Annotated in this window: 799 protein-coding genes, 13 tRNA genes, 6 rRNA genes, 1 other RNA gene and 18 pseudogenes (2 of these 837 cut by a window edge); 444 read left to right on the forward strand and 393 right to left on the reverse strand. The window is 57.4% G+C overall.

The annotated features are described in order from the left end of the window. From RHM55_RS18490 to RHM55_RS18505, 4 genes and pseudogenes are all read right to left on the reverse strand, one after another. Positions 1 to 2756: the 5' portion of a toxin VasX gene (locus tag RHM55_RS18490; RefSeq protein WP_322177724.1), read on the reverse strand. Its footprint begins 781 nt before the window's first position; the window shows 2756 of its 3537 coding nt (coding positions 1-2756); the start codon lies at positions 2754 to 2756; the stop codon falls past the left edge of the window. Positions 2757 to 3020: 264 nt separating this feature from the next. Then, positions 3021 to 3236, reverse strand: a pseudogene (locus RHM55_RS18495) (ABC transporter substrate-binding protein); the annotation flags it as partial. A 73-nt stretch (positions 3237 to 3309) separates the two neighbouring features. Continuing rightward, positions 3310 to 4819, reverse strand: a pseudogene (locus RHM55_RS18500) (HET-C-related protein); the annotation flags it as partial. 346 nt (positions 4820 to 5165) lie between these two features. Further along, positions 5166 to 5879, reverse strand: coding sequence for an SIMPL domain-containing protein (locus RHM55_RS18505; protein ID WP_322177725.1), 714 nt, complete (start codon positions 5877 to 5879; stop codon positions 5166 to 5168). Positions 5880 to 6141: 262 nt separating this feature from the next. Here RHM55_RS18505 and RHM55_RS18510 point away from each other — a divergent pair, with 262 nt between their 5' ends. The 9 genes from RHM55_RS18510 to RHM55_RS18550 all read left to right on the forward strand — a co-directional run bounded on the left by RHM55_RS18510 (position 6142) and on the right by RHM55_RS18550 (position 17710). Beyond that, positions 6142 to 7404, forward strand: a complete 1263-nt coding sequence (locus RHM55_RS18510; protein WP_219064294.1) for an ATP-binding protein — start codon at positions 6142 to 6144, stop codon at positions 7402 to 7404. Beyond that, on the forward strand, positions 7397 to 7957 hold the full coding sequence (locus RHM55_RS18515; protein ID WP_322177726.1) for a response regulator transcription factor: 561 nt from the start codon (positions 7397 to 7399) through the stop codon (positions 7955 to 7957). The genes RHM55_RS18510 and RHM55_RS18515 overlap by 8 nt, the downstream gene beginning before the upstream one ends. A 98-nt stretch (positions 7958 to 8055) precedes the next feature. Then, complete coding sequence (locus RHM55_RS18520) at positions 8056 to 9792, forward strand: ABC transporter ATP-binding protein/permease (protein ID WP_322177727.1); 1737 nt, start codon at positions 8056 to 8058, stop codon at positions 9790 to 9792. Between the two features lie 98 nt (positions 9793 to 9890). Then, positions 9891 to 10640, forward strand: coding sequence for a FadR/GntR family transcriptional regulator (locus tag RHM55_RS18525; RefSeq protein ID WP_322183017.1), 750 nt, complete (start codon positions 9891 to 9893; stop codon positions 10638 to 10640). 188 nt (positions 10641 to 10828) lie between these two features. After that, complete coding sequence (gene kdgD / locus RHM55_RS18530) at positions 10829 to 11740, forward strand: 5-dehydro-4-deoxyglucarate dehydratase (RefSeq protein ID WP_219064290.1); 912 nt, start codon at positions 10829 to 10831, stop codon at positions 11738 to 11740. A 63-nt stretch (positions 11741 to 11803) separates the two neighbouring features. After that, positions 11804 to 13249 (forward strand): aldehyde dehydrogenase family protein, encoded by a 1446-nt coding sequence (locus tag RHM55_RS18535; protein ID WP_322177728.1) that lies wholly within the window; start codon positions 11804 to 11806, stop codon positions 13247 to 13249. A gap of 105 nt (positions 13250 to 13354) precedes the next feature. After that, on the forward strand, positions 13355 to 14728 hold the full coding sequence (locus RHM55_RS18540; RefSeq protein ID WP_322177729.1) for an MFS transporter: 1374 nt from the start codon (positions 13355 to 13357) through the stop codon (positions 14726 to 14728). A gap of 11 nt (positions 14729 to 14739) precedes the next feature. Then, positions 14740 to 16293 carry a galactarate dehydratase gene (garD, locus tag RHM55_RS18545; RefSeq protein ID WP_322177730.1) on the forward strand — a complete coding sequence of 518 codons (1554 nt, stop codon included), beginning with the start codon at positions 14740 to 14742 and terminating at the stop codon, positions 16291 to 16293. Positions 16294 to 16384: 91 nt separating this feature from the next. Continuing rightward, positions 16385 to 17710 (forward strand): OprD family porin, encoded by a 1326-nt coding sequence (locus tag RHM55_RS18550; protein ID WP_322177731.1) that lies wholly within the window; start codon positions 16385 to 16387, stop codon positions 17708 to 17710. Between the two features lie 74 nt (positions 17711 to 17784). Here the strand turns inward: RHM55_RS18550 and RHM55_RS18555 are convergent, their stop codons facing one another. After that, positions 17785 to 18669 (reverse strand): LysR family transcriptional regulator, encoded by an 885-nt coding sequence (locus RHM55_RS18555; protein ID WP_322177732.1) that lies wholly within the window; start codon positions 18667 to 18669, stop codon positions 17785 to 17787. 139 nt (positions 18670 to 18808) lie between these two features. Here RHM55_RS18555 and RHM55_RS18560 point away from each other — a divergent pair, with 139 nt between their 5' ends. The 6 genes from RHM55_RS18560 to RHM55_RS18585 all read left to right on the forward strand — a co-directional run bounded on the left by RHM55_RS18560 (position 18809) and on the right by RHM55_RS18585 (position 28086). Further along, positions 18809 to 19957 carry a muconate cycloisomerase family protein gene (locus RHM55_RS18560; protein WP_322177733.1) on the forward strand — a complete coding sequence of 383 codons (1149 nt, stop codon included), beginning with the start codon at positions 18809 to 18811 and terminating at the stop codon, positions 19955 to 19957. Positions 19958 to 19970: 13 nt separating this feature from the next. After that, a complete protein-coding gene (gene catC / locus RHM55_RS18565; RefSeq protein WP_322177734.1) occupies positions 19971 to 20261 on the forward strand; it encodes a muconolactone Delta-isomerase in 291 nt (96 codons plus the stop codon). 54 nt (positions 20262 to 20315) lie between these two features. Then, positions 20316 to 21245 carry a catechol 1,2-dioxygenase gene (gene catA, locus RHM55_RS18570; protein ID WP_322177735.1) on the forward strand — a complete coding sequence of 310 codons (930 nt, stop codon included), beginning with the start codon at positions 20316 to 20318 and terminating at the stop codon, positions 21243 to 21245. A gap of 619 nt (positions 21246 to 21864) precedes the next feature. Then, positions 21865 to 25275: a PAS domain S-box protein gene (locus tag RHM55_RS18575; protein WP_322177736.1), complete on the forward strand. Its 3411-nt coding sequence runs from the start codon at positions 21865 to 21867 to the stop codon at positions 25273 to 25275. Next, a complete protein-coding gene (locus RHM55_RS18580) occupies positions 25272 to 26339 on the forward strand; it encodes an HD-GYP domain-containing protein (RefSeq protein WP_322177737.1) in 1068 nt (355 codons plus the stop codon). The genes RHM55_RS18575 and RHM55_RS18580 overlap by 4 nt, the downstream gene beginning before the upstream one ends. Before the next feature lie 61 nt (positions 26340 to 26400). Then, positions 26401 to 28086 carry a methyl-accepting chemotaxis protein gene (locus tag RHM55_RS18585; RefSeq protein ID WP_322177738.1) on the forward strand — a complete coding sequence of 562 codons (1686 nt, stop codon included), beginning with the start codon at positions 26401 to 26403 and terminating at the stop codon, positions 28084 to 28086. Between the two features lie 86 nt (positions 28087 to 28172). Here the strand turns inward: RHM55_RS18585 and RHM55_RS18590 are convergent, their stop codons facing one another. From RHM55_RS18590 to RHM55_RS18600, 3 genes are all read right to left on the reverse strand, one after another. Beyond that, a complete protein-coding gene (locus tag RHM55_RS18590; RefSeq protein WP_219064278.1) occupies positions 28173 to 28445 on the reverse strand; it encodes a hypothetical protein in 273 nt (90 codons plus the stop codon). Between the two features lie 118 nt (positions 28446 to 28563). Continuing rightward, entirely contained in the window at positions 28564 to 28797 is a 234-nt protein-coding gene (locus tag RHM55_RS18595; RefSeq protein WP_322177739.1) for a DUF2845 domain-containing protein, read from the reverse strand. A gap of 71 nt (positions 28798 to 28868) precedes the next feature. Further along, complete coding sequence (locus tag RHM55_RS18600) at positions 28869 to 29519, reverse strand: helix-turn-helix transcriptional regulator (protein ID WP_322177740.1); 651 nt, start codon at positions 29517 to 29519, stop codon at positions 28869 to 28871. 92 nt (positions 29520 to 29611) lie between these two features. Between RHM55_RS18600 and RHM55_RS18605 the strand changes: the two genes are divergently transcribed. The 3 genes from RHM55_RS18605 to RHM55_RS18615 all read left to right on the forward strand — a co-directional run bounded on the left by RHM55_RS18605 (position 29612) and on the right by RHM55_RS18615 (position 32563). Beyond that, positions 29612 to 31024, forward strand: a complete 1413-nt coding sequence (locus RHM55_RS18605) for an MFS transporter (RefSeq protein WP_322177741.1) — start codon at positions 29612 to 29614, stop codon at positions 31022 to 31024. A gap of 128 nt (positions 31025 to 31152) precedes the next feature. Next, positions 31153 to 31680: a type IV toxin-antitoxin system AbiEi family antitoxin gene (gene abiEi, locus RHM55_RS18610; RefSeq protein WP_322177742.1), complete on the forward strand. Its 528-nt coding sequence runs from the start codon at positions 31153 to 31155 to the stop codon at positions 31678 to 31680. After that, on the forward strand, positions 31667 to 32563 hold the full coding sequence (locus RHM55_RS18615; RefSeq protein WP_322177743.1) for a nucleotidyl transferase AbiEii/AbiGii toxin family protein: 897 nt from the start codon (positions 31667 to 31669) through the stop codon (positions 32561 to 32563). Before abiEi ends, RHM55_RS18615 begins: the two co-directional genes overlap by 14 nt. 188 nt (positions 32564 to 32751) lie before the next feature. Here the strand turns inward: RHM55_RS18615 and RHM55_RS25995 are convergent, their stop codons facing one another. Then, on the reverse strand, positions 32752 to 33657 hold the full coding sequence (locus RHM55_RS25995; protein WP_416152026.1) for a methyl-accepting chemotaxis protein: 906 nt from the start codon (positions 33655 to 33657) through the stop codon (positions 32752 to 32754). A 42-nt stretch (positions 33658 to 33699) separates the two neighbouring features. After that, positions 33700 to 35004, reverse strand: a pseudogene (locus RHM55_RS26000) (chemotaxis protein); the annotation flags it as partial. A 733-nt stretch (positions 35005 to 35737) separates the two neighbouring features. On the opposite strand from RHM55_RS26000, the gene mhpB reads away from it, so the two are divergent. From mhpB to RHM55_RS18765, 31 genes and pseudogenes are all read left to right on the forward strand, one after another. After that, the gene (gene mhpB / locus RHM55_RS18625; RefSeq protein ID WP_322177745.1) at positions 35738 to 36688 is read left to right on the forward strand and encodes a 3-carboxyethylcatechol 2,3-dioxygenase; all 951 of its coding nucleotides are present in this window, start codon (positions 35738 to 35740) and stop codon (positions 36686 to 36688) included. A 21-nt stretch (positions 36689 to 36709) separates the two neighbouring features. Continuing rightward, positions 36710 to 37567 carry an alpha/beta fold hydrolase gene (locus tag RHM55_RS18630; RefSeq protein WP_322177746.1) on the forward strand — a complete coding sequence of 286 codons (858 nt, stop codon included), beginning with the start codon at positions 36710 to 36712 and terminating at the stop codon, positions 37565 to 37567. Continuing rightward, positions 37560 to 37671: pseudogene (locus tag RHM55_RS26005) on the forward strand (hypothetical protein); the annotation flags it as partial. The gene RHM55_RS18630 and the pseudogene RHM55_RS26005, both read left to right, overlap by 8 nt. Before the next feature lie 198 nt (positions 37672 to 37869). Then, positions 37870 to 38664 carry a 2-keto-4-pentenoate hydratase gene (gene mhpD / locus RHM55_RS18635; RefSeq protein ID WP_322177747.1) on the forward strand — a complete coding sequence of 265 codons (795 nt, stop codon included), beginning with the start codon at positions 37870 to 37872 and terminating at the stop codon, positions 38662 to 38664. A 31-nt stretch (positions 38665 to 38695) separates the two neighbouring features. Beyond that, positions 38696 to 39637 (forward strand): acetaldehyde dehydrogenase (acetylating), encoded by a 942-nt coding sequence (locus tag RHM55_RS18640; protein ID WP_322177748.1) that lies wholly within the window; start codon positions 38696 to 38698, stop codon positions 39635 to 39637. A 10-nt stretch (positions 39638 to 39647) separates the two neighbouring features. Next, complete coding sequence (dmpG, locus tag RHM55_RS18645) at positions 39648 to 40664, forward strand: 4-hydroxy-2-oxovalerate aldolase (RefSeq protein ID WP_322177749.1); 1017 nt, start codon at positions 39648 to 39650, stop codon at positions 40662 to 40664. 913 nt (positions 40665 to 41577) lie between these two features. Continuing rightward, a pseudogene (locus RHM55_RS26010) lies at positions 41578 to 41829 on the forward strand (methyl-accepting chemotaxis protein); the annotation flags it as partial. A gap of 210 nt (positions 41830 to 42039) precedes the next feature. Continuing rightward, positions 42040 to 42744 (forward strand): methyl-accepting chemotaxis protein, encoded by a 705-nt coding sequence (locus tag RHM55_RS26015; protein ID WP_416152027.1) that lies wholly within the window; start codon positions 42040 to 42042, stop codon positions 42742 to 42744. Positions 42745 to 43017: 273 nt separating this feature from the next. Continuing rightward, positions 43018 to 44058, forward strand: a complete 1041-nt coding sequence (locus RHM55_RS18655; RefSeq protein WP_322177751.1) for a YCF48-related protein — start codon at positions 43018 to 43020, stop codon at positions 44056 to 44058. Between the two features lie 34 nt (positions 44059 to 44092). Then, entirely contained in the window at positions 44093 to 46468 is a 2376-nt protein-coding gene (locus RHM55_RS18660; protein ID WP_322177752.1) for an efflux RND transporter permease subunit, read from the forward strand. Positions 46469 to 46531: 63 nt separating this feature from the next. After that, on the forward strand, positions 46532 to 48136 hold the full coding sequence (locus RHM55_RS18665) for a DUF1302 family protein (protein ID WP_322177753.1): 1605 nt from the start codon (positions 46532 to 46534) through the stop codon (positions 48134 to 48136). A gap of 17 nt (positions 48137 to 48153) precedes the next feature. Further along, entirely contained in the window at positions 48154 to 49431 is a 1278-nt protein-coding gene (locus tag RHM55_RS18670) for a DUF1329 domain-containing protein (RefSeq protein WP_322177754.1), read from the forward strand. Positions 49432 to 49586: 155 nt separating this feature from the next. Beyond that, a complete protein-coding gene (locus RHM55_RS18675; RefSeq protein WP_322183019.1) occupies positions 49587 to 50684 on the forward strand; it encodes an alcohol dehydrogenase catalytic domain-containing protein in 1098 nt (365 codons plus the stop codon). Between the two features lie 56 nt (positions 50685 to 50740). Beyond that, complete coding sequence (locus RHM55_RS18680) at positions 50741 to 51280, forward strand: cupin domain-containing protein (protein WP_322177755.1); 540 nt, start codon at positions 50741 to 50743, stop codon at positions 51278 to 51280. A gap of 447 nt (positions 51281 to 51727) precedes the next feature. After that, entirely contained in the window at positions 51728 to 52726 is a 999-nt protein-coding gene (locus RHM55_RS18685; RefSeq protein ID WP_322177756.1) for an AraC family transcriptional regulator, read from the forward strand. A gap of 150 nt (positions 52727 to 52876) precedes the next feature. Then, positions 52877 to 54211 (forward strand): Rieske 2Fe-2S domain-containing protein, encoded by a 1335-nt coding sequence (locus tag RHM55_RS18690; protein WP_322177757.1) that lies wholly within the window; start codon positions 52877 to 52879, stop codon positions 54209 to 54211. 57 nt (positions 54212 to 54268) lie between these two features. After that, positions 54269 to 55132, forward strand: a complete 864-nt coding sequence (locus RHM55_RS18695; protein WP_322177758.1) for an alpha/beta hydrolase — start codon at positions 54269 to 54271, stop codon at positions 55130 to 55132. Further along, positions 55129 to 56535 carry an amidase gene (locus RHM55_RS18700; RefSeq protein ID WP_322177759.1) on the forward strand — a complete coding sequence of 469 codons (1407 nt, stop codon included), beginning with the start codon at positions 55129 to 55131 and terminating at the stop codon, positions 56533 to 56535. The genes RHM55_RS18695 and RHM55_RS18700 overlap by 4 nt, the downstream gene beginning before the upstream one ends. 110 nt (positions 56536 to 56645) lie before the next feature. Beyond that, positions 56646 to 56816 (forward strand): hypothetical protein, encoded by a 171-nt coding sequence (locus RHM55_RS18705; RefSeq protein ID WP_322177760.1) that lies wholly within the window; start codon positions 56646 to 56648, stop codon positions 56814 to 56816. Positions 56817 to 56827: 11 nt separating this feature from the next. Further along, positions 56828 to 57634: an AraC family transcriptional regulator gene (locus tag RHM55_RS18710; RefSeq protein WP_322177761.1), complete on the forward strand. Its 807-nt coding sequence runs from the start codon at positions 56828 to 56830 to the stop codon at positions 57632 to 57634. Positions 57635 to 57789: 155 nt separating this feature from the next. Next, on the forward strand, positions 57790 to 59022 hold the full coding sequence (locus tag RHM55_RS18715; RefSeq protein ID WP_322177762.1) for a styrene monooxygenase/indole monooxygenase family protein: 1233 nt from the start codon (positions 57790 to 57792) through the stop codon (positions 59020 to 59022). Position 59023: 1 nt separating this feature from the next. Then, a complete protein-coding gene (locus RHM55_RS18720) occupies positions 59024 to 60229 on the forward strand; it encodes an OmpP1/FadL family transporter (protein ID WP_322177763.1) in 1206 nt (401 codons plus the stop codon). A gap of 14 nt (positions 60230 to 60243) precedes the next feature. Continuing rightward, positions 60244 to 60735, forward strand: a complete 492-nt coding sequence (locus RHM55_RS18725; RefSeq protein WP_322177764.1) for a flavin reductase family protein — start codon at positions 60244 to 60246, stop codon at positions 60733 to 60735. 227 nt (positions 60736 to 60962) lie between these two features. Then, a complete protein-coding gene (locus tag RHM55_RS18730; RefSeq protein ID WP_322177765.1) occupies positions 60963 to 61991 on the forward strand; it encodes an FAD-binding oxidoreductase in 1029 nt (342 codons plus the stop codon). A 10-nt stretch (positions 61992 to 62001) separates the two neighbouring features. Next, entirely contained in the window at positions 62002 to 63324 is a 1323-nt protein-coding gene (locus RHM55_RS18735) for an acetylornithine deacetylase (RefSeq protein WP_322177766.1), read from the forward strand. A 16-nt stretch (positions 63325 to 63340) separates the two neighbouring features. Continuing rightward, entirely contained in the window at positions 63341 to 64078 is a 738-nt protein-coding gene (locus tag RHM55_RS18740) for an aspartate/glutamate racemase family protein (protein WP_322177767.1), read from the forward strand. A gap of 23 nt (positions 64079 to 64101) precedes the next feature. Continuing rightward, the gene (iaaH, locus tag RHM55_RS18745) at positions 64102 to 65550 is read left to right on the forward strand and encodes an indoleacetamide hydrolase (protein WP_322177768.1); all 1449 of its coding nucleotides are present in this window, start codon (positions 64102 to 64104) and stop codon (positions 65548 to 65550) included. 25 nt (positions 65551 to 65575) lie between these two features. Then, entirely contained in the window at positions 65576 to 66334 is a 759-nt protein-coding gene (locus RHM55_RS18750; RefSeq protein ID WP_322177769.1) for a glucose 1-dehydrogenase, read from the forward strand. 37 nt (positions 66335 to 66371) lie between these two features. Beyond that, positions 66372 to 67331, forward strand: a complete 960-nt coding sequence (locus RHM55_RS18755; protein WP_322177770.1) for a VOC family protein — start codon at positions 66372 to 66374, stop codon at positions 67329 to 67331. Further along, positions 67328 to 68185, forward strand: coding sequence for an alpha/beta hydrolase (locus tag RHM55_RS18760; protein ID WP_322177771.1), 858 nt, complete (start codon positions 67328 to 67330; stop codon positions 68183 to 68185). Before RHM55_RS18755 ends, RHM55_RS18760 begins: the two co-directional genes overlap by 4 nt. Before the next feature lie 2 nt (positions 68186 to 68187). Next, on the forward strand, positions 68188 to 68625 hold the full coding sequence (locus RHM55_RS18765; RefSeq protein WP_322177772.1) for a lipocalin-like domain-containing protein: 438 nt from the start codon (positions 68188 to 68190) through the stop codon (positions 68623 to 68625). Between the two features lie 296 nt (positions 68626 to 68921). Here RHM55_RS18765 and RHM55_RS18770 read toward each other — a convergent pair whose 3' ends face one another. Then, on the reverse strand, positions 68922 to 69821 hold the full coding sequence (locus RHM55_RS18770; protein WP_322177773.1) for a hypothetical protein: 900 nt from the start codon (positions 69819 to 69821) through the stop codon (positions 68922 to 68924). Between the two features lie 540 nt (positions 69822 to 70361). On the opposite strand from RHM55_RS18770, the gene RHM55_RS18775 reads away from it, so the two are divergent. The 9 genes from RHM55_RS18775 to RHM55_RS18810 all read left to right on the forward strand — a co-directional run bounded on the left by RHM55_RS18775 (position 70362) and on the right by RHM55_RS18810 (position 82778). Further along, complete coding sequence (locus tag RHM55_RS18775) at positions 70362 to 70562, forward strand: AlpA family transcriptional regulator (RefSeq protein ID WP_322177774.1); 201 nt, start codon at positions 70362 to 70364, stop codon at positions 70560 to 70562. Positions 70563 to 70916: 354 nt separating this feature from the next. Further along, positions 70917 to 71573: an inovirus Gp2 family protein gene (locus RHM55_RS18780; RefSeq protein WP_322177775.1), complete on the forward strand. Its 657-nt coding sequence runs from the start codon at positions 70917 to 70919 to the stop codon at positions 71571 to 71573. 321 nt (positions 71574 to 71894) lie between these two features. After that, entirely contained in the window at positions 71895 to 72269 is a 375-nt protein-coding gene (locus RHM55_RS18785; RefSeq protein WP_322177776.1) for a hypothetical protein, read from the forward strand. 130 nt (positions 72270 to 72399) lie between these two features. Then, positions 72400 to 72561 (forward strand): helix-turn-helix domain-containing protein, encoded by a 162-nt coding sequence (locus RHM55_RS26020; RefSeq protein ID WP_416151984.1) that lies wholly within the window; start codon positions 72400 to 72402, stop codon positions 72559 to 72561. A 130-nt stretch (positions 72562 to 72691) separates the two neighbouring features. After that, positions 72692 to 72913, forward strand: a complete 222-nt coding sequence (locus tag RHM55_RS18790; protein WP_322177777.1) for a hypothetical protein — start codon at positions 72692 to 72694, stop codon at positions 72911 to 72913. 290 nt (positions 72914 to 73203) lie between these two features. Then, complete coding sequence (locus tag RHM55_RS18795) at positions 73204 to 76323, forward strand: anti-phage-associated DUF499 domain-containing protein (protein ID WP_322177778.1); 3120 nt, start codon at positions 73204 to 73206, stop codon at positions 76321 to 76323. 2 nt (positions 76324 to 76325) lie between these two features. Further along, a complete protein-coding gene (locus RHM55_RS18800; RefSeq protein ID WP_322177779.1) occupies positions 76326 to 76970 on the forward strand; it encodes an anti-phage-associated DUF3780 domain-containing protein in 645 nt (214 codons plus the stop codon). A gap of 9 nt (positions 76971 to 76979) precedes the next feature. After that, positions 76980 to 80033 carry an anti-phage-associated DUF1156 domain-containing protein gene (locus RHM55_RS18805; RefSeq protein ID WP_322177780.1) on the forward strand — a complete coding sequence of 1018 codons (3054 nt, stop codon included), beginning with the start codon at positions 76980 to 76982 and terminating at the stop codon, positions 80031 to 80033. 12 nt (positions 80034 to 80045) lie between these two features. Continuing rightward, on the forward strand, positions 80046 to 82778 hold the full coding sequence (locus tag RHM55_RS18810; protein WP_322177781.1) for a phospholipase D-like domain-containing anti-phage protein: 2733 nt from the start codon (positions 80046 to 80048) through the stop codon (positions 82776 to 82778). 243 nt (positions 82779 to 83021) lie between these two features. On the opposite strand, the gene RHM55_RS18815 is transcribed toward RHM55_RS18810, so the two are convergent. From RHM55_RS18815 to RHM55_RS18825, 3 genes are all read right to left on the reverse strand, one after another. Beyond that, positions 83022 to 84140 (reverse strand): GTPase, encoded by a 1119-nt coding sequence (locus RHM55_RS18815; RefSeq protein ID WP_322177782.1) that lies wholly within the window; start codon positions 84138 to 84140, stop codon positions 83022 to 83024. A 450-nt stretch (positions 84141 to 84590) separates the two neighbouring features. Then, a complete protein-coding gene (locus tag RHM55_RS18820) occupies positions 84591 to 85643 on the reverse strand; it encodes an ADP-ribosylglycohydrolase family protein (RefSeq protein ID WP_322177783.1) in 1053 nt (350 codons plus the stop codon). Between the two features lie 11 nt (positions 85644 to 85654). Next, entirely contained in the window at positions 85655 to 85909 is a 255-nt protein-coding gene (locus tag RHM55_RS18825) for a hypothetical protein (protein ID WP_322177784.1), read from the reverse strand. A gap of 118 nt (positions 85910 to 86027) precedes the next feature. Here RHM55_RS18825 and RHM55_RS18830 point away from each other — a divergent pair, with 118 nt between their 5' ends. Then, on the forward strand, positions 86028 to 86900 hold the full coding sequence (locus RHM55_RS18830) for a WYL domain-containing protein (RefSeq protein ID WP_322177785.1): 873 nt from the start codon (positions 86028 to 86030) through the stop codon (positions 86898 to 86900). 406 nt (positions 86901 to 87306) lie between these two features. Here the strand turns inward: RHM55_RS18830 and RHM55_RS18835 are convergent, their stop codons facing one another. The 4 genes and pseudogenes from RHM55_RS18835 to RHM55_RS18850 form a co-directional block, all read right to left on the reverse strand. Then, positions 87307 to 88212: a hydrolase or metal-binding protein gene (locus RHM55_RS18835; protein WP_322177786.1), complete on the reverse strand. Its 906-nt coding sequence runs from the start codon at positions 88210 to 88212 to the stop codon at positions 87307 to 87309. A gap of 82 nt (positions 88213 to 88294) precedes the next feature. Next, positions 88295 to 89299 (reverse strand): lambda-exonuclease family protein, encoded by a 1005-nt coding sequence (locus RHM55_RS18840; protein ID WP_322177787.1) that lies wholly within the window; start codon positions 89297 to 89299, stop codon positions 88295 to 88297. Between the two features lie 101 nt (positions 89300 to 89400). Then, positions 89401 to 90369 carry a DUF932 domain-containing protein gene (locus tag RHM55_RS18845; RefSeq protein ID WP_322177788.1) on the reverse strand — a complete coding sequence of 323 codons (969 nt, stop codon included), beginning with the start codon at positions 90367 to 90369 and terminating at the stop codon, positions 89401 to 89403. 94 nt (positions 90370 to 90463) lie between these two features. Then, positions 90464 to 90795: pseudogene (locus tag RHM55_RS18850) on the reverse strand (hypothetical protein). Between the two features lie 594 nt (positions 90796 to 91389). Between RHM55_RS18850 and RHM55_RS18855 the strand changes: the two are divergent. Beyond that, positions 91390 to 93138: an ATP-dependent nuclease gene (locus RHM55_RS18855; RefSeq protein ID WP_322177789.1), complete on the forward strand. Its 1749-nt coding sequence runs from the start codon at positions 91390 to 91392 to the stop codon at positions 93136 to 93138. Then, on the forward strand, positions 93128 to 95134 hold the full coding sequence (locus RHM55_RS18860; RefSeq protein ID WP_322177790.1) for a UvrD-helicase domain-containing protein: 2007 nt from the start codon (positions 93128 to 93130) through the stop codon (positions 95132 to 95134). Before RHM55_RS18855 ends, RHM55_RS18860 begins: the two co-directional genes overlap by 11 nt. Before the next feature lie 140 nt (positions 95135 to 95274). Here RHM55_RS18860 and RHM55_RS18865 read toward each other — a convergent pair. The 13 genes and pseudogenes from RHM55_RS18865 to RHM55_RS18925 all read right to left on the reverse strand — a co-directional run. Further along, positions 95275 to 95622 (reverse strand): annotated as a pseudogene (locus RHM55_RS18865) (tyrosine-type recombinase/integrase); the annotation flags it as partial. A 49-nt stretch (positions 95623 to 95671) separates the two neighbouring features. After that, positions 95672 to 96328 (reverse strand): OmpA/MotB family protein, encoded by a 657-nt coding sequence (locus RHM55_RS18870; protein ID WP_322177791.1) that lies wholly within the window; start codon positions 96326 to 96328, stop codon positions 95672 to 95674. Positions 96329 to 96336: 8 nt separating this feature from the next. Further along, positions 96337 to 98586 (reverse strand): hypothetical protein, encoded by a 2250-nt coding sequence (locus RHM55_RS18875; RefSeq protein WP_322177792.1) that lies wholly within the window; start codon positions 98584 to 98586, stop codon positions 96337 to 96339. Then, complete coding sequence (locus tag RHM55_RS18880; RefSeq protein ID WP_322177793.1) at positions 98583 to 99818, reverse strand: hypothetical protein; 1236 nt, start codon at positions 99816 to 99818, stop codon at positions 98583 to 98585. Before RHM55_RS18880 ends, RHM55_RS18875 begins: the two co-directional genes overlap by 4 nt. Before the next feature lie 10 nt (positions 99819 to 99828). Further along, positions 99829 to 100794, reverse strand: coding sequence for an ATP-binding protein (locus RHM55_RS18885; protein ID WP_322177794.1), 966 nt, complete (start codon positions 100792 to 100794; stop codon positions 99829 to 99831). Positions 100795 to 101264: 470 nt separating this feature from the next. Continuing rightward, the gene (locus tag RHM55_RS18890; RefSeq protein ID WP_322177795.1) at positions 101265 to 102521 is read right to left on the reverse strand and encodes an integrase domain-containing protein; all 1257 of its coding nucleotides are present in this window, start codon (positions 102519 to 102521) and stop codon (positions 101265 to 101267) included. 185 nt (positions 102522 to 102706) lie between these two features. Further along, positions 102707 to 103100, reverse strand: a transfer-messenger RNA (tmRNA) gene (ssrA, locus tag RHM55_RS18895). A gap of 118 nt (positions 103101 to 103218) precedes the next feature. Beyond that, a complete protein-coding gene (locus tag RHM55_RS18900; protein WP_322177796.1) occupies positions 103219 to 103488 on the reverse strand; it encodes a hypothetical protein in 270 nt (89 codons plus the stop codon). A gap of 213 nt (positions 103489 to 103701) precedes the next feature. Next, the gene (locus RHM55_RS18905) at positions 103702 to 106512 is read right to left on the reverse strand and encodes an FAD-binding and (Fe-S)-binding domain-containing protein (RefSeq protein WP_322177797.1); all 2811 of its coding nucleotides are present in this window, start codon (positions 106510 to 106512) and stop codon (positions 103702 to 103704) included. Then, complete coding sequence (locus RHM55_RS18910) at positions 106509 to 107180, reverse strand: LutC/YkgG family protein (protein WP_322177798.1); 672 nt, start codon at positions 107178 to 107180, stop codon at positions 106509 to 106511. Before RHM55_RS18910 ends, RHM55_RS18905 begins: the two co-directional genes overlap by 4 nt. Continuing rightward, the gene (locus tag RHM55_RS18915; RefSeq protein WP_322177799.1) at positions 107177 to 108667 is read right to left on the reverse strand and encodes a LutB/LldF family L-lactate oxidation iron-sulfur protein; all 1491 of its coding nucleotides are present in this window, start codon (positions 108665 to 108667) and stop codon (positions 107177 to 107179) included. Before RHM55_RS18915 ends, RHM55_RS18910 begins: the two co-directional genes overlap by 4 nt. Continuing rightward, positions 108664 to 109488: a (Fe-S)-binding protein gene (locus RHM55_RS18920; protein WP_219063853.1), complete on the reverse strand. Its 825-nt coding sequence runs from the start codon at positions 109486 to 109488 to the stop codon at positions 108664 to 108666. The genes RHM55_RS18915 and RHM55_RS18920 overlap by 4 nt, the downstream gene beginning before the upstream one ends. Before the next feature lie 150 nt (positions 109489 to 109638). Continuing rightward, the gene (locus RHM55_RS18925; protein WP_322177800.1) at positions 109639 to 111333 is read right to left on the reverse strand and encodes a lactate permease LctP family transporter; all 1695 of its coding nucleotides are present in this window, start codon (positions 111331 to 111333) and stop codon (positions 109639 to 109641) included. A gap of 411 nt (positions 111334 to 111744) precedes the next feature. Here RHM55_RS18925 and RHM55_RS18930 point away from each other — a divergent pair, with 411 nt between their 5' ends. Next, positions 111745 to 112512: a GntR family transcriptional regulator gene (locus tag RHM55_RS18930; RefSeq protein WP_322177801.1), complete on the forward strand. Its 768-nt coding sequence runs from the start codon at positions 111745 to 111747 to the stop codon at positions 112510 to 112512. A gap of 123 nt (positions 112513 to 112635) precedes the next feature. Here the strand turns inward: RHM55_RS18930 and smpB are convergent, their stop codons facing one another. Beyond that, complete coding sequence (smpB, locus tag RHM55_RS18935; RefSeq protein ID WP_219063850.1) at positions 112636 to 113118, reverse strand: SsrA-binding protein SmpB; 483 nt, start codon at positions 113116 to 113118, stop codon at positions 112636 to 112638. A 118-nt stretch (positions 113119 to 113236) separates the two neighbouring features. On the opposite strand from smpB, the gene RHM55_RS18940 reads away from it, so the two are divergent. Genes RHM55_RS18940 through RHM55_RS18950 form a run of 3 tightly spaced genes read left to right on the forward strand, consistent with a single transcriptional unit; the run spans position 113237 to position 115395 of the window. Continuing rightward, positions 113237 to 114640 (forward strand): sodium-dependent transporter, encoded by a 1404-nt coding sequence (locus tag RHM55_RS18940; protein WP_322177802.1) that lies wholly within the window; start codon positions 113237 to 113239, stop codon positions 114638 to 114640. A 7-nt stretch (positions 114641 to 114647) separates the two neighbouring features. Next, positions 114648 to 115082 (forward strand): type II toxin-antitoxin system RatA family toxin, encoded by a 435-nt coding sequence (locus RHM55_RS18945; protein WP_322177803.1) that lies wholly within the window; start codon positions 114648 to 114650, stop codon positions 115080 to 115082. Next, positions 115075 to 115395: an RnfH family protein gene (locus tag RHM55_RS18950; RefSeq protein WP_322177804.1), complete on the forward strand. Its 321-nt coding sequence runs from the start codon at positions 115075 to 115077 to the stop codon at positions 115393 to 115395. The genes RHM55_RS18945 and RHM55_RS18950 overlap by 8 nt, the downstream gene beginning before the upstream one ends. A 78-nt stretch (positions 115396 to 115473) precedes the next feature. On the opposite strand, the gene RHM55_RS18955 is transcribed toward RHM55_RS18950, so the two are convergent. After that, positions 115474 to 115995 (reverse strand): outer membrane protein assembly factor BamE, encoded by a 522-nt coding sequence (locus tag RHM55_RS18955; RefSeq protein WP_322177805.1) that lies wholly within the window; start codon positions 115993 to 115995, stop codon positions 115474 to 115476. Between the two features lie 98 nt (positions 115996 to 116093). On the opposite strand from RHM55_RS18955, the gene fur reads away from it, so the two are divergent. Continuing rightward, positions 116094 to 116501 carry a ferric iron uptake transcriptional regulator gene (fur, locus tag RHM55_RS18960; RefSeq protein WP_322177806.1) on the forward strand — a complete coding sequence of 136 codons (408 nt, stop codon included), beginning with the start codon at positions 116094 to 116096 and terminating at the stop codon, positions 116499 to 116501. Between the two features lie 129 nt (positions 116502 to 116630). Here fur and recN read toward each other — a convergent pair whose 3' ends face one another. Beyond that, positions 116631 to 118304, reverse strand: a complete 1674-nt coding sequence (recN, locus tag RHM55_RS18965; protein WP_322177807.1) for a DNA repair protein RecN — start codon at positions 118302 to 118304, stop codon at positions 116631 to 116633. Between the two features lie 274 nt (positions 118305 to 118578). Here recN and grpE point away from each other — a divergent pair, with 274 nt between their 5' ends. From grpE to RHM55_RS19005, 8 genes and pseudogenes are all read left to right on the forward strand, one after another. Then, positions 118579 to 119142 (forward strand): nucleotide exchange factor GrpE, encoded by a 564-nt coding sequence (grpE, locus tag RHM55_RS18970; RefSeq protein ID WP_322177808.1) that lies wholly within the window; start codon positions 118579 to 118581, stop codon positions 119140 to 119142. Positions 119143 to 119246: 104 nt separating this feature from the next. Further along, on the forward strand, positions 119247 to 121160 hold the full coding sequence (dnaK, locus tag RHM55_RS18975; RefSeq protein ID WP_322177809.1) for a molecular chaperone DnaK: 1914 nt from the start codon (positions 119247 to 119249) through the stop codon (positions 121158 to 121160). Between the two features lie 325 nt (positions 121161 to 121485). After that, on the forward strand, positions 121486 to 122610 hold the full coding sequence (gene dnaJ / locus RHM55_RS18980) for a molecular chaperone DnaJ (RefSeq protein ID WP_322177810.1): 1125 nt from the start codon (positions 121486 to 121488) through the stop codon (positions 122608 to 122610). A gap of 24 nt (positions 122611 to 122634) precedes the next feature. Then, on the forward strand, positions 122635 to 123438 hold the full coding sequence (gene dapB, locus RHM55_RS18985) for a 4-hydroxy-tetrahydrodipicolinate reductase (protein ID WP_322177811.1): 804 nt from the start codon (positions 122635 to 122637) through the stop codon (positions 123436 to 123438). A gap of 264 nt (positions 123439 to 123702) precedes the next feature. Beyond that, positions 123703 to 124839, forward strand: coding sequence for a glutamine-hydrolyzing carbamoyl-phosphate synthase small subunit (gene carA, locus RHM55_RS18990; RefSeq protein ID WP_322177812.1), 1137 nt, complete (start codon positions 123703 to 123705; stop codon positions 124837 to 124839). Positions 124840 to 124975: 136 nt separating this feature from the next. After that, on the forward strand, positions 124976 to 128197 hold the full coding sequence (gene carB, locus RHM55_RS18995) for a carbamoyl-phosphate synthase large subunit (RefSeq protein WP_219063838.1): 3222 nt from the start codon (positions 124976 to 124978) through the stop codon (positions 128195 to 128197). Further along, a complete protein-coding gene (gene greA, locus RHM55_RS19000; RefSeq protein WP_322177813.1) occupies positions 128194 to 128670 on the forward strand; it encodes a transcription elongation factor GreA in 477 nt (158 codons plus the stop codon). Before carB ends, greA begins: the two co-directional genes overlap by 4 nt. Next, positions 128648 to 129082 (forward strand): annotated as a pseudogene (locus RHM55_RS19005) (MFS transporter); the annotation flags it as partial. The gene greA and the pseudogene RHM55_RS19005, both read left to right, overlap by 23 nt. 28 nt (positions 129083 to 129110) lie before the next feature. Here the strand turns inward: RHM55_RS19005 and RHM55_RS19010 are convergent. Continuing rightward, positions 129111 to 129422: a YhbY family RNA-binding protein gene (locus tag RHM55_RS19010; protein ID WP_322177814.1), complete on the reverse strand. Its 312-nt coding sequence runs from the start codon at positions 129420 to 129422 to the stop codon at positions 129111 to 129113. Positions 129423 to 129526: 104 nt separating this feature from the next. Between RHM55_RS19010 and rlmE the strand changes: the two genes are divergently transcribed. From rlmE to RHM55_RS19090, 16 genes are all read left to right on the forward strand, one after another. Further along, positions 129527 to 130177, forward strand: coding sequence for a 23S rRNA (uridine(2552)-2'-O)-methyltransferase RlmE (rlmE, locus tag RHM55_RS19015; protein ID WP_322177815.1), 651 nt, complete (start codon positions 129527 to 129529; stop codon positions 130175 to 130177). Between the two features lie 191 nt (positions 130178 to 130368). Next, positions 130369 to 132273 (forward strand): ATP-dependent zinc metalloprotease FtsH, encoded by a 1905-nt coding sequence (ftsH, locus tag RHM55_RS19020; RefSeq protein ID WP_322177816.1) that lies wholly within the window; start codon positions 130369 to 130371, stop codon positions 132271 to 132273. Between the two features lie 8 nt (positions 132274 to 132281). Beyond that, positions 132282 to 133133, forward strand: a complete 852-nt coding sequence (gene folP, locus RHM55_RS19025) for a dihydropteroate synthase (RefSeq protein WP_322177817.1) — start codon at positions 132282 to 132284, stop codon at positions 133131 to 133133. Between the two features lie 16 nt (positions 133134 to 133149). Then, positions 133150 to 134487, forward strand: a complete 1338-nt coding sequence (gene glmM, locus RHM55_RS19030; protein ID WP_322177818.1) for a phosphoglucosamine mutase — start codon at positions 133150 to 133152, stop codon at positions 134485 to 134487. Between the two features lie 66 nt (positions 134488 to 134553). After that, positions 134554 to 135309, forward strand: coding sequence for a triose-phosphate isomerase (tpiA, locus tag RHM55_RS19035; RefSeq protein WP_322177819.1), 756 nt, complete (start codon positions 134554 to 134556; stop codon positions 135307 to 135309). A gap of 4 nt (positions 135310 to 135313) precedes the next feature. Next, positions 135314 to 135697 carry a preprotein translocase subunit SecG gene (gene secG / locus RHM55_RS19040; protein WP_219063875.1) on the forward strand — a complete coding sequence of 128 codons (384 nt, stop codon included), beginning with the start codon at positions 135314 to 135316 and terminating at the stop codon, positions 135695 to 135697. Between the two features lie 44 nt (positions 135698 to 135741). Further along, positions 135742 to 135827, forward strand: a tRNA-Leu gene (locus RHM55_RS19045). Positions 135828 to 135922: 95 nt separating this feature from the next. Then, positions 135923 to 135999 (forward strand) — tRNA-Met (locus RHM55_RS19050). 129 nt (positions 136000 to 136128) lie between these two features. Beyond that, positions 136129 to 136587, forward strand: a complete 459-nt coding sequence (rimP, locus tag RHM55_RS19055; protein ID WP_219063830.1) for a ribosome maturation factor RimP — start codon at positions 136129 to 136131, stop codon at positions 136585 to 136587. Between the two features lie 47 nt (positions 136588 to 136634). Beyond that, positions 136635 to 138116, forward strand: a complete 1482-nt coding sequence (nusA, locus tag RHM55_RS19060) for a transcription termination factor NusA (protein ID WP_219063829.1) — start codon at positions 136635 to 136637, stop codon at positions 138114 to 138116. Positions 138117 to 138143: 27 nt separating this feature from the next. After that, positions 138144 to 140666, forward strand: a complete 2523-nt coding sequence (infB, locus tag RHM55_RS19065; RefSeq protein WP_322177820.1) for a translation initiation factor IF-2 — start codon at positions 138144 to 138146, stop codon at positions 140664 to 140666. Positions 140667 to 140826: 160 nt separating this feature from the next. After that, positions 140827 to 141273: a 30S ribosome-binding factor RbfA gene (gene rbfA / locus RHM55_RS19070; protein ID WP_322177821.1), complete on the forward strand. Its 447-nt coding sequence runs from the start codon at positions 140827 to 140829 to the stop codon at positions 141271 to 141273. 5 nt (positions 141274 to 141278) lie between these two features. Beyond that, positions 141279 to 142196: a tRNA pseudouridine(55) synthase TruB gene (truB, locus tag RHM55_RS19075; protein WP_322177822.1), complete on the forward strand. Its 918-nt coding sequence runs from the start codon at positions 141279 to 141281 to the stop codon at positions 142194 to 142196. A 118-nt stretch (positions 142197 to 142314) separates the two neighbouring features. After that, the gene (rpsO, locus tag RHM55_RS19080; RefSeq protein ID WP_219063825.1) at positions 142315 to 142584 is read left to right on the forward strand and encodes a 30S ribosomal protein S15; all 270 of its coding nucleotides are present in this window, start codon (positions 142315 to 142317) and stop codon (positions 142582 to 142584) included. A gap of 175 nt (positions 142585 to 142759) precedes the next feature. Further along, on the forward strand, positions 142760 to 144865 hold the full coding sequence (gene pnp / locus RHM55_RS19085; protein WP_322177823.1) for a polyribonucleotide nucleotidyltransferase: 2106 nt from the start codon (positions 142760 to 142762) through the stop codon (positions 144863 to 144865). A gap of 306 nt (positions 144866 to 145171) precedes the next feature. Further along, positions 145172 to 145522 carry a BON domain-containing protein gene (locus RHM55_RS19090; RefSeq protein WP_322183022.1) on the forward strand — a complete coding sequence of 117 codons (351 nt, stop codon included), beginning with the start codon at positions 145172 to 145174 and terminating at the stop codon, positions 145520 to 145522. 186 nt (positions 145523 to 145708) lie between these two features. Here RHM55_RS19090 and RHM55_RS19095 read toward each other — a convergent pair whose 3' ends face one another. The 6 genes from RHM55_RS19095 to acs all read right to left on the reverse strand — a co-directional run bounded on the left by RHM55_RS19095 (position 145709) and on the right by acs (position 154387). Continuing rightward, the gene (locus RHM55_RS19095; protein WP_322177824.1) at positions 145709 to 146002 is read right to left on the reverse strand and encodes a DUF2845 domain-containing protein; all 294 of its coding nucleotides are present in this window, start codon (positions 146000 to 146002) and stop codon (positions 145709 to 145711) included. A gap of 3 nt (positions 146003 to 146005) precedes the next feature. Further along, a complete protein-coding gene (locus RHM55_RS19100) occupies positions 146006 to 148957 on the reverse strand; it encodes a DUF748 domain-containing protein (RefSeq protein WP_322177825.1) in 2952 nt (983 codons plus the stop codon). Positions 148958 to 149065: 108 nt separating this feature from the next. Next, complete coding sequence (locus RHM55_RS19105; protein WP_322177826.1) at positions 149066 to 150082, reverse strand: class I SAM-dependent rRNA methyltransferase; 1017 nt, start codon at positions 150080 to 150082, stop codon at positions 149066 to 149068. 110 nt (positions 150083 to 150192) lie between these two features. Further along, the gene (locus tag RHM55_RS19110; protein ID WP_322177827.1) at positions 150193 to 151371 is read right to left on the reverse strand and encodes an acetyl-CoA C-acetyltransferase; all 1179 of its coding nucleotides are present in this window, start codon (positions 151369 to 151371) and stop codon (positions 150193 to 150195) included. Positions 151372 to 151527: 156 nt separating this feature from the next. Next, complete coding sequence (locus RHM55_RS19115) at positions 151528 to 152400, reverse strand: oxygenase MpaB family protein (protein WP_322177828.1); 873 nt, start codon at positions 152398 to 152400, stop codon at positions 151528 to 151530. 49 nt (positions 152401 to 152449) lie between these two features. After that, positions 152450 to 154387 (reverse strand): acetate--CoA ligase, encoded by a 1938-nt coding sequence (gene acs, locus RHM55_RS19120; protein WP_322177829.1) that lies wholly within the window; start codon positions 154385 to 154387, stop codon positions 152450 to 152452. Between the two features lie 220 nt (positions 154388 to 154607). On the opposite strand from acs, the gene RHM55_RS19125 reads away from it, so the two are divergent. The 5 genes from RHM55_RS19125 to RHM55_RS19145 all read left to right on the forward strand — a co-directional run bounded on the left by RHM55_RS19125 (position 154608) and on the right by RHM55_RS19145 (position 163187). Beyond that, entirely contained in the window at positions 154608 to 156731 is a 2124-nt protein-coding gene (locus tag RHM55_RS19125; RefSeq protein WP_322177830.1) for a type VI secretion system Vgr family protein, read from the forward strand. Then, complete coding sequence (locus RHM55_RS19130) at positions 156728 to 157267, forward strand: DUF4123 domain-containing protein (protein WP_322177831.1); 540 nt, start codon at positions 156728 to 156730, stop codon at positions 157265 to 157267. Before RHM55_RS19125 ends, RHM55_RS19130 begins: the two co-directional genes overlap by 4 nt. A gap of 1 nt (position 157268) precedes the next feature. Next, a complete protein-coding gene (locus RHM55_RS19135; protein ID WP_322177832.1) occupies positions 157269 to 160955 on the forward strand; it encodes a hypothetical protein in 3687 nt (1228 codons plus the stop codon). Between the two features lie 5 nt (positions 160956 to 160960). Continuing rightward, entirely contained in the window at positions 160961 to 162019 is a 1059-nt protein-coding gene (locus RHM55_RS19140; protein ID WP_322177833.1) for a hypothetical protein, read from the forward strand. 94 nt (positions 162020 to 162113) lie between these two features. After that, positions 162114 to 163187, forward strand: a complete 1074-nt coding sequence (locus RHM55_RS19145) for a hypothetical protein (RefSeq protein WP_322177834.1) — start codon at positions 162114 to 162116, stop codon at positions 163185 to 163187. Between the two features lie 54 nt (positions 163188 to 163241). Here the strand turns inward: RHM55_RS19145 and pgi are convergent, their stop codons facing one another. The 11 genes from pgi to dksA form a co-directional block, all read right to left on the reverse strand. Next, positions 163242 to 164906 carry a glucose-6-phosphate isomerase gene (pgi, locus tag RHM55_RS19150; RefSeq protein WP_219063813.1) on the reverse strand — a complete coding sequence of 555 codons (1665 nt, stop codon included), beginning with the start codon at positions 164904 to 164906 and terminating at the stop codon, positions 163242 to 163244. A 226-nt stretch (positions 164907 to 165132) separates the two neighbouring features. Further along, a complete protein-coding gene (gene panD / locus RHM55_RS19155; protein WP_064118696.1) occupies positions 165133 to 165513 on the reverse strand; it encodes an aspartate 1-decarboxylase in 381 nt (126 codons plus the stop codon). Between the two features lie 2 nt (positions 165514 to 165515). Continuing rightward, entirely contained in the window at positions 165516 to 166367 is an 852-nt protein-coding gene (panC, locus tag RHM55_RS19160; RefSeq protein ID WP_322177835.1) for a pantoate--beta-alanine ligase, read from the reverse strand. Then, on the reverse strand, positions 166364 to 167164 hold the full coding sequence (panB, locus tag RHM55_RS19165; RefSeq protein WP_322177836.1) for a 3-methyl-2-oxobutanoate hydroxymethyltransferase: 801 nt from the start codon (positions 167162 to 167164) through the stop codon (positions 166364 to 166366). The genes panC and panB overlap by 4 nt, the downstream gene beginning before the upstream one ends. 338 nt (positions 167165 to 167502) lie before the next feature. Further along, complete coding sequence (gene folK / locus RHM55_RS19170; RefSeq protein WP_322177837.1) at positions 167503 to 167976, reverse strand: 2-amino-4-hydroxy-6-hydroxymethyldihydropteridine diphosphokinase; 474 nt, start codon at positions 167974 to 167976, stop codon at positions 167503 to 167505. A gap of 17 nt (positions 167977 to 167993) precedes the next feature. After that, positions 167994 to 169400 carry a polynucleotide adenylyltransferase PcnB gene (locus RHM55_RS19175; protein ID WP_322177838.1) on the reverse strand — a complete coding sequence of 469 codons (1407 nt, stop codon included), beginning with the start codon at positions 169398 to 169400 and terminating at the stop codon, positions 167994 to 167996. 724 nt (positions 169401 to 170124) lie between these two features. Beyond that, positions 170125 to 171573 carry a sigma-54 dependent transcriptional regulator gene (locus RHM55_RS19180; protein ID WP_322177839.1) on the reverse strand — a complete coding sequence of 483 codons (1449 nt, stop codon included), beginning with the start codon at positions 171571 to 171573 and terminating at the stop codon, positions 170125 to 170127. A gap of 22 nt (positions 171574 to 171595) precedes the next feature. Then, positions 171596 to 174550, reverse strand: coding sequence for a sensor histidine kinase (locus RHM55_RS19185; protein WP_322177840.1), 2955 nt, complete (start codon positions 174548 to 174550; stop codon positions 171596 to 171598). Beyond that, entirely contained in the window at positions 174534 to 174710 is a 177-nt protein-coding gene (locus tag RHM55_RS19190) for a hypothetical protein (protein WP_003250005.1), read from the reverse strand. The genes RHM55_RS19185 and RHM55_RS19190 overlap by 17 nt, the downstream gene beginning before the upstream one ends. A gap of 104 nt (positions 174711 to 174814) precedes the next feature. Beyond that, positions 174815 to 175702, reverse strand: coding sequence for a tRNA glutamyl-Q(34) synthetase GluQRS (gene gluQRS / locus RHM55_RS19195; protein ID WP_322177841.1), 888 nt, complete (start codon positions 175700 to 175702; stop codon positions 174815 to 174817). 104 nt (positions 175703 to 175806) lie between these two features. After that, positions 175807 to 176250, reverse strand: a complete 444-nt coding sequence (dksA, locus tag RHM55_RS19200; RefSeq protein ID WP_219063805.1) for an RNA polymerase-binding protein DksA — start codon at positions 176248 to 176250, stop codon at positions 175807 to 175809. Positions 176251 to 176606: 356 nt separating this feature from the next. Between dksA and RHM55_RS19205 the strand changes: the two genes are divergently transcribed. Both RHM55_RS19205 and sfsA read left to right on the forward strand, forming a co-directional pair. Next, positions 176607 to 177779: a pyridoxal phosphate-dependent aminotransferase gene (locus RHM55_RS19205; RefSeq protein ID WP_219063804.1), complete on the forward strand. Its 1173-nt coding sequence runs from the start codon at positions 176607 to 176609 to the stop codon at positions 177777 to 177779. Continuing rightward, the gene (gene sfsA / locus RHM55_RS19210; RefSeq protein WP_322177842.1) at positions 177779 to 178498 is read left to right on the forward strand and encodes a DNA/RNA nuclease SfsA; all 720 of its coding nucleotides are present in this window, start codon (positions 177779 to 177781) and stop codon (positions 178496 to 178498) included. Before RHM55_RS19205 ends, sfsA begins: the two co-directional genes overlap by 1 nt. Here sfsA and RHM55_RS19215 read toward each other — a convergent pair whose 3' ends face one another. Then, on the reverse strand, positions 178499 to 178819 hold the full coding sequence (locus tag RHM55_RS19215) for a Rieske (2Fe-2S) protein (protein ID WP_322177843.1): 321 nt from the start codon (positions 178817 to 178819) through the stop codon (positions 178499 to 178501). A 288-nt stretch (positions 178820 to 179107) separates the two neighbouring features. On the opposite strand from RHM55_RS19215, the gene RHM55_RS19220 reads away from it, so the two are divergent. The 4 genes from RHM55_RS19220 to deoC all read left to right on the forward strand — a co-directional run bounded on the left by RHM55_RS19220 (position 179108) and on the right by deoC (position 182805). After that, positions 179108 to 180145 (forward strand): FecCD family ABC transporter permease, encoded by a 1038-nt coding sequence (locus RHM55_RS19220; protein ID WP_322278332.1) that lies wholly within the window; start codon positions 179108 to 179110, stop codon positions 180143 to 180145. 46 nt (positions 180146 to 180191) lie between these two features. Next, on the forward strand, positions 180192 to 180959 hold the full coding sequence (locus tag RHM55_RS19225; protein ID WP_322177844.1) for a heme ABC transporter ATP-binding protein: 768 nt from the start codon (positions 180192 to 180194) through the stop codon (positions 180957 to 180959). Between the two features lie 12 nt (positions 180960 to 180971). After that, positions 180972 to 181889, forward strand: coding sequence for a ChaN family lipoprotein (locus RHM55_RS19230; RefSeq protein WP_322177845.1), 918 nt, complete (start codon positions 180972 to 180974; stop codon positions 181887 to 181889). Positions 181890 to 182034: 145 nt separating this feature from the next. Beyond that, positions 182035 to 182805 carry a deoxyribose-phosphate aldolase gene (gene deoC, locus RHM55_RS19235; protein WP_322177846.1) on the forward strand — a complete coding sequence of 257 codons (771 nt, stop codon included), beginning with the start codon at positions 182035 to 182037 and terminating at the stop codon, positions 182803 to 182805. Between the two features lie 202 nt (positions 182806 to 183007). On the opposite strand, the gene RHM55_RS19240 is transcribed toward deoC, so the two are convergent. From RHM55_RS19240 to RHM55_RS19250, 3 genes are all read right to left on the reverse strand, one after another. Continuing rightward, positions 183008 to 183280, reverse strand: coding sequence for a TfoX/Sxy family protein (locus RHM55_RS19240; protein WP_322177847.1), 273 nt, complete (start codon positions 183278 to 183280; stop codon positions 183008 to 183010). A gap of 232 nt (positions 183281 to 183512) precedes the next feature. Then, entirely contained in the window at positions 183513 to 183857 is a 345-nt protein-coding gene (locus RHM55_RS19245; protein ID WP_322177848.1) for a pentapeptide repeat-containing protein, read from the reverse strand. Between the two features lie 91 nt (positions 183858 to 183948). Continuing rightward, positions 183949 to 185493, reverse strand: a complete 1545-nt coding sequence (locus tag RHM55_RS19250; protein WP_322177849.1) for a bifunctional aminoglycoside phosphotransferase/ATP-binding protein — start codon at positions 185491 to 185493, stop codon at positions 183949 to 183951. Positions 185494 to 185609: 116 nt separating this feature from the next. On the opposite strand from RHM55_RS19250, the gene mrcB reads away from it, so the two are divergent. Genes mrcB through RHM55_RS19265 form a run of 3 tightly spaced genes read left to right on the forward strand, consistent with a single transcriptional unit; the run spans position 185610 to position 189041 of the window. Further along, positions 185610 to 187934, forward strand: a complete 2325-nt coding sequence (mrcB, locus tag RHM55_RS19255; protein ID WP_322177850.1) for a penicillin-binding protein 1B — start codon at positions 185610 to 185612, stop codon at positions 187932 to 187934. 16 nt (positions 187935 to 187950) lie between these two features. Next, positions 187951 to 188712 (forward strand): tetratricopeptide repeat protein, encoded by a 762-nt coding sequence (locus RHM55_RS19260; RefSeq protein ID WP_322177851.1) that lies wholly within the window; start codon positions 187951 to 187953, stop codon positions 188710 to 188712. Beyond that, a complete protein-coding gene (locus RHM55_RS19265; protein ID WP_322177852.1) occupies positions 188712 to 189041 on the forward strand; it encodes a YqcC family protein in 330 nt (109 codons plus the stop codon). Before RHM55_RS19260 ends, RHM55_RS19265 begins: the two co-directional genes overlap by 1 nt. Positions 189042 to 189065: 24 nt before the next feature. Here the strand turns inward: RHM55_RS19265 and RHM55_RS19270 are convergent, their stop codons facing one another. Next, the gene (locus tag RHM55_RS19270) at positions 189066 to 189491 is read right to left on the reverse strand and encodes a DUF4124 domain-containing protein (protein ID WP_322177853.1); all 426 of its coding nucleotides are present in this window, start codon (positions 189489 to 189491) and stop codon (positions 189066 to 189068) included. A gap of 403 nt (positions 189492 to 189894) precedes the next feature. Here RHM55_RS19270 and RHM55_RS19275 point away from each other — a divergent pair, with 403 nt between their 5' ends. The 14 genes from RHM55_RS19275 to RHM55_RS19340 all read left to right on the forward strand — a co-directional run bounded on the left by RHM55_RS19275 (position 189895) and on the right by RHM55_RS19340 (position 205353). Continuing rightward, positions 189895 to 191619 carry an acetolactate synthase 3 large subunit gene (locus RHM55_RS19275; RefSeq protein WP_219063790.1) on the forward strand — a complete coding sequence of 575 codons (1725 nt, stop codon included), beginning with the start codon at positions 189895 to 189897 and terminating at the stop codon, positions 191617 to 191619. Between the two features lie 2 nt (positions 191620 to 191621). Continuing rightward, positions 191622 to 192113: an acetolactate synthase small subunit gene (gene ilvN, locus RHM55_RS19280; RefSeq protein ID WP_219063789.1), complete on the forward strand. Its 492-nt coding sequence runs from the start codon at positions 191622 to 191624 to the stop codon at positions 192111 to 192113. A 46-nt stretch (positions 192114 to 192159) separates the two neighbouring features. After that, positions 192160 to 193176: a ketol-acid reductoisomerase gene (ilvC, locus tag RHM55_RS19285; RefSeq protein ID WP_219063788.1), complete on the forward strand. Its 1017-nt coding sequence runs from the start codon at positions 192160 to 192162 to the stop codon at positions 193174 to 193176. Positions 193177 to 193331: 155 nt separating this feature from the next. After that, positions 193332 to 194189 carry a CDP-diacylglycerol--serine O-phosphatidyltransferase gene (pssA, locus tag RHM55_RS19290; protein ID WP_322177854.1) on the forward strand — a complete coding sequence of 286 codons (858 nt, stop codon included), beginning with the start codon at positions 193332 to 193334 and terminating at the stop codon, positions 194187 to 194189. 65 nt (positions 194190 to 194254) lie between these two features. Continuing rightward, complete coding sequence (gene msrP / locus RHM55_RS19295; RefSeq protein WP_322177855.1) at positions 194255 to 195268, forward strand: protein-methionine-sulfoxide reductase catalytic subunit MsrP; 1014 nt, start codon at positions 194255 to 194257, stop codon at positions 195266 to 195268. Then, positions 195268 to 195900 (forward strand): protein-methionine-sulfoxide reductase heme-binding subunit MsrQ, encoded by a 633-nt coding sequence (gene msrQ, locus RHM55_RS19300; protein ID WP_322177856.1) that lies wholly within the window; start codon positions 195268 to 195270, stop codon positions 195898 to 195900. The genes msrP and msrQ overlap by 1 nt, the downstream gene beginning before the upstream one ends. A 483-nt stretch (positions 195901 to 196383) precedes the next feature. Further along, positions 196384 to 197922: ribosomal RNA gene (locus RHM55_RS19305) — 16S ribosomal RNA — on the forward strand. Positions 197923 to 198005: 83 nt separating this feature from the next. Continuing rightward, positions 198006 to 198082: transfer RNA gene (locus RHM55_RS19310), tRNA-Ile, on the forward strand. 30 nt (positions 198083 to 198112) lie between these two features. Further along, positions 198113 to 198188: transfer RNA gene (locus RHM55_RS19315), tRNA-Ala, on the forward strand. A gap of 236 nt (positions 198189 to 198424) precedes the next feature. Beyond that, positions 198425 to 201315, forward strand: a 23S ribosomal RNA gene (locus RHM55_RS19320). Between the two features lie 146 nt (positions 201316 to 201461). After that, a 5S ribosomal RNA gene (gene rrf / locus RHM55_RS19325) occupies positions 201462 to 201577 on the forward strand. The 16S, 23S and 5S rRNA genes sit together here with 2 tRNA genes alongside, the layout of an rRNA operon. Before the next feature lie 198 nt (positions 201578 to 201775). Next, positions 201776 to 202450, forward strand: a complete 675-nt coding sequence (locus tag RHM55_RS19330; protein ID WP_322177857.1) for a paraquat-inducible protein A — start codon at positions 201776 to 201778, stop codon at positions 202448 to 202450. Beyond that, the gene (locus RHM55_RS19335) at positions 202437 to 203060 is read left to right on the forward strand and encodes a paraquat-inducible protein A (protein ID WP_322177858.1); all 624 of its coding nucleotides are present in this window, start codon (positions 202437 to 202439) and stop codon (positions 203058 to 203060) included. Before RHM55_RS19330 ends, RHM55_RS19335 begins: the two co-directional genes overlap by 14 nt. Continuing rightward, positions 203053 to 205353 carry a PqiB family protein gene (locus RHM55_RS19340; protein WP_322177859.1) on the forward strand — a complete coding sequence of 767 codons (2301 nt, stop codon included), beginning with the start codon at positions 203053 to 203055 and terminating at the stop codon, positions 205351 to 205353. The genes RHM55_RS19335 and RHM55_RS19340 overlap by 8 nt, the downstream gene beginning before the upstream one ends. Before the next feature lie 52 nt (positions 205354 to 205405). Here the strand turns inward: RHM55_RS19340 and mksF are convergent, their stop codons facing one another. The 3 genes from mksF to mksB are packed head-to-tail and all read right to left on the reverse strand — an operon-like array spanning position 205406 to position 210220. Beyond that, positions 205406 to 208240, reverse strand: coding sequence for an Mks condensin complex protein MksF (mksF, locus tag RHM55_RS19345; RefSeq protein WP_322177860.1), 2835 nt, complete (start codon positions 208238 to 208240; stop codon positions 205406 to 205408). Then, positions 208237 to 208953 carry an Mks condensin complex protein MksE gene (gene mksE / locus RHM55_RS19350; protein ID WP_322177861.1) on the reverse strand — a complete coding sequence of 239 codons (717 nt, stop codon included), beginning with the start codon at positions 208951 to 208953 and terminating at the stop codon, positions 208237 to 208239. The genes mksF and mksE overlap by 4 nt, the downstream gene beginning before the upstream one ends. Beyond that, a complete protein-coding gene (mksB, locus tag RHM55_RS19355; RefSeq protein ID WP_322177862.1) occupies positions 208943 to 210220 on the reverse strand; it encodes an Mks condensin complex protein MksB in 1278 nt (425 codons plus the stop codon). Before mksB ends, mksE begins: the two co-directional genes overlap by 11 nt. A gap of 144 nt (positions 210221 to 210364) precedes the next feature. Between mksB and RHM55_RS19360 the strand changes: the two genes are divergently transcribed. Together RHM55_RS19360 and rimI are read left to right on the forward strand one after the other, a co-directional pair. Continuing rightward, positions 210365 to 211159: an energy transducer TonB gene (locus RHM55_RS19360; protein ID WP_322177863.1), complete on the forward strand. Its 795-nt coding sequence runs from the start codon at positions 210365 to 210367 to the stop codon at positions 211157 to 211159. A gap of 22 nt (positions 211160 to 211181) precedes the next feature. Beyond that, entirely contained in the window at positions 211182 to 211634 is a 453-nt protein-coding gene (gene rimI / locus RHM55_RS19365; RefSeq protein WP_219063424.1) for a ribosomal protein S18-alanine N-acetyltransferase, read from the forward strand. Between the two features lie 3 nt (positions 211635 to 211637). Here rimI and RHM55_RS19370 read toward each other — a convergent pair whose 3' ends face one another. Then, on the reverse strand, positions 211638 to 212045 hold the full coding sequence (locus RHM55_RS19370) for a serine kinase/phosphatase (protein WP_322177864.1): 408 nt from the start codon (positions 212043 to 212045) through the stop codon (positions 211638 to 211640). A gap of 153 nt (positions 212046 to 212198) precedes the next feature. Between RHM55_RS19370 and can the strand changes: the two genes are divergently transcribed. Beyond that, a complete protein-coding gene (gene can, locus RHM55_RS19375; RefSeq protein ID WP_322177865.1) occupies positions 212199 to 212840 on the forward strand; it encodes a carbonate dehydratase in 642 nt (213 codons plus the stop codon). A gap of 98 nt (positions 212841 to 212938) precedes the next feature. Here can and RHM55_RS19380 read toward each other — a convergent pair whose 3' ends face one another. From RHM55_RS19380 to secF (RHM55_RS19410), 7 genes are all read right to left on the reverse strand, one after another. Next, complete coding sequence (locus RHM55_RS19380; protein WP_322177866.1) at positions 212939 to 214312, reverse strand: diguanylate cyclase domain-containing protein; 1374 nt, start codon at positions 214310 to 214312, stop codon at positions 212939 to 212941. Between the two features lie 284 nt (positions 214313 to 214596). Beyond that, complete coding sequence (locus RHM55_RS19385) at positions 214597 to 215166, reverse strand: GNAT family N-acetyltransferase (RefSeq protein WP_407074676.1); 570 nt, start codon at positions 215164 to 215166, stop codon at positions 214597 to 214599. A 195-nt stretch (positions 215167 to 215361) separates the two neighbouring features. Then, positions 215362 to 216495 carry a nickel/cobalt efflux protein RcnA gene (locus RHM55_RS19390; RefSeq protein ID WP_322177867.1) on the reverse strand — a complete coding sequence of 378 codons (1134 nt, stop codon included), beginning with the start codon at positions 216493 to 216495 and terminating at the stop codon, positions 215362 to 215364. Positions 216496 to 216502: 7 nt separating this feature from the next. Beyond that, a complete protein-coding gene (locus RHM55_RS19395; protein WP_322177868.1) occupies positions 216503 to 216802 on the reverse strand; it encodes a metal-sensing transcriptional repressor in 300 nt (99 codons plus the stop codon). Between the two features lie 132 nt (positions 216803 to 216934). After that, positions 216935 to 217783 carry an FTR1 family iron permease gene (locus tag RHM55_RS19400; protein ID WP_322177869.1) on the reverse strand — a complete coding sequence of 283 codons (849 nt, stop codon included), beginning with the start codon at positions 217781 to 217783 and terminating at the stop codon, positions 216935 to 216937. A gap of 21 nt (positions 217784 to 217804) precedes the next feature. Further along, positions 217805 to 218158 (reverse strand): cupredoxin domain-containing protein, encoded by a 354-nt coding sequence (locus tag RHM55_RS19405; protein ID WP_322177870.1) that lies wholly within the window; start codon positions 218156 to 218158, stop codon positions 217805 to 217807. Positions 218159 to 218333: 175 nt separating this feature from the next. Then, positions 218334 to 220883, reverse strand: a complete 2550-nt coding sequence (secF, locus tag RHM55_RS19410) for a protein translocase subunit SecF (protein WP_322177871.1) — start codon at positions 220881 to 220883, stop codon at positions 218334 to 218336. A 151-nt stretch (positions 220884 to 221034) separates the two neighbouring features. Here secF (RHM55_RS19410) and RHM55_RS19415 point away from each other — a divergent pair, with 151 nt between their 5' ends. Genes RHM55_RS19415 through RHM55_RS19425 form a run of 3 tightly spaced genes read left to right on the forward strand, consistent with a single transcriptional unit; the run spans position 221035 to position 223116 of the window. Beyond that, positions 221035 to 221451 (forward strand): response regulator transcription factor, encoded by a 417-nt coding sequence (locus RHM55_RS19415; protein WP_322177872.1) that lies wholly within the window; start codon positions 221035 to 221037, stop codon positions 221449 to 221451. Then, on the forward strand, positions 221448 to 221699 hold the full coding sequence (locus RHM55_RS19420) for a winged helix-turn-helix domain-containing protein (protein ID WP_322177873.1): 252 nt from the start codon (positions 221448 to 221450) through the stop codon (positions 221697 to 221699). The genes RHM55_RS19415 and RHM55_RS19420 overlap by 4 nt, the downstream gene beginning before the upstream one ends. Further along, a complete protein-coding gene (locus RHM55_RS19425) occupies positions 221689 to 223116 on the forward strand; it encodes a HAMP domain-containing sensor histidine kinase (RefSeq protein WP_322177874.1) in 1428 nt (475 codons plus the stop codon). Before RHM55_RS19420 ends, RHM55_RS19425 begins: the two co-directional genes overlap by 11 nt. 35 nt (positions 223117 to 223151) lie before the next feature. Here RHM55_RS19425 and RHM55_RS19430 read toward each other — a convergent pair whose 3' ends face one another. Further along, complete coding sequence (locus tag RHM55_RS19430; protein WP_322177875.1) at positions 223152 to 223895, reverse strand: hypothetical protein; 744 nt, start codon at positions 223893 to 223895, stop codon at positions 223152 to 223154. Positions 223896 to 224409: 514 nt separating this feature from the next. On the opposite strand from RHM55_RS19430, the gene RHM55_RS19435 reads away from it, so the two are divergent. The 5 genes from RHM55_RS19435 (at position 224410) to RHM55_RS19455 (ending at position 229718) form a co-directional block, all read left to right on the forward strand. Next, positions 224410 to 224886: a WbuC family cupin fold metalloprotein gene (locus tag RHM55_RS19435; RefSeq protein ID WP_322177876.1), complete on the forward strand. Its 477-nt coding sequence runs from the start codon at positions 224410 to 224412 to the stop codon at positions 224884 to 224886. A gap of 277 nt (positions 224887 to 225163) precedes the next feature. After that, positions 225164 to 226198: an FtsH protease activity modulator HflK gene (gene hflK / locus RHM55_RS19440; RefSeq protein WP_322177877.1), complete on the forward strand. Its 1035-nt coding sequence runs from the start codon at positions 225164 to 225166 to the stop codon at positions 226196 to 226198. Next, positions 226195 to 227076 (forward strand): protease modulator HflC, encoded by an 882-nt coding sequence (locus tag RHM55_RS19445; RefSeq protein ID WP_322177878.1) that lies wholly within the window; start codon positions 226195 to 226197, stop codon positions 227074 to 227076. The genes hflK and RHM55_RS19445 overlap by 4 nt, the downstream gene beginning before the upstream one ends. A 3-nt stretch (positions 227077 to 227079) precedes the next feature. Continuing rightward, entirely contained in the window at positions 227080 to 228336 is a 1257-nt protein-coding gene (locus RHM55_RS19450) for an NRAMP family divalent metal transporter (protein WP_322177879.1), read from the forward strand. Positions 228337 to 228374: 38 nt separating this feature from the next. Further along, positions 228375 to 229718, forward strand: coding sequence for a TerC family protein (locus RHM55_RS19455; protein WP_322177880.1), 1344 nt, complete (start codon positions 228375 to 228377; stop codon positions 229716 to 229718). 41 nt (positions 229719 to 229759) lie between these two features. Here the strand turns inward: RHM55_RS19455 and RHM55_RS19460 are convergent, their stop codons facing one another. The 12 genes from RHM55_RS19460 to RHM55_RS19515 all read right to left on the reverse strand — a co-directional run bounded on the left by RHM55_RS19460 (position 229760) and on the right by RHM55_RS19515 (position 239617). Beyond that, complete coding sequence (locus RHM55_RS19460; RefSeq protein ID WP_322177881.1) at positions 229760 to 231475, reverse strand: SulP family inorganic anion transporter; 1716 nt, start codon at positions 231473 to 231475, stop codon at positions 229760 to 229762. A 103-nt stretch (positions 231476 to 231578) separates the two neighbouring features. Beyond that, positions 231579 to 231830, reverse strand: coding sequence for a hypothetical protein (locus RHM55_RS19465; RefSeq protein WP_322177882.1), 252 nt, complete (start codon positions 231828 to 231830; stop codon positions 231579 to 231581). Positions 231831 to 232499: 669 nt separating this feature from the next. Further along, complete coding sequence (locus RHM55_RS19470; protein WP_322177883.1) at positions 232500 to 232751, reverse strand: hypothetical protein; 252 nt, start codon at positions 232749 to 232751, stop codon at positions 232500 to 232502. A 116-nt stretch (positions 232752 to 232867) separates the two neighbouring features. Then, on the reverse strand, positions 232868 to 233095 hold the full coding sequence (locus RHM55_RS19475; RefSeq protein WP_219063445.1) for a hypothetical protein: 228 nt from the start codon (positions 233093 to 233095) through the stop codon (positions 232868 to 232870). 188 nt (positions 233096 to 233283) lie between these two features. After that, positions 233284 to 234222, reverse strand: a complete 939-nt coding sequence (gene copD, locus RHM55_RS19480) for a copper homeostasis membrane protein CopD (protein ID WP_322177884.1) — start codon at positions 234220 to 234222, stop codon at positions 233284 to 233286. A 3-nt stretch (positions 234223 to 234225) separates the two neighbouring features. Continuing rightward, positions 234226 to 234609 (reverse strand): copper homeostasis periplasmic binding protein CopC, encoded by a 384-nt coding sequence (gene copC / locus RHM55_RS19485; RefSeq protein ID WP_322177885.1) that lies wholly within the window; start codon positions 234607 to 234609, stop codon positions 234226 to 234228. A 77-nt stretch (positions 234610 to 234686) separates the two neighbouring features. Continuing rightward, a complete protein-coding gene (locus RHM55_RS19490) occupies positions 234687 to 235490 on the reverse strand; it encodes a copper resistance protein B (RefSeq protein ID WP_407074660.1) in 804 nt (267 codons plus the stop codon). Between the two features lie 72 nt (positions 235491 to 235562). Beyond that, complete coding sequence (locus tag RHM55_RS19495) at positions 235563 to 237371, reverse strand: copper resistance system multicopper oxidase (protein WP_322177887.1); 1809 nt, start codon at positions 237369 to 237371, stop codon at positions 235563 to 235565. A 217-nt stretch (positions 237372 to 237588) separates the two neighbouring features. After that, positions 237589 to 238029 (reverse strand): DUF411 domain-containing protein, encoded by a 441-nt coding sequence (locus RHM55_RS19500; protein WP_322177888.1) that lies wholly within the window; start codon positions 238027 to 238029, stop codon positions 237589 to 237591. Between the two features lie 27 nt (positions 238030 to 238056). After that, entirely contained in the window at positions 238057 to 238329 is a 273-nt protein-coding gene (locus tag RHM55_RS19505) for a heavy-metal-associated domain-containing protein (RefSeq protein WP_322177889.1), read from the reverse strand. A gap of 404 nt (positions 238330 to 238733) precedes the next feature. After that, the gene (locus RHM55_RS19510; protein WP_322177890.1) at positions 238734 to 239120 is read right to left on the reverse strand and encodes a hypothetical protein; all 387 of its coding nucleotides are present in this window, start codon (positions 239118 to 239120) and stop codon (positions 238734 to 238736) included. A 101-nt stretch (positions 239121 to 239221) separates the two neighbouring features. Next, a complete protein-coding gene (locus RHM55_RS19515; protein ID WP_322177891.1) occupies positions 239222 to 239617 on the reverse strand; it encodes a hypothetical protein in 396 nt (131 codons plus the stop codon). A gap of 271 nt (positions 239618 to 239888) precedes the next feature. Here RHM55_RS19515 and RHM55_RS19520 point away from each other — a divergent pair, with 271 nt between their 5' ends. From RHM55_RS19520 to RHM55_RS19545, 6 genes are all read left to right on the forward strand, one after another. Further along, on the forward strand, positions 239889 to 240992 hold the full coding sequence (locus RHM55_RS19520; protein WP_322177892.1) for an AI-2E family transporter: 1104 nt from the start codon (positions 239889 to 239891) through the stop codon (positions 240990 to 240992). Between the two features lie 307 nt (positions 240993 to 241299). Further along, positions 241300 to 241869, forward strand: coding sequence for a chromate transporter (locus RHM55_RS19525; protein ID WP_322177893.1), 570 nt, complete (start codon positions 241300 to 241302; stop codon positions 241867 to 241869). An 8-nt stretch (positions 241870 to 241877) separates the two neighbouring features. Beyond that, the gene (locus RHM55_RS19530) at positions 241878 to 242462 is read left to right on the forward strand and encodes a chromate transporter (protein WP_322177894.1); all 585 of its coding nucleotides are present in this window, start codon (positions 241878 to 241880) and stop codon (positions 242460 to 242462) included. 242 nt (positions 242463 to 242704) lie between these two features. After that, a complete protein-coding gene (locus RHM55_RS19535; protein ID WP_322177895.1) occupies positions 242705 to 243154 on the forward strand; it encodes a hypothetical protein in 450 nt (149 codons plus the stop codon). Positions 243155 to 243542: 388 nt separating this feature from the next. Further along, positions 243543 to 244103: a lipid-binding SYLF domain-containing protein gene (locus tag RHM55_RS19540; protein ID WP_322177896.1), complete on the forward strand. Its 561-nt coding sequence runs from the start codon at positions 243543 to 243545 to the stop codon at positions 244101 to 244103. Between the two features lie 29 nt (positions 244104 to 244132). Continuing rightward, a complete protein-coding gene (locus RHM55_RS19545) occupies positions 244133 to 244582 on the forward strand; it encodes a carboxypeptidase regulatory-like domain-containing protein (RefSeq protein ID WP_322177897.1) in 450 nt (149 codons plus the stop codon). Between the two features lie 240 nt (positions 244583 to 244822). Here the strand turns inward: RHM55_RS19545 and RHM55_RS19550 are convergent. From RHM55_RS19550 to RHM55_RS19565, 4 genes are all read right to left on the reverse strand, one after another. Next, positions 244823 to 244899, reverse strand: a tRNA-Met gene (locus RHM55_RS19550). 120 nt (positions 244900 to 245019) lie between these two features. After that, positions 245020 to 246198: an acetyl-CoA C-acetyltransferase gene (locus RHM55_RS19555; RefSeq protein ID WP_322177898.1), complete on the reverse strand. Its 1179-nt coding sequence runs from the start codon at positions 246196 to 246198 to the stop codon at positions 245020 to 245022. A gap of 110 nt (positions 246199 to 246308) precedes the next feature. Then, entirely contained in the window at positions 246309 to 248081 is a 1773-nt protein-coding gene (locus RHM55_RS19560) for an acyl-CoA dehydrogenase C-terminal domain-containing protein (RefSeq protein ID WP_322177899.1), read from the reverse strand. 139 nt (positions 248082 to 248220) lie between these two features. Continuing rightward, positions 248221 to 249843 (reverse strand): acyl-CoA synthetase, encoded by a 1623-nt coding sequence (locus RHM55_RS19565; protein WP_322177900.1) that lies wholly within the window; start codon positions 249841 to 249843, stop codon positions 248221 to 248223. 313 nt (positions 249844 to 250156) lie between these two features. Between RHM55_RS19565 and RHM55_RS19570 the strand changes: the two genes are divergently transcribed. Next, entirely contained in the window at positions 250157 to 252214 is a 2058-nt protein-coding gene (locus RHM55_RS19570; RefSeq protein WP_322177901.1) for a methyl-accepting chemotaxis protein, read from the forward strand. Between the two features lie 51 nt (positions 252215 to 252265). On the opposite strand, the gene RHM55_RS19575 is transcribed toward RHM55_RS19570, so the two are convergent. Next, positions 252266 to 253375, reverse strand: a complete 1110-nt coding sequence (locus RHM55_RS19575; RefSeq protein ID WP_322177902.1) for a molecular chaperone DnaJ — start codon at positions 253373 to 253375, stop codon at positions 252266 to 252268. Between the two features lie 214 nt (positions 253376 to 253589). Between RHM55_RS19575 and RHM55_RS19580 the strand changes: the two genes are divergently transcribed. Together RHM55_RS19580 and RHM55_RS19585 are read left to right on the forward strand one after the other, a co-directional pair. After that, entirely contained in the window at positions 253590 to 256268 is a 2679-nt protein-coding gene (locus tag RHM55_RS19580) for a cation-transporting P-type ATPase (RefSeq protein ID WP_322177903.1), read from the forward strand. A 121-nt stretch (positions 256269 to 256389) separates the two neighbouring features. Further along, on the forward strand, positions 256390 to 256608 hold the full coding sequence (locus tag RHM55_RS19585; protein WP_322177904.1) for a YdcH family protein: 219 nt from the start codon (positions 256390 to 256392) through the stop codon (positions 256606 to 256608). Positions 256609 to 256663: 55 nt separating this feature from the next. On the opposite strand, the gene RHM55_RS19590 is transcribed toward RHM55_RS19585, so the two are convergent. From RHM55_RS19590 to RHM55_RS19630, 9 genes are all read right to left on the reverse strand, one after another. Beyond that, on the reverse strand, positions 256664 to 259597 hold the full coding sequence (locus tag RHM55_RS19590) for an EAL domain-containing protein (RefSeq protein WP_322177905.1): 2934 nt from the start codon (positions 259595 to 259597) through the stop codon (positions 256664 to 256666). 123 nt (positions 259598 to 259720) lie between these two features. Next, positions 259721 to 260821 (reverse strand): redox-regulated ATPase YchF, encoded by a 1101-nt coding sequence (gene ychF / locus RHM55_RS19595; protein WP_322177906.1) that lies wholly within the window; start codon positions 260819 to 260821, stop codon positions 259721 to 259723. A 21-nt stretch (positions 260822 to 260842) separates the two neighbouring features. Beyond that, entirely contained in the window at positions 260843 to 261427 is a 585-nt protein-coding gene (gene pth, locus RHM55_RS19600) for an aminoacyl-tRNA hydrolase (protein WP_322177907.1), read from the reverse strand. Positions 261428 to 261592: 165 nt separating this feature from the next. Beyond that, entirely contained in the window at positions 261593 to 262189 is a 597-nt protein-coding gene (locus tag RHM55_RS19605) for a 50S ribosomal protein L25/general stress protein Ctc (protein ID WP_322177908.1), read from the reverse strand. A gap of 137 nt (positions 262190 to 262326) precedes the next feature. Continuing rightward, positions 262327 to 263268 (reverse strand): ribose-phosphate pyrophosphokinase, encoded by a 942-nt coding sequence (locus RHM55_RS19610; RefSeq protein WP_219063551.1) that lies wholly within the window; start codon positions 263266 to 263268, stop codon positions 262327 to 262329. A gap of 46 nt (positions 263269 to 263314) precedes the next feature. After that, positions 263315 to 263389 (reverse strand) — tRNA-Gln (locus RHM55_RS19615). 35 nt (positions 263390 to 263424) lie between these two features. After that, positions 263425 to 264276, reverse strand: coding sequence for a 4-(cytidine 5'-diphospho)-2-C-methyl-D-erythritol kinase (ispE, locus tag RHM55_RS19620; protein WP_322177909.1), 852 nt, complete (start codon positions 264274 to 264276; stop codon positions 263425 to 263427). Positions 264277 to 264278: 2 nt separating this feature from the next. After that, a complete protein-coding gene (gene lolB, locus RHM55_RS19625; protein ID WP_322177910.1) occupies positions 264279 to 264896 on the reverse strand; it encodes a lipoprotein insertase outer membrane protein LolB in 618 nt (205 codons plus the stop codon). Between the two features lie 4 nt (positions 264897 to 264900). Continuing rightward, positions 264901 to 266628, reverse strand: coding sequence for a tetratricopeptide repeat protein (locus RHM55_RS19630; protein WP_322177911.1), 1728 nt, complete (start codon positions 266626 to 266628; stop codon positions 264901 to 264903). Between the two features lie 227 nt (positions 266629 to 266855). Between RHM55_RS19630 and hemA the strand changes: the two genes are divergently transcribed. From hemA to RHM55_RS19660, 6 genes are all read left to right on the forward strand, one after another. After that, positions 266856 to 268133, forward strand: a complete 1278-nt coding sequence (gene hemA, locus RHM55_RS19635) for a glutamyl-tRNA reductase (RefSeq protein WP_219063481.1) — start codon at positions 266856 to 266858, stop codon at positions 268131 to 268133. Next, positions 268130 to 269212: a peptide chain release factor 1 gene (prfA, locus tag RHM55_RS19640; protein WP_322177912.1), complete on the forward strand. Its 1083-nt coding sequence runs from the start codon at positions 268130 to 268132 to the stop codon at positions 269210 to 269212. The genes hemA and prfA overlap by 4 nt, the downstream gene beginning before the upstream one ends. Next, positions 269213 to 270055 (forward strand): peptide chain release factor N(5)-glutamine methyltransferase, encoded by an 843-nt coding sequence (gene prmC, locus RHM55_RS19645; RefSeq protein ID WP_322177913.1) that lies wholly within the window; start codon positions 269213 to 269215, stop codon positions 270053 to 270055. It abuts the gene before it with no gap. Continuing rightward, complete coding sequence (locus RHM55_RS19650; RefSeq protein WP_322177914.1) at positions 270049 to 270804, forward strand: molybdopterin-synthase adenylyltransferase MoeB; 756 nt, start codon at positions 270049 to 270051, stop codon at positions 270802 to 270804. The genes prmC and RHM55_RS19650 overlap by 7 nt, the downstream gene beginning before the upstream one ends. Beyond that, positions 270797 to 271597, forward strand: coding sequence for a glutamate racemase (gene murI / locus RHM55_RS19655; RefSeq protein WP_322177915.1), 801 nt, complete (start codon positions 270797 to 270799; stop codon positions 271595 to 271597). Before RHM55_RS19650 ends, murI begins: the two co-directional genes overlap by 8 nt. Positions 271598 to 271714: 117 nt before the next feature. Next, positions 271715 to 272233 (forward strand): acyloxyacyl hydrolase, encoded by a 519-nt coding sequence (locus RHM55_RS19660; RefSeq protein ID WP_322177916.1) that lies wholly within the window; start codon positions 271715 to 271717, stop codon positions 272231 to 272233. Between the two features lie 15 nt (positions 272234 to 272248). On the opposite strand, the gene RHM55_RS19665 is transcribed toward RHM55_RS19660, so the two are convergent. From RHM55_RS19665 to RHM55_RS19720, 12 genes and pseudogenes are all read right to left on the reverse strand, one after another. Next, entirely contained in the window at positions 272249 to 272563 is a 315-nt protein-coding gene (locus tag RHM55_RS19665) for a YkgJ family cysteine cluster protein (RefSeq protein ID WP_322177917.1), read from the reverse strand. Positions 272564 to 272649: 86 nt separating this feature from the next. Then, complete coding sequence (locus tag RHM55_RS19670; protein WP_322177918.1) at positions 272650 to 273159, reverse strand: DUF2878 domain-containing protein; 510 nt, start codon at positions 273157 to 273159, stop codon at positions 272650 to 272652. After that, positions 273152 to 274414 (reverse strand): cyclopropane-fatty-acyl-phospholipid synthase family protein, encoded by a 1263-nt coding sequence (locus RHM55_RS19675; RefSeq protein ID WP_322177919.1) that lies wholly within the window; start codon positions 274412 to 274414, stop codon positions 273152 to 273154. The genes RHM55_RS19670 and RHM55_RS19675 overlap by 8 nt, the downstream gene beginning before the upstream one ends. After that, positions 274401 to 275201 carry a DUF1365 domain-containing protein gene (locus RHM55_RS19680; protein WP_322177920.1) on the reverse strand — a complete coding sequence of 267 codons (801 nt, stop codon included), beginning with the start codon at positions 275199 to 275201 and terminating at the stop codon, positions 274401 to 274403. Before RHM55_RS19680 ends, RHM55_RS19675 begins: the two co-directional genes overlap by 14 nt. After that, positions 275198 to 276445 (reverse strand): NAD(P)/FAD-dependent oxidoreductase, encoded by a 1248-nt coding sequence (locus RHM55_RS19685; RefSeq protein WP_322177921.1) that lies wholly within the window; start codon positions 276443 to 276445, stop codon positions 275198 to 275200. Before RHM55_RS19685 ends, RHM55_RS19680 begins: the two co-directional genes overlap by 4 nt. Then, a complete protein-coding gene (locus tag RHM55_RS19690) occupies positions 276442 to 277230 on the reverse strand; it encodes an SDR family NAD(P)-dependent oxidoreductase (protein WP_322177922.1) in 789 nt (262 codons plus the stop codon). The genes RHM55_RS19685 and RHM55_RS19690 overlap by 4 nt, the downstream gene beginning before the upstream one ends. Then, the gene (locus RHM55_RS19695) at positions 277227 to 277649 is read right to left on the reverse strand and encodes a nuclear transport factor 2 family protein (protein ID WP_322177923.1); all 423 of its coding nucleotides are present in this window, start codon (positions 277647 to 277649) and stop codon (positions 277227 to 277229) included. Before RHM55_RS19695 ends, RHM55_RS19690 begins: the two co-directional genes overlap by 4 nt. Beyond that, a complete protein-coding gene (gene phrB, locus RHM55_RS19700; RefSeq protein ID WP_322177924.1) occupies positions 277642 to 279087 on the reverse strand; it encodes a deoxyribodipyrimidine photo-lyase in 1446 nt (481 codons plus the stop codon). Before phrB ends, RHM55_RS19695 begins: the two co-directional genes overlap by 8 nt. A 9-nt stretch (positions 279088 to 279096) precedes the next feature. Then, the gene (locus RHM55_RS19705; RefSeq protein WP_322177925.1) at positions 279097 to 280047 is read right to left on the reverse strand and encodes a MerR family transcriptional regulator; all 951 of its coding nucleotides are present in this window, start codon (positions 280045 to 280047) and stop codon (positions 279097 to 279099) included. A 3-nt stretch (positions 280048 to 280050) separates the two neighbouring features. Continuing rightward, complete coding sequence (locus tag RHM55_RS19710) at positions 280051 to 281016, reverse strand: DUF523 and DUF1722 domain-containing protein (RefSeq protein ID WP_322177926.1); 966 nt, start codon at positions 281014 to 281016, stop codon at positions 280051 to 280053. A gap of 173 nt (positions 281017 to 281189) precedes the next feature. After that, positions 281190 to 281405, reverse strand: a complete 216-nt coding sequence (locus RHM55_RS19715) for a TIGR02450 family Trp-rich protein (RefSeq protein WP_322177927.1) — start codon at positions 281403 to 281405, stop codon at positions 281190 to 281192. Then, positions 281402 to 282387 (reverse strand): annotated as a pseudogene (locus RHM55_RS19720) (NAD(P)/FAD-dependent oxidoreductase). The gene RHM55_RS19715 and the pseudogene RHM55_RS19720 overlap by 4 nt, the downstream one beginning before the upstream one ends. Positions 282388 to 282659: 272 nt before the next feature. Between RHM55_RS19720 and RHM55_RS19725 the strand changes: the two are divergent. Both RHM55_RS19725 and hemH read left to right on the forward strand, forming a co-directional pair. Further along, the gene (locus RHM55_RS19725) at positions 282660 to 283562 is read left to right on the forward strand and encodes a TIGR01777 family oxidoreductase (protein ID WP_322177928.1); all 903 of its coding nucleotides are present in this window, start codon (positions 282660 to 282662) and stop codon (positions 283560 to 283562) included. A 13-nt stretch (positions 283563 to 283575) separates the two neighbouring features. Continuing rightward, positions 283576 to 284601 (forward strand): ferrochelatase, encoded by a 1026-nt coding sequence (gene hemH, locus RHM55_RS19730; RefSeq protein WP_322177929.1) that lies wholly within the window; start codon positions 283576 to 283578, stop codon positions 284599 to 284601. Between the two features lie 113 nt (positions 284602 to 284714). Here the strand turns inward: hemH and RHM55_RS19735 are convergent, their stop codons facing one another. Next, a complete protein-coding gene (locus tag RHM55_RS19735; protein WP_322177930.1) occupies positions 284715 to 285992 on the reverse strand; it encodes a uracil-xanthine permease family protein in 1278 nt (425 codons plus the stop codon). Further along, on the reverse strand, positions 285992 to 286630 hold the full coding sequence (gene upp, locus RHM55_RS19740; protein WP_219063502.1) for a uracil phosphoribosyltransferase: 639 nt from the start codon (positions 286628 to 286630) through the stop codon (positions 285992 to 285994). The genes RHM55_RS19735 and upp overlap by 1 nt, the downstream gene beginning before the upstream one ends. Positions 286631 to 286793: 163 nt before the next feature. Here upp and RHM55_RS19745 point away from each other — a divergent pair, with 163 nt between their 5' ends. Next, a complete protein-coding gene (locus RHM55_RS19745; RefSeq protein ID WP_219063503.1) occupies positions 286794 to 287351 on the forward strand; it encodes a hypoxanthine-guanine phosphoribosyltransferase in 558 nt (185 codons plus the stop codon). 2 nt (positions 287352 to 287353) lie between these two features. Next, positions 287354 to 287827 carry a WbuC family cupin fold metalloprotein gene (locus RHM55_RS19750; protein WP_322177931.1) on the forward strand — a complete coding sequence of 158 codons (474 nt, stop codon included), beginning with the start codon at positions 287354 to 287356 and terminating at the stop codon, positions 287825 to 287827. Positions 287828 to 287862: 35 nt separating this feature from the next. On the opposite strand, the gene dauA is transcribed toward RHM55_RS19750, so the two are convergent. Next, positions 287863 to 289590, reverse strand: coding sequence for a C4-dicarboxylic acid transporter DauA (dauA, locus tag RHM55_RS19755; protein ID WP_322177932.1), 1728 nt, complete (start codon positions 289588 to 289590; stop codon positions 287863 to 287865). A gap of 177 nt (positions 289591 to 289767) precedes the next feature. Here dauA and RHM55_RS19760 point away from each other — a divergent pair, with 177 nt between their 5' ends. Both RHM55_RS19760 and RHM55_RS19765 read left to right on the forward strand, forming a co-directional pair. After that, complete coding sequence (locus RHM55_RS19760; RefSeq protein WP_322177933.1) at positions 289768 to 290274, forward strand: hypothetical protein; 507 nt, start codon at positions 289768 to 289770, stop codon at positions 290272 to 290274. A 66-nt stretch (positions 290275 to 290340) separates the two neighbouring features. Further along, complete coding sequence (locus RHM55_RS19765; RefSeq protein ID WP_322177934.1) at positions 290341 to 290628, forward strand: PA4642 family protein; 288 nt, start codon at positions 290341 to 290343, stop codon at positions 290626 to 290628. Positions 290629 to 290701: 73 nt separating this feature from the next. On the opposite strand, the gene mqo is transcribed toward RHM55_RS19765, so the two are convergent. Together mqo and RHM55_RS19775 are read right to left on the reverse strand one after the other, a co-directional pair. Further along, positions 290702 to 292210, reverse strand: a complete 1509-nt coding sequence (mqo, locus tag RHM55_RS19770; RefSeq protein ID WP_322177935.1) for a malate dehydrogenase (quinone) — start codon at positions 292208 to 292210, stop codon at positions 290702 to 290704. Between the two features lie 52 nt (positions 292211 to 292262). Beyond that, positions 292263 to 292403 (reverse strand): hypothetical protein, encoded by a 141-nt coding sequence (locus RHM55_RS19775; RefSeq protein ID WP_322177936.1) that lies wholly within the window; start codon positions 292401 to 292403, stop codon positions 292263 to 292265. A 782-nt stretch (positions 292404 to 293185) separates the two neighbouring features. Here RHM55_RS19775 and RHM55_RS19780 point away from each other — a divergent pair. Then, a complete protein-coding gene (locus tag RHM55_RS19780) occupies positions 293186 to 293770 on the forward strand; it encodes a YajG family lipoprotein (protein WP_322177937.1) in 585 nt (194 codons plus the stop codon). Positions 293771 to 293876: 106 nt separating this feature from the next. Here the strand turns inward: RHM55_RS19780 and RHM55_RS19785 are convergent, their stop codons facing one another. Both RHM55_RS19785 and RHM55_RS19790 read right to left on the reverse strand, forming a co-directional pair. Next, on the reverse strand, positions 293877 to 294083 hold the full coding sequence (locus RHM55_RS19785; RefSeq protein WP_322177938.1) for a hypothetical protein: 207 nt from the start codon (positions 294081 to 294083) through the stop codon (positions 293877 to 293879). A gap of 168 nt (positions 294084 to 294251) precedes the next feature. Beyond that, a complete protein-coding gene (locus RHM55_RS19790) occupies positions 294252 to 295415 on the reverse strand; it encodes a 1-acyl-sn-glycerol-3-phosphate acyltransferase (protein WP_322177939.1) in 1164 nt (387 codons plus the stop codon). A 120-nt stretch (positions 295416 to 295535) separates the two neighbouring features. On the opposite strand from RHM55_RS19790, the gene RHM55_RS19795 reads away from it, so the two are divergent. From RHM55_RS19795 to RHM55_RS19810, 4 genes are all read left to right on the forward strand, one after another. Beyond that, entirely contained in the window at positions 295536 to 295718 is a 183-nt protein-coding gene (locus RHM55_RS19795; RefSeq protein WP_219063513.1) for a CPXCG motif-containing cysteine-rich protein, read from the forward strand. Further along, positions 295718 to 295978 (forward strand): putative signal transducing protein, encoded by a 261-nt coding sequence (locus tag RHM55_RS19800; protein ID WP_219063552.1) that lies wholly within the window; start codon positions 295718 to 295720, stop codon positions 295976 to 295978. Before RHM55_RS19795 ends, RHM55_RS19800 begins: the two co-directional genes overlap by 1 nt. A gap of 86 nt (positions 295979 to 296064) precedes the next feature. Further along, positions 296065 to 296685, forward strand: a complete 621-nt coding sequence (locus RHM55_RS19805) for an SOS response-associated peptidase (protein WP_322177940.1) — start codon at positions 296065 to 296067, stop codon at positions 296683 to 296685. Between the two features lie 131 nt (positions 296686 to 296816). Next, positions 296817 to 297635 (forward strand): M48 family metallopeptidase, encoded by an 819-nt coding sequence (locus tag RHM55_RS19810; protein WP_322177941.1) that lies wholly within the window; start codon positions 296817 to 296819, stop codon positions 297633 to 297635. A 52-nt stretch (positions 297636 to 297687) separates the two neighbouring features. Here the strand turns inward: RHM55_RS19810 and RHM55_RS19815 are convergent, their stop codons facing one another. From RHM55_RS19815 to RHM55_RS19825, 3 genes are all read right to left on the reverse strand, one after another. Then, positions 297688 to 298272 carry a TMEM165/GDT1 family protein gene (locus RHM55_RS19815; protein ID WP_322177942.1) on the reverse strand — a complete coding sequence of 195 codons (585 nt, stop codon included), beginning with the start codon at positions 298270 to 298272 and terminating at the stop codon, positions 297688 to 297690. A gap of 242 nt (positions 298273 to 298514) precedes the next feature. Continuing rightward, positions 298515 to 299519 carry a class I SAM-dependent methyltransferase gene (locus tag RHM55_RS19820; RefSeq protein ID WP_322177943.1) on the reverse strand — a complete coding sequence of 335 codons (1005 nt, stop codon included), beginning with the start codon at positions 299517 to 299519 and terminating at the stop codon, positions 298515 to 298517. A 39-nt stretch (positions 299520 to 299558) separates the two neighbouring features. Continuing rightward, positions 299559 to 300524 carry a 2-hydroxyacid dehydrogenase gene (locus RHM55_RS19825; RefSeq protein WP_322177944.1) on the reverse strand — a complete coding sequence of 322 codons (966 nt, stop codon included), beginning with the start codon at positions 300522 to 300524 and terminating at the stop codon, positions 299559 to 299561. Positions 300525 to 300816: 292 nt separating this feature from the next. Here RHM55_RS19825 and RHM55_RS19830 point away from each other — a divergent pair, with 292 nt between their 5' ends. The 12 genes from RHM55_RS19830 to RHM55_RS19885 all read left to right on the forward strand — a co-directional run bounded on the left by RHM55_RS19830 (position 300817) and on the right by RHM55_RS19885 (position 317681). Continuing rightward, entirely contained in the window at positions 300817 to 301983 is a 1167-nt protein-coding gene (locus tag RHM55_RS19830; protein WP_322177945.1) for an AMP-binding protein, read from the forward strand. Positions 301984 to 301997: 14 nt separating this feature from the next. Further along, entirely contained in the window at positions 301998 to 302789 is a 792-nt protein-coding gene (locus RHM55_RS19835) for an ABC transporter ATP-binding protein (RefSeq protein ID WP_322177946.1), read from the forward strand. A gap of 76 nt (positions 302790 to 302865) precedes the next feature. Beyond that, positions 302866 to 303747 (forward strand): branched-chain amino acid ABC transporter permease, encoded by an 882-nt coding sequence (locus RHM55_RS19840; protein ID WP_322177947.1) that lies wholly within the window; start codon positions 302866 to 302868, stop codon positions 303745 to 303747. 11 nt (positions 303748 to 303758) lie between these two features. Next, positions 303759 to 304826, forward strand: coding sequence for a branched-chain amino acid ABC transporter permease (locus tag RHM55_RS19845; protein WP_322177948.1), 1068 nt, complete (start codon positions 303759 to 303761; stop codon positions 304824 to 304826). A gap of 80 nt (positions 304827 to 304906) precedes the next feature. Beyond that, complete coding sequence (locus RHM55_RS19850; RefSeq protein WP_322177949.1) at positions 304907 to 306232, forward strand: ABC transporter substrate-binding protein; 1326 nt, start codon at positions 304907 to 304909, stop codon at positions 306230 to 306232. 59 nt (positions 306233 to 306291) lie between these two features. Then, on the forward strand, positions 306292 to 307056 hold the full coding sequence (locus RHM55_RS19855) for an ABC transporter ATP-binding protein (protein ID WP_322177950.1): 765 nt from the start codon (positions 306292 to 306294) through the stop codon (positions 307054 to 307056). A 159-nt stretch (positions 307057 to 307215) separates the two neighbouring features. Beyond that, entirely contained in the window at positions 307216 to 307845 is a 630-nt protein-coding gene (locus tag RHM55_RS19860; RefSeq protein WP_322177951.1) for a LysE family translocator, read from the forward strand. Positions 307846 to 308028: 183 nt separating this feature from the next. Continuing rightward, on the forward strand, positions 308029 to 309711 hold the full coding sequence (locus RHM55_RS19865) for a fatty acid--CoA ligase (RefSeq protein ID WP_322177952.1): 1683 nt from the start codon (positions 308029 to 308031) through the stop codon (positions 309709 to 309711). Between the two features lie 333 nt (positions 309712 to 310044). Further along, entirely contained in the window at positions 310045 to 311967 is a 1923-nt protein-coding gene (locus RHM55_RS19870; RefSeq protein WP_322177953.1) for a DUF1302 domain-containing protein, read from the forward strand. Between the two features lie 32 nt (positions 311968 to 311999). Continuing rightward, the gene (locus RHM55_RS19875) at positions 312000 to 313406 is read left to right on the forward strand and encodes a DUF1329 domain-containing protein (RefSeq protein ID WP_322177954.1); all 1407 of its coding nucleotides are present in this window, start codon (positions 312000 to 312002) and stop codon (positions 313404 to 313406) included. Between the two features lie 201 nt (positions 313407 to 313607). Continuing rightward, positions 313608 to 316349 (forward strand): LuxR C-terminal-related transcriptional regulator, encoded by a 2742-nt coding sequence (locus RHM55_RS19880; RefSeq protein ID WP_322177955.1) that lies wholly within the window; start codon positions 313608 to 313610, stop codon positions 316347 to 316349. Between the two features lie 321 nt (positions 316350 to 316670). Next, the gene (locus tag RHM55_RS19885) at positions 316671 to 317681 is read left to right on the forward strand and encodes an MFS transporter (RefSeq protein ID WP_322177956.1); all 1011 of its coding nucleotides are present in this window, start codon (positions 316671 to 316673) and stop codon (positions 317679 to 317681) included. Positions 317682 to 317692: 11 nt separating this feature from the next. On the opposite strand, the gene RHM55_RS19890 is transcribed toward RHM55_RS19885, so the two are convergent. Beyond that, positions 317693 to 318937 (reverse strand): HD-GYP domain-containing protein, encoded by a 1245-nt coding sequence (locus RHM55_RS19890; protein WP_322177957.1) that lies wholly within the window; start codon positions 318935 to 318937, stop codon positions 317693 to 317695. A 513-nt stretch (positions 318938 to 319450) separates the two neighbouring features. Here RHM55_RS19890 and RHM55_RS19895 point away from each other — a divergent pair. Together RHM55_RS19895 and RHM55_RS19900 are read left to right on the forward strand one after the other, a co-directional pair. Then, the gene (locus RHM55_RS19895) at positions 319451 to 320095 is read left to right on the forward strand and encodes an MBL fold metallo-hydrolase (RefSeq protein WP_322177958.1); all 645 of its coding nucleotides are present in this window, start codon (positions 319451 to 319453) and stop codon (positions 320093 to 320095) included. 136 nt (positions 320096 to 320231) lie between these two features. Continuing rightward, the gene (locus RHM55_RS19900) at positions 320232 to 320939 is read left to right on the forward strand and encodes an OmpA family protein (RefSeq protein WP_322177959.1); all 708 of its coding nucleotides are present in this window, start codon (positions 320232 to 320234) and stop codon (positions 320937 to 320939) included. 70 nt (positions 320940 to 321009) lie between these two features. Here RHM55_RS19900 and RHM55_RS19905 read toward each other — a convergent pair whose 3' ends face one another. The 3 genes from RHM55_RS19905 to RHM55_RS19915 form a co-directional block, all read right to left on the reverse strand. After that, positions 321010 to 321915 carry an acyltransferase gene (locus RHM55_RS19905; protein ID WP_322177960.1) on the reverse strand — a complete coding sequence of 302 codons (906 nt, stop codon included), beginning with the start codon at positions 321913 to 321915 and terminating at the stop codon, positions 321010 to 321012. 62 nt (positions 321916 to 321977) lie between these two features. Further along, the gene (pta, locus tag RHM55_RS19910; protein WP_322177961.1) at positions 321978 to 324068 is read right to left on the reverse strand and encodes a phosphate acetyltransferase; all 2091 of its coding nucleotides are present in this window, start codon (positions 324066 to 324068) and stop codon (positions 321978 to 321980) included. A gap of 95 nt (positions 324069 to 324163) precedes the next feature. Then, positions 324164 to 324478 carry a DUF3565 domain-containing protein gene (locus RHM55_RS19915; RefSeq protein ID WP_322183028.1) on the reverse strand — a complete coding sequence of 105 codons (315 nt, stop codon included), beginning with the start codon at positions 324476 to 324478 and terminating at the stop codon, positions 324164 to 324166. 13 nt (positions 324479 to 324491) lie between these two features. Between RHM55_RS19915 and RHM55_RS19920 the strand changes: the two genes are divergently transcribed. From RHM55_RS19920 to RHM55_RS19935, 4 genes are all read left to right on the forward strand, one after another. Beyond that, complete coding sequence (locus RHM55_RS19920) at positions 324492 to 324977, forward strand: peptidylprolyl isomerase (RefSeq protein WP_322177962.1); 486 nt, start codon at positions 324492 to 324494, stop codon at positions 324975 to 324977. A 121-nt stretch (positions 324978 to 325098) separates the two neighbouring features. Beyond that, entirely contained in the window at positions 325099 to 325581 is a 483-nt protein-coding gene (locus RHM55_RS19925; protein WP_322177963.1) for a glutathione peroxidase, read from the forward strand. 177 nt (positions 325582 to 325758) lie between these two features. Beyond that, entirely contained in the window at positions 325759 to 326370 is a 612-nt protein-coding gene (locus RHM55_RS19930) for a TetR/AcrR family transcriptional regulator (protein ID WP_407074566.1), read from the forward strand. 17 nt (positions 326371 to 326387) lie between these two features. Further along, a complete protein-coding gene (locus RHM55_RS19935) occupies positions 326388 to 327491 on the forward strand; it encodes an NADH:flavin oxidoreductase (protein ID WP_322177965.1) in 1104 nt (367 codons plus the stop codon). Between the two features lie 86 nt (positions 327492 to 327577). On the opposite strand, the gene RHM55_RS19940 is transcribed toward RHM55_RS19935, so the two are convergent. The 4 genes from RHM55_RS19940 to cysZ all read right to left on the reverse strand — a co-directional run bounded on the left by RHM55_RS19940 (position 327578) and on the right by cysZ (position 331923). Next, the gene (locus RHM55_RS19940) at positions 327578 to 328753 is read right to left on the reverse strand and encodes a glycosyltransferase family 1 protein (protein WP_322177966.1); all 1176 of its coding nucleotides are present in this window, start codon (positions 328751 to 328753) and stop codon (positions 327578 to 327580) included. Between the two features lie 754 nt (positions 328754 to 329507). Further along, positions 329508 to 329942 (reverse strand): hypothetical protein, encoded by a 435-nt coding sequence (locus RHM55_RS19945; protein WP_322177967.1) that lies wholly within the window; start codon positions 329940 to 329942, stop codon positions 329508 to 329510. A gap of 698 nt (positions 329943 to 330640) precedes the next feature. Beyond that, positions 330641 to 330952 carry a hypothetical protein gene (locus RHM55_RS19950; RefSeq protein ID WP_322177968.1) on the reverse strand — a complete coding sequence of 104 codons (312 nt, stop codon included), beginning with the start codon at positions 330950 to 330952 and terminating at the stop codon, positions 330641 to 330643. A 215-nt stretch (positions 330953 to 331167) separates the two neighbouring features. Beyond that, positions 331168 to 331923 carry a sulfate transporter CysZ gene (cysZ, locus tag RHM55_RS19955; RefSeq protein ID WP_322177969.1) on the reverse strand — a complete coding sequence of 252 codons (756 nt, stop codon included), beginning with the start codon at positions 331921 to 331923 and terminating at the stop codon, positions 331168 to 331170. Between the two features lie 249 nt (positions 331924 to 332172). On the opposite strand from cysZ, the gene RHM55_RS19960 reads away from it, so the two are divergent. Together RHM55_RS19960 and trxB are read left to right on the forward strand one after the other, a co-directional pair. Then, entirely contained in the window at positions 332173 to 332772 is a 600-nt protein-coding gene (locus RHM55_RS19960) for a peroxiredoxin (RefSeq protein WP_322177970.1), read from the forward strand. Between the two features lie 151 nt (positions 332773 to 332923). Beyond that, positions 332924 to 333886 (forward strand): thioredoxin-disulfide reductase, encoded by a 963-nt coding sequence (gene trxB / locus RHM55_RS19965; RefSeq protein WP_322177971.1) that lies wholly within the window; start codon positions 332924 to 332926, stop codon positions 333884 to 333886. A 75-nt stretch (positions 333887 to 333961) separates the two neighbouring features. On the opposite strand, the gene RHM55_RS19970 is transcribed toward trxB, so the two are convergent. The 6 genes from RHM55_RS19970 to RHM55_RS19995 form a co-directional block, all read right to left on the reverse strand. Further along, on the reverse strand, positions 333962 to 334303 hold the full coding sequence (locus tag RHM55_RS19970) for a HopJ type III effector protein (protein WP_322177972.1): 342 nt from the start codon (positions 334301 to 334303) through the stop codon (positions 333962 to 333964). After that, positions 334296 to 334592 (reverse strand): DUF1244 domain-containing protein, encoded by a 297-nt coding sequence (locus RHM55_RS19975; RefSeq protein ID WP_322177973.1) that lies wholly within the window; start codon positions 334590 to 334592, stop codon positions 334296 to 334298. The genes RHM55_RS19970 and RHM55_RS19975 overlap by 8 nt, the downstream gene beginning before the upstream one ends. Positions 334593 to 334708: 116 nt before the next feature. Continuing rightward, entirely contained in the window at positions 334709 to 335080 is a 372-nt protein-coding gene (gene folX, locus RHM55_RS19980; RefSeq protein ID WP_322177974.1) for a dihydroneopterin triphosphate 2'-epimerase, read from the reverse strand. A 2-nt stretch (positions 335081 to 335082) separates the two neighbouring features. Next, complete coding sequence (folE, locus tag RHM55_RS19985) at positions 335083 to 335643, reverse strand: GTP cyclohydrolase I FolE (protein WP_322177975.1); 561 nt, start codon at positions 335641 to 335643, stop codon at positions 335083 to 335085. Between the two features lie 22 nt (positions 335644 to 335665). Further along, positions 335666 to 336376 carry a dihydromonapterin reductase gene (gene folM / locus RHM55_RS19990; protein WP_322177976.1) on the reverse strand — a complete coding sequence of 237 codons (711 nt, stop codon included), beginning with the start codon at positions 336374 to 336376 and terminating at the stop codon, positions 335666 to 335668. Between the two features lie 170 nt (positions 336377 to 336546). After that, positions 336547 to 337116: an antibiotic biosynthesis monooxygenase gene (locus tag RHM55_RS19995; protein WP_322177977.1), complete on the reverse strand. Its 570-nt coding sequence runs from the start codon at positions 337114 to 337116 to the stop codon at positions 336547 to 336549. 200 nt (positions 337117 to 337316) lie between these two features. Between RHM55_RS19995 and RHM55_RS20000 the strand changes: the two genes are divergently transcribed. Beyond that, positions 337317 to 338267: a MerR family transcriptional regulator gene (locus tag RHM55_RS20000; protein ID WP_322177978.1), complete on the forward strand. Its 951-nt coding sequence runs from the start codon at positions 337317 to 337319 to the stop codon at positions 338265 to 338267. A 55-nt stretch (positions 338268 to 338322) separates the two neighbouring features. Here RHM55_RS20000 and RHM55_RS20005 read toward each other — a convergent pair whose 3' ends face one another. Together RHM55_RS20005 and RHM55_RS20010 are read right to left on the reverse strand one after the other, a co-directional pair. After that, complete coding sequence (locus tag RHM55_RS20005; protein ID WP_322177979.1) at positions 338323 to 338931, reverse strand: hypothetical protein; 609 nt, start codon at positions 338929 to 338931, stop codon at positions 338323 to 338325. Between the two features lie 68 nt (positions 338932 to 338999). Further along, complete coding sequence (locus tag RHM55_RS20010; protein WP_322177980.1) at positions 339000 to 339446, reverse strand: PAS domain-containing protein; 447 nt, start codon at positions 339444 to 339446, stop codon at positions 339000 to 339002. A gap of 99 nt (positions 339447 to 339545) precedes the next feature. On the opposite strand from RHM55_RS20010, the gene RHM55_RS20015 reads away from it, so the two are divergent. From RHM55_RS20015 to RHM55_RS20035, 5 genes are all read left to right on the forward strand, one after another. Next, on the forward strand, positions 339546 to 340001 hold the full coding sequence (locus tag RHM55_RS20015; protein ID WP_322177981.1) for a flavodoxin: 456 nt from the start codon (positions 339546 to 339548) through the stop codon (positions 339999 to 340001). Between the two features lie 224 nt (positions 340002 to 340225). Continuing rightward, positions 340226 to 340990 carry a class II aldolase/adducin family protein gene (locus tag RHM55_RS20020; RefSeq protein WP_416152028.1) on the forward strand — a complete coding sequence of 255 codons (765 nt, stop codon included), beginning with the start codon at positions 340226 to 340228 and terminating at the stop codon, positions 340988 to 340990. After that, positions 340990 to 341892 (forward strand): alpha/beta hydrolase, encoded by a 903-nt coding sequence (locus RHM55_RS20025; RefSeq protein ID WP_322177983.1) that lies wholly within the window; start codon positions 340990 to 340992, stop codon positions 341890 to 341892. The genes RHM55_RS20020 and RHM55_RS20025 overlap by 1 nt, the downstream gene beginning before the upstream one ends. A 126-nt stretch (positions 341893 to 342018) precedes the next feature. Further along, the gene (locus RHM55_RS20030; RefSeq protein ID WP_219060877.1) at positions 342019 to 342930 is read left to right on the forward strand and encodes an SDR family oxidoreductase; all 912 of its coding nucleotides are present in this window, start codon (positions 342019 to 342021) and stop codon (positions 342928 to 342930) included. Between the two features lie 197 nt (positions 342931 to 343127). Further along, a complete protein-coding gene (locus RHM55_RS20035) occupies positions 343128 to 343532 on the forward strand; it encodes a hypothetical protein (RefSeq protein WP_322177984.1) in 405 nt (134 codons plus the stop codon). Positions 343533 to 343734: 202 nt separating this feature from the next. Here RHM55_RS20035 and RHM55_RS20040 read toward each other — a convergent pair whose 3' ends face one another. After that, on the reverse strand, positions 343735 to 344139 hold the full coding sequence (locus tag RHM55_RS20040) for a hypothetical protein (protein ID WP_322177985.1): 405 nt from the start codon (positions 344137 to 344139) through the stop codon (positions 343735 to 343737). Between the two features lie 324 nt (positions 344140 to 344463). Between RHM55_RS20040 and RHM55_RS20045 the strand changes: the two genes are divergently transcribed. From RHM55_RS20045 to RHM55_RS20060, 4 genes are all read left to right on the forward strand, one after another. Beyond that, positions 344464 to 344988: a hypothetical protein gene (locus RHM55_RS20045; protein ID WP_322177986.1), complete on the forward strand. Its 525-nt coding sequence runs from the start codon at positions 344464 to 344466 to the stop codon at positions 344986 to 344988. 562 nt (positions 344989 to 345550) lie between these two features. Beyond that, entirely contained in the window at positions 345551 to 347344 is a 1794-nt protein-coding gene (locus RHM55_RS20050) for a DUF1302 domain-containing protein (protein ID WP_322177987.1), read from the forward strand. 22 nt (positions 347345 to 347366) lie between these two features. Further along, on the forward strand, positions 347367 to 348734 hold the full coding sequence (locus RHM55_RS20055; RefSeq protein WP_322177988.1) for a DUF1329 domain-containing protein: 1368 nt from the start codon (positions 347367 to 347369) through the stop codon (positions 348732 to 348734). 160 nt (positions 348735 to 348894) lie between these two features. Beyond that, on the forward strand, positions 348895 to 351453 hold the full coding sequence (locus RHM55_RS20060) for a LuxR C-terminal-related transcriptional regulator (RefSeq protein WP_322177989.1): 2559 nt from the start codon (positions 348895 to 348897) through the stop codon (positions 351451 to 351453). Between the two features lie 9 nt (positions 351454 to 351462). Here the strand turns inward: RHM55_RS20060 and RHM55_RS20065 are convergent, their stop codons facing one another. Then, entirely contained in the window at positions 351463 to 352266 is an 804-nt protein-coding gene (locus RHM55_RS20065; RefSeq protein ID WP_322177990.1) for a SirB1 family protein, read from the reverse strand. Positions 352267 to 352505: 239 nt separating this feature from the next. Here RHM55_RS20065 and RHM55_RS20070 point away from each other — a divergent pair, with 239 nt between their 5' ends. The 4 genes from RHM55_RS20070 to RHM55_RS20085 all read left to right on the forward strand — a co-directional run bounded on the left by RHM55_RS20070 (position 352506) and on the right by RHM55_RS20085 (position 356814). Then, a complete protein-coding gene (locus RHM55_RS20070; RefSeq protein ID WP_322177991.1) occupies positions 352506 to 353528 on the forward strand; it encodes a Leu/Phe/Val dehydrogenase in 1023 nt (340 codons plus the stop codon). An 88-nt stretch (positions 353529 to 353616) separates the two neighbouring features. Then, positions 353617 to 354717, forward strand: coding sequence for a pyruvate dehydrogenase (acetyl-transferring) E1 component subunit alpha (gene pdhA, locus RHM55_RS20075; RefSeq protein ID WP_322177992.1), 1101 nt, complete (start codon positions 353617 to 353619; stop codon positions 354715 to 354717). Then, positions 354707 to 355693, forward strand: a complete 987-nt coding sequence (locus RHM55_RS20080) for an alpha-ketoacid dehydrogenase subunit beta (protein ID WP_322177993.1) — start codon at positions 354707 to 354709, stop codon at positions 355691 to 355693. The genes pdhA and RHM55_RS20080 overlap by 11 nt, the downstream gene beginning before the upstream one ends. Before the next feature lie 11 nt (positions 355694 to 355704). Further along, positions 355705 to 356814 (forward strand): dihydrolipoamide acetyltransferase family protein, encoded by a 1110-nt coding sequence (locus RHM55_RS20085; RefSeq protein ID WP_322177994.1) that lies wholly within the window; start codon positions 355705 to 355707, stop codon positions 356812 to 356814. 34 nt (positions 356815 to 356848) lie between these two features. Here the strand turns inward: RHM55_RS20085 and RHM55_RS20090 are convergent, their stop codons facing one another. Then, a complete protein-coding gene (locus RHM55_RS20090) occupies positions 356849 to 357112 on the reverse strand; it encodes a YebG family protein (RefSeq protein ID WP_322177995.1) in 264 nt (87 codons plus the stop codon). Between the two features lie 364 nt (positions 357113 to 357476). On the opposite strand from RHM55_RS20090, the gene RHM55_RS20095 reads away from it, so the two are divergent. Further along, positions 357477 to 357965 (forward strand): phosphate-starvation-inducible protein PsiE, encoded by a 489-nt coding sequence (locus RHM55_RS20095; protein ID WP_322177996.1) that lies wholly within the window; start codon positions 357477 to 357479, stop codon positions 357963 to 357965. A gap of 63 nt (positions 357966 to 358028) precedes the next feature. Here the strand turns inward: RHM55_RS20095 and RHM55_RS20100 are convergent, their stop codons facing one another. The 3 genes from RHM55_RS20100 to RHM55_RS20110 all read right to left on the reverse strand — a co-directional run bounded on the left by RHM55_RS20100 (position 358029) and on the right by RHM55_RS20110 (position 360086). Further along, complete coding sequence (locus RHM55_RS20100) at positions 358029 to 358358, reverse strand: DUF3509 domain-containing protein (RefSeq protein ID WP_219060889.1); 330 nt, start codon at positions 358356 to 358358, stop codon at positions 358029 to 358031. A 177-nt stretch (positions 358359 to 358535) separates the two neighbouring features. Beyond that, complete coding sequence (locus RHM55_RS20105) at positions 358536 to 358967, reverse strand: HPF/RaiA family ribosome-associated protein (RefSeq protein ID WP_322177997.1); 432 nt, start codon at positions 358965 to 358967, stop codon at positions 358536 to 358538. Positions 358968 to 359210: 243 nt separating this feature from the next. Next, positions 359211 to 360086 carry an AraC family transcriptional regulator gene (locus RHM55_RS20110; protein ID WP_322177998.1) on the reverse strand — a complete coding sequence of 292 codons (876 nt, stop codon included), beginning with the start codon at positions 360084 to 360086 and terminating at the stop codon, positions 359211 to 359213. 134 nt (positions 360087 to 360220) lie between these two features. Here RHM55_RS20110 and RHM55_RS20115 point away from each other — a divergent pair, with 134 nt between their 5' ends. Continuing rightward, the gene (locus RHM55_RS20115; protein ID WP_322177999.1) at positions 360221 to 361135 is read left to right on the forward strand and encodes a DMT family transporter; all 915 of its coding nucleotides are present in this window, start codon (positions 360221 to 360223) and stop codon (positions 361133 to 361135) included. A 4-nt stretch (positions 361136 to 361139) separates the two neighbouring features. Here the strand turns inward: RHM55_RS20115 and RHM55_RS20120 are convergent, their stop codons facing one another. Together RHM55_RS20120 and RHM55_RS20125 are read right to left on the reverse strand one after the other, a co-directional pair. Next, positions 361140 to 362114, reverse strand: coding sequence for a D-glycerate dehydrogenase (locus RHM55_RS20120; RefSeq protein WP_322178000.1), 975 nt, complete (start codon positions 362112 to 362114; stop codon positions 361140 to 361142). 111 nt (positions 362115 to 362225) lie between these two features. After that, positions 362226 to 363173 (reverse strand): LysR family transcriptional regulator, encoded by a 948-nt coding sequence (locus RHM55_RS20125; protein WP_219060895.1) that lies wholly within the window; start codon positions 363171 to 363173, stop codon positions 362226 to 362228. Positions 363174 to 363356: 183 nt separating this feature from the next. Between RHM55_RS20125 and RHM55_RS20130 the strand changes: the two genes are divergently transcribed. From RHM55_RS20130 to RHM55_RS20145, 4 genes are read left to right on the forward strand one after another with little or no spacing between them, the layout of a single operon-like run. Next, positions 363357 to 364883: an efflux transporter outer membrane subunit gene (locus tag RHM55_RS20130; protein ID WP_322178001.1), complete on the forward strand. Its 1527-nt coding sequence runs from the start codon at positions 363357 to 363359 to the stop codon at positions 364881 to 364883. Continuing rightward, complete coding sequence (locus RHM55_RS20135) at positions 364880 to 367075, forward strand: FUSC family protein (RefSeq protein WP_322178002.1); 2196 nt, start codon at positions 364880 to 364882, stop codon at positions 367073 to 367075. The genes RHM55_RS20130 and RHM55_RS20135 overlap by 4 nt, the downstream gene beginning before the upstream one ends. Further along, complete coding sequence (locus tag RHM55_RS20140; protein ID WP_219060898.1) at positions 367065 to 367265, forward strand: DUF1656 domain-containing protein; 201 nt, start codon at positions 367065 to 367067, stop codon at positions 367263 to 367265. Before RHM55_RS20135 ends, RHM55_RS20140 begins: the two co-directional genes overlap by 11 nt. Positions 367266 to 367289: 24 nt before the next feature. Further along, complete coding sequence (locus tag RHM55_RS20145) at positions 367290 to 368150, forward strand: HlyD family secretion protein (RefSeq protein ID WP_322178003.1); 861 nt, start codon at positions 367290 to 367292, stop codon at positions 368148 to 368150. A 25-nt stretch (positions 368151 to 368175) separates the two neighbouring features. Here the strand turns inward: RHM55_RS20145 and RHM55_RS20150 are convergent, their stop codons facing one another. The 15 genes from RHM55_RS20150 to yaaA all read right to left on the reverse strand — a co-directional run bounded on the left by RHM55_RS20150 (position 368176) and on the right by yaaA (position 387727). Further along, entirely contained in the window at positions 368176 to 368997 is an 822-nt protein-coding gene (locus tag RHM55_RS20150) for an SDR family oxidoreductase (RefSeq protein WP_322178004.1), read from the reverse strand. Positions 368998 to 369015: 18 nt separating this feature from the next. Then, complete coding sequence (locus RHM55_RS20155) at positions 369016 to 369480, reverse strand: multidrug transporter (protein ID WP_322178005.1); 465 nt, start codon at positions 369478 to 369480, stop codon at positions 369016 to 369018. Between the two features lie 220 nt (positions 369481 to 369700). Continuing rightward, the gene (locus RHM55_RS20160) at positions 369701 to 371155 is read right to left on the reverse strand and encodes a mannose-1-phosphate guanylyltransferase/mannose-6-phosphate isomerase (protein ID WP_322178006.1); all 1455 of its coding nucleotides are present in this window, start codon (positions 371153 to 371155) and stop codon (positions 369701 to 369703) included. Between the two features lie 123 nt (positions 371156 to 371278). Further along, on the reverse strand, positions 371279 to 371950 hold the full coding sequence (locus tag RHM55_RS20165; RefSeq protein WP_322178007.1) for an alginate O-acetyltransferase AlgF: 672 nt from the start codon (positions 371948 to 371950) through the stop codon (positions 371279 to 371281). A gap of 12 nt (positions 371951 to 371962) precedes the next feature. Continuing rightward, positions 371963 to 373138, reverse strand: coding sequence for an alginate O-acetyltransferase (locus RHM55_RS20170; protein ID WP_322178008.1), 1176 nt, complete (start codon positions 373136 to 373138; stop codon positions 371963 to 371965). A 10-nt stretch (positions 373139 to 373148) separates the two neighbouring features. Further along, complete coding sequence (locus RHM55_RS20175) at positions 373149 to 374735, reverse strand: MBOAT family protein (protein WP_322178009.1); 1587 nt, start codon at positions 374733 to 374735, stop codon at positions 373149 to 373151. A gap of 158 nt (positions 374736 to 374893) precedes the next feature. Continuing rightward, positions 374894 to 376021: a mannuronate-specific alginate lyase gene (locus RHM55_RS20180; RefSeq protein ID WP_322178010.1), complete on the reverse strand. Its 1128-nt coding sequence runs from the start codon at positions 376019 to 376021 to the stop codon at positions 374894 to 374896. Between the two features lie 7 nt (positions 376022 to 376028). Further along, positions 376029 to 377483, reverse strand: a complete 1455-nt coding sequence (locus RHM55_RS20185) for an alginate O-acetyltransferase (RefSeq protein WP_322178011.1) — start codon at positions 377481 to 377483, stop codon at positions 376029 to 376031. A gap of 12 nt (positions 377484 to 377495) precedes the next feature. Then, a complete protein-coding gene (gene algG / locus RHM55_RS20190) occupies positions 377496 to 379061 on the reverse strand; it encodes a mannuronan 5-epimerase AlgG (protein ID WP_322178012.1) in 1566 nt (521 codons plus the stop codon). Positions 379062 to 379086: 25 nt separating this feature from the next. After that, positions 379087 to 380565 carry an alginate export family protein gene (locus RHM55_RS20195; protein ID WP_322178013.1) on the reverse strand — a complete coding sequence of 493 codons (1479 nt, stop codon included), beginning with the start codon at positions 380563 to 380565 and terminating at the stop codon, positions 379087 to 379089. Continuing rightward, entirely contained in the window at positions 380562 to 381974 is a 1413-nt protein-coding gene (gene algK, locus RHM55_RS20200) for an alginate biosynthesis TPR repeat lipoprotein AlgK (protein ID WP_322178014.1), read from the reverse strand. Before algK ends, RHM55_RS20195 begins: the two co-directional genes overlap by 4 nt. A gap of 2 nt (positions 381975 to 381976) precedes the next feature. Then, positions 381977 to 383146 (reverse strand): alginate biosynthesis protein Alg44, encoded by a 1170-nt coding sequence (locus tag RHM55_RS20205; RefSeq protein ID WP_322178015.1) that lies wholly within the window; start codon positions 383144 to 383146, stop codon positions 381977 to 381979. A gap of 43 nt (positions 383147 to 383189) precedes the next feature. Further along, the gene (gene alg8, locus RHM55_RS20210; RefSeq protein ID WP_407074565.1) at positions 383190 to 384671 is read right to left on the reverse strand and encodes a mannuronan synthase; all 1482 of its coding nucleotides are present in this window, start codon (positions 384669 to 384671) and stop codon (positions 383190 to 383192) included. A gap of 157 nt (positions 384672 to 384828) precedes the next feature. Next, a complete protein-coding gene (locus RHM55_RS20215) occupies positions 384829 to 386145 on the reverse strand; it encodes a UDP-glucose/GDP-mannose dehydrogenase family protein (RefSeq protein WP_322178016.1) in 1317 nt (438 codons plus the stop codon). Between the two features lie 802 nt (positions 386146 to 386947). Next, positions 386948 to 387727, reverse strand: coding sequence for a peroxide stress protein YaaA (gene yaaA / locus RHM55_RS20220; protein WP_322178017.1), 780 nt, complete (start codon positions 387725 to 387727; stop codon positions 386948 to 386950). A 94-nt stretch (positions 387728 to 387821) separates the two neighbouring features. On the opposite strand from yaaA, the gene RHM55_RS20225 reads away from it, so the two are divergent. From RHM55_RS20225 to moaE, 5 genes are all read left to right on the forward strand, one after another. After that, the gene (locus RHM55_RS20225; RefSeq protein WP_322178018.1) at positions 387822 to 388946 is read left to right on the forward strand and encodes a polysaccharide deacetylase family protein; all 1125 of its coding nucleotides are present in this window, start codon (positions 387822 to 387824) and stop codon (positions 388944 to 388946) included. 350 nt (positions 388947 to 389296) lie between these two features. Further along, on the forward strand, positions 389297 to 390691 hold the full coding sequence (locus tag RHM55_RS20230) for a PhoH family protein (protein WP_322178019.1): 1395 nt from the start codon (positions 389297 to 389299) through the stop codon (positions 390689 to 390691). A gap of 115 nt (positions 390692 to 390806) precedes the next feature. After that, a complete protein-coding gene (gene moaC / locus RHM55_RS20235; RefSeq protein WP_322178020.1) occupies positions 390807 to 391292 on the forward strand; it encodes a cyclic pyranopterin monophosphate synthase MoaC in 486 nt (161 codons plus the stop codon). Next, complete coding sequence (locus RHM55_RS20240) at positions 391289 to 391534, forward strand: MoaD/ThiS family protein (protein WP_322178021.1); 246 nt, start codon at positions 391289 to 391291, stop codon at positions 391532 to 391534. The genes moaC and RHM55_RS20240 overlap by 4 nt, the downstream gene beginning before the upstream one ends. A gap of 2 nt (positions 391535 to 391536) precedes the next feature. Then, the gene (gene moaE, locus RHM55_RS20245; protein ID WP_322178022.1) at positions 391537 to 391995 is read left to right on the forward strand and encodes a molybdopterin synthase catalytic subunit MoaE; all 459 of its coding nucleotides are present in this window, start codon (positions 391537 to 391539) and stop codon (positions 391993 to 391995) included. Between the two features lie 106 nt (positions 391996 to 392101). Here the strand turns inward: moaE and rhlB are convergent, their stop codons facing one another. Together rhlB and RHM55_RS20255 are read right to left on the reverse strand one after the other, a co-directional pair. After that, positions 392102 to 393580 (reverse strand): ATP-dependent RNA helicase RhlB, encoded by a 1479-nt coding sequence (gene rhlB, locus RHM55_RS20250; protein ID WP_322178023.1) that lies wholly within the window; start codon positions 393578 to 393580, stop codon positions 392102 to 392104. A gap of 147 nt (positions 393581 to 393727) precedes the next feature. Further along, positions 393728 to 394384, reverse strand: coding sequence for an alpha/beta hydrolase (locus RHM55_RS20255; RefSeq protein WP_322178024.1), 657 nt, complete (start codon positions 394382 to 394384; stop codon positions 393728 to 393730). A 479-nt stretch (positions 394385 to 394863) separates the two neighbouring features. Between RHM55_RS20255 and RHM55_RS20260 the strand changes: the two genes are divergently transcribed. The 4 genes from RHM55_RS20260 (at position 394864) to RHM55_RS20275 (ending at position 399027) form a co-directional block, all read left to right on the forward strand. Further along, complete coding sequence (locus tag RHM55_RS20260) at positions 394864 to 395892, forward strand: amino acid ABC transporter substrate-binding protein (protein WP_322178025.1); 1029 nt, start codon at positions 394864 to 394866, stop codon at positions 395890 to 395892. Positions 395893 to 395962: 70 nt separating this feature from the next. Further along, positions 395963 to 397144, forward strand: coding sequence for an amino acid ABC transporter permease (locus tag RHM55_RS20265; protein WP_322178026.1), 1182 nt, complete (start codon positions 395963 to 395965; stop codon positions 397142 to 397144). A 10-nt stretch (positions 397145 to 397154) separates the two neighbouring features. Beyond that, positions 397155 to 398252, forward strand: a complete 1098-nt coding sequence (locus RHM55_RS20270) for an amino acid ABC transporter permease (protein WP_322178027.1) — start codon at positions 397155 to 397157, stop codon at positions 398250 to 398252. Positions 398253 to 398262: 10 nt separating this feature from the next. Next, complete coding sequence (locus RHM55_RS20275) at positions 398263 to 399027, forward strand: amino acid ABC transporter ATP-binding protein (RefSeq protein WP_322178028.1); 765 nt, start codon at positions 398263 to 398265, stop codon at positions 399025 to 399027. A gap of 82 nt (positions 399028 to 399109) precedes the next feature. On the opposite strand, the gene RHM55_RS20280 is transcribed toward RHM55_RS20275, so the two are convergent. Beyond that, on the reverse strand, positions 399110 to 399685 hold the full coding sequence (locus RHM55_RS20280; RefSeq protein ID WP_322178029.1) for a hypothetical protein: 576 nt from the start codon (positions 399683 to 399685) through the stop codon (positions 399110 to 399112). Between the two features lie 330 nt (positions 399686 to 400015). Between RHM55_RS20280 and RHM55_RS20285 the strand changes: the two genes are divergently transcribed. From RHM55_RS20285 to RHM55_RS20300, 4 genes are all read left to right on the forward strand, one after another. Beyond that, on the forward strand, positions 400016 to 401293 hold the full coding sequence (locus RHM55_RS20285; protein WP_322178030.1) for a CynX/NimT family MFS transporter: 1278 nt from the start codon (positions 400016 to 400018) through the stop codon (positions 401291 to 401293). 110 nt (positions 401294 to 401403) lie between these two features. Next, a complete protein-coding gene (locus RHM55_RS20290) occupies positions 401404 to 401874 on the forward strand; it encodes a nuclear transport factor 2 family protein (protein WP_322183032.1) in 471 nt (156 codons plus the stop codon). A 51-nt stretch (positions 401875 to 401925) separates the two neighbouring features. Beyond that, positions 401926 to 402246 (forward strand): GIY-YIG nuclease family protein, encoded by a 321-nt coding sequence (locus tag RHM55_RS20295; protein WP_407074564.1) that lies wholly within the window; start codon positions 401926 to 401928, stop codon positions 402244 to 402246. A gap of 84 nt (positions 402247 to 402330) precedes the next feature. Then, positions 402331 to 403263: a glutathione S-transferase family protein gene (locus tag RHM55_RS20300; protein WP_322178032.1), complete on the forward strand. Its 933-nt coding sequence runs from the start codon at positions 402331 to 402333 to the stop codon at positions 403261 to 403263. 38 nt (positions 403264 to 403301) lie between these two features. Here the strand turns inward: RHM55_RS20300 and RHM55_RS20305 are convergent, their stop codons facing one another. After that, the gene (locus tag RHM55_RS20305) at positions 403302 to 403652 is read right to left on the reverse strand and encodes a glutaredoxin family protein (RefSeq protein WP_322178033.1); all 351 of its coding nucleotides are present in this window, start codon (positions 403650 to 403652) and stop codon (positions 403302 to 403304) included. A 22-nt stretch (positions 403653 to 403674) separates the two neighbouring features. Further along, a complete protein-coding gene (gene yejK, locus RHM55_RS20310) occupies positions 403675 to 404676 on the reverse strand; it encodes a nucleoid-associated protein YejK (RefSeq protein WP_219060934.1) in 1002 nt (333 codons plus the stop codon). A gap of 416 nt (positions 404677 to 405092) precedes the next feature. Here yejK and RHM55_RS20315 point away from each other — a divergent pair, with 416 nt between their 5' ends. Then, positions 405093 to 405374 (forward strand): HU family DNA-binding protein, encoded by a 282-nt coding sequence (locus RHM55_RS20315; RefSeq protein WP_219060935.1) that lies wholly within the window; start codon positions 405093 to 405095, stop codon positions 405372 to 405374. A 106-nt stretch (positions 405375 to 405480) separates the two neighbouring features. On the opposite strand, the gene rlmF is transcribed toward RHM55_RS20315, so the two are convergent. The 5 genes from rlmF to RHM55_RS20340 all read right to left on the reverse strand — a co-directional run bounded on the left by rlmF (position 405481) and on the right by RHM55_RS20340 (position 412079). Then, positions 405481 to 406482: a 23S rRNA (adenine(1618)-N(6))-methyltransferase RlmF gene (rlmF, locus tag RHM55_RS20320; protein WP_322178034.1), complete on the reverse strand. Its 1002-nt coding sequence runs from the start codon at positions 406480 to 406482 to the stop codon at positions 405481 to 405483. 177 nt (positions 406483 to 406659) lie between these two features. Next, positions 406660 to 409506, reverse strand: a complete 2847-nt coding sequence (locus RHM55_RS20325) for a valine--tRNA ligase (RefSeq protein ID WP_219060937.1) — start codon at positions 409504 to 409506, stop codon at positions 406660 to 406662. 161 nt (positions 409507 to 409667) lie between these two features. Beyond that, complete coding sequence (locus RHM55_RS20330) at positions 409668 to 410096, reverse strand: DNA polymerase III subunit chi (RefSeq protein ID WP_322178035.1); 429 nt, start codon at positions 410094 to 410096, stop codon at positions 409668 to 409670. A 7-nt stretch (positions 410097 to 410103) separates the two neighbouring features. Continuing rightward, positions 410104 to 410532, reverse strand: a complete 429-nt coding sequence (locus tag RHM55_RS20335; RefSeq protein WP_322178036.1) for a DNA polymerase III subunit chi — start codon at positions 410530 to 410532, stop codon at positions 410104 to 410106. Positions 410533 to 410588: 56 nt separating this feature from the next. Continuing rightward, the gene (locus RHM55_RS20340; protein WP_322178037.1) at positions 410589 to 412079 is read right to left on the reverse strand and encodes a leucyl aminopeptidase; all 1491 of its coding nucleotides are present in this window, start codon (positions 412077 to 412079) and stop codon (positions 410589 to 410591) included. A gap of 339 nt (positions 412080 to 412418) precedes the next feature. Here RHM55_RS20340 and lptF point away from each other — a divergent pair, with 339 nt between their 5' ends. Both lptF and lptG read left to right on the forward strand, forming a co-directional pair. After that, positions 412419 to 413540, forward strand: coding sequence for an LPS export ABC transporter permease LptF (gene lptF, locus RHM55_RS20345; protein WP_322178038.1), 1122 nt, complete (start codon positions 412419 to 412421; stop codon positions 413538 to 413540). Then, complete coding sequence (gene lptG / locus RHM55_RS20350) at positions 413533 to 414594, forward strand: LPS export ABC transporter permease LptG (RefSeq protein WP_322178039.1); 1062 nt, start codon at positions 413533 to 413535, stop codon at positions 414592 to 414594. The genes lptF and lptG overlap by 8 nt, the downstream gene beginning before the upstream one ends. Before the next feature lie 93 nt (positions 414595 to 414687). Here lptG and RHM55_RS20355 read toward each other — a convergent pair whose 3' ends face one another. The 18 genes from RHM55_RS20355 to gap form a co-directional block, all read right to left on the reverse strand. Further along, positions 414688 to 415176: an RDD family protein gene (locus RHM55_RS20355; RefSeq protein WP_322178040.1), complete on the reverse strand. Its 489-nt coding sequence runs from the start codon at positions 415174 to 415176 to the stop codon at positions 414688 to 414690. A 97-nt stretch (positions 415177 to 415273) separates the two neighbouring features. Further along, the gene (locus RHM55_RS20360) at positions 415274 to 415486 is read right to left on the reverse strand and encodes a cold-shock protein (protein ID WP_322178041.1); all 213 of its coding nucleotides are present in this window, start codon (positions 415484 to 415486) and stop codon (positions 415274 to 415276) included. 407 nt (positions 415487 to 415893) lie between these two features. Next, complete coding sequence (gene gcvT, locus RHM55_RS20365) at positions 415894 to 417018, reverse strand: glycine cleavage system aminomethyltransferase GcvT (RefSeq protein ID WP_322178042.1); 1125 nt, start codon at positions 417016 to 417018, stop codon at positions 415894 to 415896. Between the two features lie 72 nt (positions 417019 to 417090). Next, complete coding sequence (locus tag RHM55_RS20370; protein WP_322178043.1) at positions 417091 to 418467, reverse strand: L-serine ammonia-lyase; 1377 nt, start codon at positions 418465 to 418467, stop codon at positions 417091 to 417093. Between the two features lie 179 nt (positions 418468 to 418646). Next, on the reverse strand, positions 418647 to 421511 hold the full coding sequence (gene gcvP, locus RHM55_RS20375; protein ID WP_322178044.1) for an aminomethyl-transferring glycine dehydrogenase: 2865 nt from the start codon (positions 421509 to 421511) through the stop codon (positions 418647 to 418649). Between the two features lie 9 nt (positions 421512 to 421520). Beyond that, positions 421521 to 421904 carry a glycine cleavage system protein GcvH gene (gcvH, locus tag RHM55_RS20380; protein WP_322178045.1) on the reverse strand — a complete coding sequence of 128 codons (384 nt, stop codon included), beginning with the start codon at positions 421902 to 421904 and terminating at the stop codon, positions 421521 to 421523. 335 nt (positions 421905 to 422239) lie between these two features. Continuing rightward, a complete protein-coding gene (locus RHM55_RS20385; RefSeq protein WP_322178046.1) occupies positions 422240 to 422626 on the reverse strand; it encodes a hypothetical protein in 387 nt (128 codons plus the stop codon). Next, positions 422623 to 422913, reverse strand: a complete 291-nt coding sequence (locus tag RHM55_RS20390; RefSeq protein WP_322178047.1) for a hypothetical protein — start codon at positions 422911 to 422913, stop codon at positions 422623 to 422625. The genes RHM55_RS20385 and RHM55_RS20390 overlap by 4 nt, the downstream gene beginning before the upstream one ends. Next, positions 422910 to 424094, reverse strand: coding sequence for a hypothetical protein (locus tag RHM55_RS20395; RefSeq protein WP_322178048.1), 1185 nt, complete (start codon positions 424092 to 424094; stop codon positions 422910 to 422912). Before RHM55_RS20395 ends, RHM55_RS20390 begins: the two co-directional genes overlap by 4 nt. Next, entirely contained in the window at positions 424091 to 424576 is a 486-nt protein-coding gene (locus tag RHM55_RS20400; protein ID WP_322178049.1) for an Hcp family type VI secretion system effector, read from the reverse strand. Before RHM55_RS20400 ends, RHM55_RS20395 begins: the two co-directional genes overlap by 4 nt. 125 nt (positions 424577 to 424701) lie before the next feature. Beyond that, positions 424702 to 426210, reverse strand: coding sequence for a sigma-54-dependent transcriptional regulator (locus RHM55_RS20405; RefSeq protein WP_322178050.1), 1509 nt, complete (start codon positions 426208 to 426210; stop codon positions 424702 to 424704). A 127-nt stretch (positions 426211 to 426337) separates the two neighbouring features. After that, on the reverse strand, positions 426338 to 426691 hold the full coding sequence (locus RHM55_RS20410; RefSeq protein WP_322178051.1) for a DUF5064 family protein: 354 nt from the start codon (positions 426689 to 426691) through the stop codon (positions 426338 to 426340). A gap of 66 nt (positions 426692 to 426757) precedes the next feature. Next, positions 426758 to 427687, reverse strand: coding sequence for a carbamate kinase (gene arcC / locus RHM55_RS20415; RefSeq protein ID WP_322178052.1), 930 nt, complete (start codon positions 427685 to 427687; stop codon positions 426758 to 426760). Between the two features lie 17 nt (positions 427688 to 427704). Continuing rightward, on the reverse strand, positions 427705 to 428715 hold the full coding sequence (locus RHM55_RS20420) for an ornithine carbamoyltransferase (protein ID WP_322178053.1): 1011 nt from the start codon (positions 428713 to 428715) through the stop codon (positions 427705 to 427707). An 84-nt stretch (positions 428716 to 428799) separates the two neighbouring features. Next, a complete protein-coding gene (gene arcA / locus RHM55_RS20425; protein ID WP_322178054.1) occupies positions 428800 to 430056 on the reverse strand; it encodes an arginine deiminase in 1257 nt (418 codons plus the stop codon). Positions 430057 to 430089: 33 nt separating this feature from the next. Beyond that, a complete protein-coding gene (gene arcD / locus RHM55_RS20430; RefSeq protein ID WP_322178055.1) occupies positions 430090 to 431517 on the reverse strand; it encodes an arginine-ornithine antiporter in 1428 nt (475 codons plus the stop codon). Positions 431518 to 431689: 172 nt separating this feature from the next. Further along, positions 431690 to 432097 (reverse strand): YbaN family protein, encoded by a 408-nt coding sequence (locus RHM55_RS20435; RefSeq protein ID WP_322178056.1) that lies wholly within the window; start codon positions 432095 to 432097, stop codon positions 431690 to 431692. A 75-nt stretch (positions 432098 to 432172) separates the two neighbouring features. After that, on the reverse strand, positions 432173 to 433174 hold the full coding sequence (gene gap / locus RHM55_RS20440; RefSeq protein WP_322178057.1) for a type I glyceraldehyde-3-phosphate dehydrogenase: 1002 nt from the start codon (positions 433172 to 433174) through the stop codon (positions 432173 to 432175). Positions 433175 to 433395: 221 nt separating this feature from the next. Here gap and edd point away from each other — a divergent pair, with 221 nt between their 5' ends. The 9 genes from edd to RHM55_RS20485 all read left to right on the forward strand — a co-directional run bounded on the left by edd (position 433396) and on the right by RHM55_RS20485 (position 444445). Further along, on the forward strand, positions 433396 to 435222 hold the full coding sequence (gene edd, locus RHM55_RS20445; RefSeq protein ID WP_322178058.1) for a phosphogluconate dehydratase: 1827 nt from the start codon (positions 433396 to 433398) through the stop codon (positions 435220 to 435222). Then, positions 435219 to 436175, forward strand: a complete 957-nt coding sequence (locus tag RHM55_RS20450; RefSeq protein ID WP_322178059.1) for a glucokinase — start codon at positions 435219 to 435221, stop codon at positions 436173 to 436175. Before edd ends, RHM55_RS20450 begins: the two co-directional genes overlap by 4 nt. Before the next feature lie 98 nt (positions 436176 to 436273). Next, on the forward strand, positions 436274 to 437017 hold the full coding sequence (locus tag RHM55_RS20455) for a response regulator (protein WP_416151985.1): 744 nt from the start codon (positions 436274 to 436276) through the stop codon (positions 437015 to 437017). Then, on the forward strand, positions 437007 to 438467 hold the full coding sequence (locus RHM55_RS20460; RefSeq protein ID WP_322178061.1) for an ATP-binding protein: 1461 nt from the start codon (positions 437007 to 437009) through the stop codon (positions 438465 to 438467). The genes RHM55_RS20455 and RHM55_RS20460 overlap by 11 nt, the downstream gene beginning before the upstream one ends. Positions 438468 to 438615: 148 nt before the next feature. Next, on the forward strand, positions 438616 to 439908 hold the full coding sequence (locus RHM55_RS20465; RefSeq protein ID WP_322178062.1) for an ABC transporter substrate-binding protein: 1293 nt from the start codon (positions 438616 to 438618) through the stop codon (positions 439906 to 439908). 126 nt (positions 439909 to 440034) lie between these two features. After that, positions 440035 to 440943 carry a sugar ABC transporter permease gene (locus RHM55_RS20470; protein ID WP_322178063.1) on the forward strand — a complete coding sequence of 303 codons (909 nt, stop codon included), beginning with the start codon at positions 440035 to 440037 and terminating at the stop codon, positions 440941 to 440943. Further along, positions 440936 to 441793, forward strand: a complete 858-nt coding sequence (locus RHM55_RS20475) for a carbohydrate ABC transporter permease (protein WP_416151986.1) — start codon at positions 440936 to 440938, stop codon at positions 441791 to 441793. Before RHM55_RS20470 ends, RHM55_RS20475 begins: the two co-directional genes overlap by 8 nt. A gap of 2 nt (positions 441794 to 441795) precedes the next feature. After that, on the forward strand, positions 441796 to 442959 hold the full coding sequence (locus tag RHM55_RS20480) for an ABC transporter ATP-binding protein (protein ID WP_322178064.1): 1164 nt from the start codon (positions 441796 to 441798) through the stop codon (positions 442957 to 442959). 121 nt (positions 442960 to 443080) lie between these two features. Beyond that, positions 443081 to 444445 (forward strand): carbohydrate porin, encoded by a 1365-nt coding sequence (locus RHM55_RS20485; protein WP_322178065.1) that lies wholly within the window; start codon positions 443081 to 443083, stop codon positions 444443 to 444445. A 150-nt stretch (positions 444446 to 444595) separates the two neighbouring features. On the opposite strand, the gene RHM55_RS20490 is transcribed toward RHM55_RS20485, so the two are convergent. Continuing rightward, positions 444596 to 445456 (reverse strand): MurR/RpiR family transcriptional regulator, encoded by an 861-nt coding sequence (locus RHM55_RS20490; RefSeq protein ID WP_322183037.1) that lies wholly within the window; start codon positions 445454 to 445456, stop codon positions 444596 to 444598. 239 nt (positions 445457 to 445695) lie between these two features. Between RHM55_RS20490 and zwf the strand changes: the two genes are divergently transcribed. The 3 genes from zwf to RHM55_RS20505 are packed head-to-tail and all read left to right on the forward strand — an operon-like array spanning position 445696 to position 448557. Then, a complete protein-coding gene (gene zwf / locus RHM55_RS20495; RefSeq protein WP_219060966.1) occupies positions 445696 to 447165 on the forward strand; it encodes a glucose-6-phosphate dehydrogenase in 1470 nt (489 codons plus the stop codon). After that, entirely contained in the window at positions 447152 to 447865 is a 714-nt protein-coding gene (gene pgl, locus RHM55_RS20500) for a 6-phosphogluconolactonase (RefSeq protein ID WP_322178066.1), read from the forward strand. The genes zwf and pgl overlap by 14 nt, the downstream gene beginning before the upstream one ends. A gap of 17 nt (positions 447866 to 447882) precedes the next feature. Next, on the forward strand, positions 447883 to 448557 hold the full coding sequence (locus RHM55_RS20505) for a bifunctional 4-hydroxy-2-oxoglutarate aldolase/2-dehydro-3-deoxy-phosphogluconate aldolase (protein ID WP_322178067.1): 675 nt from the start codon (positions 447883 to 447885) through the stop codon (positions 448555 to 448557). A gap of 76 nt (positions 448558 to 448633) precedes the next feature. On the opposite strand, the gene RHM55_RS20510 is transcribed toward RHM55_RS20505, so the two are convergent. Both RHM55_RS20510 and RHM55_RS20515 read right to left on the reverse strand, forming a co-directional pair. Continuing rightward, positions 448634 to 449836 (reverse strand): aminotransferase class V-fold PLP-dependent enzyme, encoded by a 1203-nt coding sequence (locus tag RHM55_RS20510; RefSeq protein ID WP_322178068.1) that lies wholly within the window; start codon positions 449834 to 449836, stop codon positions 448634 to 448636. 26 nt (positions 449837 to 449862) lie between these two features. After that, positions 449863 to 450093, reverse strand: coding sequence for a DUF3820 family protein (locus RHM55_RS20515; RefSeq protein WP_219060970.1), 231 nt, complete (start codon positions 450091 to 450093; stop codon positions 449863 to 449865). Positions 450094 to 450319: 226 nt separating this feature from the next. On the opposite strand from RHM55_RS20515, the gene RHM55_RS20520 reads away from it, so the two are divergent. After that, entirely contained in the window at positions 450320 to 450793 is a 474-nt protein-coding gene (locus RHM55_RS20520) for a PA2169 family four-helix-bundle protein (protein WP_322178069.1), read from the forward strand. 62 nt (positions 450794 to 450855) lie between these two features. Here RHM55_RS20520 and RHM55_RS20525 read toward each other — a convergent pair whose 3' ends face one another. From RHM55_RS20525 to RHM55_RS20550, 6 genes are all read right to left on the reverse strand, one after another. Next, a complete protein-coding gene (locus RHM55_RS20525) occupies positions 450856 to 452385 on the reverse strand; it encodes a sensor domain-containing diguanylate cyclase (RefSeq protein WP_322178070.1) in 1530 nt (509 codons plus the stop codon). Positions 452386 to 452800: 415 nt separating this feature from the next. Further along, positions 452801 to 453031, reverse strand: a complete 231-nt coding sequence (locus RHM55_RS20530; RefSeq protein WP_322178071.1) for a hypothetical protein — start codon at positions 453029 to 453031, stop codon at positions 452801 to 452803. Positions 453032 to 453224: 193 nt separating this feature from the next. After that, complete coding sequence (locus RHM55_RS20535) at positions 453225 to 454589, reverse strand: heavy metal sensor histidine kinase (protein WP_322178072.1); 1365 nt, start codon at positions 454587 to 454589, stop codon at positions 453225 to 453227. Next, the gene (locus RHM55_RS20540) at positions 454579 to 455256 is read right to left on the reverse strand and encodes a heavy metal response regulator transcription factor (protein WP_322178073.1); all 678 of its coding nucleotides are present in this window, start codon (positions 455254 to 455256) and stop codon (positions 454579 to 454581) included. Before RHM55_RS20540 ends, RHM55_RS20535 begins: the two co-directional genes overlap by 11 nt. Before the next feature lie 10 nt (positions 455257 to 455266). Next, positions 455267 to 458380 carry a multidrug efflux RND transporter permease subunit gene (locus RHM55_RS20545; protein WP_322178074.1) on the reverse strand — a complete coding sequence of 1038 codons (3114 nt, stop codon included), beginning with the start codon at positions 458378 to 458380 and terminating at the stop codon, positions 455267 to 455269. Beyond that, the gene (locus RHM55_RS20550; RefSeq protein ID WP_322178075.1) at positions 458377 to 459537 is read right to left on the reverse strand and encodes an efflux RND transporter periplasmic adaptor subunit; all 1161 of its coding nucleotides are present in this window, start codon (positions 459535 to 459537) and stop codon (positions 458377 to 458379) included. The genes RHM55_RS20545 and RHM55_RS20550 overlap by 4 nt, the downstream gene beginning before the upstream one ends. A 381-nt stretch (positions 459538 to 459918) precedes the next feature. On the opposite strand from RHM55_RS20550, the gene RHM55_RS20555 reads away from it, so the two are divergent. The 7 genes from RHM55_RS20555 (at position 459919) to RHM55_RS20585 (ending at position 466805) form a co-directional block, all read left to right on the forward strand. Then, complete coding sequence (locus RHM55_RS20555; protein WP_322178076.1) at positions 459919 to 460266, forward strand: hypothetical protein; 348 nt, start codon at positions 459919 to 459921, stop codon at positions 460264 to 460266. A 259-nt stretch (positions 460267 to 460525) separates the two neighbouring features. Beyond that, on the forward strand, positions 460526 to 461107 hold the full coding sequence (locus RHM55_RS20560) for a fimbrial protein (RefSeq protein ID WP_322178077.1): 582 nt from the start codon (positions 460526 to 460528) through the stop codon (positions 461105 to 461107). Between the two features lie 61 nt (positions 461108 to 461168). Then, on the forward strand, positions 461169 to 461918 hold the full coding sequence (locus tag RHM55_RS20565) for a molecular chaperone (RefSeq protein WP_407074561.1): 750 nt from the start codon (positions 461169 to 461171) through the stop codon (positions 461916 to 461918). Between the two features lie 268 nt (positions 461919 to 462186). Next, positions 462187 to 464646: a fimbria/pilus outer membrane usher protein gene (locus tag RHM55_RS20570; protein WP_322183041.1), complete on the forward strand. Its 2460-nt coding sequence runs from the start codon at positions 462187 to 462189 to the stop codon at positions 464644 to 464646. Beyond that, positions 464643 to 465449 carry a molecular chaperone gene (locus RHM55_RS20575; RefSeq protein WP_322178078.1) on the forward strand — a complete coding sequence of 269 codons (807 nt, stop codon included), beginning with the start codon at positions 464643 to 464645 and terminating at the stop codon, positions 465447 to 465449. Before RHM55_RS20570 ends, RHM55_RS20575 begins: the two co-directional genes overlap by 4 nt. After that, positions 465446 to 466435: a fimbrial protein gene (locus tag RHM55_RS20580; RefSeq protein ID WP_322178079.1), complete on the forward strand. Its 990-nt coding sequence runs from the start codon at positions 465446 to 465448 to the stop codon at positions 466433 to 466435. The genes RHM55_RS20575 and RHM55_RS20580 overlap by 4 nt, the downstream gene beginning before the upstream one ends. Before the next feature lie 118 nt (positions 466436 to 466553). Continuing rightward, positions 466554 to 466805 (forward strand): hypothetical protein, encoded by a 252-nt coding sequence (locus RHM55_RS20585; RefSeq protein ID WP_322178080.1) that lies wholly within the window; start codon positions 466554 to 466556, stop codon positions 466803 to 466805. 29 nt (positions 466806 to 466834) lie between these two features. Here the strand turns inward: RHM55_RS20585 and RHM55_RS20590 are convergent, their stop codons facing one another. From RHM55_RS20590 to RHM55_RS20605, 4 genes are all read right to left on the reverse strand, one after another. After that, positions 466835 to 467587: a YkgJ family cysteine cluster protein gene (locus tag RHM55_RS20590; protein ID WP_322178081.1), complete on the reverse strand. Its 753-nt coding sequence runs from the start codon at positions 467585 to 467587 to the stop codon at positions 466835 to 466837. Between the two features lie 104 nt (positions 467588 to 467691). Then, complete coding sequence (locus RHM55_RS20595) at positions 467692 to 468015, reverse strand: hypothetical protein (protein WP_322178082.1); 324 nt, start codon at positions 468013 to 468015, stop codon at positions 467692 to 467694. 65 nt (positions 468016 to 468080) lie between these two features. Further along, complete coding sequence (locus RHM55_RS20600) at positions 468081 to 468536, reverse strand: GNAT family N-acetyltransferase (protein WP_322178083.1); 456 nt, start codon at positions 468534 to 468536, stop codon at positions 468081 to 468083. Positions 468537 to 468580: 44 nt separating this feature from the next. Then, on the reverse strand, positions 468581 to 469483 hold the full coding sequence (locus RHM55_RS20605) for a chemotaxis protein (RefSeq protein ID WP_322178084.1): 903 nt from the start codon (positions 469481 to 469483) through the stop codon (positions 468581 to 468583). A gap of 335 nt (positions 469484 to 469818) precedes the next feature. Here RHM55_RS20605 and hmpA point away from each other — a divergent pair, with 335 nt between their 5' ends. Further along, complete coding sequence (hmpA, locus tag RHM55_RS20610) at positions 469819 to 471000, forward strand: NO-inducible flavohemoprotein (RefSeq protein ID WP_322178085.1); 1182 nt, start codon at positions 469819 to 469821, stop codon at positions 470998 to 471000. Between the two features lie 359 nt (positions 471001 to 471359). On the opposite strand, the gene RHM55_RS20615 is transcribed toward hmpA, so the two are convergent. The 3 genes from RHM55_RS20615 to RHM55_RS20625 are packed head-to-tail and all read right to left on the reverse strand — an operon-like array spanning position 471360 to position 474978. After that, positions 471360 to 472328 (reverse strand): PDR/VanB family oxidoreductase, encoded by a 969-nt coding sequence (locus RHM55_RS20615; protein WP_322178086.1) that lies wholly within the window; start codon positions 472326 to 472328, stop codon positions 471360 to 471362. Positions 472329 to 472344: 16 nt separating this feature from the next. After that, entirely contained in the window at positions 472345 to 473697 is a 1353-nt protein-coding gene (locus RHM55_RS20620; protein WP_322178087.1) for an SLC13 family permease, read from the reverse strand. A 54-nt stretch (positions 473698 to 473751) separates the two neighbouring features. Beyond that, entirely contained in the window at positions 473752 to 474978 is a 1227-nt protein-coding gene (locus RHM55_RS20625) for an aromatic ring-hydroxylating dioxygenase subunit alpha (protein ID WP_322178088.1), read from the reverse strand. A gap of 242 nt (positions 474979 to 475220) precedes the next feature. On the opposite strand from RHM55_RS20625, the gene RHM55_RS20630 reads away from it, so the two are divergent. Further along, the gene (locus tag RHM55_RS20630) at positions 475221 to 475763 is read left to right on the forward strand and encodes a hypothetical protein (protein ID WP_322178089.1); all 543 of its coding nucleotides are present in this window, start codon (positions 475221 to 475223) and stop codon (positions 475761 to 475763) included. A 76-nt stretch (positions 475764 to 475839) separates the two neighbouring features. Here the strand turns inward: RHM55_RS20630 and RHM55_RS20635 are convergent, their stop codons facing one another. Next, the gene (locus RHM55_RS20635) at positions 475840 to 476757 is read right to left on the reverse strand and encodes a helix-turn-helix transcriptional regulator (protein WP_322178090.1); all 918 of its coding nucleotides are present in this window, start codon (positions 476755 to 476757) and stop codon (positions 475840 to 475842) included. 455 nt (positions 476758 to 477212) lie between these two features. Here RHM55_RS20635 and RHM55_RS20640 point away from each other — a divergent pair. The 9 genes and pseudogenes from RHM55_RS20640 to RHM55_RS20680 all read left to right on the forward strand — a co-directional run. Beyond that, a pseudogene (locus tag RHM55_RS20640) lies at positions 477213 to 477932 on the forward strand (MFS transporter); the annotation flags it as partial. Between the two features lie 16 nt (positions 477933 to 477948). Further along, on the forward strand, positions 477949 to 478389 hold the full coding sequence (locus RHM55_RS20645; protein WP_322178091.1) for an MFS transporter: 441 nt from the start codon (positions 477949 to 477951) through the stop codon (positions 478387 to 478389). A 1475-nt stretch (positions 478390 to 479864) separates the two neighbouring features. Then, the gene (locus RHM55_RS20650) at positions 479865 to 480374 is read left to right on the forward strand and encodes a disulfide bond formation protein B (RefSeq protein ID WP_322178092.1); all 510 of its coding nucleotides are present in this window, start codon (positions 479865 to 479867) and stop codon (positions 480372 to 480374) included. Positions 480375 to 480855: 481 nt separating this feature from the next. Then, entirely contained in the window at positions 480856 to 481794 is a 939-nt protein-coding gene (gene cyoA, locus RHM55_RS20655) for a ubiquinol oxidase subunit II (RefSeq protein WP_322178093.1), read from the forward strand. Positions 481795 to 481797: 3 nt separating this feature from the next. After that, entirely contained in the window at positions 481798 to 483774 is a 1977-nt protein-coding gene (cyoB, locus tag RHM55_RS20660) for a cytochrome o ubiquinol oxidase subunit I (RefSeq protein WP_322178094.1), read from the forward strand. Between the two features lie 3 nt (positions 483775 to 483777). After that, a complete protein-coding gene (locus RHM55_RS20665; RefSeq protein WP_219060991.1) occupies positions 483778 to 484392 on the forward strand; it encodes a cytochrome o ubiquinol oxidase subunit III in 615 nt (204 codons plus the stop codon). Next, positions 484393 to 484725, forward strand: a complete 333-nt coding sequence (gene cyoD / locus RHM55_RS20670; RefSeq protein WP_219060992.1) for a cytochrome o ubiquinol oxidase subunit IV — start codon at positions 484393 to 484395, stop codon at positions 484723 to 484725. A 10-nt stretch (positions 484726 to 484735) separates the two neighbouring features. Next, entirely contained in the window at positions 484736 to 485623 is an 888-nt protein-coding gene (gene cyoE, locus RHM55_RS20675) for a heme o synthase (protein WP_322178095.1), read from the forward strand. A gap of 191 nt (positions 485624 to 485814) precedes the next feature. After that, positions 485815 to 486441, forward strand: coding sequence for a hypothetical protein (locus RHM55_RS20680; RefSeq protein WP_322178096.1), 627 nt, complete (start codon positions 485815 to 485817; stop codon positions 486439 to 486441). Positions 486442 to 486486: 45 nt separating this feature from the next. Here the strand turns inward: RHM55_RS20680 and RHM55_RS20685 are convergent, their stop codons facing one another. The 5 genes from RHM55_RS20685 to RHM55_RS20705 form a co-directional block, all read right to left on the reverse strand. After that, the gene (locus tag RHM55_RS20685; protein WP_322178097.1) at positions 486487 to 487062 is read right to left on the reverse strand and encodes a DUF6701 domain-containing protein; all 576 of its coding nucleotides are present in this window, start codon (positions 487060 to 487062) and stop codon (positions 486487 to 486489) included. Then, entirely contained in the window at positions 487046 to 487192 is a 147-nt protein-coding gene (locus RHM55_RS20690; RefSeq protein WP_322178098.1) for a hypothetical protein, read from the reverse strand. Before RHM55_RS20690 ends, RHM55_RS20685 begins: the two co-directional genes overlap by 17 nt. Further along, positions 487182 to 487514 carry a hypothetical protein gene (locus RHM55_RS20695; RefSeq protein ID WP_322178099.1) on the reverse strand — a complete coding sequence of 111 codons (333 nt, stop codon included), beginning with the start codon at positions 487512 to 487514 and terminating at the stop codon, positions 487182 to 487184. The genes RHM55_RS20690 and RHM55_RS20695 overlap by 11 nt, the downstream gene beginning before the upstream one ends. A 276-nt stretch (positions 487515 to 487790) precedes the next feature. Beyond that, the gene (locus RHM55_RS20700; RefSeq protein ID WP_322178100.1) at positions 487791 to 488705 is read right to left on the reverse strand and encodes an MSHA biogenesis protein MshI; all 915 of its coding nucleotides are present in this window, start codon (positions 488703 to 488705) and stop codon (positions 487791 to 487793) included. Between the two features lie 204 nt (positions 488706 to 488909). Then, positions 488910 to 491201, reverse strand: coding sequence for a tetratricopeptide repeat protein (locus tag RHM55_RS20705; protein ID WP_407074560.1), 2292 nt, complete (start codon positions 491199 to 491201; stop codon positions 488910 to 488912). Between the two features lie 546 nt (positions 491202 to 491747). Between RHM55_RS20705 and RHM55_RS20710 the strand changes: the two genes are divergently transcribed. Genes RHM55_RS20710 through RHM55_RS20720 form a run of 3 tightly spaced genes read left to right on the forward strand, consistent with a single transcriptional unit; the run spans position 491748 to position 495354 of the window. Beyond that, a complete protein-coding gene (locus RHM55_RS20710) occupies positions 491748 to 493298 on the forward strand; it encodes an arylsulfatase (protein ID WP_322183043.1) in 1551 nt (516 codons plus the stop codon). A gap of 56 nt (positions 493299 to 493354) precedes the next feature. Then, positions 493355 to 494632 carry an OmpP1/FadL family transporter gene (locus RHM55_RS20715; RefSeq protein ID WP_322178102.1) on the forward strand — a complete coding sequence of 426 codons (1278 nt, stop codon included), beginning with the start codon at positions 493355 to 493357 and terminating at the stop codon, positions 494630 to 494632. A gap of 47 nt (positions 494633 to 494679) precedes the next feature. Then, positions 494680 to 495354, forward strand: coding sequence for a DUF3313 domain-containing protein (locus tag RHM55_RS20720; protein WP_322183045.1), 675 nt, complete (start codon positions 494680 to 494682; stop codon positions 495352 to 495354). A 234-nt stretch (positions 495355 to 495588) separates the two neighbouring features. On the opposite strand, the gene phnE is transcribed toward RHM55_RS20720, so the two are convergent. From phnE to RHM55_RS20745, 5 genes are all read right to left on the reverse strand, one after another. Further along, positions 495589 to 496356 carry a phosphonate ABC transporter, permease protein PhnE gene (gene phnE / locus RHM55_RS20725; RefSeq protein WP_322178103.1) on the reverse strand — a complete coding sequence of 256 codons (768 nt, stop codon included), beginning with the start codon at positions 496354 to 496356 and terminating at the stop codon, positions 495589 to 495591. Beyond that, entirely contained in the window at positions 496353 to 497180 is an 828-nt protein-coding gene (locus tag RHM55_RS20730; protein WP_322178104.1) for an ABC transporter permease, read from the reverse strand. Before RHM55_RS20730 ends, phnE begins: the two co-directional genes overlap by 4 nt. Then, on the reverse strand, positions 497174 to 497971 hold the full coding sequence (locus RHM55_RS20735; RefSeq protein ID WP_322178105.1) for a phosphonate ABC transporter ATP-binding protein: 798 nt from the start codon (positions 497969 to 497971) through the stop codon (positions 497174 to 497176). The genes RHM55_RS20730 and RHM55_RS20735 overlap by 7 nt, the downstream gene beginning before the upstream one ends. Beyond that, on the reverse strand, positions 497968 to 498819 hold the full coding sequence (locus RHM55_RS20740; RefSeq protein WP_219061017.1) for a putative selenate ABC transporter substrate-binding protein: 852 nt from the start codon (positions 498817 to 498819) through the stop codon (positions 497968 to 497970). Before RHM55_RS20740 ends, RHM55_RS20735 begins: the two co-directional genes overlap by 4 nt. A gap of 156 nt (positions 498820 to 498975) precedes the next feature. Beyond that, positions 498976 to 500391, reverse strand: coding sequence for a diguanylate cyclase domain-containing protein (locus tag RHM55_RS20745; RefSeq protein WP_322178106.1), 1416 nt, complete (start codon positions 500389 to 500391; stop codon positions 498976 to 498978). Between the two features lie 213 nt (positions 500392 to 500604). Between RHM55_RS20745 and RHM55_RS20750 the strand changes: the two genes are divergently transcribed. Next, positions 500605 to 501276: an ATPase gene (locus RHM55_RS20750; RefSeq protein WP_322178107.1), complete on the forward strand. Its 672-nt coding sequence runs from the start codon at positions 500605 to 500607 to the stop codon at positions 501274 to 501276. Positions 501277 to 501331: 55 nt separating this feature from the next. On the opposite strand, the gene RHM55_RS20755 is transcribed toward RHM55_RS20750, so the two are convergent. After that, positions 501332 to 502192 (reverse strand): CAP domain-containing protein, encoded by an 861-nt coding sequence (locus tag RHM55_RS20755; protein ID WP_322178108.1) that lies wholly within the window; start codon positions 502190 to 502192, stop codon positions 501332 to 501334. Positions 502193 to 502477: 285 nt separating this feature from the next. Between RHM55_RS20755 and RHM55_RS20760 the strand changes: the two genes are divergently transcribed. From RHM55_RS20760 to RHM55_RS20775, 4 genes are all read left to right on the forward strand, one after another. Further along, the gene (locus RHM55_RS20760; protein ID WP_322178109.1) at positions 502478 to 502849 is read left to right on the forward strand and encodes a hypothetical protein; all 372 of its coding nucleotides are present in this window, start codon (positions 502478 to 502480) and stop codon (positions 502847 to 502849) included. A gap of 3 nt (positions 502850 to 502852) precedes the next feature. Then, on the forward strand, positions 502853 to 503035 hold the full coding sequence (locus tag RHM55_RS20765; protein ID WP_322178110.1) for a DUF1289 domain-containing protein: 183 nt from the start codon (positions 502853 to 502855) through the stop codon (positions 503033 to 503035). Positions 503036 to 503150: 115 nt separating this feature from the next. Continuing rightward, complete coding sequence (locus tag RHM55_RS20770) at positions 503151 to 503531, forward strand: hypothetical protein (RefSeq protein WP_322178111.1); 381 nt, start codon at positions 503151 to 503153, stop codon at positions 503529 to 503531. Between the two features lie 191 nt (positions 503532 to 503722). Further along, a complete protein-coding gene (locus tag RHM55_RS20775; protein WP_322178112.1) occupies positions 503723 to 504517 on the forward strand; it encodes a hypothetical protein in 795 nt (264 codons plus the stop codon). Between the two features lie 52 nt (positions 504518 to 504569). Here the strand turns inward: RHM55_RS20775 and RHM55_RS20780 are convergent, their stop codons facing one another. From RHM55_RS20780 to RHM55_RS20795, 4 genes are read right to left on the reverse strand one after another with little or no spacing between them, the layout of a single operon-like run. Next, complete coding sequence (locus tag RHM55_RS20780) at positions 504570 to 504791, reverse strand: formate dehydrogenase subunit delta (RefSeq protein WP_322178113.1); 222 nt, start codon at positions 504789 to 504791, stop codon at positions 504570 to 504572. Continuing rightward, entirely contained in the window at positions 504788 to 507676 is a 2889-nt protein-coding gene (fdhF, locus tag RHM55_RS20785) for a formate dehydrogenase subunit alpha (protein WP_322178114.1), read from the reverse strand. Before fdhF ends, RHM55_RS20780 begins: the two co-directional genes overlap by 4 nt. Then, the gene (locus RHM55_RS20790; RefSeq protein WP_322178115.1) at positions 507673 to 509241 is read right to left on the reverse strand and encodes a formate dehydrogenase beta subunit; all 1569 of its coding nucleotides are present in this window, start codon (positions 509239 to 509241) and stop codon (positions 507673 to 507675) included. The genes fdhF and RHM55_RS20790 overlap by 4 nt, the downstream gene beginning before the upstream one ends. Continuing rightward, positions 509238 to 509714: a formate dehydrogenase subunit gamma gene (locus tag RHM55_RS20795; RefSeq protein WP_322178116.1), complete on the reverse strand. Its 477-nt coding sequence runs from the start codon at positions 509712 to 509714 to the stop codon at positions 509238 to 509240. Before RHM55_RS20795 ends, RHM55_RS20790 begins: the two co-directional genes overlap by 4 nt. A 575-nt stretch (positions 509715 to 510289) precedes the next feature. Here RHM55_RS20795 and RHM55_RS20800 point away from each other — a divergent pair. Beyond that, on the forward strand, positions 510290 to 510772 hold the full coding sequence (locus RHM55_RS20800) for an OsmC family protein (protein WP_322178117.1): 483 nt from the start codon (positions 510290 to 510292) through the stop codon (positions 510770 to 510772). Positions 510773 to 511125: 353 nt separating this feature from the next. Beyond that, positions 511126 to 511821, forward strand: coding sequence for a tRNA (adenine(22)-N(1))-methyltransferase (locus tag RHM55_RS20805; RefSeq protein WP_322183047.1), 696 nt, complete (start codon positions 511126 to 511128; stop codon positions 511819 to 511821). Positions 511822 to 512588: 767 nt separating this feature from the next. Here the strand turns inward: RHM55_RS20805 and RHM55_RS20810 are convergent. The 6 genes and pseudogenes from RHM55_RS20810 to RHM55_RS20835 form a co-directional block, all read right to left on the reverse strand. Continuing rightward, on the reverse strand, positions 512589 to 513854 hold the full coding sequence (locus tag RHM55_RS20810; RefSeq protein WP_322178118.1) for an MFS transporter: 1266 nt from the start codon (positions 513852 to 513854) through the stop codon (positions 512589 to 512591). 33 nt (positions 513855 to 513887) lie between these two features. Next, positions 513888 to 514958, reverse strand: a complete 1071-nt coding sequence (locus tag RHM55_RS20815; RefSeq protein ID WP_322178119.1) for a sugar phosphate isomerase/epimerase family protein — start codon at positions 514956 to 514958, stop codon at positions 513888 to 513890. Positions 514959 to 515070: 112 nt separating this feature from the next. Continuing rightward, positions 515071 to 516576 carry a PLP-dependent aminotransferase family protein gene (locus tag RHM55_RS20820; RefSeq protein WP_322178120.1) on the reverse strand — a complete coding sequence of 502 codons (1506 nt, stop codon included), beginning with the start codon at positions 516574 to 516576 and terminating at the stop codon, positions 515071 to 515073. A 546-nt stretch (positions 516577 to 517122) separates the two neighbouring features. Continuing rightward, entirely contained in the window at positions 517123 to 517281 is a 159-nt protein-coding gene (locus RHM55_RS20825) for a hypothetical protein (protein ID WP_322178121.1), read from the reverse strand. 64 nt (positions 517282 to 517345) lie between these two features. Continuing rightward, positions 517346 to 517930, reverse strand: a pseudogene (locus RHM55_RS20830) (chromosome segregation protein SMC); the annotation flags it as partial. 616 nt (positions 517931 to 518546) lie between these two features. Further along, positions 518547 to 518631, reverse strand: a tRNA-Leu gene (locus tag RHM55_RS20835). 108 nt (positions 518632 to 518739) lie between these two features. On the opposite strand from RHM55_RS20835, the gene queA reads away from it, so the two are divergent. The 6 genes from queA to RHM55_RS20865 all read left to right on the forward strand — a co-directional run bounded on the left by queA (position 518740) and on the right by RHM55_RS20865 (position 524840). After that, complete coding sequence (gene queA / locus RHM55_RS20840) at positions 518740 to 519804, forward strand: tRNA preQ1(34) S-adenosylmethionine ribosyltransferase-isomerase QueA (protein ID WP_322178122.1); 1065 nt, start codon at positions 518740 to 518742, stop codon at positions 519802 to 519804. A 14-nt stretch (positions 519805 to 519818) separates the two neighbouring features. Next, positions 519819 to 520934: a tRNA guanosine(34) transglycosylase Tgt gene (gene tgt, locus RHM55_RS20845; protein WP_219061312.1), complete on the forward strand. Its 1116-nt coding sequence runs from the start codon at positions 519819 to 519821 to the stop codon at positions 520932 to 520934. Between the two features lie 53 nt (positions 520935 to 520987). Then, complete coding sequence (yajC, locus tag RHM55_RS20850) at positions 520988 to 521323, forward strand: preprotein translocase subunit YajC (protein ID WP_219061116.1); 336 nt, start codon at positions 520988 to 520990, stop codon at positions 521321 to 521323. A gap of 63 nt (positions 521324 to 521386) precedes the next feature. Further along, on the forward strand, positions 521387 to 523255 hold the full coding sequence (gene secD, locus RHM55_RS20855) for a protein translocase subunit SecD (protein WP_322178123.1): 1869 nt from the start codon (positions 521387 to 521389) through the stop codon (positions 523253 to 523255). 9 nt (positions 523256 to 523264) lie between these two features. Next, positions 523265 to 524176: a protein translocase subunit SecF gene (gene secF / locus RHM55_RS20860; RefSeq protein WP_322178124.1), complete on the forward strand. Its 912-nt coding sequence runs from the start codon at positions 523265 to 523267 to the stop codon at positions 524174 to 524176. Between the two features lie 121 nt (positions 524177 to 524297). Beyond that, the gene (locus RHM55_RS20865; RefSeq protein ID WP_219061119.1) at positions 524298 to 524840 is read left to right on the forward strand and encodes a glycine zipper 2TM domain-containing protein; all 543 of its coding nucleotides are present in this window, start codon (positions 524298 to 524300) and stop codon (positions 524838 to 524840) included. A 107-nt stretch (positions 524841 to 524947) separates the two neighbouring features. Here the strand turns inward: RHM55_RS20865 and suhB are convergent, their stop codons facing one another. Next, on the reverse strand, positions 524948 to 525763 hold the full coding sequence (gene suhB, locus RHM55_RS20870; RefSeq protein WP_322178125.1) for an inositol-phosphate phosphatase: 816 nt from the start codon (positions 525761 to 525763) through the stop codon (positions 524948 to 524950). Positions 525764 to 525906: 143 nt separating this feature from the next. Between suhB and trmJ the strand changes: the two genes are divergently transcribed. The 21 genes from trmJ (at position 525907) to RHM55_RS20975 (ending at position 544572) form a co-directional block, all read left to right on the forward strand. Next, complete coding sequence (gene trmJ / locus RHM55_RS20875; RefSeq protein WP_322178126.1) at positions 525907 to 526680, forward strand: tRNA (cytosine(32)/uridine(32)-2'-O)-methyltransferase TrmJ; 774 nt, start codon at positions 525907 to 525909, stop codon at positions 526678 to 526680. Next, positions 526680 to 527456 (forward strand): serine O-acetyltransferase, encoded by a 777-nt coding sequence (gene cysE / locus RHM55_RS20880; RefSeq protein ID WP_322178127.1) that lies wholly within the window; start codon positions 526680 to 526682, stop codon positions 527454 to 527456. Before trmJ ends, cysE begins: the two co-directional genes overlap by 1 nt. A gap of 177 nt (positions 527457 to 527633) precedes the next feature. After that, positions 527634 to 528125, forward strand: a complete 492-nt coding sequence (gene iscR, locus RHM55_RS20885) for a Fe-S cluster assembly transcriptional regulator IscR (protein WP_322178128.1) — start codon at positions 527634 to 527636, stop codon at positions 528123 to 528125. 44 nt (positions 528126 to 528169) lie between these two features. After that, entirely contained in the window at positions 528170 to 529384 is a 1215-nt protein-coding gene (locus tag RHM55_RS20890; protein ID WP_322178129.1) for an IscS subfamily cysteine desulfurase, read from the forward strand. A 47-nt stretch (positions 529385 to 529431) separates the two neighbouring features. Next, complete coding sequence (gene iscU, locus RHM55_RS20895; protein ID WP_219061125.1) at positions 529432 to 529818, forward strand: Fe-S cluster assembly scaffold IscU; 387 nt, start codon at positions 529432 to 529434, stop codon at positions 529816 to 529818. A 44-nt stretch (positions 529819 to 529862) separates the two neighbouring features. Next, entirely contained in the window at positions 529863 to 530186 is a 324-nt protein-coding gene (iscA, locus tag RHM55_RS20900) for an iron-sulfur cluster assembly protein IscA (RefSeq protein ID WP_322178130.1), read from the forward strand. 8 nt (positions 530187 to 530194) lie between these two features. Continuing rightward, positions 530195 to 530716, forward strand: coding sequence for a co-chaperone HscB (gene hscB / locus RHM55_RS20905; RefSeq protein WP_322178131.1), 522 nt, complete (start codon positions 530195 to 530197; stop codon positions 530714 to 530716). A gap of 42 nt (positions 530717 to 530758) precedes the next feature. Continuing rightward, complete coding sequence (gene hscA / locus RHM55_RS20910; protein ID WP_322178132.1) at positions 530759 to 532621, forward strand: Fe-S protein assembly chaperone HscA; 1863 nt, start codon at positions 530759 to 530761, stop codon at positions 532619 to 532621. Between the two features lie 3 nt (positions 532622 to 532624). Continuing rightward, positions 532625 to 532966, forward strand: coding sequence for an ISC system 2Fe-2S type ferredoxin (gene fdx / locus RHM55_RS20915; protein ID WP_219061129.1), 342 nt, complete (start codon positions 532625 to 532627; stop codon positions 532964 to 532966). A gap of 14 nt (positions 532967 to 532980) precedes the next feature. Then, complete coding sequence (gene iscX / locus RHM55_RS20920; RefSeq protein WP_219061130.1) at positions 532981 to 533181, forward strand: Fe-S cluster assembly protein IscX; 201 nt, start codon at positions 532981 to 532983, stop codon at positions 533179 to 533181. Positions 533182 to 533269: 88 nt separating this feature from the next. Beyond that, positions 533270 to 533701, forward strand: coding sequence for a nucleoside-diphosphate kinase (gene ndk, locus RHM55_RS20925; RefSeq protein ID WP_219061131.1), 432 nt, complete (start codon positions 533270 to 533272; stop codon positions 533699 to 533701). Positions 533702 to 533724: 23 nt separating this feature from the next. Then, positions 533725 to 534873, forward strand: a complete 1149-nt coding sequence (gene rlmN / locus RHM55_RS20930; protein ID WP_322178133.1) for a 23S rRNA (adenine(2503)-C(2))-methyltransferase RlmN — start codon at positions 533725 to 533727, stop codon at positions 534871 to 534873. A gap of 14 nt (positions 534874 to 534887) precedes the next feature. Beyond that, positions 534888 to 535646, forward strand: coding sequence for a type IV pilus biogenesis/stability protein PilW (gene pilW / locus RHM55_RS20935; protein WP_322178134.1), 759 nt, complete (start codon positions 534888 to 534890; stop codon positions 535644 to 535646). Continuing rightward, positions 535646 to 536641, forward strand: a complete 996-nt coding sequence (locus RHM55_RS20940) for a RodZ family helix-turn-helix domain-containing protein (protein ID WP_322178135.1) — start codon at positions 535646 to 535648, stop codon at positions 536639 to 536641. Before pilW ends, RHM55_RS20940 begins: the two co-directional genes overlap by 1 nt. 3 nt (positions 536642 to 536644) lie before the next feature. Next, positions 536645 to 537754 carry a flavodoxin-dependent (E)-4-hydroxy-3-methylbut-2-enyl-diphosphate synthase gene (gene ispG / locus RHM55_RS20945; protein ID WP_219061135.1) on the forward strand — a complete coding sequence of 370 codons (1110 nt, stop codon included), beginning with the start codon at positions 536645 to 536647 and terminating at the stop codon, positions 537752 to 537754. A 32-nt stretch (positions 537755 to 537786) separates the two neighbouring features. Continuing rightward, positions 537787 to 539076 carry a histidine--tRNA ligase gene (hisS, locus tag RHM55_RS20950; protein WP_219061136.1) on the forward strand — a complete coding sequence of 430 codons (1290 nt, stop codon included), beginning with the start codon at positions 537787 to 537789 and terminating at the stop codon, positions 539074 to 539076. Positions 539077 to 539115: 39 nt separating this feature from the next. Further along, positions 539116 to 539757, forward strand: a complete 642-nt coding sequence (locus tag RHM55_RS20955; protein WP_322178136.1) for a tetratricopeptide repeat protein — start codon at positions 539116 to 539118, stop codon at positions 539755 to 539757. After that, positions 539750 to 540901 (forward strand): outer membrane protein assembly factor BamB, encoded by a 1152-nt coding sequence (gene bamB, locus RHM55_RS20960; protein ID WP_322178137.1) that lies wholly within the window; start codon positions 539750 to 539752, stop codon positions 540899 to 540901. The genes RHM55_RS20955 and bamB overlap by 8 nt, the downstream gene beginning before the upstream one ends. A 159-nt stretch (positions 540902 to 541060) precedes the next feature. Then, positions 541061 to 542524, forward strand: coding sequence for a ribosome biogenesis GTPase Der (der, locus tag RHM55_RS20965; RefSeq protein WP_219061138.1), 1464 nt, complete (start codon positions 541061 to 541063; stop codon positions 542522 to 542524). Positions 542525 to 542644: 120 nt separating this feature from the next. Then, positions 542645 to 543793 (forward strand): pyridoxal phosphate-dependent aminotransferase, encoded by a 1149-nt coding sequence (locus RHM55_RS20970; protein WP_322178138.1) that lies wholly within the window; start codon positions 542645 to 542647, stop codon positions 543791 to 543793. Continuing rightward, a complete protein-coding gene (locus RHM55_RS20975; RefSeq protein ID WP_322178139.1) occupies positions 543781 to 544572 on the forward strand; it encodes an amidohydrolase in 792 nt (263 codons plus the stop codon). The genes RHM55_RS20970 and RHM55_RS20975 overlap by 13 nt, the downstream gene beginning before the upstream one ends. A gap of 261 nt (positions 544573 to 544833) precedes the next feature. Here RHM55_RS20975 and leuA read toward each other — a convergent pair whose 3' ends face one another. From leuA to xseA, 3 genes are all read right to left on the reverse strand, one after another. Beyond that, positions 544834 to 546504 (reverse strand): 2-isopropylmalate synthase, encoded by a 1671-nt coding sequence (gene leuA, locus RHM55_RS20980; protein WP_322178140.1) that lies wholly within the window; start codon positions 546502 to 546504, stop codon positions 544834 to 544836. Positions 546505 to 546808: 304 nt separating this feature from the next. Continuing rightward, positions 546809 to 547651: a peptidoglycan DD-metalloendopeptidase family protein gene (locus tag RHM55_RS20985; RefSeq protein WP_322178141.1), complete on the reverse strand. Its 843-nt coding sequence runs from the start codon at positions 547649 to 547651 to the stop codon at positions 546809 to 546811. Positions 547652 to 547658: 7 nt separating this feature from the next. After that, the gene (xseA, locus tag RHM55_RS20990; RefSeq protein WP_322183050.1) at positions 547659 to 549038 is read right to left on the reverse strand and encodes an exodeoxyribonuclease VII large subunit; all 1380 of its coding nucleotides are present in this window, start codon (positions 549036 to 549038) and stop codon (positions 547659 to 547661) included. Positions 549039 to 549152: 114 nt separating this feature from the next. Here xseA and RHM55_RS20995 point away from each other — a divergent pair, with 114 nt between their 5' ends. The 6 genes from RHM55_RS20995 (at position 549153) to tadA (ending at position 555800) form a co-directional block, all read left to right on the forward strand. Continuing rightward, positions 549153 to 549932: a sulfite exporter TauE/SafE family protein gene (locus tag RHM55_RS20995; protein WP_322178142.1), complete on the forward strand. Its 780-nt coding sequence runs from the start codon at positions 549153 to 549155 to the stop codon at positions 549930 to 549932. Between the two features lie 67 nt (positions 549933 to 549999). Further along, on the forward strand, positions 550000 to 550557 hold the full coding sequence (locus RHM55_RS21000) for a sugar ABC transporter ATPase (RefSeq protein WP_322178143.1): 558 nt from the start codon (positions 550000 to 550002) through the stop codon (positions 550555 to 550557). Between the two features lie 84 nt (positions 550558 to 550641). Then, a complete protein-coding gene (gene guaB, locus RHM55_RS21005) occupies positions 550642 to 552111 on the forward strand; it encodes an IMP dehydrogenase (protein ID WP_219061145.1) in 1470 nt (489 codons plus the stop codon). An 81-nt stretch (positions 552112 to 552192) separates the two neighbouring features. Continuing rightward, on the forward strand, positions 552193 to 553770 hold the full coding sequence (gene guaA / locus RHM55_RS21010; RefSeq protein ID WP_322178144.1) for a glutamine-hydrolyzing GMP synthase: 1578 nt from the start codon (positions 552193 to 552195) through the stop codon (positions 553768 to 553770). A gap of 174 nt (positions 553771 to 553944) precedes the next feature. Further along, positions 553945 to 555318 carry a multicopper oxidase family protein gene (locus tag RHM55_RS21015; RefSeq protein ID WP_322178145.1) on the forward strand — a complete coding sequence of 458 codons (1374 nt, stop codon included), beginning with the start codon at positions 553945 to 553947 and terminating at the stop codon, positions 555316 to 555318. After that, positions 555318 to 555800 carry a tRNA adenosine(34) deaminase TadA gene (gene tadA / locus RHM55_RS21020; RefSeq protein WP_322178146.1) on the forward strand — a complete coding sequence of 161 codons (483 nt, stop codon included), beginning with the start codon at positions 555318 to 555320 and terminating at the stop codon, positions 555798 to 555800. The genes RHM55_RS21015 and tadA overlap by 1 nt, the downstream gene beginning before the upstream one ends. Before the next feature lie 31 nt (positions 555801 to 555831). Here tadA and mltF read toward each other — a convergent pair whose 3' ends face one another. After that, entirely contained in the window at positions 555832 to 557292 is a 1461-nt protein-coding gene (mltF, locus tag RHM55_RS21025; protein ID WP_322178147.1) for a membrane-bound lytic murein transglycosylase MltF, read from the reverse strand. Positions 557293 to 557482: 190 nt separating this feature from the next. On the opposite strand from mltF, the gene purL reads away from it, so the two are divergent. Next, the gene (gene purL / locus RHM55_RS21030; RefSeq protein WP_322178148.1) at positions 557483 to 561379 is read left to right on the forward strand and encodes a phosphoribosylformylglycinamidine synthase; all 3897 of its coding nucleotides are present in this window, start codon (positions 557483 to 557485) and stop codon (positions 561377 to 561379) included. A gap of 17 nt (positions 561380 to 561396) precedes the next feature. Continuing rightward, a complete protein-coding gene (locus RHM55_RS21035) occupies positions 561397 to 561708 on the forward strand; it encodes a YqfO family protein (RefSeq protein ID WP_322183052.1) in 312 nt (103 codons plus the stop codon). Between the two features lie 152 nt (positions 561709 to 561860). Here the strand turns inward: RHM55_RS21035 and RHM55_RS21040 are convergent, their stop codons facing one another. Both RHM55_RS21040 and RHM55_RS21045 read right to left on the reverse strand, forming a co-directional pair. Beyond that, positions 561861 to 562424 carry a L,D-transpeptidase family protein gene (locus RHM55_RS21040; RefSeq protein ID WP_322178149.1) on the reverse strand — a complete coding sequence of 188 codons (564 nt, stop codon included), beginning with the start codon at positions 562422 to 562424 and terminating at the stop codon, positions 561861 to 561863. Between the two features lie 58 nt (positions 562425 to 562482). Continuing rightward, complete coding sequence (locus RHM55_RS21045) at positions 562483 to 563034, reverse strand: NUDIX hydrolase (protein WP_322178150.1); 552 nt, start codon at positions 563032 to 563034, stop codon at positions 562483 to 562485. Between the two features lie 169 nt (positions 563035 to 563203). On the opposite strand from RHM55_RS21045, the gene RHM55_RS21050 reads away from it, so the two are divergent. The 4 genes from RHM55_RS21050 (at position 563204) to purT (ending at position 565890) form a co-directional block, all read left to right on the forward strand. Continuing rightward, positions 563204 to 563803, forward strand: coding sequence for a CoA pyrophosphatase (locus tag RHM55_RS21050; RefSeq protein WP_322178151.1), 600 nt, complete (start codon positions 563204 to 563206; stop codon positions 563801 to 563803). 37 nt (positions 563804 to 563840) lie between these two features. Beyond that, a complete protein-coding gene (locus RHM55_RS21055) occupies positions 563841 to 564365 on the forward strand; it encodes a gamma carbonic anhydrase family protein (RefSeq protein WP_322178152.1) in 525 nt (174 codons plus the stop codon). Next, the gene (locus RHM55_RS21060; protein WP_322183053.1) at positions 564362 to 564577 is read left to right on the forward strand and encodes a DUF1289 domain-containing protein; all 216 of its coding nucleotides are present in this window, start codon (positions 564362 to 564364) and stop codon (positions 564575 to 564577) included. Before RHM55_RS21055 ends, RHM55_RS21060 begins: the two co-directional genes overlap by 4 nt. A 131-nt stretch (positions 564578 to 564708) precedes the next feature. Continuing rightward, a complete protein-coding gene (purT, locus tag RHM55_RS21065) occupies positions 564709 to 565890 on the forward strand; it encodes a formate-dependent phosphoribosylglycinamide formyltransferase (protein WP_322178153.1) in 1182 nt (393 codons plus the stop codon). A 36-nt stretch (positions 565891 to 565926) separates the two neighbouring features. Here the strand turns inward: purT and RHM55_RS21070 are convergent, their stop codons facing one another. The 3 genes from RHM55_RS21070 to RHM55_RS21080 all read right to left on the reverse strand — a co-directional run bounded on the left by RHM55_RS21070 (position 565927) and on the right by RHM55_RS21080 (position 569422). Beyond that, positions 565927 to 567246 carry an MFS transporter gene (locus RHM55_RS21070; protein ID WP_322178154.1) on the reverse strand — a complete coding sequence of 440 codons (1320 nt, stop codon included), beginning with the start codon at positions 567244 to 567246 and terminating at the stop codon, positions 565927 to 565929. 103 nt (positions 567247 to 567349) lie between these two features. After that, positions 567350 to 568597 carry an HlyC/CorC family transporter gene (locus tag RHM55_RS21075; RefSeq protein WP_322178155.1) on the reverse strand — a complete coding sequence of 416 codons (1248 nt, stop codon included), beginning with the start codon at positions 568595 to 568597 and terminating at the stop codon, positions 567350 to 567352. A gap of 12 nt (positions 568598 to 568609) precedes the next feature. Next, on the reverse strand, positions 568610 to 569422 hold the full coding sequence (locus RHM55_RS21080) for a cytochrome C assembly family protein (protein ID WP_322178156.1): 813 nt from the start codon (positions 569420 to 569422) through the stop codon (positions 568610 to 568612). 234 nt (positions 569423 to 569656) lie between these two features. On the opposite strand from RHM55_RS21080, the gene ffh reads away from it, so the two are divergent. The 11 genes from ffh (at position 569657) to RHM55_RS21135 (ending at position 583151) form a co-directional block, all read left to right on the forward strand. Further along, a complete protein-coding gene (gene ffh / locus RHM55_RS21085; protein ID WP_322178157.1) occupies positions 569657 to 571033 on the forward strand; it encodes a signal recognition particle protein in 1377 nt (458 codons plus the stop codon). 250 nt (positions 571034 to 571283) lie between these two features. Beyond that, positions 571284 to 571535: a 30S ribosomal protein S16 gene (gene rpsP, locus RHM55_RS21090; protein WP_219061317.1), complete on the forward strand. Its 252-nt coding sequence runs from the start codon at positions 571284 to 571286 to the stop codon at positions 571533 to 571535. 5 nt (positions 571536 to 571540) lie between these two features. Continuing rightward, a complete protein-coding gene (gene rimM, locus RHM55_RS21095; RefSeq protein ID WP_219061159.1) occupies positions 571541 to 572077 on the forward strand; it encodes a ribosome maturation factor RimM in 537 nt (178 codons plus the stop codon). Between the two features lie 5 nt (positions 572078 to 572082). After that, the gene (trmD, locus tag RHM55_RS21100; RefSeq protein ID WP_322178158.1) at positions 572083 to 572835 is read left to right on the forward strand and encodes a tRNA (guanosine(37)-N1)-methyltransferase TrmD; all 753 of its coding nucleotides are present in this window, start codon (positions 572083 to 572085) and stop codon (positions 572833 to 572835) included. A 43-nt stretch (positions 572836 to 572878) separates the two neighbouring features. Next, on the forward strand, positions 572879 to 573229 hold the full coding sequence (rplS, locus tag RHM55_RS21105; protein WP_296248607.1) for a 50S ribosomal protein L19: 351 nt from the start codon (positions 572879 to 572881) through the stop codon (positions 573227 to 573229). A gap of 144 nt (positions 573230 to 573373) precedes the next feature. Next, on the forward strand, positions 573374 to 574270 hold the full coding sequence (gene xerD, locus RHM55_RS21110) for a site-specific tyrosine recombinase XerD (protein ID WP_322178159.1): 897 nt from the start codon (positions 573374 to 573376) through the stop codon (positions 574268 to 574270). Positions 574271 to 574436: 166 nt separating this feature from the next. Beyond that, positions 574437 to 575177, forward strand: coding sequence for a DsbC family protein (locus RHM55_RS21115; protein WP_322183055.1), 741 nt, complete (start codon positions 574437 to 574439; stop codon positions 575175 to 575177). A gap of 139 nt (positions 575178 to 575316) precedes the next feature. After that, positions 575317 to 576621 carry a homoserine dehydrogenase gene (locus tag RHM55_RS21120; protein ID WP_322178160.1) on the forward strand — a complete coding sequence of 435 codons (1305 nt, stop codon included), beginning with the start codon at positions 575317 to 575319 and terminating at the stop codon, positions 576619 to 576621. A 46-nt stretch (positions 576622 to 576667) separates the two neighbouring features. Next, entirely contained in the window at positions 576668 to 578092 is a 1425-nt protein-coding gene (gene thrC, locus RHM55_RS21125) for a threonine synthase (protein ID WP_322178161.1), read from the forward strand. Positions 578093 to 578220: 128 nt separating this feature from the next. Further along, the gene (locus RHM55_RS21130; RefSeq protein ID WP_416151987.1) at positions 578221 to 581805 is read left to right on the forward strand and encodes a transporter substrate-binding domain-containing protein; all 3585 of its coding nucleotides are present in this window, start codon (positions 578221 to 578223) and stop codon (positions 581803 to 581805) included. A gap of 86 nt (positions 581806 to 581891) precedes the next feature. Beyond that, positions 581892 to 583151 carry an EAL domain-containing response regulator gene (locus tag RHM55_RS21135; RefSeq protein WP_322183059.1) on the forward strand — a complete coding sequence of 420 codons (1260 nt, stop codon included), beginning with the start codon at positions 581892 to 581894 and terminating at the stop codon, positions 583149 to 583151. Here RHM55_RS21135 and RHM55_RS21140 read toward each other — a convergent pair. Beyond that, positions 583116 to 583778 (reverse strand): response regulator transcription factor, encoded by a 663-nt coding sequence (locus tag RHM55_RS21140; protein WP_322178162.1) that lies wholly within the window; start codon positions 583776 to 583778, stop codon positions 583116 to 583118. The genes RHM55_RS21135 and RHM55_RS21140 overlap by 36 nt on opposite strands. Positions 583779 to 584043: 265 nt before the next feature. On the opposite strand from RHM55_RS21140, the gene RHM55_RS21145 reads away from it, so the two are divergent. Next, the gene (locus tag RHM55_RS21145; protein WP_322178163.1) at positions 584044 to 584337 is read left to right on the forward strand and encodes a DUF3509 domain-containing protein; all 294 of its coding nucleotides are present in this window, start codon (positions 584044 to 584046) and stop codon (positions 584335 to 584337) included. A 185-nt stretch (positions 584338 to 584522) separates the two neighbouring features. Here RHM55_RS21145 and RHM55_RS21150 read toward each other — a convergent pair whose 3' ends face one another. Together RHM55_RS21150 and RHM55_RS21155 are read right to left on the reverse strand one after the other, a co-directional pair. Next, positions 584523 to 585320, reverse strand: coding sequence for a TIGR02285 family protein (locus RHM55_RS21150; protein WP_416151988.1), 798 nt, complete (start codon positions 585318 to 585320; stop codon positions 584523 to 584525). 129 nt (positions 585321 to 585449) lie between these two features. After that, the gene (locus RHM55_RS21155; protein WP_322178165.1) at positions 585450 to 586649 is read right to left on the reverse strand and encodes a CaiB/BaiF CoA-transferase family protein; all 1200 of its coding nucleotides are present in this window, start codon (positions 586647 to 586649) and stop codon (positions 585450 to 585452) included. A 190-nt stretch (positions 586650 to 586839) separates the two neighbouring features. Here RHM55_RS21155 and RHM55_RS21160 point away from each other — a divergent pair, with 190 nt between their 5' ends. The 3 genes from RHM55_RS21160 (at position 586840) to RHM55_RS21170 (ending at position 590377) form a co-directional block, all read left to right on the forward strand. Continuing rightward, entirely contained in the window at positions 586840 to 587382 is a 543-nt protein-coding gene (locus tag RHM55_RS21160; RefSeq protein ID WP_322178166.1) for a YaeQ family protein, read from the forward strand. 60 nt (positions 587383 to 587442) lie between these two features. Further along, positions 587443 to 589158: a single-stranded-DNA-specific exonuclease RecJ gene (gene recJ, locus RHM55_RS21165; protein WP_322178167.1), complete on the forward strand. Its 1716-nt coding sequence runs from the start codon at positions 587443 to 587445 to the stop codon at positions 589156 to 589158. A 112-nt stretch (positions 589159 to 589270) separates the two neighbouring features. Further along, on the forward strand, positions 589271 to 590377 hold the full coding sequence (locus RHM55_RS21170; RefSeq protein ID WP_322178168.1) for an NADH:flavin oxidoreductase/NADH oxidase: 1107 nt from the start codon (positions 589271 to 589273) through the stop codon (positions 590375 to 590377). 95 nt (positions 590378 to 590472) lie between these two features. Here the strand turns inward: RHM55_RS21170 and RHM55_RS21175 are convergent, their stop codons facing one another. From RHM55_RS21175 to RHM55_RS21210, 8 genes are all read right to left on the reverse strand, one after another. Beyond that, entirely contained in the window at positions 590473 to 591951 is a 1479-nt protein-coding gene (locus RHM55_RS21175) for an APC family permease (protein WP_322178169.1), read from the reverse strand. 147 nt (positions 591952 to 592098) lie between these two features. Continuing rightward, the gene (locus tag RHM55_RS21180) at positions 592099 to 593523 is read right to left on the reverse strand and encodes a gamma-aminobutyraldehyde dehydrogenase (RefSeq protein WP_322178170.1); all 1425 of its coding nucleotides are present in this window, start codon (positions 593521 to 593523) and stop codon (positions 592099 to 592101) included. Positions 593524 to 593641: 118 nt separating this feature from the next. Beyond that, positions 593642 to 594451: an ABC transporter permease gene (locus RHM55_RS21185; RefSeq protein ID WP_374028615.1), complete on the reverse strand. Its 810-nt coding sequence runs from the start codon at positions 594449 to 594451 to the stop codon at positions 593642 to 593644. Between the two features lie 7 nt (positions 594452 to 594458). Next, positions 594459 to 595409, reverse strand: a complete 951-nt coding sequence (locus tag RHM55_RS21190) for an ABC transporter permease (RefSeq protein WP_322178171.1) — start codon at positions 595407 to 595409, stop codon at positions 594459 to 594461. Between the two features lie 2 nt (positions 595410 to 595411). Further along, a complete protein-coding gene (locus RHM55_RS21195; RefSeq protein ID WP_322178172.1) occupies positions 595412 to 596452 on the reverse strand; it encodes an ABC transporter ATP-binding protein in 1041 nt (346 codons plus the stop codon). A gap of 143 nt (positions 596453 to 596595) precedes the next feature. After that, the gene (gene ydcS / locus RHM55_RS21200) at positions 596596 to 597747 is read right to left on the reverse strand and encodes a putative ABC transporter substrate-binding protein YdcS (protein WP_322178173.1); all 1152 of its coding nucleotides are present in this window, start codon (positions 597745 to 597747) and stop codon (positions 596596 to 596598) included. Positions 597748 to 597865: 118 nt separating this feature from the next. Then, the gene (locus RHM55_RS21205) at positions 597866 to 599329 is read right to left on the reverse strand and encodes a gamma-aminobutyraldehyde dehydrogenase (protein ID WP_322178174.1); all 1464 of its coding nucleotides are present in this window, start codon (positions 599327 to 599329) and stop codon (positions 597866 to 597868) included. Between the two features lie 135 nt (positions 599330 to 599464). Next, the gene (locus RHM55_RS21210) at positions 599465 to 600379 is read right to left on the reverse strand and encodes a LysR family transcriptional regulator (RefSeq protein WP_322178175.1); all 915 of its coding nucleotides are present in this window, start codon (positions 600377 to 600379) and stop codon (positions 599465 to 599467) included. A 196-nt stretch (positions 600380 to 600575) separates the two neighbouring features. Between RHM55_RS21210 and RHM55_RS21215 the strand changes: the two genes are divergently transcribed. From RHM55_RS21215 to RHM55_RS21285, 15 genes are all read left to right on the forward strand, one after another. Then, a complete protein-coding gene (locus RHM55_RS21215; protein ID WP_322178176.1) occupies positions 600576 to 601325 on the forward strand; it encodes a tellurite resistance TerB family protein in 750 nt (249 codons plus the stop codon). Positions 601326 to 601465: 140 nt separating this feature from the next. Further along, positions 601466 to 603088, forward strand: a complete 1623-nt coding sequence (locus tag RHM55_RS21220) for a methyl-accepting chemotaxis protein (protein WP_322178177.1) — start codon at positions 601466 to 601468, stop codon at positions 603086 to 603088. Positions 603089 to 603097: 9 nt separating this feature from the next. Further along, complete coding sequence (locus RHM55_RS21225; protein ID WP_322178178.1) at positions 603098 to 603634, forward strand: chemotaxis protein CheW; 537 nt, start codon at positions 603098 to 603100, stop codon at positions 603632 to 603634. After that, entirely contained in the window at positions 603631 to 604932 is a 1302-nt protein-coding gene (locus RHM55_RS21230; RefSeq protein ID WP_322178179.1) for a protein-glutamate O-methyltransferase CheR, read from the forward strand. Before RHM55_RS21225 ends, RHM55_RS21230 begins: the two co-directional genes overlap by 4 nt. Then, a complete protein-coding gene (locus RHM55_RS21235; protein ID WP_322178180.1) occupies positions 604929 to 605618 on the forward strand; it encodes a chemotaxis protein CheW in 690 nt (229 codons plus the stop codon). Before RHM55_RS21230 ends, RHM55_RS21235 begins: the two co-directional genes overlap by 4 nt. Next, entirely contained in the window at positions 605615 to 607963 is a 2349-nt protein-coding gene (locus RHM55_RS21240) for a hybrid sensor histidine kinase/response regulator (RefSeq protein WP_322178181.1), read from the forward strand. Before RHM55_RS21235 ends, RHM55_RS21240 begins: the two co-directional genes overlap by 4 nt. Beyond that, positions 607960 to 608967 carry a chemotaxis response regulator protein-glutamate methylesterase gene (locus tag RHM55_RS21245; protein WP_322178182.1) on the forward strand — a complete coding sequence of 336 codons (1008 nt, stop codon included), beginning with the start codon at positions 607960 to 607962 and terminating at the stop codon, positions 608965 to 608967. The genes RHM55_RS21240 and RHM55_RS21245 overlap by 4 nt, the downstream gene beginning before the upstream one ends. A 48-nt stretch (positions 608968 to 609015) precedes the next feature. Next, the gene (locus tag RHM55_RS21250; RefSeq protein ID WP_322178183.1) at positions 609016 to 610026 is read left to right on the forward strand and encodes a PleD family two-component system response regulator; all 1011 of its coding nucleotides are present in this window, start codon (positions 609016 to 609018) and stop codon (positions 610024 to 610026) included. Between the two features lie 133 nt (positions 610027 to 610159). After that, positions 610160 to 611255 (forward strand): peptide chain release factor 2 gene (prfB, locus tag RHM55_RS21255; RefSeq protein WP_322178184.1). Its coding sequence is split into 2 segments (ribosomal slippage): positions 610160 to 610231 and positions 610233 to 611255, totalling 1095 coding nucleotides; the frame shifts between segments, so codons are not numbered across the junction. A gap of 84 nt (positions 611256 to 611339) precedes the next feature. Beyond that, entirely contained in the window at positions 611340 to 612842 is a 1503-nt protein-coding gene (gene lysS / locus RHM55_RS21260) for a lysine--tRNA ligase (protein WP_219061188.1), read from the forward strand. A 184-nt stretch (positions 612843 to 613026) separates the two neighbouring features. Further along, positions 613027 to 613758: a TetR family transcriptional regulator gene (locus RHM55_RS21265; RefSeq protein ID WP_322178185.1), complete on the forward strand. Its 732-nt coding sequence runs from the start codon at positions 613027 to 613029 to the stop codon at positions 613756 to 613758. A 25-nt stretch (positions 613759 to 613783) separates the two neighbouring features. After that, the gene (locus RHM55_RS21270) at positions 613784 to 614329 is read left to right on the forward strand and encodes a hypothetical protein (protein ID WP_322178186.1); all 546 of its coding nucleotides are present in this window, start codon (positions 613784 to 613786) and stop codon (positions 614327 to 614329) included. Between the two features lie 32 nt (positions 614330 to 614361). Beyond that, positions 614362 to 615639, forward strand: coding sequence for a flavohemoglobin expression-modulating QEGLA motif protein (locus RHM55_RS21275; RefSeq protein WP_322178187.1), 1278 nt, complete (start codon positions 614362 to 614364; stop codon positions 615637 to 615639). 44 nt (positions 615640 to 615683) lie between these two features. Beyond that, a complete protein-coding gene (locus RHM55_RS21280; RefSeq protein ID WP_322178188.1) occupies positions 615684 to 616619 on the forward strand; it encodes an alpha/beta hydrolase in 936 nt (311 codons plus the stop codon). Next, positions 616616 to 616945, forward strand: a complete 330-nt coding sequence (locus RHM55_RS21285) for a hypothetical protein (RefSeq protein WP_322178189.1) — start codon at positions 616616 to 616618, stop codon at positions 616943 to 616945. Before RHM55_RS21280 ends, RHM55_RS21285 begins: the two co-directional genes overlap by 4 nt. 116 nt (positions 616946 to 617061) lie before the next feature. Here the strand turns inward: RHM55_RS21285 and RHM55_RS21290 are convergent, their stop codons facing one another. From RHM55_RS21290 to RHM55_RS21300, 3 genes are all read right to left on the reverse strand, one after another. Further along, the gene (locus tag RHM55_RS21290; RefSeq protein ID WP_322178190.1) at positions 617062 to 617847 is read right to left on the reverse strand and encodes an OmpA family protein; all 786 of its coding nucleotides are present in this window, start codon (positions 617845 to 617847) and stop codon (positions 617062 to 617064) included. Positions 617848 to 617917: 70 nt separating this feature from the next. Beyond that, the gene (locus tag RHM55_RS21295; protein WP_322178191.1) at positions 617918 to 618316 is read right to left on the reverse strand and encodes a DUF4398 domain-containing protein; all 399 of its coding nucleotides are present in this window, start codon (positions 618314 to 618316) and stop codon (positions 617918 to 617920) included. Between the two features lie 299 nt (positions 618317 to 618615). Continuing rightward, complete coding sequence (locus RHM55_RS21300; RefSeq protein ID WP_322178192.1) at positions 618616 to 618960, reverse strand: pilin assembly protein; 345 nt, start codon at positions 618958 to 618960, stop codon at positions 618616 to 618618. Positions 618961 to 619209: 249 nt separating this feature from the next. Here RHM55_RS21300 and ppc point away from each other — a divergent pair, with 249 nt between their 5' ends. From ppc to RHM55_RS21330, 6 genes are all read left to right on the forward strand, one after another. Continuing rightward, the gene (gene ppc, locus RHM55_RS21305) at positions 619210 to 621846 is read left to right on the forward strand and encodes a phosphoenolpyruvate carboxylase (RefSeq protein WP_322178193.1); all 2637 of its coding nucleotides are present in this window, start codon (positions 619210 to 619212) and stop codon (positions 621844 to 621846) included. A gap of 285 nt (positions 621847 to 622131) precedes the next feature. Next, positions 622132 to 622779 carry an adenylate kinase gene (gene adk, locus RHM55_RS21310; RefSeq protein ID WP_322178194.1) on the forward strand — a complete coding sequence of 216 codons (648 nt, stop codon included), beginning with the start codon at positions 622132 to 622134 and terminating at the stop codon, positions 622777 to 622779. An 86-nt stretch (positions 622780 to 622865) separates the two neighbouring features. Next, positions 622866 to 623546, forward strand: a complete 681-nt coding sequence (gene tsaB, locus RHM55_RS21315) for a tRNA (adenosine(37)-N6)-threonylcarbamoyltransferase complex dimerization subunit type 1 TsaB (protein WP_322178195.1) — start codon at positions 622866 to 622868, stop codon at positions 623544 to 623546. Positions 623547 to 623697: 151 nt separating this feature from the next. Next, positions 623698 to 624000, forward strand: a complete 303-nt coding sequence (locus RHM55_RS21320) for a hypothetical protein (RefSeq protein WP_219061199.1) — start codon at positions 623698 to 623700, stop codon at positions 623998 to 624000. After that, positions 623997 to 624866 (forward strand): DUF72 domain-containing protein, encoded by an 870-nt coding sequence (locus RHM55_RS21325; RefSeq protein WP_322178196.1) that lies wholly within the window; start codon positions 623997 to 623999, stop codon positions 624864 to 624866. The genes RHM55_RS21320 and RHM55_RS21325 overlap by 4 nt, the downstream gene beginning before the upstream one ends. Positions 624867 to 624913: 47 nt before the next feature. Beyond that, a complete protein-coding gene (locus RHM55_RS21330) occupies positions 624914 to 625744 on the forward strand; it encodes an isocitrate lyase/phosphoenolpyruvate mutase family protein (protein WP_322178197.1) in 831 nt (276 codons plus the stop codon). 15 nt (positions 625745 to 625759) lie between these two features. Here RHM55_RS21330 and RHM55_RS21335 read toward each other — a convergent pair whose 3' ends face one another. Beyond that, complete coding sequence (locus RHM55_RS21335) at positions 625760 to 626380, reverse strand: energy transducer TonB (RefSeq protein ID WP_322178198.1); 621 nt, start codon at positions 626378 to 626380, stop codon at positions 625760 to 625762. Between the two features lie 98 nt (positions 626381 to 626478). Here RHM55_RS21335 and RHM55_RS21340 point away from each other — a divergent pair, with 98 nt between their 5' ends. Further along, positions 626479 to 627261: a class I SAM-dependent methyltransferase gene (locus tag RHM55_RS21340; RefSeq protein WP_322178199.1), complete on the forward strand. Its 783-nt coding sequence runs from the start codon at positions 626479 to 626481 to the stop codon at positions 627259 to 627261. A 57-nt stretch (positions 627262 to 627318) separates the two neighbouring features. Here the strand turns inward: RHM55_RS21340 and RHM55_RS21345 are convergent, their stop codons facing one another. Then, the gene (locus RHM55_RS21345; RefSeq protein WP_322178200.1) at positions 627319 to 627969 is read right to left on the reverse strand and encodes a TetR/AcrR family transcriptional regulator; all 651 of its coding nucleotides are present in this window, start codon (positions 627967 to 627969) and stop codon (positions 627319 to 627321) included. A gap of 92 nt (positions 627970 to 628061) precedes the next feature. On the opposite strand from RHM55_RS21345, the gene RHM55_RS21350 reads away from it, so the two are divergent. After that, positions 628062 to 629162 (forward strand): efflux RND transporter periplasmic adaptor subunit, encoded by a 1101-nt coding sequence (locus RHM55_RS21350; RefSeq protein ID WP_322178201.1) that lies wholly within the window; start codon positions 628062 to 628064, stop codon positions 629160 to 629162. 6 nt (positions 629163 to 629168) lie between these two features. Next, on the forward strand, positions 629169 to 632243 hold the full coding sequence (locus tag RHM55_RS21355; protein ID WP_322178202.1) for an efflux RND transporter permease subunit: 3075 nt from the start codon (positions 629169 to 629171) through the stop codon (positions 632241 to 632243). Here RHM55_RS21355 and RHM55_RS21360 read toward each other — a convergent pair whose 3' ends face one another. From RHM55_RS21360 to plsB, 3 genes are all read right to left on the reverse strand, one after another. Further along, complete coding sequence (locus tag RHM55_RS21360) at positions 632244 to 632933, reverse strand: DUF4197 domain-containing protein (RefSeq protein WP_322178203.1); 690 nt, start codon at positions 632931 to 632933, stop codon at positions 632244 to 632246. A gap of 70 nt (positions 632934 to 633003) precedes the next feature. After that, entirely contained in the window at positions 633004 to 633402 is a 399-nt protein-coding gene (locus tag RHM55_RS21365; RefSeq protein ID WP_322178204.1) for a YbaY family lipoprotein, read from the reverse strand. A gap of 62 nt (positions 633403 to 633464) precedes the next feature. Continuing rightward, entirely contained in the window at positions 633465 to 635957 is a 2493-nt protein-coding gene (gene plsB / locus RHM55_RS21370) for a glycerol-3-phosphate 1-O-acyltransferase PlsB (RefSeq protein ID WP_322178205.1), read from the reverse strand. Positions 635958 to 636122: 165 nt separating this feature from the next. Between plsB and RHM55_RS21375 the strand changes: the two genes are divergently transcribed. Continuing rightward, positions 636123 to 636332 (forward strand): cold shock domain-containing protein, encoded by a 210-nt coding sequence (locus RHM55_RS21375; protein ID WP_322178206.1) that lies wholly within the window; start codon positions 636123 to 636125, stop codon positions 636330 to 636332. 140 nt (positions 636333 to 636472) lie between these two features. Here the strand turns inward: RHM55_RS21375 and RHM55_RS21380 are convergent, their stop codons facing one another. The 4 genes from RHM55_RS21380 to RHM55_RS21395 all read right to left on the reverse strand — a co-directional run bounded on the left by RHM55_RS21380 (position 636473) and on the right by RHM55_RS21395 (position 641596). Beyond that, complete coding sequence (locus RHM55_RS21380) at positions 636473 to 636850, reverse strand: hypothetical protein (protein ID WP_322178207.1); 378 nt, start codon at positions 636848 to 636850, stop codon at positions 636473 to 636475. 96 nt (positions 636851 to 636946) lie between these two features. Beyond that, positions 636947 to 637756: a putative RNA methyltransferase gene (locus RHM55_RS21385; RefSeq protein ID WP_322183061.1), complete on the reverse strand. Its 810-nt coding sequence runs from the start codon at positions 637754 to 637756 to the stop codon at positions 636947 to 636949. Beyond that, complete coding sequence (gene dapE / locus RHM55_RS21390; RefSeq protein ID WP_322178208.1) at positions 637756 to 638907, reverse strand: succinyl-diaminopimelate desuccinylase; 1152 nt, start codon at positions 638905 to 638907, stop codon at positions 637756 to 637758. The genes RHM55_RS21385 and dapE overlap by 1 nt, the downstream gene beginning before the upstream one ends. 100 nt (positions 638908 to 639007) lie before the next feature. Then, positions 639008 to 641596: a glycosyltransferase gene (locus RHM55_RS21395; protein ID WP_322178209.1), complete on the reverse strand. Its 2589-nt coding sequence runs from the start codon at positions 641594 to 641596 to the stop codon at positions 639008 to 639010. A 299-nt stretch (positions 641597 to 641895) separates the two neighbouring features. On the opposite strand from RHM55_RS21395, the gene tcdA reads away from it, so the two are divergent. Continuing rightward, on the forward strand, positions 641896 to 642726 hold the full coding sequence (gene tcdA / locus RHM55_RS21400; RefSeq protein WP_322178210.1) for a tRNA cyclic N6-threonylcarbamoyladenosine(37) synthase TcdA: 831 nt from the start codon (positions 641896 to 641898) through the stop codon (positions 642724 to 642726). Here the strand turns inward: tcdA and RHM55_RS21405 are convergent. The 4 genes from RHM55_RS21405 to RHM55_RS21420 all read right to left on the reverse strand — a co-directional run bounded on the left by RHM55_RS21405 (position 642702) and on the right by RHM55_RS21420 (position 645850). Continuing rightward, positions 642702 to 643115: a SufE family protein gene (locus tag RHM55_RS21405; protein WP_322178211.1), complete on the reverse strand. Its 414-nt coding sequence runs from the start codon at positions 643113 to 643115 to the stop codon at positions 642702 to 642704. The two genes, tcdA and RHM55_RS21405, sit on opposite strands and share 25 nt — an antisense overlap. After that, the gene (locus RHM55_RS21410; protein ID WP_322178212.1) at positions 643112 to 644317 is read right to left on the reverse strand and encodes a cysteine desulfurase; all 1206 of its coding nucleotides are present in this window, start codon (positions 644315 to 644317) and stop codon (positions 643112 to 643114) included. Before RHM55_RS21410 ends, RHM55_RS21405 begins: the two co-directional genes overlap by 4 nt. A 66-nt stretch (positions 644318 to 644383) precedes the next feature. Beyond that, a complete protein-coding gene (gene dapD / locus RHM55_RS21415) occupies positions 644384 to 645418 on the reverse strand; it encodes a 2,3,4,5-tetrahydropyridine-2,6-dicarboxylate N-succinyltransferase (protein ID WP_322178213.1) in 1035 nt (344 codons plus the stop codon). A gap of 60 nt (positions 645419 to 645478) precedes the next feature. Continuing rightward, on the reverse strand, positions 645479 to 645850 hold the full coding sequence (locus tag RHM55_RS21420; RefSeq protein ID WP_322178214.1) for an ArsC family reductase: 372 nt from the start codon (positions 645848 to 645850) through the stop codon (positions 645479 to 645481). A gap of 238 nt (positions 645851 to 646088) precedes the next feature. Between RHM55_RS21420 and RHM55_RS21425 the strand changes: the two genes are divergently transcribed. Further along, positions 646089 to 647552, forward strand: a complete 1464-nt coding sequence (locus RHM55_RS21425; protein ID WP_322178215.1) for an ArnT family glycosyltransferase — start codon at positions 646089 to 646091, stop codon at positions 647550 to 647552. 39 nt (positions 647553 to 647591) lie between these two features. Here the strand turns inward: RHM55_RS21425 and RHM55_RS21430 are convergent, their stop codons facing one another. From RHM55_RS21430 to arnB, 9 genes are all read right to left on the reverse strand, one after another. Next, entirely contained in the window at positions 647592 to 649169 is a 1578-nt protein-coding gene (locus RHM55_RS21430; protein ID WP_322178216.1) for an ArnT family glycosyltransferase, read from the reverse strand. Positions 649170 to 649325: 156 nt separating this feature from the next. Further along, complete coding sequence (locus tag RHM55_RS21435; RefSeq protein WP_322178217.1) at positions 649326 to 650702, reverse strand: UDP-glucose/GDP-mannose dehydrogenase family protein; 1377 nt, start codon at positions 650700 to 650702, stop codon at positions 649326 to 649328. After that, entirely contained in the window at positions 650699 to 651112 is a 414-nt protein-coding gene (gene arnF, locus RHM55_RS21440) for a 4-amino-4-deoxy-L-arabinose-phosphoundecaprenol flippase subunit ArnF (protein WP_322178218.1), read from the reverse strand. Before arnF ends, RHM55_RS21435 begins: the two co-directional genes overlap by 4 nt. Continuing rightward, complete coding sequence (gene arnE, locus RHM55_RS21445) at positions 651109 to 651453, reverse strand: 4-amino-4-deoxy-L-arabinose-phosphoundecaprenol flippase subunit ArnE (RefSeq protein WP_322178219.1); 345 nt, start codon at positions 651451 to 651453, stop codon at positions 651109 to 651111. Before arnE ends, arnF begins: the two co-directional genes overlap by 4 nt. Beyond that, positions 651450 to 653096, reverse strand: coding sequence for a lipid IV(A) 4-amino-4-deoxy-L-arabinosyltransferase (gene arnT, locus RHM55_RS21450; protein ID WP_322178220.1), 1647 nt, complete (start codon positions 653094 to 653096; stop codon positions 651450 to 651452). Before arnT ends, arnE begins: the two co-directional genes overlap by 4 nt. Next, positions 653093 to 653977, reverse strand: coding sequence for a 4-deoxy-4-formamido-L-arabinose-phosphoundecaprenol deformylase (gene arnD / locus RHM55_RS21455; protein ID WP_322178221.1), 885 nt, complete (start codon positions 653975 to 653977; stop codon positions 653093 to 653095). Before arnD ends, arnT begins: the two co-directional genes overlap by 4 nt. After that, on the reverse strand, positions 653977 to 655968 hold the full coding sequence (arnA, locus tag RHM55_RS21460) for a bifunctional UDP-4-amino-4-deoxy-L-arabinose formyltransferase/UDP-glucuronic acid oxidase ArnA (RefSeq protein ID WP_322178222.1): 1992 nt from the start codon (positions 655966 to 655968) through the stop codon (positions 653977 to 653979). The genes arnD and arnA overlap by 1 nt, the downstream gene beginning before the upstream one ends. Continuing rightward, entirely contained in the window at positions 655965 to 656981 is a 1017-nt protein-coding gene (gene arnC, locus RHM55_RS21465) for an undecaprenyl-phosphate 4-deoxy-4-formamido-L-arabinose transferase (RefSeq protein WP_322178223.1), read from the reverse strand. Before arnC ends, arnA begins: the two co-directional genes overlap by 4 nt. Further along, on the reverse strand, positions 656978 to 658126 hold the full coding sequence (gene arnB, locus RHM55_RS21470) for a UDP-4-amino-4-deoxy-L-arabinose aminotransferase (protein WP_322178224.1): 1149 nt from the start codon (positions 658124 to 658126) through the stop codon (positions 656978 to 656980). Before arnB ends, arnC begins: the two co-directional genes overlap by 4 nt. A gap of 783 nt (positions 658127 to 658909) precedes the next feature. On the opposite strand from arnB, the gene RHM55_RS21475 reads away from it, so the two are divergent. The 5 genes from RHM55_RS21475 to RHM55_RS21495 all read left to right on the forward strand — a co-directional run bounded on the left by RHM55_RS21475 (position 658910) and on the right by RHM55_RS21495 (position 661774). Then, complete coding sequence (locus tag RHM55_RS21475) at positions 658910 to 659644, forward strand: FKBP-type peptidyl-prolyl cis-trans isomerase (RefSeq protein WP_219061540.1); 735 nt, start codon at positions 658910 to 658912, stop codon at positions 659642 to 659644. A 371-nt stretch (positions 659645 to 660015) separates the two neighbouring features. After that, complete coding sequence (locus RHM55_RS21480; protein ID WP_322178225.1) at positions 660016 to 660468, forward strand: YkvA family protein; 453 nt, start codon at positions 660016 to 660018, stop codon at positions 660466 to 660468. Positions 660469 to 660612: 144 nt separating this feature from the next. Further along, positions 660613 to 660951 (forward strand): helix-turn-helix transcriptional regulator, encoded by a 339-nt coding sequence (locus RHM55_RS21485; protein WP_322178226.1) that lies wholly within the window; start codon positions 660613 to 660615, stop codon positions 660949 to 660951. Then, on the forward strand, positions 660948 to 661313 hold the full coding sequence (locus tag RHM55_RS21490; RefSeq protein ID WP_219061537.1) for a hypothetical protein: 366 nt from the start codon (positions 660948 to 660950) through the stop codon (positions 661311 to 661313). Before RHM55_RS21485 ends, RHM55_RS21490 begins: the two co-directional genes overlap by 4 nt. Next, a complete protein-coding gene (locus RHM55_RS21495; RefSeq protein WP_322178227.1) occupies positions 661310 to 661774 on the forward strand; it encodes a sel1 repeat family protein in 465 nt (154 codons plus the stop codon). The genes RHM55_RS21490 and RHM55_RS21495 overlap by 4 nt, the downstream gene beginning before the upstream one ends. Before the next feature lie 8 nt (positions 661775 to 661782). On the opposite strand, the gene RHM55_RS21500 is transcribed toward RHM55_RS21495, so the two are convergent. Continuing rightward, positions 661783 to 663555, reverse strand: coding sequence for a bifunctional diguanylate cyclase/phosphodiesterase (locus tag RHM55_RS21500; RefSeq protein WP_322178228.1), 1773 nt, complete (start codon positions 663553 to 663555; stop codon positions 661783 to 661785). A gap of 144 nt (positions 663556 to 663699) precedes the next feature. Further along, positions 663700 to 665778 carry a carboxy terminal-processing peptidase gene (locus tag RHM55_RS21505; protein ID WP_322178229.1) on the reverse strand — a complete coding sequence of 693 codons (2079 nt, stop codon included), beginning with the start codon at positions 665776 to 665778 and terminating at the stop codon, positions 663700 to 663702. Between the two features lie 139 nt (positions 665779 to 665917). Between RHM55_RS21505 and RHM55_RS21510 the strand changes: the two genes are divergently transcribed. Continuing rightward, the gene (locus RHM55_RS21510) at positions 665918 to 666880 is read left to right on the forward strand and encodes a zinc-binding dehydrogenase (protein WP_322178230.1); all 963 of its coding nucleotides are present in this window, start codon (positions 665918 to 665920) and stop codon (positions 666878 to 666880) included. A gap of 58 nt (positions 666881 to 666938) precedes the next feature. Here the strand turns inward: RHM55_RS21510 and RHM55_RS21515 are convergent, their stop codons facing one another. The 6 genes from RHM55_RS21515 to RHM55_RS21540 all read right to left on the reverse strand — a co-directional run bounded on the left by RHM55_RS21515 (position 666939) and on the right by RHM55_RS21540 (position 672233). Then, complete coding sequence (locus RHM55_RS21515) at positions 666939 to 667592, reverse strand: HAD family hydrolase (RefSeq protein WP_322178231.1); 654 nt, start codon at positions 667590 to 667592, stop codon at positions 666939 to 666941. Between the two features lie 60 nt (positions 667593 to 667652). After that, positions 667653 to 668642 (reverse strand): ABC transporter ATP-binding protein, encoded by a 990-nt coding sequence (locus RHM55_RS21520; RefSeq protein WP_322178232.1) that lies wholly within the window; start codon positions 668640 to 668642, stop codon positions 667653 to 667655. After that, entirely contained in the window at positions 668639 to 669439 is an 801-nt protein-coding gene (locus RHM55_RS21525) for an ABC transporter permease (RefSeq protein WP_219061530.1), read from the reverse strand. The genes RHM55_RS21520 and RHM55_RS21525 overlap by 4 nt, the downstream gene beginning before the upstream one ends. Further along, positions 669426 to 670271 (reverse strand): ABC transporter permease subunit, encoded by an 846-nt coding sequence (locus RHM55_RS21530; RefSeq protein ID WP_322178233.1) that lies wholly within the window; start codon positions 670269 to 670271, stop codon positions 669426 to 669428. The genes RHM55_RS21525 and RHM55_RS21530 overlap by 14 nt, the downstream gene beginning before the upstream one ends. Beyond that, positions 670268 to 671074 carry an alkaline phosphatase family protein gene (locus tag RHM55_RS21535; protein ID WP_322178234.1) on the reverse strand — a complete coding sequence of 269 codons (807 nt, stop codon included), beginning with the start codon at positions 671072 to 671074 and terminating at the stop codon, positions 670268 to 670270. The genes RHM55_RS21530 and RHM55_RS21535 overlap by 4 nt, the downstream gene beginning before the upstream one ends. A gap of 91 nt (positions 671075 to 671165) precedes the next feature. After that, positions 671166 to 672233 (reverse strand): ABC transporter substrate-binding protein, encoded by a 1068-nt coding sequence (locus RHM55_RS21540; RefSeq protein ID WP_322178235.1) that lies wholly within the window; start codon positions 672231 to 672233, stop codon positions 671166 to 671168. Positions 672234 to 672596: 363 nt separating this feature from the next. On the opposite strand from RHM55_RS21540, the gene RHM55_RS21545 reads away from it, so the two are divergent. Further along, on the forward strand, positions 672597 to 673313 hold the full coding sequence (locus RHM55_RS21545) for a UTRA domain-containing protein (protein WP_322178236.1): 717 nt from the start codon (positions 672597 to 672599) through the stop codon (positions 673311 to 673313). A 36-nt stretch (positions 673314 to 673349) separates the two neighbouring features. Here the strand turns inward: RHM55_RS21545 and RHM55_RS21550 are convergent, their stop codons facing one another. From RHM55_RS21550 to minC, 7 genes are all read right to left on the reverse strand, one after another. After that, entirely contained in the window at positions 673350 to 675533 is a 2184-nt protein-coding gene (locus tag RHM55_RS21550; protein ID WP_322178237.1) for a mechanosensitive ion channel domain-containing protein, read from the reverse strand. A gap of 138 nt (positions 675534 to 675671) precedes the next feature. Then, positions 675672 to 675836, reverse strand: coding sequence for a hypothetical protein (locus RHM55_RS21555; protein ID WP_322178238.1), 165 nt, complete (start codon positions 675834 to 675836; stop codon positions 675672 to 675674). 104 nt (positions 675837 to 675940) lie between these two features. Further along, entirely contained in the window at positions 675941 to 677230 is a 1290-nt protein-coding gene (locus tag RHM55_RS21560; RefSeq protein WP_322178239.1) for a M18 family aminopeptidase, read from the reverse strand. 99 nt (positions 677231 to 677329) lie between these two features. After that, positions 677330 to 677965 (reverse strand): RluA family pseudouridine synthase, encoded by a 636-nt coding sequence (locus RHM55_RS21565; RefSeq protein ID WP_322178240.1) that lies wholly within the window; start codon positions 677963 to 677965, stop codon positions 677330 to 677332. Between the two features lie 94 nt (positions 677966 to 678059). After that, positions 678060 to 678314 carry a cell division topological specificity factor MinE gene (gene minE / locus RHM55_RS21570; RefSeq protein WP_219061521.1) on the reverse strand — a complete coding sequence of 85 codons (255 nt, stop codon included), beginning with the start codon at positions 678312 to 678314 and terminating at the stop codon, positions 678060 to 678062. Next, positions 678311 to 679126, reverse strand: a complete 816-nt coding sequence (gene minD / locus RHM55_RS21575) for a septum site-determining protein MinD (protein WP_219061520.1) — start codon at positions 679124 to 679126, stop codon at positions 678311 to 678313. Before minD ends, minE begins: the two co-directional genes overlap by 4 nt. A gap of 201 nt (positions 679127 to 679327) precedes the next feature. Continuing rightward, positions 679328 to 680068, reverse strand: coding sequence for a septum site-determining protein MinC (minC, locus tag RHM55_RS21580; RefSeq protein ID WP_322178241.1), 741 nt, complete (start codon positions 680066 to 680068; stop codon positions 679328 to 679330). Between the two features lie 133 nt (positions 680069 to 680201). Here minC and RHM55_RS21585 point away from each other — a divergent pair, with 133 nt between their 5' ends. From RHM55_RS21585 to RHM55_RS21610, 6 genes are all read left to right on the forward strand, one after another. After that, on the forward strand, positions 680202 to 681134 hold the full coding sequence (locus RHM55_RS21585) for a lipid A biosynthesis lauroyl acyltransferase (protein WP_322178242.1): 933 nt from the start codon (positions 680202 to 680204) through the stop codon (positions 681132 to 681134). A 54-nt stretch (positions 681135 to 681188) separates the two neighbouring features. Next, entirely contained in the window at positions 681189 to 682358 is a 1170-nt protein-coding gene (locus RHM55_RS21590) for a patatin-like phospholipase family protein (RefSeq protein WP_322178243.1), read from the forward strand. Between the two features lie 217 nt (positions 682359 to 682575). Beyond that, positions 682576 to 683397 (forward strand): hypothetical protein, encoded by an 822-nt coding sequence (locus tag RHM55_RS21595; RefSeq protein ID WP_322178244.1) that lies wholly within the window; start codon positions 682576 to 682578, stop codon positions 683395 to 683397. Further along, positions 683394 to 686714: a LysM domain-containing protein gene (locus RHM55_RS21600; protein WP_322178245.1), complete on the forward strand. Its 3321-nt coding sequence runs from the start codon at positions 683394 to 683396 to the stop codon at positions 686712 to 686714. Before RHM55_RS21595 ends, RHM55_RS21600 begins: the two co-directional genes overlap by 4 nt. Next, the gene (locus RHM55_RS21605; protein ID WP_322178246.1) at positions 686699 to 687691 is read left to right on the forward strand and encodes a sel1 repeat family protein; all 993 of its coding nucleotides are present in this window, start codon (positions 686699 to 686701) and stop codon (positions 687689 to 687691) included. Before RHM55_RS21600 ends, RHM55_RS21605 begins: the two co-directional genes overlap by 16 nt. A gap of 150 nt (positions 687692 to 687841) precedes the next feature. Then, complete coding sequence (locus RHM55_RS21610; protein WP_322178247.1) at positions 687842 to 689032, forward strand: hypothetical protein; 1191 nt, start codon at positions 687842 to 687844, stop codon at positions 689030 to 689032. A 17-nt stretch (positions 689033 to 689049) separates the two neighbouring features. On the opposite strand, the gene RHM55_RS21615 is transcribed toward RHM55_RS21610, so the two are convergent. From RHM55_RS21615 to RHM55_RS21670, 12 genes are all read right to left on the reverse strand, one after another. Next, on the reverse strand, positions 689050 to 689616 hold the full coding sequence (locus RHM55_RS21615; protein WP_322183063.1) for a glutathione S-transferase: 567 nt from the start codon (positions 689614 to 689616) through the stop codon (positions 689050 to 689052). Positions 689617 to 689688: 72 nt separating this feature from the next. Continuing rightward, the gene (locus RHM55_RS21620) at positions 689689 to 690201 is read right to left on the reverse strand and encodes a peptidylprolyl isomerase (protein WP_322178248.1); all 513 of its coding nucleotides are present in this window, start codon (positions 690199 to 690201) and stop codon (positions 689689 to 689691) included. 118 nt (positions 690202 to 690319) lie between these two features. After that, positions 690320 to 693976, reverse strand: coding sequence for an AAA family ATPase (locus RHM55_RS21625; protein ID WP_322178249.1), 3657 nt, complete (start codon positions 693974 to 693976; stop codon positions 690320 to 690322). Next, a complete protein-coding gene (locus RHM55_RS21630) occupies positions 693973 to 695217 on the reverse strand; it encodes an exonuclease SbcCD subunit D C-terminal domain-containing protein (RefSeq protein WP_322178250.1) in 1245 nt (414 codons plus the stop codon). The genes RHM55_RS21625 and RHM55_RS21630 overlap by 4 nt, the downstream gene beginning before the upstream one ends. Positions 695218 to 695311: 94 nt before the next feature. Beyond that, positions 695312 to 696973: a BatD family protein gene (locus RHM55_RS21635; RefSeq protein WP_322178251.1), complete on the reverse strand. Its 1662-nt coding sequence runs from the start codon at positions 696971 to 696973 to the stop codon at positions 695312 to 695314. Then, the gene (locus RHM55_RS21640; RefSeq protein ID WP_322178252.1) at positions 696970 to 698709 is read right to left on the reverse strand and encodes a vWA domain-containing protein; all 1740 of its coding nucleotides are present in this window, start codon (positions 698707 to 698709) and stop codon (positions 696970 to 696972) included. Before RHM55_RS21640 ends, RHM55_RS21635 begins: the two co-directional genes overlap by 4 nt. Beyond that, a complete protein-coding gene (locus tag RHM55_RS21645; protein ID WP_322178253.1) occupies positions 698706 to 699776 on the reverse strand; it encodes a VWA domain-containing protein in 1071 nt (356 codons plus the stop codon). Before RHM55_RS21645 ends, RHM55_RS21640 begins: the two co-directional genes overlap by 4 nt. Beyond that, positions 699769 to 700263: a DUF4381 domain-containing protein gene (locus RHM55_RS21650; RefSeq protein WP_322178254.1), complete on the reverse strand. Its 495-nt coding sequence runs from the start codon at positions 700261 to 700263 to the stop codon at positions 699769 to 699771. Before RHM55_RS21650 ends, RHM55_RS21645 begins: the two co-directional genes overlap by 8 nt. Further along, positions 700260 to 701204 (reverse strand): DUF58 domain-containing protein, encoded by a 945-nt coding sequence (locus RHM55_RS21655; RefSeq protein ID WP_322178255.1) that lies wholly within the window; start codon positions 701202 to 701204, stop codon positions 700260 to 700262. Before RHM55_RS21655 ends, RHM55_RS21650 begins: the two co-directional genes overlap by 4 nt. A 4-nt stretch (positions 701205 to 701208) precedes the next feature. Further along, positions 701209 to 702168: an AAA family ATPase gene (locus tag RHM55_RS21660; RefSeq protein WP_219061506.1), complete on the reverse strand. Its 960-nt coding sequence runs from the start codon at positions 702166 to 702168 to the stop codon at positions 701209 to 701211. A 220-nt stretch (positions 702169 to 702388) separates the two neighbouring features. Then, on the reverse strand, positions 702389 to 703138 hold the full coding sequence (locus tag RHM55_RS21665; RefSeq protein ID WP_322178256.1) for an amidohydrolase family protein: 750 nt from the start codon (positions 703136 to 703138) through the stop codon (positions 702389 to 702391). Between the two features lie 44 nt (positions 703139 to 703182). After that, positions 703183 to 703542: a hypothetical protein gene (locus RHM55_RS21670; RefSeq protein ID WP_322178257.1), complete on the reverse strand. Its 360-nt coding sequence runs from the start codon at positions 703540 to 703542 to the stop codon at positions 703183 to 703185. A gap of 173 nt (positions 703543 to 703715) precedes the next feature. Here RHM55_RS21670 and RHM55_RS21675 point away from each other — a divergent pair, with 173 nt between their 5' ends. Further along, a complete protein-coding gene (locus RHM55_RS21675) occupies positions 703716 to 703934 on the forward strand; it encodes an alkylphosphonate utilization protein (RefSeq protein ID WP_257604287.1) in 219 nt (72 codons plus the stop codon). A 499-nt stretch (positions 703935 to 704433) separates the two neighbouring features. Next, positions 704434 to 709296: an NAD-glutamate dehydrogenase gene (locus RHM55_RS21680; protein WP_322178258.1), complete on the forward strand. Its 4863-nt coding sequence runs from the start codon at positions 704434 to 704436 to the stop codon at positions 709294 to 709296. Between the two features lie 133 nt (positions 709297 to 709429). Here the strand turns inward: RHM55_RS21680 and acnB are convergent, their stop codons facing one another. Continuing rightward, the gene (gene acnB / locus RHM55_RS21685; protein ID WP_322178259.1) at positions 709430 to 712030 is read right to left on the reverse strand and encodes a bifunctional aconitate hydratase 2/2-methylisocitrate dehydratase; all 2601 of its coding nucleotides are present in this window, start codon (positions 712028 to 712030) and stop codon (positions 709430 to 709432) included. Positions 712031 to 712435: 405 nt separating this feature from the next. On the opposite strand from acnB, the gene RHM55_RS21690 reads away from it, so the two are divergent. Next, positions 712436 to 712909, forward strand: coding sequence for a DUF1289 domain-containing protein (locus RHM55_RS21690; RefSeq protein ID WP_219061501.1), 474 nt, complete (start codon positions 712436 to 712438; stop codon positions 712907 to 712909). Positions 712910 to 712956: 47 nt separating this feature from the next. Here the strand turns inward: RHM55_RS21690 and RHM55_RS21695 are convergent, their stop codons facing one another. Then, a complete protein-coding gene (locus RHM55_RS21695) occupies positions 712957 to 713820 on the reverse strand; it encodes a universal stress protein (RefSeq protein WP_322178260.1) in 864 nt (287 codons plus the stop codon). Positions 713821 to 714062: 242 nt separating this feature from the next. Between RHM55_RS21695 and RHM55_RS21700 the strand changes: the two genes are divergently transcribed. The 5 genes from RHM55_RS21700 (at position 714063) to RHM55_RS21720 (ending at position 719713) form a co-directional block, all read left to right on the forward strand. Then, positions 714063 to 714677: a tRNA-(ms[2]io[6]A)-hydroxylase gene (locus RHM55_RS21700; protein WP_407074573.1), complete on the forward strand. Its 615-nt coding sequence runs from the start codon at positions 714063 to 714065 to the stop codon at positions 714675 to 714677. 249 nt (positions 714678 to 714926) lie between these two features. Beyond that, positions 714927 to 715415, forward strand: coding sequence for a MarR family transcriptional regulator (locus RHM55_RS21705; protein ID WP_322178262.1), 489 nt, complete (start codon positions 714927 to 714929; stop codon positions 715413 to 715415). Beyond that, on the forward strand, positions 715412 to 716881 hold the full coding sequence (locus RHM55_RS21710; RefSeq protein ID WP_322178263.1) for an efflux transporter outer membrane subunit: 1470 nt from the start codon (positions 715412 to 715414) through the stop codon (positions 716879 to 716881). Before RHM55_RS21705 ends, RHM55_RS21710 begins: the two co-directional genes overlap by 4 nt. 15 nt (positions 716882 to 716896) lie before the next feature. Beyond that, positions 716897 to 718117 (forward strand): HlyD family efflux transporter periplasmic adaptor subunit, encoded by a 1221-nt coding sequence (locus RHM55_RS21715; RefSeq protein WP_322178264.1) that lies wholly within the window; start codon positions 716897 to 716899, stop codon positions 718115 to 718117. A 63-nt stretch (positions 718118 to 718180) separates the two neighbouring features. Then, positions 718181 to 719713: a DHA2 family efflux MFS transporter permease subunit gene (locus RHM55_RS21720; protein ID WP_322178265.1), complete on the forward strand. Its 1533-nt coding sequence runs from the start codon at positions 718181 to 718183 to the stop codon at positions 719711 to 719713. A gap of 79 nt (positions 719714 to 719792) precedes the next feature. Here RHM55_RS21720 and lpxH read toward each other — a convergent pair whose 3' ends face one another. Next, entirely contained in the window at positions 719793 to 720536 is a 744-nt protein-coding gene (gene lpxH, locus RHM55_RS21725) for a UDP-2,3-diacylglucosamine diphosphatase (RefSeq protein WP_322178266.1), read from the reverse strand. Beyond that, positions 720533 to 721033, reverse strand: coding sequence for a peptidylprolyl isomerase (locus RHM55_RS21730; RefSeq protein ID WP_322178267.1), 501 nt, complete (start codon positions 721031 to 721033; stop codon positions 720533 to 720535). The genes lpxH and RHM55_RS21730 overlap by 4 nt, the downstream gene beginning before the upstream one ends. A 132-nt stretch (positions 721034 to 721165) precedes the next feature. On the opposite strand from RHM55_RS21730, the gene RHM55_RS21735 reads away from it, so the two are divergent. After that, complete coding sequence (locus RHM55_RS21735; RefSeq protein WP_322178268.1) at positions 721166 to 722863, forward strand: glutamine--tRNA ligase/YqeY domain fusion protein; 1698 nt, start codon at positions 721166 to 721168, stop codon at positions 722861 to 722863. Positions 722864 to 722872: 9 nt separating this feature from the next. Beyond that, positions 722873 to 724255, forward strand: coding sequence for a cysteine--tRNA ligase (gene cysS / locus RHM55_RS21740; protein ID WP_322178269.1), 1383 nt, complete (start codon positions 722873 to 722875; stop codon positions 724253 to 724255). A 60-nt stretch (positions 724256 to 724315) separates the two neighbouring features. Here cysS and folD read toward each other — a convergent pair whose 3' ends face one another. Next, a complete protein-coding gene (gene folD, locus RHM55_RS21745) occupies positions 724316 to 725170 on the reverse strand; it encodes a bifunctional methylenetetrahydrofolate dehydrogenase/methenyltetrahydrofolate cyclohydrolase FolD (protein ID WP_322178270.1) in 855 nt (284 codons plus the stop codon). A 280-nt stretch (positions 725171 to 725450) separates the two neighbouring features. Here folD and RHM55_RS21750 point away from each other — a divergent pair. From RHM55_RS21750 to RHM55_RS21795, 10 genes are all read left to right on the forward strand, one after another. Next, positions 725451 to 725527, forward strand: a tRNA-Arg gene (locus RHM55_RS21750). A gap of 49 nt (positions 725528 to 725576) precedes the next feature. Continuing rightward, positions 725577 to 725652, forward strand: a tRNA-His gene (locus RHM55_RS21755). A 56-nt stretch (positions 725653 to 725708) separates the two neighbouring features. After that, a tRNA-Leu gene (locus tag RHM55_RS21760) sits at positions 725709 to 725793 on the forward strand. 390 nt (positions 725794 to 726183) lie between these two features. Continuing rightward, positions 726184 to 727494, forward strand: a complete 1311-nt coding sequence (tig, locus tag RHM55_RS21765) for a trigger factor (protein ID WP_322178271.1) — start codon at positions 726184 to 726186, stop codon at positions 727492 to 727494. A 91-nt stretch (positions 727495 to 727585) separates the two neighbouring features. Then, positions 727586 to 728227, forward strand: coding sequence for an ATP-dependent Clp endopeptidase proteolytic subunit ClpP (clpP, locus tag RHM55_RS21770; RefSeq protein ID WP_322178272.1), 642 nt, complete (start codon positions 727586 to 727588; stop codon positions 728225 to 728227). Between the two features lie 105 nt (positions 728228 to 728332). Further along, positions 728333 to 729616 (forward strand): ATP-dependent Clp protease ATP-binding subunit ClpX, encoded by a 1284-nt coding sequence (clpX, locus tag RHM55_RS21775; RefSeq protein WP_322178273.1) that lies wholly within the window; start codon positions 728333 to 728335, stop codon positions 729614 to 729616. A gap of 156 nt (positions 729617 to 729772) precedes the next feature. After that, positions 729773 to 732169, forward strand: a complete 2397-nt coding sequence (lon, locus tag RHM55_RS21780; protein ID WP_322178274.1) for an endopeptidase La — start codon at positions 729773 to 729775, stop codon at positions 732167 to 732169. A gap of 139 nt (positions 732170 to 732308) precedes the next feature. Then, a complete protein-coding gene (locus RHM55_RS21785) occupies positions 732309 to 732581 on the forward strand; it encodes an HU family DNA-binding protein (RefSeq protein ID WP_002552737.1) in 273 nt (90 codons plus the stop codon). Between the two features lie 53 nt (positions 732582 to 732634). Beyond that, positions 732635 to 732711 (forward strand) — tRNA-Asp (locus RHM55_RS21790). Between the two features lie 97 nt (positions 732712 to 732808). Continuing rightward, the gene (locus RHM55_RS21795) at positions 732809 to 734680 is read left to right on the forward strand and encodes a SurA N-terminal domain-containing protein (protein ID WP_322178275.1); all 1872 of its coding nucleotides are present in this window, start codon (positions 732809 to 732811) and stop codon (positions 734678 to 734680) included. Positions 734681 to 734844: 164 nt separating this feature from the next. Here RHM55_RS21795 and fabI read toward each other — a convergent pair whose 3' ends face one another. The 8 genes from fabI to gloB all read right to left on the reverse strand — a co-directional run bounded on the left by fabI (position 734845) and on the right by gloB (position 745493). Then, positions 734845 to 735639: an enoyl-ACP reductase FabI gene (gene fabI, locus RHM55_RS21800; protein WP_322178276.1), complete on the reverse strand. Its 795-nt coding sequence runs from the start codon at positions 735637 to 735639 to the stop codon at positions 734845 to 734847. 18 nt (positions 735640 to 735657) lie between these two features. Beyond that, on the reverse strand, positions 735658 to 737268 hold the full coding sequence (locus RHM55_RS21805; RefSeq protein WP_322178277.1) for an ABC transporter ATP-binding protein: 1611 nt from the start codon (positions 737266 to 737268) through the stop codon (positions 735658 to 735660). Between the two features lies 1 nt (position 737269). Continuing rightward, a complete protein-coding gene (locus RHM55_RS21810) occupies positions 737270 to 738289 on the reverse strand; it encodes an ABC transporter permease (RefSeq protein WP_322178278.1) in 1020 nt (339 codons plus the stop codon). 1 nt (position 738290) lies between these two features. Next, positions 738291 to 739364: a microcin C ABC transporter permease YejB gene (locus RHM55_RS21815; protein WP_322178279.1), complete on the reverse strand. Its 1074-nt coding sequence runs from the start codon at positions 739362 to 739364 to the stop codon at positions 738291 to 738293. A 1-nt stretch (position 739365) separates the two neighbouring features. Then, entirely contained in the window at positions 739366 to 741219 is a 1854-nt protein-coding gene (locus tag RHM55_RS21820) for an extracellular solute-binding protein (protein WP_322178280.1), read from the reverse strand. Beyond that, positions 741216 to 743042, reverse strand: a complete 1827-nt coding sequence (locus RHM55_RS21825) for an extracellular solute-binding protein (RefSeq protein WP_322178281.1) — start codon at positions 743040 to 743042, stop codon at positions 741216 to 741218. The genes RHM55_RS21820 and RHM55_RS21825 overlap by 4 nt, the downstream gene beginning before the upstream one ends. 138 nt (positions 743043 to 743180) lie before the next feature. Continuing rightward, positions 743181 to 744614 carry a lytic transglycosylase domain-containing protein gene (locus RHM55_RS21830; protein ID WP_322178282.1) on the reverse strand — a complete coding sequence of 478 codons (1434 nt, stop codon included), beginning with the start codon at positions 744612 to 744614 and terminating at the stop codon, positions 743181 to 743183. 99 nt (positions 744615 to 744713) lie between these two features. Beyond that, a complete protein-coding gene (gene gloB, locus RHM55_RS21835) occupies positions 744714 to 745493 on the reverse strand; it encodes a hydroxyacylglutathione hydrolase (protein WP_322178283.1) in 780 nt (259 codons plus the stop codon). Between the two features lie 82 nt (positions 745494 to 745575). On the opposite strand from gloB, the gene RHM55_RS21840 reads away from it, so the two are divergent. The 4 genes from RHM55_RS21840 to RHM55_RS21855 all read left to right on the forward strand — a co-directional run bounded on the left by RHM55_RS21840 (position 745576) and on the right by RHM55_RS21855 (position 748207). Beyond that, positions 745576 to 746334 (forward strand): class I SAM-dependent methyltransferase, encoded by a 759-nt coding sequence (locus tag RHM55_RS21840; protein WP_322178284.1) that lies wholly within the window; start codon positions 745576 to 745578, stop codon positions 746332 to 746334. Between the two features lie 71 nt (positions 746335 to 746405). Then, entirely contained in the window at positions 746406 to 746873 is a 468-nt protein-coding gene (rnhA, locus tag RHM55_RS21845; RefSeq protein WP_407074572.1) for a ribonuclease HI, read from the forward strand. Further along, positions 746866 to 747624, forward strand: coding sequence for a DNA polymerase III subunit epsilon (gene dnaQ / locus RHM55_RS21850; protein WP_219061463.1), 759 nt, complete (start codon positions 746866 to 746868; stop codon positions 747622 to 747624). Before rnhA ends, dnaQ begins: the two co-directional genes overlap by 8 nt. Positions 747625 to 747652: 28 nt before the next feature. Beyond that, a complete protein-coding gene (locus tag RHM55_RS21855) occupies positions 747653 to 748207 on the forward strand; it encodes a GNAT family N-acetyltransferase (RefSeq protein ID WP_322178285.1) in 555 nt (184 codons plus the stop codon). Positions 748208 to 748408: 201 nt separating this feature from the next. Here RHM55_RS21855 and RHM55_RS21860 read toward each other — a convergent pair whose 3' ends face one another. Beyond that, complete coding sequence (locus tag RHM55_RS21860) at positions 748409 to 748621, reverse strand: hypothetical protein (RefSeq protein ID WP_219061461.1); 213 nt, start codon at positions 748619 to 748621, stop codon at positions 748409 to 748411. A 316-nt stretch (positions 748622 to 748937) separates the two neighbouring features. Between RHM55_RS21860 and RHM55_RS21865 the strand changes: the two genes are divergently transcribed. Further along, positions 748938 to 749498 carry an NAD(P)H-dependent oxidoreductase gene (locus RHM55_RS21865; RefSeq protein ID WP_322178286.1) on the forward strand — a complete coding sequence of 187 codons (561 nt, stop codon included), beginning with the start codon at positions 748938 to 748940 and terminating at the stop codon, positions 749496 to 749498. A 144-nt stretch (positions 749499 to 749642) separates the two neighbouring features. Then, complete coding sequence (locus RHM55_RS21870; RefSeq protein ID WP_322178287.1) at positions 749643 to 754910, forward strand: dermonecrotic toxin domain-containing protein; 5268 nt, start codon at positions 749643 to 749645, stop codon at positions 754908 to 754910. An 81-nt stretch (positions 754911 to 754991) separates the two neighbouring features. On the opposite strand, the gene RHM55_RS21875 is transcribed toward RHM55_RS21870, so the two are convergent. From RHM55_RS21875 to egtB, 3 genes are all read right to left on the reverse strand, one after another. Next, positions 754992 to 756143: an acyl-CoA dehydrogenase family protein gene (locus RHM55_RS21875; RefSeq protein WP_322178288.1), complete on the reverse strand. Its 1152-nt coding sequence runs from the start codon at positions 756141 to 756143 to the stop codon at positions 754992 to 754994. 3 nt (positions 756144 to 756146) lie between these two features. Continuing rightward, a complete protein-coding gene (locus RHM55_RS21880) occupies positions 756147 to 757226 on the reverse strand; it encodes an enoyl-CoA hydratase/isomerase family protein (RefSeq protein WP_322178289.1) in 1080 nt (359 codons plus the stop codon). Positions 757227 to 757382: 156 nt separating this feature from the next. Then, positions 757383 to 759530 (reverse strand): ergothioneine biosynthesis protein EgtB, encoded by a 2148-nt coding sequence (egtB, locus tag RHM55_RS21885; RefSeq protein WP_322178290.1) that lies wholly within the window; start codon positions 759528 to 759530, stop codon positions 757383 to 757385. Between the two features lie 328 nt (positions 759531 to 759858). Between egtB and RHM55_RS21890 the strand changes: the two genes are divergently transcribed. Continuing rightward, on the forward strand, positions 759859 to 761526 hold the full coding sequence (locus RHM55_RS21890; protein WP_322178291.1) for an MFS transporter: 1668 nt from the start codon (positions 759859 to 759861) through the stop codon (positions 761524 to 761526). Continuing rightward, positions 761523 to 762719, forward strand: a complete 1197-nt coding sequence (locus tag RHM55_RS21895) for an HlyD family secretion protein (RefSeq protein WP_322178292.1) — start codon at positions 761523 to 761525, stop codon at positions 762717 to 762719. The genes RHM55_RS21890 and RHM55_RS21895 overlap by 4 nt, the downstream gene beginning before the upstream one ends. Before the next feature lie 45 nt (positions 762720 to 762764). Here RHM55_RS21895 and RHM55_RS21900 read toward each other — a convergent pair whose 3' ends face one another. The 3 genes and pseudogenes from RHM55_RS21900 to RHM55_RS26030 form a co-directional block, all read right to left on the reverse strand. Next, positions 762765 to 763784 (reverse strand): transporter, encoded by a 1020-nt coding sequence (locus tag RHM55_RS21900; protein ID WP_322178293.1) that lies wholly within the window; start codon positions 763782 to 763784, stop codon positions 762765 to 762767. Positions 763785 to 763885: 101 nt separating this feature from the next. Further along, positions 763886 to 764599 (reverse strand): methyl-accepting chemotaxis protein, encoded by a 714-nt coding sequence (locus RHM55_RS26025; protein WP_416152029.1) that lies wholly within the window; start codon positions 764597 to 764599, stop codon positions 763886 to 763888. 219 nt (positions 764600 to 764818) lie between these two features. After that, positions 764819 to 765505 (reverse strand): annotated as a pseudogene (locus RHM55_RS26030) (methyl-accepting chemotaxis protein); the annotation flags it as partial. A gap of 765 nt (positions 765506 to 766270) precedes the next feature. On the opposite strand from RHM55_RS26030, the gene RHM55_RS21910 reads away from it, so the two are divergent. The 3 genes and pseudogenes from RHM55_RS21910 to RHM55_RS21915 all read left to right on the forward strand — a co-directional run bounded on the left by RHM55_RS21910 (position 766271) and on the right by RHM55_RS21915 (position 768005). After that, positions 766271 to 767359 (forward strand): actin, cytoplasmic 2, encoded by a 1089-nt coding sequence (locus RHM55_RS21910; protein ID WP_322178295.1) that lies wholly within the window; start codon positions 766271 to 766273, stop codon positions 767357 to 767359. A gap of 49 nt (positions 767360 to 767408) precedes the next feature. Then, positions 767409 to 767680 (forward strand): annotated as a pseudogene (locus RHM55_RS26035) (hypothetical protein); the annotation flags it as partial. 22 nt (positions 767681 to 767702) lie between these two features. Then, positions 767703 to 768005, forward strand: coding sequence for a hypothetical protein (locus tag RHM55_RS21915; RefSeq protein ID WP_322178296.1), 303 nt, complete (start codon positions 767703 to 767705; stop codon positions 768003 to 768005). Positions 768006 to 768090: 85 nt separating this feature from the next. Here the strand turns inward: RHM55_RS21915 and RHM55_RS21920 are convergent, their stop codons facing one another. From RHM55_RS21920 to RHM55_RS21945, 6 genes are all read right to left on the reverse strand, one after another. Next, positions 768091 to 768912, reverse strand: a complete 822-nt coding sequence (locus RHM55_RS21920; protein ID WP_322178297.1) for an aldo/keto reductase — start codon at positions 768910 to 768912, stop codon at positions 768091 to 768093. An 89-nt stretch (positions 768913 to 769001) separates the two neighbouring features. Next, a complete protein-coding gene (locus RHM55_RS21925; protein ID WP_322178298.1) occupies positions 769002 to 770441 on the reverse strand; it encodes an efflux transporter outer membrane subunit in 1440 nt (479 codons plus the stop codon). After that, positions 770438 to 771328, reverse strand: coding sequence for an efflux RND transporter periplasmic adaptor subunit (locus RHM55_RS21930; protein WP_322178299.1), 891 nt, complete (start codon positions 771326 to 771328; stop codon positions 770438 to 770440). The genes RHM55_RS21925 and RHM55_RS21930 overlap by 4 nt, the downstream gene beginning before the upstream one ends. Beyond that, positions 771325 to 771534, reverse strand: coding sequence for a DUF1656 domain-containing protein (locus RHM55_RS21935; protein ID WP_219061446.1), 210 nt, complete (start codon positions 771532 to 771534; stop codon positions 771325 to 771327). Before RHM55_RS21935 ends, RHM55_RS21930 begins: the two co-directional genes overlap by 4 nt. Continuing rightward, the gene (locus tag RHM55_RS21940; RefSeq protein WP_322178300.1) at positions 771531 to 773615 is read right to left on the reverse strand and encodes an FUSC family protein; all 2085 of its coding nucleotides are present in this window, start codon (positions 773613 to 773615) and stop codon (positions 771531 to 771533) included. Before RHM55_RS21940 ends, RHM55_RS21935 begins: the two co-directional genes overlap by 4 nt. After that, the gene (locus RHM55_RS21945) at positions 773612 to 774064 is read right to left on the reverse strand and encodes a MarR family winged helix-turn-helix transcriptional regulator (protein WP_322178301.1); all 453 of its coding nucleotides are present in this window, start codon (positions 774062 to 774064) and stop codon (positions 773612 to 773614) included. The genes RHM55_RS21940 and RHM55_RS21945 overlap by 4 nt, the downstream gene beginning before the upstream one ends. A 554-nt stretch (positions 774065 to 774618) precedes the next feature. Between RHM55_RS21945 and RHM55_RS21950 the strand changes: the two genes are divergently transcribed. Then, a complete protein-coding gene (locus tag RHM55_RS21950; RefSeq protein ID WP_322178302.1) occupies positions 774619 to 775287 on the forward strand; it encodes a polysaccharide lyase family 7 protein in 669 nt (222 codons plus the stop codon). Positions 775288 to 775293: 6 nt separating this feature from the next. Here the strand turns inward: RHM55_RS21950 and RHM55_RS21955 are convergent, their stop codons facing one another. Beyond that, positions 775294 to 776697 carry a heavy metal sensor histidine kinase gene (locus tag RHM55_RS21955; protein ID WP_322178303.1) on the reverse strand — a complete coding sequence of 468 codons (1404 nt, stop codon included), beginning with the start codon at positions 776695 to 776697 and terminating at the stop codon, positions 775294 to 775296. Next, entirely contained in the window at positions 776670 to 777365 is a 696-nt protein-coding gene (locus tag RHM55_RS21960) for a heavy metal response regulator transcription factor (protein ID WP_322178304.1), read from the reverse strand. The genes RHM55_RS21955 and RHM55_RS21960 overlap by 28 nt, the downstream gene beginning before the upstream one ends. A 215-nt stretch (positions 777366 to 777580) precedes the next feature. On the opposite strand from RHM55_RS21960, the gene RHM55_RS21965 reads away from it, so the two are divergent. From RHM55_RS21965 to RHM55_RS21975, 3 genes are read left to right on the forward strand one after another with little or no spacing between them, the layout of a single operon-like run. Next, positions 777581 to 778186: a hypothetical protein gene (locus tag RHM55_RS21965; RefSeq protein WP_322178305.1), complete on the forward strand. Its 606-nt coding sequence runs from the start codon at positions 777581 to 777583 to the stop codon at positions 778184 to 778186. Between the two features lie 43 nt (positions 778187 to 778229). Further along, a complete protein-coding gene (locus tag RHM55_RS21970; RefSeq protein WP_322178306.1) occupies positions 778230 to 778838 on the forward strand; it encodes a cytochrome b/b6 domain-containing protein in 609 nt (202 codons plus the stop codon). Continuing rightward, entirely contained in the window at positions 778831 to 779598 is a 768-nt protein-coding gene (locus RHM55_RS21975; protein ID WP_322178307.1) for a molybdopterin-dependent oxidoreductase, read from the forward strand. Before RHM55_RS21970 ends, RHM55_RS21975 begins: the two co-directional genes overlap by 8 nt. A 76-nt stretch (positions 779599 to 779674) precedes the next feature. Here the strand turns inward: RHM55_RS21975 and efeO (RHM55_RS21980) are convergent, their stop codons facing one another. The 5 genes from efeO (RHM55_RS21980) to RHM55_RS22000 all read right to left on the reverse strand — a co-directional run bounded on the left by efeO (RHM55_RS21980) (position 779675) and on the right by RHM55_RS22000 (position 785018). Continuing rightward, positions 779675 to 780499: an iron uptake system protein EfeO gene (gene efeO / locus RHM55_RS21980; protein WP_322178308.1), complete on the reverse strand. Its 825-nt coding sequence runs from the start codon at positions 780497 to 780499 to the stop codon at positions 779675 to 779677. Positions 780500 to 780528: 29 nt separating this feature from the next. After that, positions 780529 to 781839, reverse strand: a complete 1311-nt coding sequence (gene efeB, locus RHM55_RS21985) for an iron uptake transporter deferrochelatase/peroxidase subunit (RefSeq protein WP_322178309.1) — start codon at positions 781837 to 781839, stop codon at positions 780529 to 780531. Between the two features lie 44 nt (positions 781840 to 781883). After that, on the reverse strand, positions 781884 to 783092 hold the full coding sequence (gene efeO, locus RHM55_RS21990; RefSeq protein ID WP_322178310.1) for an iron uptake system protein EfeO: 1209 nt from the start codon (positions 783090 to 783092) through the stop codon (positions 781884 to 781886). 8 nt (positions 783093 to 783100) lie between these two features. Next, positions 783101 to 783958 carry an iron uptake transporter permease EfeU gene (efeU, locus tag RHM55_RS21995; protein WP_322178311.1) on the reverse strand — a complete coding sequence of 286 codons (858 nt, stop codon included), beginning with the start codon at positions 783956 to 783958 and terminating at the stop codon, positions 783101 to 783103. A gap of 154 nt (positions 783959 to 784112) precedes the next feature. Beyond that, positions 784113 to 785018, reverse strand: a complete 906-nt coding sequence (locus RHM55_RS22000) for a LysR family transcriptional regulator (protein WP_322178312.1) — start codon at positions 785016 to 785018, stop codon at positions 784113 to 784115. A 133-nt stretch (positions 785019 to 785151) separates the two neighbouring features. Here RHM55_RS22000 and RHM55_RS22005 point away from each other — a divergent pair, with 133 nt between their 5' ends. The 13 genes from RHM55_RS22005 to RHM55_RS22065 all read left to right on the forward strand — a co-directional run bounded on the left by RHM55_RS22005 (position 785152) and on the right by RHM55_RS22065 (position 798751). After that, positions 785152 to 786450, forward strand: a complete 1299-nt coding sequence (locus RHM55_RS22005; protein ID WP_322183067.1) for a citrate:proton symporter — start codon at positions 785152 to 785154, stop codon at positions 786448 to 786450. Position 786451: 1 nt separating this feature from the next. Continuing rightward, positions 786452 to 787816 (forward strand): acyclic terpene utilization AtuA family protein, encoded by a 1365-nt coding sequence (locus RHM55_RS22010; protein WP_322178313.1) that lies wholly within the window; start codon positions 786452 to 786454, stop codon positions 787814 to 787816. Beyond that, on the forward strand, positions 787813 to 788130 hold the full coding sequence (locus tag RHM55_RS22015; protein WP_322178314.1) for a hypothetical protein: 318 nt from the start codon (positions 787813 to 787815) through the stop codon (positions 788128 to 788130). Before RHM55_RS22010 ends, RHM55_RS22015 begins: the two co-directional genes overlap by 4 nt. Positions 788131 to 788419: 289 nt before the next feature. Then, positions 788420 to 790282, forward strand: coding sequence for a TonB-dependent receptor (locus RHM55_RS22020; protein ID WP_322183069.1), 1863 nt, complete (start codon positions 788420 to 788422; stop codon positions 790280 to 790282). 340 nt (positions 790283 to 790622) lie between these two features. Continuing rightward, positions 790623 to 791348: an HAD-IA family hydrolase gene (locus RHM55_RS22025; RefSeq protein ID WP_322178315.1), complete on the forward strand. Its 726-nt coding sequence runs from the start codon at positions 790623 to 790625 to the stop codon at positions 791346 to 791348. A gap of 31 nt (positions 791349 to 791379) precedes the next feature. Continuing rightward, complete coding sequence (locus RHM55_RS22030; protein WP_322178316.1) at positions 791380 to 792630, forward strand: transaldolase family protein; 1251 nt, start codon at positions 791380 to 791382, stop codon at positions 792628 to 792630. Continuing rightward, positions 792627 to 793355 carry a sulfotransferase family protein gene (locus RHM55_RS22035; protein ID WP_322178317.1) on the forward strand — a complete coding sequence of 243 codons (729 nt, stop codon included), beginning with the start codon at positions 792627 to 792629 and terminating at the stop codon, positions 793353 to 793355. The genes RHM55_RS22030 and RHM55_RS22035 overlap by 4 nt, the downstream gene beginning before the upstream one ends. 10 nt (positions 793356 to 793365) lie before the next feature. Further along, the gene (locus RHM55_RS22040; RefSeq protein ID WP_322178318.1) at positions 793366 to 794091 is read left to right on the forward strand and encodes an SDR family oxidoreductase; all 726 of its coding nucleotides are present in this window, start codon (positions 793366 to 793368) and stop codon (positions 794089 to 794091) included. Between the two features lie 26 nt (positions 794092 to 794117). Continuing rightward, positions 794118 to 795242: a hypothetical protein gene (locus RHM55_RS22045; RefSeq protein ID WP_322178319.1), complete on the forward strand. Its 1125-nt coding sequence runs from the start codon at positions 794118 to 794120 to the stop codon at positions 795240 to 795242. 26 nt (positions 795243 to 795268) lie between these two features. Next, entirely contained in the window at positions 795269 to 796093 is an 825-nt protein-coding gene (locus RHM55_RS22050) for a class I SAM-dependent methyltransferase (protein ID WP_322178320.1), read from the forward strand. 47 nt (positions 796094 to 796140) lie between these two features. Further along, positions 796141 to 797349, forward strand: a complete 1209-nt coding sequence (locus tag RHM55_RS22055) for an MFS transporter (RefSeq protein WP_322178321.1) — start codon at positions 796141 to 796143, stop codon at positions 797347 to 797349. Between the two features lie 42 nt (positions 797350 to 797391). After that, positions 797392 to 798003 carry an adenylyl-sulfate kinase gene (cysC, locus tag RHM55_RS22060; RefSeq protein WP_322178322.1) on the forward strand — a complete coding sequence of 204 codons (612 nt, stop codon included), beginning with the start codon at positions 797392 to 797394 and terminating at the stop codon, positions 798001 to 798003. Positions 798004 to 798103: 100 nt separating this feature from the next. Continuing rightward, entirely contained in the window at positions 798104 to 798751 is a 648-nt protein-coding gene (locus tag RHM55_RS22065; protein WP_322178323.1) for a CGNR zinc finger domain-containing protein, read from the forward strand. A 51-nt stretch (positions 798752 to 798802) separates the two neighbouring features. On the opposite strand, the gene RHM55_RS22070 is transcribed toward RHM55_RS22065, so the two are convergent. From RHM55_RS22070 to RHM55_RS22080, 4 genes and pseudogenes are all read right to left on the reverse strand, one after another. Continuing rightward, the gene (locus tag RHM55_RS22070; RefSeq protein WP_322178324.1) at positions 798803 to 799309 is read right to left on the reverse strand and encodes a DUF4142 domain-containing protein; all 507 of its coding nucleotides are present in this window, start codon (positions 799307 to 799309) and stop codon (positions 798803 to 798805) included. Positions 799310 to 799496: 187 nt separating this feature from the next. After that, a complete protein-coding gene (locus tag RHM55_RS26040) occupies positions 799497 to 800078 on the reverse strand; it encodes a methyl-accepting chemotaxis protein (RefSeq protein ID WP_416152030.1) in 582 nt (193 codons plus the stop codon). A 12-nt stretch (positions 800079 to 800090) separates the two neighbouring features. Further along, a pseudogene (locus tag RHM55_RS26045) lies at positions 800091 to 800816 on the reverse strand (PAS domain-containing protein); the annotation flags it as partial. 244 nt (positions 800817 to 801060) lie between these two features. Next, positions 801061 to 801969 carry a MurR/RpiR family transcriptional regulator gene (locus tag RHM55_RS22080; RefSeq protein WP_322178326.1) on the reverse strand — a complete coding sequence of 303 codons (909 nt, stop codon included), beginning with the start codon at positions 801967 to 801969 and terminating at the stop codon, positions 801061 to 801063. A gap of 287 nt (positions 801970 to 802256) precedes the next feature. On the opposite strand from RHM55_RS22080, the gene RHM55_RS22085 reads away from it, so the two are divergent. From RHM55_RS22085 to RHM55_RS22155, 15 genes are all read left to right on the forward strand, one after another. Further along, positions 802257 to 804194: a bifunctional 5-dehydro-2-deoxygluconokinase/5-dehydro-2-deoxyphosphogluconate aldolase gene (locus RHM55_RS22085; protein ID WP_322178327.1), complete on the forward strand. Its 1938-nt coding sequence runs from the start codon at positions 802257 to 802259 to the stop codon at positions 804192 to 804194. A 52-nt stretch (positions 804195 to 804246) separates the two neighbouring features. Beyond that, positions 804247 to 805182 (forward strand): myo-inosose-2 dehydratase, encoded by a 936-nt coding sequence (iolE, locus tag RHM55_RS22090; protein ID WP_322178328.1) that lies wholly within the window; start codon positions 804247 to 804249, stop codon positions 805180 to 805182. After that, positions 805179 to 805988 carry a 5-deoxy-glucuronate isomerase gene (gene iolB / locus RHM55_RS22095; RefSeq protein ID WP_322178329.1) on the forward strand — a complete coding sequence of 270 codons (810 nt, stop codon included), beginning with the start codon at positions 805179 to 805181 and terminating at the stop codon, positions 805986 to 805988. The genes iolE and iolB overlap by 4 nt, the downstream gene beginning before the upstream one ends. A 43-nt stretch (positions 805989 to 806031) precedes the next feature. Then, positions 806032 to 807534: a CoA-acylating methylmalonate-semialdehyde dehydrogenase gene (locus RHM55_RS22100; protein ID WP_322178330.1), complete on the forward strand. Its 1503-nt coding sequence runs from the start codon at positions 806032 to 806034 to the stop codon at positions 807532 to 807534. A gap of 36 nt (positions 807535 to 807570) precedes the next feature. Further along, complete coding sequence (locus RHM55_RS22105) at positions 807571 to 808383, forward strand: TIM barrel protein (protein WP_322178331.1); 813 nt, start codon at positions 807571 to 807573, stop codon at positions 808381 to 808383. Between the two features lie 59 nt (positions 808384 to 808442). Further along, the gene (iolD, locus tag RHM55_RS22110) at positions 808443 to 810380 is read left to right on the forward strand and encodes a 3D-(3,5/4)-trihydroxycyclohexane-1,2-dione acylhydrolase (decyclizing) (protein ID WP_322178332.1); all 1938 of its coding nucleotides are present in this window, start codon (positions 808443 to 808445) and stop codon (positions 810378 to 810380) included. Positions 810381 to 810423: 43 nt separating this feature from the next. Further along, complete coding sequence (locus RHM55_RS22115; RefSeq protein ID WP_322178333.1) at positions 810424 to 811434, forward strand: Gfo/Idh/MocA family oxidoreductase; 1011 nt, start codon at positions 810424 to 810426, stop codon at positions 811432 to 811434. A gap of 147 nt (positions 811435 to 811581) precedes the next feature. After that, positions 811582 to 812607: a Gfo/Idh/MocA family oxidoreductase gene (locus tag RHM55_RS22120; RefSeq protein WP_322178334.1), complete on the forward strand. Its 1026-nt coding sequence runs from the start codon at positions 811582 to 811584 to the stop codon at positions 812605 to 812607. A gap of 134 nt (positions 812608 to 812741) precedes the next feature. Beyond that, positions 812742 to 813668, forward strand: a complete 927-nt coding sequence (locus RHM55_RS22125) for a sugar ABC transporter substrate-binding protein (protein ID WP_322178335.1) — start codon at positions 812742 to 812744, stop codon at positions 813666 to 813668. A gap of 53 nt (positions 813669 to 813721) precedes the next feature. Continuing rightward, positions 813722 to 815293: a sugar ABC transporter ATP-binding protein gene (locus RHM55_RS22130; RefSeq protein ID WP_322178336.1), complete on the forward strand. Its 1572-nt coding sequence runs from the start codon at positions 813722 to 813724 to the stop codon at positions 815291 to 815293. Between the two features lie 41 nt (positions 815294 to 815334). After that, the gene (locus tag RHM55_RS22135) at positions 815335 to 816357 is read left to right on the forward strand and encodes an ABC transporter permease (protein ID WP_322178337.1); all 1023 of its coding nucleotides are present in this window, start codon (positions 815335 to 815337) and stop codon (positions 816355 to 816357) included. A 266-nt stretch (positions 816358 to 816623) separates the two neighbouring features. Next, positions 816624 to 817028, forward strand: a complete 405-nt coding sequence (locus tag RHM55_RS22140) for a TraR/DksA family transcriptional regulator (RefSeq protein WP_219061387.1) — start codon at positions 816624 to 816626, stop codon at positions 817026 to 817028. A 590-nt stretch (positions 817029 to 817618) separates the two neighbouring features. Further along, positions 817619 to 818857 (forward strand): methyl-accepting chemotaxis protein, encoded by a 1239-nt coding sequence (locus RHM55_RS22145; protein ID WP_416152031.1) that lies wholly within the window; start codon positions 817619 to 817621, stop codon positions 818855 to 818857. Between the two features lie 322 nt (positions 818858 to 819179). Further along, complete coding sequence (locus RHM55_RS22150) at positions 819180 to 820658, forward strand: DUF2235 domain-containing protein (protein ID WP_322178339.1); 1479 nt, start codon at positions 819180 to 819182, stop codon at positions 820656 to 820658. A 153-nt stretch (positions 820659 to 820811) separates the two neighbouring features. Beyond that, complete coding sequence (locus tag RHM55_RS22155; RefSeq protein WP_322178340.1) at positions 820812 to 821000, forward strand: hypothetical protein; 189 nt, start codon at positions 820812 to 820814, stop codon at positions 820998 to 821000. Positions 821001 to 821025: 25 nt separating this feature from the next. On the opposite strand, the gene RHM55_RS22160 is transcribed toward RHM55_RS22155, so the two are convergent. Next, positions 821026 to 821262 (reverse strand): DUF2789 domain-containing protein, encoded by a 237-nt coding sequence (locus RHM55_RS22160; protein WP_322178341.1) that lies wholly within the window; start codon positions 821260 to 821262, stop codon positions 821026 to 821028. A gap of 195 nt (positions 821263 to 821457) precedes the next feature. Then, complete coding sequence (locus tag RHM55_RS22165; RefSeq protein ID WP_322178342.1) at positions 821458 to 821688, reverse strand: hypothetical protein; 231 nt, start codon at positions 821686 to 821688, stop codon at positions 821458 to 821460. A 537-nt stretch (positions 821689 to 822225) separates the two neighbouring features. Between RHM55_RS22165 and RHM55_RS22170 the strand changes: the two genes are divergently transcribed. Together RHM55_RS22170 and RHM55_RS22175 are read left to right on the forward strand one after the other, a co-directional pair. Next, positions 822226 to 822693 carry a hypothetical protein gene (locus RHM55_RS22170; RefSeq protein ID WP_322178343.1) on the forward strand — a complete coding sequence of 156 codons (468 nt, stop codon included), beginning with the start codon at positions 822226 to 822228 and terminating at the stop codon, positions 822691 to 822693. Between the two features lie 137 nt (positions 822694 to 822830). After that, positions 822831 to 823486: pseudogene (locus tag RHM55_RS22175) on the forward strand (glycine betaine ABC transporter substrate-binding protein); the annotation flags it as partial. A 25-nt stretch (positions 823487 to 823511) separates the two neighbouring features. Here RHM55_RS22175 and RHM55_RS22180 read toward each other — a convergent pair. The 7 genes from RHM55_RS22180 to RHM55_RS22210 all read right to left on the reverse strand — a co-directional run bounded on the left by RHM55_RS22180 (position 823512) and on the right by RHM55_RS22210 (position 830695). Beyond that, on the reverse strand, positions 823512 to 823889 hold the full coding sequence (locus RHM55_RS22180) for a Na+/H+ antiporter subunit G (RefSeq protein WP_322178344.1): 378 nt from the start codon (positions 823887 to 823889) through the stop codon (positions 823512 to 823514). Continuing rightward, a complete protein-coding gene (locus RHM55_RS22185) occupies positions 823886 to 824164 on the reverse strand; it encodes a K+/H+ antiporter subunit F (protein ID WP_322178345.1) in 279 nt (92 codons plus the stop codon). The genes RHM55_RS22180 and RHM55_RS22185 overlap by 4 nt, the downstream gene beginning before the upstream one ends. After that, positions 824161 to 824649 carry a Na+/H+ antiporter subunit E gene (locus RHM55_RS22190; RefSeq protein WP_322178346.1) on the reverse strand — a complete coding sequence of 163 codons (489 nt, stop codon included), beginning with the start codon at positions 824647 to 824649 and terminating at the stop codon, positions 824161 to 824163. Before RHM55_RS22190 ends, RHM55_RS22185 begins: the two co-directional genes overlap by 4 nt. Further along, positions 824646 to 826325, reverse strand: coding sequence for a monovalent cation/H+ antiporter subunit D (locus RHM55_RS22195; protein ID WP_322178347.1), 1680 nt, complete (start codon positions 826323 to 826325; stop codon positions 824646 to 824648). The genes RHM55_RS22190 and RHM55_RS22195 overlap by 4 nt, the downstream gene beginning before the upstream one ends. Beyond that, a complete protein-coding gene (locus RHM55_RS22200; protein WP_219061377.1) occupies positions 826322 to 826666 on the reverse strand; it encodes a Na+/H+ antiporter subunit C in 345 nt (114 codons plus the stop codon). Before RHM55_RS22200 ends, RHM55_RS22195 begins: the two co-directional genes overlap by 4 nt. Further along, positions 826666 to 829584, reverse strand: a complete 2919-nt coding sequence (locus RHM55_RS22205) for a monovalent cation/H+ antiporter subunit A (RefSeq protein ID WP_322178348.1) — start codon at positions 829582 to 829584, stop codon at positions 826666 to 826668. The genes RHM55_RS22200 and RHM55_RS22205 overlap by 1 nt, the downstream gene beginning before the upstream one ends. A 184-nt stretch (positions 829585 to 829768) precedes the next feature. Then, entirely contained in the window at positions 829769 to 830695 is a 927-nt protein-coding gene (locus tag RHM55_RS22210; RefSeq protein WP_322178349.1) for a DMT family transporter, read from the reverse strand. 103 nt (positions 830696 to 830798) lie between these two features. Here RHM55_RS22210 and RHM55_RS22215 point away from each other — a divergent pair, with 103 nt between their 5' ends. Beyond that, entirely contained in the window at positions 830799 to 831362 is a 564-nt protein-coding gene (locus RHM55_RS22215) for an XRE family transcriptional regulator (protein WP_322178350.1), read from the forward strand. Between the two features lie 198 nt (positions 831363 to 831560). Then, entirely contained in the window at positions 831561 to 833000 is a 1440-nt protein-coding gene (locus tag RHM55_RS22220; RefSeq protein ID WP_322178351.1) for an FAD/NAD(P)-binding protein, read from the forward strand. An 82-nt stretch (positions 833001 to 833082) separates the two neighbouring features. Here RHM55_RS22220 and RHM55_RS22225 read toward each other — a convergent pair whose 3' ends face one another. The 4 genes from RHM55_RS22225 to ssuD all read right to left on the reverse strand — a co-directional run bounded on the left by RHM55_RS22225 (position 833083) and on the right by ssuD (position 837336). Continuing rightward, on the reverse strand, positions 833083 to 833517 hold the full coding sequence (locus tag RHM55_RS22225; protein ID WP_322178352.1) for a hypothetical protein: 435 nt from the start codon (positions 833515 to 833517) through the stop codon (positions 833083 to 833085). Between the two features lie 262 nt (positions 833518 to 833779). Beyond that, entirely contained in the window at positions 833780 to 834886 is a 1107-nt protein-coding gene (locus RHM55_RS22230) for a sigma-54 interaction domain-containing protein (protein WP_407074570.1), read from the reverse strand. Between the two features lie 8 nt (positions 834887 to 834894). Beyond that, the gene (locus RHM55_RS22235) at positions 834895 to 836082 is read right to left on the reverse strand and encodes an acyl-CoA dehydrogenase family protein (RefSeq protein ID WP_322183071.1); all 1188 of its coding nucleotides are present in this window, start codon (positions 836080 to 836082) and stop codon (positions 834895 to 834897) included. Between the two features lie 114 nt (positions 836083 to 836196). Next, positions 836197 to 837336 carry an FMNH2-dependent alkanesulfonate monooxygenase gene (ssuD, locus tag RHM55_RS22240; RefSeq protein WP_322178354.1) on the reverse strand — a complete coding sequence of 380 codons (1140 nt, stop codon included), beginning with the start codon at positions 837334 to 837336 and terminating at the stop codon, positions 836197 to 836199. Between the two features lie 585 nt (positions 837337 to 837921). Here ssuD and ampC point away from each other — a divergent pair. The 9 genes and pseudogenes from ampC to RHM55_RS22280 all read left to right on the forward strand — a co-directional run bounded on the left by ampC (position 837922) and on the right by RHM55_RS22280 (position 846077). Then, complete coding sequence (gene ampC / locus RHM55_RS22245) at positions 837922 to 839103, forward strand: class C beta-lactamase (RefSeq protein ID WP_322178355.1); 1182 nt, start codon at positions 837922 to 837924, stop codon at positions 839101 to 839103. 117 nt (positions 839104 to 839220) lie between these two features. After that, positions 839221 to 840141, forward strand: coding sequence for a LysR family transcriptional regulator (locus RHM55_RS22250; protein ID WP_322178356.1), 921 nt, complete (start codon positions 839221 to 839223; stop codon positions 840139 to 840141). A gap of 135 nt (positions 840142 to 840276) precedes the next feature. Then, positions 840277 to 841470, forward strand: a complete 1194-nt coding sequence (locus RHM55_RS22255) for a CaiB/BaiF CoA-transferase family protein (protein ID WP_322178357.1) — start codon at positions 840277 to 840279, stop codon at positions 841468 to 841470. Next, entirely contained in the window at positions 841467 to 842405 is a 939-nt protein-coding gene (locus tag RHM55_RS22260) for a hydroxymethylglutaryl-CoA lyase (protein WP_322178358.1), read from the forward strand. Before RHM55_RS22255 ends, RHM55_RS22260 begins: the two co-directional genes overlap by 4 nt. A 100-nt stretch (positions 842406 to 842505) precedes the next feature. Beyond that, a complete protein-coding gene (locus RHM55_RS22265) occupies positions 842506 to 843843 on the forward strand; it encodes an MFS transporter (protein WP_322178359.1) in 1338 nt (445 codons plus the stop codon). A 123-nt stretch (positions 843844 to 843966) separates the two neighbouring features. Further along, a complete protein-coding gene (locus RHM55_RS22270; protein WP_322178360.1) occupies positions 843967 to 844353 on the forward strand; it encodes a hypothetical protein in 387 nt (128 codons plus the stop codon). A 53-nt stretch (positions 844354 to 844406) separates the two neighbouring features. Further along, positions 844407 to 844592: a hypothetical protein gene (locus RHM55_RS26050; RefSeq protein WP_416151989.1), complete on the forward strand. Its 186-nt coding sequence runs from the start codon at positions 844407 to 844409 to the stop codon at positions 844590 to 844592. A 68-nt stretch (positions 844593 to 844660) separates the two neighbouring features. Continuing rightward, a pseudogene (locus tag RHM55_RS26055) lies at positions 844661 to 844855 on the forward strand (hypothetical protein); the annotation flags it as partial. Between the two features lie 307 nt (positions 844856 to 845162). Beyond that, on the forward strand, positions 845163 to 846077 hold the full coding sequence (locus RHM55_RS22280; RefSeq protein ID WP_322178361.1) for a hypothetical protein: 915 nt from the start codon (positions 845163 to 845165) through the stop codon (positions 846075 to 846077). 41 nt (positions 846078 to 846118) lie between these two features. On the opposite strand, the gene pssA (RHM55_RS22285) is transcribed toward RHM55_RS22280, so the two are convergent. Continuing rightward, positions 846119 to 847462: a CDP-diacylglycerol--serine O-phosphatidyltransferase gene (pssA, locus tag RHM55_RS22285; protein ID WP_322178362.1), complete on the reverse strand. Its 1344-nt coding sequence runs from the start codon at positions 847460 to 847462 to the stop codon at positions 846119 to 846121. 581 nt (positions 847463 to 848043) lie between these two features. On the opposite strand from pssA (RHM55_RS22285), the gene RHM55_RS22290 reads away from it, so the two are divergent. Next, positions 848044 to 849117: a diguanylate cyclase gene (locus tag RHM55_RS22290; RefSeq protein WP_322178363.1), complete on the forward strand. Its 1074-nt coding sequence runs from the start codon at positions 848044 to 848046 to the stop codon at positions 849115 to 849117. Positions 849118 to 849214: 97 nt separating this feature from the next. On the opposite strand, the gene RHM55_RS22295 is transcribed toward RHM55_RS22290, so the two are convergent. Both RHM55_RS22295 and RHM55_RS22300 read right to left on the reverse strand, forming a co-directional pair. Further along, on the reverse strand, positions 849215 to 850312 hold the full coding sequence (locus tag RHM55_RS22295) for a glycerophosphodiester phosphodiesterase (RefSeq protein WP_407074576.1): 1098 nt from the start codon (positions 850310 to 850312) through the stop codon (positions 849215 to 849217). A gap of 650 nt (positions 850313 to 850962) precedes the next feature. Further along, entirely contained in the window at positions 850963 to 851526 is a 564-nt protein-coding gene (locus tag RHM55_RS22300; protein WP_322183075.1) for a histidine phosphatase family protein, read from the reverse strand. A 168-nt stretch (positions 851527 to 851694) separates the two neighbouring features. Between RHM55_RS22300 and RHM55_RS22305 the strand changes: the two genes are divergently transcribed. The 4 genes from RHM55_RS22305 (at position 851695) to RHM55_RS22320 (ending at position 856007) form a co-directional block, all read left to right on the forward strand. Further along, positions 851695 to 852630 carry a 2-hydroxyacid dehydrogenase gene (locus tag RHM55_RS22305; protein ID WP_322178364.1) on the forward strand — a complete coding sequence of 312 codons (936 nt, stop codon included), beginning with the start codon at positions 851695 to 851697 and terminating at the stop codon, positions 852628 to 852630. A 55-nt stretch (positions 852631 to 852685) separates the two neighbouring features. After that, entirely contained in the window at positions 852686 to 853087 is a 402-nt protein-coding gene (locus RHM55_RS22310; protein WP_322178365.1) for a DUF488 domain-containing protein, read from the forward strand. 233 nt (positions 853088 to 853320) lie between these two features. After that, positions 853321 to 854757: a cytochrome-c oxidase, cbb3-type subunit I gene (gene ccoN, locus RHM55_RS22315; protein WP_322178366.1), complete on the forward strand. Its 1437-nt coding sequence runs from the start codon at positions 853321 to 853323 to the stop codon at positions 854755 to 854757. 119 nt (positions 854758 to 854876) lie between these two features. After that, on the forward strand, positions 854877 to 856007 hold the full coding sequence (locus RHM55_RS22320) for an HPP family protein (RefSeq protein WP_322178367.1): 1131 nt from the start codon (positions 854877 to 854879) through the stop codon (positions 856005 to 856007). Here the strand turns inward: RHM55_RS22320 and RHM55_RS22325 are convergent, their stop codons facing one another. From RHM55_RS22325 to RHM55_RS22340, 4 genes are all read right to left on the reverse strand, one after another. Then, positions 856008 to 856871, reverse strand: coding sequence for a LysR family transcriptional regulator (locus RHM55_RS22325; protein ID WP_322178368.1), 864 nt, complete (start codon positions 856869 to 856871; stop codon positions 856008 to 856010). It abuts the gene before it with no gap. Between the two features lie 180 nt (positions 856872 to 857051). Next, entirely contained in the window at positions 857052 to 858470 is a 1419-nt protein-coding gene (locus RHM55_RS22330; RefSeq protein WP_322178369.1) for a short-chain fatty acid transporter, read from the reverse strand. Positions 858471 to 858647: 177 nt separating this feature from the next. Continuing rightward, positions 858648 to 859304, reverse strand: a complete 657-nt coding sequence (locus tag RHM55_RS22335; RefSeq protein ID WP_322178370.1) for a CoA transferase subunit B — start codon at positions 859302 to 859304, stop codon at positions 858648 to 858650. 75 nt (positions 859305 to 859379) lie between these two features. Further along, a complete protein-coding gene (locus RHM55_RS22340) occupies positions 859380 to 860081 on the reverse strand; it encodes a CoA transferase subunit A (protein ID WP_322178371.1) in 702 nt (233 codons plus the stop codon). 126 nt (positions 860082 to 860207) lie between these two features. Here RHM55_RS22340 and RHM55_RS22345 point away from each other — a divergent pair, with 126 nt between their 5' ends. Both RHM55_RS22345 and RHM55_RS22350 read left to right on the forward strand, forming a co-directional pair. Further along, positions 860208 to 861119, forward strand: coding sequence for a LysR family transcriptional regulator (locus RHM55_RS22345; RefSeq protein WP_322178372.1), 912 nt, complete (start codon positions 860208 to 860210; stop codon positions 861117 to 861119). A gap of 144 nt (positions 861120 to 861263) precedes the next feature. After that, positions 861264 to 861530, forward strand: a complete 267-nt coding sequence (locus tag RHM55_RS22350) for a hypothetical protein (protein ID WP_322178373.1) — start codon at positions 861264 to 861266, stop codon at positions 861528 to 861530. A gap of 7 nt (positions 861531 to 861537) precedes the next feature. Here RHM55_RS22350 and ssuE read toward each other — a convergent pair whose 3' ends face one another. Both ssuE and RHM55_RS22360 read right to left on the reverse strand, forming a co-directional pair. After that, positions 861538 to 862119 (reverse strand): NADPH-dependent FMN reductase, encoded by a 582-nt coding sequence (gene ssuE, locus RHM55_RS22355; protein WP_219061349.1) that lies wholly within the window; start codon positions 862117 to 862119, stop codon positions 861538 to 861540. Between the two features lie 406 nt (positions 862120 to 862525). Continuing rightward, positions 862526 to 863134, reverse strand: coding sequence for an NIPSNAP family protein (locus tag RHM55_RS22360; protein WP_322178374.1), 609 nt, complete (start codon positions 863132 to 863134; stop codon positions 862526 to 862528). A gap of 306 nt (positions 863135 to 863440) precedes the next feature. On the opposite strand from RHM55_RS22360, the gene RHM55_RS22365 reads away from it, so the two are divergent. Next, the gene (locus tag RHM55_RS22365) at positions 863441 to 864340 is read left to right on the forward strand and encodes a LysR family transcriptional regulator (RefSeq protein ID WP_322178375.1); all 900 of its coding nucleotides are present in this window, start codon (positions 863441 to 863443) and stop codon (positions 864338 to 864340) included. Positions 864341 to 864622: 282 nt separating this feature from the next. Here RHM55_RS22365 and RHM55_RS22370 read toward each other — a convergent pair whose 3' ends face one another. The 16 genes from RHM55_RS22370 to RHM55_RS22445 form a co-directional block, all read right to left on the reverse strand. Continuing rightward, positions 864623 to 864820 carry a transposase gene (locus RHM55_RS22370; RefSeq protein ID WP_322183150.1) on the reverse strand — a complete coding sequence of 66 codons (198 nt, stop codon included), beginning with the start codon at positions 864818 to 864820 and terminating at the stop codon, positions 864623 to 864625. 187 nt (positions 864821 to 865007) lie between these two features. Continuing rightward, positions 865008 to 866084, reverse strand: a complete 1077-nt coding sequence (locus RHM55_RS22375; RefSeq protein ID WP_322178376.1) for a polysaccharide biosynthesis/export family protein — start codon at positions 866082 to 866084, stop codon at positions 865008 to 865010. Between the two features lie 145 nt (positions 866085 to 866229). After that, the gene (locus RHM55_RS22380; RefSeq protein ID WP_322178377.1) at positions 866230 to 867639 is read right to left on the reverse strand and encodes an undecaprenyl-phosphate glucose phosphotransferase; all 1410 of its coding nucleotides are present in this window, start codon (positions 867637 to 867639) and stop codon (positions 866230 to 866232) included. A 13-nt stretch (positions 867640 to 867652) separates the two neighbouring features. Next, complete coding sequence (locus RHM55_RS22385) at positions 867653 to 868870, reverse strand: glycosyltransferase family 4 protein (protein ID WP_322178378.1); 1218 nt, start codon at positions 868868 to 868870, stop codon at positions 867653 to 867655. 183 nt (positions 868871 to 869053) lie between these two features. After that, the gene (locus tag RHM55_RS22390; RefSeq protein ID WP_322178379.1) at positions 869054 to 870199 is read right to left on the reverse strand and encodes a glycosyltransferase family 1 protein; all 1146 of its coding nucleotides are present in this window, start codon (positions 870197 to 870199) and stop codon (positions 869054 to 869056) included. Then, on the reverse strand, positions 870138 to 871592 hold the full coding sequence (locus RHM55_RS22395; protein ID WP_322178380.1) for a hypothetical protein: 1455 nt from the start codon (positions 871590 to 871592) through the stop codon (positions 870138 to 870140). Before RHM55_RS22395 ends, RHM55_RS22390 begins: the two co-directional genes overlap by 62 nt. A gap of 46 nt (positions 871593 to 871638) precedes the next feature. Further along, positions 871639 to 872895: a glycosyltransferase family 4 protein gene (locus tag RHM55_RS22400; protein ID WP_322178381.1), complete on the reverse strand. Its 1257-nt coding sequence runs from the start codon at positions 872893 to 872895 to the stop codon at positions 871639 to 871641. After that, complete coding sequence (locus tag RHM55_RS22405; RefSeq protein WP_322178382.1) at positions 872892 to 873893, reverse strand: glycosyltransferase; 1002 nt, start codon at positions 873891 to 873893, stop codon at positions 872892 to 872894. The genes RHM55_RS22400 and RHM55_RS22405 overlap by 4 nt, the downstream gene beginning before the upstream one ends. A gap of 50 nt (positions 873894 to 873943) precedes the next feature. Next, positions 873944 to 874459: a transcription/translation regulatory transformer protein RfaH gene (gene rfaH, locus RHM55_RS22410; RefSeq protein WP_322178383.1), complete on the reverse strand. Its 516-nt coding sequence runs from the start codon at positions 874457 to 874459 to the stop codon at positions 873944 to 873946. 52 nt (positions 874460 to 874511) lie between these two features. Next, positions 874512 to 875264 (reverse strand): WbqC family protein, encoded by a 753-nt coding sequence (locus RHM55_RS22415; protein ID WP_322178384.1) that lies wholly within the window; start codon positions 875262 to 875264, stop codon positions 874512 to 874514. A gap of 34 nt (positions 875265 to 875298) precedes the next feature. Then, entirely contained in the window at positions 875299 to 877515 is a 2217-nt protein-coding gene (locus RHM55_RS22420; protein WP_322178385.1) for a polysaccharide biosynthesis tyrosine autokinase, read from the reverse strand. Next, the gene (locus tag RHM55_RS22425; protein WP_322178386.1) at positions 877516 to 877968 is read right to left on the reverse strand and encodes a low molecular weight protein-tyrosine-phosphatase; all 453 of its coding nucleotides are present in this window, start codon (positions 877966 to 877968) and stop codon (positions 877516 to 877518) included. Further along, positions 877958 to 878896: a glycosyltransferase family 2 protein gene (locus RHM55_RS22430; RefSeq protein WP_322178387.1), complete on the reverse strand. Its 939-nt coding sequence runs from the start codon at positions 878894 to 878896 to the stop codon at positions 877958 to 877960. The genes RHM55_RS22425 and RHM55_RS22430 overlap by 11 nt, the downstream gene beginning before the upstream one ends. A gap of 3 nt (positions 878897 to 878899) precedes the next feature. Continuing rightward, positions 878900 to 880414 carry a lipopolysaccharide biosynthesis protein gene (locus RHM55_RS22435; RefSeq protein ID WP_322178388.1) on the reverse strand — a complete coding sequence of 505 codons (1515 nt, stop codon included), beginning with the start codon at positions 880412 to 880414 and terminating at the stop codon, positions 878900 to 878902. A 5-nt stretch (positions 880415 to 880419) separates the two neighbouring features. Then, entirely contained in the window at positions 880420 to 881541 is a 1122-nt protein-coding gene (locus RHM55_RS22440) for a DegT/DnrJ/EryC1/StrS family aminotransferase (protein ID WP_322178389.1), read from the reverse strand. A gap of 77 nt (positions 881542 to 881618) precedes the next feature. Beyond that, entirely contained in the window at positions 881619 to 882380 is a 762-nt protein-coding gene (locus tag RHM55_RS22445) for a hypothetical protein (protein WP_322183077.1), read from the reverse strand. A 1123-nt stretch (positions 882381 to 883503) separates the two neighbouring features. Here RHM55_RS22445 and RHM55_RS22450 point away from each other — a divergent pair. From RHM55_RS22450 to RHM55_RS22460, 3 genes are all read left to right on the forward strand, one after another. Next, the gene (locus RHM55_RS22450) at positions 883504 to 884670 is read left to right on the forward strand and encodes a cysteine desulfurase family protein (protein WP_322178390.1); all 1167 of its coding nucleotides are present in this window, start codon (positions 883504 to 883506) and stop codon (positions 884668 to 884670) included. Positions 884671 to 884727: 57 nt separating this feature from the next. Then, a complete protein-coding gene (locus RHM55_RS22455; RefSeq protein ID WP_322178391.1) occupies positions 884728 to 886536 on the forward strand; it encodes an aminopeptidase P family protein in 1809 nt (602 codons plus the stop codon). Positions 886537 to 886617: 81 nt separating this feature from the next. Further along, complete coding sequence (locus tag RHM55_RS22460; protein ID WP_322178392.1) at positions 886618 to 886773, forward strand: hypothetical protein; 156 nt, start codon at positions 886618 to 886620, stop codon at positions 886771 to 886773. A gap of 10 nt (positions 886774 to 886783) precedes the next feature. On the opposite strand, the gene RHM55_RS22465 is transcribed toward RHM55_RS22460, so the two are convergent. Together RHM55_RS22465 and rhtA are read right to left on the reverse strand one after the other, a co-directional pair. Then, positions 886784 to 887062 carry a hypothetical protein gene (locus RHM55_RS22465; protein WP_322183079.1) on the reverse strand — a complete coding sequence of 93 codons (279 nt, stop codon included), beginning with the start codon at positions 887060 to 887062 and terminating at the stop codon, positions 886784 to 886786. 186 nt (positions 887063 to 887248) lie between these two features. After that, on the reverse strand, positions 887249 to 888136 hold the full coding sequence (rhtA, locus tag RHM55_RS22470) for a threonine/homoserine exporter RhtA (RefSeq protein WP_322178393.1): 888 nt from the start codon (positions 888134 to 888136) through the stop codon (positions 887249 to 887251). Positions 888137 to 888819: 683 nt separating this feature from the next. Between rhtA and RHM55_RS22475 the strand changes: the two genes are divergently transcribed. From RHM55_RS22475 to rrf (RHM55_RS22495), 5 genes are all read left to right on the forward strand, one after another. Further along, a 16S ribosomal RNA gene (locus RHM55_RS22475) occupies positions 888820 to 890358 on the forward strand. An 83-nt stretch (positions 890359 to 890441) separates the two neighbouring features. Further along, positions 890442 to 890518 (forward strand) — tRNA-Ile (locus tag RHM55_RS22480). A 30-nt stretch (positions 890519 to 890548) separates the two neighbouring features. Then, positions 890549 to 890624, forward strand: a tRNA-Ala gene (locus RHM55_RS22485). Between the two features lie 236 nt (positions 890625 to 890860). After that, positions 890861 to 893751 (forward strand): 23S ribosomal RNA (locus RHM55_RS22490). Positions 893752 to 893897: 146 nt separating this feature from the next. Next, positions 893898 to 894013 (forward strand): 5S ribosomal RNA (gene rrf, locus RHM55_RS22495). A 200-nt stretch (positions 894014 to 894213) separates the two neighbouring features. Here rrf (RHM55_RS22495) and queD read toward each other — a convergent pair. Beyond that, positions 894214 to 894570: a 6-carboxytetrahydropterin synthase QueD gene (queD, locus tag RHM55_RS22500; protein WP_322178394.1), complete on the reverse strand. Its 357-nt coding sequence runs from the start codon at positions 894568 to 894570 to the stop codon at positions 894214 to 894216. A 232-nt stretch (positions 894571 to 894802) separates the two neighbouring features. Here queD and RHM55_RS22505 point away from each other — a divergent pair, with 232 nt between their 5' ends. The 6 genes and pseudogenes from RHM55_RS22505 to RHM55_RS26065 form a co-directional block, all read left to right on the forward strand. Beyond that, positions 894803 to 895111 (forward strand): PepSY domain-containing protein, encoded by a 309-nt coding sequence (locus RHM55_RS22505; RefSeq protein WP_322178395.1) that lies wholly within the window; start codon positions 894803 to 894805, stop codon positions 895109 to 895111. After that, positions 895111 to 895425: a peptidase gene (locus RHM55_RS22510; protein ID WP_322178396.1), complete on the forward strand. Its 315-nt coding sequence runs from the start codon at positions 895111 to 895113 to the stop codon at positions 895423 to 895425. The genes RHM55_RS22505 and RHM55_RS22510 overlap by 1 nt, the downstream gene beginning before the upstream one ends. Continuing rightward, positions 895425 to 896093 (forward strand): response regulator transcription factor, encoded by a 669-nt coding sequence (locus RHM55_RS22515; RefSeq protein ID WP_322178397.1) that lies wholly within the window; start codon positions 895425 to 895427, stop codon positions 896091 to 896093. The genes RHM55_RS22510 and RHM55_RS22515 overlap by 1 nt, the downstream gene beginning before the upstream one ends. Continuing rightward, positions 896090 to 897442 (forward strand): ATP-binding protein, encoded by a 1353-nt coding sequence (locus RHM55_RS22520; protein ID WP_322178398.1) that lies wholly within the window; start codon positions 896090 to 896092, stop codon positions 897440 to 897442. Before RHM55_RS22515 ends, RHM55_RS22520 begins: the two co-directional genes overlap by 4 nt. Positions 897443 to 897748: 306 nt before the next feature. Further along, a pseudogene (locus tag RHM55_RS26060) lies at positions 897749 to 898435 on the forward strand (cache domain-containing protein); the annotation flags it as partial. Positions 898436 to 898750: 315 nt separating this feature from the next. Continuing rightward, positions 898751 to 899341, forward strand: a pseudogene (locus tag RHM55_RS26065) (methyl-accepting chemotaxis protein); the annotation flags it as partial. A gap of 250 nt (positions 899342 to 899591) precedes the next feature. Here RHM55_RS26065 and nuoN read toward each other — a convergent pair. The 20 genes from nuoN to mnmA form a co-directional block, all read right to left on the reverse strand. Then, positions 899592 to 901061 (reverse strand): NADH-quinone oxidoreductase subunit NuoN, encoded by a 1470-nt coding sequence (gene nuoN / locus RHM55_RS22530; RefSeq protein ID WP_322178400.1) that lies wholly within the window; start codon positions 901059 to 901061, stop codon positions 899592 to 899594. Positions 901062 to 901067: 6 nt separating this feature from the next. Further along, positions 901068 to 902600, reverse strand: coding sequence for an NADH-quinone oxidoreductase subunit M (gene nuoM / locus RHM55_RS22535; RefSeq protein WP_322178401.1), 1533 nt, complete (start codon positions 902598 to 902600; stop codon positions 901068 to 901070). Positions 902601 to 902639: 39 nt separating this feature from the next. Continuing rightward, complete coding sequence (gene nuoL / locus RHM55_RS22540) at positions 902640 to 904493, reverse strand: NADH-quinone oxidoreductase subunit L (RefSeq protein ID WP_322178402.1); 1854 nt, start codon at positions 904491 to 904493, stop codon at positions 902640 to 902642. Continuing rightward, positions 904490 to 904798 carry an NADH-quinone oxidoreductase subunit NuoK gene (nuoK, locus tag RHM55_RS22545; protein WP_219064405.1) on the reverse strand — a complete coding sequence of 103 codons (309 nt, stop codon included), beginning with the start codon at positions 904796 to 904798 and terminating at the stop codon, positions 904490 to 904492. The genes nuoL and nuoK overlap by 4 nt, the downstream gene beginning before the upstream one ends. 4 nt (positions 904799 to 904802) lie before the next feature. Next, the gene (nuoJ, locus tag RHM55_RS22550) at positions 904803 to 905303 is read right to left on the reverse strand and encodes an NADH-quinone oxidoreductase subunit J (protein WP_322178403.1); all 501 of its coding nucleotides are present in this window, start codon (positions 905301 to 905303) and stop codon (positions 904803 to 904805) included. 9 nt (positions 905304 to 905312) lie between these two features. Continuing rightward, positions 905313 to 905861: an NADH-quinone oxidoreductase subunit NuoI gene (gene nuoI, locus RHM55_RS22555; RefSeq protein ID WP_219064407.1), complete on the reverse strand. Its 549-nt coding sequence runs from the start codon at positions 905859 to 905861 to the stop codon at positions 905313 to 905315. 12 nt (positions 905862 to 905873) lie between these two features. Continuing rightward, the gene (gene nuoH / locus RHM55_RS22560) at positions 905874 to 906881 is read right to left on the reverse strand and encodes an NADH-quinone oxidoreductase subunit NuoH (RefSeq protein ID WP_219064408.1); all 1008 of its coding nucleotides are present in this window, start codon (positions 906879 to 906881) and stop codon (positions 905874 to 905876) included. Beyond that, the gene (nuoG, locus tag RHM55_RS22565; protein WP_322178404.1) at positions 906878 to 909595 is read right to left on the reverse strand and encodes an NADH-quinone oxidoreductase subunit NuoG; all 2718 of its coding nucleotides are present in this window, start codon (positions 909593 to 909595) and stop codon (positions 906878 to 906880) included. The genes nuoH and nuoG overlap by 4 nt, the downstream gene beginning before the upstream one ends. A gap of 137 nt (positions 909596 to 909732) precedes the next feature. Then, the gene (gene nuoF / locus RHM55_RS22570) at positions 909733 to 911091 is read right to left on the reverse strand and encodes an NADH-quinone oxidoreductase subunit NuoF (RefSeq protein WP_322178405.1); all 1359 of its coding nucleotides are present in this window, start codon (positions 911089 to 911091) and stop codon (positions 909733 to 909735) included. Further along, positions 911088 to 911585 carry an NADH-quinone oxidoreductase subunit NuoE gene (gene nuoE / locus RHM55_RS22575; protein WP_322178406.1) on the reverse strand — a complete coding sequence of 166 codons (498 nt, stop codon included), beginning with the start codon at positions 911583 to 911585 and terminating at the stop codon, positions 911088 to 911090. Before nuoE ends, nuoF begins: the two co-directional genes overlap by 4 nt. 2 nt (positions 911586 to 911587) lie before the next feature. Continuing rightward, entirely contained in the window at positions 911588 to 913369 is a 1782-nt protein-coding gene (nuoC, locus tag RHM55_RS22580; protein ID WP_322178407.1) for an NADH-quinone oxidoreductase subunit C/D, read from the reverse strand. 74 nt (positions 913370 to 913443) lie between these two features. Further along, complete coding sequence (locus RHM55_RS22585) at positions 913444 to 914118, reverse strand: NuoB/complex I 20 kDa subunit family protein (RefSeq protein WP_219064413.1); 675 nt, start codon at positions 914116 to 914118, stop codon at positions 913444 to 913446. Positions 914119 to 914128: 10 nt separating this feature from the next. After that, positions 914129 to 914542, reverse strand: coding sequence for an NADH-quinone oxidoreductase subunit A (locus tag RHM55_RS22590; RefSeq protein WP_219064414.1), 414 nt, complete (start codon positions 914540 to 914542; stop codon positions 914129 to 914131). Positions 914543 to 915157: 615 nt separating this feature from the next. Beyond that, positions 915158 to 916483: an isocitrate lyase gene (gene aceA, locus RHM55_RS22595; RefSeq protein WP_322178408.1), complete on the reverse strand. Its 1326-nt coding sequence runs from the start codon at positions 916481 to 916483 to the stop codon at positions 915158 to 915160. A 534-nt stretch (positions 916484 to 917017) separates the two neighbouring features. After that, positions 917018 to 917806, reverse strand: coding sequence for a secretin N-terminal domain-containing protein (locus RHM55_RS22600; protein ID WP_322178409.1), 789 nt, complete (start codon positions 917804 to 917806; stop codon positions 917018 to 917020). Between the two features lie 174 nt (positions 917807 to 917980). Further along, positions 917981 to 918406 (reverse strand): GNAT family N-acetyltransferase, encoded by a 426-nt coding sequence (locus RHM55_RS22605; RefSeq protein WP_322178410.1) that lies wholly within the window; start codon positions 918404 to 918406, stop codon positions 917981 to 917983. Further along, positions 918399 to 919565: a cupin domain-containing protein gene (locus RHM55_RS22610; protein WP_322178411.1), complete on the reverse strand. Its 1167-nt coding sequence runs from the start codon at positions 919563 to 919565 to the stop codon at positions 918399 to 918401. The genes RHM55_RS22605 and RHM55_RS22610 overlap by 8 nt, the downstream gene beginning before the upstream one ends. A 61-nt stretch (positions 919566 to 919626) precedes the next feature. Then, the gene (gene purB, locus RHM55_RS22615; protein ID WP_322178412.1) at positions 919627 to 920997 is read right to left on the reverse strand and encodes an adenylosuccinate lyase; all 1371 of its coding nucleotides are present in this window, start codon (positions 920995 to 920997) and stop codon (positions 919627 to 919629) included. Positions 920998 to 921140: 143 nt separating this feature from the next. Beyond that, positions 921141 to 921761, reverse strand: a complete 621-nt coding sequence (gene hflD / locus RHM55_RS22620; RefSeq protein ID WP_322178413.1) for a high frequency lysogenization protein HflD — start codon at positions 921759 to 921761, stop codon at positions 921141 to 921143. Continuing rightward, a protein-coding gene (gene mnmA, locus RHM55_RS22625) for a tRNA 2-thiouridine(34) synthase MnmA (protein WP_322178414.1) crosses the window boundary here: on the reverse strand, positions 921761 to 922746 show its 3' portion. It continues 160 nt past the right edge of the window; only the last 986 of its 1146 coding nucleotides appear in the window; its start codon lies off the right edge, out of view; it ends in the stop codon at positions 921761 to 921763. Before mnmA ends, hflD begins: the two co-directional genes overlap by 1 nt.

Below are 922746 nucleotides of genomic sequence, written 5' to 3' on the forward strand. Positions count from 1 at the left end.
GCTATCGTTGTTTCAACAAGACCGTAGGCGTTGCTCAATATAAAGCCGCTATTGCCCACCATGCTCAGCGTGGCGCCCGCTTGTGCTGCGCTATTACCCTCGCGTGCGGCGTTAAGCCAGTTGTTATGGGCGCTATTCAGACTTATCGCGGCTGCGGCAATTCCGGCCGTATATCCAACAAGTCCGAGCCCAACGTGTAATTTGCCCATCTGCACATGAATACTCTTCAACTCAGCCGCTTTTAGGTTTTTACCCAATTGAGCGGCTTGAGCACCGAGCGCTGTATCGGCAATCCCTTGCGCGGCCCCAAAGCCTGCTGCGACTGTAGTGAAAAGAGGACTCCACAATGGACCAAGGTCTTTTTCCTGACCCGGTTGGGCTCTGACCTCCCTGATCACCTGCACAAAATTCACCAACTGCGCCGCAAACACCAACAGCCCAGCCCCATCCCCTAATAGTCCCGCTGTAGGCGCAGCCCTCACTCCTTGTCGATAGTTATCCAGCAACGAGCGCACCTGCGCCTGCTGCTCGGGAGGAAACACCAAGGCCAACCCCGGCGTGCCGGCCGTCGCTGTTTGCAGGTGCACCGCGCCCTCTGGCAGTTCACGAATCGGGCTCAGCATCCGGGCCAGTCGTTCTTCCAGGACGTTAAGTTTCTGTTGAGTCTCGGGCCGCTGGCTTTCCAACTCTTGAGCCAGCCAGTGATCTTTTTCCGCACGATAGCGACGGGCATTGTTGTTCAGGGAACGCAGGTATCTACGTTTCGCCTGCACCTCCTTGACCGTCTCACCCAGGGCTTTCAGGTCATCGGCATCTGCTATTTGAAAGCTGACCTTCTCCCGTCGGGCCGCGTCGAGCAACGAAACCCCGAAGGTCTTGGGCAGGTAGCGAAACAGCGCTTCGATGTCCGGCATCTGGCCTTTGTCCAAGGCCTGCATGAAGTCGTGCAGCCCTTGTTGCACGCCCCATTGCACGGCGGGGGCGAGGGTGCCCCAGGCGGCGGTGGCGTTGACTTGGGTGGCGTGGGGCAGGGTCTCGATGTCCGGCAGGTGGCCGACAAACAGCGTTTTCAGCTTCTCGATCCACTCCGGCGCGCTTTTAAGCAGTCCCCAGCCCGCGTTGGTGAACAAGGCGAATTGTGCGGCCAGTTCGGTCTGCACGCTCAGCGGCAAGGTAAAAAACAGTGACCGACTCTGATGCGGGTTGCGGTTGAGCCAGGCAACAATGGTGTCGTTGGCGGTGTCACTGCGGCACAGGTCTTTCAAACAGTCGTATTGGGTGAGCAAGGCGTGATCGATCTGCTCCAGATCGTTGGCGTCGTAATGCCAGGTGGCGCGGTGGAAACGGTTGTGGGTCAGCATCTCCAGTCGGTCGTGGGTGATGCGATCGAGCAGGGCGTTCCAGTGCGCGAGCTTGGGGCGTTGCGCCTTGAGAAAAGCGTCCATGCGCGGACGGTCGATCAGGTCGTTGATCCCGCGCTGGCCCCAGCGGGCGCCGTACAGCAGGTCTCTTAGTCGCTTGTCCTGTTTCCGGTGCAACTTGACCAGGGTTTGCCAGTGGGTGGCAATAAACTCAGGGTCGGCGGGGGCAAGTTTTTGTTTGAGGTCGTAAAGCTCGACGGCTTTTTCCAGCTCGCTGGCCATGTTGTAGCCAATGGCTCGCACGGGGCCGAGCTGGATGCTTTTTAGCTGGGCCTTGAGGTCGGCAGGATGATCAGGGTCGGAAACACCGGGCGGCGGGTTGGCGACCGGATCAAGGTTCAGCACCTCCAGCAACGCCTGCCGCGTTTCCCCACGCTGGGGTTCGGGCAGCGTTTGCAGATCAAGCAATAACGCCTTGAGCGCAGGGTCATCGGTGCTCAAGGCCATTTTGCCGAGGTTGGCGGCACTGATCTGGCTCAGCGATTCGATGTAGCAGCCCAGCAAGTAATCACGCTCGGTGTGGCCTTCTTCCTGGCCGCTGCGGGCCCAGTCATCGATCCAGCCCACCACCTTGTCCTGATAGTTCGCCAGGTCGCGCATGACGCCGATATCGTCGCGCACGGCGAGGAACAGGAAGTCGCTTTTGTGATCATCGCTGACCTGGCTGGTCAGCTCCTCGATCAAGGTCTGACGAAACAGCGGTGGGTGTTCCCACAGGTACGGAATGTTTTCTTCAGGGGTAAGGCCTTGTTGAGGAGCATCGTGATCCCGCGCCACCTCGGCCAGCCATTTCTTCGCGTGTCGTTCATGCAGCAGCGGCGCGACGATGTGTTCGCTGTTGACCGGCGCCAGGTCGATACGCTGCATGAAGTGCTCGCGCTCGGAGGCATGATCGAGCACGAGCTGGCACTTGGCGACGCTCCACTGCAGCTCCGAGTAGGCGACATGCAGCACACTGCTCTTGAAGAAGATCATTTCTGGAGGGTCACCCAGGGGCGGGCGATGCGCTTTGAACGCCTTGCCGGTGAACAGCCAGTACTCCAGCGAGCCGTCCTTGATGCTGTACTCACTCAGCAGGCCGGTAGCGCTGTCGATCACGTACAGATAGCCATCACGCAGCATGCGCAGACCCAGCGGGCGGCTCTGCAGTTTATAAGGCATGGCCAGATCGGCGCCGGGATCGAGGCTGTTTTCAACCAGACCGTAACGCACCGGCAGCAGGTGAATGGTTTTTTGCATGAGCGGACAAACGTCGACTTCACCGAAGGGCGTGGCGCTTTTGGATTTGGCGACCAGGATGGCCATGTGGCCGCGCGGGGTCATGAAGTCGGTCATGGCTGGCTCCCGGCCTGCTCAGCGCTGGAGTGGTTGTGATCGGGGTTCGAAAAACCGACGCGTTGCTGCCAGAGGAAAGCATCAGGCAAAGCAAATGGAGGTCTTTTTGCCGTAGTAGACGTCATGCGCAGTCCTTCGTATTTACCGAAAGCGGCGACTATGGCGGGATTTCAGATTCAGGGCTGTCGGCGGCGGGCGCGGCGGGCGGTAGGACTTTTCGCTTGGGTACGAAAGGTCCGGTGCCGATGGGCTTTTGGTTGATGTCAGGTGGAAGGTATAACTCAGTCCATCGCTGGACACCTCCCCGCGGGTGGCCAGGCGCGGCTCGATTTCAGTGCTGCTGCGCTCGAATTACGTCAGCCGATTGAATGCGGTTTCGGCCGACGCATCGAAATCAGTGCCACGGGGGTATTGGCTCGGGTCGAAGCCGGCAAGGCCGCGGGCAGCAGTTTTCGTAGGAGTCTCGTAGCGATGCGGCAATGGCGCTTGCGGATGTCGACAACGATCAGACAGCGCAGAATGCCGCACTGCTTCGTTTCCCTACAAGGTTGGCTTAGTTCTTTGGCCCGAGGAACTCCTTGATATTAGTAGCTGCGTGCCCAACAGGGGTGAGCTTCCATATCTCAAGTAGGGGATTAGTGTCGGTGCTGATCAAGGCGCTTAAAAAGCGGGAGCCGTCTTCCTTAAATTTTTCCAGTCCTTGAACAACGTTGTTGTGCAAGTGCTCATGCACTTTGTCCAAGTCGCTTTTTCGCGTGCTGCAAAGGACGAGGTCGGGGTGTTTTTCGGCCCACTCTCGTACCTTACCATCCTGCCAGTCGCAATCCAGGGGGTGGACGAAGTAAGAGGATGCGACTGTTACAGGATCGACACCCGGCTTATCTTCCCAATGCCCCAGCATGGCTTGTGCAACTCGAAGAACTGCATCCCTGGCCAGTAATGCGGCAAGGGAGTGAAGCGGGTGTTCGGCATGGTCCTTGGCCAGCTGTGAGTGGGTCGGGTCAGTTGAGCCACTGGTATTGGGGTTGTCACCGAGCAAGGTCTGGGTATCGTCGATGCTGTTTCCCAACAATGTCAGCATGCCTTGCATGACTGTACCGACAGCATTGCTCAGTACTTGTAGGGGGGTACCCAGCTGCCATTGCAGCTTCTCCACCCATTCGGAAAAAGGCAAGTCGGCCCATGTATCACGAGCCTGGAGATATCCTTCGAAGGCAGGGAGCAGTATCTCGTTTACATGCTCACCGAGCAAAATCAGGATTACTTGGTCTTGTTCAGAGCGAAGGCCAGCCTTGGTGGGTTCAAACGTTGTGTCTTTTGTCGAAAATAATATCTCCCCGAGAGGTGCCGACAGACTGGCGATAACATCGCTGGCACCGAACATACCGGTGACCAGCGGCAGGCTATGCTTGCAATCGGCTTTCGAGGTCCATGGCAACACATTCTCGTAACCCGTTTTGATCAAACTCAGTTCGACGAAATTGGAGTGAGCAAAAAAATCTTCCAGGGTATGCAGCGCCGCGCCGAACGACCTGAGCCCGTCGGTAGATGATGGCCCCTCCTGCATTGCCTTCTTCAATTCGTCGACCATGACGTCAACCGAACGTTGGATATAGCGTTTTTTCGAGGTCTCGAAGTCGACGTGCAATAACGGATCGTCAGGCAGAACCCACGGTTCGAAGTCTGCGTCGCGATGCTTGGGATCGGCCGGTTCAGGGTTCACCACTCTAGGATTATCGATGTGTTCGCTTGGGCGATAGACGCCCAGCCTCTGCGGCGTCACCTTGAATTTATCCCGGTCTATCTTCATCAGCGTGGGGAATTCACGGATGGCCAGTACATCCACTATCTGCGTCAGCGCTTCACGGGAGAGCACGTCCGGGAAATTTTTAGGCATAGTAGTTGCGCGCACAATCTTGGGATCAAGCAACTGCGAGTAGTCGCGCAACCAGTTACCGAAATAAATGGCTTCAATCTCATCCGTCGCTAAATGCGACGGAGGCCAGCACCTCCTCAATGGTCCTGTGGGTCGATTTATTTTTGTCCCCGGCTCCCGCTTCGAAGTCTACCGTGTCGCCATTCTGTGACGATGACGACGGCTTTTCGTCGATGGGTATCTGAGAGATCAAATGCATCGCTTCGGGGTCGTAATGAGGGTTATCTGAAGGGGTGTCAAGAGGCTTCATCCGTGATTCCATAAAAAGTGGCGCGTCAATGCACCCTGTGTCAGGGCTGCTCAAGACGCAAAAAAGTGAGTAAGTGTTGCGGGGGTGGAGTTTACGGTTTGCGCAATGGATGCCAATCAGGCGGAGCCGCGAGTGCTGTAGGGCAACGGTCGGGCGGGAGGGCGGAATGTAGGCGGGGAAGAACAGAAAACGGCGGCAACCAGCGGCTGCCGCCGTGCGTGTATCACGGCATCTGTACTTCGATCACGCCATCAGCGTTGACACTGACCTGGCTGGTACCGGCTTCGACTTCCGGAGTGGGGGCTGACTCGGCGCGGGCGGCTTTCATCATCATGACGGGGGCACGTTGGTATGGCTGTGGATAACCCGACGTATTGAGGTTCAGGTTGACCAGTTTGTAACCCTTGCCACCCAAGGCGTCGGTCACCAGCTGCGCACGGTTTTTGAAGGCGGCGACGGCGTCCTTGAGCAGGGTGTCTTCGCTGGCTTTGCGCGTGGGAGGGGCGATGGCGAAGTCCATGCCACCCATTTTCAAATCTTCCAGCAGTTCGCCAGTCAGTTTGGAGAGTGCGGCAAAGTCCGCGCTCTCGAGGCGCAATTCGGAGCGTTCGCGCCAGCCGGTGATTTTCTGGCCTTTGTCATCATAGATCGGGTAGCTGTTGCGGCTGCCCTGACGAATCGTGATGTCCTTGACCTGACGCGCCTGGCCGAGGGCCTTGTTCATGGTTTCGGTGATTTGTGCAGCCAGTTTGGCCGGATCCGTGTCCTGCGCTTCGCTGTACAGCGTGACCATCATCAAGTCGCGTTGGACTTCCTGGCTGACTTCGGCACGTACGGAAACCTGGTTGTAATGAACCTCTTCAGCCAACGCAGGCAGACTGGCAAGCGTTGCGGCGCCAAGGGCGAAGAGGGCGGCAGTGGGGCGAAGGCTGAACATAAAAACTCCTTGTTAACGAACCGGCTACGACGGGCAACCGTCAGACGGAAAACTATCAGACTGTAGACGAACCCTTCAGGTTCCGGCAGCCATTCCTCTGCGAGAACGAATTCATTCGTGAATGAATTCGCTCCCCACAGCCTGTCCCGGGCTCGTGTGCATCTTTTCAGCGTATGTGGCGCTTTGACGCAGTTTTCGCTGTTTTCACCTCTGCTTGGTTATACTCGCTGCGATCCGCCTGCTGCGCTCATCAGGAGAGCTCATGCTCGCCCCCGTTCAACTGCTTTCAGCTACCCGCCAGAACCTGTGGCGCCTGACCGTTATCCGTACGTTGGTACTGGCCGCGCAAGCGGGTTCGGTGGGTATTGCCTATTTGTTCGACTTGCTGCCGCTGCCGTGGCTGCCATTGGCGATCACCCTCGGGTTCTCCATGGTCCTGTGCGTGATGACGGCCATTCGTCTGCGCACGTCGTGGCCGGTTACCGAGCTGGAATACGCCGTGCAGCTGGCATTCGACATGCTGATCCACAGCGTGCTGCTGTTTTTCTCCGGCGGCTCGACCAATCCGTTTGTGTCCTATTATCTGGTGCCGCTGACTATTGCCGCAGTGACCTTACCGTGGCTGTATTCGCTGATGCTCTCGGGCCTGGCGCTGGTCAGCTACACGCTGTTGCTGGTGCAGTTCTACCCGATGGGCACCTTTCCTATCGCCCGCGAGAACATGCAGATTTATGGCATGTGGCTGAGCTTTGCTCTGGCGGCGGCAGTCATTACTTTCTTCGCGGCGAAGATGGCCGAGGAGCTGCGGCGTCAGGAGCAGCTGCGTGCAGAGCGTCGGGAGGAGGGCCTGCATGATCAACAATTGTTGGCCGTCGCGACCCAGGCAGCTGGCGCGGCCCACGAATTGGGTACACCCTTGGCGACCATGAGCGTGCTGATCAAGGAAATGCGCCAGGACCATAGCGATCCGCTGTTACAGGAAGACCTCGGCGTGCTGCAAGAGCAGGTCCAACAGTGCAAGCAAACCCTGCAACAACTGGTGCGCGCGGCTGAAGCCAACCGCCGATTGGCGATCGATGAACAAGACGTGACCGATTGGCTGGACGAAGCCCTGAACCGTTGGCACCTGATGCGCCCCGAAGCCAGCTATCGCTTCCAGCGCCTGGGCCAAGGCACGGTGCCACGTCTGGCGCCGCCGCCGGACTTGACTCAGGCATTGCTCAATCTGCTGAACAACGCCGCCGATGCCTGTCCGGAAGGGCTGGAAGTGCATCTGGGCTGGGACGCCGAAGAAATCTGCATCAGTATTCGTGACCATGGGGCGGGTGTGCCGCCGGCAATCGCCGAACAAATTGGCAAACCGTTTTTTACCACCAAAGGCAAAGGCTTCGGCCTCGGCCTATTTTTGAGCAAGGCCAGCGTGACCCGCGCAGGTGGCTCGGTAAAACTCTACAGTCATGAGGAAGGCGGGACGCTCACTGAGCTTCGCCTGCCCTGTGGCGCCCGAGGAGACAAGCATGAGTGACGAGATCCAAGTGGAAGGCGAAGAACTGCCGCATTTATTGCTGGTAGACGATGACGCCACCTTCACCCGCGTGATGGCGCGCGCTATGAGCCGCCGTGGTTTCCGCGTCAGCACCGCAGGTTCGGCAGAAGAAGGGCTGGCCCTGGCCTTGAATGACGTGCCTGAATACGCTGCGCTCGACCTGAAAATGAATGGCGACTCCGGTTTGGTTCTGCTGCCCAAACTGCTGGAAATCGACCCGGAAATGCGCGTGGTGATCCTCACCGGTTATTCGAGCATCGCCACTGCCGTCGAAGCGATCAAGCGCGGCGCCTGCAACTACCTGTGCAAGCCGGCCGACGCCGATGATGTGCTGGCGGCCTTGCTGTCCGAGCACGCTGATCTGGATACGCTGGTGCCAGACAACCCGATGTCGGTGGATCGCCTGCAGTGGGAGCACATTCAACGTGTGCTGACTGAGCACGAAGGCAATATTTCCGCGACGGCACGGGCGCTGGGCATGCACCGGCGGACCCTGCAGCGTAAATTGCAGAAGCGGCCGGTTCGGCGCTGAACGGGGACTGAACGAATGTCTCAGGACTTCGCGAAGCAGCAAGCCGATCATCTATGATCGGCCCGACGCGAGTTCTCTATCCCAATCGAGCCTGAATAATGAATCGCAACGCCGAGTATTCTGCGGTCAATGACGCCGTACGCGGAGAGTTCTTCCGCCGCGTCTGGAAGCTGATAACGCCGTACTGGCGCAGTGAAGAAAAGGGCATGGCCTGGCTACTGCTGGTCTCCGTGATCGCGCTTTCGCTGTTCAGCGTGGCGATCTCGGTGATGATCAACAGTTGGTACAAAGACTTTTATAACGCGCTGCAAGAGAAAGACCTGGCGGCGTTTACCCACCTGATTCTGTACTTCTGTGGCATCGCCACGGTGGCGATTCTGGGGGCGGTGTACCGTCTCTATCTGACGCAGATGCTGACCATCCGCTGGCGTCGCTGGCTGACCGAACAGCACTTCACCCAATGGCTCAGCCACAAGAACTACTACCAGTTGGAACAACACGGCTACACCGATAACCCTGACCAACGGCTGTCCGAAGACCTCAACAGTTTCACCACCAGCACCTTGAGTCTCGCGCTGGGTTTGATCCGGACCGTGGTCAGTCTGGTGTCGTTCTCGATCATTCTGTGGGGCGTGTCGGGCAGTATCGAGCTGTTCGGCATCACGATTCCCGGCTACATGTTTTGGGCCGCGCTCGTGTATGCGGTGGTTGGCAGCTGGCTGACCCACAAAATTGGGCAGCGTTTGATCAAGCTGAGCAACCAGCAAGAGCGCTACGAAGCCGATTTGCGTTTCGCCCTGGTACGGGTTCGCGAAAATGCCGAAAGCATTGCGTTCTCCAACGGTGAACCTAATGAAAACAAGCGCTTGAGCGCACGCTTCGGCATGATCTGGAGCAACTACTGGAACGTCATGAAGGTCTCCAAGCGGCTGACCTTCTTCACCGCGGGCTATTCCCAGATTGCCACCGTGTTTGCTTTCGTCGTGGCGTCACCGCGTTATTTCTCCGGCTCGATCGAGCTGGGCGGTCTGATGCAGATCAATTCTGCATTCGGCAACGTGCAAGAGAACTTCAGTTGGTTCATCGAGGCGTACACCACACTGGCCTCGTGGCGCGCCACGTGTGACCGATTGCTGAGCTTCCGGCAGGGCATGGCTGACAATGAAGCGCGCACCTCAACCATCAAGCTGGACCGAGACGGTGATGGCCTGCATTTTGACAATCTGGCGCTGAACCTGGCTGATGGCCGTGAACTGCTGGCCGGCGCCAACCTGAACATCGTTCGCGGTGACCGGGTCATGCTCAGCGGTCGTTCCGGCAGCGGCAAAAGTACCCTGCTGCGAGCGTTGGGTGGGTTGTGGAGCGATGGGCTGGGCAGCGTGAAGCTGCCCGCCGAGCGTTATCTGTTTTTGCCGCAGCGGCCATATTTGCCCATCGGCACACTGCGCGAAGCGTTAAGTTATCCACAGGCGCCCGAAGCGTATCCCGTCGAGCGCTTTGCTCAGGTGCTTGAAACCTGTCGCTTGATGCACCTGGTACCGCGTCTGGATGAAAGCGATCACTGGCAGCGCATGTTGTCCCCGGGCGAACAACAGCGTGTGGCTTTCTCCCGCGCGTTGCTCTATGCACCCAGCTGGCTGTACCTGGATGAAGCAACTTCAGCCATGGACGAGGAAGACGAGGCGGTTCTGTACCAGGCGCTGATCGACGAGTTGCCGGGCGTGACCTTGCTCAGTATCGGCCATCGCAGCAGTCTCAAACGCTTCCATCGACGGCATCTGCGCATTGACGGTGGGCAACTGCGCGAGCAATCTCATCCTGAAGTGGTTGTTTGAAACCAATAACCTGAAACCGGCCGAGTAGTTACGAGTGTTGTCGTACAACTCGGTTGAGCTATCATGTGTCTTTAATCGCCTTGGGACAAATGTTCGACATGGATAATCAGAGTCCTGCGCCCCGCGTTCGCAGAAAGCACCGCAGCCTCGCTCAGGAATTGGTCACTGAACTGTCTGAACGGATTCGCGACGGCCAATTGAAGCGCGGAGACAAGTTGCCGACAGAGTCGGCGATCATGCAAGAGCAGGGCGTTAGCCGGACGGTGGTGCGCGAGGCAATCTCGCGTTTGCAGGCGTCCGGGCTGGTGGAAACCCGGCATGGCATCGGCACGTTCGTGCTGGATACGCCGAGCCCGAGCGGCTTTCGAATCGATCCGGCGACCATTGTCACCTTGCGTGATGTGCTGGCGATTCTTGAGTTGCGCATCAGCCTTGAGGTGGAATCCGCAGGGTTGGCCGCGCAACGTCGCACCCCGGAGCAACTGGTCGCCATGCGTGCTGCGCTGGATGCCCTGATTGAAAGTGCGTCCCAGTCCGGTGATGCGGTGGCGTCAGATTTTCAGTTCCACCTGCAGATTGCCTTGTCCACCGGTAACCGCTACTTCGTCGACATCATGACCCATCTGGGTACCAGCATCATTCCGCGTACCCGGATCAATTCGGCGCGTCTGGCTCATGATGACCAACAGCGCTACCTGAATCGCATGAGCCGCGAGCACGAAGAAATCTTCGAGGCCATCGCCCGACAGGACTCCGACGCTGCCCGCGCGGCCATGCGCCTGCACCTGACCAACAGCCGCGAACGCCTGCGTCATGCCCATGAACAGGCAGAACAGCAGCAGGCTTAGCAGGCAAGTCACAATTCCTAAATGTGGGTCGATGCAGTTTCCCTGACCGCTGATCGGCCCTCACGCCCCCAAATCAAATTCCCGCAAATCCCTATTGAGTGATCTTATTTTCAGTTGTACGATGACGTACGACATCAGTTTGGAGCTGATGTGCTTCCTCCACATTTGCTATCCAGGGTGTTCAAATAATGAATCCACAAGAACTGAAGTCCATCCTCTCTTCCGGCCTGTTGTCTTTCCCGGTCACCGATTTCAATGCTCAGGGCGATTTCCATCGCGCGGGCTATATCAAGCGTCTTGAGTGGCTGGCCCCGTACGGCGCTACTGCCTTGTTCGCCGCTGGCGGCACCGGTGAGTTCTTCTCCCTGGCGGCCAGTGAATACTCCGAAGTGATCAAGACGGCTGTAGACACCTGCGCCACCAGTGTGCCGATCCTGGCCGGTGTCGGTGGTTCTACCCGCCAAGCCATCGAATACGCTCAAGAAGCCGAGCGCCTGGGCGCTAAAGGTTTGTTGCTGTTGCCGCACTACTTGACTGAAGCCAGCCAGGACGGCGTTGCCGCCCACGTTGAAGCCGTGTGCAAGTCGGTCAACATCGGCGTGATCGTTTACAACCGTAACGTCTGCCGCCTGACCGCGCCGCTGCTGGAGCGTCTGGCTGAGACCTGCCCGAACCTGATCGGTTACAAAGACGGTTTGGGTGACATCGAACTGATGGTGTCGATCCGCCGTCGCCTGGGTGATCGTTTCAGCTACCTGGGTGGTTTGCCGACCGCCGAAGTCTACGCTGCCGCCTACAAGGCGCTGGGCGTTCCGGTCTACTCCTCGGCGGTGTTCAACTTCCTGCCGAAAATGGCGATGGACTTCTATCACGCCGTTGCCCGTGACGACCACGCCACTGTGGGCAAGCTGATTGATGACTTCTTCCTGCCTTACCTGGACATCCGCAACCGCAAATCGGGTTACGCGGTCAGCATCGTCAAGGCGGGCGCGAAAATCGCCGGTTACGACGCCGGTCCCGTACGCACCCCACTGACCGACCTGACACCTGATGAGTTCGAAATGCTGGCTGCGCTGATGGACAAGCAGGGCGCGCAGTAAAAATCGCATGAATCAAGGCCGCTGATCCGTCAGCGGTTTTTTGCCTTTTCCAGGAGAATGTCTGTGTCTGATTCAAAGCGTTTCGATAACTACATTGGCGGTGAGTGGGTTGCCGGTGCGACCTACTCTTCCAACATCAACCCGTCCGATCTGTCGGACGTGATCGGTGAATACGCCCAGGCCGACGTGGCGCAGGTCAATGCCGCCATCGACGCAGCCCGCAGCGCATTCCCGGCCTGGTCGATGTCCGGTATTCAGGCGCGTAGTGACTCGCTGGACAAGGTTGGCAGCGAAATCCTCGCCCGTCGCGAAGAGCTCGGTACCTTGCTTGCCCGTGAAGAAGGCAAGACCTTGCCTGAAGCGATTGGCGAAGTGACCCGCGCCGGTAACATCTTCAAATTCTTCGCCGGTGAATGCCTGCGTATCTCCGGTGACTACATCCCGTCGGTACGGCCGGGCGTCAACGTCGAAGTGACTCGCGAAGCCCTGGGTGTGGTCGGACTGATCACCCCGTGGAACTTCCCGATTGCCATTCCGGCCTGGAAAATCGCTCCGGCGCTGGCCTACGGCAACTGTGTCGTGATCAAGCCTGCGGACCTGGTTCCGGGTTGTGCCTGGGCACTGGCTGAAATCATCTCCCGTGCAGGCTTCCCGGCGGGTGTGTTCAACCTGGTGATGGGCAGTGGGCGTGTGGTCGGTGACGTGATGGTCAAAAACCGCAAGGTCGATGGCATCAGCTTCACCGGTTCGGTCGGCGTTGGTCGCCAGATCGCAGTCGATTGCATCGCGCGTCAGGCCAAAGTGCAACTGGAAATGGGTGGCAAGAACCCACAGGTCATTCTCGATGACGCGGATCTCAAGCAAGCGGTCGAGCTGTCGGTGCAGAGTGCGTTCTACTCCACCGGCCAGCGTTGCACCGCTTCCAGCCGCTTTATCGTGACGGCTGGCATTCACGACACGTTCGTCGAAGCCATGGCCGAGCGCATGCGCTCGATCAAGGTCGGCCACGCGCTGAAATCAGGCGTCGATATCGGTCCCGTCGTGTCCAAGGCCCAGCTCGATCAAGACATGAGCTACGTCGCCATCGCGCAGGATGAAGGCGCGCGTCTGGTAACCGGCGGTGAGCGGGTCACTTGCGACACCGAAGGTTACTTCCTGGCACCGACCCTGTTCGCGGACAGCACTGCGCAAATGCGCATCAGCAGGGAGGAAGTCTTTGGTCCGGTTGCGAACATTGTTCGCGTCGCGGATTACGAAGCAGCGCTGGCCATGGCCAACGACACCGAGTTCGGTCTGTCGGCGGGCATCGCGACGACGTCGCTGAAGTACGCCAACCACTTCAAGCGTCATTCACAGGCCGGGATGGTGATGATCAACCTGCCAACGGCCGGTGTCGATTACCACGTGCCGTTCGGTGGTCGTAAGGGTTCGTCCTACGGTTCGCGTGAGCAAGGTCGCTATGCGCAAGAGTTCTATACCGTCGTAAAAACCAGCTACATCGGTTCGTAAATAGACGATCTGTAGGCGCTGCCGCAGCCTTCGGCAGCGCCTACATGAGCAACATGTAAAAATGTTTTACCCGCACAAAAAAATAACTAGTGGGAGCACATGCACATGCAACAGACCAAGCCGACTCACGTCCGCTATTTGATTTTGCTCATGCTTTTTCTGGTGACCACGATCAACTATGCCGATCGTGCAACCATCGCGATCGCGGGCTCCAGCCTGCAAAAAGACCTCGGCATCGACGCCGTCACCCTCGGTTATATCTTCTCTGCGTTCGGCTGGGCCTACGTGGCCGGTCAGATCCCTGGCGGCTGGCTGCTCGACCGTTTCGGTTCGAAGAGAGTCTATGCCTTGAGCATCTTCACGTGGTCGCTGTTCACCGTGCTGCAAGGCTATGTCGGTGAATTCGGTGTCTCGACCGCCATCGTTGCGCTGTTCATGCTGCGCTTCCTGGTCGGTCTGGCTGAAGCGCCATCCTTCCCCGGCAACGCCCGCATTGTGGCTGCCTGGTTCCCGACTGCTGAACGCGGCACGGCCTCGGCCATCTTCAACTCCGCGCAATACTTCGCCACCGTGCTGTTCGCGCCGCTGATGGGCTGGATCGTATACACCTACGGCTGGCAGCATGTGTTCGTGGTCATGGGCGGCGTCGGCGTGTTGTTTTCGCTGATCTGGCTGAAAGTTATCCACAGCCCGCGCAATCACCCGAAGATCAACGAAGCCGAGTTCAACCATATCGCCAACAACGGCGGCATGGTCGACATGGATCAGGACAAAGGCAAAGGCGCCAGCGGTGGTCCGAAGTGGGACTACGTACGTCAGCTGTTGACCAACCGCATGATGCTGGGCGTTTACCTGGGCCAATACTGCATCAACGGCATCACCTACTTCTTCCTGACCTGGTTCCCGGTGTACCTGGTTCAGGAGCGCGGAATGACCATCCTCAAGGCGGGCTTCATTGCTTCGCTGCCCGCCATCTGCGGCTTTATCGGTGGGGTGTTGGGCGGGATCATTTCCGACTACCTGTTGCGTAAAGGTCACTCCCTGACCTTCGCCCGCAAGGCGCCGATCATTGGTGGTCTGCTGCTCTCGACCTCCATCGTTGCCTGTAACTACGTTGATATCGAATGGATGGTGGTCGGCTTCATGGCCCTGGCTTTCTTCGGCAAAGGCGTCGGCGCGTTGGGTTGGGCGGTGGTGTCCGACACCTCACCGAAACAGATCGCCGGTTTGAGCGGTGGCCTGTTCAACATGTTCGGCAACATCGCTTCGATCACCACCCCGATCGTGATTGGCTACATCATCAGCGCAACCGGCTCGTTCAAATGGGCCTTGGTGTACGTCGGCGCCAACGCGCTGGTAGCCGTGTTCAGCTACCTGGTGATCGTCGGCCCAATCAAACGTGTCGTCTTGACCGAGCCGCCAGCCAAGGGGCCTTTGACCGGTGACAACGCCGGCACACTTTCTCAAGCCAAATCCTGAGGAAAACCGTGATGAACCTGATTCAACATGCCGATTCGCCGCGTTACATCCGCTTGCACGAACTCGACAACGTGGCGGTTGTGGTCAACGACCAAGGCGTCCCGGCCGGTACCCGGTTCGACAACGGCCTGGTGACCCTCGATAACGTGCCGCAAAGCCACAAGGTCAATCTGGTGGACATCGCCGAAGGCCAGCCGGTGATCCGTTACGGGCAAACCATCGGTTATGCCTTGCACGCGATTCCGCGCGGCAGCTGGGTCAGGGAAGATCAACTGCGTATGCCGTCCGCACCACCGCTGGACAGCCTGCCACTGTCCACTGACGTGCCGGAAAAACAGGCGCCGCTGGAAGGTTTCACGTTTGAGGGTTATCGCAACGCCGACGGCACTGTCGGTACACGCAATATCCTTGGCATCACCACCACCGTGCAGTGCGTGACGGGTGTGCTCGATCATGCGGTCAAGCGCATCCGCGATGAGTTGTTGCCCAAGTACCCGAACGTCGATGACGTGGTGGCGCTGACCCACAGCTATGGCTGCGGCGTGGCGATCACCGCGACCGATGCTTACATCCCGATTCGCACCGTGCGCAATCTGGCGCGCAACCCGAACCTGGGCGGGGAGGCCCTGGTGATCAGTCTGGGCTGCGAGAAATTGCAGCCGGGGCAGGTCATGCATGAAAACGACAGCTCGGTGGATCTCGATGACCCCTGGCTGTATCGCCTGCAGGACTCCAGCCACGGCTTCGTCGAAATGATCGAGGAGATCATGGCGATGGCTGAAGTGCGCCTGAAAAAGCTCGATCAGCGTCGTCGCGAAACCGTACCGGCGTCCGAGCTGATTCTGGGCATGCAGTGCGGCGGCAGCGATGCGTTCAGTGGCATCACCGCCAACCCGGCGCTGGGCTTCGCTTCGGATCTGTTGTTGCGTGCCGGGGCGACGGTGATGTTCTCCGAAGTCACCGAAGTGCGCGATGCCATTTACCTGCTGACCTCCCGGGCCGAAACCAAAGAAGTGGCGCAAGAACTGGTCCGTGAAATGGACTGGTACGACCGTTACCTCGCCAAGGGCGAAGCGGATCGCAGCGCCAACACCACGCCAGGCAACAAGAAGGGCGGGTTGTCGAACATCGTCGAGAAGTCTCTGGGCTCCATCGTCAAATCCGGCAGCAGCGCAATCAACGGCGTGCTTGGCCCTGGCGAGCGGTTCAAGCGCAAAGGACTGATCTTCTGTGCGACACCGGCCAGCGACTTTGTCTGCGGCACATTGCAACTGGCGGCCGGGATGAACCTGCATGTGTTCACCACGGGGCGCGGCACGCCCTACGGTTTGGCCATGGCGCCGGTGGTGAAAGTCTCGACTCGCACCGAGCTGGCCCAGCGCTGGCCGGACCTGATCGACATTGATGCCGGGCGCATCGCCACAGGCCGCGCGAGCATCGAGGACCTGGGGTGGGAGTTGTTCCACTTCTATCTGGACGTTGCCAGCGGCAAGAAAAAAACCTGCGCCGAAGCGCTGCGGCTACACAACGACATCACCTTGTTCAATCCGGCACCGATTACGTGATGTTCGTTTGCAGAGTGATCAGTAAGGCCCTGAATAGCGATTGTTCGGGACGTATAACAACAAAAAAAAGATCCAAGAGCGGAGTAAAGCAATGAAAAAGTCCAACCTGGCGCTTGCTGTAGTGACAGCAGTCGTAGCCCAGCAAGCGGGTGCAGCTGGTTTTCTCGAAGACAGCAAAGCCAATCTGAAGCTGCGCAATTTCTACATCAACCAAGATAACCGTGATGGCATCACGGCCAAAAACAACAACTATCAGGCGGAATGGGGTCAAGGTTTCCAGCTTGATTTCACCTCGGGTTATACCCAGGGTCTTGTTGGTTTCGGCGTTGATGCAATCGGCATGTTGGGGGTCAAACTGGACTCAAGCACCGCGAAGCACGGCAACCCGACCGGTAACAACTATGGCGGTATCGTGTTCCCGAGTGACGGCGACCACGCGGTTGATGATTTCTCGAGCCTGGGCCTGACCGCCAAGGCCAAGATCTCCAAGACCGAACTAAAGCTGGGTACTTTGCAGCCGAAGAACCCGGTCATCGTCACCAACGATGGTCGTCTGCTGCCGCAAACCTGGCAGGGCGGCCAGATCACGTCGGCCGATATCACTGATCTGACGCTGGTTAGCGGTCAGATCGAACAGGTTAAAGGCCGTAACTCCAGCAACAACGAGAACCTGTCCATCGGGGGTGCGAACAACCCGATTACCGGCCGGTTCAGTAACAAATTCATGTATGCCGGTGGCGATTACAAGCTGACCAAAGACCTGACATTGCAGTACTACTACGGCAACCTGGAAGACTTTTACAAGCAACACTTTCTTGGTCTGGTCCACAACTGGTCCATCGGTCCAGGTGTACTGAAGAGCGACATCCGCTACTTCAACAGCAAGGATGACGGCGCTAACAGTCACGACCCCGCCTACTTCACCACCGGTTTCTACGGCGGCAAAGTGACCAAGGGTAAAGTCGACAACAACCTGTACAGCGGCCTGTTCCTTTACACCCTCGCGGGGCATACCTTCGGTGGCGGTTATCAGGTCAGCAACGGCGACAGCGACTTCCCTTGGCTGAACCAGGGTGACGGTTCGTCCAACGGCACCATCACCGACATGCAGATCCAGAAGTTTGGCCGTGCCGGGGAAAAAACCTGGCAAGCCCGTTACGCTTATGACTTCGCCACAGTCGGTCTGCCGGGCGCAACTGCCGGCATCGTCTACCTTAAAGGTGACGATATCGATACTCCGACCACCAGCGCCAGCGAGTGGGAGCGCGACCTGACCCTGGCCTATGTTGTGCCGGCAGGTACGCTGAAAGGCTTTGGTGTGATGTGGAAAAACGCCATGTGGCGCAACAACATCCCTGGGCAGAACCAGCAAGACGAAAACCGCGTGATCCTCAGCTACACCCTGGCGTTGTTCTAACGGCACTTCGACTGTGAGAACCCTCATCGCTGGCATGCCTGCGATGAGGGTTCAGGTGCACGCGCAAAGGCCTGTCAACGGCTCACCAATAACTCATCAATCAAACTCAAACAATGAGTCAGGCTGGGCGTTACATCGCCCACGCGGCGGCTGAGGATGATGGGTGAAGTAGCGTTTGGTTCGAGCAAGGTGGTGTAGCCAATGTCTACCCGGTGCAGCAATTGCACTGAGGCGGGCACCAGGGTAATGCCGATGCCGGCGCCCACCAAGCCAATCGCCGTTTGCATTTCGTTGGTCCATTGCACGACGTTGATGCTCAGGCCGTGAGCGGCGAATAGCGCCAGAATGTGGTCGGCATAACTGGGTCGCGGGTTGCCTGGGTACAGCACAAAAGGCTCGCGTGCCAGTTGCGCGAGTGTGGCGGGCCCCGCGAGCAGCGGATGGCCGGCGGGGAGGGCAGCAACAAGCCGGTCTTCGGTGAGGATGCGCTGATGAATCGCCGGATCTTCGATGCGAATCCGGCCAAAACCGATGTCGATGCGTCCGGCTTTCAAGGCCTGCACTTGCTGCAGAGTGGTCATTTCCGACAGCCCCAGTTCCAGATCAAGTTGCTCATCGCTGCGCAGGCGACGGATCAACTCTGGCAGCACGCCATACAGGGTCGAAGGTGCGAAACCGATGCCCATCCACGTCTTCTGGCCAGCGCCAATGCGTCGAGTGTTGTCGCAAACGGTGCCAAGTTGATTGAGCAGGGTATGGGAGTGTTCGTAGAAATAACGCCCGGCCTCGGTCAGGCGCAACGGGCGACCGCGCTCCAGCAGTACAACCCCGAGTTCATCTTCAAGCTGTTGGATTTGCCGGCTCAACGGTGGCTGAGCGATGTGCAGCCGCTCTGCGGCGCGGGTGAAGTTCAGGGTCTCGGCGAGTACCTGAAAGTAACGCAGATGGCGAAGCTCCATAGGGACTCCTTGGGCAGCGCCGCGTGAGGGGCTTCTGCATACCTTTTAAGTATCGAACGAGACTAATTCTATATTGGAAAGGCTAAAAAGGTCGGCTCAATATCAAGGTTGAAAACAAAAGAACCTGATGGGTATTGAAATGACTTCTACCGTGATCACGTCGCTGGAGACGATTATCGTCGACCTGCCGACCATCCGCCCGCACAAGCTGGCCATGCACACGATGCAGAATCAGACACTGGTGGTGATTCGGGTGCGCTGTTCCGACGGTGTCGAAGGCATCGGCGAGTCCACGACTATTGGTGGCTTGAGCTACGGCAACGAAAGTCCGGAAAGCATTAAAACCAACATCGACACGCACTTGGCGCCGCTACTGGTCGGCCAGGATGCGGGCAATATCAACGCCGCCATGCTGCGCCTTGATCGCGCAGCCAAGGGCAACACCTTCGCCAAATCCGGGATCGAAAGCGCACTGCTCGATGCGCAAGGCAAGCGTTTGGGTCTGCCCGTCAGCGAGCTGCTCGGTGGCCGGGTCCGCGATGCGTTGCAAGTGGCCTGGACCCTGGCCAGCGGCGACACGGCGCGTGACATTGCCGAAGCCGAAAAAATGCTCGATATCCGCCGCCACCGGATCTTCAAATTGAAAATCGGTGCCGGAGAAGTACACAAGGATCTGGCCCACGTAATCGCGATCAAACACGCCTTGGGCGACCGCGCCAGTGTGCGGGTCGACGTCAATCAGGCGTGGGATGAAGCCGTGGCAATCCGTGCCTGTCAGGTATTGGCCGACAACGGAATCGACCTGATCGAACAACCGATTTCGCGCAATAACCGTGCGGGCATGGCCCGTCTGAATGCGCGCAGCCCGGCACCGATCATGGCCGACGAGTCCATCGAATGTGTTGAAGATGCCTTCAACCTGGCTCGCGAAGGCGCGGCCTCGGTGTTCGCCCTGAAGATCGCCAAGAACGGTGGCCCACGTGCCGTGTTGCGTACCGCTGCGATCGCGGAAGCGGCAGGTATCGGTCTGTATGGCGGCACCATGCTCGAGGGTGGCATCGGCACATTGGCTTCTGCTCACGCGTTCCTGACCCTTGCCAAACTCACCTGGGACACCGAGCTGTTCGGGCCACTGTTACTGACCGAAGATATTTTGACCCAACCGCTGGTCTACCGCGATTTCCAACTGCACGTTCCACGCACGCCAGGCCTGGGTTTGAGCCTGGATGAAGAGCGCTTGGCGTTCTTCCGCCGTGACAAGACGTCCACTGCCATCAGCCTTGCCTGAGGAGGCCATCAACATGTTGTTCCACGTAAAAATGACCGTGAATATCCCGCTCGACGAGGACCCGGAAAAGGTCGTCCGGCTCAAGGCTGAAGAGAAAGCGCTCTCCCAGCGTCTGCAGGAATCCGGCAAGTGGCGACACATCTGGCGCATCGCCGGGTTGTACGCCAACTACAGCGTGTTCGACGTCGACAGCGTTCAGGAGCTGCACGACCTGCTGATGCAATTGCCGTTGTATCCGTACATGGCCATCGAAGTGAATGCCTTGTGCCGTCACCCTTCATCGATTCGCGAAGACGACCGATAGCCGCCCCCTGTGCTTGCGTGCTTCCTAATAAATATAAAATTTGAGGCTCTGATAATGACTGTAAAAATTGCTCAAACCGAAGGCGTCCAGCAGTTCCTGAAGGAAGCCAGTGGTCAGCTCAATGACGCGGGTAACCCACGGGTCAAGGCGCTGGTGCATCGCATTCTGAAAGACACGGTAAACATCATCGACGAGCTGAGTGTGACCCCGGAAGAGTTCTGGAAAGCGGTCAACTACCTCAATGAACTCGGTGCTCGCCAGGAAGCAGGCTTGTTGGTTGCAGGCCTTGGCCTGGAGCACTACCTCGACCTGGTGATGGACGCCGAAGACGAAGAGGCAGGCAAGTCAGGCGGCACGCCGCGCACCATCGAAGGTCCGTTGTATGTGGCCGGTGCACCTCTTAGCAAAGCCGAAGCGCGTCTGGACGATGGCACGGATGCCGGCACCGTGTTGTTCATGAAAGGCCAGGTCAAGGATCTGGATGGCAAGCCAGTCGCCAACGCCATTGTCGATGTCTGGCACGCCAATACCGGGGGTACGTATTCGTACTTCGACGGCACGCAATCCGAGTTCAACCTGCGCCGCCGTATCGAGACCGATGCCCAAGGCAACTATCGTTTTCGCAGCATCGTGCCGTCGGGTTACGGCTGCCCACCGGACGGTCCAACGCAAAAGCTGCTCGACCAACTGGGTCGCCACGGGCAGCGTCCGGCGCATATCCACTTCTTCATCTCGGCCCCTGGTCATCGCCACCTGACGACCCAGATCAACCTGTCGGGTGAGCAGTACCTGCACGACGACTTTGCCTACGCCACACGTGATGAGCTGATCGCCGACATTCGCTTCAGCGAAGACCCGGCTGCCGCCCGTGCCCAGGGTGTCGAAGGCCGCTTCGCCGAAATCGACTTCGACTTCACCGTGCAATCCTCCGATGCTGCCCAAGAGCAAGGCCGCATGGAGCGGGTGCGTGCGCTGGAGAATTGATAGAGGGGTTTAAACTGTAAAAAAAACAGGTGCTTCGGCGCCTGTTTTTGTATGGGACAGGCCGGTGCACTCAGGTATTGGATTACGGGTGACATACGGGGTGATTATATACATAGCTTGCTGGCAAAGTTGCTGTATCACAGGGTCGATTATTAAGGCGGCGACGTGCGGAAGTCGATGAGTTAAAGGAAGTAGTATGACTTTATTCAGGTGAAGTTGCGTTGATCAAACTCTTGATAGGACACTATCGGTTATAGGTGGCGTCAAGGCTTGATTGGGTTAGATCAAAGTACTATAGACGAAAGACGTACGCTCAAAAAAAGCGTCAATGCTATACGTGCTCCTCAAAAATATTTTGCATTAAATTCATATTTTTCAATCGGTTATGTAAATTTAATTTTTATTGAATTTTGCGCAACGAGACAGATGCCTGCCCATGCGAGTGAGGGTGGGGACACGTTTAGCGATGGACACAATAGCGAATAGCCATTCTAATGACCTGACATCTTACAGGGGAAAGTGTTGGCTAATCCGTCTAGCCCCTCCTGGTGCGGTTCGACGAATTGATGTTGGTACCCAGTCTTTGAGAATAATAACGCTCGGTGAATTCTCTGCTGAGATGTCATCGCTTATAACGCATCTCGATTTAAAAGAATTCGAGGTGAGTGAGTGTCGCAGTCTCAAATTACTCCCCTCTTTATCGGGCAGCCAAGAGGTGCTGCTGACAGAGCAGTCGTGGCTCTGCACACTCTCATCAGTCGAGCGTGGGGAGTTAAGTGAACGCGCACGCGAAGTAGCTGAGTGGATTGTGCTGTGCGACGCAGCGGATAGCGTCCGGGATCAAATCGAGTGGCAGCGACTCGGGGTCACTCTTTTTTCCCAGTGCCCGCTGGATGTCGATTGTGTCGTTTCTCTCATCGAAGCCGCCCGGACTCGGTGCAGCGCACTCCCATTGCGCGTCATTCTGCTTGACTGCAATCAGTCAAGCTTGACCGCTAAGGCGGAAGCCTTAAGGGATGTCGGCATTAGTGTCTTCTCCACCCCCGACCCGCTGGCGGCGCTAGACGCTGTTAATCATTTCAAGCCCGACGTTTTGGTGGCGAGCGCCCATTTGCCCTCCCTATCAGCCGGGGAACTCTTGGTCATCGCGCGGCAACGACCTGAAAATATTTCATTACCCGTCATTTTTCTAACACGAGGCGCTGACGTTGAAACGATGCCGCAGGTCAAGGTGTCGAGCGGTGTTTGCTTTCTGATCGAGCCCGTTGGCTTAACGCTATTGGTGGCGACTCTCAGCTCGCAAGCGTTGGGTTATCGTTCTGCAAAAAGTGCTTTCGTTCGCGTGCGCGAGGATGCACGTCGAGCGCGTGCCCGCCTTAAAGCGTTGCGTTCCGCGATTGATCAACACGCCATCATTAGCGTCGCGGATAGCGCGGGTAATATTGTGCACGTGAATGACCGCTTCTGTCAGATCAGCGGTTACAGCCGGAAGGAGTTACTGGGCAAAAATCACAGGCTGATTAAGTCGAATATTCACGACTCAGCCTATTATCAAACGCTGTGGCGTACCATCAGCGCCGGGAAAACATGGCGTGGCGAGCTGTGCAATAGAGCCAAGAGTGGTCATGCCTATTGGGTCGAGGCAACGATTGTCCCTTTTTTAGACGCTGCCGGAAAACCCGCCCAATACATGTCCGTTCGCACGGACATTACCGCATTGAAATGCAGTGAAAACGCGTTGCGCTTAAGCCACGAAAGGCTTCGCTTGAGTCAGGAAGTCACCAGTATCGGTACATGGGACATGAACCTGGCGAACGGTGATGTCTCCTGTTCGGACCGAACCTTGCAACTCTTTGGCTATCCGGCAGGGAAGCTAAAGCGGGACTACGGCGACTTTCTCATCGCGGTGCATATTGATGACCGTCAAAAACTGACCCGCATCATTAACGTCAGCATTGAAAGCCGCTCGCCCTATGAAATTGAGTTTCGAGTCGTGTGGCCAGACAACACGGTGCATTGGTTGCAAGAAAAAGGGGCCGTCGTCAGTGACGAGACCGATGGCGCTCTTCACATGCTGGGTGTTGTGCAAGATATTCACGTGCGCAAGATGGCCGAAATTGCGTTAGCAGAAAGTGAAGTTCGCTTTCGCGGGGCGTTCGAAGCGTCTGGCATCGGCATGGCCCTGATCTCATTGTCAGGCGCCTGGTTGTTGGTCAACAGTGCCTTGTGCTCAATGCTCGGTTTTAGTGAGGATGAACTGCTCGCCACCGATTTCAAAACCTTGACCCACCCGGATGACATCGCGGTCGATCAAGCTTTTTTAAGCAAGCTACTCAGTAGCGAAATGTCGAACTGGCAGCACGAAAAGCGTTACTACGCCAAAGGCGGTCGGATTGTTTGGGTGTTGCTCAATATTTCGGCAGTGCTTAACGACGATGGGCAGTACGTCCATTTCGTCTATCAAGTGCAGGACATTACGGCGCGCAAAATTGCCGAGCAACGCTTGGCCCTGTTTCGCAACGTGTTCGACGCCAGTGGTCAATGCGTCAGTATCACCGATGGGCAAGGGCTGCTTATTTATCAGAATAAGCGGCATGCTCAAGAATTAGGCTATTCAGATAACGAGTGTATCGGGCAACCCTTCACCCTTTTTCTGCCCGAGAAGACTGCCGGGACCTACGCCACTGAGCTGTTAAGTTCAGCGGCTGAGGGTAAAAGCTGGGTGGGTTACATCCCCATTCGGCGCAAGGATGGCAGTGTCTATATCTCCTCCAGCAGCATTGGTTTCGTCAGGGGCGAGCGAGGAGACCTGCAGAATTTATTTAATATCTTCACCGACTTCAGTGAAGAACTGGCCCGCCGCAATGAGCTCGCCGACGCCCGAAAAGCGGCCGATCAAGCGAACCAGGCTAAATCTGATTTTCTCTCGAGCATGAGCCACGAGCTGCGTACGCCAATGAATGCGGTCCTTGGTTTTGCGCAAATGCTTGAATGTGACAGTGACCTGAACGCTGATCAGAAAGACAGTGTCCAGGAGATTCTAAAAGGCGGTAAACACCTGCTGGAACTCATCAATGAAGTGCTTGATTTAGCCAGCATTGAATCGGGGCATGTCAGCCTCTCGCTCGAGGCAGTTGAGCTGGCCTGCCTGCTTAAGGAATGTTGGAGTTTTATCCATATTCTGGCGGAAGCAAGGCACATTACTTTACATCTCAATGTCCCAGCGGGGATCGTCGTGTGTGCTGATCGGGTGCGTTTGAAACAGGTCCTTTTGAACCTGCTTTCTAACGCCGTTAAATATAACCGTGAGGGCGGTGATATTAGCGTCGGCGTACAACCTGTTGATGATGAAAAACTCAGAATCACGCTGACGGACACGGGAATCGGGATTCCATCTGACCGTGTCCCCGAACTGTTTCAACCCTTCAATCGACTGGGCGCAGAACACAGTGGCATTGAAGGTACCGGTATCGGGCTCACTATTTCTCGTCGCTTGATAGCGTTGATGGGTGGGGCGGTCGGTGTTGTCAGCGAGGAGGGCGTCGGTACGACCTTCTGGATTGAGCTACCCACTCAACCCACAGAAGAGAGGCTCGATTCGAATAACAGCGTCGGCAATACAACACCCGTTGGTACTGAGCCCTCGCGCGAAAAATGTGTGCTGTACCTTGACGATAATCCGGTCAATGTAAAGTTGATGGCGGGTGCGTTTGCAAGGCACAGCCATCTACACCTGGTGACCGCAGTTACACCACCGTCAGGTGTTGAATTAGCGGTAGCCTATCGGCTCGATGCAATACTTCTAGACCTGAACATGCAGAGCATGGACGGCTATAAGCTGCTCAACGTGCTGAAAGGGCGCCTTGAAAAAACGCCCATTATCGCGCTGACCGCTAATGCCATGTCCCATGACATCGAAAAAGCCCTTTCCGCCGGCTTCGCCAAATGTCTCACCAAACCCATCGACTTCGGCCTGCTCATGAGCACGGTAGAAGGCTGTTTGGCTGACAGTAAGGAGGCTCAGACATGAGCGCACAGCCCACTAACCATTCTTGTATTTTTGTCATTGACGATGAGACGACCAATCTTAAGCTGCTGCACAAGATGCTGGTCAGTGAGGGATATTCCAGCCCGGTTCTGATACAGGATTCGCGTCTGGTTCTTGAGCGCTATAAGGAGTTACGACCCGATCTTATTTTGCTCGACATCAATATGCCGCACCTGGATGGCTATCAGGTGATGGAGCAGCTTAAGGCGCTTGATGACCCTTTGTTGCCGCCCATCATTATGCTGACCGCTCAATGCGGTCAGGACTATCTGCTGAAAGCACTGGCGGCGGGTGCGCGGGATTTTGTCATCAAGCCCTTTATGCGTGTCGAGTTACTCATGCGTGTGCGTAACTTACTGGACGCGCATCTGGCTCATCGATTAGTGCACGGTCAGAAAGCAACGCTGGAACGCATGGTGCAGCACCGCACGGATGCTCTGTACCAGGCGCGTATACAGGTTGTTCATTGTCTTGGGCGTGCGGCGGAATATCGCGACAACGAAACGGGGCTGCACATTGTCCGAATGAGTCTGTATTCGGCGCTGTTGGCCAAGAGCATGGGATGGGCGGACAGCGAGTGTGAACTACTGCTGCACGCCAGCCCGATGCACGATGTCGGCAAGATTGGTATTCCGGATTCGATTCTGCTCAAGGCCGGTAAGTTTGAACCCGAAGAATGGGAGGTGATGAAAACCCACGCGGCGATTGGTGCTGAAATTCTGGAACATGGGGATTCGGAGTTACTGTGCCTGGCACGCGTTATCGCGTTAAGCCATCACGAAAAATGGGACGGTAGTGGTTACCCCAACGGGCTGGAGGGTGAAGCCATTCCTGAAGCAGGACGTATTGTTGCGGTGGCCGATGTCTTCGACGCCTTGGCGTCATCACGCCCCTATAAGAAAGCCTGGCCGGTGGAGGACGCAGCCGCGTACATCGGGGACAACGCCGGTAAGCACTTTGATCCGGCAGTGGCCGAGCATTTTTATAAAAACTGGCCCGCTATTCTGGCGATACATAACAGCCATATGGAACCACAGGAACCCTAGGCATTCGCTTTTAAAGTACCGATTTACGTATGCCATTATGAATCACTAAAAGGGGCCTGCCATGCTCACCCATTTGCGCTTGAGAAGTAAACTGTTGCTGTTAACGCTGGTGCCCATTTGTGCGCTGGCTTTTATCGTGTGTGCGGTCGTCATTCAGGCGTTGCAGACGCTGGCGGATCAACAAGAAACCCAGACCCGCGAGCGCCTGATTGAAGATCATCGTGTCGAAATAAAGCAATATGTAGAGTTGGCAATGAATGCCATCGCACCTATTTATGAAGGGTCGGGCAACAACGACATCACGGCGCGGGACCAGGCCGTTACCCTGCTAAAGCGTTTGAACTACGGAAAAAGTGGCTACTTCTGGGGCTATGACAGCCATGCCGTACGTATTTTTCAAGGCAACACCAACGATAAAATTGGTCAAAGCTTCTATGAGTTCAAAGACCCCAGTGGCGTGTATGCAATTCGCGAATTGGTGAGTGCGGGGCGAGACAATAGTCACTATGTCCACTACAGCTTCCTCTTGAGTGACGGCAGTGTGCTGGTGCCGAAAGTGGGTTACTCCCTCTCTCTCCCCAAGTGGGACATGGTTATCGGCACGTCCGTCAATCTTGATGATGTCGAGGCACAAGTAAAAGCAGCACGCAGTAGTTTTGATACCAGCGTTCACAGCCTCTTGATGGTGATGATCGGCTCTGCAGTGGGCCTGCTTATCTTCATGGCGGTGTTGGCCGTCATGATGAGCAGCACCTTGCTCAAGCCATTGTTACGGATTAAACGCAATCTGGACGATATGGCTTCTGGCGAGGGCGATTTGACTCAGCGCTTGCTGGTGACAAGCCAGGATGAGCTGGGGGAACTGGCCAACTCCTTTAACCTGTTCGTTGCAAAGATTCATGTGTTGGTACAACAGGTCGCGGGCACCACCGGCAAACTCTCCACGCTCGTCACGGCCGTGGCTAATCAGGCGCATCGTTCCGAGCAGGCGATCAGTGCTCAGCGTCATGAAACTGACCAGGTCGCCACGGCCATCAATGAAATGTCCGCTGCCGCCCATGAAGTTGCCCACAGCGCTCAGCAAGCTGCCGACGCAGCGAGCGAGACTGACAAGGAGGGGCAGACGGCCAAGCAAGTTGTGGATAAAAGCATCGCCCAAATCCATCAGTTGGTGACCGAGGTTCGAGGCTCCAGCGATACCATGGAAACATTACGTCAGGATGTGCAGAGCATCGTGAGCGTTCTGGACGTGATCCGTTCGATTGCCGAGCAGACCAATTTGTTGGCGCTCAACGCGGCGATCGAAGCTGCACGAGCGGGTGAGGCGGGACGCGGCTTCGCGGTGGTTGCGGACGAAGTACGCGCCTTGGCCAGCAGGACCCAGCACAGCACGGGTGAAATCCAGGTAATGATTGATCGTTTGCAAACGGCCACCAGCAAAGCCGTTGCGGCCATGCAGCATGCCAGTGAGATGGGAGAGGACACTCAAAAACACTCCAATCTTGCCGGTACGTCGCTGGACGCCATGGCTCAGTTGATCGCAACGATTAACTCGATGAATGCCCAAATTGCCAGTGCGGCGGAAGAGCAGACAGCGGTCGCTGAGGAGATCAATCGTAGCGTCCACCAGATAGCTGTCGCCGTGGACAGTGTCGCAATCGACGCTGTAGAGGGCGCGCAGACAGCCCGTGAACTCAGCAGTCTGGGTGCTCAATTGCAAGGGCTGGTGGGGCAGTTCAAAGTTTGAATAATGGGGGCAACAACACGCGGGCAGTTGTCGTTGCGCGCCCCATCACTTCAAGCCTGGAGCGAAGGTGATGGGGCTCGCCGGCTTTAATGGCTCTGGGCTTTTTGCAGCGCCTGGGTCGTTAGAGAAATGCATTCTCGTGCGCCTTCATCGTTGTTCCTGGCGAGGGCTGCTTCGGCTCTATGGACGGTGGTTTCGACATCGCCCTTCAGTTGCTCGTTCAATTGGGGATTGCTCACCAGAGCATCTCTGACTTTTTGCAGGTTTATCTGGCACAGACTGCTTTCGTTCCCGGCAAACACCGGGGCCGCCAATAGTGCAGTGGTAAGGAACAATCCAGTCATTACTACGCGTTTCATGGACATCTCCTTGAGCATGGGGGGCTCGGCGGACGCGGCGTAATCTGCGCGGGTCGTCGGGGTTGGATACAGGCTCTGATCCATTGGACCGAAGCCCCGCGATTATAACGATACGCAATTATTTCCGCTTGAACTCAATCCCTACCAGTTTGCCATCTATGAACTTCAGGTATCGGTAACCACCGTTGGCAGGCCCATAGACCCAATGCTCAACGGTCACAGATCCTGGCTTCGGATACCCGTTCTCGCCGATGACGGGGTCGATCACGCTGGACTCCGACGGTTTACCGCACTTTTCGATGACCTCGGAGGTGGTCTCTCCTCCGGAAACGATGCCGGTACCACAGCGCATCGACCCTTGTGCGCTCGCGCTCAGGGTTAGCAGCAGACTTATGATTAAGTATCGATTGATCATGGGAAGTGTCACGACGTGGTCGCTTGAGTACCGGCAATGCGGTAGACGCAGCGTCGTGCGTCGCTGAGCAGATGCTCTTCCCGGATAACCGTCGCTCCCTGTCCGGTTATTTCCTGAAACAGCTGCAGCTCGGAGCGGCAGAAGCCTTGGCATGTGCGGGCGGCTGCACAAATCGGGCAATGGTCTTCTATCAGCAACCAATCCTTGCCGTCGTGCTCGACGCGCGCCATATACCCCTCCTGCGTGCGAATCATTGCCAGTTGCTCCAGTCGCTCCTGCAAGGAGTCGCCCGTACAGACCTGTTGATAGCTCGCTCGTGCGTCCACTTCGCGTTGTGTAATCAAGCGATCCAGGCCTTCGTCCCCAAAAATCTGGCGTATCGAACCAATCAACTGCACGGTCAACTGGGCATGCGTATCAGGGAAGCGACCGTTACCCGCCTCGGTGAGCACCCAGTTCTGGTGCGGGCGACCGACGCCGGATGCTGCTTCTAGTCGACCTTCGATCAAACCCGCTGCTACCAGCTTTTGCACCTGCTGACGCGCCGCCTCGGCAGTCATGTCCAGGGCCTGGGCAATGGCTGCGTTTGAAACGGAGCCCTTGGTTTTGATGAAGAACAGGATGCGATCCGACGTTGGCAGTGAGGCTGAGATATCCAAGTCTTCTCTTGTGTAATTCAATGTATTCACCTAATATCCAAGCCAATGCTTGGATATTAGGCGTTGGCTGTCCACCTGTCGAGGGAATGAGCATGCACACAGATTCACTGACTGTTACCGCTTGGGGTGACTTGCTGCGAGGCAGAAACGGCGTGTTGGCGCTGGCACTGATGGGGGGCGTGGCGCTGCATGCTATCAACGTCCACATTGTCACTACGGTGTTGCCGTCAGTGGTGCAGGACATCGGAGGGCTCGACTGGTACGCCTGGAACACCACGCTCTTTGTCGTGGCCTCCATTGTTGGTGCGGCGCTGTCCGTCTGGCTGCTGGCGGTGCTGGGTCAGCGGGGAGCCTGCCTTGCGGCGCTGGCGGTGTTCGCCGTGGGGTCGGCCGGTTGCGCACTCGCCACTTCAATGCCCTGGATGCTGGCAGGTCGCAGCGTGCAGGGGCTCGGTGGCGGCACTCTGGCGGCGCTGAGCTACGCGTTGATTCGGGTCGTGTTCGAGCCGCGGCTATGGCCTCGTGCGGTGGCGCTGGTCTCTGGCATGTGGGGGGTGGCGACGCTATGCGGGCCCGCATTGGGCGGGCTGTTCGCCCAGTCGGGACATTGGCGCTGGGCGTTCTGGACGCTGCTGCCGGTGGCGCTGTTGCAAGGGCTGCTGGTGATCGGGCAATTGCAGCCGATGGGGGCGCGGGAATCCTCCGTGGACAGCACGCCTCGCATTCCTTTCATGCAGATCGGGCTGCTGGCAACCTCCGTGCTGGCCATCGCTGCGGGCAGCATGTCGGCGGCACTGATCTGGCAGTGCCTTGGTGTCGTCGCTGGTCTGGCCTTGGGCATGAGTGCCATCGAGTGTGATCGGCGTGCCACCGTACGCTTGCTGCCGGTCGGCGCGACCGCTCTTGGCACGCCGCTGGGCGCTGTTTATGCGAGCGTGGCCTTGCTGTTGATCGGCACCACGACGGAAATCTTCGTGCCTTATTTCCTGCAAAAACTGCAGGGTCTGACACCGCTGGCGGCAGGCTACCTGACTGCGGCGATGGCGGCTGGCTGGAGCATGGCATCACTGTTTTCGTCAGGCCACGGCGGTGTTACTGCCGCGCGTCTATTGCGTGCCGGTCCACTGCTGTGTGCGTCCAGTCTGCTGGTGCTGGCAGTACTGATGCCGGCAGTCGACGACCTGCCTGCGGGTATGCGCACACTTTTCTGCGGTCTGGCGCTGGCCGGTGTGGGGGCGGGCGTCGGCATTTGCTGGCCACATCTGCTGACCCGCGTTTTGACCCTGGCGCCACCCGGTGAAGGCGGCATGGCGTCTGCCGCCATCACCACGGTTCAACTGTACGGCATGGCCATGGGCGCGGCGGTCGCGGGATTGGTCGCAAATGCGGCAGGGCTTGGCGGGCAGGACGGCATCGCGGGCACGCAGTCGGCTGCCGCGTGGTTGTTCGCCAGTTTCGCTTTGGCGCCTGTGTTAGCCATGTTGCTGGCTCGCCGGATCGGTTAGCGACGAGACAGGCATGGAAGGCTTCAGCCTTGTTATAGACTAGACAGTAAGTTACATTAAGTGAAACTTTCCGTTGAGTGATCGGCATGCGGCCAATCTCTACTCCCACGCAGCCTATGCGGCGACTGATGCGTGACCTGGCACGGCTCGCCAGTAAAGAGCGCTACCTCTTCACGCCAGACGACCTAAGGGCGCTTGTGCCTGACCTTTCTGATGGTGCCTACAAAACGCTGTTGAGTCGGGCCGTATCGCAAGGGCATTTGGCTCGGGTGTGCAGGGGGCTATACCTGTTTGAACCGGTAAATCCATCCGGCGGATTGGTGCTGTTTCATGCTGCGGCGAGGCTGCGCGCGACTCAGTTCAATTACATCAGCCTTGAAACGGCATTGAGTGATTCCGGGGTCATTTCGCAGATCCCGATTAATTGGATCACGCTGATGTCATCTGGGCGCAGCAGCAGGATTTCATGTGGTCGATGGGGGACCATCGAATTTGTGCACACCCGTCAAAAACCACAAGACCTGGTTCGCGACGTTCACTATGACTCGCGTTGCCGGCTATGGCGGGCAACCCCCAAACAGGCATTGCGTGACATGAAGGCCGCGAAGCGGAACATGGACTTAATCGATTGGAGTGTTGCCAATGAGTTTGTTTGATGAGCTGGTGGATGAAGGGCTTAAAAACAAACAGGATTTGGCCCCGTTGCGAGTAGTTGTAGAAAAAGAACTGCTGCATCACGACATCATGCTGGCACTGAGTTCTGCAGGCATGCTCACCAAACTGACATTCATCGGAGGTACGTGCCTGCGAGCGTGCTACGGGTCCAACCGGCTGAGCGAGGATCTCGACTTCACGGGTGGGGCTGACTTCAATCGCGCGAGTCTGAGTGAGCTTGGTCGCGTACTGGTTGAAAGTCTGAAGGCTAAATACGGCCTTGAAGTCGAGGTTGGCGATCCTGTTCGCGAGGAAGGTAATGTAGACACCTGGAAGCTGAAAGTTCAAACAAGGCCTGGGCGCAAGGATCTGCCTGCCCAGCGCATCAACATCGATGTGTGCTCCATTCCGAGCTACCAGCCACAGCCCATGCTGCTTCTAAATCCTTATGGGGTCGACATGGGGACGAGCGGTCTGATCCTGCAAGCGGAAACACGCGAAGAAATTTATGCCGACAAGATCGTTGCTTTTGCTTTGCGTCCCAATCGAATCAAGAACCGTGATCTCTGGGACATGGTGTGGTTGCGCCAGCAGGGGATAACGCCGCAACTGGACTTGATTGATAAAAAGCTCGCCGACCATCAGTGCGTATCCAAGTATTTCCTGGCCCTGTTCAAGGAGCGCACGGAGATGCTGGATTCCGAGCCAAAGGTAGTGACCGACTTTCGCAAAGAAATGAGTCGGCTTTTACCGGTTGAGCGGGTGACGCAAACGGTCAACCAAGCCGCATTCTGGACGTTTCTGGTTGGCCATATACGTGATCTATACGCATTGACCGAGAAAGCGCTCAACGGCGATGACTCCAGCGGTGTCTTCAAGATGTGATTTCGGACGTTTGTCTAGACCGACTTTGTCTGTACGAAGGAGGGAAAGACGCCGGCAGAAACTGTGCAAAACGGTCACAGAACTCAAACCCCGGATACAACAAAGCCCGCACAAGGCGGGCTTCGTTGGTGTTTCGTTTGGTGGCGCCCGGCGGCACGTTCTGAAAGGGTGAGTTGTTAAGCGCTTCCCTACGTGTTTTTTATTTTGAAGCGGCTTAATACACCTTGCATCACTGATGCTCGCTCCGAAAGATCCCTGGCAGCCAAAGCGCACTCATGTGAGTTGGATTGGTTTTGTTGGGTCACTTCATCGATCTGCTCAAGGCCGATACTGGCCTGCCGCAGACCGGAAGCCTGCTCGCTCGACGCCTGGTAAATCAGCGACACCAGGCTGGACACCGCGCTGGTGCCGCTGACGATGTTCTTCAGCGACTCGGCGGTGCGACCAGCGATAATCATGCCGCGCTGAGTCTTGGTGGAGGAGTCGGCAATCAGCGCCGCTGTTTGCTGGGCCGCCTCGGCACTACGCGCTGCCAGGCTGCGCACCTCATCGGCCACCACGGCAAAACCGCGCCCAAGCTCTCCGGCTCTGGCGGCCTCGATCGCCGCATTCAATGCCAATAGATTGGTTTGTGCAGCGATGTTGTCGATAGTCGTGATGATTGCAGTGATGTCTTTGCCTGAGTTGTCGATCTCGGCCATGGCGGCGATCAACTCACTCATCAGCTTGTCGCTTTCGCCTGCGTCGGCCCGTGAAGACTGGGATTGCTCGTCAGCTTTTTTGGCGTTGTCGGCGTTGTCGGTGGTCTGCGCGGCCATCTGCGTCATCACGGCGCTGATCTCGGTAATGGACGATGCAGAATTGGACGCGCCATCGGACAACGACTGGCTCAAGTCGGTGACCTGTGCGGAACTGCCGGTAATCCGGGTCGCACTGACCTGTACTTCGGAAATCAGGTTGTTGAGATTGCTGACCATTTTCGCCAATGACTTGCCCAAGGTATCGTGCGGGGACGACAGCCTGACTTCCAGATCCAGGTCCCCTTCGGAAATACGTTCGGCGACCCGAACCTGGCGCTGCAGGCTTTCCGACATTTCGTTCAGGGCAAAAGACAGCTGTCCCACTTCATCCTCGGATTGCTGAACCAGCCGGCGCGAGAAATCCCCCAGACTGATGTTGGCGGCCAGTGCTGCGGCCTCGCGGATCGGCCCAACTATTTTCGCCGCGGCAAACCACAGCGCCACCAGGGCCAGCAGCGAAATCCCCAGCCCCACTGACACCTGCCAGACACTGCTGCTGGTACTGCGCGACTGCAGCTCTTGCTCAAGGGCAATCGCCTGACTCATGACCACCGCTTTGGGCAGCCGAATCAGGATCGCCCAAGGTTTGCCTGTGCGTCCCAGCTGGATCGGCATCAGCACTTCGATGTCCTGAGTCTCCTTGTTGAGCAGGCCGTCACCGCGACCGCTCTGGATATCGCCCAAGGTCTTTTCCCAGCTCTTGGGTAACAGCGACTTGATGGACTGGCCGATAAGGTCGGTGCGTTGACTGTCTGCAACCACCAACCCCTGGTTGCTCAATATCGACACCGAGCCTTTGCCGCCATACAGGTCTGCAGACATCTGCTCGCTGAGCTTCTGAATGAAGGCAATGTCGAAGTCGGCGCCGACCACACCGTAGAACTTGCCATTGGCCACGATCGGCACCGACAAGGTGGTCAGCCAGACATTCTTGCCCTGCACCACATAAGGAATCGGGTCGAGCACGCTTTCCTTCAGTGTGTCGCGAGGGCCAGCATACCAGCCGCCCTTGGGCACACCATTGGGATGACGTTCCTGGGAGTCATACTCGACCAGCGGCTGCACCGCGACATGGCCATCGGAACTGCGTGTCCAGTAAGGCGTGAAGCGTCCGGTCAGAGGGTTGTTACCCTCCTGCCCGTTGCGAAAAGCCTGATCCTGTCCGTCCAGCGCATCAGGCTCCCAGCATGAATAGGTGCCGTTAAAGTCAGGATTATCCTTGAGCACACTGAGCAAGACGTTATTGATCTGCTCTCGCCCGAGTGAAAGCGGGCTTTGCAAGGTCTTGCTGGCAGCAAAGGTATTGGCCATGGTGCGTGCCGAATCCAACGCATTCTGCAACTTGGCCTGAATGGCGTTAGCCCTGGACTCTGCGAGGTTCTGCACTTCACGAATGGTCGACTTTTCAACAAGCGCCGACACTTCGCTGGCGACGTATTGGTCATTGGCCCTGGAAGAAAAAAGCCCATATGAAACCAGACTTGCCGACGAAACAAGCAGGCATAACCCTGCGGTGGTGCAAATTCTGGCTTGCAGTGATGTGAATTTCATGGTTTCCCCCAGCTCGCTTTTGTTGTGACTAACGTCAAAGATGAAAGTGCCGAATGCACTTGCTCGCCCTGGCAGATAACGCTCAATCATTTGCTGCTTACACCCGACCTCCGGCGAAAGAGAGTTACTCAGCGCAGGAGGTTCGCAGCGTGACAGCTAAGTAGTCAGGGTCCATTGACTTTAGTTTTACGGTGTTGGGAAACTCGGTGAGTGAGCGTTGCTCTAATACGCTCTACACCCTGTCCAGCCAGACCGCCGGAACGACATTATTTAATAACATGTAAAAAAATTGTGAAAGTATTATCTGTATCACTAGTTACCTTTTCCGCAACCTTGTATCGATTAAGATCACGGTGGAAATGTTAGCCGGCTAACATATAGGGGCTCGGTTTTTAGTGTTAGCGGGGGTCTTGTACTTTGGTACGGGTCTAACGTCTCATCATGAGCGGGAGCGGTCTGGATAAACAGCGACTTTTCGAAGAAAGTTAAGGTGGGGATGCAGTGTGGCGATTATTAAATCTGTACTTAAGTACGGTATTTGCTTGTTCGAAGTTGCGCTCCGTCCCCCTTGGGGTTCTCTGAACAATGGCTGTCATTTCGACTGGCGGCGCGGTGACAACGAAGTAGCCAATAGATACGTTATTTCCCCCTCACGGGCATCAAACCCTCAGCGCGCCCTTTGTGCAGTTTCGTGCGCTGATGGGATAACGCGGTGTTTCAATGGACTGCTGGTTTTTTACCTCGGACCTATGCTCAGGCTCCAATCAATCACGGGCATTCCAGTGATTCCCGCGGATCAGTTGATCGTGAGAGTGAGAGTGAAATGAGCGCCTATCTACATTGCCTGTCGCATACACCATTGATGGGACATGTGGACCCTGCTGCCGCTGTTCTGGATGAGGTTGCCAGCGTTGTCGAGGCGGCCCGGCAGCGTATCGCGGCTTTCAACCCGGAACTGGTCATTTTGTTCAGTGCGGACCACTACAACGGGTTTTTCTACGACGTGATGCCGTCGTTCTGCATTGGCATGGTCGCCCATGCCATCGGTGATTTTGGCACTCTGGCCGGACCGCTTGCTGTCCCCCAGGCGTTGGCGGAGAGCTGTGCTGAATCAGTTCTGTGTGATGGTGTTGATGTCGCTGTGTCGTACCGGATGCAGCTTGATCATGGTTTTGCTCAGCCGCTGGAGATGTTGTTTGGTGGCTTGCAGGAAGTGCCGGTGATCCCGGTCTTCATCAACTCGGTGGCAACTCCGCTGCCGAGTTTTCAACGTGCCCGGCTGTTGGGCGAAGCCTTGGGGCGGTGGGCGCAGTCACTCAATAGACGCGTGCTGTTCCTGGGCTCGGGTGGGCTGTCTCATCAGCCTCCGGTTCCGGAGCTGGCGAAGGTTGAGGGGTTAATGGCCGATCGGCTCAAAGGCAGTGGCCGCTATCTGCCGGCCGATGAGCGCGCTGCTCGTACGCAACGAGTGATCCTTGCGGCACAGCGTTTCGTAGAGGACCCGACTTCACTGTACCCACTCAATCCAGAGTGGGATCAGAGTTTCCTTACGTTGCTTGAGCAAGGTCGGCTGAGTGAGTTGGACGCTGTGGCCAACGCCGAGCTGTCGGCCCTGGCCGGCAAGTCTTCCCATGAAATCAAAACCTGGGTTGCCGCCTTCGCGGCCCTGGCGTGCTTCGGCCCGTATCAGGCGAGCGACCGTTATTATCGTCCTGTTCCAGAGTGGATCGCCGGGTTTGGCTCGCTGAGCGCCAAGCCCGTTATCCACGTCTGAGAACCCTTCAGAGAGTACCCCATGAGTCAGTACAGCGAAGGTGAAACCAGTCGCTTTGCCATGATCAACGACGAAGGCCTGAGCCTGAATATTCACTATCACGACTGTGGTGATGGGCAGGAGGTGGTGGTCATGCTGCATGGGTCCGGACCTGGAGCCAGCGGCTGGTCGAATTTCAGTCGTAACGTCGAGCCTCTGGTGCGGGCTGGCTACCGAGTGTTGCTGATGGACTGCCCCGGCTGGAGCAAGAGTGACAGTATTGTCTGCACCGGGTCGCGTTCAGCGCTCAACGCGCGGGTGCTCAAAGGGCTGCTGGATAAGTTGGGCGTGTCGCGTGCTCATTTGATCGGCAACTCCATGGGTGGGCACAGTGTGGTGGCTTTCACTCTGGCTTATCCGGAGCAGGTCGGCCGTCTAGTGCTGATGGGCGGTGGTACGGGGGGAGCCAGCCCGTTTGTGCCGATGCCTACCGAGGGCATCAAGTTGTTGCAGAAGGTTTACCGCGAACCGACCTTGGCCAACTTGCAGCAGATGATGGACGTCTTTGTCCATGACAGCGGCGACCTGACACCCGAACTGGTGACCGGGCGCCTGGAAAATATTCTGCAGCACCGCTACCACCTCGAGAGCTTTACTAGAAGTCTGGACTTGAACCCGCGTCAGTTCCCCGATGTGTCCATGCATTTGGGTGAAATCCGCGCGCCGACCCTGATTATCTGGGGGCGTAACGATCGTTTCGTGCCGATGGACACCGGACTGCGTCTGGTCGCCGGTATCCCCAACAGCGAATTGCACCTATTCAACAACTGCGGTCACTGGGTGCAGTGGGAGCATGCCGAGCGCTTCAATCGCCTGGTGTTGGACTTCCTCTCTAGCTGAGGGCAATGAGCACTTTACCTGGCCGTTGCCCAAGATGAATGGCAGGCGATCAGCCTCAACTACACCTCGGCACCACCGGTAATCCCAGGGGGGTGGTTTACCACCCTCTGGATAGGTGGTGTTCAGCGACCCGCCAAAAACCAGTACTGGCAAGGTTCAGAAATTCCTGTTGCGTGAACAGGCGCGGCAACTGGCTGACGATGAGTAATTTCAGCGCTGGTGGGATAACGGCGTAACTCACGGGATCGCTGACCCGCTGGCGTATTCCTAACATCATCCCGACAACTTAGCGCGAGGTGAATATGAGCGTGACCCAACAAACCCTGGAGCAACTGGCTGGTGCCTTGCGCGATGCCGAACGCACGGGGGAGGCGATTGCCCCGTTGCGTGAGCGGATCGGTGAAGACTCCGGTGAGGCGGCCTACGCTATTCAGCGCCTGAACGTCGCCCATGCAGTGGCCGCAGGCCGGCGTGTGGTGGGGCGCAAGATCGGCCTGACCAACCCCAAAGTACAGGTTCAGCTGGGGGTCAATCAGCCGGACTTCGGCACCTTGTTTGCCGACATGTGCTATGGCGACAACGAAACCGTATCTATTGGCGCTGTGCTGCAGCCGAAGATAGAGGCGGAAATTGCCTTGATTCTGGACAAGGCTCTACCACGTGCCGACACTACTTTTGCCGATGTGCTTGATGCCGCCGCCTGGGTACTGCCCGCGTTGGAGATTGTAGGTTCCCGAGTGCAGGACTGGAACATTCGCTTCGTCGACACCGTTGCAGACAACGCCTCCAGCGGTTGTTTCGTATTAGGCGGCCCAGCCGTGCGCCTGGCAGGAGTCGATCTGCGCAAAGCAGTGATGAACATGACCCGCAACGGTGAGCGGGTCTCCAGTGGCAGCGGGGCAGAATGTCTGGGGCATCCGCTTAATGCCGCAGTGTGGCTGGCCCGCACCATGGCGAGTCTGGGCGAGCCGTTGCAAGCCGGCGACATCATCCTCACTGGCGCTCTCGGGCCGATGGTGGGGGTCAGCGCGGGTGATCGTTTCGAGGCCGTGATCGAAGGTATAGGCCAGGTCGCAGTCAACTTTTCGGCCGAGTGATCGGCAGGCTCAACGTTAAGAGCACATCACCATGAAGAAACTCAAGGTTGCCATTATCGGCTCGGGAAACATTGGTACCGACCTGATGATCAAGATCATGCGCCACGGCAAGCGCCTGGAAATGGCTGTGATGGTCGGTATCGATCCCAACTCCGATGGTCTGGCGCGTGCTGCGCGCCTGGGGATCGCCACTACCCACCAAGGTGTAGTCGGGTTGACCCAAATGGACGAGTTCAAGGACATCGACTTTGTCTTCGATGCCACCTCCGCTTCGGCCCACGTGAAGAACGACGCATTCCTGCGTTCGATCAAACCAGGCATTCGCCTGATCGACCTGACGCCGGCGGCCATTGGTCCGTATTGCGTGCCAGTGGTCAACGGCGCGGAGCATGTCGACAAACTCAACGTGAACATGGTCACCTGTGGTGGCCAAGCGACCATTCCGATGGTGGCGGCCGTCTCCCGCGTGGCCAAGGTGCATTACGCCGAGATTATCGCCTCCATTGCCTCGAAATCCGCTGGCCCAGGAACCCGTGCCAATATCGACGAGTTCACCGAAACCACCAGCAAGGCTATCGAAGTGATCGGCGGTGCCGCCAAGGGTAAGGCGATCATCATCATGAATCCGGCCGAGCCGCCGCTGATCATGCGCGATACCGTGTTCGTGCTGTCTGAGGCTGCTGATCAGGCGGCCGTGCAAGCCTCCATCCTGGCGATGGAACAGGCAGTCAACGCTTACGTACCGGGTTACCGTCTTAAGCAGCAGGTGCAGTTCGACGTGATCCCCGAAGACGCGCCGCTGAACATTCCGGGCCTGGGCCGGTTCTCGGGTCTGAAGACGTCCATCTTCCTGGAAGTCGAAGGGGCTGCCCACTACCTGCCGGCGTATGCGGGCAACCTCGACATCATGACCTCCGCCGGCATGGCTACAGCCGAGCGCATGGCTGAAAGAATGCTGAGCGGTGAGGCCTGAGGACATGAGCATGACTGACAAGAAACTCTATATCTCCGATGTGACCCTGCGCGATGGCAGCCACGCCATTCGTCATCAGTACTCAATCCAGAACGTGCAGGACATTGCTCGCGCACTGGATCAAGCCAATGTCGATGCCATTGAAGTCACTCACGGCGACGGGCTGCAGGGTTCGAGCTTCAACTACGGCTTCGGCGCCCACAGCGACCTGGAATGGATCGAAGCGGCGGCGGACGTGATCGAAAATGCCAGAATCACCGTGCTGTTGATTCCCGGCATCGGCACCGTGCACGACCTTAAGGAAGCCTACAAGGCCGGCGCGCGCTCGGTACGTGTAGCCACGCACTGCACCGAGGCGGATGTCTCCAGGCAACATATCGAATTTGCCCGGGAACTGGGCATGGACACTGTGGGCTTTCTGATGATGAGCCACATGATCGAGCCTGAGCAGCTGGCCGCTCAAGGCAAGCTGATGGAGTCGTACGGCGCGCAATGCATCTATATGGCTGACTCCGGTGGCGCGATGAACATGCAGGATATTCGTGTCCGCATGCGTGCCTTCAAGGCCACATTAAATCCCGAGACTCAAACCGGCATGCACGCCCACCACAACCTCAGCCTCGGTGTGGCCAACTCCATCACTGCGGTGGAGGAGGGTTGCGACCGCGTTGACGCAAGTCTGGCGGGCATGGGGGCTGGTGCTGGCAATGCACCGCTGGAAGTTTTCATCGCCGCTGCCGAGCGTCTGGGCTGGAATCACGGCACCGACCTGTACCGCCTGATGGACGCCGCCGATGATTTGGTGCGTCCGCTGCAGGACCGCCCGGTGCGGGTCGATCGCGAAACCCTGGCGTTGGGCTATGCCGGTGTGTACTCCAGCTTTCTGCGTCATGCCGAAGTGGTGGCCGCGAAGTACGGCCTGAAAACCCTCGACATCCTTGTTGAGTTGGGACGTCGACGCATGGTCGGCGGTCAGGAAGACATGATCGTTGATGTCGCTCTGGATCTTCTCAAGCAGCGTGCTTGATCCGTAGCTCCTTTATGCCGTGCCTGTCACGGCTTTTTTTTGCGAAGAAACTTTACAGGCACTCGCAGTGGTTCAGCCCCGGCCGAGAAGAGGTGTCCCGATGCTGTCCAACTTGTCGATGACGAAAAAGCTTTTACTAACGGTCCTGCCCATCACGCTGTTGATTTACGTGGCCACCGTGTTGCTGGTCTATCAGTCGAGCAAAGGTTCCACCGAAAAGCTTGCCGAAGTGGCTGTGGAGGCGATTGCCCAGCGCCAGGCGACGGATATCAGCGGCTATTTCAATGCTTCGCTGTACTCGGCGCGTAACACCGCCGAACTGTTGGGCTATGAGTTGATCGACGGCCAGTTGCAGGATCGGCGCATCGCTGACCAAATGATCGAATCCTTGCTCCGCAGCACGCCTCAGGCCACTGCGGTCTGGTGGGTGCCGAGTGGCTCGTCGCAAGATCAGGCGGTGCTCTGGCTGCGCGCCGGCCAAACGCTCAACCCTGGTTTGGATGATCAGCGCCAGGCCCTGCTCAGCGCCCTCGGGCAGAACGCTGGCGAGCGGGAAAGTGTGATCCCGCTGCTGCGCCTGGGCAGCGCCGGTGGTGACAGGGTGGTGATCGCCGTGCTGGTTCCGGTGCGTGACAATGGCCGGGTAGTGGGCAGCTTTGGCATTGGCCTGGATGCGGCACAGTTGCAGAAGCGGGTTGCCGAACTGCGTCCATTGGAGGTCGGACTGGCGGTGTTGATTGCCCATGATACGACCCTGGTTGCCCACCCGGACCCGAGCAGGGTGGGTCGCACGCAAGCTGAAAGCGAGGGAGACTTCCTGGGTGATCATCTTAAAGTCGTCATCGACGCGGTACGTGGTGGCGTCGCAATGACACTGCGTTTTATCTCGCCGGCGATGGCCGAAGAGGTTTTTATGCTGGTGACGCCGGTGACTATCGGGGATACCGGCACGCCTTGGTCGCTGGGGCTCGCTTTTCCCAGTTCGGCGCTGCTCGGAGGGGTCAAGACGCTGGCCTTGCAGCTTATTCTGCTCGGCGGATTTGCCGCATTGGCGTTGGGCGCTACCGTGTTTTTGCTGGGGCGTGCCTTGTCGCGGCCGCTGGAAGCCGTGGTGCAGGCCATCCAGCAGTTGGCATCCGGTGAGGCTGACCTGTGCTTGCGCCTGCCGGCCAGGGGCGATGATGAACTGGCGACGCTTGCACGCGAGTTCAATCACTTTCTCAGTGCAATGGCTGATCTGGTGTTGGAGATCAAGGGCACCAGTCTCGCGCTGCAGAAAACCTCCTCCGAGTTGCAGGAAGAGAGCTGCGCGTCTGGGCTGACGGTGGATGCACAGCGCGATGAAGTGGGGCAGCTGGCGACCGCTATGCAGCAGATGGCGGCGACTATCGAGGAGGTAGCCGGCAACGCCGGGCAGGCGGCTCAGGCCAGCGGCGAGGGCGATCAGGCCGTCGCACGCGGGCAGGCCACGGTGTCCAGTCTGGTGGAGGCGATCAACCTGGATGCGCAAACCCTCGAGCACGTTTCTGGCTTGGCCACGCAACTGGATGAAGCCAGCCAGTCGATTGGCACCATCGTTGCGGTGATCAGCAATATTGCCGATCAGACCAACTTGCTGGCGCTCAACGCGGCCATCGAGTCTGCGCGAGCTGGCGAGCAAGGCCGCGGTTTTGCCGTGGTGGCGGGCGAAGTACGGGCACTGGCGCAGCGTACTCACATCTCAACCGAGCAAGTGAACCGCAGCGTCAATTTGATTCAGGCGCGCACACGTACGGTGGTCGACATCATCGTTCAGAGCCGTAGCGCCTCGCAGGCCAACGTTGTCAGTGCGCGAGAGGCCAGCGAGGCCTTGCAGACGCTGTCGCAGGTGATCGGCCAGATGCGTCATATGAGTCAGCAGATCGCTACGGCCACCGAAGAGCAGGCGACCACCAGTGAGCTCCTGTCGCGCAGCCTGGTGAGTATCGCCGACTCGGCCGAAAGTGCTTCGCAGAGCGCCCGCCTGGTCAATCAGCGCAGTGGGGATCTGGATAAAAGCGCCACACGGCTCAACGCCTTGGTCAGTCGTTTCAAACTCTGAGTCCGCCCGGTGGTGCCGTGTACCACGCCGTGGTGGTCTCTCTCGTAATCATATTCAAGCTATTGATTTAAAACAAAAAATAAATAAATACGAGCGGCTCTGAATGGCGCTCGTACGCCCCCGTGCAGCGATGAAAATTGACCCGGATCATTAACTTGCACTGGGCGGATAAGCCAAGCAGTAGACGGATAGTCCGTGGGGGCATGGACACCTAATGTAACCGCTAGCTTCGTTATCAGCTTCCGGATAGCGATTTACGTATGGATCAGTCCCATGTCGAACCTTTCTACCAGTGAACACATCCTCACGCAGGTTTCTGCGCCAGGCATCGGTGCGCGTCTGCTGAAGCTCATCATGATGCTTCTTCCGTGGACCATCATCGCAGCGCTGTTGGGGGCTGGGCTCTTTATCCGTCCACAGCCGGTGGGCGGTACCGTCGCTGCGTCCGCACTTGAGCGTCGCGATCAGTTCTATGGACTGGCAGAGCTGCCGGGGGGCGCCTTACTGGCCAGTGGTTCCTACGGCAAGATCCTGTCGATCAGCCGGGATGGCCAGATCCGCCGCTTGAGCACTCCAACCCGCAACACCCTGCAGGACATAGCCGTCTGGGATGCCGAGCACGCCGTGGCGGTAGGTAATGACGGGGTAGTCCTGTTCAGTCTTGACGGTGGGCTGCACTGGAATCAGGCGGCCGATGTGCCGCGCTCGGCAACCGCCAACAAGCTCAACCGTGTTCGCATCGGTGCCGGGGGACTGGCCATCGCCACCGGCGAGATGGGGGCGGTGCTGATCAGTCGCGACTTTGGCCGCAGCTGGCAGCGTCTGCGTGACGAGGAAGATGTGGCCTGGAACGACGTAGCAATTCTCGGCAGCGGTCAACTGGTGTTGGTGGGCGAGTTCGGGCGCGTGCTGCTCGGTAACCTCGAGACCGGGGAATGGCGAGAGGTTGAGTCGCCACTGTCCAGCTCGCTGATGGCGTTGACGTTTCGCGATGCTCAGCACGGCATGGCCGTCGGCCTGGAGGGTGCCGTAATGGAAACTCGGGACGGTGGGCAGCACTGGGAAGTGATAGACGTCGGTCTGCACGATCACCTGTTTGATGTGGCCTGGCTGCAAGAGCAGGGCGCCTGGTTTGTCACCGGTGCTTTGGGGCGTTGGGCCAGTGGCGATGCCAAGGGTTGGCAATCCGGGACCCTCGATGCACAGAACCTGTCCTGGCATGTTCGGGCGATGCCCGTGGCCGACGGCATTTGGCTGGCGGGTGCCGACATCGGTCGCTGGCACGGCAAGGTCTGGTCCCTGCTGAAGCCCTGAACCCCTAGTTGCCTAATTCAAGCGAGAGCATTCCATGATCGAACGTATAGCCGAGTTCTGCATCCGGCGCGGTGCCTGGGTTGCCAGTGGCCTGTTGTGTATGACGTTGGTGCTGGGTTGGTTCGCCCTGCACATTGAGGTTCGCACTGTATTTGAAGACATGCTGCCGTCACGGCACGAATACGTGCAGACACACGAGAAGTTCAAAGACACATTCGGCGGCTCAAACATAGTCACCATCATGTTTGAGGTCGATGAGGGCGATATTTTCCAGACTCAGGTATTGGAAAAAGTCCGTGAAGTGACGTTGGGGCTGCGTGAAGTCTCGGCGGTCAACCCTTACCAGATCACCTCCCTGGCCTCGAAGAAACTCAAAGAAGTGCGGGCGTCCACTGCCGGTATCGAGAGCCTGCCACTGATGTGGCCGGAGCTGCCGGCCAACGCCGACGCCATGGCCGCGCTCAAGCAGGCCGTGCTGCGCAACCCGTTGGTCTACGGGCCCTATGTGTCCAAGGATATGCAGGCGACGCTGATCACGGTCGACTTCATCGACGATCAGGTCAACTACAGCAAAGTGTTCCAGGAGATTCGCACCCTGATTGCCAGCGTCGATGATGGCAAGGTGCATATCCGCGTAGTGGGCGACCCAATGCTTTATGGCTGGGTGGGCCACTACCTTTCGGAAACTTTCCTGCTGGTCGGCATCGCTCTGCTGGTCACTCTGGTCATGCTGTTTGTCCTTCTGCGTACGTGGCGCGGGATGCTGTTGCCGCTGCTCGCCGGTGCCGTCAGTGCCTCTTGGGCATTGGGCATCTGCCACCTGCTGAACATCAGTTTCGAGCCACTGGTGATCGTGGTGGCGATGTTGATCACTTCGCGTGCTGTGTCGCACTCAGTGCAGATCGTCAACCGTTTCGATGATGAGTTGCAGCTTTTGCCCGCTCACGCGGACACGGCCAAAATCGCGGCCCGCGTAGCCCTGTCCGACTTGTTCAGGCCAGGCATGCTGGGGGTCATTGCTGATGCGGCGTGTATGGCGGTGGTCGCCCTGAGCCCGATTCCGATGCTGCAGAAACTCACTGTTCTTGCGGTGGTGTGGGTGCTGACGCTGACCGTCAGCGCCGTGATTCTGACCCCGGTGATGCTCTCGTTTATCCGCAGGCCGCACGGGATGGTGCATCCGCTCAACTGTATTCCAATGCTGAATAAGGTGCTTGACCTGGCGACCCGCGTGAGCTTGTCGCGCGCTCGTTACGTGGTGCTGGCCAGCACCTTTGTGGTGGTGGTGTGTGCTGGCGTTTATTCGCTGAACCTGAAAATCGGTGATGCCAATCCTGGTTCACCGATTCTCTGGCCGCAATCGGAATACAACGTCGATTCGGCGGCAATCAACAAGCGCTTCGAAGGCGTAGACCGTATGTTTGTGGTGCTGGGTGAAGACGGTAACCAAGGGCTGATGAAGAGCAACGAAGCCCTGCACGCGATGAACAGCTTTCAGCGTTTTATCGAGGCACAGCCTGAGATCGGCGGCTCGATTTCGCTGGCCGATGTGCTGCCACAAGTTAACGTCAGCCTGCGCGAAGGTAACCCGCGTTATCTGGAGCTGGGCGATACCAGCGCGATCAACGGCAGCCTGGTGGCCATGCTCGACTCGGTATCCGAGCCGGGAGATATCTCGCGCTTTGCCGACGAGCAGTATGCCAACGGCGCCGTAACCCTGATGTTCCGGGATCGCCAGGGCGAGACCATCCGCACCGCCATGGCACGGATCAAGGAGTTCATCGCGCAAAACCCGCTTGCCCAGGGCCAGTGGCACCTGGCCGGTGGCCTGATCGGGGTCATGGCAGCGGTCAACGAGATCATCCTCGCCAGCCAGATCGAAGCCATTGCGCTGGCCCTGATGGTGCTGGCCCTGATCTGCACTGTGGTGTACCGCTCCTCGATGGCCGGCATGGTGTTCATGGTGCCGGTGATCATTTCCAACATGCTGACCTTCGCCTTTATGACCTGGAAGGGGATCGGTATGAGCATCAATACCGTACCGGTCGCGGCCTTGGGGATTGGGCTTGGCGTGGATTACGCCTTCTACATCGCCGATCGCATCAAGGAAGAAATCGCCATCGGCAAAAGCGCCGAGGAGGCCGTGCGTATTTCTCTGCACTCGTCCGGTATGGGCGTGATCGTGACCGCCAGCGTGCTGATCCTGGCCACCCTGTTGTGGTGGGCTTCGTCGCTGCGCTTTCAGGCCGAGATGGGTCTGTTGATGGCGATCTGGCTAAGCGCTTCAGCATTCTCCGCGCTGTTCGTCATGCCTTCGCTGATCTACGTGTTCCGGCCTCACTTCATATTTGGTGAGCACAAACAGACGCCAGTCGCCAGTCAGTCGAACGCAAGGATTGAGCTGGGTTGAGGCGAAAAACAATAACAAGAGCACTCATTCAATCGCTGCCATCACTTATTGGGGAGTACATCCATGAGCAAACTGATCCGGGGCATGCAACCGCTTACCTCGTTCAACAGCATCGCGACGGCTATCGCACTGGGCGTGGTTGCCACGCCAGCGCTCGCTGACGATACCTTCACTTACGACGGTTACCTGCGCCAGGAAATGTCGTGGAACATGAAGAACTGGGAAGACACCCCTGGTTATAACGACCGCGGCAAGCTGTCGATGATGCGCAGTACCGCGCGCCTGAACTTGCAGTGGAAACCCAGTGACGACTTATCTTTCGTCGCCAAGTTGCGCGGGGTACGGGAGGTAGAGACCAGCTTCCTCACGCACCTGGAGAAAATGGGCGCCAATAACTATCACGAGGCTGACGGTCGCGGTGATATCACCGACCTCTACGACAAAACTGAAATCCGTGAGCTGTACGTGGATTTGCCACTGGGCGAACGCACCAGGCTGCGCTTCGGTAAACAGCAGATTGCCTGGGGCGAGACTGATTTCTTTGCTGCCAACGACCTCGTGCACGGCTTCGACGATACCTGGCGCTCGTTTTTGGAGCCTGCCAACGAAGAGTTGCGCAAAACCAACATCATGGCCAAGTTCAACATCGACGTGCCGGAGTACAACGGCGGCGTTGAACTGTTTGTGCGTCCGGGTTGGGACCGCAAGAATGACATCGGTACCGAAATCGACATCTACGGTGGTCGCTGGTCGAGTCAGCCATATGCGGGCGTGGATTTTCGCAACATCGACCCATACAACTACAAAAGCAGTGAAGGCAGTGTAAATGACGTAACCGGTGGTATTCGTTGGAGCGGCCTCTACGGTGATACAAACTACTCGTTGTCGTACCTGAAAACTTACTACAACGCGCCGATTCTAAACCCTTCGAACAACCTGGCGTTGTTCGGTATGCCAGGGGTCCCCTCCGGCGCGACCTCGACGGGCACTGACCAGACACGTGGTCTGGCCGGTGAAATCATCTACCCGCTTGTTGATATCTTCGGCTTTACCGCCAGCCGCTACTCCGATTTGGCTGATGCGGTGTTCAGTACCGAGGTGGCCTATATCAAGGATGCGCCGTATCAGTTTGAAGCCAAGACCCCGACCATGCTCAGCCAGTACATCGCGCCAGGCTTCGATGGCTATACCAAGAAGGATGTCGTTGCGCTGATGCTGCGCATGGACAAGAACATCGCCGCCACCCAAACCTGGCTGGGCACCGAAAAACCCATGTTTTTCTCCGTGCAGCTGTTCGACAAGTGGGTGCAGAACTTCGATAAAAATGACCAACTGCTGTACAGCGTGGGCTGGGGTGGCAAGGTCAAGGAACATTCGGCCATGGGGACCACGATCTTTGACCTGAGCTACGCAAACGGGCGTGTTCGACCACAGCTGGTTCTCGGTGCCGACCTGAGCAACGGTGGTGGTTTTGCGGTGCCGTCAGTGACCTTTGAGCTGTCCAGCAAAGTTCGCTGGAAAGTTGAATACGATGCTTTCTGGGATAACGGGTCTCACGATTCCAAGAACTGTCAGCCGGGCAATCTGGCGACGTGTGACACCACCACCCTGTTTGGCTACTTCCATAACCGCGATCAGCTGTACACCAGCCTGACCTACCTCTTTTAAGTCCAATCGGAGACTACATGATGGCTATGTTTTGTCATGCTCTACGCACCCCGTTTCTGGCGGGCCTGATCACTGCCATCGGCAGCCTGGCAAGCCTGACCATGGCTGCCGAGGTACCGGTGGGCACGGTTATCTCGGCTGCCAACCTCGACCAGATCAAGGGCAACACCTTTGAAGGTCACACCATCGCCAGTCTGTTGACCGAGAAGATGGAATGGCGCATCCGCAACGATGGCTGGAAACTGCCATTGGCCGCTTCCAGGGAAGTACCGCTGGACCCCCGCTGGGTCAAAGCGTCCAATGCCAACGCAGGCAAGACCTCTATCAACCGGCAGGAATGCCGTATCGACGGTTGGGGGGCGGGCGCACCGTTCCCGAACATAGACGTGAAGGACCCTGAGGCGGCCGAGAAGATCGTCTGGAACTGGCACTTGGGTCAACTGGTAGGCGATGTCTCGCAAGTACCGGGTTACACCCAAGTACTGATCGATGGCAAGAAAGGCGTACACGCCGAGCCGGTGGCTGAGTTCACCCGTTACGCCATGAAGGGTCGCCTGACGGGTGGCAGCACTGTTGAAGGTGATGGCAGTGAGCGCGGTCGTCAGCTGCTGTACTTCAAGTCTCCGTCCGATATGAAGGGGCTGGGTACTTACACCGTTATGTATGACTCGGCGAAAGTGAACAGCGTGTGGGCCTATATCCCGGCTGTTCGCCGCGTGCGCCAGCTGTCTGGGGGAGCCTGGATGGACCCGGTGGGCTCATCTGACCAGCTGCAGGATGATCTGGAAATCTTCAACGCCCGTCCATGCTGGTATCCGGAATACAAGCTACTGGGTAAGCGCAGCATTCTGGCGGTGACCGCGAGCAAGACCGGAACCGATATCTGGAACAAGGAAGGTAAAACGTTTGCCGAACGGTATCCGATTCTGCAGAACGAGCCACCTTACTGGAACATGAACGGCAACAACTACGAAGTGCGTGAAGTCTACGTCATCGAAGCCATTACTCCGTCCATCCACCCTTACAGCAAAAAGGTGCTCTACATCGATGTGAAATACCCGCGTATTCACTACGGTGAGGCCTACAACCGCAAGGGCGAGTTCTGGAAGTTTATGGAATTTCACTCCTATGCCAACGTCACCGATGGCGATATCCGTACCACCGCAGGGGCGGTCATTGATTACCAGCGTAACCACGCGACTGTCTCGCTGATCGACACCACCAGTTGGCGTACCAACTTCGTCGCCAAGCCTACCGACTTTTCGTTACAGGCATTGCAGGGCGCTGGTCACTAACGCCTGACGGTCCATCTTTATGTGCGCCCGTTGCCCGGACCCGTCGTGGTTCGGGTAATTGATGAGGCCCTGATTCCGTACTAAAAGAACAACAATAAAGCGGTCGCCCCGGCCTTGCGCCGTTTCTGCGACCCGAGGAGTGTTGTGTGTCGTTGATGCAAGCAGCCCGTCTTCACGAAATAGGCGGTCGATTTATTGTCGACCATATCCCTGTCCCCACTCCCGGCCCTCACGATGTGCTGATCAAGGTCGCGGCCAGTGGGATCATTCCTAACCTGAAAAACGTCACCACCCATTTCCCTGAGTGGTATCCCTTTTTACCGCTGCCCGAGCTGCCGGCCATTTTTGGCCTGGACTCGGCCGGTACGGTGGCGGCGGTCGGCTCCGCAGTTACTGTGTTCAAACCCGGGGATCGGGTCTACGTCAATCCGGGCATCGGTTGTGGCGAGTGTCGCTGGTGCCGTGAAGGTGAAGCGCCGCGTTGCCAGGCCTACACCTTCATGGGTTACTTCGGCTTTGGGCCAGGCTCGCAGCAGGTATTCAAGCGTTATCCCTACGCCGGTTATGGCCAATACATGACGGCCCATGGCAACAATCTGGTGCGTCTGCCCGAGTGCCTGAGCTTTGCCCACGCTACCCGCTTTGGCTATCTGGGTACTGCTTATTCGGCAATCCGCAAGGCGGCCCTGCGCCCTTCGCAGAGCGTTCTTATTCTTGGGGCAAGCGGAACCCTCGGTGTTGGTGCGACCCTTCTTTCCTTGGCATTCGGTGCTGCGCGAGTCGTGGTAGTCGCCCGCGATGCCGACGCCCTGAAACGGCTCAAGGCCCTTGATCCTAGGCGTGTCGTACCGGTGCTGATAGGGGGCGGCGTGATTCATGAACAAGTGCTGGCGCAGGTGCCGGGCGGTGTTGATGTGATGCTCGATACCTTGGGTGCCAAGGCTCCCGCGCACTTGTCGGTGGATGCCATGCAGGCAGTCGGCCGTGGCGGTCGGATCGTACAGATTGGTGGCGTGGCCGGTCCTATCCCGATTGATCCGCACCCCTTTATGTGTGCGCAACTGCAATACATTGGCTCGCTGTGGTTCACCACCGCAGAGGCAGAGGAAATGGCCAGCATGGTCGAGTCCGGTATCCTCGATCTGTCGCTGCTCGAGTCGCACGCTTATCCGCTGGAGCGCCTCAACGATGCGCTGGATGATATCCAGACTCAGGGCAATGGCTTCAGCAATTTCCACATCGCTTACCAATAATCGAGTGCTGGCGGCGGCACAGCGGTGCACGTCGCCCAGCCACAGTGGAGAAACCCATGAAGCGTGCACAACGTGTAGTGACCGGGCATGACGCCCAGGGTCGTTCCTGCGTGGTCAGTTCCGGTCCGGTTGCGGGCGATGAATCCTTCACCCATATCCCGGGCTTTAGTGCAGCCCTGTTCTGGAAGACCGATGCACAACCGCAAGTCGGTGGCGAGGCGCAAGATCCTTTAAGCCATGTGACCTCGGTGTTGCCTGCTGTGGCGGGAACCAGTGTCATGCTGGTGAGCTTCCCGCCGGAGTCGACCGAGGTGCCGGTGGATGCCGATCCACTGGCCGCGGATGAGATGAATGCACGCGTTCCGGGTCTGGCGCAGACCTTCGAAGCTGATGCGCCGGGCTTTCACCGCACCGATACCATTGATTACGGCGTCATTGTCGACGGCGAGCTGACGTTGCTACTTGATGACGGGGAAAGCGCCTTGCTCAAAGCCGGTGACGTGGTTGTGCAGATGGGTACGCGACACGCTTGGCGTAACACCGGTAACAGTCCGGCACGGGTGATGTTCGTCATGGTCGGTGCCACGCGTCGTTGATGTTATCTCCGGTCATTTTCAAGGGAGGGCCGTGAGGGGTGGTCAATTGTCCAGGCGGCCAATAAGTGATTGATTCGATGGGATTATTTGCAGGGGATCCGAGGATGGCGTGACGTTCTAAAGTGGGTGTCTCATCGGTCGTTTTAAATACTTATATTTGAGCGTTCAGGCACGTTAAATGCTTGGTTCAGGGGGTAGTTATCCATACCTGAACCAGGTGATACCAAACGGTGAGGCGCGCTGGGTTTTTGCGAGGTGATTACCTCGTTCCTTGCGGTGATTACACCTCGCCGCGCACTGAAACTGTGCGTATTTGCCCTGGGAATGGTGGCAAGTGGCTCAGCCAGCGACTGCGATAACAAGAATGATCTGCGGCACGTACTGTGGATCTTATAAATCGTGTGATATCGCGATCTGGATGCCTGGCCAGGTCGTAGAGGGTTGTACATGGAACAGCTTAGTTTCCGTCCGGTCACTGCTCCTGAGGCTGTACTTGCGCGTTACGAAATTTGTCGAACCCGTGATCTTGAGGAGGCCCGCCAATGCGGCGAAAAAATATTCTGCGAAAACCACCTCTGTAATCTGGATGCAAAAAGCTCGCTAAACACCAGCATTTTTTACCGTCGGGCGGGTGGTATCGGTATTGGCCGAATGAGTTACGGTGGTGCGTTGACCATCAAACCGGGGGTACTCGATACCTTTGCCTTGATCCAGATGCCGATTCGCGGTGAGGAGCAGATTCAGTTAGGCGAACAGAAAGTGCTGTGCAACCCAAGCATGGGCACGGTGATCAACGCCCACACGAAATCACTGATCAACCACCGTCCCAATACCGAAAAACTGATCATCCGTATTGAACGCAGCCTGATTGAGCAGCATTGCCAGCAGTTGCTGGGCCGCACCCTGACCAAAAACATTGAATTCGAGTCTGCCATCCCGATCGCTAGTGAATCCGGCGCACGCTGGTTGCGTATGGTCAGTTGGGTGTATGACTGCCTTTCGCAGGATGACGATCTGTCGCCTTTGATGTCTGCCCAATTGGAAAGTGGCCTGGTTCACATGCTGCTGACCAATCAACCACACAACTATTCGGCGGAGATTTTGGCCGACGTTCCCTCGCTTGCGCCTTCGTTCGTCAAGCGTGTCGAACGCTACATCGAAGACCACGCGCACGAACCGATTACCATCGTCGACATGGCTGAGCACGCTGGCGTCAGCAGTCGTTCGTTGTTCACGGGCTTTCGGCGTTACCGCGATACATCACCCATGCTGTACCTCAAGGAAATGCGTCTGCGTCGCGTCAATGAAGAGCTGCTGCGGCTGAGTTCGGGCAGCGAAACAGTAACAGCGGTCGCCTTCCGCTGGGGGTTCAATCACCTAGGGCACTTCACCACTGATTACAAACGTCGCTTCGGCGAAAGCCCTTCTGCAACCCTGGCGCGCTGAGCGCGCCGTCATCCCTACAGGCCCTGCATCTTTTTGCGCTGGAAGGATAAGCGAAACGGTATCGGGATCGTCAGCCCTCCTGGAGGTTCTTAGGATGACTGCAACAGCGCCGCACAGGGCGGCGCCGATCCTGTTAGCAAGGGAATCAGTATGTCCGAGCAACCTATCATTCGTCGGCGCATCGTCAAAACGGGTATCAGCGATGCCCGCGTCAACAACTCCAAAACACAAAGCCAGTACCAACCTTACAAAGATGCGGCCTGGGGCTTTATCAATCACTGGTATCCAGCCCTGTTCACCCATGAACTGGCCGAGGACCAGGTTGAAGGTATCCAGATTTGCGGCGTGCCAATTGTCCTGCGTCGCGTCAACGGCAAGGTCTATGCGCTCAAGGACCAGTGCTTGCACCGTGGTGTGCGTCTTTCCGAAAAACCGATGTGCTTCACCAAGAGCACTATTTCCTGCTGGTACCACGGTTTTACCTTCGATCTGGAGAGTGGCACCCTGGTGACCATCGTCGCCAACCCGGACGACAAACTGATTGGCACCACCGGTATCACCACTTACCCGGTGCACGAAATCAACGGCATGATTTTCGTATTCGTGCGAGAAGACAGCTTCCCCAATGAAGATGTGCCACCGCTGGCAGACGACTTGCCGTTCCGTTTTCCGGAAAATAGCGAAGCCTTCCCGCACCCGCTGTGGCCTGCCTCGCCGAGCGTACTGGATGAAAATGCCGTGGCCCTGGGCATGCACCGCACCGGCTACGGTAACTGGCGTATTGCGTGTGAAAACGGCTTCGACAACGCTCACATCCTGGTGCACAAGGACAACACCATCGTTCACGCCATGGATTGGGTGCTCCCGCTGGGCCTGTTGCCGGCCGCCGACGACTGCATTGCGGTGGTCGAGAATGAAACCGGACCTAAAGGTCTGATGCAATGGATGTTCACCGAGAAGTGGAAGCCGGTGCTGGAGAACGACCTTCTGGGGTTGAAAGTGGATGGCCTCAAAGGACGTTTCTACCGGACCTCCGTGGTCCTGCCGGGCGTGCTTATGGTGGAAAACTGGCCAAGCGAGCACATGACGCAGTACGAGTGGTATGTGCCGATTACCGACGACACCCACGAGTATTGGGAAATCCTTGTGCGAGTGTGCAACACCGATGAAGAGCGTGAGAAAAACCAGTATCGCTACGACCGCGTGTACAAGCCACTTTGCCTGCACGGTTTCAACGATTGTGATCTGTACGCCCGCGAAGCCATGCAGAACTTCTACACCGATGGTACCGGTTGGGACGATGAGCAACTGGTGGCGACCGATATCTCCCCGATCACCTGGCGCAAGCTGGCTTCGCGCTGGAATCGCGGTATCGCTAAACCGGGACGTGGTGTTGCCGGTTCGGTGAAGGATTCCAGCCTGATCTTCAAGGACACCGCCGACGGTCATCGCCCAGGCTACAAAGTCCGTCAGATCGAGGACTGAGGTGACCGAGCCAGCGTTTTTCACGAAGCGCTGGCTCACTTTTTGGTGGAGCCCCCTATGCCCAAGTTAACCCCTCCAGTCAGTCAGTTTGTGTCGGTCGATGGCGTTCGTCTGCATTATCAGGTCGTTGGCCAAGACACCCCTCGATTGCCGGTCATATTTACCCATGGTGGTGGTCCGGGCAGCACAGCCTGGAGCAATTTCCGTCTGAGTGCTGAGACGTTCGCGACTCGGCACCGTTGCTACTTCCTCGATTTTGCCCAGTTCGGCCGCTCGGATATGGTTCCGGTTCACGGGCCTCTGTTAGGTTGGCATGCACGCAAATTGTTGGGTTTCATGGACGCTCTTGGCCTGGAACGTGTGCATCTGATCAACCAGTCTCTTGGCGGCGCGGTGGCTTTGCGCCTGGCCGCAGACTCTCCGCAGCGCGTTGGCCGGTTGATCAGTATCGGCGCGCAGCCCGTCGATCGCGGTGTACTGCAGCCGCTGCCGCTGTTCAGTAAGCACGCCGCGACTTTGATGAGTGACTACTACCTCGCTGATGATGGTCCGAGCATCAGTAAGATGCGTGTGCTGCTGGGACGTTATGAGCTACACAACGATGAGCTGCTGGACGACGAAAACCTGCACCTGCGTTTCGAGGCCAGTGATAACGCCGGCTTTATCCAGCTGCTGCAAACCCCTGGTGCATTTGGCGAGTGGGAAAGCCTGCTGCCAGTGCTTGATCAGGTTCAGGCACCCACCTTGCTGTGCTGGGGCCTTCATGACTGGTTTGGCAGCGTCGATGTGCCGATGATGATGCTCAATCGCCTGCCCGACGCCCGCCTGCACGTATTCGGCAACGCTGCCCACCACCTGCAGAGCGAGTGCCCGGATGAGTTCAACCGCCTGGCCTTGAGCTTTATCGGAGCACACGAATGAACCTGCCAAGCGATCTGCATTACCTCGAGATGCACGAGCTGTCGCTGCTGATCCGCAGCCGCAAGCTGTCTCCGGTGGAGGTTACCGAGGCGCAGTTGGCCCGCATCGCCGAACTGGACCCGGGTCTGCACAGCTACGCCCGGGTGACCCCGGAGCTGGCCTTGCAGCAAGCGCGAGAAGCCGAGCAAGAGTTGGCTAATGGCACCTGCCGCAGCCCGCTGCATGGCATTCCGGTGGCGTACAAGGATCTGTTTGACACGGCCGGTGTGGTTACCGCAGTAGGCATGCCCTTGCACGCTTCGCGTATCCCTGATCAGGATGCCACCGTTGTCTCCCGTTTACGTGAAGCCGGCGCAGTAATGCTGGGCAAGCTGCAAATGACCGAGGGTGCTTTCGCTATCCACCACCCGAACATCACCGCGCCGAACAACCCCTGGCACCCGGGGCATTGGACCGGTGCTTCGTCCAGCGGCTGCGGCGTGGCCACCGCTGCGGGACTGTGTTACGCCTCAATCGGTAGCGATACCGGCGGCTCGATTCGCTTCCCCTGTGCCGCCAACGGCCTGACCGGGTTGAAGCCGACCTGGGGGCGAGTCAGCCGTCATGGCGCCTTTGAACTGGCCGCAAGCCTCGACCACGTAGGGCCAATTACCCGTAGTGCGCGTGATGCGCTGTTCCTGCTTTCTACTATCGCCGGCCATGACCTGCTTGATCCCACCTCCCAGCCCAGCGTGTGCCTGGAGGTTCCCGGGATCGACGACAGCTTCCGCGGGTTGCGAGTAGGCATTGATGAAAGTTGGCTCAGCGATGGCGTGGATCCTGTGATCCAGCAGGCGTTACAGCAGATCATGGCGATGATCCGTGCCGGTGGCGGTAAGTTGCTGAGCATTCGGATGCCCGACACCCGCGCCGTCAGCCAGAATTGGGAGGCACACTGCGGCGTACAGACCGCTGTGGCGCATGCCGATACCTATCCGCTGCACGCCAGCCAGTACGGCCCGGCGTTACGGCGGCTGATCGACGGCGGGCGAGAGCTGAACGGCATGGACTATCAGCGGATTCTGTTGGAAGCACAGCGATTCACCGGTCAGGTCGAGATGCTTTTGTATGAACTGGACCTGCTGCTGGCTCCGGTGCAACCCTATGCCGCGCCGACTCACGAGCAACTGTCCAGCCTGGCATTGGACCCTGAGGCCAACCGCCGCCTGATCCAGTTCACCGCACCCTTTAACGTCAGTGGTCACCCCTGTATCAGCCTGCCGATTGGCCTGACCGAAGGCGGTCTGCCGATTGGTGGGCAGTTCATCGGGCGTAAAGGGGGCGAAGCCACGCTGTGCCGCGCGGGTATGGCGGTGCAGCGGGTCAGCGATTGGCATCGGCTGCGGCCGCAGTGCCTAAAATGAGGTTACGTCGATGATCCAGCCCGCTCCGTCTGTCCAGCCGCTGAACTGTTCGGATCAGCGCTACGCCCTGGGCGTTCGCGAGGAGCGGGTATGAGCGAAGGCTTATCGATGTGACCCCCTCGACCGAGCTGCTCGAGTACCAGCACCTGCAGGCGCTGCGTTCGCACGATCTCGACGAGGTGCGCGATAGGGTGTCGTCGATGTTTTGCGAACATCAACTGCTGGTCAAGGGGGGGAGCGGCTCAACTACCGCCACGCGCACCTGCGCACTGGACGGCTGAGTTTCAGCCAGATGAGCTACGGGGCCCAAGTGAGTGTAGCGCCCGGTAGCTTGGGGGATTTCTACCTCGTGCAGTTGCCGCTGGCTGGAAGCGACCTGCAGTGTGTTGGCGGCCGTGAGCTGTACAGCAATCATCGCTATGGCTCCGTGCATGCGCCGCACGAAGCCCTGGAAATGAACTGGAGCCACGACTGCCGCAAGTTGGTGGTGCGTTTCGATCGCGAAGCGCTGGAGCAGCACGCGGCCAGCATGTTCGGACGCAGCCTGTACAAGCCTTTGGGATTTCATCCCACCATGAGCCTGGATCACCCGGCCTGTGCTGCCTGGAGCAGCAGCGCGCAACATATTTTTGCCGAGATGCAACGCTCGCCGCAGTTGTTTGACCTGCCTCTGATCCGTACCCAGTTCGAACAGACGTTGATGACGACGCTCCTGAGCTGGCAGCCGCACAGTTTACGGTGTGAGCTGGAGCAGACCATGCCGCGTCTGTTGCCTCGTCATGTCAAAGTTGCAGTCGATTACATGCAAGCGTACCCGGAACAGCCCATCACCATCGAGACCCTTGCAGCCGTCAGTGCAGTCAGCGGCCGCACGCTGTTTGCCGGGTTTGAAAAGTTTCTCGGTTTGAGTCCCATGCGCTATCTGCGTGACATTCGTCTGGAGCGCGTGCGCCAAGATCTGCTCGACCCCGGGCAGCCGCACAGCGTCACCGAAATCGCCACCCGCTGGGGTTTCTTCCAGCTCGGGCGACTGGCCGCCGAGTACCGTCGGCGTTACTCCGAGACACCCAGGGAAACGCTGGTTCGCTCGCGAGGGTAGGGGGGGTGCATGTCGGGCAGGGACCCTCTGCGTTAATTCCCGCACTTTATGCATACCCTCTGCGCAATGCGCATATTGCCTATGCCTGCACTGCTCCACATTGGCTGCACGGACTGCATCGCGTCGTCCGGACTACCACTATGGAGCGAAACCCAATGAGAACGATCACAATCGTCGGTGCCGGGCAGGCAGGTCTACAACTTGGCATTGGTTTGCTGCAACAGGGCTACACCGTCAACCTTATTTCCAACCGTACCGGTGCGGAAATCGCGGCGGGCAGGGTGCTGTCCAGTCAGTCAATGTATGACATGGCGCTGGGTTTTGAACGTGAGCTGGGCCTGGCGCTGTGGGACGACATCTGCCCACCCACTGTGGGTGTGCACTTGCGCGCGGGTAACGGCGAAGGTCTGGGAGTGGACTGGCGGGCCCGTATGCAGGCTCCTGGTCAGTCGGTAGATCAGCGCATCAAGATGCCACGCTGGATGGAAGAATTTCAAAGTCAGGGCGGCAACCTGATTATCGAAGAAGCCGGTCTGGCCGAACTTGAGCGTTATGCCGACAGCAGCGATCTGGTCATCGTGGCCAGTGGCAAAGGCGAGATCGGCAAGTTGTTTGAGCGTGACGCCGAACGTAGCGTGTTTGATCGTCCGCAGCGCACCATTTCGTTGACCTACGTGCACGGGATGCTTCCACGTAGCGACTACAGCGCACTCAATATCAGCATCAATCCGGGCATTGGCGAATACGTCAATTTCCCCTGCATTACCCATACCGGCCCCGGCGATATCATCAACCTGGAATGTATCGAAGGTGGCCCGATGGATCGCTGGGGCGAGGTCAGCACCCCGGCCGAACACCTCGAATTGGCGGTGGAATTGATCCACGAATTCTTCCCCTGGGAGGCTCCGCGCTGTAAAAACCTGCGCCTGACCGACGAGCTCGGCACGCTGGTAGGTCGCCTGACGCCTACGGTGCGCAAGCCGATCGGTGTACTGCCCTCTGGGCGCACCGTACTCGGTATGGCCGACGTGCTGGTGCTCAACGACCCCATCACCGGGCAGGGCTCAAACAACGCCAGCAAGTGCGCCAATGTGTACATGAAGGCAATTCTCGAACGCGGCGAACTGAACTTTGACGACAACTGGAAGCAGGCAACCTTCGAAAGGTACTGGGACTATGCCCAGTGGGTAGCGCTTTTCACCAATACTCACCTGTTACCTCCGCCGGAATCCATCATGCGGGTGTTCGCAGCCTGCGCGCAAAACCCGCAGATTGCCTCAACCGTGGCCAACGCATTCGACGATCCAAAGAGCCTTCGGCCCTGGTACTACGATGTGCAGGAAGCCGAGCGCTTCATCGAAAGTTTTCCAGTGGCAGAGGGCGTCTGAGATGGGGGCTTTCAACTCTGGCACCTGGCGTTTCTCCGGCATTGCTACGGCACTGCTTTTAGCGGGCGCACCCTGTCACTTTGCTCAGGCCACTCAGGGCACTTTCCCTCATGGTTACGGGGTTAAATCCGAGGGCATGGGCGGCGTGGTACTGGCCCTGCCTCAGGACGCGCTGGTTGGCGCGTCGAACCCGGCCGGCATGGCGTGGGTCGGTGATCGAGTGGATGCCGGGGTCGCCTTGCTGAAGGTCGACAACGGCGTGGAGTTTGCCGGAAAAACCATCAGCGGTAGCGCAGACAATGATCTGTACATCATTCCCCAGCTGGGTGTGAACCACATGCTCGATGAGGTCAGCAGTGTTGGCCTTTCGGTGGTGGGTAACGGTGTTGGCACGGACTATAGCCGTGAAAGCAACGTGGGCGGCCTGCAGAGTCCCGGCGCAACGCTTCAGCAGATGGTTGCGACCCTTAGCTATGCGCGCAAGATTTCCGAGCGACACAGCCTGGGCGTAGGCCTGCTATTGATCCGACAGCAGCTTGATATCGACGGCACCAGCAGTATCGGCTTGCCGGAAGGGCGCGACGAGTCCTACGGCGGCGGTTTGCGTGTGGGCTATCTGGGGCGCATCACCGATGAGCTGAGCCTCGGAGCCAGCTATGCGACGCGTGGCTACATGTCGAAAATGAAGCATTTTGACAAGCTGCTGGCCGAGGGTGGAGACCTCGATATGCCCTCCACTTATGGCGTCGGGCTGAGCTACAAACGCGGTGACTGGACGTTGGCTGCCGACCTGCAAAAAATTCTCTGGCGCGATGTGAAGGCTTATGGCAACCCCGGCGTAGGCCGTGCCACGGGGGCTCCGGGCGAGAGCGATGGTCCTGGTTTCGGCTGGCACGACCAGACGGTATACCGCGTGGGTGTGGCGTACGAAGCCACGCGTGATCTGACCCTGCGCGTGGGCTACAACGACGCCAACCAACTGCTGGATAGCCGCGACGGTTACCTCGGCACGCTGGCGCCCGCCGCCAACCATCGCCACGTCACGCTGGGTACCACCTACCGTCTGGGCGGCGGCAACGAGGTGTCGTTCGCTTATGCGCGATCGTTCATGGACAAGGTTAACGGCGATGGTCAGGGACCGGATGCCGTGAGCTCGCCTTACATGAGCCAACACTGGTTTTCGCTCAGCTACGGCCTGGCGTTCTAAGGGGGGATGTTTGAATGATTGATACCACCGCTTTACGTCAGGCCCTCGGCCACTTTGCCACCGGCGTCACTGTAGTGACGACCCGGGATGTCGGGGGGGAGCCCATTGGTGTGACGGCCAGCAGCTTCAACACGGTTTCGCTGGACCCACCGCTGGTGCTCTGGAGTATCGGCCGCAACGCCTTGAGTTATCCGGTGTTCTCAGAGGCCGAACACTTCGCCATACATGTGCTGGGTGACGAGCAGGAGGCGTGGTCGAACCGTTTCGGTCGGGCATCAGAGGCCAAGTTCAGTGGCCTGGACTTCGGCGAAGGCGTTGGCGGTGTGCCGCTGCTGAATGGCTGTCCAGCGCGTTTCGAGTGCCGTATCGAGCACCGCTATGAAGGCGGCGACCACCAGATTCTGGTCGGGCGAGTGCTGCGGATGGAGCTGGGGGCAGAGGATGCCCGCCCGCTGTTGTTCCATCGTGGGCGATACGCCGGGCTGGACTCATTACCGAGGGGGTGACGGTATTCAGCCCTTTTCACGGCAGCCAGCCATGGCTGCCTTTTTTTGCAAGAAACTGCGCTCTTGGGATAACCGCGTAGCTCAAAGGAGCGCAGTCAGCTGCTGCTACTTCCTAATATCGAGAGCATGACCAGCCCCCTCCGGAGCGCTGGTGGTTTGCTACCACCACGCTCCAGCACGGCTTCGCCAGAACCACGCAATTCCCGTACTCCGGTGGAATCCTGTTTATGAATGAACCAGTGCATCAAGTCACCCTGAACTTCGCCGATGGCGTCACCCGCAGCTTCAGCGTCGCACCGAACAGCAATATTCTCGATGCCGCCATCGAAGCGCAAATGCCGGTGCTCTTCCAGTGCCGCTCCGGCAGTTGCTCAAGCTGCATCAGCACCCTGACAGAGGGCGAGGCGCTAACCCGTCCGGGCGCCAGTTCGACCTTGCTGGCCAGCGAGTTCGCGGCCGGCCAGCGTCTGCTATGCGTCTGCCAAGCCGAGTCCGATTGCACCTTCGACCTCGGCTACGGCAGTGAAGTCGGCTCCAGTGCGGCGCATGAAGTACACGCCTTTATCGACTCGGTCGAACGTATCGCCAGCAATGTGATGCGCGTGACTCTGGAATTGGCCGAAGGCGAATGGATGGAGTTCCGCCCGGGCCAGTTCATGCAGATTGTTGTGCCAGGCCTTGGTGTGTTGCGCAGCTACTCGCCAGCGAGTACCCAGCAGAGCTTGCCAAAGATGGAGTTCCTGATCCGTCTGCTACCCGGTGGGGCGATGTCCGAGTTTCTGGAGTCCGTGGCCGAGTCCGATCAGGTCCTGAATCTGAGCGGTCCTTATGGCGCGTTCTTCCTGCGTGAGGAGCACAAACGTGCGCCGCATATTTTTGTCGCGGGCGGCACTGGCCTGGCGCCGATCCTGTCAATGATCGACGCGCTGCGTCAGGGCAGCGGGCGCAAGCCACCGATGCTCCTGACCTTCGGCTGCGCGGTGCCCGAAGCGCTGTTCTCGCTTGAGGACATTGAGTTGCGTCAGCAATGGTTGCCGTCCCTCGAGACGCGCATCTGTGTCGACCGCGAAGCCACCGACGGCCTGCATCAGGGCAGCCCGGTCAGCGCATTGCGAGAAGGTGACATCAACCATCCTGACGCCGTGGCTTACCTGTGCGGCCCGCAGCCCATGATTGACGCCGCCACCAAGCGCCTGATCGAGCTGGGCATGAAGTCGCAAAATATTTTTGCCGAACAGTTTGTCGCCAGTAATTGAGGAAGTGCGCATGAAACCTACGACTTCACTCCCGTTTTCTGCCCAGCAGGATCAGTGGTACGAGCAGGCCCGCGCCAGACTCAACCCGCAGCGTCTCAAGCAGCTTTTGTTTGATATCAGCAATATCCACAGCCCGACGGGTGCGACCCGTCAGGCCAGCGAGTTCATGAGTCGCCACCTGCAAGGCATCGGCATGAAGTCGCGCTACTGCCCGATGAGCGACATCACGGGCAACGTGGTAGGTGAATGCCGTGGCAGTGGTGGCGGCGCAACCGTGTTGCTGTATGCGCCCATCGACACCCACCTGGACCGTACTCCCGGTGAGGAAATGCTCACCGGCGAAGGTCAGGAAGCCGACCTGCAACCCTTCGCGCAGATGGTTGATGACTGGGTGTTTGGTCTCGGCTCATCGAACCCCAAGGCGATGATTGCGACCTTGACCGAAGTGGCCACCGCGCTGATTGAAGCGGAGGTGCCGCTGCGGGGTGACTTGCTGCTGGGTATGGCCGACGGCGGTATGCCGGTGGACATCAGTGCGCGTCACGCGGGTATGTCCAATGGCGTGATTCATCTGCTCAATCGCGGCATGTACCCGGACTTCGCCATCATCATGAAGCCATGGAACTGGGTCTACCACGAGGAACCGGGCATGGCCTGGTTCAAGCTCAAGGTCTACGGCACCCTTGGCTATGCCGGTGTGCCGCACGACATTCCGGGTTTCCGCAGCTCCGTGGTGCCTTCAGCCACGGTTATCCAGGAGCTGCAGCAGTGGATTCTGGCTTACACCAAACGCAACACCAGCGGTGTCATCGAGCCACACGGCTGGATCAGCGGTGTGCGCGGAGGCGACGTCGAACGCCCGGCGTTCCCGAGCGCGGTCACTGAAATCTTTTTCGATGTGCGTATTAATCCGCGCGTCAGCCCCGGTGACGTCAAGGCGCAGTTCGCTGAATTCGTCGACGACCTCAAGGTGCGCTTTCCTGCGCTGGATCTGGGCTGGGAAATGTACGGCTCGGTACCTGGCGGCACTACTGATCCGCAAAACTGGATCATCCAGTCATGCAAGCGGGGTTGGGAGTTCATTGAGCAACGCCCACACGGCATGCCCGACATGCTCGCCGGTCAAACGGATGGTGCAGCGCTACGCCGTTATGGCGTGCCGACCGCGCGTATCGGTTGGCCGTGGCCCGCGACCGGCGCACCGCTGCCGGTGGCCGAGGGTTTGGGCGGCATGGGCGCGACCTATGTCCCTGATCTGATGCCCTGCGCCGAGAAGATTCTCTACGCGTTGATCGACACCCTGACGCGTCCCCGCCACGAACTGGGCCTGTGAGCACGAGGAGCTAATAATGAAAAAGCGCATCAAGATGATTTTCCCGGTTCCGATGAGTGAGGCCACGCGTCCGCTGGTGGAATCTCAGCTGCCCGCTTCGCTGATGCGGCCCGACATTGACGTGAGCTTTGTGGGCGCGGGCCAGGTGATGACCCTGGCCGACAGCTATTACGACATGGCGCTGATGGAGCTGGCGGTGATCGAAGCCGGGATCAAGGCTGAGGAAGAAGGCTACGACGCGGTGTGCGTGAATACCGTCAGTGACTCTGGCCTGTCGGCGCTGCGTTCACGCTTGTCGATCCCGGTACTGGCACCAGGTATCGCCGCGTTCCATACCGCCTGCATGCTCGGACAGAAGTTCAGCATCCTGACCATGTGGCCGCGTTGGTACCCGCTGTATCGCAAGACCATCAAGGAATACGGCTTGGAATCGCGTCTGGCCTCGATCCGCTCGATCGATGTGCGCCCCGACACTGAGGCGTTGCTGGAAGGCAAGGAGGAGGTGGTCTTCGCCAAACTACTGGAAGCGGGAAGGCTTGCCATTGAGCAAGACGGTGCCGATGTGATTGTGCTCGGCTCGACCACCATGCACCAGTCACATGCCTATCTTGCCCAGCATCTACCGGTGCCAGTGCTCAACCCTGGGCTGATTGCTTACAAGATGTGCGAAGTGCTGCTCGACCTGGGTCTGTGCCACAGCAAGATCGCCTACCCAAGCCCGGAACAGAACAAGGACGCAGCCTTCAGTCGCTGAAGCCTGCGCCAAGGAGTGCTGACATGACAGTGTTTGAATCTGCAAGCGTTCACGTTTCGACCGATATGACCATCGCCGAGGCGTCTGAGGCTTTTCGCAACGGCGTGCTGAGTAGCGTCGAGCTGGTCCAGGCGTGCCTGAAGCGTTCTGAGGAAGGTAAGTCGCTCAATGTGTATGTGACCCTCGACAGCGCGGGAGCTTTGCAGGCCGCCCAGGCCGCCGATGCTGCACGCAAGGCGGGCGAGCCGCTCAAGCCGCTCAGTGGCATCCCGATTGTCATCAAGGACAATATCCACGTTGCGGGGCTGCAGTGCACCGCAGGCTCACCGGCTTTCGCAGGCTTTGTGCCGAGTGAAGATTCGCCCTGCGTGCAAAAACTGCGTGAAGCCGGGGCGATCATTCTCGGCAAGACCAACATGCATGAACTGGCTTTCGGTGCCACTGGCTATAACGGTGCTTACAACACTGGCGTTGAGGTGGGCGTGCGCAACCCGTACGACGGCACGCGTATCGCGGGTGGCTCATCCTCTGGCAGCGCCGCAGCATTAGGCGCACGTATGGCCCTGGCGGCATTGGGCACCGACACCGGTGGCTCGATGCGCATTCCGCCAGCGCTCAATGGCTGCGCTTCGTTGCGCCCAAGCGCAGGACGCTACTCCGACCGTGGCGTTATCCCGATTGCCCGCAGCCGCGACACGGTCGGACCGATGGCGCTGTGCATGGCCGACGTAGCGCTCCTCGATGGATTGATCACGGGTGAGTACGCAATGCCATCGGTGGTGCTGGGCGAGTTGCGCTTAGGCGTACCGAGCGAGTTTTGGGAGAACCTCGATGAGGACACCTACGAGCAAGCGGTGGCCGCGGCAGAAAAGCTGAGCGGCCACGGCGTGACCCTGGTACCCATCGAAGATGCCGGCCTGCATGCACTGAACGAGCCGGTAGGTTTCCCCGTGGTGATCCATGAGGCCTACGACTGCATGGTCGACTACCTGCGCGACTACGGTCATGCCATGACCATCGAGCAGCTCGCCGAGAACATTCACAGCCCCGATGTGCGCTGGATTTATGACCACTGGGTACTGCCACGCAAAATGCCGGTCGGCGATCAACTGGTGGATGTTGCACCGGCTTATCAGGCTGCGCAGAACGGTGGCCGTCAGGCGCTGCTTGAGCGTTACCAGACGCTGTTTGAGCTGCACCAGCTCGACGCGCTGCTGTTTCCCACTACGGCAGTAGTGGCTCCATTGGCCAACGACGAGGTCAACCAGCCAAGCATCTTCGAGCGCCTGATCCAGAACACCGAGCCAGCCGCCAGCGCGGGTCTGCCGTGTATTCAGTTGCCGGTAGGGCTGGGTAGCCGAAGCGGTTTGCCTGTGGGCATGGAGTTGGACGGTCCACCCGGTTGCGACCGCCGCCTGCTGGCTATCGGTCAGATGCTGGAAGGCCTGTTTGGCCGAGTACCACGCGCTTGAACCGTGTGGTCCGTGAGGAGGCGTTATGAGTCAGGGCAGTCTGTGGCGCGACAAGGTGGTGATTGTGACCGGGGGCGGCAGCGGGATAGGCCGCGATGTTTGCCTGGCGCTGGCACGCGAAGGCGCACGTGTGGTGATTGGCAATCGCACTGCGCAGTCTGGTCAGGCGGTGGTCGAGGAAATCCTCGCTGGCGGTGGTCAGGCGTTGTTCCGTGCCACGGATGTGTCCTGCGCGGCGGATTGCCAAGCCTTGGTCGCGCTGGCCATCAACACCTACGGTCGCCTCGATGGCGCATTCAATAATGCGGGTCTGCAGCGCGACTTCAACGACGTGCATGAGACCCCGCTGGAAGACCTGTCCGAGGTCATCGACATCGACCTCAAGGGCGTGCTGTACATGATGAAGTATGAGGCGGCCGCGATGCTCAACGGCCACGGCGGCGCCATCGTTAACAACGCCTCGATCTTCGGCCTTAAGGCGATGCCCAAGACCGCCTGTTACGTTGCCGCCAAGCACGGAGTTGTCGGGGCAACCCGCGCCGTAGCGCTGGATTACGCGACTCGCGGCATCCGCGTCAATGCCATCTGCCCCGGCCCGATCAAAACGCCAAGTTTCGACCGTGTCACCGGTGGCGACGAACACATGTATGACGAAGGCGTTCCCATGCACCGCATTGGCCGTCCCGAGGAAGTGACCACGGCGGTGCTATGGCTGCTGTCGGAACAATCTTCTTATGTAACGGGCACGACCCTCTCGGTAGATGGCGGCATGTCGGCCGAATGAATCGTCCTGATCAGCAACGGTCAAAGGAGAACAATAAATGATCAATGCTTTGAGCTACGTGGTGGTGCAAACCCCGCACCTCGACGCCTGGATAGAGCAGGCCCGGCACCACATTGGCTTGCATGTCGATGTGGTCGAACCTGATGTCTGTGTGCGCTTGCGTGCAGATGAGAAGGTTCAGCGCTTGCTGGTCAGCGCCTGCAAGGGGGAGGCGACAATGGGCATGGGGTTCGGAGTGCTCGATGCCGCCGCTCTGGAGAACACCCGGCAGGCCCTTGAGGATGCAGGTTATCCGACCACCGATGGCACTGCTGAAGAGCTACGCCTGCGGGGTGTGGCGGGCATGGTGCACTTCACTGACCCGGACGGTCTGCGCCTGGAAGTTGCCTACGGTCTCGCCGATGCCACGACTCCGTTTGTACCGGGGCGCCCTCTGGGTGGCTTCCGTACCGGCGACATGGGCTTGGGGCATGTTGCATTGATCACTGGGCACTTCGATAAGCTCAGTCACCTGTACCGCAACGTGTTGGGTTTCAAGGTGAGCGACCACACCCATGCACCCTTTCGCGTCGAGTTCCTGCACTGCAATCCGCGCCATCACACCCTCGGTCTGGCACACACCGGTGGTCCGGCGAAGATCTACCACCTAATGCTCGAGTACAACGATTTCGACGACGTTGGGCGCGCCTACGACATGGCCCTGGTCAACCCCGAATGCATCGGAGTCACGCTGGGTCGCCATATCAATGACCACGTCACCTCCTTCTACTTGAAGAACCCGGACGGCTGGATGTTCGAGCTGGGTTGGGCCAGCCGCACCGTCGGCCCGGACTGGGAAGTCGAGGAGCTGCAAGGCATGAGTCTGTGGGGCCATGACCGCTCATGGCTGCCGGACGACAAGCGCGAAGAAGCGCGACAAATCCTCAAGCGTCTGGCCGATCAGGGCGTGCGTGCCCCAGTCGTGACCACTGCGCAAACCGCTAAGGCCAAACAATGACTGCACACTCTCAATCCGTCTCGCCGGAAATTGCCAACCGTATTCAAATTGGCGAATGCACCCTCAACTATCACGACCAGGGCGAGGGCGACGTCATTCTGTTGATCCACGGCTCCGGACCGGGCGTGACCGGCTGGGCTAACTGGCGCGGGGTGATTCCAACCCTGTCGCAGCGGGCGCGGGTCATCGCTCCCGATATGCTCGGCTTCGGTTACACCCGTTGTCCATCGGAGTGGAAACTGGACCCTGCCATTTGGGTGCAGTCACTGATCGGCTTGCTCGATGCGCTGAACATCAAGCAAGTGTCCATTGTCGGCAACTCCTTTGGTGGTGCCATTGCCCTGGCGTTAGCCAAGGCTTATCCGCAGCGCGTACAGCGCTTGGTGCTGATGGGCGCTGCTGGCCTGTCGTTCCCGATTACCGACGGACTGGACAAGGTCTGGGGTTATCAGCCGTCGTTGCAGGCGATGCGCGGGCTGATGGAGGTGTTTGCCTACGACCATGGCCTGATAAACGACGACCTGGTCAGCATGCGCTATCAGGCGAGCATTCGCGACGACGTGCAAAGCCGTTTCGCCCAACTGTTCCCCGCACCGCGCCAGCAAGGCGTGGAAATGCTCGCCCTGGCCGAAGATGATTTACGCGCGTTGCCACACCAGACGCTGCTGATCCACGGTCGTGACGACAAGGTCATTCCGCTGGAGTTGTCCGAGCGCATGTTGCGCCTGATTCCCCATTCCCAGATGCACGTGTTCGGCGAATGCGGGCACTGGGTTCAGATCGAAAAGGCCCAGGCCTTCAACCGCCTACTGGTCGACTTTCTGGTCGACCAACCGGCCAATGCAGGAGCATGACCATGAATCGAGAAACTATTAAGGGCCGCTGGTCCATCCAATCCTGGGAGCAGCTGTACGACGATGGCCGGGTGGTGTGCCCAATGGGCACTGAGCTGGAAGGCTTTATTGAGTACAGCGACTTCGGCATGTTTTGCGTGGTGGCCAAGAAAGGCCGCGAGCTATTCCTGACAGGTGGCCAGTGGTCGGCCGAGGACGCCGAGAAGGCTGCTGCCTACAGCAGCTACCTGACTTACGCAGGCGACTTCGACGTAGCAGGCAACACGATCACCCACAAAGTGCGCTACAGCATTTTCCCCAATTGGGTCGGTGGCAACCAGCTCCGTACCGCCGAACTGGATGGCGATACCCTGTCGCTTACGGCACGTCTTGAAGAGGGCAGCGGCGAAGCCCGTACCGCACGCCTGATGTGGACGCGTGCCACGGTTGTGCCAAGCTGATTAATGTTCGGCGCGCAGCGTGTTTGCGTGTCGAATTTCTCTGCTTCCGCCCATCCCAATAGCCCTGAAACCCCGTATTTACTGGATTTCAGGCACAAAAAAAGACGTCCGTGGACGTCTTTTTTTGTGGATTTGGTGGGCCGGGGTAATCTGAACTGAATTTATAACTAATTGATTTAAAATGGATTGTACGGTTTAAAAAGTTTTTTGGAATACCAATTGGAATACCAAAATATTGAGCTAACGGCGCAGAGAGACAAGGTGTCTGCCGGTTCCATTCTCTAAAGGTGTTTTTTCTAAGTGGTTTTCAGGCTGTCTGCCAGGTACACGCCAGTCCCAGACTCCATCGTTATCAGGCGCTCCACGACTTGGGCCCGTGCCAGCTGGTGCTTCTCTGCGAGCTCATCGAGCAGGCGTATCACTGTTTTCGAGAGTTCGACGTTAACTTGCTTCTTGCCCGCTGCCACCATGTCTTCGTCATGCCGCTTGCGGCTCCAACGATTCTTGATTTGCTGGAGGATGAATTTCTGCTCGTCGGGGCGAAGCTCAATGCCATCGAAGTACATGAGTAGCTCGGTGTAATTGTTGAAAGGGGGCTGATTTTTGAATAGGAATTTATTTTTTTTCTTCAGCCACTCCCAGGCGCATTGACAGCGCTTGGTACCGTCCTTTTTGTCTTTGAACCACTCGAAGTCACGGTCCTTCACCTTGTGCTTGCACCAAGCATCGCGAAGGTCTTCGATTGCGGCTGTTTTAACTGTGAGGTCGACATCCCAGAGATCGAGCATGGCGATGAAACGATTTCTGTCGGTGAGGTGTGCCAGGTCTTTAGACGGTTCCTGAGGAGGTCTCAAATCGGTGATGCCTTCAAACTCGCGAAGTAGCCATTGATGCTGCCTTTCACCTCCGTCAATCCACTTTAACTTGGCGTCTGGAACCAGGAACTTGTCTTTTAGTGAGGGGATGCGTGCGCGGAGCAAAAGCTTGTCTTTTAGGCATCGGGCGATCTCATCTCGCATGGTCCTGCCGTTGCAGCTGGCAGGGTCGAGGTTGGTTTGCTCATCGCGGTATAGGTACAGCCATAGCCATAGCCAAATGTCATGACGATTGTTCGGTCGCCGCTCATTGAGCTGCTGGGCCAGCTCATCGTGCCAATCATCGTTGAAGGAAAGCCCGTCCATCGCGGAACCAGTCATAGTCAATACCTATTATATCGATTGTTTGTTAATGCAAAACCTATTAAATGGTTGTAATTTTAGTGCGGTTCTAGGTCTATTCTATAGATGATCTATGGAGATTCAAGTGTGAATCTATGTATATTCTAGGAATTAATTTATCATTAAAAGTCCATAGATAAAGGCTATATAGCAGTTATTGCTAGTGATTTAACAGTAGGCAGTGTGATTTTTCACTCTGCGAATCGCTACTATTTTTAGGAGGGCAATTTTTGAGGTGGGTCATGAGAGCGTCAGTGACGCTTTGCCATGCTCCAGGAGGGCGCATATGGCATTGAGCTCATTGGTAAGTACGGGCGTATCGAGAGGATGAAATTGGCGGCGCTATGTAGGTATTGAGGGGCTGTGCTCGTCTGTAGGCATAGACCTCTGGTCTGTGCGCGACAGAATTGATTCATCGTCATGAATCTTGGGCTATTTACGTTGCAGTGGGGCGTGCACGTGGTGCGTATTTTCTTACAAGACATGCCAATCCTCTGAACGGATAAGAGGAGCCAGTTCATGAGGATCATTCGCCTGAAAGACGTCAAGCATTCCACCGGCCTGGGTCGGTCCACGATCTATAAGTACATCAGCGAGGGGAGCTTTCCAAAACCAATATCATTGGGCGACAGGGCTGTCGGTTGGGTTGAAAGCGAAGTGATGGGCTGGGTCATGACAAGGATAGAGGCGCGCGATCTGCAAGTGGCAGCTGCCGCTTGATTTTGAGAACGGTACCATCGGTTTGCGCTATCCATTGCGACTGAAGACAGGAAGCACCATGACCGGATCGCCTCCGGTCATGGTGCTTTTTTGCCGGAGTGGCAGTCGCCTTGGAAGTCATTGCTTTGGGAGGGATTTTTCTGTGTTCTTGGCTAATATGAAGGCTATAGGTTTTCGGTATTGGTAGTATGATTTCTATAGCTGTTATCTATTACTAACTCCCCCACCTATCGACTACAAATAGCATTCAGAGGGACACGCATAGCCCTGTGGATGGACGGGCACCACTCAGGAGCAAGGGTTAAAAACTACTCAACGTGCTGAAGGTATGAACCTCAACATAGAGTAATACCCATGCGTCGTCATCCTGGCAATTCCAACCTGCACCTTCATACCGGCGATACCTTCCAGGGCTTACCTCTTCAGGTGAACAAAGGCCCATTCATCCGTGAGTACCTGAGTCGTCTCAACGAGACGATGAATCGGGCTCTTGCTCAATACCCTCGGGTATTTGCGTTCAGGTTTGACCTTCGACTTCCTGTAGGTATTCCGCTGTCTGACTATGCCTACACGAATGAAGTAATCGATCGTTTCATTGAGTCGTTTAAAGCCAAGATCAAGCACAACCGCCGCATGGCTCGCGTGCTGAGTAAATATGCCCATGACAGCAATGTCCGATACCTGTGGACGAGGGAATGTGGGCAGCATGGCACGCCTCACCATCACTTGGTAATTCTGCTGAACTACGATGCGTTCAACACGCTGGGTTATTTCACGTCTGGCAGAGAAAATATATTCACTCGTTTGGAGGATGCTTGGGCCAGTGCCTTGGGCTTGCCAGCGGGAGGGGTCAAAGGCTTGGTTGAAGTGCCGCGTAATCCGACTTACCGCCTAGATCGTGGGGTCTGGGAAGGGCAGGCAGAGTTCTTCTTTAGGTCTAGCTATCTCTGTAAGGCTGCCACCAAGGTTTTTGGGGATGGCAGTCATGGCTGTGGCGCTAGCCGGATTTGAGCATGCTCGTTGGTCCTTAAATGAAGCCAGAGGGCAGTACTGATAGCCTTGCTGCCAATCAAGGCTATGACCCTGATCAGTGCCAGCCCCAGATAGATCAGTTAAAAAAGCTTATTGAGATAGATATGACCCAATCCAGCAGGTTGATCCGCTATGACACAATTCACTGACTCCAGTGCCACCCCTCCAGCCGCGCTCTGCGCATGCATTACGGCCGCACGTTCAGCGGGCTACCTGTCATGTGTATGAGCATGGCTTTGTATCGACAAACTTGTGCTTAACCCATTACCCAATGAGTCCATCATTTTAGTAGGTGATGTCATGAGCTTTCCTATCATCGATTCTCGAATTCATCTGTCCCAATCAAGCGCTTCGATCGTAATCAGCCATCTGGTTCAAGCAATCGCTTGTACGGACGAGCCTGCCTTCCATGTCGCCCTAGATGCGGCAGGCGAGGAGCAGGTAATGCCGACATCGCTATCCGAGCTATTCAAGTACATGCCACTGATTAAAGGTGACCACGCGGATCACTACGACGACAACCATTTAGAGGTGTTTTGGACTGCTTACCAAGGTATGGGGTTTGAAAATAGTCCATTTGGGCTTGTCTGCATGAACAATGCGGAGACGGGCTATTTAAGCACTGCTCAAATGATGAATGCACTGGTCGATAGAATCCGACAGCTGATCGGCTAGTCGGGAGATGGACCAAACTGCCGCGCCAGGCGAGATGATCGTCGTGAGGTATGCTGACGACAGCGTGGGGGTGTCAGTGCCGATGTAAAACTGACCCACTTGGGCAAAATGCAGCTTTTGCGAGCTGCCCATGCTGCCCAAGGAGCAACACGTGGAAATCAGTATTCTTACCTGCCAGGGTTTATTGATTCGGGCTATCGCCCGGCAGATGTGCTGCTCGCGTAACACGGTTCGACGCCATCTTAAGCTGCAAGTCGTTCGTCAGCCCCCCCCGTTATGGCTCGCGCGTTGAGCGGGCCAGTAAACTGGCGCCTTTCGAGGATTGCCTTCGCCAGCGCATAGGCGTTGCCAGACCGCACTGGATTCCTGCCACTGTGTTATTGCGCGAGATCCGTGAGCGGGGTTATCAAAGTGGATATTCCATGCTCACCAGTTTCCTGTTCGTCCTGAAGTCCAAGCCCGCCGAGCCGCTCGTGCGTTTTGAAACAGAGCACTGCGAGCAGATGCAGGTCGACTTAATGGTGATCCTGAAAAACAGTTTTGTCGCGCCACTAGCAGCGTCCCTCAAACAGGCCAATCTGCTGCTCGATGTTGAAGTCGCCAACAGCAAAGTCGGGCCTTGGTTGATGGACATTACCGTCTGATTCAATCCTGCACTCTTTGATCCTTAGCAAGCAATCATTAAGTCACGTAACATCACGTGACGTTACAGCTGCCAGCCAGGTGATCTATGTCCGTAGGTACGAGCAATCGCGTTGTGATAGAGATTGACCCTACTCATAAGCAGCAAATCTATGCCGCCCTCAAAGCGCGCGGGCTGACCATGCGTGAATGGTTTTTGCAACAGGTGAGTAGTGAGCTGTCTATCACGCAGCCAGCCAAGAAATCCAGCAAATCGAATAGCAATTAAGACCGAATTCAGGGAGTTGAGCTGATGCTCAAGACAGTCAAGCAGGCATGCGTTTTTAACCCGATCATTCGCGACTATCGCATGAGTGAGGGCATCGAGAACCTATCGGATTTGATTACGGATGCTGGTGATGGGCGCGAGTTCTTCGCGCGCAATTTCATTACCAGCGGCATGGAGCAGCTGTTTCGTGAGGGGATGCTGCGTCTCGATGGTAAGTCCGATCAAGCTGTGTTTGAGCTCGCCCAAGCAATGGGGGGCGGTAAAACGCACATGATGATCGCGCTCGGGCTCTTGGCTAAGCACCCGCACCTTCGTGAAGAGATCCTTCCCGCTGACCTTTCATCCCGAATCGGGATGGATGAAGTCCGTATTGCTGCATTCAACGGTCGGAATAACCCAGAGAACTACATCTGGGGTGAAATTGCCGCGCAGCTGGGTGAGGAAGAGGCTGTTAAGCAGTATTGGATCAATGGTCCGCGTGCGGTTGATCAAGCAGGCTGGAAGAAGATCATCGGCGACAAGCCCACCCTGATCATGCTTGATGAGCTGCCGCCGTATCTAGAGAATGCCAGTACCACCAAACTTGGTGATGGCACACTGGCTACGGTGACCACCTATACCCTCAGCTGCCTTATGACTGCTGCGTTGGAGTTGCCGCGCTGCTGTGTGGTGATAGCCAACCTGTCGGGCAGTTACGTGGCGCAGACCAAGGCTATCGCTGATGCGATTTCTAACTTGCAGCAGGAAGCCAGTCGCCAGTCAAGCACAATTACGCCGGTGCAGTTGGCAGGCAACGAGATTTACGAGATCCTTAAAAAACGCTTGATTTTGGAATTGCCGGACGAGTCCGTGATTGGTGAGGTCGCGGAAGAGTATGCACAGCGTATCAAGGCGGCTGCGGATGGTGGTTACATCGTAGCGACAAGTCTGGAACAGGTTGCTCAGCAAGTCACGGAAACCTATCCGTTCCATCCCTCGTTCAAACATCTGGTTGCCCTGTTCAAAGAAAACGAAGGCTTTCGACAGACTCGCGGTCTTATGCAGTTCGCCGCTCGTTTACTCAAGAGTGTTGATGAGCGTGAAGTCGACGACGTTTACCTGATAGGCACTCAGCACCTGCGACTGAATGATGATTCCGTACGTGAAGAGGTGGGGCGAATAGCCAGCGCTTTACGCCCGGCGATGACCCACGATATTGCTGATGGTGGCCAGGCGATTGCAGAGGAAATCGACTCGAATATTGGTAGTGATGCAGCCCAGCAGGTTGGCTCATTGCTGTTGGCAGCTTCCATGTCGCGGGCGGTCGGTGGCCGTATTGGCTTGACTGAAGCCGAAATCATCGAATTCCTTGCAGCGCCCAACCGAAAACCAGATGAGTTCAAGGTGGCTCTCGAAAAGTTGCGTGAGCAGGCCTGGTATCTGCATCGGGAGGAAGAGCGTTTCTTCATCAAAGAAACGGAAAACCTCTCCCGTCAAATCGAACGTAACGCGCGTGACATTCCTCAAACGAAGATAGACCAGGCGCTGATAAATAAGCTTATTTCCGTACTGCAACCCGTGAGTAAGGCCGCCTACCAAGATGTGCAGGTGCTGCCTTTGCTTGATGATCTGAAGCTAGGTGGGCCGCGTGTTCTGATCGTAGTGCGGCCGGACGGGAAGATGCCTCCGAGTGAGCTAGTCAACTTTTTCGAGTTTCAGCAGGACAAGAACAATTTCATGGTCTTGTCGGGGCGGGACAGCTACCTTGCTGATGCGGTCGATGAGCGTCTTCGTGATTTGTATGCCATCGAGGCCATTTGTAAGCGCTTGAAAGATGGGGATAGTCTATTCGAAGAGGCTCGCGACCGTATGGAAGATGCTCAGCAGCGCTTCCATAAGGCTCTATCGGGTGCTTACAACCGCCTCTACTTTCCCTCTATTGATGCAATGACCGGTATTGCCCAATTGATGCAGGCTGCCATAGATAACGGCCTAAACATGGGGCAGGGTAACAACTCTGCCGAGTATCAGATTGAGCAATTGCTGGCTAGTCCGCGTGCCAACTACAAGCTGATACTCAATCTGTCAGCGGTAATTGGCGACTATTGGGCAATGGCTGAAAGCGACCTGTGGCCGGCAATTGACCGTCGCACCCCCTGGAAAGATGTGTTAATGCGTGCCAAGAGCAACGCGGCTTGGGCTTGGATGCCTGGGTCTAGCGGCATGGAAACCCTCAAAGCCGAAGCTTTGAAACAGGGGCGCTGGAGGCAGGGTACTGACGGCTATATTGAGAAGGGGCCGTTCCCTGCTGAGAAGACGACAGTAAACGTTACTCTGCAAACGTTAAATGAGTCTACCGGCGAATCCACGCTAGCCATTATTCCGCGTAACGCTGGCCAGAGCCCGGTAGTGCATTACGCAGCGACTGCCAAGGTCAGTGCTATTGATACTAAAGTCGAGGATTTGGACAACTTTATCACGAGCGCAGCAACGCTTTATTTTCTCGCCATCGACAGTGAAGGCCGACATCAGACTGGCGAGCCACAGCGGTGGGTTGCCGATCTGCGTGTCCGTCATCAGGTACAGGCAATAGCCGACAAACGCATAGTTACCCTGTCTTGCTTACCAGCGGCCGAGATGCGTTACACACTGGATGGATCGAACCCAAAGGACGGTGAGCTATACATCGAACCTTTCGCTATTAGCTCGCAGGCGGCCAGACTGATGATTTATGCCAGCGCTGGGGAGGCATCGCACAACGCCGACTATACGATCCCGGCTGCTAGCGATAAACAGGTGCAAATTGATGACAGCAAGCCGGCGCGATTGGCCGAAACGAAGAAGGTTTCGCTGGATAGCACCGACAAAGTTTTTCTAGTGCTGAATAACTTCAAAGGCAGCACCAATACCATCTTTAAGGGCGTTCGCATTCAGATCGGTGAGGGCGAAAATACGGTCACCGTGCGCTTCCAGGAGCGCGAGGTGACCGCCGCGATAATAGAGGCTGCGATCAACGGACTGCGCAAAGCGCTCGGTGACGATCAAGACGTCGTGACAGTGCAAATTGGTAGTGGTGCTGTATTTGAAAACGGCTATGCCGCCAAGGAATTCGCCAAGCTCAGCGGTATAGAGCTTCGCCCTGGCGATGTGATTCAGGAAGAATGATCATGAGCCTTGCACAACGTATTTTCGAGGAACATGACATGGCCCGTTCGCCGAGCAAGCCGGCCCGCGTAACCAAGGCACCGGAACGCCCCACGATTGGATTCGGCGTGCCCGCTACCACTGATCCGCATCACTTTATTGTTGACGTGCCAAAAAACTCGTCTGGACCCGTTAGCATCATCGAGAGCCTTGGCCTGCAGGCCCAGGATCAGCAAGCGGGCATCATTGAGCGCGTCGTACTGGAGCGTTCCCGTTGGACGGCGATTCGCAGCGAAGTGCAGCGTGCTTTCAATGCTCGCCTCAAGGAGCACAACCTGCGTATAAGCGCCTGGAAGGTGGGCGAAAACCCGGTGGATCGTCTGCTCGGTAAGGAACTATGTGTTATTGCGTGGGCGGTCGAAGGCATGGCGATGGAGAATATTCCGGTCGCAGTACGTAATTGGCTTGCTTTGCGCCCTGAGGAGCGTTGGTGGTTGTTTGGCATGACGGCCATGAGTACTGGCGGTGTGCATGACGGTAACAGGGGCTGGCGTTTGGCTTTACGTCACGCGATGGGAGACGTGGCTCAAAACGAGCTGTTCAGACCTCATACCGTGAAGCCTCGCAAACAAGACACCGAGCGCCCGACCCTGGGCCTGTTCGATTAAGGAACCGACATGACTGCAATGACTTCCGTACGCCTGATTCCCTTCGGTCTGAAGGATGCGCCGGCGCTGATCGAAACCGTATTTCCGGTACAGAAGGTGTCGTTCGAGGCACAGCGAGAGCGGAAGGCGGGTGCTGGCCAAACGCTGACAGCCTTAGGTTCCTATTGGAAGGGGCGCAAACCCCTGATCCTGGTGCGTGCCATTCTGCTGGGTAGCTTGCTTCCTCATACTGATGATGCGGAGCAGGATCTTGAGCTTTTCGAGGCGTTAATGGCGTTCGATATACGTGGTCTCGGTCGCCGTGCAGTGGTCCAAGCGGTTCTGAAACCTGCTGATATTGCCAGGATGATCATGTTGAAGAATCCCTGGGACTTCTTCGACTTTAAAATTCCAAATGGCAGTGAGTTACACGAACAGGATGTGAATATTTGGGGGTTCCCGCTGGATGCCGAGGAAAAAGGCCTCAAACTGAGCTGGAAGCGTGGTATTAACGACGAGGCTAAGGCCGATATATACGCTCAGGCGCTGGCCACCCTTCCGAGCTATGAGGAGCGGTCGCTGCTGTGCAAACGTCCGGAGGAGATGGATCAGACCTTCCTGTTGGCTCCGGTTTGGCCGAAGGTCAATGAGCGGCTGGGTTACTTGGGTGTCAACGCTCACTCTATGGATCAATTGGTCGAGCAGTTGGGCATCCTGCGTTTTGGCCATCGCCCTAAGGTGGCTGATACTTTTGCTGGTGGTGGCTCCATTCCGTTTGAAGCAGCTCGTATGGGGTGCGACGTTTATGCATCTGACTTAAACCCGATTGCCTGCATGCTGACATGGGGTGCGATTAATATTATTGGAGCCTCCCCTGAGCGTCGTGGCAGGATCGAAAAGGCCCAGCGCGAAGTTGCTAAAGCGGTAGATAAAGAGATCACAGCCCTGGGCATCGAGCACGATGAACAAGGTAATCGCGCTAAAGTTTATCTTTATTGTGTGGAAGCGCGTTGTCCAGAAACTGGATGGTTGGTGCCTTTAGCTCCAAGCTGGGTCGTATCTATGCAGCGCAATGTCGTGGCTAGGTTGATTCCTGACTACGATAATAAACGATTCAATATCGAAGTATTTTCAGATGCCACTCCAGAAGAAATGAAACAGGCCGCACGAGGTACTGTTCAGGATGGCGCCTTAGTCTATGAGATAGATGGGAAGAGCTATCGAACCCCAGTTAAGACTTTACGAGGAGACTATCGTACCGAGACCGGAGATATATCTAACCGTTTGCGTCCTTGGGTAATTTCAGATTTCAGGCCGCGTAAAGATGATATCTTTCAGGAACGACTCTACTGCATCCAGTGGATTACGAAAGAAACGCTTAAAAAGCCTCGGCAAGAGACTTTTTTTGCCGCAGTAACCAAAGAGGATTTAGAACGGGAGGGTAAAGTTGAAGGCTTGGTTCTGCAGTGTTTGAATGACTGGCAGGCGAAAGGTCTAGTCCCTGATATGGCAATCGAACCTGGATATAACACGGATCAGCCAATTCGTGAGCGTGGCTGGACATATTGGCATCATTTGTTCAGTCCAAGGCAATTATTGTCATTTAGCTTCTATAAGCGAAATTTAAACGATCTTCCTGATGATGATATTAAACCTGCCTTGGTTGCAGTCCAGTCAAAGTCAATTGAGTGGAATACTAAGCTGTGCCGGTGGGCCACATCGACACGGCATGAGAATCAGGTCAATACGTTCTCTAACCAGGCATTAAATACACTTTATAATTATGGCGTGCGTGCTATACCGAATCTGGAAAATCATTCGATTATCGACTTAGATGATAACGAGCTCTCTGTACTGACGAGTGCAAATGTTGTTTCGTGCCCTGCTGACAAGATTTCATGTTTTGCGGATTTGTATATAACAGACCCTCCTTACGCTGATGCAGTGCATTACCACGAAATAACCGAATTCTTTATTGCTTGGTTGCGCAAAAATCCGCCGGCCCCATTTAATGATTGGACATGGGATTCCCGTCGAGCGCTGGCGATAAAGGGCGATGGTGATGATTTCCGTCGCGGCATGATCGAGGCCTACTTGGCCATGACTAATCACATGCCAGATAACGGTATGCAGTGCGTGATGTTCACCCACCAGAGCACCGAGGTCTGGTCGGATATGGTGGGCATTTTCTGGGCGGCGAGCCTTCAAGTCGTAGCGGCTTGGTATATAGCCACAGAGACGACTTCCGAGCAGAAAAAAGGTGGCTATGTTCAGGGTACGGTGACCTTGATGCTGCGTAAGCGCCCAGCAGGCGAAAAAGTGGGTTTCAAACAGCGCATTCTGCCGGTAGTACGTAAGGAAGTGGCTTCGCAAATCGATCAGATGATGAACCTCAATGATGAGGTTAAAGCTCGCATGGGTGAGCCGGTGTTCAATGATGCGGATCTTCAGATGGCCGGCTACGCTGCTGCGCTCAAGGTTCTTACCAGCTATACCAAGATCGGTGAGACAGACGTGACGACCTTCGCATTGCGCCCGCGCACCAAGGGCGAAGTCACCGTGGTGGATGAGATCGTGCAACAAGCCTCCGAGGCAGCCAACAGCCTTTTGGTGCCAGAAGGTGTGCAGCTGGATACTTGGCACTCGCTCAGTGGCATACAGCGCTTCTACTTGCGCATGTTGGATATGGAGTCTGTCGGTGCCTCGAAGTTGGACAATTACCAGAACTTCGCCAAGGCCTTTCGTGTAGAGGATTACACCAAGGTAATGACCAGCATGGTAGTCAACAATGCCCGCCTGAAGCAGGTGGACGAGTTCTCCTCTCGTGACTTGACCGACAGTACCGAAATTGGTCCGACTTGGTTGGGGCAATTAATCATAGCCCTGCAGCAATTACTGGGCGAAATCGAGCCGCAGACGGTGCTGAAAACGCTGGCCGCTGATCTGTCGGATTACATGGAAATTCGTCTGAAATTGATTGATCTGGCCACCTTTCTTTCGCGCAAATCACGTAGTGAAGCAGTGCGCTCGGCGGCCGAGATATTGGCGGCGCGGATGCAAAATCAGCGGGCACTTGATCAATAAGGGAGTTCCCGCATGACGATCACCCGCATGTCCTCGCGTACGCATGCGCTGGACCAGAGCTTCCTTGCAGAACACCTTAAGGGCGCTCTGCGTTATCGACGCATTGCCGGTTACTTTACCAGCTCGCTGTTCGAGGTGGCCGGGGAGCTGATTGAGCAGATTCCTGAGGTTCAGATTGTCTGTAACGCGGACATCCAGGGTGAGGATCTGCGGGTGGCCCAGGTGTGCGAGGCCAAGCTACTGGGCAAGTGGAATGAGCATTCGGTGGAAGCCGAAGCACTTATGAATCGTGAGCGCTATCAACGATTGGCTGCTTTCCTTGATAAGCGTGGCCAGGTTATTCGCGTAGCGCCAGACAGCGCCTGCGGGTTCGTTCATGGTAAAGCTGGGGTGATCGACCTCGCGGATGGCCGAAAGCTTGGTTTTATGGGATCAATGAATGAAACCAGCAATGGGTGGCAATCACACTACGAAATTTTGTGGTCGGACGACTCTCCGGAAGGGGTGGCTTGGATCGAAGCGGAGTTCGACTTCCTTTGGAATGCCGCCAAACCTCTACCGGATGCAGTATGCCGGGAGATATCTAGATGTAGTCGGCGTCGCGAGGTTGGTATCGACGAAGTAGATGAGCCTGAGCAGTTAGCGCCGGCGGTGTTGATCGAGTCGCCGCTGTACCGGGAGGGATTCTCTCTACAGCCCTGGCAGCAGGGATTTGTCAGCGAATGTCTGAAGCACTACCAGGAGTATGGCTATGTGCGTCTACTGCTGGCTGATGAAGTTGGACTGGGGAAAACTCTGTCCCTGGGGACAGCTGCTTTGGCGTTGACTCTTTTGGCCGAGCAGAAAGGGCGGAGTAAGCCAGTGATCATCTTCACCCCTGCAACGCTGTGTGAGCAGTGGCAGACTGAGATGATGGATAAGCTAGGCGTCCCTTGTGCCCGTTGGCAGACTCAGCAAAAGGTTTGGCTCGACGATAAGGAACGAGTAATTTCACCTGCAGGTCCAGAGCATGTCACCAGTTGCCCACTTCGGATTGGCATCATATCCACTGGCCTGATGCTGCGTGACTCGTTGGAGAAGCAGTATCTTCTAGGATTGCGAGGTGGTTACGGCTTGGTCATCCTTGATGAGGCGCACAAGGCACGTACGCGGCAGGGGATGGGTAAGGGGGCGGGGACTCACAATGAGCTGCTAGCGTTCATCCGCAAAATTTCTGCTTGTTCAGATCACGTCCTTTTAGGCACGGCAACACCTATTCAGACGCAGCGTGAAGACTTATGGGATCTGGTGGGAGTGCTCCATCAGGGCAAGGGCAATTTCGTGCTAGGTAGTGACTTCTCCGAATGGCACAAACCCAAGGAGATAATTCCAATATTGTCGGGTGAGGTGGATGTAAGTGATCCCGGATATGCGTGGCGATTACTTCGGTCTCCCCTACCGACGGTCAACTCAACCCAAGACGGGCGAGCCCGCCAACTCTACAGCATGGTGCGACAGGATCTTGGATTACCGCAGAAGGTTTGGCTGGCCGGCTCTTATACGGAGCTGAGCGAAGATGCTCGTGAGGTGTTGGAGGATGAGTTGGGACGCCGTGTTTCTGGCGCAAGCTTCTTTCAGCGTGAGAACCCTTTTGTCCGCCATGTGGTGTTGCGCAAACGAACCACCTTGGAGGAGGCGGGTTTGCTTAAGCCCATCGGTGTGGATGTGCATCCAGAGGCTGGGTTGGTTAAGGATGTTCATCGTTTCAATGCACTGTTCGAGGGGCTTGCCCTGCGCTCCAGCGAAGACTTTCGAGAGGCCTATAGCCAAGCGCGAGCCTTCGGCAAGGCATTGGCCAGTAATGGTCGTGGTAGTGGCTTCATGAAAAATCTAATGGAGCAGCGTATCTGCAGCAGCATCGTTGCTGGAATTAATACGGCACAGAAATTATTGCGTGGCGAAACAGTCACTGAGGAAAGCGATGAAGGTGAGGTCTCGGTTTCGGTGCAGAGCACAGATGAACAACTTGCTCTAGAGCGCCTATTGGATCGGCTTCAACGCGTAAAGGAAGACCCTAAGCTCAAGGCGATTTTGCATTACCTAGGTGCAGAGGGATGGCGTGAGTTGGGCTGCATTATTTTCAGTCAGTATTACGATACCGCCCGCTGGGTTGCTGAGTCGTTAGCGGCCCTTTATCCGGATGAAGCTATTGGTCTATACGCGGGTGCTGGCCGTAGCCGCCTTTATCGCCAGGGTGATAGCGTAAGTATCGAACGGGAAACGCTCAAACGCATGGTGGCTGATCGTAAGCTGCGCCTAATGGTGGCCACTGATGCCGCATGTGAGGGGTTGAACCTGCAAACGCTGGGCACACTTATCAACGTCGATCTGCCATGGAACCCAACCAAACTGGAACAAAGGATTGGCCGCATCAAGCGTTTTGGCCAGGTCCGTGACAGAGTGGACATGCTCAATCTAGTCAATGAGCAGACGGTGGACGAGAAGGTATATGGTCGCCTTTCCGAGCGAATGAAAGATCGCTTCGATCTGTTTGGCTCCCTGCCGGACACAATCAAAGACGAATGGATTGATGACATCGAACACCTAGGCGAATTGATGGATCAGTACATCAATGCTCAGAAAAAAGAGACAGGGTTCGATCTACGCTACAACGCCACTCTGCGGCCAACCGATAACGACTGGCGTGATTGCGCAAATGTCCTCTCTCGGCGTGATTTTGATACTTTGATGCGCAAAGGGTGGTGATGGTGTTGATCAGTCAGTATGACGACCGTTGCGCTGACTGATCGTGGCTGATCTTATGCGCCGACTCAGCTAAATTTGTTCGTCTTTACTGAACGCGATGTCCAGAGAAGTTATGTGATCACTCCAAGCGCTGACTGACTACAGAAGCATAAATCAAGTTAGAAACTTATTTTGGAGACAGGGCACTAGGAAGATCCCTAGTGTCTGTGCGGTGGCATCTACTACGAGATGCCACCCTTACGGTTAAGAGAAACTCATCTTTCTCTTCAGTTCTGCACCGATCAAAGCTATATCTAGATCTTTGCCTGGGTTTTTTTCGCAGAAATCAGTCAGTACGGCGATATAGGCAGCACCCAATGCTTTTGTCAATGCGGCCGCAGTCGTTGCTGCGATAGCACCGCCAACGACAGTTCCTACTCCCGGAATCATTTTTAGGAGTCCGGTTACCAGTACTCTCCCCACCACTGTTACTGCACCTGAGCCAACAGCAGACATTACTAAAGTTGTCAATGCGCTGGTACTAACGTCCATACCGAACGTGACGCCAACTTTTGCCAGCATCCCTGCCTGAATTGGAACCAGCAAAATGGCATCGGAGAACGGAATCGGCGAGGCAGCGGCTACTGCTGCAAGCGTGCTAGCGGCCAAAACTTCTTTTTCGGCCTGTTCAATTTTGATTTTCATCGACGATTGATGCCGCGAGTTTAGGGCGTTAGCAAATGCGCGCTTTTTTGCTTCAGGGATGAGCCCCGCTGTCTCGGTAATCAACTCGTTGATATTTTTTTCTTTAAATTTAAATACCGTACCGTCGTCATCCTCAAACTCCCCAGGGAGTGCTCTTACCGGTACAATAGTAGTTGCAGTGTTCAGTATTTTTTTGGCATCCTTGAAGGTGTTACTCTCCTTGCCAAGCATACTCTTGGTAATAACCACAATGACCGGTATCGACAGTTTGTTGAGCATATTGCACAACTCTACCTCAGCTTCTTCAACTCGGTCGCCACCTTCCTGGATGCACAGCCAGGCCGCATGAATATGCTTGTTTTCGTCATGGTGGGCGGCGCGCTCTTTAACGAAAGATTTAAGATCGTCGGAGATTTTTTGGTAGTCTTTAAGCTCCAAACCTTTGCTATCGATGATAGTTATCGGATGGCCTTCTTTCGTGATTTCTTCAATTTGTTGCGTCACTGGTTTGCCAGAACCAGTTTTTGCAAGCTCGCCACGGAATACGCAGTTGATCAGCGTGCTTTTCCCCACGCCGGTCTTTCCGGCAACGATGATGTTGATTTTTCCTACGCCCTCTACTGCGTTGCGAATCGCTTCGTCGAAAGCATCCGTTACGGTTGCAGTATTGCTGTACATGGTTTGTAAACCTTTTCGATTAGAGTTTGATGAGCTATGGCGAAGGCGCTCTCTTATGCCCAGTGGAGTCCCTGAACTTTCCGGCGGCACCTGATTTTCAAGCGAGTACAGTCGCTAGGTGATGACTTTTGGTCTACTGCCTTGGATATCGGCACATTGGTTGAATTCTTTACCCTGTCATTGGAAAGGCTGTGGAGGGTTGATCTCTCACTTATCCTGGCTTTTTGAGCCGGCGCTGGGAATGACATTTATTGCGGCTTATGTGTGATGTTTATTGTGGCCGATTTTCTCCAGATGCCTCGTGTTTTTGACGGGCACATTAAATGTCGCAAGTGGGTGGAGTATTGTCATTTAGGGAAACTCTGAGCCGGACCTCAAATACGCCGTCACTACCGGACCAAGCTTTCCATGCTTCATAAGTACGGCTACTCTCAAAATACTGTATTTGGCTCAATTTCCAGGGTAGGCCTGCGCAATTTCTTCATCAAACACCCCGTCGTATCCACAATAATCACGCGGCACCCGCTCAATATCTTCAGCAATTTGCTCAATCACCCCGCGCAACTCCAACCGCCCGTACCAGCGTGCCGGTATTGCCGCCGGGCCATATTGGATGCCCAGCAGGTGCCCGGCGATCAGCCCGGTACTGTCACTGTCCCCGCTGTGGTTCACGGCATTAATCACCCCTTGTTCAAAGGAGTCGGCGCTGAGCGCGCACCACAGCCCGATGGCAAGGGCCTCGTCTGCCACCCATCCCGCTCCGAAATCGGCAATGCGTTGCGGCGTGGGGCGATAACCTTCGTAGAAGAAAAACAGCACGCGCTCAAGCAGGCTGCGGGTTTCTTCCATTCCCGCTTTCTGCCCATGCTTGGTCAGACTTTCGGTCAACGCATGCTCCAGGCTGTCATTTCGATCGACCATGCGCTGAAGAATGTCGGCGAACAGCCCAGCGGCAAGGTAACCCGTGGGATGCCCATGGGTCAGGCGGCCGGATTCGGCGGCGTATTCAAAGGCGTTAGCGAAGAAGGCGCAGGGCGCAACGCGCATGACTGCGCCGCAACCCTTGCTGTCATTCTCTGCCAGCATGCCGAGTCGAGTGCTGGCCTTGAGGGCGCTCAGGCACGTAGTGCCGGGGGCGCGACGGGACCATAGAGCAGTTTCTTCGATCAGCCAGCCATCTCTGTTGACGGGCGTCGCAGGCGGATAGTCCTGAGTCATCAACCAACGCAGTAGGGCATGATGAATAACACTGGGGACGTGGCAGACAGTTCCGGAGCTGCCGCGCACAAAGGCACGCAGCAGGCCTTCGGCAGTGAACAGCATCATCTGTGTGTCGTCGGTGATTGCGCCGGTGAGTCCGTAGGCTGGGGCGAAATCGATGATGCCGCAGGGGCCGAATTTCGCTTCGATGGCGGGCCATTCGAGGAACTCCACTGGGGCGCCCAAGGCATCGCCAACAGCACCGCCCAGCAGGCAACCTTTGATTCTTTCAACTCTGTTCATGTCCTTCCCCTTCACGCTGCTGGTGTCAGTGTCTGCAAAATCACCAGCTTTCTTTTCAGCTGTTCGACATGCTCTTTCTCTGCCCGCAAGGCGGAGCGCAACTCTTTGTTTTCCATTTCCCAAATGCTCGCCCAGCGTGCAGCCTTCTGACAGCCAAGCATCATCTGCCAGATATCGCGTAGCCTCAGGGTCTGAATCAATAGCACCAACAGGATCAATCCAAGCAGCATCAATGCACCTGTAGAAACCACGTCCAACGCGTTCATGTCCGCTTCCTTGGCGAGTTCGAGGAATCTCGAAGACAGGTACACGATATGTAGTGTTAAGCGACAGGTCTAGAATGTAGACTTATACAGGTAAAGTATTCACGCACATGGAGGGGACATGAAACGCAAGCAATCCATTGAACATGTACGCTGGGATCTGGCACTTCGCTATCGTTTGATTGAGACAGTTGCCTGGTGGGAAGGCCGGCTGACCACGGGACACCTGATCCAGAGCTTCGGCATCAGCCGACAACAGGCGTCGAAGGACATCAATACGTACATCAATGAGCATGCGCCTAGAAACCTTACATATGACAAGCAGATAAAAGGCTATGTACCGAGCAAGGTGTTCAAGCCTCTATTTATTGACGACAGCGCCAGTGCCTATCTGCACCTGCTGTATCAGAACAATGAGAGAGCTCCACACATTGAAGGGCTGGCCTTGGCCTACGCCCACACCAAGGTGCTGGAGGTGCCGGATCGCACAATTCGCCCGGAGATTCTTCGCCCACTCCTTAAAGCCTGCCGCGAGAGTCTGCGTCTGGAAATTGAGTACGTATCGCTGGCCAACCCTGAACCCGAGATCCGCCTGATCGCGCCCCACACGCTGATCTACACGGGGATGCGCTGGCACGTGCGCGCTTACTGCGAGAAGAATCGGCAGTACCGCGACTTTGTTCTCAGCCGTCTGCGTGGCGAGCCAGAGCTATTGGGCAAGTCTGAGAATGTGATTACTGAAGACGAAGTCTGGAGTACGGAAGTAGCAGTCGTCATAGAACCGGATTCACGGCTGACGGCTGCGCAGAAAGCGATCATAGAAACCGATTTCGGCATGGTGGACGGTCAATTAGTGATCCCTAGCCGTAGGGCGCTCGTGAAGTATGTATTGCAGCGCTATCAGATTGATCCCAAAAAGATGGAGCCCAGGCCTGCAGCACAACAGATTGTGGTGAAGAACCTGGATGAGTTGGAGCCGTGGCTGTATAGCTAACTTAAGCCGTGACCGCATTTGGCCGACTCCTGCCTGATGCGAATGATCATCCGGATGAAACCCAACCAATCGTCAGCTGTCGTCTCTATGGGAAAAGCAATAATGCACGGGAGCCCAGTTAGGGCTCCCGTTTATACCGTCAGCGTTGTTTAGCAGAAGTGTCGGCTCCCGCTTTCTTCAGCAGCCACCGGAGCAGAATGCACGCGAGGAGCACGGCTATTAGCAGGGGTGGAAAGCGCAGCATCAGGATGACGGTTAGCACGAGCGCACAGGTGCCGGCCAATATGCCAACGAATGCAAACAGCAAAAAAATAAATCGAAGCAGTGCCATAGCGATGACCTCATAACGAGCCCGCCATAAGCTGTCGGTTGGCAACTCACGGCGGGTTGTGTGGGGGAGTGTGAGTCAGTAGACGTGGGTGTTAGCGGCGAGCGACTCTAGTTTTTGTGTCAGTGACGGCTTGGCTGGTTTGTTGTGCGATGGATCCGGAATGGTCATGGGATCGGTTTCGATCAGAGGGAAGAACTCCTCGACGATAGCGTTGGTGTCGTCCTCGCTGTCTTCAAAGGCGCCATTGCTCAAGCCTTGTTGTGCCGCTCGGTCCAGTGCGGATTGATCGAACCCTGCGTTACGGCGGGCCTCATCGGTGTGTTTGGTCTCGTTTAACGCTTCCTCCAGCGAAAGACCGCTCCTGACCGTAATGTCGACATAGAAAATCGGCGCACCATGGCTTTGCCGAGTGGATTTGCCACGCAGACGCAACTCCAGTGGCATACAGGCGAGGCGGTCGCCCGAAATGGCTTGCAGGTAGTGCAGGCGTGCCGCCAGCGTACGAATGCTGTTGAAGCCGGTGGTGCGGAAAACGAAGCTGCCTAACGGGTCATCGTCTCCGATCACTACGTTCAATCGTCCGTATGGCTTGCAGGCATTGCCCTTCGCTAGGGAACAAGCGTCTGGCGAAGGGCAGGGCAGGGACTTGATGCCGTCCTCGCACTGGCGTTTACAAGTTTCGCCATTGCCTACGCACAGCGGTCGTCCAGTGTTGCGGTCGAACAGGCTGTACTCTGCGCGGAAGTTCAGATCGGGCTCATTGAACAGCACGCGAATAGGAATGTTGCGGATCTTGCCGTTTTGGGATTTACGAATCTCATCGTCGAGCGGGTGTAGCAACCAGCCGTCCCGGCTCTGTACCTGTGACGTAATGGTGAACTGATCATCTTTCTCCGGCAGGCGCTTGCCGTTTTTCTCGACGACTTTGCCAATGGAAATTCGGCCAAGTATCGGTGGGGTGATCGCTAAGCCTTTGAGCATGGTGGTTCTCCAGAGATAAAAATAAAAAAGGCCACCGGGGCAGTTGAGGCTGCCAGGGTGGCTGGATAGGGCGCATGTGTTTTCAGGCAATCAGGAAACGGCGACTCCCCGTTTTGTTGGTCGAGTAGCGCACTTGCAAATAGGGCTTCTCTTTCAGCAGGCGCGGTACATCCAGTGCCAGGCTGTCCTTAGCTTTCTTCCAGGTTATGCCGCCCGTTTCGAAAGCAGCATGGCTGGCGTCACCTATGGCCTGTTGCAGAGTTTGTTTAAGTTGGGCTTCCACCGTCTCCTGTTCGGCAATCGATTGCCGAACAGCTTTCAGTTCGGTGAATGCGTCAGAAAGGCGTCGATCATTTGTAAAGTCCACAGACTGACCATTGTCAGTTGGATACAAACAACGCAAAGCCAGATCTGACGATACCGAGCCATCAGCCGGTGGCGGTGTGTCGCTGACGACGTAATCCCAAAACAGGCGTTCCAGGTCGATAAGGCGAGCAATCAGGGAATCGTCACGCTCAACGCGATGGATCTCTAAATGCTGGCCGCCCAGTAAAACGGCAACGTCTGCCGCCTGTTTGCCCGTCACGGCTAACTGGTGCATGACTTGAAGTTGGACATACTCGGGCACGCCCTCTTTCCAGAGACGGGCGCCGTTTATGCCAGCAGTTTTGCATTCGAGGATTTGTACATCGTCTGCGCCAATCACCTCACGGTCGATGTTGGCCAGCATCCAGGACAGCTGTGGATCTGGGTGCTGAAGCACTGCGTTGATGCGCCGCACTCGGTGACCACTGCGCTTGGTGTAATGCGATGCGACAATCGGTTCCAGGACGTTGCCCCAATAGGCTGGGCTCTCTTCATCCTGCGGGTCTAGCTTGGGCAGTGAGGTATCACGCCCGGTTTTCTCCAACCACAACTCCAACTGGGATTTGTAAGGGTTAAGGCCTACGGCAGCGGCGGCATCCGAACTGCCGATGCCACGTTTACGTACTGCCAGCCAGTCCTCACGCGGCAGTTGTTTGGTGCCTACAAGGCGTAAAGCTGGACGGGGTTTTGCGCAGGGGTATTGCAGCGTTTGCGTTCCCATGACGTTTTCCTATGCGGCATAAAAAAACGCCCGGCCAGCAGAGGCTGACTAGGCGCTTTATTAGCAGGTGAGTAGGTGAGTAGGTGAGTAGATCGGTGTGACTAAGCGGCAAGTTGCAGTGCTGCATTGAGTGCGCGTTGTTTGATCACAGCACCTTGGCCGAACCAAGCTGAGTCCATTCGGTATTCAGTACTTCGGGCACGCCGCTCGTGATCAACATATTCCGTGACAGCGTTGAGCAAGCCCCAAGCTGTTCCTTGAGCTGACTCCAGTGTCGATCCGCGACCCTGGCCTTCATATAGGCTCTGTACTTTGCGCAGTGCCCGCTCGTTGGGCAGCACCTCCGGAAGCGGGCTGTTCGGATTAGAGTCACAGAGCACGCTCATGAAGAAGCCCATCGCCTCATGCCACTGGACTTTACGCTCGGCCAGATGGCGCATCCGATACATGAACTCGTCCCATTGCGAGACGGCGATCCCCAGTTGTTTCTTCACCGCCTGTGGATCGAAGCGGGTGTTGTGCGGCACCTTGATCGCGCGGGTCGTGCCATCCAGGGCGATGGTTAGAGTGTTGTTGCAAACTACGCGCACGGTGGTCGGTGTTGCCGTGGTGGCCAGTGTGCCGTCGCATGATGTGGCCAGCAGTAGATAGCCGTTTACCTGATCGTTCCCTTTGAGTGCAGTCGCCTGACCGGTCTTGGCTAAGGCCCAAAATTTTCGCCCGCCTTTCAACACACCAGCGGTTTCTAGCTCGTAGCCTGAGACTTCGGTGAGATCCCGGTAAAACTCCAGTACTTCACGCGGCTGCACGACATGGTAGCGCTGGGATACAACCGAAAGGGCTGCCTTGGTATCCGAACGGTAGAGTACTTTCTGCTCGGGGAAGGAGTGAATGCTCCCGAGGTTGCCGATGGTGTCCGCTTTGAAGTGAACCGGGCTTTCCTGGATCTTCCAGTCCATACCGGCTTCGCGCTGCCAGATTTCCAGTGGTTGTTGAGGAGAAAGGCGACTGCCCAGACCATGCCAGGGGGTAGCGCCAACATATGCCATTTGTTCGATTTGATGAGCCATGATTGCGATTCCTTAGGGTGCAAGCCGGCATAAATGCCGCGCGCCGCGCAGCACTGTCCGGACCTGATAGATGAAAAGAGAGAAGGGGGTAAGGTTAAGCAGACAGATTGAAGCGATGCCCGCAGATCAGGCAGAGATTGTGGGCGAGGACATGGCGGTCAAGTTTGTTGCCGAGTTTAGCACCCAATGCACAGCCTCCAGCTCCACCTACAAGACTCCCTAGGATGGCGCCGGAAACGGCCCCGAGAGTGATACCGAGCGGGCCTGCAATAGCGCCGACGGTGGCACCTGCCTGTGACCGCCTGCAAGTGCTGCACTGACGCCGCGTGCTGCACCGTCAACCGTACCGATGGCAGCCGCAATTTTCATTGCCTGGTGGAGAGAGGCGATTTTGGGTGAGTTACAGCGAGGGCACTGCAATGACATGGTTTGAATCTCCATGGTGGTGATGTCATGGCAGTGATGTAGGGCTGTAATTTTTTTGAGTTGAATTGAGCGCCTACTGGCCCATGAAACAGCTGCAATCGACCAGCGGATACGAGCACTGACCGTGCCCCTGAAAACGTATCCCTTGCCAAGTGTCCAACTAGCCGCAAGGATACGACATGACTAAGCCTAAATCAGACCGTGACGATCCCGGCTGAAAAATCAGAAACAGTTTTCAAATGCTCAGCGTTGATAGGGGTCGTTGCCGTGGTCATATTGTTCCTCGGCGTTTCGATATTCATCTTCTTCAGCCCCTATGGTAAACACTACTGGACCTGATCATTTACAAGCGTCAAATTCAGAAGGAATAGCTCCAGCGGCAACTACTGCTAAAGTTCGGTTTTCGCAGCCCCCAGCTTTTCAATCGGCCAATCCCTTATCGATACGCAAAGCTTGGATCTCCCTCTTGGTAGTTCCTGTTAAATCCAGCAGCGACTCTGTCAAACCTTGATGTTGCAGGTGGGCGAGTACGAAGCGGACGTATTCGTGACAGGATGTTTGGAACAAATATTCAACAACAAAAACTAGGCGGCCATGCATCTTTCAAATCTAAAATTATGGAATTTCAGGACCTTCGGCAGCACCGGGGCATTTGCCTTGGATGTTCCTCATCTCGATCTGGCCTTTAATTCCGACCTGAACGTCCTCATCGGAGAGAACGATTCCGGAAAGTCAGCGATCATCGATGCGATCCGCCTCGTGCTGAAGACGCACAGCTATGACTGGATGCGGATCGACGAAGACGATTTCCATTTTGGGCAGAACCGTCTGCGTGTCGAACTCGTACTTTCTGGTATCAAGCCGGAAGAAGGGAAAAACTTCACCGAGTTCCTGTCCTGGAGACCGGTTGGGGACGATGTCGAGCCGTTTCTTCGACTTATTCTCGATGTAAAAAGGACACCCTCCAACGGTCAGGTCCGACCCTATGAAGTGCGCGCTGGCGCAGACACGGACGGGAAGCACCTCAGTCCCGAGGCTCGTGAATATTTGAAGGTGACCTACCTAAAGCCGCTCCGCGACGCGGAGGAGGAGCTCGTCGCGCGGAAGAACTCCCGTTTGTCCCAGATCCTTCTCGGGCATGAGGCTTTCAAGAACAAGGGATCAAACCACGTCCTGATGGGGCTGCTGTCCGATTTTAACGGTTCGATCGAGGGTTACTTCGATGGTAAGGACAACGTTGGGGGAAGTATCGCCGACCAGCTAGGAAAGGATCTGAAGGACAAGATCGACACTTACATCGGCGAACTGTACGAGCAAGGGAAGAAAACAGGTCTGGCCGTGACCGAGCGAAGGCAAATCAAAAACCTGCTGGAAAAACTGGAACTATCAATTCAAGGAGAAACCAGACCCGGTCTCGGTACTCTCAATCGCCTCTTCATGGCATCTGAGTTGTTACATCTTAACAAGGTCAACTGGACCGGGATGCGGCTAGGGCTGATCGAGGAGCTGGAAGCCCACCTCCATCCTCAAGCGCAGATGCAGGCAATTGAGACGTTCCAGAAGCAGAAGGACGTCCAGCTCATACTCACGACACATAGCCCCAACATAGGTTCAAAACTCGAACTCCGGAACCTTATCATCTGCGGCGGAGGTAACGCATTTCCGATGAGTGCGGATCATACAGAGCTAGCGCCCGACGACTATGTATTCCTCCAACGATTCCTAGACGTAACCAAGGCAAACCTGTTCTTTTCGAAGGGGGTCATACTGGTCGAGGGTTGGTCAGAAGAACTGCTGATGCATGAGCTTGCGATGCTTGTTGGCTATGACCTGACGGCAAGGGGTGTAGCGGTCGTCAACGTAAACAACTTAGCTTTCATCCGCTACGCGAATATATTCAAGCGCAAGGTTGAACCCCATTTCTCCAAGCCGGTGGCCATCGTCACGGACGTGGACATCCCGCTTGACGAGGAGGACGGTCCGGCTCCAGGCGACAAGGTGAAGCTCTTGAAGGCCTTGGCAGACAAGGCAGAAAAATACGACGGCCAATGCGTGAAGTCCTTCATTGCCCCCCAATGGACACTAGAATACTGCTTGTCGAAATCCTCAGCGTTCAAGGATAAGTTCGCAGAGATAGCGAAGGCTGTGCACAGCAAGACCGACTGGACGGATTTTGACGCGACACTGGCGAATAAGCTGAAATGCCGCAGCCTCGCTAAGACCGAGATATCTGCACGCCTGGCCCAGGCCATTGCCAACGGGGAAATCGAGAAGTCGAAAGTGACTAATGACTCGCACGTCGGCTACCTAGTCAAAGCCATCGAGTATGCCTGTGGAAATTAGTGTTTCCGATGACGATATCGCCTACGCAGAGCGGGTCCTCCTACCAGCGGGAGAGTCGTTTGACGCGGAGCGGAGCCGCTTTATCAGAAACATGGCCACGCTCGACCTGCAAGCTGTGCCTGGTAGCGGAAAAACTACGGCACTTCTTGCCAAACTCCTGATCCTGGACCGTTACCTGCCATTCGAAGACGGCTCCGGCATTCTGGTTATCTCGCACACGAATGCGGCAATTGACGAGATAAAGGGCAAGATAGGCTCGCATTGCGTGAACCTTTTTCACTATCCAAACTTCGTCGGAACGATACAGGCTTTCGTTGATGAATTCTTGGCCGTGCCCTTCTACACCAACAAGTATGGAAAGGCACCGACACGTATTGACGACGACATCTACAATCAGAAGTTCGCACTTCCTCCATTCGGCTTCAAGGGCTTCGCCCTGCAGGAGAACAAGAACTCGCTTAGGTTCCTGATGGCCAATACCAAGAAAATTAGATGGTCCTTCTCCGACGGAAAGGTGCTGTTGACTGACGGGTACTGTGGGAAGGAAATCGACTTCAAGAAGCCTCGCGGCAACACCAAGCCCCAAAACTATGCGGACTGGAGCGACGCAGAGAAAGACCGTATCCGGCAGTGGGTAGGCTCGTTCAAGCTGTCAATTATTAAATCAGGGTGCCTGTGCTACGACGACGCGTATTTCCTGGCGCGTATGTCGCTCGTGAGGAACGCGCCTGTCAAACTGCTCCTCCAGAAACGCTTCGCCCATGTGTTTGTGGATGAGATGCAGGATATGGAACGACATCAGTACGAGCTTCTAGAAGATATTTTCTACGACGCAGGGGCAAGCAGTGCTACATACCAGAGGATCGGAGACAGAAATCAGTCCATATTCGACGGCAGGAACAGCGCCGCAAACGAGTATTTGGCAGACCGTGCGATGCTCCTCGAACTCAACGGCAGCTACCGCCTGAGCCCAGTCCTTGCGGGTGTCGTCAACGTATTCGCGATCAACCCCATCCGTATCGAGGGAAGACGAAAGAACCCTGATGGTTCTGACGTTTCGATTAACCCCCGTCTCATTGTCTACTCCGATTCCACAAAGGGCCTGGTGATCGATCGGTTTGCGTCGATCATAAGGGACCTGACTGATAGCGGTGCGATCCCTACGAATCCCAGCAACCGATACAAGGCAGTAGCGTGGGCAACCAAGGAAGAGAGCGGTAAGGTACGCCTTCCCGACTATTTCCCGTCTTACTCTAAGGTCGAGCTGCAAAGACGGACCGACCACACTGACCTGTCTAGCCACCTCGTTGCTGCTAGGGGCGACGACTGCTCGCTGGCGTCGGTTGAGATGGCTATCGTCAACGCGCTATTGCGGATACTGAGGTTGGAAAAGGCTGAGGATCTCGCGGGAAAACACTTTGTCAAGCGGACCATGCATGAGTTCCTTGGGGACACAAATCCAGATTACTGGTGCGAGTACCAATCAAAGGTTTACGAATGGTGTCTGGAAGTCGCGCGCGGTAACACTATGGCTGTTCTAAAAGACGTTAGAAGCCACTTGCCGACCTTCCTTTCTATATTCGGCCGCCAAATTTGCAATAGCCGGGATTTCGTCCACGATCACGCAAATGCCGCGAGTGGCTCATCGTCAGCCACGCAGAAGCTGGCGCGCAATGTTTTGGTTTGTGAAGGCATTCGCGTAGAAGTCGCGACCGTGCACCGAGTCAAGGGGGAGACGCACACTGCCACTCTATATATGGAAACCTTCTACGAAAGAGGCGGAGGCGGGAACTACGAGTCGGAGCGCCTCGCGGTTCAATTTAAGGGGCAGCCGATAGATACCAAGGTCCACGACCTCGTACGACAATCGGCAAAGATGATATACGTCGGATTCTCACGTCCGACCCACTTGCTCTGTTTCGCACTACATGAGAGTCGTTTCGCAAAAATCGAGGCAGGCATTAATAATAGCGTCTGGGAGGTACTGCGGCTCTAGCTGTGCTCGCCGCACTATCCGCTTTCAATCCGAAACAGGCTGCTCGCAGCAGCTTCATCCAGGACGGCTCCCGTTGCAACCCGGTCTCTCAAGTACGGCGATCAATGTCCATTAAGGGGCATTAATTGTTGGTCGCGCGATCAGCACATCGAGATAACTTTCAGGCCTCTGCCCCCCTGAATGGCTGAGACGGACAAGCTGCCGGTAGCAGCATGTTGAACGTGGTCGCTCCACCAGGTCATCATTGGGCGCCTGCGTTCTATGTAATCCGCTCGGTTGTAAGCGCTGCGCACCTCGTCCTTATCCACGTGAGCAAGTGCAACCTCAATCAATTCGGGGTCCCACCCCTGTTCGTTCAGGATAGTACTGGCCATGGAACGCATACCGTGGCTCACCAATCGCCCTTCAAAACCCATGCGTTTCAAAGCCATATTGGCAGTCTGGCTGTTGCAGTGAGTTCGTGTGTCTCTGTCTGCAGGGAACACGTACGCTACCAGTAGCTGCTTGCTGAACGTGGTTGATCAATGAAACACTCGCTCAAAAACGCTTGGTCGAATCGGGGCGATTAACAAACTGCACCTCTATGCGCCGATTGTGTTCATCCGCTGGGTCAAGATCCGGTAGCGGTTGAGAATCCCCGTAACCGGCTACGATGACTCGCTTGGCTTGTCCCGGATCGAGGATTTCGATGATCAACTTGCGTGCCTCTCTCGCCCGCGCAGCAGACAGTGTGAAGTTGTCGTCGTAGACCGTGCAGAACTTGACGAAGTCGATCACCGGCCGTGATACCTGAATATTGTCGGTGTGCCCCTCCACCAGTATCTGGGCTTCGCTGGAACTACCAAAGAACGTAGCGATACGGGGACTGACGAGCCGCAGTTCGCGCTTGGCCTCGTCGGTCAAACAAGCACTGCCCCGGGCGAACATCTTGTCGCCCAGGGTCATTTTGTTGCCTGCCAGATCGAACGAAACCAGTCCGGTGTCGTCCTGGGCATCCAGGGCGGCCTTCATCTCCTGGAGTAGGCTAGTGACTTTTTCCTGCTCAGTCACGCCCACCTGGTTTTGCTCTTCTTGGCGCTTGAGCTCGGCAAACTGGTTCTGCAATACGGACATCACTAGTAACAACATCACCACGGCCATCACGCCAGCCATCAGGTCAGAGATGGATACCCATTCGCTTGGTTTCTCTTTCATGACGGCGCTCAGGCTTTGACGGCTTTACGAGCCGTGACTGATTTGTTGATGCTGTTGGCAACGCCAGTCAGTTGATCCACTGAGTGCAACAGCGGTAAGAGATCGACTGGTGGGCGCGTGACAACGTTAGCCAGAGCGTCGAGCGACTCAGGGATCCTGATCAGCATTTCTGAGACTTTGCCGTAGCGCTGATCAAGGGAGACCATGCGCTGCCCACTTTCAGACACGGCTTTAAGGCCACGGATAATGTCCTTGGACAATTTCTCCACGACGCCCTGGATCGCCAGGATGTTCTCATTCAGGTTTTCACTGACCATTTCGAACTCTAAAGTGGTCTTTTTCTGGGCGGTGGCGGTCTCCTTCATGTTGGTGGCGACCTCGTCCATAGCACTGCTTACCGTGCTGGACATGGTGTCGATAGCGTCGGAAATATTCCCAGTTGCCTCTCCCAGGCTAGTTGTCATGTTGACCAGGTTGGTGCCGAAGTCTTGGTTCATTTTCTTGATATTGGAGCCTAGATCTGTCTTGACGGCTTCCATTACCTCGCCAAGTTTTGTGGTTGCGCTTTCCAGTTGTGCGCCCATGTCGTTCAAGTTGTCGCTGAAGTCCTTGTTCATAGTGGCCAAGGTGCTGTTCAAATCAGCTTTGACGCCGTTCATGACTTCCGTCATCTGGCCGTTCAATGCACTCACTACTACTTGAAGTTCAGCGGCGGACTGCCCTACCTTGATGGCCGCGTCGCCCATCGTCTCGCCTGCGGTTTGCAGGGCTTGCAGGTTGTCGCGGCTGCTGTCGGTGAATTCGGTCAGCGCCTGTTCGGTACGTTTACCCGAGGTGGCTATCTCACTTAGAACGTCTTTCGCCTCGCGATTGATCTGCAGACTATCGGAGTGGCTTTGCAACAACGCACCAATCCCCCCAGTTACGCCGGCGATGCTGGTATCGAGCCCCGCGAAGCCTGTTTGCAGATGCTGATTACTGCTGTCGGCAAAGGCGCTCATCGCCTGTTCAGTGCGCTGAGTGGTGTTGGCGATTTCGCGGACAATAGCCTGCCCCTCGCGGGCAATCTGATGGCCGTCGCCATCACTCTGTAGGAGTGCACCAATGCCTTCCGTCACACCCGCAACACTGCTATTCAGGCCGTTGAAACCCGCCTGCAGTTGGTCGCGATTGCTGCTGGCGTACTCTCCCAGTATTTGCTCAGTGCGCTGAGTGGTGTTGGCGATTTCGCGGACAATAGCCTGCCCCTCGCGGGCAATCTGATGGCCGTCGCCATCACTCTGTAGGAGTGCACCAATGCCTTCCGTCACACCCGCAACACTGCTATTCAGGCCGTTGAAACCCGCCTGCAGTTGGTCGCGATTGCTGCTGGCGTACTCTCCCAGTATTTGCTCAGTGCGCTGAGTGGTGTTGGCGATTTCGCGGACAATAGCCTGCCCCTCGCGGGCAATTTGCTGACTATCGGTCTCGCTTTGCAGCAAGGCGCTGATGCCGTGCGCTACACCACTGATGTTGGTGTTCAGGCTGTCGAAGCCAGATTGGAGAATTTGCCGTTGTTCGGCGTTAGTACCCTGACGACTTTCCGCCTGCTCCCGCCACAGCACCTTCATGGTGTCTGCCTGTTTGCCGACCACACCGGCCATGTACTTGGCAGCGCTGGTGATGCAGTTATGGAGGAAAGCATCGTGAGCGATGCGGGCGGCTTCTCGCTGTTGCTCAGAGGTTGCCATTTCTTTCTTGACCTCTGTAATGCACCAGGTTAGACGGCGGCTCTCATAACCAAGGAGCAGGTCCCACACCTTCAACAGAATGAAGGCCATGATGCCCCAGGTGGAGGTTTTGAACTTGGTGCCCAGCCCCTGCATCATGGCGGTCATGTCCTGCATGGCGCCGCCCATGGCGCCCACGGAAGCATTGCCACTTTTCTGCAGAATGGTCGATGCATGATCCAGGGCCATTCCCAAGCCAAGGAAGGTTCCCAGCAAGCCGACCACCAAGAGCATCCCCGGCATGATGCCCGCGATTTTCTCGGCAGTGGTCGAGACCGCTTCACTCAGGTCGTGGATCGAACCATGATCCGCTTGCAGTCCCGACGAGCCCAATTTGCCCCCCAGCCACTTTTTTTTCCAATTGGTTTTGTTAGCCCGTAGAGCCACCATCAGACAAGTCAGGAAGGTCACGCCCGTGATGAAAAGGAAAAACCCCATCTGTAGTGGTTCGAGTCGAGGCAGCAAAAAGCTCACTAATTCGCTATTCACAGGCTCACCTCAACTTCTTGGAAAGCCGCCTCGGTTCGCGCAAGGCAGTCATTTTCAAAAATGTTGCCGAAGTCGACCAGCAGTGCTTGCTCGTCCTCGGTCAGCGATGCCCATTTCAAGTCCTGTTTAGCGCAGCGCGCGATCAGCGAGCCGACTTCTTCGCTACGATCGGCAAGGTATTCCTGGTCATCGGCAATCAACTGCTGCTCATCTTTTTCCAGCAGTTGGAGAAAGCCTTCTGACGCGTAGACGTAGTAGCGTTTTTCTCGAATGCTGACATCAAGGCTCTCAAGTCGCTTGCTGTCTCGACTCAAATTGCGCTCCAGGTCGTTGAGCACTACTTGTTCTTCCGCGCTCAGTGCTTCGGTGCGGCTGGCCATGGATATGCGCTTGGCCAGCACCTTGTCACGGGCCAGCTCTTGGTTGAGCTTTTTCCACAGCACCTCAAGCCTGCGCAGATCCGCGCCCCATGCCAAGGTCATTTCCTCGAAGACGAATGGCACGACTGGCTTGCCGAAATGTAGGGTGGTGAGTTCGTTGAGGGTTTGAGTTTGTTCGAGGGTCAATGTCGGTTTCTCGTCTAGCAGGCTAGTAGAGATATCCATCAACGCGACCATGTCCCCATCAACATCGGTTAGCTTCTCGATTGACGTCATGCGTCTCTCGTAGAACTTCAGCAATTTTTGCGCAGCACGGATACGCAGGTAGTGGTTGAAGTCAGCGAATTGTTCACTGCTCACCACGCGCTGGATCTTGGCCTTGGTCAGCAAGTATGAGTTTATGAGCTCAGCGATTTTCAGCGCACCGCGTTCCTCTGATGGCACCTGATGGGCGCCTTCCTTGAATGTCTGGGCGCGCGCTTCAGCTTCTTTGATTTCGATGTCGTTAAGCACCTTCTCCCTAAGATCCTTGGCGGATTTGATGACCCAATCGATGGCCTGCTTCAGCTTGGCCATCAACGGGTGGCTCTCAATGTTCTCGAGAAAACCCAAGACCTTTTCCAGACCCAGCGCCATGGTCTTGACGATGGGCCATGGAGCGAGGCCGGCCAGAGTAGTCAAGGCAACTCGTGCATGGGCGAGATAAGGCTTTACCGATTGCCAGATGTTCTTCACATCGCCCACAAAGGTTTCTGCCTTGTCGGCTAGCCAATTGACGGTGGCGACGGCTTTCTCCTTTACCGTTTCGTAAATGGAGGACGCTGTTGATTTGACCCAATTCCATAGACCCATGATTCGCTCCTCAGCTGACGCCCAATAACGTACGTGCTGCTTCCAATGTTGGTGTGTTGGTTTTGCCGCTGTGTGTCTGCATCCGCATCTGCGCCATGGCAGTGGCGACTTGTTCGATGGCGTCCTGCAAATGAGCCTGCGCCAACGCAGGCTGCCCGGGTACTCGCACTGCCTTTGCCAACGCCAGGCGCATGCAGGTACGCATCTCGCGCCCTGACAACCCTGCCGACAGTAGCGTTGCCGAGTTCAGTAGCGTCTCCCGATCTTCAGCCAGCGGGATACCCGGCACCAGCAGCTTTGCCCAAATAGCTTGACGCTCCGGCTCGCCCGGCAGCTCGAAGCCAACGTGTTGAGATATACGGCTAACGAACGCAGCGTCGTAGTTCTTGGCAAAGTTAGTCGCAAAGATGACCACGCCTTCATGTCGCTCTAGCTCGATCAGTAAGGTCGAACGCATGGCGTTTACTTCGTTATCAATGCCCTGAGTGACAGAGGACAAACGCTTGCCTAGCAAGGTGTCTGCTTCATCGAAAAACAACACCGCGCCTTCGGCTTGTGCACTGCGGAACACGGCCGCAATGTTCTTGGAGGTGTCGCCCATGAACTTGCTTTCCAGGTCGGCAATACTCACCAGCATGATCTTCTTGCCCAGACTGCCGGCAAAAGCCTCCGCAGTGAGGGTTTTCCCTGTGCCAGGAGGGCCATAGAAATTAAGGATCGTGCCTTTGCCGGCCGGGTCCGCGGCCGCGAAGCCCCATTCGATATAGATCGTCCTGTAGTGCTCGATCTTGGCGACGGCCTCAGCTAGTTGCTGCTTCAGATCGTCCGACATCACAACGTCGCGCTCTAGGGTGAAGCGAGGTTCGACACAGCGAAATTCCGTTTTGGCCATGGCAGGCGCTGGCGCCGGCTCTGGGTCTAAACCTTCAAGAAAGCTAGGGCGTATTTTGTTGCGCAGGTAATCATTCGATGCCATAGGTTTGAGCCTTTGATCGATCAGGAATACTGGTTGTGGGGTGTGGTTTCAGGTACTGACTGAGTGTTGCGCAAGCGGCCGACATCTTGCGTCGCGAGTAGTGATGCGCAGGATTTAAAGAGCCGGGAAGGGGCTTGGCTAGGGGCAAGAGACACGTCCGTGTATGAGAGGCTGGGTTGCAACCTCATAATTAGCTGACTTGTTGGCTTCTATCGGCGCTAGGTGGGTAAGCTTTAGCGGGGATTGCTTAGGTGTGGAGATCACGCGGGGATAGATGGGGCGCCACAGCCAAAGCTATGGGGGCCACACCCATCGCCTAACGTCGCCACCTAAGACAAGTGCCTGAAGCATCCTCAATGCTCAATGCCTCCGGGGTACCGATTCAAGATGACCGTCAGGCCAGTACATCTATCTCCAACTGCCACATCTACCGATTGCTGTCATTGAGACAGGATTCTTAATGTTGGATTTCAGCGTACTGATACTATTCTCAGGCCTCTGGCTCCTTGAATAGCTGACACCGATAAGTTGCCGGTAGCGGCCTGCTGAATGTGCTCACTCCACCAAGCCATCATCGGCCTTCTTCTCTCAATGTAATCCGCTCGGTTGTAAGCGCTGCGCACCTCGTCCTTATCCACGTGAGCAAGTGCAACCTCAATCAATTCGGGGTCCCACCCCTGTTCGTTCAGGATAGTACTGGCCATGGAGCGCATGCCGTGGCTCACCAATCGACCTTCAAAGCCCATACGTTTCAGGGCCATGTTTGCTGTCTGGCTGTTGCAATGATCCCGTGGGTCTCTGTCTGCCGGGAACACGTACTCTCTATGGCCGCTGTAGGGCTTGATCGTCTCTAGCAGAGCAAGTGCGTGTTCGGTCAGCGGTATGACGTGAGCACGTCGCTTCTTCATACGCTCCGCCGGGATCGTCCAGGTTTTCTTGTCGAGGTCGATGTCGGCCCAGGAAGTCGTCGCGGCTTCCGCAGGGCGGGTCATGGTGTGAAGTTGCCATTCGATCAGGCAGCGTGTCGTTCTTTTTATGCTCGCATTGGCAATGGCGACCATCAGTTCCGGCAGTTCTTCAGGGCGGAGGGCTGCCATGTTCTGCTTTTTCGGCTTCTTGAAAACGGCCCGAATGCCGCTGAGCGGATTGGCAAAGATCATTCCCGAGTTCACACCGTAGGTCATGATCTCGTTGAGTCGTTGGGTCAGTCGCTTCACTGTCTCCAGGCTACCTTTGGTTTCCAAAGGGCGCAGCAGTTCGATGACCATCGGGGCATTGATCTGCGAGATAGGTGTTGTTCCCAGCGATGGAAAGACATGCAGCGTGAGCGAGCGCCAGATGTCCTCGGCATAAGCCTGAGTGACCGAATCCTTTTTCAGTTCAAACCAGGCAGACGCCACGTTCTCGAATGTGTGCTCGGTTGCCTGTCTTTTTGTCTGCTCCAGCTCGCTACGTTGTTCTTTCGGGTCGATGCCCTGAGCGAGAAGCTCTCTGGCTTCGACAGTTTTCTTCCTGGCTTGAGCGAGCGAGAGTTCTGGGTAGGTGCCGAGGCCCATATTGATGCGGTTTTTGGTAATCGGCTGCCGGTAGTTGAAGTTCCATAGCGTAGAGCCATTGACCCTCACGCGCAGCTGTAAGCCGTCGCCATCGCTGAGGACGTAGTCCTTGTCTTTCGGCTTTACCGCTTTGAGCTGGCGGTCAGAGAGGCGGGTGGCTTGGGCGCACATGAGGTGTTCCATGACATCAATTGGTATTCCAAAAATTACCACTGAAGGGCTTGGAATACCATCTGGAATACCCGATGACGTGGATTGTGTCGGACGCCCATGGACGCTAATAGACGCTAAAGCCTTGATTTTTCTGGATTTCAGGCACAAAAAAAGACGTCCGTGGACGTCTTTAGATGTAAAAGTGGTGGAGCCGGGGGGATTTGAACCCCCGTCCGCCAGTACTCCGCTTTCGGGACTACATGCTTAGCCGTGTCTATTAAGTTAACCCTCAGCGGCCCGACGGGCAGGGTGCATTGGGCGAGCTGTGTAATTTTTAGCCGATTCGTCCACAACATACTGCACGGCGATTCTGTTCTATATGACAATCACTTCGGGTTTACAGACATCCCCTAGTGATTGCTGGCGCCGAAGCGACCAGGAGGGAAGGGCTAAGGCTGCTTACGCAGCGAGAGCGTATTCCCCGTAGGTTTCGTCATTGGCAACTATAAGAAGTTGCAACAGTGGATTTACGAGTTCTGTTACCAACTCGGCATGCCCCTAGAGTTTCGCGACCGGCGTCGAATCCTAATCGGCCCCAATTACAACTGCTCTAGCAGTCAAGCGGTGAGTCTACCTCAATGCAGGGAGGACGTCGACTTTCTGTCAGGCGATGGGGTGAAACAGGCCAGCCCCAGGGCTGGCCTTGGCAATGCTTTTACCTGTCCTCACCCTTGTCAGCCTCTTCCAACGCCTTTTCGGTCAGCTCGATGCATTTTTTATTGTCGCCAGCCGCTTTTGCGGCCATGGCTTCCTTTTGCGCCTCCTTGAGGCTCATCAGGGTGTCGTCGCCCATGTCGGTCGCGCCGGTGGTCAGGTCATCTTTGATCTGCTGCAGATTGGCGTCGCACAGATCATCAGCGGCAAATGCCGGGGAAGCCAACAGGGCGGCGGTGAGGAACAATCCAGTGAGTGCAGTGCGCTTCATGTGTGTCTCCTTAGCCTGTGGACTCGGGATGGACGGTCTATGAGGCCGATGGCCCGAGCGCTGTGGTAAGCCCGGTTCACTTCTGGAGAGGGCTTGAATAGATTGACTCTGGCGTAACGCCGGGGTTCTATTTTTTCTTGAGTTGTCTGTGAAAAAGCCATTCTTGCGACGTCTGGCGTCCTGACGGGGCGTGTGGGCCCCGTCAGGGAGGTTTTACGCCGACTTGGCTTGAGTCACTCGATCCACCAGATAAACCAGTCCGTGGTAATCGATACCGCCGTGTTGCGACAGGCCGATTTCACAGGTCCGGCTGGTGGAAATACCTTCGTTGCAGTACTGCACCGCATCTTTCAGGGTGCGCAATGAATGCGCATTCAGTTCCGGCGTAGTGAAGCCCTTGTCACCGGCAAAACCGCAGCAGTGGATGCCTTCGGGTATCACCACATTCTGGCTGCACAGGCGCGCCAGTTCGATCAAGGCCTGGCTCTCGCCCAAGTGTTGGGTGCTGCAGGTGACATGCACCGCGATGGCTTCCTGCTGGGGGGTGAAGTGCAGCTTGTCCAACAGGTGAGTGCGGATGAAACGCACCGGGTCGTACAGGTCCAGGCGCGTGTCTTTCAGGTCCTGAACCAGGCGCAGGGTGCATGGGCTGGTGTCGCAATAGATCGGGTCGAGACCGCCGCGACTGGCCTTGATCAAGGCCGCGAGCAGTTCCTGGCGTTTGTCCTCGGCTTGATCGTTGTAGCCTTTTGAGGCAAAGGGTTGCCCGCAGCACAGGCTGTCCTGATTGTCGGGGAAGACCACCTGATACCCGGCCTTCTCCAGCAGCCCGCGGGTTTTGTCCAGCAGCGACATCTGTTCGCGGTCGCTCGCAGCGGGGCCCATGACGCGTGATACACACGCTGCCAGGTACACCACGCGCGGGCGCTGATCATCGATCGGTGGGCTGAAACGAATGGCCCGCTCCGGCTGCGGCATGGCGGCGGTCCACTGCGGCACGCGACCTGACGACGCCTTGCTCAGCGCTGCGGAGATTTTTGCCAGGCGTGGCGCGCCCAAGAGCATCCGCGCACCGTTGGCCACGTGCAGCGTGAAGCGCGCACCTTGCAGCGCGGTCTTGAAATTATGGGCCAGCCAGTCCGCAGTTTTGCCATGGGTTGCTTCGCGGCTGCGCAGCTTTTTCACCAACTCGCCGGTATTGATCCCGACCGGGCAACGTTGCGCACACAGCCCTGTCGCGGCACAGGTGTCGATGCCTTGATAGTGGTAGTCGCGCTCCAGATCAGTGGTGTCGATGCCCGCGCGTTTTTTCGCCTGGATATCGCGCCAGATCACGATGCGTTGTCGTGGGCTCAGCGTCAGCCCTTTGGACGGACAGACCGGCTCGCAAAACCCGCACTCTATGCATTTGTCGACGATCTCGTCGGCGGCGGGCAGTGGCTTGAGGTGTTTCAAATGGATCTGCGGATCGGTGCTGAGCACCACGTCCGGGTTAAGGATGCCGTTGGGATCAAGCAGCCGTTTGAGCTGCCACATCAGTTGGTAGGCATCGCTGCCCCATTCCAGCTCGACAAAGGGCGCCATATTGCGTCCGGTGCCGTGTTCTGCTTTCAATGAACCGCCGAACTCTACGGCCACCAGTTGCGTGACGTCGTCCATGAACGCTTGATAACGGGCGACTTGTGAAGGGCTGTCGAACCCCTGAGTGAACACAAAGTGCAGGTTGCCTTCCAGCGCGTGGCCGAACAGGATCGCTTCGTCGTAGTGATGTTTGTCGAACAGCGCGATCAGTCGACGCACGCCAATCGCCAGTTGTTCGACCGGGAATGTAACGTCCTCGATGATCACCGTGGTACCGGTTTTACGCACGGCGCCAACGGCGGGGAAGGTGTCTTTGCGAATCGCCCAGAGACGGGCGTTTTCCACGGGGTCTTCGGTAAAGTCGACCTGCTTCTCCACCGGGAATGAGGCCAGCGAGGCCATGATCTGCGCGAGCTGCTCATGCAGCAATGCCTGGGAGGCGGCGCGGGATTCGATCAGCAGGGCGCAGGCGTTTTCCGATAATTCGCGGACGAAGGCAGGCATGCCTGGTTTGTCCTGCACCGACCGCATGCTGCGCCGGTCCAGCAGTTCGACTGCGGCCACCGGTTGGCTTTTCAAAACGGTGACGGCGGTGCAGCAGGTTTCCACATCGGGGAACACGATCAGCGCCGATGCTTTGTACGGGTGGTCGATGACGGTGTCGTATGTGACCGCGCTGATAAAACCGAGGGTGCCTTCGGAGCCGACCAGCAAGTGGCTGAGGATATCCAGTGGCTCATCGAAATCCACCAGTGCATTGAGTGACAGGCCGGTGGTGTTTTTCAGGCGGTATTTGTGGCGAATCTTTGCGGCCAGCGTGCTGTTGGCACGTGTCTCGCGGCCGAGTCGGGCCAGTTGTTCCAGCAGGTCGGCGTGGCTGTCGCGAAACGCGGCGACGCTGGCGGAATCTTCGGTGTCCAGGCGGGTGCCGTCAGCCAATACCAGTCGAATCCCGGCGAGGGTGTGATAGGTGTTCTGCGCGGTGCCACAGCACATGCCGCTGGAATTGTTGGCGACGATGCCACCGATTTTGCAGGCGTTGATCGATGCCGGGTCCGGACCGATTTTGCGCCCGAACGGTGCCAGCCAGGCATTCGCCTGAGCACCAATGACCCCCGGTTGCAGGCGGATCTGCGTGCCCTGACCGCGAATCTCTCTGCCGTTCCAATTGTCGCCGAGTACGATCAGCACTGAATCGCTGATGGCCTGGCCGGACAAGCTGGTGCCCGCAGCCCGAAACGTCACCGGCACGCTTTCAGCTTGAGCCAGCTTGAGCAGCGCGACCACTTCGTCTTCGGATTCGACGCGGATCACCAGTTTCGGGATCAGCCGGTAGAAGCTTGCATCAGTGCCGAAGGCCAGGGTTGAAAGCGGGTCGTCGAAGCGTCTGTTCTTGGGGATCAGGCGCTCGGCTTCGCGCAGGAATACAGCGGGCAGGCTCATGCATCCTCCAGAATCAGTACCACCAGATCTTTCGGGCCGTGGGCGCCGTAAGCCAGGATCTGTTCAATGTCAGCGGTTTTTGATGGGCCGGACACCAGCAGTGCGTTGGTCGGCATGCCGGCTGCCCAGTTCTGCTTTTGCTGAACCTGATAAAAGTTGTCGTAGATGTCGCTGGCCTTGAGCAGGGCGAAGTGCACGGGCGGCACCAGACTCATCAGGCGCGGTTCTTCGCGGGTAGGCCATAGAATCAGGCTGCCGGTGGCAGCAATGGCACCCAGGGTGGTGGTAAAACTGGCAGGGGTGTCGTCGAACAGTTCGGTTTTCCACGCCTCTACCGGGCGGTCATAGGCCTTGAGCGGCGGTAACTCAGGGTGCACGGTCCAATGTTCGCTGACGCGTCGACCGTGGGGCGTGCTCGGGGCGATCAACAGGCTCGGCAATTGGCGGTCATGCACCAATTGTCCGAGCAGCTCCGGCCAGCCCTGTTCGGTGCTGAGATGGATTTCGGTGTGCACGGCTTCCATCAGTTTGCGCAACTGCGCGAGCCGTTGTTCGGGCGCGTAACTCCACGGGGTGGTCACCAGCTCTTCGTCAAAGTTGTCGGCAATCGGCGTGGCGCCGGTCAGGCTGTGGCGCAGTTTGTTGAGGATATTTTGTTTGGCGCTCATCGCTTGGCTCCCGGTTGCTTCTCTATCGACTGATTCTCTGTCGACTGCTTGGCCAAATGTTCACGGGCCAGCTCATGCAGCGAGCGTGCTGCCGGTTTCGGTGCGCTGTGATTCTGCGTCCACGGGCCGATGCTGCTTGGGGTCAAATTGCGCAGGCGGGTCGCGAACAAGCCGAACACGCGGTACAGCGCCGGCGAGCTGTTGAGCCGCGACCAGGCATTCCAGATAAAGCGTTCTGTGCGTGAGTATTTACTGCCCTGGCCGCGCATGACTTTATTCGGCGCGTCCGGCGATTTGACGTTTTCTTCGCGCAGGCGACGCAACAGGGCCGGGATCGGAATCTTCACCGGGCAGACTTCGCCACAGGCGCCGCACAACGACGACGCGCTGGGGTGGTCCGGGACTTTGTTCAGGCCGACCATGTGCGGGGTGATGATTTTACCGATAGGGCCTGGGTACACCTCGCCATAGGCATGGCCGCCAATGCGGGTATAGACCGGGCAGTGGTTCATGCAGGCGCCGCAGCGGATGCAGTTCAGGGTCTGACGCAGTTCACTGTCGGCGAACGCCTGGCTGCGACCGTTATCGAGCAGCACCAGGTGCACTTCTTGCGGGCCATCCAGTTCATCGGCCTTGCGTGGGCCGGAGATCATGTTGACGTACGTGGTGATGGGGATGCCCAGCGCCGAGCGGGTCAACAGCGACAGCAGTGGGACGGTGTCACGCAGGTTCTCGACGACCTTTTCGATGCCGGTCACGGCGATATGCACCGGCGGAACCGTGGTGCACATGCGGCCGTTGCCTTCGTTTTCGACCAGCAACAGGGTGCCGGTTTCAGCCACGGCGAAGTTGACACCGGAGACGCCGATGTCGGCTTCGAAGAATTTTTGGCGCAGCACTTTGCGACCGATCTGGATCAGTTTGTCGACGTCTTTGGTGTAGTCCACGCCCAGTTTTTCGTGGAACAAGGTGCCCACCTGGACGGCGTTTTTGTGAATCGCCGGCATGATGATGTGCGACGGTTTCTCGTGGTCGAGCTGGACGATGTATTCGCCCATGTCCGATTCCAGGCATTCAACGCTACGGGCGGCGAGGAAATCATTCATTTCCATTTCTTCGCTGACCATCGACTTGCCCTTGATCACTTGCCGGGCTTCATGAGCCTCCACGATCGAGAGGACAATGTCATTGGCTTCTTCTACCGTTTCCGCCCAATGCACCTTCACGCCATTACGGGTCAGGTTTCGTTCCAACTGCTCAAGCAAATCGGGCAGCTTGGACAGGGCGCGCGCCCGAATCGCATTGCCCAGGGTGCGCAGACGTTCACGTTCGTCAGCATCGCTGAACGCGGCCGCGCGCTTGGTCATCAGCGAGTCCATGGCGGTACGGAAGTTGTTGCGCAGTTGGCTGTCGCCCAAGGCTTTATGGGCCCGGGCGCGGAAGTCTTCGTGTACCTCAACGGTGGGGATCAGTGTTTGCGTGCTCATTGTCCACCTCCGGTGCGTTGCCACAGGAAACTGGCCACGTGTTGGCCGCGCAGCGATTCCCGTTGTTTCTCCAGCGAGCCGTTGATGTTCATCAAGCAGCCGCAGTCGGCGGTCACTACCTGATGCGCGCCCGACTCTTTTAACGCGCGTGTCTTGTCCGCGACCATGGCCCCGGAAATATCCGGCATGCGCACGCTGAACGTCCCGCCAAAACCACAGCATTCACTTTCGTGGCTGTGGTCTACCCGCTCGACGTTGCTCATTTGCGACAACAGTTCCCGGACGTGCAAGTGCGTGTTCATTTCCCGGCGTGCCGAGCAGGACGTATGCAGCGCCACCTTGATCGGTGCGCCACTGTCCTGGAGCTTCACTTTGCACACGAACAGCAGAAACTCCGCCAGTTCATAGGTGCGGGCGGCCAGAGCATGGACCTGCTTCAAGGTTTCCGGCTCGTCCTTGAACAAGTCCGGGTAGTGCTCGCGCAGCATCCCGGCGCATGAGCCGGAAGGTACGACCACCGGGTAATCACCCGAGAACAATGCCAGTTGCGCCCGCGCGACTTCACGCGCCTGATCGGTGTAACCGGAGGTGTAAGCAGGTTGCCCGCAGCAGCTTTGCCCCTGGGGGAATTCGACCCGAATGCCTTCGCGTTCGAGCAGGTGAATCGCGTCCATGCCGGCTTCCGGGTAAAACAGGTCGACCACGCAGGTACCGAACAGGTAGACCCGCTCAGGTTTTACGTCAGGGTAGTGCCGTGGTTCGGCCTGTGGCGGTGCGACGCGGGTCGCATTAGGTACGGCGTTGTAATAGAGCTCGCTCATCAGGCGTTTCTCCGGGTGGTCCCGGTTATCCGTCCAGCGCCGCGGTCGAAAGATGCATCGTCGAAGCTTTCAGCCGCTTTGCAGACCCGGTCATGAATGGTTGACGCCGGGGGTTAGCCCGGCGCCAGGTCGTTGCGGGTGTGGATGCTGTTAGTGAACCAGCATGCCGGTGAACCAATAAGCCTGAGCCAGGGTGATGCAGCCGACGATGGTGGCAAAGAACAGACTGTGTTTGAGGGTGAAGCGGAACAGGTCGGATTCTTTACCCACCAGGCCAGTGGCGGCGCAGGCAACCGCAATCGACTGCGGTGAAATCATTTTGCCGGTCACGCCACCGGTGGAGTTCGCGGCCACCATCAGCACATCGCTAACACCGACCTGGTGCGCGGTCGTTGCCTGCAATGAGCCAAACAGCGCGTTGGAGGAGGTATCGGAACCTGTCAGGAACACGCCCAGCCAGCCAAGGAACGGCGAGAAGAACGGGAACGCAGCGCCCGTGGATGCCAGAACCAGTGCCAGCGTGGTGGACATGCCGGAGAAGTTCATCACGAAGGCGAACGCCAACACCATGCCAATGGACACGATGGCCCAGCGCAGTTCAAACAGGGTTTCTTTGAAAGTGGTCAGACCGGTTTTGACCCCGATTCGCAACACCAGCATCGACAGCAATGCGGAGATCAGAATCGCGGAGCCGGAGGCAGCGATCAGGTCGAACTTAAACACGGCTGGCATGGCGGTCTGGTTGGCGACGATAGGCGCGACCTTGAACACCAGTTGGTCCAGATGCGGGATGGCAAAGTTCATGGTCCATGCCTGCATCGCACCACCGGCGGCGAACATTGCCTTGAACGGTTTAAGCGTCCAGATGGTGACGATGACGGTCAGAATCAGGAAGGGTGACCACGCTTTGAAAATCTGGCCCAAGGTGTATTCAGACTTGGTCGACGTGCGTGGCAGACCGAAGCCGCCAGCGCTGGCGACGACTGGGCCCGTCGGGGTAGCACCGGCCATTTGCGCGCCAGCGGTACGTTTAGGCTGCCAGACTTTGAGGAACAGGGTCAGGGCAATCAGACTGAGCAGCGCCGAGGTGATGTCCGGCAGTTCCGGGCCGATGAAGTTCGAGGTAAGGAACTGGCTGAGGGCGAAGGTAAAGCCCGCAACCAGAGCGGCTGGCCAGGTTTCCTTGACGCCACGCATGCCGTCCATCATGAACACCAGCCAGAACGGTACGAACAGCGACAGCAACGGCAATTGACGGCCGGCCATGGCGCCGATCTTGAACGCGTCGATACCTGAAACCTGGCCCGCCACGATGATCGGAATACCCAATGCGCCGAAAGCGACCGGGGCCGTGTTGGCAATCAGGCACAACCCGGCGGCATAGAGCGGGTTGAAGCCCAGGCCCACCAGCAATGCTGCAGTAATCGCCACTGGCGCACCGAAACCTGCCGCACCTTCAAGGAAGGCGCCAAAGCAGAAGGCGATCAGCAGCACTTGCAGGCGCGGGTCGTCGGTGATGGTCAGGACCGAGCTGCGGATAATCTCGAACTGACCGCTTTTAACCGTCAGTTTGTAGAGGAATACCGCTGCGATGATGATCCAGGCAATCGGCCAGACGCCATAGGCGAACCCGTATCCGGCGGCCGCAACGGCCATATCAGCAGGCATTTTGAAGGCGAAGATCGCTATCAATACCGATAACAGCAGTGTAATGGTGCCTGCAACATGGCCCTTTAGCCGGAACACGGCCAAGGCCATGAAGAAAAACACGATGGGAATAACTGCGGCGATAGCGGAGAAGCCAAGGCTGCCGAGTGGGGTATAGAACTGTTGCCAGGTTTGCATATGGGGTGGCCCCTAATTGTTGTTGGTCAGGCCCGATGTTCCGTATCGCAAGATCGCAGCTCGTTGTCGACGGCCAGCACGCTACACCGTGGTCGTCGAATCGAGGCTGACGAACAAGTCGCACAGCTCACCAGCTCAAGCCTTTCGCTATGACGAGAGGTCTTGCGGCGTCGTGGATGGTGGCCACTGAACGCCGGCATTGGATAATTGGTAATACCAATTTACAATGTCTGGACGCTAGGTTAAAAGCCTAGCTATTGGTGTGTCAATTTGCCCTTCTAATACTTTCGTCGATTTGCGAAAAAAATTGCATTGATGTGGCATTTGCAACTGAACCTGAAGGGTGTCGGCGCGGCGGCAATCGGCGAGAATAGGCGGTCCCGACAGATGATCGGGGAGGTGGAGTGAGTTATGGGGTTTGATCAGGTGCGTCAGCGCCGTTTGTCTGACGATATTGTCGAGCAACTGGAAGGGATGATTCTCGAAGGCACATTGAAGTCTGGAGAGCGCTTGCCTGCCGAGCGTGCGTTGGCAGAACAGTTTGGTGTCTCGCGCCCCTCCTTGCGTGAAGCGATTCAGAAGCTCACGGCCAAAGGCTTGTTGATCAGCCGCCAGGGCGGCGGCAATTACGTGGTCGAGAATCTGGGGTCGACATTCAGCGATCCGTTGCTGCATTTGCTGGAAAGCAATCCGGATGCTCAGCGTGATCTGCTTGAATTTCGCCATACGCTGGAGGCCTCGTGCGCGTATTACGCAGCCTTGCGTGCGACGGATGTCGACCGTGAGCGGCTGCGGGCGGCCTTTGATTTATTGCAGGACTGTTATTCGCGGGTCGGCGAAGTGAGTCGGGCCGAGGAGGGCGCTGCCGATGCGAGCTTCCATCTGGCCATCGCTGAAGCGAGCCATAACGCGGTGCTGCTGCACACGATCCGGGGGCTGTTCGATCTGCTCAAGCGTAATGTCGTGACCAACATCGGTGGCATGTACAAGCAACGCACAGAGACTCGCGACATGCTGATCAGTCAGCACCGTGAGCTGTATCTGGCGATTATCGAAGGCCGTGCGGAAGGTGCGCGCGAAGTTGCCAGCCGCCATCTGCTCTATGTGCAGGAGGTGCTGGAAGAGGTGCGGCAGCAAGTGCAGCGCACGGCGCGGGCAGAGAGGCGTAACGGGATATGAGGGCCGGCCCGGACTATTTCGCGAACACATTCACTCTCACAGAGATTACGTATCCTCCGTGAGAGCGAATTTACTCGCACATGAAGCGCCGCAGTGCGACAGGCAACTCGCACATGCGAGCTGTCAGTCGTCCTTGCCCTTGGTACGAACCGCACGTTGCAGCTCGCGATCAGAGTCGCGTTCCCGCTCGGTGTGGCGCTTGTCGTATTCCTTCTTGCCTTTGCCCAGTGCGATTTCACACTTGATCAAGTGCGCTTTCCAGTAAATGGAAAGGGCCACGCAGGCATAGCCTTTCTGCTGAACCGCAGTGTTGAGCTTTTCTAGCTCGCGCTGGTTGAGCAGCAGTTTTCGGGTACGTGTAGGGTCAGCGATGACGTGCGTGCTGGCGGCCGCGAGCGGCGTGATATGGCAGCCCATGAGCCAGGCCTCGCCATCCTTGAGCAGCACATAGCTGTCAACCAGCTGCACCTTGCTAGCACGCATACTCTTTACTTCCCAGCCAGCCAGGACCAGACCGGCCTCGAACTTATGTTCGATGAAGTAATCGTGACGCGCCTTTTTATTTTGCGCGATGGTCCCTGTGGGGTGTTTCTTGAGCTTAGCCATAGGGGACGCATTATAGGGAGACAACGCGCTGTCGGCTACGGTGAAGCTGCGTGCTTGAGCAGCTTGATTGAATCCCGGACAATGCGGCCTCTTTTTTCAACGGTTGAGCGTGTTAACGATGTCGACGGACAAGGTTTCTGTCCACGGCGGCTGGGCGAGTCGCTGGGTGTTCATTCTCGCAGCGACCGGTTCTGCGGTGGGTCTCGGCAGCATATGGAAGTTTCCCTACATGGTCGGCGTCTATGGCGGCGGCGCTTTCGTGTTGGTGTTCCTGGCCTGTATTGCCTTGATCGGTGTGCCGGTGATGCTCGCCGAAACGCTGATTGGCCGACGCGCCCGGCAAAGTCCGGCCAACGCCTTGAAGGTGTTGGCGCTCGAGGCGGGGCATTCGACGCGTTGGTCCTGGGGGGCATTCGCCGGAATGATCACGGCGTTGCTGATCCTGTCCTTCTATAGCGTGGTGGGTGGCTGGTCGCTGGATTACATCATTGATATGGGGCGTGGCGATTTCCAGGGTGTTGCGTCCGATCAAGTGGGGGCTTACTTCGGCAAGGTCATCGCCGACCCTTGGCGGCTGACCTTGTGGCACACGGTGTTCATGCTGCTTTCTGCGGTGGTGATCGCCAAAGGCGTGGTTGCAGGGCTTGAGCGCAGCCTGCGGATCATGATGCCGTTGCTCTTTATCCTGATGGTGATCTTGTTGGGTTATAGCCTGACGACCGGACACTTCATGGAGGGCGTGCATTTCATGTTCGACTTCGACGCGTCGAAGCTGCTTGATGGCTTGCTGCCCGCGATGGGGCATGCCTTCTTTTCGCTGAGCGTGGGCGTAGGGTCGATCATGATTTACGGCGCGTATATGCCAAAGAATTCATCGATCTCCGGGACCATCGTCGGTGTGGCGTTGCTCGATACGTTTGTTTCGTTGTTGGCAGGCCTGGCGTTGTTTCCGATTGTGTTTGCGGCAGGCCTGAACCCCAGCGAAGGTCCGGGCCTGATGTTCGTGACCTTGCCATTTGCGTTTGGCAACGTGGCGTTCGGCCAGCTGATGGGCGTAGTCTTCTTCGTGTTGGTAGCGGTTGCGGCTTGGAGTTCGGCTATTTCTTTGCTTGAGCCGATGGTGGCTTATCTGATCGAACGGACTAAGATTCGCCGCGGCTGGGTGACATTCTGGCTGGCGTTTATCTGCTGGTTCGTGGGTTTGGGCACGGTGTTTTCGTTCAATATCTGGGAACAGGCCAAGTTTTTCGTGAACGATGCCGGTGTGTTTCACCTCTACCAATGGGGCGCCGTGGGGGGGCTGAACTTCTTTGGGGTTATCGATTTTTTCACCTCGCGGATCATGTTGCCGCTCGGTGGTTTCTGTTTTGTGGTTTTTGCAGGTTGGGTGATGGGCCGTGAGGCGGTGCGTGATGAGTTGTCGATGCGCAGCCCGGTGCTTTTCGCTTTGACGTTCTTTTTGATGCGCTATGTGGCGCCGTTCGGCATTCTTGTTGTGTTTGCCGCTCAGCTTTGGAAGTGACGCTGACATGACTACCCATATTCAACGCTCTGCCCTGTTGCCTTACCCGGCCCAGGCACTTTATGACTTGGTAAATGACGTAGCGCACTACTCGGAATTTTTGCCGTGGTGCTCATCGGCTGTGATATTGGACGCCGGTGAGGGGCACATGCGCGCTCGGGTCGAAATAGCCAAGGGCGGTCTTAAGCAGCATTTCGTGACGCGAAACACGCTGGTGCCAGGGCAGTCGATCGAGATGAATCTTGAAGAAGGGCCATTCAACCAGTTACACGGGGTTTGGGTGTTCAAGCCGTTGGGAGAAAAGGCCTGCAAGATCAGCCTGGACCTGTCGTTCGATTACGCCGGCCCCATCGTGCGCGCAACGTTAGGGCCGCTGTTCAATCAGGCGGCCAACACCCTGGTCGACGCTTTTTGCCAGCGGGCAAAACAGCTGCATGGTTAAGCCGCTGATTGAAATCGAAGTGGTTTACGCTGGGATAGATCGCCAGGTGCTGCTTAGCGTTGGCGTGGCATCGGATTCGACGGTGCGCGACGCGCTGCAGGCTTCCGGGATCAGCCAGCATTTTCCTGAGTTGGATCTTGCGCATTGTTCCGTAGGTATTTTCGGCAACGTGCTGAGCGACGCCGAAACCCGAGTGCTGGTGGCGGGTGATCGAATAGAAATTTATCGTCCGTTGTTGGCTGATCCAAAAGAGGTTCGCCGGTTGCGTGCGGCTAAGGCTGCCCAGTCCAGGATGAAAAACGATTCGCAGTAATCTTTTTTTGAACCCAGAGACGCAAAAAAACCCGGCATGCCGGGTTTTTTTGAAGACGCTGGTGGCTGCTTTTCACAACTACCGCGGCGATGGTTCCAGAGGTTCCTGAGTGGGTACTGGAGCGGATTCGCTCTTGTCCACGTCATCCTGGATCTGCTTGAGCAATGAGCCAGGTTTAGGCGCCTCTTCGGCTTTAGGCTGTTCACCCTGAGCGGGAGTAGCGGAAGTACCGCTATTCTTACCAAGAATGGCCTCGTCGCGACTCACGCCAGGCATGAAGTCACCGGAAAGGCTGACGAGCTGATCATTGCTATTAAAGACAATGGTCATGCGTTCTTGTTGGCGTTCACCGCCCCCAGGTTGCAGGCTATACAAGTAATCCCAGCGATCGGCATGAAACGTATCGGTCAGCAGAGGGTTACCCATGATAAACCGTACTTGCCGACGGGTCATTCCGGGGCGTAACTGGTTTATCATATCCTGCGTGACGACATTGCCCTGCTGGATGTCGATTTTGTAAACCCCGGGGAATGAACAACCGGCGAGTGCGAGCAGTCCCACAAAGGTGAAACTGGTTAGCAGGTGCTTGGTGTTTTGCATCGGTGGGCGACTTCCACTATCTTGGCTGGGACAACGTAAACCCCGATCATACCCGCATTAAGAGAAGCTGCGAAGCAGCATCCGCGAGAAAGCTGACCATGGTTGAAAATAGCGAACTGCGTAAAGTCGGACTAAAAGTGACCCTGCCTCGGGTCAAAATTCTACAGATGCTCGATTCTGCTGAGCAGCGTCACATGAGTGCCGAGGATGTTTACAAGGCACTCATGGACGCGAACGAGGATGTGGGTCTGGCCACGGTTTACCGTGTACTGACTCAGTTTGAAGCTGCCGGGCTGGTGGTTCGCCACAATTTCGACGGAGGTCACGCAGTTTTCGAGCTGGCCGACGGCGGCCACCACGACCATATGGTCAACGTGGAATCCGGTGAGGTGATCGAGTTCTTCGAAGAAGAAATCGAGAAGCTTCAGAAAGCGATTGTGGAGAAGCACGGCTACGAGTTGGTGGACCACAACTTGGTGCTCTACGTGCGCAAGAAGAGGGTGTAAACCTTCCGACAGCCATAATGACGAAGGCGACCTCAGGGTCGCCTTCGTGCTTTCTGTTGTCTGATTTTTATGCCGCTATCGCGAACAAGACGCCGGCGACGCCTTGCTCCACGGTTTTTGATTGAATGATCAAATCTTCGCGGTGAGGACCATTTTTTTCGCGTGGGCCAATGACTCTTTGGTGAGATCAATGCCGCCGAGCATGCGTGCGACTTCCTCGACGCGTTCGGTTTTGCTGAGTTTGGACACGGCGGTGCGAGTGGCATCGCTGTCACGTACCTTGTGCACGAACAGGTGCTGGTGGCCTTGCGCTGCGACCTGCGGCAAATGCGTGACGGTCATGACTTGCCCGCGCTCGCCTAAACGACGCAACAGCTGGCCGACAATTTCTGCGGTCGGCCCGCCGATCCCGACATCGACTTCATCGAATACCAGTGTGGGCACCCGTGAGGTTTGTGCGGTGATGACTTGAATCGCCAGGCTGATCCGCGACAACTCACCACCTGAAGCGACCTTGGCCAGCGCTTTCAGTGGTTGTCCAGGGTTGGCGCTTACCAACAATTCGACCTGCTCCAGACCATTGGGCAGCAATTCTTTGCTGACATTAGGGCGCAGTTCGATGCTGAACCGCCCACCAGGCATGCCCAAGCGTTGAATTTCCTGCTCCACAGCACTGGCCAGAGTCGGCGCTGAACCTTGACGTAGATCACTCAATTCGCGAGCTTTGTCCTGATAATGTCGAGCATAGGAGGACAATTCATTCTCAAGGCATTCAATGGCTTCATCGTTTGCATTCAATGTCTCGATTTCGTCCAGCAGTTTTTGCTGGAGCGCGGCGACTTCGGTGGGCTGAATGCGGTGTTTGCGGGCCAGGGTGTAGATCGCATCTAGACGTTCTTCAAGTTGTTGCAGGCGCGCCGGGTCGGCATCGAAGTGATCGAGGAAGCGGTTCAGTTCTCCCACTGCTTCTTCGACCTGAATCTGCGCGCTGGACAGCAGGCTGGCGGCTTCGCACATGGCAGTCGGTGAGCTGTTGATGCCAGACAGACGATTGAGGCTGGCGGTCAGTGCGTTCAGGACATTGCCCGAGTCGTTTTCGCTGCATTGTTCTACGACCTGACGGCAGATGCTCAGTAGGCTTTCGGCATTGGTCAGAGTTTTGTGTTCCTGCTCCAGTTGATCCAGTTCGTTTTCGCCAAGGCTGAGGCTTTCCAGTTCTTCGAGTTGATAGCTGAGCAATTGATGGCGCGAGCGTTGCTCATCGCCTGAATTGGCGAGTCGCTCCAGCTCTTGCCGGGTCTGGCGCCAGCGCTGTGCCGCCAGATGTACCTGGCGTGCCAGGTCGGTGGCGCCCGCGTATTCGTCAAGCAGGCGGCGATGGGTGTCCGTCTTGAGCAATGACTGATGTTCATGCTGGCTGTGAATATCGATCAGGAATTCGCCCAGCGCTTTCAAGTCACCTTGAGGGCAGGGCGAACCATTGATGTAGGCCCGCGAGCGACCCTCTGCGGTGATAACCCGGCGCAGGATGCACGGTCCGTCGTTGTCCAGATCTCGCTCTGCGAGCCAGGCGCGGGCTTCGGGGATATCGGTCAGGTCGAAGGTGGCAAGGATATCGGCCTTGTCGGCACCGGGGCGGACCACACCGCTATCGGCGCGATCACCCAGGGTAAGGCCGAGAGCGTCGAGCATGATTGATTTGCCGGCACCGGTTTCGCCAGTGATCACGCTCATGCCTCGGTCCAGCTCGAGATCGAGATGTTCGACGATGGCGTAGTTATGTACTGACAGGTGCACCAGCATAGAGGCGGCTCCCAAGCTATTTGTCTGGTTATTTATACAGTGTTTTGCTTTCTGCTGACAATGCCCTGTCTTAGCTCGATTTGGTTGAATTACGGCTTTTTTTAGTCCGTTATGTGATTTGTTCATGTGCGGCCTGGGCTTAAGGCGAGGCGGGTTATTGATGAAAATGGACGTTATTGTGCTTTTGGTTGCACTTGAAGCTGGAAATTAAGACCCCATATAGCGGGACAGAAGCGCGAGTTGAGCTCGCGGACGTTATTGAAAGGAGAAATCTATGGCTGACGAACAGAATCTGGATACGCAGACTCAGGATCAGGCCGCTGGTGCGGCTTCGGTTGATGACGTGATAGCGCGTGTGCAAGTGCTTGAAGAGCAATTGGCTGCTGCGCAGGATCAGTCTTTGCGAGTTGCTGCGGATCTGCAGAATGTCCGCCGTCGCGCCGAGCAGGATGTCGAGAAAGCTCACAAATTCGCACTGGAAAAATTTGCGGGTGATTTGCTGCCGATCATTGACAGCCTTGAGCGCGGCCTGGAGTTGTCCAACCCGGACGACGAAAGTATCCGTCCGATGCGTGAAGGGATCGAGCTGACGCTGAAAATGTTTCAGGACACCCTCAAGCGTTATCAGTTGGAAGCGATTGATCCCCACGGCCAACCCTTCAATGCCGAACATCATCAGGCGATGGCCATGCAAGAGAGTGCCGACGTTGAGCCTAACAGCGTGCTGAAGGTGTTCCAGAAGGGCTATCAGCTCCACGGTCGCCTGTTGCGCCCGGCGATGGTTGTGGTCAGCAAGGCAGTTTCGCCTGTTAGACCATCGATTGATGAGCAGGCTTGAAATCAGCCATCAGGCCCCCATTTAGAAGTCATGCGTTTAAGAGCTACCGCAATGTGTGAACGCAGTTGCGGCATCCAAATTTAAAATTTCCGGAGAAAGTTAACATGGGCAGAATCATCGGTATCGACCTGGGGACCACCAACTCCTGCGTCTCTATTCTCGAAAACGGCAAAGTAAAAGTTATTGAAAACGCCGAAGGCACTCGTACTACGCCTTCGATCATTGCGTACGCCAACGACGGCGAAATTCTGGTTGGCCAATCGGCCAAGCGTCAGGCGGTGACCAATCCGCACAACACCCTGTATGCGGTGAAGCGTTTGATCGGTCGTCGCTTCGACGAAGAAGTTGTGCAGAAAGATATCCAGATGGTCCCTTACAAGATCGTCAAGGCTGATAACGGCGATGCATGGGTCGAAGTCAACGGTCAGAAAATGTCTCCTCCTCAGATTTCGGCTGAAATCCTGAAGAAGATGAAGAAGACCGCTGAAGACTATCTGGGTGAAACAGTCACTGAGGCGGTCATCACCGTTCCAGCCTATTTCAACGATAGCCAACGTCAAGCCACCAAAGATGCCGGTCGCATCGCGGGTCTGGACGTCAAGCGCATCATCAACGAACCAACCGCAGCCGCTCTGGCTTACGGTATGGACAAAGCGAAGGGCGATCACACGGTCATCGTCTACGACTTGGGCGGCGGTACATTCGACGTTTCGGTTATCGAAATCGCTGAAGTCGATGGCGAGCACCAGTTCGAAGTACTGGCTACCAACGGCGATACGTTCCTGGGTGGTGAAGACTTCGATATCCGTCTGATCGACTACCTCGTTGACGAATTCAAGAAAGAAAGCGGCATGAACCTTAAAGGTGACCCGCTGGCGATGCAGCGCCTGAAAGAAGCTGCTGAAAAAGCTAAGATCGAGCTGTCCTCCAGCCTGCAGACCGACGTTAACCTGCCGTACATCACTGCCGATGCGACCGGTCCTAAGCACTTGAACGTGAAAATCTCTCGCGCCAAGCTGGAATCGCTGGTTGAAGATCTGGTTCAACGCACCATTGAGCCTTGCCGTATTGCACTCAAGGATTCGGGCATCGACGTAGGCAAAATCGACGACGTGATTCTGGTCGGCGGTCAGACACGTATGCCGCTGGTACAGAAGCTGGTTACTGAGTTCTTCGGTAAAGAAGCGCGTAAAGACGTGAACCCGGACGAAGCTGTTGCCATGGGTGCTGCTATCCAGGGCGCAGTATTGGCTGGCGACGTGAAAGACGTGTTGCTGCTTGACGTTAGCCCGCTGACCCTGGGTATCGAAACCATGGGCGGCGTGATGACCGCGTTGATCGAGAAAAACACCACGATTCCTACCAAGAAATCGCAAGTGTTCTCGACTGCTGATGACAATCAGGGCGCGGTAACCATTCACGTGCTGCAGGGCGAGCGTAAGCAAGCGGGTCAGAACAAGTCGCTGGGCAAGTTCGACCTGGCCGAGATTCCACCTGCTCCACGTGGCGTGCCACAAATCGAAGTGACCTTCGACATCGATGCTAACGGCATTCTTCACGTAGGTGCTCAAGACAAGGCGACTGGCAAGAAGCAGTCGATCGTGATCAAGGCCAACTCCGGTCTGTCTGAAGAAGAAATTCAGCAGATGGTGCGTGATGCTGAAGTCAACGCTGAAGAAGATCGCAAGTTCGAAGAGCTGGCCTCTGCCCGTAACCAGGGTGATGCGCTGGTCCACTCGACACGCAAAATGATCAGCGATGCTGGCGAAAAAGTGACTGCGGAAGAAAAAACCGCCGTCGAAGCTGCACTGACTGCTCTGGAAGCGGCCATCAAAGGCGACGACAAAACAGTCATCGACGCCAAGGTTGAGGAACTGTCCAAAGTTTCCGCGCCAATCGCTCAGAAAATGTACGCCGAAGCTGAGAAGCCGGAAGCGGCTGGCAAGCCTGCTGAAGAGGCCAAAAAGCCTGACGACGTTGTTGATGCAGAGTTTGAAGAAGTGAAAGACCACAAGTAAGCGCAGGCTCACTTGCAAGCCGGTTGACTGCATTCAAGCGGTGGCTGGTAGGATGTCGCCGCGCGGGAGCTTGCTCCCGCGTTGGCGTGTCTGGAATAGACGAATTTTCAAGCTTGGGGGTTTCGGCCCGCAAGCGATGCGGCAAAGTCGACATGCTCCTGCATGTGGCTTGTTTTGCTGCTTCTCTCGGTCAGTGAACTGGCCGTAGAGCCAAGACCGGAATCGTTGAATCGACGTGAGTTGAGTCCGGGCCTGTATTGGGCTCAACGAGTTTGGCAAGACTCAGGAGGGTTTTGTCGGACGTCCTCAAGAGTGCATAAGACTTATGGCTAAGCGTGACTATTACGTGATTTTGGGTGTGGAGCGCGACTCCAGTGAGGCTGATCTGAAGAAGGCTTATCGCCGACTCGCGATGAAGCATCACCCGGACCGCAACCCAGACGATAAAACGTCCGAAGACATGTTCAAAGAGGCCAATGAGGCCTATGAAGTGCTTTCCGACACCAGCAAACGTGCGGCCTACGATCAGTACGGTCATGCCGGCGTCGACCCAAGCATGGGTGGCGGTGGTGCAGGTTTCGGCGGCTCGAACTTCTCCGATATTTTCGGCGACGTGTTCAGTGATTTCTTTGGTGGCGGCCGTGGCGGTGCTCGCGGTGGCGCTCAGCGCGGGAGTGACTTGCGTTACACCCTGGAGCTGAATCTCGAAGAGGCTGTGCGCGGCACGACCGTCAGTATTCGTGTGCCGACGCTGGTCAATTGCAAGCCATGCGATGGCTCCGGCGCGAAGAAAGGCTCGGCGCCTATTACCTGCCCGACGTGCGGCGGTATCGGTCAGGTGCGCATGCAGCAAGGTTTCTTCTCGGTGCAGCAAACCTGCCCGCGCTGCCATGGCCACGGCAAAATCATTTCCGATCCGTGTGACTCATGCCGCGGCGAAGGCCGGGTCGAAGAGTTCAAGACCCTGTCGGTGAAAGTGCCGCCAGGTGTCGATACGGGTGATCGCATTCGTCTTTCCGGCGAAGGCGAGGCGGGTACTCAGGGCGGGCCGACCGGCGATCTGTATGTTGTGATCAACGTTCGCGAGCACGCCATTTTTCAGCGCGACGGCAAGCACCTGTACTGCGAAGTGCCGATCAGCTTTGCTGATGCCGCGCTGGGTGGCGAGTTGGAAGTGCCGACGCTGGATGGTCGGGTCAAACTGAAAATCCCTGAAGGTACTCAGACCGGCAAGCAGTTCCGTCTGCGTGGCAAGGGTGTGGCGCCGGTACGTGGTGGTGGTGCGGGCGACTTGATGTGTCGTGTTGCGGTCGAAACCCCGGTCAATCTGGGACGTCGTCAGCGTGAATTGCTCGAAGAGTTCCGTGCTTCGCTCGAAGGCGACAGCTCGCATTCACCCAAGGCCAGCGGTTGGTTCGAAGGTGTGAAACGCTTCTTTGGCGATTTGTAAGGGCTAACAGGTCAGGAGCAAGGCATGCGACGTATTGCAGTAATGGGCGCCGCTGGGCGCATGGGTAAAACCCTGATCGAGGCGGTCCAGCAAACGCAGGGCGCGGGTTTGACCGCTGCGGTCGATCGTCCGGACAGCTCATTGGTCGGTGCGGATGCGGGTGAGCTCGCAGCGCTGGGCCGTATCGGCATTCCGTTGTCGGGCGATCTGGCCAACGTGGCTGATGAGTTCGACGTGCTGATCGACTTCACTCATCCGTCGGTGACCTTGAAGAACCTGGCGTTCTGCCGCAAGGCGGGCAAGGCCATGGTCATCGGTACCACGGGTTTCAGTGCGGAAGAGAAGCTGCTTTTGGTAGCCGCGGGTAAAGACATCCCGATTGTGTTTGCTGCCAACTTCAGCGTCGGGGTCAATCTGTGCCTTAAATTGCTCGACACTGCCGCTCGTGTGTTGGGTGATGACGTCGATATCGAAATCATCGAAGCCCATCACAGGCACAAAGTGGATGCACCGTCGGGCACCGCGCTGCGTATGGGGGAAGTGGTTGCTCAGGCGCTGGGTCGTGACCTTGAAAAGGTCGCAGTCTATGGGCGTGAAGGACAGACTGGGGCGCGTGATCGTCAAAGCATCGGTTTTGCAACGATTCGCGCGGGCGATATCGTCGGTGACCACACCGTGATGTTCGCAGCGGACGGTGAGCGAGTAGAGATCACGCACAAGGCTTCCAGTCGCATGACCTTTGCCAAGGGGGCTGTCAGGGCTGCCTTGTGGCTCGACGGTCAGGCACCCGGCTTGTACGACATGCAGGACGTGCTGGGGCTGCGTTGACCGCCTAAACAGGGTTGAAGCTCAACAGTTACGTGGGCTTTGACTCTGTTTTCAGCCTTTGGGTGGCGTTCTGTCGCATTACCCTGTCTTTAAGGCTCATTGGCGGTAGACCAAAAAAGGCTTTTTCTGTAAGCTACAGCTTTAGTGTGTCCACTAAAAGCGCGCAGATAATTCGAAGAGAAAGCGGGGTGACGTGTCTATACGTCATTCCGCTTTTTTGCAACCTGCGAACGCCCTTTCAGGCTTTATTTACGGGAGGTCTTCTTGACTAAGCCAGCCATACTCGCCCTTGCTGATGGCAGCATTTTTCGCGGCGAAGCCATTGGAGCCGACGGTCAAACCGTTGGTGAGGTGGTGTTTAACACCGCAATGACCGGCTATCAGGAAATCCTTACCGATCCTTCCTATGCCCAACAGATCGTCACTCTGACGTATCCACATATCGGTAACACCGGTACGACGCCAGAAGACGCCGAGTCCAATCGCGTCTGGTCGGCAGGATTGGTCATCCGCGACTTGCCGTTGGTCGCGAGCAACTGGCGCAACAAGATGTCCCTGTCGGACTACTTGAAAGCCAACAATGTTGTCGCAATCGCCGGTATCGATACCCGCCGCCTGACCCGCATTCTGCGCGAGAAAGGCGCACAAAACGGCTGCGTCATGGCCGGCGATAACATTTCCGAAGAAGCGGCGATTGCCGCTGCTCGTGGCTTCCCTGGCCTCAAGGGCATGGATCTGGCGAAAGTCGTCAGCGCCACGGAGCGCTATGAGTGGCTCTCCGGTGTCTGGAGCCTGGCGACTGACAGTCACCCGGACTTCGCAGCCGCAGACTTGAAGTACCACGTCGTGGCTTACGACTACGGCATCAAACTGAATATCCTGCGTATGCTGGTTGATCGCGGTTGCCGTGTCACGGTAGTCCCTGCACAAGCGCCTGCCAGTGATGTGTTGGCGCTCAAGCCGGACGGTGTATTCCTGTCTAACGGTCCTGGCGACCCGGAGCCGTGCGACTACGCGATCAAGGCGATTCAGGAAATACTGGAAACCGAAATCCCGATCTTCGGTATCTGCCTCGGTCACCAATTGCTGGCACTTGCTTCTGGAGCCAAGACCATGAAGATGGGGCATGGTCACCACGGTGCAAACCACCCGGTCCAGGATCTGGACACCGGTGTCGTGATGATTACCAGCCAAAACCACGGTTTTGCGGTGGACGAGACTACGCTGCCAAGCAACATGCGGGCGACTCACAAGTCGCTGTTCGATGGCACCTTGCAGGGCCTTGAGCGCACCGACAAGAGCGCGTTCAGCTTCCAGGGTCACCCTGAAGCGAGCCCGGGCCCTACCGACGTGGCGCCACTGTTCGATCGCTTTATCGAAGCCATGGCCAAGCGACGCTGACCGGTTGCCTTGAGAATGTAGCGAGCAGAGGGTGGGTGGAGCCCGGACGATTGACTGTCTGGATGGTCCGCCCAACCCCCTCAGAGAAATATTCAAGACGGCTTGCCGACTGACCTACGGATTTGAGTGACAACCCATGCCAAAACGTACAGATATAAAAAGCATCCTGATTCTCGGCGCCGGCCCCATCGTGATCGGCCAGGCCTGTGAATTCGACTACTCCGGCGCCCAGGCCTGCAAAGCCCTGCGCGAAGAGGGTTACCGCGTCATCCTGGTGAACTCCAACCCAGCGACCATCATGACCGACCCGTCAATGGCCGATGCGACCTACATCGAACCGATCAAATGGCAGACCGTTGCCAAGATCATCGAGAAGGAGCGTCCAGACGCACTGCTGCCAACCATGGGTGGCCAGACTGCGCTGAACTGCGCGTTGGACTTGGAGCGCGAAGGCGTTCTGGAAAAATTCGGCGTCGAAATGATTGGCGCCAATGCCGACACCATCGACAAGGCCGAAGACCGTTCGCGCTTTGATAAGGCAATGAAGTCCATCGGTCTGGATTGCCCGCGTTCGGGTATTGCCCACACCATGGAGGAAGCTTACGTCGTCCTGGAAAAACTGGGCTTCCCGTGCATCATCCGTCCGTCCTTCACCATGGGCGGCACAGGTGGCGGTATTGCTTACAATCGCGAAGAATTCGAAGAAATCTGCAACCGAGGTCTGGACCTGTCGCCGACCAAAGAGCTGCTGATCGACGAATCGCTGATCGGTTGGAAAGAGTACGAGATGGAAGTGGTCCGCGACAAAAAGGACAACTGCATCATCGTTTGCTCCATCGAAAACTTTGACCCGATGGGCGTTCACACCGGCGATTCGATCACTGTTGCGCCAGCGCAGACGCTGACCGACAAGGAATACCAGATCATGCGTAACGCCTCGCTGGCGGTACTGCGTGAGATCGGTGTGGAGACCGGCGGCTCGAACGTGCAGTTCGGTATCTGCCCGGACACTGGCCGTATGGTCGTGATCGAGATGAACCCGCGGGTTTCCCGTTCTTCGGCACTGGCCTCGAAAGCCACCGGCTTTCCTATCGCCCGGGTCGCGGCCAAGTTGGCAATTGGTTACACCCTCGACGAACTGCAGAACGAAATCACTGGCGGCAAGACCCCGGCATCGTTCGAGCCGTCTATCGATTACGTGGTCACCAAACTGCCACGCTTCGCCTTTGAAAAATTCCCCAAGGCCGACGCACGCCTGACCACGCAGATGAAGTCGGTCGGCGAAGTCATGGCCATCGGCCGCACGTTCCAGGAATCCCTGCAGAAAGCCCTGCGCGGTCTGGAAGTGGGTGTCTGCGGTCTGGACCCCAAGCTTGACCTGACCAACCCGGAAAGCATGGCCGTGCTCAAGCGTGAGCTGACGGTGCCGGGCGCTGAGCGCATCTGGTACGTGGCAGACGCTTTCCGTGCAGGCATGACGGTTGAAGAAATTTTCAGCATGAACATGATCGACCCTTGGTTCCTGGTTCAGATCGAAGATCTGGTCAAGGAAGAAGAGAAGATCAAGACGCTGGGTCTGGCTACCATCGACCGTGATCTGATGTTCCGCCTCAAGCGCAAAGGCTTCTCCGATGCGCGTCTGGCCAAGCTGCTGGGTGTCACCGAGAAAAACCTGCGTCGCCATCGTCACAAGCTTGAGATCTTCCCGGTCTACAAGCGCGTCGATACCTGCGCAGCTGAGTTCGCCACCGATACCGCTTATCTGTACTCGACCTATGAGGAAGAGTGCGAGGCCAACCCGTCGACGCGCGACAAGATCATGATTCTTGGCGGTGGTCCGAACCGCATCGGCCAAGGCATCGAGTTCGACTACTGCTGCGTACATGCGGCACTGGCCCTGCGTGAAGACGGGTACGAGACCATCATGGTCAACTGCAACCCGGAAACCGTATCCACCGATTTCGATACCTCGGATCGCCTGTACTTTGAGCCAGTAACCCTGGAAGACGTGCTGGAAATCTGCCGCGTCGAAAAGCCTAAAGGCGTGATCGTTCAGTACGGCGGCCAAACTCCGCTGAAACTGGCGCGTGCTCTTGAGGAAGCTGGCGTGCCGATCATCGGCACCAGCCCTGACTCAATCGACCGTGCCGAAGACCGTGAGCGCTTCCAGCAAATGGTCGAGCGCCTGAATTTGCGTCAGCCGCCTAACGCCACTGTGCGCAGCGAAGATGAAGCCATTCGCGCCGCAGGCAAGATTGGTTACCCGCTAGTGGTGCGTCCGTCCTACGTGTTGGGCGGTCGGGCGATGGAAATCGTTTACGAAGAAGAAGAGCTCAAGCGCTACTTGCGTGATGCGGTGAAAGTGTCCAACGACAGCCCGGTGCTGCTGGACCACTTCCTCAACTGCGCCATCGAGATGGATGTCGATGCGGTTTGTGACGGCACTGACGTAGTCATTGGCGCGATCATGCAGCACATTGAGCAGGCAGGCGTTCACTCCGGTGACTCTGCATGCTCGCTGCCACCGTACTCGCTGCCTGCGCATATCCAGGACGAGATGCGCGAACAGGTCAAGAAAATGGCTCTGGAGCTGGGCGTCATCGGCTTGATGAACGTACAGCTGGCGCTGCAAGGCGATGACATCTACGTTATTGAAGTCAATCCGCGTGCTTCGCGTACCGTGCCGTTTGTGTCCAAGTGCATCGGTGTTTCCCTGGCGATGATCGCGGCACGCGTCATGGCTGGCAAAACCCTGAAGGAAATAGGGTTCACAAAAGAAATCATTCCGAACTTCTACAGCGTCAAAGAAGCGGTATTCCCGTTTGCCAAGTTCCCGGGTGTTGACCCTATTCTCGGCCCGGAGATGAAGTCCACCGGCGAAGTCATGGGCGTGGGCGATACGTTCGGCGAAGCCTTCGCCAAGGCTCAAATGGGTGCCAGCGAGCTACTGCCGACCGGTGGTACTGCGTTCATCAGCGTTCGCGATGACGACAAGCCGCTTGTGGCCGGTGTCGCGCGTGATCTGATCAATCTGGGCTTCGAAATTGTCGCGACGGCCGGAACCGCTCAGTTGATTGAGGCTGCGGGCCTGAAAGTGCGTCGCGTCAACAAGGTGACAGAAGGTCGTCCACACGTGGTCGATATGATCAAAAATGACGAAGTCACGCTGATCATCAACACCACTGAGGGCCGTCAGTCGATCGCTGATTCTTACTCGATTCGTCGTAATGCCTTGCAGCACAAAATTTACTGCACGACCACCATCGCTGCGGGTGAAGCCATCTGTGAAGCGCTGAAGTTCGGTCCAGAGAAGACTGTACGGCGCTTGCAGGATCTACATGCAGGATTAAAGGTATGACCAAATATCCAATGACCATTCGGGGCGCTCGCGCCCTGGAAGAAGAACTGACTCACCTGACAAAGGTGATTCGCCCCAAGCTAAGCCAGGACATCGGTACTGCGCGTGAGCTGGGCGATCTCAAGGAAAACGCTGAATACCACGCTGCTCGCGAGCAGCAGGGCATGGTGGAAGCACGGGTTCGTGATATTGAAGGCCGACTGCAGAACGCAGTGGTCATTGACGTGACGACGATTGTGCACACCGGCAAGGTTATATTCGGCACGACTGTCGAGATCGCTAACGTCGAAACCGATGAACGCGTGAAATATCAGATCGTTGGTGAAGACGAAGCTGATATCAAGCAGGGCAAGCTTTCGGTCGGCTCACCCATCGCTCGTGCCTTGATTGCCAAGGAAGAGGGTGAAGTGGTGACAGTCAGAACGCCAAGTGGTGTGATCGAGTACGAGATTGTCGAAGTCAGCCATATCTAACAGCTGTCGCCCGTATCGTGCGGGCGCAATTATCTGGCAGCTCGCCCAGACGTTATGGGTGGGCGGCTTGGTATTGCTGCATCTTGCGATGTTGACGGTGCTGGAGCAAACAGGTCTGGCGCCACTGCTGATTGATGAGGTTGCCAGTCTTTCAGGGACGTTGCTGGTCGCGTTTGCAGGTTTTTGCGCGGTATTGCAGATGGTGGTGCTGATACAGACCGAGCGCCTGTCGAGTCTTTGGCTTGATGTGCGCGGGCAATTGCTGCTGATCGCGACGTTGGCTTCAGCGAGTTATTACGTGCTGTACCAATGGTTGCCAGATGCCGTGCGTTGGCAATTGTTGAGCTACCTGATGCTTGCGCTGTCCGGACTGCTGCTGGTTATCCAGCCTGTGCCGGGTGGAAGTGGCGGGCGCGCATTGCGCGCCCCTGACCGCCTGGTTATGCGTGGAAGCGGTGGACGTTGGACAACAGCTTGTTTACCTTGGCGTTCTTGCGATAAATCAACGCCATTTTACCGATGACTTGCACCAAATCCGCTTTGCCGGCCTTGCACAACGCTGCAACGGCCTCCAGGCGGCTTTCGCGGTCGAGGATGTTGAGTTTGATTTTAATCAGCTCGTGATCGCCCAATGCGCGTTCAAGTTCGGCTAACACACCTTCAGTCAAACCTTTGTCAGCCACAATCAATACTGCTTTCAGATGATGGCCAATGGATTTGTACTGTTTCTTCTGCTCCTGAGTGAGCGGCATAATCTGACCTCTGCGTCTGATCTTGTAAAAAGCGGCGGCCAGTTTACCCGAGCGAGTCCGGGACCGCCCAGTTAATCACGACTCGTTTATTTTTGAGGTGCCCTGTGGCCCGTTCCAAAACAAGCCATAACTGGTTGAAAGAACATTTCGACGACCCTTACGTCAAAATGGCGCAAAAAGACGGGTATCGTTCGCGTGCCAGCTACAAGCTCCTGGAGATCCAGGAAAAGGACCGGTTGATCCGCCCAGGCATGACCGTTATCGACCTTGGCGCCGCGCCAGGAGGCTGGTCGCAGGTTACCAGTCGTCTGATTGGTGGTCAGGGGCGTTTGATCGCCTCAGACATTCTCGAAATGGACAGCATCCCTGATGTGACCTTCATTCAGGGTGATTTCACGGAGGATGCGGTGCTGGCTCAAATCCTCGAGGCTGTCGGTAATACACAAGTAGACCTTGTGATTTCCGATATGGCCCCCAATATGAGTGGACTGGCTGCTGTTGACATGCCACGCGCTATGTTTCTTTGCGAGCTGTCGCTTGATTTGGCGGGTCGTGTATTGCGTCCAGGTGGTGATTTTCTGGTCAAGATTTTCCAGGGCGATGGTTTCGACGCGTTCCATAAGTCGGTTCGCCAAGTGTTTGACAAGGTCCAGATGCGCAAACCGGCGGCTTCACGCGATCGGTCTCGCGAGCAGTATTTGCTGGGTCGAGGGTTTCGCGGCATCAAGGGCGCTGAAAGCGTTGAGCGGCTTTGATGTCGGCGATAGGTTTTATTAAATGGCCTTGCCAATGAAGCATAAACGAACATGATGTAGTCAATGTTTCACAAAGGGTTACAGACGGCGCCTGCCACACCCGTAGGTAATGTAGTAAGTTAGGCCGGTGAATATCATGCGAGGCACGCTCCTGCGTGGGGCTTGCTTCAGAGGGTAGCTAATTGAACGATATGGCAAAGAATTTGATCCTGTGGTTGATCATCGCCGCTGTCCTTGTGACAGTGATGAACAACTTCTCCAGCCCAAACGAGCCGCAAACCCTCAACTATTCCGAGTTCATCCAGCAGGTTAAGGATGGCAAGGTCGAGAAGGTTGCCGTCGACGGTTATGTCATCACCGGCAAGCGTGCCGATGGCGACTCTTTCAAAACTATTCGCCCGGCGATTCAGGACAATGGCCTGATCGGTGATCTGGTGGACAATCATGTAGTGATTGAAGGCAAGCAGCCTGAGCAGCAGAGCATATGGACTCAGCTTCTGGTCGCAAGCTTCCCGATCCTGGTGATCATCGCTGTCTTCATGTTTTTCATGCGGCAGATGCAGGGTGGTGCCGGCGGTAAAGGCGGGCCGATGAGCTTTGGCAAGAGCAAGGCGCGGCTGCTGTCCGAGGATCAGGTCAAGACCACGCTGGGCGACGTTGCCGGTTGCGACGAAGCTAAAGAAGAAGTCGGCGAACTCGTTGAGTTTCTCCGTGATCCGGGCAAGTTCCAGCGTCTGGGCGGCCGGATCCCACGCGGTGTGCTGATGGTTGGCCCGCCAGGGACCGGTAAAACCCTGTTGGCCAAGGCCATTGCAGGTGAAGCCAAGGTACCGTTCTTCACTATTTCCGGTTCCGACTTTGTCGAGATGTTCGTGGGCGTTGGTGCAAGCCGCGTCCGGGACATGTTTGAACAAGCCAAGAAACATGCGCCGTGCATCATCTTCATCGACGAAATCGATGCGGTCGGTCGCCATCGTGGTTCTGGCATGGGGGGTGGTCACGATGAACGTGAGCAGACTCTCAACCAGTTGCTGGTGGAGATGGATGGCTTCGAAATGAATGACGGCATCATCGTCATCGCCGCTACCAACCGTCCGGACGTACTCGACCCTGCGCTGCTGCGTCCAGGCCGTTTCGACCGTCAGGTGGTGGTTGGTCTGCCGGATATTCGTGGTCGCGAACAAATTCTGAAAGTCCATATGCGCAAAGTACCCATGGGTGAAGACGTCAACCCGGGCGTGATCGCTCGTGGTACGCCGGGCTTCTCCGGTGCTGACCTGGCTAACCTGGTCAACGAAGCTTCTCTGTTTGCCGCGCGTACCGGTAAACGTATCGTTGAGATGAAAGAGTTTGAGTTGGCCAAAGACAAGATCATGATGGGCGCCGAGCGCAAATCAATGGTCATGTCCGAGAAAGAGAAACGGAACACGGCTTATCACGAAGCGGGTCACGCCATCGTGGGTCGCATGGTGCCTGAACATGATCCGGTCTATAAGGTGTCTATCATTCCGCGTGGTCGTGCGCTGGGTGTGACCATGTTCTTGCCTGAAGAAGATCGTTACAGCTTGTCCAAGCGTGCGCTGATCAGTCAGATCTGCTCGCTGTATGGCGGGCGAATCGCTGAAGAAATGACCTTGGGCTTCGACGGCGTGACCACTGGCGCTTCCAACGACATTATGCGTGCAAGTCAAATTGCCCGGAACATGGTGACCAAGTGGGGCTTGTCAGAAAAGCTCGGTCCGCTGATGTATGCTGAAGATGAGGGTGAAATGTTCCTCGGTCGCGGCGGCGGCGGTCAGCACTCCAGCGTTTCTGCTGAAACGGCAAGGCTTATCGACTCTGAAGTTCGGAGTATCATTGATCAGTGCTACGGCAGCGCCAAGCATATCCTCACGGAGAATCGTGACAAACTTGATGCGATGGCCGATGCGCTGATGAAATATGAAACCATCGATGCTGAACAGATCGATGACATCATGGCCGGTCGCGCTCCTCGCGAACCGCGTGATTGGGAAGGTGGCTCCGGTACTACTCCGGCCGCGCCTCTGGGCCCGCGTCCAGAAACCCCTATCGGCGGTCCGGCTGCTGAACTCTAAGGTCTGACATGACTTCTGCGCTGTACCCAACCCGGTTGCCTTGCGGCAGCCGGGTTCTTGATTTGGCCCATACGCACGTGATGGGCATCCTGAATATCACGCCAGACTCTTTTTCGGACGGCGGCCGATTCAGTCAGCGCGAGGCGGCGTTGCGTCACGCCGAAGAGATGGTCGCTGCAGGTGCGACGTTGATCGATGTCGGTGGCGAGTCCACGCGGCCCGGTGCGCGCGCAGTTTCTCCTGTCGAAGAGCTTGAACGAATAGGTCCTGTCGTCGAGGCGCTAAGTCGCGAACTTGATGTGATTATTTCGGTCGATACTTCTACGCCAGCGGTCATTCGTGAGACGGCGCGCCTCGGTGCGGGCCTTATCAACGATGTGCGCTCTTTGCGTCGTGAGGGTGCTCTGGACGCTGCTGCGGCCACGGGTTTGCCTGTGTGTCTGATGCATATGCGCGGCGAGCCGGGCGATATGCAGGATAATCCGCAGTATGAGGATCTTGTGGGGGAGGTGTCCGCGTTTTTGCTCGAGCGGATGGAGCAGTGCGCGGCAGTCGGCATACCGCGTGAGCGGATTATTCTGGATCCGGGATTTGGCTTTGCTAAAAACCTTCAGCACAACCTGAGCCTGTTCAAGCATATGGAAGCCTTGCATGCGCTCGGCAGGCCGTTATTGGTAGGTGTGTCGCGCAAGAGCATGATTGGTCAGGTGCTTGGGCGTCCGGTTGCTGAGAGGCTTTCTGGTGGTCTGGCGTTGGCCGCCATGGCCATGATCAAGGGTGCACGCATTTTACGTGTGCACGATGTGGCCGAAACCGTCGACGTGGTGCGAATGATCGCTGCAGTCGAATCGGCTGAATAAGAATGAGGGAGCATCCATGACTAGAAAATATTTCGGTACCGACGGCATTCGTGGCCGGGTCGGTCAATTTCCGATTACTCCGGATTTTATGCTCAAGCTTGGCTGGGCCGCAGGGATGGCGTTCCGTCGCTTGGGTGCTTGCCGGGTTCTTGTCGGTAAAGACACGCGCATTTCTGGCTACATGTTCGAGTCGGCGCTGGAGGCCGGTCTCTCGGCTGCTGGCGCTGACGTCATGCTGCTGGGGCCGATGCCTACTCCGGCCATCGCCTATCTGACCCGCACCTTTCATGCCGAAGCTGGCATTGTGATCAGTGCGTCGCACAATCCTCATCATGACAACGGCATCAAATTCTTCTCTGGTCAGGGCACCAAATTGCCTGACGAAGTGGAAATGATGATCGAAGAGCTGCTTGATGCGCCGATGACGGTGGTTGAGTCCGATAAGCTGGGCAAGGTTTCGCGTATCAATGATGCCGCCGGGCGTTATATCGAATTCTGTAAAAGCAGTGTTCCGAGCAGTACCGATTTTGCAGGTTTAAAGCTGGTCATCGATTGCGCTCACGGGGCCACTTACAAAGTCGCACCCAACGTTTTTCGTGAGTTGGGCGCTCAGGTGACAGTTTTGTCGGCTGAGCCTAACGGCTTGAACATCAATGATGACTGCGGGTCGACCCATATGGGCAACTTGCAGGCTGCTGTGCTGGCAGGGCATGCCGATCTGGGTATCGCCTTCGATGGCGATGGCGACCGGGTGCTGATGGTCGATCACACGGGTGCAATCGTCGATGGTGATGATCTTTTGTTCATTATTGCGCGTGATTTGCATGAACGAGGCAAGCTGCAAGGCGGTGTCGTTGGCACGCTGATGAGTAATCTCGGGCTTGAGCTGGCATTTGCGGACTTAAAGATTCCGTTCGTGCGTGCGGGCGTTGGTGACCGTTATGTAGTTGCGGAGTTGCTTGAGCGTAACTGGCAGATCGGTGGTGAGAACTCCGGTCACATTATCTGCTTCCAGCACACCACGACCGGTGACGCTATCATTGCTGCGCTGCAGGTTCTGCTAGCACTACGTCGTCGCGACGAAAGCCTGGCGTTGGCGCGACAAGCGCTGCGCAAGTGTCCTCAGGTACTGCTTAATGTGCGCTTCGCAGGCGGTGTGGATCCGGTCCAGCATCCTGCCGTGAAAGAGGCTTGCGAGCGCGTTACTGTGGCTATGGGTGGCCGTGGGCGCGTGCTGTTACGCAAATCTGGCACTGAGCCATTGGTCCGTGTCATGGTCGAAGGTGACGACGAAATCCTGGTTCGCGGTTACGCCGATGAGCTGGCAAAACTGGTAACTGAAGTTTGCGCCTGATTTCGGCTTGCCAGTGTTGATGCGGTTGGGTAACATCTGCGCCCACTTTGACCGACGAGGTACAGCATGCGTCGCCTAATGGTAGCTGGTAACTGGAAGATGCACGGTACCCGCGCCAGCGTCGCTGAGCTGATCAATGGCCTTCGTAATCAGGCCTTGCCGAGCGGTGTTGATGTAGCGGTGTTTCCGCCTTGTTTGTACATCAATCAGGTGATTGACGGCCTTGATGGCAAGTCGGTCGCCGTAGGTGCGCAGAATTCTGCGGTAGAGCCAGTGCAGGGTGCGTTGACCGGTGAGACTTCGCCGAGTCAGCTGGCTGATGCGGGCTGTACCCTGGTCCTGGTAGGGCACTCTGAGCGTCGTCAGATCATGGGCGAGCGCGACGATGTCCTTAATCGCAAGTTCGCGGCAGCTCAGGCGTGTGGTTTGACGCCGGTGTTGTGCGTAGGGGAGACCCTGGAGCAGCGCGAAGCGGGTAAGACGTTTGAAGTTGTCGCGCGTCAGCTTGGCAGCATCATCGAAGAGCTGGGCGTCGGTGCTTTTGTAAATGCAGTCATTGCTTACGAGCCTGTCTGGGCCATTGGTACCGGACTGACTGCATCGCCCCAACAGGCGCAGGAAGTGCACGCAGCCATTCGTGCGCAGTTGGCGGCAGAGAATGCTGAGGTTGCACAAGGTGTGCGGCTTCTTTATGGCGGCAGCGTGAAGGCGGCCAATGCGGCTGAACTGTTCGGCATGCCGGATATCGATGGGGGGCTCATTGGTGGAGCGTCCCTGAATGCAGATGAGTTCGGTGCGATTTGTCGCGCCGCGGGAAACTGAAAAAATGCTGGAAACAGTCGTAGTCGTTTTTCATCTGTTGGGTGCGCTGGGCGTTGTCGCTCTGGTATTGCTGCAGCAGGGCAAGGGTGCGGACGCTGGTGCGTCTTTCGGTGCAGGTGCTTCAAATACTGTGTTCGGAAGCCAAGGTTCCTCTACCTTTCTTAGTAAGTTTACTGCTATACTTGCCGCCGGTTTCTTCATAACCAGCTTAGGGTTAGGTTACTTTGCTAAAGAGAAAGCTCATCAGCTGACTCAAGTAGGTTTGCCTGATCCAGCAGTATTGGAAGTACCGCAGAAAAAGCCGGCTACAGAAGATGTGCCGGTGCTCGAAGCGCAAAAGCCAGCGGCTAAACCTGCTGACGTACCTCAAGCGCCACAGCAAAAGTAACACCGGATCGGGCGGTTGATGTTGAACCGCTAAAGAGTTGTATTGCCGAGGTGGTGGAATTGGTAGACACGCAACCTTGAGGTGGTTGTGCCCATAGGGTGTAGGGGTTCGAGTCCCCTTCTCGGTACCAATTATCAAGATAGCCCGCAGTAGCGGGCTTTCTTGTCGGTGGAGGTTCGATTGACCCTGCGAGGGATCGGTCGTATACTTCCGCCCCAGCTTTGTCGCGGGGTGGAGCAGTCTGGTAGCTCGTCGGGCTCATAACCCGAAGGTCGTTGGTTCAAATCCAGCCCCCGCAACCAGTTTTAGCGGAGCCCCTTTTTAGGGGCTTTTTGTTAGCTGGACAGTCATAGCGCCGCTATTCAACGGCGTTTTCAGGGATGGGCGTTTCGCCCATTTTTTATTTGCATTGCATGCACGAGGGGGTTCAGGTGTCGAGCAAGCTAGAACAGTTGCAGGCCTTGGTGGCCCCGGTGGTCGTGGCCCTTGGCTATGAATGCTGGGGAATTGAGTTTTCGGCTCAAGGTCGCCATTCACTGTTGCGTATTTATATTGATAAAGAAGGCGGCGTTTTGGTGGATGACTGCGCCATAGTCAGCCGTCAGATCAGCGGTGTTCTGGACGTCGAAGATCCAATCGCCGTTGAATACACCCTTGAAGTCTCTTCTCCTGGCATGGAGCGCCCACTGTTCACGCTTGAGCAGTTTGCTTTGCACGCCGGCGAACAAGTGAAGATAAAGCTGCGTTCGCCCTTCGATGGTCGTCGCAACTTTCAGGGCCTTCTCCGCGGGGTGGAGGAGCAAGACATCGTGGTGCAGGTAGAAGACCACGAATACTTGTTGCCGATCGACTTGATCGACAAAGCCAACATTATCCCCAAGTTTGACTGAGACGCGGATCCCGCGGATCCAATGGCTTGCGAAAGGCGAGGCGTACGATGAGCAAAGAAGTACTGCTGGTTGTTGAGTCGGTGTCCAATGAAAAGGGCGTACCGGCAGGTGTGATTTTCGAAGCGCTGGAGCTGGCTCTTGCCACTGCTACCAAAAAGCGTTTCGAAGATGAAGTTGAGCTGCGTGTGGAGATTAATCGCCAGACCGGTAACTACGAGACTTTCCGTCGCTGGACAGTGGTCGAAGACGAAGATCTGGACGATCCAGCACACGAACTGGCTGTCGATCAGGCCCAGGAAAAACAGCCTGGTGCCGTAGCCGGTGATGTTGTCGAAATTAAAATCGACTCTATCGAATTCGGTCGGATCGCTGCACAGACTGCCAAGCAAGTCATCGTGCAAAAAGTCCGCGAAGCCGAGCGTGCTCAAGTCGTTGATGCTTATCGTGAGCGTCTTGGCGAAATTATTTCTGGCACTGTTAAAAAGGTTACGCGTGACAATGTCATCGTCGACCTGGGTAACAATGCCGAAGCGTTGCTGGCGCGTGAAGACATTATTTCGCGGGAAACTTTCCGCGTGGGTGTCCGCGTTCGTGCACTGCTTAAAGAAATCCGCACCGAGAACCGTGGCCCTCAGCTGATCCTGTCGCGTACTGCGCCAGAGATGCTGATTGAGCTGTTTCGGATTGAAGTGCCGGAAATCTCCGAAGGTCTCATCGAGGTGATGGCTGCCTCCCGTGACCCGGGTTCGCGTGCAAAAATCGCTGTTCGCTCCAAGGACAAACGAATCGATCCGCAAGGCGCTTGTATTGGTATGCGTGGTTCGCGCGTTCAAGCTGTTTCCGGCGAGTTGGGCGGCGAGCGTGTGGACATCGTGCTGTGGGACGATAACCCGGCCCAGTTCGTCATCAACGCCATGTCACCGGCTGAAGTGGCGGCAATTATCGTTGATGAAGATGCCCATGCAATGGACATCGCCGTTGGCGCAGACAATCTGGCTCAGGCCATTGGTCGCGGTGGTCAGAACGTGCGTCTGGCCAGCCAATTGACTGGCTGGACCCTGAACGTGATGACCGAATCGGACATCCAGGCTAAGCAGCAAGCAGAAACCGGTGACATCCTGCGCAACTTCATCGACGAGTTGGAAGTCGACGAAGATCTGGCACAGGTACTGGTTGATGAAGGCTTCACCAGTCTGGAAGAGATTGCCTACGTACCGTTGGAAGAAATGCTCAACATCGATGGCTTTGACGAAGATACCGTCAACGAGCTTCGCGCTCGGGCCAAAGATCGTTTGTTGACTAAAGCCATCGCTACTGAGGAAAAGCTGGCAGACGCCCATCCGGCCGAAGACCTGCTCTCGCTTGAGGGTATGGACAAGGATTTGGCGATGGAACTGGCGGTGCGCGGCGTAGTTACCCGCGAAGACCTGGCCGAGCAGTCTATTGACGACCTGCTCGACATCGACGGCATTGACGATATTCGTGCCGGCAAGTTGATCATGGCCGCCCGAGCCCATTGGTTCGAGTAAGTAGGCGCGGCCTGAGGAGAGAAGTGCATGACGCAAGTCACGGTGAAAGAACTGGCCACAGTGGTCGACACACCGGTAGAGCGCCTGTTACAGCAGATGCGTGAGGCAGGTTTGCCGCACACCGCCGCCGAACAAGTTGTGACCGACATAGAGAAACAAGCCCTGTTGACGCATTTGAAAAGCGGTCACAAGGCCAAAGTGGAAGAGCCGCGCAAGATCACTTTGCAGCGCAAAACCACAAGCACACTTCGCGTTGCTGGCAGCAAAAGCATCAGCGTTGAAGTGCGCAAGAAGAAAGTTTTCGTACAGCGCAGCCCGGAAGAAATCGAAGCCGAGCGTAAACGCGAAGTGGACGAACGTCGTGCGGTAGAAAATGCTGCACGTCAAAAGGCTGAAGAAGAATCCAAGCGTCGCGCCGAAGAACAAGCGCGTAGCCAGCCTGCTCCTGCGCAATCGAACGGTACTGAAGCTGTTGCCGCGCCTGTTGCTGTTGCCGAACCTGTGCGTCAAGCACCGGTTTCGGCTGCTGCACCGGCTGCCGATGCCCGCAAGAAAGACGAACAGCGTCGCCCGGACAAACCGCGCAGCGATGACAACAATCGTCGTAGCGGCGGTGGTGGTGATGGCGATCGCAAGAACGCTCCGCACCGTGCTTCCGTTAAAGAGAAAGCACCAGCGCCACGTGTTGCACCTCGTACTACCGACGAAGAAAGCGACAGCTTCCGTCGTGGTGGTCGCGGCAAGGCCAAGCTGAAAAAGCGTAACGCTCACGGTTTCCAGAGCCCTACCGGGCCGGTCATTCGCGACGTTGCCATCGGCGAGACCATCACTGTCGGCGAGTTGTCCGCACAGATGTCGGTCAAAGCGGCTGAAGTGATCAAGTTCATGTTCAAGATGGGCACCCCGGTGACCATCAATCAGGTACTGGATCAGGAAACTGCCCAGTTGATCGCCGAAGAGTTGGGCCACAAGGTCAAACTGGTCAGCGACAACGCCCTGGAAGATTCTCTGGCCGAATCGCTGAAGTTCGAAGGTGAGACGTTCGCCCGTGCACCGGTTGTGACCGTAATGGGCCACGTTGACCACGGTAAAACCTCGCTGCTCGACTATATTCGTCGTGCCAAGGTTGCAGCTGGCGAAGCCGGCGGCATCACCCAGCACATCGGTGCGTACCACGTTGAAACTGATCGTGGCATGGTCACCTTCCTCGACACCCCAGGCCACGCTGCGTTTACCGCAATGCGTGCTCGTGGTGCCAAGGCGACCGACATCGTGATTCTGGTTGTTGCTGCGGACGACGGCGTGATGCCGCAGACCATTGAAGCTGTTCAGCATGCCAAGGCCGCCGGTGTTCCGCTGGTCGTAGCAGTGAACAAAATCGACAAGCCAGGTGCTGATCTCGATCGCATCAGAAGCGAATTGTCTGTCCAAGGTGTTACTTCCGAAGAGTGGGGCGGCGAGACTCCGTTCGTACTCGTCTCTGCGAAAGTAGGTACTGGCGTTGACGAACTGCTCGAAGCGGTCCTGTTGCAAGCCGAAGTACTGGAACTGAAAGCGACCCCGTCCGCTCCTGGTCGTGGTGTCGTGGTTGAATCGCGTCTCGACAAAGGTCGTGGTCCGGTTGCAACCGTTCTGGTTCAAGACGGTACGCTGCGTCAAGGCGACATGGTATTGGTTGGCTCGAACTTCGGCCGTATCCGCGCCATGCTCGACGAGAACGGCAAGCCAGTTAAAGAAGCAGGTCCTTCGATTCCGGTCGAAATCCTGGGTCTTGATGGCACACCGGACGCTGGCGACGAGCTGAGCGTACTGACTGACGAGAAGAAAGCGCGCGAAGTCGCTCTGTTCCGTCAAGGCAAGTTCCGCGAAGTCAAACTGGCTCGCGCTCATGCCGGCAAGCTTGAAAACATCTTCGAGAACATGGGCCAGGAAGAGAAGAAGACGCTTAATATCGTCCTCAAATCTGACGTTCGTGGTTCGTTGGAAGCTCTGCAGGGCGCCCTTGGCGGTCTGGGTAACGACGAAGTGCAAGTGCGCGTAGTCGGCGGCGGTGTCGGTGGTATCACCGAAAGCGACGCTAACTTGGCACTGGCTTCCAACGCTGTACTGTTCGGCTTCAACGTGCGTGCCGATGCTGGCGCTCGCAGGATTGTCGAGCAGGAAGGTCTGGATATGCGTTACTACAACGTGATCTACGACATCATCGAAGACGTCAAGAAAGCCCTTACCGGTATGCTTGGCAGCGACGTTCGGGAGAACATCCTGGGTATCGCCGAAGTCCGTGACGTATTCCGTTCGCCGAAGTTTGGTGCGATTGCTGGCTGTATGGTTCTGGAAGGTGTGGTTCACCGCAACCGTCCGATCCGTGTACTGCGCGAAGACATCGTTATTTTCGAAGGCGAACTCGAGTCCCTGCGCCGCTTCAAGGACGACATGTCCGAAGTGCGTGCCGGCATGGAATGCGGTATCGGCGTCAAGAGCTACAACGACGTCAAAGCCGGTGACAAGATCGAAGTGTTCGAGAAAGTCCAAGTGGCTCGCAGCCTCTAAGTCGCGAGTTGTAAGAGCCATGACGGGTCGTCGCATGCAAATGCGCTGCGATCCGTCATGGGCTCTAAACGCAACGCCCGGTCCGACATTTTGTCAGGCCGGGCGTTTGCCGCTTTCAGACCGTACGGGTTTCGCCCCGGGTCAGTGACAGGTAGTAGACATGGCAAAAGAATATAGCCGTACCCAACGCATTGGCGATCAGATGCAGCGCGAGCTGGCACAGCTGATCCGCCGCGAAATCAAAGACCCGCGCGTCGGCCTGGTCACCATCACGGCTGTCGATGTCAGCCGTGACGTTGGTCATGCGAAGATTTTCATGACCGTGATGGGTCAGGACAGTGCTGAAGAAATAGCCCAGACCATCAAGGTTCTCAACGCTGCGGCAGGTTTTCTGCGCATGCAACTGGCTCGCGAGATGAAATTGCGCAGCGTTCCACAGTTGCATTTCCATTACGACGAAAGCGTCGTGCGTGGCGCTCATCTTTCTGCATTGATCGAACGTGCTGTGGCTGAAGATGGCCATCACCCGGAAAATGTGCAGGCAGAAGACGCTACCCAGGAAAACTCCCTGGCAGAAAGCGACAAGCCAGAAAGCAACAAGGAGTAATGCGGGTGGCGCAGGTCAAACGTATACGCCGTAACGTCAGCGGGATCATCCTGCTCGACAAACCGCTGGGCTTCACGTCCAACGCAGCCTTGCAGAAAGTGCGTTGGTTGCTCAATGCGGAAAAGGCCGGGCATACCGGCAGCCTCGATCCGCTCGCGACGGGCGTATTACCGTTGTGTTTTGGCGAAGCGACAAAGTTTTCCCAATACTTGCTTGATTCGGACAAAGCGTACGAAACCAAGATGCAATTGGGTAAAACCACCACCACGGCAGACGCTGAAGGTGATGTTTTACAAATTCGTCCCGTGACCGTTGGTCGTGCCGATATCGAAGCGGTTTTACCGTTTTTTCGCGGTGAAATCAGTCAGATACCGCCGATGTACTCAGCGCTCAAGCGCGATGGTCAACCCCTGTACAAGCTGGCCCGAGCAGGGGAAGTGGTGGAGCGCGAACCGCGTTCTGTTACTATCACGCGCCTGGAATTGCTGGAATGCGACGTCGATACTGCACGTCTTGCAGTGGACTGCACCAAAGGCACCTATATCCGTACCCTCGTGGAAGATATCGGTGAAAAGCTTCGGTGTGGCGCCTATGTCGCAGAGTTGCGTCGTACGCAGGCCGGACCTTTCAGCCTGGCTCAGACGGTTACGCTGGAAGAGTTGGAGCAGGTACACGCCGAGGGTGGTAACGAAGCGGTTGATCGCTTCCTGATGCCTTCGGACAGCGGTTTGCTGGATTGGCCGCTGCTGCAGTTCTCGGAACACAGTTCGTTTTACTGGCTGCATGGTCAGCCCGTAAGAGCACCGGACGCGCCACAATTTGGCATGGTTCGCGTGCAAGATCATGAAGGTCGCTTCATCGGAATCGGTGAAGTGAGTGAAGACGGGCGGATCGCGCCGCGTCGATTGATTCGGTCAGAATGACCGGACGAGGGTGGCTGTCAATGGGCACGGTCACATCTCATTTAAAAATACGAGGATTTGTCCTCGGCCCATTGAAACTGTCTCTCTGGAGCGGTTTCTCGAATAAAGGATTGCCCACATGGCACTCAGCGTAGAAGAAAAAGCTCAGATCGTAGCCGACTACCAGCAAGCTGTTGGTGATACTGGTTCGCCAGAAGTGCAAGTTGCACTGCTGACCACTAACATCAACAAACTGCAAGGCCACTTCAAGGCCAACGGTAAAGATCACCACTCACGTCGTGGTCTGATCCGTATGGTAAACCAGCGTCGCAAGCTGCTGGATTACCTTAAAGGTAAGGACGTTAGCCGTTACAGCGCCCTGATCGCTCGTCTGGGTCTGCGTCGCTAATAACGACGTTGCTAGAGGTTGGTTGTTTGTCACGGCTCATCGGGTTTACCTGATGGGTCGTGGCAGGCTCCCAGCCTCAAGTTTTATCTGGACGGTCGATGGGTCCGATCCCTGTCACTGCCCAAGAATTCGCAAGAAACCAGTTCCCCAAGAGCCACAAAGAAGGTAGGAAACCGTGAACCCGGTCATCAAGAAATTCCAATTCGGTCAATCGACCGTCACCCTCGAGACAGGCCGTATCGCCCGTCAAGCTTCCGGCGCAGTATTGGTCACCGTTGACGACGACGTCAGCGTGTTAGTGACTGTGGTCGGTGCCAAGCACGCTGACGCAGGCAAAGGCTTCTTCCCACTTTCCGTTCACTACCAGGAAAAAACCTACGCTGCGGGCAAAATTCCCGGCGGTTTCTTCAAGCGTGAAGGCCGTCCTTCCGAGAAAGAAACCCTGACTTCGCGTCTGATCGACCGTCCGATCCGTCCGTTGTTTCCAGAAGGTTTCATGAACGAAGTGCAGGTTGTCTGCACCGTTTTGTCCACCAGCAAAAAGACTGATCCAGACGTCGCTGCCATGATCGGCACCTCGGCTGCACTGGCGATCTCCGGTATTCCTTTCGACGGCCCTATCGGTGCTGCGCGCGTTGCTTTCCACGAAAGCACCGGCTACCTGCTGAACCCGAACTACGAACAACTCAAGGCTTCGAGCCTGGACATGGTTGTAGCCGGTACCTCGGAAGCGGTATTGATGGTTGAATCGGAAGCTAAAGAGCTGACCGAAGACCAGATGCTGGGCGCTGTACTGTTCGCCCATGACGAATTCCAGGTTGTTATCCAGGCCATCAAAGAACTGGCTGCCGAAGCTGCCAAGCCGACGTGGGACTGGAAAGCACAACCAGAAAACACCGCACTGCTGAGCGCGATTCGCGCTGAGTTCGGCGATGCGATTTCCCAGGCTTACACCATCACCGTCAAGCACGAGCGTTATGCCCGTCTGGGTGAGTTGCGTGACCAGATCGTTGCCAAGCTTTCCGGCGAAGAAGGTCAACCGACTTCCAGCGAAGTCAAAGCTGCTTTCGGCGAAATCGAATACCGCACCGTGCGCGAGAACATCGTTAACGGCAAGCCGCGTATCGATGGTCGTGATACCCGCACTGTACGTCCGCTGAACATCGAAGTCGGCGTTCTGCCGAAGACTCACGGTTCGGCATTGTTCACCCGTGGCGAAACCCAGGCTCTGGTTGTAGCGACTCTGGGTACCGCACGTGATGCACAGTTGCTCGATACCCTCGAAGGCGAGCGCAAAGACCCGTTCATGCTGCACTACAACTTCCCTCCGTTCTCGGTGGGCGAGTGTGGTCGTATGGGCGGTGCTGGTCGTCGCGAAATCGGTCACGGCCGTCTGGCTCGTCGCAGCATACAAGCCATGCTGCCTGCTGCTGACGTGTTCCCGTACACCATTCGTGTGGTATCGGAAATCACCGAGTCCAACGGTTCCAGCTCCATGGCTTCGGTCTGCGGTGCTTCCCTGGCATTGATGGACGCGGGTGTGCCGATGAAGGCACCCGTAGCCGGTATTGCCATGGGTCTGGTTAAAGAAGGCGAGAAGTTCGCCATCCTGACCGACATCCTGGGTGACGAAGATCACTTGGGCGACATGGACTTCAAAGTAGCCGGTACCGCCAAAGGTGTTACCGCGCTGCAGATGGACATCAAGATCAAAGGCATCACCGAAGAAATCATGGAGATCGCTCTGGGCCAAGCCCTGGAAGCTCGCCTGAACATCCTCGGTCAGATGAACAAGATCATTGGTCAGTCGCGTACCGAACTGTCGGAAAATGCTCCGACCATGATCGCGATGAAAATCGACACCGACAAAATCCGTGATGTCATCGGTAAAGGCGGCGCGACGATCCGTGCGATCTGTGAAGAGACCAAGGCTTCGATCGACATCGAAGACGACGGCACCATCAAGATCTTTGGCGAAACCAAGGAAGCGGCTGAAGCAGCACGTCAGCGCGTTCTGGGCATCACCGCTGAAGCCGAGATCGGCAAGATCTACATCGGTAAGGTTGAGCGTATTGTCGACTTCGGCGCATTCGTTAACATCCTGCCTGGCAAAGACGGCCTGGTTCACATTTCCATGTTGAGCGATGCTCGCGTTGAGAAAGTGACTGACATCTTGCAAGAAGGTCAGGAAGTTGAAGTTCTGGTGCTGGACGTGGACAACCGCGGCCGCATCAAACTGTCGATCAAAGACGTTGCAGCAGCAAAAGCATCGGGCGTGTAATTAGCCTGATTGCCATACGCTGAAAAAAGGACCCTTCGGGGTCCTTTTTTTATGAGCGCTTTTAAGCGCTTAGCTTATATAGGTAGCCAATCCTTTCGCCCTGCACTACATGCATCTTGCATGCAGTGCAGGGTGATGAACGTGCAATCTGCACGACAGCCAATTTTCGAGCATAAGATAACCTATTGTTTTATAACGTAATTATATTCAATCAGAGGTTGGCACAGCGCTTGCGATATACCCTGTAACCCTGCCGCCAGTGATGCTGGAGCAGATTTTAGAAAAACAGGAGTGACTCGTATGAATATGAATAAGTTCGCTATTGCCGCTGCTGCTGCCACTGCACTGACCTTTACCATGGTCAACGCGGCATTTGCTCAACAAACCACTCAAGCACCGATGGTTGTTGCTGCTGGCGAAATGACCAAAGCTACAGAGGCAACCTCTGATACCTGGATCACCACCAAAGTTAAGGCCGATCTGGTCACTGAAAAAGGCATTCCTGGTACTGACATCAAGGTAGAGACCAACAAAGGCGTGGTTTCCCTGTCATCGACCGTCACATTGACCTCCGCTCAGAAAAAACTGGCTGTCGACATCGCCAAAAAAATCAAAGGCGTTCAAGCCGTTTCGGCTGATGGCCTGAAATCCGAGTAACGTTTCACTCTCTCGCGATGATCATTGATAAGGAGCGCGCTGATAACGTTGGACGGTATCGGCTGGTTCGTTAAAGGTTCATGCGAAAGACCATAAGGATGTGGTCATTACAGGCCCCTGCGTTCGCGCCGGGGCCTGTTCTATTGTGGGGATGGGGGAATTGAAGGATAAGCCCCGGCGCGGCCGTCAGCTACCGCGCTTACTGTCTATGCGCAGTAGCCGGCCGCCTTCGAAACGCAAGTATTGATACATTCCGCTATTGGGCCCGTAGATCCACTCATCAATCTGGACTTCTTCGCGTCTATTCACGCTGCGCTTATAGCCAATGATATTTCGGGCAATAGGTTCACCGCATTTCTGCAGTACCTCAAACTCCCGATCACCCACGCTGATCAACTGACTGCCGCAACGCAAGGTATCTGCTTGTGCCTGGCCTGCGAGACAAGCGACTACCAAAAGCACTAAACCGGCTGTTCGCATGGATTATTCGCTGTCCAGATGCAGCTGAGTAACGACACGGCCATCGGGTTGAGCCTCTCCGAGGCTGGTGTCGATGAAATAGACCCGATCATCAGCCAGTTTGCCTTTATCGACCAGATAATCCTTGATGCTGCCGGCGCGCGCCTGGCCCAACTGGCGGAGCAATGCAGTGTTGGTGCTCCAGGATTTGATCACGTCCACGCGCATTTTCGCGGCGCGCTCTTCCTTACCCAGACCGGTCCACTCGGCGGGCGGTTGTTGCTTGAGCAGGGTGCGATAAATACCTTCGAGCATGGGTGGTTTTTCGTTTTCGGGCACTTGCAACAGTGAGGCTTGAGCCGGAACTTTGTCACCGCGACGCTGAAGAATCTTGTAGTACGTGCTCTGGTATTCGCGCTCCAGACGTTGAGCAGCGATCAGCGGGCCATCGCTGCTGACCGAGCTGGTGCCTTCGATCTCGAGATGTAACGTCGGGCGCTTCTTGAGTGCGGCGGAGAGCTTGTTCAGGGCGGATTGTGCGTCGCTGGTCAAGTCACTCGATCCGGGGGTGAACGCAATGCTGCCGAGGTCTTGAGACTCGCCGCCACTGATTAAACCCCCGATGAACTTGAAGGGTGCTTCAGCTGCGCGCACTACCAAATTGCGCAACGTCTGCCAAATGATTGGCATTACGCTGAACTGGGGATTGTTCAAGTCGCCGGAAATAGGCAGCTCGATGGAAATCTTGCCATCTGAGTCCTTCAGCAAGGCAATGGCCAGGCGAATCGGCAAATCGACCGCACTGGCGCTCTCGACCTTCTCACCCAGCTGTAGCTGTTCGACCACCATTTTGTTTTCGGCCTTGAGCTGGCCTTTGGTGATCATGTAATGCAGGTCGAGATTCAGGCGACCTTTGCGGATGCGGTAGCCAGCGAATTTACCTGAGTACGGCGTCAGTGTGGTCAGTTCTACGCGCTTGAAACTGGTCGCGATGTCGAGACTGGCCAAGGGGTCGAAGGGGTTGAGGCTGCCTTTGATGGTCACCGGCGCATAGCGATCAACCTTGCCATTGATATTGACCGTCGCAGGCTTCGGCTGACGGTTGTCCAGCGTGCCGATTTTGCCGTTGAGCTGCTGAATGGCGGTGGCAAAGTTGGGTGTGAGACTGAGATCGGCGAAGTTCGCGGAGCCGTCGTTGATATTCACTTCCCCGATGCGAATCCCCATCGGTTTTTCGCCGCTTGCAGAGACCTTGCCTGCGGCTGGTTTAGTCGCGGGTTTGCCGCTGTCGGCTGGCTGTGGGATCAACAGATCATCAATGTTGGTGGTGCGGTCATCGTTGATTATGAAACGCGCATACGGTTGTAGCAGATTGACCTTGGCGATCGTCAGGCTGTCGCCGTGTTGATAATCCAGTCCTTCAAGCACCACCTGCTGCCACTTGAGAAAGTCGCGCTGCTTGAGGGTGTCGAGGGTGTGCAATTGGTCGATTTGGGCCTTGCCGGTGACGCTGAAGATCAGCGGCGCGGTGCTCTTGAGATTGACTGCCAGCTCGCTGCCGAGCATGCCGCTACGCAGTTCAAGGCGGATGAACGGGCTGATATAAGACTGCGCGACACGCAGGTCAATGTCTTTGGTGGTGACCTGCAATTTGGCGCTGACCGGGCTCAGATTGACGTCGCCCATGGCAGTGATATGCCCTTGTTTGCCCAGCCCGGTATCAAGCTTGAGGCTGAAAGGCGATTTGTTGAGGCTGTCGAAATTCTGCACGTCGAGGTTCAGCGGGCCTACTTCAAGCGCAACGGGTTCCTTGGGGACCCGATCAGCCAGGTGAATCTGATAGTTGCGCAGTTGCACATCACGCAGCAGCACCTGCCAGGGTTTGCTGGCAATGGGCTGTTGGGCGACTTCGGGGGCGCTACCGGCTGAGGTCGCCGGCGCCTTGATGGCTGCGGCGGAGGCCGGTTTTTTCGGTTGGCTGGCAAACAGCTTCTGCCAATCGAGTTCGCCATCCGCTTCACGCGCAGCCCAGGTTTCCAGTTTATTACTGCGGATCTTGCCGACGGTCACCTGCTGTTTGGCCAGGTCGATAGAGGTCTCTGTGACGTCCAGTCGTTCCAGGCGCACCAGTGGCCGACCGTCCGGCGCATTGATCGCGAAGGGCGCAACGCTCAAGGCGGTATTGGTCAGTTGCAGTTCGGTTGTGCTGGCCAGGCTGAGTGTGTAGTCGGTGCTGAAGTTCAGAATGCCGTCTTGCAGTACGAACGGCAGCGCATCGCGCACGTAGGGCCACCAGACTTTCATCTTGCCGTCAGTGACTTTTAGCTTACCTTCGGAGGCAATCGGTACCAGGCTGACGCGCCCGACCCAGTCGACTCGACCGCCGCCAGGACCTACTGCAACCAGGGTCATGTCGGCATTGTCTTCGGGCAGGGTGCTGAGATTTTTCAGCTCCAGACTCAGCTTGTCGTAAAGGAATTCAATCGGTTCGCTGGGGCGTAGATCCTGGAAGTGGACATAACCGTCAGCCAATTTGATGTGGTCTACCCGCATCGGGAAAGGCTTGCCGGGTGGCGCGTCCTTGGCCGGCTCGCTGGCCGGTAGCTTGAACAGCTTCGCCAGATTCAGCGTGCCGTCCTTGCTGAAGAGAAGTTCGGACTTGGGTTTGTCCAGCTCGACAGCCGCCAGATGCAGGGCGCCGGTCCACAGGCTGTCAATCTGCAGGTTGGTGTACAACCGCTCGAAACCGACCTGCTCCTGGCCCGGCGTGCCGATGTTCAGGCCCCACAGGGTGACTTCCAGTGTGTAGGGGTTGATTTCCAGACGACCCAGCGTTGCCGGTACCGTGGAATAGGTGGCCAGTTGTTGATTGACTATCCGCAATGCGATGCCGGGCAGAATCAAGAACCCCAGCAAGCTATAAAGCGCGATGACGGTCAGCAAGGCGCAAATAGCGCGTTTCAATCCTTTGGGCATGTGAGGCGTCGTCTGTCTGTCGGAGGTCCTTGGAGTATGGCACGCGAATCTGGTTCCCCAGAAGTACCCTCAAGTGCGTGTCGGAAGTTTCCTTTCTTGCGTCGGGCGTCAGAGTTGCAGTATCAGCGTTTTGAGCGGCGGTTGCTGGTCCTGAGACGGAAAGTCGCTGCCCGGCGTCAGAACCTGCCAGTCGCGTACCGGGCGCCCGGCCTTGCTGGCACAGCGTAGCACCTGTTCGCGCCAGTCCTCCATGCTGACCTTCGCCAGATTATTGCAGCAGATCAACACGCCATCGGTGGCCGTGGTCAATACCGCCGGTTTGAGCAGGCTCTGGTAATCTCGCAATAAATCGACGGTGCCGAATGCACTTTTTGCCCACGCAGGCGGATCAAGGAACACCAGGTCGTATTGCCGTTGCTCGAGGCGCACATATTCGGGCAACTTATTTCCGCGGCGTGGTGCTATGGGCAAGCCTGCCAGTTGGCGGATCGCCGGGAAGTAATCGGATTGCACAAACTTCATGGCTTTCAATTGAGGGTTGAGGACGCCATTTTCGCGACCCACCGCCAGATTACCTTCGGCAAAGTCCAGATTGCATACTTCCCGCGCTCCGCCCGCCGCCGCGCTCAGGCCAACGCCACAGGTATACGCAAACAGGTTCAGCATGGTCTTGCCGGCGCTGTGTTGTTTTATCCAGCCACGCGTATTACGCAAGTCGAGAAACAGCAGCGGGTCCTGCCCGGCATGGCGCCCGCGTACGCGGTAGTTCAGGCCCCACTCGTGGCCGATCATATCCACCAGTGCCGCGTCTTCGGCTTTGTATACGGCGTCGTTACGGTCTATTCGCGAGTTGCCTTGGGAGCGGTCGTTGTAGACCAGCAGGGTATCGAGCCCCAGACGTGTATTGACGGCCGCGTGCAGTTCCAGCAGGACCTCGCGTTCCAGAGAGTGGTGGAAACTCTGCACCAGCAATTGCGGGCCATAGCGGTCGATGGTCAGGCCGCTAGCACCTTCCTGGCTGCCATGGAATAGCCGATAGCAATCCGTGCCTTGTTGATGCAACTCGGCAAGCAGTGGTTCGCGGTTATCGAGGGCGACGCTTAGCGCCTGATTCAAGGAAGACATGCACAGCGCCTTGGGTTGGAAATGGGCGCGGCAGTTTAACAGTTAAGCGCGGGCATTGATCGCGGGCAAGCATGCTTGCCCGCGATGACGTCAGATCAGGCGCAGCAGACTCAGCGGGAAAGCGCCAATGCCACACCCTGACCACCACCGATGCACAAGGTTGCGAGTCCTTTTTTGGCGTCGCGCTTGATCATCTCGTGCAGCAGCGTGACCAGAATGCGGCAGCCTGATGCACCAATCGGGTGGCCAAGGGCTATGGCGCCGCCGTTGACGTTGACCTTGTTCATGTCCCAGCCCAGCTCCTTGCTGACTGACAAAGCTTGCGCGGCAAACGCCTCATTGGCTTCGATCAGGTCAAGTTGCTCCAGCGACCAGCCCGCCTTGGCCAGGCAACGACGAGTGGCGCTGACCGGGCCAATGCCCATGATTGCCGGGTCGACACCTGCGTTGGCGTAAGCCGCGATGCGCGCGAGAACCGGCAGCCCGAGCTTTTCAGCTTTGGCGGCACTCATCAGGATGACGGCAGCGGCGCCGTCATTCAGCGACGAAGCGTTGCCTGCGGTGACGGAGCCATCTTTCTTGAACGCTGGCTTGAGTTTGGCCAACGATTCGGCGGTCGTCCCGGCGCGCGGTTGTTCGTCCGTGGCGAACGAGAGCGGATCGCCTTTGCGCTGCGGGATCAGGATCGGGGTGATTTCGTCGACAAAACGCCCGGCTTCGATGGCGGCCACAGCTTTCTGTTGTGACGCGGCGGCGAAAGCATCTTGTGCTTCGCGGGTGATGCCGTACTTTTCCACCAGATTTTCGGCAGTGATGCCCATGTGATAGTCGTTGAATGCATCCCACAAACCATCGCTGATCATCGTGTCGACCAGGGTGCTGTTGCCCATACGCAGACCGGTACGTGCACCGGGCATGACGTAATTGGACAGGCTCATATTTTCCTGACCGCCCGCGATGACCACTTCCGCGTCGCCGCAACGAATTGCCTGAGCCGCCAGATGCAGGGCCTTCAAGCCTGAGCCACAGACCTTGCTCACGGTCATTGCCGGTACCGCGAAAGGCAGCCCCGCCTTGATCGCGGCTTGACGGGCAGGGTTCTGCCCGGCGCCTGCGGTCAATACATGGCCCATGATCACTTCATCGACTTCAGCAACATCCAGTCCGGTTTGAGACAACAGTTGGCGAATGACAGCAGCGCCAAGATCGACTGCGGAAATATTCGCCAGGGCACCCTGGAACGCACCGACAGCGGTACGGGTGGCGGCAACGATAACGACGTCTTGCATGGCAAAGGTCCTCACTATTATTGAATTTTGCGTCGGGCCTGATTCAGTTGGCCCTATTCGCTGTGGCGGTGGCTATGACAATGGTACGCATGGTGTCACACATGGCCGCTCAGGTTCCAACGAGAAACCGGCGGCCGAGAGTGTGTTTCAGGTCGGTCAGCAGGATAGCCCCATCCGTCGGTGGGCGCGCTGAACTGAGCCATTGCGCACCGCCCAGCGTAACAGGGGCACGCTACGTCTGACGCTGGCGCGGATCAATGCGCGTTGCAGCGGACCCTGATGGATCGCGAACAAATCGCTGGCCCATACCGGTAACAGGTCGATGCCCGCCTGCATCATTAAGGCACCGAATGGCTTGGCCAGCCTGCTCGGAGCAGGCGCATTCAGCAATAATCGCAGCACCTCGCGGCTGCGCTCATCACAGATCAACTGCGGGCGCATCCGTTCGAGATAGTCGGCAATCGCTTGCCTTGAACGTGGCACCTCACGCGCGCCGAGTCGTTCGGCGATGGTGGCAACTTCTGCGTAATACGCATCCTGTGCGTCACCTGACAACTCGGGGTTGCGATAGCGCAAATGGGCGGCTAGAAAACTGCTGACTTCGGCCACATGCACCCACGTCAACAGATCCGGATCACTGGCCGCATAGGGGCGTCCGTCGGGTGCAGTACCCGTCACTTGCAAGTGGATGGTGCGCACCTTTTCTATCAGCCAGTTGGCGTCGCGGGTCGAACCGAAGGTTGTCCCTGAAATAAACTGGCCGGTCCTGCGAAGGCGGCCAAGCATGTCCTGACGAAAGGTCGAGTGATCCCAGACCCCGGCCAGCGCCAATGGATGCAGGGCTTGCAGCATCAATGCGCTGATGCCGCCGATCAGCATGCTGCTGAAGTCGCCATGCACCTGCCAGCAGATGGCCTTGGGGCCGAACAGGCCGGGATCACCTTTAGGGTTTTCCAGGTCCAATTGACCCAGAGACAATCCCGTCAGACTCATGACTTGGGTTTCGATACGGCTACGAATGAATTCCATGGGCTCTCAACATCTGAGTCGGGCGCAGGGAGGGCTGCGCCCGTCACGTTCAACGGTTCAGGCGTTTATCGATCAGGCCTTCGACCACACTCGGGTCAGCCAGGGTCGACGTATCACCCAGGCTGTCCAGTTCATTGCAGGCAATTTTGCGCAAAATCCGGCGCATGATCTTGCCTGAGCGGGTTTTCGGCAGGGCGGGTGCCCACTGAATCAATTCCGGTTTGGCAAAGCTGCCGATTTCCTGGGCGACGTGGGCCAGCAGTTCTTTTTTCAACGCATCATTTGTCTCGACACCTTTCATCGGCGTGACGAATGCGTAAATCCCCATGCCTTTGACGTCATGGGGGTAACCGACCACTGCGGCTTCGGCGATGCTGTCGTGCAGCACCAGTGCGCTTTCAACTTCTGCAGTGCCGATCCGGTGTCCAGACACGTTGAGTACGTCGTCGACGCGGCCAGTGATCCAGTAGTCGCCATCCTCGTCGCGGCGAGCGCCGTCGCCAGTGAAGTAGTAGCCCGGATAGGGTTTGAAATAGGTCTCGACCATGCGCTGTTGGTCGCCGTATATGCTACGAATCTGTCCCGGCCAACTGGCCTTGATCGCCAGAACGCCGCTGCCCGCACCGATGATTTCCTTGCCTTGCTCGTCCAGCAATACCGGCTGAACCCCGAACAACGGACGCGTCGCGCAGCCCGGTTTGAGGTGGCTGGCACTGATCAACGGGGTCAGCATGATGCCGCCGGTTTCGGTCTGCCACCAGGTATCGACAATGGGGCAGCGCTCCTTGCCGACCTGATGGAAATACCACTCCCATGCTTCAGGGTTGATTGGCTCGCCGACGCTGCCGAGCACGCGCAGGCTCTCGCGTGAGGTGCTTTGCAGCGGCCCCGGTCCTTCACGCATCAAGGCGCGCAGGGCTGTGGGTGCGGTATAGAAAATGTTGACTTGGTGCTTGTCGATTACCTGCCAGAAGCGCGAAGCGTCGGGGTAGTTCGGCACGCCTTCAAAAATCAGCGTGGTGGCGCCATTGGCCAGCGGGCCATAGACGATATAGCTGTGACCGGTAACCCAGCCGACATCGGCGGTGCACCAGAAAATTTCTTGGTCTTGGTAGTCGAACACATGCTTGAAGGTCATTGCGGCTTGCAGCAAATAACCGCCGGTGGTGTGTAGCACGCCTTTGGGCTTGCCGGTACTGCCTGAGGTATAGAGGATGAACAGCGGGTCTTCCGCATCCATTGGCTCGGGCGGGCAGTCAGCGCTCATGCCACGCACGGCGTCGTGGTACCAAATGTCGCGACCTTCGACCCATTCCACGTCGCCCTGGGAGCGTTCTACCACCAGTACGGTGCTGACGTTCGGGCAGCTTTGCAGTGCTTTGTCGACATTCTTCTTGAGCGCGACATATTTACCCCCGCGCACCCCTTCATCGGCAGTGATCACGGTGCGGCAATCGGCATCGAGAATCCGGTCACGCAACGCGTCTGGCGAGAACCCGCCGAACACCACCGAATGCACGGCGCCGATTCGGGTGCAGGCGAGCATCGCGTAGGCGGCCTCGGGGATCATCGGCATATAGATGCAGACCCGGTCACCTTTTTTCACTCCGCGACTTTTGAGTACGTTCGCCAGACGGGCAACGTTGTGATGCAGCTTTTTATAGGTGATTTCGGCGGACTCGCCCGGATTGTCGCCTTCCCAGATGATCGCGATCTGATCGCCACGCTCTTTCAGATGACGATCGATGCAGTTGTAGCTGACATTCAATTCGCCGCCCTTGAACCAGCTGGCCTCGCCAGTGTTCAGGTCCGCGTGCTGCACTTGCTGCCAAGGTCTGGACCAGTCGAGAAACGTCTTGGCTTGTTCGGCCCAGAAGATGTCGGGGTGTTCCACTGACTGTTGATACATCCGCTGATAGTCAGCGGGGCTCAGCTGCGCAGCTTTACGCACGGCGTCGGCTTTCGGGAAAACGCTGATATCGAACATGGGTTGATCCTTATTCTTGTTGATGCAACAAGTCATCAGGGTGCGCTTTGGTGGGGATTGGTTCAAGGGGACGGGACCCGCATCCATGTTTGGCGGAGTACGTCAGTACGACCCTGCGCGGTTACCGGAACAGTCCTACATGATCCAACGGCGCTGGCTGGCTGTGTAGACATACATCGTCAATGACACTGCGTGCCCCTTCCAACACGAAGATGCGCGCATGTCTCATCCCGGCCTTACCCCGAAGTTCTGTCTGGACATCAACGGGCAGCAGCAAACTGACTTGCAGGTGTTGAGTTTTCACGGGACCGAGGCGCTGAGCCGACCCTATGAAATCAACATCGAACTGGTGAGCAGGCGCTCATCCCACGCGTTGGACGGCTTGCTGCATAAAGCGGCCTACCTGAGATTCGGGGCGCAAGGGCAGGGGCTGCACGGTCATGTTTATGCGATTCGCAAAGGCAAAACAGGCGGGGCGTTCACCCATTACCATCTGGTGCTGGCGCCTTATCTGGCTTTTCTGGAACATTCGAGCCATCGCCGTTCGTTCCAGAAAATGACCGTGCCGGAGATCATTCTTGAGGTGCTGAAAGGGCATCGCATGCTGAAGGGCACCGATGCATCGTTCGACCGCATCACGGGGAGCGTGGCGCCGCGCGACTACTGCGTGCAGTACGACGAGTCGGACCTGCACTTTCTCAGCCGGTTATGCGAAGAAGAGGGGATTTTCTATCGGTTTGAGCACACGCCAGACAGTCATTGCCTGATCTTTGCCGACGATGAAACCCGATTCCCGCAGCAATCTCCGCAGGTGTTGCCGTTCAAACCGGCCAGCGGCCTGGTGGCAGAAGGTCCGGTGGTCAAGGCCTTTGGCGTACGTCTTACCGCCCAAACCAATCATGTCGCCCTGCGCGACCATGACTTCAAACAGACCCATATCCCGCTGCAGAGCCTGCAAAATCCCCTGCGAACCCAGGCGCAATGGGAGAGCGGCGAAGTCCCCAAATACGGTCCCTACCTGGAGGATTACGTCTACCCCGGGAATTTCGAAGAGCGGCGGCGCGGTGACGTTTTATCCAAGCGTGCGCTTGAGCGCCATCAAACCGGGTTTCGCCTGGCGGATGGTGAGAGTGATGCGCCGCTTTTACGCAGTGGATCGCGCGTGCACCTGGTGCCGGATTACGACCCCGAAACCCACTGGGTGCTGGTTTTTGTACAGCATGAAGCAAGACAGCCGCAGGTCCTCGAAGAACTGGCCGACAGCAGCCCGGTTGAAGACGGGCGCATCGTTCAGGGGTACCGCAACACCTTCACCGCCATTGCGGAAGCGGTCCAGTTCCGTCCGGCGCTGGAGCACCCGAAACCGCGAATCCACAGCACCCAGACCGCCAGGGTCACCGGTCCTGTGAATGAAGAAATCTACTGCGACACATTCGGTCGGGTCAAAGTCAAATTCCACTGGGACCGCAGCGAACAGGACGATGAAACAACCAGTTGCTGGGTGCGGGTTGCATCCAGTTGGGCAGGCGATGGGTATGGCGCCGTCACCGTTCCCCGGGTGGGCATGGAGGTACTGGTTTCATACCTTGAAGGGGATGCCGACAAGCCGGTTATCGTCGGCTGCCTGCCCAATAACCTGAATCCCGTTGCGCATGGACTGCCTGAAAACAAGACCAAAAGCGTCTTTCGCAGCCGGAGTTCCAGTGCAAGTACCGGTTTCAACGAAGTTCATTTTGACGACAAGAGCGGGGCGGAACGGGTCTACCTGCGTGCCCAGCGCGACATGGAACAGCTGATCCAGAACGACAGCCGGACTGAAATTGGCGGTCAGCGCCTGGAAACCATCAAGGGCAACAGCACCTCGGTACTCAAAAGTGAGGAACACCGGACCCTCACCGGCGAGCGCAAGGTTCAGTTGCTGGCGGGCGATCACCTGCAGGTGGCAGGCAGCAGCCACACCCGCGTGGGTCAGGTGTTGGCGATGGAGGCCGGGCAAGAAGTGCACGTCACCGGTAACGACATCGTCATAAACGCCGGCCTGGGTCTGACGCTGAGCGCCGGAGGTCAACATATCGTCCTTAATCCGGCCGGCATTTTCAGCAGTACACCCATTCTGTTAGGCGGCGTGCCGATGCTGGGCACGCCAGCGATGCCGTTGGCGCCGGGCGACACTCAAGCACTCGAGGCTGACGTTTTGCCACCAAGCTCAACGTTCCTACAGCAGTTCCTTGGCGGTGAGGCCATTGTCGAGATGTGCCAAATGCCAGAAGGCGGTACACCCATGGACTGCCCACGTGAGGACTGCGGTTGCCGCGAAGCTATGAATCCGGGAGCACACTCATGACGACTTGGATGCTCTTGGTACACACCGACCATTTGCTGCCTTCTCTTTTCCGGCAGATGGGTCGTCCGGATTTTGTGCGCCTGTTTGATTCAACTGAATTGATGATCTATTCGCAGTTCAGCCCGTTGTTGGTGAAAGACGGCGACGACGGGACACTGCTACAGGCGATCAAGGAAGCACCCACCCACTGGCCGGGATTGGTGATAGAGAGTGAACACAGCGCCGAAGCGGTACGTGAACACCTGCGGCATCTGCTGATCATTCGCTTCAAACAGACCCGCAAAGGCATGCTGCATTATTGGAACCCGGCCGTTGCCGAGTGCTTTTTCCCCGCCTGCACCGATGAGAACCTCAACCTCTGGCTCGGCCCGATCAGCCGTTTGAACTGGCATGCGTCGCGTGAAACCGGATGGCAAAGCCTGGACAGCCCTCACGCCGACACCTGGCTTCCCAGCACCTCCAACCACCTCTTGGTGCTTAGCGCGGAACAAAGCCTGGCCCTTGATCAGTACATTGCGAACGGACAGGAGTCCTGACATGGCCCAGAGCAAGCTCGGCCGTGGCCCATGCTGCGAAATCAATAAATTGATCGTACAGGTCACCGGCAACCAACATCCGGCCAGTCAGCGCCTGGCGTTTTATGACCACGCCGGAAAACGCCTGGACACCCTGACTGCCGAAGACAAGCCTGAAACGCTGAAAAAGCCCTACTTTGTGGACAGCGCCCTGCACGTCTGGAACTGGAAAAATCACTACACCCACCGTCTGTGGCTGGAGATCGACTCGGTCGAAGGCAGTCCCATTCGCCTGCTCTTGCCCGAGGTCGCGATCACCCTGCGCCAGTTCGACGCGCAGTGGAATCAGATCATGCCGGTGGTGCCCTTCGTTGCGCTGCCCGGCGCCAACAGCGCCCACGATCACGGCACGCCGGTGTTGTGCCGCGCAGGGTTCATTTATGTCTTTTTGGGCGATCGGCTGTGGCGCGAGCTGGAGGTGCGGGTCGCAGACGAGCAGACCACGTATCACGACATCGACCTCAACCGTTATCGCATGGGCGACGAGATCGAGGAGGGCCCTCGACTGGCCACCGGGCAGGCGCTGGAGGACATCTGGTTGCCGTCCAGCTGGAACGATCAGCAGGTGTCGCCGCAGCTCTGTTTCAGCGAGGTGCAGCTCAGCGGGCCGCGCTTGCGACGTCTTGAGCAAGACCCGGCGTTGCGCGCACAACGCTGCCAAAGCCCGGACTTGCGCAGTTCGCGAGACAAATTCAAGCGTGTGTTCCTCGATAAACCGGACGGCGTGGCAATGCTCGAAGCGTTCAGCGCATTCGACGCCTATGACGCGGCCAACCAGTCTGCGGCGGGCGCGGCGCATGTCGCCAGGCTCAACCTCAGCTCGCACGCCTTCCCGGTTAGCCTGGTCGCCCCGCAACGCGCCCGCCAACCCGGTTACGAATGGCTGCTCGACCAACCGGGCCGCTACCTGTGCGACCTGAGCGGGCAGTTCCCGGCCATTGCCTTGAGCGCAGCGCGCCAGCATGTGGTTCGCTGTGAGAAGGGTGAAGTGGCCTATCAGCCAACCTCCGTGGAAACCGGCGCCTGGGCCCATTGGCTGGAACAGGTGTGCGATCCCGAAACCCAGATCGCCGATGAGTTCTGGCAAGCGCAGCCAGCGGTGGCTGATGTGCTGTTAAGTGCACGAAAACGCGAACTGTACGGCGTGCTGCTGCACGACCCGCACTATCGCCTGCGCCACGTGCAGACGCGGATTCACGACCAGCAACATCTGTTGAACCTGTGCGCCCAGCGCGCCAGCCATTACACCCATCACGCCAGCGCGCTTCTGGTGCAACAATTGATCGTGCCGCAGACCGTGGGTGGGCAGAAAAATCCGCTGCATCAGGGTATGGAGAAGCTCAAGGATCAGGGTCGGATCGACATCAACCGCTTCACCGCCACCGGCGAACGAGTGCAACTCTGGCGCCAGCTCGACATGAGTCAGGCGCTGTTGAGCGACACCCTGCAACAAGCAGAAACCGAACAAACCCTGGCCGATCACCTGAGCCTCGACGGCTTCGACTACGTCGCCGCCATGCACTTCGTCAGTCGGCTGTTCGCCAGCCTCGCCATGACGCCCGCGCAAATGGACCCCTTTGCGGTCAACGGCGATGTCACTGACGCGGTGACCGGCATCAGCCTCTACAAAGCCAAGGCCAGTGTCGGGCAACAACTGATCAGCCGAATGGCCAATGAAGAAGGGCATGCGTTGCATCGGATGCTGTGGCCCGACCTCGCACAGCAAGATATGGAGGCGCCCTATGTTCAGCCCGCGGTCGCCGACATCAATGACGGCAATGGCCTGTTTCGGCCGAACGCGCTGCTTGGGGCCGTCAGCAGCGACGCCGTCGATGCCAAGCAACTCAATACGCTCGACGCCCATTTACTGGCAGGTTTGCTGGAAAGTGGCAGCCTCAACAACACCCTGACCGGCACCCTGAAAGTCGTCGCGGCGACCTTGATCAGCTTCCACGAAAACCTGCAAGGCTCGGTGGATGTGGCGGAACAGGCGCTAAACGCAACCCAACACATTCCGGTCCCTGGCGCCGAACGCCCAGCCCCGGCGCTGAACATGCGCCAACGTCAGCGGGCCTTGGCGCAACTGCGCAGCATGCTGCCGGGGGCCTTTGGCGATGCACACTTCATGCGCCACCAAGAGGCGAGAAACAAGAACTACTACGTATTCGGCCTGACCGACTTGCCGGAGATGTCAGAACGCCTGCGACGGCCTCACCTCGACTATCGAGGCCCCTCCGGGTCGTCGAAGGTTGGCCAGGACCATTACCGCACCGGAGGCGATCTACGAGCCAATACCGTCGTCATCGCCATGCCCCGCGATCATCGGATGTCGCGACTGATCAGCGGCGTGAACCAACGGGTCAATGCGGCGTGGCAACTGAATATGACCGAGCAGGTCACCACCAAGGGAACGGCCATACAGGATGCGGTGAAGAGCCGGAACGCATTGCAGAGCGAGTGGATGTATCGGGCGCTGAACTCGACGCCGTTTGCGGCGGCGGTGGGGATGTTGGAGTTGTGGAATTTGAGGAATGAGTCGGTAGCGTGGGAAGCTTCCGAGCGAGAAAAAGGACAATTGAGGGCTATAGGGGGGGCAGTCGGAGCTGGATTAGATTTATTGATCGCCATGGAGGCACTGACCGTCAAATTGGCCAGCAGCCAATCCGTTCTAGCCGCAGCTCGCACGACGCTATTCACTATTTCCGAAACCTCAGCAGAGCGAGTTCTTGGCCCATTGAGTAAGCACTTCTTGAAGGAGTTTACGGGGCGCTTGCTCGCTCAGATCGGCGCAGGATCGATTTTTGTCGGCCTCAACCTCTACGACGCCTGGCATGCCTATCAATGGGGCGACGATGCCATGTGGGGCCATCTGCTGATGGCTGCGGGTGGTTTGACCGGCATCGCCAGCACCTTGATGGTCGGCGGCGCCACGTTCCTCGGCCTGGGTCCAATGGGCTGGATCACGTTGATAGCGATCAGCGTCGGCGCGGGCATCGCCTACTGGCTCAGCAGCAACGCGGTCGAAGACTGGCTCCGTGCTGGCCCCTTCGGTCCCGCCAGTGGCCGAATTCCCCACCTGCAAGATCCGCAACAGGCCTTCTACTATCTGGTCAGCTTGTTTGCCGATATCCGCATCAGCTCGCGCCCTAATCCGGACCACGAATTCGCCCCCAAAATCAATGACGGAAGTCCAGTGCCCTTCAGCGTGCGGGAGGCCAACACCTGCATCCTGATCGAGAGCAATCTGCCGGGGCTGCTGAGTCAGGAACTCAATACCCTGGTTGAATGCAGGCAGCAGCTAACGGAAGCGCATTACACGTTGCGCCATGAATGGAGTCACGAGCGCAATTCGCTCACCCGTGAGAAGCCTGTCGCCTATCGCTCAAGGCCCAATGGGATTGAGTTATATGTCACGTTGCCACGTAACCAGCCCGCGGAACCCTCAAAAAGCCGCCCCGCCGAGATCTATCGCTGGCTGGTCCGTGTTCAATTGTCATTTAACGATGGCAGCCGCACTTGGGTGTTCCCCGCACCACCGCCCAAGGACCCGACCCCGTTCGGTCCAGCCCACGTCAAACCAATTTTTGAAAAAGGCGAACAACTGTTCTGGGCTGATGAAATCACCCATAAAGCGGTGAGCGACGAATGACTACCATGAGCTCGTCTTACTACGCGGCCACCGCCTACCGCTCCGACCATATTCCCAAACAACCGCTTTCGGCAGAGCGCTCGTGGATCCGACGCTTTGCCAAGATGCGGTTACCGTGGGGCATGACGCAGGAGGTTGCCCCTGACAATTTTATGACCGGAAGAAAACCAGCCACCCTTCGTCGTCAAGAGTTTTTGTTAAAAGATAGGGAAGAACAACTCGCGCTAGGTACTTACGTTCCAGCTCCCTATGAGCACGTGGACTTTCATGATCGCGAAGATCATGAACGGTTCAGATTTTCCTTGTGGTCAAAGCGTTCTCAATTTTGGATTTATTTACACCTCTTCGGGAAATGGGGATTTATTATCATATCTCCCGTATATCTAATCACCGTACTAGCTGGTGCCACAAAATCAAGGCTGCCTTATTTAGAAGCTCTACTTTCGTTAATCGAAGCATCAGCCCATGTATTTCTACTGCCTCAACTTGTTGGCTGGGCTCTTGCCTCGTTAGTCATCCGCTACTTCCCCCACCTCTGGGTCAAACCCTCTCGAGGTCCGATCTGGGAGATCAACCGTCGCACCGGCCTTGTCACGCTGTTTGATTACGATAATAACGGTGAATACAAAAAGAACGGCACCATCGGTGAACTGACCGCGCCGTTTTACGAGTTCGACGCCTATATCGCCACGACCCCGGACCGTCAGGGCTTGCCGATGAATGTGCTGTACATCGCCCACCGCTATCGTGACATCGTCATCAACTTCGGCGCGCTGGTTCCGCCGGGCGCTGGCGAGTTGTGCTGTGCCCTGTGGGATTTCCTGCAGAACTACATGGACACCAGCCGCCCGCTGCCCGATTTGCCGCGCTACGAAGAATTCCGCCACCTCGACCCCGTCACCGCGCAATACGACCGCGAAGTCGGTCGCAATCCACGGTTGTGGATCGATATGGATGACGAAACGTTTGACGGGGCTCTCTACCACATGCGTGGCCAGATCGATCAGATCGACACCTTCCGCCGTCCTAATCTGATGGCGCGGTATGCGGAGTATGTCGATTGAGCTCCAGTGAGGTGACCTACGCCAAGCCGAACTTCGAGAAAGTCGAACAGCTGTTCTGGGCCGATGAAACCGCCCATAAAGCGCAGAGCGGCGAATGACGGCCATGAACTCATCTTATTACGCGCCTACAGCCTACCGCTCTGATCAGATTCCCAGCCAACCGCCTTCGGCAGAGCGTTCGTGGATCCGACGTTTTGCCAAGGTGCGTCTGCCGTGGGGGATGACGCAGGAGGTTGCACCGGATGATTTTTTGAGAGAAGCGGCACCAAAAAATCTGCGTCGTGTAGAGAAAGGTCAACAGGAAAAGAAAGAGCAGTTGGCCTTAGGTACTTATGTGCCAGCACCCTATGAACATGTGGATTTTCATGATAGGGAGGATCAAGAGCGCTTTAGATTTTCGTTGTGGTCGAAACGATCAAGGTTTTGGATTTATTTACATTTGTTTGGGAAGTGGTTCTTCCTGATTGGTCTGATTCCAAGTGTTTTTACGCTTTTCGTAGCTATAGCTAAGCTTGATGGAACATGGATCGAAATAACAGTAGACAGCTTTAACAGTTTCTTTATTTGGTTTTCAGGCATTCCAATAGCGTGCTGGGCACTCGCCTCATTAGTCATCCGCTACTTCCCCCACCTCTGGGTCAAACCCTCCCGAGGCCCCATCTGGGAGATCAACCGTCGCACCGGCCTTGTCACCCTGTTCGATTACGACAACAAAGGCGAATACAAAAAGAACGGCACCATCGGTGAGCTGACCGCGCCGTTTTACGAGTTCGACGCCTATATCGCCACGACCCCGGACCGTCAGGGCTTGCCGATGAATGTGCTGTACATCGCCCATCGCTATCGGGACATCGTCATCAACTTCGGCGCGCTGGTTCCACCGGGTGCTGGCGAGTTGTGCTGTGCCATGTGGGACTTCCTGCAGAACTACATGGACACCAGCCGCCCGTTGCCCGACTTGCCACGCTACGAAGAATTCCGCCACCTCGACCCCGTCACCGCGCAATACGACCGCGAAGTCGGCCGTAATCCACGGTTGTGGATCGACATGGACGACGAAACGTTTGAAGGGGCGCTCTACCACATACGTGGCCAGATCGATCAGATCGACACCTTCCGCCGCCCGAACTTGATGGCGCGTTATGTGGAGTATGGGCAGGGGCATTAAAAAACCCGCCGCCTCTTGCGAGGGGGCGGGTTTTGAGGTGTTGCGAAGGGTGGATCAGCCGCGGTGACGACCACGGAAGTAATTGATCAAGCCTTGGGTCGACGCGTCGTCTGCCGGCTCTTCAATGCTACCGGTCAGGCGGTTGTAGACGCCTTTGCCCAGTTCCTTACCCAGTTCCACGCCCCATTGGTCGAAGGCGTTGACGCCCCAGATGACGCTCTGGACGAAGACCTTGTGCTCGTACATTGCCACCAGCGCGCCAAGACGGCGTGGGCTGATACGCTCTACGACCAGGGTGTTGCTCGGGCGGTTGCCCGGAATCACTTTGTGCGGTGCGAGTTTCTGGATTTCTTCTTCGGCCATGCCTTTGTCACGCAGTTCGGCTTCGGCTTCGGCGCGGGTCTTGCCGAGCATCAGCGCCTGGCTTTGCGACAGGCAGTTGGCGTATAGCCATTGGTGGTGGTCGGCCACCGGGTTGAAGCTGACGATCGGCACGATGAAGTCAGCTGGAATCAGCTGTGTGCCTTGGTGCAGCAACTGGTGATAGGCGTGCTGGCCGTTGCAACCGACGCCGCCCCAGATGACCGGGCCGGTGTCGGTGGACACCGGTGAGCCGTCCTGGCGTACGCTCTTGCCGTTGGACTCCATGTCCAGTTGCTGCAAGTGCTTGGTGATGTTGCGCAGGTAGTGGTCGTACGGCAGGATCGCGTGGCTTTGCGCACCCCAGAAGTTGCCATACCAGACCCCGAGCAGGGCCAGCAGCACGGGCATGTTCTGTTCGAACGGTGCGCTCTGGAAGTGCTGATCCATGGTGTAGGCGCCGGACAGCAGCTCTTTGAAGTTGGACATGCCGATGGCCAGCGCAATCGGCAGGCCGATAGCCGACCATAGCGAATAACGACCGCCAACCCAATCCCACATCGGGAAGATGTTTTCTTCGCGGATCCCGAAGGCCACCGCCGCAGCGTTGTTGCTGGAAACGGCGATGAAGTGACGGTACAGCTCCGCTTCGGAACCGCCTTGCGCCAAGTACCAGGCACGTGCGGCCTGGGCGTTCTTCAGGGTTTCCAGGGTGTTGAATGACTTCGACGAGACGATGAACAGGGTGGTCTCTGCGCGAATCTTGAGCGACAGTTCATGGAACTCACTGCCGTCGATATTTGCCAGATAGTGGCAACGCACACCTTTCTGTGCGTAAGACAGCAGTGCTTCGGACACCAGTTCCGGGCCGAGGAAGGAGCCGCCGATGCCGATGTTGACTACGTCGGTGATGGGCTTTTCGGTGTAACCGCGCCATAAACCGTCATGAATGCGTCCGACCAGCTCGGTGATCTGGTTGAGCACTTTATGCACTTCAGGCATCACGTTGACGCCGTTTACCGACAGCTTGTCGCCTACCGGGCGGCGTAGCGCAGTGTGCAGGGCCGGGCGGCCTTCGGATGCGTTGACCAGTTCGCCGGAGAATAACGCCTTGATCGCGTCCTGCAAGCCTGCTTCGTTAGCAAGGCCCACCAACAGGTCGCGGGTTTCGTGGGTGATCAGGTTTTTTGAATAGTCGAGAAACAGCCCGCAACTGCTGAGGGTGAATTGAGTAAAACGTTGCGGGTCGGCATTGAACGCCTCGCGCATGCTGAAATCCTGCATGGCTTCGCGGTGTTGATTCAGCGCCTGCCAGGCGGGCAGGGTAGTCGCGTCAATAGGAGTGCGGTAGTACGCCATCGCTGAGGGTTTCCTTGTACTTGAACTGCCTTTTCGGGCGCTAAAAAAGCCCGGACGGTGGATGTGAAGACGTCGATGCTCCGTCAGTGAGCGTAGACGGGTCACTGAACTCTAACGCGAGTTGCCTGGCCTGTCTGCGCGCTGCGTTGCCTTCGCTCGGTACTATTTCACACGTCAACGGCCGGGCTTTCCAGTGGATCGTCATTTTTACGTGTTCAGGGATAACTCAGGCAACCTGCACGGGTATGGCATTGCTGGTGTGGCTAAGTTCATTACCTGCGGCCATGTACAGCATGCGCGGTTTGAAATTGAGCAGTTCTGCTTCGCTGTAATGAGCATAGGCGCAGATGATCACACGGTCACCGACCTTCGCCTTATGGGCTGCGGCACCGTTCACGGAAATCATCCGTGACCCTTCTTCGCCACGAATGGCGTAGGTGGTGAAGCGCTCGCCATTGTCGACGTTGTAAATCTGGATTTGCTCGTATTCGCGAATCCCTGACAGGTCCAGCCATTCGCCGTCGATGGCGCAAGAGCCTTCGTAGTCGAGTACGGCGTGAGTGACCTCGGCACGGTGTAGCTTGGCCTTGAGCATGATTGCGTGCATTTTTATTCCTTGGTCAGGTGCAGATTGTCGATCAAGCGTGTTGGACCCATATATGCAGCTGCCAGAATCACCAGGTCGTGATCTTCCGCTGTGGTAGGGCGCAGGGTGGTTGCGTTGCGGATTTCCAGATAATCGAGGCGAAACCCGGCGGCCTTGAGTTGATCCACGCCGTTGGCGAGCAGGAAGTTCAAATCGCGCTCGCCGATGTGGATAGCCTCGGCGATATGTTTTATCACGCGATACAGCGCTGGCGCTGCAGCACGCTGCTCTTCGCTGAGATAGCCATTGCGCGACGACAGCGCCAGGCCATCGGCCGCACGTACGGTCGGTTCGCCGATGATCTGGATCGGCATGTTCAGGTCACGAACCAGCGCGCGAATCACTGCCAGTTGCTGGAAGTCCTTCTGGCCGAAGACCGCCAGATCGGGCTGAACCATGTTGAACAGCTTGCTGACCACCGTGGCCACGCCGTCGAAATGGCCAGGACGACTGGCGCCGCACAGCCCTTCAGACAAGTGCGGAACACTGACCAGGGTTTGGTCTTCCATGCCATGCGGGTACATTTCTTCGACCGACGGTGCGAACAGCAGATGGCAGCCGGCCTGCAGCAGCGTCTCCTGATCGGCGGGCAGTGTTCTCGGATAGGTCGCAAGGTCTTCGGTCGGGCCGAACTGCAGCGGGTTGACGAAGATGCTCGCCACCACGAAATCGGCACGTTGGGCCGCCTTGACGATTAATGCAGCGTGACCGCTGTGCAGGTTACCCATGGTTGGGACCAAGCCGATCCGCTTGCCTTCGCTACGTGCTCGAGCGATGGCGGCACGCAATTCACGTACGGTTTTTACTGTGTTCATGCTGAGAATCCGTGTTCAGTTGCCGGGAAGCTCACATCTTTGACTGCTGCGACATACGCCTGTAACGCCGACTGGATATCGGGCTGGCCGGTCATGAAGTTTCTCACGAACTTGGGCACACGGCCGGTGATGGACAGGCCAAGCATGTCATGCAATACCAGTACCTGGCCGTCAGTCCCGCTGCCTGCGCCGATCCCGATCACCGGGACTTTTACGGCGTGGGTGATTTCCTGGGCCAGTTCGCTGGGTACGCATTCGAGCAGGATCATGGAGACCCCTGCTTGCTCCAGTGCGATGGCGTCAGCGCGCATCTGGCGAGCTTGAGCCTCCAGGCGACCTTGCACCTTATAGCCCCCAAGGATGTTCACCGATTGCGGGGTCAGGCCCATGTGCGCGCAGACCGGGATACCGCGTTCGGCCAGCAACCGAATCGATTCGGCCAGCCACGCGGCGCCTTCGACCTTGATCATGTGCGCACCGGCTTGCATCAACTGCGCGCTGTTGGCGAATGTCTGCTCAAGGGTGGCATAGGCCATGAAAGGAAGGTCGGCGAGAATCAGTGCCCCCTGATTGCCGCGTTTGACGCTGGCAACGTGGTAGGCCATCTCTGCGTTGGTGACGGGCAGGGTGCTGTCATGGCCCTGCAACACCATGCCCAGAGAGTCGCCGACCAGGAGAACTTCGACGCCTGCCTGGCTGGCTGCGTGAGCAAAGGTCGCGTCATAGCAGGTCAGCATGGTGATTTTTTCACCTTTCTGCTTGAGGCCTTGCAGGGTCGTCAGGGATATTTCTGGCATGAAAAAGTCCTCGTTCAGGCGCTGTGAAAACTACTGCGAGCAACGCGTGAGATCATCTGAAAAAACAGGCGCACCGTCTTTGGCGGTGTTTATCCATGGCCTGATTTGCGCCCTTGTGCCCGGTAGGGGACAGCGGGACGCCTATCTTCGTGAGGAGGGGGCGTGAAGTCAATTACGGGTGTTACCGTTTTGTGTGCCTGTTACCGCTCACTGGGCGTTAGGTGTTACGGCGCGCGCCTCCGATCATGCATTCCTGGGCAGATAAACCGGGTTGCTGACTTCGCGAAAAAATTCCCACAGAGCCGGGATCTCCGCAGCTCTGCTGTCGGGCCCAGGCGCTAGAGGCGCTCAAGCCCAACGAATGGGCAGTCTGCCAGTAACTGATCAAGGTAACGGCCGTCAGCCAAGAGTAACTGAGGCGCAAGTTCGGCCAGGGGATATAGGACGAAAGGCCGGGCGTGCAGGTGATAGTGCGGCACTTTTAAGCGCGGCTCATCAATCAGGCGTTCGCCGAATAGCAGGATATCCAGGTCCAGCGTGCGCGGGCCCCAGCGTTCGTGGCGTTCGCGGCCCTGATCAAGCTCGATGGCCTGCAATGCGTCGAGCAAGGCCAAGGGCTCAAGCTCGCTGTCCAGCACGGCGACTGCATTGGTAAAACGCGGCTGGCCGGGCAACAACGAATCGCTGGCATAAAAGGAAGACACGCCCACCAGCCTGGATTGGGCCACGTGCGCCAAGGCTTTGAGAGCGTTGCGCAGTTGCTCGGCCGGGTCAGCCAGATTGCTGCCCAAGCCTATATAGACACGCTCCATGATCAATCGCCCCTCTATCAGTCGCCTGAAGTGGTCGGTGCGTCGGCGCCATTGCGCTTGCGTTTGCTGCCGCTGCTGCGACGGCGTTTGCGCGGGGCTGCACCGGTGGCATCGGGCTTGCTGCCCAAGTCACGAATCATGTTGCGTCGATCGCTGTCGTTGCCTTCCTGATAATCAGTCCACCAATCGCCAAGACCATCGGTTTCTTCGCCAGCGGTTTCGCGCAGCAACAAGAAGTCGTAGCCCGCACGGAAACGCGGGTTATCAAGCAACAGATCGGCACGTTTGCCGGTACGACGAGGCAGACGCTCCTGCATGTCCCAGATCTCGCGGATCGGCAGGGTGAAGCGCTTTGGAATGGCGATGCGCTGGCACTGTTCGGTGATCAGCTCGTGGGCGGCCTCCTGCATGGCCGGAATCGGCGGCATGCCGCGTTCCTGCAGGCGAATGACTTTGGCCGGCAGGGCAGGCCAGAGCAGCGCGGCGAACAGGAAGGCGGGGGTAACCGGTTTGTTCTGCGAAATACGCAGGTCGGTATTGCCCAGTGCTTCGCTGATCAGCGTGTGGGTGTACGTCGGGTTCAATTCCAGAGACTTGGCGCTGGCCGGGAACAATGGCTCGAACAGCTCGAGGTCAACCAGCATTTCGAAGGTGGACTCGGCGTAGCCGGACAGGAACAGCTTCAACACTTCTTCGAACAGGCGCGCTGAAGGGATGTCCCGCAGCATGGGCGCTAATTGCCGAATCGGCGTGGCGCTGTGTTTTTCAATGCCGAAATCCAGCTTGGCGGCGAAACGCACGGCCCGCAGCATCCGCACCGGATCTTCTTTGTACCGCTGCTGTGGATCGCCAATCAGGCGGATCAAGCGATTGCGGATGTCGTGCACGCCGTTGGCGTAGTCGAGGACACGCTCGCTGACCGGATCGTAATACAGCGCGTTGATCGTGAAGTCGCGACGCTGGGCGTCTTCTTCAAGGGTGCCGTAAACGTTGTCGCGCAGGATGCGTCCGCTTTCATTGCGGGAAGACTGGTTGCTGTCCTCTTCTTCATCATCTTGCGGATGGTTGGCGCGAAACGTCGCGACCTCAATGATTTCACGACCGAAATGGACGTGAACCAGTTTGAAGCGACGGCCAATGACGCGTGCGTTACGGAATTCTGCGCGTACTTGCTCCGGCGTGGCGCTAGTGGCGACGTCGAAATCCTTGGGCGTTATATGCAGCATCAGGTCGCGCACACAGCCGCCGACCAGATAGGCCTGATAGCCGGCGTTCTGCAAGCGCTCGACAATACTGACGGCGTAACGACTGAACTGGCCGCGTTGCAGCGAGTGTTGGCTGCTGGTGAGCACTTCAGGCGTGCTGCGAATATGTTGCGGTCGACGCACGGGGGAACGGAATGACTGGAATAGCTTCTTCAGCATGGGATGCACTGTTTGAAGGGATATTCGGCCAAAAAACAAGAATGACCGCATGATGGGCGGGGATTCTAGCATTTAGTCGGGGGATGGTGTAGGAAGCTGCGCGCAGGGGGCTGTATCAGGCGCTCGAGCGTTAGACCATGAGGGTTTTTCTGCAGAAGCTACTGGGGGAGCCGAAGCTCCCCCAAAGTGTTTGCGCTTTATTTTTATTATCGAGTCGGGCTTTTTGTTTTTATTGAGTGCCCAATCCACAAGCTTTTCGCCTGTGAAACCTCCCAGTCGGGAGTCAAGAGCAAACGGATTGCTTTGGTCGCTGCGTTGCAATGATCGTTCGATCCAACCAGTTCAGGCTCTACCTTAGGGTAGCTTTTTATTATTCTCGGCCTGGTTGCGGGGCAAGCCCCAAATACAACTCCTCTCCAAAAGAATCAGTTAGCTGCGCCTCCGCCGTGTTGTTTTTATTGTGCGTGAGTCGATTCGTCTTATTTTTATTGTCTTTTGCATTGCTTGTTATTGTTCTTGTACAAGACATATAGCAGGACCTGTGCCAACTTTTTAAATCCCTTTAAAATCGGGGGCTGGAGGGGTTTTGCGGTTTTTGGCAGGCATAAAAAAGCCGGGTCTTCGTTACCATAAGACCCGGCTTTTGTTACGTGTACTAAGGAGGGTAACAGTTTGCTCTAGGGCGGGAACACCGCGTGCCAGAGCCTCGCAGCCCCTAATGACCTCAGCTTTCGCTGGCGATACCGGTTTTGCGACGCGGGATACCCAGGCGCTGACGTCGCTCCCACAGACACTTACGGCTGACCCCGAGTTTGCGGGCCAATTCGGTTTCAGTCATGTGGTCCTGATGCTCGAGAACGAAGTGCTGGAAGTAGTCTTCCAGGGACAGGTCTTCGGTTGGCTCGTGGCTCGTGGAACCGGACGAGCTTTGCTGTGGGGCCAGGCCCATGAAATCGTCATCATCCAGGTCGCTCAGCTCGATATCGATGCCCAGCAGTTCGGCAGAGATTTCAGGGCTCTCGCACAGAATCACGGCGCGCTCGACTGCGTTTTCCAACTCGCGAACGTTACCGGGCCACGTGTAATGACGGATGGCCTGCTCGGCATCCGGGGCGAACTTAAGGTCGGTACGACCGACTTTCGCGCTTTGCCGGGCCAGGAAAGCGTGGGCGATGTCATTGACGTCGGCACCCCGTTCGCGCAGGGCTGGTAGTTTCAGGGCGATAACGTGCAGACGGTAATACAGGTCTTCACGGAACTGGCCGACTTTGGCCAGGCTCTTGAGGTCACGGTGGGTGGCAGCAATCAAGCGCACATCGACTTTTTGCGATTGCACCGAGCCAACGCGACGGATTTCGCCTTCCTGGAGTACGCGCAACAGCCGCGCCTGAGCCTCCAGCGGCAACTCGCCGATCTCATCGAGAAACAGGGTGCCGCCGTCAGCCGCTTCGACCAGACCTGCCCGGCTGGCGCTGGCACCGGTGAACGCCCCTTTTTCGTGGCCGAACAACTCGGACTCGATCAATGATTCCGGGATTGCGGCACAGTTCACCGAAATCATCGGTGCCTTGGCGCGTTTGGACAGGTTGTGCAGGGCTCTGGCCACCAACTCTTTACCGGTGCCGGACTCGCCCTGGATCAGCACGTTGGAGTCGGTTGGCGCGACTTTGCGGATTTTGATGTAAAGGTCCTGCATCAGTTGGCACGAGCCAATAATGCCGATTTCGCCGTTACTGTTGTCGACCGCACCTTTATCGGTGCCGCCAGCGCCAGCAGGCTTGGACGCGGCTGCGCTACGTTCAGCCTGGAGGCTTTGGATGCTTTGCCTGTCACGCAAAATACGCGCGACGGCCTGGAGCATTTCGTCGTGATCGAAGGGTTTGGCGATGTAGTCCACCGCGCCCATTTTCATCGAATCCACGGCAGAGCGCAGGCTGGCATAGCTGGTCATGATCAGGACAGGTTTACCCTGGCCCAGCTTGATCAATTCGGTGCCGGGTGCGCCAGGCAGACGCAGATCGCTGACGATGAGGTCAAACGAGGGGATGCTGAAACGTTCCTGGGCTTCCTGCACCGAACCCGCTTCGCTGACCTGGTACTGGTTGCGTTCCAGCAGGCGACGCAGGGCCGAGCGGATAATTGTTTCGTCTTCGACGATCAGAATGTGCGGCATTGATTCGATACTCTCGACGGTCTCAGTTCACAGCGGACGTCGCTTCGACATGACGCGGTAATGTCACCCGAATACGGGTACCGCGTTGGTGCTCGGGGTCGGCCGGGCTGTCGATGGTGATTTGTCCATAATGCTCTTCCACGATGGAATAGACCAGTGCGAGGCCCAGTCCGGTACCTTCTCCTGGATCCTTGGTCGTGAAGAATGGTTCGAATAATCGGTCCATGATCGCTTTTGGAATGCCACTGCCTTCATCTTCTACGATCAGATCGACCGTGTGTTCCGATGCCTCGCTTTTAACCCGCACCGCGCAGCCCGAAGGCGACGCGTCACGGGCGTTGGTGAGCAGGTTGATCAACACTTGCGCCAGTCGCTGTGGGTCGCCATCGACCCAGTGTTCGGGGTTGCACAGGTTGAAGAATTGAACTTCGTAGTTACGCCGGTTCAGCGCCAGCAGACCGATGGCATCTTGCGCCACTTCGGCCAGGCAAACCGGTTCGTCGGAATGTTGATGACCGCCGGCATGGGCGAAGCTCATCAGCGACTGGACGATGCGCGAAACACGTTTGGTCTGCTCAAGGATCTGGCTGCTGATTTCGCTCAGTTCGCTGTCGTCCTCGCGCTCTTCGCGCAGGTTCTGGGCCAGGCAGGCGATGCCGGTGATCGGGTTGCCTATTTCGTGGGCGACACCCGCCGCCAGACGACCGATGCTGGCCAGGCGTTCGGAGTGCACCAGTTTGTCTTCGAGCATCTGGGTGTCGGTCAAGTCTTCGACCAGCAATACCAGGCCGCTGTTGCCGGGGGCAAGCGGTTCATCAATGGCCGCTTTGTGCAGGTTCAGCCAGCGGGTTTGACCGTCGAGCCCCAAGCGTTGTTTGTGCAAGTGTTCGTCGGGCAGGTCAATAAAGCCTTGCAGCAATGCTTTCCATGGATCGGCGATGGTTTCCAGTCGCGAACCCACTACGCGCTGCGCAGCGATGCCGGTCAATTCCTCCATGGCCTTGTTCCACATCAGGATCTCTTGATCCTTGGCCAGGGAGCACACGCCCATTGGCAGTTCTTGCAGGGTCTGGCGGTGATAGCGGCGCAAGGCATCGAGTTCGGCGGCAAGGCCAGTCAGCCGGGAGTGGTAGTCCTCGAGGCGGCTCTCGATAAAGTGGATGTCTTCGGTGACGTAGTTTTCGCTGCCGGACTTATACGGCAGGAAGGTTTCGACCATGTCCTGAGCGACGCTGGGGCCCATCAGCCCGGACAGGTTGGCTTCGATCCGGTCGCGCAAGCGGCGCAGGGCATAAGGTCGACGTTCATCGAAGGGCAGATAGAGGTCGCGCAGTGCCTGTTCGACTTCTTTTTGGGCGGCCTTGGCGCCGAGGGGTTTGGCCAACTGGGTGGCGAATTCCTGGGGTGAGGCAGCGTGCAGCTCGCGGCGTTGTGGGCGTCGGACGTTGTCGACGGCGCACGCCTCGGCGGCGCTGGCTTCTTCCGGGCTGGCATCACTGAACAGCGAAATTAGGGTGAATATCAGAACGTTGGCCGCCAGCGAAGCGATGGCTGCCATGTGCCAACTGGTGTCGTCGAGCACGTAAATCATGTTCAGCAGAGGAATGTAGAAACCCTGAAAGTTGCCGATCAACGGCAACAGCATGGTCACCATCCACACGATGATCCCGGCCAGCAACCCGGCGATAAAGCCCCGACGGTTGGCAGTCGGCCAATACAGGACCGACAGCACACCCGGTAAAAACTGCAGAGTGGCGACGAAGGCCACAATGCCCAGATTTGCCAAGTCCTGCTGCGCGCCAATCAACAGGTAAAACCCGTAGCCGGCCATGATGATCGCAACGATCAGTGCGCGGCGGGTCCACTTCAGCCAGCGGTAGATATTGCCTTCGGCAGGTGGCTGATACAGCGGCAACACCAGGTGGTTGAGCGCCATCCCGGACAGGGCCAGGGTGGTGACGATGATCAGTCCGCTTGCTGCCGATAACCCGCCGACATACGCCAGTAGCGCCAGGGCTTTGTTGTTGGCGGCAATGCCGATGCCCAGAGTGAAGTATTCAGGGCTGGTGGTGGCGCCGAGTTTAAGGCCGGCCCAGAGAATCAGCGGCACGGCCAGGCTCATCAGCAACAGAAACAGCGGCAAACCCCAGCTGGCGCTGACCAGCGAACGCGGATTGAGGTTTTCGGTGAAGGTCATGTGGTACATGTGCGGCATGACAATCGCTGAGGCAAAGAACACCAGCAACAGGGTGCGCCAAGGGCCTTCCTGCAACGGGGTATGCAGGGCGGCGAGTGCAGCCTGGTTTTGCAGCAGCCACTGCTCCAGTTGCTGCGGGCCGTCGAACACTCCGTACAAGGCGTATAGGCCAATACCGCCGACCGCGATCAACTTGATCACCGATTCGAAGGCGATGGCGAACACCAGGCCCTCATGCTTTTCCCGAGTCGCGATGTGCCGCGAACCAAAGAAAATAGTGAACAGGGTGATCAGTGCGCAGAACGCCAGTGCAACGCGGTTCTGCACTGGCTCACGGGTCAGGATGCTGATGGAGTCGGCCACGGCCTGGATCTGTAAGGCCAGTAACGGCAGCACGCCAATCAACATGAAAATGGTGGTCAGCGCGCCGGCCCAGGTGCTGCGAAAGCGGAAGGCGAACAAGTCGGCCAGTGATGATAGCTGGTATGTGCGGGTGATCTTGAGGATCGGGTAGAGCAACACCGGCGCCAACAGAAAGGCCCCGGACACACCCAGGTAGCTGGAAAGGAAGCCGTAACCGTACTGATACGCCAGACCAACGGTGCCATAAAAAGCCCAGGCGCTGGCATACACCCCGAGAGACAAGGTGTAGGTCAGCGGGTGACGAATGATCCAGCGCGGAATCAGGCCGCGCTCACTGACCCAGGCGACGCCGAACAGCACCAGCAAATAGGTGGCACTGATCAGGATCATCTGGGTCAGGCTAAAGCTCATCGGCATCACGTTGACTCTGCAGGATAAAGGTCACGACGATCAGAATCAGCCAGAGTAAATACGGGCGATACCACGCGCCTGTCGGCTCAATCCACCAGTCCATGATGGCCGGGGAAAATAGGTATATCCCCACCACCAGGAGCAGGACCAATCGATAGATATACATGCTGGTCCCTCACTAAAAAGGTGCGGCGATGGTACTGGATGGTGGCCAAGCTGCAAGTGGCGTTTTAATAACGGTCAGAACTTGAGTGCGCTTGGCATGCTAACTCAGCTTAATAGAGCCTCTTCAAGGCTGTGGGTGCGGGGGATGAGCGCAGCGTCCCAATGGCGAATTCCCCAGTCGAGTAACTCTCTGAGGCTGGCATATTCAAGCTCATCGCTGACGGGCTGGCCCAATGCCCGCAGGGCTCGCAGCAGGAGTGGGATGGCCTGGTCGCTGGACAGGGGCGGCGAGCGATACGACTTGCCCAGTTTGTTGCCGTCGGGCTGAGTGATCAGCGGGACGTGCAGATAACGGGGTTGCGGCAGACCGAGCAATTCTTGCAAGTAAAGCTGGCGGGGCGTGGAATCGAGCAGGTCGGCGCCGCGCACTATGTCGGTGACCCCTTGCCAGGCATCGTCGATCACTACCGCCAATTGATAGGCGTAGAGACCATCACGCCGACGAATGACGAAGTCGCCAACGTCTCGCCCCAGATGCTGAGCAAACTCGCCTTGCACACGGTCCTTGAAGCGGTACTCCAGCTCCGGCACGCGGATACGTACCGCCGCGTGCTCAGGGTCATGCCCGGCATTGCGGCACAGACCCGGATAAATACCGTGGAAGTCTTCCAGCTGTTTGCGCGAGCAGGTGCAGGCGTAAGCCAGGCCCTGGCTCAACCAGCGATTTACCACCTGAGCATAAGCTTCGTGGCGCAGGCTTTGGTAGACGACCTCGCCGTCCCACTCGAAACCGTAGCGCTCCAGGGTTTGCAGAATCGCCAGTTGTGCACCGGCGACTTCGCGCGGCGGATCGAGATCCTCCATGCGCATAAGCCATTTGCCGCCCACGGCGCGGGCGTCAAGGTACGAGGCCAGGGCCGCAACCAATGAGCCGAAATGCAGGTAACCGCTGGGGGTTGGCGCAAAGCGCCCGATGTAGGGAGGGGATTTCATGGGGGCGATGTTACTGGAACTCGTTGATCACGATCCACTGACAAATCAAATCGCCAGGAACCACAAGGGGCGCCGGAGCGCCCCTTGTTCAGGTTGAAAACAGATTATTTACCGACCTGTTTTTCCTTGATTTCCGCCAGTGTTTTGCAATCTATGCACAGGTCGGCTGTAGGACGGGCTTCCAGTCGGCGCAAACCGATCTCTACACCGCATGACTCGCACCAACCGTATTCTTCGTCTTCGATCAGTTGCAGCGTCTTGTCGATCTTTTTGATCAACTTACGCTCACGGTCGCGGGCACGCAGCTCCAGGCTGAATTCTTCTTCCTGGCTGGCGCGGTCTGAAGGATCAGGAAAGTTAGCAGCTTCATCCTGCATGTGATGCACGGTCCTGTCGACCTCCTGCATCAGTTCCTTTTTCCATTGGCCAAGAATATGGGTGAAGTGAGCGCGCATACGAACGCCCATGTACTCCTCGCCCTTACTCTCAACGTAGGGTACAAAGCCGCGAATCAGTTGGCTGTTCTGTTGCTGTGCTTTATTGGGCATGAATGGACCGCCTCTTACTCTTCTAATCCATTGCGCAGGAATGATCCATCACCGACACCTGCCGGCCCTGCGGCTGCAAGCGGGCGAACTTACCAGATCGAATCGGAGCGCGCCACTCCCCGTTGTCGAGCGTGCAGTCATTGCTTGGCTTTAAAGCCCTGATAGTTGGACATTGGGCGTAAAAACGCGTTCGGAAATCTAATTTTAGTCCCCGCAACGGCGCCTGCCGGGTTTTATTTTCGATCAGGTTTCGGCGCCGCTCGACAGTAAACGCGTCATTAAACGGGCTCTTGCGCGGGCGCTTGGGTAGAATCGCGGGATTAATACTTCGACGCTCCCCGCTAAAAGGAAGACTTATGGCTCAGCCCTACAGTGCACGCAGTCGCGCTATCGAACCTTTTCATGTCATGGCTTTGCTGGCGCGGGCGAATGAACTGCAGGCAGAGGGTCACGATGTCATCCATCTGGAGATCGGCGAGCCGGACTTCACTACGGCTGAGCCGATCATTGCAGCCGGTCAGGCGGCATTGGCTGCGGGCAAAACCCGCTACACCGCTGCCCGTGGGTTGCCCGAGTTGCGTGAAGCCATCGCTGGCTTCTATGCCCAGCGTTATCAGGTGACTGTCGATCCGCACCGAATTCTTGTGACCCCCGGTGGTTCGGGCGCCTTGCTGCTTGCCAGCAGCCTGCTGGTAGACCCCGGTAAACACTGGCTGTTGGCCGACCCAGGTTACCCGTGCAACCGGCATTTTCTCCGACTGGTTGAGGGGGCCGCGCAACTGGTGCCGGTGGGGCCGGAGGTTCGTTATCAACTGACGCCGGATCTGGTGGCGCAGAACTGGAACCAGGACAGCGTCGGCGCGCTGGTCGCATCGCCAGCCAACCCGACCGGTACTTTGCTACAACGCGATGAGCTGGCTGCGTTGTCCGCGGCGTTGAAAGCGCGTAATGGCCATTTGGTGGTGGACGAGATCTACCACGGGCTGACTTACGGCTGCGATGCGGCCAGCGTGCTTGAAGTCGATGATGATGCTTTCGTGCTGAATAGCTTCTCCAAGTATTTCGGTATGACCGGCTGGCGTTTGGGTTGGTTGGTCGCCCCCGAAGATGCTGTGGCAGACCTGGAAAAACTCGCGCAAAACCTCTACATCAGTGCACCGAGCATGGCCCAGTATGCGGCGCTGGCCTGTTTCGAACCGCAGACCCTGGCGATTCTCGAAGAGCGACGTGCCGAGTTTGGGCGTCGGCGTGATTTCCTGTTGCCGGCCTTGCGCGAATTGGGTTTTGGCATTGCTGTCGAGCCAGAGGGAGCGTTCTACCTTTACGCGGACATCAGCGCCTTTGGCGGCGATGCGTTTGCGTTCTGTCGGCACTTTCTGGAAACGGAGCACGTCGCGATCACCCCAGGGTTGGACTTCGGCCGTTTTCAGGCGGGTCACCACGTACGGTTTGCCTACACCCAGAGCCTGCCGCGTTTGCAGGAGGCGGTTGAGCGGATTGCCCGTGGCCTGCGGAGTTGGCAGGGCTGATGCGCTTTTCTCCTGAACTGGAACAAGGCCGTCTACTGATTCGCTACAAGCGCTTTCTCGCCGATATTGAAACGGCCAGTGGCGAAAAGCTGACTATTCACTGCCCCAATACCGGTTCGATGTTCAACTGCATGGCGCCGGGTGGGCGCATTTGGTTCAGTCGATCCAACGATCCCAAACGCAAGCTGCCGGGTACGTGGGAGATCAGTGAAACCCCGCAAGGGCGCTTCGCCTGTGTCAACACCGGACGGGCGAATCACCTGGTGGAGGAGGCCTTGCTTGCTGGGGTGATCACCGAGCTGAACGGCTTTACCGCCCTCAAGCGAGAGGTGGCTTACGGCCAGGAAAACAGTCGGGTGGATTTTCGCCTGGATTATTCGAGCGGGCCTGCCTTTGTCGAAGTCAAAAGCGTGACCCTGGGGTTTGACGATTCGCGGATTGCTGCTTTTCCAGACGCAGTGACCCAGCGCGGGGCTCGCCATCTTCGTGAGTTGGCGAGCCTGGCTCGGGAAGGTGTGCGTGCGGTGCTGTTGTATTGCGTCAACCTGACCGGGATCGACGCAGTGCGCCCGGCCGAAGAGATTGACCCTGCGTATGCTGCGGCCCTGAGTGACGCGGTTGCGGCAGGTGTTCAGGTCTTGGCCTACGGAGTGCAGTTGACCCCTGATGAGGTTCGCATCGACCGTCGGCTTGAGGTGCATTTAGCACCGTCAACGTGACTAGGTCGGGCTGATCCAGACCCCGCTCGGGTCTTCGCGACAAGCAATTGCGCTTAACGATTGTCCTGCGCAAGGCCCGGACACACATTCTCCGCTTTCAATCAGAAACAGGGCGCCGTGGGTTGCGCACTGAATCAGGCTTGCGCTCGTGTCGAGAAATTGATCCGGCTGCCACTCCAGCGGTACACCTCGATGCGGACAGCGGTTGCGGTAGACAAAGACTTGCCCTTCCCGGCGTATCGCCAGCAGTTTGAGACCGTCTAAATCAAAACCCCGACTTTGGGATTCAGTCAGGTAATCTGCGGCGCAGAGAAATTTCATGCTTGGCTCCGATCGCCAGTAAGTTCCCACCCGGACGCGAAATGGCCTGAGCGGGTGATTAAGCTTGATGCAAGAATGCCAACAATTATCGAACAGCTGGCGTGTTCAACGCTCGACAGTGTCGCAGCTCTGGCCGTTGGATGCTGCTTCCTGAAAGTGGCTAGCGGTCAATATTCAAGGGAACCTCGATATGGGCCTTCGTGCCAGTGGTCTCGGTCTTTGTGCCGAATCCTTTTGTAAACCGGCGTCTCGGGTGGCCGAAGGCTCTATGGCGGAGTTGTCGCCGCAATGAACGGTTTAGTGCCGCCGCGCGCCCTGTTCATTGGTTTGAGTGGGGTGTGCTTTATCGCGTTTTGGCTTTCCCTGGCGCTGGGCCCCATCAGTTTGCCGCTGATGGACACCTTGCGAGCGGGGTTGCGTCTGCTGGGCGTACCCGTGTCGGGCGCAGGCCTGGAGCAGGCCGAACTGATTCTCGGCCAGATCCGCTTGCCGCGTACCCTTCTTGGGCTGGTCGTCGGTGCGGTGCTGGCATTGACTGGCGCTGCCATGCAAGGCTTGTTTCGCAATCCGCTGGCCGATCCCGGACTGGTCGGTGTTTCCAGCGGTGCAGCCTTGGGCGCTGCGGTGGCGATTGTCAGCGGCTCGGTTTTTGGCGGCTTGCCGGAAGTGCTAGCGCCCTATTTGTTGTCGCTGTGTGCGTTCATCGGTGGGCTGGGCGTGACCGCGATGGTCTATCGATTGGGTCGGCGCGATGGGCAGACCAGCATCGCGATCATGCTGTTGGCCGGCGTCGCACTGACCGCATTGGCGGGGTCGACCATCGGCCTGTTCACCTACCTGGCCGATGACGCCACCTTGCGCACCCTGACATTCTGGAATCTGGGCAGCCTCAACGGCGCCAGCTACGCCCGATTGTGGCCGTTGCTATTGGTCTGTGTGCTGATCATCGTGTGGCTGCCGCGTCGGGCCAAAGCGTTGAACGCCTTGCTGCTGGGGGAATCCGAAGCCCGGCATTTGGGCGTCGATGTCGAAAAGCTCAAGCGTGAACTGATTTTTTGTACCGCGCTGGGTGTCGGTGCAGCAGTGGCTGCGGCGGGCATGATTGGCTTTATCGGACTGATCGTGCCGCATCTGGTGCGCTTGTTGACGGGGCCTGATCATCGCGTGCTGTTACCTGCCTCGGCGTTGGCGGGGGCCTGCCTGTTGTTGTTTGCGGATATCTTTGCGCGTTTGGTATTGGTGCCAACTGAGCTGCCGATCGGTATCGTGACCGCATTTTTGGGTGCGCCGTTCTTTTTATACCTGTTGGTGCGTGGGCGTACCTGATGACGGGTGCGTGGAGGTACCTGATGCCGTTACGAGGGCGCACCTGATGCTACGCAGTGAAAACCTGCACATTCAACGCGGTACAAAAACGGTGTTGACGGATATCACACTGGACCTTCGCCCAGGTGAGATTCTCGGCGTACTGGGCCCCAACGGTGCCGGCAAAAGTACCTTGCTGGGGGCGTTGTGTGGTGAGCTGAAAGCCGCTCGGGGGCAGGTTTGGCTGGATCAAAAAAGATTGGCCGACTGGGGCGGTTCAGAGCGGGCGCAGCGTTTGGCGGTACTGCCGCAAAGCTCGACCTTGAGTTTTTCTTTTAGGGTGGAGGAGGTGGTGGCGATGGGGCGCTTGCCCCATGACAGTGGTCGGGTGCGTGATGCGGACGTCATTCGTGCCGCGTTGATCGCTGCGGATGCGGCGCATCTACAGGGGCGCAGTTATATGGCGTTGTCCGGTGGCGAACGCCAGCGCGTGCACTTGGCGCGTGTGCTGGCACAGCTATGGCCGGGTGAACGTGGTCAAACGTTATTACTCGACGAGCCAACATCAATGCTCGACCCGCTGCATCAGCACACCATTCTGCAAGCAGTCCGCGAGTTTTCCGATCGCGGGGCCGCGGTGATGGTCATCCTGCACGATTTGAATCTGGCTGCGCGCTACTGTGATCGTTTACTGTTGTTGGCGAGTGGTCACGCCCATTCGCTGGGCAGTCCTGCCGTCGTTCTCCAGCCTGAGCCCCTCAAGTCGGTCTTTGGCCTGGAGGTATTGGTGCAAGCTCACCCCGAACGCGGCCATCCTCTGATCATCGCGCGATAAAAGGCAGGCCTGATGCTTCGTTTGCTCTGGATTATGTTGCTTGCCGGGTTACTGGCTACGCTGAGTGCTTGCCAAACCACGTCCCCCGTACGAAAGGTACCTGCCTGGCAAAGCCCGCGTGGGCATGAGCAGGCGGATGTCGGGGTCATCCGTGATATGAGCAGCGGTCGGGAACTGACGCCGCAGCAGCTGGCCGAGCGTTTAGCGCAGGCGCCGAGGGTCCTTGTCGGTGAGCAGCACGACAACCCCGATCATCATGCGTTGCAGCTATGGCTTTTGCAGGTGCTGGCCGATCAGCGTGCGCAAGGCAGCCTGCTGTTGGAAATGCTCACTCCTGACCAACAAGCGAAGGTTGATGCGGTCCAGGCGGAGGTCAGAAAGTCGGGTATTCCTGATGACCTGCCCGCTGCTTTGGCGTGGCAAAAGGGCTGGGACTGGGCTCTTTACGGGCCTGTCGTGCGCTATGCGCTGGGACAGCCCTATCCGTTGTTGTCGGCGAACCTGGATGCTCGCGACGTCACGGCGATCTACACGCAAGCACCGACGCTGACCGGCGTGCATTCGACCACCCCGGCGGTGCGCGAGCAATTGCTGAATCAGATTCGTGAATCCCATTGCGGATTGCTGCCGGAAGAGCACATGCCTGCGATGCTCGCGGTCCAGCAGCAGCGAGACCGGCGCATGGCGCAGAGACTGCTCGAAGCACCTTCACCCGCGCTGCTGTTTGCCGGTACTTACCATGCGCGCAAGGACTTGGGTGTGCCCACGCACCTTCTGGATCTGGGTGTCAGCCACGGCACCGTTGTGCTGCTTCTGGCGCAAGCCGGCGCTCCGGTGTCGCAAGGGGCTGCCGATTACGTCTGGTACACCCCGGCATTGCCTGAGCAGGATTACTGCGCACAATGGCGGGCCCAGCCTAAAAAGCCTTGATCATCGCTGTCATTGCACACCTAGGCACGTCTTCATTCGGACTCTTCCCTTAGTTTTGTAGTCCATGTCCCTGTTCGACGCTTGATCGAGTCTGGAGCATCGGCCTCGTTTATTGTTCTGCCTGTTGTGTAAGGGATTGGACAGAATGAACGAAATGACTCCGCAGGATGAGCAGTTGGCGCGTCAAGTGATCGGATTGCTTGATCTGACCCTGCTCAACGCCGATGACACAGAGGCGCGGATTATCGCCCTTTGCCAGCGAGCGCTAACGCCCGTGGGGACTGTCGCCGCCGTGTGTGTCTATCCGCGTTTTGTGCAACTGGCGCGGCGTACCCTGGATGAATTGCACGCGGAGACGGTGCGCGTCGCCGCCGTCGCCAACTTTCCGTACGGCGGGCTCAACATCCAGTCCGCTGTTTCTGAAACCAGGGGTGCCCTGGCCTCCGGTGCCGATGAGATTGATCTGATGTACCCGTATCGCACCCTGCTGACTGGTGACCAGCAAGCGGCGATGGACTTGGTTGCGGCGTGCAAAACGACGTGTGGCGAACGGGCGGTACTCAAGGTCATTCTGGAAACCGGTGAATTGAAAGACCCACAGATCATCCGTAAGGCCTGCGTGGACGTCCTGGCGGCGGGTGCTGATTTCATTGAGACCAGTTCTGGAAAAGTCGCAGTCAATGCCACGCCCCAGGCCGGACGTATCATATTGGAGGTGATTGCCGAGGCAGGCGGGCAGGCCGGAATCAAAGCGGCAGGCGGGATTCGCACGTTCGAGGATGCGCAGGTCTATCTCGACCTGGCTCGTGCCCGCTTCGGCCCGCATTGGGTCAATGTCAATCGTGTGCGACTAGGGGCTTCGAGCCTGCTCGACGATGTGCTGACCCGGCTAGGCGTGCTGGCGCCGGGGCACTAGCCGAGTGCGATGGCGGCGCTTTCATACAGGCAAAAAAAGACCCGGCAAAAAGCCGGGTCAATAACCGTGATTAGCCTGATGAGGAGATAATCTGAGAGTCCGAACCACTGGCCTTTCAAATCATCGACCAGCTGCAGAAATAATAACGATTCTCATTTGCGTGTCAATGCCTGGTCCATAACTAATTTCAACGGATTGACGCCTAGTACCTTTGGGTCGGCGCAAGTGCTTCAAGTTGCTGGTTCAGAGCTTGTTTACGCTCGACGGGGATGTCATTCCAATGCATGTCCAACAGCGCGCCTTCAATGGCATAAAGCAGCACTTTCGATGCTCGAAAACCTCGAGCACGTACCGCTTTGTAAGCGTTCACCGGGCCTAGCCGACGCAAGTCGGAAGCATTATGAATGCCGACGGCATGCAGCCATTGGGCAGACGTCTTGCCGAGGTTTTTCAAGTGTTGCAGTTCATCGTTCATCGAGCCTCCTTGCGATGGCTGAGCACTGCACTGTGTTTGCGGTGTGAGCAAATCTGAAAGGAGTGTAGCGGGCAGTGGCGAAAGCGCGGGCTATTGATACAGCAGGCTAAAGCTCGCTCGGGAAGGCGACATTCGACAGGGGCAAGTTCGGAGGGGGCAGGTATGCGCAGGGGACATGGGCAGCACGATCAGGCCCGCACGATAGAGCGTGCGGGGCCCGATTATCGGGCGATCATTTAGTTCTGTAGCGCAACCGGGTGCCAAAGTTGACAGACATCAGAATTTCATCCGCCGTCAGTTCCGCCGGGAAAAAAGTCCCGGAGATCTGTGCATGGCCAATGCTGGCGCCTTCCAGTGCGGTGTGACGCAGGTCCACTCCGCGTAGATCGGCTGCACGAAAATAGGCATCCGTGAAATCGACACCGGTGGCGTCCAGCCTGCGTAGATCAAGACCGCGGAAATCTCCGCCGACAAGATCGACGGTACCCGTTTTTGGCTTCTGTTCATTGAAGGCCGTGATGTCGTCTTGGTGCAGAAGAGCGTAGAGCGGGGAGTCGAGCTGTTTAGGCTGGCTCATGGGGGCATCTCCTGTTGGAATTGTGGCGCCAGTATAATGCCACTATTTTTGTGCCGTGAAGCATTAACTGCATCACGGCACAAAGTATCGCTTACAGCCCCGGCAGGCGCTGGCGGATATGGGCAACCAGACCATCAAGATCGCTGCTGTTGTTGGTCTCGACGCGTTTGCTGCGCAGAATCTCATCAGCGCCCAAGGCTTCACGATGGGCCTGTTGAGCTTCAATCACTTCCATGGTCGCGTCGGACGGATCAACATTTTGCGCCTGACGTTGCGCCAGCCAACCCGCGATCACCGCTTGTGGCGCGTTGCAATCTAGGATCAGGAACGGCGCCCCCGAAGCCTCGGCAGCTTTTGCTGCGGCGTCGCGTTGCTCGCGCTTGAGGTAGGTCGCGTCAATCACGACCGGGAAGCCTGCGCGCAATACGTTGTCAGCCAGTTGATGCAGGTGGGTATAGGTGGCAACGCTGGCGTCGGCACTATAAATACCGCCGTTCTCGCTGTGCTTGCCGAAAAGACGTTTACGTTCGACGTCAGAGCGTAAGCGAATCGCGCCCAATGCTTCCACCAGACGCATGGCTACGTGGCTCTTGCCGACGGCGGAAACACCGTGGGTAATGACCAGAAACCGCGATGGGATGGCGCTGTAGCTTTCTGCCAGGTTGGCGTAATTGCGGTATTGGCGCAGGGTGCTGGCGCGTTGCACGGGATCGGCGTGCTCTGGCAGGCTGAACAATGCAACCTTGGCACGGACCAGTGCACGATAGGCTTTGTAGAAATTCAGCAGTTCCAGGCCCTGATAATCGCCGGTCAGTTCCAGGTACTGGCTGATGAAGCGCCGTGACAGTGATTTCAGGCCGCGGTCTTCCAGGTCCATGGCCAGGAACGCGATGTCGGCATAGACATCAGTCAGGCGGAAGGGCTCGTTGAATTCAATGCAGTCGAAAATCACCACCTTGCCGTCGATCAGCGTGGCGTTTCCCAAGTGAATATCGCCATGGCACTCGCGAATGAAACCTGCCGCCTTGCGCTGTGCGAAAAGGTCTTTGAGTCGCTCGAAGCTGGACTCAGCCCACGCCTGGAGCGCGTCCAGTTGCTGCAGGTCAGCCTTGTCACTGATCAACGGGCGGATTTGTTCGAAATTTTGCAGGACCGGCGCCATCACGCTTTCAGGTGCGCCAAGCGCATGTTCCTGTGGGACGTGCGGTGCGTTGATGTGGAACTCTGCAATCTGCCTGGCCATCTCGTCGATGTGCGACGGCGTCAATTCGCCATTGGCCTGCAGCGTGCTGAGCAACTGGCTTTGTGGGAACTGGCGCATTTTAAGTGCGTACTCGATGACCTCGCCATCGCCGCCCAGTTGCGGTGCTTCAACGCTGCCGGTAATCGGCAAGACATCCAGGTACAAATCGCTAGTCAGACGCTGGTTCAGGCGCAGCTCTTCGCGACAAAAATGCTCGCGTGCCGGCAGGCTGGTGAAATCGAGGAAGCCGAAGTTGACCGGCTTCTTGATTTTGTACGCGTAGGGGCCGGTGAGCAGCACCCACGAGATATGCGTCTCAATGACCTGGAAACCTTCTACCGGATGCGGATAGAGGGCCGGGTTTTGCAGCGCGGCAATCAGGGACTGGCTCACAGGCGATCCTTCAAGGGGTTGAAAATCAAGGCTGCTATTATGGCGATTCATGGCTGCGCTGCAAACCGCCCGAGGGTGCCTGTCGATCGTGAACAAAGTGCGTATAATCCGCCGCCATGACTCGTACCCGCACTCCCCGTACCCCCAAAAAACGCGCCTCTGGCGGTCTTCGCACCTGGTTTGGCTGGGCTTTGAAGCTCGGACTGGTAGGCCTTGTCGTGCTCGCAGGCTTTGCGGTTTATCTCGACGCTATCGTCCAGGAAAAGTTTTCTGGCAAGCGCTGGACGATTCCGGCCAAGGTTTACGCCCGCCCGCTGGAGCTATTCGTCGGACAAAAGCTTTCTCAGGTCGATTTCCTGACTGAACTCGATGCCTTGGGCTATCGCCGTGAAAGCGTCGCCAATGGGCCGGGCGCGGCAGCGGTGAACGGCACCAGGGTCGATCTCAATACCCGTGGTTTCCAGTTTTATGAAGGCACGGACCCTGCACAGCAAGTCAGCGTGCGTTTCTCGGGCGACTATGTGGCCGGGTTATCGGCGACCGATGGCTCGAAATTGTCGGTTGCGCGGCTCGAACCGTTATTGATCGGCGGGCTTTACCCGAAGAATCTCGAAGACCGCATCCTGATCAAGATCGATCAGGCGCCGCCGTATTTGCTCGATACGCTGATCACGGTTGAAGACAGGGATTTTTATCACCATTTCGGTGTGTCGCCAAAGTCGATTGCCCGGGCGTTCTGGGTCAACGCGTCTGCCGGGCAGATGCGTCAGGGCGGCAGTACGCTGACCCAGCAGTTGGTCAAGAACTTCTACCTGAGCAACGAGCGCAGCCTTAACCGGAAACTGACCGAAGCCATGATGGCCTTGCTGCTGGAGGTGCACTACAGCAAGCAGGAAATCCTCGAGGCTTACCTCAACGAGGTCTTCCTTGGGCAGGACGGGCAACGAGCAGTCCACGGTTTCGGTCTCTCCAGCCAGTACTTCTTCAGCCAGCCGCTGTCCGAACTGAAGTTGCATCAGGTAGCGCTGCTGGTCGGCATGGTTAAAGGCCCTTCCTATTACAACCCGCGCCGCTATCCCGAGCGCGCGCTGGAACGCCGCAACCTGGTGCTCGACCTTCTGGAGCAACAGGGCGTGGCGACGCCGGAAGTCGTCGCTGCGGCCAAGAAAATGCCGCTGGGTGTGACCAAGACTGGCAGCCTGGCGGACAGCTCGTTCCCCGGCTTCCTGGACTTGGTCAAACGTCAGTTGCGTGAAGACTATCGCGACGAAGACTTGACCGAAGAAGGTCTGCGCATCTTCACCAGTTTTGATCCGATCCTGCAGATGAAGTCCGAGGCCGCGGTCAACGAAACATTCAAGAAGTTGGCGGGTCGCAAGGGTTCCGAGGATGTGGAGGCGGCAATGGTCGTGACCAATCCGGAAACCGGCGAAGTCCAAGCGTTGGTCGGTAGCCGTCAGGCAGGGTATGCCGGGTTCAACCGGGCAATCGATGCCGTACGGCCGATTGGGTCGCTGGTCAAGCCGGCCATCTATCTCACGGCCCTCGAGCGTCCAAGTCAGTACACGCTGACCAGTTGGGTGTCCGACGAGCCATTTTCGGTCAAGGGTGCAGATGGTCAGATCTGGAAACCTCAGAATTACGACCGCAAGGCGCATGGCAACATTTTCCTGTACCAAGGGTTGGCACATTCCTACAACTTGTCCACGGCCAAACTGGGGCTTGAGCTGGGTGTGCCGAATGTGTTCAAAACCTTGGCCAAGTTGGGTGTGACCCGTGAATGGCCTGCGTATCCGTCGATGTTGCTGGGCGCGGGCGGGCTCAGTCCGATGGAGGTGGCAACCATGTACCAAACCATTGCAAACGGTGGCTTCAATACGCCGATGCGCGGTATTCGCAGCGTACTGACTGCCGAGGGCGAGCCACTCAAGCGTTATCCGTTCCAGATTCAGCAGCGTTTCGATCCGGGCTCGATTTACCTGGTACAGAATGCGATGCAGCGCGTCATGCGCGAAGGCACGGGTAAGTCGGTCTACAGTCAACTGCCGAGCTCTCTGAATCTGGCGGGCAAAACCGGCACTAGTAACGACTCGCGTGACAGTTGGTTCGCGGGTTTCAGTCAGGACTTGCTGGCCGTTGTCTGGCTGGGCCGCGATGATAACGGCAAGACTCCGTTTACCGGTGCCACCGGCGCGTTGCAGATTTGGACAAGCTTCATGCGCAAGGCAGACCCACTTCCATTGGATATGCCGCAGCCGGACAATGTGGTTCAGGTCTGGATCAATGCCAGTACCGGTCAAGGCTCCGATTCAACCTGCCCGAATGCGGTCCAGATGCCGTATATTCGCGGCAGTGAACCGGCACCCGGCGCAGCCTGTGGCGGTGTCAATCCAGCACCGGCCGATGCAGTGATGGATTGGGTCAAGGGCTGGTTGAATTAAGCAAAGAGGATGTGATGTGAATAAGTGGTGGATTCCTGCGGTAACGGCTTTGGCTTTGCTTAATGGCTGTGCCAGCGTGCAGCGTGGCTCAATTCCGGTGGTGGACTCCGGTAGCAAGGTCTCCAACAGTGAGCGTATCCCCGCCAACAACAAGGGCACGTATCGGCCCAATGTTGCCCAGCCTCAGCAGCGGCAAGCGATCCCGCAAGATTCAGGTGTAGTGGTGATGGTGCCTGGCGGTGGTGGTAGTTCTGCGCCGATCCAGAGTTACGCGGCGCCAATCAATACTGCGCCGATCAGCACCAGCCCGATCGATACGTCGCCGATCAGCCCATCGCCGATCAACTCTGCCCCCGTGAATACGGCGCCCGCTAATACCGGCAACTACGGCGCGCCTGCGCCTGTAATGCCGAGCGGTATCCCAAGTGGTGGCGGTTTGTCTGCGGACGAACAGCTGGATGGCCCGGTCTTGTCGTTGCTCACGACGGCTCAGCAGCAACAAGCCAGCGGCGATCTGAATGGCGCGTCGTCGAGCCTTGAGCGTGCCCAGCGTGTGGCGCCCCGTGAGCCGCAAGTGCTTTACCGTCTGGCGCAAGTGCGTCTGGCTCAAGGGGATGCAGCGCAGGCCGAACAGCTCGCTCGCCGTGGCCTGACCTACGCCAATGGGCGGCCAAGTCTGCAGGCAAGCCTGTGGGGTTTGATTGCCCAATCGCGTGAGAAGCAGGGGGATCCGGCTGGCGCAGCAGTGGCCCGCCAAAAAGCCAAGGTCAGCTTCTGATGGATAGGCGCTTCCCTCGGATCGCAGAGCAATTGCTGCTGATCGAGCGTGAACTGCGTGTGCTGGGTTGGTGGAGTGATCTGCCACCCAGTGAGCAGGTGTTGGCCAGTCGCGAGCCTTTTTCCGTGGATACGCTGGAGTTCCACCAGTGGTTGCAGTGGATTTTTCTACCGCGGATGAAAGTCATCCTCGAACAGGATCTACCCTTACCCAATGCGTCGGGTATTCTGGAAATGGCCGAGATGGTCTATGCAAGCCGTCAGGGTGAAGCTCGACAGCTTCAGCAACTGCTGGCGCAGTTCGATCGACTGATCACCGAGGTCAGTTGACGCTCGGCTCTTTGCCTGGCGCGTTTACTGGCAGTTTTCGCTAATGGTTTTTTGGGTTTCGGCTATTCGGGTCTGACGCTCTTCCTCGGTCAAACGCCTCACGTCTCCATTCACTTCCTCACGCAGGCGCGGATTGTTTTGAAGCTGGACCAGATTGGTCCTTACGTCTTCGCAATACTTCGCCCGTTTGGTCTCCTGCACCGCAATCTGTTTTTTGACTTTGCTTTCTATTGCTTTCTGGTCGCCCTGCACGCTGCCTGCCGCCGGGGAAGGGCGGGGAGGGGCTGGCGGAGCCTTCTGCACATCAATCTGTTGCGTCGGCTGCCCGGCTGGCGGTTGCGCATCAAAATGAGTCTGGCCTTGGGCATCGACCCATTTATAGATCTGCCCGGCTTGGCTGGTGGCGCTCACTGTAAACAAAAGAACGGCCGCTAGGGTCCTGTAGCGCATGGTGCCTCCTTCGATGGCTGTGCACCGGCAACCTACCATAAGTGCATGCCAGCAGCCGTCACTCAGTGACTTTTCATGCGGTTAGTCGGAAGAAAGCGCACGGATGACTTGACTTGAAGAGGTCTAATCACAACAATCCAACGTTCGCTGTAGATGGACTGCCAGAAGCAGACCCTCTCGGTAGATCATGAGGCGCACATCCGCGTCGACCTGTAACACCCGCAACGCGTTACCTCGCGCTGGGTGGGAAAGCCCCGCAAACACTTTGGGGACCTCCCAATACTTGCTCAGTCAGTGCTGACGTAGTCGGCGACCACCGTCGCTCATGCTCTGCTAGCAGTAAACCTATTAAGACCCGTCCCTTTTTTGTGGGCGGTATTCTGGCGTTTTAGAGGTGAACAACGTGGAGCTTTTATCTGGCGCTGAAATGGTCGTCCGCTTTTTGCGTGACGAAGGCGTTAAGAATATCTATGGGTACCCTGGTGGTGCCCTCCTGCATATTTACGACGCGCTGTTCAAAGAACCGGCTGTGACTCACATCCTGGTTCGTCATGAGCAAGCAGCAACTCATATGGCTGACGGTTACGCCCGTGCCACCGGTAAAGCCGGTGTGGTACTGGTGACTTCGGGCCCTGGCGCGACCAATGCCATCACTGGCATCGCAACCGCCTACATGGACTCGATCCCGATGGTGATCCTGTCTGGCCAGGTTCCGAGCACCATGGTCGGCACCGACGCGTTCCAAGAGACCGACATGATCGGTATCTCCCGGCCAATCGTGAAGCACAGCTTCATGATCAAAAGCGCTGCGGAAATTCCTGAGGTCCTGAAAAAAGCGTTCTACCTGGCGCAATCCGGCCGTCCTGGTCCGGTGGTGGTTGATATCCCGAAAGATATGACCAACCCGGCCGAGAAGTTCGAATACGTCTTCCCGAAAAAAGCCAAGCTGCGCTCTTATAGCCCGGCTGTGCGTGGTCACTCGGGGCAGATTCGCAAGGCAGTGGAAATGCTGTTGGCGGCCAAGCGGCCGATCATCTACGCAGGCGGCGGCGTCATTCTGGGTCATGGCTCTGCGCCATTGACCGAGCTGGCACAGCTGCTGAACGTACCCGTCACCAATACCTTGATGGGGCTTGGTGCTTACCCGGGCAACGACCGACAGTTTCTCGGCATGCTCGGTATGCACGGCAGTTACACCGCCAACCTGGCCATGCACCATGCTGACGTGATCCTGGCGGTCGGTGCGCGGTTTGATGACCGAGTGATCAACGGCCCGGCAAAATTTTGCCCGAACGCCAAGATCATCCACATCGATATCGATCCGGCTTCGATCTCCAAAACCATCAAGGCCGACGTCCCGATCGTAGGCCCGGTAGAGAGCGTGTTGACCGAAATGGTCGCCACCCTCAAGGACATCGGCGAAACCCCTAACAAGGAGTCGGTTGCCAGTTGGTGGAAGCAGGTCGATGAGTGGCGCGCTGATCGCGATATGTTCCCTTACAACAAGGGTGACGGCAGCATCATCAAGCCTCAGACCGTTATCGAGACGCTCAGCGAAGTCACGCGTGGCGATGCCTACGTGACCTCCGACGTGGGTCAGCACCAGATGTTCGCAGCTCAGTACTATCGCTTCAACAAGCCTAACCGCTGGATCAACTCCGGCGGACTGGGCACCATGGGCTTCGGTTTCCCGGCGGCCATGGGTGTCAAGCTGAACTTTCCAGAAGCGGATGTCGCTTGTGTGACGGGTGAAGGCAGTATCCAGATGAACATCCAGGAGCTGTCCACCTGCCTGCAGTACGACTTGCCGGTGAAGATCATCAACCTGAACAACGGCGCGCTGGGTATGGTGCGTCAGTGGCAGGACATGAACTACGGCGCTCGTCATTCACATTCCTACATGGAGTCCTTGCCGGACTTCGTAAAACTGGCCGAAGCCTATGGTCATGTCGGGATGCGAATCACTGAGTTGAAAGATTTGAAGCCGATGATGGAAGAAGCCTTCGCCATGAAGGACCGCCTGGTGTTCCTTGATATCAAGGTTGATACCAGCGAGCACGTCTACCCGATGCAGATCAAAGACGGCTCCATGCGCGATATGTGGCTGAGCAAGACGGAGCGGACTTAATCATGCGGCACATCATTTCTCTTTTGCTGGAAAACGAACCTGGTGCATTGTCACGGGTTGTTGGTCTGTTTTCGCAGCGCAACTACAACATCGAAAGCCTGACCGTGGCGCCGACTGAAGACCCGACCCTGTCGCGCCTGACGTTGACCACCGTGGGGCACGATGAGGTGATCGAGCAGATCACCAAGAACCTCAATAAATTGATTGAAGTGGTCAAGTTGGTCGATCTGTCTGAAAGCGCGCACATCGAACGCGAGCTGATGCTGGTCAAGGTCAAGGCCACTGGCGCCCAGCGCGCCGAGATCAAGCGCACCACGGATATTTTCCGTGGGCAAATCGTTGACGTATCCAGTAGCGTGTACACCGTGCAACTGACCGGAACGAGCGATAAACTGGACAGCTTCATTCAGGCTATCGGCACTTCGGCGATCCTGGAAACAGTACGCAGTGGCGTGACGGGCATTGCCCGTGGCGACAAAGTGCTGAGCATTTAACTCATTACGCAAATGGCCTGAACGGCCAGGATAACAGGGGAATTTCATGAAAGTTTATTACGACAAAGACTGCGACCTTTCGATCATCCAGGGCAAAAAAGTGGCCATCATCGGTTACGGTTCCCAGGGCCACGCTCAAGCGTGCAACCTGAAAGACTCCGGCGTAGATGTCACTGTTGGTCTGCGCAAGGGTTCGGCTACTGTCGCCAAGGCTGAAGCTCATGGCTTGAAAGTGACTGACGTTGCTTCTGCTGTTGCTGCTGCTGACCTTGTCATGATCCTGACCCCGGATGAATTCCAGTCCCAGTTGTACCGTGACGAAGTCGAGCCGAACCTGAAGAAAGGCGCAACCCTGGCTTTCTCCCACGGCTTCGCGATCCACTACAACCAGGTCGTGCCTCGCGCTGACCTCGACGTGATCATGATCGCGCCGAAAGCACCGGGTCACACCGTGCGCTCCGAGTTCGTCAAAGGCGCAGGTATTCCTGACCTGATCGCTATTTACCAGGATGCATCCGGCAACGCCAAAAACGTCGCACTGTCCTACGCTTCGGGCGTTGGCGGCGGCCGTACCGGTATCATCGAAACCACGTTCAAAGACGAAACCGAAACCGACCTGTTCGGCGAACAAGCCGTTCTGTGCGGCGGTACCGTTGAGCTGGTCAAAGCAGGCTTTGAAACCCTGGTTGAAGCTGGCTACGCGCCGGAAATGGCTTACTTCGAATGCTTGCACGAATTGAAGCTGATCGTTGACCTCATGTACGAAGGCGGTATCGCCAACATGAACTACTCGATCTCGAACAACGCTGAATACGGCGAATACGTGACCGGTCCGGAAGTGATCAACGCCGAATCGCGTCAGGCCATGCGCAACGCCCTGAAACGCATTCAGGATGGTGAGTACGCCAAGATGTTCATCAGCGAAGGTGCCACTGGCTACCCTTCGATGACTGCCAAGCGTCGTAACAACGCTAATCACGGCATCGAAATCATCGGTGAAAAACTGCGCTCCATGATGCCGTGGATTGCAGCGAACAAGATCGTCGACAAAGCCAAGAACTGATCCCTGGTTCCAGGATTTTGTTTTGGAAAAACGCGGCTTCGGCCGCGTTTTTTCGTTTTGGTTGCACGCTTCTGGTATAAAGCTGCATCGTTTGATGACGAACCCTCGTCGCAAACATCTGTCGAAACTCTCCACACCGTTGCAAGGTATTGTCCATGAGCGAACGTCCCGAAGAGCCAAACCAGGCCTCTGACGCCGAAAGCCTGCTACCGATCGATGAGCACATTGAAGAAGGGCATGATGCCGAAGGGCGTAAGGTCCGGCATCGTGGTATCTATCTGCTGCCTAATCTGTTCACTACAGCGAACCTTTTTGCTGGCTTCTATTCCATCATCAGCTCGATGAGTGCGCAGAGCGCGTTGAGTGCTGGCGATCAGGTCGGGGCGAGCAAGTATTTTGCCTTTGCCGCTATCGCCATTTTCGTCGCGATGGTACTCGACGGTCTTGATGGTCGTGTCGCACGCATGACCAATACTCAGAGTGCCTTCGGTGCCGAGTACGACTCGCTCGCCGACATGGTTGCCTTTGGTGTCGCGCCCGCCTTATTGGCGTTTGGCTGGGCATTGGGGGATATGGGCAAGGTCGGCTGGATGGTCGCCTTCATCTATGTCGCCGGTGCTGCGCTGCGTCTGGCACGGTTCAACACTCAGGTCGGCAAGGCCGACAAGCGCTACTTCATTGGCCTGGCCAGTCCGGCTGCGGCGGGTGTTGTGGCGGGAACGGTCTGGGCCTTCAGTGACTACGGCATCCAGGGATCGAAAATGTCGTTTCTGGTTGCTTTGCTGGTGGCTGCCGCTGGCATGCTGATGGTCAGCAATATCAAATACAACAGTTTCAAGGAGTTGGATCTCAAGGGGCGCGTGCCTTTTGTCGCCATTCTTGCCGTCGTATTGGTCTTTGCGGTCGTGTTCAGTGATCCGCCTCGTATCCTCCTGCTCGTGTTCCTTGCCTACGCAGCCTCAGGGCCAGTGCAATATTTGTTACGACTTCGTCGTCACAAATCGGCTGAGTGATCTGCAATTTCTACCATACTCCACAGCCTACTGGTGCATAAGTTCCTCTAGCTGTGGAGTCATCAATGCTAATCAAGCTACCTGCGGCATCCGCCTGTAAAGAGTCGGATGTTACGCCTGAATCATTCTATATCTCCCGTCGCGCATTGCTCGGTAGCTCCATCGCCGGACTGGCCATCAGTGCGCTGCCGCGCTGGGCCAGTGCCGCTGATCCTTCTCCCTATGCGGGGGTAGAACCGGGTTCTGCGCCTGCATGGTTCAACGCAAAACTGCCTGATACCAAATGGCAGGCCGTCACCGTCAAGGGTGAGGCGATTACGCCATTCAAGGACGCAACTCACTACAACAACTTCTATGAGTTCGGGACCGACAAGGGTGACCCTGCGAAAAATGCGGGCACCTTGAAAACCGAGCCGTGGAGTGTGGTGGTCGATGGCGAGGTTGGAAAACCAGGGCGTTATGCGCTCGAAGACTTCATGAAGCCCTATCAACTGGAAGAGCGAATCTACCGACTGCGTTGTGTAGAGGCCTGGTCGATGGTCATCCCCTGGATCGGCTTTCCCATATCGGAATTGCTTAAGCAGGTGGAGCCCACTTCGAAGGCCAAGTACATCCGCTTCGAAACACTTCAAGATCCTAAAAGCATGCCTGGCCAGCGCTCCGGCTTTGCCCTGATCGATTGGCCCTATGTCGAGGCCTTGCGTCTGGATGAGGCGATGAACCCCTTGGCTATTCTTGCGGTGGGTATGTATGGGCGGGATCTGGCCAATCAGAACGGCGCGCCTTTGCGTCTGGTCGTGCCATGGAAGTACGGCTTCAAAAGCGTGAAGTCGATTGTGCGTATCAGTCTGGTCAGCGAGCAGCCAAAAACGACGTGGCAGAGCATCGCGTCGAGTGAATATGGCTTTTACGCCAATGTGAATCCGACTGTGGATCATCCTCGGTGGACGCAAGCGCAAGAGCGACGCCTGCCGAGCGGGTTGTTCAGCCCGAATATCAGGCGGACGGAAATGTTCAATGGTTATGGGGAGGAGGTTGCCTCCTTATATAGCAACCTAGATCTGCGGAAGAACTACTGATGCGTTATCCCTTTTGGCGCGTGGGCGTCTTCGTTGCAGCGTGCGTAGCCCCTATTCTTTGGTTGTATCAGGCCTGGAGCTTTGCTTTGGGGCCTGATCCCGGCAAGATCCTGGTCGATCGCCTGGGGTTGGGTACCTTGATTTTGCTTCTGATCACGTTGGCGATGACTCCGTTGCAGCGGTTGAGCGGTTGGGCGGGATGGATCGCGGTCCGTCGGCAGCTTGGATTGTGGTGTTTCGCTTATGTGGTCATGCACCTGAGTGCCTATGCGGTCTTTATCCTCGGGTTGGATTGGGCTCAGTTGGGGGTAGAGCTGATTAAGCGGCCCTACATTATTGTCGGCAGTCTGGCGTTTGTTTGTCTGCTGGCGTTGGCGGTCACTTCCAATCGCTATAGTCAGCGCCGATTAGGCGCTCGCTGGAAGAAGCTTCACCGATTGGTTTACGTGATTCTTGGGCTGGGATTGCTGCATATGCTCTGGATAGTTCGCGCAGACCTTAAAGAGTGGGCTGTCTACGCAGTCATTGGAGCATTGCTGTTAGTCCTGCGAATCCCGGCAATTGCTAGGCGTATCCCTCGGTTAAAGGCTCAAAAGGCACCCGCTGTAACAAAGGTCACAATAAGCCCTTGACGCCCCGTAAAATCTGTCTATAATTCGCACCTCTTCCGGAGCAGATGAAACGGAAAACTCCTTGTAAATCAAAGAGTTATCCAGAGTAAGCGGCGAGGAAGGGGTTTTGATCTTCTGGATCGAAAGCGGTAGAAAAGAGGTGTTGACAGCAGCGTGTAACGCTGTAGAATTCGCCTCCCGCTAACGAGAGACGTGAAGTTGATCGAAGCGCAAGTGGTTGAAGTTGCAAAGGAAACTTTGAAACTTGTTAAAATAACCGCTTGACAGCAACAAGGGCTGCTGTAGAATGCGCGCCTCGGCTGAGACGAAAGATCTCAACCACCCGCTCTTTAACAACTGAATCAAGCAATTCGTGTGGGTGCTTGTGTTGTAAGACTGAAGTCAACTGATTATCAGCATCACAAGTTACTCCGCGAGAAATCAAAGATGTAACCAACGATTGCTGAGCTAAGTTTAGGGTTTTGTCAAAACCCAAAGATGTTTGAACTGAAGAGTTTGATCATGGCTCAGATTGAACGCTGGCGGCAGGCCTAACACATGCAAGTCGAGCGGCAGCACGGGTACTTGTACCTGGTGGCGAGCGGCGGACGGGTGAGTAATACCTAGGAATCTGCCTGGTAGTGGGGGATAACGTTCGGAAACGGACGCTAATACCGCATACGTCCTACGGGAGAAAGCAGGGGACCTTCGGGCCTTGCGCTATCAGATGAGCCTAGGTCGGATTAGCTAGTTGGTGAGGTAATGGCTCACCAAGGCTACGATCCGTAACTGGTCTGAGAGGATGATCAGTCACACTGGAACTGAGACACGGTCCAGACTCCTACGGGAGGCAGCAGTGGGGAATATTGGACAATGGGCGAAAGCCTGATCCAGCCATGCCGCGTGTGTGAAGAAGGTCTTCGGATTGTAAAGCACTTTAAGTTGGGAGGAAGGGCATTAACCTAATACGTTAGTGTTTTGACGTTACCGACAGAATAAGCACCGGCTAACTCTGTGCCAGCAGCCGCGGTAATACAGAGGGTGCAAGCGTTAATCGGAATTACTGGGCGTAAAGCGCGCGTAGGTGGTTCGTTAAGTTGGATGTGAAATCCCCGGGCTCAACCTGGGAACTGCATTCAAAACTGTCGAGCTAGAGTATGGTAGAGGGTGGTGGAATTTCCTGTGTAGCGGTGAAATGCGTAGATATAGGAAGGAACACCAGTGGCGAAGGCGACCACCTGGACTGATACTGACACTGAGGTGCGAAAGCGTGGGGAGCAAACAGGATTAGATACCCTGGTAGTCCACGCCGTAAACGATGTCAACTAGCCGTTGGGAGCCTTGAGCTCTTAGTGGCGCAGCTAACGCATTAAGTTGACCGCCTGGGGAGTACGGCCGCAAGGTTAAAACTCAAATGAATTGACGGGGGCCCGCACAAGCGGTGGAGCATGTGGTTTAATTCGAAGCAACGCGAAGAACCTTACCAGGCCTTGACATCCAATGAATCTGCTAGAGATAGCGGAGTGCCTTCGGGAGCATTGAGACAGGTGCTGCATGGCTGTCGTCAGCTCGTGTCGTGAGATGTTGGGTTAAGTCCCGTAACGAGCGCAACCCTTGTCCTTAGTTACCAGCGCGTAATGGCGGGCACTCTAAGGAGACTGCCGGTGACAAACCGGAGGAAGGTGGGGATGACGTCAAGTCATCATGGCCCTTACGGCCTGGGCTACACACGTGCTACAATGGTCGGTACAGAGGGTCGCCAAGCCGCGAGGTGGAGCTAATCCCAGAAAACCGATCGTAGTCCGGATCGCAGTCTGCAACTCGACTGCGTGAAGTCGGAATCGCTAGTAATCGCGAATCAGAATGTCGCGGTGAATACGTTCCCGGGCCTTGTACACACCGCCCGTCACACCATGGGAGTGGGTTGCACCAGAAGTAGCTAGTCTAACCTTCGGGAGGACGGTTACCACGGTGTGATTCATGACTGGGGTGAAGTCGTAACAAGGTAGCCGTAGGGGAACCTGCGGCTGGATCACCTCCTTAATCGAAGACATCAGCTTCTTCATAAGTTCCCACACGAATTGCTTGATTCATTGAAAAAGACGATTTAGAAGCAGCCCGAAATTGGGTCTGTAGCTCAGTTGGTTAGAGCGCACCCCTGATAAGGGTGAGGTCGGCAGTTCGAATCTGCCCAGACCCACCAATTTTGTGTGGGAAACGCCTGTAGAGATACGGGGCCATAGCTCAGCTGGGAGAGCGCCTGCCTTGCACGCAGGAGGTCAACGGTTCGATCCCGTTTGGCTCCACCACTTACTGCTTCTGTATTGTAGAGTTTAGAAATGAGCATTCCATCGGTTCGATGGTGAATGTTGATTTCTAGTCTTTGATTAGATCGTTCTTTAAAAATTTGGGTATGTGATAGAAAGTTAGACCGGACAGCACTTTCACTGGTGGTGTTACGGGCTAAGGTAAAATTTGTGAGTTAAATTGCGAATTTTCGGCGAATGTCGTCTTCATAGTATAACCAGATTGCTTGGGGTTATATGGTCAAGTGAAGAAGCGCATACGGTGGATGCCTTGGCAGTCAGAGGCGATGAAAGACGTGGTAGCCTGCGAAAAGCTTCGGGGAGTCGGCAAACAGACTTTGATCCGGAGATGTCTGAATGGGGGAACCCAGCGGTCATAAGACCGTTACCTTACACTGAATACATAGGTGTATGGAGCGAACCAGGGGAACTGAAACATCTAAGTACCCTGAGGAAAAGAAATCAACCGAGATTCCCTTAGTAGTGGCGAGCGAACGGGGACCAGCCCTTAAGCTGTATTGAGATTAGCGGAACGTTCTGGAAAGGACGGCCATAGTGGGTGATAGCCCTGTACGCGAAAATCTCTTTGCAGTGAAATCGAGTAGGACGGAGCACGAGAAACTTTGTCTGAATATGGGGGGACCATCCTCCAAGGCTAAATACTACTGACTGACCGATAGTGAACTAGTACCGTGAGGGAAAGGCGAAAAGAACCCCGGAGAGGGGAGTGAAATAGATCCTGAAACCGTATGCGTACAAGCAGTGGGAGCCCACTTTGTTGGGTGACTGCGTACCTTTTGTATAATGGGTCAGCGACTTATTTTCAGTGGCGAGCTTAACCGAATAGGGGAGGCGTAGCGAAAGCGAGTCTTAATAGGGCGTCTAGTCGCTGGGAATAGACCCGAAACCGGGCGATCTATCCATGGGCAGGTTGAAGGTTGGGTAACACTAACTGGAGGACCGAACCGACTACCGTTGAAAAGTTAGCGGATGACCTGTGGATCGGAGTGAAAGGCTAATCAAGCTCGGAGATAGCTGGTTCTCCTCGAAAGCTATTTAGGTAGCGCCTCATGTATCACTGTAGGGGGTAGAGCACTGTTTCGGCTAGGGGATCATCCCGATTTACCAACCCGATGCAAACTCCGAATACCTACAAGTGCCGAGCATGGGAGACACACGGCGGGTGCTAACGTCCGTCGTGAAAAGGGAAACAACCCAGACCGTCAGCTAAGGTCCCAAAGTTATGGTTAAGTGGGAAACGATGTGGGAAGGCTTAGACAGCTAGGAGGTTGGCTTAGAAGCAGCCACCCTTTAAAGAAAGCGTAATAGCTCACTAGTCGAGTCGGCCTGCGCGGAAGATGTAACGGGGCTCAAACCATACACCGAAGCTACGGGTATCACTTAGGTGATGCGGTAGAGGAGCGTTCTGTAAGCCTGTGAAGGTGAGTTGAGAAGCTTGCTGGAGGTATCAGAAGTGCGAATGCTGACATGAGTAACGATAATGGGTGTGAAAAACACCCACGCCGAAAGACCAAGGTTTCCTGCGCAACGTTAATCGACGCAGGGTTAGTCGGTCCCTAAGGCGAGGCTGAAAAGCGTAGTCGATGGAAAACAGGTTAATATTCCTGTACTTCTGGTTATTGCGATGGAGGGACGGAGAAGGCTAGGCCAGCTTGGCGTTGGTTGTCCAAGTTTAAGGTGGTAGGCTGAGATCTTAGGTAAATCCGGGATCTTAAGGCCGAGAGCTGATGACGAGTGTGCTTAGGCACACGAAGTGGTTGATGCCATGCTTCCAAGAAAAGCTTCTAAGCTTCAGGTAACCAGGAACCGTACCCCAAACCGACACAGGTGGTTGGGTAGAGAATACCAAGGCGCTTGAGAGAACTCGGGTGAAGGAACTAGGCAAAATGGCACCGTAACTTCGGGAGAAGGTGCGCCGGTGAGGGTGAAGCATTTACTGCGTAAGCCCATGCCGGTCGAAGATACCAGGCCGCTGCGACTGTTTATTAAAAACACAGCACTCTGCAAACACGAAAGTGGACGTATAGGGTGTGACGCCTGCCCGGTGCCGGAAGGTTAATTGATGGGGTTAGCTAACGCGAAGCTCTTGATCGAAGCCCCGGTAAACGGCGGCCGTAACTATAACGGTCCTAAGGTAGCGAAATTCCTTGTCGGGTAAGTTCCGACCTGCACGAATGGCGTAACGATGGCGGCGCTGTCTCCACCCGAGACTCAGTGAAATTGAAATCGCTGTGAAGATGCAGTGTATCCGCGGCTAGACGGAAAGACCCCGTGAACCTTTACTATAGCTTTGCACTGGACTTTGAATTTGCTTGTGTAGGATAGGTGGGAGGCTTTGAAGCGTGGACGCCAGTCTGCGTGGAGCCAACCTTGAAATACCACCCTGGCAACTTTGAGGTTCTAACTCAGGTCCGTTATCCGGATCGAGGACAGTGTATGGTGGGTAGTTTGACTGGGGCGGTCTCCTCCTAAAGAGTAACGGAGGAGTACGAAGGTGCGCTCAGACCGGTCGGAAATCGGTCGTAGAGTATAAAGGCAAAAGCGCGCTTGACTGCGAGACAGACACGTCGAGCAGGTACGAAAGTAGGTCTTAGTGATCCGGTGGTTCTGTATGGAAGGGCCATCGCTCAACGGATAAAAGGTACTCCGGGGATAACAGGCTGATACCGCCCAAGAGTTCATATCGACGGCGGTGTTTGGCACCTCGATGTCGGCTCATCACATCCTGGGGCTGAAGCCGGTCCCAAGGGTATGGCTGTTCGCCATTTAAAGTGGTACGCGAGCTGGGTTTAGAACGTCGTGAGACAGTTCGGTCCCTATCTGCCGTGGACGTTTGAGATTTGAGAGGGGCTGCTCCTAGTACGAGAGGACCGGAGTGGACGAACCTCTGGTGTTCCGGTTGTCACGCCAGTGGCATTGCCGGGTAGCTACGTTCGGAATAGATAACCGCTGAAAGCATCTAAGCGGGAAACTAGCCTCAAGATGAGATCTCACTGGGACCTTGAGTCCCCTGAAGGGCCGTCGAAGACTACGACGTTGATAGGTTGGGTGTGTAAGCGCTGTGAGGCGTTGAGCTAACCAATACTAATTGCCCGTGAGGCTTGACCATATAACACCCAAGCAATTTGCGTCGAAAGAGCAGATTGCGGTGTGTGAAGACGACACAAACCGAAAATTGGCAACAACCCACAGATCTATCACATCCCCATTAGTTGGCCCGTTGCGCGCAAGCACGACGATCCGGCAGCCGAATTTCTTGACGACCATAGAGCATTGGAACCACCTGATCCCATCCCGAACTCAGCAGTGAAACGATGCATCGCCGATGGTAGTGTGGGGTTTCCCCATGTGAGAGTAGGTCATCGTCAAGATTGAATTCCGAAACCCCTGTTTGCTTACGCAAACAGGGGTTTTGTTTATGCGCGGAGAAAACATCCTCCCCATCAAAAAGGCCTTAGTCCGCTCGCATCGGAACCTGTACTCGCATGCGGTAAAAAATTTGCGCGGCTATTTTTTGGGTAGACCACTAGAATGGGCCGCTATCCTTTCGTCTTTGAGTCTCCAGTTCTATGCCCGATCAAGCCAACTCCAGCGGCCTGGCCCAAGTGCCGCTAGATGAGTTGCCGCTCGATGATTTGGTGGCTTGTCATGAATGCGATCTGCTCATGCGCAAGCCCGTGTTGTCCCGCGGCGAAAAAGCTCAGTGCGTGCGCTGCGGCTACGAGCTTTATGCCCAAAGGCACAATGTCGTTCAGCACAGCTTGGCATTAGTGATCGCGGCATTATTGCTGTACATCCCCGCGAACTTTTTGCCCATCATGCATCTCAATCTCCTGGGCCAAACCTCGAAAGACACCGTTTGGACGGGCGTGCTGGGATTATTCGATACCGGCATGCAAGGCGTCGCAGCGGTGGTGTTTCTGTGCAGCATGGGTATCCCGTTACTCAAATTGCTCTGTCAGTTGTCTGTGTTGCTGAGCATTCGTTTGAATGTTGGCCGGAGCTTTGGCCTGCTGCTCTACCGTATTTATCATCACCTTCGTGATTGGGGCATGCTTGAGGTGTATCTCATGGGCGTGCTGGTCGCGCTGGTCAAGCTTTCCGACCTCGCTGAGCTGACTCTGGGCGTGGGGCTGCTATGTTTTATCGGCTTGTTGTTGGTTCAGGTCTGGCTTGAAGTGACCATGTCGCCCCACCAGATTTGGCAGGCGTTATCAGGTGGAGATGCACATGCGGGCGATTGATGCCGGGATTCTGATTTGTGCGGAATGCCATGAACTCAACAAAGCTGACCCGGACAATGACAACCTGACGTGTACTCGCTGCGGAGCGCAGGTACACCCTCGTCGCCCTGACAGCATGAAGCGCACGTGGGCATTGCTGGTGACTGCGGCCATTTTGTACATCCCTGCCAATATGTTGCCGATCATGACAGTCAGCTCATTGGGGCAGGGTGATCCCTCGACCATCATGTCAGGCGTCATTCAACTGATGCAACATGGGATGTACCCCATTGCCATCGTGGTGTTCGTAGCCAGTATTCTAGTGCCCACGTTCAAATTGATCGGTCTGGGCCTACTGCTTTTCTCGGTACAGCGTCGTCAGCCCTTATCGGCGCAACAGCGCATCATCATGTACCGCTTCATTGAGTTCATCGGTCGCTGGTCTATGTTGGACATATTCGTGATCGCCATTCTTGTGGCTGTGGTGAATTTTGGCCGCATCGCCAGTGTCGAAGCTAATCTTGGCGCAGTCGCTTTTGCCAGTGTGGTGATTTTGACGATGCTCGCCGCAGTAACTTTTGATCCCCGACTTATTTGGGACAACACGGAGTCGGATGACGACCATGAGTGATTTGCCTACCGCTAAAACCCGCCCTGCGTCCAATTGGTCTGCGATCTGGATACTGCCCTTGATTGCGTTGATCATTGGCGGGTGGCTTGGCTGGCGGGCATATAGCCAGTCAGGCATCGAGATTGAGGTGCGTTTTGAAAGTGGCGAAGGCATCCATGCCAACAAGACCGAAGTGGTCTACAAAGGCATGTCGATCGGCAAGGTCAAGGCCTTGACGTTAGATGATGAAGGCAATACAAAAGGCGTTATTGCAACCATTGAAGTGAACAAAGAGGTCGAACCGTCCCTGCGGGCCAACAGCCGTTTCTGGCTGGTAAAACCGAGCATCACGTTGGCAGGGATCACCGGTCTGGAAACTTTGGTGTCGGGTAACTACATTGCCGCAAGCCCTGGCGATGGTGAGCCAACACGCAAGTTCAAAGCGTTGGCAGAGGCACCACCGCTCTCGGACAGATTGCCGGGGCTGCACCTGACCCTCAAGGCCGACCGTTTGGGTTCGTTGAATCGAGGCAGTCCGGTGTTCTACAAGCAGATCCAGGTTGGGCAGGTCAAAAGCTATGTCCTGTCGGAAGACCAAGGCACGGTCGAGATTAAAGTCTACATCCAGCCGACCTACGCCAATCTAGTGCGTAAACACACACGTTTCTGGAACGCCAGCGGCATTAGCATCGACGCCAATCTGTCTGGAGTAAAGGTGCGCAGCGAGTCGCTGGCCAGCATCGTTGCTGGCGGTATTGCCTTCGCTACGCCAGAGCACCGAAAAGACAGCCCACCCACCGACCCCAGTCTGCCTTTTCGTCTGTATGAGGATTTTGACGCCGCTCAAGCCGGGATACGGGTCAAGCTCAAGCTGAGCGACTTCGAAGGTTTGCAGGCCGGCCGTACGCCCGTGATGTACAAGGGTATTCAGGTCGGCAACATGAAAACGCTCAAGGTCGATCCCGATCTTTCCAGCGCTACGGTCGAATTGGCCCTGGACCCTTTGGCTGAAGACTATCTGGTGGAAGGCACCCAGTTTTGGGTAGTCAAACCCTCAATTTCGCTGGCGGGCATTACGGGTTTGGAGGCATTGGTCAAAGGTAACTACATCGCGGTTCGTCCCGGCGATCTAGGTTCGCCGCCCAGACGCGATTTCGTCGCCAGAGCCAAGGCACCACCACTGGACCTGCGCTCGCCAGGTCTGCATATGGTGCTGTTCAGCGACACACTGGGTTCGCTGGATGTCGGCAGTCCTATCCTTTACAAGCAGGTTAAGGTCGGCTCAATCCAGAGCTATCAATTCTCCCGCGACCAGAAACAAGTCGTGCTCGGCGTACATATCGAGAAGGAATACGAAAATCTGGTCAATGGCTCGACTCGCTTCTGGAATGTCAGCGGCATCACACTGAAGGGGGGGTTATCGGGTATTGAGGTCAAAAGCGAGTCCCTACAAAGTTTGATGGCGGGGGGCATATCCTTTGAAACGCCGCTGGCCAAATCGCCGCTGCAAAAACGTATCCCTCGCTTCCGCTTGTTTGCCAGCCGTGATCTGGCCACACAGCGCGGGACCGAAATCACGATCAAAGTCGACCGTGCAGACGGTCTGCATCCCGGTACGACAATCCGCTATAAAGGTCTGGATGTCGGCAAGGTCGAAGACGTCGATCTGACCAGTGATCTACAGGCGGTGATGCTGACGGCGCGGATCACCGAAGTACCCGACAAAATCGCCCGTGTGGGCACCGAGTTTTGGGTGGTCAAGCCAGAAGTGGGATTGATCAAAACCTCGAATCTCGAGACTTTGGTCACCGGCCAATACCTGGAAGTGTTGCCGGCCAGCAAAAGCGCGGGACCGCAGAAAAGCTTTGTTGCGTTGAAGGCCCCTCCGAATGCTTCCGCACGTGACGAGGGATTGAGTGTGGTCCTGAGCGCGCCACGTCGTGGCTCAATCAAGCCGGGTGTGCCGGTGACTTACCGTGAAGTGACAGTAGGCAAGGTCATGAGCTACGAATTGAGCCCGACGGCTGATCGTGTATTGATCCACATCCTGATCGAGCCGCGTTATGCGTCGTTGGTTCGGGGCGGCAGTCGTTTCTGGAACAGCAGTGGCTTTGGCGTTGACTTCGGCTTGTTCAGAGGTGCGACCGTCCGTACGGAGTCGCTGGAGACGCTGATCGATGGCGGCATCGCGTTTGCCACGCCGGAGGGGGAGCGCATGGGGAGTCAGGCGCGACCTGAGCAAACCTTCCCGTTGTTCGACAAAGCCGAGGATGAATGGCTGCAGTGGGCGCCCAAGATTTCTCTCGGGAAGTAGAGCAGTCAACGCGGTGTGCCAGGCACACCGCGTTGGCTTCTTCAGCTGCACATCAGGCCAGCACGGTCTCTGCTTCAGGATCTGCCGCCACTGCTTTCACCTCGTCATGGCGACGGATGTATTTCCAGTCGGCCTCGTCGATGTAAATGCCGTTAGGTCCGCTACCGCCTTCCAGATCGATCGCAACGTGTGCCGAGACCTGGGGTTTGACGCTGGCCAGAATCGGTACAAAGCCTAGCTGCAAACTGGTCTCCAGCAAGGCGGCCTGGTTTTTCTCGTCAATGTCGGCCGCTTCGTCGAGGTAGTAAGGCAGACGAATGCGCCCGGCTTGATCGCGATCCATCAAGTGCAGCAACAAATACATGTTGGTCAGCGCTTTGATGGTCATGGTCGTACCGTTAGACGCCGCACCATCGATATCGGTATGAATCACGGGTTGGCCGTTGACCTTGGTGATTTCGAAGGCCAGTTCGAACAAATCCTTCAGGCCGAGTTGGTTGTGGTTAGCCGCCACCAACCGTGCCAGATATTCCTTGGCCTCTTCGTTCTTGTTGTCCTGATCGGCACTTTGGCTGAGGTCGAATACCGACAGCGTTTCGCCTTCTTCGTACTGACCAGCGCTATGGATGATCTGGTCGATGTGTTTGAGTGCTTCCTTGTTCGGCGCCAGAACGATGCGGAAACTCGCCAGGTTGGACACCTGCCGTTTGTTGATCTCGCGGTTGAACAGCGCCAGTTGATGCTCAAGGCTGTCGTAGTCGCTGCGAATATTACGCAAGGTCCGGGCGATGTCGGTCACTGCTGCACGCCGTGCTTTACCCAGAGTAAGTGCCTCGTCTTGGCGATGCGCGTAGGCGTTGATCAGCAAGTGCAGGCGACGCTCCATGTCATCTTCACTGTCGAATTTGGCTACACCCTTGAGGCGCACTTGAGCGTAAAGCGCTTCAATCTGGCCATCGCTGCGCTGCAAACCCTGCCAGCTGTCCTGATAGTCATTGAGCAGCGGCAGCAGGTTCTCCAGCGAGTCATCCACCGGTTCCATGAACGGCGTACCGAACGGCATATCTGCAGGCAATAGCTGACGACGACGCAGGGCGTCATCCAGCGTGCGTTGCTTGGCTTCCATGTCGCCGATCTGCCGACCGACCAGTTGCAGCTTGGCGGAGAGCTGCTGCACACGTTCGGTGAAAGCATCGCTGGAGCGTTTGAGCTCGTCCTGCGCGGCTTCCATTTGCGCCAGCTGTTCGAGTTTCTCCGGCTCTTCCGCATTCAACGTCTGGCTGCGACGGAAGTCTTCCAGCGCTTTTTGCGCGTCCAATACCTGCTGGTACAGGGCTTCGGTCTGCGTTTTGCTCGCCGCCCGGTCCGAGGCAACGGCCTGTTGGACTTTCAGCTGCTTGAGTTCTTTTTCCAGACGTTCTTTCTGATCACGCAGTGCCGCACGGTCAGCCAGGGCTTGCAGCGCGGGCGGTTCAATGTGGGAAAGATTGATCGTCAGGCCCGGGACTTCGAAGCGCTCGCCTTTAAAGCTGTCGAGGATCAGCTCCAGTGATTTGACCCACGCGTCGCCATCATCGAGTGCAATACCCTGCTCGCCGAGTGGCAGGCTGAATAGCGCGCTGTTGAACAAACGCATCAACCGCTCGACATCTGGCTGCGAGAACTCTTCGCGCAAGCGGGCATAGCTGTTGTTGTCAGCGTGATCGAGTTGTTGCTTGACCGACTTCAGGCGTTTTTCCAGATCGCGCAGGCGTTCATCCAGGTCCTCGGCGCTGAACTGCCGGGACTGGGCCAGCGCACCGGCCAGTTCATCGTGAGCATCCTTGGCTGCCAGCAATTGCTGCTCCAAGACCTTGACGTCATCGACCAGCGCAAAACGATGCTTGAGTACCGACAACTCGCCGATCCAGCGCTGAATACCGCTGATTTCTCGCTCCAGGCGCATCAACTCCTGAGTCCCGCCACGCTGATCGTTTTGCAGCGAGTCCTGCTCGTTTCGGTAATGTTCGGCCTGGATCACCAGCTCTTCTTTGCGCGCGTTGGAATAGTCCTGCCACGTGCCCAGTAGCGAATCGAGCAGCGGTGACAGTCGGTGCAGTTTGCCGCGTAGTACTTCCCGCTGCTTGACCCCAGAGGACAGGGCTTCGACCAGTGGACCGGCGAGAACCAGTGCGTTGTAGTCCTGTTCCATGCGGCGTACGTCGCGGAAGGCTTCTTCGCACGCGGCGATGTAATCAACGCTGCCGGACCGCAAGCTGTGTTCAAAGGCATCGAGGAACAACTGCTTGAGTTTCGCCGCCGTGATTTCGCGCATATGCAGCAAGTTGATGAACAAGGCTCGGAAGGTCTTCAGGCTCTGTTCGCTGGTGGAGCGCAGCGGGATCAGGGTCAGGTCCAGCGGGATCGACGTATGACCACCCACCAGCAGGCGACGCAGTTCATCGGGCTTCAGCTCATAGGCTTTCAGGCCGTGGCTTTCCAGGTTGCTGAACAGCTCTTTTTGCCGCAAGCAGGTGTCATTTTTCTGATAGTGCGCCAGGTCCAGTTTGCCAGCGTAAGCAAAAAACTGGTGACCGAACCCACCGCCCGGTCCGCGTCCGACCACGCCAATCACATGCGGGCCGTGGGGCAGCGAGACTTCCACCAGGATGTAACTGGTGTCGGAGGCGAAATAGAAGCGCCGCGACTGTTCCAGGCTGTACTTACCGAAACTCATGTCCGACATGCGCGCCAGAATCGGGAATTGCAGGGCGTTGATCGAGGCGCTTTTGCCCAGGTTGTTCGCGCCGTACACCGACAAGGGGTGTTCCAGCGGGAACAGACCAAGGCTGTAGCCAGCCGTGTTCAGCAGGGCAAAGCGGCGGATGCCATAACGTTCCTGGCTCATGCGTCCATCTCCTGTTGCTCGGCGGCAATGGCCCGGGCCAACGCCTGCGCTTCGGTTTCTTCAGGTTCGTCGAACTCGGCGAGATCCAGCGGGTCATCGGTTTTCAGGAGTTTTTCGTCGCTGTCGCTGTCATCGTCAATCAGGATCGGCGTGGGCAGTGGCAACACGCTGTGCAGGCTGGCCGCCAGATCACGGTCCTGTTGCACCGATAGGCAGACGTCGAGGAAACGGTGCATCGGCGGCAGGAATCGGTAGATGCCGTTTTCTTCGTTGGCGAAACCGAGCTGGGTCATGCGGCGCATGATTTTCTCTTCCAGCTCTTCCTGGGTTTGTACTTCGGCTTGCACAAACAGGTCGCGGTATTTTTCCAGCAACGAAGGCAGCTCATCACGGCCCAGGCTACCGCCGTCGAGCACTGCGACCGGGTCGCGGCCCTGATCGGCCAAGTGCTCGACGATGATGAAGGTGAACAGCGCCAGGCGTTGCGCGGTCTTGTTCACCTGTGCGGCGGCCATTTCCGGGACGAAGTAATAGAAACCGCGGGTGTCGCAGACCAGTTCAAAGCCCAGGGCCTTGAACAGCGTTCGGTACTGGTCCTGGCAATTGGACAGCTGCGCATACAGCTCCGGGTCGCGGCGGCTGATGTGGTAACCCTTGAACAGCTCGCGAAAAATCGGCGCCAGCTGGGACAGTTCGGATAGATCAAGATGCATGAGGGGTGCTCGCGGAATTCTCTAGGTGCTCGTCTCGGCTAGAGAGCAGGGCGAAGGAGCGCAGGCTGACCTGATGCTCCTGCGTGTTGTAATCGCGACGTTCAAGGCGCTCACGGGTAAAACGCTTGTCCCGCGACAGGCGCGAGAACCAGTACAGCAATTCGTCGGTGGCGCCGTCCGGTTCTTGCTCCAACAGCCAAACCATCAAATCCGGCATCGGCAGGGCGTCTTCGCAGCGCTCCAGCATTTCTTTGACCGTGCGGGGCGCGCGGGGCGGTTCGCCTTTGCGTGTGACGTTGGCCTTGGGGAATTTCGCCGGTTTCGGTTCGAAGCGGGCCAAGGCATACACATAGGCTTCAACCTGACTGGCGCTGCCCAGGAACGTGCTTTGTGGTCGAGTGAACATCGACATAGCCGCTTGCGGCACGGCATCCAGCCCTTTACGGCGGATAGCAGAAAGCGCCAGCGCCGCACCACGGGTGACTGCGTTATGCCGGCGGGCTTCCTCACGCAGCGGCAACAGCAGCTCGCGGGCGTGACGCAGGGTCAGTTGAGCGCTGGTTTGCATCTCCAGGATGCGTGCGTGGGTACGCAGCAACATGTCGTCATCGACCAGATGGCCAAGGCGCTGCTGTTCGGTGAGCAGGCGCAGCAGAACATTTTCCACCTTGCGCACGCCCTGTTCGAACGCCCCGTCGGCGTTGACCAACTGGATCATCGGTTCGATGTACTCGTCCCAGGTCGCCAGCACCTCGGCATAGCGCTGACGCAGCGGAATCTGCCGGTCACTGGTCTTGGCCCGGTCAGCCACGGCGACCAGCGCCTGCTCATCATTGGCCAGCTTTTTCAGAACATCGCGCACACGCATGTCCAGCAGACGCAATTGCCGCGCCAGGTCGTTGGCATCGCGGATGTCGAAAGCGTCCTGGATATAGCCTGCCAGACGCTCCAGATGGCGTAGATAGGCTTCGATCTCCAGACACAGGCCAAGGCGATGTTCACGCCGGAGATAGGACAGAAAGTCATGGATCTGTGCGTTCAGTTCAAAACGGTTAGGGCTTTTAGCTACCGGAACCAGAATATCCAGACGAATCCACACGTCCAGCAGGCTGGTGATGTCTTGTGGCGTGCTATCCAGTTGCTGGGCGGCCAGTTGCAGGCGCAGTTCGCTCAGGCTCAAGGTGCCTTGGTCGAAGTGTTCGCACAGTGGCTCAAGGAGCGCCCAGTGTTCGGCAAGGGCGCGCAATACGCGCTTAGGTTCGATCATGGGAAGGCCGGTTGGTTGGCAAATAAAAGCAGCGATTGTACTGCATCGGCTACCTGAGATTTCACCTCCGGGCGATCAACTGCGGCGGGAATCGGCGAAGGGCGGTAGAATCGCCGACTTAACTTATCCACAGGTGGCTGACCTTTGCTTAATGAGTCCCGCCGCCGCGCTTATATGACTGCCATGCAGGTGGTCAATTGGCTGCCGCGCACCGAACTGCCCTTTGCCGCACCTTCACGCCCGGAATTGCTCGGGCCCTTGCCGTTGCCGGTCGAACAGGCTGTTGCTTCGCCTGCGCCCGCCGTCGCTGTTACGCCAGTCGCCACGCCTGTTGCGCGTCCGGTAGTCGAGCGGCCGAAAATCGAAGTGCCCCGTCCGTCGCTTTCCAGCACCCGAAATGGTGCCGTGGCCGACGCAGAGGTCGCTGCACCAGCACCAATCAAGGCCGTTGCCGTTCCTCCTCCACGCTTTGCCTTGCAACTGCTGCGGGCCGGGCGTTGCCTGGTGCTGGTCGAGTTACCCACAGGCGAGGCATTTCAGAGTCGCGACCCGTCCTATATGTTGCTCAAGGACATGTTGCGTGCCGCCGGTCTGCCTGACAGCCCGCAAATCATTGGCGAGCCGGTGCGTTGGCCATTGTTGGTCCGTGGTCAATTGGACCAGGGCCCCGCAGCCGCGCGTGATTTCGTGCAGGGATTTGTCCTCGCCCGACTGGAAGATGAGCCGTGTGCATGCCTGTGGCTGATCGGCTTGCCTGCGGTGCGATTTGCTGGCGAAGCCACTGCCGAGTCCTACAATCAAGAATTGCAGATCGACGGTCTGGGCAGTGCCTGGGCGCTGCCCGGTCTGGAATTATTAATGGATGAGCCGCAACGCAAGGCCGATGTCTGGCAAGCCATGCGTCGGCTGATGACACGCTGGAAAACGATTGATGACTGACGTTTCAATAAAGAGCCCCTCAATGAGCGACGCTGTAACTTTCCGCCCGATGACCGAAGCGGACCTGGACGCTGTACTGAAAATCGAATACGCGGCGTTCAGCCATCCCTGGACCCGAGGCATCTTTCTCGACGGGCTCAAATCCTACGAAATATGGCTGATGTTCGAAGGCGCCCAGCAAGTCGGCCACGGCGTGATCAATGTCATTATCGACGAAGCGCACCTGCTCAATATCACCGTCAAGCCAGAAAGCCAGGGCCGTGGTCTGGGCCTGCGCTTGCTGGAACACCTGATGTCGCGGGCCTACCAGATGAACGGCCGCGAATGTTTCCTCGAGCTGCGCGCGAGTAACCAAGCAGCCTATCGCCTGTATGAGCGCTACGGCTTCAACGAGGTGGGCCGCCGTCGGGATTATTACCCTGCGGTCGGCGGGAGCGAAGACGCGCTGGTCATGGCCTGCACCCTGTTTGAATAGTCGTTACTCTGGCTTGCCGTCGAGCGGATCGTGGCGAGCCAGTTCGGCTTCATCCAGGCCATCACCACCCCCGATGTCATCTTCATCGACGACACTCAAATCCCAGTCGGTAGGGCGGTTTTCGCCAGCTTCATTAGCTGAACGTGCGCCATCTTCGTCGATCATGTTTTCCGGGTCCAGGTCATCGTCGGTAGAGTGGTGATCCGGGGTCGACGCGCCGGTCATCCCCGCTTCACGAACCCGCTTGTCCGGGAACTCATGTTCGAGTTCGTTTTCTGGCACAAGATCGCCGATGCGACCGGTGTCCTCCTCTTCATCGAAGTGCAATTCTTCCATCGAGCCCATACGGTCTTCATTGTCATCGATCGGTTCAGGCTGTGGGGCACCGTAAGGGCGGCGTGATTCAGTCATGGCAATTCCTCATGTTTTGGGGCCTTATAAAGATTGACCGGCCGCAACGATGAAGATTCCTTTTGTATCCTCAGCAAAAGTAGTGGCACATAAGCGTGACCCAGACAGCCGGGCGCCAGTCAAAGCTGGGCATCATTTTCGAGGCTTCAACGCATGAACGAACTACAAGATCTGATTGATAACAACGAGCGCTGGGCCGACGCGATCAAGCAGAAAGACCCGGAATTTTTCGCCAAACTGGCCCGCCAGCAAGCGCCTGAATACCTGTGGATCGGTTGTTCTGATGCACGCGTGCCAGCCAACGAAATCGTCGGCATGCTGCCGGGCGATCTGTTCGTACACCGTAATGTCGCCAATGTTGTGCTGCACACTGACCTTAATTGCCTGTCGGTGATTCAGTACGCGGTGGACGTGCTCAAGGTCAAACATATCCTCGTCACTGGCCACTATGGCTGTGGCGGCGTACGTGCAGCGATGCAGAATCGCCAGCTTGGCTTGATCGATGGCTGGCTGCGTTCGATCCGCGATTTGTATTACGAAAACCGCGTCCCCTTGGCCCTGCTGCCAACTGAAGAAGAGCGTGTTGATCGGCTGTGCGAACTAAACGTGATCCAGCAAGTGACCAATGTCGGCCACACCAGCATTGTGCAAAATGCCTGGCATCGGGGGCAGAGCCTGTCGATTCACGGCTGCATCTACGGGATTAAGGATGGCCGCTGGAAAAGCCTGAACGCGACCATCACCGGTTTCGAGCAGCTGCCGCCGCAATACCGGCTTCGTCCGCTGGGTGAATGAAAGGCAAGGCGACTCATTCCTTGAGTCGCCTTGTATCCGCTTTTTTTAAAGTGGTGGCTGAGCCAGCACCGAGCCAGTCGGCGGCTGCACGTCGTGGGTCACTCGGCATCGCACGGGCTAGGCTCGGCCTTCGTACGGAAGTGATTACCGCCATTCCTTTTCGCGAAATACATGGCTTCATCGGCGTGCTTGAGCAGCTGTTTCTCTTCTATGCCATGTTCGGGGTAGAGCGCGATCCCGATGCTCAGCAGAGTACACAAGCCTTGACCTTCCATGTTCAGCGGGTGACTAAGCTCGCGATGGATTTTTTCAGCCACCCGCAAGGCGTCCTCCGGTAACTGGATGTTGTGCAGCAGCACCAGAAACTCGTCACCGCCGATGCGCGCAACCGTATCGGTTTCGCGCACGCATTGTTTTAGGCGCTGTGCCACTTCTTGCAGTAACTGATCGCCTGCCGCATGGCCGAGGGTGTCGTTGACCTGTTTGAACTTGTCCAGATCGAGGTAGAGCAGGGCGAACTGGCCTTGTTCGCGCCGGGCCATCGCGAGTGCAGTCTGCAGCCGATCCTGGAACAGTCCGCGATTGGGTAACTGGGTCAGTTGGTCATATTGGGCCATGTATTGCAGTCGAGCGTGCAGTTGTTTGCGCTCGATAGCGGCGGCGACTTGAGTGGAGACGAACTGCAACAGCTCTTGATCCTTCACGGTATAGCGTGTGCCACCTGAGTAGCTCTTGACCACCAAAGCACCGATAGTGCCCCGGTTCGAGTGCAACGGTACGCCCAGCCAGCACAGCGAATCGGTGTCGAACTCGGCGCGTAAATATTCCGGAAAGGTGGTCAGTGTCTCGGGGGTCAATAGCAGCGGGAGCCCGGTGCGGATCACCTCGGCACTCAAAGAGTCGGTGACTGTTTGTGGATCGGGTGCCTGGTCCTGTTCATCCACGTGGTAGGCAAAGCTCAACTGGTCACTCTTTTCGTCGTACAGCGTCACGGAAAAATTCAGTGCGGGCAGCAGTTCGCCAATGATCTGATGAATGCGATGAAACAGGGCGGGCAGATCCTCGGCGGCGTGGGCGGCTTCAGAAATGGAGTACAGCGCGGCTTGTACCGACTCAGACTGTTTGCGCTCAGTGATATCACGTGCAACCCCGATCCTTAGTTGATCGACTTCCGACCAGCGGGCCGACCACATGATGTGCACGATTTGCCCGTCTTTGCGCACATAACGGTTTTCGAAATGGGGTTTAGGCTGCCAGCCGATGATTTCGCTGGCGGCCAGCAGCGTCCGCGCTCGATCTTCGGGCAGCACCATGTCTATCATGACCCGGCCGATCATTTCCTCGGGCGTATAGCCGAAAATGCGTTCACACGCAGCGCTCACAAATACAAAGCGGCCCTGAGAGTCCACCACGCAGACAGCGTCGAGCATCAGGTCAACAAAGTTGCTCAACTGTGGGTAGGGTTGTTCCATAAAGAAGCGCTTGCCTGGAAAAATTAATGGTCGAGGACCGAGAATCATACCGATAGGCTGCTACAGATAGTGGCCGAAGCATAGCGTGATTTCAATTCAATGGGATGAACCCGATTACCAGCACGTCACGCTACTGATGATGGAGTGACGGCAGGAGGTTGATTCGAAGGTTTCGAGACGCTGGCCCTCTTGGTGGTTGGAGGGCCTGAGGGGGTAAATGATAGGTGAGGCCGGGACAGATAGCACGTTACCTTGAAACGACCGTGCTATCTGCGAGGGCGGTGTTACTTCAATGCAAGTTTGTAAATGACTTGGGTCGCGTCCATGGGATCTCGGTGGCATTCAAAGCCTAACTGTTTAGTCAGCTGATGCATGTGAGTATTGCTTGTTGAGTCAATCGATATCATCTGTGCAAAACCGTTACGCCGTGCGGCGTCGATTAAATGCCGCATGAGTAACGTCCCCATGCCCAGATTTTGCCAGTCATCGGCAATCACGACCGCGCATTCGCATTGCCCTTCCTCTTCCAGCGCGGCATAACGACTCACACCGATTTCGATCAAGTCGCCATCTTTATGCGCCAACGCGACGTAAGCCATCCGCTTTTTGTTATCAACGTCCATCAACTGATCGAGCAGGGCAATACTGGGTTCATTCATTGAACCGAGAAAGCGAAAGTGCCGCGACTCTGGGGAGAGCTTTTTGATGAAGTTAAACTCGCGATCCCTGTCATGCGGTGCCAACGGCCTGATCAGGATGTGGGTCCCGTTGCTCAGCAAATCGATCCAGTGTTCACCGTTGACGCTTGGAAACGCGGCGCTGCCGCTGACATTGCTTGTTGGACTTATGGTCATGTTGATGCTTCCGTCGCAAGAAATGGGAGGGACTCTAAGCGTGGAACTTTGAACCTCTTGTACGCCTCGGAAGGTATTGCCAACTGATCTAGATCAAAAGTCCATGCCGGGGAGGATCCCGGCTGACAAGCGGTGAGCGGCTATTTGATGGGCCCGTGCCTGCTTGCGTGCAGGCACATGCCAGCCTTTCGCTGATTATTGCCCGCTGAGTCCGAGCCAGCCATGTATGCCCACATACAGACCGACACCGATGATCAATAGGCTGGAGAGGTAAGGTGCGCGGCGCGCCACAGCGCCCAGCCACGGCCAGCGATTGGACGCCTGCTTTGCACCCACGGCCGCAGCGACACCGACGCTGACCAGGGTGATCGCTAAGCCGATGCTGAAGCACAGAACGAGCACGCCGCCTAAAGCGACCTCTTTAACCTGCAGGCACAGCAACAAAACGGTAATGGCCGCCGGGCAAGGAATCAGGCCTCCGGTCAAACCGAACATGATGATCTGACGTGTGGTGACCTCGCGGTGGGTGAAGCGTTTGCGAATGTCATTGGCGTGCGCCCGTTCATGCGCATCCTGATAGCCGTCTATCGATAGCTCCAGCCCTTCCAGCTCGGCGTGAACGTGGTCGTGCTCATGCTCATGGAAGTCCAGATCATAATCATGAGTGTGACTGGCATGCCCCAGACTCAAGCGCGCGTTGAACTGATGAGGCTCGGGGATTTCGGCCACTGACTCCAGGTAGTCGCCGCGATCGACGAATGCGAACTGTTGGGTCAGTCCGTCTGTACGCGTCGTCGACACACTGACCTCGGCAGCAGGCCATGCATGCCCGCTCAACGATTTCACCCGCCAGCGTGGTGGGGTACCTTCTTCAAAAATCGACAGTTCGATGTGCCCATGGCCAGTATCGATGCGATGAGTTTCATCATGGTGATCATGCGCTCCATGATGGTGATCGCCATCTTGCTCGAACTTGAACATCTGTTCGCCGCGCCACGTGCGCCAGAGCATCCAGAGGGCAATCGCGATGATCATCGCTGATGAGACCAGCTGAAAGTACGGCTCAGTGGTTTGCGCATCCAGTCCTTTGCCCAGGTACATACCGCCGATAGCAACTAGCCACACCACTGCGGTGTGCGAAACCGTCGCCGCCAGACCCAGCAAAATCGCCTGTTTGACGGAGCCTCGAACGGCCACGATAAAAGCGGCCATCATGGTTTTCGAATGCCCTGGCTCCAGGCCATGCAATGCCCCCAGCAAGATGGCACTCGGGAAATACAGCCAGGCGTGAGTTCCACCCTGTTGCAGCAGTTCAGCGAAATTTGGCATGACAGGCCTACAGGTACTTGGTGATTTGCTTGAACTCTTCCAGTGGCGCACGCGCCCCATTGGCAAGTGCGTCCACGGTGTGTTCCAGGCAGTGATCGATGTGATCCTGAATAAGCGTTCGCTTGGCCTGACAAACCGCTTTCTCAACGGCGTGCAACTGCTGGGCAATATCCACGCAGGCCCGCTGATCTTCGATCATGGTGATGATGCTGCGCAGATGACCCTCGGCCTTTTTGAGCCTTTTAACAATCGCATCATGAGTCTGGTGCGTGTGAGGGTGAGGGTGAGGGTGTAAATCTTCGCTCATGGCGATGGGCGTCCTGGTTCAGAGTGCTGGCATAGTATCCCCCCGGGGGGGATAAAGTAAGCCTGCCGATAAACTCTGAAAATGCGAGGACGCTGCGTAAACGGTGAATCGGTATTCTGACGGGGAACCGAATCAGGTAAGGCTTGAGCCTGTATTTTTAAGCGGGAGAGACTTCTTGCCGGGGCGACCTGATCGTCGAACCAGCGCCGTGATAATGATCAGCGTCGCTAGATACGTCAGTACCTGAATCCCCGAGGGTTGGGCGCTATAACCAATAAGGGTGTGCAGCATTTTGCCAACGATGCTGCTTTCTTTTAGCAGCCAAGAGCTGTCCCACAGTGTTTCTCCCAGCGCCGGCAACCAGTTGGCGCTGACCAGAAACGCTACTCCCTGACTCGCCATGCCTGCCGCCAACAGGATAATCATCCCGTTTGTCACCTTGAACAGATGACGCATCGCGACGCGTAGCAAACCGAAGTAGAGCGCAATACCCATCGCCACGCCGCTGGCAATGCCCAGCAATCCGCCCATTAACATTTGCCAGGTCTGGTTTGGGTCGCTGGCCGCGATCCCGTACAAAAACAGCACGGCTTCGGACCCTTCGCGCAGCACAGCGACGGCCACGACGATGGCCATCCCGCTTAACGCGCGGTCTCCACTGCTCACGGCTTCACCGACCTCGGTGAGCTGTACCGCCATCTCACGCCCGTGCTTGCTCATCCAGATGCTGTGCCATGCCAACATCAGCGCCGCGATAAACATGACGCCCGCGTTAAACAGTTCTTGCCCGGCACCGGAGGCCCAAGCGCTGATGGCGTCAGCAAAGACCGCCACAAGGCTTGCGCCCAGAATGCCGCCCACAACGCCCCACGCCACCCAAAAACCTCTGCGGTATACGCCTTTGGTGGCGGCGAGGATGATGGACACCACAAGCGCAGCTTCGAGGATTTCCCTGAAAACAATGAGCGCTGTCGATAGCATGGGGTTTACTCCGGAAGTGGGTTATTTAACGATCAACCGAGCTTTCGAAATGCTTTCTTTGTACTCGTCATGAAACTCATAAGTGCCGGGTTTCAATGGGCCAATGAAAAAGCTCACGGTTTTGCCTCCCGTCACCAACTTGCCACCTTTAAAGTCATCGCTCATAAATTCGGCGGTGGTTTGATCACGGTTTTCAAGGGTGACCTTGACCTTCGTGTTGGCAGGAATTTCCAATGGATTCGGTGAAAACAGATGGTCCTTGATGACCAGTGAAACCTCCGCGTCAGCGGCGAGTGCGGGCTGAGCCATGGAAATAAAGGCGAGGGCGGCGGCAGCACTGACAGTTTTGACCAGACTGGAAATACGAAGTTGCATGCGTTTGATTCCGTTTAATCATTGGATCTTGGCAATATGACGTCGCATTTGTCAAAAATACGTTCAAATCGCGTGAAAAAAACCTTAAAAACAAGCGGTTCGTCTTTCGTTGCAGCGCTCCCCCGGTCAAGGGTGGCTGCGACGTTGACGCGTTAAGGGCTTCGTTTCAGAGCGGTCAGTGAGTCGTTTTACTGTCGATTTTGGCGAGTAGCGTTGTCAGGGCCGAGGCGCAGGCTTTAGGGTCCGGGCTACCGGACCGCAGTTGCGACAAGGCCCGGTCGATGGACTTATCCACAGCGGTCCAGTCACTGGGGCTCATCGGTTGAAGCTTTTCTTCGCCTTGGTCCCAGGCCGTTTCCAGATCGGTAATGCGTGAACGTGCAGCGCTCATGTCACCGGCATCGACCAGCGCAGAGGTGTCCAAGACGATTTTTCGGTAGGCAGAGAGATCGCCCAGAGGACCGCCAGCAGTGCTCACGCGTGCTGCGACCTGACCTTGTTGGCTTGCGAACTTGGCGATCAGGGTTTGCAACGATTCATCAATGGCGGCCTTGTCCGGGGTACCAGAGCGCAATTGCACGAGGGCTCGATCAATGGATTTATCCACCGATGTCCATCCTTCCTGGCTGCGTGCCTGAAGTTGCTTGGCCGAGGCGTCCCATGCGCTTTCCAGATCCTTGATGCGGGCTTTCCCCCCTGCGATGTCACCGGCTTTTACTTTGGCAAGGATGTCGCTGGCGATGGCTGAAAAGGACGAGAGATCGCCTAGAGAGCCTGTGGTTACTAGCGTTTGAGCGCTTGGCGATGCTTGAGGGGTGAGTGTCGGTATCCAAAACCAGCCGCCCAACCCGATGACGGCCACGGCCAGCAGGAGGCTGATAAAGGGGCGCGACGTCAGGCGGGGAATGGTTGAGCGCCTATCGGGTCTGCTTAGGGACCGACTGTGCAGCGTGGCCCAGAGGGCGCTGGAGATGAAAATCGACGACACCGCGCCGCACATCAACCCGATCACCAATGCCAGCGAGAACATTTGCAGCGGTTCGCAGGCGAATAAATAAAGACTGGTCGAGGCCATCACCACGGTCAGTACTGTGTACAGGGAGCGCCCCAGAGTTTGCTCGATGCTCTGATTGACCATGCTCAACAAGGAGGCTTCGTCTGGGGTATTGGTCCGTTTGAGGTTCTCGACGATGCGCCCGAAGATCACGATTTTATCGTTCAGCGAGTAACCGATGATGGTCAGCAGCGCGGCAACGTAGGTCACATCGATTTCGAACTTGAAGAGCGCGAAAACTGCCGAGACAAATAGCAGGTCGAGGATGATCGGAAGGACCGTGGCCACGGCAATGGCCCAGGAAAACCGAAGCCCGATGTACAGGGTAATGCTGATGAATGCGGCCAGGACGGCATAGATTGCACGGGTCGCGAAGTCGCGTGCGATGCCTGGGTCCGCCGTATTCTCTTCATACTCGACCTTCTGGTATTTCGCCTGGAAGGCTGAAATGACCTGTTTCAACTCAGCGGGCTTGAGGACTTCATCGAAGCGGGCCGCTATGTGTTCGTTCTGCGCGCCACCTACCGCCAGCGTCGCCGGAACGATCCCGGCAGCGGTCATGATCTGTGTGGCGTCGCTCTGGGTTGTCGGGCGATCAATGTCGATATCCAGCGCAGTGCCGGACGTGAAATCGATATCCAGATTGAGTCCGTGCGCACGGTAATACAGCGCACCACTGGCGATGGTCAGCACCGAAAGAAGGATTGCTGTTTTGCCGAACTTTACGAAGCCGAAAAAGTGTTTGCGCGCGTTGCGCGGCTTGCCGCTACCGATCAACCAGGTCCGTGGCAACCAACCCGAATCCACCAGCCACAAGGTCAGCGTGCGCACCAGGAAATAGTTGGTGCAAATACTGATCACGATGCTTGCCAGCAAGGTCAGCGAGAATCCCTGGACCGGCCCGATGCCTGCGGCAAACAATGCGATCATTGCCAGCGCAGTGACCAGATTGGCGTCGCGAATGGTCGGGAATGATCCGTTGAAGCCAATCACCACCGCTGTTCTCAGGTCATGGCCCCGCGCGAGCTGTTCGCGGGTGCGTTCGAAACAAATGATGCTTGCATCCGCCGCCATGCCGATCCCCAAGACAAAGGCGACTACCGCAGAAAGCGACAGGGTCGCGTGTGATGCGTTGAACAGAATGATCAGCAGCCACAGGTAGACGACGGTGCAGAATGCGGCGATCAGCCCGGCCCCTCGGTACAGCACCAGCAGCAAGAGGAAGATGCAGGCGATACCGATAACCCCAGCGGTCATGGTTTCAGTCAGAGCCGTCTTGCCAAGGACGCTCCCGACCGTTTGGGTGTATTTTTCCGTGAGTACCGTCGGTAGCCCGTGGGTGTCGCCCAGCAGTGAGCGCGACTCATCCGCCGACGTCAGTCCCGCCAGCTTCACGCGGATGTGGTCTTCACCCTCGAGACGGATATCAGGCTCAGACATGCCAATGCTGTCGGCCCGTTGGCGCAGGATGTCGACGGTATTGAGTACATCCTGTTTGGACAGCGTCTGCTTGCCTGGCTGCGGCGTAACAACGTAATAAATCTCATAACCTCCGCGAAACTCCAGGCCGAATCGCACCTTTGAAGCAAGGGGCGCGAACGACAAACTGATCAAGGTGGCCAGCAGGCCCACCAGCAGCACAAACAAAATACGTTGTTTCGATTGAGTCATGATCGTTGTACCCGGACATGCGTAATTGCCGGGCAGTCTATTGAGGTGCGAATGAATGGATCATTAACGATAGAAAGCGACGCAAAGGGGACGACTTTATGGCTAAGTACGAATGCGGTAGCGTGTCGCGAACGATAAGGCGAGGTGATCGATGAAGGCGCTTGTGGTCGAGGACAATGTACTGCTCGGCAAGAGCGTCAGGCGTGGTCTCGAAGAGGGGGGCTGGGTGGTCGATCTCGCCCTGGATGGCAAGGAGGCACTCTATTTCGTCGAGTCCAGCGAGTACGACGTGATCGTGCTCGATTGGATGTTGCCCAAGTTGTCGGGCCTGGATTTCGTCAAGACGGTGCGTGCGCAGGCAAGAGAAGTGCCCATCATCATGGTCACCGCCAAGGGCGATTTGCGTGACAGAGTCGAAGGTCTCGATCAGGGGGCCGATGATTATCTGGTCAAGCCTTTCGACATGGTCGAGCTGATTGCCCGGGTCAACGCGCTTTACCGGCGATCCACTGCTCGTGGGGCAACGTTACTGGAACTGGCAGGCCTGACATCGACCTTGCGACCATGAGCGTGACGATCAACCAAACCCCCTTGGTGCTGACGGGCAAGGAGTATGACCTGCTCGTGGCCCTTGCCAGTAAAGCCGGGCAGTTGGTCAAACGCACCGCGATCACCGGTTTGCTGTACTCCCTGGACATGGAGCCGGACAGCAATAGCCTTGATGTGCTGCTCGCGCGCCTGCGCAGAAAACTGATGGGGTCGGGCATAGAGATTGAAACCTTGCGCGGCAAGGGGTTCACACTTCGTGTGGCTTAAGCTTTCGCTGAATATCAAAATAACGATTACGTTATTCGTGGTGCAGGCGAGCGTGTTGGCGCTGAGTGTCCTTTGGTTGAGCCATTGGGTGGAGGCGGCTCGGCTGAATGAGTTGCGCCATCATCTGGATATTCAGTCAGATGTCATCGAGGCGCTTATCCTCCCCAAGGCAGGCCAACTGGTTTATCAGCGCAGCGGCGAGTTTGCGCAAGAGCTGGATCGTGACCGTGACGTCTATTTTATCGCGGGGGGCGAAGCAGGACCTCCGATTTTTGAGTCCCAAGGCCCCTCTGAGAAAATCCGCAACACCTTGCGCCAGCGCATGACGACCTTGAAGGTGACAGGCGAAGCATCCCGGTTGCTGAGCACTGAGTTTGGCAAATGGCTGGTTCAAAGCGGGCAGATAGAGCGTCAGTCCGGGGCAACCACCCTTCAGACGACGGTCACCGTGGCACTCAATGCTCAGCCCATGCTCGATGCTGTGAGTGAGTTCAAACGGCTGGCCACCCTGGCGGCGATTGGTATTTTGCTGCTGACGGCACTGGGTAGTTTTCTGGTGGTGTCTTATTCCACACGAAATCTGCGCAGTTTTTCGCGGCAGTTACGCTTGCTCAAACCCCCTGAGTTTACTCAGCGCGTGGTGTTTACACCTCATTCGGCAGAGGAAAAGCTGCTGTTCGACAGCTATGCTGAGATGGTGCATGCGGTGCGGACTGTTCTGGAAAACCAGCGTCTGTTCATTGCCAACGCGTCTCATGAGTTGAAAACGCCCATTGCCGCAGTGACATCTGCATTGGAGGTTATTCTCATGCGCCCCCGGGAGGCGCAAGACTACGCGGACACCTGCCGAGATGTTCTGGCGGAGATGCAGGTCTTGAAACGGTTGTCGTCGGCGCTAATGGACCTGGCACGACTGGACGGCGCCCAAATCGCCGGGATCAATAGTGAATGTCGGCTGGATGATGTCGTTCGCGTTGTAGCCGCCCGTTGGCAGCGGCAGGCTCAGGCCAAAAACGTGGCGCTTTCTGTGCAGATTGACGCAGGCGCACGTTACGAGACGCCCGGCTCGCTTGAACAGTGGGAAGTGGTGGTTGGAAACCTGGTCGACAACGCGATCAAGTACACGGCGGATCAAGGTCATGTATGGGTGAAGTTGAGCGCGTCGCCGGACGGCGATTGGCAATTGTCGGTCGAGGACGACGGCATGGGTATGACCTCGACGGATCTGGAGCAGTTAGGGCAGGTCTTCTTCCGAGCGGATACTGCACGCTCGGATGGAAGCTCATTCGGCCTTGGTTTTGCCCACGCCAAACGCATCGTTGAACAACTGGGTGGGCGGATGAGTGTGCAAAGTGTCAAATGTTCGGGCACCTGTGTGACGTTATTGCTGAAGACGTCGCAGTTCCTGGCCGGCTAATCCCGGAGTGTAATAGGAAAACTGCTCCTGACCACTTACATAGGCACGGGTTGATTCGGCTTGATATAGGCAACTGATCGACGTATCCGGTCAGCGAGGGTGCTGTCTGCATGCTGGTTGTGGTAGTGAAAGATAGCGGTTGCGCGCAAGGCATCCGGGTCAGCCGGTAGATTGGTGTGCAGCGAACGGTAGCCCCAGAACAGGTAGAGGTCGCCCGGTCGCATGTGGACTCGGGTGAACCGCTCGGGGTGCTTCGTGTACTCCTTTAGCCGCCGACGTTGTGCCCAGCGGTTATCGACGCGCAGCTTGTCGAGCAGGTTAAAGGCATAGGTTTTCCGGAGGGGGCGGTGGTTTGGCAGCATGATTAAATCGCCAGGATTATCCGGCATACAGACCGGCATGATGGTGGTCAGTACGAAGGAGTCGTAGTGGAAAATCGAGGACTCACGTTGACCTTGCTCACCGGTCAGGCAACGCAACACCTGATACAGACGCTGCTCGGTTGAATGTTCCCCCGTCGCGGCTGTAACGATACGCTTGCATAGATCGACGAAGTACGGGGAGCGGCCCCATTCGTCCAGGAGCGAACCGGCAACAGCTTGGTGCCCGGTCAGGGCAACGTAGTTGTTACCCGCCGCTACGACGGCGTCTGTGACCAAGGCCTGTAATTGGGTCAGCTCTGCGCTCGTCGCCCAGCCGGGTAACACGGCATAACCGTTGAGATCGATCGCCTCAATGAGAGACTTTATCTGTTCATCTGAAAACGTTGTGTATTGCATGGCTACATTCCCGACTTTCTTGAAATAGAAGGGGCGTTCGTAGGCACTCATCACAACATGGATAACGGCGTTGGGTGATGCCCACTCTCGCGTGGGTAGCGCACGGTTGATAATGCCGAGGGCACGTTTAATAGTGCGTCGATTCGTTCAGCGCTTTTAAACTATTCAATTACCGGTGTAGCAAAGCTTGTCGTCCGTGAGAACAGAGGCCACACCGACCTTCCAGACAACGCACAATCCGTCGTCTGGCAGTTACACTTTGAGGCTTCCCACGTGCATCGCCGTTTCATGAGCGTGCTCAGGGGGCCGAAATTTAGCGTAGCAGCTACTAAACATTATGCTGGCCGTGCCGAAAAATATTGTTGCGCTGAGCTGTGCACACAGCAGCTCGCGTGCGTGACGGCCGCTGAATAGTGTCTAATGGCCTCCAACCACGCCCCGGCAGATGATGCCGCTTTTGTGCGCACAGGCGGACGGGGCCTCAATCACGTTTTACCTCTATCGGTAACCTCAAATGAAACAGATCACCCCGGCTGACCTGGACGCGCTAGGTGCCCAAGCCCAGCAATCCCCGCGCCTGCGCGCTAACCGCAACCTGCACGAGGAATTGGCTGACCCGATCCAGCGCCTGGCTATCGCCATGGAGCCAGGCACCTACGTACGTGCCCAGCGTCATCCCCATACCTGGGAGTTGCTCTATCCCTTGCGCGGTCGGTTTGTGGTGTTGACTTTCGACGACGCGGGTATCGTCATCGAGCGCACGGTATTGGGCGAAGACTGTGCGGTACTGGAAATTCCCGCTGGCTGCTGGCATGCGGTGCTCTCTCTGGATGAGGGCGGTGTGATCTTTGAAGTGAAGCACGGGCCGTATATGCCCGTAGCTGAAGCCGACTTTGCCGCATGGTCCGGTGCCGAAGGCAGCCCTTTGGCGACCGCGATTCTGGACGGCTATGCCACGGCACAAATCGGTCAGCGTCTGCCCGGCCTTTAAGATAAGAGTACGTTTCGGACGGATGCCCGGCCCACGGGCTGCCAGTGAATGCCCGGTTGGTCGGAAACGACGGCGCGGGCCGGGTGATTTGTCCGCAGGGGAGAGCGGGCGCAGCAGCGCTTGTTTTTCCGTGTAACGCATCGCCGCTCAGGGCTATTTTTAGCATGATCCAGGTCAGTGACGACGGTCGCCTGTTCAGGTATTCTGCGCGGCTTCGGCGACCCCTACCCCCCAAAAAGTAAGGTCCGCACGTCATTTGACGGACTGGAGCACTTGCATGACCGATAGTCCTGTTCCTGTTTCGACCGAACCCGCCAGGCTCTTCTCCACGCTGCGTGAACGGATCAACTACAGGGTTGCCATTCTGGACCTCCAGGGACGTGGTTTGGTATTGATCGGTGGGCTCATCGCTTTGGCATGGGTCACGTCGGGCATTTATAAAGTGCAGCCGGACGAGCAGGGCGTAGTGTTGCGCTTTGGTCGTTGGGTGGACACCACCGAATCAGGGTTGCACTACCACCTGCCCTATCCCTTTGAGGCGGTGTTGCTGCCCAAGGTTACCCAAGTCAATCAGCTGCAGCTAGGCAGCGCCAGCAGTGCCCTCACCACGGGTAACAGCGGTTCACGTGACAAGCAGATGCTGACGGGCGATGAGAACATCGTCGAGGCAGATTGCACGGTTTTTTGGCGAATCAAGGATGCTGGACAGTATCTGTTCAAAATCAGCGATCCAGAGCGCTCGATAAAAATCATTGCCGAAAGTGCGCTACGTGAAGTCATTGGACGCACGCCGATCCAGTCCGCCATGTCCGACAAACGAGCGCAGATCGCGGATGAAACACGCGAACTGCTGCAACAGCTGTTGGACAGCGAGAAGGCTGGCATCCTCATCACCCAGGTTCAGCTGCAACGGGTCGATCCGCCGCCGCAGGTTATCGATGCCTTCAACGATGTGCAGCGCGCACGCGCGGATCAGGAGCGCGCCCGTAACGAAGCAGAGGCCTACGCCAACGATGTGATCCCTCGTGCGCGAGGCGATGCGGCGCGCATCACACAGGATGCCGAGGCCTACAAGTCGCAGGTTGGCAACCTGGCAGAGGGTGAGGCCAAGCGTTTTCTGTCTGTTTACAACAGCTATGTGCAATCCAAGGACGTTACTGCCTGGCGTTTGTACATGGAGAGCATGGATGAGGTGCTGAAGAAGGCCTCCAAGGTCATCATCGATTCGTCTGGAAAGGGTATGTCCGGCGTGGTGCCTTATATGCCGCTATCCGACCCAGGCAAGTCTGTTCAGAAGGATGCCAAACCATGAACCCCGCGCTCAAATGGCTGATCGCCGGAGTCGGCATCGTTACGTTATGGGTGTTGGCATCGTCGGTCTATGTTGTCGACGAAACGCAGCAGGCGTTAATTATCCGCTTCGGCGCGCCGATGGGCGTGGCCGGTGAGCCCGGCCTGAAGTTCAAGGTTCCGTTCAGCGACTCTCTGGTGTTCTACGACAGCCGGTTGCAGACACTGACCTCGCCGGCCGAGCAGGTGATTTTGGGCGACCAGAAACGCATTGAGGTCGAGACCTACACGCGCTTTCGCATCAGCGACCCGCTGCGCTTCTACCAGGCGGTGGGTACGCTGGACCAGGCCAGCGCACAACTGACGCAAATGGTCAGTTCTTCGTTGCGGCGTGAGTTGGGTCAGGTGACGTTGCGATCATTGTTGTCGCCGGAACGCCAGCAAGAAGTCGCCACCATCGAGAAGGACGTAGCCAGCAAGGCTGTGGGACTCGGGATCGAAGTGAGCGAGGTGCGTCTACACCGTGCCGACCTGCCATTCGAGGCCAGTCAGGCGATCTATGACCGGATGAAATCCGAGCGTCAGCGCGAGGCAAAGGAGCTGCGTGCACAGGGCTTTGAATGGGCGCAACAGATCCAGGGCAAAGCTGACCGGGACCGTACGGTCCTGTTGTCGGAGGTCCAGCGCCGGGCTGCGATTACTCACGGTGAAGCGGATGCTGATGCCAACCAGATTCTGTCGGCCGCGTTTAGCAAAGACCCTGCGTTCTACAAGCTATACCGCTCGCTGCAGACCTACCGGCAGGCACTGGCGGAGAGTCAGCCGACGCTGGTGCTGACGCCGGACGCTGAGTTCCTGAAGCAATTTCGCACGGGTCCTGCCGCGACCACCGTGAAGTAAAGAATGCGAGTCATTGAGCTTCCTTCTGACCACAAAGCATTTTGGCAACGGCTGACACGCTTGTTCGCCGTCATGGGGCCGGGACTGGTCGTGATGCTGGCCGATACCGAGGCCGGCAGCGTGGTGACGGCTGCCCAGAGCGGTGCACAGTGGGGATACCGCTTGCTGTTGCTGCAATTATTGTTGGTCCCGTTGATGTTCATGGCCCAGGAACTGACGGTGCGACTGGGGTTGTGCACTGGTAAAGGTTATGTCGAACTGGTCCGACAGCGCTTCGGTCAAGCGGTCGCGATAGTGTCCGCAGCGGTGTTGCTGCTGAGCTGCTTCGGTACATTGGTTACGGAGATGAGCGGGCTGGTTGGTGCAGGCAGCCTCTTTGGAATCCTGGGCTGGCAAATTCTTGTGGCGCTGGTGGTGATGATTCTCGGCATGGTCCTGACCGGCTCCTATCACTCGGTAGAGCGGGTAACCATTGCTATCGGGTTGTTCGGACTTGCCTTTCTGGTAATGGCGTTCAAGGCCCACCCGAACGTTCATCAGATGCTGCACGACATGACTCAAATACCTCTCGCCGACCATGACTATCTGTATCTGGTCGCGGCAAATGTCGGCACCAGCGTGATGCCATGGACGCTGTTCTACCAACAGTCGGCGCTGATCGATAAAGGGCTGGACACGGGCCGACTTCGGCTGGCGCGAGTCGATACGTTGGTCGGTACGGTGCTGTGCCAGGTGCTGACTTCCTCGGTATTGATCGCCGCCGCCGCCACGCTGGGTGCGCACGAGCAGGGTGGAAATCTGGACAACATCGCTCAGATCGGCGATGCGTTTGGTGCGCTGATCGGCCCCAGTTGGGGCAAAGTCGTTTTCGCGATTGGGCTGTCCGGCGGTGCGTTAGTAGCAACTATTGTGGTCTGCCTGACAGCTGTGTTGGCGTTGGGGGAGGCGATGGGGGTACGCCACTCGCTGGAGCAACACCCACTGGATGCACCTTGGTTCTATGGACCTTTCGCGGTGCTGCTAATCGTTGGCGCGCTGCTGGTGGCCTCGGGCGTCAATCTCATCCGGCTGTCGATTGCCGTGGGCGTGGTTAATGCAATTCTGATCCCGGTGATGCTGTTGTTGCTGTTCTTGCTGGCGCGCAGTGTCTTGCCGGCAGCACATCAATTGCGGGGAGGGTACGCACTGGCTGTCGGCGTCATCTTTGTACTGACTTCAACACTCGGCCTGTATGCCAGCATCGCCGGTTCACTCGGGTGATTTTTATATGAAACATCTCCTTGCCTGGAAACAGTCCCATGATGTTTGAAGGTTTACTGCACGCGATAGGCATGATCTTTCAGATATCCCTGCTGGACCTGATTTTGTCCGGCGACAATGCGCTGGTGATCGCTCTGGCCTGCCGCGGGTTGCCAGCGAATCAGGTGAAACAGGCGGTGATGATCGGTACTGGCGGGGCCATCGTGCTGCGCGTGCTCCTGACCACACTGGCCGGGTGGTTGCTGCTGGCGCCCTTTCTCAAGCTCATCGGTGCGGGGTTGCTGATCGTCATTGCAATCCGGCTGCTGATCGAAGAACAGCCGGATGACGAGAGTGACTCCGTCGAAAATACGCCGACCACCCTGTTCGGGGCTGTGACGACCGTACTGGTGGCTGATTTGGTCATGAGCATGGACAACGTGGTCGGACTGGCGGCAGTGGCGCAGGGCAGTATTTTCTATCTGGTGCTGGGATTGCTCCTAAGCGTGCCGCTGTTGATGTTCGGGAGCGTGCAGATCACCCGGCTGCTTCATCGTCAGCCTTTTCTGGTCTCGGTTGGCGGCGCGCTGCTTGGCTATGTTGCGGGTGATATCGCCGTTTCCGATCCTGCGGTGGTGGGCTGGGTAAATACTCAGTCGCCTGCGCTGAACACAATGGTGCCGCTCCTGTGCGCGGCTTTTGTGGTCCTGCAAGCGCGCATTATTCATCGACAGCGCGCGACGGTTGCCAAGCCGGCACCAAAGCTTCGAAGAGCACCTCCGGCATCGGAGTCTATAGCGGCAAGCGTAGTTGCCGAAGTCGCTCGGGACAGTGTGTTGATCGTTGCCGTCGATGCCCTCACCGAGCGCGCTAGCGTGGGCGCGACCAGTTCTGCAGAATCGTCAGCTACAGCGCCCTCTACGGGAGGCGCCGAGTGGGTACTCGCCAGTGTCAACCCTGTTCAGGACAAGCCTGAAGCGGCAGCTGTCGCGCGCAGTGTTCCGGCCGAAGTGCCAGACCGTGGGCGTCGCGTCTTCGGGGGGCGTGTACAGATATTGGTAGGGCTTGGGGCTATAAGTCTTGTGAGCTGGGTTTTGTACAGCTTCATTGGCAGCATCGCGGGTGGCTTGCTGCCCAGACCCGTGGCCGACAGCGCCTATGTTTGCCCCGGTGCCATTGCCACTGTCTACTATCGGCCCGGCGGCAGTGCGATACGTATTGTCACCGGGAACGGAGAAGCGGCAGGCTACGTGAGCCTTAAAAAAATTCTCTGGGAGAACCCCGCAGCAGCAGTCAGCGCGCTTCACCTTACGCCCCCCAGTGAAATAGAGAAGACCAACAGCAATGTGGTGACGCTCAGCGGCGGTAGCTTCTCGCAAATTCAGTGTGCACGCGTCCACTAGTGTTCATGGAACCTTGGGCCGCTGCCTTTTTAGCGCAGCAACTAGAGAGTCGGTTCATTGTAAATAGCATCCAATGAACCGGTTTTTGGCCCGGAATAAAGCTCCTGCGCGACCCTGACTACATCATCCACGCTGAGCGCACACAGCACATCTATGGGAAGTCCCGGAATCTCCGCTCGAATCAATACCTGTTGCACCCGGGTTTTTAAACGGGCGAGCATCAAGTGCTTGTTCTGGTCGAGGACTACTTTGCAAAAATCCTGTAGCGCTTCCACGCTTGAGCTGTCCAGGTCCGGAGACTCTTCCAGGCTGAGGATAATGGTATGCACGCTATCGCCAGCGGCCGTAATGTATTTTTGTACCTGCGCAAACACCCGTTCGGCATTCGCAAAAAAAAGACCTGTGTGTGGGCGCAAGATCAAAATGCCAGGGACTGCTTGCGCCTCTGGATGAAGGGTTGTGCTGACGAAATCATGGCCATGATTGAGCTGCCCAAGAATGGTCACCGATGACTCGGACAGCCGCCGCAACAGCATCACCAGGCTGACAGCGATAGCTGCCAGCAAGCCATCCAGTACACCTAATAACAGCACTGCCAATACCGCAGCAATCACGACCAGTCGGTCGCGGTGCAACGTGAAATAAGGAGCAAAAGTCGATGGGCGAAGCGTATGGCTGACGGCATGCACGACAATCGCCGCCACCACAGGTTCCGGTGTCAGGGCGATGGTTGGCAGAAGCGTCATCACGATGATCAAGAGCGCAAGGGCAGCAGACCAACCCGCCAGTCGCGACAAAGTCCCCGATGCCTCGTTTGCCGACGTCGCTGAGTAACCGGCGCCCACCGGCATGCCGTGGAAAAGTCCAGACACCAGGTTAGCGACACCGAGGGCAAGTAAATCCCGGTTAGGCGAGACACTGTCACCATGCTTCATCGCAAAACTGCGGATCGAACTGTAGGACTCTGCGTAGAGAATCAGCACCATGGCGATACTGAGTTCTCCTACTCGTAGCCACTCTGTGTACAGCAGCGTCGGGAGCGTCGGTGCGGTGAGTTGCAGGTTTATGGAGCCGACCAGACTAATGCCATACTGCGAAAAGTTCAGCCATTCACCGGCCGTGATGCCGATGACAATCACCAGCAGCCCTCCGGGCAGGTGTGGCATACGGGCAAACAAGAACAGCAATAACCACGCGGCGACGGCCACCGCCACGGCGGCCCAATTCCATGATCCTGTCTGACTGAATAACTCGACCAAGAATCGGATCAGGTCAGTGTGCTGGGGGTGGACGCCAACCACGTAAGCGATCTGCTTGAAAATAATCACGATGGCAAGGCCGAAGGCAAACCCGCGCAAAACCGGTTTGGCAATAAAGGCTGACATGCTGCCTAATCGTGCAAGTCCCGCGACCGTGAAAAACAGACCGGTCAGCATGACCAGGGCGATGGCAATAACCAGTCTGAGCGTGTTGTCTGGGCCCGCCATCGACGCGGAGGCAGCTGCCAGCACGGCAGCAGACGATGACGTTGCAGAGACGATCGCGAAGCGGCTGGTGCCGATCAATCCGTAGCAGACCAGTCCGGCAAACAGGGCAATGACCCCGGCCTGAGGCGCCAGATTTGCAATGCTTGCGTAAGCGACTGCCTCCGGTAACAGCAATCCAGCCAACGACAAGCCGGCAATGATATCCAGCCAGGACACACGGTCGATCAGCTTTGTTTTGACAGGCCCGGACTGCGGGCTTGGTGTTGACATCGGTGGCGCCTCGATCACGTTGCATGGGCTCTGGTCCCGGATAAAATAACCTGAGCTTACTTTTTATACTCAGGCTAAGCGTCCTGCCCCATTGATCTATTGATCATAACCACGATTCGACAACACGACGGTCCAACTCTTCCCAGTCAGCCATGCCCAGCACCCTGGTCGTATTAAGGCCTCGCAGGTAGCCCCTGAGCTGATTGGCCGATGCGCGCAAGTCATCGGACTGGATGTTGTCGTCGTGTAGAGCCTCTTCGTAGAGGCTCAGGTACTCGGCAACCCGGTCGCGATATTCCGGCAACACTGCTTCGCGGATACGGTCAAAGGTTCGCAGCTTCTGATGGGTATTCACGGTGTCATCCTTGCTGAGCTTGAGGGCTGCCGCCTGGGTGGGAGGATCGGATTTTAATGTACCTCATGCGAGGTCGCCTGTTGGACATGTAGTTGAGTAAAAAGGGAAAAAGAGATCGGTCTTACTGCGCTCGCAATAATATAAACGGCGCTGGGCATCATCAACGGCGTCTTGCACAGCCCACTTTTCGCTGATGACTAAAAAGGCCTACCTTTAGGTAAGCCCTTTTTAGTGTGCGGTGACCTATAACAATTAGATGGGGTATGACAGGCGACAGAACAGAACGAATTATTTTATTCGGTCACTCATTAAGGACGTGCCCGGGGGCTCGAGGTGTTCGCTTCGCTCATGGTCTTTATCCGGCTTTCGAGCATGCGCCCGATCTTCGAGGCGAAAAAGTCTGCCCTGCGGCTGATCGGCAAAATAACCCCGTAAACCTTGTCGCTTGCTCTCAATGAGCTGAGTGTTCTTTCGCTAGCACTCAGGCTCGAAAGGGCCTCACGCAATTCAAGTAGATTTGCGATCATTTTTGGCAGCGGGTCGTCATGGGGTCGGAGTTTGCGCATGGTTGATTCTCGCGGTTGAGCCCCTAGCATACCCAATGTCAGGGGCCTACCCGAGATCAGGCGATGACCGGAGGGCAGAGTGATACTCGCCAAGCATTGCGACTTAGCGATAGCTGAACAAGGCACCCCGCTTTGTCAGCCGTATGTGATCCGCAGCGACGAGCAGCAGGCCAAGCGGATCACTTAGGCCGCCATACGTAAAGTCGCCAGAAATCATATCGAGCTGAATCAGATCCCTCAAGCCCATAAGGTTTCGCTCAGCGTTACCCATCAAGGCAAGCGAAGACCTGAATTCGGCTATCGAGAGCTGAGCGATCAGGGATTGGAGCAGCGCGGAGTTGTTTTCGATGTACATGGAATGACCCTGTGTGCACAGCGAACAGAGTGGAACGCCATGAACGTAAGAAGTCAGTGAAGTCGGTTCGTTCAGTCTGTTTGGATTTAAGACTCCGGCTGTTACCTCTAGGGTCCTTACTCGGCTTTATTCCTGACGATCCGTCCCGACTTTATCTCATCGACATAGGCTTTTAATCGGTCGGAATCCTTGTATAAGCGATTCATCAGGTGCAACACCGCAACAACATCCACATCGTTAATTCGCTCGGCGAGCCGACTGATTTCGCCTGCCGTTTGCTCCAGATTGCAGGCCACATTATTAAGGTCGCGCTTCAATTCTTGCGCTGACTTCTTGATTCCCACGATAACCCCCTAAAAAAACGTCGCACCACGAGCCCGCTACGGTCCCATGATCGCCTTGTATTGTTTCTGACGTTCATCATAAGGCAAGTCCTGCTGCATAAGCTTCTGGATCGGTCTGCAGCCAGACCTTACCGCGATTAAATCCCGATCTTTGCCCCATCTTTAACCACCAGACCTTCTACGGTGGTCTATTCAGCCGACATCTCCATCTCCGGGCTGAGGGTGCCGAGCCAGGCAACCAGGCTCAGAATGATCACGGCGGCCGACAACTCCAGAATCATGCTGCGCCGCAAGGCGTTGATAGCGACCGTGTAAACCCCTGTTTGAATGGACCGTTCGAGCAGCGGGCTCAGGTGGAAGCGGTTCAACGCCGCAAACACTAGCATCCCGGCAAACAAGAAGACCTTTAAAGACAGCAGGGCCCCGTAAGTGCTGGTGGTCAATGTCTCGAATGTCGGCCCGATAATCAGCAGATAGTTAACTACCCCGGTGATAGTCAGGGTGACGACGATGAGCGCCCCTGCTGATTCGAAACCGGTCAGCGTTCGCGCCAGCAACCGGACTTGCAGTTCGCCTGTGAGCTTGTTTGAACGCAACAAAAGCGCAAATGCGGCCAGAGCACCCAGCCAGCCGCCAGCACCCAGAATATGAACAATATCGCTCGTGAAATGCAGGTAGCGACGAGGGCCTTCATCCATGGCGCCATGCCCTGTCCACGCTAGAGTAGCCAGTGCGGTGGCTCCGCACACAGTGACCATCCACAGGCTGAAAGCAGGGGCGCGCCTGTTGAATAGGGCGGCTACGACTGCCAGCGTCAGCGAGGCTATTCGGACCATCCATGTCAGCCCGACATCAGTCCCCATCAGCATCATTTGGAAAATATGGTGATGGAGTTCCATGAAACTGGACACTCCGCTCATCGACTTGGCCATTTGCAGCATCGCTGCCATCGACAGCAAAATGCCGATAACAGCGGTGCCCGCCAAGAGCGACTCAAAATTCAAAACAGCACCGCCGGCCCGTTCTTTTCCTCTGAGGCTATACAGACCGAACACCGCCAGCCCAAAGAGCAACATCAGGTCGATATACAGCATGAAGCGAAGCGTTATGTTGATTGAGTCGCCCATGGATCAGTTGACTTTAAAGGTCACGGCGCCTGTGATCGGGTGGGTATCGGAAGAGACCGCTCTCCACTCGACCTTGTAGGTGCCTGACGTGAGCGGAGCCGCGGGAGTGATCACCATCGTTTTTGGGTCGGCGCCGCCTGCGACACGGGCCTTAACGCCCATGGGTGAATTAGGCATGCCCGGCATGTCAGTCATGATCAGTTTCGCTCCCGAGAACTGAGTCATGAGCTTTTCCGAGAAGTGCAGTTCGATTTTTTCAGGCGCGGCTACCGTGGCACCCTCCGCAGGCGTAGATGACAGTAGTTTTGGATGCGCCTGGGCTATAGCACTCAGGAACAATCCGGTACTGAGTACTGTTGCGACGGTGATGCTTTTGAAATATGACATGCAAGGTTCCTGGCGGCGTGGGCCGCTGGTTGAGTTTTATTGTTTGAGCCGGTTTGGATTTCACGTGTCGATTGCGTTTAAAACCACATACGCACGCCTAGTACTAAACGTGTCTCGCTACGGTCTTCGCCTTCTTCTCGGGCGTAATCAGCTGTCTTCCCGTAGGAACGGTTCCAGGTCACGCCGATGTACGGCGCAAACTCGCGGCGAACTTCATAACGAAGCCTCAGGCCGATATCGGTATCCGACAGGCCCGATCCTGTACCTCTTTGTGGGTCATTTTTTCCGTAGAGATTTATTTCGGCGGTGGGCTGAAGAATTAAACGATTGGTCAGCAAAATATCGTAGTCACCCTTGAGCCTGAGTGCACTTTGGCCCCCCTCGCCGAGGTAGGCAGTCGCTTGCGTTTCCAAGTCATAGAACGCCATGCCCTGCAGTCCCAGCGCGGCCCAAGTCTGGGGCGCACCGGGCTTGAAGTCTTGCCGCACGCCGCTTACCACGTCCCACCAAGGACTTATGGCGTGTCCCCACAGGGCCTGGACTTCGGCGCTTTTAGTGACGCCATTGGTCCGCTCGCCCTCCGAGCGAAGTAAGAGGCGGTCGGTGTCGGTGCCAATCCAGCCGTTCGCCTCCCATCTCAGTGCACTTCCCTTATCGGCGTCTTGCCATTCGAGTTGATCGATCAAGAAAAACGAGTTGATCGAGCGGTCGGGCATTTGGTGTCCCGCGTGACTTTCAAAAACAGCGGCGCGATCAGCGTCTGTGAGCACCGGGATCGGCGTTCGGCTTTTCTGGGGGGGACTCGGTTCCATGCCCTGCATCTGGCCGCCATCCATACCTTGCATAGGCTCAGCTTGCGCATAGGCAAAAGGCAGCTGCATCACGCCCAACCCTAAAACTACAAGGCTGGCGAATACAGGTTTAGCGGTTTTGTCGACGTTCATGCCGTTCTCCTACTCTTGCACGCGGACTTCGCGGAACATGCCCATTTCCATGTGGTACATCAGATGGCAGTGATAGGCCCATCGTCCCAAGGCATCTGCGGTCACGCGATAGCTGCGTTTTGTTCCCGGCGGCATGTCGATCGTGTGTTTGCGAACCATGAACTCACCGTTTTCATCCTCCAGGTCACTCCACATCCCATGCAGGTGAATGGGGTGCATCATCATGGTGTCGTTTACCAGGACAACTCTGACGCGCTCTCCGTACTTGAGACGAAGCGGCTCGGCATCCTCGAACTTGATGCCGTCGAAGGACCATGAGAATTTTTCCATGTGCCCGGTCAGGTGCAAGGTGATCGTCCGGCTTGGCTCCCTGCCATCCGGGTCCTGAAACGTGCTCTTCAGATCTGCGTAGGTCAGTACCCGGCGGCCGTTGTTTCTCAGGCCCATGCCGGGATCGTTGAGTTTCGGCGTGGGGCTCATCGTCTGCATGTCGACCAGTGGATTATTAGCTTCGGAGGCTGGGTGGGGTTCCATGGTGCCCATGCCGCTCATGCCCTGGATCGAACTGCCATCCATGCCCGTCATTCCCTGCATGGAGTCGTCACTACCTGCCGCCATCTGGCTGTGGTCCATGCCCTCCATGCCTTGCATCGAATCCTGGCCAGCGCCCTTCATGTCGCCATGGTCCATGCCGCCCATATCACCCATGCCGATGTCGCTCATCGTGACCAGCGGGCGTGGGTCCAGCGGCGGTACAGGGGCTGAAGACCCTTCATGTACCGCCAATGTTCCTCTTGCGAAACCTGTGCGGTCCATCGACTGGGCAAACAGGGTGTGCGCGTTTTCGGTGGGTTCTACGATCACATCGAAAGTTTCGGCCACGGCGATGCGGAACTCATCAACGCTGACCGGCTTCACGTGCTGCCCGTCTGCCGCGACGACGGTCATCTTCAGGCCGGGAATGCGCACGTCGAAGTAGCTCATTGCCGAGCCATTGATGAACCTTAACCTTAGCCGTTCGCCAGGCCGGAAAAGGCCAGTCCAGTTGCTGTCCGGAGCCTGTCCGTTGAGCAGGTAGGTGTAGGTGGCGCCGCTGACGTCGGCAAGGTCCGTGGGGCTCATATTCATTTGCGCCCACATTTTTCGATCTGCGACGGTGGCGGACCAGCCGTTCTTGCTGACATCGTCAATGAAGTCGCCGACGGTACGCTTGTGTTGGTTGTAGTAGTCGGATTGTTTCTTGAGCTTTTTCATGACCCGCTCGGGGTCTTCATCCGTCCAGTCGGACAGCATCACCACATAGTCGCGGTCGTAGCTGAAGGGTTCGGGGTCTTTTGCATCAATGACGATTGGCCCATAGACACCGACCTGCTCCTGAAAACCGGAGTGACTGTGGTACCAGTACGTGCCGTTCTGTTTGACCTTGAACGAGTACACGTACAGGCCACCTGGCTCGATTCCGTGGAAGCTCAGGCCCGGAACACCGTCCATATTCACCGGCAGAATAATCCCGTGCCAATGGATCGAGGTGTTTTCCTTGAGCCGGTTTCTGACCCGCAGGGTCACCGTGTCGCCTTCGCGCCAGCGCAGCAGCGGCCCAGGGAGGCTGCCGTTGATGGTCATGGCGGTGCGTGGAGTACCTGTGAAATTCACGCCCATCTCACCGACAGAAAGATCGAAATCAGTGCCGGCAAGCACATTCGGTTGGCCCGGGCTGGTAATCGCCCACACCGGACTGCGCCACAGCCCAAAGCCTGCGAGTATCCCGCCCGCAGCCAAGGCTTTCACGAAGGTACGTCTTGATGTTCTGGAATGCATGAACGGTATCCAATAAGTCAGAATCCAGGCAGGTACGGATTCGCCTCAGGGACCCGCTGCCAACCGCTATTTAGCGAGCAAGATGCCACATGACAGGCACGCGGATGATTACATTTCAGTCAGGTTGGCAAGGGCGGTCAGGCTCGCGCGGAGATTGAACAGCTTTTGTTATCTGGCCGCTCCGACGGGCGCCATGTGTTCCCCCCAAAGGTCATCGTCAATTGCCTGGGTAATCCGCGATTACCCGATCATTACCGGTATCGGTCAGACCTATCACCTGATACGGCTGTTTGGTCGAGCCATACTCCATACCGGGCGAACCCGATACCATACCGGGCACCGCGATTCCAACGAGGTCGGGGTGATTCTTCAGATCAAGGATCTGTGCCACTGGCACATGCCCTTCGACGAATTTTCCGTCAATCATCGCGGTGTGACAGGAGGCCAGGCGCGGAGCCACGCCGAGGCGCTGTTTGACTTCGCTCATGTTGGGTTCGACATGGTCGCGCACGCTAAAGCCATTGGCTTCAAGGTACTTGATCCACTCCTCGCAGCAGCCACAGTTAGGGTCGCGGTAAACGTCGATGACTTCAGCGGCTTGTGCTGCGCCTGCCATGAAGAGTGCAGTAAGAACAGCAATACGAAGTTTGGTATTCATGGGAGCTCTCCAATTTAAAAAGACCGTTTACCGGCAGCAGCAACCACCGCCGTTCCCGCCACAACCTGAGATCTCTTTACTGGCTACACTTTCCACTGCCGCCAGTTGTGCCGGGTAGCCCGCGTCCTGCAGGGCTGCAAGCAGCGCATGGCTGTCCGAACCGCCGCTGACCTTCACCCGTCCGGATGGTAGATCCACTGCCACGTCACTGACGCCTTCAAGTGAGCGTAGTGATTCGGAGACATGTTTGACGCATGAGCCACAGCTCATGCCCTGGACTTGCAGTTCAACGGTTTTCATGGATGACGCCTCACAAAAAATTGATCGTGGAAGGACAGCTGTATGCGGCTTTTTCTGTGGCCTTGGATTTATCCTCAACCTTGTCGCTATGACAAGGTCAAGGGCCTTCGTCACTCAATCCATCGAAACCTTGCGCAGGCGCAATACATTGAATGCCACCGACGCCGATCAGCGCGTCGCCAGGCCTCCTTAGGATCGGTAGGCCCAACATAGGGTCGTGTGTTCCCTGGCCAGATAGAACAAGGTGATCACCAGCCGCATGGGCAACGCTACGCCGGGTTTACTCCTCAAAAATGTTGGGGGGATCAGTTGAGTGCGGTGAACTGATCATGTTTTTGTACTCCTGAGGACGTGGTATCCCGTGAGGCGTCGCACAGGTTCAATGCACGACGCTATCGCCAGGATCACTGGTTCATGGGCATCGCCATCATGCTCGATTGCTGATCCATCATTTTCATCATCATGCTCATCATGCCCATGCCGTCTTTGTTGCCGGACATGCCCATGCCATTACAGTTTTTCTGCACCATGCCCAGGCTGTCTTTCGTCGTCTTCATGTTCTCCTGCATGGCGGCCTGTCGCTCGGCAGGGGTTTTGGCCGCCGCCGCTTTGTCGTGCGCCGCCTGCATTTTTTGCATTTGCTCAGTCATGGCTTTGTTCTGCATGGGCATTTCGCTTGTTTGAGCTGGCGTGGTCGACGACGGCTCTGGCTGTGGTTCGTCGGCGGCCGAGGCCATGAGTGGGCTACTGATGAGCAGGGCAGCGAGGATCAGTTTCAATGACATATGCATGGCAAATCTCCAAAGGGTAAGGGCAACACAGGCGATACAAAGCCGCGCCAGAGTGGCGCAGCCAAGAAGTGCGGCCGGAATTCGGCGCGCAGAAGGTCGGTCTAAATAGTGAAACGGACGAAAATCAGGCGAGCGGGCGGTCTGGCAGGGGCAGGGCGCCGCAATGCAAGAAAGGCAAAAGCAGAGGAATTGACGGGGTAAAAAATCAGCAGTGCAGGGATCAGTAACAGAAACGTCCAACTGGACAGGTCAAACAGTTGAAGGTGCTGTGAAGGGCTCACGGCAATCGCCGCATCGGCGCAGTGTTCGATGCAGCCAAGGGGATGGGCGTCGTGGCTATCGTCATCTTGCACGGTGTTGAGCGAGACGTGGGTTGTCGCGGGATTGTGGCTGGGCTGTGTCAGGCATCCCTGGGTCGCGGCCAGACCAAACGCTAACACCCACAACACGATGGCGAAGCGCATGAACGCTGATTGGTGATAGCGAAACCAGAACATGATACATCCCCGACAATAGGTCAACGGGTGGTGGCGCACTCAACATACGCTACCTCGAAGTGCCACCCTTGATTCATATCAAGTAAAGCACAGCCTATGGTGTGCAGCCGAGAAGGGGACGCTCGAATTTTTCGCTCCAATTTCCCGGTATCACTTGCGCCACTGATTGCGCTGTTCGCGGTGGATGAGTTTGATGTTGTTGTTACTGAGAGGTGTCTATGCTGATGTTACCGATTTCATACCTTTGCAACGGTCTGCAAGGAGGCAATCAATGGGGCCCACGCTCAACTCCGAGAAGGCGTTTTCCCGTAGTCTGCTCGATGTACTGATTCGTGCCGGGCTGATTGCCGTACTGGTGATGTTCTGTTTCCGGATATTCAGTCCGTTCATCGATCTGATGCTTTGGTCGGTGATCATGGCGATCACTCTCTACCCGCTGCAGGGCAGGCTCATCGGTATTATGGGGCACAGCGAGGGGCGTGCCGCGACGCTGATCGTGCTGGTCTCCATCAGTATCCTCATGGTGCCGATTTACCTGTTGGGCACCTCGATTGCTGACTCGGTGGCGAGTGTCGTCACCTTGGTCAAAAGCGGCAGTTTTCATATTTCTCCACCGGCCGACTCGATAGCCGATTGGCCGCTGGTGGGCAAGCCGCTGCATGGTCTCTGGCTGCAAGCGGCCACCGACCTGCCCGGTTTGACGCAGAAATTCATACCGCAAATCAAAAACGTCAGCCTCACCCTGTTGAGTAAGCTCGCAGGCGTCGGCATGGGCTTCCTCATATTCTTCTGCGCCCTGATCATCGCCGGTATCGTCATGGCGTATGGCGAGGGGGGGAGCCGCAGTGCGGTGCAGATCGCTTCGCGCATCTCCGGTCCCATCAAGGGGCCGCAAATCACCGAGCTGTGCACCGCCACCATTCGTGCGGTGGCGTTGGGGGTGGTGGGTATCGCCTTCATCCAGATGCTGCTGATCGGCGTCGGCTTTGTGCTCATGGGCATTCCCGGTGCGGGTCTGCTCGCCTTGGCGGTGCTGCTGATAGGCATCATGCAGTTACCGGCCACCTTGGTGACCCTCCCGGTGATCGTCTACGTTTTCGTCACTCAGGGTGCCACCACGGCGACCATTGTGTTCGCCATCTATATCTTCGTTGCCGGCCTGGTCGATAACGTACTCAAACCACTGCTGCTGGGGCGTGGCGTCAACGTACCGATGCCGGTGGTGCTGATCGGCGCCTTGGGCGGTATGGTCGCCAGCGGCATCATAGGCCTGTTCATCGGCCCGGTAATGCTAGCGGTCGGCTATCAGTTGTTCTGGCAATGGGTGAGGGACCAGCCGCAAGGCGGCGGGCCGGACGATCAGAACCAGCCTTGATGCCACGGGCTCATCCCCATCCAGGTCCCCATCATCTCACCGAGGCCAGTGACTCCTGACGGGGTCTGCAGAAACAAAAAGCCCGCACGATGGCGGGCTAAAAAATCTATCACGAGAGAGTAGCCTGCAATGTGCGTTCTACACCGTGAAAGTCTTGTGAAAGGGATGTCGCAGATGTGGTAAGGCTTGAATAAATGCGGGCTCTACGCAATACAGATTGTTGCGCCATCAGCCCGGCCCGCGGGCGCCGCCGCTCAGAGCACAACGCATGGCATGAATCACGATGGCTCATTCACCTCAATCGAAGATGGACCTTTTCCTGACGTTCTCTGCGCTGACCCTCCAAGGGTTTGGTGGAGTGATGCCTGTGGCTCAACGGGTATTGGTTGATAAAAAAGAATGGATGACACGCGAGCAATTTGTCGAAGAATTTGCGGTCGCGCAAATCCTGCCGGGTCCCAACGTGATGAATCTTGCCTTGGCGTTCGGACGGCGGCACTTCGGCTTGGGCGGAGCCGTCGCGGCACTGGCTGGGCTGTTGGCGGCCCCTTTGATTCTGATTCTTATCGTGGCATCCCAGTATGCCCACGTGATTGATCTGGCCTTCGTTCAAGGCGCTTTCCGAGGCGTAAGTGCTGTAGCGGCCGGTCTGATAGTGGGAACCAGCTTGAATTTGTTCTCGGCTCTGCGGCTTAACCCAATGGGTTGGACGGCGTCGATCCTGTTGGTGATCGTCGGGTTTGTGGCGCTTGCACTTATGCGATGGCCGCTGTATTGGGTCCTGCTGGGGGTTGGGGGCGCTGGCATTCTTTATTCGTATTTTCGGCACTTCAGAGTCCGCAGCGAGCGTCATGCCTCTGAGGACCCATCGGAATGAGCGTCACAATGCATGCCTTCGATTGGGTCTCGTTATTACTGCATTTTGTTTCGCTTTCATTGCTTACAGTGGGTAACCCGATGAGCCCGGCGCCCGAGATGCACCGCTATTTAGTCGATCAACAGCATTGGCTTAGCGACTTGCAATTTTCCTCTTCCATGGCCATCGCTCAAGCCCTGCCAGGCCCCAACGTTCTATTTGTGGCGTTGCTCGGTTGGAACGTTGGCCTTAACTCCGTGGGTGGGATCGGCGCTGGATGGCCGGCACTGATTCCGGCCTGTTTCGGTCTGGTGCTTAGCCTGCTGGGCTTTTTGCTCCCCGCTTTGATCGTTAGCTATCTCTGCTCTGGTTGGATCGCTCGCAACAGCAAGTTGTTGGCAGTTCGATCCTTCAAGACTGGAATGGCTCCCTTTGTGATTGCAACGCTCTTGGCGACTGGCTGGTTACTCATCGTCGGGCTCGGCGATCCGGCTAGGGAATGGGGCTATAGCTTGCTGGCTGCGGTCGCTGCTTTGCTTGTCTGGCGAACCAAGGTCCACTTGCTCTGGCTGATTGCGGCGGGAGCCGTGCTGGGGGGCTTTGGATGGATCTAATCCTGGCACGGAATAAGCGAAAAAAAAGCCCGCGGATGAGGGCGGGCCAAGGGAGTTCTTCAAAGGAGTAGATTAAATTTAGCGAGGCTGGAGTGAACGCGACGTGAAAAGCATGTCGCAGAAATGGAAAAAAACCGGCGCAGGGCCGGGCTAGACACACCACGTTCTGTTGTTCCTTGGCTATGAACCTAATCGTGTGAAAACTGTCACATTCGCGTTGAATCTAACTTCGTGGAGTTGTCATGTTTATAACAAAAAAGCGCATGGCTGTTGCGGCATGTCTGATGGTGTTTTCAGCGATATCCATGCTGCCCGGTGAGTTTTCGTTCATCTCCTCAGCCCATGCAAAAGATGGCGGCGGCAATGGTGGCGGTGGCGCTGGCGGTCACGGCGGTAGCAGCGGCAGCGGAGGTAGCGGGCACTCTGGCGGAACCGGGAGCAATGGGCAGGGCAACGGGTTGAGCAGCGATCATGATGGAAAGGCCGTGAGGGACAGAGGGGTAAGCGGTCAGCATATCGGCAATGCCCTTACCGATAAGGATGACCGCGGCTCGATCACTTCTGGCGTCGCGCACTCTAAAAATACTCGTGGGCTGTCCAAGGCAACGTCGATTTCTGGCACCACGCCGGGCGATCACAATGCCAAAGGGTTGTCCAACGCAGCCATATCAACGACCAAACAAGACCGTTAATTTCAACGTGGCCGGGCAAGCAGTTCAATGCCGCAAGCCCGGCGTCAGAAAGATCTCTCTTGCCCATTTCTCTAACCAGGGTGCTCGTCCACGTTGAAAGTGCGGAGCCTGTGCCATTCGTCGGGCGCTGTATTTGCTACCGAGCAAACGTGGCACAGCAACTAGACTCAGCGTTGAGAACAGTAGATCGCTGGTAGATGATGACCGGTAGTACAGCCATGTTTAGGGTGATGGTGATCATGGCGTTCTTGAGCCAGCCTCTCAACGTAAGGGGTCGTAGTGCGGGCCCCCATGGCGCCGGACTCCGACCCTGAGGCTGCAGAGCCTGTAGGGTCTATGCCGGATACTGTTGTCACATCCCTTCTATTGCCACCATAGGAGTACAGCAATGACAACGTCAGTCCGGTTCTTTCTCTCGATTATCCTGCTTACCGTATCGCTGGCATCGGCGACCTTCCTGAATAGCGCAAGTGCTGCTACTGCCGAGGACCTGGATAAAAGCTCCCGGCAGGCCTTACAAGCACTCTACAAAACTAATCCATCTGCCGAGACCATTTCGCGCAGTGCCAAGGCTGTGCTCGTATTCCCTAATATTGTCAAAGCGGGCCTTGTGTTTGGAGGCAGTTATGGTGAAGGCGAGTTGTTGAGAGGCTCGAAAGTGGAGGGCTATTACAACTCCGTGACCGGGTCATGGGGGCTACAAGCAGGCGCGCAGTCATACGGCTATGTGCTGTTCTTGATGACCGAAAAAGCGGTGAAGTATGTGCGCGAAACCAAGGGCTGGGAAATTGGCGTAGGGCCAACCGTTGTCCTCGTTGATGAAGGGCTCGCAAAAAATCTGTCGAGCTCGACGCTGAAGGATGATGCGTATGCGTTTGTGTTCGATCAGCAAGGGTTGATGGCGGGCGTCAGCATTGAAGGAACCAAAATCTCTCTGATCAAACGCTAATCTGGCCATAACACTGAGGAGTATTCATTGTGACTTCCGTCCGTGGGTTAACGCCTTCAAGAGTTGTCCTTGCCGTGCTGTTGAGTTTCTCTCCTGTGGTACTGCAGGCCGCCAACGAAGTACCGATTGATATGTCGGCTGTGCAGTTGGAGCCGAAGGAGCAAAACGGCATCACCTATCTGTCTGGTGGCGTTGGCCAGGACGAGTCGCAGGCCATCCAGCAGGTCAAGGGTTACAACCTGCACATCACCTTCTCCATCGGGCCGGACAATAAGTACCTCAGTGGCGTTGATGTTGTGATTCAGACTGCCAAAGGCCGCTCTATAGTGTCGTTGAGTCAGGTGGGTCCCATCGTTTACGTTAAGTTGCCAGCAGATAACTATCTCATCATCGCCAGCCAGAATGGCCATGAGAAACGAAGTACCGTCGTGCTGGAAGGTTCGTCGACCGGTACGGTGAATCTTCACTGGAGTGATTAGCCCTGAGTTTGCTGAGGGGTAAAAGTCGTAAAGATTAAGCCGCGTGATGATGACGGGCAAAAAAAGCCTGCATGAGGGTGCGCTAAAGAATCAACTTTCGGGTTTTCTGGATAACAGAAATTTGTGAACGCCACAGAACGCTGGCGTCCAGTCGCGATACCCCAGACACAAGAAAGCCCGCACGAGGCGGGCTTCTTGAGGTGGTTTATAGACTGCTGTAGACGTCTGTAAACCGGTACTTGGTGGCTACACAGGGACTTGAACCCCGGACCCCAGCATTATGAATGCTATGCTCTAACCAACTGAGCTATGTAGCCAAGTGGCGCGCATTATTCGCGGATAACGAATATGTGTCAAGCGTTGTTAGTGAAAATTTATGCGTGTGATCAAGCGGTTAGGCTGCAGGGCCTGTGAAACGGGTGTTTATGGGGGCTGGCCTAGCGTTCAATGAGCAACGCGATGCCTTGGCCTCCGCCGATGCAGAGGGTGGCGAGGCCTTTTTTGGCGTCACGTTTGACCATTTCATGCAGCAGGGTGACGAGTATCCGACAGCCTGATCCGCCAATAGGGTGGCCCAAGGCGATGGCGCCGCCGTTGACGTTGACCTTGTCACTGTTCCAGTGAAGTTCGCGTCCTACGGCCAGGGCTTGGGCCGCAAAGGCTTCGTTGGCTTCGATGAGGTCGACATCCGCCAGCGTCCAGCCAGCTTTCTTTAACGCTTTGCCGGTAGCGAACACGGGGCCGATGCCCATGATCGCCGGATCGACGCCTGCGCTGGCGGCGGTGACGATTCGCGCGAGTATCGGCAAGCCCAGCTCGGAGGCTTTGTCTGCGCTCATCAGCATGACGGCTGCGGCGCCATCGTTGAGTGACGACGAGTTACCCGCCGTGACGGTGCCGCCGGGCTTGAAGGCCGGTCGCAGTTTGGTCAGGGTTTGCGCGGAGGTGCTAGGACGGGGTTGCTCATCCTGTTCGAATCGCACGCTTTCACCGTTGCGTTGGGGGATGTCGATGGCGGTGATTTCTTCCTGGAAGCGCCCTGCGTTGATGGCAGCACAGGCCCGCTGTTGCGAGGTCGCAGCGAAGGCGTCTTGCTCTTCGCGGCTGATGCCGTATTGCTCGGCCAGGTTCTCGGCGGTGATCCCCATGTGATAATCGTTGAAGGCATCCCACAACCCGTCCTGGATGATGCTGTCGACCAGTGACGCGTGGTTCATGCGCAGCCCGGTACGGGCGTCTGGCAGCACGTAGCCGGCCATGCTCATGTTTTCCTGGCCACCGGCGATGATGATCTCTGCATCGCCACAGGCAATGGCCTGGTAGGCCAGTTGAACCGCCTTGAGGCCGGAGCCGCAGACTTTGTTCAGGGTCATTGCCGGGACGGTATGTGGCAGTCCGGCTTTTAGCGTGGCTTGGCGTGCCGGATTTTGCCCGGCGCCTGCGGTCAGTACTTGCCCGAGAATCACTTCATCCACGTCTTGCCCTGGTAGGCCGGTGTCAGCCAGCAGACGGCGGATCACCGCAGCCCCGAGTTCCGGTGCGGGGATGCGGCTCAACGAGCCCTGGAATGTGCCAACCGCAGTACGGGTGGCGGCGACAATGACAACTTCACGCATTCAATACTCCATAGGGCGAATGTCACCCCGACCCTCGCCAAGTGGGCGAGGGCAGATCGATAAAAATACGCGGACACCTAACCAGGCTGGCGCCGCGTTACGCTAAATAGTTAGAACTGTTCGGCATCCAGGCCGTATAGCGAGGCGCTGCCTGCCCGAATGGACTGTTCAAGGCTCAAGGTGCGGGGCAGCAGGCGGCTGAAGTAGAACTGGGCAGTGGCGATTTTCGCGCCATAGAACGCTTCGTCTTCGCCGCGCGTGCTCTCGGCGACCTGAGCCATGCGCGCCCAGAGGTAGGCATACGCGACGTAACCGAACAGGTGCAGATACTCGACCGACGCTGCGCCGACTTCGTTGGGGTTGGTCTTTGCCTGTTCTTGCAGCCAGTCGCTGAGGTTTTCCAGACGCTCGACGGCGTCGAGCAATGGCACGGAATACTTGGTGTCGGGCTGGTCGGCGAACACACGAATTTCATGAGTGAACTGACGCAGGGCGACGCCGCCGTTGGCGACTACTTTGCGCCCGAGCAGGTCCAGTGCCTGAATGCCATTGGTGCCTTCGTAGATCTGCGCGATACGCACATCACGCACCAGTTGTTCCTGACCCCACTCGCGAATATAGCCGTGGCCGCCGAACACTTGCTGGCCCAGTACGCAACTGTCCAGACCGCTGTCGGTGAAGAATGCTTTGGCGACGGGAGTGAGCAGGGCGACCAGGTTTTGCGCGTCGCTCCGCTCCTGGGCGTCTTCGGAAAATTTAGCCAGGTCCAGTTGTTGTCCGACATAGCTGGCGAAGGCGCGGCCACCTTCGGTCATGGCTTTCATGCTGAGCAGCATGCGGCGTACGTCGGGGTGGACGATGATCGGGTCGGCTATTTTATCTTTTGCCACCGCCCCGCTCGGCGCACGGCTCTGAATGCGTTCGCGGGCATAAGCGACGGCGCTCTGGTAAGACGCCTCAGCACAACCGATGCCCTGGATGCCGATGGACAGGCGTTCGTAGTTCATCATGGTGAACATTGCCGCGAGCCCTTTGTTGGCCTCGCCGACCAGCCAGCCACTGGCGCCGTCGAAGTTCATCACGCAGGTGGCCGAGGCCTTGATGCCCATCTTGTGCTCGATCGAACCACAACTGACCGCGTTGGGCTGGCCGAGCGAACCGTCGGCGTTGACCAGCACCTTGGGTACTACAAACAGCGAGATGCCTCTTGGCCCTGCTGGCGCGTCCGGTAACTTGGCCAGCACCAGGTGGATGATGTTTTCGGTCAGGTCCTGATCGCCGCCGGTGATGAAGATTTTGCTGCCGGTGATGTTAAAGCTGCCGTCGGTCTGAGGTTCGGCGCGGGTGCGGATGATGCCCAGGTCGGTGCCCGCATGGGCCTCGGTCAGGCACATCGAACCGGCCCAGCGGCCTTCATACATCGGAGGCAGGTACAGGTTTTTCAGATCTTCGCTGGCGTGGGCATCAATGGCCAGGCAAGCGCCCGAGCTCAGGGCCGAATACAAAGCGAAGCTGGAGTTGGCGCCATAGAGCATTTCTTCGAACTGTACGGCGAGCATCTTCGGCATGCCCATGCCGCCGAAGTCAGAATTACCGGAAAGGCCTACCCAGCCACCCTCGATGTAGGTGGCGTAGGCCTCTTTGAAACCGTTCGGCGTGCTGACCTGACCCTCGAGCCACTGCGCGCCTTCCTCGTCGCCGCTACGGTTGAGCGGGGCGATCAGTTGCCCGGTGACCTTTGCAGCTTCTTCGAGAATGGCATCCGCAGTGGCGGCGTCGACGATTTCGGCCAAGGCTGGCAGGCGTGCCCACAGGGCTGGAGCGTCGAACACTTCTTGCAGAACAAAGCGCATGTCGCGCAATGGGGCGTTGAATTCAGGCATAACGTGAACCTCGTTGGAACAGCGTATGGATTGCACGGCACGTTTGGATGGCCGTGCCACTTTGGCGTGCAAAGCCCCGAAGCGACAGGTCGGACCTGTCGCTTGGTAGGGGCCTTATCGAGGTTTAAAGGGCCGAGGGTTAAAGATTCTTGGCCATGTCCCGCAGAACGAACTTCTGGATCTTCCCGGTGGAGGTCTTCGGCAGTTGGGTGAACACCACGGTGCGCGGCACCTTGAACCCTGCCAGATGCTCGCGGCAAAAGCTGATAATGTCGGCTTCGCGAACGTTCTGGTGGTCGGCCTTGAGGGTGATGAACGCGCAAGGCGTTTCTCCCCACTTCTCATCGGGGCGTGCAACCACGGCCGCTTCCAGCACACCCGAGTGGCGGTAGAGCACGCTCTCAAGCTCGATGGTGGAGATGTTCTCGCCACCCGAGATGATGATGTCTTTGAGCCGGTCCTTGATCTCTACATAACCATCGGGATGACAGACCGCCAGGTCGCCGGTATGGAACCAGCCGCCTTCGAAAGCTTCTGCGGTGGCGGTCGGGTTCTTCAGATAGCCCTTCATCACCGTGTTGCCGCGCATGAAAATCTCGCCGATGGTCTGGCCGTCGCGTGGTGTAGGTTCCAGGGTTTTCGGGTCGGCCACCATCACGCCTTCCAACGTCGGGTAGCGCACACCCTGGCGGGATTTGACCTGGGCACGCTCATCGAGCGGCAGTTCATCCCACTCGGCATGCCAGGCACAAATCGTGACCGGGCCGTAGGTCTCGGTCAGGCCGTAGACGTGGGTAACCTTGATGCCCATCTCTTCCACTGCGCCGATCACTTTGGCCGGTGGCGCGGCGCCTGCGACCATGGCATTGATCGGGTGATCAATGGCAGCCTTCGCCGACTCAGGCATGTTGACCAGAGCGTTGAGCACGATCGGTGCACCACAGAAGTGGGTGACCTGATGCTCGCGGATCAGGGTCAGAATCTTCTGCGGGTCGACGCGGCGCAAAAACACATGCACGCCGGCCATCGCGGTGATGGTCCACGGGTAGCACCAGCCGTTGCAGTGAAACATCGGCAAGGTCCACAGATAAACCGGATGGTTACCCATGTTCCAGGTCATCTGATTGCCCAGTGCGTTCAGATAAGCGCCGCGATGGTGGTAGACCACGCCTTTCGGGTTACCGGTGGTGCCGGAGGTGTAGTTCAGCGAAATCGCCTGCCACTCGTCGTCCGGCCATTGCCAGGCGAACGCGGGATCGCCTTCGGCCAGCAGCGCTTCGTAATCGAGGTCGCTGACGGCCTGGCCTTCGCCATACTCCGGGTCATCGACGTCAATCACCAACGGCGGGTGGTCCAGCATGCTGATTGCTGCGTGGATCACGTCATGGAACTCACGGTCGGTGATCAGCACTTTGGCCTCGCCGTGCTGGAGCATGAAGGCAATCGCTTCGGCATCCAGGCGCACATTGAGCGGGTTGAGCACTGCGCCGATCATCGGTACGGCAAAGTGGGCCTCAAGCATGGCGGGGATGTTAGGCAACATCAGTGCGACGGTATCGTTCTTGCCAATGCCGCGACCCGCCAACGCTGAAGCCAGACGGCGGCAGCGCGCATAGGTTTGCGCCCAGGTACGGCGGATAGAGCCGTGGATCACGGCAGGGTAGTCAGGATAGACGCTGGCAGTGCGCTCAATGAAACTGAGCGGCGACAAGGCAATATGATTGACAGCCTTAGGGGCTAGCCCTTGTTCAAAAATCGACATGTAAAGGTACTCGGTGGCTGATTGTTAGCTCTTTAGGTGTGACCTTTCAGCATAGACTGCTGGGATCAACTTATGTCCGGCGTGTTTTATATAACAACTCTAGATAAATATGGAAGTAATACCTTAACAGTATAGTAAATATACTATATGTGATTTGCGGGTTTAAAAATTGATCCCAAGAGCGTGCCAAGGCGGGCATCTGCGGTCCAGATATTGCTTCGATATCGACTCTGAAAATGGCGATCTGCCGGTTTTGTATAAGCACCCTTCATGACCACAAGTGATGACAGGGGGCCCAGATGAGAGGTTGGACATGCAGGCACTTTTGTCACCGGGTATTCGCCTGCTTGGGCGTTTTGGATTTGCCCGCAAGTTTCAGCTGCTTTTTTTGCTGTTCATGCTGCCGTTAGTCGGCAGTCTATGGATGATTGGTCTGGATTATCGCGACAAACTTGCCCTGATTGCGGGGGAAAGGGCGGGTGTTAGCCAGTTATTGGCGCTGGAAACGCTGGACGACCTGCTGACCGCTCAGCGTGACCGCACAGCCCGCTGGAAAGCCGCCGACATTCTTCATGACCCGACCCCTGCGGCACGCGACGCCATGGGCGCGCTCGACGCAGCCAACCCCGGAATCGGACAGGCGCTAACGTTGATAGGTGCGGAATTGCACCGTGACGGCGCGACGTCAGAAACGCTGGACCGTTACCAGAAGCTACAAAGTGCGGCCACTGGACTGGATTCTGCGGCCCTGCGCACGGTTGGCTGGTGGCCGGACGGTTATGAGCGCTTCACGACCGCCTTGAGTGCGCTGCAAACCTTGCGCGAACAAATCGCTCAGGACAGTGGGTTGATCCTCGACCCTTGGTTGGAAACCTATCTGTTGATGCAGATGTCCACGAAGCAAGCGCCTGATCTGATCGAGCGTGTCGGACGTCTGGCCAGCGTGGGACAAACGTCGGTGGCGTCCGGTCAGTTCAGCCTGCAAAGCCGTTTGCAGATGCGTGATCTGCGCAGCCGACTCGGCGATGCCCGCGAGCAATTGAACAAAACCGGGGGCTCCCTAGAGGCCAGGCTCTCGCCCGATCTGCAGCCGTGGGCTGATCAATACCGTAAAAGCCAACAGCGTCTGGACGGCGAGTTCAAGGTGCTTGATAACGGTCTGTTCGGTGGCAGCATCAACCTTGATACCGGCAGTTTCGAACGTAGCGTCGATGCCTTGCTGGGTGATTTGATGGCGCTGCGTCACCAATCTCTGGTCTCGTTGGACGTGCGTCTGGCCTATTACCATGACCAGTCGGTTCGCCAATTTATCCCCGTGGCGACGATTTTTGGTTGCTTGCTGTTGGCGGCGCTTTACCTGTTTGTCTGTCTGCAGACGTCGATCCGACGCAGTGCCAGCGGCATTACAATGCTGGCGCAGTCGTTACGCGACGGTAATCTATGTGTACAGGTGCCGGTTGAAGGGCGTGATGAGCTGGCAGCGATCAGCACAGCACTCAATGCAGCCGTGGTGCAGTTACGCACAAGTCTGTTGAGCGTCGATCACGAAACGCTGCAGTTGAGTAGTGCGGTTCTGACCCTCAACACCCAGTCCAACCGCACCCTCGATGAGGTCGAGGAGCAGCAGCAACAGATCAGTCAGATCGCCACGGCGGCAACGCAACTGGCCGCCACCTCTCAAGGCGTTGCGAAAAGTTGCGAGCAGGCGTCGACAAGCGCCCAGCACACCCGCCATGTGGCCGAAGAAAGTAGCCGTGACAGTCAACGAACCACTGCCAGTATTCAGCAACTCAACCTGCGCTTGAGCGACACCGCCGCAGCGTTGGGGAGGGTCAGCGAGCAGGGTCAGCAGATCCAGTCGGTGGTGGACGCGATACGCGGCATTGCCGAGCAGACTAACTTGCTCGCGCTCAACGCCGCCATCGAGGCGGCGCGGGCGGGTGAGCAGGGTCGAGGGTTTGCCGTGGTTGCCGATGAAGTGCGTAGCCTGTCACAACGCACGCAGGCCTCTACTGCGCAGATCGCGGGAACAGTGGACAGCCTGCGCAGCACGGTAAGTCAGGCAGTCGACCTGATGGCCGCCGCGTGTGGGCAGGCTGAGACCGATGCGGCTTCGGTGACCGGGTTGGGCCTGCGACTGGGCGAAATCGCCGATGCCGTGCAGGGTGTGACCGATACCTTGGCGCAGATCGCCACCGCCGTAGAAGAGCAGGCTGCCACGGCTGACGAAGTGAGCGGCAATATCCAGCAGGTCGATCAGGCGGCAGGGCGCTTGCTGGACGGCGCGCGCGCAGTGAATCAAGCGGCCGACACGCTCAGCAAGGGCAGTCGAGCGCTGAGTGATAACACCGCACGGTTTCAATTGAGCTAGGGGTTTGAAGTAAGCCCGGGTCTGTTCATCCGCGGCCCTGGGTCAACGCCATCAACGAAAGACGTCATCCGGCATTCCGGCAGATAAATAGGCTTCCATATCGAGTACATGACGTTGCTCTTTAAGCCAGCTCTTCAGGGCTCTCGGGTCTTCCAGCGCTTCACGCTGCTCCTTTAATGTCTGAATTTCAGCACGCAGTTCCCTAAGTTTTTTCGGGAATTTGCGTGCTACGTTGGCGGGTGTGATGTTATCGCTCGGTGGCAGATTGAACTGCCTCTTGAACGCCAGCGTCAGCTCGGACACTTCGTGCTGCAACTCATCGAGTTGATTGATCAGGACTCGGTTGTAGTGCTTGAGTTGGCCTTCAGCAATCGTGTTGATATGGCTCTGGTCGATCTGTTCGATCTCAAGTTGCAACTGCAGCAGAGCCAGCAGGTTGTTTTCGGTATAGGCCTGGTTGACCCGCTGCATCATCACGGTCTTGCGCTCTCGTTCGACAGCGTCGGTTTCGCGATCAGGGTGCAGGGCACTCACCAATTTGCGATAAATCTCGCGCACGGATCGGCTGGCGTTGGCGTGCTCTTCTTCCTCATGGATCTGTTGTGCGGATTTCTTGCGTGGCTTGGCGTTGCGTGTTCGCTGTTCCGCTTCTTCTGCCTGTTTTTCAAAAATGTATTGAGTGATGTCCTCCAGCGAATCCAGGTCGACGTCATCGTTCATCTTGAACCCGAACGTCTCTTCGAACGACGTCTTGAAGCGCTCGGCCTCCTCAAGCCTGTCGGCGTCGAAGTGACTGCCCGCGTGCTTGTTGTAAATCGCCTTCAATGTTTCGTCATGTTCTCCGCCCATCAGGGAGGTCACCAGACCGCAGATGATCTCTTGCAGGGTCTGCCGATCATTCTTGCTGAGTTTTACTCGATCGCTTGCGTCGTCGAGGAAGTGCAGCATCTCGCTATCAAGCTGGTCAAACTCATCGAGCAATGGCTTGAAATCGGCGTTCCAGCGTTGCTGACAGCGAGACGTCGTGTTTTGCCAGGCTTGCAGTAATTGGCGTTGCGTTTCGATCTTCTTGAGCAAGGCGTTGAATTTCTTTTGCCCGGCCGACAGGTGCGGCTTGCCTGCCTGTGCGGCGATGCTGAGTTTCGGCGCCTGGTGTGTCATGGGAATTCCGCTGAGTCTGAAAATAGGGGCATTTTAAGGGACGACGGCAGTTTTGTAATTGACTGCGGAATGCGCGGGAGATCACGCGCATGTACAGCCTGAAGTTGAGGCTCCACGCCGTGGAAAATGTGCGCTCAGGTGCACTAGCAATCATTCATGTTGTCAGCGATGCAGCTACGCTCAAACGGTACGTTATGGGCCTTGGGCTAAGAGAATGAAAATTCATCAGCTGTCGGTCGCTGACGCCTTGGCCAGCGTGCAATCCACTGAGCAGGGGCTTTCCCCGGCGCAGGTGCAGCGCCGTCAGCGCGAGTTCGGCCTCAACCGGATGGCCCACGCTCGGCGCCGCAGCTGGTTGCGGGCGCTGCTGAAGGAGTTTGTGCATTTCTTCTCGATAGTGTTGTGGCTGGCGGCGCTGTTGGCGTTCATTGCCGAGTGGAAGTCTCCGGGGCAAGGCATGGCTCGCCTCGGTTATGCCCTCATCGCGGTCATTCTGGTCAGCGGTTTGTTCTCATTCTGGCAGGAGTATCGGATCGGGAAAGCGCTGTCTGCCCTACGCCGATTGCTGCCGCAGCAGGCTCAGGTACTGCGCGATGGCTCAGTACTGCGGGTCGCGACCGAGGCGCTGGTGCCCGGCGATATCGTACTGTTCACCGAGGGTGACCGGGTACCGGCAGATTGCCGGGTGATCGAGGCGTTCTCGCTGCAGGTCAATAACGCGCCCCTGACCGGCGAGTCGACGGCCGAGGCCCGCGATGCCCAACCCAGTGCTGCCGAGGACTGGCTATACGCGGGCAATATCGTGCTGACGGGCACTGCGATCATGTCGGGCAAGGGGCGCGGCGTGGTCTTTGCCACGGGCATGCACACCGAGTTTGGGCGCATCGCCCATCTGACCCAGGCCAGCGGTACAGAAATCTCGCCACTGCGACGCGAGGTTGCCCTCCTGAGCCGCAGTGTTCTGATACTGGCGCTTGGAATCGGTGTGGTCTTTTTCTGCCTCGGAATGGTGCTGGGTATGCCCTTCTGGAGTGATTTCATTTTCACCATTGGGCTCATCGTCGCCATGGTGCCGGAAGGTTTGTTGCCGACGCTGACATTGTCGCTGGTTCTGGCTACCCAGCGTATGGCGCGGCGGCAGGTGCTGATCCGTCATCTTCCGTCCGTTGAAGCATTGGGCTCGACGACGGTGATCTGCACCGATAAGACCGGCACCCTTACGCAAAATCGAATGACGGTGACCGCGCTTTGGCTGGATGGCAGTTTGTACGGCGACCTGGAGCACGGTTTGCCCGTCGGCATTGCGCAGGCCAATGCGCCGTTTTTTCAGGTGGCCGGGTTGTGCCACGACCTGCAGCAAACCGGTCCTTGTGAATCATTGACCTACCTGGGCGACCCGATGGAGCAGGCCATGCTCCAGTTGGTAAATCGAATCGCGCCTCAGACGTGTCCGATAGCGCGCTTGCAAGAGCTACCTTTCAATGCGGAGCGCATGCGTATGTCGGTGGTGTACGCGATGGCAGACGGGCCTCGGCTGTTGTGCAAGGGCGCACTGGAAAAGGTGTTGCCGCTGTGCACCGGACAATGGTGCGATGGCGCGATCACGCCGCTCACTGACGAATCTCGCGCCCGTATCCTGGCGGCGCAGACGTCCATGGCCGACCGTGGCTTGCGGGTCCTGGCGCTGGCGTGGCGCGACGTGGAAGCGGGGCAGATGCCTGTCGAGCAGACGTTGGTCCTCGCGGGGTTGGTCGGACTGCAGGATCCGCCCCGACCAGAGGTGCCGGGGGCGATTGGCGCCTGCCAGGCTGCGGGCATCAAAGTGATCATGGTCACGGGAGATAACCCGCACACGGCGCTGGCGATTGCGCGCGAGATAGGCTTGGTACGCTCGGATGCGCCGCAGGTGCTCACCGGCGCACAGCTTTTGCAGTTGTCCGATGCGCAGTTGCAACTGGCGCTGGACGCGGCCGAAATCATTTGTGCCCGCATCGCGCCAGAGCAGAAGCTGCGGATCGTCGAGACGCTCAAGCGCAAAGGCGAGATCGTTGCAGTGACCGGTGACGGGGTGAACGACGCACCCGCCCTAAAGAGCGCCCATGTCGGTATTGCGATGGGGCTGTCGGGCACCGATGTAGCCCGCGAGGTGGCCGACATGGTGCTGCTGGACGACAATTTCGCCAGCATCGTCAATGCCGTCGAAGAGGTGCGTGCGGTGTTCGACAACATCCGCAAATTTCTCACCTACATCCTGGCGCACAACATGGCGGAGCTGATTCCCTATCTCGGCTTTGTGCTGGTCAAGCTGCCCCTGGCAATCACGCCCTTGCAGATGCTGGCCATCGACATGGGCACCGACACCCTGACCGCGCTCGGCCTCGGGGTGGAGCGGCCAGACCCGCAGATCATGCAGCGCCCCCCGCGTCCCCCGGGGGAGCGCTTGTTCAACCTGGGCGTTGCCCTGCGTGGTTATGTGGCGTTGGGCTTGTTTGAAGCGCTGGCAACCGTGTCGACGTTCATCTTTGTCCTGCAACGTGGTGGCTGGACGTTCGGCGACACAGTGGCTTTTTCCGATCCGCTTTATCACCAGGCAACCACCGGCAGCCTGGCGGCCATTGTGGTACTTCAGGTGGTCAACGTCTTTCTCTGTCGAAGTACGACCCGCTCGGTCTTCGACACGGGGGTGCGCGGCAATCCCCTGATTCTTTGGGGTGTGGCGCTGGAAATCGTCTTGATCCTGCTTTTTACTTACACCCGTTGGGGCAACGCGCTCTTGGGTACCGCGCCACTGCCGTTCGAAGTGTGGCTGTTCCTGTTGCCGTTTGCCCTGCTGTTGATTGGGCTGGAGGAGGCGCGTAAAGCGTTTGTCAGGCGCCGATGCCCCAGTCCATGAACCGGCGTCACTTCAATCGGAGGCATTTTCTGGGTATCTGCGGTTGGCATGATCCTGATCATGGAACCCAAACGGATGGCTTTGGATAATTGCCCGAACACCACTTCAATTAGGAGCTTCTATGTTTCCCGAATACCGTGATCTGATTACTCGCCTGAAAGCTGAAGATAAGCACTTTTCCCGTCTTTTCGATGAGCATAATGAGCTCGATCAGCGCATCAAGAACATCGAAGCCCGCATTGAGTCGGGTACCGAGCTTGAAATTGAAAATCTGAAAAAAGAAAAGTTGACCTTGAAAGACCAGCTTTACGTGATTCTCAAGAACGCTGAGACCGTATAGTTTTCGAGTCAGGGATGTTTATAAGATTCAAGGTTACCTGGTGTGTCTGGATTGCTCAGGTCCGCGTGGGCAGTCCCTTTTCGAGGAGTCTGGCGAATTGATCGGCCGGAACCGGACGGCTAAACAAATACCCTTGAACCTCATCGCATCCTGATTCGTTGAGGAACGCCAATTGGGCATCGACCTCCACACCCTCAGCGATCACCGTGAGCTGCAGGGTGTGCCCAAGCTGGATGATGGCTTTGACGATTGAGGCGCCATCGGGATCGGTCAACATGTCCTGCACAAACGATTGATCAATCTTGAGCTTGTCGACCGCCAGCTGTTTAAGATACGAAAGGCTGGAATAGCCGGTTCCGAAATCGTCGATGGACAGGTTCACACCCATGGCCTTCAAGCCGTGCAGGGTTTCTATCGTGGCATCCACGTCCTGCAGCAGAATGGATTCGGTCAGTTCCAGTTCCAGCCGGTCCGGTCGCAACCCAGACGTGGCAAGCGCAGCAGACACCACTTCCAGAACGTTCCCGCGCTTGAACTGCAAGCCCGAGAGATTGACGGCTATTACCGGTGCCGGTGAATATTGACTCTGCCAGACCTTGGCTTGACGACAGGCTTCGTTGAGCACCCATTCGCCTATCGGAACGATATGGCCACTGCGCTCAGCCAGAGGAATGAACTTGCCCGGAGGCACAAGCCCGTCGATCGGATGCTGCCAGCGGATCAGGGCTTCCGCGCCGATGATCCGACCACTGCGAATGTCTATCTGAGGCTGATAATGGAGCACGAATTCGCGATTTCGCAGGGCATTGCTTAATCCCCCGGTGAGTCGAACTTGCTCAATCAGACCGATATTCATTTCACGCGTGAAGAAACGATAGGTATTGCGCCCCGCCTCCTGGGCACTATTGACTGCCGTGTGGGCGTTATTGAATAGGGTGTCGAGGTCCTCTCCATCATTCGGGAACAAGCCAATGCCGATGGAGAAAGAAATACTTAGTTTATGGCTGCCGATTTCCAGGGGGTCAACAAAGACCTCCTGGATGGCATTCGCGAAGCCAATAATTTCCGCAACGTGGTAATTCCCCGTGAGCAAGACAACAAACTCGTCACCGTTAATTCGACTGATCGTTGCGGTCATTGGGATGCACTGCCACAGCCGTTCAACGACCATGACCAGTACCTGGTCGCCGACAGCGTATCCCAAGCTGTTATTGATCCGCTGAAAATGATCCAGATTGAGGTAAAGCACAGTAAGCGTGGTGTTTTCGCTCTTGCTGGTGAGTACTGCGTGCTCAAAGCGGTCGCGCAGCAGCAGACGATTGGGCAGGTGGGTCAGTGGGTCGTAATGCGCCAGGAACGCCAGCGTTTCTTTGGCGGCGGCATGCTCCGCACGGGTACGCAACGCCATGATGCCGTAAGCCAGTTCGTTGGCCAGCTCCTGCAGAAGCTTCAGCTCGTCTGGGTCGAAGGCGTGCGCTTCGCTTGCGTAAATGGTTAACGCGCCCAGCACTTTGGCGTCGCAAATGAGTGGCAGGGCCACACTGGATTGGTACCCATGCTGGATCGCCGCCTCGCGCCACGGCGCCATTCGCGGGCTGTTCTGGATATCCTGGCTGATATTCGGCTGACCGGTGCGGATGGCCATACCGGTCGGACCCTGACCGTTCTCGGTATCCGCCCAAGAGATATTGATCCCGTCGAGATACCCGTTGTCATAACCGGATTGCGTTATGGGTCGCACCATTTTGGCTTCATCCTGCTCCGCATAGCCAACCCAGGCCATCAGGTAATTGTCCCTGTCGACACACAAACGGCATATTTCAGCCAGCAGGGTGTACTCATCTTCAGCGTGCACCAGCGCTGTATTGCAGCGACTGAGCAGCCGCAAGTCGCGATTGAGCTTCCTGAGTACCGTTTCGCTTTGCTGCAAGGCTGATGTCATGTCTTTGGCAATGACCAACGCTCGTACTCGGCCTGTCACCAGCAGCCAGCCGACCAGGGCCAATAGCACGCTGGCAACGGTACCGGAAACTGCAATGATGTCGGCTTTGTCACTTTTCAGTCGGGCGTCAAAGGGTGCCAGTGAACTGACCGCTACCGTCCACTGATGGCCAAAAAGAGGAACAAGCCGGGTGGTGTGAAACTCGGGAGCCGAGCTGTCGCTACGGCTGTTCGAGCTGAAGATCAATGCGCTCTGTCCGACCGAATCACCGTCGTAGAGGTCTAGACTCAGTGTGGTGCCGGCTTCCCCAAAGCGTTTTCCCGGAATGCCGTCCATCAAGTCATTCATGCGGAAGGGGGCATAGACCCAACCGATCAGGTTTGCGCGGCGTTCATCGACTGTCTGATGGGGTGCTTGCAGACGATAGACCGGGTGGTACATCAGGAATCCTGCCTGAACGTCCTGATCGGTTTCCTGCAGCAGCCGAACCTTGCCCGAGATAGAGGTAATTTCCTCATCCCTCGATTGATCCAGTGCCGCGCGACGAACAGGTTCGGAATACATGTCGTAGCCAATCGCGCGCTGATTACGCCAGTTGAAAGGCTCGAGGTAGATGACCGGCGTGTAGAGGTCTCGGTTACCGCTGGGATTGATGGTGTAATCAACCCGGCCCTCGGTACGTACATCGGCGATGTGCCTGGATTTGTCCTCCGGCAACACCCGTGGAGCAAAACCTAATCCCTGGATGCCTGGGTATTTGCCTTCGAGTTTAAGAGCATCAACGTATCTAGCGAACTCGCTGCGCGTGACAACGAGCGACGTTGCGAACAGGCCCGACAGGCCTTCCATTAGTTGCTCGTAACGTTGTAAGCGCCTATTGGTGTTCTCGATGATTTCGTTGGTACGGTAGTCGAACTCATCGTGGAGCGCCTGTCGGGCAGACTCGCGAGGAATGTCCTGAAGTGCATAGGTCAGCGCTAGACCCAGGCAGAGGAAGACCCAGGGTATGAACCGAAGACGATTGGAAAGGACTTCATAGTTAGGCATTGGCTAGATTCCCTAGATGTCCTATGACGACTCTAGATGCAAAAAACCCCCTGTTTCAGGGGGTTTCAGGTTTTCATTGGGTTTCAGACAGTTTCTGCAGCCCAATGAAATAGCGGTAGCGACTTATACGTTGAAGCGGAAGTGCATCACGTCACCGTCTTTGACGATGTAATCCTTGCCTTCCAGGCGCCATTTGCCCGCTTCTTTAGCACCGGCTTCGCCTTTGTACTGGATGAAGTCTGCGTAGGCGATGACTTCGGCGCGGATGAAGCCTTTTTCGAAGTCGGTGTGGATCACTGCTGCGGCTTGCGGTGCGGTGGCACCCACGCGGACAGTCCAGGCGCGAACTTCTTTTACGCCTGCGGTGAAGTAGGTTTGCAGGTTAAGCATTTCGTAGCCCGCGCGGATCACGCGGTTCAGGCCAGGTTCTTCAAGGCCCAGAGCCTCAAGGAACATGTCCTTCTCTTCGCCATCGTCGAGCTCGGCGATTTCTGCTTCGATCTTGTTGCACACTGGAACTACGATTGCGCCTTCTTCTTCGGCGATGGCACGGACCACGTCCAGAAGCGGGTTGTTCTCGAAGCCGTCTTCCGCAACGTTGGCGATGTACATGACTGGCTTGATGGTCAACAGGTGGAAGCCACGAGCCAGTTGTTTGTCATCGGCATTCATGTTCTTCACCAGGCTGCGCGCGGGCTTGCCTTCGGAGAAGTGGGCGATGAGTTGTTCCAGAATGGCTTTTTGCGCAACAGCTTCCTTGTCGCCGCCTTTGGCATTGCGCGTCACTTTTTGCAGCTGTTTTTCACAGCTGTCGAGGTCGGCGAAGATCAATTCCAGGTCAATGATTTCGATGTCGCGTTTCGGGTCGACACTGTTGGAGACGTGAATCACGTTCTCGTCTTCGAAGCAGCGGACCACGTGGGCGATGGCATCGGTCTCGCGGATGTTGGCGAGGAATTTATTGCCCAGGCCTTCACCTTTCGAGGCGCCAGCAACCAGGCCGGCGATGTCGACGAATTCCATGGTGGTCGGCAGTACACGTTCCGGGAGAACGATGGCCGCCAAAGCGTCCAGGCGTGCGTCCGGCATCGGCACGATACCGGTGTTCGGCTCGATGGTGCAGAAGGGGAAGTTCTCAGCCGCGATGCCGGATTTGGTCAGGGCGTTGAACAGGGTGGACTTGCCGACGTTGGGTAGGCCGACGATGCCGCAATTGAATCCCATGATATTTCCCCTTGGAGTTAGTCAGGCCTTCTGGCTGTGCAGGTTTTTCATCGCGCGGTTCCATTCACCGGCGAAGATATCCGGCAGCACGCCGAGGGCAAAATCGATACTGGCGTCCAGTTTTTCCTGTTCAGCGCGTGGCGCTCGACCCAGAACAAAATTGGAGACCTTGCTGGCATCACCTGGGTGGCCAATGCCAAGCCGCAGGCGGTGAAACGTATTCTGATTGCCGAGCTGCGCGATGATGTCGCGCAGTCCGTTATGACCGCCATGGCCGCCGCCTTGCTTTAGCTTGGCAACGCCGGGAGGCAGGTCAAGTTCATCATGTGCCACCAGTATGGCGTCTACCGGAATGCGATAGAAGCCAGCGAGCGCCGCCACGGCTTGGCCGCTGCGGTTCATGTACGTGGTGGGGATCAGTAGACGAACATCCTGACCCTGGTGAGTGAATCGCCCGGTCAGGCCAAAAAATTTTCGCTCGACGGCAAGATTGACGCCTTGCGCCGCAGCAATACGCTCAACAAAAAGAGCCCCTGCGTTATGCCGGGTCTGTTCGTATTCGGCGCCTGGATTTCCCAGGCCAACGATCAGTTGTATGGCAGTCACGACAGGGGCTCTTCCTTGGAGTTGTGGATAACATCGCTAGGCGTAGCGACAGAAGTGGGCGAAATATGCTCATTTACCATGATGTAAACTCCGCGATCTCGCCCGCTTTGCCTGACTATCGCTCGCGACGCTTTCTGAGCAACTCCGACGTTACCAAGCAATGAATTACTCGGCAGCGGTTTCTGCTTCAGGTGCTACACGTGGTGCGTGAACGTTGGCAACAGCCAGGTCGTTACCGTGTACCAGTGTTACGAACTCAACGCCTTTAGGTGCTTTGAGGTCGGACAGGTGAATGATGTCACCCACTTCAGCAGCGTTCAGATCGACTTCGATGAACTCAGGCAGATCTTTCGGCAGGCAAGTTACTTCGACCTGGGAAATAACGTGCGAAATTTCGCCGCCTTTCTTGATCGGTGCTTCTTCGTTGATGAAGTGCACAGGTACGTGAGCGATCAGTTTCTGACCAGCGATAACGCGTACGAAGTCAGCATGCATCACGTGGCCCTTGGCCGGGTGACGTTGCAGTGCTTTGATCACGACGTTCTGCTTGGTGCCACCAATGTTCAGTTCGATAACGTGGCTGAAAGCAGCGTCGTTTTCCAACAGTTTGGCAACTTCTTTAGCCAGCATGCTGATCGATTCAGGGGCTTTTTCGCCACCGTAAACGACAGCTGGAACCAGGCTTGCGAGACGACGCAGGCGGCGGCTCGCACCTTTCCCCAGGTCGGAACGCACTTCAGCATTCAAAGTAAAGTTATTCATGTTGTTTCTCCAAAATAACCACATTCGCCCAGCGGTTGCGACCGGCGCTCAGACGATATGGGCAAAAAAGCCCCGCCCCAACAGTAGGTTGGGGCGGGGCGCTTTTCGACAGCGTAATGCAACCGTGGGCAGAGCCCTTAGCGGAACATCGCGCTGATCGATTCTTCGTTGCTGATGCGGCGGACCGCCTCAGCAACTACCGGTGCAATATCCAGTTGGCGGATACGTGAACAGGATTGTGCGGCAGCGGACAACGGGATGGTGTTGGTCACCACCAGTTCGTCCAGCATGGAATTTTCAATGTTTTCGATAGCCCGACCCGACAGCACAGGGTGTGTGCAGTAGGCAAAGACCTTGGCAGCGCCATGCTCTTTCAGGGCCTTCGCCGCGTGACACAGAGTGCCGGCGGTATCGACCATGTCGTCGACCAGAATACAGGTACGCCCTTCGACATCACCGATGATATGCATCACTTCAGAGTGATTGGCTTTCTCACGGCGTTTATCGATGATCCCGAGATCGACGCCCAAGGATTTGGCAACAGCCCGTGCACGCACGACGCCACCGATATCCGGGGAAACAATCATCAGGTTTTCGAAGCGTTGATCTTCGATGTCATCCACCAAAACGGGGGAGCCGTAGATGTTATCTACCGGAATATCGAAGAATCCCTGAATTTGGTCCGCATGCAAATCAACCGTAAGAACACGATCGATCCCCACCACGGTCAGCATGTCAGCGACAACTTTCGCGCTGATAGCTACACGTGCGGAACGCGGACGGCGATCCTGGCGGGCATAACCAAAGTATGGAATCACCGCAGTGATTCGAGACGCTGAGGAGCGGCGGAAGGCATCTGCCATCACAACCAGTTCCATCAGGTTATCGTTGGTTGGTGCACAGGTTGGCTGGATAATGAAGACGTCTTTACCGCGGACGTTTTCATTGATCTCGGCACTGATTTCACCATCGGAAAATTTGCCGACGGAGATATCACCTAGAGGGATATGCAGCTGGCGTACTACACGCCTAGCTAGATCGGGGTTAGCGTTCCCCGTAAAGACCATCATCTTGGACACGCGCACTACCTGCCGGCTGAGGGTATACCTGGATGAGTATAGAAAATGGCAGGGGCGGCTGGATTCGAACCAACGCATGGCAGGATCAAAACCTGCTGCCTTACCGCTTGGCGACGCCCCTGTAATGTTTCACCTTGAGTGCCCAGCACTCAATTCTTAGAACAGATCTTGTAACTTGCGATGCAACATCGAAACGTTGCTTCCCTTTGCTACAAACCCTGTAAGGGTCTCTGTAAGAAGGGCCGAGACTTTATCAGCTTCGGCTTGGTTTGGGAAGGCCCCAAACACACAACTTCCAGTTCCGGTTAATTTTGCTTCGGCAAAATTGCCTAACAAATTCAAAGCGTTACGAACAGCTGGGTAACGCCTCTCTACAACCGGCTGACAGTCATTTCGACTGTTTCCCTCGAGAACGGGGCGCACTTTAATGGGAGGAGTGTCTCGTGTCAACAGTGGATCTGAAAAAATTTCTGCTGTACTTACAGATACTTGCGGTACAAGCACCAGATACCAAGGCTCTTCGGGGTTTACAGGGGTCAGTATTTCTCCGACACCTTCAGCAAACGCAGCATGTCCACGCACGAAAACCGGGACGTCCGCGCCTAATGTCAGGCCCAATGCGGCCAGGCGATCTTCATCCCAACCAAGTTTCCACAGGTGATTCAGACCGAGCAATGTGGTGGCCGCATCGGAGCTTCCGCCGCCGATTCCTCCGCCCATGGGCAGACGTTTTTCCAGCCAGATGTCGATACCAAGGGTGCAGCCGGATTGTTTTTGCAATGCACGAGCGGCTTTTACGATCAGGTTACTGTCGTGGGGCACGCCGGGAATTTCAGTTTGAAGGCGGATTTCTCCGTCATCGCGTACGGCGAAACTGAGTTCGTCACCGTAGTCGAGAAATTGAAACAGCGTCTGCAACTCGTGATAGCCGTCTTCGCGACGGCCAAGAATATGCAGCATCAGGTTGAGTTTGGCGGGTGCCGGCAGCGTCAGGCGAGGGGTGTGCATGATTATTGCCCCAGTTTGCGTGGTTGCCAGTCCTTGATCACCAGCGTGACGTCGAGGTCCTGGCCGTGCAGCTTGATGCGCTCAGGCAGCCAATAGCCGTTCTGTTGCGTGTAGCTCAGGTATTCGACTTGCCAATCGTCCTGCTCGAGGCTGGCAAGGCGACTGTCGCCATCCAGGTTCAAGCGACTCCTGCTGCCGGGAGCGGGTAGACCGCGTACCCACCAGACAAGATGCGACACCGGTAATTTCCAGCCTAGTTGTTGTTGGAGCAAGTCTTCCGGGTTGGCAGCTTCGTAGCGGCCCTGATTGGCTACTTCCAGGGCGACGCTACCCGGTCGTCCGGTCAAGCGGGCTGCGCCGCGTCCCAGGGGGCCTGAGAGGCGGATATCGTAGTAGTCCTGACGCTGCAGCCAGAACAAGGTGCCGCTGCCCGAATCCTTCGGGGCGCGAATGCCGACCTTGCCGCTGATTTGCCACCCGTCAAGGCTGCTCAGTTGTGCTTTGTGTTCGCGCCATTGCGCGGGGTTGCCTTGGCCCTGCAGGGCTTCGCGAGAGGTAAAACCGGCGCAACCGGCGAGCAGGGCGATCAGGCTGAAAACGATAACGTGGCGCAAAAACATAAAATTAGAGAGTCTCGGATCCGGTCAGGCGCCGCAGAGTGCTGCGCAGAATAGGGCTATCAGGTTGTTGCTCGAGGGCTTTGCTCCAGACTTTCCGGGCTTCGCGCTGCTTGCCGTTGGCCCACAATACTTCGCCCAGATGGGCGGCGACTTCGTGGTCCGGGAAGCGTTCCAGCGCCTGACGCAGCAAGCGTTCGGCTTCATCGAGGTTGCCCAGGCGGTAATTTACCCACCCCAGACTGTCGAGTACGGCTGGGTCTTCCGGGTTCAGTGCGTGCGCTCGTTCGATCAGGGCCTTGGCTTCGGCATAGCGCGTCGTGCGGTCTGACAGGGTGTAGCCCAAGGCGTTCAAGGCCATGGCGTTGTCAGGCTCGCGCTTGATAATCGCGCGCAGGTCTTTTTCCATTTGCGACAGGTCGTCGCGTTTTTCCGCGAGCATGGCTCGTGTATACAGCAGGTTCAAGTCGTCGGGATACTGCTTCAACGCCTGCCCCAGCACTTGCCAGGCTCGATCGCTCTGGTTGTTGTTTGCCAGGGTTTCGGCTTCGATCAGGTACAGCTGAATCGCATAGTCGGGCTGCGCTTCGCGTGCGGCGGCCAGGCGTTTCGAGGCTTCGGCCACGCTACCGTTGCTCATCAGAATGTCGCTTTGGCGCAGTTGCGCCGGCAGGTAGTCATTGCCGGGGCCGACCTGAGCGTATTCGGTCAGGGCGTTTTGCGGATCGTTGCGTTCTTCGTAGACACGGCCGAGGTTCAGGTGCGCCGAATCAACGTGGCTGCCGCGAGCGATCAAGTCTTCCAGGTAGCCAACGGCTTCATCCCAGGCTTTGGCTTCAAGGCAAACCAGCGCCAGCGAATAACGCAACTCGTCGTCATCCGGGAACTGTTGCACCAGGCTGGAGAACTCGACTTTGGCGTCGTCCATGCGGTTCTGTTCGACCAGCATGCGGGCATAAGTCAGGCGCAGGCGTTTGTCGTCCGGGTATTGGCGAATGCTTTTTTCCAGGATCGGCAAGGCTTCTTTGCCTCGGTCCATGCCCTGCAGGAGGCGGGCCCGCAGCAGAATAGGGGTCACGTCGCCGTCATTGGCTGGATTGTCTTCCAGCAGTTTCAGGGCGCCTTGGGCGTCACCGTTCTGTTGGAGGAGCAAGGCTTTGCCGAAGATCAGCTGGCCGTTTTTCGGGTATTTCTTGAGCAGGCGATCAAAGCTGGTCAGCAAACCGTTGCGGGTATCTGCATCGGTTTCGGCGGCAGACAGCGCCAAAAAGTCAAAATGCGTATCGCCCTGTCCTTGCAGGACCTTCTCCATGTACGCCATGGAATCGTCATAGCGTCCGGCGCGGGCCAATTGAATCGCCGCCGCGCGTTGTGCTTCAAGATTGGTCGGGTCGTTTTTCGCCCAGATCAGCGAGGTATCCAGTGCTGCCTGATCGGCGCCCAGGTACTCGGCAATGTGGAAGGCGCGTTCGGAAATCCCTGGATCCTGAGTATTGATCGCTTGGGTGACGTAGTTATCCAGCGCGATGTCGAATCGGTTGCGCTGACCCGCCAGCTCCGCACTCAACAGGCTGAACACTGTGTCTTCGGTGAACGAGCTATAAACCTGCGGCTTGGGTGCGGGTGCGGGCGTCGTGTCTGCGGCCGGTGGCGTAGCATCCGGTGAAACGGGGGCTATAGCCTGGCAACCGTTCAGAAACACAAAGGCGAGAAGTAACGCGGAGGATCTATTCATATATAGGGAGAGGGCGACTTACCTGCGGTCGGATCATCATGACACAAGCCTAGGAGCAAACCCACAGCCTATGCGAAAACTACTCAACTGGCCTTTGGCGAGGCCAAAACACGGCCGATAAACGGCTTAAAAGGGGCCGCTCTATTCGGACAATAGTCTGCGGTGGTTGTTCTCACTCTGGCGAAGTAGGACAATTGCCGGCTTCACGTCACCATCAGCGACCTTGAATGGCCTTCCTTGCACTTGGTATTAACCATAAGACTGCTTCAGTAGACGTCCGCGAGCGCGTGGCATTTACGCCTGAGCAGTTGGTTGAGGCCTTGCAGCAGCTCTGCCGTCTAACCGACAGCCGCGAAGCTGCGATCCTCTCGACTTGTAACCGTAGCGAACTGTACATCGAACAGGATCACCTTGCGTCCGATGCCATACTGCGCTGGCTGGCCGATTATCATCATCTGAGCCTGGACGAGCTGCGCGCCAGTGCTTATGTGCATGAAGATGAGGCGGCCGTTCGTCACATGATGCGGGTTGCCTCAGGGCTTGACTCGCTGGTGCTCGGCGAGCCACAGATTCTCGGCCAGATGAAGTCTGCGTACGCCGTTGCGCGGGAAGCGGGGACCATTGGCCCGCTGCTGGGCCGGTTGTTCCAGGCCACCTTCAACGCTGCCAAACAGGTACGCACCGATACCGCCATTGGTGAAAACCCGGTGTCGGTGGCGTTTGCCGCTGTCAGCCTGGCCAAGCAGATTTTCAGTGATTTGCAGCGCAGCCAGGCATTGTTGATTGGCGCGGGCGAAACCATCACGCTGGTTGCCCGGCATCTGCATGATCTGGGCGTGAGGCGTATCGTGGTGGCCAACCGTACCCTGGAGCGGGCCAGTATCCTGGCCGCGGAGTTCGGTGCCCACGCGGTTTTACTGTCCGATATTCCGGCTGAGCTGGTCAAAAGCGACATTGTGATCAGTTCCACCGCCAGTCAGTTGCCGATCCTGGGCAAGGGCGCGGTGGAAAGCGCCTTGAAGCTGCGCAAGCACAAACCGATTTTCATGGTCGATATCGCGGTGCCTCGCGATATCGAACCGGAAGTCGGCGAGCTGGACGACGTTTACCTCTACAGCGTCGACGACCTGCACGAAGTGGTCGCCGAGAACCTCAAGAGTCGCCAGGGCGCTGCGCAAGCGGCTGAAGAGCTGGTGAGTCTGGGCGCCGATGAGTTCATGTTGCGCCTGCGAGAGCTGGCGGCAGTGGATGTACTTAAGGCCTATCGTCAACAAAGCGAGCGTCTGCGTGACGATGAATTGCTCAAAGCCCAACGCATGTTGGCCAACGGCAGCAGCGCCGAAGACGTGCTGGTGCAATTGGCGCGAGGGCTGACCAACAAATTGATGCATGCTCCAAGCGTGCAATTGAAAAAGCTGTCTGCCGAAGGTCGCCTCGATGCGTTGGCCATGGCCCAAGAACTTTTTGCCCTCGGTGAGGGCTCGACGGATAAACCCCCGCAATGAAAGCTTCACTGCTCAATAAGCTGGACATCCTTAACGATCGTTTTGAGGAACTGACCGCGCTGCTTGGTGATGCCGAAGTCATTTCCGAACAAAACAGGTTTCGCGCCTATTCCCGGGAGTACGCCGAAGTAGAGCCTATTGTCGTGACCTACAACCAGTTGCTCAAAGTACTGGGCGATCTGGAAGGTGCACAGGCGCTGCTCAAGGACAGTGACCCGGACATGCGTGAATTGGCCGTCGAGGAAGTCCGTGAAGCCAAAGAGCAATTGGCCGATCTGGAAGGTCAGCTACAGCGCATGCTCCTGCCCAAAGACCCGAACGACGGGCGTAATGTGTTCCTCGAAATTCGTGCTGGCACCGGTGGCGACGAGGCGGCGATTTTTTCTGGTGACCTGTTTCGCATGTACTCACGCTACGCCGAACGTCGCGGCTGGCGCGTGGAAATTCTGTCGGAAAACGTAGGCGAGCACGGCGGCTACAAAGAAATCATCGCGCGCGTCGAAGGCGATCACGTTTACGGAAAATTAAAATTCGAGTCCGGCGCCCATCGTGTGCAGCGCGTCCCTGAAACCGAGTCCCAGGGGCGTATTCATACGTCTGCCTGCACTGTTGCGGTATTGCCTGAGCCCGATGAGCAACAAGTCATCGAGATCAACTCGTCTGATTTGCGCGTGGACACGTACAAGTCCTCCGGCGCGGGTGGTCAGCACGTGAACAAGACCGACTCGGCCGTGCGCATCACTCACCTTCCGACCGGCATCGTTGTCGAGTGCCAGGAGGAACGTTCTCAACACAAGAACCGGGCTCGGGCAATGTCCTGGCTGTCGGCGAAACTTAACGATCAGCAAACCAGCGCGGCGGCCAATGCCATCGCCAGCGAGCGTAAATTGCTGGTGGGGTCGGGTGACCGATCCGAACGAATTCGTACCTACAACTTTCCTCAGGGTCGTGTGACGGACCATCGGGTCAACTTGACGTTGTATTCCCTCGATGACGTTATGGCCGGTGGAGTCGATGCAGTGATAGAACCGTTGCTGGCCGAGTACCAGGCTGATCAACTTGCGGCATTGGGTGAGTAAATGACTATTATCGCCAGCGTGTTGAGAGCCGCCGAGCTTCCGGATTCGCCGACCGCGCGCCTGGACGTGGAGTTGTTGTTGGCTGCCGCTCTAGGCAAGCCCCGCAGCTACCTGCACACCTGGCCCGAGCGGATTGTCAGCAGCGAAGCGGCGCAGGTGTTTGCGTCCTATCTGCAACGCCGTCGTGCGGGCGAGCCGGTGGCCTATATTCTGGGCCAGCAAGGGTTCTGGAAGCTGGACCTGGAAGTTGCACCACACACACTGATCCCGCGTCCCGACACCGAGTTGTTAGTCGAAGTGGCGCTCGAACTGCACGCGATAACGCCTGCTCTGGCGCCTGTCACCGTGCTTGATCTGGGCACTGGCACCGGCGCCATTGCCCTGGCGCTGGCCAGTGAACGTCCAGCCTGGAGGGTAACGGCGGTAGATCGCATCCTTGAAGCCGTTGCATTGGCCGAGCGCAATCGTCAGCGCCTGCACCTGAACAATGTCACGGTGCTGAACAGCCATTGGTTCAGCGCACTTGAAGGTCAGCGTTTCGACATGATCATCAGCAATCCTCCTTATATTGCCAGCGCTGATCCGCATCTGGTGGCAGGAGACGTACGTTTTGAACCGAGCAGTGCCCTGGTGGCGGGCGTCGACGGGCTGGACGACCTGCGCGTCATCATTACCCAAGCGCCTGACTACCTTGATGTTGGCGGTTGGCTGTTGCTTGAACACGGTTACGATCAAGCCGCTGCTGTGCGCGACCTGATGGCAGGCCACGGCTTTGAACGCGTGCACAGCCGCAAGGATTTGGGCGGCCACGAGCGTATTACTCTTGGGCGCCTCCCGTGCTGACCGATCAGGAACTGTTGCGCTACAGTCGACAGATTTTGTTGCAGCACGTGGATATCGACGGCCAGTTGCGCCTCAAACACAGCCGGGCGTTGATCGTCGGCCTCGGCGGCCTGGGTTCTCCAGTGGCTCTGTATCTGGCCGCTGCCGGTGTCGGCGAGTTGCATCTGGCCGACTTCGATACCGTGGACCTGACCAATCTGCAACGGCAGATCATTCATGACAGCCACAGCGTCGGGCAGAGCAAGGTGGATTCGGCCATTGAGCGCCTGACCGCGATCAACCCCGAGGTGAAACTGATCGCCCATCGCCGCGCGCTGGATGCCGACAGCCTGGCTGCTGCGGTAGCCGATGTTGACGTGGTACTCGATTGCTCTGACAACTTTGCCACCCGCGAAGCGGTAAATGCGGCGTGTGTCGCGGCGCGTAAACCGCTGGTCAGCGGTGCAGCGATTCGCCTGGAAGGGCAATTGTCGGTGTTCGACCCACGGCGCGATGACAGCCCGTGTTATCACTGCCTGTACGGGCATGGCAGCGAAGCTGAACTGACGTGCAGTGAAGCTGGCGTCCTCGGGCCTTTGGTGGGGCTGGTTGGCAGCCTGCAAGCACTCGAAGCGCTGAAGCTGTTGGCCGGGTTTGGCGAGCCGTTAGTGGGGCGTTTGCTATTGATCGATGCGTTGACCAGTCGCTTTCGCGAGTTGAGGGTCAAGCGCGATCCAGCCTGCAGTGTGTGCGGTCTTGCCCATGACTAACACCCATGAAGCGCCGATTGGGGTCTTTGATTCCGGAGTTGGCGGTTTATCGGTGCTGGGTGAAATTCGCAGCCTGCTACCCAACGAGTCCCTGCTGTACGTGGCCGATTGCGGCAACGTTCCTTATGGCGAGAAAACCCCCGAGTTCATACGCCAACGCTGTGCGGTGATTGCCGATTTTTTCCAAAAGCAGGGCGCCAAAGCACTGGTGCTGGCTTGCAACACGGCCACGGTGGCAGGCGTTGCGGATTTACGCGAACGGTATCCTGACTGGCCTATCGTCGGCATGGAGCCCGCCGTCAAACCGGCAGCGGCGGCCACCCGCAGTGGCGTTGTGGGCGTGCTGGCAACCACGGGTACCTTGCAGAGCGCCAAGTTCGCGGCCTTGCTCGACCGGTTTGCACTCGATGTGCGGGTCATTACCCAGCCGTGTCCCGGTCTGGTCGAGCTGATCGAAACCGGCGATCTGGTCAGCCCGACTATCAGCAACTTGTTGCGCAGCTATGTTGAGCCGTTACTGGCTGCTGGCTGCGACACTATTATTCTCGGCTGCACGCACTATCCTTTCCTGAAGCCACTGCTGCGCCAAATGGTCCCGGAGTCGATCAGCCTGATCGACACAGGCGGTGCAGTCGCTCGGCAACTTCAACGGTTATTGACCCAGCGTGAGTTGCTGGCGACGGGGCCGGCTCAAGAAACGCAGTTCTGGACCAGTGCGGATCCGGAAGATTTCAGAAAAATCCTACCGCTGCTATGGAAAACATCTGGCTATGTGCGATTCTTCCCCCCGTAAAAAAAACGCGAAGAGCCCAGCTTTGAGCTGAGCTAACGTGTAACGGCGAATGTTCATAAAACGTCGCTGGATAAGTAAAGAGTTCCTACAACTGCATTCGAAAATAGGATGTTTCTGATGAAGCGACTGTTTTGTTTGGCTGCGATTGCGGCCGCACTAATGGGGCAAAGTGTTAGCGCTGAAGCTGCGGGCGTCGAGTTATCGGTCGGTCAGACTGGCGAATCGACAATGACCTATCGCTTGGGCTTACAGTTTGACTGGGATAAAAGCTGGTTACAGAGTGACGTGGGTCGCCTGACGGGTTATTGGGGTGGGGGTTACACCTACTGGGCCGGCCGCCATGGCGCCAGTAACAACAGCCTGTCGTTCTCGCCGGTATTGGTTTATGAGTTCTCGGGTCAAAACGTCAAGCCGTACGTGGAAGCAGGTATTGGCGTCGCGGTTTTTTCCGGCACTCGGGTAGAAAATCAACAATTGGGCACGTCGTTTTTGTTCGAAGACCGGCTTGGGTTTGGTCTGCGCTTTGCCGGAGGGCATGAGGTCGGGGTCCGTGCGACGCACTATTCCAACGCCGGGCTCAATGACGTCAACTCGGGTGTAGAAAGTTACGCCCTGCACTACACGATGCCTTTCTAATAGCGTAATGCCGTTTCACAGATACGCCGTGGCGATCCCACGGCGTTCGTGCAGGCAATCCGCTTCGCCTGTTTCGAACTCGCGGCAAATCAGTGGGCGTTTTTCGTAGATGCTGCACATCATGGTGTTGCGATCCAGCGCCGCGCACCAGCCGTCATCCAGACGCAACATGACCTCGCCACCCCAATCGTCGGTATCGATGTAACGTTCAGGCACGCCGGTATCAGTGATCAGCATCACTTCCAGCTGGCAGCAACAGGCTGCACAGGTTGAACACGTGACGGCCGGTTCTGCGTCGATTTGGGTCAATGGAATGTTGATGGTTGTCATAGGCGCGCAGTGTATGCCAGTGCGCAGCCCTCGTGTGAGTCCCCTGACAGAACACCGCCTTCGGCACGTCTGGGAGGGACACGAATTTATTCGTAAAGGCGGTATGTCGGGTGCAGAAAATATGCCAGACCTTGCAGCAACGGAAACAAAACGGCCCAGATCAGCCCCAGCAACAATAGGCTTGGCCATACTCCCAATGGCAAATGGACCCCCGCCATCTGCGAACCTGCGTAATACGACAGCGGTCCGCCGATGGCGCCGAGCAGGCTGGCGCGCCACCAGGGCTTGGCGGTCCAGGCCAGGCAGTGATTGAGCGTGGTCGCCAATACGGCCCATAACAGGATCAACCACAGCGGGATCAACGGCCCGCCACTGTCAAAATCGAATACACCTAGCGTCTGCAAGGCACTGTCGAGCAAGGTGCCGACCAGCGTCACGCTGATCAGCAGTTTGCCCTCCGCCTGCCATGAACTTATCCACAGCAGATGCACGCACAGCACGCCCGCCGCGATCAGTAACCACGGGCTGTTACCGCCCAGTACGCAGACGAACCAACCGATCTGAAACAGCAGCGCGTTGGCCAGCTGTCTACGCATCGAAACGCCCGAGTAACGGTTGCGGCAGCGCGTCGGGTTTGGCCAGCAGTAATTGCGCGGTGCCGATGGTCCGTTCAAGGAAGCCACCTTCGCAGTAGCACAAGTAAAACTCCCACAACCGCAGGAAGTAATCGTCATAGCCCAGTTCAGTCAAGTAGCCGTGGGCGTGACGAAAATTGTCGTGCCACAGGCGCAGGGTTCTCGCGTAGTGCAGGCCGAAATCCTCCATGTGCAGGATGTTCATGTCGGTGTCACGGCCGACGATCTCCAGCATCCGCTGCACCGACGGTAAAGCGCCGCCGGGGAAAATGTAGCGCTGGATAAAATCGACGCTATTTTTGGCTTGCTCGTAACGCTGCTCGCGGATGGTGATCGCTTGCAGCAGCATCAGCCCGTTTTTGTTCAGCAGCTGTGCGCACTGTTTGAAATAGGTTGGCAAAAACCGGTGGCCTACCGCTTCGATCATTTCGATGGACACCAGTTTGTCGTATTGGCCGGTCAGGTCGCGATAGTCCTTCAGTAACAGTGTCACCTGGTCTTTTAAACCCATCTTGGCGATGCGCTTCTCGGTGTAAGCGAATTGCTCTTTTGACAGGGTAGTGGTGGTGACTTTACAGCCGTAATATTGCGCCGCATAAATAGCCATGCTGCCCCAGCCCGTGCCGATTTCCAGTAAATGATCGGTGGGTTTGAGGTCAAGTTTCTGGCAGATACGCTCCAGTTTGTTCAGCTGTGCCTGTTCCAGAGTGTCATCTGGACTGAGGAACTGTGCCGCGGAATACATCATGGTCGGGTCGAGAAACTGTTCGAACAGTTCGTTGCCGAGGTCATAGTGGGCCTCGATGTTTTTCTGCGAGCCCTTGCGCGTATTGCGATTGAGCCAATGCAAGGCCTGAATGAAAGGTCTTCCCAGTTTGGCCAGCCCCCCCTCCATGGCGTCGAGCACTTCCAGGTTGCTGACGAAAACCCTGATCACCATTGTCAGGTCGGGAGTGCTCCAGTAACCATGGATAAACGCTTCGCCCGCGCCGATCGAGCCGTTGCTGGCGATCATGCCCCAGACGGCGGGGTCGAGAATATGGACCTGCGCTTGCTGTACGGAACCGGCCGCGCCGAATACCTGACGCTCGTCGCCCTCTATGACCACCAGTTGCCCGCGCTGCAAGCGGGCAAGCTGGCGCAATACGCCGCGCCGCAGAATATTCGCTGTGAGGCTGTTGGTGCTCAAGCTGGCCGATACGCTACTGCTTTTCATGGCGAGGTTCCTTGGGTTGCACGGCGGCAATGCGGTAGGCGCCGTCGGCGGCCCGATGAGAGAAAATCGGCATCCGTTTGATCAACAGGCGCAACGCTTGCCAGTAGATAGCCAGGCAGGTTTTGGCGGTCATCCACGGAAACTCGAGCAAATGACGATGCAGGCTGGCGCGGCTCAGGGCCTGGCGTTGCAGGTTGAGCGTGGCGTCGAACACCTTGAGTTCGCCCTGCCAGTCGGCCATGTGAATGCCGAGCTTTTCGGCCGGAGGGCTGAAGCTCATGCGGTACTCCAGGTCGGGTGGTAGAAACGGCGAAACGTGGAAGGCCTTGGCCACCGCGAAATGCTGATGGCCTGCTCCGTTGGCCGGCAGGATGTAGTGATAGCGCTCGCGCCACGGCGTATTACTGACTTCGCAGAGGATCGCGGCCAGTCGGCCGTCGCTCTCATGGCAATAGAAGAAGCTCACCGGGTTGAAGGCCAGGCCCCAACTACGGGCTTGGGTCAGCAGGCAAACCGAACCTTGGGGGGTGTGGCCCAGAGCGGCGCCGACCAGCTCACGCACCGCATCGATCAGGGGCACGCCGCGCCCGGTGTACGTGTGCAGGTAGTCGCTTTGGCGAAACGAAAACGGCGCAAAACGGCTGCTGCCGGCCAGAGGTGACAGGCCAAGCACTGCGTCCTGTTCGTCCAGGTCCAGATACAGCAGGCCGATCCGATAGCGGAAGTCATGAGGCTTGGGCGAAAACCGCCGATGGGCGACCCAGCCGCTGTACAGGGCGCTGTTCACAGCGATTCACCGAAAGCCTGGGCTACTCGCAGGCCACTGACCACGCCATCCTCATGAAAGCCGTTGGCCCAGTAAGCGCCGCAATAGTAGGTATGTTTGTCACCATGCAGTTCTTCCCAGCGCGCTTGCGCCGCAACGGCAGTCAGGCTGTATTGCGGATGCGCGTAGCGGTAGCGAGCGAGGATCTTGCTCGGGTCGATGGCGGCCGTCTGGTTCAGGCTCACGCAAAACCGGGTGTCGCTGTCGATCCCTTGCAGGATGTTCATGTCGTATGTCACTGCCGCGAGGTGCTGGCCAGCACCGCCCAGGCGGTAGTTCCAACTGGCCCAGGCCAAGGGACGCTTGGGCAACAGCTGGATATCGGTGTGCAGCACCACATCATTATCGGCGTAGGGCAGGGCGCCAAGGATGTCTTGTTCGGCCTGTGTCGGTTGCGCCAACAGGTGCAAGGCTTGATCGCTGTGACAGGCAAATACCACCTTGTCAAAACGCTCGCTGCCCGCAGCGCTGTGAACCCGCACGCCGATGTCGTCGCGCTCGACTCGGATCACAGGGCAGTTGAGGCGAATCTTTTCGCGAAACGAGGCTGTCATGGGTTCGATGTAACGGCTTGATCCCCCTTCGACCACACACCACTGCGGCCGATGATTGACCGAGAGCAGGCCGTGATTCTTGAAGAACCGCACAAAAAATTGCAGAGGAAACGAAAGCATGTCGGCCAATGACATCGACCAGATCGCGGCCCCCATAGGCACGATGTAATGCTCAGTGAACCGTTGTCCGTAACCCCCGGTTTTCAAGTAGGCGCCGAGGGTTGTGTCGGCTGCAATACGTTGGCTGTGCAGATCGCTCAGCGCTTCGCGGTTGAAGCGCAGGATGTCGCGCAACATCCCCCAGAACGAGGGCGAACAGAGGTTGCTGCGCTGAGCAAACAAGCTGTTGAGGGTATTACCGTTGTACTCAATGCCCGAAATAGGGTCGCACACCGAAAAGCTCATCTCCGTGGCCTTGAAGGTCACGCCCAGCGTGGACAGCAAGCGAATGAAGTTCGGGTAGGTCCAGTCGTTGAACACGATGAAGCCGGTATCAATGGCGTGCTGTTGGCCGTTGACGGTCACGTCCACGGTATGGGTATGACCGCCAATCCAGTCAGCGGCTTCAAACACGCTGATCTCGTGGTTGCGATTGAGCAAATACGCGGTAGTCAGCCCCGCGATGCCACTGCCAATGATCGCGACTTTCATGGGGTGTTCCTCTCCGCGTTCGATGAGCGAACCATGCATTTGCCCAGCGCGAGTTGCAGGCGTGTGGGCAGTAGCGCCAATAGGCGCAGGGTGAAAATGAATGCGGCGGGGAAGGCTATCTCCAAGGGGCGGCGCGGGCGTTGAAGGCGTTCGGCAATGTGCCGGGCGGCCTTGTCCACGGGCCAGCGCATGGGCATGGGGAAATCGTTTTGGGCGGTCAGTGGTGTATCGACAAAACCCGGGCTGATGAGGGTGACGTCGATCCCTTCGTGAGCCAGGTCAATGCGCAAGGCTTCGAACAGATAACGCAGGCCTGCCTTAGAAGCGCCGTAGGCTTCCGCGCAGGACAGCGGTAGGTAGGTCACTGAACTGGAGACGGCGACGAGGTGCGGTTTTCTACCTTGGCGCAGCAGTGGCAGCGCTTCCTGGACGCAGTAACTGCTCGCCAGCAAATTGGTCCGCACTACGCGCTCGACCAGCGCCGCGTCGAACTGTTTGCAGTCGACATATTCACAGGTGCCGGCATTCAGGATCACGGTGTCCACAGAACCCCATATCTGGCCAATGCGTTCGCCAATGACCTTGACCTGTTCGCTGTCGGTGATGTCGCCGGGCGCCAGCAGAACCTGGCGCGGGTAACGTTCATCCAGAGCTTCGAGCGGCCCCAGCGTGCGCGCAGTCAGGGCCAGTCGGTGGCCGGACTTGAGCAGTTCTTCGGCCAGCGCCAGGCCGATGCCACTGCTGGCGCCGGTCAGCCAGATGCGTCGTGCGTCGGGATGCGTCATACCAATCTCCTTTTTAGCCAGGCGATGGCTCGTCCCATGACAGGCACGTGCTCATAGAGCAGGGCGCCAGCGTCGAAGAAGTCGCGGTGCTGGTAAACCTTGTCGTGCCATAGCAAGTGTGAGCAGCCCTCAACCCGAATCAGTTGACCGGCATTTAATCGAGGGTGACAAAAACTCAGGGTCCAGCGCAGGTAGCCTTTGCCTTCGCGTAGTTGATCGAACGCATAAAAATCGAAGCGCAACTGACTGACGTTGGCGTACAGCTCGCCGAAATAACGGTGCACATCCTTGAGGCCATGAATTTCATGCAAGGGGTCGGTAAACACCACGTCGTCGCTGTACAGCTCGCCGAGCCGATCCAGGTTGTGCTTATCCAGTTCGGCAAAGCGTTGGGCGAACTGGCGCAGAAAGTCACTCATAGCAGCCACCTGCAGGCTGTCGATGCGGCAGGCCTTTAAAGGCAGCCAGTGCACGCTCGCGGCTTGCTCTCAAATCAACCATGGGTTTCGGGTAGTCGCCCACGCCGAACAGACCGCCCATGGCCGCCGGGTTGTGGATATCTTTTTTGTTCAGATTCCCCAGCACGGGCAGCCAGCGTTTGATGAAATGACCTTCACCGTCGAATCTCTCCGACTGGCTGAGTGGGTTGAAAATCCGGAAATAGGGCGCCGAGTCGGTCCCTGTGGACGAACTCCATTGCCAGCCTCCGTTGTTTGCCGCCAGGTCGCCGTCAATCAAGTGCTGCATGAAAAACCGCTCACCCAGGCGCCAATCGATCAGCAGGTTTTTGGTCAGGAACATGGCGACGACCATCCGTAGCCGGTTGTGCATCCAGCCTGTTTCCAGCAGTTGGCGCATGGCGGCATCAATAATGGGCAGGCCGGTGCGGGCTTCTTGCCACGCCGCCAATTCTTCAGGCGCGTCGCGCCACGGCACCGCTTCGGTTTCCGGGCGGAAGGTGCGGTGTCGGGAAACCCGTGGGGAGCCGACCAAGGTATGTTTGTAGAATTCACGCCAGAGCAGTTCGTTGATCCAGGTGACGCAGCCGACGTTGCCGGTCTCGAATTCGCCGTGGTTGCTCATCAGCGCGGCGTGCAGGCATTGACGCGGCGATATCACCCCAGCCACCAGATACGCAGACAGCTGGCTGGTGCCGGGTTTTGCCGGAAAGTCCCGTTCGCTCTGGTAGTAACCGATATGTTCGTCGGTGAAGGCTTCGAGACGTCGACGCGCCTCGTCTTCTCCTGCGGGCCAAAGCGCGCGCAACGCCTCCGTCGGTGGGGCGAAACCCTCGACATGATGCGGCACGGGATCACTGTGGATATTCAGCCTGTGTTGCGCTTCAGGCGCGTGGACTAGGCGCGGCATGGCTTCGTGCAGACGCGAATAGCAGACTCTGCGGAACTGACTGAAGACCTGGAAAAAATTACCGGCTTTGGTCAGGACGCTGCCGGGTTTGAAGAGCAACTGATCGAGGTAGCGATAGACATTTATTCCGGCCTGCTCCAGGGCTTCGGCGACGGAGCGATCCCGATTCGTCTCATTGATACCGTATTCGTCGTTGAGATGCAGGCCCGCGATGGTGTGCTCCTTGCACAGATCGAGCAGCACCTTGGGCGCCTGGTCCCACGTGTCGGCGTAACGGATCAACAGCGGCACATTCAACGCACTCAGCGCCTGTCCCAGTTCAACCAGGTTACGCAACCAGAAGTCGACCTTGCAGGCGGCATCGTCATGGGCCTGCCACTGCCCTGGGCTGATCAGGTACACCGCTACCGTCGGGCCGCGCTCCATGGCGGCGGTCAAGGCAGTGTTGTCGTGCAGGCGCAGGTCGCTGCGCAGCCAAATCAGTTGCATGGTCGTTCCTTAGATAAGCCCGAGTTGGTGCAGTGCGGTTTGAGCTGACAGTGGATCTTCGGCAAGCGTCAATCCGTCGATCTCAGTGGTCGATACGGACAGCTCGGCAAAATGGATGCACACCGTTGGCCCGGCCAGTAATTTGGGGCAGGCGATGTTGCCCAGCAGCTTGGGCAATTGACTGAGGTTCAGCGCCTTGCTGGAATACAGCAGCAGGGCGCGGGCCTGCAGGTATTCCACCGCGAGCGCCAATTCGCCGTTCGGCAGCGGCCAATCGAAGACCTGTACCGGGCAATCTGCGCTGCTGATCAGCCAGGCAGTCAGCCACAGGTGCGGTTCCAGTGGCAGGTCGGACTGATTGACCAGTAACAGAGGGGCGCCCTTGAGTTGGCGGTTGTTGTAGTAGATCCGTGCTCCCAACTTGCTGCGCAGCCACGAGTAGAAAAATACTCGCTCCAGTTGCGCGCCGAACTGTCCCTGCCAGCACTGTTCCAGCTCTGCCAGCAACGGCAGCAAAAGCTGCTCGCAAAGGGTGCGAGGCGGGTACAGCGCCATGGCCTGGTTGACGGTTTCGTCGACCTTGCGCTCGTCCAGTTGGCTGATCGCGTGCATCAACGCCTGGCGCAAAGTGTCCCAGTCGTTTTCAGGGTTGTTCGCGACCGGCTGATGAGTGTCGAGCAGGTGTTTGACCTGGCTGACCGATACGCCACGGTTGAGCCATGTCAAAATCTTCAGGATGCGTTGCACATGTTCGGCCGAATACAGGCGATGACCTTTAGGCGTGCGCTGTGGCACTACCAGTCCGTAGCGCCGTTCCCATGCGCGCAGGGTGACGGCGTTGACCCCGGTTTGTCGGGCGACTTCACGGATCGGCAACCAGCCTTGTTTCAGCGCCAATGCGTAGGCATCGGGCCCGGATTCCGGGGCATTGTCGAGTGCCTCGCAGCTAGAATCGTTCATGGGTTAGATCGCATTTCGCAGGCTGAGATTTTCCGGGTGCGGTTGCAGGTAAATCTGCTGGGCCACGTACGGGTCGGGGTTTTGGCGCAAGTGGTGCTTGAGCAAGGTCAAGGGCACCACCAACGGCACGACGCCTCGGCGATATTGAGCAATCAGGCGCTGCATTTCCTGGCTGTCCCCAGCGCTCATGGTTTTTTTGAAATAACCGTTGAGGTGCTGCAGGACATTGGTGTGGGTGCCACGGGTGGCGCATTTTTTCAGCGCGCTCATCAACTCGCTGAAGTAGCGCGGGCCGACTTCATTCGGATCGGCTTTGGCCATGGAACCGAGCATCTTCCCAAGCACTCTGTACTGCGCCGGGTGGTTGGCCATCAGTTGGTATTTGTAGCGTGAGTGGAATTCGGTCAGCCCGCGACGGGTCAGCCCGTTACGCAGCAAGGCTTGCCAGTCGGCGTAGGCAAATACGCGGGTGATGAAGTTTTCTCGCAGCACTGGGTCATTGAGGCGACCGTCTTCTTCCACCGGCAGATTCGGGTGCCGAGCGCAAAAAGCCTGGGCATAAATCCCGCGACCACCGTCTGTTGCCGGTACGCCGTTGTCCTGGTAGACCTTGACCCGCTCCAGGCCGCATGAGGGGGACTTTTGCATAAAAATGTAGCCGCAGATGTCGTCCATTTCGGTCGCCATGTGCGTGCCGTAATCTGCCAGCGCCTGGGTCACGTTCAATTCGCTGTGCACGCTGCCGACCGCCTGCGGATTAGCGGGGTCACCGATCAGGCGAATGGCTTCGCGGGGAATGCCCATGCCGATGGCCACTTCCGGGCAGGCCGGTACGAAGTCGAAATACTCAGTCAGGCTTCGGGTGCATAGGTGCGATTCTTTGTGGCCGCCGTTAAAACGCACTTCGACGCCCATCAGGCAGGCGCTGACACCGAGCTTCGGTTTGTGGATGGCGGGGGTGCTGGTCATAACGAACCTCTGAGCTGGACTTGTACAGATACTGTTTTCTGTACAACTTAAGTCCATCATAGGTTCGTGGTTGTACAAGTCAAATTATTTGTACAGGAGTTGTCACGAATTGGCAGGAAGAGGGCTTCCGTGACGAGGTCAGGCGAGGGTGAGGAGAGGTGTTTGGCGCGGAGCTACTTCCAGCCGAGGCACCAGGCTTCAGTGTTTTGCAGGGTTTGCCAGGGAAAGCGCTCACTGCGCTGGGTGAGCACGGCTTGCAATTCGATATCCAGCACGTTGCCTTCTTCGTCGCAGAACAGTTCGGTGACCAGAAAATGCTTTTCACGGTGTTGAGGATGGGCTGCTGTCCACTTGGACAGCAGCAATTTACGCGGATTGAGACGGTTCATTCCAGATGCTCGATCAGCCGGCGCGCGGCTTCTTGACCGCTGAGCCATGCACCTTCGACGCGGCCCGACAGGCACCAGTCGCCACACACATACAAACCCAGATCCGAGTCGGACAATGCGCCCCATTCGTGGGCCGTTGCCGGGCGTGCGTACAACCAGCGGTGTGCCAGGGTGAACGCGGGGGCGGGCATGGCGCAGTCGACCAGCTCAGCGAAGGCTCCGTGTAATTGTTCGATCACGGCTTCCTTCGGCATGTCTAGGTGCTGCTTGCTCCAGGCGCTGGTGGCATGTAACACCCAGGTGTCGAGTGCGCTGTCACGTCCCGGTTTACTGCGGTTGCGGGCCAGCCAGTCAAGCGCGCTGTCCTGCACGAAACAGCCCTCCATCGGGGTTTGCAGGGGGGGGCGAACGCCAGTGCCACGGCCCAGGTCGGCTCCATTTGCACACCGGCCGCGACGCCAGCAAGTTTCGGCGCGGCCGCCAGCAAGGTTGTCGCTTGCGGTGCGGGCGTGGCGATGACCACATGGCTGAAGGGGCCGTAGGTAATGCCGTCGGCGTCCTGCAGATTCCAGTGTTCTTCGCCGCGAAAGACTTCAGTGATCCGGCAAGAGAAGGTGACCGGCATATCGCCGCGCATGGCTCGGGTAATCGCACTCATGCGCGGGGTGCCGACCCAGCGCACTTGTTCATCCGGCGACGGGCTGAGCTTGCCTGCGTGGTAGTTGTAGAGCAATGGCTTCCATTCAGCGACATGGCCTTTGGTTTGCCATTGCTGAACCGCGTCGAGGAAGCGGCGGTCGCGAGCAGTGAAATACTGCGCGCCCAAGTCCAGAGACCCCGCATCGCTGCGCTTGCTCGACATTCGGCCGCCACTGCCGTGGCTTTTATCGAAAAGATGAACCGGATGCCCGGCGGCGTGCAGGGCTTGGGCGGCAGAGAGTCCGGCGATGCCGGTGCCGATGATTGCGATGGGTACAGTCATAGGGGCCTCGTTTACCTTGTCTGTACAGACTACGCCGTAGTTAAAACCTGTACAATATTGTTTTTTGGTATAACTTGCTGCCTTGGGCTGATCGTACGGCTCGACAGCTTGAGTCTGGCGCCCTGATGGGTTTTTTCAACTACCCGAACGGGTCATGCAGCCTCACCGCTTTCAGGGGTAGCCTATTGTTAGGTCAACGGCGCCGAGTAAAAGCGCCGGGGTGTCATTAATAGACTAACGATTTGCGACGAACGCCACGCGAGGGAGATGTCATGCACATATTGCTGACCGGCGGTACTGGTTTGATAGGACGTCAACTCTGCAAGCACTGGCGGGCTCAAGGTCATCAGCTCACTGTCTGGAGTCGAAGGCCTGAAGAGGTCGGTAAACTCTGCGGCGATTCGGTCCGCGGCATTGCGCGTCTTGACGAGGTGGGTGCCGAACCGGTTGATGCGGTGATCAATCTGGCAGGCGAGCCGATTGCCGACAGGCCCTGGACCCGCAAGCGCAAGTTACTGCTGTTGAGCAGTCGCATCGGCCTCACAGAACAACTGCTCGCCTGGCTGGAGAGGCGCGAACAAAAACCGCAGGTGTTGATTTCTGGCTCGGCGGTGGGCTGGTATGGCGATGGTGGCGAGCGTGAGCTGGACGAAGACGCGCAGCCAGTCATCCGGGATTTTGCCAGCCAGTTGTGCGAAAGCTGGGAAGAGACCGCGCAACGTGCGGAAGAGCTGGGCATCCGTGTGGTGATTGTGCGCACGGGGTTGGTGTTGGCCAATCCCGGTGGTTTTTTGCAGCGCCTGTTGCTGCCGTTCAAACTCGGTCTGGGCGGGCCCATCGGTAATGGTCGGCAATGGATGTCGTGGATTCATTTGCGCGATCAAGTTGCGCTAATTGACTTTCTGTTGAATCAGCCTGACGCACGAGGTCCTTATAATGCCTGCGCGCCGCACCCGGTACGTAATCGCGAATTCGCCAAGACGCTGGCTGGCGTGCTGCACCGCCCAGCGTTCATGCCATTGCCGGCCCCTGTGTTACGCGTGCTGATGGGCGAAATGTCCGAGATGTTGCTGGGTGGTCAGCGCGTGCACCCCTTGCGATTGCAAGCGGCAGGTTTCACTTTCCAATTCACTGATCTGCACGCGGCCCTGGATAATTTGCTGGGTCGCCACTGAAATAGGATGTTGCATGACCGATCACGCGCTGTTGCTGGTCAATCTGGGTTCACCGGCGTCGACCAAGGTGGCGGATGTCCGCAGCTACCTGAATCAATTTTTGATGGACCCCTATGTTATTGACCTGGCTTGGCCTATTCGGCGCTTGCTGGTGTCACTGATCCTGGTCAAGCGCCCCGAGCAGTCGGCGCATGCCTACGCCTCGATCTGGTGGGATGAAGGTTCGCCGCTGGTGGTGCTGAGCCAGCGTTTGCAAAAAGCCATGGTCAAGGAGTGGACCCAAGGCACGGTCGAGCTGGCGATGCGGTATGGCGAGCCGTCAATCGAGACGACGCTCACGCGCCTGGCGGCCCAGGGTATTCATAAGGTGACGCTGGCGCCGCTGTATCCGCAGTTTGCCGACAGCACCGTGACCACGGTGATCGAAGAGGCAAAGCGGGTCGTGCGGGCGAAACACCTGAAGCTACAGTTTTCGGTGCTGCAACCTTTTTACGACCAACCCGAATATATTGAGGCGCTGGCGGAACATGTCCGGCCGCATTTGCAGCAGGAACATGACCATCTTTTGTTGAGCTTCCACGGCCTGCCAGAGCGGCATCTGCACAAGCTTGATCCGACGGGCAATCATTGTTTCAAGGGCTCTGATTGCTGCCAGACGGCGTCTGCAGAAGTGCTTGCCACATGCTATCGCGCTCAGTGCCTGCGCACGGCTGCACTGTTCGCTGAGCGTTTGGGCTTGCCCGAAGGCAAATGGTCGGTGTCGTTTCAGTCACGGCTGGGCCGGGCCAAGTGGATCGAACCGTATACCGAGGCACGACTTGAAGCCTTGGCTCAGCAGGGGGTCAAGAAGATTCTGGTGATGTGCCCGGCGTTTGTCGCTGACTGCATTGAGACGCTGGAAGAAATCGGTGACCGTGGTCGCGAGCAATTTCGCGAAGCCGGTGGTGACGACTTGGTCCTGATCCCTTGCCTCAATGATGATCCTGACTGGGCCTCGGCGCTGAATACGCTGTGTGAGCGGGCGCCATTGATGCTTTGATGGGGGTGTGAGGGGCAAGATTTTTGCGGAGGATGTGAAAACTTCAGGCTCGATCCCGTGTGCAGGAACAAGGGCTGTGCCTGGCACAGCCCTTGTGGGAACGAAGCGAAAAACTAAAGCATCTCCTCCAGCTTCTTCTTGTGCTTCCAGCTGTCATTGCCTGGCAGCAACAGGTTCAGCGCAATCGCGACCACGGCACACAGGGCAATGCCCTTGAGGCCGAAGTCGTCGGGGCCAGAGCCTGTACCAATCAATACCCCGCCGATACCAAACACCAGCGTCACCGAGACAATCACCAGATTTCGCGCTTCGGCCAGGTCGACTTTGTGCCGGATCAGGGTGTTCATCCCCACCGCCGCGATTGAGCCGAACAGCAGGCAGAGAATCCCGCCCATCACCGGAATCGGGATGCTTTGTAGCAACGCACCGAACTTGCCGATGAAGGCCAGGCTGATGGCGAATATCGCCGCCCAAGTCATGATCTTCGGGTTGTAGTTCTTGGTCAGCATCACCGCGCCCGTGACTTCGGCGTAGGTGGTGTTCGGAGGTCCGCCAAACAGGCCGGCCGCCGTGGTCGCAATACCATCACCGAGCAGGGTGCGATGCAGGCCTGGCGTTTTCAGGTAGTCGCGCCCGGTCACGCTGCCGACCGCAATCACTCCGCCGATATGCTCGATGGCCGGTGCCAGTGCGACCGGAACGATGAACAGAATCGCCTGCCAGTTGAATTCCGGTGCGGTGAAATGGGGAAGTGCCAACCAAGGGGCTGCGGCAATTTTCGCGGTATCGACCACACCGAAGTAGAACGCCAGAGCAAAGCCGACCAGGACCCCGGAAATAATCGGCACCAGACGGAAAATCCCTTTGCCGAACACCGCGACGATCACGGTGGTCAGCAGGGCTGGCATCGAGATCAACATCGCGGTGCGATAAGGGATCAGTTCCGCGCCGTCACCGCCTTTGCCCATGGCCATGTTCGCGGCAATCGGCGCCATGGCCAGACCAATCGAGATGATCACCGGACCGATCACCACCGGCGGCAACAGGCGGTCGATAAAACCGGTGCCTTTGACCTTCACTGCCAGGCCCAGGAAGGTGTAAACGAAGCCCGCCGCCATCACGCCGCCCATGGTCGCCGCCAGGCCGAACTGACCCTTGGCGAGAATGATCGGGGTGATAAAGGCGAAGCTCGATGCCAGGAATACGGGCACCTGACGTCGGGTGACGATCTGGAACAGCAGTGTGCCAAGCCCGGCGGTGAACAATGCCACGTTAGGATCGAGCCCGGTGATCAGTGGCATCAAGACCAATGCACCGAAGGCCACAAACAGCATTTGTGCCCCCGACAGAACCGTACGCCAGAGCGGATCGTTGAACTCATCCGGCTTCATCAGGCGTCCTTCTGCTTGGTACCGAATATCTTGTCGCCGGCATCGCCCAGGCCCGGAATGATGTAGCCGTGTTCGTTCAGGCATTGATCGATGGACGCGGTGTAGATCATCACGTCAGGGTGCGCTTTATCCACGGCAGCGATGCCCTCTGGTGCGGCAACCAGGACCATGGCGCGGATTTCCTTGCAGCCCGCTTTTTTCAGCAGGTCGATGGCGGCGATCATGGAGCTGCCGGTGGCCAGCATCGGGTCGATGATCATCGCCAGACGCTCGTTGATTTCCGGGACCAGCTTTTCCAGATAGGTATGCGCTTGCAGAGTCTCTTCGTTGCGGGCCAGGCCCACGGCGCTGACCTTGGCGCCCGGAATCAGGCTGAGTACCCCGTCGAGCATGCCGATGCCGGCGCGCAGGATCGGTACCACCGTGATTTTTTTGCCAGCGATTTTCTCGACCTGCACAGTGCCGGCCCACCCCTGGATTTCGTAGTTTTCCAGCGGCAGGTCTTTGGTCGCCTCGTAGGTGAGTAGCGCACCGACTTCCTGAGCAAGCTCGCGGAAGTTCTTCGTGCTAATGTCAGCCCGGCGCATAAGGCCGAGTTTGTGGCGGATCAGCGGATGGCGGATCTCACGGATAGGCATAAGGAAAGGCTCCGGCGTGGGGCAAAAAAAACGGCCTAGATTAATCTATTCAACGGTGACTGTCCTAAGACATCCGGAACGTTAGTCCAGAAGTGCTTGCTCTGACCGAAACGGATGCGTACCTTTGCCCGCTTTTATTCCACCGCACCCCTTGGAGAGCGCTATGTCTGCTGATCTCGAGCATATCCGTCAAATCATGCGCGAGGCTGACTGCCTTTACACAGAAGCTGAAGTCGAAGTCGCCATCGCTCGTGTCGGTGCGCAGATCAATGCCCAGCTGGCCGACAGCAATCCCGTGGTGTTCTGCGTGATGAACGGCGGCCTGATTTTTTCTGGCAAGCTGTTGACCCATCTGAACTTCCCGCTGGAAGCGTCTTACCTGCATGCCACCCGCTATCGCAACGAAACCACCGGCGGCGACCTTTTCTGGAAAGCCAAGCCGGAAGTCTCGTTCATGGACCGCGATGTGTTGATCATTGATGACATCCTCGACGAAGGTCATACCCTCGGCGCGATCGTGGATTTCTGCAAGCACGCCGGTGCGCGCGCTGTGCATACCGCCGTGTTGATCGACAAGGATCACGACCGCAAGGCGCGCGCTGACCTGAAAGCCGATTTCGTCGGTCTGCCGTGCATCGACCGCTACATCTTCGGTTACGGCATGGATTACAAAGGTTACTGGCGTAACGCGGCTGGCATCTATGCGGTTAAAGGAATGTAATGATGAGCGCTCCGCGTTTTCTCGACCAGTCGCTGTTTGCCGATCTCGCCGAGAAAGCGGCGGCGAGTCCGCGTGGCCGGCAGCACCACAATTTCCATCAGATGGAAGAGCCGTGTCACCGCATGGCGGTGGGGATGCAGCCAGGTACTTACATTCCGCCACATCGCCATCTGAGTGCCGACAAGGCTGAATGTTTGTTGGTGCTCAAGGGTGCGCTGGGCCTGTTGGTGTTCGATGAGGACGGCCAATTGCTGAGCAAACGGCTGATGCAGGCGGGCGGCGATTGCGTGGGTGTGGATTTGCCTCCGGGCGTTTTTCACGGTTTGGTCGTGCTGGCGCCGGACACCCTGATGTTTGAATGCAAAGCCGGTCCCTATCGTCCGGTCAGCGAAGCCGAGCTTGCACAGTGGGCTCCGCGCGAAGGCGAGGCGGGGGTGGCCGAGTATCACGCCTGGATGCGTGCGCAGTTCGAGTAGCGGCAGCGTGTCTGATACACACACACACACATGATCTATCGCACGTCATCCTGACCCAGCCAGCGCAACGCTTTTACTCGCGCTTGTTGCAGGTCGCGCACGTAAGCCAGTTGCCCTTCAAGCCGATGCACGCCGGCCCGGCGTAATTTCAAGCGCACCCTCGGCGTGGTCCCGACCAGGATCAGGCCGACCCCTGCACTGCGGTATTCAACCAACACGCTGTCCAGCGCTGCCAGTGCAGTCATATCGAGCATGGGCACCGCGCTCATTTCCACTACCACGACCTTGACCCCCGAGCTGAACTTACGCAGCACGCTGAGGGCTTTTTCCGCCGCGCCGAAGAACAACGGCCCGCGAATCGCGTAGCTCTGCACCTGGTCGGGCATGTCGTGCAACGCTTGGTGGTAGCTGCGCGGCAGTTCCGCAGTGTCGGTCAGATCGCTCATGCGCTTGATAAACAGCCCAGCCGCCATGAGCAGCCCGACCCCGACCGCCAGCACCATGTCGAACAGCACCGTCAGGCTCAAGCAGGTCAGCAGTACCCATACATCGCTACGTGGCGCTATGCGCAGGGTATGGATGACGTGACGGGCTTCGGCCATGTTCCAGGCCACCATCACCAGCAACGCGGCCATTGCCGCCATGGGCAGGTAGCTGAACAGCGGCGCCAACAGGACAATCGCGACCAGCACCACGGCGCTGTGAATGATCGCCGCTATGGGTGAAAACGCACCGGCGCGGATGCTGGCCGCACTGCGGGCGATGGCCGCCGTGGCGGTGATCCCGCCGAACAACGGGCCAACCAGATTGCCCAGGCCTTGGCCGATCAGCTCGGCATTGGGGTCGTGTTTACTGCCTGTCATACCATCGGCGACCACCGCGCATAGCAGTGACTCCATCGCGCCAAGCATCGCGATGGCAAACGCCGGGGCCATCAGTTGGCGGATCAAATCATAGGACAGGGTCAGCGATTGCCCATCGGCGGCGGGCAGGTTCCACGGCCAGGTGAAGGTCGGCAGGAACGGCGGAATGCCGGCATGACTGATGCCATCGACGCTATAGCTGAAGCGTTCACCAAGGGTTGCGACTGACCAGCCCGCTGCCTCCATGAGCAATCCCAGCAGCGCGCCTACCGCCAGTGCAACCAGGTGCCCCGGGACTTTCGGCACCCAGCGTGGCCAGACGATCAGGACTGCCAGGCACACCGCGCCTACCACCGCATCGCCTAAGTGAGCGCTGGGCAGCGACTGGAGTAGCACGCCTACTTGCTCGACATAGTGCTGCGGCTGGCTGCTGAGGGTCAGACCGAGTAAGTCTTTGAGCTGCAAGGTTGCGATCACAATCCCGATCCCGGCGGTAAAACCTAGGGTGACTGGGTAGGGGATGTATTGAATCAGCCGACCTGCGCGGATCAGGCCAAGCGTGATCAGGATCAGTCCGGCAAGCATTGTGCACAGCAACAGGCCGCCGAGTCCGTACTGCTGGGTGATGGGCAGCAAAATCACCACGAAGGCTGCGGTCGGTCCGCTGACGTTGAACCGCGAGCCGCCCGTCAAGGCGATCAACGGGGCGGCCACCAGCACGGTATACAGCCCATATTGGGGGGCGACGCCCACGGCAATGGCCAAGGCCATCGCCAGAGGAATGGCGATAACCCCTACCGTCAGGCCGGCGCTGAGGTCGCCGCGCAAGGCTATCCATGAGTATCCGGCACGCCAGGTTTGGCGCCAGGCAGAAAAAACGGGCGGCAATGAGAAAGACATGGCAACTCCAGCAGTGAGCGCATCGGTCCGCTCGGTTGATTCATTATATTTATTCGTACAGCCACTAATGGTTTCAGTCAGACCCCATTCAAGTATGGGCTCGGTACGGGCAGTGCGCCTTGATCCGTATCACCGAGCCTCATGCTAGAGTGCTCTCCAGCTTTTTGGGGAGTCAACATGACCTTAGTAATCCGTAGTGCAGCAGCCTTGATGCTTTCGCTCAGCCTGCCGCTGGCTGCCGCGCCGAGCCAGAGCCCTGGCATCTCCACACCCATGCACGCGTACTATTTGCCGCCTGATGATCTGGCGGTGCGCGAGGGTAATCCGGAACAGCAACAATTGCTGCAAATCACTGAATACTCGGTGGTAATTGGCAGTCAGCGCCAGTCCAATCAGCAGCCGATACCGGTGACCTTTCCAGTGTTACTGCGTTTGAAGGGCAAGCCAATGAACAAAGGCGCCACCGTGTCCGAGGTGCTGATTCACTTCGACGGTGAAAGTAAAAGCCTGAAGAAGCCTGCCTTCGATGACCATACCCGTACCTTGACTCTGTATTACCCAATGGCTGAGTACCGGGCAGTGCTCGATCTGTTGCGCAACGAGAAGGTGTATTGCCAGTTTTTGAGCTACGCCAATGGGCATGTATGGGCCGATCTGCACACCATGGCCGTACGCGCGCGTTGAGCGTTACGGTGGGCGAGAGGTAAACTGCCTGCCCGTGAAATATCCGCAAGTCAGTTGGAGTCAGCAATGCGTAAAGATAAGAAGCAGTTGATTGGTGATGAGATCGGCGATGCGCAGATCAAATTGTTCCTCGACTTCGAACCGGTCGATGCAACTTCACCGTCGCTGCACAAGCTGATCAAGGCGTACCGAGGCCTGCGGATCAATGAATTCGAACGTTTCCTGGTGTTCTTCCTCGAAGCCGGTTACGACCTCGATGGCAAAGATGAGCACGGCAAGGATTTCATCGCGCTTATTGCAGACCAGCGTCATGCCGATGAATACATCGAGTTGATCGAAAAAGCTCGCGGCTGAGACGGACACGTCAGGCCATAAAAAAACGCCCCGAAGGGCGTTTTTTTATGGGCGGTGGAGACAGCGCGTTACCTTAAGCGAAGCTTTTGGTCTCGCTGCTCTTCTCTACCAACTCCAGGCTTTCATTGGTCTGGGCGTTGATGCGCTGATACAGCTGCGCGTCGGTTTCCAGAGCCTTTTCCCGAGCCGGGAAAATTTCGTTGAGCTTGGCGGCCCATTCGTTGCGAGCCTTGTCCGCGAAGCAGCGTTCGATCAAATCGAGCATGATCGACACAGTTACCGAGGCACCTGGGGAGGCGCCGAGCAGGGCAGCCAGAGAACCGTCTTTGGCCGAAACCAGTTCGGTACCAAATTGCAGGACGCCGCCTTTTTTCGGGTCTTTCTTGATGATCTGCACGCGCTGACCAGCTACTTCCAGGCGCCAGTCTTCAGCCTTGGCTTCAGGGTAGAAGCGACGCAGCGCTGCAAGACGTTGCTCCATCGACTGCATCACTTCGCTGACCAGGTATTTGGTCAGGTCCATGTTGTCGCGCGCCACGGCCAGCATCGGACCGATGTTGGCGGCGCGAACCGACAGTGGCAGGTCAAGGAACGAGCCGTGCTTGAGGAACTTGGTGGTGAAGCCGGCGTATGGCCCGAACAGCAGAGAGGTCTTGCCATCGACGACACGGGTGTCGAGGTGCGGCACCGACATCGGCGGTGAACCCACGGCGGCCTGGCTGTAGACCTTGGCCTGGTGGCGCTTGACCACTTCCGGGTTGTCGCAACGCAGCCATTGACCACTGACCGGGAAACCACCGAAACCTTTGCTTTCTTCGATGCCTGACATCTGCAGCAACGGCAGCGCCGCGCCACCTGCGCCAAGGAACACGAATTTGGCATCGACTTCGCGGGTATTGCCGGTGTTGACGTCCTTGATGCTTACGCTCCAGCCCTGACCCTTGCGGCTCAGACCGGTAACGCGCTTGCAGTATTTAACCTGGGCGTCCGGGGTGCTGGACAGGTGCTTGAGCAACTGATTGGTCAAGGCGCCGAAGTTGACGTCGGTGCCTTGCATCACGCGGGTGGCGGCGATCCGCTCGTCAGCAGGGCGCCCCGGCATCATCAAAGGCATCCACTCGGCCAGTTTGGCCTTGTCTTCGGTGTATTCCATGGCAGTGAAAGCATGATGCTTGTGCATGGCTTCAAAGCGGTGCTTCAGGAACGCGACGCCTGCTTCACCCTGGACGTAGCTCAGATGCGGAACCGGGGTGATAAAGGACTTCGAGGAGCCGAATGTGCCTTTCTTGGCCAAGTAGGACCAGAATTCCTTCGATACCTCGAACTGGGTGTTGATGTGCACCGCTTTCTTGATGTCGACGGAGCCATCGGCCGCTTGCGGCGTGTAGTTCAGCTCACATAGCCCTGCGTGGCCGGTACCGGCGTTGTTCCACGGGTTTGAACTCTCCGCGGCACCAGAATCCATCAGCTCAACGACTTCCAGCGTAAGGCTGGGGTCGAGCTCTTTAAGCAGTACTGCAAGGGTGGCACTCATGATGCCTGCCCCAACCAATACCACATCGACTGCTTCGTTATGCGCCATTAACGCGTCTCCAAAATCTGCAGAACCAAATTGACGGCATACGATCCTGAGGTCAGCTGCCAAGTGTTTGCGGGGCGTGTATCCGAAAATGCCCCTGGTAACTCATGGCCAGGATCGCCATGTCCGATTCTTCGCAATTTTTTGCATCTTCAGCGGACACCGCCAATCGGGCTTTGAATTCGTATGAACTCATTTTCAGGCTCGGTTAGCAATTCGACTATCGTCAAGGCGTCCGGTTGTGCAACCAAATCCGTAGCGGACAGGCTTCAGACTCCAGTCATGGAGGCTGCGCAGCAGTCAGTCCTGTTCAAGGGGGCTGGGTCAGACATTAATGGTGCATCTACAAACGCAAAACTATTCATTTGCTCGCCACACTCTTGTGAAGTAGTGAAAACCCGTTTTTTTCACGCTCTTTTGGAGACGTGAACCTCAAAAAAGAACTGACGCAATGGCAGTTCCGGCAGATCGGATGCAGGCAAGGGTGAGAGGCTGGACGGCGAGAAAGGTTCGAAGCGATTCGAGCTATTCGACACCGGACCAGCAAGCACTGCGCTTGCAAACGACCTGTGTGGGCGGCTCTCTGTGGGCGGTGCGGGGGAGCTAATACAGGGTATTAGCGATGCTGCGAGGCCCGATCAGGAGACGTCCTTATAATCGGGGGAAGATTATAGCGATGAAACGTGCGGAATTGATCTTATTAACTGACTTTTATTAGCGCGTCAGTCGGTTCGCAAGGAGATGGCGGTTACCGGAGTGTGCAGCGTGCGGGCTGATACGCAGGCTGGCGAGGCTCCTGTCGAGTGAGCCGGGAAAGATTGCCCAAAGGACGTGACATCTCGGTAACACTTTCGTGGCGAAGGTATGTCACAAGGAACTGTACCCTGTCATCCCGGGTCCTATTTTCGACTAGTGAGCGGGCCGTTGGCGCCGCTATACTGCGGCTATCTATTGTGTCTGGCCCCTGGAGAGATGAGCATGTTGCATCGCCTGTTGTTCGGTTTGCTTGCTGTTGGCAGTTTGACCCTGGTCGGCTGTGCCCACAGCCCGCAACAACTTAGCCCGCAACCCAAACTCACCAGCCAACTCGCTGCGGTGGGTCATGGTCAGCCGGTCGTGGTTCGCGTCGTCGATGGTCGCCCATCGCCAACCTTGGGAACCCGTGGTGGTCTTTACCCGGAAACCAGCGCCATCAGCGTCCAGGGTTCTGACTTGCTGCCTAAACTGCAAGCTCAGACCGAAGCCGCTGTACGTTTGCTGGGCTTTACCCCGACGTCCAACGGCGGCAACGCACCGCAGTTGACGGTGACTTTGGTGGATCTGAAGTACCAATCGCCCAAAGAAGGTCTGTACGTGACCGAAGCGACCATCAGCTCGACGTTCCGTGCTGACGTGCAAAACAACGGCCGTAGCTACAGTGGTCGGTATGCCGCTTCGCTGGACCAGCGTTTCGGCATGGCGCCGAACCAGGAAACCAATACCAAGCTTGTCGGTGATGTGCTCAGCGATGCGCTGACACGGCTGTTTCAGGATCAAACCATCGGCAGGGTGCTGGGCGAGTAATACGGTCTGTTCGCCGCATTCACGCCGTGCACAAAAAAACCGATTTCTTTAATGAGAAATCGGTTTTTTTTGGTCTGACTGGCGGACACCCATCTTCTGTAACCGGTCATGCGGCTTCGTGATAGAAATCCAGAAAGCTCAAGCCCGTCCGCTGATCCAGATCAGGCAGGTCATGGTGCTGATGGCCCCCCAGCGCGCAGTAAACCAGCCAGTGACGGTCTTGCACATTGAATGACAGCGCATCGATCAGCGCTTCCTGTTCGTCGCTCTGGGTAATCAGATATAGCCGATCCTGATTCTGTGCATGCAGCATGACAAGGTCTCTTTAGGTGTCGAGGTGCAACACAGTGGCGGGTTAAGGTTACGGTTAGGTGACCGGGGCAAAATGAGCGGGCAGATGGATCGTCATCCGTCCCTGTATCCTGGAAAAATGGCAAAAAAAATGGCGCCCGAAGAGGCGCCATTTTTATGATTCGGGAGTTTAAAGCGCCCGTCCGGCCTTGACCCGATACTGATTGCGCACAGGCATTGCGTATTGCAACACCAGATACGGACGGTGTTCGACAGGGCAGCTCTCCAGACGGCGTTGCCACTCTTCCTTGGCGCGGGCCAGTTCGTCAGCGGAAAACACCTTGGCGGCACTGGGTACATCCAGCGTCGGATCGGCATCCGCCCATTGCGCGTACGCTAGGTAATGTGCCGGAAACAGGCGATAACCGCCGAGGATCTGCTTGTCCATTTCAATCGCCAACTGCTTGGTGTCTTCGAATACCCCGCTGATCGGTGTGGCGAAGTTCACATGCACCCGGCCTTTATAGCCCGTGATGCCCAGCGCGATGCTGACATCATCCTCGCCCGGCGCTTTGGTGTAGCTGCCGGTAGTGGCGCGGATATACAGCTCGCGGGCCTTGGCGTGATCGCATGGGTCATATTCGTAGCTGATCGACACCGGCGTCAGGTTCAACGACTTGATCACCTCGGTGAACGGCTCGTCCTTGCGGCTCATGTGGAACATCTTGAGGATGGCCGATTCGGTGCGATCGTCGCCATCCTTGGCGCGACCTTCAGCCTGGGCGATCCAGATCGATTGGCAGTCATCGCGGATCGAATGATTGATATAGGCCGACAGTTGCAGGTACGCCGCCATCTTTTCCCTGCGCCCGGTGATGGAACGGTGCACGATGAAGCACTTGTTCAGGCGCATCAGGTCGCTGACGAAGGGCTTCTGCAGCAGGTTGTCACCGATGGCGATGCGCGGCGTTGGCAGGCCCGCGTGATACACCGCATAGTTGACGAAGGCCGGGTCCATTGCGATGTCGCGGTGGTTGGCCAGGAACAGATAGGCGCTGCCGGACTTGAACTGCTCGACACCTGTGTAGGTCACACCGTCGGTAGCCCGCTCGATGGTGTGATCGACGTAAACCTCGACTTTGTCCTGCAGCGAGGCCACCGAATGGACCTCGGCGAACTCGCGACGTAGCCGATGCGCAATGAGAGGCTTCAGCATCCAGCCAAATGCGCCCGCCATGCGAGGGAAGCGAAAGTGGGTGAGTGTTTTAAGAAGTGCCTTATCACTGAGCAGGCGTGCAATGACGGCTGGGACTTCGGCGTCGTTGTAAGGTCGGATGGCATCGAATTCGCCCATCATGCTCTCTTGTTGGAAACGGCTAGGGTAAAGGCAGGCCGGTCTGAAAAATGCGATCAGACCACAAGCCATGCTTCAAATAGACGGCGATTATACGCATAACTCACCCCGGAGACTTCGATGCAGGAAATAGAGCGTTATGACTGCCCTTACTGTGGAGAGTCGGTTGAGGCCGTGCTGGATTTATCTGGCGGTGATCAGTCCTATATCGAGGATTGCCCGGTGTGTTGCCGACCGATTGTGTTCGATTTGCAGACGGACGGCGAAGAATGGACCCTGGACGTGCGCAGCGAGAATGAATGATGCAAAGAGTCTACGAGCCGGAAAACTTGATGGAAGGCGAATTGCTGCAAGGCATGCTTGCCAGTGAAGGCGTCGAAGCGCATTTGACGGGGCGTGACTTGCTTGGCGGCGTGGGCGAGCTCCCGGTTTTTGGTCTGTTAGGGCTGTCGGTGGACAATGATCAGGCCGAACAGGCACGGCTGTTGATCGCCGAGTACAATGCGGCACTGCCGCTGTCGGGTGATGAACCTGACAATTTTCCTGACGTACTGGAGTGTTGACGTGCGTTTGGCCCTGCTTTCAACCGCCGGCTTTTAAAGCCTGCGTCTGAAAAAGGGTTTTTCAAAAAAGAGAGTGTGTTGCCCTTATGTGTGGACGTTATGCCCTGTTTCGCTGGACGCCCGCATTTGCGGCCTTGCCTGGTTTTCCTGCTGACCAAAAGGCGCAATGGAACATCTCGCCGGGCGACTCGGTGCTGATGCTGCGCGGCGGGGACACTCAGCGCGAACTGGCACGTGCACGTTGGGGGCTGACACCGCCATGGTTGACCGACCTTTCCCGAACGCCTGCTCACGCCCGCGCCGAAACCCTGGGCGAACAACCGATGTTTCGCGAAGCTTTCCGGCTGCGCCGCTGTCTGTTGCCGGCCAATGGTTTCTACGAATGGCGTGGCACCACGCGCAAGCGGCCGTTCTGGCTGACGCCGGGGGAGGGCTCTGCGCTGTTTTTTGCTGCGATTTGGGAGGCTTACCCGGTAGAAGGCCACACGTACCTGAGTGTCGCCGTCGTCACACAGGCGGCAGCCAGTCAGCGGCGCCCGCTGATCCTTGATGCGGCCGGGCAGGAAGCCTGGCTGGCTGCGGATACACCAACGTCTACCCTGCAAGCATTGCTCGCCAGCCCCCAGACGGCGCTGCGTGAACGAGCACTGGCTAACCTGGTGAACGATCCAAAACTGAACGCGCCGGAATGCCTGACACCGCTTTGAACTGAAGACGCTTCGCAGGCAAGCCTGCGATCATCTGCGGACGCTATCTACAAGTGTGGCAACTGGCTTGTATCTAGCTTCGCGGCGGGACATTGCCTAGGATACCGGCCATGTTTCCAGGGAGATCCACCATGCGTCAGTCATTTGCTCTGTGTGCCTTGAGCGCGAGCTTGTTGCTCAGCGGTTGCCAGTCCGTCAATACCACCAGCGGCGGTGCGGTGGGAGTCGAGCGCAAGCAGTACATGTTCAGCATGCTGTCGACCCAAGAGGTCAATCAGATGTATGCGCAGTCTTATCAACAGACGGTAGGCGAGGCCAGCACCAAAGGTGTGCTGGATAAAACCAGTGCCGACGCAAAACGGGTGAAAGCGATTGCTGATCGGCTGATTGCCCAGGCGCCGATTTTTCGCCCTGATTCGGCGCAGTGGCAGTGGGAAATCAATCTGATCAAAAGCGATGAGCTCAATGCCAACTGCGGGCCCGGTGGCAAAATCATTTTCTACACCGGGTTGATCGACAAGCTGCAGCTGACTGACGATGAAATCGCTGCGGTCATGGGGCATGAAATTGCTCACGCCTTGCGCGAGCATGGGCGTGAAGCGATGTCCAAGGCCTATGGTATTGAGATGGCCAAGCAGGGCGCGGGCGCGTTATTGGGATTGAGTCAGGACAGTCTTGCATTGGCCGATACGGTGGTGAATTACAGCCTGACCTTGCCTAATAGCCGCAGCAATGAAAATGAAGCGGATTTGATTGGGCTGGAGCTGGCGGCGCGCGCTGGTTATAACCCCAATGCCGCCATCAGCCTGTGGCAGAAAATGACCCAGAACACCGGAGGTTCACCGCCGGAATTCATGAGCACTCACCCCGCCTCGGAAAGCCGCATCGCATCACTGCAAAGCGCCATCCCGAAGGTAATGCCACTTTATCAACAGGCTAAAAAACCCTGAGTGGATAGGATCGTCAGTGACGATCCTGCCCCTCTGATCTTGAAGATGTCGTTTAAACCCAGCCACTCACCTGCATTGCCTTGTACACCGCAACGATGGCCAGGACAAAAAACGCGCAGGCTGCCAAGCGACGGATCAACGTGAGGGGGAGCTTTTCAGCCGCGAAGTTGCCTGCCAGTACCACTGGGACGTTGGCGATCAGCATGCCCAGTGTGGTGCCGAGAATCACCAGCCACAGGTAGGAATACTGGGCGGCGAGCATCACGGTGGCGATTTGGGTCTTGTCGCCGATTTCAGCGATGAAAAACGTGATCAGCGTGGTCACGAACGGCCCGAACTTGCGCGCTGTGCTGCCTTCGTCTTCATCCATTTTGTCGGGTACCAGGGTCCACAGCGCGGTGGCGGTGAAGCTGGCGGCCAGAATCCAGTGCAGGGTGGCGTTCGAGAAGAAACTCCCGAACCAGGCCCCGACGGCGCCTGCTGCGGCGTGGTTGGCCAGGGTGGCGACGATGATGCCGGCGATGATCGGCCAAGGCTTGCGAAAGCGCGCAGCGAGAATCAGGGCGAGGAGTTGGGTCTTGTCACCGATTTCGGCCAAGGCGACAACAGCGGTGGGGACGAGCAGGGATTCCAGCATCAGGTTTTTCCTAAGGGGCGGGTCGACACGGCTATGACACGTACAGCCTTCCCGCCCCGGGTAAGGTGTTCGTGTCATAGGTCTTGTCAAACCACCGATCCGACTGAGCGGATCTGGGTCGCACGCACCATGGTCTGTTGACCAAGTATGTTGATACGTGCCGGACGAGCATGGCGCTCGTGGGAGACTACTCCCCTAGGACGGAGCGGATTCTGCCTACACCGACAGCGTTCGGCAAGTGCTTATTTTTTTTCGCGTTTGGCGCGATAGACACGAAAGCCTTGCCCTTGTGCCTTCACCGCACACACGCCCAGATGCTCTTCGATCAGAGGTTGATAGCGAAGGAAGGCATTGGCGACCAAGCGGAGTTCGCCTCCATTTTTTAGATGCTGGCGTGCTTTTCGCAGCAAGTTCTCGGTTGCCAGGTAGTCGGTATGCACCCCGACGTGGAACGGAGGATTACTCAAAATAGTGCTCAAACCCATGGGCGCAGCGTCGATGCCGTCACCGGTCAACACTTCACCCTCCAGGCCATTGGCGGCCAGAGTCAGGCGGCTGCTGGCGGTGGCAAAGGCATCGACATCCAGTAGCGTGACATTGTTATGCGGGTAGCGACGCTTGACCGCAGCCCCCAACACCCCGGCGCCACACCCGAAGTCGAGCACCTCGCCACTGGGCAGTTTATCCAGATGCTGCAGGAGCAGTGCCGAACCGCGATCCAGTCGACCATGGCTGAAGACGCCGGGCAGACTGACCACTGTGAGCGGGCCGTCTTCCAGATCGACTTTATAGCGTTGGGCCATGCTTTCCAGGGTCACCGCTTGCGGTGCGTTCTCGACAGTCACCAGCCAAAGCTGGCAGTGCCGGGCGCTGTCGACTTTGCGGGGTTTGCCGAAGGGGCTCAATTGTTTGGCCGCTGCTTCGATGCCGCTGCGTTTTTCGCCGACCAGGTACAGCTCGCGTCCAGCCAGGCGCGATGCGAGGGCGTTCAATACATAATCAGTCAGGTCGCGGGCTTTGGGCACAAACAGCACAGCGGTTTCAAACGCCTGCTCTGGCACATTGACCCCAAAGTGGCAGCGGCCTTCGAAACGCGCGTCCAGCACCGCTTGATCGCCAGCATGCCAGCACCAGCCATGGGCATTCGGCAATTTCCCGAGCAGATCGTCTGCAGGCAGCCCGGCCAGGAGCACGGAGCCCTGAAACAATTCGGCCTGACGGAGTAACACTTCACTGCGCGGGTCCATCTTTGGCTCCTGAAAAGTGGCGAAGTCTAACAGAGCTTGTCAGCTCACGACCCGTCGAGGTGTGCCGGCGAAAAATGCCTGAGCGTTTTCGCTGAGTTGGCCGACGATCCGTTGCCGGGCTTCACGACTTCCCCAGGCGTTGTGCGGGGTGACGATCAAGCGCGGAATGTCGCCAGCCAACAGCGGATTGCCGTTCACCGGCGGTTCGACGGTCAGTACATCCGTCGCTGCACCACCCAGATGGCCATTGCGCAAGGCGTCGGCGAGCGCTTGTTCGTCAATCAGGCCACCGCGTGCGGTGTTGATCACGAATGCGTGGGGTTTGAGCAGGCCGAGTTCATAGGCGCCGATCATGTTACGGGTGTGTTCGTTGAGCGGGCAGTGCAGGGTCAATGCGTCGACTTGCGGCAGCAGCTCCTGCAACGGCACACGGTCATCGCGTTCGGGGCGGCCGGGTATCTGCCCCAACAGTACACGCATGCCAAAGGCTTCGGCCAGCTTCGCGACTGCGCCGCCTAGTTCGCCATAACCCAGCATGCCGAGGGTTTTGCCTTCCAGCTCGACGATAGGGAAATCCAGCAGGCAGAACTGTTTTGCGTGCTGCCAGCCCCCATGCTGCACCGCGTTTTGATAGTCCGGCAGGCGGGTCGCCAGCGCGAGCAGCAGCATCAGTGTGTGCTGCGCCACGGAGGCAGTTCCATATCCCTGGCAGTTGCTGACTACAACTCCATGTTTACGGGCTGCAATCAGGTCGACATTGTTGGTGCCCGTGGCGGAAATCAGCACCAGCTTCAAATCGGGACACGCGGCGAACGTGCCGGCATCGATCATGATTTTGTTGGTAATCGCTACCTGCGCGCCTTGCAGGCGTTCGATCACCTGTTGCGGTGTGCTGGTGGTGTGCAACTGCAAATCGCCGAAGTGTTCACGCAGCTCGCTGAGGTCAAGATCACCCAGGTCCAGAGACGTATGGTCGAGGAAAACTGCTTTGTGATGATTGCTCATGGGATGAGGCGCCTTATCGAAAATATAAGGTCCAGCCCGAAATGGCTGGAGGCACTGGAAAGGTATCAATTTCTGGTATCTGACGCGACCGTCTGGGTGAGGTGTCCGTATTCGGCGGGACACGCAACTGTTCGGCTGCAAACAGTCTCGCAACAGCTTGTGCAGTGAGAAGCACAGCTGGATATTTCTAAATACTTATAACTCATTGTTTTTCATTGATATTTGTCTTTGGCACGGTTGCTGCTCTATCGCTGTGGAGGGTGCTGAGTCGGCACGTGGGCGGGGAAAGGCAATGTCTGAGTTCATGGAAAATAGGGAGACGGTTCCCACCACGCTTCCAGAGTGGCTGTTGTTGCAAGCAGGGCAACAACCGGCAGGTATCGCTTTGCGCCATAAACATTTGGGTGTGTGGCAAGTGCGCAGTTGGTCTCAGGTCGCCACACAGGTGCTCAGTCTTGCCACGGCTTTGCACCTGCGCGGTTTTACCTCGGGTGCAACGCTGACACTGCTAAGCCGGCCACGGCCCGAAGCCTTGCTGGCGACGTTGGCTGCTCAGTGGCTCGGTGGAGTGGCCGCGCTGCTCGACCCACTGGATGCCGCATCCGATCAAACAGCGTTGCTGGAGCAACTGCAACCCGACTTTATCTTTGCCGAAGGGCTGGAAGAACTTCAGCGGGTGGACGCCGCGCACCTGGCCCCGCAATTGGTGTTCTATGCCGACGGCCGCACGGTCACAGGCAACGCCGATGGACAGGGCAGGTGGGTCGCCTACGCAAGTCTGGTGGGGCAAGTGCCCAATCTGGAGTTACCGACTCGAGGGCATTCCCAGCACACGGCTTTTGCATTTTATCGACGCGCTGAGGGCGGCACGCTTGAGCAGCAGCGGATCAGCCATGCCGAACTGTTGAATGAGGGGCGGCATCTGGTTGATGTTCAGCAGTTGGGTATTCATGAGGAAGCATTGGCCGCCAGGGCGTTCGCCGCAGGTGGGCAAGCACGCTATCTACTGGCCCCTTGGCTGATTGCAGGTTTCCGTTTGAATTTTCCGGAGAGCCTGGCCACTCGGGATAACGACCGTCGCGAACTGGGGCCGACCCTGGTGGCGGGCACCCGCGAAACTTATGGTCGCCTGCATGCGCTGGTCTTGACCCGGTTGCCGCCAGTGGGCAGTTGGCAGCGGCATCTGGTCGAGTGGGCGCTGGCCAGCAGGCCGGGTGTTGTCCGCAGAGTGCTGGGCGATTGGTTGATCCGCAGACCGTTGCGCGATGTCCTCGGCTTTAGCCGTACGCACGCCGCGCTGCTGGTGGGTGACGCGTTACCGGAAAACACCAAAGCATTCTTTGCATTGCTGGGTATCAACATCCAGGGCTGGCCAGACCCGGGTCAATGGCAACCCCGGCCCCGTGCGTCAGCAGATCGGGTCGATGGATGGATTAATGACGGCCCGCAATTGGCCTGATCAGGAGCACGACGATGTCTCAGGCTACTCGCGCAGTACTGCGGCCTTTGCTGGAACTGGAACATATTTCCCTGTCGTTCAAGGGTGTTAAAGCCATCACCGATATCAGCTTCGCCGTCGCCCCCGGTGAAATCTGTGCCTTGATCGGCCCCAATGGTGCCGGCAAGAGTTCGCTGCTCAATGTCATCAATGGTGTTTATCAGGCACAGGAGGGGCGAATCAGTTTCAACGGTGAAGTTCACCGCCGCATGCACCCGCACGCCGCCGCGCAACGAGGCATTGCCCGGACATTTCAGAACATTGCGCTGTTCAAGGGGATGAGTGTTCTCGACAACGTGCTGAGCGGTCGCAATCTCAAACGCCGCAGCACTTGGGTGGAACAAGCACTGCGCTTAGGGCGTGCTGCGGCTGAAGACGACCGCCAGCGTGAAGCCGCCGAGCAAGTGATCGAGTTTCTGCGGATACACGCCTGGCGTGACGCGATCGTTGGCAAGTTGCCTTACGGCTTGCAAAAGCGTGTCGAGCTGGGTCGTGCATTGGCCGCTGAACCCACGCTCCTGCTGTTGGACGAGCCCATGGCCGGGATGAACGCCGAAGAGAAGCAGGAAATGAGTCGCTTCATCGTCGACATCAACCGGGAGTTTGGCACCACCGTGGTTCTGATTGAGCACGATATCGGCGTCGTGATGGGCATCTCGGACCATGTGGTGGTGCTCGACTACGGCAGCAAGATCGGCGATGGCACCCCTGAGGTGGTACGCCGTGACCCCAAGGTAATCGCCGCGTATCTCGGCACTCGACACTGACATCCAGGCAAGAGTCGGCCCCTCGAATGACCAGGGGAGCAGGGCAACGTATGCACCGAACAACAGGTGATTGAGCATGGAATTTTTCTTCGAAGTACTGATCGGGGGGCTGCTGGCAGGGGTGATGTACTCGCTGGTGGCCATTGGTTTCGTCCTGATCTACAAAGCCTCCGGCGTATTCAATTTCGCCCAGGGAGCCATGGTGCTGTTTGCTGCGCTGACGTTTGTCAGCCTGGTCGAGCGCGGCATTCCGTTTTGGCTGGCGTTTGTTATCTGCCTGGCGGTGATGGTGGTGCTGGCGCTGTTGGTCGAGCGGATCGTGTTACGGCCTTTGGTCAATCGACCGCCGATCATTCTGTTCATGGCCACGCTAGGCCTGTCTTACGTCATTGAGGGTTTCGCCCAGTCGCTCTGGGGCTCTCAAGTGCATGGCCTGGAGCTGGGCATCAGCGACGAGCCTCTGGAAATCAAAGGCATGCTCCTCTCGCAGTTCGATCTTTTCGCCTCCGCTACCGCCGCCCTTTTGGTGGTGGTGCTCTCGGTCATGTTCAACAAAACGCGAGTCGGTTTATCGCTGCGTGCAGTCGCTGACGATCCGCTGGCAGCCCTGGCGGTAGGGGTGAAGCTGCCACGTATCTGGGCATTGGTCTGGTCGGTGGCCGGTTTTGTCGGGCTGGTTGCCGGACTGCTGTGGGGCGCGCGCCTGGGGGTCCAGTTCTCGCTCTCCCTGATCGTTCTCAAAGCGTTGCCGGTGTTGATCATCGGCGGCTTTTCCTCCATCAGCGGCGCGATCATCGGCGGCCTGATCATTGGTGCGTCGGAGAAGTTGGCAGAAGTGTATCTGGGCCCCGTTATCGGGGGTGGTCTCGAGAACTGGTTTCCCTATGTGCTGGCCTTGCTGTTCTTGCTGGTGCGCCCAGCCGGACTGTTTGGCGAACGTGCCATCGAGCGGGTTTAAGGAGAACACATATGTTCTATAAAGAAGCCGGCCAGTTCAGCACGACCTATGCGGCGGACCGTCGTGTGTTTCGTCTCAGGCAGGACCGTTATGGGCTGGTCCTGCTATTGGCCTTTGCGTTTATCGGTGTGCCCTTCATCGGCAACGACTATTGGTTCAGTGCCATTCTCATTCCATTTCTGGTGCTGTCCCTGGCCGGACTGGGTCTCAACCTGTTGACGGGCTATGCCGGCCAATTGTCGCTGGGGTCAGCGGCCTTCATGGCCGTCGGTGCGTTCGCCACTTACAATTTTGAACTGCGCGTATCGGGTCTGCCGCTGCTGGTCAGCATCGCGCTGGGCGGTGTAGCCGCCGCACTGGTCGCGGTCGTGTTTGGATTGCCCAGTTTGCGGATCAAAGGTTTTTACCTGCTGGTGTCGACCCTGGCCGCACAGTTTTTTGTGGAATGGGTGCTGACCAAGTTCGATTGGCTCTCCAATAACAACGCGTCCGGGGTCATCACTGCGCCGCCGCTGAACCTCCTGGGTATCGATTTCAGTACGCCGGTCGGCCGTTATCTGCTGACTCTGGGCATCGTGGTCGCGATGTTCTGGCTGGGTAAAAACCTGGCGCGCAGTGAGCTGGGGCGCAACTGGATGGCGGTGCGGGACATGGACACTGCCGCAGCAGTGATCGGTATTCCCATCCTCAAGAGCAAATTGCTGGCCTTTGCCATCAGCGGGTTTTTCCTCGGCATCGCCGGTTCGCTGTGGGCGTTTACGTACCTGGGAACGGTCGAGCCCCACGGCTTTGATCTGAACCGGTCGTTCCAGATTTTGTTCATCATCATTATCGGCGGACTGGGCAGCATTCTCGGAAACCTGCTGGGTGCTGCTTTTATCGTCTTGTTCCCGGTGCTGCTCTCCAACCTTGTCAGCTTGCTCCCGGTAGGCCTGATCGATTCCGGGCAGCTGGAAAATGCTCAGAAAATGATTTTTGGCGCATTGATTATCGTCTTTCTGATCAAAGAACCCGAGGGCCTGGCGCGCCTCTGGCAACGATTTCGCGAGCGCGCACGGCTCTGGCCGCTGCGCTACTGAGTGAACCCCCGCGTGACCGGACGCTCGTCCATTCCAACCCTTTAAACACTGATCGCCCTGATTCGATAAGGATAATTCCGATGCTAAAACGCACCTTTGTCAGAAGCCTCGCTTTGGCGCTGAGCCTGACCGCTACAGCCTTGACTGCGCATGCCGACAACGAGCAGTACTTCCCCCTGCAGAGCTATCGGGTTGGTCCCTACGCAGCCGGCGGTACCGGCTTTTTTGGTGGGTTTATCGACTACATGCAGTACGTCAATGCCAACGGTGGCGTGAACGGGGTCAAGCTGACCTGGAGCGAGTGCGAGACCGAGTACGTGGTAGAGAAGGGCGTTGAGTGCTACGAGCGTCTGAAAAAAGGACTTAACGGCGCGCCTGCTGCTGCCACCAACCCACTGTCGGTGGGGATCGCCTATGCGACGCTGGAGCGCTCGACCGCAGACAAGTTGCCGTTGATTACCATCAACCACGGCCGGACCGACTCCACTGACGGCAGTGTCTTCCCCTACGTATTTCCGCTGCAACTGAACCCCTATTCAGAAGTGTCAGCCATCATCAACTACATCGGCCAGCAAGCCGGCGGGCTGGACAAACTCAAGGGCAAGAAGATTGTCACCCTCTACCATGGCTCGCCGTACGGTAAGGAAACCAATGAGGTGTTGCAGACCCTGGCCGATAAATATGGCTTCGAGCTGACCCTGGCTGAAGTCCCGCACCCAGGCAACGAGCAGCAGTCACAGTGGCTGAACATTCGTCGGGCCAAGCCTGACTGGGTGATCCTGCGTGGCTGGGGGGTGATGAACCCGGTCGCATTGAAAACCGCACAGAAGGTCGGTTACCCGGCAGACCACATCATCGGCAACATCTGGAGTAACTCTGAAGAGGATGCCGCCCCGGCAGGCGCTGCAGCCAAAGGCTTTATTTCCATCACCACTCACCCTTCAGGCACCGACTTTCCTGTGCTGCAAGGCATCAAGAAGTCAGTACTGGATGCGGGTAAGGGCAACCTGGAAGATCCAAAACGGTTTGGCACGGTGTACTACAACCTCGGTGTGGTAAACGGCATTCTCAACGTTGAAGCGGTGCGGATCGCTCAGGAGAAATTTGGCAAAAAACCACTGACGGGTGAACAGGTCCGCTGGGGTTTCGAGCACCTGAACATCGACGAAGCACGACTCAAGGCGCTGGGTGCCGAGGGCCTGGTACAGCCGTTGAAACTGTCCTGCTCGGATCATGAGGGCGGCGGTGCCGTGCGCTTTCAGCAATGGGACGGTCAGAAATGGAACCTGATCAGTGATTGGGTGCAGGCCGACCGTGCGTTGTTGCGGCCGATCATCGAAGCCTCTTCGCATAAGTACGCGCAAGAAAAAGGCATTGCGCCACGCGATTGCAGCAAGGAGTCTTAAGCCGTCTATGGCCGAAGAGGGCTGCATGCGCTTCGGCCTCGTCACCTCTGGAGAGCGTCATGGCTGATACACCTATCCTGCAAATCGACAACATTGAAGTCCTGTACGAAAAAGCGATTCTTGCCGTTCGGGGCGTATCGCTGAAGGTGCCCGAAGGTGCCGTCGTGGTCTTGCTCGGTGCCAATGGCGCGGGCAAGAGCACAACCCTCAAAGCTGCTTCCAACTTGATCAGTGCCGAGCGTGGGGAGGTGGTTAAAGGGCAGATTCTCTATCGCGGACAGAACATCACCCGCAGCTCGACCAGCCATTTGGTGGCCAATGGTCTGGCGCAAGTGCTTGAAGGCAGGCACTGCTTCGCGCACCTGACCGTGGAAGAGAATCTACTGATTGGGGCGTTTGTGCGCAAACCGTCGCGGCAGGCATTGAAGGCCAGTCTTGAGCGCATTTACGCCTACTTCCCACGGCTCAAGGAACGGCGCAAAAGTCTGACGGGCTACACCTCAGGTGGTGAGCAGCAAATGGTCGCCATCGGTCGTGCGCTGATGGCTGAGCCACGCCTAGTGTTACTGGATGAGCCTTCGATGGGGCTGGCGCCACAGATTGTCGAAGAGATTTTCGAGATCGTCGATCAGCTCAATCGTCACGACGGCGTGAGCTTTCTGATCGCCGAACAGAATATCAACGTCGCTTTACGTTATGCCCAATACGCCTACGTACTGGAAAGTGGCCACGTGGTGAGTGAGGGACCGGCGCACCTCCTGGCCCAGCGTGAAGATATTCATGATTTTTATCTGGGCGGAAGGGGCGCTGCCGTTAATGGCTAGAGATGCCTGACCGTGGGCGGCGAACACCTGAACGCCACGGCGCAAAGGATTGTGCGGGTACTCGATCACCCAACTGTACCTTTTGCACGGTTGGACGAAGGCGTAATGTGGCCAGCACTCAATAGTGCTCATTGCTCACATGCTCGATACGGAGGCCCCATGTACTGGACGGAATTTCTGACTGTTGCCCTGATACACCTGCTCGCTGTCGCCAGTCCCGGCCCGGACTTCGCCGTGGTCGTGCGCGAAAGCGTGACCCACGGCCGCAAGGCAGGCACCTGGACCGCCATGGGCGTCGGCACCGCGATCTTCGTGCATGTGGGTTATTCGTTACTGGGCATCGGTCTGATCGTGTCGCAGTCGATCGTATTGTTCAACGCCCTCAAATGGGCGGCGGCCGCGTATTTGCTGTACATCGGCATCAAGGCCCTGCGCGCCAAACCGGCCAGCGCCACCGATGCACCCGTCAATCTGCCCGTGGGCGAACGTACCGCACGCGGTGCCTTTACCAGCGGTTTCGTTACCAATGGACTCAACCCCAAGGCGACATTGTTTTTCCTGTCGTTGTTCACCGTGGTCATCAACCCGCACACCCCGATGATGGTCCAAGCCGGTTATGGCGTGTACCTGGCCGTCGCGACGGGCGTCTGGTTCTGTCTGGTGGCGCGGTTGTTCAGCCAGGAGCGCGTACGTGCAGGGTTTGCACGGATGGGGCACTGGTTCGATCGGGCAATGGGCGCGGTGTTGGTTGCGCTGGGTGTGAAACTGGCCTTTACCTCGATTAATTGAATTTAGCGTTGTTTGCGCCTGGGTACCCCCTGAAAATCCCTCGATACGGATCGCTGCTTGATGGCGCAACGCCTGCATTCCCGCCCGCCCGCAAATCATCCCTTTGGCTGATTTGGCTGGCTGGCAAGGTCTCTAAAGTGCATATTTTTAAGCCAAGAATGTGCATTCAGAAAAGGGACTCCTATGTTGCAGACTCGCATCATTCCGCCAGCTGATGGCGCCTACCAGTACCCTCTTTTGATCAAGCGGCTATTGATGTCGGGTAGCCGTTACGAAAAAACTCGCGAGATCGTCTACCGGGACAAACTGCGTTACAGCTATCCGACCCTCAATGAGCGCATTGCCCGTCTGGCTAACGTCTTGACCGCTGCGGGGGTCAAGGCCGGGGATACCGTGGCGGTGATGGACTGGGACAGCCATCGTTATCTGGAGTGCATGTTCGCGGTGCCGATGATTGGCGCAGTGATCCACACCATCAATGTGCGCCTGTCACCGGACCAGATTCTCTACACCATGAACCACGCCGAAGATAAGTTCGTGCTGGTCAACAGCGAGTTCGTGGGGCTCTATCAGGCCATTGCCGGGCAACTGACCACGGTCGAGAACACTATTCTGCTGACCGATGCCCCGGAAAAGACCGCCGATCTGCCCAATCTGATCGGCGAGTACGAGGACCTGCTGGCGGCTGCGAGTACTCAGTATGAGTTCGAGGACTTCGACGAAAACTCGGTCGCCACGACTTTCTACACCACCGGTACCACGGGTAACCCCAAGGGTGTGTATTTCACTCACCGGCAATTGGTGCTGCACACCATGGGGGTGGCGACGATCATGGGCTGTATCGACAGCGTGCGGCTGCTCGGCACCAATGACGTGTACATGCCGATCACCCCGATGTTCCATGTGCATGCCTGGGGCGTACCTTATGCCGCGACCATGCTCGGGCTCAAGCAGGTCTATCCCGGTCGTTACGACCCGGAATTGCTGGTTGAGCTATGGCGCAAGGAGAAGGTTACGTTCTCCCATTGTGTACCGACCATCCTGCAGATGGTGCTCAACGCCAAAGCAGCTCAGGGCACGGACTTCTCCGGTTGGAAGATCATCATCGGCGGCAGTTCACTCAACCGTACGACCTATGACGCGGCCAAGGCCAAGGGTATTCAGTTGACGGCTGCTTACGGTATGTCTGAAACCTGCCCGCTGATCTCCGTCGCACATTTGAATGACGAAATGCTGGCCGGCAGTGACGACGAACGCATCACCTATCGGATCAAAGCCGGCGTGCCCGGGGTGCTGGTGGATGCGGCGATCATCGACCTGGACGGAAACTTCCTGCCGGCGGATGGCGAGTCTCAGGGCGAACTGGTGCTGCGTGCGCCCTGGCTGACGGAGGGCTATTACCGCGAGCCGGAAAAAGGCGCCGAGCTGTGGGCGGGCGGCTGGCTGCACACTGGGGATGTCGCGACGCTGGACAGCATGGGCGTGATCGATATTCGGGACCGGATCAAGGACGTGATCAAGACGGGCGGCGAATGGGTGTCCTCGCTGGCACTCGAAGATTTGATCAGCCGTCATCCAGCGGTACGTGAAGTAGCAGTCGTCGGTATCGTAGATCCGCAATGGGGTGAACGGCCTTTCGCGTTATTGGTGATACGCGAAGAGCACAACATCGGCGCCAAAGAGCTGAAGGAACATTTGAAGCCGTTTGTCGAACTTGGGCACATTAATAAGTGGGCGATTCCAAGCCAGATTGCCCTTGTTACTGAAATTCCCAAGACCAGTGTCGGCAAGCTCGACAAGAAACGTATCCGCCTGGATATCATCGAGTGGCAGAAGACCAACAGCACCTTCCTCTCGACACTCTGAGTGCCTTTTGCCGTGCTCGCTGAGCGCGGCAAGCCCCCAAGCAAGCGCTTGTCTTGCCAAATCCTGAAATTACGCCATTCTCCCGGTGCCAGCTGTGACTGGTCGGTCGAAATAGCCGTGCCAGAGGGTTTGCCGCTGTAAATCACACTTTAGAGGGATCAAGTGCCCGTACCTGCTGGCTATAGTCGGTACAGGGTCTTAGTAAGAGCGGCTATAACGCCCCCTCGTATCGCAGCCTTCCAGGCTGCCCGATGGCGTTAACACTCAAGAGCACTTGAGCCGGTCCCGGAAAAGCCCACTGCCATAACAATAAAAGCACATGGAGTAGCGTCGATGACATCAGTTAACCAGTTCTGGCGCCGGGCGAAATTGCCTCTGGCCGTCAGCCTCGCCTCTACGCTCGCCGGTCCGGCATTTGGCGTAAGTTTCAACATCGGTGAAATCGAAGGTCAGTTCGACTCGTCGCTTTCGATAGGCGCCAGTTGGTCTACGCAGAATCCCAACAAGAATCTCATCGGTTCCAATAACGGCGGCCACGGCCTGTCGCAGACCTCCGATGATGGCCATTTGAATTTCAAGAGCGGGGAAACGTTCTCGAAGATCTTCAAGGGCATTCACGATCTTGAGTTGAAATACGGCGACACCGGTGTGTTTCTCCGGGGCAAGTACTGGTATGACTTTAAGCTTAAGGACGATGATCTCAATTTCAAGAACATCAGCGACAGCGGCCGCAAGGAAGCCGCGAAATCGTCGGGCGCCGAGCTGCTCGATGCGTTCGTCTACCACAACTACTCCATTGGGGATGAACCAGGTTCCGTGCGGTTGGGTAAGCAAGTCGTCAGTTGGGGTGAAAGTACCTTCATCCAGGGCGGTATCAACAGCATCAACCCGGTCGACGTGTCAGCCTTCCGCCGTCCCGGCGCGGAAATCAAGGAAGGCTTGATTCCGGTCAACATGTTCTACCTCTCGCAAAACATCACCGAGAACCTCTCGGCCGAGGGCTTTTATCAAATTGGATGGGACCAGACGGTTGTCGATAACTGCGGCACCTTCTTCTCGCAACCGGACGTGATCGCCGACGGCTGCAACAACAACCTGGCCGTGTTGAAAACCAAAAATGGTCTAAATAGCGCGTTGCCAGCCAGTTTGCGTTCACCTGTGTCAAATAGCTTGGCGGCCCAGGGCGTTACCTTCGGCAACCCGGATGAAGGCGTAATCGTGCGTCGTGGTCCTGACCGTGACGCCCGCGACAGCGGCCAGTTCGGCCTGGCCACGCACTACATGTTCGATCCACTGGACACCGAGTTCGGTGCCTATTTCATGAATTACCACAGCCGCAACCCGATCTTCAGTGGCCAAGGCGCCCCGGCCAGCGCTTATAGCCCAGCCAACCTGGTTGGTTCGCTGGCTCGCAATGGCGTACCGCTACGGACTGCTGCGGCTTTGGCGCCGACCCTGCTGCCGTTGGTCGTGGCCGGCAACTCCAGCTATTACGTTGAATACCCGGAAGACATTCGTCTGTACGGCCTGAGCTTCTCTACCACCCTGCCTACCGGTACGGCGTGGAGTGGTGAGGTCAGCTACCGTCCGAACGCGCCGGTGCAACTCAACACCACCGATATCCTGTACTCCGGTCTTACGCCGTTGAACCCGAACGTATCGATGCTGCAAGGCAAGCCGGGTACTGACCAGTCGGGTTATCGCCGCAAGGAAGTTACCCAGTTCCAGACCACCTTCACCCAGTTCTTCGATCAGGTGATGGGCGCCGAGCGACTGACTGTCGTGGGCGAAGTCGGCTGGACTCACGTCGGTGGGCTGGAAAGTACCTCGAAAATCCGTTACGGCCGCGACCCGAGCTACGGCCCAGGTCCCCTGCCTAATGGTCAGTGCGCCACGCTCAACGCCAGCACCCTGGCCGGCGCAGCCCAGAACAACGTCTCGCGTTATTGCGAAAACGATGGCTTCACCACGGCTGACTCCTGGGGCTATCGTGCTCGTGCGATCTGGGATTACAACAGTGTGTTTGCAGGTATCAACCTCAAGCCAAGCATTGCCTGGTCGCATGACGTCTCTGGCTACTCGCCGGGTCCTGGTGGCAACTTCGAAGAAGGGCGCAAGGCTATCAGCCTGGGCCTGGATGCCGAATACCAGAACACCTACACCGCGAACCTTTCGTACACCAACTTCTTCGACGGCAAGTACACCACTGTGGATGACCGCGATTTTGTTGCGCTCAGCGTTGGCATGAACTTCTAAGAATACGGTTTTTTTTCAGGACGACTATGAACATGAAAATGACAAAGGGTCTGTTACAAGTCGGTGTACTGGGTCTGTCATTGCTGGCGACCGGGGTGATGGCTGCTGTGTCGGAATCCGAGGCCGCCAAACTGGGTACAACCTTGACGCCGATGGGCGCCGAAAAGGCCGGTAACGCCGCAGGGACGATCCCTGCATGGAGCCCGCTGCCAAAAAATGCTGGCGCTGTGGACAGCAAGGGTTTCCTTGCTGACCCCTATGCTCAGGAACAACCGCTGTTTGTGATCACCGCGCAAAACGTCGATCAGTACAAAGACAAGCTGGCGCCAGGGCAAATAGCGATGTTCAAGCGCTATCCGGAGACTTTCAAAATGAAGGTCTTCCCGTCCCATCGTGGCGCGACGGTGCCTGATGACGTGTTCGCAGCGATCAAAGGCAACGCGACCAAGACAAAACTGGTCGCGGGTGGTAACGGCCTTGAGAACTTCAAGACGGCGATTCCATTCCCGATCCCGCAAAACGGTTCTGAGGTGATCTGGAACCATATCACCCGTTATCGCGGTGGCAGCGTTCAGCGTCTGGTGACCCAGGCCACGCCGCAGGCCAATGGCTCCTACAACCTGGTTTACTTCAAGGATCAGTTCGTTTTTCGCGATAACGTGAAAAAATCCGGTGCAGACGATGCGAAAGCCAAGTCTGGCGATGAAGATGAGAAAACCGGTGACACCAGCAACATCCTTTTCTACTTCAAGCAGGAAGTAACCGCGCCCGCACGTCTGGCCGGTGGGGTACTGCTGGTGCACGAAACCCTCGATCAGGTAAAAGAACCGCGTATGGCCTGGGTGTACAACGCCGGTCAACGTCGCGTACGTCGCGCGCCACAAGTGTCTTATGACGGGCCGGGTACCGCAGCAGATGGTCTGCGCACCTCGGACAACCTGGACATGTACAACGGCGCACCTGATCGTTACGACTGGAAACTGATCAGCAAGCAGGAAATGTACATCGCCTCTGACAGCTATAAGCTCGATGATCCGACCCTTAAATATGCCGACATCATCAAGGCCGGTCATATCAACCAGGATCTGGCGCGCTATGAACTGCGTCGTGTCTGGCACGTGACCGCTACCTTGAAGGAAGGCCAGCGCCACATCTATGCCAAACGTGACTTCTTCATCGATGAAGACACCTGGCAGGCAGCGGTGATCGATCACTACGACGGTCGTGGTCAACTGTGGCGTGTGGCTGAAGCTCACTCCCAGAACTACTACAACGTACAAGTGCCGTGGTACACCCTGGAAACCCTCTACGATCTGCAATCGGGCCGTTACCTGGCGCTCGGTATGAAGAACGAAGAGAAAGCAGCTTATAACTTCAAGTTCGAGGCGAGCGTCAGCGATTTCTCTCCTTCGGCCTTGCGCCAGTCTGGCGTACGGTAACGATTCATCGCTAAACGCACACTGAAAACGCCCCGACTGTTCGGGGCGTTTTCTATTGAGAGCCCCTATGTTCACGGGGAGCGATGCAGGTTGTTGTAATCTTTTTCTAAAAATGCGCCAAATTCCTTCAAAAGGACCGACGTACCCGCTAGTCTGCGGACATCTGCAATGCCGATAACAGCACTTTAATAAGAGCCGGCTATGACTGATTTGTCCCGTCTGCAAGGGTTTGACAGCCACGCGGTTACCGCGCTGGAAGGCCGTTTCTTTCGACCACCGTTGCCCGAAGGTTATGTACTGCGTCCACGTTTATGTGAGCGCTTGAGTGCAGGCCTGGCGGGGCGGCTGTTGTTGGTCTGCGCCCCGGCAGGTTTTGGCAAGAGTTCGCTGGCGGTAGAGTTTTGTCAGAGCCTGCCGGCTCAGTGGCAAAGCCTGTGGCTGGGGCTGAGTCATCGCGACAGTGATCCGGGGCGCTTTCTTGAGCGTCTGCTTGCCGGTCTGCAACAATTTTTCCCACAGCTGGGTACCCAGGCGCTGGGTTTGTTGAAGATGCGCCAACGCCATCAACCCTTTGCATTCGAAGAGTGGCTTGATGGCCTGCTTGACGAGCTGACCACGCACCTGATGCTGAGCAAGCCACTGCTGCTGGTGCTGGACGATTACCATCTCGCTCAGGGGCCGGTGCTCGACCGCTGCCTGCAGTTTTTCCTCAATCACTTACCCGCCGGGCTGATCGTGATGGTCACCAGCCGTCAGCGTCCGAACTGGCACCTGGCACGGCTGCGACTGTCGCGCCAACTGCTTGAGCTCAATGAGCAGGATTTGCGCCTGACCAACGCCGAGTCGGTGGCGGTGCTTGAACAGCACTCGAATTCGCTGGACAGTGAAGCGCTGCAAAGTCTGATTCTGCGCAGCGAGGGTTGGGTAGCCGGGTTGCGCTTCTGGCTGCTGGCCGCGTCTGAAGCGGGCAGTGACAATGCGCTGCCACAAGCGCTGCATGGCGGGGAAGGGCTGATTCGCGATTACCTGCTCGAAGAGGTGATCGACTTTCTACCGACCGATGTTCAGGCGTTTTTGTACGATACCGCCTGCCTGGAGCGTTTTTGCAGCGAGCTGTGCGATGCCGCTCGCGAAACGTATGACAGCGCCGAAATGCTGCGTTATCTGCAAGCGCATCAGGTCTTCCTGGTGCCGCTGGATGAGCATGGCCGCTGGTTTCGTTATCACCATTTGTTTTCCGACTTGTTGCGCACCCGGCCCGGCGCCGAGACCGGCCCGCAGCAAACCCGCCTGCACCTGAATGCCTGTCGATGGTTCAGCGACCAGGGTCTGCTCGACGAGGCCGTCGAACAAGCCTTGCGTGCGGGGCATCTGGATGTCGCTGCCAATCTGGTGCAGAACCTGTCCGAAGAGCAACTGCTGGCCGAGCAGAATGTCGGGATGCTGCTGCGTTGGAAAATGGACTTGCCTGACAGTCTGCTGATCAGCACGCCACGCTTGATCGTGCTCTATAGCTGGGCGCTGGGCCTGGCGTGCCAGCTGGATGCCGCTGAAGAGTTGGCCAGCCACTTGAGTCGCTTTCTGCCCGCGCCCTCGGCGACAGCGCAAAAATCCATGCTCGCCCAGTGGCTGGCGCTCAGCGGGATTATTGCCCGAGGGCGTGGCGACAGTGCCAAGGCCCGGCTCTATTGCAACGAAGCGCTGCTCAGCCTGCCGCATAAACGTTACGGTCAACGGCTGACGTGCCTGTCGACGCTGGCTAATCTGGCCATTGCCGAGGGTGACCCCTTGCGCGCCCGGGTACTCAATCGCGAGGCGCTTGAGCTGGCGCAACGGGTCGCCAATCCGTTATTTGAAGCCCTTGCCCATTATGATCGGGCGCGGGTGTTGCAGGCGCGTGGCGAGGTATTGCGTGCGCTGGACGAAGTCCACCAGGGCCAGGAGCGGCTCAAGGGTTTGCCAGCCCAACGGCTCTATGCTGTTCGTGCGCGGCTGACACTGTATGAAGGCTATCTGCTGACGATGCGCATGCAGCCTGAACCGGGGCGTGCGCGGCTGTTGGCCGGGTTGTCTGAAGCGCGAGCCTGTCGTGATATCAGCGTATTGATCGGCCACTGTGTGATCGCAGGGCTAGACGGGCGCGACGGCCGTTTTGCCGAGGCCTTTGCCGAGTTGGGCGAGGCCGAGCGCTTGATGCACATCTGGGACGTGCCGCCAATCTACTACCTGGCCATGATCACTCTGGTCAAATGTGAGCTGTGGTTGTTGCAAGGCCGCATCGACCTCGCCGACGCCTGGTTGGTGCGGTTGGCGCAAACCTATGGCGGTGATCAGGCCGCTGCCGCACCGGAGTGTCACCCGCAACTGCCGCAACACATCGAATTACAGCGCGCAGTGCTCGAACGCATCCAAGGGCTGCGGCCCGAATCCGAGCAACGCCTGCTCGCCCTCGAACAACAGGCACACAATGCCGGTGCCCACTCTATTTATGTCGCCGCACTGACCCAGCAAATCCTACCGCTGTTGGGCACTGCGCGCGAAGCACAGGCGCGAACACTGTTCACCCGTAGCTTGCAAGCAGCCACCGGTGGCGCACTTCTGCCTTTCCACTGGCTGGTGAGCGGGCATCCCGATTGGTTGCGAGAACAACTGCTGCAAAGCGCACCGGGTGCGGTTCGCGATTCGCTACTGGAACTGTTGCCGCCCGCGGTTGCTTTGCGCGAACCCAGCGAACCTCTGCACTGCGCAGAACAACTCAGCGCCCGCGAACTCGCCGTGCTCCAACTCATCGCTCAGGGCTGCTCCAACCAGCAAATCAGCGAACAACTGTTCATCTCCCTGCACACCGTAAAAACCCACGCCAGCCACATCAACAGCAAATTAGGGGTCGAACGGCGAACGCAAGCGGTGGCACGGGCGCAGGAGATGGGGTTGTTGGGGTGAGGGCAACTTGGCGTTGCAAGCACTTAAGGGCGTGTTCCACCCCTTTGGAGTGCGCGCCGGAGTCGTACCATTGCGCAGGCGTTAATTAACCCGTTGAAGAATATGCTTCGAGCCCTACCCCGAGTCGTGCAACTCCAGCTTTTGGCGACCCTGTGCAATAGCGCAGGCGGTATCGTCAAGCTCTTCATGCCTTTGTTTTTTTACGAGGCGTATGCGTTTGACTTCACTGTGATTGCCTTACTCATGGCGGCCTACGGTGCTGGGTGAATCGTCGGTGCTTACTCAGGCGGGGTTTTATCTGAATACGTTGATTGCCAGTGGGTGGCGGGTTTTTCGTTGCTGTTCAGCGGCCTGTTTGCCGCTGCGCTTGCCCTGCATTTGCCTTTGGCCTTGCTGTTTTTGGTAGTGCCTTTGGTGGGGCTTTTCGATGGCGCGTTCCGCCCTGCCAATTTACGGTTGATCATGGACGCCAGCCCGAAGCAGTTGCAGGTCCGTGTGCAGGGTTTACATCGGGTTGTGTTCAATCTAGGTGTTGCCCTGGCGGGCGTCATGGCAGGTGCACTGGTCAGTCTAGGGTATGGCTACGTATTTCTTTTCCAGGGGGCGGTGAATGTGCTCGGCAGCGTGTGTCTGGTGGGCTACGCCTTGAAACATGCAGGGCGAATTCGGTTGCATGTTGGGGTGGCGGCCAATGGCCCTCAACGGGAGGTGTTGGCATTAAAAGGCTCGCCCTGGAAAGATCGACTATTTCTGGTATTCATCGTGGGGCAACTGTTGGCGCTGGGTGTGTTCGATCAAATGTACGGCACGTTTGGACTTTTTTTACGCGAGCACGCTGCCGCTGGCCCAGAATGGATTGCTTATCTTTTTTCCATGAATGCATTGCTGGTGGTCTTGCTGCAGATGCCGGTAACGCGGTGGATTGAGCGTCACGGGGTGGTCATTGCCTCTCGGCTTGGCGCTGGTCTGCTCAGTTGTGCTTTTTTGTTTCTTAATGCGGGCAGTCATATCGGCTGGGCCATCGTGACTATGCTGACAATCACGGCGGCAGAGCTGCTTTTGACTCCCGCGTGGACGTTGGCGGTGTTAGAGCGCTCTCAGCATCGTCAACGAGGTAAGTACCTGGGGATATTCAGTGCCGGCTGGCTGGGGCACTCGCTTTATGGTCCCAGCGTCGGTGCCTGGTTATACGGAGCCTATGGTGGACCGACACTGTGGTGGATCTGCGCGTTGGTGGGCGGGACGGTATTCCTGCTTCACTATTCGACAATCGTTCGCCTGCACGCCCCGCCAAATACCGTGAACCTGCCGGAGCGCGTCGGAGTTCCTTAGCGTTCAGGACGTCAGCCGAACAGGTTGCCTTCGGCTAGTGAGAGGCCAGACCAGAGCTCTTCAGCGTTGGTGATGCCCCAGTCCTCAGCCAACTCGATTTGCACAATTTTGTCTGGTTCCTCGAGGCAGGCAAGATCAATGATCTTATGGGGAATCGCCATTTTGCTTCGCGTTGACAGGAATACTTTAACTTTGGGGGTCAGAAGGGACTGTTCATTCTGCTCAATGACTACGCCCATGCGACCGCTTTGCAGGCTGACTAAAGCGCCAATGGGGTAAATGCCGATGGTTTTAACAAAACTCTGGAAAACTATTTCATCGAAATGCCCTTTCCAGGAGGCCATTTCGCGAATGGAGTGTGCAGGACCCCAGCCCTTTTTATACGAGCGCTCGGACGTCACTGCGTCATACACGTCGCACACCGCGCCCATTCGGGCAAACAGACTGATCTGGTCCCCAGCCAGGCCATGTGGGTAACCCAAACCGTTGATTTTTTCGTGGTGATGCAAGCATACGTCAAGCACGTGAGTGCTGACGTCCTCGCTCCTCTCCAGAATTTTCAGCCCCTCTTCCGGGTGGCTCTGGACGAGTTTGAACTCCTCGGGTGTCAGCTTTCCGGCCTTATCGAGGATGGCGCTTGAGATCATCATCTTGCCGACATCGTGCATGAGGCCGGCCATCCCTGCTTCACGGACTTGCTCCTCGTTCATCTGCAGTTGTCGGGCCAGCGCAATCATCAATATACACACGGCCACGGAGTGCATGTAGGTGTAGTCGTCAGACGTTTTCAAGCGCGCCAGACTGATAAGCGCATGGGGATGGCGAAGTATGGAGTTGGTTATTTCATCCACCAAAAAAGCGCCATCCTCCACTTTTATAGCCTGGCCCAGTCTTGCGTCACTGAACATTTTTACGACGGCTTCTTTGGCTCGCACACAGATCTTTAAGGCCTGGGACAGCTCTTCATCCAGACTGACCCTGGAGGGGATGGTCGCGGGCTGTACGAAGGGAATGGGTGGAGAGGGCGGAAGGAAAGGCGCCTCGAACTGTTGAGGATTATCGTCAGTGACAGGAGGATGACCCTTGCCGGTATCCACCCACACTTCTGTAATAGCCGACTGCTGGATCCGTACAATATCCAGAGCATCTTTGAGTTCAAAGCTGCCTTTCCAAAAGGGATGCGCAACCCATGCACCACAGAATTTATGGATGTACATGCCAAGGGCAAGTTCAGAGGTGGGGATTTTTTTCAGCATCGCCAGTTTCTCAGTACAGCCAAGCCTTCCTGCAAGTAAGCTGGCTTTATTCTTGTGACCGCGAAAACAAAACCCGTCACGACGCCTGATACTTCCAGGTGAACAGTCGACATTACTTCACCCTTTAGAGCGCGCTTGATGGCGTGATTGACTCGCAGTGATCGCATAGTGCTATTATAGCCTGGCCCTTCCTGAAAAAGCGTACAAAGCTAAACAGTGGTCGTGCTTTATTTTTTTGTCTTTAAATTTATACGATATAAATCAACAGGTTGCTGTGATTATTTTTTGATTTTCAATTGTAACCACTGCGCGGGTCAGGTGTGCCGTGGAAAATAATCAGCAAGCTTTCCTGCTGTTTTTTCCTTGGTCCCGCCCGTGCTGGCGTCTTGGACAATCGGATGCAAACCTCGGGCCTGTAGGCGAGGAACTCGGTATGGAGAGGGCGAAAACCGACGCTCGACGGCATGGCCTCTACAATTCAAACTTACGTCTATCCATCTCCCGGGAGGCCCCATGCAAGTCGCCAAACCGTCACTCATCCGCGAAACTTTTCCCGTCGGTCCTTTGCAGTGCAACTGCACGATCATCGGCGACCCCATCACCAAGCAAGCAATCGTGGTCGACCCGGGTGGCGATCATGAGTTGATTCTGGCTCGGCTGGAGGCATTGGGGCTGAGGGTGGTCAGTATTATTCATACCCATGCGCATCTGGATCATTTTCTGGCGTCCGGATTGATGAAGGAGAAGACTGGGGCGACGTTGCATTTGCATCGGGAGGACAAGTTCCTCTGGGACAATCTGGAGATGCAGTGCCAGATGTTCGGTGTGCCTTATACGCCGGTACCGCCGCCGGATCGTTGGCTGGCCGATGATGAGGCGTTGCCGTGTGGTTGCGGCGTGGCGTTGCACACCCCCGGGCATACACCCGGTTCGATGAGCTTCTGGTTTGCCGACGACAAGCTGTTGATTGCCGGTGACACGCTGTTCAAGCGCGGGATTGGGCGTACGGATTTGTGGGGTGGCGATCAGGCGACCATCGTTCGTTCGATCAAACAGCGCTTGTACTGCCTGGACGAAGAGGCAACGGTGATCACCGGTCATGGCCCCGAGACACGCTTGGGCGACGAGATGCGCCAGAATCCTTACGTTCGGGCGTGAAATTTGTTACATCGAGATTATGGAATTTTTTCCTGAAGTGAGGCTCTAATCGCCGCACGGTCTGCGTCTGACGTTCGTTGCGTTATCGAAAGCGGCCATAAAAAGTAGCCCTAGGAAGTTAAACAGGAGTTCCTCAATGTTCACCTCGCGTCGTTTGATTCTTGTCGCTACTGCTGTTGCCTTGTTGTCCGGGTGCGCGTCACCTAATCCTTATGACAATCAAGGACAGGCTGATAATTCGGGTGGTGTCAGCAAGACCGCCAAATACGGTGGCCTGGGTGCGCTGGCCGGGGCCCTGGCCGGTGCGGCGATCAGTCACGATAACCGCGGCAAGGGCGCGCTGATTGGCGCAGCAGTTGTTGGTGCCAGTGCTGCCGGTTACGGTTATTACGCTGACAAGCAAGAAGCCGAGTTGCGCAAAAGCATGGCCAATACCGGGGTCGAGGTGCAGCGTCAGGGTGATCAGATCAAGCTGATCATGCCGGGCAACATCACCTTCGCCACGGACTCTTCAGCCATTGCCAGCAGCTTCTATTCGCCGCTGAATAATCTGGCGGGCTCCTTGAAGCAGTTCAACCAGAACATGATTGAAATCGTGGGCTACACCGACAGTACCGGTAGTCGTCAGCACAACATGGACCTGTCCCAGCAGCGTGCGCAAAGCGTAAGTACTTACCTGACTTCGCAAGGCGTCGACCCTTCTCACCTGTCCGTACGTGGCGCAGGTCCGGATCAGCCGATTGCCAGCAACGCCGACGTGAATGGCCGGGCGCAGAACCGTCGGGTTGAAGTTAACCTGAAGCCTATTCCGGGTCAGCAATACCAGCAGCCGCCGCAGCAGTAAGACAGCATTTTTGATATCTGCCGCTAACCCGGCAGGAGCGAATTCACTCGCTCCTGCCGTCAGGTTGCGATCAACGCTTTTGTGGGTATTCCTGGTGCAGGCGATCCAGGAGTAAATCCTTGTCTTCCCACAATCGGTTGATCCACTGCTGGAATTCCAGGCGGTATTCACCGTCCTGGTCATAATTGCTGCCGATGAACTGCGGTGGGATTTTGATTTCTTCGAAATGCGCGACCACTTCCCTGACGTTACCGCACAGCAGATCCCAGTAACCTGGGCGCCCACCTGGGTAGTGAATGGTCACGTTGACGATGGCCTCCAACTGATCGCCCATGGCGTCGAGTACAAACGCGATGCCGCCCGCTTTGGGTTTGAGCAGGTGGCGAAAGGGCGAGTTCTGCTCGGCGTGTTTGCTCTCGGTGAATCGCGTGCCTTCCACGAAGTTGAAGATACCCACCGGGTTATTGCGGAACTTGTCGCAAGTACGCTGCGTGGTTTCCAGGTCTTTGCCCTTCTTCTCCGGGTGTTTGGCCAGGTACGCCTTGGAGTAACGCTTCATGAACGGAAAACCTAGCGCCCACCAGGCCAGGCCAATAACCGGTACCCAGATCAACTCCTGCTTGAGAAAGAACTTCAGCGGACGGATGCGCCGATTGAGTACGTATTGCAGGACCATGATGTCGACCCAGCTTTGATGGTTGCTGGTAATCAGGTACGAGTGTTGATAGTCCAGGCCTTCGAGCCCGCTCAGGTGCCAGCGGGTGTTGCGCACCAGCTTCATCCAGGCTTTGTTGCTGCTGATCCAGGCTTCGTGGATGTGGCTCATCAGCCAGTCGGTCAAGCGTTGGGCGGCAGGGAAGGGCAGGCACAGCTTGAAGATGGCGACCACGAACAACGGTGTGCAGCAAACGATTGTGTTAAGCGCCAAAAGCAACGAGGCAATCACGCCTCGCAATGGGGCAGGCAAAAAGTCCATGCGGGGCAGGGCTCCAAAAATAGTTCAAGTGCCGCCGGACTTCCCGGCGGTTGTTATTGGGGTCAGGAAAGGTTGTCAGCCTGAATCGCCGTAAGGGCGATGGTGTAGACGATGTCATCGACCTGAGCGCCGCGCGGCAGGTCGTTAACCGGTTTGCGCAGGCCTTGCAGCATCGGGCCGAGGCTGACGCAATCTGCGCTGCGCTGCACGGCTTTGTAAGTGGTGTTGCCGGTATTCAGGTCCGGGAACACAAACACCGTGGCACGTCCGGCGACCGGGCTGTTGGGCGCCAGTTGGCGAGCGACGGTTTCGTTGGCGGCGGCATCGTACTGCAGCGGACCGTCGATCAAAAGATCGCTTTGGGCCCGATGCGCCAGTTGCGTGGCTTCACGGACTTTTTCCACTTCTTCGCCGCTGGCCGAATCACCGCTGGAGTAACTGATCATCGCCACCCTCGGCGCAATGCCGAAAGCCACTGCCGAATCGGCGCTTTGCAGGGCGATTTCAGCCAACTCGTTGGCGCTGGGGTGCGGGTTCATGATGCAGTCGCCGTAGACCAGTACCTGCTCCGGGAACAGCATGAAAAATACGGACGACACCAAGGTGCAGCCCGGCGCGGTCTTGATCAATTGTAACGCCGGACGGATGGTATTGGCGGTGGAGTGGATGACCCCGGAAACCAGGCCGTCGACCTCATCGAGCGCCAGCATCATGGTGCCGATCACTACGGTGTCTTCCAATTGCTGTTCGGCCATCGGCGCGTTGAGGCTCTTGCTTTTGCGCAGCTCGACCATGGGTACGATATAGCGTCCCCGGATCAGGTCCGGGTCGAGAATTTCCAGCCCTGCTGGCAACTCGATGCCCTGGGCCTGGGCCACGGCATAGACTTCTTCTGGCTTGGCCAGCAGCACGCAACGGGCGATGCCGCGTGCCTGGCAGATGGCCGCCGCCTGGATGGTCAACGGCTCGCTGCCTTCCGGGAGGACGATACGCTTGTTGGCGGCTTGTGCGCGCTGGATCAATTGATAGCGAAAGACCGCCGGGGACAGGCGCATTTCCCGAGGTGTGCCGCAACGCTGGTGCAACCACTTCGCGTCCAGATGCCCGGCGACAAAATCGGTAATTATTTCCGCGCGCTCGCGGTCATCGATAGGGATCTCTTTGTTCAGTTGGTTCAGCTGGTTCGCCGTGTCATACGAGCCGGTGCTCACGGACAATACGGGCAAGCCCGCTTGTAGCGCGCCGCGGCACAGCTCCATGATCCGTGGATCAGGCACGGTGTCGCTGGTCAGCAGCAGGCCAGCCAACGGGACGCCGTTCATCGCTGCAAGGCTGACGGCGAGGATGATGTCATCGCGATCGCCAGGCGTTACCACGAGTACGCCCGGTTTAAGCAGCGATACGGTGTTGAGCACGGTGCGCGCGCAGAGGATGACTTTAGACATGCGTCGCTGCTCGTAATCGCCGGCATTGAGTACCTGTGCGCCAAGCAGATCGGCCACGTCGCGGGTACGCGGTGCGTTCAGGTCAGCCTGAAACGGAATACAGCCCAGTAGGCGGAAATCACCGTTACGCAACAAAGGCGAGTGTTCTTTGAGGCGCGCGGCGAAGGCTTCCATGCTTTCGTCGGTGCGCACTTTATTCAAAATTACGCCGAGGACTTTCGGGTCTTTTGGCCCACCGAACAGTTGCGCCTGCAATTCGACCCGCCCGGACAGCTCGGTCAGCACTTCATTTTCCGGCGCGGAGACCAGAATCACTTCTGCATCCAGGCTTTTCGCCAAATGCAGATTGACCCGCGCGGCGTAGCTGGCATGGCGGGTAGGTACCATGCCTTCGACGATCAGCACGTCCTTGCCTACCGCAGCCTCTTGATACAACTGGATGATTTCTTCCAGCAATTCGTCTAGCTGGCCATCGCCGAGCATCCGTTCGACATGGGCCAGCCCCAGCGGTTTAGGAGGCTTGAGCCCGTGGGTGCGAGCGACCAGTTCGGTAGATCGCTCTGGCCCCAGATCGCCCGGATGAGGTTGGGCGATGGGTTTGAAAAAGCCGACCTTGAGCCCTGCACGTTCAAGCGTGCGCACCAGGCCCAGGCTGATGGAAGTCAGACCCACACCGAAGTCAGTGGGGGCGATAAAAAAAGTTTGCATGCGGGCTTCTCAATTGAGCAGTGCAAGGGCGGCGCGGATCAGCCAGCCAAAATACCGGTTTACGTCACTGATTCTTTTCGCACATTACAGGCACGCTATCGATTCTCGGTGCCTTGGTTGGGCATAAGACTATCGCTATCCAGGCTCTGCGCACACCAGCCACAGCTAAAGCTTTTACCTATTCGTTGTTGCCGTTGCGCTGGATCAAGCACCCAAGGCCGCGATTGCCATGGCGGTTGATGGCGTAGATGCTGGGTGTGGCCGCAGGAAAGCACGGCAATCCAGTGCCCTTCCTCGTCCTGGCGAAACTCAAGAAGTGTCGGGTTTTCCAATCTGGGCCGTCCGTCAGAGTTGCGTTCGCTTTCGGGCGATTGCTTGGTTAAACTTGATCGTTCTCCAATCTTAAGCAAAAGGTCTTGCCCCATGCCGATCGCCGCCAACAAGGCTGTCTCCATTGACTATACCCTGACCAACGACGCTGGTGAGGTCATCGATAGTTCCGCCGGCGGCGCGCCGCTGGTCTACCTGCAAGGTGCAGGCAACATCATTCCGGGCCTGGAGAAGGCTCTGGATGGCAAGAGCGTCGGTGACGAACTGAAAGTGTCCATCGAGCCGGAAGACGCTTATGGCGAATACCTGGCCGAACTGGTCAGCACCCTGAGCCGCAGCATGTTCGAAGGTGTCGACGAACTGGAAGTGGGTATGCAGTTCCACGCGTCGGGCCCGGACGGCAGCATGCAGATCGTGACCATCCGCGATCTGGATGGCGATGATGTGACCGTTGACGGCAACCATCCTTTGGCGGGTCAGCGTTTGAATTTCGAGGTCAAGATCATTGAAATTCGTGACGCCAGCCAGGAAGAAGTCGCTCATGGTCACGTGCATGGCGAAGGCGGCCATCACCATTGATTTGTGCTGCTAAGCTCTGTTAGCTGGCAAGGCGCCCAGGCAGGTATGTGAAGACGACTGGTTCGTTTCCACGGCCTGATACGGGCGCCTTTTTAGTTCGCTAGTTATTTGGGAGTTCGTCATGAGTGTTTTTCACGACACGACATTAAAAGCTCTGGATGGCCAGGAATTGCCTCTCGCGCCCTTCAAGGGCAAAGTCGTGCTGGTGGTCAACGTCGCCTCCAAGTGTGGTCTGACACCGCAATACGCGGAGTTGGAAAAACTTTATCAAAAGTACAAGGATCAAGGCTTCAGCGTGCTGGGTCTGCCGTGCAATCAATTTGCTGGCCAGGAACCTGGGTCCGAAGCGGAGATTCAAGAGTTCTGCACCCTGAATTACGGAGTGACATTTCCGTTGGGCAGCAAGCTTGAAGTGAACGGCGCTCATCGTCATTCGCTGTACCGTCTGTTGGTCGGTGAAGGTGCCGAATTTCCCGGAGACATTACCTGGAACTTCGAGAAGTTCCTGGTGGGTAAAGACGGCCGCGTCCTCGCGCGGTTCTCGCCAAGTACGTCTCCAGAAGATCACGCGGTGGTTCAGGCTATTGAAAAAGCCCTGAGCTGATCCACCGGCTTCGCCCGCCGGGTTGCCATTCGAGCACGCCCGGCAAGCTGTTCTCCTCCCGGTTTTGTCCATTGAATCCTCGCTATTTGCCTTTATTCTCCCCCCGACTTTTACGGCTAAATCACCCAAATCAATAGTGCTGGCAGAAGCGAGACGACCGGTCATATGCTTCGCACCATGAGCACATCCATTCGACTCGACAAGCGTGATCTGATCCTCGCCAAAGGCGCCCACCTGATGACCCGTCGCGGTTATCACGGCACGGGCGTGCTGGAGATTGTCCAGGCCGCAGGTATTCCCAAGGGTTCGTTTTATCACTACTTCGCCAGCAAAGAAGACTTTGCCGTGCAAGCGCTGGAGTATTTGTACGCGCCGCGATTGCAGCGTTACGCCGCTGTGCTGGCAGACCCGACGCAGAGCCCGCGTGAGCGGGTCCTGAGTTACTACCGCGACCTGCTCGAGCATTTTTCCCGACAAGAGAAACCTGAGTATCACTGCTTTATCGGCAGCTTGAGTTTCGAAATGGCGGATGGCTGCCAACCCATCGCCAGCCAGGTGGAACAGATCCTTGAGCGTTCGGTGGCGATTCTTGCCGAGTGCCTGACGGCCGCCCGTCAGGCCGGTGAGTTGCCTCGCAATACGGACTGTGCCGCGCTCGCCGAATTTATCGCCAATGCCTGGGAAGGGGCGTTGATGCGCATGAAAGTGGGAGGCAGTGTCGCCTCCCTCGACGTTTTTCTGAACCAGCTTGAGCGTCTGTTGGCGCCCGGCCCCACTGATACCGATTGATTCCCGAGGAGCGTCACATGCCAGTCAACGCCTTGTTCAAACCCTTTCATCTGGGCCATTTGCAATTGCCGTCACGCGTGGTCATGGCACCCATGACCCGCTCGTTTTCCCCTGGTGGCGTACCTAACTCCAAAGTCATCGAATATTACCGCCGGCGTGCTGCCGCAGGCGTAGGTCTGATCATCACCGAAGGTACGACGGTTAATCACAAAGCCTCTAACGGTTACCCGAACGTCCCGCAGTTCTTTGGTGAAGCGCCGTTGGCCGGCTGGAAAAAAGTCGTGGATGCTGTGCATGCCGAAGGCGGCAAAATCGTCCCGCAACTGTGGCATGTGGGCAGCGTTCGCCGCGTCGGCACGGAGCCTGACGCCAGCGTGCCGGGTTACGGGCCAACGGAAAAACTCAAAGACGGTCAGGTCGTGGTGCACGGCATGTCCAAACAAGACATTCAGGACGTGATTAGCGCCTTCGCTCAGGCAGCCAGGGACGCCAAGGCGATTGGCATGGACGGCGTTGAAATCCACGGTGCTCACGGTTATCTCGTCGATCAGTTTTTCTGGGAAGGCACCAATCAGCGCACGGATGAATATGGCGGCGATCTGGCCGGCCGTTCGCGTTTTGCCATCGAGTTGATCCAGGCAGTGCGTGCTGCGGTCGGCCCTGATTTTCCGATCATCTTCCGTTTCTCGCAGTGGAAGCAGCAGGACTACAGCGCACGTCTGGTGCAGACGCCGGAAGCGCTGGGCGAATTCCTCAAGCCGCTGTCAGACGCTGGCGTAGATATCTTTCATTGTTCGACACGTCGCTTCTGGGAACCTGAGTTTGAAGGCTCTGATCTGAACCTGGCCGGCTGGACCCGCAAGCTGACCGGCAAACCGACCATCACCGTGGGCAGTGTCGGGCTTGATGGCGAGTTCCTGCAATTCATGGTTAATACCGACAAGATCGCGCAACCGGCGAGCCTGGACAACCTGCTGCAGCGTTTGAACAACGACGAGTTCGACTTGGTCGCGGTAGGCCGTGCATTACTGGTGGACCCTGACTGGGCGGTGAAGGTGCGTGATGGCCGCGAGCAGGACATCCTGCCGTTCAGCCGTGACGCCTTAATGACGTTGGTCTAAAACCTGTAGGCGCTTGCCCGCGATGGCATCATGCCTGACACACCGTCAAGCTGATCGCGGGCAAGGACTGGGCGGTCCCCACGCGCTTACAATAATTGCCCCATGGGCAACGCCTTGTTGCTCATCGCGCACGCGCTGCGTAATTGTCTTTCGAACAGGTCGATAATCGCCGCCCATCCCTGACGACTGGCGTGTTGCCGCGCGTTCAAGCGGACTCTGCGCAGCGTTTCGCTTTCTTCGAGCAACCAACGTGCGGCATCGATAAACGCTTCCTCATCCCCCGGCATCGCTAGTGCACCATTGTGGCCGTGACGAATATGCTGAGCCGCAGCGGCTTGGTCATAGGCAATCACGCCCAGCCCGGACGCCAAGGCCTCAAGCACCACATTGCCAAAGGTTTCGGTCAGGCTCGGGAATACAAACAAATCCCCTGATGCATAGTGCGTCGCCAGTATGTCCCCCCGTTGCGTGCCGCAGAAAATCGCGTTCGGCAGTTGCTGTTCCAGCGTCGTTCGTTGCGGGCCGTCGCCGACGATAATCAACTTCAGCGTTTGTCGAGGGTGTGCCGCTTGCAGGGCGTCAAAGCTGGTTTTAAGCAGGCCCAGATTTTTCTCGGGAGCGAGCCTGCCCACATGCAGCACGGCAATATCGTCCACGCTCAGCCCCCAGCTTTCACGCAGCGCCGCCGAGCGCTTCGATGGATGAAACAACTGACTGTCGACGCCCCGCGACAGCAGTTCAACCCGCTCAAAACCACGACGCTCCAGCTCCATTTTCTGGCTCAGGCTGGGCACGACGGTGATCTGTGAGCGATTGTGAAACCAGCGCAAGTAATGCGTCAGCAGGCGGGTGACAAACCCGAACCCGTATTCGTGAGTGTACTGCTGGAAGTTGGTGTGAAAACCACTGACCACGGCAATTCCCAAGCGCCTTGCCGCGCGCAATGCGGACAATCCCAGCGGCCCTTCGGTGGCGATGTACAGCACATCCGGGCGTTGCCGCGTCCAGCGCCGCAACAGCTTGTGCATTGATGATTGCCCCCATTGCAACCCGGGATATCCCGGAATCGGCCAGCCACGGCACAGCATCAGATCGTCTGCGGCGACAAGCCCTGCATCTTCACTCTGGCGCGGACGTATCAACTCGACACGGTGACCGCGCAGACGCAGGCCGTCGCACAACCGACCAAGGGTATTGGCCACGCCATTGATCTCTGGCGGGAAGGTTTCGGTAATCAGGGTGACATGCAAGATCGTGCTCATGACGTCAGTCTCGGCTGAGGGCATGTCGCTTATGTGGTGATTTGATGATGGATTTGTGACGGTGATGGGCGGGCAGTTGCTGCTCGCGCGTTTTATCAGTTTAATTTGATTAAATATTATTGAACGGGGCGTGCCGGGTTCAGGTGGTTAATATCAGATTGGAGGCGGGGCATAGTAGTTATTTGCCAACGGGTCTTTTATTTAAGTGTCGGTCTTATAGTTATGTAGGACGTTTCTTTAAGTCACTATTTCAGTGGGTTTCATGTTGCCGCTGAATGCTTTCTAAGTAACGTGAGGTTTGTCGAGTTTCAATGCTCTTGTTGCAGTGTTGGGTCTCGGTACACAGGGCTATTAACTTCAGGCTTTTGAGGTTTTGCCGCCCATCAATACTTTTCAGAAAGTATCACATGAAATTTAACTCTAAAAAGTTGAACGGGACTCTTGCGGCCCTAGGAATGGTTACGGCACTTTTAACGTGCTCACAGATGGCAGTGGCTAGCAGTTATCAGCCATCAACTGTGTTGCCAACTGTTCACTCTGAAGGTTATCTGTACACGGCTAATGTGCCTGTTTCTGGCTCGCCGGCGGCGAACGGAAAAATATAAAATGTCACTTGGAATTGTGGCGTTGTAGGTTGGCCGAGAGGACTCTCTGTGTATCTGTGTCATGGTGCTGATCACTGCAAAGATATTTCTCGGCAGAGGACGGGTTCCACTGACGACTTTAATAACAGGAGCGCCGGTCAGCTATTGTGTTATGCTGTTCGCGTGATAAACCCTGGGCGCAGAGTTTGCCAGTTTGCCATTTCACGAAACTTTTGTGGCAATCCATTATTGAAATTCAGTATTTTCTCCAGGATTGTTACTGGAGGTGTGCCCTTTGCTTGTTCTGTTTCATACAGTTCAACCCGCTCTTTTCTCATTGAGAGCATTGTTCTCTCAAAATATGAGGTTGTGGTATCAGTCACAATTTCGCCGGTCGAGCTATATCGAATAATAGGGTAGTCAGTAAGATCATGCATTTCTCCGTTGAGAGAATTGTAGGCATAGCTATGAGCCAGCCGTGCAGCCTCTTGTGGGTCGTTGTTGGCTCTGTCCAACAGAAAACCTCTGAACGATACGCTTTTAGCACTTTTAGTGTGTTCTTTGTGCGTTTCGGACGCTGTGACTGCCTCGTTAAAATTCTGCATGAATGACTTGCCTGCGCTATCGAGGGTCCGTAACGACGTTGCGTCCTTAGCTTCTGGTCGAGTTGTTTCAATCGGGCGGGTGTATAGCTTTTATCTTGATTCGGGGATTTGTCGCGTACATCATTCTGCATGAGCACCGTCGAGCGGGGCAGTACGAGCATTGTAAGTGCCGCTGGGCCCGGTTGATATGTTCTATCTTGAGTCGCGTTATATTCGCTCATGGCACTGTCTAACATGTGTACGAATCTTGAGCGAGGCTCGACTAATCTCTCGATAGCTGCGGGTACGGAACCAAAGATGGTTTTCTGAATATTTGAAACAGTTTGAATTTAGTTCATGCTGGGTTCAATGGGCATAATGCCTCCTGGTTTTTTAGTGTTAGGAGAGCAATAAAGATGCCAGTTTTTATTTGAGGACGAGCGGCGCGGAGGATGAGTCAACTGTTGCAGCTATTCTGAGCGCTGGAATAGTTGTCCTACAGAAAGTTCCTACAAATAGTTATTTATAGGACGTGGGCAAAGGGTTGCCCCCCTATCGGCAAGGGGTTGCCTTCCGGTTAATCGCCCCTGTTCTGATGCCAAATAGTGCCTTGGTTGTTTTCATTTTTTTACGGGGTAAACATGTTCATCCTTTTTACAGGATGAACATGCTCTGGTTAATGCCGCAATGACTTCCCATCAAGGAAATGCGTGGTGCTATTAAGCCAGGGTATGAACGATTTCAGTAATGATGCGGCTCAGGGTTTCAGCGTCAGGCCCCTCCACGCGGTGTTCATCGGCGAACGAGTAAGCTACCGAAAACAGACCTCCGTTTACATAGGAGTACGTAGGCAGATCTTTTTCGAGGGTTTTATCTACGGCTTCTTCGGTCAGTGAAATGGAAGCAATGACCAGGCGTTCGGTCATGTTGTTGACGCCGTTGAAATAGACGGCGTCCGGGTTCAGGTTCCAGTTTTCCAACGCAGCATTCAGCAGGTTGCGCGCTTTTTCACGAATGATTTCAGTGCTCATGGTGATCTTCCTTTATCTAGCGTCCCCGCCGTTGAACATCATGCTCATCGTGGTATGCAGAGGGACAGGTTGTTTGGAAGAGCCATTAGAAAGGATCAAGCGGGGTGACAGCACATACATAGTTATGGCAGTGAAATTCATCGGGCGTTAGTGCGTGCTTTAGATAACAGCCGGTGCGTCACTGGAACAAAACAACCGGCTGCTATCGGCGAGCTTTAAAGCGTGTTACGGGGCGCTGCCTCTGCTCCGCGTTCGCGTACCCAGAATAAGGTCGCACCTGCTACGGCGGCGGGCATCATCAAGATGTTGACCACCGGAATCAGCAACGCCAGATAGACGATGCCGCCGAAGCTTAGGCTCTGCCAGCGTTTAGCACGCAGCCAGGCGAGCATTTCGTTCCAGCCCATTTTATGGTTGTCCGCCGGGTAGTCGATGTACTGGATAGCCATCATCCAGACGCCGAACAACAGCCACAGTGGCGCAGCGACCAGATTGACCACCGGGATGAAGGACAGGATCAGCAGGCCGATCGCGCGGGGCAGGAAGTAGCCAAGTTTGCGCATCTCCCGGCTGAAGGTGCGCGGGACCATGGCGACCAGTTCGCCCCAACTGAAGGTCGGGAAGTCATCGGTGCCACGTAGCACCACTTCGACCTTTTCCGCGAGAAAACCGTTGAACGGCGCGGCAATGATATTGGCGATCATGGTGAAGGTGAAGAACACCATCAGCAGCACCAGCACCACGAACAATGGCCAGAGGATGTAATTGAGAAAGCTCAACCAGACCGGCAGGGTTGGCATGAAGGTGTCGACCCACATGCCGAACTGATGCATGGCCAGGTAAATCAGGCCGCCGAATAGCACCAGGTTGATGGCCAGCGGCAGCAGAACGAACAGGCGCAAGCCGGGGCTTAGGACCAGTTTCAGGCCTTCACGCAGGTATTGCGGGCCAGAAAGAACAGGGGCAGGCATGGCAGGCTCCGGGTGGTGGTAAACGCGCCGACCTTACCGGCTTTGCAGCCCGTACGAAAGTGCAGACATTCGCGGTAACAAACCCGACGGCGTAAAGTCTATGGTCAAGCGTTGATACAAAGGTTATCTGGATAGACCCTGCCTATGAGGTGGATTGTGAAACGATATTTCCTTAATCTTCGCGACCCCGATAAGCTTCTCGACAACTTATCAATCTCTTCCTGAAATTTTAATCTCCAAGGAGTCATCATGAGCGTACTGGTAAACAAGCAGGCCCCGGATTTCGACGCAGCAGCGGTATTGGGTGACGGCTCTATCGTCGACAGCTTCAAGCTGTCCTCCCTGCGTGGCAAATACGTGGTTCTGTTTTTCTGGCCTCTGGATTTCACCTTCGTTTGCCCGTCTGAAATCATCGCCCACAACAACCGCATCGCGAAATTCCGCGAGCTGGGTGTTGAAGTGGTCGGCGTTTCCATCGACTCGCAATTCACTCACCACGCATGGCGCAGCACCCCTGTTGAAAAAGGCGGCATCGGTGAAGTTCAATTCACCATGGTGGCCGACGTCAAACACGAAATCACTCGCGCTTACGGCATCGAACACGAAGCTGGCGTCGCTCTGCGCGCTTCGTTCCTGATCGACAAGGAAGGTGTGGTTCAGCATCAGGTCGTTAACAACCTGCCACTGGGTCGCAATGTCGACGAAATGGTCCGTTTGGTTGAAGCTCTGCAATTCACCGAAGAGCACGGCGAAGTCTGTCCAGCCGGCTGGCGCCCAGGTCAAAAAGGCATGAAGGCTGACGCCAAGGGCGTTGCCGATTACTTGGCCGAAAACGCCAAGAACCTGTAATACCCCGGCTGCGGCTCCGGCCGCAGCCTCATATTTTCAGGACTGCCGTGTTGTAAGCCTTCCCCAAGTGCTTGTGCGGTCCTTTTTTATTCCAGCCGGTACACCGGCGTTCCGACCACGCGTAACGATGGCCGGTCAATAGGAGTGTGTCATGTCTGATGTACGTCATTCCCGAGTGATTATTCTCGGCTCCGGCCCTGCCGGTTACAGCGCAGCGGTCTACGCGGCACGTGCCAACCTCAAACCGCTGCTGATTACCGGCATGCAGGCAGGTGGTCAATTGACCACCACCACTGAGGTTGATAACTGGCCTGGTGATCCCCACGGCCTGACCGGCCCTGTGTTGATGGAGCGGATGAAAGAACACGCCGAGCGTTTCGAAACCGAAGTGGTGTTTGACCACATCAACGCCGTGGACCTGGCTGGCAAGCCGTTCAGTCTCAAAGGCGACAACGCGACGTACACCTGTGACGCCTTGATCATTGCGACCGGTGCCAGCGCTCGCTATCTGGGCCTGCCGTCGGAAGAAACTTTCATGGGCAAGGGCGTCTCTGCCTGCGCGACCTGCGATGGTTTCTTCTATCGCAACCGTGAAGTCGCAGTCGTCGGTGGTGGTAACACTGCCGTGGAAGAGGCGCTGTACCTGGCTAACATCGCCAGCAAAGTGACTTTGGTCCACCGTCGCGAAACGTTCCGCGCCGAGAAGATCCTGATCGACAAGCTGCATGCCCGCGTTGCCGAAGGCAAGATCGTGCTCAAGCTCAACGCGACCCTGGAAGAAGTGCTGGGCGATAACATGGGCGTGACCGGTGCTCGCCTGAGAAATAATGACGGCAGCGCCGACGAGCTGAAAGTCGATGGCGTGTTCATCGCTATCGGGCACACGCCGAACACGTCACTGTTCGAAGGTCAACTGGCCTTGAAAGACGGCTACATGGTGGTTCAGGGCGGTCGTGACGGTAATGCGACTGCTACCAATGTCGACGGTGTTTTCGCGGCGGGTGATGTGGCTGACCACATCTACCGTCAGGCGATTACCTCGGCGGGTGCGGGTTGCATGGCGGCACTGGACGTCGAGCGTTATCTCGATGGCCTGCAGGACACTTCGCTGTAAAAGTCTGCTTGTGGCTGCAAAAAAAAACCGGCCTAGGCCGGTTTTTTTATGTTCAGTCTTGCTGGCACGGAATATTCAGGCTTTGCGTTTCAGCGGCTCGGCTGCGAAGGTCACCCCGACCAGGCCGTGAGCGATCAGCGCGCGGATGTTGCCGTGATCGTTGCCTTCAGGGGTCGCTTGCACCGAGCGATAGTGTTCGCCAAATGCGAGCAGGGCTTCTTCATCGCTCAGACCTTCAAGCACGGCCAGGCCCAGTGTCTTGCAGGAACCTTCGTTCTGCCCGGCGGCGTTTTCCACGCTGCCGTTGTTGAACGCCTGTGGCTGGTAGTCGTAGCCAGTAGAGATGAATGCCAGGGTGTCGGCGAAGGCGTGCTGGCCGCTACGAAGGCTGGCGCGCAGGGTGTTCAGATCAGTCATGCTTTTTTTCCTTGGCGAACGCGGCTTTCTGCTCGGCGTTGGCTTCTTGCTGGTAGTGGGTTTTCCACTCGCTGTAAGGCATGCCGTAAACCACTTCGCGGGCCTGGTCGAGGCTGACGTCGATCTGTTTCTCATCGGCTGCGGCCTTGTACCACTTGGACAGGCAGTTGCGACAGAAACCGGCAAGGTTCATCAGGTCGATGTTTTGGACGTCTTTGCGGCTGTCCAGGTGCGCGACCATGCGGCGGAAGGCGGCAGCTTCGAGTTCAAGGCGTTCTTGCTCGGTCATGATGGGCTCTTTGCAGGCAGTTAATGGTTTGAATGATAAGAGGGGAAGGCACCGGGGCCAAGCCATTCGCGAACACATTCGTGAGGGTTCTTGGTCAGCCCCTTATTCACACTGAATCAACGCTGCCCAGCCAGGGTAATCGACACAGACTCGGCAAATCGCAGGGCGTGAGGTTTATCGACTTCGACTTCGGCGTACAGCACCGCGTCGTGGCGCATCACCAGATCGAGCACTTCCTGGGTCAGCCGTTCCAGCAGCGCAAAACGATTGCCTTCCACGTGCTGAATGATGGCTTTGGTGATCGTGCGGTAGTTGAGGGCGTGATCGATGTCGTTGTCCCGCACGGCATCCTGGGCGGCATACAGAATCGTCAGGTTGATCAGCACGTCCTGCTTGTTGAGGATCTCGTCCTCATTGATGCCGATAAAGGTGCGCAGGCGCAGGTCTTTGACCCGAATGCGGGCCGTTCCTGGTTCGAGTCTTGGCATGACTATTTGCTCCGTCCAATCAATTGCAGAAACTCCTGACGGGTCGTACTCGAGTCACGGAATGCACCGAGCATGACCGAGGTGATCATGGTCGAATTCTGCTTTTCAACGCCACGCATCATCATGCACATGTGTTGAGCTTCAATCACCACGGCGACGCCCGCGGCGCTGGTCACTTCGCGGATCGTATCGGCAATCTGCCGGGTGAGGTTTTCCTGAATCTGCAGGCGTCGGGCGAACATGTCGACGATGCGCGCAATCTTCGACAGCCCAAGGACTTTGCCGGTCGGGATGTAGGCGACGTGTGCTTTGCCAATGAAGGGCAGGAGGTGATGCTCGCACAGCGAGTACAACTCGATGTCCTTGACGATGACCATCTCATCGTTGTCTGAGGCAAACAGCGCGCCATTGACGATATCTTCAACGCTTTGCTCGTAGCCATGACACAGGTATTGCATTGCTTTGGCGGCACGTTTGGGCGTATCGAGCAGGCCTTCGCGGTCTGGGTTTTCACCCAGGCCCACGAGGATCTCACGGTAATGCTGTGGCAGCGATAAGGTCATCAAGGAATCCTCGCGGGGCGACTTATTTAAGGTGCCGACCGCCGTTTACAGTCAAGGTTGTGCCGGTAACGTAGGGGTTGTCCAGCAGATAGCGCAGGCTCTGGTAGATCACCTCGGCACCGGGTTCTATGCCCATAGCGGACTTGGCCAGGGTCTTGGCGCGGTACGCCGCGTCGTCGTCGGGTTGAAACATCAACAGCGCTGGCGCGATGCTATTGACCTTGATTCGGGGCGCGAACTTGGCCGCAAATGACAAGGTCAGGCTTTCAAGCCCTGCTTTGCTGGCGCAGTAGGCAATGTGCTTGCTGCTGCCTTTACGGGTCACGTCATCGCTGATGTGAACGATGTCGGCCACTGGCGAGCGGTGCAGCAATGGGGCGCAGTGCAGGTTGATCAAATAGGGCGCCAACATGTGCACGTTGAACATTTGAGTAAAGGCTGCGGCTTCATTGCCTGGCGTTTCGGCCAGCCACTGGGAGGCATTATGGACAATTGCCCGCAGGCTGTCGGTGTGGCTTCCGAGCTCATCGATGAACGCCAGGATGCTCGCTTCAGATGAGAAATCGGCATGGATCGCCAGCGCTCCCAGGTCACGTAATTGCTGCACGCCCGGGCGGTCGCTGCGGTAGCTGACGATAACCGAATGACCGTCTGCCAACAGGCGTTTTGCGCAATCCAGCCCGATACGCTGGCTGGCGCCAGTGATCAGAATAGGGGCAGAGGGAAAAACCATGGGGCAACTCGCGCATCACAGTGAGGGTTGAAGCCGGGGCCCTGAGTGATCGGCATGCGGCTCGAACCAGCGAAACCATTAGCTGGCTATTATTTGCAGCAAAGTTATACCAATGGCCCTCACTGAACAACCCGCACCGCGCAGCGCGAGTTGTTGAACTTCGCGCCTGGCTAGTGGCTGGGTGACGATTCTGATGCGCGGATTGGCGCTTGAGGTGCGCTGTGCAACCAGGGTGACAGCAGGTGGGTGGACAGTGGAATGAACAGGAAAACCATCAGCGGTGTGAGGGCCAAGGTACTGACCAGCACCCGGGGCAGCAAACTCAACTCATTGAGCAGGGGCCCCAGCAAGAAGTTGAACATTAGCGATACCGGGAAGAACGCGAGCCAGATGGCCACGGCTTGTTTTCTGCGCGGTGGACGCTGACCGGCGGCACCAAACCAGCCGTCGATGCCTCTGACCCGGTGTTCCGACGGTTGGGCAAACAAGCCACTGCCGCGCACCAGCCAAGTGCTTCGTGACGCGGAATGCTCCCATGCGTGCATTGTGAATTCGTCGGCGAAGCGAAAGATGATCTGGAATTCATCGTCACCAGGGGGCGGCGCTAAAACGCCGGAGCCCAGATATCCGGGGAAGTCGGTGGCAAGTTGCTCACCTTCATGCAGCCAGGCGATGAGTTCGTGGTAGCGGCCATGGGCGACGCGGCGGGCGACCATCAGGGTGACGGGTGAGGTAGACATCGTGCATCTCCGTAAGGCGAGTGAGTTTCCCGGGTAGGGAATTCACATAACGCAGCGCCGGGGTGGTGGGCTGCGTTTAAAAGGCAGGCAAGGATTATTCCCGATTCCCACGAATAAGCCAGAGGCTGTCGTCGCTCGCGTTGTTTGTAGGGGCGGCCTTGAGGGTACAATGCTGCCACAGTTCTCAAGCGATGCCTGTCATGACCGAACCTGTTATTGGCCCTGCTCTGGGCAGCGGCCTCAAACAAGAAGAGTTGTTCCCCATTCGCGAAGTGTCGCGTATTACCGGGATCAATCCGGTCACGCTGCGCGCCTGGGAGCGGCGTTACGGGCTGATCCAGCCGACCCGCACCGACAGCGGCCACCGTCTGTATTCCCAAGCCGACATCGACGAGGTACGGAGTATTCTTGGCTGGATCGAACGCGGTGTGGCGGTCAGCAAAGTCGGAAAGATTCTCGCCAAGGCCAGCATCGTCAGGACTCAGTCCAATCCGCTTCCAGATGATGGCTTGCTGGGTGAGTGGGGTGAATGGCAGGCACAACTGCGTCGCACCATCAGCGCCTTCGATGAGCGCGGTCTGGAGCAGTTATATGGCCAGATATTTGCCAGTTACCCGTTGACCGTGGTGTTCCAGGACATTTTGATGCCGTTGTGGCAGGAGTTTCTGCTGCATCAGGATCAATTTGGCCAAGCCAGTGAATGGTTGTTTCTCGACAGCTTTTTGCGTGCGCGAACGCTGCAACGCTTGCAGATGCTGCGCGGTACGACGGAGTTGAAGGTCGTACTTGCGGCTATCCCTGGTCAATGTCGCGAGTTGGAGCTATGGGTGGCGGGGTTGATGCTGGGCACGACAGATACGTCGATCAGTGTCTTGGCGCTCGGTCAGCCACTGGAAGAGCTGAGCCTGGTCTGTGAAAAAATTCAGCCTCAGGCCTTGGTGCTGTTTTCAAATCATCCACCTGCGGCGGATCTGCCTCGGCGCCTGAAGCGCCTCGCGCTGACCCTGGATTGCCCTGTTTTGTTGGCAGGGGAGGCATCGGATTTGGCGCAAGAAAGCCTCGACGGTTCGCCCATCGCTTGCCTGGGAAGTGACGGACGTTCCATGCAGCGGCGTTTGCAGCAGTTTTTAGCGGGGCATCTGGACACATAGACGGTGTCGATGCACCGTGAAGTTTCTTGATCAGGGGGGCGCGGTTCACGGTTGCTCAGTCGAGCGGAGCAGGGTGAACCAGTAGATGTTGTTGCAGGATGTACTGGCGCAGGCGCTCAGTGTCTTCTTTGTTGCGCTGGCTCAGACGGTACGCCGCAAGACCTTGTTCTGTCAGCCGTTCGAAGGTGCCGCGCAACGCAATGGGCGCGTAGCCCGTCGGAGCAAACCATTGGGCGAAGTATTTTGGCGGTTTGGTCGCTTTGCGGTTCTCCAGCAAAATCCCCTTGAACGAGATTTCATGCACCCAGAGCGCACTCTGCGAACCTTTTTCGGTTTGCAGCGGTAGCGGTTCAGGCAGGCTCAGTCGCCACGGACGCACCTGAGGACCTTGTTCTTCATAAATACTCGGCGCGCCCAACTCCAGATGCATGGCATGGAATTCATCTTCCACCAGATGCAACGGAAAGGTCATTTGCTGGTTTTCGAACTGTGCCTGAATCGTCACCTGCTCATGGGCAGCCAGACGGGTCAGCAACTCCTGAATCTGCACGCCACCATTGACGAGCAGGCCGCGCGACGCATCACGCACGTTCAGCTTCGGGTTGTGCTGCATGTTCTGAATGAAATCCAGCTCATCCTGAGTGAGTAGGGTATCGCGTTGCATGCTAAAGCCCGAAATATGCGGTTATTAGAGAACAGACAGCTCATTCAGTGGTTTGTTAGCCCCACTTGTCATTTTTTTAGTGATTCTATCTCTGCCCGTGCGAGCGCCAGCTGGGCTTCCAGCTCGACGACGCGCTGTTGCGCTTCGATCTGTGCGCTGACATTTTTTTGAATGCCGATGAAATAGGTTAGCTGATCGGCCTCATTGAATACCGGCGTGATCGATAACTCGTTCCAGAAGGCGCTGCCGTCCTTGCGATAGTTGCGCAGCACCTGCCGGCAAGGCTGGCCGCTGGCAATTGCCTGGCGAATCACCTCCAGCCCTGGTTGCTGCCGGTCATCGGCCTGCAGGAAACGGCAATCGCGATACAAAATATCTTCCACCGCGTAGCCTGTCAGCGATTCGAATGCCTTGTTCGCATAGATCAGGATGTTGTCATCACCTTCCTGCTCAGCGACCACAATGCCATCATTCGAGGCGTTGATTACCAGCTGCAACAGTTTTGCATTGATCATGGGAAGCTTCCGTTGCGAATTGCCAAGCCAGCATTCTAAGACATCGCGCTGCGTTGGGGCATAATGCCCGACGTTTTTACTGTGTTACAGGGTCTATTTATGAAAGTGGTCATCCTTTCCGGGTCGGTCTATGGCTCTGCCGAAGAAGTCGCCCGGCATGCCGAAACAATCATTCGTGCCGCTGGCCACGAGGTTAGACACAACCCGCGTGTCACCTTGGCAGAGTTGCAAGCGTTCGCGCCCGAGGCGTTTCTGGTCGTGACCTCGACCACCGGGCTGGGTGAATTGCCTGATAACTTCCAGGCGCTCTATTCGCAGATTCGCGATCTGTTGCCTGCGGCCTGGCGTGGCTTGCCCGGCGGAGTGATTGGCCTGGGCGACGCCAGCTATGGCGATACGTTCTGCGGCGGTGGCGAGCAGGTGCGCGAGCTATTTGCCGAGCTGGGGATTCGTGAAGTGCAACCCATGTTGCGCCTGGATGCCAGCGAGACCGTTACCCCTGAATCCGATGCAGAACCGTGGCTGGCGGAGTTTATTCGTCATCTAAACGCCTGAGTCGGTCGATCGCGCGCGCACCGCGTGAGCAGGCTGGGCAGCAGCAATACCTGCCAAGCCTGTTCCGCTCTTACCCGTGCGCCCTGATATGACTCGCTCGGTCAGTAAGCTGGCTGCCAATGCAACTACCGGGATACTCAGGCCTGACTAGACTGATCGAGATGGGAATCTAATCGCGATTAGTATAAAAAGCCGAGGTGAGCACCGTGAATGTTGCCCAAGTTTTGCCCTCCCGAAGCGTGAAAGATCAAGTCAGCGCCGCCGAATGGCAGGCGCGGGTTGATCTCGCGGCCTGCTATCGGTTGGTTGCGATGCACGGTTGGGACGATCTGATTTTTACCCACATATCGGCCAAGGTTCCTGGTACCGAAGATTTCCTGATCAACCCGTTCGGCCTGATGTTTCACGAAATCACGGCATCGAGTCTGGTCAAAATCGATCAGGCCGGTAACAAATTGATGGACAGCCCCTACGAGATCAACCCGGCCGGCTACACCATTCACAGTGCGGTGCATGAAGTTCGGCATGATGTGGCTTGCGTGCTGCATACCCATACGGCGGCGGGGGTTGCGGTGTCTGCGCAAAAACAGGGGATCTTGCCGATCAGTCAGCAATCGATTTTCGTTCTGTCGAGCCTGGCTTATCACCCCTATGAAGGCGTCGCCCTTAATTATGAAGAAAAAGCGCGGCTGCAAGCTGATCTGGGTGATAACAGCTTCTTGATGCTCAACAATCATGGGCTGTTGACATGCGCCAGCAGCATTGCCGATGCCTTCCTGATGATGTTCACCTTCCAGCGTGCCTGTGAAATCCAGGTGCTGGCGCAAACCGGTGGCGCGGAGCTGATTCCTGTCGACGGGCAGATCCTGGCTGGCGCGAAAGCGATGATTGCCGGGGTGACTAAAAGCACCCAGGGCATGGGCGGGGCGTTGGCCTGGCCGGCGTTGCTGCGCACACTCGATAAACAAGACCCGAGCTACAAAGAATAATGCCGCTGGCAGAGATCCCTTTGTCCGTCTGGCGTACCCGTGGACAAAATTTTTTGTTCCGGGGCCAGACCATTCGCTACTGGGTAGCGGGGCAGGGCGAGCCATTGTTGTTGATTCATGGCTTCCCCACCGCCAGTTGGGATTGGCATTACCTGTGGCAACCCTTGACTCAGCGTTATCGGGTGATTGCCTGCGACATGCTGGGTTTCGGCGATTCGTCCAAGCCGCAGGACCATGATTACCGCCTGCTGGAACAGGCCGACCTGCAGCAGGCGCTGCTCGAGCACCTGCGGGTTGAACAGGCGGTGCATGTGTTGGCACATGATTACGGCGACAGCGTCGCCCAGGAATTGCTGGCCCGGCATTATGAAGGGACGTTCGCCATGGCCAGTTGCGTGTTCCTCAATGGCGGGCTGTTCCCGGAGACCCATCGCAAACTGCTGGTCCAGAAACTGCTGCTCAGCCCACTGGGCTGGCTGGTGGGCCGGATGTTCAGCCGGGAACGTCTGGTTAAAAGTTTTACCCAGATATTTGGCCCTGACACGCGACCCAGTGAAAGTGAGCTGGATGACTTCTGGAGCCTGATCGAAACCAACCAGGGACCGCGGATCATCCACCGTTTGATCAACTACATTCCCGAGCGAATTGTGCAGCGTGATCGCTGGTTGGCCGCCATGCGACGCGGGGATGTTCCTATGCGTGTGATCGACGGTGCGGTCGATCCGATCTCCGGTGCGCACATGGTCGAGCGCTACCGCGAATTGATCCCCAATGCCGACACTGTGCTGTTACAGGGTATCGGTCATTACCCGCAAACCGAGGCGCCAGTACTGGTTCTGCAGCATTACCTCAGTTTCCGGGCCGCATTAGATGCCCCGAGCCGGGTATTGGCGTGTTCCTGAACGTCGCTAATCAGGCCCCCCATCCTGCTACCTTATTGCGCACTATTCAGCACTGAGCGTATTGATTGTGACTGAGGGGCGAGTGTTCGACACTCAAGCCATTGTCCACCTTTGCTGGAGCTGTCCATGAGTGAGCCTGTGCGTTTTGAAGATAAGGTCGTCATCGTTACGGGGGCCGGCGGTGGTTTGGGTCGCGCCCATGCGTTGCTGTTTGCCAAACATGGCGCACGCGTAGTGGTCAACGATCTGGGGGGCTCGGCGCATGGTGAGGGTGCCAACGCGTCGGCGGCAGATCGTGTAGTTGCAGAGATTCGCGAGGCGGGCGGCACCGCGGTTGCCAACCATGACTCGGTCACTGACGGCGCCAAAATCGTACAAAACGCACTGGATGCATTCGGTCGTATCGATGTCGTGGTCAATAACGCCGGTATCCTGCGGGACAAGACCTTTGCCAAAATGGAAGACCCCGATTGGGACCTGGTGTATCGCGTGCACGTCGAAGGCGCCTACAAGGTGACCCATGCTGCTTGGCCGCACATGCGTGAGCAGAACTACGGGCGCGTGATTTTCACCTCATCGACCTCCGGCATCTACGGCAACTTCGGTCAGTCCAACTACGGCATGGCCAAGCTTGGCCTTTACGGCCTGACCCGCACCTTGGCCCTTGAAGGGCGCAAGAACAACATCCTGGTCAATGCCATCGCCCCAACCGGCGGTACACGCATGACAGAAGGGTTGATTCCGGCCGGTGTGTTCGAATTGCTTAAGCCTGAACTGATCAGTCCGCTAGTGGTGTTTCTCGGCAGCGAACAGTGCCAGGAGAGTTCAGGCCTGTTCGAAGTCGGCGGCGGCTGGATAGGCAAGACCCGCTGGGAGCGCAGCGTCGGTGCCGGCTTCGACCCTCGTACCGGTTTTAGCCCGGAAGATGTCGCCGCTAGCTGGCAGAACATCTGCGACTTCGAAGGTGCAGCACACCCAAAAGACACCATCGAAGCCCTGCAAGAGATGATGAAAAACCTGCAAAAGTATAGCGCTTGATAATAGTGGCTTCATATTTAACTCGGTCGATCAGGGCATACCTGATCGGCCGAATTTTTTTGTAGGCTTATTCTTACTTTGTATGTAGGAATGATCTCTAAATCTATTTTTGATGCTGTTTTAGGTCGGACGCATATCAAGATTTTCTAACGACTCCCGATACGACGTTAATAGCTATGTCGATTTTGGAGGCCTGCATGATTGAAAATTTTGGTCTGATCAAAGACCGAATAAGCGCCTACACCTATGTGCCTGACAGGCAGTTCAGAACGTCCTCCGGTCGTTCCGTCGAGGAAGAAAGTATTGCCCAGAAGTTACGGCAATTCTGGGCGGATGATAGTATTTCGAATTCGTCGAAACTGGAGGGGTTTGAGTTTGATCTATCAGGCTTCGATCCTGAGAGTACTAGCAGTCGAGAGCTTATAAGCATAAGCGTTATGCTCCAAAAGATGGGCATAATTGATCATATTACGGGGTCTTGGCTTGGCGCGGTCGGGAGTGAGTTCAATGATCAAGGTAATCAAATAAATATGGACAAAAAAACGAATGCTTTCGAGTATTTTGACAGGAGTCTTGAGTTCCTTAAAGGTCAGTATTACTGAAGGGCACGATTTTGCCAAGGAAACAGTGACTACGCTGAAAACTGCCATGACTGTTATCTTGGCCTTGCAGGAACGTGCACAGTTTTCTCGCACGCCATCGTTGATTGATACCCGGGTCTGAATAGCGCGGGCACGGAAGGCTAAACCAGGCCTGAGCCGTGACCCATGGTCATGCGGCTCAGGCAACCTTATGAGTAAACCGTTAAAGTGGGACCGAGAATATTCCTTTGTAGCGGACAGGCGTTTGGCCTTGCTGATTATCCAATATTACTCGGAACGTGCCATTACCAAGTTTTTGATAGGGGTCGAATGCACCGTTCACAACCCTTGTCCAGTCTCCCCCAGATAGCTGCTCTACCACCACGGGTAATCGCTCGCCTGCAACGCTCCTCAGTTGAATACTGTGCGCCGTGGTACCGCATTTTGTGGTAAATGGGCCGTGCACAACTTTGTATTCACCCGCGTTCGCAATGCTCTCGTAAATAGTACCGTTATTTCTGAAACACATTGGCGCTGCCCCAATACTGGCGACAGGCTCCGCGAAGCTTGACCCCGAAAATTGGCATAGCAGCAATGAAATCAGCAGTGCGTTAATCTTGTTGTTCATGATGAAGATCCTTGAGTCTGTCAGGTTGTTTTATGAGTGATGTCTGGTTTTTGGATGTCGATGGTTAACGCTAATACCGTTCAAGTAACACTCGAATTCCGACTTGGCGACTTAAGGTTAATCATGCTTTCTTGTCAGTCTGCATCTGAAATAAGTGTAGGGCTTTTCCGGGTCGATGAAGTTTCTCTATTTTTTGTACGACATTTCTTGTTATTACGTAGGCGTTGGATGGAATTCAAACACGCCTTGTTTGAACTATAAAGTTGTCGAGCCGTTTCCCGATATGCCCAATGAGTTGTCTATTTATTGAGTCGGGAGAACACCATGTCAACATTTAGCATCTGGGGCGACCTGCCTGCCGTTTTTATTCGGCAGCCGCCAGAAAGTACATTGCCCAAAGCATCCGCCACCGCGCTGACCCATAGCATCCTGCTGGAAATCGGCGAAAATCCAATTGCGCTTGATGCAGAATATATGGACACACTGAAGTTGAAGCCGCAGCTCAAGGGCTTCAATCCTGAAGAGATCACACCCAATGAGCTCAGTCAGTTAGGCAAGCAGCTTTACAAGTTTGGCCTTATCGATAATCACACAGCCGAGCTCATGGACAGAGCCGGTGCCGAGTTTGATAGAGACGGAGTGCCAATCAACCCGGATGTGAATATCAACGCGCTGGATTTTTTCGCGGGCAGGATATCGTCCATGAAGGACAACTCATTGCGCGGTGATCCCTATGCCACGATGTTGCTCCCCGACTATATCCGGGCGGTTCATGTCATGCAGAACCTGCACACGTACGCGACGACGGGCGATAGCTACGCCAGCCAGCGTGCGAAAGAGCGGGAGTAAAGTGCGGGTGGGAATTTGGTGCGGTGATGGCTTATAGCTATTATCGCTGAATGACAGGCAAAAAAAAGCCGCTGTTTAAACAGCGGCTAAACAAGACGTTAGATCCAGGAGCTTTCAAACCAACGTCGATAAACCTGGGGGCGAATCAGTCCGTAGAAGCTCATGTTTGAGCCACTGCCGGTACACAGTAAGTAATCAAGTCACTTGAATGAATCACCGGCGTTTTAAGGGTTCTGGCCGGTTGCTGTGAAAGCCCGGCAAGAATAAAGAATTCAGGCTCAATGAAACAGAGCAGTTTGCGACATTGACTGTTACATACCCGGCAATAGTGGGGTGGTTCCGGTTGTTGTCCGCAAAATCTCGCCAGGATTTGCAGCGCCCGGAAGCTCAATCCATGTCCCTCATCATGGATCATCCATGCCATCGATGATGGCGAGCAAAGCCGTGCCAGACGGGGGATTCATTCTTTAGAGGTACATCGAGAATACCTCCTTGGTGCGCTTATCCCTCCTGGTGGCTGTGAGTAGGGTGATTTCTTCTGCAACCACCAGGGGGAAGACGCATGACAACAACAATAATGCGCGCCATCTTCAAGCCACAGACGCTGGCCATCGCCGTGGCGCTGGGCTGCACGGCTCAGGCGCACGCCGTTTCATTCAATATTGGAGAAATCGAAGGGCAATTCGACTCCTCGCTGTCGCTCGGCGCAAGCTGGGGTTTGCGTAACGCAGACCCCAGTCTGGTCAGCACTGTGAACGGCGGCAAAGGGCAGGCGGCCACGGGCGATGACAACCGTTTGAACTTCAAGAAAGGTGACGCCTTCTCGGAGATTTTCAAAGGGGTCCACGACCTGCAACTGAAGTACGGCGACAGTGGCGTGTTCCTGCGGGGCAAATATTGGTATGACTTCGTCCTTGAAAACCAAACTCAAGACTTCAAGAACGTCAGCGATAACGGGCGCAAAGAAGCGGCCAAATCGTCGGGCTATCAACTGCTCGACGCCTTCGTCTATCACAGCTACAGCATCGCGGATCTGCCGGGCACTGTGCGCGCAGGCAAGCAGGTGGTCAGTTGGGGCGAAAGTACCTTCATCGGTAACTCGATCAACTCGATCAATCCCATCGACGTGTCGGCGTTCCGCCGCCCAGGCGCCGAGATCAAGGAAGGGTTGATTCCGGTCAACATGCTCTTCGGTTCCCAAGGGTTGACCGACAAGCTCAGCGTCGAGGGTTTTTACCAGTTGCAATGGCAAGAGACGGTTGTCGACAACTGCGGCACCTTCTTCGGTAACGACGTGGTCGCCGAAGGGTGTAACAACAACTACGACGTGGGCAACCCGGCCATCAAACCGTTGCAACCGATTGCTGCTGCCTTTGGCCAGGGATTCCAGGTCACGCCTGAAGGCGTGGTCGTCCCCCGTGGCAGCAGCCGTGATCCAAAAAACACCGGCCAGTTCGGTGCAGCGCTACGCTGGTTGGGTGACGACACCGAGTACGGCCTGTACTTCGAGAACTTACACAGCCGTCTGCCAGTCCTGAGCACCAAGACGGCGGGTCTGGCGACATTGAGTGCCATTCCACGTATCGCCGCTGCGGCCAACGCCGTTGCCCCAGGCAGCGGTTCGGGTCTTGCGCAGAGCACCATGCTCGGTAATGGCCAGTACTATCTTGAATACCCGGAGAATGTTCGGTTGTTCGGCGCCAGCTTCGCCACCACCCTGCCAGAGGGTACCGCCTGGAATGGCGAAATCAGCTACCGGCCCAATGCCCCGGTCCAGCTCAATACGACTGATCTGACCCTGGCGCTGCTTAACCCGATTGCTCGCGGGACTGCGTCACCGATTGCATCGAGCCCTGGCGCGGATAACAAAGGTTACCGGCGCAAAGAAATCACCCAGATCCAGTCCACATTGACCCACTTCTTCGACCAAGTGCTGGGGGCTGAACGGCTGACTGTGGTTGGCGAAGCGGCAATCGTCCATGTGGGAGGGCTGGAACCCACCAGCGAGCTGCGTTATGGCCGTGACTCGGTCTACGGTGCCTATGGCTTTGGTGGCGATACCAGCGGTTTTGTCACGTCGACATCATGGGGTTATCGCGCCCGGGCGATTCTCGATTACGCCAACGTTTTCGCCGGGATCAACCTCAAGCCCAACCTGTCGTGGTCCCATGACGTGCATGGTTACGGCCCTAACGGCTTGTTTAACCAGGGTGCAAAAGCGGTCAGCTTCGGGGTCGATGCCGACTACCGCAACACCTACACCGCGAACCTTAGTTATACCGATTTCTTCGGTGGTAATTACAACACGTTGACCGATCGTGACTTCGTTTCATTGAGCGTCGGCGTGAACTTCTGATCGGCTTGAAAAGGACATGACTATGCGCAAGATGATCCTGCAATGTGGCGTCCTGGCGCTGAGCCTGTTGGCAGCCAACGTAATGGCTGCGGTGTCGGCAGACGAAGTCGCGAAACTGGGCAAAAGCCTGACACCATTGGGGGCAGAAATGGCAGGGAATGCCGACGGTTCGATCCCTGCTTACACCGGCGGTCTCCCGGTCAATGCGGGGGCGGTGGACAGTAAGGGTTTCCTCGCGGATCCGTTCGCCAACGAGAAACCACTGTTTATCATCACCGCCAGCAACATGACACAGTACAAAGACAAACTGTCCGATGGGCAGCAGGCGATGTTCCAGCGTTATCCCACGACCTATCGGATTCCGGTTTATCCGAGTCATCGCACCGTAGCCTTGCCGCAAAAGGTCTATGACGCGGCGAAGAAAAGCGCGGCCACGGTGACGACCATCAATGATGGCAACGGCTTGGCCCATTTTGCCGAAAGCCGCTACTACGCGTTCCCGATCCCTAAAACCGCGAATGAAGTGCTGTGGAACCACATCACCCGTTACCACGGGGGCAACCTGCACCGCACCATCACCCAGGTAACTCCCCAAGTGAACGGTGCGTTCGACTCGGTCACGTTCGAAGAGGACGTCGGTGCCCCGGAGGACATACCGGACCTGAAACCAGAAGAAGGCGCGAATATCCTGACCTTCTTCAAGCAGGAAGTGACGAAGCCTGCGCGCCTGGCCGGTAATGTGTTGCTGGTGCACGAAACCCTCGATCAAGTGAAAGAACCGCGTCTAGCCTGGATCTACAATGCGGGTCAGCGGCGTGTCCGGCGTGCGCCGCAAGTGGCGTATGACGGTCCGGGTACTGCGGCGGATGGCCTGCGCACGTCGGACAACTTCGACATGTTCTCGGGTGCCCCGGATCGCTACGACTGGAAGTTGATCGGCAAGAAAGAAATGTACATCCCGTACAACAGCTACAAACTTGACTCGCCGAGCCTCAAGTACAGCGACGTAATCAAGGCTGGGCATATCAATCAGGACCTGGCCCGTTATGAGCTGCACCGGGTGTGGGAATTGGTCGGCACACTCAAAGCCGGTGAGCGGCATATCTATGCCAAGCGCCATATGTACATCGACGAGGATACCTGGCAGATCGCGCTGGTCGACCATTACGACGGTCGCGGCCAGCTCTGGCGGGTGGCCGAGGGTCATGCGCAGTTTTATTACGACCACCAAGTGCCGGCTTACACCCTTGAAGCCCTGTACGATTTGAACGCCGGCCGCTACATCGCACTGGGCATGAAGAACGAGGAGAAACGCAGCTTCCAGTTCGGCCTGAAGCTCCACGTGTCTGACTTCACCCCCAACGCCCTGCGCAACGCGGGCATCCGCTAATCGGTTGCAACTTACGTCTCAATCCGCTTGAAAAGCCATTCACGGTTACTGTGAGTGGCTTTTTTTATGGGGGATGATAAGCGCGCCAAATACTCCTACAGCAAGGTGTGACGAACGGCTTAGTGTGAGTGCGCAGGCAAGAATAACAAGGGACCATCCCATGACTGCCTTTACCGTTCATGCGGGGCGTGCGGACCACTGGCCGCGATTGTCTCCTCAGCACCTGACACGCAGCCGGTTGACCGCGCCTTTGCTGGCCTCGAGTGCACGGGTCAAGCTACTGTGCGCGCCAGCGGGCAGTGGTAAAAGTGCATTGCTCGGCGAGTGTCTCCGCCAGGCGCCTCAGGACTGTCTTGTCGGCTGGCTGCCGCTGGCTGGAGAAGCGCAAACGCCGGCCGGCTTCTGTGCGTTGCTGGCCACTGTTTTGGGCCTTGATGAGGCTGACGAGACCGGTGTTCTGAGTCAGTTGGCCCACCGGCAAACACCGTGCTGGATCGTGCTCGACGACTATTGTCGTGTCCCTGCGCCCGCGCTGGATCATTGTCTTGATCGCTTGCTGGCTGTCAGCAGCCCAGCGGTGACCTGGTGGATTAGCGGGCGCAGACGTCCTCTGTGTAACTGGCCACGTCTGCTGCTCAGCGGCGAATTGCTCGAACGCTATGGCCCGGCGCTGGCGTTCAATCAGGCAGAAATCGAACAGCTGTTGGCCCATGAGCCTGTCGTCTGGCCGCCCGAAGCCGCCGCTGCGATCTTTATCCAAAGTGCCGGTTGGTGCGTTGGCGTACGCGTTGCGTTGCTCAGCCCGAGCGACTGGTGCGTTTCCGAAGACTTCAGTGCTCTGCACCTCAACCGGCAACACCGTTCGACAACCTTGATCGATTACCTTGAGCACGAACTGTTCGCCGGGCTCGCCCCCGAATTGGCTGAGGCCTGGCGTGTGCTGGCGCATTTGCCGCGCTTCAATCCAGGTCTGTGCGAGCACCTGTTTGGGGCTGGCGAGGGTGGGCAATGGCTCAAGGCATTGCAGGACATGGGCAGCTTTATCGAACCTTGCGAGCACGACACCGATTGGTTGCAGGTATTTCCGCCGTTGGCCCAATGCCTGCACGATGAAGCATGGCCCGCGAGGCGCTCCTGGCATCGTCGTGCCTGCCAATGGTTCAGCGTAGAAAGGGATTGGCAATCGGCGATCGAACACGCCTTGCAGGCTGAACAGTACGAAATCGCTGTCAGTCTGCTGCAAAACGTTGACTTCTCCTACCTGTTGCAAGGGCAGAATGTGGCGTTGCTGCTGGACCTGCACGAACGCTTCGCCGACTTGATGCTGGGCACGCCGCACCTGATCAGCCTGACCAGTTCGGCGTTGGTGTACGCTGGCCGTTTTGACCAGGCCTGTGCGTGCCTGGAGCATCTGGCTCGTTTTTCGCCGCAACCCTCGGCCACTCAACAGCGTGAATTGATCGCCCTGTGGCAGGCACAGCAAGGCTGGCTTCAGCATCTTTGGGGCAAGGCGGACCTCGCTGTCGGGCATCTGCAGGACGCCTGTCGGGAGCTGTCGCAAAGCATGTGGCAAGTTCGGGTGATGTGCCTGTCCGGGCTGACGCAACAGGCGCTGCTCAATGGCCAGTTCGATCAAGCGCTGGCGCATAATCGTACCGCGCTGTGTCTGGCCCGGGGCGAGGGTTCTCTGCTGTTGGAAGCCTTGCTCGAACTCGATCATGCGCAATTGCTGGAACAGCGCGGGGCATTGCAGCGCAGTGAGAGCACGCTGGAGAAAATGCACGATTTGCTGTTGATTCAGCACGCTCCCGCAGGCCCGTTGCTGGGCCGGATTGCGTTGCGCCGGGGGCGTCTGGCCCTGCGCCAAGGTCAGGATCAGCAAGCGAAGCTGCATTACCGGAGCGGCCTAGAGCAATGTTTGCGCAGCAAAGACAAACTGGCGTTGTTCGGTTTTTTGGGATTGGCGACGTTGGACGCCAATCAGGGCGACTACGCACGGGCATTCGTCTGGCTGCGCGATGCCGAGCGTGTGATGCAACAAAACCATATCCCGGAATATTTTTGGCGAGGCGTGCTGCTGCAAGTCAGCAGTCACTTCTGGCTGCAACAAGGTCGTGCGGGCCTGGTACAAGAGGCTCTGGCCAGGGTTCTGCGTCACCTCCGGCGTCATCCGGCAAAACATGCGCCGCCAGCCACGCTGGAATTGATTCCGAGTATCGAATACCTGCTGGTGCTGGCCGAAGTCTATCTGCATCAGGCCGAACAGCCGTTGCAACGCCTGCACATCCTGCAGCGGAAGGCCCATCAAGAAGGCATGCACAGCCTTGAGACCGAGCTTTATCTGGCCATGGCAGAGGTGGCGTTTTTGCAAGCCGATGTGCAAACCGCGCATGCCTGTCTGGCTGAGGGCCTGGCACTGATAGGTCGCTTCAATTTGCAGCAACCGTTACGCGAACTGAGGCTGCGTCAGCCGACACTGTTGCGCGAGTTGGGGGTGGAAGACGACCTGATTGCCGCCGCCGACAATCCCCTCAGCCAGCGTGAACTCGAAGTACTCAAGCTGATCGCCCACGGCAGCTCTAATCTGCAAATCGCCGAGCAGTTGTTCATTTCTCTGCACACGGTGAAAACCCATGCCCGGCGCATCCATAGCAAACTGGGGGTCGAACGCCGCACACAGGCGGTGGCGAAGGCCAAAGCGTTGGGGTTGATGGCCTGAGTTGGGCGGCTAGTGAAACGCGCTGTTGGGTGGCAAATGGCTCAACCGTTCAGTCAGACGCAAGCGCTGAATCGGATCGTCGCTGAGTAACAACGCATGTTCGAGGTCGAAGCGCTCAGCCTGCGGGCATTCGAGTGACTGGTACAGGCTGGCACGGGCGAGGTGATCGCTGGTGGTCGCCTGGCCCAGTTCCACGACCCGGTCAGCGTCCTTGAGCGACGCCAGGAAATCATCATTTAGTTGATGCAGGTGCCGCAGGTTGCGAGACAAGCGTTGCACCATGGCCATGTCGGTCGCGCGAACCATGTGCCCGGACTGGAGCTGCATGTCCGGGCCGAATTGGCGGGCCAGCAGTTCGCGGCAATCCTTAGGGTAAAGCCTGCGTCCTCCGCAGGGATCGAGGAGGTGATCTGCACCCGGCATACGCAGCAGAAAATGCCCCGGAAAGTTGACACCCTCCAGCGGGATTTCCAGACGCCTGGCCAGCTCCAGCGCAATGATCGCCAGCCCCAAAGGTTGTCCACGGCGGCGCTGCAAAATTTTGTGCAGCAACGCCGACTGGGGTTTTGGATGACTCCAGTCGTCCTGCTGAAACCCCAGCGTGTTCAGCTGACGCAACAAGGGTTGCGCCAATTCCCCCGCCGGTAACAATGGCAGGGCCGCACTGATCTGGCGCTTCAGGTCCTCGATATTCTGAAGCGCTTGTTCTGGCAAAAACTCCGGATCGTGTTCGGCCGACACCCACAAAGCCGCTTCAAAAACTGAAGGCGGCGTGCGTTGCAGGCAGGCAATGCAAGCTTGACGTGGGGTCATCGACCTCTCCGGTGGATCAGGCGTGTGGAGTCATACGTCGGACTGTTCATCTGACTTCACATGCCTTGTTTTAGCCCCAGCAGTCGATTTCGTCCAGTACCGTCGCTGCCGCCGAGTCAGGGGCTCGAGTGTTATGCCCTGGAGCCGATCCGTGCGGGTTTACTTATGCTTGAGCGATCAGTCGATTTTTTTTTCAGCGCCTATACTCGCAGTAGAAAAAAGAACCGGGAGCAATACCGATGTTCGCTCTCATGCAAAGCTCAAACGTTGAAACGTTACACTTCATCGTGGATCCAGATACCGGGCTCAAAGCGGTGATCGCGATTCACAGCAGCAAAAAAGGCCCAGCCCTCGGCGGGTGTCGTTACCTTGCCTATGTGGATGAGGAAAGCGCCATTGAGGATGCTATTCGTCTGGCGCAAAACATGAGTTACAAAGCAGTGCTGGCCGGGTTACCTTTTGGCGGCGGTAAAGCAGTGATCATGCGTCCGGCGCATGTTCCCAATCGTGCCGCGCTGTTCGAATCCTTCGGCCGCTTTATCGAAACCCTGGACGGTCGGTACATTACTGCTGTCGACAGCGGCACCTCCAGCGCCGACATGGATTGCATCGCCCAGTGCACCCAACATGTCACCAGCACCACCGAAGCGGGTGATCCTTCGCCACACACGGCCATGGGCGTGTTCGCTGGTATTCGTACCACGGCGCTGGCGCGACTGGGCAGCGACAATCTTGAAGGCCTGCGGGTGGCGATTCAGGGGCTCGGGCATGTCGGTTATGCCTTGGCCGAACAGTTGCATGCGGCAGGCGCTGAACTGCTGGTCAGCGATTTGGACAGCGGCAAGGTGCAATTGGCCATGGAGCAACTGGGCGCACATCCCATTGCGTGCGAAGCGTTGCTCAGCACACCGTGCGACATCCTTGCGCCTTGTGGGCTGGGCGCCATTCTCAATAGTCATAGCGTCGCTCAACTGCGTTGCGCAGCGGTGGCCGGCGCGGCCAATACTCAGCTGAGTAGCTTGCAGGTTGCGGATAATCTGGAAAATCGGGGCATTCTTTATGCGCCGGATTACGTGATCAACTCCGGCGGCCTGATCTATGTCGCCCTGCAGCATCAGGGGGAATCACTGGGTACCATCACCGCGCATCTGTCGCGAATCGGACTAAGATTAACTGAGGTTTTTGCCCACGCCCAAGCGGAGAAGCGCTCCCCTGCGCGCGTCGCCGATATGTTGGCAGAACGCCTGCTGAACGTCGGCTAGCACCTACCCGGTGTCACCCGACAAGACCTTGCCGTCACACGCGGCGAGACGGGTCGCCACGCGTACTGTCGCGTGTTGGGAGGGTGCCGTGTCCTATAACAAAATCAATGTTGCATACACTCGCTATCTCACCCCTGAAGGTGGCCTGGTCGGCGAACTTCCGCGCTGGGCGGATGACTTCAACCTGCTGACCCAGCTCTATAAGCAAATGGTATTGACCCGCCTGTTCGACCAGAAAGTCGTCGCGCTGCAACGCACCGGGCGCATTGGCACCTACGCGCCGACTCTTGGTCAGGAAGCCATCGGGGTCGCCATTGGTAGCCTGATGCAACCTGACGATGTATTGGTCCCCTACTACCGCGACACAGCCGTGCAACTATTGCGCGGCGTGCGTATGGAAGAAATTCTCCTGTATTGGGGCGGAGATGAACGTGGCAGTCACTATGCCGAACCGGCCGTAGCCCAGGACTTTCCGGTGAACATCCCGATTGCAACCCAGGCCTTGCATGCCTGCGGTGTCGCCACGGCGTTCAAAATTCGTGGCGAGCATAGGGTGGTGGTGACCACCTGCGGCGACGGTGCAACCAGCAAGGGTGATTTCCTCGAAGCGCTCAACGTCGCGGGCACCTGGCAACTGCCTGTGGTGTTCGTGATCAATAACAATCAGTGGGCGATTTCTGTGCCCCGACGCATCCAGTGCGGCGCGCCGACGCTGGCGCAAAAAGCCATCGGCGCCGGTTTTCAGGGTGAGCAGGTCGATGGCAACGACATGCTGGCGGTCTACGACAGGGTGCAGAACGCTCTGGCGCGCGCCCGCAAAGGCAAAGGTCCGGTGCTGCTGGAGTGCCTGAGTTATCGCCTCGGCGACCACACCACTGCGGATGACGCGACTCGTTACCGCTCGGCTGAAGAGGTCAAGCACGCCTGGCTGGAAGAGCCGGTCAAACGCCTGCAATCGTTCATGGTGAGCCAGAATGTCTGGGATGAAGGCCGTGAGCGGGCACTGATCAGTGAATGCCAGGCGTTGGTGCAGAAGGCGGTGGATGCCTTCGACCACGCTGGCACTCAAGCGCCTGAGTCGGTAATTGATCACGTCTACGCCAAATGGCCGGAGGCCCTGGCTGAGCAGCGCGAATGGTTCCTTGAACGGGCGATGCGTCGTGCCGGGAGTGACGCTCATGGCGAATGAAAAAGTCACGCTGCTGGAAGCGGTCAATCTGGCGCTGCATCGGGCCATGGTCGAGGACGAAAATGTGGTGATCCTGGGTGAAGACGTTGGTGTTAACGGTGGGGTGTTCCGCGCCACTCAAGGTTTACGCGACAGCTTCGGTTTCAAGCGGGTCATCGATTCGCCGCTGGCTGAAACCATGCTGGGTGGCCTGGTGATCGGCATGGCGGCGCAGGGGTTGAAACCGGTGGTGGAAATCCAGTTCATGGGTTTCATCTATGCCGCCATGGAGCAACTGGTGTCCCACGCCAGCCGCCTGCGCAATCGCACGCGGGGTCGCTTGAGTTGCCCGATGGTAATGCGCACTCCAATGGGTGCCGGGATTCGCGCACCCGAGCATCACAGCGAAAGCACCGAAGCGTTGTTCGCGCATATTCCCGGCTTGCGCGTGATCATCCCTTCTTCGCCAGCACGGGCCTATGGTTTGCTGCTGGCGGCCATTGATGACCCTGATCCGGTGATCTTCCTCGAGCCGACGCGACTCTACCGGATGAACCCGCAAACGTTGGTGGACGACGGCAAACGACTGCCGCTGGACACCTGTTTCACCCTGCGTGAAGGCGGCGACATCACCCTGGTCAGCTGGGGTGCCAGTGTGCTCGAGACCCTGCAAGCAGCCAGCGCGCTGGCGGAGCGAGGTGTGTCGGCCGAAGTGATCGATGTCGCCTGCGTCAAGCCACTGGACCTCGACACGCTGGAAGCTTCGGTGCGTAAAACAGGACGTTGTGTGATCGTCCACGAAGCGCCGCGTTCGTGTGGCGTTGGGGCGGAAATCGCGGCCAGCCTCTATGAACGGGTATTCCTCGATTTGCAGGCGCCGATCCAGCGGGTCACCGCGCCAGACATCCCGCCGCCGCTGTATCGGCTGGAGCATCTGTACATCCCCGGCGTTGCGGACATCCTTCACGCGTGTGACAACGCCTTGAATTTCGCCTGAGGAGACCCGCCATGAAGTATTTCAAACTACCGGACCTGGGCGAAGGTTTACAGGAAGCCGAGATTGTCCGATGGCACGTCGCGGCCGGTGAAACGGTCAAGACCGATCAGTTGCTCGTGTCGGTGGAAACCGCCAAAGCTATTGTTGATATTCCTGCGCCGTACGATGGCATCGTGGCGAAAACCTATGGCGGTGAGGGTGACATCCTGCACGTGGGTGAGCCGCTGATGGCGTATGAAGGGGAGGGTGATGCCGGCACGGTGGTTGGGCGTCTTGAAGGCGGTGGCAACAGTCAGGACGATCAGTTTTTTATTGGTGCGGCGCCGTCGACTCGCGAACACATGGCCTCCCGCGCCACGCCTGTGGTGCGCCAGTTGGCCCGACAGCTTGGCGTTGATCTCAGTGCCGTGAGTGGCTCTGGCCGCGATGGCTTGATCACCCGCGCCGATGTCGAAGGTGCGGCACAGGTGGAACGCGATAAATTTGGCGGGGAAAAACTGCACGGTGTGCGTCGCAGCATGGCGCTGAACATGGCCCGCTCCCACGCTGAAGTGGTGCCGGTGACGATTTTTGCTGACGCTGATTTGCACCGCTGGGGGCACGCCCGCGACCCCTTGATTCGTTTGGGCCAAGCTTTGGTGGCTGCGTGCAAGGTAGAGCCTGTACTCAACAGTGGGTTCGAGGGTAAATCCTTATCGATCAAGCAGCATGAAACGCTCGACCTGGGAATCGCCATTGATACGCCTGACGGCTTGTTCGTGCCGGTGTTGCGCAATGTTGGCAACCGTACAGCCGAGGATTTGAAAAAGGGCATGGACCGACTGCGGGCTGACGTCAAAGCGCGCTCGATTCCGCCCAAAGAAATGATGGGCGCCACCCTGACCCTGTCCAATTTCGGCACCTTGTTCGGGCGTTACGCCAATCCGGTGGTCATCCCGCCACAAGTGGCTATCCTCGGTGCTGGCGGCATTCGTGACGAGCCGGTTGCGGTAAACGGCAATGTGGTGGTGCATCCAATATTGCCGCTGTCATTGACCTTCGACCATCGCGCCGTGACCGGCGGCGAAGCGGCGCGGTTCTTCAAAGCGTTGGTGATAGCGCTGGAAAAACCGGAGGGGTGATTGACCGCGGCGTGCCGAACACACCGCATCAACGTCATTCTTCCAACGGCGCACTGAGCAGTTCGGACAGTGCGTCCGGCTGGTTCTTGAAGGCCTTGGCGAAAATATCACGATTTTTCGCCATGTAAATCCCGGCTTCTTCCACTTGTGACTCCGTCAACGACGGCACTGCTCTTTGCAATACTTCGGCGAGCAACTCGGCCAGCTCAAGCATTTTGTCATGACGATCAGCTTCGGCTTTATCCATGAACAAACGCTCCAGATCTCGGCTGCTGCGGTATACCACTTCGACGGCCATTCACCACCTCACATGCCTTTACGATAATGTGTCTTTAGCGACTACTGTATTTTTATACAGCTAAAAGCATAAGCGAACCGATTCGATTTGGATAGTGGCTTTTTTACCTCCCTGCGCATCGGGGGAGCGTTGAGATGTGTCTTGTGACAAAGAACCACGCTCTCAACCATAGACTTTGGCCCCGATTCTGCTTGGAAAGCTGCTACAAAATGCAGCACAACGGAAAATAGTCACGTAGGTACTGCATCATCCGATCGAGTTGCCCACAGCGGGTGTCGGGATCTGTTTCAAGAGCAGGCCCACCGATGATTCATACGGACAGGGTTAGTCGTTTTTTAACATTGAAAGGTCAGGGGTAAGAATCATGGAAACCAAATGGGCGGAAAAGCTCCGCGAAAACCTGCATTCCCGAGCGGAGTCATTCGGCAATCTCTGCGTCGAAGGCTTCCATTTCATGGCGCTGTTCGCGATTGGCGGGATCACTGCCTGGGCTTCTGTGGTTGCTTTTTTGGGGATGGTCGAGAAGGGAAACGTCACGGTCGATGACATCTTGTTGCTGTTCATTTACCTGGAATTAGGGGCGATGACAGGGATTTATTTCAAGACCAATCACATGCCCGTGCGGTTTCTGATTTACGTCGCCATCACGGCACTCACCCGATTGTTGATTTCGGATGTGTCGCACCATGCGCCACCGGATCTGGGTGTGGTTTATCTCTCGGGCGCCATTCTCTTGCTCGCCTTTTCGATTCTGGTCGTGCGATATGCTTCGTCGCAGTTCCCGTCAGCAAAAATCCCTGATCCGCACAGCACTGTAAAAGGTGCCGTGATTGAAGAGAAAGGGGAGATTTGACCGGTAAGTTGGCCTGTACGGGGCTGGGTTCAGTCCGGGCACATGACCCAGGCCCGCTCGCGTCTACACGCTGATCCTCAAATGGGGTTGATTGCTCAGCCAGTCTTTGCGCGGCACGTGCAGTTGATTGAGGTTATCGCCGTCGGTCATTGCGGTGAGAATCTTCATGGCGCTGTGGCCTTGCTCGATGGCAATGCCGAATTGCACGCTTTCAATCAGGCGGCGCATACGTTTGGGTTCATTGCGCTGTGCGGCACTGATGAGGCGTTTGGCGACGACACCCGTTTCATTGGACAAGGTCAGCATGATGCTGCCCTCAAGGCTCTGAATGCTCAGGTTGACCCGGTATTGGGGCTGAAAGGCGTCAGTGATGAGTTGAAAAGGGTTGTCCATGGCCTGTTACCTAGTCAAGAAGTCTCCCTAAGTTGACCTGCGGTGGATGGATTAAGTTCGCGAAGCCAGATCAATCCGACGCCTTGACGAAGAAGGGCGGGCCTGTTTGCACAGGCCCGCCCTTCTTTAAGTGATTGCTCCAATAGCTAGGGTATTGAAATCAATCATGCTGCCGGATTAGCCGTGCAACACCTCATCCTTTTCGAGTTCTTTTTCCAAAAACTCTTCCTGAAGCAGGGCGTCCGGGTTTTCTGCTCCCTCTTCCAGATCACCTTCTGCTACTGGCGCACCGGCACGTTTGTCGCGCAATTTACCGAACAAATGCTCAAGGGCATGCTCGAGTTTTTCCGCCGCGCCTTCCACAGCCCGATCCAGCGTATCGGCTTTGTGGGTAACTGAAATCGGTTGGTGTCCTTTTGGACGAGCTTCCATCTGGCAGCGTTTGTCATGCGGGCCTGGCTTCTCGCCATTTTCGTCGCGGAGATGGACTTCGACGCGAGTCAGGTCTTCTTCGTAGCGTTCGAGCGTGCTCTCAACGGTGGTACGTACCCACTCCTCCAGTCGGATGCTGTTTTCGATGTGGTTATCGCAATTGACCTGGATTTGCATAGATTTTCCCTTACTTAGGCTTGCTCGTATGAGAACTGACGGTTTCGCTCGGGGAGTTCAAACCATTTGCCTCTCACCTCCAGTGTTGGCGCCGATGAGGAAACAATTCAAGCCCTTTGTGCACAGAAATATTTTGATGTGGGAAAAACCAGGGGTGGCAGGCCGGGACTCGAGCGTCAGCGACGGGCTTTGGCGCAAGGTCCGTACTGATTTTATGTAGGCGCTGCCGAAAGCGTTGATCCGTTACCGGGCAAACGCCAACCGATATTCCCCCGGCGTCGCGCCCATTGCCTGGCGAAATCGATTATTGAAGTGACTCGCGCTGGCAAAGCCGCACGCCATGGCAATATCGCCGAACGCTTGGTTGCCGGTACGCAGCAGGTGCCGGGCATGGGTCAGGCGGCGGGCGAGCAGGTATTGATGGGGCGGCAGACCGAAGCTTTCGCGGAACATGCGGGCGAAGTGGTATTCGGACAGCGCGCATTGCCCCGCCAGTAGCCCAAGGCTGATGGGGGCTGACAGGTGGTTCTCGATGTAGTCCACCAACTGCCGCCGCAGGTGCGGAGCCAGGCCGCCTTTGAGGCGCAGACCTTCGCGCTGGCCAACCTGGCTGAGCAGGGCATGGCTGAGCATGTCGTGGGCCAGGCTGCTGGTCAGCAGGCGCTCGCCGGGTTCGCTCCAGTTGAGCTGGATCAACCGGCGAAAACGCTGCACTTGTTCGGGGTCGTCGATGAAGGTGCTTTCGCGCAGTTGCAGCTCGCGGGGCTCACGGTCCAGCAGGGTGATGCAGCCCAGCGCGAATTGCTCGGGGCTGATGTACAGGTGTGCAAGACGGATCTCGCCATTGATCACCCACGCGGACTCATGTCCGGCGGGCAACACACATAACTTGCCCGGTCCGCCCTTGTCGTTGGGTCGCTCGCGGCGAAAGGTCCCGGTGCCACCCGCGATATAGCAGGACAGCGTGTGGTGGCTCGGCGCCTGGTACTCCTGCGCATCATGCCGGTTGTTCCAGAGGGCCGCGACCATGCCGTCACCCAGCCCCGCGCTTTGTTCCAGACGAGCGTTGGGCGAGCTGTTCAGGGCTTGAAAGACTTGGATGGTTTCCAGTGGTGGCATAACTGATTCTCTCCGATTCGCATCCTACTCCGTAGCGCCCGCGCTGCCAGCCTCCACTCGATTAAATGCGCAAGATTGTGCAAGTCGGCGCTAATGCAAAGCGCCAGACTGAGGCTTCAATCAGGAGCCCGACGATGAACCTCTCGCTTTATCTACTCACCGTTTTGATCTGGGGCACGACCTGGATCGCTCTGAAACTACAGCTCGGCGTCGTGGCAATTCCGGTGTCGATTGTCTATCGCTTCGGCTTCGCTGCCCTGGTGTTGTTCGTGATGCTGCTGTTGAGCGGGCGTCTGCAAAAGGTCAATCGGCGCGGGCAATTCATTTGTCTTGCGCAGGGCCTGTGCCTGTTCTGCGTCAACTTCATGTGCTTCTACACGGCCAGTCAGTGGATCCCAAGCGGCTTGATCGCCGTGGTGTTCTCCACCTCGACGCTGTGGAACGCACTGAATGCCCGGATTTTTTTCCGCCAGAAAGTCGCGCGCAATGTGCTCGCCGGGGGGGCGTTGGGACTGATCGGTCTGGCGTGTCTGTTCTGGCCTGAACTGTCCGGGCGTACGGCCAGTCACGAAACCTTGCTCGGTCTGGGCCTGGCCCTGCTCGGTACGCTGTGCTTCTCCGCCGGTAATCTGTTGTCCAGCCTGCAACAAAAAGCCGGCTTGCGCCCCCTGACCACCAATGCCTGGGGGATGTTCTACGGTGCGGCGATGCTCAGTGTGTATTGTCTACTCAGCGGTACGCCCTTCAGCTTCGAATGGAACACGCGCTACATCGGCTCGCTGGTGTATCTGGTGATTGCCGGCTCGGTCATCGGCTTTACCGCTTACTTGACCCTGGTCGGACGCATGGGACCGGAACGCGCGGCGTATTGCACCGTGCTATTCCCGGTGGTCGCGCTGAATATCTCGGCGTTCGTCGAAGGCTACCAATGGACACTGCCCGCGTTGATGGGGCTGGTGTTGGTGATGCTGGGGAATGTGCTGGTGTTTCGTAAGCCAAAGCAGCCTGCCGTTAACCCTGCCAAGAGCGGCAACGGCAAGCTGGTTTAAAGATTTAGCCCTTCCACACCTGCGGATTGACCAGATCCTGCGGTCGCTCACCCAGCAACGCACTGCGCAAATTGGCGTAGGCGCGATCGGCCATGGCCTGGCGCGTCTCGTGGGTGGCGGAACCGATGTGCGGCAGGGTGACTGCGTTGCTCAACTGGAACAGCGGTGATTCGGCCAGCGGTTCTTTTTCGTACACATCCAGACCCGCGCCACGAATAGTGCCCTGCTGCAGGGCTTCGATCAGCGCGGGTTCGTCGACCACCGGGCCGCGAGAGATATTGATCAGGATCGCACTGGGCTTCATCAGCGCCAGTTCGCGGGTGCTGATCAGGTGTTTGGTCTTTTCGCTCAATGGCACCACGAGGCAAACGAAGTCGGACTCGGCCAGCAGTTGATCGAGGCTGCGGTACTGCGCGCCCATTTCCTGTTCCAGCGAGGTCTTGCGACTATTGCCGCTGTACAGGATTGGCATGTTGAAACCGAAATGACCACGACGGGCAATGGCAGCGCCGATGTTGCCCATGCCGACGATACCCAGGGTCTTGCCATGCACGTCGGTGCCGAAATGCGAGGCTTCGACCGTGCGTTTCCATTGGCCAGCCTTGGTCCAGGCGTCCAGTTCGGTAACGCGTCGGGCGCTGCTCATGAGCAGGGCGAAGGCTAGGTCAGCGGTGCTTTCGGTCAACACATCCGGGGTGTTGGTGAGCATGATGCCGCGCTCGTTGAAATAGCCCAGCTCGTAATTGTCGTAGCCCACCGAAATGCTCGACACCACTTCCAGCCTGGTGGCACTTTGCAGTTGTTCGCGGCCCAGCGTGCGGCCCGCGCCGATCAGGCCGTGGGCGTGCGGCAGCGCGTCGTTGAACTGCGCGTTCATATCGCCAAGCTTGGGGTTGGGTACGATCACGTTGAAATCTTGCTGCAGGCGCTCGGCCATTTCAGGGGACACGCGGCTGAAGGCAAGTACGGTCTTTTTCATCAGGCAGATACTCTCGGACGTTCGAATGGTCAGTGCGTAGCACGCTAACATTCTTGCCCGTCCCTGGGCATCTGGTTCTTTCGAGGGGATTCTTCTGCCGAGCGGAACAGGTCAGACGATGTTCATCAAGTCGTGGGTTTTCAAGTCGGCTTCATGTGCGGCCAGAATCTCTGGCAGTGAGCCGCGCAGGTATTCGACCCACGTCCTGATCTTCGCATCCAGGTACTGACGCGACGGGTAGATGGCGTACAGGTTCAGTTCCTGCGAGCGGTAGTTGGGCAGGACCCGTACCAGCGTGCCGTTGCGCAAACCTTCGATGGCGGAGTAAATCGGCAGAATCCCCACCCCCATGCCACTGCAGATCGCGGTTTTCATGGCGTCGGCCGAATTGACCAGGAAGGGCGAGGTGACGATGGTGACCATCTCCTGACCTTCAGGACCATCAAACAACCACTTCTCCAGCGGAATCACCGGGCTGACCAGGCGCAAGCAGGCGTGGTTGAGCAGGTCTTGGGGCTTTTGCGCAGCACCGAAGGCTTTGACGTAGGCCGGCGAGGCACAAACGATGCTGTAGGTGATCCCCAGGCGTTGGGAAACGAAACCCGAATCCGGCAGCTCGCTGGCCAGGACGATGGAGACGTCGTAACCCTCGTTGAGCAGGTCAGGCGCGCGGTTGGCCATGGTCAGGTCGAAGGTCACGTCCGGGTGATGCTTGCGATAACGGGCGATGGCATCGATAACGTAATGCTGGCCGACGCCGGTCATCGAATGGACTTTCAGCTGTCCGGCCGGGCGAGCGTGAGCGTCACTGGCTTCAGCTTCGGCTTCTTCGACATACCCGAGGATTTGTTCACAGCGCAGCAGGTAGCGTTTGCCTGCTTCGGTGAGGGCAATCCGTCGAGTGGTGCGATTGAGCAGTCGGGTTTGCAGGTGCGCTTCAAGATTTGAGACTGCACGCGATACGTTGGCGGTGGTGGTATCGAGCTGTACTGCTGCTGCAGTAAAGCTTCCCGCTTGCGCCACGCAACTGAAAGCGCGCATGTTTTGCAGGGTATCCATTGGCAGTTCTCTGGTGAGATTGGCAAAGTGTGACATGAAGTAACAGTTGCGTGTGAGTCAGACCAATGGATTATCGCGCGTTTGGTAACAAAGAATCACACTTCCCTCGGCTTATCGCCGCCCGGACTGCCGCCTAGAATCGTTGTCTTCACGCTATTTCACCTAAGTCGGGAATTCGCAGCTGTGCCGCGTCGCATGATCAGAGGGCTTAAGCTCCTCAGTGTTTTGTCTTTATCCCTGGCAATAGGCGGCTGCATCGGGACTTGGGGGATTGCCCCTCAAGACCACTCCTTGCCGGCCAACACCCTGGCCACGGACGAAGCTATCCAAAATGCTGCCAAAGATGCTCATTGGCCCGCTGCCCAGTGGTGGCGAGCCTACAGTGATGAGCAACTTGACCGCTGGATCGAGCTTGCCGCCCAAGGCAGCCCGAGCCTTGCGATGGCCGCCGCCCGCGTACGTCAGGCCAAGGCCATGGCCGGTATCGCCGAGTCCGCCGAGTCGGTGCATGTCAATGGCGACTCTACCCTCAAACGTCATAACTGGCCTACCGACCAGTTCTACGGTCCAGGCGCGTTGGCCAATACCAGCACGTGGGACAACAATGCCTCGCTGGGCCTGAGTTACTCCCTCGACCTGTGGGGCCGGGAAAGTAATACCACCGAACAGGCGCTTGATCTGGCGCACATGACTGCCGCCGAATCACGCCTGGCGCAACTCGAACTGCAGAACAACATCGTCCGTGCCTATATTCAGCTGTCGTTGAATTACGCGCAGCGCGACATTGTTGAAGCGACGCTGGCCCAACAGCAGCAGATCCTCGATCTGGCGCAACGACGCCTGAGCGGTGGGATCGGCACTCATTTCGAAGTCAGCCAGGCCGAAACACCGCTGCCGGAAACCCATCGGCAAATCGATGCGCTGGACGAGGCTATCGACCTGAGTCGCAATCAGCTCGCGGCGTTGGCAGGTAAGGGCCCAGGGGAGGGCGCGAAGTTACAGCGGCCAACCCTGTCATTGCAGGCCGCATTGAAACTGCCATCGGCATTGCCCGCTGAACTGCTCGGGCAGCGCCCGGACGTGGTCGCCAGCCGCTGGAGAGTCGCGGCCCAGGCGCGCGGCATCGATGTCGCGCATGCCGGCTTTTACCCTAACGTCGATCTGGTCGGCAGCCTCGGCTTCATGGCTACTGGCGGCGGCATGCTGTCGTTCCTCTCCGGCAATAAATTCAACTACAGCGTCGGCCCGGCGATTACGTTGCCGATCTTCGACGGCGGGCGTTTGCGTGCAGAGTTGGGTGAAGCGTCGGCCGGGTATGATGTGGCCGTTGCGCAGTACAACCAGACACTGATCAATGCGCTCAAAGATATCTCCGACCAATTGATCCGCCGCGCCTCGATGGACAAGCAACAAGTGTTCACCGCTGAGTCGGTGGCGTCGGCGCAGAAGACGTATGACATCGCGTTGGTTGCCTATAAGCGCGGTCTGACCGATTATCTGAATGTGCTTAACGCCCAGACCTTATTGTTTCACCAGCAGGAAATTCAGCAGCAGGTTCAGGCTGCCCGCCTGACCGCTCACGCCGCGTTGGTGGTTGCGCTGGGTGGTGGCTTGTCGGCAGGTGCCGATTCGCCCGACGAGAAGAAAACCGCGCCCAGCAAACCTCCGGCGGCCCTTGAAGCGCTGGATCACATGATGAGTCGACCATGACCCCTCTGTATGCTCCCGTGCGTTGGCTGGGCTCGTTGGAATGGCGTCGCGGTTTTTTTGAGTGGGCGCGCAGCGATGGCGTGACCTGGGTCTATATCTTCAAGGTGCTGTTCGCCGCGTTCTTGACCTTGTGGCTGGCCATGCGTCTGGAGTTGCCGCAGCCCCGTACCGCGATGATCACTGTGTTCATTGTGATGCAGCGGCAGAACGGGCAAGTCCTGGCCAAAAGTTTTTACCGCTTCCTGGGGACGTTGACCGGTTCGGCGGTGATGGTCGCCCTGATCGCCTTGTTCGCTCAGGACACTGAGTTGTTTCTAGTCAGCCTGGCGATCTGGGTGGGCATTTGTTCGGCCGGCGCCGCGCGTAACCGAAACTTCCGGGCCTATGGGTTTGTTCTGGCCGGTTATACCGCTGCCATGGTCGGCCTGCCTGCCCTGGCACACCCGGATGGCGCGTTCATGGCGGCCATGTGGCGGGTGTTGGAAATTTCCCTGGGCATCCTGTGCTCGACCCTGGTCAGTGTCGCGATCTTGCCGCAAACCGCCAGTGCTGCGATGCGTAACGCGCTGTACCTGCGTTTTGGCGTGTTTGCCGGGTTCGTGGCTCATGGTTTGCGGGTGGGTAATGAATCGGGCGCATTCGAGGCCGGTAACGTGCGTTTTATCGCCGAAGCGATTGGTCTGGAAGGGTTGCGCAGTGTCACCGTGTTCGAAGACCCGCATATGCGCCGACGCAACGGCCGGCTCAATCGCCTGAACAGTGAGTTCATGGCCATCACCACGCGCTTCAATGCCTTGCACCAACTGCTTGAGCGCTTGCGCAGTCGAGAAGCGGTTCAGGTGATCAGCGCCATTGAACCGGGGTTGATGGCACTCGCCGATTTGCTTGAAGCTTTCTCCGGGCGGCCTTTGACCGATGCCGACGCGGCGCGATTGGCCGAGCGATTGGCGGCGTTTAAAGAGGGGCTGCCGGAGCGGGTGCGAAGTCTGCGTGCGGCGCTGGTCGAGACTCAACCTGCCGACGCGGACCTGCTGGATTTCCACACCGCCTATGAGCTGCTGTATCGGTTTGTCGATGACATGCACGGATACGCCCAGACTCATGCCTCGCTGGCCGATCACAACCATGTCCGTGAACAGTGGGATGAACCGTTTACCTCACAGACGAACTGGATGGCCGCTCTCGCCGCCGGTGTTCGAGCCTCGTTCGTCCTTTTGGTGCTGGGCAGCTATTGGGTTGCCACCGCATGGCCGAGTGGTTCCATCATGACCTTGGTCGCCGCCGCCACCATCGGCCTTTCAGCCTCGTCGGCGAACCCCAAGCGCATGGCCTTTCAGATGGCTTGCGGCACGTTTCTGGGAGCCATATTAGGCTTTATCGAAATGTTTTTCGTGTACCCGTTCATCGATGGCTTCCCCTTGTTGTGCCTGGTGCTTGCCCCGGTGTTGGTGCTCGGCTCGTTCCTCTCCTCGCGGCCGCAATTGGCGGGCTATGGCTTGGGATTGTTGATTTTTTTCAGCACCGGCTCGGTGCCTGACAACCTGACGATCTACAACCCTTACGGGTTCATCAATGACTACATCGGGATGGTGCTCGGCATGCTGGTCTGCGCAGCGGCGGGTGCAATTATTTTGCCGCCCAACAGCCGTTGGATGTGGAGCCGGCTTGAACAGGACTTGCGTCAGCAGGTGTTGTACGCCATCAGCGCGCCGTTGCGCGGTTTAGGGTCGAGCTTCGAAAGTCGTACCCGTGACCTGCTGCATCAAGCTTACGGCCTGGCGGCGGGGCAACCGGAGGTTCAACGCAATCTGTTGCGCTGGATGTTCGTGGTGCTTGAGGTCGGTCACGCCATCATCGAATTACGTCGTGAACAGTCAATCATGCCGGTGCACCCGTGCTATGCCGAGTCACAGTCCTGGCGTCTGGCGATCCGGGTGATGGGACGCTCGCTCATCCGCTTGTTTCTGCAGCCCAACCACAGCAACCTGGAACGTGCCCTGATCGCCGTCGATCATGCGATCAGTCGAGTGCAGGCCACTGATGAGCCCTTTGCCCGGCACTTCGACACGTCGGTATTGCGGCGCGTCCAGAGTTACTTGCACTTTATCCGCACTTCGCTGCTTGATCCGCAATCTCCCCTGGCCGCGTATGCCCCGTTACGCAAGCCGCAAGGACTGATCCATGCCTCGTGAAATCGCCTTCCACGGCGTCTATATGCCGACCATGACCTTGATGTTCCTGATCGCGGCAGTCATTGCCTGGACCTTGGGTCGGCTCTTGTCCGAACTCGATCTGTATCGGTTTTTCTGGCATCCGGCGCTGCTGCGTCTGTGCGTGTTTACCTGCATCTTTGGCGCTCTGGCGCTCACCGTTTACCGTTGATGCACTTTTTTTGAGAAACCCTGGATGAAAAAGCTCTTCAGTCTGATTGCTACCTTGCTGGTTCTGGCTCTGGCCCTGTGGATCGGTCGTACCCTGTGGATTAATTACATGGACACACCCTGGACCCGCGATGGTCGGGTGCGCGCCGATGTGATCAACGTCGCTGCCGATGTCTCCGGTGTGGTGGTGGATGTGCCGGTGCGCGACAACCAACTGGTGAAGAAGGGCGATGTGCTGATGCTGATCGATCCAGAGCATTACGAGATTGCCGTCAAACAGGCGCAGGCGTTGGTGGCTTCACGCAAGGCCACGTGGGAAATGCGCAAGCTGAATGCCAAGCGTCGCGCGGACATGGACAGCCTGGTGATTTCCAGCGAAAGCCGTGACGATGCGAGCAATATCGCCAGCTCGACGCTGGCCGACTATGAGCTTGCTCAGGCGCAACTGGACGCCGCCGAGCTCAACCTCAAACGCACCAAGGTGCTGTCTGCGGTAGATGGCTACGTCACCAACCTCAACGTGCACCGTGGCGACTATGCGCGGATCGGCGAAGCAAAAATGGCCGTGGTCGACAAGAACTCGTTCTGGGTGTACGGCTACTTTGAAGAGAACAAACTGCCGCATGTTCGCGTCGGTGATCCGGCCGACATGCAGTTGATGAGCGGCGAAGTGCTGAAGGGCCACGTCGAAAGCATCGCCCGTGGCATCTATGACCGGGACAACCCGCAAAGCCGCGAACTGACCGCCGACGTCAACCCGACCTTCAACTGGGTGCGCCTGGCCCAGCGTGTACCCGTGCGCATCCACCTGGACCAGGTGCCAGAGGGTGTGGTGTTGGCGGCAGGGATTACCTGCACCGTGATCGTGAATCCAGAGGACCATTGATCATCAGCGGTGATGGATGCAGTACCTACAATGTGCCACGCAATCCAAAGCGCTTTTTCAACGCGTAGTCCAACACGCCTTTAGGCAGCAGCCACGCCATCAGCGGCATGGCCCTGCTGCCATTACCCAACCGCAGCAAGCGCGGAGGGTTGTCTTGCGACACGGCCTTGAGCAGGTCGCGGGCGAAGTCGGCTGCGGGGGTCGGGTTACCTTGTGACGCGTTGGCCCGGGCGCGAATAGCGTCACGCAGCGGCCACCAGGGTGAGGACTCACCGATCAACTGTTCGGCTTCGCGGCTGGCGTTGCTGGCAAAGCTGGAGGCGATGGCGCCAGGCTGCACTTCCATCAGTTTGATGCCGAACGGTGCCAGCTCCAGACGCAGGGCATCGCTGAGCGCATGCACGGCGGCTTTAGATGCGCAATAAGCGCCTGCAAACGGCGTGACCAGCACCCCCGAAACACTGCCGATATTCACTACCAGCCCTTTGCTGCGGCGCAATAACGGAAACAGCGCACGCGTGACGCCGACCACCGCGAACACATTGGTGTCGAACTGTCGGCGCATAGCCTCCACGCCACCATCGAGCAACGGCCCCATGGCGCCGTAACCGGCATTATTGATCAGCACATCAAGGCCGCCTTGTTGCTCAAGCTGTCCCGCCAATCGCTCAAGCGCCGCGCTGTCGTTGACGTCCAGTTCCACCGCGATGAACCCGGCAGCCTGCAATGCAGCGACATCTTCGGTTTTGCGGGCGGTGGCCCAGACTTGATAGCCAGCGGCTTTGAAGGCTTCCGCCAGTGCGCGGCCAATGCCGCTGGAACAACCGGTGATAAGGGCGATGGGCATGTATTTTCCTTAAAGGACCTAGTCCGAGAAACTGCCTTGTAAGTGCTCGGCACGAAACTCCACGGTTTGCGCGCGGTAACCCGGACGCAGCGGCGGCAGGGGTAAGCAGTCTTGCCAATCGCCACCGGCCTGCAATTCGCCAGGGCCGCGATAGCGAGGTGCCGCGTAGACGTTATCGGCCAGGTTGACCGTGTCCCCCGGCATATAAGCCGCAACACGCCACTGCAGGGAGAGCAGCGGCACGTCATTGCCATTGTGTAACTGGATCTGTAACGGACGGTCAGGCGGGCATTGTTGCGGCAAATAAGTCAATCGCAACTCCAGATGCTCCAACCGTCGCGTTTCGCGGCTGTCCTGCCATACCACCCATGCCGCCACGCTCCCCAAACCCAACACCGCCGCCAATGACACCGGCAACGCCTTGGCGGGGTAACGCAAGAGCAGAATCAGCCACGTTAGAATGAGCGCAATGCCGATCAGCATGGGGGGATACCTTGGTCACACAGATGTGGGCATCGTAGCGTTAGCTTCAGGCTTTGTATTGCGGCACTGACGCCTTTGCGAATGAATTCGCTCCTGCGCAGCCACAAATGTCACTGACTGAAGGCGATGTGACTGACATGAAAAAGCCCCCGTAACCCCTCTGCGGATGGGAAATACGCAGAGGGGTTACGAAGGCCAGAGTGTTACGGTTTAAACCGTATCAGCGTGCGATGGTTTTGGTCTTTATGCCCATTTCCACCACGTTATTGGAACGCCCGTAGACGTCTTCGAAACGTTCAATGTCGTCTTCGCCCAAGTAGCTGCCGGACTGGACTTCAATGATTTCCAACGGGATCTTGCCTGGGTTTCTCAAGCGATGGACCGAGGCAATCGGGATGTAGGTGGATTGGTTTTCGGTCAGCAGGAACACGTTTTCATCGCAGGTCACTTCGGCAGTGCCGGAGACGACGATCCAGTGTTCGGCGCGGTGGTGGTGCATTTGCAGGGACAGGCAAGCGCCCGGTTTAACCGAGATGTGCTTGACTTGGAACCGGCCACCCATGTCCACCGAGTCGTAGGAACCCCAAGGTCGGTAAACCTCACAGTGGTTCTGGGTTTCGCTACGGCCCTGTTCGTTGAGGGTGTTGACCATCTGCTTGACGCCCTGAACTTTGTCTTTGTGGGCAATCATCATCGCGTCTTTGGTTTCGACCACGACGATATTGTCCAGGCCAATGACCGAGACCAGTTTGCCGTTGCCATGGATCATGCAGTTGCGGCTGTCTTGGATCACCACATCGCCTTTGGCCACGTTGCCGTGGGCGTCTTTTTCCTGCACGTCCCACAGCGATGACCAGCAGCCGACATCATTCCAGCCAGCGGTGAGCGGAACCACGCAGGCGCGCTGGGTTTTTTCCATCACGGCGTAGTCGATGGAGTTGTCCGGGCAGCAGGCGAAGGTGGCGGCATCAATGTCGATGTTGTCGCCGTCGTGAATGCTGCGTTCGAGGGCCAGCATGCAGGTGTCGTAGATGTCCGTGTCGTGCTTTTTCAGCTCTTCGAGGTAACGGCTGGCACGAAACAGGAACATGCCGCTGTTCCAGAAATAACCGCCAGCGTTGACGAACTCGGTGGCGCGCTTTTCGTCAGGTTTTTCGACGAAGTGCGAGACGCGGCTCACACCCTCGGGCAGTAGCACATCGTGGGTCGACTTGATGTAGCCATAACCGGTTTCAGGTTTGGTCGCCGGTACGCCGAACAGCACCATTTCGCCGCGTTCGGCCGCGACGGTGGCCAGGGCGAGGGCGCGTTGCAGGGCTTTTTGATCGTCGATGACGTGGTCGGCCGGGAGCACCAACATCAGTTCATCACGGCCATCGCTGAGCAGCATCATCGCGGTGATTGCGACGGCCGGTGCGGTGTTGCGGCCGAAGGGCTCCAGCAAGATGGCCTGGGTCTCTAGCTTCAAGGTGTCCAGTTGCTCTGTAACGATGAAGCGGTGGTCCTTGTTGCAGACCACGATAGGGTCCTGCATGCCGTCGAACTTCAGGCGTTCGAGGGTTTGCTGGAACAGGGTGTGCTCACCGGTCAAGGCCAGGAACTGTTTAGGGAACTGTTTGCGCGAAAGCGGCCAGAGTCGTGAGCCGCTACCACCTGACAAGATTACTGGAATCATTTTACTTCTCCAAAAGTCTTCAAAAAGGCTGTACGTCGTTTTCTGTCGTTTCAGTCTTGTTTTTGTTCCGTGACAACCGGTCCTCTCCTGACTACGGAGCCCAGGACCGGCTGTCTCAATGGGTTAGCGCGTGGCGACCGGGGGTTTGACCCAGACCGGCGACACGTTGCTGCCGCTGCCGGTGACATACAGAACGGCGGCTTCACCACGTTCCAGGGCAATCGGTTTCAGATCGCTGATTTTCTTATCGCCGTCGAACAGCGCCAGGCTGACTTTCACCGGGTTGATTTCACGGTCGCCACGGCCTTTGGCGGCGACGGCCGGGATGACATCGGTCTTGCCATCGGCGGTTTTCAGGGTCAGCGCTTTGTCGGTGAGGTTCTGCACGCGCACCAGGGATTTCTGTTTGTTCTTGAACGGCGGCTCTTCCACCAGTTGTGGGGTGCCGCTGGTGTTGCTGACCAGGGTGTAATAGTGATCACTGGCCAGTTTCACCGGTACGGTCTGGCTGCCAACCTTGGCGCTGTAGTCGCCCTGGGGCATGAAGCTGAAGGCGCTGCTGGCCAACGGTGCGATTTCGTTGAGGTTGGTGTTGCCGACGCTGGCGCTGATTTCCGCGTTGCTGGCGTTGTAGACCCGGACGAAGGTCGAGCCTTTAGGGGCCGTCGGGCCATAGAGCGCAGAGTCGCCACCGGCAAAGGCTTGCAGGGAGAACAAGCCGAGGCCTGCAACCAGTGCGCAGGTTTTCAACAGGCTTTTTTTGGCAAAACGATTTGGAGTGGTCTGTAAGGTCATGAGATGTTCCTCTCAGTTTTGCGCCCGGTTGGGCGACTCGGATTTGTTGGCGTTAAGCGCCAGATTTTGTTGCGGGTCGCGAGCCTGTTTAAGTTCGGCGATCCACTGCGGATCGAACTCGCCAAGGTCGTTGTGGGCAGGCAGATAACGTTCTGGGAACTCCCAAATCAGCACTTGCGGCGGGCTGTTCTTGAAAGCATCGGTTTGCAGGTATTTGAGCATCGGCAGAATCGGGCCATGGCCGTCTTCGGCGTAATTGACCACGTCGCTGTGCAGTGCCTGTTTCAAGGCGCCCAGGAAGTTCCAGTTCGGGTTGGCGCTGTAGCTGGTGCCGACCAGTCCTACCGCGACTTCGTTGTCCGCGAACAGGGCATCGCCGCCGTTAGCCTCGGCCTGAGCCGGATTAGTGCTGCGTTGTTGCAGCTGATCGGGTTTAGGCAACAGGTTGCTGAACAGCGGGTCCAGTGGCAGGAAGCTGGTCAGGTCACCCTTGTACGGCGCGGTCTCTTTGGCTTCGGTGACGAACTTTTCAGGCTGGCCGCTCAACGGTGTTTCATTGCTGATGACCGTGCCCAGCTGTTGAGCGACGACTTCGGCACCCATCGGCGTCCAGTGCGTGTCGGTCCTCAGGAACACGGCACCGTTCTGTTTTGCGCTCTGCAGCGGCGTCAGCAGGTCAGGGGCAATAATGCCGGCCTTCGCCATCTGGGCATGGAACTGCTGATACAAATCGGCATGCAGCGCAGCCGGGGTGTTGTCGCCGATGTGCTCCGGGTACAGCCGGGTTTTTGCCGGCACGATGGCCAGCACCAACTGTGTGCCCTGTTTTTTCAGGGTGTCGCGTACACCTTGAATCAGCGCGAGGTTGTCGGCTTCGTTCTGCTCGCCGTTGGCCACAGGGTTGAACTCTTCATCGCTGTACAGCCACTGATCGCGGCCCAGCACGACACCGGGACGGCCTTCGTTGAACAGCTTGAAGTCCAGTGCGGCCCAAAGGTTGGTGCCCAGGCGTTTGATCGGGAACTCATCGTCGTAATGAGTCTCCGCCGCTTTGGTCCAGCGCCCGTTGAGCACGGTGGTCTCGGCGGAAGTCGAGAAGCTGCCGAAACTGCGCAGCGACCAGACACCCAACGCGAGCAGGATGGCGAGGAACAGGACGATGTAGAGGAAGCGTAATGATCGGGTCATGTCAGGCCCCTCAAAACTGGAAGTAAAGGAACGGCGAGAAACTTTGCGCCGAGAGCTTGAGGATCGATGCTACGAACAACAGCAACACCAAGGTGCGCATCGCATAACGCGGCCAGTCGGCGACCCAGAACGCAGGCTGTACCTGAGCATCGGTGCCGACGGTGTAACCCGGCAGGTGAATGCTGTTCGGCTGGTCGCCAGGGACTGCTTTGATCATGCCCGGTTGAGCGGTTGCGGGACCGTTGGCCTCGGTGCTCTCTTCGCCGGCAGCAGGTTTCACACCCTTGATCGCGTCGGCTTTAGGTCGGTTGGCGTAGAAGTCACGCAGACCGAAGAACGCCAGTGTCATGTACGCCACGATCAGTGTTGCTACTTGCAGGCCGGTGAGGCTGGCGCTGTTGAGTTCCGACAGTTGCCATTCGCTGAAGCTGAACATCGCGCCATACATCCGTGCAGCAACGTGCAGGTTTTCCGAGCGGAAAATAACCCAGCCCATGATCACCAGCAGGAAGGTCAGCGCCCAACGAATCGGATTGAAGCTGCGCTGATTGGTGTTCAGGCCCAAGGCTTTTTCGATCGCCAACCACATGCCGTGCCAGGCGCCCCAGACGATGTAGGTGATGTTTGCACCGTGCCACAGACCACCAAGCAACATGGTCAGGAACAGGTTGCGGTAGGTGGTCAAGGTACCGCCACGGTTACCGCCCAAGGTGATGTACAGATAGTCACGCAGCCAGGTGGACAGGCTGATGTGCCAGCGCCGCCAGAACTCGGTGATCGACTGGCTGATGTACGGCTGCTTGAAGTTCTCCATGAAGCGGAAGCCCATCATCAGGCCCAGGCCAATGGCCATGTCGCTGTAGCCGGAGAAGTCGAAATACAGCTGCGCGGTGTACGCCAGCGCACCGAGCCAGGCATCCCCGGTGGTCGGGTGCTGCAAGGCGAAGCAATGGTCGGCGACTACAGCCAGGGTGTCGGCGATGAACACCTTCTTGATGAAGCCCTGCATGAAGCGCGTGGCGCCTTCGGAGAACTTGTCCAGGGTGTGCGTGCGGTTATTGAACTGGTCGGCCAGGTCGCGGAAGCGCAACACGGGGCCGGCAATCAGGTGCGGAAAGATCGCGACGAACGCAGCAAAGTCGATCAGGTTACGGGTGGCCGGTGTGTCGCCACGGTAAACGTCGATGATGTAGCTGATCGATTCGAAGACGTAGAAGGAGATCCCGATCGGCAACAAGACGTGGGTCAGAATGAACGGTTCGAGACCTACCGAGGTCATCATCGCGTTGATGCTGTCCACGCCAAAGTTGGCGTATTTGAAGTAACCAAGGATGCCCAGATCCACCGCCACGCCGAGCAACAGCCAGCGCTGTGCCGGTTTGGTGCGCACGCCTGCCGCGCCGACTTTCAGGCCGATCCAGTAGTTCCACAGGGTCACGCCGATGAACAACGCCAGGAAGTCCACTCGCCACCAGGCATAGAACGCGTAGCTGGCAATCAGCAACAGCAAGTTGCGGTAGCGTTGTCCGCTCAAGTAGTACAAGCCGAGGAAGATCGGCAAGAACAAGAACAGGAACACATTGGATGAGAAAACCATCCTTATCCCTCCGTTGGTTCAACAGTCAAAGGCCGAAGCCCCCCCAAACCCCCCACAAAAAACAGGGGGTGTATTGCATGAAATTTACTGCCACTGCCGTCTGAAGGTCGTACCGACCTTATCGCAGACACGTCAGCTCCTACGGGGTTCGTGGTGCCTCAGGAACCAGAACCTTTATTGCCTTTTTCATGCGCCGGATCGAAAACCTTGGTCAGGTCGCCGCCAAGACGGAAGGTCTTGAACGGTTCCATCTTGTGTTTTTGATCCAGTACTTCGGCCTTGCAGGTGTAGAGCGAGCAGAAGGGTTCGAGCCAGGCGAACTTGCTGTCGATCTCGAGATCGGTCATGTCCTGTTTTTCGCCGTTGCGCTGGGTGAAACTGTCGGCATCCTTGATCCCGCTCAGCACCCGTTCACCCAGACGCTGCAATGCACCGTTGTTTTCCGGACGTACATCGACGCCATTGGCCTGGGCAAAACTGGCAATCATCGCCATCGGTGGCAGGGCGTAGTTGTGATACGCCAGGGCGCGTTGTTTGCGCTTGAGCTCGTTGGGCAGGAAGCCGTCCTTGTCGATCTGATTGGCGCCGACGCGGAACTCCTTCACCGACCAGTCGAACAAGTCACGTCGATTGGTCACCACCGACGTTGCCATCACCGACCAGGCAGCCCAGTAGGTGTGGTTGTTGTTCTTGTCCATCGGCAGGTTGTCCCAATCGCTGACCACCTGATCGGCCAGTTTGCTGAACCAGGCTTCGATGATTTGCGCTTGTTCCTGATGCGCGGCCAACGGGTGCGAGTTGGAGAACTTCAGGCGCAGGTAAGCCGAGGACATACTGCCCAGTGCCCATTTGCGCATTGACTTGCCGGTGTGGTTAAAGTCCTTGGACTCGAGCGCATCGGCCTTGGCCCAGGTGGTGAGCAGGTTCAAGGCGCAGTCGAGCTGTTCCGGACGACCGTCACGCATGTACTGCATGACGATTTTGCTGGTGTCGCGCTCCAGCTTGGTGATGTCGGCCGTGGCGTCCCTGAAGGCTTTTTCCGAGACCTCGTTGAGGGTCGAGCGGGCCTTGTCCGAGCCTTCGTATTTGCTGCGAAACACCAGTTTGTCGGTGTACGGTTTGGGAATCGCATCGCAGCTGAATTTATTGTCACCGGTTTTGACCTTCTCAATACCGGCGAAGTAGCCCTGTGGTGGAACCAGCGCCTGGGCAGCAGACGCGGCATCGGTCGCGGCCATCAGCGCCACGGCGAGCAGGGTGGGGAGCATCATTTTTCGAGTGTGCATAAAGGCCTCATAACCCGGCTTGCGCGGTGTTTTGCGCAGCTCGTGGGAACACGTTGCGTTTGCATATTTTCGCTTCAACTTGCTGAGGTGCAGCGCCCGCTTCCGGGCCCTGTACTTCCACGGCGAGCAATTGCTGGTCAGCCCAGTCCTTGTCGTCGCGCAGTTCAAAGGCGAAACGCCCGTCTGTATCGGATGTTGTCGGTTTTTCGATTTTCAGGTCTTCATGCCGGCCATTCATGTACCAGAGCGTGGCGTGCAAGGTTTTCACCGACGTGTCGGCGAAGCGGATGTCGACCTGATTACTGCCGTTGCGCACATCTTTGATGCCGTTTTTGCCATTGACCAGAAGCTCATTGGCCCCGGTTTTCAGTGTGGCGCTCTGGCTCATGATTGCAGTCTTGCCTTCGCAGCCGTTGTCGAGCAGAGACATCATCTGCCGGTAGATGGTCTCTTGGTCCAGGCGATACAGCGGCGAGAATTCCCAGATCAGGATTTTCGGCGGTTTCTTCTGGAAGTCGTCGCTGCCCAGGTATTGCAGCATTGAGCCTTCCAGGCCACCACCGGGGAAGGCGACGTTGAGAACGTCTGCGCCGATGTACTCTTCAAGGAAGCCGGAAAAGTTATAGTTCTTGCCGCTGTGACTGGTACCGACCAGGGTGATTTCCGGGTTGCCGGAATCGCCGAACAGGTCGCCGTCAGCGGCTTCGCCCTTGGGCTCGGTCACGAACTGATCCATGTACTGGATCGCGTAGGTATTGCCGCACAACTGCGCGGCCATGTTATGCAGGGTACCGGTCTTGCCCATGCGACCAGACTTGTGGCTTTCGAATTCACGTTTGGGAATGTCAGCGAACCCCGGTACTTGCTTGACCTTTTCGGCGACGATTTTCGCCGTGCGTTGAGCACCGTAAGGCGTCCAGTGTTGGTCGCCACGGAAGTAGAAATCGTGCCCTTGCTCGTCCTTGGTCGAGGGCTCATTGGTCAGTGGCGACAGGTCGGGCACCCAGTAACCCATCTGGCTGAAACGGCCGAGCATGGCCTGGTAGTTTTTCAGCGCCGTTTCGTAGTCGTACTTGGCGCGCTCAGTCGGGAGCAGCTTGTTTCGATCGACCAGGCCACGGGTGGGTTGGTACACCACGACCAGCTCGACACCTTTGCTTTTGAAGGCATCGTGCAGTTCTTTCATGCGCCGATAACCTTCGGGCGAGGTGTCGAATTGGGTCCGCAGGTCTTCCTGGGTACGGAACAGCCAGTCACCCTGGGCCTGTACCAGCGTGGTGAAGTTCTGCTGATAGCGCGTGGTGTAGTTCTTGGCGTCGAGCGCCTGCGGGCAAATGTTGCAGCAAGGCTCGGCGGTGAACGTCGGCGCGTGAGCGTCATCGGCGCGCACGCCGCTCGAGGCTGCGAAGATTGCTGCCGTGAGGCCCGAGAGGCTGAGTAGCTTGATCAATTGAGCGTGCATAAATAGGTTCCCTCAGTCCCGGAGATCGGTCTGGCGTTCGACCGGGTCGATCAACACGGCTTTCTTCTGGCGCACCAGCAGGTCGAGAATTTCGTCCTGACGTTCACCGAGAATCCCGTTGAAGCTGATCCCGTTGGATTTGGTCGGTGCGAGCATCGACACCCGATACAGCTCGACACTCAATGGCGAGTCGATGGACAGTGGGCCGGAACCGTTGGCGGCGAGTTCGCCACCGACAACGATCAGCGAGACCTTGGTGTCGAAGGGGTCAAGGGCGATGTCACGGTCGGTGTCGCTCAAGTCCTTGATGTGCCCGTAGACGCCCATCAGGCCATTGGCCATGGAGATGTTTTCGTACAACCGGATATTCACGCTGTTACGGACACGAATTCCGTGGCGACGGTTGTTGATCACACGGTTGCCCCAGATCAGGTTGTCGCCGCTTTCGTACATCGTGATGCCGTCGGAATGGTTCTGAAAAATCTCGTTGTAAGCGATCAGGTTGTTCACGCTGTTACGGTCGATCACTACGCCCGACAGGTTGTTGTCGTAGCTGCGGTTGCCGAAAATGAAGCTGTCGTTGACCTCACGGGAAATAATGATCCCGTGTTTTTTCTTGGTCCCGTGGACCGTGTTATCGGCAATGATCAGACCGTGTGAGCGGTCATGCGGGTCAATCCCGTAGACGATGTTGTCACGGTAGGTATTGCCCTTGATCACCACGTCACGCGCTTCATAGCAGTAGAAGCCGTACCACATGTCCGAGAACTCGGAACCGATGACCCAGCCGGTCGGTTCCGGGCGTTTCAGTACCTTGGCCATGTTTGGCGTGTACTGAGAAATACTCACGCCATAGGATTTGCTGTTGGCATAACCGAAGCTGGCGATTTTGCTGTTGACGATATAGGTCTCGGTACCGCCCCAGGACAGCAGGAACGGACGAAACTCATTCGGCTTGCGAAAGGTCGCCGGGCCGTTGTCGGCTTCGCGCCATCCGGTGATTTTGGTGTCCCGGACAAACAGCTGGCCATCGTTGATCAAGAACGAACCGGCTTCCTGCGACAAGCGCAGCTCTTGAGTCTTGTTATCGATTTCAAGAATGCCCTTGCGTCCAACGACAATCGGCAACCTGGCCAGGAATACACCGGGCGAGGTTTCGCTGAAGTACTGCTTGGGCAGGCTTTTGCTCAGGTCACGCAAGTTTATGTAACCGTCTTCGATAAAGATCGCCTGGGGGATGCCATGCTGGCGTGCCACCCATTCGGTCATCTTGTTATCGCCACCGATAAAATCTTTCAGGGCGTCTTCCTGCATCATGCGCCGGACTTTGATCTTGCCCGGTTTACTGCGCACGATTTTCTTGGCGACGGCTTCGGCGGTATAGCCGGAGATGTCGGGCAGTTCAGGCTTGGCCAGTTCCAGCGGCGCGGTGGGCGGGCTGGTCACGGTGTAGGTCTTGGCCTGCTGCAGGCCTTTGGCCGGAGCAGCAGGGTCGACCGCAGCAAACGCAGCGGCGCTGGCCAGCATCAAGGCGCTGGCCAACAGGCTGACGGAGCCTCTCATGGGTAGACTGTTCATCGTATCGCTCCCTTGGCAGCTTGCATCAGAAGCGCCAGATGACGTCGATAAAGGCGCGGTGCATATACGAATCCACTTCTTTACCGTAAGCATCGCCAGGTTTGAACACACCGCCACGGAACCGCACCAGTGCCGACGGCTCGTCGATGGACTGGCTCAGTGCCGCAGGCAGCAGGCCCTGTTTGAAGTACTTGGTGACGACCAGATCCATCTCTTGACCGAGGTCTTTTTTACCGTCCATCAAGGGCAGAGAGGTACTGGACTCAACCGCGCCGTCAGCGTTGTAGGAGTTTTCCACGGCATTGATGCCGGTGGTGCCCACGGCCTTGTTGCCGTCGACGCGCCAGAACTTGTGGTAGACCAGGCTGGCGTCATAGTCGTCGCGCAGCATCCAGGAACCGAACAGGGTGCCGGTTTGTACGTTGTTCATGCTGCCGCGAAAGGCCTCGCCGAAACGATGGATCCGCGAGCGGGTGCCGGTGTAGTTCGAGCGGTTGCTTTCCAGGCCGTTCTGTTCGTAGTCGCCGCTGGCGCGGGCATAGGCCGCACCGACTTGCCAGTTAGGGTCCAGCCGCAGACGAATCCCCATGTCAGTGGCCCAGCCGTCGACGTTGCCGCTGGTTTTCTCGCCCGCAGTGCTTACACCGTTCACGGTCGAAGGGTGGATCGAGTCGCGGTCGCCGCTCATCCCGGTCAGGCTGGCCCAGTAATTGATGGTATTGGTGTTGCGGTAGTTATAGGCATCGCTGTTGGCTTCGACACCCAGCCAGGTCAGGTCACCGTTTTGGGTTTTATCCAGGGAGTCGACCTGATCGAGGCCACTCTTGAGTTTGCCGTCATCATGGGTGTGATGGGCGCGCACGCCGGCCCACTGGCCAGGTCTCCACTGCGCCGAAATATCGCCAAACAGGTGCAGGCGATCTTTGTCTTTAGGCGACAGTTCGGAGAGGTCGGTGCGGTATTCGCTGAAGCGTTCCGCTGCGCCAAGGTTGGCCCGGAGCAAGGTGGTGTCGAAGGTCCAGTTCAGGGCTTCGATATTGGCGTCACGCCACATGCCATCGTCGTTGCGCAGGCGCTGACGACCCAAGCGCAGTTCCTCGCCAGGGTAAGGGGTCAGACCTTTGTAGCCGATCCAGAACTCACGCAAGGCCAGGTAGTTTTTGTCGGGCTTTCGATCATTGCTGGCGCTGGAACCGTTGTCGGTATTTGGCTGTTGCAGGGTGTCGGTTTCGATAATATCCGTCGAAGTGACCGCCTGGCCCATGGCGTAGGCGCTCCAGTTGCCGCGCTCGCCGTAGGCCCATGGGCGCAGGTCCAGACCGACACCGTTGACACTGCCGCCTGAGCGGGTGCCCAGGTCGCGGTCGTCTTCGGACTGGCCGGTGACTTTAACTTCCAGACCGAAGTTCTTGGTCTCGGTCAATGCTGCTGCCAACGCCGGAGTGGCCGAGAGCAGAGAAAAGCTCAGGCCCAGGCCAGCTGTCATCCAGTGATTCAACTTCATAAAGCTTCCTCGGCGTCTTCTTGTTGCAGAGCATGCAGGGCCAGATTGTTCTGGGCGGACGTGCCACGTATCTGTTGCTCTTGTTGCAACAGACGTTGGGCTTCGGCGCGCTGTGCAGGCAGCAGTTGGTCATTGATTTGTTGCGCAAGTTCGGTCGCTTCCGGGGTCGGAGCGTCCTGCTTTAGCGCCAGTTGGCTGAACACGTAGGCGTTGACCGGGTTGGGCAAGGTGCCCTTACCTTGGGAGAACAATTGCGCGAGGGCGTAGTCGGCGCTGTTCTGACCGCCGCGAGCGGCTATCAGTAATTGTTCGACGGCCTTTTGCGGGTAGACCTGGCCGAGGTAGCCCCGGCGGTAGATCTGACCCAGGTAGTAGTGCGCGGCAATTTCGCTGCCGGCGGCTTTCTGCAGATGAGCTTCGGCTTGTTTGGCATCGGGCAGGACCCATTTGCCTTCGTAATAGAGTTTGCCCAACAGCAGTTCGGCACGCGGTTGATCCGCTGCGCGACCGTTGTTCAGGTACTCCATCATCGTGTTCACGTCGCCCAGTTCCGGGAAGTCATAGAGCAACTTCGCCAGGCTGACCCAGGAAACCGGATAGCCAGGTGCGACTTTTTCCAGCAGTTGCTGAGCTGTTTTTTCATCAGGCTTGCCAAGCTCGGTATCGCTCAATACACGCGCTACACCGTCAACCCGTTGCGCTGAAACCTTGCCGAGTTCATAAGCGCTTTGCAGTTGGGCAATCAGAGCGGCCTGTTGATCCACTTGCGCGCGTTTCTGGTAAACGGTGGCCAGTTCGACGTAGCAGATGTCGGTGGCGAGCAGGGCTTTCTTGCAGATGCTTTCGATTTCATCCAGATGCTGATCGTAGGTGTTCTGCGTGCGATAGAGCAGCACCTGAGCCAGGCCCGCTTCCGGGTAGCCGGCGGCGCGCCATTGCTCGATCTGCCGTTGCGCATTGACCTTCGGGAAGGTCTGCGGGTATTGCAGGTACAGCATCGCCAGCGGGATCAATGTGCCGCCTTCGCCATTGGCAAAGGCCTTTTTCAGCAGGACCTCGGCTTCATGGTGTTCGGCTTCGGTGGCGTCTGGCCGTGCAACCAGCAAGCGACCCAGCCGGGCCTGAGCCCGGGGCGATGTGTCGGCGGCTGCGCGGTAAGTGGCTTCAGCTTGTTTGAGCTGTGCGGGGTCATGGGTTTCGACCTGAATATCCGCCAGGCCGACCTGTGCATCGCTATAACCCAGGTCCGCCAGTTGCCGATAGTTCTGCTGTGCCATCGCGGTATCGCCGCGTTTGAGGGCTTCGTTGGCCAAGCGCTGATCGGGCAGGCCAGCGCAACCGCTAAGGCCGATCGCCACGGCGAGGCCCAGCAGGGTAGGGGTCGACAGCTTTCGTAGTGGGCTAGCCATGTTTAGAGACCCACGGCCATGGCTTTGTCGATCAGCCAGTTCAATGAAGGGCCACGATCGCTGGTGACTTCCACCGGACGGCCGGACAGGCTGCTGCTCAGAGCTTGGTCAGGCTTGATCTGCACGCGAATGTCGGTCGACAGGTCGGTGCTGCTGTTGTTAGTGCTGCTGACGATCTTGCCGTGACGGATTTCATCTTCGCCTGCGACCTGGAAGTTCACACGGGTACCGGGGCGCACGTCAGCGAACTGGCGATAGCTGAAGCGAGCGTCGACTGTGGCTTCGGTGTTGCGTGGGACCAGTTGGAAGATCACTGCGCCTTTGCCGGCGAACTGGCCGTCAGCGACCAGTTGTTTGGCGATGATGCAATCACAAGGGCTGGTCAGGGTGCCGCTCAATTGCCGGGCGAACAGGTCTTCGACCTTGGCCGGTTGCAGTTGCGCGTCATCCAAGTGGTCTTTGAGCATTTCCAGCATGCTGGTGCTGAACGAGGCCAGTGGTGCACCTTTGGCGACCACGCCATCAGTACCCGCCAGGCTTTGCACGGTCCCTTCGCGAGGCATGGTCACGTCCATGCTTGGCACGCTGACCACGCCGGCGGTTGCATGGCTGACGAAGTACAGACCATAAACCGACTTGAAGATAAAGCCGAACGCGACCAGGCCGACGATGAAGATCCCCAAGCTGAAGATCACGGCGCGCATACGGCCGAAGAACGTCATGCCGCTGCCGCCGTCCTTGACCTTGCGTGCCTTGGTGAAATTGTCGCGCTGCAAGGTGGCGAGTACTTCGCCCATGGTCACAATGTCACCGCTCAAGTGCGAGGTGATCAGGTGGCGCAGGGTGGCGATGTCTTGTTGTTCCAGGTTCTGGAACTGGCAGCCGGCACGACCGGTACGAGCATCAAAGGAGCGAACCTGCAGTTCAACGTCCATGGCCAGGCCAAGGTTATCGATGACGAATTGCAGGCGGCCTTTCTGTACTTCCCCGACTTTCAGGGGCTGCCGGCCGGCGTTGAAGCACAGACCGCCGGCAGACAGGTCTTCGACCTGGGCAATATGGGCGGTACCGTCGCTGCCGAAGAAGCGCAGTTTGGCCGGTATTTTGACCCGAGCGTGCTGGCGCTGAGCTTCAGATTCATGCACTACATTCACATTCACGGCGGTATTCATGGCGGTAATTCCTACTTAATCAATTGATCCATTGGCCCGGTGGTCAGACCATCGTCAGCAGCACAGCGACGAACACGCTGCCTGCGGAGAAGGTCATGGTCCGAGACGACCAGGTGTTGAACCAACGTTGGAAGCTGGCCAGGTCGCGAGTGAGTTTGGTGTCCTGGCGAGTCCAGGACTGTTGATCGAGGCGGAAGAAAACGTAGATTTTCACCAGCGCACCGACGATCTGGTTGTAATAGAGAATCACGGGGTAAGCGGGGCCGATGGTGTGTCCGGTGCAGGACAGCAACAGCGTCAGGATCAGGCGGGTGATACCGATCCACAGCAGGTACATCAGGATGAACGTCACGCCATATTTGAAGCTGGCGATCAGGGCGACGGTCAGCCCCAGAATCGAGGTCCACATCGACACGCGTTGATCGAACAACACCACGCTGGTGAACAATCCCAGGCGCCTTACACCCAGGCCCAACGCGCGGGAGTTCTGCCGCAGGTTGTTGCCGTACCAGCGGAACATCAGTTTGCGGCTGGCCTTGATGAAGCTCTTTTCCGGCGGATGTTCAACGGTGTTGATCGAGGCGTCCGGCACGTAGAACGTGTCGTAACCCAAACGCATCAAACTGAACCAGCTGGACTTGTCATCGCCGGTCAGGAACTTGAAAGTGCCCAGACGCCAATGGTGCAGGGAGTCGCTTTCGACGTCGGCGATGAATTCCGGGTCGGTAACCACTTCGGCACGGAACACAGACATCCGGCCGGTCATGGTCAGCACGCGCTTGGACAGGGCCATGGAACACATATTGAGGTGACGTTGGGCGAAGCGCAGCTTGTGCCATTCGCTCATGATGTAGCCGCCACGGACTTCGCAGAACTCATTGGTGGTCAAGCCGCCAACGTTGCCGAACAACTGGAACCAAGGCACGGTCTTGCGCACGACACCCGGACTGAGCACGGTGTCGCCATCAATTACCGCAACCACGGCACGGGCATCGGGCATGTGCCGGGAAATGGCGCGGAAGCCAAAGGCCAGGCCGTCGCGTTTACCGGTGCCTGCGATACGCACGAAGTCGAGCTTGACCCGCTCAGGCGGATTGAGTCTGGCCCACATGCTCTTGACCAGCAGCTCGTCGGACATCTCTACCAGGGAGCAGACAATCGTTGTCGGGTAGCCGCATTCAATGGCTTCGCGAATCACCGAGCTGTACACCTGAGCGGTGGTCAGGGCATCGATTCGAAAACTGGTGACCATCAGAAACACATGGGATGGATCTGCCGCGCTGCCGAGCTTGCGCACTTTGCGGCGCAGGTGCGGATAGACCACGTACAGAAACAGCATGCCGCGCAGAAAGTGCGTGGCGCCCATGGAGTAGCGCCAGATGCCGACAGCGCCAATCAGGAACAGAAAGTTCTTCGACTGAGAGTCGAAGATACTGGAAGGCAGCGCCAAAGCGAGGCCCATTAATATACTGAGATAAAACAGCCAACCTGCGGCCTGAAGTAGGCCGTGCTTTAGCCTGTGCATAATCTGCATCCGTCTCGATATCGGGAGAGCCTTTTGGGTTGGCCCGAATGGGTTAAGGCAGGCATGTGTAGCTGATGCCCGTCAGTTAAGGTGAGGGGGACGTGTGGGAGCGGATTCGCTCCCACAGACCTTGACTGACGCTGTCAGGGCAGCTGGATTACCAGCAGATACCTTCGGTCCGGCCACTTGTGCTTGTGGCGTTGGACATGAAACCGACCAGGTCGATAACCTGTTTGCCGGCCGGGGCTTTGTCTGCCAGGGCGCGGAACTTCTCGTCACGGTTGCCGAGGATGATCACGTCGGAGTTGTTGATCACTTCGTCAAAGTCCGAGTTGAGCAAGGACGAGACGTGAGGGATCTTCGACTCGATGTATTCCTTGTTCGCGCCGTGCATGCGGGCATATTCGACGTTGGTGTCGTAGATGCTCAGGTCGTAGCCCTTGCCGATCAGCATTTCTGCCAGGTCCACCAGCGGGCTTTCGCGCAGGTCATCGGTGCCGGCCTTGAAGCTGAGGCCGAGCAAGGCGACTTTGCGTTTGTCATGGCTGGTGATGATGTCGAACGCGTTCTGCACTTGCGAAACGTTGCTGCGCATCAGCGAGTTGAGCAGCGGCGCATCAACGTCCAGCGAGCCGGCACGGTAGGTCAGGGCGCGAACATCTTTGGGCAGGCAAGAGCCGCCGAAAGCGAAGCCTGGACGCATGTAGTACTGGGAAAGGTTGAGTGTTTTGTCCTGGCAGACCACTTCCATCACTTCACGCCCATCGACGCCCACCGCTTTAGCGATGTTGCCGATCTCGTTGGCGAAGGTGACCTTGGTTGCATGCCAGACGTTGCAGGTGTACTTGATCATCTCGGCGACAGCGATGTCCTTGCGGATGATCGGTGCGTCGAGCTCTTCGTACAGCGCTTGCAGCACGTCACCGGAGGCTTTGTCGAACTCGCCGATCACGGTCATCGGTGGCAGATCGTAATCCTTGATCGCAGTGCTTTCACGCAGGAACTCAGGGTTGACCGCGACACCGAAGTCGACACCGGCTTTTTTGCCGGAGCAGTCTTCGAGGATCGGAATCACTACGTTGGCGACAGTGCCCGGCAAGACGGTGCTGCGCACGACGATGGTGTGACGGGTGGTCTTGTCACGCAGGACAAAGCCAATTTCCCGGCAGACGGATTCGATGTAATCGAGTTCCAGATCGCCGTTCTTTTTGCTGGGCGTGCCCACGCAAATCATCGACAAATCAGTGTCGCGAATAGCGGCAGAGAAGTCCGTGGTGCCACGCAGTTTCCCGGTTTTGATGCCTTGTGCCAGAAGCTCTTCCAGGCCCGGTTCAACGATAGGCGATTTGCCATTGTTGATCAGGTCAATCTTGGCACTCGAGATGTCTACACCCACTACATCATGACCACGTGCAGACAGGCAACCGGCACATACTGCACCGACATAGCCCAAACCAAAGATGCTGATACGCATCGTATTCTCCTTGTTTATTCACGCCATAAGTTGGCTGGATATTGAGGTTGAGCCGCAATAATCATCCGCCCAACAGTGTGACGCTTAGAGCGTCACAGCGCGGACGTAGGCATAGTTAAGTTGTGAGGGCCTAATAAGTGGCGCACTCAATGACGCTGATAAGGGCTGTACGTGGCCTATTGTCAGGCTCTGGCCCGTGGGGCTTGGCAAAGCATTTCAGGACGCGTTGCCGGCAAGCGCGGAGCGCACAGGTCTTGGTTCAAGGCCTTGATGTGCGTGACCTGACAATTGCCACAAGCACTGGAAAGGTGCTTTTCCTGATCGTATTAAGATACCCGGTATTGCGTGATCTCCTGGGCTAACTCATCGACCCTGCGGTCGAACTTGCTAGTGGGTGATTTCCCGGATCGTCTTGTCACTATGTACGTCATCGCTTACATAATTGGCGAGAATTGTTACGATGACTAAGAGCCTCTGATTTTGATATTAGTTCCGGGCTAGCGGTATTCATTTCGAAACTAAGCTACCTAAAATCTGCAGAAAGCGTACTTGCATATTAGTGGCACTTTTTGGCAGAGCCATAATGAATGGGGAGTTGCGGGCAGGAGACACGTATAGGCCACTACTTTAAATAGGGGGTCTAACGGAGTGAAAAAAAGCTGTAATTTTTTTGAGAAATTTGGATTTAAATTTTACACGCCATTTTACTGGCGTCATTTAATTGTCCAAATGTACCAGTCAATCGGCTGGGAAGGGTGACAATGTGCACGCTTTCGAATAAGCCGTGCACCTCATCATGCAATTACTGATCGGCTGTCTCCCGTAGGAAAACCAGGGTGTCTGCTTTCGAATGCGCCGGGCTGTAACAATAGCCGTGCTCATTGAACTGTTTTAGTGCATCGGGATTGTCGATGCGCTCTTTGATCACAAAACGGCTCATCATTCCCCGGGCTTTTTTCGCGTAGAAACTGATAATTTTGTACTGCCCGTTCTTCCAGTCGCGGAATTCGGTGTTGATGATCCGCGCATTGAGGGTAGAGCGCTTCACCGCCGAGAAGTACTCATTGGAGGCCAGATTCAGCAACACGTCATCGCCTTGGTCGGCCAGCGCCTGGTTCAGCCACTCACTGATGTGCGTGCCCCAGAACGCATAGAGGTCTTTGCCGCGGTCGTTGCTCAGTTTGGTGCCCATCTCCAGCCGGTAAGGCTGCATTAGGTCCAGCGGGCGCAACAGGCCATAAAGGCCGGAGAGCATGCGCAGATGGTCCTGGGCATAGGTGAAGTCGGCGTCGGTGAAATTTTCGGCTTGCAACCCGGTGTAGACATCCCCCTTGAACGCCAGCAGCGCCTGCTTGGCGTTCGCTGGGGTGAAAGCCGGCGTCCAGCTACCGAAACGTGCGGCATTAAGCCCCGAGAGCTTGTCCGATAGATGCATCAGTTCGCCGATCTGCACGGGGGTCAACTCACGCAGTTGAACCATCAGTTCCTGAGAGTGATCCAGGTACTGCGGCAACGTGAAGCGTGCGGTTGCCGGCGGGGTTTCGAAATCGAGGGTTTTGGCTGGGGAAATCACCATCAGCATAAAATCGTCTCCTTTAATCGTGGCGCGATTCTAGGGGGTGGGAGGTGTGGACTCCAGCTATAGTGCGTCGCGGGGATTTTCTGGGGATTTGATTGTGCGCATTGTTTTATTCATCTCGGTCTGCCTGTTCTGCTTCAACGCTCAGGCGGCCGGGCCTGCTGTGCCCGCCATGCTGGATCGCAGCGTATGGCCTGAGCATTTGACCTCGCCGGTCTTGTTCGATGTCGCCTCGCGCGCCGAGATTCTGGCCTTTGCGCATGCCTTGCTGGTTAGCGAAAGCCAGGATGAAGCGGGCCTTAAAGCGCGTCTGGGGCTGAAGAAAATCAACATGGTTTCGCTGAATTTGATCCGCCAGCGTCTGTGGGCGCGCTTGTTGGAGAATTACCAGTTTGCGCAACAGAGCTGCGAGCAGGACGCCTCTTTCTGCGTACTGGTCGAGGACATGGAGATGTTGCGCGAGCGGGCCGACAATTTTCAGGTCGCCGATGATTCGTTCTATGCGGCCTGGGCGGTACCGAGCCGGGCGTTTCACGAGCGCTACCTGAACGAGCTGCTGCGCATGGCGGCCTTGTTCCCGCTGGTCAGCAGCGAAATCGAGCGTTACAACTCAGACGAACTCACGGGCGATGAACTCAATGACCGGGCATTTCTGCTCACCTTCGACAGTGGCCCGACAGTCGTCGGTGGCACCACGGATTGGTTAACCGAGTACCTGCGCCAGCAAAAGCTCAACGCTGCTTTTTTCGTACTGGGCAAAAACATGCAGATGCGCCTGGAAAAAAGCTCCGTGCCGGAGGTACAGGGGCTCTATAAGCAGCAATGCGTGGGCTTGCAGGGCTGGGAATACCGTTCACACAGCCAGTGGTCCGACTGGCAGAACTCGGTTCAGCGCAGCGCCGTGCTGTTGCAGCAGGTGTTGCCCGACAACTACCTGCCGTTGTTCCGTCCCCCTTACGGTCACCGCCGGGCCGACAGCGCCGAATATTTCCGCGCCCAGGGGCTGAAGGTTTCGCTGTGGAATATCGATTCTCAGGATTGGAACCGAAACATTTCCGCCCAACAGGCCAGCGAGCGGGTCTTGACCCTGATGCTGCTGTGGCGACGCGGGGTCATTGTATTTCATGACATCCACAATAAAGTCGAGACGGCGTTGCCTTGGCTGATCGCCAATACGGCACAAAGTGGACTTCGATGGCAGGATTGTCACGACTACCCCTGAAAGGCCCGTGGAGCAAAGGAATGCAGGCATTTGAAGGGCGGGATGCGATGGATTTTTTCGACAATTCGGGTCAGGCAGACTCCTGACTGTAACGGTGCTTTACGGTCTCGCCAAGCGCTATTCGTCATGCTGAAAAATAAACTTCAAAAAAACGTCAAAGTGCTTTTTTCTGTCATGAGTTTTGCGGTATTACCAATACAGACCGCCGAAACCTGCAACACAGGTGGCGTCATCCCAGACCCATCTTGAGCATTTTCTCCTCTGCCTGAAGAGGAGAGCTACGGCGGCCTTTCCGTGGCGCAGAACTGTTGTTGTATTGCGTTGCTTGGCTTCTAAAAAGGTGAGCGAGTATGGATGATCACGGACGCACCCCTTCTTCTAACCAGCCAATCCTTTACGTGCTCGATACCAACGTATTGATCCATGATCCAAACGCACTGCTGAATTTCGAAGAGCATCACGTCACTATCCCCATGACCGTCCTCGAAGAGCTGGACAAGCTCAAGGCCGGCAAGCATTCGGTTGCTGCCGAGTGCCGTCAGGCGATTCGTCTGATCGACAAGACACTGGGCAACGCGACACCGGAGGAGGTTGAACAGGGCGTACCGATCGATCGTGGCACAGGCATCTGCAAAGGCTTTCTTTCGATCCTGATGAACAAGCGGGCCGAGCCCAACAGCTTGTTGCCCGAGCACCTGAACGACAACATCATCATTAACCAATTGATCGACCTGCACGTGCGCAATAAGGACTTGCCTGTAGTGCTGGTGACCAAAGACATCAACATGCGCCTCAAGGCGCGGGCGTGTGGGATCGCCGCAGAGGATTACAGCACCGACCAACTGGTCGACGACGTGTCCATGCTGTCGCGCGGCTACCACACCATGACCGGCTCCTTCTGGGACCGTGTCAGCAAGGTCGAAACTCGCCAGGATCACGGCCGCACATGGCATCGGGTGCAACTCATCGACAACCTGCCGGCAGTGCACATCAATGAGTTCATCATCGATGCGCAAGGTTTTGTCGGCTGGATCAAAGGTATCCAGGCCGATGAACTGCTGATTCTCGACATGCATCAGGAGCCTTTGTTGCACCAGGAAGCCTGGGGCCTGAAGCCACGGGACATCTACCAAGGCCTGGCGTTGTTTGCCTTGCTTGATCCAGACATCCATCTGGTCAATCTGTCGGGCGCAGCCGGTTCGGGTAAAACCATTCTCGCCTTGGCGGCAGCCATCGAGCAGACCATGGTCAGCAAGCGCTATCGGCGCATTATCGCCACCCGCAGCGTGCAGGGGCTGGATCAGGAGATTGGCTTCCTACCCGGCACCGAAGCAGAAAAAATGGAGCCGTGGCTCGGCGCCATCACTGATAACCTGGAAGCGCTGCACATGGATGACGAAAACACCCATGGCAGTGTCGACTACATCCTCAGCAAAGTGCCGTTGCAGTTCAAATCCCTCAACTACATCCGTGGACGCAGTTTCCAGCAAAGCCTGATCCTGATCGACGAATGCCAGAACCTCACACCGCACCAGATGAAAACCATCATCACCCGTGCCGGTTCCGGTTCCAAAGTGGTCTGCCTGGGTAACCTGGCGCAAATCGATACCCCGTACCTGTCGGCCACCAGTTCTGGCCTCACTTACCTGACGGAGCGTTTCAAAGACTTCCCCAATGGTGTGCACATCACCCTGCAAGGGGTGCCACGTTCGATCCTCGCTGAGTATGCGGAGAGCCATTTGTAACGCTTGATTGAGAGCTGTGGATGAACCTGCAGGAGCGAACATGTTCGCTCCTGCAGTTAATGAGGTAGTTCCAGTTTTAGGTTTACAATCCCCACTCCTATTCAGGAGTAACGCTGTGCTAACTCATCTCGATTCCCAAGGTCGCGCCAATATGGTCGACGTCACCGACAAAAACGTGACGTTCCGTGAGGCTGTGGCCCAAGCGTTTGTGCGTATGCGCCCTGAAACCCTGCAAATGATTGTCAGTGGTGGTCATCCCAAAGGGGACGTGTTCGCCGTGGCACGTATTGCCGGCATTCAAGCGGCAAAGAAAACCTCGGATTTGATCCCGCTGTGTCATCCGTTGCTGCTGACCGGCGTCAAGGTCGAGTTGAGCGCGGACGGTGAAGATGCGGTGCGCATCGTCGCCCGCTGCAAACTGTCCGGGCAGACCGGCGTGGAAATGGAAGCGCTGACGGCGGCGAGTGTCGCTGCGCTGACTATCTATGACATGTGCAAGGCGGTGGATCGCGGCATGATCATCGAAAACGTCCGCCTGCTGGAAAAGCTCGGCGGTAAGAGTGGTCACTTCATTGCTGAAGAGCCGGTGGACGCGCAATGACCTTTAAAGTCCTGTATTTCGCTCGTTATCGCGAGGCCTTGGGGCTGGATACCGAAACGGTAGACGGCGAGTTCGCCACCCTCGACGCACTGCGTACGCATTTGGTACTGCGTGGTGGTGTGTGGCAGGTGTTGGCCGAACAAAACCTGATGTGCGCCCGCAACGAGGAGCTGTGTCAGCTCGACGAGCCGCTGGTATCAGGCGATGAAGTGGCGTTCTTCCCTACCGTGACCGGAGGCTGAATATGGCAATTCGGGTGCAGACAGCTGCGTTCGATCCGGGCGTCGAAGTGAATGCCTTGCACGCTGCCAATGTGGGGGTTGGTGCGGTGGTCAGCTTCATTGGCTATGTGCGCGACTTCAACGAGGGGCGGGAGGTCGCGGGGATGTTCCTGGAGCATTACCCCGGCATGACCGAAAAGGCGCTTGGCAAAATCGCCGCTGAAGCCGAACAGCGCTGGCCTTTGCTCAGACTAGAGGTGCTGCACCGGGTGGGCGCTCTGGAGCCGGGCGAGCCAATAGTCTTTGTCGGCGTTGCCAGTGCTCACCGGCAAGCGGCATTCGATGCCTGCGCGTTCGTGATGGACTATCTGAAAACCCGCGCACCGTTCTGGAAGAAAGAGACCTCCCTCGACGGCCCACACTGGGTCGAAGGCCGCGACAGTGATCACGCGGCGGCGGGGCGTTGGGTCGATAAGACCTGATCCCGAACTGGCTTCTTTGCGAATACATGGGCTCCTGATTTCACGGAGCAAAAAAAAGCGCATCACCGAAACCGGGATGCGCTTTTTTTTATGATGCAGTGGTCTTTTACAAAGGCTGAGCGCTCTTGCGCACCACCGGTTTCAACAACTCGGTTGGTGGCGTTTCGCAGCTGATCTTGCGGCCTAACAGCGCCTCGATCGAAGGCAACTGATAGGAGTCATCTTCCCCGGCAAAGCTGATCGAGACACCGCTGGCGCCAGCACGACCGGTACGGCCGATGCGGTGCACATAATCGTCCGGCACTTCGGGCAGGGTGAAGTTGATCACGTGGCTGATGCCGTCGATATGAATCCCGCGACCTGCGACATCGGTGGCCACCAAGACACGAATTTTACCTTCGCGGAAGCCTTCCAGGGTCTTGATGCGTTTGTGCTGCGGGACATCGCCGGACAACTGCGCGGCGTTTACGCCATCACGCACCAGACGCTCTTCGATGCGCCGCACTTCATCCTTGCGGTTGGCGAAGACCATCACGCGTTCCCAGTTGTTCTCGGTTACGAGGTTGTAGAGCAACTTGTACTTGTCGGCGGCTGCCACGGCATAGATATGCTGCTCGACCATTTCGCTGGCCACGTTTTCCGCTTCGATTTCGACGATGGCCGGATCGGTGGTCCACTGTTTGGCGAGGTTCATCACGTCTTCGGTGAAGGTCGCGGAGAACAGCAGGGTCTGGCGTTCGCCCTTGTGTGGGGTCTGGCGAATAATCTGGCGCACTTGCGGGATGAAGCCCATGTCGAGCATGCGGTCGGCTTCGTCCAGAACCATAACTTCGACCATGTCCAGGTGCACTTCGCCGCGCTGGTTGAAGTCCAGCAGACGGCCCGGTGTGGCCACCAGAATGTCGCAGTGGCGGGCTTCGAGCTGCTTGAGCTGCTTGTCGAAGTCCATGCCTCCGACGAATGTCATGACGTTGAGGCCGGTGTATTTGGTCAGGCTGGCCGCATCCTTGGCGATCTGCACCACCAGCTCGCGGGTTGGGGCGATGATCAGGGCACGCGGTTCGCCCATGTAGCGCTCTTTGGGTGGCGGGGTCTGTTCCAGCTGCGTAATGATCGAAATCAAGAATGCGGCGGTTTTGCCGGTGCCGGTTTGCGCGCGACCGATGGCGTCTTTGCCCGCGAGGGTAAAGCCCAATACTTCGGCCTGGATTGGCGTGCAATACGGGAAACCCAGGTCGTGGATGGCGTGCATCAGTTCGGGCGACAGGTTGAAGTCGTGAAAGCGGGTTTTGCCTTCCTGTGGCTCTACGACGAAGTCTTCAGGCTTCCAGGCGATGACCGGTGGTTTTGGTGCGCGTTCACGGCGCGGGCGCTCGGCCTTGGGTTGTTCGACTTTTGCGGATTCGATGTGCGTGTGCTGATCCTGGACAGGCGTGCTGGCAGGTACCGATTTTTTTGCGTTGTGTGGCCGTTGATCGCCCTCGGTTGGGCCGATAGCAGCAGGCGAAGGAGCGATGGGGCTGGGCGCGAGCTGCTCAGCCTCGCTTTTACCGAACATCTTTTTGAGTGCTCTGAGCACGGTCATCTCGTCAATTGATTAAGGAATATACGACAGGCAGTGTAAAGCAAGAACCGGGCGCGGCGTAGTGCCATGCCAAATGCCCTACACGACATGTCAAATCAGGGCTTCTCAGCGCGCTTCAGGTGGCATTTGTCCGCTCTGATTGAACGATTAACGCAGCTTTTGCGCCAACCAAACGCCAATGTCGGTAATTTCCTGCGGTAACACTTCGTGGCCCATTGGGTATTCCTGCCATGTTGCGGTGACGCCCAAGGCTTTCAGGTACTCATACGCGGTGCGCCCCATGGAATTTTGCACCACATCATCATAGTGCCCGTGCAAGCAATACGCGGGGGTCCGTTGTTGGCTCGCAGAAAGGGTCAGTTGATCACTGAAGGTAGGCGCGTAAGTGGACAGCGCAAGCACACCGCCCAATGGCCCCTGCCAGCGCAGGAATGCGGTGTGCAATACCACCGCGCCACCTTGGGAGAAACCGGCCAGGAAGATTCGTGCCGGGTCGATGCCGCTGTCGCTCTGCTCTTCGATCAGGTTCAGGAGCATCTGAGCCGATGTCTCAAGCTGCTCGTGACTGATGGCCCGGGCCGGGCTCATGGCCAGAATGTCGTACCAGCTGGGCATCTCGTAGCCACCATTTATGGTGACTGCGCGGGTCGGGGCCTGGGGCAAAACGAAGCGTGTTGTCAGCAACGTGGCTTGCAGCGTTTCAGCGACAGGCATGAAATCGTAACGGTCGGCGCCCAAGCCATGTAACCAGATGACGCAGGCATCGGCGGTCTTTACGGGTTGGAGGGTCAAAGGGGTGGTCATGGCTGCTCCATTAGTGTGCGTGCGCTCTTTCGCAGTGCGTTAGTACAGGGCGCATTCAAAAAATAGGTTTGGACGATGTCGCAAGGTTACAAGTTTTGCCGTTGATGTGTCGCTAATTCGACATTGCCAGCATGCTGGTACGGGCTTTGCTATACAACCTTCGGAGTGAATGCGCTCACCCCGGACGGTAACACTATCAGGCGACTGATGGCCGCGGGGGAGCTTGTAACCCATGTATCAATATTCTGCGTACGGTTCGTTCTGTACCGGACTGGTCCAGCGGACATCATGGGGGCTTCAGTCCATTCGGCCGATTGACGGGCTGCGGGTCGGTGGTGTCGGGTAGATCTCGCGCCAGACTCGTGGTCCAGGTCTTACGTTGCGTGACCCAAAAATAAGCCAGCACGGGTCATTAACGCCTCACAAGGGTGCGACGGGACTCAAGCTCCTACACAACAAAGAGCAAACTGGAGGTTTGAATGAAGATGTTGAAATCCACCCTGGCTGTACTGACGGCGGCAGCGGTTCTCGGTGTTAGCAGTTTTGCTCACGCAGGCGCGACCCTCGACGCCATTCACAAAAAGGGTTTTGTTCAGTGCGGTGTCAGTGATGGCCTGCCAGGTTTTTCGGTTCCAGACTCGACAGGCAAGATCCTGGGTATCGACGCTGACGTTTGTCGCGCTGTCGCTGCTGCTGTCTTTGGTGACGCTACCAAGGTCAAGTTCAGTCAGTTGAACGCCAAAGAGCGCTTCACTGCGCTGCAATCGGGCGAAATCGACGTGCTGTCGCGTAACACCACCTGGACCAGTTCCCGTGACGCGGGCATGGGCCTGGTGTTTGCCGGCGTGACGTACTACGACGGCGTTGGCTTTCTGGTAAACAAAAAGCTGGGTGTTAAAAGCGCCAAGGAACTGGATGGCGCGACCATCTGTATCCAGGCCGGTACTACGACTGAGCTGAACGTTTCCGACTTCTTCCGCGCCAACAAGCTTAAGTACACCCCGATCACGTTCGACACCTCTGACGAAAGCGCCAAGTCGCTGGAAAGCGGTCGTTGTGATGTGCTGACCTCCGACAAATCGCAGCTGTTCGCACAGCGTAGCAAACTGGCGAGCCCAGACGATTACGTGGTAATGCCTGAGACCATCTCCAAGGAGCCACTGGGCCCTGTCGTGCGTAAGGGCGACGAAGACTGGTTCTCCATCGTCAAGTGGACCCTGTTCGCCATGGTTAACGCTGAGGAAATGGGCGTTACGTCGAAAAACGTTGTAGAAGAAGCTAAAGCCAGCAAAAACCCGGACGTTGCTCGCTTGCTCGGTACTGACGGTGAATACGGTAAAGACCTGAAACTGCCGAAAGACTGGGTCGTACAGATCGTTAAACAGGTCGGTAACTACGGCGAAGTCTTTGAGAGGAACCTCGGACAAAGCACTCCGCTGAAGATCGACCGTGGTCTGAACGCGCTGTGGAACAACGGCGGCATTCAATACGCACCTCCAGTGCGCTGATAGGCCCTGCGCTCGGTAACCTTTAACCGTTACCGAGCGTTGTTCTGTTCCAATCTTCATGGGGCACTTCATGCAAAATCAAATCGGCGCACCAAAGCAGAGGTTTTCCCTCAGCGATCCTAAAGTGCGTGCGTGGCTATTCCAGATCATCACGATTGGCGTGGTGATCTTCATGGGTTGGTATCTGTTCGATAACACCCAGACAAACCTTCAGCATCGCGGTATCACGTCCGGGTTCGGCTTCCTTGATCGGAGCGCCGGTTTTGGCATCGCTCAACATTTGATCGATTACACCGAATCCGACACGTATGCACGGGTGTTCGTTATCGGTCTGCTGAACACTTTGCTGGTGACGGTCATTGGTGTCGTGCTGGCGACGCTGCTGGGCTTCATCGTTGGCGTTGCCCGGTTGTCACCTAACTGGATGATCAGCAAGCTAGCCACGGTTTACGTCGAGGTTTTCCGTAATATCCCGCCATTGCTGCAAATTCTGTTTTGGTACTTCGCCGTCTTCCTGACCATGCCGGGTCCGCGCGGCAGCCATAGCATTGGCGGTATGTTCTTTTTCAGTAATCGCGGCTTGAACATGCCGGGCGCGACCCTGACCGACGCTTTCTGGCCGTTTCTGGGCAGCGTGGTGGTGGCCGTCGTCGCCGTCATTCTGATGGTCCGCTGGGCCAACAAACGCTTCGAAGCCACCGGCGTGCCTTTCCACAAGTTCTGGGCTGGCCTGGTCTTGATGGTGGTGATTCCGGCGCTGTGCGTTCTGATATCGGGCAATCCGCTGCACTGGGAAATGCCGGAGCTCAAAGGCTTCAACTTTGTCGGCGGCTGGGTAATGATCCCGGAACTGCTGGCCCTGACCATCGCCTTGACCGTGTACACAGCGGCGTTTATCGCCGAAATCGTGCGTTCCGGGATCAAGTCGGTGAGCCACGGTCAGACCGAGGCGGCGCGCTCGTTGGGCCTGCGCCCTGGCCCGACCCTGCGCAAGGTCATCATCCCGCAAGCCCTGCGGGTGATCATTCCACCGCTGACCAGCCAATACCTGAACCTGGCGAAGAACTCTTCGCTGGCAGCCGGTATCGGTTACCCGGAAATGGTTTCGTTGTTTGCTGGCACGGTGCTCAATCAGACCGGTCAGGCTATCGAGGTGATTGCGATCACCATGAGCGTTTACCTGGCGATCAGTATCAGCATTTCGCTGCTGATGAACTGGTACAACAAGCGCATTGCGCTGATCGAACGGTGAGGAAAAGCGCATGACAACCCATACTTTCAAACCCGACATGCCACCCCCCACGCTAAGCGTGGGTGTCGTGGCGTGGATGCGGGCCAACCTGTTCTCCAGTTGGCTCAATACCCTGCTGACGCTGTTTGCTTTCTACCTGGTCTGGTTGATCGTTCCGCCTTTATTGGGATGGACGATTTTCGATGCCAACTGGGTCGGTACCACCCGCGCCGACTGCACCAAGGCCGGTGCATGCTGGGTGTTCATCGAGCAACGTTTCGGCCAGTTCATGTACGGCTACTACCCCGTCGAACTGCGCTGGCGCATCGACCTGACCGTGTTGTTGGCGGTTATCGGTGCCGCGCCCTTGTTTGTCTCGAAGTTCCCACGCAAGGCCGTTTACGGGCTGTGCTTTCTGGTGATCTACCCGACTGTGGCGTACTTCCTGATGCACGGCGGCACTTTCGGCCTGGCCAACGTGGCGACCAGCCAATGGGGCGGCTTGATGCTGACCCTGGTCATCGCCACCGTAGGCATCGCCGGCGCTCTGCCACTGGGTATTGTGCTGGCCTTGGGTCGACGTTCGAAAATGCCGGCGATTCGTGTGGTCTGCGTGACGTTCATCGAGTTCTGGCGCGGCGTTCCGTTGATTACCGTGCTGTTCATGTCCTCGGTGATGTTGCCGTTGTTCCTGCCCGAAGGCATGAGCTTCGACAAGTTGCTACGGGCCTTGATCGGGGTGATCCTGTTCCAGTCGGCCTATGTGGCTGAAGTGGTGCGCGGTGGTTTGCAGGCCATCCCCAAAGGTCAGTACGAAGCGGCCGCTGCCATGGGCCTGGGTTACTGGCGCAGCATGGGTCTGGTGATTCTGCCGCAAGCGTTGAAACTGGTGATTCCGGGCATCGTGAACACCTTTATTGCCCTGTTCAAGGACACCAGTCTGGTGATCATCATTGGCTTGTTCGACCTGCTCAACAGCGTCAAGCAAGCCGCCGCCGACCCGAAATGGCTCGGTATGGCCACCGAAGGCTATGTCTTCGCGGCCCTGGTGTTCTGGATCTTCTGTTTCGGCATGTCCCGCTACTCCATGCATTTGGAGCGTAAGTTGGACACAGGCCACAAGCGTTAGGAGTTTTGTGATGAGTGAAGCAATCAAACAGCCTCTGGGCGCTGAAGGCATGATCCAGATGCAGGGCGTGCACAAGTGGTACGGCCAGTTCCACGTGTTGAAAGACATCAACCTGAACGTCCGGCAGGGCGAGCGTATCGTGTTATGCGGACCTTCGGGTTCGGGCAAGTCGACCACGATCCGCTGTATCAACCGTCTGGAAGAGCACCAGCAGGGTCGCATCATTGTCGACGGCACTGAACTGACCAACGATCTCAAGCAGATTGAAGCGATCCGGCGTGAAGTGGGCATGGTGTTCCAGCATTTCAATCTGTTCCCGCACCTGACCATCTTGCAAAACTGCACGTTGGCGCCGATGTGGGTGCGCAAGATGCCTAAGCGCAAGGCTGAAGAAATCGCCATGCATTACCTGGAGCGGGTGCGGATTCCAGAGCAGGCGCACAAATACCCTGGCCAGCTTTCCGGTGGTCAGCAGCAGCGTGTGGCGATTGCTCGTGCCCTGTGCATGAAGCCGAAAATCATGCTGTTCGATGAGCCGACCTCGGCCCTCGATCCAGAAATGGTCAAGGAAGTGCTCGACACCATGGTCAGCCTCGCAGAAGACGGCATGACCATGCTCTGCGTAACCCACGAAATGGGCTTTGCCCGCACCGTGGCAAACCGGGTGATCTTCATGGACAAGGGTGAAATCGTCGAAGAGGCCGCGCCAAACGACTTCTTCGACAACCCGCAAAGCGACCGCACCAAGTTGTTCCTGAGCCAGATTCTGCATTGATTTGGTGACAGGCAGCATAAAGAAACCCGGGCTTTGGTCCGGGTTTTTTATGGCTGTTGCATTTCCCCAAGGAGCGTGTCGATTACAGAATCCCAAGGTCCCTCATGCCCATGAGAGTAATGACACTGAAACCCCACAAGCAAAGCCCCAGCAGCATCCACGCGTAGTTAAGCAGCGTAAATCTGGCATTGCTCTCACCCCGTGAATCATCCTCCAGATAATTGATGGCCCGTTGCGCGCCGATCAGCAGGTAGGTCTCGGCACATAGCAAGACCAGGGACACCGCCGCGCTCAGCCCGAAGCCGGCAAGCAGACCCTGGCCCATCCCAATCAAGGTCAACCCTATCAGAGCAATAGCACGAAATTTGGGAAACCAGGCCAAATGACGACCGGAATGTTCAATGCCTTGATTGATACGCTGAAAAAGCACATACACAAAAAATATATTAAATAATCCTCTGGCACCTGGCCAAATACTGGCACCCGTCGAGTCCTTATAAATCTTCCAGTTTTTATATGACCAGTAAACATAATAAAGCCCGGACGTCATGATGAACATTATGGCTAGCTTTGTTATCGATACGACGAAAAAAGCCGACTCGTCCTCTTGAGTGACTTCCAGTGCGGACTGCGGCGTAGCATAGGGATTGGCAGACATCGAACCTCCTTGGCGTGTTTAGCGCGATAATTAGCGCCACGTTTAATAACACCCTGCCAGACCCATGGAAGCCGGCCATTTCCGTTATCTATGTAAGAAACTTCCGCGTAGACCGGACCCAGACCATCGTAGGAGACAGACTTGTCTGCGAAGGCCACGGGGAGGTATGTAGGACGTTTCTGAGTTTCATATATTTATGCGCGATGGCGGTATATCTGACACGCCGCGTTAAGGGATTCGAAGGCAAGCCCACAGATTGACCAACCTTGTGTTCTCTGTCGTTCTCCAACAGGATGCCCGGTCTGATCCAGAACCTGACCAGAGAATCAAATGACGACTAAGGCGCCTCAGGCGAGCACAGGCCCCCGTGACATCAATGAACTGCTGATCGATGCCGAAGCTGACGATGAGCAGGTGCAGCAACATAATCCGGTACTAATACGTCCCTGGCTGTTGTTACTGGGGCTGGTATTGGTCGCCTTGAACCTGCGTCCGGCGTTGTCGAGCATGGCGCCGATGCTCAGCGACGTCTCGAAAAGCCTGGGCCTGTCGGCGGCTAAAGCCGGATTACTGACTACGTTGCCCGTGCTGTGTCTGGGATTGTTCGCGCCGCTGGCGCCGATTCTGGCGCGGCGTTTTGGCAGCGAGCGGGTGGTATTGGGCATTTTGCTGACGCTGGCGGGCGGGATCATTCTGCGCAGTTCATTCGGTGAAACGGGGCTGTTTGCAGGCAGTATTCTGGCCGGGGCGAGCATCGGCATCATCGGTGTGTTGCTGCCGGGGATCGTTAAACGGGATTTCGCCAAACAGGCCGGGACCATGACGGGCGTCTACACCATGGCCTTGTGTCTGGGCGCAGCGATGGCTGCCGGCTCGACCGTTCCGTTAAGCCAGTATTTCGACAACAGTTGGGCGACGGGCCTTGGTTTCTGGATCATTCCAGCAATGCTCGCGGCTGTGTTCTGGTTACCCCAGACACGTCAGGAGCATGGTCTGCACCGAGTCGCCTACCGTGTGCGTGGATTGCTGCGTGATCGACTGGCATGGCAAGTCACCCTTTATATGGGCCTGCAATCATCGCTGGCATACATCGTGTTTGGTTGGTTGCCATCGATTCTGATCAGCCGTGGTCTGTCCCCGACCCAAGCGGGTCTGGTGTTGTCCGGTTCGATCATGGTGCAACTGATCAGTGCCCTGACTGCGCCTTGGCTGGCGACACGCGGGAAGGACCAGCGGCTGGCGATTTTGGTGGTGATGCTGCTGACGCTCGGCGGTTTGTTCGGTTGCCTCTATGGGCCGCTCGACGGTCTGTGGGGTTGGGCAATTGTTTTGGGCCTGGGGCAGGGCGGGACCTTCAGCCTTGCGCTGACCCTGATCGTGTTGCGCTCGCGGGATTCACATGTCGCGGCCAACCTGTCGAGCATGGCTCAAGGCTTCGGTTATACCCTCGCTTCCCTGGGGCCGTTCGCGGTGGGTATCGTTCATGACTTGACCGGTGGCTGGAATGCCGTTGGCTGGATTTTCGCTGTTGTCGGTCTGGCCGCGATCGTTTTCGGGCTGGGCGCCGGGCGTGCGTTGTACGTACAGGTCCACAGCGAGAAAGTCTGAGCGACGGTATTCTCGTCGCGAATGCAGATAGTCAGGGCATGGGTTGCAGGCTATCGTGCAGGCATCTTTCGTGAGCCATGGAACCGGACTGTATGAGCGAAGCAACACGCCTGAGTGATGCCAACAACGCAGTGATCACGGAGTTTTACCAAGCGTTCAACCGGCTGGACGCGGAGGCTATGAGCGCCTGCTACACCGAGGACGTTCTGTTCAGTGATCCGGTGTTTGGCGAGCTGCGCGGACGGCAGGCCGGTGACATGTGGCGCATGCTGACCTCGCGGGCCAAAGACTTTTCCGTGGTCTTCGATAACCTCCGTGCGGACGAGCGTACCGGCGGCGCACATTGGGTCGCGACTTACCTGTTCAGTCAGACGGGCAATACGGTGGTCAATGATATCCAGGCGCGCTTCGTGTTTCGCGACGGCAAGATCTGCGAACACCACGACCATTTCGACCTGTGGCGCTGGTCGCGTCAGGCCTTGGGCACCAAAGGCTTGTTGTTGGGCTGGACGCCGTTTGTGCAGAACGCGATTCGGGCTCAGGCGCAGAAAGGCCTGAAAGCTTTCCAGGCCGGGCGCTGACGCTCTGCTAAGATCGTTCACTTGCTCTAACTGCCTGCGTTCATGACCACCATGCAAGAAGCTTCCCTGACACCGGCCGACGATGCGCTGGTGACGATCAATGCCAGCAAGCCCTGGTTCGTCTATCTGGTGCGTGCAGCCAACGGTTCGTTGTACTGCGGCATCAGTGATGATCCCCAGCGCCGTTTTGCCGCCCATCAAAGCGGCAAGGGTGCGCGGTTCTTCTATTCCAGCCCGGCGGTCGCGCTGGTCTACACCGAAGCCTGCTGTGATAAGCGTGAAGCCTTGCGTCAGGAACGCTTGATCAAGCAACTGAAAAAAAGCGCCAAGGAAGCCTTGGTGTTGAGTGCAGTTGTTAATCCATCGGCGTGATGAGCGGTTATCAAGCTGACCGGGTAGGCTCGCAGGACTCAGGCAGGTAAGCTGCTGACTTTCCATCTGAAGGGCGGACCGAACATGACAGAGCTGATCCTGCACCATTACCCAGCCTCGCCGTTTTCCGAAAAGGCCCGTTTGATCCTGGGCTTCAAAGGGCTGTCGTGGCGCTCGGTGATGATTTCACCCGTCATGCCCAAACCTGACCTGACCGCATTGACCGGGGGGTATCGCAAGACGCCGGTGCTGCAAGTGGGGGCCGATATCTATTGCGACACGGCCTTGATGGCTCGCCGTCTGGAACAGCAGAAAGCCTCACCCACGTTTTTCCCCGAAGGCCAGGAATTCACCGTGGCAAGTTTCGCTGCCTGGTCCGATTCGATCATGTTCCAGCATGCCGTGAGCCTGGTGTTCCAGCCAGAATCTATCGCCCTGCGTTTTGCCAAAGCACCGCCGGAGGCGGTCAAAGCCTTCATCGCCGACCGTACCGAGTTGTTCAGTGGCGGCACCGCATCACGCCTGACGCTGGAGCAGGCAAAGCATCAATGGCCGACCCTGATATCCCGGCTGGAGCTGCAACTGGAGCTCAATGGTGACTTCCTGTTCGGTGAGGCCTCCATTGCCGACTTCTCCCTGGCCCACACCCTGTGGTTTCTCAAGCAGACCCCCGTCACCGCACCGTTTGTCGATGCCTACCCGGCGGTGTCGATGTGGTTGAATCGAGTGTTGGGTTTCGGTCACGGTGCGTTCAGCGACATGAGTGCCACAGACGCTTTGGAGATCGCTCGCAACGCTACGCCTGCAGCGCTGCCGGACGAGGTCTTTGAGGACCCGAACGGCTTCACCCCTGGCCAGAAAGTGGCCATCTCCGCCGTCGACTACGGCGTCGATCCGGTGGAAGGCGAGTTAGTCTTTGCGGGTCGTGAAGAGCTGATTCTGCGTCGCGAGGACGAGCGCGCGGGTGTGGTGCATGTGCACTTTCCGCGCTTTGGATTTCGGATCGAGGCGCGCTGAGCTGAGGGGCCTGCGCCTGCTTTCGGGCACGGCTGACATCATTTCAGCGCTGCCAGGATCGCTTCCGGGCTGAATCCCCTGATCAACGTACCGTTCACGTCGATCAGCGGGATGCCGCGTCCACCCAGGGCTTCATAGGCCTTGCGCCCTTCGGCTGACTTCTCGATATCAAACTCTTTGTACGGGATGCCTTTGCTGTCGAGAAAACGTCGGGTCTTTTTGCAGTAGCCGCACCAGTCGGTGGCGTACAGCACGACGTTGGCCTGCGCTTGACGTTGGGTCGCGACTGTCGAGGACGGCGAGAACAGGTGCTCGATCTTGCCCCAGTTCTGGTAAGCCACAACCACCAGCATGATCAGCAGAAACTTTTTCAGCGTGCGCGTCAGCATCTGCCAGATCCCTGTTTAACCATCACCGGCGCTTCAACTGGTCAGTGAGTTGGGTGGGCAGACCTTTGATGATCAAGGTGCCAGCCTCTTCGTCGTACTCGATCTTGTCGCCCAGCAAATGGGCTTCGAAACTGATCGATAGGCCCTCTGCGCGGCCGGTGAAGCGACGGAACTGATTCAGGGTGCGCTTATCCGCCGGGATCTCCGGAGACAGGCCGTAGTCCTTGTTGCGGATGTGCTCATAGAATGCGCGTGGACGCTCTTCGTCGATCAGCCCTGAAAGCACTTCCAGGCCCATCGGCTCGCCGATCTTGCTTTGGCTGCTGGCGTAGTCGACCAGCGTCTTGGTTTTCTCGCGGGCGGACTCTTCCGGCAGATCTTCGCTCTCCACGAAGTCGCTGAAGGCCTTGAGCAGGGTGCGGGTTTCGCCGGGGCCATCGACACCTTCCTGGCAGCCGATGAAGTCACGGAAGTATTCCGAAACCTTTTTCCCGTTCTTACCCTTGATGAAGGAAATGTACTGCTTGGACTGCTTGTTGTTCTGCCACTCGGAAATATTCACCCGTGCGGCCAGGTGCAATTGGCCCAGGTCCAGATGGCGCGACGGCGTCACGTCCAGTTCGGCATTCACCGCCACGCCTTCACTGTGGTGCAACAGGGCGATGGCCAGGTAGTCGGTCATGCCTTGTTGGTAGTGGGCGAACAAAACGTGACCACCGACCGAGAGGTTGGATTCTTCCATCAGCTTCTGCAGGTGCTCGACGGCAACCCGACTGAATGCGGTGAAATCCTTGCCGCCTTCCAGATATTCCTTCAACCAGCCGCTGAAAGGGTGCGCGCCGGATTCGGCATGGAAAAAGCCCCAGGCTTTGCCTTGTTTCGCGTTATAGCTCTCGTTGAGGTCGGCGAGCATGTGCTCGATGGCCTGGGACTCAGCGAGTTCGGAGTCGCGCGCATGCAGGACTGCTGGCGTACCGTCGGGTTTTTTGTCGATCAGGTGGACGATGCAATGACGGATCGGCATGGGCTTCTCGGCTGGGGTAAACAGATGATGAAGAGCTGCGTTGGAGCCCGCGCTCAATTCAAGGTCGGGCAGTGTAACGCACCTTGGGCACTGCCAGAACGCCTCGCAAGACACGGGTTTTGGCCTGAATCAGACGTTTGCCCTGTATTTTTCATGCTCTAACGCTCTAAAGCTGACCAAATGGGTAGGTAGGTGCGGATATTTGAGCGTCTCTGTGCTAGTTTTGCCCGGTCTTGCGCACTTGAAGGGCGCTAAGCATGCAGTTTGTAAGCGTCAGGTCGAACCAAAGCCCGGTTTCAGTATCTACATTTCGCGATTAATCGTGGCTGCTACTGGAGGGCCGGATTCATTGTCTGGCCCCGGGCCGATGCCGCATTCTGCAATCCACATGAATTTGATAGGGAAGGAACACCACCATGGCTCTGACTAAAGACCAATTGATCGCCGATATCGCTGAAGCTATCGACGCGCCAAAAACCACCGCGCGTAATGCTCTTGAGCAATTGGGCCAAATTGTTGCTGACCAACTGGAAAATGGCGCTGAAATCACTTTGCCTGGCATTGGTAAATTGAAAGTGACCGAGCGTCCAGCTCGCACTGGCCGTAACCCGTCGACGGGCGCTGCCATTGAAATCGCTGCCAAAAAAGTGATCAAGTTCGTACCTGCTAAAGGGTTGACCGATTCGGTTAACAAGTAAGCTGACGCGGCCTTAAGGGCCGTTTTACTTGCTGTAAAAAAGCCGTGCTCCGGATCACTCCGGGCACGGCTTTTTCAGGCCTGCGGTAAACCCATCCAGCATGAACTCAGCTTTTGGCCGATGCCCAGCGCTCTAGGCGCCATGCTTGCTGCTGTGCTTTATCGAGGAAAGTCCAGGCAACGAAGCGGCTCTGCTTCTGGCCTTGGGACATTTCCACCACGTGGCTTTCCACAACTCCGGCTTTTTTCAGCGTGCTTTGAATCGAGGCCAGATTGGAGGCTTTCGACACCAGCGTACTGAACCAGAATACTTGCCGCGGTACTTGCTTGCTCTCATTGATCAGTTGCGTCACGAAGCCAATTTCGCCGCCTTCGCACCACAATTCCTGCGACTGCCCACCAAAGTTCAAGACCGGCAATTTGCGCTTGGGGTCAGCCTTGCCGAGGGCGCGCCATTTGCGTTGACTGCCGCGTTGCGCTTCGTCGATTGAGGCGTGGAACGGCGGGTTGCACACGCTCAGGTCGAAACGTTCGTCGCTGCGCAGCAGATCCAGAAGGATATGCGAGCGATTGCTTTGCAGGCGCAGGCTGATGGCTTTGCTCAGGCCATTGGACTTGACGATGGCAGTAGCGGCCGCAACAGCAGTCGGATCGATTTCCGAGCCGAGGAACTGCCAGCCATAGTCGCTGTGACCGATCAACGGATAGACGCAGTTGGCGCCCATGCCGATATCCAGCGCACGAATCGACGCCCCGCGCGGGATAACGCCGTCGTTGCTGCTGGCCAACAGGTCAGCGATGAAGTGCAAGTAATCGGCACGCCCTGGAATCGGCGGGCAAAGATAGTCCGCCGGGATATCCCAGTGGGCAACGCCATAATAGGACTTGAGCAAGGCCCGGTTGAACACCCGCACGGCAGTCGGGTTGGCGAAGTCGATGCTTTCCTTGCCATAGGGATTGATGACCACGAATTCGGCCAGTTCCGGGCTGCTTTTGATCAACTGCGCAAAGTCGTAACGGCCTTGATGGCGGTTACGGGGATGCAGGGTCGCTTTTTCACGGGGCTCGGCGGGTTTGCTGGGTGCTTTAGGTGTGCGTGGAGCTGTCATGAGGAGTCAATTCTGTGGAGTGTAGGCGTAGCCCTGTAGGAGCTGCCGAAGGCTGCGATAAGGTTGAAACAACCTTCGCTTATTTAAGGTCACGACCGCTTCGCAGTCGATCGCAGCCTTCGGCAGCTCCTACAGGGTGCCACTGGCTCGCTTGCGAGCCAGTCTTACTTGTCGCCCTTACAAACTGGCGATCCGTGCGTGTTGCTCAGCCAGCTTGCCCAAAGCCTGTTCGGCTTCGGCCATTTTGGCGCGTTCTTTGGCGATGACTTCAGGTGGAGCCTTGTCGACGAAGGCGGCGTTGGACAGCTTGCCTCCGACGCGTTGCACTTCACCTTGCAGGCGCAGGATTTCCTTGTCCAGGCGCGCCAGCTCGGCGGCTTTGTCGATCAAGCCGGCCATCGGCACCAGCACTTCCATCTCGCCCACCAGCGCTGTGGCAGACAGCGGCGCTTCAACGCCCTCAGCCAACACGGTGATGGATTCGAGCTTGGCCAGTTTTTTCAACAGGTAGTCGTTTTCGGTCAGGCGACGCTGATCTTCGGCGCTGACGTTCTTGAGGAACAATTGCAGCGGCTTGCCTGGGCCGATGTTCATTTCCCCGCGAATGTTGCGGGTGCCGAGCATCAGGCCCTTGAGCCACTCGATATCGTCTTCGGCGGCCTGATCGATGCGTGCTTCGTTGGCCACTGGCCACGGTTGCAGCATGATCGTCTTGCCGCTCACGCCAGCCAGTGGCGCCAGGCGCTGCCAGATCTCTTCGGTGATGAAGGGCATGAACGGGTGAGCCAGACGCAAAGCGACTTCCAGTACCCGTACCAGCGTACGGCGGGTGCCGCGCTGACGCTCGACCGGTGCGGTTTCGTCCCACAATACCGGCTTGGACAGTTCCAGGTACCAGTCGCAATACTGGTTCCAGATGAACTCATACAATGCCTGTGCCGCGAGGTCGAAGCGGAACTGGTCGAGGTGTCGGGTCACTTCGCTTTCAGTGCGTTGCAGCTGGGAGATGATCCAGCGATCCGCCAGCGACAGCTCTACCGCTTCGCCGTTCTGGCCGCAGTCTTCACCCTTGTCCAGAACGTAGCGTGCGGCGTTCCAGATCTTGTTGCAGAAGTTGCGATAGCCTTCGACGCGGCCCATGTCGAACTTGATGTCGCGGCCGGTGGAGGCCAGCGAGCAGAACGTAAAGCGCAGGGCGTCGGTGCCATAGCTGGCGATACCGTCGGCGAACTCCTCACGGGTCTGCTTTTCGATTTTCTTCAGCAGTTTCGGCTGCATCAGCCCGGTGGTGCGCTTGGCGACCAGGTCTTCGAGTTCGATGCCGTCGATGATGTCCAGTGGGTCAAGGACGTTGCCCTTGGACTTGGACATCTTTTGACCCTGGCCGTCGCGTACCAGACCATGCACGTACACGGTCTTGAACGGAACCTGCGGCGTGCCGTCTTCGTTCTTCACCAAATGCATGGTCAGCATGATCATCCGGGCGACCCAGAAGAAAATGATGTCGAAGCCGGTAACCAGCACGTCGGTGGAGTGGAAGGTCTTGAGTGCTTCGGTTTTTTCCGGCCAACCCAAGGTCGAAAAGGTCCAAAGCCCGGAGCTGAACCATGTGTCGAGAACGTCGTTGTCCTGTTGCAGGGCGATGTCCGGGCCCAGGTTGTGCTTGGCGCGCACTTCGGCTTCGTCGCGGCCGACATAGACTTTGCCGGACTCGTCGTACCAGGCCGGGATGCGGTGGCCCCACCAGAGTTGACGGCTGATGCACCAGTCCTGGATGTCACGCATCCACGAGAAGTACATGTTTTCGTACTGCTTGGGCACGAAGGCGATGCGGCCATCTTCCACGGCGGCGATGGCCGGTTCGGCCAACGGCTTGGTGGAGACGTACCACTGATCGGTCAGCCACGGTTCGATAATGGTCCCGGAGCGGTCGCCCTTGGGCACTTTCAGCGCGTGGTCATCGACACTGACCAGCAAACCCATTTCATCGAGGGCGGCGACGATCTGCTTGCGCGCTTCGAAACGGTCGAGACCGGCGTAGGCTGCGGGCAGAGTGCCATCCACTTGATCGTTGAGTGTGCCGTCGATGTTGAACACCTGCGCGACAGGTAGCACGGCGGCGTTCTTGTCGAAGATGTTCAGCAGCGGCAGATTATGGCGCTTGCCGACTTCATAGTCGTTGAAGTCGTGGGCTGGTGTGATCTTCACGCAGCCGGTGCCGAATTCAGGATCGCAGTAATCATCAGCGATGATCGGGATACGACGGCCCACTAGTGGCAGTTCGACGAATTTGCCGATCAGGGCTTTATAGCGCTCGTCTTCCGGGTTAACCGCTACAGCGGCGTCGCCCAGCATGGTTTCCGGGCGCGTGGTGGCTACGACCAGATAATCCAGGCCGTCAGCGGTTTGAGCGCCGTCAGCCAGTGGATAACGCAGGTTCCACAGGTGACCTTTCTCGTCGTGGTTTTCCACTTCCAGATCGGAGATCGCCGTGTGCAGCTTGGTGTCCCAGTTGACCAGACGCTTGCCGCGATAGATCAAGCCGTCTTCATGCAGGCGCACGAAGGCTTCTTTGACGGCATCGGACAGGCCGTCGTCCATGGTGAAACGCTCGCGGTTCCAGTCCACGGATGAACCCAGACGGCGGATCTGCCGGCTGATGTTGCCACCTGACTGATCCTTCCATTCCCAGATTTTTTCGAGGAATTTTTCACGGCCGAGGTCGTGACGGCTCAGACCTTGAGCTTCGATCTGGCGCTCTACCAGCATCTGCGTGGCGATACCGGCGTGGTCGGTACCCGGCTGCCACAGGGTGTTGCGACCCTGCATGCGGCGGAAACGGATCAGGGCGTCCATGATCGCGTTATTGAAGCCGTGACCCATGTGCAGGCTGCCGGTGACGTTCGGCGGCGGGATCATGATGGTGTATGCGTCACCCGTGCCTTGCGGAGCGAAATAGTTCTCGGACTCCCAGGTTTGGTACCAGGAAGTTTCAATAGCGTGCGGCTGGTAGGTCTTATCCATGCGCGGCGGGACCCTAATAGGCATTAATTCAGGAAAGCCGACAAGTATAACGGGGATGAACAGCGGGGCGTAGAGCGAGGCGATCACCAGCGGGATAAAAATGCCGGATCATGGAATGTGCAGGCGCGGGCAAGCCCGCTCCTGCAGGGGTAAGCAGTTGCTCAACCTTGATATTGACTCAGCAACCGTTCCATCCGCGCATCAAGGCGGCGTTTGATTTCGGTTTCTATGTGCGGGGCGAAGTCGTCGATAACATCTTGCATGATCAATTGCGCAGCGGCGCGCAATTCGCTTTCCAGGTGCAACAGGCGATCTGGATTGGCGCTGACGGGTTCGGGTTGTGTCGCCGGAGGTTCTGGCGTCAGGGTTGGAATGTCCGCCTCGTCGGCATCGGAGTCGGTGTCATCCGTGTCGGTGTGTGCAGTCGCCTGAGCGCCCACCACGTTGAACAGTAACGGAATCTGTACGTCGCTGGCGACCGAGTCGGTCAGCAACGGCGGTTGCAAGGAGTCATCGCCGAGTAATTGGCGGATCGACTCAAGGTCATCCAGTAGATGTGCGGAGTCTTTCAGGGGTTTTTGAGTATCCATCGTGTGCTCAGAGACGCTGTAATCGGTGATCTTGCAGAGGATAGCCCTGTTCACGATAGAAGCGGAAGCTCTCTCGTGCGGCCTGACGAATCGCAGGGTCTTCTACCACGACTTCCGCCACGCGGGCAAAACGCTTGAAAAAATCGGGGATGCGCAGGTCCAGATTGACCAGCAGATCCTGATGGTGCCCAGAGTCATCGCCCAAGCCTAAAACGACGGGTGCGTCCTGATCGTCTTCCGCAGCGCCATGGGGCACGAAGCTTTCGCCCTTGAAGCGCCACAGCCGGGCGTCGAGATCGTCGCGCTGGGCGGCATCGCTGCAATGGATGTACACCCGGTGGCCCAGGCGCCAGGCTTTTTCGCTGAGTTTGCAGGCGAAGTCCAGGCGTGCCAGCGGGTCAGCGCTGGGCAGGATATAAAAGTCGACTTGAGTCATGTCAGCTCCAGAGCGCAGGGCGTATCAGCCAAACGGCCGATACGCCCTTAAGCGTTTTATACGCCAGCGCGGTCGAGCAGGTATTGAGTCAGCAGCGGAACCGGGCGGCCAGTGGCGCCTTTTTCTTTACCGCCGCTCAGCCATGCAGTGCCCGCGATGTCCAAGTGGGCCCAGTTATAGGCTTTGGCAAAGCGTGACAGGAAACAGCCTGCGGTGATCGAGCCGCCTTTAGGGCCGCCAATGTTAGCAATGTCGGCGAACGGGCTGTCAAGTTGCTCTTGGTACTCCTCGAACAATGGCAATTGCCATGCGCGGTCGTCGGCCTTCTTGCCAGCGTCGAGCAGTTGTCCGATCAGCGCATCGTTGTTGCCCATCAGCCCGGAGGTGTGGCCGCCCAATGCGACGATGCAGGCGCCGGTCAGGGTGGCGATATCGATCACAGCTTGTGGGTTGAAGCGTTCGGCGTAGGTCAGGGTGTCGCACAGCACCAGACGGCCTTCGGCGTCGGTGTTGAGGATCTCGACGGTCTGACCGCTCATGGTGCTGACAATATCGCCCGGACGAGTGGCGTTGCCGCCTGGCATGTTCTCGGCGCAAGCCAGCAGGCACACCAGATTGATTGGCAGTTTCAGCTCAAGCACGGCGCGCAGGGTGCCGAATACACTGGCGGCACCGCACATGTCGTACTTCATTTCGTCCATGCCTGCGGCAGGCTTGATGCTGATGCCGCCGGTGTCGAAGGTGACGCCCTTGCCGACCAGAACATGCGGCTGGTCGCTCTTCTTGCCGCCCTGATAATTCATCACGATCAGGCGGGGCGGTTGTTCGCTGCCCTGAGCCACGGCCAGGAAAGCGCCCATGCCCAGTTCCTTGAGCTTCTTCTCGTCGAGGATGTCGACTTTGAGATGCTTGTGTTCCTTGCCCAACGCTTTCGCTTCTTCGGCCAGGTAGCTTGGGTGGCAGACGTTGGGCGGCAGATTGCCCAGGTCGCGGGTAAAGGCCATGCCTGTGGCGATGGCGGCGGCGTGAGTTGCGGCACGCTCGGTGTCAGCCAGTGCTGCCTTGCTGGTCAGCAAGGTGATTTTTTTCAGGGCGCGGGGCTCGGCTTTCTGGCTTTTGAAACGGTCGAACACATATTCGCCATCAGCCAGGGTCTCTACCAGCAGGCGCACTTTGCCGTAGGTGTCGCGACTCTTGACCGCAAGATCGCCGAGGGCAATGACCGCATCGCTGCCGCCCAGGCCTTTAAGCACGTTTAGCGCGCCGGTGACGACTTTGCGGAACTGACGATCAGACAATTCAGTTTCTTTGCCCACGCCGACCAACAGCACGCGTTCGGCTTTGAGGTTGGGCAGAGTGTGCAGCAACAGGCTTTGGCCGACTTTACCAGGCAGGTCGCCACGTTTGAGCGCCGCAGTAATCGCGCCGCCGCTGAGGGTATCGAGCTTTGTTGCTGCGTCGCTGAGGGTGCGGTCTTCAGTGACGGCGACCACCAGCGTAGCGGTTTTCAAAGTTTCTGGACTAACGCTCTTTACAACAAATTCCATGTCGGGGTCCCCGAATAAACTGTGAGTTTTCGTAGAATAAGTGACATGCGCGGCCACAGAGAGGTATCTCGAATCTGTGGCGCCTGCTACAAGGCCCGCAGTTTGACCCTGACGCACGGACCCTGACAACCCTTCGCGCGATACGTTTACATGCAGTCCTGACGTTGTCGTATCGAGCGTATCAACCTTCTATAGAGAAGGCGCAGTGACAGGGACCCTCAATCACAGGATAATGCCGCATATTTTTTAGGCGGGTCGCTTCTGCGAGCCGGTTACCACTGTGGCTGATTCGCTTTCTTTGTTTGGCCGCCTGCGCCTGACAACCCTGGAGTGTCTGGTTTGATTGTCTTTCGTTATCTGTCCCGAGAAGTGCTGGTTACCTTGAGCGCGGTCAGCGCCGTGTTGTTGGTAATCATCATGAGCGGACGCTTCATCAAATACCTGGCTCAAGCCGCATCGGGAGCCCTTGACCCCGGTGTGCTGTTCTTGATCATCGGCTTTCGTCTGCCTGGCTTCTTGCAACTGATCCTGCCGCTGGCCTTGTTTCTGGGCATTCTGCTGGCATACGGTCGGCTTTATCTGGAAAGCGAGATGACTGTCCTGGCCGCCACCGGCATGAGCCAGCAGCGTTTGCTGTGGATCACCATGGCGCCAGCGACCGTGGTTGCGCTGCTGGTCACCTGGCTGAGCCTGGGGTTGGCGCCGCAAGGCGCAGCGCAGGTTTCTATGATCGTCAATCAACAAGACGCATTGACTGAGTTCGATACGCTGGTACCTGGCCGCTTCCAGGAGCTGCGCGACGGTTCGCGGATTACTTACACAGAAACGCTTTCAGACGACCGCGCTCGTCTGGGTGGGGTATTCATCTCCGAGAAACGCCCGACCCAGAATGGGGCCAAGGATCAAGGGATCTCCGTTCTGGTCGCCGAGAAGGGGCATCAGGAGGTCAGGGCTGATGGTAGTCGCTACCTGATTCTGGAGAATGGTTACCGTTATGACGGCAACCCCGGTGAGGCCAACTACCGCGCCATCAAATACGATACCTATGGCGCCCTGTTGCCAAAACCCGCGATCAGCGAGGAAATTACCGACCGCGAGTCGATTCCGACCCGTGATTTGTTCGGCAGCGACAACCCTCGCTACAAGGCTGAGTTGCAGTGGCGGCTCGCCCTGCCGGTCCTTGTGTTTATCGTGACATTGATGGCGGTGCCGCTGGCCAAGGCCAACCCGCGTCAAGGGCGTTTCCTCAAGCTGCTTCCGGCGATCCTTCTGTACATGGCGTACCTGACCATTTTGATTGCCGCTCGCGGTGCGCTGGAGCGGGGCAAAATCCCAATGGTTCTGGGCCTGTGGTGGGTGCATGCGTTGTTTCTGGGCATTGGCCTGTTATTGCTGTACTGGGAACCTCTGCGGTTGAAAATGGCGAGCCGCCGCACGGCGCAGGAGGTGGCCCGTGGTTAAAATCGACCGCTATATTGGCAAGAGTGTTCTAGTCGCGATCCTTGGCGTGCTCGGGGTCATTTTGGGGCTGGCTTCGCTGTTTGCTTTCATTGATGAAATAAAAGACATCAGCAACACCTACACCTTGGCCGATATTACTTCCTTCGTATTGCTGACTGCGCCGCGACGTGTCTACGACATGTTGCCGATGGCTGCACTGATCGGTTGTCTGGTTGGCCTTGGCAGTCTGGCCAGCAGCAGTGAACTGACCATCATGCGCGCAGCGGGTGTGTCCATCGGGCGTATCGTCTGGGCGGTAATGAAGCCGATGCTGGTACTGATGGTCGCTGGCTTGCTGGTGGGCGAATATGTCGCACCGCCCGCTGAGGACCTGGCTCAGTCCAACCGAGCCCTGGCCCAAGGCAGCGACGAATCGCAAAGCGGCAGGTACGGGGTGTGGCACCGTCAGGGCGAAGAGTTCATTCATATCAATACCGTACAACCCGATGGGGTGCTGTACGGCGTGACTCGCTATCGTTTCGACGATCAGCGGCACATGCAGTCCGCAAGCTTCTCGAAGAAGGCGAAGTTCGAGAATGATTCATGGATGCTGGAAGACGTGACCACGACGCTTTTCCATGCTGACAGCACCGAAGTCGTCAAAAGCCCGAATGATCGTTGGGACGCGTCCCTCAGCCCACTATTGCTCAGCACGCTGGTCTTGCCGCCGGACTCGCTGTCGATCACTGGCTTGTGGAGTTACGCACATTATCTTGCGGATCAGGGCTTGAACAATGGCCGTTACTGGTTGGCGTTCTGGACCAAAGTCCTGCAGCCGCTGGTCACAATGGCGCTGGTGTTGATGGCGATCTCGTTCATCTTCGGCCCGTTGCGCTCGGTGACCCTGGGTCAACGGGTGTTCACCGGGGTGCTGGTCGGCTTCACCTTCCGCATTGCCCAGGACCTGCTTGGGCCGTCTAGTCTGGTGTTCGGATTTTCGCCGCTGTTCGCGGTGCTGGTGCCTTCCGGGATCTGTGCCGTGGCTGGGGTCTGGCTGCTACGCCGGGCGGGCTAGAAAAAAGACAGACAAAAAAGCCGACGTCGAGTCGGCTTTTTTACAGGGTGCGCCAGGCATGCGCGTTGCGCGTAAGCAGTTCATCCAGAGCCACTATTTTTTCTGCTTGGGTACCTGCACCAGCTGGCTGTCGGAATATATGTCATGCCAGCTGCGTTTCTGCTTATCGAACAATACCCAGAAAAAGCCCAGTCCCACACATAGCCACGAACCGATAGCGACCACGAAACGCAACAGTGCCTGCCACAGGCTGATGGCAGTGCCGTCGGCGTTCTGCACACGAATGCCCCACACCTGCATCCCGAGGGTCTGGCCTGAATGGGTCCAGAACTTGGCGAAGAAACCGAACAGCACAAACACCAGAATCGTTGAAAGCAGCGGGTCGCTGTCCAGCGCCCCGGACTCGGACATCGCGCGTAATTGAGCCTCACCGATAAAGGCCATCAGGATCAGCTTATAAACGAAGGTGGTGACCATCAGCAGCGCGATGCACAGCAGGGCGTCATAGAACATCGCCGCAAGGCGGCGGCCCAAGCCTGCAACGGGAAAGTCGCCTTGTGGGCGGAGCAGGTGTTTCGACATGGCGGGCTCTCGTTTGCAAAAAGAACCCATTTTACGGAATCCCAGCCATAAAAAAGCCCCTGATGTCAGCATCAGGGGCTTTTTTACTGATCGCTATTTAAGCTTCGGCTTGAACTTCATCCGCCTGCAAGCCTTTTTGGCCCTGCACCGCAATGAAGGTCACCTTCTGACCTTCTTTCAGGCTCTTGAAGCCGCTGCCCTGAATAGCGCGGAAATGGACGAACAGATCCGGACCGCTCTCTGGCGTGATAAAACCAAAACCCTTTTCGTCGTTAAACCACTTGACGGTACCGCTCTGACGATTCGACATTTTCTTATTTCCCTGGAACTTGAATTGATGACAGTCTCTTTCGCCTGAAAGAGTACTGGACTGGCTGCAGGTAGTAAGAAACGTCGAGCGGGATGTAGCAATACTTAGAGCTACTGCCCAGGTCACGGTTCAAGCGACCCATGCAAACACAGTTAAGAAACTCTACGCCAACCATGGCAGAAAAAACAAGCCCTGCTCAGGCGCAGGTTTCCGGCACTCTCCAGCTTTTTTGAACGGTGTGCCCGTCAGGCAAGATCGATGGTTTTTTACCCGTGTGCCTGGCTATATGCAAAGTGCGCCGTGGACTAACAGCGCACTTTACAGCGGTATACATTGCGATTGCATGACGGCCAGTTGCCCTGTTTTTGGGTGTCCAGTTTACGGGCGGCCGCCTTTAACCTCGCCTGTTAACCACGGTAGTAACGCTGCGCCACGAATGGCATTTTGCTGACCCGCATCAGCACTTTCTTACCCCGCACGATGGCCCAGACTTCACTGTCCAGCGCGGTGTAAGCGCTGTCGAGGTAAGCCATGACCAGCGGTCCACCCAGCGTTGGACCGAACCCACCGCTGCTGACTGTACCAATGGGTTTGTCGTTGGCATCGACGATTTCTGCGCCTTCACGGACCGGCGTACGTTCCTGCGGCAGCAAGCCGACACGTTTGCGGCTCACACCGGCTTGCTGCTGAGCAAAGATCTGCTCCGCGCCGGGGAAGCCACCGGCACGTGCGCCGTCGGCGCGTCGAACCTTGGAGATCGCCCATAACAGGTTGGCCTCAACCGGTGTGGTCTCGGTGTTCATGTCGTGGCCATACAGGCACAGGCCTGCTTCGAGACGCAGAGAGTCGCGGGCACCGAGCCCGATGGGGGCGACCTCTGGTTCGGCCAACAAACGGCGGGCCAATGCGTCGGCTTGATCGGCGGGGACCGAGATTTCAAAACCGTCTTCACCGGTGTAGCCGGAGCGGCTGACGTAGCAGTCGGCGCCGAGCAACGTCACCTTGGCAAACTGCATGAACGTCATGTTCGCCACTTTCGGAGCCAGACGTGCAAGGACGGTCACTGCTTCCGGACCTTGCAGGGCCAGCAGGGCGCGTTCTTCGAACAGGGGCTGGATGTCGCACTGACCGGTCAGGTGCTGTTGCAAGTGCGCAAGGTCCTGGTTTTTACAGGCGGCGTTGACCACCAGAATCAGCTCGTCGTTGCCGATGTTGGCGACCATCAGGTCATCGAGAATGCCACCGCTTTCATTGGTGAACATCGCGTAGCGCTGCATGCCCACGGGCAGGTCGATGATGTCGACCGGCACCAGGGTTTCCAGCGCTTTGGCGGCGTTGGCGCCGGTCAGGCGAATCTGGCCCATGTGCGATACATCGAACAAGCCGGCATGCGCGCGGGTGTGCTGGTGTTCCTTAAGCACGCCAGCGGGGTATTGAACGGGCATGTCGTAGCCGGCAAACGGCACCATTCTGGCCCCCAGTTCGCGGTGTAAAGCGTGCAGCGGGGTAGTTAACAGCTGTTCGGTGGACATTCATGGCTCCTTGGAGTTTTCCGGCTTTCGCTTTGTAGGGAGGGCGAAAGCAGTCGATTTCATGAGGCTGTTTCAGCACTCGATAATGTTCACGGCCAACCCGCCTCGGGCGGTTTCCTTGTATTTACTTTTCATGTCGGCACCGGTCTGGCGCATGGTGCGAATCACTTTGTCGAGGGAGACGAAGTGCTGACCATCGCCGCGCAACGCCATGCGCACGGCATTGATCGCTTTCACCGAACCCATCGCGTTGCGCTCGATGCAGGGCACCTGCACCAAGCCGCCAATCGGGTCGCACGTCAGGCCCAGGTTGTGTTCCATGCCGATTTCGGCGGCATTTTCTACCTGCTGAACATTGCCGCCCAACACTTCGCACAACGCTCCGGCCGCCATTGAGCAGGCCACGCCGACTTCGCCCTGACAGCCCACTTCGGCGCCAGAGATCGAGGCGTTTTCTTTGTAAAGAATGCCAATCGCCGCCGCCGTGAGCAGAAAGCGCACAACCCCGTCTTCATTGGCGCCGGAGATAAAGCGCATGTAGTAATGCAGCACCGCCGGGACAATCCCCGCTGCACCGTTAGTGGGGGCGGTGACGACCCGGCCACCGTTGGCGTTCTCTTCGTTGACCGCCAGGGCGTACAGGTTGACCCAATCGAGCATTGACAGTGCATCACGCAGCGCCGCCTCCGGGTTGTTGCACAGCTGACGGTGTAGCGCTGCAGCCCGGCGTTTGACCTTCAACCCGCCCGGCAAAATCCCTTCATTGCGGCACCCCGCTTTCACGCAATCCTGCATGACCTGCCAGATGTTCAGCAGGCCTTTGCGGGTTTCCGCTTCCGGGCGCCAGGCGGCTTCGTTGGCCAACATCACCTGGCTGATAGACAGGCCATGCGCCGTGCAATGGCCCAGCAAATCCTTGGCGCTTTTGAACGGATAGGTCAGAGGAGTGCTGTCTTCTACGATCCTGTCAGCGCCGGCGGCGTCTTCATCGACAACAAAGCCGCCACCGACGGAATAATATTCGCGGCTACGAGTCTGCAAACCGGCGGCATCAAAGGCACGGAAAATCATGCCGTTTGGATGGAACGCCAAGGGTTTTCGGATCATCGCCAAGTGTTGTTTTTCGACGAACTCGATGCTGTGTTCACCGAGCAGGTTCAGGCGCTGACTGCTGCGAATCTGTTGCAGACGCGCAGAGATGGTTTCGGTATCGACGGTGTCAGGGTGTTCGCCTTCCAGGCCCAGCAGCACGGCCTTGTCGCTGCCATGGCCCTTGCCGGTAGCGCCCAGTGAGCCATACAGCTCGACCTTGACGCAGGCCGTTGTCGTCAGCAAATCGTCGCGGCGCAGACCTTCGGCGAACCGGGCAGCCGCCCGCATCGGGCCCACGGTATGCGAACTGGAGGGGCCGATACCAATCTTGAACAGGTCGAACACGCTCAGCGACATGGTTGCACTCCGGTTTTTTATTATAGACAGGGAGGTCGCGTTTAATTGTAGGAGCGAGCTTGCTCGCGATCGGACTGGCGTGGTGTCTCCGATACGCCGTAATCGCGGGCAAGCCCGCGCCTACCGGGTCATGCGTCGTATCAAGGATGGGGCTACTTTGCACAGTAGCCCCATCTCGATCAGGCGTCTTGATAGCTCTCGATGGACGGGCATGCGCAGACCAGATTACGGTCGCCAAACACGTTGTCGACGCGACCCACCGGCGGCCAGTATTTGTTCTCGATCAACGAGGCTACCGGGTACACCGCTTGTTCTCGGCTGTACGGATGGCACCATTCACCGACGATTTCAGCGGCGGTGTGCGGCGCGTTCTTCAACGGGTTGTCGTCCTTGTCCAGCGTCCCGCTTTCTACTGCGCGGATCTCTTCGCGGATGCGGATCATGGCTTCGCAGAAACGGTCCAGTTCTTCCCTGGATTCGCTTTCAGTCGGCTCAATCATCAGGGTGCCAGCAACCGGGAACGACATGGTCGGCGCGTGGAAGCCGAAATCGATCAACCGCTTGGCAACGTCATCGACGCTGATACCGCTGCTGTCTTTAAGCGGACGCAGATCGAGGATGCATTCGTGGGCGACAAGCCCGTTGCTGCCGGTGTACAGCACGGGGTAGTGCTCTTCCAATCGACGGGAAATGTAGTTGGCGTTGAGGATCGCCAGTTGCGACGCGCGCTTGAGGCCTTCGCCACCCATCATGCGGATGTACATCCAAGTGATCGGCAGAATGCTCGCGCTGCCAAACGGCGCTGCGCTGACAGCGCCTGTTTTGCGCTCCATCGTCCCGTGGCCCGGCAAGAACGGGGTCAGGTGCGATTTGACGCCGATCGGGCCAACGCCTGGGCCGCCACCGCCGTGGGGAATGCAGAAGGTTTTGTGCAGGTTCAGGTGCGAGACATCGCCGCCGAACTTGCCCGGTGCACAGAGGCCGACCATGGCGTTCATGTTGGCGCCGTCGATGTACACCTGGCCGCCGTTATCATGGACGATCCCGCAGATCTCGCGGATGCCTTCTTCGAACACACCATGCGTCGATGGGTAGGTAATCATCAGTGCGGCGAGGTGTTCGCGGTGCTCAATGGCCTTGGCGCGCAGGTCTTCGATGTCGACGTTGCCGCGTGCATCACAGGCAGTCACGATCACGCGCATACCGGCCATGTTGGCGGTCGCGGGGTTGGTGCCGTGGGCCGACGACGGGATCAGGCAGATGTCGCGACGATCATCGCCGCGGCTCTGGTGGTAAGCACGGATCGCCAGCAGGCCAGCGTATTCGCCCTGGGAACCGGCGTTAGGTTGCAGCGAGATGGCATCGTAACCGGTCGCGGCGCAGAGCATCGCTTCCAGTTCGTCGGTCAGTTGCTGGTAGCCCAGGCTTTGCTCGGCGGGTGCGAAGGGGTGCAGATTGCCAAACTCGGCCCAGGTGATCGGGATCATTTCGCTGGCGGCATTGAGCTTCATGGTGCATGAGCCCAGCGGAATCATGGTGCGGTCCAGTGCCAGGTCCTTGTCGGCCAAACGACGCAGGTAACGCATCAGCTCGGTTTCGGAGTGGTAACGGTTAAACACTGGATGGCTGAGGATCGCTGACTGGCGTAGCAACGCGGCAGGCAGGCGTGATTCTACGCTGCTGGCCAACGCATTGAAGTCCGGCAGGCTTTGCCCGTTAGTGGCGAACAGCTGCCACAGGGTTTCGACGTCGGCCTGTTGGATAGTTTCGTCGAACGACAGACCAAGGCGCTGAGCATCGATTTCACGCAGGTTAATCTGTTGGGCGCGGGCTTTGACGTGCAGCGCAGCGGTGTCGGCCCCGGTGTTCAGGGTCAGGCTGTCAAAAAAGAACGCCTGATCAACGTTCAAGCCCAACTGCTTCAAGCCCTCGGCGAAGATCGCGGTCAGCTGGTGCGTACGCTTGGCGATTTGTGTCAGGCCGCGTGGCCCGTGATAGACCGCATACATGCTGGCAATGTTGGCCAACAGAACCTGCGCGGTGCAGATGTTGCTGGTGGCCTTTTCGCGACGGATATGTTGTTCGCGGGTCTGCATCGCCAAGCGGTAGGCTGGCTTGCCATGACGGTCGATGGAAACACCGACCAGACGGCCTGGCATATCGCGTTTGAACGCATCGCGTGTCGAGAAGTAGGCCGCGTGTGGCCCACCAAAGCCCAATGGCACGCCAAAGCGTTGCGCACTGCCGATGGCCACGTCTGCGCCGAACTCACCCGGAGGGGTCAGCAAGGTCAGGGCCAGCAAGTCGGCAGCCACGGCGACCAGGGCATGAACGGCGTGGAAACGTTCGACCAGTTCGCGGTAATCGAACAGGTCACCGTTGCTCGCCGGGTACTGCAGCAGGGCACCGAAATACTCGCTGACATCGCTCAGCTCGTTTTCGTCTGCAACGACGACAGTGATGCCCAGCGGTTCGGCACGGGTGCGCAGTACATCAAGGGTCTGCGGGTGGCAATGGCTGGAGGCGAAGAACAGGTGGCTGCTTTTGTTCTTGCTCAAGCGTTTGCAGAACGTCATGGCCTCGGCGGCGGCGGTGGCTTCATCGAGCAACGAGGCGTTGGCGATGGGCAGGCCGGTAAGGTCGCTGATCAAAGTCTGGAAATTCAGCAGCGATTCCAGTCGACCTTGGGAAATCTCCGGCTGATAGGGGGTGTAAGCGGTGTACCAAGCCGGGTTTTCCAACAGGTTGCGCAAAATCGGTGCCGGGGTGTGGCAGTTGTAATAGCCCTGGCCGATGTAGGTTTTGAACAGTTGGTTTTTGCTGGCGATGGCTTTGATCGACGCCAGGGCATCAGCTTCGCTTTGCCCGGCGGACAGGTCCAGAACACTGGTGTTCTTGATGCTGTCCGGGATGACGCTGGCGCTCAGCGCTTCCAGGGAGTCGAAACCCAGGGTCGCGAGCATGGCTTTTTCATCCGCCTGACGTGGGCCGATGTGGCGCGCAATAAACTCGTTGGCGGTGCTCAATTCGATACGGTCAGTCATGTTGGCTCCTCAGGCTTCAGCGCTGGCTTTGATCAGGCGGTCGTAAGCGTCCTGATCGAGCAAACTGTCGATGGCGCTGGCGTCTTCAGGGATGAAGCGGAAGAACCAGCCGGCGCCCAGTGCGTCTTCGTTGACCAGTTCAGGCGTCGCTTCGAGCGCTGCGTTGACTTCGACCACTTCGCCGGTGAGCGGCATGTTGATACTGCTGGCAGCCTTCACAGACTCAACCACCGAGGCTTCAGCGTGTTGTGTGTAAGTCTGCAATTCAGGAAGTTGCACGTACACCACATCACCCAGCGACTCTTGCGCGTAGGGCGTAATGCCGACGGTGACGCTGCCATCCGCTTCGGTACGCAGCCATTCGTGGTCGACGGTGAATCGCAACTCGCTCATAAAAACTCCTCAAGGGGCAAAAGCTCACGGCGCGCATGAGCGTAATGAGGAAAGACCATAGCAAGTTTGCGGCCAATATTATTTAGTAGATATATATCAATGACTTATATATATATTTTGATGGCGAGGGGATAGGTGCTGTAGCGAAATCGTTACGGTTGGAGCGCGATAAAAAAGGCTTACAGGATCAAAGCCTTGCACACGGGGGGTGTCCGGAAGCTGTAGCGAAACCGTTCCGTTGTAGCGTTTTCGGTACAGGTTGATGGCCGTTCGCAGCTCAAGGAACTGACTTGTCTGCGAAGGTGGCCTGTCTGGTACGCCGTGTACCCGATAGGTTACACAAGACCAAATTCGACTACTGCAACCATTCCAAACAATACCAATAGAGGCACGCAGCCGCCCCAGTGCAATACAATCAATTTACGTTTAAGGTCGGCAGGGAAGCTCTTTAAATCCTCAGCGCTAGCCCCTCCATCGCGGAGATAGAGACGAGGGACGGTCATTAGTCCCATTATTGCACCCAGTACAAACAACCTTCCCGCAGGGCCGCCATTCTTAAATGGGGCTCTGATCATAACGGCGGGACAGTTCTTCAAGTGGTCCAGCATCATATCCATTTTGGTGTAGGCGAGATGTAGCGCAAGACCAAGGAAAACGAACACACCTGCAAAGCCACTTAAGCTGACACAGAGGAAAACTTTGTCAGCGGTACTCACGCTCATTGAGTGACCTCGTAAATAATTTCACCTGTCTTTTCACCAATCTTGCCGAGGGCAAGCCCAGCTGCCAAAGAACCACCTCCGACTACCACAATGCCGCATACAAGCGTTCCTACCCAAGCAGTGGGCACCCCGAGAGCAACACAGATAGCGCCAGTCCCAGCAGCGCCTAAATACGCACCAACGGCAGCACCCCCTGTAACCCCGCCGATAAAACCTCCGCCTTCGGTGTATTTCACTTTTTCGCAAGCCTCGGCATTGCCAGCTGTGCACACGTCTTGAACTTTCATGTACGAGGCGCCACCGCCGACGGCGGTGCCGATCCAGCCACCGTTTTGACGTACTGGGAAGCCTTGGCCACGGCGCCTATGCGGGTGGCGTAGCCGGGATTCTGGCCGAATCCGCCCGCTCGCCCCGCACGATGCACCAGGCTGCGACTGGAAATACCCAGAGCGGTTTTCAGCTTCGGGTGGTCGGGTAAGCCGATGCTTTTTTTGGTCAGCGAGGTAAGTTGGGTATCGAGTTGGGTAAACAGGCGCTTGCGGTCGGCAAAGAACTCCGCTGAGCGCAGGTGTCCATGTTGCTCAAAGGTGCGCGTATGCAAGGCCTCTATCTCCTGCAGCAGAAATTTCACATCGGCCAGGTGCTTGGCGAAAATCGACTCGCCAATGCCGATCGCGGTGGCGCCGTGCGTGAGGAAGGATTCGATTTCGTCACGGTGGCGGGCCATGAAATCGGCCTCTTCCGGGCTAAGGTCCGCCAACGCCTGATTCACCCTGCGTGCCGTTTCCATCAGCAGCGCTTCTTCGCGGGTGCATCGTGGATTTTCGGGATCGCTTAGCACGATCATCTGCCCCGCTTTTACCTGATCCAACCCAGGGTTAAGGGCCCTGAATTTGGCAATCACGGCCGGGTTGCGTGAGGTGAACAGCTGCGCTTCCAGCTGTTCCGCCGTTGTGCTCTTGGGGACGATGTAGAACCCTGGGTCGTGTAGCTCGATGGGCTCTGGCCATTGTTCTCGGGGGAAAAACTTATACGTTTCGACGGGAGGTGGCGGGGCTGCCGCTTGTGTTGTGCGCTGAGCCTTCTCATCAGGCGTGTTGAGGTGTTGAGCATGGACAAAGCGCAATAAGCGCTCGGGGTCAGGTTGTAATACGGGTTGGGTGAGTCGATATACCGGGATGCGCTTGACCGCATCGCTTATTGCAACCTGGCCGTTGCGCGCCACGGCCTGCGCCTGGTTTGACAGGTCGTTCCGTTCTTGCAGCAGTGCCTGTATGCCTTGTTCGGGGGTTTTATGGCCGAGCTCGACATCATCGACAATGCGCTTTGCGTAATAGGCCACTTCTCTATTGAAGTGCACACGCGGCATGCCGTGGCTAAGGTGGCGAGCGCTGAGGCTATGGGCTTGCGCCAGCACTTGGCCCGCAGCTTGATGGACATCCCAGAGGTCATAACGGTTGGGGTTCATCCCTCTTCACCCCAAAAGCTATAACCGCTGGTCCCGGCCAAGTGGTGCCTCCAGGTGATTTCACGGTAGCGAATAGCGACGTGTTCTTGAGGTTCTGCGTCCGATTGTAAAATGACATGCGGCATATCAAGCGTCAGGTCAGCGATAATCCCGCCACTGATCGACACTGAATAGAATTTTTCCTGGGTGCCAACGGGAGATACGCGGTAGAAACTGATCGTACCGTTTATTTCTTCTCTGTTTGAGAGCGCTTGAGCGAGTAACGGTGACGATTTATCAACGTTTTTGGTGATGATGATTGGGTGGTGGGTTGGCCTGTCGATATTTCCAATATTGGCCATGGTGTGGTTGTAAGACAGCACCATTATTTCGTCGGTATGGTCTGGCTGATATTTGTTGCCCATGGAATCCTGAGTTGAGCAGCTCGCTGAAATCAGTCCTTGAGTCTTACCTGTCAGGGGCATGTAACCGTGATTAGCCATACGTGCCAGTCCTTTTTTTCGTCGACTGGACAGTCTATTGCCAAGGGGGATAGGCCGGCTGTAGGACGCTTCCGAATATAGCGAAGGGGGCTGCGGAAACGCCCCTTGACCACACGCGTCGGGGCTTAGCCCTTTCCCGGAATCCCGTACTTGCGCAACCGATGGGCGATGGCGGTGTGGGAGGTTTGCAGGCGGGCGGCGAGTTGGCGGGTGGAGGGGTAGCTGATGTAGAGCTTTTCCAGCAAGGTTTTCTCGAAGTCCTCGACCGCCTGTTCGAGGCTGTCGATTTCGCCGTCGCTTTGTCGGGCGACGGACGTGCCGGCAATGTCCAGATCGCCGATATCCACCAGCGTGCTTTCGCAAATAGCTGCTGCGCGGAAGATCACGTTCTGCAACTGGCGCACGTTACCCGGCCAGCGGTTACCCAGCAGTGCGGGGTAAGTGCCCGGCGTCAGGCGGCAAATCGGTCGTTGGATCTGAGCGCAGGCCTGCTCCATGAAATAGCGCGCCAGCAGCAGGATATCCTGCCCGCGATCGCGCAGCGGCGGCACTTCCAGGTTGAGTACGTTCAGGCGATAGAACAGGTCTTCGCGGAAGGTGCCTTCGTTGACCATTTTTTCCAGGTCGCGATGGGTCGCGCTGAGAATCCGCACGTTGACCTTCACTTCACGATCCCCTCCGACGCGGCGGAAACTGCCGTCATTCAGGAAGCGCAGCAGCTTGGCCTGCAGGTACGGTGACATTTCGCCGATTTCGTCGAGAAACACCGTGCCGTGGTTGGCCAGTTCCATCAGCCCTGGTTTGCCGCCACGTTGTGCCCCGGTGAAGGCACCTGGGGCGTAACCGAAGAGTTCGCTTTCGGCGAGGTTTTCCGGCAGCGCCGCGCAGTTGAGCGCAAGGAAAGGGGCGCTATTGCGGGTACTGATGGCATGGCAGGCACGCGCGACCAACTCCTTGCCGGTTCCTGTTTCGCCTTGAATCAGCAGCGGCGCATCGAGGGCTGCCACGCGCAGGGCGCGGGCCTTGAGGGTACGAATCGGTGGTGACTCGCCCAGTAATGCATCGAAACCTTCGGCATGGTCATGGTGCAGCGCCGCCAAGCGTTCGCCAATCCGGCTCGGTTGGTACAGCGTCAACAGCGCGCCTGCGTCGGTGATCGGGGTGGCGTCGAGCAGTAAAACTTCGCCGTTGAGCGTGACTTCGCGCAACGGTAAACGAAAGCCGTTTTCCAGTAATGCGGTTTGCAGGCCGGGGTCGGCGAACAGCTCGGCGACGGATTCACCTTCAGGTTCGCGTCCGCACAGCGCAATCAGCGCCGGATTGGCCAGCAGCACATGACCAGCGCTGTCCAGGGCCAGGACCGGGTCGGTCATGGCGGCGAGCAAGGCATCAAGTTGCAGGTGGCGACGCTGGCCGGGAAGGATGTCCACCACGGTGATCGCTTCGACACCGCGCACCCGGAACAACGCATCCTTCAGCTCTTCGAGCACTTGCGGGCTGAGTGTCGGGGCATCGATGTAAACGTTCGGCGGCACCATCTCCACGGCGTCCAGGTTCAGATTTCGCCCGCCCAGAATAGCCAGCACTTCCTGGGTGATACCAACGCGGTCGATAAAACAGACGTGAATACGCATGGGCTACTAAAGGTTCTGGACCGCGGGGGCCGCAATTATGCCAGCAAATGGGTCAGCGGCGTGTCAGGTCGTCCGTGTCACTGGCATTGCCAGGCATATTCGCGAGAGGCGTTCCTGGCCATGGAGGTCATTCCAGATGTTCTGGCATCACCGGATCACCCGGCTTGGCGTCGAGCAGTTGCCGAATGTGTTCGAACATGGCGTCGTATTGTCCATGCATCGAGCGCAGGTCCGCAGCCTTGGGCATGCCGTGTTTGACCGCGATATGAAAGGCTTCGCTGGCAAAGTTGTAGGCCATGTCCTTTGGCAGTTCGAATTCGTCCTTGAACGCAGCGCCATTGATCTCGCCCTCCATGAAGAAATGCATGGCCGTGCCTTGCGTGGGGGCCTGTCGCACTTCGTAGCGGATGTGGATGTCATAGCTGAAATCGGTGGGTTGCAGTGCAACGCGAGTGATGTGCAGATGACCGGGTTCGAACATGTGCATTGCTCCTTCGCTGGACGAAACGATAAGTGTCGGGATAGACCTCGCGGCCTATCCCAAGGTTCATTTATAGATAATGCCAGGTGTGGCACTGCTGATTCGCGTGCCGGCGTTACCGTTGACGATGTCTTCGATATCTTCCAGTGATCCAATCACCGCGACCTTGCCGGTATTGCGGGCGAAGGTGCAGGCTGCCTGCACTTTAGGGCCCATCGAGCCTGCGGCAAAGCCCAGTTTTTCCATCTCGTCAGGGTGGGCCTGGGCGATAGCCTTCTGGGTGGGCTTGCCCCAGTCGATAAACGCGGCGTTCACGTCGGTGGCAATCACCAACAGATCACTCTCCAGTTGTTCCGCGAGCAAGGCCGAGCACAGGTCTTTGTCGATCACGGCTTCGACACCTTGTAGCTGACCGTCCTTGTCATACATCGTCGGGATGCCGCCGCCACCGGCACAGATCACGATGCTGCCTTTTTCCAGCAGCCACTTGATCGGGCGGATCTCGAAGATACGTTTGGGTTTCGGGCTTGCGACCACTCGGCGAAACTTATCGCCATCCGGGGCGATGCTCCAGCCCTTTTCCTTGGCCAGGCGTTCTGCTTCTTCTTTCGAATAGACCGGGCCGATGGGCTTGGTCGGATGCTGGAAGGCGGGGTCGTTGCCGTCTACCTCGACTTGGGTCAGCAGGGTGGCGAAAGGGACCTCGATGGGCAGAAGATTGCCCAACTCCTGTTCGATGATATAGCCGATCATGCCTTCGGTTTCAGCGCCGAGGACGTCCAGCGGATAAGGCGCCACGGCGGTGTAGGCCGATGCCTGCAAGGACAGCAGGCCCACTTGCGGGCCATTGCCGTGGGCCACCACCAGCTCATTGCCGGGGACGATTTTGGCGATCTGTTGGGTGGCGACGCGGATATTCATCCGCTGATTCTCCGCGGTCAACGGTTCGCCACGGCGGAGCAGGGCGTTACCACCCAATGCAACGACGATACGCATGGTGTTTTTCCCCAAAGTCAGATGTCAGCCAGCGCCGATACCAGGATTGCCTTGATGGTGTGCATGCGGTTTTCTGCCTGCTCAAAAGCGATGTTGGCCGGCGACTCGAAGACCTCTTCGGTGACTTCCACGCCATTGGCCAGATTCGGGTAACGGCTGGCGATGTCTTTGCCGACCTTGGTCTCACTGTTGTGAAACGCTGGCAGGCAATGCATGAACTTCACCCGTGGGTTGCCCGACGCTTTCATCATTGTGGCGTTGACCTGATACGGCAGCAGTTGTTCGATGCGCTCGTCCCACGCTTCAACCGGTTCGCCCATGGAGACCCAGATATCGGTATGGATGAAGTCCACGCCCTTGACTGCTTCCAGCGGGTCTTCAGTGATGGTGATGCGGCCACCACTTTCCTCGGCGAACGTTTTGCACTGGGCAATGAAGTCAGCGTGCGGCCACAGGGCCTTGGGTGCGCCGATGCGTACGTCCATGCCCAGTTTGGCGCCGATCATCAGCAGTGAATTACCCATGTTGTAGCGCGCGTCACCCAAGTAGGCGTAGCTGATGTCATGCAGCGGCTTGTCGCTGTGTTCGCGCATGGTCAGGGTGTCGGCAATCATTTGCGTTGGGTGGAACTCGGCGGTCAGGCCGTTGAAGACCGGCACACCGGCGAATTTGGCCAGCTCCTCGACGATTTCCTGTTCAAAGCCACGGTATTCGATGGCGTCGAACATCCGGCCGAGTACGCGGGCGGTGTCCTTCATGCTTTCTTTGTGGCCGATTTGCGACGATACCGGGTCAATGTAGGTGACGTGGGCACCTTGATCGTGGGCTGCAACTTCGAAGGCGCAGCGGGTGCGGGTCGAGGTTTTTTCGAAGATCAACGCGATGTTTTTGCCTTTGAGATGCTGCTGTTCGGTGCCTGTGTACTTGGCGCGCTTGAGGTCGCGGGACAGGTCGAGCAGGAAATGCAACTCGCGATTTGTGTGGTGCATCAAGCTCAGCAGGCTGCGGTTACGCATGTTAAAGGCCATGTTTCAGATCTCCTTGGGTTTCGGTTATCTCCCTGGCTGGCACGGGATAGGGCCAAGCCAGGGCACATGTGGGTGATCGATGTATCAGTAATCGATCGGGTCGCGCAGGATCGGGCAGGTCATGCAGTGACCACCGCCGCGACCCCGGCCGAGTTCGCTGGCGCTGATGGTAATGACTTCGACCCCGGCCTTGCGCAGCAGAGTATTGGTGTACGTATTACGGTCGTAGCCGATGACCACGCCCGGTTCCAGCGCGACCACGTTGTTGCCGTCATCCCATTGCTCGCGTTCGGCGGCGAAGCTGTTACCACCGGTTTCGACCACGCGCAGGGTTTTGAGATTGAGCGCAGCGGCCACGGTATCAAGGAAGTTGGTTTTTTCGCGACGCACGTCAATGCCGCCCGGCTTGCTGTCATCGGGGCGCAGGCTGAACGCGACGATCTGGCTGACCACTTCCGGGAAAATCGTCACCAGATCGCGGTCGCAGAAACTGAACACGGTATCCAGGTGCATCGCAGAGCGGGACTTTGGCAGACCCGCGACAATGACCCGTTCGACCGCATTGTTTTTGAACAAGTTCTGCGCCAGTTGACCAATGGCCTGATGCGAGGTGCGCTCGCCCATGCCGATCAGTACCACACCGTTGCCGATAGGCATGACATCGCCGCCTTCAAGGGTGGCGTTGCCATGATCCAGATCGGGGTCGCCGTACCAGACTTGGAAGTCGGCGTTGGTGAACTCCGGGTGGAATTTATAGATGGCGCTGGCCAGCAGGGTTTCCTGACGACGGGCAGGCCAATACATCGGATTCAGGGTCACACCGCCATAAATCCAGCAGGTGGTGTCGCGGGTGAATATAGCGTTGGGCAGTGGAGGCAGGATGAAGCTGGAGTGACCGAGGAAATCGCGGAACATTTCGATGGTCTTGCCGCCGAAGCTGGTCGGCAGATCATCGGCCGATACCCCGCCAATCAGGAATTCGGCGATCTGGCGTGGCTCCAGGCTGCGCACCCAGGCGTCGACTTCATCGACCAGGGCAACACCCACCAGGTTGGGGGAAATCTTGCGTTCGAGAATCCAGTCCAGTGCGTCTGGAAACGCGACGATGTCGGTCAGCAGGTTGTGCATTTCCAGCACTTCAGTGCCGCGCTCACGCATTTTAGTGACGAAGTCGAAGTGATCGCGCTTGGCCTGACCGACCCACAGCACGTCATCGAACAGCAACTCGTCGCAGTTAGTCGGAGTCAGGCGTTGATGCGCCAAGCCTGGTGAGCACACCATGACTTTTCGAAGTTTGCCAACTTCAGAGTGAACGCCAAGTTTGACTTTATCGGTGGACATATCTGTATTCCTCCAATGATGTACGCATGGGTGTTACAGGGTCAGGAAGCCGTCGTAGAGACCATAGGCGGCAACCAGCGCGCCGATGACCACTGCGACAAAGATCAGCTTCTCAACGTTGGTGAAAACGGGTTGGCCTGCTTCATGTTTCGCCTTGGCAAACAGGATCACCCCCGGGGCATAAAGCAGCGCCGACAGCAGCAGGTACTTCATGCCGCCGGCGTAGATCAACCAGATCGCGTAGGTCAGCGCGACGGCGCTGATAGCGAGGTCCTTCTTGCGTTCGGTCAAGGCTTGCTCATAGGTCTCGCCGCGCACCGCCAGCAACAGGGCATACGCCGCCGACCACAGGTATGGAATCAAAATCATCGAGGTGGCGAGGTAGATCAGTGACAGGTAGGTGCTGGCCGAGAACAGGGTGATGATCAGGAAAACCTGAACCAGACCGTTGGTCAGCCACAAGGCATTGGCCGGCACGTGGTTGGCATTTTCCTTTTTGAGGAACGCTGGCATGGTGCTGTCTTTGGCTGCGGCGAACATGATCTCTGCGCACAGCAGCACCCACGACAACAGCGCACCGAGCAGGGAAATAACCAGACCAACGCTGATCAGCACTGCACCCCAATGCCCTACGACGTGTTCAAGCACGGCGGCCATGGAAGGGTTTTGCAGTTTGGCCAACTCGGGCTGGGTCATGATGCCCAGCGACAATACGTTCACCAGTACCAGAAACAGCAGCACGGTGATGAAACCGATGATGGTGGCCTTGCCCACGTCCGAACGTTTCTCGGCGCGGGCGGAGAAGATGCTTGCGCCTTCGATGCCGATGAACACCCAAACGGTGACCAACATCATGTTGCGGACCTGATTCAGCACACTGCCCAGATCCGGGTTTTTAAAGCCCCAAATGTCAGCAGTGAAGATGTCCAGCTTGAACGCGAAGAGGGCGATCAACACGAACAGCAGCAACGGTACGACTTTGGCGACGGTGGTCACCAGATTGATGAACGCCGCCTCCTTGATCCCGCGCAACACCAGAAAGTGCACCGCCCACAGCAGCACTGAAGCGCCGATGATCGACGCTAGCGTGTTGCCCTGGCCAAAAATCGGGAAGAAGTAACCGAGGGTGCTGAACAGCAGAACGAAGTAGCCAATGTTGCCCAACCACGCACTGATCCAGTAACCCCACGCGGACGAGAACCCCATGTAGTCGCCGAAACCTGCCTTGGCGTAGGCGTAGACCCCACCATCAAGATCGGGCTTGCGGTTGGCCAGGGTCTGGAACACGAAACCCAAGGTCAACATACCCACCGCTGAAATGGCCCAACCGATTAAAATCGCGCCTACGTCGGCACTGACTGCCATGTTCTGCGGGAGCGAAAAGATGCCTCCCCCGATCATTGATCCTACGACAAGCGCGACAAGTGCGCCGAGCCTAAGTTTGCCGGTAGCTTGAGACATTGCGCAGCTCCATCCAGGAGAAGTAGTGCCTCAGGGTAGGTGCCATGACTGCCGCTAAATATGACGTAGGTCAACAGAGCCTCTTATGCAACGTGATTGCTAATGATGCCGTAGGCATTCCGATTGAAAATGTCGCATTGCAGCAACAGCCCATGGCAGGCGTTTAGGAGGGTTATGCATTCACGGGCTCGGGTCGCGACCAGATCCACAGGTTTCCCAGGCTCATGCCCGCGATGGCGAGGTACACCGGCCAGTGGTGTTCAAGCAGGATTAGCATGATGCTGGCACACAGCACCATGCTCAGGGTGGCGCTGATTTTCGCGCGACGGGTGATCAAACGCCCGTTGCGCCAGTTATTCAGGATGGGTCCAAACAGGCGATGGTTTTCCAGCCACGCGCTCAGGCGTGGCGAACTTTTGGTCGCAGCCCACGCGGCCAGCAGGACAAATTCGGTGGTGGGCAAGCCGGGCACGACGATGCCGATCAGCCCGATCCCTACACTGACGTAAGCAAGGATGGCAAACAAACGGCGTGAAAGGATTGACCGGTGCGGTGTTCCGGTCTTGGTCTCGAGGGGCATGAGGCGTCTGTCCATTTGACAACCCGGCCAGCTTAACAGGGCTGGCCGTGCTTGAAGCCCTCATGCAAGATGGTTTTACTGGGCGTTATGCAGCGCCAGGCAGTTGTCCAGCATGCGGTTGGAGAATGCCCATTCGTTGTCATACCAGGCCAGCACTTTCATCAGCTTGCCGTTAGCCTTGGTGTGGTTGGCATCGAAGATCGACGACAGCGGGTTGTGGTTGAAGTCGTGGGACACCAGCGGCAGGGTATTGTAGCCGAGGATTTTCGAGTGCTGACTGGCTTCTTTGAAGATCGCGTTGACTTCTTCAGCCGTGGCTTCGCGCTTGAGCTGCACGGTCAGGTCCACTAGCGATACGTTGATCACCGGGACGCGAACCGCCATGCCGTTGAGTTTGCCTGCCAGTTCCGGTAGCACCAGGCCGACGGCTTCTGCTGCACCCGTCTTGGTCGGGATCATCGACTGGGTGGCCGAGCGCGCACGGTACAGGTCGGTGTGGTACACGTCGGTCAGATTCTGGTCATTGGTGTAGGCGTGGATGGTGGTCATCAAACCGCTTTCAATCCCCCATTCACGGTGCAGAATCTGTGCGATGGGCGCCAGGCAGTTGGTGGTGCAGGATGCGTTGGAAATAATCTGATGCGATTGACGCAGGATGTCGTGGTTGACGCCGTAAACCACGGTGGCGTCCGCGCCTTTGGACGGGGCCGAGACGATTACTTTGCGCGCGCCGGCAGTAATATGCGCAGCGGCTTTGTTGCGGTCGGTGAACAGGCCGGTGCATTCGAACACCACATCAATGTTTTCTGCCTTCCACGGCAGCTCTGCCGGATTGCGGATGGCGCTGACCGCGATTCGGTCACCGTTGACGGTCAGGCTTTCATGGTCGAATTTTACTGTGCCGCCAAAATGGCCGTGGGTGGTATCGAATTGCAGCAGGTGCGCGTTGATCGCGCTGTCACCCAGGTCGTTAATGGCGACGACCTGCAGGTCCTCTCGATAGCCTTGGGTATAGAGTGCGCGTAGGACATTGCGGCCAATGCGGCCAAAGCCATTGATAGCGATACGAAGCGTCATGCAGCCGTCCTCTTTTAAATTTGTTGTTGGAATTACAAGATTATTCGCATAAAAATAGAAAACAAGCCTTTTTAATGGCAATATTTTGTTTTATCTACAACGAGTAGCCCGTAAGTCCGGTTCAGATGTTCGACTTCAAGCCTTTGCTCAGCCTAGGCCGCACAGTCGATAATTGGAATCACCTGAACGGGTCACCTATCCGTAAGCCTGGAGTTCATCACATGCATCCCCGCGTTCTTGAGGTAACTGAGCGGCTAATCGCCCGTAGTCGTGCGACGCGCGAGCGCTATCTGCAAATGATCCACGGCGCCGCCAGTGACGGCCCTATGCGCGGCAAGCTGCAATGCGCCAACTTTGCTCATGGTGTCGCGGGCTGCGGCACCGAAGACAAGCAAAGCCTGAAAATGATGAACGCCGCCAACGTGGCCATTGTTTCGTCTTATAACGACATGCTGTCGGCGCATCAGCCATACGAGCATTTCCCGGACCAGCTCAAACAGGCCTTGCGCGATATCGGCTCGGTCGGCCAGTTCGCCGGTGGTGTGCCGGCAATGTGTGACGGCGTGACCCAAGGCGAGCCGGGCATGGAGCTGGGCATCGCCAGCCGTGAAGTGATCGCCATGGCCACCGCCATCGCGCTGTCGCACAACATGTTCGACGCTACGTTGTGCTTGGGTATCTGCGACAAGATCGTGCCGGGCCTGCTGATGGGTGCATTGCGTTTTGGTCACTTGCCAACGCTGTTCGTGCCGGGCGGGCCGATGCCATCGGGTATCTCGAACAAGGAAAAAGCCGACGTCCGTCAACGCTACGCCGAAGGCAAGGCCAGCCGGGAAGAGCTGCTGGAATCGGAGATGAAGTCCTACCACAGCCCCGGCACCTGTACGTTCTATGGCACTGCCAACACCAATCAGTTACTGATGGAAGTCATGGGTCTGCACTTGCCGGGTGCCTCGTTCGTCAACCCGTACACGCCGTTGCGCGATGCCCTGACCCGCGAAGCGGCGCACCAGGTCACGCGTCTGACCAAGCAAAGTGGCGACTTCATGCCACTGGGCGAGATCGTCGACGAGCGTTCGCTGGTCAACTCCATCGTTGCCCTGCACGCCACTGGCGGCTCGACCAACCACACGTTGCACATGCCAGCGATTGCCATGGCTGCCGGTATCAAGCTGACCTGGCAGGACATGGCGGATCTGTCGGAAGTGGTGCCGACCCTGACCCACGTTTATCCAAACGGCAAGGCCGACATCAACCACTTCCAGGCGGCGGGCGGCATGTCGTTCCTGATCCGTGAACTGCTGGAAGCCGGGCTGCTGCACGAAAACGTCAACACCGTCGCCGGTTTCGGCCTGAGCCGTTACACCCGCGAACCGTTCCTCGAAGACGGCAAGCTGGTCTGGCGCGAAGGGCCTATCGAAAGCCTGGATGAAGACATCCTGCGCCCTGTTGCGCGGCCATTTTCGCCTGAAGGCGGTTTGCGCGTGATGGAAGGCAACCTCGGTCGCGGGGTGATGAAAGTCTCCGCTGTGGCGCCTGAACATCAAGTGATACAAGCCCCGGCGCTGGTGTTCCAGGATCAGCAGGACCTGGCCGACGCATTCAAGGCTGGCAAACTGGAGCGCGACTTCGTTGCGGTGATGCGCTTCCAGGGGCCGCGTTCCAATGGCATGCCCGAGCTGCACAAGATGACGCCGTTCCTTGGCGTGCTGCAGGACCGTGGTTTTAAAGTCGCGCTAGTCACCGATGGGCGCATGTCCGGTGCGTCCGGGAAGATTCCGGCAGCGATCCATGTCTGCCCTGAAGCCTTCGACGGCGGACCTTTAGCGCTGGTTCGTGACGGAGATATCATTCGCGTCGACGGCGTTAAAGGTACATTGCAGGTTCTGGTCGAGCCCGCAGAATTGGCCGCCAGAGAGCCAGCGATTGGTCTGCTCGACAACGGTGTCGGTTGTGGACGCGAGCTGTTTGGCTTCATGCGTATGGCCTTCAGCTCGGCAGAGCAGGGCGCGAGTGCCTTTACTTCGGGTCTGGAGACGCTTAAGTGAAATTGGCTTTGGTCGGTGATATTGGCGGCACCAATGCGCGTTTTGCCATCTGGGAAGACGGTCAGTTGCATTCGATCCGGGTCTTCCCGACCATCGATTACGCCAGCCCGGAAAAAGCCCTTGAGGTCTATCTCGAAGACCTGGACCTGCATCCGGGCGAAGTCGGCTCCATCTGTCTGGCGGTTGCCGGGCCGGTGGGCGGCGACGAATTTCACTTCACCAACAGCCACTGGCGCATTAGCCGCGCGGCGTTCTGTGCGCGCCTGAAGCTGGATAACCTGCTGCTGATCAATGACTTCTCTGCGATGGCGCTGGGCATGACGCGTCTGCGTGATGATGAGTACCTGACGGTCTGCCACGGCATCCCCGAGGAAGCTCGTCCACGGGTGGTGATCGGTCCGGGGACCGGGCTTGGCGTGGGCACCTTGTTGCCTCTCGCCGACAACCACTGGATGGCGTTGCCGGGGGAGGGCGGGCATGTGGATCTGCCGCTCGGCACTCCACGTGAAGCGCAGATATGGGCGCGCCTGATGACCGAGCACGAGCATGTCAGTGCCGAAACCGTGCTCAGCGGCAGTGGGTTGTTGCTCTTGTACAAGGTTAGCTGTTCGCTGGATAACATTGAGCCCACGCTTAAATCACCGGCCGCCATCACCTCGGCGGCGCTGGCAGGCGATCCGGTGGCTGCGGCGGTGCTGGAGCAGTTCTGTTGCTGGCTGGGACGGGTGGCGGGTAATAACGTGCTGACCGTCGGCGGTCGTGGCGGTGTCTATATCGTGGGCGGGGTCGTGCCGCGCTTCACCGACTTTTTCATCACCAGCGGTTTTGCCCGGTCCTTTGCCGAAAAAGGCTTGATGAAAGATTATTTCAAGGGCATTCCAGTATGGCTGGTGACCGCCGAATACCCCGGTTTGATGGGGGCGGGTGTGGCGTTGCAGCAGGCATTTGGCTGAGGGCTGTATTGAACCTGTTGCGCTCGGCGCAGTCTGGGACCGTGTAACCTGTGCCAGGCCTCGTTCATGAGGCGCATGTTTTATTCAGAACAAGGACGATGGATGTGAGTTCAGTCAGTAAGTCGATTTTGCTGGTCGATGATGATCAGGAAATTCGTGAATTGCTGCAAACCTACCTGAGTCGTTGTGGCTTCGTCGTGCGCACGGTGGGCGATGGTGCCGGTTTTCGCCAGGCGCTCAACGAAGAACCCAGCGATCTGGTGATCCTCGATGTCATGCTGCCCGACGAAGATGGTTTCAGTCTATGCCGCTGGGTGCGTCAGCATCCGCGTCAGTCCCAGGTCCCGATCATCATGCTCACGGCCAGTTCCGACGAAGCCGATCGGGTGATTGGCCTGGAATTGGGCGCTGATGATTATCTGGGCAAGCCTTTCAGTCCCCGCGAACTGCAGGCTCGAATCAAGGCCCTGTTGCGACGTGCGCAATTCGGCCATGAGCGTGGCGCCGGTGAGGTACTGATGTTCGATGAATGGCGGCTGGATATGGTCAGTCACCGACTCTTTCACAATGATGGCGAGGAAGTGATCCTCTCCGGTGCCGATTTTGCCTTGCTCAAATTGTTTCTGGATCGCCCGCAGCAAATCCTCGATCGCGACACTATTGGCAATGCCACTCGGGGTCGTGAACTGATGCCTCTGGAGCGCATTGTCGACATGGCTGTCAGCCGTCTGCGTCAACGATTGCGAGATACCGGCAAGGCGCCGCGGCTGATTCGTACCGTGCGTGGCAGTGGCTACCTGTTGGCTGCGAATGTCACGTCGTTGGTCAACCATGGCTACTGAAAAAGGTTGGCGTCTGCTGGTGCCGCACTCGTTGCTGGGTCGCATGCTGTTGCTGACGTTGTTGGTCGTGCTGCTGGCGCAGGGATTGTCCAGCGCGATCTGGTTGTCGCAATTGCGCGCCACGAAAATGGAAGGCTTGGTCACCAGCGCCCGCAGCCTCGCGCACTCCATGGCCGCCAGCGTCAGTTACTTCCGATCACTGCCGGTGGCTTATCGTCCGCTGGTGCTCGATCAATTGCGCAGCATGGGCGGTACACGCTTCGTCGTGACCCTGAATGACAAACCGTTGGAAATGGAAGTGCTGGGGCCGACTCCGCGCAAGACCGCAGTGCTGAACGCGGTCGATGAAGTGCTGCGTCAGCGTCTCGGCAGTGAGCCGAATATTTCGGTGAGTTTCGTGCGACCCGAAGACCTGCGGATTTTTAACGGTGGCATCAAGCTGGATGAGCTGCCGCGCTCCTGGGCCCATTATGCCTTGAGTCTGGAACCGATCAATCCGCCCGTTCTGGTCACCCAGATCGAACTGGCGGCCGGCGAATGGTTGTACATCGCTTCGTTGCTGCCCGAACCCTACACCACGCTCGAAGAGCAGGATCTGCCGGCGCAGCAGGTCTGGTTCATCGTGCTGACCAGCAGCTTTCTGTTGTTGTTTATCGGCCTGTTGGTGCATTGGCAAAGTCGCCCGCTCAAGCGTCTGGCCCGCGCGGCGCGGGAAATGTCGCTGGGTACGGTGGTCGAACCGGTCGTCGAAGGTGGGGGCAGCGAGGTGGTGGAAGTCAGCCGGGCGTTCAACGCCATGCGCGAGCGTATCAGTCGCTACCTCTCGGAACGCAGCCAGCTGTTCAGCGCGATTTCCCACGATTTGCGTACGCCCATCACGCGTCTGCGGCTGAGGGTCGAGCTGTTGGACGATGAGGCGGTGCAAGCAAAATTCAGTCGCGACCTCGACGAGTTGGAGTTATTGGTCAAAGGCGCGCTGCAATGCGTGAAAGATACGGATATCCACGAAAACATTGAACCGGTGGACCTCAATCAGGTGCTGCATTGTCTGGTCGAACCCTACCTTTCGCCAACCGGCAATGGCCGTGTCACTCAGCAGGGGAAGGCCGCCGCGTTTTATCCGGGCAAGCCACTGGCGCTCAAACGCTGCATCGGCAACCTGATCGACAACGCGCTCAAATACGGGCAGAAGGCCCACCTGCATGTCGATGACGACGCCGAAGCGTTCGTCCTGCACGTCGATGACGAGGGTCCCGGTGTGCCCGAGCAGCGCCAGGAACAAGTATTCGAGCCGCATTTTCGCCTGGCAGGCAAGCAACAACAGGGTTACGGCCTGGGCTTGGGTATTGCGCGCAATATTGCCCACAGCCATGGCGGAGAAGTGAGCCTGCAAAACCTCCGCGAAGGCGGATTGCGTGTGACCTTGCGCCTGCCGCGAACCCACGACTGACAGGCCTTTCTACGACTGTTTCCTTTATGTAACCAGGCTGTGACCTTTGCGCGTCCCTTCGTTACCATGGCGCCGAAACCCTTGGTTAAAATCTATGCAGCGCAAGCACCAGACTTGCTCATGCATAACAACAAGAAAAGGTAATCAGATGAATTCGATCTCCCGCCTCGCTGCTGTCATTTCCCTCGCCTCGTTGTTCCCTCTGAGCGTTCTTGCTGCGGATGCGCCTGCCGGTTCAAAAGGCACCGTGGAAGTGGTCCACTGGTGGACGTCGGGCGGCGAAGCAAAGGCTGTCGATGTCCTGAAAAAGCTGGTCGAAAAAGACGGCTATAGCTGGCAGGACAGCGCCGTCGCCGGTGGCGGTGGTGCAGCGGCCATGACCGTACTGAAGACCCGTGCGGTGTCTGGCAATCCACCTTCTGCTGCACAGATCAAAGGTCCGGACCTGCAAGAGTGGGGCGCCTTGGGCCTGCTGACCAACCTCGACGACGTTTCGAAAGCCAATAACTGGGACAAGCTGCTGTCCAAAACCGTCTCCGACACCATGAAGTACGAAGGTCACTACGTGGCGGTGCCGGTGAACATTCACCGGGTGAACTGGTTGTGGATCAACCCGGAAGTGTTCAAGAAAGCCGGTATCGACAAAGCGCCTGTCACCCTTGATGAGTTCTTCGCGGCAGGTGACAAGCTCAAGGCAGCCGGCTTCATCCCCTTGGCCCATGGTGGCCAACCTTGGCAGGACAGCACGGTATTCGAAGACCTGGTGCTGAGCATCATGGGGCCGGATGGCTACAAAAAAGCCTTCCTTGATCTCGACGAGAAAACCCTGACGGGCGACAAGATGGTCGAGGTGTTCGCCACGCTGAAAAAACTCATTGGCTACATGGACAACAACCGTGCCGGGCGTGACTGGAACCTTGCAGCGGCTGACGTCATTCAGGGCAAGGCCGGTATGCAGATGATGGGCGACTGGGCCAAGAGCGAGTGGAGTGCCGCCGGTAAGGTTGCCGGTAAAGACTACCAATGCGTTCCTTTCCCTGGCACCCAAGGCAGCTACACCTACAACATCGATTCGCTGGCGATGTTCAAGTTGTCTGCCAAAAACAATACTCCTGGCAACCTCGCGGCTCAGAACGATGTGGCAAAAATCGCCCTCGAGCCTGAGTTCCAATACGTGTTCAACCAGAACAAAGGCTCGATCCCGGTTCGTAACGATCTGGACATGAGCAAGTTCGACAGTTGTGGTCAGGCCTCGGCAAAGGACTTCAAGGACGCCGACAAGAACGGCAAACTTGAGCCAAGCATGGCGCACAACATGGCCACCTCGCTCGCTGTGCAGGGCGCGATCTTCGACACGGTCACTAATTTCATGAGCGACCCGAAAGCCGACCCGCAAGCCGTCGTCAAAAAGCTGTACTCGGGCATCCAGTCAGCCAAGTAATCGACTATTGAATCACCGCTGGTTCGCCAGCGGTACACCCCAGCCGTAGCGCATGCTGCTGAAACCTTAACGGGTTTCACGCTGGCGTTCGGCCTGGATTCCTTGTTCTCGAACTGGATTTTTCAGATGAGCTCTGTCGCTGTGTTCAGCAAGGCCTCACCGTTCGATGTGCTGCAACGCTGGCTGCCCAAGTTGGTGTTGGCGCCAAGCATGCTGATCGTGCTGGTCGGTTTCTATGGTTATATCCTGTGGACGTTTGTACTTTCGTTCACCAATTCAACGTTTATGCCCAGCTACAAGTGGGCGGGTTTGCAGCAATACACACGTCTGCTCGACAACGATCGTTGGTGGGTGGCGAGCAAGAACCTGGCGGTATTCGGCGGCATGTTCATAGGCATCAGTCTGGTGCTAGGTGTCGTGCTCGCGGTCCTGCTGGACCAGCGCATCCGTCGTGAAGGTTTTATCCGCACGGTCTATTTGTACCCGATGGCGCTGTCGATGATCGTCACCGGTACGGCCTGGAAATGGCTGCTCAACCCCGGTCTTGGTCTGGACAAAATGCTCCGTGACTGGGGCTGGGAAGGCTTCCGCCTGGATTGGCTGGTCGACCCGAGCCGCGTCGTGTACTGCCTGGTGATCGCAGCGGTCTGGCAGTCTTCCGGGTTCGTTATGGCGCTGTTTCTCGCCGGGTTGCGCGGGGTCGATCAGTCGATCATTCGTGCCGCGCAGATCGACGGCGCGAGCCTGCCAACCATCTATCTGCGCGTCGTGCTGCCAAGCCTGCGCCCGGTGTTTTTCAGCGCGGTGATGATTCTGGCGCACATCGCCATCAAGAGCTTCGACTTGGTGGCGTCGATGACCGCAGGTGGCCCCGGCTACTCCTCGGACTTGCCCGCGATGTTCATGTACTCGTTCACCTTCAGCCGTGGCCAGATGGGCATGGGCTCGGCGAGTGCAATCCTGATGCTCGGCGCGATTCTCGCCATCCTCGTGCCATATCTGTACTCCGAGCTGAGGACCAAACGCCATGAATAGTCAGGTGGGTAAACCTTCCATCAGCATCAGCATCAGCATCAGCCGGGTCGCGATCTATGCGGTCTTGCTGTTGGCGGTCGTGGTGTATCTGGTGCCGCTGATCGTGATGCTGCTGACCAGCTTCAAATCTCCGGAAGACATCAGCACTGGTAACTTGTTGAGCTGGCCGACAGTGGTCACCGGCATGGGGTGGGTCAAGGCCTGGGCCACGGTCGATGGCTACTTCTGGAACTCGGTGAAAATCACTGTGCCAGCGGTTCTGATCTCCACCGCCATCGGCGCCATCAACGGTTACGTGCTGGCGATGTGGCGCTTTCGGGGTTCGCAATTGTTTTTCGGTCTGTTGTTGTTCGGCTGTTTCCTGCCGTTCCAGACCGTGCTGCTGCCGGCGTCGTTCACGGTCGGCAAGATGGGGCTGGCAGCCTCCACCACCGGCCTGGTGTTCGTGCATGTGGTCTACGGCCTGGCATTCACCACGCTGTTCTTCCGCAACTACTACGTGAGCATTCCGGATGCGTTGGTCAAGGCTGCGCGGCTGGACGGTGCCGGATTTTTCACCATCTTCGGCCGGATCATTCTGCCGATGTCGACGCCGATCATCATGGTCTGCCTGATCTGGCAGTTTACCCAGATCTGGAACGACTTCCTGTTCGGTGTGGTCTTCTCCAGTGGCGACTCGCAGCCCATCACCGTGGCACTGAACAACCTGGTCAACACCAGCACCGGTGCCAAGGAATACAACGTTGATATGGCAGCGGCGATGATCGCCGGGCTGCCGACGCTGCTGGTCTATGTGCTGGCTGGTAAGTATTTCCTGCGTGGGCTGACGGCCGGCGCGGTCAAGGGGTAATCATGGCAACTCTCGAATTGCGCAACGTCAACAAGACCTACGGCAGCGGTTTGCCGGACACCTTGAAAAACATCGAACTGAAGATCGATGACGGCGAGTTTCTGATTCTGGTCGGTCCTTCGGGCTGCGGTAAATCGACGTTGATGAACTGCATTGCCGGGCTGGAAAACATCAGCGGCGGCTCGATCCTGATCGATGACGCGGACATCAGTGGCATGAGCCCCAAGGATCGTGACATCGCCATGGTGTTCCAGTCTTACGCGTTGTACCCAACCATGAGCGTGCGCGAAAACATCTCGTTTGGTTTGAAAATCCGCAAGATGGCGCCCGCGGCCATCGAAGAGGAGGTCGCGCGGGTCGCCAAGCTGTTGCAGATCGAACACCTGCTCAATCGGAAGCCCGGCCAGCTTTCCGGTGGGCAGCAACAGCGTGTGGCCATGGGTCGTGCGTTGGCGCGGCGGCCGAAAATCTACCTGTTCGATGAGCCGCTTTCCAACCTCGACGCCAAGCTGCGGGTCGAGATGCGGACTGAAATGAAACTGATGCACCAGCGCCTGAAAACCACCACGGTTTACGTGACCCACGACCAGATCGAAGCCATGACTCTGGGCGACAAAGTGGCGGTGATGAAGGACGGGATCATTCAGCAGTTCGGCACGCCGAAGCAGATTTACAACGATCCGGCCAACCTGTTCGTCGCCAGCTTCATCGGTTCGCCGCCGATGAACTTCATCCCCTTGCGCCTGCAACGTAAGGACGGGCGGCTGCTGGCCCTGCTCGACAGTGGTCAGGCGCGTTGCGAGCTGCCGCTGGGCATGCTTGATGCGGGCCTGGAAGACCGTGAAGTGATTCTCGGCATGCGTCCTGAACAGATCGTTCTGGCACCCGTCGAACCCAACGGCTTGCCGACTATTCGCGCCGAAGTTCAAGTCACCGAGCCGACCGGGCCGGACACCTTGGTGTTCGTCACGCTTAACCAGAGCAAGGTCTGCTGCCGCCTGGCGCCGGACGTTGCGCCGCAGGTAGGGGAATCACTGAACCTGCAGTTCGATCCTTCAAAAGTGTTGCTGTTCGACGCCAAGAGCGGTGAGCGGCTCGGGGTTTTGGGAAAGTCCCAGCCCGCTGAACGTGTGGGCAATGTCACGCAAATTAGTCGCAACCAATGACGGGGTGCGCCGAGCATCGCGGGTTTGATCGATCAGGCCTTAACAGTCGGTCAGCCAGCGACACGATGTTAGTCAATGCAAGTCACCTACTAGCGCTAATAACAATAAGAGGATTTAAGGGATGAATCATAAAGAAGCCAAATCGCTTACCCAATTCAAGCTGATTAGCACGCTGTCTGTTTTGGGTGCATTAAGCTTGGCTGGAAGCGTGCACGCGGCTGATGCTTTTGATCCGAACTCGCAGTGGATGTCGGGTGACTGGGGTGGCACGCGTACCGAACTGCTGAACAAGGGATATGACTTTTCACTTGAGTACGTAGGGGAAGTCGGCAGCAACTTGCACGGCGGCTACAACAACGACAAGACTGCGCGCTATGCGGATCAGTTCGCTCTGGGCGTGGACCTGGATCTGCAAAAAATCCTCGGCTGGCATGACGCTGAATTCAAACTGGCGATCACTGAGCGCAGTGGCCGCAACATCTCCAATGACCGCATAGGCGATCCGCGTGCTGGCACCTTTAGTTCGTCACAGGAAGTCTGGGGCCGTGGTCAGACCTGGCGCCTGACGCAAATGTGGGCCAAGCAGAAATATTTTGACGGCGCACTGGATGTTAAAGCTGGTCGTTTTGGGCCAGGCGAAGACTTCAACAGCTTCCCGTGCGACTTCCAGAACCTTGCGTTCTGCGGCTCGCAAGTGGGTAACTGGGTCGGCAGCATCTGGTACAACTGGCCGGTCAGCCAGTGGGCGTTACGTGTTAAATACAACATCTCCCCCGAGTTCTATGCACAGGTCGGCGCGTTCGAGCAGAACCCATCCAACCTGGAAACCGGTAACGGCTTCAAGCTCAGTGGCAGCGGTACCAAAGGCATGATCATCCCCACCGAGTTGGTCTGGTCGCCGAAGGTCAACGACCTGCCGGGCGAATACCGTCTCGGTTACTACTACAGCACCGCCAAAGCCGACGACGTTTACAAAGGCGCCGACGGTCAGGCGCAGCCACTCACCCCGGGCGGGGAATACCAGTCGCACAGCAGCAAGCATGGCTGGTGGGTCGTGGCACAGCAGCAACTCACCACCCACAACGGCGATGCTGCCCGTGGCTTGAGTGCGTTCGCCAACGCAACCGTGCATGACAAGGCTACCAACTACATCGATAACTACCAGCAGATCGGCCTGACCTACAAAGGTCCGTTCAATGCGCGTCCAAAAGATGACATGGGCGTGGGTATCGCTCGGATTCACGTCAATGATGATGCGCAAGACCGTGCACGTCTGGTCAACCAAATCAGCGGGATCGACGATTACGACAACCCTAACTATCTGCCGGTGCAGAGTACTGAATACAACGCCGAGATTTACTACGGTTTCCACGTCACCAATTGGCTGACCGTGCGTCCCAACCTGCAATTCATCAAACACCCAGGTGGCGTCGATCAGGTTGACGATGCGCTGGTTGCAGGTTTGAAGATTCAGTCGAAGTTCTAAGCGGGTTTTAGCGCTAAGCAAGGTTTGAAGACGCGCTGTCAGTGATCAAGGTATGTGTGTGCTTTGCGGGCAGCCTGGCTGCCCGTTTTTTTTGAGTCGTTTGGCGCAGAAGCGCTGGCTCGATGCGGTGTGCCCGATGGTGACCGGGCCTTAAATCAACTCATCGTCAATCGGATACCGGCTGGCGTTGAGGCTTTCCTTGATTTTGCGCAAATGCGGCTGGAAATCCACGCCCCGGCGCAGGGTCATGCCGGTGGCCAATACGTCGAGCACGGTGAGCTGGATGATCCGTGAGGTCATCGGCATATAGATGTCGGTGTCTTCTGGGAGCGGGATATTCAAGCTCAGGGTGCTGGCCTTGGCCAGTGGCGACCCCTCGGCGGTCAGGCCCAGAACCGAGGCGCCGTTTTCGCGGGCAATGCGGGCCACTTCCACCAGTTCGCGGGTGCGGCCGGTGTAGGAAATGATCACAAATAACTCGCCGGTATGTGCGACGGAAGCGATCATGCGCTGCATCAGCACATCAACGTGCGCGGTCACCGCGAGGTTGAAACGAAAGAATTTATGCTGCGCATCCATCGCCACCGGGGCCGAAGCGCCGAGGCCAAAAAAATGGATCTGCCGCGCCTGAATCAATAGATCCACGGCTTTGCTGATCAGGTTCGAATCGAGTTGCTGAAGGGCGCTGTCCAGCGAGGCAATGGCGCTGCCGAAAATTTTCCGGGTGTAGTCCTCGGGGTTGTCGTCGGCCTCCACTGCGCGGCTTACATACGCCGCGCCACTGGCCAGACTTTGCGCCAGCTGCAACTTGAGCTCGGGATAACCGCTGACACCGAACGAGCGGCAAAAGCGGTTGACCGTGGGCTCGCTGACCTTGGCGGCCTGAGCGAGCGCGGCGATACTCAAGCGCGTCGCTTGCTGTGGGTTGAGCAGGATCACCTCGGCGACCTTGCGCTCAGCCTTGTTCAATTCATCGAGACGGCCCTGGATATGCTCCAGGAGGTTGCGCATGCGGTCCATTTTATATCCTTGTCGAGCAGGCAACAGACTGATTTGTACACACCCTGGCAATGCCTGTCATCGAGAGTCTTACAGACGCTGGTAAAGGTGGCCTATCGTACTGATGGCCCTCGTCGATCACCATCGGAATCTGGTTTTAGACGAAATGTTGTGGTTATTACTACATTTGATCTTGAATACTGCCTTTAAAAAAGGTATTTGTAGCCTAACTTGATAAAAGAACAAACATTATGCCCCTGATAACGGTTGAATCGTGCACCTTTGCCTTGTTTGGCGCGTTAGGCGACCTGGCAGTGCGCAAGCTGTTTCCGGCCTTGTACCAGCTTGACCGCGCTGGGTTGTTGCATGCCGATACCCGTATTTTTGCCTTGGCGCGTGAGTCCGGCAGTGAACAGCAGCATTTGGCTTACATAGACAGCAGTTTGCGCCGATTCGTACCCGAGGCCGAGCTTGAAGATGAACATGTGCAGCGTTTTCAGGCGCGCCTGAGTTACCTGCATGTGGACTTTCTCAAGGCCGAGGATTATGTCGCACTGGCTGATCGGGTGGGCGACGCCGAGCGTTTGATCGCCTATTTTGCTACCCCGGCTTCGGTGTATGGCGCGATCTGCGAGAACCTCGCGTCGGTCAATCTGACCGAGCGCACCCGTGCCGTACTGGAAAAACCCATCGGCCACGACCTGGCCTCCTCGCGTCGGGTCAACGATGCGGTCGCGCAGTTCTTTCCGGAAAACCGCGTCTATCGAATCGACCACTATCTGGGCAAGGAAACCGTACAGAACTTGATCGCCCTGCGGTTTGCCAACAGCCTGTTCGAGACCCAGTGGAATCAGAACCACATTTCCCACGTTGAAATCACGGTCGCCGAACAGGTCGGCATCGAAGGCCGTTGGGGTTACTTCGATCAGGCCGGGCAACTGCGCGACATGATCCAGAATCACTTGCTGCAACTGCTTTGCCTGATCGCCATGGACCCGCCGAGCGACCTGTCCGCCGACAGCATTCGCGACGAGAAGGTCAAGGTGCTTAAAGCCCTGGCGCCGTTCACCCCTGAACGCCTTGCCACTCAGGTGGTGCGGGGCCAGTACATTGCCGGTTACAGCGAAGGCAAACCGGTGCCGGGCTATCTGGAGGAAGAAAACTCCAATACCCAGAGCGATACCGAAACCTTCGTTGCGTTGCGTGCTGACATTCGCAACTGGCGCTGGTCGGGCGTGCCGTTCTACCTGCGTACCGGCAAGCGCATGCCGCAAAAGCTGTCGCAGATCGTGATCCATTTCAAAGAGCCGCCGCACTACATTTTCGCCCCCGAGCAGCGCTTGCAGATCAGCAACCGGTTGATCATTCGCCTGCAGCCCGATGAAGGCATTTCCTTGCAGGTGATGACCAAGGATCAAGGCCTGGATAAAGGCATGCAGCTGCGCAGCGGCCCTTTGCAGTTGAATTTTTCAGACACCTATCAAAGCGCGCGGATCCCCGATGCCTACGAGCGGTTGTTGCTGGAAGTCATGCGTGGCAATCAGAACCTGTTTGTCCGTAAAGATGAAATTGAGTACGCATGGCAATGGTGCGACCAACTGATCGCGGGCTGGAAGAAGGCCGGCGATGCACCCAAGCCTTACGCGGCTGGGTCGTGGGGGCCGATGAGCTCCATTGCACTGATTACTCGTGACGGGAGGTCCTGGTATGGGGATATCTAAAGTTGAACTGCCTGCGGGCATAGTCGCTCACACGTTTGCCAATCCGGCGCTGTTGGCCAGTGAGCTGGCGACGGCGGTGGCTGAGCAACTGCGCAGCGCAATCAGTGCGCATGGCGTGGCGACTCTGGTGGTGTCCGGCGGGCGCAGTCCGGTGGCATTTTTCCAAAGCCTGGCGCAGCAGTCGCTGGACTGGTCCAGGATGGTGGTCAGCCTGGCGGACGAACGCTGGGTGCCGGTGGAACATGCCGACAGCAATGCCGGCCTGTTGAAGCGCTACTTGCTTCAGGGACCAGCGGCTAAAGCCCGTTTCATTGGGCTGTACCGCGCAACGCCAACCCTGGATGAGGCGGCACAAGAGGCCGATCAAGCCTTGGCTGAATTGCCACCAATCGATGTATTGGTGCTGGGCATGGGGGATGACGGCCACACTGCGTCGCTGTTTCCCAAGAGTCCGAACCTCAGCGAAGCATTGCGCCTCGATGGACCGCGTCGTTGCTTGCCTATGCTGGCGCCGACGGTGCCACGCCAGCGCTTGACCCTGACGCGTCAGTTGCTCGCGTCTGCACGTCTGCAGATCCTGTCCATTTCCGGGCAGGCCAAACTCGATACATTACGCACGGCAGTGGCGGGTGATGATCTCGCCCAAATGCCCATCCGTGCCTTTCTGAACTCCTCCTTAGAGATTTACTGGTGCCCATGAGCAAAGGATCAGCCGCCATGAAAACAATCGAAAAAAACCTGCCGCTGAACAGCATGGCGAACAAGATTGTCCAAATCGACGAACTCTGCGCCAAGGCGAAGATTTTGCCGGTGATAACCATTGCCCGCGAACAAGACATTCTGCCACTGGCCGATGCGCTGGCCGCTGGCGGATTGACCACGCTGGAAGTGACCCTGCGCTCGGCATTCGGCCTGACCGCGATTCGGGTCTTGCGTGAGCAACGCCCCGAACTGTGCGTCGGTGCCGGCACCATCCTTGACCGACAGATGCTGGCGGACGCTGAAGCGGCTGGGGCGCAATTCATCGTTACCCCCGGTTGCACGCCCGAGCTGCTTCAAGCTGGCGTCGACAGTCCGCTGCCGATGCTGCCGGGGATCAGTAGCGCCTCGGAGATCATGATGGGCTACGCCTTGGGTTACCGTCGTTTCAAATTGTTCCCGGCTGAGATCAGCGGCGGCGTTGCGGCAATCAAAGCCCTTGGCGGCCCGTTCGGCGAAGTTCGTTTCTGTCCTACCGGTGGCGTTAATCCAGACAACCTGAAGAGCTACATGGCGCAGCCGAACGTGATGTGTGTGGGCGGCTCGTGGATGCTCGACAACGCCTGGATCAAGAATGGCGAGTGGGCACGGATTGAAGCTGCCAGCGTTGAAGCGCTGGCGTTGTTTGACTAACGGATAGGTTGTTGGTTGTTGTTGCTTGGCTTTTCACGGTGCGCCTTGGTCGGGTGCACCGTGTTTTTTAGGGCGGTTACCGGCTCAGTTCACGCAGTGCTCGTACCAGTGTTTCGATCTCCGCCACCGACGTGGTAAAGCCCGGAGTGATACGGATGCACGGCCCGCACGCAGCGCCGTCGCGCGCCACCGTGAACAGGTTGTACTCCTCCAGTAAACGCTCGACCATCCGCTGCTGATCCACTTGGCGGGTAAAGCGCAATGCCGTGATCCCGCAATACAGGCGCGCGTCGTCCGGGGTCAAAATCTCAATTCCCGACAATTCCCTTGCAGGCTTGACCCACAGGTCGCGCAGGTAGTTCAGGCGTGCGCCCTTCACGGCGGCACCGCCCATCGCCAGATGCTCTTCGAACACTCGCGGCAGGGTCATCAGGGCCGGGATATTGGGCGTGCCATAGGGCGCGCGCGACCGGATATCGTCGATTGCAAATCGACTGTCGCCCATGTCCGGGTCGATGTCTGTCAGGCGCTCCTGGGCAATGTAGATAAAGCCCAGGCTCAGCGGCGCTCCGATCCATTTCTGCAGATTGAATCCGGCAAACGCCACGCCCAACTCGTCCAGTTTGAAGTCGAGTTGGCCAAGGGCGTGCGCGCCGTCGAGGATCACGTCAATGCGATGGGTCTTGGCCCACGCGGCAATCGCTTGCACCGGCATCACCAGACCGGTGCGGTGGGTGACGTGGGTCAACGCCATCAACTTCAAACGGGGGTGGCTCTCGAAGGCTGAGCGGTAACTGTCCAGCAGGCTCTCATAGGTGGCAGGGTGCGGGTGCTGGATTTCGATCACCTCCACATCACGGCTCTTTGCCAGCCAGCGCATGGCGCTTTGCACGCTGATGTAATCCAGATCGCTGATCAACACCTGATCGCCGGGTTGCAGGGCGTTGTAGTTGCGAATCAATGATTGCAGGGATTCGGAGGCACAGCGCGTGATGGCGATCTCGTGGGCTGGCACTTGGACCATTGCCGCCAGTTGATCGCGAATCAGCACGCTGTCGACCTGATCGAACTGATGGCGCACATACACTGAGTTGCTGCGGTTGATGGCGGCGATCTGGTGTTGATAGTCCTCGACCACCGTCCGGGTCATGCGGCCAAAATAACCGTTTTCCAGGTTGATCGGGCCTGGCTCGACCTCATAGCGTGAAGCGATGCGCTGCCAGAAGGCTTCGTCTCGGGCGCAGTCCAGGGCGGTGGCGGCATGTTGATCAATCGGCATCACGAACTCGCTTGGCGTATGAATCGTTAGGGGCGGAACGGGCGTTGGCGCTTGCGTAGCGGGTCAAGCAGTTCGGACAAACCGTTATGGTCGATCTCGTGCATTAACGCCAACAGGCTGCCCAACTCACCCGAGGGGAAACCTTCCCGAGCGAACCAGTTCAGGTACTGCCCCGGTAAATCGGCGATGAGCCGGCCCTTGTATTTGCCATACGGCATTTCGCGGGTGACCAGCAGTTCAAGTTTTTCGGGATTCATGTCCAGGCCATTCAATGGGGTGCGCACGTCGGATGTGCACGAAACTACAGCCCTCAAGATACGTGCATTCTGCATGCAGGCCAAACGACAGTTCTTGCAGAAAGAACGATTGATCTGTCTCTTGTGTAAATCAACTTATTGAAATGTAAGGTATTTAAAGAAAATAGAACGTGGCATGAAGGCTGCTTTTTCAACTGTCATCCACTAACCGATAAGGAGTTTGAAAATGACAGATATCAATAAAGAAGCCATTTCATTGCTCAATGATTTGATTGAAACCAGTAAGGATGGCGAAAAAGGCTTTCATACCAGCGCTGAAGACATCAAAAATCCGACGGTAAAGAGCTTTTTTATCAGCCGGTCGCAAGAGTGCGCCACAGCCGTACGGGAGCTCCAGGCTGAAGTTCGTGTTCTGGGCGGGGATCCTGAAACGTCTTCAAGCATCGTTGGTTCGCTGCACCGTGCCTGGATCGATCTGAAGTCGGTGGTTACTGGTAAAAGCGATGAGGCGATTCTGAGTGAGGTAGAGCGAGGTGAAGACACTGCACTCAAGGCCTACAGAAAAGCACTTGAAAAAGCCCGTGAAGAGAATCTGCCAACGAACGTTATCGCATTGATTCAGAAGCAGCTTGACGGAGCACAACGTAACCATGATCAGGTCAAAGCCATGCGTGATACCGCTCACGTACAAAAAAACTGATTGAACGCTTTAGAGAAAACGCCAGCTCGTCTGGCGTTTTCTCTGCATGCGCAACCTGCAACTCAAGTGACAAGAGGGTCGCGGTGGGAGGTCCATGATCCGCACTCCACACGATTGCGACCTTTGCGTTTGGCTTGATACAGCGCCTGATCGGCAATGCGGGTCAAGGTGCTCAGCGTGTCGCCGGGGCGCATCACATGAGAGACGACCCCGATGCTGACGGTGATGGCGTGTTCGTCATTGGCAAAGCGCGGCAGGGCCTCGATTGCAGCCCTGATGGCTTCGGCGATGACCTGAGCGCCTTCGAGCGGTGTGTCGGCCAGTACCACGGAAAACTCTTCGCCGCCATAACGCGCCGCAAGGTCTCCAGGGCGGCGAATACGGCTAAGAATAGTCGCCGCCACAGTACGCAGGGCCTCGTCTCCACCATGATGGCCATGGCGGTCGTTGAACGTCTTGAAGTTGTCGACATCAATCATCAGCAGCGACAGTGGCTGCCCTGAACGTAACCCTCGCGCCCATTCGGTTTTCAGTACCTGATCGAGCCTGCGACGATTGGCCAGGCCGGTCAAGCCGTCGGTCGCAGCCAGGTGGGCCAAGCCATTTTCGGCACGCTGGCGCAGACGCAGTTCGCGGCGCAACAGAAACGTCAGCCACAAAATGCCGAAACATAAGATGCTGGTAGCGCTGCCCACCAATAAGGTAGTGCGCCTCCAGACGGCATACACCTCTTCCACTGATTGGCCAACGACCACGATCAGCGGCAAATCGCCGACTCGCGAAAAGGTGTAAAGACGCTCTTTGTTGTCCAGCGAGGACACACTGGTGAAGTGACCACTGCCTTCTTTCAGGAAGCGTTGGAAGTTAGCTTGCTGGCTGAAGTCCGCGCCCGTCATATCGTTGCCATCCAGCACTGGCTGTCGAGCGAGCAGAATGCCGTGGGTATTGATCAGGTTCACGTTGCTGTCCTTGCCGATACTCAGGTCTTTGAACAGCTCATTGAAATACAGCAGCCGCATCGCCCCCGAGGCGATGCCAAGAAATTCGCCTTCAGGTGAAGACACGCGGCGACTGAAGCTGATGCACCAGTCCGGGTCACCCAGGCGCATCTTGAACGGATCGCTGACCAGCAGGCCCAGCGATGGGTTATCCCGGTGCGCCGTGAAATGAGTGCGGTCAGCAAAGTTGCCGGCTCTGGGGACGAGCGAAGTAGAGTCAGCAAGAATGCTTCCATTCTTGTCCAATAGCAGCAAATCACCTTTATAGGGCGCAGCGGTGGAACGGTCGAACAGCATCAAATGACGCATCTGTGACGGGATGGCCATGATCCCCGGAAGCTGCCATGCGGCAATCATGCCCTGGATAGATGTGTCGTACAGCTCGGCATTGCGCTGCACGTCGGCATCGATCAACTGCACGATGTTGGACGCCGTGCGGGCGGCAAATTCTGTCGCGCTGTCGCGCTCGCGAAACAGCAGTGACGTGACGATCACAAGAATAGCGACCACCGCAAAGCTGCTGCCGAAAATCAGGATGACTTCGGGTCTGGACCACTTTCCTGGCGTTGCGTGCAATGTAAAGGTTGGGTTCATGACCGGAATTCTATGGAAATAAAATACGGAGAATAATTTAACGTACTGATTTAAAAGACAATAACTAGTTAGGTAAGGATTTTTTAACACCTGAGTAGAACGTATTTAACACCTTATATCTTAGCGGCGGTATCAGCGTGCTCTCTAATAATTGTTACACGTCTGACATGTCTTGATAGCGGGTACGATCAGACTTCAAGCTGAACGCACATCTTGTGCAGGGGGCGGGTCGGGATTCAGGTGGGTTAGCGAACGGGGGAAAAGCAATCGGTGGGCCCTAAGGTGCCCGACGTACAGCCGCTACGGCGCAAAATTGTACGCAAAAAAAAAGCCACTGAGTAGCAGTGGCTTTTAAAGAACGGTCGATCAAATGGGGCATTTGATCGACTGTCGAGGGAAACGTTATTACAGTCGATTAGCCCTTTTGAGCGTTATCGGAAGTACCGCTATCTACCGACTTTTCCAGAGATTGCTCGTTGTTCGGTGTCTTTGCGGTCATTTCTGCTCGGGTTTGGGCTTGTTCGACAGACGCCTGACGTGCGGCTTTCTGTGCAACAAAGGACTGCGATTCTTCTGCAGACGCCTGACCGGATAACAGGAACGAAGACAATACGAAAACGCTGGCAATACCCATACTGGTGGACATTTTTGAGACCTTCTTGCTAGGCAAGTGCTAATTAAGTGCGACAAAAATATAGGTCGGACCAAGTTCGAAAAAGAGGCATGTACTCAAAGGACTTTTGTCATTCTGGTAACAAAGTGCGGCACGAATTTTAACGTCTCAGCGGGGATAGCACGTTTGCGGGGGCAGGCACGCCTGCAATGAAGAGGGGAATGGTTCAGCGCGGAAGGTTGATGCCGAAAGTGTTGACGCCTTGCTGGCTGTGGACGAAAACGGTCCCGCCATGCATCAGGGCGATGGCTTTGACGATGGCCAGACCCAGCCCGTGGTTGGCGCCGCTGTTGCTGCGTGAGGCGTCGACGCGATAGAAGCGCTCAAAGAGCATGGGCAAGTGTTCGCTGGCTATTTCGGCGCCGGGATTGGCCACTCCGATGCTGACATGCTCGTCTTGGGCCCGGATCTCGACCCGGATCACTTGCCCTGGCTCGGTATGTTGCACAGCGTTGTGCAACAGGTTAATCAGCGCCCGTCGCAGGTGGGCTTTTTCGATACGAACGCTGGCGTCACCCTGAACCTCGACCCGCACGTGAGCGTCTTCGAGGATGAAGTCCAGGTAATCCAGGGCTGTGGCGACTTCTTTGGCCAGCGAGGTGGACGTCAATTCGGTGGCCTTGCTGCCTTGGTCGGCGCTGGCCAGAAACAGCATGTCGTTGATGATCGACCTCAATCGCTCAAGCTCTTCCAGGTTGGATTGCAACACTTCGAAGTAATGCTCGGCTGAGCGTCCACGGGTCAGCGCCACTTGAGTTTGACCGATCAGGTTGGTCAGCGGCGAGCGCAGTTCATGGGCGACATCGGCGTTGAATGATTCGAGCCTTGAGTAGGCTTGCTCGACTCGCTCCAGCGTCGAGTTGAATGAGCTGACGAATTGGTCCAGTTCAGGCGGTAGGGAGGACAGTTGCAGGCGGCCAGACAAACGTGGGGGCGCCAGTTTTCGGGCTTCCAGCGATAGGCTGACCAAGGGTTTCAAACCGATGCGTGCGACCCAGTAACCCAGCACTGACGCGAGCACGATGCCGGCGGCCGCGAGACCGATCAAGGCGATCAGCAGCGAGTGCTGGGTCTGCCAGAAGGTTTCGGTATCGATTGCAATCAAAAACCGTAGCGGTGGGCGTTGATCCTGTGCCGGGAACTGGCTGACCAGTACTTTGAACGGGAACTCATGGCCGGCCAGTGCCATGTCGCGCATGCCCGGCGGGCCCTTGGCGAACTGGCGTATCGCCGCATCCGGGCTACCAAACTCGTAGGCCGGGTTGTCGCTGACGACCCAGAATCGGATGCGCTTGTCTTCTTCGCTGAGTAGTTTGAGTTTGGCGCTGATCTTCGCCCAATGCTCGGGTGTGCCGAATCGGGTAACGGCGGATTCGAGCACGCTGTAGCGCGCTTCCACCTCGGCGGCGGGCAACTGGCCGAGGCCTTTTTCGACTTGCAGGTAAAGGGCCCAGCCGATCAGTAGAAACACCAGCATCGCGACCAGCGCAAACAGGCTGCTCAGGCGCAGGGCGATGGAATTAGTTGCCACTGCGGTTCTCCAGCACATAACCCATGCCGCGAATGGTATGCAGCAGCTTCTGCTCGAACGGCCCATCCAGTTTGGCGCGCAGGCGTTTGATCGCGACTTCGACGACGTTCGTATCGCTGTCGAAATTGATATCCCAGACCATCTCGGCAATCGAGGTTTTCGAGAGGATCTGACCCTGGCGGCGAGCCAGTACGCTGAGCAGGGAAAACTCCTTGGCGGTCAGGTCCAGGCGCATCCCGGCGCGTGTGGCCTTGCGGCTGATGAGGTCGATCCAGAGGTCGGCGATGCTGATCTGCACCGGCTCATGGCCGCTACTGCGTCGGGTCAAGGCTTGCAGGCGCGCGACCAGTTCGAGAAAAGAGAAGGGTTTGCCCAGGTAATCGTCCGCGCCTTCGCGTAAGCCGCGAATGCGGTCGTCGACGTTTTCGCGAGCGGTGAGCATGATCACCGGTGTCTGCTTTCTGGCACGCAGGGCGCGTAATACCCCGAAGCCGTCCAGGCCCGGCAGCATGACGTCGAGAATGATTACCGCGTAGTCACTTTCCAGCCCCAGGTGCAGGCCTTCGATACCATCGCGGGCCAGGTCCACGGTGTAGCCCTGTTCGGTCAAGCCCCGGTGCAGGTAGTCGGCGGTTTTCTCTTCATCTTCGATAATCAGCACGCGCATGGGGCGACACTCACTTGTCTATGACCAGAACTGCTGCGGGGTCAGGCGCAGAGTGTGGCGGGCGCCGATGGAACAGCCGTTCTAGCTGCAGGTAGATCACCGGCGTGGTGAACAGGGTCAACGCTTGGCTGACGACTAACCCACCGACCACCGCAATCCCCAAAGGCTGGCGCAACTCCGCGCCGACCCCGTAACCGAGCATCAGCGGCAAAGCGCCGAGCAGGGCCGCGATCGTGGTCATGATAATCGGTCGGAAGCGCGTCAGGCAGGCTTCATAAATAGCATCTTGTGGGCTGAGCCCTCGATTGCGCTGGGCATCCAGGGCGAAATCGACCAACAGGATACCGTTTTTCTTGACGATACCGATCAGCAGCACGATGCCGATCAGCGCCATGATCGAGAAGTCCTGGCCCAGCAGCCAGAGCAGCAGCAGTGCGCCGATCCCCGCAGATGGCAGGGTCGAGATGATGGTCAGGGGATGGACGAAGCTTTCATACAGCACACCAAGGATGATGTACACCGCCACCAGCGCTGCCAGGACTAGCCACGGCTGGTTGGCCAACGAACTCTGGAACGCCTGCGCCGCCCCCTGGAACGAGCCGACGATTGCTGCCGGCATGGCGATGTCGCTCTTGGCCTTGTCGAGCATCAGCACTGCATCGCCCAACGCCACGCCGGGCGCGAGGTTGAAGGACAGGTTGGCGGCCGGGAACATGCCGTCATGGCTGATAGACAGGGGGCCAACGCTCGGTGGATCGACTTTGGCCAGGGCCGACAGCGGGACCATTTCGCCACTGAGCGGTGAGCGCAGATAGAAATAATTCAGGCTCTCGGCCTTGCCGCGTTGCTCGGTGTCGAGTTCCAGGATGACCTTGTACTGGTTGATGTCGGTCTGGTATTCGCTGATCTGCCGTTGGCCGAATGCATCGTAAAGTGCCTGATCGACGTCACTGGTGGTCAGGCCAAAGCGCGCCGCAGCGCTGCGGTCGATGCTGATGTGGGTGATGCTGCCACCCAGTTGCAGGTCGTTGGACAGGTCGCGGAAGGCTGGGTTTTCCCGGAGCTTTTCGGTCAGGCGCTGGGTCCAGGTATTGAGGAGTTGGCCGTCATTGCTCTTGAGCACGTACTGGTATTGGCTTCGACTCGGGCCGGAGCTGAGGTTGATGTCTTGCCCGGCGCGCAGGTACAAGACGATGCCCGGCACTGTTGCCAGTTTTGGTCGTATGCGGTCGATGAATTCGCTGACCGATACATCGCGATCACTGCGGTCTTTGAGGGCAATCCAGAAACGTCCGTTGGCGATGGTCTGGTTGCTGCCGGTCACCCCCACTGAATGGGAAAACGCCTGGACCGCCGGGTCTTCACTGACGATTTTGGCCATCGCCAAGTGTTTCTCGACCATGTCAGGGTAGGAAATGTCGGCGGCGGCTTCGCTGGTACCCAGCACGAAAGCGGTGTCCTGCACCGGGAAAAAGCCTTTGGGGATGACGATATAACCGGCGACTGCCAGAACCAAGGTCATGCCGAAAATCCCCATCATCACGCGCTGGTGAGCCAGTGCCTTGCGCAGGCCTCGTTCGTACAACGCCAATAAGCGCTCGCCGAAGCCCGGCTTGGCGTCGGGATCATGCTTGGGTGCGCGCATGAACAGGGCGGCGAGGGTGGGTGCCAGGGTCAGGGAGACCACTACCGAAATCAGAATGGTCGCGGTGGCGGTGAGGGCGAACTCCTTGAACAGCCGCCCGACCACGCCGCCCATGAACAGCAGCGGGATGAACGCGGCCACCAGCGAGAAACTGATCGAAACCACGGTGAAGCCGATTTCCCCGGCGCCCTTGATCGCGGCTTCGCGCATGCCGTCGCCTGCTTCGAGGTGGCGGTGAATATTCTCGACCACCACAATCGCATCGTCGACCACGAACCCCACGGCCACGACAATCGCCACCAGTGTCAGGTTGTTCAGGCTGAAACCGAACAGGTACATCATCGCGAAACTGGCGACCAACGACACGCCCAGCACACTGCTGACGATCAGGGTTGCCGATAACTGGCGCAGGAACAGGGCCATGACCGCGACGACCAACAGCACGGCGATCAGTAGAGTCATTTCCACTTCATGTAATGACGCACGAATGGTTTTGGTCCGGTCGTTGAGCACTGACACTTCCACCGACGCCGGCAGCATTTCCTGCAGGCGAGGTAACTCGCGCTGGATGCGATCCACGGTCTCGACGATGTTCGCCCCCGGCTGACGGAAGACCACCAGGTTGACCCCTTGTTGATCGCCGGACCAGGCTTTGACGTAAGCGTTCTCCGCACCGTTGATCACCGTTGCGACATCTTTGAGATGAACCGGCGCGCCGTCTTTGTAGGACACAATGAGCTGCGCGTAATCCTCGGGTTGGAACAGTTGATCGTTAGCGGAGAGTGTCGAGACATTGTCCTTGCCATACAGCGCGCCTTTGGCCAGGTTCAAGCTGGTTTGTTGCAGCGCCACGCGCACGTCGGCCAGGGTCAGCCTCAAGGCCGCGAGTTTCTCCGGTGCGGCCTGAACCCGGATTGCAGGGCGTTGTTGCCCGGTGATGTTGACCAGACCGACACCGTCGATCTGGCTGAGCTGGCGCGCGAGCAGGGATTCGGTGATGTCACTGAGTTCGGTGCCGGGCATCAGGTTTGAGCTGACGCTGAGGATCAGCACCGGGCTGTCAGCCGGGTTGACCTTGCGCCAGGTCGGCAAGTTGGGCATGTCAGCGGGCAGCCTGCCCGCAGCGGTGTTGATGGCCGCCTGGACTTCCTGGGCGGCGGTGTCGATGCTTTTGCTGAGAGTGAATTGCAGCGTCAGATTGGTCGAACCCAATGCGCTGCTGGAGGTCATTTGTGTCATGCCGGGGATTGCGCTGAACTGCACCTCCAGCGGGGTCGCGACCGAGGAGGCCATGGTTTCCGGGCTGGCGCCTGGCAGGGAGGCGGTGACTTGGATAGTCGGGAACTCAGCCTCTGGCAACGGCGCGACAGGCAGGCGTGGGAAGGCGATCAGGCCCAGCAACACCGCTGCAAACGTCAGCAGCAAGGTGGCGACCGGATGATCAATGCACCACGCCGATACCGACCCCCGGCCTTTCATCGTGCGGTCTCCATCGCAGTGTCCTGTCCGACGATGGACGGTGCGGTGATTACGTCGACGTGCGCCCCGGGTTTAAGCCGGGACTGGCCGTCGCTGACCAGTACATCACCGACGTCAGGGCCTTTGATCAGGGTCAGATCGCTGTCTTGATACACCACTTGCACCGGCACCACTTCCACCTTATTGCCCTTGACGCGGTAGGCGAAGTGCTGATCGACGCCGCGTTGGACCACTTGTGGCGGCACTTTCAAGGCATCCCGGTCAATGGCCGTCTGGATTTTTATGGTCACCAGCTGGCCGGGCCAGAGTTTCTCCGTGGGGTTGCTGAATTCGGCTTTGGCGCGAATGGTGCCGGTGTTGGCGGCCACCTGATTATCGATCAGGGTCAATTTACCCTCGCCCAACAACGTGCCGTTATCGGTATTGCCGATGTAGGCTTGAACGGCTGCTGGCGTGCTCCCGTGGACCAGCGCCTGCAAGGTTGAGAGCATCTGTTGCGGCAAAGAAAACTCGACGGCAATCGGGTCGATCTGGGTCACGGAGAACAGACCTTGAGCGTCGCTGACGCGCAGGAAGTTGCCTTCATCGACGTTGCGGATACCGACGCGGCCGGTCACCGGTGAGCGTATCTGCGTGTAGGACAACTGCACTTGGGCGGCCTCGATAGACGCCTGATTGCCCAACGCAGTGGCCTGAAGCTGATGGACCAGTGCTTGTTGCTGGTCGAACGTCTGCTTGGAAATACCGTTGTCCGTCGTCAGCAAGCGATAGCGTTTCAGATCGATTTGGGCGACGTCCAGTTGCGCCTGGCTTTGTCCCAGCTGAGCCTGGGCCTGAGCCAGCGTCGCACGAATCGAACGGTCATCGATGGTCGCCAGCAGGTCGCCGGCTTTGACTTGCTGGCCTTCCTTGACCAGCAGCCTGGTCAGGATGCCATCGACTTGGGGACGAACGATGACACTGTGCAGCGAAAGCACGGAACCGATGCCGGTGACATAGCGCGGTACATCCTCCTTGATCACGCTGATGACCCGGACTGGAATCGCAGTCGGCGCCGACACTTTTGCGGGGGCAGGACGGGTCAGGCTCCAACTGGTGAGCGCGATGAGCACAACGATGGCGCTGGCGGCGATTGCGGTTCGGGTCTGTTTACGCATGCAGGGAAGGCGCCGGGCAAGTCAAAGGGAAGGACAGGGATGAGAGGAGGTACCTCGTGAGGGCTTTCGTCATCTTCAGTGTCAGCCCCTTCTTTATAGCCTGCCAACCCGGTCAGCAAAATGACGGCTAACTGACAGAATGGACAGCTAGCGCCGTAGGCAGGCTTAGCCTCTCAGTTCGGCGCGTGCGGGCGGTCTATTAAAGAAAAAACGAAGGTTGACGATAATAAAGAAAAGGCATCAGGTGCATGTTTGATATGATCGGCTGAAAGGTTGGTGAAAGATAGCCAGGGAAAGTTCTTACTTGTCGTTTTGAATTTTCGGGTGAACCCCTTTTTTCAGCGTTGTTTGTTGAGGTGAGACGCCGCACGGAGTACTGCAATGAACGGCAACTCGGTCAGTGGTGTATTGTTTTCGATCGTGGTGTTCACCTTCAGCGTCGTGGCATCAGCCAACGGTGGCGTTATTCATTTCAACGGGCAGGTGGTCAATACGGGATGTGCCGTTCAGACACGGTCTGACAGCTCCTATTTTAAAGCCTCGCAGCAGATTCAGGTCTCATCGGAAATCACCCTTGCCGTGGACACGTATCGGAATGCCTGCAGCGCTGATGTCATTCCTTTCAGTGCCGTGTTTACGGTACTTTCTTCCTCGGAAGCGGCGAGTGGTACAGGGGGGTCTCCGGACAAGAAGTCCAGGGCGGGGGTGGTTACGTTGACCTACCAGTAGTGTCAATACAATCACTGTATCGACATTGCGAAAACCCTAACTGTGCTGACACTTTGCTTTTGCTGTTTTCGATGAGGGCCCCTGTTTCCGGGTGCCGATCACTAATAAGGAATATTCCCGCAGAAAGTACCTACTTGTCCTGTTGCCAAATCCATATGCGTAATATGTTTATCCTGACATTCAACAATGCTTCGTATCGTTATAGTTCTTTTCGTCCAATGATGGGCATATACGAACGAACGCAAGGAATGTCGTTAGCATGAAAAAAATCTCTCTCACATTGGCTGTACTGGGTGCAATGGGTTTAGGTGCGGTCGGTACCGCTAATGCTGCAAATAACGGGAAGTTGGTGTTCAACGGCACGCTGACCAACATTTCTTGTAACGTCGGGCCGGGCGCCGGGGTCGGTGCCGGCCCTAATGGAGATATCAACGTCGATTTGGGCAACGTTTCATTCTCTGATATAGGCTCATCGAGCGCGAGCAAGCTGGAAACCGCTACACCTGTCCAGCTGCTGGTCAATTGCAGCGCTGGCGTCGATCAATACAACACCGTGAAAATGCGCTTCGTCGCACGCTCCGGCAGCGGCCTGGATAACAATGACCCCAAGCTGTTGCGTACTACGGGTGCCGCAGACGGTGTCGGTATCGGCCTGCTCAACGCCCAATCCCAGATCATGGACTTGAGTGGCACCGAGACGATCGACAAACCGCTGATCAAGGATGGCGCGGGTGGCGCGACAGCCGAGTTGAATTTTGGCGCGGTCTACGTGCTTAACGGCACGCCGACCAACCCGGGCAACGCCGATGGATTCATGCCTTTCGTGCTGGACTACGAGTAAAACCGCTGACGGGGTGAGCTGCAGTCGCCCCGTCGCACCTCAGCTCAAGGTGAATGCCATCATGTTTTCTCCCTCCATTCGTTATGCCTGCCTTTCGCTGGTAATGATCCTGAGCGCAGGTGCCCAGGCAGGCATCGTGCTCAATACCACTCGTGTTATTTATCCGGCAAAAGACAAAGAGGTCAGTTTCGGCGTACACAACAGCGGCGGCGGAGAAATTCTCCTGCAGTCCTGGCTTGAGTCTGACGCCGGGGGCACTGTCGATTTGCCGTTTGTGATTATCCCGGCCCTGGCTCGCATGCCGGGCGACGGCAAGCAACTGCTGCGCATCATGTATGCCGGCGTGGACATGCCGATGGACCGCGAGTCGGTGTTTTGGCTCAACGTGCAGGAAATTCCTCAGGCCGCGGCAAAGAACGCTTTGCAGATCGCGATCCGCCAGCGCATCAAGGTGTTTTTTCGGCCTCAGGGGTTGGAGGTGGAGCCAGCCCAGGCGCCGGAAAAACTTCAATGGCGTCTGCTGGAGGATGACGTGTTGCAGGTGAGCAATCCTGGACCCTATTACGTGTCCATGGTCAGGATTGAGGTTCGGGACGGTACAACTCACGTGATGAAAAAGGACAGCCAGATGCTGGCGCCGAATCAATCCTTGAACGTGCCACTTGTCAGGCGGGCAAGCGGTCGTCCCTTGAGTCTGAGTTTTATCAGCATCAATGACTTCGGTGGGCAGGTGCCCTATAGGGCCACGCTGACCGCGCGCGAGTCGATCAACGCGGTCAAGGTCGCCAAGACCGATACCGGCGTCAGGTAACGACTCCTCCAGAATTTTTTATTCATCGAGCAATCCGAGTGACGGCCTCTGCGTTGACTCGGCAGTTTTGCGCCTGCGCGAAAGGATTCTCCGGTGCGACTGTACTCCAAGGATTGAGTGATAACAGCAAATGGAACGGCTCAACCGAAGTACCCAGGGATTTTTTTCAGGTGATCTCCTGCGCACCAATAAAAGCCTCCCGAGGTTTTATGTGCGCGCATCGTTCAGGCTCAGTACGCTCGCCATGGGTGTTGGTATGGCGTTGTCGATGCAGGCCATGGCGGCGCCAGATCAATCCGGCGACGCCGCAAAGGGTTCCCCAGTGGAATTCAATACGGCCTTTATCCAGGGCACCGATGAACCCGCCGACCTCAAGGAATTTTTGCGGGGCAACAGTGTTTTGCCAGGCGTCTACCGGGTGGATGTGTACGTCAACCGGGTCCTGAGTGGGCGCAATGATGTCAGGTTTACCCAAAATACGGCCTCAGGCTTGATCGAACCCTGCCTGACGTTGGAGATGCTCCGGGCATTTGGACTGGACATGGAGCGCTTGCACAACGACGCAAGCCTGGCGGTTGATTTGCAACCGAGTGCTTGTTTTGACCTGGCGGCACAGGTCGAATTTGCTCGGGTCGACTACCAGCCCAATAGCCTGCGCCTGAATGTCAGCGTGCCGCAGACCGCTATGGCCCGTAGTGCTCGAGGTTACGTGTCACCTGAACTCTGGACTGAAGGCGAGACCGCCGCCTTCATCAATTACAGCTTCAACGGCGCCCGTCGGCACAATCAGCAAGAACGCACGGATCAGTATTACCTGGGCCTGCGAAATGGCCTGAACCTGGGCGCCTGGCGCCTGCGCAACGAGTCGTCGCTGACCTACGGCGGCAATCAGCCTTATCGCTTCAGCAGCAACCGCACGTTCGCCCAACGTGACCTGACGCGGCTCAAGGGGCAACTGACACTCGGTGAGATCTACTCAAACTCGCTGATTTTTGACAGTGTGCGGTTCAGCGGCGCCGAAATCGCCTCCGATGACGGCATGCTGCCTGACAGCGAGCGGGTCTACGCTCCGACGATTCGCGGTATTGCCGAGACCAATGCCACGGTTGAAGTTCGCCAGAACGGCTTTTTGCTGTACAGCAGCAACGTTTCTCCGGGGCCGTTCGAGATTACCGATATCTACCCCAGTGGCTCCAATGGCGATCTGTTGGTCACGGTGGTGGAGGCGGATGGGCGCACGCGCACCTTTACGCAGGCATTTACCTCGTTGCCGATCATGGTGCCCAACGGTGCGTTCCGCTACAGCCTCGCCGCCGGTCGATACGACAGCAATGCCGATCAACAGTCCTCGCCGACATTCACCAGTGGCACCCTGGTTTATGGTCTATCCGAACGGTTGACCGGGTTCGGTGGACTGCAATGGGCCGAGGATTATCAGGCGGCGAATGTCGGGGCGGGGGTCAACACCGGCTTGGGGGCTTTTTCGGCCGACGTGACGCAGTCGATCAGCCAGGCGCGTGTGAGCAAGGCTAGCCAGGGCCAAAGCGTGCGGTTGCGCTATGCCAACACCCTCGATGTGACGAACACCACCTTAGCCGTCGCGGGTTATCGCTATTCCACCGAGCAATACCGCACGCTGCAGGAGCACGTAGAGGAACTCGATGGGCGCATCGCTCGAACGGTCACCGGCCGGGCAAAGGATCGGGTAGAGCTCAATGTCACGCAGTCGCTGCCGGAGCAATCCGGTTCGTTGAGCCTGACCGCCAGCGATCAGCGTTACTGGAACCTGCCGGGTAAAACTCGTCAGTTGTACCTGTCCTACAACAGCGCATGGAAAACTGTCAGTTACAGTCTGTCGATCGAGCGTAACCAGCAATTGGACGGTGACGGGCAGGCCAACACCGATCATCGGCTTTCCCTGAGCCTGACAGTACCGTTGGGCTCAAGCTCAAGCGCGTCCCGGACATCGTTCAATCTGGTGCGCGACAGCCAAGGAGACTACAACGCCCAGGCCGGTCTCAGCGGCCAGGTGCTGGACAATCGAAATGCTTTTTATTCGCTACAGAGCGGGCGCGACAGCAGCTCCGGCACTTTCGGATCCGGCAAACTTAACACCACCACGCCCTACGGTCGCTTTGAGGCCGGGTACAGCCAGGGTCGCGATTACGATGCTTTTAGCGTGGGTGCATCAGGGTCGCTGGTTGCTCACGGCGGCGGGGTGAACTTCGGACAGCCTTTGGGTGAAACCTTCGCCCTGGTCGAGGTGCCAAACGTCAGCGGTGCAAAACTGACCAACTACAGCAACGTCGAGACTTCGGACAACGGTTACGCGGTGTTGCCTTACGCCCAGCCTTACCGAACCAATTGGGTCAGTCTGGACACTCGCCAGTTGGGGGCGGACGTCGAGGTGGATAACGCAATCGTCCAGGTGGTGCCACGTCGCGGCGCCGTGAGTGTCGTGCACTTTGCCGCGTCGATCGGTCGCCGTGTGCAATTCGAACTGGTGCGCGCTGATGGCAGTAAGGTGCCGTTGGGCGCGAGCGTAGAGGACGAGCACGGCAAGTCTTTGGCGGTGGTCGACCCCACCAGTCGCGCGTTGGTGTTGACCGGTCAAGATCAAGGCGTACTGCGAGTGAAGTGGTCCGATCAAGGCTGCCGGGTGCCCTATAGCCTGCCGCCAAAGGACCCGTTACGTGCCTATGAACGACTGAAGGTGACCTGCCAATGAGTCTGTCGAAACGACTCGGTCAGAGGCTGATCAGCCTTATATTGCTACTGATGGGGATCGCCAGTGCCAGCGTGCAGGCTGCGGTGTCCCTTACCGGAACGCGGTTGATCTTTGACGGGGCTTTTCGCGAAGTCAGTATCGAAGTGATCAACCGGAGCCCTCGCGAGGTGCTGCTCCAGGCGTGGTTGAGCAGCGCCGCGAATGAGGGCGATGGCGTGCCTGATGATCTGCCGTTTGCCCTGACGCCTCACCTGTCACAACTGCCTGTTAACGGCAAACAGGCGCTACGCATCTTGTATGAAGGCGTCGGTATGCCGCAGGGGCGGGAGTCGCTGTTGCACCTGTACGTGATGGAAATCCCTCGGCGCGCAGAAGGTGAGAACCCACTGAGCATTGCCATTCGCCAGCGCATCAACGTGTTTTATCGCCCGCCAGGTTTGCCCGGTGATCCGGCTGATAGCGCCCAGGAATTGCTCTGGCAGCTGACCCGCGATGCGAACGGCAGGATGTCGTTGCAGGTCAGCAATCGGTCTGCTTTCCACGCCTCACTGCAGGACCTGCAGCTCGAGGGCCGCGCTGGAAAACATGACGTCAGCGACTACCTGTTGCTGCTGCCGGGGACCACCCGAATCTTACCCCTGAGCGCCGCCGAGCCCGCTGACAGCCAATGGCAATACATGTCCTTCAAGGCCCTTACTGATTATGGCGGCCAGCGCAGTTACCGCGCCGAAATTGACGGACGTTTACCGTTCAAGGCCAGGTTGCTGCCAGGCATTACCCACTTAAAAGGCTTACAACCATGATCGATATTCGCTGGATTCGATGTCTACTGCTGGTGCTGCTACTGGCCCCGGCGACGTGTTTTGCCTTGGTCTGCAAGGAGCAGGGTGCAGGCGCTGCGGTGATCAATGGCGATCTGGGCAGCACTGTTGCCATTCCTGCCGCGTCGCCCGAGGGAACAATCGTCTGGCGCTCGGATCGGTTCAATGCTCAGGTCGAATGCTTCAAGGACGGTCTGCAAGAGCAGCAGGAGGAAGTGTTCATTTATCTGAACCCGGATAACGTGCCGATTGGCCAAGGTATTCGCGCGGGTTTGACCGTCGACGGTATCGATTATCTGCAGAACAGCGGCCGGATAGGCACAGGCCAGAGTCTGCCTGTTTGTCATGAAAGTGACGCGAATATGGCTGCATGTCCGCGCATCACCTTCAATCTGGTGTTCTCGGTGTTCGTGCAAAAGTTCGGTCCGACGCCACCGTCGGGGGTGGCCAGTCATCTGCTGGACTATCGGATGTTCCAACTCGACAGTGCGGCAGGCTTGAACCCGTTGCCCGGCTACAGCCTGAGCTACGTCATCAATAACCTGACCGGCCTGCGTTTCATTGCCTGCGATGCCGAGCTGCAGGTCACCCCGGAGACCGTCGAGTTTGGCTCGATAGGGATTCAGGAGGTAGCGGTGGGGCGGGTCATTGATCGACGTCCGTTTTCACTGGTGACCAGCCGCACCTGTGACACTCCGTTCAGCCTCGATGCGCGATTCAAGCCGGTGTCAGGTGTGCTGTCTGGCGATTTACTGATTCCCACGGCCAACGACGGCGTCGGTATCCGCATCATCAATGGCCGCGATGGCGCGACGTTGCCTTACAACCAGTCCTTCCATCTGGCGGATCTGCTCGGGACGAGTCAGTCGGCGAAGGCCGATTTCGAGGCCGAACTGGTCTGGCAAAGCCAAACACCCAAAGCAGGCGCCTTCGAGGCCGAAGTCATCATTGATCTGTTTTACAAATAGCAGGCGATAGGAGGTGAGTGGTGATGGCGGCAGGCCGCCTGTGATTCAGGTATGCTGCCGGGCCTTGGGCGACTGCCCATTTTCGCCAGATGACTGACTCGATACTTTTGGAGCTTCCATGACTACCCCCGAACACACGCCAGCTCCTGAAGCCGTCGTCACCGAAGAGGTGACAGTCGTCGAGCCGGGTGCTGAAACCACCGATAAAAAAGCCGCCATTCCTGCGTTCAGCTTTCCATTCAAACCGGGCGAGTTGTTGCAGGCCAAGACCCAAGACTCGCTGTATTACAAGAAGTCGGGCAAAGCCAGCCATAACAAAGTCCCCGGTGTCGCGCCTCACGGCACACGCAAGACCATGGGCAAACGCTGATTTTCAGGCCTGCCCAGCCTCGCCGGGCGTTATGCAAAAGAAATGAAGGCATAGTCCAGCGGATCGGCGCTCACCACCTGAGCGCCGGCCTGTTGCAGCGTATTGGCAATCTCCGCGCCCGATACGTGAAAACCCCAACCCGGTTCGACGGACAGCGCAGGTAACGTGCCGCTGTCGGCGATCTGTTGCGTGGCGGCCGCAAAGGCCTGCATGTCCGGCAGGTACGCGGTAAAACCGTCACCTTTGAGGGCGGTGGTGCGGATCCCCAGCAGTTTACAGATAGCATCTTTGGCGGCGACCTCATCGCGATCCGCCTGGCGCGATTGTTCGATCAGTGCCGTCAGTTGGGTATCGACCAGGTTGCCACCGACGATCAAGTCCGGCCCGTGCTCCCATGCATTCGGCGGACAACCTTTTGCTTCAGGTCGCAGGGGGATGTGCGGGTTGATCTCCATCGGGTAAATCCGACAGACCAAGGGACGTCGTTCATAGATACGGCACAGGTTTTCTGCGTCAAGATTCCGACAAGGCCCGACGTTATAAGCCGCGAAGGTAATGGCGACATACACCTGCGCTGTGCCGCTGGGCACCCGGCATGAACGACGTTGGGCATGCGTGCGTTGCAACTCAGGCACGCCATAACCGTCTTCGAGGAAACCCTCTACGAGGATGATCACCGCGCCGCCGTCAGCCGCCCATTGGCTCGCCTCGGACAGCGTCAGGGGAACGTGATGATCGGTGCAACACTTGCCACAACCTACGCATGAAAACGGTGTGTTCATTGACGTAAAAGACCAGAAAAGACGCGCGTTGACGGTGACAATTTGCAGGCGCGGTCACCGCCGGGGACAAGTGTCGAAGCAAATTGTGCGCCACTGCCAAGCGTCTATTTTTTCGGCAACGTGGTCATTTCATCCCACTCGGTCACGGTGGCTTTTTGGGTTTGACGTTGGTACAGGCACAGCTCGGTGCCGGTTTTGTTCTTCATGTGCGCCTGCGGGTAGCGGCCTTTGAGCAGGAGTGCGCTGTACCCGACGCTGTCATCGAACAAGGCTGCGGTGCCGGCCGGTTTTACCTCTTTAAGCTGACTGGCGTTTATGCAACTGGCGATGACGGCTTTGTCCAGGTCGCTCCAGGCCTGGCTGCTGGACGCATTGGCATGGGTTGCAGCAACCGCAAGGGCAATGCACAGCGCAGTGGATGCTTTCATATCAGGCTTCTTCCGAGTGGTGCTTCCAAAGGTCGGATTATGGCAGACGCCGTTGCGAGGCGGCCTTAGTCGACAGTAAAGCGCTGGACGTAACGCATACCTGATGTTTCATACAGGCGCCGAGCGTCATGGTTATTGTCCATCACCTTGAGGTCGACGCACGCTTCACCCCGCACGCGGAAAGCCTCGAATGCATGGTTCAGCAGGGCACGTGCGAAGCCTTGGCGGCGGGCGCGTGGATCCACCACCAGATCCTTGATAAAGGCACTGGTCCAGCACAGTACAACGCCTACTACACCGTATTCATCAGCAGCGATAAAACACAGTGACGGGTCGAACTCGGGGTCGGTGGCGAACGCTTTGTGCCAGTCCTCATAGTCCGGCACGCTGCCTTCGCCTTGCTGGTAACCGAGTACCAATAATGCGTGCACTTGTGGCGCGAGTTCAGGGCTGAACTCGAGAAGGCTAAGTGCGGCAGGCCATGCTGTGGGGGCGATGGTCTGAAGCAGATCGCGGCGCATCAGCCAGCACCAAGCCGTCGAATCCTCTGGCTGGGGGGGCTGTATTAAATGCCCTGGGCCTCGACCGTACGGGCTGCCTGAATCAAACATTTGGTCAACTCGGGTGAAGAGAATTTAGTCAGCACGGCATTTGCTCCTGCAGCCTTGGCTTTTTCGCTGTTCATCTTGCTGTCCAGAGAGGTGTGCAGCAGGACGTACAGGTCCTTGAAGTCAGGCGTTTCACGCAGGGTACGGGTAAAGGCATAGCCGTCCATTTCCGACATTTCAATGTCGGATACCACTACGTTGATCTGCTCCTCCGTGCCTTGCAGTTCGAGCAGGCGGTCGATGGCTTCTTTGGCGCTACGGGCGGTGTGGCAATGAATGCCAAGATTGCGCAGGGTGATCAGCGATTGCTGCAAGGCGACCTGGCTGTCATCGACCACGAGGATCTTGGCTTTGGCCAGTACCTGGGCGTCTTCTTCGCTCAGGTGCGCAGGCTCGTCGGCGATGATCCTCGCCGGGGCGATGCCGTGGATGACTTTTTCGATATCCAGCACCTGTACCAGCACGCCGTCGACCTGAGTCACACCCGTGATAAATGACCTGTTACCAGAGGCGAAGGGTGGAGGTCGGATGTCCGTGGTCAGGCAATGCACGATCTTACTCACTGCCTGCACGTGCAGGCCCTGTTTGGAACGGCTGACATCCGTGACGATCAAGCAGCCACCCGAAGGGTCGAGCAGCGGTTGTTCACCAATGGCCCGACTCAGGTCGATCACCGACAACGATGCGCCGCGCAGGACGGCGATACCTTTGACGTGAGGATGGGATTCGGGCAAGCGGGTCAGGGCAGGGCAGGGGATGATCTCGCTGACCTTGAGCAAGTTGATGGCCATCAGCTTGCCGCTGCGCAACGTAAACAGCAGGAGTGACAGGGAGTCAGCGCGGGCATTATTTGAGGACATATCAACCTTCTGAAAATTAAAGGCGTCGCTACAAGAGTGGCAAACAGCTTTCGATGCCGGGTTATCGACTTGCAAAGGTTTCGCTTTAGGGTATTTGTGCCTCAGGGCAGTAAACAGTCAAGCCGATCAATGATGCTGTCGGCAAAATCAGCGCAAGGCAGCGTTGTGTTTTGGTAGTCATAAGGACGCAAAGGAGTCTTATTGACTATTATTTATCATGTGTCATTTTGACTTAATATTTTCAAGCTATTGATTTTTATTATAAAAATAGCTGGCACGAATCCTGATGTGTAAGCGGCAATTAGCTAGAAGCCTTGCGGCTCAGGAGTCCAATCGTGTTGAACGCTCAAGATCGTGCCATCGTCAAATCCACCGTGCCCCTGCTTGAAAGCGGTGGAGAAGCGCTGACCACTCATTTCTACAAAATGATGCTCGAGGAATACCCAGAGGTGCGCCCGCTGTTTAACCAGGCGCATCAGGCCAGCGGTGATCAGCCCCGCGCGCTGGCCAACGGTGTACTGATGTACGCACGGCACATCGACGAACTGGAGCAGTTGGGCGATCTGGTGGCGAAAATCATCAACAAGCACGTCGCTCTGCAAATCCTGCCTGAGCATTACCCTATCGTCGGCTCCTGCCTGATCCGCGCCATCGCCGAAGTGCTGGGACGCGACATTGCCACTGACGAAGTATTGCAAGCCTGGACCCATGCGTATCAGCAACTGGCCGATATTCTGATCGGTGCCGAGGGCGCGATCTACGACGAAAAAGCCGAAGCCGTTGGCGGCTGGCGCGGTGCGCGTGAGTTCAAGCTGGTAAACCGGGTGGATGAAAGTGCCGAGATCACTTCTTTCTATCTGCAACCTGCGGATGATGGGCCGATTCTCGGATTTACCGCGGGTCAATACATTGGTTTGCAGTTGTTCATCGGTGGCGAAGAAATGCGCCGCAACTATTCGCTCTCGGCAGTGGCCGGCGGCAACCAATACCGCATCAGCGTCAAGCGCGAACCCAATGGCGTGGTGTCCAACTACCTGCATGACCAACTGCAGATTGGCGATAGCCTCCAGTTGTTCACGCCGTCGGGCGAATTCACCCTGACTGAGAGCCAAAAGCCGTTAGTGTTGATCAGCGGCGGTGTTGGCATCACGCCGACACTGGCCATGCTTGAGACCGCGCTGGAAACCTCACGCCCCGTGCACTTTATCCACTGCGCGCGCAATGGCGCGGTGCATGCGTTTCGCGATTGGGTCGATGGTCTGGCGGGGCGTCACCCGCAACTCAAGCACTTCTATTGCTACGCCGAAGACGATGGCGTGAGCCCAGCGGCGGATGCGGTTGGCCTGCTTGATCAGCAGCAGCTGGAACAGTGGTTGCCCGAAGATCGGGATCTGGATGCCTACTTCCTGGGTCCGAAAGGGTTCATGGCCGTGGTCAAACGCCAGTTGAAAGCAGCCGGCGTACCAGAGAAACAAAGTCGCTACGAGTTCTTTGGCCCGGCTTCCGTGCTCGAATAAACTCGGCGGAATAAAAAATGCCGTCAGCCTCTGTCAGGGGCTGGCGGCATTTTTTTGTCCGCGCTTCGCAGGGTCTATTCGGTCCGCATGACATGCAGCATTCGAGAATAAATTCCCTGCCCAAGGTCCCATATTCATATTTGCGGAGGTATTCACACGACCTTCACAGGCCTTTTGCAGATCCCTGTCGGAATTTATTCGCGAATGTTTCGATAGGGCATGCCTGACACCCCGGAAATTTAAGGCTTATGTGGCCGCGATATGCTTTCGCGGGGCTGCATTTTCAGCAGACGGCCGAGCGTGCGTTGGAACTCAAAGTTCAGGCGAACACTATAAACTCCACACAATGGATGATGGGATTACAGATCCAAGGTGAGCCGAGGGCCCATACACCTTGAAACACAGGGGAGCATTTTATTGTTCATCGCCCTGTCTTCGGTGCTTAGTACTTCGTCGCGGTGGTGTGGCACTCCATCCAGTACCGTTATGACGCATGCTCCGCAGACTCCAGCCTCACAGGATGTTTCAATCTCGATAGCGTTCTCAAATAGAATATCCGTAATCGACTTGTTGGAGGGGACTATCAACGTAATACCTGTACGAGCGAGAACGACTTCGAATGACTCGTTGTTAAGCGAGGGGCTCGTCGAAGCAGGCGAAAAATATTCATAATGGATGTGGGATGGAGGTAGGCACTGACTAGCTAATAACTTCACGGACGCCATAAAGGGCGCAGGGCCGCAAAAGTACACGTGTGGAGTATCAGAGGTGGCGAGAAGTATATCCTGCAGCGCTAAAAGCGTCGCGGAAGGATTAAGTCCAAAATAGAAGTGGACTTGTGACGAAAAATTGCAATTTTTCAGCCTGGCCGCATACGCGGCGGCCCCCGGTGATCGAGCAAAATAGTGGAGTTCGAATATCTTGCTCGATTGATGCAGGCTATGACACATTGCGAGCAGTGGCGTTACTCCGATCCCGGCCGCGATTAATACAACGCGCTCTGCAGTTTCATCAATAGAGAAATGGTTGAGCGGCTGGCTTATCTTGATTGAATTTCCGACATGCAGGTTCGCATGCAATCGAGCCGAGCCGCCGCGGGATACCGGATCTCGCTTAACGGCGATTTCATAAACGCCTTCTTCACCAGGGTCATTGCACAATGAGTATTTGCGGATGAGTCCATCGCAAATATACACGTCGACATGTGCGCCTGCTTCGAAACGAGGCAGGGATAATGAAGTTTCCTCTGCCACAAGGCGCCAGGACACCACGTCGCTCGCTTCATCTTGGCGGGATATTACACGCACCGACATAGTAGACTGAGTCATATTTATTACCTTGAGATTAAAGAAACCCTATTAATTTCCACCAAAGTGCGTTGGCAGGGATAACAAACACGAGTCCAAAGAATCCCGTCAAGAGACAGTATCTAAGAGCGTCCGCGCGGTGTATCCGTGATATATCGATACCAAAAGCCACGGGGGGCGACTGGTAGGGAAGAAGTGTTGTGGAATAGCCCATCACCTGAGAGAGCATTCCCATTTTCAAAATGGCACTGTCATGTAGAATGGAACTTGCCATTGGAACAAATAAGGCAGGTGCGGCATTTGATGTTACCAGTGAGCTAAGTAGTACCGACAATCCCGTCATAAATGTATAGGCCAGCATTGGGTCTTTCAGAGACACGTTCGTAATGATTTCTGGAGGCGAGCTATCGAGATGTCCAACCAATGCTGCCAAGCCAATAACAGCCGCAATGAACCATAGCAAATCTATTTTTAATGTCGTTATGAATTTATCTAGTTTTTCAGAAGTAGATGTCAAAAAGTAAACAATGACAAACCCAAGTCCAATCCAGCCCGGAGCGATATGATGCATCGCGTCGGTAAACCACAAAAAAAGCATCAAAGAAATCAAGCCCAGAGTGCATTTCTCTTCTCCGGACCAGGGACTCAGCGGGGCGAACCGGTCGATTACCTCTATTCTGTCATGGAAGAAAAAATATGAGACTGCAATTAGTACGCCTCCACGGATCAATACGCCAGCCGGAAAGAAATAGAATAGATACTCGGAATAACCAAGCGTTATATCTTCTGTCTCTTCCAGCGTACCTGCCATAATCAAGTTTGGTAAGTTTGCGGGCAAAACAGCTGCAGCGAGCGCATATGAACCTACGACGACTAGCAATAAAATGCCACTTCGCCCTTTACGGCTCTTATCAAGACCGGCTGCGTCACAATAACCTAGGGCGAGAGGAACTAAGATTGCGATTCGACCGAACGTCGACGGCATCACCAAGGACAAAATGAATGCCACAGTAGCAAAAACAAACAGAGCCCGCAGGTAAGAACCGCCAATTGTTTGCGCCAACAGTATCCCTATTCGTTGACTCAATCCGCTTTCTTTTAATGCGAATCCTATTACCATACCGCTGAATACTAGCCAGAAGGCACTTGAAGCAAAGCCGGAGAAGATTTCTGACGTCGGCACCTCAGTCATCGTGACGGCCATGAGGAAAAACAAAAGTGACACCAAGAAACCGGGAATAATAGATGTCGCCCATAATAGAATGCTCACAAATACGATGCCTATAATGCGCGCATTCATTGCATTCATTTGCCCAGACAAGACCAACGATAATAAGACCGCGACGCCTCCACTTAATCCCAGCATTGTCGTAAAGCCTTTCTTCGTCATACCCACCCCTTTTACTCAATCAAATGCGCCTAACGATTCGTCGGCACCGTGGCATTACGATCGTGCAACGGGAGAGCTTGCTGGGATTTCGTACTCCTCATGAGCGTGATCGAAAATATCCTCGAACGCCTTTTTCTGCACAAAACTTGGATCGGGTTGGCAACTCATCGGCAGATAGCCTCCCATCCATTGGCGAAGATCGGTGACTTTCGGACAGTCCCCGTAAATATTGGCTATTGGACGGCCACCCGCCTGAACAATCTCAATTTGTTCTTTAAGCAACTTTCGGAACATGACAACGCCACGATCCGAGGCGCCAAGGAGCTCGTTCGTGCGATCCAGGATAGCCCCCTGAGTTTCAACGACCATGGCATCCTGACTCATGAATGTATCCATGGTGTAGCGGCCTTGATCATCCATCCTGGAAGGCTGGGTAATAATTTTTGGAGGAAGCACAGCCTGATTATCTGCCAAACTCTTTGAGGGTAAAAAAGAAACCCAGAAGATACGCGTTGTCGTATCGTCAACGGGCACGCGCCAGTGCATTTCGGTCATGATCCGCAGCATGTTGGGAAATACCATCAGGTTGCCCCATCCCCGACCAAACCCTTCATACTCCCAGCTTTTCACGATGCCCCAGTCAAACCGTTGAAAGCCAAAACGCTTAAAAGGCTTGTTGAATCCTGAGTTATCCGCTATCCCCAAATGCTCAAAATATTTGGAATGGGTATAAAAAGTATGAGTGACATCTACTGCGTTCTCTTGAACCTGTAGCCAGTTACAGGCGAGATCATCTTGAGTCTCAAAATGGCGAACCCCATCGTTTCGGGTAAGGATGTCCCAGTTTGGAAAGGCAGGCTTATCCACCTCAGGCCCTAAATAGGCGAAGATTAATCCACCGCACTCCTCGGTCGCATAGCTTTGAATCAGCTTTTTACAGGCGCGGTTGGCCTTTTCTGATTCAAAGGGCCGCTCTACGCATTCTCCTGCTCGATTGTATCGCCAGCCGTGATAAGCACAGCGGATTGACTCCCCTTCTACGAAACCATATAGCAACGAAGCTCCACGATGAGGGCAGCGCTCCTGAACCAGCAGCAGCTTGCCTTCTTCAGTTCGTGCCAGGATCAGGTCCTCCCCCAACAACCTAACCTTCTTTGTCTGCCTCGCTTCATTCAATTCAGAAGAGAAACCTAGAGGATGCCAATACCTACGCATAAGGTCACCGCATGGGGTGTTGGGACCTATACGTGTCAGCATTTCATTGGTTGCTTGATCGAGCATCAGATTTTCCTTTTCTCGTGATTTGAACCTGGACGGCCTGGTGCGTAGACGGCCTAAAGGTGATTGATTTTGGGATGTCAATTTGTCTATTTTTTTAGACTATCAGGAGAGAAATATCCATTCAAGCGTTAAAATTCACCAGAATATCGGCGATTATCAAAAAAACGGCAGATTTCGTATCAAAATTGATATAACCTGCAGCTGTGCAATGCGTTATTTTCTATTTTTAAAGGAGGCATAAAATGCCGGTAGTGGGCGTGATGGGGTCGGGCACAACAGAATGGATCGAGCTTGCCAATCCGCTTGGTCAGTGGCTTGCAGAGAATGGATATGACTTAGTGACCGGCGGGGGGAGTGGCTCGATGCTTGCTACCTGCCGCGCATTCAGGCAAACATCGCCTCGCCTAGGGCGCTCTATTGGCATAGTTCCGACTCAACCAGACCAATCCTGCGGATTCGTGCCATTGGCTGAATATCCAAATCCCTTTGTTGACATCACTATCGTCACACCATTACCGAGGTATGACTCCAACACGCCAGTCGCGGCGCTTAGCCGCAACTATGTGAACATCTTGACGAGTGATGTGGTGATCGCGCTGCCAGGGGGGCTAGGTACGCTCAATGAACTGGAGCTTGCTGTCCGGTTCTCAAAGCCCGTGATGTGCTTCGGTCCAGTCGATGCTTTTCGTCAAGCACCGGACAATATTGAAAGAACGGAAGATTTCAAGCGAGTTTGCCGTTTTATTGTTGGCGTCACTAAGACTTCGGTTGCATCTATAGTATAGCTCCCTATGGGGACTGGGCTTTTTGGAGCGCTCGGTCAGGACGGCGCCATCATCCATATAGTGGTATGGCAAGTGATTAGAGCTTGGCAAGCAGATCTATTAGCAATTGCCTTGCGCTGTTCCCTGAACTAGCTCGATCAAGGAGGCCTAATGTCATTTTTTTATACATGTCAACAACTTCCGGGGCGGAAGCGACACTTGCAATGCCAGTGTCGATATTCGGTAACTCTCCTAGACGGTAAGGGCTAACGGCTACGTAAGACGCGTGGGGCTGTTCGAAAATCTGGAAAGTGGTACTGGGCAAGCTGTCATCTATAACAAATATTTCAATATTGGATTCAGCACCGATGAGATCAATTAGATGCTCGACCTCCCGTCGAGCAAGCAGGGCACGCTCCATTCTTACGCTTGGCGGCAGATCTAAACGCCCCACCAAGCCGATATGAAGAAAGCGTTCTATTTGCCTGAGGCTGATAATTTGCCTGACCTTGAATTTGTGCTTCAAGAATGTCTCTTTCCGCTCATTCAAAATGCTCAATATCAGTATTTGCTTGAGACCGTCCTCATCGGTGAAATCCTTTGGCCTGGACTCGCCAAGCATGGTGACAAACTGGTCGTTGTATGCTGGTGAGGTCAGTAGGTAGGAAAATGGGTCAAAGTACGAAAGGATGCGAGTTGACTTGGCTTCCAACTGACGCATACGTTCGAAATAGCCCAGCGCATTGTCGAAATACTCAGTATCCGAACCTATAAGGCTAGAAAATGACACATCCAAAAGCACCGCTAGTCTCTCTAGGGTTTCCAGTTTGAAAATTTTTCCAAGCTCTAATCTGTAGACGGCGGCACGCGAAATTTGCAGCTTTTCCGCGATCTGGTCCGCATTCAGTTGCCGACCTATTCGATAAGCCCTGAGACGTTCGCCTATTGCTATGTAATCAATTTGACTCACTTGCGCGGCTTCCTGAAGACACCAATCAGTGTGGTTAATAGACATGATGCTTTGCCCCGCGGCCACATCCAGCGAAATGGTATGCCGGTTTCGACTTACCCACTGTATCAATATTTAGACATCCGGCCTATCAGGTAATTTTAAAGCAAGGTCCGTCTTGAGGCGATCCGCCTTGAGCGTGTACCACGAAGATTCTATAGGCAATGGGTTCGCTAGCTAAGCGAGCATGACTTTCACCCTCTATTGTTCTTCGCTTACGCAACACAGGAGCGACGTCAGCGATGCTCACCAGTGCATGAGGGGGGGGCGGTCCCGTCTGTATCAAAAATTAGACAGAAATAAACGCGCTGCCTCATACGCGCCGACGTCCACGTCATAACTATTCAGATGCCGACAGCTTGTTTGGAGAACAAACCGTGAAAGATCCACAGCTACCCAAAAAAATTCAATCCGCCGAATCCCCCGTTAAAGCTTTGATAGCCAGCGTTAGCGGCTATGCGATGGACGGGTTTGACCTATTGATCCTTGGATTCATGCTGCCCGCAATCAGTCTCTCCCTTCAGTTGAACATCTCTCAGGCAGGCTCGCTTGTGACTTGGACTTTACTGGGGGCTGTGGCTGGGGGGCTATTCTTCGGTCAGTTGAGCGACCGTTTTGGTCGAATCAGGGTTCTGAGTTTGTGCATCCTGACGTTTTCTATATTCACTGGGTTGTGTGCCGTTGCTCAGGGATATTGGGACCTTCTGATCTACCGCACCCTTGCGGGCTTCGGCCTGGGGGGCGAGTTTGGCATCGGAATGGCGCTTATTGCTGAAACCTGGCCTGCCAGTAAACGCAATCGCGCCTCTTCATATGTAGCGTTGGGCTGGCAGGCCGGTGTTTTGGCGGCTGCTCTGATAACGCCCGTTCTTCTTCCTCATATAGGCTGGCGAGGAATGTTCCTGGTGGGTTTGGCGCCGGCGCTGGTATCGCTTGTAATTCGTCATGCCATGGGGGAACCGGAAGAGTTCATACGTTCTGCAAAGGAGCCATTATCTTTCGCTCGTCGATTTGGAGAGTTAATCAAAGACCGCCACACCCTGAAGGCAAGCATTGGAGTAACAGTACTGACTTCAGTGCAGAATTTCGGTTACTACGGGCTCATGATCTGGATGCCAAGTTACCTCTCCGAACGGTTCGGCTTCTCTTTGATGCAGTCCGGGACCTGGACGGCAGTGACCGTTGCAGGCATGGCAATTGGCAATTGGCATTTGGATCTTTGGTCAACTAGCCGACAAATATGGCCGGTGGCGAATCTTTCTTGTGTACCAAGCCGGCGCGGCAGTCATGGTTCTCTTTTATGCCCGCCTAGAGGATCCCTTGAGCATGCTGCTCACCGGAGCAGTCATGGGTGTGTTTGTGAATGGAATGATCGGTGGTTACGGAGCTTTGATTTCTGAACTATATCCTCCCCAAGCAAGAGCGACCGCTCAGAATGTACTCTTCAATATAGGACGCGGTGTGGGAGGCTTCGGTCCTTTGATAGTCGGCGCGATTGCCTACAGCTATTCCTTTTCCGCCGCGATTGCACTGCTGGCATCTATTTACGTTCTGGCCATGCTGGCAACGATTCTATTGTTACCACAGGACAAAGGGCGGAACAATGAACTGGAAACCGTTTTGAAACCTACCGACTAACAATACAAACATCCCCGCGTTCATTCCGCAAAAAAAACGGCTGTATCTATTGATAACGAGGTTTTTCGGTCATGAAGGTGCTCACAAATTAAAATCTGTAACATTATATTAAAGCCGCGGGTCTCATAAAACTTCTTGACCTGAAAACCTGAATGCTTAATTATTACGACATCGCCCGTGAAGCGTCCTACATTACCACACTTAACAACGCATATTTCAGTCGTCACATTCATCGATAGTTTCCATTCAGGCTTCAATTGAAGGCGGTCAGCGTTGAGGCGTTAACAATCAAGTGTTCAAAGCATTTTTTGGAGGAAGCATGTACCCATTGAAACTATTTGGTGAACGCGTTAGCCTAGGAAAAAAAACTCTGAATATGACTTCAAGTTCTGGTGAGATATCCAAGTTCCACGGACTAAGTAGTTGAGTTCCAGAAAGAGATACCCGATGCGGAGTACGCAAGTAAGCGTAAATAAACCCGCAGCGATGCATCCTGATGGAAATGGATCAGAACATGCGGTGAAAGGTACGGGGGGCACGATGGCATGTGATGGTGCCTATAGAAAAGGCTCGCCTACAATGTGGAGAACAACCTCTAAAAAGCCGAGAAACTGACCAGTTATTCAATGAGGGCTAACTCTAAAATGTTGATAACAGAGTGCTTAATGTTTAGCGATACACAAACAGCTGAAAGAAGTGGCTATTTTCGATGCTCCTCAAATAATGATTAGAATCAGAGTGTTCAATGTGAACATGGTCTGCCCCTGCTAAGATACTCTTCAGAACAATCGTCAAGGATGCGAGATATTAATATGAATTTCAATGAAGTTTTTCAGCTATTCTCTAATTCCCACTCAGGAACTGATTCATTCAAGCTTGCGATGAACCAATGTGAGGAAATTATTTATCTGCGGCCTGATCAAGCTTCAGTTTGCTTTTTCATAAAAGAGTACTGCAGTACCTATGTTTTGCGGTTTGAGGATCAAGAAGTCCAGCCTGGGTTCGCCAAGAATAAGCACATGGAATTGGTCGGGTACATGAAGGTCCTGGATGCCGCACTCGAGACCCAAAATAGTCGGACTATTCTCGATGCCTTGGATTCAGTTATTATCCTTTATACAGAACGAAAGATCACCGAATAGACAACTGACTTATCGGGATGATTTTGTTTGAAAACCCAAAAAACACATGCATTGAGCTTGTCGCTTGATTACTCAATGCTTGGGTAAGAATGAAGCATCTGAGTGATCATGAGGTCGGCAGCTGTTTTTGTAAGCAATGTGACAAGACAGGATAGGTAGTCAGCGTTCGCGAAGGGTTTGACGCGGTGTGTCAGATCCATCGCCATCGGGCGCCTGAATTGTTCCGTACAGCGGTTTTTCACTTGAGTTGGTAACCTCTGCCCACGATTATCGCGGGCGATCAGACCGTTGTGCATTTACACTCCGGGTCACACCATTTCAAAAGGTAAGGGAATGAGCGACAGCACGATGTACCTAAGACGCGAAAAGCGCTTTCTGGTCTTGCTCGGGGTGATCTGCCTCACGTTGATCGGAGGCGCGCTTTACATGCAAGTGGTATTGGACGAGGCGCCATGCCCGCTGTGCATTCTTCAGCGTTATGCCTTGCTGTTTATCGCCATCTTCGCCTTCATTGGTGCCGCGATGCCGGGCAGACGCAGTACTACGGTGTTCGAGGGGCTGACCGTGCTCAGTGCGATTGGCGGCATCGTCGCTGCCGGCCGTCATGTCTACATCCTGGCGAATCCGAACGAGAGCTGCGGTCTGGATGTATTGCAGCCTATCGTCGACGGTCTGCCGCTGGCGTCCTGGTTCCCGTTGGGCTTCCAGGTCGATGGCTTCTGCACCACGCCGTACCCACCTATCCTCGGTTTGTCGCTGGCGCAGTGGGCTTTGGCTGCCTTCGTTCTGACAGTGATATTGGTACCGCTGGGGATCATGCGTAATCGTCGCACCGCCCGCTGAATTCAGTTGGACACCGCAAAAGCCCTGTTTTCCTACGGAAAGTAGGGCTTTTTTTCAGCCCCGATAATGTCCTTGCTGGCTGATCATTGCTGAATATGAGAATAACTGTTGCAGAATAAGTCATAGTCAACAAATGGTTACATATCTACAATCGCTAACACTTATCAGTCAGCACCGCTTTGCAATTGACAAGAAACGAGGTCGAAAGCGTCTCTACGCACTCTATGTAGATCACGCCGATACGATTTCAGGGACTGACACCCTTTCAAAAAATCCGCACCAAATGGAATTGGTCTGCTAACCAGGCCGTTGCCACACCAGTTCAATAAGAAACCACAGACAATTCTGGATTTGCCGCCCAGCTCTCGAGCTTTTCTGGCAGGCCCTTATTCAATCAAAAAAACATGCCAACACCTGGCAGGGTGAAGTGTTGGCGGTCGAAACCTATGTGCATTGCGTGCGCAGCTTTAGAGGTCGTGAGATGAGTAGAAAAAGGTACCCCAGATTGTTTGGCTCGTTGGCCCTTTTGAGCATGCTTGCGCTGGGTGGTTGCAACATGGCCCTGCTCGATCCAAAAGGGCAGATAGGCATCGACGAGAAAAATCTGATCATCACCGCGACGCTGCTGATGCTGCTGGTGGTTGTTCCGGTGATCATCATGACGTTCGCCTTCGCCTGGAAATACCGCGCTTCGAACACCAAGGCGACCTACGCGCCGAACTGGGCTCACTCCGGCAAGATTGAAGCCGTGGTGTGGGGCGTTCCAACCTTGATCGTGATCGCGCTGGGTATCCTGATCTGGAAATCGAGTCACGAACTTGACCCCTACAAACCGTTGGACTCCAGCGTCAAACCGGTGGTCATTGAAGTCGTCGCAATGGACTGGAAGTGGTTGTTCATCTACCCGGAACTGGGTATCGCCACGGTCAATGAGATCAAGTTCCCGGCCAATGTCCCGGTTAACTTCAGGATCACATCCGACTCCACCATGAACTCGTTCTTCATCCCGGGCCTTGGCGGTCAGATCTATGCCATGGCCGGTATGGAAACCAAGCTGCACTTGATCTCCAACGAAGAGCATGTGTACGACGGCATGGCGGCCAACTTGAGCGGCGAAGGCTTCTCGGACCAGAAATTCAAGGCCTATGCCACGTCGCAAGCGGACTTCGATGCTTGGGTCGCAGCAGCCAAAAAAGCACCACACCCGCTTGAAATCGCTGAATTCAATCAGTTGGCCAAGCCTAGCGTGAAAAACCCTGTTGAGTACTTCGCCAGCGTTCAGCCCAACCTGTTCCAGACCATCATTGATAAATATGAAGGGATGAACAAGGCCAAGGGGATGCACCACAAGGCGGACGATGCACCAGAAATGACGGGCATGGACATGAAAATGCATTCGGCTGCCGGCGCAGAGGAGTAAGAGATGTTCGGTAAATTAACGCTGGAAGCCATTCCCTTCCATGTACCGATCGTAATGGTGACGCTGGTTATCATCATGCTGGTGGGTGCGGGATTGGTTGCTGCAATCTCCTATCACCGCAAGTGGTCCTACCTGTGGACTGAATGGCTGACCTCGGTCGACCACAAGAAAATCGGTGTGATGTACATCATCGTTGCGCTGGTCATGCTCCTGCGCGGCTTCGCCGATGCGATCATGATGCGCTCGCAGCTGGCCCTCGCCAGCGCGGGTTCCGAAGGCTACTTGCCTCCGGAACATTACGACCAGATATTCACCGCTCACGGCGTGATCATGATCTTCTTCATGGCGATGCCTTTTGTGGTCGGCCTGATGAACATCGTCGTACCGCTGCAGATCGGCGCTCGCGACGTTGCCTTCCCGTTCCTCAACTCGTTGAGCTTCTGGTTGTTCGTGGTCGGCGCGGTACTGGTCAACCTGTCCTTGGGGCTCGGCGAGTTTGCCCGTACCGGTTGGGTTGCTTATCCGCCGCTCTCCGGCCTGGCGTATAGCCCAGGTGTCGGGGTCGATTACTACATTTGGGCATTGCAGTTGTCAGGATTGGGTACGTTGCTGACGGGGGTGAACTTCGTTGTCACCATCCTGAAAATGCGCACCCCTGGCATGACGTTGATGAAAATACCGGTGTTTACCTGGAACTGCCTGTGCACCGCGATCTTGATCGTGGCGTCGTTCCCGATCCTCACCGCGACCTTGATTCTGCTGACGCTGGACCGTTACCTGGGCATGCACTTCTTCACCAACGAGCTTGGTGGCAACCCGATGATGTACGTCAACCTCATCTGGGCCTGGGGCCATCCCGAGGTGTACATCCTGATCCTGCCGGCCTTCGGCATATTCTCGGAAGTGACCTCGACGTTCTCCAAAAAGCGCCTGTTCGGTTACACCTCGCTGGTCTACGCGACCATCGCCATTACCGTGTTGTCCTTCGTTGTCTGGCTGCACCACTTCTTCACCATGGGCTCGGGGGCCAACGTCAACGCCTTCTTTGGCATCATGACGATCATTATCTCCGTGCCCACGGGAGTGAAGATTTTTACCTGGCTGTTCACCATGTTCCGCGGGCGAATTCAATTCACCACGCCGATCCTCTGGACCCTGGGCTTTATCGTGACCTTCAGCATCGGCGGCATGACCGGCGTACTGCTGGCGGTTCCGGGTGCTGACTTCGTGCTGCACAACAGCCTGTTCCTGATCGCGCACTTCCATAACGTGATCATCGGCGGTGCGGTGTTCGGTTACCTGGCGGGCTTCGCCTACTGGTTCCCGAAAGCGTTCGGCTTCACGTTGAACGAGCGTCTGGGCAAGTATGCGTTCTGGTGCTGGATCGTCGGTTTCTACCTGGCATTCATGCCGCTGTACGTGCTCGGCTTCATGGGCATGACCCGTCGTCTGAACCACTACGACAACCCGGCATGGACACCGTGGCTGATCGCTGCGTTCTGTGGTGCGCTGGTCATCATGGTCGGCATCATCTTCCAGATCGCGCAACTGGTGGTCAGCATCCGTGATCGCGAGAAAAACCGTGACCTCACAGGTGACCCGTGGGATGCCCGCACGCTGGAATGGTCGACCTCTTCGCCGCCGCCGTTCTACAACTTCGCCGAGCAACCGCACGTCAATGACCTGGACGCCCACTGGGAGACCAAGGAACGCGGTGTACAGAGCAAAAAAGCAGCCGATTACAAGAAGATCCACATGCCGCGCAACACCGGTGTTGGCGTGTATATCAGCTTTGGCAGTCTGGTCTTTGGCTTCGCGTTGATCTGGCACATCTGGTGGCTGGCCGCCGTCGGTCTGGTCGGCATGGTAGCCACCTTCATCATGCGCAGTAACGACGATGACATCGACTACTACGTTCCCGCCGAAGAAGTGGCGCGAATCGAAAATGCACGCCTTCAAACTTTGGCTAAGCAGGCTTAAACCATGTCGAACTTAGTATTAGAAACTCAGATTGCCCATGCTGAGGAGCATGGGCACGAGGATGCCGGGTCCATGACCGTGTTCGGTTTCTGGATCTACCTGATGACTGACTGCATCCTGTTCGCGACGATCTTCGCCGCATACTCGGTGCTCAGTAACAACGTCGCAGGTGGCCCGTCGGGCAAAGACATCTTCGAACTGCCTTACGTGCTGGTAGAAACCTTCTGCCTGCTGTTCAGCAGTATCACCTACGGCTTCGCCATGCTGGCGATGCACAAGGGCAACAAGAACGGGGTTATCGCCTGGTTGGCGGTAACGTTCTTGCTGGGCCTCGCGTTCATCGGCATGGAAATCAATGAATTCCATCACCTGATCGCCGAGGGCTTTGGCCCTGATCGCAGCGCCTTCCTGTCAGGCTTCTTCACGCTGGTCGGTACTCACGGCCTGCACGTGACATCCGGTCTGATCTGGATGGCGGTGCTGATGTTCCAGATCAAGAAGAAAGGTCTGACCGCAACCAACAACACGCGTCTGAGCTGCCTGAGTCTGTTCTGGCACTTCCTGGACGTGGTCTGGATCTGCGTGTTCACCGTTGTCTACCTGATGGGAGCGCTGTAAATGGCTAACGCACATATCAGCCATGGCGGTGCCGACCATGGCAGCCTGAAGTCCTACGCCGTCGGGTTTTTCCTCTCCGTGATTCTGACGGTGATCCCTTTCGGTCTTTTGATGCACCCGGTGTTCCCCAAGACGATGACCCTGGCCATTGTCGTGGCCTTCGCTGTGGTGCAGATATTCGTGCACCTGGTGTTCTTCCTGCACATGAACAGGTCGTCCGAACAGCGCTGGAACATCATCGCCTTCGCCTTTACCGCCCTGATCATTGCGATCGTGGTCGGCCTGTCGTTGTGGATTATGTACAACGTCCACACGAACATGATGGCGCACTGAGGATCTCCCCATGTCGCTGAAGCACTTTATCCAAATCACCAAGCCGGGGATCATTTTCGGTAATGTGCTTTCGGTGGCAGGTGGCTTTTTCCTGGCGTCCAAAGGGCATGTCGACTTTGGCCTGTTCCTGGCTGCTGTCATCGGCACTTCGTTAGTGGTGGCATCCGGGTGCGTGTTCAACAACTGCATCGACCGCGACATCGACGTGAAGATGGAGCGCACCAGGAATCGGGTACTGGTGCAGGGTCTGGTTTCATTGAGACTGGCCCTGATCTTCGCCAGCGTGCTTGGCATCGCCGGGGTGGGCTTGCTGTATACCAAGGCCAACCCGCTGGCGGCGTTGTTCGCGGTGATCGGTTTTGTGATTTACGTCGGCTTCTATAGCCTGTACCTGAAACGCAAATCGGTGCACGGCACACTGGTCGGCAGCTTGTCCGGGGCAATGCCGCCCGTGATCGGTTACGTCGCGGTGAGTAACAGCTTCGACTTGGCGGCACTGACCCTGTTGGTGATGTTCAGTTTGTGGCAGATGCCGCACTCGTACGCCATCGCGATCTTTCGCTTCAACGATTACCTCGCTGCGTCGATTCCGGTCTTGCCGGTGAAGCGTGGCATCGTCGTCGCCAAGCGTCATATCCTGATCTACACCCTGGCATTCCTGCTGGCCACCTTGATGTTGACCGTGGGGGGTTACGCCGGTCTTAGTTACCTGGCCGTCGCGGCCATCATGGGCATGTACTGGTTGTACATGGCCTGGAGCGGTTACAAGGCAGTGGATGACCGGGTCTGGGCGCGCAAGCTGTTCGTCTTCTCGATCTTCACCATTACCGCGCTGAGCGTGATGATGTCGCTGGATTTTCAGGCGCCCAGTGAGCTGCTGCTGACTTACGCACCTTGAGTTGAGCCAGCCGTTGCACCAGAAACGCCCCGTTCTTTGGATGAAGAACGGGGCGTTTTTTTGTGAGCCCATTGCCCCGGACAAACACGCACGTGCTGCTATCGTTTACACAGATATTTCTAGTGGCCGCAGAGCAAATTCTGGTTTTATGCATGTCTATGTGAAACACGTCTATAAAGGTTGCACGCGATATGAGGTTGGCAGACATCACTCAGTACGGCGGAATCACGGTCATGCTTCCGGCGGCAGTGGTCATCGGTGCCTGGCTTTGGTTTTCCAGGTCCAGACAGTCGGCGCTGTTATGGGGCGCATTGCTGCTGTTTGTGTACGCGATTGTCGGGGCGAGCAAAATCCTCTTCAAAGGATGGGGCATAGGCCTTGAAAGCCTGAACATTGCGGTCATCAGCGGTCATGCCACGAATACTAGCCTGGTGCTACCCGTGGCGATGAGCCTGCTTGCGCGACAGATCAATCCTCGTCTTCGCTGGCCAGGAGCTGGTTTAGGGTTATTGATCGCGTGGTGGTTCAGTATCAACTGCGTGGCACCCTATATCCATCCGCTGCAGGAGGCGATTGCCGGGGCTCTCCTGGGGTCTGTCGCTGCCTGTGGGTTTTTGTATTACCTGGAAAACACAGAGATCAAAAAAATCCCTCATGCGGTGCTGGTGATTGGCCTTGTCCTCATCGCCCTCAACACGACCACCAAGAAATACACCGCCGAGCACGTGCTGAATCGTATCGCTGTCTCCATCTCCGGAGCGGAGACAGCGTTCAAGCGGCCTGAGTGGCGAGCACCAGTCGATACAACAAAGCTTTAAGCGCTTTGTCGATGTGAGTCGCCAGCGCCCGTGAGTAGCAGGTCGCTAGCGATACACTTCGCGGCGAAAAATCATTGGCGATGAGCCTCGATAGATGCCGAATCTGGCCAGCCCCGTTGCAGCTTCACGGCCCTTGCCATTCCAGTCGTAGAAAAGCCAGGACGGTGTTGCCGGTAATCCACCGAGTACCGATCCGTTGATCCCGGGAGGCTGCAAGCGCAACAGCCCCAATCCTGCGCTGGGTGCGATCAACGTAACCTTGTCATTGCCATAGACCTGTTGGCTGAGTTGCCCGGTGTAGCTACTCAGCGCGGGCGTTTGCAAAACGGCTGCCGTGGTGCAGGTATCCAGGCCTTCGACCCGAAAGCTGCCGCCCGCAAGGTTCTGCCACGTCTCGATGCGCAAGGGCAGATCCAATGCCTGCAACTCAGAGCCATGGGCATTGTCCAGACGCAAGCGTCCCAGACGAACTTCGCTGCCGGGGCTGTCGCTAAAGTCATAGCTGTACGCTGAACAACTGTTGCCATCGCCAAAACAGGCACCATCGGTATCGGTCAGTGTTGCAGCGCTGAAACCTTGACGAATGGCCGCGATAAACGGGTAATCATCGGCCAGCGGCAAGAGTGCCGTGTTGCGCGACGGACAGGCGTGCCATGGCGATCACCACCAGGGCGACCACGATGAGTAGGAACATCGCTGCAACCAGGCCAAAACCCTGGGCGCGATGGGGCCAGCGGGGATCAGGGCGCATTGTCGATGTGGACCTGTTGCAAGAGTTGAAAGCTTTCGCCGTCGAGGGTGGTATGCAGCATCAGGGACAGCAAACCGGCGCGCGCGGTGCTGCCGGCCTGGTAGGTAAAGCGTGTTTGCCCACAATCGACATTCATAGCCAACGGCTCAGGGTTGGAACCGGGCGGCGGGGCGGCGGGCAGTGTAGAAAGCAGTTGGTTATAGGTATATCGAAGCAGTTGGCCATTTTGGCAGCGAAAGCCCACGACCGTCTGGGCCAGATACACACGCTGCTGCGGCGACGCATAGGCAAAGCGAAAACCGGTGGCGGGCAGGTTGCCCACCGCGATAATGCTTTCTCCAGCCGGTGCGCCTGGAAGCAGTACTGAAAGTACTGCCTGTTGGGGTTATCACACCTGGATTGGCCGGTGCCCAGAGATTACTCCCGACAACCGGGTTGCCACCGGACTCGGCACCGATGTTGTACATCACCATCCAGCGGGCCCCGGTCGGATCGAATGCCCCGTCCAGCACCTGCACCGCGAGGCAGCCCAGTAGCTGGAGTTTCTGCGGTCCGTGGTGCGCGTTTTTTTCTACCTGATAAAGGTTGAGGTTCTGCATCAGGAAGCCGTCTGGCGCAGAGCTGCGCCGACGGCTGCCATGCAGAGAGCCTGCATCTGTTCGTCCAGTTCAGCGGCGGGTTGCCCGCTGAACAATTCGCGCAGGTCGAGGGCCTGTAGTTTGACGGTCAGTCCATTACCCAGCGCTTGCAGTGCGGCTTCGCCATCGCGCTTCATGGGCAGTAACAGCAGGCGATTGATGTGCCCCTTGCCTAACTGGCTCTCGAAATAGTCAAGGGAACGCTGGATCTCCAGGGTGGCTGAAGAAAAATCCTGGCCAGCCTGTTCCAGTCCATGCTCAATGACGCGCGCCATGTACAGATCCGCGCCATGCTGCACGCAGATCAAGCCCTCGCTGGAACGCAAGCGCAGTAGTGCGATGTTCAGATTGTCGGCACCGGCCAACAGACCAAGATTGCGAAATGCCATTTCGGTAACGTCGATGCTGACCAGATGGAGACCGGCGTGCTTGATCAGCTTGGCCCAGTTCTGCATGCGCGCCTTATTGAGCACTGCGCAGTAGGCCATGCGCGAGCGGCCACGGTAGGCATCTTCGGGAAGAGAAAATGCGTCAACGACGACATCTTCAAGGGGCTCACTGATAAGGTCCTTGATGCGCCAGCGCATGGCGGCGCCCAAGTCTTCAGCGGGGACATCGGGGCTGTCGAGAAGCAGCATCTGGTAGGCAGCGGGGTGCAACACAAGGTTGACCGGCAAGCCGCCAAGGCCTGATTCGTCGACCATATTTTTCAATACGGTGGGGTGTTGTTCGGGCGTGGCTGCGCGGAAGTTGCAGTGGAGCAGGCGTGGAGCTTCGCCTTGGCTTCTCTGTACGTGGGCTAGAGCTATTCCATTTGGACCTGTTTCAACACCCACCAAACCGCGCGCTGTGGTTTTACTTCTTGGAAACCACATTAACTTCTTATCTCTTTACCTGGCGAGGTGCGCCAGGATCACCGATCCCGCATACAGCGTGATGTCAAAACAATAGCACGTATTGTAGGTCGATCATAATACTTAGATGGGCGGTCCAAAAACTGTGGTTTTGGGCAGCATTTCCGGCGATCCGCTTCATGCTGGCTGGCATAAAGAAAAGGGCATTTAAGTGGCGGAAAGGAATCATTTGAGGGCAGGGTCTTCAGGGTTGATGTGCGTCCATGCGTCTATCAACTTTCGCGCCTTTGGCTCATGACCGTTCTTCAGATCGTACTGGATCAGCAACAGCCTGGCATCGCGGTTGGCTGGCTGGTGTTCGAGCATCTGTTCCAGTTGTGAGCAGGCTTCATCGACCTGGCCGTTTTCGTACAAGGCCACTGCCAGCACGTAGCCATACTGAGCGTTTTGCGGTTCGAGTCGGGCAGCCCTGCGTAACGCGGGGATGGCCTGCACCCGCTGTCCCGCGCGAATCATTGCCAGGCCTTGGGCCTGGTGTAGCAAGGCGACGTCAGGGTGTTCGCGCAGGCCGTCGTCCAGCAACTGCCGAGCTTCTTTGCCGCGAGCATTTGATTCCAGCCACTCTACCAGCGTGACCAGCGCCGGAAAGAAATCCGGGTCACGTTGCAAGGCTGCACGCAGGCGGGGTTCGACATCTGCATTGCGGCCACTGGCCTGGTAGAGCATCGCCAGGTTGAGGTTGGCTTCGGCGCGTTCCATCAGGCTCAACTGCACAGCCTCGTACTCGCCGATGGCTGTATTCCAGCTTGGCTGCGATGCCCCCAATCCGCCATTCGCAGCGCCTGGCAGAGCACGGGCGGCGGCGATTCGTACGGCGCGGACCGGGTCATCGAGCCGCGGTGATAGCAACGCCAGACGTTGCGCCTCGGGCATAAGGGCGCTGACCGCGCGAATGGCACTTTCGCGCACATGCGGTGCCGGATTGTTCAGATCCTTGGTGACCAGCCTCAGCGCTTGTGCGCTGGGGTAGGCGGGCAGCTCGGCGAGTAGTGTTGCACGTTGGATGGCGGGCAGATTGCTACGTTGCAGCTGCTCGTACAACGCCTGTGCTGCACCGACCTGACCACCGCGAATCAGCGAGAGGCTTTCGTCGTAGCGCGATGCCTGGTCAGGCCGGTCGCCGGTCCAGAGCTTGAATTGCTCAATAATTTTGTTGCCCGCCACGCTTTGGTGGCAGCTCAAACAGGCATCCGGCGTACCGAGCGTCTGTGCGCGCAGGGGGTTGGGGATACTGAAACTGTGGTCGTGGCGAAAGTCATTGCCCATGTACCGCTTGCCAGGCATGTGGCAATCGACACATTGCGAGCCTGGCTTTCCAACCTGATGCCGATGGTGCTCGGGAGAGTCGTAGTTCTTCGCTTGCAGGCCCTTGCCATTGACACGCTCGACGGAGGTTTTGCCTGCTGTGTTGTGGCATTGCACGCACACACCGTTGCCTGGGGCCTTGAGTGCGGTGCTATGAGGGTTGTGGCAATTACTGCAGCGCACGCCCTTGTCGAACATTTTGCTTTGCAGGAAAGAACCGTATTCGAACACTTCATCCTTGATCTTGCCGTCCACCGTATAGAGTTCGGGCGTCAGCAGGCTGGGCAGGTAATCATCCATCAACCGTTTGCCGACCTGATAACCGTCGTCCAGCGGTGCGCGACGAGCATGGCACCGGGCGCAGGTCTCGATCTCGGTGGTGGCGTCTTTGTCTTTGAGGTCGACGACAAAGCCGGCATGCGTCAGGTCATTGGGCTTTGTCGCCCACGCTAAATGATTGGAGGCCGGACCATGGCAGGCCTGACAGCCGACTCCCAGACTGTTCCACTGGCTGGCAAAACTATTGCTCACGGCGTCGAAATTGCGTTTGAAGCCAGTGGTATGGCATTCGACACACATGAAGTTGGCGTTCTGGCTCGGCTTGCTCCAGTGCAAGGGATTCTTGAAGTTCACACCTTGGCCTGGATAGAGATGAAACCAGCGATGTTTCTCGGTATCCCAGGCCACCCCCAACGCTTGCAACCGCCCGCCGGGTGTCTCTATCAAATACTGCTGCAAGGGGGCGACGCCGAAGGTGTAAGCGACTTTGAAATCAGCGGGTTTACCGTCTGCGCCAGGAGTATTGACCCAGAAGCCGTCATTTTTATGAGAGAAGCGGGTGGTCTCTCTCTTGTTTTTGAACGTGACGTCACTGAAATTGGCGAGGACCGTTTCGGCGTTAGCCGGTTGCATGGCCAACTGGTGATGGGAGCCTTGCCAATCTTTTACCTGCGCACTGTGGCAACTCTGGCATTGCTGCTCGTCGACCATTTTTGCTGCTGGCGCGGGGGGTGTTTTCAGAGACGGCGGTGCTGATGTGATGGCGGGTGAATAGATCAAAGGTGCGGGCTTACTGTGTTGGAAGAACAGCCAACTACTAAAAATTGCCAGGGGTAACAGGATCGCTAAAACGATACGCAGAGAGGGCGTCATGAAAGTGCGTCGTAAACCCGATGTGGAGTGCGCTGATTTATTTTTATGTTTCGGCATTCCGTTGTCCTGATAGAACATTGTCCAATGCTGTTGCAGCTTTGACGCAGGATAGAGGTCTGTCAAATATTCATTCTGTGTTTTCTCACAGTATTTACACTAACGTGTTCGGCGGTTTTCGATATTCATTCCTGTTTATCTGCGGGCGCGGGGGGTCGTGTTCATAGTGAAACTGAATAATTATTATGTCTAAACGTTATGAATCTCTGTGAGGGCCGACGAAAGAGTGTCGGTAACGAACCTGCGCGATAGAGGGTTTTGCGGGCATATTGCAGGCCTGGAAGTTGGCAGCCGTTCCAGGGCGAGCGATAAAAAAGAAAGTGGCTATCTGAGTATTCTCGCCTAGGATTAAATTCAGCTACTGTGTGTATCCCGAATTTTCACGTTGTAGGCTAGTCCTGAGACTTTCATAAGAGTACTGAGGAACTGACCGTGACAAAAATAATCGATTTTTTGGCGCTGACAGTAACAACACTTCTGCTTACTGCCATGCCCCTGCACGTGCAGGCCGCGTCCGATAAACCCAACATTGTTGTCATCATGGCCGATGATGTCGGCTGGTTTAATATTGGCGCCTATCATCAAGGCATGATGGCGGGTAAAACACCGAACCTCGACAGTCTGGCGGCCCAGGGCATGCGGTTTACCGATTATTACGCCGAGGCGAGTTGCACCGCTGGCCGGGCCAACTTCATCACCGGTGAGTTACCCATCCGCACGGGCATGACCACCGTAGGCCAGGCCGGTTCACCGATTGGTATTCCCGATCAGGCATTGACCCTTGCGACAACGCTTAAGTCGATGGGCTATTCCACGGGGCAGTTTGGCAAAAACCATTTGGGTGACTTGAACGAGTTCCTGCCAACGGTTCACGGCTTTGACGAGTTCTTTGGCTACCTCTATCACCTTGACGCGATGGAAGATCCGGCCCACCCAAACTATCCACAGGCGCTTAAAGATACGGTCGGCCCGCGTAACATGGTGCACAGCTGGGCAACCGACACTGATGACCCTACGGTGATGCCGCGTTGGGGCAAAGTGGGCAAGCAGAAAGTCGAAGATGCCGGCACACTCTATCCGGAGAGAATGAGAACGGTCGACGAGGAGATTCGCGACGTTGCCTTGAGCTTCATTGATAAGGCCAAGAAGGATGACAAGCCGTTCTTCCTCTGGCTCAACCCTACACGTATGCACGTCACCACGCACCTGTCGCCCAAATATGAAGGGATGCGTAACGCGGACAACGACTGGACTATCCAAGAGGCCGGGATGGCCCAGCTGGATGACATCGTTGGCGATGTCCTGAAGAAGCTCAAGGACATGGGCCTCGACGATAACACCATTGTTGTATTCACCACCGATAACGGTGCCGAGAACTTTACGTGGCCGGACGGTGGTCAGACGCCATTTGCTGGCGGGAAGGGGACGGCGCTGGAAGGTGGCTTCCGTGTCCCGGCCATTCTGCGCTGGCCAGGGAAAGTTCCGGCCGGTAAGGTCGAGAACGGGATCATGTCAGGGATGGACTGGTTCCCGACGTTTGTCGCTGCGGCGGGTAATCCGAACATCGTCGAAGAGTTACTGAAGGGTAAACAAGTCGGCAGTCAAAGCTACAAGGTGCACCTTGATGGCTACAATCAGACCGACATGATCATGGGCAAGGGACCGTCGACGCGCCACGAAGTCTTCTATTTCACCGAAGGCACGCTCTCCGCCGTGCGTATCGACGATTTCAAATACCGCTTCACTGATCAACCCGATGGCTGGATCGGCAGTACCGTGAAGTTGGACATGCCGGTTCTCACCAACCTGCGCCTTGATCCCTTCGAGCGCACGGGCTTTACCAAAGGCGCTCAAGGCTCATACCAGTACATGAACTGGTTCCTCTACGAATTTTGGCGCTTTCAGTTCGTGCAAAAAGAAGTCGCCAAGGTGGCGGCGACTGCGATTGAGTTTCCTCCAATGCAAAAGGGTGCCAGCTTTAACCTGGATGCAGTGAAGGAGCAAATCCAGCACGCGATGTTGAGCCAGTCAGGTAAGTAACTCACTCAGAAATCGATCGGGTAGGCGGTGTGCGCCTACTTGATCCTGGAGTTCTTATGCCGTCAAAAACAGGTACGCTGCCGGTCTCCGCGTTTACTCTGCTGACGCTCTGTTACAGCCAACAGGCGCTGGCAGGAGGCATCATGCTTTATGAGATCGGTAGCGATAATACCGGTCTGGTCAATGCGGGTGCCGCGGCGCGTGCGCAAGGGCCGTCTACCATTGCGAGTAACCCGGCAGGCCTCAGTTATCTGGAGGGCACCCAGATCGCGGCCGGTGCTCAACTTATTTACGGCAATGTGAAGTTTGATGCTGACGGGGACACTAACGTGGCTGGCAGTGGCAGCGGCGATGTTATTGAACCGACACCGGGTGCCAGCTTCTTTATAAGCCATAAACTGGATGAACACTGGAGTGTCGGCTTTGGCACGTATGGCGACTTCGGTCTGGCGCTCAGTTATAAGAATGACTGGTACGGTCGCTACTTCAGTCAATATGGAAGTATTGGTGGTTTGTCATTTGTACCCAGTGTGGCCTATCGGTTCAATGACGAGTGGTCAGTGGGCGTTGGCATAAAGGCCATGTACGGCATGTTGCAAGCTCAGGCGGCGATCAATCGGTCTCCTTTTGGATTAACGGATCGTGCTGACGGGCAGTACAAATATGAGGACAGTACATGGGGGTACGGCGCTAACCTGGGGGTTATTTATGCACCCAAGCCGGGCACCCGGATTGGTTTTGCTTATACCAGTAAGATCAATCTTGATTTCAAGGACCGTATAGACGTTCAAGGGAATGGCCTGTTACTGGACCGCGTGAATGGTACGGACACCACGCTCGGTGTGCAGGTCCCACAAACGGTCACGCTCAGCCTCTATCAGCAACTCGACGCGCAATGGGCCGTGCTGGCGACCGTCAACTGGCAGGACTGGTCACAGTTCGGCGAGATCTATATCGATGTCGATACGTCCAGGGCGGGTGGGCAGTCAACCACCGTTAATGCGCCTTATAAGGACACCTATCAATTAGCGCTGGGCACACAGTACCGAGCCACACCGAAACTGCTTTGGAGTGGCGGTGTCGCCTACGATACCTCGGCGGTATCGAACAGTGATCGAACCTTGAATGTCCCTATGAGTGCTCAATGGCATGTGGGGGCCGGGGTCACTTATGCAGTGGATCATGATACCGACCTTAACCTCGGCTGGGATTTTGTGTGGATGGGCGATATGCCTGTCGACCAGAGCAAACGTCTGTCAGGTGACCGCGTTTCCGGCCAGTTCAGTAGCGCCTGGATTCAGTCTGTTACCGGCAATATGACGTGGCGTTTCTAACGCCTGACAACAATAAATACCCTATTAATCCCATGAGTACAAAGCACATGAAAGCATCACGTAAATTGCTTGTCGGCATTGCGCTGAGCAGCTTGTTGCTGGGTGGTTGTGTCTCGAAAGTGACTGAAAAGGAGCAGTTCTCAGGCTTTTTGCCGAATTACGATGGACTCCAGGAAACGACGTCGTCGAGCGGGAAGGAAGTGCTGCGCTGGGTGGCTCCCGACTTTAAACCCGGGGCGTACTCTACGGTGGTGTTCAACGAACTTGAGTTGTACCCCGCACCCAAGCCGACGGATCGGGTTGACACGAAAACGCTGAAGCAAATACAGGCGTATGCCAGCAGCAGTGCCAAGGGCGTTCTTTCACAAAGGTACCGGGTGGTGAACAGCCTGCAGGCTGTACCACCCGGTTCGCGAACCTTGATCATGCACGCGGCAATTACGGGTGTAACGGCCTCTAACGAAGGTATGCACTGGTACGAAGTGGTTCCGGTCGCGGCGGTTGTGGGGGCGGCCAGCGCTGCTTCCGGCCATCGCGATCAGAACAGTGAACTTTACATTGAGGCGAGTTTTGTCGACGCCGCCACGGGTTCGCCAGTGGTGAAAGTCGTGCGTAAAGTTTTCGGTAAAACCCTGAAAAATGAAAGCCAGGCGATTACCGTGGGTGACTTCAAGGCCGCGATCGACGGGCTGGCAGGTGATATGAGAGCGTTCATCAAGTAGCGATAGAGTCACTCCGGAGCAACAAGGCCGCTTAAAGCGGCCTTGTATAACGGTGTCTATATGCTACTGAACAACACTTTTATTACCCTGCGCTCCTCAACGTCGACCACCGTGCCGGAATCGACCCGGAGCTGCCAGCCGTTAGTAGTCGAGAGCGAGCTATGGATGGCGTTTTTCAGGGCCATTCGGCGTCTTATCGTCACTTTTATGATTTTACCTGTTCGGTGGACACGATCAGGCCTTGACCCAGCGCTGGCGGCTCCAGCCGCTCAGGGCATCGATGGCGAATACCAGCAACAGCATGGCCAGGATCACCGTGCTGGCTTGGGCTTCCTGGAACAGACTGAGGCTGACATAGAGCATCTGCCCCAAACCGCCAGCGCCGACGAAGCCGAGCACGCTGGCCATGCGGATATTGTTTTCCCAGCGGTACAAACAGTAGGCCAGCAGTTGTGGCAACAGGTTGGGCAGTGTGCCGTAACAGAAGGCCCACACCGGATTACCGCCCTGCAGGCGGATAGCCTCGGCGGGTTCTGGCGGAGTGTTTTCCAGGGCTTCAGCGAACAGCCTGCCGAGTACACCGGTGGTGTGCAGGGCCAGGGCCAGGGTGCCGGCATTCGGGCCGAGGCCAGCGGCCAGTACCATCAGCGTCGCCCACACCATTTCCGGGATCGCGCGCAGGGCGTTGAGCACAAGGCGCGATGCGCTCTGCAGCGGCCAGCCAAAGCGGCCGGCGGCGGGCAGTGCCAACAGCAGACCGAACACGGCGGCGAGCAGGGTGCCGAGGGCGGACATGGCCAGGGTTTCCAGGGCGCCATAACCGATGGCCTGCAGATGGCCAGTGCTCAGGTCCGGGCTGAGAAAACGCTGCACATAGGCGCCCATCTGGTTCAGGCTGCGGGTGCTGCCCAGCTCACCGAAGTCGATGCCCAGATAGGCGAACGAGGCGATGACTGCTGCGCCGATGCCGAGGACCAGCAGCAGGTTGAACAGGCGATTCATGCCAGCCTCCAGCGCAGCAGGCGGCTGAGTTGGTCGGCGAGCATGACCAGGACGAAGAAGGTCAGCAGCATGCTGGCCACTTCGCCCCCGGCGAACATGCGCATCGACAGGTCGATCTGCTGGCCCAGGCCGCCGGCGCCGACGAAGCCCATTACCACCGAGGCGCGGATCGCGCATTCCCAGCGGTACACCGTGTACGACAGCAGCTCTGCAGCGACATTGGGCAGGATGCCGTAGCAGAAGGCCGCCAGCCGACCACTGCCAGCCTGCATCAGGGCGTGGGCCGGGCGCTGGTCGACCGACTCGAATATTTCCGCGTAGACCTTGCCGAGCATGCCGCTGTAGGTGATGGCAATGGCCAGTACCCCAGCAGCCGGGCCGAGGCCGACGGCACGGACGAACAGCAGGGCCCAAACGATTTCCGGCACGCTACGCAGGAAGATCAGCAGCCCGCGTACTGGCCAGCGCAGCAGTTGTGCCCAGCGGCTCGGGTGCCCGCCACGAGAGGCGGCGGACAGTGACAGCGCGCGACTGGCCAGCAGGCTGGCGGGTACTGCCAGTAGCAGGGCCAGGGCCATGCCGGCCGTGGCGATGGCCAGGGTCTGCAGGGTGGCTTGCAGCAGCAACTGGATGAACTCCTCGCCATGGGCGGGAGGCCAGAACGCGGAGACGAAGCGGCCTATCTCGCTCTGACTGTCGGTCGCCAGCAGAACGCTCAGGTCCAACTCGCTGAGCCGGATACCCGGCCATAGCAGGGCGATGGCCAGCAGGCTGAGCAGCAGACGAGGCCCGGTGGCCGGGTCGCGGTTGTCGCGCGTCAGCATCGGGGAATCTGCACGCTCAAGGGTGTATCTGGAACCGGTGCAGGCTGCAGAGATTCGTTGGCATAGAGCGTGTCGAGTAGGTCGCGGCTGACGTCGCTGGCTGGACGGTCAAACAGGATTTGCCCGTCGCGCACGCCAATGATGCGTGGGAAGTGCGACAGGGCCAGGTCCACTGCATGCAGACTGGCGACCAGGGTGACGTCGTGCTCCTGCGCATGCTGGCAGAGGACTGCCAGGGTGTGCGCCGCCAACACCGGGTCCATGGCCGACACGGGCTCATCGGCCAGTAACACCTCGGGAGCTTGGTACAGCACACGGGCAATGCCTACGCGCTGTAGTTGGCCGCCGGACAGTTGCTGGCACTGGGCGAATAGCTTGTCGCTAAGGTCCAGCCTGGCCAATGCCGCGCGCGCACCGGGAATATCCAGCGGATGCAGCAGGTTCAGCAAGCTCTTGCCCAGACCCCACTGGCCAAGCTTTCCGGCCAGTACCGCAGTGATTACGCGCTGGCGTGGTGGCAGTGGTGGCGACTGATGCACCAGACCGATGCGCGCGCGCAGGCGCTGACGCTGGTGCGCAGAAAGCTGCCAAGGCCGCTCGCCGAGCACCTGGACCTCGCCGCTGCTGGGCCGCAGGGCGGTGGCCAGCAGGTTGAGCAGGCTCGACTTGCCCGCGCCGGACGGGCCAATAATGGCGACCTGTTCGCGGGCACCGATGTGCAGGTCCACGCTGCGTAACGCGTGGACTCCATTGGCGTGGCTGAGGCTGGCCTGGATAAGGCGCAGGGTCATTTCAGCAGGTCGGCGGCGCGTGCGGCTTCCTCGATACCCTTGTAGTTCTCAGGCTTGGTTTCGATGAAACGGCTGGCGGCCTGCAGGTCGAGGATTGCCTTTTGCTCCGGGTTCGCAGGATCGAGGGCGAGGAAGGCGGCCTTGATTTTGGCAGTCAGTACCGGGTCGAGGGTGCCGCGCACGGTCCAGTTGTAGTCGTAGTAGGTCGGGGTGGTGGCGAATACTCTGACCTTGCTGGTGTCGACCTTGCCGGCGGCGACCAGTTTGTCCCAGACGCTGGCGTTGAGTACCCCGGCGTCGACCTTGCCGGCCTGGACCCAGGCGACGGTGGCGTCATGGGCGCCGGAGTAGCCTACGCGGCTAAAGAAGGTTTCCGGCTTGATACCGTCCTTGAGCATGAAGTAGCGCGGCATAAGGCTGCCGGAGGTGGACGACACCGAACCGAAGGCGAAGGTCTTGCCCTTGAGATCCGCGAGGGATTTGACCGCAGGGTCGGCGGTGATGAACTTGCTGGTGAACTGGGCATCCTGCTCGCGCTGTACCAGCGGAATGGCGTTACCGGTTTTCAGGCGTGCCTGAACGAAGGTAAAGCCGCCCAGCCAGGCCAGGTCGATACGGTCGGTGGCCAGCGCCTCAACCACGGCCGGGTAGTCGGCAACCGGAATGAACTCGACCTTCATGCCCAACTGTTGTTCCAGATAGGCGCCCAGCGGCTTGAACTTGCGCAGCAGTTCGGTCGGGGCTTCATCAGGGATGGCGCTGACTTTCAGAGTGTCGGCGGCCTGTGCGAACAGGGTTGAAAGGGACAGGGCAAAGCCTGCGGCCAGCACCAGCGTACGCTTGAGCATGGAAGTTCTCCGGTTAAATAGCGGAAAAATGTCGAGGCGCCTGGCGCGAGCTGTTTGCTGCACGGCGCTTCGTGAGGGTAGACGAAACGGCGCGATTATATGACCCCCTGCGCGAAAGACCAGCTTTGCACACCAGGGGGAGATTCAAATCATGTTCTATTCACAAAACCGAATCGTGTTTCGTCCATGCTCTTTGGCCTGATACATCGCTGAGTCAGCCGAATCTATGACGTGTTCTTCACTTGCTTCGCGTCCCTTAAAGAGGGTTACACCGATGCTGGCCGTGCAGCGATGCTCAATGGTGAGACTCAGCAAATAGGGCGTCGACAAACTGATGCGTATCTTTTCGGCAATGCGTCTTGCCTGAGCAGTGGCTTCGCGCTTGTCGCAGCTCAGGTCACACAGCAGTACGACGAATTCGTCACCGCCAAAGCGGGCGACGGTGTCCGCTTCGCGTACGCAGGCTTTCAGGCGGTTGGCGACCTCGATCAGCAGCAGGTCGCCGACGCTGTGGCCATGCGTGTCATTGAGTGGCTTGAAGTTATCCATGTCGAGGAATAACAGGGCGCCGTAGCAGTTACTGCGGTTGCTGGACGACATTGCCTGGGTGAGGCGATCTTCCAGCAGGCGGCGATTGGGCAAGTGGGTCAGCGTGTCACGGAACGCCAACTGGTTGACCTGCTCTTCCAACAGCTTGCGCCGGGTGACCTCTCGCGTAATACCGTGGTAGCCGATAATCTCACCCTGTTCGTCAAGGTCCGGCTTCGACAGCACCTCCCCCCAGAGCAGGCTGCCGTCTTTGCAGCGATGCTGTACCTCAAAGGTCACAAAGTCATCCGACGAAGGTGGCCGTTCAGATCGCCGTCTTTCCTCCATCAGGTGCTTGACCATGGCCACACCCTCGTCGGTAAACAGTTCAAAGACGTGATGCCCGACTACCTCGTCGGCCTTGAAGCCACGCAGGCGTTCGTCGGCGGGGTTGATGTAGGTGATGAACAGGTCACGGTCTGTTTTCCAGTGGACATCGCGAGTGTCCTCGGTGAGCTGGCGATAGAGAGCTTCGCTTGCATGCAGTGCCTGGGTGCGTTCCTCGACCAGTGCCTCCAGAGTGCGGTTGCGCTCCTGCAGGCTCTTGAGGGGATACACCTCGCCATCCTCCGCCCGGTGATAGGGAATGGAGATACCGCTGTGAACGATTTTCCACTCTTCACCTTCGAGGCGGAAAATCAGCACCAGGCGTGCCGCTTCCTTTGCAAGCATATCGCCGTCAACGGGCAAGTGAATGCGGAATAAAGCGGTGGCAACCACCACCTCTTCACCCAGGTCCTGCAGAGAGAGATCGAGCATCTCAATGCGGATACGTTCAGGCACTTGAGAGAAGTCCTGGCGAGTGATCGTCTGCCAGTCGGCGAGATCCTTGACCAGAAAATCGCCGCTCCCCGTATACCCACTGAAGTTTTTACTGAAGCGGGTCGTCAGGCTCTGATCCCGAGAGGCGTACATCTCGATGTACTCTTCAAACAGGGCGCGAATCAGGCGCTGTCGATCCGGAGACTGGGTGCTGATGGTCATGGCTGGTGTGTACTCTGTTCTGCACCCATGGCGAAAAAACTGTTCGAGGCGCTTTTTGGGGGGGTACTTTACACGTTGCCCTCACGCAATAAACCGCTTCTGTTTTTACCATTCGTTTAGTTGATAGTTACCATCGACGAATGCGAGTTTTGTTTTTCCAGCGAAGGAGGAAGATAGCGCCATACCGAACATGCTTCTAAGGGAAATAACGCGATGAGAATTTCCACCCTGCTGGCTCTTGTCGCCGTATTGACCGGTGGCGCTGCCACCACTGTGCCTTCTTACGCTGCAGACGCGCCGTCCTGCCATTTGTTATCGGTAGCTGACAGTGCCGCTGGCCTGCTGCATGCACAATCAGTCGGTGTGCTCTACAGCGAAAACACCGTCAATACCCTTGAGTACCTTGAGCATTACCATTCTGTCGCGCTGAACGGCGTGAAGAATGGTGCGATTGACTCTCGCATTAGCGACGCGTTCGTCAACAGCTCCGATCCGAAACTCGCGATCAATTGGCTCATGGGTTCGCTGCAGAAAGAATTCTCCTCAGTGACCGTCTACGACAACCTTGATGCGCTGGTGCAAGCCCACCCAGACGTAGTGGTCATGCTGGACACCTACAACCGTCTGGTGACACAGCGCAATACCCAGGTCGAAGCGCGCTTCGTCGCCAAATTTTACGATTCGAACCTGCAATACATTGGCAAGGCCGAAGGTTTGGGTGAAAAGCAAATGTCCGCTGTCTGGGTGCATGGCAAAGCCGCTCCAGAGATTGCCGCGCAAATCGACCAACAACGTGAGCTGCAATTAAACGCCCTGAAACAGTTCGATGCATCGTTGAAGGCGCTCGTGACATCCGGCGGGATGGCTCAAGTCGCAAGCAACTGACGGTGTGGTTCCATTGACGGCCTGTCCGTAAAAGTCCACAGCCCGTCCACGATCATCAGGGCGCGCCGAACAGCATCGTCCAATAGATACCCAAGTCGCTACGCGAGGCCGTGGCATAAGCAGCACCCACTTGGGTAAACATCGGGTTCATCAGGTTGGCGCAATGCCCAGGGCTGGCCAGCCACCCCTGCATCGCCTGGCTCGGGGAACCCTGCCCAGCAGCGATGTTCTCGCCGATCTGCCGACCACGGTAGCCAACGGCCCGAGCCCGGGCCGCTGGCGAGTCACCGTTTGGATCTTGGTGAGCGAAGTAATTGCCATAGGCCATCGCCCGGCTATGCCCCTGCGCTGCCGCCCCCAAGGCATTGTTCCACGTCAGTGGTCGTGCGGCGGCGAAGCGCTGATACCCACACAGACGCGGCTTCGCCCGTGCCGCATTGACCTCTGTCAGCAACGCTTTATCCGCTGTCCGCCGATCAGTCAGGTGATCATCGACCAAGGGGCGCGCCAGTACCATCTGCCACCGATTACCGACGTGAGTGACACCAATATCGGTCGCTTGGGTATTGAGTAGTTTGTCGCAGTAGTTGTTCTTGATCACGGCAAAGGCCGTCTCGGCATCGCGCGCACCTGCCACTTGGATGGCTTGCACTTTCCCTGCTTGATAACCGGCGGCCTTCAACCCGTCCCGTAAATCGCCGCCATAACCGACGGGCAAGGCCACGCTGGACTTCAGCGCCAACGGTGTCATTGCAGGGGTCATGCGTCCCTCGCAGCGCTGGGGGTGGGCGCGGTAGCCGTTGATGGCTTGCACCAGTTGCTGCTCCCCTTCGGCATAAGCGGGATTGGCGAGCAGGGGGAGCAAAGGTACGAGGCAGAGCGAAATAGAGCGGGAGGAACGAACGGTTAGGCGCATGAGTCGAACAGCTCAGATGGAATGACAGGGGGCTTGGCAGCAAAGGGGCTGCGGTAGTGACCGGCAAAGCCCGAATAGGACTGCGGGCTTCCACACAAGTTTCACTGGCAATAGATACAAATTCGCAGTTGAGGCCATGCGTTTGCTGAGCACTGTTGGTTTTATTCCTTTGCGTCTCAAGGTGCTGCACATCGATACTGGCAAAAGAGGCACGCAGCAGCGAGCCGCGCGATATTAGACCGAGCGCCCTCGGCAAGCCTTCGACACTGATTCAAGGATCAAACAATGCTGTTAAGCAAACGCGATCAGGCGCAGATCGAGCGTCGTCTGGTGGTGGCCCTGACCGACGCCTGTGAGACGGCCAAAGCCGAAATAGCAGGGTTCTGCTGGCTGACCCACGAGGTTGATTACACCGTATCCCCGTCCAGCCTGATGGTCGTCTGGGTCTTTGACACGCAGGCCAACAAGAACCAGGCCCTTGCGAGTGGACAGGGTGAACGCATGGTCGAACTGACGGCCGTGGCGTTAAGCGAAGCGGATATCCACGTCAGTCCGGTGTCGGCCCATGTGCACGTCGATACTGAAGAGCAATGTCAGCATGCCAATGCCGGAAACTGGCAGCAACGCTTGGCGCGCAAGCGCTCGACTCGGGGTTGAGTCGTGGCCAAGGATATCGAAAATCCCTGTATTTCCGTTTGCCAGTTGAGCGGTGATTTATGTGTAAGTTGTGGTCGCACCAAGGAGGACATCAGAAAATGGAAACGCATGAAGCGACCCGAAAAAATGGCCGCTGTGCAACGGGCGGGCCTGCGCCTGAAGAGCCTGCAGAAAAAGGACGCTTGAAATGCGGGTCTCAGTGCGGCTTCAGGTTCTGATCGACGCACCCTTGGATAAAGCCTGATTCGCCTTAAAAAACGCATTCCCACAACTACACTGCGTGAACACTTCGGGAGCAAACATGAGCAACGCGAAAGAAGCGACTGAAATAAAATGGCTTCCAGATGTGGAAGAGCAGGACTACCCAGCCGCACAGTCCTACCTTCTTCTGCTATTCAGCGAAAACCGAGTGCAGAAAATAATTTCCGCCCTGCGTGCTGCCGACCTTACCCAGTTCAAGGCAAAGGACATTTTCCGCGCGTCAGAACTTTCCCTGCTTGGCATCAGCAACTCCCATGTAGAGAAAGACCGCAGCAAAATCAAGAACGGAACGCCGCTGTCACCGTTGCTGCTGGTCAGGGGAGAGAAGAGCGACAAACTGGTTATCGCGGACGGCTATCACCGCCTCTGCGCCATCTATGGCGTTGCCGAAGATGCCTGGATCAAGTGCAAGATTGTTTAGGCCGGGCCGCGTGAGATATCTGATTAGCGCCTTGTTTTATAGACTTGTCTCATGAGCGCTGCTGGCGGTGTTCGGCATAACCTCCGCGGAATCTCTCGCGGGTGCGCATAATGTGGCGTTGATGTGTGTAGACCAGTGCCTAGAGTCCAATAGCTTCGCCGGTGGTGGAGTCAGTAGATCAATGGAGAGCCATGCATCAGCAAAAGACTAAGCACCGAATGTGGCCACTCAAACCGATCCTGCTGATGTGCTCACTCTACCTGCTGGCAGCAAGTGCCGTCGCCGCGCAGATGCCGCACGAGACGCTGACGATCATGGTCGAGGATGCTGCCGATCCCTGGTCGAAGAGCGACGGTATAGGTTACGCCAATGACGTAGTTGTCGCCGCGTTCAAGGAGATGGAGGTTGAGGTGCGCCTGAAAGTCGTGCCTTATTCACGTTGCAAATACATGGTGCTCAATGGTGAGGTCGCGGCCTGCTTCAACATGAGTTGGCTGCCCGAGTTCGATGGCAAGATCAAGCTGGCGGCGCTACCGATCTACGCGGCGAATGACGACATCTTCGAACATATCGAAGCCCCCTTGCCGAGGCCTCCAGACGGCATATGCACGTTGCCGCCCGGGACTGTACTGGGCATCACCAACGACTACGAATATTCGCCCCAGGTCATGGCGCTACAGAAGTCCGGAGTGCTGTTCGAGAACGTTCACTCGGACTTACTGAATCTGAAGAAGCTGGCCGCCCGGCGCTTCCAGGCGGCATTGATCATTACCACCGACCTTGAGGCGGAGGCTTATAAGGCCAGGCAGTCGGGCACAGAAAATTCGGTGCGCTTCGCCTTCAATTGCGGTGTGGTAAGCGCAACGATAGGCTTTAGCCTGGCCCACCCGGATGGATTGCGTGCACTGAAGACGTATGAAGAGGGATACCAACGTATCGGGGCCAAAGGCGTACTCAAGCAGATTCATGCACGCTGGTTTCCTTAGTTGCACCGCTGCCCGACAGGCAGCAGGTGCTCCGTAAGGGATCGTGTGAGCCTTAAGCCTCCCAGCCCGCCCCACTGACCGCAGCCTGCGCCAGTGGGTGCAAGTCGGCCCCAGGATGCGTCGTCTGCCAGGCCAGCAACTCCTTGCGCATGCCGGGCGTCCAGAACATCTGCAGATGATTGCGCACGCCAAGCACTGCCTGTTGCTGGTCCGGTTCGCTGGCGAAGTACTGGGCGATCTGGTTGGCCATTTTGATCAGGTTGGCAGTGCTCATCGGCGTACCTCGGCCTTTGTTCCTGCGGTGCGTGCCCGGCGACGTTCGTCGAGTAGGCGTTGTTGTTCGTCGCTGAATGCCTGGTAACGTTTTTGCCACTCGGAAGGGTGGTAGACGCGGCTGACTTCCACGGCGGTGACCTTGTACTCCGGACAGTTGGTGGCCCAGTCGGAGTTGTCGGTGGTGATGACGTTGGCCCCCGATTCGGGGAAGTGGAAGGTGGTGTACACCACACCTGGAGCGACCCGTTCGGTGACCCGCGCACGCAGTACGGTCTGTCCGGCGCGGCTGCCGATGCCGACCCAGTCACCTTCATTGATGCCACGGCTCTCGGCGTCGGTCGGGTGGATTTCCAGGCGGTCTTCGTCGTGCCAGGCGATGTTTTCGGTACGCCGGGTCTGGGCGCCGACGTTGTACTGGCTGAGGATGCGTCCGGTGGTCAGCAGCAGGGGATAGCGGTTGTTGACCTTTTCCTCGGTGGGCACGTAGCCGGTGAGCATGAAGCGCCCCTTGCCGCGCACGAATTCCTCGATGTGCATGGTCGGCGTGCCGTCCGGCGCTGCGGCGTTGCACGGCCATTGCAGGCTGCCGTGGCTATCCAGTGCGGCGTAGCTGACGTTGCTGAAGGTCGGCGTCAGGCTGGCGATTTCATCCATGATTTCCGACGGGTGCTGGTAGTTCATCGGGTAACCCAGGGCGTTGGCCAGGGCCACGGTGCCCTCCCAGTCGGCCTTGCCGCCCAGCGGTTCCATGACCTTGCGCACGCGCGAAATGCGTCGCTCGGCGTTAGTGAAGGTGCCGTCTTTTTCCAGGAACGAACTGCCCGGCAGGAATACGTGGGCGAACTTGGCGGTTTCGTTGAGGAAAATGTCCTGCACCACGATGCATTCCATCGCCGACAGAGCCGAGGTGACGTGCTGGGTATTGGGGTCGCTTTGGGCGATGTCTTCGCCCTGGCAATACAAGCCCTTAAAGCTGCCGTCCAGGGCTGCCTCGAACATATTGGGAATACGCAGGCCCGGGTCGGGTTGCAAGGTGACGTTCCAGGCCTGCTCGAACTGCGCCCGAACCACCTCGTTGGAGATGTGTCGGTAGCCAGGCAACTCGTGGGGGAAGGAGCCCATGTCGCAGGAGCCCTGAACGTTGTTCTGCCCACGCAGCGGGTTCACGCCCACGCCTTCGCGGCCGATGTTGCCAGTGACCATGGCCAGGTTGGCGATGCCCATGACGGCGGTGCTGCCCTGGCTGTGTTCGGTGACGCCCAGGCCATAATAGATCGCCGCGTTGCCGCCGGTTGCGTACAGACGCGCGGCGGCACGGATGTCGGCAGCGGCGACACCGCAGATGGCGCCAAGGAGTTCCGGCGAGTTTTCCGCGCGGCTGACGAACTCGCGCCAGTGGGCGAAATCGCTGCCTTCGCAACGGGCGTCGATAAAGGCCTGGTTGAGCAGGCCTTCGGTGACGATGACGTGGGCCAGAGCGTTGAGCATGGCGACGTTGGTGCCCGGGCGCAGGGCCAGGTGCAGTTCAGCGCGGGCATGTACCGAGTCCACCAGATCAATGCGGCGTGGGTCGATGACAATCAGCCGCGCGCCTTCACGCAGGCGGCGTTTGAGCTGGGAGGCGAACACCGGGTGGGCGTCGCTGGGGTTGGCGCCCATCACCAGAATCACGTCGGCTTGCATTACCGAGTCGAAACTCTGAGTGCCGGCGGACTCGCCAAGGGTTTGTTTCAGGCCATAGCCGGTCGGCGAGTGGCAGACCCGCGCACAGGTGTCGACGTTATTGTTGCCGAACGCGGCACGCACCAGTTTTTGCACCAGATAGGTTTCTTCGTTGGTGCAGCGGCTGGAGGTGATGCCACCAATGGAGTCTCGGCCGTATTTTTGCTGCAGACGGCGGAATTCGCTGGCGGCGTAGGTCACCGCCTCATCCCAGCTGACTTCCTGCCAAGGGTCGTTGATGTGCTTGCGGATCATCGGCGTGGTGATGCGATCCGGGTGGGTGGCGTAGCCCCAGGCAAAGCGCCCTTTGACACAGGAGTGGCCGTGGTTGGCCTGGCCGTTCTTGTCTGGAACCATGCGCACCAGCTGGTCGCCTTTCATCTCGGCGCGGAACGAGCAGCCCACGCCGCAATAGGCACAGGTGGTGATCACGGCGCGTTCGGGCTGGCCCAGTTCGACCACGCTTTTTTCCATCAGGGTCGCGGTGGGGCAGGCTTGCACACAGGCGCCGCAGGACACGCATTCCGAGTCGAGGAAGTTCTCGCCACCGGCGGCCGCGACCCGGGATTCAAAACCGCGCCCGGTAATCGTCAGGGCAAACGTGCCCTGGGTTTCTTCGCAGGCGCGCACGCAGCGGTTGCAGACGATGCACTTGCTCGGGTCGTAGTCGAAGTAGGGGTTGGAGGTGTCTTTCTTGTCGGCCAGATGGTTGTCGCCTTCATAGCCGTAACGCACCTCCCGCAGGCCGACCTGGCCGGCGACGGTTTGCAGCTCGCAGTTGCCGTTGGCCGAGCAGGTCAGGCAGTCCAGCGGGTGATCTGAGATGTACAGCTCCATGACATTGCGGCGCAGGGTGGCAAGCTTCGGCGTCTGGGTGTGCACGCTCATGCCTTCGCTGACCGGCGTGGTGCAGGACGCCGGGTAGCCGCGCATGCCGTCGATCTCGACCAGGCACATGCGGCAGGAGCCGAAGGCTTCCAGGCTGTCGGTGGCACATAGTTTGGGAATGGTGGTGCCCAGCAGCGCGGCGGCGCGCATCACCGAGGTCCCTTCGGGCACGCTGATGCTGCGGCCGTCGATGTTCAGGGTGACTTGCACCTGGCTGTCGCGGGCCGGGGTGCCCAGATCGATATCGGTTTTCGGGTCAAAGAGAGTAATCATTGCTCGGCCTCCGAGGCCAGCAGACCGAAGTCGGCGGGGAAGTGCTTGAGGGCGCTGGCGACCGGATAGGAGGTCATGCCGCCCAACGCGCACAGCGAACCGTAAAGCATGGTGTCGCACAGGTCCTTGAGGATGATCGCCTGCTCATCACGACCGCTCTGGTCAGGTGCGGCCAGCAGGCGGTCGATCACCTCCACGCCCCGGGTCGAGCCGATGCGGCATGGGGTGCATTTGCCACAGGATTCCTCGGCACAGAACTGCAGGGCGAAGCGCGCCATACGGGCCATGTCCAGGCTGTCGTCAGCCACCACCACACCACCGTGACCGAGCATGGCGCCGATGGAGGCGAAGGCTTCGTAATCCAGCGGCGTGTCGAATTGCCCTGGCGGCACCCAGGCGCCGAGGGGGCCGCCAACTTGCGCGGCCTTCAGCGGCCGGCCACTGGCAGTACCACCGCCGTAGTCTTCCACCAGTTCCCGCAGGGTCAGGCCAAACGCCCGTTCCACCAGACCGCCGTGACGAATATTGCCCGCCAATTGGAAGGGCATGGTGCCCAACGAGCGGCCCATGCCGTAATCGCGATAGAACTGCGCACCCTTGGCCAGAATCAACGGCACCGAGGCCAGGGTCAGCACGTTGTGCACCAGGGTCGGCAGGCCGAACAGACCTTTCAGGGCGGGGATCGGTGGCTTGGCGCGGACAATCCCGCGCTTGCCTTCGAGAGAGTCCAGCAGCGCGGTTTCCTCACCGCAGATGTAAGCGCCGGCACCGACGCGTACTTCCATATCAAAGGCCTGGCCGCTGCCGACGACATTGGCGCCGAGATAACCGGCGGACCGGGCGATGTCCAGCGCCTCGCGCAATGTGGCCACGGCCTGTGGATATTCCGAGCGCACATAGATGTAACCGTAGCTGGCCCCGACGGTGAGACCGGCAATGGCCATGCCTTCGATCAGCAGGAAGGGGTCGCCTTCCATCAACATGCGATCGGCGAAGGTGCCGGAATCGCCTTCGTCGGCGTTGCACACAATGTATTTCTGCGCAGCCTGGGTGGCGCGCACCGTGCGCCATTTGATCCCGGCCGGGAAGGCTGCGCCGCCACGGCCACGCAGGCCCGAATCGAACACGGCGGTCGCGGTCTGCTCGCCGCCCAGAGCGATGGCCCGGGTCAAGCCCTCGAAACCGCCGTGGGCCCGGTAATCCTCCAGGGACAGCGGCCGGGTAATGCCTGCGCGGGCAAACAGCAGGCGTTGTTGAGTCTTTAGATAAGGCAGTTCCTCCACCAGACCCAAGGCCAGTGGATGGGCGGACGACTCGTCTTGCAATGCATCGAGCAGGGATGGCACATCGGCAGCGGTCAGCGGGCCGAAGCCGATACGGCCTTGCGGAGTGTCCATTTCCAGCAACGGCTCCAGCCAGTACAGGCCGCGCGAGCTGGTGCGTTGCAGGTCCAGGGACAGGGACAGTTGGCGTTCCTGGGCCTGAGTGGCAAGGGCCACAGCTACATCATCGGCACCTACGGCACGGGCAAGAGAATCAATCGGCAAATAGAGGCGCGGCATCATGCGTCCTCCTGGCAAGCGTCGAGCAATGCATCAAGACGCTCGGCACTGAGCCGCGCATGCACCTGGCCATCCAGCTCCAGGGCGGGCGAGCAGGCGCAGGCACCGAGGCAATACACCGGGCGCAGACTGATGCTGCCGTCGGCGCTGCTGCCGTGGTCGTCCAGTTGCAGGCGTTCGCGCAACTGCGCTGCGAGCTGCTCGGCGCCGCGGCTCTGGCAGGACTCGGCGCGGCACAGACGCAGAATATGCCGGGCCGGGGGCGCGGAGCGGAAGTCATGGTAGAAGCTGATCACCCCGCGAACCTCGGCCTGACTCTGGTTGAGGGCGTGGGCAATCTCGGGGATGGCGGCATCCGGGATGTAACCGATGCCCTCCTGAATCTCATGAAGAATCGGCAACAGTGCACCGGGGCAGCCCTTGTGGCGCTCCAGCACGCTGTTGACCACAGGCAATTGCAACATCTCATCAGGCATACAGCATTCCTCACGATCACGGGCAAACCAGGCAGTCGCCGGTTGTCCGAAAGTGTCGGCTGCGGCACTCACACCACGTCACGGTATCGTGGCATGTTCAGGCCGTTGACCAGGGCACCCTTGGCGGGCATCTTGTTGGACCCGGTGCGGTCTTTGCCGCACCTCTTCAGGGCATAAAAGGCAGCTTGCCACGCCGCCTTTGATTCAACGGCACCAAAGCGACGTGTTCGGTTCTTTCTACGACCATGCGTTGAGTCTAGAAGAGGGTGGGCCGAGGTGTTGTCCTGAATGCTGTCGAACGAGCTGCGACAGGTACAGGAGATGAGCCGAGACACTTTGACAAACGCGCGGCATGTCAACCACGTGGCGCGGTGCTGGCCGGGCTCGTCGCGGCGACTCTGCTGGTGGCGCTCTGGATTTGGTTTCACGGGTAACGCTGGAACTCAGGGTGCTGAGTTGCTAAATCCATGCGAAAGGCAGAAGTATCGAGCAAAGGCACGGGCAACGTTCAGCTTTCAATTCATAGGGCATGTACCGTAGCCTTTGGACGCAAAAACATGCTCAGGGAAGATCAAATGGCAGATAAAGTTCACCGCTACGATGTCCAGGTTGTCTGGACGGGGAATGAGGGTACAGGTACCTCCTCTTACCGTGGTTACAGTCGCTCGCATGTTATTCAGGCCAAGGGCAAACCCCCGATTAATGGCTCATCCGACCCCAGTTTTCGAGGTGATCCGACTCGCTGGAACCCGGAGGAACTTCTTCTCGCCTCCTTATCTGCGTGCCATAAACTGTGGTATCTGGGCCTTTGTGCCGAGGCCGGGATGGTGATCGTGACCTATGTGGATAATCCGCAGGGCACAATGGTCGAGCAAAGCGATGGCGCTGGCCAGTTCACCTCAGTGGTGTTGAGGCCCAAGGTGACCCTGGCTCCCGGAGCCGATATCGAGAAAGCCCTAGCTCTGCATCATGCCGCCCATGAAAAATGCTTCATTGCGCGCTCTGTTAACTTTCCGATCAGCCTCGCTCCCGAAATATCGATAGGCTTGAGTACCTAGTCGTTACCAGCCTGTAACGATACGTCTTCTTGTGATTAGGTTGATTTTCACCCATGCCGCAGTTCTATCGTTCGAGTTGCCTGCTGCACAGGTCTTCCTCTCAACCTTGATCGGCCCCGCATGGGTAGACGCTTTCGAGTGTTTGCTAGAGGCGCTTTCCGCCGGTCGCAACAGACAGGAGTCGACCAAAAGCCGCCCATGACCAGGGTTTGCTTTGGGCCGATACGCGAGCGGTAGGACGGGGCGAGCCATGGCCCTGGTCGCAGGCGTTTGAAATGCACGGCGTTACTCGACAGAATCTCGTCCCGATCCGGCCAAAGGTGCTGGACGTTCGTGGTGAAAAGGGGCTGCAGTTGAACGAACAAACATTGTCTATGCGCCTGGAGCGCGTGGCGGCGCATGTGCCAGCCGATGCGCGCCTGGCCGATATCGGCTCGGATCACGGCTACCTGCCGGTGGTGTTGATGCGCCGTGGAGCCATCGCAGCAGCGGTGGCCGGCGAGGTGGCGTCGACGCCGTTCCGCTCGGCCGAACGCACCGTGCGCGAGAACGGCCTGGACCAGCGGATCACCGTGCGCCTGGCCAATGGCCTGGCGGCGATCGAGCCGGGAGACGGGATCACGGCGATCAGCATTTGTGGCATGGGCGGCGAGACGATCCGTGACATCCTCGACAGCGGCAAGGCGCGCCTGAGCGGCCAGGAGCGCTTGATCCTGCAGCCCAACGGCGGCGAGCAGCCACTGCGCCAATGGCTGATGGAAAATGGCTACCGCATCCTCTGCGAGGAAGTGCTGCGGGAAAACCGTTTCGACTACGAAATCATCGTCGCCGAGCGCGCCGGGCCGGTGATATACACCGCCGAGGAGTTGTACTTCGGCCCGCTGCAGATGCAGGCACGCAGCCCGGCGTTCCTGGCCAAGTGGCGGCGCATGCTGCGCCATAAGCAGCAAACCCTGACCAACTTCGCCCAGGCGCGGCAGGCCGTGCCCGTGGAGAAGTCGCAGGACATCTCCCTGCAGGCCCGGTGGATCACCGAACTGCTGGCTTGAGCCAGGTCTAGGGTTTGTACGAAAAGTCGTCGAGCGGCAATCAGGCAAGGCGATTTTTCGTACAAAACATAAGGCAAAGCGAGGGCCAATATGAATCGCCCTCTAATTCGTAGACACCGCTGAATAACAGCTTTTGGCCGACTCTGTTGAAAAGCCGGCCTTAGTTTCCATGCCAAAAAAGTAATCGCCTGAGATTTAAATCCAGAGTTTTCGCAGAGGCATTCGGACTGCGATTTCACCTGGCGGCGTGTCAAAAGGCGCTTTCACCGATCAATTTTGCGGCAGTTTGAGAAAGTCGACTTTTTCAACACAATCGGCCGTTTTCTGCCTGTCGCGAAGGACGGCAATCGACCCGTTTCTGCCTGTCGTAACCGGCAGAAGTCGGCCAAGGCTGTGTGAAAACGCATGCACCGTTTTCAAGTCTGCATTGCTACGTAAAATCTGCCAGCGTCTAGTTGGTCAGCAGATCTGAAATTTGCGTAGGAACGCGATTTTCGTTGCGGTTCTGACTGTCAAACTCGCTCTAAAACGTTTTCACACAGCCTCGGCCGATAGCTGCCTGTCGCGAAACGCTGCAGTCTCAAGCCACCGATCAAGAGTGCCAACGGTCGCCCAATAAGCCGGTGCGTCGCCATAAGATGAAAAAGCGTTCCGTCGCGCTAACGCGTTATCCAGATTGTGCGCAAGCTTCGGTTCATTCCTGCGTTGTGGCCGGAGGAGGGATCGGCGTGGTAGACGATTCCTCCTCCTGGAGTCCTTGGCGATGATCAGGCTTGCGCCGCGCTCATCCCGCCAGTGGCCATGGATTTTTTGCGCACCGCTTGATAGAGCAGGCTGGACACCATGAAGCCCGCAACGGCCAGTATGCTCATCAGGCTGAAGACATAGTTGTAACCCTGTTGACCGGGGAAGTGATCGAGGATCGCGCCATAGATGACGTAGGCAAACATGCCGGGTGCATAGCCGATCAGGCAACCGATGCCGAAGGCCGAGCCGGTGATGTGTTGGGGAATGCCGACTTCACCCATGGGGGCCCAGAACACGCCGCGCATGGAGAACACGATCAGGGCGAAGGACAGGGTGGCGGCCATGCCCGCATAGATGAAGCCCGGGCTTTTCGGAATCAGCATGATCACGCCCATCAGCGGCAACAGCGCCAGGAATGCCCATTTCAGGTAGCGGCTGGTGCTCTTGAACTGCTTGTCGGCAATGAAACCGCCGGCAGGCCCGCCGAGGATCTTCAGGAAGTACTGGTTGATGATGCCGTAGGCGCCCACCAATGCCACGGGCAACCCGTACATTTCCTTGAGGTAGGGAATGAAATAGGTCAGGCCGCAGTAGACGATGTAGACCATGAACACGTTGAGGCTGACCAGCCAGATTCCCGGTACCTTGATCGCTTCCATCAGGTTCGCCAGACCATTCTTTGGCTTGGCCACCGACTGCGCGTTGCCGCCCTTGAGCAGGAACCAGGTCAGGGTGCCGGCCAGAATGTCGATGACCGAGTAGAACAGGATCGCCGACTTCAGGCCGGTTTCGCCCGAACCCATGGCGACGAACACGCCCAGGGCGGAAAAGGCCACCAGTGTATCAACCACGCCACGCCCGCCTTCGAGCAGGCCGAACAACCGGCCTTGCTCCTGATCGTCACCCAGGTTGCGGATGGCTTTGAGCAGCGATGGCCAGAACAGGCAGTCGGCACAGACGGCCAACAGACAGAACACGATCAGCAAATTGCTGAAGGGCGGAAAGGTCGCCAGGTACAACCCCAGGCTACCGGTCCCGATCAGGCCGAGGGGGATTAGTTTGCGCGTGTCGTAGCGATCGGCGAGCAGGCCGCCAATCACAAACAGTGCAGTAGCGATGATCGCGTTGGCGCTCAGCAGCATACCGATTTCAGTGTGGCTCAAGCCCATCAATTCCTGCATGGGTACATAGAAGGCGTCCTTGAGGTTCGCCAGCTTGTAGATGGTGCCGCCACCTAGGATGAGGATCAGGAATCTGAGCCATTTGGCCTTGTTTTGAGTTGTCATTATTGTTCTCCGGGCGTAATCGGGTCGTCAGGTTCAGGCGTTGGAAGGGGTGGCAAGGGTCAGTTCGGCCAAGGTGCGCAATTCGGCCAGCAGGCTACGGACATAGGCGACCTGGTTGTTCGCCCAGCGGTGTTCATCGGCCAGCATTCGCTCAAGCGAGTAGCCGTTCGGGAGCGGCGTTTCGCTCATCTCCCGGTAAGCAATGAAGGGATCGGCCGCCTCAAGGCTCTGGCGGAAAGCCGGGGCCACATAGTGGTTTTCCTGCTCGAGAATGAATGCGATCACCTGCGGGGTTGCTTCGCCCAGCATCAACAGCTCGAACAGCATGCGGGCGCTGGGCAGATCGTCCTCGTCGCTGCCCTGCAATACGCCGTAATGGCCGAAGCCGTTTTGTTCGGGGACGATGCGCACACCCTTGAGGTGAGTCTGGCGGATGTGTGGCGCCAGGTTACGCAGGGCCTGCAGGGGCGGTTCGCAGGCATTGATCATGTTGCCGAAGTCGAACAGAGCATGCAGGCGAGGGTGGTTGAGGCGGTTGAGCAGTTGCGCGATTTCGCCGCTCTTGAGTTCTTCATGCTGCTCGAAGTCAAAGTACAGATCGTGTGCGTCGGCCTGTTGTGCGAGGTAGTGCAGGTCAGTCTCGATCACGTCCATGACCCGCGACAGCGTGCCCTCGTAACGTGAGTAAACACGGATGTTGCGCACCCCCAGGGCCCTGGCGATGGCGATCACCTGGTCGACATCCTTTTTCAGGGTGCTGCTGATTTCCAGGTGCACATCCAGCCCCAGCGCTTTGGCCTTGGCGGCAAACGCCTGGAGCTGCGCGGGTGACATTTGGCTCAGGCTGTTTTCCTCGCCGTCGAGCAAGTGCAGGCTCAGGCCTTGCAGCTCGTGGCGATAGGCGAAGTCCAGCAGGTCGGCAGGGGTGACACGACCGTGGGTGAGGTTGGTCAGTAGCGGGTAGGCGTGGGCAAACAGGCGCAATTGCCCGAGACGCTCAAGCAACCGCTGGGCCAGTGCGTCCGTCAGCACGGGAGCAGCCCCGTGTTCGACCACCTTATGGCTCAGCAAGGCGTTGAATCGTTCCTGGATCTTATTGTTCATTAGAGTCGTTCCTGGTTCAGACACCGGGTCTACCGGCGCAGCCTTTATCGCGCCAGTCAGGAACTCTCGATAGATCCATTATCAGTTAATTGATAAGACCACTTGCCTCGCATCAAGTGGTCGGCGGCAGATAACCTAATGTGCGCAAGGCCTGGGCCAGCGCCTCGACACGCTCCCGGGCCTGGTTTTCAGGCGTGCCGGCAAAGCCGATCAACAGGGCCGGCGACAGGGCATGCTTGATGCGGTAGTCGCTCAAGGCGTAGGTGTGGATGTTGTGCTGGGCCAGTTGCCGGGCGATGTCAGTGTCACTGAGTTCGGGGGGCAGCCAGGCGATCAGGTGCATGCCAGCATCCGTCGGAGTGATCCTGAAGAAGCTGCCAATCTGCTTTTCAAGCTGTTCGATCAATGCCTGCTGGCGCGCCTTGTACAGCGCACGCATGCGGCGGATGTGCCCCAGAAAGTGGCCTTCGCACATGAAGTCCGTCGTTGTCGCCTGAAGCAGTGTGGGCGGACTGCGATCCATGACCGCGCGCAAGGTGCAAAAGGGTTCGACCAGGGCCTGCGGCAGAATCACGTAACCCAGTCTCAGTGACGGAAAGAGAACTTTGCTGAACGTTCCGACGTAGATCACCCGGGCCATCTGGTCCATGGCATACAACGCCGGGAGGAGGCGGCCACTGTAGCGAAACTCACTGTCGCAATCGTCCTCGATGATCCAGCTCTGATGTTGCGCAGCCCAGTCGATGAGTGCCTGGCGCCGCGCATAACTCAGCGTGACACCCAAAGGATGCTGGCGCGAAGGCGTACAAAACACCAAACGGGCATCAGGGCACTCGGTCAGGCCTTGCTGGACATCGATCCCCTGTTCATCGATACGCAACGGAATCACCTGAGCCCCCTGGGCTTGCAGCGCAATGCGCGCGGCGATGTGCCCCGGGTCCTCCATCCAGACACTGTCCTGCGGATTGAGCAGCAGCATGCCCAGCAGGTTGAACGCTTGCTGCGCGCCGGAAACGATCACCACTTGCCCGGCACTGCAGTCGATGCCACGCGCATCGAAGACGTATTCGGCAATCGCTGTGCGAAACGCGTGCAAGCCTTGTAACTCGCCATAACCCAGAATGGCCTTGGTTGGCTTGAGCAGATGACGGTTCATCAGGCGCCGCCAGATCGCCTGCGGGAATGCATCATAGGTGCTGTGGCTGGGCAGGAAGGAGGTCGGGGTCGCGGGGTCCCAGTCGGCATAGGACACCCCACGAAAATGATCGCTGCGCAGCGACAGCATCGACTGGCTCAGGTCGGACAGGCGTGGTGGCTGGCGCTGTTGCTCGTCCTCGATACCCCGGCTTTCCCACTCAGTGCCGACATACGTACCGGCGCCAGTGCGCGAGGCCAGGAAACCTTCGGCAATCAGTTGATCGAAAGCATTGAGAATGGTGATCCGCGACAACCCCAACTCGTTGCTTAAGGTCCGGGTCGACGGCAGGCGCACGCCCCCCTGGATTCTGCCGTTGAGTATCTGTTTGCGAATCTGCAGATACAGTTGGCGGTACAGGGGAATGGCACTGGCACGGTCCAGCTTGATAGCCGACAGCAGCAAACCTGCGGGGAATTTCATGACATGCTCGTCTGGGTGAAATGGGATTTGATCTGGAAACCGTCAGGCGACGGGGAGGTAAGGGTATCGAGCGATATCCGATAAGTCATCCGTCTGGCGTTGATGTCCGGCGCAATCCGGTCCCTAGATACCACTGAACAGGCCGATGATCACGGCATTGACCAGGTCTATGAAAAAGCCAGTGTTGTAATGCGTCTTGAAAACGGCGCAGTTCTCACCTCAAAGAAACGATAAAGCCCTGTAAAATCATGGGTCTGTCGTATAAGGATGGCGGAGGCGATGTCTGACTGACAGGTTCTTTCAAAGTCCCAAAAAGGGCAGATTCACGTCACCTCATAAGCGTCCGCTTCTGGCCCTGAGTGTGTAAAAACGCAGCCACTGTTTTGAAGTCTGCGTCGCTACGTAAAATCTGCCAGTGATTGGTTGATCAGTGGATCTGAAATTTGCGTAGGAACGCGATTTCGGCTCCGATTCGGACATTCAAACCGGCTCTAAAACGTTTTTACACAGCCTCGGCCGATTGCTGCCGGTCATGAATGACCGGAATCAACCCATTTCTGCCTTGATCGTAGTGATTGTGAGCTTCTGCATCGCTGTGCTTTTTCCGATGTTGGTATCCACGATCTTGAGTAGGGCGGTCAGGTGGGCTTTTCTCGCTCTAAGCGTTTCGGATATGGATGAGCTGTTTTGTGTCGCAGCGTTCATGGCTTCGATCCTTGGAGTGATTTAAACAGCCCGCGAAAGCAGGCTGTTTCAGGGTAAACGGCTGTTACATCGAGAGCAGATCGCGCGTGCGATGCTGGCTCCCACGGTCTACCAGGTCGCGCCACCTCCAACTGCCCGAGTTTTCACCCTGCTTAGGGATGTCGAGCTTGAACAAGGACACTGGGTCGCGGCCAATCAGGTTGGCTGCGGCGTAAAGCTTACCTCCCACATCAAGCAGCGCTTGGGCGGCTTCATTCCACCTTTCCTCCAGGGCGTCGTGGGCGAGCCGTAAGGCGGTGTTCTCAATTTTTTGGTGTTCTACCTGAGCCTCGCTAATGTGTCGGTCAACGGTGGCCAGCTCTTGCTCCAAGGCGGTGATGATCAGTAGCTGGCGGCGATGTTGTTCGGTCGCGGTAGTGAGGTTTTTCGCCGCTTTCTGAGCGTCTGTGCTGGCTGCTTTTTCGCCTTCGACATCGCCCCAGGCCACGGCCCGTGCGTAAGCGGTAGCCGCCTAGGTCTCAGCCTGCCGTGCGCTGGCCATCTCTTCCTGCGTTTGCTGGCGAATTTCCTCCAGGCGAGTGCTCAGGCTGTGCCGTTTAGCGTTGAGTTCCAATTCATCCGCCATCCAGTTCGCCATATCGGCAATGTAGACCAGCCATGCAGCTTGCCGGGCTTACAGAAGGGAGAGAGGAACGTGGTGATGCCGGTCGTCACTACGAAATTTGCTGGTCGATGGCGACGCAGCAGGCCACGTGCGATGCGATTACGAATCACGAAAAGAGATTTCGCTCCGTCTTCGGTTCGGCTATGTCGTCCGGCGAACTCGGTGTGGTGGAGCCGGATTGCCCAGGACGGGTCGGCACGACCTTACAGCGGTGTTGAATTCATTCTTTTGTCAGCGCTTCGGTCGGACGCGACCCCGGCTAGATCGCAGACAAGTCAGCTCCTACGCCCTCCGGGCAGAATCGGCTCCCAGTTTGCTGCGCGACAGCGCGGCGACGAAGGTGGGGCGGGATCTCCTACCGCCTGGCGGCCAGAAGCGGATTTGTAGTGCGACACATACTGCTCTGTGGGAAACGGTTGCGGCGCGTTGTGTCTGGCAGACCTCATTGCCTGATTCGCAGGCACGTCTGCGCCCGCAGATTTGCGAAAATTCGCTTTCTATATTTCAGATAAAAGAAGAGTTTCAGGCACAAAAAAACCGGCTCAAATGGCCGGTTTCTTTGGATCTGTGAGTCGGTAGAAACTCACAATGTGTAGCTATTTGGTGCCCCGAGGGAGACTCGAACTCCCACTCCTTTCGAAAACGGATTTTGAATCCGCCGCGTCTACCGATTCCGCCATCAGGGCTTGATGGGCGCGGAGTATAGAGATGAGATTACCGTTGGTCAATCATGTTTCGTGGTGAATGTTCATTATTTCCGCTAAACTTTCCGGCCCTGCTAGACGAACCCCATCATGCGTGTTGCTGACTTTACCTTCGAGCTCCCTGATTCTTTGATTGCTCGCCATCCTTTGGCCGAGCGTTGTGGCAGCCGCTTGTTGACCCTTGATGGGGTTAGCGGCGCACTGGCGCACCGTCAATTCACCGATTTGCTGGAGCATTTGCGCCCCGGCGACTTGATGGTGTTCAACAATACCCGGGTGATCCCGGCGCGCCTGTTCGGGCAGAAGGCTTCCGGCGGCAAGCTGGAGATTCTGGTTGAGCGTGTGCTCGACAGCCATCGGGTATTGGCCCATGTGCGTTCGAGCAAGTCCCCCAAGCCGGGCACGATGATCCTGATCGATGGCGGCGGTGAGGCGGAGATGGTGGTCCGTCATGACACCCTGTTCGAGCTGCGTTTTGCCGAAGAGGTGTTGCCGTTGCTGGAGCGGGTCGGCCATATGCCGTTGCCTCCTTATATAGACCGTCCCGATGACAGCGCCGACCGTGAGCGTTATCAGACGGTATATGCCGAGCGCGCCGGGGCGGTTGCCGCGCCGACTGCGGGGCTGCATTTCGATCAGGCGCTGCTCGATGCGATTGCGCAGAAGGGCGTTTCAACGGCTTTCGTGACCCTGCATGTCGGTGCGGGTACGTTCCAGCCGGTACGCGTTGAGCGGCTCGAAGATCACCATATGCACAATGAGTGGCTGGAAGTCAGTCAGGACGTTGTCGATGCCGTGGCGGCGTGCCGTGCGCGGGGCGGTCGAGTGATTGCCGTGGGCACCACCAGCGTGCGCTCGCTGGAGAGTGCGGCGCGCGACGGTCAGCTCAAGGCGTTCAGTGGTGACACCGATATCTTTATTTTTCCCGGGCGTCCGTTCCATGTGGTCGATGCCCTGGTGACCAACTTTCATTTGCCTGAATCCACGCTGTTGATGCTGGTTTCGGCGTTCGCCGGTTACCCCGAAACCATGGCTGCCTATGCGGCGGCAGTGGAGCATGGGTACCGCTTCTTCAGTTACGGTGATGCAATGTTCATCACCCGCAATCCCGCGCCGACAGCTCCCAAGGAATCGGCCCCAGAGGATCACGCATGAGCAACACCAGTCGTATGTCTTTCGAGTTGCTGGCCACTGACGGCAAGGCACGTCGCGGTCGTTTGACCTTTCCCCGGGGTGTGGTTGAAACCCCTGCTTTCATGCCGGTCGGTACTTACGGCACGGTCAAAGGCATGCTGCCTCGGGATATCGAAGCGACTGGCGCGCAGATCATCCTCGGTAATACGTTCCACTTGTGGCTGCGTCCCGGGACTGAAGTGATCAAGCGTCACGGCGACCTGCACGATTTCATGCAGTGGAGCGGGCCGATTCTCACTGACTCCGGTGGTTTTCAGGTGTTCAGCCTGGGCGCCATGCGCAAAATAAAGGAGGAGGGCGTGACCTTCGCCTCTCCGGTCGATGGCGCCAAGGTGTTCATGGGGCCGGAAGAGTCGATGCAGGTTCAGCGTGATCTGGGCTCTGACATCGTGATGATTTTCGACGAGTGCACGCCATACCCGGCTGATGAAGACGTGGCGCGGGTCTCTATGGAGTTGTCGTTACGTTGGGCCAAACGCTCGAAAATCGCCCACGGCGAAAACACGGCGGCGCTGTTTGGTATCGTTCAGGGCGGTATGCACCAGGATTTGCGCATGCGCTCGCTGGAAGGCCTGGATCAGATCGGTTTCGACGGTCTGGCTATCGGCGGTCTGTCGGTCGGTGAGCCCAAGCACGAGATGATCAAGGTGCTGGACTACTTGCCGGGCATGATGCCGGCTGACAAACCTCGTTACTTGATGGGCGTGGGCAAGCCAGAAGATCTGGTTGAAGGTGTGCGCCGCGGTATCGATATGTTCGATTGCGTGATGCCAACCCGCAACGCGCGCAACGGCCATTTGTTCATTGATACGGGTGTGTTGAAAATCCGTAACGCGTTCCATCGTCATGACGATTCGTCACTGGATCCGACCTGCGATTGCTATACCTGCAAGAACTTCTCGCGTGCGTATCTGCATCATCTGGATAAGTGCGGGGAAATGCTGGGGAGCATGCTCAATACCATTCACAATTTGCGGCATTACCAAGTGCTTATGGCTGGTTTGCGCGAGTCTATTCAACAAGGTACATTGGCCGCCTTTGTCGATGCCTTCTATGCCAAACGCGGGCTTCCAACGCCGCCTTTGGATTGATTGAGTACTGAGTTTTCTACCCTCTTAACAAAATTTTGCAATTGGAGTGCTAAATGAGCTTTTTTATCCCTACCGCTTTCGCGGACGCTGCTGCACCTGCCGCCGGTCCTGCTGGTTCGGGCTTTGAATGGATTTTCCTGGTCGGCTTCCTGGTCATCTTCTATCTGATGATCTGGCGTCCACAGGCCAAGCGCGCGAAAGAACAGAAAAACCTGCTGGGCAACCTGCAAAAAGGTGACGAAGTTGTCACTTCCGGTGGTATTGCGGGCAAGATCAACAAAGTGACCGACGACTTCGTGGTCATCGAAGTGTCTGACACCGTTGAACTGAAAATCCAAAAGGCCGCTATCGCTGCCACGCTGCCTAAGGGCACCTTGAAAGCGATCTAAGTTTCAGTCTTTTACCAATCGACGGGGCGCGCAAGGCGCCCCGCGTTATAAGCGGGCGGCGTGATGCTGAACAAATACCCTCTGTGGAAATACGTACTGATCCTGGCGGTGCTGGTGGTCGGTTTTATTTATTCCGCACCCAATCTCTACCCTGACGATCCGGCCATTCAAATCAGTGGCGCAAGCACTGCGTTGCAGGTGAACCAGGCTGACCTGGATCGTGTGAGCCGAGCGCTTACCGATGCGGGCATTACGGTCAAAGGCTCCACCCTGGCCGAGAAGGGCAAGGGCGGTTTGTTGCGTCTGACCAAGCAAGAAGACCAGTTGCCAGCGAAGGACGTCGTGCGCAAGGCTTTGGGTGACGACTATGTCGTTGCGTTGAACCTGGCTCCGACCACGCCGAAGTGGTTGCGCAGCATTGGTGCAAGCCCGATGAAGATGGGTCTGGACTTGTCCGGTGGTGTGCACTTCCTGCTGGAAGTGGACATGGATAAGGCTCTGGATGCGCGCCTTAAGGTGTATGAAGGCGAAGTCAAATCCCTGTTGCGTAAAGAGCGTGTGCGTTATCGCAGCCTGCCGCAACTCGACGGTGGTATCCAGCTTGGTTTCAGCGATGCAGACTCTCGCGAACAAGCGCGTACCCTGATCCGCAAGAGCTTCAACGATTTTGACGTGACCACCAGCGAGCGCGGCGGTTTGTCCGTGCTGCGTCTGGCGATGACTCCGGCCAAGCTGGCCGAGATTCGTGAATACTCAATCAAGCAGAACTTGACCACGGTACGTAACCGAGTCAACGAACTGGGTGTCGCCGAGCCTTTGGTTCAGCGTCAGGGCGCCAACCGTATCGTGGTTGAGCTGCCGGGCGTGCAGGACACCGCTGAAGCCAAGCGTATTCTGGGCAAGACTGCCAACCTGGAGTTCCGTCTAGGCGCAGGTCCTGAAGATTCGAAAGCCACTACCGAGATGTTCGAGTTTCGTGAGGGCGGTCGTCCTGCGGCACCGGTCGAGCGTGGGCTGATCATCACGGGTGACCAGGTGACCGATGCCAAGGCCGGCTTCGACGAACACGGTCGTCCGCAAGTGAACATCCGTCTGGATGGTCATGGTGGCGAGCTGATGAGTCGTTCGACTCGCAGTAACGTGGGTCGCAGCATGGCGGTGATCTTCATCGAGCAGAAGCCGACGACGACCTACGTCAAGCAGATGGTCAACGGTGTCGAGAAAGACGTGCCGGTCCAGACCTTCAAGGAAGAGAAGAAGATCATCAGCCTGGCGACCATCCAGTCGCCGCTGGGTAGCCAGTTCCGTATCACTGGCCTGAACGGTCAGGGTGAGGCGTCCGAGCTTGCGCTGCTGTTGCGTGCCGGTGGTCTGGCTGCGCCGATGTACTTCGCTGAAGAACGTACCATCGGTCCGAGCCTGGGTGCTGACAACATCACCAAGGGTATCGATGCATCGCTGTGGGGCATGTTGTTTGTGTCGCTGTTCATCATGGCGATCTACCGTTTCTTCGGCGTCATCGCCACCGTCGCACTGGCCGTGAACATGGTCATGCTGCTGGCACTGATGTCCTTGCTGGGTGCAACGCTGACCCTGCCGGGTATCGCCGGTATCGTTCTGACGATGGGTATGGCGGTCGACGCCAACGTACTGATCTTCTCGCGGATACGTGAAGAGATCGCTGCGGGCATGACGGTGCAGCGGGCAATCAATGAAGGCTTCGGCCGGGCATTCACCGCGATCCTCGACGCCAACCTGACAACACTGTTGGTCGGCGGCATTCTCTTTGCGATGGGCACAGGCCCTGTCAAAGGCTTTGCGGTGACCATGTCGCTCGGGATCTTTACCTCGATGTTCACGGCCATCATGGTGACCCGCGCAATGGTCAACCTGATCTTCGGCGGACGTGACTTCAAGAAGTTGTGGATTTAAGGGGCTGCCATGTTACGTACGATTAACTTTATGGGCGTTCGCAATGTTGCGTTCGCCTTTACCATGTTCCTTACCGCGCTGGCGTTGTTTAGCTGCTTCCACAAAGGGCTTAACTACGGTCTGGACTTCACCGGCGGTACGCTCATCGAGCTGACTTACGAGCATCCGGCTGATCTTGGCAAGGTGCGTGAGGAACTGGTTACTGCCGGTTACCACGATGCCGTTGTGCAGAGCTTCGGTGCTACCACCGATTTGCTGGTGCGTATGCCGGGCGAAGATCCGCAGTTGGGTACTCAGGTTGCGGAAGCCTTGCGCAAAGGCGGCGCGGATAACCCGGTCACCGTCAAGCGCGTCGAGTTCGTTGGCCCGCAAGTCGGTGAAGAACTGCGCGATCAGGGCGGCCTCGGCATGCTGATGGCGCTGGGCGGGGTATTGATTTACCTGGCCTTTCGCTTCCAGTGGAAATTCGCGGTCGGTGCAATCGTCTCCCTGATTCACGACGTGATCGTCACCATCGGGATCCTGTCGTTCTTCCAGGTGACCTTTGACCTCACGGTGCTTGCGGCTGTGTTGGCGATCATCGGTTACTCGTTGAACGATACGATTGTGGTCTTCGACCGGGTCCGGGAAAACTTCCGGATACTGCGCAAGGCGTCGTTGATTGAAAACATCAACATCTCCACTACGCAAACCCTGTTGCGGACCATGGCGACCTCGATTTCCACCTTGCTGGCAATCGTGGCGTTGTGGGTTTTCGGTGGCGACAGCCTGCACGGGTTCTCCGTCGCATTGTTCATTGGTGTACTGGCGGGTACTTACTCCTCCATCTACATCGCTAACGTGGTGTTGATCTGGCTGAACCTGAGCACTGAGGATCTGATTCCTCCTGTTGTGGCTGACAAGGTTGATGAGCGTCCGTAAAGCCTGAATGCTTTACCGGTTTGGACCCAGAAGGGCGTGAGTGTTGAACTCACGCCCTTTTTCGTACTCCAAGGCTGGGAGTAGCGTGGGAAATTTCGCGCGAGGTTACCAGGAGGTTCAAGTGAACAAGTCGTTGCTAATTGGTGCGGTGTTGGGGGCTGTCGGCGTGACCGCTGGCGGTGCTGTCGCCACGTATAACTTGGTGAAAAGCGGCCCTGAGTATGCAGAGGTGTTGGGTGTGCAACCCATCAAGGAGCAGGTCAAGACCCCGCGTGAAGTGTGCAAAGACGTAGCGGTCACCCGTCAGGCGCCCGTCAAGGATCAGCATCAGATCATGGGTAGCGTGCTGGGTGCCGTGGCCGGTGGCTTGCTTGGCAATCAGGTGGGTGGCGGTAACGGCAAAAAAATCGCGACGGTCGCCGGTGCGGTGGGCGGTGGTTACGCGGGCAACAAAGTTCAGGAAGGTATGCAGAACAGAGATACATACACCACGACTCAGACCCGCTGCAATACGGTCAATGACATCAGCGACAAGGTCGTGGGTTATGACGTGAAATACAAACTGAACGACAAGGTCGGTCAGGTGCGTATGGACCGTGATCCGGGTAACCAGATTCCGGTCAACAAAGAAGGTCAGCTGGTATTGGGTCAAGGCGCTCAGTAAGACGCGTCAGAATCGGCATCAAAGAAAAGCACCTTCGGGTGCTTTTTTTGTTTGTGCGGGGCATAAAAAAACCGGCGAACGCCGGTTTTTATTGTCGACCCTGAGGCTTAGCGCTTCAGCGAGGCCGGCAGGTGCGGTGCGATCGAGGTCAGTACCGCTTTGAAGCACTTGGTGTTGCCTGCAACGATATGACCTTTTTCAAGGAACTCGTGACCGCCGGTGAAATCGCTCACCAGGCCGCCAGCTTCTTGAATCAGTAGTGCGCCCGCTGCCATGTCCCACTCGGACAGGCCCGACTCCCAGTACGCATCGAAACGACCGGCAGCTACATAGGCGAGGTCGAGGCTGGCGGCGCCTGCACGGCGAATGCCGGCGGTCTGACCGACCAGGCTGCGGAACATGCCCAGGTAGTTTTCCAGGTTGTCCATTTGCCCTTCGCGGAACGGAAAGCCGGTACCCAGCAGGGCGCCTTCGAGGCTTTTACGCTGGCTTACGCGCAGACGGCGACCGTTAAGCGCGGCACCACGGCCACGGCTGGCGGTGAATTCTTCCTGACGGACCGGGTCGAGAACCACGGCATGTTCAAGACGGCCGCGGTATTTGCAGGCGATGCTGACAGCGAAGTGTGGAACACCGCGTACGAAGTTGGTGGTGCCATCAAGCGGGTCGATGATCCACAGGTATTCTGTGCCTTCGCCGCTGCCTTCGTGCATGCCGCTTTCTTCGCCAAGGATGCCGTGGGTCGGATAAGCTTTGCGCAGGGCGGCAATGATGTTGTGCTCGGCAGCCCGATCGATTTCAGTGACGTAATCCTTCGCGTCTTTTTCGTCGACCTTGATGGTATCCAAGCGCTCGATGGAGCGGAAAATCAATTCACTGGCGCTGCGGGCGGCGCGCAGCGCGATATTCAGCATGGGCTGCATGGACGTTTCACCTAGGTCGTTAAAGAAAGCCGAACATTGTAGGGCGTAGCATCAATTATTTCCAGCCTGCATAGCGTCCATAGCGTTAATGGGGGTGGTTCTGTAAGATTTGCTCCCCTTTCTCCCGTCTGTGAGAACTTGCATTGCTGCAAAATATTCGTGTTGTCCTGGTCGGTACCAGTCACCCCGGTAATATCGGTGGAGCTGCTCGTGCCATGAAAAACATGGGGCTTTCACGCCTGGTGCTGGTCGATCCACTGGTTTTCCCTAACCATGAGGCTGATGCGCGGGCCTCTGGCGCAAGCGATATCCTGGAAAACGCGCAGGTCGTCGCGACCCTGGAAGACGCGCTGGTCGGCTGCAATCTGGTGCTGGGCACCAGTGCGCGTGATCGGCGAATCCCCTGGCCGCTGCTTGATCCGCGTGAGTGTGGGGTGATGGCGTCCGAGCAGGCGGCGCAGGGCGCGGAAGTGGCGCTGGTGTTCGGTCGTGAATATGCCGGCCTGACCAACGAAGAGCTGCAGCGATGTCACTATCACATCCACATCCCCTCGGACCCTGAGTTCAGTTCGCTCAATCTGGCGGCAGCGGTGCAGGTGCTGGCCTATGAGGTGCGGATGTCCTGGCTCGCAGCGCAAGGGCAGCCGACCAAGGTCGAAAAGGTCGAAGTGGCCTCTGCGCGCAGTGTGGAAGAAGTCACCATGGATGAGATGGAGCTGTTTTACGGCCATCTCCAGTCCACGCTGGTCGATATCGGTTTTCTCGACACGGAAAACCCGCGTCACCTGATGGCACGCTTGCGTCGCCTGTTCGGTCGTCGCGCGGTGTACCGGTCAGAGATGAATATTTTGCGGGGCATTCTTACCGAGACGCAGAAAGTGGCGCGCGGCGAGCCTCATAAACTGAAGGATCAATGATGTTCGAGCGTTTGCGAGAAGATATTCAAAGTGTGTTCCATCGCGATCCGGCTGCGCGCAACGCCTTTGAGGTGCTGACCTGCTATCCCGGCATGCACGCAATCTGGCTGCATCGTTTGTCGCATTACCTGTGGACCCTTGACTGGAAGTGGCTGGCGCGCGTGGTGTCCAATTTCGGTCGCTGGTTGACCGGCATTGAGATTCATCCGGGGGCAACGATTGGGCGGCGCTTCTTCATCGATCACGGAATGGGCATCGTGATCGGCGAAACCGCGGAAATCGGCGACGACGTGACGCTCTATCAGGGTGTCACCCTGGGTGGAACCAGCTGGAATAAAGGCAAGCGCCATCCGACGCTCGAGTCGGGCGTGGTTGTTGGGGCGGGTGCCAAGGTGTTGGGGCCGTTCACGGTCGGTGCGGGTGCCAAGGTTGGCTCCAATGCGGTGGTCACCAAGGCGGTGCCGGCCGGTGCCACTGTCGTGGGTATTCCAGGGCGGATCATCATAAAGTCCGACGGCGACGTGGAAGCCAAACGTAAAGCCATCGCTGAAAAGCTCGGTTTCGATGCCTATGGGGTCAGCGAAGATATGCCTGATCCGGTGGCGCGGGCGATCGGTCAGCTGCTCGACCATCTGCAAGCGGTCGATGCCAGGCTGGAAGGTATGTGCGGTGCCCTTAACGCGTTGGGCAGTGATTACTGCGCCAAAGAGCTGCCAGCGTTGCGCGACGAGGTGTTTGATTGTGTGAAAGATGGCGGCGAAACCAAGGCCGGCTGACGGGTGGGCCGGACTCGCCGGTACTAGACCTAAGGGGTGTGCCAATGCACCCCGGCGTTTGTTATGATGTCGCCGTTGTTTGCGGGTAATCCCGACTGATTTACTCGGTCTTATAGTTGACTTAAATACTCGGGAATAGCATACTCGCACTCATTCCGAACCTCCGTGGTACATGCCATGCGACTGACTACAAAAGGCCGATACGCTGTAACCGCCATGCTTGACCTGGCATTACATGCGCAGCACGGGCCAGTGTCTCTGGCCGATATCTCCGAGCGGCAAGGCATCTCCCTGTCTTATCTCGAGCAACTGTTCGCCAAGCTGCGTCGCAGTAATCTGGTGTCGAGCGTGCGGGGGCCTGGTGGTGGTTACCAACTGGCCCGTGACATGCAGGGCATTCAGGTCGCGCAGGTGATCGACGCGGTCAACGAGTCGGTCGATGCAACACGTTGCCAGGGTCTGGGTGATTGCCATGCGGGCGATACCTGCCTGACTCACCACTTGTGGTGTGACCTGAGTTCGCAGATTCACGATTTTCTTAGCGGTATAAGCCTGGCTGACCTTGTAACTCGCCGTGAGGTACAAGAGGTCGCTCAGCGCCAGGATTTGCGTCGAAATACATGCAGAACGCCCCAGCTGGATAAGATTGAAACGTCCGCCGTCGAATGAACGCAGATGAATGCGCGGCGCGCCTGCCTGATAGGAGATATTCAATGAAATTGCCGATTTACCTCGATTACTCCGCGACTACCCCGGTCGATCCGCGCGTCGCGCAGAAAATGAGTGAATGCCTGCTGGTTGACGGAAACTTCGGTAACCCGGCATCGCGTTCCCACGTCTTTGGCTGGAAAGCTGAAGAGGCAGTGGAGAACGCTCGCCGTCAGGTCGCTGATCTGGTGAACGCTGATCCGCGTGAAATCGTCTGGACCTCTGGTGCTACCGAGTCCGACAACCTTGCGATCAAAGGCGCTGCGCATTTTTACGCCAGCAAGGGTAAGCACCTGATCACCAACAAGATCGAACACAAAGCGGTCCTGGACACCATGCGCCAATTGGAGCGTGAAGGTTTCGAAGTGACGTATATCGAGCCTGGTGAAGACGGTCTGATCACGCCTGCAATGGTTGAAGCGGCTTTGCGCGAAGACACCATTCTGGTCTCGATCATGCACGTCAACAACGAAATCGGCACTATCAACGACATCGCAGCCATCGGTGAGCTGACCCGTTCGCGTGGTGTGTTGTTCCACGTCGATGCGGCCCAGTCCACAGGTAAAGTCGAGATCGACCTGGCCAACCTCAAGGTTGACCTGATGTCTTTCTCGGCCCACAAAACCTATGGTCCTAAAGGTATTGGTGCGCTCTACGTGAGCCGCAAACCGCGCGTTCGCATTGAAGCGACCATGCACGGTGGCGGACATGAGCGTGGCATGCGTTCGGGGACATTGGCGACTCACCAGATCGTTGGTATGGGCGAAGCGTTCCGTGTTGCCAAAGAAGACATGGCGTCTGAAAACGTACGCATCAAGGCCCTGAGCGCTCGCTTCCTCAAGCAGGTTGAAGGTCTGGAAGAGCTGTACATCAACGGCAGCATGATTTCCCGTGTACCGCACAACCTGAACCTGAGCTTCAACTATGTCGAAGGCGAGTCGTTGATCATGGCGCTCAAGGATCTGGCGGTTTCGTCCGGTTCCGCTTGCACCTCGGCTTCGCTGGAGCCGTCCTACGTCCTGCGCGCCCTGGGCCGCAACGATGAATTGGCGCACAGCTCGATTCGCTTCACCTTCGGCCGTTTCACCACCGAAGAAGAAATCGATTACGCCGCGCAGAAAGTCTGCGAGGCCGTTACCAAGCTGCGCGCTTTGTCGCCGCTGTGGGATATGTACAAAGACGGTATCGATATCTCCAAGATCGAGTGGGCTGCGCACTAATTAAGTCGCCTGCAAGAGCGGCTACCTGATGAGAGAGGATTAGCACCATGGCATACAGCGAAAAGGTCATTGACCACTACGAAAACCCGCGTAACGTCGGCAAGATGGACGCGGAAGATCCTGATGTTGGCACCGGTATGGTCGGCGCGCCGGCATGCGGCGACGTAATGCGCCTGCAAATCAAGGTCAACGAACACGGCATCATCGAAGACGCCAAGTTCAAGACCTACGGTTGCGGTTCGGCTATCGCCTCCAGCTCCCTGGCGACCGAGTGGATGAAAGGCAAGACTCTGGATGAAGCAGAGACCATCAAGAACACTCAACTGGCTGAAGAGCTGGCGTTGCCTCCAGTGAAGATCCACTGCTCGGTACTCGCAGAAGACGCTATCAAGGCGGCTGTTCGCGATTACAAGCAAAAGAAAGGCTTGCTCTGAACAGAGCCTTTTTTAACGAAGCTTGATTCAAGTAAGGAGTTTCGATGGCTATCAGCATGACAGAAGCTGCTGCTCAACACGTACGTCGCTCCCTCGAAGGTCGCGGCAAAGGTGACGGTGTTCGCCTAGGTGTTCGCACCACGGGCTGTTCCGGTCTGGCCTACGTGCTGGAGTTCGTCGATGAGGCGGGCAGCGAAGACACGGTGTTCGAGTTGCACGGCGTCAAAGTGATCATCGATCCGAAAAGCATGGTCTACCTCGACGGTACAGAGCTCGATTTCGTCAAGGAAGGGTTGAACGAAGGCTTCAAGTTCAACAACCCGAACGCGCGCGGTGAATGTGGCTGCGGCGAAAGCTTCAATATCTGAGGCTGATCGTGGGTATTCCTTGTCATTTCGCCTTATTCGAGCTCAAGCCAAGTTTCCGTTTGGATCTCGATCAGTTGGCGACGCGCTACCGTGAGTTGGCGCGCGGCGTACATCCAGACCGTTTTGCTGATGCTTCCGAGCGTGAGCAGCGGCTGGCGCTAGAACACACTGCCAGTCTCAACGAGGCCTACCAGACGCTCAAGAACGCTCCCAAACGGGCGCGTTATTTGTTGACGCTGGGGGGTAACGAGTTGCCGTTGGAAGTTACCGTGCAAGACCCCGAGTTCCTCATGCAGCAGATGCAATGGCGTGAAGAGCTTGAGGATTTGCAGGAGGATGCCGACCTGGCGGGTGTTGCGGTATTCAAGCGCCGGCTCAAAGTCGCTCAGGATGAACTGAACGAAAGCTTCGCTGCCTGTTGGGATGATGCTGCGCAACGTGAATTGGCCGAACGGCTGATGCGACGTATGCAGTTCCTCGACAAGCTCACCTACGAAGTGCGCCAGCTTGAAGAGCGCCTCGACGATTAACCCCGTGCTGCCCTGGCCGCACGCCTGTGAATTTCGATAAGTATGGCCCTACTGCAGATCGCCGAACCCGGCCAAAGTCCCCAACCACATCAGCGCCGTCTGGCGGTTGGGATCGACTTGGGCACTACCAATTCGCTGGTCGCTGCATTGCGCAGTGGACTTTCCGAGCCGCTGGCCGATGGCGAAGGGCAGGTCATCTTGCCGTCCGTCGTTCGCTACCACGCTGATCGGGTCGAAGTAGGGCAGAGCGCCAAAAGCGCCGCCGCTATTGATCCGTTCAACACCGTATTGTCAGTCAAACGACTGATGGGGCGTGGCCTGTCCGACGTCAAACAGCTCGGTGAGCAACTGCCTTACCGATTTGTTGACGGCGAGTCTCACATGCCGTTCATCGACACCATTCAAGGGCCGAAAAGTCCGGTGCAGGTGTCGGCTGAAATTCTCAAGGTTCTGCGTCAGCGTGCTGAAGAGTCCTTGGGCGGCGAGTTGGTGGGGGCGGTGATTACCGTTCCGGCCTATTTCGACGACGCCCAGCGTCAGGCCACCAAAGATGCGGCTCGGTTGGCGGGTCTTAACGTTCTGCGTTTGCTCAATGAGCCTACCGCTGCGGCGGTGGCTTATGGTCTGGATCAACACGCTGAAGGCGTGGTTGCTATTTACGACCTGGGCGGCGGTACGTTCGATATTTCCATATTGCGTCTGACAGGCGGCGTTTTTGAAGTTTTGGCAACCGGTGGCGATACGGCACTGGGTGGTGATGACTTCGATCATGCGATCGCCAGTTGGATCGTGAGCGAAGCCGGTCTTTCTGCCGACCTCGATCCGTCTGCGCAGCGCAGCCTGCTGCAAACCGCTTGCGCGGCCAAAGAAGCGTTGACTGAAGTCGATTCGGTCGAAGTCGTGCATGGCGATTGGCATTCTGTGCTGACCCGGCAAGCTTTCGATGCGCTGCTTGAGCCCATGCTAGCGCGCAGCCTTAAAGCCTGTCGGCGCGCGGTCCGCGATGCCGGCATCGAGATTGAAGAAGTTGAGGCCGTGGTCATGGTCGGCGGTTCGACCCGTGTGCCGCGAGTGCGAGAAGCTGTCGCCGAACTGTTCGGTCGTCAACCACTGACCAAGATCGATCCGGATCAAGTGGTGGCCATTGGCGCTGCGATCCAGGCTGATACGCTGGCAGGCAACAAGCGTGACGGTGAAGAGCTGTTGCTGCTTGATGTGATTCCGCTGTCTCTGGGTTTGGAAACCATGGGTGGGTTGATGGAGAAGGTGATTCCACGAAACACCACCATTCCCGTCGCTCGCGCTCAGGATTTCACCACCTATAAAGACGGCCAGTCAGCCATGATGATTCATGTGCTGCAGGGCGAGCGGGAACTGATCAGCGATTGCCGCTCCCTGGCTAGGTTCGAGCTGCGAGGCATACCACCGATGGTTGCTGGCGCCGCGAAAATTCGCGTCACGTTCCAAGTCGATGCGGATGGCTTGCTCAACGTTGCGGCCCGTGAGCTGGGTTCGGGTATCGAGTCGAGTATCCAAGTCAAGCCATCCTATGGCCTGACCGACGGCGAAATTTCCCGCATGCTCAAGGACTCGTTCCAGCACGCCAGTGATGACAAAGTCGCTCGTGTACTGCGCGAACAGCAAGTCGATGCCCAGCGTCTGCTCGAAGCGGTGCAGGGTGCGCTGGATGTGGACGGTGAGCGCTTGCTCGACGCTGAAGAGCGGATGGTGATCGAGTTGCAGATGAAAGAATTGAGTGAATTGATGCAGGGCACTGATGGTCCTGCCATCGAGCTGCAGACCAAGCGTCTGTCGCAGGTGACCGATGCATTTGCTGCCCGACGCCTGGATTCGACGGTGAAAGCCGCGCTGGCGGGACACAACCTGAATGAAATTGAGGGATAACTGATGCCGCAGATCATTTTTCTGCCACATGCCGTGCTGTGCCCGGAAGGTCTGGTTGTCGAGGTCGCGCCCGGTACCTCCATTCTCGACGTGGCCCATGATAACCATATCGAGATCGAGAGCGCCTGTGGCGGCGTCTGCGCCTGCACCACGTGTCATTGCATCATTCGTGAGGGCTTTGACTCGCTGAATGAGGCTGACGAACTGGAGGAGGATTTGCTCGACAAGGCCTGGGGGCTGGAGGCGCAATCGCGCTTGTCCTGCCAGGCGATTGTCGGCAATGAAGACCTGACCATCGAAATACCTAAATACACGATCAACCATGCGGCTGAAGCGCCGCACTGATTCAAGGGGTTCTTATGAGTCTGAAATGGGTTGATGTGCAGGAAATCGCAATCCAGCTGGCTGAAAGCAAGCCGGATGTTGATCCAAGATCGCTTAACTTCGTCGATCTGCGTAAATGGGTGATGGAATTGCCCGAGTTCGACGATGCGCCGGATCGCAGTGGCGAAAAGGTTCTGGAGGCCATTCAGGCTCTCTGGATCGAAGAGCTCGACTGAGCCGCGCTGCAGGTTAGGCAATACCAAAGAACCCGCGTATAATTCGCGGGTTTAATTTTTCGAAAATTACCGTTTCTGGAGTTACACCATGGCTGTTCAACGTACTTTCTCCATCATCAAGCCTGACGCCGTTGCAAAAAACGTAATCGGCGAGATCGTCACTCGTTTTGAAAAAGCCGGCCTGCAAGTCGTTGCTTCGAAAATGAAGCAGCTGTCCAAGGCTGAAGCTGAAGGTTTCTACGCTGAGCACAGCGCTCGTGGTTTCTTCGGCGACCTGGTTGCGTTCATGATCTCTGGCCCGGTTGTGGTTCAGGTTCTGGAAGGCGAAAACGCCATCGCTAAAAACCGCGAACTGATGGGCGCTACCAACCCTAAAGAAGCAGCTGCCGGCACCATCCGTGCTGATTTCGCTGATTCCATCGACGCCAACGCTGTACACGGTTCCGATTCCGAAGCTGCTGCTGCACGTGAAATCGCTTACTTCTTCGCCGCTACCGAAGTAACCGCTCGTAAGGCCTAAGGCCATTGAGTGAGGGTGAAAACATGACAACATCGACTGGCAAAACAAACCTGTTGGGTCTGACTCAACCGGAAATGGAGAAGTTCTTCGACTCGATCGGGGAGAAGCGTTTCCGTGCCGGTCAGGTGATGAAGTGGATTCACCACCTTGGCGTCGATGATTTCGACGCCATGACGAATGTCAGCAAGGCCTTGCGCGAAAAGCTCAAGGTCTGCGCTGAAATTCGCGGTCCTGAAGTCGTCAGCGAGGACATCTCCACCGATGGCACCCGTAAATGGGTGGTGCGTGTGGCGTCCGGCAGCTGTGTCGAGACCGTTTACATCCCTCAAGGCAAACGCGGCACGTTGTGCGTTTCGTCCCAGGCGGGCTGTGCCCTGGATTGCAGTTTCTGCTCCACCGGCAAACAAGGTTTCAATAGCAACCTCACCGCCGCCGAAGTGATCGGTCAGGTGTGGATTGCCAACAAATCCTTTGGCAGCGTCCCGGCAACCGTCGACCGTGCCATCACCAACGTGGTGATGATGGGCATGGGTGAGCCGCTGCTGAACTTCGATAACGTAGTAGCCGCCATGCATCTGATGATGGATGACCTGGGCTATGGCATTTCCAAGCGCCGGGTGACGCTGTCCACCTCGGGCGTGGTACCGATGATCGACGAGCTGTCCAAGCACATCGACGTCTCACTGGCATTGTCGCTGCATGCACCCAACGATGCACTGCGCAACCAATTGGTACCGATCAACAAGAAGTACCCGCTCAAGGTCCTGCTCGAATCCTGCCAGCGTTATATGTCGACCCTGGGCGAAAAACGCGTACTGACCGTTGAGTACACGTTGCTCAAAGACATCAACGACAAGGTCGAGCACGCGGTCGAAATGGCTGAGCTGCTCAAGGACACGCCTTGCAAGATCAACCTGATCCCGTTCAACCCGTTTCCTCACTCGGGTTACGAGCGCCCAAGCAATAACGCGATCCGTCGTTTTCAGGATCAGTTGCATCAGGCCGGTTACAACGTCACTGTGCGCACCACGCGCGGCGAAGATATCGATGCAGCATGCGGTCAGTTGGTTGGCCAGGTTCTGGATCGCACTCGACGCAGTGAGCGTTATATTGCTGTGCGCGAGTTGAGTGCCGAGGCCGACCAGGCCCAAAGCGCTACGACTCGAACCTGACTGAGAGGACCTCTATGACCCTGCGCGCCGCGCTATTGCTGTGTTTCGTCAACGTGCTGGCTGGCTGCGTTTCGTCGGGCAGTGTCGATCCGATGAGCACCAGCAAGGGTCGTGACCAGGCGCGCGCCGCGTACGTGCAGCTGGGGCTTGGTTATCTGCAGCAGGGTTCCACCGAGCGCGCCAAGGTTCCTTTGAAAAAAGCCCTCGACCTGGACAGCTCCGATCCTGACGCGAATGCTGCGCTGGCATTGATCTTTCAGGCTGAAATGGAGCCGGAGCTGGCGGACAAGCAATACCTCAAGGCACTTTCGGCGCGTTCCAACGATGCGCGAATCCTGAATAATTACGGCAGTTTCCTGTACGAGCAAAAGCGTTACAAAGAAGCTTACGAGCGTTTTCAACAGGCCGCCGCTGATACCCTCTACCCGGAACGTTCACGGGTTTTCGAGAGTTTGGGGATGACCGCACTGAGGCTCAATCAGCGTGACGAAGCCACCGGCTACTTCACCAAAGCCCTGCGTCTGGATCGCCAACAGCCACGCGCATTGCTGGAAATGGCTGAGTTGTCGTTCGAAGACAGGCATTATGTGCCCTCGCGTGAGTATTACGACCGTTTTAGCCAACTGAGCGATCAAAATGCACGTAGTCTATTACTCGGTACGCGGTTGGCAAAAATCTACGATGATCGCGATAAAGCAGCCAGTTTTGGGCTGCAACTAAAAAGACTCTATCCCGGTAGCCCGGAATATCAGCAATACCTGTCGGAGCAATGATGAAAGCGGCGCATCCCGAAGTTGTAGCAGCCACTCGCGTGAACCCTGGCGAGACCTTGCGTCAGGGCCGAGAGAGCAAAAACTGGTCGCTGCCTGATGTGGCCTCGAGGCTGAACCTCACCGTCGCGTCCTTGGGCAACCTTGAAACTGGCGATTTTGAAAAGTTGCCTGGGCATACCTTCGCCCGGGGCTATATCCGTGCCTACGCGAAACTTCTTGGGCTCGATCAAAGTGCGTTGGTTCAGCAGTTCGATCAATACACCGGCACCGATGCCCATGGCAGTAATGTGCACAGCCTGGGTCGCATTGAAGAGCCGGTGCGGCTGTCGCACAATATTTTGCGCATTGTCAGCTTGCTGTTGCTCGTGGTTCTGGTCGGTGCCGGTTTCTTCTGGTGGCAGGATCAGACGTCGATGCGCGGCAAAGAGTCGACAGGGATCAGCCTTGAGCACGTCGAAGTCGAAAGTGCTGATGGCACGACCCAGATTCATCCTCTGGATGAACCTGAAGATCAAGCCGTGACCGAGTCTCAAGGGACGTCGTTACCTCTCGCCGCAGGTGAGCCCGCGGCTGAAACCGCAGCGACGACGCCTGCTGCTCCGTCCGCTCCGGCCGTTGGCACGCCTTCGGCCAACGTCCCGGTTACACCGCCTGCGGTGCCGGTGCGCACAACTCCGATGACACCAGTGGCGCCATCGACCGTTGCAGTAACGCCTGTTACGACACAAGCGGACCCTGCAGCTGTGGTAGCGGGTTCTGGTCACATCAAGCTGCAATACGTCTCCGATTGCTGGACGCAAGTGACCGATGCCAACGGCAAAGTGTTACTCAGCGGTGTGAAGCGCAAGGGCGAGAATCTGGATGTCACCGGCAAGCCGCCGCTCACGTTACGCCTGGGCTTTGCTCGCGGTGTTCAAGTGAGCTATAACGGCCAGCCTGTGGACATGGCACCTTTTACCAGTGGCGAAACCGCTCGCCTGAAGCTAGGGCAATAAGTCATGCACGGCGAATCACCGATCAAACGTCGCGAATCTCGTAAAATTTGGGTCGGCTCCGTCCCGGTGGGCGGTGATGCGCCCATCGCGGTGCAGAGCATGACCAACAGCGACACCAACGATGTCGCGGCCACGGTTGCGCAGATCAATCGTCTGGAAGCGGCTGGCGTCGATATCGTGCGGATTTCGGTTCCGGACATGGATGCTGCCGAGGCGTTTGGCCGGATCAAGCAATTGGTCAAGGTCCCCTTGGTTGCCGACATCCACTTCGACTACAAAATTGCATTGCGCGTCGCCGAGCTGGGCGTTGACTGCCTGCGGATCAACCCGGGCAACATCGGCCGCGAAGACCGTGTGCGCGCGGTGGTGAGTGCCGCCCGTGACCGTGGGATTTCGATCCGTATCGGGGTCAACGCGGGGTCGCTGGAAAAAGACCTGCAGAAAAAATATGGCGAGCCGACACCGGCTGCGCTGGTCGAGTCCGCGTTGCGGCATGTCGAGCATCTGGATCGTCTGGATTTCCAGGATTTCAAGGTGAGTGTCAAAGCCAGCGACGTGTTCATGGCGGTGGAAGCCTATCGCTTGCTCGCCAAGCAAATCATTCAGCCGTTGCACCTGGGCATTACCGAAGCCGGTGGCCTGCGTTCAGGCACGGTAAAATCAGCTGTTGGCCTCGGTATGCTGCTTGCCGAGGGGATTGGCGATACTATCCGCATCTCGTTGGCTGCTGACCCGGTCGAAGAGGTGAAAGTCGGTTACGACATTCTCAAATCGCTGCACCTTCGTTCCCGTGGCATTAACTTCATTGCCTGCCCGAGCTGTTCCCGGCAGAACTTCGATGTGGTCAAGACCATGAACGAACTGGAAGTGCGCCTTGAAGATTTGTTGGTACCGCTGGATGTCGCGGTGATCGGTTGTGTGGTCAACGGTCCTGGCGAAGCCAAGGAGGCGCATATCGGCCTCACTGGGGGAACGCCTAACCTGATTTACATCGACGGCAAGCCAGCGCAGAAGCTGACCAATGACAATCTGGTCGATGAGCTTGAACGCTTGATCCGTCAGAGAGCGGCCGAAAAGGTCGAAGCCGACGCAGCGCTCATCGCGCGCGGTTGATAGGCCAATACAGATTTCGCTAAGGATTTTTCGTGAGTAAGTCTCTGCAAGCCATTCGTGGCATGAACGACATCCTGCCCGACCAGACGCCCCTGTGGCGCTATTTCGAGGGCACGGTGTCGCGTCTGCTGGATAACTACGGTTATCGCCAGATTCGTATGCCAATCGTTGAGTTCACCGAGCTGTTCAAGCGCTCTATCGGTGAAGTGACCGACATCGTCGAAAAAGAGATGTACACCTTTGCCGATCGCAACGGTGACTCTCTGACCCTGCGCCCTGAAGGCACTGCGGCATGTGTGCGTGCAGTGCTTGAACACGGTATTACCGGTGGCGGCCAGGTTCAGAAGCTTTGGTACATCGGCCCTATGTTCCGCCACGAGCGGCCACAGAAAGGCCGTTATCGCCAGTTTCATCAAATTGGGGTGGAAGTCTTCAATCTTGATGGCCCGGACATCGACGCCGAGCTGATTGTTCTGACCTGGCGTCTATGGGGCCTGCTGGGCATTCGCGGCGCGGTCAAACTTGAGCTCAACAGCCTGGGCACCAGCGAAGCGCGCGGGCGTTATCGCGAGGCGCTGGTCGAGTTTCTGTCGGCACGCCTGAGCGAACTTGACGAAGACAGCCAGCGTCGTCTGAAAACCAACCCGCTTCGCGTTCTCGACACCAAGAGCCCTGAAACCCAGGCCGTTCTGGTGGACGCGCCGAAGCTGGCGGATTACCTCGACGACGAGTCGCGTATCCACTTCGACGGGCTCAAGGCACGTCTGGACGCAGCCGGTATTCCGTATGTGATCAATCCCAAGCTGGTGCGCGGGCTCGATTACTACAGCAAAACCGTTTTCGAATGGGTCACCGATCAGTTGGGCGCCCAAGGCACTGTGTGTGCCGGTGGTCGTTATGATGGCCTGGTCGAGCAAATGGGCGGCAAGCCTACGAGCGGCGTCGGTTTTGCCATGGGCATCGAGCGTCTGGTCCTGCTGCTGGAAACCCTGGAGCAGATCCCGGAAGAAATCTCGCGTCAGGTCGACGTCTATCTGTGTGCCTTCGGTGAAGCTGCCGAACTGGCTGCATTGACCCTGACCGAACGTTTGCGTGACCAGTTGCCGAACCTGCGTTTGCAGGTCAATGCCGGCGCTGGCAGTTTTAAAAGCCAGTTCAAAAAAGCCGACAAGAGCGGTGCACTGTACGCGCTGATCCTGGGCGACGATGAACTGGCCCAGCAAGTGGTAGGTTTCAAACCCCTGCGTGGCCAGGGCGAACAACAAAATATTGCCTGGGATGCTCTGTCTGAGCACCTGGCCGCCTGCGTTGTGCAGGGTTGAAGCTGATAAACAGCCGTTTTAGCGAATAGGAGTATTGGGGTGTCGCGTACCGAAGATGAAGAACTGGCCGTGATGAAGGACTGGTGGCAACGCAACGGCAAACCCCTGGTTACTGGCGGTTTGCTGGCGTTGATCGTGGTATTTGGCTGGCAAGCCTGGCACAGATATCAGGGCAACCAGTCGCAAGGCGCCTCGATGCTCTATCAGCAATTGCTGGAAACGGCCTTGACCCCGAGCGGTCAGCCTGACACGGCACGGGTCGCGGATATCGCGGGCAAGTTGAAAAGCGAATTCGGTGGCTCGGCTTACGCTCAATACGGCAGCCTGTTCGTGGCTAAAGTGGCGGTTGATACCGGCAAGCTCGATGATGCTGCCGCTGAACTCAACGCCATTACCGCCAAGCCGTTCAACGACACGCTGGGTGAAATTGCGCGTCAGCGTCTGGCTCGGGTGTTGGCTGCTCAGAACAAGACTGACGAAGCACTGAAACTGCTCGACGGTGATGCCGACAAAGCATTCCTGGCCAGCCGTGAAGAACTCAAGGGCGACCTGCTGGTACAGCTGGGCCGTGCCGACGAGGCGCATGCGGCCTATCAAAAAGCCAAATCCGCGCTGTCTGAAGAAGCGGCAGTGGGTAGCTTACAAATGAAACTCGACGACTTGGCGAAAGGGGATGCGTGACGTGATGCGTTGGAAACATGCAGCATTGCTGGCCCTGGCCATATTGGCCGCGGGTTGCAGTAGCAACAGCAAAAAGGAATTACCACCGGCCGAGCTGACCGACTTCAAAGAAGAAGTGGTTCTGCAAAAGCAATGGAGTCGCTCCATCGGTGATGGCCAGGGCAAGAACTACAGCATGTTGGTTCCAGCTGTCGAAGGTGAGAATATCTTCGCTGCGGACGTCACCGGTATTGTGATGTCTCTGGATCGCACGACGGGCGACGTGATCTGGAAGAAGGACCTTGAACTGCCTGTTTCCGGTGCCGTTGGCGTAGGCTCCGGTCTGGTGATGGTCGGTACGCTCAAAGGCGCAGTCATCGTTCTTGACGCTGCCACCGGCGAAGAAAAGTGGCGCGCTCGCGTGACCAGTGAAGTGCTGGCACCGCCTGCGACCAACGGTGACGTGGTCGTGGTTCAGACGCAGGATGACCGTGTGTTCGGCTTCGATGCTGCCACCGGCAACCAGCGCTGGATCTACGAAAGCACCCCTGCGGTCCTGACATTGCGCGGTACTGGCGCGCCGATCGTGACCAGCCACCTTGCCTTGGCCGGTCTGTCGACGGGTAAAGTCATTGCATTGAATACCTCGAACGGCGTGCCGATCTGGGAGCAACGCGTTGCTATTCCACAAGGTCGCTCGGAACTGGATCGTGTTGTCGATATCGACGGTGGTCTGCTGTTGTCTGGCAGTACGTTGTATGTCGCCACCTATCAGGGTCGTGTCGCCGGTCTGGATGTAGAGAGCGGTCGTGTGCTTTGGCAGCGTGATGCGTCAAGCTATGCCGGTGTCGCCCAAGGTTTTGGCAGCGTCTACGTGAGTCTGGCCAGTGGCACTGTCGAAGGCGTCGATGAGCGCTCCTCGACAGCGCTTTGGAGCAACGATGCATTGGCTCGTCGCCAGCTGGGTGCGCCGGAAGTGTTTTCCAGCTACGTGGCGGTCGGCGATATGGAAGGCTATCTGCACCTGCTGAGCCAGGTCGATGGCCGTTTCGTTGGTCGTGAGAAAATTGACGGCGATGGCCTGCGTGCCCGTCCGTTGGTTGTTGGCGACACGATTTATGTGTTTGGCAACAGCGGCAAGCTGGAAGCCCTGAAGATCAAGTAATGGTTGTCTACGCGTGAGGCCGCTCTCTATGTTTGAAACATAGGGCCTCTTGCAGCCTTGCCCCGGCAAGGCCTGCGGCACTTCTGGTGCCGCTCCGAACTCCGGCCGCTGCCATGCAGCGGCTTTTGTATTTTCTGAAATAACGAAGTGGAGAGCCGCATGGTTCCCGTAATCGCCCTGGTGGGTCGACCGAACGTCGGCAAGTCCACCTTATTCAACCGCCTGACCAGGACTCGCGACGCTATTGTCGGCGATTTGTCCGGTCTGACCCGTGATCGCCAGTACGGTGAGGCAAAGTGGCAAGGGCGTTCCTACATTCTGATCGACACCGGCGGTATCTCTGGTGATGAACACGGCATGGACGAAAAGATGGCCGAGCAGTCGCTGCTGGCCATCGAAGAAGCCGATGTTGTGTTGTTCCTGGTAGATGCCCGTGCCGGTTTCACGGCTGCTGACCAAATGATCGGCGAGCACTTGCGCAAGCGTGGCAAGCGTTCCTACGTGGTAGCCAACAAGGTCGACAACATCGATCCTGAAATGGCCCGCGCTGAATTCAGCCCGTTGGGTATGGGTGATGCGATCCCGGTTGCTGGTGCTCACGGTCGTGGCATCACTCAGATGCTGGAAATCGCCCTCAGCGAATTCCCGAAAGACCCTGAAGAAGAGATTGAGGCCGAAGATGTCGCCGAAGGCCAGGAAGCCAAGCGCATTCCAGGTCCTAGTGAAAAAGACGGGATCAAGATCGCGATCATCGGCCGTCCGAACGTTGGCAAATCGACGTTGGTCAACCGCATGCTCGGTGAAGACCGGGTTATCGTCTATGACGAGCCTGGCACCACCCGTGACAGCATCTACATTCCCTTCGAGCGTAACGACGAGAAGTACACGCTGATCGACACCGCGGGTGTGCGCAAGCGCGGCAAGGTCCACGAGGAAGTCGAAAAGTTCTCGGTGGTGAAAACCCTGCAGGCGATCAAAGACGCCAACGTGGTGATCTTCGTGATGGACGCCCGCGAAGGCGTGGTCGATCACGACCTCAACCTGCTGGGCTTTGTCCTGGAATCCGGTCGTGCGCTGGTTATCGCATTGAACAAGTGGGATGGCATGGATCCGAGCGAGCGCGAGTTCGTGAAGATCGAGCTGCAACGTCGCTTGTTCTTCGTCGACTTCGCCGATATCCACTTCATCTCGGCCTTGCATGGCACGGGTGTGGGTAACCTCTACCAATCGGTTCAGAACTCGTTCAAGTCCGCAGTCACCCGCTGGCCGACTAACCGCCTGACTCAGATTCTTGAAGACGCGGTCAGTGAACATGCACCGCCGATGGTTGGCAGCCGCCGCATCAAGCTTCGCTATGCTCACTTGGGCGGTGCTAACCCGCCGTTGATCGTGATTCACGGCAACCAAGTCGAGAAAGTACCCAAGTCCTATGTCCGTTATCTGGAAAACACCTACCGCCGCGTGTTGAAGCTGGTCGGTACGCCAATCCGGATCGAGTTCAAAGGCGGGGAGAACCCATACGAAGGCAACAAGAACACGCTGACAGACCGTCAGGTCAACAAGAAGCGTCGAATGATGTCTCACCACAAGAAAGCTGACAAAAAACGCAAAGATAAGCGTTGATCCGGTAACGGATATTCTTGAAAAGGGCGCCAATGGCGCCTTTTTTTATGCGCGTGGTATGGGCTATCCTGTTTGTTTCCCGTGCCGCCGTAGAGCCGGGTGTAAGCAAGGGAATGGCCCATGATCATCAGTAAGCTGCCGAATGTCGGCACGACCATTTTTACCGTGATGTCCCAGCTTGCCGCGCAGACCGGTGCAATTAACCTGTCCCAAGGTTTTCCGGATTTCGACGGCCCGCAAGCGCTTCGAGATGCTGTGAGCCGGCACATCGCTGATGGCCACAACCAATACGCGCCGATGACCGGCTTGCCTGCCCTGCGCCAGCAAGTGGCGGCCAAAATTGCCCGTAGCTATGGCCGTCAGGTGGATGCCGACACTGAAGTTACCATCACCCCCGGCGCGACCCAGGCCATTTTTTGCGCGATCCAGACGGTGATTCAGCCCGGCGACGAAGTGATCGTGTTCGACCCGTGCTACGACAGCTATGAACCTTCGGTCGAGCTGGCTGGCGGTCGCTGCGTGCATGTTCAGCTTGGCTTGGACGATTTCGCCATTGATTGGCAGAAGCTCGGCGAAGCCCTGACCCCGCGCACGCGGATGATCATCCTCAACAGCCCGCACAACCCGAGCGGCGCGTTGATCACCCGCGATGAGCTCGATCGGTTGGCGGCGTTGATCGCCAATCGCGATATTTATCTGGTCAGCGATGAAGTGTACGAGCACCTGGTGTTTGACGGCGTGCCGCACGCCAGCGTGCTGGCCCATGAAGAACTGTACCAGCGGGCGTTCGTGGTCAGTTCGTTCGGCAAGACCTATCACGTTACCGGTTGGAAAACCGGTTATGTGGTCGCGCCTCCGGCCTTGACTGCCGAGTTGCGCAAGATCCACCAGTACGTGAGCTTCTGTGGCGTAACGCCGCTGCAATACGCCTTGGCTGATTTCATGGCCGAGCACCCTGAGCATGTCGAGGAGCTGCCCGCGTTCTATCAGGCCAAGCGCGATCTGTTCTGCGACCAGCTTGAACCCTCACGCTTTAACTTCAGCCGCGTAGCGGGCACCTATTTTCAGCTGGTGGATTACTCGAACATTCGTCCGGATTTGAATGACGTCGATATGTCGCTGTGGATGACCCGCGAGCATGGTGTGGCTTCTATTCCTATCTCGGTCTTCTACCAAAGCCCACCATCAGGGCAACGCCTGATTCGTTTGTGCTTTGCCAAACGCGAGGAGACGTTGCGTCAGGCAGCGGAAAAACTATGCGCGATTTAAGCGAACTGCCCAATCTCAATATAGCGTTGGTCCAGACCACTCTGGTGTGGCACGACCGCGAGGCCAACCATGAGCATTTCGAGCTGTTGCTGGATCAGGCTCGGGGCGCGGACCTGATTATCCTGCCAGAGATGTTCACCACCGGCTTCTCGATGCAGTCCGAAACCCTGTCCGAGCCGGAAAATGGCCCCACCGCCAAGTGGATGCTGGCCCAGGCCAAGCGACTGGATGCGGTCGTGACGGGCAGCCTGATCGTTCAGGCTGCTGACGGCAGCCATCGCAATCGCCTGCTATGGGCGCGCCCAGACGGTGAGCTGTTGCATTACGACAAGCGCCATCTGTTTCGCATGGCGGGCGAGCACAACCACTTCACTCCGGGTGAGCGTCAGGTTCAGTTTGAATTGAAAGGCTGGCGGATTCGGCCACTGATTTGCTACGACCTGCGTTTCCCGGTCTGGAGCCGTGATGCGCAAGACACTGATCTGCTGCTGTATGTCGCCAACTGGCCCGGCGCACGACGTCTGCACTGGAATCGCCTGCTACCGGCCCGCGCCATCGAAAACCTCTGCTACGTCGCCGCAGTCAATCGAGTCGGCACCGACGGTAAGGGCTTTACTTACACGGGTGATAGCCACGTTTTCGACTTTCAGGGTGAAAGCCTGTTTAGCGCCGGTGAGGCCGATGGGGTGTTTCAGGTCTGCCTGAGCGCTGCCGACCTGGCCGCCTACCGCAAACGCTTTCCGGCGAATCTGGATGCGGACACTTTCGAGCTGCATTGAATAATAATGTTTTTATTTGATGCGGTTTCCAGCCAAACGCTGATCCCCGCAGGAGCTGACTTATCTGTGAAAGTCGCAACGCGGTGTGTCTGACAGGCCTCGTTGAATGGTCTTCGCAGACAGTTGCTCTTACAGTTTGAACTGCGCGATAGCGCGGCGTTGCAGGCGGGGCGACATCTCTCACAGGAAATGCGGGAAGCAGACACAAAAACGGCCCCGAAGCGTTCGCTTCGGGGCCGTTTTTTGTTTCAGGTGTTCAGATCAAGCCGCTTTGGCTTGGGCCTGGCTCAATGAGCGATTCAGTGCACTGAACAGTGCGCGGAAGCTGGCAGTGGTGATGTTCTCATCAATGCCAACACCGTGGACCGCACGATCACCGTTCACTCGCAGTTCGATGTAAGCCGCTGCCTTGGCCGTGGTCCCGGCGCCAATGGCGTGTTCGCTGTAGTCCATGATTTCCACGGAGTCCGGCAGGCTGGCGACCAGTGCTTCCAGAGCGCCTTTGCCCTTGCCACGCCAGTGCTGGGTCTCGCCATCGCAATGGACCTCGGCATCCACTGAGCTGTTGCCGTTTTCTTCCTGCAGCTTATGGCTGAGCAGGGCGTACGGCACGTTGGCTTGCAGGTATTCGCGGTGCAGCAAGCTGTAAATCTGCTGCGCGCTCATTTCCAGGCCCAGACGATCGGTTTCACCCTGAACTACCTGGCTGAACTCGATCTGCATCCGGCGTGGCAGGCAGATGCCATATTCCTGTTCCAGCAGGTAAGCGATGCCGCCTTTGCCGGATTGGCTGTTGACCCGAATCACCGCCTCGTAACTGCGACCGATATCGGCCGGGTCGATTGGCAGGTAAGGCACTTCCCACAACGCATCAGGCTTTTGCTGGCTGAAACCTTTGCGGATGGCGTCCTGGTGCGAGCCGGAGAACGCGGTGTGCACCAGATCGCCCACATACGGATGGCGTGGGTGAACTGGAATCTGGTTGCACTCCTCAACGACTTTGCGCACGCCGTCGATGTCAGAGAAGTCCAACTGAGGGTTGATGCCCTGGGTATAGAGGTTGAGTGCCACGGTGACCAGATCGACGTTACCGGTGCGCTCGCCGTTACCGAACAGGCAACCTTCAACGCGATCGGCGCCAGCCATCAAGCCCAGCTCAGTGGCCGCAACCCCGGTACCACGGTCGTTGTGGGTATGCAGGCTGATCAGCACGCTGTCACGGCGATTGATATTGCGGCCAAACCACTCGATCTGGTCGGCGTATATGTTTGGCGTAGCCACTTCAACGGTTGCTGGCAGGTTGAGGATGACTTTGTGCTCAGGTGTCGGGTTCCAGACCTCGATGACCGCGTCGCACACTTCCTTGGCGAACTCGAGTTCGGTCGCGCTGAAAGTCTCCGGCGAATATTCGAACGTCCACTGGGTTTCAGGCTGCTGGGCTGCGAACTTGACGAACAGCTTGGCTGCGCTGACCGCGATCTCTTTCACGCCGGCTTTGTCTTGGTTGAAGACGATGCGGCGGAACGAAGGCGAGGTCGCGTTATACAGGTGAACAATGGCTTTCTTTGCCCCGCGCAGGGATTCGAACGTGCGCGCGATCAAGTCTTCACGACCCTGGGTCAGCACCTGAATGGTGGTGTCATCCGGGATGTGGTTGCCTTCAATCAGAGTACGGACGAAGTCAAAGTCGGTTTGCGAGGCGGCCGGGAACGACGCTTCGATTTCTTTGACGCCGACGCTGACCAGGGTCTTCCAGAAACGCAGTTTCTTGACCGCATCCATCGGCTCGATCAGCGATTGGTTGCCGTCGCGAAGGTCAGAGCTGCACCAGATCGGCGCTGTTGTGATGGTCTTTGAAGGCCAGGTACGGTCAGGCAGGTCAATGGTTGGAAACGCGCGGTACTTGGTCGAGGGATCGTTGAGCATTGCCATGGGAAAAATCCTTATTGTGCTGGCCGGATAGAGGCGGCCTACCGTTGAAACGAAAGAAAGGGGCGAGGCACCGCGATCTAGCTTGGCAGTCGTGCACTGACCAGGCAAAGGCAGCGATGTTGGCGCAATAGAATGAGGGTGTGTGAGGTTTTCATGCCGTCAACCGTAACCATTGGGGTGAAAGTTGGCAAGCACTCGATAAAAATTGATATAAATCATCTGATTTAGCGTTTTTACGGGTTTTTATGGCTGAATCTTAAGTAAAAGACCGCGCAAATTGCGCGGTCTTCCACGGGGGCGCAACTCAGGGTTGAAATGCACCAATAAAAATTGCTGGATCAACCCGTGCATCGTTCAGGCTGACGTTCCAATGCATATGCGGCCCGGTGGCGCGGCCGGTTGAGCCGACTCTGCCTACCACGCCACCACGGCTTACTGCCTGACCAACCTTCACGTCGATTTTCGACATGTGGCAGAACATGCTGATGAAACCCTGGCCGTGGTCGACGAACACGGTATTGCCGTTAAAGAAGTAATTGCCGATCAGGATCACCTTGCCAGCGGCTGGCGATTTGATCGGGGTGCCCGCCGGTACAGCGAAATCCAGACCCGCGTGGGGATTGCGTTCCTCGCCATTAAAGAAACGGCGAACGCCGAACTTGCTCGAAAGGGGACCACTCACCGGCTTGTCCAGCAGCAAGTTGCTCGGCGTCCCCGGCGTGAAGCTGCGGTAAGCGCGAATCTGCTCGGCCAGTTCGCCATCGATACGTTTCAGGTCGGCGGGGTTGGGATTGACCTGGCGCTGGTTTTTCAGGGTGATGCGTTGTTCTGGGTATTGCTTGTTGCCGACGGTGAAGTTCAGGGTGCGTGTGCCATTCGCGGTTTTGGCGGTGATCTGTTGGCTGCCGGGCTTGATCGTCAACGGCACACCCACAATCGCCAGCCAGCGCGCATCCTGTTCTTTGACCACCAACACCGGCCTGCCTTGATAACTGGCTTGCGGCGCCTGAGCGCTGGTACCCAGATCGACGACCGCAACACCGCCCGGTACCGGCTTGTTCAGCAGGCGGGCGATGTAACTGTCGTTGCTGGCATGGGCGGGCAGGGCAAGACACAGTGCAAATAGTGGCGCAATAAAACGCAGCATCAATAGATCAATCCAGAAGAGAGAGGGTGACAGGCGCCAGATGGTTGTCTTCGACGCGCACCTGCAATTCACCTTCGCCAAGCCGGGCTTTCAAACGCTGGCCGTTATGGGTTTGTTCCGCGCTACGAATCGCATGACCACGTTCATCGAGCAGGATGCTGTAGCCACGGCTCAGCGTTGCCAGCGGGCTGACCACGTGCAGCGTCTGCATGTGGCTTTGCAGCTGCAAACGTCGGGTCTTGAGGATCTCGCGAATCGCTCGAGGCAAGCGTTGGGACAAGCTGTCCAGCCGTTGTTTCAACAGCGCAAGGGTACGACCCGGATGCTGGGCGGCGAGGCGGGCCTGCAGATGGGCCAGACGCGCAGCGCGTTTTTGCGTGTGCTGTTCGAAGGCGCGACGCAGGCGCATGTCCAGATCGTCCAGGCGTTGTGCTTGCTGGCGCAGGCGCTCGCCAGGATGACGCAAGCGTCGGGAAATGCCTTCCAGGCGCAGGCGCTCGCGCATCAAGCGATCCTGGATGCGGGTGACTAACCGCCGCTTCAGGCTATCGACCCGTCGATGCAGGTCACTGGCGTCCGGTGCGAGCAGCTCTGCCGCAGCCGATGGCGTCGGTGCCCGCACGTCGGCCACGAAATCGCTGATCGAGACGTCGGTCTCATGCCCGACCGCGCTGACAATCGGCGTCACACAGGCATCGATTGCCCGGGCCACCGCTTCTTCGTTGAAGCACCACAAGTCTTCCAGCGAGCCGCCGCCACGGGCCAGGATCAAGGCATCAAAACCTCGAGAGTCGGCCAGTTTCAAGGCGCGGACAATTTGCGCGATAGCATCACGACCTTGTACTGCGGTAGGGATCAACGTTAGTTGCACCTGCGGTGCACGACGGCGGAACACGCTGATGATGTCGCGAATCACTGCGCCGGTAGGCGAGCTGATGATGCCGATGCGACGCGGATGCAAAGGCAACGGCACTTTGCGTTCGGCGCTGAACAGGCCTTCGACGCTGAGTTTGTCTTTCAGTGCATCGAAGGCCAGACGCAGGGCACCCTCACCTGCGGGCTCGACGGTGTCGAGGATCAACTGATAGTCGCCACGGCCTTCGAACAGCGAAACTTTGCCGCGCACTTTCACCGCCAGACCGTCTTTCAACACCTGACGAACCCGTGCGGCGCTTTGCCGGAACAGTGCGCAACGCACTTGGGCGCCACTGTCCTTGAGGGTGAAATACACATGGCCGGACGCCGGGCGGGACAGATTGGAGATTTCGCCTTCAACCCAGATATTACTGAACACATCCTCCAGCAGCACGCGTGCGCGGCCGTTGAGCTGGCTGACGGTGAGGACTTCCCGGTCGAGGCCGAGTCTTGCGAAGGGGTCTTTGATCATGGCGAGCATGATAAAGGCATGCCTTTATATAGGATAGGTAGTGGTGGTTTTATCTAGTCGAGCATACCGCTCGCTGGTTACAGTCGGCACGGATAACTTCATGGATGAATCTCGATGACCTTTGCCGATTTAACCGGGTTGTTCAATCAATTGGCGTTCACGCCCCTCGACTGGGTGCTGATCGAGCTGGGCGTGATAGGCGCGTACATCGTATTTGGTATCGCCGGGTTTGGTACGGCGTTGGTTGCTGGACCGGTGCTGATCAATTTCATGGCGTTGTCGCGGATCATTCCGTTGTTGGTATTGCTGGATTTCATCGCTGCGTTCGGCAATCTGCTGCCTTCGCGCCGATCGGTGGTCAAGGCTGAGCTCCTGCGCCTGCTGCCCTGCATGGCGGTGGGCTGCACCTTGGGCGTGGTGTTTCTGCTCAACCTTAAATCCGATGTCTTGCTGTTGCTGATGGGATTGTTCATTACCGCTTACGCGCTTTATAGCCTAGGGGTAAAAGTTCGTCCGACACAGCTCGCGGCGGGCTGGGCAATACCGATGGGCACCATTGGCGGCCTGTTCGGTGCGCTATTTGGCAGTGGTGGCTTTCTTTACGCGATTTACCTTAACAGCCGTTTGCCTTCCAAGGTGCAGGCGCGGGCGACCCAGGCCGCGTTGATCAGTTGCAGCACCATCGTCCGGTTGAGCCTGTTTATGCTGGCGGGGGTGTACGCCGAAATGCCGTTGCTGATGCTGGCCGCGTGTTTGTTTCCGGCGATGGTCGTGGGTTCGTGGATTGGCCGCTCACTGATCATGAAATTGTCGCGTGAGGCCTTTGTGCGTCTGGTCACGTGGCTGGTGCTGGCCAGTGGTATTGCATTGATCGGTCGCTACCTCTCCACATGAGCCAGCACTTGACCTGAAAGGGGGGGGATTAAGCTGCCTTATTAAGTAGCAGCAATAGGCGTCATCCATGAATACCCAGAGCATCATCGTCCCGCAGATTTCCGACTTTCCGGCTCACGAGGCCCGAGCCCGGCTGATCCTGCGCTGGCTGATGAACAAGAACATCATCGAGCAAGAATTGACCACCTGCGGCCGCAGTTTCAGCAAGATGGCCTATGCCGTTGCGCCCGGTGCCCGTGATGTCGTCGAGAATCCTGATGCCCTGCCATTCGGGCAAGCGATCAACGGTCTGGAGATCGTCACCAAGCGTTGTATCTTTACTCCGCTGACCGATTTCGCTGAAGAGGCTGGCTGCCCTGAATGCAGAAAAGAAGTGGGTGAAGCACTGTTCGACAGTCTGGAAGAGTGGATGCCGGGGCACACCGATAACTTCATCTGCCCGGAATGCGGGCATGAAGACGACATCAATGGCTTTCTGTTCCTGCAAGCCTGCGGTTTTTCCAACCTGGGTTTTATCTTCAATAACTGGCTGGACGCCTCGTTCAAGCAGAGCTTTCTCGATGAATTCGCCGAGCGTCTGGATCGTCCGGTTTCGTTAGTCAACGTGCATTTGGACGCTGATTGATAATAGGCTGAGGTTTACATTGAGCAGGCAGGTCCGTATGGGTATAATGGCGCGCTTCCAATTTCCCGCTCGGGAGCCCCCGCGATGCTGCGTATCAGCCAAGAAGCTCTAACCTTCGACGACATTCTCCTAGTGCCCGGTTATTCCGAGGTGCTTCCTAACGAAGTTAGTTTGAAGACACGTTTGACACGTGGCATCGAGCTTAATATTCCGCTGGTCTCTGCCGCGATGGATACCGTGACTGAAGCCCGTCTGGCAATTGCCATGGCTCAGGAAGGTGGTATCGGTATTATCCACAAGAACATGACCATCGAGCAGCAAGCTGCCGAAGTGCGTAAGGTCAAGAAGTTCGAAGCCGGTGTAGTCAAGGACCCCATTACCATCGAGGCAGATGCCACGGTACGTGATCTGTTCGAACTGACGCATCTGCACAATATTTCCGGCGTACCGGTGATGCACAATGGCGACCTGGTCGGCATCGTGACGTCTCGGGATGTGCGCTTCGAAAACCGTCTGGATGTTCCTGTTCGGGAAGTGATGACGCCTAAAGAGCGTCTCGTCACTGTTCGTGAAGGCGCCGACAAGAACGAAGTGCGTGAGCTGCTGCACAGGCATCGTCTGGAAAAAGTCCTGATCGTCGACGACAAGTTCGCGCTCAAGGGCATGATGACCGTCAAGGACATCGAAAAAGCCAAGGCCTACCCATTGGCGAGCAAGGACGATCAAGGTCGTCTGCGTGTCGGCGCTGCGGTTGGTACCGGCAAGGACACTGCCGAACGCGTTGCAGCCCTGGTTTCCGCCGGCGTTGACGTGGTGGTGGTCGACACCGCTCACGGCCACTCCAAGGGCGTGATCGATCGCGTCCGTTGGGTCAAACAGAATTTCCCTGAAGTGCAGGTCATCGGCGGCAACATCGCTACCGGCGCTGCTGCCAAGGCGTTGGCTGAAGCGGGTGCCGATGCGGTCAAGGTCGGTATCGGTCCTGGCTCCATCTGCACTACGCGCATCGTTGCCGGTGTCGGCGTGCCGCAAATCAGCGCCATCGCCAACGTCGCCGCGGCCCTTGAAGGCACGGGCGTTCCGTTGATCGCCGATGGCGGCATCCGTTATTCGGGTGACCTGTCCAAAGCCATCGTGGCCGGTGCTTCCTGCGTGATGATGGGCTCGATGTTTGCCGGTACCGAAGAGGCGCCAGGTGAAATCGAACTGTTCCAGGGTCGCTCCTACAAGGCTTACCGCGGTATGGGTTCGTTGGGTGCGATGTCTCAGGCGCAGGGCTCATCTGACCGTTACTTCCAGGACTCTTCCGAGGGTGCCGAGAAGCTGGTGCCGGAAGGCATCGAAGGCCGGGTCGCTTACAAAGGCTCGCTGAGCGCTATCGTTCACCAATTGATGGGCGGCCTGCGTTCATCCATGGGTTACACCGGCAGCGCCACGATCGAAGAGATGCGCACCAAGCCAGAATTCGTGCGTATCACCGGTGCCGGCATGGCTGAGTCCCACGTCCACGACGTGCAGATCACCAAAGAAGCGCCGAACTACCGCGTAGGTTAAAAGCGCTATCCAGTGTCATCTAAATAATCGGGGCTGCTAGCAGCCCCGTGTTGTTTCCGAATTCCACCGAGAGAATGAGTCATGGCCCTCGACATTCACGCCCACCGCATCCTGATCCTCGACTTCGGTTCCCAGTACACCCAACTGATTGCCCGCCGCGTGCGTGAGATCGGCGTGTATTGCGAGCTGCATCCGTTCGACATGGACGACGAAGCGATTCGCGCATTCAACCCACGCGGGATCATTCTCGCCGGTGGCCCTGAGTCCGTACACGAAGCTGATAGCCCGCGTGCGCCAAAGGCCGTGTTTGACCTGAACGTGCCAGTCTTCGGAATTTGCTACGGCATGCAGACCATGGCTGAACAGCTGGGCGGTCGGGTGGAAGGTTCCGAGCTGCGCGAATTCGGTTACGCCCGAGTCGATGTGGTTGGCAAGAGCCGCCTCCTCGATGGTATTGAAGATCACGTTGATCCAGACGGTCTTTACGGCCTTGACGTGTGGATGAGCCACGGCGACAAAGTGACTGAAATCCCTGAAGGCTTTCACGTGCTGGCAAGCACCCCGAGTTGCTCGATTGCCGGCATGGCCGACGACTCGCGCGGCTACTACGGTGTGCAGTTCCACCCGGAAGTAACCCATACCAAGCAGGGCGGTCGCATCCTGTCGCGCTTCATTCTCGACATCTGCGGCTGCGAAGCGTTGTGGACGCCGTCGCACATCGCTGAAGACGCCATCGCGCATGTCCGTGCCCTGGTTGGCACCGATAACGTGCTGCTCGGTCTGTCCGGCGGTGTCGATTCTTCGGTGGTTGCGGCATTGCTGCACAAAGCCATCGGCGATCAACTGACCTGCGTATTCGTAGACAACGGCCTGCTGCGTCTGCACGAAGGCGAGCAAGTGATGGCCATGTTCGCCGAGAACATGGGTGTCAAAGTGATCCGCGCCAACGCTGCCGATCAGTTCCTCGACAATCTGGCGGGCGAGAGCGATCCAGAGAAGAAGCGCAAAATCATCGGTCGTACCTTCATCGATGTGTTCGATGCCGAATCCTGCAAGCTGGACAACATCAAGTACCTGGCTCAGGGCACCATCTACCCGGACGTGATCGAGTCGGCTGGCGCGAAAAGCGGCAAGGCTCATGTGATCAAGTCGCACCACAACGTGGGTGGCTTGCCGGACGAGATGAACCTGAAACTGGTCGAGCCGTTGCGCGAACTGTTCAAGGATGAAGTCCGCCGCCTGGGTCTCGAACTCGGCCTGCCGTACGACATGGTTTACCGTCACCCATTCCCGGGCCCGGGTCTCGGTGTACGGATTCTCGGTGAAGTGAAAAGGGAGTACGCCGACCTGTTGCGTCGCGCTGACCACATTTTCATCGAAGAGCTGCGCAAGGCTGACTGGTATCACAAGGTCAGCCAGGCATTCGTGGTGTTCCAGCCGGTTAAATCGGTCGGTGTGGTGGGCGATGCCCGTCGTTACGCTTGGGTTGTCGCCCTGCGTGCAGTGGAAACCGTCGACTTCATGACCGCACGTTGGGCGCACCTGCCTTACGAGCTGCTGGAAACCGTCAGCGGCCGCATCATCAATGAAATCGAAGGCATCTCCCGCGTCACGTACGACGTGTCGAGCAAGCCGCCAGCGACTATTGAGTGGGAATGATCTGATCGCGGCGGCAGCTTTGCAGCGCTGAAATGATTCAATCTATAAGGGCAGCCTAGGCTGCCCTTATTTTTTTTCAAATGCAGGTGTATCGTATTCGCCCTTGGCATCTGTTCTCAGGTGTGTGCGGGCCATCCGGCTCCACTCTGTTTTATTCTTGAGGTGCTTGCGCTTATGTCCTTTACCCGTCGACAAATACTCGGAGGTCTGGCCGGTCTTGCCGTGGTTGGTTTGGGCGCAGGTGGCGCTTCGCGCTATTGGCTGGGGCGCAGGAATTCCGAGGCGGGCCACGACTACGAGCTGATTGCCGCGCCATTGGATCTGGAGCTGGTGTCTAGCCATCAGACGCCGGCCTGGGCATTCGGTGGCTCTGCGCCGGGCACTGAGTTGCGGGTGCGTCAGGGCGAGTGGCTGCGAGTACGGTTCATCAACAAGCTGCCGGTGCCGACCACGATTCACTGGCACGGGATCCGTTTGCCGCTGGAAATGGACGGCGTGCCGTACGTTTCGCAGCTGCCTGTGTTGCCGGGGGAGTATTTCGATTACAGGTTTCGCGTGCCGGACGCTGGCAGCTACTGGTATCACCCACATGTGAATAGCAGTGAAGAGTTGGGTCGCGGGCTGGTCGGGCCGTTGATCGTCGAAGAGCGTGAGCCGACCGGTTTCCTGCATGAGCGGACCCTGAGCCTGAAAAGCTGGCATGTTGACGAAGAGGGGGCGTTCACCGCTTTCAGTGTGTCTCGTGAAGCCGCGCGCGGCGGTACGGCGGGGCGATTATCGACTATTAATGGCGTGCCGCAGGCCGTCATTGACTTGCCTGCCGGGCAGATTGTCCGGGTCAGGCTACTCAATCTCGACAATACCCTGACTTATCGCCTGAACATGCCCGGTGTCGAGGCGCAGATCTACGCGCTGGACGGTAATCCGGTCAAGCCACGGCCGTTGGGTAAGGAATATTGGCTGGGGCCGGGCATGCGCATTTGTCTGGCGATCAAGGTGCCAGCGGCGGGTGAAGAGATTTCGCTGCGCAATGGTCCGGTACGTCTGGGAACCTTTCGTTCGGTTGCCAACAGCGACGCAGCTGGCGAATGGCCTCCGGCGTTGCCGGTCAATCCAGTTTCCGAACCTGACATGGCTAACGCCGAGAAGCTCAACTTCAATTTCGAATGGGTGGGCTCCGTGTCGGTGAACGTCGACAATGGTGCACCACCGAGCTTGTGGCAGATCAATGGCAAGGCATGGGATATCACCGACAAGACCTGCGCCGACCGGCCCATCGCCAAGCTGCAAAAGGGTAGAAGCTACATCTTCGAGTTGAAGAACATGACGCAGTATCAGCACCCGATCCACTTGCACGGCATGAGTTTCAAGGTCATCGGGTCGAACCGCAGGACGATCATTCCGTACTTCACCGACACCTACCTGCTCGGTAAAAACGAGCGGGCACGTGTCGCGCTGGTAGCCGATAATCCGGGCGTGTGGATGTTCCACTGCCATGTGATCGACCACATGGAAACCGGGCTAATGGCCGCAATAGAGGTGTCCTGATGAGGCAGTCGCAGATTATTGATCGCAGTCAGGATCAACATTTCATGCGTGAGGCAATGGCGCTGGCCTCGCAGGGCGCAGCTTTGGGTGAAGTGCCCGTGGGCGCAATAGTGGTGCAGAACGGCGAAATTATCGGACGCGGGTTCAATTGCCCTATCAGCGGCAGCGACCCCAGCGCCCACGCCGAGATGGTCGCCATTCGCTCCGCAGCTCAGGCGCTCAGTAATTATCGGCTACCGGGCAGCACCCTCTACGTCACCCTCGAACCGTGCAGCATGTGCGCGGGCCTGATTGTGCATTCACGCATCGCTCGTGTGGTGTACGGTGCGCTTGAACCCAAGGCCGGTATTGTTCAGAGTCAGGGGCAGTTTTTCAGTCAGGCCTTTCTCAACCATCGGGTGTTGTTCGAAGGGGGGGTGCTGGCGGAGGAATGCGGGAGGATGCTGAGTGAGTTCTTCAAGATGCGCCGGGCGAAGGGTTGAGTTCGCTGGCGCGATAGGCCTGAGCCGACGCTTAAAGCGTCGGGTTTTCTTCAGTCGGTTTGGTCTTGTCCACGCCCGGCACATGCAGGTTGCCGTCGGCGACCTGACTGCCTTCAAGCTGCGGCTGGGTGACCCATGTGAGGATGTCGTAATAGCGACGGATGTTGGCGACAAAGTGCACGGGTTCGCCGCCTCGGGCATAACCGTAACGGGTTTTGCTGAACCATTTTTTTTGCGCTAGACGCGGTAACATTTTTTTTACGTCCAGCCATTTATTTGGATTCAGGCCTTCGTTCTCGGCCAATTTGCGCGCATCGTCCAGATGACCGCTACCGACGTTATAGGCCGCAAGTGCTAACCATGTACGGTCAGGTTCCTGAATCTTGTCGTCCAACTGATCCTTCATGTAGGCAAAGTACTTTGAGCCGCCGTCGATGCTTTGCTTGGCATCCAACCGGTTGGACACACCCATGGCCTGCGCCGTGTTTTGGGTCAGCATCATCAAACCCCGTACGCCGGTTTTTGACGTGACGCTGGGCTGCCATAACGATTCCTGATAACCGATGGCAGCCAGCAATCGCCAATCCACCTGCTCTTCCTTGCCTGCCGACCGGAAATGTTTTTCATAGTGCGGCAAACGCTGCTGAAGGTGTTGGGCGAAGGTGTAGGCCCCCATGTATCCAAGGACGTCGACATGCCCGTAATAGCGATCTTTCAAGCGCTGTAGCGTGCCGTTCTTCTCGACTTTGTCGAGGAAGTTGTTGATCTCGTTCAGCAGGCTGTTGTCTTCGCCCAGCGCGACGGCCCAGCGCTGATCACGGCTATCGCCCAGGTCGAAGGCAACGCGCACGTTCGGGAAGTACACCTGATTCATTGCCAATTCATTGGAGTCGACCAGGGTCAGGTCAATTTGGCCCTCATCCACCATGCGCAGCAGATCGACCACTTCCACTGCGTCGGACTCTTCGTACTCCAGTGTCGGCATTTTCAGTTTCAGTGCGGCCAGCTGTTCGGCATGGCTGCTGCCCTTGAGCACCATGATCTTCTTTCCGATCAAATCGCCAGCGTCGGTCGGGCGCGACTGGCCGTTGCGGTAGATGATCTGGGGGGTGACTTGCAGGTACGGATGGGAAAAACGGGCTTGCAGCTTGCGTGTGTCGGTAGCGACCAGGCCCGCAGCAGCCAGCACTGGGCCTCCGGGCTTCTGCAACTGATCGAATAAATCATCAAGATTGTCGGCGGTTTCGATCTTCAGTTCGACCCCAAGATCCTTGGCGAAGCGCTTGACCAGCTCGTATTCGAAACCGGTTTCACCGTTGCGATCCTGGAAATAAGTGGCCGGGCTGTTACGAGTGACCACGCGCAGAATGCCGTCCTCCTTGACTCGCTCCAGTGTGTTGGGTTTATCAACACAGGCGCCGAGCATTAGGAAGAGTCCGGTTGCGATGAGCCATTTGGCACAGCGCGGGCGGAAAGCGGATTGGGAAAACATAGGTGCAGTATACGCAAAGGACCCCGACCGCCATATCTCGACAGTGAGGGCCTTGTCTGATAGAGCGGAGTCGTTCTCGGGTCACCGACATCAGGCGATGCTGGAAACCACCGTTCTGGGTGCTGAAAGGGGCGGTTTAGGCTAGAATGTATGGCCTCAAAGCACACCCCTTCCCGAGGCTGTCCCGAAGATGTTGATCCTGCGCGGTGCTCCTGCCCTTTCTGCCTTCCGCCACAGCAAATTACTTGAACAGCTGAAACAAAAAGTTTCAGCTGTCAGTGGCTTGTACGCTGAATTCGCCCACTTCGCTGAGGTCACTGGCGTTCTGACCGATGAAGAACAGCAGGTCCTTGCCCGCCTTCTGAAATACGGCCCGAGTGTGCCGGTTCAAGAGCCGAGCGGCCGGCTGTTTCTGGTGTTGCCGCGTTTTGGCACTATTTCACCCTGGTCGAGCAAGGCCAGCGATATTGCCCGCAACTGCGGTCTGGCAAAAATTCAGCGCCTTGAGCGCGGTATCGCTTTCTATGTAGAAGGCCAGTTCAGCGACGTCGAGGCCGAGCTGATTGCTGGCGCTCTGCATGACCGCATGACGCAGCTGGTGTTGGGCACGCTGGAACAGGCCGCCGGTCTGTTCCGCCATGCCGAACCCAAGCCGCTGACGGCCATCGATGTTCTGGGTGGCGGTCGCGTGGCGCTGGAAAAAGCCAACATCGAGCTGGGCCTGGCCCTGGCCGATGATGAAATCGATTATTTGGTGACCAGCTTCGAGACATTGGGGCGCAATCCCCATGACATCGAATTGATGATGTTCGCCCAGGCCAACTCTGAGCATTGCCGCCACAAAATCTTCAATGCCAGCTGGGATATCGACGGCCAGAACCAGGAAAAAAGCCTGTTCGGCATGATCAAGAACACTTTCCAGATGCATGGCGAAGGTGTCCTCTCTGCCTATAAGGACAACGCTGCGGTCATCGAAGGCCCTGTGGCGGGTCGTTTCTTCCCGAACCCTGAAACCCGTCAGTACGGCGCGGTGCAGGAGCCGGTGCACATCTTGATGAAGGTCGAGACCCACAACCACCCAACCGCGATTGCTCCGTTCCCGGGTGCCTCTACCGGCTCCGGCGGCGAGATTCGTGACGAGGGTGCGACCGGTCGCGGCGCCAAGCCAAAAGCCGGCCTGACCGGTTTTACCGTGTCGAACCTGCTGATTCCCGGTTTTGAACAGCCGTGGGAAGTGCCTTACGGCAAACCCGAGCGCATCGTGACGGCGCTGGACATCATGCTTGAAGGCCCGCTGGGCGGCGCGGCGTTCAACAACGAATTTGGGCGTCCGGCCCTGACCGGTTACTTCCGCACCTTCGAACAATCGATCAGCACCCCGCACGGCGATGAAGTCCGTGGTTACCACAAGCCGATCATGCTGGCTGGCGGTATGGGCAACATCCGTGATGAACACGTACAGAAAGCCGAGATCACTGTCGGCTCCAAGCTGATCGTGCTCGGTGGTCCGGCCATGTTGATTGGTCTGGGTGGCGGTGCAGCGTCATCGATGGCGACCGGCACCAGCTCGGCGGATCTGGATTTTGCTTCGGTTCAGCGTGAAAACCCTGAAATGGAGCGTCGCTGTCAGGAAGTGATCGACCGTTGCTGGCAGTTGGGCGATCAAAACCCGATCAGCTTTATCCATGACGTCGGCGCGGGCGGTCTGTCCAATGCCTTCCCTGAACTGGTCAACGATGGCGGACGAGGCGGTCGTTTCGAGCTGCGCAACATTCCAAATGACGAGCCGGGCATGGCCCCGCTGGAAATCTGGAGCAACGAATCACAAGAACGTTATGTGATGGCGGTTGGCGCTGCGGATTTCGAGCGCTTCAAAGCCATTTGCGAACGTGAGCGTTGCCCGTTTGCCGTCGTCGGTGAAGCCACTGCCGAGCCGCAACTGACGGTGACCGACAGCCACTTCGGCAACAGCCCGGTGGACATGCCGCTGGAAGTGCTGCTGGGCAAGGCGCCGCGCATGCACCGTTCGGCGACTCGCGAAAGCGAACTGGGCGATGATTTCGACCCGAGCACCCTGGATATCGACGGGTGTGTGCAGCGCGTTTTGCATCACCCGGCCGTCGCCAGCAAAAGCTTCCTGATCACCATCGGCGACCGGACCATCACCGGTCTGGTTGCTCGCGATCAAATGGTAGGTCCGTGGCAAGTGCCCGTGGCCGACTGTGCCGTGACTGCTACCAGTTTCGATGTGAACACCGGTGAAGCCATGGCCATGGGCGAGCGTACGCCGCTGGCGCTGCTGGACGCTCCGGCGTCCGGGCGTATGGCGATTGGCGAGACCCTGACCAACATCGTTGCTTCGCGCATTGCGAAAATTTCCGACATCAAACTGTCGGCCAACTGGATGTCCGCTGCCGGTCACCCCGGTGAAGACGCCCGTTTGTATGACACAGTGAAAGCGGTTGGCATGGAGTTGTGCCCTGAACTGGGCATCACCATCCCGGTGGGCAAGGACTCAATGTCCATGAAAACCCAGTGGCGCGATGACGGCACCGAGAAGAGCGTGACGTCGCCGCTGTCGTTGATCGTGACCGGCTTTGCCCCGGTGGTCGACATCCGCCAGACCCTGACGCCAGAGCTGCGCATGGACAAGGGCGAAACCGATCTGATCCTGATTGATCTGGGTCGTGGTCAGAACCGCATGGGCGCCTCGATTCTCGCCCAGGTTCACGGCAAGTTGGGTCGTGTCGCACCCGACGTGGATGATGCTGAAGACCTCAAGGCGTTCTTCGCTGTGATCCAGGGTCTGAATGCTGACGGCCACTTGCTGGCTTATCACGACCGTTCCGACGGTGGTCTGTTGGTTACCACTCTGGAAATGGCCTTCGCCGGCCACTGCGGTTTGAACCTGTACCTGGACAGCCTGGCAGAAACCTCCGCCGAACTGGCAGCCATACTGTTCAACGAAGAGCTGGGCGCAGTGATTCAGGTTCACCAGGATGATACGCCGGTGGTGCTTGCACAGTTCAGCGCGGCCGGGCTTCAGGATTGCGTCGCGGTCATCGGTCAGCCGGTGAACAACGATGAAGTGGCGGTCAGCTTCAACGGTGATCCGGTGTTTGCCGGTCAACGTCGTTCGCTACAACGTCAGTGGGCCGAGACCAGTTATCAAATCCAGCGTCTGCGTGACAACGTCGAATGCGCCGAGCAAGAGTTCGACGTACTGCTTGAAGAAGACAACCCTGGCCTGAGTATCAAGCTGGGCTTCGATGTGAACGAAAACATCAGCGCGCCGTACATCAAGAAAGGCATTCGTCCGCAAGTGGCGGTTCTGCGTGAGCAGGGCGTCAACGGTCAGGTCGAGATGGCGGCGGCGTTCGATCGCGCCGGCTTCAACGCCATCGACGTACACATGAGCGATATTCTTGCCGGTAGCGTTGATCTGAATGAGTTCAAAGGTCTGGTGGCCTGCGGTGGTTTCTCCTACGGCGACGTGCTCGGCGCGGGCGAAGGCTGGGCCAAGTCGGCCCTGTTCAACAGCCGCGCGCGGGATGCTTTCCAGAACTTCTTCGAGCGTCAGGACAGCTTCACGCTTGGCGTGTGTAACGGTTGCCAGATGTTGTCCAACCTTCGCGAACTGGTTCCAGGCAGCGAGTTCTGGCCTCACTTCGTGCGCAACCGCTCTGAGCAGTTCGAAGCACGGGTAGCGATGGTTCAGGTTCAGGAATCAGCGTCGATCTTCCTACAGGGTATGGCCGGTTCGCGCATGCCGATCGCCATTGCTCACGGTGAGGGTCTGGCTGAGTTCCGCAACGAAAACGCGTTGCTCGAAGCTGATGTGTCCGGATGTGTAGCCATGCGGTTTGTCGACAACCATGGCAAGGTCACCGAAACCTACCCTGCCAACCCGAACGGTTCGCCGCGCGGGATTACGGGTCTCACCAGCCGTGACGGTCGCGTCACCATCATGATGCCGCACCCTGAGCGTGTGTTCCGTGCCGTACAGAACTCCTGGTGTCCGGAAGAGTGGGATGAAGACGGCGCCTGGATGCGCATGTTCCGTAATGCGCGGGTATGGGTGAACTGACAGACAACGGTCGAGCCATGTACAAGCTCAGCTTCTTCGTTCCACCGAGCCATGTAGAGGTGGTCAAGAGTGCCGTATTCGCCGCAGGTGCCGGGCGAATCGGGGCTTACGACAACTGCTCATGGCAGGTGCTGGGTCAAGGCCAGTTTCGCCCGCTGGACGGCAGTCAGCCGTTTATTGGGCAGGCAGGCGAGATCGAGCAGGTGGAGGAATGGAAGGTCGAGTTGGTAGTGGCTGACGAGTTGATCGCTCAGGCAGTGATGGCTCTAAAGCAGAGCCATCCCTATGAAACGCCAGCTTACGAAGTGTGGAAGCTGGCGGATTTCTGAATCAGCCGGACCAGATTCATGTTGCCTCTGGCCGGCAGACAGTAGGCGCTGACCGGGCTGCGATGGAGTACAAAGCGGTCCTGCAGTGCCTACAGAATGGCGGAGTACTGAGCCGGGAGGTATCAGGGAGGACGCCGCGTCAATCAGAATAGTCAGGGACGGATCTCGACCATGGTGCCGTCTTTGACCAGATCCCAGAGCTCGCGCATGTCGGTATTTTTCATGGCGATGCAGCCGTCGGTCCAGTCCAGGGTCTGGAAATACCACTCCGGGTAATCATCGTTGACCGGCGTGCCGTGGATCATGATCATGCTGCCCGGGCTGACGCCATCGCGTCGGGCGCGCGCCGAGTCGCTGATGTTCGGGTAGGAGATATGCATCGACAGGTTGTAACTGTCGCTGACCTTGCGCCAGTCCAGCCAGTAAAGACCTTCCGGGGTGCGCTTGTCGCCTTCTCGAAGCTTTTGCCCCTTGGGCACTTTACCCAGCGAAATGCGGTAGGTCTTGAGCGCCGCGCCGTCGCTGATCAACTGCAGTTGATGTGCCGATTTCAGAATCAGTATTTTATCGATGTTTTGAGCAGCGATGCTGTGCGTGTTGATGACTGCTCCACCAATGAACCTCTGTTCACTGCCCTTGGGCAGTCTGGTTTCGGTGAATGCAGCTTGAGACAGCGGAACGACGCAACTACATAAAAGGGCAAGCAACCAACGCATCGAAACGGTATCCCTGAGCAATGTATGGGCAGCGCTACACGCGCTGCCCGCGGAGTAATTAGGTCTTTTTTATCTGCTGCAACGGTGCCAGAGACTCAGTTCGCACTGGGTAGACCTGCTGGATCCGGTCGGCAAAGAAGCATTCTAAGGTACGTTTTACCGTCATGAAAGCCAGCTCGGACCATGGAATGTCAGCCTCGTCGAAAAGCCGCACCTCCAGGCTCTCTACCCCGGCGGCAAACTCCAGATCTACCAGCTCGGCGCGATAAAACACGTGTACCTGACTGATGTGCGGTACATCGACCAGCATGTACAGGCTCAGGTTGCGCAGCGTGGCGCAGGCTTCTTCCGCCGTTTCGCGGCGGGCGGCCTGTTCGACCGTTTCCCCGTTTTCCATGAAACCGGCTGGTAAGGTCCAGTACCCCATGCGCGGCTCGATGGCGCGACGGCATAGAAGCACCTGCGAGCCCCAGATTGGCAGGCTCCCGGCGACGATATTAGGGTTCTGATAATGGACGGTCTGGCAATGCTCGCAGACGTAACGTAAGCGGCTATCGCCTTCGGGGATGCGCTGAATGACCGGGTTGCCGCACTGGCTGCAGAATTTCATGCTGAACGTCGATTCCTGAAATCAGTCGCTATCTTGGCGTGCCGCACCGGGGTCGGCAAGCTGAGCTTACACAAGCAGGTCCAATCAGTTGCCGGGTTGTCCTACAAGGGGTTGGGCGTATCGCCGCTTTGGTGCATTATGCCAGTTAGGCAACAGATCGAGATTTCCCATGCTGGACGAGCTACTTCGCCGTGTAAGCAGTCATACGCCGCGTACTCTGGAAACGGATCGACGTTTCCCCGAGGCCGCTGTCCTAGTGCCCATCACTCGGAGTGATGAGCCGGAGTTGATCCTGACCCTGCGCGCCAGCGGGCTTTCGACCCATGGCGGCGAAGTCGCCTTCCCTGGTGGGCGGCGTGATCCCGAAGACCCGGACCTGATTTTTACGGCCTTGCGTGAGGCCGAGGAAGAAATCGGTCTGCCGCCTGGTCTGGTCGAGGTGATCGGCCCGCTCAGTCCGTTGATCTCTTTGCACGGAATCAGGGTCACGCCTTACGTAGGCATCATCCCTGACTTCGTCGAATACCAGGCCAACGATGCCGAGATTGCGGCTGTCTTCAGCGTGCCTCTGGCGTTCTTTCGCGAGGACCCGCGTGAGCATACTCACCGTATCGATTACCAGGGTCGTAGTTGGTATGTGCCCAGCTATCGTTTCGGTGAATTCAAAATATGGGGTCTGACAGCGATCATGATCGTCGAACTGGTCAATGTGCTGTACGACGCCGACATCAGCCTGCACACGCCGCCTGAGCGTTTTATCAATATTTGATACTTACCCACGGCCTGCGGGCCATGAGGAAACCACTATGAAATATCGCTTGGGAGATTCCCATGTCGACACTCATCCGCAAAGCTGGGTTGCGCCTACTGCCACCCTGATTGGCAAGGTCAAGCTCGAAGCCGGTGCCAGCGTTTGGTTTGGCGCCGTATTGCGTGGCGACAACGAGCTGATCCATATCGGTGAGAACAGCAACGTACAAGATGGCACGGTGATGCACACCGACATGGGGTCGCCGCTGATCATCGGCAAAAATGTCACCATCGGCCATAACGTCATGCTGCATGGCTGCACCGTGGGCGATTGCAGCTTGATCGGCATCAATTCGGTCATCCTTAACGGTGCCAAGATCGGCAACTATTGCATCATCGGCGCCAACTCGCTGATTGGCGAGGGCAAGGAAATCCCCGACGGCTCACTGGTCATGGGCTCGCCCGGCAAAGTGGTGCGCGAACTGACGGACGCGCAGAAAAAAATGCTTGAAGCCAGTGCTGCGCATTACGTGCACAACGCCCAGCGCTATGCGCGTGATCTGGCCCCGCAGGAAGACTGATGAGTGTCGAGCGACCGGTTGCTTCGCCGTGTGTGAATATTTGCGCGCTGGACGAGGCGGACATCTGTCTGGGCTGCCAGCGCACCGTTGAGGAAATTACCCGCTGGAGTCGCATGGACAATACTGAGCGCCGCGTGGTGCTTGGACGCTGTCATGAGCGAGCGCGGGACAGTGGCATGCTGTGGACGGTGGGTGTGAAAACCACTCCTTGATTCTGGCGCCTCACTTTTTCGGGACGAGGCCCAAGTGATCGGCTTCGTGGTAAATTGCGCGCCTTTCTTCTCCCCATGAGTCGCCCACCAATGGCGGGCTGGCTCGATGATCTGCTCCACGAGGACCTGAGATGACTCAAATCGGAACGCCACTGTCGCCTACCGCGACGCGCGTATTGCTCTGCGGTTGCGGCGAGCTTGGCAAGGAGGTGGTGATCGAACTGCAACGCCTGGGCGTCGAAGTGATCGCTGTTGACCGTTATGCCAACGCTCCAGCCATGCAGGTCGCGCATCGTAGTCATGTAATCAACATGCTCGACGGTGCCGCCTTGCGCGCAGTGATCGAGGCCGAGAAGCCGCATTATATCGTCCCGGAAATCGAAGCCATTGCGACCGCGACCCTGGTCGAGCTGGAGTCCGAAGGTTTTACCGTGATCCCCACTGCCCGGGCAGCTCTGTTGACGATGAACCGCGAAGGCATTCGTCGTCTGGCCGCTGAAGAACTGGATCTGCCGACTTCGCCGTATCATTTCGCCGACACCTTTGAAGACTACCGTCAGGCGGTTGAGAACCTCGGTTTCCCGTGTGTGGTCAAGCCGGTGATGAGTTCGTCGGGTAAAGGCCAAAGCCTGCTCAAAAGCACTGACGACGTGCAAGGTGCCTGGGATTATGCGCAGGAAGGCGGCCGTGCCGGTAAGGGGCGTGTGATCATCGAGGGGTTCATCGATTTCGATTACGAAATCACCCTGCTGACTGTGCGCCATATTGGCGGCACTACCTTCTGTGCGCCGGTCGGGCATCGTCAGGAGAAGGGCGACTATCAGGAATCCTGGCAGCCGCAGGTCATGAGCCCGGTTGCTTTGGCTGAGTCCGAGCGGGTTGCACGCGCCGTGACCGAGGCCTTGGGTGGCCGTGGTCTGTTTGGCGTCGAGTTGTTCATCAAGGGTGATCAGGTCTGGTTCAGCGAAGTCTCGCCGCGTCCACATGACACCGGCCTGGTGACCCTGATCTCTCAGGACCTGTCGCAGTTCGCGCTGCATGCGCGGGCGATCCTCGGCCTGCCGATCCCCTTGATCCGTCAGTTCGGACCCTCGGCTTCGGCAGTGATTCTGGTGGAAGGCAAATCCACGCAAACCAGTTTCGCCAACCTGGGTGCTGCCTTGAGCGAGCCCGACACCGCGTTACGCCTGTTCGGCAAACCGGAAGTCAATGGTCAGCGGCGCATGGGTGTGGCCCTGGCTCGCGACGAGACCATCGAAGCCGCCCGCGCCAAAGCGACGCGTGCGTCCAAAGCGGTGAAGGTTCAGCTATAACTGCAACTGCAACTGCGAATTGCCTGACGCTGTGCGTCAGGCAATTCGGTCCAGATCGTTTTCCCGCGTCTCTTTCAGGCACAGCACAGCGATCAAGCTGAGCAAAGCTGCTGCCGACACATACCCGCCAACCCAGCTCAAGCCGCCCATCGCCACCAGTTTCTGGGCGAAGAAGGGCGCCACTGACGCCCCCACGATACCGCCCAGGTTGTACGCCGCAGATGCGCCGGTATAACGCACGCGCGTCGGAAACAGTTCAGGCAGCATCGCGCCCATTGGGGCGAAGGTCACGCCCATCAGGAACAGTTCGATGCAAAGGAACAGCGCAACGGCCCATGTAGTGCCGTAAGTCAGCAAGGGTTCCATGGTGAAGCCAGACAGGATCGCCAGCACACCGCCAATGATCAGCACCGGTTTGCGCCCGAAACGGTCGCTGGCCCAGGCCGCCAGGGGTGTGGCTGCGGCCATGAACAGTACGGCAAAGCACAGCAGGCCAAGGAACGTCTCGCGACTGTAACCGAGGGTCGATACGCCGTAGCTCAGGGAGAACACAGTCGAGATATAGAACAGCGCGTAGCACACCACCATTGATGCCGCGCCCAGCAGCATAGGGCGCCAGTATTGGCTAAGGAGTTCCGCCAGGGGCATCTTGACCCGCTCGTGTCGGGCGATGGCGTTGGCGAAGATCGGTGTTTCCTCAAGCTTGAGCCTTACGTACAGGCCGACCATCACCAGTAACGCGCTGAGCAAAAACGGAACGCGCCAGCCCCAGGAGCGGAACTGTTCGTCATTCAGCGTCATGGCCAGGGTCAGGAACAACCCGTTAGCCGCCAGGAACCCAATCGATGGACCCAGTTGCGGGAACATGCCAAACCAGGCGCGCTTGCCCTTGGGGGCGTTTTCGGTAGCGAGCAATGCCGCGCCGCCCCATTCGCCGCCCAGCCCCAGCCCTTGGCCGAAACGCAATACGCACAACAGAATCGGGGCCCAGGCGCCAATCGTGGCATAGCCCGGCAGCACGCCAATCAGGGTGGTGCAGATGCCCATCAGCAAGAGCGAGGCCACCAATGTCGATTTGCGGCCGACACGGTCGCCAAAATGGCCGAACAAGGCCGAGCCCAGCGGCCGCGCAAGAAAGGCGATGCCGAAGGTCAGAAACGCCGACATCATTTGTGCGGTGCCCGACGTCTGCGGGAAGAATACCGGGCCGATGACCAGCGCGGCAGCTGTGGCGTACACGTAAAAATCGTAGAACTCGATGGCGGTGCCAATGAAGCTGGCAACGGCCACGCGCCGGGCCGAGTTGGCCGGTTTGGTCGCTGCGGCATCGTGCTCGAAAGTGGTGCTATTGGTCATCCGAATGTCCCTGTTGGATTTTTGTTTTTATGATGTCGCCAAGGTTCAGCGAGTGGCGCTTTTTCGGGTGCGGCGGTGAACAGTCGGCGTGATCGGGAAGCGCTTAAACGGCGGCGCGAGTGCTGCTGTTCTGCCACATCAGGACTCGGGTGACCCGATTGTCTTCGGTTTCGAGAATTTCCAGACGGTATGGCCCGATTTTCACGCATACCGAGCTGTCTGGAATGGTTTCCAGTGCTTCGGTGACCAGGCCATTGAGGGTTTTTGGGCCATCGGAAGGCAAGTGCCAGCCGAGACTTTTGTTCAATTCGCGAATCGACGCAGCGCCATCAATCACCAGGCGACCGTCGGTTTGCGGGTGGATATGCGGATTGTCGAAGCTCTGTTCGTTTTCAAACTCACCGACGATTTCTTCAAGGATGTCTTCCAGGCTGACAATGCCAAGCACTTCGCCGTACTCGTCGACGACCACGCCCAGGCGGCGCTGTTGCTTGTGAAAATTCAGCAGTTGCAGTTGCAGCGGGGTGCTTTCCGGGACGAAATAAGGATCGTAGCAAGCCTCGATCAGGTCTTCTTTGGTCAGGTCGGCATGCGGCAGCAAATGGCTGATCTGGCGTGTATTGAGTACACCTTCCACTTGGTTGATATCGTTGTGGTACACCGGCAGCCGCGTATGGCGGGAGATGATCAGTTGTTCGATGATGCGCTGGATCGGGTCATCCAGATTGATGCCGTCGACTTCGCTACGCGGTACCAGAATGTCGTTCACGGTAATGCTGTCCAGCGCGTGAATGCCCGATAGTACATGTGAGCGGCTGGGCTGGTTATCCTGCTGGCCGTCATGGAGCAAGACCGTCAGCGGTACTTCATTGTCCTTTTTGCGGGCGTTCGGTTTGTCGCGGATACCGAAGGGTCGCAGTAGCGTGCAGGCGATGGCGGAGAACAGCCAGGCCAAGGGAGAGAGTAGCTTCATGGGCAAGCGCAGAGTGCTGTTACCCAGCATCAATATCGCTTCCGGGTAACGTGCCGCCAGGGTGCGCGGTATGAATTCGGCAAAGATCAATAGCACACTGCTGACGCCGATCCACGCCAGCGTAGGCCCGTTGTTGTACCAGAAGTGCAGCGCCAACAGCATGCTGATGATGGTGATCAGTACTTTGATCAGGGTATTGCTCAGGATCAGGCTGCCCAGCTCAAACGCCAGCTTTGGCATGGAGGTGTCAGTAGCGCGACCGTTCGGACGCACAGCCTTGAGGTACTGGTGTGCGGCGTATACCGCAGTGAGCAGGCCGGACCAAAGAATCAGCAGGGTCAATACACCAAACATCGGGCCGATGGGCAGGTTATTCATGATCAACGCCCGTCAGATGTGCAGAATGAATTCGCGTACCAGCTTGCTGCCGAAATACGCCAGCATCAGCAGGCAGAAACCGCCTAGGGTCCAGCGAATTGCCTTGTGTCCGCGCCAGCCGAGACGGTTGCGTCCCCACAGCAGCACGCTGAAAACCACCCAGGCCAGGCAGGCGAGGAGTGTTTTGTGCACCAAGTGCTGGGCGAACAGATTTTCGACAAACAGCCAGCCCGAGATCAGTGACAGCGAGAGCAGGCCCCATCCTGCCCAGAGGAAACCAAACAGCAGACTTTCCATGGTTTGCAGTGGCGGGAAGTTCTTGATCAGTCCGGACGGACGTTTGTGTTTGAGTTGGTGATCTTGCACCAGTACCAGCAAGGCCTGAAACACCGCGATGGTGAACATGCCGTATGCCAGGATCGACAGCAGAATGTGGGCCAGAATGCCCGGTGCTTCATCGATGGGCTGGACCGTGCCGGTGGGCGCGAACTGTGCTAGCAGCACCGTCGCCAGCCCGAGCGGGAACAGCAGCACCAGCAGGTTCTCCACGGGTATTCGCGCACAGGCAAGCATGGTCAGGGCAATAACAGCGACCGCGATCAGGCTCGCGGCACTGAAAAAGTCCAGGCCCAGGCCGACGGGTGTAATCAGCTGGGTGTAAAGACTGAGCCCGTGAGCGATTACAGCGAAGCCGCCGAGCAGGCAAAGTAGACGTTTATCCACCTTTGCACCTTGGCGCAGGCGGATGCTTTGATAAAGGGTCGCAGCGGCATATAAGCAGGCGGCGGCGAGACTGGGAAGCAAGCTGGGTGACAAGGGAAGCATAAATCCTGTTAGGCAAGCCCGAAAGACGCTGAGTTTGGCATAGAACCGACATTTCACGAAAGACTACAGAAGCAGACTCGATGGTGTCCGTCCAGCAGAGTCTTCGCTATAATCCGTCACCTGCTCAAGTCGCAGGCTCGTCGAACACTGTTTTTAGCCGTTGTTTTCAACAACGGGCCACCACGAGCCGGACCGCACCAACCGGGGTTCAACTAGAGCCTGAAAGGATCGCGCATGTTTGAAAACCTTACAGACCGCCTCTCGCAGACGCTTCGCCATGTTACCGGCAAGGCGAAGCTGACCGAGGACAATATCAAAGACACCCTGCGTGAAGTGCGCATGGCTTTGCTTGAAGCCGACGTTGCCTTGCCGGTGGTTAAAGACTTCGTCAATAAGGTCAAGGACCGCGCTGTCGGTACCGAGGTGTCGCGCAGCCTGACGCCGGGCCAGGCGTTCGTGAAGATCGTCCAGGCCGAACTCGAAGAGTTGATGGGGGCGGCCAACGAAGATCTGGTCCTCAACGTCACACCACCGGCCGTGGTCTTGATGGCGGGCTTGCAGGGCGCGGGTAAAACCACCACCGCCGGCAAGCTGGCGCGCTTTCTCAAAGAGCGCAGAAAGAAAAGCGTGATGGTGGTCTCGGTGGACGTTTATCGTCCTGCGGCCATCAAGCAGTTGGAAACCCTGGCCAACGACATCGGCGTGACGTTCTTTCCGTCCGATATCAGCCAGAAGCCGGTAGAGATCGCGCTGGCGGCCATCAAAGAGGCCACGCTCAAATTCATCGACGTGGTGATCGTCGATACCGCCGGTCGCTTGCACATCGATGTCGAGATGATGGGCGAGATCCAGGCGTTGCACGCGGCAACCAAGCCAGCTGAAACGCTGTTCGTGGTTGACGCCATGACCGGTCAGGATGCGGCCAACACCGCCAAGGCCTTTGGCGATGCGTTGCCGTTGACCGGTGTGATCCTCACCAAAGTCGATGGTGATGCTCGTGGCGGCGCGGCGCTGTCGGTGCGTGCGATCACCGGCAAACCGATCAAGTTCATCGGTATGGGCGAGAAAAGCGACGCCCTCGAACCGTTCCACCCGGACCGGATCGCCTCGCGCATCCTCGGTATGGGCGATGTGCTGAGCCTGATCGAACAGGCCGAACAGACTCTCGACAAAGACAAAGCCGATAAACTGGCGAAAAAACTGAAGAAGGGCAAAGGCTTCGACCTCGAAGACTTCCGCGATCAGTTGCAACAAATGAAAAACATGGGCGGCCTTGGCGGGCTCATGGACAAGCTGCCGAACATGGGCGGGGTGAATCTGGCTCAGATGGGCAATGCTCAGAACGCCGCTGAAAAGCAATTCAAGCAGATGGAAGCCATCATCAACTCGATGACCCCGGCCGAACGCCGTGACCCGGACCTGATCAGCGGTTCGCGCAAGCGCCGGATCTCCATGGGTTCAGGCACTCAGGTGCAGGATATCGGGCGTCTGATCAAGCAGCACAAGCAGATGCAGAAGATGATGAAAAAATTCTCCGCCAAAGGCGGTATGGCAAAAATGATGCGCGGCATGGGCGGAATGTTGCCCGGCGGCGGCATGCCGAAGATGTGATTGCATAGCGCGGGAGACTCTTTTCGCGCATCCCTACACGGAGGGTGACCTCCAGTAACCTTGCTTTTTGCAGGGTTGATAAGCCGCTGTTCGCAGCGGCTCCATAGCAGATCTGGATGGCATGCCGATAGGCGCCGGAAAAAGACATTTGCAAATGTCCGGATATTCCTTAGAATATGCGGCCTTTCGGGCACCTATGCCCGCTGTGCATCTTAAGATTTGCAGCACCGACTACAGGAACGATGTCCACATGCTAACCATCCGTCTCGCCCTTGGCGGCTCCAAAAAGCGCCCGTTTTACCACCTCACCGTGACCGACAGCCGCAACCCGCGCGATGGTTCACACAAAGAACAAGTTGGTTTCTTCAACCCGGTTGCCCGTGGTCAAGAAGTCCGTTTGTCCGTGAACGAAGAACGCGTGACTTACTGGTTGAGCGTTGGTGCACAACCTTCTGAGCGTGTTGCTCAGTTGTTGAAGGAAAATGCTAAGGCTGCGGCCTGAGCAATATGAACGCGACGCCTGCAGTAGCCGAAGATTTGATCGTTATCGGCAAGATTTATTCTATTCATGGCGTTCGCGGCGAAGTGAAGGTTTATTCCTTTACTGATCCGATTGGAAACCTGTTGGATTACAAGACCTGGACGCTTCGGCGCGAAGGCGATGTGCGACAGGTAGAGCTGGTCAGCGGACGCTTGCAAAACAAGTTCCTGGTCGTAAAGCTCAAAGGTCTCGATGACCGTGAGGAAGCTCGTCTTCTGTCCGGTTTTGAGGTCTGCGTGCCGCGCAACCTGTTCCCTGATCTGACCGACGGCGAGTACTACTGGTACCAGCTGGAGGGTCTTAAGGTCATCGACCACCTAGGGCAATTGCTCGGGAAAATCGATCACCTTCTGGAAACTGGCTCGAACGATGTAATGGTGGTCAAGCCTTGTGCGGGCAGTCTGGATGATCGCGAACGCTTGTTGCCCTATACAGAGCAATGCGTGTTGGCAGTCGACCTGGGTGCTGGCGAGATGAAGGTGGATTGGGATGCGGACTTCTAAGCGACATGGCTAGCCTACGCGTAGAAGTGATCAGTCTGTTCCCCGAGATGTTTTCCGCCATCAGCGACTACGGCATTACCAGCCGTGCGGTGAAACAAGGGCTTTTGCAGCTGACTTGTTGGAATCCGCGGGACTACACCACAGATCGACATCACACTGTGGATGATCGCCCATTTGGCGGTGGTCCGGGCATGGTGATGAAGATCAAGCCTCTTGAAGACGCTCTGGTTCAGGCCAGGCAGGCAGCAGGGGATGCGGCGAAGGTTATTTACCTGTCGCCACAAGGCCGCCAACTGACTCAGTCGGCGGTACGCGAACTGGCGCTAGGGGAAGCATTTATCCTCATCGCGGGTCGTTATGAAGGCATTGACGAGCGTTTCATTGAAGCTCATGTCGATGAAGAGTGGTCGATTGGTGACTATGTACTTTCCGGTGGCGAGCTGCCGGCGATGGTCCTGATAGACGCGGTTACGCGGCTGCTGCCTGGAGCTTTAGGGCATGCGGACTCCGCGGAGGAGGATTCCTTCACGGATGGTCTGCTGGATTGCCCGCATTACACCCGACCGGAGGTGTATGCGGATCAGCGTGTTCCCGACGTGTTGCTAAGTGGCAATCACGCGCACATCCGGCGTTGGCGTTTACAGCAGTCCCTTGGGCGGACCTATGAACGACGCGCCGATCTTCTGGAAAGCCGCTCGCTTTCTGGAGAAGAGAAGAAGCTGCTGGCGGAGTATCTCCGCGAGCGGGACGATAGTTAACGTATCGATGGTAGATCCTGATGATCTACCTTAGGAGCACAGCATGACTAACAAAATCATTCTGCAACTCGAAGCTGAGCAGATGACTAAAGAGATCCCTCCCTTTGCCCCGGGCGACACTGTTGTCGTTCAGGTGAAAGTGAAGGAAGGCGACCGTTCGCGTCTGCAAGCGTTCGAAGGCGTTGTGATTGCCAAGCGTAACCGTGGTGTGAACAGTGCTTTCACTGTTCGTAAAATCTCCAACGGTGTTGGCGTAGAGCGTACTTTCCAGACTTACAGCCCGCAAATCGACAGCATGGCTGTGAAACGTCGCGGTGACGTTCGCAAAGCCAAACTGTACTACCTGCGTGACCTGTCCGGTAAAGCAGCTCGCATCAAAGAAAAACTGTCTTAAGTTCAGTCTTTCCGATGCAAAAAAAAGCAGCCTAAGGGCTGCTTTTTTGTTGCCCGGTTTTTAATCTCCATCGGGCAACGCTCGCCGCGCCATGACCCGGTGTGGAACACTGCCACCGACTTTATTACAGAAGCCCCGAATATCATGCCTGCTATTGATCACCCGCTGATTGACCGTTTTCTCGACGCGTTATGGCTGGAGAAAGGCCTGTCGGATAACACCCGCGAGGCTTATCGCAGCGATCTGGCTTTGTTCAATGGCTGGTTGCAGGAGCAAGATGTTGAATTGAGTAGCGCGGGTCGGGAGCTGATTCTCGATCACTTGGCCTGGCGCCTGGACAAAGCGTACAAGCCTCGTTCGACAGCGCGCTTTCTGTCCGGCCTGCGCGGGTTTTATCGGTTTTTGCTGCGGGAAAAGTTGATCCTGGTCGATCCGACCCTTCAAGTGGACATGCCGCAACTGGGCAGACCCTTACCTAAGTCATTGTCCGAGGCCGACGTTGAGGCGCTGTTGGCCGCGCCGGATCTTGGCGAGGCCATCGGTCAGCGTGATCGGGCGATGCTTGAGGTGCTGTACGCCTGCGGCTTGCGCGTCACTGAACTGATCAGCTTGACCCTTGAGCAAGTCAACTTGCGCCAAGGCGTCGTGCGGGTCATGGGCAAGGGCAGCAAGGAACGACTGGTGCCGATGGGGGAGGAGGCGATTGTCTGGATCGAACGCTACATGCGTGATGCGCGGTGGGAGCTGTTGAACGGACGGCCCAGTGACGTGCTGTTCCCAAGTCAGCGCGGTGAGCAGATGACCCGCCAGACGTTCTGGCATCGTATCAAGCACCAGGCCAAGGTCGCCGGAATCGGCAAGTCCCTTTCGCCGCATACCTTGCGCCATGCCTTCGCTACCCACCTGCTCAATCACGGCGCTGACCTGCGAGTGGTGCAGATGTTGTTGGGGCACAGTGATTTGTCCACGACGCAGATATACACTCATGTAGCCCGCGCAAGATTGCAGGAAATACATGCAAAGCATCACCCTCGTGGCTGATTTCCAGGCCTGCCGGGAGGTGTCCTGCGTCACTCTCAGTCGGCCTGACAGCCCTTATGTGATAGGCTTTGCCGGTTTCGAAAATTGGGCAGCACTAAAACGCCTGCGGTCCCCCATGACCGCCGTTTTCAGCAGCGCCCATCTGTCCACCGTTCAAGGAGTCCCCATGCGCGTGACCCGGATTTTCGCCGCCGCAGTTATTGCGTTGGCCAGTACGCTCAGTATGTTCGCTCAGGCGGATGATGCCGCCGATAAAGCCATCCGCAAGGCCCTTGAAACGCTGCAGCTCGAGCTGCCAGTCGACAGCATCGCCAGTAGCCCGCTGAGCGGTCTGTATGAAGTCAAACTCAAAGGCGGTCGCGTGCTGTATGCCAGCGCTGACGGCCAGTTCGTGATGCAGGGGTATCTGTTTCAGATCAAGGACGGTAAACCGGTCAACCTGACCGAGAAGACCGAACGCTTGGCCATTTCGAAAACCATCAACGGCATTCCTACCGGTGACATGGTGGTCTATCCGGCCATCGGCGAAACCAAATCGCACATCACCGTGTTTACGGATACCACCTGCCCGTATTGCCACAAGCTGCACGCTGAAGTCCCCGAGCTGAACCGTATGGGGATTGAAGTGCGCTACGTTGCCTTCCCGCGTCAGGGCCTGGGTTCGCCGGGCGATGAGCAACTGCAGGCGGTCTGGTGCTCCAAGGACCGCAAAGGTGCCATGGACCGTATGGTCACCGGCAAGAATATCGAAGCACCGAAATGCGCCAACCCAGTGTCCGGGCAATTTGCCATAGGGCAATCGATTGGTGTCAATGGCACGCCAGCCATCGTGCTGGCGGACGGTCAGGTGATTCCGGGCTATCAGCCGGCCAAACAAGTGGCCAAGCTGGCATTGAGCGCCCAATAATCCTGTTTCGCCAGGGTTAGCTTTTGACGATCATGGAGCCGCGGGTTTACCGTCGCTTTATTAAACAGCGAGCCACCTCACAGCAGGTGGCTGTTTTCCACGGCCGGCCTCGCGTCGGCCGTTTTATGGGGACTTCATAGTGAAACCGGTCAAAGTAGGCATCTGTGGGCTGGGTACTGTCGGTGGCGGTACCTTCAACGTACTTCAGCGTAACGCCGAGGAGATTTCCCGCCGCGCCGGCCGTGAAATCGAAGTAGCGCAAATTGCCATGCGTACGCCAAATCCCCTCTGCCAGATTACCGGTACCCCCATTACCCACGACGTTTTTGCCGTCGCGACCAACCCTGAAATCGATATCGTCATCGAGCTGATCGGTGGCTACACCGTTGCCCGCGATCTGGTCCTGCTGGCCATCGAGAACGGCAAGCATGTTGTCACTGCCAACAAGGCACTGATCGCCGTGCACGGTAACGAAATCTTCGCCAAAGCCCGTGAGAAGGGGGTGATCGTTGCGTTCGAAGCCGCTGTCGCCGGTGGCATTCCAGTGATCAAGGCGATCCGTGAAGGCCTGTCGGCCAACCGCATCAACTGGGTCGCCGGGATTATCAACGGCACCGGCAACTTCATCCTCACCGAGATGCGCGAAAAGGGCCGTACCTTTGCTGACGTGCTGGCCGAAGCCCAGGCTCTGGGTTACGCCGAAGCCGATCCGACTTTCGACGTCGAAGGTATCGATGCTGCGCACAAACTGACCATTCTTGCGTCGATTGCCTTTGGCATCCCGCTGCAGTTCGACAAGGCCTACACCGAAGGCATCACCAAGCTGACCACTGCTGACGTGAACTACGCCGAAGCGTTGGGCTACCGTATCAAACACCTGGGCGTGGCACGTCGCACGGCTGCGGGCATCGAGCTGCGGGTTCACCCGACCTTGATCCCGTCCGATCGCCTGATCGCCAACGTCAATGGCGTGATGAACGCAGTGATGGTCAATGGTGATGCCGCGGGTTCGACCCTGTTCTACGGTGCGGGTGCCGGCATGGAGCCTACAGCGTCCTCAGTGGTCGCCGATCTGATCGACGTGGTTCGTGCCATGACCTCGGATCCAGAGAACCGTGTTCCGCACCTGGCCTTCCAGCCAGACTCGTTGTCCGACCACCCGATTCTGCCGATCGAAGCCTGCGAAAGCGCTTACTACTTGCGGATTCAGGCCAAGGATCACCCGGGTGTTCTGGCGCAAGTGGCGAGCATTCTGTCCGAGCGCGGGATCAATATCGAATCGATCATGCAGAAAGAAGTCGAAGAACAGGACGGTCTGGTACCGATGATTCTGCTGACTCACAGCGTCCTCGAACAACGTATGAACGACGCGATCACAGCCCTTGAAGCCTTGCAGGATGTGGTCGGCAGCGTGGTGCGTATTCGTGTTGAACAGCTGAACTAACCGCGGCTATCGAATCAAGCAGCTCTTGTTTTAGAGAGGAACAATCATGCGTTACATCAGTACCCGCGGCCAAGCGCCAGCCCTGAACTTCGAAGACGTGCTGCTCGCGGGTCTTGCCAGTGATGGCGGCCTGTATGTGCCGGAAAACCTGCCGCGCTTTACCCTGGAAGAAATCGCCTCCTGGGCGGGTCTGCCGTATCACGAGTTGGCGTTCCGGGTCATGCGCCCCTTCGTCACCGGCAGCATCCCGGATGCCGACTTCAAAAAGATTCTGGAAGAAACCTATTCGTCGGGAGAGGGGGGCGTATTCGCCCACAGCGGCATTGCGCCGCTGCGCCCGTTGAATGGCAATGAGTGGGTGCTTGAGTTGTTCCATGGTCCCACCCTGGCCTTCAAGGACTTCGCCCTGCAACTGCTTGGGCGTCTGCTCGATTATGTGTTGGCCAAGCGTGGCGAACGCGTAGTGATTCTGGGCGCGACCTCCGGTGATACGGGCTCGGCCGCCATCGAAGGCTGCCGTCGTTGCGACAACGTCGACATCTTCATCCTGCATCCGAACAATCGTGTCTCGGAAGTTCAGCGTCGGCAGATGACTACCATCTTCGGTGAGAACATCCACAACATTGCCGTCGAAGGCAACTTCGATGACTGCCAGGAGATGGTCAAAGACAGCTTCGCCGATCAGGACTTTCTCAAGGGCACGCGTCTGGTTGCGGTCAACTCGATCAACTGGGCGCGGATCATGGCTCAGATCGTGTACTACTTTCATGCGGCCCTGCAGCTCGGCGGGCCGGCGCGTTCGGTTGCGTTCTCGGTTCCAACCGGTAACTTCGGCGATATTTTCGCCGGTTACCTGGCGCGCAACATGGGCTTGCCGATCAGCCAGCTGATTGTCGCCACCAACCGCAATGACATTCTGCACCGCTTCATGAGCGGCAATCAGTACTCCAAGGAAACCCTGCACGCGACCCTGTCGCCGTCCATGGACATCATGGTGTCGTCGAACTTCGAGCGTTTGCTGTTCGATATGCATGGGCGCAATGGCGCAGCCATCGCTGGCTTGATGGACACCTTCAAGCAGACCGGTACGTTTAGCGTCGATGAAGATCGCTGGACCGAAACCCGCAAGCTGTTCGATTCTCTGGCAGTCAGCGATGAGCAGACCTGCGAGACCATCGCCGAAGTCTTCGCGCAGACGGGCGAAGTGCTCGATCCGCACACCGCCATTGGGGTCAAGGCCGCCCGCGATTGCCGTCGCAGCCTGGATACGCCGATGGTGATTCTGGGGACCGCGCATCCGGTCAAGTTCCCGGATGCAGTGGAGAAAGCCGGTGTAGGAAAAGCCCTTGAGCTGCCTGCACATTTGGCTGATTTGTTTGAGCGAAACGAGAAGTGCACCGTTCTGCCAAATGACCTTAAAGCCATACAGGCCTTCGTCAGCCTGCACGGTAATCGCGGCAAACCGCTCTGACGGTATCGTTGTGTAACAAGATCAGGCCCGCCATTTGGCGGGCTTTTTTGTTTTTGCGTGCCACACTCCGGGGGTTTTGGATCCCTACGGACGGGAAGACTGCGGTGAAGAAAGTCAGCAGGCACGGTATGAGTGCCACAAACAAAAGCGTTTTGCACACAGCCTTGCTGTGGATGCTGTTATTCCTGAGTCAGGCCGCGCCCGCTGCGCAAAGTTTGCCTTTCAGTCTGGTGGCACCCTTTGTAAGCCTGCCGCCCATGCTCCTGGAACCTCAGGATCAACAATGGCTCGATCAGCATCGCCCCCTTCGCGTGGGCATCTCGATTGCCGATTACGAGCCGATTGACATCACCAGTGATCGCAATCGCTATCAGGGCATTAGCGCCGACTACCTGAGCCTAATTGGCAGCACGCTGTCGGTGCCCATGCAAGTAGTAGGTTTCGCCCGACGCGAAGAGGCCATTCTCGCCCTGCGTAACGACACCATCGATATTCTTACCAGTGCCAATGGCTTCGAGCGAGGCGTGAAGGAATTGGCGTTTTCCGCCGACTACATGCCCGACCGCTCGGTGATCGTCGGACGCGGGAGTGACGTGACCCTGCCGTCCGGGCTGAAGGGTAAAAAAGTGGTATTGCTCGATGGCTACGCCGATGCGCGGGTGGTCCATGCGGTTTATCCCGACAGCGAAATTATCCTCGCGCCTAATCTCTACAGTGCTCTTGAGGCCTTGAGCCAAGGTGAAGTCGATGCGTTTATCGGCAACGAGGTCATCGTGCGCTCCTACAGTGCCTTGCGCCCCTATCTGGGGTTACAGATCAAATCCGAAAGCGCACTGCCGCCGGTTGGGTTCTCGTTCGCCACTCGCAAAGAAGACGGGACCCTGCTTTCGATGATTGACCGTGCGCTCAAGCGTATCGACCCGTCGGTCAGGCGCGAGGTAGTCGTGCGCTGGACCACGGGCCTTGGCTCGGACATCGCCCGGCAACGCATCAAGTTGACGACCGCCGAGCAAGGCTGGGTCCGCAAACATCCGCGTGTCACGGTGGCTTCTGGCCAACATCCGCCGTACTTGTACCAAGACAAGAACGGCCAGTGGGTTGGCCTGAATGTGGACGTGCTGGCGCGTATTTCGCGCATGACCGGCCTGCAGTTCGTGCACAAGGAATCGTCTTCGACGGAAGAAACCATGCACTTGCTGCGCACCGGTCAGGCCGACATGAATACGACCTTGGGGGAGAACGCTGAACGCAAGAAGTTCCTCGGCTTCACCTACTCGTATGGTGGTAATGCCTGGGTTTTCGTCGTGCGCAGCAAGGACCCGTCGCCGCTGACCCTGAATGATCTGTCAGGACGGGTTCTGGCGCTGCCCGCCAAACATGCGCTGGAAGACTTTATCCGGCGCAGTCATCCAGATATCAAGCTTCGATCGGTCAAGACCTACGAGCAAGCCCGTCAGTTGGTCGAAGACGGTCAGGCCGATGCAACCATCCAGAATGAGGCAGGGGCCTATCTGTTCCCGCCGGGGGTGCTGAAAGTCGGTCGTAGTGTTGAGGGGCAATGGTCACCTGATCGTTTTTCAGTGGTCGAGACTCAACCGGAGCTGTTGAGCATCCTGAACAAGGCCCTGGAAGAATTTCCCGTGGGCGAGTTACGGGCTATCCGCCTGAAGTGGCTGGGTGCGGTCATCCCTCAACCCACGCTCTGGCAACGCATCCCGCCGTGGGTTTATTGGACACTTGCAGTCGCACTGATGCTGGGCCTGGTCTCGCTGGTCTGGAGCAGTCGCCTGAAGGTGCAGATTCGCCAGCGGCTCAGGGCAGAGGAACAGCTCAGTGATCAGTTGGCGTTCAAGCATGCCTTGCTCGACGGTATCCCCAACCCGATTTATGTGCGGGACCTCAATGGCCGGTTGATTTCGTGCAACCGCAGTTATGAGGAAAGCTTCGGGATCAGTTTTGAACAGATGAGTGGCCGGCGCTTGATCGATGTGGATTTGATCCCTCGTCCGAGCGCCGAACAGATGCATGCCGATTACCTGAAACTCCTGGAAACCCGGCAGCCGGTGTTCGCTGACCGGCAGATGGAGCTCTTTGGCCGGTTGATTGAGGCCTATCAGTGGACCGTGCCCTTTTACCGGGCCGATGGCCAGTTGCAGGGCTTGCTGGGTGGCTGGATAGACATCACCGAACGCAAGCAACTGGAAGCCCAGCTCGACCAGGCGCGGCAGGAGGCCGAGCTGGCCAATGTCGCCAAAAGCGCTTTCCTGGCAACCATGAGCCATGAAATCCGCACGCCGATGGGCGCCATCATCGGTCTGCTTGAACTTGAGCGCGAACAGGCTTTACGTCAGGGCACGCTGCCGTCCGAGGGGCTAAACGTTGCGTACCAGTCCGCACAGGAATTGATCGCCCTGATCGGCGACAGCCTGGACCTGGCCAAGATCGAATCCGGGAGTATGCAATTGACGCTGGTCACAACCCCGTTGCGACCGTTCTTTGAAGGTATTTGCAAACTGTTCGAGGCCAAGGCGTCGGAGAAGGGCCTAGACCTGCGGCTGGAGTTCGCCGAACAGGCCGAGGGTGACTACTGGCTTGATCCGTTGCGCCTGCGTCAGGTATTGCACAACCTGCTCGGCAACGCCTTGAAATTCACCCGCGAAGGCGCGGTGCTTATGCGCGTCAGCGTGACCGGGGCGGATCAGCACCGGCCCTGCTTGCAGATCAGCGTCAAGGACAGCGGTGTCGGCATCAGTGCGCAGCAGCAGAGCCTGTTGTTCCAGCCGTTTTCTCAGGCCAGCGGCGATACTGCAGCCGAATATGGCGGCACCGGCCTGGGGTTGAGTATTTGCAGGCAACTGGTGGAATTGATGGGCGGGCAGATCGGCCTTGAGAGCGAGCCGGGGGCCGGAACACTGGTCACCGTTGAGCTGGAGCTGGCCCGCGCCCAAGCGTCGAGCAAAGGCCCAGAGCCCCTTCAGCAGCGAGCTGTCAGCCGTTCGTTGCAGTTGCTGATCGTCGATGATCTGTCGGCCAACCGTCTAGTACTGACTCAACAGCTTGAGTTTCTCGGGCATGAAGTGGTGTCCACCCACAGCGCGGAGTCGGCCTTGGCGCTCTGGCGTGAGGGTGACTTCGACGGGGTTATCACTGACTGCAATATGCCAGGCATGAGCGGTTATACCCTGACCGAAAACATTCGACGGATCGAAGCTCTGGAGCAACTGCGGCCTTGTCCGGTCATCGGTTGCACCGCCAATGCCATGAGTGATGAACGCCAGCGCTGTGAGCAGGCAGGCATGGACCGGCTTCTGATCAAGCCAGTGCCTCTGGAGCAACTGGCACAATTGCTCGCCGATATTGCGCCCGCACAATCGTTTGATATCCAGTCCTTGCGGCAAATGACCCGGGCCAACGATGAGCAGATGCAGCTGTTGCTTTTGGAACTGTGGAAAAACCTGGAACAGGAATGGGGTGTTTTGCAGCCAGCGGTGAGCGCACAGGACTGGAGGGCCCTGAGCGCTTCACTGCACCGTTTGAAGGGCGCCGCGTGTCTGATCGACGCGGTGCCGCTGGCGAAGGCCTGTGCCAGCCTCGACGCTAGCGTGCGCGTGCAATCCAGCGTAACGCTGGTCGAGGAGTGGCAGAAGCTGGACGACGCTATCGGGCAGCTTCGCGTCGACATTCAGCAGCACTTGCCGGTACCGCCTGTTTAGGACTTGTCCTATGGGGTACAGATGCGGGGGCCTTTAAAGTACAGATCACTTTTGGCTAAAACCGCTCCGGCCCGCGAGGCATGACTGTGAACTCTCTTAACGTTCTGATCCTTGAAGACAATCCGTTTCAACTGATGGCGCTGCACCAGATGCTCAATGCCAATCAAGTCTTCAACGTCCTGGCGGCTGACGGCGTCGCAGCGGCGCAACAATCGTTGGCCAATCGGGGCAGCGTCGATATCGCCATCTGCGACTTGCAGATGGACGGCCCGGACGGGCTCGAAATGATCCGGTATCTGGCCGAAACCCGGCAGGCCCGAGCGGTGATCATTCTCAGCAGCACCGACACCAGCGTGCGTGACGGCGCAGCATATCTGGCACGACAGCAGGGGCTCTGGGTGCTGGGTAGCCTGCCAAAGCCCGCGTCGGCAACGGCGCTATGCAAATTGCTGGAGGTTTACAGCGAGGGCATCGAGCACGATACCGCGCCCTTACCGTTGTTGCAGGTGTCGGAGTCATTGTCACTGGAAGCGCTGTATCCGATAGCCCCGGGTCAACACATCGGCGATACCCGAGTATCCGAACAGTGGATCGCCCACTACCAGCCCAAGGTCAGCCTGGAGGGGAAGTTGCTGGGCGTTGAGGCGCTGGTCCGTTGGCAGCACCCGCAGTACGGCCTGTTGGTGCCCGGCCAGTTCATGGCCGCACTTGAACATGCGGGCCTGATTGCGCCGCTGACCTGGCGCATGCTGGAGCTGGCGTTGAAATTGTCCTCCGAGGTATTACAGGCGCGTGGGGAAGCCTTGCCCGTGGCCGTGAATATCGCGCCGGTGATGCTCGAACACGTCGATTTTGCCCAGGAAATCCTGGCGCTGCTGGCGCGTTTCGGCCTGCCACCAGAGGTGCTGACTCTGGAAGTCGTCGAGAGCTCGGTACTGAATACGCCGTCCTGGCAACTGGAAAGCTTGATGCGTTTGCGCCTGCAAGGGTGCAAATTATCCATCGACGACTTTGGTACGGGCGCTTCAAATATTGAGCGTTTGCTGCAATTGCCCTTCTCTGAACTGAAGATCCCTTCCGAATTCGTACGGGGCATGGCCGAAGACGCACGCAAGTCGGCGGTGGTCGCCGGTGCTTTGACTATGGCGAGACAGATGGCGATGAACGTGGTGGTCGAAGGTGTTGAAACCGCCGATGACTATCGAGCCCTGCAGGCGTTGGGCAAGCCCGCAGTGCAGGGTTATTTCATTGCACGTCCCATGAGCGAGGCCGCTCTACTGAGCTGGATGGCGGAGCGTACGGGTCCGACTTCAGGTCAGCCCATGCTCTTGCAGATAAATGAATAACGACGCGTCGTTGGCCAGGCCCAGCTTGCGCATGGCGCTGACTTTTTGAGTGCTGACCGTTTTTTTGCTTCGGTTAATTTGCGCAGCGATTTCCCCAACCGAGCGCCCGGCCGCCAGTAAACGCAGGACTTCCTGTTCCTTGGGTGAGAGCTGCCCGTGGGATACCAGGGCGTCAGAACCGTAATCACCGGCTTCGAGCAGAGCCTGTTTTACCGAGTCCGCAATGTAGTGTTTGTTCTGCCGGATACTCAGGATTGCGGCAGGCAACTCGCCCGCCAGGCTGGCTTTGCTCAACAGCGCATTGACCCCCAATGCAAGGATCGAGCTAAACAGTCCTGCATTATTGAGCATGGTGACCACCACAATGGGCAACTGTGGATGATCACGTCGAATCCGTTCCAGTAACCGCAGCCCATCGTTCTGTTGATCGACAGGCATCATGAAATCGGTCACCAGCACATCACACGCGTGGCTTTTCAGCGCTTCATTGAGTTCTACCGGGCTGCCAGCCTCGGCCACTACCTGAGCGTCGCCGCCCTGTTCGAGCACAACCCGCAGCCCTATCAGGAAAATAGGGTGATCGTCCGCCAGGATGATGCGCAGTGTTCGATCAGAGGGCTTACTCACGGTCAGGCTCCGTTTGCATGGGCAAGATGGGATTGACCTGCCTTGAAGGTTATCGGCAGCTCTTTGTGCGTATTGATAGGGTATTGCAGGTTGACCTCTCCGTCGCGAGGGGGGTAGCCGTTTGTTTTTTATCTGTCATGTTCAGCAGGCATGCTCAAGGTTCCTGATTGCAGGCAATCCCCAGCTCACGGCGCACGAACTTTTTCCTCAAGCCGGGGGTCATTGATAAGCACCTTTGCATTCAAACTGTTGAGTGGTGATCTAGATGGAAAATATCAGCTTACTGCTAAGTGAAGCCCTGACGCCGTACCAGGCAACGCTGGGCCCTGCAGGTGCTCGGGGTGAGCGTCTGGTGACCCTGAAAAATCCGGCGGGTGCGATTGTGATCGAGCGCACGCTGTGTGTAGCGCAGTTTTGCGACAAGCGCCAACTGACAGATGTGGTCGACGGTTTTCACCGGGACCTGTTGGTGGCCGAGGGGCGCATCGAGCCCTGCGTGATTGCGGCCATGCGCCACGTTCAAACGCAGGCATTTAGACCGGTTCTGGATTTTATTTGACTGATCGGGGAACCTTAGTCGTATTCAGGCCTCATATTAAGTACGGCAGGTTCAGGCATTGTGCTCCGGTGATTGTTGCCTGTCGTACTGGTCCCGAGGGACCACGGTTTGACCCCGAGTTAGTTACCCCGCTGCTCGGGGTTTCTTTTGTCTATAGTTTGGCACGCGTCAGTATTTCCGTGGGCTCAGGGCTTATCGAAAAACGCCTTGGCATCCTTCAGATATTCCACGCGGGACGACGGGTCGAGCCACTCGGCGTAGAGATCGACAAGTGTGCTCTCGCGCAACACGCGCATTTCGCGGTTGATGATCTCCATGGCCTCCCGGCCTCGCTCGGTATTCGAACAACCGACATGGGCGAACTGATATTTGGCGGTGCCTTTGACCGGGTAAAACGCCAGTTCTTCAGGGTCGATGCTTTGGTGCTGTGCCTGGTAACGGGCTTCTGGCCAGTAACTGATAAAGGCTTGCAAGCGGCCCAGGCGCTCCATCTGTAACAGGCTGCCGACCGCATCGTTGCCGTAATGCTCGCTGACGTCAGCGCCTGACGCGCTATGAACAATTTGATCGATCACCGGGCCGTAACTGCGTTCGGCCACTACCCCGAGCTTTATCGTCTGGCTCGCCAGTAACGCCACCAGGTCGATCTGGCCGTTTTCGATGAAGGGGCTGAAGCGACTCGCGTCTTCACGACGAATGACGATGCCGTTGCTGGCCACTGCATACGTAGGGATCGAGAAAATGATGGTTTTCGCTCGCTCTGGAGTCCAGAGCAGCGTCGGGTCGCAAGTGAGGGAAGGCTCATGAAGCATTTGCATGCCTCGGGCGCGATTGACCCGCAACAGCTGGTGTTCGAACTCGGGCATGCGGGCGATCAATAGGGGCATCAGCCGATCAATCGAACCTTGGCCCTGCTGCGGGCCTGAGGCAATCGTCAAGGGCGGTAGATCGCGCAGTAACCAGATCAATGTGTCTTTTGCCATGCTGGTGCGCGGCACGCCAATGAGCGATACCAAGACTAGCATGAGCTTTAAACAGGGCTTGGCGGCCCGCAAGGAGCGATAGAACATTCGCTGATGAATCCTCGGGAAGTGCCTGAATTATAGCGTCATTTAGATGACGCCTTGTTCGCGCAAACGAACAATCTGTTCAGCGTCATAACCCAGAGCTTTCAGTAGCTCGGCATTATGGGCCCCCAGCTCGGGTCCGACCCAGTCTGCAGACCCCGGTGTTTCCGAGAGTTTGGGGACGATGCCGGGCATTTTGAACAATTTTCCATCGGGTAATTTGGCCTGGAGAAACATTTCCCGGGCGAGAAATTGCGGGTCACTGAACATGTCTTTAGCTGAGTAAATACGACTGGCAGGCACCTGAGCTTCGGTCAGTGCACTCAACAGTGTTTCCAGCGGCAGCGAACCGACCCAGCGATCAATCACGCCGTACAGTTCATCACGGCGGCTGTCCCGCCCGTCATTGCTGGCCAGCGCGGGATCATTGGCCAGGTCCTCACGCCCGATGACCTGCATGAACCGTTTGAAGATCGCATCGCCATTGGCGCCAATCTGTATGTGCTTGCCGTCGGCGCTGGTGTGAATCGAAGAGGGCGTAATGCCGGGTATGATGTTGCCGGTGCGCTCACGGATGAACCCGAACACATCGAACTCCGGGACCATGCTTTCCATCATCGCGAAAATTGCTTCGTACAGCGCCACATCTACCACTTGGCCCTGGCCGCCGTTGACTTCGCGGTGACGCAACGCCATCAGCGCTCCGATCACACCCCACAGCGCGGCAATCGAGTCACCGATTGAAATCCCGGTGCGTACCGGTGGCCGATCCTCGAAACCGGTGATATAGCGCAACCCGCCCATGGATTCCCCGACTGCGCCGAACCCTGGCTGATCTTTCATCGGTCCGGTCTGGCCGAAACCGGACAGGCGCACCATCACCAGTTTCGGGTTCAGTGCGTGCAAGGTTTCCCACCCCAGGCCCAGCTTTTCCAGGACGCCGGGTCGAAAGTTTTCGATGAGGATGTCGGCCTCGCCCAGCAACTGCTTGAGGATGGCCAAACCCTCGGGATGCTTGAGGTTGAGCGTCAGCGACTTTTTATTGCGCGACTGAACAAACCACCACAGCGAAGTCCCCTCGTACAGCTTGCGCCACTTGCGCAGGGGATCGCCGCCGTCCGGCGATTCGATTTTGATCACCTCGGCACCGAACTCGGCGCAGATGCGCGAGGCGAAAGGGCCAGCAATCAACGTTCCCAGTTCAATGACTTTTAGACCGGCAAGGGGTTTGGCGGTGAGTGGCATGGGGCATCCTGTGGGCAGCGAATGGCCTTAGCCTATTCGATTCTGGCGACAGATTCTGCCCCGGCGGCACCTTGGTCTGGCATCAGGCGCTTATTTGTCCCGACCGCCGGGCAGATCAGGCCGGTTCGGTCGTTCAATGGGTCAGCATCGGTTAGACTTGGCGCCTTTCTCCGCATCTAGAAGCCCGTTCATGGCCCAGCCGTCCACGACCTACAAATTCGAACTCAATCTCACCGACCTCGACCGTAGCGTCTATGAAAGTGTCAAACAGACGATCGCCCGCCACCCCTCTGAAACTGAAGAGCGCATGACCGTGCGTTTGCTGGCTTATGCCTTCTGGTATAGCGAGCACCTGGCGTTTGGCCGTGGCTTGTCGGACGTGGACGAGCCCGCGCTCTGGGAAAAGAGCCTGGATGGTCGCGTGTTGCACTGGATCGAAGTGGGCCAGCCCGACGCTGATCGCATCACATGGTGCTCGCGTCGTACCGAGCGCACCAGTCTGTTGGCCTACGGCAGCTTGCGTGTCTGGGAAACCAAGGTCATCCCGGTCGCGAAAAACCTGAAAAACGTTAACATCGCCGCCGTGCCGCAAGACATTCTGGAAGTCCTGGCCAAGGACATGCCACGCGTTATCAAGTGGGACGTGATGATCAGCGAAGGAACGATTTTCGTAACCGACGACCGTGGTCAGCACGAAGTTCAGCTGCAATGGCTCACCGGCGAGCGCGGCTGATACGCCTCGCCACTGATTGCTCTGCCAGCTCGCCAATCAAAGAAATCCAGCGGAAACCGAATGCGCATCGAACCTCGCCTGTTGCCTGACACTTTGCCGTTTCTCGGCGACCTGCCGCCTTTGCTGACGCGTCTGTATGCCGCGCGCGGCGTGCTGTCCGAGGTCGAGCTGGACAAAAGTCTGACCCGCCTGATTCCTTATCAGCAGCTCAAAGGGATCGATGCGGCGGTGGACCTGTTGGTCACGGCGTTGAACGAGCGTCAGCGCATCCTGATCGTCGGCGACTTCGATGCGGACGGTGCGACCGCCAGCACTGTGGGCGTGCTGGGGTTGCGACTGCTCGGTGCCGCGCATGTCGATTATCTGGTGCCGAACCGTTTCGAATATGGTTATGGCCTGACCCCGGAAATTGTCGCCGTCGCCTTGCAGCGAGAGCCGCAATTGCTGATCACTGTGGATAACGGTATTTCCAGCGTCGACGGTGTGGCGGCGGCCAAGGCTGCGGGCTTGCAGGTACTGGTCACTGACCACCACTTGCCCGGCCATGAACTGCCGGCAGCCGATGCCATCGTCAACCCGAATCAGCCCGGTTGCGAATTCCCCAGCAAGGCCCTGGCCGGCGTCGGGGTGATTTTCTACGTGTTGATGGCATTGCGCGCACGGTTGCGTGATACCGGTTGGTTCGAGGCCAACCAGCGGGTGCAACCGAACCTCGGTGAGCTGCTCGATCTGGTTGCACTGGGCAGCGTCGCCGATGTGGTGCCGCTGGACGCCAACAATCGCATCCTGGTCCATCAAGGCCTGCTGCGCATCCGTGCAGGTCGGGCGCGACCGGGGCTCAAGGCGATTCTCGATGTCGCGCGCCGTGAACCTGCGCGCATTACCTCGACCGACCTCGGGTTTATCATTGGGCCACGTTTGAATGCTGCCGGTCGTCTGGATGACATGAGCCTTGGCATCGAATGCCTGCTGTGTGAAGACGAAACCCTGGCCCGTGAAATGGCGGTGCAACTCGACGAGTTGAACCAGGACCGCAAATCCATCGAGCAGGGCATGCAGCGTGAAGCACTGGCCCAGCTCAAGGACTTGCCACTGGAATCGATGCCGTTCGGCTTGTGCCTGTTCGAGGCGGATTGGCACCAAGGGGTGATCGGGATTCTCGCTTCACGCCTGAAAGAGCGTTATCACCGTCCGACCATCGCCTTCGCCAGCGCCGGGGAGGGCGTACTCAAAGGTTCGGCGCGTTCAGTGCCGGGGTTTCATATCCGCGATGCGCTGGATGCCGTGGCGGCCAAACATCCGGAACTGATCAGCAAGTTTGGTGGGCATGCGATGGCCGCTGGCCTGTCGTTGCCTGAAGCGAACTTCCCGGCGTTTGCCGAAGCCTTTGACGCGGAAGTGCGTCGCCAACTGTGTGAAGACGACCTGACCGGGCGCCTGCTGTCGGATGGCACGCTGGCCGTGGAAGAGTTTCATCTGGAACTGGCCCGGGCGCTGCGCAACGCGGGTCCCTGGGGGCAACATTTCCCTGAACCGTTGTTCCATGGCGTGTTTCAGTTGGTAGAACAACGCATCGTTGGCGAGCGTCATCTGAAGATGGTACTGAAAAGCGAATGCGGCTCGCTGAAACTCGATGGCATCGCCTTCAGCGTCGACCGCGAGATCTGGCCGAACCCGACCATTCGCTGGGTCGAACTGGCGTACAAACTGGACCTCAACGAATTTCGTGGCAACGAAACCGTACAGTTGATGGTGGCGCATATCGCTGCGCGTTGATTTGCTGCAGGAACCCTGATCTCTCTTGAGTTGTCGACTAGGCTCTAGGCATTGTTGTACAGAAACATGCCACACAGAATCTGGAACCCGATTGTCAATTTGAGAGGTCCCCATGAGCCTGCTGCTTGAACCCTTTACCCTGCGTCAACTGACCCTGCTCAATCGCATCGCGGTGTCGCCGATGTGTCAGTACTCCTGTGTCGATGGCCTGGCCAACGACTGGCATCTGGTTCATCTCGGTAGCCGCGCCGTCGGCGGTGCCGGGCTGGTATTCACCGAGGCCACCGCCGTCACCAAAGACGGGCGCATCACTCCCGAAGATTTGGGGTTGTGGAACGACGAACAGATCGAGCCTTTGCAACGCATCACCCGTTTCATCACGGCTCAAGGTGCGGTTGCCGGTATCCAGCTGGCGCATGCCGGTCGGAAGGCCAGCACTTGGCGACCCTGGTTGGGCAAGCAGGGCAGCGTGCCATTAAGTGAGGGTGGCTGGACACCAGTCGGGCCTTCGCCTATCGCATTCGACCCCAAACACACGGCGCCAGTACAACTGGATGAGCACCAGATCCAGGAGGTGATTCAGGCGTTCGTCGACGCGGCGCAGCGCGCGCTGACGGCGGGTTTCAAAGTGGTCGAGATTCACGCCGCTCACGGCTATCTGTTGCATCAGTTCCTGTCGCCGTTGAGCAATCAGCGTCGCGATCAATATGGCGGCACGTTTGAAAATCGCATTCGCCTGACCCTGCAAGTCACCGAGGCGGTACGCGCCATTTGGCCCGAAGAACTGCCATTGTTCGTACGTGTCTCTGCCACTGACTGGGTCGAAGACGGCTGGAATCCGGACGAAACCGTTGAGCTGGCGCGACGCTTGAAAAACATAGGCGTGGACTTGATCGACGTGTCGTCGGGCGGCACGTCTGCCAATGCAGAAATTCCAGTCGGCCCCGGTTACCAGACTCGGTTCGCCGAGCGGGTGCGCAAGGAGTCGGGGATTGCTACCGGCACCGTCGGCATGATCACAGAACCGGCCCAGGCCGAGCACATCCTGCGTACCGGGCAAGCTGACTTGATCCTGCTCGCCCGCGAACTGCTGCGTGATCCGTACTGGCCCCTGCACGCTGACGATGACTTGGGCGGACGCAAAGCCACCTGGCCCGCGCAATATCAACGCGCGACTCATCGTGATCAACCGATCTATGAGTCCGATTTGCGCGAGTGAGGTCGAGCACTCCGCCCACCGGGGGCGAACCTATTCGCGAAGACGCCCAGACGAAATGCCCACGCAGAGCGTGGGCATTCTCAGATCAAAGGCTTTTACTTCCTGACTTTCCAGGCATCCCCAGCGGGCGCCGTACCGTGGTCGTACGGTTTACCCAGCCACATGTAGATCAAGCCCAGGCCAATGACAATGGCGGTGGTCAGGACCATGGCGTAGTTGATGTACCAGGCGGCATCCGGGGTACGAGGCCAGGCCATGTTGATGATGGCCAACACCCCGTAGATCAACGCGCCAAGGTTAATGGGCAGGCCCCATTTACCGAGGCTGAATTGACCGCTTGGCTTCCAGCCGCGTGCGCGGGCGAAGAGGGCGGCCATGACAATCATCTGGAACGCCAGGTAGATACCGATGGCGGCGAAGCTGACGATGGTGGCGACCGCATCCTGCAACACAAAGCCCAGGCAGATGATCAAAGCGGGCAGTACGCCAGCAACGAACAACGCTGCAACTGGCACCTGAGTGTTGGGTGACAGGCGTTTCAGCACAGTGCTGCCGATGATCATTTCATCCCGTGCGTAGGCATAAAGCAGGCGGCTGGCGGCGGCTTGCAAGCTGATGACGCAGGAGACGAAGGACACCATCACCACGGCCATCACCACTTTCGAGCCATTGACGCCAAAGGCGTTGCTGAGGATGGTGGTCACCGGATCCTTGTCGGTGCCGTTGATCACTGCGGCCATGTCCGGTACGGAGAGGATCAGCGCCAGGCAGGCGAACATCGCTGCTGCGCCACCGATATAGATGGTCATGCGCATGGCGCGCGGGATCATCTTGCTCGGGTTAGGCGTTTCTTCGGCAACATCACCGCAGGCCTCGAAGCCGTAGTACAGGAACATCCCCGCCAGCGACGCGGTCAGGAACGCCGGCATGTAAGAGCCATCAATGCGGATATCGAAGGTATTGAACAGCACACTCAACGGTTGGTGACGCTCGAAGATCAGCAGATACAGACCGACGATTACCGCACCGATCAGTTCGCAGAGAAAACCAAACATGGCGATGCGCGCGAGCACTTTGGTGCCGCTGAGATTGACCAGCGTGGCAAACAGGGTCAGCACCAGCGCGATGACAATGTTGGTGTTGGCGCTAGGCTCGAAACCGAGCATGGCGGCCAGATACGGTCCGGCACCCACAGCAACGGCGGCGATGGTCACGCACAGGGCGATTGCATAGATCCAGCCAACCATCCATGCCCAGCGCTTGCCCACCAAGCGACGAGCCCATGGGTACACACCGCCGGAAATCGGGAACTGCGAAACCACTTCACCGAAAATCAGGCACACCAACAACTGACCCATGCCCACTAACAGGTAAGCCCAGAACATCGGTGGACCGCCTGCTGCCAGGCACAGGCCAAACAAGGTGTAGACGCCCACCACGGGCGACAGGTAAGTGAAGCCGAGGGCGAAGTTCTCCCACAGGCTCATGGTGCGGTTGAAGTTGGAGGTGTACCCCAACTTGAGGAGTTGTTCTGCATCGCTGTCCAGCGCGGCGGCTAGCGGGGTTGCGCTCATATGTTTCTCCAGAAAATCGGCAGATTTGGTGTGTCCGAAACTGTGGTTGTGCACTCACTGCACAACCCGATTCGGTCGTTATTGTTTTGATCTGGATTGCGGGTGAAACGGAAATCGTCGAAGGCTGCGATAGCGCGTGAAACGCCCTCAGTGTTTGAACATCACATGGCGCACGGTGGTGTAATCCTCCAGTCCGTACATGGACATGTCTTTGCCATACCCGGAGAGCTTCTGCCCGCCATGGGGCATTTCGCTGACCAGCATGAAGTGGGTGTTGACCCAGGTGCAGCCATACTGCAAGCGCGCCGCCATCCTGTGGGCGCGTCCGACGTCTTGGGTCCAGACCGATGAGGCTAAACCGTAGTCCGAGTCGTTGGCCCAACCCAATACTTGCGCCTCATCGTCGAACTGGGTGACCGAGACCACCGGGCCGAACACTTCGCGGCGGACGATTTCATCATCCTGTTTCGCACCGGCAATCACGGTGGGTTCGAAGAAGAAGCCGTTGCCCTCAACCACTTTGCCGCCAGTGATCAGGCGCATGTGCGATTTAGCGAGTGCGCGTTCGACGAAGCACACCACGCGGTCGCGATGCTGTGCAGTGATCAGTGGACCGAGCTCGGTTTCCGGGTCGTCTTGCAAACCGTACTTGATGGTGCTGACAGCTTCGCCCAGCCGGGTAACGAATTTTTCGTAGATGCCTTTTTGTGCGTAGATCCGGCACGCGGCGGTGCAATCCTGGCCGGCGTTGTAGAAACCGAACGTGCGAATGCCCTCGACCGCAGCGTCGATATCAGCATCATCGAAAATGATTACCGGTGCCTTGCCGCCCAGCTCCATGTGCATGCGTTTGACGCTGTCGGCGGTGCTGGAAATGATGTGCGAGCCCGTGGCGATAGAGCCGGTCAACGACACCATGCGCACTTTTGGATGGGTCACCAGCGGATTGCCGACGGTTTGCCCTCGACCGAACACCAGATTGAGTACACCGGCCGGGAAGATATCGGCCGCCAGCTCCACCAGACGCAACGCGGTCAGTGGTGTTTGCTCGGACGGTTTGAGTACCACGGTATTGCCAGCGGCCAGCGCCGGGGCGATTTTCCAGGCGACCATCATCAGCGGGTAGTTCCAGGGCGCAATCGACGCCACGACACCGATAGGATCACGACGGATCATAGAGGTGTGGCCCGGCAGGTATTCACCGGCCGCTGAACCACTCATGCAGCGACTGGCGCCCGCGAAGAAGCGAAATACGTCGGCAATCGCCGGGATTTCATCGTTCAGTGCGGCGCTGTAAGGCTTGCCGCAGTTGTCCGACTCCAGTTTGGCCAGCTCTTCGCCATGGGCTTCAATGGCGTCGGCCAGTTTGAGCAACAGCAGCGAGCGATCTTTGGGCGAGGTCTGTGACCAGCTTTCAAAGGCCGCATCGGCAGCCCGCACGGCGGCGTCGACCTGGGCTTCACTGGCTTCGTTGATTTCGACCAACACCCGACCCAAGGCTGGGTTGAAGACAGACTGGCTGGGACCTTCGCCAGCGACGAGATGGCCATTGATCAACAGTTTTGTTTGCATGGTTGATTCCTCTTCAGGCAATTATTGTCGTCGAGCAAAAAAACGGTAGAAGCCGCCGAAGGCCGTTCCGGCCTTATCGCAGCCTTCGGCAGCTCCTACAGGGGATTGTTGGTGTTCTTTATTTACCGCCACTGCCCGCCACGCTCTCGCCGCCGCGTGTCAGGTAATAGGCGCCGAGGATCGGCAGCATGGTCACCAGCATCACCAGCATGGCGACCACGTTGGTCACCGGTACGTCGCGTGGGCGACTGAGTTGGTTGAGCAGCCAGATCGGCAACGTGCGTTCATGGCCGGCGGTAAAGGTGGTCACGATGATTTCGTCGAACGACAGGGCGAACGCCAGCATCCCTCCGGCCAGCAATGCCGAACCGAGGTTGGGCATGATGATGTAGCGGAAGGTCTGCCAGCCGTCTGCACCCAGGTCCATCGACGCTTCGATCAGGCTGTGGGACGTGCGGCGCAAGCGGGCGATGACGTTGTTGTAGACAATCACCACGCAGAAGGTTGCGTGGCCGACGATGATGGTGAACATCCCCGGTTCGATTCCCAGGGTCTTGAAGGCCGAGAGCAGGGCGATACCGGTGATGATCCCCGGCAGGGCGATGGGCAGAATCAGCATCAGCGAAATGCCGTCCTTGCCGAAAAAATCCCGTCGGTACAGCGCAGCGGATGCCAGCGTGCCGAGGACCATGGCGATCAACGTGGCGATGCAGGCGATCTCCAGCGAGAGCTTGATGGACTCCAGCACATCGGGGCGCGAGAACGCCACGCTGAACCACTTCAGGGTGAAACCCTGGGGTGGGAAGCTGAAGGCGGCATCTTCGGTGTTGAAGGCGTACATGAAGATGATGAAAATCGGGAAGTGCAGGAACACCAGCCCACCCCATGCGGCCAGCTTCAGGCCAAGGGAGGCTTTTTCCCCCTGCAACGAAGGTTTAGAGCGCATCGAAGGCCCCCAGTCGTTTGACAATGGACAGATAAACAGCGATCAGCACGATGGGCACCAGAGTGAAGGCTGCGGCCATGGGCATGTTGCCGATAGCGCCTTGTTGGGCGTAGACCATGCTGCCGATGAAGTAGCCGGGTGGACCGATCAGCTGCGGCACGATGAAGTCGCCCAAGGTCAGGGAAAAGGTGAAAATTGAACCGGCAGCGATTCCTGGCACCGACAGCGGCAACGTCACGTTCATGAAGGTCTGGCGTGGCGTGGCGCCAAGGTCGGCGGAGGCTTGCAACAACGACGGGGGCAAGCGCTCCAGTGACGCCTGGATTGGCAGGATCATGAACGGCAGCCAGATGTAGACGAAGACCATGAAGCGCCCCAGGTGCGAGGTCGACAAGGTGCTACCGCCCACGCCGGGAATACCCAGGATGAACTGCAACACCGGTTCCAGCCCCATGTGCTGAACGAACCACTGCGCCACGCCGCCTTTGGCCAACAGCAGGGTCCAGGCATAGGCCTTGACGATGTAGCTGGCCCACATTGGCATCATCACGGCGATGTAGAAAAATGCCTTGGTCTTGCCCGTGGTGTAGCGCGCCATGTAATAGGCGATAGGGAACGCGACGATGCCGCTGGCAATAGACACCGCCACCGCCATGCCCAAGGTGCGCTTGATGATGTCGAAATTCGCCGGACTGAACAGGGCCGCGAAGTTGGCCAGGGTCAGTTCAGGAGTAACTGCCATGGTGAAGTCGTCGAAGGTATAGAAGCCCTGCCACAACAGGGTCAGCAGCGAACCGAGATAGACCGCGCCGAACCAGAGCAGTGGAGGGATCAGTAGCAGCGCAAGGTAGAGATTGGGGCGGCGATAGAGCAGGTTGGAGAAGCGCCGCAAGGGCGATTGTCCGGGCTGCGTCGCCGGGTGGGAGATGGCCTGGCTCATGGTCACAGACCCTCGCCCGCGGCCGGTTCGTGCAGCGTGATCATCGCCTCACGGGCCCAGCGTGCGGTGATTCGCTGACCGGTCTGGTAGTGCGTGCTGGTGTCCAGCCACTGGTTGTTGGCCTGGCTAATATTCAGGGTCTGGCCGTTGTCGAGGGTGAGTTCGTAGCGGGTGGCGCTGCCTTGATATTGAATATCGTGCAGCAGGCCGCTGACCTGGATCTCGTGACTGCCAACCTGGCCTTCGGCAAAGCGGATGTGTTCCGGGCGAATCGAAAACGGTTGAGCGATGCCGCTCAATTGCAGGGCCAGCTCGCCGTGCAATACGTTGGAGGTGCCAACGAACTCGGCGACAAAGGTGGTGGCCGGCTTCATGTACAGATTACGTGGGGTATCGACCTGCTCGATGCGCCCTTTGTTGAACACCGCCACGCGGTCGGACATGGACAGGGCTTCGGTCTGATCGTGAGTGACGAAAATAAAGGTGATGCCGAGTTGGCGCTGGAGCTTCTTCAGCTCGCCTTGCATCTGTTCGCGCAGCTTCAAATCGAGGGCGCCCAGCGGCTCATCGAGCAGCAGCACGCGGGGCCGATTGACCAAGGCGCGTGCCAGTGCAACACGTTGACGCTGGCCGCCGGAGAGTTGCACCGGTTTGCGGTCGCCGTAGCCATTGAGCGCGACCATGGCCAAGGCTTCCTCGGCACGCTTGAGACGTTCGGCTTTACCGACGCCCTTGACCTTCAAGCCATAGGCAACGTTGTCCCGCACGTTCATGTGCGGGAACAACGCATAGTCCTGGAACACGGTGTTCACATCACGCTGATAGGGCGGCAGGCCTGCCGCCTCTTCGCCATGAATGCGGATTGAGCCTGCGCTCGGCTGCTCGAAACCGGCAATCAAGCGCAGACAGGTAGTTTTGCCCGAGCCCGACGGGCCCAGCATGGAAAAGAACTCACCGTCCTGAATATCAATGGAAACCCGGTCAACGGCTTTCACTTCGCCGAACTGACGGGAAACGTGGGTGAACTGGACTGCAAGCGTCATGGTGTGTAGCTCCGAAAATGCGGGTGAATCATTTGCGACTGCTTTGCAGTCGCTCGCGGGCAAGCCCGCTCCTACAGGGACAGCGCAGATTTTGTAGGAGCATGGTTTGCCTGCGGTAAGGTCCGCAGGACCTTCAGACGGACTCAGCGACCGCCCATGATCGCGATGTAATCCTGGGTCCAGCGGCTGTACGGCACGAACTTGCCGCCTTCAGCTTGCGGGGTTTTCCAGAAAGCGATCTTGTCGAACTGGTCGAAACCATTGGTCGCGCACCCTTCGGCACCCAGCAGTTCGCTGGCCTTGCACGCTGCGGGTACTGCTGGCAATGAACCGAACCAGGCGGCAACGTCGCCCTGGACTTTAGGTTGCAGCGACCAGTCCATCCACTTGTAGGCACAGTTCGGGTGCTTAGCGTCGGCGTGGAGCATGGTGGTGTCAGCCCAGCCGGTAGCGCCTTCTTTTGGAATGGTCGAGGCCACAGGCTGTTTGTCAGCCTTGAGGCCGTTGACCATGTAGCCCCATGAGCTGGAGGCCGCGACGCCTTCGTTCTTGACGTCACTCATCTGGACGGTGGCGTCGTGCCAATAACGGTGGATCAACGGCTGTTGTTTGCGCAGTAGGTCGAGGACCGCCTTGTACTGGGTTTCGTTGAGTTCATACGGGTTTTTAATCCCCAGTTCAGGCTGGGTCGACTTCAGGTACAGCGCGGCATCTGCGATATAGATCGGGCCGTCATAAGCCTGCACACGGCCTTTGTTGGGTTTGCCGTCTGGCAGGTTTTGCGCTTCGAATACCACGCTCCAGCTGACGGGCGCGACCTTGAACACAGTGGTGTTGTACATCAGCACGTTCGGGCCCCACTGATAAGGCGTGCCGTAGGTTTGTTTGTTGACCACGTACCAAGGACCGTTCGCCAGGCGCGGGTCGATGTTCTTCCAGTTCGGAATCAGCGCGGTGTTGATGGGCTGGACCCGCTTGCCGACGATCAGTCGCAGCGACGCATCGCCTGATGCCGTCACCAGGTCATAACCGCCCTTGGCCATCAAGCTGACCATCTCATCGGAGGTGGCGGCAGTTTTGACGCTGACCTTGCAGCCGGTCTCTTGCTCGAAGCCGGTTACCCAATCGTATGCCTTGTCGCTTTCACCCCGTTCGATGTAGCCCGGCCACGCGACAATATCGAGCTGGCCCTCGCCGTCGCCTACGGTTTTGAGCATCTCTGCCGCGGAGACACCGCAGCTGGTGAACATACCGGTGACTACAGCGCTGAGTACTGCGGTCTTGAGCACTGACATGGGATTCCCTCTTCTTTAATTATGGTCGGGGCAGTTTTGAACGGGTACGACATGCCCTTTTCGGGCTGATTATTAGAGTGCTGTAAAGCGTAGTGCAGTCATTCGTCTTGAGCGTTGTTCAGCTCAAGTCTTGCCCGTGACGCGCCATGATGTGGCGCACCACGCTGTAATCCTGCAACGAGTCGCTGGATAAATCCTTGCCATAACCCGAGCGCTTGAGGCCGCCGTGGGGCATTTCGCTGACCAGCATGAAATGGCTATTGATCCAGGTGCATCCGTACTGCAAGCGCGCGGCGACTTGCATGGCCTTGTCCAGATTCTGGGTCCAGATCGACGACGCCAGGCCGTATTCCGAGTCGTTGGCCCAGTCCACCGCTTGCTCAAGCTGATCGAAGCGGGTCACGGTGACGACCGGACCGAACACCTCGCGCTGGACGATCTCGTCGGTTTGTTTGCAGCCGGCGAGCAGGGTCGGCTGATAGTAGAAGCCTGCCCCGGAATGCACCGCTGCGCCCGTAATGCGCTCGATGTGTGGCTGGCCCAATGCACGCTCGACGAAGCTGGCGACCCGATCACGCTGGCGGGTGCTGATCAGCGGACCGATTTCATTGTCGGCGTCACGTTTGCCGGCAAAGCGCAGGCTGCTGACCGCCGCGCCGAGTTCGGCCACCAAGCGATCATGAATGCCTGTCTGTGCGTAGATTCGGCACGCGGCCGTGCAATCCTGCCCCGCGTTGTAGTAGCCGTAGGTGCGCACGCCCTCAACCACCGCCTGAATGTCAGCGTCGTTGCAGACGATGACCGGGGCTTTGCCGCCCAGTTCCAGGTGCGTGCGTTTGAGGGTTTTGGCGGCTGCCTGAAGGATTTTTTGTCCGGTAACGATGTCACCGGTCAGCGATACCATGCGTACTTTCGGGTGGCTGACTAAATGGCTACCGACACCTTCACCGCCGCCGCAGATGATATTGATGACCCCGCGCGGCAACAGCTCAGCCAGCGCCGGGGCCAGCGCCAGGATCGACAGTGGTGTGTGTTCGGACGGTTTGAACACCAACGTGTTGCCCGCCGCCAGTGCCGGGGCGATTTTCCAGGCGGCCATCATGATCGGGTAATTCCACGGCGCGATGGACGCCACCACGCCAATCGGGTCACGCCGAACCATGCTGGTGTAGCCTGGCAGGTATTCGCCGGAGAGTTGTCCTGTCTGGCAGCGCACGGCGCCAGCGAAAAAACGGAACACGTCGACCGTCGCGCTTAAGTCATCCTGGCGCGCCAGGTGCAGGGGCTTGCCGCAGTTCAGCGATTCCAGGCGGGCGAGCTGATCGGCTTGTTTTTCAATGACGTTGGCAATGGACAGCAGGATGTTCGAGCGTTGTTGCGGTGTGGTTCGAGACCAGCTGGCAAAGGCGCGGTGGGCGGCGAGGATTGCGGATTCGACTTGTTCAATGCTGGCTTCGGCAATATGAGTCAGTACTTCGCCGGTGGCTGGATTGAGGATCGGTTCGACGAAACCTTGGCCTGCGACCAGTTCACCGTCGATTAACAGTGCCGTGAACAATGGGGGCGGGTGCGCGCCGGGCATGTTGGGTGCTCTCTTTTTTTTTGTGGCCGTGGGGTCCATGGGCTTGCTCCTTGGCGCGCCCGGCCATCTATAGCCACAGAGACTAGTGCGCGGGCGAGAGGTCGACAAATGCTAAATACTGAAAGCTGCGTTCGATTAAATAGATAGCCTGCGCCCGGTATGAGGTTGCTCGCGGGCGACGCTCAAAAAGGGGTCGACCAACGCGGGTCGTGCCGTGCCTCGGCGCCATGCCAGGCCTACGTCCAGGGTCTGGCTGAGGTCCGCCAAGGGGCGCGCTTCGATGATGTCGCCCTCCAGCGACCAGGGCCGATAGGTCATGTCTGGCTGGATGGAAACCCCGAGTCCGGCTGCCACCAGGCTCCGGACGGCTTCGGTCGAAGCTGTGCGCAGTGTGATGTGCGGTTGCAGGCCGGCTCGCGACCACATGCGCTGGGCATTCATGTCCATTTCATCGACATTGAGCTGAATTAACGGCTCGCGAGCGACGTCTGCCAGGTTAATGCTGTCGTGTTCCAGCAGGGGGTGCTGCGCAGGCAGCCAGACCCGGTGCGGTGAGTGGGTGAGTACTTCGGTTTGCAGGGCGTAGCGGTCTTCGAGGTTGGACAGGATCAACACCCCGACATCAATCTCGCCGCTGACCAGCAAATGCTCGATATACGGGCGCTCGTCTTCCATTACGCGGATGTCGACGTTGGGGTAAGCACGCTGAAAACGAGTCAACAAGTCCGCCAGGTAATAGCCCGCCACCAGGCTGGTCACGCCGACAATCAACTGGCCTGCTACCTGGTCGGTGCTTTGTTGCAGGCTGCGCTTGGCGTTGTCCACCGTGGCCAGGATCAAGTGCGCCTGGCGCAGGAACTGGTGGCCCTGATGGGTCAGGCTCATGCCCTTGGCATGGCGGTTGAACAGCGTGACGCCGATTTCCTGTTCCAGTTGCTGGATCGCCAACGTCAGCGTGGACTGGGAAATGTACACCGCCTGTGCGGCGGCCGAGATCGAACCGGTTTCCGCGACCGCGATGAAGTGACGGATCTGGCGCAACGTCATCATGAGAGGGCAGCTCTGGCGAGGTTGTTGATTGGTTTTTTAGATGTTTCAGAGTGTATATCTTTTTAAACGATAGTTGAGCGAGTGACGCTGCCTGGAGGGCCATGCAACATTTCGAAGCACTCCTCAAACCTGCCCGGACACACTTCGTTCTACTCTGCTTGCCACGAAACGACTGACAAGTTCTGGAGGCTTTCCCATGAATACGCGTGGCTTACTCGATCAACTGCTTAAGTCCGGGCAGGACCTGCTACAGAACAAAACTGGCGTGCGAACGGGCAATCATTCCGATAACAGCGCCCCCGCTGCGGGCGGTTCAGGGGGGTTAGGCGGTTTGCTCGGTGGGGCGGGCGGAGGGTTGGGTGGGTTCCTGTCCGGTGCGGGCGGCGGAGCATTGGCGGCTGGTGCGATGGGTTTGCTGATGGGTAATAAAACCGCACGCAAGGTGGGCGGCAAGGCGCTGACCTACGGTGGTCTCGCGGCGCTGGGGGTTTTGGCCTACAAAGCCTATGGCAATTGGCAAGCCAATCAAGGCACAGCCCCACACTCCGAGCCACAAACTATTGACCGGCTGCCAGCGCCGCAGGTCGAAGAGCACAGTCAGGCGATTCTCAGGGCACTGGTGGCTGCGGCCAAGGCGGACGGCCATGTTGATGACCGTGAGCGTCAGTTGATAGAGGGTGAATTCACCAAGCTGACCAACGATCAGGAGCTGCGGCATTGGTTGCAGGCCGAACTCAACAAACCTCTCGATCCGGCAGAAGTCGCTCGAGCGGCGAACACGCCGGAAATGGCCGCCGAAATGTACATTGCCAGCGTGATGTTGGTGGATGAGGAGCACTTTATGGAGCGCGCCTATCTTGACGAACTTGCTCGCCAACTCAGGTTGGACCCTGCACTCAAGGTAGAGCTTGAGGCGCAGGTGCGGCAGGCTTCTGATAAAGGGTGAGCAACCAGCTGAAAGTATGTCGGAAACACCCGTATTAGCCTTAAGGGGGCTGGGCTATACTCAGCCTGCTTTGGGCCGTCTGTTGGTCCACTTCTTGAACTCGGCGGATGCTGCCGGTGTTGAACTCTTGAGGGCTGACTGTGAAGAACTGGACGTTGCGCCAACGGATTCTGGCGAGTTTCGCTGTGATCATCGCCATCATGTTGTTGATGGTTGTCGTGTCGTACTCCCGACTGCTTTCTATTCAGTCCAGCGAGGAGCAGGTCCGCACTGATGCTCTGCCGGGCCTTTATTACAGCACCACCATCCGCAATGCATGGGGCACTAGTTACGTTGTCACCTTGAAGCTGCTCGGCGAAGACGAAGGTCGGCCGCTTACGACGGCTGAACTTGAGCAGTTCAAGGCTAACGAAGCCATCCTCGAAAACGAAGTGAGCAACTATAAGAAAACCATTTTCAGCTCAGATGACCAGGTCCGCTTCGATGCATTTGAGAGGCAACATGAGGTTTATCGGAAAGCCCTCGATGACGTTCTCGCGCTTTATCAAGCCAATGATTTTATCAAGGCCCGCAGTGCGCTCAACACGCAGCTGTCCCCTGTCTGGAATCTGGGTCGCGATCTTATCAATACGTTGATCACCGAAAACAAGAAACTGGCTGACCATGCGGCCGAATCAATTAGCGTCTCGGTGACTGACGCGAAAATCAGCATGGGTATTTCCCTGCTGATCGCCCTGGCTGCTGCCGCGAGCTGTGGCTTGCTGTTAATGCGCGCAATCATGGCGCCGATGCAGCGCATCGTGCAGATTCTCGAGGTCATGCGCACCGGTGACTTGAGCAAGCGCCTGGACCTGGACCGCAAAGATGAGTTCGGTGCAGTCGAAACTGGCTTCAACGACATGATGACCGAGTTGACGGGCCTGGTTTCACAGGCCCAGCGTTCGTCGGTACAGGTCACCACCTCGGTGACCGAGATCGCCGCGACCTCCAGACAGCAACAGGCCACGGCCACCGAAACGGCTGCCACCACCACGGAAATCGGTGCGACCTCCAGAGAAATCGCCGCCACGTCCCGTGATCTGGTGCGCACTATGACCGAGGTCACCTCCGCCGCGGATCAGGCTTCGATCCTTGCAGGCTCCGGCCAGCAAGGCCTGGCGCGTATGGAAGAGACCATGCATCAGGTCATGGGGGCTGCCGATCTGGTCAACGCCAAGTTGGCGATCCTCAATGAGAAGGCCGGCAACATCAATCAGGTGGTAGTGACCATCGTCAAAGTGGCCGACCAGACCAACCTCTTGTCGCTCAACGCGGCCATCGAAGCGGAAAAAGCGGGTGAGTATGGGCGCGGTTTTGCCGTGGTTGCGACTGAAGTACGTCGCTTGGCCGATCAGACCGCCGTGGCGACGTACGACATCGAGCAGATGGTTCGTGAGATTCAGTCGGCCGTGTCCGCAGGCGTGATGGGCATGGACAAGTTCTCCGAAGAAGTCCGTCGTGGCATGTTCGAAGTGACGCAGGTCGGCGAGCAGCTTTCGCAGATCATCTATCAGGTGCAGGCCTTGGCGCCGCGAGTCCTGATGGTTAACGAAGGCATGCAGGCGCAAGCCACCGGTGCCGAACAGATCAATCAGGCGCTGGTGCAACTGGGTGATGCCAGCAGCCAGACAGTTGAGTCGTTGCGTCAGGCCAGTTTCGCCATTGATGAGCTGAGCCAGGTGGCGGTGGGGCTGCGCAGCGGCGTCTCGCGTTTCAAAGTCTGAGACCGGACGATGATCGAGCACTCAGCCAAGCGTGGCGCCCCGGCGTTACCGCAGAACAAGCTGTTTTTGTTGTTTCACATAGGTGACGAGCGTTACGCCCTGGAGGCGGTCGAAATCGCCGAAGTACTCCCACGTTTGCATCTCAGACCCATCCCCCAGGCGCCACATTGGGTGGCCGGGGTGTTTGCGTACCGGGGCATGGTGGTGCCGGTGATTGATCTCAGTGCGCTCACCTTTGGCCGCCCGGCACAGACTCGAACCAGTACCCGTCTGGTCCTGGTTCACTATCGCCCGGACGCTGACCGATCCGGCCAGTTGCTCGGCCTGATTCTGGAACAGGCCACCGATACCCTGCGTTGCCCGCCTCGCGAGTTCAAGGAATACGGTCTGGATAATCGACTGTCACCCTACCTCGGCCCGGTACGCGAGGACAAACAAGGGTTGCTGCAATGGATTCGGGTCCAGGACCTGCTCAGTGATTCGGTGCGCGAGCTGCTTTATCCTGCCCAACCCTTGAATATCGAGCTGTTCGAGGAGGCGCCATGAGCAATGACGCGCGTTTCTTTTCCTTCCTCAAGGACCGCATCGGTCTGGACGTTGCCTCGGTCGGTGAAGCGATCATCGAGCGCGCCGTGCGCCAGCGTTGCGCCGCATCGAGCGCGCAGGACAGTGACGGCTATTGGCAGTTGTTGCAGACGTCGGCCAGCGAGCAGCAAGCGCTGATCGAAGCGGTGATTGTCCCCGAGACCTGGTTCTTTCGTTACCCGGAATCGTTTTCGACCCTGGGCAAGCTGGCGCAGACGCGACTGGCGGAACTGATGGGCTCGCGACCGCTGCGTATCCTCAGCCTGCCCTGTTCCACGGGCGAAGAACCCTATTCGATTGCCATGGCCCTGTTCGATGCCGGGATTTGCCCGCAACAGTTTCAGGTCGATGGCATCGATATCAGTCCCTTGTCCATCGAGCGGGCAACGCGGGCGATTTATGGCAGAAACTCGTTTCGCGGTGAGCAAATAACCTTTCGTGACCAGTATTTCAGTGCTGAGGTCGATGGTTTTTTACTCAATGAACGGGTGTGTAACCAGGTCAACTTTCAGACGGGTAACGTGCTTGATCCGACGTTGTTGGCGGCGAGACCCGCTTATGACTTCGTGTTCTGCCGCAATCTGTTGATCTATTTCGATCTGGCGACCCAACAACGCGTTTTCGAGGTGCTCAAGCGCATGACCCGCGAAGAAGGCGTGTTGTTTATCGGTCCGGCCGAGGGCAGTCTGCTGGCGCGTTTGGGCATGCGTTCAATCGGTATTGCGCAGTCGTTTGCTTTTAGCCGCTGCGCGGAAAAAGCCGAAGTGCCGCCTGCTGCTGTTGTGCCCCTGTCGCTTCCAACCCCGGTGCCAGCGACCTTTACTCGTTCGCGGGCCAGTCTGCCGTTGCGGGCGAGCCCCCGATCGTTTGCGTCAAGCCCGCCGGTCCTTGCAAGCGCCAGAGCTGTACCCACTCCGGCAGGGGGCCTCGACAATGAAGCCGCCAGCTTGCTGGCAAACATCGCAAGCCTGGCCAACGAGGGTAAAAGTGCCGAGGCGCGCGCGGCCTGCGAGCGCTACCTGAAACTATATGAGCCGGTAGCCCAAGTGTTTTATTGGCTGGGACTGCTCAGCGATCTCGGCGGCCAGACGGCGGAGGCGCAGGGTTTGTATCGCAAAGCGTTGTACCTGCAGCCACAACATCCCGAGGCATTGGCGCAGTTGGCGACTCTGCTGGCCTCTCAAGGCGATACCGAAGGTGCCCGCCGTTTGCAGGACCGGGCTGCCCGTGGCCTGAGTAAGGAAGGACGTAATCGATGAGCGGCCAGCTGAGCGAACCAAGCCTGACCCAGCAAGACCTCCAGGCAATCGACGATTGCTGGAACCGTATTGGTATACACGGCGAACGTTCTTGCCCATTGCTGGCCGAGCATATTCATTGCCGTAACTGTTCGGTGTATTCCGCTGCCGCCACGCGCCTGCTGGATCGCTATTCCCTGGCCCAGGAACATCGGGTGCAGGGCCATACCCTTGAGGCGCACAGCGAGATCAAGACCCGCTCGATCCTGGTGTTTCGTCTGGGCGAAGAATGGCTCGGGTTGCCCACCCGCTGTCTGGTCGAGGTGGCGCCGTTGCAGGCCATTCATTCTCTGCCGCATCAACGCTCGCGGGCGTTGCTTGGCGTCGTCAATGTACGGGGCGCGCTGGTGGCCTGCCTGTCGCTGGTTGAGTTGCTGGGCCTGGACAGCTCGCCCGCGGTGACACACTCGGTGCGGATCGTGCCGCGCATGCTGATCGTCGCTGCACAGGGTGGCCCGGTCGTGGTGCCGGTGGACGAGGTCGATGGCATCCATGCCATGGATGAGCGTGCTCTGGACTCGGCGTCCGGCGCGGGTCATCAGACCCATGCCAGATTTACCCGGGGCGTTCTGCAGTGGAAAGCGCGCAGTTTGCGCCTGCTCGATGAAGATCAACTGCTGTCGGCCGTGAACCGGAGCCTCACATGACCCCAGAACAAATGCGCGATGCGTCGCTGTTTGAGTTGTTTGCGCTGGAAGCCGAAGCACAAACCCAGGTCCTCAGCGCTGGCTTGTTGGCGCTGGAGCGTAACCCCACGCAGGCAGAGCACCTGGAAGCCTGCATGCGCGCCGCCCATTCGCTCAAGGGCGCGGCGCGGATTGTCGGGGTCGATGCCGGGGTCAGCGTGGCCCATGTGATGGAAGATTGTCTGGTCAGCGCCCAAGAATTCAGGTTGCACCTGCGGCCCGAGCATATCGATGCCTTGCTGCTGGGTACCGACTTACTGATGCGCATCGCCACGCCAGGCAGTACGGGCGTTAGCCCTGCGGATATCGACGCGTATGTGCTGCAAATGAACGCGTTGCTGGCGCCAGGTGCCGCCACCGGCGATTCAGCGTCGGCAACGTCTGCACAGCCGTCGCTTGAATCGCTTCTGTCCATGCCCGAGATGACCACTGTCGATTTATTGGCCGCTGCACTGCGCCTTGATACTCCTGCGCCGTACACCGAGCCGGACCCGGTTTCTGTCCTTGCTTCTGTCGTGGCTGAGGCGCCCCGTCAAAACCAACGGATCGCTGAAGGCGGTGAGCGCGTCTTGCGGGTGACGGCCGATCGCCTGAACAGCTTGCTCGACTTGTCGAGTAAGTCGCTGGTCGAAACTCAGCGGATCAAGCCGTATCTGGCGACAATGCAGCGGGTCAAGCGTCTGCAAAATAAAAGCGCGAGGACCCTCGACAGTCTGGATGTGAGCCTCAAAGAGTCCGGCGCAAGCGTCGAGGCCCTGGAAATACTCGAAGAAGCCCGGCGTTTGCTGTCCGAAGCCCAGGCGATGCTGACCCAGCAGACCTCTCAGTTGGATGAGTTCGGTTGGCAGGCCAGCCAGCGTGCGCAGTTGATGTACGACACTGCACTGGCCTGTCGGATGCGCCCCTTTGCCGATGTGCTGGTCGGTCAGGCGCGCATGGTCCGCGACCTGGGCCGCGAGTTGGGTAAGCCTGTGCGCCTGGAAATCGAAGGCGAAAAGACCCAGGTCGACCGTGACGTGCTGGAAAAGCTCGAAGCGCCCTTGACCCATTTGCTGCGCAACGCGGTGGATCATGGCATCGAATTGCCCGAGCAGCGGCTGCTGGCAGGTAAACCTGCAGAAGGCGTCATCCGGCTCAGGGCGTCCCATCAGGCCGGCCTGTTGGTGGTGGAAGTCAGTGACGACGGCGCGGGTGTCGATCTCGATCAACTGCGTCGCAGCATCATCAAGCGCCAGTTGTCGCCCGCTGAAACCGCTGAGCAACTGAGTGAAGATGAGCTGCTGAGCTTTTTGTTCCTGCCCGGCTTCAGTCTGCGCGACAAGGTCACCGAAGTGTCCGGGCGTGGCGTTGGCCTGGACGCGGTGCAGCATATGGTCCGCCAACTTCGTGGGGCGATCGAAGTCGAACAGGGTGCAGGGCAGGGCTGCCGCTTCCAACTGACAGTGCCACTGACCCTGTCGGTGGTCCGCAGTCTGGTGGTCGACGTCGGTGGGGAGGCGTATGCATTCCCCTTGGCGCACATCGAACGCATGCGTGATGTGCAGGCCAGTGAAGTCGTGCAGTTGGAGGGGCGTCAGCATTTCTGGTACGACGAGCGCCCCGTAGGACTGGTGGCCGCCAGCCAGTTGCTTCAGCGCCCGCAAAGCCAGCCTGTCGGTGACGTGCTCAAGGTCGTGATCATTCGTGAGCGGGATGCCGTATATGGCGTGGCGGTCGAGCGTTTTATCGGTGAGCGCACGCTGGTGGTGCTGCCCCTCGATCCGCGACTGGGCAAGGTCCAGGATATTTCAGCCGGGGCCTTGCTCGACGATGGCTCGGCGGTATTGATCATTGATGTGGACGATATGCTGCGTTCGGTGGAGAAACTGCTCAACACCGGACGTCTGGAGCGCATCGGCCGGGGCGGCCAGCAAGCCGATGCCGTAGCGCGCAAGCGGGTGTTGGTGGTCGATGACTCGCTGACGGTGCGTGAGCTGGAGCGCAAGTTGCTGCTCAATCGTGGGTATGAAGTGGTGGTGGCGGTGGATGGCATGGACGGCTGGAATGCCTTGCGTGCCGAAGACTTTGACTTGCTGATCACCGATATAGACATGCCGCGCATGGACGGTATCGAGCTGGTTACCCTGTTGCGTCGGGACAGTCGTTTGCAGTCCCTGCCGGTGATGGTGGTGTCATACAAGGACCGAGAAGAAGATCGCCGTCGAGGTCTGGATGCCGGTGCGGATTATTACTTGGCTAAAGCCAGCTTTCATGACGACGCTTTGCTCGATGCCGTGATGGAGTTGATCGGAGGTGCGCAGGGATGAAGATCGCTATCGTCAACGATATGCCCATGGCCGTGGAGGCCCTGCGCCGGGCCATCGCTTTCGAGCCCGCGCATCAGGTGGTCTGGGTCGCGGCCAATGGCGCCGAAGCCGTCGAGCGCTGTGCGCAGCTGACGCCGGACCTTATCCTGATGGACCTGATCATGCCGGTCATGGATGGCGTCGAAGCGACCCGACAGATCATGGCCGCTACACCGTGCGCCATCGTCATTGTTACCGTGGACCGACAGCAGAATGTCCATCGGGTGTTCGAAGCCATGGGGTACGGCGCGCTGGATGTGGTCGATACGCCCGCCCTGGGCGCAGGGAATCCCAAGGACGCAGCGGCCCCGCTATTGCGCAAGATCCTCAATATTGACTGGTTGATCGGTCAGCGCGACAGTCGCGTGCGCACGGTCGCCACGCCTTTGCGTGCGAGCGTACAGCGCCAGGGTCTGGTGGCTATCGGCTCTTCCGCGGGCGGCCCGGCAGCGCTGGAAGTTCTCCTGAAGGGCCTGCCCGCGTCATTTCCTGCGGCTGTTGTGCTGGTTCAGCATGTGGATCAGGTTTTTGCCGCCGGGATGGCTGAGTGGCTGGCCAGTGCGTCTGGTTTGCCCGTGCGTCTGGCCCGTGACGGCGAGCCGCCAGAGCGGGGAACAGTCTTGCTGGCGGGCACCAATCACCATATTCGCTTATTGAAAAACGGTAGTCTGGCGTACACCGCCGAGCCCGTAAACGAAATTTATCGGCCCTCGATCGACGTTTTTTTCGAGAGTGTGGCCAGCTATTGGAGTGGAGATGCGGTGGGTGTGTTGCTAACGGGGATGGGGCGCGATGGTGCTCAAGGGCTTAAGTTGATGCGACAGCAGGGGTTTTTGACCATCGCTCAGGATCAACACAGCTGTGCTGTGTATGGCATGCCCAAGGCGGCTGCCGCGATCGATGCAGCTGTCGAAATTCGGCCACTGGAAAAAATTGCGCCCAGATTGATCGAGGTGTTCGGCTAATGACTTTTCAGGCGTGTTCACGACCAGTCAGAGAGCAGGAGCCCCGGCATGCATGATTTGCAAATAGATGGTTTCAAGAAGACCGACGAGAACTCGGCGATGGTGCTGTTGGTCGACGATCAGGCAATGATTGGTGAAGCGGTGCGCCGTGGGCTGGCCAACGAAGATAACATCGATTTCCACTTCTGTGCCGACCCGCATCAGGCGATTGCCCAGGCTATTTTGATCAGGCCGACGGTGATTTTGCAGGATCTGGTCATGCCGGGCCTCGATGGTCTGACCCTGGTGCGTGAGTACCGCAACAACCCGCTGACCCGCGATATTCCGATCATCGTACTCTCGACCAAGGAAGACCCGCTGATCAAAAGCGCGGCCTTCGCGGCCGGTGCCAACGATTATCTGGTCAAGCTGCCGGACACCATCGAGTTGGTGGCGCGCATTCGTTACCACTCTCGCTCGTACATGACTCTGTTGCAGCGTGATGAAGCCTATAGAGCCTTGCGCGTCAGTCAGCAGCAGTTGCTCGATACCAATCTGGTGTTACAGCGCTTGATGAACTCGGACGGCTTGACTGGCCTGTCCAATCGTCGGCACTTCGACGAGTACCTGGAGCTGGAGTGGCGCCGGGCACTGCGTGAGCAAAGCCAGATCTCGTTGTTGATGATTGATGTGGACTACTTCAAGGCCTTCAATGACAACTTTGGCCATCTTGAAGGTGACGAAGCACTGCGTCAGGTCTCCAGTGCGATTCGCGAGAGTTGCGGTCGATCTTCCGATCTGCCAGCGCGTTACGGTGGGGAAGAGTTTGCCCTGGTGCTGCCAACCACCTCACCAGGCGGTGCGCGGCTGCTGGCCGAAAAGCTGCGCCAGACCGTGGAGGGCCTCAATATCCCGCACATTTTCTCTTTGCCGGGCTCGATCCTGACTATCAGCATCGGCTTAGCCACCATGATCCCGCAACCGGGCTCCAACAGTCGCCAACTGATCATGGACGCCGACAAGGGTTTATATTCCGCGAAGAACAATGGACGCAATCAGGTGGTGGTGGGGGTTAGCTGATCCGTTGCGGCATCGGCGGTGGAATCGTGCAGCGCAGAAACTCCCGTAAGGCCTGCCCAATGGACTGCCTTAGCGGTCGGTGGTGAGTTATACTCGTCGGCTTTCAAAAGTTCGCCTACGAGTGCTGCCCACCATGGAAATCAACCCGATCCTAAACAGCATCAAGGACCTGTCCGAGCGTTCTGAAACCATTCGGGGGTATCTTTGACTACGATCAAAAGCATGAGCGTCTGACTGAAGTCAATCGCGAGCTTGAAGATCCTGCTGTCTGGAACAACCCCGAGTACGCACAGAACCTGGGCCGCGAGCGTTCCTTGCTGGCGCAGATCGTCGACACCCTGGACGAAATGTCCTCTGGCCTGGTCGACGCCAAAGACCTGCTGTTGATGTCCGCCGAAGAAGAAGATCAGGCTGCCGTGGACGACGTGGCTGCTGAAGTCGAGCGCTTGCGCGAGTCGCTGGAGAAGCTGGAATTCCGTCGGATGTTCAGCGGCGAGATGGACGCCAACAACGCTTATCTGGATATTCAGGCCGGCTCTGGCGGTACAGAGGCTCAGGACTGGGCCAACATCCTGCTGCGCATGTACCTGCGCTGGGCGGATAAACGCGGTTTCGACGCCACCATCATGGAATTGTCCGCGGGTGAAGTCGCCGGGATCAAAGGCGCGACTCTGCACATCAAGGGTGAATACGCCTTTGGTTGGTTGCGCACCGAGATCGGTGTGCACCGCCTGGTGCGCAAGAGCCCGTTCGACTCGGGCAACCGTCGCCACACCTCGTTCTCGGCCGTGTTCGTGTCGCCGGAAATCGATGACAACATCGAAATCGACATCAACCCGTCGGACTTGCGAATCGACACCTACCGTTCCTCCGGTGCCGGTGGTCAGCACGTTAACACCACCGACTCGGCGGTACGGATTACGCACATACCGTCCAACACGGTGGTCTGCTGCCAGAACGAACGTTCCCAGCACGCGAACAAAGACACCGCGATGAAAATGTTGCGGGCACGCTTGTATGAGCAGGAAGTGCAGAAGCGCAATGCCGCTTCGCAGGCCCTGGAAGACACCAAGTCGGATATCGGCTGGGGTCATCAGATTCGCTCGTATGTGCTCGACCAGTCGCGGATCAAGGATCTGCGTACCGGTATCGAAAGAAGCGACTGCGTCAACGTGCTCGACGGCGATATCGATGAGTACCTTGTGGCCAGCCTCAAGCAAGGGCTGTAATCCCAAGCCCTGATACAGCAGCCCCGATTCAAGTCCCTCGTCCTGATGGCGAGGGCAACGAACCTGCGATGGAAAATTTAAGACATGAGCGACCAACAACTCGACCCGCAAGACCTGCAACAGGAAGAAAACAGCCTGATCGCCCTGCGCAAGGAAAAGCTTGCTGCCGAGCGCGCCAAGGGCCAGGCCTTCCCCAACGACTTCCGCCGCGACAGCTACTGCAATGATTTGCAGAAGCAGTATGTCGACAAGACCAAGGAAGAGCTGTTGGCTGCAGCGATTCCGGTCAAGGTCGCGGGTCGCCTCATGCTCAACCGTGGCTCGTTCATGGTGATTCAGGACATGACGGGTCGCATCCAGGTCTATGTCAACCGCAAGACGTTGCCAGAAGAAACCCTGGCGGCGGTCAAAACCTGGGACCTTGGTGACATCATCGCCGCCGAAGGCACCCTGGCGCGTTCCGGCAAGGGCGACCTGTATGTCGAAATGACCAACGTGCGGCTGCTGACCAAGTCCCTGCGCCCGCTGCCGGACAAGCACCATGGCCTGACCGATACCGAAACCCGCTATCGTCAGCGCTACGTTGACTTGATCGTCAACGAAGAAGTACGCCACACCTTCCGCGTTCGTTCGCAAGTCATTGCGCACATTCGCAGCTTCTTTATGCAGCGCGATTTCCTTGAAGTGGAAACGCCGATGTTGCAGACCATCCCGGGTGGTGCTGCGGCCAAGCCTTTCGAAACGCATCACAATGCACTCGACCTGGACATGTTCCTGCGTATCGCGCCAGAGCTGTTCCTCAAACGTCTGGTGGTGGGCGGGTTCGAGCGTGTATTCGAGATCAACCGCAACTTCCGTAACGAAGGCGTTTCGACTCGGCACAACCCCGAATTCACCATGCTTGAGTTCTATCAGGCATACGCTGATTACGAAGACAACATGGACCTCACCGAGGAGTTGTTCCGCGAGCTGGCACAGCTGGTTCTGAACAGTACCGACGTGCCTTATCAGGGCAAAGTGTTCCATTTCGGCGAACCGTTCCAGCGTATTTCGGTGTTCGCGTCGATCCTCAAGTACAACCCGGACATCACTGCGGCCGACCTTGAAGACATCGACAAGGCGCGTGCTATCGCCAAGAAAGCCGGTGCTGCCGTTAAAGGCTTCGAAGGTCTGGGCAAGTTGCAGACCATGATTTTCGAAGAGCTGGTCGAGCACCAACTGGAACAACCGACCTTCATCACCGAATACCCGTTCGAAGTGTCGCCGCTGGCACGTCGCAACAATAACAACCCGAACGTCACCGACCGCTTTGAGCTGTTCATCGGTGGCCGCGAAATCGCCAACGCCTACTCCGAGTTGAATGACGCGGAAGACCAGGCCGAGCGCTTCCAGGCTCAGGTTCGCGACAAGGATTCAGGGGACGATGAGGCCATGCATTACGATGCTGACTTCGTGCGTGCGCTGGAGTACGGCATGCCGCCAACGGCCGGTGAAGGTATCGGCATCGACCGGCTGGTGATGCTACTCACCGATGCACCGTCGATTCGTGACGTGATTCTGTTCCCGCACATGCGCCCACAAGCGTAAAAATGTGAAGAAGCCGCCTCGCAAGGGCGGCTTTTTTGTATTCGTCAGACAACCCGCGTGAAGCCATTCGCAGCGGGACGCGTAATGGCAAGCTTGCTCCCACAGTAGACCGCAGTATCTCTGTAGGAGCGGACGTGTCCGCGAAGGCGTCCGTCCAGGCTACAACCAAAAAGGAAAACCTGTTGTGAACCGTGCGATCGCTCAAAAGGGGGCTGCTGGCGTTGCCACAGCCGTAGCGCAGAGTGTTCAGTATCAAGGTCGCAAGGCCATTCGACAGGGCAGTGAGCAGCGCCGACAGGAGATCCTCGACGCGGTCATGCGCATTGTCGTTCGCGATGGCGTGCGAGCCGTGCGTCATCGTGCGGTGGCCGCCGAAGCCAGCGTGCCCCTGTCAGCCACGACCTATTACTTCAAAGACATCGATGACCTGCTCACCGATGCTTTTGCCCAATACGTCGAGCGCAGCGCGGCCTACATGGCCAAGCTGTGGGAAAACACCGAAGTGATCCTGCGTGAAATGGTTGCCCGAAGCGATGGCAGCCCTGGCGCTCGAGCCCGCCTGGCCGATGAAATCGCCCTGATGACCATGGAGTACGTGCGTCGCCAATTGATGACGCGCCGCGAGCATCTGATCGCCGAGCACGCCTTCCACCATGAGGCCTTGCTCAACCCGAGACTGGCCCTGCTGGTCAGTGCACATCAGGAGATTTTGCTGCAAGGTACAGGTCAATTCTTCCAGGTGATGGGGTCTTCGCAACCGCATCAGGATGCACAAGTGTTGACGGGGATAATCAGCCGGATGGAATATCAGGGCCTGCTCCACGGCCCGCAGCCTCACGCAGACGAAGAAATGCTCGGCATCCTCACCCGCCACCTGCATCTGGTGTTGGGGACCACGACACCTGTTTGCGAGTGAATATGCGTATGTTCAGGAAAACCCGATGAAAGCTTGGCGCGTGGCCATTGCCTTGTCGTTCGTGTTATTGAGCGGCTGCCTGGTGACCTTCAAGGACCCGATACCCGCCAACGATGCGGCACCCAAAGCCATGCTTGGCAAATGGGCCAGCAAAAACGCCTGGGGTGAAGCGCTCGAACTTGAAGTCACGCGCACGGGCGTCCATCAGTACCAGGCCGTCAGCTACCGCACGGGTGATCGCAAACACCGCGATGAATACGCATTCACCGTGTCTCGGCATGGCAGTCGCTGGTACCTGTCGGCGGGTTTGCCGCAGAAATACGGTGCTAATTTCGTCATTGCAGGTTTCGAGTTGACCGAAAACCATGAACTGGTGGTCTACAACCTCGATGTCGATCGGGTCAATCAGCTGATCGAACAGAAAACCCTGGCTGGCGAAACGCTGGAAACCGAGAAGGGCGATGGCGTGCTGATCACCAGCCCTCTCGATCAGGTATTTGCCTATCTCGACGATCCGGCCAACTCCGATGTTTTTCTCGAAGTGGCGCGGTATCAGCGCTTGCCCAAGTAGGGCGACACGCCTAACCAAACAAGGAGTTCAGGGTGGACGATTACCAGCAGATTATTCGTGCCTTGTCAGACCGCATTGTCGTGGCTCAGACACCGATTCGTGTCCTTGACGCGGTGAAGTGGGACGACAGTATTCGCAAAGGTTTTCTCGAGGCCAAGGGCAAGAAAATGCCCGCCGTGGATCGCGCTTATTATGACAACCGGCCACTGGCGTTCGACTCCAACGCGGTGAAGCTGGAATTCCAGAACATCGAGCGTGACATCACCCGCCAGTTGGGTCAGTTCAACCCGGTCGGGCAGATCATGCGGCGCATGTGCAAGGAGTACCGGATGGTCATCCGTATGCTTGAAGCGCGTGGCACAGCGGATTTCGGCCTGATTTCCCAAGAGCTTTATGGCGCTGCGTCGGATGCCTTCCATGCGGGCGACCCGACGCTCGCGGATCTGGGCCTGATGCTCTCCGATTACCTGAATAATATCGCCGGGCGCGGGGACCTTAAGGACGAGCCGAAAACGCTCACCGCCAAAGATGCGGTGAGTATGCTGCAAACCCGTTTGAACAAGGTGTTTGGTGAAGCGGAGGAGACCATTCGTGTGTTCGAATCCGATGGCATCGTCGCCGACGCGGCGGCCGGTGCCGATTACATCAAGATCCGCTCCGATGCGATGTTTAACGAGCGAGACGTGCGGGCGCTGGAAGTGCACGAAGGGCTGGTGCATGTCGGCACGACCCTCAATGGCCAGAATCAGCCGATCTGCACGTTCCTGTCCAAGGGGCCGCCGTCGTCCACGGTGACCCAGGAAGGCCTGGCGATTCTGATGGAAGTGATTGCTTTCGCCTCATACCCAAGCCGCTTGCGTAAGCTGACTAACCGCACTCGCGCCATCCACATGGCCGAGGAGGGCGCTGATTTCTTGCAGGTTTTCGAGTTCTATCGTGAGCAAGGCTTTGGCATGTCCGAAAGCTACGGCAACGCTAGTCGCGTATTCCGTGGTTCGGTGCCCGATGGTCTGCCATTTACGAAAGACTTGTCCTACCTCAAGGGCTTCATCATGGTTTACAACTACATTCAGTTGGCCGTGCGCAAAGGCAAGCTTGAGCAGATACCGTTGTTATTCTGTGGCAAAACCACCCTGGAAGACATGCGCGCCTTGCGCCAGTTGGTCGATGAAGGGTTGGTGACGCCGCCGAAATACCTGCCTGAACAGTTCCGGGACATGAACGCCTTGTCCGCATGGATGTGCTTCTCCAACTTCCTCAACCATTTGAGCCTGGACCGGATTGAGGCTGACTACTCGAACATCCTGTAGGCCTCATGGCGAGCAAGTCAACCACATCAAAAGGGAATTGAAGCGTGAAGTTATTGGGCATCCTCACATTGCTCCTGACCCTCACCGGCTGCAGTTCCTTACTGTTCTACCCTGAGCCGGGCCAGCCGTTTACTCCTGATAGAGCCCACCTGGCCTATCGCGACGTGACCCTGACGGCGGCTGACGGTACCCGGTTGCATGGCTGGTGGCTGCCGGCCAAGGCCGGGGTTCCGGTCAAGGGCACGGTGCTGCACTTGCATGGCAATGGCGGCAATCTGGCCTGGCACCTGGGTGGCAGTTGGTGGCTGCCGGAGGAGGGCTATCAGGTGCTGCTGCTGGACTACCGCGGTTACGGCATGTCGCAAGGCGAGCCGAGCCTGCAGGGGATCTATCAGGATGTCGACGCCGCGTTTTCCTGGTTGAACCGCGCGCCCGAGGTGCAAGGCAAGCCTCTGGTGGTGCTCGGGCAAAGTCTCGGTGGTGCGATAGCGGTGCACTATCTGGCTGAACATCCGCAACAGCGCGCTCGGGTCAAGGCGCTGATACTTGACGGAACACCGGCCAGCTACCGCGATGTTGCCCGGTATACCCTCAGCACCTCATGGTTGACCTGGCCGTTGCAAACACCGCTGTCGTGGCTGATTCCTGACGCAGACAGCGCGATCAGGGGCCTGCCACTGCTGAGCGGAACGCCGCTGCTGATTTTCCAGAGCCTGGATGATTCGATGGTGCCCCTTTCCAACGGCATCAGTCTGTATCAAGCTGCGCCCCCTCCACGAGTCCTGCAGTTGACGCGTGGCGGGCATGTGCAGACATTCTCTGACCCTACGTGGCGTCAGGTGATGGTGCGCTACCTAGAGGATCCGCAGCACTTCAATGGCCTGCGGCGTCTAGCCGAAGTTCCGAATTACCCCAGCCACTCGGGTGCGCTGCGTGCACAACAGAATTCAGAAATTGAACATTCAGAGAGTCCGCAATGAGCGAAGAACGTAACGCAATTCCCATGGTCATCACCGGTATCTGCACCATTCTGGGCACTGTCGGTGTCCTCTGGTACTACGGCTACCTGCATTTCGCCAAGCCTGAGGACGCGCTGTTGCTCAGCGAGTTCACCATGCTCAAGACCATCCCCGGGGAGGATTACAAAATTGCTCTGGAGCCTGCTGCCGAAGTGGCGCAGTGCATTGACGGCGTTCTGGTGCTGTTCAACACCGAGCAGAAAGGCCTAAGCGGCGTGCTGATCAACAGTAAGAAACAAGCTGTGCGCTGCGCTGGCGAAGAAACACCGCAGCAGTTGCAGCCATAACGCCGTCGCCCGACCGACACGTACAGATCGAGCTTTACCGCTGAATCGGGTAAGGCACTAAAAAGCCCCGCCTGCGGAATGAACGCAGGCAGGGCTTTTTAGGTTACGTCAGTCGATTAATGCATCGAAGAACGCGGAGCTACAGGCTGGTTATCGTTGGAAATGGTGACTTCCACACGCCGGTTCTGTGCGCGACCCGAGTTGCTGGTGTTATCGGCAACCGGGTATTCCTTGCCATAACCCTGGGCCACGATGCGCTCAGGGCTGACACCCATTTTCACCAGAGCCATTCTTACCGAATTGGCACGGCGCTCGGACAAAGACTGGTTATACGCCGCCGAACCGCTGCTGTCGGTGTAGCCTTCGACAATCACTTTGCGGTCCGGATTTTCCTGAAGGAATTGGACAAGCTTGTTGATGTCGACCAGACCGCTGGATTTCAAATCAGCCTTGTTGAAGTCGAACAGCACATCGCCGAATGTCACCACGGTCCCGCGCTCGGTTTGCTTCGCGTTCAGGCTGGCTTGCAGTTGCTTGATCTGGGCATCGCGCGCATCCAGACGCGCTTGGGCACGTTGTCCGGCAGCGTTTTTCAGATCGCCTTCGGCGGTGCGCAGGTTAATGGTTTGCTTGGCGACTTCGACCCGCTGATTGGTCAGGTAAGCCAGTTGATCGACCCTCTTCTGGTCTTCTTTGCTCTGGTAGGCCTTGTCAGCCTTATCCAGCCAATCGCTGGCGTCCTTGGTTTCCAGCGCAGCCACTTTGCTGGCTTGCGGGTTGGCTTGCAGGGCCGAGAAGTTGGTCCGTGCTTGCTCAAGATTCACGTTTGGCTGTGAAGAGCAGGCTGCCAGGCCAACGCTGAGCGCCAGAAGGGCAGGGATCATCAGTTGTTTATGCGTCATTTTTTTCGTCCTTTAAATCAATTGCGAAGCACGTGATTACGAATGCACGAGGGAGTGGGCGAGGCCGCGCTTATTGCGAGGTACGCATGCCTTCCTCTCGTAATTCATCAACGCCTTGATGGGCATCCTTGACCGCTCTCTCGGCTTTAGCCGCTTGAGCCTTGCGTTCAGCTACGCGGGCGTCCCATTCAGCCTGTTCGGCCAAACGTTTGGCTTCGTCGTATTTTTTGTCGTGCATGGCCATTTCTGCTTGCTTGAGCTTGTCCTGCGCCGATTTCATTTCCACGGCGGCAAACTCGGGTCCGCCAGCACTTACGGCGCTGTTCACGGCCGATTGAGTCACGGCGTACTGCTCGGTCGGTGGATTGCCAGCACAACCGGCCAGTACCAAGCTGCTGCCGAGGGCCAGCGCAGCAAGTTTCAACCCGCGCAGGTTGCTAAACGAGGTGTAGGCAGTGCTGATCTTCATGGTGTTCAACTCCATTGGGTAACTCCTGAGAACGCTTGATTTTCCATGACAGTCATGTGCCTGACGCGTGTGCAATAACAGTGTCCATGCCAACTGCTACCAGGGCTTTTCCTGTGATGGCTATTGGCTGTGACCTATTCGTTTTTTGAATAGTTCAGTCAGGTTTTTAAATGGATGATGTTTTTGGATCCATTCTGCGGAGGCTCTAGCGTGAGACTCATGGGGGCGCGCGCAGGCACGCCGGCCGCAAAAGGCAGCCGGTATGTGAGGGTCAGGAAGGGATGGGAGCTATGTTTCGATCAGTGATTTTGCGTGTCGGCCTGTTCGGTCAGATCATGCAGATAACGTCGCGACAGCGCGAGAAAGCGCGGGGTAGGACCAATGTCTTCGTAGAGTGGATCACCCTCTTCATCGGTGGCCACGACATGGTTGCCTTTCACGTAGGGGAAGCTGGTTTCGAGCTCTTCGAGTGCAGCACCAATCAGTTCGCCGAGCAACTCTTCGGGAAGGCGTTTGGGGTACATCTCGGAAATAGCAGCCAAGCGAGCGGCTGATTCGACGTCCAAATGAATCGCATAGCCGGTATTGGTCAGGCGTCCCTTTGCATTCTGTTCCCAGTGTTGTGCGAGTTCACGGATTTTCATATGGACCTCAGGGTTATTAACCCACTTGTGGCGGGTGCAATCGGGGCAGTAAGCCGTTGTGTGGCTCATTCTTGAGATTAGCTCTATCTGCGTAGAATGTTAGCCACAGAACAACAGCATACGGTTGCGCGCTTGTCAGAGCTTGCTGCTCTGTGCACTCTTGCTAGATCAGATTTTTGCGCGCTTGTTCAGTCTGATTTCTGTCACGACTGAGCAGTACCGGTCCAGAAACGCTGGAGAGAAGGGCTTATGGCTGATATCGATGTACGTTTGCGTGAGGACGTTCACCTGTTGGGTGAGCTGTTGGGCAACACCATTCGTGAGCAACACGGGGCTGAATTTCTCGACAAGATCGAGCGTATCCGCAAGGCGGCCAAAGCCGGGCGCCGTGATTCGGCGGCGGGCACCGAGCAGCTGAGTTCAAGCCTGGACGAGCTGAGTGAGGATGAACTTTTGCCGGTGGCAAGGGCGTTCAACCAGTTTTTGAACCTGGCCAATATTGCCGAGCAATATCAACTTATCCACAGGCGCGATGATTCCCAGCCTCAGCCCTTTGAATCCCGCGTACTGCCTGAATTGCTTGAGCGTCTGAAAAAAGCCGGGCATAGCCCCGAGGCCTTGGCTCGACAGTTGGGCAAGCTGGAAATCGAGCTGGTGTTGACCGCTCACCCGACCGAAGTCGCACGACGGACGCTGATTCAAAAGTACGACGCCATCGCCGAGCAGCTGGCGGCGCTTGATCATCGCGACCTGAATGCCGCCGAGCGCGAACAAATCACAGTGCGCTTGCAGCGATTGATCGCCGAAGGCTGGTACACCGAAGAAATTCGCCGCACACGCCCGACCCCCATCGATGAGGCGAAGTGGGGCTTTGCGGTGATTGAGCGCTCGCTGTGGCATGCCATCCCCCATTACTTGCGCAAGGCAGATCGTGCTTTGCATGCCGCGACCGGGCTGCACTTGCCGCTGGAGGCCGCACCGATCCGTTTTGCCTCGTGGATGGGCGGTGATCGCGACGGCAACCCGAATGTCACCGCAGCGGTCACCCGCGAAGTCTTGCTGCTGGCGCGCTGGATGGCTGCGGACCTTTACCTGCGTGACATCGAACAACTGGCCTCTGAACTCTCTATGCAGCAGGCCAGCGCCGAGTTACGCGCGGCGGCGGGTGATAGCGCCGAACCCTACCGAACCGTGCTCAAGCAACTGCGTGATCGCCTGCGAGCGACCCGTAACTGGGCGCAATCTTCCCTGGCCGTCACGCAGCCGGCGCCCGATAACATTCTGCAGAACAACCGTGATCTGCTAGAGCCGCTGCAACTGTGTTTTCAGTCGCTGCACGCGTGCGGCATGGGCGTGATTGCCGACGGTCCATTACTGGACTGCCTGCGGCGCGCCGTCACGTTCGGTCTGTTTCTGGTGCGTCTGGATGTGCGCCAGGACGCCAGTCGCCACAGCGCGGCAATGACTGAAATCACCGACTATCTGGGCCTCGGTCGTTACGAGGAATGGGATGAAGAAACCCGCATCGCCTTCCTCCTGCGCGAACTGAACAACCGGCGGCCGCTGTTGCCGAGTCACTTCAAACCGGCTGCCGATACCGCCGAGGTCCTAGCCACGTGCCGGGAAGTGGCGGCGGCACCGGCAGCCTCATTGGGCTCCTACGTGATCTCGATGGCGGGCTCGGCCTCCGATGTGTTGGCGGTCCAACTGCTGCTCAAAGAGGCCGGGCTGCAACGGCCGATGCGTGTGGCGCCGTTGTTCGAAACCCTGGCCGACCTGGATAACGCGGGTCCGGCGATCCAGCACCTGCTCAGCCTGCCGGGCTATCGCTCGCGCCTGCATGGCCCGCAGGAAGTGATGATCGGGTATTCCGACTCGGCCAAGGATGCCGGCACTACGGCGGCTGCCTGGGCGCAATACCGGGCGCAGGAAAACCTGGTGGAGATCTGCCGCGAGCAACAGGTCGAATTGCTCTTGTTCCATGGTCGCGGCGGTACCGTCGGGCGTGGGGGTGGTCCTGCGCATGCGGCGATTCTGTCGCAACCGCCGGGGTCGGTGGCCGGGCGTTTCCGCACCACTGAGCAGGGCGAGATGATTCGCTTCAAGTTCGGCTTGCCGGACATTGCCGAGCAAAACCTCAACCTGTACCTGGCGGCGGTGCTCGAAGCGACCTTGCAGCCACCGCCCATGCCAGAGCCTGCGTGGCGGCAGATGATGGATCACTTGTCGGCTGACGGCGTCAGCGCATACCGCGCGGTGGTGCGCGAGAACCCTGAGTTCGTTGAGTATTTCCGCCAGGCAACCCCTGAGCAGGAATTAGGCCGCTTGCCGTTGGGCAGTCGCCCGGCCAAGCGCCGCGAAGGTGGGGTGGAGAGTCTGCGTGCGATCCCATGGATCTTCGCCTGGACCCAGACCCGCCTGATGCTGCCCGCCTGGCTCGGCTGGGAAGCGGCGCTGAGTAAGGCGCTGGAGCGTGGCGAGAGCGACCTGTTGGCTCAGATGCGTGAGCAGTGGCCTTTTTTTCGTACCCGAATCGATATGTTGGAGATGGTCCTGGCCAAAGCCGACAGCGATATTGCCCGAATGTATGACGAACGGTTGGTGGAGGCCCGTCTGCAACATTTAGGCGCGCACTTGCGCGACCTATTGTCGCAGGCGTGCACCACGGTCCTGGGACTCACGGGCCAATCTCGCCTACTTGCACATAGCCCTGAAACGCTGGAGTTCATTAGTCTGCGCAACACGTATCTGGACCCGCTGCATTTGCTTCAGGCCGAGCTTCTGGCCCGCTCGCGCAAGCGAGAGGCGACTTTGGACAGTCCTTTGGAACAGGCGTTACTGGTGTCTGTGGCGGGCATCGCTGCCGGATTGCGCAACACAGGTTGAGGGTGTCGGGCGCTACCCGGGGTGGGCGGCGCCTGTCATAAAGTGGCAAGATAGTGACCTTTGGCGACGCATCCTTATAAGGTTGCACCCCGTCGCAACTTTTGGCGGGGGTACTTTTGGGTGCCGGTACGCCACGAGTTGCTGCGACTTTTGGTAGCTTGTGTGGGGATAGTCTGCTGTGTATCTTGATCAGCCTTTAGCCAATCTTCGGCTGAATCCCTTTTTTGAGATTGGCCCCATGAGGCGAGTCTGACAATATCCATATAAAAATTGAGGAGCACATCGATGCGCGTGATTCTGCTGGGAGCTCCCGGGGCCGGTAAAGGTACTCAGGCACAATTCATCACCGAAAAATTTGGTATCCCGCAAATTTCCACTGGCGACATGCTGCGCGCGGCAGTCAAGGCCGGTACCGAATTAGGCTTGAAAGCCAAGAGCGTCATGGACAGCGGCGGTCTGGTCTCCGATGACCTGATCATCGGCCTGATCAAGGACCGTATTGCTCAGCCTGACTGCGTCAATGGCGTCCTGTTTGATGGCTTTCCACGCACCATTCCCCAGGCAGAAGCCTTGGTAGAAGCTGGCGTGGAGATCGACAACGTGGTCGAAATCGCAGTCGATGACGAAGAAATCGTCAAGCGTATTTCCGGTCGTCGTGTTCACGAAGGCTCCGGGCGCGTTTATCACCTGATCTACAACCCGCCAAAGGTTGAAGGCATGGACGACGTTACCGGCGAACCTCTGATTCAGCGCAAGGACGACGTCGAAGCGACCGTGCGTCATCGTCTGGAGGTCTACCACGCTCAAACCAAACCGCTGGTGGCCTTCTACCAGAAGCTCAGCGCTGCGAATGGCAAGCCCAAGTGCAGCCATATCGAGGGCGTTGGTTCAGTTGAAGGCATTACCGCCAAGGTGCTGGCTGCTTTGAGCTGATAGCGCTTTTGGGAATGAACTACGGCCCGCTTGCGGGCCGTAGTTGTTTATACTGTTGCACTTTTTTGATCATGACGGAAACACCGATGACCACCTTGCTGGCCCTGGATACCGCCACTGAAGCCTGCTCTGTCGCCTTGCTGCACGATGGCAAGGTGTGGAGTCACTACGAGGTGATTCCGCGCCTGCACGCCCAGCGCCTGTTGCCGATGATCAAGGATCTGCTGGCCGAGGCGGGAATTGCCCTGTCCGCCATCGACGCCATTGCCTTCGGCCGTGGTCCCGGCGCGTTTACCGGTGTGCGGATCGCGATTGGTGTCGTTCAGGGGTTGGCTTTCGCCCTGGAGCGCCCAGTGTTACCGGTGTCGAACCTGGCGGTACTGGCGCAACGCGCTTTCCGTGAACACGGTGCCCGACAGGTCGCTGCCGCCATCGATGCGCGCATGGATGAAGTGTATTGGGGCTGCTACCGTGAAACAGCGGGTGAAATGCGTCTGGTCGGTGCCGAAGCAGTGTTGCCGCCGGAACACGCCGGTTTACCTGTCGATTCGACGGGCGACTGGTTTGGCGCAGGGACTGGCTGGGGCTACGCTGATCGGATCGCGGTCAAGCTGGCAGGGCAGGATGCTGGAATGCTGCCCCATGCGCAGGATTTGCTGACGCTGGCCACCTTCGCCTGGCAGCGCGGTGAAGCTATTGTGGCCGATGACGCGCAACCGATTTACCTGCGTGACAAAGTGGCGACACCCAAAGCTCGACCACTCTGAGTTCCTATGTCACCTGTAACTGATGCAAATGCGACACTTTATCGGCGTTTTAGAACCTTTTGAGCAATATGTGGTCTAGTAATCGTTCGGATATTTGCCAAGTATCGTCCGTGCAGCTAGATTGCCATTATCAAAAGCCGAGTACGCATCAATGCGCATAGACGGACCCTCATCACGCTCCTACCCCATAAAGCGCAAGCCTCGCAAAGGCACTGCGACGGTTGAGGGTTCCTTCGAAGAAGTGGACAGCGAGATCGAAGTTCCGTCCAAAGTGCCTGCCAAGTCGTCCCGCGCACAAGCTTCAGCCACGAGCAACGTCCCGGCTCGCCAGCAAGACATGATATTCCCCCGTTCCGTCAGCAATCGCGTCGCCTATGCGCTGGCCAGTTATCTCACCACGGCCAGCTTTGTCGATTGGGATCTGGAAGTGTTGGGCCTCGATCTTCACGTTTGAATTCTCACCCACTTCCGTATTACCTCGGTTGCCCGTCCTGGAGTGAAAACGCCTGGCGTGAGTCGCTGTACCCCGAAAGTGCCCGGCCCAACGATTTTCTGGCTCTGTACGCGCAGGTGTTCAACGCCGTTGAAGGCAATACCACGTTTTATGCGCGGCCCTCGCCGGTCATTGTTCAACGCTGGGCGCAAAGCCTGCCTGAAACCTTTCGCTTCACCGCCAAATTTCATCGCGACATCAGCCACGGCGGCGACCTGCGTCAACAGCTGCATGCCGCTGAGGACTTCATCCAGCTGCTCGCACCGCTGGGCCAAAGGGTCGCGCCCCTGTGGCTGCAGTTGCCCGCCAGCTTCGGGCCAGCGCGTCTGGCTGAGTTGGTCAGCTTTATCGATGCTATTGAGCGACCGCTCGCGGTCGAGGTCCGTCACTTGGCATTTTTTGCCAAGGGCGATGAAGAGCGGATGCTCAATCGATTACTGCTGGACCGGGGTGTGGAGCGTATTTGCCTCGATCCCCGTGCGCTATTCAGCTGTGTATCGACCGATCCCGCCGTGCTGCATGCGCAATCGAAAAAGCCCAAAGTCCCTCCACGCCCTGCTGCCCTGACACAATTCCCTCAGGTGCGCTTTATCGGCCATCCATTGCTCCAGGCCAACGACCCGTTTCTTGTGCCGTGGGTGGAGAAAGTAGCGGGCTGGATTGAAGAAGGGCGCACGCCATATGTGTTCCTGCACACCCCCGACAACCTCCAGGCGCCAGACCTTGCTCGGCGTTTTCACCAGCAATTGATGGCTCGTCTGCCGGGATTACCGCCACTGGCGACGTTGCAAAGAGAGCCCGTCGCGCAGCAACTTGGCTTGCTGTAAGGTCGACAGTTTCGACTATAAACCGTCAGTCTCCAAGGAGTGTGCAAATGGATTCGCAGTTACTTCGCGCCCAACGTTTCAAGTCCTTGCATGAACGAGAGGGGGCTTTTGTCATCCCCAATCCCTGGGATGCTGGCTCGGCCAAGTTGCTCGCTTCGCTGGGTTTCGAGGCGTTAGCCACGACCAGTGCGGGTCTTGCATTCACACTGGGGCGTGCCGACGCAGAAGGTGCGGTCAGCCGGCAGGAGACCATGGATAATGTCGCCGCAATCGTCAACGCCACGGCATTGCCAGTGGCCGCGGACTTGGAAAACTGCTTCTCTGACAGCCCCGAAGGCTGCGCTGATACGATTCTGAAAGCCGCTGCATTAGGTATCGTTGGCGGCTCGATTGAAGATGCCAGTGGTCATGCCGACAACCCGATCTACGCCTTCGAATTGTCAGTGGAACGGGTCAAAGCTGCCGTTGCCGCAGCGCGCAGCTTACCTTTCCCCTTCATGCTAACCGCCCGTGCCGAGAACCTGCTGCACGGCCGTCTGAACTTCGCGGATACCTTACGCCGTATTGAAGCCTACGCCGAGGCGGGTGCGGACGTACTATTCGCGCCGGGGCTGCGTACGCGCGACGAAGTCATCGCTGTAGTACGCGCCGTAGCGCCAAGGCCGGTTAACGTAATAATGGGGCTGAGCGGTGTGACGCTCTCGGTTGCTGATTTGAGCGCTTGCGGGGTCAAGCGGATCAGCGTGGGCTCATCTTTGGCAAGGGCTGCCTTGGGCGGCTTTTATCGCGCGGCTCAAGAAATCAGTCAGCAAGGCACCTTCACTTATGGCCAACAGGCGTTGCCGTTCGCTCAATTGAATACACTGTTCAGCGCGTAGTGTTCGACGCGGTGGTTACGCAGCCATGCGCAGGTTTTGCAGAATAATAGGCCGAGCCCAGCCGTTCTCGTAATCCAGATGACGTTGCTGAGCAGTGATGGTCTCTGGCTCGAGGGGCAGGGCGGGCTTGTCTGCCAGGTCCCATTCGAGTTCGGCGATGGGCAAGTGCAACGGACGCGGTTGGGGGCCGAGGCCAGGGTGTGTATCCGCCTGAGGAGGGTTGAGCACCAGTGGGCGGACCCAGCCACTTTCGAAATTCAGCTGCCGCTGCTGCGCGATCATGTCTGCGACAGTGAACGGTTCGGCCGGCTTGTCCAGCAGGTCGAGTTCAAACTCGGCAATGGGCAGGTGCAGATGTTCTGGGGGGGTACGCTGTACGTCGGCAACCGCGCAGTCGCGCTGATCGACGATCTGCCCAAGGGTGTCAGTGCCACTCAGCGGTTCGCCGCTGGCGTTTGCTGCAAGGGTGCTGAACTCAGTCGAAACCTCGGTGTTATCGCCGATTTGCTCGGCCATCGCACGGGCAAACGCATCCTGCCAGAGCTGGGTAACGCCGCCCAAGGCTCGGGAATTGCGGAGGCTGTAGTCGCCTGCGTGCGACAAATAGCCTATCGGTGAGGGTTGAATATCAGACATAGCGCTCAGTTGACCGTCCGGCTCTGGCAAAATGCCGGATACTCCTGTTATCGGCCAATGTTGCCGATCATTAACAAATTAGTTGAGCGTATGGGCACATGAGTGAGCAACACACGGGCAGCCGCATCCGGGTTGAAACCCTGACAAGCAACGGACACGCGCAGGCGCTGGACTGGGCACAACGTCTCGGCCTGCCGTTAGAGGACGTCGAAGCAGAATTCGCCCTGCAAGTGACGGACGATGGTTTGCAGCTACAGCAACTAGGCGCCGACTCTTCGGGCCCGGTGCGAGTGGATTTTGTCGAAGGGGCTGTGGCTCATCGACGCTTGTTCGGTGGTGGCAGTGGGCAAATGATCGCCAAAGCGGTCGGCATCCAGCCCGGCGTTCGCCCTCGAGTGCTGGATGCGACAGCGGGGTTAGGCAAGGACGCGTTCGTGCTGGCAAGCCTAGGGTGCAACGTGAGCCTGATCGAGCGTCAGCCGATCATCGCCGCCTTGCTTGAAGATGGCCTGGCCCGTGGCCTGCGGGATCGTGAAGTGGGGCAGATCATCGCCCAGATGCGTCTGTTGACCGGCAACTCCATCGACTTGATCCGCGCCTGGGAGGGCGAACCACCGCAAGTGATCTACCTTGACCCGATGTTTCCTCATCGAGAAAAAACCGCGTTGGTGAAAAAGGAAATGCGCCTGTTCCGGCCGTTGGTGGGCGATGACATGGATGCGCCAGCGCTGCTGGAAGCTGCACTGGCGCTCGCCACTCACCGGGTCGTGGTCAAACGCCCACGCAAGGCGCCGTGCATCGACGGGCCAAAGCCGAGTTATGCGCTGGATGGAAAGTCCAGCCGCTACGACATCTACCCGAAGAAGGCGCTGAAGGGCTGATATCGCCTTAGCTGCCTTCGGTAGTCCGCAGGAGCTGCTGAAGGCTACAAATGATCGTCAGGGCCGATAAGCCCGCATAAACAAGCTCACGACTTCCTGAACATGCGCTTCAGCGTCGTGCTCGTCCGGCAGGTCGCCGCAGCCGATCAGCAGGCGAAAATTGCATGCGCCCTTGAGCAGGCACAGAAAGTGCTCGGCAGCGAGGTTTGGTTTGTCGATGCTCAGGCTCCCGGCTTTGTCGATCTGGGTCAGAAAGCGCTCCATCTCCAGCAGAATTCGCTGGGGGCCGGCCTCGAAAAAAATCTGCGATAGCTTAGGGTCCTGGCTGCCCGGTGCGACCATCAATCGATGCAGCGCCAACGAGTCAGGACTGTTGATCAACGCGTAAAAGCCCCGACCAATCTTCAACAGCAGTGCCTCTACAGGCATGCCATGGGGTATTTCGAAAAACAGCTCGGGCAGTTGCTCCTCACAGCGCGCCACCACCGCAGCGGAAAATAACGTCTCTTTATCGGTGAAATGGTTGTAAACCGTCAGCTTGGAAACCCCGGCTTCTGCGGCCACGGCATCCATACTGGTACTGGCGTAACCGTTGCGCACGAACAGGTTTTTCGCGGCGTTAAGAATGGCTTGGCGCTTTGCCAAGTCCTTTGGGCGGCCGGGGCCCGAAGCGCTTAATGGGGGACGGAGTAATGAATTGTCAGGCATCGTCGTTTTAATAGTGGACTGGTGAGTTTGGTATTTCTTACTATACGCTTGAGTACAATAATTAAAGCATCCTTTGCCAAAGGTCCATCACCATGTTTCGCGATGCCTTGTCCTTTACCCTGCCGATCAGCCTGGTGTTTTTACTGGCTGCCTGTGGTCATGAAGAACCTGTTCTGCCCACCGTGCGCCCGGCCATGGTCGTTCAGCCGCAGCCTTCAGCGCAGTCGATGGACAGCTATCCCGGTGAAGTCCGCGCCCGGTTCGAGCCGGAATTGGCGTTTCGTATCGCCGGCAAGGTGACCAGGCGTCTGGTAGAAGAGGGCGCGAGGGTCAAGGCCAATCAGCCGCTGGCCGAGCTGGACCCGCAGGATGTGCGCCTGCAGCTGGAAGCGACCCGCGCTCAGGTGACTGCCGCTGAAGCCAATTTGCAATTGGTCCGCTCTGAGCGTGATCGCTACAAAACGTTGATGGATCGGCAACTGGTCAGTCGGTCTCAGTTCGACAATGCCGAGAACCTGTTTCGCGCCGGTGAGGCTCGGCTCAAGCAGATCAAGGCCGAATTCAATGTCGCTGATAATCAGGCCGGCTACGCGGTGCTGCGCGCGCCACAAGACGGTGTGATCGCTCGGCGTCTGGTCGAAGTCGGGCAAGTCGTGGCGGCGGGGCAGACCATGTTTACCCTGGCGGCCGACGGCGAACGCGAAGTCCTGATCAGTCTGCCAGAGCAAAATTTCGGGCGTTTCAAAACCGGTCAGGCAGTCACTGTCGAGTTGTGGACGCAACCCGGTCAACGTTTTCCTGGCCGCATCCGTGAGTTGTCGCCTTCTGCCGATCCACGTTCCCGTACCTTCGCCACCCGCATCGCTTTTGCCGAGGGCAAAGTGCCCGCCGAGTTGGGACAGAGCGCCCGCGTATTTATCCAGACCGAACACACTGTCGCCCTGTCGGTACCGTTGTCAGCGCTGACTGCCGAGAACGGCGTCAACTACGTGTGGCGGGTCGATGCCGATAACACACTCAAGCGCGTTCCGGTGCGAATCGCTGCCTACGGTCAGGACAGCGTGCCCGTTCTCGAAGGCCTCAAAGCTACGGATTGGGTGGTGGCAGCCGGTGTCCATGTGCTGCACGAGGGCGAGCAGGTACGGCCGGTGGATCGCGGTAATCGAGAAGTGAAACTGGCGGCGAAGGAGTAGGCACGGATGCGTTTCAATCTTTCCGAGTGGGCACTGCGCAACCGCCAGATTGTCCTGTTTCTGATGTTACTGCTGGCGATTGTTGGCGCGGTTTCCTACACCAAGCTTGGTCAGAGTGAAGATCCGCCATTTACCTTCAAAGCGATGGTCATCCGCACCAACTGGCCCGGCGCGAGTGCCGAGGAAGTTGCGCTGCAGGTGACCGACCGCATTGAGAAGAAGCTGATGGAGACCGGCGAGTACGAGCGCATTGTCTCGTTCTCACGGTCCGGTGAGTCCCAAGTGACGTTCATGGCGCGTGACTCCATGCACTCGGCGCAGATTCCCGATCTCTGGTATCAGGTCCGCAAAAAAATCAGCGACATCCGTCACACCTTGCCACAGGGTATACAGGGGCCATTTTTCAACGATGAGTTCGGCACTACGTTCGGCAATATCTATGCGCTGACGGGCAAAGGTTTTGACTACGCGGTGCTCAAGGACTACGCCGACCGCGTGCAGATACAGCTGCAGCGGGTCAAAGACGTGGGCAAGATCGAACTGTTGGGGTTGCAGGACGAAAAAATCTGGATCGAGCTGTCGAACGTGAAGCTGGCGACCCTTGGGCTGCGCTTGCAGACGGTGCAGCAAGTTCTTGAAGAGCAGAACGCGGTGTCGGCAGCGGGTTTTTTCGAGACCCCCAGTGAGCGCATTCAGTTACGGGTAACCGGTCGCTTCCAGTCGGTGGACGAGATCAAGAATTTCCCGATTCGAGTGGGCGATCGTACGTTCCGCATCAGCGACGTGGCCGAGGTTTTTCGCGGCTTCAACGACCCGCCTGCGCCGCGCATGCGTTATATGGGTGAAGACGCCATCGGCCTGGCCGTGGCGATGAAAGACGGTGGCGACATTCTGGTACTGGGGCGTGCCCTTGAGACCGAATTTGCCCGGGTGCAGAAAAACCTCCCTGCGGGCATGCAGCTGAGCAAAGTGTCGGACCAGCCAGCAGCGGTGAAAACCGGGGTCGGCGAGTTTGTGCAGGTGCTGGCTGAGGCGTTGGGCATCGTGCTGCTGGTGAGTTTTTTCTCCCTGGGCATGCGCACCGGGATGGTTGTCGCCCTGGCGATTCCGTTGGTGCTGGCGATGACCTTCGCCTGCATGTACTACCTGGGGATTGGCTTGCACAAGATTTCCCTCGGCGCGCTGGTGCTGGCGTTGGGCTTGTTGGTGGACGACGCGATCATCGCGGTGGAGATGATGGCGATCAAGATGGAGCAGGGTTACGACCGGCTCAAGGCTGCCAGTTTCGCTTGGACCAGCACCGCTTTTCCGATGCTCACCGGCACGCTGATTACGGCGGCGGGCTTCTTGCCGATTGCCACGGCGCAATCAGGCACCGGGGAATACACCCGTTCGATCTTCCAGGTGGTGACCATCGCCTTGTTGGCGTCCTGGGTTGCAGCAGTGGTATTTGTGCCCTATCTGGGCGAGCGGCTGTTGCCGGACCTGGCGAAGATCCACGCTGCCAAACATGGCGCGGGGGCACCCGACCCTTACGGTACGCCCTTCTATCAACGCGTGCGGCGCATGGTGGGTTGGTGTGTACGGCGGCGTAAAACGGTGCTGGTACTCACCATTGGCCTGTTCGTGCTCTCGGTGGTGATGTTCCGTTTCGTGCCGCAGCAGTTTTTTCCGGCGTCGGGGCGACTGGAGCTGATGGTCGATTTGAAGCTGGCCGAAGGCGCGTCGTTGAGCAACACGGCTGAGCAGGTCAACCGGCTGGAGCAGATGCTCAAGGATCATCCGGGCATTGATAACTACGTGGCCTACGTCGGCACTGGTTCGCCACGGTTCTACCTGCCGCTGGATCAACAGTTGCCCGCCGCCAGTTTCGCGCAGTTTGTGGTGCTGGCAAAAACCATCGAAGACCGGGAAGTTCTGCGCACCTGGCTGATCAAAAACCTCAACGAGCAATTTCCGACCCTGCGCTCTCGGGTGACTCGCCTGGAGAACGGGCCGCCGGTGGGATACCCGGTGCAGTTCCGCGTGACCGGTGAACACATCGAGGAAGTCCGCGCTCTGGCGCGTAAAGTCGCGGTCAAGGTTGGCGAGAATCCACACGTGGCGAACGTCCATCTGGACTGGGAGGAGCCGAGCAAGGTTGTGAACCTCAACGTGGATCAGGATCGGGCGCGGGCGCTAGGGGTGAGCACTGCCGATCTGTCGAGATTTCTGCAAAGTTCGTTGACCGGTTCCAGCGTCAGCCAATACCGCGAAGAGGACGAGCTCATCGAGATTCTGTTGCGGGGCACCCCTCATGAGCGCAAGGATCTCGCCTCGCTGCCGAGCCTGGCGATCCCCACCAGCAACGGCACCAGCGTCGCCTTGTCGCAGATCGCGACCCTGGAGTACGGCTTCGAAGAGGGCATCATTTGGCACCGCAACCGCCTGCCGAACGTGACCATCCGCGCCGATATCTATGGCAAGGAACAACCTGCGACCCTGGTCCAGCAGATCCTGCCGACACTGGACGGCGTGCGTGCCGAGTTACCGGACGGCTATTTGCTGGAAGTCGGGGGCACAGTCGAAGACTCGGCGCGGGGACAGAACTCGGTCAAGGCCGGTGTGCCGTTGTTTATCGTGGTGGTCCTGACCTTGTTGATGCTGCAATTGCGCAGTTTCTCACGCACCGCCATGGTCTTTCTCACCGCACCGCTGGGTTTGATTGGCGTGACTTTGTTTCTGATTGTCTTTCACCAGCCGTTCGGTTTCGTCGCAATGCTCGGCACCATCGCCTTGTCGGGGATGATCATGCGTAACTCGGTGATTCTGGTGGACCAGATCGAACAGGACATCGCCGCCGGGCTGGATCAATGGCAAGCGATCATCGAAGCCACCGTACGGCGTTTCCGGCCCATCGTCCTCACGGCACTGGCGGCCGTGCTGGCGATGATCCCGCTGTCACGTAGCGTGTTTTTCGGCCCGATGGCCGTGGCGATCATGGGCGGTCTGATCGTTGCGACCGCACTGACCCTGTTATTCCTGCCTGCGCTGTATGCAGCGTGGTTCAGGGTGAAGAAAGTGGAGCTGCAGGCGCGTTGATTACAGCGCGCCAAACACCTTTTTCGCCAGACTGGTCGCGGCGCCTGCCGGGTTTTGGCGGAGGGCGGCTTCTTGTTTGCCGATCATTTCGAACAGGCCATTGAGGGCCTTTTCGGTCACGTAACCTTCGATGTTGGCGTCTTTGGTGTCGACGACGCCCAGGCTGGCGGCCTGGGCGGCGAACGCGTTGTATTTTTGTGCGACACCCACTTTATCGGTGGCGTGTTTGACGATGGGCAGGAATTTGACGCGGATCTGTTCGCGGCTGGTCTTGCTCAGGTATTGGGTGGCTGAATCGTTGCCGCCACTGAGGATGCTCTTGGCATCCTCCACGCTCATCTTCTTCACGGCATCGACCAGCAGCGCCTGGGCTTGCGGTACAGCGGCTTCGGCGGCCTGGTTCATGGCGGTCTCCAATTCATCGACCTGCGCGCCCATGCCGAACTGCTTCATCTTCTTCGCAACCTTGCCGAGACTGCCCGGCAACTCAATGCGCACATCCTTGTTATTGCTGAAACCGCCTGGCGTGCCCAGCTGCTTGACGGCAATCTGCGCGCCTTGGGTCAACGCATCCTTGAGACCGCCAGTGGCGTCCGACTGGGACAGGTCGCTCAGGGACAGGGCAAACACGCTGGTCGACAGCAGCAGGCCTGCGCACAGGCCAGCGAAGGTGACGGAAGGGCGGAGCATGGCAGCATCCTTTTCAAAGGGATCGGATTGATAAAAGGGTGGCGCGGGTTTACAGGCCCGCGCCAAGGGATCACTGAACAGAATCCAGGCGAATGCGCAGCGGCTTCTGATCCTGGCCATCCAACTGTACGACATACTGCGCGGTAGTGATAAACAAGAGTTTACCCTCCAGTTCAATGCGCGCGCTGACCGAATAACGGTGGCCCTGCTGTACGTGTTTCGGATCGTATTCCAGGCTGAAAGGCAAAGGCACCTGGCCTTTGATCGGGCCACTTTGTCTGGCCAGCACGACCACCGGAGCATCGGCCTTGGACACGTCGTGTAGGCTGACATTCAAGATCGCCGTGGGCGGCAGGGCGATGCGTTGCAGGTAAAAAACTTCCCCGTCGAGGCTGGCTTGAGAGGATGGCTGCGAGATACTGCACGCGCCGAGCAGGCTGGTCAGAAGGATAAGTGCCAGGTTTTTCATTGGAATCTCCTTATCGATGGCGTCAGAAGAAGCCCCACGCCATCGACAGGAATTTAAAGGATTTAGCTGGCAGGGTCAGCCTCTGTTACATCTTCGCTGCGATGCAGGGCCACTTGGCGGATCGACAAACGGATCTCGGCGGGCAAAACCCGCTTGGCCGCGCCTTCCGCCAACTCGCCCAGAAGCTCGTGGTAGCTTAGCTTGCCCGCAGGGTCTTTGTGCAGGACGCCGAGGTCGAGCAAGGTCTGGATGAAGTGGCGGAACAGGCTTTTGTCGAAGAACTCCGGTGCGTTGAGGCCATGCAAAATCGACAGCCGCTGAGCCATGACCGTGCACAAGTCTTCCAGTTCTTCGGCGCTGATACTGTTCTGGCCACTGTTGAGCAGCAATGAAATCGCCATATAGAAGCGTTGCAGCGTCTGGGCAATGACCCGTGACAGCAGGGTCAGCAGGACGAAGTGACGCGAACTCGGGGCCGGGCGCAGGTAGACGTTATTTTCAAAGCGCAACAGGCCTTGCTCGACGAAGGCTTCGAGCCACTGGTCGATCACCGCATCCAGCTCCTCCAGCGGCCAGCGAATGAACAGCTCTGATTGCAGGTACGGGTACAGTGCCCGGGCATAGCGCAGGATCTGTTCACGGCTCATCCGCGACGAACTCTGGAAGAAACTCGCCAGCAGCGAGGGCAGGGCCACGATGTGCAAGACGTTGTTGCGGTAGTAGGTCATCAAGACCGCGTTCTGCTCATCCAAGTAGAGGATTTTGCCTAACGCATCCTTTTGCTCGGACAACAGGTTCATGCCCTTTACGTACTCGATCAAGGCCTTGCCGTCACCTTCGGGCAGCGTGGTGTGTGGCGAGTAAGGCACCCGACGCAGCAGGGTCAGGTACAGGTCGAGAATCCGCGCCATGGCTTGATCGTCCAGCGCCAGCTTATTGGTGGACAGCAAGGCCAGCGCCACCAGATTGACCGGGTTGATCGCGGCCGCTTCGTTCAGCCCTTGAGCCACGCGCTCGCCGAGGCGCTGAGTAGTCTCGTTCAGCCAGCCGGGGCGGTACTGCGGCCCCAGCGCTTGCTCGCGCCAATTCGGTTGTTCGTGATCGAGGAACTCAGCCAGTTTGATTGGCTCGCCGAAGTTGACCGACACCTGGCCGAAGCGCTGCTTGAGTGCGCCAATCACTTTGAAAATATCGAAGATCGACTCTTTCTTTTTAGCCGCACCGCGCAGCTCGCCCAGGTAGGTGCGGCCTTCGAGCACGCGTTCGTAACCGATGTACACCGGAACGAAAACGATCGGCATCCGTGAGTTGCGCAAAAAGCTGCGCAAGGTGATCGCCAGCATGCCGGTTTTGGGTTGCAGCATGCGCCCGGTACGCGAGCGGCCACCTTCGACGAAGTACTCGACCGGGAAGCCCTTGGTGAACAGCGTATGCAGGTATTCATTGAAGACGGCGCTGTACAGCGGGTTGCCCTTGAACGTACGACGCATGAAAAAGGCGCCGCCGCGACGCAGCAGGCCGCCGATCACTGGCATGTTCAGGTTAATGCCCGCGGCGACGTGGGGCGGTGTCAGGCCATTTCGAAACAGCAGGTAGGACAGCAGCAGATAATCGATATGGCTGCGGTGGCACGGGACATAGATCACTTCGTGACCCTGGGCGACATCCTGCACGCCTTCGATGTGACTGACCTTGATGCCGTCGTAAATCTTGTTCCAGAACCAGCTCAGCACCACTTCGAGAAAGCGGATCGCCGAGTAGGTGTAGTCCGAAGCGATTTCGTTGCCATAGCGCAGGGCATTTGCCTGGGCTTTGCTCTCGGGGATGTTCTCGCGCTTGGCCTCTTCGAGGATGGCCTGCTTGACCAGCGGCTCGTCCAGCAGCCCCTTGACCAGATTGCGGCGGTGCGACAGGTCGGGGCCGATGACGGCGGTTTTCAGATTGCGAAAGTGCACCCGCAGAATGCGCTGGGTCATTCGCAGGGTGCGTTCGTGGCCCTTGTTCTCTTGGACCAGTTCGCGCAGATGGATCGGTGCGGAAAATTGCACGCGGGTCTTGCGGCCCAGAATCAGAATGCTGACCAACCGGCGCAAGCGCCCAGTCACCGCCCAGCTGTCTGCGAACAATAGCTTCCAGGGGCTCGACTCACTGTCAGGCGACTGACCCCAGAACACACTGACCGGGATGATCTGTGCATCTTCGGAGGCGTTCTGGCTGATGGCACTGACCAGCCGCTCCAGGGTGGGCGGTGCGCCGCGTTTGTCCTGGCGGCCCAGCCAGTCGGGCTCGGGTGTCAGGTAGAAGAATGCCGCGGGCTCCAGCAGGTTTCCCACGGCTACCGGCAGAATCGGTCGCGGCAGCCCGGCTTTGCGGCACTCGGTATCGACCACCGCGAGGTCGCTTAATGAGGGTGATTGCAGGGCGTAGAACACCGGGCGGCTGCGGTCGAGGTTGAGGGTAAAGGACGACTGGTTGATGGTTTCCGAGCGAACCCAGAGGTACAACAGTCGGCGCAGGGTGCCAAACACAAGACGGCGGAACGGGGAGCGGGTCATACGGCTTCTGCTGAATAAGGGGGAAACGAGCAGCTGCTCGGGGGCGACAGTGTGCCGCATCTGCTGAAGATCGGCAAAAAACGACGCCGTTTATGTGGATTTCGCCGTTTTTAATGCTGGCTTATACTCGGCCGTCAAATAATAAAAAACAGGAGTAACGATCCAATGTCAGCACGTGAAACAGGCAGTGTGAAGTGGTTCAACGATGCCAAGGGTTATGGCTTCATCCAGCGCGGAGATGGCGTGGACGTATTCGCGCATTACCGCGCCATCCGCGGGGAAGGGCATCGTTCACTGGCTGAGGGCCAGCAGGTCGAATACGGATTGGTCGAAGGCCAGAAAGGCTGGCAGGCAGAGGATGTCGTGGGGCTATAAAGTGAGCAGTCTGCACACAGACTTGTAGGAGCTGACTTGTCTGCGAACTAGGCAACTCGGTCTGTCAGGCACACCGAGTTGCGACCTTCGCGGGCAAGAACCAGGCGTGCCCCCAGTTCCTGCACTGTGCGATGTCAGGCTCAGTTCGTGTGCCAGACGATTTCTTCTTCGCCGTCGCTACTGATGCGAATCCAGCGGTCGGCGGCTTCGTCGCTCTCTTCCTCGATCCATGTGCCCGGTGCGCAGCGAACTTCAACGTTCAGTGCGGTGAAGGCAGCGCGGGCACAGGCGATGTCGTCGTCCCATGGGGTCTTGTCGCTTTCCAGGAACAAGCTGTTCCATTTGCCGACAGCCTTGGGCAACCAGGTCACGGTCACGTCACCGGCTGTGCATTTGTACGTCTGACCTTTCTTGACCCAGGGGGTGCAGGGGCCCAGCGCGGCGCTGAGCCAGGCAGCGATGGCCATGTAGTCGACGTCAGCGTCTTTCAGGTAAATCTCGATATCGGGTTGGCGCATGGATGCCTCGTAATTGATTGAAAATCCATTCGCGGATTCATTCGGCTGCCCCGCACAGGCAAGGCAGCATCGATTCGGTGTGTGTGGATTCGCAGATTATTGAAGCACGAAATAATCGTAACGCATCGAAACCGTCACTTCGAACGGCTCCGGCTGCTCAATGACATTGGCCCGGCGTTCGGCGCTGGCGCGCCAACCGTGGGGCGTCATGGCCAGCAAGTTGGCACGGGCTTGAGCATCGACCAGGCTCAGGGTAAAGCGCAAGGTCTCGCTGTGCTGCAACTGCATATCAGCGGGCACTTGCATCAGGTGTTTGTCATCGACGTACTCACGCACTTCGTCGTAGAGCCGCTCACGCAGCTCCATCAGGTGTTCGCTGGTCGGGCCGACGCGCATCAAGCCGCCGCCGGTGCTCAGCAGGCGTTTGGCTTCGTGCCAGTCCAGCGGGCTGAACACGCTGGCAAGGAACTGGCAGCTGTCGTCGGGCAGTGGCACGCGGGCCATGCTGGCGATCAACCAAGTGATTTTTGGATCGCGCCGGCATGCACGCTTGACCGCTTCGCGGGAAATATCCAGCGCATAGCCATCCGCATCCGGCAGGGCCGCAGCGATTTGCGCGGTGTAATAACCCTCGCCACAACCGATGTCCAGCCAACGAGCGGGTGCGCGTTCGGCGGCCAGTTCCGCCAGGCGCTTGGCGACCGGCGCATAATGGCCTGCATTGAGAAAGTCGCGCCGTGCCTCGACCATGGCCTGATTGTCGCCAGGGTCGCGGCTGTTTTTGTGTTGAACCGGCAGCAGGTTCAAATAGCCTTGGCGCGCACGGTCGAAGCGGTGACCAAGGGGGCACACCACGCCGTTATCAACTGCGCTGAGCGCTGCTGCGCAAATCGGGCAAGTCAGCATCATGCGAGCAATTCGACCAGAGTCTGGTAGTAAATTTCGGTCAGGACATCGAGATCGCTGGCCAGAACGCGCTCATTGACCTGATGGATCGTGGCGTTGACCGGGCCCAGTTCGACGACTTGCGTGCCCATCGTGGCGATAAACCGCCCGTCCGAGGTGCCGCCGCTGGTCGATGCCTGGGTGTCGCGCCCGGTGACGGCCTTGATGCTTGCGGACACTGCGTCGAGTAGCGCGCCGGGTTCAGTGAGGAACGGCAGGCCGGACAAGGCCCATTCCACATGCCAGTCCAGCCCATGCTTGTCGAGGATGGTGGCGACCCGCTGCTGCAGGGCCTCGACGGTGGATTCGGTGGAGAAGCGGAAGTTGAACATCGCCGACAACTCGCCGGGGATGACGTTGGTCGTGCCGGTGCCTGAGTTGAGGTTGGAGATCTGAAAACTGGTCGGCGGGAAGAAGGCGTTGCCGTTATCCCAGTGCTCGGCGGCCAGTTCGGCCAACGCCGGTGCTGCCAGATGGATCGGGTTCTTCGCCAGATGCGGGTAGGCCACATGGCCCTGGATCCCGCGCACGGTGAGTTTTGCACCCAATGAACCGCGACGGCCGTTTTTGACCATATCGCCCACCAGTGTGGTGCTCGACGGTTCGCCGACGATGCACCAGTCCAGGCGCTCTTTACGTGCCGCCAGTCGCTCGATCACCGCCTTGGTGCCGTGGTGTGCAGGGCCTTCTTCGTCGCTGGTGATCAGGAACGCCACCGAGCCTTTATGGTTCGGGTGATCGCCGACAAAGCGTTCAGCCGCCACCAGCATTGCCGCCAGGCTGCCTTTCATGTCAGCCGCGCCACGTCCGCACAGCATGCCATGCTCATCGATCAATGCGTCGAACGGATCGTTCTGCCAGGCCTGAAGCGGGCCGGTCGGCACCACGTCAGTGTGCCCGGCGAAGCACAGCACCGGGCCTTCGTGGTTGCCATGGGTGGCCCAGAAGTTATCCACATCCTCGATACGCATGGGTTCCAGTTTGAAACCGGCATCGCCCAGGCGTTGCATCATCATCGCTTGGCAGTCGGCGTCGATCGGCGTGACCGATGGACGACGGATCAGGTCGCAGGCGAGTTGGAGAGTGGGCGAAAGGTCGGCTGGGGCCGTCATGAAAGGACTCCGGTAACAAGGTTCTAGGCGCGGAAAAGGCGCTTATCTTAAAGCAAAACGGCGACCCAAAGGCCGCCGTTTAACGTTACGCAGTAACAGGTCAAACAGTTGCGGGTTCCGCCACGGCTACCGGCTTGGGCAGCGAAGACAGGAAGGCCATGATCAGCGCCGCCAGGTACGGCAGCGATTGCACCAGAAGCATGGTCACCCAGAAGCGCATGTCGGCGCTCGGCAGGCCCTGTACCAGGCAGATACCGGCGGCCGCGCCCCACAGCAGCAGCATGATGAAAACTTCTTCTCGAGCTTCCGAGAGGGCGACCAGAAAACCATGACTGGCTGCGTTCTTCGGTGTACGGAAGAATGGGATGCTGGTGGTGAAGAAGCCGTAGAGCACCGCTTTGGCGATGGTGTGCGACAAGGCGAGCCCCGCCAGCGCCGCAAAGAATGCGTCCGTGAGGTTGACCCCCACTGCACGGCGGTACAAGAAGATGATCTTGCCGACCTTGAACACGAACAGGGCCAATGGCGGGATCGCGAAAATCAACAACGGCGGATCGACACGGTTAGGCACGATGATCATCGCCGCCGACCACAGCAACGCGCCGACGGTGAAGAAGATATTCATGCCATCGGCGACCCACGGCAACCAGCCCGCGAGGAAGTGATAGCGCTGCCCACGGGTCAGCTCGGTATCTTTACCGCGCAGCAGGCTCGACGTGTGGCGCTTGATGATTTGAATCGCGCCATACGCCCAACGGAAACGCTGCTTTTTGAAGTCGATGAAGGTGTCCGGCATCAAACCCTTGCCGTAGCTGTTGTGCGAATAGGCGGCCGAATACCCTTTCTCGAATATGCGCAGCCCCAGCTCGGCGTCTTCACAGATGCACCAGTCCGCCCAGCCCAGTTCTTCAAGCACCGAACGTCGGGTCATGGTCATGGTGCCGTGCTGAATGATCGCGTCACGGTCGTTACGGGTGACCATGCCGATATAGAAGAAGCCTTTGTATTCCGAGTAGCAGAGCTTCTTGAAGGTGCTTTCGTTCTGGTCGCGGTAATCCTGCGGCGACTGCACCACGGCGATTTTCGGGTCGGCGAAGTGCGGGACCATGTGTTTGAGCCAGTTGCGGTCGACGCAGTAATCCGAGTCGATCACTGCAATCACTTCAGCGTCCGGCGCCGTGTGCGGGATCAGGTAGTTCAGTGCACCACCTTTGAAACCGGCCAGTGGCGCGACATGGAAGAACTTGAAGCGCGGGCCGAGCATTTCACAATGGGCCTTGACCGGTTCCCAGACCGCCGGGTCTTTGGTGTTGTTGTCGATGATCAGAACTTCGAAGTCCGGATAGTCGAGAGCGGCCAGAGCATTCAGGGTCTGTTTGACCATCTCCGGTGGCTCGTTGTAGCAGGGCACGTGTATCGAGACTTTCGGTCGATACGCATTGTCAGTGTCCACGGGCAGGAATTCGCGGCGTCGCTTGTGGGTCCAGACCGCTTCAGCCAGTTCGTGGGCCTCGGTCAACAGGACGATGAACACGCCCATGGCGCCAAGTGCCAGCAAGAAGCCTACGGTCAGACTGAACCAGGTGCTGTATTGCTGACTGTAGTCGTAACCGATCCAGACCAGCACCGAACCACACAGGAACGCGGTAAAGGTCAGGAACGTGCGACCCCGCTGGCGTAGCGCCGAACCGTCGATCAGGAGCAATGCCAGGGACAGCAGCGCCAGCACCACGGAGCCAATCGCCAGAACCCGCCACTGCGGAATCGCGACAACCGGCCCTTCAAAGTTAAATTTCTGCTGGCGCGCAGCGTTATACACGCCCCAGTAGGCGCCCACCGAGCCTTCATCACTGGCTTTCCACGGCTGATCGAAGGCCTCGATCACGAAGTAGTTGTAGCCCTGGCGGTTGAGTTTATTGACCAGCGTACGCAGGTAAATGGCTTGATCCGCCTGAGTTGCCTCGGCACCGCCACGCATACGGCCATTGCTCGGCCAGCCAACCTCCGACAGCAGCAGCGGCTTTTTCGGGAATATTTTTTTCAGTTCACGGGCGCGATCAAGTACGAATTGACCGGCTTTGTCGACTGGAATGAATTCCCAATAAGGGAGGATGTGCGCAGCGACCAAATCAACGTGCTTGCCCAACTCCGGGTATTTTTCCCAGATGTGCCATTGCTCGGAGGTGGTCACCGGTACTTTGACGGCGGCACGCACCCGGTCCAGCAGGACGCTCAGTTGTTTGACCGTGATTTCGCGACGGAACAGGGCTTCGTTGCCCACCACCACGCGAACCACACTGCGCGATGAGTTGGCCAGCTCGATTGCTCGGACAATCTCGCGCTCGTTGCGCGCTTCGTCGGGGCTGATCCAGATCCCCAGAGTCACTCGCAGACCGAACTCTTCAGCGAGCTTTGGGATGTCCCCCAGCGAGCCGTCGACAGAGTAAGTCCGAATACTGTCGGTCTGCTTACTGATCAACTCCAGGTCCTGACGCATTTCATCGTCGGACGGGTAGATGCCTTCCTGTGGGTTTTGTCCCGAACGGAAAGGTGAGTAAGAAAAGCCGGAGATCTGCTCGGGCCAGTCGGGAGCGGTAACCGGACGATTGATCAGCGCCCAGAAACCGGTGAATAGCGCGGCAATTGCCACGACCACCACCAAATTGAGTCCAAATCTACGCGATGACATAAATGCTTTTGGTTCCAAAGGGTGGAACGAGGGATTAGCCGACGAGCGCCGGTCGGCGCGCATCCTACTCTGGGCTTTATAGGGCTGTACAGCCAGCCGATTGGCTATTGGTCAACGGCCACGCGACTAAGTTCGCTGGCAGGTCGTCTTGTCGTCCAAAATACTGGGTCTTGCAGGCAATATACAACAGAGTGTCAGGCATACAGGGTTACGTTGATCGCGACGGCGGCTCATCAGGATAAAGATGCTCTGAGCCCCATAGCGACCTATAATGCGCGCCGGTTTTTGGGGTAATGGTCATGAACACAGAAGATCCGCGGTTTGCTGGCGTCGCCCGTTTGTACGGCATCGAGGGCCTGGAGCGGTTGCGCGCAGCCCATGTGGCGGTCGTCGGGATCGGCGGTGTCGGCTCGTGGGCGGCGGAAGCGATTGCCCGTTGCGGTGTCGGCGAAATCTCCCTGTTCGATCTGGATGACGTCTGCGTCAGCAACAGCAACCGTCAGTTGCACGCATTGGAGGGCACCATCGGTCGGGCCAAGGTCGAGGTCATGGCCGAGCGCCTGCGCGCCATCAATCCCGATTGCACGGTGCATGCCGTGGCTGACTTCGTGACCCGCGAGACCATGGCCCAATACATCACGCCTGATATCGACTGCGTGCTCGACTGCATCGACAGTGTCAACGCCAAGGCCGCCCTGATCTCCTGGTGCAAGCGGCGCAAAATCCAGATTATCACCACCGGTGGCGCAGGCGGACAGATTGACCCGACGCTGATTCAGGTCTGCGACCTCAACCGTACCTTCAACGATCCGCTGGCCTCCAAAGTTCGCTCGACCTTGCGCCGTGACTATGGGTTCTCGCGCACCGTGACTCGCCACTACAGCGTGCCGTGTGTGTTTTCCACCGAACAGTTGCGGTATCCCAAGCCAGACGGGAGCATTTGCCTGCAAAAAAGCTTCGTTGGCGATGGGGTCAAGCTGGACTGCGCGGGTGGGTTTGGTGCAGTAATGATGGTGACCGCGACCTTCGGTATGGTCGCGGCGACCAAGGCGGTGGACAAGATTGTCGCGGGCGTGAGACGTCCGGCGGATCGCGCCAAGCCTGTTCAGGCGCTGCCAGAGGCCAGTTGACGCATCCGCTGCAGCACCGCGTTCAAGCCGTTGCTGCGTGAGGGCGAGAGGTGTCGGCTCAGGCCCAACTGATTGAACCAGTTCGGCAGATCCACCTGTTGCAAGTCTTCAGCCGAGAGGCCGTTGACTCGCGCCAACAGCAAGGCCACCAGCCCCCGAATCAAGCGTGCGTCACTGGCTGCGCGAAACTGCCAGTGGCCGTCCGTCACGCTGCCGAGCAACCAGACCTGGCTTTCACAGCCATGCACACGATGTTCTTCGGTTTTTTCGTTGTCACTCAGGGCTGGCAGGCGTTCGCCCCATTGCATCAGCAGACGTGCGCGTTGTTCCCAGCTGTGGGATTGGTTGAAGGTTTCAAGGGCTGTTTGTGCGTCGACAGGCAGGCTCATCGCAGCAGTTCCAAGGCTTGATCCAGCGCGCTGAAAAAGCGCTCGAGATCGTCGGAGTCGTTGTACAGCGCCAAGGACACCCGGATTGCGCCTGGCAGGCCGAGGCTTTTGAGTAACGGCATGGCGCAATGATGCCCTGCGCGGACAGCGATCCCCTGTTCGGTCAGCAAGTGCGCCAGGTCGGCGTTGTGCACGCCTTCGACGACGAAACTCACCAGCGCCAATTGCGGAGCACCCAGAACGCGAATGCCTTCACGTCTGTTCAAACCGTCCAGCAGCAATTGATGCAGAGCCGCTTCATGCGCAACCACGGCCATGTGGTCGAGGCTTGCCAGATAGTCGAGGGTCGCGCCGAGGCCTATCACGCTGGCAATCGGCGGTGTACCAGCTTCGAATCCCAAGGGCGCAGGGCGAAATCTGGCGGTGTGATAATCGGCGGTCAGCACCATCTCGCCACCAAACTGCCAATGATGCAGGCGCGCGAGCGCTTCATTGCGGCCATACAGCACGCCAAGACCCTCGGGGCCATACAGTTTATGACTGGAAAATACATAGAAGTCGCAGCCCAATGCTTGCACGTCATGCCGGCCATGGACCACGCCTTGGGCACCGTCCACCACCGTCAATGCGCCATGGGACTTGGCCATGCTCAGCAACGCGGGCAGTGGCTGCCAGGCGCCCAGCACGTTGGATAACTGGCTGACTGCCAGCAAACGGGTGCGGGGGCCGATCAGTACGGCGGCGGCCACAAGATCAATCAGGCCGTTGGTGTCGAGCGGCAAGATGATCAACTTCAGATCGCAGCGGTGCGCCAATTGCTGCCAAGGCAACAGATTGGCGTGATGCTCCAGCGCGCTGATGACAATCTCATCACCGGCAACACACTCGTGCTCCAGACCATATGCCAACAGATTCAGGGCTGATGTTGCCCCGTGGGTGAAGACGATCTGTGCAGACTCACCCGCATTCAGCCAGTGGGCAATCTTGCTGCGGCTGCTCTCGAACGCCTGGGTGGCGTTGGCGCCCGGCAGATGCTGTGCCCGGTGCACATTAGCCGCGCCATTGACGTAGTAATGATTAAGCGCGTCGATCAATGCCTGGGGTTTTTGGGTCGTTGCGGCATTGTCCAGATAGGTCTGGCCTTGCCGTTGCAGTGCGGCGATGGCTGGAAAATCAGCGCGCCAGGGGGAGGGCAGGGGCATGTTATTCAGCTCAATAGCCGGCTTTTAACGCTACGTATGCAGCGCTAAAAGCCGACGCGGGATCAATCAGTTGTGAGCGTGCAGCGTTGCGTTCAGTTCAACGGCCGACTTGTGGGTTTTGCATTCCACGGCGCCGGTCTGCGAGTTACGACGGAACAGCAAGTCTGGAAGGCCTGCCAGGTCGCGGGCCTTGACCACTTTCACCAATGCGTTTTTCTCGTCGAGCAGCGCGACTTTGGTCCCGGCAGTAACGTACAGTCCGGATTCCACCGTATTGCGATCACCCAATGGAATGCCAATACCTGCGTTGGCACCGATCAGGCAGCCTTCGCCGACCTTGATGACGATGTTGCCGCCACCCGACAGCGTGCCCATGGTCGAGCAACCGCCGCCCAGGTCGGAACCCTTGCCGACGAATACGCCCGCCGAGACACGACCTTCGATCATGCCCGGGCCTTCGGTGCCGCCGTTGAAGTTGACGAAACCTTCGTGCATGACCGTGGTGCCTTCGCCGATGTAAGCGCCCAGACGCACGCGTGCACTGTCAGCGATGCGCACACCGCTCGGCACTACGTAGTCGGTCATTTTAGGGAATTTGTCGACGGAGAACACTTCCAGAAACTCGCCTTTCAGACGCGATTCCAGCTGATGCTCAGCCAGTTCGCTCAGGTCCACAGCGCCTTGGCTGGTCCAGGCGACATTAGGCAGCAGAGGGAAAATCCCGGCCAGGCTCAGGCCGTGAGGTTTGACCAGTCGATGCGACAGCAAGTGCAACTTCAGGTAGGCCTCAGGTGTTGAGGTCAGTGCCGCGTCTTCGGCCAGCAAGGTTGCTACCAGCGGCTTGTGGCTTTCGGCCAGACGGGTCAGCAAGGCGGCTTGGCCAGCATCGACGGATTTCAGCGCGTCAGCCAGTTTTGAAGCCTGATCGGTATTGAACGCGATGGCCTGATTACCGCCGGTGTAACCCAGTAAGGGTGCGATGGCTGTAATGATTTCTGCCGACGGATTGATCAACGGCTGTGCGTAGAAGACTTCCAGCCACGCGCCTTGACGGTTCTGAGTGCCGATACCAAACGCCAGGCTGAACAGGGTAGTGGACATGCAAATACCTCTTACTGAATTCTCTAACTGATTAAAAGGGGGCTTCAGTAGCGCTCTGGCTTACTTGAAGGCCGCCGCATACAGATCGGGCTTGAAGCCAATCAGGGTTCTGTCACCGAGATCAAGCACTGGACGCTTGATCATCGAAGGTTGCACGAGCATCAGTTCTATTGCCTTGGCTTGGTCGAGATCGGCTTTTTGTCCGTCGTCGAGTTTGCGAAAGGTAGTCCCTGCCCGGTTTAAAACGACCTGCCAACCATGTTCGTCGCACCACTGAGTCAGGTGCTCACGGTCGATACCTACCGCTTTGTAATCATGAAAATCGTAGCTCAGGTTTTTTTCATCGAGCCAGGTGCGAGCTTTTTTCATGGTGTCGCAGGCCTTGATCCCGAAAAGGCGTAAGCCATTGTTTTCATTGGAGGAATTTTCCATCCCCGAAACTCCCCGCGCCGTCCAAAAAAATCAACGGGTGATTATGCCACGTCCGTCTATTTGGCGCTTCGGCTGTCTCTTTCGGGATCAGTTGGCGATCTTAACGAAATTTCGATATTCGATCGGGTAAGCTCTCCGTCCTTCGCCTCGGACCTGCGAGATACCCACTCGCAGGTATTTCGACTCTGGCACACGACTCCGCTTTTTTTTGGGATTTACTTTCCCCTTTGGTGACTGAATGCGTACTCCTTTACCCACCTTTATTTTATTTGTGCTGGGTTGTCTGTTGTTTTTCTTTGCATTGGGTAATCACCAATTGCAAGGCTCGGCTGAACCTCGCGTCGCGGGCATCGCTATGGAAATGTACCTCGATAACGACTGGATAGTGCCCAAGCTCAACGGACAACCCTTTCTGGAAAAACCGCCTCTGAGTCTGTGGCTAGACTCCAGCGCCATAAAACTATTCGGTGGGACACCGTTGGCTGTGCGACTTGCATCGGCATTCGCTGGCCTGTTCAGTCTGATGTTGCTTTACGCCATGCTGCGCAAGCTCGGACGGCCAGCGACAATCGCCTGGGCCGCCGCGATCTTGATGGCCACCACGGCCAGCTACTTGAGTAACTCCAGGCAGGTCGGTGAGGATGCACTGCTTAGCCTTGGTGTCACATTGGCACTGCTGGCGTTTTTTTATGCCAGCCGCCAACAGGCCGAGCAAAGGCATTTTGCGCTTGGCTCCTGGCTGCTATTTGCATCCGGGATCATGATCGCTACGTTGAGTAAGGGGGTGCTGGGTCTTGCGTTGCCGGGTGTGGTGATCTTTACCTATCTGGTCGCCGAGAGCGTGCTTGAAAAACGGCTCACTGTTTCGCGCTGGTTGCGTCCAGCGCTGTTTACTGTGGTGGGTCTGATACCGCTGCTGGTATGGCTGGGTCTGCTGTATCAGCGTGGCGGCATGCAGATGCTGGGTGATGTGCTCTGGGCCAACAGCGTAGGCCGTTTCAGTGGCTCATTCGAAGGCGCCGGGCACTTTGAGCCGTTTTATTACTATCTGGTCAAGCTGCCGCAAGCGTTTCTGCCATGGAACCTGCTGGTCTATTTCGGCCTTTGGCACTTTCGCAAAGCCTTGGTGAGTAATCGCTACCTATTGTTCTTCAGCCTGTGGCTGGTGGCACAGTTCATCTTGCTGACCCTGGCCTCCAGCAAACGCATGGTCTATTTGATGTCGCTCACTCCCGCAGCGGCCGTGCTTGCCGCTGAATATGCTGCGGTGTTGCTTAAGGGGTTGCAGGAGCGTGCTCCGTCTTCGGCCTTTGCGGACAGGTTGTTACGCCATCGGCGCGTGTTGGTGCTCGGGGTCCTCGGCGCGGTGATTTTGGGCTACTTGGCAGCGGCTTTGTGGCTGGCACCACGTGCGGACCGCAACGAGTCCTTTGTGCCGTTGACTGCACAGGTCAAGGCTCTGCAAGCCAATGGGCAGCATGTCGTATTGTTCAAACCTAGCGAACGGCTGGCTGGCGCCACTGTGTTCTATAGCCAGAGCCGGCTTGAGGCCTTGCAGTCCGAGGCTGAGTTGACTCAGTTTCTCAGCGCAACGCCCGGCAATGTCGCAATCATGGAAAGCCGTAGCGAGCCTGTTGCACCCTTGAAGGTGGTGGAGAAAATCACTATCGGCCAGCGCGACTATTATTTCGTCGGGCAATAAGCAGGTTTATCGAATGCGCTACGGCGCATTCGATAAAGCTTACGGCAGGTGCAACAGCACGTAGTCATTCTTGTCGAATCGACCACTCAGCAGGGGCTGGAGCGCCGCGAATCGAGTGCTTTGCAGTGCCTGGTAATCGGTCTTGTCCATGACCAGCCAGGCAGGTCCCTGCACCACTTCGATGCCTTCAGGTGTATCAGTGAATATCGGCTTCAGGTCCTCGGGAATGTTGACCATGAACTTGATGGCCTTCGCGTCTTTACCCATGCTATGTAGAACCACAGGCGCCGGGTCACGCTGGATCAAATCACGTGCGGCCAAGGTAAAACTGCGGGTGTCGTAAAGCTCACGTTCTACGGGTTCGAAGACCAGTATGTAGCACGACCACATCGCCAGTACTGCACAGATTGCCAGGCCGACAGTTCGCCATTGCTGCTTGAACAGCAGGGCCAATGCAGCGATCTGCAGCACTGCCAGTACAGTCAATACCACGTTTATTGACCCCAGCTGTTCGGGAAAGCGCTGACGTGCCACCAGTAATCCAGCGATCAACAAGCCCGGCAGCAGCAACAAAATCCCCAGCGTCAAGCCACGCAACCAGGCAAATAAACGCCCTTCGACTGCCTGAAAAGGATAAGCCGCGATAATCGCTGCCATCGGTATCATCGGCAGCATGTAGCGTGCTTTTTTAGCCTGAGGTATGGACAGCCCTATCATTACGATCAGCCCGGCGGCGGTGCAAAACTGCAACAGTCGAAGCGCTGAAGTCTTGTGCTGGCGCCCTGCAAGCAATGTGACAGCCAACACCAGAATGGCCAGCGGGTATGCCAGCGCGTAGTTGCCAACCGAGCTGGTGAAATAGTACAGCGGGCTGCTCGATCCTTCCGAGCCATCCATGCGTGAACTGAATTGCATGCGCACGACTTCATGCATAAATGCCGAGCCACCACTGATGTCGGCAAGCAGCAACAGCACTCCGATACACGTTACCAATATCGCGAGGGCCATTAACCCAAACGTGAAAAAACGCCGCCACTGACCATTCAACAGGTAATAGCTACACAGCATGCCCGTCGGTACTACTAACCCTATCGGGCCGCGAATGGCGAACCCCAGCACCAGTAACGCCAGGATCAAAGCCATGCGCCTGGGCGCCTCGAAATGGTCTGCTGCGTAGCCCAGATAGAAGATGGCGAAGGCGACTGTCGCGAGCATCTGATCCAGTGACACAGCACGCGTTTCAGTAATGAAGTTATTGCTCAGCAAGAGCAGGGCAATACTAAGCAAAGCCCACTGACGCGAATACGGAGCGATCAGGCGGTAGATCAGCGACACCATCACCGCTGACGCGATGGCGGTAGGCAACCAGGCCGTCAGGCTGACCACTCGCCCTAAAGGCAGGGAAAACAGATAGATGAAAAATGTAGAGGTTGCAGAGTAGTCTGCATAAGGCTGGCCATAGGTTGTAGGGAAAAAACCTGGGCCATGGCGCAACATTTCTTCAGCAAACAATATGAAGCGTGAATCGAAACCGATCGCGGCCTGCTGGTAGTCTCCTGCAATGAACAGCAGCAGTGCCAGAACTCCCAGGCCGATAGATTGCTGGCGCAGGATCATCAAAGACGCCGTTGAGGGCCTTATCAAGGGTAGGGATGCCAATGTGAATCTCCAAACAAAGATAAGACCATCAGAGCATCCCCCCGAAAGGAGCGCTCACAGACACTCGTCATTCATGAGATCAGAGCCCGCTAAAGGCAGGCTCCGATCGCTAGGTTACTCGGGCGTGTTGCTGTCGGCGTTCCATTGTTGCTGGGGGATCGGCAGGTTGCGAGAATCGCCACGTCCCATTGGGAAGTAGTGGAAACCCTTGCGTGCCATTCTCTCGGTGTCGTAGAGGTTGCGTCCGTCAAAAATGACCGGTGTTTTGAGACGCTCCTGGATGAGTTTGAAGTCTGGAGCCTTGAACTGTTGCCATTCAGTGCAGATGATCAAGGCATCGGCGCCGCTCAGTGCTGACTCTGGTGTACCCATCAGGGCCAGACGAGGGTGATCGCCATAGATGCGTTGTGTTTCCTGCATGGCTTCTGGGTCATAGGCACGTACATCCGCGCCAGCTTCCCACAATGCTTCCATCAATACGCGACTAGGGGCATCGCGCATGTCGTCGGTATTGGGTTTGAATGCCAGGCCCCACATCGCGAAGGTTTTTCCCTTCAGGTCACCTTTAAAGAAGGCGTTTACACGCTCGAACAGCTTGGTTTTCTGCCGTTGGTTGATGGCTTCCACGGCCTCTAACAGATCGCTTGAGCAATGCGCCTCTTGAGCGCTGTGGATCAAGGCGCGCATGTCTTTGGGGAAGCACGACCCGCCGTAGCCGGCGCCAGGGTAGATGAAGTGATAACCAATGCGTGAGTCTGCACCGATCCCCAGACGCACGGCTTCGATATCGGCGCCGAGGTGCTCGGCCAGTTCGGCGATCTGGTTGATAAAGCTGATCTTGGTCGCCAGCATGCAGTTGGCGGCGTATTTGGTCAGCTCGGCGCTACGCAGATCCATGAAAATGATGCGGTCGTGGTTGCGGTTGAACGGTGCATAGAGATCGCGCATGACCTCGCGTACTTCTTCACGTTCGCAACCGATCACAATGCGGTCTGGTTTACGGCAGTCGGTGACCGCCGAACCCTCTTTAAGGAATTCGGGGTTGGAGACGATATCGAACTCCAATGGGCGTCCGGCCAATGCTTTTTCCGTATGAATGCGCAGGGCGTCGCCGGTGCCCACGGGTACTGTGGACTTTTCGACGAGGATCAGCGGTTCGACGCGATGGCGTGCAACCGCCTCACCTACGGCGAAAACAGCGCTGAGATCTGCTGAGCCGTCATCGCTGGAAGGCGTGCCGACAGCGATGAACAGCACCTGACCGTGCTCGATGGCCAGCTTTTCATCACTGGTGAAATGCAGGCGCTTGCTTTCCAGGTTTTCCCTTACAAGGGCTGCAAGGCCAGGCTCGAAAATGCTGACGTGGCCCTGTTGAAGTTGCTTGACCTTGTTCTCGTCGATGTCCATGCAGATGACATCATGTCCGACTTCAGCCAGAACTGTCGCTTGTACAAGGCCCACATAACCACTACCGAATACGCTGATTTTCATACGGAGTTCCTAGAATTTACTACTGAATTTCGTTGCGAATTGATCGTAATGACGCCCAGGATGACCAAGGTCACCCCCAGTGTTTTTGATACGCTGAAATGCTCGTTGAAGAACGGTAGGCTGGCCGCGAGCAGATAGACTAACGCGTAACTGATACTTAGCAGTGAATAGGCTCGGGCTAGTGGCACGTCTCGCAAAGCCAGAAGCCAGCAAAGCATGGAAAGGGCATAGGCAAGGATCGCGGCGATAACAATACCCGCGGCAAGTGGGTCAATAGTGCCGCTGCCCAGCGCCTCGAGCCACTGAGTGGGGGATGGGAGGCGTGTCATGCTCCAGCGCATCCCGAGTTGTGCAGTGCTAACCAATAGAACACTGCCCATGGCCAAGGCGATACCGCGTTTCAGACTCATGTTTGCCGTCCTAGCAGGACCACGCCCGCAATCACCAATGCGACACCTAGCCAGTGCCGGCTATCGACGGGCTCGTGGAACAAGAATCGAGCCACTAAGGTGATAAGCACGAAGTTCAAGCTTAGCATCGGGTAGGCAATACCTACTTCCAGCCGTTGCAGAACCAGTAACCACAACAACAATCCAGAACCGAGACAGGCGAGCGCCAGCCATAGCCATAGAGAGCGTGCAGCGAGAAGAATGCCGGGGCTTTGCCCGCGCCAGCTCTCCACGGCAAACTTTTGCGCAATCTGGCCGAAACAGCTCAGTAGGCTAGCCGCGAACAAGAGAAGTAGGGTCATGGTTGTGACTGCGAAAAGATCAGTATCACGATATTTCCTTCCTCATAACGCTTGGCGTCTTTGGGGAGTAAGTCGACCTCATGCACTTCGTCTTCGCTTTTCACCCGCATCACGACCCCTACCGATCCTTCGCGTCGAGCCAGAGTTATCCATTGCTGGACATCTTCAAGGCCGACCGTGCGACCGGAGGCGTCTGGGTAGGTCAGGCCATATTTGAGCTCGCCGATGGTGTTGTACAGCGCCACATCGGGGCGTTGTACACGCCACGCCAGGGCAGAGGCAGCGCCGAGATCGTTGCTGAGTAAATGCCGTGCCTGACCCAGTTCCTGCGCGTGGCGGGCGATGAACAGGTCGGGGGTTTTGTTGAAAACCAGGCTGTTGGGCAGGGCCGCTGGCAGCAGAGCGACCACCAGCCAAATGCCGAGCGCAGGTGCGGCCCAGTAGAGCAGGGGTTTGATCGCTTGCAGGGCGTTGGCAATTATCCAGCCGATCAGAGCGGTGGCCACCAATAACACGTGCAGCGGTTCGTTTTCATAGACCGGTTGTTTGAGTTGCACATACACCAACGCGAGCAAGGCGATCACGCCGAGCGTCAGATTGAGCAGCCCATTGATACGCATCGTCCTGCTTTTGGCTTTCTCTATCTGAGCTATCAGCGTGTAACCCATGAGCAATGCCAGCGGCATCAGGCACGGCATGAGGTAGGTAGGCAGTTTGCCTCTGCTCATGCTTAAAAAGGCCAGTGGCAGCAGCATCCAGAGCAGCAGAAAGCCGGTATTTGCCTGATGCTTGGTTCGCCACGCCTGTAGGAACGTTGTCGGCAGCAGTGCAACCCAAGGCAGGCTGGAAGCGACCAGCATCGGCAGGTAGAACCACCAAGGCTGAGAGTGCTGAGCGTCATCACTGGCGAAGCGGCGGATGTGCTCGTGCCAGAAGAAAAAGCTCCAGAAGTCGGGTTCGTGGGTTTGTACTGCCAGTGCCCAGGGCAAGCACACCACAATCGCTACGACGATGGCCAGCGGCCCGTATTTCAGCAACTCACGCACGCGCTTTTGCCAGAGCATGTAGGGCAGTGCGATCAGTGCGGGCAGCAGCCAGGCGAGGAAGCCTTTGGTCATGAACCCCATGCCGCACGCCAAGCCGAGTAAAACCCAGCTGGTCAGTCGTTCCCGGCCAGTGCTGTGGATGGCGAACCAGAGCGCAACCATGCTCAGGTTCACCCATAGGGTGAATTGCGGGTCGAGATTGGCATAGCCAGCCTGACCAGCAATCAAACCGAAACTCATGTAGAGCAGGGCGCAGGCAAAGCTTTTGCGTGGATCGTTCCACAAGCGCTTTGCAATCAGATAGGTCAGCACAACGCTGAGCCCAGTGCTCAGCACCGAGGCAATGCGTACACCGAATAAATTCTCACCGAATACTGCCTGACCGATTGCAATCAGCCAGTAGCCGGCGATGGGCTTTTCAAAGTAACGCAACCCCATGAAATGAGGTGAAATCCAATTGCCGCTGAGGAGTATTTCCTGGCTGATTTGTGCGTAGCGGCTTTCGTCCGGAATCCACAGGCCGTGCGAGGCCAGTGGGAGCAGAAAAGCCAGACAAAAAGCAAGCAGCAGCAAGGGCAGTGCCCAGCGCCGGATCATGCGTGCTGTACTCCCAGCCAACCCTCGCGGCCGCTCAGTGTGCCACGCACCAATTGTCCAGCAGGCAAGCTGCTGGCCTCGGCTGGCAGCAAGTCGCCAAGGGGTTGGAACAAAATATTTCGCAAACGCGCCTGCGCCAGCAATTGACGGAAGTCGTTAGCCATCAGAATCCCTTCTACTTCTGCGTGAATGGTGTAGACATTTAGTCCGGTCGGGTTGAATCGATCAAGAATGAATGCGTTGAAATCGCTGGCACTTAAATCCGGGCCGACGACCTCGTCGAAAGTGGGTAAATCCACCGGGATTTGTGGTGTGCCCAGACTGCCGTCCCCCAACCTTGGCCGAAACAGACTGTGCCCTCGGCAGTCACTGTTGTAGCGAAAACCGAATGATTCCTTGGCTTGAACGATGCGCTCATCGGCCCGCCAACCGGCGGAAGCAGAACACTCAACGGCCTGGCCGGTGATATCGCTGAGACAGTCCACGCCTCGGCGAATCTGCTCGATCAACTCCGCTTCGCTCCATCGTCCGGCATTGGCTTGCCAGCCATGGTGATCCCAGGCGTGCAGGCCGACTTCATGACCCGCATCCAGGGTTTGCCGCATCAAATGGCCAAGATCACGCCCGATGGGTTTACCCGGCCATGCGGTCCCGGCCACCAGAATGTCCCAGCCATAAAGACTGGCTGCACGTGAGCGCAGCATTTTCCAGAGGAACTGGGGGCGGAAGAGACGCCATAAATGGCGCCCCATGTTGTCCGGACCCACACTGAAAAAAAAGGTCGCTTTTACCTGCGCCTCATCGAGCATTTCCAGTAGCCGAGGCACCCCCTCCCGGGTGCCACGATAGGTGTCTACATCGATGCGTAGTCCTGCCTGCATTAGCGTTTATCCGCGATTTCGAGCATTGCTTCACGCAGGAAGAAGTCGAGGGTCTTGCCGATGGTTTCGCTCAGTTCGATGGTTGGGGTCCAGTCGATCAGGCGGCGAGCGTTATCGATGCTTGGCTTGCGGTGGGTCACGTCCTGATAGCCGGTGCCATAGAACGACTGGCTTTCGACGTCACGGAAACCGGCGAAAGGAGGGAAGTTCGAGCGCAGTGGGTGAGCTTCGAACTGACGCAGCAGTTCTTCGCCCAGCTGGCGGATGCTGGCTTCGTTGTCCGGGTTGCCGATGTTGATGATCTGGCCGTTGCACTTGTCATCGCGGTTTTCGATGATGCGTGCCAGGGCTTCGATGCCGTCAGCCACGTCGGTGAAGCAGCGTTTTTGTGCGCCGCCGTCGACCAGACGAATCGGGGTGCCTTCCACCAGGTGCAGGATCAGTTGGGTGATGGCACGCGAGCTGCCGATTCGCGCCGAGTCCAGACGGTCCAGGCGTGGGCCCATCCAGTTGAACGGACGGAACAGGGTGAAGCGCAGGCCTTTCTGACCATAAGCCCAGATTACCCGGTCGAGCAATTGCTTGGAGACCGAGTAGATCCAGCGCTGCTTGTTGATCGGGCCGACGATGAGGTTCGAGGTGTCTTCGTCGAAATTCGGGTCGGTACACATCCCGTACACTTCGGAGGTCGACGGGAAGATCACGCGCTTGTTGTATTTCACGCAGTAACGCACGGTCTTCAGGTTTTCTTCGAAGTCGAGTTCGAACACGCGCAGCGGGTTGCGGGTGTATTCGATCGGGGTGGCGATGGCCACCAGCGGCAGCACGACATCACATTTTTTGATGTGATATTCGATCCACTCGGAGTGGATGCTGATGTCGCCTTCGACGAAGTGGAAGTTCGGGTGGCTGCGCAGGCGGTCGATGGCGTCGGAACCGATGTCCATGCCATAGATTTCGTAGCGGTCGTCTTGCAGCAGGCGCTCGGACAGGTGGTTACCGATAAAGCCGTTGACGCCGAGGATCAGAACACGGGTGCGACGCACGGCACGTGCCGACTCGCTGCCGACCATGCGCGAGCCTTCGACCAGACCCAGTTCGCGGGCCAGTTGCGGGCCGCTGAGGTAGAGCCCGGCGTCGCCACGCTGACCGGCGGTGATCACCAGGGAGTCTTCGCCACAGGCGATGCGCAGGGGATCGGAACTGATCACTCGGCCTGGGGCGATGCCTTCATTGCCGGCAACGACGTCGGCGCTCCAGACGATCAGTTTGTGTTCGCCAACCGGGCAGAAAGCACCAGGGTAAGGCTGGGTCACGGCGCGCACCAGGTTGAACAGCTGTTCGGCCGGGCGCTTCCAGTCCAGCAGGCCATCGGCCGGGGTGCGGCGTCCGAAGTAGGACGCTTGGGTGTCGTCCTGGGCGGTTTCAGTCAACTTGCCCTGGGCCAGCAGCGGCAATGCGTCGCGCAACAAGTTGGCAGCGGCGTTGCGCAACTTGGTGTGCAGGGTCAGGGCGGTGTCGGCACGTTCGATGGCCACACGCTGTTGAGCCAGGATAGCGCCGGCATCGGCGCGCTTGACCATGCGGTGCAGGGTCACGCCGGTTTCGGTTTCGCCATTCACCAGGACCCAGTTGGCTGGGGCGCGGCCGCGATAATGCGGGAGCAGGGAGCCGTGCAGGTTGAAGGCGCCTTTGCTCGCGCAGGCCAGCAATTGCTCGCCCAGCAGGTGGCGGTAATAAAAGGAGAACAGGTAGTCGACGTTGAGTTTGCTGATCCGCTCAATCCACAGAGGATGGTTGGCATCTTCCGGGGCGTGCACCGGAATGCCTTTGCGTGCACACAATTGCGCGACGGAACCGTAGAAGGTGTTTTCCTTCGGGTCGTCGGCATGGGTAAACACGGCAGCGATTTCATAGCCTGCGTTGAGCAAGGCTTCGATGCCAGCACAACCAATATCGTGATAGGCAAAGACGACAGCTTTAGGATTCATAACGTGACCTGAGTGGAAGATGAAGACGGGTGTGAGCTGTTAGCATTTACAGCGGACGTCGCGGACGGGCTGCGCAGCACTTTTTCGATGAAAAAACGCGGGCGGGCCCGGACATCGCTGTACATGCGGCCCAGGTATTCGCCCAACAGTCCCATGCCGATGAACTGGCCGCCGGTGAACACGAACAGCACAGCAAACAAAACAAAGGTGCCGTGGCCAGCCCAGGTGGCGCCGAAAATCAGGCGCAAACCGATGAGCAACACGGCGAACAGCACGCCGAGAAAGGCCATGCTGAAGCCGAGGATGCTCAGCAGGCGCAAGGGCGTGGTGGTCATGCAGGTGATCAAGTCGAACATCAGGTTGATCAGGCGCATCGGGCTGTATTTCGAATCACCATGTTCGCGCTCGGCGTGCGGGACGAGCACCTCGGTGGTGTGGCGGGCGAAGCTGTTGGCCAGAATCGGGATGAACGTACTGCGCTCGCGGCAGGCCAGCATGGCGTCGACGATCGTGCGTCGATACGCCCGCAGCATGCAGCCATAGTCGCTCATGGCCACGCCGGTGGAGCGTTGCACGGCCAGATTGATCAAGCGCGACGGCCAACGACGCCAGGCTGAATCCTGACGGTTGTTGCGCACGGTGCCCACCACGTCGTAGCCGAGCTCGGCCTGGGCAACCAGGCGCGGAATTTCTTCCGGCGGGTTTTGCAGGTCGGCGTCCAGAGTGATGACGACATCGCCTTTGCATTGCTCGAAGCCGGCCATGATGGCCGCGTGCTGGCCATAGTTGCGATTGAGGATCACCGCGACAATGGAGCTGCCTTCACGCTCCGAGGCGTCCTGAAGGATTTGCGCAGAGTTGTCGCGGCTGCCGTCGTCGACCAAAACGATTTCGAATTCATGGTGCAACTGTGCACAGGCCGCTTCGGTGCGGCGCAACAACTCAGGCAGGCTCTGCTCTTCGTTGTAGACCGGGATGACGATCGAAACGCACTGAATCGGATAAGGTTTCACAGGCTTCGTTCCAGAGTGGTTTCAATAGCACACGCAACGCGCTCGACGTCGTCGAGGGTCATGTCGGGAAACAGCGGGATCGAGCACAGGCGTGCCGAGTTCCATTCGGTGTTGGGCAACTGGACCGACGGGAACTGCTTGCGGTAATAGGTGTGCAGGTGGGTGGCGATAAAATGAATGCCGGTGCCAATGTTCTGCTCCTGCAAGCCTTTCATGAACGCCTCGCGGTCCAGGCCACAGCGCTCGGCATCGATGCGCAGAATGAACAGGTGCCAGGCGTGCTGCTGCGGATAGCTTGGCAGCAGAAGCGGCTGGACCGGCAAGTCTGCCAGGCGCTTGAGGTAGGCTTGGGCCAGGACCTCGCGCTTGGCATTGATCTCGTCGAGGCGCTTGAGCTGCACCAGGGCAATGGCGGCGTTCATGTCGGCCAGGTTGTACTTGAACCCTGGCTCAATGACCATCGCCTGCGGTTTGCGGCCATGGGTCATGCGGTCGTAGGCGTCCACGCCGAGCCCGTGAAACTTGAGCATGCGGACCCGGTTGGCGAGGTTCTCGTCATCGCTGACGAACATCGCACCTTCGGCGCAGGTCATGTTTTTGATCGCGTGGAACGAGAAAATGGCAGTGCCTTGCGCGCCGACCGCACGTCCCCGGTAAAGAGTGCCCGCTGCGTGAGCGGCATCTTCGATCACCATGATGCCGTGACGCTCGGCCAGTGCGTAGAGGGGGTCCAGATCAAAGGCGGCCCCGGCGTAATGCACCGGGATGATGGCTTTGGTACGCGGGGTGATGGCGGCTTCGATGGCGGCGAGGTCAGTCATCAGGGTATCGCGGTCGACGTCCACGAAAACCGGGGTCGCGCCGAGCAGGCAGATCATGTTGGCGGTGGACACCCAGGTTTGCGACGGGGTAATCACCTCATCGCCAGGGCCAATGCCCAGGGCGAGCAACGTGACATGCATCGCGCCGGTGGCGGACGAGAGCGCGACGGCGTGACGACAGCCCACGCGTTCGGCAAATTGCTGTTCAAGCTCCTGGTTTTTCGGGCCTGTGGTAATCCAGCCGGAGCGTAAAACCTGCTCGACGGCGGCAATTTCTTCGTCACCGATACTCGGGCGGGAAAAGGGGAGAAAGCTCTGGCTCATGGTATTCCTACGTGGGCAGCGTGTCTTTTGTACATATACTAACAACTTATGCAGAAAGCCGAACTCTGCATTTACTTCATTGAAATCGCTTGCACGCTCATCAGACGTAGCTGGGGAGCACCCAGCGGGCGAGCGTGGATTTAGAAGCGTGCTTGCGGTCGAGGTATGTACACACGTCTATCACGTCATCAAGTTGCTTTTGAAGGTGGGATTTCCGCAAAGTCACTCAGCAACATCTACTCGTAGTGCCAAGCGCAAAGATAATAGATTCCCCAAGACTAACGGTATGAAATCAGTGAGTTTTTTGCAAGAAATATCGGCTTACAAATGCAGGGTCGAGTTTGCTCCTCATGGCGTTGGTCCGCATGCGCATGGAATCTTCATTCCTGGATCATCGGGGTTATGTAAGTGCAATTGCTTTTTATTCAGTACTGACTGTCAGTCCTGAGCATTCATTGTGTCCAGTGCTGTTGTGTTCTTGAGGTGAGTCGACACAGGGCCAAGTCGGGGCGGGTCTTATTTGAATAAAACCCGCTATGAACAACGCCCTGTTCAGCGTTTCGTCCAGGTTGTAGGTCTCGAAAAAAATCAGGCTCGGCGAATAGGCTCTTGCTGCGCAGCTGAACCAATGCTGTACGACATGCACTCGGTGCAAGAAAACGTTTGGATACCTGAACTTATCTGACTTTTCTGCCTCTCATGCCGGTAGCCATTGATCGCGGCAGCCTGATAAGCTCGCGGCTTTACTCGTTTGCCCTATTGGCGCATGAACAAGGAATTAGTATGAAACAGCATCGGTTGGCGGCGGCGGTAGCCCTGGTAGGTCTGGTACTCGCGGGTTGTGACTCGCATACCAACGTAGAGCTGAAAACCCCGGCGCAAAAAGCTTCTTACGGTATCGGCTTGAACATGGGCAAAAGCCTGGCTCAGGAAGGTATGGATGATCTGGACTCCAAAGCGGTAGCCCAAGGCATCGAAGACGCCGTCGGCAAAAAAGAACAGAAGCTCAAGGATGATGAGCTGGTCGAAGCCTTTGCTGCCCTGCAAAAGCGGGCTGAAGAGCGTATGGCCAAAATGAGCGAAGAGTCGGCAGCCGCCGGCAAGAAATTCCTGGCAGAGAACGGCAAGCGTAAAGAAGTGACCACCACCGCTTCCGGTCTGCAATACGAAATCATCAAGAAAGCCGATGGCCCTCAGCCTAAGCCGACCGACGTAGTGACTGTTCACTACGAAGGCAAGCTAACTGACGGCAAAGTCTTCGACAGCTCCGTTGAACGCGGCAGCCCGATTGATCTGCCGGTAAGCGGCGTGATCCCTGGCTGGGTTGAAGGCCTGCAACTGATGCACGTTGGCGAGAAAATCAAACTCTACATCCCTAGTGACCTGGCTTACGGCGCGCAAAGCCCAAGCCCGACGATCCCTGCCAACTCCGTTCTGGTCTTCGATCTGGAACTGTTGGCTATCAAGGATCCTGCCGCTGCAGCAGCAGAAGCTCCTGAAGAGCCAGCCGCCAAGTAATTGAGCGCACTGGTTTGAGCACAACGCCCCGCTTTGACGGGGCGTTGTTGTTTGTGGCGTTTGGACGCGAACGGATCCCCTCTGACGCAGTCGTAATACCATTAGCGGACTGACTATTGCTGGCAGATTGTAGGACGATCGATTGCGACCCCCTGCAATGCGGTGGGGGTAACTTCAGTCAGGCCCCAAGTCAACGAATTTGTCGTATTTTTAATGTGAGTAAAAAACGCCCGATTTGAGCCAAAGCCCTACAGCGCGGGCGTCTCAGGCCTGAAAACAGGCTCTGTTCACAAGGTTATCCACAACTTGTGTGGATAACATTTTGTGCAGCATAGTGGTGACACCTGTTGCAACCTCCGTTGGGAGCGATCATGAAAACACCTTGGAATTTGATTCGTTTTTTACCCATGGCTCAGCGCTTGCTCAGTCGTGGGCGTTTGCCAGCCTTGATCTTTGCTGTTGCACGCAAGGGCGCCAGGCAGGGTGACCGTTTGGGTAAGCTCAAGGATGACCTGCGCTTGCTGCAGGCCCTGTGCCTGGCCTATTGGCGCGGTGAGTACCGAGCTGTCAGCCCCAAGGCGATGCTCTCGGTGGTGGCGGGGTTGATGTATTTCCTCAGCCCGTTCGATGCCGTGCCGGACTGGATACCCGGGATCGGCATGCTCGATGACATCGCAGTGCTGGCTTGGGTCATGAAAAGCCTGGAAAGTGAGCTGAATGCCTTTCGAGCGTGGCGAGCCAGGCAGGCACCGGAGAAACTTGTCGTCGTCGAACGATTGCCCGCAACACCGGAGCTCCTGGTGCTAGAGCATCGCAAACCCTGAAGCGCCCGGATTTATGGGGGTTATCGTTGTCTTGAGCGGTCGCTTGTCGATTCAGAGGACGCAAGGTGCCTCTGTCCGCTGTTAAGATATCAACACAGGGAAAAAGCCTACTCGCAAAGTGTTGTAGTCCTACAGGGGGTTTGTATGGATCTTCAGATAATTACACGTGATGGAGAGCCAGAGTACGCAGTTTTGCCTTGGGCTCAGTATCAGGCTCTGCTCAAAGCGGCCGGGATCTCGGACACAACCGTTCAACACTCGCCGCAACCGCCTGAGGTCGCGCCTGTCGATCATCCCGGCTTTGATCAGTTGGGTGCCTTGCGCGCCGCCAAAGGCCTGGAAGTTGCGCAGTTGGCGCGTGCAGTCGGGATAAGTCCGTCGTATCTGGACTTGATCGAAAGTGGCGAGCGATTGCCGGATGCGGCCATTCGCCGAAGCCTGGCCTGGGAATTGGGTGTCCCTGGCTGGGGGGGTGAGTCATGAGTGTGCGCATCAGCCGTCTGCACTGGGAAGGGCTGTTGACTGAGCTGGATCAGGCGCGCCGGCAACGGCATCTATTGACCTACCGTGCTTTACTCGAGCGGTTGCAACTTCCCAGCCCCGCGATGCTTACCCTTACTGCCGCACTTGAACACTTGGCAGCGTTGGATGCTCGCGCCGAACAGCCGTTGCGTAGTTCGTTGGTGATCAGTCAGGGCGCGAGTCGTTTGCCGCGTACTGGCTTCTTTGAATGCGTCGAACGGCTTGGGCGATTCTCGGGCCCTTCCGACGGCGTAGCCGCAGCGTCATGGCATGCTTCTGAAGTGGCGCGGGTCTTTGAATACAGCTATCCGGAGAGCGTGTGAATCCAAGTCTGTGGCGTTTACGAGCACGATTGAGCTACTTGCTGGCTCGGCGGTTATTCCATTGGTCGTGGTTCGTGCAACAACCTCGAGGCTGGCAATGGCTCGAAGGTCAATTCTCGCGTATGGCGAATCTGGGAGATGTTGGCGCTCAGAGCTTCTACGGCCATATCCTGACGTTTCGCGGTCAAGGTTTGGGTGCTCGCGAGGAAGGCGTGCGTCTGTTGCGTCTGGCCGCGTTGGGGGGTGATGGCAAGTCGGCTTACCAGCTCGGCGTGTTGAGCCTGGCGGGTGACACACGCAAGGCCCCTGATGCTGTCGATGCCGCTCAATGGTGGGGCATGGCAGTCGAGGCCAGGCATCCACTGGCGGCCATCAAACTGTCGCAGTTGTACCAACAGGGCGGCCCCGGCTTACCCCCCGATCTGGATCGTGCCAAAGCGTTTCAGGCCCATACCCGGTAGTTGGGTATTTAGCGTGCCAAAAATGCTTCGCAGTCCAGTGTGTCGATGACGTGCACGCTGGGGCCTGCAACGTTCTTTGCGTGGTGCTTGGCTTGTGACGCCATTTCTGCGAGTTGACTGGCATCCAGATCTGCACAGGCATCGGGGTGCAGGTGGACGACGCCTATGGACAGCGATAACAGTGGGAAGTCCTGGCGCTGACCCTGACGATTGAGGGCAGTGAAACAGCTCGACTCCAGATGCTCGGCTCGATAGAAGCGCCGGCACTGATTCTGAAAGTCCTCTAGCAAAAGATTCAGGCGTTTGCGCCAGTCTTCGGAACCTAGGACCATCAAGAAATCATCACCGCCAATGTGTCCGACAAAGTCGCGGCTCGGGTCGATCCGGTCGTTCAGGCACTGCGCCAGGCAGAGCAATACTTCGTCGCCACGTCCGTAGCCGTAGATATCGTTGAACGGTTTGAAACTGTCGATATCCACGTAGCAGATCATTGACTCATGGCCCTGTTGCAGCAAGCGGGTCAGGCATTGCTGGATCGGCACGTTTCCGGGCAACAAAGTCAGCGGGTTAGCGTAGCGAGCTTGCTGTATTTTCAGTTCAGTGATCAGTTTCAGCACGTCAATCACCCGCCCAAGACCCAGGTAGCAGCCATTGAGGGTGATGATGAAATCCTCTTCGATACGCTGCCGGGCGCGACTGGTCAGCAGGCGACTGACCTGCTGCAAGGACTGGTTCAGCTCGACAGCAAGAAAGTCGTCGCTCATCAGGCGGCTGATCGGTTTGCGCGCGAACAGGTCGGTAGCGAAAGGTTTTAGCAGAGCCTCGGACAATGAGTGCCGATGCACGATGCCGCAAGGTTGCGACTGCTCGTCCAGCACTGCCAGGGAGTTGAGGTTGGCTTGTTTGCGAAAGTACTCAAGGACGGCGGCGGTCGCTGTGGACTGATTGACTGCGGGTTGTTCGTTGAGCAGAGCGCTCAGGTCACAGGCGTCTTCGTTCAACGCCGGTACCGTTGGGTCGAGCTTGGGTAACAGCGCGCGGGCGTCACGCGGAGGATGTTCTTGCGGGCGACAGAGCAGATAGCCCTGAACCAGATCCACGCCCATGTCGATCAGCACTGCGAGCTCTTCCGGCAGTTCAATGCCTTCAGCGATCACAATCGCTCTGGAGGCCTTGGCCATCTGCAGCATGGAACCGACGAACTCGCGCTTGACGGCATCCTGATGAATACCGTCGATAAAGTGTCGATCAATTTTTACGTAGTCCGGGCGCAACTCCGACCACAGGCGTAGGCTGGAATATCCCGCACCCAGGTCGTCCATGGCGATGGAAAAGCCCATATCCCGGTAGTGATGCAGTGCGTTGTACAGCAGCTCGAAATCTTCAGTGGGTGTCTGCTCGGTCAGCTCGATCACCACCTGGCTGGGAGAAATGCCGTAGGCGTTCAGCAACTCCAGGGTACGACCTGGCGGGTGAGCTGGTTCCAGCAGCGACTCGGGTGAAACGTTGAGGAACAGCTTGCCCTCAAGTTTCTGTTCGCTGAAACGCCGACAGGCACATTCGCGCGCAGCCAGTTCCAGCTCGCTGAGCCGCCCAGCTTGGCGGGCCACTGCGAATAAGCTGATGGGCGAATGCAGGGGACTGTTGGACGGGCCTCGGGTCAAGGCTTCATAGCCGAGAATCCGGCGGTCCGACAGCGACAATATCGGTTGGAACAAGCTGTGCAAATCGCGGTGAGCCAGAATTGAACTCAGTGCGCTCAGCTGTTCAGTGACGGTCATGGTGATCTCTGCGCAAAAAAAAAGGGGCTAAGCGCAATAGCGCTCAGCCCCTCTATTTCACGACAGATTGATGACTGTTTGATGACTGAATGCCACTAGAGAGCACTAAATGGCCAGCATTTTACGATCATCCGTCCTGCCTTTTTACTTTTTTGCGATAGCGGCGTTCAAACTCAGGTAGTCGAGCAGGATGCGCCCGGTTTCGGCCAGGTAGGCGTCATCCTCGGGTTTGGTCTTGTCTTCTGCTGGTAGCGCGTCCTCATCTTCTTTCTTCAGCTCTTTGAGCGGCTCTTCACCTTTGGCCTTGCGGCGGGTGTTTTCCAGAGCCAGCTGCTTGCCTTCGATGTCGGTGTGTTGAGCGCGACGCTCGGCTTCGTTGAGGCTAACCGTTTTCTCTGCCATCAGCTTTTGCGCCAAGAGCAAGCGGTTCTCGATGAAGACGAACTCCGGGTCCTTCGACGAGCGCTCATCATGCCGCGTCTTGAGTTGCGCGAGGAACGGCTTGAACGGATCGACGACAGGCTTGATGGCCGGTCTGATGGTGTCGTACGACATGGCTTCGGGCAGCGCGCTCTCGCCGATTTCTTTGGTGTCGATGATCGACGGGTACGCGATGTCTGGCAGTACACCCTGGTGCTGGGTGCTCTGGCCGGAAACCCGGTAGAACTTGGCCAGCGTCAGTTTCAGTTCGCCATGGTTGAGCGGCTGAATGGTTTGTACGGTGCCTTTACCGAAGGTCTGGCCACCGATGATCAACGCGCGGTGATAGTCCTGCATGGCGCCGGCGAAAATCTCCGAGGCCGAGGCAGACAGGCGGTTGACCAGCAACGCCATAGGGCCCTTATAGAACGCGCCTTTGGCTTCGTCTTCAAGGACATCGACCTTGCCGTCGCTGTTGCGAACCAGCACGGTAGGGCCTTTGTCGATGAACAGGCTGGTCAATTCCGTGGCTTCCTGCAACGAGCCGCCGCCGTTGTTACGCAGGTCGATGACAACACCATCGACTTTGTCGGCTTGCAGTTCAGTCAGCAGTTTCTTCACGTCACGCGTGGTGCTCTTATATTCCGGGTCGCCAGCACGATAGGCCTTGAAGTCCAGATAGAACGCCGGAATTTCGATGACGCCGAGTTTGTAGTCGTGGCCATCCTGCTTGAGGTTGAGGATCGACTTCTTCGCCGCCTGCTCTTCAAGCTTGACCGCTTCGCGGGTGATCGCGACGATTTTGCTGGTCTGGTCATTAGGCGCATTGCTGGCCGGAATCACTTCCAGGCGCACGACCGAGCCTTTAGGCCCACGAATCAGTTTAACCACCTCGTCCAGACGCCAGCCGATCACGTCGACCATCTCTTTGTCGGCCTGGGCCACGCCAATTATCTTGTCCGCCGGGGCGACTTGCTTGGTTTTGGCGGCAGGGCCAGCCGGTACCAGGCGCACGATTTTGACGTTGTCGTTATCGCTCTGCAACACGGCGCCGATGCCTTCCAGCGACAGGCTCATGTTGATGTCGAAATTTTCCGCGCTGTCAGGCGACAGGTAGTTGGTGTGCGGATCGTAAGACATGGCGAAGGTGTTGATGTAGGCCTGGAACACATCTTCGCTACGGGTCTGCTCCAGACGCGACAGTTGATTCTTGTAGCGCTTGGTCAGCAGCTCTTGAATCGCTTTGGGTTCTTTGCCGGCAATTCTCAACCGCAAGACTTCATCCTTGACGCGTTTGCGCCACAGATCGTCCAGTTCGGCAGTAGTCTTGGCCCACGGGGCATCCTTGCGCTCTACGAGCAAGGTTTCCTGGGTGGTGAAATCGAACTTGCCGACGCCCTTGTCCAGTTCTGCCAAGGCAAAATTCAGGCGCGATTTGACGCGATCCAGATAGCGCTTGTAGATGGTGAAGCCGGGATTCAGGTCGCCGCTCTTGAGAAAATCGTCGAACTGCGTGCGCCACTTGTCGAATTCGGTAATATCACCGGCCATGAAGTAGCTACGGGACGGGTCCAGCAGCTTCAGATAGCTTTCGTAGATGATGACCGAACGCTTATCGTCCAGCGGCGGCTTGCTGTAGTGATGCCTTTTGAGCAACTCTACAACGTTAAGACTGGCAATGACCTCTTCGCGATCTGGCTGAAGGTTATCCCAGCTATTGGCTGCGAACGTATTGGCGGACAGCGGCAACACGCTGAGGCCAATGAAAAAGGCAAGCGCGGTGCTGGGGAAAAAATGCTTCATGCTGATTCGACGCGGGGACAATTGATAACGCATATTAGGCCGTCTTTGAAGTCGCCGGTTCCGTCGGATCCGGTCGCATAATGCAAAAAGCCCGTGCGTCTATAGCACCGGCTCAGTCCAGACTTACTATGGAGGCACTGTGAAGGCATTGCAAGGCGTTGACGGACATGTGGAATGGGTAGAACAACCCGATCTGACATGTGATGTAGGGCAAGTACGCATTCGGATCGCTGCTGCGGGTCTCAATCGCGCGGATCTATTGCAGCGGGCCGGGCTGTATCCGCCACCGCCGGGAGCCAGTAAAACCCTCGGGATGGAGTGCTCCGGGGTGATCAGCGAAGTCGGTTCGGGTTCGTCCTGGCACGTAGGGGACAGAGTCTGCGCGCTGCTCGCAGGTGGTGGCATGGCTGAAGAGGTCGTAGTCGACGGACGGCATGTGCTGCCGGTTCCCGAAGGCATGTCTTTGCCGGAAGCGGCAGGTATCCCCGAGGTGTACGCCACTGCGTGGCTGAATCTGTTTCAACTGGCTGCATTGAAGCCGGGTGAAAAGGTATTGCTGCACGCCGGGGCAAGTGGTGTTGGTTCAGCTGGCATTCAGCTTTGCAAGGCGTTCGGCAACCCGGTATGGGTGAGCGTCGGCTCTGCCGAACGTCTGGCGTATTGCGAAGCGCTGGGGGCTCAGGGTGGGGTTGTGCGCAGCGACAACCTCGAAAGCTTGAAAGACCTCGGCCCGTTCGACGTCATTCTCGATCCAGTAGGTGCCAACTACGCGGCCTTGAACATCAAAGTGCTGAACGTTGATGGGCGATTGGTACTGATCGGTTTGATGGGCGGGCGCGAAGCGCAACTGGACCTGGCGCAAGTGCTGGTCAAGCGTGTGCAGATACTGGGTTCGACCCTGCGTAGCCGTGATGATCAATTCAAAGCGGATTTGCTCAGTGATCTGAGTCAGCACGTGTGGCCGTTGTTTGTCGAAGGACGCCTCAAGCCGCAACTGGCCAGAACGTTCCCGATCAAAGACGCCGAATCTGCCTTCGCCGAGCTGGCGACCAATCAGGTGTCAGGCAAACTGGTGTTGGTGATCGACGAAAGTCTGGTCTGACACATGGTGTGAAGTCGTTCGCTTAAGCGGCCTGCCAACCAGGCCGCTTATTCAGCCATCACTTCCAGCTATGAATCGGCCAGCTGGCCTTTTCTGCATGCTCGCGCAGTACCGGGTCCGGGTTGACGACGCGGGGGTATTGGACCTTGAGCAGCAGCGCCAGGTCATTGCGTGAATCCGAGTAGAAACTGGAGCCTTCCAGCGTCTCGCCTTCGTTTTGCAACCACTCCAGCAAGCGCGTGACCTTGCCTTCGCGGTAGGTCAGTACGCCCAATGTCGCGCCGCTGTAGACGCCATGTTTGACCTCCAGTTCGATCCCCAGTACTTCGTCGATGCCCAGTCGTTCGGCGATGGGTTTGACTAGGTGCGTGCCTGACGCCGATATCACTAAAATCCGGTCACCGGCCGCTCGATGGGCGGCGATGGCCCGGCAGGCCTCGCTGAAGATGATCGGTTCGATCACGTCTTCGACCCAAGGACCTACCAGGTGCGCGACTTCTTCCGGCGTGCGACCGGCCATGGGCTCCAGGCTGAAGGTCATGTACTCCTCCATCGCCAGTTCGCCTGCGCTGTACGCGGCCATCAGTTCATTGTTACGGCGCATGAACGACTCAGCGTCCACCCAGCCGAGTCGACCCATTTGTTCGCTCCACAAGCTGGCACAGTCGCCGTGGATCAAGGTTTCGTCCAAATCAAAAATCGCTAACGCCATTACTGCTGTCCTCTGAAATTTTGCAGCCTTCGTAACCTCTACAGGTTCTGCGGTTGTCGCTTAGGCTACTTCACACAGCGCCGACGGATCGATAGCCAAGGCCACTCGACGTCCATTGGGGTGCAAATCAGCCGCTGAACGGTTCAGTACGTCGACCACCAGTTCCACGCCTCGGGCTTCGATCCGGTAACGGATCACGTTGCCCAACAGGCTGTGGCTGCGCACTTCGCCGTCGAGGTCGCCGGTCAGGCTCAGCTCGATGGCTTCCGGACGAATCGCCAGACGGCTGTTGATCGGCCGTTGCAGCAAGCGGCTGGCGCTGTCGGCGTCGAGCAGGTTGTAGTTGCCGATAAAGCCGGCGGCAAACACGTCGATCGGCGCGGTGTATAGGGTTTCAGCATCGCCGCTTTGGACGATCCGGCCCTGGTTCATCAGGAAGATCCGGTCTGACATGGTCAGCGCTTCTTCCTGATCGTGGGTCACGAAAATCGTCGTCAGTCCCAATTCACGCTGGATCTGACGAATCTGTTCGCGCAGGTGTTTACGAATCCGTGCATCCAGCGCCGACAGCGGTTCATCGAGCAACAGCAGGCGTGGCCGGGTCACTAGCGAGCGCGCCAGCGCAACCCGTTGGCACTGGCCACCAGACAGTTGGTGCGGGTAGCGTGCGGCGAAGTCGTTCAGTTCGACCAGTTTCAGCACTTCGGCGACTCGCGTGCGGCTGTCGTCGGCGTTGACCTTTTGCATGCGCAGGCCGAACGCGATGTTTTGTTCGACGGTCATGTTGGGGAACAGCGCATAGCTCTGGAACACCATGCCGATGCCGCGCTTCTGCGGGCTGAGCGGGACAATGTCCTGGCCGTCGAGCAGGATCTTGCCGCCATCAACCGCGGTCAGGCCGGCAATACAGCGCAACAGGGTGGATTTGCCGCACCCGGAAGGGCCGAGCAGTGTCACGAACTCGCCTTTCCTGATGTCGCAGTTGATGTCGCTGAACACGGCGGTGCCGGCGTAGCTCTTTTGCAGGTGATCGACGCTGACGAAGCTCATTGGCTTTTGTCCTTGTTCATTAAATTGGCCGCCCAGGTCAGCACCAGCACAAAGAAGAAGTAGGAAACCACCAGCGCACTGGTGAAGTGACCGCTGCTGTTGCGCATGTTGTTCAGGTAGACCTGCAGGGTTTCGTAGCGCGTACCGACCAGGATGTTGGCGAACACGAACTCACCGAACAGGAAGGAGAACGACAGCAATAACGCGACCATCAGGCCTTTGCGCAAGTTTGGCAGCACCACCAGGAACGCGGCCTGCCAGGTGCTGGCACCGAGCAGTTGCGCAGCGTCCATCAGGTCGCGCAGGTTAATCGCTTGCAGGTTGTTGGTAATCGCCCGGTACATAAACGGCAGCGCCACGGTGAAGTAGCAGCCGATCAGAATCCACGGCGTGCCGACCATCGCGAAAGGCCCGGACCCATAGAGCTGCAACAGCCCGACGGATGACACCACGGGAGGCACGGCGAAGGGCAGCAGGATCAGGATATTCATCAGCGCATCAAGCTTGGGGAAATGGTAATGCACGACGAACAGCAGTGGCAGGATCAGGACCACTGACAGCACCAGGGAGCCGACACATACCAGCAGTGACTGGCCGAATGCGTGGAGGAAACGCGGGTCGCTCCACAGTTCGACATACCATTTGACGGTAAACCCGCTGGGCAGAATGGTTGCCGACCAACTGGTGGCAATGGAGTAGATCAGCGTCCCTGCCAGTGGCAGCAACAGAATGATGAACAGCAGGTACACCACGACGCGGTGGTAGAGGACGGCGGAGCCCGGTTCAGCGCGAGACATGGTAGCTCCTCTTCAAAAGCCACTGGTGCACGAGGGTCACCAGGGTCATCAGGCCCACCAACACTACGGCCAGGGCGCTGGCCATATTCGGGTCGAGGCTGATGTCGCCTGAAACCATGGCGGCAATACGGATGGGCAGCACGTTGAAGTTGCCTGTGGTCAGGGCGTACACGGTGGCGTAGGCGCCGAGGGCATTGGCCAGCAGAATCACGAAAGTACCGATCAGCGCCGGGGTCAGCACTGGCAGGCCGATATACCGCCAGAACTGCCAGCTGTCGGCCCCGAGCAAGGCAGCGGATTCGCGCCAGTCTTCGCGCAGGGCGTCGAAGGCCGGGTAGAGCAGCAGCACACCCAATGGAATCTGGAAGTAGGTATAGAGGATGATCAGCCCGGTTTTCGAATACAGGTTGAAGTCCTCAATGATCCCGGCTTGCTTGAGCATGATTGTGATACTGCCGTTGAATCCCAGCAGGATGATGAAGGCGAAGGCCAGCGGCACACCGGCGAAGTTGCTGGTCATGTTGGCGAAGGCGTTGACGAAGTTACGCAGTCGCGAGTCGACCCGACGCAGGGAGTAACTGCCCAGCACGGCAATGATGATTCCGAACACGCTGGACCAGAAGCTGATCTCCAGGCTGTGCTGGATCGCTTGCAGGTAGAACCGGGAGCTGAACACTTCAGTAAAATTAGCCAGGCCCCAGCCGTTGTCTTCCGATTGCAGGCTGTGGATCACGACCCAGGCCAGCGGGGCGATCTGGAATACGATGAAAAACACGGAGAAGGGCACCAGACACAGGGCCGCCAGCCATTTGCCTCGAGTGATTGAGTTCACTTCAACAACTCCCGGCACACTGGCTTGTCGTGAGGGACGCCGAGCAGTTCGCAGACCGTGCCACACAGATCGGTCTGTTTCGGTTGGGCATTGCTATCGAAACTGAAGGCATCGCCGAACACGAACAGCGGAACTTCGCGTTCTTCCGGGAGTAAGCCATTGTGGGAACGGTCGTTGTTCATGCCGTGGTCAGCGGTCACTAGCACCTGGTAACCGGTGTCGAGCCAGCCTTGCAGGTAATCGGCGAGGATGATGTCGGCAGAGCGCGCACTGTTGCGGTATTGCGGGGTATCGAGGCCGTGCTTGTGCCCGGCGTCGTCAATGTTCATGGGGTGTACCAGCATGAAGTTCGGCGCATGGCGCAGACGTAGGCTTTCGGCATCAGCGAACAGGTGTGAATCCGGATAGTGATCCGCATAGTAGAAGTGTCCATGCTGGATCGGCAGGTGTGCGTCGTCAGTGTGGCGGTCGCGGGCGGCAACGAACGGTGAGCGGTTATACAGTTCGCTGACCCAGTGATAAGCCGCTGCGGCAGTGCTGAGACCAGCGTCGGTGGCATAGTGGAACACGCTGCGCTGATTCGACAGGCGCGTGACGTTGTTGTGCACGATACCGCTGTCGATCGGTTTCACGCCGGTAAGGATGCACTCGTACAGCGGTCTGGACAGCGAAGGTAGCTCGCATTCCAGTCTGTACAGGGCGGCGCGTCCTGCACCTGCGTATGCCTGAAGGTGTCCCATGGCATGTCGGGCGACTTGGTAGTTAAGACCATCGAGCACGACCAGGATGACGTTGTGCCTCATAACGGATGAGCTCCAGAAGCGTTGTACACAATCAGAAAAAATGGTCCAAAGAGGGAAAAACGGGCGAACCCGTTTTTCCCTCAAATAACGCTTATTTCATTTCGATGATGACTTGTTCGTTCCACTTTTTCGGCAGGCTTTTCGAGGTTTTTTCCCAGGCATCCGCGTCGGCAATCGGCTTCACGTGTTTGTACTGCTCGTTAGGCAGCAGCTTGGCTTGTACGTCAGCCGGCAGGGTGATGTGTTCAGCACGAATCGGACGGGCATTGCCCCGCGCCAGGTTGGTCTGGCCGGCATCGCTGAAGATGTATTCGCGAGCCAGTTTGGCGGCGTTCGGGTGTTTGGCGTATTTGTTGATGATGGTGGTATAGCCGGAAATCACCGAACCATCGGAGGGGATCAGCACTTCATAATCGTCAGGATTGACCATCTTGTCGCGGTAGCTCAGGCCATTGAAATCCCAGACCACGCCCACTTCGATTTCGCCTTTTTCCATCGTGGCGATTGTCGGGTTGGACAGCGACAGACGCCCCTGTTTGGCGATTTCGGCGAACATCAACAGTGCCGGTTCAATATTCTTTTCATCGCCACCTTTGGAAATGGCAGCAGCCAGCACGCCGTTGGCGGCCTGGGCGGCGGTGCTCACGTCACCGATGGAGACCTTGTATTTGCCTTTCTCCAGGTCAGCCCAGGTTTTGGGGGCGTCGGAGCCATGGAGCAATTTTTTGTTGATGATGAACGCGATGGTGCCGGTGTAGGCCAGTGCCCAGTTACCGTCTTTGTCTTTCGCCCAATCCGGGATTTGAGCCCAGGTGCTTGGCTTGTACGGCTGGGTCACGCCCTGTTTTACTGCGATAGGACCGAAGGCTGCACCCACATCGCCGATATCCGCGCTGGCGTTGTCTTTCTCCGCAGCGAATTTAGCGACTTCCTGGGCCGAACTCATGTCGGTGTCGATATGCGTGAGGCCGTAGTTTTTCAGCAGGTCGTCCCAGGTGCCTTTCCAGTTGGCCCAGTTATCGGGCATGCCGACGCTGTTGACCGCACCTTCCGTCTTGGCCGCGGCCTCCAGGGTTTTCAAGTCGGTATCAGCAGCCATGGCGGCTGTGCACAGGGCAATGGTCGAACCTAACAGTGATGCCAGGAAAAGATGTTTCATCCGAAGCTCCTTTGGGCGTTTTCAACGCTACGTTTTTATCGACGTTAGTGCGGTTGGGTTGGTCTAGGTCAGCAATACCTGAGCCAATTTAAGCCTGCTGAATGACACTTTGATGTCGGCATCACTCCTGCAAGGGTAATCATCAGCTAAGGGAGGTCAGTCCAAGGTAAGCGTAGACCATGGCTAAAATATTGATATTCATCGGTTTTGTTGATCTGGAACAACCGTATCAGGCCGTCCCTCGGCAGCTTTGTCATCGATCAGTCATGTGCTTTGTCTAGGCTGACCGATACTCACAGGAGCGATATTCATGCTCGGTCCTGCTCTTAAACAGCGCTGGACTAGTCCAGATAGGTAACGTTGATGCGCGAAGATGCACCAAAGGCGGTGACAGCCATCGGTCTGGCCTTGCAGGAACAGATCGAGCACGGCTTGTTGCCGGCCAGTAGTAAGCTGCCCGCCGAGCGCAAACTCAGTGAGTTGTTCGGTACCACGCGGATCACCGTGCGTGAAGCGTTGTTGCAGTTGGAGGCACGGGGTCTGGTTTATCGCGAGGAGCGACGTGGCTGGTTTATCTCGCCGCCGCGCCTGGCTTACGATTTGATGCGCCGCAGCCATTTTCACGCCATGGTCAGTGCGCAGGGACGAGTGCCTTCGACGGAGGTGATTTCAGCGCGTCTGCAGCCTGCGTCGGCGGCGGTATGTGCCTGGTTGCAGTTGCCAGCATTGTCCAGCGTGATCCAGATCTGCCGCGCGCGACGCATTGATCAGCGACTGGTGTTGTACGTGGAGCACTATCTCAATCCGGAATACTTTCCCCAGATACTGGATGTCGATCTGAGTCAGTCGCTGACCGAGTTATACGCCAGCCGTTATGGCTTGCGGTATGGCCAGGTGCGTTTCGAGATGGTGCCGACGGCCTTGCAGGTCGAGGCGGCAGCGGCATTGAAAGTGTCCGTTGGCAGCCCGGGCCTGCGCATTGCCCGGGTCAACTATGATCAGCAAGGCCGTCTGATCGACTGCGACCTTGAGTATTGGCGCCATGATGCGATTCATGTGAGTGCGGTGGTGCCGGGGTAGGGCGCGATCATGTCGTCACGCCCAGTGTGGTCGCGATCATTGCTTTTCCTTGGCCGCTCCAACGCCAATCACGCTACCGCCGCCGGTGCTCACCTGTACGCTTAAACGTGGGGTTGCCAAATCGAGTCCGGCTTCATCCAGATGGCGTTTAAGCGACAAGTTGAAGGCGCGCGAAACTTCCCACTGTTTGATCGGAGCAGTCTTGAAGCGCGCCCGCAGGACTGCGCTGCCGGATTCGAAACTTTCGACCCCCTGAATCTCCAGCGGCGACCAAATGTTGCGTCGCTCCAGCGGGTCACTGTGCATTTTATGCCCGACCTCACGAACCAGTTTGATCGCGTCGTCGATGTTCATGCTGAACGGAATCGCAATGCGGAAAATCGCATAGCCGAACTCCCGCGAGTAGTTCTGGATGCTTTTGATCTCGCTGAACGGAATGGTGTGGACGATGCCATCGATATCCCTCAAGCGCACCGTGCGGATGGTCAAACCTTCGACCGTGCCCAAATGCCCGCCGACGTCGACGTAGTCGTCGATGGCCAGCGAGTCTTCGATGATGATGAACAGGCCGGTGATCAAATCCGCCACCAATGACTGCGCGCCGAAACCAATGGCCAGGCCGATAACCCCGGCACCGGCCAGCAGAGGGGTCACGTTCATGCCCATGTTCGCCAGTGCGACGATCAGGGCGATGATGAATATCGCCACGAACAGCACATTGCGGATCAGCGGCATCATGGTTTGCGCCCTGGCATTGGCCAGGCCTTTGCGTGACCGGGTCAAGGCATGATGCACGGCGGTGTCACCGAGGATCCACACCAGCCAGGCGAACAGCAATGTTGCGCCCAGGCTGAACAGCTTGATGCTGACTTCGTGGCCGTCACCTTCGGCGAAACGAATCAGCGACAAGCCCCACACGCGAAGGCCCAGTTCGATGAACAGCAACCAGACCAGCAGATGCGCCAGGGTATAGAAGAAGTTTCTCAGTCTGTCCGAATACAGCGCATGACGTTTTTGTCCATGGTACGGCCGTTGCGCATGACGGCGCACCAGGCCATTGATGACCATGCACAGCACCAGCAATACCGCGCAGATCAAGGCCTGACGCAGGGCGGTACTGGTATCGCCAGCAGAGAAGAACGTGGCGAACAATGACACCGCCACCAGCATCAATGCCGGCACATACCAGAACGAGCCCAGGATGTAGAGGCTGTCGCTCAAGGCGCGCCGGGTCAGGCGACGGGACAGCGGCTGGTTGCGGATCAAGTGGCCGATGGGGCGGCGGAATCGCAGGATGAACAGCCCCGTGGAGATCGCGGCCAGTACGTTAGCCAGGGTTGCGGCGGTGTGCGCCAGGTGTTCGCCAAGACTGGCGATCAGGCGCGGGTCGCTCAAGGCCTGGCCGAAGGCGGCAAAACTCCCAATCAGCCACAGTGGGCGAAACGCCTGATGACGCAGGATATACAGCGCTCGGCGGCGGTGGGGGCCGTCGACAACGGAAAAGGCAATCACGCAAATGGCCGAGAATAAGGTGCCAACCACCAAGGCATACGCCAGCACCATGGCCAAATCCTTGCCCAGCGAAGAGGGCAGGGAATAGCTCAAGTACACGGTGATAACCAGGGCCACCAGCCACGGCCCCAGTTTGCGCAGGGCAAAACGCAGCATGTCCCAGGTACGAGGGTGTTGTGGCAGCTCTTCTGACAGACCAAAGCGCAGGCGCACCCGATGGCTGAGCCAGATCAGCACGGCAGCCAGCAGGCTCCAGAGCAGCATCACCAGGGCGAAACCGAAGATGACCGGCAACCATTGATTGGCGGGCAGCATCAGCCCCAACAGCTCTTCCTGCGCCAGGGTCAGTTCGTCGGACCAGCGCTGAATCGGACTGTCATCACCGCTGAATTGCTTCTCGAAACCGGACAGGGTGCTTCCGATCAATCCAAGCACGCCTTCTTCGGCGGTCGGTTGAGCTTTCTTGGTGGTGTCGCGGAGTTTTTTCAGGTCGTCGAGAAGTTTGGTGCGTTGTTGATCGTTTTCCAGGGTCTTGATCACTTCATCCAGCGATTGCCCAAGAGGTTCCTGTGCTTGCGGTTGGCCTTTCTGTGAGCCACCTAGTGAACCCGGCAGGCTTAGGGCCTGAGCCGCGCTAATGGGTATCAGGGCCAACAGACAGATCAGAAAAAGGCGCGGGAGAGCGAGCAGGCGGACAAAAACAGGCACTGGGCGGTGAACCTCGAATCAGCACAAAAACGCCCGGTATCATCAGGCAATGACTGGCGAGTGTACGAGTGACGCGTGGGCTTGGCGAGCGCCATTGTATAGACAGCTTGCGGTTATGCACGCCATACGCCGAGCGGCTTACACCAGTTTTTCGAGGAGTTTGTAAACCACCGTCCCGAGGATGCAGACCATGCCCAGCCAGAGTAAGAACACACCAACACCTCGCTCCTGGTAAGAGAAACCCACACACAGCATGAGCATGCCGGCGACTATCGGTATTAGCATGGAGTGGAACGGATCCATGAGCACTGCACCTGTCTGGTTCGGTAGTGTCAGTCTAGGTGGGTTTTTGCAGATGGACCAAGTGATCGTCTTCGCAGGCAAGTCCGCGAAGACGATGGACTGGATCAAGGCAGTTCGTGGCTGGCGTAGAACGCGGTAAGCACTTTCACCAAATGCGCCAGATCCTGGCTGCCTGCCAGTTCACGGATCGAGTGCATGGCGAAGGTAGGCAGGCCGATATCGACGGTGCGCACCCCCAGGTGGCTGGCTGTGATCGGGCCGGTGGTCGAACCGCAGGCCATGTCGCTGCGCACCACAAAACTTTGCACCGGAACTTCTTCGGCCATGCACAAATGGCGGAAGAAACCGGCGGTTTCGCTGTTGGTTGCGTAGCGCTGGTTACTGTTGACCTTGATTACCGGGCCTGCGTTGAGTTTCGGGCCGTGATTGGCGTCGTGCTTGTCAGCGTAGTTCGGGTGGACGCCGTGGGCGTTGTCGGCCGAGATCAGCAACGACTTTTGAATGGTACGCACATAATCTTCGCCTTCAGGTAGCAGGCGTTGAAGCACTTGTTCCAGCATCGGACCGTCTGCACCGCAGGCGGAGCTGGAGCCAACTTCTTCGTGATCAGTGCAGATCAGCAGGCAGGTCTCATCGGTTTCGGCCGTGAGCAAGGCGTTTACACCGGCGAAGCACGACAGCAGGTTATCCAGGCGTGCGCCGGCGATAAAATCACCATGCAGGCCGACGATCGCAGCGCTTTGGGTGTCGTAAAAGCTCAGCTCGTAATCGAGTACCACATCAGCATTCAAACCGTGTTCGCGGGCCAATTGATCGGTCAGCAGTGCACGGAAATCTACACGCTCATCGCCTGCCACCTGCGCCAGAATGGGCGGTAACTCGTTCTGGGCGTTGATCGCCCAACCTTCATTGGCCGTGCGGTTCAAGTGGATCGCCAGATTCGGGATCACGGCGATGGGCAGTTTGAAATCGATCAGTTGGCTTTCGACCTTGCCATCACGGCGGAAGGTGACACGCCCGGCCAACGACAAATCACGGTCGAACCAAGGCGCAAGCAGGGCGCCACCGTAGACTTCGACACCCAGCTGCCAGAAACCCTGGCGCTGTATCTCGGGCTGCGGCTTGACCCGCAGGCACGGGCTATCGGTATGGGCACCGACCAGACGGATGCCGCCGCTCAAGGGCGATAGACGGCCCAGTTTGAAAGCGACAATCGACGAATCATTGCGGGTGACGTAATAGCGCCCACCGGCCTCGGTGGCCCATGTTTCGCGTTCATCCAGACGTAGGTAACCGGCCGCTTCCAGGCGTTGAACAAGGCTTGCGGTGGCATGAAAGGGGGTGGGGGAGGCCTTGAGGAAATCGATCAGGCCTTGGTTCAACTCTTCGCGCATAAGTTACTCCAGACAGCAGTGGCGCGAGTTTACCGTATCTTGTGACTGACGCCGACCTTGTGGGGATTTGCATGTGCGTCCGGTTCGGATTGCACGCAATCAAAACGGCGCAGGGCACTCGAAGCGCATGCGCTCACCCGATTGTGGGTGAGTGAAGCTGAGCATGCTGGCGTGCAGGCACAGGCGTGGGTAAGCAGCCAGCGCTTGCGGGTGTGCGTACAGCCCGTCGCCCAACAACGGGTGGCCGATGGACAGCATGTGCACGCGCAATTGGTGTGAGCGACCGGTAATCGGCGTCAACTCGACACGGCAGTAATCACCGCAGCGTTCCAGCACTTTCCAGAATGTCAGTGCGTGCTTGCCGAATTCGTGATCGACCACGTGCCGGGGTTTGGTAGGGGGGTCGTAGCGCAGCGGCAAATCGATACTGCCACTGTCCAGTTCCGGCTGACCCCAGCACAGAGCGGTGTAGGCTTTTTCGGTTTCACGGTCGTGAAACTGCCGTGACAGCTCGCGATGCGTATCGGCATCGCGGGCCAGCAGGATGATGCCGGAGGTTTCCCAGTCCAGGCGATGGACAATGCGGGCCTCGGGGTAACCGTTTTCCTGCAGGCGGGTAATCAGGCAATCCTTGTTGTCCTCGGCACGGCCGGGAACGGAAAGCAGCAGGGTCGGTTTATCGACCACCAGAACGCCAGCGTCCTGGTGAATGATGCGGATGTTCGACAACGGCATGTGCAACGGGCCTCGAAACGCTGGAAACGCCAACGGCGGTATTCAGACCCTTTTTTTCAAAGGGTCCGAGATACCGCCGCAGGCACCCGCCGGATCAACGATCTGGCAGGGTGATATTGAGTTCGAGGATCGAGCAGCTGCCCTGGTTTTCCAGCGCGACATGCACTTGTTCAGACTCGATGTTGACGTATTTACGGATGACTTCAACCAGCTCTTTTTGCAAAGCCGGCAGGTAATCCGGGGTGCTGCGTTGGCCTCGTTCGTGCGCCACGATGATCTGTAGACGCTCTTTCGCTACCGAAGCTGTACTTTCCTTCTTACGGTCACGAAAGAAGTCAAAAATATTCATTCACGGCCTCCAAAGACTCGCTGAAACCATCCCTTTTTCTGCACATCGATGAACCGGTGTGCAACTTCCTTGCCCAGCAAGCGATCCACGGCATCGCTGTACGCCTGACCGGCGTCGCTCTGGTCGTCAAGGATGACCGGGATACCCTGGTTAGAGGCTTTCAAGACTGCCTGGGACTCAGGAATCACGCCCAGCAGGCGGATTGCAAGGATCTCTTCGACGTCTTCGACGCCAAGCATTTCGCCCTTGGTGACACGCTCTGGGTTGTAGCGGGTCAGCAACAGGTGTTCCTTGATCGGGTCTTCGCCTTTTTCTGCGCGACGGGACTTGCTCGCCAGCAAGCCGAGCATGCGGTCCGAGTCACGTACCGAAGACACTTCCGGGTTGGTCACAACGATTGCTTCGTCGGCGAAATACATCGCCAGATGCGCGCCTTTCTCGATGCCCGCAGGGGAATCGCAGACCACATATTCGAAGGTTTCCTTGAGTTCCATCAAAATCTTTTCAACGCCGTCCTGAGTCAGGGCGTCTTTATCACGGGTCTGGCTTGCGGCCAGCACGTAAAGATTTTCCAGTCGTTTGTCTTTGATCAGTGCCTGGGTGAGGGTTGCTTCACCGTTCACGACGTTGACGAAGTCGTAAACCACGCGGCGTTCGCAGCCCATGATCAAGTCAAGATTACGCAAGCCGACGTCGAAGTCGACGATCACTGTTCTGTGGCCGCGCAAAGCGAGACCGGTACCGATAGCGGCGCTGGTGGTGGTCTTACCCACACCACCCTTGCCGGATGTAACCACGAGAATCTTGGCCAAGGTGTTTCACCCCTAGAGGAAAAGGACAGTTAGTCCCTGAAGGGCATCCCTTGAAACGGCAACAGTCGAGCAATGCTGGAAATCGAGAACCCCTGAATCAGAGGTTTAACCATTGGGAAACCTTGGCTTTCTCGACTTCCGACTTCTTTTGCTACGTTTTCGCGACGAATCAGGGATGCTTTAAAATGGCGGCAGTATCCGTTAAAGACGGGTGATGTTCAACACTTCACCGGACAGGCTGACCTGTACCCCGGCCCCCCACAGCGGATCTCTGCGCAGGTCTTCTGAAACCTTGTATTGCCCGGCGATCGAGACCAGTTCAGCGCCCAACTGTTGGCAAAAAATCCGTGCCTTGGTATCACCTTTGATCCCGGCCAATGCTCTTCCGCGCATAGGGCCGTATACATGGATGTTGCCATCGGCCAGAAGTTCCGCACCGGGACTGACCGGGGCGATGACCACAAGGTCGCAGCCCTGGGCATAAATCTGCTGACCGCCACGCACGGGAGAGGTGATGATTTTGGTCGGTTTTAGGGTTGGCTCAGGTGGCTTTTCCGCTTTTTTCTTCGCTGCATCGCCTTCGACCGGTTCCAGCGGACGCTCCCGGGCACCCGAAGGGGGCAGTACCGGCAGGTCAATAGCAATGGCGGCAGCGATGTCTTCGATGCGGTTGGCACGAATCGCCAGCGTGCGCAGGCCGTGTTGCCGGCACACACGCATCAAGGCCGGCAGGTCGACCGCGCCTTCGCCAGCGGGCAGTTTGTCCAGAGCCAGCACCAGAGGGGTGTTGCTGAAGAAGTTCGGCGCGAGGGCAACCTTGGCCGCCAACTGGCGATCAAGGCTTTCAAGATTGTTTCGGGCCAGCTCAAGCACGGTAATGGCAAGCATGCTGCCCTTCAGCTGGAACACAGGATCCTGGTCTTGCAATTCGATTTGGCTCATGGTCGGCACAAAGCAGCTTGTCGCTAAAAGTGCCGAGACTTATAACGAGAACGCTCGCGAGTCGCAAGCCAAGCCGAACTGATGTTGCCGAACCGATGTAGAATGCGCGGCCCTTATCTTTACGGAAGCTGTAATGGATCGCCCGCGTTTTCGAGCTCGTTTTCTTCTACCGCGTTTCTGGCCGCTATGGCTGGGGCTGGGGCTGCTCTGGCTGATCGTTCAGTTGCCGTTTCGCACGCTGATAGCCGTTGGTCGGGCGCTGGGTGCGGTGATGTATCGTTTTGCCGGTGACCGACGGCGTATTGCGTCGCGCAACCTGGAGCTGTGCTTCCCCCATCTGTCGAAAGCCGAGCGTAAACAGCTGCTCAAGGAAAATTTCGCGTCTACTGGCATCGCGTTTTTTGAGATGGCCATGAGCTGGTGGTGGTCGCGCCAGAGGCTGGCCAAACTGGCCCATATCGAAGGACTGCAGCACCTCAAACAGGCGCAGTTGGAGGGGCAGGGCGTGATTCTCATGGCACTGCACTTCACCACGCTGGAAATCGGCGCGGCCTTGCTCGGTCAGCAGCACACCATTGATGGCATGTACCGCGAGCACAAAAACCCGCTGTTCGACTTCATCCAGCGTCGCGGCCGTGAACGCCATAATCTGGACTCCCTCGCTATCGAGCGTGAAGACGTGCGTGGCATGCTCAAGCTGCTACGCGCTGGCCGGGCCATCTGGTACGCGCCAGATCAGGATTACGGCGCCAAGCAGAGCGTGTTCGTGCCACTGTTCGGGATTCAGGCGGCGACCGTGACCGCCACCAGCAAGTTCGCTAAGCTGGGTCGCGCTCAAGTGGTGCCGTTTACCCAGCAACGCCTCGCTGATGGCAGTGGTTATCGACTGGTGATTCATCCACCGCTGAGCGATTTTCCCGGCGAAAGCGACGAGGCCGATTGTCTGCGGATCAATCAGTGGGTCGAACGCGCCATCATCGAGTGTCCGTCCCAGTACTTATGGGCGCATCGACGCTTTAAAAGCCGACCAGCGGGCGAGCCAAAGCTGTATAAGACGCGTGGCTGACACTAAACAGGCTGAAAATTAAAAAATGCGTTCACGTGCCATAGAAAATCGGTCATGAGTGCCGCTGAAATCTCTTCCGCAGAACCGATCACCGGGCTGATTCTTTCCGGTGGCGGTGCACGGGCGGCTTATCAGGTCGGCGTACTGGCCGGGATAGCTGATTTGTTGCCTGCCGGTGCTCCAAATCCCTTTCCGGTGATCGTCGGCACCTCGGCCGGGGCCATCAATGCCGTCAAGTTGGCCAGCGGTGCTTCGCACTTCTGCGCCGCCGTTCACCAATTGACCGAGTTCTGGCAGGGCTTTCGCAGTCATCAGGTGCTGCGTAGCGATTGGGCGGGGGTGGTCCATCAAGCCGGCCGCTTCGTCGGCCACCATCTGATGGGGATTGGCTCGCGAGTCCCCGTGGCGTTGCTCAACAGCTCGCCCTTGCGTGACCTGCTCAACGCCCGTATGGACCTGAGCGGTATCGAGCATGCCATCGAAGCCCAGCATCTGCGTGCCGTGGCAGTAACAGCGTTTGGTTATGAGTCGGGACAAGCCGTGACCTTTTATCAAGGTAAGGACTCCATCGACTCCTGGCTGCGTCATCGGCGTATCGGCTTGCCAGCACAACTGACGGTCGATCATTTACTTGCCAGCTCAGCGATCCCCTTGCTGTTCGCGCCGATCAAGATCGAGCAGGAGTATTTTGGCGACGGAGCTGTACGTCAATCAGCACCGATCAGCCCGGCGTTGCACTTGGGGGCGAATCGGGTGCTGGTGGTCGGGGTCAGCGGCAACCCGCGCAGTGTCGAAGCGAAAGCTCCGCTGCACCGGCCAACACGGGGCGCGCAGCCGAGTCTGGCTCAGATTGGCGGGCATATGCTAAACAGCACCTTTATCGACAGCCTGGAAAGCGACATCGAATTGCTGGAACGTCTCAATGAATTGAGTCATTTGTTGGCTCTGCAACAGCCAGTACGCAGGTTGGGTCTGGCACCGGTCGACGTGCTGGTGATCGCGCCCAGCCAGCCGCTGGACGAAATCGCCGCACGTCATCGGCACGAGTTGCCGGCCGCCTTGCGCATGTTCCTGCGCGGCCCGGGCGCGACTAAAACCAGCGGCGCCGGCGTGCTGAGTTACCTGTTGTTCGAAACCGGGTATTGCAGTGAGTTGATCGAACTGGGCCGACGCGATGCCCTGGCCCAGAGTGACCAGTTGAAGCGGTTTTTAAGGCTGGCTTGAGGACGCGCCCCTGCGGGCGCTTTCGCCGTTCAAATCGGCCCCGGCAGAGTCCAGACTGGCAGCAAATGCTACAGGCGTTACCCACCCCCCCGTCGTTGATGTAGGACTTGTCCTCAAGCCACACCGGAAACGTCTCCTTCGTATCCCCCCGCATTGAACCCGTTCGTCATCCACTGCATGTTTCGCCCTTTCTGGCAGACCTATCAAAGGACGGCTTATGTCTGACGCGATCATCCGGTTTCTTGAGCGTCCCACCCTGAACGGCCCTCGACTGGAACAGGGGCAGAAGATAGCGTTCCTTATCGAAGCCGCCCACGCGCCTGACGCATGGAAGGTACTGATGCAAAAAGGTGCGCAGTTCAACGTTGACCGGCTGTGGTTCGGCACCCCGTTTCAGGCGCACATGGCCCAGGGGCCCTCCTGGTTTGTGGTCAACACAGCGTGCATCGACGGGCTGGCGGAGGTGTGTCATCAACGCCCCGCAGGCACGGCCTTGACCTGCACCGACCCGGCGCAGGCACTGGCGCATGCCCGAACATTGCTGAGCATGATCCCGACGAACGTATTGTCGATTCACGACCCCGCTATCTGGGCCGCGCTGGCAATGGAAAACACCCGGCAACACGCCTGCCTGTTCGGGCCGTGGAGTGAGGTTTACACCCCGGTTCCTGGCGTTAATCCCGCATCACGTCAGTGGCATGTCTGGAAAGCCGAAACACCCGCCACAGGGCCCTGCGAATACCCCCTCGTTTTCTCCGACACCCTGTACTCGACCTACAAGGACATCCGCTGGCTGCACTGGCTACGGCAGAACCCACAGCACTTTGCCCAGGTGCCAGATCATGAACTGCCTCGCGCAGTCAGCAACCTCAATTTCTTCGTGAAGCACGGCATCGGTATCGACCGTGACCTGTTGCAGCTCTCTGCGCTAATCACCCACGGCGACGTGCGTGAGCGCGAAGACCTGCTCCCGATCCTCACCTCGCGCGAACGGCCACAGCGTCGGGTCGAGCAACTGCTACAGGGATTACAGCCATGACCACTCACATTTATACCGTCCAGGAAGGCGACACCCTCAGCGGTCTCGCGCAGCGATTGAACAGCGGTGTTGACGAATTACGACGTCTCAATCCCTTTATCAACAATCCGAACTACATCCGCACGGGGTGGACATTGAATGTGCCGGACACCACCAACGCGCGCGTGGCGGACAACCCGGCGCTCGCACCCGACACCAGCGCTCTGGAGGTGTTGCACCTCGACCCCGTTGCCGCGCCGCCTGAACACTGCACCGTCAATTTCTGCGGCGAGCAGCCGTGCACGCGAGACACCCATTACGCCGACGTTATTTATGAAGTCGGTCAGGAACGCTTCTGGCTGTTGCGCGAACACACCCTGAATACGCTGGTCGCCGCTGCCGATAGTCTACAAAAGAAGCTGCTGACCACTAATCCCGACTCACGGATCAACGCCCTGAATGACGCGGGCCTGCTGGAGCCTTTTCTCGAACCCAAAACCAACAGTTTTCTGGATGCCCAAGACAGCCAGCGGTATCTCGAAATCGAGCATGAGTTGGGCCAGACAGGGCGCGACCTCGGACGTCTGGGGATACGCGAAGAGGGCTTGCAGGACGTCAAACACGTACCGAGTCTCACGGTTGAGCAGCTCAGACACGTCAACCAACAGCAACAGGCCGCCCTGCCGTTACGCCGCGAACTGGCTGCACTCGATGCCAAGGGCCATAAAATCGGCCTCGAACGCGGCTATAGCTTTGAAGACGGTCATCTGTACAGCGCCGAGGCGATGAAAGCTCGCGAGATCATCCAGCGTTATCTCAAACAGCGCCAGATTCTGGTGGACCTCGGCAAACCTCATTTCAGCCAGCAAGAAATCGAGCAATTCTCCCGAGAGCAGGCCCAACTGCTCACAGAGATTGATAGTGCGACTCGTGACCTCACTTCACCGCGACTGGACATTGCGCAATGGGTACGGAATTCGACAGGAAAGTTTCATTATTCCGAACTGGTAAAAACCCTTCTCGAAGCCGCCGCCTACGGCCTGGCCTTGCCCGAATACGCTCTGCAAGGCGACAACGGGGATATTCAGCACGGGTTCGAGGAGTACGAGAAATACCACGCCTGGCTCAGGCAAAAAGCAGCCCTGGATCAACACGTCGAAAAATCATTCGACAATTGGGTCAATGTCGCCAAACAACAGCCTCCGAGCAGCCTGTTCACCACGGAAGCCGTGCAGTGGCAGGCACTCGAAGCCCAAGAACAGGCGCTGAAGAAAAAAGCCGAAGATTTCGTCAAACGCTCAAAACCCCTACGCCACCTGCTCTGGAACCCCGAGACCTTTGCGCCAAAACCGCAACAACGACTGGTACGCACTAACTTTCCGTTGCGAGAAATCAGCGTGCCCACCGAGCGCACGCGCCTGCGTCACTTGAGCCTCACCGACGTACTCAACCACCTCAACCAAAGCACCCGCGACCTGCTCAAGGACGACCTGAACAAAGCACTGGCCCAAGCCAAAGATCCCACCGTCAGAGTGACTGCGGGCAATACCAGTGCCGACCCGGATCTGTTCACCTCCTGGCTGAGAATGAACGACGCTCGGCCCGTTGAAATCCAGGCCGGCTGGTTCGACCGCAACGGCTTCTTCCAGCCCGAAACGTTCAAGCGCTACATCAAAACCGAAAAAATCTACATCGAGAACCTGCGCGACGACGCCACCTTCGATGCCTGGGGCAAAGACCTTGAACAGATCCTGTTCAAAAAAAGCATCCTCGGCCCATTGCGCTTATTCGATAACAGCCCGCAGGCGCGCTTGATCCGCTGCTTGACCCCGGCCCAGAGCAACGTGCAACTCGCCACTCAAACACTAGACCCCAGCGTCAGCCTGAAAAAAGGCCTGGGCGCGTCGGCCAACGTGACGCTGGACGTCAATCGGGCGCAGGGCGAAGTTGATGTGGCCTCGTTTGAGCTGCCAGGGAGGGCCGAGGCGACACCGAAAACGCTGAGCTACAAAAACGAAAACGACGACCAAGGCCAGAAAGTCGCAGACGGTATCGTCACGTTCGGAAAGTTTTGCCTGACCGGCAGCATCAAGGCCTGGGGCTTCGCCGGCGCCTCGATGATGCTCAGCGCCAACCTGCGCGTGGGGCCGAACAAACAGGAAAACGACGACCTGGGCCTCGACACCGGCCGCGACGCGGAGCGCCGCCTCAGCCGAGCGGAGACCGGCCTGAGACCCCACATCCGCCACGACGACCTCCTCGGCGGACAGTTCAACCTGTTCGCTGGCGTACAAGGTGGGGTCAAAATCAATGGCTCACTGCTCTGGACTCCGCCCGACGACCTGCTGACCCTGCGCCACCCGATCTTCAAGAAACACGTCGATAATGACGGTTGGCTGGAACTCGCCACCTTGGGCATCGACGCCTCCGCCGCATTGGGTGTCGGCACCAAGGCCGGGCTTAACCTGTCCCTGCAAAACGGCTACGTGATCCTGCGCATGAACGCCGCCATCATTGCCGGCCCCGGCGTGCAAGGCGCCTTCAACTTCGTCGTGGGCTACAAGGCCATTATTCAGATCCTGGATATCTTCAATAAAGCCCTGGTTGAAAACAACTATAAGAAAATGGTCTGGGTACAACCGGAGGCCTTCGCGTACCTCAGCAAACTGCAACTGCTCAGTGCGGTCGGCGTGGACATGCAGTGGGCTTTTTTGAGGGGGTATAACGTTGTGAGTCGGATGTATGACGTGATAAAGGCTGGCGGGCGGGCGGGGCCGATGGCTCACGAGATTTTTGATAAACAAGACGATCAGGAATTGAGGCGGTGGTATTCAACCTTGACGCCAGAGGGGTTGGGGTCGCTGCTGGATACGCTACTTCAAAGGCCAAGGGCGTTTGAAGTAGAAGCGCAGGGCGATATGGGTGGCACAAGGACGGTGAGGTATACAGCGCAGCAATGCCATTTATTGCAGCAGCACGCGATCGAAATCATTTTAACTTCCATCCATGAGAATGCCACGGCAAGCGCATATAACACGATCGGCTATGAAAGCCTGGCCTCGGCGCAAGAGCGGTTTGGCAAAGCAGTGCTGCGTTTTTCATCCTTTAATAAACCGGATAATCCCAAGTTTATTTATTGTGAAAATGTATACCGGATGAGTAATTTCATGGCGGCAAATGCTGGTGAAAAAATAGAAGATAGAATCATGCAGGAACGTTATAGAAAAGCGAGACGTCGATTGGGCGAGGCGATGGACACTGCCTGTGATTTTGCATCACAGACAAAATTCTGGAACCCAGATGCAGGGACGGAGCTGGCACCATGGCCAAGATATTGATTGTTGCAGTGAAACTAACCGGCCTGCTGTTGCTGTTCAGTCATTGCGCCTGGGCTCAATTGACACCAGAGCAAGAAGAGGCACGCAGCCAAGGTCTATTTTTCTTAAATATGATCAAGAGTGCAAAGGCAAGCCCCTTCCTTGAAATATCAGCCGAGGCTGGGGACACGGATTCACAGTATTACTTGGCTGAAATTCTTAGGCGGAACCAAAAAGTTATAACGCCGAGAGCTCAGGAGCTGTACGAAGCCGCCGCCGAAAAAGGTGATATTTACGCCATGATGCGGTTGGCCGATAAAGGTGATGACCTTTGTCACATCATGGAGAATTGTCCGCCTGATATAAAAACACCTCAAAAGTGGCTGGAAAGCGCTCGCTCACTGGCCAAAGAAAGAGCCGCTCAGGGGGATGGTGAGGCCATGCAGCAACTTTTCATGATAAGCGGTCATTTTGATTGGTTAGTCAAAGCAGCGGAGTCCGGCTTCCCTGATGCGCAGGAATGGCTCGGCTCTTTATATAAAGAAGGTGTTGGCACTTTTCTGATCCCCGGCAACCGGAAAAAGGAAATCGAGAAATGGTACCGGGCCTCGGCGGAAAGTGGCTATGCGCCGGGTATGAGTAGCTATGCCGATTTACTGCAAAAATTTGGAGATCTCAAAGGTGCTGGTTATTGGACAGAAAAAGCAGCCGAGGCCGGTCACTTTGGTTCTATGTCTAGTTACGCCGCGTGGACTGCTCATATGCCCGACGAAGTCGGCTACCCGCTTGATATGGTAAAAGCCTATGGTCTGACACTGCTCATGGCAGAAGCGGACCCCGGTAGAAGGCCGTCATCGCCCGGCTACGGAGGGCAAGTACTGCCAAGTGTCGCCGCCAAAATGACCCCCGAACAAATAGACGCCGGCAAAGCCTACGCCAAAGAGTGGGCGAAAACCCATCCGTCGCTGTCGAGATTCCCGCCTAGGTACGGATATTGATGCCGGCTGGACGCTCTCACGCCAATGCACGTAGGACCCATCCTCAAACTTCGCAAGACAACTCCCTACCTGTATCCCCCTCATTGAAACCATTCCTGTGTCGCCGCATCTTGCAGTTCTTCCGAACTTTTTTGTAGGCGACGCACTGCCATGTCAACGGCCAAACACCCTGTCCTCGATCAAACCGAATCCTTGCGTGCCGCCGCTGACCGACAGCAGTTAGGGTGCCTGGAAAGTACGTGGCTGGGCTGGAACGAGTTGCATCGTTTTGTTTGTTCTAAAGGGCATGTTTTTCTCAAGACCCCGAGACGGATGAGCCGAAGCCAGGAGAGTTGTCAGGCGTGTATTCAGGATCGCTTTACGGAGCGGGTCCGCGCCATTTCCCTGGAGGCCGGGGTGACGTGGCTGGATGAGCAGTGGCTGGGTGATGGCGTGCCCCATAACTTTCGTTGTTCGCAGGGGCACACGTGGCAACGTAAATCTTCGACCATGGGCTTGCACCCTGATTGCAGCCTCTGCAAGCGAGACAAGGCCAGAAACCTCAAGGGGTTCTCCGACGGACTGACCCGTTTGCAGCAGATCGCTGCGCAGCACGGCGGGGTATGTTTGGCTGATGCTTACACCAGTACCCGTCAACGGTATGGTTTTCGCTGTGCCCAAGGGCACGTATGGGAGTCTCTAGGTGTCAATATCATGGGCGGCGCGTGGTGCCATGAGTGCGCGATCCAGCCCAGACTTATCCATGAAAAGGGGGTGGACGGACTGGCACGGTTGCGTGAAGTGGCCGAACGCCATGGCGGAGTCTGCCTTGACCAGAAGTACCTGGGCGTAAAGCATCACTATCGCTTTCGTTGCGATGCCGGGCATGAGTGGATGAGGTTGGGGGCGAGCGCCTTGCATGGCAGCTGGTGTGTGACATGCCACCTGAAGGCGAAGACACTCACCCTTGATGACGCGCATCGGGCAGCCGCGGCAAAAGGAGGAACATGCCTGTCCACTGAGTATGTAAATGCCCAAATAAAGCTTCAATGGCAATGCCAGAACGGACATCGCTGGCTTGCCCCGATGGGGACTATCAGACAGGGTGGTTGGTGCAAACGGTGTCCAAAGAGCAGGCTAAGCCTCGACGATGCCCATCAGGCCGCGCGAGCAAGAGGTGGGAAATGCCTGTCCACCAAATACGAGAACTGCCACACAAAAATGCACTGGTTGTGCGAACGAGGGCATGGCTGGCACACCAATCTGTCAATCATACGTAATGGCCATTGGTGTCCTGAGTGCGCTCATATGGCGAAGGTAACCACTCTGAAGACGATGAAGCGATACTTGTCGGCTAAGTAAAGGGCGTTGGCCATGTGTCAGACCGGCTTGGTCATCACACCCATGAACAGCTCTGACGCGAGAAAGCGCTGTAACCAGGCCTGTAGGCGAGGGTAGGGGCTTTGCCAGAACCAGTCGGGGTCGACGTAGCAGAACTGCCGCACGAAGGGCGCCAGGGCGATGTCGGCCAGGGTCACGTGCTCAGCGGCCAGGAAGGTCCGTTGTAGCAGGCGTTTTTCGAGCTTTTGCAAAAACAGTGCACCCAGGTCGCGGTAGTGTTCCTGCGAGTGTTCAGGATGGCGGACCGCGTATTTGTAGTGATCCAGATGGTGCTTGAAGACGTGATCGTTTTCTTCGATCAATGCCCCGATGTCGCTCTGGGCCTGCGGGTCATTTGCCAGCAGCCAGTCATCGGGGTCGTTGAGCGCCAGTGCCCAGCGCATGATGCCCAGACTCTCGTCGATCACGCGTCCTCCCTCACAGATCAGGACGGGCACAGTGCCTTTGGGTGAATAGGCAAGCATGTGCGGCGGCTTTTCTTTGAGGCTGACTTCGCGAATGTCCAGTGCGCAGCCCGCGTAAAACAACGCCATGCGCGCACGCATGGCGTAGGGGCAGCGCCGGAAAGAGTAAAGAATCGGCGTCGCGGTGTTCACTGCGCTCAGCAACGGGTCTCTTTACGCTTCGGCAGGCAGTTGGCCGCAGTCGGCGATCACGACTTTTTTGCTGGTTTTGCCTGATTGCGAGCCCAGTGCTTCAATGGCCCTCACAACGTCCATGCCTTCGATGACTTTACCGAATACCACGTGTTTGCCATCCAGCCAGCTGGTGACGATGGTGGTGATGAAGAACTGGCTGCCGTTGGTGTTCGGGCCTGCGTTGGCCATGGACAGGTCGCCTGGCTCGGTGTGCTTCAGGGTGAAGTTCTCGTCCTTGAACTTTTCGCCGTAGATCGACTTGCCGCCGGTGCCGTTGTGGTTGGTGAAGTCACCGCCTTGCAGCATGAAGTCTTTGATCACGCGGTGGAACGAAGAGCCCTTGTAGTGCAGGCCGTCGCCTTTCTCGCCGGTGCACAGGGCACGGAAGTTCTCAGCGGTTTTCGGTGCCACGTCTTCGCGAAGTTCCATCACGATGCGACCCATTGGCTCGTCGTTGGCGGTGATGTCGAAAAATACTTTTGAATTGGACACGGGGAGTTACCTTCTCATTTGAGGTGGCGCAACGGGTCGCGCCGTGGGTGTGTAGGGTACAGAAATTCCGCTTGGCAGTTTTGTCTGACACAGGAAATGGGGGCTGCCTGTCGGTTTATCAATTGCTGACCTCAATCGTACTCAAACCATTGCCTTGGCGCCGCACCTGAATCTGCACGGGGATTCGCTCGTGCATTTCCTGCACATGAGAAATCACCCCCACTTTACGCCCTTGGGCTTGCAGGCCGTCGAGGGCATCCATGGCCAGTTGCAGGGATTCCGGGTCGAGGCTGCCGAAGCCTTCGTCGATGAACAGGGACTCGATTTTCAGCGTGCTCGACGCCATTGACGCCAGGCCCAGGGCCAGGGCCAACGACACGAGGAAGGTCTCGCCACCGGACAACGAATGCACCGAGCGCAGTTCATCGCCCATTTCGGTATCCATTACCAGCAAGCCCAACATGCTGCCGCCGCGCTTCAGGCGATAACGGCGCACCAGTTGCCGCAGCTGTGCGTTGGCATGGTGAACCAGCAGGTCAAGGTTGTAGGCCTGAGCGATCTTGCGGAACTTGTCGCCTTCGGCCGAACCGATCAGCGTGGCCAGGCGCGCCCAGCGTTGATACTGGGCATAGGCGTCGGCAATCTGTTGCGCCAACGCTTGATTGGCGTCTTGGCGGCGTTGATCGTCGGCTTGTTGGGCGCGCAGGTCGGCATTGAGGTGTTCGCTGGCGGCGCACAGCCCCTGCAGCTCGCTCAAGGCGCTGTCCAGTTGCTCGGCGTCAAGGTTGCCATTGGCTTGCGCTTGATGGCTGTGCAGGCGCTGTTCGCGCTCGTGCAGCAGGACCTTGGCTTGCTCGATGGCTTTTTCACTGTGCTGCAGGCGTTGGCGCAGTTGGCTGACGTGTTCATCGTCGACGCTCAGTAACTGTTCGAGAGCACTGTCATCCAGCTCGCTATGGCGGCTGCGCCATTCGGCAATCCTGGCGCTCAGCTCGCTGCGCTCTTGCTCCAGGCTTTGCAGGCGTTCCTGCCTGGCTTTGAGTTCGGCGGCGAGTTCGATCAGTTGGCTGCGTACGTCCTGCAACGCTTGGCTGGCGGCGCTTTCGACGTGACGCGCCTGTTCGACGGCGTGTTCCAGTTGTTGCTGCCAACGTTCAGCGCTGCGCTGTTCACCGGCTTGGCCACCCAGCAGTTCAGCGAGCGTTTGCTGGCTGGTGTGCTGCTGCTGGGCGAGGGCGGCGAAACGTTGTTGCAGGTCTTCCAGGTGCTTTGCGCGGGCGTGTTGCTGGAACTGCTCCTGCTCGATTTTTTGCTGACGTCCACTCTGTTCAAGCAGCTCATCGCGTTGCTGCTCAAGCTGGTCCAGGCGCTGGGTCACTTGCTGATCGAGCTGAATGACCGTCGCTGCGGCTTCGTTGCGCAAGCCATTGAGGATGTCGGCGGGCAGCAGTGGGGTGAAAGCCGCCAGTTCTTCTTCCAGTCGCTCATGGTCGCTGGCCAGTTGGCGCCGCTGTTCGGCCACATGTTGAGTAACGGTCTGGCTTGCTTCTGTGGCGCTTTGCAGTTGTTGCTGCAGGCGCCCGGCGTCTTGTTGCAGTTTGAGCAATGCGCTCTGGCGCTGTTCATCCTGGGTGATGTTTTGAGACAGCTGACTTAACTGCTGGCTCAGCCAGCCGTCGCGCTTGGCCGCGTCCTGTTCCAGGAGTCGGGTGCTGAGCGGATGAGCCTCGAGACTCGGGGTCAAGGCGCGTTGCTGTGTGGTCAATTGTTCCTGTTGGTGCAGGAATTCTTTTTGCTGAGCGATCAACCCACTGACGCAGGTACGCAGGTCGACCAGTTTTTCTTTCAGCGTGTCCACAGCTTTCAGGGCGTTGGCTTCTTCGCTTTCGTCATGCCGGGTCAGGCTTTGCAGCAGGGCTTCAGGCTGATGATACGGATGCTCGTGACTGCCACACACCGGGCACGGTTGATCGTCCTGCAACTGTTCGCGCAATTCTTCAACGCTGGCGCTACGAGCCAGGCGCTGGCGCTCCAGCAGTTGCTGAGTGACTGCCAGGGTTTGCTCGGCGACCTTGAGTTCATCCTTGGCCTGAATCCCCTCGCGGTTGAGGTGCTCGCGCTGTTGCTGGGCATGCTGCTGTTTCTGTGCAAGCGCCAGCGAACGCGTGTCGAGTTCCTGCTGCTCGGTCCATAAACGCGCAAGGTCTTCGAAGGCCCGTTGCTGTTTGCGATTGTCTTGCAGCAGGCTGCCGAGGATCTGGATTTGCTCAGCGACGGCATGCGCTTCGGCACCGGCTTCGTGGTACAGCAGCTCCAGGGCGCTACGTTGCTCGGTGAGATGTTGGCTGACGCTGGCGGCACGCTGCTCAAGCTGCGGCAACTCGATTTGGCCCTGTTTCAAGCGGCTGCCGATCTGCATCACTTGCTTCAGGCGTTCGCGGTAGGCATTCCAGGCTTCGCTGAGCGGAGCCAATGCGCTGCTCTGCTCAAGCTGTCCGGCAATTCGCTGCAGGCGCTCGGCTACTTGGTGTTGCTGGTCGAGCAGGCCTTGCAGGGCGCTTTGTCCCTGAATGCACTGTTGCTCCGCCTGTTGTTTGAGTTCAGTGGTCTGGTTCAGTTCGTCGATCAAGCGCGCGACGGTGCTTTGGGTTTCGAAGGCTTGACGTAACAGCGGCGTGGCGTCGGTCTGCTGCTGCTGAGCGTTGAGCAACGCTGCGTGGGCATCGACCTGGGTTTTCTCAAGCTGTGTCTGCTGGGCTTGACGTTCGATCTGCAGCTGTCGATGTTGCTGAATCTGCGCCACCAGCGGGCTGAGCTGGGCATTCAGTTCGGCCTGGCGAGCGAACGGGTGACGTTGCGGCGCGAGGTGTTCCAGTTGGGCCAGCTTCAGACGTTCGGCGCTCTGGCCGTCCCACTGCAATTGGGCCTGTTGCAGTTGTTCGGCAGCGCTTTGCTGTTCGTCCTGCAACTGATGCAGGGCCTTGAGCCAGTGGTGCTGAAGCTCGAGTTGCTTGAGTTGCGCTTGCTGAGTTTTCAGCTGTTGTTGGGCTTCGTTGAAACGCTGGTCGAGTTCGGCGCGGGCCTCTGGCGCTAGCGGTGTTACACCGGTGGCCAGTGCTTTCAGATCTTCATGGACCTTTTCCGCTTCCTTGCTCTTGCTGTAGGCGCGCCGGCCCAGTTGGCTGTAGATCGCAGTGTCAGTGAGCTTTTCCAGAAGCTCGCTGCGCTCTTTGTCATCGGCCTTGAGGAAGGCGCTGAACTCGCTTTGCGCCAGCATGACGGCGCGGGTGAACTGTTCGAAGTTCAGGCCCAGGCGCGCTTCGAGCATGGTTTTGTATTCGGTTTTGTTCTGGCTGCTCAACACCTGTTCGCTGTCCAGATCGGTCAGGGTCTGGCGGCTTGCCTGGAGTTTTTTGCTGGCGTTGTCCCGTGCGCGGTTGGTTTCCCAGCGGGCACGGTAACGACGGCTGTCGATGCCGACGAAATCCACTTCGGCATAACCGCTGCCGGTGCCGCGCCGCAGCAAGGTGCGCGGGTCGTTGGTGCTGATATCACCGTCGATTTCCGGCACTTTGGACTGACCGACATTGCTCAGCCGTGGGATGGCGCCAAATAACGCCAGGCACAGCGCGTCGAGCAGGGTGCTTTTGCCGGCCCCGGTCGGTCCAGTGATGGCGAACAAGCCAGCACTGGCCAATGGTTCAGCGGTGAAATCCAGCTCGAACGGACCCGCGAGGGAGGCAAGGTTTTTCAGGCGAATGGCGAGAATTTTCATGGCTGTTCGCTCTCCAGTTGTACGTCCTGCAAGAGCGTGGCGAAATCCTTGAGGGTTTGTTCGTCGACCTCGCTGCCGTAGCTGTCCTGCCAGGCGCGGCTGAACAGTTCCAGGGGGCTGAGTTGGTCAAGGTCGATCAGGCCGTTGCCGCTGTCATCGCCCTCGGCGCCGCCGTTGCCCGCATATTCGGTGGCGATGCGGACCAAACGCACGGCCTTGCCCTGCAGCACGGTTTCGATTTGCTGGCGCAGGTCCGGTTGCGGTTCGTCGAGGCGCACCCGAACCTCCAGCCAGGGTTGGCGTTCGATGTCCGCCAGCAGATCGATATTTGGCAGGGACGCTAGTTGCACCAATAACTCCGCCATAGGTGCAGGACCGACGCGTTGCAGATTGACTGCGCGAGGAATCAAGCAGGGTTCGACGCTGATCAACTGATCGCCGTCGCAATTGATTTCGAGAATCTGATGCTGATAGCCGATCTCCGAAAACGATAGCGGGATCGGCGAGCCGCTGTAGCGGATGCGATCTTCACCGTTGACCTTCTGCGGTTTGTGCAAGTGGCCAAGGGCAACGTAGGTGATGCTCGGACCGAACAGGCTGGCGGGCAGGGCCTCGGCGTTGCCGATGATCAGGCTGCGTTCAGAGTCTTCGGACACCGAGCCGCCGGCCATGTGCGCGTGGCTGATGGCGATCAATGCCTGTCCCGGCTGGCGTTTGAGGTTGGCGGCTTCGATCAGCAGTTCATGGACCCGGCCAATACCGCGCAAGTAGTCGTCGCCCAGGGTGGCGCCCGTGACTTCTGCGGGCCGAAGAAAGGGCAGCGCCAGGCACCAGGCGCCGATTTCGCCGCTGGCCTTGGGTAACGGCAGCAGCAGGCGCTCGGCATCCAGTTGTCCGTCATCGAGCCATAACACCCGTCCCAGGGCATGGGTGCGCAAACGGCGCATCAGTGGTGCGGGCAGTTCGATGCGCGAGCCGGAGTCGTGGTTGCCAGCGATCATCACAATGGTCAGCAGCGGCAGCTGTTCGTGAGCGTTGACGATGAAGTCGTACAGGCGCTCCTGGGCTTTGACTGGCGGGTTGACGGTGTCGAAAATGTCCCCCGCGATCAACAGTACGTCAGGCTGGCGGTCGACCAGGCGGCCCAGCAGCCAGGTCAGAAAACAGGCGTGTTCGAAGTCTCGCTCCTGGCCATGCAGGTTCTGGCCAAGGTGCCAGTCGGAGGTGTGGAACAAACGCATGGGGAATCCTTGTACAGCCTGATAGGAGCGGACTTGTCCGCGAAGAGGCCGGGTCAGTCAATGAAGATCGAATAAAAACCGCAGATATTCAAAATTATTTCGGGTACAGCGGCGGCAGGCTGGTGTCGGTGGCCGGATTCTGAACCCGCTCACCTGCTGGCAATGTACGCACGGCGCGCCACAGTTCTTCACCTTGCCAGTACTGGCCTGCCTCGCTGTACAGCGCGCCGTTCAGGCCGTCGAGGGCGTCGGACAAGGGTACGAAACGTGCAGCCATGTCGGCCAGGGTTTCCGGTTGTTGGCGGGCCCAGGCATCCAGCGCCTGGCGGGTCGCCTGCGGATCGTTGGACAGACTGGCACGTTTGAGTTCATCAAGTACGGTGCGTGGGCTCGGACCCGCTTGCACAACCCGCGACACTGCCGGTTGCCAACGCGCGCGCCACCATAGGCCAAAGCCGAGCAGGGTAGTGCAGGCCAGAAGTAATGTACTCAGTTGCCATGGCCACAACGATTGCCCTGCGATGGTCATGCCGTTCGCATCGGTGCTCACCGGAGTGTTCAGAGACAGACTCGGGTTATTCACCACCTGAAGGGTGCGTGCGGGGAGACTGCTGTGTTCCAGATGATCGTCAAGGGTGTTCCACCAGACCACGTCCACTGCCGGTAAGTCGATTGCGCCTGTGCGTGTAGGCACCAGGGCTTCACGTTCTTCGCGGCTGCCGATCAGGCCCCGCTCGCTGGTCAGGTTGGCCAGTTGAGGTTGGTCGGGGTAGCGACGCAGGCCGCTGACGTCGGTGCTGGGCAGTGGCGTCAGTTGCGCGCTCGACAAGCCTTCGGCGCGGATCGTCAGGCTACGGGTCAGGGAGTCGCCGAGCAGGATGTGTTCCGGTTCCGGGTTCCAGGCTTCGCTCAGGCTCACGCTGCGTGCGGGCAACCATGGGGCGTCGGCAGGGTAGTCGGTGGGCTGGGGTTTTATCCACAGGGGGATTTCGGCGGAGCTGACGTGCACCTGCTTGCCTGGCTTCGGCCCCGTCGGGTTGACACCCTGAGCCTGTCCCTGATTCTGGGCTTGAGCCTCCTGCACCAACGTTGCACTGAAGACTTGCGCGGGAATCAGCAACTCACCGCTGTGCTGTGGATAAATCGCATAGCGTATCTCAATGACACCGTGGCGAATGCCATTGATCAGTTTTTCATAGGTGCGCGAATCACCGAGTTTTTCGATCCGTGCATCCGGGATCTGCAGAGGCGTCAGGTTGCTGTCATCGAACAGTGCGACCGAGTGATAGACGCGCAGGGTCAGCACGACCTGAGCTTGAACGTAGACGTTTTCCTGATCGAGGCTGGCGTCGATGAACACGGGCGCCATCGTCTCTTGGTCCTGGGCTTCGCTTTGTACCACTTGCAATGTGATCGGCTGACTTTTCAGCTCGCCCAGTTGCAACGAGGGGATGACCACGGTGCCGTTCTGCTTCGGCAGCAGGGTAATGATCCAGCGGGTGGTGGCTTGAGCGCCGCCGTCCAGGGTGGTCAGGTGGTTGATCTGCCGCGTGCCGTGTACGTCGAAGTTAACCTCCAGCACGGTCAGATCGGGTTTGCCGAACAACGTGACGTCATTGGATTCCAGGGTCAGCTCTACGGTTTCGCCGGAGTTCAGGCGTGCGCGATCGACGCTGGCCACCAGCTCTGCAGCCTGAGCCGACAGCGTCATAAGACCTAGCATGAGGCTGATCAATAAAGTGTACGGGCGACTCATCGGGTTTGTTCCTGACGCTGTTGCTGTTCATACCAGAATTTACGTCGCAACAATTCGCCGGGATCGTCCGGGATCTGTCGCAACCATTGTTCCAGAGCTTGTCGTCGTTCTCCGTCGAGGGCGGTGTCGGCGGGTTTTATCGGTGGTCGGGTGGTGTTTTCATCGCCCAGTTGTGAGCCAGGTACGTCGTTGCCGCCAGCCGGGCTGTTCGGGTTGCTGGTGACGGTGTTGTTATTGGCGCTGCTGTCGTCGCCTGATGGGGGTAGCGGCTGATTTGGATTCTGCGGTGCTGTCGCCGCGCCAGCTTGTGGACTTTCGCCGATGTCGTCTTTTTTGCTGCCGTCCGGCTTGTTGGGGTTGGAGGCCTGTTGCTGCTTGTCCTGTTCCAGCAAACGCTCGACCAGCGCCTTGTTTTTCAAAGCCGGTTGCAAATCGGGCTGGCGTTCCAGGGCCTGTTCATAGGCATCCAGCGCGGCTTCCAGTTCGCCAGCCCTGGCCAGCGCATTGCCGCGATTATAGTGGTCGGCGGCGTTGTTGCCTTCAGCAAATCGCTGAGCGGCACTGGCGTAGTCGCCGGCCTGGTACAGCGCCAGACCTTGCCATTGGCTGTCCTTGAAGTGTTGTGCAGCTTCGGCAGGCCGACCTTGTTCGAGCAGGCGCTGGCCCTGCTGGTCGGGCCGCAACCACAGGTCGTTGAACTCGAAAGCATAGCTGGGCTGTGGAAGCATGAATAACAGCGGCAGGCACAACAACCAGCCTCGGCGCCCGGCGCAGGCCGCGAGCAATAATAGTGGCAGCAGCAGCCACGGACCCTGATCGTCCCAGCTGTCCAGATGCACGGTCTGGCCATCGCTGCGCAGGCTTTGCGGACTGTCGAACAGGCCCAGTCCTCGCAGGTCGGAGTCATCCAGGGAGGCCTGACGATAGCGCCCGTCGATCTGGCTGGCGAAGTCTTTCAGGCTTGGGCTGTCCAGACGGGGCAGGAGGATCGCACCTTGTGGGTCTCTGAGAAAGCCCCCTTTTTCCTGCATGACCGGCGCACCGTCAGCGGTGCCAACGCCGAGGATCAGCAGCGGCGTAGACTGTCGGCTCAAAGCCTCGCGGATGCCTTGGCGTTCCTGTTCGCCGAGTGACGAGCCGATCAACAGCAAGCGCCCTTGGCCCTGCGCACTTTGCTTAAGCAGGGCAAGTGCGTTGGTTACCGCCAGATCGGCGCGGTGGCCGGCTTCAGGCATGATAGAGGGCTTGAGCGCGTCGAGCAGGTTGCGACTGGTGGTCAGGTCGTCAGACAGCGGCACCAAGGTGTGAGCACTACCGGCATAGACGATGATCGCCGTTTGCGAATCGCTGCGGCTCTGCAACAGGTCGAGCAGTTTACGTCGCGCCTGCTCCAGGCGAGTCGGCGGAGTGTCGGTGGCGAGCATTTCCGGGGTCAACTCGAGCAACACGACCAACGGGTCGGCGGGCTTCTGGCTGGATTGCTCGACGTGCTGCCAACTCGGTCCGAGCAACGCCAGCACGGCGAGGGTCCAGGCCAGGCCCAGCGCAACCCACGGCAATTTGCTGTCTCGACCACTGCCGCCTCCGAGCAGTACCGCGTGGAAAGCCACAGGCAAGATCATCTGCCAGCGTCCTGCACGTTTTTGTCGGTGCCAGAGTTGCCACAACAACCAGCCCAGCAGCGGTAGTAGCAGCAACCACCAAGGCCTGAGCCAGTGCGGCCAGAATGTGATCATCGACGCCTCCGCAAACGCTTGAGTCGCTGACGCCATTGCTCATTCGACGGCAGAAAAACTTTCTGCTTGAAGAAGCGTTGCAGCAGGTTGTTCGGAAAGCGTTCGCGGATAACCAACAGCATACTCAATAGCAGCGCGCCGGCCAGCGGCCAGTGATACAACGCCTGGGTTGAGCGTGCTTGGGTAGGCTGTTGGGCGACCGGCTCCAGGGTATCGAGTGTTTGTCTGATTTTTTGCAATTGTTGGCCGTCGCGGGCACGAAAATATGTGCCCCCGGTGATGTCGGCAATGTGTTTAAGGGTGGGCTCGTCCAGGTCCAGGCTCGGGTTCAATCCCGGCATGCCTAGCGTTGCGCCTTGTTCCGGGTCGGCACCGATGCCAATCGGGTAGATTTTGACCCCTTCATTGGCGGCCAGGCGCGCGGCGGTCAGCGGATCGATTTCGCCGCCGTTGTTGGCGCCGTCAGTGACCAGCACCAACACCCGGCTTTGTGCCGGGCGCAGACGCAGACGCTTGAGACCCAGGCCGATGGCGTCGCCGATGGCTGTGTTTTTTCCGGCGATGCCAATCCGTGCTTCATCCAGCCAGATACGCACGGTGTGTCGGTCGAAGGTCAGAGGTGACTGAAGATAGGCCTTGCTGCCAAACAGGATCAGGCCAACACGATCACCTTCACGACTTTCGAGAAAGTCTCCCAGCAAATTTTTGACCAGGGTCAAGCGGCTGACCTCATCGCCGTTCCAGTGCATGTCGGGGTAGTCCATGGAACCGGAGACATCAACGGCCACTAACAAGTCGCGGCCACTGGCAGCAATTGGCAGCGGCTCACCCAGCCACTCTGGACGGGCAGCGGCCATCAGCAGCAACAGCCATAGCAGAATGAGTGGTGCCTGTTGCCGCCACCCAGGCAAACTGGTCCGTGCCCGACGTCCGGCCAGACCTTCCAGCTCGCTGAGAAAACTGACCTCGAGTGCTGCTTCACCGCTGTCTGCCACAGGCAACAGTATCCTCATCAGCCAGGGCAGAGGCAGCAGGGCGAAGACCCACGGCCAGGCGAACTCAAACATGTTTGCGAATCCAGGTGTCGACCGCCTGATTCAGGCCGGTGATAGCTTTGTCATCGAGTTTGCACTCCGGTTTGTATGCGCCTTCGACCAGCACCATCCAGCGGGTCAGGCCCGCAGCGGGACACCGGTTGTCGAGAAAGGCCAGCCACTTGCGGCCGTTCAAGGTGTGACTTTGGCTGTAGGGATAGTGGTTGCGGCACAGGCGCTTGAGCAACGCGTTGATTTGCTGCAGCCAGGCGCCAGCAGGTGCGCCGTCGTAAGGCTTTGGCAGTCCGGCGAGTTCTTCCAGGGCCGCGACCCTCAACGGATCCAGGGGTTGCTCGGCACGGCTGACCGGGCGCTTGCCGGGCCAGTAACGACGCAAACGCCACAGCCACCACGCTGCCACTGGAAGTAAGAACAAAAGCAGCCACCAGCCCGGCGCCGGTGGCCAGAGGCTGACCGCCGCGGGAGGGATCAGCGGTTGCAATTGCTCCAGGTTATTCATGGTTGTTTACCGGGACGCTGGGGATTCAGGTATTCGCGCAGTTGCTCGACCATTTCGCTCTGTGTGCTCAGTGGCATCAATGGCACACGCAGTTTTTGCGCGAGTAATTCCCAGTGTGCAACGCGGGCTTCGCCTTGAGCACGATAGGCCTGGCGCAAGTCTGGTTTGAGGGTGTCGAGTTCCAACTGCGCGCCGCGTTCGGAGAAGCGTAACAGGCCGGCTGCCGGCAAAGCGTGATCCAGTGGGTCGGACAGCGGCAACAGCAGCAGATCGCAATGCCTGGACAGCAGACTCAGTTGCTGCTCGGCCGCATCGGACAGCGCCCGCTCATCGCAGATCACGATCACCAGGCTGCCGGGGCGCAGCACTTCACGGGCGCGGCGCAGGGCGGTGCCAAAAGCGTCACGGTCGGCGGGAATTTCGGTGTGCAGTGATTGATTGACCCGCACCAGCCGGTTGAGCAACTGCAACAGGCTCTGCTTGCTGCGCCGGGGTTTGATCTCATAGTGCTCGTTGTCGCCGAACACCAGACCGCCGACCCGGTCGTTATGGCTCAGGGCGGCCCAGCCGATGAGTGCCGCAGCCTGAGCGGCGAGGACCGATTTGAACATCAGGCCCGACCCGAAAAACAGCCGACGGCTTTGTTCCACCAGAATGAAGATGGGACGTTCGCGCTCTTCATGGAACAGCTTGGTGTGCGGCTCCTGGGTGCGGGCGGTGACACGCCAGTCGATGGTGCGCACGTCGTCGCCAGCCTGGTAAACCCGCACCTGATCGAAGTCCACGCCACGCCCGCGCAGCTTCGAGTGGTGCAGGCCGATCAACGGGCTGCGCTGGCTCGGGGTGGAAAATAGCTGCACTTCGCGCACGCGATGGCGCATCTCGATCAGCTCAGCGAGGCTGACGCGAATTCCCGGTTCGGCAATCGGTTGGGGTTGCATGGGGTCAGGCGACAGCCACGACGTCGAGGATGCGCTGGATCACGCGGTCCTGATCGATACCGGCGGCTTCCGCTTCGAACGACAGAATAATACGGTGGCGCAACACGTCGAACAGCACCGCCTGAATATCTTCGGGGCTGACGAAATCCCGGCCAGCCAGCCAGGCATGAGCCCGTGCGCAGCGGTCCAGGGCAATCGAGCCACGCGGGCTGGCGCCGTAAGCAATCCAGTCGGCCATTTCCGGGTCGAACTTGGCGGGTGTGCGCGTGGCCATCACCAGCTGTACCAGGTATTCCTCCACCGCATCGGCCATATACAGCCCGAGGATTTCCTTGCGTGCAGCGAAAATCGCCTGCTGGCTGACCCGGCGTTCTGGCTTGGTTTCACCATTAAGTGCTTCGCCGCGAGCTTGCTGAAGGATCTTGCGTTCGACTGCCGCGTCCGGGAAGCCGATTTTGACGTGCATCAGGAAGCGGTCGAGCTGGGCCTCGGGCAGCGGATAGGTGCCCTCCTGCTCGATGGGGTTCTGCGTCGCCATCACCAGAAATAGCGGCGACAGTTCATAGGTGCTGCGCCCGACACTGACCTGACGTTCGGCCATGGCCTCCAGCAAGGCTGACTGAACCTTGGCCGGGGCCCGGTTGATTTCGTCGGCGAGCACCAGATTGTGGAAGATCGGCCCCTGTTGGAAGACGAAGCTGCCCGTTTCCGGACGATAGATCTCGGTGCCGGTGATGTCGGCAGGCAGCAAGTCAGGGGTGAATTGAATGCGGTGGAATTGTGCTTCGACGCCTTCGGCCAGTTCCTTGATCGCTTTGGTCTTGGCCAGACCCGGTGCGCCCTCGACCAGCATGTGGCCGTCAGCGAGCAGGGCAATCAACAGCCGCTCGATCAGTTTTTCCTGGCCGAGAATCTGCGTTGAGAGAAAGGTTCGCAGCGCAATCAGCGCTTCACGATGTTCCATCGTTGACTGTTCCTGGCAGGGTGACCGACAGCGTCAAACGACGCTGAGGTTGGGGGTGTTACTTTAATCCATCCGGGGCTGTGCCGACTAACGGCTATGGGCTTTTTTCCGGGATTGTCGGATTTAACCTGCGTAAATATCGGAATTGTCTGACGTGTCGTGTTTAAGCTGTGTAGGAGATTGCTGCTGGATAAATCTCCATCACGGCCTTCCGCAGTACTTACACCCGATAAAATGCCGTCGCATTGTCCCACAGCGCCAGCCGTGCGCCTTGTTCGCCCACTGCATCGATCAGCAGTTCGATATCGCTCGCTGCAAACGGCCGTGGCGCACGAGTGGAGGGCAGGTCGGTGCCGAACATCAGGGCGTGGGGGTTGGCGGCGAAAATGTCTTTTAGTGTCGAGGCTGCCGGGAAGTCCACCCGACCAAAACCGCAGGCCTTGATACGTACGCCTTTTTCGGCCAGACGCAGGACGCTGGGCAGACCCTCTTTGCTCAAACCCAGATGATCAATGCTGATCGCCGGCAATTGCAGCAGGCGTTGTTCAATCTCGGGCAACTCACGGGAATCGATGTACAGCTCGGAGTGCCATCCCACTTGCTCGTGCACGCGATGGGCCAGCGCTTCAAGCTGGTCCAGTTGCTCCGAACCGCCACGCTTGAGGTTAAAGCGCAGTGCGCGCACCCCAAAGCCATTCAGGGTTTGCAGTTCGGCGCTGGTCACGCGGCCTGGCAATTGGGTCACGCCGACGAAGCCTGACCCTAGTCGATGCAGGGCGTCGAGCAGATAACCTTGATCGAAGCCCTGGAAAGAACCGGACACCACCGCACCGCCGGTGACGCCCAGTGGCCGGGTTTGGGCCAGGTAATCCTCGACGGTAAAAGGTTCGGGCAGATAACCGTTGTTGGGCACCAGGGGAAAGCGCGAATCGATGATGTGGCAGTGGGCATCGAAAATCGGTGGGGTCATGACTGTTCCCGTCTTAGTGTCGGTTGACGATCAAGCGATGGGGTTCAGGCAATTTCGCTGACGTAGGTACCGATGTCTTCCAGAATGATCTGCAAGGTTTCCTGGACATCACGCAACTCGTCCGCCGGTGTTGTGTGACGAATTTCATAGGTGACATGACCCTCGAGCTGCTCAGCGTCGGCGGGGTCGATTTCAACCAGCAGGCGTTCGGCGCTGAAGGTGACTTTCAAGTTTTCCAGGGTCAGTGTCTTGTCGTCACCGACTGTGATCTCCACCTGATTCTCGTCAGGGAAGCGGGTCAGCGAGAACAGATCGCCTGTTTCCCCGTGGCAGCAGAACAAGGCCATATCGTCGTATTCGTCATCGCAAGGGTTGACGATGAGGGCGGTCGCGTTGATTTGCATGATGGTTTCCTGATCTATCGAGGCAGACAAAATTTGATTTTGCCAGTCTCGGCGATTGTTTGTCGGTTAATTACACGCTATGTCCCAGTGGCCTGCTAGGTTTTTATTGGGCGGGGCAGGGGCTATAATGCGGGCCATTACACCTTCGTAATGCTTAAGAATGTTTACTCGATATGACCCTGATTGTTAGAGACAGCAATGGTACCCAACTGGCCGACGGCGACTCAGTGACGCTGATTAAGGACCTTAAAGTCAAAGGCACTTCGGTCACGCTCAAGCGTGGCACCATGGTCAAGGGCATTCGCCTGACCGATAACGAAGATGAAGTTGAATGCAAGGTCGAGAAAGTCAAAGGCTTGGTATTGCGTACCGAGTTCTTGAAAAAAGCCTGATCCCTGATCATCGGCTGCTTGTCCAGGGGTGCGCAATCGCACCCCGTGACGTTTTATCCACAATCCCCCGCTTCATCCGGCTGGCTGTGATCCTCTTTTCAGTCTCGGCAATGCCTTCCCTTGATCATTCAAGAACACCTGATTCGGTGTCGACCTCTATTTAGAGGGGATTTCGCGCGCCTGTTACGTGCCGATGACCGAATATGTCGCAGCACCGCAAGCAGGGTCGGGCCCGCTATCGTTAAGCTTCGCAGTAGGATGGACACCTCTAAAGACACAGCCCGCCCGGGCAGTCGTTTTTGTAGATGCCCATTTTCTTCACCGAGTTCACTCTCGGGAAAATGAATGTGACTACCCGATCGTGACGAGCGTTTGTTCTTTAGCTTCATTACCCTGTCATGCTGTGCTGCGTTTGTTTGAAACTCAGCACGCGTGATGGCGATTCCCTGAACGGGATGCGACGCTTCTATCAATAAAAAGCCCAAGCGGAGTACCACAGATGGCGTTCTTCACCGCAGCCAGCAAGTCCGACTTCCAGCATCAACTGCAAGCGGCACTGGCGCAGCACATCAGTGAACAGGCACTGCCACAAGTGGCGCTGTTCGCTGAGCAATTCTTCGGCATTATTTCCCTTGATGAACTGACCCAGCGCCGGCTATCCGACCTGGCCGGTTGCACCTTGTCTGCCTGGCGACTGCTTGAACGTTTCGAACATATTCATCCGCAAGTGCGGGTCTACAACCCTGATTACGAGCGCCATGGCTGGCAGTCGACCCACACCGCGGTCGAGGTTCTGCATCACGATCTACCGTTTTTGGTGGACTCGGTCCGTACCGAGCTGAACCGTCGCGGTTACAGCATTCACACCCTGCAAACCACCGTGCTGAGCGTGCGTCGCGGCAGCAAGGGCGAATTGCTGGAGTTGTTGCCCAAGGGTTCTCACGGCGAGGACATCCTGGAAGAGTCTCTGATGTACCTGGAGATTGATCGCTGCGCCAATGTTGCCGAAATGAATGTGCTGGTTCGTGAACTCGAGCAAGTGCTGGATGAAGTACGGATCGCGGTCGCTGACTTCGAACCGATGAAGGTCAAGATCAACGAGCTGCTGGCCGGTATCGACACCCTTGAGTTTGCCGTTGAAGAAGGCGAGAAGTCCGAGGTCAAGGTCTTCCTGCAATGGCTGGTGGACAACCACTTCACCTTCCTTGGCTACGAAGAGTTCGAAGTCCGTAATGACAATGGCGGCGGCTATCTCGTGTATGACGAGTCGTCCTTCCTCGGTCTGACCAAGCTGCTGCGCGCAGGGCTGACCAAAGAAGACCTGCACATCGAAGACTACGCAGTGAATTATCTGCAAGAGCCGATGTTGCTGTCGTTCGCCAAGGCCGCACACCCAAGCCGGGTGCATCGCCCGGCGTACCCGGATTACGTGTCGATCCGCAAGATCGATGCTACCGGCAAAGTGATCAAGGAATGCCGCTTCATGGGCCTGTACACCTCATCGGTGTACGGCGAGAGCGTGCGTCAGATCCCTTACATTCGCCGCAAGGTTGCCGAAGTCGAGCGTCGCTCCGGTTTCGATGCCAAGGCGCATCTGGGCAAGGAATTGGCGCAGGTGGTGGAAGTGCTGCCGCGTGATGATCTGTTCCAGACCCCGGTGGACGAGTTGTTCAGCACCGTGATGTCCATCGTCCAGATCCAGGAGCGCAACAAGATTCGCGTGTTCCTGCGCAAGGACCCGTATGGCCGGTTCTGCTACTGCCTGGCCTATGTGCCGCGCGACGTTTATTCCACCGAAGTCCGGCAGAAAATCCAGCAAGTACTGATGGATCGCTTGAAGGCCAGCGATTGCGAATTCTGGACCTTCTTCTCCGAGTCAGTATTGGCGCGCGTGCAGTTGATCCTGCGAGTGGACCCGAAAAGCCGTCTCGACATCGACGCACAGCAGCTGGAAAACGAAGTGGTACAGGCTTGCCGGTCTTGGCAGGACGATTACTCCAGCCTCGTTATCGAAAGCTTCGGCGAAGCCCACGGCACCAATGTGCTGTCCGACTACCCTAAAGGTTTTCCGGCCGGTTACCGTGAGCGCTTTGCTGCGCATTCGGCCGTGGTCGACATGCAGCATTTGCTCAGTCTGACTGAAGCCAATCCGTTGGTGATGAGCTTCTACCAGCCGCTGGCGCAAGCCGGTAAGCAGCAACTGCATTGCAAGCTTTACCACGCCGATACCCCGCTGGCCTTGTCCGACGTCCTGCCGATTCTGGAGAACCTTGGCCTGCGCGTGCTGGGTGAGTTCCCTTATCGCCTGCTTCGAAAAAATGGCCGCGAGTTCTGGATTCACGACTTTGCCTTTACGGCGGGTGAAGGCCTGAACCTCGACATTCAGCAACTCAATGACACGCTGCAAGATGCGTTCGTACATATCGTGAGCGGCGATGCCGAAAATGATGCGTTCAACCGTCTGGTGTTGACGGCGGGTCTGCCGTGGCGCGATGTCGCGTTGCTGCGTGCTTATGCCCGTTACATGAAGCAGATTCGTCTGGGCTTTGATCTGGGTTATATCGCCAGCACCCTGAACAACCACACCGATATCGCTCGCGAGCTGACGCGGTTGTTCAAAACGCGCTTCTATCTGGCGCGAAAACTGACTTCCGACGACCTGGAAGACAAGCAGCAGCGCCTGGAACAAGCGATTCTGGCGGCACTGGACAACGTTCAGGTGCTCAATGAAGACCGCATCCTGCGTCGTTACCTGGACCTGATCAAAGCTACCTTACGGACCAACTTCTACCAACCGGACGCCAACGGTCAGAACAAAAGCTACTTCAGCTTCAAGTTCAACCCGCGCCTGATTCCCGAGCTGCCCAAGCCGGTGCCAAAATTCGAGATCTTCGTCTATTCGCCACGGGTCGAAGGTGTGCACCTGCGCTTCGGCAACGTCGCTCGTGGTGGCTTGCGCTGGTCGGACCGTGAGGAAGACTTCCGCACCGAAGTGTTGGGTCTGGTAAAAGCCCAGCAAGTGAAGAACTCGGTCATCGTGCCAGTGGGCGCCAAAGGTGGCTTCATTCCGCGTCGCCTGCCGTTGATTGGCGGCAGCCGTGACGAGACTCAGGCTGAAGCGATCACCTGCTACAAAATCTTCATTTCCGGTTTGCTGGACATCACCGACAACCTCAAGGACGGTGGCCTGGTGCCGCCGACCAATGTGGTACGGCATGACGAGGATGATCCGTACCTCGTCGTTGCAGCCGACAAAGGTACCGCAACGTTCTCTGATATCGCCAACGGGATTGCCATCGATTACGGCTTCTGGCTCGGCGATGCTTTCGCCTCGGGTGGTTCGGCCGGTTACGACCACAAAAAAATGGGCATCACCGCTAAAGGCGCGTGGGTCGGTGTGCAGCGTCACTTCCGTGAACGCGACATCAACGTCCAGCAAGACAGCATCAGTGTGATCGGTATCGGTGATATGGCCGGTGACGTGTTCGGCAACGGCTTGTTGATGTCCGACAAGCTGCTGCTGGTTGCTGCGTTCAACCACCTGCACATCTTCATCGATCCGAATCCTGAGCCGGCCAACAGCTTCATCGAGCGCCAGCGCTTGTTTGATCTGCCGCGTTCGGCCTGGAGCGACTACGACGCCAGCATCATGTCCGAAGGCGGCGGGATCTTCTCGCGCAGTGCGAAAAGCATCGCCATCAGCCCACAGATGAAAGAACGCTTCGACATCACGGCCGACAAGCTGACCCCGACCGAGTTGCTCAATGCGCTGCTCAAGGCGCCGGTGGATCTGCTGTGGAACGGCGGTATCGGTACGTACGTCAAATCCAGCGAAGAAAGCCACGCCGATGTCGGCGACAAGGCCAACGATGCGCTGCGTGTGAACGGCAATGAACTGCGCTGTAAAGTAGTGGGCGAGGGCGGCAACCTGGGCATGACCCAATTGGGTCGGGTCGAGTTCGGCCTCAATGGCGGCGGCTCCAATACCGACTTCATCGACAACGCCGGTGGTGTGGATTGCTCCGACCACGAAGTGAATATCAAGATTCTGCTCAACGAAGTCGTTCAGGCCGGTGACATGACTGAGAAGCAGCGAAACCTGCTGCTCGAAAGCATGACCGACGAAGTCGGCAGCCTGGTGCTGGGCAACAACTATAAGCAGACGCAGGCCTTGTCCCTGGCCGCGCGTCGCGCTTATGAGCGGATCGCTGAATACAAGCGTCTGATGAGCGATCTGGAAGCGCGTGGCAAGCTGGACCGTGCCATCGAGTTCCTTCCGACCGAAGAGCAGTTGGCCGAGCGGACTGGGGCGGGCCATGGCCTGACCCGTGCCGAACTGTCGGTGCTGATCTCTTATAGCAAAATCGACCTCAAGGAATCGCTGCTCGGGTCCCGCGTTCCAGATGACGATTATCTGGTGCGCGACATGGAGACGGCATTCCCGCCTTCGCTGGCCGCCAAGTTCTCCGAGGCCATGCGTCGTCACCGCCTCAAGCGCGAAATCGTCAGCACCCAGATCGCCAACGACCTGGTCAACCATATGGGCATCACCTTCGTTCAGCGGCTCAAAGAGTCCACTGGCATGAGTGCGGCCAATGTGGCGGGCGCTTACGTGATCGTGCGGGACATCTTCCACCTGCCGCACTGGTTCCGGCAGATCGAGGCCCTGGATTACAAGGTTCCGGCCGAAATCCAGTTAGCCCTGATGGACGAGCTGATGCGTCTGGGTCGTCGCGCCACGCGCTGGTTCCTGCGTAGCCGTCGCAACGAACTGGATGCTGGACGCGACGTCGCACACTTCGGTCCGCACATCGCGGCGTTGGGTCTCAAGCTTGACGAGCTGTTGGAAGGCCCGACCCGGGAAGTCTGGCAGGCTCGTTATCAAACGTATGTCGAAGCCGGCGTACCCGAGTTGCTGGCGCGCATGGTCGCAGGCACCAGCCACTTGTACACGCTGTTGCCAATCATCGAAGCGTCGGATGTCACCGGGCAGAACGCTGCCGATGTGGCCAAGGCTTACTTCGCCGTGGGCAGCGCGCTGGACGTGACTTGGTACTTGCAACAGATCAGCAACCTGCCGGTGGAAAACAACTGGCAGGCCCTGGCACGTGAAGCCTTCCGTGACGACATCGACTGGCAGCAACGGGCGATCACTGTGTCGGTCCTGCAGATGCCGGATGCTCCGGCGGATGTCGAAGCGCGCCTGACATTGTGGCTTGAACAGCACCTGCCAATGGTCGAGCGCTGGCGGGCAATGCTGGTTGAGCTGCGTGCGGCCAGCGGAACTGACTACGCGATGTATGCCGTCGCCAACCGTGAGTTGCTGGATTTGGCGATGAGTGGTCAGGCGGTTGTGGTTTGATGGTGTGAGTTGAAGCGGTAACAAAGGGCCCTGCATCGCGAGATGTGGGGCTTTTTTGTTTTCTGACTCTGACAGTATTGAAGGCAAAAAAAACCCCGTCACCAGGACGGGGTTTTTTCAACGCGGTGTTTCGTTACGCTTGAACGACCGGGATGTTGGCGTTCGCTGCAGCTTCACGGAACTCGGCGATCTGGTCGAAACTCAGGTAGCGGTAAACGTCCGCTGCCATGGTGTCGATTTCTTTCGCGTAGGCCATGTATTCCTCAACGGTCGGCAGGCGACCCAGGATCGATGCAACAGACGCCAACTCGGCCGAGGCCAGGTAAACGTTCGCGCCATCACCCAGACGGTTGGGGAAGTTACGGGTCGACGTGGACACCACGGTAGCGTTAGGTTCAACGCGTGCCTGGTTACCCATGCACAACGAGCAACCTGGCATTTCCATGCGTGCGCCAGCTTTGCCGTAGATGCCGTAGTAGCCTTCTTCGGTCAACTGGTGCGCGTCCATTTTGGTCGGAGGCGACAGCCACAGACGGGTTGGCAGCGAACCTTCAACTTTCTGCAGCAGTTTGCCTGCAGCGCGGAAGTGACCGATGTTGGTCATGCACGAACCGATGAATACTTCGTCGATCTTCTCGCCAGCAACGCTGGAAAGCAGACGGGCGTCGTCCGGGTCGTTTGGCGCGCAGAGCACAGGCTCTTTGATGTCAGCCAGGTCGATTTCGATGGTTTCGGCGTATTCGGCGTCAGCATCGGCAACCATCAGCTCAGGGTTGGCAACCCAGGCTTCCATCGCTTGAGCACGACGTTCCAGAGTACGAGCATCGCCGTAGCCTTCGCCGATCATCCAGCGCAGCAGGGTAATGTTGGACTTCAGGTACTCGGCGATCGACTCTTTCGACAGCTTGATGGTGCAACCGGCAGCGGAACGCTCGGCAGAGGCGTCGGACAGCTCGAAAGCCTGTTCGATGCTCAGGTTGTCGAGGCCTTCGATTTCCAGGATGCGACCGGAGAATGCGTTTTTCTTGCCTTTCTTCTCTACGGTCAGCAGGCCAGCCTGAATCGCGTAGTAAGGAATGGCGTGAACGAGGTCACGCAGGGTGACGCCAGGTTGCATTTTGCCTTTGAAGCGGACCAGGATCGATTCCGGCATGTCCAACGGCATAACGCCCGTGGCAGCAGCGAACGCGACCAGACCGGAACCGGCCGGGAAAGAAATCCCCATTGGGAAACGGGTGTGCGAGTCACCACCGGTACCGACGGTGTCCGGCAGGAGCATACGGTTCAGCCAGCTGTGGATGATGCCATCGCCCGGACGCAGGGAAACACCGCCGCGGGTCATGATGAAGTCAGGCAGGGTGTGGTGAGTCTTGACGTCGATCGGCTTTGGATATGCCGCGGTGTGGCAGAAAGACTGCATGACCAGATCGGTAGAGAAACCCAGGCAAGCCAGGTCTTTCAATTCGTCGCGGGTCATCGGGCCAGTCGTGTCCTGGGAACCGACGGTGGTCATCTTCGGCTCGCAGTACGTGCCTGGACGAACGCCGGCGACGCCGCATGCCTTGCCGACCATTTTCTGCGCCAGGGTGAAACCCTTGGTGCTGGCAGCCGGTTGTTCAGGCAGCTTGAACAGGGTCGAAGGTGGCAGACCCAGTTCGGTACGGGCTTTTTCGGTCAGGCCACGGCCAATGATCAGTGGGATACGGCCGCCAGCACGAACTTCGTCGAGCAGTACCGGGGTCTTCATTTCGAAGGTGGCCAGGACTTCTTCGCTGTTGTGCTTGGTGACTTTACCGGCATGCGGGTAAAGGTCGATCACGTCGCCCATGTTCATCAGGGAAACGTCGAATTCGATCGGCAGAGCGCCGGCATCTTCCATGGTGTTGTAGAAGATTGGAGCGATCTTGTTACCGAAGCAGAAACCGCCGGAGCGCTTGTTCGGTACGAAAGGAACGTCGTCGCCGAAGAACCACAGCACCGAGTTGGTGGCTGATTTACGCGAAGAACCGGTACCGACCACGTCACCGACGTAGGCGATAGGGAAACCTTGGCCGCGCATGGTTTCGATCTGCTTCATCGGGCCAGTCACGCCTTGTTCATCAGGCACGATGCCGTCACGGGCCATTTTCAACATGGCCAGGGCGTGCAGCGGGATGTCAGGACGGGACCAGGCATCAGGTGCAGGGGACAGGTCGTCGGTGTTGGTTTCGCCGGTGACCTTGAACACGCGTAGGCTGATTTTGTCGTCCAGAACAGGGCGCTTCTGGAACCACTCGCCGTCGGCCCAGGATTGCAGAACACCTTTAGCATGAACGTTGCCGTTCTTGGCTTTTTCAGCCACGTCGTGGAACGCGTCGAACATCAGCAGGGTGTGCTTGAGTTCTTTGGCAGCGACTGGCGCCAATTCAGCGTTGTCCAGCAGGTCAACCAGGGTGACGATGTTGTAGCCACCTTGCATGGTGCCCAACAGTTCAACAGCACGCTTTTTGTCGATCAGCGGAGAGGTGGCTTCACCTTTGGCCAGAGCGGACAGGAAGCCAGCTTTGACGTATGCAGCTTCGTCAACGCCTGGTGGAACGCGATTTGTAATCAGGTCGACAAGGAAAGCTTCTTCGCCAGCCGGGGGATTTTTCAGCAGCTCGATCAGGCCTGCGGTTTGTTCGGCGTTAAGCGGCTGGGGCACGATACCCTGGGCGGCACGCTCTTCGATGTGTTTACGGTAGGCTTCAAGCACAGTATTACCCTCATCAGTGGTCCCAAATGGGTGTCCGGGACGCTCATCCAGAAAATTATCCGCACCCATGCGCTTTTTAGGCTTTTTGAGCCATTTGGCCGGGGAGTCGGTAATTTCTTACAGAAGCTGTTTTCAAAGTTTTACGCCTGCAGGACGGTTGATGAGTGTCGACACAGAATTTTTCGAAGAGAAATACCTGCATCAACACCGGACTGCTGGGTTACTTGACTGTGCTCGTGACGCTTTGAAAACAGCTTCTAACGGACATTGGCGCCTTAAAAGGCTCGATGATTCTACGGCAAAAATCGGGTAAAGGTAAGTTAGACCCTGCATGTTCAGGGGTGACCCTCGTTAGACAAAGGGCTAACATGCGCGCTTGTTTTGCCTGTTGCCGTCCTCTCGACCATGTCCAATCAAACCATCAAGACTCCCTGCATCGGCCTCTGTTCTACTGTTTATGGGGATCTGGTGTGCCGTGGTTGCAAGCGATTCCACCACGAAGTAATCAACTGGAATGGTTACAACGAGGATGAAAAGCGTGCGGTCTGGCTGCGCCTGGAACAACTGCTCGTCCAGGTCATGACCGCCAAGCTTGAAGTGTTCGACGCTGCCAAGCTGCGTCAGCAGCTGGAAAAACGCAAAATCCGCTTTGTGCCACATCAGTCGGCCTATTGCTGGGCCTACCAACTGATTGCCCGCGGTGCGCGGGTTATCAGTCAGCTTGATGCGTATGGGGTGGTGCTGATGCCGGAGTTTCGTAGTTGGGCCCTGCCAGAACTGCGCGATGCGATTGATCGCGAGTTTTTTCTGCTGTCAGAAGCCCATTACGAACGGTACATCGCCCCGGGTTTTCTCAAGGATGCGTTTGGCGTCAGGTAAATCGCTTCAAGCCATTCGCGAAGGCGATGTAACGGGCACAAACGCTATCAGCCCTTGGCCGCCAGCTCTTCCAGATGAGCAATGATTTCTTCGGTTTTCAGCACTAACACATCGGTTTCCAGTGAATCGAGCACCACTTCGGCGGTGTTGCCGATCAGTGCGCCGGAAATACCCGTGCGCGCCACAGTGCCGATCACGGTGACGACCGCGTTGAGTTTGCGCGCGGTATAAGGGATCAGCACGTCGGCCGGGCCTTCGGCGATGTGCAGGTGGGCGTCATCGACATCGAACTCGGCCTGAAACGCCCGGCATTGATCCCGGTAGCGCGCTTCGATGCTTTCTTTGAGCTGAAACACCGGATCGGCGGCTGACAGCATGGGTGAAGGGTGCGCGGTGATGACATGCAATTGCGCCTTGGCCAGCGCGGCAATCTGGAAGCCGTGATCAACGATGTTGAAGTGCAGGGCACGGTGCTCACCGTCAGAATTACCGACATCAACCGCCGCCAGAACCACCCCGCCAGTCCACGGCGTCGAGGTTTTGACCATCAGCACCGGGCTTGGGCATAGCCGCAGCAATTTCCAGTCATCGGGAGTCAGCAACGCTTTTTTCAGCGGGTTATCGGGGAAGTGCTGCTTGATGACCAGGCCACACCCTTTTTCCAGCTGAGCATCAATGATGGTTTGATGCAGCGTCTCGTTCCACTCTTGCTCGGCGGTAACGCTGAAGCCTTCGCTGATCAACCCGGTCGTGAGAACGCTGAGCAGGGCCGAGTGATCATGTTTTTTGTCGCAGACCAGCAAATGCAGATGTGCGCCAGTCACCCCTGCGATCAGTTTGGCGCGTTTAAGGGCCAGGCTTTCGGCATGTTGAGGCTCGATTATCACGAGGATGCTGCGAACGGCTTGCATGAGTTGGATCTCCCTAGATGCGACTGACTATTTTCACGGCGGCTGTTTAGCTACAACTATAGTTGCAGTCCGCTGACTGGGTTGTTGATCCAGATCAGGTCAAATCTGCTGCAAGGCGCTGGTTCATTCGCTCTGCCCTCGTATAATGCTGCGTTTTGCCCACCCAGCCGTGCTGTGAGCCTATGCAACTGAACCCTGAAATCGACGCTTCACATCCTGTAACCAAGGTTTCGAGGGCGCCCGTGCTGCCTGAAATCCATGAGTTTCTAGGGTGCAGGACCCCCGCGGGCTGGATTGAGGCGGCGTTGGCCAATCAGGAAAAGATGCTCCTCGATCACAAGAACTGTGAATTCAAGGCCGCCAGCACTGCCATGAGCATGATCGCCAAATACGGTTCGTATCCTGACTTGGTCATGATGATGTCGCGCCTCGCCCGTGAGGAGTTGGTGCACCATGAACAGGTCTTGCGGCTGATGAAAAAGCGCAAAATCGAATGGCGCGCATTGTCAGCCAGTCGTTATGCCTCTGGGCTGAGAGCAGCGGTGCGGACCCATGAGCCCGTCAAACTGGTCGATACGCTGGTGGTGGGTGCGTTTATCGAAGCCCGAAGCTGTGAGCGTTTCGAAGCCCTGGTGCCGTATCTGGATGAAGAGCTGGGCCGCTTCTATGATGGGTTGCTGAAAAGTGAAGCCCGGCATTTCCAGGGTTACCTCAAGCTGGCCTATCAATACGGTGAAGCTGCTGACGTTGAGCGGACCGTCGAAAAAGTCAGGGTACTCGAAGCCAGCCTCATCGACAGTCCCGATGTCGAGTTCCGCTTTCACAGTGGTATTCCGAGCCCTCAGCCCCGAGATTAAAGCTCCTCAGCCTGCAGTCGCACAACGTTCTGTGTGAATAGGCCCGCGGCGCGCTTTCGCGGCTTTTGACGGCCACGACTTTGCCGATGGATGCGCTGCGGGTGTCCAGGTCCATCTGTTGTTCGATAGGGTTATAAAAACGGCTGTTGTCCGTCCAACTAGCAAGCTTGCTAATTAATGCATTGACATTCGCTGCCTAGGCAGTAGTATTTCGCCAGCTCTCTGCCTAGGCAGCTTTTTGGTGGTTCGATGAAGCATTTCACGTCTGACAACTTCAACTCCGGTCTCATGGGTCTGTTGATCGGGCGCATGAACGCGCTCAAAGATCGCCTGCTGGACACGCATCTGGTGCCGTACGGTGTGACCGCATCGCAGTTTAAAGTGTTGGTTATCATTGCCCAGTTTTCTGCCGACACCCCGGCCGACCTGTGCCGTCACCTGTCCCTCGACAGTGGCTCAATGACTCGCATGCTGGACCGCCTTGAACAAAAAGAACTGATCACCCGCACCCGCTCGGACACTGATCGGCGCCAGGTACATCTGGCGTTGACCGAAGAGGGGAAAACGCTTTCGGACCGCCTTCCGCAGATCGGTGCCGAGGCCATGAACGACCTGTTGGGTGCGCTCGAACCGGCCGAATTGCAGAGCCTTGAGCAGATACTGACCAAGGTGCTGGTGGCGGCCGATGATCAGATCACTATTGCCCGTCTAGGCGTTAAAGCGACAGGTGGGAAATGAGTAACCTGACTCTGCGGACCTCAGTGAGTCTGGTGTTTCTCGCCATGAGCCTGGCCGGGTGCGCCAGTTACCGTGGTCTTGGCCCCGAAGGCACACGCCTGGATGCGAAAAACCTCCAGGCCGCGCAGACGCTCGATGGCGTGACGTTGTCGCCCGCCGTCTGGCCGAAAAGCGATTGGTGGAAAAGCCTCGGTGACCCGCAACTCGATGGTCTGATCAGTGAAGCATTGCGCGACAGCCCAGACATGCAAGTTGCCAGTGCCCGGGCGCATCAGGCCAGTGCCGCGGCGTATGCCACCGACGCTGCACGGATGCCGACCGTTGATGCCGAGGGGGGTATCAGTCGTTCACGTCTGGCTCGCGATCAGAGCCCGACAGGCGAGGGTGGTACCTACTCTACCGTGCGTAATCTGGGTGTGAATTTCAATTACACCTTCGACCTGTGGGGCGGCCAACGCGCCACGTGGGAAGCTGCACTTGGCCAGGCACGTGCCGCCGAAGTCGATCAGCAAGCCGCGCAACTGACCCTCGCGGCCGACGTTGCCCGCGCCTACAGCGACCTTGGTCAGGCCCATGTGGTTCATGATCTGGCGGCTGACGACTTGAAACGCACCCAACAAATGCTTGAACTGGGTGACCGTCGTCTGAAGTCCGGGATCGACAGTCGCTATCAGTTCCAGCAGACCCAAAGTCTCGAAGCCAGTTCTGAAGAACAACTGATCAATGCCGCAAAACGTCTGCGTAGCGCGAAAATAGCCTTGGCGGTGTTGCTGGGCAAAGGGCCGGACCGGGGTGAAGAGATCGCCCGTCCTAAGGTTCTACAGCCCAGTGCAGTTGCCTTGCCGTCGGCGCTGCCGGCTGAGCTGCTCGGGCGTCGTCCCGATCTGGTGGCCGCGCGTTGGCGGGTAGAAGCCGCGAGCAAAAGTATTGTCGCTGGCAAAACCCGCTTTTACCCAAACCTGAACCTGAGTGCTGCCGCAGGCACCGAGTCTTTGCTGGGTGACGCGCTGTTCGGTTCGGCCAGCCGTTTCTTCAATATCGCGCCTGCCGTGTCCTTGCCGTTGTTCGATGGCGGACGCCTGCGCGCCGATCTCGATGCTCGCGATGCCGATTACGACCTGGCCGTCGCGCAGTACAACAAAAGCCTGGTTCGGGCGTTGGGTGATGTCAGCGACACGCTCTCTCAACTGCGTGCCATCGGTGGTCAGATCGACGCCAAACAGCGCGCCACCGACATCGCTCAAGACTCCTACAACACGGTGGTCCAGCGATTTGGCTCGGGGATAGGCAACTACCTCGATGTGCTGAGCATTGAACAGCAATTGCTCCAGTCACAACGCCAACTGGCGGATCTCAACGCAGAACGAATCGATTTGTCGATCCAGTTGATGCAGGCACTGGGCGGAGGCTTTCAAGGTGAAAGCCAAGGCCTGAACACCCCATCAACCGCTTCGCTGACTGAATAACTCAAGGTAATCGTCATGGCTACTGCCGCTACCGAAAAGACGTCTGTACACGACCAAAAAGCTCAGAACGCAGCTCAGAACCAGAACCCGCGCAAGCGCAAGATCTGGCTGCTGGTGGTCCTGATGCTGGTGATCCTCGGCGGTCTCGGTATCTGGGGCTGGTATGAAATCTACGGGCGCTGGAACGAAAGCACTGATGACGCCTACGTAAACGGCAACGTGGTGGTCATTACCCCGCTGGTCACCGGGACGGTGGTGAGCATCGGCGCCGACGATGGCGATCTGGTTCGAGAGGGCCAGGTGCTTATCCAGTTCGACCCGAGCGATGCCGAAGTCAGCCTGCAAAGCGCCGAAGCCAATCTAGGCAAGACGGTGCGCCAGGTGCGCGGGCTGTACAGCAATGTCGACGGGATGAGGGCCCAATTGGCCGCGCAACGGGCCGAGGTGCAGAAAGCCCAGGACAACTACAACCGCCGCAAGAATCTTGCCGCAGGCGGGGCGATCTCTCTGGAAGAGTTGTCCCATGCTCGCGACGACCTGACGACCGCGCAAAATGCGTTGAACAACGTCCAGCAGCAATTGGCTACCAGCTCCGCGCTGGTGGACGACACGGTGGTGTCCTCGCACCCGGATGTGAAAGCAGCTGCCGCGCAGTTGCGTCAGGCTTACTTGGGTAACGCCCGCAGCACCTTGATTGCCCCGGTCACCGGCTACGTAGCCAAGCGTACCGTGCAGTTGGGCCAGCGGGTTCAACCCGGCACCGCGTTGATGGCAGTGATTCCTCTGGATCAGCTGTGGATCGATGCCAACTTCAAAGAAACCCAGCTGGGCAAAATGCGCATCGGTCAGTCGGTGGACATTGAATCTGACCTGTACGGCAGTGACGTGAAGTTCAGCGGCACGGTTGACAGCCTGGGTGCCGGCACGGGTGGCGCGTTTGCCTTGCTGCCGGCGCAGAACGCCACCGGTAACTGGATCAAGATCGTGCAGCGCGTGCCGGTGCGGATTCACATCAACGCCGAGCAGTTGAAAGAGCATCCGTTGCGTATTGGCCTGTCGACCGTGGCCAACGTCAACCTGCACGATCAGAGCGGCCCGGTACTGGCACAGCAACCGCCGCAGAAGGCCTCGTTCAGTACCCATATCTACGAAGAACAACTGGCCGACGCCGACGCCCTGATCACGCGTTTGATCCACGATAACAGCGCCAACAACAGCAGAACGGTTCAGCGCTGATTCGCCAATCCGTCCGCTCCGGCCCTGTGGCTGGAGCGACGTTCAAGTGTTAAAGGATTCGCGATGAGCTCGACCGCCCCGGCTTCTTTTACGCCGCCAAGTTTGTTGATGTGCACCATCGGCCTGTCGCTGGCGACCTTTATGCAGGTGCTCGACACCACCATCGCCAACGTCGCTCTGCCGACTATTTCCGGCAACCTGGGGGTGAGTTCGGAGCAGGGCACGTGGGTCATCACCTCGTTTGCGGTCAGTAACGCGATCGCCTTGCCGCTGACCGGTTGGCTCAGCCGCCGGGTGGGTGAGGTAAAACTGTTTATCTGGGCCACTGTGCTGTTCGTGATGGCGTCGTTTTTATGCGGGATTTCCCGGTCGATGCCAGAACTGGTGGGCTTTCGCGTGCTGCAAGGTGTGGTCGCCGGCCCGCTGTACCCCATGACCCAAACACTCCTGATTGCGGTTTATCCCCCGGCAAAAAGGGGGATGGCGCTGGCATTGCTGGCGATGGTCACGGTGGTGGCGCCCATTGCCGGGCCGATCCTTGGTGGATGGATCACCGACAGCTACAGCTGGCCATGGATTTTCTTCATCAACATTCCAATCGGTCTGTTCGCTGCGTTCGTTGTGCGCACACAAATGCGCACGCGGCCGGTGGTTACCAGTCGCCAGCCCATGGATTACATCGGTCTGCTGACATTGATTGTGGGTGTGGGTGCGTTGCAAATCGTGCTCGACAAGGGCAATGACCTGGACTGGTTCGCGTCCAGCTTCATCGTGATAGGCACCGTCATTTCAGTGGTCTTCCTGGCGATTTTCATCATATGGGAAATGACCGACCGGCACCCCATCGTCAATTTGCGTCTGTTCGCCTTTCGCAACTTCCGCATCGGTACCATCACCCTGGTGGGGGGCTATGCCGGATTCTTCGGCATCAACCTGCTACTGCCGCAATGGCTGCAGACACAGATGGGCTATACCCCGACCTATGCCGGGCTGGCGGTGGCGCCCATTGGTATTCTGCCGGTGTTGATGTCGCCCTTTGTCGGAAAATACGCGCACAAATTCGACCTGCGGCTGCTCGCCGGGCTGGCGTTTTTTGCGATAGGGCTGAGCTGCTTCATGCGCGCCGATTTCACCAATCAGGTTGATTTTGAGCATATCGCACTGGTGCAGCTCTTTATGGGGGCTGGCGTGGCGTTGTTTTTTATGCCGACGTTGACCATCTTGCTGTCTGACTTGCCGCCTGACCAGATCGCCGATGGCTCGGGGCTGGCGACGTTTCTGCGGAACCTGGGAGGGAGTTTTGCCGCATCGCTCACCACCTGGATCTGGATTCGGCGGGCGAATCAGCACCATGCCTATTTGAGCGAAAACATCAGCACCTATGAGCCCGCGACCCGCGACGCGCTGAACAATCTGGGCGGGGCGGGCAGTCAGGCCTACGCGCAACTCGAGGGGATGCTCAACAGTCAGGCGTACATGATGTCGACCGTCGACTACTTCCACATGCTGGGCTGGGCTTTTATGGGCTTGATCGTGCTGGTGTGGATGGCCAAACCACCGTTTACGGCGAAGGCGGGACCGCCGGCGGGGCATTGAGGGTCACCAGAAGCAGGTCTGTGGTTCTCCGAAAATTCATGGTGGCGGGCTGGCAACTACGCGTCCCGCCGCGATGGTGTCAGTGAGTCAGCGCCGGTACCGGCACAAAATCAAACGCCGCCAACTGAAACCCCTGTTCATCCACCTGCAACGCCCAGCCCTGACGATCCCAATCCCCCAGGACAATCCGCTTCGCCGCATCGTTGCCGATCAGCAGTTTATGGATCGCCGGACGATGGGTGTGACCGTGGATCAGCGTGCGCACACCGTATTGCGCCATGATCCGTGGGATTTCCTCGGGCGTAACGTCGACGATGTCGTTGGCTTTCATGCGGGTCTGTGCGCGACTTTCGCTGCGCAGTTTGCGCGCCAGTTTGTGCCGCGTGCCCAAGGGCAAATGACGCAAAACCCATAAGGTCAGCGGGTTGCGCAGGTAACGGCGCATGCGCATGTAGGCTTCGTCGCGGGTACAGAGGCTGTCACCATGCATCAGCAGCACAGGCTCGCCATTGAGCTGGACCACGCTTGGGTCCTTCAACAAGGTGCAACCCGCCGCCTTGCAGAACGCCTTACCGATCATGAAGTCGCGATTGCCGTGCATCAGGAACACCAGCGTGCCGCTGTCGCTCAGTGCGCGCAGGGCTTGGCAGATAGACAGTTGGAACGGCGACATGGCGTCATCGCCGATCCATGCCTCGAAAAAGTCCCCGAGGATGTACAGCGACTCGGCCGTGCGGGCCCGGCCGTCGAGTAATTCCAGAAACGCCCGGGTGATGTCCGGCCGCTGCTCTTCCAGGTGCAGATCAGAGATCAGCAATATCACTCAATGATCTCGGCTTTCACGATGATCACGTCTTCGGCGGGCACGTCCTGATGACCGGCTTTCATGGTGGTCGCCACGCCTTTGATCTTCTCGACCGTGTCCATACCCTCTACCACTTCACCAAAGACGGTGTAGCCCCAGCCTTGAACGGTCGGTGCAGTGTGGTCAAGGAAATCGTTGTCGCCCACGTTGATGAAGAACTGCGAGGACGCCGAATGCGGCTCCATGGTGCGGGCCATGGCCACGGTGCCTTTTCGGTTGGAAAGGCCGTTGTTGGCTTCGTTTTTGATCGTGGCGCGGGTTTTCTTTTGTGCCATGCCCGGCTCGAAACCGCCGCCCTGGATCATGAAATTGCTGATCACACGATGGAATATAGTGTTGTCGTAATGGCCTTCTTTAACGTACTGCACAAAGTTGGCTACGGTTTCCGGCGCTTTATCGGCGTTCAGTTGCAGGACGATGTCGCCGTGGTTCGTGCTCAGTTTGACTTTGGACATTTTAAAAATCACTCGTTTTGAATTCGTGGAAGGCGCGCGCGCTGGTCGCAACACCTTGACAGCTTCGGCTATGATAAGCGCTTTGATTTAGTCGGCCTACCCTGGCCGCGCACTTGTACGTTCAAGGATCCTATGAGCAAGCCCACTGACTCCACTGCGAATTCCAAGGCAGGTCCTGCTGTCCCGACCAATTTCCTGCGCGCAATCGTGCAGGCAGACCTGGACTCTGGCAAGCACACCCAGATCGTGACCCGTTTCCCGCCTGAGCCCAACGGTTACCTGCACATCGGCCACGCCAAGGCGATCTGCGTGAACTTCGGTCTGGCTCAGGAGTTCGGTGGCGTAACGCACCTGCGTTTCGATGACACCAACCCGGCCAAGGAAGACCAGGAATACATCGACGCCATCGAAAGCGATGTGAAGTGGCTGGGTTTCGAGTGGGCCGGCGAAGTGCGTTATGCCTCGCAATACTTCGATCAATTGCATGAGTGGGCCATCATACTGATCAAGGCTGGCAAGGCGTTCGTCTGCGACCTGAGCCCCGAGCAGTCCAAGGAATACCGCGGTAACTTGATCGAGCCTGGCAAGAACAGCCCGTTCCGTGAGCGTAGCGTCGAGGAAAACCTGGACCTGTTCGCCCGGATGAAGGCTGGCGAGTTCAAAGACGGTGAGCGTGTACTGCGGGCCAAGATCGACATGGCTTCGCCGAACATGAACCTGCGCGACCCGATCCTGTACCGCATTCGCCATGCGCATCACCATCAGACCGGCGATAAGTGGTGCATCTACCCGAACTATGACTTCACCCACGGTCAGTCGGACGCCATCGAAGGCATTACCCACTCGATCTGCACCCTTGAATTCGAAGGCCATCGCCCGCTGTACGACTGGTTCCTGGACAACCTTCCAGTGCCGAGCCATCCGCGTCAGTACGAGTTCTCGCGTCTCAACCTGAGCTACACCGTCACCAGCAAGCGCAAGCTCAAGCAACTGGTCGACGAGAAGCATGTGCATGGCTGGGATGACCCGCGCATGTCGACTTTGTCGGGGTTCCGTCGTCGCGGCTACACTGCGGGCTCGATCCGTAACTTCTGCGAGATGGTCGGCACCAACCGTTCCGATGGCGTTGTCGATTTCGCCATGCTCGAATTCAGCATCCGTGATGACCTCGACCACAGCGCACCACGTGCCATGTGCGTGCTGCGTCCGCTGAAAGTCGTGATCACAAACTACCCGGAAGGCCAGGTCGAGAAGCTCGAGTTGGCGCGTCACCCGAAAGAAGACATGGGTGTACGTGAACTGCCGTTTGCGCGCGAAATCTACATCGACCGTGATGACTTCATGGAAGAGCCGCCAAAAGGCTACAAGCGTCTCGAGCCCAACGGCGAAGTGCGCCTGCGTGGCAGTTACGTGATTCGCGCCGACGAAGCGATCAAGGACGCCGACGGCAACATCGTCGAACTGCGTTGCTCGTACGATCCGGAAACCCTGGGTAAAAACCCTGAAGGGCGCAAGGTCAAAGGCGTGGTGCATTGGGTGCCGGCAGCGGCAAGCCTCGAGTGCGAAGTACGTTTGTACGATCGTCTGTTCCGCTCGCCGAGCCCGGACAAAGCGGAAGACGGCGACAGCTTCCTGGACAACATCAACCCTGATTCCCTGCAAGTGCTCACGGGTTGCCGTGCTGAGCCGTCATTGGCGCAAGCGCAGCCTGAAGACCGTTTCCAGTTCGAGCGCGAAGGTTATTTCTGCGCGGACATCAAGGACTCGAAACCCGGTCAGCCAGTGTTTAACCGTACTGTGACGCTGCGTGACTCATGGGGTCAGAGCTAAGGAATCATCGTGCTCTCAATTTACAACACGCTCACCAAGAGCAAAGAAGTCTTCAAACCTCTGGACGGCAACAAGGTGCGGATGTACGTGTGCGGCATGACCGTATATGACTTCTGCCACCTTGGGCACGGCCGCAGCATGGTTGCGTTCGATCTGGTCACTCGCTGGTTGCGCTTCAGCGGGTATGACTTGACCTATGTACGCAACATCACCGATATCGACGACAAGATCATCAATCGTGCGCGTGAAAACGGCGAGTCATTCGAGGCGCTCACCGCACGCATGATCGATGCGATGCACGAGGACGAGGCGCGGCTGAACATTCTGCCGCCGGACATGGAGCCGCGCGCGACCGATCATATCGCGGGCATGCACGCCATGATCCAGACCTTGATCGACAAAGGTTATGCGTACGCCCCGGGCAACGGCGACGTGTATTACCGCGTCGGCAAGTTTGTGGGTTACGGCAAGCTGTCGCGCAAGAAAATCGAAGACCTGCGCATCGGTGCGCGGATCGAAGTGGATGAGTCCAAGGATGATCCGCTGGACTTCGTGCTATGGAAGGGCGTCAAGCCGGGCGAGCCAAGCTGGGATTCACCGTGGGGCGCTGGGCGTCCGGGCTGGCACATTGAATGTTCGGTGATGTCGACTTGCTGCCTGGGCGAGACCTTCGATATTCATGGCGGCGGCAACGATCTCGAGTTCCCGCACCATGAAAACGAAATCGCCCAGAGCGAGGCGGCCACGGGCAAGCCGTACGCCAACGCCTGGATGCACTGCGGCATGATCCGCATCAATGGCGAGAAGATGTCCAAGTCCTTGAACAACTTCTTCACCATTCGCGACGTGCTGGAGAAATACCAGCCGGAAGTGGTGCGCTATCTGTTGGTGTCCAGCCATTACCGCAGCTCGATCAACTACTCCGAAGACAGCCTGAAAGAGTCCAAGGGCGCGTTGGAACGTTTCTATCACGCCCTTAAAGGCTTGCCTGCCGTAGCGCCTGCCGGTGGCGAAGCGTTCGTCGAACGTTTCTCCGCGGCGATGAACGACGACTTTGGCGCGCCGGAAGCCTGCGCGGTGCTGTTCGAGATGGTGCGCGAAATCAACCGTCTGCGTGACACCGATCTGGCGGCAGCTGCGGGCTTGGCGGCACGTCTGAAAGAATTGGCCAGTGTGTTGGGTGTTTTGCAGCTTGAGGCGGATGACTTTTTGCGTGCAGGCGCAGAGGGTCGGGTCGATGCGGTTGAAGTCGAAGCGCTGATCCAGGCCCGATTAAGCGCTCGTGCCAACAAGGACTGGGCCGAATCGGATCGCATTCGCGACCAACTCACCGCGATGGGGGTGGTGTTGGAAGACGGCAAGGGTGGAACGACCTGGCGTCTGGCGGACTGATTGTTGAACCATAAAAAACGGCACCCGAGGGTGCCGTTTTTTATGCCTGATCCCGCGCACTCAGACGTGCAGGGTTTCCGCGGCGTACAAGGTGTTTTCCAGTAGGCAGGCACGGGTCATCGGGCCAACGCCGCCCGGTACCGGGGTGATCCAGCCGGCGCGGGGCAGGGCGGTTTCATACACCACGTCACCGACCAGCTTGCCGTCTGCCTGACGATTGATGCCGACGTCGATCACGATCGCGCCTTCCTTGATCCACTCGCCTTTGACCAGGCCGGGCTTGCCGGCAGCGACAACCACGAGATCAGCACGGCCGATATGGCCTGGCAGGTCGCGGGTGAATCGGTGCGTGACAGTGACCGTACAGCCGGCCAGCAACAACTCCATCGCCATCGGACGTCCGACGATGTTACTGGCGCCAACGATGACGGCATCCATCCCGTAAAGATCGACACCGGTGCTTTCCAGCAAGGCCATGATGCCCTTGGGGGTGCAGGGGCGCAGCAGGGGGATGCGTTGCGCCAGCCGACCGACGTTATAAGGATGGAAGCCGTCCACGTCCTTGTCCGGGCGAATGCGCTCCAGCAATTTTGAGGCATCCAGATGCGCGGGCAGTGGCAGTTGCACCAGAATGCCGTCGATATTTGGATCGTCGTTGAGGCGATCGATCAGGTCGGTCAGCTCATCCTGCGAGGTGTCGGTAGGCAAGTCATAGGCTTTGGAATTGAAGCCGACTTCTTCACAGTCTTTACGCTTGTGCGAGACATAAACCTGGGACGCGGGGTCGTTGCCAACCAGAATCACCGCGAGGCCCGGTGTACGCAGGCCCTGTTCGCGACGCTCGGTGACACGTTTAGCGATCTGCTGGCGCAGGCCGGCTGCGATCGCTTTACCGTCGATTAGTTTTGCTGTCATGACGCGTGATTAACCATCGAAAGGGATTGAAAAAGAGCGCGCATTCTCGCATGCCATGGCGCGAGGGCAAAGGCGCTTGGTCTGTATATTCCTCTAACTCCTTTATCTAACTGAATTTTTTTCGAAAAAGAGTTGACGACCTCGGGGCTCGTCTATAAGATTCGTCGCACTTGTCGGGCACAGCCTAGCACTGGTTAAGAACGTCGGGCAGAGTTGTAGATTGGCTCAGCGTGACTGAAGCTCTTAATTTGTAATCGGTTAATGAATACAGATTAAATAAGCGCCCGTAGCTCAGTTGGATAGAGCATCCGCCTTCTAAGCGGATGGTCGCAGGTTCGAGTCCTGCCGGGTGCGCCATTTAGGCAACTTTGGCACAAGTAATGTTTCATCGGTCACACGCTATATGGTGGGCGTAGCTCAGTTGGTAGAGCACGGGATTGTGACTCCCGTTGTCGAGGGTTCGATCCCCTTCGTCCACCCCATATTCGAAAGGCGCCTGACTTAAAAATCCGGCGCCTTTGCTTTAAAGGCTTGAAGCGCGGACGTGGTGGAATTGGTAGACACACTGGATTTAGGTTCCAGCGCCGAAAGGTGTGAGAGTTCGAGTCTCTCCGTCCGCACCAAGATACAAGCTTTGTGAAATGCCCGCGGCATTCATAAAGCAACAGAAAGCCGCCTAGTGCGGCTTTTTTTTGTTTCGGAATATTGAAAGTTTCGCCCGGCGCGACCACTCGCTTCGCCTGTTTTCTCTGGCGTTCAGCGATTTTTGGTTGATGCAGAGAGCTGGCGACGCATCAGGGGTTCCTTATATAGGGTGTGCCAGACGCGTCGCTTGCTGCCTTGCGTCAATCGTTCGCAATGGGCGTCGTCGCCCCCCTGCCGGCTGCTTGATTTCATGCTGCTTACTTACCCTTTTCAGTGGGGTGACTTCTTGAGTTTGACCCACTAGAATGCATGCCCTTGATTCTGGGGTCGGAAACGGCCGGCTAACGTCTGTGCAACGAGGAATATCCATGCAAGTTTCTGTTGAAAATACTTCCGCTCTTGAGCGCCGCATGACCATTGGCGTGCCTGCCGAACGCATCGAGACTGAAGTCAACAAGCGTCTGCAGCAGACTGCCCGTAAAGCTAAGATCCCAGGCTTCCGTCCTGGCAAAGTGCCTATGAGCGTGATCCGTCAGCGTTATGAAGATGGCGCTCGTCAGGAAGCGCTGGGCGATCTGATTCAGGCAACGTTTTACGAAGCAGTGGTTGAGCAGAAGCTCAATCCAGCTGGCGCACCTTCTGTAGAGCCAAAAACCTTTGAAAAAGGTAAAGACCTGGAATACGTGGCTACTTTCGAAGTATTCCCGGAATTCACGGTTGCAGGCTTCGAGTCCATCGCTGTCGAGCGTCTGAGTGCAGACGTGGCTGACGCCGATCTGGACAAAATGCTGGAAATCCTGCGCAAGCAAAATGTTCGTTTCGAAGTCACTGAGCGTGCCGCTCAGAACGAAGATCAACTGAACATCGATTTCGTTGGCAAGGTTGATGGCGAAGTGTTTGCTGGTGGCTCTGCCAAAGGTACTCAGCTGGTTCTGGGTTCCGGTCGTATGATCCCTGGCTTCGAAGACGGTCTGGTTGGCGCTAAAGCCGGCGAAGAGCGTGTTCTGAACCTGACCTTCCCGGAAAACTACCAGAACCTGGAGCTGGCCAATAAGGCCGCCGAGTTCACCGTGACGGTCAACACTGTTTCCGAGCCTAAATTGCCTGAGCTGAACGAAGAGTTCTTCACTCAGTTCGGCATCAAGGAAACGGGTATCGACGGTTTCCGCACCGAAGTTCGCAAGAACATGGACCGTGAGCTGCGTCAGGCGATCAAGTCCAAGGTCAAGAATCAGGTGATGGACGGCTTGCTGGCCTCCAACCCGATCGAGGTGCCTAAAGCACTGCTCGAAAACGAAGTGAACCGTCTGCGCGTGCAGGCTGTTCAGCAGTTTGGCGGCAACATCAAGCCGGATCAACTGCCAGCCGAGCTGTTCGAAGAACAAGCCAAGCGCCGTGTAGAGCTGGGCCTGATCGTTGCTGAAGTGGTCAAGCAGTTCGACCTCAAGCCTGATGATGCCCGTGTTCGCGAGATGATCCAAGAGATGGCATCGGCTTACCAAGAGCCTGAGCAGGTCGTGTCCTGGTACTACAAGAACGACCAGCAACTGAACGAAGTGCGTTCGGTTGTGCTGGAAGAGCAAGTTGTGGATACTGTTTTGCAGAAAGCTAGCGTGACCGACAAATCGGTCTCTTACGAAGAAGCAGTCAAGCCGGTAGAAGCTCCACACGCCGACTGATTTTTTCTCTCGTTCGAAAACACCCATAAGCCAGCCTTCGCGCTGGCTTATGTGTATTCAAGAAATGACTATTTGGGAGTGAATGCGAGACATGTCCCGCAATTCTTATATTCAGCAGAACTCTGACATCCAGGCCGCTGGCGGCCTGGTCCCGATGGTTATCGAGCAGTCCGCCCGTGGCGAACGCGCCTATGACATCTACTCGCGCCTCCTCAAGGAGCGGGTGATCTTTCTGGTAGGTCCAGTAGAAGACTACATGGCCAACCTGATTGCGGCGCAGCTGTTGTTCCTTGAAGCCGAAAACCCGGACAAGGACATCCATCTCTACATCAACTCACCAGGCGGTTCGGTGACTGCGGGCATGTCGATCTACGACACCATGCAGTTCATCAAGCCAGACGTGTCGACCATTTGCATCGGTCAGGCCTGCAGCATGGGTGCTTTCCTGCTGGCTGGCGGCGCCGCTAAAAAGCGTTACTGCCTGCCAAACTCGCGAATGATGATTCACCAGCCACTGGGCGGCTTCCAGGGGCAGGCATCGGATATTGATATCCATGCCAAGGAAATCCTGTCCATTCGTGCTCGCTTGAATGAAATTCTCGCATACCACACCGGGCAAACGATTGAGACCATCGAGCAAGACACCAATCGGGATAACTTCATGGGCGCCGGGCGCGCTGCTGAATACGGTTTGATCGATCAGGTTCTTACTCAGCGTCAAATGGCTCGCTAAGCAGCTCAATCGTAGGTGGTTGGAACAACTGACCACCTGCGGACTTGAAAAAGCCCGCAATAGCCTTCATCTTGTGTTGCAAGCCTACCGGATTGGATCGATCGAATGACTGACACCCGCAACGGCGAGGACAACGGCAAATTGCTCTATTGCTCCTTCTGTGGCAAAAGCCAGCATGAAGTGCGCAAATTGATTGCCGGCCCCTCGGTTTTTATCTGCGACGAATGCGTCGACCTGTGCAACGACATCATCCGAGAGGAGGTGCAAGAAGCCCAGGCCGAAAGCAGCGCGCATAAATTACCATCGCCTAAAGAAATCAGCGGCATCCTTGATCAGTATGTGATTGGTCAAGAACGTGCAAAAAAGGTTCTGGCAGTAGCGGTGTACAACCACTACAAGCGTCTGAACCAGCGCGACAAGAAGAATGATGATGTTGAACTCGGTAAAAGCAACATCCTGCTGATTGGCCCAACCGGCTCCGGCAAGACGCTGCTCGCTGAAACATTGGCTCGTTTGCTCAATGTGCCGTTCACCATCGCGGACGCCACCACCCTGACCGAAGCTGGTTATGTGGGGGAGGACGTGGAAAACATCATTCAGAAACTGTTGCAGAAATGTGACTACGACGTAGAAAAAGCCCAGATGGGCATTGTCTACATCGATGAAATCGACAAGATTTCGCGCAAATCCGACAACCCTTCGATTACCCGCGATGTTTCCGGCGAGGGTGTGCAGCAAGCCTTGCTGAAGCTGATTGAAGGCACCGTGGCTTCCGTTCCTCCTCAAGGGGGTCGCAAGCATCCACAGCAGGAATTCCTGCAGGTGGACACGCGTAACATCCTGTTTATCTGCGGTGGCGCTTTCTCGGGCCTCGAAAAGGTTATTCAGAGCCGCTCCACTCGCGGCGGCATCGGCTTCAATGCCGAAGTACGCAGCAAGGACGAAGGCAAGAAGGTTGGCGAATCGCTGCGTGAGGTTGAGCCTGACGATCTGGTCAAGTTCGGTCTGATTCCAGAGTTTGTTGGCCGTCTACCTGTTCTGGCGACGTTGGACGAATTGGATGAGGCTGCTTTGATGCAGATTCTCACCGAGCCGAAAAACGCGCTGACCAAGCAGTATGCAAAACTGTTCGAAATGGAAGGTGTGGAACTCGAGTTCCGTGCTGATGCACTGAAATCGATCGCCAAACGCGCACTTGAGCGCAAAACAGGCGCTCGCGGTCTGCGTTCCATTCTCGAAGGTGTTCTGCTCGACACCATGTACGAGATCCCCTCGCAGTCCGAGGTGAGCAAGGTGGTGATCGATGAGAGCGTCATCGAGGGCACGTCCAAGCCGTTGTTGATTTACGAAAACAGCGAGCCGGTTGCCAAGGCTGCCCCAGACGCGTAAGTGAAGCTGCTGCGTTGACAGGTAATAAAGAAGGGGCCTTCGGGCCCCTTCTGCTTTTCCTGCGCCAGAGCTTGTTTTTTTAAGACGCTACCCCCATCTTGACCTCAAGCTAACTTCCATATGTTCCGGCCTTATGGCCGCCGTAGAGGCGAAATCATGAAGACAACCATAGAATTGCCTCTCCTGCCATTGCGCGATGTCGTGGTTTATCCGCACATGGTTATCCCGCTGTTTGTGGGGCGCGAGAAATCTATCGAAGCCCTCGAGGCCGCGATGTCTGGGGATAAGCAGATTCTGTTGCTCGCGCAAAGAAACCCTGCAGACGACGATCCAGGTGAAGAGGCTCTTTATAGCGTCGGCACCGTTGCAACCGTGTTGCAGCTGCTCAAGTTGCCTGATGGCACCGTTAAGGTGTTGGTCGAAGGCGAGCAGCGTGGCGCTGTCGAACGTTTCATTGAGGTCGATGGCCATTGCCGCGCTGAAGTGACCTTGATTGACGAGGTCGATGCCCCTGATCGCGAATCTGAAGTGTTCGTGCGCAGCTTGCTGGCCCAGTTCGAGCAGTATGTGCAGTTGGGCAAAAAAGTCCCGGCTGAAGTCTTGTCATCTCTCAATAGCATTGATGAGCCGGGCCGCCTGGTCGATACCATGGCCGCGCACATGGCGCTGAAAATCGAGCAGAAGCAGGCCGTTCTCGAAATCGTCGACCTGCCTGCACGGGTAGAACACGTATTGGCTTTGCTGGATGCCGAAATTGATCTGTTGCAGGTCGAGAAGCGCATTCGCGGCCGCGTCAAAAAGCAGATGGAGCGCAGCCAGCGCGAGTACTACCTGAATGAGCAGATGAAGGCCATTCAGAAAGAGCTGGGTGACAGTGACGAAGGTCACAACGAAATCGAAGAGCTGAAAAAGCGCATTGACGCTGCCGGCTTGCCTAAGGACGCCTTGACCAAAGCGCTGGCTGAGCTGAACAAGCTCAAGCAGATGTCGCCGATGTCGGCTGAAGCGACCGTGGTGCGTACCTACATCGACTGGTTGGTGCAAGTGCCGTGGAAGGCTCAGAGCAAGGTGCGTCTGGACTTGGTTCGTGCTGAAGACATTCTTGATGCCGACCACTATGGTCTTGATGAGGTCAAGGAACGCATCCTTGAATACCTCGCTGTGCAAAAACGCGTGAAGAAAATTCGCGGTCCGGTTTTGTGCCTGGTAGGTCCGCCGGGTGTGGGTAAAACGTCTCTCGCAGAGTCGATTGCCAATGCGACTAACCGCAAGTTCGTGCGTATGGCCCTCGGTGGTGTGCGTGATGAAGCGGAAATTCGTGGTCATCGCCGGACATATATCGGTTCCATGCCGGGAAGATTGATACAAAAGATGACGAAAGTGGGCGTGCGCAACCCGCTGTTTTTGCTCGACGAAATCGACAAGATGGGCAGTGATATGCGCGGCGATCCGGCCTCTGCATTGCTGGAAGTGCTCGACCCTGAGCAGAACCACAACTTTAACGACCATTACCTGGAAGTCGATTACGACCTTTCCGACGTGATGTTCCTGTGCACCGCGAACTCGATGAACATTCCTGCGGCATTGCTGGACCGGATGGAAGTCATCCGGCTGCCTGGCTATACCGAAGACGAAAAAATCAACATCGCGATCAAATACCTGTCGCCAAAACAGATTCAGGCCAACGGCTTGAAAAAAGGCGAGGTTGAGATAGACGAGGAAGCAATTCGCGACATCGTCCGCTACTACACCCGTGAAGCGGGTGTGCGGAGTCTGGAGCGGCAAATCGCCAAGATCTGTCGCAAGGCGGTGAAGGAACACTCGCTGGAAAAACGCTTCCAGGTCCGCGTTACTGCGGAAATGCTTGAGCATTTCCTGGGTGTGCGCAAATTCAGCTACGGTTTGGCCGAGCAACAGGATCAAATCGGACAGGTGACAGGCTTGGCGTGGACGTCGGTGGGCGGCGAATTGTTGACCATCGAAGCGGCCGTGGTGCCTGGCAAAGGCCAGTTGATCAAGACCGGTTCGCTGGGTGATGTGATGGTCGAATCCATCACCGCTGCCCTGACCGTTGTGCGCAGTCGTGCGAAAAGCCTGGGAATCCCCGTGGACTTCCATGAGAAGCGTGACGTTCATATCCATATGCCAGAAGGAGCCACCCCGAAAGACGGCCCTAGCGCTGGCGTAGGTATGTGCACGGCCCTTGTTTCAGCGCTAACACAGATCCCGGTCCGTGCTGACGTGGCAATGACCGGTGAAATCACCCTGCGGGGGCAGGTTCTGGCCATCGGTGGTTTGAAGGAAAAACTGCTTGCGGCGCACCGTGGCGGAATCAAAACGGTGATCATTCCTGAAGAAAACGTACGGGACTTGAAAGAGATTCCGGACAATATCAAACGGGACCTGCAGATTAAACCGGTTAAATGGATTGACGAGGTCCTGCAAATTGCGCTGCAATACGCGCCGGAGCCCTTGCCGGATGTGGCCCCGGAGATGGTTGCGAAGGACGAAAAGCGCGAGACTGACTCTAAGGAGAGAATCAGCACGCATTAGCCTGAATGACCTTCCTTGACAGCTTTTTAGAGCCCTTGTTATAAAGCGGCTCTTAAAGTGTCTGTTCGTCATTCAGCACTCGTTTTTGTCTACACCAAAAAACTTAGAAACATACTCAATAGATATAAGGGGACTTAGAGTGAACAAGTCGGAACTGATTGATGCTATCGCTGCATCTGCTGATATCCCGAAAGCTGCTGCTGGCCGTGCGCTGGACGCAGTAATCGAATCCGTCACTGGCGCTCTGAAGGCTGGCGACTCTGTGGTATTGGTAGGGTTTGGTACTTTCTCCGTAACAGATCGTCCTGCTCGTATCGGTCGTAACCCGCAGACCGGCAAGACGCTGGAAATCGCAGCAGCTAAAAAACCAGGTTTCAAAGCCGGTAAAGCCCTGAAAGAAGCTGTTAACTAAGTTTCTTTCAAGCCTTTGCCCATCCAGGACCTGGTCATTCTTGTCCTGGCAGCGGAGCGGTAGTTCAGTCGGTTAGAATACCGGCCTGTCACGCCGGGGGTCGCGGGTTCGAGTCCCGTCCGCTCCGCCAGTTACGAGAAGGCGCATCCTCGGATGCGCCTTTCTTCTATCCGGATTCCACCCACGCTCCGCGGTTGGTTAATCTTTACAACCGTTCTGGGGGACGCATGCTGCAAAATATCAGGGACAATTCCCAAGGCTGGATTGCCAAGACGATCATTGGGGTCATCGTGGCATTGATGGCCTTGACCGGTTTTGACGCCATTTTCAGGGCCACCAGCACGAGTCAGGATGCTGCCAAGGTCAATGGTGAAGAAATCACGACAAACGAGCTGAGTCAGGCGGTCGATATGCAACGCCGTCAGCTTATTCAGCAGTTGGGCAAGGATTTCGATCCTGCGCTGCTGGATGACAAAATGTTGCACGACGCAGCCTTGAAAGGGCTGGTTGATCGCAAGTTGTTGCTGCAAGGTGCAGCCGATTCGAAATTTGCTTTCTCCGAAGCGGCTCTGGATCAGCAGATTTTGCAGACACCTGAATTTCAGGTAGACGGCAAATTCAGCGCTGACCGTTTCGATCAGGTGATTCGTCAACTGGGCTTCAGCCGTTTGCAATTCCGCCAAATGCTGACTCAGGAAATGCTCATTGGTCAGTTGCGTGCCGGTTTGGCAGGTAGCGCTTTCGTGACCGATGCTCAGGTTGATGCGTTCGCTCGTCTGGAAAAACAGACTCGCGATTTCGCCACGCTGACATTCAAAGCGGACACTGCGGCCGCGAAAGTGACCGACGATGAAGTCAAAGCGCATTACGACGAACACGCCAAAGAGTTCATGAGCCCGGAGCAGGTCGTACTCGACTACATCGAATTGAAGAAGTCTTCTTTCTTTGATCAGGTTGAAGTCAAAGACGCCGATTTGCAGGCGGCTTATCAGAAAGAAATCGGCAACCTTGCCGAGCAGCGTCGTGCTGCGCACATTCTGATCGAAGTGAATGACAAACTGAACGAAGCTCAGGCCAAAGCGAAGGTTGAAGAGATTCAACAGCGCTTGACCAAAGGTGAGGATTTCGCGGCCCTGGCCAAGGAGTTTTCCCAGGACCCGGGTTCGTCCAGCAAAGGCGGTGACCTGGGTTACGCGGGCAAGGGTGTCTATGATCCGGCTTTCGAAAAGGCGCTGTATGACCTGAAGAAAGATCAGGTCTCGGGTCCGGTACGCAGCGACTACGGTTGGCACTTGATCAAGTTGTTGGGCGTTGAAGCACCGTCGGTGCCGAGCTTCGCCAGCTTGAAAGACAAGCTCACCCACGAATTGAAAAGCCAGCAGGTCGAGCAGCGTTTCGTTGACGTGACCAAGCAGCTTGAAGATTCGGCGTTCGAAGCGTCCGATCTGGTGCAGCCAGCTCAAGAACTGAAACTGAAAGTGCAAACCACTGCGCCATTTGGTCGTGAGGGCGGTGAAGGCCTGACCTCCAACCGTGCAGTGATCCAGGCCGCGTTCAGCCCGGAAGTGCTTGAAGAAGGCTCCAACAGTGCTCCGCTGGAACTTGATCCGGAAACGGTTGTGGTCGTACGGATGAAGGAACACCGTCAGCCAGAGCAGCTGCCACTTGAAAGCGTTGCCAGCAGCATTCGTGCGCAGCTGATCAAGAATCACGCCACCGAAGCGGTCAAGACCAAAGGTGCCGAGCTGGTTGCAGGTCTGCGCGATGGCAAGATCGCTCTCGCTGCGAAGCAGAACGGTCAAAGCTGGAAAGTCCTGGAAGCGGTCACCCGCAGTCAGGAAGGCATCGATCCGGTGGTTCTGCAGGCGTTGTTCCGCATGCCCAAGCCTCAAGGCAAGGACAAGCCGTCCTACACCAGCCTGACGTTGGCTGATGGCAGCTTCGTGGTGGTGCGCCTTAATGGTGTCAACGAAGCCGCAGCACCGACAGCCGATGAGAAGGCCCAGTACCGTCGCTTCCTCGCCTCGCGTGCCGGTCAGCAGGATTTCGCTGCTTACCGCGCACAGCTGCAAAGCAAAGCGAAGATCACCCGTTACTGACGTCTGATCCCGCGACAAAAAAGAAGGCCGCTCAATGAGTGGCCTTTTTTTGTCTGAAGTTTTTTGTGCCTGAACAGATGCTTTCGCAACTCCCGTAGGGCCGAACACAAAAAGCCCGCCGTTCGTGAGAACGGCGGGCTTTTTGGGTGCCGCGCGTTGAGTTTTTACTCTTCGAGGTTGCCCATCGCGGTGGTGTTGAAGCCGCCGTCGACGTACATGATCTCGCCGCTGATGCCGGACGCGAGGTCCGAGCACAGGAACGCGCCGGCGTTGCCGACTTCATCGATGGTCACGTTGCGACGCAGCGGTGTTTGCGCTTCGTTGGCAGCGAGCATTTTGCGGAAGTTCTTGATGCCGGAGGCGGCGAGGGTGCGGATCGGGCCAGCCGATACTGCGTTCACTCGTGTGCCTTCCGGGCCAAGGCTACCGGCCAGGTAACGTACACCGGCTTCCAGGCTGGCCTTGGCCATGCCCATCACGTTGTAGTTAGGCATGGTGCGCTCTGCACCCAGGTAGGACAGGGTCAGCAGGCTGCCGTTGCGGCCTTTCATCATTTCGCGACCGGCCTTGGCCAATGCGACGAAGCTGTAGGCGCTGATGTCGTGAGAGATGCGGAAACCTTCGCGTGTTGTCGCTTGGGTGAAGTCACCGTCAAGCTGGTCGCCAGGGGCGAAGCCAACCGAGTGAACGATCACGTCCAGGCCATCCCACTTCTTGCCCAGTTCTTCGAAGACCTTGGCGATCTCTTCGTCGCTGGCCACGTCGCAAGGGAAGCACAGTTCCGGGCCTGAGCCCCAACCTGCTGCGAACTCTTCGACACGACCTTTCAGTTTGTCGTTCTGATACGTGAAGGCCAGCTCTGCGCCCTCGCGATGCATGGCGGCAGCGATGCCGGATGCGATGGACAGTTTGCTAGCGACACCGACGATCAGGACGCGCTTACCGGCGAGAAAACCCATGTGTTGTTCCTCTTCAGGTTAATCGACAGCTACCGGTGCCAAAAAGGCGGCTTCCAGCAGCTGCTGTGTATAGGTATGTTGCGGTGCGGCAAAAATGCTGCGCGCCGCACCCTGTTCAACGACTTTCCCCTGCTTGACCACCATAAGCTGGTGGCTAAGCGCTTTGACTACCGCCAGGTCATGGCTGATAAACAAATAGGTCAGGTTGTACTTTTTTTGCAGTGAGCGCAGTAGCTCCACCACTTGGCGCTGAACGGTCCGGTCGAGCGCCGAGGTGGGCTCGTCCAGCACAATCAGCGCCGGTTTTAACACTAATGCCCGGGCAATGGCGATTCTCTGCCGTTGCCCGCCGGAAAATTCGTGAGGGTAGCGGTACCGGGTTTCCGGGTCCAGGCCTACCTCCTTGAGCGCTTCGATGATGGCGAGTTCCTGTTCAGCCTCTGTGCCCATGCCATGGATACGCAGGCCCTCACCCACAATTTCGCCTACGCACATGCGGGGGCTCAGGCTGCCGAAAGGGTCCTGAAACACCACCTGCATTTGCCGACGCAGCGGACGAATCTCCTTTTGCGTCAGGCAGTCTAGCGTTTTGCCTTGAAACCGTATGGCGCCCTTGCTACCTATCAGCCGAAGAATCGCCAGACCCAGCGTCGATTTGCCCGAGCCGCTTTCACCGACAATCCCCAAGGTATGCCCTTGGGGCAGGCTGAAGGTGATGCCATCGACTGCTTTGACATGATCGACGGTTTTTTTGAACAGGCCTTTCTTGATCGGAAACCACACCCGCAAGTCATCGACTTCGAGCAGCGGCGCGCCAGCAACGTTGTCCACCGGGCCGCCACTGGGCTCGGCACCCAGCAATTCTTGTGTGTACGGATGCTGAGGTGAACGGAACAGCTCCTCACATGACGCTTGTTCGACGATGCGACCGTGCTGCATGACACATACCCGATGCGCAATTCTCCGGACCAGGTTCAGATCGTGGCTGATCAGGAGCAGCGCCATGCCCAGTCGGGCCTGCAGTTCGGTGAGCAATTTGAGAATTTTCAGCTGTACCGTCACGTCGAGTGCGGTGGTCGGTTCGTCGGCGATCAGCAGCTCAGGCTCGTTGGCCAGGGCCATGGCGATCATCACGCGCTGTCGCTGGCCGCCTGAGAGCTCGTGTGGCAGAGCTTTGAGTCGTTTCTCGGGCTCGGTTATACCCACCAGCTCAAGCAGCTCCAGTGTGCGCAGGGTGGCCTCCTTGCCCTGCAAGCCTTTATGCAGACCGAGGACTTCATTGATTTGCTTCTCAATGGACTGCAGCGGGTTAAGTGAGGTCATCGGCTCCTGGAAAACCATGGCGATCCGGTTGCCACGGATCGCGCGCAACCTTTTTTCGCTCAGCGTCAGCAGGTCGTGCCCGGCGTAGTAGATGGTCCCGCTGGGATGGCGCGCCAGCGGGTAGGGCAGCAGGCGCAGAAACGAGTGCGCGATGACTGATTTGCCAGAACCGCTTTCGCCGACCAGCGCCAGGGTTTCGCCCCGGCGGATATCGAAGCTGATGCCTTCGACCACGCGATGGACCTGCTCGCCGGTAACGAACTCGACGGCGAGATCGCGGACTTCGATCAAATTGTCCTTGTTCATCTCATTTCCTTGGGTCGAAAGCGTCGCGGGCGGATTCGCCAATGAACACGAGAAGGCTGAGCATCAGGGCCAGCACGGCAAAGGCGCTGATCCCAAGCCAAGGGGCCTGGAGGTTGGATTTGCCTTGGGCCACCAATTCACCCAGCGACGGGGAGCCTGCTGGCAAGCCGAAACCGAGGAAGTCCAGGGCGGTCAGGGTGCCGATAGCGCCCGTGAGAATGAACGGCATGAAGGTCATGGTCGAGACCATGGCGTTGGGCAGGATGTGGCGGTACATGATCGCCCCGTTTTGCATGCCCAGGGCCCGTGCGGCGCGCACATATTCCAGGTTGCGCCCCCGCAAGAACTCGGCGCGTACCACGTCCACCAGGCTCATCCATGAAAACAGCAGCATGATGCCCAGCAGCCACCAGAAATTAGGCTGGACGAAGCTGGCCAGAATGATCAGCAGGTACAACACCGGCAGCCCGGACCAGACTTCCAGGAAACGTTGCCCCAGCAGATCCACCCAACCACCATAAAAACCCTGCAGGGCGCCCGCGATGACGCCAATGATCGAACTGAGTACGGTCAAGGTCAGTGCAAACAGCACGGAAATGCGGAAGCCATAGATGACCCGTGCCAACACATCGCGGCCCTGATCGTCGGTGCCGAAGTAGTTCTCCCGCGACGGCGGGCCAGGGGCCGGGACTTTCAGGTCGTAATTGATGCTCTGGTAGCTGTAGGGGATCGGTGCCCACAGGGTCCAGCCGTCCTTCGCTGCCAGCAGTTCCTTGATGTAGGGGCTTTTGTAATTGGCTTCCAGCGGAAATTCGCCGCCGAAGACCGTTTCGGGATAGCGCTTGAATACCGGGAAATACCACTCGCCGTCATAGTGCACGGCCAGCGGCTTGTCGTTGGCGATCAGTTCGGCGCCCAGGCTCAGGCCGAACAGAACCAGGAACAACCACAGTGACCACCATCCGCGCTTGTTGGCCTTGAAGCGCTCGAAGCGTCGGCGATTGAGAGGGGAGAGGGTCATGTCAATTCTCCCTGCTTTCGAAGTCGATACGTGGATCGACCAGCGTATACGTGATGTCACCGATCAATTTCACCACCAGCCCGAGCAGGGTAAAAAGAAACAAAGTACCGAAGACCACCGGATAGTCGCGGTTGATGGCCGCCTCGAAACTCATCAAGCCCAAGCCGTCGAGGGAGAAGATCACTTCCACCAGCAGCGAGCCGGTGAAGAAGATGCTGATAAAGGCCGAAGGGAACCCCGCGATCACCAACAGCATGGCGTTACGAAACACATGGCCGTACAGCACACGATGCTGGCTCAGGCCCTTGGCTTTGGCGGTGATGACGTACTGCTTGCCGATCTCGTCGAGAAAGCTGTTTTTGGTCAGCAGGGTCATGGTCGCGAAGTTGCCGATCACCAGTGCGGTGACGGGCAACGTCAGGTGCCAGAAGTAATCGAACACTTTACCGCCCCAGCTCAGCTCGGAGAAGTTGTTCGAGGTCAGGCCGCGCAAGGGGAACCAGTCGAAATAGCTACCGCCAGCGAACACCACGATCAGCAGGATGGCAAACAGAAAGGCCGGAATGGCGTACCCGACGATGATCGCCGAGCTGGTCCAGACATCGAAGTGGCTACCGTGACGTGTCGCCTTGGCAATCCCCAGCGGGATCGATACCAGGTACATGATTAAGGTGCTCCACAGTCCAAGGGAAATGGACACCGGCATCTTCTCGATAATCAGATCGATCACTTTGGCATCGCGGAAAAAACTGTCGCCAAAATCCAGCGTGGCGTAGTTCTTGATCATGATCCACAGGCGTTCGGGTGCTGACTTGTCGAAGCCATACAGGTGCTCGATTTCCTTCACCAGCGCTGGATCAAGCCCTTGCGCACCGCGATAACTGGAGCCTGCCACCGACACCTCTGCGCCACCGCCCGCAATGCGACTGGTTGCGCCATCGAAGCCCTCGATCTTGGCGATCATCTGCTCCACCGGACCGCCGGGCGCTGCCTGGATGATCACGAAATTGATCAGCAAAATGCCGAACAACGTCGGAATGATCAGCAGCAAACGCCGAAAAATATAAGCCAGCATCTTATTGCTCCACGCTCGCCGGCTCGGCTTGCTCAGGGGGTTGTGCAGGGTTGGCCGGTTTGGCGTCGGGTTTTATCCACCAGGTCGAGGTAGCGACGTCGAACAGCGGTGTCACCTTGGGATGACCGATATGGTCCCAGTACGCCACACGCCAGGTTTTGATGTGCCAGTTGGGGATCACGTAGTAGCCCCAAAGCAGCACACGGTCCAGCGCACGGGCGTGGGTGATCAGGCTTTGCCGCGAGTCGGCATCGATCAGTCCGTCGACCAGGCTATCGATGGCCGGGTCTTTGAGTCCGATGAAATTGCGGCTGCCCGGCTTCTCGGCGCTGGAGGAGTGCCAATACTCGCGTTGTTCGTTGCCCGGTGAACTGGATTGCGGAAAGCCGCTGACAATCAGGTCGAAGTCACGCGAACGCAGGCGGTTTACGTATTGCGAGACGTCGACCCGACGCAGCACCAGATCGATGCCGAGGTCGCTGAGGTTGCGCTTGAAAGGCAGCAGGATGCGTTCGAATTCGGTCTGCGCCAACAAGAACTCGAGGGTCACTGGCTTGCCTTGGGCGTCGACCATCTTGTCGCCGACGATCCTCCAGCCGGCCTCTTGCAGCAGCTGAAAGGCTTTACGCTGTTGTGGGCGAATCATGCCGCTGGCATCGGTGACCGGCAGCTTGAACTCGTCAGTGAACACCCGGTCAGGAATGGTGCCGCGCAACGGCTCGAGTACGGCCAGTTCGTCTTTACTCGGCAAGCCGCTGGAGGCCATGTCCGAATTATCGAAGTAGCTTTTGGTCCGGGTGTAGGCGCCATTGAACAGTTGCTTGTTGGTCCACTGGAAATCCAGCAGCAGGTTCAATGCTTCACGCACCCGCACGTCTTGAAATATCGGACGCCGCAGGTTGAAGACAAACCCCTGCATGCCGGTAGGGTTGCCGTTGGGGATTTCTTCCTTGATCAACCGACCGGCGTTGACGGCAGGCGTGTTGTAAGCCGTGGCCCAGTTCTTGGCGCTGGTTTCGAGCCAATAATCGAATTGCCCGGCTTTGAGTGCTTCAAGGGCAACGGTATTGTCTCGATAGTAATCGATGGACAGGGTGTCGAAGTTGTAAAAACCACGGTTAACCGGCAGGTCTTTGCCCCAGTAGTCCTTGACCCGTTCGTAACGGATCGAGCGCCCGGCTTTGACTTCGGCCACCTTGTACGGGCCGCTGCCTAACGGGATTTCCAGATTGCCTTTGGCGAAGTCGCGATTTTCCCACCAGTGCTTGGGCAGGACCGGCAGTTGGCCGAGGATCAGTGGCAACTCGCGGTTGTTGCTGCTTTTGAACTTGAACAGCACGCGCAGAGGGTCTTCGGCGATGACCTGATCAACGTCTGCATAGTAGCCGCGATACATCGGGGCACCGTTCTTGATCAGGGTCTGGAAGCTGAATACCACGTCTTCGGCACGGATGGGGTGACCATCGTGGAAGTGGGCTTCGGGGCGCAAATAGAAGCGCACCCAGCTATTGTCCGGCGCTTTTTCGATTTTGCCGGCAATCAGGCCGTATTCGGTAAAGGGCTCATCCAGACTATGGCGGGTCAGGGTGTCGTAAATCATGCCGATGTCGTCAGCTGGCACGCCTTTATTGATAAAGGGGTTGAGGCTGTCGAAACTGCCAAAGCCGGCCTGACGAAAGCTGCCGCCCTTGGGGGCGTCCTGATTGACGTAATCGAAATGTTTGAAATTGGCGGGGTATTTCGGCGCCTCGTTGTACAGGGTCACTGCGTGTTCGGGGGCGGCCAGGGCTATGCAGGCCACGCCCATCAGCAACATGCCGCTGGCCCGCATCAGCAGGGAGCGCATAGCAATCATTGGGTTTTCTCCGAAGGCTTGAGCCACCACGCACGCAAACCCAGAGTGTAGGTTGGGGTGGTGACCTGGGCGAACCGGTTGCGGTACGCCAGGCGATGATAATCGAGGTACCAGTTTGGGATGCAGTACTGCTGCCAAAGCAACACCCGGTCCAAGGCACGGGCTGCGGCGATTTGTTCGTCGCGTGATTGTGCCGCCAGCAATTGATCGAGCAGGCTGTCGACCACCGGGCTGGATACGCCTGCGTAATTCTTGCTGCCTTTGATTCCAGCCTGACTGGAGTGAAAGTACTGCCATTGCTCAAGACCGGGGCTGAGGCTCTGGTTCAAGGTCATCAAGATCATATCGAAATCGAACTGGTCCAGGCGCTGCTTGTATTGGGCGCGATCTACCGTCCGTAAGCGAGCGTCGATCCCGAGGCGAGAGAGGTCCTCAATGTAAGGCTGCAGAATCCGCTCAAGGTTGGGATTGACCAGCAATATTTCGAAGCGCAAGGGCTGCCCGTTGCGATTGAGTAACCGCTGATCCGACAACTTCCAGCCCGCTTCGGCAAACAGCCCGAGCGCTTTGCGCAGGGTTTCCCGGGGAATATCACCCCCCTCGGTTTTAGACACACTAAACGGCTGGGTGAACAGGTTCGGCGGCAACTGATCACGCCAGGGCGACAGCATCAGCCACTCGTGACCTGACGGCAGGCCGGTGGCTGAGAACTCGCTGTTAGGGTAGTAGCTCGCCGAGCGGGTGTAGGCGTCACTGAATAGCGCGCGATTGGTCCACTCGAAATTGAACATCAGCCCCAGCGCTTCGCGCACCTTGACGTCCGAGAAGGTGCCGCGCCGGGAGTTCATGAACAGCCCTTGGGTCTGGGTTGGAATCTTGTGCGGGATCTGCGCTTTGATCACGTCGCCACGGGCGATCGCCGGAAAGTTGTATCCGTTGGACCAGTTTTTGGCCTGATGCTCGATGTAGATGTCGAACTCACCAGCCTTGAATGCTTCGAATGCCACATCGCTGTCGCGGTAGAACTCCACGTTGACCCGATCGAAGTTGTACTTGCCACGGTTCACCGCCAGATCTTTGCCCCACCAGTCCTTGACCCGCTCAAACACCAGTTGCCGTCCGGGTTGCACCTTGGTAATCCGGTAAGGACCACTGCCCACGGGTGGTTCGAAGGTGGTGGCTTTGAAATCGCGATCTTTCCAGTAGTGCTGCGGCAATACCGGCAGTTCGCCGAGACGCAGGATGAGCAAGGGGTTGCCGGCACGCTTGAAGACGAAGCGGATGCGATGGCGACCAAGAATGTCGACCCGCTGCACTTCCTGCAGGGCAGTGCGGTATTGCGGATGACCTTCCTTGAGCAGTAACCGATAGGAGAACGCAACGTCATACGCGGTGATTGGTTTGCCATCATGGAAACGCGCCTGCGGGCGCAGGTTGAAGACCACCCAACTGCGGTCTTCGCTGTATTCGACGGTTTGCGCGATCAGGCCGTAGCTGGAGGTCGGCTCATCACCGGACGGGTCGTACTGACCGGTGCCGACCATCAACGGTTCGTTGAGCTCGTTGACCCCGTATTGCAGAAAATTTGGCGTCGAAATCGGACTGCTGCCCTTGAACGTGTAAGGGTTGAGCGTATCGAAAGTGCCAAATGCCATCATCCGCAAGGTACCGCCTTTCGGCGCCTCGGGATTGACCCAGTCGAAATGGGTAAAGCTGGCTGGGTACTTGAGCACACCGAACTGCGCGTAACCATGGCTTTCGCTGATGGTTGCGCCTGCGGAAAAGCTCAAGACCAAGGTGAATAACAGGAGGAGGCGTATCAAGTCAGAGATTCGATCCAGGAGGCTTGGGCTTCTTGGTCGGTACAGTAACAGCTTGTATCCGTTGGAAAAAGGCCACCTCCAGGGTGGCCCTTTGCTGTGTATCCCGTCTGGTTATTCAGGGGTGCAAGCCAGTGGATCTCAAGGGGCCTGATACACGGTCAGGGTCTGGCCTGGTTTGAGGGCATGGCCGCTACGTGGGTTCAAGCGTTGGAGATGCTCCATCTCGACGTTGAAACGTTTGGCCACCATGTACATCGAATCGCCTTTGCGTATCGTGTACTGGGTCGACTTCTTGTCGCTGCTTTTGCCTTTGCTTTTGCCTTTACCCTTGGGGCTGATCATGTCCTGCATGACCAGGGTCTGCCCGACTTTCAGGTTTCGCCCGGACAGTTGGTTCCAGTGCTGCAGGTCTTTGACCTCAACTTTGTTGGCTTTGGCGATGGCTACCAGGTTATCGCCCTTTTTCACCCTGTAGTTGCGGCTTCGCGTGGGTTTGTCGCGGCTGGCCAGCGTGTCGCCAGTGCGCACGCGGTATTGTTGCCAGCCCGCCAGTTCCTGAGGTTTCATGTTCGACAGGCTGGCGGTCAGCAACTGTGCCTTGGCGGTTGGCACCAGCAAATGCTGTGGACCGTCGACGGTCATGCGTTTCTTGAACGCCGGGTTAAGCTGGAAAAGCTCGTCTTCGTCGATATCCGCCATGGCGGCGACCTTTGACAGGTCCATGCGCTGGTTGAGTTCAACGACTTGGAAGTAGGGCTGGTTGGCAATCGGATTGAGGTTGACGCCGTAGGCTTCCGGTGCGAGCACCACTTGGGACAGTGCGAGGAACTTGGGCACGTAATCCTGAGTTTCCTGCGGCAGTGGCAGGTTCCAGTAATCAGTGGGCAGGCCAAGTTTCTGGTTGCGTTCGATGGCCCGGCTGACGGTACCTTCGCCAGCGTTATAGGCAGCAAGCGCCAAAAGCCAGTCACCGTTGAACATATCGTGCAGGCGTGTCAGGTAGTCCAGGGCGGCGATGGTCGAGGCGGTAATGTCGCGGCGGCCGTCGTAAAAGCTGGTCTGACGAAGGTTGAAGTAACGCCCGGTCGATGGAATGAACTGCCACAGGCCTACCGCGTCGCTGCGTGAATAGGCCAAGGGGTTGTAGGCGCTTTCGATTACCGGAAGCAAGGCCAGTTCCAGCGGCATGTTGCGTTCTTCGAGGCGCTCTACGATGTAATGCATGTAGAGGCTGCCGCGTTCGCCAGCGTTTTCCAGAAAGGATGGATTGTTGGCGAACCATAGACGTTGTTGATCGATACGTGGGTTCTGACCGTTGCCTTCTTGCAACTGGAAGCCCTGACGCATCCGCTCCCAGACATCCTGAGGTACTAGTGGGGTCGGTTTGTCACTGAGAAAAATCGGTTTTTGCTTGATGCCGGCGGCGAGATTCGGCGCGTGATGGGTACTGACAGAGTCGATTTGGCTGGTGGTCTGACAGCCGGCCAGCGTAGCGCTCAGGGCCACGGCGATAGCCTGGACCAGTCGGGTCAATGCGTCTGAATTGATGACTTTGCGTATGGATGACGACATTGGCTGGGGGGTAGTTCCAGGCGAAAATGTCGGGCGATTCTAGGAACCAGCCAGCCAACGGTCAACCTTTCAGAATTTCTATGCTGATCAAGACGGTGCTTAGAACTTATCTTTCCAAGCACGCAAGCTAGCAAAAATAGCACTTGGCGACTGATTGTCCGTGCCAGTCCGTTCGTCTGCTTTTTCTTTAACGGATCTTTCATGGGTCCGAATGAATGGGTTAGTGCGTCGTTCCAGCGCTAAATTTGAAGGTAGGCTGATCCGGTTTTCGCTGCGCCATTGGCTCACTTGGGCGAAGCGTTCGGCGATGTCGCAATTACCCGGTTCTACCGCTTGGGCGAAGCGCAGATTGCTCAGGGTGTACTCATGTGTGCAATACACCAGTGTGCTGTCCGGCAGCGCCGCCAGACGGCTCAATGACTGATGCATTTGCTCGGGTGTGCCTTCAAACAGTCGGCCACAACCTGCCGCGAACAGCGTGTCGCCGCAAAACAGTAACGGTGCGGTCGGGTCGTCGTGGTAGAAGGCGATATGGCCCAGGGTATGACCGGGCACAGCGTACACAGCAAAGGTCAGGCCGAGTACGCTGATCTGGTCGTTGTCGTTGAGCGCGACATCTCGCGCCGGGATGTTTTCGGCCGCAGGACCCAGTACCCGGGCACCAGTGGCTTTTTTCAGTTGCTCGACGCCGCCCACATGATCGAAATGGTGGTGGGTGACCAGAATGTCGCTGAGCTGCCAACCCGGATGCTGTTCCAGCCAGGCCAGAACCGGTGCAGCATCGCCAGGATCGACCACCGCACAGCACCGGCTGGCAGTGTTTTGTAACAACCAAATGTAGTTGTCAGTGAAAGCGGGCAGGGCATCAATCTGTATCATGGCGCAGTTCGCTAAGCGGGAAACAATGGTGCATCTTAGGGTCTATAGAGGTTCTACGCGAGTGCCCTCATGGAGAACAGAAATGACTGATAAAGCTTTCGCCCAGGCTGATTCTGAATGGCTTGCGCTGATCAGCTCAGCCCGTGAGTGGTTGTCCGGACCGGTAGGGCAACTGCTGCTGGAGGAGGAGCGGCGGGTGCTCGAAGATGAGCTGGGCCGTTTTTTTGGCGGCTACCTGGTGCATTACGGCCCTTCTGCCGAAGCGCCGCCAGCGGCTAAACAGGTCCAGCGTAACGTACGTCTGGGTGCACCTTTGCCCGGCGTGGAAATCGTCTGTGAAGAACAGGCCTGGCCCCTGAGCGAGCACGCCGCCGACGTTGTGGTCATGCAGCATGGTCTGGATTTCTGTCTGTCGCCTCACGGTTTGCTGCGTGAAGCGGCCAGCAGTGTGCGCCCCGGTGGACATCTTTTGATTATCGGGATCAACCCGTGGAGCGCCTGGGGGCTGCGGCATGTTTTCGCTCATGATGCCCTGCGCAAGGCCCGCTGCATTTCGCCGTCGCGGGTGGTGGACTGGTTGAACCTGCTGGGCTTTGCGCTGGAGAAACGACGCTTCGGGTGCTATCGTCCGCCGCTTGCTTCAGCGGCCTGGCAAGCACGACTGGCCGGGCTGGAACGCCTCGGCGACGGTTGGCAAAGTCCCGGCGGCGGCTTCTACTTACTGGTTGCACGCAAGATCGTGGTCGGTCTGCGTCCTGTGCGTCAGGTGCGGCGTGAGACCATGGGCAAACTGCTGCCATTGCCGATGGCCAAGGTCAATCGGCGCAATCCGCAGCCGTAAAGCGTTACGCAAGACAAGCCGGTTGATGGTTTGTCGATGAAAGTTCGGTGGAAAGCTCGATGGAAGGTTTGATGGAAACGGTTGTAGTGAGCGAAAGCGTTGAAATATTCACCGACGGCGCCTGTAAAGGTAATCCTGGCCCTGGCGGTTGGGGCGCCTTGTTGGTATGCAAGGGGGTCGAAAAAGAACTGTGGGGTGGCGAGGCCAATACCACCAACAATCGGATGGAGCTGACCGCGGCCATTCGTGGTCTTGAAGAACTCAAACGGCACTGCAACGTACTGGTTGTTACCGACTCCGAATATGTCATGAAGGGCATGAAGGAGTGGCTGGTCAACTGGAAGAAACGCGGCTGGAAAACCGCGGCTAAACAACCGGTGAAAAATGCCGACTTGTGGCAGTTGCTCGATGAGCAAGTCAATCGCCATACCGTGACCTGGAAGTGGGTACGTGGGCACACCGGCCATGACGGCAACGAGCGCGCCGATCAGTTGGCCAACCGCGGTGTAGAGGAAGTGAGAGGCATCAAACATGCGTAGTGTCGTACTCGATACCGAAACCACCGGTATGCCCGTTACCGATGGCCACCGGGTCATCGAGATCGGTTGCGTGGAGTTGATCGGCCGCCGCCTGACCGGGCGGCATTTCCACGTGTACCTGCAACCGGATCGCGAGAGTGATGAGGGCGCCATTGGGGTCCACGGCATCACCAACGAGTTTCTGGTGGGCAAGCCGCGCTTCAATGAGGTCTCGGAAGAGTTTTTCGAGTTCATCAAGGGCGCGCAGCTGATCATCCACAACGCAGCGTTCGACGTCGGCTTCATTAACAACGAATTCGCCCTGATGGGGCAGCGTGACAAGGCTGATATTACTCAGCATTGCACCATCCTCGACACCTTGGCGATGGCCCGGGAGCGTCATCCTGGCCAGCGCAACAGCCTTGATGCACTGTGTAAGCGTTACGGTGTCGACAACTCCGGCCGTGAATTGCACGGCGCTTTACTCGATGCCGAGATTCTTGCCGACGTTTATCTGACCATGACCGGCGGGCAGACCAGTCTGTCTCTGGCAGGCAATGCGACCGATGGCAACGGCTCGGGAGAAGGATCGGGCAACACGGCCAGTGAAATTCGCCGCTTGCCAGCGGATCGGCAACCGGCGCGGGTGATCCGGGCCAGCGACAGCGAAATGGCTGAGCACGACGTGCGCATGGCGGCAATCGCGAAATCTGCCGGTGCGCCAGCGTTGTGGGTGCAGTTGCAAGAGGCTCAAGCGCAAACTCCCCAGTAAACTCATTTTCAGATAGCGCAGTGGTGTCATGACTCAGGAAAACCCGGCACTGTCCATTCGAGTCGCGGATGAGTGCTTCGAGGATTACATCCTCAACAGCGAGTTCACCTTCACCGTCAGCGGCTATGCGTTGGCGCAGGTTGGTCAGCGTGTCGACTCCTGGGAAATCGACCCCGTCGAGCCTTATCGCAAGAATTACGGGATCGATTCCCAAGAGTTTTGCCATTATCGGGACGCTGCTGGCAGCACGGTACTGGTGGCCTGGCTAGGCGAGCGGGCAGTGGGCCATGTGGTGCTCAGCACTCACTGGAATGGCTTTGCCCATGTGGACGAGCTGGCTGTGGACGCTTCGGCGCGTCGCCAGGGGGTGGCGAGGTCACTGCTGGATGTTGCGCAGTTCTGGAGCCGCAAGCACCGCCTGCCGGGCCTTATGCTTGAAACTCAAAACAATAATCTGGCAGCCTGCAAGCTCTACGAGCGTTGCGGTTTTGTGATGGGTGGCATCGATCACATGCTGTATCGGGCTATCGACCCTGAAACACGGGAAGCCGCGATTTTCTGGTACTTGGTGTTTGAAGACTAACGTCAGAAGTTACTGAACGTTATTCTTGGGGCGTGCGGGGAGGGGGTAGCGATTTGGATTTACAGAAAGCGCAAGCGCGGCAATTTAATTATGTCCAAAAACGGACCTGAATCGCCGCTTGCGGCCACGTCAGTGCGGGGCGTTAAAACGGCGCACAGGTAACCTGACGATTCAGCACAGTTAACGATGCACGCTCCCGGATCAGGGAGTGCGGGTCATTTTTACGCCGGACTGAAGCAACTCGAAGTCATCTCCGCCCAAATGATTGACTCGATCGCCAATGGCCAGACGGTAGGTCGAAACAGGCTCCGTGCCGCTGGCCGCATCGGGCTGTGATTCCTGGAATTCATGCACCGAGTAGACGCGGCCTTCCGCATCTCTTGCATGAAAATGTCGGACGAGAACTGAAGCCATTTGCTTTGTAACCTCTGGAGATAACCGCTCATTTGCGCTGACATGCTAACACCACGCGCTGACAATCGATGCCCGCTTGTAAGGTAAGTCTGAACGAATTGATTCAGCTGCTACACCTATATTTGTCAGACCGCTGTTTTGCAGGCTAGTTTTCCAGTGCTGAAAAAATAGTCTGAGCCGTTGGTACTGCGGGTAGCAAGTGGCTGTGCGTGGCGTTTTCAACAGTTCAATCGTAATGGTCGGACCCGAAAACCAGACTAAATAGGTGACTTCATCTATAACTTACACCTCCATTAATCAGTGAGCGGAAATCTTCATGAGCCAGGTCTATACGATCGCTGTTGTTGTTGGCAGTCTGAGAAAGGACTCAATCAACCGTAAGGTCGCGCGCGCGTTGGTGGCGTTGGCACCCAGCAGCCTAAAGCTGAATATCGTCGAAATTGGCGATTTGCCCCTCTATAACGAAGATATCGATAGTGACTCTCCTCCGGCCGCTTACACGGCCTTTCGCCAGCAAATCAGCGCAGCCGATGGCGTGCTGTTCGTCACCCCGGAATATAACCGTTCGGTACCGGGTGTCCTGAAAAACGCCATCGACGTGGGTTCGCGTCCGTATGGCAAAAGTGCCTGGGACGGCAAGCCAGGCGCAGTAGTCAGTGCCTCGCCGGGTGCCATTGGCGGTTTTGGCGCCAACCATCATTTGCGTCAATCGCTGGTTTTTCTTAACGTACCGTGCATGCAGCAGCCGGAAGCCTACCTGGGCAACGCGGGGACTTTTTTCGATGCCGCCGGTACGGTGTCCGAGCAAACCAAGCCCTTCCTGCAAACGTTCATGAACGCGTTTGCGGCCTGGGTTGAGCAGCATAAGAAGGTTTAACGCCTAAAGGCGGTGCGTCAGCGCCTGCCTTGCATTATGTAACGCAGGGCAGGCGAGGTAATTCGGTAAGTTTCTCTTTCACGTTCAACCACCGTCGCGGAATTCGTTCGGCGGGGTGGTTTTCAGCGCAAAAGGAAACTTGCCATGACATCCCCCTCCCGCCCGTACTTCCATACCGAATCGCTCAAAGAAAGATTTTCCCGCGACGTGACGGACGCCGTCCTCGCCGAACGTATAGACGAGGACGAAGCGCGCTGGTTGCGAACGCTGGTGGGTCCCTCTGCTCTGGACGGGACGGTGATACCACCGCGGCTGGACCGCGTGATCAAAACCGGTGGTCTGCCCACTGACGTTGAACTGGCTGCGGCCGTGTTAATCAGCTACCCATCGAGCGACACCACCGTTTACCTGAGTACCCTGCTGTATGGCCTGGAGCGATTCGATGATAGGGAACAACTGCTGGTCAAATTGCTAAAGCGTTTCGGATCGCAAACAAGTGACGTGCCGGCGTTCGAAAATCAATTGATCGATGAGCCGTTGTTTGAGTTTCGGATGCTCAAGATCATCGATCACCAAGTACAAGAACTCGTTGAGCTGGCCCAGCATTTTGAGCAAACACCCTCATTGCAATCGATACTGAAATACGGCTTGGAAGGGCAGATCAAGACCGCAATACCCGAGACGTCAATCGATCCTTCGACGCACATTCTGCAGATCATCCAGTCAACAACGCGGTCGTCGATGAAAGACGTCACGGCCGTCCAGTCGCTCGTGGATGAGGCACTGGACGAGTACATCGACCGGGAATTGCCGCAAGGCGCTGAGCACCGCTTTCTGGGGCCGTCGGGTACGACCCTTGACTCACTGGAGGCGCAACCTCAACGACAAGCACTGTCTGATACGGTCAAGGAACTGAAAACGTCTTTTGATAATCGACTGGGTCATTTTTGGTGGTCTCCGGTAGGTCATGGCCAGACGCGTCGTGAATACGTTGCCGCTGCGTTGTCCGAATGCTTCCGACAGGCGCTGCTGGCACGCAGGCACGATGCTAAGCTCGACGCTCATGAGTTTCGACGAGTCAGCTCACTGTTAGATCCGTCTCTTGAGCAATGGGGCGATGGTGGTCAGGTTCGCCTCAGGAAGCTCACACTGTCTCTTGATCATCGAGATCCGTCGGAGCTGGCGGGCGTATTTCTGGTGGAGTGGATTGTGCCGTCGCTGTCGGAACTGCTGCTTTACTCAGTGGGAAAGGGACTGCGTTCGTTTCGAAATCGAAGGGAATTGAGCGATCACTTCTCCACAGGCGAAGGACGCACAGAACTCCTTCACTACCTGTCGCTGGATGATCACGCTCGGGTGCGCACGGCGGCCAGGTTGCAGTTGGCGTTTGAAAACATCGACCGGCCCTTGTTTCTGGATCGAGTCGACTCGGTCATCGCCTTGCAGAACCGCAATCTGGCTTTCGTTATCGATCAGCCTCGCAGAGACCGCGATCTGGCAGCCGTCATGATTGACGATGCGTTGGATATTCGTCATCTGATTGACCATCGCCTGTCGCGGCTGGGTGGCGGTGGTCGATGGCGTGATGTACCGGGCACGTTCGGTGAAGCATGGCGCCTGACACCTTCGATCCCACTGGCACTCCCACCTGCCAAGGCCGTGGCGGCCACGCTCAGTCCATCCTGGCTAGAGCGGATGCAGACGCTTGATGATGCATCCCGGCTTATCTGGAAAGCGCACCCGGGTATCGAATCCTGCGCCCGCGATGTGCTGAACAGGCAGTTGGCCATCCTGTGTGATGGCCGTCTGGATGCGAAGGATGTTCACGTGCAGCTCATTGAGGCATTGCCTGTCGAGGTGCTGAGAAACACGGCAGAAGCCCGAGCTGGCGCAGTCAGTCCGACAATGCCCCCAGTCGATCTGATCACCCTGCTGCTCGACCGGGTGAGCGGTCATCGAGTAGTCGATGTGCACGTCGACAATCAGATTATCCTTGCTCCGGCAACGATTGCGCAGACAGACCCCAGCACACTGCTGACGCCTGCGTTGGTCAATCATCTGCTGAAATACGCGCATGCCCAGTTTCCCGCAGCGCTGGCACGTCAGACCAGGCGGTTCCACACGCATGCTCTGCGTCAGGTCAACTCCCGATTGGACCCTCGGGCGTTGTCGTGCGAGATAACGGCAGCACTGCTTCGCCTGGAGCTGAACCTGAAGGGACGTCTGGACGACCTCGATCAGCCAGCGCAGGTCATGCTTGAGCAAGTACTGGATTACCCTGTGCGTAGTCTGCGCCGGGTATTTGGCGACGCTATCGTCGAAGTCTGCGCCCTGTCGTGCACCTATGACGAGAAGCGCCCATCGGTGCAGATGACCAACCTTTTCATGCTGCATCAACCCTCACTCGCCCCCACGGGTGTAGTGCTCTGGTCTTCATTGTTGGGTGTACGACGATTCGACTCACTTGTTGGTCTCAAGCGGTTATTGATTGCGAAGCTGGCGAACACTCATCACCGCGAGCAATGGTTGGATCTTTTTCCCGAGCCTGAAAAGTGCATGATCCGCAAACACCTGGAGCAACCCGATGGCAATCTATTGTCTATCGATACTATTCCGCTGAATGAGCATTTCATTGAGCAGTTGCAACGGGTCGAGCAGGACCGGCAATGCAAGGCTGTCGAGCACGCGGTTCAACTCGCAACGGACTGCCGTCTAGAGACGAAACTGTTCAGCAACCTCGTGACCGCTGCCCAGGCCAATGACCAGATGGATGCAGCACTGGATGCGATGTCAGGGGCCATTCAGAGTGCCCTGTTCGAAGCGCAAATGCCGGCCTGGTTAAAAAAAGCCTCGATTGACGACTTGCAGAGCTATGCCGACGTACTCAAGCGTTACTTTCGGGTCGGTGATCCGATCAATGATTTTCTATTCGGCATTCCGTATCTAAAGGCGTACGCCCGCGAAAAAATACTCGACCAGCTGAGTATCGACTTCCCCGGCCAGTCATTTGACCCGGACACCTTGCGAATAACCCTTACGCGATACGTTGGAGCCCCGGTGGGCACGGGACAGACGCCTTCTTTTTTGCCCGCAGTGACCGATGTCAACACCGAAACATTGACCGAATACTCGCTTAATCATTTTTCGACGATCCAGGGGGCGAGCCTGGCGGTGAGTTCTGCTGAAGAGAGCCTGGCTACCGTTCTGTTGACGCCCGCCTACCTGAGTGGGTTGATCCACACGTTGGATGTGGGAGCACATTATCAAAAACTGCTGACGCAAAAGCTGGACAGCAGTCATTCAGACTACAGCCTTCGCAGACGTTTATTTTTCAAGCAGTTGCCAGCGCTGATGATCGAAACTGCTGTTCAGAAAAAGCTTGAAGGGCAGCTCAGTGCCAGCGCCTACGATTACATAGAGGGCCTCATGGAGATGCCCGATAGTCTTGCCCGGCAAACTGTACATGAAGAGGACATTATCCTGTGTCCGCTTCGACTGATCGCGCAGGCGGGCGCCATGGCGGACAGTGTGCCCGGCTTTTACGTCATAGGCCCAAAGGACCCATCTCAGGGGCCGGTGATCCTTTATTCGATTTTTAACCAGAATTTTTGCTTCAAGGAGTACGCCGACAACGCCAGCCTGCTGCAGGACATACGTACATCAAGCAGCCTGCAAACTCAGCTCATGCAGCGTGTCACGCCCGACGTGCAAACGCGTTATGGCCATCACAGCTTCCTTCTGCCTCCGGTGTGGAGTACCGAGTTCTATACGGATTTCCCAATGTTTTCATTGGGGCCTATCACCCTGGACAGCGAACCTGTTGAGGGCAATGTTTTGCAGTATCTGTTCCGTGATGCCGTTAGCGTATTCAAGGAAATAGCGAAAACGCAGACAGTCACTACTGCCCAGGCTGATTGGGAGTCGCTCACGTACCTGATGACGCTTCAGGCCGAGCAAGTCCTTATTTTTCTGCCCGGCGATCTCGGCCTGATGGCTGCTGGCTGGCAAGGGCTATCGTTGTTTCACTCATCAGCCACCTCGGCCGCCAGTCGACACTGGGGCGAGGCAGTGTCGGAGTTTACCGCTGCTTTGGCCATTTTTGTGTCGGCCAAACATTCAGCCTTGAAGGCGCTGGAGGTCGACGATTCAGCCTCTGAGGTGCTGAGTGACCTTGACGCGCCGCTGGGATTCTCTTGGCGAAATGCCCAATTGCCCCCAGACGTAAAAGTCCGTTTGCAGGCGTTCGAAGTGTCCGATATCGCATTGAGCGATTTGATGAAAGATGAGCTGTACAACCTTTACCAGGCGCCCTTGACGCTGAAAAAGTATGCGGCTGTCGCTGGCAAGGTCTATCAGGTACAGATGCAGGATGAGGGGGCCTGGCACATTGTCAGTGGTGACAATGTCGGGCCGAACCTGAAACTCAATGACCATCAGCAATGGGAACTCAATGTGCGTTGGGGGTTGAGGGGGGGAGGCGGGCTTCTTACTCGGCCTAAATCTCCTGATGCTTTAACCCCGAGTGAGATCGACGCAGCGGTCAATCATGAGTTCGACGTTCTGGCCAGTGGAATGCCTGCGATACGTCTGGGGTATCGAGACCACGCGCGCAGGATTGGTCGCGCCCATCTGCAAACCAAACGCTATATCGAGACCTGCCTGGAAAATCTGAACGTGCGAACGCCCGCTGCACCGCTCAATGCACAGGTCAACACAATCATTGGTGAGTTCTTCGGTGTACAGACGCCGAGTGCCGGACTTGTCGATGCAATCAAAAAGTCGACAACGGGCTTGTTCAACGCCGTGATGGATGCCTCGTTGGCACCTTATTCTTCACCCCGTTTTGTCTTGGGGGTGAATCGGGCAGGGTACGAAACCACTGTCGCGTTCACGCTAAAAGCTGATCCACTCCAGCGTATCTACCTGAGCGAGCAGTTTTTTAAAGCGTCGAAATATCACCTCAAGCCTTCAGCCGTTGGCAGCGCGGGTTTCAATCTGAGGTCCCACTATCGAGCGGCTGCACTCATCCACGAACTGTCTCACCTGAGCAATGACACGCACGACATCGCTTACCTGGAGGCCACGGCCCCTTTCCTCGATTTGTTGGCCATCGATACGCCGGACCAGATTCGGATCAAATCCGATCTGGAGGAGTTGCATCACCGCTATCTTTCGCATCGGACCCCCATCAGTCAGCTGTTCAAGCACTTTAAAAATGGCCAGTGGCAAGACATCAATGATGAAGGGGAGGGTAAGCAATTCGTTCTGAACATCACCGGACAGACAACCCTGGCAGACGCTCGCCCGGTTTTTCTGGCCGATGCTGAAAAACGCAGCGAAATCATCCTGGGAAATGCTGACTCTTTGGGCCTTCTCGTCACGTTGTTGGGGCGCCAACGCTTCGCCGCTTGACTCGCTTGTCGGGTGCATCGAGGCTGCATTGAAAAAGAGCCGCTTTTTAAAGCGGCTCGTCTTAGCTCTTATACCGGCGAATCAAATCGTGTAGTGCCGCAACTCACGGGCGATGACCAGGCGCTGGATTTCACTGGAACCTTCGTAGATCTGGGTGATCCGTGCATCCCGGTAATAACGCTCCACCGGGTAGTCTTCCAGGTAGCCATAGCCGCCATGGATCTGCATCGCCTTGGAGCAGACTTTCTCAGCCATTTCCGACGCGAACAGCTTGGCTTGTGACGCTTCCGACAAGCAGGGTTTGCCCGCGCTGCGCAGGCGCGCCGCGTGGAGGATCAGCAGGCGTGCAGCGTTGAGTTGGGTGTGCATGTCGGCGAGCATATTCGAGACGCTTTGGTGCTCGATGATCGGCTTGTCGAACTGCACCCGCTCACGTGCATACGCCAATGCGGCTTCGAACGCGGCGCGGGCGATGCCCAGTGCCTGTGCGGCAATGCCGATGCGTCCGCCTTCAAGGTTGGACAGGGCAATGGCCAGGCCCTTGCCACGCTCACCCAGCAGATTGGCGGCGGGAACGCGGCAATTGCTCAAGGTCACGGCGCAGGTGTCTGATGCGCGAATGCCCATCTTGTGTTCGGTACGGTCTACCACGAAGCCCGCAGTGTCGGTTGGTACCAGAAACGCCGACAGGCCTTTCTTGCCCAATTCGGGATCGGTCACGGCGAAAACAATGGCCAGTTTGGCGCGTTTGCCGTTGCTGACGAACTGCTTGGCGCCATTGATGACCCATTCGTCGCCCTGCAACTCAGCACGGGTCCGCAGGTTGTGTGCTTCGGAGCCCGCCTGAGGCTCGGTCAGGGCAAAGCAGCCGATGGCCTGACCGCTTGCCAGCTCGGCCAGCCACGTCTGCTTTTGCGCCTCGGTGCCGCAGTTGAGCACCGGGCCACAGCCCACCGAGTTGTGAATACTCATGAGCGCACCTGTCGCGCCATCGCCTGCGGAAATCTCTTCCACGGCCAGGGCGTAGGCGACGTAATCGACATAAGTGCCGCCCCATTCTTCCGGGACCACCATGCCCAACAGGCCCAGTTCGCCCATTTTGGCGACCAGGGCGTCATCGATCCAGCCGGCTTTTTCCCATGCCTGGGCATAGGGTGCGATTTCATTACGGGCGAAGTCGCGCGCCATGTCGCGAATCATTACCTGTTCTTCTGTCAGTTCGAGGTCGTGCATGGCTTAGCCCTCATGGCCGTTAAAGAAGCTTTGGACATGCTCGGCACTGAGCGCCTGCACGGTGGGTGGGTTCCACTGTGGATTTTTATCTTTGTCGACAATCAGTGCGCGGACCCCTTCGATCAGGTCGCCGCGCTTGAACCACTGGCGATCGAGGTGCAGCTCCAGAGCGAAGCAGGCTTCAAGTGGTAAATGGCGACCTCGACGCAGCATTTCCAGGGTGACCGACATCGCCAGCGGCGAGCGACTTTCCATCAAGGCAGCCGTACTCATCGCCCAGTCGTGGCTGTTAGCCACGGTGACTTCACGCAGTTGTTCGATGATGCTCTGCACGTTCGGCTGGCTGAAGAAATGGTCGATGACCGGACGCAGTTTTTCCAGCGGGGCATCGGGCAATTGCTGCACGGCGTTTTTTGCCAGCAGGTTTTGTAAATCCTTCAGTGCGTTGTCATTCCACAGCAGGCTGTCCAGTTGCTGGTCCAACTGCGGTAAAACTTCGCTGTTCAGGTACCAGTCGGCCAACCCGCAATACAGTGCGTCCGCCGCACGAATCTGTACGCCGGTGACGCCAAGGTAAACCCCCAGCTCGCCCTGTACCCGCGACAGGAAATAACTGCCGCCCACGTCCGGGAAGTAGCCGATGGCGACTTCCGGCATGGCCAGTCGGCTGCGTTCGGTGACCACCCGCAACTCGGCGCCTTGAGCCAGGCCCATTCCGCCGCCAAGCACATAGCCATCCATCAGCGCCAACACGGGTTTACGGTAGCGGTGGATGGCCAGGTCTAGGGCGTACTCCTCGACGAAAAAGTCCAGATGCACAGTCAGGCCATTTTTGTGGCTGTCGTACAACGAACGGATATCGCCACCGGCGCAGAAGGCCTTGTCGCCGCTGCCGCGTAAGACCACGGCGTACACCTCATCGTCCTGAGCCCAGGCATCGAGCTGTTTTTGCAGGATGCGGACCATGTCCAGGGAGAGGGCATTCAAGCCAGCGGGGCGGTTGAGGGTCAAATGGCCGATATGGTTACGCACCGTGGCGAGTACAGCGTTGCCAGTTCCAACGGGTAATTCCTGGGCAGTCATGGCTATCTCCCTGCTGCTTTATTGTTCTGCTTCTCATCTGGTGCGAGAAATGACCCACGGATGCTACCAGTGCAAATTTGCAAATGACAATCGAGAATACTGCAGTGCGGTTGGGCATTTTTGCATGGGCCAAAGAGAGGACATGCCAAATAGGCCTCAAGCCTTCAAACTGAACAGCGCCACTTGGGGGGCTTCGCTCACCCAGAAAGCACTCACCGACCAGTTGGCGTCCGCCGCAAGCGCGGTGAATGATTCGATGCTGAACTTGTGTGAATTCTCGGTGTGCAGGCGTTCGCCAGCGTTGAAGTGGAACGTGTGTCCAGCGACCTTGACTACATGTTCGCGGCGGCTCACCAAATGCATTTCCATGCGCTCCTCGGTTTCGTTCCACAGCGCCAGATGGTCGAAGGCCTCGACGTTGAAGTCGCCGTCGAGTTCGCGGTTGATACGGGTCAACAGATTCTTGTTGAAACGCGCGGTGACACCGTCGGCATCGTCGTAAGCGGCCACCAGAATGTCGGCCTCTTTGAGCAGATCCACTCCAACGATGAAATGTGCCTGATCGCCCAACAAGGTCCGGGCTGAACGCAGAAACTTCACGGCTTGATCGTGAGTGAAGTTACCAATGGTCGAGCCGGGGAAAAATCCCACACAGGTGTGCCCGGCTACCTCGGTCGGCAATTGCAGGGCGCGGCTGAAATCGTCAATCTGAGGCACGATGTTCAAGTGCGGGTAGCGTTTCCTCAGTCGTACGGCGGCCTTCTTTAATGCGTTGGCGCTGATGTCGATCGGTACATACAGCGCAAGCTGCGGCGCTGCATCGAGCAACAGACGGGTTTTTTCGCAGGCGCCACTGCCGAACTCCACCAGCGCTGCACCGTCTGGAATGGTACTGGCAAGCTGTTGGGCCACGTGAGTCAACAGGGCGGTTTCAGCGCGGGTCGGGTAGTACTCGGCGGTCTCGCAAATGGCCTCGAACAGCTCGGAGCCAGCAGCGTCATAGAAATACTTGGGCGACAGACTTTTCACCGACGCCGACAACCCGGCAATCACGTCGCGGGCGAACTCGCTGTCGTGGCTGTTCACTGCGCCAGGCTGGCGGGCATCACGGGCCAGGCGCAGGCCGGAAAACATCCAGCGCTTTTCCGGGTGGAAAAAGTTGCGGTAGGTCGTGCGGGTGTGGCCAGGGGCGGTGACACTGGCCCCGCCGCGAAGGACCATCAGGTTGATCATGAATTTGCCGTTGTACTCGCCCACCGCGCCAGCAGCCGGACGAAACCCCGGGTAGGCGCTGTAGGCACTTTGCGTCCATTGCCAGGCGACGTCATCCACCTGCTCCAGCAGTCCGGCCTCTGCGGCAGCTTCCCATTCGGCCTCTGTTGGCAGTCGCGCATCAGCCCAGTGGGCAAAGGCGGCCGCTTCGTAATAGCTGATGTTGATCACTGGCGCTGTCGGGTCAATGGCTTCCAGCCCGCGCAAGGTCAGCTGGCGCCAGCCGGGCGCGTCGTATTGCCAATAAAGTGGGGCATTCCAGCCATGTTCCTGGACCGCGGCCCAGCCGTCCGATAGCCATAGCCCGGCTTGGGTATAGCCACCGTCCGCCATGAACGCCAGCCATTCGCCGTTGGTCACCAGGCGGTCGCTGATTTCGAACGGTTGCAGGTAGGTGGTGTGTCGGGGGCCTTCATTGTCAAAGGCAAAGCCTTGGCCCTTGTGGCCGATTTCCGTCAGTCCCCCCTTGAGCGGCTTGAACCGGCCGCGCCGCCCGGGAAGGTCTTTGGGCCAACGTGGGTCATAGGCCGGCTTGAGCGAGGAGGTGCTGAACAGGTGCAAGATGTCCATCAGCAACAACTCTTGATGTTGTTCCTCATGGGCCAGACCCAGCTCAAGCAAATCGGCAGTGGCCGTGGTTATGTCTGCCTCAAGCAGCGTGCGCATGTGTTCGTCCACATGCTTGCGGTAGTCCAGTACTCTGTCCACGCTCGGACGTGTCATCAGCCCGCGCTGCGGTCGGGGATGACGCGGGCCGACGGCTTCGTAATACGAGTTGAACAGGTAACCGAATGCCGGATCGAAAGGGCGGTAGTCGACAACGTTCTCGGCCAGCAGAAACGTTTCAAAGAACCACGTGGTATGCGCCATGTGCCATTTTGTCGGGCTTGCGTCAGGCATTGACTGAACGACCATGTCCTCGGCACTCAGTGGTGCGATCAGGTTCTCGGTCCTGCGTCGAATAGACAGATAGCGCTTGAGACGTGCGTTACCGGTGGGAATATTACGTCGCTCGCTTGAGGTGCTGATCATCAGGTCCTCTCTTCGGCAGTTCAATGGCTGGTACGTTGTTCAGCCCTGTACACCTTAGGCTTTGAAGGTCACCCTGACAGGGGTAATAACTGTGATGTGCAGTGCGCGCGTAATGTTCAAACCGAATGTCGGATCGCGGAATATAAAAGGCTGCCGGGTATTCCTGTCCGCTTGAAATCAGCGAGTCCAAGGCTCGTTTCAATCGGTTTCACCCAACGCTGGCAAGAACTCCTGTCCTACGGTTTACTACGCCTTGACCGCGCGCTTTACTGATCTGGACTCGCTCGGTTCATGAACATTTGAGGAGATACTCCATCAGGTCCACTCGATGAACGAGTACACCCCTCGCCATTGGGCGCCCCACGAGCGCCCGGTACTGCCTGGCTCCCCGTCCACGCCGTTGCACTCGACGGGCAAACGTTGGGCGTTTGCAATCGTCGGTGTGATCGTTGCGTTGACCGGCGGTCTGGGTAATGCACTGGTGGTTGCCAATCTACCGTACCTGCAAGGCGCTCTGGGTGCGACGACTGCGGAAATTGCCTGGCTGCCCGCCGCGTATGTCATGACCAACGTGTCGATGAACCTGCTGTTGGTGAAGTTTCGCCAGCAGTTTGGCTTGCGTGCATTCACTGAAGTATTTTTGGTGTTGTATGCGCTGGTGACGTTCGCGCACCTGTTCGTCAACGACCTGGGGTCGGCGGTGGCCGTGCGTGCGGCCCACGGTATGGTCGGCGCGGCACTCAGTTCGTTGGGGCTGTACTACATGATCCAGGCCTTCCCGCAGAAATGGCGAATGAAGGCGCTGGTCCTTGGCCTGGGCACTTCGCAGCTGGCGATTCCTCTGGCGCGACTGGTGTCCGAAGACCTGTTGCAAATCGCCGAATGGCGCGGCCTTTATCTCTTTGAACTGGGCATGGCGTTGCTCTCGCTGGGCTGCGTGCTCCTGCTGAAACTGCCCCCGGGCGACCGGTTCAAGGCGTTTGAAACACTCGACTTTCTCACCTTCGGCCTGCTCGCCAGCGGCTTTGCCTTATTGTGCGCCGTGCTGTCGTTGGGACGGATTGACTGGTGGCTTGAGGCGCCATGGATCGGTATCGCCTCGGCTGCATCGATCGCCCTGGTCTTTGCTGGCTTGGCGATCGAACATAACCGCACCAACCCCTTGCTGATCACTCGCTGGCTGGGCAGCGGCCGAATCCTTCGTCTGGGTTTGGCCGTGATGTTGATTCGTATCGTGTTGTCGGAACAGTCCATCGGCGCGGTGGGCTTTTTGCAAGTGTTGAACATGAGCAGCCAGCAGATGCACAGCCTGTATCTGGTGATGTTGCTGGGCAGCGTGGTGGGGCTGGCGGCCAGTGCGCTGACCATCGATCCGCAGCACCTGTTCAAACCGGTGATCATTTCGCTGGCGACAATGGCCGTGGGTGCCTGGATGGACAGCAGCTCGACCAATCTGACCCGGCCCGAGAACATGTACCTGAGCCAGTTTCTGCTGGCCTTCGGGGGTACCTTTTTCCTCGGTCCGACCCTGGTACAGGGGATGAGCGGGGTGATTGGCAACCCGCGTAATCTGGTGAGCTTTTCGGTGTTGTTCGGTATCACCCAAAGCCTTGGCGGGCTGATCGGGTCGGCGGCGTTGGGCACGCTGCAGGTTGTGCGCGAGAAATTTCACTCCAGTCACATCGTCGAACACCTGACGTTGATCAATGCCCAGGTGCAATCGAGCCTGCAAATCGCCAGTGGCAGTTATGCCTCCGCCATTGCCGACCCGTCGCTGCGTACCAACCAGGGGATTCGCACCCTTGCAGCGGCGGCGACCCGAGAGGCAAATGTTCTCGCCTACAACGATGTATTCATGATGATCGCGCTGATCGCGGTGCTGACCCTTATCTGGATTTTCCTGCGCAGTCTCTGGCTGAAGATGACCACCGAAAAAATTGCTCCTGCCCCGACAACGACGTCCTCCGACCCCTCCAGTGGCGCTGAACTTTCATGACTGAGCCCAATACTCCGGCAAACGCCACACCAGCGGCCTCTTCAGGCCCACCGCCGGCGCCCGTCACGGAACCGCCGAGTACTCAGCCGCGTCCGTTGCGGGTACGGATTTTCTCTTCATTGATATTTGGCTCGATTGCGCTCATCGGCATATTGATCGTGCTTTACGCCTGGCAACTACCGCCGTTCAGCAGTGCCATCGAGAGTACGGAAAACGCGTTGGTCAGGGGGCAGGTGACGATCATCGGGCCTCAGCTCAGCGGGTATGTGTATGAGGTGCCCGTGCAGGACTTCCAGTTCGTCAAGGCCGGCGATGTGTTGGTGCGTCTCGATGATCGGATCTACAAGCAGCACCTGGATCAGGCGCTGGCCCAACTGGCGGTGCAGAAAGCGGCGCTGGCCAACAACCTGCAGCAGCGTCGCAGTGCCGAAGCGACCATCCTCCTGCGAAAGGCCGCGCTGGCCAACACTATTGCCCAGGGCCGCAAGACCGCCGCTGATTTGCGCCGTAACGAGGATTTGGTCGCCGATGGCTCAGTGTCCAGGCGCGACCTGGACCTGAGCCGCGCAGACAATGCCCAAGCTGTCGCCGCCGTCGCCGAGGCGCAAGCTTCGCTGGAGATTTCCCGCCAGGATCTGCAAACCGTGATCGTCAATCGTGGCTCGCTGGAAGCGTCGGTGGCCAATGCCGAGGCCGCCATCGAACTGGCGCGTATCGACCTGTCCAACACGCGGGTTACAGCCCCGCGTGATGGTCAGTTGGGGCAGATCGGCGTGCGGTTGGGCGCTTACGTCAATTCGGGGGCGCAACTGATGGCGCTGGTGCCGGATCGGCTGTGGATCATCGCCAATATGAAAGAAACCCAGATGGCCAACGTACGTCTCGGTCAGCCGGTAACCTTCAGCGTCGACGCCCTCGACCATCAGAAGATGCAGGGCAGGGTACAGCGAATCTCGCCCGCCGCTGGCTCGGAGTTCAGCCTGCTACCCGCGGACAATGCCACGGGGAACTTCGTCAAGATTGCCCAGCGGATACCGGTGCGGATCGTCGTTGACCCCGATCAACCCCAGGCCAAACGCTTGCGACCGGGGATGTCAGTGGTGGTGAGCATCGACACCCGCCAGAGCGGCGAAGTACCGCCTGATCAGGTTGATGACGATTCAGCCCCGGAACGAGCCGATCAACGCCGCTGAGTGAACGGCTCTTGGCGCGAGCCGTGCACTGAATGCTTGCGCGCTTCAGTAGTCGTCGCGTTTGCGAAAGGCCCAGCGACCCGCGAGCAGGGTGAACGTTGCGACCAACGCCACCAGTACCCAAAAGCCTTCGGGGTCAGTGGCCAGTGGAATGCCGCCGACGTTCATCCCGAAGAAGCCGGCGATGATATTGATCGGCAGCGCCAGCACGGTGACCACGGTCAAGGTGAACAGGGTGCGGCTGCTCTGCTCGTTGAGCTTGGCGGCGATTTCTTCCTGCAGCAGCTTGATCCTCTCGCCCAGTGCGGTGAGGTCGCTGATCACCAGTGCGGATTCATCGGTGGATTTACGCAGCTCTTGCACGTCTTCTTTCTGGAACCAGGCCGGTGGGCGGTTGAGCAGGCGCAACAGGGACCGGGGTTCCAGGGCCAATAGCCGATGCAGGCGCACCAGCACCCGGCGCATGGCACCCAGGTCTGCGCGGTTATCGCTCAGGCGTGAAGACAACAGTTGGTCTTCGATTTGATCGACGCTGACCGTGGTTTTCCTCACAATCTGTTCGAGGACTTCGCCTTGATCGCGCAGCAAATGCACGAGAAGCTCCAGCGGCGAGCGGAAAAACTCCCCGCGTTTTACCGAGTGACGCAGCCTGTCTACCGAATGCAGAGGCTGCAAGCGGACGCTGATCATCATGTGGCTGCGGGTGCAGACCCACAAGGTAGAGATGTCTGAAGACACCATGCCGAAGTTGAACACCACATCGTTGACCACTGCCAGTAGCGACGAGTCGATGTGTTCGATGCGTGTCGAGCGCGACCCTTCATGCAGGGCTTCGAAAAACTCTTCCGGTAGCTCCAGATGCGATTTCATCCAGCGTTGGCAGCCTGCATGGGCCAGGTTCAGGTGCAGCCAGATGAATTCTTCGGGGTCGCCCGGAGTGTGCAGGCACTCCAGGGCGGCGGCCGAATCGATTTCCCGGCCCCGCTCACCGGGGAGGAAACGAAACCCATAGATCAAGCCGAACAAGTCTGAATCCTGATGATCGTGCACGATGCTGTTGTTCATGGATGCTCGCTGACCTGAATACGCCTGTCAGGGACGCAGGATTGCTAAAACCGCATCATGGCAATCTGTTTTGACAGTTTTGTTACAGTTCAATCGGTGTCTCAGGCACTCAGCCGTGCTGTCACCTCATTCAACTGACCCGACACGCTGTGCAGGTTACGGCTGGCCGTTTCGGTGCGTTTTACATTGTCCTGATTGGCGCTGGCGATTTGGGTAATCTCTACCAGATTGCGCGAGATATCTTCGGCGACCGAGGTTTGCTCTTCGGCCGCCGTGGCGATCTGTCGGTTCATGTCGCGGATCGCCTCGACCGCTTCGGTGATGCGATGCAGCATATGGCCTGCTTCGGTGACCTGCTCGACGCTTTCTTCGCTGCGAGACTGGCCACCCTCAATCGCTTTCACTGCGTCGAGGGCGCCAGTCTGTACGGTGTGGATGATTTGATTGATTTCGGCAGTTGAGGCCGCGGTGCGCTGTGCCAGGCTGCGGACTTCATCGGCGACAACGGCAAACCCGCGTCCTGCATCGCCGGCGCGCGCCGCTTCAATGGCCGCGTTCAGGGCTAACAGGTTGGTCTGCTCGGCGATACCGCGAATGACTTCGAGTACTTTACCAATTCTTCCGCTGTCGGTTTCCAACTGACGGATGACCGAGGCTGTATTGGATATCTCGCCACGCATGTGAGTAATCGCGGCAATGGTTGTCTGCATGACCTGTTCGCCTTGCTGGGCGCTGTGGTCGGCGGCGTCTGCCGCAGTGGCGGCCTGCTCTGCGTGTCGAGCCACTTCTTGCGCGGTGGCGGACATTTCGTTCATGGCCGTGGCGACCTGATCGGTGCGCTCGAACTGCTCGTTGGTGCCCTGAGCGATCAGTTGTGCAATCGCATTCAACTCACTGCTGGCGCTATCCAGGTCCGTAGCGCTGACCTTCAAACGGTTGAAGGTCTCTGCCAGAAAGTCTCGAAGCGTGTTGGCGGCCACGGCCAGACGGCCTAGCTCATCCTGACGCTCGGTGCTGACGCGGTCACCGAATTTACCTTGGCTGAGCTGGGCGACGTATTCGATCAATCGTCGAACTGGATCGATCAGATTGCGATTGACCAGCCACAGGCTCAGCAGTCCGATCAACAGCCCGGACACCAGCATCACCGCAATACCCAGGAGAATTGTTTGGTTTGCGTCTGCGCTGATGTGCTCGGATTGTTGGCTGCCCTGCTCGCGTAATTGGGCGACCAGCTCACTCATTTGTTCACTGGCGGGCCGATCCATGCCTTTGACTGCCGTATCACCTACAACAGGGTCGCCGTTAGAGGCTATAAATGCATCGCGGCCTTTCTGGTACGCGGTGCCCAGCACTTGATGGGCTTCGCGCAGTTTCTCGATCCGGGTTTTCAACTCGGGGGGCGTCTGGTTGGCGAGGCGCCCAAGGATGTCTTGCACCTCACGTTGGCGCTCCTCGAATTGTCCCCAGTATTTATTCAGCTCTGCCGGTTCCTTGCCACGCAGCAGGACGTTCTTCCATTCCTGTACCTGAATTTTGAATTGGAGGTTGGCCTCATCGATCAGTTGGGATGTGTGCAACGGCCCGTCGATCAGGCCTTTGTAGTTCTGCACGCTATTGGAGAGGAAATGAAAACAGGCCAGCGCGATCAGCAGGATCGCCAACAGGCTGCCACCGAGCAACGCCAGAATCTGGGCTCTCAGCGATTTTTGCAAGAACATGGGGGGTCTCTCATGGCCAAGAAGAAGGCATTCCACGTGGGAACGGGTGCGGCAAAGACATCCCTGTTCTTCAAGGCCGGGATTGCCCCGAACTTGAAGGTCGTACCTAGAGGTCGGCGGACGCCGGGGTTTCTTGAGCAATGCGGTTTTTCGTTCGGATGAACAGTACGCTGCGGCCAATCTCTTTCCGCCCCCGGTACGACTTTTCAAGAAAATTCGCAGCGGCAATAACTATCCTGAACCTCGCACGCCCTCCAGACCGCCAACGGAAGGCCATATTTTTCCTTCTTGTGGCGAATAAAATCTTCGTTTAAGCGATTGATCAGCGCGGCGTGTTTACCCTGCTAGGGAAGGTCTGAAGTAGGCCCTTCTTTTTGCCGGAAAATCGGGCGTCAAGCGCTCAGAAATAAAGTAATTCACTGAAATATCGGAAATACCGGCTTTTTTAGATGAACCATATTTGGAAACCTTTTTCAGAGTTTCCCTAACTCAAGCTTCCACCGGACGGGTCGCTGGCCGCGGTAGATCAGATCACGGAATTCGGAATGCTCGAAAGCATTCATAAATATGACTATAAAAAGATAAGAAAGTATTCGAAAAGAGAATAGATCACTGTCATATATGACAGTAGACGGAAAAAACCTTATTGGAGAAACTGTACGTGAGCAACGGGCAGCATGATGACGACCATGCGCTCAATCACTGGGGCTAATGCAAATATCATTGCGACTGCCCGCTGTTATTCAATAATAGGAGCAATACATCATGAGTGAAGAAGTCTGCGCGATAGTTATTGATATTGGCAGTAGCACGATGAAGGTAGGTTTCGCCGGTGACGCCAGTCCAGCGGTATTTCCCACCGTAGTAGGCAGGCCAGAATCGGCTGATGCAAACCAAAAGGCAGTGTACGTGGGTGAGGAAGCGCTAGCTAAAAAAGATACATTGAAACTTAGCTGGCCGGTAAAGTATGGCTTCATCACTGACTGGGACGATTTCGAGCTCATTCTACACCATGTATTTGACAACGTATTAAAAGTGAAACCTGCCGAGCATGACATACTCTTGACGGAGCCGCCGCTTAACCCACGTAGTAGCCGGGAGAAAATGGTTAGAATATTATTTGAGGTATTTAATTGCCGCGCTTGTTATGTCTCGATTCAAGCGGTTTTGGCTCTGTATGCCTCAGGACGTACAACGGGGATAGTTTTGGAGGTGGGCGATAGCGTTACTCATGCTGTTCCGATTTACGAAGGCTATGCTTTACCTCACGCAGTCTTGCGGACGGACATTGGAGGGCGAAACCTGACGGCCTACCTGGTTAAAATACTATCAGAACGCAGCTACTCTTTTGCCACAACGGCAGAGTCTTCAATTGTTCAGGAGATCAAAGAAAAGCTGTGTTACGTCGCAATGGATTTTGAGGCTGAAATGGAAGGCGCAGCGACCTCCAGCAGTCTTCAGGAATCGTATGAACTGGCAGATGGCCAAGAAATCACTGTGGGTGACGAACGTTTCCGGTGCCCGGAGGTGTTGTTTAAACCTTCACTGACTGGATTCAAATTCGCAGGAATTCATGAGGTGGTTTATAACAGCATCATGAAGTGCGATGTTGATATTCGAAAAGATCTTTATAGCAATATCATTTTAACTGGCGGCTCTACAATGTTTTCGGGCATGGCTGAAAGGCTGCAAAAGGAAATCGTCGCGCTAGCACCTGCCACCATGAAAATTAAGGTTGTTGCACCACCTGAACGTAAATACAGCGTTTGGATTGGTGGTTCTATACTCGCTTCGCTCAGCACCTTTCAAGCAATGTGGATTACCCGTAAAGACTATGATGGAGTGGGTCCTTAAATTGTGCATAGAAAGTGCTTTTAAGTTCGAGACCCCCCCTTTTAATTAGGAGCATCCGGCCAGGCTGCACTTCTACACCGACCCGGAATTGATCGGGGGTACCGAAACCCAGGCGTTTGTTAGCCATCATGACGAAATCATTCTGATTGCCGTCCGAGGAAGTTTCCCTACGGCTGGCTGCTGTTCGGTTTTGGGCTTGGACGTATGGGTGGCGAGCCTTATCGGCATCATGGGAAACAGCAGCATTTCATGCCGGTGACGTTCAGTGATGGCGAAAAGTCTTCCATTCTCTGGGACCTCGGTTGTGAATCCATTGAGGACACTGCGATATGCAAATACGCCCGTGAGCAGTAATGCACGTAGTTTCGATGAGGGCTCAAGTCATACAACAACCCGCCTTGCAGCAGAAAGAAGTCGCCTCAATACGACCATTGGCCGCTTGGGGAAATTGAACGCCACCAAACTAAAACCGGCCGATGTTTATGGCAATGCTGCGCAGTCGCCAGCGTTTGAGGCGAGCCTCAAGCGCTGGAGGGCTCATAAAGAGAATAACGTCAAAGTGCAACTGGCGATGATCCCTTCGCGGCCAGACAATACTGATATCGCGGGGGTCTACCAAGAAGCTGATCGTGACCCAATGGCGTAGTGCTTCCTCCCGTGGTAATCCGCCGCACGCTGATGAGGCTGTTCGGCGGATAGTCGGGTGTGTCCGTGACCGCTTAAGCAGTGGCTCACACCATCGCCAGCACCCGCTTGCGAGTGGGCGCAGGCCAGGCGCTGTCGATGGCGTGCAGGTCTTCTGCGGTCAGGGTCAATTGTGCGGCAGCAGCGTTGAGGCGTATGTGCTCGGGCTTGACGGCTTTGGGAATCGCGATGACGCCTTTATTGCGCAGCACCCAGGCCAGGCAGATCTGCGCGGGGGTGGCGTCATGCCGGGCAGCGATGTCTTGCAGCACCGGGTTTTTCAGCAGGTGCCCGGCCTGAGCGATGGGGCAGTAGGCCATCAGCGGCATGAGGTGGATCTGCGCCCAAGGCAGTAGATCGAATTCGATGCCGCGTTGTTCGAGGTTGTAGAGCACCTGATTGGTCGCGCAGGCCGGGTTGGCCAAGTGCGCCATGTCGGTGACGTCGAAATTGGAGACGCCCCAGTCACCGATTTTGCCGGCTTCGCGCAGGCGTTCGAAGGCTTCGACGGTTTCTTCCAGTGGGTGTTGGCCGGGCCAGTGCAGCAGGTACAGGTTGATGTGTTCTGTGCCGAGGCGTCGCAAGCTTCGTTCACACGCCTCTACTATGCCGGTGCGGCTTGCGTTGTGTGGGTAAACCTTGCTCACCAGAAACACGCGGTCGCGCTGCCCGGCGATGGCCTCACCGACCACTTCCTCGGCACCGCCTTCTGCGTACATTTCAGCGGTATCGATCAGGGTCATGCCGTGTTCGATGCCCAAACGCAACGCGGCCACTTCATGTTTTCGTTGATGCGGATCTTCGCCCATGTGCCAGGTGCCCTGGCCGATGACGGGGACGGATGCGCCAGCCAATTCGAGGGTTTGCATGTAATCTCCTACAATCAGTGGGTGATATTTATTCTGGCAGCAGGATGACGAGCAGGTTCAAACCGGACCGGGAAAAGCGGTGATATCGGTCATTTATTCACCACCGCCGTACGGCCATTCTCCCAACCCCCACCTAAAGCCAAAAACAGATCGATCTGGCCCATGGCGACTTGGGTGTTAGCCGAAGCCAATTGGGCACGAACATCAGTATAGGTGCGTGTAGCCTGGAGGTCGGCAAGGAACGAGGCGCGGCCAGCCTGGAAGAAACGGTGAGTCTGATCGGCCGCTTGCCGGGCCGACTGTTCGGCGTCGGCCAGCGCCTCACGCCGCTCCAGCAAGGCGGTGTATTGCGCCAGACCGGTCTGGGCTTCGCGGATCGCGTTGAGCACCACGCCATCGAAATGCGCCAGTGCGGCTTGGGTCGAGGCTTCGGCTTCATGGATCCGCGCACGGGAGCCGTTCGATGGCACCGTCCAGCTCAGCAAGGGCCCAAAGCCCCAGCGATTAGTGGCCGGTTGGCCGAGGTTACTCAGAATACCAACGGTGCCAATGCTCGCGCCGATGCTGATGTCCGGGTACAGCGCGCCGGTGGCGACACCAATCTCTGCGGTGGCGGCTGCCAGTCGACGCTCGGCCTGACGAATATCAGGCCGGCGTTTGAGCAATGCGGCACCGTCGCCGACGGGCATGAGCTGCGCGATGTGGGGCAGTTCAGCGCATGTCGTCACGCCAGCAGGTAGTTGTGCCAGCGGTTTGGCCAGCAGCATCGACAAGCGGAACAGCCCGGCTTGACGGGCGGCGTTGTAGCGGGGCAATTCGGCGCGCAGGGATTTGAATTGGGTTTGTGAGCGGGTGACTTGGGTTTCATCCCCGCGCCCCGCGTCGCGCAGGCGCTGGGTCATGGTCAGGCTTTGCTGTTGCAGGTCCAGCGAATGCAGGGCGATGTTCTGCTCTTCATTGGCGGCGCAGACCTGGGTGTAGGCGCGTACTACGTCGGCCACCAGGGTGATGCGCGCGGTGTCCGCTGCGGCTTGGGTCGCATCGGCACTGGCTTGTGCGCCTTCGATGCCGCGCTGCAGGGTGCCGAACAGATCGAACTGGTAAGAGGTGCTGATGCCGATGTCGCCGACATTGGCCACGGGCACTTTATCGGCTAACAGAAAGGCTTCACCCGATTCCTGCAAGCGTTGTGCGCCCATTTTTACCCCGCTGTGGAATCCCCCCAAAGACTGGGCTTCCTCCACTTGCATTCGGGCCCGGGCCAGATTGGCGGCCGCTACCCGCAGGTCGGTGTTGGAGGCCATGGCCTGACGTACCAGCTCATCGAGCCGAGGGTCCTGATACAGTCGCCACCAATCTGCCGGTACCGGCGCTGACATCGCATTGGCACCCTGACCCGCGATTTTGCCCTGCAAATCCGGGCGGTTCAGTGCGGCATCCTTGGGCAGATGATAGTCCGGCCCCACCATCTGGCAGGCGGACAACAGCAAACCCAGGGCTACGGTCGCCAGACGTGCGCCTTGTTTCATTGCGCGGTCTCCCGAGGGTGAGCGTCCTCGATGATCGACACCGTCGCGGTACGCCCGGCGATCATGCGAAAGTCATCCGGCACGCTGTCGAAGGCGATTCGCACGGGAATCCGTTGTGCCAGCCGCACCCAGCTGAACGCCGGGTTGACGTTGGGTAGCAGGTTGGTGCCGCTGCTGCGATCACGGTCTTCGATAGCGGCGACGATGCTCTGCACATGACCGCGCAAGCGTGCGCTATCACCGATCACGCGGATATCCACAGCCTGGCCGATGTGGATACCAGACAGCTTGGTTTCTTCAAAGTAGCCGTCGATATGGAACGAGGTGCCGTCGACCACCGACAGAACGGCGCGGCCAGCGGTGACAAACTCCTGCGAACGCGGTGCGCGGTCGTTGAGGTAACCGTCCACCGGGCTGCGGATCACCGAGCGGTCCAGGTTCAGTTGTGCGGCATCGACCGCAACCTGTGACTCGCTCAAGGCCGACAATGCACGCGCTTCGCGAGACTGACTTTCTTCGAGTTGTTCCTGGGCGACCAGATTGCCCAGGCCCCGGTTGCGTTTGTTTTCACGGCGGGCCTGTTCATAGGTTTCCTGGCGTTCGGCCGCCGTCGCCTTGGCCTGACGCAGGGCCAGACGAAAGCGGTCCTGGTCGATGGTGAACAGGACTTGGCCCTTGGTCACCACCTGGTTGTCGGTCACCTCGACCTTCTGAATCAGGCCGGAAACGTCTGGGGCAATCTGCACCACGTCGGCGCGAATACGACCGTCGCGGGTCCAGGGCGCAAACATGTAATACATCACCATGCGCCAGACCACGACAGTGGCGAAGGTCACGATAAGCAGGGTCAGGACCACTCGGCCCAATGTCAGTAAGGGTTTTTTCATTTCATCAGGTATCGACTGAGAGTATCCACAGCGCCGAGCAACACAGCGTATAGACCTACGTTGAACAATGCCCGGTGCCAGACCAGGCGATAGAAGTGGGCGCGTGTCAGCAGTGCGTGCACCACTAGATAAAGCAAATACGTGATGCCCATCAGTACCATCAGCGTGGGCACGATCACCCCGCTGATATCCAGATCACCGATCATAAAGGCGCTCCGTCGATGCCATAGGGCGGTTGTTCTTTGGCCTCACCGGTGGCCATTATTTCGACGCCAGGCAGCAGCGCCAGGCGCAGGCCACTCAACGCATGCAGCAGGTGAGTGCGGGTTGGATCGTCGTCCATCCATTGCGCGGTCAATGAGCGCCGTGCGCGGTCCATGGTCATCAACAGACCTTTGGGCGCGGGCAAGCGTTGGCGGGCGTTGAGGCAGGCCTGAAAATAAACGCCGACCTCATCGATCACCTGCTGTAGCAGCGCTTGGGGGACTGCGTGTACCCGATGGATATACGCCTGCAAATCCAGCAAGTTGAGGGCGACCTGCAGTTCGCGCAGGGCAACCCCGGTGTCCTGAGCGGTGATGGTCAGGCGCGGTAAATGCTGCATCAGGCGGTCGAGCATCTGCACGCCCATGCGCCGATGCTCGGCCAGTGTCGCCGGCTGGCTCAGGGTGACAATATCGTGCCAACTGAAGCGGGTCAGGCGCTTGGCGGCTAATTCAACGCCGAAGGGGCGTACCACCAGGGTCCAGACAAACGCGAATAACAGCCCCACTGGCCCCGCCAGGTTGGTGTTGACGAAGGCCAGGAAGTCGGCGTCGTAGGCGCCCTGAATGCTGATGAATGAGGACGTATTGACGATGGTCAGCAAGGTCCCCAAGTAGAAGCGGGGCTGCACGGTCAAGGTGCCGATGACGATGAAGGGGATGGCGAAGGCCAGCACCAGCATCGGGAAGTCATGCAGGTTGGGCAGCACCAGGAACAGATAGAGACTGGCGAACAGCACCGACATTGCGGTCCAGAAAAAGAAGCGATAGATCTGCGGTGCGGGGTCGTCCATGGCGGCGAAGAAGCTGCACGCCACCGCAGCCAGAATCACCGCGCTGCCGCCATCGGTCCAGCCCAACAGAATCCACAACACTGACGCGACGATGATTGCGGTGACGCTGGAAAACACCGAATACAGCATCAAGCCGCGATCAAAAAACGGCGTCAGCCGGCCCAGCCGCCAGTGCCGATAGACCGCGCGCCACGAGGACTGGTCGTCAGTGCGCAACGCATGTTGCAGGCTGCGACAGTCCTGCCACAGATCGATCCATTCGCCGAGTCGGTAGAGGGCGTTGGACAGTAGCAACTGATGCCGATCATCCAGCTGCGTCGAGCTGGGTTGCAAGCGCTCCAGATGATCGCGTAGCGCTTGCCAATGTTCGACCGGCGCGCCCTCACGGGTGCTATGCAACCAGGCGCAGGTCTCTGCCAGCAGCGGCGCGAGGCGTTCGGCCTGTTCGGGTGTGCGTTTTTCCAGTGCCAAAAGGGCGTCGTTCAATGCATCGACAACCGGCAACAGGTGAATCATCCGTCCACGCAATTCTTTACTGTTGCGCATTGTCTGAGGGCGCGCACCTTCGTGAGGTAACTGACCGATCATCAGTTCCAGCGTATTGAAAGTAGCAACCATCGAGGTGCGAAGGCGGCCGATGTCTTCCGGGGCCAGGGTGCGCGCCAAAAATAGCTCACTGTAAGCGCTGGCGTCGGCAAACCAGTTGTCAGCCGCCCCCAGCATCACGGGCGCCAGCCGGCGCGGCCAGAACATGCCGCCCACCACGGCGGCACAGACGATCCCGAGGACAATCTCCTCAGTGCGTGACACCGCAATGTCGAACACTGTCAGCGGGTTATCCACAACCGGAAAGGCAATCAGCGGCAGGGTGTAGCCCGCGAGCATCAGCGCGTAACTGTTGGCCGTGCGCAGGTGCAGCGAGAGGAACAGCAAGGTCCCGGTCCAGAGAGCGATCACGATGGCCAGCAAGAACGGGGTCTGCACGAACAATGGCACGAAAAAAACGGCCGCCGCCGCGCCGACAAAGGTCCCCAGCGCCCTGTAGAGCGCCTTGGAACTGGTCGGGCCAACAAAGGGACTGGAAACGATATAGACCGTGGCCATGGCCCAATAAGGCCGAGGCATTTCCATGATCAATGCGATATACAACGCGATCATTGAGGCGGCGAAGGTACGCACGCCATAGAACCAGTCACGTGCCGGCGGTACCCCGGTAAAAAAACCGCTCAAGATGCCCATACCGTGCTGTGATGGCCGGCATCTTCAAATGCCTTCAGCACCCGCAGGGTGGCTTCGAGATCCGCGACGTCGACATTTTTGAGCACGTCCCTGCGCAGACGAATCAACTCATTTTCAATCGACAACGCCAGCGCGCGGCCATTCTCGGTCAGGCTCAAGGATTTGGCGCGGCGGTCTGTGGGATCTTCGGTGCGACAGACCACGTCAGCTGCACATAATTGATCAAGCAAACGCACTAGCGATGGACTTTCCATCCCGGCGGCCTGGGCCACTGTCACTTGGCGCACGCCGTCGCCCAAGCGCAGAATCATCAACAAAGGCATCGCGCACGCTTCGGAGATGCCGTAGTCGACGAGCGTCGTGTGACAGATGCGCCGCCAGTGACGGGACGCTGCCACGATGCCGCGGCTGATGCTCATTTGGAGAATATCGAGAGTCATGGCGTTGCCAGTGATAATAGTTTGAAATCACATTATTAGCTTGCTAACTATAAATAGTTTGTAACACTGTTGCAGCGCCGTCAACCGTCATCTTGCTTGTCCAGGCAATCACACATGGCTGAAGTCCGTGAGTGCCCATCTCCATGACTCTGTGACCATTCCCTTCCACACGCAAGATGCCCGATACAGAGCTTTTCACTGGCAAAAAAAGCAGTGGAGTTTGAATAGATGACTACCGTTTGTCGGTAATAAAAAACGGTATTGGGCGCCTTTATCGCGCTTTTATTCAAAAAAATGACGCAAGGTTTCGGACCTGGCGCCTTTGTTAATGCAGTCTGTGGTGAACCTTTTATTCATCCTGATGTCGTCATCAAATGATGCCGTAATAGTGGCCTTACAGCGGATCGCCTGTTTTTTGACGTCATTAGGTCGGCGATTGAATTTCAACAATCATCGATTCAGCCGATAGCAAGGACAACACCGCTGGGTGGTTGCACACCACCTTTAACGATCCGTCCTTGCTGGTGCGCAAGCCGCACCCCTTCGAGTCTTGAATGATCGATCTCGCTACCTGGAACCTCTCCGTCCCTGTCGGTCCTCCCGCCGTCACCATTGATACGCCAACACTGGTGGGTGGTTATCAGGATGGTTACTTCCGCTCGGGGGACACCTTGTTCTTTTGGGTGCCGGTAACCGGCTCCAGAACTGAAAATGCGATATATCCCCGCACCGAACTGCGCGAGACCAAGGCCGATGGCAGCGTCAGCAACTGGAAATTTCCCCAGGCAGACAACGTCCTGCGTGCCGCGCTGTTGGTCAGTCAGGTACCCTCGACGGGCAAAATCGTGATTGGTCAGATTCATTGTTACCAAAGCGCGGAGCCGTTGCTCAAGCTCGAATACCAGTACAAGGAAAAGCTCAAGACCGGCAACATCGTTGTCAAGTTTCGACGCGCACCCGGCGTGGAGCCTGAGGTCATCATCATTGCCGAACAGGTGCCGATGAATCAGCGCTTCACCTACACCATTCACCTGACGCCCAACGGCAACCTGACCGTCAACGCATTCGACCATGTCTGGACCGCAGCTCTGGATTCATCCTGGAGCACCCGGCTTTTGTACTTCAAGGCAGGCGTCTACGTTCAGGACAATACGGGCTACACCACTGAAGGCGGGGCGGCGACGTTCTACAAGCTGACAATTACCCATGACAAGAAGGCTTGAGTGGGGTCAAGCCGGAAAGACCAGGGTAAACCGAATCGGTGCGGCAACCGGTTGCGCGACGGTGACGCGTCCGCCATGCAGATGCATGATCGCGGCGACAATGGCCAACCCCAGACCATTGGAGTCGGAGCGTTGATGGCGTGAAGCGTCGCCGCGGTAGAAACGGTCGAACAACCGGGTCAAGGCCGCAGGCGCCAGCACCGGACCCTGATTCTCCACCTGGATCAGCCATTCGCTATCGCGCCTGTCGACGCGCACCAGAATCTCGCTGTCCGCATCGGCGTAGCGAATGGCATTGGCCACCAGATTGCTCAACGCCCGCCGCAGAAGGATCGGGTCGGCGTTCAAGGTCCCGCCGCCAGAAGTCTGGATGCGCAATTGACGCTCTTCTGCCAACCCTTCGAAATAACCGGCGACGCGCTGCAGTTCGTCTTCCAGATTCAGTGGCTGACGTTCGAGCACGGCTTGTGCGTCATCAGCCCGGGCGAGGAACAGGATGCTCTCGACCAGTCGGGAAATCCGCTCCAACTCCTCAAGATTCGAGGCCAGCAACGCTTGGTATTCATCCACGCTGCGGGTCTGGCGCAACGCAACCTGACAATGCCCCATCAGTGAGCCGACAGGTGTGCGAATCTCATGGGCCAGGTCTGCGGAAAACTGCATCAGCCGCTGATAACCGTCGGCCAGGCGATCAAGCATGGCGTTGAAAGCGTCGCTGAGTTGATGCAGCTCCACGGGTGTGTCGTGGCTGTCCAGGCGGCTACCTCTGTGGCTGTCGAGCGTCGCCGGGGTGATGTCTGCCGCGTGTGCCGCCATTCGCCGCAACGGGCGTAAACCACGGCGCAATAACAGATAACCGAGCAGCGCGGCGATGACGAAAGCCAGGGTCATGGCCACGTAGATGCGCTGTCTGAAACTGGCGAGCATGGCCATTTCCTTGACCATTACATGCGCGGCCAGCAGGTGCACCTCGGTGTTGCCCGACAGCGCCTGCACGGATGCGGCGCGCAAGGGCACGCCTTCCAGGCTCATCCCACTGCGCAGGTCGGTGTCGTTGAGGGCTTGATCCTGGCCGACCACCGGTACCTGTGGCAGCGGCGCGTGCGACGGATTGACCGAGATCACCGGGGGCTTGCCCGGTTCACCGATGATGAAAATGTCTTCTTCGCTGTCGAGCATGTTTTCGAACAGTTGCGGACTGCTCTCAAGTTTGTCCAGGGTCAGGTCGTAGCGCAGCAGTTTGCGAAAATGATCGAGCCGGGCCAGCACGGCATGGTCGCTGCGCTGCATCACGGTCCGTCCTATCGATACGTAAAGATACAGGCCGGCTCCAGCCACGGTGAGCATTGCCACCAGCGCGAATGCCAGCGTGGTGCGCAGGGTCAGGGATGGCGGGCGTCGGGACCGCATGGTCGCACCTCGCAGACGTAACCGATGCCGCGCACGGTATGGATGAGTTTTACCGGGTAGGGCAGGTCGATCTTGCTGCGCAGACGTTTGATCGCGACATCGACCACATTGGTGTCGCTGTCGAAGTTCATGTCCCAGACCTCCGAGGCGATCTGTGCCCTGGACAGCACATCGCCTTCGCGGCGCAGCAGCAGATGCAACAGCGCGAATTCCTTGTTGGTCAGGACAATCACCTGTTGTTGGCGGGTCACCCTGCGTCGCAGCAGGTCTAGCTCCAAGTCGGCGATATGGAAATGATCCGGTTCGCGGACCACGCCCCGACGCAGCACGGTGCGGATGCGCAGCAGCAACTCAGTGAAGGAAAACGGTTTTACCAGATAGTCGTCGGCGCCCAGCTCCAGGCCACGAATGCGATCCTGCAATTGATCGCGCGCAGTGAGGAACAGCACGGGCACATCCTGTTTGGCGCGCAGCACTTCGATAATCTGCCAGCCATCGATGCCTGGCAGCATCACATCGAGCACGATCAAGTCATAGCGCTGTTCGAGGGCCATGTGCAGGCCATCGGTGCCGTGTTGGGTCCAGTCGACTTTATAACCCGACTCGCCAAGGCCCTTTTTCAGGTACTCGCCGGTCTTGGTGTCGTCTTCGATGAGCAGGATGTGCACCGTTGGGTCTCCATGTTCTTCACACAGGCTGGAGCGTTTCCAACGAGGAGCGTTGGGCAGGTTTGGAGTTTAACCAAGTGCCATGAGGGTGTCGGTGACATTTTTGTCATGCGCGATCTACCTGCGCCGAATGACAAAAATGTCATTCGGCGGTCATGCTGCCGTGCGGGTTCCAGGGTGATGATGGCTACTAACTCACTCAACCAGGTATCGACATGAAGAATGCACTGTCCACAACGTTCGGCTTGCTTCTGCTCAGCGCCGCAGTCATGACCCAGGCCGCCGACATGCCAGTGGTCAAGCCCATGCGCGGCACTGTTGATAGCCTCCAGGCTGATACGTTGAATTTCACCAACCGTGCCGGTCAACATCAGAGCATCGGCTTGACCGACAAGACGACGATTCGCTTGATTTCAAAAACCAGCCTGGATTCGATCAAAACTGACAGCTTTATCGGTTCGGCGGCCACACCGCAGGCTGATGGCACGTTGAAAGCATTGGAAGTTACCGTGTTCGAAGCTAGCCTCAAAGGCAGCGGTGAAGGCCACTACGGTTGGGAAAATGCCGACGGCAGTACCGGCACCATGACCAACGGCACGGTTGGTACGCTGGCAAAAACCAATGGTCGCACCTTGACCGTGCTCTATAAGGGCGGCGAAAAACAGCTGGTCGTGCCAGAAGACGTGCCGATCGCCTACGTTCAACCTGGCGAGCGCAGCGCACTGAAAGCCGGTGCCAAGATCGTTCTGTTCCCGGCCGATGACGGTAAATCCGCGCGCGGTATTGCCGTGGGCAAGGATGGTTTCACGCCACCGATGTAACGCAGAGCGAGGGCGTCGGATTCAGACACCACAGGAGACCGCCATGAGCACTCGACATATCCATCCCTGGCCAGTGCGGCTTACGCATTGGCTCAACGCGCTGGGCATGGTTGGCATGTTCATGAGCGGCTGGGGCATCTACAACGCTTCACCTTTATTCTCTTTCCGCTTCCCCCGCGAGATAACTCTGGGCGGTTGGCTCGGTGGTTCCATCGCTTGGCATCTGGCAGTGATGTGGCTGCTGGTGATCAACGGCCTGGCATACGTGTTGTACGGCGTGTTCAGTCAGCACTTCAAACGCGATTTGTTACCGATTTCAGTGGACGCGGTGAGGCGTGATCTGGGGGATGCCCTGCGCTTGCGTCTGGCTCACCAACAGGGGCGCTACAACGCCGTGCAACGGTTGTCGTATTGGCTGGTGTTGGCGCTGGGCGTGCTGGTGGTCTTGTCCGGGCTGTCGATCTGGAAGCCGGTCCAGTTGCAGGTGCTGTGTAGCTTGCTGGGCGGGTACGACTTCGCTCGTTTCGTGCATTTTGGCGCCATGGCCGGGATCGGTGCATTCGTCGTCGTCCATTTGGTGTTGGTACTGCTGGTGCCACGTACATTTGTGCCGATGATTACCGGTGGTACTCGGGAGAATTCCAATGACTGAACCCAAACAGCGGCCACCTGGTTTGCGCCTGGAACCGGCGCAGCAGACCCAATTGATCAATATTCAACGGCGCTCGTTTCTGCGCGCCGGGCTGACGATCGGTGCAATGTCGATGCTCACGGGCTGCAACCTGGAGAGTGACGATGCTGTGGATAAAACTTTGTGGGCCATGTCGCGCTGGAACGACCGGGTTCAGGCCTGGCTGTTCAGCGGTCAACGTCTGGCGCCGACCTACGATCTGGCAAAGGTCACCAGTCCGTTCCCGTTCAATGCGTTCTACCCTGAATACAATGTGCCCGAGGTCGATCTTTCCACGTACCGTCTGGCGGTGTCCGGGTTGGTGCGTGACACGCAACCCTGGACCCTGGAAAACTTGCGCAAGCTGCCGCAACGCACCGACATCACGCGGCTGATCTGCGTCGAGGGCTGGAGCGCGATTGGCCAATGGGGCGGGGTCCCTTTGCGCACGTTTCTGGAACACATTGGCGCGGACACCACGGCAAAATTCGTCGGGTTCAAATGTGCTGACAAATACTACTCAAGCCTGGACATGCCGACCGCGCTGCATCCACAAACTTTGCTGGCGCTGGATTTCGGCCAAGTAGCACTGCCACCGGATTATGGTTATCCATTGCGTGTGCGGGTGCCGACCAAGTTGGGGTTCAAGAATCCCAAGCACATCGTCGAACTCTTCGTGACCAATGAATACCCGGGCGGGTACTGGGAAGACCAGGGCTATAACTGGTTTAGCGGGAGTTAAAGCAACCGCTGCACAGTTGATCGCAGCCTTCAGGGGAGCAGCTTCAGGATTCCTGGATACTGAAGCTGCTTTTCACTCAGTTCAGACCCAGCTTGCCACGCAAGGTGGACAGGTCTTCAGCCAGGGTGTTGACCGGGCCAATCAGTGCCTTGCGGTCATTTGCACTGACTTTGTCATACGTCTCGTAGCCACCGTCTTTGGTTTTGTATTTGGCCAGGATCTTGTTGACCGTCGCAAAGTTCTTGTCGACTTTGGCGGCAAACACCGTGTCCTGCTTTTCGATCTGCGGGCGGAACAGGTCGACGATTTTTTTGGCGCCGTCGATGTTGCCCTGGAAGTCATACAGGTCAGTGTGGCTGTAACGGTCTTCTTCACCGGAAATCTTGGTGGCAGCGACTTCTTCGAGCAGCACTGCCGCACCGCCAACCACTTTTTCAGGTGGGAAGGTCAGGCCGGCAACGCGTGTTTGCAGGTCTTTGACATCGCCGTTGAGTTTGTCGGCCAGTTCGCCCAGGCCCTGGGTGCTGTTCTCGGAGAACAGGCTGTATTCGATGCGGTGGAAACCGGTGAAGTCTTCAGCGGTCACGCCTTTTTCGTGGTCATCAACGCGTGAATCGATGGAGGCATCCAGGTCGCTGAACAACTCGGCGATGGGCTCAACGGACTCGTAATAAACGCGAGTCGGCGCATACAGTTTTTTGGCGGTGGCCAGGTCGCCTTTTTTCACGGCATCGGTGAACTGTTGGGTGTGGCTACCCAGCTCATCAAGCTGTTCGGTGACGTAGATTTTGTAGTCCGAGATCGGTCCCACCAGGTCCAGCGGCGCTGTCGCGGCGAAGGCGGCCAAGGGAGTCTGGAGCAAGCCAAAGGTAAGCATCACAACGAGAGGCGACTTTTTCATGGGACTTTTCCGGGTGAAATTAGTGTGGGTCAAAGCGTTTTCGTCGGTGTGGAGGCGGCAAGCAGCGACCGACCGAGGTAATCCTGATCGCCGACGACACCGGGCAACGTGAAGAAGTAGCCACCGCCAATGGGCTTCAGGTACTCCTCCAGAGGTTCGCCATTGAGGCGGGTTTGCACGGTGATAAAGCCTTTTTCCAGATCGGACTGGTAGCAGATGAACAACAGGCCCATGTCGAGCTGACCGTTCTTGCTCACGCCATTGGAGTAGTTGAACGGGCGGCGCAAAATCCGGTTGCGTTCAGTGTCGGCGGTGCGTGGGTTGGCCATCCTGATATGTGAGTCCAGGCGAGTCTGCTTGCCGTGGGGATCGGCAGCGTAGTTCGGCACGTCGGTCTCCTGCTTGCCATCCATCGGCGCGCCGGTGGTCTTGACCCGGCCAAAGATCGCTTGCTGTTCCTGCAGTGGCGTCCGGTCCCAGCGCTCGACGAAGTTACGGATGATCCGCACTGCCTGATAGCTACCGCTGACAGCCCATGCGGGCTCATCGCTGCGGGGTTGAACCCAGACCAGGTAGTCCATGGCTTTTTGATCGTTGGAATCGGGGTTGGCTGAACCGTCGCGGAAACCGAGGAAGTTACGTGCACTCTCTGCGGGCTGCCCGGGTTTGACGGGGGCCTGAGCCGGCACGGTGCCTTCCTGCTTCCAGCGCACCAACAACAAGTCGGGCAGATTTTTGACGATGTCACGCAGGGCGTGAATATTGCTGTCGGGGGTGTTGGAGCAGAACTGAATGCTCAAGTCACCGTGGCAGCGGTCAGGCTCCAGCGCGTCATTAGGGAAGCCAATCATCCGGATCAGGCGCGTGGGCTTGACCGACGCCAGGCCGAAACGCTCGTCGAACAGCGACTCACCGACCGACACGGTGATGGTCAGGTTGTCCGGCGTCACCACCGGACCGAGGATGCCCGAATCCACCGTTGGCAATTTCGGATCGACCTGCGGCACGACGCCTCCTGTCATCAGGAACGCAATACGCTCGTTCAGCGTGCGGAACAGACGCTCCAGATCTTCGCGGTCGGCAGCCAGTACGTCGAACGATACGAGCATGCCCGCAGCCGGGCGAGGCGTGACAATGCCCGTCTGGTGACGGCCATGGAACAGGTTACGGTCCTGGGTCTTTTCGCTGTGCGGCGCTTCGGTGACTTGCGCCTGGGACGCCGCCAAAACGTTGCTGCTCAGGCTGCTACCCGCCAATGCTGCACCCGCCGCGCCGAGTCCCAGAAGCACGCGGCGACGTTGGGCTGAAAGCGGGGCGTTGGACATATCTGAATCTTTCATAGTGATGAGGTCTTCGTTCTATTACGGGTCTGAAAGGACACTGCTTAGAGGCCCTTGAGGCCTAAGGCTGGATCGATTCCATCGAGTGCGTCGGCCAATGCTTTGGCGCTGTCTGCTATCTGTTGGCGCTGCCCATTCGCGACTTGATCGTAGGGGCGGTAGCCGCTCTCGGTTTTCAAGCTGTCGAGTTCAGCGCCAAAGGCCGTTGAAGCCGCATCGATCCTTTGCAGCAGCTCGCCAGCTGTCTTGGCCAGCAGCGGACGCAACAGGTCGATGACTTTGCGTGTACCTTCCAGATTGGCGGCAAAACCGCTCAGGTCAGCACGGCTGTAGCGCTCTTCTTCGCCGTTGCTGCGGACTTCGGCCAGGGAGCGCATGTTGTGGGTAATGATGCCAACCAGTTGCTCGGGGGCCATGGTTTGCGCCATCAATTGTTGCTTGAGGCCAGTGACGTCGGTTTGCAGACGCTGCACCGTCAGCGCCAGGCCATCGACTTTGTGCTGATCGAACAAGGCGTACTCAATGCGATGGAAGCCATTGAAGCCCGGGTCTTGTTCGCGTTTTTCGTAGTAATCAGCACGAGCGTTGATGGCGTTATCCAGATCGGCAAAGCGCTGTGCGGCAGGTGCAATCCGCTGATAGACGACTCGGGCCTGCAGGTAAGCCGCTTGTGCCTGATCCAGGTCAGCTACGTCGATGGCCTGTTGCAAGGCGGTAACGGCCTTGATCAGCGCTGAACTCTGGCTGCTCAAATAAACGCGGTATTCGGACAGTGGTCCGATAAACGCGACCATCGATGGCCGGGCCTTTGCGCTGGCGTCGGATTCAGCGGTGGGGGTCACATGCAGGGTGCCGCGTGGGTTGCTCAGCAGGCCGCAGGTGATGGTGTAGTCGCCCGGCATCAGGTTGGCATTGATCACCTGGCTCAGCCCCGGCGCGATATTTTCGCGCTCCTCGACCACCAGTACACCGTCGAGGATTTCCCACTCAACGGCACGTTCGGAGCGGTTGACGATACGAAAGGCGGTGCGTCCAGCAGGTACCGTCAACGCATTCGGCTCACAGCTGTGGGCATGAATGCTGACGAGGGTCTCGGCACTGTTATTAGCCTGGCGCTTTTGCATCGCAGCGCGGGAGGCATAGTAGAACAGCCCGCCGGCCGCGATCATGATGATCACGGAGCCGACTACGGCCAATCGCAAGACGTTATGAGACCTGGCTTTTTCAGGAAGCCCAGAGGGAAGATTCGACATGGGTACCCTTATTCGTTCGTAGCGGAAGATGATTGGCGAAGCACGGGTTTAGCCGATTGAGTCCCCGGCGCTGGCAGGAAGAACAACACCAATGCGCCGATCAGGTAGATCAGGTAGACGCTCAGGGTGCTGACGGTCGGAGAATCTTGATAACCAAACATGCCGGCCAATACCGAGCCTAATGGGCCGTCCATTGGCAGCGCTGCGCTGATGTCGAACACGACTGTTTGCAGGTGATTCCACAGTCCGGCCTCATGCAGCGCTTGCACCGACGTAGAGAGAATCCCGGCGGCGACCACCAGAATGAACAGGCCGGTCCAGCGGAAGAACATGCCCAGATTCAGGCGCATGCTGCCGCTGTAAATGGCAAACCCCACGCCGATGGCCAGGATCAGGCCGAGCAGGGCCCCCATCGGGGCTGCCGTCCCCTCACTCTGCTGGAACACCGCCAGCAGGAAAAAAACAGTCTCCAGCCCTTCACGGGCGACGGCGAAAAACACCATGGCGATCAGCGCGTAAACCTGATTTTTCGAGGTGGCAAGTGCGGCATCGAGAGAGGCGTGCAATGAGTGCTTGATGGAGCGTGCGACCTTGCGCATCCAGAACACCATCGAACTGAGAATGCCCACGGCCACCAGGCCGATCACGCCTTCGAACAACTCCTGCTGTTTTTGCGGGAATTCGGCGCTGACCAATTCCAGGCCGCCCCCGACCAGGAGCGCCAAGGCTGCCGCGAGAAAAACACCGATCCACACGGCGGGCATCCATTCTCCGCGGCCGGTCTGTTTCAGGTAGCTGGCAATGATGCCAACGATGAGCGCGGCTTCAATCCCTTCGCGCAGCATGATCAAAAAAGGAACGAGCATGTGTCACCAAAATAAGAGCTGCTGGGCGTGTAACCAGATGCGCAACGGAGGCTGTTGCGCGTTTGAGAATCTGCAACATAATGATACTCATTACCGAATGAGAATATCATTTTTTTCAAATTTCGGATTTTTTGCAGGCTCGTACAGGTTAGGTTCAGGTCGTGGGCAGTGGGTCTGATTGATCCAGCACCGACCTCATCAGCTCTACAAACCGCTGTGGCGCCGGGCTCAGGCTTTGACCTGCGCGGGTGATAAGGCCGATTTCTCGGCTGACACCAGGGTGATCGACTGGCACACGCGCCAGATCGCCACGGCCATCGTCGGCGGACTCCGGCAGCAGGGTCATCCCCAGTCCTTGGCGGACCAAGGCCAGCACTGTCGACATATAGTTGGCTTCCAGGCCTGGTATCAGGTGCAGACCCTCTTCGGCGAACAGCTGCTCCACCCGTTCGCGCACGCTGCTGTCGCGTCCGGTGAGGATCATCGGCTGACCTGTCAGCGCCGAGAGACTTACTGATTGGCGTGATGCCAGCGGATGATCGCTTGGGATAAACAGGCACAACCGATCCACCATCACCACCTCAAAGTCCAGGCCGTGTCCCAGCCGGGCTCGCACCCCAAGACCGAAATCGACTTCGCCATCACGCACAAGTGCGTCGATACGTTGCGCTACCACATCGCGCAGGCGTATCTCGACCCCGGGAAACTGTTCGCGAAACAGCTTCAGTACTGGAGGCAGTGCGCCTGAGCAGATCGAGGGCAGGGCCGCGATGGTCACCACACCTCGGCGTAGCGCCGCCAAATCCCGCGAGCCGGCAACAATGTTGTCCAGGTCCAATAGTAGTTTTTCCATCGGCCCCAAGGTCTTCTGCCCGGCCGCCGTGAGGCTGACCTGACGCGGACTGCGCTCGAGCAGTGTCACCCCCAGCCAGTCTTCGAGTTGTTGAATCTGCACGGTTAGCGCCGAAGGCGACAGATGCAAGGCGACTGCCGCCTTGGCAAAGCTGCCGCTATGGGCCACGGCGAGAAAGGCACGGATATGCTGAATTGAGTTCTTCATTCTGTTTTTCCGAACGAGATGCGGTGAACATTTCAATTTACAAAGATTACCCCGATTTTCAATACTCGTTGAAAACAACAACGGTTCATTCCACTGCCCCAGGCGGTCAGGAATGACACACAGGACCCTGCCCATGCTCGCCACGCTCGGTGTTATCACCATCCTCTGTTTGCTCACCGCTGTAATGAGCAAACGCCTCTCGCCACTGGTTGCACTTATTGCGTTGCCGATCATTGCTGCATTGATCGGCGGCTTCGGCCTGGAAACCAGTGCCTTCATCATTACCGGCATCAAGAACGTGGCCCCGGTGGTGGGCATGTTCGTGTTCGCCATCTTGTTCTTTGGGGTGATGACGGACGCCGGGATGCTTGATCCCATCATTGATCGGATCCTGCACACGGTAGGGACGCGACCGACACGGATCGTGACCGGCACCGCGTTACTGGCGTTGTTGGTGCACCTGGATGGTTCGGGGGCGGTCACTTTTCTGGTGACTATCCCGGCCATGCTCCCTCTCTATAACCGTCTCGGCATGGACCGGCGCATCCTTGCGTGCGTCACGGCGATGGCGGCCGGGGTTAACTTCCTGCCCTGGACCGGCCCGGTGCTGCGCTCCTCGGCGGCGTTGCATGTGCCGGTATCGGACCTGTTTCAACCTCTGATTCCGGTGCAGATCGTGGGTTTGGTGTTTGTCTTCACCTGCGCCTGGCTGCTTGGTCGCCGCGAAGAGCGTCGGCTTGGCCTTGGCCTTGGCGCTGGCGTCACGGTTGATGTGGTTCCCCAGCGTACCCTCAGCGCGGAAGAAGAAGGGCTGCGTCGGCCACGGTTGTTCTGGCTCAATCTGCTGCTGACCGTGTTGGTGATGGGCGTGATGATTGCTGGCTGGGTCGACCCAGTGGTGATGTTCATGCTCGGTACCGTATTGGCGCTGTGCATCAACTACCCAAACGTCGACGCCCAGCGGGAGCGCGTCGATGCGCACGCCAAAACGGCCTTGACCATGGCCAGCATCCTCCTGGCAGCCGGGGTGTTCACCGGGATCATGCAGGGCAGTGGCATGCTCAAAGCGATGGCTGAAGTGGCGGTGGCACAGATCCCGGCTGGCCACGGTCATTTGATCCCGGCGGTAGTGGGCTTTCTGTCCATGCCATTGAGCCTGCTGTTCGATCCAGACTCGTTCTATTTCGGTGTGATGCCGGTGATCGCTGAAGTCGGCAAGGCGCTGGGCGTCAACCCGCTGCAGGTGGCTCAGGCCTCGTTGCTCGGCGTACATACCACCGGGTTCCCAGTCAGCCCGCTGACGCCGGCGACCTTTCTGTTGGTCGGCCTGTGCAAGATCGAGTTGGCCGATCACCAGCGTTTCACCATCCCCTTTATGTTCGCCGCGTCGGTGTTAATGACCCTGACTGCGTTGCTCCTGGGAGTCTTCTGACATGAAAACCTTACGCATTGGCTCTGGCGCCGGTTACTCGGGTGACCGCATTGAGCCGGCCGTGGAACTGGCCGAGCAGGGCGATCTGGATTATCTGGTCTTTGAATGCCTGGCCGAACGCACTATTGCTCTGGCACAGCAGGCCCGTCTGGCTGATCCAGAGGCGGGTTACGACCCTTTGCTGAGCGAGCGTATGCGCCGGGTGCTGCCTTTTGTCGGTCGTGGCATTGATGGCAATCGCCGGCGCTTGCGCCTGATCACTAACATGGGCGCCGCCAACCCAATGTCGGCCGCTCGTGAGGTCAGGCGGATCGCTGCGGAGCTGGGGTTGAACAGCCTGAAAGTCGCCGCTCTGACCGGCGATGATGTGCTCGATGCGTTGCAGGCCGATCCTTCCTTGTTACTCGACAACGGTGCAAGCCTGGGCTCGCTGGGTGAACGACTGATCTCGGCCAATGCTTATCTGGGCGCTTCAGGCATCGTCGACGCGCTGCGGGCCGACGCCGATGTGGTGATTACTGGCAGGGTTGCCGATCCATCGTTGTTCCTCGCACCGCAGTTGTTCGAGTTTGGCTGGGCTGAAGATGATTGGGCCTTGTTGGGTCGCGGCACATTGGTCGGGCATCTGCTCGAATGCGCCGGACAGATCAGCGGCGGGTACTTTGCCGATCCCGGTTACAAGGATGTTCCTGATCTGGCGCGGCTCGGCTTCCCGCTGGCCGAGGTGGATGCTTTGGGGCAGGCAGTGATCAGCAAAGTGTCGGGCACGGGCGGCCGCATTGACACCGCCACCTGCACCGAACAACTGATCTATGAAGTGCACGACCCTGCGGCGTACCTGACGCCGGATGTCAGTGCTGATTTTTCTGCGGTCAGCTTCAGCACCGAGGGCGTTGACCGGGTGCGTATTGCAGGGGCAGACGGGCACCCAAGGCCTGAAACCTTGAAGGTGTCGGTGGGCTATCTCGATGGCTGGATCGGCGAAGGGCAGATCGCGTATGGCGGGCCGGGGGCTGTGGCCCGGGCACAGTTGGCCCGTGAGGTTGTGCTCGAACGGTTGAAACTGACCGGCGTGATCTACGACGAAGTGCGCGCCGAACTGATTGGCGTCGATGCACTGCACGGGGCCGGGCTAGGTTCACGTACGAGCAGCGAACCGTGGGAAGTGCGTTTGCGGGTGGCCGCGCGCTGTACTGATCGGGCCGAAGCGGTGCGAGTCGGCAATGAAGTAGAAACGTTGTACACCAACGGTCCTTGCGGCGGTGGCGGGGCAAGCAAAAGCGTTCGTCAGGTGGTGGCAGTTGCGTCGCTGTACCTGCCCCGTGATGCAGTCACCCCACGAATCCATTTGGAGGATGCCTTATGAGTACCGTCAAGCTGCGAGAGTTGGCGCATTCCCGTACCGGCGACAAAGGCGACACCTCAAATATTTCGGTAATCGCCTACCGTGCCGAAGACTATCCACACCTGTGTCAGGCGCTAAGCGTCGAGCGCGTCACGGCCTGGTTTGCCGAGTTGCTCGACCCGGCGGCAGGCCCCGTTCGGCGCTATGAGTTGCCCAATGTCCATGCCCTGAACTTCGTCCTGCCCGGCATCCTGCGCGGCGGCGTGACCCGGTCCCTGGCACTGGATGCCCATGGGAAGGCGCTAGGGGCAGCGTTGCTGGACATGGAGGTTTAGAGCGGCGGGTTTATCTGAGTCACAGCTCCTGCAGGGGGGGATGACTTGCATTGATGTGATCATCAGAAAATATTTTGGAATTCAGTGGGATAAAACGTTTCAGTAAATCAGTAATGAGAATAAGATTCGTTACCATGTAACGAAAGCACTATTCGAGAGTTCTGGTTTATTCATGACAAAGCATCAAGCCGGTTGTTATGTGCCCGTGTCGACAGCGGTTGCGCCTCTGTCGTATCGACTGCGCAATCTGTACACGGCGACAGTCACGCTGTGCGCCTTGAGTGCGCCGATGGCCTTTGCCGAGGAGATGCAGCTTGAGGCGGTAAACATCGATGCCAAGGCTCAATCGCTCGAAGCCGAGGAACTTGAGCGCAGCCGCACAAGCTATCAGGCACGGCGCGCCACGGTCGCTACCCGCACCGATGAGCGCCTGGTGGAGGTCCCGCAATCGGTAAATGTGGTCACCAACCGGGTCATCGAAGACCGCCAGCCGGCGAGTCTGGACGAAGCGATCAATGCCGTCAGCGGGGTCAAACAGGGCAACACCCTGGGCGGCACTCAGGACGCGATCCAGAAACGCGGTTTCGGCACCAACCGGGACAACTCGATCATGCGCGACGGCATGCAATCAGTGCAGGCGCGTAATTTCACGCCCACCACCGAGCGTATCGAGGTACTAAAAGGCCCCGCGTCGATGTTGTATGGCGTGCAGGACCCCGGTGGGATCATCAACGTGGTGACCAAAAAGCCACAGCTGGAAGCCGCTCACTCGATCTCTGCATTCGGCTCCAGCTTTGGTGGCGGAGGCGAGCAGATAGATCTCACCGGGCCATTGGGCGATAGCGGTCTGGCCTACCGGTTGATCGCCGACAAACAGAACGTCGATTACTGGCGCAATTTCGGCAGCATCGATCAGACAGTGATTGCGCCGTCGCTGGCCTGGTATGGCGAGGACACCAAGGTCTCTATCGCCTACGAACACATGGAATATTCGGTGCCATTCGACCGAGGCACGCAGATCAATCCGAAAACCGGCAAGGTGCTCGACATCCCGCGCAATCGACGCCTGGACGAACCCTTCAACGTCACCGCCGGGCGTTCGGATTCGGTGGACCTGCGTATGGAGCATCGCCTGAACGACAGCTGGACGCTCAATACCGGTTACGGCTACAGCCGCAACTATTACAACGACAATCAATCGCGGTTCATGTCGGCCAATAACGACACCGGTCTGGTGACCCGGCGCGCCGATGCGACCCGCGATGCGGTGCAGGCGGCCCATACCGCCACCGTCAATACCTTGGGCAAGTTGTACTGGGGCGATACGCTGCACGAAGTATTGATTGGCGCCGACTACATGAATAACCAGCGGGATCTGGGTGATCTGCTGCGTAACACCGCCAGTGCCGACGTCAAGGACAGCAACGTCGTGCCGCGTGTAGGGCTGGTGTACCTGATTCAGCCTGACTGGTCGGTGTACGGCAGCTACACCGAATCGTTTCGCCCCAACACCTCGATCGCCACGCCGATTGGTGACTTGCCACCTGAAGAAGGCAAGGCTTACGAGTTTGGCACCAAGTTTGAAAATGACGCGATCACCACTACGGTAGCGCTGTTCACGATCAACAAGAAGAACGTGCAGACCAGCGAAGCCTGCGGCACTGAAATCTGCACCCGGGTCTCCGGCGAGGTGCGGTCCCGTGGCCTTGAAGCAGACATCACCGGCCAGCTCGACGAGTTCTGGAGCATCACTGGCAGCTACGCGTACACCGACACCGAGGTGCTCAAAGACCCGATCCTGGAAGGTGCTCCCCTGGACGGTGTGTCGAAACACACCGCGGCGGCGTACCTGACCCGAGACTTTGGCCATGTCGGTGTGGGCGACTTGCGTGCTGGAGCGGGCGCCCGTTACGCCAGCCGCTGGGGGGTGAACGATGGTGCTGGCATCGAGTATTACTTGCCGTCTTCGACCGTGGCCGATGCGTTTGTCAGCTACAAAATGAAGATTAAAGACCGTGACCTGACGCTGCAGCTCAACCTGAAAAACGTGTTCGACGAACGCTATTACGTGTCCAGCAGTGGTCTCGGTTCGCCAGCCATCGTCATTGGCGAACCTCGCCAGCTGATTGCTCGCGCCACGCTGGATTTCTGACCGAAGCAGCAGGCCGGCTATTCATGCAGACGGCCGTGGATCATGTCGTATATGAATTATTTTGAACGTTAAGACCGTATACGGGGATATAAATCATAAGCGAACGAGTGTTTTACGATATCCATGCTATTCATATGGGTAATTGGAAGTTTTCCGCGCCAAGCTAAATGCTTTATATATCAGTGGCTTAATCAAATTAATTGAATAATGGGAATTAAAATATATTTTTAATTCATATTCGTGCTTAAAGAGCCACTAAAACACCTTTGACAGGTTTTAATATTGGATCCAATCTGTGTTTCTAAACGGTTACATTGGCTGACGGTCAACGGGGATGGACATGCACACTTACGGTCATGCTCAAGACATCACTCCAACCCCTTGCATTATTGACGCCTTACCTATTGAAAACCTGCCTGACCTGATCATCTTTGATTGCGACGGCGTGTTGGTCCAGAGCGAAGAAATTACCCTCAGCGTATTGGCAAAGTTATTCAATGCCCACCTGCTCGATAGACGTCCCGAGTGGCCTCCGCTGGAGATCAACGACTGCATCCGACGTTTTAGAGGACGCAAGATCAATACGTGTCTTGATGAACTTCAGGATGAGTATTCGACCGTGCTGCCACTCTATTTTGAAACCGTGCTCAGGGAGCAGGCCTTAAGTCTCTATACAACCGATTTGCAGGCCACAGAAGGCATTATTGATCTGGTGTCGAGCCTCAATACTCGCCTGTGTGTGGCCTCTAGCGCACCGCGTTCGAAGATCGAACAGTGTTTGAAATTGACCCGCTTGTGGCCCTGGTTTGAAGGCAAGGTCTTCAGCTGTTACGACGTGGGTACCTGGAAGCCTGATCCGCTGGTTTTTCAGACAGCGTGTCTGAGCAACAGCGTCAATCCTGATCGGGCATTGGTCATAGAAGACAGCATTCCCGGTGTTCAGGCCGCGGTGGCTGCCGGGATACGGGTGTTGGGGTTCGGTCCTCCTGATCGACATCCCGAACTGAAAAAGGCGGGTGCCGTGACCTTTTCCAGAATGAATCAACTGCATGGCTTGATGGCGTGAATCCATTTCGATAACGAAGGAGATCATTAGCATGGACGACCGGGATTTTGTTCGCCTTCTAAAAAGTTTTAATGCCAACTCCGAAGTGTGGTGGGACTCTTCTCCAACAGGCTACTCGGCGTTCAAACAACAGTTATTGCACCGCTATCCGACTGTTAGCGATTACATTAATGAATTGTTACCTGAGCTGTTTTCCTGCAGTCCGTCTGGGGTCAGTGGCGTGACCACTAACCCCCGGCTGGTCACCGCCGCTATTATCGACGAATCGTCAATGTGGGTGCCGCGCATTCAGGCACTGAGTCAGACACTCAGCGCCGCGCACGTTCAGGACAGGCTCTATACCGAGTTGATTGCCCAAGGTGCATCTTTGTTGAACCCGTTGTGGCAACAAACCTGGCACCGCCAGGGTTGGTTCTCGGCTCAGGTCGACGTCAATGACATTCATTGCGCCGAACGTATGGTCCAGCATGGGCTGGCGCTGACGAAAATCGCCCCCAATGTAATGATTAAGGTTCCGGGTAGTCAGGCCGGTTATGGCGCCATCGAACAACTGGTCGCGCAAGGGTGCTCAATCAACAACACGTTTTGTTTCACCGTTTCGCAGTTTGCTGCCTGCCTGAGGGCCATTCGTCTGGGTCAGGCAGCTGCTTTGCACAACGGTACGGACGTGAGCGGCGCACGCTACGTGATTACATTCATGATCGGCCGGTTTGGCGCCGAGTCACTCTTGGACACGCAAGCCCGTGAGCGCGGGATTGAGCTGACGCCTGTGGATAAGCGCTGGGCAGAAATAGCGATTTATCACGCTATTCAGGCCCTTTTGTTGCGGTCCAATAGCCCGGCCCGACTGTTGATCTCCAGCATCAAGGTTGACCGTATGCCCGGCGAAATCAGTCGTTGCTGGCACCTGGAAAAAACCGGGGAGCGTGAAACCTGCTACACGCTGACGCCGGAAATTATTGAGTTTCTGGTGCAGCGCGAAAACATCGGTTGTTCGGTACAACCTTCGGCTTCGCGCGTCCCTCGCGCGGTTCTTTATAAGTTGATGAAGATCCCTTATTTCCGCGATGCTCGTTTTGAAGAGTCTATCGCTGCCCGCGATTTTGCCCATCACCCGGCATTTATCTGCGCTCATAGTGAAGCCGTTTTTGCACATCAGCGGCTGTCGGACTTCATCCAGGGGGCAAGCCAGGCGCTGCCGAGGAGCGTGCCTTTCACCGGAGCCGTGTCTCGGTCCGGACAGACCGCCGATCAGGCTGTTTTGTTGCGAGCTTCAGCATGAACAAAATGATCGCGCTCTGGGCTCACCCTCGATCACGCTCAACTGTGCTGGAGCGTGTGTTTATCGAACGCAGGGATTTTGAAGTGTTTCACGAACCCTTTGCGCATATGGCTTTCGATGACCACTCCGCGATCCCTTCGGACAACCTCGATTGCGGGCTGCCCACAACCTATGTCGCGATCAAAGCGCTATTGCGTTCGGCACGCGAGCGCAGCCACGTCTTCCATAAAGACATGTGCTACCACTGCCTCCGTGAGCTAAAGACAGACCGGGAGTTTTTGATCGAGCAAGAGAACATATTCATTATTCGCGAGCCGGGTCGTTCAATCCTTTCGCATTTCGCTATTTTTCCGGAGATGCCCCTCAGTGCCATTGGGCATAAAGCACTTTATGAAGTGTTCTGTGAGGTGACCAGACTCACCGGAAAAATCCCCTACGTCATCAATGCCGATGACCTGGCCCGCAACCCCGAGGCGACAGTACGCAGGTTGTGCGAGCACCTGAAAATTGAGTATTTGCCTCAGGCCCTCAACTGGAATAAGGCCTGCCCACCCCAATGGCTACCGTGGAGGCGCTGGCATGAGGACGCTGAAAACAGCACGGGGATAACCGCGACCCCGGCCTCGGACTTTGATGCTGACGCGCTAAAACGTATCCCTCGATTAATGGCGTATTACGACTATCACCGGCCGTTTTATGAACGCATGAATCAGTTCACCCACTGAGGTAATCCTGATGAAAAAGGTAGTGATCACCGGTGCCGCTAATGGCATTGGCAAAGCGACGGTCAAGGCATGCATTACCGAAGGTTTCTACGTGATTGCCGCAGACAAGGACCGGGGCGGGCTTGAGTGCCTGGCCGCGGAAGTCGGGTGTGAGCAGCTGGAGATTCAGTTCGCGGATTTTTCCAAATTCACCACGATCAAATCGTTCATTCCTGGTTTGTATAAGAAGCACACGTCGCTGTACGCGCTGATCAATAACGCGGGGCTGTATCACGGCAAAAGTGTTTATCACTATACCGATAGCGAAATCGACGAAATCTGGACTGTCAATCTTAAAGCTCTGGTGTACCTGTCCAAAGACTTTGCAGAAGGGGAAATGGAATCCAAAGCATTTCGCAGTATCGTCAACATCACTTCGGTGGCGGGAGAGGTCGGCAGTTGTGATGCGTTATACGGTGCTACCAAAGCAGGGGTGATCGGCTTGACCAAAGCCAACGCCTGGAACTTCGCTCCTTACATCCGGGTGAATGCCGTCTCGCCGGCCCTGGTTCGCGAAACGGCAATTCACGCCATGATCCCCGATTACCGACGAGAAGAATACGAGCGCCAAGAGGTGATCAAAGACCCGATCACTCCCGCTGGCGTGGCCGATGTGATCGTTTTTTTGCTGTCAGAAAAAAGCCGGCACCTGACCGGGAAAATCGTTGCTGTGGATAACGGCGCCTACCCTCGATAGCGAATAAAAAACAACAGGAGACGGCCATGCACAGGAAAAAATTACTCATCGTCGGGGGTGGCAATTTGTGTCTGCAGATCCTGCAGATTCTGGCCCCGCGTGACACGTTTCACGTTTACGTTGCTAGCCGGAATCTGGAGAAAACCACGGGGTTGTGCAACCTGATACGTCTCGGTGCATTGCAACTGGGCGTGGTCAGTTCAATCACTCCCATCGAGATGGATCTGTGCGATATCTCCAGGACGGCCGCATCCATCGCTCAGATCAGGCCCGATATCATCGTCAACTGCGCGACCTTGCAGTCATGGCGAATAATCACCGAGCTGCCCACGCCTTTTTTCGTTGCCTTGGATCAAGCGCAGTTTGGCCCCTGGCTACCGATGCACCTCGTGCCCGCATACGACTTGATGCGTGCGGTGAAACAGTCCTGTGTCAGGTCAGTGACCATCAATGCTGCGTTTCCCGATGCGGTCAACGTCGTGCTGGACAAGGTCGGCATGGCACCCGATGTCGGCATAGGCAATGTAGCCAATCTTGTCCCGGCGATACGTTCAGCGATCGCCAAACTCGACGAGTGCACCGCGGATCAGGTCCAGGTCAAACTCATCGCACAGCATTACTTTAGTCATTACGTGCCCCGCGGTGGTTTGCCGAGTGAGGCCAACTACACGTTGTCCTACCGCATCAAGGGTGTCGACCAGACGGGGAAATTCCAGGATGCCGAGATTTTCCGGTGTGTCCGTACGGACTTTCGGCGCTTGGGAGGGGTAGCGGGACAGTTTCTGACAGCAGCCTCGGCGGTCACGGTAATCAGCAATATTCTCTCCACTGACGAAGTGGAAGCACACGCGCCCGGCCCAAACGGCCTGCCGGGTGGTTATCCAGTGAGAATTGGCCTGGGTCGGGTGCAGCTTTCACTGCCCCGCGGTGTTTCCCGGGCTGACGCCATTGAGATCAACCGAAGCTGTCAACGCCAAGACGGTATCGAATCGATAAAAGCCGACGCCAGTGTGACGTTCGAGTCGGAACAGATGGCCGTTATGGAGACGCTGCTGGGCTTCTCCATGCCCAAAATGGAACTTCACGATGCACGCCAGTGGTCCGTCGAGCTGGCACACAAATACAAAGCCTACGCTGATAGAGCCTGGTAACCGCCCCCCTTGAAAGGAATCAAGCCATGTCCACGTTTACCGTGACAGATGATGATGCTGCCAGCACTAACGCTCCCGACGCCAAAGCCAAAGCAGGTTCCGGCGCCTATCCCGACGCCGATTATGCTCATCAATACGACGATGACTTTGTCAGTCGCTGGGACGAGTTGATCGATTGGCAAAAGCGATCCGAAGGTGAGGGCACTTTTTTCATCGATCTGCTGCGCAAGGCGGGTGCTTTCAAGGTGTTGGATGTCTCCACGGGCAGCGGTTTTCACGCGGTGCAGTTGCGCAAGGCGGGGTTTCATGTGGTGGCCTGTGACGGCAGCCCGACGATGGTCAAGCGCGCTGAAGTCAATTTTCGTCGGCATGGTTTGAGTATTCCTATTCGCCAATCCGATTGGCTGGAGCTGGACAGCGAGGTCCTGGGTAAATTCGATGCCGTGGTCTGTCTGGGTAGCTCGCTGTGTCACGTGTTCGATGACACGGCGCGACATCAGGTGCTTCAGCGTTTCAGAAGTCTATTGAACCCGGGTGGTTTGCTGATCATTGATCAGCGCAACTTTCAGGCTATACGGGCTGGTAAGTTCAAGACGTCTGGTCGGTATTACTACTGCGGTAAAACCGCTCATGTGAGCGTCGGCGAGGTGAACGACCATGTTTGCGAGTTCGTGTACACCTTCAGTGATAGCGCCACTTTCCGGTTGCGGGTTTACCCCATTCTTCCCCAGCAACTGAGCGATGAAATAGCGCAGGCAGCGTTCAGTCAGCCCCGATCCTACGGTGATTTCAAACCGATTTACGATGCCATGAACAGCGATTTCATTGTTCATACGGCCATCGCGCTGTAACAGGCATTCAATCGTCGGCAGAACATCAACTTCGAGAGGAAAGATCAATGACAACCTACGCGATAGATGCACGGGCTCCGGGCGTCAATGGGGTCGTTCTGGCAATCGTGCTGACAGGTTTTGTCGCCAGCACTTATGGTTTTGGCGTGTACCTGTTCGCCAGTCTGGTGGTCGATATGCGCCGTGACCTGGGGTTCGGCTATACCGCCGTGGGCCTGATAACCGGGGGCGCGCAGGTAGGGTTTTTGAGCTTTTCGGTTCTGACCAGCTACCTCGGGAGATTTTTCCAGGGGTGGAAAATAAGCCTCTATTCGACCCTCGTCACAGCCCTGTCGCTATTGGGTCTGGCCATGAGCAACAACATCTGGTTGTCGGGTGCGTTGTTGATACTGCTCGGCGGCTGTTCAGCATCGGCCTATATCCCGCTGGCAGAGATCGTGACCAAAAGCTTCTCGGCCAACAAGCGCGCGCGCGTCATGGGGCTGATTTCCAGTGGCACCAGTTACGGGGTGTTCATTAACGGTTTGCTGGTCAGCTCACTCACCTTGCAGGGTGGTTGGCGAAATATCTGGCTGACCGCTGGCCTGGTGTCCTTGGGGTTATGCGTCCTGGCTTACTTCTTACTGCGCAACACGCCATCACCGGCCATTCCGTCGAGTAAGGAATCGGTTGTCGAGCCGAGCGATCAGGAATGGCTGAGCGGCCCCCTCTATTTGATGTGGCTGGTTGCTTTTCTCAATGGCCTGACTCTGCTGCCCTTTCAAACCTACCTGGCCCCGTTCATGCGCGAGGAACTCGGCATCTCCGCCTCCACCGCAGGCCTGGTCTGGTCGACTATTGGAGCGGTGGGTATGGCGGCCGGCTTTCTGGTGGGCTGGATCGCTGATCGAATCGGCGCTCGTCTGGCGTTGATCCTGTGTTTCACCAGCGCCTGTGTGGCGAGCCTCTGCGTCTATCACTTCAACAGTGAGGGCTATTTTTATGTTGCCGGCTTTCTTTTTGCCCTGGCGTTCTATCCGGTTTTCGGCCTGGTGCCTACGTATATCGGCCAGATCGTGGGTGTCAGTCGTCTGACCCAAGCGTTCGGGATCGCCAATGTGCTGATTGGACTAGGCGGGGTGTGCGGCAACTTTCTGGGTGGGGTTTGCAAAGATGTACTGGGCTCGTTCGCCCCCCTTTACATGTTCATTTCAATATTTCTGTTGGTGCAACTGGTGGTGGTCGCCATGCTGCCTAACGTGCGCCAAAGCGACTGATCCATTACCAATGATTGGCCTCTAAACCAGGGACGGTGCTTCATGAAAACTCAGTGCGTGGGCTCGACTTCGACGTTTAACTTTTTTTCTTCCACCGTTAGCGAGCCTGACATTACCGACTTCAAACAGGCCTCCGTTGTCGTGTGGTTAACCGGCTTGTCGGCTTCAGGAAAGTCGACTATTGCCGGTGCGTTGTACAGCGTGCTGCAGTCCGCCGGTTGCCCCTCTTGCGTTCTCGACGGTGATTCGCTCAGGACCGGTCTGTGCAAAGATTTGGGATTTACCCTGGATGACCGCGCTGAGAATATTCGTCGTGTTGCCGAAGTTGCTGCACTCATGGTCAATGCGGGATTAATGGTGATTGTGGCGCTGATCTCACCGACCTCGGTCTCACGTCATCACGCTCGCTCGATCATTGGCAATGATCGATTCGTCGAAGTGTTTGTCGATGCGCCCTTGAGCGTGGTCGAGGCGCGGGACCCTAAAGGGCTGTATCGCAAAGCCAGGAACGGGCAACTCCGTGACTTCACAGGGATCGACTCCCCTTATGAGGCGCCGGTATGCCCTGAACTGTATATACCGTCTGATTGTGTGACCGTCGAGGAGGCAGTGGATATCATCGTGTCATGGATGTGCACGCGTCTGCGGGGCTGACCGAACCGTTCGGCATCACATTGGAACGCCCCGTCTAAAATAATTGGCAAGCCGTTTTTCTCTGTCATTATTGTTTTTTAAACAGTGACAGGAGTTCGCCATGCCTCTTCGTCTTATGAGCATACATTCGCTTCGCTTGGTGGGGGGTATGGCGGTGCTGGATTTTTTAAACAGTTGCAATGGCCGCCGACCAGGAACGTCATTGGGCGAAGTTGCCGAAAGCTTGTTGACCCTGGAGGACGTCATTTATTGGTTTCAGCATGCGAACTTGATCAGTACGGCTGAACGCGACCATCTTCTGGCATTGATCCCGGCTTCGTCTTATCAGCAGAACAATGCTTATCAGCAGATGATCGCGTTTCGCGAACAGCTATATGGGTTATTTTTCCCTATTGCCGAGGGGCACCGGATAACTCCCGCAGCCCTTGATTCCCTTAATAAAGCCTTGGTGGATGCAGCGCCTTACCGTCAATTGGCGTTGGTGGAGGGCGCTACGACATGGGTGTGGTGTCGTAGCCACACGCTGGAAGAAGTGATAGCAAGCCTGATCGGTCGCTTGGCGGTGCAGGCAGCCTCATTATTAACATCTCCAGAGTTGGCCCGGCTCAAGCTCTGTTCAACCCTTGCCTGCGACTGGCTGTTTCTCGATACCTCGAAAAATGGTCGTCGACGCTGGTGCCAGATGAGTATCTGCGGCAGTCGAGAGAAGGCGAAAAGGGCTTCGACCGCGTATGAGCCTGTTGAGTAGGGCCATGTGGAGTGCTTGGTTTGCCTGTGAGGCGCGTGCAGCGGGTTGAGTTCACTCGTTGTATTTAGCCTGGAGCTGTTTCGCCATTTTCAGGTGCTCCTGCAACGTGATTAATGTCTCTTTGGCGAAGGCAGTGAGTGCTGGCGTCTGCGATGTTCTTACTTCATCTTCAAACAACTGGATGATGGCCTCATGCGCCTTCACCTGGTTGCTGACGTAGGCGTTGTCGAACGACGCACCGCGGTACTGAAGAATCATGTTCTTGGTGCGATCCATCAGCTCGGTTTCGCGCGCCAACGGTACCTTCAATGCTTTAGCGACGGTGGCCAGTTTCTGGTTGGCGTCGGTGTGGTCCTTAATCATCAGTTGAGCAAAGTTTTTCACATCCTCGGATTGGCTTTTTTCCAGCGCCAGTTGGCTGGTCTGGATTACTGCCATGCTTTTGGCCGAGGCATGGTCAACAAAGACCGCCGGGTAAGCCGCATAGGCAGGCGCGCAGGCCATACCGAACAACAGAGCAAAACCGGTCACTCGAAGGATAGAAGAATAGCGCTTCATGCTTGAGTACCTCAGACGGATAAACAACAAGGCTCGGTAAGGCTAACCGATCACGCGCTATGAATGCGTGCTGCGGCGAGGTCTTGGCACCTCACAAAGGGTTTGAAGTCATGGACCCTAAAAGGTTTAACGAATGAGATAAGCAACCGATGAGCGGAGCTGTTCAGTGGTGCTGAAGCGCTTGTTTTCAGCGCGCCACATCCTGATGAGCAAACATCCTCACCGCATCCACGGCATGGCTTGTACCGTCGCTGATTTGCACAATGACCGAGCCGGCCTGATCCGCCAGTTCCACACCTTTGGCTGCGGTGGCCCGTGTATTGTTCATGCTGTCTATGGCCAACTGGGTTTCGCTCTGGATCACCTGAATCATGTCTGATATTTCTGCGGTGGAGCGACTGGTACGCCCTGCCAGTTGCCGGACTTCGTCGGCAACCACTGCGAATCCTCGACCCTGATCTCCAGCCCGAGCGGCTTCAATGGCTGCATTGAGGGCCAGCAAATTGGTTTGGTCGGCGATGCTGCGGATGGTATTGACGATGGCGCTGATCTGGTCCGAGCGTTCACCCAACTGGGTGATGATCCGGGAGGAATTTTCGATATTCAGGGATATCTGGCGCATCTCACTGGCGGCCTGCTGAATCACTTGTGAGCCTTGCTCGGTGACTTTTTGTGTCTCGACCGAAATGTGAAATGCCTGCGCGGCGCTACGCGCATCCTGTTCATGTTGTTCGACGCGTGCGGTGATATCGGAGGCGAATTTGACCACCTTCCACAATTTGCCGCTGGCGTCGTATACCGGGTTGTAACTGGCCTCCATCCAGAGGGTCTGGCCGCGCCTGCCAACCCGCTTGAACTGGCCACTGAAAAACTCACCCGTGTTCAAGCATCGCCAGAAATTCGCGTACTCATCACTGTTGATCAGTTCGGGCGGGCACAGCATTCGGTGATGCTGACCTAGCAGTTCAGTCAGGGTGTAGCCCACCAGTTTCAGAAAGTTTCCATTGGCGGCGAGAATGCGTCCATCCAGATCGAACTCGATCACTGCCATGGAGCGGTCGATGGCCTGAAGCTTGTTTCGCGCCTCAGCTTCCAATTGGACTTTCTGAGTGACGTCCAGGGCATATTTTACGACTTTTACCACCTTGCCCATGGCGTCCTTGACCGGGTTATAACTGGCTTCGAGCCAGACAGGTTGCCCATCGCCTGCGACGCGGCGAAAAGTCGAGGACACGAAATCCCCCGCCCGCAGACGTGACCACAGCTGCGTGTATTCGTCGCTGTGACCGTACTCGTAAGTGCAGAACAATCGGTGTTCTTTACCGATCACACTCTCTCGTCGATAACGCAGGGTATTGAGAAAGTTGTCGTTGGCGCTGAGCACGGTGCCATTCAAGTCGAACTCGATGACCGCCATGGAGCGGTCGATGGCCTGCAGCAGACTGGCTTGCTGGGCAATGATTTGCTGCAAGTCATGTATAGCTTTTTTACGTGAGGAAAATAGCATGCTGCACCTGGCTCAGGAAAAAGGCATGGGTAAAAGCGCCTGGTCCGTAGCCAATGTGGCGAACAGAAGCCCTCTTACATGGGGTTATGCTAGAAGGCCATCATACGTATTTTGGTCTAAAAAGCTGTAATTAGTTGTACGAAATTTTATTTTTGTACAGCTTATAGTCATTTGAATTGCATGCTGTTGTTTTGGAGGGGTCGTGAATAAAGTGCGCCCTGAACCTGTCGGCCGTTGCTCGAGCCTAATCCTCAAACCCTACCTGCTCATGTATCTGATCGACTTTCAACTCCAGCCGATAAGCCACGGCGATGAACAACGCCTGGCACAAGCACAGCGTTGCGCTCAGGGAGCGAAAGGCGAAGGAGCTGCCTTCGTTGACCAGCAGTATTGCGTTGGCGCGTTTGGCCAGAGGGGAGAGGTTGCTGTCGGTGATGATCAGGGTCTTGGCTTGATTGTGCTGGGCAATACGCAGGCAGTGTTGGGTTTCTTTGCCATAGGGGGTGAAGCTGATGGCGATGACCAGGTCGTTGGCGCGCACGCTGCGCATTTGCTCGCGATAGCTGCCGCCCAGGCCTGAGATCAGGTGGATGCGCTTGTTGGTGTGCTGCAGGTTGTACACCAAGTAATCGGCGACCGCGAAGGACCGACGCACACCAACCACATAGATATTGTCGGCGTTGACCACCAGATCAACCGCTTTATCGAAGGCTTCATCATCCAGTTCTGCGCCCAGACGCTCCAGCCCGGACAGCGTGGCATTCACACAGTCACGTGCCAGGTCGCCGCCGCTGGCTTTCTGTGACTTGTTGGCGATCATGCTGCGGATGCGCTGCTGGTAGTTCTGAACCGGAGTGGTCTTGTGGGTATAGGCCTCGCGAAACAGCGCCTGCATTTCGCTGAAGCCACTGAAACCGAACCGCTGGGAAAACCGCACGATGGCCGACGGATGCACTTCGCATTCGCGGGCGATATCGCTGATGCGGTCGACCATGATTCGGTCGCTTTGCTGGCTCATGTAGGCCGCAATGCGCTTGAGCTGACGCGGCAAGTTTTCGTATTCAGTGGTGATCAGCTTGAGCAGACTTTTGGCGTTCGCTGGAGGCATGTCGGCGCTGTTTTCGGGCAAGGCGTGCTGATCAGTGCTGGGCATACGATTCAATCCTTCTGGCTTGCTCTTATAAGGCATTGCGCGCCGAAAGAACCGGCTCTGTGCCCCTGACAATAGACTGTGCAGTTTACAGGGGTTGTGAGTTATATCCTCGTCTGTTTAGCACGAAGTGCCCTTACACTAACGCGCATTGGAAAAAACATTCTAAATAAAAAATTTATAGAATAAATATTGATCGGCGTCGACAGACGTTCTAGTCTGCACCCACCAAGAGCGTTTCGCGCAACCTCGGCGCGCAACGCAGGCTGATAAAAATAACAGGAGCCAGCATGGGCCAGACTCGTTTTGCCAGTGGGCGTCAACTGGATCTGATTTGCCTCGGACGCCTCGGCGTCGATCTTTACGCGCAGCAGGTCGGTGCACGGTTGGAAGATGTCAGCAGTTTTGCCAAATACCTCGGTGGCTCGTCGGCGAACATCGCATTCGGTACGGCTCGTTTGGGGCTCAAATCCGCCATGCTCAGCCGGGTCGGCGACGACCATATGGGCCGCTTCCTTCTCGAGTCACTGGTCCGGGAAGGGTGTGACGTCAGCGGGGTCAAGGTCGATCCGGAACGCTTGACCGCCCTGGTTCTGCTGGGTCTCAAGGACCGCGAAACCTTTCCTTTGGTGTTCTATCGCGAAAACTGCGCAGACATGGCGCTGCGCAGCGAGGACATCAGTGAAACGCTGATTGCTTCCAGTAAAGCGCTGTTGATCACCGGCACCCATTTCTCCACCGATCAGGTATTCAAGGCCAGCAGCGAGGCACTTGATTACGCCGAAAAACACAACGTCAAACGCATCCTCGATATCGACTACCGCCCGGTGTTGTGGGGTTTGGCAAGCAAAGCCGATGGCGAAACCCGGTTCGTCGCTGATCAAAAGGTCAGCCGGCATGTGCAGCGAATTCTGCCGCGCTTCGACCTGATCGTCGGTACCGAAGAAGAGTTTTTGATGGCTGGCGGTTGCAGCGACCTGCTCAGTGCGTTGCGCACGGTGCGTGGACTGACTGCCGCGACACTGGTGGTCAAGCTCGGCCCGCAAGGCTGTACGGTGATTCACGGGGTAATTCCGGCCTGCCTCGAAGATGGCGCGATCTACCCCGGCGTGCGGGTTGAAGTACTGAACGTTCTGGGGGCTGGCGACGCTTTCATGTCGGGTTATCTGAGTGGTTGGCTGAACGATGCCAGCGACGAGCGTTGCTGCCAGTTGGCCAATGCCTGCGGTGGTCTGGTGGTGTCCCGGCATGCCTGCGCACCCGCCATGCCGACCCCGGCGGAACTTGATTATCTGTTCAACAGCCCGGTGCCGATTACTCGCCCGGACCAGGACCCGATGCTGCAGCGCCTGCATCAAGTCAGCGTGCCGCGTAAACAATGGAAGCAGCTGTTTATCTTTGCCTTCGATCATCGTGGGCAACTGGTGGAACTGGCCCAGAAGGCGGGTCGTGACCTGAGCAGCATCAGTCAGCTCAAACAGCTATTTATTCAGGCAGTGGAGCGGGTCGAAATTGATTTGAAACAGCGGGGCATCGACGCCGATGTCGGGGTGTTGGCTGATCAGCGTTTTGGGCAGGATTCACTAAACGCCGCTACCGGTCGAGGCTGGTGGGTCGCCCGCCCAGTGGAGGTGCAGGGCTCACGGCCGCTGATGTTCGAACATGGTCGCTCCATCGGCAGCAATCTGCTGAGCTGGCCTCAGGAACACATCATCAAGTGCCTGGTGCAATTTCATCCCGATGACGAGCCGCTGTTGCGTCTGGAGCAAGAGGCACAGCTCATGGGGCTGTACCAGGCCGCACACGTCAGCGGGCATGAGCTGCTACTGGAAATAATTCCGCCCAAAGATCACCTGTCCCGCCATCCCGATGTGCTCTATCGCGCGCTGAAACGCCTGTACAACCTGGGCATTTTCCCCGCCTGGTGGAAGATCGAAGCGCAGACCGCCGAGGTCTGGCAGCAACTCGATGAGTTGATCCGTGAGCGTGATCCTTATTGCCGAGGAGTGGTGTTGCTGGGCTTGAACGCGCCTGTCGAAGCGTTGGCAAATGGCTTCAAGCAAGCTCGCCACAGCAGTAGTTGCCGGGGTTTTGCCGTGGGGCGGACGATCTTTCAGGCGCCGAGTCGGGCCTGGATGGCTGGCGAAATCGATGACGCGACCTTGATCAGCCGCGTGCAAAGCACCTTCGTGTTCTTAATCGAGTCCTGGCGTGAGGCTCGTACCTGACGTCGCCGCTGTGATTTGAAACCTGTCCGTTGAAAACAAAAAAGGTGCAGCCATGCCCGTTTCCGCGCTCTCTCCCACCGGCCCTTCAGCGATCCGGATTGGCATCAACCCGATCTCCTGGAGCAACGATGACCTGCCAGCCCTCGGTGGCGAAACACCTTTAAGCACGGCCCTCAGCGAAGGCAAGGAGATCGGCTACGAAGGCTTCGAACTCAACGGCAAGTTCCCCAAGGACGCCAAGGGTGTCGGCGATGTACTGCGTCCTTACGATCTGGCACTGGTGTCCGGTTGGTATTCCAGCCGTCTGGCCCGACGTTCTGTTGCGGAGGAAATCGAGGCCATTGCCGGTCATGTTCAGTTGCTCGCCGAAAACGGCGCCAACGTTTTAGTGTACGGCGAGGTCGCCGACTCGATTCAAGGCCAGCGCATCCCGCTGGTTGAACGGCCGCGCTTTCACAGCGATCAGGCCTGGCAGGAATACGCCGACAAACTCACCGAGTTGGCACGTTTCACCCTGTCCCAAGGTGTACGCCTGGCCTATCACCACCACATGGGTGCCTACGTCGAATCGCCGCAGGACATCGATAAATTGATGGCCTTGACCGGCAATGAAGTCGGGCTGTTGTTCGATTCGGGTCATTGCTATATGGGCGGAGGCGAGCCGTTGCAGGTGCTGACAACACACCTCCAGCGCATCTGCCATGTGCACTTCAAGGACGTGCGCAAGCCGGTCGTGCAACTGGCGCGCAACAACCTGTGGAGCTTCCCCGACTGCATCATCAACGGCACATTCACCGTGCCGGGGGATGGCGATATCGACTTCGCAGCGTTGCTCGACGTGCTGTTGGCTGCGGACTACAGCGGCTGGCTGGTGGTCGAGGCGGAGCAGGATCCGGCTGTCGCGCCGAGTTACGCCTACGCAAAAAAAGGCTACGAAACGTTGCGCGGTCTGCTGACCCATGCTCAGAAAAGGAGCGCCGGACAATGAGCCTGTTGGTCAAAAGCAAGCCTGAAGGCCGCACCCTGGTCGAACTCGGTGCTGGAGTTTTGGAGTACGTGGGCTTCGCCGCCTATCGTCTGACGGTCGGCGAAAGTCTGCCAGTCAGTGCCGGGGACAAAGAACTGTGTCTGGTCCTGCTCAGCGGGCGGGTTAGCATCAAGGGTGAGGCGCCGGGGCAGGGTGGTTTTCAGTGGGAAAACATCGGAGATCGCAAGTCGGTCTTCGAAGATAAATCGCCGTTCGCGGTGTACCTGCCGCCCCATAGCCAAGCCCAAATAACCGCGCTCAGCGCTGTGCAGGTCGCGGTCTGCGCAGCCCCTGGCGATGTCACGAAAAATCTGTCTGCGCGCTTGATCACTCCCGGCAGCATGAAACGCAGCACGCGGGGCAAGGCGGCCAATACCCGTTATGTCTGCGACATCCTTCCCGATACTGAGCCAGCGCATTCATTGCTGGTGGTGGAAGTGCGCACACCGTCCGGGCATTCGTCGAGTTATCCACCGCACAAACACGATCAGGACGACCTGCCGCACGAAAGTTTTCTGGAAGAAACCTATTACCACCAGATCAACCCACCTCAGGGTTTCGTGTTCCAGCGCGTGTACACCGATGATCGCAGCCTTGATCAGTCGATGGCCGTGGAAAACAACGATCTGGTGACCGTGCCCAAGGGCTATCACCCGGTCAGTGTGCCGTATGGCTACGAGTCCTATTACCTGAACGTAATGGCCGGGCCGAAGCGCGCCTGGCAATTTCATAACGATCCCCAGCACAGCTGGCTGCTGGATCTTTGATTCTGTTTTTTTAGTGTTTGAATTGAGTGCGAGGAGCAGCGGCATGAGCGAGTCCCCGGTTATCGGCCATTACATCAATGGCAAGGTGCAAGAAGGCGCCAGCGAGCGCTACAGCAACGTGTTCAATCCGGCGACCGGCAGCGTGCAGGCACGGGTCGCGCTGGCAACCTTGAAAACCGTGGACGAGGCCGTCGCTGCTGCGCTGGCGGCGTTCCCGGCCTGGGCCGATCAGTCGTCCCTGCGCCGTGCGCGGGTGATGTTCAAGTTCAAGGAGCTGCTCGATCAGCACCACGACGAGCTGGCGGAAATCATTAGCCGCGAACATGGCAAGGTGTTCTCCGACGCCAAGGGCGAAGTGACGCGCGGGATCGAAATCGTCGAGTTCGCCTGCGGTGCGCCGAGCCTGTTGAAAACCGACTTCAGTGACAACATCGGTGGCGGCATCGACAACTGGAACCTGCGTCAGCCACTCGGCGTTTGTGCCGGGGTCACACCGTTCAACTTTCCGGTGATGGTGCCGCTGTGGATGATTCCCATGGCGCTGGTTACCGGCAACGCTTTCATTCTAAAACCTTCCGAACGCGATCCGTCGGCCAGCCTGTTGATGGCGCGATTGCTCACCGAAGCGGGTCTGCCTGATGGTGTGTTCAACGTGGTGCAGGGCGACAAGGTGGCGGTTGACGGCTTGCTGCAACACCCGGACATCGAGGCGATTTCTTTCGTCGGCTCGACGCCGATTGCCGAGTACATCTACCAACAAGGGACTTCCCGGGGCAAGCGTGTACAAGCCTTGGGCGGGGCCAAGAACCACATGATCGTTATGCCTGACGCCGACCTGGACCAAGCGGCCGACGCACTGATCGGCGCGGCTTACGGTTCGGCGGGCGAGCGCTGCATGGCGATTTCCATTGCGGTGGCGGTGGGTGATGTGGGTGATCGTCTGATTGAAAAGCTGCTGCCACGTATTGATCAGCTCAAGGTCGGCAACGGCATGCAGAGCGACATCGACATGGGCCCGCTGGTGACCGACGTGCACAAGGCCAAGGTCGAGGGCTTCATTGATCAGGGTGTGGCGCAGGGCGCGCAACTGCTCGTCGATGGACGCCACTTCACGGTGCCGGGCGCCGAACAGGGCTTTTTTGTCGGCGCCACACTGTTCGATAACGTCACGCCTGAAATGAGCATCTATAAAGAAGAAATTTTCGGTCCGGTGCTCGGCATCGTCCGCGTAGCAGATTTCGCCAGCGCGGTGGCGCTGATCAATGCCCATGAATTTGGCAACGGCGTGTCGTGCTTCACCCGTGACGGCGGCATTGCTCGCGCATTCGCCCGCACGATCAAGGTTGGCATGGTCGGTATCAATGTGCCTATCCCCGTGCCCATGGCCTGGCATTCGTTTGGCGGCTGGAAGCGCTCGCTGTTCGGCGATCACCACGCCTATGGCGAAGAAGGCATGCGTTTCTATAGCCGCTACAAAAGCGTAATGCAGCGCTGGCCCGACAGCATCGCCAACGGCCCCGAATTCAGTATGCCGACCGCTAAATAAATCGTGTGCGCGTGGACATTTTGGAGAACAAGAACAATGAACCATCCCCTGCGTTTTGCCTTGAACCGTATGGTTGCCCCACGCTTGTCACTGGCGGATTTCGTTGCGCTGGCAGTGACCTTGAAAGCCGATGCCATTGAAATTCGCAATGACCTTAAAGGCATCGAGATCGAGGACGGAACTGCTCCACAGACCGTCCGCGATCTGTGCGCCGCACAGGGTATTCGCGTGTTGTCGATCAATGCCCTTTACCCCTTCGATGTGTGGAATGACCAACGCCGTGCCCAGGCACTGAAGCTGGCGGCCTATGCCCGTGAGTGTGGGGCCGAAGCAGTGGTGCTCTGCCCGTCGAACGACCGCGCCGATCAGCGCAACGCTGCTGAGCGCGCTGCGGGTTTGCGCACGGCGTTGAGCGCACTGGCGCCGATCCTGCGCGAGTACGGCATTCTTGGGTTCGTCGAACCGCTGGGTTTTGAAGAGTGTTCGTTGCGCCGCAAGCGTCAAGCGGTGGATGCGATCAAGGCGGTCGGCGGGCTGGATGTGTTTCGTCTGGTACACGACACCTTTCACCACCATCTGGCGGGTGAACAAGAATTTTTTGCCGACTTGACCGGACTGGTGCACATCTCAGGGGTCGAAGATGACGCAGTGCCGCTGGCGAGCATTCGTGACGGGCATCGGGTGCTGGTCGGCGAGGCGGACATTCTCGGCAACGCCGCCCAGATCGAGCGTTTGCTCGGAGACGGTTATGCCTGGCATTTGTCCTTCGAACCGTTCGCCAACAGCGTGCATGAACTGACCGACATCCAGCAGGCGGTCTCGGCGAGCATGGCTTACTTGCAGCGGTGATTGTGCTGACCTCATCGCAGGCAAGCCTGCTCCCACAGTAGATCGCGAGGGAATCAAGCATGAAGACCACACGTTTAACCATGGCCCAGGCGCTGGTGAAGTTTCTTGATAACCAGTACGTCGAAGTCGACGGGGTTCAGAGTAAATTCGTCGCCGGGATTTTCACCATCTTTGGGCACGGCAATGTGCTGGGCATCGGCCAGGCGTTAGAGCAGGATAGCGGCCAGTTGATCGTCCATCAGGGCCGCAATGAACAGGGCATGTGCCACGCAGCCATTGGTTTCGCCAAACAGAACCTGCGGCGCAAGATCTACGCGTGTTCGTCATCGGTGGGGCCGGGGGCAGCGAACATGCTGACTGCGGCCGCCACGGCTACCGCCAATCGCATCCCGCTGCTGCTGTTGCCGGGCGATGTCTACGCCAGCCGTCAGCCAGACCCGGTGCTGCAACAGATTGAGCAGTTTCACGATCTGAGCATCAGCACCAATGATGCGTTCAAGGCAGTGAGCAAATATTGGGACCGGATCAACCGTCCCGAGCAATTGATGAGCGCGGCGCTCAATGCTATGCGCGTGCTGACTGATCCTGCTGAAACCGGCGCCGTCACCCTCGCGCTGCCTCAGGATGTACAGGCCGAAGCCTATGACTACCCTGACAGCTTCCTGCAAAAGCGTGTGCACCGCATCGACCGTCGCCCGGCCAGCGATGCCATGCTCGGCGATGCATTGGCGTTGCTCAAAGGCAAACGTAAACCGTTGCTGGTGTGCGGCGGCGGGGTGCGTTACTCCGGTGCGGCCGAGGCGTTGCAGGCGTTTGCCGAACGCTTTGATATTCCGTTCGCCGAAACCCAGGCCGGCAAAAGCGCCATCGTCTCGGCGCATAGGCTGAACCTCGGTGGCTTGGGCGAGACCGGTTCGTTGGCCGCCAACCTGTTGGCCAAGGAGGCTGACGTGATCATCGGCGTGGGCACCCGTTACAGCGATTTCACCACCGCATCCAAATGGTTGTTCCAGAATCCCGAGGTGCAGTTCCTCAACCTCAACGTCAGTGCGTTTGATGCGCAGAAACTGGATGGGGTGCAGGTGCTGGCCGACGCCAAAGTGGCACTGGAGGCGCTGACCGAAGCGCTGGAACAAAGCGGCTATCGCTCGGCCTGGGGTGACCAGCCACAACAGGCGCGGGCGCAGTTGGAGGCCGAAGTGAACCGTCTCTACGCGGTCGAATACCAGACTCAAGATTTCGTCCCGGAAATCAACGACCATCTCGACCCTGCGGTGTTGCGCGAATTTATCGAGCTGACCGGGTCTTGCCTGACCCAAAGTCGGGTGCTGGGCGTGCTGAATCAGAACCTGCCCAGCGACGCGGTGATCGTTGCTGCGGCGGGCAGTTTGCCAGGGGATCTGCAACGGGCGTGGCGCAGCACCGGGGTTAACACCTACCACGTCGAATACGGCTATTCGTGCATGGGCTACGAGGTCAATGCCGCGTTGGGGGTCAAGCTGGCCGAGCCCCAGCGAGAGGTCTATGCACTGGTCGGCGACGGCTCTTACATGATGCTGCACTCCGAGCTGGCCACGTCGATTCAGGAGCGACGCAAGGTCAACGTCATCCTGCTCGACAATATGACCTTCGGCTGCATCAACAACCTGCAAATGGAACACGGGATGGACAGCTTTGGCACCGAATTCCGTTTCCGTAACCCGGAAACCGGCAAGCTCGATGGCGAATTCGTGCCTGTGGATTTCGCCATGAGCGCTGCGGCCTACGGCTGCAAGACCTACAAGGTGAATACCCTTTCTGAGCTGGAAGCGGCACTGATCGATGCGCAGAAACAAACCGTGTCGACGCTGATTGATATCAAGGTCCTGCCCAAGACCATGATCCACAAATACCTGTCCTGGTGGCGGGTGGGGGTGGCCGAAGTGTCGACCAAAGGCTCGACGGCCCAGGTCTTCGAAAAGCTGAATAAAGAGTTGGCGAAAGCCCGCAAATACTGAGAACCCCTCCAGCGACCTGAAACACATCCAAGAGAGTACTGACATGGCATTGAAATTAGGCGTAATCGGCACCGGGGCAATCGGCCAGGACCATATCCGGCGCTGCAGCCAGACCCTGCTGGGCAGTCAGGTCGTGGCCCTGACCGATATCAATCTGGAACAGGCCGCCAAGGTCGCCCGCGACCTGAACCTGACTGCCGAGGTATATGCCGACGGGCACACACTGATCCAGTCGCCGGAAGTCGAAGCGGTGCTGGTCACCTCCTGGGGGCCGAGCCATGAAGCGTTTGTGCTGGCAGCGATTGCCGCTGGCAAGCCGGTATTCTGCGAGAAGCCACTGGCGGTGACCGCTGAGGGCTGTCGGCGGATCGTCGAGGCCGAAATCGCCCACGGCAAACGACTGGTTCAGGTTGGCTTCATGCGCCCTTACGATGAAGGCTATCGCGCCCTCAAAGCAGTGATCGACAGTGGCCAGATCGGCGAACCCTTGATGCTGCACTGTGCTCACCGCAACCCGACTGTCGGCGAGAATTACAAGACGGACATGGCAATCACCGACACCTTGATCCATGAGATCGACGTGCTGCGCTGGTTGCTCAATGATGACTATGTGTCAGTGCAGGTGGTGTTCCCACGCAAGTCTGGCAAGGCCTTCGCTCACCTTAAGGACCCGCAGATCGTTCTGCTGGAAACCGCCAAAGGCACACGCATTGATGTCGAAGTGTTCGTTAATTGCCAATACGGTTATGACATCCAGTGCGAAGTCGTGGGTGAAACCGGGATCGCCCGATTGCCGGAGCCTTCGCAAGTGCAACTGCGTAGCGGGGCGAAGCTCTCCACCTCGATCTTGATGGACTGGAAGGACCGCTTCATCGCCGCCTATGACGTCGAATTGCAGGCGTTTATCGATGGCGTACAGGCAGGCCAGGTCGGGGGGCCGTCAGCTTGGGATGGCTATGCGGCGGCGGTCACCGCTGATGCGTGCATCGAAGCGCAGAGCAGCGGTGCTATCGTCCCGGTGAGCTTGCCGGAGCGCCCTGCTTTTTATGCCTGATAGAAGGCTTTCGCGAATGAATCGGCACGCACGGAAGGAAATTCAATCTTCTGTAGGAGCAATCGGGACGCGCAGTCTTATCCGCGAAGACGTTGGTACAAACCCCCAGAAATTTGAATTTGAAACACCAGACAACAGGAGTGCCCGATGCGCATTGGATTAGTGGGATATGGCAAGGGTGGGCGCTATTTTCACGCGCCTTTGATCGCCAGTTTGCCCGGTGCGACGTTTGTCGGCGTGGTTACCCGTTCGCCAGAGCGTCGTCGGGAACTGACGCAGGATCACCCAAAAGTGGTGGCGTTCGACAGCCTCGCCGATCTGGTCTCCGCGGGGGTCGATGCCGTGGTGATTTCCACGCCATTGGCATCGCGCAAGGCGCTGATCCTTGAGGCTATTGAACTGGGCGTGGCGGTGGTCAGCGACAAACCCTTTGTCAGCGATGCCACGCAGGCTTGCGAATTGGTCCTGGCCGCCGAGGAGAAAGGCGTGTTGCTTAGCGTTTATCAGAACCGACGTTGGGATTCCGACTTCCTTACGGTGCGCAAACTGATCGACAACGGCGTGTTGGGCGAAATCAGCCGATTCGAATCCAGGGTCGAACGTTACTCGCCTAAATCGGTGGGCAAGGTGAGTGGTGGTGGGATGCTGCGTGATCTGGGTAGCCATCTGGTGGACCAGGCGCTGTTGTTGTTTGGGCCGGTATCACGGGTCTATGCCGAGCTGGATTTCGCCACCCGGGACACACCGCTCGATCATGCTTTTTTTGTTTCTCTAACCCATGCCAGTGGTGTGGTTTCGCACCTGTGGGGCAGCTGTTTGCAGAACTGCCCTGGGCCGCGCTTCCGGGTCAGTGGATCAGCAGGCTGTTACAGCGTCGAAGGTCTGGACGGGCAGGAAGCGGCCTTGCTGGCCGGTCTGTCACCCAAAAGTGAAGGCGACAGCTGGGGCGTCGAGGAGCATCGACGCTGGGGGTGGTTCGAGCAAGGCGAGCAGCGCGAGCGCATCCCCTCCGAGCGCGGTTGCTGGGACGCGTTTTATCGCCAGCTACAGGACGCAGTTGGGGGCAGGGGGGCAAACCCGGTCGATCCGCGTGATGCGGTGGCGTCGGCAGTAGTGCTGGATGCAGCCCGTTTAAGTGCTGAACAGGGGAGGGTGGTGGATCTATCGGTTTGATAGTCCGGTTACTTCTGCAGTTAAAATAAAAATAGAAAAATATTCTAAAATTAATTGATATAGAAATTATTTTCCAATAGAGTCGTTTCCAGGTTATCCATAAAACAAAAGCAACAGTTGGAGACAGACCGATCATGAAGACCAGGATTCGCTTCACCTCTCTTGCCTTGGCGCTGATGCTCAGTAGCGGGGCCGCTTTGGCCGATCTGAAAATTGGCGTGAGCATGTCGCAGTTCGACGATACCTGGCTAACCTACTTGCGCGAGTCAATGGACAAGAAAGCCAGGTCCATGCCAGGCGGCGTCAACTTGCAATTCGAAGACGCCCGCAGCGATGTGGTCAAGCAGTTGAGTCAGGTCGAGAACTTCATCAGCCAAAAAGTCGACGCGATTGTGGTCAACCCGGTGGACACCGCCGCCACCCAAAAAATTACCGCCGCCGCGGTCAAGGCCGGTATCCCGCTGGTTTATGTCAACCGCAGACCCGATGATCTGAACCTGCCCAAGGGCGTGGTCACGGTTGCCTCCAATGACCAAGAGGCCGGTCAGATGCAGATGCAGTACCTGGCCGACAAGATGGGGGGCAAAGGCAATATTGTGATCCTGCTGGGGGATCTGGCGAACAACTCTACTCAGAACCGCACCAAAGGCGTTAAAGAAGTGCTCGCCAACTACCCGGACATCAAAATTACCCAAGAGCAGACCGGCACGTGGCTGCGCCAGAAGGGCATGGACCTGACCAACGACTGGATTACTCAGGGCAAAAAGTTCGATGCGGTTGTCGCCAACAATGACGAAATGGCGATTGGCGCTTCCATGGCACTCAAACAGGCTGGCGTTGAACAGGGTTCGGTCTTGATCGCAGGTATCGACGGCGCGCCTGATGGCTTGCACGCGGTGAAGAAAGGGACGCTGACCATGTCGGTGTTCCAGGATGCCAAGGGCCAGGCCGATGGCTCGATCGACACCGCGGTGAAAATGGCCAGGCACGAACCCGTGGAACACGCTGTCTGGGTACCCTATCGCTTGATCACCCCGGAAAATGTCGATTCGTTCAAATAGCAGCTCTTTTTCTTCTTCCCAAAAATAATAATGTCGCTTGAGGAGCCTGTCACATGTTCGCTTCAGCTACTGCTTCGAGTACCGCCAGGACCGATCGATCGGCTGGCGCTGCTGCGACCGATACTGCCGATGTGCCCTATCTGTTGGAAATCATCAACGTCAGCAAAAGCTTCCCCGGCGTGTTGGCCCTGTCCAATGTGCAACTGCGTGTGCGCCCCGGTTCGGTGTTGGCGTTGATGGGCGAGAACGGAGCCGGTAAATCCACCTTGATGAAGATCATCGCCGGGATCTACCAGCCCGACGACGGCGAGCTGCGCCTGCGTGGCAACCCCGTCAGTTTCGACACACCGCTGGCCGCGTTGCAGGCCGGGATCGCGATGATCCATCAGGAACTCAACTTGATGCCGCACATGAGCATCGCCGAAAACATCTGGATCGGCCGTGAGCAGCTCAATGGCCTGCGCATGATCGATCACCGGGAGATGTTCCGCTGTACCGCCGTATTGCTAGAGCGTTTGCGCATCAACCTCGATCCGGAGGAGTTGGTGGGCAACCTGAGCATCGCCGAGAGGCAGATGGTGGAGATCGCCAAGGCGGTGTCCTACGACTCCGACATTCTGATAATGGACGAGCCGACGTCGGCTATTACCGACAAGGAAGTCGCCCACCTGTTCTCGATCATTGCCGACCTCAAGGCGCAGGGTAAGGGCATCATCTATATCACCCATAAAATGAACGAGGTCTTCAGCATTGCCGATGAAGTGGCGGTGTTTCGCGATGGCGCCTATATCGGCCTGCAGCGTGCTGACAGCATGGATGGTGACAGCCTGATTTCCATGATGGTCGGTCGTGAACTGACCCAGTTGTTTCCGGTACGTGAAAAACCGATTGGCGACCTGCTGATGTCAGTGCGCGATCTGCGTCTGGATGGGGTATTCCAGGGTGTTTCGTTTGATCTGCACGCGGGCGAAATTATGGGAATCGCCGGGCTGATGGGGTCCGGGCGGACCAATATCGCAGAAACCATTTTTGGTATTACCCCCAGTGACGGTGGTGATATTCAGCTTGACGGGGTCAGCGTACGTATCAGTGATCCGCACCTGGCCATCGAAAAAGGCTTCGGCCTGTTGACCGAGGATCGCAAGCTCAGCGGCCTGTTCCCCTGTCTGTCAGTGCTGGAAAACATGGAAATGGCGGTGTTGCCGCACTATGCCGGCGGGGGGTTTATCCAGCAAAAAGCCCTGCGCACCTTGTGCGAAGACATGTGCAAGAAACTGCGGGTGAAAACTCCGTCGCTGGAGCAGTGCATCGACACCTTATCGGGTGGCAACCAGCAAAAGGCCCTGCTTGCACGCTGGCTGATGACCAATCCACGGGTGCTGATCCTTGATGAGCCGACCCGTGGCATCGATGTCGGCGCCAAGGTGGAGATCTATCGATTGATTTCCTATCTGGCCAGCGAAGGCATGGCGGTGATCATGATTTCCTCGGAGTTGCCCGAAGTTCTGGGTATGAGTGACCGGGTCATGGTCATGCATGAGGGCGAGATGATGGGCGTACTCGACCGCAGCGAGGCGACCCAGGAGCGAGTGATGCACCTCGCCTCTGGCCATTCTGTTCACTAGCGGGCCGGTCAGCACACAGCAGAACATGAGGATTAACCGCAATGAACGCGATTCTGGACAATAAACCCACCGTAGCGGCGGTCAAATCGAAGCGGCGCTTGCCCACCGAATTGAGCATTTTTCTGGTGCTGATCGGTATCGGCCTGGTCTTTGAGGTGTTTGGCTGGATCGTTCGCGATCAGAGTTTTCTCTTTAACTCTCAGCGTCTGGTGTTGATGATCCTGCAAGTGTCGATCATTGGCTTGCTGGCCATCGGCGTGACTCAGGTCATCATTACCACTGGTATCGATTTGTCCTCGGGTTCGGTTCTGGCGCTGTCGGCAATGATCGCCGCCAGTCTGGCGCAAACCTCGGACTTTGCCCGAGCCGTGTTTCCATCGCTCACCGATTTGCCGGTGTGGATCCCGGTGATAGCGGGTCTGGGGGTGGGGCTGCTGGCTGGGGCGATCAACGGCAGTATCATTGCCCTCAGCGGGATTCCGCCGTTCATTGCGACCCTGGGCATGATGGTGTCGGCTCGCGGTGTGGCGCGCTTCTACACGTCAGGCCAGCCGGTGAGCATGCTGTCAGATCCGTACACCTCCATCGGTCAGGGGGCGATGCCGGTCATCATTTTCCTGGTAGTCGCGGTGATTTTCCACATCGCCCTGCGCTATACCAAATACGGCAAATATACCTACGCTATCGGCGGCAACATGCAGGCGGCGCGAACGTCGGGGATCAACGTCAAACGGCACTTGATCATCGTCTACAGCATCGCGGGCTTGTTGGCCGGGCTGGCGGGGGTGGTGGCTTCGGCGCGTGCGGCAACGGGGCAGGCCGGTATGGGCATGTCTTACGAGCTGGACGCAATCGCTGCTGCGGTGATCGGCGGCACCAGCCTGGCCGGTGGCGTGGGGCGCATCACCGGGACCGTGATCGGTGCCTTGATCCTGGGGGTCATGGCCAGCGGATTCACGTTCGTCGGCGTCGACGCTTACATCCAAGACATCATCAAGGGAATGATCATCGTGGTCGCCGTGGTGATCGACCAATACCGCAACAAACGCAAAATAAAGCGCTGAGTCAGTACTGGCGAACGGGGCGCAGTGGTGTGTCAGGTACAGTGCTTTCGCCGACGAACGGGCCCTTCTGGGCCCTTTTCTGTTGCCTTACGCGACTAGTTGAGCAAATCCGCGTCAATTATGTTGCTGAGTCAACACGCCGGCCTTAGACTGCCGCCCCTCATAAATTGAGTGTCAGGTGGCCCTTGGAGACGATGGCGCTTTTTCGGCAACGCTGAACCGCTCCTTAATTCGCCTTAATGCACGTATTTTTTATAGAGAAATCAATGACAAAGGACAAGTTGCTGGCGATGCCGGCCGATGACTACATGAATGCCGAGCAGCATGCTTTCTTCGTCGAGCTGCTGCAAGGCATGAAAGTCGAGATCCACGCGCGAATCGAGCAGAGTCGTATTGCTATCGAAAGCCTGGACACGCCTTCCGATCCTGCTGATGCGGCGTCGGTCGAAGAAGAGCGTCACTGGTTGGTCAACGTGATCGATCGTGATCAGCGCATGCTTCCGCAGCTGGAAATGGCCCTTGAACGAATTGGCAACGACAGCTTTGGCTGGTGCGAAGACAGCGGCGAGGCGATTGGCCTCAAGCGCCTGCTGATTAGCCCTACCACTAAGTACTGCATCGAAGCTCAAGAACGTCACGAGCAAATCGACAAGCACCAACGTCAGGCCTGATCGATTCTGGCGTTTGCTTTATAGGGGCATTCAAATGCCCCGGTAGAGTTGCGCCTGTTGTTCTATCCGTCTGAGCACGTCTTCATCCGTTCAATATTACCTGTCGATCTAGCACTAACGACTCATGGCTAATGGTTGTTGTCTGGCGTTTAATGCAGACAAATAACGATAAGTACAGGTGGGTGATAAGCATGGCTGGAGACGGATTTCTCGTAGGGACGCTTGCGTCGCAGGCTCAGTCCCCTGAACTGACCCCCCTCAAAAAAACACGCTGGCTCGCACCGTTATTGCAGAGTCTGGCGCTGTGCCTGTTGTTGCTGGCGATGGCCTTCAGCGGTTTGTCGGTCTACGTGTGCTTGCCAGTGGCAGTATTACTGATCTGGCTGCCGCGCTTGCTGACCCGTGAGCCTACTTCGGTCGTGGCTCAGAACAGCGGCACTGATATCGCCCAATTGACCCGCGACTTGTCCCGCACCACCAGCCATAACGCGCTCTCTGCGGCAGGCGTGGCCTTTTCCGTACGCCAGTTGGCGGCCAGGATTCAGTCGCAGCTCGATGCCGCTGAGCAGATCGTCAGCAGCGCCGATGTGATGATCACTACCGAGCAGGCGACCTCCCAGCTCAGCCAGCAAGCGCTCACGGCGGCCAGCGAGGCCAGACAGAGCAGTGATGCCGGGCGCACCGTACTGGCGGAATCCATCACCCGCATGCACCAACTGAGCAAACGTGCCATTGGCAGCCGTGAACTGATTGAAGCCCTCAGCCAGCGCAGCGAAGAAATTCAGCGTGTCACTCTGGTTATTCAGTCGATTGCCAGTCAGACCAACCTGCTGGCGCTCAATGCTGCCATCGAAGCTGCCCGTGCCGGCGAGCACGGGCGTGGCTTTGCCGTGGTCGCTGACGAGGTGCGCGGTCTGGCCGGTCGCACCGCCAGTGCCACCGAGGAAGTCGGGCAGATGGTGGCTGATATTCAGCAGCGCACCGGACAAGTGGTGGAGCAAATCCGACAGCTGTCCACTGATCTGGACAGCGGCGTGGAGCAGGTCGAACACACCGGCAAGCATTTGGAAAACATCGCTCGCCTGGCGGCCGGGGTAGAAGCGCAAGTCAACGGGATTGCTGCGGGTGCACAGAACAATCAGGAGCAGCTGAGCGGTTTGTTTACCGCTGTCGAGCAAATGCGCAGTGATTTGGCGATCAGTGATGAGCAGACTCGACAACTGGCCAGCGCCGCGGTGCAGATGGAGGGGCAGGCAGAGAGCATCAGTGAGCGCCTGGCCCAGGTAGGGCTGGACGATTATCACCAGCGTATCTATGACCTTGCCCGCGAAGGTGCCCGCCAGATTTCTGCGCAATTCGAAGCGGATATCGAGCAGAACCGCATCAGCCTCGAGGACCTGTTCGATCGCAGTTATCAATTGATTCCCAAGACGTCGCCGAGCAAGTTCCAGACGCGATTTGATCGTTACACCGATCAGGTGCTGCCGTCGATCCTGGAGCCGATCTTGCCGAGCCATGAGGGCCTGGTCTTCGCCATTGCCTGTACGCAGCAAGGCTACGTGCCGACGCATAACAAGGTCTTCAGTCAGCCGTTGACCGGCGACATCAAGCTCGACACGGTGCAGAACCGCACCAAGCGCAAGTTCGATGACCGCACGGGTATTCGTTGTGGCAGCCATCAACAGCCGGTACTGCTGCAAACCTACACCCGCGATACCGGCGAACTGATGCACGACCTGTCAGTGCCGATCATGGTCAAGGGGCGCCATTGGGGTGGCCTGCGCCTGGGCTACAAACCCGAAGGTCTACCGCAACCCAAACGCGGGTAAAACCTTTCCGAGTACTCCGGCGATTCCACCTCCCAAAGGCCAGGAATCGCCTTCGAAATACGTCTGCCGTTGATGACGGGTCTTTGATGGTTTCATTCAAGTGAATGCAGTCGTTTATGTCGCTTAATGGGCTCTATTAGTCTTCGTTGTAAGACTTATTAGTTAATAGACTCTCTAACTTCTCTGTGGTGTGTGGGACGATTCTGAAATCGTCCTGAGTGCCTTGACGTCTGTGTATGGCTGAGCAAGCTGTTTTAAATCAGAAGTATTTATTGATTTAAGCAGGCTGGCTTCCAGTTGTGCCATACAGGGCGAAAATACCATGAGCGGGATAAAGACAACCCAGCAGGCTGCGGGCAGCGCTGCCCCGGAAATGCACCGTGTTACGCTGCGTATCGGTCTGTTTTTCGACGGGACAGGCAACAATCGGGTCAATAGCTACATCGCGGCTCGTTGCCGTGCGCAGGTCGTGATAAATAACTCACACATCAGAGAGTGCGCGGGGCGCCATACCCAGCCTGCCAGTAGTTACAGCAATGATTTAAGTAATGTGGCCAGGTTGTATGAACTGTATTGTCAGCAGTTCAAGGTAAGCGCGACGAAGAATGGAGGGGCTGCGTGCTGGCCGATTTATATAAGCGGTATCGGCACAACGTCCGGTAAGTGCGATTCAGTGTGGGCGGGCCAAAGTTTCGGGCGTGGCAGCACGGGTGTCATCGCCAAGGTTGCCAAGGGCGTTAAAAAGCTTGGTACCGTCCTTGACGCTTTCAAGGCCGAGAACCCAGGGTGCGTTATCGATGGGCTGGAACTCGATCTTTTCGGCTTCAGTCGCGGTGCCGCAGCCGCCCGGCACTTTGCCAATGAAGTATTGAAGCAGGCAAAAGGCGCCCTTGGCCCCTTACTCGATCAGAGGCAAATCCCATGGAGTGAAGATTTCGCCTGGCATAACGCAAGCGTGAAATTGAAAGTGATAGGCTTGTTCGACACCGTCGCGGCCATAGGTAGTATCGAAGATTGGGGTAATGTGCGGGACGCCGCGAACCGTGGGGTCAATCTCTATCTGCCTCCCAGGTCGGCACAGCAGGTGTTGCACCTGGTCGCCGGCGACGAGTTGCGGCGTAACTTCGCCTTGAACAGCGTCGCCCCGGATTGGTCGAAGGAGGTCGTGGTGCCTGGGGCGCACTCGGACGTTGGCGGTGGCTATCATCCGCAGGTGCGGGAAAAGCTATTTCTGACCCGGCCGCGCCGAAGCATCGTAAGCCTCGATACGCACTGCCACGCCAGCGGTGCCTGGCTGGAAAGCGATTTGGATCTGCAGGCGATTGATGCCAGTCAATGGCTCGATCCTCTGGATGTAGGCGCTTCGTTGCGCGTCGAGTGTTGTGAAAGCTATCCCGGCGCAGGCAGTAACAAGGTCGGCGTTAAAACGATCCTGGCCGCTGTGAGTCTGGAACGTCGCGTATTCGGTCATCTTTCCAGGGTCTATTTACGCGTGATGCACGCGCTGGCCTGTGCCGAAGGGGTGCCTCTGGGGCCGATACCTGACACCCCCGAGTTGAGGCTTGTACCCGAGTTGCAAGTGGTTGCGCAAAAGCTGATTGCCTACGCCAAGGGCGGCCCCGACACGCTCGATGAAAGTGAACGGCGCATGTTGCGTCAGCGCTATATCCATCGCTCCGCTCACTGGAACGCCGCAGTCGGTAGTGGTGGCAGTCTGAGTGGCGCTGTTTTCGTCCATGCACCACAGCCTGGCGGGCGTGTTCATCACCCCCACGTCAGTCAGCCCGGTTATCCCCGATGAGGTATCAGCGAGGGCGCTGGGCGAAGGGTCCGTGCTGGGATTTTGTTACCGGTTATGTAACGAAGCTATGCGGGCGATAGCTTTTTCCCGGCGGGGCAAGTCTCTATGATGGCGACATCGTTAGGTTGCTTGTTAAATCCGGGGAGAATGCTCATGCACAGCAAAGTCGATGTCGCCGTGATGATAGGTACAGGGGTTCCGCCTTCAATGCGTGCTCAGGGGCGTCGCGTTTGTTGGGTGGTGCTGCTCAATGGGGAGCGGCGCGGAACCGCTTTTTCCTCCCGCAGCGAAGCAGAAGAGTGCCGCGCGGCATGGGCCGCTCAATTGTCGATAGCGGCCTGATCATGGTGTGGATGCGGTATGGGTGCTACTTGGTCAAATGCAGCCGCTCATTGAGTTCATCTACAACGAGCGACCATTCGGCGTCTTCGCGCAATTCTTCTTTCAGGAATCGCGCCTGTTGCGGTGTCCAGAATTCGGCCTCGGAGAGCTTGATGTTTTCTGGCAGAAAGTGGCTGGAGACGAATGCATCGATACTGGCCGGGTCGGACTCAAGGCCCAGTTGTTCGAAGAGGGTGGCCAGCGTAGGCGTAGTCAATTCCATGTGATCTCCTTGACGGGAAAAACCCGTGCAGTGGTGGAAGCCGTTAATAAAGCGGTGGCAACGTATCTGAGGCCCGCGCTCGGCAAGAGTTCGACGGGATAAGCGGGCAGTGACAGATTCTTTTTACACTCGATCCTGAGCGCCGATGGCCAGCAAAGGTAACCGGCGAGTACTGGCCCTCCCGACTGCAGTGAGCTAGAGGCTCAAAGCACCCGCATCGACCGCTTCTTTCAAGGCTTTGGCAGCGTCTTTTGCGGCAGTCGCAGCAACATCTGCTGTTTTAAACCACCGGTCTTTTTCGACTTGGTGGTAGCTGATTGCGTTTTTTGCTTCTTTGGCGCGCATCACGATTACAGCCTGGAACTCGCCGTCGACTTCTTTGGCTTCGCCCCAGATGAAGAACTCGCCAATATCAAATTCAATCACTATTACCTTCCCATGGATGACGAGTGACTACGCTACGGCACGCAGGCGTATCGTCTGTTTTTTTTGATGTTGGCGAGTATGGCAGTTGTTGAGGTGGACAGGCGGGGTTTAGTTCTCACGATGACGAATGACAGGTTATCGGGAGTCGGACGTTAACGAGTGGATTTCTGCTCTCCGCGTCGTCGCCGGACGAAAGGTATATACCCTGTAGGGGGGGCTAACCGGTAGAATCGTATTTTTATTCCTGAATACGTTGCCTGCTATTCTCTGGCAACCGAAAGCGCGATTTCCTGCAAGGCTGGACGCCCAGGTGGCGAGACGCCGAGTCGGTTATCCATTAATATTCTGTGCCGGGTTGTTGGCAGACGCCTGGGCTCCAAGTTGACAATCTTCCTCGAAACGTCAGGGAGACTGGATCAAGGTCAGTCAATATTTTTTGTGCGACGAACAGGGGCGGAAAATAGCTATATCCAACCCGTTTTGTGTGGTGCTCGAACGTTGTCGGGCAAGATAATTTTCAAGTTAGAGGACTCGTCATTGGCAGTAAGTAATCTGGATATGCACGCATTATTCGTGCTTGGCGATCTTCGTGCCAAGCTAGTCAAGCAATTCCAATCCCGTTTTGTCTATGTCACCGAGCAAACCGCCGAAGGCATCTACATCGCTGAAATTGATACCGAAACCGCGTTGGTGGTAGACGACAAGCAGCGTCTGGAACTCAAAGTAGGCGATCACTTTCGTGCGGCAGTATTGCCCAGCCGTGAAGGCGGTAAGTTAGAACTGAAGTTTCGAGATATCAAGTTGACCGTCTATGGTCTGGGTGATTACGCCTACGTTAATACGCCTGATGGCCACGGTATTGTGTTCAAGGAAGGCCGTGCCGTGGTTACGGTCTTTGCCGCCAACGAGCAGTTGCAAGGTACGTTGAGCAAGACCCTGAAAGCCGTTACCGGCAAAGCCGCGAAATGGCGCAAGGGTGAGCTGACATTCAAGGCCAGTGAATAATACGAGAACAAGACGCTGCGTTTTGCTCGCGAATGAACGAGTGTGCACCGTATAAGGCAACCCCTCGAAGCCGGGCTCCGTCGAAAAGGAACCTCTGCGCCGATCTGCTGACAGAGTATTTTGAAACCATGGGAACCGAATACGTCATCACGGGCGACGCTGAGCGCGGTATCAAGCCGATGGCGCCCTAGCTGCGTAGTGTGTCGGATTTGCCTCGGTACAAAGATGTGTTCAAAGCCCCCGAGTTACCGGGCAAAGGGCGAATTTTGAACAGCCCAATGGGTTGGACTTCTGGCGTGGTCAACGGCTAGAAGCTCAAGGCGTATGGGCTCGAGAAAAGCTATGTGAATTTTCAAAGCGGGTCGGGCGCAGCACGGGATGCCGAAATCTCCTCGTCCATGAAACGAGTCCGGCCGGTATTGTTCTATTACTGGTCGCCGACGCCGCTGTTGGGATGCTACAAATTGATTCAACTTCAGGAGCCGGCCTTTGATGCATCCGCTTGGGAAACCCTGACCGATGCGAAAAATCTCAATCCGCAGCCAACGTTCTTCGGTCTACGCTGAGCATCGGGGTTTCCAGACCGTTTAAGCGGCACTATCCGCAACCGGTAGCGTTCTTCGAGAAGGTTGATCTGCCAATGGGTCCGCTGAACAAGGCGTTGGCGGACATGAGCGAAAAACACCTGGCCCCACGGGATGTTACCCAAGTGTTCCTCAAGGAACACCCGGATGTCTGGAAGGCCTGGCTGCCCGAAGACATTGCGACCAAGGTCAGCGCCAGCTTGAAATGAGGCGGCATAGCTGAAATGCCGCCCATCAGTTACCGCCCGGATCACCTTCGTTGCGATCGCCACTGACCTCTGGCGGTACGTCATCCCCCGCCATGCGTTTGCGGAACAGTCCGGTGCGGGCCAGCAACAGGGTCGTGACCGGCACAGTGATAGACAGCAGTACCGGGATCAACCAGGCGTGAATCACCGGTTCGGATTTCAGCGCCGAAAAATAGATGATCGACGCCAGCGCTACACACCATGCGCCCAAGGTGGACGCTAGTGCGGGTGGGTGCATGCGCTGAAAGAAATCTTTCATGCGCAGCAGACCGAGAGCGCCGGTCAGGGCGAACAGGCTGCTGGCGACTAATAGCGCCGCAGTGATGATCTCGACCCAGAATGGCAGCACGCTGAGCGAATTCACTCGATCACCTCGCCGCGCAGCAGGAACTTCGCCAGCGCGAAGGAGGCGACGAAGCCGAACAGCGCAATCAACAGCGCGGCCTCGAAGTACATGTCGCTGGCGTAGCGGATGCCCAGCACCAGCATCATCAACATGGCAATGATATACAGGTAGTCCAGAGCGAGGACCCGATCCTGCGCGGACGGGCCCTTGAACAGCCGAATAAAGGTCAGCACCATCGCCATCACAAAGATGAACAGGCTGAGCAAGATGGCGTTGGAGAGCAGGGCACTCATTGGAAAATCTCCATCAGCGGGCGTTCGTAACAGTGCTTGAAGTGTGCGATGAACTGCGCCTCATCGTTCAGATCGAACACATGCATCAGCAACACGCTACGGTCCAGGGCCAGTTCGGACCACACCGTGCCCGGAATGACCGTGGTGATCATCGACAGGACGGCCAGGCCATTGGCGTCACGCAGCTCAAGCGGTACTTTGACGAACGCTGAGCGGGGTGGTCGCCGTTTAGCGTTCCACACCGTCCAGCTCACGGCAATGTTCGATGACACCACGTCGCATCCCACCCGCAGGAACAATTTCAGCATCACGCCAGGCCTGCGAATCCGTACCGGCAGAGGGCGCAACGGCTTCATCAGCAAGGGGGCGACAACCCCAAGCAATGCGCCGAGCAACAGATTGCCGGGGCTGAGAGACAGGTTCAGTACCAGCCAGAGCAACCAGAGCGCCAGCGATAGCAACGGGGCAGGGAACAGGCGCTTCATGGCTGCACCTGCTGGGCAGCAGCCGTGGTCGGGCCGGGCAGTGGGCGGGTGGCCATGACTGACAGCACGTATTGCTGCGGATCATGCAGGGCCGCCGCAGTGTCCTGGGTGTAGCGCAGCAGCGGCTCGGCTTTGAACGTGAGCGCAATGCACAAACCCAACAGGATCAGGATGGGCAGGCACTCATTGCGGCGCAGCTTAGGCGAAGGTCGCTCCCTCGGAGCCCAGAAACGCTGAATGCCGACGCGAGAAAAGGCGATCAGCGAGGCCAGTCCGGAGAAGATCAACAGGCTGATCAGGACCCAACTGGCACCTGAAATCGATTCGTCCTTGGCCACATCCAGCCCGAGTGGATTGAGCAAAGCGCTGAGCAACGTCAGCTTGCCAATAAAGCCGGACAGAGGCGGCATGCCAATGATCAATAAGGCGCAAACGATGAAGCTCAGCCCAAGGAAGGCCATGGTCCTCGGGATCACCTGACCCACCACGGCTTTCTGTTCCTCGTCGAGGTTTATACCCGGCAGTGGCTGCAACGATTCCAGCGGACGAGGCCGCTCCGCGTCTTCAAAGAGGGGGATTTCGTTCTCTGAGCGCGAGCGCTCTATCAGTTCGGCCAGCAGAAACAGGGCGCTGAGAGTCAGGGTCGAGCTGACCAGATAGAACAGTGCGCCAGCGGTCAGGCTGGGTTGGGCAAAGCCGATGGCCGACAGCAGGATACCTGCCGACACCAGAATGCTCAGACTGCCCAGGCGTTCCAGGCGTTGCGCGGCCAGAATCGTTACGGCTGCCGTGAAAATCGTCGCCATGCCGCCGTAGATCAGCCAGTCGCCGCCAAAAAAAGCTGAGGCGCCTGCTTGCCCCGAGAATAGCAGGGTCCAGAGCCGCAACAGGGTATAGACACCGACTTTGGTCATGATCGCGAACATCGCTGCCACAGGGGCGCTGGCTGCCGAGTAGGCCGGCACCAGCCAGAAATTCAGCGGCCACATGCCTGCCTTGGCGAGGAACGCCGTGGCAAGAATCGCGGCGCCAGCATGCAACAGGCCGCGATCGGATTCGGGCACTAACGGGATCTTTATTGCCAGATCGGCCATATTCAAGGTGCCGGTCACGCCATAAATCAGTGCCGCTCCAATCAGGAACAACGACGAGGCCACCAGGTTGATGGTGATGTAATGCAGGCCCGCTGAGACCCGTGCGCGTCCCGAACCGTGGAGCATCAGGCCATAAGACGCGGCCAACAGCACTTCGAAGAATACGAACAGGTTGAACAGGTCAGCGGTCAGGAAGGCCCCGTAAAGGCCCAACAGCTGGATCTGGAACAAGGCGTGAAAGCTGGCGCCGGCCCGGTCCCAGCGGGCCAGGGCGAAGAGCAGCGCACAGACACCGATGATCCCGGTCAGCACCAGCATCAGCGCGGAAAGATGATCGACCACCAGCACGATGCCAAAGGGCGCTTCCCAGTTACCCGGCAGGTATACGCCGATAGAGCCCGTGGTACCTGCCTGCTGGACCCATATCAATAAACTGATCGAGATCGCCAGCCCAAGTAAGGTGGAGAGCAGGTTGATTCGGGCTTTCAACGGACGATGCTTTTCGCCGAGCATCAACATCAGGGCGGCGGTCAGCAGGGGGAGCAGAATGGGGGCGACGATCAGTTGATTCATCAACGTCATTCTTTAGGCTCCCGACCATCCACATGGTCGGTGCCGGTCAGGCCCCGCGAGGCCAGTAGCAGTACCAGAAACAGAGCGGTCATGGCGAAGCTGATGACAATCGCCGTCAAGACCAGGGCTTGCGGCAGGGGGTCGGTGTAATTGAGCAAGTCTTGCGGCACTCCGTCCTTGATGATCGGTTCCTTGCCAATAAACAGGCTGCCCATGCTGAAGATGAACAGGTTGACCCCGTAGGACAGCAAGCACAGCCCCATCACCACTTGAAAGGTTCGAGGTCGCAGGATCAGCCAGACGCCCGAGGCAACCAGTACACCGATGGCGATTGCGATGACTTCTTCCATCAGACGGCTCCTTGCGTTGCTATGGGCTTGGGCAGCGAGGTCGGACGATGGCTTCGCACCGATTGGTGAGCCAAAGCAGTGAGGATCAGCAGCGTCGAGCCGACCACCACGGCGTACACGCCGATATCGAAGAACAGCGCACTGGCGAAGTGGATATCGCCCAGCAGCGGCAACTGCAGGTGCGCGGTATGGGTGGTCATGAACGGGTAGCCGAGTGCCATCGAACCCAGCCCGGTGAACATCGCAAACAACATTCCGATGCCCATCCAGCGCAGTGGACGCAGGCTCATTTGCGCTTCGACCCACTGCGTTCCCGCCACCATGTATTGAAGAATGAAGGCCACGGACATCACCAGCCCAGCGACGAATCCGCCGCCTGGCAGATTATGCCCGCGCATGAACAGATACATTGAAATCACCAAGGCAATCGGCAACAGCAAGCGTACCAACACCGCTGGCACCATCATGAAGCCCAGTGCGGTGTCACTGGCGCTGCGCGGATTAACCAGGTCGGTGACCACGTCACGCGCCAGCAAGCGTTGCTGAGCGGGCAGCGGAATGCTTTCTTTAGGGGGGCGGAAGCGCCTCAGTAGCGCAAATATCGTCAGGGCGACGGCCGCCAATACAGTGATTTCGCCCAAGGTATCGAAGCCGCGGAAGTCCACCAGCATCACGTTCACCACGTTGCTGCCGCCGCCTTGAGGGAGGGCGCGGCTGAGATAGAACGAGGAAATCGTATTGGGCGTTGGCCGAGTCAGCATCGCATAAGACAGCAGCGCCATGCCGCCACCGACCATCACCGCCAGTAGCAAGTCACGCAGACGACGTGCCCGAGCCTGGCTGAGGGTGCTCGGCAGTGGCGCGACGTTTTCGTTGCGTCGTGGCAGCCAGCGCAGGCCCAGCAGAATCAGCACGGTGGTGACCACCTCCACCACCAACTGGGTCAGAGCCAGGTCCGGGGCAGAGAACCAGACGAAGGTGATGCAGATCATCAATCCGCAGACGCTGACCATGGTCAGTGCCGCGAGACGGTGATATTTGGCCTGCCACGCGGCGCCGAGTGCGCAGGCAATCGCAATCAGCCACAGCGTTACGAACACCGCTGAGCCTGGAATCTTTGGTCTATCACCCCAGGTCAGGCCACTGTGGTAGAGCGGAATCAGTCCGCCAACGAATGCGACCAGGACCAGCAGAAATAGCTGGGCCTGCAGGCGGCGGGTGCTGATCTTTCGCGCGAAACGCCGTGCGCAACGCACCATCAATACCAGGCTGCGCTCGAACAGATGCTTGCCATTGAGGCGGGAGACCAGGGGCGCACCGGTAAATCGCTCCTGTTTGAACGCCGGGCGCAACAACAGGTACAGCACGATTCCGCCGACCATGGCCAGCAGGCTCATGATCATTGGCGTATTCCAGCCATGCCAGATCGCCAGGTTGTATTCGGGCAGCGTGCCCCCCACGACCGGCCGTGCTGCAGTGGCCAACAGCGGGCCCACGGACTGTGCGGGGAAGATGCCGACGATCAGGCAGACCAGCACCAGTAGCTCCACCGGTGCGCGCATCCAGCGTGGCGGTTCGTGAGGTGCATGGGGCAGGTCGGTGGCTTTCGGACCGAAAAATACATCCACGGTAAAGCGCAGCGCATAGACGACGCTGAAGCTCCCGGCAATGGTCGCGATGACAGGCAGAGCCATCTCGACCCACGCGGTAGAAGAGATGAACACGGTCTCGGCGAAGAACATTTCCTTGGAAAGAAAGCCGTTCAGCAGCGGAATCCCGGCCATTGACGCACTGGCGACCATGGCCAGGGTGGCGGTATACGGCATCATCTTGATCAGGCCGCTGAGCCGCCGAATATCGCGGGTACCGCTTTCATGGTCGATGATCCCGGCGGCCATGAACAGCGAGGCCTTGAAGGTGGCGTGATTGAGAATATGGAACACCGCCGCCACGGCGGCCAATGGACTGTTCAGGCCAAGTAGCAGGGTGATCAGCCCCAGATGGCTGATGGTCGAATAGGCCAGCAGGCCCTTGAGGTCGGTCTGGAAAATCGCTGTGTAGGCACCCAACAGCAACGTGCAGGCGCCGGCCCCGCCGACGATCCAGAACCATTCTTCAGTGCCAGACAATACCGGCCAGAAACGCGCCAGTAAAAATACCCCGGCCTTGACCATGGTCGCTGAGTGCAGGTAGGCCGAAACCGGGGTTGGGGCGGCCATGGCGTGGGGCAGCCAGAAGTGAAAAGGGAACTGCGCGCTCTTGCTCAAGGCGCCAATCAGTATCAACGGCAGCAACACCGGGTACAGGGCGTGGGCGCGAATTACGTCACCCGCCGCCAGTACCTTGTCCAGGTCGTAACTGCCGACCACATGGCCGAGCAGCATGACCCCCACCAATAAGGCGAGGCCGCCAGCTCCGGTGACCACCAGCGCCATGTAGGCGCCTCGGCGGGCATCGGCGCGATGGTGCCAGTAGCCGATTAGCAAGAAGGAGAAAAGACTGGTCAGCTCCCAGAAAAATACGATCTGGATCAGATTGCCGGAGATCACCAGGCCCAGCATGGCACCCATGAACGCTAGGAAAAAGGCGAAAAAGCGCGGTACCGGGTCGTCGGGTGACATGTAATAACGTGCATACAAGGACACCAGCGCACCGATGCCCAACACCAGCATGGAAAACAACCAGGCAAAACCATCCATTCGCAGAACGAAATTCAGGCCCAGGCTTGGTAACCAGAAGAATTCCTGGCGAATCACACCGCCGTCAGCGATCTGCGGGTACCACAGGGCGACCTGGATCGCGCCTATCAGACTCACCAGACCTGCGAGGATGGACTCGGTATTACGCGCGTTGTGCGGCAAAAGGGCCGCGAGACAGCTGCCGATAAAAGGCAAAAGCAGTAGAACTATCAGGGACATAGGTTTCTAATCTGCTGGGAATTATCTGGAATCATACGTGTCAGGTCCCAGATCACCAACTCGCAAGCTGTGGCAGAATCCTACAAAGGCTAAAGGCAAGGGTAGTTGGGGGCCCGGTTTTACGAGGGATTTATTGTGACGGGGCTGTCGCTTTCGCGAATGAAGGCACTCGGTGTTGCTGGGCTCAATCGGCCTCGCTCAACACCTCACCTCGATCTTTTTCGTCTTTCACTGCCGCCTTGGCCCGCACTTTAAGTTCGCTGACAATGACCCCTGCAACGATTAATGCCGCACCGAGCAAGGCGATGGCGGGTAAGCGTTCACCGGCCAGACGCCCGGCAATTCCGGCCCATACCGGCTCACCGGCATAGATCACGGTGGCACGGGTCGGCGAAACGGTTTTCTGCGCCCAGTTCATTGCGACTTGAATCGCCGCGCTGGCGGCCCCGAGGCCCACCGCGCTGATCACCAGCAACCATGAGAACGGTGGAAGTGGCTCTCCGGTCGGGACGACCATCAGAAACGACAATACCGAGGCGGTTGCCAGTTGCACTACCGTTACTCGACGCACGTCGACTTTGCCAGCGTAGGCGCCGATCAGAATAATTTCGCCGGCAATTGCCACAGCGCTGACCACGGTGGCTATTTCACCGGGGCTGAAATTCAGCGAGGCGCCATTGGGCCCGGACAGCAGCATCAACCCGGCGAAGGCCAGGCCAATGCCCAGGCTTGGCATAAGACCCGGACGACGTCCCAGCACCAGCCATTGCAACAACGGTACGAAAGGCACATACAACGCGGTGATAAAGGCAGACTGGCTACTGGGAATGGTTTGCAGGCCGATGGTTTGCAGGCCATAGCCGAGCATGATCGACACACCGATGAACACCCCGGCCTTGAACTCGAGCAGCGTCAGGTCGCGTAGAATTCGCAGGGAAAAGAGGGCAACGATGTTCGCGGCGGCAGCGAACCGCAGCCCGACGAAAAACAACGGTCCACTGGACGTCAGTGCATGCTGCACCAGCAGAAACGTCCCGCCCCAGATCACGGTGATCAGGATCAATACAGCTTCTGCTTTACTGATTCGTGGCGTCAGGCGGGTAGACTTCATGGTGTTCACCGGGCTATTGGGGCTTGCGTGTGACAAAGGTGAGACGCAGAATGCGTCGAAAGTGGGCAGTATACTGCGCAAATCGAATCAGGCGAGCAATATAGTGCACAAAGACATCGCTCAGAGAGCCCCGGTGCTACAACACGTCAGTCAGAATGTGCGCCGTTTGCGCAATGCCGCAGACCTTAGTCAGAGTGCCTTGGCAGAGAAATCCGGGGTGAGCCGCAGAATGCTGGTGGCAATCGAGGCGGGCGAGAAAAACGTTAGCCTGGCAACCCTTGATCGGGTCGCCGATGCGCTGGACGTGGCGTTCAGCGATTTGATCCAGGCCCCGGATGTGCGCGATCCCAGCCGCATCAACGAGGTCGCGTGGGCGGGACTGATCCCTGGCAGCAAAGCAGTGCTCCTGGCAAAGGCCGTGGCCAAGCGCGAAGTCGAGTTGTGGGAGTTTTGCCTGGAACCGGGTGAGGTTTATGCGTCGGAAGCCGACCCTGAAGGCTGGAGTGAGCAGGTCTATGTGTTCGAAGGTTGCTTGAACATCGGTCTGGTCGATACCGTCCACCGCGTTGAACGCGGCGAGTTCTACATGTTCGCCAGCAGTCAGGCCCATACCTATCGAAACGATGGGCCGGTGGCTGTTCGGTTTGTGCGCAACGTGGTGCTGTAAGCCGTTCACGGAAGAGGGGTGATGGCTCGCGAACTGTTTGCCCAACAACAGCGTTTGAACACTGTGTAGGTTTGCTGGACTTTTTCACTGTCAGATTGCAGGCAAGGCCAAGAAAAGCGATCATTTTTGATCAGGCATGCCCTGTGCAAGGTCGGTGGCAGACATTACTTTTTGCTGCGCTTTTTGAAGGATAGGGGAATGACCGAGTCGCATTCAGGGCAGGCGATTTCTGCCGTCCGTACAGCCGATATTTTAATTGTGGGTGGCGGCTTGAGCGGCAGCATGTTGGCTGCGCAATTATTGAGACTGCCGGGTAAACGACGGATTTTGATTATCGAGTCGCGCAGTGAGCTGGGGCGTGGCGAAGCCTACAGCGCGACTGAATTGGGCCACACCCTCAATGGTAATGCTGCACGCATGGGTGTCGATCCAGACAACCCCGATGACCTGACCCAATGGCTGGGCGACTACATTGCGGCTGGCGGCTGGCCGGAGTCTGCCGGGCAACACGTACCCGTGGCAGAGCTGTTCCCGCCACGGGGTATTTTTGGTCTGTATGTGCAGCAACGATTGGCGGATGCGCGGGTGCTCGGCGCTTCATACGGATCTAGCCTGGAACATGTGCGCGGCGAAGCAACTGATCTGGAAAGCAGTGATGCGGGTGTGCGGATCACCCTGAGTGATGGCCGCCAATTACAGGGCACGTTTGCGGTGCTGGCCACCGGCATGTTCCCTGCTGCGCGCACCTCACAACGCGAGTCCAGCGGGCTTAATGCGGCGTCTGTCGATCCGTGGGATGTCGACGCCATGCGCGAGCTCGACCCTTTGGCAAACGTACTGATCATCGGCTCGGGCCTGACCATGGTCGATGCATTGGTGTCCTTGGAGCAGGCCGGGCATCGCGGACCAATCGACGTGTTTTCCCGTCACGGTCTATTGCCCCACGTCCGCCGCCAGCCGCCGGTGTGGGTGGATTTTCTGGCCGAAGATCACAGTATTCGCAGCACGCGTCAGCTGCTGCGCAAGGTCCGCGAGGAATGCGAACACGCCATTGCTGACGGGATTGATTGGCAGGCGCCGCTGGATACGGTTCGTGCGCACATTGGCCGTCTGTGGTCCCAGGCCAGCGATGTGCAGCGTCGGCAATTCGTTCGCCATGTGCGGCCCTGGTGGGAAAGCCATCACCATCGTTCACCACCGCCAAGTGCAGCACTGCTGGCGCGACGTGTGGAAGAGGGACGGCTGACCATTCACGCCGCGTCATTGCAGGGGGTGGAAGTGCTGCCGACAGGGCAGGTACAGATTCGCATCCGTCGTCGCGGAGAGTCTGAGTCGTCGCACGTCATTGGCGATGCCTTGATTAACTCCACGGGCATCGAATACGACTGGCGTCGGGTGGACCGTGCATTGCCCAGGCAGCTTTTGGCGCGGGGCCTTATCCTCCCAGGTCCGCTGGCGCTAGGGATTGCCGCGCAGCCCGATGGTGCGTTGCTTGATGCGCAAGGGAACGTCTCACCGCGGCTGTTCGCCATGGGGCCGCCGTTGCGCGGAATGTGGTGGGAAAGTACTGCAGTAACCGACGTCGCCAGTCAGGCCAAAGCCCTGGCGGAGCGATTGGCTTCTCTGGATAAACACTGACTCATAAAAAACGCCGCTCAGCGGATATGCGCTGAGCGGCGTTCGTTCACGTCACTGGGATTCAATCCAGAGCGAGCAGTCCTTAGCGGATGCTGCTGATGCTGCCTTTGTTACCGGTAACCTTGACGTTGACCTTCTTGAACAGAAAGTAGTCTTCAACGCTGACTTCGTAGCGAGGTGCGACGATCAGGTCGGAACCGGAGCTTTTCACCGCTTTGAACGCGGCGGCAGCTTTCACTGCGGAGATCGGGTCAGGCAGGCCGATTGCGGAACCGCCCGCACCACCGTAAGTAACGCCATCGGCGAACTGGGTATCGCCACCCACGTTAAGCCAGCCGAACAGGATCGTGGTGGATGATTCGCCGCTGATTTGTTCCCCTACTTTCACATCGGCTTTCAAGTCAGCGGTGACCGAGCCAGCAATCGGCGCGGTTGGCTGGCTCATGTTATAGCTCACGCAGCCGCTGGTCGTTGCGATCAGGGTGGCGACAGCGGCAGCAAGGTATAACTTCTTCATGTGTGGTGACTCCTGGTGGTTTGTGCTCGGGCATAAATAAGCCGGCGCAACCATAACGGGAGTCGACCCCTGAATCTGTCAGACGCTTCCTGCATAGATGCAGGGTTCGTGACTAGGTTTAGTAGGGGATTTCGTACGGTATTAAATAGTTAATATTTCCCCCCGTAAATGCTGGGTTTGAGCAGTCGAAGATACTGTCGTTTCTGATCGAAGCGTTACGGTCCTACACCTTTTTACTTCGTGCCAGACACCTGATCGGCGTTCAGATTGATAGCTGAAGCACGCGATCTCCTGCCGTCTGTTCAGTGGGACGACGTTTGTTCACTGCCAGCTCGCCAATCTTGATCAGGCGGGTCCGCGTGACGTTGCGGCTCAAACCGAGCAAGTTGGCGGTGTGCACCTGGTTGTAATGGCTGAAGCGATAGGCCGCGCGCAACAGGGCGTCTTCGACTTTTTCGTGCAGGGCGCCGGCCTGCTCTTCGAACAGGGTCTGGAACGCTCGCGTCAGCAGCGCCGCGGCGGAGTCGTCAACAGGCGCCGTATCATCCAGGCGCTCGATGCGCATGTTCGACAAGCGCAGATCGTTGTGCTGGATCAACCCGTTGCGGCAGATGAGCAGGGTATGGTGGATGACGTTTTCCAGTTCGCGGATATTACCCGGCCAGCTGTAGCTCCTGAGCTTGTGTTCGGCTTCTGCGCTGATGCTGATCGGGCCATAACCCAAGCGCTTGCTATAGACCTCGATGAAGTGCCGGGTCAATGGCAGGATATCGCCGGGACGCTCGCGCAGCGGGCTCAACTCCAGGCTTACCACGTCCAGCCGGTAATACAGATCCTCGCGAAAATGCCCTGCATTGATGGCTTTCTCCAGCTGTACGTTGGTGGCCGCCAGGACCCGCACATCAATGGGGATGCTTTTACGTGAGCCCAGACGCACCACTTCACGCTCCTGCAACACCCGGAGCAGTTTTACCTGGATGGGCATTGGCAGATCGCCGATCTCATCTAGGAACAGCGTGCCGCCATTGGCCTCTTCAAACCAGCCGGCTTTAGCGCTGAGGGCGCCGGTGAAGGCCCCTTTTTCGTGACCGAACAACTCGGCCTCGACCAGCGATTCGGAAAAGGCTCCGCAGTTGACCGCCACGAAGGGGCGATTGCGTCGGGCGCTGAGGTTATGGATATGGCGCGCGACCAGTTCCTTGCCGGTGCCGGTCTCGCCGATGATCAGCACACTGGCTTCGCTGGGCGCGACCTGCTGCACATGCGCCAACAGGGCTTGGGATTTTGGATCTTCGAAGACCTGAGCGGTGGCCCGGATCGACGTCGCCAAAGCTGGCGATGGGGGTAAGGTCAGAAGCTGCATGGGCATCTCTATCACTATGAGTAGAAGGTCGGAACAGGCAGAGATCGGTTCAATGCCCAGTCACCCAGTTCGTGGAGTTTGTAATCCACAGGATCGTGCAAGGTCTGAGTGCGCAGGTTGCGCCAATGCCGGTCGAGACGCAGGGACGCGTGGGTCGAGCGCGCCCCCGTCACCTCGAACAGCTTGCTACACAGCTCCAGGCCTTGGCGGCTGGCGGCGACTTTTGCGGTGGCGATCGCTGTTGCCAGATAACCACGCTCCTCGTTGCTTAGATCCGGGCCTTTGGCCCAAGCGGCATCGAGCAGTTCGGCGGCCCGTTCTACCAGCAACCGCACGCCTTCCAGCGCTACCCAGAACTCCCCGTAGTGTGCCAACACATAAGGGTCCTGGCGGATGTCCTCGGTCGTGGATTTGAACCAGGTGCGGGTTTCGGTGAGGGTGTATTGCCGCGCTTCATTGAAGGCCCCCTCGGCGATACCGAGAAACATGTGGGTGAACGTCAGTTGCGCGATCAGCGGACGCAAGCAGGCAAAGGGCGTACTCAAAGGACCGGGGTTAAGGAGCAACTCCGACTCGTCGACCCGCACCCGCTCAAAGCTGGCACTGCCGCTGTCGGTCTGACGCTGGCCCATGTTGTTCCAGTCTTTATGCAGGGTGATACCGCTGCGCCCGCTGGGGATGGCGGCGATCAGCAACTTGCCGCCCGCCGTTTCGTCCACGGCCGAAGCGATCAGCATCTGTGAATCGCTGGCCCCGGAGCAGAAGCTTTTTTTGCCGGAGAACTCCCGCCAGCCGTTGAATGTTTTGACGACAGTGCGTGTGTCCAGCGGGTTGAGGGCGTTGCCCCAGAACCAATTCTTGCGCGCGGTCTGCTCGAACCAGGGCTGCCATTGTTCCGGCTTGGCGAACAGGCGCACGGTGGCCAACATCAAATGATGGAAACCGAAGACATGAGCGATGGAACTGTCGACCTTGGCGAACTCGCGAACGATGTCTAAGGTTTCACTCCAGCGCCCACCTAGCCCGCCATATTGACGAGGAATGCTTAGCGCCAGCAGGCCGCTTTCGCGCAGTGCGTCGCGCTCGGCTTTGGGAGTGCCACCACGTTCATCACGCTCTGCGGCGGTTTCGGCAAATTGTGCAGCCAGTTTTTGGGCTGTCTGCAAGGGCGTGGACGGGGCGCTTGGCGGCTTGGCAGTCACACGGGTTTCCTCAAGGGTTAATGCAGGGTCGGACGGAAGTGTCACGCCCCCCCGATCCTGTTCAGGCTGTGTGAGCAGACTTGCCTGCGAAAACGGTATGTCAGGCGCAACCGATCACTTGGCCTGAGGCGGCAAGTCATTGGCGATCATTTCGCCAAATGGCCCGGTCAGGTTGGTGATCCCGCGACCGGCCAGGCTCGCGTAGGGCTCGGGCAGCAGCGGAAACACCAACTCGGCGAAGCGGTAGGCTTCTTCGAGGTGCGGGTAGCCGGAGAAGATGAAGCTCTCGATCCCCAGGTCCGCATATTCTTTGATCCGTGCCGCGACCTCTTGCGGGTTGCCCACCAGCGCGGTGCCAGCCCCCCCACGAACCAGGCCGACACCGGCCCACAGATTTGGTGCGATTTCCAGATTATCGCGACGCCCGTCGTGCAGCGCTGCCATGCGTCGCTGGCCCTCGGAGTCGAAGCGCGAGAACGACTTCTGCGCGGCCGCGATGGTTTCGTCGCTGATGTGCTCGATCAGGGTATCGGCGGCTTTCCAAGCCTCTTCGCTGGTTTCACGCACAATCACATGCAGACGAATACCGAAACGCACGGTGCGTCCTTTGCGTGCGGCACGTTCGCGAACGTCAGCGATCTTCTCGGCGACGGCGGCTGGCGGCTCACCCCAGGTCAGGTACACATCCACCTGCTCGGCGGCCAGTTCGTGAGCAGCCTCGGAAGATCCCCCGAAGTACAGCGGTGGATAGGGTTTCTGAATCGGTGGGTATAGCGCTTTGGCGTTCTGCACGCGCAAATGCTTGCCTTCAAAATCCACGGCTTCGCCTTGCAGCACGCGACGCCAGATGTGCAGAAACTCGTCGGTGACTTCGTAGCGCTCGCTGTGATCGAGATAGATACCGTCGCCACGGTTTTCATCCGGGTCGCCGCCGGTCACCACGTTAATCAACAGTCGGCCACCGGACAGTCGATCCAGGGTTGCCGCCATCCGCGCGGACACGGTCGGCGAGATAATGCCGGGACGGATGGCCACTAGATACTTCAGGCGCTCGGTCAATGGCACCAGCGCCGAGGCGATGACCCAGGAGTCTTCGCAAGAGCGGCCAGTGGGGATCAGCACCCCGTGATAACCCAAGTCATCCGCTGCCTGGGCCACTTGTTTGAGGTAATTCAAGGTGACGGGGCGGGCGCCTTTGGTGGTGCCCAGGTAATGGCCGTCGCCGTGAGTAGGGAGGAACCAGAAAACATCCATGACAAATCCTTCAAACAATGTGCAGCCAATTTTTTATAGACGCCGAACAGCAGTACGGCGCGTTATGCAGTAGGGCAAAAAAGCGGTGTCTCAGTCGGTAATGAAGTTCACGGGCTCAGAGCAAGAGCTGTATCAACGAGCCCCCCGTATTCACACCTTGGGCAGCGCTGGCTAGCGTCAGTCACCTGTTCACCGGCAACGCTTTTGTTGAATGACTGTTGCCGGGCAAACAGTTGCTGGGCCAACACTGCATTGAGTCAGTGCTAGTTATAAAGCTTATGAGTTATTCCTCAAAAGAACCTAATTTCATATTTTTATAACTTTAATATATATGTATGAGTCCTATGCTCGGGCGCTGCAGGCTTGCAGTGCTACGCGAGGCTGCGAGGCCCGACACACTCAAGGCGCCATCATGGGCGCGCACGTAGACGCATCAATGGCGAGCAGTGATGGCATGGGGCATGGTTCGTGTTTGATCGCCGAAAAAGGTACTTCAGTACCGAGAGTCGCCAAGCAGCGGTTCTGGAAAAACTAAATCATGTGATAGTTTTCGCCGTCCAATAGAAACCCCCAAAGGACGACCGGATGCACTCGAATGGAAAATTCTGCGCACCGTTTCTCTTTCTTGTCTGTGCGGCTTTGTTCGGCACCTCAGCAGCTGCGGATACGGAAAAGTCGGATATTGACAACCTCGTGCAAGACGCCGCCCAGGCGATCATGCAGCAGTACAAGATTCCCGGCCTGGCTATTGCAGTTACCGCTAATGGTAAACAAAGCTTCTACAACTACGGGGTGGCCTCCAGGGAAACCGGGCGAAAGGTCACCCGCAATACGCTGTTCGAGATCGGATCGATCAGCAAAACGTTCACGGCGACCCTGGCCACTTACGCTCAGGTCAACGGTCGGCTTGCACTCAGTGACAACCCCGGCAAATACCTGCCGCAGCTCCAGGGCAGCCAGTTGGACAAGGTGACGCTGATCAACTTGGGGACTCATACGGCGGGAGGGTTTCCCCTTCAGATTCCTGATGACGTCCAGAACAACGAGCAGTTAATGGACTACTTCAGGTCTTGGCAGCCCCTTTTCGCCCCTGGCACCTACAGGACTTACGCCAATCCCAGTATCGGCTTGCTTGGGATGATCGCTGCCAAGAGCATGAACATTCCTTTCGATGAGGCTCTTGAGGCCCAGCTTTTCCCGAAACTTGGCATGCACGGCAGCTACATCAATGTGCCTTCAAGCAATATGCCGCTCTATGCACAGGGCTATAACAAACAGGACGCTCCAGTCAGGCTTAGCCCAGGAGTGCTTGCAGCCGAAGCCTACGGAGTGAAAACCAGCGTCCAGGACTTGATTCGCTTCGTCGAGGTTAACCTGAACCTTACCCAGACAGATGCCACGCTTAAGCGCGCAATCGCCGATACCCATATAGGTTACTTCCAGCTTGGTCCGATGACCCAGGACCTTATATGGGAACAATATGGGTACCCGGTTAGCCTCGATACGCTACTGGAAGGCAACTCTGACAAGATGGCTTATGAGCGTCAGGCGGCCACCAAGCTGACCCCGCCCCAGCCCCCGCAACAGGCGGTCTGGGTGAACAAGACGGGCTCAACCCGCGGGTTTGGAGCCTACGCTGCCTTCATCCCTGAGAAGAAGCTCGGCATTGTGATCCTGGCCAACAAGAATTATCCCAACGAGCCTCGGGTTCGTTTGGCGTATCAAATCCTGAGCAAATTGGATTGCTGCTCGCGAGCAGAGCACTGAGGCATCTACCTGGGCCTACCACGGACGTTTTTCGTGCAGGCGAGTGTGGGGTTTTAAACCTCAGCAGCTGATTTACGGATATCCTCGGCCTCATCGCGAAGCCGAGAGCCGCACCCCATGCGCCACAAAAACCTCACCCGTCGTCTTGACTTGATTACCCTGCAATTGTTTGTCGCCGTGCACGAAGAAGGCACGTTGACTCGGGCGGCTGCGCGGGAGGCGATTGCGGTGTCGGCAGCCAGTAAGCGTTTGATGGAGTTGGAGAATGCACTGGGCATTGGCCTGTTCATGCGTAACGCTAAAGGCATGGCATTGACCGCAGCGGGGGAAACGCTGTTGCACCATGCGCGGCGGATGCTGTTCGATGTGGAAAAAATCGGCCTGGAACTAGGCGAACATATTCAGGGCGTACGCGGTTATGTGCGGATGCTGGCGAACCTGTCGGCGATCATCCAGTTTCTGCCGGAAGACCTGCACGACTTCGTCTCCAGCCATGAGCAAGTGAAAATCGACCTCGAAGAACGCCCCAGCAATGGCGTGGTGCAGGGCATCATTGATGGCGTGGCGGACATCGGCATTTGTTCGATGGACACCGACACCCAAAGCCTGTTCAGCGTGCCTTATCGCCAGGATACGCTGGCGGTCGTGATGCGCAGCGACCATCCCTTGGCCGATCGTGATCACGTGGCCTTTGCCGATACCCTGGACTATGACTATGTCGGTCTGCATGCGGCCAGTTCGATCAACATGCGCACCCACGCAGCGGCTCGTGCCTGCGGGCGGATCGTGCGCCTGCGGATTCATGTCCCAGGTTTCGATGCGGTGTGCCGGATGGTGCAGGCCAATATGGGCATCGGCATCCTGCCGCAAAAGGCGTATGAACTGTTCGGTCGCTCGCTCGGGTTGACGGCGGTGGCGTTGAGCGATGATTGGTCCGAACGCACCTTGTTGCTGGTAGCCCGCGACCAGGCATCGTTGTCACCGGTCAGCTGTTTGTTGTTCGAACACTTGCGCCGCCTGGAAAATCCCGCGAACTAGACACACCACCTCAAGCGTTCGCGTTTCGCGAACGACGCTTGCCAACAGAAGGTTGGATTCTTCAGTGCCTGGTCCTCTAGCCTTGGCTCACGTTACAAGGCTTACATTCCAATAAAAAAATATGAGGCACTGAAGATGACGGCTCCCCTGAGTGGAATCCGCGTTATCGAGATTGGAACACTGATCGCGGCACCCTTCGCGGCGCGTCTGATGGCGGAGTTCGGCGCTGAAGTGATCAAGATCGAATCGATGGGGCAGGGCGATCCTCTTCGTAAATGGCGAAAACTCCACGAGGGCACCTCCCTGTGGTGGTACCTCCAATCACGCAACAAAAAATCCCTTGCACTGAATCTCAAATCTCCCGAAGGCATCGCCATCGTCAAGCAGCTCGCTGAAAGCACCGACGTGCTGATCGAGAACTTGCGCCCCGGCGCCCTGGAAAAACTGGGTCTGGGCTGGGACGTTTTGCATGCGCTGAACCCCAAGCTGACCCTGGTGCGCATCTCAGGCTACGGCCAGACCGGTCCCTATCGTGACCGTCCCGGTTTTGGCGCCATCGGCGAAGCCATGGGAGGTATTCGTTACACCACCGGCACGCCTGGTTCACCGCCAGCGCGGGTCGGCGTCAGCCTGGGTGATTCGCTGGCATCGATGCACGCGGTGATGGGCGCACTGATGTCGTTGCTGCGGGTGAAGACCGGGCAGGGCGAAGGTCAGGTTGTCGATGTGTCGCTGGTCGAAAGCGTGTTCAACGTCATGGAAAGTCTGGTACCGGAATACGCCATGCAAGGCCATATACGTGAGCGCAGCGGCGGCGCCTTGCCAGGCATCGCACCTTCCAACACCTACCCGACTGCCGACGGCGCCTACGTGGTGATTGCGGGCAATAGCGACCCGATTTACAAGCGACTGATGCAGGTCATCGGCCGCCCCGACTTGGGCGAAAACCCCGAATTGACGCATAACGATGGTCGGGCGCTGCAGAGCGCGATGCTCGATGAAGCGATCAGCACCTGGACCTTGAGCCAGCCCATCGACACCGTGTTGCAGGCCCTGGAAACGGCTGAGGTGCCGGCCGGGCGCATCTACTCAGTGGCTGACATCGTTGCCGATCCGCACTATCAGGCACGCGACATGATTCTCGACGCCGAGTTGCCGGGCGGGGCTGCGGTGAAGATGCCGGGCATCGTGCCCAAACTTTCCGAGACACCGGGCTCAATCAATTGGCAGGGGCCAAGCCTGGGCCAGCACACCTCCAGCGTACTCAGCGAACTGGGCATGACCGAGCAGGATATCGCCCGACTCAAACACGATGGAGTGGTCCAATGATTACTGACTATTCCGACAGCCTGATCGTCCAGGAGGTCGCGCCGCGAGACGGCCTGCAAATCGAGCCCAAGTGGGTAGAAACTGCCGACAAGATCGCCTTGATCGATCAATTGTCACTGGCCGGGTTTTCCCGTATCGAAGCAGGCTCCTTCGTCTCCCCCAAAGCCATCCCAGCGTTACGCGACGGTGAAGCGGTGTTTCTGGGCATCCAGCGTCAGCCTGGCGTGACCTACGTTGCGCTGGTGCCCAACCTCAAAGGTGCGCAGCGCGCCCTCAGCGCGGGTGCCGATGAGCTGAACCTGGTGATGTCCGCCAGCCAGACCCATAACCTGGCAAACATGCGCATGCGCTGCGAGCAATCGCTTACGGCATTTGCCGATGTGGTGGCACTGGCTCGCGGCACGTCGCTGGGCCTGAATGCCTCCATTGCCACCGCCTTCGGTTGCCCCTTCGAAGGCGTGACCAGCGAAGACCGGGTGATGCAGATCGTCGATGCTTATCTGGAGTTGGGCATGCAGGGCATCACCCTGGCCGACACAACAGGCATGGCCAATCCACGTCAGGTCTATCGTCTGGTACAACGCGTATTGACGCAGGTTCCGGCGTCAATGCTGACGCTGCACTTCCACAACACCCGAGGTCTGGGCCTGAGCAATGTGTTGGCTGCATACGAGGCTGGCGCACGGCGCTTCGATGCCTCCCTTGGGGGGCTGGGAGGTTGTCCGTTCGCCCCTGGCGCCTCCGGCAACATCTGCACCGAAGACCTGGTGAACCTGTGCGAGGAAATGGGTATTCACACCGGTACCGATCTGCCTCATTTGCTGGAGATGTCTCGCCGTCTGCCTGCGCTGTTGGGTCATGAAATGCCCGGTCAGGTAGCCAAGGCCGGTCGCAACTGCGACCTGCATTCCGCGCCGGAGAATATGCCCGTTTGATCCTGTTTCACCCCTTAGCGTGACCAAGGGGGCACACGCCCCCGGACCAGACAACAAAAACAATCGGACACCCACGGGAAGTCCGTCTGGAGAAAATGAAATGACAATCTCTGTTCTGAACGCGGACAGCAGTCCTGCCGAGATCGTGAGCGCGGAAAAGGCCCTGATCAGTAAAGTCGCCTGGCGCCTGATGCCATTGATCATGGTCTGCTACCTGTTCGCCTTCTTCGACCGCATCAACATCAGCTTCGCCAAATTCCAGCTACAGACTGACCTGAGCCTGAGCGACACCGCTTATGGTCTCGGCGCGGGGCTGTTCGTGGTCGGTTACGTGCTGTTCGAAGTGCCCAGCAACATGATGCTGTACAAGGTCGGCGCACGGCGCTGGATCGCCCGGATCATGATGTCCTGGGGTGTGGCGACGGCGCTGATGGTCTTCGTCAATACTGAATGGCAGTTCTACGGTTTGCGCTTCATCATTGGCGCGATGGAAGCGGGCTTCGCGCCGGGCGTGCTGTATTACCTGACGTTGTGGTTCCCACAGCACTATCGCGGGCGGATCACCTCGATGCTGTTCCTGGCCTCGGCCTTCGCCGGTCTGATTGGCGCGCCGCTCTCGGGCCTGGTCCTCGGTCATCTTGATGGCGTGATGAACATGCGCGGCTGGCACTGGCTGTTCCTGCTGGGCGGTTTACCCTGTGTGCTGCTGGGCCTGTTGGTGTTGGTTGTCCTCAAGGACAAGATCGCCGATGCGCATTGGCTGACGGGCCAGGAAAAGACCTATTTGGCCAGCCGCGTCGCCCACCACGAACCCCACAAAGGCGGCGGCTCCTTGCTGGCGGCATTGAAGCTGCCAGGCTTCTTGATGCTCGGGCTGATTTACTTCTTGATTCAAGTGGCGTCCTATGGCCTCAACTTCTGGGCCCCGCAGTTGATTCGCAGCGCTGGCACTGAAAGCCCGGTGATCATCGGTTTGCTTACGGCTATCCCGTATATCTGTGGCGCCATCAGCATGGTGGTAGTTGGGCGGATGTCCGATGCCAGCGGCGAACGGCGCAAATACGTGGCCGGTTTGGTGGTGCTGGGAGCGATCGGTTTCTTTAGCGCCGGGATATTCGCCGAGCACACGTTGTTTCTTATCATCTCCCTGAGTTTGCTGGGTGCAGGCATCGTCGCCTCAATCCCTGCCTTCTGGGCCCTGCCACCAAAACTGCTGGCCGGTGCTGGCGCAGGTGCAGCCGGCGGTATTGCGGTAATCAATACCCTCGGGCAGTTCGGCGGTATCGTCAGCCCGATCATGGTCGGCCGAATCAAAGACCTGACCGGCAGCACCACCCCAGCGCTGTACGTGATCGGCATCGCCAGCCTGATTGCCGCCGGGCTGCTGCTTTGGGCTTTGCCGGCCAAACTGCGGACGCTTGACAAGACCGATCAGTGATTGCCAATCGACCAAGGCTCCTGCCTTGGTCGGCCTCATCGCAGCCTTCACTCGTCGCCTCCCCGAAACTTTGTCTCGACGCTCCTGCCATTTCTATAACACGACAGCGCAGGGAGTCAGGTGATGGCACGAGCAATCTGGAAGGGTGCGATCGGTTTCGGGCTGGTGCATATCCCGGTCGCGTTGAAGCGCAGTATGGAACCGGTCGGTTACAAGCGGATCAACAAGGTCACCGGCAAGGAAATGACCCCGGAAAATATCGTCAAGGATATGAGCGTCGATTGGCAGCCCGATGAGTACCGTGACACCTTCGAAGAAAAGATCATGCAACTGGTCGAGACCAAGGGCCGCGAAGGAAAAATCGAGGATGTCGAAACCAGTGTCGGCGAACTGGAGCGCAAAAGCGCCGATGTCATTGACCTCACCGAGTTGCTCAAGCGCAGCCTGAGCAGCAAAAGCCCGGCCAAAGGACGGGCACCTGCCCGAAAGAAAACCAGCAAAGCCTCTTGAGGTCTCTTTAAGCAAATCTCCACCTGCTCCGATCCAGCGCAAGGTAATCGATCATGGCCAAGCCATTGAGTGAGTACGCTCGCAAACGCAATTTCGACATCACTTCCGAGCCGTCGAAGCTTGCTGATCGAAAGCAGACCTCGCGCGGGGCCAAGTCATTGAGTTTTGTGGTGCAAAAGCACGAAGCGCGCGACCTGCAGAGGAGTACGACCTCGTCGAGGCGCTACCGAAGAGCGTGATCAGTGGCGCGACTGTGGGTGAGACACGCACTGTGGATACAACCAAAAAAGCCAAAACGTCCTTCCACGTTCCTGACACGCTGGCGCCTCAGTTGGCAACGCTGGTCGATAGACCGCCGAGTGGCGAATGGCTGTATGAAATCAAATTCGACGGCTACCGGATCCTGACCCATTTCAGCGCTGGACAGGTGCGCCTGCTCCGCCGCAACGGCAACGACTGGACTGAGCGATTACCACTGCAAGCCAAGGCTCTGGCAGCCCTTACGTGTCCAAACGCAGCCCGGACTGGATCAAACTCAAGTGTCGTTTACGTCAGGCGGCATTTATCGCCCTGCGTAGCGACAAGCCAGCGGGTGACGTGGTCCGCGAGCATCTTCTCTCTGCACGCACTCGAAGCTTACGATGCCTTGAAGAGTTAGCTTCTGTCTTGAACGGTCAGGAAATGCCTTGCTGGCTGGTAGGCACATTGGTATGTCTTGCCAGCCAGCGGTTTCTGTTCGGATCGCTGCTATTCGCTGCAGGCCATTTGCCATACCATCGGTCCATTCAATGGAAAGAGAGGGTACGTACGTGAGCAGTTTCCTGGACAAAATCAAGAACAAGATCAATGAGGCCTCTCCTGATCTGCTCGCTCGCACATCCGAGTTGATGGAGAAAGGCAAGAAGGTCGCTGTTGAAATGGCTGACAAGGCCGCTCCCGTGATCAAGCAGGCGTCTGCGAAAGCCAGCGCTTATGCCCAAGAAAAATCTCCGATCATTAAGGCGCAGGCGATCAAAGCGCTCGAAGAAGCCAAGGTTCAGCGTGCGGTTCTGCAAGAGAAAGCCCGAAACGACAAGGTGGCCCACGCCGAGTACGTAAGGACCATGTACTTGATGACCCTTACCCCGCGGTCGCTGGCGTTCATCGACGAGAAATTCAACCATTACGGTCGCTCGCTGAACTTCATGTGCATCACGGGTGAAGTACTGGCGTCTGACAAGCGTTCTGAGGTGAGGATGTCTGCCAGCCATTCGCTCAGTAGCACAGGTGGCGGGTTTCTTTGGCAAGGCACCGGCTCGGTGAGCATGAATGTGTCCAGCCACTCCTTCGTCAACGCCACAACCAACACGGCCCATGAGTTCTGGATCCGACTGCCGGACGGGGTCGAAAAGCCGATCTATCTGTTTGACAGCAACATCCCCATGCGCAAGGGACAGGTTGTTTCGCTGATCTTCTGCAACGCTGACGACAGCCCCAACGGGATGCTGGTGGCACTGGTCAACCATAATGCCAAAGCGATGTGGAAGGTCCTGGGTCCGGCCGAGATCAATCAGCGTTATAAGCTCTACACCAAAGAGCCAGGCTTGTTTAATGGTCGGGAAGTTCGCGAGACGACCGCGCGACTGCTCAACGAACTGGATATCCGCTTGAGCCAGTTGGGTGAGTGGGCCAGTCGCTTCGAAGCGCCCTCGAGTGAAGCCGATTCGGCCCTGCTCGGTCACTGAGCCCTGTCGTGGGCGCGCTACGCGATCATCGAACGTTGCAATTAGAGGATGCGGTACAACAAACGCTCTATGCGAACCCGGCTGACCCGACGCAGAAACGTGCGCACGGCGACCGGGTATTCGCTCAGCGTGTCCAGTTCGTCGTACTTGCCGACCCGCAAGGTATTACGCATCAGTTGAGTGACTTCCACATCACGGCGTGCAGTCCACTCGGACTTTGGATCGTCGATCAGCAGAGCATTTTCCAGGTCCAGCTGGAAGGCTCGCGGATTGAGGTTGTTGCCCGTCAGTAAGGTGTAGCGCTGGTCGGCCCAGAGTCCTTTCAGGTGGAATGTGTTGTCGCCGTCTTTCCACAGGTGCAGATTCAACTGGTCCTTGGCGATGGCCTGCTGATGCTTTTGTGCGAAGCGGCGCAAGCTGATTTCGTAGAGATAAGGCAGTGCGGCAATGACTTTAAAGGGCTCGTCGGCCGGGATGAAAAAGTCATTGGCGGTCTTGTCGCCGATGATGATATCGATGGTCACGCCGCGCTTGAGGGCGCGATTGATTTCCCGCGTCACGGTCACCGGCAGATTGAAATACGGCGTGCACAGCGTCAGTTGTGTCTGACTGGCCGCGATCAACTCGCAAATAGTGCGACTCAGCGGGTTCTTGTTGCCCACACCCAGCAGGGGAATGACACGCAGGCCACCGGTTTCATCGCTGCCGTCCGATGTGTCGTATGACGTGCGTTTGAGATGGCTCCTGAAGGCTCGGATTTCACCCCGCAAACTGCGAGAGGTGGGAGGCGCGGGCAGGTCCAGGCGGTGCACGGCTTTGGATGTGAGTACATCGTTGCGCACCAAGTGTTGCATCGAGTCGGCCAGTGCCTTGTTCTGCAACAGGTGATAGCGATCAAGGCGGTACTTGTCGAACTTGTGCAGGTAGACGTTATTGATGCTGGCGCCACTGTAGATCACGCAGTCATCGATCACGATTCCCTTGAGGTGCAGCACCCCGAACAGTTCGCGGGTCTGCACAGGCACTCCATACACCGGCACTTCAACGTCATGCTCCAGGTTCTGCGCCTGATACCACGCGGAGTTACCGGGCTGCTTGCCGGCACCGATCAACCCTCGTTGTGCGCGAAACCAATCCACCAACACCACGACATCCAGTGTCGGCCGCGCTGCTTTGGCGGCGTACAAGGCGTCGAGGATTTCCTGACCGGCTTCATCCTGTTGCAGGTACAGGGCAACCACATAGATTCGCTGAGTCGCAGCAGCGATTTTCTCCAGCAGGCAGCGTCGGTAGTCGGTGGCGTGGGGCAACATCGTGATTGCATCGGCTGCCAAGGCAAAACCACGAAGCGTGGGCAGGATGGAACGTCTGAAAGTGGAGCGCATAAGCCTCTCGAAGCGTTAGCCAGATAGCACGGGAGCTTACACCAGAGTGTCAGTGAGAGGGTTTGCTCTTTGCCTCGCTGCACAAAGTTGACCGGTATGGCAGTTGAAACACGCCAAAGACCATGAGTTGGGCGCGGCCCAGACCGAACAGCTTCATCATCTCTTGGTGCAGCACGTCGTTGAAACTGAACAATGACAGGGTTTGTTTTTTTATAATCGCGCGGGGGCATGGTGCCTGACCTTTTTGGCGAGCACGCCGGAAAACGCTAATAGTGCTGATCGCGAATACTTCTACTATCACCAACCATATGAAAATATGGGGCCGCACGTTCAGCTGGATGTTTAATCCCGTCCCGATGCGTTCTGTATCCGGACAAGAGGGTGATGGCTATTTGATAGCTCTCTGATAAGCTTCAGATCGTGAGCCAGGAGGTTAGCTGAATGACGCTACTCGTCGGTTCGCACCCTCAACAGAAGTGGATGCCATGGATGTGTGATTGCCTGTGGATCGATTGCCCGAACAGCCATCCTGTCTCATTCCCCGCCCTTATCGAGCGGTAGGGCAGAGGAGCCTCGACCCCATGCAAGACCCCGGAGGAAAAGGACTTTCACTCACGAAGCGGCTGTACAAGTCGCGCACGCTGGGAATGATCCTCGGGTTTTTCTGCGTTGCCGCCGTCGTCTACCCACTGCACAAGTCTGGCTGGGTATGGGGGCTGATGGTCCTTACCGGATTTGTCTGGCCGCATCTGGCCTTTCAATGGGCTCGCGTATCGACGGTTCCATTCCAGGCTGAGCAGCGCAATCTACTGATTGATTCATGTCTAGGCGGCCTCTGGGTGGGGGCCATGCAATTCAACCTGCTGCCCAGCGTCATCGCTCTTTCAATGATGTCCATGAACAATATGGCCATCGCGGGGCCGCGTTTTCTGCTGGGAGGCTGGCTGGCACAAGCGTTGGGTATTGCGGTCTCCCTGCTGATTTTTTCCCCGGTATTTACGCCCGAAACCACAGTTTTCCAGATGTATGCCTGTGTACCTTTGCTCGCTATCTACCCGTTGGCGCTTGGCTGGGTTGCGTACAAACAGACTCATCTGCTGAAAAACCACAAGCGCGAATTGCTGACCCTCAGTCGTACCGACAGCTTGTCGGGCCTGTTGAACCATGGCTCGTGGAAGGATCATCTGGACCTTGAGTTCCAGTCCTGCAGCAATACGCAGCAGAGTGGCACCATCGCCCTGATCGACATCGATCACTTCAAAGTGATCAACGATACCTATGGCCATGTGGTGGGGGACCATGTGCTCCGGCAATTGAGCACGGTACTCAAACAAAACCTGAGGGCCTCGGATCTGGCAGGGCGGTATGGCGGCGATGAGTTTTGCGTGATCTTGCCTGATACCCCGATCGTGGTCGCGGCCGAGATTATGGACCGCCTGCGCGATACCTTCGGCTCCATCCGTTACGAACGGGAACCGGCGATGAGGGTCAGCCTTAGCATTGGACTGGCCGCCTACAGCCCTGCCCATCTGGATGCGACCAGTTGGCTAAGTGACTCCGACAAGGCGCTGTATGGGGCTAAAAGCACGGGGCGTGACCGGGTCGGTTGTTTGATTGACGGGGCATTTCATCAGGTCGTGCGTGATCCCGCTTGAGTGCGGGGTCGCAGTAAACATGCTGTTCAGCAAGGACTCGTTAGCGCTTGCCTTGAGCCGATAACGGAGCCTTGCCTTCAGCACGGGTGAAATGCGCTCAATACCCGCTTCGACGAAGAAGGGTGTCGAGGCTTTCTGAAGACGGACGGCCATAGAACGTCAGCAGTTGTGCCGCGCGGTTGGTGAAGAAACCGTCGACTCCGCGGGCGCTGAGTGCTTTGAAATCCACCTCGTCATCGACGGTGTAGGGATGGATTATCAGGCCTTTGTCATGGGCCATACGGTTCATCCATGGCTTGACCAAGTCCACATAACTTTGATCGCCACCGTCTTTGAGCGCTGATGAAGGCCCAATGCCGATTGCTCCGTGAGCTTTGGCCCACTCAATCCACCCGGCGAACTCCGCTTCGGACTTCACGTCCTGTCCGGCATAAAAGCTGGCCTTGTCTTTGGCGCCAGAGGTCTTGAACGTGGCGTCCGAACTGGCCTGGATATAGCCATCCCCTAACCACAACAACAGCACTTTTGGCACCTGTGGCATGCTTTTTTGCAGCAGTTCGAGGCTTGGTTTTTCGAAGGTCTGCAAGACCACGCGACCAGGCATGTGCGCGACATTCACCCGGCCCTGGGCGGCTTCGGGTCGTTGATCGAGCCAGCCGCGTTTGGCCAGGACATTTTTAAGGTCTTCTTCTATGCCGGGAAACTGGGCGGGAACCTTGGTCTCGATATACAGCCCCGGTTTGTTCTCACCGCCCTCGGCGATATCGATGACTTCGTCCAGGGTCAGAATTTTTAAACCGACATAACTGCTGCGGGCTCTGGCGGGGAAGGCGGTATTGAACCAGGAACCAGCGTCCAGCTGTTTGAGCTCCGCCAGCGTGAAGCTGCTCACAGGTTGCGTGATCCGGTCCGGGTAGACCTGCGCGATGTTGGTAGTGCGTCGGAGGGTATCGTCATGCAGGGCGATCAGAACTCCGTCCTTGGTGCGCTGAATATCCATTTCCAGATAATCAGCCCCCAGCTCTCGAGCCAGCATATAAGCGGGAATGGTTTCCTCTGGCGCATCAAACGACGCGCCCCGGTGCGCAATGACGGCAGGCCAGGGCACCCCGATTTTGGCGGCGAGTGTCTTGCTCGGCGGTTCAATCGCGAGCGTGGACTCACTCATCAGCAGCGCGCTCGCCAACAGTGTCATGAGCCCGACCGCTCGTGGAATACCTTTCAACATGTTTGATTTTCCTTTTCTGCACGGATCATTCACGCCCGTCTTGATCGCCATGCAGGCCCCGATAAATCGAGGCCTCCCAAGTCTCAAGCATTAACAGCAACCATCAGCGAGAGCAATCAAGCTGTCGTTGCTGCACTGTAGCAAGTCGTCGATGACGAAATGGTGAGTGAGCCGTCGGTCACTTTTGCAACGATTCGGCCCGTTTCAGGTATTCCAGGAACCGACAGGTCACGGTTAAAATGGCGCCAATTTTTAGTGAGGAATCATCCAGGCATGGAGATGACGGTAAAGACTTTTTTGGAACTCAACATAGCGAAGCGAGAGCCTGGCGTATTCTTTTCGAGCTGTATCCGTAGCTTCACTGATACCGAACTGCTCTACGAAATAGACGTTGATCAGAACTTGGAGACAGTGGATGTCGGGCTGTACTCGATGCATGACAAGTACGTGTGGTCACAGAAGCGTGTTTATTTCATCTATGACGAAGACGGCAAACAGTTCCTTCGCTCAGTCCCCCGGAACCAGATCTGACACTCATCGAATCATCTGGTTTTTTTGACCTGACATCATGTGCATAAGGGCGTCTCGGGTGCCTTTTTGCGCCCGCTCTAGAATCCTCACAAAAGCCCTTCCTGCATCCGTAACCGCCACCGCCCGTTGAACCGCAACTCAGTCGCGGATAATGGCTCGATGTCTATCGAGTTGAAGGCTGCCGTTGGGCACTGCAGGGCATGCAGGATGGCGGCGCGGATGACGAAGGGGTGGGTGATCGCGACGAAGTGTCCCTGCATGCGCAGGGTGTCGAGCCATGCGCCGACGCGGGCGCAGACCTCGGCCACCGATTCGCCGCCGTGCGCAGTTGAAGCGCTGTCTGCACTCCAGGCCTGGAGTGCTTCGGGCTCATGCGCCTGGAGGTCTTTGATGCGTTTGCCTTGCCAGTGTCCAAAATCGCAATCGCGCAACTCAGGGACGATATCCATCTGCGACCCGAACAGGTGAGCGGTTTGCCGGGCGCGGATCTCGGGTGCGCTGAGTAAATGCACGGAGGGCTTGAAGCGGTCGGCCAGCGAATGCCCTGCAGCCTGCCAATCCAGTTCGACAGGCTCGTCCAGCGGAAAACGCGCGAGCTTCTGTGCGAGTGTCCGGGCATGGCAGATCAAGGTCAAACGAGTCGCCATTATGGGGATCCATACGGGGTTTACGGGTGGGCAAGTTTACATGCCTCATGCCCTTGTATCATTTCGCGGGAGCGACCGCCGTTTGCCACGTGACGGGCAGGCCTGATAGACGGCATAGTCCTCAGACTGATTGAGTGTGGTCTGACAGTGGACTTGGGGATGGAGGAACGTATGACGACTGTTCTAGTGCTGGTTGAAACCATTAACGACTATTTGCCGATACTCGAAAACAGTGGTTTTAACCTGATTCTCGCGCCGAGTCCGGCCGAGCGGGCAAAAGCCATCGAGACGCATGGTGCGCAGATCAATGCCGTATTAACCCGCGGTCCGCTGGGTTTTTATGCCGATGAGATCGCCGCGCTACCTCATCTGGAAATCATCTGCGTGATCGGCGCCGGCTATGAGCATGTCGACCTTGAGGCCGCCAAGGCTCGGAATATTACGGTGACAAACGGGGCCGGGGTCAATGCACCCTCGGTCGCCGATCACGCCTTGGCGCTGTTGCTGTCGCTGGTGCGTGATATCCCGCGTGCCGATGCATCGGTACGGCGCGGCGAGTGGCGTAAAGTCATGCGTCCTTCGCTGGCTGGCAAACGCCTCGGTATTCTTGGGCTGGGCGCGGTGGGCATGGCGATCGCCAAACGTGCCGTTCTGGGTTTTGATATGTCCGTGAGTTATCACAATCGCCAGCCCCGCAGTGATGTGCCTTACGCTTATTGCGCAAGCCCGGTCGAACTGGCGAGCACCTCGGACTTCTTTATCGTCGCGACCCCGGGTGGGGCAGAAACTCTGCAGTTGGTCGACAAACACGTACTGGATGCCCTGGGCCCTCACGGTTTTATCGTCAACATCGCGCGTGCCAGCGTCATCTCGACGGCGGACCTGATCGATGCGCTTGAACATGATCGTATCGCTGGCGCCGCACTGGATGTCTTCGATAATGAACCGCAGGTACCGGACGCGCTCAAGGCGTTGAGCAACGTGGTGCTCACCCCTCATGTCGCAGGACTCTCTCCGGAAGCTTCGCAGGGTACTGTTCAGTTGGTGGCGGACAATCTGCTGGCGTACTTTTCCGGGCAACCGGTGCTGACCCCAGTGCGCAGTTGAATCGAGCGTTAACGTTGTGACCCTGTTACGTAGCCGTCGGTAAAAGGAGAAGGCCATGATTCAATGCAAGCGCGCTTATGACCCGGCGTCCCCCGCAGATGGTTATCGGGTATTGGTCGACCGACTTTGGCCAAGAAACATGCGCAAAGACCGCTTGGTCCTCAACGAGTGGCTGCCTGACACGGGCCCGACCACCCCGTTAAGAAAGGCGTTCAAAAGCGGCGCGATGAGCTTCGCGGATTTTTGTACGGGGTATCGCCAAGAACTGACGGCTCATCCGGAACATTGGTGGCGACTTCTCGAACCTGCCCGCCAAGGCACGCTGACACTCATCTATTCGGCGAAGGACACGGAACATAACAATGCAATCGTGCTGAGGGAGTGGCTTGAAGAAGAACTGGATAAGCAAGGGCCGCAAAGTTCTCCCGTCTGTTATGCCGGCTCACACCTCAAGTGAGTAACAGGTGTAATGCAAGTCACTTCAATAAAAGTGAAGTTAAACATCATTAATTTGACATTGCCCAGCGTGCCGCTGATCGGCACACTGCGGGCGCTCACGGTTTACTGTCTCCATCCCCGCTGTCTCGAGTGCTTGCTTCATTGAGTTCTGACGCTTGGATTCAAGGCACACATGTGTCTTTTTTTCGGCGATCAGTGTGAGTCACTCAGTGTGCTTGTAATGGAATAATTATGGCCCGTGTAACCGCTCCCGATATCAACGCTTCCTATAATTACGACGTTGTTCGCCGCTTCACGTTAATGACCCTGTTCTGGGGGATCCTTGGCATGGGGATGGGCGTGATTCTGGCCGCACAGTTAGTCTGGCCGGAGCTGAACTTGAATATGCCATGGACCACGTTTGGCCGCTTGCGGCCTGTCCATACTAATCTGGTGATTTTTGCATTTGGTGGCGGTGCATTATTTGCAACGTCATTGTATGTGGTTCAGCGCACCAGTCGGGTTCGGTTGATATCCGACAGGTTGGCCAACTTTGTATTCTGGGGCTGGCAAGCCATTATCGTTGCCCTGCTGATCACGTACCCCTTGGGCTATACCACGTCCAAGGAATACGCCGAAATGGAATGGCCAATTGCGATAGCGGTGGCCGTCGTCTGGGTGGCGTATGCCTATTTATTTTTCGGCACTATCGCCCGCCGCACCGTTAAACATATTTATGTCGGTAACTGGTTTTACGGTGCCTTCATCGTGGTGACAGGCATGGTGCATGTGATCAATCACCTTTCGGTTCCGGTCAGTTTGCTAAAGTCCTATTCGGTCTATTCCGGCGCGACCGATGCAATGGTCCAGTGGTGGTATGGCCATAGCGTTGTGGGCTTTATTTTGTCTGTCGGCTTTTTGGGCATGATGTATTACTTCGTGCCGAAACAGGCCGCGCGGCCGATTTACTCCTATCGGTTATCCATCGTGCACTTCTGGTCAATCATCACTCTGTACATCTGGGCGGGTCCGCACCATTTGCACTACACCGCACTGCCCGACTGGGCTCAGTCGCTGGGCATGGCGATGTCGATGATTCTGCTGGCGCCAAGCTGGGGCGGCATGATCAACGGCATGATGACCCTGTCGGGGGCGTGGCATAAGTTGCGTACTGACCCGATTTTGCGATTCCTTGTCGTGTCCCTGGCGTTCTACGGCATGTCGACCTTTGAAGGGCCGATGATGGCGATCAAAACCGTCAATGCGCTTTCCCATTACACCGACTGGACCATTGGCCACGTACACGCTGGCGCGCTCGGCTGGGTTGCCATGATCAGCATCGGGACGCTGTACCACATGATCCCCAAACTGTATGGCCGCGAACACATGCATAGCGTGGGGCTGATCAACGTGCACTTCTGGCTGGCGACCATAGGTACCGTTTTGTACATCGCGTCGATGTGGGTCAATGGCATCACTCAGGGGTTGATGTGGCGTGCGATCAACGATGACGGGACATTGACTTACTCCTTCGTCGAAACGCTACAAGCCAGTCACCCAGGCTACGTTGTGCGACTTATCGGCGGCTCGACCTTCGCTGGCGGGATGCTGCTGATGGCCTACAACACCTGGCGCACTGTGCGAGCAGGCGAGCGCAACGTCCAATCACCGATTGTGGCCGTGGCTTGATTGACGACAAGAGATGTGAAGCGCTTCCCTGTCCTGGGATGAATTTTTTTTAGTATCGTCGCCCTGATACGAGGCTCATCCATTTGTTTGGGTGCGCCTTTTTAATTCTGGTTTTGATTATGCAGCGTTATCGCTTTATGGGTTGGCTTGCTCGTTTTACGCCGGCGACATTAAACACACGTCCCAAAGAATGGTTGAGAGCGAGTGTCGGAAGTTTTCTCGGGTTGCTGGTCAGCACGCTGATCTGTCGCGCAGTCTTTGGCAGTTCAGTCGAATTGCATTTGATGGGGCCGGTGGCGGCGTCGGCCGTTATCCTGTTTGCCGTGTCTTCGGGGGCACTGGCGCAACCCTGGCCGGTCATTGGCGGCTATCTGACCTCAACAGCGGTGGCGTTGATTGTCACCCATTATGTCGGCTATTCGCTGGAAAGCGCCGCCTTGGCCGTTGGCCTGTCGTTGGGCGCGATGTGTGTGTTGCGTTGCTTGCACCCCCCTGGGGCGGCCTTGGCCCTATGCCTGGTATTGGCGGATACCGAACTCTCGGGGATGGGCCTTCAGGTGTTCTACCCGGTCATGCTCAATGCGATTTGCCTGTTGGTTGCGGCCTTGCTCTACAACAACATCACCGGAGTACGTTATCCCAAACTGCACGTTGTGACGGCTGTACGCGCTACCGACGATCCAGCCCCAGAGGAGCGCGTCGGCATCACCTCTGCAGACCTGGATCTGGCGTTGGCCGACATCGGTGAGTTTGTCGATGTGACACGTGAAGAGCTCGAAGACATCGTGCGTGCCACTGAAAAATATGCGTTACGGCGCAGCATGGGGGATATCACGGCGTCTCAGATCATGTCGCGCGATTTACAGTGTGCCACCCCGGACACGCCGGTCGAGCAGGCGCTGAATATGCTGACCTCGCAACACCTCAAGACGTTACCTGTTCTGGATAAGGAGCGGCGCCTTGTCGGCATTGTCAGCTTGATTGATTTGCTTGGGCATTCGCGCAATACCAGACGATTGGGGGTATTGGGCCGATTGGGCCTGCGCCGCGGAAGGGTGCTGGAGCACGTGATGACCCGCCCAGTCACGTGTGTGAGCGGTAATGCACATGTCGTCGAACTGATTCCGCTGTTATCAGGATCGGGGCTGCACTGCCTGCCCGTCATCGAGAAGGGAGAGCTGGTCGGCATCGTGACCCAGACCGATCTGATTGCAGCGCTTCATCGGGATTTGATCATGCACCTTGGATGACTAGATGATTGGGTCCCAGCGTTGCGACCAATCACTGTCTGCTTTGACGATGTTTCGTAACAGCTCGAAAGCCGACTGCAATACCGCCGAGTCACGATCACGCGAATAGACCAGATAGGTGGGGTAGGTGAACTCTGGCGCCTTTGGCACGCGCTCGAATACGCCGCTGTCCAGATAACTCTGGACCACCCGGGTACGGAAGTAACCGGCACCGCCATTTTCAAGAATGTAGTGCAGCGCCAATGGCCCCAGGTTGAAGCCGATCGCCGCTTTGGCCTGGTCTGGAAGCGCCGCATCGTGTTGCTTGCGGAAGTCATCGCCCCAGTCGACATACACGTAGGGCTCCGGGTTGGATGTCAGGCGCACCTGAATCAGTTTCTCTTCCAGCAGTTGCTCGACTTGCAGGCCCGGCCAGTAGGTTGGCTGATAGACCAGCGCGGCATCCAGTACACCCAGTTCAAGTTGTTGCAACAGTTGCTTGCCGTCCCCTATCTCTGCGCGCAAGGCGTGGGTCGGGATTTTTTCACGTAGCTGTTGCACCCAGCTCAGCATCAGCGGGTTGCACAAACTGACTTCACCCCCGATGTGCAGCACATTGCGGTAGCCTTCAGGCAGAGGAAGGTCCCGACGCGCCGCTTCCCAGGTCTGCACCAGTTGATTGGCATACGCGACGAACGCTTCGCCATCAGCCGTCAATTTAGCGCCGGCCCGGTTGCGGATGAACAGCGTGCAGTTGAGATGACTCTCAAGTTTCTGCACGCGGGCCGTAATGGCCGTCTGCGTAACATGAAGTCGTTCGGCGGCAGCGACAAGGCTGCCATACCGCGCGATCTCTACAAAGGTTCGAGCCAGGTCGATGTCCATGTGGGTTCACTTCAAATCAGAGGGCCTGATTGTAGAGACATCCGCCAGGTGTAGGGAGTCATCAATAAAAATGCCAGAGCACGCTGGAAACCTTGGCTAACTCAATCGGAAGGATTATCTCGATGGTGGAGGAACCGCTAAGAAGGCCACCTCTTGCATCGGCAAGAAGTGGCCAATGGTTTATGGCATGACCGGCGGTAGATACGTCAGCGTGGTGCCCAACGCCCACAGCATGAACAGCACCAGAGGCGCATGGACCAGCAACTGTACAAATGAGAAGCCAATCAGGTCACGCGCCTTCAGGCCCAGAACGCCCAGCAGCGGCAGCATGTAGAACGGGTTGATCAGGTTCGGCAGGGCTTCGGCTGCGTTGTAGATCTGCACCGCCCAGCCCAGGTGATATTTCAGGTCATTGGCAACTTGCATCACGTAAGGCGCTTCGATGATCCACTTACCACCACCTGACGGAATAAAGAAGCCCAGCACCGCCGAGTACACACCCATCAGCAACGCGTAAGTATCGTGCGAGGCGATCTGGGTGAAGAAGGTCGAAATGTGATGGGCCAGGGTCTGCGCATCGCTGCCTTTAACCGTGGTCATCAGTGCCGCAATCGAACCGTAGAGCGGGAACTGGATCAATACGCCGGTGGTGGTTGGCACCGCGCGAGACACCGCATCCAGGAAGCTGCGCGGGCGCCAGTGCAGTAGGGCACCGGTCATGATGAACAGGAAGTTATAAGTGTTCAGCCCGGAGATGGCGGTGATCGCCGGTTTGGTCGAAAACTCATGGAACAACCAGCCAGCAGCCAGCAGCACTAACAGGATGATCAGTATCGGGCTGTACTCAAGCCACTCGCCAGGACGTGAGCGCTTGGGCATTGCCGGCAGGCTGAAACTCGGGTCGACACCGCAGGCCGCTGCATCCTTGGCGCTGGAAGGGCCGGGCGCGGTGGCGTAGGCGATGACCAGAGAGACCACGATCAGGATCGCCAACATCACGCCTGACTGCCAAAGGAAGATGGTTTGGGTGAAGGGGATCATGCCGGTAATCGCCAGAATCGACGGTGGCAGGCTGGCCGGGTTGGCTTGCAGTTGCGCGGCCGAAGACGAAAGGCCTAACGCCCACACCGCACCCAGGCCCAGGTAAGCAGCCGCGCCGGCGGCACGGTAGTCCATGCGCAAATCGGTGCGCCGCGCCAGCGCGCGAACCAGCAGACCGCCAAATACCAGCGACAAGCCCCAGTTAAGCAAAGAGGCGACCATGGAGATCAACGCTACCCAGGCCACCGCCGAGCGCCCGTTCTTCGGGATACGCGCCAAGCGGTCGATCAAGCGTACCGCAGGTGGTGAGCTGGCGACCACGTAACCACCGATCACCACGAAAGCCATCTGCATGGTGAATGGAATCAGACTCCAGAAACCGTCTCCAAACGCGGTGGCGGCCTCAGTCGGTTTGGCGCCCATGGCCATGGTCGCAACGGCCACGATAACCACAGCCAACACGGCAAATACCCAGGAGTCAGGGAACCAGCGTTCGGCCCAATTGGCGCAACGCAGGGCAAAGCGGGCATAGCGGCTGTCTTCGATATGGGCGGCCATGGGTCCTACCTTTTTTTGAATTTATTATTGAGGGGCTAAGGGTGTAGCCCGTTTTTGTTAGAGCACGCGCAAAGCGGTGAAGCTACAAAACAACAAACCCCTTCAAGTACTGAAGGGGCAGAATGGCACAGCGTGGAGGCGTCGTTTGGTGACCTCTTGGCTATCACCACAAAAGGATCAGAAACTCATTTCCACGACATCGTCCGGCACGATCAGTTTGCCAGCGGTCTTGGCGATGATTTCTTCGATGCTGACCCCCGGCGCGCGTTCGCGCAGGATGAATGCGCCGTCGGCGATTTCCAGGTAAGCGAGGTCGGTCAGCACTTTGCGGATGCAACCGGCGCCGGTCAGCGGCAGGCTGCAACGCGCCAGCAGTTTGGATTCACCGTCTTTGGAGGCGTGGGTCATGGTGACGATGATGTTGTCGGCACCGGCCACCAGGTCCATCGCGCCACCCATGCCTTTGACCAGCTTGCCGGGGATCATCCAGGAGGCAATGTTGCCCTCGACGTCAACTTCGAAAGCACCCAGCACGGTGAGGTCCACATGACCGCCACGGATCATGGCGAAGGATTCAGCCGAGGAGAAAATCGATGCGCCTTTGCGGGCGGTCACTGTTTGTTTGCCTGCGTTGATCATGTCGGCATCGATGGTTTCTTCGGTCGGAAACTCACCCATGCCGAGCAGGCCGTTTTCCGACTGCAGCATCACGTCGATATCGGTGGGCACGTAGTTGGCGACCAGGGTCGGAATGCCAATGCCGAGATTGACGTAAAAACCATCTTTCAGTTCGCGTGCGACGCGCTGTGCCATTTGTTCGCGGGAAAGTGCCATGGTCAGGTTCTCTTATTGTTCGGAACGAGAGTGTTCTGGGCGAGAAGACTCTTTGAGTGCAGCGAAAGAACGGCCTCAGGCCTTCTTGACGGTGCGCTGTTCGATGCGTTTCTCGAAGGTGCCCAGGATCACGCGATCAACATAGATACCCGGGGTGTGAATCTCGCTGGGCAGCAGTTCGCCTGGCTCGACGATTTCTTCGACTTCGACCACGGTGACTCTGCCAGCGGTGGCGACGACCGGGTTAAAGTTCTGCGCCGTGTTGCGGTACACCACGTTGCCGAAATGGTCGGCTTTCCAGCCTTTGACGATAGCAAAATCGCCGGTGATCGCTTCTTCAAGGATCACGTGACGTCCATTGAACTCGCGGGTTTCCTTGCCTTCAGCGACGGGAGTCCCGTAGCCGGTGGCGGTGTAAAACGCGGGGATGCCGGCGCCGCCTGCGCGAAGTTTTTCGGCCAGAGTGCCTTGCGGGGTCAGTTCGACTTCCAGCTCGCCGCTGAGCAGCTGGCGTTCGAACAGCGCGTTCTCGCCAACATAAGACGCTACCATTTTGCGGATCTGGTGGTCTTCGAGCAGCACACCGAGACCAAAGCCGTCGACGCCGCAATTGTTGGAAACAACCGTAAGGCCTTTGACGCCACGGCGCTTTATTTCCGCGATCAGGTTTTCAGGGATGCCACACAGACCGAAACCACCGGACAAGACCGTCATGTTATCGGTTAGCCCATCCAGCGCTTCTTCGTACGTTGCCACTCGTTTGTCGAGCCCAGCCATAATGATCCGCCTTTTGTAGTTGTTGACCGACAAGCAGGCTGTCGGAGAGCGTTCAGTGCATCTTCCCTTGCCTGTAATGATTTGTTAATTTTGTTTTTCTGATGGATTGATAAGAAAACTAAATAGATGAACGTCAAACAGCTCAGGGCTTTTCTCGCCGTGTCGCAATGCCTGAGCTTCGCCCAGGCGGGGGAGCGCCTGCATCTTTCCCAGCCAGCGTTGAGCCTGACCATCAAAAGTCTGGAAGAGGACCTTGGCGGGCCGCTGTTCAGTCGCACGACGCGCAGCGTCAGCCTCACACCGGAGGGCGAAACCCTGTTACCGCTGGCGCGTCAGTTGTTGGCGGATTGGGACAACACCGAAGAGTTGCTGCGCCAGCGCTTCACCTTGCAGTTGGGCAAAGTATCGATCGCGGCGATGCCGTCATTCGCCGGTAACTGGCTGCCGAGCGCACTCAAGGTGTTTCGTGATCGCTACCCACGGGTCAACGTCGCGGTGCATGACGTGATCAATGAGCAAGTGCTTGAGATGGTTCGTCATCGTCGGGTGGAGTTGGGTATCGGTTTTGAGCCGGAATCGAGCAATTCGCTGCTGTTTACCCCGTTTTATATGGACCGTTTCGTGGCCGTGGTGCCTATGGATTCGCCGTTGGCCGAACGCGAGGAAGTGACCTGGAGTGAGCTGTTGCAGGAAGACTTCATCGCACTGCAGCGGCCATCCGCCGTGCGTTTGTTGCTGGAGCAAGCCCTGCAGGCGCCGCATGGCAAGCTGTCGGTCGCGTTTGAAAGTCATCAGTTGGCGACTATTGGCCGTATGGTCGCTAATGGGCTCGGGGTCAGCGCGGTACCGTCGTTGTGCGTGCAGCAAATGCGCGAGCTGGGCGCGCATTGCATCGCGCTGATCGAGCCGCGTATTGAACGGCGCATCGGCTTGATGATGCTGGCTGATCACACATTGTCGACGGCGGCCCAGGCCTTGCGAGAGGTGTTGATTGGGTGTGCGCAGGAGCAAGTCTCGGGAATGCCCCGACTTCACTAGAGGAATGTTTGGGTGGGCGGGCTTTCTGAGGACGAGTGGAGAACACAGGAGAATCGATAGCGACTATCGAGCGTGATGATTTCTACTCGGCCTAGGTGGCGAGTAGCCTTGACTCATTCCGAAAAGAGCCCTGTGAACACGCCCATGAATCGCCTATTGACCCTTGCCCTGTTGCTCACCGCTGCCGTTCTCTCAGGATGTGCCAGCCACGCTCCTGAGCTGCGTCCCTACACCGCCGAAGAGACTCGCGAACTGGCGCTTGAAGACTTGAACCGTCGCGGGTTGTCGTTTGATGAATACCAGACCAAAAAAGCCCAATTGACCCACTCGCAACAGATCGTCCATGAATTCGACAAACGCGGCGAGATGAATGCAGCGCAGGGTGTCGCTCACCCTGATCGTCAGGGTTGACGGGGGTTCACAGCGCCAGCTTCAAATGGCCGCCGGCCAGCGAGTGCCGGGCCTGGACCCTTCGCAGTAATCCATGATGGAAATGTTCCAATCCTTCATGCAGACGCTCGGTGAGGATATCGTCGAGTTCGCCACCCTGTTCGTTGTTGCTGTAGCTGATCTGGGTATCGATGGCGAAGATGCCGTGTAGTACTTCCTGGCACTTGAGCGCCGAGAGCACCGGTTTCAGGGCGTAGTCCACCGCTAGCATGTGCGCGATGCTGCCACCGGTGGCCAGAGGCAGAACAACCTTGCCGTGCAACGAACGCTCGGGCAGCAGATCGAGCAGGGTTTTCAGTGCGCCGGAAAATGACGCCTTGTACACAGGTGTACCGATTAACAGGCCATCGGCCTGTTTGACCGCTTCGATAAAGTCGATGACCTGCGGGCTGTCGAAGTGCGCGTAGAGCAGGTCTTCCGCCGCAAAGTCTCGAATTTTCAGGGCCTGGACGTTCACATCGTGGGCTTGCAGCCAATGACGCGCGTGTTCCAAGACCACGCCGGAGCGGGATTTCAGGGCAGGGCTGCCTGAGAGAGAAACTACCAACATGTTGTATTTCCTTGGGTCAATGTCACCCGCCATGGTGATGGCTTCGGTCTGTTACCCAGTACAAAGCAGCATGCATGCCAGCATCGAATAATTATCTAACGTTTTGAAAATAAACGATTTTATAGAAATATATGACGCGCCCGTGTGTCGTTATGACTGCACAATAGGCACGTAACTGTTGGTTCGCTGTTTCTGTGGCAACAGTTTAAGCGTCCAGCCAATACACCTTCACCTAGCTGGGGATATGGGACTTGGGACATCGACCGCGTCCAATATTCGACGTAGCCGACTTATAACGGATAGGCCACCTTCCAGCCTGAGGACAGGGCAGATGTGAACTATTGGAAGATATGATCCGACGAGCTGCCTTAGCTGATGCAGCTAATCGGACGCCTTGCACACGCCTTCAGCGCAGAGGCGAGTAAGGTTCTGGTATGCATATCATTGTTGTCGCTCTGGCAATTTGCTGAGGTGCACCCTTGGGCGGCCAAAGGCCTTCAGCATAATGACGCGCTCTTAGCACACCGCGCTCTTCCAAACTGGAAAACCCCCAGATGTGGGTGATGCGCGGCGGCCCATCAAGCGCGTACATATTCAGCACTAGATGAGAGGTATATTCATTTGTCGGCGCAAGAGCATCCTCCCAACTGGCTAGCGTAGGTGTGAGACCTCCCGGCTTAAGAAAATACGTCCTGAATTCATAAAAATTTCCAAACGCCGCGGGGGAAATATCCGCCAAGAACGGAAACCGCATATAGCTTTCCGTGTTCAATCGGATGGCGGGATCAGTGATCCCGAAAGGCGCTTTCACCATCAGCGCTCGGCGACGTTCGTCTTCAAGAGCATCCGCAGTGTCAAACCCGCGCAGGAGTTTAACTTGGAAAAGGTCGCCAATCTCTGAGCGCCAGACACCGAGTAATTGGCCAGGCCCTTGCGCCATCCACGCGCACGCGGCAGTCGCGACGGCGCCCTCTGTGAGCGGTGGACAACTTAGTGTTGTGAGTTCATAAAACATGCGATATCTCGACTATTCAAATCAACAAGACCCCGCCTAGGGTTCATCGTGGGCACGACGACAGAGGAGGGGCGTTTGACACTCATGTCGCATTAGCCAGGGCAGATGGCAATCGTTTGGATGAGTCATCGGCAAGTAAGCCGAATGAAGACTCCCACCACTCAATGGCCAGCGCGCTGATGACGTTCGAACGATGGGTACCTTCACTGGATTTTTGCCAATCCAGTGACACACGATGAGGATAATTGCCGTTAGATACTCGATAAATGGGTGTACATTTGTTTTTTTAACAACGGGTGGTTGTTAATGCTTGATCGACTGACAAGCATGACGGTGTTTGTCCAAACGGTTCGCTATGGGTCCTTCGCTGCCGCAGCGGAAAAGCTCAATATGTCGCCACAGATGGTGGCTAAACATATCGAGGCGCTTGAACAACGGGTGGAAACTCGGTTATTAAATCGGACGACCCGGAAGCAAAGCTTGACGGTATTTGGCCGGCTTTATCTGGACCGATGCCATTCGGTCCTTTCCGAAGTGGAAGCCGCCGACATGCTGGCGCAGTCTTCGCATGCCAGGCCGCAAGGTCGTTTGCGCGTCAATGCCCCTGTTACTTTTGGACGCCACGGGTTGATGCCGGTGGTCACGCAGTTTCTTAATCGCTATCCAGATGTTGACGTTGAGCTGACATTATCAGATCGCCTAATCGATCCGGTCGAAGAAGGCTATGAAGCTGTCGTGCGTCTCGGTCCGCTGCAAAAAAATCTCGCGCTTATTGCACGGCCGTTGCGTACCTATCGTCTTGTAGCGTGTGCATCTCCGGCGTACCTGCTTGCGCACGGTACGCCACAACTGCCGTCGGATCTCATCGACCACGAGTGCCTGGGCTTCGCCCCTTGGGTATCCGACCTCAGTCGGAATTGGCATTTTCAGCAGGATGGACAGATTACGGAGGTGCCGGTGCGCGGCCGCTTGCAGATCAATGACTGGGAAGCACTGCACGTAGCCGCGTGCGACGGCTTTGGCATCTTGATCGGTTACGAGCGTGCCCTTGCGGCCGACCTCGCATCGGGCCACTTAGTTCGAATACTCCCCACTTACGAGGGGCCTGCCCGCCCCATCCACCTGCTTTACGCAGCGGACCATCGGATGACATCAAAATTGCGCTGTTTTGTCGAATATATGATGGAAACTTTAGGTCAGCGTTAAACGTCGGCTCAATGGGTCTTGCAAGTGAAGGCTTCACACACACACACACACACACACACACACACACGCATTGTTAGTATGCGCACGGGCATCAAGCCTTGAGCAGAGAAACCGGTCGCCACTTATTGCGCCAGCAATTGGTCGATTCCACTTGCCCGCTGGGCGACTATCCAGGCATGCAGCATATATATCACCGGTACGGCTTTTCTTGTCGTATTCGGCGCCGTAAATCCGGTTCCAGGTCTCGGACTTCACTTTCGATTTCGTACAGCCACTGATGGATTACAGCGCTTGAAGCTCTGCTTCAAGTGCTGTGGTCTCGGTATCGATCAGGTCATCAAGCAAACTGGCCTGCTGCGGATTCAGCTGCTGCGCTTGGCAAACGTCATGCGCTTGGGCTGCGCGACCTCTCTGTGACCTGCACCCCGAACAGTAATCTTCAACAACCGACAATTTCGCCTGTTCTGTGTACTTTTTCATGACCCCCTCAATGTTGATGTCCAATATTCAGGGGGTCAGATCAAAATACGCGGACACCATCGTCCTTATCGACCGGGTTCGGAAGGTGTGTTCGCTGCCCCCTTACGCAACAGTCGTCAGCCGCCAAATCGCAGGCAAAAAAAACCCCGCATTCGGCGAAGGCGGGGAGGGTTGTAGTGCGGTTCAGTTATTTGAAGGCGGTGCCAGTAGCGACTACGCTGGCCGATGGCAGCAAGTTGCTGATGAAGCGGTTCCAACGGGTGATATTGGCCGGACCGACGAACACCACATCCTGTGCCTCAAGTTCAAATTGACGTGCCAGCACATAGGAGGTCGGTTTTGTTGCGTTGAGGTGGTAGACCGTTGCGCCCTGGCCATCGTTATCCGCAGCGCGAATCACGTAGACCGCATTGCCGTCGGCAGAGTCCGGGCTGAGGCCACCGGAATTGCCAAGGGCTTCCATCAGCGTCACGCTGGTTGTGCCGAAAGAGATCACTTGCGGGCGCATGACTTCACCCAGCACATAGATCTTGTTCTGCGAGTTGCTGTTCAAGTGCAGGTAGTCGCCATTCTTGAGGAGGATTTTGCTCAGTTGCGAACCTTTGCGGTTGAGTGCGTCGATATCGAGCACGTACTCCTTACCGTCACGACTGAGGGTCAACCCCGCCAGGTTGGCGTCGGTCAGGTCCACCCCGGCAGCGCTGATGGCCTGCACCAGACTCAGCGGGATGTTGGTGATCGGTTGCGTTCCAGGATTCTTGAACGCACCTGACAGCACGATGCGCTGGCTGTTGTAACGATAGACTTTGACGTCGACTTTGACCTCGGTGTATTGCGGCAGCAAGCCCATCCTCAACTGTTCGCGTATCTGTGCGACGGTCTTGCCCGCGGCCTGGATCTTGCCGACATAGGGAAAGAACACCGTTCCGTCGCTCAGCACTTCCCGACTGTTGGCATCGAGCTGGTCCAGGGAACCCGGGGCTGTCAACTCGGGGTGTTCGAAGACGGTCACCAATAAAGTGTCACCTGCACCGACCACGTATTCGGGAGTACGGTAGTTCACCAGCTCCGGCGGCAGCACTGAGGTTTTGGTTGAGATATGTTGTTGCTGCACGCTCTTGGGCGTAATGGCCACGAGGTGGACTTTAGGTTCGTCCGGTCCATTGTCTTCGACTTCATCTGGCGTCATATGCTGCCCGGGAGCAAATGCGCAGCCTTGCAAAATCAGGCTGGAAAGCAGCACAACAGCTAGGGTTCGCTTCATATATTTTATCCTTCCGAAAGGTGCACGGTGCACCACAGTGATTTCATTGCTTCCCTTACCAACACCGGTACCGCGTTATTGCAGTCGTGCACGCCCCGGTTCGCCTCCTCAACGAGCCTGGTTATACAAAAGATAGATGATTTATTTAAAATGCGTTTTTGTTGAGAAAGCCTTTGAACAGGGTCAACAGAATGATTTTTATGTCCAGCCAGATTGACCAGTGTTCGATGTATTCAAGGTCGAATTCGACGCGTTTCTGCATCTTGTCCAGCGTGTCCGTTTCGCCACGCCAGCCATTGATCTGCGCCCAGCCGGTGATTCCCGGTTTGACCTTGTGCCGCAGCATGTAACCGCTGACTTGCTTGCGGTATTGCTCGTTGTGCGCCACCGCATGAGGCCGTGGGCCGACGATGGACATGTCACCGCGCAACACGTTGAAAAATTGCGGCAGCTCGTCAAGTGAGGTGCGACGCAGGAAAGCGCCGAGGGGTGTGATTCGTGCGTCATTGCGCGTGGCCTGACGGACGTTATCGCCGTTTTCCTGCACGCTCATGCTGCGAAACTTCCAGACCATGATTGGCCGTCCATCCAGTCCATAACGACGCTGTCGAAACAGTACGGGGCCGGGGGATGTGAGCTTGATTGCGATTGCAATCAATACCAGGGGTAAGGCGATCATCAACAGAATCAGGCTGGACAGCACGATGTCTTCCACGCGTTTGACCACGCGCGAGGCGCCGTCCATGGGGGAATCGAAAATGCTGATACTGGCCAGGCCGTTGATGCTCTCACTGCGTGCGTGCAGCAGCTCGAACATGAACATATCCGGAATCAGGTACACCGATGCGGTGGTGTCGCTCAAGCCTTTGACCAACTCGCACAGGTGTGGCTGACCGAGTGCAAGGGTGATGTAAATCTTGTCAACGCGACCTTCACGAGCATCGTTGATCAACTGCTCCAGATTGCCCAGTACCGGCACTCTTCGGCCAACGACGGTGAGGTCCATCTGCTGAGGCTCCTCATCGTAGAAACCGAGCAGATCCATGCCCATCCAGGGGGCGCTGGAAATCGAGGTGGCCAAGCGTTCACCACATTGCCCCGTACCGACAATAGCCACGCGGCGAGTGTTAAAGCCTCGCCGCCGCAAGTTGTGCAACAGGCTGCGGATCAATAGTCGATAACTGCACAGCGTCACCAGCACCAGCGCGAACCAGGCCATTTGGCCGTTGTCCGGCACACTGACGTGGTTAAACAGCAGGTAGTTCACCGTCAGCAGGATGACGAACGTCGTCGACCAATAACTGAAGATTTTGGTCAGTTCACGCAGAATGCGTTCTCCGCGCCAAGAGCCATAGAGCTGGTGATACTCGCCGATCCAGTGGAAGACCAGCACCGAAAGCATGATCAGGATCCACGGCTCGGCGCCCATGGGTGAGCCTTCGACCCGGTTCAGCCAATAGCCGCAGAGCACGATGACGGTTAGATCAAGCAAGCGGTGGGCGACGGATAGCAGGGATTGGTTAGCATGCAAAATGCCACGAAATTGTGTGCTCATGACCTGTGCTCGTTCAGAGTGATTTGATCGGAACTACACGTGCGTGGTGATCGGCGACGGCCACTGGCGGAGTAGATACTGCTGCGCTCGCTGGCCGAGGATGGCGCGAGGTGTGCGCGGCGCTCAAGCGTGCTTCGACGAAGTTTTTGATCTCTTGCTCGAAGCGCTCGCAGGAAAAACGCTCGGCGTTGGTGCGACAGGACTGGGCGCTGATCCGGGGCTTGGCGTTTTCGAATTCGCCGATGGCCGCCACCAGTGCGGATACCGTCTGCTGGTGATAGAACACGCCGGTCGGCATGGGATGGTCGAGGCCACAGATGGTTTCAAGCACGCCACCCTTGGCATAGGCGATCACAGGGGTGCCACAGGCTTGCGCTTCTACCGGGCTGATGCCGAAGTCTTCCTCGGCGGCAAAGACAAAGGCCTTGGCGTTGCGCATGTGTTCGAGCAACACGGCAAACGGTTGATAACCCAGCAGGGTCACGTTCGGCGCGTGGATGGCGCGTGCTTTTGCCATTTCCGGACCATCGCCGATCACGATCAGACGTTTGTCCGGCATTGCCGCGAAAGCTTCGATGATCATCGGCATGCGCTTGTAAGGCACCATGCGCGAGGCCGTCAGGTAGTACTCCTGTTTGGTTTCTTGCAGGGTGAACCCCAAGGTGTCCACCGGTGGGTAGATCACTGTCGATTCGCGGCGATAGGCTTTGGAGATGCGCCGGCCAATGAAATACGAGTTGGCGATAAAGTCATCGACCCCGGCGGCGGTGCGTTGATCCCACATGCGTATGTAATGCAGAACTATCCGCGCAAGCTTGCCTTTGAAGCCTTTGTTCAGGCCGGCTTCGTGCAGGTACTGGTGTTGCAAGTCCCAGGCGTAGCGGATCGGCGAATGGACATAGCTGATGTGCAACTGATCGGGGCCGCTCAGCACCCCTTTGGCCACGGCATGGCTACTGGAAATGATCAGGTCATAACCGGACAGATCCAGTTGCTCGATGGCCAGCGGCATCAAGGGCAAGTATTTCTGATAATGGGTTTTGGCTTTTGGCAGATTCTGGATGAACGTAGTCTGAGCCTTCTTGCCACCCAAATGGGCGCGATCCTGATCGCTGAGAAAATCGATCACCGAGAACAGATCAGCCTCCGGCCAGGCCTTTATCAGCGCAGCGAGCACGCGCTCGGCGCCAGCGTAGGTCACCAGCCAGTCATGGACGATAGCAATTTTCATTGGATTTTCTCATGTGTGCACACGCCCGGGTTCAGACTCGGGCAGGCTGCGTCTTGGTGTGACGATTGTTAAGGCGCGTACCGAGTTTGATAAAAGGCAGTTCGACACAGCATCAACACTGATGGGCGCAACAGATTCCGCGAATGACTGATCGCACCCAGCCATAGCAGCAATAGGAATACTTCAAGACTTACTGGAAGACGATTTCGCAGGAATGCTCTCGTTAACAGCCTGCTTCGTCGCCGTGTGCCGGGGCAGTTCTGGGGCGCTGGGTTGCGTGAGCACGGCATCGATGCGTTGGGAAACGCGGCGGGCCGAGTCCTCCCAGGAAAACCGTGTCACGTTGTTCAAGCCGCGACGGCGCAGAGATTGACGTAATGAAATATCGGTAAGAATGCGCTCCATGGCCGAGGCAATATGGCCGACGTCCAGGGGGTCGAAGTACAGCGCGCTGGCTTGCAGCACCTCGGGAATCGATGCGGCATTGGCTGCCAGTACCGGGCAACCACAGGCCTGTGCTTCCAGCGGCGGGATGCCGAAGCCCTCATACAGTGAGGGGAATACGAAAGCTGTTGCGCCCTGATATTGTGCTATCAGCTCGGTGTCGCTGAGCCTGCCGAGAAAGTGGATGCGGGGATCGCTGCTGGCCAGACGTTGCAGGCTAGGGTCAGAGAAGATTTCGCTCGCGGCACCGACAATGTGCAATTGCAGATCCTCTTGAGTACGCAATGTCAGGAATGCTTCGATCATGCGACTGAAGTTTTTGTGCGCACTGGGTGAAGACACCGCCAGCAGGTAGTTCTGCTTGTTGGTGAGTGGCGGCCCCGGTTGAAAGTCGTCGCTGACCGCATTGGGTACTACGAAAATCTTGCTCTCGGGGTAATTATAGAACTGTGAAATTTCCCCTTTCGAAAAATTGCTCACGGTCAACAGCGCTTTGATCCGCATCAGCAGGATGGGGGTCATCACCCGATACAGGGTACGAAATGCGCGGGTGTAGCTTTCCGGGTGACGTACGTAAGTGATGTCGTGGTGGGTGGCAATCTGGTTGCCATACATCAGCGGCGCAGTGCTGCACAGTGACACTAGCAATGGGTTGCCCTGGCGACGCAGATACAGCGGCAGGTCCAGTTGTTCCCAGAGGTGACCGCTATTGCGGCCAATGCATTGCACCTCTAGCGCCTTGGCGCTTTCGTGCATTTTAATGCCATGAGGGGCAACAAAGACCACGTCGTCTCGCATCTGCTTGAGCGCCAGACAGATCTGCTCAGCGAACCGTTGCACACCGCGCAGTTCCTGAGTGAGAAAACGAGCATTGATCACAATCATCGGAGGCGACCTGAGGGGAAGGTTGAAGGGTAAAAATAGGGTCAGTTGCCGGCCATGGCTGTAAGGGCGCGCAATTTACCGGGCTAAAGAGCGGAGGTTTGATGCCCAGGCTGATGATTTTAGGAAAACCGGTTATAGGGAGCAGTGCCGAGCAGCGACTGTCGTCGCATTGCCAGGCAATACCGCTGTCGAAACGGCCCTTTTCGGGCTCGCCGGTGTCAATGATCTGTACATTGCCACGCTGCGCGCTGCTGGCATCTATGTGTATCTGCTGCGGGTTCTCGCCTGCGCTCCAGGCCACCAGTATCTGTTCCGGGCCTTTGGAGAAACGCAGGAGGTAAGTCGAGCCTTCCACTCGGCTTTTTTCCGGCTCATAACTGTATTCGCGTAACGTTGGACTGATTGCCTTGAGGGTCAGGTAGGCCGGCTTGATCGTCATGTCTTGCTCCAGCAGGCCGAAATTCTGTTTCAGATCGCTGCGGTCTTCGCCGTCATTGAGGAGGTCATACCACCACATGCCCTTGATATCCGGCACGGTACGCACCAGAAAGAAGCTGCGGGCGAGGTACGCAGCTTGGGTTTTTTCATCCACGCCGCACTTACCTTCGTTGCTGGGCCAGCCCATTTCAGTCAGGTACAAAGGCACTGGTTTGCCCGCAATCGACCTAAAATTTGCATCCACCTCGCGCAGCCAGGCAATCCAGTGTTCCGGGGTATGGCGCTCGACATTCCGGCAATACACAGACGGATGCAGTGACAGGCCATCCACTTTGGACAGCACATCCGCTTCGAGTAAACGATCAGCGAATCCCAAGTCGATTCCTCTGCTGGTGATAGCGCCCGCCAGAATTTTTACAGGATGGTTTTGCTCTCGAATACGCTGCACAGTTTCATTAATCAAGGCGATGTAATCGGCTGAGGAACCCGCATCGGCCGGGTTCTCTGAGTCCCACTCATTCCATATTTCGAAAAAATCGACGCGGCCCCTCAACTTCCTAGTGACGAAACTTGCATAGTTGCCGAAGGCTGCCCTGACTTGCGGCTCGCGGGGTTTTGCATTGTTGGCGTAAAACGGGTTGCCATAACCCAGTACCAACAGCGGTCCTAATCGATGTTCGTGCGCTTTGCTCAACCAGTCTTTCCAGGCCGGGTCGATATGTAACTGGCCACGCCGGGGTTCAGCCGTCGACCAATAGGCTTCGTCACGTACCGAGTCGATCCCAGCGTCGCTGATCAATTTCATGGCGCTGGCCGATGAGTCGTTTTTATTGAGCAGGTGAGTACCAACGCCAACGATGAACGATTCATCACCCATGGCTGCGATGCTGAGAAACAGGCTCGTGAGAAATAACGTCAGTTGCTGGCGTGACGTGGTTAGATTAGGAGTGAGCATGTTTCGTCTCAGTGAAGAAACAACGGTCCGGAGCGGTTGCTCAGGGTCACGGGCCGGGCAATACCGAATGGGACAGGGGTTGATCTTCATGCCGTACGATTTTGTCCAGAAGGGTCTGGGCGAAAATACTTTGATAGCTGTCGAGCATCAGGTCCAAGTTGAGTAGCGAAGCGACGCTCGTACGTGCCTGGCCGCTAAGCCGGCTGAGCAGCTTCGGCTGCTGATGCAAGCGCAGCATGGCCAAACCTAGTGAGTCCGGGTCATCGGGGTTACATAGCAGGCCGTTGAGCCGATCCTGAATGAGCTCGGGCAACCCACCCATACGGCTGGCGATAACCGGCAGTGAATGGGCGCACGCTTCAACGGCGACCATGCCGAAGGGCTCGTTCCAGATGGATGGCACTACAGCCACATCAATCTGGCTGTAGAACTCCGACGGCACTTGGTAACCGACAAAACTGATGTTTGGCGAGGTCACCAACGCCTTGAGCCGCGCTTCATCATTGCGCTGGCCGCGTCCGGCAATCTGTAATGTGGCGTCGAACGGCAGGCGTTGGAATTGGTCGATCAGCCAGTGCACGCCCTTCGCCTCGGACAGCGTGCCCATGTAGCCAAAACGCAGCGGTTCCTTAGTGTTCAGGGCATTGGCGTGCCGAGGCTTTACCGTTGGCGCGGGGAATGGGCTGCTGTTGTGCACGACATAGGCCTTGGCACCCTGGAAATAGCCTTGGCCTTGCAAGGTGTCGAGCATGAAACGACTTACTCCAACCACGGTATCGACCTGGGCCGAGCGCGAGTCATAGCCCTTGCGAAACACTTTGCAGCTGAAGCACTGGCGCTCACAGTTTTTGCCGTTTTTGAACATCGTGCTACTGGGGCAGAGCAGGTACATGTCATGCAATACCTGGACAATAGGTAAGTCAGCTGCGCGGATCTCGTCCCAGGCTGAAACCGACCAACCACTCAGATTGTGGCAGACCACCACATCTGGCTGCTCTGCGCGGATGACATCACGTACATACTCGCGCATGTCGCTGTTATAGCGGTCGCGCATATGCCAGCGTAGTCGACTCAACTGCCCGGGGCGCTGCTCGGTATGGTGCCAATAGAGGTTGCGCAGGCCCGCGCGATAAACCTTGATCTGGTTTAGCGAGTCTTCCCTCAGCCCCGGCTCTGGTGCAGTGGCTAATACCACCACCTTGCAGCCACGTGCTTGCAGGCCTTCCGCAGTGCGCTGCAGGATGATCTCTGCGCCGCCGCCGATATGTGGAGGATAAAGACTGTTGATGAACAGTACTTTCATAGTGGATACGACTGATGTAGCCCTAGCACGCCGGACTCACCGTCGTGAATGGCCTTTTCGATCAGGCTCAAGCGTTGTTCTGCGCCACGTCGTTTGGCGATCACCCGCAGCAGGCGAAAGAACACCCAGCGGTTGAGACTGTACAGCCATGACGATGATGCCCAGATGTTCTTGTCGAACCATGCCTGATTACGCGCGCCGTAATAGGCGCGCAGGTCTGAACCACCCAGCAGGAAGCTTTCATAGATGTTGTTGGTTTTTGCCTTGATGTTCCACGACTCTTCCAGGTCGTCGAGGAGCGCGTCGGGGACCAGGAATATCCGGCCGCCGCCAGCGGTGATACGCCAGGTGTATTCACTGTCATCCGCATACAGCAACAACGCGTCCAGCGGCAGACCTATTTTTTCATACAGGCTGCGGTGGGCGAGCAAGCCGCCATAGGTCGCGAACGGTAATTGCACCATGGGCATTTGCGACTGCTTGGCCCGAGGATGGCCCCAAGGCAAGCGCCGCCAAATCTTGTAGGGCAACTGGGCGATATGGAAACCGAAGAAGCTCGAGCGCCGCTGAATGGCGAAGCGCTTGGGGGCACCGGCGGCGAAGTCTGCCTGATGGGTCGGGCGGAATCCCAATACGGCGGCTTTCTCACGGCCATCAATGCGCTCGCGTTGATACAGGCATTGGTGCAAGGTCGCGATGGCATTGACGGTCGGCGCGTTATCGTCGTCCATCAGCCAGATGTAATCGGCACCGGCATCCAGCGCAGCCTTGATACCTACGGAGTAGCCTTTGGCAGAACCGGTGTTGTGCTGCAGGTAAATGATTTGAACCTGGCCGGGCCAGGCCCGAGTCAGGGATTCGAGTGGCGCCACCGACGCATTGCTGACGATGATTACCCGTTCGATCTGGGGGCTGGCCAAGGAACGACCGACCAGCGTTTGCAGGTAAGACAAGCGATCACCATAGGTGAGTGTCACCAGCGTTGTTTTAGGGGTCATGGTGAGTTCCAGGCGATTAGAAAAAATCGAAGGTCTGTGCAAGCGACCTTTCAGACTCGCGCTTCCATCCTTGCCAGGCTGCTGATGGGCAGCGTGACCTTTTGTTCACGTTGCAGCAGATTGAGCAGGATCACTGCACGCTCTTCGCCGTCCGCGGTGAGGAAAATCGCTTCAATGTCGCAGAAACCGCCGGACTTAATGAGTACGTGCTCGCCCTCTTGAAACTCCGGCTGTGGGGCAGGGGACAACAGTCGTTGGCGAATTTGCTCAATCAGTTCGTCCTGCACCGGCACCGGATGTCCACCGAAGGTGACGATGCGCGCTACCCCACGCGTTGAGCGGATCGGGTACCAGTTGTCGTGCACCTGATCCATGCGGATAAACAGGTAGCCGGGGAATAACTCTTCCTCGCTGACGGCCCGTGGATTGCGCTTCTTCGGCGCCGCTGCTTTGAGTGGGCGATAGCATTCGAACTGCTGACGTTGCAGGTGCTCTTCAGCGCGAGCTTCCTGACGCGGCTTGGTCTGGATTAGATACCAGCGAGCGGGGCTTTCCGTGTAAGACATATGTTTACTCCACTGCAATCCGGGTTTGACTGGGTAGTACAACATCAGGTGTTCAGGCGGTGGCGGCCAAGGCCTCATGTCCATGAGGCGCGGTGCTGTTGCTGAGCGAGTAGCACGACAGCAGTTGTTGAACTTGCTCGACACAGTTGAACATTAGTACATCAATGATCGACAGATTGGCTACGAAGGGATCTCTGTATTGCCGATAGTCGATGGGGTCGATTTTGAAGAACTGCAGCGACAGGTCATGTCGCGCAAAATACTCAGGGTCATACAACTCAGCCCCGCCAATGGGATTGAGATAACGCTCGCAAGCAAGATTGCGCACGATTCGTACCACCCGATCCTGTTTGTCGATGGGGGGGCCGATGTCCAAATCAGAGCTACGAAAAATCGGCGTATCAATGTGCAGATAGGCGCACATTTCCCTGATCGAATGTTCGATGTAAAGCGCCAGGTTCTGTTGAGGGAAGTTTATCAATCGCTCCAGTAAGGGCATGACTTGAGCAAAGTACGGAGCCTTGCGATAACTTTGGGTGATCAGGCTTATCAGGCGTTGAGCCTCGTCGGCGAAGTTGTCGCACAGTTCACGCTGGTTGATCGGCAGATCGAATCGATCCCGTTTCAGCGGAAAGGTAATCAGTTTGGCTTCGCCGTTGTAAAGGATGCGGTTGCGGTTGACCCAACCCGACCTGATGTACTGCAAGTCATCGCCAAGGACGAAGACATCGCTTGATGCAATCAGTTGGAAGTAACCCAGGTAGGGAAACAGGTACGGCTGCATCATTGCGAGCGTCTTGGCCATGTTCATCTCCTTGATGTCAGTGATATCCGTGCGTTCACTTTCGAGCGGGACTGTAGTCATATCCATAGGCTGAGCAGTCATAGGCATTGTTCGATGCCTTGCGCAAAACGCCATTGAAAATGGCGCCTTTGATGACCACACCGTTTTGGCCCAGACGGCGTTTGCAGGCTTCGATTTCCTTGACGGTGCTCAGGCCGAAACGGGTGACCAGTAAACAGGTGCCCGCCTGGCGTCCGACCAAGGTGGCGTCGGTCACGGCGAGGATCGGTGGCGTATCGATAATTACCAAGTCATAGAGCGGCGACAAGTCGCTGAGTAGCTTGTTGAAGTTGTCGTGCATCAACAACTCCGACGGGTTGGGTGCAGCAAAACCACAGGAGATAAAGTCCAGATTAGGCACTTCGGTGGCGTTGATCACTTCCCGGCTTGTCAGGCGAGCGGCGAGCGTATCGGACAGACCGTGTTTAGGGTGCAGGCCGAATACCTTGTGCAAATAGCCCTTGCGCATATCAGCGTCGATCAGCAATACACGCTTACCCGTCTGGGCAATGATCACCGCCAGGTTGCTGGACACGAACGACTTGCCCGAACCGGGTGACGGGCTGGAAATCATCAATACATTGTTACGTGCTTCGAGCATCGCGAAGTGCAGGCTGGTGCGCAGACTGCGCAGCGACTCCACGGCCAACTCGGAGGGTTCGGAGACGCTCAGCAACTTCGATTCCTTGCCCGCGGAACGGCTCTGGTTATGTTTTTCCAGGCGCTCTTGTTTTCGCGAGTACGGCAGCGAGGCATAAACTGGCATGCCCAGGTTTTCGATGATTTCCGGGTTGTCCACGCCGCGATAGAACGCTTGGCGCAGGAATACCACGATGACTGCCACCAATGCGCCAATCAAGGTTGCGATAACCACGATCAGTTTGCGCATGGGCCTGACTGGCTCTTCGACATTGACGTCAGCGTTGTCAATGATGCGTACGTTACCGATGCTGCCGGCGCGAAGGATGTCCTGTTCCTGGCTCTTGTTCAGCAGCAAGGTGTAGGTCTGAGTGGTGACTTGCATGTCGCGCGTCAGGCGCAGCAACTCTTGCTGGGTGACAGGCAACGCCTGGATTTTTTTCAACAGGCCTTGTTTCTGTGCTTCAAGTTGACCCATCTGAGTCATCAGCGCGCGGTAGGTAGGGTGTTCGCGGGTGTACAGCCGTTCAACCTCGACCCTTTTGAGTTTCAGTTCGGAGAGCATGGAGTCGAGGTTGACTACTTGGTCGAGCACTGATTTGGTTTCGATGCTCAGGTCCACCGATTTTGCGCTGGCCTGGAAAGCGTTCAGGGCTTGCTCTGATTGCTCAAGCTGCTTACGTACCAGCGGCAGTTGCGAGCGCAGAAACTCCAGGCGCTGTGCGGCTTCGGCAGAGCTGCGTTCAACGTTCTGGCGCACGTACAGGTGGCTGACTTCATCGAGGATAATCTTGGCCTGTATGGGGTTGGTGTCCTGAATGGACAGGTAAATGATCCCTGAATCCTTGCCGGCTTCATTGATGGTCAGGCGGCCCTGATATTCCAGTGCGCTGGTCAGCGTGCGCTCTTTTGTCAGCTTGAACTCAGTGCCGGGGCGAGCCTTAAGCGTGGCCACCTGGATTTTTACGCCATTGCCTTCGACGGTCTGATTGGTCTGGCCCTTGAGCAGCAGCTTGCTTTTTTTGTCATACAGCGAGAACGCGTCTGCTCCGTCGGCCACCAGTGTCATCGGTTCGCCGAGCAGTGCGTCAGGAACTTCCAGCTGGAAGACGCTGATTTGTTCGCCCCCCCACGCGTAGTTCTTCAGGCCGAACAAGGGTTCAGCGAAGCTGCCTTCGGTTAGCGGTTTGTAAGTTCGGGCCATGTATGCGCCGAACACAGGGAAGTACCGTGGCTTCTGGATAATGTTGAGCTTGAGGTCTTCGACCACACGGCCGAGCACGGCCCGCGACTTGATCAGCTCGATCTCGGTAGTGGCCTGAGACACAGACATAGGCTTGCCGCTGACTTCGGTAGTCGCTTCAATGCCGATTTTTTTAGGCTCGATTTGAATCATCGCAGCGGCTTGATAGGCCGGTGTCGCGAGCAGCGCGTAGGCCACGCCGATCAGGCAAAAAAAGCTGATGATCGAGGCGATCAGACCCTTGTGATCAAACAATGTGCGCAAGATAGTTGCCAAATCGATCCGGGTGTCCTGGTAATAGTCCAGGGAAGAGCGGTTCATAGCGGTCATTTATCTTGTTACTCCTGACTGTAGGTAAGGGAGCCAGTCATCGACACAACGCGAAAGGTGCTCGAAGGTCTGTTCGAAGGCTAGTTTCGGGCGCCGGTAGGGGTCGGCTATTTCCAGCTCGTGTTGCCATTTGCCAATCAAAAACACTTTGCCGCGCGCTTCTGGAGCCAGTTTCAAAATACTTTGCATCTGCGCCTGTTCCATGAGCAGGATTAGCTCGGCCTGGCGCAACATCTGTCGGTCGACCTGACGCGCCTCATGGCGGTGAGCAGGCACTTGATGCGTCTTCAGGACTTCGCGGGCCAGAGGGTCCATCGGCGCGCAAAGCATTGCGTGAATCCCTGCCGATGAAATCTGCACACCGGATGCCTGCACGCGTTGGCGGAACATCGCCTCAGCCATCGGGCTGCGGCAGATATTGCCGACGCAGATCACTAACAGGTTATTGAACATGACCTTTGCTGCCCGACAGCATCAGCCACAGACGTTTGTTTAGATTGACGCTGACGTTACGTGCCACCAGCAGCAACGCGTGTAGTTTGTTCAGCGGCCTTATGGCCGACAGCGACAAACCAAACACCTGAATCAGAAAGTATTCATACAATTCCTGATTGCCAATACGGTTGTAGTAGTTGGCCAGGCTGGTGCATGTCTGCAGGCTCATGTGCAATTTCCGTTTGTGCGATCGCATGGAGAAAACTCCACCCGGATGCAGGCGGTACATGGCAGGCTTGATCTCGGCGAGGAATTTACCTTTGCCAAATGCGCCGAGCAGCGACCACCAACACAGGTCGTTGAGTGGCGCGAGGAGCAACTCTGGCGGCAGCTTGAAAAAGACATTACGAAAGCACACGGTCAGCGTTGAAATCGGTCGGGCCTTTTGCAGTTCGATGGCGCTGGCGTCGCGACGTAATTCGCCCTGTAACTGGATGCCTCGCTCACCATCGTGGTCGAAGGACATGGCGTCGTGATAGGTCAGTGCGTAATCCGGATGACTCTCGAGGAAGTCCACTTGGATTTGAAGTTTGCGTGGGTCGGTCCAGTAGTCGTCGGCCTCGCAATAAGCGATGTAGCGTCCACGCGCTTCCTTGAACAGTGCCGGTACGCAGGGATTGCCTTGCTGGTACTGATTAACGTCTTGATAAAACGGCCTGATGATTCCTGGATAACGTTCGGCATACTCGGCGATGACGCGCGCAGTGCCATCGGTGGACGCATCGTCGTTGATCAGGATTTCGAAAGGAAAATTCGTTTGTTGTGCCAGAAAGCTTTCTAGCGTCTGGGCGATAAACGCCTCCTGGTTATAGGCGGGGCAGACGATGCTCAACAGCGGCTCGGGAGCGCGCGGCTCAGTGGTGGCATTTTGCGAGGTGGCATCCATGGCTCAAGTACTCGGTTTGCTGAACAAAATGAAAATCTTCACGGCCAGAGGCTTATAGCTTGCTGCCACCAGCGTCAGGGTTACCAGACCACACACCGCCAGGCCCATGAACGTCGTGATGCGGTCATCACCTGCAATCATGCGAAACAGCGGTTCGCTGATAACAATCCCGATCGCGGTCATCAGGCTGATACGCAAAATATCGTGTAGCCATCGGCCATTAATGCCTGGTGCCAATCGGTTGTGCACGATCGGTGGCCAGATCAGGAAAGACACTAGGCGCAGAGCGAACCAGGCCACTGCTGCGCCGTAGGCGCCTTGATAATGGATGGCCAGAAGCATCACCGGCACGGTCACTACGGCTGACACCACGCTGTACCAAACATGCAACTCGATCTTTCCATGGGCGTATTGCAGGTAAAACTGGAAGGCACTGGCGGCCATGATCGCGCTGCCCAATGAGTACCAGAGGAGTATCGAATGGCTCCATTGGGCAGCAACGTGGTCACCGGTCCAAGCGTAAATCAGCGGTTCGGCGTGCACCCCGATCACCGCAGCCAGTGGAAACAGAACGGTGCACACGAATCGGTTGGCGGATAGAAACAGAGCATGCATATCGTCCTGACGGCCTTCTGCCATCAGTACAGTCAAGCGGGGTAATAGCGTTTGCGCCAGTGGGTTGGCCAACATCAGGATGCCGGTGCTGATAAGTGCTACCAGCGAGAAATAACCGTACTCTTTGAGCAGCAGCATTTCCGAGAGCAACACCTTGTCTATCTGAGTCAAGACGATCCACAACACGGTTGTCAGGGACATGCTGGCCGCAAACGGAATGATCGGCTTGACCAGTGCCCAGTTGAAACCGCTCAACAGATGCGGGGTTGGCATTTGCTGGTAGGCCCGGGCCGCGAAGATCAAGGTTTCGATCAATCCCACCAGCACCTGGAATTCGAAAAAGTCCCGAGGGTCGTTCGAAATGGAACTGACCAGTAGCAACCCGCCGAAATAGCGCAGGGTGGCAATGATCACATTGGCGATGTTTAGCCACGCGTGTTGTTCCAAACCTTGTATGCCGCTTTTGTAGAGCGTCGAATACAGGCGCAAGGCGATGATCAGCCCCATCATGCTGATACAGCTGATAAGGGTTTGGTGATCCAAGACCTGAGCGTTGAGCCATTTCACTGCAATCCATGGGCTGGCCGCGTAAATCACCACGCAGCACAGTACTGCCAGTGGCACGAAGATAATCTCGAACGAGCGCAGCAAATGCCCCGCGTTTCGTTCTTCAGTCGGCAAACTCTGCTGGTGCGCAACAGCACGAACCAGGCTGGGTGACATCCCTGCATCAAGTAGCTGTAGCCATGCCTGCATGACGGAAAAGAAACCGATCAGGCCATACGCTTCGGCCCCTAGATGGCCGAGGTAGAACGGCATTATCAGAATGCCAACCAGCAGCGCGTAGGCCTGTCCGGCATAGCTCAAGGTGGTGTTTCTGATGACGGAAAGTTTTCTCGGCATGGCGTTTAGATAACCTGAGCGAAGGCCGTATCTTTAAAGCTGATCGGGCCAAGACTGCATTCAGTGATAAGGGTGTCGATGATCTTGTCTTGGTCATCGTGTGCCAGCCCCGGATAGATCGGCAGGCAAAGTACGCGCTGGCTCAAGGCTCGCGAAGCGCTCTGGGCGGCTTGGGGCTGCAGGTATTCGAGGGTGTCCAGAGACGGGTAGAAATAACGCCGAGGGTTGATGCCTTTATTGTTAAGGGCTGTCCGCACCCGTAATAGTTGTTGTTCACTGTGTAGGCCGATGGGGAAGTAGCTGTTGTTAAGCTCGCTATTGGGTGTGGCTTGTTGAAAATCCACGTAATCGCCCAGCCGAGACTGATAACGATGAGCGATTTCAGCACGCTGTTCGAAGATGCTGTCGATGTCGTCGAGAATGCACAGCCCCATGGCCGCCGAAAACTCGTTGAGTTTGGCGTTAATCCCTAGGCCGTCGATTTTGTCGGTGTCGGCGATGCCGAAGTTGCACAGCAGGTACACACGCCGGGCCAGCTCGTCATCGTTGGTGATGATCGCTCCACCCTCAATGGTATGGAATAACTTGGTCGCATGAAAACTGAGTGTGCTGATGTCGCCCCACGTGAGCACCGACTGACCGGCATGACGAACCCCGAATGCATGGGCACCGTCGTAGACGGTTTTTAGTTGGTGTTTACGCGCAATTTGCTCGATGCGTTCGACCGCACAAGGGTTGCCAAACACATGCGTACCCACGATCGCCGTGGTATCGGAAACGATCCTGCTTTCGATGTGGTCGGGGGAGATGTTCCAGGTGCGCGAGTCAATGTCGGCGAAGATCGGCCGAATACCTTCCCACTGTAACGAACTGCTGGTCGCTACAAAGCTGAACGGTGTAGTCACAGCGCTGCCGCTCAGACCCAGTGCGCGATAAGCGACCTGCAGGGCCAGCGTGCCATTATTGGTCAGCAGCACATGTTTAACGCCCAAAAAAGCCTTGAGGCGCTCCTGCAACTCGCACACCAAGGGACCATGATTGGTTAGCCAGCCCCGTGCGTAGATGCCTTCTACATAGGTTTTGAACTTGTTGATGTCTCCGAGGTAGGTCTTGGTCACGTTGATCATCGAAGCCTCCATGTCTGACGCTGAATAGTGATAGCGAGCATTGAAGTACTGAACTAACCGAGCGTTGATGTGGGCGGCTAACTGCCTGTTTTTCGGCTGACCAACCGGGCTCGACGTTGGTTGATTTTAAGAATGATTCGTGTGGCAAGGCTGCCCGCATGAGGATCGCCATAATGAAAGATGGCGGTCGCACGTTTCAGGTCGGGGCCGACAGTACGGTTTGCATGCAGCGAGCGATAACCCCAGAAGAAATAGATGCTGCCCGGCTCCAACTGCAATGTGGTGGGCTTGAACCAGCCGCGTTGCATTGCCAGGCACATCAACGTGCGACTGAAACGATTTTGCAGCAGCGCTTTTTCAATAACATTGAGGACCACGCTCGAGCGCACGGTTCGTAAGTTAGGAAACAGAACTAAATCTCCGCGCTCTTCACCGTCTTGCGGAATAAAGATGGGAACCAGTGCGGTCACTAGACTGGCGTCGTAATGAAAGCAATTGGACTCCCGTTGTCCCTCGTTCCCTTGTACACAGCGAAGGACCGGAAAAATCTGGTCACTGATGGCCTGTTTGTTTGCGGCTTCGCGATACAACCTGGCCAGCAATGCCTTGAACCGGGGGTCGGCCCAGATATTCACCAGCAGGCTGCCAGCTAATGCCTGTTCGCCGTGATAGGCAAAATACTCGCCGGGATGGAGGTTCGCGTGGTGGTCGGTGTAGGTGCGCAGCTGTTGTAGATCGGCTTCGCTGACGACACCTCTCAGTTGGGCAAAGCCATTGGTATCAATCTCATTGGCCAGCTTTTTTACGTGCGGCTCATCAATGTCAAAAGATAAAGGCATCGCTTCAGGCTCTTTATAGGTAAGTAAGTGAGCGGGACGGCCATCCGGTGCAGCTGCCATTGCTGAGGGGCATGCATTACAAACAAACACCTTCACATCACATCGTTTAAACACGCTACCGCCCGAATCTGCTGATCCCGCCGCGGCCTGGTGACTGAATAACAATGTTTAAACGTTCGTTTAAACGTTCACGCTGTAACTTAGACGAGCGGTCGAAGTAAACCCTCAGGCAATGCTACCGCCCGACCGAGCACGCTCAGTAAAAAAACAAGTGTTCAATTAGTTAACGGACTCCCACAGGCGCAAGAAACTGCACCGTGCCTAAAACTAATTTTGTGTGGGCAGAACTGTAGAACGTGTTGGCTTGACGCGTTGCGCGCTCTGCTCTTTGACAGGGCTGCATTGGCAACGAATCGTCTGACAGACATATATATCGACGGCGGCGTCCTTTCTGTCAAATTATTTCGTCAAGAAACTGTTAAATTTTTGATAAACGGTTTTGTTGTGATTATAAGCTATTGATTTTATTAAGAGTCAAAAAACCATCGCCTGCACCGCTTAGGTGCTGCGACGTTTTTTAGACGCATAAGAAAGGCGGGAATAATGCAATTAATCACGGTGAAGTCTGGGCAAGTAATCACCGGTCCGCAGTGAGTGTAGTTGGCTTTTATTAAAGGACACAAACTGCTCGAATGAGTGCATTGGCACTGTTGTAACTATGGTGTTGAGTGGTTTTTGCTGGGCGCGGTTTTTGAAAGTTGAGCGGGTCGATTCCTGGTCTCCGCAGAGGGGGTTCACTTTTTATCAGTTGAATGTGGCGGTTTAGGACTCAACTGCCAGCAGACGTAGAAATAACCCTTATGTCTAGTAGGGCTATTTGACAAAAGACGAGTATCGTCCATGACGCTGATCACCTTGAGCCGACAGGCAAGGATGAGCCCGGATCAGTGGGGTAAGCGTGCTTGGGTTAGGGTGATATTTTTTATATGCATTTCAGGAATATATAAATAATAATTAATAATTTTTTGATCTATTTAAAATCAGGCACTATCAAGCTTTCGACGCTTCGACATCACGCAAACATTCCAGCGTTCTGGGTTGTGCGCCTCAGAGTTATCTGTCTATGAAAAGCCTTCCGCTGTATTTCGATTACGCCGCTACCACACCTGTGGATGAGCGTGTCATTAAGGTCATGGTCGAGTGTCTGGGCCGATCCGGGAATTTTGGTAATCCTGCATCCAGCTCCCATCTATATGGTCAGCAGGCCCGGCAAGCTGTCGAACAGGCCCGTCAACAGATTGCCGATCTTGTCGGCGCAAAGGCCACGCAAATAGTCTGGACGTCCGGTGCGACCGAGTCGAACAACCTGGCGCTCAAGGGCGTTGCACAGGCTCGAGTGCAGCGGGGTGGGCATATCATCACCAGCCAGCTTGAGCACAAGGCGATTCTCGATACGGCGCAGCAATTGCAGGCGGCTGGCTACGAGGTGACTTACCTGGCGCCGGATGCTCAGGGTTTGATCGCTCCTGCAGTTGTCAGCGCCGCGCTTCGAGAGGACACCTTTCTGGTGTCCCTGATGTTGGTCAATAACGAGTTGGGCACGCTCAACGATATTGCAGCCATAGGCCAACTCGTCCGTGAGCACGGCGCGCTGTTCCATGTCGATGCCGCTCAAGGTGCTGGCAAAGTAAGCATTGATCTGGCCGCGCTGGCGGTTGATCTGATGTCGTTCTCCGCACACAAAGTCTACGGTCCAAAAGGTATTGGTGCGCTCTATGTCGGGCCGCGTGCCGACCAGCGCTTGCAGGCTCAGATCCATGGTGGCGGACACGAAGGGGGGCTGCGTTCGGGCACACTGGCCACCCATCAAATTGCGGGCATGGGTGCTGCTTTCGCTTTGGCTGCCGAAGTGTTTGAGCATGAGACTGCTCAGATCGAGCGTCTGCAATTGCGCTTGCGGCAGCAACTGGCCGAGATTCCGGGCTTGCGCGTCAATGGCTGCCCTACCCAGCGGGTCGCGCACACCCTGAGCCTGACCTTTGGCAAAGGCGATCTGAATCTGGATGCACTGAGCAGTGACTTGGCCTTTTCGTCCACGTCAGCCTGTAACTCGGCAAAAAATGCACCGTCGCATGTGCTTCTTGCCCTTGGTCACGATGTGCAGTCTGCGCGTCAGACCATTCGCTTGAGCCTCGGGCGCTTCACCACGGAGGACGATGTTGACCGTGCCGTCCGGTTGATCAAGGCCTCATTGACCGAGCCTGCCTTCTGGGCAGTTGCTCAGCAGTGAGTGCTGCTCCATTATCTGAACCGGAACATGCCAATTACCGGTTCAGCGGGAGAGTCAATGAGTACGCAGTCGAAAACCAACGGAGTGGTCGCCGAACGTTTGGCGCAAGTGCGCGCCCTGATGAGCCGGGAGCGTATCGATGCTTACCTGGTGCCGTCGGCGGATCCACACCTTTCTGAATACCTGCCGGGCTATTGGCAGGGCCGGCAGTGGCTTTCGGGTTTCCATGGCTCGGTCGGTACCCTGATCATCACCCAGAGTTTTGCGGGTTTGTGGGCCGACAGCCGTTATTGGGAGCAAGCCACTAAAGAGCTGGCGGGCAGTGGCATCGAGTTGGTGAAATTGATGTCGGGCCAGCCTGGGCCGCTGGATTGGCTGGCTGAAAAGGCCACGAGCAAAAGTGTTGTCGCCGTGGACGGTGCCGTGCTGGCGGTTGCTTCGGCGCGTACGCTCGCGGCCAGGTTATATGAGCGTGGCGCTAGTTTGCGGACGGATTTTGATCTGCTCACAGAACTATGGCTTGACCGTCCTGGGTTGCCGACCAATGCCATTTATCAGCATTTACCACCTCAGGCGAGCGTGAGTCGAGGCGACAAACTGGCCAAATTACGTCAGGCGTTGCAAGAGCGCGGTGCGGATTGGCATTTCATAGCGACCCTAGATGACATCGCCTGGCTGTTCAATCTGCGCGGTGCCGATGTTTCCTATAATCCTGTGTTCATCTCCTTTGCCTTGATTGGTCCTCAACGGATCAGTCTGTTTGTCGACTCCGTCAAAGTTGATGCCGAGCTGCGCCAGGCACTGGAGGGGGAGGGCATCACACTCGTCGAATACACCAACGTTGCCTCGGCGTTGCGTGATGTACCGGCCGATGCACGGCTACTGATTGACCCGACGCGTGTCACCTGTGGCTTGCTGGATCACCTTAAAGCCGAGGTGAGACTGGTTGAAGGGCTCAACCCGACAACGTTGTTCAAGTCGCAAAAAAGCGATGCCGATGTTCAACACATCCGTCAGGCCATGGAACAGGATGGTGCTGCACTTTGTGAGTTCTTTGCCTGGCTGGAAACGACGCAGGGAAAGGAGCCGGTCAGTGAGTTGTCCGTTGATCTTCATTTAGGTCAGGCTCGCGCCCGTCGTCCGGGCTATGTCTCACCAAGCTTCGCCACCATTGCGGGTTTCAATGCCAATGGGGCCATGCCGCATTATCGTGCCACCGAGCGCGAGCATGCGCAGATTGAAGGTGATGGCCTGCTGCTGATCGATTCGGGCGGTCAATACCTGGGTGGCACTACGGACATCACGCGGATGGTGCCCATCGGAACACCCAGCGCCGAGCAAAAACGTGATTGCACGCGTGTACTCAAGGGCGTGATCGCGCTGTCTCGGGCACATTTCCCGCGCGGGATCGCTTCACCGTTGCTGGATGCTATCGCTCGAGCGCCGATCTGGGCTGAGGGCGTCGATTATGGTCACGGCACCGGGCATGGTGTCGGGTATTTCCTCAATGTGCACGAGGGACCGCAAGTTATCGCCTATCAAGCCGTTGCAGCACCGCAAACGGGGATGCTGCCGGGCATGATCACCTCTATTGAACCGGGCACGTACCGTCCTGGTCGCTGGGGGGTGCGCATCGAAAACCTGGTGCTCGCGGTTGATGCCGGGAAAACCGAATTTGGTGAGTTTCTCAAATTCGAAACCCTGACCCTGTGCCCTATTGATACCCGTTGTCTTGAGGTTTCCTTGCTGGCCCAAGACGAGCGTGACTGGCTAAATGCCTACCATGCTCAGGTCAACAAGCGTCTCAGCCCATTGCTGCAAGGGCCAGCTCTGGAGTGGTTGCGTACACGCACCGTCGCGGTCTAACCCGTCGATTGCGCTGCCGGCTCATACCTGCGGCGCAGCGGCGAAGGCTTCGACCCTATAGTCGACCGTGCGAGTTCGGTTGTGGCTGAAAGCCCGGCGCGGGCCGCGCTGTCGCAATGCATCGGTGCATCGGTGGTTGCGAGAATGCTGTCTACTCCCCGGATTCAACAGCAAGTTCTCGATGTCAGTCACGATTGGCTGGTCCGGCAAATCGATGCGCAAGGGGTGAGCGAATAAGCGAATAGAGCTACTTGCAGATGATGATCATGCTGCGGCTGGTATAGCCCGCTGGGTTGAGACCAAAAGGGTAATCACCTGGATCTTCCACAGCGTCGCCGGATTTGGCGATGAGTTTATAGCCTTTCGCGTCGCATGAGCTGGCCGCCAGTTCATAGCATTTGTCCCAGGAAGAGGTGAGTCCGGAGCAGTTGATATGAAGTCCGCGTTTGCCGATCTTCACCGGTTTGTAGGTCGCTGCACAGCCAACGAGCGCCAGTAATGCCAAGACGATCACTATGTGTTTCATTTCTTTCCTTACCTGGCGAATGCATGAATGCCAGCGCTTTGCTCTAAATTCACGTGTGTGCATGACCGGTGCCGGTGACGTCCAGGTCGGGATGAAGCTCCAAGGGTAATAGCGGTTACGGAGCTCAACATGGCTCAACCGCGTTACAAATGCTAGAGGCGTTTTATATCTGCCCCGAAAGCGGGGTCAGTCAGCGGGTACCAACGCTGGTCGTTTTGGGCGCATGGTCAGTGTCGCACCCACCGAAGCCAGAATGATTGAGCCAATGGCTAGCCACTGCGTCAGCGTAAGGCTTTCATGCAGGAAAAGTAGTCCGGACAGTGCCCCAAACGCGGGTTCGATACTCATTAATGTGCTGAAGGTTCGGGCGGGCAAGCGCGTCAACGCCATCATCTCCAGGCTGTAGGGCAAGGCGGTCGACAGAATTGCCACGCCTAACGCGGTCGTGAGCAACGCCGGGTTGAGCAATGCCGAGCCTGCGTGCACGATCCCGATAGGCGCAATGAATATCGCCGCAATCAATACGCCTAGCGCTGCGGTCTGAATGCCGTTGTCCGCGCCAGCTTTTTGGCCGGACACGATATACATCGCCCAGCAGACCCCTGCGCCGAGTGCGTAGCCTATCCCGGTCAGGTCGATATTCGCGCCGCTCTCCCCGGTCGGTATGAGCAGCAGCAAGCCTGTGACAGCCAGGATTATCCAGACAAAGTCAATTGCCCTGCGCGAAGAGAGGAGAGCCACGGTCAATGGTCCTGTGAACTCAAGCGCGACGGCGATCCCAAGTGGCACGGTGCGTAAGGACATATAGAAGAGGAAGTTCATGCCGCCCAGCGCGATGCCATAGATGATGACGGTGCGCAATGACTTGGCGGTCAACGTCGCTCGCCAAGGACGTAGGACCAGCAACAGAATCAGACTGGCAAAAACCAGCCTCAAGGTGGTGGTGCCTTGTGCTCCTATTAGAGGAAACATGCTCTTGGCCAACGATGCGCCGGATTGGACCGAGGCCATTGCTATAAGTAGCAGGCCCACCGGGAAGAGAATCGAGCCTAGGCTGCGGTGCTGGTCGGTCATTACGGTTTAATCGTCCACGGTCATCTGAATAGGGGGGGCAAGATTAGTAGCGGAGCCTATGATGCTTAAGAAAGGCGGCCTGAGCAATATATTGCTCAGGGGTGTGCGTCAGCTATATATAGAAGGCAGCTTTAGGGTCAGTCACCAGCATTTATGGGGACGTTTTACCAATGTGACAAGTTTGTGAAAATAGGTGTTGACGCCCCAGCTAATCTCTCTATAATTTGCACCTCTTCCGGAGCAGATGAAACGGAAAACTCCTTGTAAATCAAAGAGTTATCCAGAGTAAGCGGCGAGGAAGGGGTTTTGATCTTCTGGATCGAAAGCGGTAAAAAAGAGGTGTTGACAGCAGCGTGTAACGCTGTAGAATTCGCCTCCCGCTAACGAGAGACGTGAAGTTGATCGAAGCGCAAGTGGTTGAAGTTGCAAAGGAAACTTTGAAACTTGTTAAAATAACCGCTTGACAGCAACAAGGGCTGCTGTAGAATGCGCGCCTCGGCTGAGACGAAAGATCTCAACCACCCGCTCTTTAACAACTGAATCAAGCAATTCGTGTGGGTGCTTGTGTTGTAAGACTGAAGTCAACTGATTATCAGCATCACAAGTTACTTCGCGAGAAATCAAAGATGTAACCAACGATTGCTGAGCTAAGTTTAGGGTTTTGTCAAAACCCAAAGATGTTTGAACTGAAGAGTTTGATCATGGCTCAGATTGAACGCTGGCGGCAGGCCTAACACATGCAAGTCGAGCGGCAGCACGGGTACTTGTACCTGGTGGCGAGCGGCGGACGGGTGAGTAATACCTAGGAATCTGCCTGGTAGTGGGGGATAACGTTCGGAAACGGACGCTAATACCGCATACGTCCTACGGGAGAAAGCAGGGGACCTTCGGGCCTTGCGCTATCAGATGAGCCTAGGTCGGATTAGCTAGTTGGTGAGGTAATGGCTCACCAAGGCTACGATCCGTAACTGGTCTGAGAGGATGATCAGTCACACTGGAACTGAGACACGGTCCAGACTCCTACGGGAGGCAGCAGTGGGGAATATTGGACAATGGGCGAAAGCCTGATCCAGCCATGCCGCGTGTGTGAAGAAGGTCTTCGGATTGTAAAGCACTTTAAGTTGGGAGGAAGGGCATTAACCTAATACGTTAGTGTTTTGACGTTACCGACAGAATAAGCACCGGCTAACTCTGTGCCAGCAGCCGCGGTAATACAGAGGGTGCAAGCGTTAATCGGAATTACTGGGCGTAAAGCGCGCGTAGGTGGTTCGTTAAGTTGGATGTGAAATCCCCGGGCTCAACCTGGGAACTGCATTCAAAACTGTCGAGCTAGAGTATGGTAGAGGGTGGTGGAATTTCCTGTGTAGCGGTGAAATGCGTAGATATAGGAAGGAACACCAGTGGCGAAGGCGACCACCTGGACTGATACTGACACTGAGGTGCGAAAGCGTGGGGAGCAAACAGGATTAGATACCCTGGTAGTCCACGCCGTAAACGATGTCAACTAGCCGTTGGGAGCCTTGAGCTCTTAGTGGCGCAGCTAACGCATTAAGTTGACCGCCTGGGGAGTACGGCCGCAAGGTTAAAACTCAAATGAATTGACGGGGGCCCGCACAAGCGGTGGAGCATGTGGTTTAATTCGAAGCAACGCGAAGAACCTTACCAGGCCTTGACATCCAATGAATCTGCTAGAGATAGCGGAGTGCCTTCGGGAGCATTGAGACAGGTGCTGCATGGCTGTCGTCAGCTCGTGTCGTGAGATGTTGGGTTAAGTCCCGTAACGAGCGCAACCCTTGTCCTTAGTTACCAGCGCGTAATGGCGGGCACTCTAAGGAGACTGCCGGTGACAAACCGGAGGAAGGTGGGGATGACGTCAAGTCATCATGGCCCTTACGGCCTGGGCTACACACGTGCTACAATGGTCGGTACAGAGGGTCGCCAAGCCGCGAGGTGGAGCTAATCCCAGAAAACCGATCGTAGTCCGGATCGCAGTCTGCAACTCGACTGCGTGAAGTCGGAATCGCTAGTAATCGCGAATCAGAATGTCGCGGTGAATACGTTCCCGGGCCTTGTACACACCGCCCGTCACACCATGGGAGTGGGTTGCACCAGAAGTAGCTAGTCTAACCTTCGGGAGGACGGTTACCACGGTGTGATTCATGACTGGGGTGAAGTCGTAACAAGGTAGCCGTAGGGGAACCTGCGGCTGGATCACCTCCTTAATCGAAGACATCAGCTTCTTCATAAGTTCCCACACGAATTGCTTGATTCATTGAAAAAGACGATTTAGAAGCAGCCCGAAATTGGGTCTGTAGCTCAGTTGGTTAGAGCGCACCCCTGATAAGGGTGAGGTCGGCAGTTCGAATCTGCCCAGACCCACCAATTTTGTGTGGGAAACGCCTGTAGAGATACGGGGCCATAGCTCAGCTGGGAGAGCGCCTGCCTTGCACGCAGGAGGTCAACGGTTCGATCCCGTTTGGCTCCACCACTTACTGCTTCTGTATTGTAGAGTTTAGAAATGAGCATTCCATCGGTTCGATGGTGAATGTTGATTTCTAGTCTTTGATTAGATCGTTCTTTAAAAATTTGGGTATGTGATAGAAAGTTAGACCGGACAGCACTTTCACTGGTGGTGTTACGGGCTAAGGTAAAATTTGTGAGTTAAATTGCGAATTTTCGGCGAATGTCGTCTTCATAGTATAACCAGATTGCTTGGGGTTATATGGTCAAGTGAAGAAGCGCATACGGTGGATGCCTTGGCAGTCAGAGGCGATGAAAGACGTGGTAGCCTGCGAAAAGCTTCGGGGAGTCGGCAAACAGACTTTGATCCGGAGATGTCTGAATGGGGGAACCCAGCGGTCATAAGACCGTTACCTTACACTGAATACATAGGTGTATGGAGCGAACCAGGGGAACTGAAACATCTAAGTACCCTGAGGAAAAGAAATCAACCGAGATTCCCTTAGTAGTGGCGAGCGAACGGGGACCAGCCCTTAAGCTGTATTGAGATTAGCGGAACGTTCTGGAAAGGACGGCCATAGTGGGTGATAGCCCTGTACGCGAAAATCTCTTTGCAGTGAAATCGAGTAGGACGGAGCACGAGAAACTTTGTCTGAATATGGGGGGACCATCCTCCAAGGCTAAATACTACTGACTGACCGATAGTGAACTAGTACCGTGAGGGAAAGGCGAAAAGAACCCCGGAGAGGGGAGTGAAATAGATCCTGAAACCGTATGCGTACAAGCAGTGGGAGCCCACTTTGTTGGGTGACTGCGTACCTTTTGTATAATGGGTCAGCGACTTATTTTCAGTGGCGAGCTTAACCGAATAGGGGAGGCGTAGCGAAAGCGAGTCTTAATAGGGCGTCTAGTCGCTGGGAATAGACCCGAAACCGGGCGATCTATCCATGGGCAGGTTGAAGGTTGGGTAACACTAACTGGAGGACCGAACCGACTACCGTTGAAAAGTTAGCGGATGACCTGTGGATCGGAGTGAAAGGCTAATCAAGCTCGGAGATAGCTGGTTCTCCTCGAAAGCTATTTAGGTAGCGCCTCATGTATCACTGTAGGGGGTAGAGCACTGTTTCGGCTAGGGGATCATCCCGATTTACCAACCCGATGCAAACTCCGAATACCTACAAGTGCCGAGCATGGGAGACACACGGCGGGTGCTAACGTCCGTCGTGAAAAGGGAAACAACCCAGACCGTCAGCTAAGGTCCCAAAGTTATGGTTAAGTGGGAAACGATGTGGGAAGGCTTAGACAGCTAGGAGGTTGGCTTAGAAGCAGCCACCCTTTAAAGAAAGCGTAATAGCTCACTAGTCGAGTCGGCCTGCGCGGAAGATGTAACGGGGCTCAAACCATACACCGAAGCTACGGGTATCACTTAGGTGATGCGGTAGAGGAGCGTTCTGTAAGCCTGTGAAGGTGAGTTGAGAAGCTTGCTGGAGGTATCAGAAGTGCGAATGCTGACATGAGTAACGATAATGGGTGTGAAAAACACCCACGCCGAAAGACCAAGGTTTCCTGCGCAACGTTAATCGACGCAGGGTTAGTCGGTCCCTAAGGCGAGGCTGAAAAGCGTAGTCGATGGAAAACAGGTTAATATTCCTGTACTTCTGGTTATTGCGATGGAGGGACGGAGAAGGCTAGGCCAGCTTGGCGTTGGTTGTCCAAGTTTAAGGTGGTAGGCTGAGATCTTAGGTAAATCCGGGATCTTAAGGCCGAGAGCTGATGACGAGTGTGCTTAGGCACACGAAGTGGTTGATGCCATGCTTCCAAGAAAAGCTTCTAAGCTTCAGGTAACCAGGAACCGTACCCCAAACCGACACAGGTGGTTGGGTAGAGAATACCAAGGCGCTTGAGAGAACTCGGGTGAAGGAACTAGGCAAAATGGCACCGTAACTTCGGGAGAAGGTGCGCCGGTGAGGGTGAAGCATTTACTGCGTAAGCCCATGCCGGTCGAAGATACCAGGCCGCTGCGACTGTTTATTAAAAACACAGCACTCTGCAAACACGAAAGTGGACGTATAGGGTGTGACGCCTGCCCGGTGCCGGAAGGTTAATTGATGGGGTTAGCTAACGCGAAGCTCTTGATCGAAGCCCCGGTAAACGGCGGCCGTAACTATAACGGTCCTAAGGTAGCGAAATTCCTTGTCGGGTAAGTTCCGACCTGCACGAATGGCGTAACGATGGCGGCGCTGTCTCCACCCGAGACTCAGTGAAATTGAAATCGCTGTGAAGATGCAGTGTATCCGCGGCTAGACGGAAAGACCCCGTGAACCTTTACTATAGCTTTGCACTGGACTTTGAATTTGCTTGTGTAGGATAGGTGGGAGGCTTTGAAGCGTGGACGCCAGTCTGCGTGGAGCCAACCTTGAAATACCACCCTGGCAACTTTGAGGTTCTAACTCAGGTCCGTTATCCGGATCGAGGACAGTGTATGGTGGGTAGTTTGACTGGGGCGGTCTCCTCCTAAAGAGTAACGGAGGAGTACGAAGGTGCGCTCAGACCGGTCGGAAATCGGTCGTAGAGTATAAAGGCAAAAGCGCGCTTGACTGCGAGACAGACACGTCGAGCAGGTACGAAAGTAGGTCTTAGTGATCCGGTGGTTCTGTATGGAAGGGCCATCGCTCAACGGATAAAAGGTACTCCGGGGATAACAGGCTGATACCGCCCAAGAGTTCATATCGACGGCGGTGTTTGGCACCTCGATGTCGGCTCATCACATCCTGGGGCTGAAGCCGGTCCCAAGGGTATGGCTGTTCGCCATTTAAAGTGGTACGCGAGCTGGGTTTAGAACGTCGTGAGACAGTTCGGTCCCTATCTGCCGTGGACGTTTGAGATTTGAGAGGGGCTGCTCCTAGTACGAGAGGACCGGAGTGGACGAACCTCTGGTGTTCCGGTTGTCACGCCAGTGGCATTGCCGGGTAGCTACGTTCGGAATAGATAACCGCTGAAAGCATCTAAGCGGGAAACTAGCCTCAAGATGAGATCTCACTGGGACCTTGAGTCCCCTGAAGGGCCGTCGAAGACTACGACGTTGATAGGTTGGGTGTGTAAGCGCTGTGAGGCGTTGAGCTAACCAATACTAATTGCCCGTGAGGCTTGACCATATAACACCCAAGCAATTTGCGTCGAAAGAGCAGATTGCGGTGTGTGAAGACGACACAAACCGAAAATTGGCAACAACCCACAGATCTATCACATCCCCATTAGTTGGCCCGTTGCGCGCAAGCACGACGATCCGGCAGCCGAATTTCTTGACGACCATAGAGCATTGGAACCACCTGATCCCATCCCGAACTCAGCAGTGAAACGATGCATCGCCGATGGTAGTGTGGGGTTTCCCCATGTGAGAGTAGGTCATCGTCAAGATTGAATTCCGAAACCCCTGTTTGCTTACGCAAACAGGGGTTTTGTTTGTGTGCGAGGAAAATAGGGCTCAAGAGTTGCTTACGGCGACCATCGAAAAGCTTCAGTCCGCTCGCATCGAGAGCCTGCACTTGCATGCGGTACAAAATCGATAGCCATAAAAAAACCACCTATCTGGTGGTTTTTTTATGGCTGAATTCAGCTCAGTCGCCGCGGTATTCACAACCGCTTGTACAGGTCTCATGAATACGAATGGCTGAGAGTTCTGGTAGCAAAGGCTTCAGCTGATCCCAAATCCATTTTGCCAAGACTTCGCTGGTTGGATTTTCAAGGCCCGGAATGTCGTTCAAATAGTTGTGATCGAGACGCTCATAGAGAGGCTTGAAGATCGCTTTGATTTCGGAAAAGTCACGAATCCAACCGGTATGAGGGTCGACTTTTCCCGCCAAATAGATGGCCACGCGAAATGAATGCCCATGCAGACGTCCGCACTTATGGCCCTCAGGAACGTGGGGCAGGCGGTGTGCGGATTCGAAGGTGAACTCTTTGAAAATTTCCACAGTGTATTCGACTCTAGAAAGTGGCTATCGCCAGGGCGATAAAAGCAGGCGAGCAGTTTAGCAGCAATGGTTTGTCCTATGCGCTAAAACAAACCGCAGGCCAGTACGCTGTAAGCTGCTTGCTTGAACGCCTGATGGATGATGGCACCTGGCCAGATAAATTCAGCTTCAATTAAGTTGAGCTGTTTATCTTTGTAGTCGTGCAAAGCATTTATTTCTAAGGAGGCCTGATATGAAAGCCGTCACAGCACTGCTCACTGTCGCAGCTCTTACGTTTACCGCAGGTATCGCCCTGGCTCGGGATTTAGGCCCGGGTGAGGCGTTGAAGTTAAGAGATGCGGGTACTATTCAGTCATTCGAAAAGCTTGATGCTGACGCGTTGGCTAAACACCCTGGCTCAGCGATTACCGATACCGGGCTTGAAGAGGAATACGGCAAGCATGTCTATCAGGTCGAACTGCGTGACCTGCAGGGCGTTGATTGGGGTGTGGAAGTGGACGCCGCCAGCGGCCAGGTTCTCAAGGACCATCAGGACACGTAATGAAAGTAAGCGAGCATCCTTACAGGTTTTTCGCATTGCTCCTGGCTCTGTTCTGCTCTGAGCTGTGCGCGCGGGACCTGGATCAGGACGAAGCGCTGAAATTACGCCAGCAAGGAGTGATCCAGCCGCTCGATCAACTGATAGGGCTAGCTCTGGGGCGTTACCCAGGCTCAAAGCTGTTGGAGGCTGAGCTTGAGGAGAAACACGGCGTATACCTCTATGACATAGAGTTGCTGACTGTGGAAGGTGTGGTTCGGGAGTTGAAGTTCGACGCTCGCGACAGTCGATTATTAAAGGACAAGGAAGATGATTGATGCGGCTGTTACTGGTTGAAGACCATGTGCCGCTGGCAGATGAACTGGTCGCCGGGCTTAAACGCCAGGGCTATGCAGTAGACTGGCTTGCCGATGGACGTGACGCGGTGTATCAGGGGGGCAGTGAACCCTATGATTTGATTATCCTGGACCTGGGGCTTCCCGGTTTGCCGGGTCTCGACGTACTTCAGCAATGGCGTGCCAGTGGTTTGGCTACCCCGGTCTTGATTCTGACCGCCCGAGGCTCATGGGCTGAGCGCATTGAAGGGCTCAAGGCGGGTGCCGATGACTACCTGAGCAAACCTTTTCACCCTGAAGAGCTACAGCTGCGAATTCAAGCATTGCTGCGGCGGTCACATGGCCTGGCCAATAAGCCCAGGCTAGAGGCAGCGGGTTTGCATCTGGATGAGGGCCGTCAATGCGTGGCCCAGGGCAGCGTTGAAATTCAGCTGACCGCAGCTGAATTTCGTTTGCTGCGCTACTTCATGCTGCATCCCGAGCAGATATTGTCCAAAAGCCATTTGGCCGAGCATCTCTACGACGGTGAAAGCGAACGCGACTCAAATGTGATCGAAGTTCATGTCAATCACCTGCGGCGCAAACTTGGCCGCACGGTGATCGAGACGCGTCGTGGTCAAGGCTATCGCTTCGGTGAGGAAGTCGAGTGAGGTCCATACAGGCTCGTCTCAGTCTGGGATTGATCAGTGTGCTGCTTATCATAGGGCTGGTATTGGCTCAGACCAGCTTGTGGTTGTTTGAGCTGGGATTGCAGCGCTACCTGGAATCAGGGCTGCGCAATGAAAGCCAGAACCTGTTGGTAGCACTTGCGCGGGGTCCAGAAGGCCTTCAGCTGGATGAGCGTCACCTGACACCTGCCTACCAGCAGCCTTATTCGGGCCATTATTTCCAGGTCGACTTTCCGGGAGGGCATTGGCGCTCCCGCTCGCTGTGGGATATTGAGTTCCCCACCCCGGAAACGCCGGGTCTGCACACCAATTTCGAGCTGGGACAAAGCGGTCAGTCATTGCTGGTTCTGCGTGCGGACTACCGTCGATTCGGACAGGTGATTTCCATTACCGTGGCTCAAGACTACACGCCGGTGGAAGCCAGCTTTCAGCGTGTGCAGCAAATTGGCCTGGGTTTGGGGGGTGCGGCGTTGATTTTGATCCTCGTCCTGCAGCGCCTCACAGTATGTCGTGCGCTGAGGCCACTGGAGAATGCGCGAGAGCAGATCGCCCAGTTGCAGCAGGGGCTGCGCTCACAGCTTGATGATCAAGTGCCGGTCGAGCTTGAGCCGTTGGTTGCGCAGATCAACCACTTACTCGCTCATACCGAGGACAGCCTCAAGCGTTCACGCAATGCTCTCGGCAACATGGGGCATGCATTGAAAACGCCTCTCGCGGTGCTGGTGAGTCTGGCTGCCAGTGAAACGCTTGATGCTTACCCAGCCTTGCGCAGTACGTTGCGCGAACAACTGGAGCAGATTCAACAGCGCCTGACCCGTGAATTGAACCGTGCACGCCTGTCTGGAGACGCCTTGCCCGGTGCGCAGTTCGATTGTGACGCCGAGTTGCCGGGGCTGTTCGCAACACTGGGTATGATCCATGGCGATCACTTGGAAATGAGCTGGGTGGTTACGCCCGGCCTGCGTTTGCCATGGGACAGGGAGGATCTTCTTGAATTGATGGGCAATCTGCTGGACAACGCCTGCAAGTGGGCCGACAGCGTGGTGCGTCTGAGTATTACGCACCGGTCGAAGAGTTATTGTTTGCTGATCGATGATGACGGCCCTGGTATTCCTGAGACTCGTCGCGACGAGGTGCTCGGCCGTGGGTCACGGCTGGATGAACAGGTCAACGGCCACGGCTTGGGACTAGGTATCGTGCGTGACATTGTCGATGCATGGGGCGGTCAGCTGAAGTTGCTGTCCAGCCCTCTGGGCGGGCTTCAGGTACACATTGATCTTCCCGAGCGAACGATGCTCGATCACTCGGGTACCACCGTTAATTTCCATTGAATGGAACGCTGACTGAGCGACATGGAGATATCTTTCCAGCGGATAGAGCGGGAGATTTTATCGCTATCTGCGATTCACATTTTTTCTTCATCCCGACAATAAAAGACGCTTTTGGCTACAAAGCTGACGGACGCTTCTCAACTTTTTAGGGTTGGGGCCGCTAACCAATAAAACGTTGCGACCTAAACATTGGAATACCAATAAGAGTGGAAACTTATGCGTCTTAATTTGAAGACCAAAGTACTGTCATTGGCAGTCCTGCCGGTGTTGATTTTTGCTCTGGTAATCAGCGCTACCACGGTGTTGATGTTGCAGGGACAGGCAAAAAAGGAGGTCGAGGACACCCGACAGCGTCTGCTCAACGAAACCAAAGCCACACTGCAAAGCTACGTCGCCGTCGCGCTGGGTACCATCAAGCCTTTGTATGACGCGGCGGCCCCTGGGGACGTGGCCGTGCGAGCGCAGGTGGTGAAAATGCTTTCCACTATTACCTATGGCAAGGACGGTTACTTCTTCGGCTACGACTCGGAAGCGGTACGTCTGTTTAAGGGAAGCAGCCCGGAAGACATTGGTAAAAGCTTCAAAGACGCCCGCGATCCCAATGGGGTCTATGTCAACCGCGAACTGGTCGCGGTCGGCAAGGCAGCCACCCATTACGTACAATACTCGTCGTCGTTGCCCGGCAACTCTCAAGTATTGATTCCCAAGCTCGCTTACACCGAATACCTGCCCAAGTGGGATATGGTCATTGGTACCGCCGTCAATCTGGATGGGATCGAAGCTCAGGTCATGGAGGTCAAGAAGAACGTTGATGCGCGCCTGGAGGAGATATTGCTGAGCATCATCGGCGTTGCTCTGCTGCTGCTGGTGTTGATTGCCATTGTTGGGGCGGTCCTGGCGGGCACCATTGTGCGTCCATTGAGTTTGATGAAAGCCAATCTAGACGATATTGCCGCTGGCGAAGGCGATCTGACTCGTCGCCTGGTGGTCACTAGCGGGGATGAGTTAGGCGATCTGGCCAGCTCATTTAACCGCTTCGTCGACAAAATTCATGGGATGGTCCGTCAAATTACCGAAATGACCACGCAACTGACAGGATTGGTCAGCGAAGTATCCGACCAGGCCCATCGCTCTGAGCAAGCGATGGAGCGTCAGCGTCACGAAACCGATCAAGTAGCTACCGCGATCAACGAAATGTCCGCAGCGGCTCATGAGGTGGCTAAAAGTGCACAAGGCGCCGCAGTAGCTGCCCAACAGACCGACGTGGAAGGCCAGGCGGCCAAGCGTGTGGTGGATGGCAGTATCAAGCAGATCCATGCGTTGGTTGATGACATCCGTAGCAGCGGCACGTCCTTGGACAGCCTACAGAATGATGTGTCTTCGATTGTGAGTGTGCTCGGAGTGATTCGCTCGATTGCTGATCAGACCAATTTGCTGGCGCTAAACGCGGCGATTGAGGCCGCGAGGGCTGGGGAGGCCGGACGAGGCTTTGCCGTGGTAGCAGATGAGGTGCGTGCGTTGGCCAGCCGGACCCAGCAGAGTACCCAAGAGATTCAGGGCATGATCGATCGTCTGCAATTGGGCACGCAGGGCGCCGTAGACTCCATGCGTCGCTCCAGTGAGGCGGGCGATGGTACGTCGGCGCGAGCCAATGAAGCAGGTGTCTCGCTGGACACGATTGCGGCGCTGATCGGTACGATTAACTCAATGAACGCGCAGATTGCCAGCGCCGCCGAAGAGCAGACCGCAGTGGCTGAAGAGATCAACCGCAGCGTGCATCAGATAGCCCAATCGGTGGACAGTGTCGCCGACCAAACCCAGCAAAGCGCACAGACTTCGCGCAGTCTGGCAGACCTGGGTCAACGCTTGGGCAAACTGGTTGGGCAGTTCCGCATCTGACCTGCTCGGGATAAGGCCGCAACGGCCTTATCCCGCTTTCGCGATACCCCATGACCTGGTTGATCGAACGGCGGCTTACATCCTGCTCAGCGGCATGATTTGGCAAGGCGTTCGGGGTGTTCGGGTTTGTCATCGCGCCAGTGGTGGCCGCTGGGGTTTGTTTGTCGGGCCAAGTGGGCCATGCGTTTGCCTGGCTAGATTTCTCGCAAAAAAAACCCTGCGTGAGCAGGGTTTTTTGTACTTCAACGTATCAGCTGACCAGTTGCAGGCCTGCGTGTTGCACCATGTCCAGCAATGGTTGTGGGTAGACACCCAGAACGAAGGCCAGGACTGCAATCACCAGCAGCATCACACCGCCGGCACGTTGTGCCCAGTTGAATGGAGCATCGTGACGGTGCAGCTTGGGCTCGACCAGGTACAGTGTGACCATCACTCGCAGGTAATAGAACACGCCAATGGCGCTGCCGATGACTAGCGAACCCAACAACCACCACAGGTGCGACTCGACGCCCGTGGTGATGATGTAGAACTTACCGATGAAGCCGGCCGTCAGCGGGATACCCGCCAGCGATAGCATCATCAAGGTCATCACTGCAGTCAGGTACGGACGACGCCAGAACAGGCCACGGTATTCGAACAGAGCGTCTGCGTCACGACCGCTGTAAGGCGAGGACATCAGGGTGACGACACCGAAAGCGCCGAGTGTGGTGATCACGTAGGTCACCAGGTACACGCCGATCGCCTCGACTGCGATGCCATTGCTGGCAACCAGTGCGATCATCAGGTAGCCGAAGTGGGCGATAGACGAATAACCGAGCAGACGCTTGAGGTTGGTCTGAGTCAGCGCCAGCAGGTTGCCGATCAGAATCGAAGCGACTGCAATGACCGCCAGCACATCGTGGAGCACGCCACTGCTGGCCGCCGGGGATATCTGGAACAGTCGCACCAGGACAGCGAACACTGCAACTTTACTCGCGGTGGCCAGGAAAGCCGCCACCGGTGCAGGGGCACCCTCGTAAACGTCCGGGGTCCACAGGTGGAATGGCACCAGTGACAGCTTGAATGCCAGGCCCACCAACATCATGCCCAGGCCCAATGTCGCAATCGGACTAGGCAGGCCGGTCGCCGCCAGGGCCAAACCGATACCGCTGAAGCTCAAGCTGCCAGCTTCGGCATACAGAAGCGCCATACCGAACAACAGGAATGCAGACCCTGCGGCCGACAGCACCATGTACTTGATGCCGCCTTCGAGTGAGCGCTTGTTGAAAAAGGCGTAAGCCACCATACCGTAGACCGGCACCGACAGCAGTTCCAGACCGATGAACAGGCCTGCCAGGTGTTGCGCGCTGACCAATACCAGACCACCGGCAGACGCCAGCAGAATCAGCAGGTAAAGCTCTTCGCGGTTACCGGGGTAGCCCGAAGCCTTCTCGCCGAGATAGGCGTGCGCCAAGGTCACGCACGCCAAGGTCGAGGCCAGAATCAGCGCCATGTACAAGCAGGCGAAATTATCGATTTTCAGCAGAGGTGTCACCACCAGTGGCGCAACTTTAAGCGCCGGGTAGATCGACAGGAGTGCCAGGTTGAGTCCGGCCACGGTGAGCAGGAATGTTTGCGAATGATTGCGACGCCAAGCGATACCCAGCATCACCACGACAATCGTGGCGCTGGTAATCAGCAGCGGCGCAAGCGCAATAAAGTGTTGAATCGTCAGGTCCATAATGCTCTACCGGGCCGAAGCAAGTTGAGTGAAGGCGGTGCCGAGCCATTGCTGCACGCCATGCATCGTAGCGGCAGAGGTATCGAGGAACGGTTGCGGGTAAATGCCGATCCAGACCAGCAGTGCCGCCAGCCCCAGCACCATGATCAATTCACGTGCATCCATCCCGGCCAGAACTGCATCCGACTTGGAAGGGCCGAAGTAGGCGCGGTGGATCATGATCAACGAGTAGACCGAGCCGAGTACCAGGCCAGACGTTGCAATCGCGGTGATCCAGGGCGCGCTGACAAAAGTGCCCATCAGAATCAGGAACTCGCCAACGAAGTTACCGGTGCCAGGCAAGCCGAGGGACGCGGCCGCGAAGAACAGGCTGATCGCTGGCAGGTAAGCGATGCGTGACCACAACCCTCCCATTTCGCGCATATCACGGGTGTGCATGCGTTCGTACAACTGGCCGCTGAGGATAAACAGTGCGGCTGCCGAGATGCCGTGAGCGAGCATCTGAATCACGGCACCCTGCAGGGCTTGCTGGCTACCGGAGTAGATACCGATCAACACGAACCCCATGTGCGAGACGCTGGAGAACGCGACCAGGCGCTTGATATCGGTCTGGGCGAACGCGAGGAACGCACCGTAGAAGATACCGATCAGGCCCAGGGTCATGGCAATGGGCGCGAACTCTGCCGATGCGTTGGGGAACAGCGGCAGGGCGAAGCGTAGCAAGCCATAAGCAGCTGTTTTCAGCAGGATACCGGCCAAATCGACGGAACCTGCGGTCGGTGCTTGAGCGTGAGCGTCCGGCAGCCAGGAGTGGAACGGCACGACTGGCAGCTTCACCGCGAAGGCGACGAAAAAGCCCAGCATTAGAATGTATTCAGTGCCGGGTGCCAGCTTCGTCTTGAGTAGCTCGGTGTAGTCGAACGTGATCACACCGGTGGTGTTGAAGTTGACCAGCACCAGACCCAGGATCGCCACCAACATGATCAGGCCGCTGGCTTGAGTGAAGATGAAGAACTTGGTCGCCGCGTAGATCCGGGTCTTCTTGCCGTCCGATGAACTATGACCCCAGAGCGCGATGAGGAAGTACATCGGCACCAGCATCACTTCCCAGAAGAAGAAGAACATGAACAGGTCGATGGCGAGGAACACGCCAACCACGCCGCCCAGGATCCACATCAGGTTGAGGTGGAAGAAGCCAACGTTACGCTGGATCTCTTTCCACGAACACAACACCGACAGCACGCCGAGCAGGCCGGTCAGCAACACCATCAGCAGCGACAGGCCGTCTAGGGCCAGGTGCACACTGATGCCGAAGCGTTCGATCCACTGATGCTTGAATTCGACAACCCATGTGGGGTCGACGCCAGGCGCCGGAGCAAAGTGGAAGTCTCCATGGGTCCACAGCCAGAGGCCGAGGGCAAGTTCCAGAGACATGGTCAACAGCGCAATCCAGCGTGGCAGGGTAGAGCTGAAGCGCTCACCCAGCCAGCACAGCAGGCCGCCGATAAAGGGGATCAGGATTAGCCAAGGCAGAATCATGACGGGCTCAATTCCTTTCGCAAATTCGCAAGGTTCATGTCAGACCGCAACCAGCACGATGGCGCCTAGCACCAATACAGCGCCTGCAGCCATTGAGGCAGCGTACCAACGCAGTTGGCCGGTCTCGGTGCGGCTCAGGGCGTTATGACTGCCCTTGACCAGACGCGGGATCAAACCAATGGTGTGGTCGAGTGGGTCTTTGCGCAGCACATGGCTGATCATCAGATAAGGTTTGACGAACAGCTTGTCGTACAGCCAGTCGAAGCCCCATGCCGCGAACCACCAGGTCGTAAGGAACCGCCCCGGAGCGCTGTTGGCGACAGCAGTAGCAAAGCGACGCTTGCCGAGAAACAGCATGGCCGCGAGCAGGATACCGGCCATGGCAATGGCCCCCGAGGCGATTTCCAGACTGTGCTTGGCTTCACCACCGGCATGGCCGACGCTCTGCGGCAAGACACCGGCCAAGGGTGGGGTGATCAGTGCGCCGATAAAGGTCGACAGAATGATCAGCACCGACAGCGGCAGCCAGTGAGCAATACCGTGACCGGCGTGCGCTTCGGTCTTCGCTTCACCGTGGAAGGTGATGAAGATCAGGCGGAAGGTATACAGGGACGTCATGAACGCGCCGACCAGGCCTGCATACAGCAGCGCATGGTTACCGCTGGCGAAGGCTTCCCAAAGAATCTCATCCTTGGAGTAGAAACCGGCGGTCAGCAGTGGCAGGGCAGACAACGCAGCGCCACCGACGATGAAGCTGGCGTAGGCCAGTGGCAGTTTTTTCCACAGACCGCCCATCTTGAAGATGTTCTGCTCGTGGTGGCAGGCAACGATCACCGCACCGGACGCGAGGAACAGCAGCGCCTTGAAGAAGGCGTGAGTCATCAAGTGGAAAATCGCGCCTTCCCAGGCACCCACACCCAGCGCCAGGAACATGTAGCCGATCTGGCTCATCGTCGAGTAGGCAAGGATACGTTTGATGTCGGTTTGCACCAATGCCGCGAAACCTGCCAACACCAGCGTTACGCCACCGACGATACCGACCAGATGCAGGACATCGGGTGCCAGTTCGAACAGACCGTGGGTCCGTGCGATCAGGTAGACACCGGCGGTCACCATGGTCGCGGCGTGGATCAATGCCGACACAGGCGTTGGGCCCGCCATTGCATCTGCCAGCCAGGTTTGCAGCGGCAGTTGCGCGGATTTACCGACCGCACCACCGAGCAGCATCAAGGTTGCCAGCACAATCCAGAAATCACCGGCACTGAAATGCTCCGGTGCACGCACCAGAAGCTCCTGGATATTTAGCGTACCCAGTTGCTGGAACAGGATGAACAGGCCAATGGCCATGAACACGTCGCCGATGCGGGTGACGACAAAGGCCTTGAGCGCGGCGTTACCGTTGTTGCGGTTGCTGTAGTAGAAACCGATCAACAGATAGCTGCACAGGCCCACGCCTTCCCAACCCAGGTACAGGAACAACAGGTTATCGCCGAGGATCAGGAACAGCATGCTGGCGATGAACAGGTTGGTGTAGGCGAAGAAGCGCGAGTAACCGGCCTCACCGCGCATGTACCAGGAAGCGAACAGGTGGATCAGGAAGCCTACACCCACCACCACACCCATCATGGTCACGGACAGACCATCAAGGTACAGGGCGAAGTTCGGTTCGAAGCCGTCCACTGACATCCAGCGCCACAGCAGTTGGGTGTAGTGACCACCCTCAGGCGGTGCGACGTTGAATTGCCAGATGATCCAGGCTGTCACGATGGCCGACAGTCCGATGGAGCCAACGCCGATCAGCGCGGCAAGGTTTTCCGAGATGCGTCCACGGGAGAACGCGAGCAACAGGAAACCGATCAGGGGGAATACGAAAGTCAGAAAGAGAAGGTTCATCCGCGCATCTCGCTGGCAGCGTCGATATCGAGAGTGTGGAAGCGGCGATACAGCTGCATCAGGATCGCCAGGCCGATACTGGCCTCGGCGGCTGCAAGGCTGATCACCAGGATGAACATGATTTGTCCATCCGGCTGCGCCCAACGGCTACCGGCAACGACGAACGCCAGAGCAGACGCGTTCATCATGATCTCCAGGCTCATCAGCACGAAGAGGATGTTGCGCCGTACCATCAGGCCGACCAGACCGAGGCAGAACAGGATGCCGGCGACCGCCAGACCGTGTTCAAGAGGGATTGCATTCATGGCTTTACTCCTTCGCCTCGTTGCGGCCGAGATGGAATGCCGTTACCGCTGCTGCGAGGAGCAGCATCGAGGCAAGTTCCACCACCAGCAGATAAGGACCAAACAGGCTGATACCTACCGCTTTGGCATCCACCGTGGTGTGACCGATGGCAGCGCCGCTCGGATTGGCGAACAGCACGTAGAGCAGCTCGGCGAGCAGCACTACGCCCAGCGCCATCGGGCCGATCCAGATACCGGGTTTGAGCCAGGTACGTTCTTGCTGCACCGAGGCAGGGCCCAGATTCAACATCATCACCACAAACACGAACAGGACCATGATGGCGCCTGCGTAAGCGATGACTTCCAGTACGCCGGCAAAGGGAGCACCGAGGCTGAAAAAGGTCATGGCGACGGCGATCAACGAAATGATCAGGTAGAGCAGGGCGTGCACCGGGTTCGTGTTGGTGATCACCCGAAGGGTGGACACAACAGCGATGCCGGATGCGAAATAGAAAGCGAATTCCATCTTTCTTCCTTAAGGCAGCAAGCTCTTCACATTGATCGGTTCGGCTTCATTCTGCGCGGAGCCTTTAGGCTTACCGGCGATGGCCATACCGGCAACGCGATAGAAGTTGTAATCAGGGTTTTTACCAGGGCCGGAGATCAGCAGATCTTCCTTCTCGTAAACCAGATCCTGACGTTTGAACTCGGCCATTTCGAAATCCGGTGTCAGCTGGATCGCGGTGGTCGGGCAGGCTTCCTCGCAGAGGCCACAGAAAATGCAGCGCGAGAAGTTGATGCGGAAAAACTCCGGGTACCAACGACCGTCGTCGGTTTCGGCTTTCTGCAACGAGATGCAGCCAACCGGGCAGGCCACGGCGCACAGGTTGCAGGCTACGCAACGCTCTTCACCGTCAGGGTCGCGGGTCAGGACAATACGGCCGCGGTAGCGCGGCGGCAGGTACACCGGCTCTTCCGGGTACTGCAGCGTGTCGCGCTTGCGAAATGCATGGGAGAACACCATCACCAGGCTGCGAAGCTGGGTGTAGGTGCCATGCACGATGTCAAACAGATACTTGAGCATGGGTCTTTATCCTCACTGAGCCGCGACAGCGGGCGTGTTCAACAACACGATCGCAGCGGTCACCAGCAAATTGATCAGGGTCAGCGGCAGGCAGAATTTCCAGCTGAAATCCATCACCTGGTCATACCGTGGACGCGGGATAGAGGCGCGCAACAGAATGAAGAGCATGATGAAAAACGCGGTCTTCAGGGCGAACCAGAAGAACGACAGCGAAGGCAGGATGTCGAACGGGCCATGCCAGCCGCCGAAGAACAAGGTCACCAGCAGCGCCGAGATCAGCACGATACCGATGTACTCGCCGACGAAGAACATGCCCCACTTCATGCCGGCATATTCGATGTGGTAACCATCGGCCAACTCTTGTTCTGCTTCCGGTTGGTCGAATGGGTGACGGTGAGTCACCGCAACGCCTGCGATAAAGAACGTACAAAAGCCGAAGAACTGCGGAATGATGAACCACAGATTCTGTGCCTGGTACTCGACGATATCGCGCATGTTGAACGAGCCAACCTGCACCACGATGCCCATCAGCGCCAGGCCCATGAACACTTCATAGGACACGGTCTGAGCTGAAGCCCGCAGACTGCCGAGCAGGGCGAACTTGTTGTTGCTCGACCAGCCGGCGAACAGCACCGCATAGACCGACAAGCCGGCCATGGCGAAGAAGAACAGCAAGCCGATGTTCAGATCCGCCACGCCCCAGGTCGGGGTGATCGGGATGATTGCGAACGCAATCAGCAAGGCGCTCATGGCCACGACCGGTGCCAGGGTGAAAATCACCTTGTCGGCGAACGGTGGTGTCCAGTCTTCCTTGAAGAACATCTTGATCATGTCGGCAGCGATCTGGAAAGCACCGAAAGGGCCAACCCGGTTCGGACCATAACGGTCCTGCCAAAGGGCGAGCAAACGACGCTCGACCCAGCTCAGCAGCGCGCCGCAGACCACGACGGCCAGCAGAATCACAATGGCTTTGACGACCGAGATGATCGAGTCGATCACTTCAGGGGTAAACCAGGTCATAGCGCTGCCTCCTGCAGACCATCAACGGTTTTGCCGAACACCGCAGGCGGGATTCCAGTCAGACCGGCAGGCAGGGCCACGAGACCGGCGCCCAACTCTTCATTGATCCGCAGCGGCAGACGCAGGGTATGACCGGCAACACTCAGATTGAGCATGGCGCCATCATTGACACCCAGACGATCCGCTTCGGATTTGGCCAGCGCCACGTAGGCTTTTGGAATGCGTTCCTGAACCGGTGCGGCTTTGGACGATGTTTCGTCGCTGCCGAACAGGTGATAGAACGGCACTACTTGCCATGTACCGCGAGCCGGGGAAAATGCGCCCGGTATGCTGGCGAACCAGGACAGACCATCACCCTTGCTTTCGATCAAGCGAGTTCCCGGATCACCTGCACGCAGGTGACCGCCGACTTCGTCTTGGAACTTGTTCCAGGCTTGTGGCGAGTTCCAGCCCGGCGACCAGGCGAAAGGCACCTGCTGACGAGGTTCTGCCGAACCCGAATAACCTTCCATGGAGAAGGAGAACGCGGTGTCGTTGTCTTGTGAAGTACGCGGTTCATGCACGCTGATGTTGGCGCGCATGGCCGTGCGGCCGCTGTAACGCAATGGTTCACGCGCCAGTTTCAAACCTTTGATCCGGAACGCCGCAGACGGTGCCGCGTTGACGATCCCGGCCAATTGCGCGGTGCTGGCTGCGCAGGCTTCGGTGACGTGATCGAGCAACGTCCAGTCCACTGCCTTGTTCAGCAGGGTGCTGCGCAGGGCGTGCAACCAGCGCCAGCCTTCGTGGACCAGAATGCTGGCGTCCAGATAAGTCGGGTCATACACCTGGAAGAAGCGCTGGGCGCGACCTTCCTGACTGACCAGGGTACCGTCGCCTTCAGCAAAGCTGGCGGCCGGCAGTACCAGATCAGCGCGATCGCTGGTCGGGGTTTTCTGATGGTCAGCGACGATCACGACTTTCGCAGCGTTGAACGCAGCATCGACCGTGGCAGCGTCGACGCGGTGGTACAGATCGTTTTCCAACACCACGATGGCGTCAGCTTTGCCGGAAATCACAGCCTGCAACGCGTCGTCGAGGGAATCACCGCCGAACATTGCCAGGCCCATGCTGTTGGCTTCCGGGACGATCAGGCTGATTGAGCCTTGCTTGTCGCGCAGCTTCAATGCCTTGGCGATGTTGGCTGCGGCCTCGATCAGTGCGGTCGAGCCCAGGGAGCTGCCAGAGATGATCAGCGGACGTTTGGCTGCGAGCAGGGCAGCGGCGATGCGCTGGGCCAGTTCGAGGGCTTGGGTGTCCAGGCCTTCGACTGCGGGCGCGCTGGCGTCCAGGGCGTGGGCGACGGCAAAGCCGATTCGCGCCAGGTCGTCGGGGGCTGCGTGAACGCACTCTTCGGCGATGTCATCGAGACGGGTCTCGGCGAGGCTCGCGATGAACAGCGGGTTCAATTCATGCTGACCGATGTTCTTCACTGCGGCATCGAGCCACGGCTGGACTTTCATCGCCGCAGCCATGTCTTCGGCCTTGCCCTTGACGGCTTGACGCAGGCCCAGGGCCATACGTGCTGCAGTTTGGGTCAGGTCTTCGCCGAGGACGAAAATCGCATCGTGATCTTCAATGTCACGCATTGTCGGGGTCGGCAGCGGGCTCTCATTGAGCACCTTGACGATCAGACGCAGGCGTTCCAGCTCACCGGCTTCGATACCCGAGTAGAAGTGCTCGGCACCGACTAGTTCGCGCAGGGCGAAGTTGCTTTCCAGGCTGGCGCGGGGTGAGCCGATACCGACGATGTTACGGCCGCGGAGCAAATCTGCAGCCTTGTCCAACGCAGTGTCGAGGCTCAGTTTGACGTGGCCATCAGCCAACAGTGGCTGGCGTGGACGGTCTTCACGGTTGACGTAGCCATAACCGAAACGACCACGGTCACACAGGAAGTACTGGTTGACCGAACCGTTGTAGCGGTTTTCGATACGACGGATCTCACCGTAGCGCTCGCCAGGGCTGATGTTGCAGCCGCTGGAGCAACCATGGCAGATGCTTGGCGAAAACTGCATGTCCCACTTGCGGTTGTAGCGCTCGGAGTGAGTCTTGTCGGTGAACACACCGGTCGGGCAGACTTCGGTGAGGTTACCGGAGAACTCGCTTTCCAGTGCGCCATCTTCGACCCGGCCGAAGTACACGTTGTCGTGGGCGCCGAATACACCCAGGTCAGTGCCGCCAGCGTAGTCTTTATAGAAGCGCACGCAACGGTAGCAGGCGATGCAGCGGTTCATCTCGTGAGCGATGAACGGGCCGAGTTCCTGGTTCTGGTGAGTCCGTTTGGTGAAGCGATAACGACGCTCGTTGTGACCGGTCATTACGGTCATGTCTTGCAGGTGGCAATGACCGCCTTCTTCGCAGACCGGGCAGTCGTGCGGGTGGTTGGTCATCAGCCATTCGACGACGCTGGCGCGGAAGACCTTGGCCTCCTCGTCGTCGATGGAAATCCAGCTGCCGTCAGTGGCGGGGGTCATGCAGGACATGACGATACGACCACGTTTGTCGTTCTCGTCACTGTACTGCTTGACTGCGCATTGGCGACAAGCGCCAACACTGCCAAGGGCGGGGTGCCAGCAGAAATAAGGAATATCGAGGCCCAGCGACAGACATGCCTGTAACAGGTTGTCTGCGCCATCGACCTCGAGCGCTTTGCCGTCTACGTGGATAGTGGCCATGGTTCAAAGTTCTTCGTTGGCCCGTTGTCAGCGGGCGTGGCTAATGGAATCTCGGTGCTACCCGTATCAAACAGCCTGTAAGGCGTCATCGGGTATGAGGTCGGCGGCTTTATGGGCTACCGACCTTTTCTGTCTTGTTATGCGCCAACCACAATCGGGCGTTGGGCCAGGGTCGCGTTGGCATCACGCTGTGGCGCGATACCCGCCTCGAATTCCGGCCGGAAGTATTTGATTGCGCTGCCCAGAGGTTCCACTGCGCCCGGTGCGTGGGCACAGAAGGTCTTGCCAGGGCCGAGGAAGTTGACCAACCCCAACAGCGTTTCGATATCGCCCGGTTGGCCTTCGCCGTGTTCGATAGCGCGCAGGATCTTCACGCTCCACGGCAGGCCGTCGCGGCAGGGGGTGCAGAATCCACAGGACTCCTGGGCGAAGAATTCTTCCATGTTGCGCAGCAGGGAAACCATGTTGACGCTGTCGTCGACGGCCATGGCCAGACCCGTACCCATCCGCGTGCCGACCTTGGCAATGCCACCGGCGTACATTTGGGCGTCGAGGTGCTCAGGGAGCAGGAAGCCAGTACCGGCGCCACCTGGCTGCCAGCACTTGAGCTTGAAGCCATCGCGCATGCCGCCTGCGTAGTCTTCGAACAACTCGCGTGCGGGCAGGCCGAAAGGCAGTTCCCACAGGCCAGGGTTCTTAACCTTGCCGGAGAAGCCCATCAGCTTGGTGCCTTGGTCTTCGCTGCCCGCACGGGCCAGGGATTTGTACCAGTCGTTGCCGTTGCCGACGATGGCTGGCACGTTGCACAAAGTCTCGACGTTATTGACACACGTCGGCTTGCCCCAGACGCCGACAGCGGCCGGGAAGGGCGGTTTGGAGCGTGGGTTGGCGCGGCGGCCTTCCAGGGAATTGATCAGTGCGGTTTCTTCGCCGCAGATATAACGCCCGGCGCCGGTGTGGACGATCAGTTCGAAATCAAAACCGGTGCCCAGAATGTTCTTGCCCAACAAACCGGCCGCTTCTGCTTCTTTCACGGCGCGTCTGAGGTTCTTGGCCGCAGTGGTGTACTCGCCGCGCAGGAAGATGTAGCCACGATAGGCTTTCAACGCCCGGGCGCTGATCAGCATGCCCTCGACCAGCAAATGGGGCAGTTGCTCCATCAGCATCCGGTCTTTCCAGGTGTTGGGCTCCATTTCATCCGCGTTGCACAGCAGGTAGCGGATGTTCATGGACTCATCTTTGGGCATCAGGCCCCACTTCACCCCCGTGGGAAAGCCTGCGCCGCCCCGACCCTTGAGGCCGGAGTCCTTGACTGCCTGAACGATTTCGTCAGGCGACTGCTCGGCGAAAGCCTTGCGTGCGGCGGCGTAACCGTTTTTGGTTTGATATTCATCAAGCCAGACCGGTTCGCCGTCATCGCGCAAGCGCCAGGTCAGCGGGTGAGTTTCTGCCGTACGCGCGATGCGGTTGGCGGGGCCGAAAGACGTGATGGTCATAGGTAACCCTCCAGCATTTTGGCTACGCCAGCAGGCTGCACGTCGCCGAAAGTATCGTCATCGATCATCACGGCCGGAGCCTTGTCACAGTTGCCCAAACAGCAGACGGGCAGCAAGGTGAAGCGGTTGTCAGCGGTGGTCTGACCCAAGCCGATACCCAGTGAAGTCTGGATTTCGCTGAGCACTGACTCGTGGCCACCGATGAAGCAAACCATGCTGTTGCAGACGCGAATGATGTGACGGCCGACAGGCTGACGGAAGATCTGGCTATAGAACGTCGCCACCCCTTCAACGTCGCTGGCCGGAATGCCAAGGATTTCGCCAATAGCATAAACAGCGCCATCAGGCACCCAGCCGCGTTCCTTCTGGACGATCTTCAGTGCTTCGATAGACGCCGCGCGCGGGTCTTCGTAGTGATGCATCTCGTGCTCGATGGCCGAGCGCTCTGTTTCGCTCAATGCGAAACGGTCTGTCTGGATAAGCGTGCTGTTCATGCTTAGCGGTCCACGTCGGCCATAACGAAATCGATACTACCCAGGTACGCAATCAAGTCCGCGACCATGCTGCCTTTGATCACCGAAGGGATCTGTTGCAGATGCGGGAAGCTTGGGGTGCGAATCCGGGTACGGTAGCTCATGGTGCCGCCGTCGCTCGTCAGGTAATAGCTGTTGATACCCTTGGTCGCTTCGATCATCTGGAAGGATTCGTTGGCCGGCATGACCGGGCCCCACGAAACTTGCAGGAAGTGCGTGATCAGGGTTTCGATGTGCTGCAAGGTGCGTTCTTTCGGCGGCGGCGTGGTCAGCGGGTGATCCGCCTTGTACGGCCCTTCCGGCATGTTGCGCATGCACTGGTCGATGATCCGGATACTCTGGCGCATCTCTTCGACACGCACGATGCAGCGGTCATAGGCATCGCCATTGACGGCCAGCGGTATTTCGAACTCGAAGTTTTCGTAGCCCGAGTAAGGGCGTGCCTTGCGCAGGTCGAAGTCCAGACCGGTGGAACGCAAGCCGGCGCCAGTGACGCCCCATTCCAGCGCTTCCTTGGTGTTGTATGCCGCAACGCCGATGGTCCGGCCGCGCAGGATGCTGTTGTCCAAAGCGGCTTTCTGGTATTCGTCCAGGCGCTTGGGCAGCCATTCAACGAAGTCTTTGACCAGTTTTTCCCAGCCGCGTGGCAGGTCGTGAGCGACACCACCAATGCGGTACCAGGCCGGGTGCAGACGGAAGCCGGTGATGGCTTCGATCACGGTATAAGCGCGCTGGCGGTCGGTGAAGGTGAAGAACACCGGGGTCATTGCGCCCACATCCTGAATGTATGTCCCCAGGAATAGCAGGTGGCTGGTGATACGGAAGAACTCGGCCATCATGATGCGGATGGTGTCGACTTTTTCCGGCACCTTGATACCGGCCAGCTTCTCGACCGCAAGGACATACGGCAGGTTGTTCATCACGCCGCCGAGGTAGTCGATACGGTCGGTGTACGGAATGAAACTGTGCCATGACTGACGCTCGGCCATCTTCTCGGCGCCACGGTGGTGGTAACCGACGTCCGGAACGCAGTCGACGATCTCTTCACCGTCGAGTTGCAGGATGATGCGGAATGCGCCGTGAGCCGAAGGGTGGTTCGGGCCGAGGTTGAGGAACATATAGTCCTCATTCGCGCCCGAACGCTTCATGCCCCAGTCTTCAGGGCGGAAACGTGCGGCTTCCTCTTCGAGCTGTTGTTTGGCCAGAGTCAGGCTGAACGGATCGAATTCGGTAGCGCGAGCCGGGAAGTCCTTGCGCAGCGGATGACCTTCCCAAGTCGGCGGCATCATGATCCGGGTCAGGTGCGGGTGGCCGGCAAAGTCGATGCCGAACATGTCCCACACTTCACGCTCGTACCAGTTGGCGTTAGGCCAGATGCCGGTGATGGTCGGCAAGCTGAGGTCGCCCTCAGACAAGGCCACCTTGATCATTACGTCACTATTACGCTCGATCGACAGCAGGTGGTAGAACACGCTGAAGTCGGCACCCGGCAAGCCGTGGCGATGAGTGCGCAGGCGTTCGTCGACACCGTGCAGGTCATACAGCATGACGTAGGGTTTTGGCAGCTGGCGCAGAAAGGTCAGCACTTCGACCAGTTTGGCACGCGCAACCCATAGCACCGGCATGCCGGTACGGGTTGACTGGACGGTGAACGTCTCAGGGCCAAAACGGGTATTCAATTCAACGACGACGTCTTGGTCGTCAGCCTTGTAAGGCGGGATGTACAGAGCGGTGCCTGCAGTCATGGTCTCGATCGCTTTCGGTCAACGTAAAGAATGAACCCAGAGTCTTGTCTCTTTTGTAAAAAGAAAGAGTGGGATCAGACTTCGTCGGGGCTGCGCAGGTTAGTAACCTGGATACGCTGTTCGCGGCGCTGTTCCTTTTGCGACGGCATCTCGGCGCGATAGACGCCTTGATCACCGACGACCCAGGAAAGGGGGCGACGCTCCTGGCCGATAGACTCCTGCAACAGCATCAATCCTTGCAGGAAAGCCTCGGGGCGTGGCGGGCAGCCAGGCACGTAGACATCCACGGGAAGGAACTTGTCGACCCCCTGGACCACTGAATAGATGTCGTACATGCCACCGGAGTTAGCACACGAACCCATGGAGATGACCCACTTGGGCTCGAGCATTTGCTCGTAGAGGCGCTGGATGATCGGCGCCATCTTGATGAAGCAGGTCCCGGCAATAACCATGAAATCCGCCTGGCGCGGTGATGCCCGGATAACCTCGGCACCGAAGCGGGCGATGTCATGGGGCGCCGTGAAGGCGGTGGTCATTTCCACATAGCAGCACGACAAGCCGAAGTTGTACGGCCACAGGGAGTTTTTACGCCCCCAGTTGACCGCACCGTTCAGCACGTCTTCAAGCTTGCCCATGTAGATGTTTTTGTGGACTTGATCTTCTAACGGATCGGAAACGGTTTCCCGTTCACCGATTGGATACTCCTCATTAGGCGCATCCGGGTCGATCCTGGTGAGAGTGTATTGCATCGACAAAGCCTCATTGTTTTAGCTTCGCTTGCCGCTTACGACGACCTTCAGGAGCCCAATCGAGCGCCCCAACCCGCCATAGGTAGACAAGACCTGCCAACAGAATTGCTATGAAAACGAGTGCTTCGACGAATCCGGTCCAGCCGCTTTCGCGGACGGACACAGACCAGGCAAAGAGAAAGAGGGCTTCAATGTCGAAGATCACGAAAAGCATCGCGACCAGATAGAATTTTGCCGAAAGCCGCAGACGGGCGCCGCCCGTGGGCAGCATGCCGGATTCAAACGGTTCGTTTTTGCTGCGCCCCCAGGCTTTGCTGCCCAGGAGGCTGGATACGCCGAGCATGAAGGCGCAGAGGCCGACAACACCCAAAAGGAAAATGGCGAAGCCCCAGTTATGGGCGATCAGACCTGTCGATTCGGGCATTCTGGTAATCCTTGGCAGAGAGCAAAGGTCTCTGAGCTTGATAAAGAAATAAAGCAGTGACGATATGTCGCATCGAAATCTATCGCGATGATTTTATGGGTAAACAGGTAGCAAGTAAATTTTCTATAGCGAAATTATTCTAATACTTTAGGACATTGAGACCTTAAAAACAGGCGCAGGCCATACGCTGCGGGCATTAGCCGGAGTTTTGTTGAATGTGTTTTGTCAGGGGTGTAATGAAGGTCGACACGCACAAATGATAATTGATGTCATCTGTGGGGGTTTTTAAACTGTTGCTCATGGTTAAAGCGGAGAAGTTGTCTTTATATGCCGTGTATCGCAGTTGCGAGATTCGCTGTTTTACTCTTTTTTAGGCGTTAAATACCGCTCTGGATCAATGTTTAAGGACTCACGTGATGCCTCGTGCGAGTGCTGCTCCTCCTGGGGAGGTCAGGACCTGCTTCAACGATTGGGCCGGTATCACGCTCGGCTGAGGCTGCCACAAAAGCTTCAGCAAAAAAAACGCCCCGAACCAGTCGGGGCGTTAGTCATGTGGCATTCCAGTTGCTCTTTAAACGGTCTGGAATGGCCGCTTGCTTAGGTGGCTAAGCGGTATCAGTGGAACTGTTCTTCTTCAGTCGAGCCGGTCAGCGCGGTCACGGAGGACTCGCCACCCTGAATCACGGTGGTGACGTCGTCAAAGTAGCCAGTGCCGACTTCTTGCTGGTGAGCCACGAAGGTGTAACCCTTGGCGGCGTCAGCGAACTCTTGCTCTTGCAGTTTCACGTAGGCAGTCATGTCGTTGCGGGCGTAGTCGTGCGCCAGGTTGAACATGCTGTGCCACATGTTGTGGATGCCAGCCAGAGTAATGAACTGGTGCTTGTAGCCCATGGCCGACAGTTCGCGCTGGAACTTGGCGATGGTCGCGTCGTCCAGGTTTTTCTTCCAGTTGAAGGAAGGCGAGCAGTTGTAGGACAGCAGTTGGTCCGGGTATTCCTTTTTGATCGCTTCGGCAAAGCGACGTGCTTCGGCCAAATCCGGCTTGGCGGTTTCGCACCAGATCAGGTCGGCGTACGGTGCGTAAGCCAGGCCGCGGGAGATAGCCTGGTCCAGACCGGCGCGAACCTTGTAGAAGCCTTCTGGAGTACGTTCGCCAAGCACGAATTCCTTATCGTAAGGGTCGCAATCGGAGGTCAGCAGGTCAGCAGCGTTAGCGTCGGTACGGGCCAGGATGATGGTCGGTACGCCAGCAACGTCCGCAGCCAGACGGGCAGCGGTCAGCTTCTGTACGGCTTCCTGGGTTGGCACAAGAACCTTGCCGCCCATGTGGCCGCATTTCTTCACGGATGCCAGTTGGTCTTCGAAGTGAACGCCAGCAGCGCCAGCTTCGATCATGCTTTTCATCAGCTCGTAAGCGTTCAGTACGCCGCCGAAACCGGCTTCAGCGTCTGCAACGATTGGTGCGAAGTAGTCGATGTAGCCTTCGTCACCTGGGTTCTTGCCGGCTTTCCACTGGATCTGGTCAGCACGACGGAACGAATTGTTGATGCGCTTGACCACGGTTGGAACCGAATCCACTGGGTACAGCGATTGGTCAGGGTACATCGATTCGGCGGAGTTGTTGTCCGCAGCTACTTGCCAGCCAGACAGGTAGATCGCCTGGATGCCAGCCTTGACTTGTTGCACTGCTTGGCCGCCAGTCAGGGCGCCCATGCAGTTGACGAAATCTTTGTCGGGACGGAAGGAAGGCTTGGCACCTTGGGTGACCAGATTCCATAGCTTTTCAGCGCCCAGCTTGGCGAGCGTGTGTTCAGGCTGAACCGAGCCACGCAGGCGGACAACGTCAGCGGCCGAGTAATTGCGGGTCACGTGTTTCCAGCGTGGATTTTCAGCCCAGTCTTTTTCAAGAGCTGCAATTTGCTGTTCGCGTGTCAGTGCCATGGAGATAAACCTCGTCGCATAGGTTTTGGGTGGAAAATTCTTGCTCCGCCAAAACGCCCTGGTTTTCAGAGGGCGCGTTGCTGGCTGCTCGCTTGTCAGAAACTTAAGCGGTCGAGCTGGGGTTTGGCAGGGCGCGACAGAAGGTCGAGAAGCTCGAGAGGGGAAGAGTGTGAGGCTGAGGGCATGTCTGATGTTCGCAGTTTGGCTCGTGGATGCCTTGATGCGATCATGCAGAGGTATTGCCGATCTACCGTATTACGCTTCCGTCCCTCGGGACAACTTCGATCCAGTCGCAACCTCGTCAAACTGCCTTGTGGGCGGTCCAGACACGAATCGGCTCAGGTGTGTAAGTTAGAGCGGCGATTCGAAAGCTCTTTGCAGAGCCTCTGATAAGCGGGAGCGGGGCAATCATGCCTCGTGAATTTTGACCCGTCAAATGTTTTGTAGTGCTTTTTGTAGAGCACTACATCTTTGGTCTAATACGACCATGCAGTCAGTTTGGGGTGCTTTGGTCTCGGTGTTCAGTCTAGAGCATCAGTCCAGTGTCTCGACTTTCACGCGCAACGTCATATCGCTCCGGCCTTGTGTGATATAGCGCTGCACCTGTCCCTGTTGATCTGCCCGGGATTGCTCGCTGACGCTGGCAAGGGTAATCCACTCGCCCAACCGACCGCTGACCTGGGTGTCGGTGCTTTGCACGTTAACGACATCAGGCTGTTCCTGGTTCATGCGATCGTGGTTGGTGCTAATGCTCAGGTGCACAGTCTCGCCCGTCAGACTGGCAGTGACGTAGAAGCCTTGGGTGACATTGCGGTATTGGGTTTGGCTTTGCGTGTACCCATAGGCGTCGGTCTGGGTCGTCGTCAGGGGGACGGACTGGCCTACCTGAATAAGCGCAGGCGTGCCTTCGCTGGCTTGAACCTGTTGCACGCCGCCGTCACGGCTGTCAGTGCCGCTATGGATGATACGGGTCTGGCTGCGGACGCTGACATCGCCGTTTTGCGTCTGCACGGTGCCATTGGTGGCGTAGCCCTGGTCGTTTTGGGCGTTGCTGTCGCTGGTGTCGACGCTGATCAGCAGCCGTCTGGGCGCCTTGTCCAATTGCGAGAGCAGGCTGCGCAACGCCTGAATTTTTTCTGGCTCGGCATTAACGATCAGTTGGTTGTTGTAAGCGTTGACCGTGCCTTCATTGCCCAGAAAAGACCTGACCACCGGCAGCAGGTCGTCACTGGTGCGATAGTTCAGGGGGACGACTTCCGTCGCGGCAATGGCGTTAAAGCTGCAGGCCAGCAGCAGTGACGTGAACAGGGTGCGTAGGAACATGTCCGTTATCTCCGCAATTGAGCGCGTAAAGGCGTGAGTTTGACAGTTATCGGCCCGGGTTGGGCCAGGTTGAATCGCAGGCAAAAAAACGCCCCGACATCTTCGACCTCAGCATAGTTAGCCTAGGGTGAAGCGGGCGGGGCGTCAGGGATGCATCTTCGCTAAGTCTAGCGATTATGCTGCGCCGCGCACCATGTCGACGTGAGGGATCCCGGCTTCGAGAAACTCTCCGCTGACAATGACAAAGCCCAGGCGCTCATAGAAGCGTGTGGCCTGGACCTGTGCGCTGAGCATCTGTTGCTTCAGGCCGCGGCGCTCGGCTTCGCCAATCACTGCTTCCATCAGTGCATCACCGACTTTCAGGCCGCGCCAGTCTTTGAGCACCGATAGGCGCCCGATTTCACCGTCAGGCAGCAAGCGGGCAGTGCCAATGGGAAAGTCACCCTCAAATGCCAGAAAGTGCACTGCACTGGCGTCTTCGGCATCCCATTCCAGTTCAGGTGGTACGCATTGTTCTGCGATAAAAACGGCTTCCCGGATACGCCGAATGTCGGCGTTATCTTTCTGCCAATCGGCGACACGTACGGAGATCTTATTCATCGGCAAACCCCAGACTTCCTTGTTTGACCAGCTCGCAGAGCAGGTTGCGTCCATATTCATCGGCCAGCCATGGGTCGAGGTTTTCGCTGTGCAATGCGTCGGCAGCGCAGATCAGTTTGAGCAGTTCGCGCAGATTACCCGGCAACAGCCGACTCTGACCGCTGGCAAATAACAGAAGGTCGTCATCGACTTCAGACCAGGCGAGGCGCGCGCTCGGGTTACGGATCAGTATCGCCCCTTGCTCCAGGCTGAGGAACAGGTCTTCTTCTTCCAGTTCGGGGCCGACGACCAGCTCGGGATAGCGTGGCTCGGTCATGAATTGGCCAAACCAGGTCAACAGCAACCGCTCGTCGCTCATGTGCTCGGCCAACAAGCTTTTCAGACGGTCGAGGGCGTCACGCTGGATCTGGTGCGGATCGCTGACCGGCTGTACGTCAGCGTCGGTGTAGCGTTCTTCGTCCGGCAGGAACTGGCTGAGGAAGTCGGTGAAGTGCGTTAGCACCTCAGCTGCGCTTGGCGCGCGGAAACCGACCGAATAGGTCATGCAGTCATCCACGGCGACGCCACAATGGGCCAGGCGCGGCGGCAAATACAGCATGTCGCCCGGTTCCAGGGTCCACTCATCAGTGACTTCGAAGCCCGAGAGGATGCGCAGGTCTGCGTGTTTCAGCAGTGGGGTCTCGGAATCGCACATTTGGCCTATCTGCCAGTGGCGTTTGCCCTGGCCCTGCAGCAGAAACACATCGTAGTTATCAAAGTGCGGGCCAACGCTTCCGCCTGGCACGGCGAAGCTGATCATGACGTCGTCGATGCGCCAGCTGGGCAGGAATCGGAAGTTCTCCAGCAGCTCACTGACTTCGGGTACGAACTGATCAACCGCTTGCACCAGCAGGGTCCAGTCGCGTTCTGGCAGCTTGCTGAACTCGTCTTCGGTAAACGGACCGCGACGCAGTTCCCAAGGGCGCTCGCCATTCTCGAGAACTATACGGGACTCAACCTCTTCTTCCAGGGCGAGGCCGGCCAGTTCGTCGGCGTCGATCGGGCTCTGGAAGTCCGGCAGCGCCTGACGGATCAGGAGCGGTTTTTTCTGCCAGTAGTCACGCAGGAATTCACGCGCGCTGATGCCGCCCAGAAGTTGAAGAGGAATATCAGGATTCATTTGTAAGCCCTTGAAATGAAAACGCCCGGCACAGCCGGGCGTGTGCAAAAGTTGTTGCGGGTCAAATGCGCTTGGCTTGAGCCACGGCATTGCCGATGTAATTGGCCGGGGTGAGCTTTTTCAGCTCAGCCTTGGCTTGCGCAGGCATTTCCAGGTCGTCGATGAAAGTTTGCAGTGCTTCAGCGCTGATGCCCTTGCCCCGCGTCAGCTCTTTCAGCTTTTCGTACGGGTTCTCGATGTTGTAGCGACGCATGACCGTTTGAATCGGTTCGGCCAGCACTTCCCAGCACGCATCCAGTTCGGCGGCGATTTTTTGCGCGTTGAGTTCCAGTTTGCTGATGCCTTTAAGGCTGGCTTCATACGCGATGATGCTATGGGCGAAGCCCACGCCCAGGTTACGCAAAACGGTGGAGTCGGTCAGGTCGCGCTGCCAGCGGGAAATCGGCAACTTGCTGGCCAGGTGCTGAAACAGAGCGTTGGCGATACCCAGATTGCCTTCGGAGTTTTCGAAGTCGATAGGGTTGACCTTGTGCGGCATGGTCGATGAGCCGATTTCGCCAGCGATGGTGCGCTGCTTGAAATACCCCAGGGAGATATAGCCCCATATGTCGCGGTCGAAGTCGATCAGGATGGTATTGAAACGAGCGATCGCGTCAAACAGCTCGGCGATGTAGTCGTGCGGTTCGATCTGCGTGGTGTAGGGGTTGAAGCCCAGACCCAGTTCGTCTTCGATGAACGCGCGTGCGTTCTCTTCCCAGTCGATGTCCGGGTAAGCCGAGATGTGCGCGTTGTAGTTGCCGACTGCGCCGTTGATCTTGCCCAGCAGCGGAACAGCAGCCACCTGAGCGATCTGGCGCTCCAGGCGATAGACCACGTTTGCCAGCTCTTTGCCCAGAGTGGTCGGAGATGCTGGTTGGCCGTGGGTGCGCGACAACATCGGTACGTCAGCGAAGCGTACGGCCAGCTCGCGAATGGATTCGGCGATCTGGCGCATCAGTGGCAGCAACACACCGTCGCGACCTTCGCGCAGCATCAGCGCGTGGGACAGGTTGTTGATGTCTTCACTGGTACAGGCAAAGTGGATGAACTCACTGACATTGGCCAGCTCAGGCAGCTTGGCGGCCTGTTCCTTGAGCAGGTACTCAATGGCCTTGACGTCGTGATTGGTGGTGCGCTCGATCTCTTTGACGCGTTCGGCGTGGACGGTGGAGAAGTCCTCGGCCAGCGTATTGAGGATCGCGTTGGCTTCAGCCGAAAAGGCCGGAACTTCAGTGATTTGCGGATGAGCAGCCAGGCGCTGAAGCCAGCGTACTTCAACCATGACGCGAAAACGGATCAAGCCGTATTCACTGAAAATCGGGCGCAGGGCCTGGGTTCTGCCGGCGTAGCGGCCGTCAACAGGGGAAACCGCAGTGAGCGAAGAAAGCTGCATGGGGTGCTCTCGGACAGTCGGGCAACGAAAAGGGGCGCATATCATACATGAAATGCTGGTCAGTTCTGTTCGGACTGACCAGCGTAGAGCGCGCAATAGTTAATAGTGTCGGTGTTCAAGGGGTAGCCGTACAGCGTTGCGAATCAGCCGCGCAACATCGGGTAAAGCTCTTTGAGTAGCTTGCGACGGCTGATGACCAATTGCCAGCGATGACCGCCCAGCTGTCGCCATAATCGCGCGGAGCGAATACCGGCCAGCAGCAGGGCGCGAATTTTCGACGCATTGTTGGGTTGTTGCAGATTACGCATGTCGCCATGAACCTGAATTCGTTGGCGCAATGTGCTCAGTGTGTCCTGATAAAGCGCGCCGCTCGCGGCAATTACGTTGTCGTGAACCAGGCCGAAATGCTCAACCTGGGACTTGATCTGCGGCAAGCGTTTGCCGATTACTTCTAGCAGGTCGTCACGCTTGGCCAATTGCCGCTCCAGGCCCAGCATCGACAGGGCATAACGCAGTGGTTCGCGTTGCAGGCTGGTCGGGTCCCTTTCCAGTGCGCTGACCAACGAACGATAACCCTCGCGCAGGTTCAGGTCGTCACCGCCGTAGACTTCCAGTGTGTCTTTGGGGTCCATGACCAGCAGGCTACCCAGCATGCAGCCGAGCGCCGCTTCACTGACCTGGCCAGTTTTGGCAATCTTGTCGACCAGCACGGCCGCCTGGAATACACCGCCCAAGGCGACCAGTTGCTCTTGCATCGGAGTCATCAGCGCTTGTCCTTGCTGTGCCAAGGCTCGGCCACTTCGATGACGCCGCCTCCCAGGCAGATTTCGCCCTCGTAAAACACCACGGACTGGCCTGGTGTGACTGCGCGCTGGGGTTCTTCGAACGTGACGCGGTAGCCGGTGGCTGTCTGTTCAAGCGTGCATTTCTGGTCGCTTTGGCGATAACGCACTTTAGCGGTCAGTTGACGTGGGGTGCTCAGATCGATCGGGTTGACCCAATAAATTTCCGACGCCGTCAGTGCCTGGGAGAACAGCCACGGATGATCATTGCCCTGACCGACGATCAGCTCGTTGTTTTCCAGGTCCTTGGCCAGTACGTACCACGGGTCGTCGCTCGCGTCTTTCAAACCGCCGATGCCGAGCCCTTGGCGCTGGCCGATGGTGTGATACATCAGTCCATGATGGTGGCCGATGACTTCGCCTTCGGTCGTCTTGATCTCGCCGGGCTGGGCGGGCAGGTACTGCTTGAGAAAGTCGCTGAAACGACGCTCACCGATGAAGCAGATGCCGGTGGAGTCTTTTTTCTTTGCTGTGGCCAGTTCGTGTTTTTCCGCGATGGCGCGCACGGCAGGTTTTTCCAGCTCGCCGACCGGGAACAGGGTCTTGGCGATCTGCTCGCCGCCCACAGCATGCAGGAAGTAACTCTGGTCCTTGTTCGGGTCCAGGCCTTTGAGCAGTTCGGTGCGGCCGTCGATGTCGCGACGACGGACGTAATGGCCTGTAGCGATCAGGTCTGCGCCGAGCATCATGGCGTAATCGAGAAATGCCTTGAACTTGATCTCGCGGTTGCAAAGGATGTCCGGGTTGGGCGTACGTCCGGCTTTGTATTCAGCCAGGAAATGCTCGAACACGTTGTCCCAGTACTCGGCGGCAAAGTTGGCGGTGTGCAGTTTGATGCCGATTTTGTCGCACACGGCCTGCGCATCGGCCAGGTCTTCGCGGGCGGTGCAATAGTCGGTTCCGTCGT

It is taken from the genome of Pseudomonas sp. MH9.2 (assembly GCF_034353875.1).
GTDB lineage: Bacteria > Pseudomonadota > Gammaproteobacteria > Pseudomonadales > Pseudomonadaceae > Aquipseudomonas.

Coding starts and splice junctions, on each gene's coding strand:
- RHM55_RS18505 (WP_322177725.1), bottom strand. CDS start 5,879: ATGTTCAGCCTTCGCCCCACTGCCGCCCTCTTCGCCCTTGGCGCCGCA.
- RHM55_RS18510 (WP_219064294.1), top strand. CDS start 6,142: ATGCTCGCCCCCGTTCAACTGCTTTCAGCTACCCGCCAGAACCTGTGG.
- RHM55_RS18515 (WP_322177726.1), top strand. CDS start 7,397: ATGAGTGACGAGATCCAAGTGGAAGGCGAAGAACTGCCGCATTTATTG.
- RHM55_RS18520 (WP_322177727.1), top strand. CDS start 8,056: ATGAATCGCAACGCCGAGTATTCTGCGGTCAATGACGCCGTACGCGGA.
- RHM55_RS18525 (WP_322183017.1), top strand. CDS start 9,891: ATGGATAATCAGAGTCCTGCGCCCCGCGTTCGCAGAAAGCACCGCAGC.
- kdgD (WP_219064290.1), top strand. CDS start 10,829: ATGAATCCACAAGAACTGAAGTCCATCCTCTCTTCCGGCCTGTTGTCT.
- RHM55_RS18540 (WP_322177729.1), top strand. CDS start 13,355: ATGCAACAGACCAAGCCGACTCACGTCCGCTATTTGATTTTGCTCATG.
- garD (WP_322177730.1), top strand. CDS start 14,740: ATGAACCTGATTCAACATGCCGATTCGCCGCGTTACATCCGCTTGCAC.
- RHM55_RS18550 (WP_322177731.1), top strand. CDS start 16,385: ATGAAAAAGTCCAACCTGGCGCTTGCTGTAGTGACAGCAGTCGTAGCC.
- RHM55_RS18555 (WP_322177732.1), bottom strand. CDS start 18,669: ATGGAGCTTCGCCATCTGCGTTACTTTCAGGTACTCGCCGAGACCCTG.
- RHM55_RS18560 (WP_322177733.1), top strand. CDS start 18,809: ATGACTTCTACCGTGATCACGTCGCTGGAGACGATTATCGTCGACCTG.
- catC (WP_322177734.1), top strand. CDS start 19,971: ATGTTGTTCCACGTAAAAATGACCGTGAATATCCCGCTCGACGAGGAC.
- catA (WP_322177735.1), top strand. CDS start 20,316: ATGACTGTAAAAATTGCTCAAACCGAAGGCGTCCAGCAGTTCCTGAAG.
- RHM55_RS18575 (WP_322177736.1), top strand. CDS start 21,865: ATGTCATCGCTTATAACGCATCTCGATTTAAAAGAATTCGAGGTGAGT.
- RHM55_RS18580 (WP_322177737.1), top strand. CDS start 25,272: ATGAGCGCACAGCCCACTAACCATTCTTGTATTTTTGTCATTGACGAT.
- RHM55_RS18585 (WP_322177738.1), top strand. CDS start 26,401: ATGCTCACCCATTTGCGCTTGAGAAGTAAACTGTTGCTGTTAACGCTG.
- RHM55_RS18590 (WP_219064278.1), bottom strand. CDS start 28,445: ATGAAACGCGTAGTAATGACTGGATTGTTCCTTACCACTGCACTATTG.
- RHM55_RS18595 (WP_322177739.1), bottom strand. CDS start 28,797: ATGCGCTGTGGTACCGGCATCGTTTCCGGAGGAGAGACCACCTCCGAG.
- RHM55_RS18605 (WP_322177741.1), top strand. CDS start 29,612: ATGCACACAGATTCACTGACTGTTACCGCTTGGGGTGACTTGCTGCGA.
- abiEi (WP_322177742.1), top strand. CDS start 31,153: ATGCGTGACCTGGCACGGCTCGCCAGTAAAGAGCGCTACCTCTTCACG.
- RHM55_RS18615 (WP_322177743.1), top strand. CDS start 31,667: ATGAGTTTGTTTGATGAGCTGGTGGATGAAGGGCTTAAAAACAAACAG.
- RHM55_RS25995 (WP_416152026.1), bottom strand. CDS start 33,657: ATGTCGGAAAGCCTGCAGCGCCAGGTTCGGGTCGCCGAACGTATTTCC.
- mhpB (WP_322177745.1), top strand. CDS start 35,738: ATGAGCGCCTATCTACATTGCCTGTCGCATACACCATTGATGGGACAT.
- RHM55_RS18630 (WP_322177746.1), top strand. CDS start 36,710: ATGAGTCAGTACAGCGAAGGTGAAACCAGTCGCTTTGCCATGATCAAC.
- mhpD (WP_322177747.1), top strand. CDS start 37,870: ATGAGCGTGACCCAACAAACCCTGGAGCAACTGGCTGGTGCCTTGCGC.
- RHM55_RS18640 (WP_322177748.1), top strand. CDS start 38,696: ATGAAGAAACTCAAGGTTGCCATTATCGGCTCGGGAAACATTGGTACC.
- dmpG (WP_322177749.1), top strand. CDS start 39,648: ATGACTGACAAGAAACTCTATATCTCCGATGTGACCCTGCGCGATGGC.
- RHM55_RS26015 (WP_416152027.1), top strand. CDS start 42,040: ATGGCGGCGACTATCGAGGAGGTAGCCGGCAACGCCGGGCAGGCGGCT.
- RHM55_RS18655 (WP_322177751.1), top strand. CDS start 43,018: ATGTCGAACCTTTCTACCAGTGAACACATCCTCACGCAGGTTTCTGCG.
- RHM55_RS18660 (WP_322177752.1), top strand. CDS start 44,093: ATGATCGAACGTATAGCCGAGTTCTGCATCCGGCGCGGTGCCTGGGTT.
- RHM55_RS18665 (WP_322177753.1), top strand. CDS start 46,532: ATGAGCAAACTGATCCGGGGCATGCAACCGCTTACCTCGTTCAACAGC.
- RHM55_RS18670 (WP_322177754.1), top strand. CDS start 48,154: ATGATGGCTATGTTTTGTCATGCTCTACGCACCCCGTTTCTGGCGGGC.
- RHM55_RS18675 (WP_322183019.1), top strand. CDS start 49,587: ATGCAAGCAGCCCGTCTTCACGAAATAGGCGGTCGATTTATTGTCGAC.
- RHM55_RS18680 (WP_322177755.1), top strand. CDS start 50,741: ATGAAGCGTGCACAACGTGTAGTGACCGGGCATGACGCCCAGGGTCGT.
- RHM55_RS18685 (WP_322177756.1), top strand. CDS start 51,728: ATGGAACAGCTTAGTTTCCGTCCGGTCACTGCTCCTGAGGCTGTACTT.
- RHM55_RS18690 (WP_322177757.1), top strand. CDS start 52,877: ATGTCCGAGCAACCTATCATTCGTCGGCGCATCGTCAAAACGGGTATC.
- RHM55_RS18695 (WP_322177758.1), top strand. CDS start 54,269: ATGCCCAAGTTAACCCCTCCAGTCAGTCAGTTTGTGTCGGTCGATGGC.
- RHM55_RS18700 (WP_322177759.1), top strand. CDS start 55,129: ATGAACCTGCCAAGCGATCTGCATTACCTCGAGATGCACGAGCTGTCG.
- RHM55_RS18710 (WP_322177761.1), top strand. CDS start 56,828: ATGAGCTACGGGGCCCAAGTGAGTGTAGCGCCCGGTAGCTTGGGGGAT.
- RHM55_RS18715 (WP_322177762.1), top strand. CDS start 57,790: ATGAGAACGATCACAATCGTCGGTGCCGGGCAGGCAGGTCTACAACTT.
- RHM55_RS18720 (WP_322177763.1), top strand. CDS start 59,024: ATGGGGGCTTTCAACTCTGGCACCTGGCGTTTCTCCGGCATTGCTACG.
- RHM55_RS18725 (WP_322177764.1), top strand. CDS start 60,244: ATGATTGATACCACCGCTTTACGTCAGGCCCTCGGCCACTTTGCCACC.
- RHM55_RS18730 (WP_322177765.1), top strand. CDS start 60,963: ATGAATGAACCAGTGCATCAAGTCACCCTGAACTTCGCCGATGGCGTC.
- RHM55_RS18735 (WP_322177766.1), top strand. CDS start 62,002: ATGAAACCTACGACTTCACTCCCGTTTTCTGCCCAGCAGGATCAGTGG.
- RHM55_RS18740 (WP_322177767.1), top strand. CDS start 63,341: ATGAAAAAGCGCATCAAGATGATTTTCCCGGTTCCGATGAGTGAGGCC.
- iaaH (WP_322177768.1), top strand. CDS start 64,102: ATGACAGTGTTTGAATCTGCAAGCGTTCACGTTTCGACCGATATGACC.
- RHM55_RS18750 (WP_322177769.1), top strand. CDS start 65,576: ATGAGTCAGGGCAGTCTGTGGCGCGACAAGGTGGTGATTGTGACCGGG.
- RHM55_RS18755 (WP_322177770.1), top strand. CDS start 66,372: ATGATCAATGCTTTGAGCTACGTGGTGGTGCAAACCCCGCACCTCGAC.
- RHM55_RS18760 (WP_322177771.1), top strand. CDS start 67,328: ATGACTGCACACTCTCAATCCGTCTCGCCGGAAATTGCCAACCGTATT.
- RHM55_RS18765 (WP_322177772.1), top strand. CDS start 68,188: ATGAATCGAGAAACTATTAAGGGCCGCTGGTCCATCCAATCCTGGGAG.
- RHM55_RS18770 (WP_322177773.1), bottom strand. CDS start 69,821: ATGACTGGTTCCGCGATGGACGGGCTTTCCTTCAACGATGATTGGCAC.
- RHM55_RS18775 (WP_322177774.1), top strand. CDS start 70,362: ATGAGGATCATTCGCCTGAAAGACGTCAAGCATTCCACCGGCCTGGGT.
- RHM55_RS18780 (WP_322177775.1), top strand. CDS start 70,917: ATGCGTCGTCATCCTGGCAATTCCAACCTGCACCTTCATACCGGCGAT.
- RHM55_RS18785 (WP_322177776.1), top strand. CDS start 71,895: ATGAGCTTTCCTATCATCGATTCTCGAATTCATCTGTCCCAATCAAGC.
- RHM55_RS26020 (WP_416151984.1), top strand. CDS start 72,400: ATGCTGCCCAAGGAGCAACACGTGGAAATCAGTATTCTTACCTGCCAG.
- RHM55_RS18790 (WP_322177777.1), top strand. CDS start 72,692: ATGCTCACCAGTTTCCTGTTCGTCCTGAAGTCCAAGCCCGCCGAGCCG.
- RHM55_RS18795 (WP_322177778.1), top strand. CDS start 73,204: ATGCTCAAGACAGTCAAGCAGGCATGCGTTTTTAACCCGATCATTCGC.
- RHM55_RS18800 (WP_322177779.1), top strand. CDS start 76,326: ATGAGCCTTGCACAACGTATTTTCGAGGAACATGACATGGCCCGTTCG.
- RHM55_RS18805 (WP_322177780.1), top strand. CDS start 76,980: ATGACTGCAATGACTTCCGTACGCCTGATTCCCTTCGGTCTGAAGGAT.
- RHM55_RS18810 (WP_322177781.1), top strand. CDS start 80,046: ATGACGATCACCCGCATGTCCTCGCGTACGCATGCGCTGGACCAGAGC.
- RHM55_RS18815 (WP_322177782.1), bottom strand. CDS start 84,140: ATGTACAGCAATACTGCAACCGTAACGGATGCTTTCGACGAAGCGATT.
- RHM55_RS18820 (WP_322177783.1), bottom strand. CDS start 85,643: ATGAACAGAGTTGAAAGAATCAAAGGTTGCCTGCTGGGCGGTGCTGTT.
- RHM55_RS18825 (WP_322177784.1), bottom strand. CDS start 85,909: ATGAACGCGTTGGACGTGGTTTCTACAGGTGCATTGATGCTGCTTGGA.
- RHM55_RS18830 (WP_322177785.1), top strand. CDS start 86,028: ATGAAACGCAAGCAATCCATTGAACATGTACGCTGGGATCTGGCACTT.
- RHM55_RS18835 (WP_322177786.1), bottom strand. CDS start 88,212: ATGCTCAAAGGCTTAGCGATCACCCCACCGATACTTGGCCGAATTTCC.
- RHM55_RS18840 (WP_322177787.1), bottom strand. CDS start 89,299: ATGGGAACGCAAACGCTGCAATACCCCTGCGCAAAACCCCGTCCAGCT.
- RHM55_RS18845 (WP_322177788.1), bottom strand. CDS start 90,369: ATGGCTCATCAAATCGAACAAATGGCATATGTTGGCGCTACCCCCTGG.
- RHM55_RS18855 (WP_322177789.1), top strand. CDS start 91,390: ATGCATCTTTCAAATCTAAAATTATGGAATTTCAGGACCTTCGGCAGC.
- RHM55_RS18870 (WP_322177791.1), bottom strand. CDS start 96,328: ATGAAAGAGAAACCAAGCGAATGGGTATCCATCTCTGACCTGATGGCT.
- RHM55_RS18880 (WP_322177793.1), bottom strand. CDS start 99,818: ATGGGTCTATGGAATTGGGTCAAATCAACAGCGTCCTCCATTTACGAA.
- RHM55_RS18885 (WP_322177794.1), bottom strand. CDS start 100,794: ATGGCATCGAATGATTACCTGCGCAACAAAATACGCCCTAGCTTTCTT.
- RHM55_RS18890 (WP_322177795.1), bottom strand. CDS start 102,521: ATGTGCGCCCAAGCCACCCGCCTCTCTGACCGCCAGCTCAAAGCGGTA.
- RHM55_RS18900 (WP_322177796.1), bottom strand. CDS start 103,488: ATGAAGCGCACTGCACTCACTGGATTGTTCCTCACCGCCGCCCTGTTG.
- RHM55_RS18905 (WP_322177797.1), bottom strand. CDS start 106,512: ATGAGCCTGCCCGCTGTATTCCTGCGCGAAGCCGAGCGCCTGATCCCC.
- RHM55_RS18910 (WP_322177798.1), bottom strand. CDS start 107,180: ATGAGCGCCAAACAAAATATCCTCAACAAACTGCGCCACAGCCTGACC.
- RHM55_RS18915 (WP_322177799.1), bottom strand. CDS start 108,667: ATGAGCACGCAAACACTGATCCCCACCGTTGAGGTACACGAAGACTTC.
- RHM55_RS18920 (WP_219063853.1), bottom strand. CDS start 109,488: ATGAGCGAGCTCTATTACAACGCCGTACCTAATGCGACCCGCGTCGCA.
- RHM55_RS18925 (WP_322177800.1), bottom strand. CDS start 111,333: ATGCAAACCTGGCAACAGTTCTATACCCCACTCGGCAGCCTTGGCTTC.
- RHM55_RS18930 (WP_322177801.1), top strand. CDS start 111,745: ATGGGGTTTGATCAGGTGCGTCAGCGCCGTTTGTCTGACGATATTGTC.
- smpB (WP_219063850.1), bottom strand. CDS start 113,118: ATGGCTAAGCTCAAGAAACACCCCACAGGGACCATCGCGCAAAATAAA.
- RHM55_RS18940 (WP_322177802.1), top strand. CDS start 113,237: ATGTCGACGGACAAGGTTTCTGTCCACGGCGGCTGGGCGAGTCGCTGG.
- RHM55_RS18945 (WP_322177803.1), top strand. CDS start 114,648: ATGACTACCCATATTCAACGCTCTGCCCTGTTGCCTTACCCGGCCCAG.
- RHM55_RS18950 (WP_322177804.1), top strand. CDS start 115,075: ATGGTTAAGCCGCTGATTGAAATCGAAGTGGTTTACGCTGGGATAGAT.
- RHM55_RS18955 (WP_322177805.1), bottom strand. CDS start 115,995: ATGCAAAACACCAAGCACCTGCTAACCAGTTTCACCTTTGTGGGACTG.
- fur (WP_322177806.1), top strand. CDS start 116,094: ATGGTTGAAAATAGCGAACTGCGTAAAGTCGGACTAAAAGTGACCCTG.
- recN (WP_322177807.1), bottom strand. CDS start 118,304: ATGCTGGTGCACCTGTCAGTACATAACTACGCCATCGTCGAACATCTC.
- grpE (WP_322177808.1), top strand. CDS start 118,579: ATGGCTGACGAACAGAATCTGGATACGCAGACTCAGGATCAGGCCGCT.
- dnaK (WP_322177809.1), top strand. CDS start 119,247: ATGGGCAGAATCATCGGTATCGACCTGGGGACCACCAACTCCTGCGTC.
- dnaJ (WP_322177810.1), top strand. CDS start 121,486: ATGGCTAAGCGTGACTATTACGTGATTTTGGGTGTGGAGCGCGACTCC.
- dapB (WP_322177811.1), top strand. CDS start 122,635: ATGCGACGTATTGCAGTAATGGGCGCCGCTGGGCGCATGGGTAAAACC.
- carB (WP_219063838.1), top strand. CDS start 124,976: ATGCCAAAACGTACAGATATAAAAAGCATCCTGATTCTCGGCGCCGGC.
- greA (WP_322177813.1), top strand. CDS start 128,194: ATGACCAAATATCCAATGACCATTCGGGGCGCTCGCGCCCTGGAAGAA.
- RHM55_RS19010 (WP_322177814.1), bottom strand. CDS start 129,422: ATGCCGCTCACTCAGGAGCAGAAGAAACAGTACAAATCCATTGGCCAT.
- ftsH (WP_322177816.1), top strand. CDS start 130,369: ATGGCAAAGAATTTGATCCTGTGGTTGATCATCGCCGCTGTCCTTGTG.
- folP (WP_322177817.1), top strand. CDS start 132,282: ATGACTTCTGCGCTGTACCCAACCCGGTTGCCTTGCGGCAGCCGGGTT.
- glmM (WP_322177818.1), top strand. CDS start 133,150: ATGACTAGAAAATATTTCGGTACCGACGGCATTCGTGGCCGGGTCGGT.
- tpiA (WP_322177819.1), top strand. CDS start 134,554: ATGCGTCGCCTAATGGTAGCTGGTAACTGGAAGATGCACGGTACCCGC.
- secG (WP_219063875.1), top strand. CDS start 135,314: ATGCTGGAAACAGTCGTAGTCGTTTTTCATCTGTTGGGTGCGCTGGGC.
- nusA (WP_219063829.1), top strand. CDS start 136,635: ATGAGCAAAGAAGTACTGCTGGTTGTTGAGTCGGTGTCCAATGAAAAG.
- infB (WP_322177820.1), top strand. CDS start 138,144: ATGACGCAAGTCACGGTGAAAGAACTGGCCACAGTGGTCGACACACCG.
- rbfA (WP_322177821.1), top strand. CDS start 140,827: ATGGCAAAAGAATATAGCCGTACCCAACGCATTGGCGATCAGATGCAG.
- rpsO (WP_219063825.1), top strand. CDS start 142,315: ATGGCACTCAGCGTAGAAGAAAAAGCTCAGATCGTAGCCGACTACCAG.
- RHM55_RS19090 (WP_322183022.1), top strand. CDS start 145,172: ATGAATAAGTTCGCTATTGCCGCTGCTGCTGCCACTGCACTGACCTTT.
- RHM55_RS19095 (WP_322177824.1), bottom strand. CDS start 146,002: ATGCGAACAGCCGGTTTAGTGCTTTTGGTAGTCGCTTGTCTCGCAGGC.
- RHM55_RS19100 (WP_322177825.1), bottom strand. CDS start 148,957: ATGCCCAAAGGATTGAAACGCGCTATTTGCGCCTTGCTGACCGTCATC.
- RHM55_RS19105 (WP_322177826.1), bottom strand. CDS start 150,082: ATGTCTTCCTTGAATCAGGCGCTAAGCGTCGCCCTCGATAACCGCGAA.
- RHM55_RS19110 (WP_322177827.1), bottom strand. CDS start 151,371: ATGCAAGACGTCGTTATCGTTGCCGCCACCCGTACCGCTGTCGGTGCG.
- RHM55_RS19115 (WP_322177828.1), bottom strand. CDS start 152,400: ATGGAATTCATTCGTAGCCGTATCGAAACCCAAGTCATGAGTCTGACG.
- acs (WP_322177829.1), bottom strand. CDS start 154,387: ATGTTCGATATCAGCGTTTTCCCGAAAGCCGACGCCGTGCGTAAAGCT.
- RHM55_RS19125 (WP_322177830.1), top strand. CDS start 154,608: ATGTCTCATCCCGGCCTTACCCCGAAGTTCTGTCTGGACATCAACGGG.
- RHM55_RS19130 (WP_322177831.1), top strand. CDS start 156,728: ATGACGACTTGGATGCTCTTGGTACACACCGACCATTTGCTGCCTTCT.
- RHM55_RS19135 (WP_322177832.1), top strand. CDS start 157,269: ATGGCCCAGAGCAAGCTCGGCCGTGGCCCATGCTGCGAAATCAATAAA.
- RHM55_RS19140 (WP_322177833.1), top strand. CDS start 160,961: ATGAGCTCGTCTTACTACGCGGCCACCGCCTACCGCTCCGACCATATT.
- RHM55_RS19145 (WP_322177834.1), top strand. CDS start 162,114: ATGACGGCCATGAACTCATCTTATTACGCGCCTACAGCCTACCGCTCT.
- pgi (WP_219063813.1), bottom strand. CDS start 164,906: ATGGCGTACTACCGCACTCCTATTGACGCGACTACCCTGCCCGCCTGG.
- panD (WP_064118696.1), bottom strand. CDS start 165,513: ATGCACGCAATCATGCTCAAGGCCAAGCTACACCGTGCCGAGGTCACT.
- panC (WP_322177835.1), bottom strand. CDS start 166,367: ATGAACACAGTAAAAACCGTACGTGAATTGCGTGCCGCCATCGCTCGA.
- panB (WP_322177836.1), bottom strand. CDS start 167,164: ATGCCAGAAATATCCCTGACGACCCTGCAAGGCCTCAAGCAGAAAGGT.
- folK (WP_322177837.1), bottom strand. CDS start 167,976: ATGGAGCGTGTCTATATAGGCTTGGGCAGCAATCTGGCTGACCCGGCC.
- RHM55_RS19175 (WP_322177838.1), bottom strand. CDS start 169,400: ATGCTGAAGAAGCTATTCCAGTCATTCCGTTCCCCCGTGCGTCGACCG.
- RHM55_RS19180 (WP_322177839.1), bottom strand. CDS start 171,573: ATGCCGCACATTCTGATCGTCGAAGACGAAACAATTATCCGCTCGGCC.
- RHM55_RS19185 (WP_322177840.1), bottom strand. CDS start 174,550: ATGCCGATGAGCTTTAGCCTGACCCAGATGATCCTGATCAGTGCCACC.
- RHM55_RS19190 (WP_003250005.1), bottom strand. CDS start 174,710: ATGTATATCTATCGATTGGTCCTGCTCCTGGTGGTGGGGATATACCTA.
- gluQRS (WP_322177841.1), bottom strand. CDS start 175,702: ATGAAATCCCCTCCCTACATCGGGCGCTTTGCGCCAACCCCCAGCGGT.
- dksA (WP_219063805.1), bottom strand. CDS start 176,250: ATGCCCAATAAAGCACAGCAACAGAACAGCCAACTGATTCGCGGCTTT.
- RHM55_RS19205 (WP_219063804.1), top strand. CDS start 176,607: ATGGCTCAGCCCTACAGTGCACGCAGTCGCGCTATCGAACCTTTTCAT.
- sfsA (WP_322177842.1), top strand. CDS start 177,779: ATGCGCTTTTCTCCTGAACTGGAACAAGGCCGTCTACTGATTCGCTAC.
- RHM55_RS19215 (WP_322177843.1), bottom strand. CDS start 178,819: ATGAAATTTCTCTGCGCCGCAGATTACCTGACTGAATCCCAAAGTCGG.
- RHM55_RS19220 (WP_322278332.1), top strand. CDS start 179,108: ATGAACGGTTTAGTGCCGCCGCGCGCCCTGTTCATTGGTTTGAGTGGG.
- RHM55_RS19225 (WP_322177844.1), top strand. CDS start 180,192: ATGCTACGCAGTGAAAACCTGCACATTCAACGCGGTACAAAAACGGTG.
- RHM55_RS19230 (WP_322177845.1), top strand. CDS start 180,972: ATGCTTCGTTTGCTCTGGATTATGTTGCTTGCCGGGTTACTGGCTACG.
- deoC (WP_322177846.1), top strand. CDS start 182,035: ATGAACGAAATGACTCCGCAGGATGAGCAGTTGGCGCGTCAAGTGATC.
- RHM55_RS19240 (WP_322177847.1), bottom strand. CDS start 183,280: ATGAACGATGAACTGCAACACTTGAAAAACCTCGGCAAGACGTCTGCC.
- RHM55_RS19245 (WP_322177848.1), bottom strand. CDS start 183,857: ATGAGCCAGCCTAAACAGCTCGACTCCCCGCTCTACGCTCTTCTGCAC.
- mrcB (WP_322177850.1), top strand. CDS start 185,610: ATGACTCGTACCCGCACTCCCCGTACCCCCAAAAAACGCGCCTCTGGC.
- RHM55_RS19265 (WP_322177852.1), top strand. CDS start 188,712: ATGGATAGGCGCTTCCCTCGGATCGCAGAGCAATTGCTGCTGATCGAG.
- RHM55_RS19270 (WP_322177853.1), bottom strand. CDS start 189,491: ATGCGCTACAGGACCCTAGCGGCCGTTCTTTTGTTTACAGTGAGCGCC.
- ilvN (WP_219063789.1), top strand. CDS start 191,622: ATGCGGCACATCATTTCTCTTTTGCTGGAAAACGAACCTGGTGCATTG.
- ilvC (WP_219063788.1), top strand. CDS start 192,160: ATGAAAGTTTATTACGACAAAGACTGCGACCTTTCGATCATCCAGGGC.
- pssA (WP_322177854.1), top strand. CDS start 193,332: ATGAGCGAACGTCCCGAAGAGCCAAACCAGGCCTCTGACGCCGAAAGC.
- msrP (WP_322177855.1), top strand. CDS start 194,255: ATGCTAATCAAGCTACCTGCGGCATCCGCCTGTAAAGAGTCGGATGTT.
- msrQ (WP_322177856.1), top strand. CDS start 195,268: ATGCGTTATCCCTTTTGGCGCGTGGGCGTCTTCGTTGCAGCGTGCGTA.
- RHM55_RS19330 (WP_322177857.1), top strand. CDS start 201,776: ATGCCCGATCAAGCCAACTCCAGCGGCCTGGCCCAAGTGCCGCTAGAT.
- RHM55_RS19335 (WP_322177858.1), top strand. CDS start 202,437: ATGCGGGCGATTGATGCCGGGATTCTGATTTGTGCGGAATGCCATGAA.
- RHM55_RS19340 (WP_322177859.1), top strand. CDS start 203,053: ATGAGTGATTTGCCTACCGCTAAAACCCGCCCTGCGTCCAATTGGTCT.
- mksF (WP_322177860.1), bottom strand. CDS start 208,240: ATGAGCCAGGAACGTTATGGCATCCGCCGCTTTGCCCTGCTGAACACG.
- mksE (WP_322177861.1), bottom strand. CDS start 208,953: ATGCATCTTGATCTATCCGAACTGTCCCAGCTGGCGCCGATTTTTCGC.
- mksB (WP_322177862.1), bottom strand. CDS start 210,220: ATGATCGAACCTAAGCGCGTATTGCGCGCCCTTGCCGAACACTGGGCG.
- rimI (WP_219063424.1), top strand. CDS start 211,182: ATGAGCGACGCTGTAACTTTCCGCCCGATGACCGAAGCGGACCTGGAC.
- RHM55_RS19370 (WP_322177864.1), bottom strand. CDS start 212,045: ATGACTGAATCACGCCGCCCTTACGGTGCCCCACAGCCTGAACCGATC.
- can (WP_322177865.1), top strand. CDS start 212,199: ATGAACGAACTACAAGATCTGATTGATAACAACGAGCGCTGGGCCGAC.
- RHM55_RS19380 (WP_322177866.1), bottom strand. CDS start 214,312: ATGGAACAACCCTACCCACAGTTGAGCAACTTTGTTGACCTGATGCTC.
- RHM55_RS19385 (WP_407074676.1), bottom strand. CDS start 215,166: ATGACCATAAGTCCAACAAGCAATGTCAGCGGCAGCGCCGCGTTTCCA.
- RHM55_RS19390 (WP_322177867.1), bottom strand. CDS start 216,495: ATGCCAAATTTCGCTGAACTGCTGCAACAGGGTGGAACTCACGCCTGG.
- RHM55_RS19395 (WP_322177868.1), bottom strand. CDS start 216,802: ATGAGCGAAGATTTACACCCTCACCCTCACCCTCACACGCACCAGACT.
- RHM55_RS19400 (WP_322177869.1), bottom strand. CDS start 217,783: ATGCTATCGACAGCGCTCATTGTTTTCAGGGAAATCCTCGAAGCTGCG.
- RHM55_RS19405 (WP_322177870.1), bottom strand. CDS start 218,158: ATGCAACTTCGTATTTCCAGTCTGGTCAAAACTGTCAGTGCTGCCGCC.
- secF (WP_322177871.1), bottom strand. CDS start 220,883: ATGACTCAATCGAAACAACGTATTTTGTTTGTGCTGCTGGTGGGCCTG.
- RHM55_RS19415 (WP_322177872.1), top strand. CDS start 221,035: ATGAAGGCGCTTGTGGTCGAGGACAATGTACTGCTCGGCAAGAGCGTC.
- RHM55_RS19420 (WP_322177873.1), top strand. CDS start 221,448: ATGAGCGTGACGATCAACCAAACCCCCTTGGTGCTGACGGGCAAGGAG.
- RHM55_RS19430 (WP_322177875.1), bottom strand. CDS start 223,895: ATGCAATACACAACGTTTTCAGATGAACAGATAAAGTCTCTCATTGAG.
- RHM55_RS19435 (WP_322177876.1), top strand. CDS start 224,410: ATGAAACAGATCACCCCGGCTGACCTGGACGCGCTAGGTGCCCAAGCC.
- hflK (WP_322177877.1), top strand. CDS start 225,164: ATGACCGATAGTCCTGTTCCTGTTTCGACCGAACCCGCCAGGCTCTTC.
- RHM55_RS19445 (WP_322177878.1), top strand. CDS start 226,195: ATGAACCCCGCGCTCAAATGGCTGATCGCCGGAGTCGGCATCGTTACG.
- RHM55_RS19450 (WP_322177879.1), top strand. CDS start 227,080: ATGCGAGTCATTGAGCTTCCTTCTGACCACAAAGCATTTTGGCAACGG.
- RHM55_RS19455 (WP_322177880.1), top strand. CDS start 228,375: ATGATGTTTGAAGGTTTACTGCACGCGATAGGCATGATCTTTCAGATA.
- RHM55_RS19460 (WP_322177881.1), bottom strand. CDS start 231,475: ATGTCAACACCAAGCCCGCAGTCCGGGCCTGTCAAAACAAAGCTGATC.
- RHM55_RS19470 (WP_322177883.1), bottom strand. CDS start 232,751: ATGTACATCGAAAACAACTCCGCGCTGCTCCAATCCCTGATCGCTCAG.
- copD (WP_322177884.1), bottom strand. CDS start 234,222: ATGGGCGACTCAATCAACATAACGCTTCGCTTCATGCTGTATATCGAC.
- copC (WP_322177885.1), bottom strand. CDS start 234,609: ATGTCATATTTCAAAAGCATCACCGTCGCAACAGTACTCAGTACCGGA.
- RHM55_RS19490 (WP_407074660.1), bottom strand. CDS start 235,490: ATGCAGCTGCCTTTTGCCTATGCGCAAGCTGAGCCTATGCAAGGTATG.
- RHM55_RS19495 (WP_322177887.1), bottom strand. CDS start 237,371: ATGCATTCCAGAACATCAAGACGTACCTTCGTGAAAGCCTTGGCTGCG.
- RHM55_RS19500 (WP_322177888.1), bottom strand. CDS start 238,029: ATGAATACCAAACTTCGTATTGCTGTTCTTACTGCACTCTTCATGGCA.
- RHM55_RS19505 (WP_322177889.1), bottom strand. CDS start 238,329: ATGAAAACCGTTGAACTGCAAGTCCAGGGCATGAGCTGTGGCTCATGC.
- RHM55_RS19510 (WP_322177890.1), bottom strand. CDS start 239,120: ATGCATATGTCATTGAAACTGATCCTCGCTGCCCTGCTCATCAGTAGC.
- RHM55_RS19515 (WP_322177891.1), bottom strand. CDS start 239,617: ATGTTCTGGTTTCGCTATCACCAATCAGCGTTCATGCGCTTCGCCATC.
- RHM55_RS19520 (WP_322177892.1), top strand. CDS start 239,889: ATGGGGCCCACGCTCAACTCCGAGAAGGCGTTTTCCCGTAGTCTGCTC.
- RHM55_RS19525 (WP_322177893.1), top strand. CDS start 241,300: ATGGACCTTTTCCTGACGTTCTCTGCGCTGACCCTCCAAGGGTTTGGT.
- RHM55_RS19530 (WP_322177894.1), top strand. CDS start 241,878: ATGCATGCCTTCGATTGGGTCTCGTTATTACTGCATTTTGTTTCGCTT.
- RHM55_RS19535 (WP_322177895.1), top strand. CDS start 242,705: ATGTTTATAACAAAAAAGCGCATGGCTGTTGCGGCATGTCTGATGGTG.
- RHM55_RS19540 (WP_322177896.1), top strand. CDS start 243,543: ATGACAACGTCAGTCCGGTTCTTTCTCTCGATTATCCTGCTTACCGTA.
- RHM55_RS19555 (WP_322177898.1), bottom strand. CDS start 246,198: ATGCGTGAAGTTGTCATTGTCGCCGCCACCCGTACTGCGGTTGGCACA.
- RHM55_RS19560 (WP_322177899.1), bottom strand. CDS start 248,081: ATGCCTGAATTCAACGCCCCATTGCGCGACATGCGCTTTGTTCTGCAA.
- RHM55_RS19565 (WP_322177900.1), bottom strand. CDS start 249,843: ATGTCGATTTTTGAACAAGGGCTAGCCCCTAAGGCTGTCAATCATATT.
- RHM55_RS19570 (WP_322177901.1), top strand. CDS start 250,157: ATGCAGGCACTTTTGTCACCGGGTATTCGCCTGCTTGGGCGTTTTGGA.
- RHM55_RS19575 (WP_322177902.1), bottom strand. CDS start 253,375: ATGACACACCAGGCGCCGAAACTCAGCATCGCCGCACAGGCAGGCAAG.
- RHM55_RS19580 (WP_322177903.1), top strand. CDS start 253,590: ATGAAAATTCATCAGCTGTCGGTCGCTGACGCCTTGGCCAGCGTGCAA.
- RHM55_RS19585 (WP_322177904.1), top strand. CDS start 256,390: ATGTTTCCCGAATACCGTGATCTGATTACTCGCCTGAAAGCTGAAGAT.
- RHM55_RS19590 (WP_322177905.1), bottom strand. CDS start 259,597: ATGCCTAACTATGAAGTCCTTTCCAATCGTCTTCGGTTCATACCCTGG.
- ychF (WP_322177906.1), bottom strand. CDS start 260,821: ATGGGATTCAATTGCGGCATCGTCGGCCTACCCAACGTCGGCAAGTCC.
- RHM55_RS19605 (WP_322177908.1), bottom strand. CDS start 262,189: ATGAATAACTTTACTTTGAATGCTGAAGTGCGTTCCGACCTGGGGAAA.
- ispE (WP_322177909.1), bottom strand. CDS start 264,276: ATGCACACCCCTCGCCTGACGCTGCCGGCACCCGCCAAACTCAACCTG.
- lolB (WP_322177910.1), bottom strand. CDS start 264,896: ATGTTTTTGCGCCACGTTATCGTTTTCAGCCTGATCGCCCTGCTCGCC.
- RHM55_RS19630 (WP_322177911.1), bottom strand. CDS start 266,628: ATGAATAGATCCTCCGCGTTACTTCTCGCCTTTGTGTTTCTGAACGGT.
- hemA (WP_219063481.1), top strand. CDS start 266,856: ATGGCCTTCCTTGCACTTGGTATTAACCATAAGACTGCTTCAGTAGAC.
- prfA (WP_322177912.1), top strand. CDS start 268,130: ATGAAAGCTTCACTGCTCAATAAGCTGGACATCCTTAACGATCGTTTT.
- prmC (WP_322177913.1), top strand. CDS start 269,213: ATGACTATTATCGCCAGCGTGTTGAGAGCCGCCGAGCTTCCGGATTCG.
- murI (WP_322177915.1), top strand. CDS start 270,797: ATGACTAACACCCATGAAGCGCCGATTGGGGTCTTTGATTCCGGAGTT.
- RHM55_RS19660 (WP_322177916.1), top strand. CDS start 271,715: ATGAAGCGACTGTTTTGTTTGGCTGCGATTGCGGCCGCACTAATGGGG.
- RHM55_RS19665 (WP_322177917.1), bottom strand. CDS start 272,563: ATGACAACCATCAACATTCCATTGACCCAAATCGACGCAGAACCGGCC.
- RHM55_RS19670 (WP_322177918.1), bottom strand. CDS start 273,159: ATGCGTAGACAGCTGGCCAACGCGCTGCTGTTTCAGATCGGTTGGTTC.
- RHM55_RS19675 (WP_322177919.1), bottom strand. CDS start 274,414: ATGAAAAGCAGTAGCGTATCGGCCAGCTTGAGCACCAACAGCCTCACA.
- RHM55_RS19685 (WP_322177921.1), bottom strand. CDS start 276,445: ATGAAAGTCGCGATCATTGGCAGTGGCATCGCGGGGCTGACTACCGCG.
- RHM55_RS19690 (WP_322177922.1), bottom strand. CDS start 277,230: ATGACGCATCCCGACGCACGACGCATCTGGCTGACCGGCGCCAGCAGT.
- RHM55_RS19695 (WP_322177923.1), bottom strand. CDS start 277,649: ATGAGTGACTTTCTGCGCCAGTTCGCCCAACGCTTTGCCGAACTGGAT.
- phrB (WP_322177924.1), bottom strand. CDS start 279,087: ATGCAACTGATTTGGCTGCGCAGCGACCTGCGCCTGCACGACAACACT.
- RHM55_RS19705 (WP_322177925.1), bottom strand. CDS start 280,047: ATGAACGATTCTAGCTGCGAGGCACTCGACAATGCCCCGGAATCCGGG.
- RHM55_RS19710 (WP_322177926.1), bottom strand. CDS start 281,016: ATGACCAGCACCCCCGCCATCCACAAACCGAAGCTCGGTGTCAGCGCC.
- RHM55_RS19715 (WP_322177927.1), bottom strand. CDS start 281,405: ATGAACCGTCTCAATCCGCGTAAATTGCTGCTGTCCAAGTGGACAGCA.
- RHM55_RS19725 (WP_322177928.1), top strand. CDS start 282,660: ATGCACATATTGCTGACCGGCGGTACTGGTTTGATAGGACGTCAACTC.
- hemH (WP_322177929.1), top strand. CDS start 283,576: ATGACCGATCACGCGCTGTTGCTGGTCAATCTGGGTTCACCGGCGTCG.
- RHM55_RS19735 (WP_322177930.1), bottom strand. CDS start 285,992: ATGAAGCCGGATGAGTTCAACGATCCGCTCTGGCGTACGGTTCTGTCG.
- upp (WP_219063502.1), bottom strand. CDS start 286,630: ATGCCTATCCGTGAGATCCGCCATCCGCTGATCCGCCACAAACTCGGC.
- RHM55_RS19745 (WP_219063503.1), top strand. CDS start 286,794: ATGTCTGCTGATCTCGAGCATATCCGTCAAATCATGCGCGAGGCTGAC.
- RHM55_RS19750 (WP_322177931.1), top strand. CDS start 287,354: ATGAGCGCTCCGCGTTTTCTCGACCAGTCGCTGTTTGCCGATCTCGCC.
- dauA (WP_322177932.1), bottom strand. CDS start 289,590: ATGTCTTTCTCATTGCCGCCCGTTTTTTCTGCCTGGCGCCAAACCTGG.
- RHM55_RS19760 (WP_322177933.1), top strand. CDS start 289,768: ATGACCTTAGTAATCCGTAGTGCAGCAGCCTTGATGCTTTCGCTCAGC.
- RHM55_RS19765 (WP_322177934.1), top strand. CDS start 290,341: ATGCGTAAAGATAAGAAGCAGTTGATTGGTGATGAGATCGGCGATGCG.
- mqo (WP_322177935.1), bottom strand. CDS start 292,210: ATGGCGCATAACGAAGCAGTCGATGTGGTATTGGTTGGGGCAGGCATC.
- RHM55_RS19775 (WP_322177936.1), bottom strand. CDS start 292,403: ATGAGTTCATACGAATTCAAAGCCCGATTGGCGGTGTCCGCTGAAGAT.
- RHM55_RS19780 (WP_322177937.1), top strand. CDS start 293,186: ATGTTGCATCGCCTGTTGTTCGGTTTGCTTGCTGTTGGCAGTTTGACC.
- RHM55_RS19785 (WP_322177938.1), bottom strand. CDS start 294,083: ATGCTGCATGCACAGAATCAGGATCGGCTATATCTGATTACCCAGAGC.
- RHM55_RS19790 (WP_322177939.1), bottom strand. CDS start 295,415: ATGGGCGAATTCGATGCCATCCGACCTTACAACGACGCCGAAGTCCCA.
- RHM55_RS19795 (WP_219063513.1), top strand. CDS start 295,536: ATGCAGGAAATAGAGCGTTATGACTGCCCTTACTGTGGAGAGTCGGTT.
- RHM55_RS19800 (WP_219063552.1), top strand. CDS start 295,718: ATGCAAAGAGTCTACGAGCCGGAAAACTTGATGGAAGGCGAATTGCTG.
- RHM55_RS19805 (WP_322177940.1), top strand. CDS start 296,065: ATGTGTGGACGTTATGCCCTGTTTCGCTGGACGCCCGCATTTGCGGCC.
- RHM55_RS19810 (WP_322177941.1), top strand. CDS start 296,817: ATGCGTCAGTCATTTGCTCTGTGTGCCTTGAGCGCGAGCTTGTTGCTC.
- RHM55_RS19815 (WP_322177942.1), bottom strand. CDS start 298,272: ATGCTGGAATCCCTGCTCGTCCCCACCGCTGTTGTCGCCTTGGCCGAA.
- RHM55_RS19820 (WP_322177943.1), bottom strand. CDS start 299,519: ATGGACCCGCGCAGTGAAGTGTTACTCCGTCAGGCCGAATTGTTTCAG.
- RHM55_RS19825 (WP_322177944.1), bottom strand. CDS start 300,524: ATGAGCAATCATCACAAAGCAGTTTTCCTCGACCATACGTCTCTGGAC.
- RHM55_RS19830 (WP_322177945.1), top strand. CDS start 300,817: ATGTCTGAGTTCATGGAAAATAGGGAGACGGTTCCCACCACGCTTCCA.
- RHM55_RS19835 (WP_322177946.1), top strand. CDS start 301,998: ATGTCTCAGGCTACTCGCGCAGTACTGCGGCCTTTGCTGGAACTGGAA.
- RHM55_RS19840 (WP_322177947.1), top strand. CDS start 302,866: ATGGAATTTTTCTTCGAAGTACTGATCGGGGGGCTGCTGGCAGGGGTG.
- RHM55_RS19845 (WP_322177948.1), top strand. CDS start 303,759: ATGTTCTATAAAGAAGCCGGCCAGTTCAGCACGACCTATGCGGCGGAC.
- RHM55_RS19850 (WP_322177949.1), top strand. CDS start 304,907: ATGCTAAAACGCACCTTTGTCAGAAGCCTCGCTTTGGCGCTGAGCCTG.
- RHM55_RS19855 (WP_322177950.1), top strand. CDS start 306,292: ATGGCTGATACACCTATCCTGCAAATCGACAACATTGAAGTCCTGTAC.
- RHM55_RS19860 (WP_322177951.1), top strand. CDS start 307,216: ATGTACTGGACGGAATTTCTGACTGTTGCCCTGATACACCTGCTCGCT.
- RHM55_RS19865 (WP_322177952.1), top strand. CDS start 308,029: ATGTTGCAGACTCGCATCATTCCGCCAGCTGATGGCGCCTACCAGTAC.
- RHM55_RS19870 (WP_322177953.1), top strand. CDS start 310,045: ATGACATCAGTTAACCAGTTCTGGCGCCGGGCGAAATTGCCTCTGGCC.
- RHM55_RS19875 (WP_322177954.1), top strand. CDS start 312,000: ATGAAAATGACAAAGGGTCTGTTACAAGTCGGTGTACTGGGTCTGTCA.
- RHM55_RS19880 (WP_322177955.1), top strand. CDS start 313,608: ATGACTGATTTGTCCCGTCTGCAAGGGTTTGACAGCCACGCGGTTACC.
- RHM55_RS19890 (WP_322177957.1), bottom strand. CDS start 318,937: ATGCTGAAAAAAATCCCCACCTCTGAACTTGCCCTTGGCATGTACATC.
- RHM55_RS19895 (WP_322177958.1), top strand. CDS start 319,451: ATGCAAGTCGCCAAACCGTCACTCATCCGCGAAACTTTTCCCGTCGGT.
- RHM55_RS19900 (WP_322177959.1), top strand. CDS start 320,232: ATGTTCACCTCGCGTCGTTTGATTCTTGTCGCTACTGCTGTTGCCTTG.
- RHM55_RS19905 (WP_322177960.1), bottom strand. CDS start 321,915: ATGGACTTTTTGCCTGCCCCATTGCGAGGCGTGATTGCCTCGTTGCTT.
- pta (WP_322177961.1), bottom strand. CDS start 324,068: ATGCAAACTTTTTTTATCGCCCCCACTGACTTCGGTGTGGGTCTGACT.
- RHM55_RS19920 (WP_322177962.1), top strand. CDS start 324,492: ATGCCGATCGCCGCCAACAAGGCTGTCTCCATTGACTATACCCTGACC.
- RHM55_RS19925 (WP_322177963.1), top strand. CDS start 325,099: ATGAGTGTTTTTCACGACACGACATTAAAAGCTCTGGATGGCCAGGAA.
- RHM55_RS19930 (WP_407074566.1), top strand. CDS start 325,759: ATGAGCACATCCATTCGACTCGACAAGCGTGATCTGATCCTCGCCAAA.
- RHM55_RS19935 (WP_322177965.1), top strand. CDS start 326,388: ATGCCAGTCAACGCCTTGTTCAAACCCTTTCATCTGGGCCATTTGCAA.
- RHM55_RS19940 (WP_322177966.1), bottom strand. CDS start 328,753: ATGAGCACGATCTTGCATGTCACCCTGATTACCGAAACCTTCCCGCCA.
- RHM55_RS19945 (WP_322177967.1), bottom strand. CDS start 329,942: ATGCAGAATTTTAACGAGGCAGTCACAGCGTCCGAAACGCACAAAGAA.
- RHM55_RS19950 (WP_322177968.1), bottom strand. CDS start 330,952: ATGAGCACTGAAATCATTCGTGAAAAAGCGCGCAACCTGCTGAATGCT.
- cysZ (WP_322177969.1), bottom strand. CDS start 331,923: ATGCCTGCCCCTGTTCTTTCTGGCCCGCAATACCTGCGTGAAGGCCTG.
- RHM55_RS19960 (WP_322177970.1), top strand. CDS start 332,173: ATGAGCGTACTGGTAAACAAGCAGGCCCCGGATTTCGACGCAGCAGCG.
- trxB (WP_322177971.1), top strand. CDS start 332,924: ATGTCTGATGTACGTCATTCCCGAGTGATTATTCTCGGCTCCGGCCCT.
- RHM55_RS19970 (WP_322177972.1), bottom strand. CDS start 334,303: ATGACTGATCTGAACACCCTGCGCGCCAGCCTTCGTAGCGGCCAGCAC.
- RHM55_RS19975 (WP_322177973.1), bottom strand. CDS start 334,592: ATGACCGAGCAAGAACGCCTTGAACTCGAAGCTGCCGCCTTCCGCCGC.
- folX (WP_322177974.1), bottom strand. CDS start 335,080: ATGCCAAGACTCGAACCAGGAACGGCCCGCATTCGGGTCAAAGACCTG.
- folE (WP_322177975.1), bottom strand. CDS start 335,643: ATGACCTTATCGCTGCCACAGCATTACCGTGAGATCCTCGTGGGCCTG.
- folM (WP_322177976.1), bottom strand. CDS start 336,376: ATGGTTTTTCCCTCTGCCCCTATTCTGATCACTGGCGCCAGCCAGCGT.
- RHM55_RS19995 (WP_322177977.1), bottom strand. CDS start 337,116: ATGTCTACCTCACCCGTCACCCTGATGGTCGCCCGCCGCGTCGCCCAT.
- RHM55_RS20000 (WP_322177978.1), top strand. CDS start 337,317: ATGACCGAACCTGTTATTGGCCCTGCTCTGGGCAGCGGCCTCAAACAA.
- RHM55_RS20005 (WP_322177979.1), bottom strand. CDS start 338,931: ATGCAACGCGATACCCTACTCACTCAGGATGAGCTGGATTTCATTCAG.
- RHM55_RS20010 (WP_322177980.1), bottom strand. CDS start 339,446: ATGATCAATGCAAAACTGTTGCAGCTGGTAATCAACGCCTCGAATGAT.
- RHM55_RS20015 (WP_322177981.1), top strand. CDS start 339,546: ATGAAAGTGGTCATCCTTTCCGGGTCGGTCTATGGCTCTGCCGAAGAA.
- RHM55_RS20025 (WP_322177983.1), top strand. CDS start 340,990: ATGCCGCTGGCAGAGATCCCTTTGTCCGTCTGGCGTACCCGTGGACAA.
- RHM55_RS20030 (WP_219060877.1), top strand. CDS start 342,019: ATGAGTGAGCCTGTGCGTTTTGAAGATAAGGTCGTCATCGTTACGGGG.
- RHM55_RS20035 (WP_322177984.1), top strand. CDS start 343,128: ATGATTGAAAATTTTGGTCTGATCAAAGACCGAATAAGCGCCTACACC.
- RHM55_RS20040 (WP_322177985.1), bottom strand. CDS start 344,139: ATGAACAACAAGATTAACGCACTGCTGATTTCATTGCTGCTATGCCAA.
- RHM55_RS20045 (WP_322177986.1), top strand. CDS start 344,464: ATGTCAACATTTAGCATCTGGGGCGACCTGCCTGCCGTTTTTATTCGG.
- RHM55_RS20050 (WP_322177987.1), top strand. CDS start 345,551: ATGACAACAACAATAATGCGCGCCATCTTCAAGCCACAGACGCTGGCC.
- RHM55_RS20055 (WP_322177988.1), top strand. CDS start 347,367: ATGCGCAAGATGATCCTGCAATGTGGCGTCCTGGCGCTGAGCCTGTTG.
- RHM55_RS20060 (WP_322177989.1), top strand. CDS start 348,895: ATGACTGCCTTTACCGTTCATGCGGGGCGTGCGGACCACTGGCCGCGA.
- RHM55_RS20065 (WP_322177990.1), bottom strand. CDS start 352,266: ATGACCCCACGTCAAGCTTGCATTGCCTGCCTGCAACGCACGCCGCCT.
- RHM55_RS20070 (WP_322177991.1), top strand. CDS start 352,506: ATGTTCGCTCTCATGCAAAGCTCAAACGTTGAAACGTTACACTTCATC.
- RHM55_RS20080 (WP_322177993.1), top strand. CDS start 354,707: ATGGCGAATGAAAAAGTCACGCTGCTGGAAGCGGTCAATCTGGCGCTG.
- RHM55_RS20085 (WP_322177994.1), top strand. CDS start 355,705: ATGAAGTATTTCAAACTACCGGACCTGGGCGAAGGTTTACAGGAAGCC.
- RHM55_RS20090 (WP_322177995.1), bottom strand. CDS start 357,112: ATGGCCGTCGAAGTGGTATACCGCAGCAGCCGAGATCTGGAGCGTTTG.
- RHM55_RS20095 (WP_322177996.1), top strand. CDS start 357,477: ATGGAAACCAAATGGGCGGAAAAGCTCCGCGAAAACCTGCATTCCCGA.
- RHM55_RS20100 (WP_219060889.1), bottom strand. CDS start 358,358: ATGGACAACCCTTTTCAACTCATCACTGACGCCTTTCAGCCCCAATAC.
- RHM55_RS20105 (WP_322177997.1), bottom strand. CDS start 358,967: ATGCAAATCCAGGTCAATTGCGATAACCACATCGAAAACAGCATCCGA.
- RHM55_RS20110 (WP_322177998.1), bottom strand. CDS start 360,086: ATGCCACCACTGGAAACCATCCAAGTCTTTCAAGCCCTGAACAGCTCG.
- RHM55_RS20115 (WP_322177999.1), top strand. CDS start 360,221: ATGAACCTCTCGCTTTATCTACTCACCGTTTTGATCTGGGGCACGACC.
- RHM55_RS20120 (WP_322178000.1), bottom strand. CDS start 362,114: ATGAAAAAGACCGTACTTGCCTTCAGCCGCGTGTCCCCTGAAATGGCC.
- RHM55_RS20125 (WP_219060895.1), bottom strand. CDS start 363,173: ATGGATACCCTGCAAAACATGCGCGCTTTCAGTTGCGTGGCGCAAGCG.
- RHM55_RS20135 (WP_322178002.1), top strand. CDS start 364,880: ATGACCCCTCTGTATGCTCCCGTGCGTTGGCTGGGCTCGTTGGAATGG.
- RHM55_RS20140 (WP_219060898.1), top strand. CDS start 367,065: ATGCCTCGTGAAATCGCCTTCCACGGCGTCTATATGCCGACCATGACC.
- RHM55_RS20145 (WP_322178003.1), top strand. CDS start 367,290: ATGAAAAAGCTCTTCAGTCTGATTGCTACCTTGCTGGTTCTGGCTCTG.
- RHM55_RS20150 (WP_322178004.1), bottom strand. CDS start 368,997: ATGCCCATCGCCCTTATCACCGGTTGTTCCAGCGGCATTGGCCGCGCA.
- RHM55_RS20155 (WP_322178005.1), bottom strand. CDS start 369,480: ATGCTGATCGGCATTGCGCTCATTCTAACGTGGCTGATTCTGCTCTTG.
- RHM55_RS20160 (WP_322178006.1), bottom strand. CDS start 371,155: ATGATTCCAGTAATCTTGTCAGGTGGTAGCGGCTCACGACTCTGGCCG.
- RHM55_RS20165 (WP_322178007.1), bottom strand. CDS start 371,950: ATGACCTTACAGACCACTCCAAATCGTTTTGCCAAAAAAAGCCTGTTG.
- RHM55_RS20170 (WP_322178008.1), bottom strand. CDS start 373,138: ATGACCCGATCATTACGCTTCCTCTACATCGTCCTGTTCCTCGCCATC.
- RHM55_RS20175 (WP_322178009.1), bottom strand. CDS start 374,735: ATGGTTTTCTCATCCAATGTGTTCCTGTTCTTGTTCTTGCCGATCTTC.
- RHM55_RS20180 (WP_322178010.1), bottom strand. CDS start 376,021: ATGCACACTCGAAAAATGATGCTCCCCACCCTGCTCGCCGTGGCGCTG.
- RHM55_RS20185 (WP_322178011.1), bottom strand. CDS start 377,483: ATGCACGCTCAATTGATCAAGCTACTCAGCCTCTCGGGCCTCACGGCA.
- algG (WP_322178012.1), bottom strand. CDS start 379,061: ATGAACAGTCTACCCATGAGAGGCTCCGTCAGCCTGTTGGCCAGCGCC.
- RHM55_RS20195 (WP_322178013.1), bottom strand. CDS start 380,565: ATGAAGTTGAATCACTGGATGACAGCTGGCCTGGGCCTGAGCTTTTCT.
- algK (WP_322178014.1), bottom strand. CDS start 381,974: ATGGCTAGCCCACTACGAAAGCTGTCGACCCCTACCCTGCTGGGCCTC.
- RHM55_RS20205 (WP_322178015.1), bottom strand. CDS start 383,146: ATGAATACCGCCGTGAATGTGAATGTAGTGCATGAATCTGAAGCTCAG.
- alg8 (WP_407074565.1), bottom strand. CDS start 384,671: ATGCACAGGCTAAAGCACGGCCTACTTCAGGCCGCAGGTTGGCTGTTT.
- RHM55_RS20215 (WP_322178016.1), bottom strand. CDS start 386,145: ATGCGTATCAGCATCTTTGGTTTGGGCTATGTCGGTGCAGTATGTGCC.
- yaaA (WP_322178017.1), bottom strand. CDS start 387,727: ATGCTGATGGTGATTTCCCCAGCCAAAACCCTCGATTTCGAAACCCCG.
- RHM55_RS20230 (WP_322178019.1), top strand. CDS start 389,297: ATGGATGATCACGGACGCACCCCTTCTTCTAACCAGCCAATCCTTTAC.
- RHM55_RS20240 (WP_322178021.1), top strand. CDS start 391,289: ATGACCTTTAAAGTCCTGTATTTCGCTCGTTATCGCGAGGCCTTGGGG.
- moaE (WP_322178022.1), top strand. CDS start 391,537: ATGGCAATTCGGGTGCAGACAGCTGCGTTCGATCCGGGCGTCGAAGTG.
- rhlB (WP_322178023.1), bottom strand. CDS start 393,580: ATGACCGTGCTCAGAGCACTCAAAAAGATGTTCGGTAAAAGCGAGGCT.
- RHM55_RS20255 (WP_322178024.1), bottom strand. CDS start 394,384: ATGACCACCCCTTTGACCCTCCAACCCGTAAAGACCGCCGATGCCTGC.
- RHM55_RS20260 (WP_322178025.1), top strand. CDS start 394,864: ATGAAGATGTTGAAATCCACCCTGGCTGTACTGACGGCGGCAGCGGTT.
- RHM55_RS20265 (WP_322178026.1), top strand. CDS start 395,963: ATGCAAAATCAAATCGGCGCACCAAAGCAGAGGTTTTCCCTCAGCGAT.
- RHM55_RS20270 (WP_322178027.1), top strand. CDS start 397,155: ATGACAACCCATACTTTCAAACCCGACATGCCACCCCCCACGCTAAGC.
- RHM55_RS20275 (WP_322178028.1), top strand. CDS start 398,263: ATGAGTGAAGCAATCAAACAGCCTCTGGGCGCTGAAGGCATGATCCAG.
- RHM55_RS20280 (WP_322178029.1), bottom strand. CDS start 399,685: ATGTCTGCCAATCCCTATGCTACGCCGCAGTCCGCACTGGAAGTCACT.
- RHM55_RS20285 (WP_322178030.1), top strand. CDS start 400,016: ATGACGACTAAGGCGCCTCAGGCGAGCACAGGCCCCCGTGACATCAAT.
- RHM55_RS20295 (WP_407074564.1), top strand. CDS start 401,926: ATGCAAGAAGCTTCCCTGACACCGGCCGACGATGCGCTGGTGACGATC.
- RHM55_RS20300 (WP_322178032.1), top strand. CDS start 402,331: ATGACAGAGCTGATCCTGCACCATTACCCAGCCTCGCCGTTTTCCGAA.
- RHM55_RS20305 (WP_322178033.1), bottom strand. CDS start 403,652: ATGCTGACGCGCACGCTGAAAAAGTTTCTGCTGATCATGCTGGTGGTT.
- yejK (WP_219060934.1), bottom strand. CDS start 404,676: ATGCCGATCCGTCATTGCATCGTCCACCTGATCGACAAAAAACCCGAC.
- RHM55_RS20315 (WP_219060935.1), top strand. CDS start 405,093: ATGGCTCTGACTAAAGACCAATTGATCGCCGATATCGCTGAAGCTATC.
- rlmF (WP_322178034.1), bottom strand. CDS start 406,482: ATGACAGCTCCACGCACACCTAAAGCACCCAGCAAACCCGCCGAGCCC.
- RHM55_RS20325 (WP_219060937.1), bottom strand. CDS start 409,506: ATGGATAAGACCTACCAGCCGCACGCTATTGAAACTTCCTGGTACCAA.
- RHM55_RS20330 (WP_322178035.1), bottom strand. CDS start 410,096: ATGGATACTCAAAAACCCCTGAAAGACTCCGCACATCTACTGGATGAC.
- RHM55_RS20335 (WP_322178036.1), bottom strand. CDS start 410,532: ATGACTCAAGTCGACTTTTATATCCTGCCCAGCGCTGACCCGCTGGCA.
- RHM55_RS20340 (WP_322178037.1), bottom strand. CDS start 412,079: ATGGAATTTGTTGTAAAGAGCGTTAGTCCAGAAACTTTGAAAACCGCT.
- RHM55_RS20355 (WP_322178040.1), bottom strand. CDS start 415,176: ATGTCGAAACACCTGCTCCGCCCACAAGGCGACTTTCCCGTTGCAGGC.
- RHM55_RS20360 (WP_322178041.1), bottom strand. CDS start 415,486: ATGTCGAATCGTCAGAGCGGTACCGTCAAGTGGTTTAACGACGAAAAG.
- gcvT (WP_322178042.1), bottom strand. CDS start 417,018: ATGTCCACCGAACAGCTGTTAACTACCCCGCTGCACGCTTTACACCGC.
- RHM55_RS20370 (WP_322178043.1), bottom strand. CDS start 418,467: ATGTCGCTGAGCGTGTTCGACCTGTTCAAGATTGGTATCGGCCCCTCC.
- gcvP (WP_322178044.1), bottom strand. CDS start 421,511: ATGACTGACCGTATCGAATTGAGCACCGCCAACGAGTTTATTGCGCGC.
- gcvH (WP_322178045.1), bottom strand. CDS start 421,904: ATGAGCGAGTTGCGATTCACCGTCGACCACGAATGGCTGCGTACCGAA.
- RHM55_RS20385 (WP_322178046.1), bottom strand. CDS start 422,626: ATGAGCGTGAGTACCGCTGACAAAGTTTTCCTCTGTGTCAGCTTAAGT.
- RHM55_RS20390 (WP_322178047.1), bottom strand. CDS start 422,913: ATGAAAGTTCAAGACGTGTGCACAGCTGGCAATGCCGAGGCTTGCGAA.
- RHM55_RS20395 (WP_322178048.1), bottom strand. CDS start 424,094: ATGAACCCCAACCGTTATGACCTCTGGGATGTCCATCAAGCTGCGGGC.
- RHM55_RS20400 (WP_322178049.1), bottom strand. CDS start 424,576: ATGGCTAATCACGGTTACATGCCCCTGACAGGTAAGACTCAAGGACTG.
- RHM55_RS20405 (WP_322178050.1), bottom strand. CDS start 426,210: ATGCGTATTCACGTCTGTTTTATCGACCGCGTTGGTATCACCCAGGAA.
- RHM55_RS20410 (WP_322178051.1), bottom strand. CDS start 426,691: ATGTTCGAACCCGGTCATCTGCACATCACTCGCGTTGCACTGCAACCC.
- arcC (WP_322178052.1), bottom strand. CDS start 427,687: ATGCGTATCGTCGTTGCATTGGGTGGTAACGCCCTGCTCCGCCGTGGC.
- RHM55_RS20420 (WP_322178053.1), bottom strand. CDS start 428,715: ATGGCCTTTAACATGCGTAACCGCAGCCTGCTGAGCTTGATGCACCAC.
- arcA (WP_322178054.1), bottom strand. CDS start 430,056: ATGTCCACCGATAAAGTCAAACTTGGCGTTCACTCTGAAGTTGGCAAA.
- arcD (WP_322178055.1), bottom strand. CDS start 431,517: ATGTCTCAAGCTACCGGCAAACTTAGGCTCGGCGCACTTGTCGCGCTT.
- RHM55_RS20435 (WP_322178056.1), bottom strand. CDS start 432,097: ATGCCCCTCGAGACCAAGACCGGAACACCGCACCGGTCAATCCTTTCA.
- gap (WP_322178057.1), bottom strand. CDS start 433,174: ATGACGCTTCGTATCGCTATCAATGGCTTTGGCCGCATTGGCCGCAAT.
- edd (WP_322178058.1), top strand. CDS start 433,396: ATGCATCCCCGCGTTCTTGAGGTAACTGAGCGGCTAATCGCCCGTAGT.
- RHM55_RS20455 (WP_416151985.1), top strand. CDS start 436,274: ATGGATGTGAGTTCAGTCAGTAAGTCGATTTTGCTGGTCGATGATGAT.
- RHM55_RS20460 (WP_322178061.1), top strand. CDS start 437,007: ATGGCTACTGAAAAAGGTTGGCGTCTGCTGGTGCCGCACTCGTTGCTG.
- RHM55_RS20465 (WP_322178062.1), top strand. CDS start 438,616: ATGAATTCGATCTCCCGCCTCGCTGCTGTCATTTCCCTCGCCTCGTTG.
- RHM55_RS20470 (WP_322178063.1), top strand. CDS start 440,035: ATGAGCTCTGTCGCTGTGTTCAGCAAGGCCTCACCGTTCGATGTGCTG.
- RHM55_RS20475 (WP_416151986.1), top strand. CDS start 440,936: ATGAATAGTCAGGTGGGTAAACCTTCCATCAGCATCAGCATCAGCATC.
- RHM55_RS20480 (WP_322178064.1), top strand. CDS start 441,796: ATGGCAACTCTCGAATTGCGCAACGTCAACAAGACCTACGGCAGCGGT.
- RHM55_RS20485 (WP_322178065.1), top strand. CDS start 443,081: ATGAATCATAAAGAAGCCAAATCGCTTACCCAATTCAAGCTGATTAGC.
- RHM55_RS20490 (WP_322183037.1), bottom strand. CDS start 445,456: ATGCGCAACCTCCTGGAGCATATCCAGGGCCGTCTCGATGAATTGAAC.
- zwf (WP_219060966.1), top strand. CDS start 445,696: ATGCCCCTGATAACGGTTGAATCGTGCACCTTTGCCTTGTTTGGCGCG.
- pgl (WP_322178066.1), top strand. CDS start 447,152: ATGGGGATATCTAAAGTTGAACTGCCTGCGGGCATAGTCGCTCACACG.
- RHM55_RS20505 (WP_322178067.1), top strand. CDS start 447,883: ATGAAAACAATCGAAAAAAACCTGCCGCTGAACAGCATGGCGAACAAG.
- RHM55_RS20510 (WP_322178068.1), bottom strand. CDS start 449,836: ATGCCGATTGATCAACATGCCGCCACCGCCCTGGACTGCGCCCGAGAC.
- RHM55_RS20515 (WP_219060970.1), bottom strand. CDS start 450,093: ATGAATCCCGAAAAACTTGAACTGCTGGTCACCCGCGAAATGCCGTAT.
- RHM55_RS20520 (WP_322178069.1), top strand. CDS start 450,320: ATGACAGATATCAATAAAGAAGCCATTTCATTGCTCAATGATTTGATT.
- RHM55_RS20525 (WP_322178070.1), bottom strand. CDS start 452,385: ATGAACCCAACCTTTACATTGCACGCAACGCCAGGAAAGTGGTCCAGA.
- RHM55_RS20530 (WP_322178071.1), bottom strand. CDS start 453,031: ATGTCCACCAGTATGGGTATTGCCAGCGTTTTCGTATTGTCTTCGTTC.
- RHM55_RS20540 (WP_322178073.1), bottom strand. CDS start 455,256: ATGCGCGTGCTGATTATCGAAGATGAAGAGAAAACCGCCGACTACCTG.
- RHM55_RS20545 (WP_322178074.1), bottom strand. CDS start 458,380: ATGAAAGGCCGGGGGTCGGTATCGGCGTGGTGCATTGATCATCCGGTC.
- RHM55_RS20550 (WP_322178075.1), bottom strand. CDS start 459,537: ATGCGTAAACAGACCCGAACCGCAATCGCCGCCAGCGCCATCGTTGTG.
- RHM55_RS20555 (WP_322178076.1), top strand. CDS start 459,919: ATGAACGGCAACTCGGTCAGTGGTGTATTGTTTTCGATCGTGGTGTTC.
- RHM55_RS20560 (WP_322178077.1), top strand. CDS start 460,526: ATGAAAAAAATCTCTCTCACATTGGCTGTACTGGGTGCAATGGGTTTA.
- RHM55_RS20565 (WP_407074561.1), top strand. CDS start 461,169: ATGTTTTCTCCCTCCATTCGTTATGCCTGCCTTTCGCTGGTAATGATC.
- RHM55_RS20570 (WP_322183041.1), top strand. CDS start 462,187: ATGCAGGCCATGGCGGCGCCAGATCAATCCGGCGACGCCGCAAAGGGT.
- RHM55_RS20575 (WP_322178078.1), top strand. CDS start 464,643: ATGAGTCTGTCGAAACGACTCGGTCAGAGGCTGATCAGCCTTATATTG.
- RHM55_RS20580 (WP_322178079.1), top strand. CDS start 465,446: ATGATCGATATTCGCTGGATTCGATGTCTACTGCTGGTGCTGCTACTG.
- RHM55_RS20585 (WP_322178080.1), top strand. CDS start 466,554: ATGACTACCCCCGAACACACGCCAGCTCCTGAAGCCGTCGTCACCGAA.
- RHM55_RS20590 (WP_322178081.1), bottom strand. CDS start 467,587: ATGAACACACCGTTTTCATGCGTAGGTTGTGGCAAGTGTTGCACCGAT.
- RHM55_RS20595 (WP_322178082.1), bottom strand. CDS start 468,015: ATGAAAGCATCCACTGCGCTGTGCATTGCCCTTGCGGTTGCTGCAACC.
- RHM55_RS20600 (WP_322178083.1), bottom strand. CDS start 468,536: ATGCGCCGCGATCTGCTTCAGACCATCGCCCCCACAGCATGGCCTGCC.
- RHM55_RS20605 (WP_322178084.1), bottom strand. CDS start 469,483: ATGTCCTCAAATAATGCCCGCGCTGACTCCCTGTCACTCCTGCTGTTT.
- RHM55_RS20615 (WP_322178086.1), bottom strand. CDS start 472,328: ATGACTCAGTCTACTATGTCGGTGCGTGTAATATCCCGCCAAGATGAA.
- RHM55_RS20620 (WP_322178087.1), bottom strand. CDS start 473,697: ATGACGAAGAAAGGCTTTACGACAATGCTGGGATTAAGTGGAGGCGTC.
- RHM55_RS20625 (WP_322178088.1), bottom strand. CDS start 474,978: ATGCTCGATCAAGCAACCAATGAAATGCTGACACGTATAGGTCCCAAC.
- RHM55_RS20630 (WP_322178089.1), top strand. CDS start 475,221: ATGCCGGTAGTGGGCGTGATGGGGTCGGGCACAACAGAATGGATCGAG.
- RHM55_RS20635 (WP_322178090.1), bottom strand. CDS start 476,757: ATGTCTATTAACCACACTGATTGGTGTCTTCAGGAAGCCGCGCAAGTG.
- RHM55_RS20650 (WP_322178092.1), top strand. CDS start 479,865: ATGAGCGACAGCACGATGTACCTAAGACGCGAAAAGCGCTTTCTGGTC.
- cyoA (WP_322178093.1), top strand. CDS start 480,856: ATGAGTAGAAAAAGGTACCCCAGATTGTTTGGCTCGTTGGCCCTTTTG.
- cyoB (WP_322178094.1), top strand. CDS start 481,798: ATGTTCGGTAAATTAACGCTGGAAGCCATTCCCTTCCATGTACCGATC.
- RHM55_RS20665 (WP_219060991.1), top strand. CDS start 483,778: ATGTCGAACTTAGTATTAGAAACTCAGATTGCCCATGCTGAGGAGCAT.
- cyoD (WP_219060992.1), top strand. CDS start 484,393: ATGGCTAACGCACATATCAGCCATGGCGGTGCCGACCATGGCAGCCTG.
- cyoE (WP_322178095.1), top strand. CDS start 484,736: ATGTCGCTGAAGCACTTTATCCAAATCACCAAGCCGGGGATCATTTTC.
- RHM55_RS20680 (WP_322178096.1), top strand. CDS start 485,815: ATGAGGTTGGCAGACATCACTCAGTACGGCGGAATCACGGTCATGCTT.
- RHM55_RS20690 (WP_322178098.1), bottom strand. CDS start 487,192: ATGCGCCCTGATCCCCGCTGGCCCCATCGCGCCCAGGGTTTTGGCCTG.
- RHM55_RS20700 (WP_322178100.1), bottom strand. CDS start 488,705: ATGTGGTTTCCAAGAAGTAAAACCACAGCGCGCGGTTTGGTGGGTGTT.
- RHM55_RS20705 (WP_407074560.1), bottom strand. CDS start 491,201: ATGACGCCCTCTCTGCGTATCGTTTTAGCGATCCTGTTACCCCTGGCA.
- RHM55_RS20710 (WP_322183043.1), top strand. CDS start 491,748: ATGCCCCTGCACGTGCAGGCCGCGTCCGATAAACCCAACATTGTTGTC.
- RHM55_RS20715 (WP_322178102.1), top strand. CDS start 493,355: ATGCCGTCAAAAACAGGTACGCTGCCGGTCTCCGCGTTTACTCTGCTG.
- RHM55_RS20720 (WP_322183045.1), top strand. CDS start 494,680: ATGAAAGCATCACGTAAATTGCTTGTCGGCATTGCGCTGAGCAGCTTG.
- phnE (WP_322178103.1), bottom strand. CDS start 496,356: ATGAATCGCCTGTTCAACCTGCTGCTGGTCCTCGGCATCGGCGCAGCA.
- RHM55_RS20730 (WP_322178104.1), bottom strand. CDS start 497,180: ATGCTGACGCGCGACAACCGCGACCCGGCCACCGGGCCTCGTCTGCTG.
- RHM55_RS20735 (WP_322178105.1), bottom strand. CDS start 497,971: ATGACCCTGCGCCTTATCCAGGCCAGCCTCAGCCACGCCAATGGAGTC.
- RHM55_RS20740 (WP_219061017.1), bottom strand. CDS start 498,819: ATGCTCAAGCGTACGCTGGTGCTGGCCGCAGGCTTTGCCCTGTCCCTT.
- RHM55_RS20745 (WP_322178106.1), bottom strand. CDS start 500,391: ATGACCATCAGCACCCAGTCTCCGGATCGACAGCGCCTGATTCGCGCC.
- RHM55_RS20750 (WP_322178107.1), top strand. CDS start 500,605: ATGAGAATTTCCACCCTGCTGGCTCTTGTCGCCGTATTGACCGGTGGC.
- RHM55_RS20755 (WP_322178108.1), bottom strand. CDS start 502,192: ATGCGCCTAACCGTTCGTTCCTCCCGCTCTATTTCGCTCTGCCTCGTA.
- RHM55_RS20760 (WP_322178109.1), top strand. CDS start 502,478: ATGCTGTTAAGCAAACGCGATCAGGCGCAGATCGAGCGTCGTCTGGTG.
- RHM55_RS20770 (WP_322178111.1), top strand. CDS start 503,151: ATGAGCAACGCGAAAGAAGCGACTGAAATAAAATGGCTTCCAGATGTG.
- RHM55_RS20775 (WP_322178112.1), top strand. CDS start 503,723: ATGCATCAGCAAAAGACTAAGCACCGAATGTGGCCACTCAAACCGATC.
- RHM55_RS20780 (WP_322178113.1), bottom strand. CDS start 504,791: ATGAGCACTGCCAACCTGATCAAAATGGCCAACCAGATCGCCCAGTAC.
- fdhF (WP_322178114.1), bottom strand. CDS start 507,676: ATGATTACTCTCTTTGACCCGAAAACCGATATCGATCTGGGCACCCCG.
- RHM55_RS20790 (WP_322178115.1), bottom strand. CDS start 509,241: ATGATGCCGCGCCTCTATTTGCCGATTGATTCTCTTGCCCGTGCCGTA.
- RHM55_RS20795 (WP_322178116.1), bottom strand. CDS start 509,714: ATGCCTGATGAGATGTTGCAATTGCCTGTGGTCAACAGCGTGCTGGAG.
- RHM55_RS20800 (WP_322178117.1), top strand. CDS start 510,290: ATGGCAGATAAAGTTCACCGCTACGATGTCCAGGTTGTCTGGACGGGG.
- RHM55_RS20810 (WP_322178118.1), bottom strand. CDS start 513,854: ATGACAACTCAAAACAAGGCCAAATGGCTCAGATTCCTGATCCTCATC.
- RHM55_RS20815 (WP_322178119.1), bottom strand. CDS start 514,958: ATGAACAATAAGATCCAGGAACGATTCAACGCCTTGCTGAGCCATAAG.
- RHM55_RS20820 (WP_322178120.1), bottom strand. CDS start 516,576: ATGAAATTCCCCGCAGGTTTGCTGCTGTCGGCTATCAAGCTGGACCGT.
- RHM55_RS20825 (WP_322178121.1), bottom strand. CDS start 517,281: ATGAACGCTGCGACACAAAACAGCTCATCCATATCCGAAACGCTTAGA.
- queA (WP_322178122.1), top strand. CDS start 518,740: ATGCGTGTTGCTGACTTTACCTTCGAGCTCCCTGATTCTTTGATTGCT.
- tgt (WP_219061312.1), top strand. CDS start 519,819: ATGTCTTTCGAGTTGCTGGCCACTGACGGCAAGGCACGTCGCGGTCGT.
- yajC (WP_219061116.1), top strand. CDS start 520,988: ATGAGCTTTTTTATCCCTACCGCTTTCGCGGACGCTGCTGCACCTGCC.
- secD (WP_322178123.1), top strand. CDS start 521,387: ATGCTGAACAAATACCCTCTGTGGAAATACGTACTGATCCTGGCGGTG.
- secF (WP_322178124.1), top strand. CDS start 523,265: ATGTTACGTACGATTAACTTTATGGGCGTTCGCAATGTTGCGTTCGCC.
- suhB (WP_322178125.1), bottom strand. CDS start 525,763: ATGCAGCCCATGCTGAATATCGCGCTGCGCGCCGCCCGCAGCGCCAGT.
- cysE (WP_322178127.1), top strand. CDS start 526,680: ATGTTCGAGCGTTTGCGAGAAGATATTCAAAGTGTGTTCCATCGCGAT.
- iscR (WP_322178128.1), top strand. CDS start 527,634: ATGCGACTGACTACAAAAGGCCGATACGCTGTAACCGCCATGCTTGAC.
- RHM55_RS20890 (WP_322178129.1), top strand. CDS start 528,170: ATGAAATTGCCGATTTACCTCGATTACTCCGCGACTACCCCGGTCGAT.
- iscU (WP_219061125.1), top strand. CDS start 529,432: ATGGCATACAGCGAAAAGGTCATTGACCACTACGAAAACCCGCGTAAC.
- iscA (WP_322178130.1), top strand. CDS start 529,863: ATGGCTATCAGCATGACAGAAGCTGCTGCTCAACACGTACGTCGCTCC.
- hscA (WP_322178132.1), top strand. CDS start 530,759: ATGGCCCTACTGCAGATCGCCGAACCCGGCCAAAGTCCCCAACCACAT.
- fdx (WP_219061129.1), top strand. CDS start 532,625: ATGCCGCAGATCATTTTTCTGCCACATGCCGTGCTGTGCCCGGAAGGT.
- iscX (WP_219061130.1), top strand. CDS start 532,981: ATGAGTCTGAAATGGGTTGATGTGCAGGAAATCGCAATCCAGCTGGCT.
- ndk (WP_219061131.1), top strand. CDS start 533,270: ATGGCTGTTCAACGTACTTTCTCCATCATCAAGCCTGACGCCGTTGCA.
- rlmN (WP_322178133.1), top strand. CDS start 533,725: ATGACAACATCGACTGGCAAAACAAACCTGTTGGGTCTGACTCAACCG.
- pilW (WP_322178134.1), top strand. CDS start 534,888: ATGACCCTGCGCGCCGCGCTATTGCTGTGTTTCGTCAACGTGCTGGCT.
- RHM55_RS20940 (WP_322178135.1), top strand. CDS start 535,646: ATGAAAGCGGCGCATCCCGAAGTTGTAGCAGCCACTCGCGTGAACCCT.
- ispG (WP_219061135.1), top strand. CDS start 536,645: ATGCACGGCGAATCACCGATCAAACGTCGCGAATCTCGTAAAATTTGG.
- bamB (WP_322178137.1), top strand. CDS start 539,750: ATGCGTGACGTGATGCGTTGGAAACATGCAGCATTGCTGGCCCTGGCC.
- der (WP_219061138.1), top strand. CDS start 541,061: ATGGTTCCCGTAATCGCCCTGGTGGGTCGACCGAACGTCGGCAAGTCC.
- RHM55_RS20970 (WP_322178138.1), top strand. CDS start 542,645: ATGATCATCAGTAAGCTGCCGAATGTCGGCACGACCATTTTTACCGTG.
- RHM55_RS20975 (WP_322178139.1), top strand. CDS start 543,781: ATGCGCGATTTAAGCGAACTGCCCAATCTCAATATAGCGTTGGTCCAG.
- leuA (WP_322178140.1), bottom strand. CDS start 546,504: ATGGCAATGCTCAACGATCCCTCGACCAAGTACCGCGCGTTTCCAACC.
- RHM55_RS20985 (WP_322178141.1), bottom strand. CDS start 547,651: ATGCTGCGTTTTATTGCGCCACTATTTGCACTGTGTCTTGCCCTGCCC.
- xseA (WP_322183050.1), bottom strand. CDS start 549,038: ATGATCAAAGACCCCTTCGCAAGACTCGGCCTCGACCGGGAAGTCCTC.
- RHM55_RS20995 (WP_322178142.1), top strand. CDS start 549,153: ATGACCTTTGCCGATTTAACCGGGTTGTTCAATCAATTGGCGTTCACG.
- RHM55_RS21000 (WP_322178143.1), top strand. CDS start 550,000: ATGAATACCCAGAGCATCATCGTCCCGCAGATTTCCGACTTTCCGGCT.
- guaB (WP_219061145.1), top strand. CDS start 550,642: ATGCTGCGTATCAGCCAAGAAGCTCTAACCTTCGACGACATTCTCCTA.
- guaA (WP_322178144.1), top strand. CDS start 552,193: ATGGCCCTCGACATTCACGCCCACCGCATCCTGATCCTCGACTTCGGT.
- RHM55_RS21015 (WP_322178145.1), top strand. CDS start 553,945: ATGTCCTTTACCCGTCGACAAATACTCGGAGGTCTGGCCGGTCTTGCC.
- tadA (WP_322178146.1), top strand. CDS start 555,318: ATGAGGCAGTCGCAGATTATTGATCGCAGTCAGGATCAACATTTCATG.
- mltF (WP_322178147.1), bottom strand. CDS start 557,292: ATGTTTTCCCAATCCGCTTTCCGCCCGCGCTGTGCCAAATGGCTCATC.
- purL (WP_322178148.1), top strand. CDS start 557,483: ATGTTGATCCTGCGCGGTGCTCCTGCCCTTTCTGCCTTCCGCCACAGC.
- RHM55_RS21035 (WP_322183052.1), top strand. CDS start 561,397: ATGTACAAGCTCAGCTTCTTCGTTCCACCGAGCCATGTAGAGGTGGTC.
- RHM55_RS21040 (WP_322178149.1), bottom strand. CDS start 562,424: ATGCGTTGGTTGCTTGCCCTTTTATGTAGTTGCGTCGTTCCGCTGTCT.
- RHM55_RS21045 (WP_322178150.1), bottom strand. CDS start 563,034: ATGAAATTCTGCAGCCAGTGCGGCAACCCGGTCATTCAGCGCATCCCC.
- RHM55_RS21050 (WP_322178151.1), top strand. CDS start 563,204: ATGCTGGACGAGCTACTTCGCCGTGTAAGCAGTCATACGCCGCGTACT.
- RHM55_RS21055 (WP_322178152.1), top strand. CDS start 563,841: ATGAAATATCGCTTGGGAGATTCCCATGTCGACACTCATCCGCAAAGC.
- purT (WP_322178153.1), top strand. CDS start 564,709: ATGACTCAAATCGGAACGCCACTGTCGCCTACCGCGACGCGCGTATTG.
- RHM55_RS21070 (WP_322178154.1), bottom strand. CDS start 567,246: ATGACCAATAGCACCACTTTCGAGCACGATGCCGCAGCGACCAAACCG.
- RHM55_RS21075 (WP_322178155.1), bottom strand. CDS start 568,597: ATGAATAACCTGCCCATCGGCCCGATGTTTGGTGTATTGACCCTGCTG.
- RHM55_RS21080 (WP_322178156.1), bottom strand. CDS start 569,422: ATGCTTCCCTTGTCACCCAGCTTGCTTCCCAGTCTCGCCGCCGCCTGC.
- ffh (WP_322178157.1), top strand. CDS start 569,657: ATGTTTGAAAACCTTACAGACCGCCTCTCGCAGACGCTTCGCCATGTT.
- rpsP (WP_219061317.1), top strand. CDS start 571,284: ATGCTAACCATCCGTCTCGCCCTTGGCGGCTCCAAAAAGCGCCCGTTT.
- rimM (WP_219061159.1), top strand. CDS start 571,541: ATGAACGCGACGCCTGCAGTAGCCGAAGATTTGATCGTTATCGGCAAG.
- trmD (WP_322178158.1), top strand. CDS start 572,083: ATGGCTAGCCTACGCGTAGAAGTGATCAGTCTGTTCCCCGAGATGTTT.
- rplS (WP_296248607.1), top strand. CDS start 572,879: ATGACTAACAAAATCATTCTGCAACTCGAAGCTGAGCAGATGACTAAA.
- xerD (WP_322178159.1), top strand. CDS start 573,374: ATGCCTGCTATTGATCACCCGCTGATTGACCGTTTTCTCGACGCGTTA.
- RHM55_RS21115 (WP_322183055.1), top strand. CDS start 574,437: ATGCGCGTGACCCGGATTTTCGCCGCCGCAGTTATTGCGTTGGCCAGT.
- thrC (WP_322178161.1), top strand. CDS start 576,668: ATGCGTTACATCAGTACCCGCGGCCAAGCGCCAGCCCTGAACTTCGAA.
- RHM55_RS21130 (WP_416151987.1), top strand. CDS start 578,221: ATGAGTGCCACAAACAAAAGCGTTTTGCACACAGCCTTGCTGTGGATG.
- RHM55_RS21145 (WP_322178163.1), top strand. CDS start 584,044: ATGGAAAATATCAGCTTACTGCTAAGTGAAGCCCTGACGCCGTACCAG.
- RHM55_RS21150 (WP_416151988.1), bottom strand. CDS start 585,320: ATGGCAAAAGACACATTGATCTGGTTACTGCGCGATCTACCGCCCTTG.
- RHM55_RS21155 (WP_322178165.1), bottom strand. CDS start 586,649: ATGCCACTCACCGCCAAACCCCTTGCCGGTCTAAAAGTCATTGAACTG.
- RHM55_RS21160 (WP_322178166.1), top strand. CDS start 586,840: ATGGCCCAGCCGTCCACGACCTACAAATTCGAACTCAATCTCACCGAC.
- recJ (WP_322178167.1), top strand. CDS start 587,443: ATGCGCATCGAACCTCGCCTGTTGCCTGACACTTTGCCGTTTCTCGGC.
- RHM55_RS21170 (WP_322178168.1), top strand. CDS start 589,271: ATGAGCCTGCTGCTTGAACCCTTTACCCTGCGTCAACTGACCCTGCTC.
- RHM55_RS21175 (WP_322178169.1), bottom strand. CDS start 591,951: ATGAGCGCAACCCCGCTAGCCGCCGCGCTGGACAGCGATGCAGAACAA.
- RHM55_RS21180 (WP_322178170.1), bottom strand. CDS start 593,523: ATGCAAACAAAACTGTTGATCAATGGCCATCTCGTCGCTGGCGAAGGT.
- RHM55_RS21190 (WP_322178171.1), bottom strand. CDS start 595,409: ATGAGCCAGGCCATCTCCCACCCGGCGACGCAGCCCGGACAATCGCCC.
- RHM55_RS21195 (WP_322178172.1), bottom strand. CDS start 596,452: ATGACGCTTGCAGTCCAGTTCACCCACGTTTCCCGTCAGTTCGGCGAA.
- ydcS (WP_322178173.1), bottom strand. CDS start 597,747: ATGTCAGTGCTCAAGACCGCAGTACTCAGCGCTGTAGTCACCGGTATG.
- RHM55_RS21205 (WP_322178174.1), bottom strand. CDS start 599,329: ATGCCCGGCGCGCACCCGCCCCCATTGTTCACGGCACTGTTAATCGAC.
- RHM55_RS21210 (WP_322178175.1), bottom strand. CDS start 600,379: ATGATGACGTTGCGCCAGATCCGTCACTTCATCGCGGTCGCGGAAACC.
- RHM55_RS21215 (WP_322178176.1), top strand. CDS start 600,576: ATGAATACGCGTGGCTTACTCGATCAACTGCTTAAGTCCGGGCAGGAC.
- RHM55_RS21225 (WP_322178178.1), top strand. CDS start 603,098: ATGATCGAGCACTCAGCCAAGCGTGGCGCCCCGGCGTTACCGCAGAAC.
- RHM55_RS21230 (WP_322178179.1), top strand. CDS start 603,631: ATGAGCAATGACGCGCGTTTCTTTTCCTTCCTCAAGGACCGCATCGGT.
- RHM55_RS21235 (WP_322178180.1), top strand. CDS start 604,929: ATGAGCGGCCAGCTGAGCGAACCAAGCCTGACCCAGCAAGACCTCCAG.
- RHM55_RS21240 (WP_322178181.1), top strand. CDS start 605,615: ATGACCCCAGAACAAATGCGCGATGCGTCGCTGTTTGAGTTGTTTGCG.
- RHM55_RS21245 (WP_322178182.1), top strand. CDS start 607,960: ATGAAGATCGCTATCGTCAACGATATGCCCATGGCCGTGGAGGCCCTG.
- RHM55_RS21250 (WP_322178183.1), top strand. CDS start 609,016: ATGCATGATTTGCAAATAGATGGTTTCAAGAAGACCGACGAGAACTCG.
- lysS (WP_219061188.1), top strand. CDS start 611,340: ATGAGCGACCAACAACTCGACCCGCAAGACCTGCAACAGGAAGAAAAC.
- RHM55_RS21270 (WP_322178186.1), top strand. CDS start 613,784: ATGAAAGCTTGGCGCGTGGCCATTGCCTTGTCGTTCGTGTTATTGAGC.
- RHM55_RS21285 (WP_322178189.1), top strand. CDS start 616,616: ATGAGCGAAGAACGTAACGCAATTCCCATGGTCATCACCGGTATCTGC.
- RHM55_RS21290 (WP_322178190.1), bottom strand. CDS start 617,847: ATGACGCATAAACAACTGATGATCCCTGCCCTTCTGGCGCTCAGCGTT.
- RHM55_RS21295 (WP_322178191.1), bottom strand. CDS start 618,316: ATGAAGATCAGCACTGCCTACACCTCGTTTAGCAACCTGCGCGGGTTG.
- RHM55_RS21300 (WP_322178192.1), bottom strand. CDS start 618,960: ATGAAAATCCGTGAACTCGCACAACACTGGGAACAGAATGCAAAGGGA.
- ppc (WP_322178193.1), top strand. CDS start 619,210: ATGGCTGATATCGATGTACGTTTGCGTGAGGACGTTCACCTGTTGGGT.
- adk (WP_322178194.1), top strand. CDS start 622,132: ATGCGCGTGATTCTGCTGGGAGCTCCCGGGGCCGGTAAAGGTACTCAG.
- tsaB (WP_322178195.1), top strand. CDS start 622,866: ATGACCACCTTGCTGGCCCTGGATACCGCCACTGAAGCCTGCTCTGTC.
- RHM55_RS21320 (WP_219061199.1), top strand. CDS start 623,698: ATGCGCATAGACGGACCCTCATCACGCTCCTACCCCATAAAGCGCAAG.
- RHM55_RS21330 (WP_322178197.1), top strand. CDS start 624,914: ATGGATTCGCAGTTACTTCGCGCCCAACGTTTCAAGTCCTTGCATGAA.
- RHM55_RS21335 (WP_322178198.1), bottom strand. CDS start 626,380: ATGTCTGATATTCAACCCTCACCGATAGGCTATTTGTCGCACGCAGGC.
- RHM55_RS21340 (WP_322178199.1), top strand. CDS start 626,479: ATGAGTGAGCAACACACGGGCAGCCGCATCCGGGTTGAAACCCTGACA.
- RHM55_RS21345 (WP_322178200.1), bottom strand. CDS start 627,969: ATGCCTGACAATTCATTACTCCGTCCCCCATTAAGCGCTTCGGGCCCC.
- RHM55_RS21350 (WP_322178201.1), top strand. CDS start 628,062: ATGTTTCGCGATGCCTTGTCCTTTACCCTGCCGATCAGCCTGGTGTTT.
- RHM55_RS21355 (WP_322178202.1), top strand. CDS start 629,169: ATGCGTTTCAATCTTTCCGAGTGGGCACTGCGCAACCGCCAGATTGTC.
- RHM55_RS21360 (WP_322178203.1), bottom strand. CDS start 632,933: ATGCTCCGCCCTTCCGTCACCTTCGCTGGCCTGTGCGCAGGCCTGCTG.
- RHM55_RS21365 (WP_322178204.1), bottom strand. CDS start 633,402: ATGAAAAACCTGGCACTTATCCTTCTGACCAGCCTGCTCGGCGCGTGC.
- plsB (WP_322178205.1), bottom strand. CDS start 635,957: ATGACCCGCTCCCCGTTCCGCCGTCTTGTGTTTGGCACCCTGCGCCGA.
- RHM55_RS21375 (WP_322178206.1), top strand. CDS start 636,123: ATGTCAGCACGTGAAACAGGCAGTGTGAAGTGGTTCAACGATGCCAAG.
- RHM55_RS21380 (WP_322178207.1), bottom strand. CDS start 636,850: ATGCGCCAACCCGATATCGAGATTTACCTGAAAGACGCTGACGTCGAC.
- RHM55_RS21385 (WP_322183061.1), bottom strand. CDS start 637,756: ATGCTGACTTGCCCGATTTGCGCAGCAGCGCTCAGCGCAGTTGATAAC.
- dapE (WP_322178208.1), bottom strand. CDS start 638,907: ATGACGGCCCCAGCCGACCTTTCGCCCACTCTCCAACTCGCCTGCGAC.
- RHM55_RS21395 (WP_322178209.1), bottom strand. CDS start 641,596: ATGTCATCGCGTAGATTTGGACTCAATTTGGTGGTGGTCGTGGCAATT.
- tcdA (WP_322178210.1), top strand. CDS start 641,896: ATGAACACAGAAGATCCGCGGTTTGCTGGCGTCGCCCGTTTGTACGGC.
- RHM55_RS21405 (WP_322178211.1), bottom strand. CDS start 643,115: ATGAGCCTGCCTGTCGACGCACAAACAGCCCTTGAAACCTTCAACCAA.
- RHM55_RS21410 (WP_322178212.1), bottom strand. CDS start 644,317: ATGCCCCTGCCCTCCCCCTGGCGCGCTGATTTTCCAGCCATCGCCGCA.
- dapD (WP_322178213.1), bottom strand. CDS start 645,418: ATGTCCACTACCCTGTTCAGCCTGGCGTTTGGTATCGGCACTCAGAAC.
- RHM55_RS21420 (WP_322178214.1), bottom strand. CDS start 645,850: ATGGAAAATTCCTCCAATGAAAACAATGGCTTACGCCTTTTCGGGATC.
- RHM55_RS21425 (WP_322178215.1), top strand. CDS start 646,089: ATGCGTACTCCTTTACCCACCTTTATTTTATTTGTGCTGGGTTGTCTG.
- RHM55_RS21430 (WP_322178216.1), bottom strand. CDS start 649,169: ATGATCCTGCGCCAGCAATCTATCGGCCTGGGAGTTCTGGCACTGCTG.
- RHM55_RS21435 (WP_322178217.1), bottom strand. CDS start 650,702: ATGAAAATCAGCGTATTCGGTAGTGGTTATGTGGGCCTTGTACAAGCG.
- arnF (WP_322178218.1), bottom strand. CDS start 651,112: ATGAGTCTGAAACGCGGTATCGCCTTGGCCATGGGCAGTGTTCTATTG.
- arnE (WP_322178219.1), bottom strand. CDS start 651,453: ATGACCCTACTTCTCTTGTTCGCGGCTAGCCTACTGAGCTGTTTCGGC.
- arnT (WP_322178220.1), bottom strand. CDS start 653,096: ATGATCCGGCGCTGGGCACTGCCCTTGCTGCTGCTTGCTTTTTGTCTG.
- arnD (WP_322178221.1), bottom strand. CDS start 653,977: ATGCAGGCAGGACTACGCATCGATGTAGACACCTATCGTGGCACCCGG.
- arnA (WP_322178222.1), bottom strand. CDS start 655,968: ATGAATCCTAAAGCTGTCGTCTTTGCCTATCACGATATTGGTTGTGCT.
- arnB (WP_322178224.1), bottom strand. CDS start 658,126: ATGAGCCAGAGCTTTCTCCCCTTTTCCCGCCCGAGTATCGGTGACGAA.
- RHM55_RS21475 (WP_219061540.1), top strand. CDS start 658,910: ATGAAACAGCATCGGTTGGCGGCGGCGGTAGCCCTGGTAGGTCTGGTA.
- RHM55_RS21480 (WP_322178225.1), top strand. CDS start 660,016: ATGAAAACACCTTGGAATTTGATTCGTTTTTTACCCATGGCTCAGCGC.
- RHM55_RS21485 (WP_322178226.1), top strand. CDS start 660,613: ATGGATCTTCAGATAATTACACGTGATGGAGAGCCAGAGTACGCAGTT.
- RHM55_RS21490 (WP_219061537.1), top strand. CDS start 660,948: ATGAGTGTGCGCATCAGCCGTCTGCACTGGGAAGGGCTGTTGACTGAG.
- RHM55_RS21500 (WP_322178228.1), bottom strand. CDS start 663,555: ATGACCGTCACTGAACAGCTGAGCGCACTGAGTTCAATTCTGGCTCAC.
- RHM55_RS21505 (WP_322178229.1), bottom strand. CDS start 665,778: ATGAAGCATTTTTTCCCCAGCACCGCGCTTGCCTTTTTCATTGGCCTC.
- RHM55_RS21515 (WP_322178231.1), bottom strand. CDS start 667,592: ATGGCGTTAGCGATTTTTGATTTGGACGAAACCTTGATCCACGGCGAC.
- RHM55_RS21520 (WP_322178232.1), bottom strand. CDS start 668,642: ATGAGCTTCGTCAGCGTCGATCACCTGCAAAAGAGCTACGCCGGCACC.
- RHM55_RS21525 (WP_219061530.1), bottom strand. CDS start 669,439: ATGTCTCGCGCTGAACCGGGCTCCGCCGTCCTCTACCACCGCGTCGTG.
- RHM55_RS21535 (WP_322178234.1), bottom strand. CDS start 671,074: ATGAGGCACAACGTCATCCTGGTCGTGCTCGATGGTCTTAACTACCAA.
- RHM55_RS21540 (WP_322178235.1), bottom strand. CDS start 672,233: ATGAAACATCTTTTCCTGGCATCACTGTTAGGTTCGACCATTGCCCTG.
- RHM55_RS21545 (WP_322178236.1), top strand. CDS start 672,597: ATGCGCGAAGATGCACCAAAGGCGGTGACAGCCATCGGTCTGGCCTTG.
- RHM55_RS21555 (WP_322178238.1), bottom strand. CDS start 675,836: ATGGATCCGTTCCACTCCATGCTAATACCGATAGTCGCCGGCATGCTC.
- RHM55_RS21560 (WP_322178239.1), bottom strand. CDS start 677,230: ATGCGCGAAGAGTTGAACCAAGGCCTGATCGATTTCCTCAAGGCCTCC.
- RHM55_RS21565 (WP_322178240.1), bottom strand. CDS start 677,965: ATGCCGTTGTCGAACATCCGCATCATTCACCAGGACGCTGGCGTTCTG.
- minE (WP_219061521.1), bottom strand. CDS start 678,314: ATGAATATTTTTGACTTCTTTCGTGACCGTAAGAAGGAAAGTACAGCT.
- minC (WP_322178241.1), bottom strand. CDS start 680,068: ATGAGCCAAATCGAATTGCAAGACCAGGATCCTGTGTTCCAGCTGAAG.
- RHM55_RS21585 (WP_322178242.1), top strand. CDS start 680,202: ATGGATCGCCCGCGTTTTCGAGCTCGTTTTCTTCTACCGCGTTTCTGG.
- RHM55_RS21590 (WP_322178243.1), top strand. CDS start 681,189: ATGAGTGCCGCTGAAATCTCTTCCGCAGAACCGATCACCGGGCTGATT.
- RHM55_RS21595 (WP_322178244.1), top strand. CDS start 682,576: ATGTCTGACGCGATCATCCGGTTTCTTGAGCGTCCCACCCTGAACGGC.
- RHM55_RS21600 (WP_322178245.1), top strand. CDS start 683,394: ATGACCACTCACATTTATACCGTCCAGGAAGGCGACACCCTCAGCGGT.
- RHM55_RS21605 (WP_322178246.1), top strand. CDS start 686,699: ATGGCCAAGATATTGATTGTTGCAGTGAAACTAACCGGCCTGCTGTTG.
- RHM55_RS21610 (WP_322178247.1), top strand. CDS start 687,842: ATGTCAACGGCCAAACACCCTGTCCTCGATCAAACCGAATCCTTGCGT.
- RHM55_RS21615 (WP_322183063.1), bottom strand. CDS start 689,616: ATGCGTGCGCGCATGGCGTTGTTTTACGCGGGCTGCGCACTGGACATT.
- RHM55_RS21625 (WP_322178249.1), bottom strand. CDS start 693,976: ATGAAAATTCTCGCCATTCGCCTGAAAAACCTTGCCTCCCTCGCGGGT.
- RHM55_RS21630 (WP_322178250.1), bottom strand. CDS start 695,217: ATGCGTTTGTTCCACACCTCCGACTGGCACCTTGGCCAGAACCTGCAT.
- RHM55_RS21635 (WP_322178251.1), bottom strand. CDS start 696,973: ATGAGTCGCCCGTACACTTTATTGATCAGCCTCATGCTAGGTCTTATG.
- RHM55_RS21640 (WP_322178252.1), bottom strand. CDS start 698,709: ATGATCACATTCTGGCCGCACTGGCTCAGGCCTTGGTGGTTGCTGCTA.
- RHM55_RS21645 (WP_322178253.1), bottom strand. CDS start 699,776: ATGTTTGAGTTCGCCTGGCCGTGGGTCTTCGCCCTGCTGCCTCTGCCC.
- RHM55_RS21650 (WP_322178254.1), bottom strand. CDS start 700,263: ATGAATAACCTGGAGCAATTGCAACCGCTGATCCCTCCCGCGGCGGTC.
- RHM55_RS21655 (WP_322178255.1), bottom strand. CDS start 701,204: ATGCAACCCCAACCGATTGCCGAACCGGGAATTCGCGTCAGCCTCGCT.
- RHM55_RS21660 (WP_219061506.1), bottom strand. CDS start 702,168: ATGGAACATCGTGAAGCGCTGATTGCGCTGCGAACCTTTCTCTCAACG.
- RHM55_RS21665 (WP_322178256.1), bottom strand. CDS start 703,138: ATGACCCCACCGATTTTCGATGCCCACTGCCACATCATCGATTCGCGC.
- RHM55_RS21670 (WP_322178257.1), bottom strand. CDS start 703,542: ATGCAAATCAACGCGACCGCCCTCATCGTCAACCCTTGCGATGACGAA.
- RHM55_RS21675 (WP_257604287.1), top strand. CDS start 703,716: ATGACCCTGATTGTTAGAGACAGCAATGGTACCCAACTGGCCGACGGC.
- RHM55_RS21680 (WP_322178258.1), top strand. CDS start 704,434: ATGGCGTTCTTCACCGCAGCCAGCAAGTCCGACTTCCAGCATCAACTG.
- RHM55_RS21690 (WP_219061501.1), top strand. CDS start 712,436: ATGTCCAATCAAACCATCAAGACTCCCTGCATCGGCCTCTGTTCTACT.
- RHM55_RS21695 (WP_322178260.1), bottom strand. CDS start 713,820: ATGCAAGCCGTTCGCAGCATCCTCGTGATAATCGAGCCTCAACATGCC.
- RHM55_RS21705 (WP_322178262.1), top strand. CDS start 714,927: ATGAAGCATTTCACGTCTGACAACTTCAACTCCGGTCTCATGGGTCTG.
- RHM55_RS21710 (WP_322178263.1), top strand. CDS start 715,412: ATGAGTAACCTGACTCTGCGGACCTCAGTGAGTCTGGTGTTTCTCGCC.
- RHM55_RS21715 (WP_322178264.1), top strand. CDS start 716,897: ATGGCTACTGCCGCTACCGAAAAGACGTCTGTACACGACCAAAAAGCT.
- RHM55_RS21720 (WP_322178265.1), top strand. CDS start 718,181: ATGAGCTCGACCGCCCCGGCTTCTTTTACGCCGCCAAGTTTGTTGATG.
- RHM55_RS21730 (WP_322178267.1), bottom strand. CDS start 721,033: ATGTCCAAAGTCAAACTGAGCACGAACCACGGCGACATCGTCCTGCAA.
- RHM55_RS21735 (WP_322178268.1), top strand. CDS start 721,166: ATGAGCAAGCCCACTGACTCCACTGCGAATTCCAAGGCAGGTCCTGCT.
- folD (WP_322178270.1), bottom strand. CDS start 725,170: ATGACAGCAAAACTAATCGACGGTAAAGCGATCGCAGCCGGCCTGCGC.
- tig (WP_322178271.1), top strand. CDS start 726,184: ATGCAAGTTTCTGTTGAAAATACTTCCGCTCTTGAGCGCCGCATGACC.
- clpP (WP_322178272.1), top strand. CDS start 727,586: ATGTCCCGCAATTCTTATATTCAGCAGAACTCTGACATCCAGGCCGCT.
- clpX (WP_322178273.1), top strand. CDS start 728,333: ATGACTGACACCCGCAACGGCGAGGACAACGGCAAATTGCTCTATTGC.
- lon (WP_322178274.1), top strand. CDS start 729,773: ATGAAGACAACCATAGAATTGCCTCTCCTGCCATTGCGCGATGTCGTG.
- RHM55_RS21795 (WP_322178275.1), top strand. CDS start 732,809: ATGCTGCAAAATATCAGGGACAATTCCCAAGGCTGGATTGCCAAGACG.
- fabI (WP_322178276.1), bottom strand. CDS start 735,639: ATGGGTTTTCTCGCCGGTAAGCGCGTCCTGATCGTCGGTGTCGCTAGC.
- RHM55_RS21805 (WP_322178277.1), bottom strand. CDS start 737,268: ATGAACAAGGACAATTTGATCGAAGTCCGCGATCTCGCCGTCGAGTTC.
- RHM55_RS21810 (WP_322178278.1), bottom strand. CDS start 738,289: ATGACCCTCTCCCCTCTCAATCGCCGACGCTTCGAGCGCTTCAAGGCC.
- RHM55_RS21815 (WP_322178279.1), bottom strand. CDS start 739,364: ATGCTGGCTTATATTTTTCGGCGTTTGCTGCTGATCATTCCGACGTTG.
- RHM55_RS21820 (WP_322178280.1), bottom strand. CDS start 741,219: ATGATTGCTATGCGCTCCCTGCTGATGCGGGCCAGCGGCATGTTGCTG.
- RHM55_RS21830 (WP_322178282.1), bottom strand. CDS start 744,614: ATGTCGTCATCCATACGCAAAGTCATCAATTCAGACGCATTGACCCGA.
- gloB (WP_322178283.1), bottom strand. CDS start 745,493: ATGATACAGATTGATGCCCTGCCCGCTTTCACTGACAACTACATTTGG.
- RHM55_RS21840 (WP_322178284.1), top strand. CDS start 745,576: ATGACTGATAAAGCTTTCGCCCAGGCTGATTCTGAATGGCTTGCGCTG.
- rnhA (WP_407074572.1), top strand. CDS start 746,406: ATGGAAACGGTTGTAGTGAGCGAAAGCGTTGAAATATTCACCGACGGC.
- dnaQ (WP_219061463.1), top strand. CDS start 746,866: ATGCGTAGTGTCGTACTCGATACCGAAACCACCGGTATGCCCGTTACC.
- RHM55_RS21855 (WP_322178285.1), top strand. CDS start 747,653: ATGACTCAGGAAAACCCGGCACTGTCCATTCGAGTCGCGGATGAGTGC.
- RHM55_RS21860 (WP_219061461.1), bottom strand. CDS start 748,621: ATGGCTTCAGTTCTCGTCCGACATTTTCATGCAAGAGATGCGGAAGGC.
- RHM55_RS21865 (WP_322178286.1), top strand. CDS start 748,938: ATGAGCCAGGTCTATACGATCGCTGTTGTTGTTGGCAGTCTGAGAAAG.
- RHM55_RS21870 (WP_322178287.1), top strand. CDS start 749,643: ATGACATCCCCCTCCCGCCCGTACTTCCATACCGAATCGCTCAAAGAA.
- RHM55_RS21875 (WP_322178288.1), bottom strand. CDS start 756,143: ATGCACGACCTCGAACTGACAGAAGAACAGGTAATGATTCGCGACATG.
- RHM55_RS21880 (WP_322178289.1), bottom strand. CDS start 757,226: ATGACTGCCCAGGAATTACCCGTTGGAACTGGCAACGCTGTACTCGCC.
- egtB (WP_322178290.1), bottom strand. CDS start 759,530: ATGATCAGCACCTCAAGCGAGCGACGTAATATTCCCACCGGTAACGCA.
- RHM55_RS21890 (WP_322178291.1), top strand. CDS start 759,859: ATGAACGAGTACACCCCTCGCCATTGGGCGCCCCACGAGCGCCCGGTA.
- RHM55_RS21895 (WP_322178292.1), top strand. CDS start 761,523: ATGACTGAGCCCAATACTCCGGCAAACGCCACACCAGCGGCCTCTTCA.
- RHM55_RS21900 (WP_322178293.1), bottom strand. CDS start 763,784: ATGAACAACAGCATCGTGCACGATCATCAGGATTCAGACTTGTTCGGC.
- RHM55_RS26025 (WP_416152029.1), bottom strand. CDS start 764,599: ATGAACGAAATGTCCGCCACCGCGCAAGAAGTGGCTCGACACGCAGAG.
- RHM55_RS21910 (WP_322178295.1), top strand. CDS start 766,271: ATGAGTGAAGAAGTCTGCGCGATAGTTATTGATATTGGCAGTAGCACG.
- RHM55_RS21920 (WP_322178297.1), bottom strand. CDS start 768,912: ATGCAAACCCTCGAATTGGCTGGCGCATCCGTCCCCGTCATCGGCCAG.
- RHM55_RS21925 (WP_322178298.1), bottom strand. CDS start 770,441: ATGAAACAAGGCGCACGTCTGGCGACCGTAGCCCTGGGTTTGCTGTTG.
- RHM55_RS21930 (WP_322178299.1), bottom strand. CDS start 771,328: ATGAAAAAACCCTTACTGACATTGGGCCGAGTGGTCCTGACCCTGCTT.
- RHM55_RS21935 (WP_219061446.1), bottom strand. CDS start 771,534: ATGATCGGTGATCTGGATATCAGCGGGGTGATCGTGCCCACGCTGATG.
- RHM55_RS21945 (WP_322178301.1), bottom strand. CDS start 774,064: ATGACTCTCGATATTCTCCAAATGAGCATCAGCCGCGGCATCGTGGCA.
- RHM55_RS21950 (WP_322178302.1), top strand. CDS start 774,619: ATGATCGATCTCGCTACCTGGAACCTCTCCGTCCCTGTCGGTCCTCCC.
- RHM55_RS21955 (WP_322178303.1), bottom strand. CDS start 776,697: ATGCGGTCCCGACGCCCGCCATCCCTGACCCTGCGCACCACGCTGGCA.
- RHM55_RS21965 (WP_322178305.1), top strand. CDS start 777,581: ATGAAGAATGCACTGTCCACAACGTTCGGCTTGCTTCTGCTCAGCGCC.
- RHM55_RS21970 (WP_322178306.1), top strand. CDS start 778,230: ATGAGCACTCGACATATCCATCCCTGGCCAGTGCGGCTTACGCATTGG.
- RHM55_RS21975 (WP_322178307.1), top strand. CDS start 778,831: ATGACTGAACCCAAACAGCGGCCACCTGGTTTGCGCCTGGAACCGGCG.
- efeO (WP_322178308.1), bottom strand. CDS start 780,499: ATGAAAAAGTCGCCTCTCGTTGTGATGCTTACCTTTGGCTTGCTCCAG.
- efeB (WP_322178309.1), bottom strand. CDS start 781,839: ATGAAAGATTCAGATATGTCCAACGCCCCGCTTTCAGCCCAACGTCGC.
- efeO (WP_322178310.1), bottom strand. CDS start 783,092: ATGTCGAATCTTCCCTCTGGGCTTCCTGAAAAAGCCAGGTCTCATAAC.
- efeU (WP_322178311.1), bottom strand. CDS start 783,958: ATGCTCGTTCCTTTTTTGATCATGCTGCGCGAAGGGATTGAAGCCGCG.
- RHM55_RS22000 (WP_322178312.1), bottom strand. CDS start 785,018: ATGAAGAACTCAATTCAGCATATCCGTGCCTTTCTCGCCGTGGCCCAT.
- RHM55_RS22005 (WP_322183067.1), top strand. CDS start 785,152: ATGCTCGCCACGCTCGGTGTTATCACCATCCTCTGTTTGCTCACCGCT.
- RHM55_RS22010 (WP_322178313.1), top strand. CDS start 786,452: ATGAAAACCTTACGCATTGGCTCTGGCGCCGGTTACTCGGGTGACCGC.
- RHM55_RS22015 (WP_322178314.1), top strand. CDS start 787,813: ATGAGTACCGTCAAGCTGCGAGAGTTGGCGCATTCCCGTACCGGCGAC.
- RHM55_RS22020 (WP_322183069.1), top strand. CDS start 788,420: ATGGCCTTTGCCGAGGAGATGCAGCTTGAGGCGGTAAACATCGATGCC.
- RHM55_RS22025 (WP_322178315.1), top strand. CDS start 790,623: ATGCACACTTACGGTCATGCTCAAGACATCACTCCAACCCCTTGCATT.
- RHM55_RS22030 (WP_322178316.1), top strand. CDS start 791,380: ATGGACGACCGGGATTTTGTTCGCCTTCTAAAAAGTTTTAATGCCAAC.
- RHM55_RS22035 (WP_322178317.1), top strand. CDS start 792,627: ATGAACAAAATGATCGCGCTCTGGGCTCACCCTCGATCACGCTCAACT.
- RHM55_RS22040 (WP_322178318.1), top strand. CDS start 793,366: ATGAAAAAGGTAGTGATCACCGGTGCCGCTAATGGCATTGGCAAAGCG.
- RHM55_RS22045 (WP_322178319.1), top strand. CDS start 794,118: ATGCACAGGAAAAAATTACTCATCGTCGGGGGTGGCAATTTGTGTCTG.
- RHM55_RS22050 (WP_322178320.1), top strand. CDS start 795,269: ATGTCCACGTTTACCGTGACAGATGATGATGCTGCCAGCACTAACGCT.
- RHM55_RS22055 (WP_322178321.1), top strand. CDS start 796,141: ATGACAACCTACGCGATAGATGCACGGGCTCCGGGCGTCAATGGGGTC.
- cysC (WP_322178322.1), top strand. CDS start 797,392: ATGAAAACTCAGTGCGTGGGCTCGACTTCGACGTTTAACTTTTTTTCT.
- RHM55_RS22065 (WP_322178323.1), top strand. CDS start 798,104: ATGCCTCTTCGTCTTATGAGCATACATTCGCTTCGCTTGGTGGGGGGT.
- RHM55_RS22070 (WP_322178324.1), bottom strand. CDS start 799,309: ATGAAGCGCTATTCTTCTATCCTTCGAGTGACCGGTTTTGCTCTGTTG.
- RHM55_RS22080 (WP_322178326.1), bottom strand. CDS start 801,969: ATGCCCAGCACTGATCAGCACGCCTTGCCCGAAAACAGCGCCGACATG.
- RHM55_RS22085 (WP_322178327.1), top strand. CDS start 802,257: ATGGGCCAGACTCGTTTTGCCAGTGGGCGTCAACTGGATCTGATTTGC.
- iolE (WP_322178328.1), top strand. CDS start 804,247: ATGCCCGTTTCCGCGCTCTCTCCCACCGGCCCTTCAGCGATCCGGATT.
- iolB (WP_322178329.1), top strand. CDS start 805,179: ATGAGCCTGTTGGTCAAAAGCAAGCCTGAAGGCCGCACCCTGGTCGAA.
- RHM55_RS22100 (WP_322178330.1), top strand. CDS start 806,032: ATGAGCGAGTCCCCGGTTATCGGCCATTACATCAATGGCAAGGTGCAA.
- RHM55_RS22105 (WP_322178331.1), top strand. CDS start 807,571: ATGAACCATCCCCTGCGTTTTGCCTTGAACCGTATGGTTGCCCCACGC.
- iolD (WP_322178332.1), top strand. CDS start 808,443: ATGAAGACCACACGTTTAACCATGGCCCAGGCGCTGGTGAAGTTTCTT.
- RHM55_RS22115 (WP_322178333.1), top strand. CDS start 810,424: ATGGCATTGAAATTAGGCGTAATCGGCACCGGGGCAATCGGCCAGGAC.
- RHM55_RS22120 (WP_322178334.1), top strand. CDS start 811,582: ATGCGCATTGGATTAGTGGGATATGGCAAGGGTGGGCGCTATTTTCAC.
- RHM55_RS22125 (WP_322178335.1), top strand. CDS start 812,742: ATGAAGACCAGGATTCGCTTCACCTCTCTTGCCTTGGCGCTGATGCTC.
- RHM55_RS22130 (WP_322178336.1), top strand. CDS start 813,722: ATGTTCGCTTCAGCTACTGCTTCGAGTACCGCCAGGACCGATCGATCG.
- RHM55_RS22135 (WP_322178337.1), top strand. CDS start 815,335: ATGAACGCGATTCTGGACAATAAACCCACCGTAGCGGCGGTCAAATCG.
- RHM55_RS22140 (WP_219061387.1), top strand. CDS start 816,624: ATGACAAAGGACAAGTTGCTGGCGATGCCGGCCGATGACTACATGAAT.
- RHM55_RS22145 (WP_416152031.1), top strand. CDS start 817,619: ATGATCACTACCGAGCAGGCGACCTCCCAGCTCAGCCAGCAAGCGCTC.
- RHM55_RS22150 (WP_322178339.1), top strand. CDS start 819,180: ATGAGCGGGATAAAGACAACCCAGCAGGCTGCGGGCAGCGCTGCCCCG.
- RHM55_RS22155 (WP_322178340.1), top strand. CDS start 820,812: ATGCACAGCAAAGTCGATGTCGCCGTGATGATAGGTACAGGGGTTCCG.
- RHM55_RS22160 (WP_322178341.1), bottom strand. CDS start 821,262: ATGGAATTGACTACGCCTACGCTGGCCACCCTCTTCGAACAACTGGGC.
- RHM55_RS22185 (WP_322178345.1), bottom strand. CDS start 824,164: ATGAGTGCCCTGCTCTCCAACGCCATCTTGCTCAGCCTGTTCATCTTT.
- RHM55_RS22190 (WP_322178346.1), bottom strand. CDS start 824,649: ATGAAGCGCCTGTTCCCTGCCCCGTTGCTATCGCTGGCGCTCTGGTTG.
- RHM55_RS22195 (WP_322178347.1), bottom strand. CDS start 826,325: ATGACGTTGATGAATCAACTGATCGTCGCCCCCATTCTGCTCCCCCTG.
- RHM55_RS22200 (WP_219061377.1), bottom strand. CDS start 826,666: ATGGAAGAAGTCATCGCAATCGCCATCGGTGTACTGGTTGCCTCGGGC.
- RHM55_RS22205 (WP_322178348.1), bottom strand. CDS start 829,584: ATGTCCCTGATAGTTCTACTGCTTTTGCCTTTTATCGGCAGCTGTCTC.
- RHM55_RS22210 (WP_322178349.1), bottom strand. CDS start 830,695: ATGAAGTCTACCCGCCTGACGCCACGAATCAGTAAAGCAGAAGCTGTA.
- RHM55_RS22220 (WP_322178351.1), top strand. CDS start 831,561: ATGACCGAGTCGCATTCAGGGCAGGCGATTTCTGCCGTCCGTACAGCC.
- RHM55_RS22225 (WP_322178352.1), bottom strand. CDS start 833,517: ATGAAGAAGTTATACCTTGCTGCCGCTGTCGCCACCCTGATCGCAACG.
- RHM55_RS22230 (WP_407074570.1), bottom strand. CDS start 834,886: ATGCCCATGCAGCTTCTGACCTTACCCCCATCGCCAGCTTTGGCGACG.
- ssuD (WP_322178354.1), bottom strand. CDS start 837,336: ATGGATGTTTTCTGGTTCCTCCCTACTCACGGCGACGGCCATTACCTG.
- ampC (WP_322178355.1), top strand. CDS start 837,922: ATGCACTCGAATGGAAAATTCTGCGCACCGTTTCTCTTTCTTGTCTGT.
- RHM55_RS22250 (WP_322178356.1), top strand. CDS start 839,221: ATGCGCCACAAAAACCTCACCCGTCGTCTTGACTTGATTACCCTGCAA.
- RHM55_RS22255 (WP_322178357.1), top strand. CDS start 840,277: ATGACGGCTCCCCTGAGTGGAATCCGCGTTATCGAGATTGGAACACTG.
- RHM55_RS22260 (WP_322178358.1), top strand. CDS start 841,467: ATGATTACTGACTATTCCGACAGCCTGATCGTCCAGGAGGTCGCGCCG.
- RHM55_RS22265 (WP_322178359.1), top strand. CDS start 842,506: ATGACAATCTCTGTTCTGAACGCGGACAGCAGTCCTGCCGAGATCGTG.
- RHM55_RS22270 (WP_322178360.1), top strand. CDS start 843,967: ATGGCACGAGCAATCTGGAAGGGTGCGATCGGTTTCGGGCTGGTGCAT.
- RHM55_RS26050 (WP_416151989.1), top strand. CDS start 844,407: ATGGCCAAGCCATTGAGTGAGTACGCTCGCAAACGCAATTTCGACATC.
- pssA (WP_322178362.1), bottom strand. CDS start 847,462: ATGCGCTCCACTTTCAGACGTTCCATCCTGCCCACGCTTCGTGGTTTT.
- RHM55_RS22290 (WP_322178363.1), top strand. CDS start 848,044: ATGCAAGACCCCGGAGGAAAAGGACTTTCACTCACGAAGCGGCTGTAC.
- RHM55_RS22295 (WP_407074576.1), bottom strand. CDS start 850,312: ATGACACTGTTGGCGAGCGCGCTGCTGATGAGTGAGTCCACGCTCGCG.
- RHM55_RS22305 (WP_322178364.1), top strand. CDS start 851,695: ATGACGACTGTTCTAGTGCTGGTTGAAACCATTAACGACTATTTGCCG.
- RHM55_RS22310 (WP_322178365.1), top strand. CDS start 852,686: ATGATTCAATGCAAGCGCGCTTATGACCCGGCGTCCCCCGCAGATGGT.
- ccoN (WP_322178366.1), top strand. CDS start 853,321: ATGGCCCGTGTAACCGCTCCCGATATCAACGCTTCCTATAATTACGAC.
- RHM55_RS22320 (WP_322178367.1), top strand. CDS start 854,877: ATGCAGCGTTATCGCTTTATGGGTTGGCTTGCTCGTTTTACGCCGGCG.
- RHM55_RS22325 (WP_322178368.1), bottom strand. CDS start 856,871: ATGGACATCGACCTGGCTCGAACCTTTGTAGAGATCGCGCGGTATGGC.
- RHM55_RS22330 (WP_322178369.1), bottom strand. CDS start 858,470: ATGGCCGCCCATATCGAAGACAGCCGCTATGCCCGCTTTGCCCTGCGT.
- RHM55_RS22335 (WP_322178370.1), bottom strand. CDS start 859,304: ATGGCACTTTCCCGCGAACAAATGGCACAGCGCGTCGCACGCGAACTG.
- RHM55_RS22340 (WP_322178371.1), bottom strand. CDS start 860,081: ATGGCTGGGCTCGACAAACGAGTGGCAACGTACGAAGAAGCGCTGGAT.
- RHM55_RS22345 (WP_322178372.1), top strand. CDS start 860,208: ATGAACGTCAAACAGCTCAGGGCTTTTCTCGCCGTGTCGCAATGCCTG.
- RHM55_RS22350 (WP_322178373.1), top strand. CDS start 861,264: ATGAATCGCCTATTGACCCTTGCCCTGTTGCTCACCGCTGCCGTTCTC.
- ssuE (WP_219061349.1), bottom strand. CDS start 862,119: ATGTTGGTAGTTTCTCTCTCAGGCAGCCCTGCCCTGAAATCCCGCTCC.
- RHM55_RS22360 (WP_322178374.1), bottom strand. CDS start 863,134: ATGTTTTATGAACTCACAACACTAAGTTGTCCACCGCTCACAGAGGGC.
- RHM55_RS22365 (WP_322178375.1), top strand. CDS start 863,441: ATGCTTGATCGACTGACAAGCATGACGGTGTTTGTCCAAACGGTTCGC.
- RHM55_RS22370 (WP_322183150.1), bottom strand. CDS start 864,820: ATGAAAAAGTACACAGAACAGGCGAAATTGTCGGTTGTTGAAGATTAC.
- RHM55_RS22375 (WP_322178376.1), bottom strand. CDS start 866,084: ATGAAGCGAACCCTAGCTGTTGTGCTGCTTTCCAGCCTGATTTTGCAA.
- RHM55_RS22380 (WP_322178377.1), bottom strand. CDS start 867,639: ATGAGCACACAATTTCGTGGCATTTTGCATGCTAACCAATCCCTGCTA.
- RHM55_RS22385 (WP_322178378.1), bottom strand. CDS start 868,870: ATGAAAATTGCTATCGTCCATGACTGGCTGGTGACCTACGCTGGCGCC.
- RHM55_RS22390 (WP_322178379.1), bottom strand. CDS start 870,199: ATGATTGTGATCAATGCTCGTTTTCTCACTCAGGAACTGCGCGGTGTG.
- RHM55_RS22395 (WP_322178380.1), bottom strand. CDS start 871,592: ATGCTCACTCCTAATCTAACCACGTCACGCCAGCAACTGACGTTATTT.
- RHM55_RS22400 (WP_322178381.1), bottom strand. CDS start 872,895: ATGAAAGTACTGTTCATCAACAGTCTTTATCCTCCACATATCGGCGGC.
- RHM55_RS22405 (WP_322178382.1), bottom strand. CDS start 873,893: ATGACCCCTAAAACAACGCTGGTGACACTCACCTATGGTGATCGCTTG.
- rfaH (WP_322178383.1), bottom strand. CDS start 874,459: ATGTCTTACACGGAAAGCCCCGCTCGCTGGTATCTAATCCAGACCAAG.
- RHM55_RS22415 (WP_322178384.1), bottom strand. CDS start 875,264: ATGGCCAAGACGCTCGCAATGATGCAGCCGTACCTGTTTCCCTACCTG.
- RHM55_RS22420 (WP_322178385.1), bottom strand. CDS start 877,515: ATGACCGCTATGAACCGCTCTTCCCTGGACTATTACCAGGACACCCGG.
- RHM55_RS22425 (WP_322178386.1), bottom strand. CDS start 877,968: ATGTTCAATAACCTGTTAGTGATCTGCGTCGGCAATATCTGCCGCAGC.
- RHM55_RS22430 (WP_322178387.1), bottom strand. CDS start 878,896: ATGGATGCCACCTCGCAAAATGCCACCACTGAGCCGCGCGCTCCCGAG.
- RHM55_RS22435 (WP_322178388.1), bottom strand. CDS start 880,414: ATGCCGAGAAAACTTTCCGTCATCAGAAACACCACCTTGAGCTATGCC.
- RHM55_RS22440 (WP_322178389.1), bottom strand. CDS start 881,541: ATGATCAACGTGACCAAGACCTACCTCGGAGACATCAACAAGTTCAAA.
- RHM55_RS22445 (WP_322183077.1), bottom strand. CDS start 882,380: ATGCCTTTATCTTTTGACATTGATGAGCCGCACGTAAAAAAGCTGGCC.
- RHM55_RS22450 (WP_322178390.1), top strand. CDS start 883,504: ATGAAAAGCCTTCCGCTGTATTTCGATTACGCCGCTACCACACCTGTG.
- RHM55_RS22455 (WP_322178391.1), top strand. CDS start 884,728: ATGAGTACGCAGTCGAAAACCAACGGAGTGGTCGCCGAACGTTTGGCG.
- RHM55_RS22465 (WP_322183079.1), bottom strand. CDS start 887,062: ATGAAACACATAGTGATCGTCTTGGCATTACTGGCGCTCGTTGGCTGT.
- rhtA (WP_322178393.1), bottom strand. CDS start 888,136: ATGACCGACCAGCACCGCAGCCTAGGCTCGATTCTCTTCCCGGTGGGC.
- RHM55_RS22505 (WP_322178395.1), top strand. CDS start 894,803: ATGAAAGCCGTCACAGCACTGCTCACTGTCGCAGCTCTTACGTTTACC.
- RHM55_RS22510 (WP_322178396.1), top strand. CDS start 895,111: ATGAAAGTAAGCGAGCATCCTTACAGGTTTTTCGCATTGCTCCTGGCT.
- RHM55_RS22515 (WP_322178397.1), top strand. CDS start 895,425: ATGCGGCTGTTACTGGTTGAAGACCATGTGCCGCTGGCAGATGAACTG.
- nuoN (WP_322178400.1), bottom strand. CDS start 901,061: ATGGACCTGACGATTCAACACTTTATTGCGCTTGCGCCGCTGCTGATT.
- nuoM (WP_322178401.1), bottom strand. CDS start 902,600: ATGATTCTGCCTTGGCTAATCCTGATCCCCTTTATCGGCGGCCTGCTG.
- nuoL (WP_322178402.1), bottom strand. CDS start 904,493: ATGAACCTTCTCTTTCTGACTTTCGTATTCCCCCTGATCGGTTTCCTG.
- nuoK (WP_219064405.1), bottom strand. CDS start 904,798: ATGAATGCAATCCCTCTTGAACACGGTCTGGCGGTCGCCGGCATCCTG.
- nuoJ (WP_322178403.1), bottom strand. CDS start 905,303: ATGGAATTCGCTTTCTATTTCGCATCCGGCATCGCTGTTGTGTCCACC.
- nuoI (WP_219064407.1), bottom strand. CDS start 905,861: ATGCTCAAGTATCTGTTTGACATCGTGCATGGCACCTACACCCAGCTT.
- nuoH (WP_219064408.1), bottom strand. CDS start 906,881: ATGACCTGGTTTACCCCTGAAGTGATCGACTCGATCATCTCGGTCGTC.
- nuoG (WP_322178404.1), bottom strand. CDS start 909,595: ATGGCCACTATCCACGTAGACGGCAAAGCGCTCGAGGTCGATGGCGCA.
- nuoF (WP_322178405.1), bottom strand. CDS start 911,091: ATGACCATCACGTCTTTCGGCCCCGCCAACCGCATCGCGCGTACGGCA.
- nuoE (WP_322178406.1), bottom strand. CDS start 911,585: ATGAACAGCACGCTTATCCAGACAGACCGTTTCGCATTGAGCGAAACA.
- nuoC (WP_322178407.1), bottom strand. CDS start 913,369: ATGACTGCAGGCACCGCTCTGTACATCCCGCCTTACAAGGCTGACGAC.
- RHM55_RS22585 (WP_219064413.1), bottom strand. CDS start 914,118: ATGCAATACACTCTCACCAGGATCGACCCGGATGCGCCTAATGAGGAG.
- RHM55_RS22590 (WP_219064414.1), bottom strand. CDS start 914,542: ATGCCCGAATCGACAGGTCTGATCGCCCATAACTGGGGCTTCGCCATT.
- aceA (WP_322178408.1), bottom strand. CDS start 916,483: ATGGCACTGACACGCGAACAGCAAATTGCAGCTCTTGAAAAAGACTGG.
- RHM55_RS22600 (WP_322178409.1), bottom strand. CDS start 917,806: ATGTTCCTACGCACCCTGTTCACGTCACTGCTGCTGGCCTGCAGCTTT.
- RHM55_RS22605 (WP_322178410.1), bottom strand. CDS start 918,406: ATGAATAAGATCTCCGTACGTGTCGCCGATTGGCAGAAAGATAACGCC.
- RHM55_RS22610 (WP_322178411.1), bottom strand. CDS start 919,565: ATGAATCCTGATATTCCTCTTCAACTTCTGGGCGGCATCAGCGCGCGT.
- purB (WP_322178412.1), bottom strand. CDS start 920,997: ATGCAGCTTTCTTCGCTCACTGCGGTTTCCCCTGTTGACGGCCGCTAC.
- hflD (WP_322178413.1), bottom strand. CDS start 921,761: ATGACTCCGATGCAAGAGCAACTGGTCGCCTTGGGCGGTGTATTCCAG.